General features: G+C 62.7%; 830 protein-coding genes, 12 tRNA genes, 1 other RNA gene and 12 pseudogenes (1 of these 855 running past the window's edge). 336 read left to right on the forward strand and 519 right to left on the reverse strand.

All coding sequences use genetic code 11. The features are described from left to right. Positions 1 to 7: 7 nt before the first annotated feature. The 4 genes from OXH74_RS00805 to OXH74_RS00820 all read left to right on the forward strand — a co-directional run bounded on the left by OXH74_RS00805 (position 8) and on the right by OXH74_RS00820 (position 5,549). On the forward strand, positions 8 to 1,906 hold the full coding sequence (locus OXH74_RS00805) for an ATP-binding protein (RefSeq protein WP_375741694.1): 1,899 nt from the start codon (positions 8 to 10) through the stop codon (positions 1,904 to 1,906). Then, entirely contained in the window at positions 1,903 to 3,225 is a 1,323-nt protein-coding gene (locus OXH74_RS00810) for a sigma-54-dependent transcriptional regulator (protein ID WP_375739675.1), read from the forward strand. The genes OXH74_RS00805 and OXH74_RS00810 overlap by 4 nt, the downstream gene beginning before the upstream one ends. A gap of 96 nt (positions 3,226 to 3,321) precedes the next feature. Next, entirely contained in the window at positions 3,322 to 4,626 is a 1,305-nt protein-coding gene (locus OXH74_RS00815; protein WP_375739676.1) for an NTP/NDP exchange transporter, read from the forward strand. Then, positions 4,623 to 5,549 (forward strand): aldo/keto reductase, encoded by a 927-nt coding sequence (locus tag OXH74_RS00820; protein ID WP_375739677.1) that lies wholly within the window; start codon positions 4,623 to 4,625, stop codon positions 5,547 to 5,549. The genes OXH74_RS00815 and OXH74_RS00820 overlap by 4 nt, the downstream gene beginning before the upstream one ends. 100 nt (positions 5,550 to 5,649) lie before the next feature. Here the strand turns inward: OXH74_RS00820 and OXH74_RS00825 are convergent, their stop codons facing one another. Next, complete coding sequence (locus OXH74_RS00825) at positions 5,650 to 6,399, reverse strand: 3-oxoacyl-ACP reductase family protein (RefSeq protein WP_375739678.1); 750 nt, start codon at positions 6,397 to 6,399, stop codon at positions 5,650 to 5,652. A gap of 121 nt (positions 6,400 to 6,520) precedes the next feature. Here OXH74_RS00825 and OXH74_RS00830 point away from each other — a divergent pair, with 121 nt between their 5' ends. Then, the gene (locus tag OXH74_RS00830) at positions 6,521 to 7,459 is read left to right on the forward strand and encodes a LysR family transcriptional regulator (RefSeq protein ID WP_215378750.1); all 939 of its coding nucleotides are present in this window, start codon (positions 6,521 to 6,523) and stop codon (positions 7,457 to 7,459) included. 105 nt (positions 7,460 to 7,564) lie between these two features. Next, on the forward strand, positions 7,565 to 7,807 hold the full coding sequence (locus OXH74_RS00835; RefSeq protein WP_375739679.1) for a hypothetical protein: 243 nt from the start codon (positions 7,565 to 7,567) through the stop codon (positions 7,805 to 7,807). An 81-nt stretch (positions 7,808 to 7,888) separates the two neighbouring features. On the opposite strand, the gene OXH74_RS00840 is transcribed toward OXH74_RS00835, so the two are convergent. Beyond that, a complete protein-coding gene (locus tag OXH74_RS00840) occupies positions 7,889 to 8,518 on the reverse strand; it encodes a class I SAM-dependent methyltransferase (protein ID WP_375739680.1) in 630 nt (209 codons plus the stop codon). 220 nt (positions 8,519 to 8,738) lie between these two features. On the opposite strand from OXH74_RS00840, the gene ada reads away from it, so the two are divergent. Further along, the gene (ada, locus tag OXH74_RS00845; RefSeq protein ID WP_375739681.1) at positions 8,739 to 9,803 is read left to right on the forward strand and encodes a bifunctional DNA-binding transcriptional regulator/O6-methylguanine-DNA methyltransferase Ada; all 1,065 of its coding nucleotides are present in this window, start codon (positions 8,739 to 8,741) and stop codon (positions 9,801 to 9,803) included. Continuing rightward, entirely contained in the window at positions 9,800 to 10,156 is a 357-nt protein-coding gene (locus OXH74_RS00850) for an Ada metal-binding domain-containing protein (protein ID WP_375739682.1), read from the forward strand. The genes ada and OXH74_RS00850 overlap by 4 nt, the downstream gene beginning before the upstream one ends. On the opposite strand, the gene OXH74_RS00855 is transcribed toward OXH74_RS00850, so the two are convergent. Then, complete coding sequence (locus OXH74_RS00855) at positions 10,144 to 10,854, reverse strand: lipopolysaccharide kinase InaA family protein (RefSeq protein ID WP_375739684.1); 711 nt, start codon at positions 10,852 to 10,854, stop codon at positions 10,144 to 10,146. The genes OXH74_RS00850 and OXH74_RS00855 overlap by 13 nt on opposite strands. Before the next feature lie 221 nt (positions 10,855 to 11,075). Between OXH74_RS00855 and OXH74_RS00860 the strand changes: the two genes are divergently transcribed. After that, on the forward strand, positions 11,076 to 11,420 hold the full coding sequence (locus OXH74_RS00860) for a cupin domain-containing protein (RefSeq protein WP_215378768.1): 345 nt from the start codon (positions 11,076 to 11,078) through the stop codon (positions 11,418 to 11,420). Positions 11,421 to 11,595: 175 nt separating this feature from the next. Here OXH74_RS00860 and OXH74_RS00865 read toward each other — a convergent pair whose 3' ends face one another. The 4 genes from OXH74_RS00865 to OXH74_RS00880 all read right to left on the reverse strand — a co-directional run bounded on the left by OXH74_RS00865 (position 11,596) and on the right by OXH74_RS00880 (position 17,294). Continuing rightward, positions 11,596 to 12,978: an aspartate aminotransferase family protein gene (locus OXH74_RS00865; RefSeq protein ID WP_375739685.1), complete on the reverse strand. Its 1,383-nt coding sequence runs from the start codon at positions 12,976 to 12,978 to the stop codon at positions 11,596 to 11,598. Between the two features lie 61 nt (positions 12,979 to 13,039). Continuing rightward, on the reverse strand, positions 13,040 to 14,443 hold the full coding sequence (locus OXH74_RS00870; protein WP_375739686.1) for an APC family permease: 1,404 nt from the start codon (positions 14,441 to 14,443) through the stop codon (positions 13,040 to 13,042). A 146-nt stretch (positions 14,444 to 14,589) separates the two neighbouring features. Then, positions 14,590 to 15,645 carry an ABC transporter substrate-binding protein gene (locus tag OXH74_RS00875; RefSeq protein WP_375739687.1) on the reverse strand — a complete coding sequence of 352 codons (1,056 nt, stop codon included), beginning with the start codon at positions 15,643 to 15,645 and terminating at the stop codon, positions 14,590 to 14,592. A gap of 158 nt (positions 15,646 to 15,803) precedes the next feature. Next, positions 15,804 to 17,294 carry an aldehyde dehydrogenase gene (locus OXH74_RS00880; RefSeq protein WP_375739688.1) on the reverse strand — a complete coding sequence of 497 codons (1,491 nt, stop codon included), beginning with the start codon at positions 17,292 to 17,294 and terminating at the stop codon, positions 15,804 to 15,806. Between the two features lie 242 nt (positions 17,295 to 17,536). On the opposite strand from OXH74_RS00880, the gene OXH74_RS00885 reads away from it, so the two are divergent. After that, positions 17,537 to 18,457 carry a LysR family transcriptional regulator gene (locus OXH74_RS00885; RefSeq protein WP_215381278.1) on the forward strand — a complete coding sequence of 307 codons (921 nt, stop codon included), beginning with the start codon at positions 17,537 to 17,539 and terminating at the stop codon, positions 18,455 to 18,457. Between the two features lie 93 nt (positions 18,458 to 18,550). Here the strand turns inward: OXH74_RS00885 and OXH74_RS00890 are convergent, their stop codons facing one another. Further along, positions 18,551 to 18,718, reverse strand: a complete 168-nt coding sequence (locus OXH74_RS00890) for a hypothetical protein (RefSeq protein WP_375739689.1) — start codon at positions 18,716 to 18,718, stop codon at positions 18,551 to 18,553. A gap of 185 nt (positions 18,719 to 18,903) precedes the next feature. After that, positions 18,904 to 19,647 carry a class I SAM-dependent DNA methyltransferase gene (locus tag OXH74_RS00895; protein ID WP_375741695.1) on the reverse strand — a complete coding sequence of 248 codons (744 nt, stop codon included), beginning with the start codon at positions 19,645 to 19,647 and terminating at the stop codon, positions 18,904 to 18,906. Positions 19,648 to 19,872: 225 nt separating this feature from the next. Between OXH74_RS00895 and OXH74_RS00900 the strand changes: the two are divergent. After that, positions 19,873 to 20,173 (forward strand): annotated as a pseudogene (locus OXH74_RS00900) (transposase); the annotation flags it as partial. Between the two features lie 80 nt (positions 20,174 to 20,253). Here OXH74_RS00900 and OXH74_RS00905 read toward each other — a convergent pair. The 15 genes from OXH74_RS00905 to OXH74_RS00975 form a co-directional block, all read right to left on the reverse strand. Then, positions 20,254 to 20,952, reverse strand: a complete 699-nt coding sequence (locus tag OXH74_RS00905) for a potassium channel family protein (RefSeq protein WP_375739690.1) — start codon at positions 20,950 to 20,952, stop codon at positions 20,254 to 20,256. A 308-nt stretch (positions 20,953 to 21,260) separates the two neighbouring features. Then, positions 21,261 to 22,724 (reverse strand): SulP family inorganic anion transporter, encoded by a 1,464-nt coding sequence (locus OXH74_RS00910; RefSeq protein WP_375739691.1) that lies wholly within the window; start codon positions 22,722 to 22,724, stop codon positions 21,261 to 21,263. Between the two features lie 402 nt (positions 22,725 to 23,126). Next, positions 23,127 to 23,474, reverse strand: a complete 348-nt coding sequence (locus OXH74_RS00915) for a Rid family hydrolase (RefSeq protein WP_375739692.1) — start codon at positions 23,472 to 23,474, stop codon at positions 23,127 to 23,129. A gap of 128 nt (positions 23,475 to 23,602) precedes the next feature. Further along, positions 23,603 to 25,018 carry an aldehyde dehydrogenase family protein gene (locus OXH74_RS00920; RefSeq protein WP_375739693.1) on the reverse strand — a complete coding sequence of 472 codons (1,416 nt, stop codon included), beginning with the start codon at positions 25,016 to 25,018 and terminating at the stop codon, positions 23,603 to 23,605. Between the two features lie 13 nt (positions 25,019 to 25,031). Continuing rightward, positions 25,032 to 26,075 carry a homoserine dehydrogenase gene (locus tag OXH74_RS00925; RefSeq protein WP_375739694.1) on the reverse strand — a complete coding sequence of 348 codons (1,044 nt, stop codon included), beginning with the start codon at positions 26,073 to 26,075 and terminating at the stop codon, positions 25,032 to 25,034. Between the two features lie 481 nt (positions 26,076 to 26,556). Next, positions 26,557 to 26,994, reverse strand: coding sequence for an Lrp/AsnC family transcriptional regulator (locus OXH74_RS00930; protein ID WP_375739695.1), 438 nt, complete (start codon positions 26,992 to 26,994; stop codon positions 26,557 to 26,559). 16 nt (positions 26,995 to 27,010) lie between these two features. Continuing rightward, positions 27,011 to 28,384: a threonine synthase gene (thrC, locus tag OXH74_RS00935; RefSeq protein WP_375739696.1), complete on the reverse strand. Its 1,374-nt coding sequence runs from the start codon at positions 28,382 to 28,384 to the stop codon at positions 27,011 to 27,013. Between the two features lie 16 nt (positions 28,385 to 28,400). Beyond that, positions 28,401 to 29,291 (reverse strand): LysR substrate-binding domain-containing protein, encoded by an 891-nt coding sequence (locus tag OXH74_RS00940; RefSeq protein WP_375739697.1) that lies wholly within the window; start codon positions 29,289 to 29,291, stop codon positions 28,401 to 28,403. A gap of 66 nt (positions 29,292 to 29,357) precedes the next feature. After that, entirely contained in the window at positions 29,358 to 30,797 is a 1,440-nt protein-coding gene (locus OXH74_RS00945) for an amino acid permease (protein WP_375739698.1), read from the reverse strand. A 148-nt stretch (positions 30,798 to 30,945) separates the two neighbouring features. Continuing rightward, entirely contained in the window at positions 30,946 to 32,223 is a 1,278-nt protein-coding gene (locus tag OXH74_RS00950; protein WP_375739699.1) for a cystathionine gamma-synthase family protein, read from the reverse strand. A gap of 268 nt (positions 32,224 to 32,491) precedes the next feature. Further along, complete coding sequence (locus OXH74_RS00955) at positions 32,492 to 33,805, reverse strand: OprO/OprP family phosphate-selective porin (RefSeq protein WP_375739700.1); 1,314 nt, start codon at positions 33,803 to 33,805, stop codon at positions 32,492 to 32,494. A 380-nt stretch (positions 33,806 to 34,185) separates the two neighbouring features. Beyond that, positions 34,186 to 34,419: an anti-sigma factor family protein gene (locus OXH74_RS00960; protein WP_375739701.1), complete on the reverse strand. Its 234-nt coding sequence runs from the start codon at positions 34,417 to 34,419 to the stop codon at positions 34,186 to 34,188. Then, positions 34,413 to 35,024, reverse strand: coding sequence for an RNA polymerase sigma factor (locus OXH74_RS00965; RefSeq protein WP_215381306.1), 612 nt, complete (start codon positions 35,022 to 35,024; stop codon positions 34,413 to 34,415). The genes OXH74_RS00960 and OXH74_RS00965 overlap by 7 nt, the downstream gene beginning before the upstream one ends. Then, positions 35,024 to 36,145: a beta-ketoacyl-ACP synthase III gene (locus OXH74_RS00970; protein WP_375739702.1), complete on the reverse strand. Its 1,122-nt coding sequence runs from the start codon at positions 36,143 to 36,145 to the stop codon at positions 35,024 to 35,026. Before OXH74_RS00970 ends, OXH74_RS00965 begins: the two co-directional genes overlap by 1 nt. A 393-nt stretch (positions 36,146 to 36,538) precedes the next feature. Next, positions 36,539 to 37,225: an endonuclease gene (locus OXH74_RS00975; protein WP_375739703.1), complete on the reverse strand. Its 687-nt coding sequence runs from the start codon at positions 37,223 to 37,225 to the stop codon at positions 36,539 to 36,541. 291 nt (positions 37,226 to 37,516) lie between these two features. Between OXH74_RS00975 and OXH74_RS00980 the strand changes: the two genes are divergently transcribed. Continuing rightward, positions 37,517 to 37,825, forward strand: coding sequence for a transcriptional regulator (locus OXH74_RS00980; protein WP_215381311.1), 309 nt, complete (start codon positions 37,517 to 37,519; stop codon positions 37,823 to 37,825). A gap of 1 nt (position 37,826) precedes the next feature. Here the strand turns inward: OXH74_RS00980 and OXH74_RS00985 are convergent, their stop codons facing one another. Next, entirely contained in the window at positions 37,827 to 38,708 is an 882-nt protein-coding gene (locus OXH74_RS00985; protein ID WP_375739704.1) for a DMT family transporter, read from the reverse strand. Between the two features lie 468 nt (positions 38,709 to 39,176). On the opposite strand from OXH74_RS00985, the gene OXH74_RS00990 reads away from it, so the two are divergent. From OXH74_RS00990 to OXH74_RS01020, 7 genes are all read left to right on the forward strand, one after another. After that, complete coding sequence (locus OXH74_RS00990) at positions 39,177 to 40,310, forward strand: PAS domain S-box protein (protein ID WP_375739705.1); 1,134 nt, start codon at positions 39,177 to 39,179, stop codon at positions 40,308 to 40,310. Continuing rightward, on the forward strand, positions 40,307 to 41,758 hold the full coding sequence (locus OXH74_RS00995; protein WP_375739706.1) for a sigma-54 interaction domain-containing protein: 1,452 nt from the start codon (positions 40,307 to 40,309) through the stop codon (positions 41,756 to 41,758). Before OXH74_RS00990 ends, OXH74_RS00995 begins: the two co-directional genes overlap by 4 nt. A gap of 249 nt (positions 41,759 to 42,007) precedes the next feature. Continuing rightward, on the forward strand, positions 42,008 to 42,610 hold the full coding sequence (locus OXH74_RS01000) for a dimethylamine monooxygenase subunit DmmA family protein (RefSeq protein ID WP_375739707.1): 603 nt from the start codon (positions 42,008 to 42,010) through the stop codon (positions 42,608 to 42,610). Further along, positions 42,607 to 43,575: a PDR/VanB family oxidoreductase gene (locus OXH74_RS01005; protein WP_375739708.1), complete on the forward strand. Its 969-nt coding sequence runs from the start codon at positions 42,607 to 42,609 to the stop codon at positions 43,573 to 43,575. The genes OXH74_RS01000 and OXH74_RS01005 overlap by 4 nt, the downstream gene beginning before the upstream one ends. Positions 43,576 to 43,592: 17 nt before the next feature. After that, positions 43,593 to 44,636: a DUF3445 domain-containing protein gene (locus tag OXH74_RS01010; RefSeq protein ID WP_375739709.1), complete on the forward strand. Its 1,044-nt coding sequence runs from the start codon at positions 43,593 to 43,595 to the stop codon at positions 44,634 to 44,636. Between the two features lie 121 nt (positions 44,637 to 44,757). After that, a complete protein-coding gene (locus OXH74_RS01015) occupies positions 44,758 to 46,284 on the forward strand; it encodes an APC family permease (protein WP_375739710.1) in 1,527 nt (508 codons plus the stop codon). A gap of 147 nt (positions 46,285 to 46,431) precedes the next feature. Next, a complete protein-coding gene (locus OXH74_RS01020; RefSeq protein WP_375739711.1) occupies positions 46,432 to 47,856 on the forward strand; it encodes a gamma-aminobutyraldehyde dehydrogenase in 1,425 nt (474 codons plus the stop codon). A 388-nt stretch (positions 47,857 to 48,244) separates the two neighbouring features. On the opposite strand, the gene OXH74_RS01025 is transcribed toward OXH74_RS01020, so the two are convergent. Together OXH74_RS01025 and OXH74_RS01030 are read right to left on the reverse strand one after the other, a co-directional pair. Then, positions 48,245 to 49,003, reverse strand: a complete 759-nt coding sequence (locus tag OXH74_RS01025) for an SDR family NAD(P)-dependent oxidoreductase (RefSeq protein WP_375739712.1) — start codon at positions 49,001 to 49,003, stop codon at positions 48,245 to 48,247. 293 nt (positions 49,004 to 49,296) lie between these two features. Beyond that, positions 49,297 to 49,848, reverse strand: a complete 552-nt coding sequence (locus tag OXH74_RS01030; protein WP_375739713.1) for a VOC family protein — start codon at positions 49,846 to 49,848, stop codon at positions 49,297 to 49,299. 242 nt (positions 49,849 to 50,090) lie between these two features. On the opposite strand from OXH74_RS01030, the gene lipA (OXH74_RS01035) reads away from it, so the two are divergent. Beyond that, a complete protein-coding gene (gene lipA, locus OXH74_RS01035) occupies positions 50,091 to 51,104 on the forward strand; it encodes a lipoyl synthase (protein WP_375739714.1) in 1,014 nt (337 codons plus the stop codon). A gap of 11 nt (positions 51,105 to 51,115) precedes the next feature. Next, positions 51,116 to 51,292, forward strand: coding sequence for a twin-arginine translocase TatA/TatE family subunit (gene tatA, locus OXH74_RS01040; RefSeq protein ID WP_215381690.1), 177 nt, complete (start codon positions 51,116 to 51,118; stop codon positions 51,290 to 51,292). Between the two features lie 158 nt (positions 51,293 to 51,450). Here tatA (OXH74_RS01040) and OXH74_RS01045 read toward each other — a convergent pair whose 3' ends face one another. From OXH74_RS01045 to OXH74_RS01080, 8 genes are read right to left on the reverse strand one after another with little or no spacing between them, the layout of a single operon-like run. Continuing rightward, a complete protein-coding gene (locus OXH74_RS01045) occupies positions 51,451 to 52,191 on the reverse strand; it encodes a biotin/lipoate A/B protein ligase family protein (protein WP_375739715.1) in 741 nt (246 codons plus the stop codon). Beyond that, entirely contained in the window at positions 52,188 to 52,892 is a 705-nt protein-coding gene (locus OXH74_RS01050) for a 2-oxo acid dehydrogenase subunit E2 (RefSeq protein WP_215381687.1), read from the reverse strand. Before OXH74_RS01050 ends, OXH74_RS01045 begins: the two co-directional genes overlap by 4 nt. A gap of 3 nt (positions 52,893 to 52,895) precedes the next feature. Continuing rightward, complete coding sequence (locus OXH74_RS01055; RefSeq protein ID WP_215381685.1) at positions 52,896 to 53,129, reverse strand: lipoyl domain-containing protein; 234 nt, start codon at positions 53,127 to 53,129, stop codon at positions 52,896 to 52,898. 3 nt (positions 53,130 to 53,132) lie between these two features. Continuing rightward, entirely contained in the window at positions 53,133 to 54,158 is a 1,026-nt protein-coding gene (locus OXH74_RS01060) for an alpha-ketoacid dehydrogenase subunit beta (protein ID WP_375739716.1), read from the reverse strand. Positions 54,159 to 54,185: 27 nt separating this feature from the next. Beyond that, complete coding sequence (locus OXH74_RS01065; protein ID WP_375741696.1) at positions 54,186 to 55,277, reverse strand: 2,3-butanediol dehydrogenase; 1,092 nt, start codon at positions 55,275 to 55,277, stop codon at positions 54,186 to 54,188. 53 nt (positions 55,278 to 55,330) lie between these two features. Then, positions 55,331 to 56,320 (reverse strand): thiamine pyrophosphate-dependent dehydrogenase E1 component subunit alpha, encoded by a 990-nt coding sequence (locus tag OXH74_RS01070; RefSeq protein WP_375739717.1) that lies wholly within the window; start codon positions 56,318 to 56,320, stop codon positions 55,331 to 55,333. 21 nt (positions 56,321 to 56,341) lie between these two features. Continuing rightward, entirely contained in the window at positions 56,342 to 57,922 is a 1,581-nt protein-coding gene (locus OXH74_RS01075; RefSeq protein WP_375739718.1) for a GMC family oxidoreductase, read from the reverse strand. A 49-nt stretch (positions 57,923 to 57,971) separates the two neighbouring features. After that, on the reverse strand, positions 57,972 to 58,490 hold the full coding sequence (locus OXH74_RS01080; RefSeq protein ID WP_375739719.1) for a transcriptional initiation protein Tat: 519 nt from the start codon (positions 58,488 to 58,490) through the stop codon (positions 57,972 to 57,974). Between the two features lie 551 nt (positions 58,491 to 59,041). Between OXH74_RS01080 and maiA the strand changes: the two genes are divergently transcribed. Both maiA and hppD read left to right on the forward strand, forming a co-directional pair. Then, on the forward strand, positions 59,042 to 59,674 hold the full coding sequence (gene maiA / locus OXH74_RS01085; RefSeq protein ID WP_375739720.1) for a maleylacetoacetate isomerase: 633 nt from the start codon (positions 59,042 to 59,044) through the stop codon (positions 59,672 to 59,674). Positions 59,675 to 59,811: 137 nt separating this feature from the next. Further along, a complete protein-coding gene (hppD, locus tag OXH74_RS01090) occupies positions 59,812 to 60,888 on the forward strand; it encodes a 4-hydroxyphenylpyruvate dioxygenase (protein WP_375739721.1) in 1,077 nt (358 codons plus the stop codon). A 63-nt stretch (positions 60,889 to 60,951) separates the two neighbouring features. Here hppD and OXH74_RS01095 read toward each other — a convergent pair whose 3' ends face one another. Next, positions 60,952 to 61,740 carry an IclR family transcriptional regulator gene (locus OXH74_RS01095; protein WP_375739722.1) on the reverse strand — a complete coding sequence of 263 codons (789 nt, stop codon included), beginning with the start codon at positions 61,738 to 61,740 and terminating at the stop codon, positions 60,952 to 60,954. Between the two features lie 103 nt (positions 61,741 to 61,843). Between OXH74_RS01095 and hmgA the strand changes: the two genes are divergently transcribed. Then, the gene (gene hmgA, locus OXH74_RS01100) at positions 61,844 to 63,148 is read left to right on the forward strand and encodes a homogentisate 1,2-dioxygenase (RefSeq protein ID WP_375739723.1); all 1,305 of its coding nucleotides are present in this window, start codon (positions 61,844 to 61,846) and stop codon (positions 63,146 to 63,148) included. A gap of 4 nt (positions 63,149 to 63,152) precedes the next feature. Next, positions 63,153 to 64,457: a fumarylacetoacetase gene (gene fahA / locus OXH74_RS01105; RefSeq protein WP_375739724.1), complete on the forward strand. Its 1,305-nt coding sequence runs from the start codon at positions 63,153 to 63,155 to the stop codon at positions 64,455 to 64,457. Between the two features lie 167 nt (positions 64,458 to 64,624). On the opposite strand, the gene OXH74_RS01110 is transcribed toward fahA, so the two are convergent. The 5 genes from OXH74_RS01110 to OXH74_RS01130 form a co-directional block, all read right to left on the reverse strand. Then, positions 64,625 to 65,572: a transporter gene (locus OXH74_RS01110; RefSeq protein WP_375739725.1), complete on the reverse strand. Its 948-nt coding sequence runs from the start codon at positions 65,570 to 65,572 to the stop codon at positions 64,625 to 64,627. A 33-nt stretch (positions 65,573 to 65,605) separates the two neighbouring features. Beyond that, positions 65,606 to 66,148, reverse strand: a complete 543-nt coding sequence (locus OXH74_RS01115) for a flavin reductase family protein (RefSeq protein WP_375739726.1) — start codon at positions 66,146 to 66,148, stop codon at positions 65,606 to 65,608. A gap of 17 nt (positions 66,149 to 66,165) precedes the next feature. Continuing rightward, positions 66,166 to 67,404 carry a styrene monooxygenase/indole monooxygenase family protein gene (locus tag OXH74_RS01120; protein ID WP_215373882.1) on the reverse strand — a complete coding sequence of 413 codons (1,239 nt, stop codon included), beginning with the start codon at positions 67,402 to 67,404 and terminating at the stop codon, positions 66,166 to 66,168. Between the two features lie 88 nt (positions 67,405 to 67,492). Then, positions 67,493 to 68,278 (reverse strand): SDR family oxidoreductase, encoded by a 786-nt coding sequence (locus OXH74_RS01125; protein ID WP_375739727.1) that lies wholly within the window; start codon positions 68,276 to 68,278, stop codon positions 67,493 to 67,495. 10 nt (positions 68,279 to 68,288) lie between these two features. Continuing rightward, positions 68,289 to 69,536 (reverse strand): dienelactone hydrolase family protein, encoded by a 1,248-nt coding sequence (locus tag OXH74_RS01130; RefSeq protein WP_375739728.1) that lies wholly within the window; start codon positions 69,534 to 69,536, stop codon positions 68,289 to 68,291. Positions 69,537 to 69,951: 415 nt separating this feature from the next. Between OXH74_RS01130 and OXH74_RS01135 the strand changes: the two genes are divergently transcribed. Both OXH74_RS01135 and OXH74_RS01140 read left to right on the forward strand, forming a co-directional pair. Next, positions 69,952 to 70,980, forward strand: coding sequence for an AraC family transcriptional regulator (locus tag OXH74_RS01135; RefSeq protein WP_375739729.1), 1,029 nt, complete (start codon positions 69,952 to 69,954; stop codon positions 70,978 to 70,980). A 291-nt stretch (positions 70,981 to 71,271) separates the two neighbouring features. Further along, positions 71,272 to 72,414 carry an HPP family protein gene (locus OXH74_RS01140; protein ID WP_375739730.1) on the forward strand — a complete coding sequence of 381 codons (1,143 nt, stop codon included), beginning with the start codon at positions 71,272 to 71,274 and terminating at the stop codon, positions 72,412 to 72,414. Here OXH74_RS01140 and OXH74_RS01145 read toward each other — a convergent pair. The 6 genes from OXH74_RS01145 to OXH74_RS01170 all read right to left on the reverse strand — a co-directional run bounded on the left by OXH74_RS01145 (position 72,411) and on the right by OXH74_RS01170 (position 77,585). Then, entirely contained in the window at positions 72,411 to 73,271 is an 861-nt protein-coding gene (locus tag OXH74_RS01145) for a LysR family transcriptional regulator (protein WP_375739731.1), read from the reverse strand. The two genes, OXH74_RS01140 and OXH74_RS01145, sit on opposite strands and share 4 nt — an antisense overlap. 338 nt (positions 73,272 to 73,609) lie before the next feature. Next, positions 73,610 to 74,053, reverse strand: coding sequence for a YybH family protein (locus OXH74_RS01150; protein WP_375739732.1), 444 nt, complete (start codon positions 74,051 to 74,053; stop codon positions 73,610 to 73,612). A gap of 118 nt (positions 74,054 to 74,171) precedes the next feature. After that, positions 74,172 to 75,419 carry an RNA polymerase sigma factor gene (locus OXH74_RS01155; RefSeq protein ID WP_375739733.1) on the reverse strand — a complete coding sequence of 416 codons (1,248 nt, stop codon included), beginning with the start codon at positions 75,417 to 75,419 and terminating at the stop codon, positions 74,172 to 74,174. Between the two features lie 31 nt (positions 75,420 to 75,450). Further along, entirely contained in the window at positions 75,451 to 75,837 is a 387-nt protein-coding gene (locus OXH74_RS01160) for a YciI family protein (protein ID WP_375739734.1), read from the reverse strand. A 266-nt stretch (positions 75,838 to 76,103) separates the two neighbouring features. After that, on the reverse strand, positions 76,104 to 76,631 hold the full coding sequence (locus OXH74_RS01165) for an SRPBCC family protein (protein ID WP_375739735.1): 528 nt from the start codon (positions 76,629 to 76,631) through the stop codon (positions 76,104 to 76,106). Between the two features lie 63 nt (positions 76,632 to 76,694). Beyond that, positions 76,695 to 77,585: a LysR family transcriptional regulator gene (locus tag OXH74_RS01170; protein ID WP_375739736.1), complete on the reverse strand. Its 891-nt coding sequence runs from the start codon at positions 77,583 to 77,585 to the stop codon at positions 76,695 to 76,697. Between the two features lie 104 nt (positions 77,586 to 77,689). Between OXH74_RS01170 and OXH74_RS01175 the strand changes: the two genes are divergently transcribed. Continuing rightward, positions 77,690 to 78,412 carry a CTP synthase gene (locus OXH74_RS01175; protein WP_375739737.1) on the forward strand — a complete coding sequence of 241 codons (723 nt, stop codon included), beginning with the start codon at positions 77,690 to 77,692 and terminating at the stop codon, positions 78,410 to 78,412. Beyond that, positions 78,409 to 78,753, forward strand: coding sequence for an antibiotic biosynthesis monooxygenase family protein (locus OXH74_RS01180; protein ID WP_375739738.1), 345 nt, complete (start codon positions 78,409 to 78,411; stop codon positions 78,751 to 78,753). The genes OXH74_RS01175 and OXH74_RS01180 overlap by 4 nt, the downstream gene beginning before the upstream one ends. 35 nt (positions 78,754 to 78,788) lie before the next feature. On the opposite strand, the gene OXH74_RS01185 is transcribed toward OXH74_RS01180, so the two are convergent. The 9 genes and pseudogenes from OXH74_RS01185 to OXH74_RS01225 form a co-directional block, all read right to left on the reverse strand. Continuing rightward, positions 78,789 to 79,919, reverse strand: a complete 1,131-nt coding sequence (locus OXH74_RS01185) for a TIGR03364 family FAD-dependent oxidoreductase (RefSeq protein ID WP_375739739.1) — start codon at positions 79,917 to 79,919, stop codon at positions 78,789 to 78,791. 97 nt (positions 79,920 to 80,016) lie between these two features. After that, positions 80,017 to 81,036 carry a putative 2-aminoethylphosphonate ABC transporter substrate-binding protein gene (locus OXH74_RS01190; RefSeq protein ID WP_375739740.1) on the reverse strand — a complete coding sequence of 340 codons (1,020 nt, stop codon included), beginning with the start codon at positions 81,034 to 81,036 and terminating at the stop codon, positions 80,017 to 80,019. A 42-nt stretch (positions 81,037 to 81,078) separates the two neighbouring features. Then, a complete protein-coding gene (locus OXH74_RS01195; protein WP_375739741.1) occupies positions 81,079 to 82,800 on the reverse strand; it encodes a putative 2-aminoethylphosphonate ABC transporter permease subunit in 1,722 nt (573 codons plus the stop codon). Position 82,801: 1 nt separating this feature from the next. Continuing rightward, complete coding sequence (locus OXH74_RS01200) at positions 82,802 to 83,863, reverse strand: putative 2-aminoethylphosphonate ABC transporter ATP-binding protein (protein WP_375739742.1); 1,062 nt, start codon at positions 83,861 to 83,863, stop codon at positions 82,802 to 82,804. A 336-nt stretch (positions 83,864 to 84,199) separates the two neighbouring features. After that, positions 84,200 to 85,063 carry a LysR family transcriptional regulator gene (locus OXH74_RS01205; RefSeq protein ID WP_375739743.1) on the reverse strand — a complete coding sequence of 288 codons (864 nt, stop codon included), beginning with the start codon at positions 85,061 to 85,063 and terminating at the stop codon, positions 84,200 to 84,202. 188 nt (positions 85,064 to 85,251) lie between these two features. Then, complete coding sequence (locus tag OXH74_RS01210) at positions 85,252 to 86,067, reverse strand: gamma-glutamyl-gamma-aminobutyrate hydrolase family protein (RefSeq protein ID WP_215373925.1); 816 nt, start codon at positions 86,065 to 86,067, stop codon at positions 85,252 to 85,254. A gap of 873 nt (positions 86,068 to 86,940) precedes the next feature. Next, positions 86,941 to 87,380, reverse strand: a pseudogene (locus OXH74_RS01215) (SOS response-associated peptidase family protein); the annotation flags it as partial. 95 nt (positions 87,381 to 87,475) lie between these two features. After that, positions 87,476 to 88,207 (reverse strand): TrmH family RNA methyltransferase, encoded by a 732-nt coding sequence (locus tag OXH74_RS01220; protein ID WP_375739744.1) that lies wholly within the window; start codon positions 88,205 to 88,207, stop codon positions 87,476 to 87,478. A gap of 11 nt (positions 88,208 to 88,218) precedes the next feature. Continuing rightward, positions 88,219 to 89,856 carry an NAD(P)/FAD-dependent oxidoreductase gene (locus OXH74_RS01225; protein WP_375739745.1) on the reverse strand — a complete coding sequence of 546 codons (1,638 nt, stop codon included), beginning with the start codon at positions 89,854 to 89,856 and terminating at the stop codon, positions 88,219 to 88,221. 274 nt (positions 89,857 to 90,130) lie between these two features. On the opposite strand from OXH74_RS01225, the gene rlmE reads away from it, so the two are divergent. Beyond that, on the forward strand, positions 90,131 to 90,751 hold the full coding sequence (rlmE, locus tag OXH74_RS01230) for a 23S rRNA (uridine(2552)-2'-O)-methyltransferase RlmE (protein WP_215373934.1): 621 nt from the start codon (positions 90,131 to 90,133) through the stop codon (positions 90,749 to 90,751). Positions 90,752 to 91,400: 649 nt separating this feature from the next. On the opposite strand, the gene OXH74_RS01235 is transcribed toward rlmE, so the two are convergent. From OXH74_RS01235 to OXH74_RS01255, 5 genes are all read right to left on the reverse strand, one after another. Continuing rightward, complete coding sequence (locus OXH74_RS01235; RefSeq protein ID WP_375739746.1) at positions 91,401 to 92,789, reverse strand: cytochrome-c peroxidase; 1,389 nt, start codon at positions 92,787 to 92,789, stop codon at positions 91,401 to 91,403. A gap of 300 nt (positions 92,790 to 93,089) precedes the next feature. After that, positions 93,090 to 93,166, reverse strand: a tRNA-Arg gene (locus tag OXH74_RS01240). A 184-nt stretch (positions 93,167 to 93,350) separates the two neighbouring features. Beyond that, positions 93,351 to 94,751: a sodium-dependent transporter gene (locus OXH74_RS01245; protein WP_375739747.1), complete on the reverse strand. Its 1,401-nt coding sequence runs from the start codon at positions 94,749 to 94,751 to the stop codon at positions 93,351 to 93,353. A gap of 89 nt (positions 94,752 to 94,840) precedes the next feature. After that, on the reverse strand, positions 94,841 to 95,899 hold the full coding sequence (locus tag OXH74_RS01250; protein WP_215374170.1) for a Glu/Leu/Phe/Val dehydrogenase dimerization domain-containing protein: 1,059 nt from the start codon (positions 95,897 to 95,899) through the stop codon (positions 94,841 to 94,843). Between the two features lie 152 nt (positions 95,900 to 96,051). Next, positions 96,052 to 99,519: an indolepyruvate ferredoxin oxidoreductase family protein gene (locus OXH74_RS01255; RefSeq protein WP_375739748.1), complete on the reverse strand. Its 3,468-nt coding sequence runs from the start codon at positions 99,517 to 99,519 to the stop codon at positions 96,052 to 96,054. Between the two features lie 202 nt (positions 99,520 to 99,721). Here OXH74_RS01255 and OXH74_RS01260 point away from each other — a divergent pair, with 202 nt between their 5' ends. After that, a complete protein-coding gene (locus tag OXH74_RS01260) occupies positions 99,722 to 100,189 on the forward strand; it encodes an Lrp/AsnC family transcriptional regulator (RefSeq protein ID WP_215374175.1) in 468 nt (155 codons plus the stop codon). Between the two features lie 3 nt (positions 100,190 to 100,192). On the opposite strand, the gene phnN is transcribed toward OXH74_RS01260, so the two are convergent. Then, on the reverse strand, positions 100,193 to 100,762 hold the full coding sequence (gene phnN / locus OXH74_RS01265) for a phosphonate metabolism protein/1,5-bisphosphokinase (PRPP-forming) PhnN (RefSeq protein WP_375741697.1): 570 nt from the start codon (positions 100,760 to 100,762) through the stop codon (positions 100,193 to 100,195). A 523-nt stretch (positions 100,763 to 101,285) separates the two neighbouring features. Between phnN and OXH74_RS01270 the strand changes: the two genes are divergently transcribed. Next, entirely contained in the window at positions 101,286 to 101,612 is a 327-nt protein-coding gene (locus OXH74_RS01270; RefSeq protein ID WP_375739749.1) for an Arc family DNA-binding protein, read from the forward strand. 121 nt (positions 101,613 to 101,733) lie between these two features. Here the strand turns inward: OXH74_RS01270 and mgtE are convergent, their stop codons facing one another. Next, positions 101,734 to 103,176, reverse strand: coding sequence for a magnesium transporter (gene mgtE / locus OXH74_RS01275; protein WP_215374183.1), 1,443 nt, complete (start codon positions 103,174 to 103,176; stop codon positions 101,734 to 101,736). Positions 103,177 to 103,737: 561 nt separating this feature from the next. Between mgtE and OXH74_RS01280 the strand changes: the two genes are divergently transcribed. Further along, complete coding sequence (locus tag OXH74_RS01280; RefSeq protein WP_375739750.1) at positions 103,738 to 103,995, forward strand: hypothetical protein; 258 nt, start codon at positions 103,738 to 103,740, stop codon at positions 103,993 to 103,995. A gap of 45 nt (positions 103,996 to 104,040) precedes the next feature. Here OXH74_RS01280 and OXH74_RS01285 read toward each other — a convergent pair. The 21 genes from OXH74_RS01285 to OXH74_RS01385 form a co-directional block, all read right to left on the reverse strand. Beyond that, positions 104,041 to 104,117 (reverse strand) — tRNA-Arg (locus OXH74_RS01285). A gap of 74 nt (positions 104,118 to 104,191) precedes the next feature. Continuing rightward, positions 104,192 to 104,268 (reverse strand) — tRNA-Arg (locus OXH74_RS01290). 106 nt (positions 104,269 to 104,374) lie between these two features. Beyond that, a tRNA-Ser gene (locus OXH74_RS01295) sits at positions 104,375 to 104,465 on the reverse strand. 62 nt (positions 104,466 to 104,527) lie between these two features. Continuing rightward, entirely contained in the window at positions 104,528 to 104,713 is a 186-nt protein-coding gene (gene csrA, locus OXH74_RS01300; protein ID WP_003283978.1) for a carbon storage regulator CsrA, read from the reverse strand. A 185-nt stretch (positions 104,714 to 104,898) separates the two neighbouring features. Next, positions 104,899 to 106,134, reverse strand: a complete 1,236-nt coding sequence (locus OXH74_RS01305; protein WP_215374189.1) for an aspartate kinase — start codon at positions 106,132 to 106,134, stop codon at positions 104,899 to 104,901. Between the two features lie 112 nt (positions 106,135 to 106,246). Next, positions 106,247 to 108,871 (reverse strand): alanine--tRNA ligase, encoded by a 2,625-nt coding sequence (gene alaS, locus OXH74_RS01310; protein ID WP_375739751.1) that lies wholly within the window; start codon positions 108,869 to 108,871, stop codon positions 106,247 to 106,249. 264 nt (positions 108,872 to 109,135) lie between these two features. Beyond that, a complete protein-coding gene (ltaE, locus tag OXH74_RS01315; protein ID WP_375739752.1) occupies positions 109,136 to 110,140 on the reverse strand; it encodes a low-specificity L-threonine aldolase in 1,005 nt (334 codons plus the stop codon). Positions 110,141 to 110,228: 88 nt separating this feature from the next. Then, positions 110,229 to 111,227 carry a succinylglutamate desuccinylase gene (gene astE, locus OXH74_RS01320; protein ID WP_215374197.1) on the reverse strand — a complete coding sequence of 333 codons (999 nt, stop codon included), beginning with the start codon at positions 111,225 to 111,227 and terminating at the stop codon, positions 110,229 to 110,231. Positions 111,228 to 111,236: 9 nt separating this feature from the next. After that, positions 111,237 to 111,527 (reverse strand): topoisomerase II, encoded by a 291-nt coding sequence (locus OXH74_RS01325; RefSeq protein ID WP_215374200.1) that lies wholly within the window; start codon positions 111,525 to 111,527, stop codon positions 111,237 to 111,239. Between the two features lie 66 nt (positions 111,528 to 111,593). Further along, positions 111,594 to 112,940 (reverse strand): N-succinylarginine dihydrolase, encoded by a 1,347-nt coding sequence (astB, locus tag OXH74_RS01330; RefSeq protein ID WP_375739753.1) that lies wholly within the window; start codon positions 112,938 to 112,940, stop codon positions 111,594 to 111,596. Next, positions 112,937 to 114,400 carry a succinylglutamate-semialdehyde dehydrogenase gene (gene astD, locus OXH74_RS01335; RefSeq protein ID WP_375739754.1) on the reverse strand — a complete coding sequence of 488 codons (1,464 nt, stop codon included), beginning with the start codon at positions 114,398 to 114,400 and terminating at the stop codon, positions 112,937 to 112,939. Before astD ends, astB begins: the two co-directional genes overlap by 4 nt. Then, a complete protein-coding gene (astA, locus tag OXH74_RS01340; protein ID WP_375739755.1) occupies positions 114,397 to 115,422 on the reverse strand; it encodes an arginine N-succinyltransferase in 1,026 nt (341 codons plus the stop codon). Before astA ends, astD begins: the two co-directional genes overlap by 4 nt. 114 nt (positions 115,423 to 115,536) lie before the next feature. After that, positions 115,537 to 116,553 carry an arginine/ornithine succinyltransferase subunit alpha gene (gene aruF / locus OXH74_RS01345; RefSeq protein ID WP_375739756.1) on the reverse strand — a complete coding sequence of 339 codons (1,017 nt, stop codon included), beginning with the start codon at positions 116,551 to 116,553 and terminating at the stop codon, positions 115,537 to 115,539. Between the two features lie 147 nt (positions 116,554 to 116,700). Beyond that, positions 116,701 to 117,921, reverse strand: coding sequence for an aspartate aminotransferase family protein (locus OXH74_RS01350; protein WP_375739757.1), 1,221 nt, complete (start codon positions 117,919 to 117,921; stop codon positions 116,701 to 116,703). Between the two features lie 355 nt (positions 117,922 to 118,276). Beyond that, positions 118,277 to 119,257 carry a transcriptional regulator ArgR gene (gene argR / locus OXH74_RS01355; RefSeq protein ID WP_375739758.1) on the reverse strand — a complete coding sequence of 327 codons (981 nt, stop codon included), beginning with the start codon at positions 119,255 to 119,257 and terminating at the stop codon, positions 118,277 to 118,279. 108 nt (positions 119,258 to 119,365) lie between these two features. Further along, entirely contained in the window at positions 119,366 to 120,130 is a 765-nt protein-coding gene (locus OXH74_RS01360) for an ABC transporter ATP-binding protein (RefSeq protein ID WP_215374230.1), read from the reverse strand. A 19-nt stretch (positions 120,131 to 120,149) separates the two neighbouring features. After that, positions 120,150 to 121,262: a succinylglutamate desuccinylase/aspartoacylase family protein gene (locus tag OXH74_RS01365; RefSeq protein ID WP_375739759.1), complete on the reverse strand. Its 1,113-nt coding sequence runs from the start codon at positions 121,260 to 121,262 to the stop codon at positions 120,150 to 120,152. Positions 121,263 to 121,266: 4 nt separating this feature from the next. Further along, positions 121,267 to 121,965: an ABC transporter permease gene (locus tag OXH74_RS01370; RefSeq protein WP_375739760.1), complete on the reverse strand. Its 699-nt coding sequence runs from the start codon at positions 121,963 to 121,965 to the stop codon at positions 121,267 to 121,269. Beyond that, positions 121,962 to 122,651, reverse strand: coding sequence for an ABC transporter permease (locus OXH74_RS01375; protein WP_215374239.1), 690 nt, complete (start codon positions 122,649 to 122,651; stop codon positions 121,962 to 121,964). Before OXH74_RS01375 ends, OXH74_RS01370 begins: the two co-directional genes overlap by 4 nt. Before the next feature lie 107 nt (positions 122,652 to 122,758). Continuing rightward, positions 122,759 to 123,541 carry an ABC transporter substrate-binding protein gene (locus tag OXH74_RS01380; RefSeq protein WP_375739761.1) on the reverse strand — a complete coding sequence of 261 codons (783 nt, stop codon included), beginning with the start codon at positions 123,539 to 123,541 and terminating at the stop codon, positions 122,759 to 122,761. 542 nt (positions 123,542 to 124,083) lie between these two features. Continuing rightward, a complete protein-coding gene (locus OXH74_RS01385; protein ID WP_375739762.1) occupies positions 124,084 to 124,905 on the reverse strand; it encodes an aldo/keto reductase in 822 nt (273 codons plus the stop codon). Between the two features lie 228 nt (positions 124,906 to 125,133). Here OXH74_RS01385 and OXH74_RS01390 point away from each other — a divergent pair, with 228 nt between their 5' ends. Then, the gene (locus tag OXH74_RS01390) at positions 125,134 to 128,232 is read left to right on the forward strand and encodes a transglycosylase domain-containing protein (protein ID WP_375739763.1); all 3,099 of its coding nucleotides are present in this window, start codon (positions 125,134 to 125,136) and stop codon (positions 128,230 to 128,232) included. A gap of 5 nt (positions 128,233 to 128,237) precedes the next feature. Next, positions 128,238 to 128,736 (forward strand): annotated as a pseudogene (locus OXH74_RS01395) (LysR substrate-binding domain-containing protein); the annotation flags it as partial. Positions 128,737 to 128,975: 239 nt separating this feature from the next. Here OXH74_RS01395 and putP read toward each other — a convergent pair. From putP to OXH74_RS01410, 3 genes are all read right to left on the reverse strand, one after another. Further along, positions 128,976 to 130,469: a sodium/proline symporter PutP gene (putP, locus tag OXH74_RS01400; RefSeq protein ID WP_375739764.1), complete on the reverse strand. Its 1,494-nt coding sequence runs from the start codon at positions 130,467 to 130,469 to the stop codon at positions 128,976 to 128,978. Between the two features lie 218 nt (positions 130,470 to 130,687). Beyond that, positions 130,688 to 130,867 (reverse strand): hypothetical protein, encoded by a 180-nt coding sequence (locus OXH74_RS01405; protein ID WP_375739765.1) that lies wholly within the window; start codon positions 130,865 to 130,867, stop codon positions 130,688 to 130,690. A 461-nt stretch (positions 130,868 to 131,328) separates the two neighbouring features. Next, positions 131,329 to 132,081 (reverse strand): helix-turn-helix domain-containing protein, encoded by a 753-nt coding sequence (locus OXH74_RS01410; RefSeq protein WP_375739766.1) that lies wholly within the window; start codon positions 132,079 to 132,081, stop codon positions 131,329 to 131,331. Positions 132,082 to 132,227: 146 nt separating this feature from the next. Here OXH74_RS01410 and lon point away from each other — a divergent pair, with 146 nt between their 5' ends. From lon to cmoB, 6 genes are all read left to right on the forward strand, one after another. Continuing rightward, the gene (gene lon, locus OXH74_RS01415) at positions 132,228 to 134,627 is read left to right on the forward strand and encodes an endopeptidase La (RefSeq protein WP_375739767.1); all 2,400 of its coding nucleotides are present in this window, start codon (positions 132,228 to 132,230) and stop codon (positions 134,625 to 134,627) included. Between the two features lie 70 nt (positions 134,628 to 134,697). Next, a complete protein-coding gene (locus tag OXH74_RS01420) occupies positions 134,698 to 135,099 on the forward strand; it encodes a protease inhibitor I42 family protein (RefSeq protein WP_375739768.1) in 402 nt (133 codons plus the stop codon). Between the two features lie 109 nt (positions 135,100 to 135,208). Continuing rightward, positions 135,209 to 135,847: a lysoplasmalogenase gene (locus OXH74_RS01425; protein WP_375739769.1), complete on the forward strand. Its 639-nt coding sequence runs from the start codon at positions 135,209 to 135,211 to the stop codon at positions 135,845 to 135,847. Positions 135,848 to 135,924: 77 nt separating this feature from the next. Then, positions 135,925 to 136,497: a hypothetical protein gene (locus tag OXH74_RS01430; protein ID WP_375739770.1), complete on the forward strand. Its 573-nt coding sequence runs from the start codon at positions 135,925 to 135,927 to the stop codon at positions 136,495 to 136,497. A 65-nt stretch (positions 136,498 to 136,562) separates the two neighbouring features. Beyond that, positions 136,563 to 137,306, forward strand: coding sequence for a carboxy-S-adenosyl-L-methionine synthase CmoA (gene cmoA / locus OXH74_RS01435; protein ID WP_375739771.1), 744 nt, complete (start codon positions 136,563 to 136,565; stop codon positions 137,304 to 137,306). Further along, the gene (gene cmoB / locus OXH74_RS01440; protein ID WP_375739772.1) at positions 137,303 to 138,271 is read left to right on the forward strand and encodes a tRNA 5-methoxyuridine(34)/uridine 5-oxyacetic acid(34) synthase CmoB; all 969 of its coding nucleotides are present in this window, start codon (positions 137,303 to 137,305) and stop codon (positions 138,269 to 138,271) included. Before cmoA ends, cmoB begins: the two co-directional genes overlap by 4 nt. Before the next feature lie 300 nt (positions 138,272 to 138,571). On the opposite strand, the gene pdxJ is transcribed toward cmoB, so the two are convergent. The 11 genes from pdxJ to rpoE form a co-directional block, all read right to left on the reverse strand. Continuing rightward, positions 138,572 to 139,318, reverse strand: a complete 747-nt coding sequence (gene pdxJ / locus OXH74_RS01445; protein WP_375739773.1) for a pyridoxine 5'-phosphate synthase — start codon at positions 139,316 to 139,318, stop codon at positions 138,572 to 138,574. Continuing rightward, on the reverse strand, positions 139,311 to 140,009 hold the full coding sequence (gene recO / locus OXH74_RS01450) for a DNA repair protein RecO (protein WP_215374278.1): 699 nt from the start codon (positions 140,007 to 140,009) through the stop codon (positions 139,311 to 139,313). Before recO ends, pdxJ begins: the two co-directional genes overlap by 8 nt. A gap of 7 nt (positions 140,010 to 140,016) precedes the next feature. Continuing rightward, positions 140,017 to 140,919: a GTPase Era gene (gene era, locus OXH74_RS01455; RefSeq protein WP_215374281.1), complete on the reverse strand. Its 903-nt coding sequence runs from the start codon at positions 140,917 to 140,919 to the stop codon at positions 140,017 to 140,019. Next, positions 140,912 to 141,601, reverse strand: a complete 690-nt coding sequence (gene rnc / locus OXH74_RS01460) for a ribonuclease III (RefSeq protein ID WP_215374284.1) — start codon at positions 141,599 to 141,601, stop codon at positions 140,912 to 140,914. The genes era and rnc overlap by 8 nt, the downstream gene beginning before the upstream one ends. Continuing rightward, positions 141,598 to 141,975 carry a DUF4845 domain-containing protein gene (locus tag OXH74_RS01465; protein WP_215374287.1) on the reverse strand — a complete coding sequence of 126 codons (378 nt, stop codon included), beginning with the start codon at positions 141,973 to 141,975 and terminating at the stop codon, positions 141,598 to 141,600. The genes rnc and OXH74_RS01465 overlap by 4 nt, the downstream gene beginning before the upstream one ends. Before the next feature lie 114 nt (positions 141,976 to 142,089). After that, positions 142,090 to 142,944, reverse strand: coding sequence for a signal peptidase I (lepB, locus tag OXH74_RS01470; RefSeq protein WP_375739774.1), 855 nt, complete (start codon positions 142,942 to 142,944; stop codon positions 142,090 to 142,092). 5 nt (positions 142,945 to 142,949) lie between these two features. Next, complete coding sequence (gene lepA / locus OXH74_RS01475; protein ID WP_375739775.1) at positions 142,950 to 144,749, reverse strand: translation elongation factor 4; 1,800 nt, start codon at positions 144,747 to 144,749, stop codon at positions 142,950 to 142,952. 150 nt (positions 144,750 to 144,899) lie between these two features. Beyond that, positions 144,900 to 146,324, reverse strand: coding sequence for a DegQ family serine endoprotease (locus OXH74_RS01480; protein WP_375739776.1), 1,425 nt, complete (start codon positions 146,322 to 146,324; stop codon positions 144,900 to 144,902). A gap of 202 nt (positions 146,325 to 146,526) precedes the next feature. After that, positions 146,527 to 147,477, reverse strand: coding sequence for a MucB/RseB C-terminal domain-containing protein (locus OXH74_RS01485; RefSeq protein WP_375739777.1), 951 nt, complete (start codon positions 147,475 to 147,477; stop codon positions 146,527 to 146,529). Positions 147,478 to 147,485: 8 nt separating this feature from the next. Further along, a complete protein-coding gene (locus OXH74_RS01490) occupies positions 147,486 to 148,076 on the reverse strand; it encodes an RseA family anti-sigma factor (RefSeq protein ID WP_375739778.1) in 591 nt (196 codons plus the stop codon). A gap of 31 nt (positions 148,077 to 148,107) precedes the next feature. After that, positions 148,108 to 148,689 (reverse strand): RNA polymerase sigma factor RpoE, encoded by a 582-nt coding sequence (gene rpoE / locus OXH74_RS01495; RefSeq protein WP_215374313.1) that lies wholly within the window; start codon positions 148,687 to 148,689, stop codon positions 148,108 to 148,110. A gap of 380 nt (positions 148,690 to 149,069) precedes the next feature. Between rpoE and nadB the strand changes: the two genes are divergently transcribed. Further along, positions 149,070 to 150,686 (forward strand): L-aspartate oxidase, encoded by a 1,617-nt coding sequence (gene nadB / locus OXH74_RS01500; protein ID WP_375739779.1) that lies wholly within the window; start codon positions 149,070 to 149,072, stop codon positions 150,684 to 150,686. Here nadB and OXH74_RS01505 read toward each other — a convergent pair. Together OXH74_RS01505 and OXH74_RS01510 are read right to left on the reverse strand one after the other, a co-directional pair. Further along, positions 150,655 to 151,107: a protein YgfX gene (locus OXH74_RS01505; protein WP_375739780.1), complete on the reverse strand. Its 453-nt coding sequence runs from the start codon at positions 151,105 to 151,107 to the stop codon at positions 150,655 to 150,657. The two genes, nadB and OXH74_RS01505, sit on opposite strands and share 32 nt — an antisense overlap. Further along, positions 151,091 to 151,345, reverse strand: a complete 255-nt coding sequence (locus tag OXH74_RS01510) for a succinate dehydrogenase assembly factor 2 (protein WP_375739781.1) — start codon at positions 151,343 to 151,345, stop codon at positions 151,091 to 151,093. The genes OXH74_RS01505 and OXH74_RS01510 overlap by 17 nt, the downstream gene beginning before the upstream one ends. A 119-nt stretch (positions 151,346 to 151,464) precedes the next feature. Here OXH74_RS01510 and OXH74_RS01515 point away from each other — a divergent pair, with 119 nt between their 5' ends. The 3 genes from OXH74_RS01515 to OXH74_RS01525 all read left to right on the forward strand — a co-directional run bounded on the left by OXH74_RS01515 (position 151,465) and on the right by OXH74_RS01525 (position 154,097). After that, positions 151,465 to 152,406, forward strand: coding sequence for a YgfZ/GcvT domain-containing protein (locus OXH74_RS01515; protein ID WP_375739782.1), 942 nt, complete (start codon positions 151,465 to 151,467; stop codon positions 152,404 to 152,406). A gap of 30 nt (positions 152,407 to 152,436) precedes the next feature. After that, the gene (locus tag OXH74_RS01520; RefSeq protein ID WP_375739783.1) at positions 152,437 to 153,273 is read left to right on the forward strand and encodes an HDOD domain-containing protein; all 837 of its coding nucleotides are present in this window, start codon (positions 152,437 to 152,439) and stop codon (positions 153,271 to 153,273) included. Positions 153,274 to 153,341: 68 nt separating this feature from the next. Then, positions 153,342 to 154,097, forward strand: coding sequence for a substrate-binding periplasmic protein (locus OXH74_RS01525; RefSeq protein WP_375739784.1), 756 nt, complete (start codon positions 153,342 to 153,344; stop codon positions 154,095 to 154,097). A 7-nt stretch (positions 154,098 to 154,104) separates the two neighbouring features. Here the strand turns inward: OXH74_RS01525 and OXH74_RS01530 are convergent, their stop codons facing one another. Both OXH74_RS01530 and OXH74_RS01535 read right to left on the reverse strand, forming a co-directional pair. Continuing rightward, positions 154,105 to 155,490 (reverse strand): sensor histidine kinase, encoded by a 1,386-nt coding sequence (locus tag OXH74_RS01530; protein WP_375739785.1) that lies wholly within the window; start codon positions 155,488 to 155,490, stop codon positions 154,105 to 154,107. Continuing rightward, positions 155,483 to 156,154 carry a response regulator gene (locus OXH74_RS01535; protein WP_375739786.1) on the reverse strand — a complete coding sequence of 224 codons (672 nt, stop codon included), beginning with the start codon at positions 156,152 to 156,154 and terminating at the stop codon, positions 155,483 to 155,485. Before OXH74_RS01535 ends, OXH74_RS01530 begins: the two co-directional genes overlap by 8 nt. 202 nt (positions 156,155 to 156,356) lie before the next feature. Here OXH74_RS01535 and OXH74_RS01540 point away from each other — a divergent pair, with 202 nt between their 5' ends. From OXH74_RS01540 to OXH74_RS01565, 6 genes are all read left to right on the forward strand, one after another. Beyond that, on the forward strand, positions 156,357 to 157,622 hold the full coding sequence (locus OXH74_RS01540) for an OprD family porin (RefSeq protein ID WP_375739787.1): 1,266 nt from the start codon (positions 156,357 to 156,359) through the stop codon (positions 157,620 to 157,622). Between the two features lie 37 nt (positions 157,623 to 157,659). Continuing rightward, positions 157,660 to 158,634: a Bug family tripartite tricarboxylate transporter substrate binding protein gene (locus OXH74_RS01545; protein ID WP_375739788.1), complete on the forward strand. Its 975-nt coding sequence runs from the start codon at positions 157,660 to 157,662 to the stop codon at positions 158,632 to 158,634. Positions 158,635 to 158,768: 134 nt separating this feature from the next. Further along, a complete protein-coding gene (locus OXH74_RS01550; RefSeq protein WP_375739789.1) occupies positions 158,769 to 159,212 on the forward strand; it encodes a tripartite tricarboxylate transporter TctB family protein in 444 nt (147 codons plus the stop codon). Between the two features lies 1 nt (position 159,213). Then, entirely contained in the window at positions 159,214 to 160,725 is a 1,512-nt protein-coding gene (locus OXH74_RS01555) for a tripartite tricarboxylate transporter permease (RefSeq protein WP_375739790.1), read from the forward strand. Then, positions 160,718 to 161,740: an AbrB family transcriptional regulator gene (locus OXH74_RS01560; RefSeq protein WP_375739791.1), complete on the forward strand. Its 1,023-nt coding sequence runs from the start codon at positions 160,718 to 160,720 to the stop codon at positions 161,738 to 161,740. Before OXH74_RS01555 ends, OXH74_RS01560 begins: the two co-directional genes overlap by 8 nt. 117 nt (positions 161,741 to 161,857) lie before the next feature. After that, on the forward strand, positions 161,858 to 162,718 hold the full coding sequence (locus OXH74_RS01565) for a DUF6279 family lipoprotein (RefSeq protein WP_375739792.1): 861 nt from the start codon (positions 161,858 to 161,860) through the stop codon (positions 162,716 to 162,718). A gap of 13 nt (positions 162,719 to 162,731) precedes the next feature. Here OXH74_RS01565 and ung read toward each other — a convergent pair whose 3' ends face one another. Further along, on the reverse strand, positions 162,732 to 163,427 hold the full coding sequence (ung, locus tag OXH74_RS01570; protein WP_375741698.1) for a uracil-DNA glycosylase: 696 nt from the start codon (positions 163,425 to 163,427) through the stop codon (positions 162,732 to 162,734). Between the two features lie 109 nt (positions 163,428 to 163,536). Here ung and OXH74_RS01575 point away from each other — a divergent pair, with 109 nt between their 5' ends. After that, positions 163,537 to 164,379 (forward strand): HDOD domain-containing protein, encoded by an 843-nt coding sequence (locus OXH74_RS01575; RefSeq protein ID WP_375739793.1) that lies wholly within the window; start codon positions 163,537 to 163,539, stop codon positions 164,377 to 164,379. Between the two features lie 161 nt (positions 164,380 to 164,540). On the opposite strand, the gene OXH74_RS01580 is transcribed toward OXH74_RS01575, so the two are convergent. Beyond that, entirely contained in the window at positions 164,541 to 165,422 is an 882-nt protein-coding gene (locus tag OXH74_RS01580) for an AraC family transcriptional regulator (RefSeq protein ID WP_215374363.1), read from the reverse strand. Positions 165,423 to 165,552: 130 nt separating this feature from the next. On the opposite strand from OXH74_RS01580, the gene OXH74_RS01585 reads away from it, so the two are divergent. The 6 genes from OXH74_RS01585 to OXH74_RS01610 all read left to right on the forward strand — a co-directional run bounded on the left by OXH74_RS01585 (position 165,553) and on the right by OXH74_RS01610 (position 171,671). Beyond that, a complete protein-coding gene (locus OXH74_RS01585; RefSeq protein ID WP_375739794.1) occupies positions 165,553 to 167,046 on the forward strand; it encodes a CoA-acylating methylmalonate-semialdehyde dehydrogenase in 1,494 nt (497 codons plus the stop codon). Positions 167,047 to 167,133: 87 nt separating this feature from the next. Further along, positions 167,134 to 168,297: an isobutyryl-CoA dehydrogenase gene (locus OXH74_RS01590; RefSeq protein ID WP_375739795.1), complete on the forward strand. Its 1,164-nt coding sequence runs from the start codon at positions 167,134 to 167,136 to the stop codon at positions 168,295 to 168,297. Positions 168,298 to 168,307: 10 nt separating this feature from the next. Further along, positions 168,308 to 169,126, forward strand: a complete 819-nt coding sequence (locus OXH74_RS01595; RefSeq protein ID WP_375739796.1) for an enoyl-CoA hydratase — start codon at positions 168,308 to 168,310, stop codon at positions 169,124 to 169,126. A gap of 23 nt (positions 169,127 to 169,149) precedes the next feature. Continuing rightward, positions 169,150 to 170,253 (forward strand): enoyl-CoA hydratase/isomerase family protein, encoded by a 1,104-nt coding sequence (locus tag OXH74_RS01600; RefSeq protein ID WP_375739797.1) that lies wholly within the window; start codon positions 169,150 to 169,152, stop codon positions 170,251 to 170,253. A 52-nt stretch (positions 170,254 to 170,305) separates the two neighbouring features. After that, positions 170,306 to 171,190 (forward strand): 3-hydroxyisobutyrate dehydrogenase, encoded by an 885-nt coding sequence (gene mmsB / locus OXH74_RS01605; RefSeq protein ID WP_375739798.1) that lies wholly within the window; start codon positions 170,306 to 170,308, stop codon positions 171,188 to 171,190. Positions 171,191 to 171,332: 142 nt separating this feature from the next. Beyond that, on the forward strand, positions 171,333 to 171,671 hold the full coding sequence (locus tag OXH74_RS01610) for a tryptophan synthase subunit beta (protein WP_375739799.1): 339 nt from the start codon (positions 171,333 to 171,335) through the stop codon (positions 171,669 to 171,671). Between the two features lie 10 nt (positions 171,672 to 171,681). On the opposite strand, the gene OXH74_RS01615 is transcribed toward OXH74_RS01610, so the two are convergent. Next, a complete protein-coding gene (locus OXH74_RS01615) occupies positions 171,682 to 171,861 on the reverse strand; it encodes a hypothetical protein (RefSeq protein WP_375739800.1) in 180 nt (59 codons plus the stop codon). A 141-nt stretch (positions 171,862 to 172,002) separates the two neighbouring features. Continuing rightward, complete coding sequence (locus tag OXH74_RS01620) at positions 172,003 to 172,497, reverse strand: hypothetical protein (protein WP_375739801.1); 495 nt, start codon at positions 172,495 to 172,497, stop codon at positions 172,003 to 172,005. A gap of 231 nt (positions 172,498 to 172,728) precedes the next feature. Between OXH74_RS01620 and OXH74_RS01625 the strand changes: the two genes are divergently transcribed. The 3 genes from OXH74_RS01625 (at position 172,729) to OXH74_RS01635 (ending at position 176,212) form a co-directional block, all read left to right on the forward strand. Beyond that, complete coding sequence (locus OXH74_RS01625) at positions 172,729 to 173,805, forward strand: DUF2157 domain-containing protein (protein ID WP_375739802.1); 1,077 nt, start codon at positions 172,729 to 172,731, stop codon at positions 173,803 to 173,805. Further along, positions 173,802 to 174,599, forward strand: coding sequence for a DUF4824 family protein (locus OXH74_RS01630; protein WP_375739803.1), 798 nt, complete (start codon positions 173,802 to 173,804; stop codon positions 174,597 to 174,599). The genes OXH74_RS01625 and OXH74_RS01630 overlap by 4 nt, the downstream gene beginning before the upstream one ends. A gap of 119 nt (positions 174,600 to 174,718) precedes the next feature. Then, entirely contained in the window at positions 174,719 to 176,212 is a 1,494-nt protein-coding gene (locus tag OXH74_RS01635; RefSeq protein ID WP_375739804.1) for a diguanylate cyclase domain-containing protein, read from the forward strand. A gap of 51 nt (positions 176,213 to 176,263) precedes the next feature. On the opposite strand, the gene modC is transcribed toward OXH74_RS01635, so the two are convergent. The 6 genes from modC to OXH74_RS01665 form a co-directional block, all read right to left on the reverse strand. Continuing rightward, positions 176,264 to 177,349, reverse strand: a complete 1,086-nt coding sequence (gene modC, locus OXH74_RS01640; protein WP_375739805.1) for a molybdenum ABC transporter ATP-binding protein — start codon at positions 177,347 to 177,349, stop codon at positions 176,264 to 176,266. Positions 177,350 to 177,352: 3 nt separating this feature from the next. Further along, positions 177,353 to 178,039, reverse strand: a complete 687-nt coding sequence (modB, locus tag OXH74_RS01645; RefSeq protein WP_375739806.1) for a molybdate ABC transporter permease subunit — start codon at positions 178,037 to 178,039, stop codon at positions 177,353 to 177,355. 235 nt (positions 178,040 to 178,274) lie between these two features. Then, complete coding sequence (locus tag OXH74_RS01650; protein ID WP_375739807.1) at positions 178,275 to 179,588, reverse strand: NAD(P)/FAD-dependent oxidoreductase; 1,314 nt, start codon at positions 179,586 to 179,588, stop codon at positions 178,275 to 178,277. Positions 179,589 to 179,691: 103 nt separating this feature from the next. Further along, a complete protein-coding gene (locus OXH74_RS01655; protein ID WP_375739808.1) occupies positions 179,692 to 181,056 on the reverse strand; it encodes a glutamine synthetase family protein in 1,365 nt (454 codons plus the stop codon). Positions 181,057 to 181,617: 561 nt separating this feature from the next. Then, a complete protein-coding gene (locus OXH74_RS01660; protein WP_375739809.1) occupies positions 181,618 to 182,253 on the reverse strand; it encodes a response regulator transcription factor in 636 nt (211 codons plus the stop codon). A 26-nt stretch (positions 182,254 to 182,279) separates the two neighbouring features. Further along, on the reverse strand, positions 182,280 to 184,535 hold the full coding sequence (locus OXH74_RS01665; protein ID WP_375739810.1) for a PAS domain S-box protein: 2,256 nt from the start codon (positions 184,533 to 184,535) through the stop codon (positions 182,280 to 182,282). Between the two features lie 319 nt (positions 184,536 to 184,854). Here OXH74_RS01665 and OXH74_RS01670 point away from each other — a divergent pair, with 319 nt between their 5' ends. The 5 genes from OXH74_RS01670 to OXH74_RS01690 all read left to right on the forward strand — a co-directional run bounded on the left by OXH74_RS01670 (position 184,855) and on the right by OXH74_RS01690 (position 191,801). Beyond that, complete coding sequence (locus tag OXH74_RS01670) at positions 184,855 to 186,477, forward strand: acyl-CoA synthetase (protein WP_215374433.1); 1,623 nt, start codon at positions 184,855 to 184,857, stop codon at positions 186,475 to 186,477. A 118-nt stretch (positions 186,478 to 186,595) separates the two neighbouring features. Continuing rightward, the gene (locus tag OXH74_RS01675; RefSeq protein WP_375739811.1) at positions 186,596 to 186,925 is read left to right on the forward strand and encodes a DUF485 domain-containing protein; all 330 of its coding nucleotides are present in this window, start codon (positions 186,596 to 186,598) and stop codon (positions 186,923 to 186,925) included. Further along, positions 186,922 to 188,571: a cation acetate symporter gene (locus OXH74_RS01680; protein ID WP_375739812.1), complete on the forward strand. Its 1,650-nt coding sequence runs from the start codon at positions 186,922 to 186,924 to the stop codon at positions 188,569 to 188,571. The genes OXH74_RS01675 and OXH74_RS01680 overlap by 4 nt, the downstream gene beginning before the upstream one ends. 68 nt (positions 188,572 to 188,639) lie before the next feature. After that, positions 188,640 to 190,412, forward strand: a complete 1,773-nt coding sequence (locus tag OXH74_RS01685; RefSeq protein ID WP_375739813.1) for an acyl-CoA dehydrogenase C-terminal domain-containing protein — start codon at positions 188,640 to 188,642, stop codon at positions 190,410 to 190,412. A gap of 126 nt (positions 190,413 to 190,538) precedes the next feature. Then, positions 190,539 to 191,801, forward strand: a complete 1,263-nt coding sequence (locus tag OXH74_RS01690) for an OprD family porin (protein ID WP_375739814.1) — start codon at positions 190,539 to 190,541, stop codon at positions 191,799 to 191,801. A 100-nt stretch (positions 191,802 to 191,901) separates the two neighbouring features. Here OXH74_RS01690 and pcsA read toward each other — a convergent pair whose 3' ends face one another. Continuing rightward, the gene (gene pcsA, locus OXH74_RS01695) at positions 191,902 to 192,624 is read right to left on the reverse strand and encodes a phosphatidylcholine synthase (RefSeq protein ID WP_215374448.1); all 723 of its coding nucleotides are present in this window, start codon (positions 192,622 to 192,624) and stop codon (positions 191,902 to 191,904) included. Positions 192,625 to 192,951: 327 nt separating this feature from the next. On the opposite strand from pcsA, the gene OXH74_RS01700 reads away from it, so the two are divergent. The 4 genes from OXH74_RS01700 (at position 192,952) to OXH74_RS01715 (ending at position 195,306) form a co-directional block, all read left to right on the forward strand. Beyond that, positions 192,952 to 193,164, forward strand: coding sequence for a cysteine-rich CWC family protein (locus OXH74_RS01700; protein ID WP_375739815.1), 213 nt, complete (start codon positions 192,952 to 192,954; stop codon positions 193,162 to 193,164). Next, positions 193,164 to 193,856: a pseudouridine synthase gene (locus tag OXH74_RS01705; protein WP_375739816.1), complete on the forward strand. Its 693-nt coding sequence runs from the start codon at positions 193,164 to 193,166 to the stop codon at positions 193,854 to 193,856. Before OXH74_RS01700 ends, OXH74_RS01705 begins: the two co-directional genes overlap by 1 nt. 395 nt (positions 193,857 to 194,251) lie before the next feature. After that, positions 194,252 to 195,136 (forward strand): alpha/beta fold hydrolase, encoded by an 885-nt coding sequence (locus OXH74_RS01710; RefSeq protein ID WP_375741699.1) that lies wholly within the window; start codon positions 194,252 to 194,254, stop codon positions 195,134 to 195,136. Between the two features lie 96 nt (positions 195,137 to 195,232). Next, positions 195,233 to 195,306: transfer RNA gene (locus tag OXH74_RS01715), tRNA-Gly, on the forward strand. A gap of 11 nt (positions 195,307 to 195,317) precedes the next feature. Here the strand turns inward: OXH74_RS01715 and OXH74_RS01720 are convergent. Then, a pseudogene (locus OXH74_RS01720) lies at positions 195,318 to 195,470 on the reverse strand (integrase); the annotation flags it as partial. A 363-nt stretch (positions 195,471 to 195,833) separates the two neighbouring features. On the opposite strand from OXH74_RS01720, the gene OXH74_RS01725 reads away from it, so the two are divergent. The 9 genes from OXH74_RS01725 (at position 195,834) to OXH74_RS01765 (ending at position 205,909) form a co-directional block, all read left to right on the forward strand. After that, complete coding sequence (locus OXH74_RS01725; protein WP_375739817.1) at positions 195,834 to 197,048, forward strand: CmpA/NrtA family ABC transporter substrate-binding protein; 1,215 nt, start codon at positions 195,834 to 195,836, stop codon at positions 197,046 to 197,048. An 18-nt stretch (positions 197,049 to 197,066) separates the two neighbouring features. Beyond that, the gene (locus tag OXH74_RS01730; protein WP_375739818.1) at positions 197,067 to 197,645 is read left to right on the forward strand and encodes an ANTAR domain-containing response regulator; all 579 of its coding nucleotides are present in this window, start codon (positions 197,067 to 197,069) and stop codon (positions 197,643 to 197,645) included. Positions 197,646 to 198,084: 439 nt separating this feature from the next. Next, a complete protein-coding gene (locus tag OXH74_RS01735) occupies positions 198,085 to 199,368 on the forward strand; it encodes a CmpA/NrtA family ABC transporter substrate-binding protein (RefSeq protein WP_375739819.1) in 1,284 nt (427 codons plus the stop codon). A gap of 15 nt (positions 199,369 to 199,383) precedes the next feature. Next, on the forward strand, positions 199,384 to 200,241 hold the full coding sequence (gene ntrB / locus OXH74_RS01740) for a nitrate ABC transporter permease (RefSeq protein WP_375739820.1): 858 nt from the start codon (positions 199,384 to 199,386) through the stop codon (positions 200,239 to 200,241). Positions 200,242 to 200,308: 67 nt separating this feature from the next. Beyond that, positions 200,309 to 201,100, forward strand: coding sequence for an ABC transporter ATP-binding protein (locus OXH74_RS01745; RefSeq protein ID WP_375739821.1), 792 nt, complete (start codon positions 200,309 to 200,311; stop codon positions 201,098 to 201,100). Between the two features lie 360 nt (positions 201,101 to 201,460). Next, on the forward strand, positions 201,461 to 202,711 hold the full coding sequence (locus OXH74_RS01750; protein WP_375739822.1) for an alginate export family protein: 1,251 nt from the start codon (positions 201,461 to 201,463) through the stop codon (positions 202,709 to 202,711). 685 nt (positions 202,712 to 203,396) lie between these two features. After that, positions 203,397 to 203,963 (forward strand): methyl-accepting chemotaxis protein, encoded by a 567-nt coding sequence (locus OXH74_RS01755; protein ID WP_375741700.1) that lies wholly within the window; start codon positions 203,397 to 203,399, stop codon positions 203,961 to 203,963. Beyond that, complete coding sequence (locus OXH74_RS01760) at positions 203,960 to 204,643, forward strand: hypothetical protein (RefSeq protein WP_375739823.1); 684 nt, start codon at positions 203,960 to 203,962, stop codon at positions 204,641 to 204,643. The genes OXH74_RS01755 and OXH74_RS01760 overlap by 4 nt, the downstream gene beginning before the upstream one ends. Before the next feature lie 114 nt (positions 204,644 to 204,757). Further along, entirely contained in the window at positions 204,758 to 205,909 is a 1,152-nt protein-coding gene (locus OXH74_RS01765) for a murein transglycosylase A (protein ID WP_375739824.1), read from the forward strand. Positions 205,910 to 206,069: 160 nt separating this feature from the next. Here the strand turns inward: OXH74_RS01765 and OXH74_RS01770 are convergent, their stop codons facing one another. After that, positions 206,070 to 207,020: a phospholipase D family protein gene (locus tag OXH74_RS01770; RefSeq protein WP_215374522.1), complete on the reverse strand. Its 951-nt coding sequence runs from the start codon at positions 207,018 to 207,020 to the stop codon at positions 206,070 to 206,072. A gap of 267 nt (positions 207,021 to 207,287) precedes the next feature. Here OXH74_RS01770 and OXH74_RS01775 point away from each other — a divergent pair, with 267 nt between their 5' ends. Continuing rightward, the gene (locus OXH74_RS01775; RefSeq protein ID WP_375739825.1) at positions 207,288 to 207,650 is read left to right on the forward strand and encodes a hypothetical protein; all 363 of its coding nucleotides are present in this window, start codon (positions 207,288 to 207,290) and stop codon (positions 207,648 to 207,650) included. A gap of 460 nt (positions 207,651 to 208,110) precedes the next feature. On the opposite strand, the gene OXH74_RS01780 is transcribed toward OXH74_RS01775, so the two are convergent. The 8 genes from OXH74_RS01780 to glaH form a co-directional block, all read right to left on the reverse strand. Beyond that, entirely contained in the window at positions 208,111 to 208,503 is a 393-nt protein-coding gene (locus OXH74_RS01780) for a GFA family protein (protein ID WP_375739826.1), read from the reverse strand. Positions 208,504 to 208,984: 481 nt separating this feature from the next. Then, positions 208,985 to 209,644, reverse strand: coding sequence for a glutathione S-transferase family protein (locus OXH74_RS01785; protein WP_375739827.1), 660 nt, complete (start codon positions 209,642 to 209,644; stop codon positions 208,985 to 208,987). A gap of 401 nt (positions 209,645 to 210,045) precedes the next feature. Continuing rightward, complete coding sequence (locus OXH74_RS01790; protein WP_375739828.1) at positions 210,046 to 211,812, reverse strand: diguanylate cyclase; 1,767 nt, start codon at positions 211,810 to 211,812, stop codon at positions 210,046 to 210,048. A 189-nt stretch (positions 211,813 to 212,001) separates the two neighbouring features. Continuing rightward, the gene (gene gabP, locus OXH74_RS01795) at positions 212,002 to 213,399 is read right to left on the reverse strand and encodes a GABA permease (protein WP_375739829.1); all 1,398 of its coding nucleotides are present in this window, start codon (positions 213,397 to 213,399) and stop codon (positions 212,002 to 212,004) included. 149 nt (positions 213,400 to 213,548) lie between these two features. Next, positions 213,549 to 214,826 carry a 4-aminobutyrate--2-oxoglutarate transaminase gene (gabT, locus tag OXH74_RS01800; protein ID WP_375739830.1) on the reverse strand — a complete coding sequence of 426 codons (1,278 nt, stop codon included), beginning with the start codon at positions 214,824 to 214,826 and terminating at the stop codon, positions 213,549 to 213,551. A gap of 38 nt (positions 214,827 to 214,864) precedes the next feature. Continuing rightward, positions 214,865 to 216,313 (reverse strand): NADP-dependent succinate-semialdehyde dehydrogenase, encoded by a 1,449-nt coding sequence (gene gabD / locus OXH74_RS01805; RefSeq protein WP_375739831.1) that lies wholly within the window; start codon positions 216,311 to 216,313, stop codon positions 214,865 to 214,867. A 37-nt stretch (positions 216,314 to 216,350) separates the two neighbouring features. Continuing rightward, entirely contained in the window at positions 216,351 to 217,601 is a 1,251-nt protein-coding gene (gene lhgO / locus OXH74_RS01810) for an L-2-hydroxyglutarate oxidase (protein WP_375741701.1), read from the reverse strand. A 148-nt stretch (positions 217,602 to 217,749) separates the two neighbouring features. Continuing rightward, positions 217,750 to 218,727: a glutarate dioxygenase GlaH gene (gene glaH / locus OXH74_RS01815; protein WP_375739832.1), complete on the reverse strand. Its 978-nt coding sequence runs from the start codon at positions 218,725 to 218,727 to the stop codon at positions 217,750 to 217,752. A 194-nt stretch (positions 218,728 to 218,921) separates the two neighbouring features. Between glaH and csiR the strand changes: the two genes are divergently transcribed. The 7 genes from csiR to OXH74_RS01850 all read left to right on the forward strand — a co-directional run bounded on the left by csiR (position 218,922) and on the right by OXH74_RS01850 (position 229,956). Continuing rightward, entirely contained in the window at positions 218,922 to 219,623 is a 702-nt protein-coding gene (gene csiR, locus OXH74_RS01820) for a DNA-binding transcriptional regulator CsiR (protein ID WP_215374552.1), read from the forward strand. 237 nt (positions 219,624 to 219,860) lie between these two features. Beyond that, positions 219,861 to 221,198, forward strand: coding sequence for a purine-cytosine permease family protein (locus OXH74_RS01825; RefSeq protein ID WP_375739833.1), 1,338 nt, complete (start codon positions 219,861 to 219,863; stop codon positions 221,196 to 221,198). Between the two features lie 65 nt (positions 221,199 to 221,263). Next, positions 221,264 to 222,439 carry a hypothetical protein gene (locus tag OXH74_RS01830; RefSeq protein WP_375739834.1) on the forward strand — a complete coding sequence of 392 codons (1,176 nt, stop codon included), beginning with the start codon at positions 221,264 to 221,266 and terminating at the stop codon, positions 222,437 to 222,439. Positions 222,440 to 222,914: 475 nt separating this feature from the next. Then, a complete protein-coding gene (locus OXH74_RS01835) occupies positions 222,915 to 224,660 on the forward strand; it encodes a hydantoinase B/oxoprolinase family protein (RefSeq protein WP_215374557.1) in 1,746 nt (581 codons plus the stop codon). Between the two features lie 13 nt (positions 224,661 to 224,673). Further along, a complete protein-coding gene (locus OXH74_RS01840; protein ID WP_375739835.1) occupies positions 224,674 to 226,758 on the forward strand; it encodes a hydantoinase/oxoprolinase family protein in 2,085 nt (694 codons plus the stop codon). A 98-nt stretch (positions 226,759 to 226,856) separates the two neighbouring features. Further along, positions 226,857 to 227,813 carry a helix-turn-helix domain-containing protein gene (locus OXH74_RS01845; RefSeq protein ID WP_375739836.1) on the forward strand — a complete coding sequence of 319 codons (957 nt, stop codon included), beginning with the start codon at positions 226,857 to 226,859 and terminating at the stop codon, positions 227,811 to 227,813. Between the two features lie 439 nt (positions 227,814 to 228,252). Beyond that, complete coding sequence (locus tag OXH74_RS01850) at positions 228,253 to 229,956, forward strand: BCCT family transporter (RefSeq protein ID WP_375739837.1); 1,704 nt, start codon at positions 228,253 to 228,255, stop codon at positions 229,954 to 229,956. A 29-nt stretch (positions 229,957 to 229,985) separates the two neighbouring features. Here OXH74_RS01850 and OXH74_RS01855 read toward each other — a convergent pair whose 3' ends face one another. The 4 genes from OXH74_RS01855 to OXH74_RS01870 form a co-directional block, all read right to left on the reverse strand. Beyond that, the gene (locus tag OXH74_RS01855) at positions 229,986 to 230,927 is read right to left on the reverse strand and encodes a LysR substrate-binding domain-containing protein (protein ID WP_375739838.1); all 942 of its coding nucleotides are present in this window, start codon (positions 230,925 to 230,927) and stop codon (positions 229,986 to 229,988) included. Between the two features lie 236 nt (positions 230,928 to 231,163). Next, a complete protein-coding gene (locus tag OXH74_RS01860) occupies positions 231,164 to 232,369 on the reverse strand; it encodes an MFS transporter (RefSeq protein WP_375739839.1) in 1,206 nt (401 codons plus the stop codon). A gap of 590 nt (positions 232,370 to 232,959) precedes the next feature. Next, entirely contained in the window at positions 232,960 to 233,697 is a 738-nt protein-coding gene (locus tag OXH74_RS01865) for a DUF899 domain-containing protein (RefSeq protein WP_375739840.1), read from the reverse strand. A 126-nt stretch (positions 233,698 to 233,823) separates the two neighbouring features. After that, positions 233,824 to 234,831 (reverse strand): AraC family transcriptional regulator, encoded by a 1,008-nt coding sequence (locus OXH74_RS01870; protein WP_215374582.1) that lies wholly within the window; start codon positions 234,829 to 234,831, stop codon positions 233,824 to 233,826. Between the two features lie 754 nt (positions 234,832 to 235,585). Between OXH74_RS01870 and antA the strand changes: the two genes are divergently transcribed. The 10 genes from antA to OXH74_RS01920 all read left to right on the forward strand — a co-directional run bounded on the left by antA (position 235,586) and on the right by OXH74_RS01920 (position 245,724). Continuing rightward, positions 235,586 to 236,980, forward strand: a complete 1,395-nt coding sequence (gene antA, locus OXH74_RS01875; protein WP_375739841.1) for an anthranilate 1,2-dioxygenase large subunit — start codon at positions 235,586 to 235,588, stop codon at positions 236,978 to 236,980. After that, the gene (gene antB / locus OXH74_RS01880; protein WP_375739842.1) at positions 236,977 to 237,468 is read left to right on the forward strand and encodes an anthranilate 1,2-dioxygenase small subunit; all 492 of its coding nucleotides are present in this window, start codon (positions 236,977 to 236,979) and stop codon (positions 237,466 to 237,468) included. Before antA ends, antB begins: the two co-directional genes overlap by 4 nt. Positions 237,469 to 237,487: 19 nt before the next feature. Then, the gene (gene antC, locus OXH74_RS01885; protein ID WP_375739843.1) at positions 237,488 to 238,513 is read left to right on the forward strand and encodes an anthranilate 1,2-dioxygenase electron transfer component AntC; all 1,026 of its coding nucleotides are present in this window, start codon (positions 237,488 to 237,490) and stop codon (positions 238,511 to 238,513) included. 232 nt (positions 238,514 to 238,745) lie between these two features. After that, entirely contained in the window at positions 238,746 to 239,909 is a 1,164-nt protein-coding gene (locus tag OXH74_RS01890) for an ABC transporter substrate-binding protein (RefSeq protein WP_375739844.1), read from the forward strand. Between the two features lie 64 nt (positions 239,910 to 239,973). After that, entirely contained in the window at positions 239,974 to 240,885 is a 912-nt protein-coding gene (locus OXH74_RS01895; protein WP_375739845.1) for a branched-chain amino acid ABC transporter permease, read from the forward strand. A gap of 10 nt (positions 240,886 to 240,895) precedes the next feature. Further along, positions 240,896 to 241,915 carry a branched-chain amino acid ABC transporter permease gene (locus tag OXH74_RS01900; protein ID WP_375739846.1) on the forward strand — a complete coding sequence of 340 codons (1,020 nt, stop codon included), beginning with the start codon at positions 240,896 to 240,898 and terminating at the stop codon, positions 241,913 to 241,915. Continuing rightward, entirely contained in the window at positions 241,912 to 242,661 is a 750-nt protein-coding gene (locus tag OXH74_RS01905) for an ABC transporter ATP-binding protein (RefSeq protein WP_375739847.1), read from the forward strand. The genes OXH74_RS01900 and OXH74_RS01905 overlap by 4 nt, the downstream gene beginning before the upstream one ends. Then, a complete protein-coding gene (locus OXH74_RS01910) occupies positions 242,654 to 243,349 on the forward strand; it encodes an ABC transporter ATP-binding protein (RefSeq protein WP_215374607.1) in 696 nt (231 codons plus the stop codon). Before OXH74_RS01905 ends, OXH74_RS01910 begins: the two co-directional genes overlap by 8 nt. A gap of 144 nt (positions 243,350 to 243,493) precedes the next feature. Next, positions 243,494 to 244,750, forward strand: a complete 1,257-nt coding sequence (locus OXH74_RS01915) for an OprD family porin (protein WP_375739848.1) — start codon at positions 243,494 to 243,496, stop codon at positions 244,748 to 244,750. A 524-nt stretch (positions 244,751 to 245,274) separates the two neighbouring features. Continuing rightward, positions 245,275 to 245,724 (forward strand): methyl-accepting chemotaxis protein, encoded by a 450-nt coding sequence (locus tag OXH74_RS01920; RefSeq protein WP_375741702.1) that lies wholly within the window; start codon positions 245,275 to 245,277, stop codon positions 245,722 to 245,724. A gap of 160 nt (positions 245,725 to 245,884) precedes the next feature. Here OXH74_RS01920 and OXH74_RS01925 read toward each other — a convergent pair whose 3' ends face one another. The 4 genes from OXH74_RS01925 to OXH74_RS01940 all read right to left on the reverse strand — a co-directional run bounded on the left by OXH74_RS01925 (position 245,885) and on the right by OXH74_RS01940 (position 249,549). Next, entirely contained in the window at positions 245,885 to 246,748 is an 864-nt protein-coding gene (locus OXH74_RS01925) for an alpha/beta hydrolase (RefSeq protein ID WP_375739849.1), read from the reverse strand. A 393-nt stretch (positions 246,749 to 247,141) separates the two neighbouring features. Next, a complete protein-coding gene (gene catA / locus OXH74_RS01930; RefSeq protein ID WP_375739850.1) occupies positions 247,142 to 248,071 on the reverse strand; it encodes a catechol 1,2-dioxygenase in 930 nt (309 codons plus the stop codon). Between the two features lie 39 nt (positions 248,072 to 248,110). Continuing rightward, positions 248,111 to 248,401 carry a muconolactone Delta-isomerase gene (gene catC / locus OXH74_RS01935; RefSeq protein ID WP_215374615.1) on the reverse strand — a complete coding sequence of 97 codons (291 nt, stop codon included), beginning with the start codon at positions 248,399 to 248,401 and terminating at the stop codon, positions 248,111 to 248,113. Between the two features lie 26 nt (positions 248,402 to 248,427). Next, positions 248,428 to 249,549 (reverse strand): muconate cycloisomerase family protein, encoded by a 1,122-nt coding sequence (locus OXH74_RS01940; RefSeq protein ID WP_375741703.1) that lies wholly within the window; start codon positions 249,547 to 249,549, stop codon positions 248,428 to 248,430. Positions 249,550 to 249,685: 136 nt separating this feature from the next. Between OXH74_RS01940 and OXH74_RS01945 the strand changes: the two genes are divergently transcribed. Then, a complete protein-coding gene (locus OXH74_RS01945) occupies positions 249,686 to 250,570 on the forward strand; it encodes a LysR family transcriptional regulator (RefSeq protein ID WP_375739851.1) in 885 nt (294 codons plus the stop codon). A 133-nt stretch (positions 250,571 to 250,703) separates the two neighbouring features. Here OXH74_RS01945 and OXH74_RS01950 read toward each other — a convergent pair whose 3' ends face one another. From OXH74_RS01950 to OXH74_RS01995, 10 genes are all read right to left on the reverse strand, one after another. Continuing rightward, positions 250,704 to 251,981 (reverse strand): OprD family porin, encoded by a 1,278-nt coding sequence (locus OXH74_RS01950; protein WP_375739852.1) that lies wholly within the window; start codon positions 251,979 to 251,981, stop codon positions 250,704 to 250,706. Between the two features lie 329 nt (positions 251,982 to 252,310). Beyond that, the gene (locus tag OXH74_RS01955) at positions 252,311 to 252,811 is read right to left on the reverse strand and encodes a flavin reductase (RefSeq protein ID WP_375739853.1); all 501 of its coding nucleotides are present in this window, start codon (positions 252,809 to 252,811) and stop codon (positions 252,311 to 252,313) included. Positions 252,812 to 252,836: 25 nt separating this feature from the next. Beyond that, entirely contained in the window at positions 252,837 to 253,796 is a 960-nt protein-coding gene (locus tag OXH74_RS01960) for a PDR/VanB family oxidoreductase (RefSeq protein ID WP_375739854.1), read from the reverse strand. A gap of 85 nt (positions 253,797 to 253,881) precedes the next feature. Then, the gene (locus OXH74_RS01965) at positions 253,882 to 254,622 is read right to left on the reverse strand and encodes an SDR family NAD(P)-dependent oxidoreductase (RefSeq protein ID WP_375739855.1); all 741 of its coding nucleotides are present in this window, start codon (positions 254,620 to 254,622) and stop codon (positions 253,882 to 253,884) included. A gap of 10 nt (positions 254,623 to 254,632) precedes the next feature. Next, positions 254,633 to 255,109: an aromatic-ring-hydroxylating dioxygenase subunit beta gene (locus OXH74_RS01970; RefSeq protein ID WP_375739856.1), complete on the reverse strand. Its 477-nt coding sequence runs from the start codon at positions 255,107 to 255,109 to the stop codon at positions 254,633 to 254,635. A gap of 13 nt (positions 255,110 to 255,122) precedes the next feature. Beyond that, a complete protein-coding gene (locus OXH74_RS01975; protein WP_375739857.1) occupies positions 255,123 to 256,397 on the reverse strand; it encodes a Rieske 2Fe-2S domain-containing protein in 1,275 nt (424 codons plus the stop codon). Between the two features lie 132 nt (positions 256,398 to 256,529). Next, complete coding sequence (locus OXH74_RS01980; protein ID WP_375739858.1) at positions 256,530 to 257,045, reverse strand: nuclear transport factor 2 family protein; 516 nt, start codon at positions 257,043 to 257,045, stop codon at positions 256,530 to 256,532. Positions 257,046 to 257,050: 5 nt separating this feature from the next. Further along, entirely contained in the window at positions 257,051 to 257,413 is a 363-nt protein-coding gene (locus OXH74_RS01985) for a hypothetical protein (protein WP_044875154.1), read from the reverse strand. 27 nt (positions 257,414 to 257,440) lie between these two features. Next, complete coding sequence (locus OXH74_RS01990; RefSeq protein WP_375739859.1) at positions 257,441 to 258,613, reverse strand: acyl-CoA dehydrogenase family protein; 1,173 nt, start codon at positions 258,611 to 258,613, stop codon at positions 257,441 to 257,443. Between the two features lie 26 nt (positions 258,614 to 258,639). After that, the gene (locus OXH74_RS01995) at positions 258,640 to 259,752 is read right to left on the reverse strand and encodes an amidase (RefSeq protein WP_375739860.1); all 1,113 of its coding nucleotides are present in this window, start codon (positions 259,750 to 259,752) and stop codon (positions 258,640 to 258,642) included. Positions 259,753 to 260,504: 752 nt separating this feature from the next. Between OXH74_RS01995 and OXH74_RS02000 the strand changes: the two genes are divergently transcribed. From OXH74_RS02000 to OXH74_RS02020, 5 genes are all read left to right on the forward strand, one after another. Continuing rightward, a complete protein-coding gene (locus OXH74_RS02000) occupies positions 260,505 to 261,656 on the forward strand; it encodes an ABC transporter substrate-binding protein (protein WP_375739861.1) in 1,152 nt (383 codons plus the stop codon). 68 nt (positions 261,657 to 261,724) lie between these two features. Then, positions 261,725 to 262,762: a branched-chain amino acid ABC transporter permease gene (locus OXH74_RS02005; RefSeq protein ID WP_375739862.1), complete on the forward strand. Its 1,038-nt coding sequence runs from the start codon at positions 261,725 to 261,727 to the stop codon at positions 262,760 to 262,762. Then, the gene (locus OXH74_RS02010; RefSeq protein WP_375739863.1) at positions 262,759 to 264,558 is read left to right on the forward strand and encodes an ATP-binding cassette domain-containing protein; all 1,800 of its coding nucleotides are present in this window, start codon (positions 262,759 to 262,761) and stop codon (positions 264,556 to 264,558) included. Before OXH74_RS02005 ends, OXH74_RS02010 begins: the two co-directional genes overlap by 4 nt. Positions 264,559 to 264,563: 5 nt before the next feature. Next, positions 264,564 to 265,349 (forward strand): ABC transporter ATP-binding protein, encoded by a 786-nt coding sequence (locus tag OXH74_RS02015; RefSeq protein ID WP_375739864.1) that lies wholly within the window; start codon positions 264,564 to 264,566, stop codon positions 265,347 to 265,349. Between the two features lie 139 nt (positions 265,350 to 265,488). Beyond that, positions 265,489 to 265,965, forward strand: a complete 477-nt coding sequence (locus OXH74_RS02020) for a MarR family winged helix-turn-helix transcriptional regulator (protein WP_215374675.1) — start codon at positions 265,489 to 265,491, stop codon at positions 265,963 to 265,965. Positions 265,966 to 266,100: 135 nt separating this feature from the next. Here OXH74_RS02020 and OXH74_RS02025 read toward each other — a convergent pair whose 3' ends face one another. From OXH74_RS02025 to zwf, 5 genes are all read right to left on the reverse strand, one after another. Further along, positions 266,101 to 266,919, reverse strand: coding sequence for a shikimate 5-dehydrogenase (locus OXH74_RS02025; RefSeq protein WP_375739865.1), 819 nt, complete (start codon positions 266,917 to 266,919; stop codon positions 266,101 to 266,103). A 159-nt stretch (positions 266,920 to 267,078) separates the two neighbouring features. Beyond that, entirely contained in the window at positions 267,079 to 268,704 is a 1,626-nt protein-coding gene (locus OXH74_RS02030) for an NADP-dependent glyceraldehyde-3-phosphate dehydrogenase (protein ID WP_375739866.1), read from the reverse strand. A gap of 336 nt (positions 268,705 to 269,040) precedes the next feature. Further along, positions 269,041 to 269,730, reverse strand: a complete 690-nt coding sequence (locus OXH74_RS02035) for a bifunctional 4-hydroxy-2-oxoglutarate aldolase/2-dehydro-3-deoxy-phosphogluconate aldolase (RefSeq protein ID WP_375739867.1) — start codon at positions 269,728 to 269,730, stop codon at positions 269,041 to 269,043. A gap of 17 nt (positions 269,731 to 269,747) precedes the next feature. After that, entirely contained in the window at positions 269,748 to 270,464 is a 717-nt protein-coding gene (gene pgl / locus OXH74_RS02040; protein ID WP_375739868.1) for a 6-phosphogluconolactonase, read from the reverse strand. Continuing rightward, on the reverse strand, positions 270,451 to 271,920 hold the full coding sequence (gene zwf, locus OXH74_RS02045; RefSeq protein ID WP_375739869.1) for a glucose-6-phosphate dehydrogenase: 1,470 nt from the start codon (positions 271,918 to 271,920) through the stop codon (positions 270,451 to 270,453). The genes pgl and zwf overlap by 14 nt, the downstream gene beginning before the upstream one ends. A 182-nt stretch (positions 271,921 to 272,102) precedes the next feature. Between zwf and OXH74_RS02050 the strand changes: the two genes are divergently transcribed. Beyond that, positions 272,103 to 272,963, forward strand: a complete 861-nt coding sequence (locus OXH74_RS02050; protein ID WP_215374800.1) for a MurR/RpiR family transcriptional regulator — start codon at positions 272,103 to 272,105, stop codon at positions 272,961 to 272,963. A gap of 78 nt (positions 272,964 to 273,041) precedes the next feature. Here OXH74_RS02050 and OXH74_RS02055 read toward each other — a convergent pair whose 3' ends face one another. The 10 genes from OXH74_RS02055 to edd form a co-directional block, all read right to left on the reverse strand. Then, complete coding sequence (locus tag OXH74_RS02055; RefSeq protein ID WP_375739870.1) at positions 273,042 to 273,944, reverse strand: D-hexose-6-phosphate mutarotase; 903 nt, start codon at positions 273,942 to 273,944, stop codon at positions 273,042 to 273,044. A gap of 12 nt (positions 273,945 to 273,956) precedes the next feature. Then, positions 273,957 to 275,180 carry a maltoporin gene (locus OXH74_RS02060; protein WP_375739871.1) on the reverse strand — a complete coding sequence of 408 codons (1,224 nt, stop codon included), beginning with the start codon at positions 275,178 to 275,180 and terminating at the stop codon, positions 273,957 to 273,959. Positions 275,181 to 275,311: 131 nt separating this feature from the next. After that, a complete protein-coding gene (locus OXH74_RS02065; RefSeq protein WP_375739872.1) occupies positions 275,312 to 276,466 on the reverse strand; it encodes an ABC transporter ATP-binding protein in 1,155 nt (384 codons plus the stop codon). Between the two features lie 146 nt (positions 276,467 to 276,612). Continuing rightward, positions 276,613 to 277,458: a carbohydrate ABC transporter permease gene (locus OXH74_RS02070; protein ID WP_375739873.1), complete on the reverse strand. Its 846-nt coding sequence runs from the start codon at positions 277,456 to 277,458 to the stop codon at positions 276,613 to 276,615. After that, positions 277,451 to 278,359, reverse strand: a complete 909-nt coding sequence (locus OXH74_RS02075; RefSeq protein WP_215374744.1) for a carbohydrate ABC transporter permease — start codon at positions 278,357 to 278,359, stop codon at positions 277,451 to 277,453. The genes OXH74_RS02070 and OXH74_RS02075 overlap by 8 nt, the downstream gene beginning before the upstream one ends. A 226-nt stretch (positions 278,360 to 278,585) precedes the next feature. Further along, positions 278,586 to 279,839: an ABC transporter substrate-binding protein gene (locus OXH74_RS02080; protein WP_375739874.1), complete on the reverse strand. Its 1,254-nt coding sequence runs from the start codon at positions 279,837 to 279,839 to the stop codon at positions 278,586 to 278,588. Positions 279,840 to 280,005: 166 nt separating this feature from the next. After that, positions 280,006 to 281,424, reverse strand: coding sequence for an ATP-binding protein (locus OXH74_RS02085; protein WP_375741704.1), 1,419 nt, complete (start codon positions 281,422 to 281,424; stop codon positions 280,006 to 280,008). A gap of 4 nt (positions 281,425 to 281,428) precedes the next feature. Beyond that, positions 281,429 to 282,160, reverse strand: a complete 732-nt coding sequence (locus OXH74_RS02090) for a response regulator (RefSeq protein ID WP_215374750.1) — start codon at positions 282,158 to 282,160, stop codon at positions 281,429 to 281,431. Between the two features lie 180 nt (positions 282,161 to 282,340). Next, positions 282,341 to 283,315, reverse strand: coding sequence for a glucokinase (locus OXH74_RS02095; protein ID WP_375739875.1), 975 nt, complete (start codon positions 283,313 to 283,315; stop codon positions 282,341 to 282,343). Beyond that, positions 283,312 to 285,138, reverse strand: a complete 1,827-nt coding sequence (gene edd, locus OXH74_RS02100) for a phosphogluconate dehydratase (RefSeq protein WP_375739876.1) — start codon at positions 285,136 to 285,138, stop codon at positions 283,312 to 283,314. Before edd ends, OXH74_RS02095 begins: the two co-directional genes overlap by 4 nt. Before the next feature lie 267 nt (positions 285,139 to 285,405). Here edd and OXH74_RS02105 point away from each other — a divergent pair, with 267 nt between their 5' ends. Then, entirely contained in the window at positions 285,406 to 285,723 is a 318-nt protein-coding gene (locus tag OXH74_RS02105; protein WP_215381588.1) for a heavy metal-binding domain-containing protein, read from the forward strand. Positions 285,724 to 285,817: 94 nt separating this feature from the next. Here the strand turns inward: OXH74_RS02105 and OXH74_RS02110 are convergent, their stop codons facing one another. The 5 genes from OXH74_RS02110 to OXH74_RS02130 all read right to left on the reverse strand — a co-directional run bounded on the left by OXH74_RS02110 (position 285,818) and on the right by OXH74_RS02130 (position 293,459). Beyond that, a complete protein-coding gene (locus OXH74_RS02110) occupies positions 285,818 to 288,271 on the reverse strand; it encodes an RND family transporter (protein ID WP_375739877.1) in 2,454 nt (817 codons plus the stop codon). Positions 288,272 to 288,288: 17 nt separating this feature from the next. Further along, complete coding sequence (locus tag OXH74_RS02115; protein WP_375739878.1) at positions 288,289 to 289,350, reverse strand: WD40/YVTN/BNR-like repeat-containing protein; 1,062 nt, start codon at positions 289,348 to 289,350, stop codon at positions 288,289 to 288,291. A 58-nt stretch (positions 289,351 to 289,408) separates the two neighbouring features. Continuing rightward, positions 289,409 to 290,767 (reverse strand): DUF1329 domain-containing protein, encoded by a 1,359-nt coding sequence (locus OXH74_RS02120; protein ID WP_375739879.1) that lies wholly within the window; start codon positions 290,765 to 290,767, stop codon positions 289,409 to 289,411. Between the two features lie 38 nt (positions 290,768 to 290,805). After that, a complete protein-coding gene (locus tag OXH74_RS02125; protein WP_375739880.1) occupies positions 290,806 to 292,758 on the reverse strand; it encodes a DUF1302 domain-containing protein in 1,953 nt (650 codons plus the stop codon). Positions 292,759 to 292,892: 134 nt separating this feature from the next. Next, the gene (locus tag OXH74_RS02130) at positions 292,893 to 293,459 is read right to left on the reverse strand and encodes an RBBP9/YdeN family alpha/beta hydrolase (RefSeq protein ID WP_375739881.1); all 567 of its coding nucleotides are present in this window, start codon (positions 293,457 to 293,459) and stop codon (positions 292,893 to 292,895) included. 426 nt (positions 293,460 to 293,885) lie between these two features. On the opposite strand from OXH74_RS02130, the gene OXH74_RS02135 reads away from it, so the two are divergent. Then, positions 293,886 to 294,890, forward strand: a complete 1,005-nt coding sequence (locus OXH74_RS02135; protein WP_375741705.1) for an AraC family transcriptional regulator — start codon at positions 293,886 to 293,888, stop codon at positions 294,888 to 294,890. A 322-nt stretch (positions 294,891 to 295,212) separates the two neighbouring features. Here OXH74_RS02135 and OXH74_RS02140 read toward each other — a convergent pair whose 3' ends face one another. The 14 genes from OXH74_RS02140 to OXH74_RS02205 form a co-directional block, all read right to left on the reverse strand. Then, positions 295,213 to 296,223: a YeiH family protein gene (locus tag OXH74_RS02140; protein ID WP_215381575.1), complete on the reverse strand. Its 1,011-nt coding sequence runs from the start codon at positions 296,221 to 296,223 to the stop codon at positions 295,213 to 295,215. After that, positions 296,220 to 296,555 carry a Rieske (2Fe-2S) protein gene (locus OXH74_RS02145; RefSeq protein WP_375739882.1) on the reverse strand — a complete coding sequence of 112 codons (336 nt, stop codon included), beginning with the start codon at positions 296,553 to 296,555 and terminating at the stop codon, positions 296,220 to 296,222. The genes OXH74_RS02140 and OXH74_RS02145 overlap by 4 nt, the downstream gene beginning before the upstream one ends. Next, positions 296,552 to 297,208 carry a DsbA family oxidoreductase gene (locus OXH74_RS02150; RefSeq protein ID WP_375739883.1) on the reverse strand — a complete coding sequence of 219 codons (657 nt, stop codon included), beginning with the start codon at positions 297,206 to 297,208 and terminating at the stop codon, positions 296,552 to 296,554. The genes OXH74_RS02145 and OXH74_RS02150 overlap by 4 nt, the downstream gene beginning before the upstream one ends. Then, positions 297,205 to 298,527 (reverse strand): MFS transporter, encoded by a 1,323-nt coding sequence (locus OXH74_RS02155; protein ID WP_375739884.1) that lies wholly within the window; start codon positions 298,525 to 298,527, stop codon positions 297,205 to 297,207. Before OXH74_RS02155 ends, OXH74_RS02150 begins: the two co-directional genes overlap by 4 nt. 112 nt (positions 298,528 to 298,639) lie before the next feature. After that, positions 298,640 to 299,692, reverse strand: a complete 1,053-nt coding sequence (locus tag OXH74_RS02160; RefSeq protein ID WP_215381565.1) for a 3-keto-5-aminohexanoate cleavage protein — start codon at positions 299,690 to 299,692, stop codon at positions 298,640 to 298,642. 70 nt (positions 299,693 to 299,762) lie between these two features. Continuing rightward, on the reverse strand, positions 299,763 to 300,611 hold the full coding sequence (locus OXH74_RS02165) for a TauD/TfdA family dioxygenase (RefSeq protein ID WP_215381561.1): 849 nt from the start codon (positions 300,609 to 300,611) through the stop codon (positions 299,763 to 299,765). A 10-nt stretch (positions 300,612 to 300,621) separates the two neighbouring features. Beyond that, positions 300,622 to 301,602 (reverse strand): quinone oxidoreductase, encoded by a 981-nt coding sequence (locus tag OXH74_RS02170; protein ID WP_215381558.1) that lies wholly within the window; start codon positions 301,600 to 301,602, stop codon positions 300,622 to 300,624. Positions 301,603 to 301,827: 225 nt separating this feature from the next. Next, a complete protein-coding gene (locus tag OXH74_RS02175; RefSeq protein ID WP_375739885.1) occupies positions 301,828 to 303,597 on the reverse strand; it encodes a SulP family inorganic anion transporter in 1,770 nt (589 codons plus the stop codon). 140 nt (positions 303,598 to 303,737) lie between these two features. Beyond that, positions 303,738 to 304,697 carry an HlyD family secretion protein gene (locus OXH74_RS02180; protein ID WP_375739886.1) on the reverse strand — a complete coding sequence of 320 codons (960 nt, stop codon included), beginning with the start codon at positions 304,695 to 304,697 and terminating at the stop codon, positions 303,738 to 303,740. A gap of 3 nt (positions 304,698 to 304,700) precedes the next feature. Further along, complete coding sequence (locus OXH74_RS02185; RefSeq protein ID WP_375739887.1) at positions 304,701 to 305,066, reverse strand: DUF3302 domain-containing protein; 366 nt, start codon at positions 305,064 to 305,066, stop codon at positions 304,701 to 304,703. 142 nt (positions 305,067 to 305,208) lie between these two features. After that, positions 305,209 to 306,684 carry a transglycosylase SLT domain-containing protein gene (locus tag OXH74_RS02190; RefSeq protein ID WP_375739888.1) on the reverse strand — a complete coding sequence of 492 codons (1,476 nt, stop codon included), beginning with the start codon at positions 306,682 to 306,684 and terminating at the stop codon, positions 305,209 to 305,211. Between the two features lie 119 nt (positions 306,685 to 306,803). Beyond that, complete coding sequence (gene ppk2 / locus OXH74_RS02195) at positions 306,804 to 307,631, reverse strand: polyphosphate kinase 2 (RefSeq protein ID WP_375739889.1); 828 nt, start codon at positions 307,629 to 307,631, stop codon at positions 306,804 to 306,806. A 178-nt stretch (positions 307,632 to 307,809) separates the two neighbouring features. Further along, a complete protein-coding gene (locus tag OXH74_RS02200; RefSeq protein WP_375739890.1) occupies positions 307,810 to 308,685 on the reverse strand; it encodes a neutral zinc metallopeptidase in 876 nt (291 codons plus the stop codon). Between the two features lie 97 nt (positions 308,686 to 308,782). After that, positions 308,783 to 309,688: a LysR substrate-binding domain-containing protein gene (locus tag OXH74_RS02205; RefSeq protein ID WP_375739891.1), complete on the reverse strand. Its 906-nt coding sequence runs from the start codon at positions 309,686 to 309,688 to the stop codon at positions 308,783 to 308,785. A gap of 158 nt (positions 309,689 to 309,846) precedes the next feature. Here OXH74_RS02205 and OXH74_RS02210 point away from each other — a divergent pair, with 158 nt between their 5' ends. From OXH74_RS02210 to OXH74_RS02220, 3 genes are all read left to right on the forward strand, one after another. Beyond that, the gene (locus tag OXH74_RS02210) at positions 309,847 to 310,491 is read left to right on the forward strand and encodes a hydrolase (RefSeq protein ID WP_375739892.1); all 645 of its coding nucleotides are present in this window, start codon (positions 309,847 to 309,849) and stop codon (positions 310,489 to 310,491) included. Positions 310,492 to 310,557: 66 nt separating this feature from the next. Further along, the gene (locus OXH74_RS02215) at positions 310,558 to 311,115 is read left to right on the forward strand and encodes an antibiotic biosynthesis monooxygenase (protein ID WP_375739893.1); all 558 of its coding nucleotides are present in this window, start codon (positions 310,558 to 310,560) and stop codon (positions 311,113 to 311,115) included. A gap of 155 nt (positions 311,116 to 311,270) precedes the next feature. Further along, entirely contained in the window at positions 311,271 to 313,109 is a 1,839-nt protein-coding gene (locus tag OXH74_RS02220; RefSeq protein ID WP_375741706.1) for an amidohydrolase, read from the forward strand. A gap of 257 nt (positions 313,110 to 313,366) precedes the next feature. On the opposite strand, the gene OXH74_RS02225 is transcribed toward OXH74_RS02220, so the two are convergent. After that, positions 313,367 to 313,807 carry a hypothetical protein gene (locus OXH74_RS02225; RefSeq protein ID WP_375739894.1) on the reverse strand — a complete coding sequence of 147 codons (441 nt, stop codon included), beginning with the start codon at positions 313,805 to 313,807 and terminating at the stop codon, positions 313,367 to 313,369. Positions 313,808 to 313,952: 145 nt separating this feature from the next. Here OXH74_RS02225 and OXH74_RS02230 point away from each other — a divergent pair, with 145 nt between their 5' ends. Beyond that, on the forward strand, positions 313,953 to 314,438 hold the full coding sequence (locus tag OXH74_RS02230) for a GNAT family N-acetyltransferase (RefSeq protein WP_375739895.1): 486 nt from the start codon (positions 313,953 to 313,955) through the stop codon (positions 314,436 to 314,438). Positions 314,439 to 314,694: 256 nt separating this feature from the next. After that, positions 314,695 to 315,507 carry a class I SAM-dependent methyltransferase gene (locus OXH74_RS02235; RefSeq protein WP_375739896.1) on the forward strand — a complete coding sequence of 271 codons (813 nt, stop codon included), beginning with the start codon at positions 314,695 to 314,697 and terminating at the stop codon, positions 315,505 to 315,507. A gap of 188 nt (positions 315,508 to 315,695) precedes the next feature. Here the strand turns inward: OXH74_RS02235 and OXH74_RS02240 are convergent, their stop codons facing one another. Both OXH74_RS02240 and OXH74_RS02245 read right to left on the reverse strand, forming a co-directional pair. Then, on the reverse strand, positions 315,696 to 320,366 hold the full coding sequence (locus OXH74_RS02240) for a CHASE domain-containing protein (RefSeq protein WP_375739897.1): 4,671 nt from the start codon (positions 320,364 to 320,366) through the stop codon (positions 315,696 to 315,698). A gap of 30 nt (positions 320,367 to 320,396) precedes the next feature. Then, positions 320,397 to 321,350 carry a diguanylate cyclase domain-containing protein gene (locus tag OXH74_RS02245; protein WP_375739898.1) on the reverse strand — a complete coding sequence of 318 codons (954 nt, stop codon included), beginning with the start codon at positions 321,348 to 321,350 and terminating at the stop codon, positions 320,397 to 320,399. Between the two features lie 1,560 nt (positions 321,351 to 322,910). Between OXH74_RS02245 and OXH74_RS02250 the strand changes: the two genes are divergently transcribed. The 12 genes from OXH74_RS02250 (at position 322,911) to OXH74_RS02305 (ending at position 333,666) form a co-directional block, all read left to right on the forward strand. Beyond that, on the forward strand, positions 322,911 to 323,132 hold the full coding sequence (locus tag OXH74_RS02250) for a hypothetical protein (protein ID WP_375739899.1): 222 nt from the start codon (positions 322,911 to 322,913) through the stop codon (positions 323,130 to 323,132). 209 nt (positions 323,133 to 323,341) lie between these two features. Further along, positions 323,342 to 323,500 carry a PSPA7_2676 family Cys-rich small protein gene (locus OXH74_RS02255; protein ID WP_375739900.1) on the forward strand — a complete coding sequence of 53 codons (159 nt, stop codon included), beginning with the start codon at positions 323,342 to 323,344 and terminating at the stop codon, positions 323,498 to 323,500. 672 nt (positions 323,501 to 324,172) lie between these two features. Continuing rightward, positions 324,173 to 324,829, forward strand: a complete 657-nt coding sequence (locus tag OXH74_RS02260; RefSeq protein ID WP_375741707.1) for a methyl-accepting chemotaxis protein — start codon at positions 324,173 to 324,175, stop codon at positions 324,827 to 324,829. A gap of 193 nt (positions 324,830 to 325,022) precedes the next feature. Then, positions 325,023 to 325,388, forward strand: coding sequence for a response regulator (locus tag OXH74_RS02265; RefSeq protein WP_375739901.1), 366 nt, complete (start codon positions 325,023 to 325,025; stop codon positions 325,386 to 325,388). Between the two features lie 21 nt (positions 325,389 to 325,409). Beyond that, positions 325,410 to 327,275 carry a chemotaxis protein CheA gene (locus OXH74_RS02270; RefSeq protein WP_375739902.1) on the forward strand — a complete coding sequence of 622 codons (1,866 nt, stop codon included), beginning with the start codon at positions 325,410 to 325,412 and terminating at the stop codon, positions 327,273 to 327,275. Continuing rightward, the gene (locus tag OXH74_RS02275) at positions 327,256 to 327,741 is read left to right on the forward strand and encodes a chemotaxis protein CheW (RefSeq protein ID WP_375739903.1); all 486 of its coding nucleotides are present in this window, start codon (positions 327,256 to 327,258) and stop codon (positions 327,739 to 327,741) included. The genes OXH74_RS02270 and OXH74_RS02275 overlap by 20 nt, the downstream gene beginning before the upstream one ends. 23 nt (positions 327,742 to 327,764) lie before the next feature. Next, entirely contained in the window at positions 327,765 to 329,771 is a 2,007-nt protein-coding gene (locus OXH74_RS02280) for a methyl-accepting chemotaxis protein (protein ID WP_375739904.1), read from the forward strand. Positions 329,772 to 329,829: 58 nt separating this feature from the next. After that, positions 329,830 to 330,678: a CheR family methyltransferase gene (locus OXH74_RS02285; RefSeq protein WP_375739905.1), complete on the forward strand. Its 849-nt coding sequence runs from the start codon at positions 329,830 to 329,832 to the stop codon at positions 330,676 to 330,678. Further along, positions 330,675 to 331,286, forward strand: coding sequence for a chemotaxis protein CheD (locus tag OXH74_RS02290; protein ID WP_375739906.1), 612 nt, complete (start codon positions 330,675 to 330,677; stop codon positions 331,284 to 331,286). The genes OXH74_RS02285 and OXH74_RS02290 overlap by 4 nt, the downstream gene beginning before the upstream one ends. 3 nt (positions 331,287 to 331,289) lie before the next feature. Then, complete coding sequence (locus OXH74_RS02295) at positions 331,290 to 332,345, forward strand: chemotaxis response regulator protein-glutamate methylesterase (RefSeq protein WP_375739907.1); 1,056 nt, start codon at positions 331,290 to 331,292, stop codon at positions 332,343 to 332,345. Between the two features lie 220 nt (positions 332,346 to 332,565). Then, positions 332,566 to 333,420 carry a hypothetical protein gene (locus OXH74_RS02300; RefSeq protein WP_375739908.1) on the forward strand — a complete coding sequence of 285 codons (855 nt, stop codon included), beginning with the start codon at positions 332,566 to 332,568 and terminating at the stop codon, positions 333,418 to 333,420. A gap of 111 nt (positions 333,421 to 333,531) precedes the next feature. Beyond that, positions 333,532 to 333,666: a hypothetical protein gene (locus OXH74_RS02305; protein ID WP_375739909.1), complete on the forward strand. Its 135-nt coding sequence runs from the start codon at positions 333,532 to 333,534 to the stop codon at positions 333,664 to 333,666. A gap of 204 nt (positions 333,667 to 333,870) precedes the next feature. On the opposite strand, the gene dmpG is transcribed toward OXH74_RS02305, so the two are convergent. Genes dmpG through OXH74_RS02325 form a run of 4 tightly spaced genes read right to left on the reverse strand, consistent with a single transcriptional unit; the run spans position 333,871 to position 337,460 of the window. After that, a complete protein-coding gene (gene dmpG, locus OXH74_RS02310) occupies positions 333,871 to 334,905 on the reverse strand; it encodes a 4-hydroxy-2-oxovalerate aldolase (protein WP_375739910.1) in 1,035 nt (344 codons plus the stop codon). Positions 334,906 to 334,919: 14 nt separating this feature from the next. Next, on the reverse strand, positions 334,920 to 335,828 hold the full coding sequence (locus tag OXH74_RS02315; RefSeq protein ID WP_215372570.1) for an acetaldehyde dehydrogenase (acetylating): 909 nt from the start codon (positions 335,826 to 335,828) through the stop codon (positions 334,920 to 334,922). Between the two features lie 16 nt (positions 335,829 to 335,844). Beyond that, complete coding sequence (locus OXH74_RS02320; RefSeq protein WP_375739911.1) at positions 335,845 to 336,636, reverse strand: fumarylacetoacetate hydrolase family protein; 792 nt, start codon at positions 336,634 to 336,636, stop codon at positions 335,845 to 335,847. Further along, positions 336,633 to 337,460: an alpha/beta fold hydrolase gene (locus tag OXH74_RS02325; protein ID WP_375739912.1), complete on the reverse strand. Its 828-nt coding sequence runs from the start codon at positions 337,458 to 337,460 to the stop codon at positions 336,633 to 336,635. The genes OXH74_RS02320 and OXH74_RS02325 overlap by 4 nt, the downstream gene beginning before the upstream one ends. A gap of 313 nt (positions 337,461 to 337,773) precedes the next feature. Here OXH74_RS02325 and OXH74_RS02330 point away from each other — a divergent pair, with 313 nt between their 5' ends. Next, complete coding sequence (locus tag OXH74_RS02330) at positions 337,774 to 338,547, forward strand: SDR family oxidoreductase (protein WP_375739913.1); 774 nt, start codon at positions 337,774 to 337,776, stop codon at positions 338,545 to 338,547. A 90-nt stretch (positions 338,548 to 338,637) separates the two neighbouring features. Here the strand turns inward: OXH74_RS02330 and OXH74_RS02335 are convergent, their stop codons facing one another. The 13 genes from OXH74_RS02335 to OXH74_RS02395 form a co-directional block, all read right to left on the reverse strand. After that, positions 338,638 to 339,081, reverse strand: coding sequence for a nuclear transport factor 2 family protein (locus OXH74_RS02335; protein ID WP_375739914.1), 444 nt, complete (start codon positions 339,079 to 339,081; stop codon positions 338,638 to 338,640). Then, the gene (locus tag OXH74_RS02340; RefSeq protein WP_215372589.1) at positions 339,078 to 339,464 is read right to left on the reverse strand and encodes a nuclear transport factor 2 family protein; all 387 of its coding nucleotides are present in this window, start codon (positions 339,462 to 339,464) and stop codon (positions 339,078 to 339,080) included. Before OXH74_RS02340 ends, OXH74_RS02335 begins: the two co-directional genes overlap by 4 nt. A gap of 10 nt (positions 339,465 to 339,474) precedes the next feature. Further along, on the reverse strand, positions 339,475 to 340,677 hold the full coding sequence (locus OXH74_RS02345) for an acetyl-CoA C-acyltransferase (RefSeq protein WP_375739915.1): 1,203 nt from the start codon (positions 340,675 to 340,677) through the stop codon (positions 339,475 to 339,477). Between the two features lie 212 nt (positions 340,678 to 340,889). Further along, a complete protein-coding gene (locus OXH74_RS02350) occupies positions 340,890 to 341,348 on the reverse strand; it encodes a MaoC family dehydratase (protein ID WP_215372593.1) in 459 nt (152 codons plus the stop codon). A 2-nt stretch (positions 341,349 to 341,350) separates the two neighbouring features. After that, positions 341,351 to 342,136, reverse strand: coding sequence for an SDR family oxidoreductase (locus OXH74_RS02355; RefSeq protein ID WP_375739916.1), 786 nt, complete (start codon positions 342,134 to 342,136; stop codon positions 341,351 to 341,353). A gap of 14 nt (positions 342,137 to 342,150) precedes the next feature. After that, positions 342,151 to 343,344, reverse strand: a complete 1,194-nt coding sequence (locus OXH74_RS02360) for an acyl-CoA dehydrogenase family protein (RefSeq protein ID WP_375739917.1) — start codon at positions 343,342 to 343,344, stop codon at positions 342,151 to 342,153. Continuing rightward, positions 343,341 to 344,498 carry an acyl-CoA dehydrogenase family protein gene (locus tag OXH74_RS02365; protein ID WP_375739918.1) on the reverse strand — a complete coding sequence of 386 codons (1,158 nt, stop codon included), beginning with the start codon at positions 344,496 to 344,498 and terminating at the stop codon, positions 343,341 to 343,343. The genes OXH74_RS02360 and OXH74_RS02365 overlap by 4 nt, the downstream gene beginning before the upstream one ends. A 301-nt stretch (positions 344,499 to 344,799) precedes the next feature. Then, a complete protein-coding gene (locus OXH74_RS02370) occupies positions 344,800 to 347,187 on the reverse strand; it encodes an RND family transporter (protein WP_375739919.1) in 2,388 nt (795 codons plus the stop codon). After that, a complete protein-coding gene (locus OXH74_RS02375) occupies positions 347,187 to 348,203 on the reverse strand; it encodes a WD40/YVTN/BNR-like repeat-containing protein (protein WP_375739920.1) in 1,017 nt (338 codons plus the stop codon). The genes OXH74_RS02370 and OXH74_RS02375 overlap by 1 nt, the downstream gene beginning before the upstream one ends. An 89-nt stretch (positions 348,204 to 348,292) precedes the next feature. Continuing rightward, positions 348,293 to 349,915, reverse strand: coding sequence for a DUF1302 domain-containing protein (locus OXH74_RS02380; protein WP_375739921.1), 1,623 nt, complete (start codon positions 349,913 to 349,915; stop codon positions 348,293 to 348,295). Between the two features lie 161 nt (positions 349,916 to 350,076). After that, positions 350,077 to 351,447, reverse strand: a complete 1,371-nt coding sequence (locus OXH74_RS02385; RefSeq protein ID WP_375739922.1) for a DUF1329 domain-containing protein — start codon at positions 351,445 to 351,447, stop codon at positions 350,077 to 350,079. A gap of 109 nt (positions 351,448 to 351,556) precedes the next feature. Continuing rightward, on the reverse strand, positions 351,557 to 352,747 hold the full coding sequence (locus OXH74_RS02390; RefSeq protein WP_375739923.1) for a saccharopine dehydrogenase family protein: 1,191 nt from the start codon (positions 352,745 to 352,747) through the stop codon (positions 351,557 to 351,559). Positions 352,748 to 352,875: 128 nt separating this feature from the next. Next, complete coding sequence (locus OXH74_RS02395; protein ID WP_375739924.1) at positions 352,876 to 354,243, reverse strand: NAD(P)/FAD-dependent oxidoreductase; 1,368 nt, start codon at positions 354,241 to 354,243, stop codon at positions 352,876 to 352,878. Between the two features lie 254 nt (positions 354,244 to 354,497). Here OXH74_RS02395 and OXH74_RS02400 point away from each other — a divergent pair, with 254 nt between their 5' ends. Then, entirely contained in the window at positions 354,498 to 355,787 is a 1,290-nt protein-coding gene (locus OXH74_RS02400) for an MFS transporter (RefSeq protein WP_375739925.1), read from the forward strand. An 18-nt stretch (positions 355,788 to 355,805) separates the two neighbouring features. Here OXH74_RS02400 and OXH74_RS02405 read toward each other — a convergent pair whose 3' ends face one another. From OXH74_RS02405 to OXH74_RS02455, 11 genes are all read right to left on the reverse strand, one after another. Beyond that, the gene (locus OXH74_RS02405; RefSeq protein WP_375739926.1) at positions 355,806 to 357,077 is read right to left on the reverse strand and encodes a helix-turn-helix transcriptional regulator; all 1,272 of its coding nucleotides are present in this window, start codon (positions 357,075 to 357,077) and stop codon (positions 355,806 to 355,808) included. After that, positions 357,067 to 357,942, reverse strand: a complete 876-nt coding sequence (locus OXH74_RS02410; RefSeq protein ID WP_375739927.1) for an SDR family oxidoreductase — start codon at positions 357,940 to 357,942, stop codon at positions 357,067 to 357,069. The genes OXH74_RS02405 and OXH74_RS02410 overlap by 11 nt, the downstream gene beginning before the upstream one ends. 166 nt (positions 357,943 to 358,108) lie before the next feature. Next, positions 358,109 to 359,257, reverse strand: a complete 1,149-nt coding sequence (locus tag OXH74_RS02415) for an acetyl-CoA C-acetyltransferase (RefSeq protein WP_375739928.1) — start codon at positions 359,255 to 359,257, stop codon at positions 358,109 to 358,111. A 96-nt stretch (positions 359,258 to 359,353) separates the two neighbouring features. Further along, the gene (locus OXH74_RS02420; RefSeq protein ID WP_375739929.1) at positions 359,354 to 360,409 is read right to left on the reverse strand and encodes an acyl-CoA dehydrogenase family protein; all 1,056 of its coding nucleotides are present in this window, start codon (positions 360,407 to 360,409) and stop codon (positions 359,354 to 359,356) included. Between the two features lie 10 nt (positions 360,410 to 360,419). Beyond that, positions 360,420 to 361,586 (reverse strand): acyl-CoA dehydrogenase, encoded by a 1,167-nt coding sequence (locus OXH74_RS02425; RefSeq protein ID WP_375739930.1) that lies wholly within the window; start codon positions 361,584 to 361,586, stop codon positions 360,420 to 360,422. Between the two features lie 6 nt (positions 361,587 to 361,592). Next, positions 361,593 to 362,351: an enoyl-CoA hydratase family protein gene (locus OXH74_RS02430; RefSeq protein ID WP_375739931.1), complete on the reverse strand. Its 759-nt coding sequence runs from the start codon at positions 362,349 to 362,351 to the stop codon at positions 361,593 to 361,595. 13 nt (positions 362,352 to 362,364) lie between these two features. Beyond that, positions 362,365 to 363,432, reverse strand: coding sequence for an NAD(P)H-dependent flavin oxidoreductase (locus OXH74_RS02435; protein ID WP_375739932.1), 1,068 nt, complete (start codon positions 363,430 to 363,432; stop codon positions 362,365 to 362,367). Continuing rightward, complete coding sequence (locus tag OXH74_RS02440) at positions 363,432 to 364,301, reverse strand: enoyl-CoA hydratase (RefSeq protein ID WP_375739933.1); 870 nt, start codon at positions 364,299 to 364,301, stop codon at positions 363,432 to 363,434. Before OXH74_RS02440 ends, OXH74_RS02435 begins: the two co-directional genes overlap by 1 nt. Positions 364,302 to 364,346: 45 nt before the next feature. Beyond that, the gene (locus tag OXH74_RS02445) at positions 364,347 to 365,150 is read right to left on the reverse strand and encodes a CoA-transferase subunit beta (protein WP_375739934.1); all 804 of its coding nucleotides are present in this window, start codon (positions 365,148 to 365,150) and stop codon (positions 364,347 to 364,349) included. Between the two features lie 23 nt (positions 365,151 to 365,173). After that, positions 365,174 to 366,055: a CoA transferase subunit A gene (locus OXH74_RS02450; RefSeq protein ID WP_215372635.1), complete on the reverse strand. Its 882-nt coding sequence runs from the start codon at positions 366,053 to 366,055 to the stop codon at positions 365,174 to 365,176. 13 nt (positions 366,056 to 366,068) lie between these two features. Then, positions 366,069 to 366,962 carry a VOC family protein gene (locus OXH74_RS02455; RefSeq protein WP_375739935.1) on the reverse strand — a complete coding sequence of 298 codons (894 nt, stop codon included), beginning with the start codon at positions 366,960 to 366,962 and terminating at the stop codon, positions 366,069 to 366,071. Between the two features lie 755 nt (positions 366,963 to 367,717). On the opposite strand from OXH74_RS02455, the gene OXH74_RS02460 reads away from it, so the two are divergent. Together OXH74_RS02460 and OXH74_RS02465 are read left to right on the forward strand one after the other, a co-directional pair. After that, complete coding sequence (locus OXH74_RS02460) at positions 367,718 to 368,035, forward strand: hypothetical protein (protein WP_375739936.1); 318 nt, start codon at positions 367,718 to 367,720, stop codon at positions 368,033 to 368,035. 327 nt (positions 368,036 to 368,362) lie between these two features. After that, entirely contained in the window at positions 368,363 to 369,091 is a 729-nt protein-coding gene (locus OXH74_RS02465) for a transglutaminase-like cysteine peptidase (RefSeq protein ID WP_375739937.1), read from the forward strand. A gap of 3 nt (positions 369,092 to 369,094) precedes the next feature. On the opposite strand, the gene OXH74_RS02470 is transcribed toward OXH74_RS02465, so the two are convergent. The 12 genes from OXH74_RS02470 to OXH74_RS02525 all read right to left on the reverse strand — a co-directional run bounded on the left by OXH74_RS02470 (position 369,095) and on the right by OXH74_RS02525 (position 381,065). Further along, the gene (locus OXH74_RS02470; protein ID WP_375739938.1) at positions 369,095 to 370,657 is read right to left on the reverse strand and encodes a FadD3 family acyl-CoA ligase; all 1,563 of its coding nucleotides are present in this window, start codon (positions 370,655 to 370,657) and stop codon (positions 369,095 to 369,097) included. Continuing rightward, on the reverse strand, positions 370,654 to 371,772 hold the full coding sequence (locus OXH74_RS02475) for an alkene reductase (protein WP_375739939.1): 1,119 nt from the start codon (positions 371,770 to 371,772) through the stop codon (positions 370,654 to 370,656). The genes OXH74_RS02470 and OXH74_RS02475 overlap by 4 nt, the downstream gene beginning before the upstream one ends. Beyond that, entirely contained in the window at positions 371,772 to 372,398 is a 627-nt protein-coding gene (locus OXH74_RS02480; protein WP_375739940.1) for a nuclear transport factor 2 family protein, read from the reverse strand. Before OXH74_RS02480 ends, OXH74_RS02475 begins: the two co-directional genes overlap by 1 nt. Positions 372,399 to 372,412: 14 nt before the next feature. Beyond that, complete coding sequence (locus OXH74_RS02485; protein WP_375739941.1) at positions 372,413 to 373,177, reverse strand: SDR family NAD(P)-dependent oxidoreductase; 765 nt, start codon at positions 373,175 to 373,177, stop codon at positions 372,413 to 372,415. Between the two features lie 4 nt (positions 373,178 to 373,181). Then, a complete protein-coding gene (locus OXH74_RS02490; protein ID WP_375739942.1) occupies positions 373,182 to 374,003 on the reverse strand; it encodes an SDR family NAD(P)-dependent oxidoreductase in 822 nt (273 codons plus the stop codon). A 12-nt stretch (positions 374,004 to 374,015) separates the two neighbouring features. Then, complete coding sequence (locus OXH74_RS02495) at positions 374,016 to 374,843, reverse strand: SDR family NAD(P)-dependent oxidoreductase (protein ID WP_375739943.1); 828 nt, start codon at positions 374,841 to 374,843, stop codon at positions 374,016 to 374,018. Between the two features lie 52 nt (positions 374,844 to 374,895). Then, a complete protein-coding gene (locus tag OXH74_RS02500; protein ID WP_375739944.1) occupies positions 374,896 to 375,978 on the reverse strand; it encodes a Rieske 2Fe-2S domain-containing protein in 1,083 nt (360 codons plus the stop codon). Between the two features lie 148 nt (positions 375,979 to 376,126). Beyond that, the gene (locus OXH74_RS02505) at positions 376,127 to 376,741 is read right to left on the reverse strand and encodes a hypothetical protein (RefSeq protein WP_375739945.1); all 615 of its coding nucleotides are present in this window, start codon (positions 376,739 to 376,741) and stop codon (positions 376,127 to 376,129) included. An 8-nt stretch (positions 376,742 to 376,749) separates the two neighbouring features. Then, positions 376,750 to 377,724, reverse strand: coding sequence for an acetyltransferase (locus tag OXH74_RS02510; protein ID WP_375739946.1), 975 nt, complete (start codon positions 377,722 to 377,724; stop codon positions 376,750 to 376,752). A 92-nt stretch (positions 377,725 to 377,816) separates the two neighbouring features. Further along, positions 377,817 to 378,605, reverse strand: coding sequence for an SDR family oxidoreductase (locus tag OXH74_RS02515; RefSeq protein WP_375739947.1), 789 nt, complete (start codon positions 378,603 to 378,605; stop codon positions 377,817 to 377,819). Between the two features lie 169 nt (positions 378,606 to 378,774). Continuing rightward, positions 378,775 to 379,956: a sulfotransferase gene (locus OXH74_RS02520; protein ID WP_375739948.1), complete on the reverse strand. Its 1,182-nt coding sequence runs from the start codon at positions 379,954 to 379,956 to the stop codon at positions 378,775 to 378,777. Beyond that, the gene (locus OXH74_RS02525; RefSeq protein WP_375739949.1) at positions 379,953 to 381,065 is read right to left on the reverse strand and encodes a DUF1214 domain-containing protein; all 1,113 of its coding nucleotides are present in this window, start codon (positions 381,063 to 381,065) and stop codon (positions 379,953 to 379,955) included. Before OXH74_RS02525 ends, OXH74_RS02520 begins: the two co-directional genes overlap by 4 nt. A 332-nt stretch (positions 381,066 to 381,397) precedes the next feature. Here OXH74_RS02525 and OXH74_RS02530 point away from each other — a divergent pair, with 332 nt between their 5' ends. The 5 genes from OXH74_RS02530 (at position 381,398) to OXH74_RS02550 (ending at position 387,481) form a co-directional block, all read left to right on the forward strand. Continuing rightward, complete coding sequence (locus OXH74_RS02530) at positions 381,398 to 381,868, forward strand: SRPBCC domain-containing protein (RefSeq protein ID WP_375739950.1); 471 nt, start codon at positions 381,398 to 381,400, stop codon at positions 381,866 to 381,868. A 108-nt stretch (positions 381,869 to 381,976) separates the two neighbouring features. Next, complete coding sequence (cysD, locus tag OXH74_RS02535) at positions 381,977 to 382,873, forward strand: sulfate adenylyltransferase subunit CysD (protein WP_215372670.1); 897 nt, start codon at positions 381,977 to 381,979, stop codon at positions 382,871 to 382,873. Then, positions 382,873 to 384,750 (forward strand): sulfate adenylyltransferase subunit CysN, encoded by a 1,878-nt coding sequence (gene cysN, locus OXH74_RS02540; RefSeq protein WP_375739951.1) that lies wholly within the window; start codon positions 382,873 to 382,875, stop codon positions 384,748 to 384,750. The genes cysD (OXH74_RS02535) and cysN (OXH74_RS02540) overlap by 1 nt, the downstream gene beginning before the upstream one ends. Before the next feature lie 188 nt (positions 384,751 to 384,938). Further along, positions 384,939 to 386,102: a helix-turn-helix transcriptional regulator gene (locus OXH74_RS02545; RefSeq protein ID WP_375739952.1), complete on the forward strand. Its 1,164-nt coding sequence runs from the start codon at positions 384,939 to 384,941 to the stop codon at positions 386,100 to 386,102. Positions 386,103 to 386,302: 200 nt separating this feature from the next. Next, on the forward strand, positions 386,303 to 387,481 hold the full coding sequence (locus OXH74_RS02550; protein ID WP_375739953.1) for a helix-turn-helix transcriptional regulator: 1,179 nt from the start codon (positions 386,303 to 386,305) through the stop codon (positions 387,479 to 387,481). A 109-nt stretch (positions 387,482 to 387,590) separates the two neighbouring features. Here OXH74_RS02550 and OXH74_RS02555 read toward each other — a convergent pair whose 3' ends face one another. From OXH74_RS02555 to OXH74_RS02580, 6 genes are all read right to left on the reverse strand, one after another. Beyond that, positions 387,591 to 389,168 (reverse strand): FadD3 family acyl-CoA ligase, encoded by a 1,578-nt coding sequence (locus OXH74_RS02555; protein ID WP_375739954.1) that lies wholly within the window; start codon positions 389,166 to 389,168, stop codon positions 387,591 to 387,593. Positions 389,169 to 389,232: 64 nt separating this feature from the next. Continuing rightward, positions 389,233 to 390,006 (reverse strand): SDR family NAD(P)-dependent oxidoreductase, encoded by a 774-nt coding sequence (locus OXH74_RS02560; protein ID WP_375739955.1) that lies wholly within the window; start codon positions 390,004 to 390,006, stop codon positions 389,233 to 389,235. Positions 390,007 to 390,196: 190 nt separating this feature from the next. Further along, the gene (locus OXH74_RS02565) at positions 390,197 to 391,270 is read right to left on the reverse strand and encodes a 2Fe-2S iron-sulfur cluster-binding protein (protein ID WP_375739956.1); all 1,074 of its coding nucleotides are present in this window, start codon (positions 391,268 to 391,270) and stop codon (positions 390,197 to 390,199) included. A gap of 13 nt (positions 391,271 to 391,283) precedes the next feature. Continuing rightward, a complete protein-coding gene (locus tag OXH74_RS02570; protein ID WP_375739957.1) occupies positions 391,284 to 392,039 on the reverse strand; it encodes a glucose 1-dehydrogenase in 756 nt (251 codons plus the stop codon). Then, the gene (locus OXH74_RS02575; protein WP_375739958.1) at positions 392,036 to 393,712 is read right to left on the reverse strand and encodes an FAD-binding protein; all 1,677 of its coding nucleotides are present in this window, start codon (positions 393,710 to 393,712) and stop codon (positions 392,036 to 392,038) included. Before OXH74_RS02575 ends, OXH74_RS02570 begins: the two co-directional genes overlap by 4 nt. A gap of 9 nt (positions 393,713 to 393,721) precedes the next feature. Continuing rightward, complete coding sequence (locus OXH74_RS02580) at positions 393,722 to 394,234, reverse strand: flavin reductase family protein (protein ID WP_215372691.1); 513 nt, start codon at positions 394,232 to 394,234, stop codon at positions 393,722 to 393,724. 332 nt (positions 394,235 to 394,566) lie between these two features. Between OXH74_RS02580 and OXH74_RS02585 the strand changes: the two genes are divergently transcribed. Together OXH74_RS02585 and OXH74_RS02590 are read left to right on the forward strand one after the other, a co-directional pair. Then, positions 394,567 to 395,751 (forward strand): flavin-dependent monooxygenase, encoded by a 1,185-nt coding sequence (locus tag OXH74_RS02585; protein WP_215372693.1) that lies wholly within the window; start codon positions 394,567 to 394,569, stop codon positions 395,749 to 395,751. A 273-nt stretch (positions 395,752 to 396,024) separates the two neighbouring features. Further along, positions 396,025 to 397,158: an LLM class flavin-dependent oxidoreductase gene (locus OXH74_RS02590; RefSeq protein ID WP_375739959.1), complete on the forward strand. Its 1,134-nt coding sequence runs from the start codon at positions 396,025 to 396,027 to the stop codon at positions 397,156 to 397,158. A 302-nt stretch (positions 397,159 to 397,460) separates the two neighbouring features. Here the strand turns inward: OXH74_RS02590 and fusA are convergent, their stop codons facing one another. Continuing rightward, on the reverse strand, positions 397,461 to 399,563 hold the full coding sequence (gene fusA, locus OXH74_RS02595) for an elongation factor G (RefSeq protein ID WP_375739960.1): 2,103 nt from the start codon (positions 399,561 to 399,563) through the stop codon (positions 397,461 to 397,463). A 389-nt stretch (positions 399,564 to 399,952) separates the two neighbouring features. Here fusA and OXH74_RS02600 point away from each other — a divergent pair, with 389 nt between their 5' ends. Further along, on the forward strand, positions 399,953 to 400,669 hold the full coding sequence (locus tag OXH74_RS02600) for an EthD domain-containing protein (protein WP_375739961.1): 717 nt from the start codon (positions 399,953 to 399,955) through the stop codon (positions 400,667 to 400,669). A gap of 71 nt (positions 400,670 to 400,740) precedes the next feature. Here OXH74_RS02600 and OXH74_RS02605 read toward each other — a convergent pair whose 3' ends face one another. Beyond that, entirely contained in the window at positions 400,741 to 401,031 is a 291-nt protein-coding gene (locus OXH74_RS02605; RefSeq protein WP_375739962.1) for a GYD domain-containing protein, read from the reverse strand. A 280-nt stretch (positions 401,032 to 401,311) separates the two neighbouring features. Between OXH74_RS02605 and OXH74_RS02610 the strand changes: the two genes are divergently transcribed. The 5 genes from OXH74_RS02610 to OXH74_RS02630 all read left to right on the forward strand — a co-directional run bounded on the left by OXH74_RS02610 (position 401,312) and on the right by OXH74_RS02630 (position 406,129). Further along, entirely contained in the window at positions 401,312 to 401,965 is a 654-nt protein-coding gene (locus OXH74_RS02610) for a peroxiredoxin (RefSeq protein ID WP_375739963.1), read from the forward strand. Between the two features lie 61 nt (positions 401,966 to 402,026). Then, positions 402,027 to 402,779 carry a Mut7-C RNAse domain-containing protein gene (locus OXH74_RS02615; RefSeq protein WP_375741708.1) on the forward strand — a complete coding sequence of 251 codons (753 nt, stop codon included), beginning with the start codon at positions 402,027 to 402,029 and terminating at the stop codon, positions 402,777 to 402,779. Between the two features lie 254 nt (positions 402,780 to 403,033). Then, positions 403,034 to 403,258 (forward strand): VF530 family DNA-binding protein, encoded by a 225-nt coding sequence (locus tag OXH74_RS02620; RefSeq protein ID WP_375739964.1) that lies wholly within the window; start codon positions 403,034 to 403,036, stop codon positions 403,256 to 403,258. 579 nt (positions 403,259 to 403,837) lie between these two features. Continuing rightward, positions 403,838 to 405,481 carry a multicopper oxidase family protein gene (locus OXH74_RS02625; protein ID WP_375739965.1) on the forward strand — a complete coding sequence of 548 codons (1,644 nt, stop codon included), beginning with the start codon at positions 403,838 to 403,840 and terminating at the stop codon, positions 405,479 to 405,481. Positions 405,482 to 405,502: 21 nt separating this feature from the next. Next, positions 405,503 to 406,129: an SCO family protein gene (locus OXH74_RS02630; RefSeq protein ID WP_375739966.1), complete on the forward strand. Its 627-nt coding sequence runs from the start codon at positions 405,503 to 405,505 to the stop codon at positions 406,127 to 406,129. Between the two features lie 106 nt (positions 406,130 to 406,235). Here the strand turns inward: OXH74_RS02630 and OXH74_RS02635 are convergent, their stop codons facing one another. From OXH74_RS02635 to pchA, 6 genes are all read right to left on the reverse strand, one after another. Continuing rightward, positions 406,236 to 410,681 (reverse strand): DEAD/DEAH box helicase, encoded by a 4,446-nt coding sequence (locus OXH74_RS02635; RefSeq protein ID WP_375739967.1) that lies wholly within the window; start codon positions 410,679 to 410,681, stop codon positions 406,236 to 406,238. A 129-nt stretch (positions 410,682 to 410,810) separates the two neighbouring features. Further along, a complete protein-coding gene (locus tag OXH74_RS02640; RefSeq protein WP_375739968.1) occupies positions 410,811 to 410,966 on the reverse strand; it encodes a hypothetical protein in 156 nt (51 codons plus the stop codon). Between the two features lie 59 nt (positions 410,967 to 411,025). Then, positions 411,026 to 412,594 carry an FAD-binding oxidoreductase gene (locus tag OXH74_RS02645; RefSeq protein ID WP_215372718.1) on the reverse strand — a complete coding sequence of 523 codons (1,569 nt, stop codon included), beginning with the start codon at positions 412,592 to 412,594 and terminating at the stop codon, positions 411,026 to 411,028. A 14-nt stretch (positions 412,595 to 412,608) separates the two neighbouring features. Then, positions 412,609 to 413,298, reverse strand: coding sequence for a hypothetical protein (locus tag OXH74_RS02650; RefSeq protein ID WP_375739969.1), 690 nt, complete (start codon positions 413,296 to 413,298; stop codon positions 412,609 to 412,611). 10 nt (positions 413,299 to 413,308) lie between these two features. Continuing rightward, positions 413,309 to 413,644 (reverse strand): c-type cytochrome, encoded by a 336-nt coding sequence (locus OXH74_RS02655; protein WP_375739970.1) that lies wholly within the window; start codon positions 413,642 to 413,644, stop codon positions 413,309 to 413,311. A 52-nt stretch (positions 413,645 to 413,696) separates the two neighbouring features. Continuing rightward, positions 413,697 to 415,172: a 4-hydroxybenzaldehyde dehydrogenase gene (gene pchA, locus OXH74_RS02660; protein WP_375739971.1), complete on the reverse strand. Its 1,476-nt coding sequence runs from the start codon at positions 415,170 to 415,172 to the stop codon at positions 413,697 to 413,699. 546 nt (positions 415,173 to 415,718) lie between these two features. Between pchA and OXH74_RS02665 the strand changes: the two genes are divergently transcribed. Next, the gene (locus OXH74_RS02665; protein ID WP_375739972.1) at positions 415,719 to 417,572 is read left to right on the forward strand and encodes a sigma 54-interacting transcriptional regulator; all 1,854 of its coding nucleotides are present in this window, start codon (positions 415,719 to 415,721) and stop codon (positions 417,570 to 417,572) included. 77 nt (positions 417,573 to 417,649) lie between these two features. Here the strand turns inward: OXH74_RS02665 and OXH74_RS02670 are convergent, their stop codons facing one another. Both OXH74_RS02670 and OXH74_RS02675 read right to left on the reverse strand, forming a co-directional pair. Beyond that, positions 417,650 to 418,585, reverse strand: coding sequence for a transporter (locus tag OXH74_RS02670; protein ID WP_375739973.1), 936 nt, complete (start codon positions 418,583 to 418,585; stop codon positions 417,650 to 417,652). Between the two features lie 208 nt (positions 418,586 to 418,793). Further along, on the reverse strand, positions 418,794 to 419,684 hold the full coding sequence (locus OXH74_RS02675; RefSeq protein WP_375739974.1) for a helix-turn-helix domain-containing protein: 891 nt from the start codon (positions 419,682 to 419,684) through the stop codon (positions 418,794 to 418,796). 202 nt (positions 419,685 to 419,886) lie between these two features. Between OXH74_RS02675 and pobA the strand changes: the two genes are divergently transcribed. Then, the gene (gene pobA / locus OXH74_RS02680) at positions 419,887 to 421,074 is read left to right on the forward strand and encodes a 4-hydroxybenzoate 3-monooxygenase (RefSeq protein WP_375739975.1); all 1,188 of its coding nucleotides are present in this window, start codon (positions 419,887 to 419,889) and stop codon (positions 421,072 to 421,074) included. A 62-nt stretch (positions 421,075 to 421,136) separates the two neighbouring features. Further along, complete coding sequence (gene tatA, locus OXH74_RS02685) at positions 421,137 to 421,343, forward strand: twin-arginine translocase TatA/TatE family subunit (RefSeq protein ID WP_375739976.1); 207 nt, start codon at positions 421,137 to 421,139, stop codon at positions 421,341 to 421,343. A 581-nt stretch (positions 421,344 to 421,924) separates the two neighbouring features. Here tatA (OXH74_RS02685) and OXH74_RS02690 read toward each other — a convergent pair. From OXH74_RS02690 to OXH74_RS02700, 3 genes are all read right to left on the reverse strand, one after another. Continuing rightward, entirely contained in the window at positions 421,925 to 422,410 is a 486-nt protein-coding gene (locus OXH74_RS02690; protein ID WP_375739977.1) for an SgcJ/EcaC family oxidoreductase, read from the reverse strand. 635 nt (positions 422,411 to 423,045) lie between these two features. Continuing rightward, the gene (locus OXH74_RS02695; RefSeq protein WP_375739978.1) at positions 423,046 to 423,639 is read right to left on the reverse strand and encodes a Dabb family protein; all 594 of its coding nucleotides are present in this window, start codon (positions 423,637 to 423,639) and stop codon (positions 423,046 to 423,048) included. Beyond that, positions 423,629 to 423,970: a hypothetical protein gene (locus OXH74_RS02700; protein WP_375739979.1), complete on the reverse strand. Its 342-nt coding sequence runs from the start codon at positions 423,968 to 423,970 to the stop codon at positions 423,629 to 423,631. The genes OXH74_RS02695 and OXH74_RS02700 overlap by 11 nt, the downstream gene beginning before the upstream one ends. Before the next feature lie 177 nt (positions 423,971 to 424,147). Between OXH74_RS02700 and OXH74_RS02705 the strand changes: the two genes are divergently transcribed. Together OXH74_RS02705 and OXH74_RS02710 are read left to right on the forward strand one after the other, a co-directional pair. Then, entirely contained in the window at positions 424,148 to 425,146 is a 999-nt protein-coding gene (locus OXH74_RS02705; RefSeq protein WP_375739980.1) for an AraC family transcriptional regulator ligand-binding domain-containing protein, read from the forward strand. A 92-nt stretch (positions 425,147 to 425,238) separates the two neighbouring features. Further along, entirely contained in the window at positions 425,239 to 426,114 is an 876-nt protein-coding gene (locus tag OXH74_RS02710) for an SDR family NAD(P)-dependent oxidoreductase (protein ID WP_375739981.1), read from the forward strand. A 338-nt stretch (positions 426,115 to 426,452) separates the two neighbouring features. On the opposite strand, the gene OXH74_RS02715 is transcribed toward OXH74_RS02710, so the two are convergent. The 3 genes from OXH74_RS02715 to OXH74_RS02725 form a co-directional block, all read right to left on the reverse strand. Further along, a complete protein-coding gene (locus tag OXH74_RS02715; RefSeq protein WP_375739982.1) occupies positions 426,453 to 426,659 on the reverse strand; it encodes a hypothetical protein in 207 nt (68 codons plus the stop codon). A gap of 146 nt (positions 426,660 to 426,805) precedes the next feature. Beyond that, on the reverse strand, positions 426,806 to 427,543 hold the full coding sequence (locus OXH74_RS02720; protein ID WP_375739983.1) for a trypsin-like serine peptidase: 738 nt from the start codon (positions 427,541 to 427,543) through the stop codon (positions 426,806 to 426,808). Between the two features lie 100 nt (positions 427,544 to 427,643). Then, positions 427,644 to 427,853 carry a cold-shock protein gene (locus OXH74_RS02725; protein WP_375739984.1) on the reverse strand — a complete coding sequence of 70 codons (210 nt, stop codon included), beginning with the start codon at positions 427,851 to 427,853 and terminating at the stop codon, positions 427,644 to 427,646. 388 nt (positions 427,854 to 428,241) lie between these two features. On the opposite strand from OXH74_RS02725, the gene OXH74_RS02730 reads away from it, so the two are divergent. Together OXH74_RS02730 and OXH74_RS02735 are read left to right on the forward strand one after the other, a co-directional pair. Then, complete coding sequence (locus tag OXH74_RS02730) at positions 428,242 to 428,655, forward strand: hypothetical protein (protein WP_375739985.1); 414 nt, start codon at positions 428,242 to 428,244, stop codon at positions 428,653 to 428,655. A gap of 663 nt (positions 428,656 to 429,318) precedes the next feature. Further along, positions 429,319 to 429,897, forward strand: coding sequence for a LasR-specific antiactivator QslA (locus OXH74_RS02735; protein WP_375741709.1), 579 nt, complete (start codon positions 429,319 to 429,321; stop codon positions 429,895 to 429,897). A 51-nt stretch (positions 429,898 to 429,948) separates the two neighbouring features. Here the strand turns inward: OXH74_RS02735 and OXH74_RS02740 are convergent, their stop codons facing one another. The 6 genes from OXH74_RS02740 to lysA all read right to left on the reverse strand — a co-directional run bounded on the left by OXH74_RS02740 (position 429,949) and on the right by lysA (position 436,675). After that, positions 429,949 to 431,700 carry a SulP family inorganic anion transporter gene (locus OXH74_RS02740; RefSeq protein WP_375739986.1) on the reverse strand — a complete coding sequence of 584 codons (1,752 nt, stop codon included), beginning with the start codon at positions 431,698 to 431,700 and terminating at the stop codon, positions 429,949 to 429,951. 42 nt (positions 431,701 to 431,742) lie between these two features. Then, a complete protein-coding gene (locus OXH74_RS02745; protein ID WP_375739987.1) occupies positions 431,743 to 432,606 on the reverse strand; it encodes an MBL fold metallo-hydrolase in 864 nt (287 codons plus the stop codon). A 441-nt stretch (positions 432,607 to 433,047) separates the two neighbouring features. Then, a complete protein-coding gene (locus OXH74_RS02750; protein ID WP_375741710.1) occupies positions 433,048 to 433,470 on the reverse strand; it encodes a hypothetical protein in 423 nt (140 codons plus the stop codon). Between the two features lie 159 nt (positions 433,471 to 433,629). Beyond that, on the reverse strand, positions 433,630 to 434,034 hold the full coding sequence (locus tag OXH74_RS02755; protein WP_375739988.1) for a VOC family protein: 405 nt from the start codon (positions 434,032 to 434,034) through the stop codon (positions 433,630 to 433,632). Positions 434,035 to 434,116: 82 nt separating this feature from the next. Continuing rightward, positions 434,117 to 435,223 (reverse strand): cell division protein ZapE, encoded by a 1,107-nt coding sequence (zapE, locus tag OXH74_RS02760; RefSeq protein WP_375739989.1) that lies wholly within the window; start codon positions 435,221 to 435,223, stop codon positions 434,117 to 434,119. Between the two features lie 213 nt (positions 435,224 to 435,436). After that, a complete protein-coding gene (lysA, locus tag OXH74_RS02765) occupies positions 435,437 to 436,675 on the reverse strand; it encodes a diaminopimelate decarboxylase (RefSeq protein WP_375739990.1) in 1,239 nt (412 codons plus the stop codon). 117 nt (positions 436,676 to 436,792) lie between these two features. Here lysA and OXH74_RS02770 point away from each other — a divergent pair, with 117 nt between their 5' ends. The 4 genes from OXH74_RS02770 (at position 436,793) to OXH74_RS02785 (ending at position 441,814) form a co-directional block, all read left to right on the forward strand. Beyond that, entirely contained in the window at positions 436,793 to 437,719 is a 927-nt protein-coding gene (locus OXH74_RS02770) for a LysR family transcriptional regulator (RefSeq protein ID WP_375739991.1), read from the forward strand. Positions 437,720 to 437,808: 89 nt separating this feature from the next. Then, complete coding sequence (locus OXH74_RS02775) at positions 437,809 to 439,305, forward strand: PLP-dependent aminotransferase family protein (RefSeq protein WP_375739992.1); 1,497 nt, start codon at positions 437,809 to 437,811, stop codon at positions 439,303 to 439,305. Between the two features lie 117 nt (positions 439,306 to 439,422). After that, positions 439,423 to 440,496, forward strand: coding sequence for a sugar phosphate isomerase/epimerase family protein (locus OXH74_RS02780; protein ID WP_375739993.1), 1,074 nt, complete (start codon positions 439,423 to 439,425; stop codon positions 440,494 to 440,496). A gap of 52 nt (positions 440,497 to 440,548) precedes the next feature. After that, the gene (locus tag OXH74_RS02785) at positions 440,549 to 441,814 is read left to right on the forward strand and encodes an MFS transporter (protein WP_375739994.1); all 1,266 of its coding nucleotides are present in this window, start codon (positions 440,549 to 440,551) and stop codon (positions 441,812 to 441,814) included. A 187-nt stretch (positions 441,815 to 442,001) separates the two neighbouring features. Here the strand turns inward: OXH74_RS02785 and pbpG are convergent, their stop codons facing one another. The 4 genes from pbpG to OXH74_RS02805 all read right to left on the reverse strand — a co-directional run bounded on the left by pbpG (position 442,002) and on the right by OXH74_RS02805 (position 444,705). Beyond that, positions 442,002 to 442,943, reverse strand: a complete 942-nt coding sequence (pbpG, locus tag OXH74_RS02790) for a D-alanyl-D-alanine endopeptidase (protein ID WP_375739995.1) — start codon at positions 442,941 to 442,943, stop codon at positions 442,002 to 442,004. A gap of 262 nt (positions 442,944 to 443,205) precedes the next feature. Next, positions 443,206 to 443,595, reverse strand: coding sequence for a DUF488 domain-containing protein (locus OXH74_RS02795; RefSeq protein WP_375739996.1), 390 nt, complete (start codon positions 443,593 to 443,595; stop codon positions 443,206 to 443,208). A gap of 14 nt (positions 443,596 to 443,609) precedes the next feature. Further along, positions 443,610 to 444,050 (reverse strand): thioesterase family protein, encoded by a 441-nt coding sequence (locus OXH74_RS02800; protein WP_375739997.1) that lies wholly within the window; start codon positions 444,048 to 444,050, stop codon positions 443,610 to 443,612. 175 nt (positions 444,051 to 444,225) lie between these two features. Further along, positions 444,226 to 444,705: a nuclear transport factor 2 family protein gene (locus OXH74_RS02805; protein ID WP_375739998.1), complete on the reverse strand. Its 480-nt coding sequence runs from the start codon at positions 444,703 to 444,705 to the stop codon at positions 444,226 to 444,228. A 184-nt stretch (positions 444,706 to 444,889) separates the two neighbouring features. Here OXH74_RS02805 and OXH74_RS02810 point away from each other — a divergent pair, with 184 nt between their 5' ends. Genes OXH74_RS02810 through OXH74_RS02830 form a run of 5 tightly spaced genes read left to right on the forward strand, consistent with a single transcriptional unit; the run spans position 444,890 to position 448,506 of the window. After that, positions 444,890 to 445,315, forward strand: a complete 426-nt coding sequence (locus tag OXH74_RS02810; protein WP_215372752.1) for a nuclear transport factor 2 family protein — start codon at positions 444,890 to 444,892, stop codon at positions 445,313 to 445,315. Further along, on the forward strand, positions 445,312 to 446,169 hold the full coding sequence (locus OXH74_RS02815; protein ID WP_375739999.1) for an SDR family NAD(P)-dependent oxidoreductase: 858 nt from the start codon (positions 445,312 to 445,314) through the stop codon (positions 446,167 to 446,169). Before OXH74_RS02810 ends, OXH74_RS02815 begins: the two co-directional genes overlap by 4 nt. Beyond that, positions 446,166 to 446,963, forward strand: coding sequence for an SDR family oxidoreductase (locus OXH74_RS02820; RefSeq protein ID WP_375740000.1), 798 nt, complete (start codon positions 446,166 to 446,168; stop codon positions 446,961 to 446,963). The genes OXH74_RS02815 and OXH74_RS02820 overlap by 4 nt, the downstream gene beginning before the upstream one ends. Beyond that, the gene (locus OXH74_RS02825; protein ID WP_215372755.1) at positions 446,960 to 447,715 is read left to right on the forward strand and encodes an SDR family NAD(P)-dependent oxidoreductase; all 756 of its coding nucleotides are present in this window, start codon (positions 446,960 to 446,962) and stop codon (positions 447,713 to 447,715) included. The genes OXH74_RS02820 and OXH74_RS02825 overlap by 4 nt, the downstream gene beginning before the upstream one ends. A gap of 14 nt (positions 447,716 to 447,729) precedes the next feature. Continuing rightward, a complete protein-coding gene (locus tag OXH74_RS02830) occupies positions 447,730 to 448,506 on the forward strand; it encodes an SDR family NAD(P)-dependent oxidoreductase (protein ID WP_375740001.1) in 777 nt (258 codons plus the stop codon). A gap of 105 nt (positions 448,507 to 448,611) precedes the next feature. Here the strand turns inward: OXH74_RS02830 and OXH74_RS02835 are convergent, their stop codons facing one another. The 7 genes from OXH74_RS02835 to OXH74_RS02865 form a co-directional block, all read right to left on the reverse strand. Beyond that, on the reverse strand, positions 448,612 to 449,499 hold the full coding sequence (locus OXH74_RS02835; RefSeq protein ID WP_375740002.1) for a transporter: 888 nt from the start codon (positions 449,497 to 449,499) through the stop codon (positions 448,612 to 448,614). Positions 449,500 to 449,573: 74 nt separating this feature from the next. Beyond that, positions 449,574 to 450,635: an NADH:ubiquinone reductase (Na(+)-transporting) subunit F gene (locus tag OXH74_RS02840; protein WP_375740003.1), complete on the reverse strand. Its 1,062-nt coding sequence runs from the start codon at positions 450,633 to 450,635 to the stop codon at positions 449,574 to 449,576. A gap of 10 nt (positions 450,636 to 450,645) precedes the next feature. Beyond that, positions 450,646 to 451,005 carry a phenol hydroxylase subunit P4 gene (locus OXH74_RS02845; RefSeq protein WP_375740004.1) on the reverse strand — a complete coding sequence of 120 codons (360 nt, stop codon included), beginning with the start codon at positions 451,003 to 451,005 and terminating at the stop codon, positions 450,646 to 450,648. Between the two features lie 56 nt (positions 451,006 to 451,061). Next, a complete protein-coding gene (locus tag OXH74_RS02850; RefSeq protein ID WP_375740005.1) occupies positions 451,062 to 452,594 on the reverse strand; it encodes an aromatic/alkene/methane monooxygenase hydroxylase/oxygenase subunit alpha in 1,533 nt (510 codons plus the stop codon). A 35-nt stretch (positions 452,595 to 452,629) separates the two neighbouring features. Next, entirely contained in the window at positions 452,630 to 452,899 is a 270-nt protein-coding gene (locus tag OXH74_RS02855; protein WP_179061833.1) for an MmoB/DmpM family protein, read from the reverse strand. After that, a complete protein-coding gene (locus OXH74_RS02860) occupies positions 452,896 to 453,891 on the reverse strand; it encodes an aromatic/alkene monooxygenase hydroxylase subunit beta (RefSeq protein WP_375740006.1) in 996 nt (331 codons plus the stop codon). Before OXH74_RS02860 ends, OXH74_RS02855 begins: the two co-directional genes overlap by 4 nt. Before the next feature lie 61 nt (positions 453,892 to 453,952). Beyond that, positions 453,953 to 454,210 (reverse strand): phenol hydroxylase subunit, encoded by a 258-nt coding sequence (locus OXH74_RS02865; protein WP_375740007.1) that lies wholly within the window; start codon positions 454,208 to 454,210, stop codon positions 453,953 to 453,955. A gap of 368 nt (positions 454,211 to 454,578) precedes the next feature. On the opposite strand from OXH74_RS02865, the gene OXH74_RS02870 reads away from it, so the two are divergent. After that, the gene (locus OXH74_RS02870) at positions 454,579 to 456,264 is read left to right on the forward strand and encodes a sigma 54-interacting transcriptional regulator (RefSeq protein ID WP_375740008.1); all 1,686 of its coding nucleotides are present in this window, start codon (positions 454,579 to 454,581) and stop codon (positions 456,262 to 456,264) included. Positions 456,265 to 456,497: 233 nt separating this feature from the next. Here OXH74_RS02870 and OXH74_RS02875 read toward each other — a convergent pair whose 3' ends face one another. The 4 genes from OXH74_RS02875 to OXH74_RS02890 all read right to left on the reverse strand — a co-directional run bounded on the left by OXH74_RS02875 (position 456,498) and on the right by OXH74_RS02890 (position 461,059). Further along, on the reverse strand, positions 456,498 to 457,403 hold the full coding sequence (locus OXH74_RS02875) for an NAD-dependent epimerase/dehydratase family protein (RefSeq protein ID WP_375740009.1): 906 nt from the start codon (positions 457,401 to 457,403) through the stop codon (positions 456,498 to 456,500). Positions 457,404 to 457,480: 77 nt separating this feature from the next. Continuing rightward, positions 457,481 to 458,359 (reverse strand): SDR family NAD(P)-dependent oxidoreductase, encoded by an 879-nt coding sequence (locus tag OXH74_RS02880; RefSeq protein WP_375740010.1) that lies wholly within the window; start codon positions 458,357 to 458,359, stop codon positions 457,481 to 457,483. A 37-nt stretch (positions 458,360 to 458,396) separates the two neighbouring features. After that, a complete protein-coding gene (locus OXH74_RS02885; RefSeq protein ID WP_375740011.1) occupies positions 458,397 to 459,233 on the reverse strand; it encodes an SDR family NAD(P)-dependent oxidoreductase in 837 nt (278 codons plus the stop codon). 68 nt (positions 459,234 to 459,301) lie between these two features. Further along, positions 459,302 to 461,059 carry an FAD-binding protein gene (locus OXH74_RS02890; RefSeq protein WP_375740012.1) on the reverse strand — a complete coding sequence of 586 codons (1,758 nt, stop codon included), beginning with the start codon at positions 461,057 to 461,059 and terminating at the stop codon, positions 459,302 to 459,304. 256 nt (positions 461,060 to 461,315) lie between these two features. On the opposite strand from OXH74_RS02890, the gene OXH74_RS02895 reads away from it, so the two are divergent. The 4 genes from OXH74_RS02895 (at position 461,316) to OXH74_RS02910 (ending at position 465,845) form a co-directional block, all read left to right on the forward strand. After that, entirely contained in the window at positions 461,316 to 462,956 is a 1,641-nt protein-coding gene (locus OXH74_RS02895) for a DUF1302 domain-containing protein (protein WP_215372768.1), read from the forward strand. A 29-nt stretch (positions 462,957 to 462,985) separates the two neighbouring features. Further along, on the forward strand, positions 462,986 to 464,356 hold the full coding sequence (locus OXH74_RS02900) for a DUF1329 domain-containing protein (protein ID WP_375741711.1): 1,371 nt from the start codon (positions 462,986 to 462,988) through the stop codon (positions 464,354 to 464,356). 115 nt (positions 464,357 to 464,471) lie between these two features. Then, positions 464,472 to 465,461 (forward strand): 5'/3'-nucleotidase SurE, encoded by a 990-nt coding sequence (gene surE, locus OXH74_RS02905; RefSeq protein WP_375741712.1) that lies wholly within the window; start codon positions 464,472 to 464,474, stop codon positions 465,459 to 465,461. Between the two features lie 258 nt (positions 465,462 to 465,719). Next, the gene (locus OXH74_RS02910) at positions 465,720 to 465,845 is read left to right on the forward strand and encodes a hypothetical protein (protein WP_375740013.1); all 126 of its coding nucleotides are present in this window, start codon (positions 465,720 to 465,722) and stop codon (positions 465,843 to 465,845) included. Positions 465,846 to 465,998: 153 nt separating this feature from the next. Here OXH74_RS02910 and OXH74_RS02915 read toward each other — a convergent pair whose 3' ends face one another. From OXH74_RS02915 to OXH74_RS02935, 5 genes are all read right to left on the reverse strand, one after another. Continuing rightward, a complete protein-coding gene (locus OXH74_RS02915; RefSeq protein WP_375740014.1) occupies positions 465,999 to 467,210 on the reverse strand; it encodes an NADH:flavin oxidoreductase in 1,212 nt (403 codons plus the stop codon). Continuing rightward, positions 467,207 to 468,313 (reverse strand): 3,4-dihydroxy-2-butanone-4-phosphate synthase, encoded by a 1,107-nt coding sequence (gene ribB / locus OXH74_RS02920; RefSeq protein WP_375740015.1) that lies wholly within the window; start codon positions 468,311 to 468,313, stop codon positions 467,207 to 467,209. Before ribB ends, OXH74_RS02915 begins: the two co-directional genes overlap by 4 nt. A 10-nt stretch (positions 468,314 to 468,323) precedes the next feature. Beyond that, the gene (locus OXH74_RS02925; RefSeq protein WP_375740016.1) at positions 468,324 to 469,250 is read right to left on the reverse strand and encodes an alpha/beta hydrolase; all 927 of its coding nucleotides are present in this window, start codon (positions 469,248 to 469,250) and stop codon (positions 468,324 to 468,326) included. Then, positions 469,240 to 470,076 (reverse strand): SDR family NAD(P)-dependent oxidoreductase, encoded by an 837-nt coding sequence (locus tag OXH74_RS02930; RefSeq protein WP_215372772.1) that lies wholly within the window; start codon positions 470,074 to 470,076, stop codon positions 469,240 to 469,242. Before OXH74_RS02930 ends, OXH74_RS02925 begins: the two co-directional genes overlap by 11 nt. Positions 470,077 to 470,165: 89 nt before the next feature. Beyond that, positions 470,166 to 471,140, reverse strand: coding sequence for an NADP-dependent oxidoreductase (locus OXH74_RS02935; protein WP_375740017.1), 975 nt, complete (start codon positions 471,138 to 471,140; stop codon positions 470,166 to 470,168). Between the two features lie 271 nt (positions 471,141 to 471,411). Between OXH74_RS02935 and OXH74_RS02940 the strand changes: the two genes are divergently transcribed. The 8 genes from OXH74_RS02940 (at position 471,412) to OXH74_RS02975 (ending at position 480,073) form a co-directional block, all read left to right on the forward strand. After that, the gene (locus OXH74_RS02940; RefSeq protein WP_215372774.1) at positions 471,412 to 472,458 is read left to right on the forward strand and encodes a Rieske 2Fe-2S domain-containing protein; all 1,047 of its coding nucleotides are present in this window, start codon (positions 471,412 to 471,414) and stop codon (positions 472,456 to 472,458) included. A gap of 113 nt (positions 472,459 to 472,571) precedes the next feature. After that, positions 472,572 to 473,702 (forward strand): helix-turn-helix transcriptional regulator, encoded by a 1,131-nt coding sequence (locus OXH74_RS02945; protein ID WP_375740018.1) that lies wholly within the window; start codon positions 472,572 to 472,574, stop codon positions 473,700 to 473,702. Between the two features lie 248 nt (positions 473,703 to 473,950). After that, complete coding sequence (gene nudE, locus OXH74_RS02950; protein WP_375740019.1) at positions 473,951 to 474,496, forward strand: ADP compounds hydrolase NudE; 546 nt, start codon at positions 473,951 to 473,953, stop codon at positions 474,494 to 474,496. An 83-nt stretch (positions 474,497 to 474,579) separates the two neighbouring features. Beyond that, a complete protein-coding gene (locus tag OXH74_RS02955; RefSeq protein ID WP_375740020.1) occupies positions 474,580 to 474,753 on the forward strand; it encodes a hypothetical protein in 174 nt (57 codons plus the stop codon). A gap of 267 nt (positions 474,754 to 475,020) precedes the next feature. Further along, a complete protein-coding gene (gene ccoG, locus OXH74_RS02960; protein WP_375740021.1) occupies positions 475,021 to 476,436 on the forward strand; it encodes a cytochrome c oxidase accessory protein CcoG in 1,416 nt (471 codons plus the stop codon). An 80-nt stretch (positions 476,437 to 476,516) separates the two neighbouring features. Further along, the gene (gene mapR / locus OXH74_RS02965) at positions 476,517 to 477,938 is read left to right on the forward strand and encodes a GntR family transcriptional regulator MpaR (protein ID WP_375740022.1); all 1,422 of its coding nucleotides are present in this window, start codon (positions 476,517 to 476,519) and stop codon (positions 477,936 to 477,938) included. Between the two features lie 309 nt (positions 477,939 to 478,247). Next, entirely contained in the window at positions 478,248 to 478,445 is a 198-nt protein-coding gene (locus tag OXH74_RS02970; protein ID WP_375740023.1) for a hypothetical protein, read from the forward strand. A gap of 155 nt (positions 478,446 to 478,600) precedes the next feature. Further along, positions 478,601 to 480,073, forward strand: coding sequence for an inorganic phosphate transporter (locus OXH74_RS02975; RefSeq protein ID WP_375740024.1), 1,473 nt, complete (start codon positions 478,601 to 478,603; stop codon positions 480,071 to 480,073). A gap of 199 nt (positions 480,074 to 480,272) precedes the next feature. Here OXH74_RS02975 and OXH74_RS02980 read toward each other — a convergent pair whose 3' ends face one another. Next, the gene (locus OXH74_RS02980; RefSeq protein ID WP_375740025.1) at positions 480,273 to 481,766 is read right to left on the reverse strand and encodes a helicase HerA-like domain-containing protein; all 1,494 of its coding nucleotides are present in this window, start codon (positions 481,764 to 481,766) and stop codon (positions 480,273 to 480,275) included. A gap of 127 nt (positions 481,767 to 481,893) precedes the next feature. On the opposite strand from OXH74_RS02980, the pseudogene OXH74_RS02985 reads away from it, so the two are divergent. Together OXH74_RS02985 and OXH74_RS02990 are read left to right on the forward strand one after the other, a co-directional pair. Then, positions 481,894 to 482,913 (forward strand): annotated as a pseudogene (locus tag OXH74_RS02985) (cache domain-containing protein); the annotation flags it as partial. A 93-nt stretch (positions 482,914 to 483,006) separates the two neighbouring features. Next, on the forward strand, positions 483,007 to 483,771 hold the full coding sequence (locus tag OXH74_RS02990; protein ID WP_375741713.1) for a methyl-accepting chemotaxis protein: 765 nt from the start codon (positions 483,007 to 483,009) through the stop codon (positions 483,769 to 483,771). 227 nt (positions 483,772 to 483,998) lie between these two features. Here OXH74_RS02990 and OXH74_RS02995 read toward each other — a convergent pair whose 3' ends face one another. Genes OXH74_RS02995 through purU form a run of 3 tightly spaced genes read right to left on the reverse strand, consistent with a single transcriptional unit; the run spans position 483,999 to position 485,531 of the window. After that, positions 483,999 to 484,193: a hypothetical protein gene (locus OXH74_RS02995; protein WP_375740026.1), complete on the reverse strand. Its 195-nt coding sequence runs from the start codon at positions 484,191 to 484,193 to the stop codon at positions 483,999 to 484,001. Positions 484,194 to 484,205: 12 nt separating this feature from the next. Further along, complete coding sequence (locus tag OXH74_RS03000; protein ID WP_375740027.1) at positions 484,206 to 484,631, reverse strand: CBS domain-containing protein; 426 nt, start codon at positions 484,629 to 484,631, stop codon at positions 484,206 to 484,208. 48 nt (positions 484,632 to 484,679) lie between these two features. Then, positions 484,680 to 485,531 (reverse strand): formyltetrahydrofolate deformylase, encoded by an 852-nt coding sequence (purU, locus tag OXH74_RS03005; RefSeq protein ID WP_215372786.1) that lies wholly within the window; start codon positions 485,529 to 485,531, stop codon positions 484,680 to 484,682. A 326-nt stretch (positions 485,532 to 485,857) separates the two neighbouring features. On the opposite strand from purU, the gene mvaT reads away from it, so the two are divergent. Then, entirely contained in the window at positions 485,858 to 486,238 is a 381-nt protein-coding gene (gene mvaT / locus OXH74_RS03010; RefSeq protein WP_375740028.1) for a histone-like nucleoid-structuring protein MvaT, read from the forward strand. Between the two features lie 82 nt (positions 486,239 to 486,320). Here mvaT and sbcB read toward each other — a convergent pair whose 3' ends face one another. After that, positions 486,321 to 487,751, reverse strand: coding sequence for an exodeoxyribonuclease I (sbcB, locus tag OXH74_RS03015; protein WP_375740029.1), 1,431 nt, complete (start codon positions 487,749 to 487,751; stop codon positions 486,321 to 486,323). Positions 487,752 to 488,049: 298 nt separating this feature from the next. Between sbcB and OXH74_RS03020 the strand changes: the two genes are divergently transcribed. Genes OXH74_RS03020 through OXH74_RS03045 form a run of 6 tightly spaced genes read left to right on the forward strand, consistent with a single transcriptional unit; the run spans position 488,050 to position 494,934 of the window. Continuing rightward, a complete protein-coding gene (locus OXH74_RS03020) occupies positions 488,050 to 488,790 on the forward strand; it encodes an RDD family protein (RefSeq protein WP_375740030.1) in 741 nt (246 codons plus the stop codon). Then, entirely contained in the window at positions 488,787 to 489,767 is a 981-nt protein-coding gene (locus OXH74_RS03025) for a stage II sporulation protein M (protein WP_375740031.1), read from the forward strand. The genes OXH74_RS03020 and OXH74_RS03025 overlap by 4 nt, the downstream gene beginning before the upstream one ends. Further along, positions 489,754 to 491,337 carry a DUF4129 domain-containing protein gene (locus OXH74_RS03030; RefSeq protein ID WP_375740032.1) on the forward strand — a complete coding sequence of 528 codons (1,584 nt, stop codon included), beginning with the start codon at positions 489,754 to 489,756 and terminating at the stop codon, positions 491,335 to 491,337. Before OXH74_RS03025 ends, OXH74_RS03030 begins: the two co-directional genes overlap by 14 nt. Next, a complete protein-coding gene (locus OXH74_RS03035) occupies positions 491,334 to 492,581 on the forward strand; it encodes a DUF4350 domain-containing protein (RefSeq protein ID WP_375740033.1) in 1,248 nt (415 codons plus the stop codon). Before OXH74_RS03030 ends, OXH74_RS03035 begins: the two co-directional genes overlap by 4 nt. After that, complete coding sequence (locus tag OXH74_RS03040) at positions 492,578 to 493,606, forward strand: MoxR family ATPase (RefSeq protein ID WP_215372793.1); 1,029 nt, start codon at positions 492,578 to 492,580, stop codon at positions 493,604 to 493,606. The genes OXH74_RS03035 and OXH74_RS03040 overlap by 4 nt, the downstream gene beginning before the upstream one ends. Then, positions 493,603 to 494,934 (forward strand): DUF58 domain-containing protein, encoded by a 1,332-nt coding sequence (locus OXH74_RS03045; RefSeq protein WP_375740034.1) that lies wholly within the window; start codon positions 493,603 to 493,605, stop codon positions 494,932 to 494,934. Before OXH74_RS03040 ends, OXH74_RS03045 begins: the two co-directional genes overlap by 4 nt. A 130-nt stretch (positions 494,935 to 495,064) precedes the next feature. On the opposite strand, the gene OXH74_RS03050 is transcribed toward OXH74_RS03045, so the two are convergent. The 3 genes from OXH74_RS03050 to OXH74_RS03060 form a co-directional block, all read right to left on the reverse strand. Continuing rightward, complete coding sequence (locus tag OXH74_RS03050) at positions 495,065 to 495,424, reverse strand: PilZ domain-containing protein (protein ID WP_375740035.1); 360 nt, start codon at positions 495,422 to 495,424, stop codon at positions 495,065 to 495,067. Between the two features lie 61 nt (positions 495,425 to 495,485). Beyond that, a complete protein-coding gene (locus OXH74_RS03055; RefSeq protein WP_375740036.1) occupies positions 495,486 to 495,908 on the reverse strand; it encodes a DUF4124 domain-containing protein in 423 nt (140 codons plus the stop codon). An 83-nt stretch (positions 495,909 to 495,991) separates the two neighbouring features. After that, on the reverse strand, positions 495,992 to 496,366 hold the full coding sequence (locus OXH74_RS03060) for a tol-pal system YbgF family protein (protein ID WP_375740037.1): 375 nt from the start codon (positions 496,364 to 496,366) through the stop codon (positions 495,992 to 495,994). A gap of 217 nt (positions 496,367 to 496,583) precedes the next feature. Here OXH74_RS03060 and OXH74_RS03065 point away from each other — a divergent pair, with 217 nt between their 5' ends. Further along, complete coding sequence (locus OXH74_RS03065; RefSeq protein WP_375740038.1) at positions 496,584 to 496,883, forward strand: hypothetical protein; 300 nt, start codon at positions 496,584 to 496,586, stop codon at positions 496,881 to 496,883. 88 nt (positions 496,884 to 496,971) lie between these two features. Further along, on the forward strand, positions 496,972 to 498,423 hold the full coding sequence (pyk, locus tag OXH74_RS03070) for a pyruvate kinase (RefSeq protein ID WP_375740039.1): 1,452 nt from the start codon (positions 496,972 to 496,974) through the stop codon (positions 498,421 to 498,423). A gap of 330 nt (positions 498,424 to 498,753) precedes the next feature. Here the strand turns inward: pyk and OXH74_RS03075 are convergent. Next, positions 498,754 to 498,883 (reverse strand): annotated as a pseudogene (locus OXH74_RS03075) (IS110 family transposase); the annotation flags it as partial. Positions 498,884 to 499,060: 177 nt separating this feature from the next. Further along, a complete protein-coding gene (locus tag OXH74_RS03080) occupies positions 499,061 to 499,645 on the reverse strand; it encodes a YajG family lipoprotein (protein ID WP_215372799.1) in 585 nt (194 codons plus the stop codon). A gap of 175 nt (positions 499,646 to 499,820) precedes the next feature. On the opposite strand from OXH74_RS03080, the gene OXH74_RS03085 reads away from it, so the two are divergent. Together OXH74_RS03085 and mqo are read left to right on the forward strand one after the other, a co-directional pair. Further along, positions 499,821 to 500,054 carry a hypothetical protein gene (locus OXH74_RS03085; RefSeq protein WP_375740040.1) on the forward strand — a complete coding sequence of 78 codons (234 nt, stop codon included), beginning with the start codon at positions 499,821 to 499,823 and terminating at the stop codon, positions 500,052 to 500,054. A gap of 345 nt (positions 500,055 to 500,399) precedes the next feature. Continuing rightward, on the forward strand, positions 500,400 to 501,917 hold the full coding sequence (gene mqo / locus OXH74_RS03090; protein WP_375740041.1) for a malate dehydrogenase (quinone): 1,518 nt from the start codon (positions 500,400 to 500,402) through the stop codon (positions 501,915 to 501,917). Positions 501,918 to 502,061: 144 nt separating this feature from the next. Here mqo and OXH74_RS03095 read toward each other — a convergent pair whose 3' ends face one another. Next, the gene (locus OXH74_RS03095) at positions 502,062 to 502,349 is read right to left on the reverse strand and encodes a PA4642 family protein (RefSeq protein WP_375740042.1); all 288 of its coding nucleotides are present in this window, start codon (positions 502,347 to 502,349) and stop codon (positions 502,062 to 502,064) included. A gap of 65 nt (positions 502,350 to 502,414) precedes the next feature. Continuing rightward, positions 502,415 to 502,903, reverse strand: coding sequence for a hypothetical protein (locus OXH74_RS03100; RefSeq protein WP_375740043.1), 489 nt, complete (start codon positions 502,901 to 502,903; stop codon positions 502,415 to 502,417). 126 nt (positions 502,904 to 503,029) lie between these two features. Here OXH74_RS03100 and dauA point away from each other — a divergent pair, with 126 nt between their 5' ends. Beyond that, positions 503,030 to 504,784 (forward strand): C4-dicarboxylic acid transporter DauA, encoded by a 1,755-nt coding sequence (gene dauA, locus OXH74_RS03105; RefSeq protein ID WP_375740044.1) that lies wholly within the window; start codon positions 503,030 to 503,032, stop codon positions 504,782 to 504,784. Here the strand turns inward: dauA and OXH74_RS03110 are convergent. Next, positions 504,751 to 505,224: a WbuC family cupin fold metalloprotein gene (locus tag OXH74_RS03110; RefSeq protein ID WP_375740045.1), complete on the reverse strand. Its 474-nt coding sequence runs from the start codon at positions 505,222 to 505,224 to the stop codon at positions 504,751 to 504,753. The genes dauA and OXH74_RS03110 overlap by 34 nt on opposite strands. Before the next feature lie 3 nt (positions 505,225 to 505,227). Then, a complete protein-coding gene (locus tag OXH74_RS03115; RefSeq protein ID WP_215372805.1) occupies positions 505,228 to 505,785 on the reverse strand; it encodes a hypoxanthine-guanine phosphoribosyltransferase in 558 nt (185 codons plus the stop codon). Between the two features lie 274 nt (positions 505,786 to 506,059). Between OXH74_RS03115 and upp the strand changes: the two genes are divergently transcribed. Further along, positions 506,060 to 506,698: a uracil phosphoribosyltransferase gene (gene upp / locus OXH74_RS03120; RefSeq protein WP_215372806.1), complete on the forward strand. Its 639-nt coding sequence runs from the start codon at positions 506,060 to 506,062 to the stop codon at positions 506,696 to 506,698. A 3-nt stretch (positions 506,699 to 506,701) separates the two neighbouring features. After that, positions 506,702 to 507,979: a uracil-xanthine permease family protein gene (locus tag OXH74_RS03125; protein ID WP_375740046.1), complete on the forward strand. Its 1,278-nt coding sequence runs from the start codon at positions 506,702 to 506,704 to the stop codon at positions 507,977 to 507,979. A gap of 99 nt (positions 507,980 to 508,078) precedes the next feature. Here OXH74_RS03125 and OXH74_RS03130 read toward each other — a convergent pair whose 3' ends face one another. The 3 genes from OXH74_RS03130 to OXH74_RS03140 form a co-directional block, all read right to left on the reverse strand. Then, positions 508,079 to 509,443 (reverse strand): spinster family MFS transporter, encoded by a 1,365-nt coding sequence (locus tag OXH74_RS03130; RefSeq protein ID WP_375740047.1) that lies wholly within the window; start codon positions 509,441 to 509,443, stop codon positions 508,079 to 508,081. A 145-nt stretch (positions 509,444 to 509,588) separates the two neighbouring features. Then, complete coding sequence (gene hemH / locus OXH74_RS03135) at positions 509,589 to 510,614, reverse strand: ferrochelatase (RefSeq protein WP_375740048.1); 1,026 nt, start codon at positions 510,612 to 510,614, stop codon at positions 509,589 to 509,591. After that, the gene (locus OXH74_RS03140) at positions 510,614 to 511,522 is read right to left on the reverse strand and encodes a TIGR01777 family oxidoreductase (RefSeq protein WP_375740049.1); all 909 of its coding nucleotides are present in this window, start codon (positions 511,520 to 511,522) and stop codon (positions 510,614 to 510,616) included. The genes hemH and OXH74_RS03140 overlap by 1 nt, the downstream gene beginning before the upstream one ends. Positions 511,523 to 511,719: 197 nt before the next feature. Between OXH74_RS03140 and OXH74_RS03145 the strand changes: the two genes are divergently transcribed. The 5 genes and pseudogenes from OXH74_RS03145 (at position 511,720) to phrB (ending at position 516,394) form a co-directional block, all read left to right on the forward strand. Beyond that, on the forward strand, positions 511,720 to 512,703 hold the full coding sequence (locus OXH74_RS03145) for an NAD(P)/FAD-dependent oxidoreductase (RefSeq protein ID WP_375740050.1): 984 nt from the start codon (positions 511,720 to 511,722) through the stop codon (positions 512,701 to 512,703). Continuing rightward, positions 512,690 to 512,920 (forward strand): annotated as a pseudogene (locus OXH74_RS03150) (TIGR02450 family Trp-rich protein). Before OXH74_RS03145 ends, OXH74_RS03150 begins: the two are co-directional and overlap by 14 nt. A gap of 120 nt (positions 512,921 to 513,040) precedes the next feature. Then, positions 513,041 to 514,009 (forward strand): YbgA family protein, encoded by a 969-nt coding sequence (locus tag OXH74_RS03155; RefSeq protein WP_375740051.1) that lies wholly within the window; start codon positions 513,041 to 513,043, stop codon positions 514,007 to 514,009. 2 nt (positions 514,010 to 514,011) lie between these two features. Next, entirely contained in the window at positions 514,012 to 514,959 is a 948-nt protein-coding gene (locus tag OXH74_RS03160; RefSeq protein ID WP_375740052.1) for a MerR family transcriptional regulator, read from the forward strand. A gap of 10 nt (positions 514,960 to 514,969) precedes the next feature. Further along, complete coding sequence (gene phrB / locus OXH74_RS03165; RefSeq protein ID WP_375740053.1) at positions 514,970 to 516,394, forward strand: deoxyribodipyrimidine photo-lyase; 1,425 nt, start codon at positions 514,970 to 514,972, stop codon at positions 516,392 to 516,394. 194 nt (positions 516,395 to 516,588) lie between these two features. Here the strand turns inward: phrB and OXH74_RS03170 are convergent, their stop codons facing one another. The 6 genes from OXH74_RS03170 to hemA form a co-directional block, all read right to left on the reverse strand. Beyond that, positions 516,589 to 517,110, reverse strand: a complete 522-nt coding sequence (locus tag OXH74_RS03170) for an acyloxyacyl hydrolase (RefSeq protein WP_375740054.1) — start codon at positions 517,108 to 517,110, stop codon at positions 516,589 to 516,591. A gap of 102 nt (positions 517,111 to 517,212) precedes the next feature. Further along, the gene (gene murI, locus OXH74_RS03175) at positions 517,213 to 518,007 is read right to left on the reverse strand and encodes a glutamate racemase (protein ID WP_375740055.1); all 795 of its coding nucleotides are present in this window, start codon (positions 518,005 to 518,007) and stop codon (positions 517,213 to 517,215) included. Further along, a complete protein-coding gene (locus tag OXH74_RS03180) occupies positions 518,000 to 518,755 on the reverse strand; it encodes a molybdopterin-synthase adenylyltransferase MoeB (RefSeq protein WP_375740056.1) in 756 nt (251 codons plus the stop codon). Before OXH74_RS03180 ends, murI begins: the two co-directional genes overlap by 8 nt. Continuing rightward, positions 518,749 to 519,579, reverse strand: a complete 831-nt coding sequence (gene prmC, locus OXH74_RS03185; protein WP_375740057.1) for a peptide chain release factor N(5)-glutamine methyltransferase — start codon at positions 519,577 to 519,579, stop codon at positions 518,749 to 518,751. Before prmC ends, OXH74_RS03180 begins: the two co-directional genes overlap by 7 nt. A 2-nt stretch (positions 519,580 to 519,581) precedes the next feature. After that, the gene (prfA, locus tag OXH74_RS03190) at positions 519,582 to 520,664 is read right to left on the reverse strand and encodes a peptide chain release factor 1 (protein ID WP_375740058.1); all 1,083 of its coding nucleotides are present in this window, start codon (positions 520,662 to 520,664) and stop codon (positions 519,582 to 519,584) included. Continuing rightward, a complete protein-coding gene (gene hemA, locus OXH74_RS03195) occupies positions 520,661 to 521,935 on the reverse strand; it encodes a glutamyl-tRNA reductase (RefSeq protein WP_215372820.1) in 1,275 nt (424 codons plus the stop codon). The genes prfA and hemA overlap by 4 nt, the downstream gene beginning before the upstream one ends. 185 nt (positions 521,936 to 522,120) lie before the next feature. On the opposite strand from hemA, the gene OXH74_RS03200 reads away from it, so the two are divergent. The 9 genes from OXH74_RS03200 (at position 522,121) to ychF (ending at position 529,131) form a co-directional block, all read left to right on the forward strand. Beyond that, entirely contained in the window at positions 522,121 to 523,851 is a 1,731-nt protein-coding gene (locus OXH74_RS03200; protein ID WP_375740059.1) for a tetratricopeptide repeat protein, read from the forward strand. Positions 523,852 to 523,854: 3 nt separating this feature from the next. After that, positions 523,855 to 524,472, forward strand: a complete 618-nt coding sequence (gene lolB, locus OXH74_RS03205; RefSeq protein WP_215372822.1) for a lipoprotein insertase outer membrane protein LolB — start codon at positions 523,855 to 523,857, stop codon at positions 524,470 to 524,472. 1 nt (position 524,473) lies between these two features. Then, positions 524,474 to 525,331, forward strand: coding sequence for a 4-(cytidine 5'-diphospho)-2-C-methyl-D-erythritol kinase (gene ispE, locus OXH74_RS03210; RefSeq protein ID WP_375740060.1), 858 nt, complete (start codon positions 524,474 to 524,476; stop codon positions 525,329 to 525,331). 26 nt (positions 525,332 to 525,357) lie between these two features. Beyond that, positions 525,358 to 525,432 (forward strand) — tRNA-Gln (locus OXH74_RS03215). Between the two features lie 57 nt (positions 525,433 to 525,489). Then, positions 525,490 to 525,564, forward strand: a tRNA-Gln gene (locus OXH74_RS03220). Positions 525,565 to 525,651: 87 nt separating this feature from the next. Beyond that, positions 525,652 to 526,593: a ribose-phosphate pyrophosphokinase gene (locus OXH74_RS03225; protein ID WP_028629917.1), complete on the forward strand. Its 942-nt coding sequence runs from the start codon at positions 525,652 to 525,654 to the stop codon at positions 526,591 to 526,593. Positions 526,594 to 526,715: 122 nt separating this feature from the next. Beyond that, positions 526,716 to 527,318 (forward strand): 50S ribosomal protein L25/general stress protein Ctc, encoded by a 603-nt coding sequence (locus OXH74_RS03230; RefSeq protein WP_375740061.1) that lies wholly within the window; start codon positions 526,716 to 526,718, stop codon positions 527,316 to 527,318. A 101-nt stretch (positions 527,319 to 527,419) separates the two neighbouring features. Further along, positions 527,420 to 528,004, forward strand: coding sequence for an aminoacyl-tRNA hydrolase (gene pth, locus OXH74_RS03235; RefSeq protein WP_215372825.1), 585 nt, complete (start codon positions 527,420 to 527,422; stop codon positions 528,002 to 528,004). Positions 528,005 to 528,030: 26 nt separating this feature from the next. Then, on the forward strand, positions 528,031 to 529,131 hold the full coding sequence (gene ychF / locus OXH74_RS03240; RefSeq protein ID WP_375740062.1) for a redox-regulated ATPase YchF: 1,101 nt from the start codon (positions 528,031 to 528,033) through the stop codon (positions 529,129 to 529,131). A 56-nt stretch (positions 529,132 to 529,187) separates the two neighbouring features. Here ychF and OXH74_RS03245 read toward each other — a convergent pair whose 3' ends face one another. Both OXH74_RS03245 and OXH74_RS03250 read right to left on the reverse strand, forming a co-directional pair. Beyond that, positions 529,188 to 530,015 carry a mechanosensitive ion channel family protein gene (locus OXH74_RS03245; protein WP_375740063.1) on the reverse strand — a complete coding sequence of 276 codons (828 nt, stop codon included), beginning with the start codon at positions 530,013 to 530,015 and terminating at the stop codon, positions 529,188 to 529,190. Between the two features lie 122 nt (positions 530,016 to 530,137). After that, the gene (locus OXH74_RS03250; protein ID WP_215372828.1) at positions 530,138 to 530,617 is read right to left on the reverse strand and encodes a YajQ family cyclic di-GMP-binding protein; all 480 of its coding nucleotides are present in this window, start codon (positions 530,615 to 530,617) and stop codon (positions 530,138 to 530,140) included. A 218-nt stretch (positions 530,618 to 530,835) separates the two neighbouring features. Here OXH74_RS03250 and OXH74_RS03255 point away from each other — a divergent pair. The 4 genes and pseudogenes from OXH74_RS03255 to OXH74_RS03270 form a co-directional block, all read left to right on the forward strand. Continuing rightward, a pseudogene (locus OXH74_RS03255) lies at positions 530,836 to 531,804 on the forward strand (response regulator); the annotation flags it as partial. Beyond that, entirely contained in the window at positions 531,801 to 532,712 is a 912-nt protein-coding gene (locus tag OXH74_RS03260) for a putative 2-dehydropantoate 2-reductase (RefSeq protein ID WP_375740064.1), read from the forward strand. The pseudogene OXH74_RS03255 and the gene OXH74_RS03260, both read left to right, overlap by 4 nt. Positions 532,713 to 532,755: 43 nt before the next feature. Then, positions 532,756 to 534,774 carry an ATP-binding protein gene (locus OXH74_RS03265; RefSeq protein ID WP_375740065.1) on the forward strand — a complete coding sequence of 673 codons (2,019 nt, stop codon included), beginning with the start codon at positions 532,756 to 532,758 and terminating at the stop codon, positions 534,772 to 534,774. Between the two features lies 1 nt (position 534,775). Continuing rightward, entirely contained in the window at positions 534,776 to 535,351 is a 576-nt protein-coding gene (locus OXH74_RS03270; RefSeq protein ID WP_375740066.1) for a cob(I)yrinic acid a,c-diamide adenosyltransferase, read from the forward strand. A gap of 215 nt (positions 535,352 to 535,566) precedes the next feature. Here the strand turns inward: OXH74_RS03270 and OXH74_RS03275 are convergent, their stop codons facing one another. The 4 genes from OXH74_RS03275 to secA all read right to left on the reverse strand — a co-directional run bounded on the left by OXH74_RS03275 (position 535,567) and on the right by secA (position 541,337). Continuing rightward, a complete protein-coding gene (locus OXH74_RS03275) occupies positions 535,567 to 536,514 on the reverse strand; it encodes a Nudix family hydrolase (RefSeq protein ID WP_375740067.1) in 948 nt (315 codons plus the stop codon). Beyond that, entirely contained in the window at positions 536,511 to 537,149 is a 639-nt protein-coding gene (locus OXH74_RS03280) for a glutathione S-transferase family protein (RefSeq protein WP_375740068.1), read from the reverse strand. Before OXH74_RS03280 ends, OXH74_RS03275 begins: the two co-directional genes overlap by 4 nt. Before the next feature lie 114 nt (positions 537,150 to 537,263). Next, positions 537,264 to 538,481, reverse strand: coding sequence for a bifunctional glutamate N-acetyltransferase/amino-acid acetyltransferase ArgJ (gene argJ / locus OXH74_RS03285; protein WP_375740069.1), 1,218 nt, complete (start codon positions 538,479 to 538,481; stop codon positions 537,264 to 537,266). 120 nt (positions 538,482 to 538,601) lie between these two features. Continuing rightward, positions 538,602 to 541,337, reverse strand: a complete 2,736-nt coding sequence (secA, locus tag OXH74_RS03290; protein ID WP_375740070.1) for a preprotein translocase subunit SecA — start codon at positions 541,335 to 541,337, stop codon at positions 538,602 to 538,604. 292 nt (positions 541,338 to 541,629) lie between these two features. On the opposite strand from secA, the gene OXH74_RS03295 reads away from it, so the two are divergent. Further along, the gene (locus OXH74_RS03295) at positions 541,630 to 542,085 is read left to right on the forward strand and encodes a DUF721 domain-containing protein (RefSeq protein WP_375740071.1); all 456 of its coding nucleotides are present in this window, start codon (positions 541,630 to 541,632) and stop codon (positions 542,083 to 542,085) included. Positions 542,086 to 542,217: 132 nt separating this feature from the next. Here the strand turns inward: OXH74_RS03295 and ltrA are convergent, their stop codons facing one another. From ltrA to rsmI, 19 genes are all read right to left on the reverse strand, one after another. Continuing rightward, positions 542,218 to 543,573, reverse strand: a complete 1,356-nt coding sequence (gene ltrA / locus OXH74_RS03300) for a group II intron reverse transcriptase/maturase (RefSeq protein WP_375741599.1) — start codon at positions 543,571 to 543,573, stop codon at positions 542,218 to 542,220. Positions 543,574 to 544,077: 504 nt separating this feature from the next. After that, positions 544,078 to 544,989, reverse strand: coding sequence for a UDP-3-O-acyl-N-acetylglucosamine deacetylase (gene lpxC / locus OXH74_RS03305; protein WP_215372837.1), 912 nt, complete (start codon positions 544,987 to 544,989; stop codon positions 544,078 to 544,080). 112 nt (positions 544,990 to 545,101) lie between these two features. Beyond that, complete coding sequence (gene ftsZ / locus OXH74_RS03310) at positions 545,102 to 546,289, reverse strand: cell division protein FtsZ (RefSeq protein ID WP_375740072.1); 1,188 nt, start codon at positions 546,287 to 546,289, stop codon at positions 545,102 to 545,104. Between the two features lie 48 nt (positions 546,290 to 546,337). Continuing rightward, the gene (gene ftsA / locus OXH74_RS03315; protein WP_375740073.1) at positions 546,338 to 547,588 is read right to left on the reverse strand and encodes a cell division protein FtsA; all 1,251 of its coding nucleotides are present in this window, start codon (positions 547,586 to 547,588) and stop codon (positions 546,338 to 546,340) included. 21 nt (positions 547,589 to 547,609) lie between these two features. Then, positions 547,610 to 548,470 (reverse strand): cell division protein FtsQ/DivIB, encoded by an 861-nt coding sequence (locus OXH74_RS03320; protein WP_215372840.1) that lies wholly within the window; start codon positions 548,468 to 548,470, stop codon positions 547,610 to 547,612. Positions 548,471 to 548,475: 5 nt separating this feature from the next. Next, the gene (locus OXH74_RS03325; RefSeq protein ID WP_375740074.1) at positions 548,476 to 549,423 is read right to left on the reverse strand and encodes a D-alanine--D-alanine ligase; all 948 of its coding nucleotides are present in this window, start codon (positions 549,421 to 549,423) and stop codon (positions 548,476 to 548,478) included. Continuing rightward, positions 549,420 to 550,880, reverse strand: a complete 1,461-nt coding sequence (gene murC / locus OXH74_RS03330) for a UDP-N-acetylmuramate--L-alanine ligase (RefSeq protein WP_375740075.1) — start codon at positions 550,878 to 550,880, stop codon at positions 549,420 to 549,422. The genes OXH74_RS03325 and murC overlap by 4 nt, the downstream gene beginning before the upstream one ends. Then, positions 550,873 to 551,943: an undecaprenyldiphospho-muramoylpentapeptide beta-N-acetylglucosaminyltransferase gene (gene murG, locus OXH74_RS03335; RefSeq protein WP_375740076.1), complete on the reverse strand. Its 1,071-nt coding sequence runs from the start codon at positions 551,941 to 551,943 to the stop codon at positions 550,873 to 550,875. Before murG ends, murC begins: the two co-directional genes overlap by 8 nt. After that, positions 551,940 to 553,148 carry a putative lipid II flippase FtsW gene (gene ftsW, locus OXH74_RS03340; RefSeq protein WP_375740077.1) on the reverse strand — a complete coding sequence of 403 codons (1,209 nt, stop codon included), beginning with the start codon at positions 553,146 to 553,148 and terminating at the stop codon, positions 551,940 to 551,942. The genes murG and ftsW overlap by 4 nt, the downstream gene beginning before the upstream one ends. After that, complete coding sequence (murD, locus tag OXH74_RS03345) at positions 553,148 to 554,494, reverse strand: UDP-N-acetylmuramoyl-L-alanine--D-glutamate ligase (protein WP_375740078.1); 1,347 nt, start codon at positions 554,492 to 554,494, stop codon at positions 553,148 to 553,150. The genes ftsW and murD overlap by 1 nt, the downstream gene beginning before the upstream one ends. Positions 554,495 to 554,500: 6 nt before the next feature. After that, positions 554,501 to 555,583: a phospho-N-acetylmuramoyl-pentapeptide-transferase gene (gene mraY, locus OXH74_RS03350; RefSeq protein WP_215372846.1), complete on the reverse strand. Its 1,083-nt coding sequence runs from the start codon at positions 555,581 to 555,583 to the stop codon at positions 554,501 to 554,503. A 2-nt stretch (positions 555,584 to 555,585) separates the two neighbouring features. Further along, on the reverse strand, positions 555,586 to 556,950 hold the full coding sequence (gene murF / locus OXH74_RS03355) for a UDP-N-acetylmuramoyl-tripeptide--D-alanyl-D-alanine ligase (protein ID WP_375740079.1): 1,365 nt from the start codon (positions 556,948 to 556,950) through the stop codon (positions 555,586 to 555,588). Then, positions 556,943 to 558,406 carry a UDP-N-acetylmuramoyl-L-alanyl-D-glutamate--2,6-diaminopimelate ligase gene (locus OXH74_RS03360; RefSeq protein ID WP_375740080.1) on the reverse strand — a complete coding sequence of 488 codons (1,464 nt, stop codon included), beginning with the start codon at positions 558,404 to 558,406 and terminating at the stop codon, positions 556,943 to 556,945. The genes murF and OXH74_RS03360 overlap by 8 nt, the downstream gene beginning before the upstream one ends. Further along, positions 558,406 to 560,136 (reverse strand): peptidoglycan D,D-transpeptidase FtsI family protein, encoded by a 1,731-nt coding sequence (locus OXH74_RS03365; protein WP_375740081.1) that lies wholly within the window; start codon positions 560,134 to 560,136, stop codon positions 558,406 to 558,408. Before OXH74_RS03365 ends, OXH74_RS03360 begins: the two co-directional genes overlap by 1 nt. After that, positions 560,133 to 560,426: a cell division protein FtsL gene (gene ftsL, locus OXH74_RS03370; protein ID WP_215372849.1), complete on the reverse strand. Its 294-nt coding sequence runs from the start codon at positions 560,424 to 560,426 to the stop codon at positions 560,133 to 560,135. Before ftsL ends, OXH74_RS03365 begins: the two co-directional genes overlap by 4 nt. Continuing rightward, entirely contained in the window at positions 560,423 to 561,370 is a 948-nt protein-coding gene (gene rsmH, locus OXH74_RS03375) for a 16S rRNA (cytosine(1402)-N(4))-methyltransferase RsmH (protein WP_375740082.1), read from the reverse strand. The genes ftsL and rsmH overlap by 4 nt, the downstream gene beginning before the upstream one ends. Continuing rightward, the gene (mraZ, locus tag OXH74_RS03380; RefSeq protein ID WP_215372851.1) at positions 561,367 to 561,822 is read right to left on the reverse strand and encodes a division/cell wall cluster transcriptional repressor MraZ; all 456 of its coding nucleotides are present in this window, start codon (positions 561,820 to 561,822) and stop codon (positions 561,367 to 561,369) included. Before mraZ ends, rsmH begins: the two co-directional genes overlap by 4 nt. Before the next feature lie 314 nt (positions 561,823 to 562,136). Beyond that, an RNA gene (rnpB, locus tag OXH74_RS03385) (RNase P RNA component class A) lies at positions 562,137 to 562,495 on the reverse strand. Between the two features lie 40 nt (positions 562,496 to 562,535). Further along, entirely contained in the window at positions 562,536 to 563,408 is an 873-nt protein-coding gene (rsmI, locus tag OXH74_RS03390) for a 16S rRNA (cytidine(1402)-2'-O)-methyltransferase (protein WP_375741550.1), read from the reverse strand. Between the two features lie 121 nt (positions 563,409 to 563,529). Between rsmI and OXH74_RS03395 the strand changes: the two genes are divergently transcribed. Genes OXH74_RS03395 through OXH74_RS03410 form a run of 4 tightly spaced genes read left to right on the forward strand, consistent with a single transcriptional unit; the run spans position 563,530 to position 566,855 of the window. Next, positions 563,530 to 565,341, forward strand: a complete 1,812-nt coding sequence (locus tag OXH74_RS03395; protein ID WP_375740083.1) for a penicillin-binding protein activator — start codon at positions 563,530 to 563,532, stop codon at positions 565,339 to 565,341. Beyond that, entirely contained in the window at positions 565,338 to 565,706 is a 369-nt protein-coding gene (locus tag OXH74_RS03400) for a YraN family protein (protein WP_375740084.1), read from the forward strand. The genes OXH74_RS03395 and OXH74_RS03400 overlap by 4 nt, the downstream gene beginning before the upstream one ends. Before the next feature lie 28 nt (positions 565,707 to 565,734). Continuing rightward, a complete protein-coding gene (locus OXH74_RS03405) occupies positions 565,735 to 566,328 on the forward strand; it encodes a phosphoheptose isomerase (RefSeq protein ID WP_215372854.1) in 594 nt (197 codons plus the stop codon). Further along, positions 566,325 to 566,855 (forward strand): BON domain-containing protein, encoded by a 531-nt coding sequence (locus OXH74_RS03410; protein WP_375740085.1) that lies wholly within the window; start codon positions 566,325 to 566,327, stop codon positions 566,853 to 566,855. Before OXH74_RS03405 ends, OXH74_RS03410 begins: the two co-directional genes overlap by 4 nt. A 46-nt stretch (positions 566,856 to 566,901) precedes the next feature. Here OXH74_RS03410 and OXH74_RS03415 read toward each other — a convergent pair whose 3' ends face one another. From OXH74_RS03415 to rplM, 7 genes are all read right to left on the reverse strand, one after another. Beyond that, entirely contained in the window at positions 566,902 to 567,324 is a 423-nt protein-coding gene (locus OXH74_RS03415) for a ClpXP protease specificity-enhancing factor (protein WP_375740086.1), read from the reverse strand. 10 nt (positions 567,325 to 567,334) lie between these two features. After that, positions 567,335 to 567,952, reverse strand: a complete 618-nt coding sequence (locus tag OXH74_RS03420; protein ID WP_375740087.1) for a glutathione S-transferase N-terminal domain-containing protein — start codon at positions 567,950 to 567,952, stop codon at positions 567,335 to 567,337. 90 nt (positions 567,953 to 568,042) lie between these two features. Next, positions 568,043 to 568,825, reverse strand: a complete 783-nt coding sequence (locus tag OXH74_RS03425) for a cytochrome c1 (protein ID WP_375740088.1) — start codon at positions 568,823 to 568,825, stop codon at positions 568,043 to 568,045. Beyond that, a complete protein-coding gene (locus tag OXH74_RS03430) occupies positions 568,825 to 570,036 on the reverse strand; it encodes a cytochrome bc complex cytochrome b subunit (RefSeq protein WP_215372859.1) in 1,212 nt (403 codons plus the stop codon). Before OXH74_RS03430 ends, OXH74_RS03425 begins: the two co-directional genes overlap by 1 nt. Further along, positions 570,036 to 570,629, reverse strand: coding sequence for a ubiquinol-cytochrome c reductase iron-sulfur subunit (gene petA, locus OXH74_RS03435; RefSeq protein WP_215372860.1), 594 nt, complete (start codon positions 570,627 to 570,629; stop codon positions 570,036 to 570,038). The genes OXH74_RS03430 and petA overlap by 1 nt, the downstream gene beginning before the upstream one ends. A 253-nt stretch (positions 570,630 to 570,882) precedes the next feature. Beyond that, positions 570,883 to 571,275: a 30S ribosomal protein S9 gene (gene rpsI, locus OXH74_RS03440; protein WP_215372861.1), complete on the reverse strand. Its 393-nt coding sequence runs from the start codon at positions 571,273 to 571,275 to the stop codon at positions 570,883 to 570,885. Positions 571,276 to 571,290: 15 nt separating this feature from the next. After that, positions 571,291 to 571,719, reverse strand: a complete 429-nt coding sequence (rplM, locus tag OXH74_RS03445) for a 50S ribosomal protein L13 (RefSeq protein ID WP_016490991.1) — start codon at positions 571,717 to 571,719, stop codon at positions 571,291 to 571,293. A gap of 271 nt (positions 571,720 to 571,990) precedes the next feature. On the opposite strand from rplM, the gene OXH74_RS03450 reads away from it, so the two are divergent. Then, on the forward strand, positions 571,991 to 573,028 hold the full coding sequence (locus OXH74_RS03450) for an NADP(H)-dependent aldo-keto reductase (protein WP_375740089.1): 1,038 nt from the start codon (positions 571,991 to 571,993) through the stop codon (positions 573,026 to 573,028). 303 nt (positions 573,029 to 573,331) lie between these two features. On the opposite strand, the gene OXH74_RS03455 is transcribed toward OXH74_RS03450, so the two are convergent. Continuing rightward, complete coding sequence (locus tag OXH74_RS03455; RefSeq protein WP_215372863.1) at positions 573,332 to 574,468, reverse strand: acyl-CoA dehydrogenase family protein; 1,137 nt, start codon at positions 574,466 to 574,468, stop codon at positions 573,332 to 573,334. A 245-nt stretch (positions 574,469 to 574,713) separates the two neighbouring features. Between OXH74_RS03455 and OXH74_RS03460 the strand changes: the two genes are divergently transcribed. Then, the gene (locus OXH74_RS03460; RefSeq protein ID WP_375741551.1) at positions 574,714 to 575,613 is read left to right on the forward strand and encodes a GlxA family transcriptional regulator; all 900 of its coding nucleotides are present in this window, start codon (positions 574,714 to 574,716) and stop codon (positions 575,611 to 575,613) included. Positions 575,614 to 575,841: 228 nt separating this feature from the next. Here OXH74_RS03460 and zapE (OXH74_RS03465) read toward each other — a convergent pair whose 3' ends face one another. The 3 genes from zapE (OXH74_RS03465) to OXH74_RS03475 form a co-directional block, all read right to left on the reverse strand. Next, positions 575,842 to 576,936 carry a cell division protein ZapE gene (gene zapE, locus OXH74_RS03465; RefSeq protein ID WP_375741552.1) on the reverse strand — a complete coding sequence of 365 codons (1,095 nt, stop codon included), beginning with the start codon at positions 576,934 to 576,936 and terminating at the stop codon, positions 575,842 to 575,844. A 95-nt stretch (positions 576,937 to 577,031) separates the two neighbouring features. Then, the gene (locus OXH74_RS03470; RefSeq protein WP_375740090.1) at positions 577,032 to 578,378 is read right to left on the reverse strand and encodes a tryptophan--tRNA ligase; all 1,347 of its coding nucleotides are present in this window, start codon (positions 578,376 to 578,378) and stop codon (positions 577,032 to 577,034) included. A gap of 29 nt (positions 578,379 to 578,407) precedes the next feature. After that, the gene (locus tag OXH74_RS03475; RefSeq protein WP_375740091.1) at positions 578,408 to 579,037 is read right to left on the reverse strand and encodes an alpha/beta hydrolase; all 630 of its coding nucleotides are present in this window, start codon (positions 579,035 to 579,037) and stop codon (positions 578,408 to 578,410) included. A 126-nt stretch (positions 579,038 to 579,163) separates the two neighbouring features. Between OXH74_RS03475 and OXH74_RS03480 the strand changes: the two genes are divergently transcribed. Beyond that, positions 579,164 to 579,604 (forward strand): ZapG family protein, encoded by a 441-nt coding sequence (locus tag OXH74_RS03480; protein ID WP_215372866.1) that lies wholly within the window; start codon positions 579,164 to 579,166, stop codon positions 579,602 to 579,604. Between the two features lie 91 nt (positions 579,605 to 579,695). Here the strand turns inward: OXH74_RS03480 and cysN (OXH74_RS03485) are convergent, their stop codons facing one another. From cysN (OXH74_RS03485) to OXH74_RS03495, 3 genes are all read right to left on the reverse strand, one after another. After that, positions 579,696 to 581,597, reverse strand: coding sequence for a sulfate adenylyltransferase subunit CysN (gene cysN / locus OXH74_RS03485; protein WP_215372867.1), 1,902 nt, complete (start codon positions 581,595 to 581,597; stop codon positions 579,696 to 579,698). 12 nt (positions 581,598 to 581,609) lie between these two features. Then, positions 581,610 to 582,527 carry a sulfate adenylyltransferase subunit CysD gene (cysD, locus tag OXH74_RS03490; protein ID WP_375740092.1) on the reverse strand — a complete coding sequence of 306 codons (918 nt, stop codon included), beginning with the start codon at positions 582,525 to 582,527 and terminating at the stop codon, positions 581,610 to 581,612. Positions 582,528 to 582,674: 147 nt separating this feature from the next. Continuing rightward, positions 582,675 to 583,433, reverse strand: a complete 759-nt coding sequence (locus OXH74_RS03495) for a Nif3-like dinuclear metal center hexameric protein (RefSeq protein WP_375740093.1) — start codon at positions 583,431 to 583,433, stop codon at positions 582,675 to 582,677. 112 nt (positions 583,434 to 583,545) lie between these two features. Between OXH74_RS03495 and algW the strand changes: the two genes are divergently transcribed. Both algW and OXH74_RS03505 read left to right on the forward strand, forming a co-directional pair. Then, positions 583,546 to 584,697, forward strand: a complete 1,152-nt coding sequence (algW, locus tag OXH74_RS03500; RefSeq protein WP_375740094.1) for a Do family serine endopeptidase AlgW — start codon at positions 583,546 to 583,548, stop codon at positions 584,695 to 584,697. Positions 584,698 to 584,839: 142 nt separating this feature from the next. Next, entirely contained in the window at positions 584,840 to 585,151 is a 312-nt protein-coding gene (locus OXH74_RS03505; protein WP_375740095.1) for a hypothetical protein, read from the forward strand. 66 nt (positions 585,152 to 585,217) lie between these two features. On the opposite strand, the gene hisC is transcribed toward OXH74_RS03505, so the two are convergent. From hisC to OXH74_RS03555, 10 genes are all read right to left on the reverse strand, one after another. Next, complete coding sequence (gene hisC, locus OXH74_RS03510; RefSeq protein WP_375740096.1) at positions 585,218 to 586,270, reverse strand: histidinol-phosphate transaminase; 1,053 nt, start codon at positions 586,268 to 586,270, stop codon at positions 585,218 to 585,220. Between the two features lie 2 nt (positions 586,271 to 586,272). Then, positions 586,273 to 587,586, reverse strand: a complete 1,314-nt coding sequence (gene hisD / locus OXH74_RS03515) for a histidinol dehydrogenase (protein ID WP_375740097.1) — start codon at positions 587,584 to 587,586, stop codon at positions 586,273 to 586,275. Between the two features lie 124 nt (positions 587,587 to 587,710). Beyond that, positions 587,711 to 588,346 (reverse strand): ATP phosphoribosyltransferase, encoded by a 636-nt coding sequence (gene hisG, locus OXH74_RS03520; RefSeq protein ID WP_215372873.1) that lies wholly within the window; start codon positions 588,344 to 588,346, stop codon positions 587,711 to 587,713. A gap of 97 nt (positions 588,347 to 588,443) precedes the next feature. Further along, the gene (gene murA, locus OXH74_RS03525; RefSeq protein ID WP_215372874.1) at positions 588,444 to 589,709 is read right to left on the reverse strand and encodes a UDP-N-acetylglucosamine 1-carboxyvinyltransferase; all 1,266 of its coding nucleotides are present in this window, start codon (positions 589,707 to 589,709) and stop codon (positions 588,444 to 588,446) included. Positions 589,710 to 589,729: 20 nt separating this feature from the next. Then, on the reverse strand, positions 589,730 to 589,969 hold the full coding sequence (locus tag OXH74_RS03530) for a BolA family protein (RefSeq protein ID WP_215372875.1): 240 nt from the start codon (positions 589,967 to 589,969) through the stop codon (positions 589,730 to 589,732). Positions 589,970 to 590,078: 109 nt separating this feature from the next. After that, positions 590,079 to 590,387, reverse strand: a complete 309-nt coding sequence (locus OXH74_RS03535) for a lipid asymmetry maintenance protein MlaB (protein ID WP_375740098.1) — start codon at positions 590,385 to 590,387, stop codon at positions 590,079 to 590,081. Then, complete coding sequence (locus OXH74_RS03540; RefSeq protein WP_375740099.1) at positions 590,380 to 591,036, reverse strand: phospholipid-binding protein MlaC; 657 nt, start codon at positions 591,034 to 591,036, stop codon at positions 590,380 to 590,382. Before OXH74_RS03540 ends, OXH74_RS03535 begins: the two co-directional genes overlap by 8 nt. An 11-nt stretch (positions 591,037 to 591,047) precedes the next feature. Then, entirely contained in the window at positions 591,048 to 591,515 is a 468-nt protein-coding gene (mlaD, locus tag OXH74_RS03545; protein ID WP_375740100.1) for an outer membrane lipid asymmetry maintenance protein MlaD, read from the reverse strand. Next, positions 591,515 to 592,312, reverse strand: a complete 798-nt coding sequence (mlaE, locus tag OXH74_RS03550) for a lipid asymmetry maintenance ABC transporter permease subunit MlaE (protein ID WP_375740101.1) — start codon at positions 592,310 to 592,312, stop codon at positions 591,515 to 591,517. The genes mlaD and mlaE overlap by 1 nt, the downstream gene beginning before the upstream one ends. Next, positions 592,312 to 593,121 carry an ATP-binding cassette domain-containing protein gene (locus OXH74_RS03555; RefSeq protein ID WP_375740102.1) on the reverse strand — a complete coding sequence of 270 codons (810 nt, stop codon included), beginning with the start codon at positions 593,119 to 593,121 and terminating at the stop codon, positions 592,312 to 592,314. Before OXH74_RS03555 ends, mlaE begins: the two co-directional genes overlap by 1 nt. 231 nt (positions 593,122 to 593,352) lie before the next feature. On the opposite strand from OXH74_RS03555, the gene OXH74_RS03560 reads away from it, so the two are divergent. The 10 genes from OXH74_RS03560 to OXH74_RS03605 all read left to right on the forward strand — a co-directional run bounded on the left by OXH74_RS03560 (position 593,353) and on the right by OXH74_RS03605 (position 600,352). Beyond that, positions 593,353 to 594,327: a KpsF/GutQ family sugar-phosphate isomerase gene (locus tag OXH74_RS03560; RefSeq protein WP_215373021.1), complete on the forward strand. Its 975-nt coding sequence runs from the start codon at positions 593,353 to 593,355 to the stop codon at positions 594,325 to 594,327. Further along, positions 594,327 to 594,851, forward strand: a complete 525-nt coding sequence (locus tag OXH74_RS03565; protein WP_375740103.1) for a KdsC family phosphatase — start codon at positions 594,327 to 594,329, stop codon at positions 594,849 to 594,851. Before OXH74_RS03560 ends, OXH74_RS03565 begins: the two co-directional genes overlap by 1 nt. 10 nt (positions 594,852 to 594,861) lie before the next feature. Continuing rightward, positions 594,862 to 595,431 carry an LPS export ABC transporter periplasmic protein LptC gene (gene lptC / locus OXH74_RS03570; protein WP_375740104.1) on the forward strand — a complete coding sequence of 190 codons (570 nt, stop codon included), beginning with the start codon at positions 594,862 to 594,864 and terminating at the stop codon, positions 595,429 to 595,431. After that, positions 595,418 to 595,963 (forward strand): lipopolysaccharide transport periplasmic protein LptA, encoded by a 546-nt coding sequence (gene lptA / locus OXH74_RS03575; RefSeq protein WP_215372882.1) that lies wholly within the window; start codon positions 595,418 to 595,420, stop codon positions 595,961 to 595,963. Before lptC ends, lptA begins: the two co-directional genes overlap by 14 nt. Further along, on the forward strand, positions 595,963 to 596,688 hold the full coding sequence (gene lptB, locus OXH74_RS03580) for an LPS export ABC transporter ATP-binding protein (RefSeq protein ID WP_215372883.1): 726 nt from the start codon (positions 595,963 to 595,965) through the stop codon (positions 596,686 to 596,688). Before lptA ends, lptB begins: the two co-directional genes overlap by 1 nt. Positions 596,689 to 596,833: 145 nt before the next feature. Then, positions 596,834 to 598,330 carry an RNA polymerase factor sigma-54 gene (locus tag OXH74_RS03585; RefSeq protein ID WP_375740105.1) on the forward strand — a complete coding sequence of 499 codons (1,497 nt, stop codon included), beginning with the start codon at positions 596,834 to 596,836 and terminating at the stop codon, positions 598,328 to 598,330. Between the two features lie 83 nt (positions 598,331 to 598,413). Beyond that, positions 598,414 to 598,722 carry a ribosome hibernation-promoting factor, HPF/YfiA family gene (hpf, locus tag OXH74_RS03590; RefSeq protein WP_215372885.1) on the forward strand — a complete coding sequence of 103 codons (309 nt, stop codon included), beginning with the start codon at positions 598,414 to 598,416 and terminating at the stop codon, positions 598,720 to 598,722. A 9-nt stretch (positions 598,723 to 598,731) separates the two neighbouring features. Then, positions 598,732 to 599,196: a PTS IIA-like nitrogen regulatory protein PtsN gene (gene ptsN, locus OXH74_RS03595; protein ID WP_215372886.1), complete on the forward strand. Its 465-nt coding sequence runs from the start codon at positions 598,732 to 598,734 to the stop codon at positions 599,194 to 599,196. A gap of 9 nt (positions 599,197 to 599,205) precedes the next feature. After that, the gene (rapZ, locus tag OXH74_RS03600) at positions 599,206 to 600,063 is read left to right on the forward strand and encodes an RNase adapter RapZ (RefSeq protein WP_215372887.1); all 858 of its coding nucleotides are present in this window, start codon (positions 599,206 to 599,208) and stop codon (positions 600,061 to 600,063) included. Positions 600,064 to 600,079: 16 nt separating this feature from the next. Next, positions 600,080 to 600,352 carry an HPr family phosphocarrier protein gene (locus tag OXH74_RS03605; RefSeq protein WP_375740106.1) on the forward strand — a complete coding sequence of 91 codons (273 nt, stop codon included), beginning with the start codon at positions 600,080 to 600,082 and terminating at the stop codon, positions 600,350 to 600,352. A gap of 47 nt (positions 600,353 to 600,399) precedes the next feature. Here OXH74_RS03605 and pmbA read toward each other — a convergent pair whose 3' ends face one another. Next, positions 600,400 to 601,746: a metalloprotease PmbA gene (gene pmbA, locus OXH74_RS03610; RefSeq protein WP_375740107.1), complete on the reverse strand. Its 1,347-nt coding sequence runs from the start codon at positions 601,744 to 601,746 to the stop codon at positions 600,400 to 600,402. Between the two features lie 142 nt (positions 601,747 to 601,888). Here pmbA and yjgA point away from each other — a divergent pair, with 142 nt between their 5' ends. Further along, positions 601,889 to 602,410 (forward strand): ribosome biogenesis factor YjgA, encoded by a 522-nt coding sequence (yjgA, locus tag OXH74_RS03615; protein WP_215372890.1) that lies wholly within the window; start codon positions 601,889 to 601,891, stop codon positions 602,408 to 602,410. An 18-nt stretch (positions 602,411 to 602,428) separates the two neighbouring features. On the opposite strand, the gene tldD is transcribed toward yjgA, so the two are convergent. The 8 genes from tldD to mreB all read right to left on the reverse strand — a co-directional run bounded on the left by tldD (position 602,429) and on the right by mreB (position 613,296). Further along, positions 602,429 to 603,871 (reverse strand): metalloprotease TldD, encoded by a 1,443-nt coding sequence (gene tldD / locus OXH74_RS03620; RefSeq protein WP_375740108.1) that lies wholly within the window; start codon positions 603,869 to 603,871, stop codon positions 602,429 to 602,431. Then, positions 603,868 to 604,722: a carbon-nitrogen hydrolase family protein gene (locus OXH74_RS03625; protein ID WP_375740109.1), complete on the reverse strand. Its 855-nt coding sequence runs from the start codon at positions 604,720 to 604,722 to the stop codon at positions 603,868 to 603,870. The genes tldD and OXH74_RS03625 overlap by 4 nt, the downstream gene beginning before the upstream one ends. 56 nt (positions 604,723 to 604,778) lie before the next feature. Continuing rightward, positions 604,779 to 608,597, reverse strand: a complete 3,819-nt coding sequence (locus OXH74_RS03630) for a YhdP family protein (RefSeq protein WP_375740110.1) — start codon at positions 608,595 to 608,597, stop codon at positions 604,779 to 604,781. 14 nt (positions 608,598 to 608,611) lie between these two features. Further along, positions 608,612 to 610,069 carry a ribonuclease G gene (rng, locus tag OXH74_RS03635; RefSeq protein ID WP_375740111.1) on the reverse strand — a complete coding sequence of 486 codons (1,458 nt, stop codon included), beginning with the start codon at positions 610,067 to 610,069 and terminating at the stop codon, positions 608,612 to 608,614. 9 nt (positions 610,070 to 610,078) lie between these two features. After that, positions 610,079 to 610,669: a Maf family protein gene (locus OXH74_RS03640; RefSeq protein WP_375740112.1), complete on the reverse strand. Its 591-nt coding sequence runs from the start codon at positions 610,667 to 610,669 to the stop codon at positions 610,079 to 610,081. Positions 610,670 to 610,720: 51 nt separating this feature from the next. Continuing rightward, positions 610,721 to 611,209, reverse strand: a complete 489-nt coding sequence (gene mreD / locus OXH74_RS03645; RefSeq protein ID WP_215372896.1) for a rod shape-determining protein MreD — start codon at positions 611,207 to 611,209, stop codon at positions 610,721 to 610,723. Further along, a complete protein-coding gene (mreC, locus tag OXH74_RS03650) occupies positions 611,209 to 612,177 on the reverse strand; it encodes a rod shape-determining protein MreC (RefSeq protein WP_375741553.1) in 969 nt (322 codons plus the stop codon). The genes mreD and mreC overlap by 1 nt, the downstream gene beginning before the upstream one ends. A gap of 81 nt (positions 612,178 to 612,258) precedes the next feature. After that, the gene (mreB, locus tag OXH74_RS03655; RefSeq protein ID WP_215372897.1) at positions 612,259 to 613,296 is read right to left on the reverse strand and encodes a rod shape-determining protein MreB; all 1,038 of its coding nucleotides are present in this window, start codon (positions 613,294 to 613,296) and stop codon (positions 612,259 to 612,261) included. A gap of 219 nt (positions 613,297 to 613,515) precedes the next feature. Between mreB and gatC the strand changes: the two genes are divergently transcribed. The 5 genes from gatC to OXH74_RS03680 all read left to right on the forward strand — a co-directional run bounded on the left by gatC (position 613,516) and on the right by OXH74_RS03680 (position 617,731). Then, complete coding sequence (gene gatC, locus OXH74_RS03660; protein ID WP_215372898.1) at positions 613,516 to 613,803, forward strand: Asp-tRNA(Asn)/Glu-tRNA(Gln) amidotransferase subunit GatC; 288 nt, start codon at positions 613,516 to 613,518, stop codon at positions 613,801 to 613,803. 15 nt (positions 613,804 to 613,818) lie between these two features. Then, positions 613,819 to 615,270, forward strand: a complete 1,452-nt coding sequence (gene gatA / locus OXH74_RS03665) for an Asp-tRNA(Asn)/Glu-tRNA(Gln) amidotransferase subunit GatA (protein WP_375740113.1) — start codon at positions 613,819 to 613,821, stop codon at positions 615,268 to 615,270. A 108-nt stretch (positions 615,271 to 615,378) separates the two neighbouring features. After that, positions 615,379 to 616,824, forward strand: a complete 1,446-nt coding sequence (gene gatB, locus OXH74_RS03670; protein ID WP_375740114.1) for an Asp-tRNA(Asn)/Glu-tRNA(Gln) amidotransferase subunit GatB — start codon at positions 615,379 to 615,381, stop codon at positions 616,822 to 616,824. Between the two features lie 132 nt (positions 616,825 to 616,956). Next, on the forward strand, positions 616,957 to 617,340 hold the full coding sequence (locus OXH74_RS03675; protein WP_375740115.1) for a septal ring lytic transglycosylase RlpA family protein: 384 nt from the start codon (positions 616,957 to 616,959) through the stop codon (positions 617,338 to 617,340). 13 nt (positions 617,341 to 617,353) lie between these two features. Further along, positions 617,354 to 617,731 (forward strand): carboxymuconolactone decarboxylase family protein, encoded by a 378-nt coding sequence (locus OXH74_RS03680; RefSeq protein ID WP_375740116.1) that lies wholly within the window; start codon positions 617,354 to 617,356, stop codon positions 617,729 to 617,731. Between the two features lie 22 nt (positions 617,732 to 617,753). Here the strand turns inward: OXH74_RS03680 and OXH74_RS03685 are convergent, their stop codons facing one another. From OXH74_RS03685 to OXH74_RS03695, 3 genes are all read right to left on the reverse strand, one after another. Next, a complete protein-coding gene (locus OXH74_RS03685) occupies positions 617,754 to 618,695 on the reverse strand; it encodes an AEC family transporter (protein ID WP_215372903.1) in 942 nt (313 codons plus the stop codon). A gap of 225 nt (positions 618,696 to 618,920) precedes the next feature. Beyond that, complete coding sequence (locus tag OXH74_RS03690) at positions 618,921 to 619,481, reverse strand: response regulator transcription factor (protein WP_375740117.1); 561 nt, start codon at positions 619,479 to 619,481, stop codon at positions 618,921 to 618,923. 21 nt (positions 619,482 to 619,502) lie between these two features. After that, positions 619,503 to 620,759, reverse strand: a complete 1,257-nt coding sequence (locus OXH74_RS03695; RefSeq protein WP_375740118.1) for an ATP-binding protein — start codon at positions 620,757 to 620,759, stop codon at positions 619,503 to 619,505. Positions 620,760 to 621,091: 332 nt separating this feature from the next. On the opposite strand from OXH74_RS03695, the gene OXH74_RS03700 reads away from it, so the two are divergent. From OXH74_RS03700 to OXH74_RS03710, 3 genes are all read left to right on the forward strand, one after another. Continuing rightward, positions 621,092 to 621,811, forward strand: a complete 720-nt coding sequence (locus tag OXH74_RS03700) for an SIMPL domain-containing protein (RefSeq protein WP_375740119.1) — start codon at positions 621,092 to 621,094, stop codon at positions 621,809 to 621,811. A 202-nt stretch (positions 621,812 to 622,013) separates the two neighbouring features. Next, positions 622,014 to 623,615: an ABC transporter substrate-binding protein gene (locus OXH74_RS03705; RefSeq protein WP_375740120.1), complete on the forward strand. Its 1,602-nt coding sequence runs from the start codon at positions 622,014 to 622,016 to the stop codon at positions 623,613 to 623,615. A gap of 51 nt (positions 623,616 to 623,666) precedes the next feature. After that, positions 623,667 to 625,253 carry an ABC transporter substrate-binding protein gene (locus tag OXH74_RS03710; protein WP_375740121.1) on the forward strand — a complete coding sequence of 529 codons (1,587 nt, stop codon included), beginning with the start codon at positions 623,667 to 623,669 and terminating at the stop codon, positions 625,251 to 625,253. A 161-nt stretch (positions 625,254 to 625,414) separates the two neighbouring features. On the opposite strand, the gene OXH74_RS03715 is transcribed toward OXH74_RS03710, so the two are convergent. Then, positions 625,415 to 626,644 (reverse strand): M24 family metallopeptidase, encoded by a 1,230-nt coding sequence (locus OXH74_RS03715; RefSeq protein ID WP_375740122.1) that lies wholly within the window; start codon positions 626,642 to 626,644, stop codon positions 625,415 to 625,417. A 169-nt stretch (positions 626,645 to 626,813) separates the two neighbouring features. On the opposite strand from OXH74_RS03715, the gene OXH74_RS03720 reads away from it, so the two are divergent. From OXH74_RS03720 to OXH74_RS03740, 5 genes are all read left to right on the forward strand, one after another. Then, the gene (locus OXH74_RS03720) at positions 626,814 to 627,377 is read left to right on the forward strand and encodes a cupin domain-containing protein (RefSeq protein WP_375740123.1); all 564 of its coding nucleotides are present in this window, start codon (positions 626,814 to 626,816) and stop codon (positions 627,375 to 627,377) included. Between the two features lie 523 nt (positions 627,378 to 627,900). Then, complete coding sequence (locus tag OXH74_RS03725) at positions 627,901 to 628,911, forward strand: ABC transporter permease subunit (RefSeq protein ID WP_375740124.1); 1,011 nt, start codon at positions 627,901 to 627,903, stop codon at positions 628,909 to 628,911. Positions 628,912 to 628,922: 11 nt separating this feature from the next. Continuing rightward, on the forward strand, positions 628,923 to 629,831 hold the full coding sequence (locus tag OXH74_RS03730; protein ID WP_215372912.1) for an ABC transporter permease subunit: 909 nt from the start codon (positions 628,923 to 628,925) through the stop codon (positions 629,829 to 629,831). Positions 629,832 to 629,973: 142 nt separating this feature from the next. After that, the gene (locus tag OXH74_RS03735) at positions 629,974 to 630,948 is read left to right on the forward strand and encodes an ABC transporter ATP-binding protein (protein ID WP_375740125.1); all 975 of its coding nucleotides are present in this window, start codon (positions 629,974 to 629,976) and stop codon (positions 630,946 to 630,948) included. Then, complete coding sequence (locus OXH74_RS03740; RefSeq protein ID WP_375740126.1) at positions 630,945 to 631,916, forward strand: peptide ABC transporter ATP-binding protein; 972 nt, start codon at positions 630,945 to 630,947, stop codon at positions 631,914 to 631,916. The genes OXH74_RS03735 and OXH74_RS03740 overlap by 4 nt, the downstream gene beginning before the upstream one ends. Before the next feature lie 37 nt (positions 631,917 to 631,953). On the opposite strand, the gene OXH74_RS03745 is transcribed toward OXH74_RS03740, so the two are convergent. After that, positions 631,954 to 632,571 (reverse strand): LysE family translocator, encoded by a 618-nt coding sequence (locus OXH74_RS03745; protein WP_375740127.1) that lies wholly within the window; start codon positions 632,569 to 632,571, stop codon positions 631,954 to 631,956. A gap of 141 nt (positions 632,572 to 632,712) precedes the next feature. Here OXH74_RS03745 and OXH74_RS03750 point away from each other — a divergent pair, with 141 nt between their 5' ends. After that, positions 632,713 to 633,186 (forward strand): Lrp/AsnC family transcriptional regulator, encoded by a 474-nt coding sequence (locus OXH74_RS03750; protein WP_215373025.1) that lies wholly within the window; start codon positions 632,713 to 632,715, stop codon positions 633,184 to 633,186. 43 nt (positions 633,187 to 633,229) lie between these two features. Here the strand turns inward: OXH74_RS03750 and OXH74_RS03755 are convergent, their stop codons facing one another. The 8 genes from OXH74_RS03755 to OXH74_RS03790 form a co-directional block, all read right to left on the reverse strand. Beyond that, positions 633,230 to 634,150: a biotin-dependent carboxyltransferase family protein gene (locus OXH74_RS03755; protein WP_375740128.1), complete on the reverse strand. Its 921-nt coding sequence runs from the start codon at positions 634,148 to 634,150 to the stop codon at positions 633,230 to 633,232. Then, positions 634,147 to 634,824, reverse strand: coding sequence for a 5-oxoprolinase subunit PxpB (pxpB, locus tag OXH74_RS03760; RefSeq protein WP_375740129.1), 678 nt, complete (start codon positions 634,822 to 634,824; stop codon positions 634,147 to 634,149). Before pxpB ends, OXH74_RS03755 begins: the two co-directional genes overlap by 4 nt. Then, positions 634,821 to 635,567, reverse strand: coding sequence for a 5-oxoprolinase subunit PxpA (locus tag OXH74_RS03765; RefSeq protein WP_375740130.1), 747 nt, complete (start codon positions 635,565 to 635,567; stop codon positions 634,821 to 634,823). Before OXH74_RS03765 ends, pxpB begins: the two co-directional genes overlap by 4 nt. A gap of 348 nt (positions 635,568 to 635,915) precedes the next feature. Beyond that, positions 635,916 to 638,474 carry a PepSY domain-containing protein gene (locus tag OXH74_RS03770; RefSeq protein ID WP_375741554.1) on the reverse strand — a complete coding sequence of 853 codons (2,559 nt, stop codon included), beginning with the start codon at positions 638,472 to 638,474 and terminating at the stop codon, positions 635,916 to 635,918. A 204-nt stretch (positions 638,475 to 638,678) separates the two neighbouring features. Then, complete coding sequence (locus OXH74_RS03775) at positions 638,679 to 640,889, reverse strand: TonB-dependent receptor (RefSeq protein WP_375740131.1); 2,211 nt, start codon at positions 640,887 to 640,889, stop codon at positions 638,679 to 638,681. 269 nt (positions 640,890 to 641,158) lie between these two features. Next, positions 641,159 to 642,274, reverse strand: coding sequence for an alpha-hydroxy acid oxidase (locus tag OXH74_RS03780; protein WP_375740132.1), 1,116 nt, complete (start codon positions 642,272 to 642,274; stop codon positions 641,159 to 641,161). An 11-nt stretch (positions 642,275 to 642,285) separates the two neighbouring features. Beyond that, a complete protein-coding gene (locus OXH74_RS03785) occupies positions 642,286 to 642,966 on the reverse strand; it encodes a Fe2+-dependent dioxygenase (protein ID WP_375740133.1) in 681 nt (226 codons plus the stop codon). A 1,017-nt stretch (positions 642,967 to 643,983) separates the two neighbouring features. Then, a complete protein-coding gene (locus OXH74_RS03790) occupies positions 643,984 to 645,147 on the reverse strand; it encodes a type III PLP-dependent enzyme (RefSeq protein ID WP_215372923.1) in 1,164 nt (387 codons plus the stop codon). A gap of 432 nt (positions 645,148 to 645,579) precedes the next feature. On the opposite strand from OXH74_RS03790, the gene OXH74_RS03795 reads away from it, so the two are divergent. Both OXH74_RS03795 and OXH74_RS03800 read left to right on the forward strand, forming a co-directional pair. After that, positions 645,580 to 647,163 carry a peptide chain release factor 3 gene (locus OXH74_RS03795; protein WP_215372924.1) on the forward strand — a complete coding sequence of 528 codons (1,584 nt, stop codon included), beginning with the start codon at positions 645,580 to 645,582 and terminating at the stop codon, positions 647,161 to 647,163. A gap of 228 nt (positions 647,164 to 647,391) precedes the next feature. Then, positions 647,392 to 648,015: a TetR/AcrR family transcriptional regulator gene (locus OXH74_RS03800; protein WP_375740134.1), complete on the forward strand. Its 624-nt coding sequence runs from the start codon at positions 647,392 to 647,394 to the stop codon at positions 648,013 to 648,015. A gap of 205 nt (positions 648,016 to 648,220) precedes the next feature. Here OXH74_RS03800 and OXH74_RS03805 read toward each other — a convergent pair whose 3' ends face one another. From OXH74_RS03805 to OXH74_RS03820, 4 genes are all read right to left on the reverse strand, one after another. After that, a complete protein-coding gene (locus OXH74_RS03805) occupies positions 648,221 to 648,916 on the reverse strand; it encodes an ABC transporter permease (RefSeq protein ID WP_215372926.1) in 696 nt (231 codons plus the stop codon). Between the two features lie 13 nt (positions 648,917 to 648,929). Next, positions 648,930 to 649,640 (reverse strand): ABC transporter permease, encoded by a 711-nt coding sequence (locus tag OXH74_RS03810; protein WP_215372927.1) that lies wholly within the window; start codon positions 649,638 to 649,640, stop codon positions 648,930 to 648,932. 141 nt (positions 649,641 to 649,781) lie between these two features. Beyond that, on the reverse strand, positions 649,782 to 650,567 hold the full coding sequence (locus OXH74_RS03815) for a transporter substrate-binding domain-containing protein (RefSeq protein WP_215372928.1): 786 nt from the start codon (positions 650,565 to 650,567) through the stop codon (positions 649,782 to 649,784). Positions 650,568 to 650,639: 72 nt separating this feature from the next. Further along, entirely contained in the window at positions 650,640 to 652,637 is a 1,998-nt protein-coding gene (locus tag OXH74_RS03820; RefSeq protein ID WP_375740135.1) for an aminotransferase class I/II-fold pyridoxal phosphate-dependent enzyme, read from the reverse strand. A 301-nt stretch (positions 652,638 to 652,938) separates the two neighbouring features. On the opposite strand from OXH74_RS03820, the gene OXH74_RS03825 reads away from it, so the two are divergent. After that, the gene (locus OXH74_RS03825) at positions 652,939 to 653,712 is read left to right on the forward strand and encodes a TatD family hydrolase (RefSeq protein ID WP_375740136.1); all 774 of its coding nucleotides are present in this window, start codon (positions 652,939 to 652,941) and stop codon (positions 653,710 to 653,712) included. A gap of 156 nt (positions 653,713 to 653,868) precedes the next feature. On the opposite strand, the gene OXH74_RS03830 is transcribed toward OXH74_RS03825, so the two are convergent. From OXH74_RS03830 to OXH74_RS03855, 6 genes and pseudogenes are all read right to left on the reverse strand, one after another. After that, positions 653,869 to 654,582, reverse strand: coding sequence for a methyl-accepting chemotaxis protein (locus OXH74_RS03830; RefSeq protein ID WP_375741555.1), 714 nt, complete (start codon positions 654,580 to 654,582; stop codon positions 653,869 to 653,871). A 144-nt stretch (positions 654,583 to 654,726) separates the two neighbouring features. Further along, positions 654,727 to 655,968: pseudogene (locus OXH74_RS03835) on the reverse strand (HAMP domain-containing protein); the annotation flags it as partial. 193 nt (positions 655,969 to 656,161) lie between these two features. Next, entirely contained in the window at positions 656,162 to 656,998 is an 837-nt protein-coding gene (ampE, locus tag OXH74_RS03840) for a regulatory signaling modulator protein AmpE (RefSeq protein ID WP_215372932.1), read from the reverse strand. A gap of 12 nt (positions 656,999 to 657,010) precedes the next feature. Then, the gene (gene ampD, locus OXH74_RS03845; RefSeq protein ID WP_375740137.1) at positions 657,011 to 657,559 is read right to left on the reverse strand and encodes a 1,6-anhydro-N-acetylmuramyl-L-alanine amidase AmpD; all 549 of its coding nucleotides are present in this window, start codon (positions 657,557 to 657,559) and stop codon (positions 657,011 to 657,013) included. An 848-nt stretch (positions 657,560 to 658,407) separates the two neighbouring features. After that, complete coding sequence (locus OXH74_RS03850) at positions 658,408 to 658,869, reverse strand: transposase (protein WP_375740138.1); 462 nt, start codon at positions 658,867 to 658,869, stop codon at positions 658,408 to 658,410. Between the two features lie 316 nt (positions 658,870 to 659,185). Further along, on the reverse strand, positions 659,186 to 661,426 hold the full coding sequence (locus OXH74_RS03855; protein ID WP_375740139.1) for a DUF1631 domain-containing protein: 2,241 nt from the start codon (positions 661,424 to 661,426) through the stop codon (positions 659,186 to 659,188). A 514-nt stretch (positions 661,427 to 661,940) separates the two neighbouring features. On the opposite strand from OXH74_RS03855, the gene nadC reads away from it, so the two are divergent. Beyond that, positions 661,941 to 662,789, forward strand: coding sequence for a carboxylating nicotinate-nucleotide diphosphorylase (gene nadC / locus OXH74_RS03860; protein WP_375740140.1), 849 nt, complete (start codon positions 661,941 to 661,943; stop codon positions 662,787 to 662,789). A gap of 55 nt (positions 662,790 to 662,844) precedes the next feature. Here nadC and OXH74_RS03865 read toward each other — a convergent pair. Both OXH74_RS03865 and OXH74_RS03870 read right to left on the reverse strand, forming a co-directional pair. Then, positions 662,845 to 662,920, reverse strand: a tRNA-Thr gene (locus OXH74_RS03865). A gap of 287 nt (positions 662,921 to 663,207) precedes the next feature. Beyond that, positions 663,208 to 663,621, reverse strand: coding sequence for a prepilin-type N-terminal cleavage/methylation domain-containing protein (locus OXH74_RS03870; RefSeq protein ID WP_375740141.1), 414 nt, complete (start codon positions 663,619 to 663,621; stop codon positions 663,208 to 663,210). Between the two features lie 227 nt (positions 663,622 to 663,848). Between OXH74_RS03870 and pilB the strand changes: the two genes are divergently transcribed. The 5 genes from pilB to yacG are packed head-to-tail and all read left to right on the forward strand — an operon-like array spanning position 663,849 to position 668,455. Further along, positions 663,849 to 665,555 (forward strand): type IV-A pilus assembly ATPase PilB, encoded by a 1,707-nt coding sequence (pilB, locus tag OXH74_RS03875; RefSeq protein WP_375740142.1) that lies wholly within the window; start codon positions 663,849 to 663,851, stop codon positions 665,553 to 665,555. 2 nt (positions 665,556 to 665,557) lie between these two features. Further along, a complete protein-coding gene (locus OXH74_RS03880) occupies positions 665,558 to 666,775 on the forward strand; it encodes a type II secretion system F family protein (RefSeq protein WP_375740143.1) in 1,218 nt (405 codons plus the stop codon). Positions 666,776 to 666,777: 2 nt separating this feature from the next. Beyond that, positions 666,778 to 667,650: a prepilin peptidase gene (locus OXH74_RS03885; RefSeq protein WP_375740144.1), complete on the forward strand. Its 873-nt coding sequence runs from the start codon at positions 666,778 to 666,780 to the stop codon at positions 667,648 to 667,650. Continuing rightward, positions 667,647 to 668,258, forward strand: coding sequence for a dephospho-CoA kinase (gene coaE, locus OXH74_RS03890; RefSeq protein ID WP_375740145.1), 612 nt, complete (start codon positions 667,647 to 667,649; stop codon positions 668,256 to 668,258). The genes OXH74_RS03885 and coaE overlap by 4 nt, the downstream gene beginning before the upstream one ends. Further along, on the forward strand, positions 668,255 to 668,455 hold the full coding sequence (yacG, locus tag OXH74_RS03895; RefSeq protein WP_375740146.1) for a DNA gyrase inhibitor YacG: 201 nt from the start codon (positions 668,255 to 668,257) through the stop codon (positions 668,453 to 668,455). Before coaE ends, yacG begins: the two co-directional genes overlap by 4 nt. A 411-nt stretch (positions 668,456 to 668,866) precedes the next feature. On the opposite strand, the gene OXH74_RS03900 is transcribed toward yacG, so the two are convergent. The 5 genes from OXH74_RS03900 to OXH74_RS03920 all read right to left on the reverse strand — a co-directional run bounded on the left by OXH74_RS03900 (position 668,867) and on the right by OXH74_RS03920 (position 671,680). Continuing rightward, complete coding sequence (locus tag OXH74_RS03900; protein WP_375740147.1) at positions 668,867 to 669,400, reverse strand: transposase; 534 nt, start codon at positions 669,398 to 669,400, stop codon at positions 668,867 to 668,869. 237 nt (positions 669,401 to 669,637) lie between these two features. Then, positions 669,638 to 669,853: a hypothetical protein gene (locus OXH74_RS03905; protein WP_375740148.1), complete on the reverse strand. Its 216-nt coding sequence runs from the start codon at positions 669,851 to 669,853 to the stop codon at positions 669,638 to 669,640. A 246-nt stretch (positions 669,854 to 670,099) separates the two neighbouring features. After that, entirely contained in the window at positions 670,100 to 670,789 is a 690-nt protein-coding gene (locus OXH74_RS03910) for an energy-coupling factor ABC transporter permease (protein ID WP_375740149.1), read from the reverse strand. Beyond that, positions 670,786 to 671,253 (reverse strand): FAD/FMN-containing dehydrogenase, encoded by a 468-nt coding sequence (locus tag OXH74_RS03915; protein WP_375740150.1) that lies wholly within the window; start codon positions 671,251 to 671,253, stop codon positions 670,786 to 670,788. The genes OXH74_RS03910 and OXH74_RS03915 overlap by 4 nt, the downstream gene beginning before the upstream one ends. A 4-nt stretch (positions 671,254 to 671,257) precedes the next feature. After that, a complete protein-coding gene (locus tag OXH74_RS03920; RefSeq protein WP_375740151.1) occupies positions 671,258 to 671,680 on the reverse strand; it encodes a GNAT family N-acetyltransferase in 423 nt (140 codons plus the stop codon). A gap of 134 nt (positions 671,681 to 671,814) precedes the next feature. Between OXH74_RS03920 and OXH74_RS03925 the strand changes: the two genes are divergently transcribed. The 4 genes from OXH74_RS03925 (at position 671,815) to OXH74_RS03940 (ending at position 675,049) form a co-directional block, all read left to right on the forward strand. Then, a complete protein-coding gene (locus tag OXH74_RS03925) occupies positions 671,815 to 672,441 on the forward strand; it encodes a DUF1780 domain-containing protein (protein ID WP_215372964.1) in 627 nt (208 codons plus the stop codon). Positions 672,442 to 672,757: 316 nt separating this feature from the next. Beyond that, a complete protein-coding gene (locus tag OXH74_RS03930; protein ID WP_375740152.1) occupies positions 672,758 to 672,931 on the forward strand; it encodes a DUF3094 family protein in 174 nt (57 codons plus the stop codon). Between the two features lie 60 nt (positions 672,932 to 672,991). Next, entirely contained in the window at positions 672,992 to 674,290 is a 1,299-nt protein-coding gene (locus OXH74_RS03935) for an NAD(P)/FAD-dependent oxidoreductase (protein WP_375740153.1), read from the forward strand. A 45-nt stretch (positions 674,291 to 674,335) separates the two neighbouring features. After that, the gene (locus OXH74_RS03940) at positions 674,336 to 675,049 is read left to right on the forward strand and encodes a substrate-binding periplasmic protein (protein WP_375740154.1); all 714 of its coding nucleotides are present in this window, start codon (positions 674,336 to 674,338) and stop codon (positions 675,047 to 675,049) included. A gap of 170 nt (positions 675,050 to 675,219) precedes the next feature. Here OXH74_RS03940 and OXH74_RS03945 read toward each other — a convergent pair. From OXH74_RS03945 to OXH74_RS03955, 3 genes are all read right to left on the reverse strand, one after another. Next, positions 675,220 to 675,295: transfer RNA gene (locus tag OXH74_RS03945), tRNA-Lys, on the reverse strand. A 9-nt stretch (positions 675,296 to 675,304) separates the two neighbouring features. Continuing rightward, positions 675,305 to 675,381 (reverse strand) — tRNA-Pro (locus tag OXH74_RS03950). A gap of 9 nt (positions 675,382 to 675,390) precedes the next feature. Further along, positions 675,391 to 675,466, reverse strand: a tRNA-Asn gene (locus OXH74_RS03955). Between the two features lie 205 nt (positions 675,467 to 675,671). Here OXH74_RS03955 and OXH74_RS03960 point away from each other — a divergent pair. Further along, positions 675,672 to 677,963: a DUF1631 domain-containing protein gene (locus tag OXH74_RS03960; protein ID WP_375740155.1), complete on the forward strand. Its 2,292-nt coding sequence runs from the start codon at positions 675,672 to 675,674 to the stop codon at positions 677,961 to 677,963. Between the two features lie 19 nt (positions 677,964 to 677,982). Beyond that, complete coding sequence (locus tag OXH74_RS03965) at positions 677,983 to 678,315, forward strand: PilZ domain-containing protein (protein WP_375740156.1); 333 nt, start codon at positions 677,983 to 677,985, stop codon at positions 678,313 to 678,315. A gap of 226 nt (positions 678,316 to 678,541) precedes the next feature. On the opposite strand, the gene clpB is transcribed toward OXH74_RS03965, so the two are convergent. The 3 genes from clpB to rluD all read right to left on the reverse strand — a co-directional run bounded on the left by clpB (position 678,542) and on the right by rluD (position 682,948). Beyond that, complete coding sequence (clpB, locus tag OXH74_RS03970) at positions 678,542 to 681,106, reverse strand: ATP-dependent chaperone ClpB (protein ID WP_375740157.1); 2,565 nt, start codon at positions 681,104 to 681,106, stop codon at positions 678,542 to 678,544. A gap of 145 nt (positions 681,107 to 681,251) precedes the next feature. Then, positions 681,252 to 681,977, reverse strand: a complete 726-nt coding sequence (gene pgeF, locus OXH74_RS03975) for a peptidoglycan editing factor PgeF (protein ID WP_375740158.1) — start codon at positions 681,975 to 681,977, stop codon at positions 681,252 to 681,254. Next, on the reverse strand, positions 681,974 to 682,948 hold the full coding sequence (rluD, locus tag OXH74_RS03980; RefSeq protein WP_215372978.1) for a 23S rRNA pseudouridine(1911/1915/1917) synthase RluD: 975 nt from the start codon (positions 682,946 to 682,948) through the stop codon (positions 681,974 to 681,976). The genes pgeF and rluD overlap by 4 nt, the downstream gene beginning before the upstream one ends. Before the next feature lie 148 nt (positions 682,949 to 683,096). Between rluD and OXH74_RS03985 the strand changes: the two genes are divergently transcribed. Further along, a complete protein-coding gene (locus OXH74_RS03985; protein ID WP_375740159.1) occupies positions 683,097 to 684,116 on the forward strand; it encodes an outer membrane protein assembly factor BamD in 1,020 nt (339 codons plus the stop codon). A gap of 82 nt (positions 684,117 to 684,198) precedes the next feature. On the opposite strand, the gene OXH74_RS03990 is transcribed toward OXH74_RS03985, so the two are convergent. The 5 genes from OXH74_RS03990 to OXH74_RS04010 all read right to left on the reverse strand — a co-directional run bounded on the left by OXH74_RS03990 (position 684,199) and on the right by OXH74_RS04010 (position 689,633). Then, positions 684,199 to 685,080, reverse strand: a complete 882-nt coding sequence (locus OXH74_RS03990; RefSeq protein ID WP_375740160.1) for an ABC transporter permease — start codon at positions 685,078 to 685,080, stop codon at positions 684,199 to 684,201. A 10-nt stretch (positions 685,081 to 685,090) separates the two neighbouring features. Continuing rightward, positions 685,091 to 686,023 carry an ABC transporter permease gene (locus OXH74_RS03995; RefSeq protein WP_375740161.1) on the reverse strand — a complete coding sequence of 311 codons (933 nt, stop codon included), beginning with the start codon at positions 686,021 to 686,023 and terminating at the stop codon, positions 685,091 to 685,093. Continuing rightward, positions 686,023 to 687,030, reverse strand: coding sequence for an ABC transporter ATP-binding protein (locus OXH74_RS04000; protein ID WP_375740162.1), 1,008 nt, complete (start codon positions 687,028 to 687,030; stop codon positions 686,023 to 686,025). The genes OXH74_RS03995 and OXH74_RS04000 overlap by 1 nt, the downstream gene beginning before the upstream one ends. Continuing rightward, on the reverse strand, positions 687,027 to 688,022 hold the full coding sequence (locus tag OXH74_RS04005) for an ABC transporter ATP-binding protein (RefSeq protein ID WP_375740163.1): 996 nt from the start codon (positions 688,020 to 688,022) through the stop codon (positions 687,027 to 687,029). Before OXH74_RS04005 ends, OXH74_RS04000 begins: the two co-directional genes overlap by 4 nt. A 63-nt stretch (positions 688,023 to 688,085) precedes the next feature. Continuing rightward, positions 688,086 to 689,633 (reverse strand): ABC transporter substrate-binding protein, encoded by a 1,548-nt coding sequence (locus OXH74_RS04010; RefSeq protein ID WP_375740164.1) that lies wholly within the window; start codon positions 689,631 to 689,633, stop codon positions 688,086 to 688,088. Positions 689,634 to 689,780: 147 nt separating this feature from the next. Here OXH74_RS04010 and OXH74_RS04015 point away from each other — a divergent pair, with 147 nt between their 5' ends. Further along, positions 689,781 to 690,503: a GntR family transcriptional regulator gene (locus tag OXH74_RS04015; protein WP_375740165.1), complete on the forward strand. Its 723-nt coding sequence runs from the start codon at positions 689,781 to 689,783 to the stop codon at positions 690,501 to 690,503. Continuing rightward, positions 690,500 to 691,327, forward strand: a complete 828-nt coding sequence (locus tag OXH74_RS04020) for an inositol monophosphatase family protein (RefSeq protein WP_375740166.1) — start codon at positions 690,500 to 690,502, stop codon at positions 691,325 to 691,327. Before OXH74_RS04015 ends, OXH74_RS04020 begins: the two co-directional genes overlap by 4 nt. A 129-nt stretch (positions 691,328 to 691,456) precedes the next feature. Here OXH74_RS04020 and OXH74_RS04025 read toward each other — a convergent pair whose 3' ends face one another. Beyond that, a complete protein-coding gene (locus OXH74_RS04025) occupies positions 691,457 to 693,088 on the reverse strand; it encodes an NAD+ synthase (protein WP_375740167.1) in 1,632 nt (543 codons plus the stop codon). A gap of 185 nt (positions 693,089 to 693,273) precedes the next feature. Between OXH74_RS04025 and OXH74_RS04030 the strand changes: the two genes are divergently transcribed. Genes OXH74_RS04030 through OXH74_RS04040 form a run of 3 tightly spaced genes read left to right on the forward strand, consistent with a single transcriptional unit; the run spans position 693,274 to position 696,432 of the window. Beyond that, on the forward strand, positions 693,274 to 693,510 hold the full coding sequence (locus tag OXH74_RS04030) for a PP0621 family protein (protein WP_215373029.1): 237 nt from the start codon (positions 693,274 to 693,276) through the stop codon (positions 693,508 to 693,510). Continuing rightward, the gene (locus OXH74_RS04035) at positions 693,500 to 695,092 is read left to right on the forward strand and encodes a PAS domain-containing sensor histidine kinase (protein ID WP_375740168.1); all 1,593 of its coding nucleotides are present in this window, start codon (positions 693,500 to 693,502) and stop codon (positions 695,090 to 695,092) included. The genes OXH74_RS04030 and OXH74_RS04035 overlap by 11 nt, the downstream gene beginning before the upstream one ends. A 2-nt stretch (positions 695,093 to 695,094) precedes the next feature. Next, positions 695,095 to 696,432, forward strand: coding sequence for a sigma-54-dependent transcriptional regulator (locus OXH74_RS04040; RefSeq protein WP_375740169.1), 1,338 nt, complete (start codon positions 695,095 to 695,097; stop codon positions 696,430 to 696,432). 1,218 nt (positions 696,433 to 697,650) lie between these two features. On the opposite strand, the gene thiO is transcribed toward OXH74_RS04040, so the two are convergent. The 7 genes from thiO to OXH74_RS04075 form a co-directional block, all read right to left on the reverse strand. Next, positions 697,651 to 698,742 carry a glycine oxidase ThiO gene (gene thiO / locus OXH74_RS04045; RefSeq protein ID WP_375740170.1) on the reverse strand — a complete coding sequence of 364 codons (1,092 nt, stop codon included), beginning with the start codon at positions 698,740 to 698,742 and terminating at the stop codon, positions 697,651 to 697,653. Positions 698,743 to 698,941: 199 nt separating this feature from the next. Next, the gene (locus OXH74_RS04050) at positions 698,942 to 699,478 is read right to left on the reverse strand and encodes a GspH/FimT family pseudopilin (protein WP_375740171.1); all 537 of its coding nucleotides are present in this window, start codon (positions 699,476 to 699,478) and stop codon (positions 698,942 to 698,944) included. Then, on the reverse strand, positions 699,475 to 702,501 hold the full coding sequence (locus tag OXH74_RS04055) for a pilus assembly protein (protein WP_375740172.1): 3,027 nt from the start codon (positions 702,499 to 702,501) through the stop codon (positions 699,475 to 699,477). The genes OXH74_RS04050 and OXH74_RS04055 overlap by 4 nt, the downstream gene beginning before the upstream one ends. Positions 702,502 to 702,526: 25 nt before the next feature. Beyond that, on the reverse strand, positions 702,527 to 703,024 hold the full coding sequence (locus OXH74_RS04060) for a PilX N-terminal domain-containing pilus assembly protein (RefSeq protein ID WP_375740173.1): 498 nt from the start codon (positions 703,022 to 703,024) through the stop codon (positions 702,527 to 702,529). Further along, the gene (locus tag OXH74_RS04065; protein WP_375740174.1) at positions 703,021 to 704,166 is read right to left on the reverse strand and encodes a PilW family protein; all 1,146 of its coding nucleotides are present in this window, start codon (positions 704,164 to 704,166) and stop codon (positions 703,021 to 703,023) included. Before OXH74_RS04065 ends, OXH74_RS04060 begins: the two co-directional genes overlap by 4 nt. Continuing rightward, positions 704,163 to 704,729 carry a type IV pilus modification protein PilV gene (gene pilV / locus OXH74_RS04070; RefSeq protein ID WP_375740175.1) on the reverse strand — a complete coding sequence of 189 codons (567 nt, stop codon included), beginning with the start codon at positions 704,727 to 704,729 and terminating at the stop codon, positions 704,163 to 704,165. The genes OXH74_RS04065 and pilV overlap by 4 nt, the downstream gene beginning before the upstream one ends. A 4-nt stretch (positions 704,730 to 704,733) precedes the next feature. Continuing rightward, positions 704,734 to 705,126 (reverse strand): type IV pilin protein, encoded by a 393-nt coding sequence (locus tag OXH74_RS04075; RefSeq protein WP_375740176.1) that lies wholly within the window; start codon positions 705,124 to 705,126, stop codon positions 704,734 to 704,736. A gap of 444 nt (positions 705,127 to 705,570) precedes the next feature. On the opposite strand from OXH74_RS04075, the gene OXH74_RS04080 reads away from it, so the two are divergent. Beyond that, entirely contained in the window at positions 705,571 to 706,086 is a 516-nt protein-coding gene (locus OXH74_RS04080) for a GspH/FimT family pseudopilin (protein WP_375740177.1), read from the forward strand. A 92-nt stretch (positions 706,087 to 706,178) separates the two neighbouring features. On the opposite strand, the gene ispH is transcribed toward OXH74_RS04080, so the two are convergent. The 6 genes from ispH to murJ form a co-directional block, all read right to left on the reverse strand. After that, complete coding sequence (gene ispH, locus OXH74_RS04085) at positions 706,179 to 707,126, reverse strand: 4-hydroxy-3-methylbut-2-enyl diphosphate reductase (protein WP_375740178.1); 948 nt, start codon at positions 707,124 to 707,126, stop codon at positions 706,179 to 706,181. Positions 707,127 to 707,219: 93 nt separating this feature from the next. Then, entirely contained in the window at positions 707,220 to 707,657 is a 438-nt protein-coding gene (locus OXH74_RS04090) for a peptidylprolyl isomerase (protein WP_215380248.1), read from the reverse strand. Beyond that, complete coding sequence (gene lspA / locus OXH74_RS04095) at positions 707,650 to 708,153, reverse strand: signal peptidase II (protein ID WP_375740179.1); 504 nt, start codon at positions 708,151 to 708,153, stop codon at positions 707,650 to 707,652. Before lspA ends, OXH74_RS04090 begins: the two co-directional genes overlap by 8 nt. Then, on the reverse strand, positions 708,146 to 710,980 hold the full coding sequence (gene ileS, locus OXH74_RS04100; protein WP_375740180.1) for an isoleucine--tRNA ligase: 2,835 nt from the start codon (positions 710,978 to 710,980) through the stop codon (positions 708,146 to 708,148). Before ileS ends, lspA begins: the two co-directional genes overlap by 8 nt. Positions 710,981 to 710,995: 15 nt before the next feature. Further along, positions 710,996 to 711,934, reverse strand: a complete 939-nt coding sequence (gene ribF, locus OXH74_RS04105) for a bifunctional riboflavin kinase/FAD synthetase (RefSeq protein WP_215380257.1) — start codon at positions 711,932 to 711,934, stop codon at positions 710,996 to 710,998. A 119-nt stretch (positions 711,935 to 712,053) separates the two neighbouring features. Continuing rightward, positions 712,054 to 713,592 (reverse strand): murein biosynthesis integral membrane protein MurJ, encoded by a 1,539-nt coding sequence (gene murJ, locus OXH74_RS04110; protein WP_375740181.1) that lies wholly within the window; start codon positions 713,590 to 713,592, stop codon positions 712,054 to 712,056. A 279-nt stretch (positions 713,593 to 713,871) separates the two neighbouring features. Here murJ and rpsT point away from each other — a divergent pair, with 279 nt between their 5' ends. After that, entirely contained in the window at positions 713,872 to 714,147 is a 276-nt protein-coding gene (rpsT, locus tag OXH74_RS04115) for a 30S ribosomal protein S20 (protein ID WP_215380262.1), read from the forward strand. 207 nt (positions 714,148 to 714,354) lie between these two features. Here the strand turns inward: rpsT and OXH74_RS04120 are convergent, their stop codons facing one another. From OXH74_RS04120 to rplU, 5 genes are all read right to left on the reverse strand, one after another. Further along, positions 714,355 to 714,819, reverse strand: coding sequence for a CreA family protein (locus tag OXH74_RS04120; protein ID WP_375740182.1), 465 nt, complete (start codon positions 714,817 to 714,819; stop codon positions 714,355 to 714,357). A gap of 16 nt (positions 714,820 to 714,835) precedes the next feature. Then, positions 714,836 to 715,954 carry a glutamate 5-kinase gene (gene proB, locus OXH74_RS04125; protein WP_215380266.1) on the reverse strand — a complete coding sequence of 373 codons (1,119 nt, stop codon included), beginning with the start codon at positions 715,952 to 715,954 and terminating at the stop codon, positions 714,836 to 714,838. Between the two features lie 84 nt (positions 715,955 to 716,038). Continuing rightward, on the reverse strand, positions 716,039 to 717,256 hold the full coding sequence (gene cgtA / locus OXH74_RS04130; protein WP_215380268.1) for an Obg family GTPase CgtA: 1,218 nt from the start codon (positions 717,254 to 717,256) through the stop codon (positions 716,039 to 716,041). A 139-nt stretch (positions 717,257 to 717,395) separates the two neighbouring features. Continuing rightward, positions 717,396 to 717,653: a 50S ribosomal protein L27 gene (rpmA, locus tag OXH74_RS04135; protein ID WP_215380270.1), complete on the reverse strand. Its 258-nt coding sequence runs from the start codon at positions 717,651 to 717,653 to the stop codon at positions 717,396 to 717,398. Between the two features lie 24 nt (positions 717,654 to 717,677). Beyond that, a complete protein-coding gene (rplU, locus tag OXH74_RS04140) occupies positions 717,678 to 717,989 on the reverse strand; it encodes a 50S ribosomal protein L21 (protein WP_016490856.1) in 312 nt (103 codons plus the stop codon). A gap of 244 nt (positions 717,990 to 718,233) precedes the next feature. Here rplU and OXH74_RS04145 point away from each other — a divergent pair, with 244 nt between their 5' ends. Continuing rightward, positions 718,234 to 719,202 carry a polyprenyl synthetase family protein gene (locus OXH74_RS04145; RefSeq protein WP_215380273.1) on the forward strand — a complete coding sequence of 323 codons (969 nt, stop codon included), beginning with the start codon at positions 718,234 to 718,236 and terminating at the stop codon, positions 719,200 to 719,202. Between the two features lie 137 nt (positions 719,203 to 719,339). Then, entirely contained in the window at positions 719,340 to 719,576 is a 237-nt protein-coding gene (locus OXH74_RS04150) for a hypothetical protein (RefSeq protein ID WP_375740183.1), read from the forward strand. A gap of 131 nt (positions 719,577 to 719,707) precedes the next feature. On the opposite strand, the gene OXH74_RS04155 is transcribed toward OXH74_RS04150, so the two are convergent. The 6 genes from OXH74_RS04155 to OXH74_RS04180 form a co-directional block, all read right to left on the reverse strand. Next, positions 719,708 to 720,325: an FKBP-type peptidyl-prolyl cis-trans isomerase gene (locus OXH74_RS04155; RefSeq protein WP_375740184.1), complete on the reverse strand. Its 618-nt coding sequence runs from the start codon at positions 720,323 to 720,325 to the stop codon at positions 719,708 to 719,710. 97 nt (positions 720,326 to 720,422) lie between these two features. Continuing rightward, positions 720,423 to 720,728, reverse strand: coding sequence for a DUF6482 family protein (locus OXH74_RS04160; RefSeq protein WP_215380283.1), 306 nt, complete (start codon positions 720,726 to 720,728; stop codon positions 720,423 to 720,425). A gap of 136 nt (positions 720,729 to 720,864) precedes the next feature. Further along, complete coding sequence (locus OXH74_RS04165; protein WP_215380285.1) at positions 720,865 to 721,359, reverse strand: TIGR00645 family protein; 495 nt, start codon at positions 721,357 to 721,359, stop codon at positions 720,865 to 720,867. A gap of 191 nt (positions 721,360 to 721,550) precedes the next feature. Next, positions 721,551 to 721,892, reverse strand: a complete 342-nt coding sequence (locus tag OXH74_RS04170; protein ID WP_375740185.1) for a hypothetical protein — start codon at positions 721,890 to 721,892, stop codon at positions 721,551 to 721,553. A gap of 213 nt (positions 721,893 to 722,105) precedes the next feature. Continuing rightward, positions 722,106 to 724,604 (reverse strand): Lon protease family protein, encoded by a 2,499-nt coding sequence (locus OXH74_RS04175; protein ID WP_375740186.1) that lies wholly within the window; start codon positions 724,602 to 724,604, stop codon positions 722,106 to 722,108. Between the two features lie 88 nt (positions 724,605 to 724,692). Continuing rightward, complete coding sequence (locus tag OXH74_RS04180) at positions 724,693 to 725,016, reverse strand: TraR/DksA family transcriptional regulator (RefSeq protein WP_215380291.1); 324 nt, start codon at positions 725,014 to 725,016, stop codon at positions 724,693 to 724,695. 176 nt (positions 725,017 to 725,192) lie between these two features. Between OXH74_RS04180 and OXH74_RS04185 the strand changes: the two genes are divergently transcribed. From OXH74_RS04185 to OXH74_RS04195, 3 genes are all read left to right on the forward strand, one after another. Next, positions 725,193 to 727,037, forward strand: a complete 1,845-nt coding sequence (locus OXH74_RS04185) for a DUF4105 domain-containing protein (protein ID WP_375741556.1) — start codon at positions 725,193 to 725,195, stop codon at positions 727,035 to 727,037. A 196-nt stretch (positions 727,038 to 727,233) separates the two neighbouring features. Further along, entirely contained in the window at positions 727,234 to 728,454 is a 1,221-nt protein-coding gene (locus OXH74_RS04190) for an RtcB family protein (protein WP_375740187.1), read from the forward strand. Positions 728,455 to 728,547: 93 nt separating this feature from the next. Continuing rightward, positions 728,548 to 728,916, forward strand: coding sequence for a hypothetical protein (locus OXH74_RS04195; protein WP_375740188.1), 369 nt, complete (start codon positions 728,548 to 728,550; stop codon positions 728,914 to 728,916). A gap of 75 nt (positions 728,917 to 728,991) precedes the next feature. Here OXH74_RS04195 and gdhA read toward each other — a convergent pair whose 3' ends face one another. The 3 genes from gdhA to ettA form a co-directional block, all read right to left on the reverse strand. Beyond that, positions 728,992 to 730,326 (reverse strand): NADP-specific glutamate dehydrogenase, encoded by a 1,335-nt coding sequence (gene gdhA, locus OXH74_RS04200; RefSeq protein WP_375740189.1) that lies wholly within the window; start codon positions 730,324 to 730,326, stop codon positions 728,992 to 728,994. A 137-nt stretch (positions 730,327 to 730,463) separates the two neighbouring features. Continuing rightward, positions 730,464 to 730,994 (reverse strand): hypothetical protein, encoded by a 531-nt coding sequence (locus tag OXH74_RS04205; RefSeq protein WP_375740190.1) that lies wholly within the window; start codon positions 730,992 to 730,994, stop codon positions 730,464 to 730,466. A 53-nt stretch (positions 730,995 to 731,047) separates the two neighbouring features. Beyond that, positions 731,048 to 732,715 carry an energy-dependent translational throttle protein EttA gene (ettA, locus tag OXH74_RS04210; RefSeq protein ID WP_375740191.1) on the reverse strand — a complete coding sequence of 556 codons (1,668 nt, stop codon included), beginning with the start codon at positions 732,713 to 732,715 and terminating at the stop codon, positions 731,048 to 731,050. 469 nt (positions 732,716 to 733,184) lie between these two features. On the opposite strand from ettA, the gene OXH74_RS04215 reads away from it, so the two are divergent. Together OXH74_RS04215 and glyA are read left to right on the forward strand one after the other, a co-directional pair. Then, positions 733,185 to 737,318, forward strand: a complete 4,134-nt coding sequence (locus OXH74_RS04215; protein ID WP_375741557.1) for an EAL domain-containing protein — start codon at positions 733,185 to 733,187, stop codon at positions 737,316 to 737,318. A gap of 169 nt (positions 737,319 to 737,487) precedes the next feature. Next, a complete protein-coding gene (gene glyA / locus OXH74_RS04220; RefSeq protein WP_375740192.1) occupies positions 737,488 to 738,744 on the forward strand; it encodes a serine hydroxymethyltransferase in 1,257 nt (418 codons plus the stop codon). Positions 738,745 to 738,930: 186 nt separating this feature from the next. On the opposite strand, the gene yjiA is transcribed toward glyA, so the two are convergent. The 4 genes from yjiA to OXH74_RS04240 all read right to left on the reverse strand — a co-directional run bounded on the left by yjiA (position 738,931) and on the right by OXH74_RS04240 (position 743,130). Further along, a complete protein-coding gene (yjiA, locus tag OXH74_RS04225; protein WP_375740193.1) occupies positions 738,931 to 739,905 on the reverse strand; it encodes a GTPase in 975 nt (324 codons plus the stop codon). 159 nt (positions 739,906 to 740,064) lie between these two features. Beyond that, positions 740,065 to 740,268: a YbdD/YjiX family protein gene (locus OXH74_RS04230; protein WP_375740194.1), complete on the reverse strand. Its 204-nt coding sequence runs from the start codon at positions 740,266 to 740,268 to the stop codon at positions 740,065 to 740,067. A 13-nt stretch (positions 740,269 to 740,281) separates the two neighbouring features. Further along, positions 740,282 to 742,348, reverse strand: a complete 2,067-nt coding sequence (locus OXH74_RS04235; RefSeq protein ID WP_375740195.1) for a carbon starvation CstA family protein — start codon at positions 742,346 to 742,348, stop codon at positions 740,282 to 740,284. Positions 742,349 to 742,623: 275 nt separating this feature from the next. Then, on the reverse strand, positions 742,624 to 743,130 hold the full coding sequence (locus tag OXH74_RS04240; RefSeq protein ID WP_215380317.1) for a DUF3015 domain-containing protein: 507 nt from the start codon (positions 743,128 to 743,130) through the stop codon (positions 742,624 to 742,626). A gap of 159 nt (positions 743,131 to 743,289) precedes the next feature. On the opposite strand from OXH74_RS04240, the gene OXH74_RS04245 reads away from it, so the two are divergent. Further along, positions 743,290 to 743,658: a PilZ domain-containing protein gene (locus OXH74_RS04245; RefSeq protein ID WP_375740196.1), complete on the forward strand. Its 369-nt coding sequence runs from the start codon at positions 743,290 to 743,292 to the stop codon at positions 743,656 to 743,658. A 110-nt stretch (positions 743,659 to 743,768) separates the two neighbouring features. Here the strand turns inward: OXH74_RS04245 and radA are convergent, their stop codons facing one another. The 3 genes from radA to OXH74_RS04260 form a co-directional block, all read right to left on the reverse strand. After that, complete coding sequence (gene radA / locus OXH74_RS04250) at positions 743,769 to 745,130, reverse strand: DNA repair protein RadA (RefSeq protein ID WP_215380323.1); 1,362 nt, start codon at positions 745,128 to 745,130, stop codon at positions 743,769 to 743,771. A gap of 40 nt (positions 745,131 to 745,170) precedes the next feature. Continuing rightward, entirely contained in the window at positions 745,171 to 745,443 is a 273-nt protein-coding gene (locus tag OXH74_RS04255; RefSeq protein WP_375740197.1) for a hypothetical protein, read from the reverse strand. 130 nt (positions 745,444 to 745,573) lie between these two features. Beyond that, positions 745,574 to 745,819 (reverse strand): YdcH family protein, encoded by a 246-nt coding sequence (locus OXH74_RS04260; protein ID WP_375740198.1) that lies wholly within the window; start codon positions 745,817 to 745,819, stop codon positions 745,574 to 745,576. 179 nt (positions 745,820 to 745,998) lie between these two features. Between OXH74_RS04260 and mscL the strand changes: the two genes are divergently transcribed. After that, positions 745,999 to 746,409, forward strand: coding sequence for a large-conductance mechanosensitive channel protein MscL (gene mscL / locus OXH74_RS04265; protein WP_215380333.1), 411 nt, complete (start codon positions 745,999 to 746,001; stop codon positions 746,407 to 746,409). Between the two features lie 138 nt (positions 746,410 to 746,547). Here mscL and OXH74_RS04270 read toward each other — a convergent pair whose 3' ends face one another. The 3 genes from OXH74_RS04270 to OXH74_RS04280 all read right to left on the reverse strand — a co-directional run bounded on the left by OXH74_RS04270 (position 746,548) and on the right by OXH74_RS04280 (position 750,548). Continuing rightward, positions 746,548 to 748,101, reverse strand: a complete 1,554-nt coding sequence (locus OXH74_RS04270; protein ID WP_375740199.1) for a TerC family protein — start codon at positions 748,099 to 748,101, stop codon at positions 746,548 to 746,550. A 288-nt stretch (positions 748,102 to 748,389) separates the two neighbouring features. Beyond that, positions 748,390 to 748,881 (reverse strand): DUF934 domain-containing protein, encoded by a 492-nt coding sequence (locus tag OXH74_RS04275; protein WP_375740200.1) that lies wholly within the window; start codon positions 748,879 to 748,881, stop codon positions 748,390 to 748,392. Then, on the reverse strand, positions 748,878 to 750,548 hold the full coding sequence (locus OXH74_RS04280) for a nitrite/sulfite reductase (RefSeq protein ID WP_375740201.1): 1,671 nt from the start codon (positions 750,546 to 750,548) through the stop codon (positions 748,878 to 748,880). Before OXH74_RS04280 ends, OXH74_RS04275 begins: the two co-directional genes overlap by 4 nt. Positions 750,549 to 750,797: 249 nt before the next feature. On the opposite strand from OXH74_RS04280, the gene ccoN reads away from it, so the two are divergent. Together ccoN and OXH74_RS04290 are read left to right on the forward strand one after the other, a co-directional pair. Further along, positions 750,798 to 752,231, forward strand: coding sequence for a cytochrome-c oxidase, cbb3-type subunit I (gene ccoN, locus OXH74_RS04285; RefSeq protein WP_375740202.1), 1,434 nt, complete (start codon positions 750,798 to 750,800; stop codon positions 752,229 to 752,231). Continuing rightward, positions 752,224 to 752,469 (forward strand): cbb3-type cytochrome c oxidase subunit 3, encoded by a 246-nt coding sequence (locus OXH74_RS04290; protein ID WP_375740203.1) that lies wholly within the window; start codon positions 752,224 to 752,226, stop codon positions 752,467 to 752,469. The genes ccoN and OXH74_RS04290 overlap by 8 nt, the downstream gene beginning before the upstream one ends. Positions 752,470 to 752,569: 100 nt before the next feature. Here OXH74_RS04290 and OXH74_RS04295 read toward each other — a convergent pair whose 3' ends face one another. After that, on the reverse strand, positions 752,570 to 753,346 hold the full coding sequence (locus OXH74_RS04295) for a ferredoxin--NADP reductase (RefSeq protein ID WP_215380350.1): 777 nt from the start codon (positions 753,344 to 753,346) through the stop codon (positions 752,570 to 752,572). An 84-nt stretch (positions 753,347 to 753,430) separates the two neighbouring features. Between OXH74_RS04295 and OXH74_RS04300 the strand changes: the two genes are divergently transcribed. Then, positions 753,431 to 754,555 carry a methyltransferase gene (locus OXH74_RS04300; protein WP_375740204.1) on the forward strand — a complete coding sequence of 375 codons (1,125 nt, stop codon included), beginning with the start codon at positions 753,431 to 753,433 and terminating at the stop codon, positions 754,553 to 754,555. 93 nt (positions 754,556 to 754,648) lie between these two features. On the opposite strand, the gene OXH74_RS04305 is transcribed toward OXH74_RS04300, so the two are convergent. The 8 genes from OXH74_RS04305 to OXH74_RS04340 form a co-directional block, all read right to left on the reverse strand. Further along, positions 754,649 to 754,813: a DUF2474 domain-containing protein gene (locus OXH74_RS04305; RefSeq protein WP_375740205.1), complete on the reverse strand. Its 165-nt coding sequence runs from the start codon at positions 754,811 to 754,813 to the stop codon at positions 754,649 to 754,651. Next, on the reverse strand, positions 754,800 to 755,807 hold the full coding sequence (gene cydB / locus OXH74_RS04310; protein WP_375740206.1) for a cytochrome d ubiquinol oxidase subunit II: 1,008 nt from the start codon (positions 755,805 to 755,807) through the stop codon (positions 754,800 to 754,802). Before cydB ends, OXH74_RS04305 begins: the two co-directional genes overlap by 14 nt. A gap of 3 nt (positions 755,808 to 755,810) precedes the next feature. Continuing rightward, positions 755,811 to 757,250, reverse strand: a complete 1,440-nt coding sequence (locus tag OXH74_RS04315) for a cytochrome ubiquinol oxidase subunit I (protein ID WP_375740207.1) — start codon at positions 757,248 to 757,250, stop codon at positions 755,811 to 755,813. 272 nt (positions 757,251 to 757,522) lie between these two features. Beyond that, positions 757,523 to 758,125, reverse strand: a complete 603-nt coding sequence (locus tag OXH74_RS04320; protein WP_375740208.1) for an NTP transferase domain-containing protein — start codon at positions 758,123 to 758,125, stop codon at positions 757,523 to 757,525. Between the two features lie 163 nt (positions 758,126 to 758,288). Continuing rightward, positions 758,289 to 759,260 (reverse strand): XdhC family protein, encoded by a 972-nt coding sequence (locus tag OXH74_RS04325; RefSeq protein WP_375740209.1) that lies wholly within the window; start codon positions 759,258 to 759,260, stop codon positions 758,289 to 758,291. A gap of 16 nt (positions 759,261 to 759,276) precedes the next feature. Further along, positions 759,277 to 760,482: a cytochrome c gene (locus OXH74_RS04330; RefSeq protein ID WP_375740210.1), complete on the reverse strand. Its 1,206-nt coding sequence runs from the start codon at positions 760,480 to 760,482 to the stop codon at positions 759,277 to 759,279. 2 nt (positions 760,483 to 760,484) lie between these two features. Beyond that, a complete protein-coding gene (locus OXH74_RS04335) occupies positions 760,485 to 761,024 on the reverse strand; it encodes a (2Fe-2S)-binding protein (RefSeq protein ID WP_375740211.1) in 540 nt (179 codons plus the stop codon). Beyond that, on the reverse strand, positions 761,017 to 763,845 hold the full coding sequence (locus OXH74_RS04340; RefSeq protein ID WP_375740212.1) for a xanthine dehydrogenase family protein molybdopterin-binding subunit: 2,829 nt from the start codon (positions 763,843 to 763,845) through the stop codon (positions 761,017 to 761,019). Before OXH74_RS04340 ends, OXH74_RS04335 begins: the two co-directional genes overlap by 8 nt. A gap of 308 nt (positions 763,846 to 764,153) precedes the next feature. Between OXH74_RS04340 and OXH74_RS04345 the strand changes: the two genes are divergently transcribed. Next, positions 764,154 to 765,362: an MFS transporter gene (locus OXH74_RS04345; RefSeq protein WP_375740213.1), complete on the forward strand. Its 1,209-nt coding sequence runs from the start codon at positions 764,154 to 764,156 to the stop codon at positions 765,360 to 765,362. Positions 765,363 to 765,969: 607 nt separating this feature from the next. Next, positions 765,970 to 766,269, forward strand: coding sequence for a hypothetical protein (locus OXH74_RS04350; RefSeq protein WP_375741714.1), 300 nt, complete (start codon positions 765,970 to 765,972; stop codon positions 766,267 to 766,269). 78 nt (positions 766,270 to 766,347) lie between these two features. On the opposite strand, the gene OXH74_RS04355 is transcribed toward OXH74_RS04350, so the two are convergent. After that, positions 766,348 to 766,914, reverse strand: coding sequence for a DJ-1 family glyoxalase III (locus tag OXH74_RS04355; protein ID WP_375740214.1), 567 nt, complete (start codon positions 766,912 to 766,914; stop codon positions 766,348 to 766,350). Between the two features lie 195 nt (positions 766,915 to 767,109). On the opposite strand from OXH74_RS04355, the gene OXH74_RS04360 reads away from it, so the two are divergent. Next, entirely contained in the window at positions 767,110 to 768,402 is a 1,293-nt protein-coding gene (locus OXH74_RS04360; protein ID WP_375740215.1) for an NCS2 family permease, read from the forward strand. Beyond that, positions 768,402 to 769,496 carry a tRNA (uridine(54)-C5)-methyltransferase TrmA gene (gene trmA / locus OXH74_RS04365; protein ID WP_375740216.1) on the forward strand — a complete coding sequence of 365 codons (1,095 nt, stop codon included), beginning with the start codon at positions 768,402 to 768,404 and terminating at the stop codon, positions 769,494 to 769,496. The genes OXH74_RS04360 and trmA overlap by 1 nt, the downstream gene beginning before the upstream one ends. A 63-nt stretch (positions 769,497 to 769,559) precedes the next feature. On the opposite strand, the gene OXH74_RS04370 is transcribed toward trmA, so the two are convergent. Further along, positions 769,560 to 769,946 (reverse strand): DUF4345 domain-containing protein, encoded by a 387-nt coding sequence (locus OXH74_RS04370; RefSeq protein WP_375740217.1) that lies wholly within the window; start codon positions 769,944 to 769,946, stop codon positions 769,560 to 769,562. A 151-nt stretch (positions 769,947 to 770,097) separates the two neighbouring features. On the opposite strand from OXH74_RS04370, the gene OXH74_RS04375 reads away from it, so the two are divergent. The 3 genes from OXH74_RS04375 to OXH74_RS04385 all read left to right on the forward strand — a co-directional run bounded on the left by OXH74_RS04375 (position 770,098) and on the right by OXH74_RS04385 (position 772,382). Further along, complete coding sequence (locus OXH74_RS04375; protein WP_375740218.1) at positions 770,098 to 770,532, forward strand: DUF411 domain-containing protein; 435 nt, start codon at positions 770,098 to 770,100, stop codon at positions 770,530 to 770,532. Positions 770,533 to 770,591: 59 nt separating this feature from the next. Continuing rightward, on the forward strand, positions 770,592 to 771,446 hold the full coding sequence (locus tag OXH74_RS04380) for a PhzF family phenazine biosynthesis protein (RefSeq protein ID WP_375740219.1): 855 nt from the start codon (positions 770,592 to 770,594) through the stop codon (positions 771,444 to 771,446). A 69-nt stretch (positions 771,447 to 771,515) separates the two neighbouring features. Next, positions 771,516 to 772,382, forward strand: a complete 867-nt coding sequence (locus OXH74_RS04385; protein ID WP_375740220.1) for a neutral zinc metallopeptidase — start codon at positions 771,516 to 771,518, stop codon at positions 772,380 to 772,382. An 88-nt stretch (positions 772,383 to 772,470) separates the two neighbouring features. On the opposite strand, the gene OXH74_RS04390 is transcribed toward OXH74_RS04385, so the two are convergent. From OXH74_RS04390 to OXH74_RS04405, 4 genes are read right to left on the reverse strand one after another with little or no spacing between them, the layout of a single operon-like run. Continuing rightward, a complete protein-coding gene (locus tag OXH74_RS04390) occupies positions 772,471 to 773,064 on the reverse strand; it encodes an HAD family hydrolase (RefSeq protein ID WP_375740221.1) in 594 nt (197 codons plus the stop codon). A 51-nt stretch (positions 773,065 to 773,115) separates the two neighbouring features. Next, positions 773,116 to 773,985, reverse strand: coding sequence for an acyl-CoA thioesterase II (tesB, locus tag OXH74_RS04395; protein ID WP_375740222.1), 870 nt, complete (start codon positions 773,983 to 773,985; stop codon positions 773,116 to 773,118). A gap of 31 nt (positions 773,986 to 774,016) precedes the next feature. Further along, the gene (locus OXH74_RS04400) at positions 774,017 to 775,621 is read right to left on the reverse strand and encodes a SagB/ThcOx family dehydrogenase (RefSeq protein ID WP_375740223.1); all 1,605 of its coding nucleotides are present in this window, start codon (positions 775,619 to 775,621) and stop codon (positions 774,017 to 774,019) included. Then, the gene (locus OXH74_RS04405; RefSeq protein WP_375740224.1) at positions 775,618 to 776,178 is read right to left on the reverse strand and encodes a GNAT family N-acetyltransferase; all 561 of its coding nucleotides are present in this window, start codon (positions 776,176 to 776,178) and stop codon (positions 775,618 to 775,620) included. Before OXH74_RS04405 ends, OXH74_RS04400 begins: the two co-directional genes overlap by 4 nt. A 69-nt stretch (positions 776,179 to 776,247) precedes the next feature. Between OXH74_RS04405 and OXH74_RS04410 the strand changes: the two genes are divergently transcribed. From OXH74_RS04410 to OXH74_RS04425, 4 genes are all read left to right on the forward strand, one after another. Beyond that, entirely contained in the window at positions 776,248 to 777,168 is a 921-nt protein-coding gene (locus tag OXH74_RS04410) for a histone deacetylase (RefSeq protein WP_375740225.1), read from the forward strand. Positions 777,169 to 777,320: 152 nt separating this feature from the next. Continuing rightward, the gene (locus tag OXH74_RS04415; RefSeq protein ID WP_375740226.1) at positions 777,321 to 778,547 is read left to right on the forward strand and encodes a TIGR03862 family flavoprotein; all 1,227 of its coding nucleotides are present in this window, start codon (positions 777,321 to 777,323) and stop codon (positions 778,545 to 778,547) included. 96 nt (positions 778,548 to 778,643) lie between these two features. Further along, positions 778,644 to 779,651 (forward strand): response regulator, encoded by a 1,008-nt coding sequence (locus OXH74_RS04420; protein WP_375740227.1) that lies wholly within the window; start codon positions 778,644 to 778,646, stop codon positions 779,649 to 779,651. 3 nt (positions 779,652 to 779,654) lie between these two features. Beyond that, entirely contained in the window at positions 779,655 to 780,119 is a 465-nt protein-coding gene (locus tag OXH74_RS04425; protein WP_375740228.1) for a PAS domain-containing protein, read from the forward strand. 94 nt (positions 780,120 to 780,213) lie between these two features. Here the strand turns inward: OXH74_RS04425 and OXH74_RS04430 are convergent, their stop codons facing one another. From OXH74_RS04430 to yedA, 8 genes are all read right to left on the reverse strand, one after another. Then, positions 780,214 to 781,683 (reverse strand): aldehyde dehydrogenase family protein, encoded by a 1,470-nt coding sequence (locus OXH74_RS04430; RefSeq protein ID WP_375740229.1) that lies wholly within the window; start codon positions 781,681 to 781,683, stop codon positions 780,214 to 780,216. Between the two features lie 18 nt (positions 781,684 to 781,701). Then, a complete protein-coding gene (locus OXH74_RS04435) occupies positions 781,702 to 782,514 on the reverse strand; it encodes an ABC transporter permease (RefSeq protein ID WP_215370896.1) in 813 nt (270 codons plus the stop codon). Then, on the reverse strand, positions 782,514 to 783,425 hold the full coding sequence (locus tag OXH74_RS04440; protein WP_375740230.1) for an ABC transporter permease: 912 nt from the start codon (positions 783,423 to 783,425) through the stop codon (positions 782,514 to 782,516). The genes OXH74_RS04435 and OXH74_RS04440 overlap by 1 nt, the downstream gene beginning before the upstream one ends. Before the next feature lie 102 nt (positions 783,426 to 783,527). Continuing rightward, entirely contained in the window at positions 783,528 to 784,673 is a 1,146-nt protein-coding gene (locus OXH74_RS04445) for a PotD/PotF family extracellular solute-binding protein (protein ID WP_215370901.1), read from the reverse strand. A 38-nt stretch (positions 784,674 to 784,711) separates the two neighbouring features. Continuing rightward, positions 784,712 to 785,830, reverse strand: coding sequence for an ABC transporter ATP-binding protein (locus OXH74_RS04450; protein WP_375740231.1), 1,119 nt, complete (start codon positions 785,828 to 785,830; stop codon positions 784,712 to 784,714). Between the two features lie 486 nt (positions 785,831 to 786,316). Further along, positions 786,317 to 787,147 carry a response regulator transcription factor gene (locus OXH74_RS04455; protein WP_375740232.1) on the reverse strand — a complete coding sequence of 277 codons (831 nt, stop codon included), beginning with the start codon at positions 787,145 to 787,147 and terminating at the stop codon, positions 786,317 to 786,319. A 216-nt stretch (positions 787,148 to 787,363) separates the two neighbouring features. Continuing rightward, entirely contained in the window at positions 787,364 to 788,689 is a 1,326-nt protein-coding gene (locus tag OXH74_RS04460) for a DEAD/DEAH box helicase (protein ID WP_375740233.1), read from the reverse strand. Positions 788,690 to 788,762: 73 nt separating this feature from the next. Further along, a complete protein-coding gene (gene yedA / locus OXH74_RS04465; RefSeq protein WP_215370913.1) occupies positions 788,763 to 789,710 on the reverse strand; it encodes a drug/metabolite exporter YedA in 948 nt (315 codons plus the stop codon). 163 nt (positions 789,711 to 789,873) lie between these two features. Here yedA and OXH74_RS04470 point away from each other — a divergent pair, with 163 nt between their 5' ends. Beyond that, positions 789,874 to 790,353, forward strand: a complete 480-nt coding sequence (locus OXH74_RS04470; RefSeq protein ID WP_375740234.1) for an Lrp/AsnC family transcriptional regulator — start codon at positions 789,874 to 789,876, stop codon at positions 790,351 to 790,353. 114 nt (positions 790,354 to 790,467) lie between these two features. On the opposite strand, the gene OXH74_RS04475 is transcribed toward OXH74_RS04470, so the two are convergent. Both OXH74_RS04475 and OXH74_RS04480 read right to left on the reverse strand, forming a co-directional pair. Next, entirely contained in the window at positions 790,468 to 791,079 is a 612-nt protein-coding gene (locus OXH74_RS04475; protein WP_375740235.1) for a PolC-type DNA polymerase III, read from the reverse strand. 36 nt (positions 791,080 to 791,115) lie between these two features. Further along, complete coding sequence (locus tag OXH74_RS04480) at positions 791,116 to 791,595, reverse strand: NYN domain-containing protein (protein WP_215370922.1); 480 nt, start codon at positions 791,593 to 791,595, stop codon at positions 791,116 to 791,118. Positions 791,596 to 791,681: 86 nt separating this feature from the next. Here OXH74_RS04480 and OXH74_RS04485 point away from each other — a divergent pair, with 86 nt between their 5' ends. The 4 genes from OXH74_RS04485 to OXH74_RS04500 all read left to right on the forward strand — a co-directional run bounded on the left by OXH74_RS04485 (position 791,682) and on the right by OXH74_RS04500 (position 794,044). Then, a complete protein-coding gene (locus OXH74_RS04485) occupies positions 791,682 to 792,293 on the forward strand; it encodes a cysteine hydrolase family protein (protein ID WP_375740236.1) in 612 nt (203 codons plus the stop codon). A 56-nt stretch (positions 792,294 to 792,349) separates the two neighbouring features. After that, a complete protein-coding gene (locus tag OXH74_RS04490) occupies positions 792,350 to 792,829 on the forward strand; it encodes a YbaK/EbsC family protein (RefSeq protein ID WP_375740237.1) in 480 nt (159 codons plus the stop codon). A gap of 74 nt (positions 792,830 to 792,903) precedes the next feature. Further along, complete coding sequence (locus tag OXH74_RS04495) at positions 792,904 to 793,566, forward strand: YciC family protein (RefSeq protein ID WP_215370931.1); 663 nt, start codon at positions 792,904 to 792,906, stop codon at positions 793,564 to 793,566. A 46-nt stretch (positions 793,567 to 793,612) separates the two neighbouring features. Further along, on the forward strand, positions 793,613 to 794,044 hold the full coding sequence (locus OXH74_RS04500; RefSeq protein WP_375740238.1) for a VOC family protein: 432 nt from the start codon (positions 793,613 to 793,615) through the stop codon (positions 794,042 to 794,044). Here OXH74_RS04500 and OXH74_RS04505 read toward each other — a convergent pair. Both OXH74_RS04505 and OXH74_RS04510 read right to left on the reverse strand, forming a co-directional pair. Next, positions 794,038 to 794,709 (reverse strand): substrate-binding periplasmic protein, encoded by a 672-nt coding sequence (locus OXH74_RS04505; protein ID WP_375740239.1) that lies wholly within the window; start codon positions 794,707 to 794,709, stop codon positions 794,038 to 794,040. The genes OXH74_RS04500 and OXH74_RS04505 overlap by 7 nt on opposite strands. A 145-nt stretch (positions 794,710 to 794,854) precedes the next feature. Next, positions 794,855 to 795,100: a CDGSH iron-sulfur domain-containing protein gene (locus tag OXH74_RS04510; protein ID WP_215370940.1), complete on the reverse strand. Its 246-nt coding sequence runs from the start codon at positions 795,098 to 795,100 to the stop codon at positions 794,855 to 794,857. A 92-nt stretch (positions 795,101 to 795,192) separates the two neighbouring features. Between OXH74_RS04510 and OXH74_RS04515 the strand changes: the two genes are divergently transcribed. Then, complete coding sequence (locus tag OXH74_RS04515) at positions 795,193 to 796,278, forward strand: endonuclease/exonuclease/phosphatase family protein (protein WP_375740240.1); 1,086 nt, start codon at positions 795,193 to 795,195, stop codon at positions 796,276 to 796,278. 119 nt (positions 796,279 to 796,397) lie between these two features. Here the strand turns inward: OXH74_RS04515 and hrpB are convergent, their stop codons facing one another. Beyond that, entirely contained in the window at positions 796,398 to 798,920 is a 2,523-nt protein-coding gene (gene hrpB / locus OXH74_RS04520; protein WP_375740241.1) for an ATP-dependent helicase HrpB, read from the reverse strand. A gap of 128 nt (positions 798,921 to 799,048) precedes the next feature. Between hrpB and OXH74_RS04525 the strand changes: the two genes are divergently transcribed. From OXH74_RS04525 to OXH74_RS04545, 5 genes are all read left to right on the forward strand, one after another. Next, the gene (locus tag OXH74_RS04525) at positions 799,049 to 799,468 is read left to right on the forward strand and encodes a polyribonucleotide nucleotidyltransferase (RefSeq protein ID WP_375740242.1); all 420 of its coding nucleotides are present in this window, start codon (positions 799,049 to 799,051) and stop codon (positions 799,466 to 799,468) included. A gap of 2 nt (positions 799,469 to 799,470) precedes the next feature. Further along, entirely contained in the window at positions 799,471 to 799,974 is a 504-nt protein-coding gene (locus OXH74_RS04530) for a DinB family protein (protein WP_375740243.1), read from the forward strand. Next, positions 799,971 to 800,855 (forward strand): cation diffusion facilitator family transporter, encoded by an 885-nt coding sequence (locus tag OXH74_RS04535; RefSeq protein WP_375740244.1) that lies wholly within the window; start codon positions 799,971 to 799,973, stop codon positions 800,853 to 800,855. Before OXH74_RS04530 ends, OXH74_RS04535 begins: the two co-directional genes overlap by 4 nt. A 521-nt stretch (positions 800,856 to 801,376) precedes the next feature. After that, entirely contained in the window at positions 801,377 to 801,856 is a 480-nt protein-coding gene (locus tag OXH74_RS04540; RefSeq protein ID WP_375740245.1) for an Lrp/AsnC family transcriptional regulator, read from the forward strand. Between the two features lie 173 nt (positions 801,857 to 802,029). After that, positions 802,030 to 802,233 carry a DUF2788 domain-containing protein gene (locus OXH74_RS04545; protein WP_215370967.1) on the forward strand — a complete coding sequence of 68 codons (204 nt, stop codon included), beginning with the start codon at positions 802,030 to 802,032 and terminating at the stop codon, positions 802,231 to 802,233. Between the two features lie 9 nt (positions 802,234 to 802,242). On the opposite strand, the gene OXH74_RS04550 is transcribed toward OXH74_RS04545, so the two are convergent. Beyond that, positions 802,243 to 802,812, reverse strand: a complete 570-nt coding sequence (locus OXH74_RS04550) for a pseudouridine synthase (protein ID WP_375741558.1) — start codon at positions 802,810 to 802,812, stop codon at positions 802,243 to 802,245. Between the two features lie 146 nt (positions 802,813 to 802,958). Between OXH74_RS04550 and OXH74_RS04555 the strand changes: the two genes are divergently transcribed. Next, positions 802,959 to 804,035 carry an MBL fold metallo-hydrolase gene (locus OXH74_RS04555; RefSeq protein WP_375740246.1) on the forward strand — a complete coding sequence of 359 codons (1,077 nt, stop codon included), beginning with the start codon at positions 802,959 to 802,961 and terminating at the stop codon, positions 804,033 to 804,035. A gap of 52 nt (positions 804,036 to 804,087) precedes the next feature. Here OXH74_RS04555 and amn read toward each other — a convergent pair whose 3' ends face one another. The 4 genes from amn to OXH74_RS04575 all read right to left on the reverse strand — a co-directional run bounded on the left by amn (position 804,088) and on the right by OXH74_RS04575 (position 810,488). After that, positions 804,088 to 805,569: an AMP nucleosidase gene (amn, locus tag OXH74_RS04560; RefSeq protein ID WP_375740247.1), complete on the reverse strand. Its 1,482-nt coding sequence runs from the start codon at positions 805,567 to 805,569 to the stop codon at positions 804,088 to 804,090. Between the two features lie 127 nt (positions 805,570 to 805,696). After that, on the reverse strand, positions 805,697 to 807,346 hold the full coding sequence (locus OXH74_RS04565; RefSeq protein ID WP_375740248.1) for an acyl-CoA dehydrogenase family protein: 1,650 nt from the start codon (positions 807,344 to 807,346) through the stop codon (positions 805,697 to 805,699). Beyond that, complete coding sequence (locus tag OXH74_RS04570) at positions 807,343 to 807,996, reverse strand: TetR/AcrR family transcriptional regulator (protein ID WP_375740249.1); 654 nt, start codon at positions 807,994 to 807,996, stop codon at positions 807,343 to 807,345. The genes OXH74_RS04565 and OXH74_RS04570 overlap by 4 nt, the downstream gene beginning before the upstream one ends. Positions 807,997 to 808,091: 95 nt before the next feature. Continuing rightward, on the reverse strand, positions 808,092 to 810,488 hold the full coding sequence (locus OXH74_RS04575; protein ID WP_375740250.1) for a 7TM diverse intracellular signaling domain-containing protein: 2,397 nt from the start codon (positions 810,486 to 810,488) through the stop codon (positions 808,092 to 808,094). 272 nt (positions 810,489 to 810,760) lie between these two features. Here OXH74_RS04575 and OXH74_RS04580 point away from each other — a divergent pair, with 272 nt between their 5' ends. The 4 genes from OXH74_RS04580 (at position 810,761) to OXH74_RS04595 (ending at position 814,283) form a co-directional block, all read left to right on the forward strand. After that, complete coding sequence (locus OXH74_RS04580; protein ID WP_375740251.1) at positions 810,761 to 811,558, forward strand: hydroxymethylpyrimidine/phosphomethylpyrimidine kinase; 798 nt, start codon at positions 810,761 to 810,763, stop codon at positions 811,556 to 811,558. Beyond that, positions 811,555 to 812,184, forward strand: a complete 630-nt coding sequence (thiE, locus tag OXH74_RS04585) for a thiamine phosphate synthase (RefSeq protein WP_375740252.1) — start codon at positions 811,555 to 811,557, stop codon at positions 812,182 to 812,184. Before OXH74_RS04580 ends, thiE begins: the two co-directional genes overlap by 4 nt. Before the next feature lie 36 nt (positions 812,185 to 812,220). Then, positions 812,221 to 813,510 (forward strand): glutamate-1-semialdehyde 2,1-aminomutase, encoded by a 1,290-nt coding sequence (gene hemL / locus OXH74_RS04590; RefSeq protein ID WP_375740253.1) that lies wholly within the window; start codon positions 812,221 to 812,223, stop codon positions 813,508 to 813,510. Positions 813,511 to 813,734: 224 nt separating this feature from the next. Beyond that, a complete protein-coding gene (locus OXH74_RS04595) occupies positions 813,735 to 814,283 on the forward strand; it encodes a tetratricopeptide repeat protein (protein ID WP_375740254.1) in 549 nt (182 codons plus the stop codon). A gap of 36 nt (positions 814,284 to 814,319) precedes the next feature. Here OXH74_RS04595 and OXH74_RS04600 read toward each other — a convergent pair whose 3' ends face one another. After that, on the reverse strand, positions 814,320 to 814,643 hold the full coding sequence (locus OXH74_RS04600; protein ID WP_215371048.1) for a DUF1820 family protein: 324 nt from the start codon (positions 814,641 to 814,643) through the stop codon (positions 814,320 to 814,322). A gap of 129 nt (positions 814,644 to 814,772) precedes the next feature. Here OXH74_RS04600 and miaB point away from each other — a divergent pair, with 129 nt between their 5' ends. The 5 genes from miaB to lnt all read left to right on the forward strand — a co-directional run bounded on the left by miaB (position 814,773) and on the right by lnt (position 820,239). Beyond that, complete coding sequence (gene miaB, locus OXH74_RS04605) at positions 814,773 to 816,113, forward strand: tRNA (N6-isopentenyl adenosine(37)-C2)-methylthiotransferase MiaB (RefSeq protein WP_375740255.1); 1,341 nt, start codon at positions 814,773 to 814,775, stop codon at positions 816,111 to 816,113. Positions 816,114 to 816,199: 86 nt separating this feature from the next. After that, positions 816,200 to 817,219, forward strand: coding sequence for a PhoH family protein (locus OXH74_RS04610; protein ID WP_375741559.1), 1,020 nt, complete (start codon positions 816,200 to 816,202; stop codon positions 817,217 to 817,219). Next, positions 817,212 to 817,691 (forward strand): rRNA maturation RNase YbeY, encoded by a 480-nt coding sequence (gene ybeY, locus OXH74_RS04615; RefSeq protein WP_215371054.1) that lies wholly within the window; start codon positions 817,212 to 817,214, stop codon positions 817,689 to 817,691. The genes OXH74_RS04610 and ybeY overlap by 8 nt, the downstream gene beginning before the upstream one ends. A 21-nt stretch (positions 817,692 to 817,712) precedes the next feature. Beyond that, the gene (locus tag OXH74_RS04620) at positions 817,713 to 818,552 is read left to right on the forward strand and encodes an HlyC/CorC family transporter (protein ID WP_215371057.1); all 840 of its coding nucleotides are present in this window, start codon (positions 817,713 to 817,715) and stop codon (positions 818,550 to 818,552) included. A 166-nt stretch (positions 818,553 to 818,718) separates the two neighbouring features. Continuing rightward, positions 818,719 to 820,239: an apolipoprotein N-acyltransferase gene (lnt, locus tag OXH74_RS04625; RefSeq protein WP_375740256.1), complete on the forward strand. Its 1,521-nt coding sequence runs from the start codon at positions 818,719 to 818,721 to the stop codon at positions 820,237 to 820,239. Positions 820,240 to 820,288: 49 nt separating this feature from the next. Here lnt and OXH74_RS04630 read toward each other — a convergent pair whose 3' ends face one another. Next, positions 820,289 to 821,050: a YdcF family protein gene (locus OXH74_RS04630; protein ID WP_375740257.1), complete on the reverse strand. Its 762-nt coding sequence runs from the start codon at positions 821,048 to 821,050 to the stop codon at positions 820,289 to 820,291. A 24-nt stretch (positions 821,051 to 821,074) separates the two neighbouring features. Then, on the reverse strand, positions 821,075 to 821,512 hold the full coding sequence (locus OXH74_RS04635; protein ID WP_375740258.1) for a hypothetical protein: 438 nt from the start codon (positions 821,510 to 821,512) through the stop codon (positions 821,075 to 821,077). Positions 821,513 to 821,769: 257 nt separating this feature from the next. Between OXH74_RS04635 and leuS the strand changes: the two genes are divergently transcribed. From leuS to OXH74_RS04660, 5 genes are all read left to right on the forward strand, one after another. Continuing rightward, on the forward strand, positions 821,770 to 824,391 hold the full coding sequence (gene leuS, locus OXH74_RS04640) for a leucine--tRNA ligase (RefSeq protein WP_375740259.1): 2,622 nt from the start codon (positions 821,770 to 821,772) through the stop codon (positions 824,389 to 824,391). A 62-nt stretch (positions 824,392 to 824,453) separates the two neighbouring features. After that, positions 824,454 to 825,062 (forward strand): LPS assembly lipoprotein LptE, encoded by a 609-nt coding sequence (gene lptE / locus OXH74_RS04645; RefSeq protein ID WP_375740260.1) that lies wholly within the window; start codon positions 824,454 to 824,456, stop codon positions 825,060 to 825,062. Positions 825,063 to 825,104: 42 nt separating this feature from the next. Beyond that, complete coding sequence (gene holA / locus OXH74_RS04650; protein WP_375740261.1) at positions 825,105 to 826,142, forward strand: DNA polymerase III subunit delta; 1,038 nt, start codon at positions 825,105 to 825,107, stop codon at positions 826,140 to 826,142. 73 nt (positions 826,143 to 826,215) lie between these two features. Beyond that, positions 826,216 to 826,371 (forward strand): alternative ribosome rescue factor ArfA, encoded by a 156-nt coding sequence (arfA, locus tag OXH74_RS04655; protein WP_375740262.1) that lies wholly within the window; start codon positions 826,216 to 826,218, stop codon positions 826,369 to 826,371. Positions 826,372 to 826,426: 55 nt separating this feature from the next. Further along, positions 826,427 to 827,731, forward strand: a complete 1,305-nt coding sequence (locus tag OXH74_RS04660; RefSeq protein ID WP_375740263.1) for a lytic murein transglycosylase — start codon at positions 826,427 to 826,429, stop codon at positions 827,729 to 827,731. Positions 827,732 to 827,746: 15 nt separating this feature from the next. Here OXH74_RS04660 and OXH74_RS04665 read toward each other — a convergent pair whose 3' ends face one another. Both OXH74_RS04665 and OXH74_RS04670 read right to left on the reverse strand, forming a co-directional pair. Further along, complete coding sequence (locus OXH74_RS04665; protein WP_375740264.1) at positions 827,747 to 828,253, reverse strand: fimbrial protein; 507 nt, start codon at positions 828,251 to 828,253, stop codon at positions 827,747 to 827,749. Positions 828,254 to 828,259: 6 nt separating this feature from the next. Continuing rightward, positions 828,260 to 828,409, reverse strand: a complete 150-nt coding sequence (locus OXH74_RS04670; RefSeq protein ID WP_375740265.1) for a hypothetical protein — start codon at positions 828,407 to 828,409, stop codon at positions 828,260 to 828,262. 1,124 nt (positions 828,410 to 829,533) lie between these two features. Here OXH74_RS04670 and lipA (OXH74_RS04675) point away from each other — a divergent pair. After that, positions 829,534 to 830,586, forward strand: a complete 1,053-nt coding sequence (lipA, locus tag OXH74_RS04675; RefSeq protein ID WP_375740266.1) for a lipoyl synthase — start codon at positions 829,534 to 829,536, stop codon at positions 830,584 to 830,586. 70 nt (positions 830,587 to 830,656) lie between these two features. Here lipA (OXH74_RS04675) and lipB read toward each other — a convergent pair whose 3' ends face one another. The 12 genes and pseudogenes from lipB to OXH74_RS04735 form a co-directional block, all read right to left on the reverse strand. Next, a complete protein-coding gene (lipB, locus tag OXH74_RS04680; RefSeq protein WP_375740267.1) occupies positions 830,657 to 831,283 on the reverse strand; it encodes a lipoyl(octanoyl) transferase LipB in 627 nt (208 codons plus the stop codon). Continuing rightward, complete coding sequence (locus tag OXH74_RS04685; protein ID WP_215371096.1) at positions 831,283 to 831,564, reverse strand: DUF493 domain-containing protein; 282 nt, start codon at positions 831,562 to 831,564, stop codon at positions 831,283 to 831,285. The genes lipB and OXH74_RS04685 overlap by 1 nt, the downstream gene beginning before the upstream one ends. Positions 831,565 to 831,637: 73 nt before the next feature. After that, entirely contained in the window at positions 831,638 to 832,801 is a 1,164-nt protein-coding gene (locus tag OXH74_RS04690; RefSeq protein ID WP_215371099.1) for a D-alanyl-D-alanine carboxypeptidase family protein, read from the reverse strand. A gap of 60 nt (positions 832,802 to 832,861) precedes the next feature. Beyond that, on the reverse strand, positions 832,862 to 833,863 hold the full coding sequence (locus OXH74_RS04695) for a septal ring lytic transglycosylase RlpA family protein (protein WP_215371102.1): 1,002 nt from the start codon (positions 833,861 to 833,863) through the stop codon (positions 832,862 to 832,864). Between the two features lie 3 nt (positions 833,864 to 833,866). Continuing rightward, the gene (mltB, locus tag OXH74_RS04700; RefSeq protein WP_375741560.1) at positions 833,867 to 834,856 is read right to left on the reverse strand and encodes a lytic murein transglycosylase B; all 990 of its coding nucleotides are present in this window, start codon (positions 834,854 to 834,856) and stop codon (positions 833,867 to 833,869) included. A 35-nt stretch (positions 834,857 to 834,891) separates the two neighbouring features. After that, entirely contained in the window at positions 834,892 to 836,037 is a 1,146-nt protein-coding gene (gene rodA / locus OXH74_RS04705) for a rod shape-determining protein RodA (RefSeq protein WP_215371105.1), read from the reverse strand. Next, positions 836,034 to 837,932: a penicillin-binding protein 2 gene (gene mrdA / locus OXH74_RS04710; protein ID WP_215371108.1), complete on the reverse strand. Its 1,899-nt coding sequence runs from the start codon at positions 837,930 to 837,932 to the stop codon at positions 836,034 to 836,036. The genes rodA and mrdA overlap by 4 nt, the downstream gene beginning before the upstream one ends. A gap of 9 nt (positions 837,933 to 837,941) precedes the next feature. Next, positions 837,942 to 838,409 carry a 23S rRNA (pseudouridine(1915)-N(3))-methyltransferase RlmH gene (gene rlmH / locus OXH74_RS04715; RefSeq protein WP_375740268.1) on the reverse strand — a complete coding sequence of 156 codons (468 nt, stop codon included), beginning with the start codon at positions 838,407 to 838,409 and terminating at the stop codon, positions 837,942 to 837,944. A 12-nt stretch (positions 838,410 to 838,421) separates the two neighbouring features. Next, positions 838,422 to 838,775 carry a ribosome silencing factor gene (rsfS, locus tag OXH74_RS04720; RefSeq protein ID WP_375740269.1) on the reverse strand — a complete coding sequence of 118 codons (354 nt, stop codon included), beginning with the start codon at positions 838,773 to 838,775 and terminating at the stop codon, positions 838,422 to 838,424. A 19-nt stretch (positions 838,776 to 838,794) separates the two neighbouring features. Then, on the reverse strand, positions 838,795 to 839,439 hold the full coding sequence (gene nadD / locus OXH74_RS04725; RefSeq protein ID WP_375740270.1) for a nicotinate-nucleotide adenylyltransferase: 645 nt from the start codon (positions 839,437 to 839,439) through the stop codon (positions 838,795 to 838,797). Then, positions 839,439 to 840,704: a glutamate-5-semialdehyde dehydrogenase gene (locus OXH74_RS04730; RefSeq protein ID WP_215371120.1), complete on the reverse strand. Its 1,266-nt coding sequence runs from the start codon at positions 840,702 to 840,704 to the stop codon at positions 839,439 to 839,441. The genes nadD and OXH74_RS04730 overlap by 1 nt, the downstream gene beginning before the upstream one ends. Before the next feature lie 127 nt (positions 840,705 to 840,831). After that, positions 840,832 to 840,978, reverse strand: a pseudogene (locus OXH74_RS04735) (class I SAM-dependent methyltransferase); the annotation flags it as partial. A 111-nt stretch (positions 840,979 to 841,089) separates the two neighbouring features. On the opposite strand from OXH74_RS04735, the gene OXH74_RS04740 reads away from it, so the two are divergent. Together OXH74_RS04740 and OXH74_RS04745 are read left to right on the forward strand one after the other, a co-directional pair. Further along, positions 841,090 to 841,800: a DNA-3-methyladenine glycosylase gene (locus OXH74_RS04740; protein WP_375740271.1), complete on the forward strand. Its 711-nt coding sequence runs from the start codon at positions 841,090 to 841,092 to the stop codon at positions 841,798 to 841,800. After that, positions 841,797 to 843,113, forward strand: coding sequence for a bifunctional DedA family/phosphatase PAP2 family protein (locus OXH74_RS04745; protein ID WP_375740272.1), 1,317 nt, complete (start codon positions 841,797 to 841,799; stop codon positions 843,111 to 843,113). Before OXH74_RS04740 ends, OXH74_RS04745 begins: the two co-directional genes overlap by 4 nt. 90 nt (positions 843,114 to 843,203) lie before the next feature. Here the strand turns inward: OXH74_RS04745 and OXH74_RS04750 are convergent, their stop codons facing one another. The 3 genes from OXH74_RS04750 to OXH74_RS04760 are packed head-to-tail and all read right to left on the reverse strand — an operon-like array spanning position 843,204 to position 844,879. Then, entirely contained in the window at positions 843,204 to 843,794 is a 591-nt protein-coding gene (locus OXH74_RS04750) for an LON peptidase substrate-binding domain-containing protein (protein WP_375740273.1), read from the reverse strand. Positions 843,795 to 843,803: 9 nt separating this feature from the next. After that, a complete protein-coding gene (locus OXH74_RS04755) occupies positions 843,804 to 844,520 on the reverse strand; it encodes an LrgB family protein (RefSeq protein WP_375740274.1) in 717 nt (238 codons plus the stop codon). Next, positions 844,517 to 844,879 carry a CidA/LrgA family protein gene (locus tag OXH74_RS04760; protein ID WP_215371139.1) on the reverse strand — a complete coding sequence of 121 codons (363 nt, stop codon included), beginning with the start codon at positions 844,877 to 844,879 and terminating at the stop codon, positions 844,517 to 844,519. Before OXH74_RS04760 ends, OXH74_RS04755 begins: the two co-directional genes overlap by 4 nt. A gap of 199 nt (positions 844,880 to 845,078) precedes the next feature. On the opposite strand from OXH74_RS04760, the gene OXH74_RS04765 reads away from it, so the two are divergent. From OXH74_RS04765 to OXH74_RS04785, 5 genes are all read left to right on the forward strand, one after another. Beyond that, on the forward strand, positions 845,079 to 845,534 hold the full coding sequence (locus OXH74_RS04765; RefSeq protein WP_215371145.1) for a MaoC family dehydratase: 456 nt from the start codon (positions 845,079 to 845,081) through the stop codon (positions 845,532 to 845,534). Positions 845,535 to 845,824: 290 nt separating this feature from the next. Beyond that, the gene (locus tag OXH74_RS04770) at positions 845,825 to 847,552 is read left to right on the forward strand and encodes a C13 family peptidase (protein ID WP_375740275.1); all 1,728 of its coding nucleotides are present in this window, start codon (positions 845,825 to 845,827) and stop codon (positions 847,550 to 847,552) included. Between the two features lie 28 nt (positions 847,553 to 847,580). Beyond that, positions 847,581 to 848,222, forward strand: coding sequence for an oxidoreductase (locus tag OXH74_RS04775; RefSeq protein ID WP_375740276.1), 642 nt, complete (start codon positions 847,581 to 847,583; stop codon positions 848,220 to 848,222). 91 nt (positions 848,223 to 848,313) lie between these two features. Beyond that, the gene (locus tag OXH74_RS04780; RefSeq protein ID WP_375740277.1) at positions 848,314 to 849,180 is read left to right on the forward strand and encodes an MBL fold metallo-hydrolase; all 867 of its coding nucleotides are present in this window, start codon (positions 848,314 to 848,316) and stop codon (positions 849,178 to 849,180) included. Positions 849,181 to 849,240: 60 nt separating this feature from the next. Next, positions 849,241 to 849,708 carry a YbaK/EbsC family protein gene (locus tag OXH74_RS04785; RefSeq protein WP_375740278.1) on the forward strand — a complete coding sequence of 156 codons (468 nt, stop codon included), beginning with the start codon at positions 849,241 to 849,243 and terminating at the stop codon, positions 849,706 to 849,708. Between the two features lie 175 nt (positions 849,709 to 849,883). On the opposite strand, the gene OXH74_RS04790 is transcribed toward OXH74_RS04785, so the two are convergent. Next, on the reverse strand, positions 849,884 to 850,486 hold the full coding sequence (locus OXH74_RS04790; protein ID WP_375740279.1) for a lytic transglycosylase domain-containing protein: 603 nt from the start codon (positions 850,484 to 850,486) through the stop codon (positions 849,884 to 849,886). Between the two features lie 214 nt (positions 850,487 to 850,700). On the opposite strand from OXH74_RS04790, the gene OXH74_RS04795 reads away from it, so the two are divergent. Beyond that, positions 850,701 to 850,776, forward strand: a tRNA-Ala gene (locus OXH74_RS04795). A gap of 22 nt (positions 850,777 to 850,798) precedes the next feature. Here OXH74_RS04795 and OXH74_RS04800 read toward each other — a convergent pair. The 3 genes from OXH74_RS04800 to mpl are packed head-to-tail and all read right to left on the reverse strand — an operon-like array spanning position 850,799 to position 853,072. Further along, positions 850,799 to 851,089 carry a YceK/YidQ family lipoprotein gene (locus OXH74_RS04800; RefSeq protein ID WP_375740280.1) on the reverse strand — a complete coding sequence of 97 codons (291 nt, stop codon included), beginning with the start codon at positions 851,087 to 851,089 and terminating at the stop codon, positions 850,799 to 850,801. Continuing rightward, positions 851,079 to 851,708 (reverse strand): flavin prenyltransferase UbiX, encoded by a 630-nt coding sequence (ubiX, locus tag OXH74_RS04805; protein ID WP_375740281.1) that lies wholly within the window; start codon positions 851,706 to 851,708, stop codon positions 851,079 to 851,081. The genes OXH74_RS04800 and ubiX overlap by 11 nt, the downstream gene beginning before the upstream one ends. A gap of 11 nt (positions 851,709 to 851,719) precedes the next feature. Further along, the gene (gene mpl / locus OXH74_RS04810; protein WP_375740282.1) at positions 851,720 to 853,072 is read right to left on the reverse strand and encodes a UDP-N-acetylmuramate:L-alanyl-gamma-D-glutamyl-meso-diaminopimelate ligase; all 1,353 of its coding nucleotides are present in this window, start codon (positions 853,070 to 853,072) and stop codon (positions 851,720 to 851,722) included. 490 nt (positions 853,073 to 853,562) lie between these two features. On the opposite strand from mpl, the gene OXH74_RS04815 reads away from it, so the two are divergent. Further along, positions 853,563 to 854,156: an amino acid synthesis family protein gene (locus OXH74_RS04815; RefSeq protein ID WP_375741561.1), complete on the forward strand. Its 594-nt coding sequence runs from the start codon at positions 853,563 to 853,565 to the stop codon at positions 854,154 to 854,156. Positions 854,157 to 854,367: 211 nt separating this feature from the next. Here the strand turns inward: OXH74_RS04815 and OXH74_RS04820 are convergent. Beyond that, a pseudogene (locus tag OXH74_RS04820) lies at positions 854,368 to 854,708 on the reverse strand (ATP-binding cassette domain-containing protein); the annotation flags it as partial. A 235-nt stretch (positions 854,709 to 854,943) separates the two neighbouring features. Here OXH74_RS04820 and hutC point away from each other — a divergent pair. The 6 genes from hutC (at position 854,944) to OXH74_RS04850 (ending at position 862,558) form a co-directional block, all read left to right on the forward strand. After that, positions 854,944 to 855,696, forward strand: a complete 753-nt coding sequence (gene hutC / locus OXH74_RS04825; RefSeq protein WP_215371182.1) for a histidine utilization repressor — start codon at positions 854,944 to 854,946, stop codon at positions 855,694 to 855,696. 454 nt (positions 855,697 to 856,150) lie between these two features. Further along, a complete protein-coding gene (hutU, locus tag OXH74_RS04830; protein WP_375740283.1) occupies positions 856,151 to 857,845 on the forward strand; it encodes a urocanate hydratase in 1,695 nt (564 codons plus the stop codon). 11 nt (positions 857,846 to 857,856) lie between these two features. Beyond that, complete coding sequence (locus OXH74_RS04835; RefSeq protein ID WP_375740284.1) at positions 857,857 to 859,035, forward strand: CaiB/BaiF CoA transferase family protein; 1,179 nt, start codon at positions 857,857 to 857,859, stop codon at positions 859,033 to 859,035. Beyond that, positions 859,025 to 860,170 (forward strand): acyl-CoA dehydrogenase family protein, encoded by a 1,146-nt coding sequence (locus OXH74_RS04840; RefSeq protein ID WP_375740285.1) that lies wholly within the window; start codon positions 859,025 to 859,027, stop codon positions 860,168 to 860,170. Before OXH74_RS04835 ends, OXH74_RS04840 begins: the two co-directional genes overlap by 11 nt. 105 nt (positions 860,171 to 860,275) lie before the next feature. Then, positions 860,276 to 861,691: a purine-cytosine permease family protein gene (locus OXH74_RS04845; protein WP_375740286.1), complete on the forward strand. Its 1,416-nt coding sequence runs from the start codon at positions 860,276 to 860,278 to the stop codon at positions 861,689 to 861,691. Between the two features lie 267 nt (positions 861,692 to 861,958). After that, complete coding sequence (locus OXH74_RS04850; RefSeq protein ID WP_375740287.1) at positions 861,959 to 862,558, forward strand: TetR/AcrR family transcriptional regulator; 600 nt, start codon at positions 861,959 to 861,961, stop codon at positions 862,556 to 862,558. A gap of 673 nt (positions 862,559 to 863,231) precedes the next feature. Here OXH74_RS04850 and OXH74_RS04855 read toward each other — a convergent pair. From OXH74_RS04855 to OXH74_RS04865, 3 genes and pseudogenes are all read right to left on the reverse strand, one after another. Then, positions 863,232 to 863,401 (reverse strand): annotated as a pseudogene (locus OXH74_RS04855) (transposase); the annotation flags it as partial. Positions 863,402 to 863,746: 345 nt separating this feature from the next. Next, the gene (locus tag OXH74_RS04860; RefSeq protein WP_375740288.1) at positions 863,747 to 864,130 is read right to left on the reverse strand and encodes a VOC family protein; all 384 of its coding nucleotides are present in this window, start codon (positions 864,128 to 864,130) and stop codon (positions 863,747 to 863,749) included. A gap of 70 nt (positions 864,131 to 864,200) precedes the next feature. Further along, a complete protein-coding gene (locus OXH74_RS04865) occupies positions 864,201 to 865,313 on the reverse strand; it encodes an S-(hydroxymethyl)glutathione dehydrogenase/class III alcohol dehydrogenase (RefSeq protein WP_375740289.1) in 1,113 nt (370 codons plus the stop codon). 137 nt (positions 865,314 to 865,450) lie between these two features. Here OXH74_RS04865 and OXH74_RS04870 point away from each other — a divergent pair, with 137 nt between their 5' ends. Then, the gene (locus OXH74_RS04870) at positions 865,451 to 866,443 is read left to right on the forward strand and encodes a GlxA family transcriptional regulator (RefSeq protein WP_375740290.1); all 993 of its coding nucleotides are present in this window, start codon (positions 865,451 to 865,453) and stop codon (positions 866,441 to 866,443) included. Positions 866,444 to 866,830: 387 nt separating this feature from the next. Here the strand turns inward: OXH74_RS04870 and hutU (OXH74_RS04875) are convergent, their stop codons facing one another. From hutU (OXH74_RS04875) to OXH74_RS04920, 10 genes are all read right to left on the reverse strand, one after another. Continuing rightward, a complete protein-coding gene (gene hutU, locus OXH74_RS04875) occupies positions 866,831 to 868,501 on the reverse strand; it encodes a urocanate hydratase (protein ID WP_375740291.1) in 1,671 nt (556 codons plus the stop codon). 467 nt (positions 868,502 to 868,968) lie between these two features. Then, positions 868,969 to 870,912 carry a methyl-accepting chemotaxis protein gene (locus tag OXH74_RS04880; RefSeq protein WP_375741562.1) on the reverse strand — a complete coding sequence of 648 codons (1,944 nt, stop codon included), beginning with the start codon at positions 870,910 to 870,912 and terminating at the stop codon, positions 868,969 to 868,971. A 95-nt stretch (positions 870,913 to 871,007) separates the two neighbouring features. Further along, positions 871,008 to 872,201 (reverse strand): aromatic amino acid transaminase, encoded by a 1,194-nt coding sequence (locus OXH74_RS04885; RefSeq protein ID WP_375740292.1) that lies wholly within the window; start codon positions 872,199 to 872,201, stop codon positions 871,008 to 871,010. A gap of 328 nt (positions 872,202 to 872,529) precedes the next feature. Further along, the gene (locus tag OXH74_RS04890; protein ID WP_375740293.1) at positions 872,530 to 873,978 is read right to left on the reverse strand and encodes an OprD family porin; all 1,449 of its coding nucleotides are present in this window, start codon (positions 873,976 to 873,978) and stop codon (positions 872,530 to 872,532) included. Positions 873,979 to 874,120: 142 nt separating this feature from the next. Beyond that, complete coding sequence (hutH, locus tag OXH74_RS04895; protein ID WP_375740294.1) at positions 874,121 to 875,743, reverse strand: histidine ammonia-lyase; 1,623 nt, start codon at positions 875,741 to 875,743, stop codon at positions 874,121 to 874,123. After that, positions 875,740 to 876,531, reverse strand: coding sequence for an ABC transporter ATP-binding protein (locus tag OXH74_RS04900; protein ID WP_375740295.1), 792 nt, complete (start codon positions 876,529 to 876,531; stop codon positions 875,740 to 875,742). Before OXH74_RS04900 ends, hutH (OXH74_RS04895) begins: the two co-directional genes overlap by 4 nt. Next, positions 876,528 to 877,286, reverse strand: coding sequence for an ABC transporter permease (locus tag OXH74_RS04905; RefSeq protein ID WP_375740296.1), 759 nt, complete (start codon positions 877,284 to 877,286; stop codon positions 876,528 to 876,530). The genes OXH74_RS04900 and OXH74_RS04905 overlap by 4 nt, the downstream gene beginning before the upstream one ends. Before the next feature lie 16 nt (positions 877,287 to 877,302). Beyond that, a complete protein-coding gene (locus OXH74_RS04910; protein WP_375740297.1) occupies positions 877,303 to 878,025 on the reverse strand; it encodes an ABC transporter permease in 723 nt (240 codons plus the stop codon). A gap of 155 nt (positions 878,026 to 878,180) precedes the next feature. Further along, positions 878,181 to 879,095, reverse strand: a complete 915-nt coding sequence (locus OXH74_RS04915) for a transporter substrate-binding domain-containing protein (RefSeq protein WP_375740298.1) — start codon at positions 879,093 to 879,095, stop codon at positions 878,181 to 878,183. A 51-nt stretch (positions 879,096 to 879,146) separates the two neighbouring features. Next, a complete protein-coding gene (locus OXH74_RS04920) occupies positions 879,147 to 879,935 on the reverse strand; it encodes a 2OG-Fe(II) oxygenase (protein ID WP_375740299.1) in 789 nt (262 codons plus the stop codon). A 105-nt stretch (positions 879,936 to 880,040) separates the two neighbouring features. Here OXH74_RS04920 and OXH74_RS04925 point away from each other — a divergent pair, with 105 nt between their 5' ends. Beyond that, entirely contained in the window at positions 880,041 to 880,937 is an 897-nt protein-coding gene (locus OXH74_RS04925; protein ID WP_375740300.1) for a LysR substrate-binding domain-containing protein, read from the forward strand. 219 nt (positions 880,938 to 881,156) lie between these two features. On the opposite strand, the gene hutH (OXH74_RS04930) is transcribed toward OXH74_RS04925, so the two are convergent. From hutH (OXH74_RS04930) to OXH74_RS04960, 7 genes are all read right to left on the reverse strand, one after another. Further along, positions 881,157 to 882,704, reverse strand: a complete 1,548-nt coding sequence (gene hutH, locus OXH74_RS04930; protein WP_375740301.1) for a histidine ammonia-lyase — start codon at positions 882,702 to 882,704, stop codon at positions 881,157 to 881,159. Between the two features lie 92 nt (positions 882,705 to 882,796). Beyond that, positions 882,797 to 883,573: an ABC transporter ATP-binding protein gene (locus OXH74_RS04935; protein WP_375740302.1), complete on the reverse strand. Its 777-nt coding sequence runs from the start codon at positions 883,571 to 883,573 to the stop codon at positions 882,797 to 882,799. A 5-nt stretch (positions 883,574 to 883,578) separates the two neighbouring features. Beyond that, complete coding sequence (locus OXH74_RS04940; RefSeq protein WP_375740303.1) at positions 883,579 to 884,316, reverse strand: ABC transporter permease; 738 nt, start codon at positions 884,314 to 884,316, stop codon at positions 883,579 to 883,581. Positions 884,317 to 884,329: 13 nt separating this feature from the next. Beyond that, positions 884,330 to 885,034: an ABC transporter permease gene (locus OXH74_RS04945; protein ID WP_375740304.1), complete on the reverse strand. Its 705-nt coding sequence runs from the start codon at positions 885,032 to 885,034 to the stop codon at positions 884,330 to 884,332. 113 nt (positions 885,035 to 885,147) lie between these two features. Further along, positions 885,148 to 885,999, reverse strand: a complete 852-nt coding sequence (locus OXH74_RS04950) for a transporter substrate-binding domain-containing protein (protein WP_375740305.1) — start codon at positions 885,997 to 885,999, stop codon at positions 885,148 to 885,150. A 131-nt stretch (positions 886,000 to 886,130) separates the two neighbouring features. Continuing rightward, positions 886,131 to 887,270, reverse strand: coding sequence for an FAD-binding oxidoreductase (locus OXH74_RS04955; RefSeq protein ID WP_375740306.1), 1,140 nt, complete (start codon positions 887,268 to 887,270; stop codon positions 886,131 to 886,133). Next, on the reverse strand, positions 887,263 to 888,324 hold the full coding sequence (locus OXH74_RS04960; RefSeq protein WP_375740307.1) for a Rieske 2Fe-2S domain-containing protein: 1,062 nt from the start codon (positions 888,322 to 888,324) through the stop codon (positions 887,263 to 887,265). The genes OXH74_RS04955 and OXH74_RS04960 overlap by 8 nt, the downstream gene beginning before the upstream one ends. A 154-nt stretch (positions 888,325 to 888,478) precedes the next feature. On the opposite strand from OXH74_RS04960, the gene OXH74_RS04965 reads away from it, so the two are divergent. Further along, positions 888,479 to 889,411 carry a LysR substrate-binding domain-containing protein gene (locus OXH74_RS04965; RefSeq protein ID WP_375740308.1) on the forward strand — a complete coding sequence of 311 codons (933 nt, stop codon included), beginning with the start codon at positions 888,479 to 888,481 and terminating at the stop codon, positions 889,409 to 889,411. Positions 889,412 to 889,561: 150 nt separating this feature from the next. Here the strand turns inward: OXH74_RS04965 and OXH74_RS04970 are convergent, their stop codons facing one another. From OXH74_RS04970 to OXH74_RS04995, 6 genes are all read right to left on the reverse strand, one after another. Continuing rightward, positions 889,562 to 890,386: an amino acid ABC transporter ATP-binding protein gene (locus tag OXH74_RS04970; protein ID WP_375740309.1), complete on the reverse strand. Its 825-nt coding sequence runs from the start codon at positions 890,384 to 890,386 to the stop codon at positions 889,562 to 889,564. Between the two features lie 94 nt (positions 890,387 to 890,480). Next, positions 890,481 to 891,143: an amino acid ABC transporter permease gene (locus OXH74_RS04975; protein ID WP_375740310.1), complete on the reverse strand. Its 663-nt coding sequence runs from the start codon at positions 891,141 to 891,143 to the stop codon at positions 890,481 to 890,483. Further along, positions 891,140 to 891,802 carry an amino acid ABC transporter permease gene (locus tag OXH74_RS04980; RefSeq protein WP_375740311.1) on the reverse strand — a complete coding sequence of 221 codons (663 nt, stop codon included), beginning with the start codon at positions 891,800 to 891,802 and terminating at the stop codon, positions 891,140 to 891,142. Before OXH74_RS04980 ends, OXH74_RS04975 begins: the two co-directional genes overlap by 4 nt. A gap of 275 nt (positions 891,803 to 892,077) precedes the next feature. Further along, positions 892,078 to 892,914 carry a transporter substrate-binding domain-containing protein gene (locus OXH74_RS04985; RefSeq protein ID WP_375740312.1) on the reverse strand — a complete coding sequence of 279 codons (837 nt, stop codon included), beginning with the start codon at positions 892,912 to 892,914 and terminating at the stop codon, positions 892,078 to 892,080. A 254-nt stretch (positions 892,915 to 893,168) separates the two neighbouring features. Further along, a complete protein-coding gene (locus OXH74_RS04990; RefSeq protein WP_375740313.1) occupies positions 893,169 to 894,302 on the reverse strand; it encodes an FAD-binding oxidoreductase in 1,134 nt (377 codons plus the stop codon). A gap of 1 nt (position 894,303) precedes the next feature. Then, positions 894,304 to 895,377, reverse strand: a complete 1,074-nt coding sequence (locus OXH74_RS04995) for a Rieske 2Fe-2S domain-containing protein (RefSeq protein ID WP_375740314.1) — start codon at positions 895,375 to 895,377, stop codon at positions 894,304 to 894,306. 160 nt (positions 895,378 to 895,537) lie between these two features. Between OXH74_RS04995 and OXH74_RS05000 the strand changes: the two genes are divergently transcribed. Further along, positions 895,538 to 896,476 (forward strand): LysR substrate-binding domain-containing protein, encoded by a 939-nt coding sequence (locus OXH74_RS05000; protein ID WP_375740315.1) that lies wholly within the window; start codon positions 895,538 to 895,540, stop codon positions 896,474 to 896,476. Between the two features lie 29 nt (positions 896,477 to 896,505). Here the strand turns inward: OXH74_RS05000 and OXH74_RS05005 are convergent, their stop codons facing one another. Beyond that, complete coding sequence (locus tag OXH74_RS05005) at positions 896,506 to 897,378, reverse strand: LysR substrate-binding domain-containing protein (RefSeq protein ID WP_215371204.1); 873 nt, start codon at positions 897,376 to 897,378, stop codon at positions 896,506 to 896,508. 127 nt (positions 897,379 to 897,505) lie between these two features. Between OXH74_RS05005 and OXH74_RS05010 the strand changes: the two genes are divergently transcribed. From OXH74_RS05010 to phnX, 3 genes are all read left to right on the forward strand, one after another. Beyond that, positions 897,506 to 898,675, forward strand: coding sequence for a 2-aminoethylphosphonate--pyruvate transaminase (locus OXH74_RS05010; RefSeq protein ID WP_375740316.1), 1,170 nt, complete (start codon positions 897,506 to 897,508; stop codon positions 898,673 to 898,675). 282 nt (positions 898,676 to 898,957) lie between these two features. After that, positions 898,958 to 900,292, forward strand: coding sequence for an MFS transporter (locus tag OXH74_RS05015; RefSeq protein ID WP_375740317.1), 1,335 nt, complete (start codon positions 898,958 to 898,960; stop codon positions 900,290 to 900,292). A gap of 40 nt (positions 900,293 to 900,332) precedes the next feature. Continuing rightward, positions 900,333 to 901,160, forward strand: coding sequence for a phosphonoacetaldehyde hydrolase (gene phnX, locus OXH74_RS05020; protein WP_375740318.1), 828 nt, complete (start codon positions 900,333 to 900,335; stop codon positions 901,158 to 901,160). A 274-nt stretch (positions 901,161 to 901,434) separates the two neighbouring features. On the opposite strand, the gene OXH74_RS05025 is transcribed toward phnX, so the two are convergent. The 4 genes from OXH74_RS05025 to tyrS form a co-directional block, all read right to left on the reverse strand. Next, positions 901,435 to 902,373 carry a p-hydroxyphenylacetate 3-hydroxylase reductase component gene (locus OXH74_RS05025; RefSeq protein WP_375740319.1) on the reverse strand — a complete coding sequence of 313 codons (939 nt, stop codon included), beginning with the start codon at positions 902,371 to 902,373 and terminating at the stop codon, positions 901,435 to 901,437. Between the two features lie 101 nt (positions 902,374 to 902,474). Continuing rightward, positions 902,475 to 903,644, reverse strand: coding sequence for a p-hydroxyphenylacetate 3-hydroxylase oxygenase component (locus OXH74_RS05030; protein WP_375740320.1), 1,170 nt, complete (start codon positions 903,642 to 903,644; stop codon positions 902,475 to 902,477). Positions 903,645 to 903,945: 301 nt separating this feature from the next. Next, the gene (gene hpaR, locus OXH74_RS05035; RefSeq protein ID WP_215371222.1) at positions 903,946 to 904,368 is read right to left on the reverse strand and encodes a homoprotocatechuate degradation operon regulator HpaR; all 423 of its coding nucleotides are present in this window, start codon (positions 904,366 to 904,368) and stop codon (positions 903,946 to 903,948) included. Positions 904,369 to 904,487: 119 nt separating this feature from the next. Further along, complete coding sequence (gene tyrS / locus OXH74_RS05040) at positions 904,488 to 905,726, reverse strand: tyrosine--tRNA ligase (protein WP_375740321.1); 1,239 nt, start codon at positions 905,724 to 905,726, stop codon at positions 904,488 to 904,490. 193 nt (positions 905,727 to 905,919) lie between these two features. Between tyrS and OXH74_RS05045 the strand changes: the two genes are divergently transcribed. Continuing rightward, on the forward strand, positions 905,920 to 906,360 hold the full coding sequence (locus OXH74_RS05045) for a heme-binding protein (protein ID WP_375740322.1): 441 nt from the start codon (positions 905,920 to 905,922) through the stop codon (positions 906,358 to 906,360). 5 nt (positions 906,361 to 906,365) lie between these two features. Here OXH74_RS05045 and OXH74_RS05050 read toward each other — a convergent pair whose 3' ends face one another. The 4 genes from OXH74_RS05050 to OXH74_RS05065 all read right to left on the reverse strand — a co-directional run bounded on the left by OXH74_RS05050 (position 906,366) and on the right by OXH74_RS05065 (position 911,760). Then, complete coding sequence (locus tag OXH74_RS05050) at positions 906,366 to 907,709, reverse strand: TolC family outer membrane protein (protein WP_375740323.1); 1,344 nt, start codon at positions 907,707 to 907,709, stop codon at positions 906,366 to 906,368. A gap of 1 nt (position 907,710) precedes the next feature. Next, entirely contained in the window at positions 907,711 to 909,054 is a 1,344-nt protein-coding gene (locus tag OXH74_RS05055; protein WP_215371236.1) for an HlyD family type I secretion periplasmic adaptor subunit, read from the reverse strand. Between the two features lie 6 nt (positions 909,055 to 909,060). Further along, positions 909,061 to 910,797 (reverse strand): type I secretion system permease/ATPase, encoded by a 1,737-nt coding sequence (locus tag OXH74_RS05060; RefSeq protein WP_375740324.1) that lies wholly within the window; start codon positions 910,795 to 910,797, stop codon positions 909,061 to 909,063. A 324-nt stretch (positions 910,798 to 911,121) separates the two neighbouring features. Next, positions 911,122 to 911,760, reverse strand: a complete 639-nt coding sequence (locus OXH74_RS05065; RefSeq protein ID WP_375740325.1) for a TetR family transcriptional regulator — start codon at positions 911,758 to 911,760, stop codon at positions 911,122 to 911,124. A 202-nt stretch (positions 911,761 to 911,962) separates the two neighbouring features. Here OXH74_RS05065 and OXH74_RS05070 point away from each other — a divergent pair, with 202 nt between their 5' ends. Further along, positions 911,963 to 913,105 (forward strand): efflux RND transporter periplasmic adaptor subunit, encoded by a 1,143-nt coding sequence (locus OXH74_RS05070; protein ID WP_375740326.1) that lies wholly within the window; start codon positions 911,963 to 911,965, stop codon positions 913,103 to 913,105. A 12-nt stretch (positions 913,106 to 913,117) separates the two neighbouring features. Next, positions 913,118 to 914,846, forward strand: the 5' portion of a protein-coding gene (locus OXH74_RS05075) for an efflux RND transporter permease subunit (RefSeq protein ID WP_375740327.1). It continues 1,409 nt past the right edge of the window; the window shows 1,729 of its 3,138 coding nt (coding positions 1–1,729); the start codon lies at positions 913,118 to 913,120; the stop codon falls past the right edge of the window.

The raw sequence follows: 914,846 nt of genomic DNA on the forward strand, positions 1-914,846 counted from the left end.
GTCTATGATGCAATGCCCTTCCGCCAGCTTCCGCGCCACGCCCGCCGCCCTGACCGTGAAACCGCGCCTGCTACGCCACACCCTGCTGTCCCTGTTGCTGGTCCTGCTGATGCTGGGCATCGGTTACATCGGCTACAACCTCAGCGAACAATCCGGCATCCGCGCCCTGCGGGTGAACGGCGAACGCCAGCTCGAACTCCATGCCCGCGCCGTCGAGAGCGAGATCAACCGCTACACCTACCTGCCCAGCCTGTTGGAGCTGGAAAACAGCGTCAGCCATCTGTTGCTGAACCCCACGCCCTACCGCCGCACACTGGTCAACGATTACCTTGAAGGCCTCAACCGTCGCAGCGGCAACCGCGCCATCTTCCTGCTCGACACCACCGGCCGCGTACTGGCCACCAGCAACTGGCGGGACGCCGACAGCTTCCTCGGTGAGGACCTGTCCTTCCGCGCCTACTACCAGGAAGCCGTCCACGGGCGCCCGGGGCGCTTCTACGGCGTCGGCAGCACCACCGGCGAAGCGGGCTACTACCTGGCCCACGGATTGCGCTACCAAGGCCGGATCATTGGCGTCGCCGTGGTCAAGGTGAAGCTTGAGGCACTGCAGGAGCGCTGGGAAAAGGCCCGCTTGCAGGCCTTCGTCAGCGACGAGAACGGCATCATCATCCTCTCCAGCGACCCGGCCCTGCGCATGAAGGCCGTGCGTCCGCTCAGCGCCGAGGACAAGGAACGCCTGGCCCGTAGCCTGCAGTACCACTGGTGGGCCCTCAACGAATGGGAGCCGCGTTCGCGGGAGGTCCTTGGCGACGGGTTGGAAGCCATCAGCTTCGCCGCCAGCGACCAGTCCAGTGAAGTGGCCTACCTCGCCCAGACCCGCACCCTGAACGACACGCCCTGGCACTTCACCCTGCTTTCGCCCCTCACCGACCTACGCCGCGAGGCCTTGATTCAGGGGATGCTGGCGGCCGTTGGCTTCGCCTTCCTGGCCTTCCTGCTGATTGCCTGGAATGAGCGACGCAAGGTCATCGCCACCCGCTTGGCCGCCCGCGAAGCGTTGCTTGCCGCCAACAATGAGCTGGAACGCAAGATTGCCGAGCGTACAGCGGACCTGCGCGCCAGCAACGCCCGCCTGCTCGACGAGATCCGTGAGCGCAAGCAGACCGAAGACAATCTGCGCAAGGCCCAGGACGGCCTGGTCCAGGCCGGGAAGTTGGCCGTGATCGGACAGATGTCCACCAGCATCGCCCACGAACTCAACCAGCCGTTGGCCGCCCTACGGACCCTGTCCGGCAACACCGTGCGCTTCCTCCAGCGAGGGTCCCTCGATACGGCCTCGACCAACCTCGCGGCGATCAACGAACTGGTCGACCGCATGGGCCGCATCACCGCCAGCCTGCGCGCCTTCGCCCGACGCTCCGACGACCATGGGCAGGCCCGCCTGGGCAAAGCGGTGGATGCCGCGCTGTTCCTGCTGCACGCGCGCCTTGAGCGCACCCCGCTAACCCTGCACCGGGACTTCGGCGACGTATTGCTAGCCATCGATCAGACTCGGCTGGAGCAGATCCTGGTCAACCTCATCACCAACGCCTTGGACGCCATGAGCGGCCAGCCCGACTGCCAGCTCTGGCTGGATGGTCGGGTCGACGGCCAGACCTATCGCCTGCAGGTCCGCGACAACGGCCCAGGGATCGACCCGGCCAACCGCGTCCACCTGTTCGAGCCCTTCTTCACCACCAAGCCTGGCGAAACCGGCCTGGGTCTTGGCCTGACGCTCTCCGCCAGCCTGGCCACCGCCGCCGGCGGCAGCCTGGCCGCGCACCATCCGGAAACCGGCGGCACAGCCTTCGAGCTGAGCCTGCCCTTGCTGGAAAGCACCGATTCCACAGCGAGCCCCACCCCATGACCGAGCCGCTCAGCGTCCTCATCGTCGAAGACGACCCCCACGTATTGCTAGGTTGCCAGCAGGCCCTGGACCTGGAGGATATTCCCAGCATCGGCGTCGGCAGCGCCGAAGAGGCACTCAAGCAGGTCGGCGAAGACTTCGCCGGGATCGTCATCAGCGACATCCGCCTGCCGGGCATGGACGGCCTGACCCTGCTGGAACGTCTCAAAGCTCGCGACCGCAGCCTGCCGGTGGTGCTGATCACCGGCCACGGCGACATCTCCATGGCCGTGCAGGCCATGCGCGACGGCGCCTACGACTTCATGGAGAAGCCCTTCTCCCCCGAACGCCTGGTGGACGTGGCCCGCCGCGCCCTGGAGCAACGTCGCCTGGCTCGCGAAGTGTCGTCACTGCGTCGCCAACTGGCCGGCCGCCAGTCGCTGGAGCAACGTATCATCGGTCGCTCGCCGGCGATCCAGGCCCTGCGCGAGCTGATCGCCAACGTCGCCGATACCGCTGCCAACGTGCTGATCGAAGGCGAAACCGGCACCGGCAAGGAACTGGTCGCGCGCTGCCTGCACGACTACAGCCGCCGCCACACCAAGGAGTTCGTCGCCCTCAACTGCGGCGGCCTGCCGGAGAACCTGTTCGACAGCGAGATTTTCGGCCACGAGGCCCACGCCTTCACCGGCGCTGGCAAGCGCCGCATCGGTAAGATCGAGCACGCCCACCAGGGCACGTTGTTCCTCGACGAAATCGAGAGCATGCCGCTGAACCTGCAGATCAAGTTCCTCCGTGTGCTGCAGGAGCAGACGCTGGAGCGCCTGGGCTCGAACCAGCCGATCCCAGTGGACTGCCGGGTGATCGCCGCCACCAAGTTCGACCTCGACGAACAGGGCAAGGCCGGCAATTTCCGCAGCGACCTCTATTACCGCCTCAATGTCGTCACCCTGGAGCTGCCGCCGCTGCGCGAGCGCCGCGAAGACATCCTGATGCTGTTCGAGCACTTCCTGCAGCAATCCTCGCTGCGCTTCGACCGCGTCGCACCGGAACTGGACAACGCCACCGTGTCGGCGCTGATGGCCCACGACTGGCCCGGCAACGTGCGCGAACTGCGCAACGTCGCCGAACGCTTCGCCCTTGGCCTGCCGGTGTTCAAGAAAACCGGCCTCACGCCGGACGGCAATGAGCCGCGTTTTGCCGAAGCGGTGGAAGCCTTCGAAAGGAGCTTGCTCAGCGCGGCTCTGGAACGGCACGGTGGCAACCTCAGCCAGGCCAGCATTGCGCTGGGGATGGCCAAGACCACGCTGTTCGACAAGGTGAAGAAGTACGGGCTCTGACTACCCGGCCCGGAGGTAGGCCTAACCCACAGGAAAAGCGGCTCCCGTCCCCATGGTCTAAAACCTTCAGACATCCTACCCGCATGGACCACCGCCATGCCCCTCCTTCAGCGAGCCAGCCAGGCGATCAAGGCCGAGCCAACCGAACTGGCCCCGGCCATGGCCGCCTTCGTCCTGCTGCTATGCCTGTTCGGTGGCTACTTCATGCTGCGCCCGGTGCGCGAAAGCATGGGCATTGCGGGCGGTGTGGAGAACCTGCAGTGGCTGTTCAGCGCGACCTTCATCACCATGCTGCTGGCCGTGCCCGCCTATGGCTGGCTGAACGCGCGGGTGCCACGAAAGCAATTCCTCGACTGGGTCTACCTGTTCTTCGCGCTCAACCTGCTGGGCTTCGCCTGGCTGCTGTGGAAAAACCCGGAACCACTCTGGGCGGCGCGGGCCTTTTATGTCTGGTTGTCGGTCTACAATCTGTTCGTGGTGTCCCTGGCCTGGAGCCTGCTGGCCGATGTGTTCGACCGCCGACAGGCCAAGCGGCTGTTCCCCTTCATCGCCGCCGGGGCCAGCCTCGGCGGCCTGCTCGGCCCGCTGCTGGGTGGCTGGCTGGTCGGACATCTGGGCGCCGCTGGCCTGCTGGTGCTGGCTGCCCTGCTCCTGCTGCCGACCCTTCCCGTCCGGCGCTACCTGATGGGCTGGCGAACGCATGGCGGCGCCGGCCGGCCCGGTGCATCTGGCGATGATGAATCCCCCGAGCGGCCGGTGCCCGGCAATCTCTTCGCTGGCATCACACTGGTATTGGGTTCGCCCTATCTGCTGGGCATCTGCGCCTTCGTCCTGTTGCTGACCTGCACCAGTACCTTCCTCTACTTCGAGCAGGCACGGCTGGTAGCGGCGCTGTTCCCGGAAGGCCGGCAGCAGATCCGCATCTTCAGCCTGATCGACTTCTCCGTCCAGGCGCTGTCGCTGCTTTGCCAGTTGTTCATTGCCGGCCGGGTAGCCCAGCGTTTTGGCGTTGCCGCGCTGCTCGGCGTAGTGCCGTTGCTGGTTGCCCTGGGTTTCCTGTTGCTGGCGCTGGTGCCACAGTCCACGTTGTTCGTCGGGGTGATGGTGCTGCGCCGGGTCGGCGAATACGCCTTTATCCGGCCGGGGCGGGAGATGCTTTTCGTACCGCTCGGCGCCCAACTCAAGTACCGGGCGAAAAACTTCATCGATACCGTGGTCTACCGCGGTGGCGATGCCGTCAGCGCCTGGCTCAATGCCCTGCTCACGGCCATCGGTCTCGGTGCCGCGCAGGTGGCCCTGGTGGGCGCCGGTGTCGCCCTGGCCTGGGGCCTGCTGGGCTGGCGCCTGGGATGGCGCCACGAGCGCAGCGCTGCAAATCCGTCACACGAGGTGGAACCATGAAAACAGGCATTACCCGCGCCGAATTCCTGCGCCTCGGCGCAGGCGCCGCGCTCTGCGCCATGAGCCCCTTCGGCCTCGGCGCCGAGGCCGTCGAAGCGCAACCGCTCAAGCGCCGCGCCACTCCCACCAGCGGTGAGCTGCTGCCGGTGATTGGCGTCGGCACCTCCCGCGTCTTCGACATTTCCCCGGCTGACAGTGAGGCCTGGACCGACTGCCGCCGGGTTCTGGAACATCTCTTCGCCGCCGGCGGTTCGGTGATCGACAGTTCGCCCATGTACGGCGAAGCCGAGACGGTGGTCGGCAGCCTGCTCGGTGAGCTCCAGGCCCATGCCAAAGCCTTCGTCGCCACCAAGGTCTGGACCCAGGGCCGCGAGCGCGGCATTGAACAGATGCAGCACTCGATGCGCTTGCTGCAACGCCAGCACATCGACCTGATGCAGGTGCACAATCTGGTGGACTGGGAGGAGCAGCTGAAGACGCTGCGGCAGTGGAAAGACGAAGGGCGGATCCGCTACCTGGGCATCACCCACTACACCGCCAGCGCCTTTGATGAAGTCGAGCGGGTGTTACGCGCGCAGAAGCTGGATTTCCTGCAGATCAACTATGCCCTGGCCGACCGCAAAGCAGAGGAGCGCATCTTGCCACTGGCCCAGGAGCGCGGCGTAGCCGTGTTGATCAACCGCCCCTTCGGCGGCGGCAACCTCCTGCGCAGGTTGATACAGCAACCCGTGCCAGGCTGGGCCGGCGACTACGACTGCACAAGCTGGCCGCAACTGCTGCTGAAGTTCTGCCTGAGCCATCCGGCGGTCACCTGTGTGATCCCCGGAACGGGAAAACCGCGCCACATGTTGGACAACCTCCAGGCCGGGCGGGGGACGGAACCGGACCAGGCGCTGCGCCAGCGCCTGATCGAGATTTCTTAGTTCGTAGGATGGGTCGAGCGCAGCGACACCCATCAACTCCTGTCATGGCTATCGCATTGCTCAGCGGAGTGCCGCCCGCCGCATCCTACGGAGCTCCATTTCAGGCGGAGAAACCACCGTCGATCATCAGGCTGGCGCCGGTGATAAAGGCGGATTCTGGCCCAGCCAGGTAAGCGACAAAGCTGGCGATTTCCTCGGCCCGACCGTAACGGGGCAGCGCCATGAGCAGCTTCAGGGACTCGGCGAACTCGCCATCGTCGGGGTTCATGTCGGTGTCCACCGGCCCCGGCTGCACGTTGTTCACCGTGATGCCACGCGGCCCCAGGTCGCGGGCCAGGCCTTTGGTAAAGCCAGCCACCGCCGCCTTGCTCATGGCATAGACGGAACCACCGGCAAAGGGCATGCGCTCGGCATTGGTGCTGCCGATGGTGATGATGCGACCACCCTCGCCCATGACACGGGCCGCCTCCTGGCTGGCGATCACCACGCTGCGGACATTCACCGCCAGGGTGCGGTCGAGGTCTTCGATGCTGAAGTCTTCGATCGGTGCCACCGCCAGTACGCCGGCATTGTTCACCAGGATGTCGAGACGGCCAAAGGCTTCCACGGCTTGGCGGATGGCACCGCGGATGGCCTGCTCGTCGGCACTGTCAGCCCTGATCGCCATGGCGCGGCCACCTGTGGCCCGAATGGTCTCGATGACCGCTTCAGCGGCTTGGGCGGAGCTGGCGTAGGTCAGGGCGACAGCCGCGCCTTCCTTCGCCAGGCGCAAGGCTGTCGCTGCACCGATACCGCGCGAACCGCCCTGGATGAACGCGACTTTGCCTGCAAGTTGATTGGAAGTGGTCATGTGGAGTCTCCTGGAATCCGAGAGTGAGGTTGAATACGGCCCCAGTATTCACCTCTCACTCGAAACCGATAAGCTGGCAATCGCTATATTCAGTCGATACCAAAGGTTTACGGAGTTCCTCGTGGAGTCACTCATCAGCATCGAGTGTTTCGTCCGAAGCGCAGAAGCCGGCAGCTTCGCCGAGGCCGCGCGGCGCCTTGGCCTCACCCCAGCGGCCGTCGGCAAGAACGTCGCCCGGCTGGAGTCCAACCTCGGCGTGCGCCTGTTCCTGCGCAGCACTCGGCGGTTGACCCTGACCGAAGCCGGCGAGCGCTTCCTCGCCGAAGTCAGCGGCGGCCTTGCCAGCATCCAGAGCGCCGTAGCCAACCTCGCCAGCAGCCAGGGCCAGCCGGCCGGGACCTTGAAGGTAAGCATGGGCATGGCGTTCGGCCGGGACTACATCTTGCCCTTGCTGGGCGAATTCCTGACGCGCTATCCGGCCATCCTCCCGGACTGGCACTTCGAAAACCGTCCAGTGGACCTGATCGGCGAGGGTTTCGACGCAGCCATCGGCGGCGGTTTCGAACTTCCGCAGGGAGTCATCGCCCGTGAGCTGGGGCCGGCGCATCGCGTATTGCTGGCGTCACCCGGTTACCTGGCCAGCCGGCCTGCCGTCCAATCCCCTGCCGACCTGCAGCAGCACGACGGCATCCTGATCCGCTCACCGCAGACCGGCCGCGTGCGCTCCTGGGCACTACGCACCCGAGATGATCGCCTAGCTACCCTCGACCTCAGGCTGCGCATGACGATGACCGATCCCGAGGCCGCCTGTCATGCGGCGATGCAGGGGTTGGGCATCACTCTGGTCAGCACCGTGCACGCCCTACCCCACCTGCAACGCGGAACGCTGGTGCGGGTGCTACCGGACTGGTACGTCGACACGGGCAGCCTGGTGCTTTACTTCAGCGCTCAGAAGCTGCTGCCGGCGAAGACACGCGCCTTCATCGACTTCATCGTCGAACAGTTCCGCGCCCAGAAACTGGCCGAGCGCTTCTCCGCCAATTGGCGGCCAGCCTCCTGATCGTTACGCGAGAGGCAATAGTCATTATCAGGCGGGATGATTTTTTCCCACTCTGAGTGGTTGTTAGTCTGCTGGGTATCTGGAAACCTGCTCTCGGTGCCCACCATGAAACCCCTTCACATCCTGACGCTGGCCGTAACGGCTGTGATTCTGGCCGGCTGCGCCAGCCAGCCCAAACCCGAGGAGCGCCCCTACACGGACGCCGAAGTGAAGCAGTTCGCCCTCGAGATGCTCAGCCGCAGTGGGCTGCCCTATGAGGACTACGAAAAGGTCCGCAACGCCATCCTGCATCCCAAGGTTCCCAGCGTCGGCAAGGACCTTCCCCTCCAGCGATCCGGCCGAGGCTGATAAATCAGGGACGTCGACACTGAAGCTCCGCATCCTGGGGGATGCGAAATCATTCGCGAAATGCGCGCTCGACAGAAACGACTAACTCGGCTTGCGCCACACGCTGGCCAGCCATGGCTGCTGCTCGCGCGGCAGGCCGGCGGGACGATAGTAGTGCTCCAGCGCCACGAACCCCGCCTCCTCCAGCAAGTGTCGCCAGGCATCAAAGTCGTGCCATGCGCCGTAGCGGTTGCCATTCCAGCCTTCCTCATTGCTCCCGCGCGGATTCGAGCTGAACAGCACACCACCAGACTTCAAGGCGGCATGTAGCTGCCTGAGCACCCTTGGCAATTCCTGCACCGGCACGTGGAACAGGCTGGCATTGGCATAGATCCCATCGAAAAACCCGGCGGGTAGGTCCAGCGCCAGGAAGTCCTGGTGCCATACCTCGCAACCGGAGTCCGCTCGTGCCATCTCGACGAACGCCAGGGCACCGTCGAGCCCGATGGCCTGATGCCCCATGCGGCTGAACACTTTGAGATCGCGGCCTGGCCCGCAGCCGAAATCGAGCAACGTGAACGGTGTCGAACCCCGGATATTGCGCAGCAAGGCCTCGATGTTCTGGCTGACATCGTGGTCGCGGGTACCCTCACGAAAACCCTCGGCATTGCGGTTGTAATCGTCCAGGGTCGTGGCGGTGATGCTGGCTAGGTCGGCAGGAAGCAGAGGCATTGCAGACTCGTGAAAGGGATGAACGAAGCGTCAGTTTACCTCTGATGCACTCATTCCACCCTACCGCCCTTCCGCGGGATTGCCATGTGCTCCTTGGTCAATGAATGGCCCCCACAGTGCCTGCACCAGCCTGCCCGAATTTGGCCGCAAGACTCGGGATGCGCAGACCTCATGCTGGGCATAAGCTTGGCCCTGAATCGAACGGAGACCGGGAGCCGAGATGAACGCCTCAGCCAAGAGCAACACGGAGCAGGACCCACGCTGGGCGGCGGTGCAGGCTCGTGACCCCGCCGCAGATCGGCACTTCGTGTATGCGGTGAAAACCACCGGGATCTACTGCCGCCCCAGCAGTCCAACGCGCCTGCCACGTCCAGAGAACGTCGAGTTCTTCGACACGGCCGAGCAGGCCGAAGCCGCCGGCTACCGCCCTAGCCGTCGCGCCGCCGCCGACATGACCAGCGTCGCGGCGCAGCATGCGGCCCTGGTCGAGACAGCCTGTCGGCGTATCGAGACTGCCGAGGAAGCGCCTGGCCTGGAGACGCTGGCGGGCGAAGCCGGCATGAGCCCTTCGCACTTCCACCGGGTATTCAAGGGCATCACCGGGCTGACGCCCAAGGCCTATGCGCTGGCCCAGCGCGCCCAGCGGGTTCGCCAACGCCTCGGCGCTGGAGCCTCGGTGACCGAAGTGTTGTACGACGCCGGTTTCAATTCCAATAGCCGCTTCTACGCAGCCTCCAGCCAGGTCCTGGGCATGAAGCCCAGCGATTACCGTGCGGGCGGCGCAAACACCGACATCCGCTTTGCCGTGGGCGAATGCTCGCTCGGCTCGATCCTCGTCGCGCAGAGTGGCATCGGCGTCTGCGCCATCCTGCTGGGCGATGATCCGAACGTGCTGCTCAAGGACCTGCAGGACAAGTTTCCCCGTGCCCGTTTGATCGGCGGTGATCGAAAGTACGAGCAACTGGTGTCCAAGGTAGTGGGCTTCGTCGAGGCTCCGGCACTCGGCCTGGACCTGCCGCTGGATGTGCGCGGCACGGCCTTCCAGGAACGGGTCTGGCAAGCCTTGCGCGAGATTCCCCCGGGCAGCACGGCCAGCTACGCCGAGATCGCCACCCGCATCGGCGCTCCCAAGGCGGTCCGCGCCGTCGCCCAGGCCTGCGCGGCCAACAGTCTGGCAGTGGCCATCCCGTGCCACCGCGTCGTGCGCAGCGACGGTAACCTCTCCGGCTATCGCTGGGGTGTCGAGCGCAAGCGCCAACTGCTGGACCGCGAGGCCGAGGTGTGAAGCGCTGGACACTGCTCGGCGCCGACAGCAAGCCCTACAGGAGCCCCTCGCCGGGAACCCTCGGCGGCCACCGACGCAGCCGCGTGTATGGAAAACTCGACTGCCCCGCCGCTCTGCGCGCCCTCGCGCGGGGTGGCTATGTGGCGCAGCGCGTGTTCTTCCTCGACCAAACCATTGCCCAGGCCGCCGGCTATCGCCCTTGCGCCCGTTGCCTGCCTGAAGCTTATGCGCACTGGAAGGCAGGGCAAAATCATCGGCGGGCTGTCCCTGCGCTTGATGCATGCCTTACGCGCCTTGGAGGCACTGGGAGCGGATCAGTCACAGCGTCAGCAGCAAAGCCTCAGCGGATGTAGTCACTTTCCAACACGCCCCGGTAGGCATGCGCGAACTGCACCCAGTCCGACTCCGGCATGGGCTGGTGATGCGCCTTGAAGTAGTCGAAGTCATGACTGGATGCCTGATGAGTCGACATGTGATGCCGAGCTTTCGCCAGGCCGAGCAGTGCAATCTCCGGAACGGCCTCGTCGCCCTGCATCCGCACTTTGACGAATATCGTTTTCGGCGAAAGCCGGCCATGCTCCCACCCCCCCACATGCATCAGGCCCACGGTATTGGCCAGCTGCCTCAGCATCTGCTGGTTAAGCGCCTCGTCCCCTGACTGCGGGGTCCCTTTGAGGTACCAGTCTTCCAGGCTGTTGAAGCCTTCCAGCGCCTCGGTGACGAGCAACGCCTGCCACTCCCCATTGACCTTCCGCGCATCACTGAAAACCACATCCGGCACGCGGACACCCAAATGTTTCAGAGCCTCGAGGGCCTGCAATTCGTCAAGGATGGTCGGGCGCCCGAAGGGATGCAGGGCGGATCGACTGAGGTGGTTAACCTGGCGCTTGCTGTATAGCAGCCGGCCATCCGCGGCATGCAGGCGTTGGATGCCGCTCTCGCCGCTTACCAGCTGGTCTCCGGACTCGAACCACTCGCCGTAGGTATCCCACCATTTGTCGAAATTCGCATCCCGGTTGGTGGACGCCTCCTTCGATTCGAGAATGTTCATCGCTTCACCTCCTCGCGGGAGCATTCAGTGCACGCTCCGCCGAATCAAGCCGCCTAACCTGCAGAATTGACGTGAGTGAACCGGGTTAACACCTGCGCCCTTTGCAATGAAATAAGCATTCGCATGCGTTTCCAGGCAGATCGGGGTCGAAACCAGGCAACTCCCTCTTTCACATTAGACCTATGGTGACGGGCCATTCATCCGATCGACCTGGAGCTGTCATGTCCGACTTCATCACCGTCCTGCGCGAAACCTGTCCGACCCCGGTGCTGGACGCCACCAAGTGGAAGCGCATCGGCGGCGACCCGCACACCGTCAACCTCAACGCCTACGTCTCGAAGGACGGCAGCAAGATCATGGGCACCTGGATCTGCACCCCCGGCAAGTTCGAGGTGAACTACGAGAAGTGGGAGTACTGCCACTTCCTCGACGGTTACTGCATCATCACCCCGGAAGGCGAGCAGCCGGTGCACCTCAAAGCCGGCGACGTGTTCGTCATCGAGCCGGGCATGAAGGGCACCTGGGAAGTGGTGGAAACGGTACGCAAGTACTTCGTCTTCGCGTAATAGCGCATCGTCCAGCCCCTCTCCCTCAGGGAGAGGGAGCGGTCCGCGCATAGCCAGGCACGTCCGTTTGACCAAAAAAACGGCGCGCGGGCAGCAATCCCGGGCGCCGTAAAACTGCCTTGCAGCTGTGGGTACCAGGATGCCGGACGTGGTCACCGGCACCCCGTAGCGGGGCTTAAAGCAGCCCCAGCTCCTGCGCGGTGCGATCCACCGCAATCGCGGTCTTGGCGACCAGCTCGTCGATTTCGGCACGAGTCGCCACCAGGGCCGGCGCCATGATCATCCGGCCCAGTGTAGAGCGGATAATGACGCCCTCCTCGAAGCCGATGGTGCGGCAGCGCCAGGCGATGTCATTCTCGTTGTCGAAGCGCTTGCGGGTCGCCTTGTCCTCGGCGAACTGCAGCGCGGCGACCAGGCCTGTGCCTTGGATATCGCCCACCAGCGGGTGATTGCCGAACACATCCCGCAGGCATTGCTGCAGATATGGGCCGGTGTCGCTCTTCACCTGGGTCACGACGCCCTCGTCACGCAGTGCCTTGAGGTTGGCGATAGCCACGGCAGCCGCTACCGGGTGCCCGGAGTAGGTCAGGCCGTGGGCGAACACCCCGCCTTTTTCTACCAACACTTCTGCCATACGTTTGCTGAGCACCAGGCCGCCCATGGGGATGTAGCCGGAGGTTAGCCCCTTGGCAATCGACAGGGTGTCCGGCTCGAAGCCGAAGTGCTGGTGGGCGAACCACTCGCCGGTCCGGCCGAAGCCACCGATCACCTCATCGGCGCACAGCAGCACGTCGTACTTGCGACAGATGCGCTGGATTTCCGGCCAGTAGGTTTCCGGCGGGAAGATCATGCCGCCCGCGCCCTGGAAGGGTTCAGCCACAAAGGCCGCTACCTTGTCGGCACCCAGTTCGAGGATCTTCTCCTCAAGCTGGCGAGCAGCGCGCAGGCCGAACTCTTCCGGTGTCAGGTCGCCGCCATGGGCGAACCAGTAAGGCTCGTCGATGTGCTCGATGTCCGGCAGCATGCCGCCCATTTCGTGCATGAACTTCATGCCGCCCAGCGCAGTGCTGCCCAAGGTGGAGCCGTGGTAGCCGTTCCAGCGGCCGATCATGACCTTCTTCTCAGGCTTGCCGAGGATCTGCCAATAACGGCGCACGGTACGGATCAGCACCTCGTTGGCCTCGGAGCCCGAGTTGGTGTAGATCGCGTGGCTGTAATGGCCGGGCAAAAGGCTGAAGAGCAGCTCGGAGAGCTCCACGACCGCCGGGTGGGTGGTGTGGAAGAACAAGTTGTAGTAAGGCAACTGCTCCAGTTGCCGGGTCGCGGCGGCGGTCAGGTCCTTACGGCCGTAGCCGAGGTTGGTGCACCACAGGCCGGACATGCCGTCCAGGTAGCGATTGCCGTCGTTGTCCCAGAGGTAGAGGCCCTCGCCGCCGACCATCACCCGCGGCCCTTCAGCGTTCAGCGCCTTCTGGTCGAGGAATGCATGGATGTGGTGGGCCGCATCCGATGCCTGGTAGTCGCGGGTTTCACGTTGAGCCTTGAATTGGGCATTCATCTCAGGTTCTCCTTGCCCCACTTCGGGGTGTTGCAGGTTCTTTCTTGTCGTTGGCGGCGGATCACTGGATCCGCTCGATGGGTTCGGGCGTGAACAGCGGCTTCTTCATCACCAGCTTGATCCAGACCGCAGCGATCAGCGACACCACGGCCAGCACCACGCCAGCGCAGCCGAATATCTTGGCGGTCATGTCTGGGCTCGGCGAGGCATACCAGATGGCGTAGAGCATGCCGGCGATACCGAACACCTGAGGCCAGGGATAGAACGGCGTGCTGAAGGGCCGGGCGATGTTCGGGTAGCGGCGGCGCAGGGCGATCACATCGATGTGGACGATGATGTAGGCCAGCAGCCAGGCCAGGGCCGCGGCGAGCAGCAGCAGGTTGATCGACGCGGCGTCCTGCCCCATCACCAGGATCGGCAGGCCGGTGATGGCCGCGACGAACAGCACCGCCACCCAGGGCGTGCGGGCACGCGGGCTGAGGCGTTTGAACTGCGGGAAGGCCTGGCCGTTCTGCGCCATGCCGTAAAGCATCCGCGGAATGGCCGCCAGCGAGGTGTTCAGGGTGCTGCAGGTAGCAGTCACGGCAGCGATTACCAGGAACGCTTCGCCTGCCTTGCCGAACACGGCAGTGGCGAACAGGTAGTGCGGCAGTGCATCGGTGGTCAGCGCTTCCTGCGGCAGCATGAACAGAGCACCGAGGCAGTAGAGGCCGATGGTCACGAAAATCACGGTCAGGCCGATGATCATCGAGCGCGGGATATTACGCTCCGGCTTGCGGGTTTCCTCCACCAGCGGGCAGACGAACTCTGCCCCGACAAAGCCCCACACGGCCAGTGCGGTGAGGGTCAGCACACCAGCGCCCATCGGGTTCCAGTCACCCTGCAGGACAGTGCTGGCGGTTTCGCTCGGCGCGCCTTCGACGATGGCGGCCACGCCAATTACCAGCAGCACAATCACCATCACAACCGCCAGGGCAGTCTGCAACTTGGCGAAGATGTCGATGCCCATCAGGTTGAGCACAGTGAACAGCCCTAACACGCCAAAGGCGATGCTGAAGGGGGGGAACACGCCGGGGTAGACCTTGCCGACAATCAGGTCGAGCAGCAGTAGCTCGGCCGAGAGGGCGAACATGGCCACCACCACATAGCCGGAGAAGGTCGCCAGGATCGCCGGAAAGTGGCCGATGGCGACTTCGGTGTAACTGCTGAGGCCGCCGGCACGCGGAATCATCAACGACAGTTCGGAGAAGGAAAACGCATAGCTCAGGGCCAATAGGTAAGCCAGCCCGAGCGGAACGATGAAGCCCAGGCCGGAGAAGCCTGCACCCTGCAGCATCAGCACCATCACGCCCTGCGATACCACCAGGCCGATGGCGACTGCCAGCAGCGACCCCAGGCCCAGGACCCGGCGAAAGCCGCCCTCCTCCACCTGCCCCTGGGCAGGAACGGAAACACTTGCACTCATGACACTCTCCCGATCTTGTACTTGTTATTCGTCCGTCCGGCCGCGCTGGGCCGGCAGGCTTTAGTGGACGAAGGACGGAAGCGCCCGCCTTCGCCATCCACGCCCCTCATCGGCATCGCAAATCCCGATGCCGAGGGGCGCAATCCTTATCGGGCTGCCCAGGCGTTGAAGCGCTCCTCCAGCTCCTCGCCGTGGTTGACCCAGAACTCGGCATTCACCAGCTGTGCATCGGCCAGGTTGGCCGGAGCGGTTGGTAGTTGCTGCAGGGTCTCGGCCGGCAATGTGGCCAGGGCGTCCTTGTGAACCGGGCCGTAGGGAATCTGGGTAGAGAAGGTCTTCTGCGTTTCGGCCTGGCTGGCAAAAGCGATGAAGCGCTCGGCCAGCGCCTTGTTCGGAGTGCCGCGCACGATGGCCCAGTGGTCCGGGTCATAGAGGTTGCCGTTCCAGACGATGGCAAGCGCGGAGCCTTCCTTCTGCGCGGCAGCGATACGCCCGTTGTAGGCGGCGGACATCACCACGTCACCGGCCATCAGCCATTGCGGCGGCTGGGCACCGGCTTCCCACCACTGGATGTAGGGCTTGATCTGATCCAGCTTGCGGAAAGCACGTGTCACACCCTCAGGGGTTTCCAGGACCTTGTAGAGATCTTCGCGCTTGACTCCATCGGCCAGCAGAGCGGCCTCCAGGGTGTACTTGGCGCCCTTGCGCAGACCACGCTTGCCCGGGAAGCGCTGGACATCCCAGAAGTCCGCCCAGGAGGCCGGTGCGCTGGCCAGCTTGCCGGCGTTGTACGCCAGCACCATGGACCAGACGTAACTGGCCACGCCGCATTCGCTCACGGTTCCCGGCATGTACTGCGCGGACTCACCGAGCACCGCCGGGTCGATGCGCTCGAACAGACCTTCCTCGCAACCACGCAGCAGCTCAGGGCTTTCCACTTCCACCACGTCCCAACTGACCTGCCCGATGTCGACCATCGCCTTCACCTTGGACAGTTCACCGTTGTACTCGCCGACCACGACCTTGGCGGCGCCGCTTTGCTCGAAAGGTTTGAAGTAGGCCGCTTCCTGCGCGGCCTTGGTGGCCCCGCCGAAGGAGATCACGGTGAGACTCTGGGACTGTGCCATGGCCTGGTTACTGGCAGCGGCCAGGAATGCAAGACCAACGGCAACGCGAATGCACGGGGGCAAGGACTCTTTCATGGGAACTCCCTCACTTCTCTTTGTGGTTGTGATCAGTTGCTGAGGCAGGCATGGCCAGAAGCCGTGAATCCGCGCGTGACACCACGCGACAGGAATGGATCTTTTTATGGGCGGCCGCATTGCTGCAGGGGCATCGCGGCCGGGTCGTCATCGCAACCTCAACGCAGCTGGAACCAGGTGGTTTTCAGCTGGCTGTATTTGTCGAAGGAATGCAGCGAGAGATCGCGGCCGAAGCCCGATTGCTTGCCACCTCCAAAAGGAACGCTGACGTCCAGGGCGTCCACAGTGTTGACCGAAACGGTACCCACCTTGAGCGCGCGGGCCACACGGTGTGCGCGGTTCAGATCGTCGCTCCACACCGAAGCCGCCAGGCCATAGATGCTGTCATTGGCCAGGCGCAGGGCCTCTTCCTCGGAGTCAAAGGCGCTGATCGCCAGGACCGGGCCGAACACCTCCTCACGGGCCAGTTGCATATCACTGGAGACGTTGTTGAACAGGGTCGGCTCGACAAAATTGCTGGAGCCGTTAAAGCTCAAGCGACGACCGCCACCGAGCAGTTGCGCGCCCTCGCCCTGGGCCTGCTCGATGAAGGCCATGATGCGGGCGGTCTGCCCGGCGTCGACGATGGCACCGGCGCGGCTGGCCGGGTCCAGCGGATCGCCCGGCATCCATTGGCGGGCCTTGTCGATCAGGCGCTCGACGAACTCGTTCTGGATCGAGCGCTGTACATAGAGCCGCGAGTTGGCCGAACAGACCTCGCCCTGGTTGAAGAAAATGCCGAACGCTGCCTTCTCCGCCGCCAGATCGAGGTCGCGGCAATCCTCGAACACCAGGTTCGGGCTCTTGCCACCGCACTCAAGCCAGACCTGCTTGAGGTTGGACTGGGCCGAATACTGCATGAAGTACTTGCCCACCTGGGTCGAGCCGGTGAACACCAGGCAGTCGACATCCGGGTGCAGGCCGAGGGCCTTGCCAGCATGCTCGCCAAGGCCGGGTACCACGTTCAGCACGCCTTCCGGCAGGCCGGCTTCAAGCGCCAGCTCGGCCAGACGCAGAGCGGAGAACGGTGACTGCTCGGCAGGCTTGAGCACCACGCTGTTGCCAGCGGCCAGAGCCGGAGCCAGCTTCCAGGCGGCCATATCAAGGGGGAAATTCCAGGGCACCACGGCGGCGATCACGCCCAGCGCCTCGCGGGTGATCGTGGCCAGGGCGTTCGTCGCGGTTGGCGCCACTTGGTCGTAAAGTTTGTCCAGGCATTCGCCGTACCAGGCGAACACATGGGCGGCGCCGGGTACGTCGATGTTCCAGGCATCCATCACCGGTTTGCCCATGTTCAGCGAGTCCAGCAGGGCCAGCTCCTCGCGGTGTTGCAGCATCAGCTCGGCCAGGCGCAGCAGCACCTTCTTGCGCTCCACCGGTGCCATGCGCGCCCAGGGGCCCTCATTGAAGGCACGGCGCGCTGTCCGCACGGCCAGGTCGACCTCGGCTACGCCACAGGCAGCCACGCGGGCCAGCAACTGGTTGGTCGCCGGGTTGATCGAGTCGAAGGTTTCGCCGGATTCGGCGGCCACCTGGCGGCCACCGATCAGCGCCTTGTCATTGAATGCTTGCCGGGCAGCCTTCTGCTGCCAATAGCCGAGATCGAACACGCTGCACTCCCAGATCGACCGTCTGTGCGGTCATGTTGTTATTCGGGTCGGGGAGATGTTGCTCCAGAGTCCGGCAGAGGAAAATTATTAAAAATATGCTCGAGTCATATGAAAAAACTCGGCAGCGTATTCAGCTCCCGGCGCCCCCTCTGGGGTAAGGTGCAGCTCATGGAGCGCTTGAGCTCCACCAATAAGAATCACCCGCCCGGGGCCCTGCCCGAGGCTGTGAAGCAGAGGTTTCCGTGGCTTCCTATACCTTGCGACAACTGAAGTATTTCGTGACGACGGTGGAGTCCGGCAGCGTGGCCGAGGCCTCGCGCAAGCTGTATATCGCCCAGCCGTCGATCTCCACCGCGATCAAAGGCCTGGAAGAAAGCTTCGGCGTGCAGCTGTTCATCCGCCACCACGCCCAGGGGGTCTCGCTGACACCCAGCGGCGCGCGCTTCTACCAAAAGGCCCAGGAGCTGCTGCGCATGGCTCGCGAGTTCGAGCAGAACGCCCTGGCGGACAACGACATCGTGGCCGGGCAGATCGATATCGGCTGCTTCGAGACCGTGGCCCCGCTATATCTGCCGCAGCTGATCGCTGGCTTCCGCGAGCTTTACCCTGGCGTCGACATCCGCATCCGCGATGGCGAGCAGCAGGAACTGGTGCAAGGCCTCACTGCCGGCACCTTCGACCTGGCCTTCCTCTACGACCACGACCTGGACAGCACGATCGAAACCGAACCGCTGATGCCGCCGCAGAAGCCCTACGCCCTGCTCCCGGAAAACCACCGTTTCGCCGGCCAGGCCCAGGTATCGCTGCGCGACCTTGCCCTGGAGCCGATGATCCTGCTGGACGTGCAACCCAGCCGGACCTACTTCGTCAGCCTGTTCATCGAACTCGGCCTTTCGCCGAACATCGTCTTCAGCTCCCCGTCTATCGAGATGGTGCGCGGCATGGTGGGCCAGGGCTTCGGCTTCTCCCTGCTGGTCACCCGCCCGCACTCGGAATGCACCTACGACGGCAAGAAAGTGGTAATGGTCGACATCGCCGAACCCGTCGCCACCTCTGGTCTGGTTGCCGCCCGCCTGAAACGCGCGCAGTTGACCAAACCTGCACAGCTGTTTGTGGATTTCTGCCGGGAGCGGCTGGCGCAGAAGGTCGAGAAACGTTCGTAGTTGACGCAGATTGGGCAGGTCCGAGCGCAAGGAGGCCGGCCAAACGGGGTGAGCGGGCCGTGATTCAAAGGTCAGGGGTGGCGGGTTGGAGTATCACCCGATGCCGTGGTGAATCTTCCAGGCGATGAGGGCAACGAACGGTGCCAACAGCAACAGGTTGCCCAGCGCTACGGCCCAGCCCCAGGCATGACCGCAATCACCCTTGAAACGGCCGCCGCTCAGCGCCTTGAGGATGAGCACACCGATGCGATGAGCGAGCACCGTGAAAAAAGTCAGTGATGAAGGTCATTTCGTGAACGGGAGCTTCTACTTGGAAGGATGGATTTCGACCGATTCTGGGACAAAACTCCCTTGGTGATTGCTGCTAGAGGATAATTCGCCAGCTTGCAGTTGCTCCTGCGTTGCAGTGCAGCATGGCCGAGAATTAGAAGATCGTACGCAGGTTCTTAGCGCTTCACGCAGACAAACAATGCATTCCCGGACGTGCCGCCCCAGCGAGTGATCCGTTCGTAGTCATGCTCAAGGACGTGCACCTCGAAGTGCGGCTGCAACAGTTGCTGAAGCTCGGTGAAACTCAGGGCGACCATGGCGTGTTCATCCTGCCAGGCCTGGGTCACCCCTGCCGCGGTCTTCTCGATGCTGAGGCGCAGCGCCTGCCGCTCGCCCTCGCCGCTGTAGTACCAGCCGGAACCAAAGGTAAAGTGGCTGCCCTCGTGCTCCACGGTATGGCGCACAAATGAGCGGTTGTCGATCAGCCGCTTGTCCACCGCGTTGAAGCAGAACACGCCGTTATCCTCAAGCGCGCCGTGCACGCTGGCCAAGCACGCCCGCAGTTGCTCCAGCCCGGCGTTGTAGTGGATCGAGTAGAGGAAACAGGTGACCAGATCCAGCGGCTCGCCCACTCGAAAGCCCGCCATGTCCTGCCGACTGAACTGTGCCTCGGGGCAGCGCAACTGGGCGATATCCAGCATCGGCTGATTGATGTCCAGGCCGGCACTGCGGTAGCCGAAATCGAGGAAATGGCGCACGTGCGGCCCGGTGCCACAGGCAAGATCCAGGTGCCTGCGCCCCTGATTGCCGAACAACTGGTGCAGCCGGCGCACACCGTGGCTCTGCGCCCGGTAGTCGATGTCGGCGCACATCAGGTCGTAGTAAGTGGACAGGTCGGTGTACAGCGCGTTGGAGGACATAAGCAGCCAGAGGGTTCGACGGGGATTTCCGATCAGCATGGTACCTCAGCCTCGAGCGCTTCCCACCGAAAACAGACGTCCCGCACCAGCCGCTGGGAGCTGCTTCTTGCTAGACCAACGCCTTCCTCTCCGACCGACGGCTTCTGGCCGATTCTGTTGAAAAAGTAGCTGCCACCCGAAGCCACCGGCAGAATCACGCGCTCAGCGAGCATGGGTGCAGGCAGCATGATGGGGCGGATACCGGGGGGACAAGCAGCGCCTGTTCTACTCGTTCAATCTGGACGAGCACATCCCGCCGCAACACCTCCTGCGCAGCATCGACCAGTGCCTGGACCTCAGTGATCTGCGCGCCCACTTGGCCGACTTCTATAGCCCCATCAGGCGCCCGTCGATTGATCCGAAGTTGATGGTGCGCATGCGGGTCGTCGGTTACTGCTATGGCATTCGTTCTGAGCGACGGCTATGCGAAGAGGTGCATCTGAATCTGGCCTACCACTGGTTCTGCCGGCCGGGTCTGGAAGACGAATAAATCTATCCCCTTTTCGCGAGTCGTCGGCGACGACAGCATCATGACCGCCAATCAAAAATCCTCAGGCAGATCGAGAGTCACCTCGTCTGATTCGACGGATAAAGACCGGCAAGCCGCGCTATCAGAACACCAACATAAAAGACGCCTGAGAACTCTTCGACCATGACAAGTGAGCGGGCGTGGTTGGTCAATGGGAGAACATCACCGTAACCGGTGGTCGTGAGCGTCGTGAAGCTAAAATAGATCAGCTCGAAGAACGTGCCAGGCTGTGTGAAATCGAGGCGGCCGGGGCCAAATGAGCCCGCACTGGATATCTCGACCAGGCCGTAGATGAAGGACCAAACGAGGGCCAGCATGATGTAACCCGCAAGCGCGCCATGCAGTTTGTCGGCAGTAATTGGCCCGCGCCTGAAAATATAGCGAAGCACTCCGCCAAACGAGACGGCAAGAGACGCCGCAAAAGTTATCCCGGCCAGGACAAGAATCGCGATACTTTCAGCCCACAACGCCGTCCATTGAAGGCCAACTCCAACCAGCGCCATCCCTAGTTTGAGGATGAACCCCCACCGAGTCTGCCTGGTGGCGAGGGCGCCCACGAGTAGCACGATCGAAAACAGAATGCCGAGCAACGTGCGAGCGAATATGCCTTCCTCAAGAAAGGGAAACAGGAGGATCAATCCTAATAAGAGCAGCAATAGATAGGTGCAGGGCCCTAGGCCAATTACCATCTGAGCTAAATCCTCGTCGGATTCGGCATTCTCTTTCGGATTTGTCATACCAGATTCCTGGAGACCTAACTAAGGCTCGTGACTTGACATTGCAAGATTGAGATCTGACCTGGTTTTAGAAGAGTCGGCGTTGGAAATTCTAGTCGCCAAACTCAGAAATATGGATTGCCCGACGCGACGAGCCGAGCCGAGCTTGAAGCAGCCGCCAGGTGGCAAGCGCCAAGGTACAGCCAGGTATTCGACATCCCAAGTGATGGATAGAGGTATCCCACTCCCGGGCCCCTTCCCGCGCCAGTCGCCCCTGGAAAGGAAAGGGATGACTCGCCCGGATGGATCGAATCAGACCGGCAGCCGGTTCACTGTCCTGCGCTGACCTCGACATGCTGGATTCCGGCACGTCGGAGCAGGTGCTTGCAGCGCTCGGAAAGGTGCACGACGCGAAGATGTTTTCCGGCTTTGGCATAGCGCTCGCGCAGAGTCTTCAGCGCGGCGATGGCCGAGTAGTCGACGAAGCTCAAGTGACGGCAGTCGAGGGTCACTTGCGGCGGATCGTTGGCCGGGTCGAACAGATTGAGAAAAGGCGTGGTGGAAGCGAAGAACAGCGTACCGTGCAAAAGATAGAGCTTGCTGCCATCGGCCTCCACATGAGTGTCGGCGTACAGTTCGCGGGCATGTTGCCAGGCGAAGTTGAGCGCGGCGATGACGATTCCGCACAGCACAGCCGTGGCCAGGTCGGTGAACACCGTGATGACGGTCACCGCGAGGATCACCAGCACGTCGTGAAACGGCACCCTGTTGAGCACACGCAGTGAGGCCCAGGCGAAAGTCTGCTGTGCTACCACGAACATCACCCCGACCAGGGCAGCCAGCGGGATGCGCTCGATCAGCGGCGAAAGAAACAGTACGAACAGCAGGATCATCACCCCGGCGACCACGCCGGAGAGGCGACCGCGGCCGCCGGAGCTGAGATTGATCATGGTCTGTCCGATCATCGCGCAGCCGCCCATGCCACCAAACAGACCAGACACCATGTTGGCTGCGCCCAGGGTCACGCACTCGCGGTCCGGGTAGCCCCGACTTTCGCTGATCTCATCGGTGAGGTTCAGCGTCAGCAGGGTTTCCAGCAGGCCGACCAGGGCCATCAGCACGGCGTAGGGAGCAATGATGCGCAGGGTTTCCAGGGTCCAGGGCACCACCGGCAGAGCCGCGCCGGGCAGACCGCCGGCGATATGCGCCATGTCGCCGAGGGTGCGGGTCGGCAGGTCGAGCAGATAGACCAGCACGCCGACGCCGAGGATCGCCACCAGCGCCGGCGGCACGGCGCGGGTCAGACGCGGCAACAGGTAGACGATGGCCATGGTCAGCGCCACCAGCCCCAGCATCAGGTAAAGCGACGTGCCGCTCAGCCAGGCTTCACCAGCTTTGAAGTGCTCCAGCTGGGCCAGGGCGATGACGATTGCCAGGCCGTTGACGAAGCCGAGCATCACCGGATACGGCACCATCCGCACCAGCTTGCCCAGGCGCAGCAGACCGAAGGCGATCATCACCAGCCCGCCCAGCAACACGGTGGCGAGCAGGTACTGCACGCCATGCTGTACCACCAGGGCGACGATCACCACGGCCATCGATCCGGCAGCGCCGGACACCATGCCGGGGCGGCCGCCGAACAGGGCAGTCAGGGTGCAGATGATGAAGGCGCCGTACAGTCCAACCAGCGGATTTAGATGAGCGACCAGGGCGAAGGCGATGCACTCGGGCGCCAGGGCGAATGAAGTAGTGAGTCCGGCCAGGACATCGGCGCGCAAGCGGGCTGGCTTCATGGCTTTCCTGAGAAGTGGGAGGGGATTACGGAAGGCGGCGGATGTTACGGAATCGAAAGCGGTCCGGCCAGCCATTCTCCGGGCGACAGCCGTCGGATATGCGGGGGGAAAGGTCTGCCCTGCCAACTCCCCGGGGGCAGCTGCGCCGCCCTTGGCGAATGAATTGGCTTTGTCTGCGTTAGCTGTTGCCAGGAATCAACGGCCGGGCAGAGAACCTTGCAGCAGCAGGGAGACGCCGAACTCTTGCTCGCGGACCGGACCTTTTCGCGAGCAAGCTCGCTCCTACAGGAGAGGCATCACGTTGCATCACTCGACAGGGACAGATCCTATTCATTCGCCCCAACAAGGAAACGCGTCGCCTCAAGGGATACGGGTGACTCCGCGCGGTTGGTTGCTCCGCGGTCATGCGGCTACGAGGTAGCCGAAGACCTGGATCTCGATCAGGCACCCGCCCAGCCGGCTTTCGACACAGGCGCGCACGGGCTTGCGGTGGCCCTCCAACCAGTGGTCGTACACCTCATTGACCAGGTCGAAGTGCGCATAGTCGGCAATCCAGATCTGCACACGAGTCAGGTCGTCCTTGGTCACTCCGGCCCGCGCCATGAGTGTGTCGATGGCCGCCAGAGCCTGCCGCGCTTGCTGCTGGACGCCCAAAGTGAGGTCTTCGGCCACCACACCTGCGGTTTCGAAATGGTGGCCGTACCTGACCGCCATGGACATCCTGTTGCCTTCGTCGAATCGTTCGATCATGTCGTGTCTGCCTTGCAGTCCATATTGTGGCCCAAGCCGGCCAGCGTAAAAAAACGCACCGGGCAGCGCTGCGAGCGAACCTGCCCGATGCAAAGGACGACCGTAACCGGACGTCACCCGACGGTTCTTTACAGCTGGTTGATGCACACCACCTTTGGCTGGGTCATTTCCTCGTAGGCGAAGCGCACGCCTTCGCGTCCCAGGCTGCCGTACTTGAAGCCGCCGAAAGGCATGGCATCGAAGCGGTAATCGGAGGAGTCGTTGATCATCACCCCGCCCGCTTCGATGCGCCGCGCAGCCCCCAAGGCCTGCTGCAGGTCGTTGGTGAAGATGCCGGCATGCAGGCTGTATTCGGGCTCGTTGGCCAGCGCGATGGCGTCCTCAAGGGTGTCGAAGGGTTCGAGCACCACTACCGGGGCGAAGACTTCGTTGCGCCACAGGCGACTGCCGTGGTCGACCTTTTCCAGCACGGTGGCGGCATAGCAGGCGCCCTTGCGCTGGTGGCCACAGAGCAGGCGTGCACCCTCCCCCAGGGCTTCGGCAACGACCCGCTCGGTGTTCTGTGCAGCTTGCTCGGTGATCATCGGGCCGATATCGGTGTCCGGGCTGGCCGGGTTGCCGACGACCAGGCTCCCGGCCAGGGCGACGAAGCGGTCGCGGAACGCTTCATAGATCGAAGCCTGGATCAGCAGTCGTTGCGTGCCGATACAGTTCTGCCCTGCGGCCCAGAAGGCGCCCGAGGCGCAGGACTCGACGGCGGCCTCGAGGTTGCAATCCGCCATCACGATGACCGGTGCATTGCCACCCAGGTCCATGGCCAGCTTTTTCAGGCCGGCGGTACGGGCAATATTTTCTCCAGTAACGAATCCGCCGGTGAAGGAAATCATCCGCACCTCGCGAGCGGCGACCAGGGCCTTCCCCAAGTCCGCGCCGCCGGTGGCCAGGGTGACCACGAACTCCGGCAGCCCCGCTTCCACCAGGCAGCCGACCAGTTTGATTGCAGACAGCGGCGCCAGCTCCGACGGCTTGAGGATGACCGCATTGCCGCCCGCAATGGCCGGGCCGAGCTTGTGTGCCACCAGGTTCAGTGGATCGTTGTAGGGCGTGATCGCCACGATCAGGCCCAGCGGATCACGCGTGAACCAACCCTGGCGGGACTCGGAGCCCTCGTAGGCATCGAAAGGCACCACCTCGCCGGCATTGCGTCGGGCCTCCTCCGCCGAAAGCTTCAGCGTATTGACGCAGCGTTTGACCTCCTTCTGCGCCTGTCGAATGGTCTTGCCGGCCTCCTGGACGATGAGCCGAGCGAAGGCTTGCGCGTCCCGTTCGACCAGCTGCGCTGCCTGTTCGAGAATCCGTGCCCGCTGATGACGCGCCAGCGCGGCGCAGGCGCGAGTGCCACGGCGCGCCTGCTCCAGCAGGCCGGGAACATCCGTCACACCCAGGCATGGCACGGAGCCGATAAGGCTGCCATCGAATGGATTGAGTACATCGATCTGATCTTGTGCCACGGCCATCGCTACGGCGAGACGGGATACGTTCACGAGTCTTCTCCCCTTATTTGTTCGATACGGACTTGTGGATGGCGACGATGTCCGACAACAGCGCAAACGCGGTTTCGATCCGTCCGGCACCCGGGCCGGAGACGGTCACCGCACCCAGCAACTCAGTGTTGAAGGACACGGCGTTGGTCGCGCCGGAGATGCCTGCCAGCGGGTGGCTGTTGTCCAGCAGTCTGGCCTCGACGCTGGCGCTGACTGCGCCAGCAGCATTGCGGGTGGCGGAACCAATCAGCTTCCAACGTTCGCCGCTCTGATGCGCACGCTCGATATCGGCGGGGCTCAGCGAGGTGATGCCGCTGCAGTTCACATCGTTGACGGTCAGCTTGGCGTCGAGCAGTTCGTTGGCCAGGATGACCACCTTCAGGCGCACGTCATGTCCCTCTACATCCGCCGTCGGATCGGCCTCTGCATAGCCGAGTTCCTGGGCCTTGCGCACGGCATCGGCAAAGCTCAGCCCCTCCTCCATGCGGGTCAGCACGTAGTTCGAGGTGCCATTGAGGATGCCTTCGAAGCCGCTGATCACGGCTCCGGGCAAGGTTTCCCGGGCCATGCGGATGACCGGGGTGCCGCTCATCACCGAACCCTCGTACTCGAAGCACACGCCGTTGCGCTTGGCCAGCGCCTTGAGCTCATCGGCATGCAAGGCGATTGGCCCCTTGTTGGTGGTGACTACGTGCTTGCCGCCTTCCAGGGCCCAGCGGCAGAAGGTGGTAGCGGGCTCGCCATCCACCGGATTGGTGAAGGTGGCCTCGGCAATGATGTCGGCACCGGCCTGCTTGATGATGGTTTCATTGAAAGCCTCGGCAGAACCACCCGGCATCTGCGCGAAGGCGCCCCTGGCGCTTGGCAGCTTGACCAGCTCGGCAGCATCCAGGCCGTCACGGGCCATGATCGAGCCGAGGAACAGGTCGGTCACGCCGACGATCTTCAGGCTCAAGCCCAGCTCTTTCTGCCAGGCCTGGTTACGCTCGGCGATCAGTTGCGCCAGACCCCGGTTAACACCCCCGAACCCCACCAGTGCGATCTTGTATTCAGTCATCAGGTTGCCTCCCAATCAGGCAGTTGCTCGATGGGCACCAGACTAAGAGGGAGGGACTGTCAGTTGAATATGGCTATCTGCTGTATTTATTGGTCGTTTTGACCATTGATGAAAACTTTCCACATGCTTGAAAGTTGTGCAGCCGAAAGTCCCAGGCTTGCTGGAAAGTTGAACGGTCTTTACTGGCTGAAATGGGTAATAGCGCCGGAACAGGGAGCGGCCGCGGTATGGCGCCAAGTTAGATACTGCGGGGCTGCACGGGAGGGTCGATTAAACCAGGCGAGGACTTCTATTCATGTTGGCCACATCTGCGCGATCAAGCCCTGGAAGTTGGCCAATCGACGAAGGCGGTAGCCAAGTAGGTTGGCGTCGGGACTGCAAAAGTCGACATCTGGCAAGACGAGGCACGTGTCTTGACCAAGGCAGGTTGGGTTTCGCTCGACTCAGCGCCAACCCACGCGCTATGACTTTCACGTCAAACTCAAATGACGGACGAGAGCACGAAAGAGGTGACGGTATTCTCGACTCCGGGCATGGCGGATATTTCCTTCCATACATTGTGGACACGCTCGGGGCTCGAGGCGCCGACGCGGACCATGAGGTCGAACTCTCCACTCATCACTTCGCATTGGACGATTTCCGGGATGGCGCCCAGGGCTCGCAAAACTTCGTCCCCGCGCATGCGGTCGTAGCGGTAGACGAAGATCACGGCGCTGATCTGGGACGATTGCCTGCGTCCGTCGCCCTCGATAATCGTGTAGCCCTGGATGGCTCCGTCACGCTCCAGCCGCTCGATCCGCTGACGCACGGCATTGCGCGACAGATTCACCTTGGCAGCCAGCTCGGCGTGGGCGATCCGCGCATTAACGGTGAGTTCCGCCAGGAGGCGCTCATCGAGTGGATCCAGTATTCGCTTCATCGCGCGCCCACCTGCATCACAGCTCAGCCAACGCCCTGGCAATGGTATCCAGATCGCCCACCCGAATTGACTGCGGGTGGCCAGCGCGCCGCCCCGGGGCCGAGACAGGCGCGGCCATGACACCCAACCCGGCGAGCAGTGCCGCCGACTTGACCGGTGAAAACTCGCCCAGGGTCACCATGGGCGTCACCATGCTGCGCCGATAGAGACGCGCCGCGAGGACTCCCGTGGCCGTGTGCGGGTCGATGACATAGCCGGTATCGCGGAACAGCGCGGTGATCTCATCGATGGTCTGCTCATCGGTGACGGCATAGGAGTCGATGAGCATGCGCGCCTGCAGCCAGTGTTTGTTGGCGATGCTCAGCTCACCGGTAGTTTCAAAAGAGTCCATGAGTGCCCTGACGGCCTGGTCATCATGGCCGTAGAGCTCCCAGACAAAGCGCTCCAGGTTGGAAAAGATGGAAAAGTCCATCGCCGGAGAGACGGTCCTGTTCGCTTGCCGTTTCGAGTACTGGTTCTTGTGGACGAACTGGTGCAGGGCATCGTTGCGGTTGGTGGAGATGATGATCTGGTTGATCGGCAGGCCCATCTTCTGGGCTATGTACCCGGCATACACCTCAGCGAAGCTGGCGGCCGGAATGCTGAAGCCGATGGGCCGCACGCCCCCACCCAACTGCAGCGCGGCATGGAAGTAGAGGACAATCTGGGCCATCACACCGACCCAGTTGGTGGAGTTGAAGCCGATGGCCCGAACATTGGCCAAGGGCCATTGGCGGAACAGCTGAGCAACCATGGCCTGGCAATCGTCGAAGCTGCCATCTACGGCAAAGGCCAGTACCCTGGCCGGGTCGGCGTCCTGCAACTCGTCAAGACGATCCTCCGGCACGCCGTTGCGCGGATACAGCACCATGACCCGGCTCTGCTCGCAGCTTCCGAACGCTTCGATCGCGGCAAGCCCGGTATCGCCGTTGGTGGCACCCACCACGACCGCCTGTTGCTGGCGCCGATCGAGGAAGTAGCTCACCAGGCGAGCGTGCAATTGGGCGGCGAAGTCCTTGGAGGCCCGGGTTGGGCCATGGAACAGTTCCAGCACCCATTCGTTCCGATCCACCTGGTGCAGCGGCGCAATGGAGCGATGGCCGAAGGCGCGATAGGTGTCCTTGAGCAGGCCTTTGAGATCGTCCTCCGGAATCGCCTGGCCAACGAAGGGGCTCATGACGCGCCAGGCCAGCTCATCGAAAGGCAACCACGACCAGTAGGTGACCTCCTGGGCGCTGAACACCGGCAGGCTCGCCGGGACGTACAACCCACCGTCTTCGGCAAGCCCGGACAGGACCACGGTCTCGAAGTCCGCACGCACGGCAGCGCTTCGTGTACTCACATAGTGCATGTTTAACTCCGATCACTCATTTGTATCGATGGGTCTGCGCCACCAGCCAGGTCGAGAACGTCATCGCATCAGGATGCAGTTCCGCCCCGGAACTGCGCACCAGGTAAAAGGACTCACTGGCCTCGATCCTCTGGGTGAAGGGCTCCACGAGGCGCCCCTCCCTGAGCAACTCCTCCACCATTGACGACCGAGCCAGTGCGATACCCTGCCCCAGTTCGGCCATGCGCAAGGTGGAAATGAGGGTGTCGAACTGCATACCGGTGGAATAGTCGACATCGTTCGCGCCGACCCTCTTCAGCCAGTAGCCCCAGCCCTCCTCGTAGCCCAATACGTGCAGCAGCAGGTGGTTGGCAACGTCCGCGGGCTCGCGGAGCGGCGACTGCGCCATCAACTGCGGGGAGCAGACCGGGAACAGCGTGTCCCAGGTCAGGCGCTGGGAGACCAGCCCCGACCACTGGCCGTGGCCCCAGCGGATTTCCATGTCGTCCTCGCCGTCCAGTTCCTTGACCCACAGGTTGCTGATGTAGCGAATGTCCACGTTCGGGTGCGCCTGGCGAAACTCGGCAAGCTTGGGTGCCAGCCAGTGGACGAGGAACGCCAGGCTGCCGCGAATCTTGATCGGCCGCCGCTTGTGCTGGCCGAAGATCTCGTTGGTGCCGACCGCCAGCCGGGTGATTGCGTCCTGTACCACCGGCAGGTACGACTGCCCCTCTTCCGTGAGACTCAAGCCCCGTGGCAGGCGCTTGAACAGCGCCACGCCCAGATGACTCTCCAGCTGGCGAATCTGTTGGCTCACGGCGCCCTGGGTCAGGTGAAGCTCCTCGGCCGCATGGGTGAAGTTCAAACTCCGCGCGGACACTTCGAACGCACGTAGCCAGTTCAGTGGAGGCAAGGCCTTCTGATTCATGCTCGGCACCCCATTGGCATTACCCCTCACTGAAAAGACTGGACGCGCAGGCTAACTCAACGTCGCTCAGGCCGCCTCTACCGCGCTGGCCGGCGCGGTGCCCGATGACAACCGCCGCTCACGGCTCTTGCGGGTGATGTAGAAGACGAAATAGCACCAGGCAATGAACGGCAGGCCGAAGTAGAGCGCAACCCGCTGTGCCGGATCGAAAGCGATGCCCACGCAGGCCAACGTGCAGCAGAGCAAGGCGCCCAGCGGGACCCAGGGGTAGCCACGGACACGAAAACTGAGGTCCTTGATGTCTCCACCGTTGGCGACGAACTGGCGACGGAACGCCATCTGGCTCGCGGCGATGCTCATCCAGACCACGACCACCGCAAGGCCCGAGATGGAAACCAGGGCAAGGTAGATGGTGTCCGGTGCGAACACACTGCTCAGCAGCGAAGCCCCTGCGCCGGCCATGCTCACGACAATCGCGGTGAAAGGCGTGCCCTGGCGGGTCAGCGCGCCGAAGCGTCGGGGCATGTGCCCTTGGTCACTCAAGGTCCAGAGCATGCGCGAGGCCGCATAGAGCCCGGAGTTGGCTGCCGAGAGCAGCGCGGTGATGATCACGAAGTTCATGATGTCGGCGGAGTACGGGATGCCGATGAACTCGAATACCGTCACGAATGGACTTTCCACCAGACCCGCCTGCTCTCGCGGCAGGAGGGTCGACAGGACGAAGATGGTGCCGACGAAGAAGATCGCCAGGCGCACCACGGTCGTGCGGATAGCCTTGGGCACATTGCGTTGCGGGTCCTTCGTTTCGCCCGCGGCGATGCCGATCAACTCGGTCCCGGAAAACGCGAAGGAAACTGCCAGCAAGGTCATGGCGATAGACATGAAGCCCGTCGGGAACAGTCCCTCGCGGGTGAAGTTGCCAAGGCCGATACTGTGCGCCTGCTCCACTTCGAACAGGCCAACGATCGCCCCGGTACCCACCACCAGGAAGGCGATTACGGTCAGTACCTTGATCAGCGACAGCCAGAACTCCGTCTCGGCGAACAGCTTGACCGAAACGACGTTGGTAAGGAACACCACTGCGGCGAACATCGCGCTCCACACCCAGACCGGCGTGTCAGGGAACCAGCGCACCATCAGGATACCGGCGGCGGTGAACTCCGACCCGATCGCCACCGTCCAGGTCAGCCAATAGAGCCAGGCAACCGTATAGCCAGTGCCAGCCCCCAGATACCGGGTGGCGTAAGTGCTGAACGAGCCGGTTTCCGGCATCTGCACAGCCAGCTCGCCCAGGCACATCATCACCATGTAGACCATGACTGCGCCGATGATGTAGGCGATCACGGCTCCCAGCGGCCCTGCCTGATTGACGGTATAACCCGAAGTCAGGAACAGCCCGGTCCCAATGACACCGCCCAGCGCCAACATCACGATATGGCGCGTCTGCATTTCCTGCTTGAATCCCGGACCCGGTGCACTTTTATCCGTTGTTATAGGTGTGGACATAATGAATTCTCATGAAAGTTTTAAGGGCAAGGTAAGTTTCTGCATTGAACTTGATGGCAGAACAAAACTGATTGCCGCCGGGTATTGTTATTATTCCTTTTCATGAATTCCCACTGGCCTTCCCGCCAGGGGCCTCAAGCGTCGAACGTCAGATCTCCACCTCAGTGCGACGTTCGGTCTGGGTATTTTTCGAGTTGGATTGACTGTCGTTACGAAGTTGCGCTCTTGTAAAATCAAAAGCCTGTTTGAGATCTGCCAGAAGGTCTTCCGTTTCTTCGATTCCCACCGAGACTCTCACCAGGCCTTCGGATATACCCAGCGCCAGGCGTTCTTCCAGGGTGTTCTCCACATGGCTGGTGGTCCGCGCCGGACCGTAGATGGTTTCGACGGCGCCCAGGTTGCCGGCGCAATGGGCGTACTGCAGGCGCGGCAGCAGAACCTTCACCGTCTCCATCCCACCGACCACCACGAAGCTGACGATGGCACCGAAACCCTGCATCTGCGCACAGGCCACCGCGTGCCCCGGATGACTGGGCAGGCCCGGATAATTCACTGACTCCACCAGCGGCTCCGTGCACAGGTATTCCGCCAGGGCACGAGCGCTCTGCTGTTGCTGACGCAGACGCAGCGCGAGAGTCTTCATACCGCGAATGATGAGGTAGGCGGAGAAAGGATCGAGGGATGCCCCGTTGATCTCCCGGTAGTGACGCACCTTTTCCATCTGCGTCTCGGCGCCGCAGACCAGCCCGCCGAGCACATCGCCGTGGCCGCTGAGGAACTTCGTCGCGCTGTGCACCACCACATCCACGCCCAGGGCGAGCGGGTTCTGGTTCAGCGGCGTGGCGAAGGTATTGTCCGCCACCACCAGGGCTCCGGCACGCTTGGCGGCCGCCACCAGACGCTTGATGTCGAGGACTTTCAGGGTCGGGTTGGTCGGCGTTTCCAGATAGAGGACATCACAGCCGCGTGCGATCTCCCGCTCGATGGCCTCGTGGTCGAGGGTGTCACAGAGAGTGACCTGCACGCCCATGCGCGGCAGGAACTCCTCGAAAATCTTGTTGGTGCCGCCGTAGCTGTCGCGGGTGGACACCACCCGCCCCCCGCTGGCCAGGAAGGTATGCAATACACCACTGATCGCCGCCATGCCACTGCTGAAAGCAACTGCGGACTCTGCATTTTCCAGCTCGCAGATCTTGGCTTCGAGTGTTGCGACCGTCGGATTGCTCATCCGGCTATAAATAAAACCGGGAGACTTGCCCAGTGCAACGTCATACCACACATCAATATCGTCATAGCCATAGGCGGCACTGACTACGATTGGAGTTTGAGTAGCATTGTAGGGGTGCGTGATCTGCTCACCGCCCCAAACTGCTTTAGTGCCCTTGCCCGCACCGCCAATTTCAGAAACTTCAGTCTTGTTCTTCATTGATGTTTCCCACAATCGATAATGACAAGCTCATAAGTTCAAGAGTTGTCCTGGCGCCAATATAGGTAAACGCCAGCGATCTGAGAAACGATGTTATCGGGGCCAAAGGGTCGCTTTTTTTAATGGCTGCGATGGATTGTTGAAGGTCGCACTCGGGCATTTCCATGAGCAGCGCACCCGGCGATGCAAAGCTACCCAGGCGCTCCTGCAAACGAAAAAAGCCCCGCCGAAGCGGGGCTGAATAAAGGAGCAGGAAGCTGCGTCTGGCTTAGAAGACGTACTGGGCGCGGACTACGAAGCCATCGCCGTCGTCGTCGCCATTGGCGTTGGTGGCGTTGTCGACCTTGGTCATGACGTAGTAGCCGCCGATCTTCACCGCTTCGTTGGCGTACCAGTTCACCCCCAGGTTGTGCACCTTGGCTTCGACGTCATCGATGTTGGCGAAGGCGCCGTTGTCGTCTTCCGCGCTGATGTTGTCGTAGCGGTAGAACACTTCCCAGGCGCCCATCTGCTTGTTGGCAGGCTTGATCTTGTCGAACTTGCCCAGCTTGTAGTCACGGGCTTCGCCGGTAAGGGTGTAGGCGAGCTGGACGTAGTAGCCATCGGCGTCGATGTCTTCGCGGTTGGCCGCGTCGGCTTCCACCTCACGGGTGATGTACTCACCCTGGATGGAGAACGGACCGGTGGCGAAGGCGCCCTCCAGACCCAGGGCGCTGTCGGTGTCATAGGCGCCGGACGGGGTGTTGTTCGCACCAGCCAGGACCAGGCGGTTGCCGTTGGTGCCGGCATCCTGGCCACCGTCGGTGCTCACGCCACGCATGCCCAGGCGGCTGCGGATACGGCCATCGTAAGAGGTTTCGGACAGATCGCGCTGGGCGTAGTTGACGCCGAGGTGCAGCACGTTGCCAGCTTCATGCATCGGGGCAAAGACACCACGCAGGTTGAATTGCTTGACGCTGTCACCGTCGTCAGCCGCGTTGTTCGGATCCTTCGCGGTGACGCCGGCCGAACCGTACAGGGATGCGCCGTAGGTGCCGGCAACCTGGATGCCCATGCCGCCGTCGTGGGCGTTGGCCCAGTCGACCAGGTCATAGGCCGCGTTACGCTCCTGGGCAGTGACCCACTTGGAGCTGGTGGCTTTTTCCAGGCCGAAGTCGGGGTCGAAGCGGCCCATCTTGATCACAACCGGGTTGAAACCGGTGTAGGCGATGGAAGCTTCGTCGAAATAACCGTCTTCTTTACGGTTGTCACCGCCGGCGTTATGCGAGAAGTCGTAGTTGATCTGGTAAGCCCAGTCGGTGAAAGCGACACCGCCCAGTTCCAGGAAGGCTCGACGGAAATAGCCGGCATCGGCGGTGTCGCCGTTCACGGTGTAGAAGCCATCGAAGCGGCTGTAGTCAGCCTGCAGACGACCGCCCAGCTTGAAGCTGAAAGCCTTGTCGGTAGTGCCAACTTCAAGGCCGCCTTTGGTCTTGACGACGATGTCGGCACCGTCAGTGGTAACGGTACCGGCGAAAGCCTGGGCGGAAATGGCCAGGGCCATGGCGCTGGCGGCAAAACCGGCGAAGTGCTTACGGATCATCGAAGAATTCCCCTATTGGTCTTTAGCATTAGAAAACACACGAGCGCTGGGCTCATCGGTGCTGGTGGGGAATCTTGGCGGCGCCTTATTTCAGAGCGGTTGCTCTAATATAAATATTTTGTGACATCGGAACTTTTTTACTCCGAATTCATATAAGCCTCGAACCGCTCTGCCACAGGCATTTGCGCTGCTTTCAGGGTTCAGGCGGGCAGATCGGAAGGGAAACAGGCAGGTTGCGATATCCGCAAATCGCGACTACCAGGCGGGGGCGCGCCTGGGCACCCTGGATGGGTCAAGCGGCGCTCCGCTGAACTTGCAATACCCATCACCCATCTCATCCGCCATCGATGGGAGTCACTGCACTCAGGGGCCGTATCGCCTCAGGAGGAACGTCGGCGCTGCTCGGCCAACTTGGCAGCGAGCGTGTCCAACTCGGCGTCTTCAACTTCCGGGAGGTGACGCAACACGCCCTGGGTCAGCCTCATCTGTTTGATGAAGCGCCGGCAATTGCGGCAGAGCATGAGATGGCGGCGCACGGCCATGCGCTCGCGAAAGCTCAATTGTCCATCGAGGAGATCGCTGGACTGGGCAACCAGTTCCTTGCAGCTCAGCATTGGCCTGTTTCCTCGAAATGCTCCAGCGTGGCGAATACCTTCAAGCGCCCACGATGCAGAAGGACCCGGACATTGGAGAGCGATATCTCCAATAAATTACAGATCTCCTCCAACTCCAGGCCTTGTCGCTCGCGCAGCAACAGCACGCTTCGCTGCATCTCGGAAAGGCTGAGCAGGGTCTTTTCCAGGCACTCACGCAACTCCTCCTTCGTCAGCAGGGCTTCGGGCGAATCCTCGTGCCAGGCAAACGGAGCGGTGAGCCAGTGGCCATCCTCTGCGAAGCGTGAATCACCCACGCTGCCGTGAGGGGCTGGCAGGTCGTCGAGGAGCACTTCGCGGCGGTTTTGCTTGAGGCGGCTGCGCGCAGTGTTGGCGACGATGGTCAGCAGCCAGGTCTTGAGGCTGGAGCGCTGCTGAAACCCTTCCAGGTTGCGCACCACCGCCAACCAGGCGTCCTGCACCACCTCTTCGGTGTGGCGCTGGCCCACGATGGCATAGGCGACGGCGCGCATAGCGCCTTGATAGCGGCCGATCAGCTCACGATAGGCCTGCTGCTCCCCGGCCAGGAGCCGGGGCAGCAGGTCGGTGTCGGCCGGGCCTTCCATCAGCGCTTGCGCAGGATCACGCTGCCGATGGAGTAACCGGCGCCAAACGAGCTGAGCACGCCAAGGGCGCCGCTGGGCAGGTCATCCTGGTGTTTGTGGAAGGCGATAACCGAGCCGGCGGAGCTGGTATTGGCGTAGGTGTCGAGGATCACCGGCGCCTCCTCGGGCTCGGCATCGCGACCGAGCAGCTTGCGGGCGATCAGCAGGTTCATGTTGAGGTTAGCCTGGTGAAGCCAGAAACGCTTCACATCACCAACGTTCAGCTGGTTCTCCCCCAGATGCGCGGCGATCAGCTCGGCGACCATCGGGCACACGTCCTTGAACACCTTGCGGCCTTCCTGCACGAACAGCTTGTCGCGGGCGCCGATGCCCTCCTCCGCCGCACGGTTGAGGAAGCCGAAGTTGTTGCGAATGTTGTTGGAGAACTGCGTCAGCAGCTTGGTGCCGACCACGTCGAACTGGTGTTTGGAGGTGGCCAGGTCGGCACGCTCGATGACCACCGCGGTAGCCGCATCACCAAAGATGAAGTGGCTGTCGCGGTCGCGGAAATTCAGGTGGCCGGTGCAGATTTCCGGGTTGACCATCAGGATGGCGCGAGCCTGGCCGGTCTTCACCGCATTGGTGGCGGCCTGGATACCGAAGGTCGCCGAGGAACAGGCCACATTCATGTCATAACCGAAACCCTGGATGCCAAGGGCAGCCTGGACTTCGATGGCCACCGCCGGATAGGCGCGCTGCAAGTTGGAGCAGGCGACGATCACCCCGTCGATATCGGTCGGCGACTTCCCAGCGCGCTGCAGGGCCTCCTTGGCAGCCACAACGGACATTTCGCAGAGAATGCCCCACTCGTCGTTGGAGCGCTCAGGAATGCGCGGCACCATGCGCGTGGGATCCAGGATGCCTTCCTTGTCGACCACGAAACGACTCTTGATGCCGGACGCCTTTTCGATGAAGCCAACACTGGACTCTGCCAGCGCTTCGATTTCGCCACGTTCGATGGCCGCCGCGTTCTCGGCGTTGAAGGCCTGCACATAGGCATTGAACGAGGCCACCAGTTCTTCGTTGGAGATGCTGTTGGGCGGGGTATACAGGCCAGTGCCACTGATCACGACGTTGTGCACGGTCGATCCTCTCGATACAGGGCCACTTCTTCGAGCAGCCGGATTAGGCAATCAATTGCGGGCCGAAGCATTCGACCCGCAACAGCAAACGGTCAGCCCGCACTGCGGGATGAAAAGCGACGAATGTCGTGGCCACAGCGCTTCGCTATGCCGCGCAAAGGGCAAGGATAAACACGCGGAGCGTCCACTCCTGGATGCGAAGGGTAACTCCAGAAACGGCACATGGCGACGGGGACTTTCGCCAGAATTGCGCCTAAATGGACTGGATAAACGGTCGAAGTTCGACTAGTGGTCCACATTTGATTCGCCAAATCCCACGCTGGGCGACATACAGCCCGGATGTCAGTCCAGGCAACATCTCGGCCGCAGGGCTATCTGTGCACAAGGCCAGAATCAGCGGCAACGTTTCAGATCGACGTCGCCTACGAACGGATTGCCATGGCCCATGACGCAGGCCACCCGCTGATTGCGGTTGCGCTCCCAGGCCTCCACCGGGTACTGACGGTTCCAGGCGTTGTAGAGCTTTCGATCCTGACTGGATAGGCGCAGGCCGTAACGGTCGCTCATATAGAAGTACGTGCGCGCGATCATCCCGCGGATCTGCTGGCGAGGCATCGCCCTGCGCGCCTTGAAGTCCACCACCATGGGGCAGGCGCCGTATTGGCTGGGCTTCTGCGGCAGCCAGGCGAAGCGGTAGTTGCTGCGGTCACCATTCACCTCACCGATGCTCGGCACCAGGTTGTGCAGGTCCGCTTCGGCGCGTTGGTAGGTCGCGTCGTTCTCGGCGCAATGCTTGCGCCCTCCCTGCTGCCAGCACTGGCGCTGGTGGCCGATCACCCAGGCCGGGACGATGTGCTCCCACTCGATCCGCTTGGCCCGCTCAGGTGCCTTTCTCGGCACATAGCCGCAGCTCTTGAGGTCAACGCGGTTGCCCTTGTAGCGACAGCCGCAATAGAACTCGACCGGATGCGGCGCATAGAGCTTCCAGGCGACTTTCTTCGCTTCCTTGAACGTGCGTGGGGCGGAGGCTTCGGATACTGAGGAAAACAGCAGGCAAAACAACAAGATAATTCGAATCATCAGGCGCGGACTTCCCGGTACAGCGTCAGAGGGGAAAAGACTGACAACAGATTTTTCCTTTGGTTTGGTTGCCATCAGACCGCGGCAACTGTTATCTGTATAAATATACAGTAATTCAGGAAAAGTCCTATGCCTGTATCAGCCCCAATCCGATTGCCAATACCGGAGCAACCCGTGCCCTCGTCGTTCCCCGTGCCCTACCAACTGCCGCTTCCTTTCCCGCCGCGTGGCCAGGTCCAGCCGCTGCTGGCCAGCCGGCACCTGCACTGACCGCCTCCAAGGACTACACCAATGCTGGACATACGCCAGTTGAAATACACCGTGAGCCGCATGGCACCGGAAGACATCCGTGAAGCAGTGGAAGAACTGCGCCTCGAGGGCCTGGTGACCGATGGCAAGACGCCCTTCGGTCGGCTGCATTTCAACACCTGCCTCGCCGAGATCGAGGCGCTGTTCCAGCGCGCCGGCTACCACCGACAACTGGACGTGGTGGGTTATCAGGGACAGGTCTATGCCCTGTTCGATCCGGCCCGCTGGGAGCCTGTGCAGGTGTTGAGATGGCTGAAGGAGTACGTTGACTCGCGCCAGGCGCTGGCCTGAATCAGCGGCGCTGGGCGTATGCCATGAACAAGCCGCTGCCGACGATGATGGCAATGCCCAGCAGGCCCACCTGGTCCGGCGCGTGGTTGAACATGAACAGCCCGAGCAGCCCGGCAAATACGATCTGCCCATAGCCGAACGGCGCCAACAGCGGCGGCGACGCGTGGCGGAACGCCTGGGTCAGCAGCATGTGCCCACCCATGCCGCAGATACCCAGCGCCAGCATCAGCAAGCTGTGTTCGAGGGTGTCCGGCAGATGCCAGAAGAACGGCACCAGAGCGCTCATGATCAGCGTATTGGTCAGGCCGGTGATGAAGTTGCTGGTTGCAGCGCTATCACTGCGGCTGAGAATGCGTGTGGCCAATTGATAGAATGCGAAGCACACCGCCGCCGCCAACGGCAGCAGGATGGCCGGAGTGAACAACGCTCCGCCCGGTCGCACGATCAACAGCACCCCACCAAACCCCACCAGTACCGCCGCCCACTGCCCGCGCGACACCCGTTCACGCAACAAGGGCACCGACAGCGCCGTGACCAGCAGGGGCGCCAGGAAGATCACCGATGTCGCCTCGGCCAGCGGGATGTAGCGCAGCCCAGTGGTGAACAACAGGCTCACACCGATCAGGCACAGCGCCCGCACCACCTGCAACAACGGTCGTTTGGTGCGCAACACCCGTCCGCCTTCGCGTGGCAGCAGGAACCCTGCCATCAACAACGTATGCACCAGATAGCGCACCCACACCACCATGACGATGGGATAGAAGGCAGACAGGTACTTGGAAATAGCGTCGTGACTGGAGAACAGGAAGGTCGCCAGGCAGACCAGCACGATGCCTTTCAGAGGCTGATCGATGCGCTGCGGCAAGGGGCTCGGGGAACTCATGGGGGGGTCCGAAAGGTCTGCCAGGAAGGGCTTGGTAGCAGACTAATGATTAGGCGACTCAAGATATCGGCTTAGCTGGCGTTGCTCAAGGGGAAGCCTGGATGGCTTGTTCTCATACACCACAGTTGCCCTCTCCCCCCTTCCCCACACCGGTCGCCCTTGAAGCAGAGAGGGGTGAGTCACGCCTGAAGCTTTTTGTTTACCGGTCAGCCCGGAGTTGATCTGGGCATGTAAACAATCTCGGCACGGATGAACTCTCCCCTCCCTCGGGGGGCTACGGGGAGAGGGCAACATCCAGAGCACTTCGTCACCCGACCAAAGGGCGCTGCGAAAATGCCAATTCCGCTGTAACAATGCATCACTCGCACCCGTGGCCGGTGCTGCAGGCCTCATGCCTGCTGTCACCGCTGGCTGGCATGCATTGTGCGGGTCGAAGTCCGAATCCCGCACAATCTCTCTGGATGCATCATGGACTCTTTACAACTTCTGGCCGACAAGGGCCTGCTCCTCTCCGACACCATCACCGCGAGCGGCCATTTCCTCCACGTCTCGCCCAGCCAGAGCGACCAGCTCGGCTATGCCCCTGACGAACTGCAGGGCCAGAGCATCGAGCAGATCTACACGGCCGAGTCCGTGCACGCCTTGCATCAGCTCTTTGCCAACCCGCCGGCTGACGAGCGTGTCCAGGATCTGGAGCTGACGCTGATCCGCCACAGCGGCGGCCTGCTGCCGGTCCTGGCCAGCGGCATCCTTGAATGGCGCGCCGTGCATGCGCCCCGCCTGCACCTGATAAAGATGCCGCTGGGCTCGCTGAGCCGCCGCATGAGCGAGCTGCAGAATGCCAACGAGGTCATGAGCCAGATGCTCTATAGCGCCAAGGTGGCCTATTGGTGCATCGAATTCGCCGAGTCGGTGGACATCAACCAGACACCCGATGAAATCGTCCGCCAGGTATTCGAGAACCGCTCCTACTGGCGCATGTGCAACCGCGCTATGGCCGATGTCTACGAGATGCCCGCAGACGTCGACTTCAACCAGCAGCCCGTGCGCCTCTACTGGCCACGCAGCCCCGCGAACGAAGAGTTCGTGCGACGCTTGATCGAAACCGATTTCTGCGTCGACGGCGCACTGTCGGTCGACCGCCGTCACGATGGCTCACCGGCCTACGTGGAGAACGACGTACGCGCGGCGATCCACAACGGCCGCCTGCTGCGCATGTGGGGCAGCATCCGCGACGTCAGCCAGGAACTGCGCATGCAGCACGACGCCGAGCAGCGCATCGACGCCCTGCGCCGCGTGTTCGACGCAGTACCGGATGCGGTGCTGGTCATCGACGAAAACCTGCAGCCGCAGTGGCGCAACGCAGCCTTCGAATACACCTTCGGCATCACCCAGGGCGCCAGCATCGCCCATGCCCTGCTTGGCCACTCGCTGCCCGAGCGGACCTGGCACAATTTGAGCCTGCCTGATCTCAGCGGGCACTCACGACGGTTCAGCGTCCATTGCTCGCGCATCCTCATGCAGGAAGGCGTGGCCTGGAAGGTGGCGGTATTGCGGGCCACCGAGCGCGCCGCCCGGCACTCCGGCGAGTTGCATCCATGATCGACAAGAGCCTGCTGCCCCCCCTGAAAATGGGGATGCGTTCGTCGGTCAACGTCAGCAGCGAGGTCCTCTCCGGGCTGCTGGAAACACCGGCGCTGCATGCCCTACTGGATAGCTTCAGCGAAGCCATCATTCTGCTCGACGGTGAATCTCGCGTGCGCTTTCTCAACCTTGCCGCCGAACGGGTCAACCGCCTATCCCGGCAGGACGTTGTGGGCCTGCCGAATGCCGAGTTCTTCCAGCGTTCGGCACTGGGCTTCGAGGACTTCCAGCAAGCCGTCGGCCGCGGTGGCAACAGCGCGCTGACCCGCTCCCGCGACGGCCGCATGTTCCTCACCAGCACCCAGGCGGTGCCCACCGGCGCCTATGAGAAGCCCTACACCCTGCTGGTACAGCGCGACTTCGAAGGACGCGAAAGTCAGCGCCGCTCGCCCGCAGCGTTCGCACCGGTGGAGAACAGTGGCCTGGGCGATCCGCAGGACAATGCCCTGCACCTGTCGCCCCTGCTCTCCAGCATCGCTGATACCGGCGTGCGCGCCTTCCGCCGTCGCGCCCGCCTGCTCCTGCTGGGAGAACCTGGCGTGGGAAAGACTGCCATCGCCCGGCATATCCACCGGGCGGCCGGCTGGGGTGACCGGCCGTTCATCCACGTCAACTGCGGGAGCATCCCGGAGACCCTCTTCGAGTCGGAGATGTTCGGCTACGAGCGCGGCGCCTTCACCGGTGCCTTGCAGGGTGGCAAGCGCGGCTATATCGAAAGCGCCTCGGGCGGCACGCTGTTCCTCGATGAGATCGGTGAGATCCCGCTGCACGTGCAGGCCAAGCTGCTCAAGTTCCTCGAGGACGGCAGCATCCAGTCGGTCGGCTCGCCCCTGAGCAAGACCGTGCAGGTCCAGGTGATCGCCGCGACCAACAAGGACCTGCGCCGTCTGGTGGAAACCGGCGAGTTCCGCGCTGACCTCTATTACCGGCTGGCAGTCCTGCCAGTGGAGGTCCCCCCCCTGCGCCAGCACCTGGAAGACCTGCCGGTGCTGATGGATATCCTGCTGATGCGCATCAACCGCGACCGCCAGCCCACCCTGCGGATCTCCAATGGCTGCCGGCAGCGCCTGATGAACTATTCCTACCCCGGCAACATCCGCGAGTTGGTCAACATCTTCGAGCGCCTGGCCGTGCTGGCCGACGACGAAGCGCAGGAGCAGCACCTGCCCCCTGAACTGCTTGGCCTGGCAACGCCGCTGCATGCCGGCCCCAACATCGTCCGCCACGAACCGGAACCCGTGCCGGCGACCGACGACGATGGCGGCGGCAACCTCAAGGCCCAGGTCCAGCGTTACGAGCGCCAGATCATCCTGCAAGCCGTGCAGAACTGCGGCAGCAAGCGCAAGGCTGCCCAGCAACTGGGTATCGACATCGGCACCCTGATCCGCAAGCTGCAACGCGACTGACCAGTCGGCACATGGACGTGCCACCCGCCTCCCGTCTTACCGCCTCTCTCACCGCTGCAAGAATGCCTACAGCACTGGCTATTTCTGCCTACTGCAGTGCCTCAAAAAAAGATTAAATCCTTATATTTCAATATCTTGCAAAGTTGGCACGGCATATGCTCCAGACACTCCAGCCCATCCACCTGAATGGGGCTTCGCACAAATGCCGATTGCGTGAATCGCAGCGGCAGCTCTGGAGGAAAAACAACAATGCTAATCACAGGTATCAAGAGCCGGCCGGTCTATGACCAGCTGACCCCCCTCCCCGGTGGTACCCGGCACATCGTCGCCGGCCAGGGAAGCGGCGGTCGCGCCATGCTGCGCCTGCTGGGTGAAATGGCCGAACAAGGCCTGCATATCACCCTGCTCTACTCCCAGGAATCCTTCTCCGGCCAGGACTTCCTCGCCGAGCTGCAACAGCAGGACGTTGCCGAGCTTCGCGTCTATGCCAGCAACCACGCCCTGGTCGAAGCGCTTGACCAACTGCTGGGCGAAGCCCGCATGGGCACCCGCCTCTACCTCTCCGGCTCGGAAAGCTTCATCGGCACGGCCATGCAAGTCGCCACCGCCTACGACCTGAACCACGACGAAGTGCTACGCGAACACGCCGGAACCTTCGTGCGCCGCGTCTGGTGCGTGCATTGCGATACCTACACCGAGAACGTCACCAAGCGTGTTTACCAGTGCCCCGGCTGCCACCAGATGCTGGTGGTGCGGGACCACTACTCCCGCCGCCTCGCCGCCTTCCAGGCGGTCAAGGCTGATGCCGAAGTCCCCGGCGAGCTGCCGGAAGCAGAGGAGCTCGACACATGAGCCAGAACAGCGGAACCCTGAGTGTCCGGGTCGCACGCATCGACACCGTTACCCCGGAAATCAAGCGCTTCACCCTGGTCCCGAAGGACGGCGGCCATCTGCCAGCATTTTCCGGCGGCAGCCACGTGGTGGTGCTGATCCCCAACGGCCAGACCACCTACCGCAATGCTTACTCGCTGATGGGCTCGCCCTACGACTCCAGCGCCTACCAGATCGCAGTGCGCCGTGTCGAAGACGGCCGTGGCGGCTCCCGGCTGATGCATGACAAAGTGCAGGAAGGTGACCTGGTCGAGATCACCTCGCCAGCCAACCTCTTCCCACTGATCAAGCAGGCGCGGATGCACCTGTTCATCGCCGGTGGCGTGGGCATCACCCCGGTGATCTCGCAACTGGAGGAGCTGCGCCTGTCCAAGGTGCCATTCGAATTGCACTTCGCCGTGCGCGGTCCTGAGCACGCACAGTTGGGCGAAGAGTTGCAGCGCACCTACGGCGACCGCGTGCATCTGTACCGCAAGGGCATCGAGCAGCGCCTGAACATCGCCGCCGTGCTGGCCGACCGGCCGCTGGGCAGCCACGTCTATGTCTGCGGCCCTGACAGCATGATCGACGCCACCGTCGCCACCGCCCGCGAACTCGGCTGGACCGACAGCCACATCCACTTCGAGCGGTTCCTCGAACAAGGCAGCGCTGGCGAAGCTTTCAGCGTCACCCTCGCCCGCAGCGGCGCCACCGTCGAAGTCTCGCCGGACCAGAGCATGCTCGAAGCCGTGGAAGCCGCAGGGTTCGAAATGCCCTACCTGTGCCGTGGCGGCGCCTGCGGCCACTGCGAGACCCGCGTACTGGAGCTCGACGGCGAACTGATCCACAGCGACGACTGGCTCAGCGACGAAGAGAAGCAAGCCAACACCAAGATCATGCCCTGCGTATCCCGGGCCAAGTGCAGCCGCCTGGTCATTGACCTCTGAGCGCTGGAGAAAGAACCATGACGATCCACTTCAAGCAGCACGAAACCTTCCGCGACGACTACAGCTTCGCCAACAGCCCGGAATGCGTCGCGCGCCTGCCCTTCCCCTTCCCGGACGACGAGTACATGTACTCGATGAACCTGGAGCCCCATGTGCCGGTGGGCGACGGCGCTCTGCGCGCGGCGTTCGATATCGACGAACACTACATCACCGAGTGCCGCGACCGCGCCATCACCCTGGAAAGGGACCCGGGCATGCACTACGTGGCAGCCCCGCACATGATGGAAGCGCAGTGGGACCTGCTCGAACTGATCATGGAATCCTACGCTCGCGACTACCCGGAGCACTTCAGCCTGACCCGCGACGGCGCGCGCTGGCACTGGGTGAACCGCCTGCTGGGCATCGACGACACCTTCACCTTCGGCGATACCTCCACCCTGCCCTATGAGCCGATGGAGTACATCACCCGCCAGGCCCAGGGCGACTGGATCCTCCAGGAAGAACGCGACGCCATGCTCTACTGGGGCGCCGGCATCGCCACCCAGCGCGCCGACTACTCGCTGCGCTTCAACCTTGGCATGAGCTGGAACGAATTCCACGGTCCGGTGCCGCTGGTCAAGGAAATCGGCATGCTCGACCGCGCGCTGAAGTTCCTCCTGCGCCTGCGCGTCGGCCACCCGGTACGTCGCCTGAACTGGTCGCTGACCGTCAACCCGCGCCTGGAAGTCTCTGCGGAAAGCCTGCCGGAATGGGCGCCGGACCGCACCATCGTCACGCCGGAAAACGCCGGCCGCCTGGTCTACCTGCGCATCGAGCTGCAGCCCCTGCACCGCTTGCCGCGCAGCAACGCCATCGTGTTCCCGGTACGCACCTACCTCGTCAGCCTCGAGGAAATCGCCAACAACAACCCGGCCTGGGCCAAACGCATGCACCGCGTCCTCAAGACGCTCAAGCAGGACCTGGTCGACTACAAGGGCTTCACCCGTTACCGCGACGCAGCCGTGGCCTGGCTCTCGCAATTCGACGACGGCCGCGATGAGGAGGTGGCCAAGGCGGAATGACACCGCCGACCAGCCAGTGTGAAAACGTTCCAGCCATAACAACAAAGGCCCCATGAGGGGCACCGGCAGGCCCGCCTGCCGGCAGTGCAATCGACTGCCATTCAAACGAGGAAAAAACAATATGAGTGGGTCATCTGCAGCGCGTGCAACCGCTACGCTCGATCATGATGCCGAGCAGCTGAAGGCGCTTGGCTACAGCTCCAACTTCGAACGCAGCATGAGCCTGTGGGAAAACTTCTCCCTCGGTTTCACCTACCTGTCGCCCGTGGTTGGCGTCTATACCCTGTTCGGCCTCTGCCTGGCAGCAGGCGGCCCGCCGATGTTCTGGTCCTACCTGCTGATCGGCCTCGGCCAATTACTGGTATGCCTGATCTTCGGTGAAGTGGTTTCGCAGTTCCCCATTTCCGGTGGCGTCTACCCCTGGGCTCGTCGCCTGGTCGGCAAACGCTGGGCGTGGATGGTGGGCTGGGTCTATGCCTGGGCGCTATGCGCGACCATCGCCGGCGTTGCCGTCGGTGCCGGCCCTTACCTCGCGGCCATGCTCGGCTTCGAGTCCAACTCCAACGCCAACATCTACATCGCCCTGGGACTGATCCTGCTCTCCACCGCGCTGAACCTGGTGGGCACCAAATTGCTGGCGCGGGTGGCCATGTTCGGCTTCCTCTGCGAGCTGGTCGGCGCCATCCTGGTCGGCGGTTACCTGCTGATCTTCGAGCGTCACCAGCCATTCAGCGTGCTGTTCGACACCTTCGACCTGAACGTCAACGGTTCCTACCTGCCAGCCTTCCTCGCCGCCTCCCTGGCTGGTCTGTTCCAGTACTACGGCTTCGAGGCTTGCGGTGACGTAGCCGAAGAAACGCCGAATCCGGGCAAGCGCATCCCCAAGGCCATGCGCATGACCATCTACATCGGTGGCGCTGCTGCCATGTTCGCCTGCCTGGCGCTGATCCTCGCGGTACCGGACATGCAGAAGGTCCTAGCCGGTGAAGACACCGACCCGGTTGCCACCATCCTCTCCAACGCTTTCGGCCCGCTGGGGTCGAAACTGGTGATGGGCGTGGTGATGGTCTCCTTCATCTCCTGCGTTCTCAGCCTGCAAGCCGCTGCCAGTCGTCTGCTGTTCGCCTACGCCCGTGACGAGATGATCGTCGGCAGCGCCATCCTCAAGCGTCTCTCGGCCAACCACGTGCCGTCCGCAGCCCTGGTGGTGAGTGGTGTCGTTCCGGCCGCCATCGTCTGCCTCGGCCTGTTCATGGCCGATGCCGTGGCCACCATCGTCGGCTTCGCCGCCATTGGCATCTACGTCGCCTTCCAGCTCATCGTCATCGCGGCGCTCATCGCCCGTGCCAAGGGCTGGCGTCCGAGCGGACAGTTCAGCCTCGGTGGCTGGGGCCCGCTGGTGAACATCGCTGCATTGGTCTACGGCGTGGGTGCCATCGTCAACATGGTCTGGCCCCGCAGTCCGGACGCTGCCTGGTACATCAACTACTCGATGATCCTGACCACAGTCGTCGTAATGGGTGCCGGCTTCATCTACATGCTGCTGGCCAAACCGTACGACAAGGGCACCGCTCCAGCGGGTGACGCCTGGAAGTTTTCCAAGCCGACTGCCGAGGCCACTGCTGTAGCAGGCGTGCCTGCACAGTAAGCCCCTCCCCCTCTCTCCCTTGCTCTTCTCCCCTCTCCCTCCAGGAGAGGGGCCGGGGGAGAGGGAAGCTCGGAACAGCACGAACCATCCCTTACCCCACCCCCTCCCCCAAGGGGAGAGGGGCTAGACCGAACGAGGACTTGACCCATGCAAACCAAACTGCTGATCAACGGCCAGCTCATCGCCGGCGAAGGCCCGGGCCTCGCCGTGCTCAACCCTGCCCTCGGCACCGCCCTGGTGGAAATCCCCGAGGCCAGCGCGGCCCAGGTCGATGCCGCCGTGCAGGCCGCCGACGCTGCCTTCCCGGCCTGGTCGCAGACCCCGCCAAAGGACCGCGCCGCCCTGCTGCTCAAGCTTGCCGAGCGCATCGAGGCCCACGCCGAAGAGCTGGCCCGCCTGGAATCCAACAACTGCGGCAAGCCCTACAACGCAGTGCTGAACGACGAACTGCCGGCCATCGCCGACGTGTTCCGCTTCTTCGCCGGCGCCAGCCGCTGCATGAGCGGTTCTGCCGCCGGGGAGTACCTGCCCGGCCACACCTCGATGATCCGCCGCGACCCGATCGGCGTGGTCGCCTCCATCGCGCCGTGGAACTACCCGCTGATGATGGCCGCCTGGAAGCTCGGCCCGGCGCTCGCCGCCGGCAACACCGTGGTGCTCAAGCCCTCCGAGCAGACCCCGCTGACCGCGCTGAAACTCGCCGAGTTCATCAATGAGCTGTTCCCCGCCGGCGTGGTCAACCTGGTGTTCGGCCGCGGCCCCAGCGTCGGCGAGCCGCTGGTGACCCACCCGAAAGTGCGCATGGTGTCGCTGACCGGCTCGGTCGCCACCGGCTCGCGGATCATTGCCGGCACCGCCGACACGGTGAAGCGCATGCACATGGAGCTGGGTGGCAAGGCCCCGGTGATCATCTTCGACGACGCCGACATCGACGCCGCCGTCGAGGGCATCCGCACCTTCGGCTTCTACAACGCCGGCCAGGACTGCACCGCCGCCTGCCGCCTCTACGTGCAGAGAGGCGTCTACGAGCGCTTCGTGGCGAAACTGGGCGAAGCCGTGGCCAGCATCCAGCCTGGCCTGCAGGACGACCCGAGCACCGAACTCGGCCCGCTGATCACCGAGCAGCACCTCGCCCGCGTCGAGGGCTTCGTCCAGCGCGCCGCTGCCCTGCCGCACATCCGGGTGGTCACTGGCGGTCAGCGTGTCGACGGTCCGGGCTTCTTCTTCCAGCCCACCGTGCTCGCCGGCGCCCGTCAGGACGACGAAATCGTCCGCCGCGAGGTGTTCGGCCCGGTGGTCTCGGTCACCGAATTCGACGACGAAGAACAAGTACTGGCCTGGGCCAACGACTCCGACTACGGCCTCGCCTCCTCGCTATGGACCGCCGACGTCGGTCGCGCCCACCGCCTGTCCGCGCGCCTGCAGTACGGCTGCACCTGGGTCAACACTCATTTCATGCTGACCAGCGAAATGCCCCACGGCGGCGTGAAGCATTCCGGCTACGGCAAGGACATGTCCATGTACGGGCTGGAGGACTACACCGCCGTCCGCCATGTGATGTTCAAGCATTAACGATCCGGCCCAGTGGTTCTTGTGGGGGCGACTTCAGTCGCCAAGCAGGCCGCCGGCCTGCCCTGGAACCCCCAAGGGGCAGCTGCGCTGCCCTCAGCGAATGAATTCGCCCCCACAATGAATACGGCCCTGGCCCCGGTGGCGAAACTGGCGCAGCACATCCACCAAGGGTCGACTAGGCTCCAGATGCGCACACATTCATCGGTGCCAACCGAAGCGATCCAAACCACCAGGAGAATAACAATGCGAAAAACCCTGCTTGGTTTCCGTCTCATCCTGATCGGCGTCCTGGCCGATCTGGCCCACGCCTCAGCCTGAGCCTCACCTCAAGCAAGCCCCTCCGGTACAGCAGCCCTCCGCCAATTCGGCTGAGGGCTTTACCCATTGCTCAGAGGAACATCCCGCCCGATGCCTCGATCCGCTGGCCATTGATCCAGCGGCCGGCATCCGAGAGCAGCATGGCCACCGCCGCCCCGATGTCTTCCGGCTGGCCGACACGCCCCAGCGCCGTGTTGCCCGCGATGAAGGCATTCACCTCCGCGTTGTCGCGCACCACGCCACCGCCAAAGTCGGTCTCGATGGCCCCCGGAGCCAGCACGTTCACCGCAATGCCGCGTGCGCCCAGCTCCTTGGCCTGGTAGCGGGTGAGCACTTCTATTCCGCCCTTCATCGCCGCGTAGGCCGCGTAGCCCGGCAAGGCAAAGCGTGTCAGGCCCGTGGAGACATTGAGGATGCGCCCACCGTCGGCGATCAGCGGCAGCAACTTCTGGGTCAGGAAGAACGGGCCCTTCAGCTGGACGTTCACCAGTTGGTCGAACTGCTCCTCGGTGGTTTCGGTAAAGCTGGCATGGATACCAATGCCGGCGTTGTTCACCAGGAAATCGAAGTTGTCGCGGCCGAATTCGTTCTTCAGCAACCGACCAAGGGTCGCAACAAAGGTGTCGAAGGTAGCGCTCTTGCTGACGTCCAGCTGGAGCATGGCCGCGTGGCCACCGAGGTCGATGATCTCCCGACTCAGGGACTCCGCGTCCTCCAGCTTGCTGTGGTAGGTGCCGATGATGTCGATGCCCTGGGCGGCCAGGTGCTGCGCCATGCTTTTGCCGAGGCCACGGCTGGCGCCAGTGATAAGTGCGAGCTTGCGGATCATGGTCGTGCTCCTGGTTGCCGGGTGGAAGGAGACGCCGCCGGGTGAAGTCGGCGCTAAAGGAAACCTTCGTACGGGTACGCGAGGTGTCAAGTTTGCCGCCGATCATCAGCAGAAGCTGGCTGGCTCGCGAACACGCACGGCACAGCCAACCCTGTATCGGTGAATGAGGTACTGCGACATCGTCACGCCGAATGCCCAGGAACGCTGAGCGACCGCCCTTGCATGCGCAGGACCTGGGAAGCCGTTGAGCCCGACCCGAGCCGCTATCGCTCGGACCGGACAACAGCGACCGACTATCGATCGGGTGTGCGCGGATCCCACAGCAGCCGCTGCGAATCCTCCGCGTAGCGCATCCCTTCGGGGAAGCTGACCAGTTCTAGCTGCAAGCCCCAGGGCGCGAGGAAATAAACCCAGGTAAGCCCCGCCGCCGGCCCGTCGGTGAAGGTCGAGGGGGTATCCAGCACCTGCACACCTCGAGACTTCAGGTACGCCACCGCCGCCTCCATGTCATCGACGTAGAACGCAAGATGGTGTCCGCCAATATCGCTGTTGCGCGGCAAGCGCTGGTTCTGGTCTGGCGCTGTGTACTCGAATATCTCCAGGTTGGTGCCATTGCCGCAGCGAACCATCTGAAAGTCCCGGATGGTTGCCCGTGGATGCACATTGAGGTGGCGCTCCATCCAATCGTCCTCGAAACGGAACTCGCCGAACCGGAAATACGGCTCGCAGCCCAATACATCGACGAAGAAGGCAACGGCTTCAGCCAGGTTCGGCACGGTGATCCCGATATGCTGCATACCGCGCATGCCAGGCAGCTTGTCGTTCGAACGGCAATGTTGAGTCATGAAGCTCTCCAGACGAATTGTTGTTGTAAGAGATTGAGCAGCGCACGGCGCCGCCCTTGCTCTCCAGCACAACCAATGCCACTCGCCAAGCTATTGATTTTGTTTAGATTACCTCTCCAATCACGTCCACCAACCTGTAAAGGCGCTTACAGGTGTAAAGCGCTTTGGACATGCCCGGATCGCGGCTGAAGTCCCGATATCACGTACTTCTGGGAACTGGCCCGGTTGTTGCTGAGATCCCCATGAATCCCTTTAACCCATCGGAGAAACATGTGGAGTCTCAACACACGACCGCGAAGCCGGGCAAGGTCGAAACCGGCGTGAAGCTACGCGGCGCCGAGAAGGTCGCACGCATCCCGGTGAAAATCATTCCGACTGAAGCGCAGCCGAAGAAGCCGGATTGGATCCGCGTACGTATCCCGGTGTCCCCCGAGGTGGACCGCATCAAGCAACTGCTGCGCAAGCACAAGCTGCACAGCGTCTGCGAAGAAGCCTCCTGCCCGAACCTGGGCGAGTGCTTCTCCGGCGGCACCGCGACCTTCATGATCATGGGCGACATCTGCACCCGTCGCTGCCCCTTCTGCGACGTCGGCCACGGCCGGCCGAAGCCGCTGGATGCGGACGAGCCAAAGAACCTCGCGGTGGCCATCGCCGACCTGCGCCTGAAGTACGTGGTGATCACCTCGGTGGACCGCGACGACCTGCGCGACGGCGGTGCCCAGCACTTCGTCGACTGCCTGCGGGAAATCCGCAAGCTGTCTCCGGGCATCCAACTGGAAACCCTGGTGCCGGACTATCGCGGGCGCATGGATGTAGCCCTGGCGATCACCGAGCAGGAGCCGCCGGATGTGTTCAACCACAACCTGGAAACCGTGCCGCGCCTGTACAAGGCGGCGCGTCCGGGCTCGGACTTCGAGTGGTCGCTGGACCTCTTGCAGAACTTCAAGCAGCGCGTGCCGCACGTGCCGACCAAGTCCGGGCTGATGCTCGGCCTGGGCGAGACCGACGAGGAAGTGATCGAGGTCATGCAGCGCATGCGCGAGCACGAGATCGACATGCTCACCCTCGGCCAGTACCTGCAGCCGTCGCGCAACCACCTGCCGGTGCAGCGCTTCGTGCATCCCGACACCTTTGCCTGGTTCGCCGAGCAGGGCGCTGAGATGGGCTTCAAGAACGTCGCCGCAGGCCCCTTGGTACGTTCCTCGTACCATGCCGACCAGCAGGCTCATGGGCAGACAGGCGCCTTATCCCTATAGGAGAGACATGCATGGGCATCTTTGACTGGAAACACTGGGCGGTGATCCTGCTGGTGGTGTTGGTTCTGTTTGGCGGCAAGCGCCTGCGGCACTTGGGCTCCGACCTGGGAGAGGCAATCAAAGGCTTCCGCAGGTCCGTGGAGGACGCCACGGAACGTCACCTTCCATCCGAAGAGGACCGACCTTGAGCAATGGCCAGGTCGTGCCGCCCTGAAATCACGCCAGAAACACTTCAGCCCACCGGCGAGTTCGATCGTGGGCTGAAGCAGCGCGCCGCCCGGCCTACTCCTGGGGGCTCACAGGCAGACAGTCAGAGCAACTGAGCCTGTGAGCCAGCCAACAGCAATCAGATCGCGAGACGCGCCTGGCTTTTCCCCGCACCCGCCGGCGGTAGCCAGGACTCCCGAGGCGTCCCGAAGCAGCTCCCAAGGCTGGCTGTCTCCGACCAGACCGACGTTACCCACTCATCCAGAGCCACATGGCTCGTCGCGCGGCAGCGTTGGTCCAGGCCGCAGCCCTGGTAGAAGCGGTTGACCACATCGACCATGGTCTCCCGCTCGTCTTCCAGCAGGATCGCCCCGTGGACCAGCACCACCAGGCGACCACCGGCCGCCCGCCGGCGCCAGCGCTGGGCGGTGCCCACCAGCTTGCGCCGACCGAGCGTGACGTTGAAGCGACCATCGCAGAAAGCACCCGGCACCTCGCCCAGACCAGGGACCAGGCCCAGCTCGCGCAACCATTGGCAGATCGGCTCGCAGAGGCCCAGATAGGCATGTTCTATCCGCGCCTGCTCGTCGTCTTCCACCGGCAGCGCATAGGCCAGGGCTACGTTGAGGACCGCCGGTGACTGCGGCACGGGCTCGCCGCCGGTATCGCGCAGGGCGATAGGCCATCCGAGGGCCGCGCAGCCGATGTCCGCCACCAGAAAACCCGGCAATCGGCTAAACCGACGCGGCATCACCAGCGCGCGATCGGAGGGGCGCCAGAACAGCAGCCCCCGCTCCTCCTCCCCGGTGTGCACGGCATCCAGCAACTGTCGCTCGGCCTCCAGACCGGCTTCGACGCTGAGCCGCCAGATCGGGCTCATGGCAGCTCGTCTCCTTCGAGCCGCCGGCACAGGTCGTCGAGGAACTCCGCCGCCGGCGCGCCATTCACCGCGCGATGGTCGAAGGTCAGCGACAGGCCGATGAACTCGCGCTCCACCAGCGAACCATCCGCCTCACGCTGCAACCGCCGCTGAGTGCCGCCGATGCCGATGATGGCCACCTGCGGCACGTTGAGGATCGGCGTGAAGAAGCGCACCCGCGACAGCCCCAGGTTGGACACGGTGACGGTGGCCCCGGTCAGTTCCTTGACCGAGAGCTTTCCCGCCTGGGCCTTCTCGACCAGGGCCCGGCGCGCTCTGGCCAGTCCCTCCAGATCGAGTTGGTCGGCATCGAACAGCGCCGGGGCCACCAGCAGGTCATCCGGCAGCGGGATGGCCAGGCCCAGATGAACCGCCGCGTGGCGGGTGATCAGGTTGTCCTGCAAGGTGGCGTTGAGGTCCGGGTGGGCCTTCAGCGTGGCGACGATCTCGTGCAGCAGCAGGTCCTGCAACGAAGCCTGGCTGCCCGCCGCCTTCAGGCGCGCACGGCGGGCCTGGAGGGCGGTGAGTTCGCACTCGGCGTGGTGGGTGAGCTGCGCGGCGGTCTGCAGGCTCTCGCTCATCTTCGCCGCGATCATCTTGCGCATGCCCTTGAGCGGCAGCGTGCTGTTTTCGGCTGCCTGCGGCGTTTGCATCTGTCCCATGGGTCACTCCACTTGGGCGATGGTCGCGCCCTTGGCGACCACCGCGTCTTCTTCCTCGAGGATTTTCAGCACGCCGGCTGCCGGGGCTTCGATCTCGAACTGGGCCTTCTCGGACATGATCTCGGCGACCAGGTCGCCCTGGGCGACTTCGGCACCATCACTGACCAGCCAGGAGGTGATCACCGCTTCGGCGTCACCTTCCCAGAGGTCATCGGCAATCACGATTGGGGTCGACATGGTTTACTCCTCGTTCTTCAGGTTCAGGTAGGCCGCGACGATCTTCGCGGCGGATGGCAGCGCCCACTGCTCCATGGGCGGCGTGAAGGGAATCGGGATATCGGGGAAGGCCACCCGCTGCGGGCGTGCCTTGAGCATGCCGATGTCGTGCTCGACGACGCTGGCGATGATTTCGCCGCTGACGCCGAAGCTGTGGTAGTCCTCGTCGACGACGATCAGGCGGCCGGTCTTGCGCACCGAAGCGATGACGTGTTCGCGATCCAGCGGTACCAGGCTGCGCAGGTCCACCACCTCGGCACTGACGCCCTGCTGTTCCAGCTGCTGGGCGGCACGCAGCGCGTGGTGCACACCTGCGCCGAGGCTGACGATGCTGACGTCGCGGCCTTCGCGCACCGTCTTCGCCTTGCCGATCTCCACGGTGTACGGATCCTCGGGCACGGCCACGGTGGCGCCCTTCTCGGTGCCCAGCCAGCCCATGCCTTGCAGGGCCTTGTGGAACAGGTAGATCACCGGGTTGTCGTCGCGGATGGCGGCGGTCATCAGCCCCTTGGCGTCGTAAGCGTTGCTCGGCACCACTACCTTCATGCCCGGAAGATGGGCGAAGGTACCGTAGAGGCACTGCGAGTGCTGCCCGGCATCGGAATAACCGGCGCCGGTGGAGGCCATCAGCACCATCGGCACGCTGACCTTGCCGCCGGAGAAGTAGGTGTTCTTCGCCATCAGGTTGTAGATGGCGTCCATGCACACGCCGAAGAAGTCGACGAACATCAGCTCGACGATCGGCCGCATGCCGTCCGAGGCCGCACCCACGGCGGCGCCGATGAAGGCGGTTTCGGAGATCGGCGTGTCGCGGATGCGCGCGCTGCCGAACTCTTCATGCAGGCCACGGGTGTTGCCGAACACCCCGCCAAGCTGGCCGATGTCTTCGCCCATCACGAACACGCGCGGATCGAGGCGCATTTCCTGGGCCACCGCTTCGGCCATGGCGCGAGCCACGGTCAGTTTTCTTTCTTTGATCGCTGCGGACATTGTCGTAATTCCTCTGTCGATTAGGGGTCAGTGACAGGCAGCGACAGGCTCAGTGCCGGATACGGCGGGCCTGACGATGATCTTCACGTTCTGATCCTTGTTGTTCACCAGCTCCTCGAAACCCTGTTCGAGGATGTGCTCCAGCTCGATCCGCCCGGTGATCAGCGGGGTCACGTCCAGTCGGCCGTCGGCAATCAGCGCGATGACATCGGCGAATTCGCCGTTGTAGGCCAGCGCGCCGATGACCTGCTTCTCGGTGGCGACGATTTCGAAGAAGTTGAACTCGCTGGGCTCCTCGAAGATGCCGACCATCACGCAGCGGCCGGCCTTGCGGACCACATCGATGGCCAGCTTGGCGGTGGCCTTGTGGCCGATGCACTCGAAGGACACTGCCGCACCGTAGCCATCGGTCCGCTCGCGCACGGCGGCGATGGCATCGCACTGGCTGGGGTCGATGACCTCGGTGGCGCCCACCTCCAGGGCCTTGCGCTTGCGTGCCGAGGACATCTCCAGGGCGATGATGCGCGAGGCACCAGCGGCCCGGGCACACATGATGGTGCACAGGCCGATGGTGCCGGCACCGACCACCACCACGGTCTGGCCGAGCAGACTGCCGGCCTTCTTCACGGCGTGCATGCCCACCGCCAGCGGCTCGATCAGCGCGCCGGCCTCGCTGGGAAAGTTGGCCGGAAGGCGGTACAGCAGGTTGGCCGGGACATTGACCAGTTCGGCGAAGGCGCCGTTGTTCATCAGCCCGGTGAAGGCGAGGTTCTCGCAGAGGTTGTACTGGCCCTGCTGGCAGTACCAGCACTTGCCGCAGTGCTGGCAGGCGTCGGCGGCCACCAGGTCGCCGGGCTGGAACCCGCTTACGCCCTCGCCGAGAGCGACGATCTCACCGCAGAACTCATGGCCGAGGATGCACTGTCCCTGGATGCCGGTCAGCGGATGGGCGCTGTCGGTGGGAATGAACACCGGCCCGGCCAGGTACTCGTGCAGGTCGGAACCGCAGATACCGCACCAGTGGACGCGGATCTGCGCCCAGCCGGGCTGGGGGTTGCCCGGCAAGGGCACCTCCTCCAGGCGGATGTCCTTGCGCCCGTGCCATACGGCGGCCTTCATCGTCAGCTTCTGGCTCATCTCGATAACCCTCTTGTTGTTATGTCTGGCGTCGATCAGACGAACACCTTGTCCATGGCCTCTTCCGGCGCCGGGTACTCGCTGTCACGGGCAAAGCGCACCGCAGCGTCGACCCGGCCACGGGCGCGCTCGTCGATGCCGGCGGCGGTGATTTCGTCCAACACGCCCAGCTCCAGCAGACGCTGGCGGTACGCGGGGATCGGATCTTTCTGCAGCAAGGCTTCCTTCTCGCCGGCCGGGCGATAGGTCTCGCCGTCGCCCATGAAGTGGCCGGCCAGGCGGTGGGTTTCGATTTCGATCAGGCTCGGCCCTTCGCCGGCACGGGCACGGGCGATGGCCTCATCCGCTGCGGCGAAGATGGCGTCGGCGTCATTGCCGGGGACGAACACTCCGGGCATCCCGTAGGCCGCTGCGCGCAGGTAGTTGCGCTCGATGGCGGTGGAAGACTGCTTGGCCACGGAGATGCCCCAGGCGTTGTCCTCGATGACGAAGACCACCGGCAGCTTCCACAGTGCGGCCAGGTTCAGCGTCTCGTGGAAGGCGCCCTGATTTGCCGCGCCTTCGCCGATGTAGGCCACCGCGACGCCGGGCTTGCCTTGCATTTGCCGCGACAGTGCCGCGCCGACTGCTGGGCCCATGCCCTGGGCAATGATCCCGGAGCAGCAGAAATTCACCCGTGGGTCGAACAGATGCATGTGGCCGCCCCGACCGCCGGAGAGGCCAGTCTTCTTGCCGAATATTTCGGCGACCATTGCGTCCAGGTCGACGCCCTTGGCGACGGCGACGTGGTGTGGTCGGTGGGTGGCGGTGACGATGTCATCAGCCGTCAGGTGGGAGCAGACGCCCACGGCGCAAGGCTCCTGGCCGTTGGACAGGTGCATCTCGCCGGGGATCGGCCCGTTGGCCATGTTGAAGACCGGGGTCTTGCCTTCCATGTAGATGCGCTCGATGGACTCTTCCAGATAGCGGCTGACGAGCATCTGCTCGAACATCCAGAGTCGCTGCGCGTTGCTCGGTACGGTCATGGGATCGGCTCCTTGTGGGGATCAGATAGCGCGCTGGTTGAGCAGCGAGCCGATGTGTTCGGCCTGGCGCAGGGCCAGGGCGACGATGGTCAGGGTCGGGTTCTGCCCGCCGCTGGTGGTGAACTGGCTGCCGTCGGAGACGAACAGGTTGGGGATGTCATGGCTCTGGCCCCACTTGTTCACCACGCCGTCGGCGGCCTTGGCGCTCATGCGGTTGGTGCCCATGTTGTGGCTGGCCGGGTAGGACGGAAGGCGGATGACCTCGGTGGCGCCGACTGCCTCGTAGCACTTGCGGGTCTGCTCCACGCCGTGGTCGCGCATGGCGTTGTCGAAGGCGTGGTCGTCCTTGTGCACCACCGGGATGGGCAGGCCGTACTGGTCCTTCTCGGTGCCATGGAGGGTGATGCGGTTGCTCTCCATGGGCAGGTCCTCGCCGCACAACCACACGCCGGACATGTGGTCGTAGCGCTCCATCTTCGCGGTGAAGCCACGGCCCCAGCCCTGCGGGGTCGGGTCGAGGAAGGCGGACATGAACGGCAGACCGAGGGAGAGGATTTCCAGCCGGTAGCCGCCGACGAAGCCGCGCGAGGTATTGTTGTAGGACTCGTCGGAGATGATCCCGGCGCAGGTAGTGCCGCGGTACATGTGCACCGGCTTGGGCATCACCGCGTAGATGCCGGCGGTGGTGTGGCACATGTAATTGCGCCCGACCTGGCCGGAGGAGTTGGCCAGGCCGTCCTTGAACATCGACGACTCGGAATTGAGCAGCAGGCGCGGAGACTCGATGGAATTGCCGGCCACGCACACCACCCGCGCCTTCTGCCGCTGCTGGCGACCCTGGGCGTCGGCGTAGACCACCGCGCTGACCCTGCCACGGGCGTCGTGCTCAATGCGCAGCGCCATGCTCTGCGGGCGCACCTCACAATTGCCGGTGGCCTCGGCACGGGGGATGTCGGTGTAGAGCGTCGACCACTTGGCGCCGATGCGGCAGCCCTGCATGCAGAAGCCGATCTGCATGCATCCGGGCCTGCCGTCGTAGGGCTGGGTGTTGATCGCCATCGGTCCGGACTGGATTTCCTTGTAGCCGACGCGCTGGGCGCCGGTGGCCAAGACCTTGAAGGAGTTGTGCCACTGGTGGTACGGCATGCCGGTGCTCGGGCCGGTCACGCCCATGTGCTGCTCGGCCTTGACGTACCAGGGCTCCAGTTCCTCATAGCTGAGCGGCCAGTCGAGCATGTTGGCGCCCTTGATATCGCCGTTCTCGGTGCGCATGCGGAATTCGAAATCGCGAAAGCGCAGGGCTACGCCCGCCCAGTGCACGGAACTGCCGCCGACCGCCTTGACGATCCAGGCCGGCAGGTTCGGGTGGTTGCGGGCCACGTCCCAGCCACCGGTGGCGATGCGTTTGTCGAGCCAGGAGATCTTGTTGAACATGGCCCATTCATCGTTCTCGATGTCGGACATCTCATAGCGCTTGCCGGCCTCCAGCACCACGGTGCGGATGCCTTGCCGGGCCAGGGCATGGGCCAGGGTGCCGCCACCGGCGCCCGAGCCGATGATGACGACGACGTCGCCGTCGTCCTGAGAGAATTTCGCTGCCATGGGGTTAACCCTCATTGTTGGAATAGGTGGAGCTGCGAAGAAGGACGGGTCAGAGCCAGTCGATGTCGTTGAAGCCGCGCGCGAGGTAGCCGCCCTTCTCCACCGAGGAGCCCTCGTAGCCGAACAGCGAGAACAGCGCAGTGTTGTCGTAGAGGCCGAACATCAGCGCGCTACGCACTTCGCGGAAGAAGGGGTCGGTCTCGATCTCACGCAGCAAAGCGACGCGGTCGTCCTCGCTGGCAATCGCCTCGAAAGCCTTGCCATGGCGTTCGCGAGCACGGGCTTGGAGGGCCTTCAGGCCGTCCTTGATCAACTTCGGCTGTTTGCCGACCAGTTCGGCCAGCGGCGTGGCGTAATGCATGTCGCCCAGGCGGTCGTGGGGGTAGATATCGCGGCCCATGCACAGCAGGCCGGCAGGCAGGTCGGGCAACGCCTCGTTGGCAAGCAGGGTGACGGGGATCAACTGGCTGGTGACGGCGGTGGCACCCAGCACCAGCAGGGACTGGCCCGACAGGCTGATGAAGCGCCTGCGGCTGAGGGAGGCGCCCAGGGGAGGTGAGTCATGCATGGCAGAGCTCCAGGCTATTGCCGGCACAGCTGCAAGGTGGGGACAGGTGTGACCAGCGTTCGTTGTTATCGTTTGCGGGGCCTTTTTTCGGCCCCTCGATAGCCAGGGAGCAGCTTGCGTGCCAATTGCACGAAATTTATTCAAGCCTTTGTTTTAACTACATTTTTTATTCTTATAAAGCGAAATCCAGGTTAGTTGGAGGCTTTTCTGTAAAGGGTCCGCCGTTACAGTTGTAATGCGGGGAGCAAAGGCTTTACACCTGTCCGCCCCTTCGCGAGCAAACTCGCTCCTACAACGGAACCTATGTCCCTCGACGGCCCCTGTAGGAGCCAGCTTGCTGGCGAATCTCGAGCTCAGCGCATTGGCGAGCTCGCTCGAGGCTTCAGCCGACGCGAGGATGGCCAGCACAGGGGGGCGTGTGTCGATGATCCTGCTTGACAGTCCAGGCCGCACACCGCAGATTACGCAAAGTGTAAATTAATTACGAAAATAATAATGCAAGCGACTGGCCCTCACCGCCAGACCACCTGCAGCCTCCGCGAGTGATTGCCATGGATCTCTACACCTATTACCGCTCCACCTCGTCGTACCGGGTGCGTATCGTCCTGGCGCTGAAGGGGTTGGAGGCCCGGCACATTCCGGTGAACCTCATCCAGGACGGCGGCCAGCAGCTAAAGCCCGAATACAAGGCGATCAACCCGCAGGGCCGCGTGCCCAGCCTGCGCACCGACGAAGATCAGGTGCTGACCCAATCGCCTGCCATCATCGAATACCTCGAAGAACGTTATCCCCAGCCCGCCCTGCTGCCCGCAGGCTTCGAAGACCGGGCCCGCCAGCGTGCGGTGGCAGCTATCATCGGCTGCGACATCCATCCGCTGCACAACGTCGCCGTGCTCAACCGCCTGCGCGGCCTGAAGGTCGACGAGACCGACGTCATGGCGTGGATTCGCCACTGGATCGGCGAAGGTTTCAACGCCGTCGAAGCGCTGATCGGGAATGACGGTTTCTGCTTCGGCGAACCGGGCCTCGCCGACGTCTACCTGCTGCCGCAAATCTATGCCGCTCGTCGCTTCGGGCTGGATCTCGCGCACTACCCCAAGATTACCCGTGTCGAACGACTGGCATTGGAGCACCCGGCATTCAGCCAGGCGCACCCCGATCAGCAAGCCGACAAGCCGGCCTGAGCCCAATATGCAAACGCTCGCCTTCAAGGTCACCATCGGCGATCACCTCGCACGCAGCGTGCGCGGTATTTCCTGCGCGCCGCCACAGCCCACCTCGCATTGACCTATAACTTTCAATACATGCTGAGGTGCCGAAAATGGCTGATATCTTTGAAAACCCAATGGGCCTGATGGGCTTCGAATTCATCGAGTTCGCATCACCCACCCCGAATACCCTGGAGCCTATCTTCGCCATGATGGGCTTCACCAAGGTCGCCACCCACCGCTCGAAAGACGTGCACCTGTATCGCCAGGGTGAGATCAACCTGATTCTCAACAACGAGCCCAAGAGCTTGGCGTCCTATTTTGCCGCCGAGCACGGCCCGTCGGTCTGCGGCATGGCCTTCCGCGTGAAGAACGCCCACCAGGCCTACGCTCGCGCGCTGGAGCTGGGCGCCCAACCGATCGAAATCCCCACCGGCCCAATGGAACTGCGCCTGCCAGCGATCAAGGGCATCGGCGGTGCGCCGCTGTACCTGATCGACCGCTTCGGTGAAGGCTCCTCGATCTACGACATCGACTTCGAGTTCATCGAAGGCGTCGACCGTCACCCCAAAGGGGCTGGCCTGAAACTCATCGACCACCTGACCCACAACGTGTACCGCGGCCGCATGGCCTACTGGGCGGACTTCTACGAGAAGCTGTTCAACTTCCGCGAGATCCGCTACTTCGACATCAAGGGCGAGTACACCGGCCTGACCTCCAAGGCCATGACCGCGCCAGATGGCATGATCCGCATCCCGCTGAACGAGGAATCGTCCAAGGGCGCCGGACAGATCGAAGAATTCCTGATGCAGTTCAACGGCGAAGGCATCCAGCACGTGGCCTTCTTCACCGACGACCTAATCAAGACCTGGGATGACCTGAAGGCTCGCGGCATGCGCTTCATGACTCCGCCGCCGGACACCTACTACGAAATGCTCGAAGGCCGCCTGCCGGACCATGGCGAGCCGGAAAGGGAGCTGCAGGCACGCGGCATCCTGCTGGACGGTACCTCCGAAGGTGGCAACAAGCGCCTGCTGCTGCAGATCTTCTCGGAAACCCTGATGGGCCCGGTGTTCTTTGAGTTCATCCAGCGCAAGGGCGATGACGGCTTCGGCGAAGGCAACTTCAAGGCGCTCTTCGAGTCGATCGAGCGCGACCAGATCCGCCGTGGTGTGCTGAGCACCGATTGAGGTTTCGAGTTCTAAAAAGAACCCGGCTGATGCCGGGTTTCTTTTTTTGGGGTGGGGACCTCGTCAATCCGGCATCTTGCCGCCCATGCGCTCGCTGATAGCCAGGGCGGTCTGGTGCAGTCGCTCGGCCGCAGAACCCTGGGTGTCCGCGCGAAAGGCGCTGGCCGCGCCCACTACGGTAATCACCCCTGCCAGCTTGTGGCCGGTCGCGAACAGCGGCGCCGACACGGCATTCACCCCCGGCATCAACAAGCCCTGTACGGGGTGCAGCCCGGTCGCACGAATCTTAGCCATCTGCTCCTGCAACTCGGCAGCGCTCGGTGCCAGGCCTGCAGCCAGCTCTTCATCACGCAGGGGCGCGGTTTCCGCTTCAGGCAGGAAAGTGTTGAATACCAGGCCGGTGGATGAGCCCAGCAGCGGCAATACCGAACCCACCTGGGTCACCAGCGTGACTGCGCGCAGCGCCTGTTCCACATGCACCACGGTCGGCCCCTTGTTACCCCAGACGGCGAGGAAGCAGGTCTCGTTCAGTGCATCGCGCAATTCCACCAGGTGCGGCATGGACACCTTCACCACATCCAGCCGACCGATGGCGGCCAGGCCCACCAGCAGTGCCTCGCGGCCGAGGCCATAGTGATTGGTAGTGGCGTCCTGTTCTGCGAAGCCACTGGCGATCAGCGCCTGCAAGTAGCGGTGTACCTTGCTCGCCGGCATGCCGACGTGCTCGGCCAGCTTCGACAGGGAAGTGGCCGGCGCCAGTTCGGCGAGCCCCTTGAGGATGTCGGTGCCGACTTCCGCAGCCTGCACCTTCTGCCGCCGTGGGGCGCTCGCGCTGTCGTTTTCGCTCGTCATGACCTGGCCTTGGTTGGAGATGAAGGGCGCTGTTATAGCTTGACCCTTTGGGGCTTTCAAATTACGTTATGCGTAATTAAATTACAAAAACAGAGAGGTCACCATGGTCTCCCCCCAAACGCCCGCACCGCTCATCTATCTTTCCGGCTTCAATAACGGGTTCAGCAGCGAAGCGCTGCCCGGCGCCCTGCCCGTCGGTCAGAACTCGCCGCAACAGGTCCCCTATGGCCTGTACACAGAGCTGCTCTCCGGTACCGCCTTCACCGTGCCCCGCAGCGAGGCACGCCGCACCTGGCTGTATCGCATCAAGCCCTCGGCCAACCACCCGAAATATGAGCGCCTGGAGCGCCAGATCGCTGGCAACCGCCTGGGCCCGATCACGCCCAACCGCCTGCGCTGGAACCCGCAGGATATTCCCGCCGAGCGCACTGACTTCATTGACGGCCTACTCACCATCGCCGCCACCAGCGATGCCGAGCAGGCCTCGGGCGTCAGCGTGCACCTGTATCGCGCCAACGTCTCGATGCAGCGGGTGTTCTTCAACGCCGATGGCGAATGGCTGATCGTCCCCGAGCAGGGGCGCCTGCGCCTGGTCACCGAGCTCGGCATCCTCGATGTCGAACCGCTGGAAATAGCAGTGATCCCGCGCGGCATGAAGTTCCGCGTCGAGCTGCTGGACTCCAGCGCCCGCGGCTACATCTGCGAGAACCACGGCTGCGCGTTGCGCCTGCCCGATCTCGGCCCGATCGGCAGCAACGGACTGGCCAACCCGCGCGACTTCCTCGCTCCGGTGGCCCACTACGAAGACGTCAATGCGCCGGTTGAACTCGTGCAGAAGTTCCTCGGCGAGCTCTGGGCCACCACGCTTGACCACTCGCCGCTGGACGTGGTCGCCTGGCACGGCAATAACGTGCCGTACAAATACGACCTGCGCCGCTTCAACACCATCGGCACTGTCAGCTACGACCATCCGGACCCGTCGATCTTCACGGTGCTGACCTCGCCCAGCGGTACGCCGGGCCAGGCCAACGTGGACTTCGTGATCTTCCCGCCGCGCTGGATGGTGGCCGAGAACACCTTCCGTCCACCGTGGTTCCACCGCAACCTGATGAACGAGTTCATGGGCCTGATCCAGGGCGCCTATGATGCCAAGGCCGAGGGCTTCGCCCCGGGCGGCGCTTCGCTGCACAACTGCATGAGCGCCCACGGGCCGGACAACGCCACCACCACGCAGGCCATCGCGGTGGAACTCAAGCCGCACAAGATCGACAACACCATGGCCTTCATGTTCGAGACCTGCAGCGTCCTGCGGCCGAGCCAATACGCGCTCGAATGCCCGCAACTGCAAGCCGACTACGATGCCTGCTGGGCAGGCATGGCCAAAACCTTCGACAAAGGTAGGAACTGAACCCATGACTCAAGCAGATAATCGCCGTAGCTGGATCACCTCCGCCAACGGCCACCCCGACTTTCCCCTGCAGAACCTGCCGCTGGGCATCTTCAGCCCGCATGGCGCCTCGCCCCGTGGCGGCGTGGCCATAGGTGATGCGATCTTCGACCTGAAGGTCGCCTGCGATGCCGGCCTGTTCAGCGGTGAAGCCGCCGACGCGGCACAATCGGCCTGTGGCGACAGCCTCAACGCCTTCTTCGCCCTCGGCACCTCCGCCCGCCGCGCCCTGCGCGCGCAACTGCAGGAGCTGCTGGCCGAAGGTAGCCCCGCCCAGGAGCGCCTCGAGGCCATGGGCCAGGCCCTGCTGCCGTCCATGGCGACCTGCCAGCTGCACCTCCCGGCGCATGTCGGCGACTACACCGACTTCTACGTGGGCATCCACCACGCCAACAACGTCGGTCGGCTGTTCCGCCCGGATAACCCGCTGCTGCCGAACTACAAGTACGTACCGATCGGTTACCACGGTCGCGCCTCCACCGTCTGTGTTTCCGGCACGCCGGTACGCCGCCCCATCGGCCAGACAATGCCACCGGGCCAGACCGAGCCGAACTTTGGCCCGAGCAAACGCCTGGACTACGAACTGGAACTGGGCATCTGGATCGGCCAGGGCAACGCGATGGGCGACTCCATCGCCATCGGCGAGGCCCAGGATCACATTGCCGGATACTGCCTGCTCAACGACTGGTCCGCGCGCGACGTGCAGGCTTGGGAATACCAGCCGCTGGGCCCGTTCCTGGCGAAGAACTTCGGCACCAGCGTATCGCCCTGGGTAGTGACCGCCGAAGCCCTGGAGCCCTTCCGCAAGGCCCAGCCGGCCCGTCCGGAAGGCGACCCGCAGCCGCTGCCCTACCTGCTGGACGATGCCGACCAGGCTACCGGCGCCTTCGACATCGAACTGGAAGTGCTGCTGCTCACCGCCGACATGCGCGAACAGGGCTTGGCGCCCCACCGTCTGGCCTTGAGCAACACGCTGAACATGTATTGGACCGTGGCCCAGATGGTCGCCCACCACAGCGTTGGCGGTTGCAAGCTGCAAGCGGGTGACCTGTTCGGTTCCGGCACCCTCTCCGGCCCGCAGCCGGATGCCTTCGGCAGCCTGCTGGAGAGCACCTTCGGCGGAAAAGAGGCGCTGACCCTGCCGAACGGCGAGAAACGCACCTTCCTGGAGGACGGCGACGAAGTGATCCTGCGCGCCCGCTGCCAGCGCGATGGCTATGCGTCGATCGGCTTCGGCGAGTGCCGTGGGGTGGTATTGGCGGCGCGTTGATAGTGGTCACCTTGTAGGAGCCCGCTTGCTGGCGAATGGCGTCCGCCTCTTCGCGAGCAAGCTCGCTCCTACATTCAGACACCCGTGGCCAGGGATCGGCCATCCACAAAAAAGGCCCACCGCAAGCGGCAGGCCAAGGGACAACCCTGAGAGGTGGTCCTTGCGAATCAGAAGTGGTGCACGTACCGCACCTGCACCCGCGAGCCTTCCGGTCGGTTCTCCACGTCCTGCTCGAAATACGCATTCACGAACAGATGGTCTTCCTGGGAGAAGCTGTACATCGCTCCTGGTCCGATGGCCCAGACTTTTTCCCGCCGCCCGGACACTTCGTGGCCGTCGATCTTCGTGTCGGTGAACTGATTCAACCAGTAGCCGTTCAGGCCCAGGCGCAGCTGCGGCGTCACCGCGTACTCGGTGGCCAGGTTGGCATGCACCGCCTGCCCGGCCTGGATGTCATCGGCACTGCCGTAGCTGTAGTTCGGGTCGTCGTTCTTGCCGTTGTACAGGTAGTGCGCGCGGATCGATGCGGTCCACTTCGGCGTGAACCAGTAGGTCGCCGCCCAATACGGGTTGAACGACCAGGCATTGGCGCCGGGGTTGATGGCGTGGTCATCATCGTACTTGCCGGTCGGCAGGTTCACCTGCAGTTCGATGCGGTGAACGAAGCGTGGCCCGTCCTCACCCATGATCGGGTCGAACTGGATGAAAGGGCCGATCAGCAGGTCCCCTACCCCGCTCTGAGCCTTGAGCACTGCGTTGTCCAGGCCGTCATCGACATCCATGCTGGTGACCACCGGCAACACAGCATTCAGGCCGAGGCTGGCGTTGCCCAGACGCAGGTTGGAGAGGTAGCTGAGCTGGGTCACGGCCACCTGGTAATCCAGCTCCTGGTTGGGTAACGGCAGGTCCTTGCCGTGCTGGTCGCGCAGGTGGTCGGCGCGATAGTCCTGGAAGTACTGCTGGATGTACCAGCCAGGTCCCGCCGGCAAGCCGCCGTCGAGGAAGGTGGTAAGCCCCAGGTTGACCACTGGCAGGTCATAGGCCTGGGCGGCCTGCCCTCCAAGCAGGCCGGTTCCGATCAAACACAGCTGCAACGTTCTTATCGTTCTTGTCATGGTGAGTTCCCTTACGCAAGGCGGGAGGCAGCGTTACTGGCCAAGGGCCGGGTGCGCCGCGGCAACCCGGTACTGGCCGGCATGGAAGACCAGCGGTTCTCCGCCGCTGTGTCGGTATTGCTCGATCTGGCCGAGGAAGATCAGGTGGTCGCCACCTTCGTACTGCGTGAGGTTGCGGCACACCAGGGTGGCGATCACGCCATCCAGGATTGGCACGCCGCCGGCCCCCGTCTGGTAGGCGATGCCGGCGAACTTGTCTGCCGAGCCCCGGGCGAAATGCCCGGAGAGGCCGTGCTGGTCGGCGCCCAGCACGTTGATCGCGAAATGGCTGGCCGAGAGGAAGTCCACAAGGCTCGGCGCACTGCGCGAGATGCTCCAGAGCACCAGCGGCGGGTCCAGGGAGACCGAGGAAAAAGAGTTGGCGGTCATGCCCACATTGCGGCCGTCGGCCCCCTGGGTGGTGATGACGGTGACGCCGGTGGCGAACTGGCCGAGCAGGTTGCGCAGCGCGCGCGGATCGCTGTCCTGGGCACTGACCAGTTCATCGAAGCGCGGGGCGGGAGTACTGGCATTCATAGGGATTCTCCGGTGCGTCAGGCGGCCTGGCGGCTCAGCTTCTGGATCAGGGCCTGGCATTGGTCGGCGTCGAACCACCAGGGGGCGAAGTTGCGCGGGTCATCGAAGCCATTGGTGATGAGCGAGGCCAGGGCACGCGACTGGCTGGCTGCGGCCAGCAGCTCAAGCAGGTGCGGTGGTGGCGGCAGGAGCATGGTGTTGGTCCAGCCCACCACGTGCTGGGCATAGTCCCAATAGCGCTCGAAGGTCTGGCGCATCCAGCCGTCGCTGAAGGCCTGGTCGCCGTGGGCGAGGATCGCGTCGAGGTAGACCTTGCTGCACTTGGCGGCATTGTTGGAGCCTTGCCCGGTGATCGGGTCGTTCACCACCAGGGCGTCGGCCATGCCGAAGACGTGGCGGCCAGACGGCAGCTCCAACACCGGTTTGCGCACCATCGGGGTGAAGCGGCCGGCAAGGAAGCCCTTGTCGTCGGTCAGTTCCAGCGACTGGCAACGCTCGGCTTCCCAAGGCAGGTAGCGGCGGACAATCTCCAGGCTCTTGTCCAGATGCTGCTCGGCGGTTTGCACGCCTTGCCAGCAGTCCATCGGGCCGCCGGGGACGCCTTCGAAAACCATGATCTCGCAGGGGCCGGTCGTGGTCAGGGCGGGGAACACGAAGTACTCGCCGACGCCCGGAATCAGGTTGAAGGCGACCCGCGAGAACGGCGACACGGGCTTCATGCCCTTCACGTAGGTCAGCGCCAGGGCGCGCTGCGGCTGCTGGAAGCGGGTGCGCTCGGTATCGCGGGGGAACAGGTTGACGATCTCGCCCTTGCCGGCGGCCAGTAGCACCAGGTCATGGCTGGCGGCGAGCTGCTCCAGCTCCGGTAGGCCGACATCCTGGATCACCAGTTCGCCGCCGCGGCGGCTGAATTCCTCCATCCACACCGGCATCTTCACCCGCTGGTCGACGGACTGGGCGTAGCGCTCCAGCCGCGCCGACCAGCTGAACAGCTGCTCGCCAGGCTTCTCCGGGTGCGGCACGGTCAGGCCGATACCTTCCACCGCCGGGCATTCGTCTTCCCAGAAGTTCAGGCCCAGGTCGCGCTCGGTCTGCAGGGCGGTATTGAACATGCACTGGCTGGACATGACCTTGCCGTTGCGGATTTCCTCACCCGTGCGGTTAGTGGTGAGGGTCACGTGGTAGCCCTTGGCGAGCAGACCAAGGGCCAGTTGCAGGCCGGCTTGGCCGGCTCCGACGATGGCGATTCGACGCATTCTTGTTCTCCTGACAGGCGACGGTTGGGACTGTGGCGCAAGGCGGGCGCCGAACAGGCTTTGCAAAAGTCTTTTCATGGGTGGCCGCTCACTCGGCCAGACGCGGGATGGCAGGCAGGTTCTGTTCCGGGCCCATCACCGAGTAGCCGCCATCGACGGCGTAATCCGCGCCGGTGACGAAGCTGGCGGCCGGCGAGCAGAGGAAGGCCACCACGTTGGCCACCTCGGCCGGGTCGCCGAGGCGCCCCAACAAGTGGTAGGACGCTGCCACGGCATCAGCCTTGGCACGGTCGCCGCTGGCGACTTCGCTGATCACCCGCGACCAGGTCCAGCCCGGCGACACCGAGTTGACCCGGATACCATCGGCGGCCAGGTCCATGGCCATGCTGCGGGTCAGCTGCAGCATCGCCGCCTTGGACACCGGGTAGAGCCAGCGGCCGGTCTGCGCGCACTTGGCCGAGATGGAGGTGAAGTTGACGATGCAGCCACCGCGCGCCTTGAGGTCGGCATGCACGGCCTGGGTCAGCACCACAGCCGACACCAGGTTCACATCCAGCGCCTGCAGCCAGTCCTGGCGGCCGGAAGCAAAGCCTTCGTCGCCATAAGTGCAGGCCAGGTTGATCAGCGTGTCGATGCCACCGAAGCAGGCCCGAACCTCCTCCACGGCATCGGCTACGCGGGCGTCATCAGTGATGTCGACGGGGAAGAACACCGCTCTTTCGCCCAGTTCGGCGACAGCTTGCTGGCCGCCCTCGCGGTCGATGTCGAACAGGGCAACGCGATAGCCGGCATCGATCAGGGCACGGGCGACGGCGCAGCCGATCAGCGTGGCGCCACCGCTGACGATGGCCGCCTTATCAGGATTGCGGGACATGGGCGGCTCCTCAGCAGGACTTGTCGGCGCTGGAGGCCCAGCTCGGCATCAGGGTGTTGGACGGCAGGCTCTCGTCGAGCAGCTTCTGTGCGGTCTCGCGCCCGGCGACGGGTAAGCCGGTGGGGTCGAGCAGGCCGATCTGCACCAGCACGCTGGCCTGATCCCAGTAGATGTGTTCGTGGTAGAGCTTGGGTCCGCGGAACTTCACTACCCCGAGCATGGGGATCTCGACGCGCTTGCCGGTGGGGGCGACGCCCGGCAGCATCCAGTCGATCTCGCTGTCGTGGGTGAAGGTCATGATGAATTCGTCGACGATCTGCGAGGCGCCAACCGTGCGCGAGATGGGCGTCAACGCCATGTCCTTCGGGTTGTTGTGGACGAAATGATGCTGGTAGAAACGGCTCAGCTCGCGGTAGCCCACCCCGCCGGTCATCGTCGGGATGTGATTGACGTAGGGATCGGCGACCATAGTGGCCATCGTGGCGGGCACGTCGCGGGTGTCGAACTCGTGGCGGACATGCTCTTCCCAGAGGTCGGAGAGGTTGTAGTCCGGGCCGAGGGTACGGCGCAATGCGGCGATGCTGCGTTCGTGGGCCAGCAAAGCGGCGGGCTTGTTGTAGTGGTCGCCTTGCGGACGGGCGAAGGCATGGTCGACGCCCGGATAGACGTACAGCTCGACGCCCGGCAGACGCCCCAGTCCTTCGACGATCGCAGCACGGGCCTCGACCGGGCAGTAGGCGTCCAGTTCGGCCAGGTGCAGCACCAGTCGACGGCCCTGCAGCCCTTCGGCTTCCTGCAGCGCGTGTTCGATGCCGACGCCGTAGTAACCCACCGCGCAGGCCAATTCCGGCAGGCGGCAGCCTGCCAGGTAGGCTAGCTTGCCGCCCAGGCAGTAACCGACCACGCCCAGTTCGCCGGCGCTGCATTCGTCCAAGGCCTTCAGGGCCTGGAGACTGCTGCGGATATCGTCGACGCCTAGCGCTTCATTGAAGCCTTGATAGAGGGCGAAAGCGCGGCCGAAGTCGGCCTCGGTGTAGCCCAGATCGACGCCTCGCTCCTGTCGCCAGTAGAGGTCCGGCACCAGCACGGTGTAGCCCTCTTCGGCCAGCAGGTCGGCGACATCGCGCATCGCCTGGTTGACGCCGAAGATTTCCTGGCACAGGACGATGCCCGGCCCACGGCCGTCCACCGAGGTCGCCAGGTAGGCCTGGAATTGTTCACCGGACGCTGCCGGAACGCTGACATAACGGCCTTTCATGAGATGCCTCCAACGGTTGGGGGAACGTTGGAGGCGATCTTCCGCGCACGGTGCCGGGCTCACTATCCGCTTGCTGCAAACAGCGTCCGCTACATGCAGGAAATTTCGGCAGGTGTTTTTTTAAGGCCGGTGCCGTCCTGTAGGAGCCAGCTTGCTGGCGAATCGTGCGCACGGCCCTTCGCGAGCAAGCTCGCTCCTACAGCCCCCCTCCGATGGAGCGCGGGCATGCAGAGTTGAGGTAGCCTGGCGCGGCTCTTGCTGCTTCATTCACCAGACCCCGGCGAGGGTACAAAAAGAAACAGGCAGGCGTGCGGTGTTATCCGGTAACTGCAAGGACTATCCAGATCCTGCAGTTACCCCGCTCCACAACCGCGCGCCCTGCCTTGATAACGTGCATTGCGAGTGAGGTGAACCGATGAGCCAGGAACCGACCCCGGGGGACGGCGGCAACCGTTTTCTCAGAACACCCTTGTTCACGCCGCAGAACCAACTGTTCCTGCTCAACGACCTGAACGCGATCCGCGAGGGCGTCGGCGGCGTCTTCAAGCCGCACGATCTGTCCCCGCTGCGCCCTGGCGAGCGGGTCAGCGCCCGCATGCACCATGTTTCCCGCGGACGCCTGTCGCTGAACCGTCTGGAGTACGGCACCACTGTGGATATCGATCCCGGCCGGCTCGAATCCTTCTACCTGGTGCAGGTGCCCATTCAGGGGCGCGCCCGCATCAAGTGCGGCGGCCACAGCTTCATCTCGACCCCGGAATTGGCCTCGCTGATTTCCCCTGACCTGCCGCTGTGGATGCGCTGGGAGGCCGACGCGCCGCAGCTGGCGCTGCGCATCGACCAGAGCGAGATGCGCCACCACTGCGCACAGCATCTGGGGTATGTCCCGGACAAGGCCCTGGAGTTCAGCCCTGAGCTGGACCTGCGCAGCCCCGGCGGGCGCTACTTCCTGCAGTTGCTGGAAATGCTGGTGGACGCCATCGCTCAATCGCAGCACCCTATCCACCAGCCGCTGGTGCTCAAGCAGTTCGAGTCGGTGCTGCTCAACGCGCTCATCTACGGCCAGCCGCACAACTTCCGTGAACGCATGGAAGGTGATGGCCGCCCACGGAGCATCTCGCCGCACTTCGTCCGGCGCACCGAGGAATACATGCGCGCCCATGCCCACGAGCCGTTGACGATCGAGCAACTGGCCGAATACGCCGGCGTCAGCGTGCGCACCCTGTTCGCCGGGTTTCGCGAGTTCTGCGACACCAGCCCGATGGCCTATCTGCGCAACCTGCGCCTGGAGCAGGTGCATCTGGAGCTCTCGAGCCAGCCCCAGGCGTCGGTCACCGACGTGGCGTTCAAATGGGGTTTTGCCCACCTCGGCCGCTTCGCCCAGGAATACAAACGCCGCTACGGCTGCCTGCCGTCGGAAACGCTGCGCTTTCGCGCCGAGTGACGAGGTATCGGGCGGAAATCAGGTCCGCCCACTTTAAATGCATTTTTTTTGCACTTAACCAGCAATTCTATTCATTAGCCTTCAGCAAGCAGTCTCCGTAGCATCTCCCCATCAACGCCTGATGAGCAGCGCGCAGACGCTGCCAGGGCGAGTAACCCTGCTGCAGACATTTCCATAGTCCAGGGACGGACACCCCACCCTGAGTGGGATTTAGACAGGGCCGCAAGGCCCTTTATTTTTGTTCACTGCCAACGCTTCTTCTCCATGCCAGAAACTCCATTGCGTCTTTGGTTGAAACGACTTCGCCCTGCCGCCAGCAGCGCGTCCCCACGGGAATGGCTGCGTACGGCACTCGGCGCCTGCGTGGCCGTCACCCTCGCCATCTATGCCAACAGCCTAGGCTTCGGCGGTGACCTGGCTTCACGCCTGGCCGCTCCCTTCGCCGCGTCGTCGGTGCTGCTGTTCGCGCTTCCCTCCAGCCCCTTGGCCCAGCCCTGGCCGGTAATGGTCGGCAACCTGCTGGCTGCCTGTATCGGCTTGCTGGTGGCACAGTGGGTGCAGCCGCCCTTGCTGGCCGCCAGTGTGGCGATCGTCCTCGCCATCGTCAGCCTGCACGCCTTGCGCTGCCTGCATCCACCGAGTTGCGCGGTGGCGCTGGCCGTCACCCTGGGTGGGTCACTACCAATAGAGCAAAGTCTGCTCGTACTCGGTACGGTGCTGCTGGGCTCCTTGGTACTGGTGGGCGTCGCCATGCTCTACAACAACCTCAGCGGCATGCCCTACCCGCGTGCCTTGGCCCCGCCGACTGAAAATCCGCATCACACGGCGGATCCGCTACCGGGCGAGCGCAACGGCATCGAACCGGTCGACCTCGACCAGGCACTAGAGGAGTTCGGCGGTTTCGTCGATGTCACCCGCGATGACCTGCAGCACCTGCTGCAACTGATCGAGAAGCACGCCTTGCGCCGCCGCATGGGCGACCTGAAGGCGGAGCGCTTCATGTCCCGCGACCTGCGCACTGTCCAGCCAGAAACGCCCGTGAGCGAGGCCTGGCGCGTACTCGACCAGCACCACATCAAGGCACTTCCGGTGCTGGATGCCCAGCAGAAACTGGTGGGCATCCTCACGCTCGCCGACCTGCTCGGCCACGCCCTGGGCGCTGCGCCGCGGACCTGGATGGAGCGCCTGCGCAGCCGCCGGGATATCCCCGTCTCGCGCCTGATGACGCGATCGGTGCGTTGCGCCAGGACGGATACGCCACTGGAAGACCTGGTTTCGCTGCTGTCCGATCAGGGCATGCATTGCCTGCCCGTGCTGGACGAAGGCAGCCAACTGGTCGGCATCGTCACCCAGAGCGACCTGATCGCCACGCTGTACCGGCTGTGGCTGAACGACTCCGAAAACGAGGCAGCGCCGATGAGGCTCGCCAGTTAGATCAGCTCGCCACCCAGCGACCAGTCGATGTCATCGGCCACCACCTCGCGGAGGATGCCGATGGCCTCGCGCAACGCGGGCGAATCCTTGTCGCGCGAATAGACCAGGTAGGTCGGATAGGTGAACTCGGGGGCCATCTCCACCCGCTCCAGCGCACCACTGTCCAGATGCCGTTGGGCCACGCGGGTGCGGAAGTAGCCGCTGCCGCCGCATTGCAGGATGTATTGCAGTGCCATCGGCGGCAGGTTGGTGCTCAGTGCGGCGCGCGCCTTGTCAGGCAACGCGGCATCGTGGCGCTGACGAAACTCCGGGCCCCAATCGTTGTACAGGTAAGGCTCCGGATTGATCGTCGAGCGCACATGTATGAGCTTTTCTTCCAGTAGCAATTCGACCTGCATGCCAGGCCAGTAGTCAGGCCGGTAGACCAGCGCGGCATCCAGCAAGCCAAGTCGCAGTTGCTGTTGCACGTGCCCCGCCTCCCCTACCTCGGCGCGCACCGCGTGGGACGGCATCCGTTGGCGCAGGCGGATCACCCAATTGAGGATCAGCGGGTTGCACAGGCTCACCTCTCCGCCGACGTTGAGCATGTCGCGATAGCCTTGGGGCAAGGGCAGATCGCGCCGCGCCGCCTCCCAGGTCTGCAGCAACTGATTAGCGTAGGCGACGAACACCTCGCCATCGGCGGTCAACTTCGCACCTGCGCGGTTACGGACGAAGAGCCGGCAGTCCAACTGCTGCTCCAGGTTATGCACCCGTGCGGTGATGGTGGTCTGAGTGACATGCAGGCGCTCGGCGGCGGCAATGAAACTGCCGCTGCGGACGATTTCCAGAAAGGTGCGCGCCAGGTCGATATCCATGGGCTTGCTCGCGGGATGGGCGGGAAACGCAGAATTCTAGCGGCTGGAGGGCTGGGTCGTCAGGGACGTCTTGGGCCCACCATCCCTCACCCCAGCCCTCTCCCAGAAGGAGAGGGGGCTTGCTCGTGCCAGCCCGGCAACATGCCGTGTAGGGGCGAATTCATTGGCTCTGTCTGCGTTAGCTGTTGCTAGCAATCAATGCCGGGCTGAGAGCCTCGTAGAAGCGGGGGGATGCAGCCAGTTGCAACACTTGACCAGGACATAGCCAATTCATTCGCCAAGCAGGCCACAGCCCTGCCAGAAGTACCCTCTCCCGCTAACGAGAGAGGGGTCTTCGCTTAAGGCTTTGCATCGAACAATGCCTTGCCACTTTCCATATCGAAGGGCGCGGAGAAATGCTCGTGGACGATCATCCACTGCCCGCCACGCTTGGTCAGGCATTGGGTGCCACGCATCCAACTGGATTTTTCCACGCCGTTCTCTGTTCCACCGCAACGGCAGAGGAAGTGCAGGAAGGCCACGCGGGCATCTGCCTGGATGGTCGGTTCGCTGGGCTCGAAGACACCGTCGCCGCTACACATTTCCATGCAGTTGCGCCAATGCTGGGCATAGGCCTGGATGCCTTTGAACTGTAATTGCAGGATGGCGTCATAGGCGACCACGTCCGGCGCGTAGCAGGCCACCACGCCTTCCACGTCCTTGGCGCGGGCCGCTTTCAGCCACTTATTGAACAGTTCATGCACTTCGAGTTCGGCAGTCGCCTTCTGGGTTTCGCTGTTCATTGTCGTTCTCCGTTTCCATGTGTCGGGCCTAACCGGCATCAGCCAGCAGGTTCAACCCTTGTCGTTCACGGGACATGTGGTTCGACAACGGCCAGAGCCAACCCGACGGGTGGTGAAGTCAGTCGTCCAGCTCGCGCAGGCGCCGCTCGATGAAGCGCCGCTCCGGCGCCTGGCGGATCAACGCCAGGGCACTCTGATAAGCCGCACGAGCTTCGGCCTTGCGTCCCAGGCGTCGGCACAAGTCGGCACGGGCCGCGTGGGCCAGGTGGTAGTCCTGCAGCACGCCAGCATCGAGCAAGGCATCCACTTCAGCCAGACCAACTTCGGCACCATCGCGCATGGCAACAGCCACAGCGCGGTTGAGCGCGACCACTGGCGAGGGCGTCAGCCTTAACAACACGTCATAAAGCCCGACGATCTGCTCCCAGTCGGTCCGCGCCCCATCAGGGGCCTGCGCGTGTACGGCGGCGATGGCCGCCTGCAACTGGTAGACACCGACACGCCGCGCAGCGAAGGCCTGGGCCACCAGGACCAGGCCTTCGGCGATCTGAGCACGATCCCATGCGGTCCGGTCCTGTTCGTCCAGCAGCACCAGCTCGCCATCAGCAGTGGTCCGGGCCGTGCGACGTGAATCATGCAGTAGCATCAACGCCAGCAGCCCCATCACTTCCGGATCCGGCAGCAGTTCCAGGAGCAAACGTGCCAGGCGAATCGCCTCGGCTGATAGATCAGTGCGCACCAGTGTCTCGCCGGACGAGGCCGAGTAGCCTTCGTTGAACACCAGGTAGATGACTCGCAGCACGTTATCCAGTCGTTCCGGAAGGTCGGCCAGCGAGGGCACCTGGTAAGGAATGCGCGCGTCGCGGATCTTCGCCTTGGCGCGCACGATGCGCTGGGCGATGGTGGCCGGGCTGCTGAGGAACGCGTGGGCGATTTCCTCGGTCTTCAGGTCACACACTTCACGCAAGGTCAGGGGCACCTGGGCGTCGGCGGGCAACGCCGGGTGGCAACAGGTGAAGATCAGCCGCAGGCGGTCGTCCTCCACATCCTCGCCCTCCTCGAAGGCGGTGGCCGCTTCCTCCAACTGCTCCGCCAGCAGGCGCTGGGAGGCATCGAAGCGAGCACGTCGGCGCAGGTTATCGATGGCCTTGAAGCGTCCGGCCGATACCAGCCAGGCCCGGGGGTTGGCCGGCACGCCATCGCGCGGCCACTGCTGCACCGCAGCGATGAAGGCGTCGTGCAAGGCCTCTTCGGCCAGGTCGAAGTCGCCCAGCAGGCGGATCAGGGTGGCGAGCACGCGGCGCGAGTCGCTGCGATAGACCGCCTCGACCCGCTCGCGCCAATGGCTTTGGTTTTCGTCCTGCATCAGCTGCCTTCCTGGCCTGCGGTGCCTGTGGTCAGGACGCGGCCTCGAACGTGGCGATGGTCGGCCGGGCTTCAGGCTCGCGGAGAGGCCGCACCTCAATGCAACCCAGGCGCCCTGGCGGGATCTTCGCGGCGATCTGCAGGGCTTCATTGAGGTCGCGAGCCTCGATCATGTAGAAGCCGCCGAGCTGCTCCTTGGTTTCCGCAAAGGGACCGTCGGTCACCGACATTCGCCCGCCCTGCATGCGCAAGGTGGTAGCACTCTGTACCGACTCCAGGGCGTTGGCTCCCAGGTAATGACCACTGGCCTTGAGCTGTTCGCTGTAGTCCAGGCACTCGTTGACGATGGCGTCGAACTCGGCGCCGGACAGCGCGGCCAGTTTGCGTTCGTCGATGTAGATCATGCACAGGTATTTCATGGTTCGATCCTCGGGGTGGCGTTCGGGGTACTGACACCCATTGGTCGATTGGCGGAGGCGGGAATCGACAGCGTCGATTGATTTGATTGTGAGTGCGAGTCTATTCGCAAAGGGTCGCGTAGCAGCCCCGTATTGTTAGCCATCGCAGGCCTTTGGCCTGCCTTGCGAACCCATTCGCACCCACAAGGACACGGATGCGCCGTCTGGACGGACCAAGAATAGCCCTCAATCCGGCGCAGGGCCGGCGAACAGCCGAGCGGTACAATTCATTGCTCGGCGGCGGCCTTCAGGTTGGCCAGGCCCTGATCAAACTTGCCGCCGACCATATCGTCCATGTCGAAGAACACCTGCATCAGGCGATGCATGTAGGGTGAGGGACCGTGCATGGCCCAGGTGACATGGGTGCCGCCATTCTCCGGCTTGAAGGAAAACTCGGCGATGTTATGGGCTTCGAACGGCTTCTCGAAGTCCAGTTTGATCTCGATGCGCGAATTCGGGGTGCTCTGGACGATCTGCATGCGTCCGGTCCCCACCTCGTTGACGCCTTGCCAGGAGTAGGCAGCCCCAACCCCTTCATTCGGCCCGGTGTAGCTGCGTTTGAGGGCCGGGTCGATCTTTTCCCAGGGGGACCAGGCCTTCCAGCGCTTGAAGTCGTTGATCAGTGGGAAGACCTTTTCCGGCGGGGCCTCGATGGTTGCGCTGCGCTCGATGCGAAAGCTGTCCGGACGGATAGCGGCGTAGCCCAGCACGCCGACGATGGCGACGACAATGATGGCGATGATGGCTTTGGTCATGGCGCCCTCCAGGGGCTGCTGGCTGGTTGAACGGGCACTTCGACACCACGTGCAGATTTCAGGTTAGCCGTTTCCACCCAAGGCGCTTGGCAACCGAATATGCCGTCCCAACTCCTCGAACAGGGTGATCACCGAGCGCAGGGCCCGGCAGTCCGGACGGGTCAACAGCCAAAGTGCGCTGGCGCATCCGGGCAGGTCGGCCTCCAGCACGCGCAAGCCATCGCCCTGCCTCACGAGGAACTCTGGCAGCGCCGCTACGCCGAGCCCCGCCCGCGCCAGTTGCGCGACAGAGAACATGCTGTTGCAGCGAAAGGCGGGTTGCACCTCGGGGTAGCGCTGACGACGCCAGACCACGCTGGGCTGGTTGGGCAGGAAATCGTCCGGCGCAACCCAGGTCATCTGCGCCGGGTCATCGCTGGCCTGCTGCGCCAGGTAACGCTCCGCCGCGCAGAGCACATAGGGCACCGCACCCAAGCAACGGCCCACCAGATGGCCCGGCGGCGTGGTGGTCAGCCGCAGGGCGATGTCGGCATCGCGACGGCTCAGGTTGGCGAAATCGTTGGAGGTGGTCAGTTCCAGTTCCAGCGCCGGGTAGTCGGGCATGAAGCGCGCCAGGGCCGGCAGGAGCAGACCGTGCAGCACAGAGTCGGTGCAAGTCAGGCGCAGGGTGCCGCTGACGGCCTCACGGCCGTGCTCCAGTCCCAGGCGCGCCGCGTCCAGGGCCTTTTCGGCCTGTTCCGCCTGCTGGGCCAGTAACTGCGCTGCGGTATTGGGCATGTAGCCCGCACGGCTCTTGTCGAACAGGACGGTGCCCAGTGCCTGCTCCAGCCGGCGCAACGAACGGAACACTGTCGACACGTCCACCTTCAGTATTTCAGCGGCTCGCGCCAGGGTGCCGCCGCGAACCAGGGCGAGTACCAGGGACAAGTCCGCGTAGTCGATCCGATATTGCATTTGCGCAAATATTCCTTGCTGATTCGCCAATTTTTATTGCCATTGCGCAACTATATAGTCCGTTCTCAATGGCGCAACCCGCGCCATCCAACCGAGGACTTTCGATGAAGGATTCGTACCAGTCGCGCCGCTCCTTGCGAATTGGCCTGGTTGGCGACCATGACGCCAGCATTACCGCTCACCGCGCCATTCCCCGCGCCCTTGAGCAAGCCGCCCTGGCCTCCGACGTGACGTTGGATGTGATCTGGCTGCCCACCGAGACGCTGGCTGAAGAGTCACTCGATGGATTCAACGGCCTCTGGTGCGTCCCCGGCAGTCCATACCGCGACACTGAAAACGCCTTGCGCGCCATCACCCACGCCCGCGAACAGCGCCTGCCCTTCCTCGGTACCTGCGGCGGCTTCCAGCATGCCGTGCTGGAACATGCGCGCAACGTACTCGGCTGGCAGGATGCCGATCACGCCGAAAGCTTCCCCGAGGCGACTCGTCCGGTGATTTCGCCTCTGGCCTGCGCCTTGCGGGAAACCCTGGAACTGGTGGTGCTGAAGGCCGGCACACGAGTGGCTAACGCCTACAACGCGCCCTATGCGTTCGAGGGGTATTTCTGCGGCTATGGCCTCAATCCTGAATACCGCGCCCAGCTCACCGACGGACCATTGCGCGTCGCCGCTACCGATTCCAGCGGCACGGTGCGCGCCGTGGAACTGGACGATCACCCTTTTTTCGTCGCCACCTTGTTCCAACCGGAACGCGCTGCGCTGATCGGCCGCACGCCGCCTCTGGTGTCGGCCTTCATCGATGCCTGCGCATCCCGGGTGGCAGCATGATCGCCTGCACGCCGGAGCCGCCCTACTACGCCGTGATATTCACCTCGCTGCGCAGCGACGTTGAGCAGGATTACGCCACCACCGCGGAACGCATGCTGGAACTGGCGCGCGAGCACCCGGGGTTTCTCGGTGTGGAATCGGCGCGCGGGGCCGATGGGCTGGGTATCACGGTGTCCTACTGGGCGAGCGAAGAAGCCATCGGTGCCTGGCGCGAGCAGGCGGAACACCGGGTGGCGCAACTGCGCGGGCGGAAGGAATGGTATCGGGCGTTCAGGACACGTGTGGCGCTGGTCGAGCGAGAGTATGGGATGGAGGGCCGGTCCCTCTCCCCCTCTCCCTGACGTGGAGAGGGGCTGGGGAGAGAGCGAAAGGAGCCTCACCCCAGCAACATCGCCACCGCCCGCTCCGCCAGTGCCGGCCCCACGCTCATCCCCACGCCGGTATGCATCAGCACCGCAGTCACACCCGGCGCAACCCTGAGCACAGAAAACGGCCCCGGTCCGCGCGAGCCGTAGACGCCCTGCCAACGCTCCAACACCTGCAGGCGGGTGCCCAGGGTGTGCTCGGCCAGGTCGAGCATGATGTCATCCACTGCCTCGGCGTTGAATGGCGAGGCGTCGCTACCGTAGTCGTGGGAATCGCCGATGATCAGCTCGCCATGGGGTGTAGGACTGACCAGCAGGTGGATGCCGTGCTCCTCCAACTCGGGCTGCTGGTTCTGGATCTGCTCGCGGATCGCCTCCGCTTCCGGAAGGTCGGCGAAAGCACCGTAATGCACACAGCTGAGGCCAGTGAGCACGGCATGGGCCAGGCCGAAATCCTGTTCGGGGCGCACACGCAGCATTTGCAGGCGACAAACCTGCGGCTGCAATGGCGCGATCTGCTCGGCCAGCAGGGTCTGGTAGTCATGGCCGGAGCACACCAGGATCTGTTCGGCACGGCAGCTGCCGACGGTGGTATGGAGACGTCCCGGCTCGACGTCGCGCACCAGGGTCGAGAAGTGAAACTCGACGCCGTGTTCGTTTTGCAAGTACTCCACCAGTGCCGGGATGGCCTCACGGGAATAGAGCTGCTGGTCGTCCAGCCCATGCAGCACAGCGCGGTGATGACTGAACTGGCCGCGGTAGAGATCAAGCAGACGTGAACCGCGCAGCAACTCCACGCGATAGCCGTACTCTGGGGCGCGAACCTCGTAGAAGGCTTCCAGCAATTCTTCTTCCGCCCGGGTTCGGGCGAACAGCAGCGAGCCGTTACGGCGCAGGTGGAAACCGGCTCCTTGCGCCCAGCGCGCCCAGATTTCGCGGCTGTCGCGCGCCATGGCGAGCATCGGCCCCGGCGGCTGGCCGGTGACCAGGGCCTGGCCGAAGTTGCGTACCGAGGCGCCCAAAGGTGTGGCGCTGCGCTCGAACACGCTGACGCGCAGACCTCGGCGGGCGACGGCGTAGGCATGGGACAGGCCGAGGATGCCGGCGCCGACGATGGCGAAGTCGGTGTCTTGCAGGGACATGGCTACTCCTTGGAATCGGGTGAGGCCCAGCCCCTCTCACCCCAACCCCTCTCCCGAAAGGAGAGGGGCCAGCCGAGCAAGGGGCCAGGTCTGTTCATTACTGCGGCAGCTTCTCGGACTTGCCGTCGTAGCGCTTGCGCCATTCGGCGAGGATCTGGTCGCGGTTCTGCGAGGCCCAGGCGAAGTCGTTCTTGATCAGGCGCTGTTCGTAGTCGGCCGGCAGTTCGGTCTGCGGCTTGGCGATGCCAGGGGCAGCGAGGACAGCGAAGTTTTCCTTGTACAACTCCATGGCGGCAGGGCTGGAGGAGAAGTCAGCGAGCTTCTTCGCCGCTTTCAACTGATCAGTACCCTTGACGATGCCGGTGGCTTCGATTTCCCAGCCCAGGCCTTCCTTCGGCAGCACGATATCCAACGGGGCACCCTGGCGCTTCAGCTGTACAGCCGGGTATTCGAAGGAGATGCCGATGGGGAACTCCCCCGCTGCGGCCAGCTTGCAGGTCTTGGATCCGGAATGAACGTACTGGCCGATGTTCTGGTGCAGACCATCCATATAGGTCCAGCCCTGCTTCTCGCCGAAGGTCTGCAGCCAGGCGCTGACGTCGAGGAAGCCGGTGCCAGAGGAGGCGGGGTTGGGCATGACGATCTTGCCCTTGTATTCAGGCTTGGTCAGGTCCTGCCAGCTGATGGGCTTTTCCAGGCCCAGCTTCTCGGCTTCGACGGTGTTGAAACAGATGGTGGCGGCCCACACGTCCATACCGACCCAGGCTGGTGGGTTGGCGGCGTCGCGGTAATTGGCGCCGATGCCGCCCAGGTGTTTGGGTGCGTATTTCTCCAGCATGCCCTGCGCATCGAGGATGGCCAGGCTGGAAGCGGCCAGGCCCCACACCGCGTCAGCCTGCGGACGACCCTTCTCGGCCAGCAGCTTGGCGGTGATGATGCCGGTGGAATCACGCACCCATTTGATCTCGATATCCGGGTTCTGCGCTTCGAAGGCCTTCTTGTAGGCGGACAGCTGCTCGGCTTCCAGGGCGGTGTAGACGGTCAGCTCGGTAGCGGCCTGGACCTGGAAGCTGAAGCCGGCTGCAACGGCAGCGGCGAGGGCGAGGCGTTTGAACATGGTGAAGCTCCTTGTCGGGATAGGCAGTGCTTGAGTGATTATTCAGGTGGTCGCCGAGGCGCCTCGCCGCCAGGCCTGGGAACGACGCACGAGGCCGCGCGAGGTCCAGGCCAGCAGCAGCGAAACCACGGCGGATGTGAGCAGGATCAGGGTGGACATGGCAGCCGCGCCGCCGACGTTGCCGGCGTCGTCCATGTTCAGCACGGCGACCGCGGCGAGCATGCTGTCCGGGCTGTAGAGGAAGATCGCGGCGGATACCGTGGTCATGGCCGAGACGAACAGGTAGCGGACGATATCCAGCAGCGCTGGCAGGCAAATCGGCACCGTCACCCGCAGATAGTGGCGCCACAGCGGCGCCTTGAGCGACAGCGCAGCGGCCTCGAACTCACCATCCAGCTGGCGCAACGCAGTGGTGGCAGTCATCTGCGCAGTGGTGAGGAAGTGCGCGATGGAGCACACCACCAGCAGGGTCATGCTGCCGTAGAGCGCATGCAGCGGATTGCCCGGAAAGTTGAAGAAAAAGACATAGCCAAGGCCGAGCACCAGGCCAGGCACCGCCATGGGTACGAAGCTGAACAGGCGCAGCGCCTGGTTCAGCCAGGCCTGGCCGCGAGTCTTCTCCATCAGGTAGGCGCCGGTGAAGATCAGCGCGCTGCCGAACAGCGCTGTGCAAGTGGCCAGGGTCAGGCTATTGCTGTAGGCCAGCCAGCCGCCGCCGGTAGTTTCCTCGAAGGCGTAGTGACGCAACGACAGCGACAGGTTGTAAGGCCAGAACTTCACCAGCGAGGAGTACACGGCCATGCCCAGCACCAGCAGCAGTACCGCGCACACCAGGACCACCAGGGCCAGAAAGCACGCATCACGTAGCTTGCACGGGGCCGGGTGGAACACCTGGGCGCGACCGCTCATGGCCTCGCCCTGGCGGCGGCGCAGCCAGGCATCCACGCCAAAGCTGAGCAGCGCCGGCAGCAGCAGGACCATGCCGATCAGCGCGCCACGGCCGAACTGCTGCTGCCCCACCACGGCCTTGTAGGCCTCCAGCGCCAGCACCTGGTAGTCGCCACCCACAACCACGGGTACGCCGAAGTCGGTGATGGTCAGGGTGAACACCAGGCAGAAGGCGGCGAACACGGCCTGGCGGGTCGCCGGCCAGGTGATGCTGCAAAAGGCCTTCCAGGGCCCCGCGCCCATGCTGGCAGCCGCGTCGAACAAGCGCGCGTCGGCCATCGACAGTGCCGAGAGCAGCACCATCAGCGCATGCGGAAAGGTGTAAATGGCCTCGCCCAGGACGATGCCCCAGTAACCGTAGATGTTGTCCGGCAGCCAGTCGCGCAGCAGGCCCTGGTTGCCGAAGAGATAAATCAGCGCAATGCCTGGCAGCATCGACGGCGCCAGCAGTGGAAGCAGGGAGATCCCCCGCCACAGGCCCTTGGCCGGGATCAGCGTGCGTTGCAGCGCATAGGCAAAGAGATAGGCCAGCGGCACCACGATGGCGGCGACGCTCAGCGACACCTTGAGGCTGTTGCCCAGCAGCCAGTGGAAGTTGGCGCTGGCCAGCAGCTCCCTCGCCGCCACCAGACCACCGCCCTGCCCGACCTCGCCGCTGAAGCCACGCCAGAAGATCGCCAGCAGCGGCATCAGCACGGCCAGGGTCAGAACAGCCAGAAGCAGCAACTTGCCGCCCTGGACGAACAGGCGGTCACCCAGGTCGATTCGCGCGGCGCGTCTGGCCTGGTTTTTTTCGAGCTTGATGATGCTGTCCATCTCAGGCGAACACCTGCAGGCTGCGCGGCGGCAATGCCACCCAGATATCCGGCGAGCCCAGGCGCGGCATGCTCTCGGGGTCCAGCTCAGCGAGCAGTGCATGGCCCGGCAGTTGCTCCAGCTCGAAGCTCATGCGGCAACGGTTGCCGAGGAAAGTGATCTCACGCACCTGGGCGCGGAAGCGGTTGTCCTGCGCATCGGCCGGGTTGATGGCAACGGCCTCGGGGCGGCAGAACAAGTGACCGCGCTGGGCAGCGCCTGCCTGCTCCGGCAAGCGCAGGCTGAGGCCGCCGACCTGGGCCAGGCCACGCTCGCGGGACTCGAACGGCAACCAGTTGCCTTGGCCGACGAACTCGGCAACGAAGGGCGTGGCCGGCTGACGATAAATCTCCTGCGGGGTGCCGTACTGCTCCACGCGGCCCTGGTTCATCACCGCGATGCGGTCGGCCATCAGCATGGCCTCGTCCTGGTTGTGGGTCACCATCAGGGTCGTAATGCCCAGTCGTTTCTGTAGCTGGCGCAGTTCGGTGCAGAGGTGCTCGCGCACGCGGGCATCGAGCGCCGACATGGGTTCGTCGAGCAGCAACAGCGAAGGCGCCGGCGCCAAGGCGCGAGCCAGGGCCACGCGTTGTTGCTGACCACCGGAGAGCTGGCTGGGGAATTTCTTTTCGCTGCCAGCCAGGCCGACCAGTTCGAGCATCTCTGCCACTCGATTACGCACCTGCTCGCGAGCGCTGCCGGCCAGGCCGTAGGCAATGTTCTGCTCCGCGGTCAGGTTGGGAAACAGCGCATAGGACTGGAACAGGATGCCGTAATCACGGGCCTGCGGCGGCAACAGCGAAATGTCGCGCTGGCCAACGTGCAGGCTGCCGCTGTCCTGCTGCTCCAAGCCGGCGATGCAGCGCAGCAGCGTGGTCTTGCCACACCCGGAGGGCCCGAGCAGGCACACCAGCTCGCCTTTATCGATATTCAGCGAAACACCGCCCAGGGCAGTGAAATGGCCGAAGCGTTTATGGATGTCGCGCACCTGCAAATGCGGGGCGGCGTGCTGGGCGGGGTTCATGGCGGTACCTCGTAAGCGGTTGGCGTGCGGCAGGACACGACAGGACGAGGTAGATGCTAGGGACGGAATGCGAAGACTAGATGGCGGTTAACCCAAGTACGCAGATAGTGGCATTGGTGGATTTGGGATGTGGCGGCCCTCCCCCGCCGCCTCTCCCTGAACAGGAGAGGGGTGACTCGCGCCTGATGACTTTGCGTGCAGCCGACCAGCTCGGCGCTTGTCCGAGCGGCATAGCCATGAACGTAGGATGGGTGGAGCAACGCGGTACCCATCAGGACCGCAACGATGGATATCGCTGCGCTCTACCTGCGCGGCCCGCCCCATCCTACAGTCGTCTTAGCGCTCGGTGCCTTCCCGCGCCAACTCCAGGAACGCCGCGGGCAACCGCGCCTGGCGCCGCTCCTTCAGGCAATAGAGATATTCATCGATGCAGGGCGCACCCTTGAGCTCCAACACGCACAAGTCCGGGTTATCCGGCACCTCATGGCGAGCGATGATGCTGATGCCTAGGTTGCGGATCACCGCCTCGCGTATGGACTCGCGGCTGCCGATCTCCAGCAACGGTCCGATGCCGATGCTGGCCTCCTTGAGCATCGCCTCGGTGAGCTGGCGGGTCGTCGATCCCGGCTCGCGCATCAGCAGGCAATGGCCTTTCAGGGCGTCGAGCCCCACGGATTTGCACTTGGCCAGCGGATGCTCACGATGCACAGCCAGCACCAGTGGGTCGCTACCGAGGACCACACGGGTCAGGCGGGCGTCGTCCAGACGTTGGGAGGAAGCCGCGAGATCGACGCGATACTCTTCAAGGGCCTCGATCACCTGTTGGGAATTGCCAATTTCTACCGACACGTCCGTCTGCGGGAAGCGCTCACGGAAGCTGCGCACCAGGTCGAGGATGTAATACGGTGCCGTCGCGCCGATGCGCAGCGTGCCCTGGACCTGGCCGCAATTACGCAGGAAAAACTCAATGTCGGCTTCCTGTTGCAGCAGGTTCTTAACCATTGGTAGCAGGCGAGCGCCTTCCTCGCTCACCACCAGCCGCCGGCCACCACGGTGGAACAGCTCCACGCCGTACTGGCTTTCCAGATGGCGGATCTGAGTGGTCACCGTGGGCTGGCTGAGACCGAGCTTCTTCCCTGCCTGGGTAATGCTGCCCAGGCGGGCAACCATATAGAAGGCCTTGAGCTCAGCGCTGAGCATGGGATTGTCCTTTAGAGTGGCTCACCACTGTTCGTTCCATTCGCCGTCTGCTGCACGAAAATCACGGCATTGTGCATCCTCCCGGCGGCGATGCAATCGTCGAACGGTCGGTGATCGAAAGAGCGTTTCACCGCACATACAAAAAAGCCCGGCTCTCGAGCCGGGCTTTTCACCGATAAGTCGCTGCGTTAGGCGGCGGTATCGAATGCCTTTCCTTGCGACTTATCCCGCACCTGTTGGCGGCATGCTTCGCCAAAGGCCTGGAACAGTTTCACCGAGTCAGGGTTCTGTGCAGCCTGCCACTCCGGGTGCCATTGCACCGCGAACAGGAACGGCGAAATGCTTGGCGCGTGGATCGCCTCGACCAGACCATCCTCCGCGAACGCAATGGCTTCGATGCCCTTGCCGAGGTTTTTCAGGCCCTGGCCGTGCAGCGAGTTGACACGGATCTCATCGGCCTGCAGAAGCTTGTGCAGCCAACTGTTCGGCAGCGGGCGGACGCCATGGACAGCACTGTATTGCACGTCCACAGGGTCTTCGGTGTTTTCGCGGTGGTCATTGAAGCCAGGCTCGGCATACAGCTTCTGGTACATGTCACCGCCCAACGCCACGTTGATTTCCTGCATACCGCGGCAGATGCCAAAGATCGGCAGGCCACGAGCGATTGCAGCGCGGATGAGGGGAAGGTCGAACAGGTCGCGATCCCTGTCCTGGCCCTTTTCGGGAGTCTCGTTTTCCTGGCCGTAGAGCGCAGGGTCGATGTTGCTGCCGGCGCCAGTCAGGTAGACACCGTCAGCCATATCCAGATACTGCTCGAGGTCGTCGGTACCGCAGCAGGTCGGTACCAGGACTGGCACGCAATCTGCCAGTTCAACCAATGGGACGATGTATTTGTGGGTCATCACCTGATAGTCATGGCCCTTGCGTTCCTGGGCGCCCATGGACATCAGGACGACTGGTTTACGGAGTTTCTGATTCTTATTGCCAATGTTGCTGTTGGACATATATCACCTTGAGACAAGCGCAGCCTGTCGTTGTTGTGCAGGCGCGCCGCTCCAGGCTGGCGCTACCTGAGGTTCCGAGCACTGCCGCGAACGCAGCCTGAATGCCGATTCACGGTCGAAACCTGCCCCATAGACTGCCAGAGCCGTTAAATATGTCAAACAATATGACCGCCACCCGTCCAAAATAATGGCCACACACTCACAAAAAACACCTTTAACACACTGTTTTATAACGCTTTTCATCAATTGGCCGGCCAGGCAAGGTTCAATATCTTAAACGGCCGTTGTTGATTTATGCACAAACAGCCTACGGCCGTGTTTGGACGATGGCCCCGTCTCAGGCTGGCAGCTCCACCACTATGGATACGCTAAAAAGGGACAGCTGCGATTCCCTGGCAGGGAAGGACTGGGCGCCGTAGGTGAATAGAACAATAAGGGGGCTATTGGCTCGAACTGACAAACGGGCTTCCGTGGGAAGCACGAAAAGCAAGGGGTAGGCGAAGACCTCGTGAGTCTCTGCGACTGCCCCTTACCGACAGAATGTGGCCCGTCATGCCACGTTGTATCTAGCGACAGCGAGTGGGCTATCGACAACGTTCTGGCAGAAAGCTCGAATCGACTCGCACGCTTTTTTCAGCGAAGCGTCATATCGCTTTCTTGGCGGCCCCTGGTCACGCAAGCAGTGGCCAGTGGGAACGAAAATGGATGGCCACGCGGGACGCAATTTCGCAACCTATTCCCAGTCGTCCGGCCGCTTGTCCTTGCTGGGTGCGTTATTGCTCATGCGCTTAACGTCCGGAGCCGGAACTGTCTCTGGCGGCTTGCTGGGGCCTTGGGGCTTCGGTTCGGGCGTGCGGACATTCGGGTCTGTGCTCACGGCGTGATCCTCCACCTGATCAGTTTTCCATTTAAGCCCAGCACATGATGCTGGATGGCGCTGGCCACCTGGACGAGAGGATGACCGATCGGCTCGATCAAGCCGGGTAGGTCATCCCGCACGTTTCCCACATCCCTGCTGACCGGGAACCATTCGAAGATTTCGGACGGCTCGCCCCGGTGCAAGACCATCGCCTCGGCGCGCTCTTTGGGCGTGGTTGGGTCCAGCCATTCCTGGGCAAGGTCGGGAGGAAACACCATCGCTTGCGGTCGTGGATGTCGACCATGCCGCTTTGGCTATCGGCGGTGATGATCACGAAACCGTCGTGCTCGCTGAGTTCGTGATTCATCAGCGGGAACTGACCGATGCTGCCGCAGAGCGTGGGCTTCCGGTCGCTTCGGCGAATGAAGTAGGAGTTTTTACACAGCCTGGGCCCATAGCGGCCATTGACGAGCGGCTGAACTATCCCGGGTCTTTGAAAGACCTGGGATTGAGCGGGATTTCCAAATCAGAGAACGGCTCCCTGATCCGCTATCTGTTCAATTCGTACGCGCACATATTGACTGTCGCGGCCAGGTTCAGCGATTCGATGGTGCCACAACCCGGTATCGTAAAAGGTTGGGCGTTGAGTGCGATCAGTTGCTCGCGGGGCACGCCGCGTGCTTCGTTGCCGAACAGATAACAATCGAAAGTTTTAAAACTGGCGGATTGGACGCGGTCACCATTCATATCCAGACAGGCAATGCGCTCAAAGCGCGTGCGTAAGGAATCCAATTCCACATCCAGTTCCATGGGCGCATGAAAAATGGCGCCCATGCTGGAGCGCACGACCTTGGGGTTATACGGATCAACGCTGCCGGGACTGAGCAGGCAGCGAAAATTACCGAACCACGCCAACGTGCGCAGGATGGTGCCAAGATTGCCCGGATCCTGAATTTCATGCAGGTAAATGGCGCGCTCGTTATTAATTGGAGCAGAAAGTGGTGCAGCTGTCGCTGGCATTGGCACCAGCGCAATAATTCCCTGCGGTGTTTTGGTGTCGGCGATCTGCGCCATTTGGCGGTCGTTGATCACATGGGTTTTAAACGGGCTTTGCCAGTGCTCGTAGGCGCCGGTTACATACAGTTGACTGCCCTGTAGCAGCGGATTCTGTAAGGCCGCTTTTTGTAGTTCCAGCAGCAGATGCTCGCCCTCCACCAGAAAATGACCGAATTCGGCCCGGTATTTTTTCTGGTGGAGTTTTTTAATGTCATCGAGTTTCATCAATGCGGCACTCAGTTGGTCTGCACTTCGGCCTTTTTTATTTCAGACAGAAGCGACTTAGCCAACGCTTCGGCGACTTTGATGCCATCCACGCCCGCCGACAAAATGCCACCCGCATAACCGGCGCCTTCACCGGCCGGATACAGGCCTCGCAGGTTGAGGCTTTGCAATGTCTCATGGTCGCGGGTGATGCGGACTGGGGAAGAGGTGCGGGTTTCGATACCGGTGAGCACAGCGTCATCGCGATCAAAACCGCGTATCTGCTTGCCAAATGCCGGCAGCGCCTCGCGGATGGCCTCGATCGCATAATCCGGCAGCGAGGGCGCAAGATCGCCCAGGCGCACGCCGGGTTTGTAGGAGGGTTCCACCTCGCCAAATTCGGTCGACGGCACTCCGCGAATGAAGTCGCCCACCAATTGCGCGGGCGCGCAGTAATCGCTACCGCCCAATTCATAGGCGCGGGACTCCAGACGCTCCTGGAACTCCACTCCGGCCAGCGGGCCGCCTGGGAAATCCTGCTCCGGATTGATGCCCACGACTATGCCAGCATTCGCATTGCGTTCGTTGCGCGAGTACTGGCTCATGCCGTTGGTAACGACGCGCTCCGGCTCGGACGTGGCCGCCACTACAGTGCCGCCGGGGCACATGCAGAAGCTGTAGACGGCGCGGCCATTCTTGGCGTGATGCACCAGTTTGTAGTCGGCAGCGCCGAGCTCCGGATGGCCGGCGTATTTGCCCAGTCTGGCCTGGTCGATCATGCCTTGCGGGTGTTCGATGCGAAAACCCACAGCAAAGGGTTTAGCCTCGATAAACACGCCCTGCCGGTGCAGCATACGAAAGGTATCGCGGGAACTGTGGCCCAGCGCCAGCACCACATGGCGACTGCGGATTGTTTCGCCACTGGCCAGCACCACGCCCTCAAGCTGGCCATCGTTGATCAGCAGATCGGTAACTTTGCTTTCAAATCGCACCTCGCCGCCGAGGGCGATAATCTCCTCGCGCATGGCGGATACCACTCCGGTGAGACGGAAGGTGCCGATATGCGGCTTGCTCACGTACATGATCTCCGCCGGAGCGCCAGCGCGGACAAACTCGTGCACAACCTTGCGGGCGTAGAACTTGGGGTCTTTGATCTGGCTGTAAAGTTTGCCGTCCGAGAACAGGCCGGCACCACCCTCGCCGAATTGTACGTTGGATTCCGGGGTCAGGATCTTTTTGCGCCACAGTGCCCAGGTATCCTTGGTGCGGCTGCGCACATCCTTGCCGCGCTCCAGCACAATGGGTTTAAACCCCATCTGCGCGAGCAACAGCGCCGCGAATAATCCACAGGGCCCAAAGCCCACGACCAGCGGCCGCTCGCTCAGATTGGCCGGTGCTTGCCCTACCGGATAGTAGTGGGTGTCCGGGGCCGGGCGGATATTGTGGTCATCGGCAAAGCGCGCCAGAATCGCCGCCTCGTCACGAGCCTCCAGATCGATGATGTAGATGAATAGGATGACGCTGTTTTTCTTGCGGGCATCATAGCTGCGCTTGAACACGGTGAAGTTCAGCAGATCAGCGTCGCTGATACTCAGGCGTTTGACGATGGCCTTGCGCAACTCATCGGCGGAATGATCCAGGGGCAGAGACAGTTCGTTGATGCGAATCATGGCGGTAATCCTGGCCGGTGACTCCGGCAAAGGAAAGAACAGAAGAAGGGAGTAAGGCGCGAATTGTACCCGCCACCGCCCGCCCCTGTCAGGCCTGGCATGATGGTTCTCCGTAAAGCGCCGTGTGGGTCAGCGCTGTGCGATCCCTGCCCCGCGAATTTAACCTGAGCATTATTATCGGCTTATAATCGCCACCACTTTGCGTCCAACAGCTTTCCCTCTGTCCCGTGCGTTGGTCCGCTCCTCACATTGATTTTCCGTGGTTGGCTCAATCATGAAACGATCCAAAAGCAGCCGTCGCTGGCTGGATGAACACGTCAACGATCCCTACGTCAAACAGGCTCAGAAGGATGGCTTACGTTCCCGTGCCAGCTACAAGCTGATCGAGCTGAACGAGAAGGACAAGCTGATACGCCCCGGCATGCTGGTCATGGATCTTGGCTCCGCTCCCGGCGGCTGGTCGCAGGTGGCCGGACGTCTCGTGGGCGAAAAGGGACGGGTTCTGGCCAGCGACATTCTGCCGATGGACCCGCTGGATAACGTCGACTTCATTCAGGGCGACTTTACCGACGACGCCGTGTTCCAACAGCTTCTCGACAAGCTCAACGGCAGCCAGCCCGACCTGATCATCTCCGACATCGCCCCCAATATCAGCGGCGTCGCTGCCGCTGACCAGGCCTCCTCGATGTATCTGGTCGAACTCGTCCTCGATATGGTCCGGCAGGTGCTCAAGCCCAATGGCAACTTTGTGGCCAAGGTCTTTCAGGGCGAAGGCTCCGACGAGTTTCTGAAGGACGTTCGCACCTCATTCGAGAAGGTGGTGATACGCAAACCAGAGTCGTCGCGGCCACGGTCGAGGGAGGTTTATCTGGTGGCGAAGGGGTTCAAAGGGTAAGGCGCCCGCGCGCTGAAATGCGATCAAGCTCACTTCGATGGTGACGCAGGCTCGACTCGGGCGATTTCAGTGAAGTGAATCGCACCTAGATCCCTAGACACATTCGAGCGGCCGCTTCTGGCCGAGAGTGTGTAAACCGTTTTTGAGTGCGACAGGTACTCAAAACTGGACTGGAAATCGCGCTTCTACGCGAAATCCACATCTGCTGACGTGCCGATAAACTTCCGATTTAACGTAGACGCGCACACTTCAATTTTGGCGAAGCGTTTTTACACACTCTGGGCCGATTTCTGCCGGTGCTGACCGGCAGCAGTCGACCCATTAATCAGTAGGGAACAGACCACGGTTTTGGCTTGAATGATCAAGCAGAAGCGAAATTAATCGTCGTCCCCTATTGCTATGCAGATCTGTGACCGCACCCGGACACTTCGGCGGCCCCAACATTTCTCTGGGGTGGATTACCGCCAGGGCGGTAAGTTGTAGGGCCAGCCTTGCCGCTTGATCCATATGGGTGACAGGCGCGACTCGGTCGTAGCCAGGAATGAGGAAACGGACTCGACCGGATCAACCAATCAGGTTTGGAAACGAACAAGCCCTGCCGACAAGCAACGGCAGGGCATGCATGGTTTCGGTCTTGACGAAGGGCCCGCTATTGGGTGTCCCCCTTGACGAAGCCGTCCGACAGGGTCTTGAGGAAAGCAACGATGGCGTCCTCATCCTCTTTGTCGAGCTGAAGGTTGCCCAAGGGGACGCCGCCGAAATTTCCTCGCGTGACATTCTGGGGCACCTCGGGTGGCGGCCAGTTTTCGGACGGAATGTCCCGAGTGTTGTAGAAGTGGACTACGTCTTCGAGCGTCCGGAGAGCACCGTTGTGCATGTAGGCCTTCGGAAACCCGACGCCGGGGCGTTGATCAACGTTTCTCACAGTCGGAAACTTGAACTTCCCGTCGTTTGCCTCAGCCAGGTGAGCCCACTCCGGCCGGGTGCGCAGGAAGTCGCCCAAGCCCAAGTCGACAAAGTCATCGCCAAGTGGATTGATGGGCGTCCCATCGTCCAGAAACACCGTGTCCATGTCGTAGAACGGGTTTTCCGGGTTCCTCGGCGTGCCGATGTTCGCGAAGCCGAAGCTGGTGAAAAGCGGTGGCTCTCCGTTGGGCCCCGGGATATGGCTCACGTGACAGGCCGAGCAGTGTTGTCCGAACTTGGTGAGCCCGTGGAACTCCTTGTCGGTGAGGATTCCCCTCGGGTCCAGAACGCTCCTGTCGCCCTCCGCTGGACGCCCACAAGCGGCGAAAGCGTTGCCAGCTTCGAGGCACGCCGTGAAGTATGCATCGAACTTCGAGCTGAAGGGGCTGACCTCCCGTGAGCCTTCGTATGCGGCGATGGATAGGCCGATCCGGGCGTAGGTCCCTTCGATCCCGCCAGTACTGCAGTCGAGCGAACCCGCCCCCCAGACCTGCTCGAACAGCGCGACGTATTGCGACCTGGCGACTTGCTCGCAGACGGCCTCGCGGGTCGGGTTATTCTGCTCAACAGGGTTGAGGAAAGGGGCTAGCGCCTGGTCAGCGGCCGGGTTTCCGAGCAACTCGCCCGTCGCGCGGCCGTCCCAGAAGTTACCACCGACGAACCTCCCGGTGGCCGGATTCGCCAGCTGGAACAGCGGGCTGAACGTCGCGTAAGCCGAACTCGGTGGTTTGCGGTTCCCGAAGGTATGCCGATCGGCGCCGCGAAAGACGGACCCATGCAAGTTGACGCCGGCAACGCCTCCGGTCCACCCGGCATCGGGCAGGTGGCAGGTGGAGCAAGACTGCGATTTCGCCGGCTGCGAGATGTTGTCGAAGAACAGTTTCTTGCCAAGTTGCTCCAACGGGGTCAGGACGACCTCCGAGTTGGATCGAACCATCTGAGCGGCCAGCAGAATTCCCGCGGAGGTCAAAGCGAATCCGGTCCAGACCTTGAAGTCGAGCCGCGCCGGCCCTTTCTTGATTACCTCGATCCCCTTTTGAATGAGGCGGGTCAACCTCGCAGAGCTTTGCATGTGCTACCTCCAGAGACAGGCGCTTCCATGCGGTTCCACGTAGACGGTAGATCGACTCGCCGCGGTTTCAAGCGAGGAGTAGAGCGGGGGGGGACTAACGGTGGGAGAGGGGGGCTGGAAGGTCCGCCATCGTTATGCGGCCCCGCGAAAAAGGGAGCGCACACGGATTTATTTAGGCGGAGCTCCGGGAACCAGCGGAGAAGTGGTGATCTCAGGCAGACATCAAAACCTTTTGCACCCACCATGCACCCACGGAGAAGGGCTTGATCTGCAGTGAATGGCTGTAAGCCGTGGGATATATGGCGTCCCAGAGTGGGTTCGAACCACCAACCTTCCCCTTAGGAGGGGGATGCTCTATCCAATTGAGCTACTGGGACGCGGCGGGCTCGCCAGGGCTAAGCGAGATCCGAGGGACGGGCGGCATGTTAGCGACGTTCGACAGATTTGTCAGCCGCTACAGCGTAGCCAGTCACTGGTTTTGGAGCCCCAGCAAAGCGCCAGCCACCAAGGTCACCGGGACCACCAGGGCCAGGCTCGATCCTGCGCCTGGCCGAGCGGTTATTACAGCAGTTCCAGGCTGCGCAGGAAGACGATCGCTATTCCCAGAGGAGTGACGAAACGTACGATCAGCCACCACAGCCTGAACAGGCCTGCGCTGCCAACTCCAAGCCCCTCTCTGACGGTTGCCTGTCGCAGCGACCAACCGCAGAAGAGCACAGTAAGCAGTCCACCGATGGGCATCATCAGGTTGGCAGTCAAGTAGTCCAGGGCATCGAAGAAGTTCTTGCCAAAAACGGTGAACTCAGCCCAGTGGTTGAACGAAAACACCGAGCCCAGGCCTAGTATCCAAAGGGCGACACCGCTGAGTAGGACTGCCTTGAGTCGGCTGAGGCCAAACCGCTCGGTAAGCCAGGCGATGGTAGGTTCACTCAGGGAGATCGCCGAAGTCAGTGCGGCGATTGCCAGCATGACGAAGAACAAGGCCCCCACCAGCGCCCCCAGCGGCATCTGCCCGAATGCGATGGGCAAGGTCACGAAGATCAGCCCCGGGCCGGAACCTGGCTCCAGTCCGTTGGCAAAAACCAGCGGAAATATTGCCAGTCCCGCCAGCAATGCCACCGCAGTGTCGGCCACCGCAACCATGATGGAGGTCTTGGCGATGGAGGTTCCTGCTGGCAAATAGGAGCCATAGACCATCATGGCGCCGCTGGCCAGGCTGAGCGTGAAGAACGAATGGCCTAGGGCCACCAGCACGCTCTGCCCGGTCAGCTTGCTGAAGTCGACATCGAACAGGAAGTGCACGGCAGCAGCGAAATGTCCGGTAGTAGCCGCATAGCCGACCAGCACCAGCAGCAGTATGAACAGGCCGGGCATGAGGAAGCGCAGCGACCGTTCCAGCCCCTTGTGCACACCGAACGCGACGATGAGCAAGGTTGCCAGCAGCACCAAGGTGCCATAGGCAATCAACTTGAGCGGATCGGCCAGCAATGCCCCGAACAGCGCAGAACTGCTTTCGCCGGTCAGCCCGGCGAATCTGCCGAGCAGCGCATCCGGCACATAGGCCACGGCCCATCCGGCGATCAGGGTATAGAAGCTCAGGATCAGGAAGCCGGTCAGCACCGCCATAGTCCCAAGCGCCCGCCAGTGGCGGCTGGCACCGGCCTGCGCCGCGACCACGCCGATGGCGCCCTCGGGATTGGCGCGACCACGGCGACCGATCATCACTTCCAGCATGAGCAGGGGAATGCCGATGACCAGGATGCAGGCCAGGTAAACCATGACGAAGGCGCCGCCTCCGTTTTCGCCGGTGATATAGGGGAACTTCCAGATGTTTCCCAAGCCCACGGCCGAGCCGGTGGCGGCCAGGAAGAATACCCAGCGCGACGACCATTGACCGCGCGCACCGGTGCTGATTTGGGCATCACCGGCAAGGCTGCCGGCGGCAATGCTTTCTTGAGTCATGAGGCATACCGTCTTGTTGTTGTATTGATTGGTACGAGCTATCCATCCCCTGCCCCGCCCTCAGGGCGGGAGCAGTAATTCCTCCGAATTCAGTTCGCGAGGCCGAAACGCTCCTCGGCCAGGCGGTCGGCGACAGCCGTGGTGGTTCGTCCTTCCTGGTCAGCGCGAACGAAGATCTGGCGCAACGTCTCGCCAATGCCTTCAACATGAGCCTTCAAGGCTTCGGCGCTGCCATTGCTGCGCTCGTACCAGACGTCGATGATGCCGCCGGCGTTGATGGCGTAGTCCGGTGCATAGAGGCAGTCGCGACGGCGTAGGTCTTCAGCCAGGCCTGCATCGGCCAGTTGGTTATTGGCGGCGCCGGCGATGATGGGGGCGCGCAGTGCCTCGAGGGTTTGCAGGTTGATGATGCCGCCCATCGCACACGGGGCGAATACATCGACCCCCAGGCCGTAGATGTCATTCTGCCCGACCACCTGGGCCCCCAGTTGCTCGGCGGCACGGCGGGCGTTGGCCTCATGGATGTCGCAGACCCAGAGTTGCGCGCCGGCTTCCTTCAGGTGCCGGGCAAGGCTGAAACCGACTTGGCCGACGCCCTGGATCGCAACCTTGAGACCTTTGAGGTCATCACGTCCCAGACGGTGTTTGGCCGCCACCTGGATGCCGACGAATACGCCATAGGCAGTGGACGGCGAAGGGTCGCCGTCGCGGGTGCCGCCCCCCAGGGCTTCACGAGTGCCAGCGCCCGCCACATGGCGGCTGCGCTCGGCCATGATCCGCATTTCGGTAACGCCGGTACCGGAGTCGGCGGCGGTGATGTAGCGGCCCCCCAGGCTATCGACGAAATCCCCCATGGCCTGGAACAACGCCTCGCTCTTGCCGGTATGCGGATCGCCGATGATCACGGCCTTGCCACCGCCCAGTGGCAGATTGGCCAGGGCTGATTTGTAGGTCATGCCGCGGGACAGACGCAGCACATCGCGCAGGGCTTGTTCGTCGTTGGCATAGGGCCACATGCGGCAGCCACCGAGGGCCGGACCGAGGTTGCTGTTGTGGATCGCGATGATCGCCTTGAGGCCGGAAGCCTTGTCGTGGCCGAAAACTACTTGTTCGTGATGATCGAATTCGACGTGGGTAAAAACGGACATGGGAGTTCCTCGGATTTGTTGTTACTTACGGAGGGGAAATAAGTTTCCTTCTCCCGCTGGGAGAAGGTGACCCGAAGCGATGGATGAGGGATGCGCCAGGAGGCCAGAACATCCCTCACCCCACCCCTCTCCCGGAGGGAGAGGGGTTACCTTCAGGCGGCCGGGTCGAACAGGTGCAGCACCTGGATCTCGCTGGCAGTGAGGCGTGCGCGCAGTTGCCTCTCCTGCTCGCGTACCTTGACCAGGGCGCGCTCCTTGACCGGCCCATAGCCGCGGATCTGCTCCGGCAGCTCGGCCAGGGCCTTGGCCGCGGCATAGTTGCCGGGCTTCAACTCTTTGATCAGCAGGTCGATATTGGCTTCGTACTGGGCAATCAGCTCGCGCTCCAGCCTGCGCTCGGCGCTGTAGCCGAAGACGTCGAAGGCAGTGCCGCGCAGAAACTTGAAGCCGGCCAGTACGCCGAAGGCTTTGAGCATCCAGGGGCCGAAGCGGCGCTTGCGCGGCTCGCCAGTGACCGGATCGGGCTTGGCCAACCAGGATGGCGCCAGGTGGAATTCCAGGTGGTAGTCGCCCTGGAACTGGGCCTCCAGTTGTTTGCGGAAGTTGCCGTCGCTGTAGAGACGGGCCACTTCGTACTCGTCCTTGTAGGCCAGCAGCTTGGCGTAATAGCGAGCCACGGCGCGGGTCAGTGCCTTGTCGTCAGCCATGTCGGCCTGGCGCACCCGCTCCACCAGGGCGCGGTAACGCTCTGCGTATTCGGCGTTCTGGTAGGCACGCAGGTGATCGGCACGGTACTGGACGATTTCCTCCAGGGTTTCGCACTTGGGCGCGTCCACTTCCTGCGGCTTGGCCAGTTTTTCCACGGCCGCCGGGTCATGGGCGGCGCGGCGGCCCCAGAGGAAGGCCTGCTGGTTGAGTTGCACGGCCACGCCGTTCAGCTCGATGGCCTTATCGATGGCTTCGGCCGAGACCGGCACCAGGCCCTTCTGGTAGGCATAACCCAGCATGAACAGGTTGGTGGCAATGCTGTCGCCAAGCAGGCGGGTTGCCAGGCGGGTGGCATCGACGAAGTGGGTCTTGGCCTCGCCGACCGCTTCCACCAGCGCTTCGCGCATGGCCGCACCCGGCACCTGGGCGTCGGGGTTGCGGGTGAACTCGGCAGTCGCCGCCTCGTGGCTGTTGATCACCGCATGGGCGATGCGCTCGTTGAGCTTGGCCAGGGCCTCTTCGCTGGCCGAGACCACCAGGTCGCAACCCAGCAGCAGGTCGGTCTCGCCGGCGGCGATGCGCACGGCATAGATGTCGTCCTGCTTGGCGGCGATGCGGATGTGGGTGATCACCGGGCCAAACTTCTGCGCCAGGCCTGCCTGGTCGAGGACGGTGCAGCCCTTGCCTTCGATGTGCGCGGCCATGCCAAGCAATGCGCCGACTGTGGTCACGCCACTACCGCCAACACCTGGGAGGAGGATGTTCCAGGGGCGAGCCAGGCTCGGCTGCCGCGGTTCCGGCAGCGCCACGAAGAGCGCTTTGGCGCCCACCGCTTCCGGCTTGCGCAGGCTGCCGCCGTGCACGGTGACGAAGCTCGGGCAGAAGCCTTCGACGCAGGAGAAATCCTTGTTGCAGGCGTTCTGGTCGATCTGGCGCTTGCGCCCCAGCTCGGTTTCCAGCGGCAGCACCGACAGGCAGTTGGATTTAACGCTGCAATCGCCACAGCCCTCGCACACTGCGGGGTTGATGAAGGCGCGTTTCTGCGGGTCGACCAGCTTGCCACGCTTGCGCCGACGACGCTTCTCGGTGGCGCAGGTCTGGTCGTAGATGATGACCGACACACCCTTGAACTCGCGCAGCTCGCGCTGTACCGCATCCAGTTCGCGGCGGTGGTGGAAGGTGACGATGGGCGCGAAGGTGGCGCGATTCGGGTACTTCTCCGGCTCGTCGGACACCAGCGCGATGCGCTTCACGCCTTCGGCGAACACCTGCTGGCTGAGCTGGTCGACGCGCAGTTCGCCGTCGATGGGCTGGCCGCCAGTCATGGCCACTGCGTCGTTGTAGAGAATCTTGTAGGTGATGTTGACCCCGGCCGCCACGGCGGCACGCAGGGCAAGCTGGCCAGAGTGGAAGTAGGTGCCGTCACCAAGGTTCTGGAAGATGTGCGGTGTTTCGGTGAAGGGCGCCTGGCCGATCCAGGTAGCGCCCTCCCCGCCCATCTGGGTGAAGGTGTCGGTGTTGCGGTCCATCCACTGGGTCATGTAGTGGCAACCGATGCCACCCTGGGCGCGGCTGCCTTCGGGCAGTTTGGTGGACGTGTTGTGCGGGCAGCCGGAGCAGAAGTGCGGGGTGCGCACGGTCGTGTGCTTGGGCTCGGCCAGGGCCTTTTCCTTGGCAGCGAGGAAGGCCAGGCGCGATTCGATCTGCTCACTGGAGTAGATCGGCGCAAGGCGCTTGGCGATGGCGCGGGCGATCATCGCCGGGGTCAGCTCGCTGAGGTTGGGCAGCAGGGAAACGCCCTGCTCATCGAACTCGCCAACCACACGCGGACGCTTGTCCACCGGCCAGTTGTAGAGTTGGCCGGTCAGTTGGTCTTCGATGATGCTGCGCTTCTCTTCGACGACCAGTATTTCGTCCAGGCCTTGGGCGAACTCGTGCACGGAAACAGGTTCCAGCGGCCAGCTCATGCCGACCTTGAGCACGCGCAGTCCGACCTTGGCGCACAGCTCCTCGTCCAGACCCAGGTCGTTGAGGGCCTGGCGTACATCGAGGTAGGACTTGCCGGTGGTGATGATGCCCAAGCGCGGGTTGGGCGAATCCAGCGTCACCTGGTTGAGGTTGTTGGCGCGGGCAAAGGCACGAGCCGCATAGATCTTGAACATGTTCAGGCGCTTTTCCTGCGCCAGGGGCGGATCCGGCCAGCGGATGTGCACGCCGTCTTCCGGCAGGACAAAGTCTTCCGGGATTTTCACGTCGACCCGCAGTGGGTCGACCTCCACCACGGCCGACGAGTCGACGTTCTCGGCGATGGTCTTGAGCGCCACCCAGCAACCGCTGTAACGCGACAGCTCCCAGCCGATGATGCCGTAGTCGAGGATTTCCTGGACGTTGGCCGGATTCAGCACCGGAATGGAAGCCGCGATAAAGGCGTGCTCGCTCTGGTTCGCGATACTCGAGGACTTGCAGCCGTGGTCGTCACCGGCCAGCAGCAGGACACCACCATGCGGGGACACACCCGCGGAGTTGCCATGCTTGAACACGTCACCACAGCGATCGACCCCTGGCCCCTTCCCGTACCACATGGAAAACACACCGTCATAACGCGCACCGGGGAACAGGCTGGTCTGCTGGCTGCCCCACACGGCAGTCGCGGCCAACTCTTCATTCACGCCGGGCTGGAAATGGATGTGGTTTTCCTTGAGGAAGGTCTTAGCCTCCCAAAGGCTCTTGTCGAGGTTGCCAAGCGGCGAGCCCCGGTAGCCGGAGATGAAGCAGGCGGTATTCAGCCCGTGGGCCTTGTCGCGTTGCTTCTGCAGCATCGGCAGGCGGGTCAGAGCCTGGGTGCCGGTGAGATAGAGGTGACCGGTTGCGAGTCGGTATTTGTCATCCAGGCGGATCTCGGCCAGAGACATGCGGGCGCTCCTGTTGTTTTTATGGCGACCTAGATGGCAAGAGTCATTGCCATCTTTTCATTCAGCCTAGGGCAGGATCGCTGCCGTCGGCGCATGGGCAAGAATATGACTGGACGGTACCGATTTTTTCTTTCTATTTTCGAGCCTGAACGCCACTATTGCGCATGACTCTTCCAACAAGAACAAGATTTCGGACTGATTCATGCAAAACCCACTGAGCCCCATCGATCGCAAGATTCTCCGGCTACTGCAACACAATGCCGACCTCTCGGCTGCCGAAGTGGCGGAGAAGGTCGAGCTGTCCCAATCACCCTGCTGGCGCCGCATTCATCGCATGCAGGAAGAGGGGCTGATCGAACGCAAGGTCGCCCTGCTGAATCCCAAGCGCCTGGGTTTTTCGATCACGGTATTCGTCAACATCAAGCTCTCCGCCCACGGCCGCAACAACCTGACCGAGTTCGAGGAGGCCATCGTCGGTTATCCGGAGGTGCTGGAGTGCTACACCATGGCGGGAGGTTCGGATTACCTGCTCAAGGTGGTGGCGCGGGATATCGGCAGCTATGAGCGCTTCCTGCGCGACCAGTTGCTGCAACGGCCGCATGTGCAGGAGGCGCACTCGAACATCGCCATGAGCGAGGTCAAGCGCACCACGGAATTGCCCCTGGACTGAGCCTCAGTCGGGGAGCCGGTGCTCGGCAATAAGCTTGAGCAGGCGCTCACGGGTCTGCGCAAGGGTCCCCGCGTTGTCCAGCAGGCATAGCCCTTCACTTTCGCCGGCCATGAGGGTTTCGGCGAACCCGGCATTGCGCGCCAGGCGCGCCTCGATTTCCTCCGCCGACTCGCGACCGCGGGCATGCAGACGCTGACGCAGAACGTGGTCGTCCACCGTCAATAGCACCGCCAACATGTCCGGGTAGCGCCGACGCGCTTCCGGAAGGTAGCCACGAGAGCCGTTCACCAGCACATCGTCGCCTGCTGACAGCCATTCATCGACCACCTTGGGGATGCCGTACGACAGGCCATTGGCGTACCAATTCATGGCAAAAGCACCTTCCGCTTCGAGCCGGGCAAAGGTGTCCGCGTCCACCACCTCGGCGGCCTCGCTCTGCGCTTCGGCCGAACGGGTAATCACCCGTCTTGCAATCCGGCAGCCTTGCGCCGCAAGGGCATCACGCGCGGAGTCCAGCAGACTGTCCTTGCCGGAACCGGAGGGGCCTATCAGGTAGATCATCCTGCCGTTCATCATCATTCCCGGGAGTGGTTCATTCGCCTTGCCTCGTTCCATCACCAGCTACCACGCGGGCTAGGGACAGGAAATTAAAAAAGTATGGCTCCAGGCGAAGCAAGACTGAACACCCATCGCAAAAATTTGTCAGACCTTGCGTGCGAAGGCGTCGGCTCATTTCTGCGGCTATCATTCACAATAATGGCTATTAAATGTCAATTTGCCGCTACCGATGGACAAGCAAGGCCCACGTCTCACCAAACAGACTGCAGCCCAGACCATTAGGTGGCTGCAGCGCAAGGAAGCATTCGAACGCCTTCGTTCATCCACTCGCAATTTTGAGAATTGGTGCTGGCGAAACGCCGCTATTCCAAGCACAATTCGACGCCAAATTGACGTCAAGGAACCGTTTACGACCCCATCGGTCATACCGATTCGAATCGCGGAACTGGTTGAACAATTGCCGCCCAAGACAGTCAAACCGGTGACAATCTTGCGGCTCATTGCCAGCACCGCTTTCCTGAACTAACCGGTTGAATGTATGCGCCCTATGAAACAGGCTATTTATTCCAGTCGTACGGCAGACAAATTCGTCGTCCGCCTGCCCGAAGGCATGCGCGAACGCATCGCCCTCGTCGCACGCAACCATCATCGAAGCATGAACTCCGAGATCATCGCTCGCCTGGAGCAGAGCATGCTTCAGGAAGGCGCTCTTGATGAGGGCGTATCCATGCGATTGGACAGCCCTGAACTGACCCTGCATGAGCGCGAACTGCTACAACGCTTCCGGCAATTGTCACGGCGCCAGCAAAATGCACTGGTTGCGCTGATCGCGCACGACGCAGAGCTGGCGGCCGAAGAGTCCTGAAGCCCGGCATCGTGTGAAGAAGCCGGCTCGTGCCGGTTTTTTCATGCCCGCGAAAAGTATCGGCAGGACCGCACAAACAAGAAAGCCGCCTTCAGGCGGCTTTTCTCATGGCGATGTCCAATCAGAGCAGGAATAGCGTGGCGAGGCCGAGGAAGATAAAGAATCCACCACTGTCGGTCATGGCCGTGATCATCACGCTGGAGCCCATGGCTGGATCTCGCCCCATGCGCACCAGCGTCATCGGAATCAGCACCCCCATCAACGCAGCCAGAAGCAGGTTCAAGGTCATGGCACCGGTCATCACCACCCCCAGTGACCAACTGCCATAAAGGTAGTAGGCCACCAGACCAATCACCCCTCCCCAGAGGAGGCCGTTGATCAAGGCGACGCCCAGCTCCTTGCGAACCAGTCGTGACGTATTGCCGGTCCCAACCTGATCCAGGGCCATCGCGCGAACGATCATGGTGATCGTCTGGTTTCCGGAGTTGCCACCAATGCCGGCAACAATAGGCATTAGCGCCGCAAGGGCGACCAGCTTCTCGATCGACCCTTCGAACAGGCCGATCACCCGCGAGGCAATGAAGGCCGTTACCAGATTGACCGCCAGCCAAGCCCAGCGGTTGCCCACCGATTTCCAGACAGACGCGAAGATATCTTCCTCTTCACGCAAACCGGCCATGTTGAGGACTTCGCTCTCGCTTTCCTCGCGGATCAGATCGACCATCTCGTCGATGGTCAGACGGCCGATCAGCTTGCCGTTCTTGTCGACCACCGGCGCCGAAATCAGATCGTAACGCTCGAACGCCTGGGCCGCATCGTAGGCATCCTCATCCGGGTGGAAACTCACCGGATCGGTCGCCATGACCTCGGCCACTTGCTTGTCTGGATCATTGACCAGCAGACGCTTGATCGGCAGCACACCTTTAAGGATGCCGTCGTAGTCGACCACGAACAGCTTGTCGGTGTGCCCCGGCAGCTCCTTGAGCCTGCGCAGGTAGCGCAATACCACTTCGAGAGTCACATCATCGCGGATGGTAACCATCTCGAAGTCCATCAGAGCGCCGACCTGATCCTCTTCGTAGGACAGGACGGAACGCACACGCTCGCGCTGCTGCGCGTCGAGCGATTCCATCAGTTCGTGGACCACATCCCGCGGCAGCTCAGGCGCCAGGTCCGCGAGTTCGTCGGCGTCCATCTCCTTGGCTGCGGCGAGCAGTTCGTGATCGTCCATGTTGGCGATCAGCGATTCACGGACGGCGTCCGAAACCTCAAGGAGAATGTCGCCGTCACGCTCCGCCTTTACCAGCTGCCAGACCATCAGGCGGTCATCCAGCGGCAGGGCCTCAAGGATGTGGGCGATGTCGGCCGGGTGCAGCTCGTCCAGCTTGCGCTGCAGCTCGGCAAGGTTCTGCCGGTGGACGAGGTTTTCGACGAGGTCGTGGTGCTGGCCTTCCTGACGATGGGTCAGGTCCTCGACCAGCTTGTGGCGATGCAAGAGCTCGATCACCTGAGCAAGGCGATCCTGCAGGCTTTCTTGCGGCTTCTTGGCTTCTACTTCAGTCATATAGCGCGCTCCACCCCCAGTGGCAGAGCACGCCAAGAGGGGTCAAACAGTCAAAACGCGATTGTGCAATCGAGATTCTGAGTAACTACTGGGTAAGTCCATGATGGTTGTCCGAAAGCCCCGGCGGGGCTGACCGCGCAATGATAGCACCGCCGAAATGCTTTCGCGTTACAAAAACCGGACAGAACAATCGCTTGCATCGTAAAGCTGAGATTGTCATCAACACAGCTACGACGCCGAAGAGACCTTGTAGGACACCCCCGCGAAGCACTCCCGGAGCATTACCCTGATGGGCCATTGCCAAGGAGAAGGCTAATGAAGCAACGATCGCTAGCGCTGCTCTGCGCTCTGTCCCTACACCTCAGCAGCCCCGTCCAAGCGGGCCCGCTGTATCGCTGCATCGATACTGAAGGCACGACAACGTTCACCCATCTCGGCTGCCCGGCAGATAGCGAGGCCCACGAACATCGTCTCGGCGCCTCCAACTTCATCCAAGGACACCGCGTCTCAGGAGAACCGAGCTCAGCCCTCCTTCCGAGGGCACCGTCAGCCCCAGAGGAAATGAGCCGCGAAATCGTCGTAGTCGGCGAACAGGATGTCGTGTGCGGGAACCTGATAACTCCGACTGAACGTCGCCAGGCGATTATCAAACGCCAAGCGCGAGCCGGCATGACTCGCTCGGACGTCGAGAGCGCGCTGGGCAAGCCAGACAAGATCAGCAGTCGCAACGGGCAGCTGCGCTACCACTACCAGCCACGCAAAGGCGCGAGCCACCAAGTGAGCTTCGACGAAGCGGGCTGCGTGAAAGGAGGGCGCTGAACAGACAAATAAAAAGGGCCTGCATTTCTGCAGGCCCTTTCTGTATGGCGCACTCAGGAGGATTCGAACCTCCGACCGCCCGGTTCGTAGCCGGGTACTCTATCCAGCTGAGCTATGAGTGCGTTGTGGTGTTTTTATACCAGATCACCGCTGGTTACTTCAGGACCACCAACCTTCGGCTGGTACATCTTGAATATGGCGCACTCAGGAGGATTCGAACCTCCGACCGCCCGGTTCGTAGCCGGGTACTCTATCCAGCTGAGCTATGAGTGCGTTGTGGGCGCGCATTATAGGGATATTCTTGCATCAGTCAACTACTTTCTCGAGAAGTTTCAATAACTTATCGATTTAGCGCCAACCATCCCTAGAACACTAAATATGGCGGAGAAGGGGGGATTCGAACCCCCGACACCCTTTTGAGGTGTACTCCCTTAGCAGGGGAGCGCCTTCGGCCACTCGGCCACCTCTCCGCAACACGGGGCGCATGATAACCATGTTTTCCCCGTTTGCAAAGCCAAAAATTGCAGAAAAATTAGTGGCTTGGTTCTTGGTCCTTTTCTTTTTGTATGCGTTGGTAGATTTCCTCACGGTGCACGGCCACCTCCTTCGGGGCATTCACGCCAATGCGCACCTGGTTACCTTTGACACCTAGTACGGTCACAGTGACATCGTCACCCACCATCAGGGTCTCTCCGACCCGGCGAGTCAGAATCAGCATTCCTTTCTCCTTACGGATTCAGTTCGGGACAACAGTCTGCAAAAAAGAAATGGTTGCAGCCTCAGGCAAAATCAAGTGTCGAGGCCTTCACCCAAGTATTGACCAGCCCCGGCAAAAGGAAAGTTCCACCGTAGCAGCCAAAAACGACAAAGGCGCGGGGTGAGCCGCGCCTTTTGTTGAACGTCTTACTCGCCCTGTCGGGCCGGAGCGTCCAACTCGAAAGCGGTGTGCAGAGCGCGTACCGCCAGCTCCAGGTATTTCTCCTCAATGACCACGGACACTTTGATTTCCGAGGTGGAGATCATCTGGATGTTGATGCTTTCCTTGGCCAGTGCTTCGAACATGCGGCTGGCGACACCTGCGTGGGAACGCATGCCAACGCCGACGATGGAAACCTTGGCGATATTGGTGTCGCCAACCACTTCGCGAGCACCGATTTCGCTAGCAGTCTGCTCCAGCACGCGCAGAGCGTTCTGGTAGTCATTGCGGTGTACGGTGAAGGTGAAATCGGTGGTGTTATCGTGCGACACGTTCTGCACGATCATGTCCACTTCGATGTTGGCAGCGCTGATCGGACCAAGGATCTTGAAAGCCACGCCGGGGGTATCCGGTACACCACGGATGGTCAGCTTGGCTTCGTCGCGATTGAAGGCGATGCCGGAGATGATCGGCTGTTCCATGGATTCCTCTTCATCAAGGGTAATGAGGGTGCCAGGACCCTCCTGGAAGCTGTGCAGCACGCGCAGCGGAACGTTGTACTTGCCGGCGAACTCAACCGAGCGGATTTGCAGCACCTTGGAGCCGAGGCTGGCCATTTCCAGCATTTCCTCGAAGGTGATCTTGTCCAGACGCTGAGCCTGCGGCACGACGCGCGGGTCGGTGGTGTAGACGCCATCTACATCGGTGTAGATCTGGCACTCATCAGCCTTCAATGCTGCCGCCAGGGCCACGCCGGTGGTGTCGGAACCGCCACGCCCCAGGGTGGTGATGTTGCCGTGCTCGTCCACGCCCTGGAAACCCGCGACCACGACGACACGACCGGCCTTGAGGTCAGCGCGAATCTTCTGGTCATCGATCTGCAGGATGCGGGCCTTGTTGTGCGCGCTGTCGGTGAGGATGCGCACCTGGTTGCCGGTGTAGGAAACGGCCGGCACACCGCGCTTGATCAGCGCCATGGACAACAGCGCGATGGTTACTTGCTCGCCGGTGGAGACCATCACGTCCAGTTCGCGCGGAACCGGCGTGTCGCTGATCTGTTTGGCCAGATCGATCAGACGGTTGGTTTCGCCACTCATGGCAGAAACCACGACCACGATGTCATCACCGCCTTCGCGGAACTTTTTCACCTTCTCGGCCACCTGCTCGATGCGCTCGACAGTGCCGACCGAGGTCCCCCCAAACTTCTGTACGATCAAAGCCATTTCAAAAGCCGCCTAATCCCGTGAAGGGCGCCCATTAAACAATCAACGCAAAGCACTGCCAAGGCCCGCCGGGCGTGGGATGGGCCTTGACCAGGGTTCCCTGAGCGGTTGCTCAGATCCCTTTTTCGACGAACGGTACGGTAAGTGCCAGGGCCTGCTCCAGGGCTGCGGCGTCGGTGCCGCCGCCACGGGCCATATCCGGGCGACCACCGCCCTTACCGCCGACCGCTGCCGCAGCCTGCTTCATCAGATCGCCGGCTTTGAGTTGGCCGGTCAGGTCCTGGGTGACGCCAGCGACCAGTGTCACCTTGCCCTCCAGCGCACCGCCGAGCAGGATCACTGCGCGGCCGAGCTTGTTCTTCAGTTGGTCGACGAGTGCCAGCAGCGCATCACCATCCAGGCCGTCGAGACGGGCGGCCAGGACCTTCACGCCTTTCACTTCGATGGCGGAAGACGCCAGATCGTCGCCGGCAGCGCTGGCCGCCTTGGCCTTCAGCTGCTCCAGCTCTTTCTCCAGCTGACGGTTGCGTTCCAGCAGGCCGGACAACTTGTCCAGCAGGTTGTCGCGACTGCCTTTGACCAGCGCCGCCGCTTCCTTGAGTTGCTCCTCGGCGCCATTCAGGTAGACCAGGGCCGCCGAGCCGGTTACCGCCTCGATGCGGCGCACGCCAGCGGCAACGCCGCCTTCGCTGACAATCTTGAACAGGCCGATATCGCCGGTGCGGGAGACGTGGGTACCGCCGCAGAGTTCGACGGAGAAGTCGCCGCCCATGCTCAGCACACGAACCTGCTCGCCGTACTTCTCACCGAACAGCGCCATGGCGCCCTTGGCCTTGGCGGTGTCGATATCGGTTTCCTCTGTCTCGACTTCGCTGTTCTTGCGGATCTCGGCATTGACGATGTCTTCCAGGGCTTTCAGCTGCTCGGGCTTGATCGCCTCGAAGTGGCTGAAGTCGAAGCGCAGGCGCTGGCTATCCACCAGCGAACCTTTCTGTTGTACGTGATCACCCAGCACGCGACGCAGGGCGGCGTGCAGCAGGTGGGTGGCCGAGTGGTTCAGGGCGGTGGCCTGGCGCACGGTTGCATCGACCTGGGCCGTAACACTGGCACCGACACGCAGCGTGCCGCTGTCGACCACCCCATGATGAAGGAAGGCTCCGCCGGCCTTGGTGGTGTCACGCACGTCGAAACGCAGGTCTGCCGAAGCAATGAAGCCGCAGTCACCGACCTGCCCGCCGGACTCGGCGTAGAACGGAGTGCGGTCGAGCACCAGAACGCCCTCCTCGCCTTCGCCCAGTTGCTCGACGGCCTGGCCGTCCTTGAACAGGGCGATGACCTTACCTTCGCCGGAAGTGCAGACATAGCCGGTGAAATTGGTGTCGGCGTCCACCTTGACCAGGGCGTTGTAGTCCATACCAAAGGCGCTGGAGGCGCGGGCGCGCTCACGCTGGCCTTCCATCTCGCGCTCAAAGCCAGCCTCGTCGATGGTCAGGCCGCGTTCACGAGCGATGTCGCCAGTCAGGTCGACGGGAAAACCATAGGTGTCATACAGCTTGAACAGGGTTTCGCCGGGGATCATCTTGCCCTTGAGGCCAACCAGATCCTGTTCGAGGATCTTCAGACCTTGCTCCAGGGTCTTGGCAAACTGTTCTTCTTCGGTCTTCAGCACACGCTCAATGTGCGCCTGCTGCTGTTTGAGCTCGGGGAACGCCTCGCCCATCTCGGCCACCAGGGCAGCAACGATCTTGTGGAAGAAGCTGCCCTTGGCACCCAGCTTGTTACCGTGGCGACAGGCGCGACGGATGATTCGGCGCAGTACATAGCCACGGCCCTCATTGGACGGCAGCACGCCGTCGGCAACCAGGAAGCTGCAGGAGCGGATGTGGTCGGCCACCACTTTCAGCGATGGCGCATCGTCGTTGGTGCAGCCGATGGCTTCGGCAGAGGCCTTCAGCAGGCTCTGGAACAGGTCGATCTCGTAGTTCGAGTGGACATGCTGCAGCACGGCGCTGATACGCTCCAGGCCCATGCCGGTGTCCACGCTTGGTGCCGGCAGCGGGTGCATCACACCGTCGGCCGTGCGATTGAACTGCATGAAGACGTTGTTCCAGATCTCGATGTAACGGTCACCGTCTTCTTCCGGGGACCCGGGCGGGCCGCCCCAGATGTCCGGACCGTGGTCATAGAAGATCTCGGTGCAAGGGCCGCACGGGCCGGTATCGCCCATGGCCCAGAAATTGTCCGACGCATAGGGCGCGCCCTTATTGTCTCCGATACGCACCATGCGCTCGTGGGGAATTCCGACTTCCTGGGTCCAGATATCGTAGGCCTCGTCATCGCTGGCGTAGACGGTGACCCAAAGTTTGTCCTTCGGCAGCTTCAGCCACTTGTCGCCAGTTAGGAATTCCCAAGCGTAGTGAATCGCATCGCGCTTGAAGTAGTCGCCGAAGCTGAAGTTGCCCAGCATTTCGAAGAACGTGTGGTGACGGGCGGTATAGCCGACGTTTTCGAGGTCGTTGTGCTTGCCGCCGGCGCGCACGCATTTCTGACTGGTGGTGGCGCGAGTGTAGGCGCGCTTTTCCAAGCCCAGGAAGCAGTCCTTGAACTGGTTCATCCCCGCGTTGGTGAACAGCAGGGTCGGGTCGTTGCCCGGGATCAGGGAGCTGGAGGCGACTCGGGTATGCCCCTTCTCTTCGAAGAAGCTGAGGAAGGCTTCACGGATTTCTGCGCTTTTCATAGGTTCTTCCACGGAAACTGCGGCCACGAAGGCGGGTGCAAATCGTTATCAGCGAAAGCGAGAACGCAGGAAGAGCACAGATGAGGTCGAGTTACCGGTGATAACCCTGAACTTCGCGCCCGTTCCCTACATTGCTCGCAAGGCTCGCAGCAGTCTTTCGACTGACGTACGAATCGCCGGCAAAGGGCCGCATTATATCGGCCCCGCGCCGTTGGGATAGTGCCTTTGTGCGATAGATTCCGCCTATTTGACCGCCCTGGCGAATCAGGCGCGGGGGAAGGCGGCGAAAGCCTCGATTATCCGTGGGATATCGGTAGCCCCCACATCGAGGTGGGTGACCAGACGCAACCGAGGCGCTGGGCTGACGCGGATGCCACGCTCTGCCAGGACAACCGCCAGTTCCTGCGCCCGATCGCCGGCCTGCACGTAAACCATGTTGGTCTGCACAGGCTCGACGACAAAGCCGATCGCCTGTAAGCCGGCGCCCAGTCGCTCGGCGTTGGCATGGTCTTCGGCCAGACGCTCGACCTGGTGGTCCAGCGCATAAAGCCCCGCGGCAGCAAGCACCCCGGCCTGGCGCATGCCACCGCCGACCATCTTGCGTAGACGACGCGCCTTGGCGATCAACGCCCGGTTTCCGCAGAGCACCGAACCAACTGGGGCCCCCAGACCTTTGGACAGGCACACCGAGACCGAATCGAAGTGACGCGCGATCTCGCCGGCGTCCACGCCCAGCTTCACTGCTGCGTTATAGAGGCGGGCGCCATCCAGATGAAGCGCCAGACCGCGGCGGTGGGTCAGCTCGCGAGCAGCTGCCAAGTAAGCCATCGGCAGCACCTTGCCCTGCATGGTGTTTTCCAGCGCCAGCAGACGGGTGCGGGCGAAGTGGAAGTCATCCTGCTTGATGGCAGCCTCCACTTTGCCCAGATCCAGGCTGCCATCCACCTCACCATCGATGGGTTGCGGCTGGACCGAGCCGAGTACCGCCGCGCCACCACCTTCGTATTTATAGGTGTGCGCCTGCTGGCCGACGATGTACTCGTCCCCGCGCTCACAGTGCGCCATCAAGCCCAGCAGGTTGCTCATGGTGCCGGTCGGCACGAACAAAGCGGCTTCGAAGCCTAGACGTTCGGCGAGGCTCGCCTCCAGGCGATTGACGGTGGGGTCCTCGCCGTACACGTCGTCGCCCAGGTCGGCACGCAGCATGGCTTCACGCATGCCGGCGGTGGGTTGGGTGACGGTGTCGCTGCGCAGGTCGATCAGGCTCATGCCGGGCTCCTTGGATGGGCTAAGAGCCTGATCCTAAGGCCCCGGGCCCCATGGGTACAGGTACAGATAAGAACAGGTTTGGAGGGCGTCAGACCTCAGCGGGGACCACGAGGATGCCGGCCCTCAGGCCGTTCTTGACTTTGGGATTGGGGAAGATGATACGTGCACCCTCCTCCTCTACTACCCAGCGGGTGCCGGCAATATCTTCGGCGAGCAGGTAGCCGACCGGCAGCTCGCTGAAGTTTTCGATATCCGGCGCCAGATGCAGCAGGAAGGATTCGCTGTGTTTGATGATCTCGCGTGCGACCGAGAACAGCTGCAGGCCATCCAGTCGATCGCCGTCGAACTCGGGCTCACGTCCCTCGATCAGGCTGTGCAACCGCTCCTCGAGGCGATCGAGGTTGACTTCGGCATTGCTGCCGAACGGCCGCGCTTTGCCCAGCTCCAGGGTGAACGCCTCGGCGCCAAGTTGCGCATAGGTATACGAGCTGAAAGTGATGCCGGTCTTGTTCTGCAGCAGCACCGCGTCGATCCCGGCAGCGCGCAGTCGAGCCAGTTCCTGGCGGGAGTGTTTTCGTCCTTCGACGTAAGGATAGAGCGCGAATTGTTCGATCTTCGAAGCGCGGATCGCAGTATGCAGATCGTAATGCAGGCGCGAGCGCTCGGGCTTGGTAAAGAAGGCGGCGGCGTAACGTTCCAGCTCGGCTGCACGCATGGCCTCGAAACCGCTGGACTCGCCGTGGCGTCCGTTGAACAGGCGATTGATGTCCTGCTCCACAAAGCGTTCGCCCCGGCGGATCGCCTCGGGATTACCGAGCAGGAAGAGAATCCGCGCGCGGGGCTTGAGATGCCCACGGGCGATGCCCTGGATCAGACGATCGAGCAACTCGATCGGCGCCGTCTCGTTACCGTGCACCCCGGCCGACAGCAACAGGTCGAAGCCGCTGTCGTCGGCGGCGGGCGGGGTCACGTCGAGCGCGCCCTCGCCCAGCCAGTGCAGACGCACGCCCCCGGAAGTCAGCTGGATCTTCTCGGTCGGCTCACGGCCGGCCAGGGTCAATTCGAGCAATTTACCGAGGGATAGCATCCTGTTACCTCAATGATCGTGATCGCAGTCCGGACCATGGACATGGTCGTCGTCATCGTCAGCATCGGCCGCTTCCATTTCCAGCTGCAGGCTGACCAGATTGGTGGCCAACGGGCGCAGCAACAGGTTGGCGTACTCGGTGTCGCCCTCCTCCACATCTACGCCGATCAGCAGCTGACCATTTCCGGCCTGCTGAATCCAGACCTCCCTGCCCTGCCAGACGACGGCGAACCGGGTGCAGGAGGTTTCGAGCTGGGTACCGTCGGTATCTTCGAGGATGAGTTGCAGGGCATCGGACATGGGGGAAAAACTCCAGGTTGTTCGCTGCAAGCGACAAGCTCGTACTCGAGGCTTGCAGCTTGCCGCTTATGTCAGTTGAAACGGATAAACCGCGCCCAGTTTAAGGATCTGCGTCAGTTCATCCAATGCCGTCCGGCACTCAATGAGCAATTGCGGGTCGGCCAGGTCGCTCTCGCTCAGGCGATCGCGATAGTGCTTTTCGACCCAGGCCGTCAACGTAGTGTAGAGCGCTGGCGTCATGATCACCCCCTGATTGACTGCCGCCAGCTCATCTTCCTTCAGCGCCACGCGCAGCCGCAGGCAGGCTGGGCCGCCGCCGTTCTGCATGCTCTGCTTCAGATCGAAGACCTTGACTTCACGGATCGGTCCGTTGCTGGCGGTGAGCTGGCTCAGGTAGTTCCACACGTTGCTATTGCTGCGGCACTCTTCCGGCACGATCAGCAGCATGCTGCCGTCATCACGGCTGAGCAACTGGCTGTTGAAGAGGTAGGAGCGCACGGCATCCTCGACGCTCACGGCATCGCGCGGCACGCGGACAGCATTGAAACGGCCGCCACGACGACCCAGCTTGGTGTCCAACTCGGCCAGCACCTTGTCGGTCTCGAGGAAGGCGTCTTCGTGGTAGAACAGCACCTCGCCGTTACCCACGGAAATCACATCGTTGTGGAACACACCCTGGTCGATCACCGACGGATTCTGCTGGGCGTAGACCACGCCCTGCTCACCCAGGCCGTGCAGGCGGGCAACCGCCTGACAAGCTTCCAGGGTTTGCCGTGCAGGGTAGCGTTGTGGTGCCGGGAAACGGCTGTCAAATGCGCTGCGGCCGAACACGAAGAACTCTACGCCGGCCTCGCCATAGCCCTTGCAGAAGCGCGTGTGGTTGGCCGCGCCTTCGTCACCGAACTGGCTCACTGCCGGCAAGGCGGCATGATGGGCGAAGTGTTTGTCATTGGCGAACATGGCCCCCAGCACGCGACTGGTGGTCGGATGTTCGATCGAACGGTGAAACTTGCAGTTCAGGTTGGCGGCGGTGAAGTGCACGCGACCGTCGGCGGTGTCGGCACTGGGGCTGACGGTGCAGGAGTTGGCAGTCCACATGCTGGAGGCCGAGCTGCAGGCAGCCAGCAGTGGCATCGCTTCCTTGGCGGCCTGGGCGATCACCTCGGCGTCGGTGCCGGCGAAGCCCAGGCTGCGCAACGCGGCGACGTCCTGGCGCTCCTGCGGCGCAAATACACCCTGCTTGAAGCCCATTTCCATCAGCGCCTTCATCTTGCCCAGGCCCTGCAACGCGGCTTCCTTCGGATTGGAAACCGTCTGGCTGTTGCTCTGCGAGGCGACGTTACCGTAGGACAAGCCACCGTAGTTGTGGGTCGGGCCGACCAGTCCGTCGAAGTTTACTTCATAGGCGTTCACAGGCTGACTCCTGGAGTAAGGGTTGCAGGCAGTGCAAGGGTTTCACTTTCCAGCGAGGCCACTGGGTAAGCGCAGTAGTCCGCGGCGTAATAGGCGCTGGCGCGGTGGTTGCCAGAGGCGCCCACGCCGCCGAACGGCGCGCTGCTGGCGGCGCCGGTGAGCTGCTTGTTCCAGTTGACGATGCCAGCGCGGCTCTCGATCAGGAACTGCTGGTAGCGCTCGCTGGAATCGGAGAGCAGGCCGGCCGCAAGGCCGTACTGAGTGGCATTGGCCTCGGCGATGGCGGCGTCGAAACCGTCATAGCGGATAACCTGCAGTAGCGGGCCGAAGAATTCTTCGTCCGGACGATCGGCGACGCTGGTCACGTCGATGATGCCCGGGGTGAGCAATGCGGCATTGGCCTGGGGCTGGGTCATGGCCAGCAGCACCTTGGCGCCCTTGGTGACCAGTTGCTCCTGGGCCTGCATCAGGTGTTGTGCCGCCGCCAGGGAAATCACCGAACCCATGAAGGGAGCCGGCTGGGCGTCGAAGGCACCGACCTTGATGGTGCCGGCCACCGCCACCAGGCGCGCCAGCAGGGCATCACCCCAGGCGCCTTGCGGCACCAGCAGGCGGCGTGCACAGGTGCAGCGCTGGCCTGCGGAAATGAAGGCGGACTGGATGATGGTGTAGACGGCGGCGTCGACGTCCTGCACCTGGTCGACCACCAGCGGGTTGTTGCCACCCATCTCCAGCGCCAGGATCTTGTCCGGGCGGCCGGCGAATTGTTGATGCAGCAGGTTGCCGGTGCGACTGGAACCGGTGAAGAACAGGCCGTCGATGCCCGGGTTGCCAGCCAGGGCCACGCCGGTCTCACGAGCCCCCTGCAGCAGGTTGAGCACGCCAGCCGGCAGACCGGCTTCGATCCAGCACTTGACCGTCAGCTCGGCGACCTTGGGTGTCAGCTCACTGGGTTTGAACACGACTGCGTTGCCCGCCAACAGCGCCGGAACGATATGGCCATTAGGCAAGTGGCCAGGGAAGTTATAGGGACCAAATACCGCAACGACACCGTGCGGCTTGTGGCGCAGTACGGCGATGGCGTCGGCCAGCGGTCCGCTTTTCTCACCAGTACGCTCGCGGTAGCTCTGGATGGAGATGGCGACCTTGTTGACCATGCTGGTCACTTCGGTGGCGGACTCCCACAGCGGCTTGCCGGTCTCTTCGCCGATGCAACGAGCCAGTTCGTCGGCATGGCTGCGCAGGGTCACGGCGAATTGTTCGAGGATGGCGATGCGCTCTTCCAGCGGGCGACGGGCCCAGGCCGGGAAAGCAGCGCGGGCGGCCTTGACCGCTTCATCGACCTGCTCTGCGCTGGCGCCAGCGCCGGACCAGACGACCGCCTGGGTCACCGGATTCAGCGAAGTGAAGGTCTCGCCCTGGCCGTCCAGCCAACGGCCTGCGATGTAATGGGTACTCATTTCACGGACTCCTTGGCCGACAGCGGCACGGCGCGCACTTGGGCGCCGGCGGAGAGTTTCAGGCGTTTGGCGGTCTGCGCATCGACCACCAGGGTCCCCGCGGCCAGACGAGCAGGCGCGGCGGTGATGCGGCAGTCTTCGCGCTTGCGGTTGTGGATCAGGTAGGGCGTCGCGTCATCGCCCGGCGTGCCGACCGCCAGCACCAGGCTCTGACTGTCACGTACGGCCCGAATCTTCGCGGTTTCGCACTCGATGGCCGGACCCGCGTCGAAGATGTCGACATAGCCCTGGTAGCTGAAGCCTTCGCCCTTGAGCATGGCCAGCGCCGGTTCGGTATTCGGGTGCACGCGGCCGATGGTGTTGCGTGCGTCCTCGGAGAGGAAGCAGGTATAGAGCGGGAACTTGGGCATCAGTTCGGCGATGAAGGCCTTGTTGCCGACGCCAGTCAGGTAGTCGGCGCGGGAAAACTCCATCTTGAAGAAGTGTCGGCCGAGGCTCTCCCAGAACGGCGACACGCCTTTCTCATCGGACATGCCGCGCATTTCGGCGATTACCTTGTCGCCGAACAACTCGGGGAACTCGGCGATGAACAGGAACCGTGCCTTGGACAGCAGGCGACCATTGAGACCACTGCGGTAGCCGGAATGCAGGAACAGCGAGCAGAGCTCGGAGTTACCGGTCAGGTCGTTAGCCAGGAACAGGGTCGGAATCTGCCGATGGATGTGCAGCTCCTGGGAAGCACTGACGGTCAGGCCAACCCGGTAGTTGTACCAGGGCTCACGCAGGCCTACGGCGCCGGCGATGGCGGAAATGCCAACCACCTTGCCGTCATCGTCTTCGAGGACGAACAGGTAATCCGCATCGGCGCGCTCCGCCTCGCCACGGAATGCCTTTTCCGCCCAACCGACGCGGTGCGACAGGCGCTCCTCATTGGCCGGCAGCGTGGTCAGGCCTGCGCCGGTGCTGCGCGCCAGGTCGATCAGGGCCGGTAAGTCGGCGCTGCGTACGGGACGAACGATCATAGTGCCTCCAGAAAATGCATCCCCCCGCCCTCCGGGAGAGGAGCCAGGGGTGAGGGCCGAGCCCTCATCCGGCCCAGTGGGCCGCCCTCTCCCGACGGGGAGAGGGCTAACGACTTAAAGTGCGACCAGGCGAACGCTGGCGCCTTCACCGACACCCAGTGCCTCAGCGGCTTCCTCGCCCAGCACTACCGGCTTGCCGGGGACCCAGTCGAGTTCGGCGACGATGGCGCGGAAATCCTGCAACTGGCCGTTGCACACCAGATACTGGCGACCACCTTTGCCCTGGTCGCCGAACTTGACCGGCACCATGCGGCTCTGGGCGATGGAGCGAATGCTCGACGTCCGCGCATGCAGGGTCGGACCGCCATCGAAGATGTCGATGTAGTTGTCGGTCTCGAAGCCTTCACGCATCAGGATGTCGAAGGTGATCTGCGCACGCGGGTGCACCTGGCCCATGGATTCCTGGGCGGCGTCCGGCAGCAGCGGCACGTAGATGGGGTAATGCGGCATCAGTTCGGCGAGGAAGGTACGGCTCTTCAGGCCGGAAAGGCGCTCGGCCTCGGTGTAGTTGAGGTCGAAGAAGTTACGCCCCACCGCATTCCAGAAAGGTGACTCGCCCTGGTCGTCGCTGTAGCCAACGATCTCCACCACCACGGCATCGGCGAAACGCTCCGGGTGACTGGCCATGAACAGCAGGCGGCTACGGGAGTTGAGTTCGGCAATCGGGGTGTTAACCAGATCGCGCTCGACATAGAAGCTGGTCAGCAGGCTGTTGCCCGTCAGGTCGTGGCACAGCGAAAGCACGTGGATCTTGTTGTGGATCTTCAGCTCCCGCGAGGCATGCACGAAGGTCTCGTTACGGAAGCTGTAGAACGGCTCGGAGAAACCGGCGGAGGCAACGATCGCCGAACAGCCGGCAAGGCGGCCGGTCTGGGTATCTTCAAGGACGAAGAAATAGCTTTCTTCACCGTTGTAGCTCACCTCGGCGGCGAAGGACGCTTCGGACGCGGCAATTTTCTCGCCCAGGCGTTCGGCGTCGTCCGGCAACGAAGTGACACCCACGGGGCTATCCGCGGCCAGACGCTGGACTTCAGCGAGATCGGCCATTTGCGCGGGGCGCATCACCAGCATGGTGTCACTCCTTTTCTTGTTAAAAGCTCCGGGCAATTCGCGCTGAGTCGCCCGGAGAAAGCCTGAAGCCCAATGGCCCTGGCATGCATGAATCTGGATCGTCCGTGGTTGAAGCACGGCGCATCCATGCGCCGCGTCTTGCAGCAATTACGCTTGGGTCAGTTTGGCCACTGCGCGCTCGAAACGGTCGAGACCTTCGTCGATGTCCGCATCCGGGATTACCAGGCTGGGGGCGAAGCGCACCACGTCCGGGCCGGCCTGCAGAACCATCACGGCTTCCTTCTCGGCAGCGTTGAGCACGTCCTTGGCCTTGCCCTTCCAGGCATCGGACAGGGCGGCACCGATCAGCAGGCCGAGGCCGCGCACTTCGGTGAAGATGCCGTATTTGGCACCAATCGCCTCGAGGCGGGTCTTGAAGCGGTCGTGCTTGGCATTGATGCCCTTCAGCACGTCCGGCGTATTGATCACGTCCAGCACCGCTTCTGCCACGGCGCTGGCCAGCGGGTTGCCACCGTAGGTGGTGCCGTGGGTGCCGACGGCCAAGTGCTTGGCGATCTCGGTGGTGGTCAACATGGCGCCGATGGGAAAGCCACCGCCCAGGCTCTTGGCGCTGGAGAGGATGTCCGGGGTCACACCGTAATGCTGGTAAGCGAAGAGGTGACCGCTGCGGCCCATGCCGCTCTGCACTTCGTCGAACACCAGCAACGCGTTGTGCTCGTCGCACAGCTTGCGTGCGCCTTCCAGGTAGGCCTGATCAGCCGGCAGTACTCCGCCCTCGCCCTGCACGGGCTCCAGGACCACGGCGCAGGTCTTGTCGGAAATGGCAGCCTTCAGGGCTTCCAGATCGTTGAAGGGCACATGGGTGATGCCCTCCATCTTCGGCCCAAAGCCATCGGAGTACTTTGGCTGGCCGCCAACAGTCACGGTGAACAGGGTGCGACCGTGGAAGCTGTTGGTGGCGGAGATGATCTCGTGCTTCTGCGGGCCGTAAACATCGTGGGCATATCGGCGAGCCAGCTTGAACGCAGCCTCGTTGGCCTCGGCGCCGGAGTTGGCGAGGAACACACGCTCGGCGAAGGTGGCATCCACCAGCTTCTTGGCCAGGCGCAGGGCCGGCTCGTTGGTGAAGACGTTCGACACGTGCCAGATCTTGTGGGCCTGCTCAGTGAGGGCCTTGACCAGGGCCGGGTGTGCATGACCCAGGGAGTTCACGGCAATACCGCCCGCAAAATCGATCAATTCGCGACCAGATTGATCCCAGACTCGGGAACCTTCGCCACGCACCGGAATGAAAGCGGCGGGGGCATAGTTGGGAACCATCACCTTGTCGAAATCGGCGCGCTCGACCTGCGCATGCTCAACGGACATCAGTTTCTCCTGCCATGAACGGCTAGTGATGAAAGGATTGTAGGGACAGATTCAGGGCTGGCATTGCCGCCATGCGACAACTTCTTATAGCGCCAACCCGGGAAATTCCGGCGCTTATGGAAATGCGACAGAAAGCGTCGGGAAGGCGCAGTTTAAACGCTGATAGCCGCAGCCACGCACAGGGCGGCAAATTTTCTCCACGGGGTGACCGGCGGGTTTTAGTGCACTGGAAGACCGGATTGCCTGTGAGGGCGAATTCATTCGCCAACCGGCCCGCAGGGCCGGCTTGCAGGGATATGCAGATCGTCGGACGGATCGGGCGCAGCGATTCCCATCCGACCAAGAAAGCGCGGGGTCAGCCGCGCTCGGTAACGGCGGGCTGGGTGTCGAAGGGGCTGCCGCTGCGCCGCTGGTTGCGGTCTTCGCGCGGAGTGACACCAAAGAAGTTGCGGTAGGCGCTGGAGAAGTGCGGACCGGAGGAGAAGCCGCAGGACAGACCGATCTGGATGATCGACTTGCTGGTCTGCATCAGCATCTGCCGAGCCTTGTTCAGACGCAGCTCCAGGTAGTACTGGCTGGGCACGCGGTTGAGATATTGCTTGAAGATGCGCTCCAGTTGGCGACGGGAGACGCAGACGTGCTGGGCAATCTCATCCGTGGTGAGCGGTTCTTCGATATTGGCCTCCATCAGCAGCACGGCCTGGGTCAGCTTCGGATGGCTGGAGCCAAGGCGGTTCTGCAGCGGAATGCGCTGACGCTCACCACCTTCGCGGATGCGCTCCACCACCAACTCTTCGGACACCGCACCAGCAAGCTCAGCACCATGGTCACGCGCCAGCACGGCGAGTAACAGGTCGAGCACCGCCAGACCGCCACAGGCGCTCAGGCGGTCGCGGTCCCAGTCGAACAGGTGATTGGTGGCGATCACCTTGGGGAAGCGCTCGGCGAAGTCGTCCTGCCAGCGCCAGTGCACCGCGGCACGGTAACCATCCAGCAGGCCGAGCTGCGCCAGCGGGTAGACACCGGCGGACAGCCCCCCAACTACGCAACCGGTACGCACCAGCTGCTTGATGGCGGACGACAGCGCTGGCGACATCTGCAACGGCGGCTCATCAGCCAACAGGAACAGGCGCTGGAACCCTTCCAGCTTGCCCGCCCAGGCTTCGCCCGGCAAACGCCAAGCTCCCTCAGCCAAGGGCTCGGCATGTAGGAATGAAATTTCGTAGACCACTTCAGGGTGCAGTCGCTGGGCAACGCGAAGGGCATCCTCGGCCAGGGCCAGGGTCAGCGCCTTGGTGCCGGGCCAGAGGAGAAAAGCAATTCGATGGGCAGTCATGGCAGGCAGCTTAGCAGACCCTGAGGATAGGAAGATGAGGTGGCGAGAGCAGGATTTATCCCGCGTTGCAGGGCATGGCGGCGGCTTTCGAGCCGCCGCCATGCGGTATCACTTCAAGCTGCCGGAAAGGAACTGCTTGAGGCGCTCGGATTGCGGATTGGCCAGCACTTCTCTCGGACAACCAGTCTCTTCCACCAGGCCTTTGTGCAGGAAGATCAGCTGGTTGGACACCTCACGAGCAAAGCCCATTTCGTGGGTCACCACAACCATGGTGCGACCTTCAACGGCCAGGTCCTTCATGACCTTGAGCACTTCACCGACCAGCTCCGGATCCAGCGCCGAAGTGGGTTCGTCGAACAGCATCACCTCGGGCTCCATGGCCAGGGCGCGGGCAATGGCCACGCGCTGCTGCTCCCCGCCGGACATGTGTGCCGGGTAGGCGTCCTTGCGGTGCGACACACCAACCTTGGCCAGGTAATGCTCGGCTTTCTCGATGGCCTCCTTCTTCGGCACACCGAGCACATGGACAGGCGCTTCGATGACATTCTCCAGGGCACTCATGTGCGACCACAGATTGAAGTGCTGGAACACCATCGCCAGACGCGAACGCATGCGCTGCAGTTGCTTGGGATCAGCGGCCTTCAGGCCACCATCCTTGTTCGCCACCAGCTTCAGCTCTTCGCCATTAAGTAGAATCTTGCCGCCATGGGGCTGCTCCAGCATGTTGATGCAGCGCAGGAAGGTGCTCTTGCCGGAGCCACTCGAGCCGATGATGCTGATGACGTCACCAGCCTTGGCCGCCAGGGACACACCCTTGAGCACTTCGTGGCTGCCATAGCGCTTGTGCAGGTCTTGGACTTCCAGTTTGTACATGGTCTCGGTCTCGTTTGGCTCAGTCGCTCAGCAGGCGTCCCTGACGGATAGGTTCACGGCCTGCCACCTTGGCCAGCCATAGTCCAGGTTGCGCGAAGCGCAGGCGCTCTCGCACATAAAGCACACCGTCAGTGGAAGCACGGACGATGCTGTGACGATCCTCCAGAGGGTCGATCACCTCGAACAACGGGTCGCCCGCACTAACCCGGGCACCAACTGGCTGCAGGAAACTCACCACGCCTGCATGCGGCGGGTAGACATACTCGGCACCGTCGAACGGTGTGGCCTCGCAACAGGCTTCCGGCACCGCCGGCCAGTCACCGGCAATCAGGCCCTGCTCGGCGAGGAACGCCAGGATCGACTCGGCACTGGCCTCGGCCTTCTGCTTGTCGGTATCAGCCATGCCCCCCAGTTCGACGGTGGTGGCCAAGCAGGCCAGCGGTATCTCGGCCTGCGGGAAGTGGCGGGCAAGCCGCAGCCAAGGCAACGAGCAGGACTCATCGAACGAACTGCCACCGGATTCCTCGGCGGTCAGCACGGCTCCAGCCCCCATCCTTGCAGCGAGCGAACGCCATTGCGGCCATTGCTGCGGCAAGGTGTAGAAATGGACGACCGCCTCGAAATCGCAATGCAGATCGAGCACCACATCAGCATCGCAAGCATGCTGCAACAGCAGGCGCTGGAGCCCGACAAGCTCGGAACCCGCTGGTGGCAACACGTTGAATAGCGCCTGCATGGCCTCGCGAATGACGCGCACATTGGTCGGTCCATCCCGCCCCAAACGCCCGTCCACCGCCGGCGCGACCGCCTCTGCGAGGTCGATGAAGTCGCGATTGAAGTTCTTGCCGCTGCCGAACTCGAAACGCCCTTGCGGGGCAGCCTGAAGCATCTGACCAAGGCCGATGGGATTTGCCACCGGCACCAGCTCGATGACACCGGTCAGGCACCCTTGGGCTTCCAACTCGCGCAGCCGGCGCTTGAGCTCCGCCGCGACTCGCATACCCGGCAGCTCGTCAGCATGCAACGAGGCCTGGACATAGGCCTTGCAAGGACCGCTGCCGAAGCGAAACACCGTCAACTGGCGGCGGGTACCCGGGCAGCCCCAGGGCAGGTCGTGATCGATCCTTTGCATGGCATCAGGCCTTGCGCGGAGCCAGGTAGGCCAGCCAACGCAGCTCAGCCTTCTTGAACAGGCGCACCAGAATGAAGGTCAGGCACAAGTAGAACAGGCCGGCAGTGATAAAGGCCTCGAACGGCAGGTAATACTGCGAGTTCACCGTACGCGCAGCCCCGGTGATATCGATCAGGGTGACGATCGACGCCAGGCTGGTGGTGTGCAGCATCATGATGACTTCGTTGCTGTACTGCGGCAGCGCGCGACGCAGCGCCGAAGGCAGGAGGATGCGGCGATACAGCTTGGCGCGCGACATGCCCATCGCCTTTGCCGCCTCGATCTCGCCATAGGGCGTGGCCTTCAGGCTGCCGGCGAGGATTTCCGCAGTGTAGGCGCTGGTGTTGATCGCGAAGGCCAGACAAGCGCAGAAGGTGGCATTGGACAGGTAAGGCCACAGCACGCTTTCGCGTACTCCCTCGAACTGGGCCAGACCGTAGTAGATGAGGAACAGCTGCACCAGCATCGGTGTGCCGCGAATGACGTAGGTGAAGAGCCAGGCCGGAAAGTTCACCACCGGCTGCTTGGAGACCCGCATCAGCGCCAACGGCACCGCAGTCGCCAGGCCAAGGGCCAGGGAGATCGCCAAGAGCTTGAGGGTTACCAGCACGCCCCCGAAATAGAGCGGCAGGTTCTCCAGGATGACGTTGTAGTCGAAGATCATAGTTCAGCCGCCTTGATGCCCGCCGAGTAGCGTTTTTCCAGGAAGCGCAGCGCCAGCAGGGAAACGCTGGTCAGCACCAGGTAAAGCGCCGCGACCGCCAGGTAGAAGGTGAAGGGTTCACGGGTAGCATCCGCTGCGCTCTTGGCCTTGAACATCATGTCCTGCAGGCCGACCACCGAAATCAGCGCAGTAGCCTTGGTCAGCACCAGCCAGTTGTTGGTGAAGCCGGGAATGGCCAGGCGAATCATCTGCGGCACCAGCACACGGAAGAACACCTGGAGATGACTCATGCCATAGGCCAGGCCCGCTTCGCCCTGCCCCTTCGGGATAGCCATGAAGGCACCGCGGAAGGTCTCGGAGAGGTAGGCCCCGAAGATGAAGCCCAGGGTGAACACGCCGGACCAGAAGGGATCGAGGTCGATGTAGTCCTCGTAGCCGACCATCGGCGCCACCAGGTTCACGATCTGCTGGCCACCGTAGAAGATCAGCAGGATCAGCACCAGGTCGGGAATGCCACGCACCACGGTGGCATAGGCTTCACCCATGATCGCGAGCCACTTGACCGGCGAGAGCCGAAACGCCGCGCCTACCAGGCCAAGCAGGATCGACAGGGACATGGAAGACAAGGCCAGCAACAGGGTGAGCCAGGCACCATCGAGAATGGTCGAGCCGTAGCCGTTGAGCATGATTCAGATCCTCATGCAGCGCGCCAGGAAACACCAGGCGGCACCGCCACAACGAAAAAATGGCACAAACCGCAAATTGAAGTTTGTGCCACTTTCAGGGAAAGCGATTACTCGCCGTAGACGTCGAACTTGAAGTACTTGTCCTGCACTTCCTTGTACTTGCCATTGGCGCGAATGGCCGCGATGGCAGCGCTGATCTTGTCAGCCAGAGCCTTGTCGCCCTTGCGTACAGCGATGCCGGCACCCTCGCCAAAGTACTTCTTCTCGTTGAAGGCCGGGCCGACCAGGGCGAAGCCCTTGCCTGCATCAGTCTTCAGGAAGCCGTCGTCGATGTTCACTACGTCCGCCAGGGTGGCGTCCAGGCGACCTGCCGCCAGATCCAGGAAGATTTCATTCTGTGAGCTGTAGCGAACAACCTCGACCCCCGCCGGTGCAAACACATCGGTGGCATAGCGGTCATAGATGGAAGCACGCTGCACACCGACCTTCTTGCCCTTCAGATCCACCAGCGGGTCGCTGATGACGGAGCCTTCCTTCATCGCGAGGCGAGCCGGCGTGTGGTAATACTTCTTGGTGAAATCCACAGACTTAAGACGCTCTTCCGTGATGCTCAGGGACGACAGCACGGCATCGAACTTACGCACCTTGAGCGCGGGGATCAGGCCATCGAACTCCTGCTCGACCCACTTGCACTCGACCTTCATCTCGGCGCACAGGGCGTTGCCGATGTCGTAGTCGAAACCAGTGATCTTGCCGTCGGGAGTCTTGTAGGCGAAGGGTGGGTAAGCGGCTTCGATACCGATGCGCAGTGGCTTGGCGTCTTCGGCAATGGCTGCCAGCGGCGACAACAGGGACAGCGCCATGGCGCCGAGAAGTGCAATCTTCTTCATCTTATGACTCCTTCAAAGGGGAATGGCTTCTGTTGGCAACGTAAGAATTCGCCCAGACCGTCCACGAATTGTAGAAAGAGTCGTCGTCTTTGCCGGACATGGGATTGCAGGCAAAAGGCTCCGACTGAGTGAGCGGCATTCTAGCCACAGCCCCGAAGTCGATATTTCTTCAATGCGACAACAAATTACAGAAGGACAAAAGAGCCGCAAGAGGCAGATTGACAGGCACTCGAAAAAGTGCAGTAGAGATTACATTTGCAAACCAATTAAAAAGGCAATTATCAGGCCAAAAAATTGAACACCCTTATGGATAACGATTTCCCAGACTTCGACTTACCCATCCAGCGGGAACTGCCCCCCTCATTTGCACCAGTTCGTTTCCATTCGCCCCGAACGAGTGCGCAGCGTAACGAGGACTGTTACCTCAAGGCGAAACCCAAGCCTTTCGCAATGAAAAACCCGATATGAAATCGGTATTTAGCCTAAAAAGACGAGTGCGCCGGGAAGCTCGCCCCGCTATGGGAACCCTGGGCGCCCCCACCTCAGATCATCTCCAGCGGACGTTCGCGAGCGGGAGGCGGAAAGTGGCGGTCGATCAGGGCAAGATCCTCGGCAGTAAGAGCAATACGGTGCGCTTCGGCATTCTGCTTCAGGTGCAACGGTTCAACAGCCTTGGGAATGACCAACACATTCTCCTGACGCAAGGCCCAGGCAAGCGCCACCTGGGCAGGCGTGGCGGCATGACGCTCGGCAACCTGCCTGAGGGCACAATTGTCCAGCAGCTTGCCACCCCGCCCCACCGGGCAATACGCCATGAGCGGCATGCCCCGCCGCTGCTGCCAGGGCAGGAGATCGAACTCGATGCCCCGCGCCGCCGGGTTGTACAGCACCTGATTGGCGGCACATCCTGACGGCAGCTCAAGCAGGTCATCGAGATCAAGGTTGGAGACGCCCCAGCGAGCGATCTTGCCCTGCTCGCGCAGGCGCTCGAAAGCCTCCACCGTTTCATCCAGCGGATGCTCGCCCCGCCAATGCAACAGGTACAGATCCAGGCGATCAGTCCCAAGCCGCTTGAGACTGCGTTCACAGGCCAGTGGAATGCCCTTGCGACTGGCATTCCAAGGGTAAACCTTGCTCACGAGGAATACATCGTCACGCAAGCCGGCGATAGCTTCGCCAACGACCTCTTCAGCGCCTCCTTCCGCGTACATTTCCGCCGTATCGATCAGCCTGAGACCCAGCGCCACTCCCTCGCGTAAGGCAGCCACCTCGCGCTTACGTTCGCTCCGGCTTTCGCCCATATGCCAAGTCCCCTGGCCAATGACAGGAACCTCCGCGCCATCGGGGAATTCAATCTGTCGCATATTGCTCTCCTGAAAGATCAACGTCACGGCCGCAATCGGACCAGTCGGCCGCCCTGGGACGCCACACTCCCGCTTCCGCCCCGGCGCTGCCCCACCAGCCGCGACTCGGTTGCTTCCGATCATCGGCTGCCATCACTTCTTCCCCTTTTTGCCAACTTTGTGGAATACAGCTTGCGCGCAAGCTACTAAGCTGGAAGCAAGAGCGATGGTAGGCCAGTCCGGTGGAATATGGGCGCTATTGAGCAATCAGGTGAAATCAAGAAAGAGCAACCCAAAGGTGATCTCACCGAGCCCGCTGTTTCCCCTGAAAAACCCCGACGAAAACACCGCCTGCTGTTCTGGGGCGGGTGCGTGCTCGTTGCCAGCGGCCTGGCGGTAGCGATCTCCTATGAAATGCGCACTTCGAAACTCCAATCCCACGAAATCAGCCGATATGCCGCCTCTCTGGACTACTCGCTGGAAAACGGCCCCAGTGACGCCATCCAGTTTCCGGACGACGGCCCATTCGATCGGCGACTGGGCTATGCCCATCTTCCTCAGATGTTGGAGCGACTGCAGAAACGTGGTTTTGAAATCCAGCAACAGACTCGTTTCTCCCCCGCTCTGCTGAACTATGCCGAGCACGGACTGTTCCCGCCTTATCACGAGAAGGTTCAGGCCGGCATCAATATCTGCGACTGTCGTGGACTGCCCTTTTATCAATTCAGTTATCCACAGCAGCATTACACCAGCTTCGACAGCATCCCACCGCTGCTGGTCAGCAGCCTGCTGTTCATCGAGAACCGCAAGCTGCTGGACGAGAGCGAACCCTTGGCGAACCCGGCCGTGGACTGGCCACGCTTCAGCAAGGCCGCCCTGACCCAGGTCGGCAAGGCGTTCGACCTGGACGGACAGTCCGCCGGCGGCAGTACGCTGGCCACCCAGCTGGAGAAGTACCGGCATTCACCCCATGGCCGCACGGTTTCCGCAGGCGAGAAGATTCGCCAGATGGTTTCGGCCAGCGTGCGCGCCTATCGGGATGGCCCCGAAACCCGTGAGGCACGGGAACGCATCGTCATGGACTACGTCAATAGCGTGCCGCTCTCGGCCGCACCGGGACATGGCGAGGTACACGGTATCGCTGATGGATTGCGGGTCTGGTACGGGGCCGACTTCAACACGGTCAACCGCCTGCTGGCCGATCAGGATGCGGATATCAGGGCGCGCGGGCTTGCTGTGCGCCAGGTGCTCTCGCTGTTCATCGCCCAGCGCCGCCCTTCCTACTACTTGACGCGTGAGCACGAGGAGCTGAACGAACTTACCGACAGTCATATCCGCGTGCTGGCCAATGCCGGGGTGATCGACCCAGACCTGCGCGAAGCAGCGCTCTCGGCGCGTCTGCGCTTCCGCAACTGGGAGCAGGAGTCCGCGATTCAGGAGGTCGAGGCGAACAAAGGCATCAGCATCGCCCGCAGCCGACTGTCCGGCTTGTTGAAGATGCCACTTTACGATCTCGACCGGCTTGACCTCACAGCCACAAGCACACTGCAGGCCGAACTGCAGAATGCCGTGACCGACTATCTGGTCAAGCTGGCTGACCCGGCCTTCGCCGAACAGGTCGGCCTCTATGGTGAGCGGCTGCTCTCCCCCGAGAAGACTCGCGAGGTGCGATATAGCTTCACCCTGTTCGAACGCACCCCCTCCGGCAACCGCGTGCGGGTGCAGACCGACAACACCAACCAGCCCTTCGACATCAACGAAGGCAGCAAGCTGGAACTGGGGTCCACTGCCAAGCTGCGGGTCCTGGCGACCTACCTGGAGAACGTGGCGACCCTGCACGAGCGTTACGCTGGCCTGACCGTCGAGGAGCTGCGCAAGGTCCCTGTCGACCCGCTTGATTTCATCACCCGCTGGTCCATCGACTACCTGATCGAAAACAAGGACCGCAACCTTCCGGCGATGCTGGAGGCTGCCCTGGAGAGGAAGTATTCCGCCAGCCCCTATGAAAGCTTCTTCACCGGAGGCGGCCTGCACACCTTCAACAACTTCCGCAAGGAAGACAACGGCCGCCGGCCGACCCTGCGCGACGCCTTGCGTGAATCCATCAACCTGCCCTTCGTACGCCTGATGCGGGATCTGGTGCGCCACGACATGTACCGCCCCGAAGGCGGCAAGATGCAACTGCTCAGTGACGATAAGGACCCGCGGCGCCAGGGATACCTGGACCTGTTCGTCTCCCGCGAAAGCCAGACCTACCTGCTGCGCTTCTGGAAGAAATATCGCGGCAAGGACGCCGAACAGCGCCTCAGCACCTTTCTCGACGGCCTTCACCCCTGGCCGGCGCGCCTCGCGGCGATCCACCGATACCTACAACCCCAGGCCGACCTGCCGACCTTCAAGGCCTTCCTGCGCGAACGCATGCCCAAGGAGCCGCTGACCGAAAAACGCATCGAGGAGCTTTACACGCGCTACGGCCCCGGCGCCTACAACCTCAACGATCAGGGCTATGTCGCCCGTGTCCACCCATTGGAGCTCTGGCTGCTCGGCTACCTGCAGAAGTTTCCGCAGGCCAGCTACCGCGACGCAGTGGAAGCCAGCAGCGATGAGCGGCGCGAGGTCTATGGCTGGCTGTTCAAGTCCAAGCGCAAGTACGCCCGCGACAAGCGCATCCGCATCATGCTCGAAGTTGAGGCCTTCCTCGATATTCACCAGCAATGGCGCCAGTTGGGCTACCCCTTCGATCACCTGGTACCCTCTCTGGCCACCGCACTGGGCAGCTCCGGTGACCGTCCGGCTGCGCTGGCGGAATTGATGGGGATCATCCTCAACGACGGCATCCGTCAGCCCACCGTTCGCATCGACCAGTTGCACTTCGCCGCTGACACGCCCTACGAAACCCTGGTGGGTCGGCAGAATGACGCGGGCAAACGCGTGATGACCTCCGAAGTCGCCGCAGCCCTGCGCGACGCCCTGTCCAAGGTGGTGGAAGGCGGCACCGCGCGGCGTCTGCAAGGCAGCTTCACGCTGTCGGACGGAAAACCGCTTGTGCTGGGTGGCAAGACCGGGACCGGCGACAACCGCATCCAGACCGTAACGCGCTATGGCGCCGTGAAGAGTTCGAAGGCGATGAACCGCACCGCCACCTTCGTCTTCTACCTCGGACCACGTCACTTCGGCACCCTGACAGCCTTTGTCGAAGGCAGCCAGGCGGACAAGTTCAGCTTCACTTCGGCGCTACCCGTCCAGGTGCTCAAAGGCATGGCGCCGATTCTCCAGCCGTACCTGGAGCCCGGCTTAAGCACCCAATGCCAGACCCCGGCGCCGGCCGTGCAAGTGAGCCGGCGCTAGCGCCACGCAGCGCCGGCAGCCTGATCCTGTCCACGACGCCTGCGTTCGCCACGCGTTGGCTGATTCCCCGGCGGGGCCGTTTCTATGCGCAATACCCGGACATCAGCCTGCGCCTGGACACCAGTACCGCGCTGATAGAGCTGCACGAGGATGCCAGCGTCGATCTGGTAATCCGCTATGGCACGGGCGAATCCCCCCAACCTGCACAGCCAGTGCCTGCTCGACGAATGCTTTGGCGTTTACGGCACCCCCCGCAGTGGTGGCGGGGTGGGGGCCGCAATGCCCGAACTGATTGCCGTTCGCTGGCGAAACTCGCAACTCTACGAACTGGGCTGGAAGGCCTGGCGCCGGCCAATCAGAAAGCCTCGCAAGGGGCCTGCTGGTGCCTTACCGGCCGGACGTCAGTGTGGCGGGGGCGGATATTTAACGCTTTGCGTTCCAGGGCGGGAACGGCATCCGCCGGTCAGAGCGCTCTTCGATTGGCTGGGGCGCGAGATTGGCTAGGGAATGGGCGCTGGTCCGGCAGGCAAAGGCTGCTCATGCATGTCATTGGGACCACGTACACTCCGGATAGGCAATCCAGTGTGATCCAGCGCCCCGCTACGCCCCCTTGCCAAGTGCAAAAAAAAACCGGCCCACATCCGAAGATATGGGCCGGTGAAGCACTATCGGGTCGTCGGTGAGAGCCCGGACATCAGCCCGGCAAACGGGACGCGGACGACCAGCCGCGTACCGCGGAGAGATCAGATGTGGGCGTCTTGGTATTCCTTCTCCGCCTCGTCGAAGTTCTTCAGCATGGCGGCGGACGGACCGTTGCCAATGCGGCTGAAGACCAGGATGCCAAGGGTGCAAAGGATGAAGCCCGGGATGATTTCGTACAGGCCGGTCCAGCCAAAGAAGTTCTTCCACAGGACCACGGTTACCGCGCCGAGCACCATGCCAGCCAGGGCGCCATTGCGGGTCATGCCTTTCCACAGCAGGGAAAGGATCACCACCGGCCCGAAGGCGGCACCGAAGCCGGCCCAGGCGTAAGACACCAGGCCCAGCACCTTGCTGTCCGGGTCAGCGGCGATGGCGATAGCGATTACGGCCACCAGCAGCACCATGGCGCGGCCGACCCACACCAGCTCGAGCTGACTGGCATTTTTGCGGAAGAAGGCCTTGTAGAAGTCCTCGGTCAAGGCGCTGGAGCACACCAGCAGCTGGCAGCTCAGAGTGCTCATTACGGCCGCCAGAATGGCCGACAACAGGACACCGGCGATCCACGGGTTGAAGAGGATCTTGGCCAGTTCGATGAACACACGCTCGTGGTTCTCGCCAACAGCACCAGCCTGATCCGGATGAGCGGAGAAGTAAGCGATACCGAAGAAGCCCACCGCCACGGCGCCAGCCAGGCAGAAAATCATCCAGCCCATGGAGATGCGGCGAGCGTTGGGGATCGACTTGACCGAATCAGCCGCCATGAAGCGCGCCAGGATGTGAGGCTGACCGAAGTAGCCCAGCCCCCAAGCCAGCAGCGAAATCACACCGACGAAAGTAGCGCCCTTGAGCATGTCGAAGTTGGTCGCGTCCTTCAACTCGATGGCAGCAAAGGTCGGATCCATGCCACCGGTGGCGACCATCACAATGATCGGGGTAAGGATCAGCGCGAAGATCATCAGGCTGGCCTGAACGGTATCGGTCCAGCTCACCGCCAGGAAGCCACCAACGAAGGTGTAGCAGATGGTGGCGGCGGCACCGGCCCACAGGGCGGTTTCGTAGGAAATGCCGAAGGTGCTCTCGAACAGGCGAGCACCGGCAACGATCCCGGAGGCGCAGTAGATGGTGAAGAACACCAGAATCACCACGGCGGAGAAGATGCGCAGAATGCGGCTGTTATCTTCGAAGCGGTTGGTGAAGTAGTCGGGCAGGGTAAGGGCGTTGCCGCAGTGCTCGGTCTGCACGCGCAGGCGGCCGGCAACGAACAGCCAGTTGAGGTAGGCACCAACGATCAGGCCAATAGCGATCCAGCTTTCCGACAGCCCGGAGAGGTAAACGGCGCCAGGCAGGCCCATCAACAGCCAGCCGCTCATGTCAGAGGCACCGGCGGACAGCGCCGTTACGAAGCTGCCGAGGCTGCGACCACCAAGGATGTAGTCGGAAAGGTTGTTGGTGGAGCGATAGGCGGCGAAGCCGATCAGCACCATGGCCGCGATGTAGATCACGAACGTGATCAGTGTCGGGTTACTCACACTCATGGGGGTCTCCCCTGTCGATTGTTCTTATTCGGGCACAGCGGGTTGTCCGCGCCCGTAGTTGGCTTTTGACAGCCGCTTATGGCGGCCGCCGGTTCTGGCCTCGACCGCACCAGCCACATCAGGCCAACGCAATCCCGGTCGAGAAACGGTCGCAGGGCGTCCAGCCCTGCCAATGCGACGGCGCACGCAAGCCTTGGGGCTTACGCGCACCATGCGTATTACTGGAAGTCTTTGTGTGCCTCGCTGATTGCCATGTCGCAAATATCGCGAAGCAGCAGGAAACCATGACAATCGGCAGTGGAAGCGCCCCGGTCGACCTCCATGGTCGTCCGCACAGGGAAGTGACGCAGCAGCGGCTCATTCGCACTGCGCAACAAGACGTGACCTGCAGCCAACATCACGCCCCTCCTCATCTCTGAACGATTAACTTGGGTCTAGTACAACCCGGCCGGCACGCAAGGAAAAGTTTCTGGCCTTGGCTCGGCGCCGGGAGAGCGGAATGTAGTGATATGCCACCACCCCTTTCTTGCTGAATCCTCCGATTTCCTTTCCATATCCTCTGATCAGGGGAACTTTCCGCCAAAAGGTGCAACCAATTGCACCCTTTGCAATCCGTGAAAGTCATTGAGATCTCTCAATGCATGGCGTCATCCGGTTGCTCCAAGCAGGTACAACCTCGAACATCGGTTGCACCCTAATAGCGACAACGGGTTGTTTGCCCCCTTCTCAGGAATGACAGCCGCTTGGCCACCAGGCCAATCGTGACGAACTGAAACCGCCCCGGTCACAGCAGCAGGGGATGCACGCAAGTCATGACACTGGCGGGATCAACCCTCGCAGAAAGGTTGATATTTCAGGATTAATGGGCGTCGCGCAGACGCTTGGGCGTCAGGCCCAGATAACGGCGCATGGCCGTGGTGAGGGCACTCTGGCTGGAGAAGCCGCACTCTTCAGCGATTCGAACGAGAGGGTGCTCGCTTTCGCGCAACATGCGGGCAGCACGGTCCAGGCGAGTCTTGAGCAGGTACTGGTGAGGTGTGAGGCCAACGCTGTCCTTGAACTGGGCGTGGAAGTGACTGGGGCTCAGGCAGGTGACCTGCGCCAACTCTGCCACGCTTATACGCCGGGACAGGTTCTCAAGGATGTAGCCATCCAGGCGCCCCAGGTCCAGGCTACCGGCTGGCCGCTTGCCCGGTTCGCCAAACAGGCGCAGATAGAGGGCCCGGAGCAGGATGCCGCCGAGCGAACGTGCCAGCATGGGATCACTGCCATAACGGGCGAGTTCGGCACCTGCGTAGCTGAGCAGATTCTGGAAATCAGCATCCAGAGCGGGATAGCGTGGTGCCTCGAACAAGCGGCCGAGCAGCTCGAGGTCCTCAGCCGACGTGCCTTGCTCATTCAGATCGAGGATCAGCATGCGGTTCTCGCCGACACCGGCGAACTGATGCCCGGCATCCCCTGGAACGAGACACGCGCGCATGCGGCACACCTCTCCCCCGCGGCCGTTCACTTCGAACTCGGCGCGGCCGGAAAGGGACATCACCAACTGGTGATGATCGTGAGCATGTTCGTGAGCCTGGTCGTCCAGGCTCATCAGACGGGTCTTGAGCATGGGGATTTCGATCAAATTTTGCGCAGTTTAGCGAAGCACCCCTGACTTGCCCAGCACCGGGCGGCAGCGACAAGTCCGACAATAAGGTTGAAATGCCCGACGCCTTGCCCCATCTAGCTTGGATGAGCCAACAGCCAGGTGCCCCCATGAGCGATCAGGACATCACAGCGGAAATCGTCGAAGAAGCCACCCCGGCCCACGGCACGGGCCTGGTGCTGCCCGGCCAGGCGCTGCCCGACAAACTGTACATCATTCCCATCCATAACCGCCCTTTCCTGCCCTCGCAGGTGCTGCCCGTCATCGTCAATGAAGAACCCTGGGCAGAAACCCTCGAACTGGTGACCAAGACGGCCCACCGTTGCCTGGCCGTGTTCTTCGTCGACAACCCGTCGGAGGACCCCAGCCAGTTCGATCTCGGCAATCTGCCGGAACACGGCACCCTGGTGCGCGTGCACCATGTCACGCGGGCCGATGGCAAGCTCCAGTTCGTGGCCCAGGGCCTGTCGCGGGTGCGCATCCGCGGCTGGCTGCGGCGCCAGCATCCGCCCTACCTGGCGGAGGTCGACTACCCGCAACCGGCGGCCGACCCGCGCGACGAGGTAAAGGCCTACGGCATGGCGCTGATCAACGCGATCAAGGAACTGCTGCCGCTCAACCCACTGTACAGCGAGGAGCTGAAGAACTACCTGAATCGCTTCAGTCCCAACGATCCCTCGCCGCTCACCGACTTTGCCGCAGCCTTGACGACAGCCTCCGCTGCCGAGCTGCAAGAAGTGCTGGACACGGTGCCGGTGCTCAAGCGGATGGAGAAGGTGCTGCCGCTGCTGCGCAAGGAAGTTGAGGTCGCTCGCCTGCAAAGCGAGCTGTCTGCTGAGGTGAACCGCAAGATCGGCAAGCATCAGCGCGAATTCTTCCTCAAGGAACAACTGAAGATCATCCAGCAGGAACTCGGCATCACCAAGGATGACCGCAGCGCCGACAGCGAACAGTTCCACCAGCGACTGGAAGGCAAGGTGTTGCCGGAGCAGGCGCGCAAACGCATCGACGAAGAACTTAACAAGCTGCAGATACTGGAAACCGGCTCGCCCGAGTATGCGGTCACCCGCAACTACCTCGACTGGGCGACCTCGGTACCCTGGGGCGTCTATGGCAAGGACAAGCTCGACCTCAAACACGCGCGCAAGGTGTTGGACCAACACCATGCCGGCCTGGAGGACGTGAAGAGCCGCATCCTCGAATTTCTCGCCGTGGGCGCCTTCAAGGGTGAGATTTCCGGTTCCATCGTCCTGCTGGTGGGTCCACCGGGTGTGGGCAAGACCAGCATCGGCAAGTCCATCGCCGAATCCCTCGGGCGGCCTTTCTATCGCTTCAGTGTTGGCGGCATGCGCGACGAGGCGGAGATCAAGGGCCACCGTCGCACCTACATTGGCGCCTTGCCCGGCAAGCTGGTACAGGCACTCAAGGAAGTGGAGGTGATGAACCCGGTCATCATGCTCGACGAGATCGACAAGCTCGGCGCCAGCTATCAGGGCGACCCGGCCTCCGCGCTGCTGGAGACCCTCGATCCCGAGCAGAACGTCGAGTTCCTCGACCACTACCTGGACCTGCGTCTGGACTTGTCCAAGGTACTCTTCGTCTGCACGGCCAATACCCTGGACTCGATCCCCGGACCGCTCCTGGACCGGATGGAAATGATCCGTCTCTCCGGCTACATCACCGAAGAGAAACACGCCATCGCCAAGCGTCACCTTTGGCCCCGTCTGCTTGAGCGCACGGGTGTACCGAAGGAACGCCTGAGCATTACCGATGGCGCACTGACTGCGGTCATTGAAGGCTACGCCCGGGAGGCCGGCGTTCGTCAGCTGGAAAAACAGCTGGGCAAGATCATCCGCAAATCCGTGGTCCAGCTCCTGGAAGACCCCAAGGCGAAGATCAAGGTGGGCCAGAAGGACCTGGAGCGTTACCTGGGCTTGCCGCATTTCCGCAAGGAACAGCTGCTGGCCGGAATCGGCGTCATCACCGGGCTGGCCTGGACCAGTTTGGGCGGCGCGACCCTGCCGATAGAAGCGACCCGCATCCATACGCTCAATCGCGGGTTCAAGCTGACGGGCCAGTTGGGCGACGTGATGAAGGAGTCAGCAGAGATCGCCTACAGCTACATCAGTTCGCACCTGAAGAAGTTCGGCGGCGACCAGGGCTTCTTCGACCAGGCTTTCGTGCACCTGCACGTTCCTGAAGGTGCAACGCCGAAGGACGGCCCCAGCGCCGGCATCACCATGGCCAGCGCCCTGCTCTCCCTGGCACGCAACCAGGCGCCGAAGAAAGGCGTCGCCATGACTGGCGAGCTGACTCTGACCGGCCAGGTGCTGCCAATTGGTGGCGTTCGAGAGAAAGTCATTGCCGCACGCCGACAGAAGATCCATGAACTGATCCTGCCAGAGGCCAACCGGGGCGCATTCGAGGAACTGCCGGCATACCTGAAGGAAGGCATGACCGTGCATTTTGCCAAGCGCTTCACCGATGTCGCCAAGGTGCTCTTCGACTGAGCGACTCCCCTTACGCGAGGGCGGGTGAGCAGCTATGCTGGCCCGGCCCTTGGATGATGGAGCCCCTCCGATGACGCTGACCCGCCTCCCCCGTCTGCTGCTACCCCTGGGACTGGTCCTGCTCACAGCCTGTTCACAACAGCAAACTGGCCCGATCGTGATGGGCCAGGAACGCGAATGTCCGCTGGAGCTCAATCAGGGCCAGACACTGGTGCTCACCCTGCCAAGCAATCCCACCACGGGTTTCCGCTGGGTGGTCAGGGACTCGGCCGCCACTGTCCTGCAGAGCCTGGGGCCTGAGGTGTATTCGACGCCGGAGGACGCCGGCCTGGTCGGCAGCGCCGGGCAATCCACCTGGCGCTTTCGCGCTAGCTATGCCGGGCAGGGTCGCTTGCTGCTGGACTACCAACGCCCCTGGGAAACCGACGTCGAGCCTGCCGATACCTTCGATTGCCAGATCAGCGTCAACTGATCTCCGGCCAGTGCTGCGCCATAGGCTACCGCCAATGGCGCCTTGAGCCTGGAAGCACACCCCATGACTGCGCATAGTGCGGCCTTCCGATAAGACAGGGAGCGCCTGGATGTACGCATTATTGGTTGGGCTGGCTGGTGCGCTGGCATTCATTTTCGGACTCGCCAGCGACTGGGATGCCTTGTGCTTCTGGAGCAAACCTGTTCCAGTGTTGGCGATGCTCTATTGGCTGCGCGGCGCTCCTGCCGGAGCCTATCGTCGCTGGATCACGCTGGGCCTGGCATTTTCATTGGTTGGCGACGTGCTGCTGGCCTGGCCCACTGATCAGTTCGTCTTCGGCCTTGGCGCTTTCTTGCTCGCTCACCTCGCCTATCTTTACGCTTACCTGGGCACCTGCCGACGGCTTTCACCATTGCCACTGATCGTATCGATCGCGGTTGGCGGAGGCATGTTCGGCCTGCTCGCCTCCCGCGACCTGGGACCTCTGCTGGTTCCTGTAGCCTGCTACTCATTAGCCATCAGCACCATGCTCTGGCGCGCCCTCGCCCGCCTAGGCACGGGTCTTGACCGCCAGTCGGTCGTGCTCGCGGCGGCCGGGGCAATACTGTTCGTGCTGTCTGACAGCCTGATTGGCATCAACCGCTTCGTGTCCCCTTTCGGTGGAGCCAGTTACGCGATCATCCTCACTTACTGGCTCGGACAATGGGCCATCGCCGCATCCGTGATGGCCCAATCAGAAACGCCCTGAACTGCTCAGGCAGATCCGGCAAGCCGCCCGGAAATCAGCTATAGCAATTAGGCGGACCCTCATTCAGAGGATGAGAAATGGGCAGCCTATCGAGACTGTTGGGCTTGTTGTCCTGGGCATTGCTGCTGGCTGGATGCGGCAGCCTGTTGCCCAGCGAGCGTGCAGAAGTACTCTCACCCTTCCGGGACTACACGGATGCAGAGATCCGTTATTCCCAGGCCATGCCGGGTACGACCACCAGACCTGAGCTCTTCTCGCTGGGGTTCGATCCGCTGATCCAGGGTAATGGCCGGATGCTCTCGTTCATCGACGTGCGATTGATGTTCGTCCAACCCAACGTACCGATCGACTACCTGCCGGACGGCCTGATCAAATGCCTGGAGGCCAAGGACCGCTGCATCGGTTATGCCTTCGAGTTCACCAAGACCGACACCCAACGGGTCGGCAATTTCTGGGCAGACGTCTTCAACTTCCGCAAGAACCGCGAGTATCAGGGCTGGGTATTCCGCGCGGTGTTCGTATTGGTTGACGACGTCCTGGTGCACAAGGTCAGTAATGGCGAACCGAACATTCGTCGCTACGAGGTCAAACGCAACCCGCTGGGGCCCCTGCAGGGGGCAGGCGAGTTCTTTTCCGACCAGTTGAAGTAGGGGTGGTTTGGCGGCGCCGCGCAGTCCGCTAGAATGCCGGCCTTTTCCAACGCTGGTAACGGCCCGTGACAGACAGCCCAGACCGCATCTACGCCACCCCCCAGGGGCAGGTCGCCGACTTCGCCTTCAATGAAGACGTGGTCCGCGTATTCCCGGACATGATCAAACGCTCGGTCCCGGGCTATCCCACCATCGTCGAGAACATTGGCGTGCTGGCATCCCAGTTCGCCCAGCCCGGCACACCTCTGTATGACCTGGGCAGCTCTCTCGGCGCCGTGACCCAGGCCCTGCGCCGTCATGTGAAAGCGGATGGCTGCCGGGTGATCGCTGTGGACAACTCCAGCGCCATGGTCGAGCGCTGCCGCGAGTACCTGCACGCCCAGGACTCGATGTTCCAGGAGCTGCTGCCGGTGGACGTGATCGAGGCGGACATTCTCGACATGGAGTTCCAGCCCTGCTCCCTGGTGGCGATGAACTTCACCCTCCAGTTCGTGCCGCGCGACCAGCGCCTGGAACTCCTCGGCCGTATCCGCCGGGCCCTGTTACCCGGGGGCGCGCTGATCCTCTCGGAAAAACTGCGTTTCGAAGATGCCGAGGAGCACCAGTTGCTCACCAACCTGCACATTGCCTTCAAGCGCGCTAACGGCTACAGCGAGCTGGAAATTGCCCAGAAGCGCAGCGCTCTGGAGAACGTCATGCGCCCCGACAGCCTCGAAGAGCATCGGGCACGCCTGAAAGCGGCTGGATTCTCCAAAGTGGTGCCCTGGTTCCAGTGCCTCAACTTTGCCTCACTGATCGCCCTGCCATGATTCCCACGCTTGACCTCGACGCTTTGCAGCAACGCCTGGCGGGTAGCCCGCTGCAGGACTGGGCGGCCGACCTCCCGGCACAACTCGACACCAAGCTGGCAGTCGGGCATGGCGATCTGGAGCGCTGGAGCGCCGCCGTACGCGCATTGCCCCCCCTGCAACCCCAGGTCGTCGACCTTGCGCAGCGTTTCCACCTCGACACCCCCTGCGATGAGCCCACCCGCGCTGCACTGAAAACAGCACTGCAGGGGCTCATTCCCTGGCGTAAAGGCCCATTCGACCTCTTCGGCGTACACATCGACACCGAATGGCGCTCGGATTGGAAGTGGGCCCGCGTGGCCCCCCACCTGGACCTGCGCGGCAAGCGTGTGCTGGATGTGGGTTGCGGCAATGGCTACTACCAGTGGCGCATGCTCGGGGCGGGCGCCGACTGCGTGGTGGGCATCGACCCGAACTGGCTGTTCCTCTGCCAATTCCTCGCGATGAAGCACTTCCTGCCCGAGTTGCCGGCCTGGCATCTGCCGTTGGCACTTGAGGAACTGCCGCCGAAGCTGGAAGGCTTCGACACCGTGTTCTCCATGGGCGTGCTCTATCACCGTCGCTCGCCCATCGACCATCTCTTCGAACTGAAGGATTGCCTGCGCCGTGGCGGCGAACTGGTCCTGGAAACCCTGGTTGTGGAAGGTGACGCCCAGCAGGTACTGGTGCCCGAGGATCGCTACGCGCAAATGCGCAACGTCTGGTTCCTGCCTTCGGTACCGGCACTGGAGCTCTGGTTGCGTCGTGCGGGCTTCCTTGATGTGCGCTGTGTGGATGTCAGCTATACCAGCGTCGAAGAGCAGCGCAGCACTGATTGGATGCGCTTCCAGTCGCTGCCGGAATTCCTCGACCCTGCCGATCACACGCGGACCGTCGAAGGCCTGCCGGCCCCTGCACGGGCCGTGCTGATCGCACGCAAGCCCTGACCTGGCCAAGGACCGTTTCGCGGTCCTTGGCGAATCCATTGGATATGTCTGCGTTTGCTGTTATCAGCAATCAATGACCGGGCTGAGAGCCTTGTAGGAGCGGGAGGACGCCAAGTTCTTGCTCGCGAAAGGGTCCGGTTCGCGAGCAAGCTCGCTCCTACAAGGAATGCCGCCGCTTGCAGCGCTCAACGCAGACAGAGCCAATCCATCCGCCAAGCAGGCCCGCAGATTGAGCCTGGGATACCCATCGCCATCGAGCAGGAATCGAAGGGAATCGCTGCGCTCGGTCCATCCTACGAATCAGCCCCGCGCCGCAGCCGCCACGATCAACTGTTTCATTTCCACGACGGCCTGCTTGAAGCCGACGAACAGGGCGTGGGCGACCAGCGCATGGCCGATGTTCAGCTCATTGATCCCACGGATCGCCGCCACCGGCTCCACATTGTGGTAGTGCAGGCCATGGCCAGCATTGACGACCAGACCTTGACCGAGGCCAAAGGCCACGCCATCGCGGATACGCGCCAGTTCACGGACCGCCTCTTCCGGGGTGTGGGCATCGGCATAGCGGCCGGTATGCAGCTCGATGGCCGGCGCGCCTACGCGGCGGGAGGCCTCGATCTGGCGCTCGTCAGCATCGATGAACAGCGACACCTCGCAGCCCAGCTTGGACAGGCGCTCTACCGCCGCCCTGATCCGCGCTTCCTGGCCAGCGACATCCAGACCGCCTTCGGTGGTCAGCTCCTGGCGGGTTTCCGGCACCAGGCAGATGTGTTCGGGGCGGATGATCTCGGCAAAGGCGAGCATTTCCTCGGTCACGCCCATCTCGAAGTTCATGCGCGTCTGCAGCACATCCTTCAGCACGCGCACATCGCGCTCCTGAATGTGCCGGCGATCCTCGCGCAGATGCACAGTGATGCCGTCGGCACCGGCCTCTTCAGCATCCAGCGCCGCCTTGACCGGGTCAGGGTAACGGGTGCCGCGAGCTTGTCGAAGGGTGGCAACGTGGTCGATGTTTACGCCGAGTAGTACGCGATTCGCTTCAGTCACGGGGAGGTTCCTTGATCGTCATGAAAAGCTCGCGGCTGACCAGAGGCCGGCCGCCCAAGTGAGGTGCCAGGGCCTGGCGCATCAGGCGCTTGGCGGCTGCCAGGGCACCAGGGGCGTCCCAGTTCGCGTCGGCCAGGGCCAACAGCTCCCGACCATGAAACAGTCCAGGTTGCAACTGCGCTACCGGCTCCAGGCCGGCGTCCGGCAACAGACGGTAGATTCGGTCGGGGATGATGGGTTGTCCGGCGACGTCAATATCCAGCGGGAAACCATAGCCCAGCTGATCCAGCAGGCGCCATTCGAACGCGCGCAACAGGGGTTCCAGCGGGCGGTTGGCCGCCAGTGCCTGGAGGGTCAGGGCGTAATGATCGAACAGCGCCGGTTGCGGATCTTCTGTCGGCAGCAGGCGGACCAGCAGCTCGTTGAGGTAGAGGCCACTGAACAAGGCCTCGCCGGCCAATAGGTTGGGAATGCCGGCGCTTTCCAGGCGAGCGACATTCCTCAGCTCGCCCCGGCCACGAAACTCGGCTTCCAGTGGGATAAAAGGACGTGCCAGGGTGCCGGCCTTGCCCCGCGCTCCACGCAGAACGGCACGGAACCGCCCTTCGGGGCTGAAGAAATCAACCAGCGCGCTGCTTTCACGGTAGGGCCGGCTGTGCAGGACGAAAGCCAGCTGCGCACTGGTCTGCATGGGTAATTCAGAGGTCGTTGTAGCCCAGCGAGCGCAAGGCACGCTCGTCGTCGGACCAGCCACCCTTTACCTTCACCCAGAGGTTGAGCATGACCTTGGAGTCGAACAGCACCTCCATGTCCTTGCGGGCCTCCTGGCCGATGCGTTTGATACGCTCACCAGCGTCGCCGATGATGATCTTCTTCTGCCCTTCCCGCTCGACCAGGATCAGCGCATGAATGTGCAGAATGCGACCTTCCTGCTTGAACTCCTCTATCTCTACGGTGATCTGGTAGGGCAGTTCGGCGCCCAGTTGGCGCATGATTTTCTCGCGCACAAGCTCAGCGGCCAGGAAGCGGCTGCTGCGGTCGGTGATCTGGTCTTCCGGGAAGAAGTGCTCACCTTCTGGTAGGCGCTCCGCCACCAGGCGCTCCAGCGTATCGAGGTTGTGGCCTTGCTGGGCGGAGATCGGCACCACCTCGGCATTCGGCAACTGTTCCTGGAGCCAGGACAGATGCGGGATCAGGTCACCCTTTTCATCAAGCCGGTCGGTCTTGTTGACTGCGATGATCACCGGGCCCTGCACGTACTGCACGCGCTCGAGCACCAGCTGGTCTTCCTCGGTCCAGCGGTTGCGGTCGACGACGAAGATCACCACGTCGACGTCCTTCAGGGCAGCGGACGCGCTGCGGTTCATGTAGCGATTCAGCGCTTTGTCACTTTTCTTGTGAAGGCCGGGCGTATCGACATAGACCGCCTGGACATTACCCTCGGTCTTGATCCCGAGCATGTTGTGGCGGGTGGTCTGCGGCTTGCGCGAGGTGATCGCCAGCTTCTGTCCAAGGATATGGTTCAGCAGCGTGGATTTGCCCACGTTGGGGCGACCGACGATGGCGACATAGCCACAGCGGAAGGGGGTATTGTCAGTCATTGCCATTCTCCACGCCGAGTGCGATCAGGGCGGCGGCGGCGGCCACCTGTTCTGCGATGCGCCGGCTGGCGCCCTGCCCTTGGGTCTTGTCATTCAGCAGGGTGACCTGACACTCGACGAAAAACGTCCGGCAGTGCGGTTCACCCTGGATATCCACTACCTCGTAGCGGGGGAGTTCACAGGCGCGCGATTGCAGAAACTCCTGCAGGCGCGTCTTGGGATCCTTGTTGGTGTCCACCAGCGTCAGGCTTTCGAGCTCATTAGCCAACCAGGCGAGCACCCGCTCACGGGCGGCATCCATGCCAGCATCCAGGTAAATCGCCCCGATCAGGGCTTCCAGCGCATCAGCAAGTATGGACTCGCGGCGGAATCCGCCGCTTTTCAGCTCACCCGAGCCCAGGCGCAGGTATTCGCCAAGCTCGAAGCCACGCGCCAGCAGCGCCAGGGTCTCACCTTTGACAAGGCGCGCGCGCAACCGCGACAACTGGCCTTCACGAGCCTGCGGAAAGCGCTCGAAGAGCGCCTCGCCCGCGACGAAATTGAGGATGGCATCACCGAGGAACTCGAGGCGCTCGTTGTTACGACCGGCGAAACTGCGGTGGGTCAAGGCCAGGGTCATCAGACTCTGGTCCTTGAAGGTGTAGCCGAGCTTACGCTCGAGACGGCTGAGGGATACGCTCACTGGACTCGCACACGGAATTCTTTATCGAAGCGCACCACCAGATCGAGGTTCTCGACCAGAGGTTCGCGTTTTTCATACTTCAGGTGGGCATGGAACTCGTTGTTTTCCAACGTCACCTTCAGGGCCTTGTCCAAGTCCAGGTCGCGAATGCCGTTGACCTGAAGTCCCTTGCTGACATGGCTGTAAAAGTCGGGGATGGTCCTGACTTCCAGGGCCTTCTCGGTTTCCACCGAGCTTATGATCTTCTCCAGGGAGAAGAAGTCGAGATAATGCGGGATGACTTTGAAGGCTGTGCTGGCGAGGAAGGCTACAACCGCCAGGACCAACAGCCAGCCCAGCATCGACAAACCCTTCTGGGAACGCGCGAACGTCATGATCGACCTCTATGTCTGTATTGTTGTGGAGGCCAAAGGCCCGCAAGCAAGACTATATGGCGCGTGCGACGCTGCCATGAACAACGCCGCATTTTCGCAAAGCGAGCCTGCCTGTCAGTGGATCAGGCCCACTCGGGAGAAGTTCGGCACGTTACGCAGCTTGGGATCGGGCCAGCTCATCCACACTGCAAAGGCTTTGCCCACGATATTCCGGTCCGGGACCATGCCAAGCAGGTTCCGAGGAATGTTCGGGTCGTTCCAGTAGCGGCTGTCGTTGGAGTTGTCACGGTTGTCACCCATCATGAAGTAGTGTCCCTGCGGTACTACCCATTCGCGACCCGGTTCCATGCGATAGCGCTTCATTTCCTTACGGATCAGGTGCTCGGCTTCACCCAGCTTCTCTTGGAACAACATCGCACTACCCAGGGTGCCAGGCTCTTCGCCAAGCAGCTTTTCCGCAACCGGCTGGCCGTTGACGGTCAGTCGTTTGTCGCTGCTGTAGGCAATCCGGTCGCCAGGCAGGCCAATGACGCGCTTGATGTAGTTGACGTTCGGGTCGCTCGGATAGCGGAACACCATGACGTCGCCACGCAGCGGGTCACCCACCTCGATCACTTTGGTATCAACCACCGGCAGGCGAATGCCGTAGGCGAACTTGTTGACCAGGATGAAATCGCCCACTTCCAGTGTCGGCTTCATCGAGCCGGACGGAATCTGGAAGGGCTCAACCAGGAAAGAACGCAGCACCAGCACGATGGCCAGCACCGGGAAGAAGGACTTCCCGTACTCGATCAGCAGCGGTTCCTTGCTCAGTTTGTCGACCACATTCGGATCAGGCTCTCCGACCTGCCCCTCGTAGGCGGCAATCGCCGAGCGCCGGCGAGGCGCCAGCAGAACCAGGTCAACAAGTGCGAGCACACCAGAGACTGCAACGGCGATAACCAACAACAGCGGGAAATTGATCGACATAGACCCTAGCTATCCACTTTGAGCACAGCAAGGAAGGCTTCCTGCGGGATTTCCACGCTGCCAACCTGCTTCATCCTTTTCTTACCGGCCTTCTGCTTCTCCAGCAGTTTTTTCTTACGGCTAACGTCGCCGCCGTAGCACTTGGCCAGAACGTTCTTCCTGAGCGCCTTTACGGTAGTACGCGCAACGATCTGTCCACCGATCGCCGCCTGAATCGCCACGTCGAACATCTGCCGTGGGATCAGTTCCTTCATCTTCTCAGTCAACGCCCGCCCCTTGTAGTGGGCCTGGTCGCGATGGACGATCAGCGCCAGCGCATCGACCTTCTCGCCGTTGATCAGGACATCCAGCTTGACCAGATTAGCCGGTTCGAAACGGTCGAAGCTGTAGTCCAGCGACGCATATCCACGACTTACCGACTTCAGGCGGTCGAAGAAGTCGAGCACCACCTCGTTCATCGGCAGGTCGTAGCAAACCTGAACCTGGGAGCTGAGGAATTGCATGTCACGCTGGACACCACGCTTCTCGATACACAGGGTGATGACGTTGCCCAGATGCTCCTGGGGAACCAGGATGTTCGCGCGGACGATCGGCTCGCGCATCTCTTCGATGGACGAAAGATCGGGCAGCTTGGACGGGTTATCGACGTAGATGATCTCTCCGTTCTTCTGCACCACTTCGAAGACTACAGTCGGCGCCGTGGTGATCAGGTCCAGGTCGTATTCGCGCTCAAGTCGCTCCTGGATGATCTCCATGTGCAGCATGCCGAGGAAGCCGATGCGGAAGCCGAAGCCCAGGGCCTCGGAGCTTTCCGGTTCGTACTGCAGGGCGGCATCGTTCAGCGTCAGTTTCTGCAGCGCTTCGCGGAAGTCCTCGAAATCATCGGAACTGACCGGGAACAGGCCCGCATAGACCTGCGGTTTGATGCGTTGGAAGCCCGGCAGAACATCGACATCCGGGGTATTGGAGAGGGTCAGGGTATCGCCCACCGGCGCGCCATGAATGTCCTTGATACCGGCGATGATGAAGCCTACTTCGCCGGCCTTGAGGTCAGGCATCTCGGTATGCTTCGGGGTGAAGACGCCGACGCTGTCCACCTGGTGGAGCTTGCCGGTGGACTTCACCAGAATCTTGTCGCCCTTTTTTACCCGGCCGTGCTTGACGCGCACCAGCGACACCACGCCCAAGTAATTGTCGAACCAGGAGTCGATGATCAGGGCCTGCAACGGAGCGTCGATCTCCCCTTCCGGCGGCGGGATGACCTTGACCAGTTGCTCCAGCACATCCACTACGCCCATGCCGGACTTGGCGCTGCAGGGCACGGCATCAGTGGCGTCGATGCCGATGATGTGCTCGATCTCTTCCTTGACCCGTTCCGGCTCGGCCTGGGGCAGGTCCATCTTGTTCAGCACCGGCATGACCTCGAGGCCTTGCTCGATGGCGGTATAGCAGTTGGCAACCGACTGTGCCTCGACGCCCTGGCCGGCATCGACCACGAGCAGCGCGCCTTCACAGGCGGCCAGCGAGCGGCTGACCTCATAGGTGAAGTCCACGTGGCCGGGAGTATCGATGAAGTTCAGTTGGTAGGTCTGCCCGTCCTGCGCTTTGTAATGCAGGGTGACGCTGTGGGCTTTGATGGTGATACCACGCTCCCGCTCCAGGTCCATGGAGTCCAGTACCTGCGCCTCCATCTCGCGGTCGGACAGGCCGCCGCACATCTGGATGAAGCGGTCAGCCAGGGTCGACTTGCCATGGTCGATATGGGCGATGATGGAGAAATTGCGGATATGACTCAGGTCACTCACGGATTAACACTCAAAAAAGCCGCGAGCAGGTTGCTCGCCGAAAAATAGCGAGGGAGTTTACCTGATCGCCAGTCAACACGTCACGCCCGCGCAGCGGAAGGCAGGCATGAAAAAGGCGGCCCGCGGGCCGCCTTTTTCCGTGCCGCGTCGTTATTCGGCCAGTTTGAAGGTAATGAAGCTGGCCCGCCCCTGACGCAGAACACGCATGGACACCGAGCGATTCTTCGGCAAGTCCTTGGCGATCTGGGTAAATGTCTTGGCAGAGTCGATCGCCTGGTTATTGAGGTGAGTGATCACGTCGCCCGGGCGCAGGCCCATCATCGCGGCCGGACCGTCCTGAACCTCCTTGATGACTACTCCACCTTGCAGGTCCAGGGCTTTCTTCTGATCATCGGTAAGCTCGACAATGCTGACGCCCAGGCGATTGCTGCTGCGCTCGACACCCTGAGCGCCGGCGGCAGTCACTTCCGCCCCCTCTTCAGGCAAGGCGCCAATGGCCATGCTGAGGGTCTTGCGCGAGCCGTCGCGAACCACGTCCAGTTCGATCTTGCTGCCTGGTTTGAGAGTACCCACCAGGTGCGGGAGGTCCGCGGATACTACGATAGGCTGGCCATTCATACTGAGGATCACGTCACCGACCTGCAGGCCGCCTTTGGCCGCCGGACCATCCTCCAGCACCTGGGCCACCAGGGCACCAGCCGGCTTATCCAGGCCAAAAGACTCGGCCAGATCCTTGTTCACTTCCTGGATGACCACACCCAGCCAGCCGCGTCTGACCTTGCCCTCGGCCTTCAGCTGGTCCGCCACCGTCATGGCAACATCGATCGGAATGGCGAAGGACAGGCCCATGAAGCCGCCCGAACGGGTGAAGATCTGCGAATTAATGCCGACCACCTCACCATCGAGGTTGAACAGGGGGCCGCCGGAGTTGCCCGGGTTGATCGCCACATCAGTCTGGATGAACGGAACGTAGTTCTCGTTCGGCAGGCTCCGCCCCTTGGCACTGACGATGCCAGCAGTCGCCGAATGGTCGAAGCCGAACGGCGAGCCAATGGCCAGCACCCAGCTACCAACCTTCAGATCTTCGGACTTGCCGATCTTGACGGTCGGCAGCCCCTTGCCCTCAACTTTGAGCAGCGCGACGTCCGTGCGCGGGTCCGCCCCAACCAGCTTGGCTTCCAGCTCACTGCGATCGGACAGGCGAACGATGATCTCGTCCGCATCGGCCACCACATGGTTGTTGGTCAGGACGTAGCCGTCCTTGGAGATGATGAAGCCGGAACCCAGGGACTGCGCTTCGCGTTGGCGACCACCTTGAGGATTTCGCGGCGCCGGTGGCATGTTGCGCTCGAAGAACTCCCGCAGCATCGGCGGCAAGCCCTCCAGATCAGGCATCACGGGGGCACCGGCCGTACTGCGCTGCGGCAGCTTCTGCCGAGTACTGATGTTGACGACGGCCGGAGACGCCTCCTCGACCAGAGGCGTGAAATCAGGCAACTCAGCGCGCGCGATCAGAGTTTGCCCCAGCAGCAACACGGCTGCCATGGCGGTCATGCAGGATTTGAGACTTAACATCGACATACTGCTCCCGTTGCAGAACGAGTGGTATGAGCTCCTCGGGCCTTTCGGCACGACGAACAAAAAAAAGGAGCCAATAGGGATATCCCCAGGCTCCGTCAAATATCAAGGAAAAATGTGGAACTTTCGTTCAAGCCATCCCTGGCCGGCGATACCACAGGCATCACCAAGGTTCCGCGACATGCAGCTGTACCAGGTGTCATTGAGCAGCTGGCGCCTCCGCAGCACGCATGGATAAGGCGACGCGCTCAGCGGTCCCCAGCGGGATCTCGCCTACGACCGTCACCATTACGTCACCATCCGCCGTACTCACACGCTTGGCCACCATGACAGTAGGCCCAAGCTGGCTCCGGGCATCCTCCACCACCGCGCCATGCAGAGGTTCGAGGAACACCGAAAAACGGGAAAGCCCATCGTCGTACACCAGCCAGGAAACCGAATCAGACGAAGCCGGACTTCGGCGCTCCTGCTCGCTGGCTAGACTGAATCCCGGCGGAAGCCACTCCGAGCGCCAGCGGCTTGACTGGCCCTTGGGCGCCTCGGTGACTCGAACAGCTTCGCAGGCCTGGCTCGGCTGGACGCTGCCGTCAGCAGGCGCATCCTTGGTATCGATCCAGGTGAACTGCAACCGCTCCAGTAACTGCCCCTTGTCGCCCAGCAGAAGCGATTTCAGCGGCAGACCGGTGTCACGGTCCAGGTGTAGCTCGAAGCCATAACGATGCTGGTCCCGCGGGGAAAGCGACAAAACCACTGCAGGCCGGCCAGCGACGCGAGACTCGCCGACCAGACGCAGGTCATACCATTGAGCGAGTACCGCCGTATCCAGACTTCGAGACGGCCACGCCTGGGCTTCAGGCAACTGGTCAGAAAGCGTGCTACTAACACACCAGGTCTGGCCATTCACCCGCACCACCTCCTGGGCCGGACCATCAAGTTGCAGCAGACGCTCGCGCACTTCACCGCTCGACTCGACCTTGCGCCACACCTCATGCGTGGTGAAGCTGCCGTTTCGCTCGTAGATGAAAGCCCCATGGAAACTTTGGCGCAGTTCGGCCTCAGTGAGGCGCTTCAGCCAGTCCTGGGCGTCAGCGGCCTGGGCGGACTGGGCTAGCCATCCGCCCAGCAGAATGAAAACCGGAAGTGCGCGCATGTTCTCCCTCAGCGACTCTCCAGACTGGCTGCCCGAGCATACGGAAGAGCCCCCTCAGAGCCACTCATGGCGGCCTGTTGAGCATGCTGGCGCAGGTATGCCGGCAGACGCTTTTCGTGCCAACCAGACGATCCCTGTGTCGCACCTGCAGGTGCCGCCACCTGTTGTGCCCCCTCACTATAACCCGCCAGGACTGCCCCCTGCTGAGCCTGAGGCAATACCATCATCGGCTGCCCCGCCTGCTGCTGGGCAAGTTGCTGGGTACCTACTGCGTCGCCCTGATTGTAGAAGCGCACGCCAACCAATACCGCGACCGTTACCGACGCTGCTACTGCCAAGCGCCCCAGATTCCGCCACGGACCAGGCACGACCTTCGCAGGTACAGCCTCCTCGGCCAACGCAGCGGATACGGCTGCAGCAATATCCAGGCGTGGTTCCAGCAATTCCTTGTGCATCACAGCACGAGCAATCTGGTAACGCGACCAGGTAGCTCTCACGTCTGCGTCCCCGCTCGCGGCGAGAACTCGACGCAACTCCAGTTCGTCCGCTTCGTTATCCATCACCGCGGACAGCGATTCCTGCAAAGCTTCACGACTCATGGCGGTTCCCCTCTTGGCTGTCGCCGCTGTCTCAGGTGCCCTGCAACAAGGGTTGCAAGGCTTTATCGATGGCCTCACGCGCCCGGAATATGCGTGAGCGCACTGTGCCGACCGGACACTGCATGACGCTCGCAATGTCCTCATAACTCAGACCATCGAATTCGCGCAAAGTCAGTGCAGTACGCAAATCCTCAGGCAATTGCTGGATGCTCCGGTGCACAGTTGCCTCGATCTCATCCCTCAGCAAAGCTCGCTCAGGGGACTCGATATCCTTGAGGGCGTGGTCACCGTCGTAAAACTCGGCGTCCTCGGCACTTACATCGCTATCTGGTGGACGCCTACCACGCGCCACCAGATGGTTCTTCGCCGTATTGATGGCGATCCGGTACAGCCATGTATAGAACGCACTGTCACCGCGAAAATTCCCGAGCGCACGATAGGCCTTGATAAAGGCTTCCTGAGCGACATCCTGAGCTTCCTGGGCATCGTGTACGAATCGCACGATCAACCCAAGAATCTTGTGCTGGTACTTGAGCACCAACAGATCAAAAGCCCGCTTGTCGCCCCGCTGCACCCGCTCGACCAGTTGCTGATCCTCTTCCTGGGTTAGCATGAACACTCCTCGTCGATCTCGAAGGGGTGTTGCGCCAGCCAATGGATCGGCTTGCCAAAATAGACTCGTGCACTGCGCAAAAGTTCTCCCCTCCAAGCAAGCTTCCTGCAGATAGTTTTTTCATCTGCACGGAATAACGCAGCAGGGCCCACCGCTCTGCTGCGCTGAAAATAAGTCGCTTGATCTACAGGCATCCGGATAGCACATTCACGTGCGTTCGTTGCGTGATTGAAAGCAAGCACCGTCCCTATGAATCGGTGACTCTGAATGGAGCCTGAACAGCTGGAAAAGTTCCCTGCCGCCCTACCGAGTCATAAGCTCGCTATTGTGCAGGCCACCCCCTCTATATACTAGTGGCCGCTTTTCTCGCGGAAACCGACATGAGCCAACATTTCCAGCATGACGTTCTGGTCATCGGCAGCGGCGCCGCCGGCCTGACCCTCGCCCTCACCCTGCCCTCGCACCTGAAGATCGTCGTGCTGAGCAAAGGCAACCTGAGCAATGGTTCAACCTATTGGGCCCAGGGCGGCGTCGCCGCCGTGCTGGACGACACCGACACCGTCGACTCCCACGTCCAGGACACTCTGGTCGCCGGAGCCGGGCTGTGCCAGGAGGATGCTGTCCGCTTCACGGTCGAGCACAGCCGCGCGGCCATCCAGTGGCTGATTGACCAGGGCGTCCCCTTTACCCGTGACGACAAGAGCGACCATGAAGACGGCGGCTTCGAGTACCACCTCACTCGTGAGGGCGGGCATAGCCACCGACGCATCATCCATGCCGCAGACGCCACCGGCGCAGCCATTTTCAATACGCTGCTGGAACAGGCGCGCCAGCGGCCGAACATCGAACTGCTGGAACAACGGGTCGCCGTTGACCTGATCACCGAGCGCAAGCTGGGGCTCGAAGGCCAACGCTGCCTCGGCGCCTATGTGCTGAACCGCGGCACCAGTGAGGTGGACACCTTCCATGCCCGCTTCACCATCCTGGCCTCGGGCGGTGCCTCCAAGGTCTACCTTTACACCAGCAACCCCGACGGAGCCTGTGGCGACGGTATCGCCATGGCCTGGCGTGCTGGCTGCCGGGTCGGCAACCTGGAGTTCAACCAGTTCCACCCGACCTGCCTCTATCATCCGCAGGCCAAAAGCTTCCTGATCACCGAAGCAGTGCGTGGCGAGGGCGGCCTGCTCAAGCTGCCGAACGGCGAACGCTTCATGCAACGCTTCGACGAGCGTGCCGAACTGGCCCCGCGCGATGTCGTGGCGCGCGCCATCGACCATGAAATGAAGCGCCTGGGCATCGACTGTGTCTACCTGGACATCAGCCACAAGCCGGCCGAGTTCGTGAAAAGCCATTTCCCGACGGTTTACGAACGCTGCCTGGACTTCGGCATCGATATCACCCGGCAGCCGATCCCGGTGGTGCCCGCCGCACACTACACCTGCGGCGGCGTGCTCGTCGACCAGCATGGCCGAACCGATATCCCGGGCCTCTACGCCATCGGCGAAACCAGCTTCACCGGCCTGCACGGCGCCAACCGCATGGCCAGCAACTCACTGCTGGAATGCTTTGTCTACGGGCATTCGGCCGCCGAGGACATCGTCCAGCAGCTGCCCGATGTGACGATGCCGGAAAACCTGCCGACCTGGGACGCCAGCCAGGTAACGGACTCGGACGAAGACGTGATCATCGCCCACAACTGGGACGAATTGCGGCGCTTCATGTGGGACTACGTTGGCATCGTGCGCACCAACAAACGCCTGCAACGCGCCCAGCACCGCGTGCGCCTGCTGCTCAGCGAAATCGATGAGTTCTACAGCAACTACAAGGTCAGCCGGGACCTGATCGAACTGCGCAACCTGGCGCAGGTAGCAGAACTGATCATCCGCTCGGCCATGCTGCGCCACGAAAGCCGAGGCCTGCATTACACGCTGGACTACCCGGATCAGCTCCCCGACGCCCGGGATACTATTCTGGCGCCACCCACCTTCGGCGACTGAATTTCAGGAGCATCCGCAACCGGCGATGCTGTTCGGGATCGAGCGCATCCGCCGGTACGCAGATACCTCTAACCCGACGCTCACCGGCCAGGCGAAACCTGAGAATCACTACAGACGGCAAGGCCAGGCTGTCCGGGCAAAGTTGTACCGGCTGCCAACCATCGGCTGATCGCCAGAGCTGCCAACCGTTTGCATCCAGGCACAAGCCATTGAACGCCGAAGCTGAGCTCAGCAACACGTATCTGGGCAGGCACCACACCGCATGACCGGCACAGGCCAACAAGGTTCCCAACCGCGCCCAGCCGGGCAGTTCGGCCGCAAAGGGAGCCACCGCCGCCAAGCCCAGCAGGATCAGGTAGAGGGCCAGCAGGCGCCGCGACGGGCACCAGTGGCATTCGAAGCGGTCACTTCGGCTGGACACGGTCCAGGATCATTCGCACCATGCGCAGCAGATCTGCGTCCTCGGGCTCGCCGCGCTGCATGAACCAGCCGAACAAGTCCTGGTCCTCGCACGCCAGCAGCTTGCGGTAGCGGGCCTGATCCGCCTCGTCGAGGGTCGGGTAGACCTCCTTGACGAAAGGCACCAGCAGCACATCGAGTTCGAGCATGCCACGGCGGCTGTGCCAGAAGAGTCGGTTCAGTTCAGTTGTGTCGGCCATCACAGCGCCTCCGGGAAAGAGGTCGGCATTATAACCACAGCCACATCCCCAAGCACCCGCTGACAAGCCACCAGCAGCGCTCTATGATGGCGCCCCAGTCTCCTACCCAGCGATTCGCAATGGCCAATCCCGCATTTTTCTGCCCGCTCACCCACGAGGGCCTGCTCGCCGTCCGCGGCGTAGACGCCGCGAAGTTCCTTCAGGGCCAGCTGACCTGCAACCTGAATTATCTGGACCAGGACACCTGCAGCCTGGGGGCACGCTGCACGCCCAAGGGGCGCATGACCTCCAGCTTTCGCATCCTGGCGCAAGGGGACGGCTTTCTCCTCGCCATGGCCGCCGACCTGGTCGAGTCGCAGCTTTCCGAGCTGAAGAAGTACGCGGTGTTCTCCAAGTCCACCCTGGGCGACGAAAGCGCCTCCTGGGTTCGTTACGGCCTCAGCCAGGGCGATGGTGTCTTGCTCGCGCTCGGCCTCGATCTGCCGCAAACCGCCGACAGCGTATGCCGAAATGGCCAGCTGATTGCGCTGCGCCTACCTGACGGCCGCGCCGAACTCTGGGCCGTCCAGGCCGAGGCAGCCACCTTGCAGGCACGCCTCGCTGCTCAATTGCCGGAAGCGCCACTCGACGCCTGGTTGCTGGCGCAGGTTCGCGCCGGCATCGGCCAGGTGGTCCACGCGACCCGCGAGCTGTTCATTCCGCAAATGATCAACCTGCAGGCACTTGGCGGCGTCAGCTTCAAGAAAGGCTGCTACACCGGCCAGGAAATCGTTGCGCGCATGCAGTACCTGGGCAAGCTCAAGCGGCGCCTCTATCGTCTGGCCCTCACACAGGGTGACCTGCCGACGCCCGGTATGGAGCTGTTCTCGCCCGTACATCAAAGTTCAGTTGGCGAAGTGGTCCTGGCTGCACCGGCAGAGGGTGGCTGTGAGTTGTTGGCAGTCCTGCAGGAAGACGCCGTTACCGATGGACGCATCCACCTCGGTGCGGCCGACGGACCAACGCTGTCGCTGCTGGACCTTCCCTATACCCTGGACGCTGATCGCGAGATTCAACGCTAGGTCCGTCGCCGACCTTACAAGAGAATGTCAATGAGCACGCTTGCCGATAAAGTCCAACAGGAGCTGATCCAGGCCATCGATGACGATGCGCTGGTGCTCCCGACCTTGCCCGAAGTGGCGCTCAAGGTCCGCGAAGCCGCCGAGGATCCTGACGCCAGTATCCAAGGGCTGACCAAGGTGATCGGCAACGACGCCGCACTGACCGCTCGCATCATCAAGGTGGTGAACAGCCCGCTACTGCGCACCAACAAGGAAATCACCGACCTGCAGATGGCTATCAGCCGCCTGGGGATCAACTACACCTGCAACCTGGCCACGGGTCTTGCCATGGAGCAGATGTTCCAGGCGACCTCCGATGTGGTCGATCGCAAGATGCGCGAGGTGTGGAACAAAAGTACGGAAATCGCCGGCATCTGCCACGCACTCTGCCGCCACTACACCCGCCTGATGCCGGACCAGGCCACGCTTGCCGGCCTTGTGCACCAGATCGGCGTGCTGCCCATCCTCACCTACGCGGAAGAACACGGTGAGTTGCTGGCGGACTCGATCAGCCTCAACCACGTGATCGAACGTATCCATCCGATCATTGGTGATCGCATCCTGCGTGCCTGGGAGTTCCCCGACCCCATTGCCGCCGTGCCGTCGCAGTATGTCGACTTCACACGCAATTCGGTGCGTGCCGACTACACCGACATCGTCCAGGTCGCCACCCTGCAGAGCTACCTGGGAAGCGGGCATCCCTGCACCGAGCTCGACTGGGGTGCGATTCCTGCCTTCGCAAAACTCGGCATCGACCCGAATGTCGACATCCAGGCCGACGAAGATCTCTCCGCCGCCATGGAAGCGGCCATGAGCATGCTCCAGTAAAGGCCCGAGCGCACTCGCCCATCCAGCGCTAGACTGCGGCATCGCCTGGTGTCGCAGGATGGAGTCGAATGCGCGCGCTGCTGCTGATCCTGTGCCTCTTCTGCCATGGCTTCGCCGCCGCTGAGGAGGTGCGTCTGACCAACGGCGAGTGGGCTCCCTACCTCGGCGCGCAGCTGCCTCACCACGGCGTTGCCTCCCGCATTGTCGAAGAAGCCTTCGGACTTGAAGGCGTTCGGGTCCGTTGGGAATTCTTTCCCTGGGCTCGCTCACTGCACCTGGCCGAACGCGGCGAACGTGCTGGCACGGCGGTGTGGATGCGAAGTCCTGAGCGCGAACGTCGTTTCCATATCAGCGACCCGGTCATCGAATGTAGCTACTACCTATTTCACCTCAAGGAACGTCCACTGCAATGGCGGCGGGTGGCCGACCTTCGCGGCCTTCGCCTGGGCGGCGCCATCGATTACGACTATGGCGAGGCCTTCCAGCAGGCTGAACACGACCAGCAGCTCGAAGTGAAGCGCCTGAGCAATGAAGAGCAAGGTTTGCGCATGCTGCTTGCGGGACGTCTGGATGCATTCCCCATGGATCAGGTCGTGGCCTCCACCCTGCTCCGTGAGCGCTTCAGCGCAGCCGAACGCGCCCAGCTCAGTTTTCACCCCAAACCTTTGCGTACCGACAGCCTTCACCTTCTGCTCTCTCGAGAGGTGGCTGGCAGTCGTGAGTTGATGGAGCGTTTCAACCGAGGGCTCGCCCGCCTGCGCAAAAGCGGAAAAGTCAGCCAGTACCTGATGGAGATCCAGCAACCCCTTGGCCTCGCCCCCTGAGGCCTTGCTAAGCCGGCGGAAAGCTGACCCGGACCAGAAGTCCTCCTGCCGCGCCATCGTGAAGACTTATTTCCGCCAGATGCGCGCGACAGATCTCGCCAACGATGGCCAATCCAAGCCCCGCTCCAGTGCCCTGAACGTTGCGCCGGTAGAAGCGCTGGAACACCTTGTCTCGCTCGTCGGCCGGAATCCCGCTACCGTCATCCTCCACCTCCAGCACGGCTGGCGCCCGAACCCGGAGCACCACATTGCCGCCTCTCGGGGTGTGAGCCAGGGCGTTATCCACCAGGTTGCAGAGCAGCTCGTTGAGCAAGGTCGGCTCCCCCATCACCCAGACCTGGTCTTCGGCCTCCAGTGCCAGGGCGATGCCCCGCGCATGGGCCAAGGGTGCCAGGGCCATGCCCAACTCACGCGCCAACTGGCCGAGTTCGATCCGCTCGGCACCGCCCTCTGCAATAGCCCGCGCCCCGCTCTCGATCCGCGCCAGCGATAACAGCTGGTTGGCCAGATGGGTCAATCGATCAGTATTCTGCGCAGCCTCTTCGAGCGTTGCGCGCCACACCACCGGGTCCTGCTCGCGCAAGCCCAGCTCGACCCGCGCCTTCAATGCGGCGAGGGGTGTGCGCAACTCGTGGGATGCGTCCGCGATGAAGTCAGCCTGGCGCTGAAAGAGACCGCGCAAGCGCTCAGTGAACTGGTTGAGGGCCTCGACCAGAGGGCGCAGCTCCCGTTGGACCGCCACCTCAGGCAGAGGGCGGAGATCGTCGGCCTGGCGCTCCTCCACGGCCACGCGCAGCTTCTGCAGCGGTCGCAAAGCGGCGCTGACCGCTAGCCACACCAGCAGCAGGGCGGCGATCACCAGCAGTGCCAACCGCCACAAACTGTCCATCAGCAGACCCCGGGCCAGACGCTCGCGAGCGCTTTCCGTCTCAGCCACGCGTATCTCCGCAATGCCGTTGAGCCCCGGCTCGCTCACCGGCTGCAACAGGCTCACCACGCGTACGCCTACCCCCTGGTACTCGCCATCGTAGAAACGCGCCAGCGCGGGATAGTCATCGGTCCGCCGGGTCCCTGGAGGCGGCGGCGGCAGATTCTCGTAACCGGACACCAGCTTCCCGTCGGGATCCATCACCTGGTAGAAGATTCGACCGGCGCTGTCGTAGGCAAAGATATCCAGCGCCACATAAGGAACATCCGCGTTCAACCGTCCGTCATTCTCGTAGAGGCCGTCGGCAATGGCCCGGGCCGATGCCAGCAAGGTGCGGTCGTAGGCAGTATCCGCGGCCTCGCGTGCATTCCAGTAGGAGCTCAGGCTGGCAATCACCAGAAGCGCGCCCAGCAGCAGCGCCAGACGACGCAGAAGCCGCCCACGCAGGCTGCCGGCTTCACGCATCCTGGCTCTCAAGCAGGTAGCCCAGACCGCGGAACGTCACGATGCGCACCGGGCTGCCTTCCAGCTTCTTGCGCAGGCGGTGAATATAGATCTCGATCGCATCCGGGCTGGCCTCCTCGTCCAGGCCGAACACCTGGGAGGCCAGTTGCTCCTTGCTCATCACCCGTCCTGGCCGGGCGATCAGCGCCTCCAACACGGACTGCTCGCGGGAGGTCAGGCTGAGCACTTCATCATCGAGGCTGAAGCGACGGGTGCCGAGGTCATAGACCAGGGCGCCGCAGCGTTGCTGCTGCTCGCCGCCAAGCACGCTGCGGCGCAGCAGTGCCTTGACCCGAGCTTCCAGCTCCGTCAGCTCGAAGGGTTTGGCCAGGTAGTCATCGGCGCCCAGGTTGAGGCCATGGACCCGGTCCTTGACCTCGCCCCGCGCCGTCAACATCAGCACTGGCAGGGTCTTGCCGCGCCCACGCAAGCGCGCCAGGACCTCGAATCCATCCATGCGCGGTAACCCCACATCCAGTACCGCCAATGCATAGTCCTCGCTGGCGAGGGCCAGGTCGGCGGCAATGCCGTCGTGCAGCACGTCTACCGTCCAGCCGGCGCCCTTGAGTACCTGGGCCACGCTCTCAGCCAGTTGGGGGTGGTCTTCGACCAGCAGGATTCGCACGACGAAGTCTCCGAATGGGCAGCGATCGGACTGAAGTTTAACGGCCTGACACCACCTGTGGACGCGATGTCGAAATTCTTTCTCGCTGAAAGCCTGGCGAAAGTTTCACTGCATAGCATCGCGACAAGGTGGCAAGAACCACCAAAAGAACGCTGGTCCGTGGTTGCACTGGCGTGACAAAAACAACAATGGAGACCACTCGATGCTCACTGCCGCACGACAGGCACGCCTGCCTGTTCGAACCCTCGGCCTCGTCATTGCAGGCTGTATCCTGACCCCGCTGGCCCAGGCTGACTTCATCAAGGACAGCTCGGCCAACCTGGAGGCCCGCAACATCTACCTGAATCGCGATTTCCGCGAAGGTGACGGCCAATCCAAGCGCGAAGAATGGGCACAAGGTTTCATTCTCAATCTGCAATCCGGCTACACCGAAGGCACAGTCGGCTTCGGCCTCGATGCCCTTGGCATGCTCGGGGTCAAGCTGGACTCCGGTCCCGGCCGCAGCGGTACCGACCTGCTACCCGTCCAGGACGACGGTGGCACCCCGGACGAGTACAGCAAGCTCGGCCTGACTGCCAAGATCAAGGTTTCCGAGAGCGAACTGCGCCTCGGCACGCATATCCCCGAGCTGCCGGTGGTCAAGGCCAGCGATAGCCGCATCCTGCCCCAGGTCTTCGAGGGCGGTCTGCTCACCTCCAGCGAGATCAAGGACCTGACCTTCACCGGCGGTCGCCTCAGGGAGGTCAAGGACCGTGCCTCCACCAACTCCGAAGACCTGGCCCTGAACAACAAGAACAAGCGATTCTCCAGCGCTGCCACGGGCGACCATTTCGACCTCGCCGGCCTGGACTACGCCTTCAGCGAGCACTACACCGGCCGCTACTACGCCGCCGAACTGGACGATGTCTACCGCCAGCATTTCTTCGGCCTGCTCGCTAGCCAGCCACTGGGCGCCGGCACCCTCAGCGCCGACCTGCGCTATGCGCTGAGCGACGACACCGGGACGGCCGAGGCAGGCAAGGTCGACAACCGCGCCCTCAACGGCATGCTCAGCTACGGCCAGGGCAGCCATAAGGTCGGCCTGGGCTACCAGCGCATGAGCGGCGACACCGGCTACGCCTACATCGATGGCAGCGACCCCTTCCTGGTCAACTTCGTGCAGATCAACGACTTCGCCAACGCCGACGAGCGCTCCTGGCAGACCCGCTACGACTTCGACTTTGCCAGCCTCGGCGTACCCGGCCTGAGCTTCATGACCCGCTACATCAGCGGCGACAACGCGCAGATCACCGCCAGCACCGAGGAAGGTCGCGAGTGGGAACGTGATGCCGAGTTCAAGTACGTAGTGCCCAGCGGCAGCCTGAAGAACCTGACCCTGCGCGCGCGCCATGCCAGTTTTCGTTCCAACATCGCCCGCGATGCGGATGAACTGCGCCTGATCGTCAGTTACGCCCTGCCGATCTGGTGAAGCCTGAACCACAATAAAACTCCACAGGAGAACATCGATGAAAACTGCTCTCTCCCGCATCGCCCTGATCGCCTCCGGCCTACTGCTCTCGACCCAGTTGCTGGCCGAACCCAAGCGCCCCGAATGCATCGCCCCGGCCAAGCCCGGCGGCGGCTTCGACCTGACCTGCAAGCTGGCCCAGAGCGGCCTGAAGGATGGCGGGCTGCTCAAGGCGCCGATGCGCGTCACCTACATGCCGGGCGGCGTCGGTGCGGTGGCTTACAACGCCGTGGTGGCGCAGCGACCAAAGGACGCCGGGACCATCACCGCGTTCTCCTCCGGTTCCTTGCTGAACCTGGCCCAGGGCAAGTTCGGTCGCTATGACGAGAGTGCCGTGCGCTGGCTGGCCGGCATCGGCACCGACTATGGCGCCATCTCGGTTCGCGCGGACTCGCCGTACAAGACCCTGGGCGACCTGGTCGAGGCTGTGAAGAAAGATCCGGCCAGCATCGTCTTCGGCGCAGGCGCGACCATCGGTGGCCAGGACTGGATGCAAACCGCGCTGATTGCCCGCGCTGCCGGTATCGACCCGCAGAAGCTGCGCTATGTGGCCTTCGAGGGCGGTGGCGAAACACTGACCGCGATGCTCGGCGGCCACGTGCAAGTCACCAGCAGCGGCCTCGGCGAAGTCACCCCGCAACTCGCGGCCGGCAAGATCCGTGTCCTGGCCGTGCTCGCCGATGAACGCCTGCCCGGCAAACTGGCGAACCTGCCGACCGCCAAGGAACAGGGTTTCGATATCAGCTGGCCGGTGATCCGCGGCTTTTACATGGGCCCGGAAGTCAGCGACGAGGACTTCAACTGGTGGAAGCAGCAGTTCGACACCCTGCTGGCCAGCGAAGACTTCGCCAAGCTGCGTGAGCAACGCGACCTGTTCCCGCTGACGCTGACTGGTGACGAGCTGAAGACTTATGTCTTCGAGCAGGTGAAGCAGTACAAGCAGCTCGCAGGTGAATTTGGTCTCGCCCAGTAACTGATGCCCTCTCCCGTCGGGAGAGAGTAGTCCGTCGGGCCGGGTGCGGGAGGCGCGCAAACGCAAGGCTCCCTCACCCCCGGCTCCTCTCCCCAGAGGAGAGGGGAGATCCATGCATTCCTAGGTAACTCGTCATGTACGTACGAATTTTCGCTGCGGTCTGGTTGATCGTCTGCGCGTTCCTCGCCGTGGTGGCGTGGGGCTTCCAGGCACCCTTCAGCTACGACCCGGTAGGCCCGCGCGCCTATCCGCTACTGCTGTTATGCCTGATGGCCACAGCCGCTCTCTGGCTGATCTACAAACCCGGTGACGGCCCGGACCTGCCGATTTCCTGGCAGCTGGCGCGCAAGGTCGTGCTCTGCGTCCTGGCATTGGTCGCCTATGCCGTGCTGTTCGAGCCACTGGGGTTCGTCGTCAGCACTGCGCTGGTGGGCTTCAGCATGGGCCTGCTTTTCCTGGGCCGACCGCTTCCGAGCTTGGTCAGCGGTGTGTTGATGGGTGTGCTGCTCTACGGCCTGTTCGATTACCTGCTGGACGTCCCGCTGCCGCTCGGCGTACTCGGCATTCTGGAGAACTGATATGGAAACCCTGAACTTCCTGGCCCAGGGCTTCGATGTCGCCCTACGCCCGATCAACCTGCTGGTGGCCCTGTTCGGCGCCTTCGTTGGCACCGTCGTCGGCCTGCTGCCGGGCCTCGGCCCGATCAACGGTGTGGCCATCCTGCTGCCGCTGGCCTTCGCCCTTGGCCTGCCGCCGGAGACCGCGCTGATCCTGCTGGCCGCGGTTTACCTGGGCTGCGAATACGGCGGTCGCATCTCCGCCATCCTGCTCAACGTGCCCGGTGACGCCGCCGCGATCATGACCACCCTGGACGGTTACCCAATGGCGCGCCAAGGGAAGGCAGGCATCGCCCTGTCGCTGTCAGCCATGAGCTCCTTCATCGGCAGCACCATTGCCACCATTGGCGTGGTGCTCTTCGCACCGATGCTGGCGAACTGGGCAGTGGCATTCGGCCCGGCCGAGTACTTCATGCTGATGGTCTTCGCCATTGCCTGCCTGGGCGGTATGGTCGGCGACAAACCGGTGAAAACCCTGCTCTCGGCGTTGATTGGTCTCGGCCTGGCCACCGTCGGCGTAGACGCCACCACCGGCGTCTACCGCTTCACTTTCGACAGCATCGGCCTTTCTGACGGGATCCAGTTCGTCATCGTCGTCATCGGCCTGTTCAGCGTCAGCGAGGTGCTGCTGATGCTGGAGCACACGACGACCGGCCAGCAGGCGGTCAAGACCAGCGGTCGCATGCTGTTCAACTTCAAGGAGTTCACCTTCACCTGGTGGAGCAGCATACGCAGCTCCCTGGCCGGCTTCGTGATCGGCGTGCTGCCGGGAGCCGGCGCCACCATCGCCAGTGCCATTACCTACATGAGCGAGAAGCGCATGGCGGGGAGTTCCGGCCGCTTTGGCGAGGGCGACCTGCGCGGCGTAGCGGCTCCAGAGGCCGCCAACAATGCCTCGGCTTGCGGCTCGCTGATTCCCATGCTGACCCTGGGCGTGCCAGGCTCAGGCACCACCGCCGTGATGATCGGCGCCCTGAGCCTCTACAACATCACCCCCGGCCCGCTGCTGTTCGAGCAGCAGCCCGATGTGGTCTGGGGCCTGATCGCCTCGTTGTTCATCGGCAACGTCATCCTGCTGGTAATGAACATCCCGCTTGTGGGCATGTTCGCCCGCATGCTCAGCGTACCGACCTGGATCCTCGTGCCGGCGATCACCATCGTCAGCGTGGTCGGCGTCTACGCCGTGCACAGCACCACCTTTGACCTAGTGTTGATGGCGGCCCTCGGCGTATTCGGCTACCTGCTGCGCAAGATGGACTTCCCGCTGTCATCGCTGATCCTCGGCTTCGTACTGGGCGAGTTGATGGAGTCCAACCTGCGCCGTGCCCTGTCGATCACCAACGGTGATCTGGGCATTCTCTGGAGCAGTCCGATCACCATCGCCCTCTGGGCGCTGACCATTCTTATGCTGGCCCTGCCGGGTATCCGCTGGTTGCGTGCGCGCCGGGCCAAAGCGAAGCTGGCCCATGCCTAAATGGCTCCTGACGCCCCTGGTGGGCGTCGGCGGCGGCTGGCTGGCCAGCCTGGTCGGCTGGCCCCTGCCCTGGATGGTGGGCTCGCTGCTGGCGGTTATTGCCGTACGCTGCATCGGTAACAGGCCGCTCGCTGAAGTACCGGGCGGGCGCAAGTGCGGGCAATGGATAGTCGGTATCGGCATCGGTCTGCACTTCACTCCGGCGGTGATCGAACAAGTGCTGGCCCACAGCGGAATCATCCTGCTCGGCGCGATCGCCACCACCCTTTCCAGCGTGATAGGTATCAGCCTAATGCTGCGTAGCGGCGAGGATCGCGCCACCGCGTTCTTCGCCAGCATGCCGGGCGGCGCCAGCGAGATGGTCAACCTCGGCCAGCGTAACGGCGCGGTACTCAGCCGGGTTGCCGCAGGCCAGAGCCTGCGCCTGTTGCTGGTAGTGCTCAGCGTCCCGGCGTTGTTCCAATGGTTCCTCGGCGCTCCGCCCGCTTTGGGCCACGCGTCATCCACCGATTGGGGCTGGCTTGCCATGCTGCTGGCCGCTGGCGCCGCGCTGGCTTGGCTCATGCAGCGCTTTCACCAGCCCAATCCCTGGCTGATCGGGCCGTTGTTGGTCAGCGCAGCCTTCAGCATTGCCTTCGACCTGCAACTCGGTCTGCCAGAAGGCGGCAGTCAGTTGGGCCAATGGTTGATCGGCAGTGCGCTGGGCTGTCATTTCGACCGAGCCTTCTTCCGCCGCGCACCCTCTTTCATCACCCGCACGCTGCTCGCCACCTCGCTAGGGATGGCCTTCGCCGCGTTGGCCGCCGAGGCGCTTGGCTGGCTGGACGGGCTCGACCATCGCTCGCTGATGCTGGGGATGATGCCTGGAGGCATCGCGGAACTCTGCTTGACCGCCGAGGCGCTGCAGCTTTCAGTGCCCTTGGTGACGGCGTTGCAGGTGTTGCGATTGTTGTTGGTGCTGTTTCTGGCCGAGCCGGTGTTCAGACGCTGGCAGCGACTCAATAGCCATGCTTAGCCCGCCCTGTGCGGGCTTTTTTTGTTCCGCTGAGTGTTCTTACCAGATCGGCCTCCCTCACCAAATCCCCAATCGCGCAGGCTATCCTCTCCCCTATTCCCCGCCCGGAGCCCCAAAATGTCCGGCCCCCTCACCATCAGGCAACTCCTGTTCTGCATAGCCGCACTCCTGCTGGCCGCCTGCAGCCGCCTGGACCTGGCCTATCGCAACCTCGATCTGGCAATCCCCTGGTGGATCGACAGCTACGTCAGCCTCGATGACGCGCAGGAAGAATGGCTCGAACCCCGTCTGCAGCAGCACCTGGCCTGGCACTGCAAGACCCAGCTTCCGAACTACGTCGACTGGCTTACTCACCTGCGCGAACTGGCCAGCCGTTCTCGACTCGAAGCCAAGGACCTGCGCGAAGAGACCACCAAGGTCCGCAGTGCCATCCAGTCCATAGTTGTGGAAATCACACCGAGCGCGATCAGCCTGGCGGAAAGCCTGACGCCCAGGCAGTTGGGTGAGCTTTATGTCTCACTGGATGAGAAGAACGCGGAGATTCGCAAAAAGTACTTGGTTGGGGAGCCGGAGGAGCTGATCCAGGCGAGGTCCCGGCGAATGGAGCACCGCATCCGGGATTGGTTGGGCTCGACCAGTGAACGGCAAAGCAAACGTATCCGCGACTGGGCATCATCCCAGTCGCCCTATGACCGCGCCTGGGTCGAGAATCGCGAGCTCTGGCAACGGGAGCTTCGTGCGGCACTGTACGTCCATCGTACGCCGGACTTCGCGCGGCGACTGACGCTACTGCTGCAGCAACCAGAAGCCTTCTGGACCCGGGAGTTCCGGGAAGCCTTCGAACCTTCGGAACATGAACTGGCCAGCCTGCTGGCCGATCTGTTCAATGCCGCTGACAGCAAGCAGCGCTACCACCTGCGGGAACGCCTGAGCGGGATGATCAGCGACCTTCGCAACCAGTCCTGCTACCCCAAGTAGGACGGGCACCGCCTCAGAGCGTAGGCAAGCTCCAGTCGACAGGCTCCAGACCGTGCTGGACCAGGAACTTGTTGCAGCGACTGAAGTGGCCATTGCCCAAGAAGCCCCGATAAGCCGAAAGCGGCGACGGGTGAGCTGACTTCAGGATCAGGTGTTTGGTGGGGTCGATCAGCCGCTCCTTGCTCTGGGCGTGGGAGCCCCAGAGCAGGAACACGAGGTGCGGGCGTTGCTGGCTCACCACCTCGATCACCTTGTCGGTGAAGTGCTGCCAGCCAGCCGCGGCGTGGGAACCGGCCTTGGCCTGTTCAACGGTGAGGGAGGTGTTGAGCAACAGCACGCCCTGCTCCGCCCATGACTGCAGGTAGCCATGACTGGGGATGTCGATGTTCAGGTCGCGCTTGAGTTCCTTGTAGATGTTCTGCAAGGACGGCGGCGCCGGAACCCCCGGCTGCACCGAGAAGCACAGGCCATGTGCCTGACCCGGTCCGTGGTACGGGTCCTGGCCGATGATGACGACTTTCACCTTTTCCAGCGGCGTGGAGTTGAGTGCGTTGAAGATCAGCGGCCCCGGCGGGAAAATCACCTTGCCTACTGCTTTCTCCTGGCGCAGGAACTCGCCCAGGGCCTTCATATACGGCTTTTCGAACTCCTCACGCAGGGCTTCTTTCCAGCTCGGCTCGAGCTTGATGCGGTCGTCGCTTTCAGTCATCACTTTCAGGTTTCCGTGGCGCATGCCGGGGCGGTTCCCGCCCGATGGTCGGGCACCCTAAAAAATGCCCACTACCCTTGTCAATCAAGGACGGTTGGAGTTCATCGGAATGGATAATCGACATGATGCGGTGAAGCAAGAATTGGGCAACCATTTTTCCACGGGAGCCGCTGCGCTCCCGCCGCTACCGCCAAACTCCCAACGACTGCGCCACTGGTCGGCCAGCAAAGCACCCCAGCCCGCGCAGACCGGCCAACTCCTGCACCACGATCCGCTGCTGGAAAGCCGACTGCAACACTTCGCGGCGCTGCACCTGCGTCACCACCCTGATGACGAGGCAGACCTCAGCGAACTTGTCGCGCAGTTGGGGCCGCAACACCTTGGCCATCTGGTGCTTGCATTAGAACTGTGTTGCCCCTCCGAAATCCGGGAGCCTCGTTTGCAGAAAGTGCTCAACAAACGCTGGGCTCTCTCGCTGCGGCGCGCCGCCTTGAGCGCAGGGCTGGCCCAACACGTGCCCCATCTGGATAGCGTCGATGCCTTGCTGGCTGGCCTTGTGCAAGACATCGGCTGCCACCCGCTCCTCGAGGAGTTGCAACACTGGCCCCAGGTATCGCGGTTGGAATGCGACCTGCAACGCCTCTGCGACCAGCTCTCGGCCGAGCTGGGTGAAATGCTGCTCAGCGCCTGGCAACTGGAACCTGCCCTAGTCGATTGCGCGCGGTTGCGCCGTGACTGGTGCCGTCAGCACAAAGGACCGGCTGACCTCGCAGATGTCGTCCAGGTCGCCGATCAGTTGCTCGAGGAACCCCGCGATGACGACCGTCTCGCGCGACTTCCCGCCTTCCAGCGCCTGCAGCTGCCGCCCCCCCGAGAGCTGCGGCCCGAGCTGGCAGAATCGGTGGCTCTCTGGCTCAAGCTGCTGGGTGGTCGTCCAAACGAAGTCGACTGACCACCTGCAACGCCGCCCCTCCCTCCCCCAAACCCTCTCCCGATAAGGAGTTGGGGCCATTGGTGTGATGCTGAAGATTCTCACGAACCGCTTGTCTCCCCTCTCCCTCTGGGAGAGGGTGGCCGAACCGCAACAACAATACCTCCGCGCCCCCCCCTCCATCACCCCTGGTGCAGCGCCCGATAATGACTCGGCGCCATGCCCACCACCTTGCGGAAAAGGCGCGAGAAGTAATAGACGTCCTCGTAGCCCAGTTGCTCGGCAATCTGACGCACCCCTTGGTTGCCCTCATCGAGCAACCGGCAGGCATGGGCCATCTTCAGCTGGATGAAGTCCTGGATCGGCGCGTGGCCAGTCAGTGCACGGTAGGTTTTGGCGAAATGGAAGCGAGAAAGCTTGAACTGCGCCGCCAACTGATCAAGGTTGAGGCTGTCATGCAGATGGGCGCGCATGACGGCCTGCACGGCATCCACGTCCAGGACCCGGCCCGATTTCAGGAACCCGCGCACCGGCAGTACCGCAAGCGAAGTCAGCAGTGTCTGCAGCTGATGGGCCGCGTGAACGAAGTGCGGCAAGTTGAGTCCCTGCCGACGCAGGCCAAGCAGTGCATCGAAATCCGCCAGCAGGCGCGGCAACACGCCGATACGGCGTAACGCGGCCGGCCCCAAGGGGCGGAGGTATTCCTCCACCAGCTCGCCCTCGAAGTGGACCCAATAGATACTCCATGGCCGCTGCGAATCAGCGCCATAGGCGTGGGCCTGTCCCCTGGGCAGCAGCAGCAGGTCGCCGCCGCCCACCTCGAATCGTCCATCCCCGGTCTCCAGCCAGCCTTGCCCAGCGCGGCAGTAGATCAGCAGGTGATCCTCAGGTTCGAACCGTTCCATGCGATGCCCCACGGCTTCTGGGTAAAACCCCAGAGCCAAGGGGTAACAGCCCGCCGTCAGCGGGTGGCGGGCCAGCGAGCGGCGCAGGCGCGGCGGCGTGGTGAAGCGCACGCCGTTTGCCGGCAGCGGCCAGTTGGAGGTCTCGACGGAGCGGCTCATAGGGGCTCTTGAAGTCGTCAGCAATAGCAAGATCGTCCATCCCCCACCCAAGATCGTCAATCCACATCTACGCTAGTGGCAGCTATAAGAACAAAAAACAACAAGTCCCGCCTTCCGGCTGGAGGACAAGATGGCCAAGGTAATCCCGCTACTGATCGGCGGCGAATGGCGTGAAAGCCGCTCTCGCGAGCTGATCGAAATCACCGACCCGGCAACCCAGGAGGTCCTCGCCCTGGCACCCAAGGCCACGGCGGAGGAAATCGAGGAGGCGGTCGCCAGTGCCAAACAGGCCTTCCAGGACTGGCGCGAAGTCCCGGTCCCCGAACGTGCCCGCTTGATGCTGCGCTACCAGCAGCTGCTCAAGGACCATCACGACGAACTGGCCGAGCTGCTCGCCAGCGATACCGGCAAGACCTTTGCCGATGCCAAGGGCGACGTGTGGCGTGGCATCGAGGTGGTCGAACACGCGGCCAACGTCGCCAGCCTGATGATGGGCGAGACGGTGGAGAACGTCGCCCGCGAGATCGATACCGCCAGTTGGGTCCAGCCGCTCGGCGTTTGCGTCGGCATCACGCCCTTCAACTTCCCGGCGATGATTCCGTTGTGGATGTTTCCGCTGGCCATCGCCTGCGGCAACACCTTCGTCCTCAAGCCTTCCGAACAGGACCCACTGACCCCCAACCGCCTGGCTGAACTGTTCCTCGAGGCCGGTGCACCCAAAGGCGTACTGCAAGTCATCCATGGCGGCCGCGAACAGGTGGACGCCCTGCTTACCCACCCGGATGTCCGCGCCATTTCCTTCGTCGGCTCGGTGCCGGTGGGCCAGCACATCTACCGCACCGGTACCTCGCACCTCAAGCGCGTTCAGGCCTTCGCCGGCGCCAAGAACCACATGGTGGTCCTGCCTGACGCCCACAAGGACCAGGTGCTCAGCAACCTTGTCGGCGCCAGCTGCGGTGCTGCGGGGCAGCGCTGTATGGCCATCAGCGTGGCGGTATTCGTCGGTGAGGCGCGACAATGGATTCCCGAGCTGGCCACGCAGATGGTTGAACTGCGCCCCGGTCCTTGGCAGGACGGCCATGCCGCCTATGGCCCGCTGATCAGCCAGCAGGCCCGACAGCGTGTATTGCGGTTGATTGCCGAAGGCAAGGCGGAAGGCGCTGAGTGCCTGCTGGACGGCTCGCACTGCCAGGTCCCCGGTTATCCGAACGGCAACTGGCTTGGCCCAACGCTGTTCCGCGGTGTGACGGCGAAGATGGGCCTCTACCGTGAGGAGATCTTCGGTCCGGTGCTGATCTGCATGGAAGTGGACAGCCTGGAAGAGGCCATCGCCCTGGTCAACGCCAACCCATACGGCAACGGAACCAGCCTGTTCACCCGCTCAGGCGGCGCTGCGCGACACTTCCAGCACGCCGTGGAGGTCGGTCAGGTGGGCATCAACGTACCGATCCCGGTGCCCCTTCCCTTCTTCTCCTTCACCGGCTGGAAGGGCTCGTTCTATGGCGATTTGCACGCGTACGGCAAACAGGCGGTGCGCTTTTATACAGAGACCAAGACAGTCACCAGCCGCTGGTTCGACGACACGCCGGTTACCGGCCCCAACATGACCATCCACTTGAAATAGGCCCGTAGGAGTGAGTTCCGCTCGCGAAAACTCCGGAACAAGGTTCGCGAGCAAAGCTCGCTCCTACAAGTGATCAAGGCAGAGAACATGGATTTCGACCTGAACGAGGAACAGCGCCTGCTGGTGGAGAGCGCCCGCGCCTTCGCCAGCCACGAACTGGCTCCCGGAGCGGCGGACTGGGACCGCGACCATCATTTCCCGGTAGACGTGATCCGCCGCGCCGCCGAGCAGGGTTATCTGGCGCTCTACATCAATGAAGAGGACGGTGGCCTGGGGCTTTCACGCCTCAGCGCGTCGCTGATCTTCGAGCAATTGGCGGCCGGATGCGTGGCCACCACCGCTTATCTGACCATTCACAACATGGCCGCCTCGATGCTCGCCTCGTTCGGCGATGCCGAACTCAAGGCGCGCTGGCTGCCCGGCCTAGTCGGTGGCGAGCTGCTGGCGTCCTATTGCCTGACCGAGCCGGATGCCGGCTCCGACGCTGCCCACCTGCGCACGCGTGCGCGCCTCGATGGCAAAGACTATGTGCTCGATGGCAGCAAATGTTTCATTTCCGGCGCCGGTAGCACCCAGGTGCTGATCGTCATGGCGCGTACGGGTGAAGACGGCGCCAAGGGCATCTCCTGTTTCCTGGTGCCGGCCGATGCCGAAGGCGTCCGCTATGGGCGCAACGAAGACAAGATGGGCTGGCGCGCCCAACCGACCCGCACCATCACCTTCGAAGGCGTGCGCATCCCGGTGGGCAACCGCATCGGCCCCGAGGGCCAGGGGTTCGTCTACGCCATGAAAGGTCTGGACGGCGGCCGGCTGAATATCGCCAGCTGTTCCCTCGGCGCGGCCCAGGCAGCCTTGGAGCAGAGCCTGCGCTATGTGGAGGAACGCAAGCAGTTCGGCAAGCCACTGGCCGAGTTCCAGGCGCTGCAATTCAAGCTCGCTGACATGCTCACCGCGCTTACCGCCAGCCGGCAGATGGTGCGCCTGGCCGCCCACCGGCTGGACCAGCGGCATGCCGAGGCCAGTCTCTACTGCGCCATGGCCAAGCGTTTTGCAACCGATCAGTGCTTTGAGCTATGCAACGATGCGTTGCAGCTGCACGGCGGCTACGGCTACCTGAACGACTATCCTCTGGAGCGCTGGGTGCGTGATACCCGGGTGCACCAGATCCTTGAAGGCACCAATGAAATCATGCGCGTCATCGTGGCGCGCCGTTTACTGGAACAGGGCGGCATGCTTGACCGCCTGCTGTGAGGAGAACCTGATGACCACTGCCGTTGAACAGTACCAACCCGGCGTATTCGACCTGACCCACAAGCTGACCGTGGAGAAGCATGGGCACACCGCGCTGATCACCATCAACCATCCGCCGGCCAACACCTGGGATCGCGAATCGCTGATCGGCCTCAAGCAGCTGATCGAGCATCTCAACCACGACGACAACATCTACGCCCTGGTCATCACCGGCCAGGGGCAGAAGTTCTTCAGCGCCGGGGCCGACCTCAACCTGTTCGCCGACGGCGACAAGGCCCGAGCGCGGGAAATGGCCCGGCGTTTTGGCGAAGCCTTCGAAGCACTGCGCGATTTCCGTGGTGTTTCCATCGCCGCGATCAATGGCTACGCCATGGGTGGCGGCCTGGAATGCGCCCTGGCCTGCGACATCCGCATTGCCGAACGCCAGGCCCAGATGGCCTTGCCGGAAGCGACCGTGGGCCTGCTGCCCTGCGCTGGCGGCACCCAGGCCCTGCCGTGGCTGATCGGCGAAGGCTGGGCAAAGCGCATGATCCTTTGTGGCGAACGGGTCGATGCTGAAACCGCGCTGCGCATCGGCTTGGTGGAACAAGTGGTGGACAACGGCGAAGCACGTGGCACGGCCCTGTTGCTTGCGGCCAAGGTCGCGCGCCAGAGCCCGGTGGCCGTGCGCACCATCAAGCCGCTGATCCAGGGTGCGCGCGAACGCGGACCGAACGGCTGGTTGCCCGAGGAGCGGGAGCGCTTCGTCGACCTGTTCGACGCCGATGACACCCGCGAAGGCGTCAATGCCTTCCTGGAAAAACGCGATCCGCACTGGCGCAACAAGTAATCAAGAGCGCGACGAGAACGACCATGAATGTGAGTTTTGAAGAACGAATTGGCCTGCATGGCGCCCGTATCGGCATCGCCAGCCTGGATGCCGAAAGCAGCCTCAACGCCCTGTCCATGCCGATGATCGAGGCGCTGGATGCCAAGCTGCGCGCCTGGGCGGACGACCCTGAAATCGTCTGCGTTCTGCTGCGCGGCAACGGGCCGAAGGCCTTCTGTGCCGGTGGGGACGTGCGCCAACTGGTGGACGCCTGTCGCGAACACCCGGGCGAAGTGCCGCCGCTGGCGGGTCGCTTCTTCGCCGACGAGTATCGCCTCGACCATCGCATCCACACCTACCCCAAGCCACTGATCTGCTGGGCCCACGGCCATGTGCTGGGCGGTGGCATGGGGCTGATGCAGGGCGCCTCGATCCGCATCGTCACGCCGTCCAGCCGCCTGGGTATGCCGGAGATCAACATTGGCCTCTACCCTGACGTCGGCGGCAGCTGGTTCCTGGCTCGCCTGCCCGGCAAGCTGGGCCTGTTCCTCGGCCTCGGTGCGAGCACCATCAACGCACATGACGCGCTGGACCTCGACCTCGCCGACCGCTTCCTGCTCGATGACCAGCAGCACGCCTTGCTCGCCGGCCTGGTACAGCTCAACTGGCGCGACAAACCGCAGGCCCAGCTCAACAGCCTGCTCAAGGCGCTGGAGCATGAGGCCCGTGGCCAGCTACCCGAGGCCCAATGGCTGCCCCGGCGCAAGCGTATCGACGAGTTGCTGGACGTCGCCGATCTGCCTTCAGCCTGGAAGGCCATGACAGCGCTGCAACACGACAGCGACGTCCCACTGGCCCGCGCCGCCAAGACCCTCGCCGCCGGCTGCCCACTCACTGCGCATCTGGTCTGGGAGCAGATCCGCCGAGCCAAACACCTGTCCCTGGCCGATGTGTTCCGCATGGAATACGCGATGAGCCTGAACTGCTGCCGCCACCCGGAGTTTCCCGAAGGCGTGCGCGCCCGGCTGATCGACAAGGACAATGCCCCGCGCTGGCACTGGCCGGACGTCGCAGCCATTCCACAAGCTGTGATCGAGGCGCACTTCGAGCCAGTCTGGGAAGGGCCTCACCCGCTGCAGGACCTTTGATCCGAGAGACGGAGCAGGCCACCGGCCTGCTTCAACGCAAAGGAGACGCACGATGAGCAAGATCGCCTTTATCGGCCTGGGCCACATGGGCTTGCCCATGGCCCGCAACCTGCTCAAGGCCGGCCATGAACTCAAAGTCTACGACCTGGTACAGGAAGCCATCAACGAGTTGGCCGCGGAAGGTGCCAAGCCCGCCCGGGATGCTCGCGATGCGGTTGCGGGCATGCAGGTGGTGATCACCATGCTGCCGGCCAGCAAGCATGTCGAAGGGTTGCTGCTGGGTGAAGGCGGCCTGCTGGAAAGCATCCCAGCCGGCAGCCTCGTGCTGGAATGCTCGACCATTGCGCCGGACTCCGCCCGCAAGGTTCACGCGGCCGCCAAGGCTCGGGGCATCGAAATGCTGGACGCGCCGGTTTCCGGTGGCACCGCCGGCGCCGCCGCTGGAACCCTGACTTTCATGGTCGGTGGCGACGCGGCGGCACTGGAGAAGGCCCGCCCGCTCTTTGCCGCCATGGGCAAGAACATCTTCCACGCCGGCCCCGATGGTGCTGGCCAGGTCGCCAAGGTGTGCAACAACCAGTTGCTCGCCGTGCAGATGATCGGCACCGCCGAGTCGATGGCCCTGGGGGTCGCCAACGGCCTGGACCCGACGACGCTGGCAGAAATCATGCGCCAGAGCTCGGGTGGCAACTGGGTGCTGGAACGCTACAACCCCTGGCCCGGCGTGATGCTCAATGCACCGGCGAGCAAGGATTACGACGGCGGATTCATGGCCGAACTGATGGCCAAGGACCTCGGCCTGGCTCAGGAAACCGCGCAGCACAGCCTGAGCAGTACGCCCATGGGCGCCCTGGCGTTGCACCTCTATCGTCTGCTGCTCAAGCAGGGCAAGGGCAAGAAAGACTTCTCGGTGGTGCAGAAGCTGTTCACGGAGTGAGCCGGCAAGCTGGCCGCCGCCGCACCTCGACGTCAGCTGCGCCCAAGGGGCGTCTACGACAGAAGTCATTTTCTGGGCTTCAATGAGAAAGCAGCGGCAAGCGGGCCCATCACACCGCGCGTCAACAGGGAGAAGCCAGACAATGCTCCATATCCAACGCGACGATCAGGGACGTTTGATCCGTGTGGAGGCAGACCCATTTGACGGTTCCAACGGAACGCTTCAGCCCGATGCCCCGGAAGTCCAGACTTGGTACAAGCGCCTCGAAGTCCAGAACAGGCTGCTGCAACTCAAGCAGAGCGACCTGGATATGATCCGGGTGCTCGACGACCTGATCGAGGTACTGATGAGGCAGGGCGTCATCCGCATCACAGATCTCCCCGCTGCCGCCCAGTCCAAGTTGCTCAGCCGCACCCAGGCACGGGAAAACCTCGGAGGCCTCGACCGTCTGATCGAGGACGAAGATTCCGGGGTTATCTGAAGCCCAGTACTCAGTGCGTGCCGCGCAACTGAAGAATGCCGAACAACAGCATCTGAATGCGCTCCAGCCAGGGGAATGATCGGCTCCTGATACGCCGATCGAACAGGATGGCCTCGGCGATGTACGCCAACAGCACGGCCACCAGCCCCAACATTGCAAGTGCGCCTTCGGCGAACGACAGGACGTGCATAGGATTTCTCCAAGGATGGATCGGCCTCGCCGTCTACCTCGCCGCACCCCGGCTGCCCTCTGCACTTAAGGTGGGCCAATGCACTTTGCACCTGCTATCCCGCAAGCGGGCAGGCAGGTGCAAAGCATCATGGATGAGGGATTAGTAACGATTGCGCTGCGACCAGTCGCTCCGATCATGGCGCATTGGATTGTTATGCGGACGAGCCTTGTAACCCGGCTGAACCTGGTAGTGGCCCGGGTTGTTCTGTCCCCAACTCTTCAGCCGCGGCGTGTAGTCATGGCGGCGTTCCTGATAATTGTCGTACCGCGGCTGATAGCGGCGGTCGTAGCGATAATTGTGATCACGGTCGTCATAGCGCCGGTCATGACGGTATTGGTAAGGCGGCTTGTGGCGGGGTGGGTTGTAGTAAGGCTGGTTGTGGTACTTGCTGCGCTTGTCGTAATAGCGATGGGTGCCATAGCGGCGTTCATCCGCGATGTAATAGTCCGAGCGTGGGGCGTCATAATGGCCATATACCCGGTAATCGCTACCACCGTAATAACGGCCACGGTAATCGTCATAGTCATAGTCGTAAACCGCACAACCGCTCAGGGTCAGGCTCAGCAAGGCGAGTAAGAATGCTCGATAAGACATGGCGGCCTCCTTCGACCGCAAGGATGGTGCAGACCGATGTCAGCACCCAGGATTTCTCCCATTCGGTTTGACAGCATTTCCAGCCGATCATTGCGCCGTTGCCTATGGGAAAAATCCATTACCAGTTGTTGCAAAGTTCCCACCGCAGAACAGCCGATAACCCACCGCGGTTTGGCGCAAGTCACCGCAGCCGCTAGAGTTCAGTACGGCCCCATCGCACAAGGATCCGCAATGCCGCCGCTCACCCGCGACCAGGCGCAACAACGCGCTGACGATATCCAGGCGTTCTACCGCGAAGTGGAGCGTTTGCAAGAGGAGCAGGCACTGCTGCTGCCCCCCGAGCAACTCGATCGGCTGGGCGGTCACCACCAGCGGCTGCTAGCCGACTTTCGCGCCGCCTACGACATCGACCAGGACGCCCAGGCCCGTCGGCTGTCCCTGAGCATGCGCATCGCTTCCTTGCTCGGCGCCCTGGCCCTGGCCGCGAGCCTGCTGTTCTTCTTCTACCAGTTCTGGGGACTGTTCACCGAAACGGCCCAGGTCTGCATTCTCGCCGGCTCGTCTATCGGCACCCTCCTGCTGACCTTTCTGGTTCGCCGCCGCGACCCATCGGGCTACTTCTGCCGACTGGCCGCCACCCTCGCCTTTGCTTGCTTCGTACTGAACATCAGCATGCTCGGGCAGATTTTCAACATCACTCCGAGCGACCGCGCCCTGCTGCCCTGGGCTGCCTATGCGCTTCTCCTGGCCTATGCCTGCGAATCCCGGCTGCTGCTGGGCGCCGGCCTAGTCTGCATCCTGGCGCTGATCGCCACCCGCCTGGCGAGCTGGACCGGCTTTTACTGGCTCGACGTCGTCGAGCGGCCGGAACACCTGTTGCCTGCCGCACTGCTGATCTTCCTCGTGCCACTGTTCATCTCCCAGGCACGCTACCAGGGCTTTGCCAGCACCTACCGGGTCATCGGGCTGCTCGGGCTGTTCATTCCCGTGCTGGCCCTGGCCAACTGGAGCAATGGCAGCTACCTGCCGTTCGATGACGATCTGGTGGAAGGCTTCTACCAGCTCCTCGGGTTCGCCGGCGCAGCCCTGACCATCTGGTTTGGCAATCGTCGCGATTGGCCAGAGGTGGTACACACCGGCCTGCTGTTCTTTGTGATCTTCCTCTACATCAAGCTGTTCGACTGGTGGTGGGAGGTCATGCCCAAATACCTGTTCTTCCTCGTGCTTGGACTGGTCGCGGTCCTGATCCTGCTGATACTCGGCCGCCTGCGCCGCGTCCAGGGACGCAAGGGAGGGACCGCAGCATGAGCATTCTCAAACCCCGTCACGGCCTGCTCGCGGGCCTTGCCATCATCCTCCTGGCCAATGCCGTCGCCCTGGCCGGCGTCTGGCAGAACCGAACCGGGGAGCCGGAAAGTCGCCTGCTGCTCTCCGGGCGCGAATTGCAGCGTGACCACGAATGGTCGCGGAAGGAGAACAGCGGCCTGACGCTTCGGCTGGATTGGCGCCGCCCAAGCAAGGCAGACGGCGACGATCGTTACCTGCGCCAGCCGCTCGACGAAGCGCAGTTGCTTGCTCTGGGCTTTCGCGCTCCCGATAAGGGCAAACCCCGCCCTCAGCGCAACAATCGTCGTCGTGAAGCGTTGGTGGTACTGGAACTCGATGGCCCCGCCTACCAGGCAGAAATGGAACGTGAATCGCAACGCCGCGAACGCGCCCGCCGGGCCCTCGCGGCAGAGCCCGGCGACAAGCACCTGCAGGATGCTGACCGCGCCGCGCAACAAGCCCTGGAACGTGAAAAAACGCAGCAGAGCAGACTCTTCGCCGTGGACGTCGGGCTGGACCGCCAGGCATTGCGCCAGCGCTATCCCGATCGCGAGCGTTACGCCATCGTACCCGGCACGGTTCAGGCCTGGCTCCATGAAGGGCAGCTGCAAGGCCAGCTCAGCCAACTGCGCATCAGCACGATCAATGTGCCGTACGCCTGGCGCCACCCTCTGGGCGAGCGCCTGGCCTCGGAAAAAGCCCAATTCTTAGTACAGGTCAGCTTTGGCCAGCGCCTGGAGCCCTGGGTCAGCGCCGCCCCTGACCTTGAGCGGTAAGGCCTGGGACGCGCCTGGCAATTGATTGAATAGCTGTATGAATTTACTGCAAGCCAGCAGTGACGCCATTTCCACCGCACGCTAGCATTGCGCCATTAAAATTGAGGTCGCCGTCCCTGATGCTGCTGAAAGAACATTCCAAGAACGGCCAGCAGTTGCTGGTCCTCATGCTGGTGCTTCTGCTTGGCAGCGGCTTCCTGGCAACCTCGCTGGTCAGCTACCAGGCCTCGTTGAAATCCATCCGCAACAGCATCGTCAATACCGAGCTACCGCTGACCTCCGACAACGTCTACTCGGAAATTCAGAAGGATCTGGTACGCCCGATCCTGATCTCCTCGATGATGAGCCGCGACACCTTCGTCCGCGACTGGGTCATGAAGGGCGAAAAGGACGTCGAGCAGATGACCCGCTACCTGCATGAAGTGCAGGACCACTACGGCGCCTTCACCAGCTTCTTCGTCTCCGACCGTACGCTCACCTACTACCAGAGCAAAGGCGTGCTCAAGCAGGTGAGCCGGCAGGAGCCACGCGACGTCTGGTACTTCCGCGTGCGCGACATGAAGGAACCCTACGAGATCAATGTCGATGTCGACCTGGCCAACCAGGACCGCCTGACCATCTTCATCAACTACAAGGTGTTCGACTACGAGAACCGCTTCCTGGGGGCCACGGGTGTCGGGCTGGCGGTGGACGCGGTGATCAAGCTGATCGACGACTACCAGCGTCGCTACGACCGCAGCATCTACTTCGTCGACACCACGGGGCGCATAGTCCTGACCGGCGCACAGAGCGGCCCGATAGGCGCCAAGGTCGGTCAGTCGCTCAGCGAGATCCCCGGCCTGAAGGACCTGCAAGCGAAACTGAAGCGCCCGCAGAGTGGCAAGTTCGAATACCACGAGCAGGGCCGCAATCACTTCCTCAACGTGCGCTACATCCCCGAACTGGACTGGTACCTCTTCGTCGACAAACACGAAGGCGGGCTGCTGGACAGCATACGCAAGACGCTCTACCTGAACCTGCTGATCTGCCTGGTCGTCACCGTGGTGGTGCTGATCCTGGTGAACCGACAGATCCGCCGCTACCAGACGCGAATCACCGATCTAGCCAATGCCGACAGCCTAACCGGCCTCCCCAACCGCCGTGGTTTCCAGCTCCTTGCCGGACAGGCCCTGCAGGAAGCGCGGCGCGACCGCAAGCCGCTGGTGGCCCTGCTGCTGGATCTCGATCACTTCAAAATGCTCAATGACACCTACGGTCACCAGGCCGGCGATCTGGTGCTTCAGGGCTTCTCCCAGAACCTGCGCGACAGCCTGCGGCAATCCGACATCATCTGTCGTTGGGGCGGGGAGGAATTCATCATCCTGCTCAAGGACACCGGCAACGCGAACGCGCGCCAACTCGCGGAAAAGATCCGCAAGGAGATCGCCAGCAAGCGCTACCCGTACAAAGGCGTGAACCTGTCGGTCACCACCAGCATCGGCCTGGCGGAAATGCATCCGGACGATTCCCTGGACAGCCTCCTCAGCCGCGCCGACAAGGGCCTGTATCGGGCAAAGCAATCGGGGCGCGACTGTGTCTGCGTGGAGCCCTCAGGCAATCTCGACACCCTGTAGGTTGCTGCGGGCCGCGCAGGTCAGAGCGCAGCGAAGCCCAAAGTGCGGTGATCAGGCCAGCAACGCCACCGATTTGATCTGCGCCCAGAGCGCCTGCCCGGGGTACAGCCCCAACTGGTCGCGTGAGTAGCGGGTGATCCGCGCCAGCAGAGGCGTGCCATCGGCTTCCAGGCGCACCAGCACATGGGCCGGATTGGCCGCCGGGGCCTCGGCGACGACTCGTGCCGGCAACAGGTTGAGGATGCTGCTATCGCGCTGCTTCTCCAGGCTCAGGCTGACGTCCCGCGCCAATATGCGAAAGCGCAGCGGGTGACCTTCCGCCACCGGCGAATGGGCTACGCGCACGCTCAGGGCACCGCCAGGCAGCGCCAGGCTGAGCAGTTGGTAGTGCGCGTCGAAGGATTGCACGCGGCCCTCGATCACCACGCCGGCATCGTCGTCCTGGGCAGTTGGCAGATCCAACCGTGGCAATGTCTGCTCCAGGGGACCGCTGGCCAGTACCTGGCCGCCCTCCAGCAACACCAGGTGATCGGCCAGCCGCGCTACCTCGTCCGGCGAGTGACTGACGTAGAGCAGCGGGATATCCAGCTCATCGTGCAGGCGCTCGAGGTACGGCAGGATCTCCGCCTTGCGCTTGAAGTCCAGGGCCGCCAGGGGCTCGTCCATCAACAGCAGGCGCGGGCTGGTCAGCAGCGCGCGGGCGATCCCCACGCGCTGGCGCTCACCACCGGACAGGCGCTCCGGCATGCGCTCCAGCAGATGCTCGATACCGAGCAACTCTACCGCCTGCTCCAGGCGCACCCGTCGCTCCCGCGCCGGGATGCGCTTTTCCCCGAACGCCAGGTTACGTTGTACCGAAAGATGCTCGAACAGACTGGCCTCTTGGAATACGTAGCCCAGAGGTCGCTTGTGAGTCGGCAGGAAGACGCCACTGGCGCTGTCCTGCCAGCGTTCGCCGTTGACCTCGAGGTACCCGTCAGCCGCCCGCTCCAGCCCGGCAATGCAACGCAGCAGGCTGGTCTTGCCTGAGCCGGAGTGGCCGAACAGCGCCGTGATGCCGCGCCCCGGCAGGCTGAGGTCCGCCGCCAGTTCGAAGCCGGGGTGCTTGAGGCGAAAACGCGCGTGAATCTGATGCATGGCTCAGGTCCAGCCAGGTTTCAGGCGCCGGCTGGTATTGAGCGCCAGCAGGATGAGGAAGGAGAACAGCAGCATGCCACCCGCCAGCCAATGGGCCTGGGCGTACTCCATGGCCTCGACATGGTCGAAGATCTGTACCGAGACCACACGAGTCTTCTCGGGGATATTGCCGCCGATCATCAGCACCACGCCGAACTCGCCCACCGTATGCGCAAAGCCAAGGATCGAGGCCGTGACGAAGCCCGGTCGGGCCAGCGGCAGCACCACGCTGAAGAAGGTATCCCAAGGCCCCGCTCGCAGTGTCGCGGCCACCTCCAGCGGGCGCGCGCCAATGGCGCTGAATGCGTTCTGCAACGGCTGCACCACGAAGGGCATCGAGTAGATCACCGAGCCCACCACCAGGCCGGCGAAGGTAAAGGGCAAAGTGCCCAGGCCCAGGCTCTGGGTGAACTGCCCGATGAAGCCATGGGGACCCATGCTCACCAGCAGGTAAAAGCCGATCACCGTAGGCGGCAGCACCAGCGGCAGCGCCACAACCGCCGCCACCACGCCCTTGAGCCGCGACGAGGTTCGCGCCAGCCACCAGGCGATGGGTGTACCTATCACCAACAGTAGCAGGGTGGTCAGGGTCGCCAGTTCCAGGGTCAGCCAGATGGCCGCCAGGTCGGAGCGGTCGAGAGGGGAAGTCATGGGATGGCCCAGTAACCGAGTTTCGCTATGTTGCGGACTATATAGCGAAGTCGGGCCGGTGGGGAGCGCCAATTCGGGCGGATTCCTCCCTCACCTCCGGCCCCTCTCCCGGAGGGAGAGGGGAGAAAAGGCCAATGCGAGAAAATCTTCACCGTCGTAGGAGCCAGCTTGCTGGCGAACACCGCCGGACAGCTTCGCGAGCAAGCTCGCTCCTACGGAACGGCAAAGACTGCAATCAGCGGAGCTTTTCCAGCATCTGGTAGTACCACATGCCAACGGCCAGCATGCTGTTGCCCAGACGCTCGCTCAGCGGCACGCGGATGTGTGAACAACCGGCGAAGGTATCGAAACGCTCCAGGCTGCCGCTCATGGCGTTGGCCATGATCTCGCCCATGATGTGGGTGGTCGCCACGCCGTGGCCGGAGTAGCCCTGGCAGTACCAGACGTTCTTCGACACCTTGCCCAGCTGCGGGATGCGGTTGATAACGATGCCCATGGCACAGCTCCACTTGAAGTCGATCTCCACGCCCTTGAGCTTTGGGAACGTGCGTTCGATACAGGGGCGCAGCTCGGCCTCGATGTCCCGAGAATCGCGTCCGGAGTAGTTGGCGCCACCGCCGAACAGCAAGCGTCCGTCGGCGGTCATGCGGTAGTAATCGAGCACGAAGCGGCAGTCGTACACGGCCATGTCCTGCGGGTTCAGCTCGCGCGCCAGGTCGCCCAGCGGCTTGGTGGTGACGATGCCGCCCATGGCCGGGAAGATCATGCCCTTGAGCTTGCGTCGCTCCAGTTTGTGGTAGACATCGCCGGCCAGCAGGATCTGCTGCGCGTTGATCCGGCCTTTGGCGGTAACCACAGCGGGGCGGTCGCCGTGGATGATGTCCAGCACCTCGGAGTGTTCGAAGATCTGCGCCCCCAGGCTGGCCGCTGCCTTGGCTTCACCAATGCATAGGTTGAGCGGGTGCAGGTGCATGTTGCGGGTGTTCTTGATGGCCCCGCAGTAGAGATCGGAATCCAGATGCTGGCGCATGCCGGCGGCATCGAGCAGCGTCACATCGTCGCCCATGCCACGGCGCACGGCTTCCTCATAGGATGCCTTCAGCTCGTCCATGTGCGCCGGCTTCATCGCCGCGTGCAGGTGGCCGTGCTTCAAATCGCACTGGATGCCGTACTTGGCCACACGGTTCTGGATGATGTCGTGACCGCGCCAACGCAGGTGCCAGATGAAATCATCCACCTCGGCGCCGATGCGGCGACTCATCTGCTTGCGCATGGCCTCATCGCCCGACAGGCTGCCGGTCACCTGGCCGCCGTTGCGGCCGGTGGCACCCCAGCCGACCTTGTGGGTTTCAACCAACGCCACCTTGTAGCCGCGCTCGGCCATTTCCACTGCCGTTGCAACGCCAGTGAAGCCCCCGCCGATGATGGCGACGTCGACATTCACCTCGCCTTGCAGGGTCGGGTAGGCGGTTTCCTCGTTGAGTGTCGCTGCGTAATAGGAAGGGCTGCGCTCGGCTGCCGGGAGTGTGTGTTTGATTGCTGCAGTCATGGATGAATCCTTTGGTGGTGCCTGGAGCCCGTACGGCAGGCCCTTGGCCTGCTTGGCGAATGAATTCGCCCCTACAGCTCCATTCAATGCTTGGAATCAGGGCTCAGGCCTGGGTCAGGTACCAGCTCCAGTCCTGCTCGCCGACCTCGGCCATGAACTGGCGGTACTCGGCACGCTTGACGGCGAGGTAGACGCCAAGGAAAGCGTTGCCGAAGGCATCGCGCGCCCAGCTGGACTGCTCCAGCGCGCGGATGGAGGTCAGCCAGTCGGTGGGCAGCAACTCCTTGGCCTGGGCGTAACCATTGCCTTCTACCGGTGCGCCCGGATCGATGTTCTCGCGAATGCCGCGGTGGATACCGGCGAGGATGGCGGCAGCGGCCAGGTAAGGGTTGGCGTCAGCGCCACAGATGCGGTGCTCGATGTGCCGGCTATTGGCCGGGCCGCCCGGCACACGGAGGCTGACGGTGCGGTTATCCACACCCCAGGTCGGTGCCAGTGGTGCGTAGCTGTTGGCCTGGAAGCGGCGGTAGGAGTTGGCGTTGGGGCAAAACAGCAGCAGCGAGTCGAGCAGGCTGGTGAGCATGCCGCCCACGGCCTGACGCAGCAGCGGCGTACCGGCCGGGTCTTCGCTGGCGAACTGGTTGTGACCTTCGGCGTCAGCCAGACTCACGTGCATGTGCATGCCGGTGCCGGCAATTTCGGCGAACGGCTTGGCCATGAAGCAGGCCTGCATGCCGTGGGCGTTGGCCACGCCCTTGACCACGCGCTTGTAACGCACGGCCTGGTCCATGGCTTCCAGCGCATCACCATGTTCCAGGGTAATTTCCACCTGGCCCGGCGCATATTCGGAAATCGCCGTACGCGCCGGGATGCCCTGGGCCTTGCAGGCCGCATAGAGGTCGGCAAGGAAGGGTTCGATCTGCTCCAGTTCGCGCAGGCCATATACCTGGGTGCCGCGAGGACGGTTGCCGTCGGTGTCCAGCGCCGGTTGCGGTCGGCCCTGGGCGTCGCGCTTCTGGTCCAGCAGGTAGAACTCCAGCTCGCAGGCCATGACCGGGTAATAGCCGTCGGCCTTGAGACGATCGATCACCTCGATCAGCACATGGCGCGGATCGGCGATGGCGGCCGGCATGCCTTCCTGCGGGTGCATGCTGACCTGCACCGCTGCGGTGGCCATCTTGCGCCAAGGTAGGCGCACCAGGCTGCCCGCCAGCGGGTAGGCGCGGCAATCGATGTCGCCCACCTCCCAGACCAGCCCGGAGTTCTCCACGTCTTCGCCGTGCATGGTCAAGCCAAGGATGGTGCTGGGCAGTGGACGACCGGTTTCATAGACGGCCAGGAGTTCGTCGCGGTGCAGCAGCTTGCCGCGCGGCACGCCGTTAGCGTCGAGGATGAAGAGTTCGAAGGCGTCGATGTCCGGGTTCTGCTCGAGGAAATCCCGGGCTTCCTGCACGCTGGCAAAATTCATATGGCTCTCTTTTAGTGCCCATGGGCACGCAAGCAGCCCCCGCCCAACTGGCAGGGACGAAACGTCATGATCTGAAGTGTGGAGCGACCACCGCGATATCGGCGGCAGAGCTGGGTCAGACGGGAGAGCTATCCGGCGGGCGGGCGTGGCGGCAATGCCATAGCGCCCAGAAGGCAAGTTCGAGCGGCAGGGATATCAACAGGTCAACGGCCCACTTGCGGGAGAAGAGGACCTTGGGCGCGACTCCAGGCGCACGCCGAGCGGCGCGGACCTGCCCAAGGGACAAGGCGGCGAGCGGCGAGGTATTTGGAGTGGGACAACCCATGAGCAAGCGTCGTGTTATTGGAATGCGAGGAGACTCGCACGCCGTCATGGGTCAATAAAATGCAGGATTGATTATCTTTGATTCAGTGCTGGCTAAACATTCTGTAGCAGCCAGCTTGCTGGAGAATGGCATGGCGATTTCCGAGCAAGCTCACTCCTACGGGCAATCCGTCGACCGCCCCTGTGGCAATGAATTCATTCACGACTGAAATCGCCCCTACACCAGCCAACACGATCTCACCGCAACCTCAACGGATCCACCAACCCCGCCACGATCGCCATGGCCACGAGGTCGGGCAGCCGCTCTGCCTGCATGCGTTTCATCACACGGGCGCGGTAGAGATCGACGGTCTTCACGCTGATGTCCAGCTGCTCGGCAATTTCGCGGTTGGTGTAGCCCTGCACCAGCGGCACCAGCACGTCGCGCTCGCGCGGGGTGAGGCTGGCCAGGCGCTCTTGCAACTGGTTGTGGCCGTTCGTGCCGGAGCGACGCTCGTCCATGCTGCTCAGGGCCTGCTGCACACTGTCGAGCAGCAGTTGCTCGTTGTAGGGCTTCTCGATGAAGTCGTGCGCGCCGGCCTTGAAGGCGCGCACCACGATGGGCACATCGGCGTGACCGCTGACGAAGATCACCGGCAGATCGAGACCGCGGTTACGCATCTCCTCCTGCACGTTGAGGCCGCCCATGCCCGGCATGCGTACATCCAGCAGCACGCAGGCGTTGAGGCTGTCGTCGCAGGCGTCAAGGAAGGCACGGCCGCTGGTGAAGGGCAATGCCTTGAGGCCCACGGACTCCAGCAACCACACAGTGGAGTCGAGCATGCCCTGGTCGTCATCCACCACGTAGACCACCTGCTCCGCCCCGATCGACATCGTTCTCCTCTCCTATCCCGTTCTTGTTATTGCAGCGGCAGGCGACAACGCATCAGCAAGCCGCCCTCCTCGCCCGGCTCACCATCAAGGGAACCGCCAAAGCCTTCAATGATGCTTCGACTCATCGACAACCCCAAGCCCAAACCATCCGGCTTGCTGGTGTAGAACGGGGTGAAGATGCGTGCCAGCTCCGCCTCGTCCAGCCCTGGCCCCTGGTCACGAACCTCGATGGCCAGCCGGCCTTCGACCTCCGGCCGAGCCGCCAGGACGATGACCGAATCCTGCCCCGGATGCGCCTCGCGATTGGCATCGATGGCGTTACGCAGCAGGTTGAGCAGCACCTGCTCCAGCAGCACCCGGTCGGCGTAGACCGGCGGCAGATTCTCCGGTAATTGCTCGACGATCGCCACCTGACTGGCACTGGCCTCCCAGACGCACAGGCGCACCGCCTCGCGCGCCACTTCGGCCACGTCCAGCGCCTGCATCTTGCGCTGGCCCTTGCGCAGGAAGGCGCGCAGCCGCTTGATCACCTCCGAGGCATGATTGGCGTGCTCGGTGATGCGCTCCAGGCCTTGCGCCACGCGGTCGGCAGCCTTGGGATTACTGGCCAGCGATTGCAGGTAGCGCTGGCTGGCACTGGCGTAGTTGACCACCGCTGCCAGCGGCTGGTTGATCTCATGAGCGATACCGGAGGCCAACTCGCCCAGGGTCACCAGGCGAGCGGTGTGTGCAAGTTCGTCCTGATGTCGGCGTTGCTGTGCCTCGCGCAGTTCGCGCTCGGTCATGTCACGGGCCACCAGCGAGTAGTAACGTTCGCCGCCCGCCGCGGTGTGGGCCAGCAGCACCATGGAGACCGGCACCGAGGCACCACCACCGGGCGGATGCAGGCGCGCGTCGAGGTTCCACACCCCCTTGCGCTCGGCCGTGCTCCAGCCCTCACGACTGATCCGCGCGAGGTCGTCCGGGGCGAAGACCTGCGCCAGCGCTGGCATGGCGTCCCGAACACCGAGCTTGAGGGCACGACGTGCCGCCGGGTTGAGGTAAGTGATCAGGCCGGCGGGGTCGACAAACAGCACCGGGTCAGTATTGGCTTCCACCACTTCGGCCAGGCGCCGCCTGTTTTCCTCGGCTTGCACCCGCGCGGTGATATCGCGGGACACGCTGACCACCTCCACCACCGCGCCCGTATAGGTCTCGCGAATGGCGCGGCTGGCCGTCTCGAACCAGAGGTAATGCCCGGCGCGATGGCGGATGCGGTAAGTCATCGTGTGGTAGCCGTCCTGCTCCAACGCATCACGTGCACGCTGCACCAGCTGCGCCAGCTCCTGCGGGTGAAACAGGCATTGCGCGAGTTGGCCACGCAACTCTTCCGGCCAGTAGCCGAGCAGTGTCCAGGAGGCCGGCGAGGCGTCGAGGAAGCGCCCGTCCGGCGTATGGCGGGAAATCAGGTCGGTAGTGTTCTCGGTGATCAGTCGGTACAACCGCCGCGCGCGGGCAGCCTCGCGTTCGGCGCGAATCTGCGCGGTGGCCTCGCGGCAACGCGCCAGGACACGTCGCTCCTGCGGGTCAGGAATGTACGTCCAGATCAGCATGCGCTCGCCGCATTCGGCCTCCACCCCTTCGATGGCCCGCGACTGCTCGAGGGAGGCCCGCACCAGCGAAGCATGGTTGACCGGCAGAAAGCGCAATACCTCGGCCAGCGGCAGTTCGCCGAGCATGGCCAGCAGCGCGGCGTTGAGTTCCAGGGGATGCGCCTCGGCATCCAGCAGCAGGCTGGGTTGCGGGTCGAGGCCCAACAACGGGGAGGCCCGCAGAAGGCCGCTGACGCTGGCCAGCAGGGTGCTCAACAACTCATGCAGCCAGCCAAGCCAGTCCAGGCTCACATCCTCACGCACATCCACCAGCAGCAGGCCCGGCTGGCCGGGCACCAGCGCCAGGTCGAAGGCCTGGCCATGGCTGATGGCTGCACGGCGCAGGCGCCCCGCCAACCAGCAGTCGAGCTGGCGCACCTGGTCCAGCCCCAGGCGGCCCTCCACTTCCAGACGGGCGAACAACTCCTCGTCGCTGGCCTGCATCGGGTCGCCCTGGCCGGGCGGCAGGTGCTGGCCGCTGCCCTCGTGGCCATAGATGCGCGCACCGGGCAGCCAGCTCAGGTAGTAGGCCTGCCGCACTTCCGGGCAGCCGCGCAAGGCCCGGCACAGGGCATCGGCGCGGGCCGCCAGGGGCACGTCTTCACGCTGCAGGCGCAGCCAGGTGTGCAGTCGAACCGGGGTCTGGGTCATCGAAGGTCCAGTGTCAGGGGGTGGACAAGGATAGCGTGGTGGAAGGATGCCGGAACGTTCGCGAGGGCGCGTCGCCCCCCTGCAGGAGCCAGCTTGATGGCGAATTGACCGCTCCATGAGGATCAAACCCTGCTCACGCGCCCAAGTCATTCGCGAGTAAGCTCGCTCCTACAGCGTTATCGTATAGTAGTTTTACTATACAACTATAGATGCACTTCCATATTAAGTGGATATTGGTATATAAATTCACCACGAAATCTACCGACCATTCTGATGGGCCGGTACAGAAGAGCTAATAATCAGCCGTCGGGTGTCCAGCATGTCGATCTACGAACAGGGCCTAGCCCCTGCTGCCGTCAACCATATCGCCCTCTCCCCTCTCAGCTTCATCGAGCGCACCGCCAGCGTCTATCCGCACTACCCCGCCGTCATCCACGGTTCGGTTCGCCGCAACTGGGCCGAGACCTACACGCGCTGCCGGCGCCTGGCCTCCGCCCTGGCCGGCCGCGGGATCGGCAAGGGCGACACGGTAGCGGTGATGCTGCCGAACATCCCGGCCATGCTGGAGGCGCACTTCGGCGTACCCATGATCGGTGCCGTGCTCAACACCCTCAACGTGCGCCTGGATGCCGAGGCCATCGCCTTCATGCTGCAGCACGGCGAGGCCAAGGTGCTGATCACCGACCGCGAGTTCCATGCCGTTATCCACGCTGCCATCGGCATGCTCGACCACCCGCCGCTGGTGATCGACGTCGACGACCCGGAATACGGCGAAGGCCAGGCGGTCAGCGACCTGGACTATGAAGCACTGTTGGCCGAGGGCGACCCGGAATTCGCCTGGAGCTGGCCGGACGATGAGTGGCAGGCCATCTCGCTGAACTACACCTCCGGCACCACCGGCAATCCCAAGGGTGTGGTCTATCACCATCGCGGCGCCTACCTGAACGCCCTGGGCAACCAGATGACCTGGGCCATGGGCAACCATCCCGTCTACCTCTGGACCCTGCCGATGTTCCACTGCAACGGCTGGTGCTACCCCTGGACGGTCACTGCCCTGGCTGGTGTGCACGTGTTCCTGCGCCGGGTCGACCCGCAGAAGATCCTCACCCTGATCCGCGAACACCAGGTGACCCACATGTGCGGTGCGCCCATCGTGCTCAACGCCCTCGTGAACATGCCTGACTCGGCCAAGGCCGCCATCGATCACCCGGTGAACGCCATGGTCGCCGGCGCTGCGCCGCCGGCCAAGGTGATCGGCGCCGTCGAAGCCATGGGCATCCGCGTGACCCACGTCTATGGCCTGACCGAGGTCTACGGCCCGGTGACGGTCTGCGCCTGGCACGCCGAATGGGACGAGCTGCCGCTGGAAGAACGTGCCAGCATCAAATCCCGCCAGGGCGTGCGTTACCCGACCCTGGAAGGGGTAATGGTCGCGGACCCGAAAACCCTTGAGCCAGCGCCCAAAGACGGCCAGACCATTGGCGAGATCTTCATGCGTGGCAACACCGTGATGAAGGGCTACCTGAAGAACCCCACCGCCACGGCCGAAGCCTTCGAGGGTGGCTGGTTCCACACCGGCGATTTGGCCGTGTGGCACCCGGACGGCTATGTGGAAATCCGCGACCGGCTGAAGGACATCATCATCTCCGGCGGCGAGAACATCTCCACCATCGAACTGGAAGGCGTGCTCTATCGTCACCCTGCGGTGCTGGAAGCAGCCGTGGTGGCACGCCCCGACGAGAAGTGGGGTGAGACGCCCTGCGCCTTCATCACCCTCAAGGCCGACCAGCAGGACACCCGCGAGGCAGAAATCATCGCCTTCTGCCGCGAGCACCTGGCCAGCTTCAAGGTGCCGAAGACGGTGATCTTCACCCAACTGCCGAAAACCTCCACCGGCAAGATCCAGAAGTACGTCCTGCGCGATATGGCCAAGAACCTCTAACAGCAGCGCGTCATGAACAAGGCGACCGTCCCCGGCGGTCGCCCAAGGCTGCCTCATGCCCGAAAAAGCAGCGGCAACCCGAACCAGGCATCGACAACAACAACAAGCGGAGCCAGCAATGACCACTCACAACACACCTCACGCCCAACACTGCGACCGCATCCGGTCAAACCCCAAGTTCCAGCGCCTGGCCCGCCAGCGCGCACGCCTCGCCTGGTCACTGAGCGCCCTGGTGCTCGGCGTCTACTACGGTTACATGCTAGTCGTGGCCTTCGCCCCGGGCTGGCTCCGCCTGCCCCTGGCCGACGGCAGCCAACTCACCCTCGGCCTGCCACTGGGCGCGGGCATCATCGTCCTGTCCTGGCTGCTCACCGGTTGGTACGTGCGCAGCGCCAACACCCGCTTCGACGCGCTGAGTGCCGAGATTGTCGAGGAGGCCCAAGCATGAAGCGCCTGCTCGCCCTCCTCGCCTGCGCCCCCCTGGTCGCCCTCGCGGCACCCATCACCGCCGAAAAGCAGCCGCTGAACCTGCACGCCATCGGCATGTTCTTCGTCTTCGTCCTTGGCACGCTGCTGATCACCTGGTGGGCCGCGCGGCGCACCCGCTCCACCTCGGACTTCTACACCGCAGGTGGGGGTATCAGCGGCTTCCAGAACGGCCTGGCGATCGCCGGCGACTACATGTCCGCTGCAACCTTGCTGGGCCTCTCCAGTCTGGTGTTCGCCAAGGGCTACGACGGTTTCATCTACACCATCGGCTTCTTCGTCGGCTGGCCCATCGTCACCTTCCTGATGGCCGAGCGCCTGCGCAACCTCGGGCGCTACACCTTCGCCGACATCGTTTCCTACCGCCTCGACCAGAGCCGCGTGCGCACCCTGGCGGCCATCGGCTCGTTGACCGTGGTGTGCTGCTACCTGATCGTGCAAATGGTCGGCGCCGGCCAGTTGATCAAGCTGCTGTTCGGCCTCGACTATCCCATCGCGGTGATGGTGGTCGGCGCGCTGATGCTGGTCTACGTGATCTTCGGCGGCATGATCGCCACCACCTGGGTGCAGATCATCAAGGCCGTCCTGCTGCTGGCCGGCGGCACCACCCTGGTGTTCCTGGCCATGAGCGAGTTCGGCTTCAGCTATGAGCAACTGGCCAGCCGCGCCATCGACGTGCACGCCGCCGGCAGCGCCATCATGGGGCCGGGCTCGATGCTGGCGGACCCGATCAACACCGTGTCGCTGTCCCTCGGCCTGGTGTTCGGGATCGCCGGCCTGCCGCACATCCTGATGCGTTTCTTCACCGTGCCGAATGCGCGGGAAGCCCGTAAATCAGTGTTCTACGCCACCGGCTTCATCGGCTTCTTCTTCCTCGTGGTCTGCACCCTGGGTTTCACTGCCATCGTCATCATCGGCACCGACCCGCAGTACTTCATCGACGGCAAGGTCGGCGGAGCACTGATCGGCGGCGGCAACATGGTGGCCATGCACCTGGCCCAGGCGGTGGGCGGCAACCTGTTCCTCGGTTTCCTCTCCGCCGTGGCCTTCGCCACCATCCTGGCGGTGGTTTCCGGCCTGGCTCTGGCCGGTGCCTCAGCCATCTCCCATGACCTCTACGCCACCGTCTTGAAGAAGGGCCGCGCCAGCGAGAAGGATGAAATGCGCGTCACCCGCTTTGCCACCGTCGGTCTGGGTGTGATCGCTATCGGCCTGGGCCTGCTGTTCGAGCAGATGAACATCGCCTTCCTGGTCGGCCTGACCTTCGGTGTCGCCGCCTCGGCCAACTTCCCGGTGCTGATCATGGCTATGTACTGGAAGGGCCTGACTACCCGCGGCGCGCTCTGGGGTGGTTTTGCCGGATTGGCCTGCGCCCTGCTGCTGGTGATCCTCTCGCCGGCCGTCTGGGTCACGGTGCTGGGCCACGCACAGGCTATCTTCCCTTATGACCACCCGGCGCTGTTCTCCATGCCGCTGGCCTTTCTGGTGATCGTGGTCGTGTCCAACCTCGACCGCAGCGCCCGAGCCGACCGCGAGCGGGCCGCCTTCGAGGACCAGTTCGTCCGCGCCCAGACCGGCCTGGGGGCCGCTGCCGCCAGCAGCCATTGACCGACCGGGCACGGCTCCCCCCGCGTGGGTCGTGCCCGATGTACAACCGAAAAAAGAGGTTCCACACCATGCCCGAATTCAACGCCCCGCTGCGCGACCTGCGCTTCGTCCTGCATGAGGTCTTCGACGCCCCCGCTATCTGGGCGCGCCTGCCCGCGCTGGCCGAACGGGTCGACGCCGGCACCGCCGATGCCATCCTGGAAGAAGCGGCCAAGGTCACCGGGCAGCTCATCGCCCCGCTCAACCGCAGCGGCGACGAAGAGGGCGCGCAATGGTGCGATGGCGTGGTGACCACTCCGGCCGGATTCAAGGAGGCCTACGCCACCTATATCGAAGGCGGTTGGGTGGGCCTCTCCGGCAACCCGGATTTTGCCGGCATGGGCATGCCCAAAATGCTCGCCGTGCAGTTCGAGGAAATGCTCTACGCCGCCAATTCGAGCTTCGCCCTCTACTCTGCGCTGTCTTCCGGCGCCTGCCTGGCGATCGACGCCCACGCCAGCGCTGAGCTGCGCTCCACCTACCTACCGCCGATGTACGAAGGCCGTTGGGCTGGCTCCATGTGCCTCACCGAGCCCCACGCCGGCACCGACCTCGGCATCATCCGCACCAAAGCCGAGCCGCAGGTTGACGGCAGCTACAAGATCAGCGGCACCAAGATCTTCATCACCGGCGGCGAGCAGGATCTGACCGAGAACATCATCCACCTGGTGCTGGCCAAGCTGCCGGACGCACCAGCGGGGCCGAAAGGCATCTCCCTGTTCCTGGTACCCAAGCTGCTGGTCAACGCCGATGGCAGCCTGGGCGCACGCAATGCGGTGAGCTGCGGCTCCATCGAACACAAGATGGGCATCAAGGCTTCAAGCACCTGCGTGATGAACTTCGATGGCGCCACCGGCTACCTGATCGGTGAGGCCAACAAGGGCCTGGCGGCGATGTTCACCATGATGAACTACGAGCGCCTGTCCATCGGCATCCAGGGCATCGGTTGCGCCGAAGCCTCCTACCAGGCCGCTGTCGGCTACGCCCGCGAGCGCATCCAGAGCCGCGCGCCCACCGGCCCGGTAGCGACGGACAAGGTGGCCGACCCGATCATCAATCACCCCGACGTGCGCCGCATGCTGCTGAGCATGAAAGCCCTGACTGAGGGCGGCCGCGCCTTCGCCTGCTACGTCGGCCAGCAACTCGACCTGGCCAAGTTCACCGAGGACGCCGACGAGCGCCAGCGCGCCGAGGCCCTGGTGGCGCTACTCACCCCGGTGGCCAAGGCCTTCTTCACCGACACTGGGCTGGAAAGCTGCGTCAATGGCCAGCAGGTGTTCGGCGGTCATGGCTACATCCGCGAATGGGGCCAGGAGCAGCATGTGCGTGATGTGCGCATCGCGCAGATCTACGAAGGCACCAACGGCATTCAGGCCCTCGACCTGCTGGGCCGCAAGGTGGTTGCAAATGGCGGTGCCGCACTGCGCCAGTTCTGCGCCGAAGTGCGCAACTTCGCCCACCACCACGAAGTGCCTTACGGCAGCGAGCTGGTCGTAGCGCTGGAGCGCCTGGAGACCGTCAGCGGCTGGCTGCTGGAGCACGCCAAGACCAACCCCAACGAGGTGGGTGCCGCCTCGGTGGAATACCTGCATCTGTTCGGTTACGTCGCCTACGCCTACATGTGGGCACGCATGGCCGCTGTCGCCGAGGCAAAACGCAGCGAGGACGAGGACTTCTACGGCGCCAAACTGGCCACCGCGGCGTTCTACTTCCAGCGCCTGCTGCCGCGCACCCTGAGCCTGGAGGCCAGTATCCGCGCCGGCAGCACCTCGCTCTACGAGTTGAAGGCTGAGCACTTCTGACGCTTAGCGTGTAGCAGCGCGGTCTGGGCTCCTTCGGACCGCGCCTTTTTCTTCCCCCACCAACCATTGGGCCGAACGGCCCGATGCGGGACCGGCTTTTCCACAACAACAAGAAGAGGTAAGACCATGGACCGCAACACCCTCACCTCCGGCCTGCTCATGGCCTGCGGCGCCGCCGCGCTGTCGGCCCCTGCCCAAGCGGATTTCATCGCCGATGGCAAGGCCGGACTTGAGCTGCGCAACTTCTACTTCAACCGTGACTTTCGCCAGCAAGGGGCTACCCAGGCCAAGGCCGAGGAGTGGGCCCAGGGCTTCCTGCTTCGCTATGAGTCCGGATTCACCGAAGGCAGCATCGGCGTCGGCCTGGACGCCATCGGCTTGCTCGGTGTGAAGCTCGACTCCAGCCCGGACCGCGCGGGTTCCGGCCTACTCAAGCGCGACCGCGAAGCGCCCAAGCGTGCGCAGGACGAATACGGCGAACTGGGCCTGACCGCCAAGCTGCGCGCTTCCAAGAGTGTGCTGAAGCTCGGCACCCTGATGCCCAAGCTACCGGTGCTGCTGGCCAACGACTCACGCCTGCTGCCGCAGACCTTCGAAGGCGGCCAGCTCAATTCGCTGGAGATCGACGGCCTGACCTTCGACGCCGGGCGCCTGACCGAGGTGAACCAGCGCGACTCTTCGGACTACGAGGACATGGGCATCACCACCGTTGGCGTGAAGAATATCCGCGCCCGCCAAGCCACCAGCGACGCCTTCGACTTCGCCAACCTCAGCTACAAGTGGAACGACAGCCTGAGCACCGGTTACGGCTTTGGTCGGCTGGACGACTTCTATCGCCAGCACATGCTCACCCTCAATCACCTGCAGCCGCTGGGTTCCGGCCAGGCACTGAAGAGCGATATCCGCTACGCGCGCTCAACCGATGAAGGTGGTAGCAACGTCGACAACAGCGCGTTTGGCGCGATGTTCACCTACAACCTCGGCAGCCACGCCTTCGGACTTGGCTACCAGCGCATGAGCGGGGACACCGGTTTCGCCTACGTCAACGGCAGCGATGCCTACCTGGTGAACTTCGTGCAGATCAGCGACTTCGCCAACGTCGAAGAACGCTCCTGGCAAGCTCGTTATGACTACAACTTCGCCGCCCTGGGCGTGCCGGGCCTGACCTTCATGACCCGCTATCTCTCAGGCGACGACATCGACTTGGGCGTGGGTAAAGCCAGCGGCAAGGAGTGGGAGCGAGATACCGACATCGCCTACGTGGTGCAGAGCGGCCCGCTGAAGAACCTGGGCCTGAAATGGCGAAACGCGACGGTGCGCACAACGAACTTCGGCAACGATCTCGACGAGAACCGGCTGATCCTCAGCTACACACTGCCATTGTGGTGAGCAACCCAGCGAGGGTGGCCGCCGGTCGCCCTTACCCTTGCAAGCCGTAGCCCGGACTGAAGTCCGGGCTACGCAGCGGCACGGCATTGCGCGAGGCGATTCAGGCCTTCAGCTTGTGCGTCCAGTCCAGCAGGCTGCGCCACAGGCAGATGCCCACGAAATAGGCCGAAGCCAGCCACCAGATGCCCAGCACCAGCGACTTGTAGAAGGGGTGCTGGATGATCAGCAGCATACTGCTGATCATCCACACGAAGGTGACCACGATGTTCAGCGGCATCAGCTTGCGCACGCGGAAGGGGTGCAGGAACTTCAGCTTGGTCAGCGTCAACGCGGCCAGGAAACAGATCAGCAACAGGCTGACAACCGGCGGCGGGTCGATGATCCAGATATACAGCGCCACCACGTTCCAGGCCGCCGGGAAGCCGACAAAGTAGTTGTCGCTGCTCTTCATGTTCAGGTTGCAGAAGCAGAACAGCGATGACACCAGGATCAGGCTCACCGTGACCAGTGCAGTGTGATCGGGCAGGTCAATGTAGCGGTAGATGAAGATTGCCGGGATGAACACATAGGTCAGGTAATCGATCACCAGGTCCAGCGTGGAGCCGTCAAAGTTCGGCAGCATGGTACTGGTCTGCACACGACGGGCGAAGGTGCCATCCAGGCCATCCACCAGGAGCGCCGCGCCAAGCCAGAGCAGGCAATCGCGGGGCTGGTTGTCGAACAGGGCAAGTATCGCCATCAGGGCAAGCACGACACCGGTGGCAGTGACACCGTGTGCGGACCATGCCTTGGCTTTATTCACTACGTTGATATTGGCGGACACGGCAGTTCTGCTCAAAGTGATGGGGGAGTAGATTCGATAGACTCCAATTATGCGTCAGCTTCTTCAGGCCTTCAGACATTTCTGAAAACGACTTTGTCGCTCTCAGACTCCTTGCACTTGCATATTCGATGCTAGGTCGTCTATCGCGAACGGCAACGCTCCCTGACCACTGACCATGCGCGACCTGGTAGGAGCGAGCTTGCTCGCGAATTGCCCACCTCAGCATTCGCCAGCAAGCTGGCTCCTATACTTGAACTCCCCGCCCCTCTTGCATCCCAGGCGTCACCCCTGCACCCTGAGCGTCCTTTCCACCTGTGATACACCGGCATGAGCGCCCCGACCGATCCCGCCCGCTGTCCACTCTGCGGCCAGAGCAACCAGTGCACCCAGGCAAACCCGGCAACTGCCGACCAGCCCTGCTGGTGCTTCGAGGTGCGGATCGACCCGGAACAGCTCAAGCAGGTCCCGGAACAGGACCTCAATCGCGCCTGCCTCTGTCCCCGCTGTGCACACGCATTGCCCACTGACGCACCAAGCTGATGCGCCTCGATCGCTTTTTGAGCAACCTCGCTGAATTCAGCCGCCTCGATGCGCGCCTGTTGCTCGCCGCTGGTCGGGTCCGCGTGGATGGACAGACGGTCACAGATGGCCGCTCTGAGGTTCGCGAGTTCAACCGAATCGAACTCGACGACCGCCTGCTGCAAGTCGGCAAGCCGGCACGCTACTTCATGTTGTACAAACCTGCTGGCTGGGTGAGCGCCACCGAGCATCCTGAGCACCCCACCGTGCTCGACCTGCTCGACGAGCCCGACAAACACGAACTGCACCTGGGCGGCCGTCTCGACCTGACCACCACCGGCCTGCTGCTGATCACCAACGACGGGCTCTGGTCGCGCCGCCTCACCCAGCCTGAGCGCAAGCAGCCCAAGGTCTACTACGTGGAAACCGAGCAGCCCATCGGCGCCGAGTACGCCGAGACCTTCGCCCAGGGCCTCTACTTCGCCTTTGAAGACCTGACCACCCTCCCCGCTCAGCTGGAAATCCTCGACACCCGCGCCGCCCGCCTGACCCTGCATGAAGGTCGCTACCACCAGGTCAAGCGCATGTTCGGGCACTTTCGCAACAAGGTCGTGCGCCTGCATCGCGAAAGCGTCGGCCCGCTCAAATTGGACCCCGACATGCAACCAGGCGACTACCGGTCACTCACCGCCGAAGAAGTGGCCCACTTTTAGCTAGGTCACACCCGAGTCACATCGGTTTTGAATAAACCGACGAACTGCAAGAATTTTTCCTTTCAATGAGCTTGCAGGTGTAAAGAGGCCCTGCTTAAATCGGACACAAGGTCAGAGTGTGACCAAAGAGTCACACCGATCATCTAAGCGATTCTGCGGTCCCCTGTGCTCTGCACATGAAGGTTTCCTGCCTGGTTAGAAGACACTGTCTGGTGCCGAAAAGCGCCGGAACTCGCCGTCTTTTTTCGACCTAACCGCCTGAAAATTAAGAAATTTTTAAATTTTTCGCCTGACATCGGATTGTCATCCAAAGGCGCTTTCCTACTGCCAAGACTTACAGCGAGCCATGCCTGTCCATGACCCGCATGACCCATCTGCGCCAGGAGGAAAACGACATGAGGCCGGAAACCGCCATCGTCGAGATTCACAGCCAGTACAAGGTTCACACGGAGTTCTACGGCAATCCCGAAGCCAAGCAGACCATCATCCTGGTCAATGGCTCGTTGTCGACGACAGCCTCGTTCGCGCAGACCGTGAAATACCTGCAACCGCACTTCAACGTCGTGCTCTTCGACGAGCCCTATGCCGGGCAGTCCAAGCCACACAACGACAACACCCGTTTCATCAGCAAGGAAACCGAGGCGGACATCCTCCTGCACCTGATCGAGCACTTCCGCGTCGATTACCTGATGTCCTTCTCCTGGGGCAGCGTCTCCGCCCTGCTGGCCCTGGCCCAATGCCCGGCACGGATAAAGAAGGCCGTCATCACCTCCTTCTCGCCGATCCTCAACGACGCGATGATGGATTACCTCACCCGTGGGCTGGACTACCTTGCCGCCGTCGACCGCGACAACGTCGGCCATCTGGTGAATGACACCATCGGCAAATACCTGCCGTCGCTGTACAAGCGCTTCAACCATAAGCACTGCAGCAGCCTCGACGATCACGAATACCTGCAGATGCATTACCACGTCCGCCAGGTCCTGAACATGGATTCGCGTTGCTACGTGGACTGCCTGCAGAACGTCGACATCCCGATGCTGTTCGTCAACGGAGAGCATGACGAATACACCTCGGCCGCCGACGCGCGCCATTTCGCCAAGCACGTGCGTGACTGCGAGTTCGTCACCATCGACAACGCCGGCCACTTCGTCGATGTGGAACACAAGGCAGGCTGGTTGCAAACCCAGCAAGCCCTGCTGGGGTTCCTGAAGGCCCCGGTGAGCTCTAGCCTCGCACGGCCGCAACCGGTTGCCGATTACCAGGCAATTGCGGTTTGAACGCGCGAGCGCCCGGGCAGGTGCAAGTATTTTCAGTAACTTGTGACTGCTCCGGGCTTCACCTATGGGCCAGCTTCTGGTAAAAAGGCACCCGCTGCGGGCGTCGTATAATGGCATTACCTGAGCTTCCCAAGCTCATGACGAGGGTTCGATTCCCTTCGCCCGCTCCAAAATTCTCTGACTAAGCCCCTGATTCATGGGGTTTTTTCGTTTCTGGGCTCTGCCGGTGTCGAAAAGTGTCGAAATCGGCCAGCGGACCCAGCCTGATTGCATCGTGCAAATGCTCCGGAGCCAGGTGCGCATAGCGCATCATCATGCTCCGTGACGCATGTCCCGGGTGACCCTCTTCGCCCAAACCCCATGCCCCGCTTCAACAGGACAGTGTCCTGGTGTCCGAGTGCAGAGCTCAGGATGTTGTTCAGTGCTCCCGTCACGGGAGAAGGCCGTGACGACAGAAGCATGCACAGGTCGCCGCTGCAGCAACCCGTTACTGACTCCACCTCCTGCTGAAGTTCGACCTGCGCTTCCCGTGACTGTGATTCCAGCGCCGTGACAGTGGCACCCCACTTGCTAGTGGATCAGCCGCAGAACTCTCTCCAACGGCGGAGTCAGTTCAAAGACGATGGCGTCGCTTCCGGCCACCAATCATCTGGTGTTCGGAGCGGCGCCTTTTTCGTTCAACGGCGGAACCAATCAAATGACTGATAACAGCAGTATCCGTGACGACTACCTGGCCTGGGTCGGCGGAAGCGACGCCCCTGAAAAAAGTGCGCTGAACCTGGGCTTCATGGCCCTGACCGACTCCGCCCCGTTGATAGTCGCCGCCACCCAGGGCTTCACCCAGCCTTACGGGCTGACCCTCAACCTGAAACGGCAGGCCTCCTGGGCCACACTGCGCGACAAGCTACTGTCCGGAGAACTGGATGCGGCGCAGATGCTCTACGGCCAGGTCTACGGCATCCACCTGGGCCTGGGGAGCACGGCAACCGACATGGCGATCCTCATGGGTCTGAGCCAAAACGGCCAGGCGATCAATCTCTCCGAACCCCTCAAGCAGGCCGGAGTGACCAGTGCCGAAGCACTGGCCGCTCACGTGCGCCAGGCTGGTGCAAAACTCACCTTCGCCCAGACCTTTCCCACCGGCACCCACGCCATGTGGCTGTATTACTGGCTGGCAGCCCAAGGCATCCACCCGCTGCATGACGTCAACACAGTGGTCGTGCCGCCCTCGCAGATGGTCCCCCACCTCAAGGCCGGGCGGATCGACGGATTCTGCGCCGGTGGACCCTGGGGCGGGCTGGCCGTGGAAGAGCGGCAAGGCTTCACCCTGGCCACCAGCCAGATGATCTGGGCCGACCACCCGGAAAAGGTGCTCGGCTGCACCCGCGAGTTCGTCCTGCAATATCCCAACACCGCACGCGCGCTGACCATGGCCGTACTGGAAGCCAGCCGCTTCATCGACGCCAACGTGGAGAACAAGCGCAGCACCGCACAACTGATCTCCGGCAGCGATTACGTCGACGCCCCGCTCTCGGCAATCCTGCCGCGCTTTCTCGGCCATTATGAGGACGGCCTCGGCTATGCCTGGCGGGACGCCCATCCGCTGCGCTTCTTTGCGGATGGCGAGGTGACCATGCCCTGGCTGTCGGACGGCATCTGGTTCATGACCCAGTTCCGTCGCTGGGGCCTGCTCCGGGACGACCCGGACTACCTCGGCATCGCCCGCCGGATTCATCAACTGGTGCTCTATCGGCAAGCCGCTGAAGCACTGGGCATCAGTGTGCCGAACCAGCCGATGCGCAGCAGCACCCTGCTCGACGGCAGCACCTGGGACGGCAGCGACCCGGTCGGCTACGCCCGCAGTTTTGCCCTTCATGCCCGCAGCCACCGCGCTGCAGCCACTGCCCTGTGACGGTTGGAGAAGCCTCCGATGCTACGTATTCTCCTGATCAACGACACGCCAAAGAAGGTCGGGCGCCTGAAGAACGCCCTGCTCGAGGCAGGCTTCGATGTCATCGACGAGTCCGGACTGACCATCGACCTGCCCGAGCGGCTCGAAGCGGTTCGCCCCGATGTAGTGCTGATCGACACCGAGTCCCCGGGCCGCGACATGATGGAACAAGTGGTCCTGGTCACCCGCGACCAACCTCGCCCCATCGTCATGTTCACCGATGACCACGACCCAGGCGTGATGCGCCAGGCCATCCAGGCTGGCGTCAGCGCTTATATAGTCGAGGGCATTCACGCCGAACGCCTGCAACCGATTCTCGATGTCGCCATGGCCCGCTTCGAGAGCGACCAGGCGCTGCGTGCCCAATTGCAGGTTCGCGATGCGCAGCTGGCCGAGCGCAAGCGCATCGAACTGGCCAAGGGGCTGCTGATGAAGATGAAGAACTGCAGCGAAGACGAGGCCTACACCCTCATGCGCCGCCAGGCCATGAGCCGCCAGCAGAAGCTGATCCAGGTGGCCGAGCAGGTCATCGCCACGCACGAGATGCTGGGCGCCTGAAGCCTGCCCCGTCCTGCCAGGGGCCAGGGAATGGCTCCTCTTCGCACGCCCATCACATCACTCCGCCACGCCGAACCAAAAGCGCACAGCACCTTCCAGGCGCGCACGCAAATAGCCCATTACCCCACGTCCCCCAACGGCGTTCAGTGCCCTGCGGATGCCAGCAGGATGGCTCTCGCCGCGTTTACAAGCATTTGATTTTCAAGGCATCGAGGGGCCCGAACGCCCTCGGCAGAGCCCACTGCCCCTGCCCGCTGGCAGGGCGATATGAGCCTCAGGCAAAACTGGCAAGGCCTTTGCAATTCCTCCTGCAGACTCCTGCGTAGCACGCCAACGGCGGCGGGCCGCGGATCACGGACAACGGCGTCCGCTCGAACACCTGCTTGGCAGGTGTTCTGGCGACGCCGTTTTTGTTTTGCCTCTTATCAAGGACAACTCCATGAGTGAGCGTGATTCCAAAGACCCGGTTAACAACAGCCGTCGCAACTTCCTCAAGCAGTCCATCGCCGTCGCCGGCACCGTCGGTGGTATCACCGCGCTGGGGCTCTCCGCCCCCGGCTTCCTGCGCAGCGCCGCCTGGGCCGCCGGCTCGGATGCGCCGGAAAAGGCTGCCCTGAAGGTAGGTTTCATTCCGCTGACCGACTGCGCCTCGGTGGTGGTCGCTGCCACCCAGGGCTTCGCTGCCAAGTACGGCCTCTCCATCACCCCGAGCAAGGAGGCCTCCTGGGCCGGCGTGCGCGACAAGCTGAACACCGGTGAACTGGATGCCTCGCACGTTCTCTACGGGATGATGTACAGCTCCCAGCTCGGTGTGGCCGGCCCGCAGAAGGACATGGCCGTGCTCATGGGCCTGAACCAGAACGGCCAGGCCATCACCTTGTCCAAGCAGCTCAAGGAAGCGGGCGTGACCAACGGCGAACAGCTCGCCGCGCACATCAAGAAAGGCGGCAATCCGCTGACCTTCGCCCAGACCTTCCCCACCGGCACCCACGCCATGTGGCTGTACTACTGGCTGGCCAGCCATGGCATCAACCCCATGAGCGACGTCAAGACCATCACCGTGCCGCCACCGCAGATGGTCGCCAACATGCGCGTCGGCAATATGGACGGCTTTTGCGTCGGCGAGCCGTGGGGCGCGCGGGCGATCTTCGACAAGATCGGCTTCACCGCCGTGACCACCCAACAGATCTGGGCCGACCATCCGGAGAAGGTGCTGGGCTGCTCGCGCGATTTCGTCGAGCAGAACCCCAACACCGCTCGGGCCCTGGTCATGGCCCTTCTCGACGCCAGCCGCTTCATCGAGGCCAGCGAGGAGAACAAGAAGGCCACTGCCAAGCTCATCTCCGGCAAGGCCTATGTCAACGCGCCGACGGAAGTCATCGAGCAGCGCTTCCTCGGCAACTATGAGGATGGGCTGGGCAACAGCTGGCAGGACAAGCACGCCATGGCCTTCTGCAAAGAGTGCAGCGTGAACTTCCCCTACCACTCCGACGGCATGTGGTTCATGACCCAGTTCAAGCGTTGGGGCCTGATCAAGGAAGACCCCGACTACGCCGCGGTGGCCGCCAAGGTCAACCAGACCAAGCTCTTCGCTGAAGCCGCCAGCGCCCTCGGCCTGCCCGTGCCGCTGACCCAGATGCGCAGCAGCACCCTGATCGACGGCAAGGTCTGGGACGGCTCCAACCCTGCCGCCTATGCCCAATCCTTTGCGATAAAAGCCTGATAGCGGAGGCCCAGAATGAACGCTCCCCTGATAACGCCACTGACCGTGGCCAACAAAGTCGCGCCCAGCGCGGCTCCGCGCCAGGCCCTGCCTGGCGCGGAGGCCTTGGCCACACTGGCGAAAGCCGTGATCGCGCCCCTACTCGGCATTCTGCTGTTCATCGGCGTCTGGGCCCTGGTCGCCGTGCGCAGCGAAGGCCTGCCGGGGCCGCTGTCCACCTGGTACTCGGCGCTGGAACTGTTTGCCGATCCGTTTTACGACAACGGCCCGAACGACATGGGCATCGGCTGGAACATCCTCCACTCGCTCGGCCGCGTCGGATTGGGCTTCGGCCTGGCGGCGCTGATTGGCATTCCGCTGGGCTTCGCCATCGGCCGCTTCACCTTCCTGGCCAAGATGCTCTCGCCGATCATCAGCCTGCTGCGTCCTGTCTCTCCGCTGGCCTGGCTGCCGATCGGCCTGCTGGTTTTCGAGGCCGCCGGCCCCGCCTCGATTTGGGTGATCTTCATCAGCTCGATCTGGCCGATCATCCTCAACACAGCGGCAGGCGTGGCCAGCGTGCCGCAGGACTACCTGAACGTGGCCAGGGTGCTGAAGCTCTCGGAGTTCAAGGTGCTGACGCGCATCCTCTTCCCCGCTGTGCTGCCACACCTGATGACCGGCATCCGCCTGGCCATCGGCGTCGCCTGGCTGGTGATCGTCGCTGCGGAAATGCTCACCGGCGGCACTGGCCTGGGCTTCTGGGTGTGGGACGAGTGGAACAACCTCAACGTCGAGCACATCCTCATCGCCATCATCATCGTCGGCCTCGTCGGCCTGGCGCTGGAGCAGAGCCTGGTGTGGCTGGCCAAGCGTTTCGACTACAGCAATTGAACATTCCTCCGGGAGCGAGCGGCATTCGCCAGCAAGCTGGCTCCTACCAAGAGCGGGAGAACCGTAAATGGACAAATTCGTGGAGCTGACCCGCGTCAGCAAGCATTTCGATACCCGCAAAGGCCGCTTCCAGGCCCTCTCGGACGTCAACCTGAACATCTCCCGTGGAGAGTTCGTCTCGCTGATCGGCCACTCCGGCTGCGGCAAATCCACCGTGCTGAACCTGATTGCCGGTCTGCTGGAGGCCAGCGAAGGCGGGCTGATCTGCAACGGCCGTGAGATCGACGGCCCCGGGCCGGAGCGTGCGGTGGTGTTCCAGAACCACAGCCTGCTGCCCTGGATGACCTGTTTCGGCAATGTTTTCCTGGCCGTGGAGAAGGTCTTCAGCGGCAAGGAAAGCAAGGCGCAGCTCAAGGAGCGCACCAGCGCCGCGCTGCACATGGTGGGCCTGGACCATGCCATGCACAAACACCCCAACGAGATCTCCGGCGGCATGAAACAACGGGTCGGCATCGCCCGCGCCCTGGCCATGGAACCCAAGGTGCTGCTGATGGACGAACCCTTCGGCGCGCTGGACGCCCTCACCCGCGCGCACCTGCAGGACGAGCTGTTACGCATCGTGGGCGAAACGCAAAGCACCGTGGTGATGGTCACCCATGATGTCGACGAGGCCGTGCTGCTATCCGACCGCATCGTGATGATGACCAACGGCCCCGCTGCCACCATCGGCGATATCGTGCAGGTCGATCTGCCCCGCCCGCGCGACCGCCTGAGCCTGGCCAACGATGCGCGCTACCACCAGTACCGCACCGCCGTGCTGGAGTTCCTCTATCAGCGCCAGCAACGCCCCGCGGCCTGAGCCCCAGCACCCTCCTCCAAGCCCGGCCTTGAGCCGGGCTTTTCTTCGTCCGCCGTTCCATGTCCGCGTCGCATCAACTCCAGGCCATGCCGATCGAACCTCCCGGCACCTGCACTTATTCAATGCGGAATGAACTAGGGCGGTGCATCGCTTAATCGCCAAGTGTTCTTAAAAACAAAACAAATACTTAACAATCAACAACTTGACCAAAGTGGCACGTTGCCTGCTATGACCCTCCCCGGTCAGCACAACGGCGTGTCTGCCACTCAACCGACAACGACGTCACCGTTCCCCCTCCACTCCAGGAGCGCGGGCACAGTGGCGTTTTTTTTGCGCAATTTGGCAAACAGGAAATCCGTTATGCGCATGAACAAGCTGTCCCTGCTGTCGCTGGCCGTTACCGCTACCACCTTCAGCCACGCCGCACATGCAGAGGATCTCGGCAATCTATTCACCCAGGGCAAGCCGATCCTCGACGCCCGCTACCGCTTCGAGAACGTCGACCAGGACAACGCCTTGCGTGACGCCAACGCCCAGACCCTGCGTACCCGCGTCGGCTTCCAGAGCGGCAAATGGTACGGCCTGTCCGGCCTTGTCGAAGTCGACAACGTCAGCCGCCTGGGTGACGCCGCCTACAACGACACCCGCAACGGCCAGAAGGAATACGCCATGGTCGTGGACCCGGACGGCACCGAGTTCAATCAGGCCCTGGTGCGCTACGACCACCAATACGGCAATGGCGTGTTCGGTCGCCAGCGCGTCAACCTGGACAACCAGCGCTTCATCGGTGGTGTGGCCTGGCGGCAGAACGAGCAGACTTACGACGGCGCGCTCGCCCAGCTGAAACCGCTCGACGGCCTGACCCTGACCTACGCCTACGTCGACAACATCAACACCATCTTCGGCCCGGACAACGGCCGTTACGACAATCGCACCAACCCGGCCAACATCGAAGGCCACAGTCACCTGATCAATGCCCAGTACGTGGTCATGCCGGAACTGACGGTGACGGCCTACAGCTACCTGCTCGGCCTGGACAACATCGCCGTGACCACCACCGCACCGCTGGGCAGCCTCTCCAGCAAAACCAGCGGCCTGCGCCTCAACGGTCTCGTCGCGGGCTTCAGCTACGCGTTGGAGTACGCGCAGCAGAAGGACTACGCCGACAACCCGGTCGACCTGGACAGCGAGTACTACCTGGCTGAGCTGGGCTACACGCTCAAAGGCGTGCAACTGAAGGGCGGCTACGAGGTGCTCGGTGGCGACAACGGCCCCGGCAACCACGCCTTCCAGACGCCCCTGGCAACCAAGCACATCTTCCAGGGCTGGGCCGACCAGTTCCTCACTACGCCCGCCGACGGCATCGAGGACGCCTATGTCGGCTTCACCGCGCCGCTGGCCGGCGGGACCCTGCAGGCCTGGTACCACGACTTCAAAACCGAGCGGAACAGTGACAGCTACGGCGATGAAATCGACCTGTCCTACGCCCATCCGATTCCGGGCGTGAAGGGCCTGGTCGGCCTGGCCAAGTACGCCAGCTACAGATCGGACGACGAGGCCCGCACCGTCGATACCGACAAGGTCTGGCTGCAATTGCAATACACCTTCTGACCTTTGCGAGCCCGCCAAGGGCATTGCAGCGGAGTGCGGTTGACGCCGCGCTCCGCCCCTTCAGAGCGAGACAATGAGCATGAGCGAGAGCCCTCCCCTGACGTACTCCCAGCGCGACCTCGACGCATCCGCTCTCGCGGCCGGGCCCCTCGGTCTGCTGTTTGAACCGGGCATCGCACTGCTGGCCAGTACCCCCGCGCCGGTGTGGTTGCCCATGGGCGCAGCCTTCGCGGCCTCCGCCCTCGCTTATGCCGGCCTGAATGGCGGAGCCTTCGGCTTGATCGTCGCCTCGCTCTACCTGGGCGCAGCCCTACACCTGCATCTGCGCCGCTGTCGCGCCAGCGAGAACTTCTGGTTCGAGGAACTGGCCCGGCTGTTGCGCGCGCGCGCCGATGCGGATTCCGCCGGCCTGCTGGTGCTTTGCAACGAGCAGCTGCGCGGCAGCGAGCGCCTTCACAGCGAGGCCCGCTTCGCGGGCCAGGCGCTGGAGCAACTGGCGCAAAAAGCACATGCCCAGGGCAGCGAACAGAGCCAGCGGGTCAGCATGATCGCCGCCGCCAGCGAACAGATCGAACGCAGCCTGGAGAGTGTCGAGGTCCTGGCCGAAGAAGCCCGACACGCCTTCTCCAGCGCCCTCGCCCAAGGCGAAGAAGGCCGCCAGGCAGCGCAGGATCTGGGCGTCGGGATGAGCGAGATACGCGATAGCCTCGGCAACACCGCCCAGGCCGTGAAACACCTCCTGCACAGCACCGCCCTGGTCGAGCAATCGGTGCAGGGAATCCAGGACCTTGCCAAGCAGACGCAACTGCTCGCCCTCAACGCCTCGATCGAGGCAGCCCGAGCCGGTGAGCAAGGCCGTGGCTTCGCGGTGGTGGCGGAGGAAGTCCGGCGGATGGCGTCCGCAACCGATGCAACAACGCGTGACATCACCGGCGCGGCAACCTCCATTGCGACGGCCGTTCATCAGGTGGATCGCGAGGTTGGCCACCACCGGGAGCTGCTCGAGCGCGGCAGCGAGCACAGCTATCGGTTGGCCGTCAGCCTCGACCGCCTCGCCCAGCGCAGCCAGGAGAATCTGCAAAGCTTCAGCAGCATGCAGCACGCGCTGGGCGACCATCACCAGGCCAACCAGGACCTGTGTGAACAGTTACAGCAGATCAGCGACAGCCTGCAGGCGCAGAGCGTGCAGACCCGCAGCCTGCACGACCTGACCCGCCACTTGGCGCGCTTGACCGGCGAGGCCGCGCGATGACCGAACAATCCATTCAAACCTTGTTGCCCCTGGGTCTCCTGATCCTCGGCTGCACGATTGCGATGCTCGCTGGCCGAGCGAAATGGCATCGCAACGAACAGGAACTGAACCAAATGCTGCTGCGCGGCCTTGAGCTATTGCAGGGCGTCCAGCGTCATCGCGCCCTCGGCGGGCAGACTGGCCGTGAAGCCGTGCAGCGCTGCCAGGAACTGGCTGCACAACTCGGCCCCGCGTGGCGTGATTGGGCGGACAAAGCACATCTCCTGACCTGGAACGATTTGCAGCGCGCGCCGAGTGATTTCGAAGGACACTGCCGCCTCCTCGAACGCTTGCTCGGGCGTATCCAACATCTGGAATATCGGCGCTGCCACCTGCTCAAGACCGCGCCGGCGATCGCCGAACGTTGCTGGCAAGTCGAAGACCTGGGGCGCCTGCGCGGTCTCTCGATACGCGCAGCAGCACAGCAGCAATGCCCTTTGGAACTGCGCATCCAGTTGCAGTACTTGCACGACCGCCTCCAAACCGACGCGGATCGCCCCTTGCACGAAGCCCTGACGCGCCTGCGCCATGAACTGCTCCGAGAGGGCGAACCGGGCATCCAGCCCGCGCAGCTCTATGCCCTGCTCACACCACTGATCGATAGCCGCATCGAGGGGATTCGCCGGACGCTGGGCCACTAGTTGGCGCGAGATCGAGAGCCGCTCAACCTGGGCGTGGCGGACCACGGCGTTTGACGCCACGCGTGGGTTTCACCAAGCTACCCGCCTTGATTCGTCCACCAGGAACACCACCACGTGACTGCCCCCTTCTTCCGCTGGGGCCGGCTATTGCTGTGCTCGGCCCCCCTCATTGCCCTGCTGGCGGGATGCGACGGCGACAAGCCCAGCCCCCCGCCGCCGAAAGTATCTCCCTACGCCAAAGCCGCCTGGAGCGACTTGCCCGCCACCGGCGATCAAGACCTCATCAGCGGCTTCAACGCCTGGCGCTCGGCCTGCGCACGACTGGCCAAGGACCCGATCTGGGCCGCGCCGTGCAGCACCGCTGCCACCGTGCCGGCAAGCGCCGAGCCGATTCGGACCTTCCTCAGCGCGCAACTCGACGTCTATAGCCTGCGCTCGGCCAAGAACAGCGCGCAGGGCTTGATCACCGGCTATTACGAGCCCGTCTACCCGGGCAGCCTGGAGCGCAGCGAGCACACCCAGGTGCCGGTCTATGGCATCCCCGACGACATGATCGTCGTGGCGCTCGACAGCCTCTACCCCGAGCTAAAGGGCAAGCGCTTGCGTGGTCGCCTCGAAGGGCGCGTACTCAAGCCTTATGACGATGCAGCCACCATCCGCAGCCAGGGCGTGAACGCCCCGGTGCTGGCCTGGCTGAGCGACCCGATGGACCTGCAGTTCCTGCAGATCCAGGGCTCCGGTCGCATCCAGCTGGACGATGGCCGGCAGCTGCGCGTCGGCTACTCGGACCAGAACGGCCACCCATACCGGCCCGTGGGCCGCTGGCTGGTCGAGCAAGGTCAGCTCAAGCGGGAAGAAGTGAGCATGGGCAAGATTCGAGAATGGGCCCAGGCCAACCCTGAGCGCGTGCCGGAGCTATTGGCGAGCAACCCCAGCTATGTGTTCTTCACCCAGAACCCCGACAGCAACGAAGGCCCACGTGGGTCGCTCAACGTGCCGCTGACGGCCGGCTACAGCGTGGCCATCGACCGCAAGGTGATTCCGCTTGGCAGCCTGCTCTGGCTGTCGACCACACGACCGGATGGCAGCCCTGTGACCCGGCCCGTAGCCGCCCAGGACACTGGCGGCGCCATTGCCGGCGAAGTCCGCGCCGACCTGTTCTGGGGCACTGGCGCCGAGGCCGGTGAACTGGCGGGCAACATGAAGCAGCAAGGACAGATCTGGATGTTGTGGCCAAAAGGCGCCGCGTTGCCCAACGCCCAGTGAGGGCGTTGGATCAAGCGGCGAGCCTGGCCCCCTAGGTGGAGAACCGCTGAGCGGATACTCCACCGTACAAGGCCCTCTATCCAGCTCGCTGACGCGGATGGACTGTAGCAGCGAGCGCTGCTGGCACCCGGCAACCAACGCCGGCAGAGCAGATCGTCCGTCAGTTGATGAAGCGGGCGATATCGGCGCGATTGAGCTCGGTCCGGCTCTCTTCGTACCAGGACGGAATGGCTTCCTTGAGCCGGTCCTTGGCACCTTCAAGCTTGAACGGCATGGTGTAGCGCTTCTTGCGATAGGCGTAGATGTAGTAAACGCCGTCGCGATAGAGGATGCGGTCGAAGGTGTAGAAGCCGATGTGCGAGCCATTGCAGCGGGCCGTCAGCACGACGTCGCCCTCTTCGTACGGCAATGCTCCTTCGGCGCATTCGTAGGTGAAGAACTCCCGAACGTCGTCCCAGGCAACGCCATCACTGCTGGACTTGAGGTACTTGCGCGCTTCGTCCTCGGACGCTTCGGAATGGTCGCTGTACCAGATGAACAGCGGAATGCTCTGGTTGGAGTCATCCCCCAGCCAGCTTTCGCTGTCCAGGTATTCCGATGTCCGCGCCAGACCCGCCTGCATACGGCGGTGGTTGACCCGATATTCCTCCAGCGCATCCTCGAATGCCTGGGAATGACTGCAAGCCATGACGCCGTCAGTTGCCTTCAGGGCTTGGACCTTGTCCATATAGGCCTGGTAGAGATCGGCATCCTGTATGACCACGCAGGTATCACGAACCAGGCTGAGACCAACCTGGGTGAGATTGGCGCTGCCCACGATCACGACGTCAGGCTCGATCAGGTAGAGCTTCCAGTTGACGCTGCCCTGGTAGCGAAAATCCACCGACAACGAAAGCCCCTCATCGGCCTCGTTCACGCAAAAGTCGATGAAGTCCGGCGAAGTGAACGAGTTGATGCTGCCGACAACGATATCCAGTTGGTTGCCATTCTCGCGCAGTGCGCCGAGCAGGGGCTCGGTGCCGCTCGCGAAGGCGGAAACGATCGTGATCCTCTTGTCGACCAGTTCACTGAGGTAACCCTCGAGGTTGTCTTGGTGATCCAGGATTTCCATACAGTCTCCAGCAAATTAAGTCCTGCAGATGGCGCATTTTCGCACGGGCGCGGTCCTGAATTCTTGTTTTTCCTGACGGAGAGTGTGTGGTTCTTGTTTCCCCAATGGGAAATCCTGCGTTGACAACAGCGACTGAAGCCCGAAAAGCACCAGAGGATGCACGGCAACGCACCGACGAAGGGACAGTGCCAGGGCTTTGGGGGTCGTCAGGTCAAACCTATAATGAAAATGCGGGGCAACAGTGGGGGACGGCGTGGAGGACTGGCCATGCGTATCCTCAAATTCCTGTTCCTGATCTTCGCCTGCTTAGTGGCAGGCCAGGCCCTCGGTCAGCAACCCTGGACCAGCAGCAACGGCAGCGGCGAGATGATGTTGGCCTGGAATGGCGGCGGTCACGGCGCCCGCTTCCACCGTCCCTACTACGGCCACAAGTATTACGCCCCGCGCCACAGGGGCTTCAAGCATCATCACCATCCGCGAGTCATCATCTCGCCACATGTGGGATTCGTCATCGGGCCACAGCCTTACTACTACGATCGCTACTACTACCCCCATCGCCCACGGGTGGTGATCCAGTATTACGACCCGCGCTTTGGCGTGTTCTTCGGCACCGAGTTCAGGAACTACTGATAGCGTGCAGCGCCCTTTGCGAAGAATCACAAGGGCGCTGGCCGGCGCTCACCACTGAAGCGGCCCAACCTGGGAAAAAAGACAAGTCGGGCCGCGTTGCTTGCTGATCACTTGCCCTCCCCTCCAAGCCTGCCTGTCCTGCGCCCCAATTGGCAGGAGGCGCGATTGCGCCTGATGGTATATGAGAAGCAGCGGATGCTCCTGCAGCCTGCTGCCGAGGTGGTGGCGAGGCTGAAAACCAAAGCACCGCCGAGGGGCGGCGCTTTCTTTGTGGAATGCGATGAGAGGAGCGAAGCCCGACGGGCTCGGGTGCTGATGGTTGCTTACCCGTCGACTTCAAGCGGCGAATTACAGCCTGGGCCAGCAGCGGACGTAGCCTTATCGCAGCAGCGGTGACGATAAGGGAGCTCATTGCTCCGGCCCAACTGCTGCAGAGGCTACTTCGCACCGTTCGTGCCACCTACTCCTCAAAGCGACTCGTGGCGTCACGATCGCGCTCGTATCGTCTCGCCAGCGGAAACGGCGGCAACCAGGACTCGCGACGGATGATCCAGCTTTCGTAGGTTGGCATCAGTTGGTCAGGGGCATCCAGGGATCCCAGGTTCACTTCGATTTCGTCGGCAGTGCGTGCGAACACGGACGAGCCGCAGTGGGGACAGAAAAACCGCCCGGCATAGTCGCGTGTTTCACCTTCAATCGTCACCGCATCCTGAGGGAATACCGCGGATGCGTGAAAAAGCGCCCCATGATGCTTGCGGCAGTCGAGGCAGTGACAAAGGCCGACCCGGTATGGGAGTCCCGACGCCACAATTCGGACGTTGCCGCAAAGGCAACCGCCCCTGAATCGCTCCATGCTGCGTCTCCTCTAAATTCAAGCGATCGGAATGTTTACGACGAACCCCATCGGGCATCCATGAAAGATGCGCCAGCCTTTTCGGCTGTAGGCTTTACAGCGTCGAGAAAATGAACCTTCGACTGCGCATGCCGAACTCTTGTGAGCAGCATGTCGAGATCTATAAAGCCAGCGTCCACGATGCTCTACCCACCGGGTCACGACGGGGCCATTCCGCGACGCTGCGACGCTAGAGCATCTGGTTGATGGCTACCGCAAGGCCGGTCTTCCCGAGTGACGCGCCGACGTGACCTCGCCGACGGCCATTATCGGTGGCTGTAAAATTAGCAGCTAAACGACTGCAAAGGCCGACTTCTGCCGGTCATGCCTGACAGAGATCGGTCAGGAGCGACGCTTCAGATTCACGGGCCGCTTGGCCGCTCCGGCTGTGAGCGGAAGCGTCAGCCGCGCAAAACGCAGGCCCCACCGTGCGCGGAGGAGCTCAATCCCGGTCGGGCGCACCGAGCGGGAAGAGCGGGCGGTATGGGCGAGCTTCATCGACGGCCCGGGCGAACGAGGGGCGTGCCAGCAGGCGCGTACGATACGCTCGAAGCACGGGGTAGACATCGGAGATGCGGTGCGTCCAGTCGGCGTAGAAAAGCGACGGCGCCGCCGCACAGTCAGCCAGCGTGAAATCTTCACCCGCCGCCCACAGCCTGTCGGCCAGATGCCCTTCGAGCCAGGCGTACGCGCGCTCAAGCTTCTCCACTGCAGTCTCGAGACCGTCCCGGCGCTTCGCCGCGTCGCCCGTCAGAGCCCCACTGACCGCATGTTGCACCGGGCTCATCACATGGAGGTCGAAGAAGCGATCAAGGAAGCGCACGTCCAGGGCCGCCATCGGTTCGGTTGGCAACAAACGCAAAGCCCCCCCATGCGCCAATTGCAGATACTCGATGATGATGCTCGTCTCGGCGATGCTGCGCTCGCCATCGAGCAGCACCGGGAACTTGCCCAGGGGCCACAGCCGCAGCCAGTCCGCCGAGTGCTGTGGCGTGTCCGGCCCAAGGCAGCGAAACTCGAACGGCGTATTGTTCTCGTACAGCGCGATAAGGGCTTTCTGCGTGTACGACGAGAAAGGATGACCGTAGAGCACGAGCGACATAGCTAGACCACCTGTTTCTGAGCACTTGCCAATCGCAACCGCATTCCGCTTGCAGGCGATGCACCGATGAAGGAATGCCCAGCCTTGCTCCGGACCTTCATGTCAGCCTTAGCCTAGACGCGGATGGCTTGGAGGCAACCGAACCGTTCACGAATGACAGGCTACAGCCCCTTCGGAATGCAGTCCCCAGTCACTCTCAGGTCGTGCCGTTTCCGCTGCCTATCTGACATTGAGATCGATGGAGTGAATGGCGGCAACGGGTCGACTCAAACCGCTCTCGAATAGCGAGGCAGCCTGGATCTGCCTTGGTGGACAACACTCTTCCTGTCTACCGGCTCTCCAAGAGGCCCACTTCGGGGCGAGGTCATTTGCCAATGAACTCGCACCCGCAGGATCGGTGCTCAATAGCACTCGATGCGGTTGCGACCGCCGCGTTTGGCGCGGTACAGCGCCATGTCGCTCCGCGACAGTGCGGACTCGGCGGTGGCGTCATTGGCGTCGATGGCCGTAATGCCGACACTGATGGCCAGGGGGATTCGCTCTTGGTCGTGCAGCACGGGTGACTCGGCGAGTTCGTGCTGGATGCGCTGGGCGAAGGTCTTGGCCTCGTCAATATTCGCGTTGCTCAGCACCACTGCGAACTCTTCGCCCCCCATCCGGCCAGCGGCATCGGTCTTGCGCAGCTGCGCACACAGAATCCCTGCGAAATGGCGCAAAGCCTGATCGCCGACGGAGTGGCCCCAGCGGTCGTTGATTGACTTGAAATGATCCAGGTCGAACATGAGGATGGCTGCGCAATGGCCTGCGGAGCGCTGCACCCGGGCCAGTTCGACTTCGAGCTGATGCATGAAATGCCGGCGGTTGGACAGCTGGGTAAGGAAGTCCGTAGTGGCGAACACCTGCAGCTCGGCCTCGATCTGCTTGCGTTCGGTGATATCGGTGATGAAGCCGTGCCAGAGCACACCACCGTCCTCCAACCCCCTGGGGCGCGCGTCGCCCTGGCGCCAGAGGATCCCCTGCCCCGGCAGCTGCACACGGTACTCGAGGTGCCAGGGTGTCAGGTCGTTCGCGGAGACTTCGAAGGAAGCCAGGTATCGCGGCAAGTCGTCCGGGTGGATGATTGCATGCAGCGCCTCCGCGCTTCCGGCCAGTTGCTCCGGCGTGAGTCCGTAGATGTCCTGAACCCCGGCACTGACATAGGAGAAGCGCGAGGTGCCGTCCGGCTGCCGACGGTACTGGAAGACCATGCCCGGAATCTCATTGGTCAGGTCGGTCATCAGCTCGGCGGTCTGCTGCACCCGCTCCGACAGGGTGCGCATGGCGGTGATGTCCGTGGTGGTGCCGATCATGCGCAATGGTTTGCCGGCCCCATCGCGCTCGACGACCTTGCCACGGCTGCAGACCCATTTGTAGCTACCGTCCCGGCAACGGATGCGGTGCTCCACTTCGTACGCGTCGGTTCGCTGCTCGAAGTGAGCCAGGATGGTCGCTCTCACATAATCGAGGTCCGCCGGGTGGACACGGGTGTAGCTCTCCTCGATGCGATTGCCGACTTCGTGCTCGGCATACCCCAGCATCGCTTTCCAGCCGGTGGAGTAATGAATCTCGCCGGTCGCCACGTTGCGGTCCCAGATACCGGTACCGCTTCCGGCCATGGCGAGCGCCATGCGCCTTTCGCTTTCGCGCAATGCATCGAGTTCCCGCTGGAGGTGGGTGTGCGCCTCTTCCCGCGCAAGCATGTCAGCTGCCAATTGGGCGAGTTCGCGAAACAGGTGCTGCTGAGTTGCGTCCAGTTCACGAGGTTGGTCGTGCAGCAGGCACAACATGCCGAGCAGGCCGCCATCCGGGCCCCGTAGCGGGCAACCGGCAAAAAAACGCACATGGGGAGCAGCCACTACCAGGTCGTGATCACGGAAGCGCTCGTCGCAATGGGCGTCAGGGACGACAAGGAGCGCGTCGGCGCCCCCCCAGGGCTTGCCAAAGCAACCAATCCGGGATGCATTGCTGAAGGCCATGCCGTCGCAAGTCCTGACCTGTTGCTGGTTTTCGACGCCAGTCGTGACCAACACAGCCATGACACCGAAATGGCATCTGGTCAGGCGTGCCAGACCATCGAATCGCTCATCGTTGGCGCTCTCCGGCACCTTGAGAGAGTACAAGGGCTGCATCTGGACTCTGCTTCGCCAGGACTGTAATGAGCCGCCTGGCGCGTATCGGCCATAGGAGCCTGCAGTCTACCCATAATGGCGATCTAACGTCATGACCCCAGAGAAACTGCTGATAGCTTTGTAGGGGGATTCTCTTCAAGACCTATCAGACACGTAGCCCGGACTTCAGTCCGGGCTACGTTTGCAGGATCAGCGCTCAGATACCTGCAAATTACCCACAACGCTTTCCTCTTTCGCGCGGCGGCGGGTCACCAGCAGGCCGGAGCACACCACGAGGATGCTGAGCACGGCGGTGGCAAGGACTTCGATGCGGTGGTCCGGACGGAACAGCATCACCACCAGCACACTGACGATGAAGGCAATCACGCCCCAGGTCAGCCAGGGGTACAGCCACATGCGGTATTGAATCGGCTTGCCCTCGGCGATCATCCGCTTGCGCATGCGCAGTTGCGAGATGGCGATGACCAGGTACACCAGCAGGGCGATGGCGCCGGAGCTGGCCATAAGGAAGCCGAACACCTTGGCGGGCACCAGGTAGTTGGCGATCACGGTCAGGAAGGCGGCGGCGGTGGACAGCAGCACGGCGTAGATCGGGGTGCCGGTGGTGGTGGTGACGCGCGCGCAGGCCGGTGCATCGCCGCGACGGCTCAGGGAATAGAGCATGCGCGAGGCGGTGTAGAGCGAAGAGTTGAGGCAGCTGGTCACCGAGGTCAGCACGACGACGTCGATGATGGCCTTGGCGTGCGGCACTCCGAGGGTGTCCAGTACGGTGACGTAGGAGCCTTCGGTGGCCAGGCGCGGATCGGTCCAGGGCACCAGGGCGACGACAATGAAGATCGACAGGATGTAGAACAGGGTAATCCGCCAGATCACCGAGTTGGTGGCCTTGGAGATCTGCTTCTCAGCCGCATCGGACTCGGCCGCGGCAATGGTCACCACTTCCGCGCCGAGGAAAGAGAACATGGTGATCAGCATGGCGCTCAGCACTGCACCGAAGCCGTTGGGCATGAAACCGCCGGTGTCCCACAGTCGTGAAACGCCGCTGACACCCGTGTTCGGCAGCAGGCCGAGGATGGCGCAGGCACCGAGGATGATGAAGCCGACGATCGCCGCCACCTTGACCAGCGCCAGCCAGAACTCGAACTCACCGTAGTTCTTCACGCTGAACAGGTTAGTGGCTGTGAGCAATAGGGTGATCACAAGCGACAACACCCAGATATCCAGTTGCGGTACCCAGGTGTTGATGATGGTGGCCGCGATGTTGGCTTCGATGGGGATGATCAGGACCCAGAACCACCAATAAAGCCAGCCGATGGTGTAGCCGGCCCACTTGCCGATGGCTTGATCGGCATAGGTGGAGAAGGAGCCGCTATCCGGCGAGGCGACGGCCATTTCGGCCAGCATGCGCATCACCAGGACGACCAGCGCACCGGCGAAGATGTAGGCCAGGATGGTGGCCGGACCGGCTTCGGCGATGGCGCGGCCGGAACCGACGAAGAGGCCGGCACCGATGACACCGGCGATGGACAGCATGGTGACATGCCGCGATTTCAACCCATGACTCAGGTTGTTCTTGTGAGTCTGCATGGCATTACCTTTGTTGTTGTCATGCCCGTGAGAGCAGCGTCGGCACCCGCAGGAGCCTGACGCGAAATCAAAAAAAGCCCGTCCTGCCCGGGACGGTTTCCGGGGCAGGGACGGGTTGAGCAATAGACCAGGGGTGACGCTCGGAAGCCTTAAGCCAGTTCGTCGAAGCACTCGCCAATAATGGCCAGGCCACGCTCGAGGTCGACGTCGCTGACAGTCAGCGGCACGAGGATCCGCAGGACGTTGTAGTAGGTGCCGCAGGACAGCAGGATCAGGCCCTTCTCGCGCGCCTTGGCGACAATCTTGCCGGTCAGCTCGGCCGCTGGCTTGGCCAGATCGCCGCCTTCGAACAGCTCGACTGCGACCATCGCGCCCAGGTTGCGAACCTCGACGATGCTGGCATGGCGCTCGCCGATCTTGCGCAGGCCAGTGGTGAGGATTTCACCCACGGACTTGGCACGGTCCAGCAGCTTTTCGTTCTCGAAGGCTTCGATAACCGCCAGGGCCGCGGCGCAGGAAACCGGGCTACCCGCGTAGGTGCCGCCCAAGCCGCCTGGGGCAACGGCGTCCATGGCCTCGGCACGGCCAGCGACACCGGCCAGCGGGAAGCCACCGGCGATGGACTTGGCGAAGGTGGTCAGGTCCGGGGCTACCCCCATCTGCTCCATGGCGAAGAAGGTTCCGGTACGGCCAGCGCCGGTCTGCACTTCGTCGGCGATCAGCAGGATGCCGTGCTGGTCGCACAGGGCGCGCAGGCGGGCCATGAAGTCCTTGGGCGCGACGTTGAAGCCGCCCTCCCCTTGCACCGGCTCGAGGATGATCGCAGCGATGTCGCTGGGAGCGGCGTCGTTCTTGAAAATGCGCTCGATGCTGGCCATGGCCTCGTCGACCGAGATGCCATGCAGGGCGTTCGGATACTGCGCGCGGTACACGCCGCCCGGCATCAGGCCCATGCCCGCGGAGTACGGCACCACTTTGCCGGTCAGCGACAGGGTGTATTGGGTACGGCCGTGGTAGGCGCCGGTAAAGGCGATCACGCCGTTGCGGCCAGTGGCGGCGCGGGCGATCTTGATCGCATTTTCCACCGCTTCGGCGCCGGTGGTGACCAGTAGGGTCTTCTTCTCGAAGTTGCCCGGCACCAGCTGGTTGATCTTCTCGGCCAAGGTCACGTAGGGCTCGTAGCCGAATACGTGGAAGCAGGTGTGGGTCAGTTTCGCCAGTTGCTCCTGCACGGCAGCCATGACGCCCGGGTGCAGGTGGCCAGTGTTGAGCACGGCGATGCCGCCGGCGAAGTCGAGGTACTCACGACCCTCGACGTCCCACACGGTGGCGTTCTCGGCGCGCTCGGCGAATACCTGGTGGATCTGGCCGACGCCACGGGGAATGGCAGCCATGCGGCGTTGTTGCAGGCTCTGGTTGGTGTTCATTTTCGCTCCAATTGACGCTTGATGAATGTCCGCCGTGATTACACGCCGATGCACAGGTATTTGATTTCCAGGTAATCCTCGATGCCGTACTTGGAGCCTTCACGGCCCAGGCCTGAAGCCTTGATGCCGCCGAATGGCGCGACTTCGTTGGAAATGATCCCGGTGTTGATGCCGACGATGCCGTACTCCAGCGCTTCGCCCACGCGGAACACGCGGCCCAGGTCGCGGGCATAGAAGTAGGCGGCCAGGCCGTACTCGGTGTCGTTGGACATGGCGATCACGTCGGCCTCGTCCTTGAAGCGGAACAGCGGCGCCAGCGGGCCGAAGGTTTCTTCCTTGGCCACGGCAGCGTTGTTCGGCACATCGATCAGGATGGTCGGCTCGAAGAAGGTGCCGCCCAGGCTGTGCGGGTTGCCACCGGCGACAACCTTGGCGCCTTTGCTGACCGCGTCCTGGATGTGCTCCTGGACCTTGGCCACGGCCTTCTCATCGATCAGCGGACCGGTGGTGACGCCAGCCTCCAGGCCGTTGCCGATATTCAGGCGGGCGACAGCGGCCTTCAGCTTGTCGACGAAGGCGTCGTACACGCCATCCTGCACATACAGGCGGTTGGCGCAGACGCAGGTCTGGCCGTTGTTGCGGTACTTGGAGACCAGCGCGCCTTCGACAGCGGCGTCCAGGTCGGCGTCATCGAAGACGATGAAGGGCGCGTTGCCGCCCAGTTCCAGGGACACCTTCTTGATGTCCTTGGCGCATTCGGCCATCAGCTGGCGGCCGATTTCGGTGGAGCCGGTGAAGGTCAGCTTGCGTACGATCGGGTTGCTGGTCAGCTCGCCGCCGACTTCGCCAGCGCTGCCAGTGACCACGCTCAGCACGCCTTTCGGGATGCCGGCGCGCTCGGCCAACTCGGCCAGAGCCAGGGCGGAATAAGGGGTCTGCGAGGCCGGCTTGAGCACCATGGTGCAGCCGGCAGCCAGCGCCGGGCCGGCCTTGCGGGTGATCATCGCCGAGGGGAAGTTCCACGGGGTGATGGCAGCGGTGACACCGATCGGTTGCTTGATCACCATCAGGCGCTTGTCGGCCTGGTGGCCGGGGATCATGTCGCCATAGACACGTTTGGCCTCTTCACCGAACCACTCGAGGAAAGACGCCGCATAGGCGATCTCGCCGCGGGACTCCACTAGTGGCTTGCCCTGCTCCAGGGTCATCAGGCGAGCCAGGTCTTCCTGGTGCAGCATCATCAGTTCGAACCAGCGGCGCAGCTTGTTGGCGCGCTCTTTGGCAGTCAGCGCACGCCAGGCCGGCAGGGCGCGCTCGGCGGCCTCAATGGCGCGGCGGGTTTCGGCCGCGCCCATCTTCGGCACGCTGCCGATGATTTCGCCGGTAGCCGGGTTGTTCACCTTGAGGGTCTGGCCGTTGTCGGCATCGACCCAGGCGCCATCAATGTAGGCCTGCTGGCGGAACAGGTTGGAATCGTTGAGTTGCACGCTTGTCATCCTCATGTGTCGGGGCGGTGACGTCGGCTCAGCCGGCGGCCCGCTGGTTGTTATGAGTGGCTGGCTTTACGAAGGCAGCGCCCTGGCTGGCGATCTGCTCGCGGACCTTCTCGACGATGTACGCGCCGATCGGGATGGCCGAGGTGGCGGCAGGTGACGGCGCGTTGCACACGTTCACGCTGCGCGCGGTGTTGACGAACAGGAAGTCGTCGATGAGCTTGCCCTCGCGGGAGACCGCCTGGGCACGCACGCCGGCCGGGTATTCGGTGAGATCGCTCTTGGTGATGCTGGGGCAGTACTTCTGTACTTCCTTGAGGTAGCCGCCCTTGAACAGGGAGTTTTTCATCTCGATCAGGCCGGGACGCAGGTTCTTCGCCAGCACCTTGAGGATGCCGGGCGAGGTCAGGGTCTCGAACATGTCGGAGAGGGAGATATCGGACTTGCGATAGCCCTCGCGCTTCATCGCCAGCACCGCATTGGGGCCGACGGTGACGGTGCCGTCGATCATCCGGGTCAGATGCACGCCGAGGAACGGCATGGACGGGTCGGGGATCGGGTAGATCAAGTGGTTGACGATCTGGTTGTGCTGCTTTGGCAGCAGGTAGTACTCGCCACGGAAGGGGCAGATGATGAACTGCGGTTCGACGCCGAGCATGCGCACGATGCGGTCGGCCATCAGCCCGGAGCAGGTCACCAGGTAACGGCCACGGAATTCGTCGGTGGTGGTGCGCACGACCACTTCGTCGGCGCGCTCGTCGAGGGCGACCACTTCGGCGTTGTAGCGGATCTCGCCACCGGCGGCCTGGAACTCGCGGCCCATGGCGGCGGTGACTTCGGCATAGCTGACGATGCCGCTGGAGGGCACGAAGATGCCACCCATGCCGACGATGTTCGGCTCGCGCTCACGCAGTTCGGCCGCCGACAGCCATTCACGCTTAAGGCCGTTGGCTGCGGTGCGTTCCCAGAGCGCGTGCATCCGCTCCATTTCCAGCTCGTTGGTGGCCACCAGCAGCTTGCCGCACTCGTCGTAACGGATGCCGTGCTTGTCGCAGAAAGTCTTGGTGGCCTTGTTGCCTTCCAGGCAGAAGCGCGCCTTGAGGCTGCCCGGGGTGTAGTAGACGCCAGCGTGGATCACACCGCTGTTGTGGCCGGTCTGGTGACGGGCCGGGCCGGATTCCTTCTCCAGCAGGAGAATCTTCGCGTCCGGGTAGACCTGGGTCAGTTGCATGGCCGTGGACATACCCACGATGCCGCCGCCGATGATGATGAAGTCGTACACAGCCATTACCTCGCGCACTGGCGTAGCTGAAAACTGCCTGCAGGAGCGGGCTTGCTCGCGAATGTCCGTGCGCGGGACCTTCGCGAGCAAGCGCGCTCCTACAACTGTTGCGCGCGGCGAAGGGCAACCCTCCGCCGCGCTCCATTGATTATTGACCGCGCTGGTACATCGGCTTCTGGAAGCTGATGTAGCCACGCTGGCGCATCAGCTCACGACGCAGGCCTTCGTGCGGGATGAAGCGGTCGCGACCGTGCAGCCAGAACAGGTTGTTGATCAGCAGGAAGCTGCCCACCGGCACCGGGATCGACAGTTTCTGATCGCTGCCCTCGATGGATTCCGACAGGGCGTGCAGCCAGACGCCTTCCTCGAAGTTGGCCGGCTGCACGAACTGGTCGATGTAGCGCATGGTCGGGCGGCCTTCGGCGTCGATGTCGAACACCGAGTGGAACACGTCCTTGGTGGTGTTCTTGCTCGGCGGCGCAGTCCAGCGCATTTCACGGCGAGCCAGCGGGTGGGTGAAGAACGCGTCCAGATCTTCCCAGTCGTCCAGGTGCAGCAGCAGGGAGTTGCCGCCTTCCATGTTTTTCTCGTCGATCTTCAGCATCAGCACGTAGTCGGTGATCTGGTCGACGAAGGTACCGTCGTTGTGCAGCTCCATCACGCGGTGCGGCTGGCGCAGGTAGCTGTCGGAGTTATCGGTGTTCACCACCACGAAGCGGGCGTAGTACTGGCCACTCATGGCATCGAAGTTGGAACGACCGATCAGGTGTGCACAGGCGGTGGTGAACTTCACCATGTCCTCGGCCTGGGAAACGTCATCCAGGCCTTCAGGCTTGATCAGCATCCCGCCGGTGGAACGGCCGAGGATGGTGTTCAGCAGGACCGGGCGCAGGGTGCCTTCGCACAAGTCATCGAGAATCTGGCCAACGCGGAAGCGCAGGAAGGATTTGTACTCCAGCGCCTGGACCGGCCACTCGGCCACGGCCTTGACGAAAGCTTCGACCGTTTCGCGGGCGAAGGTCAGCTCGAGGAGGCGGGGCGACTGCTTCGAGGGTGTGACGGTGTAACCCCGGGTCTCGAGCGGCAGTGGCATCACAAGGTCCTCGATCTTCGTAAAGGCATTCATGGCGGTGTCCTGACATTGGTGTTGGATTTCGCCGTCCAGCAATGATCTGGATCAGGCGGGCGATTCAAAAATATCGCCACCAAGGAAAAATGTCTACATTTTTATTAAACGAATTCAAAACGCACGTTTGTCTATTGTTTTTCGTCTATACGACGTTTGGGTATGATCCGCAAAACGCTTTGAGGAACAGGACCTTGGAAGCTCTCGCTCCCCGTCAAAACTCAGCATTCAGCGGATATGAGTGGCTCAAGCAGGACATCATCCGTGGCGTGTTCAAGCCCGGAGAGAAGCTGCTGATGAGTGCCCTGAAGGAACGCTACGACCTGGGCGTCGGCCCTCTGCGTGAGGCGCTGTCGCAACTGGTAGCCGAGCACCTGGTGGTCGCCATCAGCCAGAAGGGCTATCGCGTCGCCCCGATGTCACTGGAAGAAATGAAGGACATCTACGATGCCCGCGCCAATCTGGAGGCGATGATCGTCAGCCTGGCCATCGAGCGTGGCGACGACGCCTGGGAGGCTTCGGTGCTGGCCAGTTCGCACACGCTGGCCAAGGTGATGGAAGTGAAGACCCGTGAGCAGCGCCTGGATATCTGGGACGAACGCCACAAGGCGTTCCACTCTGCCATCGCCTCCGGTTGCGGCTCCAAGCATCTGCTGCAGGCGCGCACCTACCTGTTCGACCAGGCCGAGCGCTACCGCCACCTGTGGCTGACGCAGACGGTGTTCTCGGAACAGGCCCTGGAGCTCAAGCGCCAGGAGCATGCCTCACTGGTCGAGGCCATCCTTGCCCGTGACGCAAAGCGCGCCAGCGAGATGATGCGCAGCCACCTGATGACGCCGGTACCGATCATTGCTGAGATCATGCAGGCGGGTGGCCTGGGTAACGCAGCGCGCTGATTGGAATGTTCTTGGGGCCGCTGCGCGGCCCTTTGCGAATGAATTCGCCCCCACAGCAAAAACTCGCCCCGAGCACAGCACCATCGGGGGAGTGAATTCATTCACGGAGATGGCCAACGGCGTGCCCTGACCTGTACACCCAAGCGCAAAAACCCATGCGCCAAACGCAAATTCAGCTCGACCGGATTTCCTTACTGTTTCGGAGCCTCTCACTCCAACAACAAGAAAGGTACGGTCATGGCTGGTGCACTCTCGAACAACGATTCATCCCCTGAACAATCCCAAGGCGCAGTGCCGGACTCTCAGCGGCTCAGCCGTGGCTCATTGACGATGGCCTGGTGGGGCATTTGCAGTGCGATGTTCTACCTGGTGGTCGCCGCCGCCCTGGCCATGGGCTACGGTACGGTGAACGCCATCATCGGCCTGGTGCTGTCGGTGATCAGCTACGGCGTGATCAATGCGGTCATCACCCGTCACGCCATCGCCACCGGGCTGTCGGTGGCACAGTTCTCCCAGGTGCTGTTCGGCAAGACAGGCGCGGCGCTGGCCACGCTGATCTTCAGCGCCACGGCGATCTATTACAGCGTCTTCGAAGGCTCGGTCATGGCAGTGGCGCTGCAGCACTACTTCCCCGCCATCGGCCTGCATGCGGCCTTCCTGTTGGTGGTGTGCTACAGCGTGCTGCTGATCTTCGGCAACGCCATGCGCTGGCTCGACAAGCTCAACGGCGTGCTGCTGCCCTTCTACCTGCTCGGCCTGGTGGCAGCGGTGGCAATGGCCATCGCCGAATATGGCTACTCGCCCGCCTGGCTGGCCATGGCACCGGCAGGTGGGCCGGTCGAGCACGGCTGGTGGAACTGCTTCACCTACTTCATGGGTGTGTGGGTGCTGATGATGTACACCTGGGACTACGCCCGCTTCGGGCGCCAGGAAGACAGCAACTATCACGCCCGCTTCAACTTCGGCATGCCGTTCTATGCCGTGGCCTTCCTGCTCAACGGTCTGGTGGGCATTTTCCTCGCCGCCACCATTCCGACCGAGGGCGGCTTGAGTGAAGTCTCGGTGGTGCTGGCGATCATCAAGCTGATGGGCCTGGGCGGCCTCCTATTCGTCTGGATCAGCCAGACGCGTATCAACACCGGCAACTTCTTCCTCGCTGCCACCAACATGCAAGCCTTCTTCGCCCACCTGGGCCTGGCGCGAGTGCCCTATGTCGTCTGGGCGCTGTTGAGCGGCGTGGTGGTCTACCTGTTGATGTTGCTCGACGTGTTCAGCTACATCCTCCAGGCGCTGGCCTACCAGAGCATCTTCATTGTCGGCTGGGTGGCGATCACTCTGGCGCACATCCTCTTCTCGCGCACCGCGCAGTACCGCCTCGACGGCTTGCCAGCCTTCCGCGCCCGCGGCCTGCTCGCCTGGTTCATCTCGGCGTCGGTCGGTATCGCCCTGCACATCAGTGGCAATGCCGACCTGGCGACCAGCTCTGCGCCGGCAGCCTTCCTGGTGGCCTTCGTCGGCTACCTGGCAGTGCCCGTGCTGTTCCGCCGAGCCCTGCCCCAGGGCGATCTCGGCTGATACCCCCGGCCGCCTCCGGGCGGCCCTTTACTCCGCAACCCACAACAAGAACACCGGAGCGGTCAATGAACCTGCAACACACTCGGCTTAACTCGATTCTTGCAACCCTGCTCGCCGTCGGCCTCGTCCTGCCAGCCAGCGCCGTGGAAATTACCGACAACCTAGACCTCGGCGGTGCCATCCGCGGGCGCCTGGACTATGACCCGGATCGGGACCTTTCCAAGTTCAGCTTCGATACCTTCTTCCTCACGGCGGACTACCATTCCGACACCTGGATCGCCGCCGCCAAGTACCGTTTCTACGGCGATGCCTACCCGTTTGACTACACCGACAAAGTGGGCGATATCTCCTTCGCCGAGTACGCCTGGGTTGGCTACAAGTTCTCCCCTGAGCAGCAGCTGCAGGTGGGCCAGACGGCGATTCCCTTTGGCCTGCTGCCCTACTTCGGCAGCACCTTCTTCGAAAGCCTAGGCAACGTGATCGGCCTGGAAGACACCCAGAACATTGGCTTCAAGTACCTGCAACAGAGCGGCGACTGGGATTTGCAGGCGGCCTACTACCCGATCCCCGCCGAGCAGGGCGAAGGCACCAGCCGAGGCGGCCGCACCTATGGCACCAGCGTGGCCACGGCCGATGATTATGTGGTCGACGGCAGCGACAACCACGAGAAGGACATCTTCGTCGGGCGCCTGGCGCGGGAATTCGAGGGCGGCGGCTGGAAATCGGAAATCGGCCTCTCGGGCCTCGCCTCGACGCTGGAGAACCAGGACACCGACCGCGACGGCCATCGTTACACCGCCGCTCTGCATTTCTCCGGCAAGCACGGCCCTTGGGGCGTACAGGCCCAGGCGGCAAGGCAGCAGATGACCCCGAAGAATCCGGGCGACGACCGCCTGGTAACCTTCGGTAGCTTCGACGGCACCTTCAACGTCGCCGCCAAGGGCAACCTCTATCTGGCCGACCTCAGCTACGACATCGCCGGGCAATACGGTTGGCTGTCGGGTATCAAGGTCTACGCCAACTACAGCCTGTTCGACAAGGATGAAAGTGCCTTCCAGGACTCCCAGCGCTTCATCGCCGGCAGCTCCTTCAGCTTCGGCCCACTGTGGATTGCCCTGGAATGGCTGCACGGCAAGAACGACCCGTACATTGGGGGCAGCAGCTACACCCAGAGCCTCGGGGCCGGCGGCAGCGACCGCTGGGAAAACCAGCTCTACAGCAACATTGGGTACTACTTCTAGCCACCCGACCTGAGCCCGATTGCTGGCGAAGACGCAGGCCCCATCCGCGAGCAAGCTCGCTCCTACGTGGAATGCGCCCCGGTAATTCCCCTCCCCGAGACGCAGGCCCATTCGCGAGCAAGCTCGCTCCTACCGACGGAGGATCGGCGCCGGCCTGCGGCTCTTGTAGGAGCCAGCTTGCTGGCGAAGACGCAGGCCCATTCGCGAGCAACCTCGCTCCTACCGACGGAGGATCGGCGCCGGCCTGCGGCTCTTGTAGGAGCCAGCTTGCTGGCGAAGGTGCAGGCCCTTTTCGCGAGCAAGCTCGCTCCTACGTGGAATGCGCCCCGGTAATTCCCCTCCCCGAGTGCGCCAAAACGCAACAAGGGGTACACCCAGCGACAAGCCAGCCACCCCGCCCCAGCCGTAGCGTATACCCCACGGGCCGCGCGCAGACGGCCCTCACCCGAAACATAAAAACAAGCGTTGGTGCCCCATGAAAACAGTAGATCCCATTACCCTGGCGGTCGTGCGAGGCGCGCTGGAAACAGCGCAGCGCGAAATGACCCTGACCCTGGAGAAGACGGGCCGTTCCAGTGTCTTCAACCTCGCCCACGATTACTCCAACTCCCTGTTCGACCACCTCCCGGAGATGATCCTGCAAGGCCAGGACATCCCGATCCACCTGGGTTCGCTGATTCCCGCCATGAAGTGCGTGGCCGAGTTCTTCGGCGACGACATTGCCGAAGGCGACGTGATCTACCACAACGACCCCGCCTACAAGGGCAGCCACATCCTCGACTGCTGCATGTACAAGCCGGTGTTCTACAAGGGCGAACTGGTGTTCTGGACTGTCTGCAAGGGCCACCTCACCGACATCGGCGGCCCGGTGCCGGCCGGCTACAACCCGGACGCCAAGGAGATCTACGCCGAAGGCCTGCGCATCCCGCCGGTCAAGCTGTGGGCCAATGGCAAGCGCCGTGAAGACGTGATCAACCTGTTGCTCACCAACATGCGCGCCCGTGCCTACCAGGAAGGCGACCTCAATGCCCAGTTCGGCGCCTGCAGCGTCGGCGAACGGCACCTGCTGGATCTGCTCGACAAGTACGGCGTCGAGCAGGTCCGCGCCTGCATCGCCGAGCTGAAGAACATGGCCGACCGCCATATGCGCGCCCTGCTGCGCGACGTACCGGACGGCCACTACAGCGGCACCGCCGTGCTCGAAGACTCCGGCCACGGTCTGGGTGAGCTGGCCATCACGGCGCATGTGGAAATCCGCGGCGACCAGGCCCACGTACGCATCGAAAGCCCACCGCAGGTGCCCTATTTCATCAACTCCTACGAGGGTAACTCGGTATCCGGCGTCTACCTCGGGCTGATGATGTTCGCCCAGGTCGCCCCGCCCTATAACGAAGGGCTGTACCGCTGCGTCAGCGTCGACGTCGGCCCGCGCGGCACCCTGTGCAACGCCCAGGAGCCGGCGCCCCACGTCAACTGCACCACCACACCGATGGAAACCCTGGCCGATGCCGTGCGCCTGGCCCTGGAGCAGGCCTCGCCACAACGCGTCACCGCCTCCTGGGGCCACACCAGCGGCATCAACATCGCTGGCCGCGACCCGCGCAACGAGAACAGCGAGTACGTGACCATGGTCCTGGCCTCGATCATCTCCGGCGCCGGCGCCAACAAGGAAATGGATGGCTGGCACTCCCGTGGCCCGCTGTGCTGCTTCGGCGCGCTGATGAGCGGCGACATCGAGCTGCTCGAACACGCATACCCGGTGGTCATCCACCGCTACAGCCTGATGACCGATAGCGGCGGCGCCGGCGAATTCCGCGGAGGCTCCGGCACACGCCTGGAGATCGAGCCCTTGGCCCACGACATGACCATGGTCGGTTTCGGCGAAGGCCGGCAGCTGCCGACGGCCGGAGCGGCCGGTGCGCGCAACGCACTGATCGAGCCCAAGCTCGGCCGGCTGATCCACTGCAAAGCCAACGGCGAGGAAACCCACTACACCCAGAACCCCATGCTCACCGTCCGTCCGGGCGAGCGGATCATCAACATCAACCCGGGTGGTGGCGGCTACGGCGACCCGCTGCGTCGCCCCGTGGCCGCCGTACTGGAAGACGTGCGTAACGGCCTGGTCTCGCCCAAGGGCGCAGCCCTGGAATACGGCGTAATCCTCGACGCCGACGGTCACCTCGACGAAACCGCCACCCGCGCTGCCCGCGCCCAGTACTGATCGGAGATTCGACATGCGTAACCAATTTCGCCTGGGCATCGACGCCGGCGGCACCTTCACCGACTTCATCCTCGCCAACCGCGACGGCTCCGTGCAGCTGTTCAAGGCGCCCTCCACTCCGCAGGACGGCACCCTGGCCATCCGCGCCGGCCTCGCGCAGATCGCCGACGCCACCGGCCGCACGCCGGCGGACATCATTGCCAACTGCGATCTGTGCATCAACGGCACCACGGTAGCCCTCAATGCGCTAATCGAGCGCACCGGCGTGAAGGTCGGGCTGCTCTGCACCGAAGGCCACGAAGACAGCCTGGAAATCCGTCTGGGCCACAAGGAAGAAGGCCACCGCTACGACGCCCACTACCCGCCGGCGCACATGCTGGTGCCGCGCCACCTGCGTCGCCCCATCGCCGGGCGCATCCTCAGCGACGGCTGCGAGCACAGTCCACTGGATGAGCGTGCCATTCATGACGCCATCGACTACTTCCGCGCCGAGGGCGTGGAAGCAGTCGCCATCTCCTTCGTCTGGTCGGTGCGCAACCCGAGCCATGAGAAACGCGCCGCCGAACTGGTGCGCGCCGCCCTGCCCGGCGTCTTCGTCTGCACCGGCAACGAAGTGTTCCCGCAAATCCGCGAATACACCCGCACCTCCACCACCGTGGTCAACGCCTATCTGAGCCCGGTGATGGGCCGCTACGTGGAACGCATCGACGCCCTGTTCGAAGAACTTGGCGCCCAGCAGCCGGTGCGCTACTTCCAGTCCAACGGCGGTCTGGCTCCGGGCAATGTGATGCGCGACCGCGCGGTGAATGCGATCAACTCCGGTCCAGCCTCGGCACCGCAGGCAGGCCTCTCGGTGGCTCGTCCTTTCGGCATCGACAACGTGATCACCGTCGATATGGGAGGCACCTCCTTCGATATCACCCTGACCAACGCTGGCCGCACCAACTTCAGCAAGGACGTGGACTTCCTCCGCCAGCGCATCGGCGTGCCGATGATTCAGGTGGAAACCCTGGGAGCCGGCGGCGGCTCCATCGCCCACCTCGACGAGTTCGGCATGCTCCAGGTCGGTCCGCGCAGTGCCGGCTCCAAGCCCGGTCCGGTGTGCTACGGCAAGGGTGGCACCGAGCCGACCGTGACCGACGCCAACCTGGCCCTTGGTTACCTGCCGGACGGTGCCCTGCTCGGCGGCACCATCCGCCTCAATCGCCAGGCGGCGCTGGACGCCATCCGGCAGAAAATCGCCGATCCGCTGGGCATCAGCATCGAACGCGCGGCCTTCGGCATCACCACGCTGGTCAACCTGAACATGGTCAACGGCATCCGCCGCGTGTCCATCGAGCGCGGCCATGACCCGCGTGACTTCGCCCTGATCGGAGCCGGCGGCGCGGCGGGCATGCACGTGGTTCGCCTGGCCGAGGAGATCGGCATCCATACCGTACTGATTCCCAAGGTCGCCTCGGGCCTGTGCGCCTTCGGCCAGATCCTCTCCGATGTCCGCTATGACCAGCTGACCACCCTGCCCATGCGCCTGGACGCCGAACACGTGGACCTGGGCCAGCTCAACCGCGCCATGGCCGACCTGCGCCAGCAAGGGCTGGCCAACTTGCGCGACGATGGTTTCGGCGAAGAGACCACCAGCTGCCACTACACCTTGGAAATGCGCTACCTCGGGCAGATCCATGAATGCAGCGTGGAACTGAAGGAGCATCAACTCGACGAAGCGGGCCTTGCCGCCCTTTGCGAGTCCTTCCACTCGCTTCACAAAACCCTCTATTCCTACAGCGAAAAGGGCAGCCCGGTGGAGTTGGTGAACCTGGAGTGCTCGGTGATCGGCCATCTGCCGCGCCCGCCGCAGCCCGAGCTGCAAGGCCCGGCCAACCCGCCGGCACCGGTTCCGAACAGCCTGCGCCCCATGCTGTTCAGCGCCGATGGCGACTGGCAGTCCACCGCCGTGTTCAATGGCAACCGCTTGCTGCCCGGACAGACAGTGCAAGGCCCCTGCGTGATCGAGGAAGACACCACCAACATCGTGGTGCCACCGGGTTGGCAGGCGACTCTCGAGCCGTCCGCCACCTACCGGGTGACGTGCTGCGCTTGATGCGGCCCTGAATCACGCGGATCATTGGCCGACACACAGCGCGGCAGGTTCGACCTGCCGCGCTGTCCTCACAAAAGCAATAAGCACGAGGACACGCCATGCCCCATGAATTGTCGACCGGCAGCTGGTCGCAGCATGAACGACAGGTGCGCTGGGCCGAGGCGATCAGCGATACCTACTTCCCGCTGTCGCTGGAGTTCGACACAAACAAGCCCTTCGACGGCCACCTGCAGGTCTGGGATACCCCAAGCAGTCCCGTCAGCCTCTCGCGCCTGCGCTCCAGCACGCTGGGTTATTCACGCAGCAAGGCTCAGGTTGGCCAGGACAACGAGGCGTTCTATCTGGTCACTGTGCCCCGCTGTACCGATGTGCATTTCGAGCAGGACGGCCGCCAGCTGAGCTGCGCGCCGGGCGGCTTCATCGTCGAACGCGGCGACGCGCCCTACCGCTTCCATTACGGTGCCGAGAACGATCTCTGGGTGCTCAAGCTGCCCGAGCGGGCACTGCGAGGCCACTTGCGCGGCCCCGAGCGCTACACCCGTTTCTGCTTCGGCGCCGAACGCGGCCTGGGGCGGGTTTTCATCGAGCAATTGGGGTTGTGCGCTGCCAACTTCGACGACTGCCCGTCCTCCGCCCGCCACCTGCTGCTGGAACAGACCCTGTCAACCCTGCTGCTGGTGTTGCAGCAGGACGAACGCGTGCTCAGCAGTGAAAGCTCCAACCTCAGCGCCCTGCACCTGCAACGAGTCGAGCAGTTCGTTGCGCAGAACCTCGCCGACCCGGAGCTCTCCCCGCAATCCATCGCCAGCGCCTGCGGCCTGTCATTGCGCTACCTGCACAAGCTCTTCGCCGCTACGCCCTACACCCTAGGCGAGTGGGTGCGCCAGCAACGCCTGGAAGCCGTGCATCGCCAACTGCGTGATCCGCACTGCCACCTGTCCATCGGCGAACTCGCCTACCGCTGGGGCTTCAGCGATCAGGCCCAGTTCACTCGCGCCTTCCGCCAGCAGTACGGCTGCACCGCCCGTGAAGTCCGCAACGCCAGCTCGCACTGAACAGCCCTTCAGGATGAATCCGCTCGCAGGGATGCGCACGCTGATCCGCTGGCTCCGCGCTACAGCGTCAGCGAATCGGTGGACCGCCATCTGCTGCCCCCGCTACTGATCACTGCCGGGATCAGGCAGGCCAGGTGGCCTGGGCGATATGGGGCGCTGATCGGGAATCCCCGGTGCCTCTGCATGGCACTTTCACGATGCAGGCCAACGGCCCGCCCCATCAGTCCCCCGAAGGCACAGCCTTGCGGTTCTTGGCGAATGAGTTCTCCCCTGCAAAGGACGGCCCTGTTCTCGTCACCCCCACTACCCATGCCGAAATATCATCAAGGCATGACTAAAAATGAGTTGCCCGACAATCCGCTCTGACCCATTTTTGTCGCCCTAAATTGGGCCTTGGCGCCCTGTAAAAACCCTTGAACAAAAACAAAAGGGGATGTAGATGCGTGCAGAGTCGGGCCTGTTCAAGGGCCTCAATCCCGTGGTGACGCTCAGTTCCGTGCTGTTGGTGATCGCCTTCGTCGTAAGCTGTGTCCTGCAAGCCGAGCAGGCGGGGGAAGTCTTCAAGGCCACCTCGGACCTGATCCTTAAGGACTTCAAATGGTTCTACCTCGGCTTGGTCACGGGCGTCCTGGGTCTGCTGATCTACCTGGCGATGAGCCGCTTCGGGCACATCAAGCTCGGGCGTGACGAAGACGCGCCTGAGTTCAGTTTCGGCTCCTGGATCGCCATGCTGTTCAGCGGTGGCATGGGCATCGGCCTGATCTTCTGGTCGGTGGCCGAGCCAATGTCGCACTACGCCGACAACCCCTTCGCCCAAGGGCTGACCGACGAAGCCGCCACCACCGCCATGCGCATCACCCTGTTCCACTGGGGCCTGCATCCCTGGGCAATCTTCACCATGGTCGGCCTGGCGCTGGCGTACTTCGCCTACCGCAAGGGCCTGCCGCTGACGATGCGCTCCATTCTCTACCCGCTGATAGGCGAGCGCATCCACGGCCCCCTGGGCCATGCGGTGGACATCATCGCCGCGGTGATCACCGCATTCGGCGTGTCCCTCTCCCTGGGGATGGGGGTGGTGCAGATGAACACCGGCCTCGCCCAGGTCTTCAACCTGCCGGTGAACCTGAACGTGCAAGTCGCGCTGGTGGTCATCATCAGCCTGGTCACCACCCTGTCGGTGATGGCCGGCGTATCCCGCGGCATGAAGATCCTCTCGGAATGGAACATGATCCTCTCCGTGGTGCTGGTAGTGGCGGTGCTCTGCCTGGGGCCCACCCGCTATATCCTCAACCTGATGCTGGAGAGCACCGGCGACTACGCGCAGAACATCATGCACCTGAGCTTCTGGAGCGACACGCAGAAGGACAATGGCTGGCAGAACCTGTGGACGGCCTTCTACTGGTCCTGGTGGCTGACCTGGGGCCCCTTCGTCGGCCTGTTCATCGCCCGCATCTCCAAGGGCCGGACCGTTCGCGAGCTGATTGTCGGCGCGCTGCTGGTGCCCACCGTGGTCACCATCATCTGGATGTCGGTGTTCGGTGGTTCGGCGCTGAAGGCCGAGCAGGAAGACCGCATCCAGCATGAACAGCGGGTGACCGCCGGCGAGCTGGTGGGCGAGCAGGCCAGGTTCGACGGCGGCCCGCTGCTGCTGGCCACCCAGCAGGACGCCACCTCGGCCATGTTCGTCCTGATGGACCGGATCGACGGCGGCCTGCTGGGCAAGGCCATGAGCATCCTGGTCTGCATCCTGCTTGCAACCTACTTCATCACCTCGGCGGACTCCGGTACCCAGGTGCTCTGCACCCTCAACTCCAACGGCAGCACCAACCCACCCAAGAGCATTCGCCTGCTCTGGTGCGTCCTCCAGGCTGGCATCGCCATCGCGCTGCTGCTGGCCGGCGGGCTGACGGCCATCCAGATGGCCAGCATCGCCGCCGGCCTGCCCATCGCCGCCTTCGTCCTGTTGCTGAGCTACACACTGATGTGCTGCCTGCGCCAGGAACCCATGGGCGCGCTGCCCGGCCACCCGGGCGGGCGTCGTATGCCGCTGCAGGACCCGCAGCGGGACGGCGCCAGTCCGGCCGGTCGCACCATGCCGGGCAGCAGTCTGGATGGCGCACTGAGCGCACGCAAGACCGGTTGACTCCGCCCGCCCCTTACGAAGCCGGCAGCTTAGGCTGCCGGCTTCGTGCTTTCCGAACCCCGGGCAGTGTCGGCCAGATGCTGCTCGATCAGCCACTGGCGGAACTGCCGCACGCTCTGCCGCGGGCTACCGGGCCCGGGCCGCTCCAGCAGGTAGAAGTGGCCCTCGGTGTTCAGCACCAGGTCGTTCGGCCGCACCAGGGCGCCGGTGAGCAGGTGATCGTCCACCAACTGGTGCCAGGCCAGCGCCACGCCCTGTCCATTGAGCGCGGACTGGATCAGCAGGCTGTAGCTGTTGATGTTGATCCGCTGCCGCGGCGCCATGGGCCCGAGCCCGAGACGGACGAGCCATTCCGGCCAGCCGATCCAGTCCCGCTGGGCCGCTTCCAGCCAGAGCCAGGTGCAGTCCGCCAGGCCATCTGCCGAAGCAAGGTGCGGGTGCCGCGCCAGATAGGCAGGACTGCACACCGGGAACACCTCTTCGGCGAACAGCGGCGTGGCCAGCATGTCCTTGGGTGGCTTGCTGCAGTAGTAGAGCGCTAGGTCGCAATCCAGGCGGGCGAAATCCCGCACCTGGTCATTGGCGACGATGCGCAGATCGATCTCTTCGAAGCGGCCTTTGAACTCGGGGACTCTCGGCAGCAACCAATGCGCGGCCAGCGCGGTGCTCGTGACCACGGTCACCTGCTGGTCGCCGCGCCAGTGGCGGATCTCGTCCGTCGAGCGGGCCAGGTGCAGCAGGCTGTCGCGTACCGTTTCGTAGTACTGGCTGCCAGTGGGGGTGAGATGGATAGTGCGGGTATTGCGCTCGAACAACGGCTTGCCCAGGTACTCTTCCAGATGGCGCACCTGACGGCTGATAGCACCCTGGGTGACGTTCAGCTCGCTCGCGGCTTGGGTGAAGCTCAGGTGCCTGGCGGCAGCCTCGAAGCCGACCAGGCTGTTCAGGGGAGGCAAGGGATGGATCTTCATGATTCAGGCCTGGGGCGATGCGTCCTCTCATAGATGGCGCGATCTTAAGGCCCTATTCCGCCCGCCGTCGCCGCGCCTGGCGGGGATAGCTATTCCCGTGTCGCTCATGGCTCTGTCAAGCGCTGGCCATTGGCCTGCAAAGGTGCACGCAACGGATGGGTTTCTCGGCGCAGTCTCTCATTGACCGGCTGCCGCTCCTCCGGCCGCCGGTGCAGTGTCATGCGTTTGTCCAGTACTCACCCAGCTGTTGCGGCTGCCGCCGATCGCCCGGCCCGGCTCAGTACGTTGAAGCTGGTGATGGCGGCAAACGCGAAAGCCCCTTGCAACCCGATCATGGGCCAGGCGGTCCCATCTTGCAGTACGCCGAGCAGCAAGCCACTGCAGGTGGCACCGGACATCTGGGCGAAGCCCATCAGTCCCGCCGCCAGGCCAGCTCGGTGGGCGTTAGGGATCACCACGCCGGCCACCGAGGCGGGGATCAACATGCCACCGCCCAAGGTCACCAGCACTTGCGGCAGGGAAACCCCCAGCACCGACAAACCAAGTACGGCATGTACCAGCATCGTGCCAAGCGCTCCCAAGGCGACCAGCGTCACGCCGATGCCGACGATACGCCGCGGCCCGAGACGCATGATCTGCCGCTGGGTGAACAGGGCCCCGGCGATCAGCCCGGAAATGGTAGCGCCGAACACCAGGCCGTACTCCGCCGACGTCAGTCCGAGCAGGCCGATGTAGACTGCCGATGATCCGGCCACCACAGCGAACATCGCGCCGTAGGTGCAGGCCAGGGCCAGGGCCAGGGCGCGGCTGGACGGGTTGTTCAGCAAGTCCAGGTAGCTGCTCAGCAGTGTCGGCAAGTGACCGGCTTTCGGGTCAAGGTTCAGGTTGCTCTCCCGGTAGACCACCAGCACCGCCAATAGCGCGCAACCGCCCACCGCCAGGGAGGCGAAGATGGGGGCGTGCCAGCCACCCCAGTGGGTCAGCAGACCACCCAGCATCGGTGAGAGGGCAATGGCGCAGAGCATACCGATCACCGTCAGCGCCAGGGCTGGCGCCGCTTGCGCCTGCCACACATCGCGTACGATCGCCCGGGCCAGGACCATCGCCGTACAAGCCCCCAGGCCCTGCAGCATGCGCCCGACAATGAAGTCAGCCATGCTGTCGGCCAGCAGCATCCAGGACGTGGCAACCAGATAAAGTATCAGTCCGCCAACCAGCACCGGTCGACGGCCGACCCGGTCGGACAGCGGTCCGAGTACCAGCTGCCCCAGTCCGAAAGCGGCAACGAAGATAGACAGAGCGGTCAGGCTGGCACCGCGCTCAGCCCCGAGTCCCTGCTCGATGCCGGCGAGCGCAGGAATGATCAGTTGGGTCGAAAGTTCACCCAGTGCCGTGAGCACCATCAGGATCGCCAGCAGCAGGCGCGAAGCTCCGGCGCTCATGACAGATCTCCCTGACTGGATGGATGGGTATCCGCTGTCGCGGACCATCCCGCTTCGAACGCCAGTGCAATCAACTGGTGCTCGAACATTTGCCAGCTTTCGTGGCTGATCCAATCGCTCGCCTGGCACCCGACCAGGCTTTCGTCACCTCGTTGCTCGCCCGCCATCTTCGATTCCTCGCAGACCGTGCCGCCAGACCGGCAGCAATTAAATTACGGTCAACATATATACTCTCCTTGAAATGATAGCCATAATTTTTTGAGCCTTTCCCGACGGAATGCCTGCCCCTGATTGGATTGGCTATGTCTGCGTTAGTTGGTGCCAGTCGTCTACGGCCGGGCTGAGAACCTTGCAAGAGCAAGAGGGACGCCTGGTTCTTGATCGCGAATCCAGCCCCGCATTCGCCAGCAAGCTGGCTCCTACAATCGCGGCAGGTCGACGCCGATCTCCGTGCCATAGGAGCGAGATGCATCCAGTTGCAACACGAGACAGGGACAGAGCCGATTCATCCGCCAAGGGCAGCAAAGATGCCCCTTGCGGATCCGAGAAAATGAAGTCGCCCCGCAAGGAAAAGCAGCGAGACCTGAAGGCTATGCGCTGCAACAACTCTCTGGCTTCTCCGGCCCTTCCTCATACCGATCGTGGTGGCGCATCCAGTCCATGATTTCCTGCTCATCACGCCCCTTGGGCAGCAGGTCCAGGTAGTTGTAGGCGCCCACCAGCATGTCCAGGCCGCGCGCGTAGGTGGAATAGGTGTGGAAAATCTCACCCGCGCGGTTGCGGTAGAGCACGCTGAGTCCAGGCATGTCCTCGCCCGGATCTTTGCTGGTGCCGTAGTTGTAGCGGGCGGTACCGGCGGCGATGTCCTCCGCCCTCACCGCTACGCCGAAGTCGTAATTGAAATCACTGCCATGGGACGACACCCATTTGAACTGCCAGCCCATCCGCCGTTTGAAGGACTGGAATTCCGGCCAGGGCGCCCGTGATACCGCCAGCAGGGTCACGTCGTGATGCTTCAGGTGCTGATTGGCACTGTCGATGTGATCCGCCAGGAAGGAGCAGCCAGGGCAGCCCTCCTCCCAACCGGGGCCGAACATGAAGTGGTAGATGACCAGGGTACTGCGCCCGTCGAACAGGTCCGAAAGCGTCTCGCGCCCTTGCGGCCCTTCAAAGACGTAGGCTTTGTCGATCCGAACCCAGGGCAGTGCGCGGCGCTCGGCACTGAGTTGGTCGCGCAGTCGAGTGAACTCCTTCTCCCTGCGCAGGTGCGCTTCACGCGCCAGCACCCATTGCTCCCGGGAAACCACGGGGTGGTTGTCGATGTTCATGGTGACTCTCCTGATCCGCAGCCCAGTCTGGGGGGCTTTCACCTCCTAGTCGTCCGGGCTTGCGGCCAATCGACAACACCGTGACAGGCACTCGACCAAAGGTGGACGAGCACCTGCGACAGCCACCTAGCGCACGCGCCGCGCCTCAGCGCGCTGCACGGTCATGCTCGGGGTTTCATCGAACAGCTTGCGGTACTCGCTGGAGAAGCGGCCGAGGTGGTTGAAGCCCCAGGCCATGGCGATCACCGAGATATTGCGCTGGGAGCGATCTTCGAGGATCTCCTGGCGCACGGCCGTCAGTCGGTACTTCTTCAGGTAGGCCATGGGCGACAGGCCGAAGAACTTCTTGAACCCCTCGAACAGCTTGAAGCGCGAGATACCCGAGGCCTGCTCGATGTCCTCCAGGAAGAGTTCTTCACGGGCATGCGCATGGATGTAGTCGCGGGCGCGGACCAGGTAATACGGCAGTTTGATCTCCAGCCGTGCGCGCAACTCCTCGGAGTAGTTGTTCGGCTGGGCGAGGATCAGCCCCTTGATCAGCGCACTTTCCAGATCACGGGTGAAAAACAGCTGGCCGTAGAGGTCTCGGCTGCGCTCCAGTTCGTCGATCAGATGGCGAGCCATACGCCACCAGGAGGCGGCGGCACCGTTGACCGCATCCATCTCCGGCTCGAAGCAGAGCGGTACATCCACGGCGCGCTGCAACAGGTCTTCCAAGGTTTGCTGCATGGCCGCCCGGGGAATGGCCACCTGCAGCTTGTGGCAGTCGCCGCCGATGGTCAGCTCCTGATGCTCATAGGGCGAGACGATCACGCCGTGATCACGATCGGAACGCAGTAGCCGGCCCGACTTGGCCAACTCCTGCTCACCGGACAACGGCAGGCTGACGCTATAGCAATTGAGGTTGGTTTCTTCGCCAATGCCGATGACCACGTCGGTACCGTACTCGACGTAGCCGAGCGTGGTAGACATCGACCGGAGGACATTGCCGCTGTGATGAAACTGGATCCGGTTTGGCTGGCTGGCTTTCAGCAGGTGCGGTCCACAGATGTCCGACATCCAGGATCGCGCTCCTGCCAGATCGTAGCGATCGGCGGAGATATCACGGAAATGCAGGTCATTTTTTGTCGTCATCACGCGGCACCCATCACGGCTGTTCTGAACGTGCGCGCTCTTGCGGCGCGTCACTCTCCACGTACAGCAAGGTCCATGCCAGCCCCCGGGGCGTCCGGACATTGCGAAATTCGAGGATAGCACTGGCCAACTTTCCGGACAGGAATGGCCGCCCAACGGCCGGGCGACGCCCCTAACGGGCGATCCAGAGCGGCCTCGTGACTCATTGGGCACAGCTTTGGGGCAACGCTGCCCTGCCTTGGTCAGGTAGCGGAACTCCACGATTTCGAGTCCTGCCAACCTCCCACGCCCACCGCGCGACCTCAGCGGCAGGTAGGTGTTACTTCCTTTGGAAACACCCACGGCGGCGCGCGCCCGGCTTTCGCAGCCAGCGGATAGGAAAACCTCATTTATCGGATAGCCCTGCCGCCCCCTTCCTGCTAGCGGCAGGCAAATCGATCCACAAGCGTTACCGCCTGCCTGGAATCCCGACAAAGGCTGTTACCTCGCGGGGTTGCACGGCGTTAGTCGCTGTCGATGAGGCCAGTTGGACGGCTCGCTCGCTATCCCCTTTTTCGACCAAGACTATCCACTTGTTTTGGCCCGTCCGGCTCAAGGAACACTTCACCCCAGAGCGCCCCTGGCTTGCGGCCGAACTCCACCTGCCAGGCCGAATTTTACGGATCGGCTTTGCCAACTAAGCGGATAGACCGGATTACCCGCGGCTCCTTCTAATGAACCCCACTGATTCGCCCGATGTGGAAGGTGCCAACCCATGAATACTTCGAATAAAAGCGTTGCGCAGTGGAGAGAATACGTCAGCGGCTGCCTGGACTTCCGTCCTGACGAAGGCGTGTACCGCATTGCCCGGGACATGTTCACCGAGCCGGAACTGTTCGACCTGGAGATGGAACTGATCTTCGAGAAGAACTGGATCTACGCCTGCCATGAAAGCGAGATCGCCAACGCGAATGACTTCATGACCATGCGCGCCGGCCGCCAGCCGATGATCATCACCCGCGACGGCAACGGCCAGCTGCATGCCCTGATCAACGCCTGCCAACATCGCGGCGCCACCCTGACCCGCGTCGGCAAGGGCAACCAGTCCACCTTTACGTGCCCCTTCCACGCCTGGTGCTACAAGAGCGACGGCCGCCTGGTGAAGGTCAAGGCGCCGGGTGAATACCCCGAGGGCTTCGACAAGGCCACTCGCGGTCTGAAGAAAGCGCGCATCGAGAGCTACAAGGGCTTCGTCTTCATCAGCCTCGACGCCAACGGCACCGACAGCCTGGAAGACTTCCTCGGCGACGCCAAGGTGTTCTTCGACATGATGGTCGCCCAGTCGCCTACCGGCGAACTGGAAGTGCTGCCCGGCAAGTCTACCTACACCTACGACGGCAACTGGAAGCTGCAGAACGAGAACGGTCTGGACGGCTATCACGTCAGTACCGTGCACTACAACTACGTGGCCACCGTGCAGCACCGTCAGCAGGTCAACTCGGCCAAAGGCGGCGCCAGCAGCACCCTGGACTACAGCAAGCTGGGCGCCGGCGATGCCGAGACCGACGACGGCTGGTTCTCCTTCAATAACGGCCACAGTGTGCTGTTCAGCGACATGCCCAACCCCGCCGTGCGCCCCGGCTACGCCACCGTGATGCCGCGCCTGGTGGAGGAGCACGGCCAGGCCAAGGCCGAGTGGATGATGCATCGTCTGCGCAACCTGAACATCTACCCCAGCCTGTTCTTCATGGACCAGATCAGCTCGCAGCTGCGCATCGTGCGGCCGGTGGCCTGGAACAAGACCGAAATCATCAGCCAGTGCATTGGTGTGAAGGGCGAGTCGGACCAGGATCGCGAAAGCCGCATCCGCCAGTTCGAGGATTTCTTCAACGTATCCGGCATGGGCACCCCGGACGACCTGGTGGAATTCCGCGAGGCCCAGCGCGGCTTCCAGGCCCGCCTGGAGCGCTGGAGCGACATCTCCCGCGGTTATGACAAGTGGGTCACCGGCGTCACCTCGAACAGCCAGACCCTGGGCATCGCGCCGGTTCTGACCGGTACCGAATTCACCCATGAAGGCCTGTACGTGAACCAGCACGCCAACTGGCAGCGGTTCCTGCTCGAAGGCCTGGACCAGAAAGCCCTGAAACTGCAGGAGGTGCAGGCATGAACCAGCAACTGCAATACCAGATCGAACAGTACCTCTACCGCAAGTCAGCGCTGTGCGACGCCCAGGACTGGGACGCCTACCTCGACCTGTTCGACGAGCAGTGCGAATACCACCTGCCACAGTGGGAGTCCGAGCACGAGTACACCAAGGATCCGAAGCGCGGTATGTCGCTGATCTATTACAGCAACCGCTCGGGCCTTGAGGATCGCGTGTTCCGCATCCGCACCGGCAAGGCCGCCTCGACCGTGCCGATGCCGCGCACCCTGCACCAGATCAGCAACGTGCGTATCGCGGAAATGGCCGACGGGCAGCTGGAGGTGAAGGCCAACTGGCACACGCTGTACTACCGCCTGGGACAGAGCGAGCAGTTCTTCGGCCACGCGACCTACCACCTGAGACCCACGGGCGAGAGCTGGAAGATCACCCGAAAGCACATGGTGCTGCTCAACGACACCATCAACTCGGTGCTCGATTTCTACCACCTCTGATCGACTGGATGTACGCGCCATGAACCACAAGGTCGCCTTCAGTTTTGCCGACGGCAAAACCCTGTTCTTCCCCGTGCAAGGCAACGAGATCCTGCTCGACGCCGCCCTGCGCAACGGTATCAACATCCCGCTGGACTGCCGCGAGGGCGTCTGCGGTACCTGCATGGGCCGCTGCGAATCCGGTCGCTTCGCAATGGACTACGTGGACGAAGAGGCCTTGTCGGCCAAGGACCTGGAGCAACGCAAGATCCTCACCTGCCAGACCCGCGTGCAGTCCGATGCGTCGTTCTACTTCGACTTCGACTCCACGCTCTGCGGCGCGTCGAAGACGGTGGAGGAACGTGGCGTGGTGACCCATGTCGAGCAGGTCTCGCCCACCACCGCCATCCTCCACCTGGATGCCGGCGTCGACGGCCAGCAACTGGACTTCCTGCCGGGTCAGTACGCTCGCCTGCAGATCCCGGGCACCGAGGCGAAGCGCTCCTACTCCTTCGCCAACCGCCCCAATGCCGCGAACAAGCTGCAGTTCCTCATTCGCCTGCTGCCGGACGGCGTGATGAGCAACTACATCCGCGAGCGCTGCAAGGTGGGTGACGAGATCCGCTTCGAGGCCCCGCTGGGCGCCTTCTACCTGCGCCATGTGGAAAAGCCCCTGCTCCTGGTGGCCGGCGGTACCGGTCTCTCGGCCTTCCTCGGCATGCTCGACGAGATCGCCGAGCGCGGCGGCTGCGGCCAGCCGGTGCACCTGTTCTACGGTGTGCGCCAGGTCGCGGACCTCTGCGAACTGGAACGCATCCAGGGCTATGCCGCGCGTATTCCGGGTTTCCGCTTCATCCCGGTGATCAGCGACGAAGACCAGCAATGGGATGGCAAACGTGGCTACGTACCCCAGCACTTCGATGCCGCCGCGCTGCGTGAAGCACCGTTCGACATGTACCTGTGCGGCCCGCCCCCCATGGTCGAGTCAGTCAAGACCTGGCTCACGGAGAACGGTATCGACAACGGTCACCTGTATTTCGAGAAGTTCACCGAAAGCAATACCTGAAGGTCAAGGCTCATCGCCACTGTAGGAGCCAGCTTGCTGGCGAACGTCCCAACTCTTCGCGAGCAAGCTCGCTCCTACACGCTAACGCACCACGGATTCGCCAGCGAACTGGCTCCTACGACCAACCGCTGTAGCCACAACAACAAGCCTTGCGACACCCGCTTCACCCACTGCCCACCAACAACAATCAGCAGGCCGAGTCACGCGGCACTGCGCAACCAAGGCGGTAACCATGAAAAACACTCTGAACCTTGCGATGCTCGGGGCCGCACTGGCCTCTTCCCTCCCCGCCCTGGCACAGGACCCTGTGCGCATTGGTTTCATAACCACGTTGTCGACGCCCGCCGGCTACCTCGGCGAGGACGCCCGCGACGCTTTCCGCCTGGCCATGGAGCAGGAAGACGGAAAGCTCGGCGGCGTGCCGGTGGAGCTGGTGGTAGAAGACGATGGGCTGCAGCCCGCCCGCGGCAAGCAGATCATCGACCGCATGAGCCTGGACGGCATCTCGCTCTACACCGGCGTGATGTTCTCCAACGTGCTGGCCGCCGTGGTGAACGGCGCCACCCAAGGCGACAGCTTCTACATCAGCACCAATGCCGCCCCGTCCAACCTCGCCGGCGCGCAGTGCAAGCCCAACTACTTCGCTGCCTCCTACCAGAACGACGTACCCCACGAGATGGCCGGCGTCGCCGCCAACGACCTGGGCTACAAGAAAATGGTCATCCTCGCCCCCAATTACCAGGCCGGCCGCGATGCACTGGCGGGCTTCAAACGCACCTACAAGGGTGAAGTGACCGAGATCTACACCAAGCTCAACCAGCTGGACTTCTCCGTCGAACTGGCCCGTGTACGCGCCCTGGCGCCAGACGCCGTATTCCAGTTCCACCCGGGCGGCGCTGGCATCAACTTCGCCAAACAATACGGCAGCGCGGGCCTCGGCAAGAGCATCCCGATGGTGGTGCCGATCTTCTCCATGGACGAACGCATGCTCAGCGCCACCGGCAACGTGGCCGAAGGCGTGAACGTGGTCAGCGGCTGGAACCCCAAGGCCGACGCTCCGGCCAACCAGGCTTTCGTCAAGGCCTTCACCGAGAAGTACAACCGCGCGCCCACCGTCTACGCCGCCCAGGGCTACGACACCGCACGACTGATCGGCTCGGCGCTCAAGGCCACCAACGGCAACCTCAAGGATGCGGACGCCTTCCGCGCAGCCCTGCGCGAGGCGCGCTTCGACTCGGTGCGCGGCGACTTCCGCTTCGGCAGCAACCAGCACGCGGTGATCGACTGGCACCTGCTGCAGGTGAAGGCCGGCGCCGACGGCAAGCTCACCGAAGTCCCGGTGAAAACCATTGCCAAGGCCCAAGTGGACAGCTACGCCGCCCAGTGCGCGCTGTAACCCTCCGCTGATGTCCCCTCGCCTGCCGCCCTCTCGGCGGCGGGCCCCGCGTAGGACCTTTGCCATGCTGTTGCTCGAACAACTTCTCAATGGCCTGCAATACAGCGCCTTGCTGTTTCTGCTCGCCTCCGGCCTGACGCTGATCTTCGGCATCATGGGCGTAATCAACCTGGCCCACGGCGCCTTCTACATGGTCGGTGCCTTCTGTGCGGCCTACACTGCGATTGCTACGGGCTCCTTCTGGCTCGGCGGCTTGGCCGCGCTGGCCGGCGCAGCGCTCTATGGGCTGGTGATCGAAACCGGCATCATCCGCCGTCTCTACAACCGCGACCACCTGGACCAGGTGCTGGCCACACTCGCCGTGGTGTTTTTCACCAACGAACTGGTCACCCTGGTGTTCGGCCGCAGCCCGCCGGCCATGCCGACGCCCGACTGGTACAACGCCTTCGTCGAGGTACTGCCAGGGCTGATGTACCCGGTCAGCCGCCTGCTGTTCATCGCCGCCGGCCTGCTGGTCGCCCTCGGCATGTGGCTGCTGATCAACCACACCCGCCTGGGGATGCTGATCCGCGCGGGGGCCGACGATCACGAGATGGTGGGTGCCCTTGGCGTGAACATCTCGCGCCTCTACACCCTGGTGTTCGTCTTCGGCTGCGTGCTCTGCGGCCTCGCCGGCTTCATGGCCGCCCCACTGCTATCGGTGGAGATCGGCATGGGCGAGAAAGTACTGATCACCACCTTCGTGGTGATCGTCGTCGGCGGCGTCGGCTCGGTCCGCGGCGCGCTGTTCGGCGCCCTGTTGATCGGCATGGTCGACAGCCTGGGCCGCGCCTATATCCCGCCGCTGCTCGACCAACTGCTGCCCGCCGAGGTCAGTGGCGCCCTGAGCGCCGGACTGATTTCCGCGAGCGCCTACATCGTCATGGCCCTGGTGCTGCTGGTGTGTCCGCGCGGCCTGCTGCCGGCGCGTGCCTGAGGAGAATCCCATGTCCCGTCGACTGCTTATCGACCTGGCCTGCCTGGCCACCTTCGCGCTGCTGCCACTGCTGGCGGCACTGCTGGATGAACCCTTCCTGGTCAGCCTGTTCACCCGTCTGGCCATCTATGGCATGGCCGCCGCCAGCCTGGACCTGCTGATCGGCTACGGCGCCATGGTCAGTTTCGGCCACGCGGCCTTCTTCGGCCTCGGCGGCTACGTGGTCGGCATCATCGCCTTCCACACCTCGCAGATGATGCCGCTATGGGGCTGGGAGGGCAGCAACAGCGCCTTGCTGGTCTGGCCGCTGGCGTTGCTGCTGTGCGCCCTGCTTGGCCTGGTCATGGGCTACCTGTCGCTGCGCACCAGCGGCGTGCAGTTCATCATGATCACCCTGGCGTTCAGCCAGATGCTCTATTTCATCCTCGGATCCCTGTCCCTCTACGGCGGCGACGACGGCATCCTGATGAACGAGCGCAACAGCCTGCCAGGCCTGGATATGAACGACCCGACGCAGTTCTACTACCTGTGCGTGGGCCTGTTGGTGGCCTGGTTGCTGTTCTGCCGCCGACTGGTGGCCTCGCGCTTCGGCTTCGTCCTGCGCGGACTCAAGCAGAGCGAGCGACGCACCGTCAGCCTGGGCCTCAAGCCTTTGCGCTACCGCCTCACCGCCTTCGTCATCGCCGGCCTCGGCGCTGGCCTGGCCGGTGTGCTCTGGGCCAACTACGCGCTGTTCGTCAGCCCTGACATGGGTGCCTGGCAGAAATCCGGCGAGCTGATGGCCATGGTCATCCTCGGCGGCGTCGGCACTCTGCTCGGCCCGGTGCTGGGCGCGGCCGTGTACCTCGGCCTGGAGCAACTGCTGAGCCTGTGGACCGAGCACTGGATGCTGATCTTCGGCCCGCTGCTGCTGGCCGTGGTGCTGTTCGGCCGCAAGGGCGTCTACGGCTTCCTGCTGGCTGGAGCCAGGCCGCGCAAACCGGCCACCAAGGCCGCCCCGGTCGCCACCACCCGCGAGGTGCACCCATGAGCGCACAACTGTCGATCCGCGGCCTGGAGAAGGCCTTCGGCGCAGTGAAAGCCACCAACGGCGCCAACCTGGAACTGGCTGCCGGGGAACTGCACGCCATCATCGGGCCCAACGGTGCCGGCAAGTCCACGCTGATCTCGCAGATCGCCGGGGAAATCCGCCCGGACAAGGGTCAGATCCTCTTCGCCGGGCAGGACATCACCGACGTCCCCGCCCACGAGCGGCCGCGCCTGGGCCTGGCCCGCTCCTTCCAGGTCAGCCAGCTGTACCCGGATTTCAGCCTGCTGGAGAACGTCGCCCTGGCCATCGCCGCCCGCGAGGGCCGGACCTTCGGTATGTGGCACCCGCTCAGTCGCGACCAACGCCTGATGCAGCCGGCACGCGGCTATCTGCAGCGGGTTGGCCTCGGCCACCGTGCCGAGGACCTGGTGAGTGAACTGTCCCACGGCGAACGCCGTCAGCTGGAGCTGGCCCTGGCGCTCGCCCAGGAGGCCTCGGTGCTGCTGCTCGACGAACCCATGGCAGGCATGGGCGCGGAGGAGTCCGCGCGCATGACCGAACTGCTGCAGGAGCTCAAGGGCCGCTACGCGATCCTGCTGGTGGAGCACGACATGGATGCAGTGTTCGCCCTGGCCGACCGCATCACCGTGCTCGTCTACGGCCAGACCATCCTCACCGGCACGGTCGAAGAGGTCCGCAACAATGCGCAGGTCCGCGCTGCCTATCTGGGGGAAGAACATGCTTGAAGTCAGTGGATTGCAGGCCGGTTACGGCCTGAGCCAGGTGCTGTTCGACATGCACCTGAGGATCGAACAGGGCCAGGTGGTATCGCTGATCGGCCGCAACGGCATGGGCAAGACGACCACGGTCAAATCCATCATGGGCCTGCTCAAACCCAACGCCGGCAGCATCCGCATCCATGGCCAGGAAATGCGCGGTGCCACTCCCTACCGCATCGCCCAGGCCGGCCTTGGCCTGGTGCCTGAAGGCCGCCGCGCCTTCGGCACCCTCAGCGTGCGCGAGAACCTGCTGGCCACGGCCAGCCGAGGCAACGCCGGCAAGTGGGACCTGGCGCGCATCTACCAGCTGTTCCCACGCCTGGAGGAGCGCCAGGACCAGCTGTCCAGGACCCTCTCCGGTGGCGAGCAGCAGATGCTGGTGGTCGGCCGCGCGCTGATGACCAACCCGCAGTTGCTGATCCTCGACGAGGCCACCGAAGGCCTGGCGCCGATCATCCGCGAGACCATTTGGAACTGTCTGGCCACCCTCAAGGCCGAGGGCGAAACCATTCTGGTGATCGACAAGAACCTCAAGGAAATGGCGCGCGTGGTGGACCGCCACCACATCATCGAGAAAGGCCGCCAGGTCTGGCAGGGCACGCCGGACGAACTGGCCGCGGAACCTGCGCTGTCGCACCGCTACCTGGGCGTCTGACCGCCGCCCATTCCGCCCGACCCGGGGAGGAAGCGGGCCGGGCGGCCCACCGTCCCGTCACTGACCATTGCCACCGGCCACGCGTCCGGCGGCAGGCCTGCGGCTGGGCGTTCATCTCAAAACCAGAAAAAGAAGAGCCTTGCGATGACGTACAACACCCGACTGTTCCCGCTCATGCTGTGCACCACCCTTCCCCTGTCCGCCGTCGCGGCCGAGGGTGGGTTCTTCGAAGACTCCAGCGCGACTCTGCAGGCGCGCAATTACTACTTCAGCCGCGACTATTCGGACATCGTCGGCCCCAGCAAGCAGTCCAAGGCCGAGGAATGGGGCCAAGGCTTCATCCTCAATTTCAAGTCCGGCTACACGCCGGGCACCATCGGCCTTGGCGTCGATGCCATCGGCATGCTCGGCCTGAAACTCGACAGCAGCCCCGACCGGGTCAACACCGGCCTGCTGCCCGTGCAGGACGACGGCCGTGCCGCCGATGATTACAGTCGTGTGGGCGCCGCCGTGAAGGCGCGGTTGTCGAAGACAGAGCTGAAGGTCGGCGAACTGCAACCCAACCTGCCGGTGCTGAGTTTCAGCGACATCCGCCTGCTGCCCCCCACCTACCAGGGCGCCAGCGTCATCTCCAATGAAATCGCAGGGCTGACCCTGCAAGCGGGCCATCTGGTCTCCACCAGCCTGCGCAACGAGGCCGGCGACGACAAGATGCAGGCCATCGTCGGCTACCAGCCCCAGCGCCAGGGCACCAGCGATGCCTTCAACTACGCAGGCGCGGATTACGCCTTCAACGCCAACCGCACCACGGTCGGTGCCTGGTACGCACAACTGGAGGACATCTACAACCAGCGCCTGATCAGCCTCAAGCACAGCGAACCGGTCGGCGACTGGGTGCTGGGTGCCAACCTCGGCTTCTACGACTCGGCCGAGGACGGCAAGCAGCTGATCGGCGAACTGGACAACCAGGCCTTCTACTCGCTGTTCTCGGCCAAGCGCGGCGGACACACCTTCTTCGTCGGTTACCAGGGCATGTTCGGCGGCCAGGGCTTCCCGCGGGTATTCGCCAACGTCACCCCTCTGGGTAACGAAGTGCCCACCTACGAGTTCGCCTCGGCCGACGAGCGCTCCTGGCAGGTCCGCCACGACTATGACTTCGCCGCCCTCGGTATCCCCGGCCTGACCACCACCTTGCGCTATATCACGGGCGACAACGTCGACACCGGCAAAGGCTTCGAGGGCCAGGACTGGGAGCGCGACCTGGACATCGGCTACGTGTTCCAGAGCGGTGCCCTCAAAGGGCTGGGCGTGCGCGTGCGGAACGTCACTGCGCGCTCCAACTACCGCACCGACATCAACGAAAACCGCCTGATCCTCAATTACACATTGGCACTGTTCTAGGACCGCGCGTCGCCGCCCGGCTACGGCACGGCCTGCTCCACCCGTGGGGGCGAACGAATTCGCCCCCATGGGTGGCCCGCCCATAGTCCCTGCCCGACAAGGAAATCCCCATGCCCCGAAAAACCCTGGCTGCCTTTATGCTCTGCCTCGGCGGCCTGTTCATGCTCGCCGCCTGGCTGCTGGCCAGCCCCTGGCCGCTGGCGCTGGCCATCGTCTGCACCTTCTGCGGAGGGCTGCTCTACCACCGCCTACCCGCCCAGGTAATCGAGATACCGGTTATCCATCCCGCCCCGGAGGCGCTACCCGCACCACCACCCCCTGTGGATCTCCCCGTGGCGCAGACAACCGCCCTGCCCCTCGAACAACTCCTCTCCCGTCTGGCCGAACTCAGCGGCGCTATCGCCGACAGCGAAGCGGACATGCAGCAGGCCAACACACTGGCCCGCCAGGCCGGTGAGAGCCTCAAGCTCTCCACCCAGAGCATCGAAGACTCGAAGACCTCGATCAGCGAGCTCGCTGACTACATGGGCCACATCACCGAGGTGTTCAATGACCTGAGCGACCAGTCGCAGCGCATCGGCTCCATCGTCGGCAGCATCCAGGAGATTGCCAAGCAGACCAACCTGCTGGCCCTCAATGCGGCCATCGAGGCGGCACGAGCCGGCGAACAAGGTCGTGGTTTCGCCGTGGTGGCCGATGAGGTGCGCCTGCTGGCACGCCGCGCGAACGAGGCTAGCGAGCAGATCCGGCAGATCGTCGGCGGCCTGCAGACAGCATCAAAAGATGCGCGCACCGGCCTGCGGCAGGTAGACGGCTCGACGCGGGCCGGCCTGGATAAGTCGGACCTGGCGCTGCAGGCGTTGGCTGAAATGAAGACCGTCGCAACCGCGCGTTACGAGATCGTCCAGCGCATTATGCTGCGCCTCGATGAGAAGCAGCGGATCACCGGGCAGTTGAGGGAGCTGCTGGACTGAATCGACGATGCCCGCGGCACCTGACTTTGCCAAGGGGCTGCTTTTACTGTGGGGGCGAATTCATTCGCCAAGGGCAGCGTAGCTGCCCCCTACGAGATTCCGCAGGGCAGACCTGCGGCCTGCTCAGCGATTGAATTCACCCCCCAGCAAATCCCGCCACTTACAACCCCATCAGCTCGATTGCCGCCTGGTACAGCGGCGTACCCGCCTGCCCCAGCTCCAGCACCACGTCGAAATGATTCCTGCCGGGCGCTGCGACGAGGCGGCCGGGCAGTCCCTGGCTGGTCCAGGCAGCCAGGTACTCCTCCGACTGCCGGGCAAACTCCTCGGTCTCCAGCGCACCGTAGCTCACCACCAGCTCACCGCCTTCGGCAGGCAGCTGGAAGGCCGGGCTGTTACGGATCGCCGCGGCCTCGTCGAGATTCATCCAGCCATTGATATGGGTCAGCAGCAGCGGCCGCAGATCGAACAGGCCGCTGATGGGCAGCGCCCCCCGCAGCACCGTCGCCGGTACGCCGTATTCAGGCTGCCAGCCGCCGGCCAGCAACATACCCACCAGATGTCCGCCCGCCGAGCTGCCGCTGGCATAGAGGCGCTGCGGATCGCCGCCGAACTCACCGATGTGCAGGTAGAGCCAGGCGAGTGCCCGACGGGCCTGGTCGACGATATGGTCCAGCGTCACTGTCGGCGCCAGGTCGTAGTCCAGCACCACCACGCAGGCTCCCGCCGCCGTCAGCGCCGACGCCATGAAAGCGGAGTCGGCCTTGGACAGGGCACGCCAGTAACCACCATGGATGAACAGCAGCACCGGCGCGTCGGGCCGGCTGGCGGGGAAGATATCCAGCCGCTCACCGGCTCCCGGCCCATAGGCCACATCCTTGAAGCAGGGCAGGCTGGCGTGGGCCGCATCACTGAGCGCCCGGTACTGGCGCGGATACTGGTCGAAGTCATCGACACTGGCGCGGGCGTTGTATTGGACGTCGAAGTAGGCGGCCAGATCGGCTGGGGTGGTCGCGGTGGTCATGGAATGCTCCTGGTCAGGTCCAACCGATTAGGCGACAGCCAGCGAATGTCCGAAATCCTGATAGTTGGGGATGGCTATCCAGCTAGTTCGTGTGGAAGGGCCTGCGGGGGACGGCCACTGTAGGGGCAAATTCATTCGCAAAGGCGTGTCACTTCAAGTCCCTGCATGGCCCACTTTCCCTCATCCGAACGCGGCCCGACCCTGCCCCTTTCCCGGTGGGAGGGGGTGACTCTCGCTGGAAAAGTTGAAGCGCCCATCCTGCACGGACAGCCCCCTCTCCCCAGGGGAGAGGGAAGCCCGCCCGAACACTAATCCCGCCCACAAAAAAGCCGACCCGAAGGCCGGCTCAAGGAGCAGACGGGGGAACCAGCCTCCCCCGTCGGTCAACTCAACTCAATTGCTCAGGGCGCGAACGCGGTCGCGGATCGCTTCCTGCTCTGGCGTCAGGGCCGGCGCAAGCTGGAAGTTGAAGTCGAGTTCCGCGAAGCGGCCCTCCACGCCACGGGCCTTGGCTGCGGCAGCGTCGTCGACGAAGCGAATGTCACCGACCAGGCCATCGCGGGTGGCGTAGGCGAAGTCGTCCCACAGGTACTCGTCACCCGACAGGTTGATCTGGGTGGTCAGGTGACGGTAGCCCGGTGCGGAGATGAAGAAGTGGATGTGCGCAGGGCGGTTGCCGTGGCGGCCGAGCAGGTTCAGCAGCTCCTGGGTCGGGCCATCCGGCGGGCAGCCGTAGCCGGACGGCACGATGCTGCGAGCGCGGTAGCGGCCTTCGGCGTCGGTGACGATGCGGCGGCGCAGGTTGAACTCGGACTGGGTGGTGTCGAAGTAGGAATAGGTGCCATTGGTGTTGGCGTGCCACAGGTCGACCACGGCGCCGGCTACCGGCTTGCCGTCAACGTCGAACACCTGGCCCTGGAGGAACATCACGGTGCCCGGATCGGTACCGTCGTCCATGCGGGTTTCGCCTTCCGACATCGGGGCGCCGGCCACGTAGAGCGGGCCTTCGATGGTGCGTGGAGTGCCGCCGGTCAGGCCGGCCTGCTCGTCCTGGGCGTCCAGCAGCAGGTCGAGGTAGTGCTCCAGGCCCAGGCCAGCGACCAGCAGGCCAGCTTCCTGGCGAGCGCCGAGGCGGTTGAGGTAGTCAACGGCCTTCCAGAACTCTTCGGTGGTGACTTCGAGGTCTTCGATGATCTTCACGGTGTCGATCAGGATTCGGTTCACCAGCTTCTTCATGCGCTGGCTGCCCAGATCGTTGTTGAAGCCACTGGCTTCCTGGAAGAACTTCTGAACGTTTTCGGTGTTGGACAGTTTGATAGTCATCTTTGGGTCCTCATCTTGTTGTTATCGGTGGCGAGACGATCAACGATCGTCTTCGTGAATCGACGACGGATGGCGGCAGAGACCGTCGACCTCGATATCCATGTACGGAAACAGCGGCAGTTGCATGAGGGTATCGTGCAGCTCCTCGACACTGGCCAGGTCGAACACGCTGTAGTTGGCGTAATGCCCGGCAATGCGCCACAGGTGGCGCCACTTGCCCTCGCGCTGCAGGCGCTGAGCCAGTTCCTTCTCGTCGGCCTTGAGTCTGGCCGCCTTCGCGGGGTCCATGTCGACCGGAAGCTTCACGGTCATCTTCACGTGGAACAGCATGGGTTGCTCTCCTCCTCAGGCAGTCGTCACTTGCGACGGAAATGCGCCAGGCGCTCTTCATCCAGTTCCAGGCCAAGGCCAGGAAGCGCGGGAACGTGCAGCTGGAAATCGTGGTATTGCAGCGGATTGCTGACGATCTCTTCAGTCAGCAACAGCGGGCCGAACAGTTCGGTATCCCAGGCCAGCTTGTTCAGCGTGATGAACGCATGGGCCGATGCCAGGGTGCCGACGCTGCCTTCCAGCATGGTGCCACCGTAGAGGCCGATGCCGGCCGCTTCAGCAATCGAGGCGGTGCGCAGCACGGCGCGCGGGCCACCATTCTTGGCGATCTTCAGGGCGAACACCGGGGCCGCGCCATCGCGAGCCAGGTTGAAGGCGTCTTCGACGCATTCAATGGACTCGTCAGCCATGATAGGTGCCGGACTGCGCAGGTTGAGGCGCACCTGGCCAGCGCGGTTGTTGCGCGAGATGGGCTGCTCGATCAGGTCGATGCCGTTATCGCCGAGGATCTGGCAGGCACGTATGGCCACGCCTTCGTCCCAGGCCTGGTTGACGTCGACGCGTACGCTGGCACGGTCACCCAAGGCCTTCTTGATGGCAATGACGTGGGCCAGGTCCTTGCTCACCTCGCCGGCGCCGATCTTCAGCTTGAAGATGCGATGGCGACGGACTTCGAGCATATGTTCGGCTTCGGCGATGTCCTTGGTGGTATCGCCGCTGGCCAAGGTCCAGGCCACCTCCAGGCTGTCACGCACGCGGCCGCCGAGCAGTTCGCTGACCGGCAGGCCCAGGCGCTTGCCTTGGGCGTCCAGCAGCGCGGTTTCCACTGCGGAGCGGGCGAAGGTGTTGCCCTTGATCACGCGATCCAGGCGCTGCATCGCCGCGTTGATGTTGCAGGCATCCTGGCCAACCAGTAGCGGTGCGAAGTGGCGATCCAGGTTGGTTTTGATGCTGTCCGGGCTTTCGTTGCCATAGGACAGGCCGCCGATGGTGGTCGCCTCACCGATCCCCTCGATGCCATCGGCACAGCGGATGCGCAGGATCACCAGGGTCTGGTTCTGCATGGTGTGCATCGCCAGCTTGTGCGGGCGGATGGTCGGCAAGTCGACGATGATCGCCTCGAGCGACTCGATCGCGGTGTGGATCATTTCAATACCCATCAGGTTGATTTCCTCTGGTGCTTGATATTGATCACCTGGACCGACGGAATCCAATATAGAGTTTGTCTAGTTCGATACCTTCCAGGTATTGAAAGAAACGAACCGAAACCGCCCCGGAGGCCCTATGGAGCTTCGCCACCTGCGCTATTTCCAGGTGCTCGCCGAGACCCTCAATTTCACCCGCGCCGCCGAGCGCCTGCATATTGCCCAGCCACCGCTGAGCCGACAGATCCAGCAGCTCGAGGACGAATTGGGCGTCGCGCTGCTGGATCGTGGCCGGCCACTGCGCCTGACCGAAGCCGGGCGTTTTTTCCACGAGCATTCAAGCACCCTGCTCGAGCAGTTGGCGAAAGTTTGTGACAATACCCGCCGCATTGGTTCGGGCGAAAAAGCTTGGCTGGGCATCGGTTTTGCCCCCTCGACGCTCTACGGCGTACTGCCGGACCTGATCCGCCGTCTGCGCAGGGATGCGGGCCTGGAACTGGGCTTGTCGGAGATGACCACCCTGCAACAGGTAGAAGCGCTGAAGGCGGGCCGCATCGACATCGGCTTCGGCCGCATCCGCATCGACGACGCGGCGATCCAGCAGGCTGTGCTTACCCTCGACCCGCTGGTGGCCGCCCTGCCCGCCGGGCATCCATTGCTACCGGGTCCGGTGAGCCTGACCGACCTGGCCAACGAACCCTTCGTGCTCTACCCCGGCAACCCACGGCCGAGCTATGCCGACCACGTGATCGCGCTGTTCGCCGCCTATGGCCTGCAGATCGAGGTGGCGCAGTGGACCAACGAACTGCAGACCGCCATCGGCCTGGTCGCCGCCGGCATCGGCATCACCCTGGTGCCGGCCTCGGTGCAAGTGCTGCATCGCTCCGATATCGACTACGCGCCGCTGCAAGAAAGCCAGGCCACCTCGCCCATCGTCATCAGCCGCCGTGTCGGCGAACCCACGCCGGCGCTCAAGCATTGCCTGGCGCTGGTCGAGGAGCTGTCGAAGGGGCGGAGCAACTAGCCTCGGTACAGCGGCTCTTGTGGCGGCAAACTCATTCGCGAGCAGGCCAACGGCCTGCCCTGCCCATCTCCTATTGGGGCCGCTGCGCGTCCCTTGCCGAATGAATTCGCATCACCGAGATCAAAGGCGGCCGTCAGAACTTGAAGGTGTACGACGTGATCAGGCGGTTCTCCTGGTAGTCCGGCCCTGATGCACCGCCATTGCCGTAGCGGGTCTTCACGTCGATGTTGCGCCACTCGAAACCAACGCCCTTGAACGCTCCGCTCTGCACCACGTAGTTGACGACGATGTTGCGCTCACTCTCGACGTTCTGGTCCAGGGCGTTGTTGCCGCGATCGATGCCTGTGCCGCGCAGGTAGCGGGTCATGAAGCGCAGACCGGGCACGCCGAGGGCGGCAAAGTCGTAGTCGTAGCGCAGCTGCCATGAGCTTTCGTTGGGCTTGACGAAGGCCACGGTGGACCAGTTCACCAGGTAGGGTTGCGGCGCATAGCCGTTCAGCGTCGGGAAGGCGCTTTCGCCCAGCATGCGCTGGTAGGCGACGCCCACGGCATGGGGCCCCTTGCGCAGGGTGGTCATGATGCCGTAGGAGCGGTTGTCGATGTCCCCGTACAGTGCCTTGCCGTCCTCGCTGTTATCGAAATAGCGCAAGTCGGTCTTCAGGCCGAAACCGTTACCCAGGTTTGCGTTGTGGGTCAGGCCGGCATAGTGCTGCTGGTAGATGTCTTCCAGCTGGCCGTAGAAGTAGCTGGCCGAAAGCGCCGGATTGAACGCATAGGTGGCGCCGCCGAAGTTCAGGCCATCGCTGCGGCGCTGGATATCCGGGCCGTTGAACAGGTACATCTTCTCGCGGTTGGAGGATTCGCGGCTGCTGATCTCGGTGAAGCGGCCGGCGGTGAGGGTCAGGTTGTCCACCTCACGTGACTCCAGCAGGAAGCCGTGGTAGGTGGTGATCAGCTGGCGGGAGTCGTCGTAGAAGGCTACCGGCAGCATCGGACGGTGCTCGCCGACCTTAAGCTCGGTCCTGGAATAACGCACTTTGCCGGTCAGCGCGGCGCGGCCGTAATCGCGGACCTGCTCATCCTTGCTGTCGTCGTAGGGAATGATGGTGTCCGGGCCACGACCACCGCCGCCATCGAGGCGATAGGCATATTGCCCGGAAACATCCAGGCCGAACTGGACAATGCCTTCGGTATATCCGGAGATGGCGCGAAAGTCGAAACCCTGGGTCCAACTTCCAATCCGCGACTTGGGTGCATCGTCCTGCTTGAAGTCGCGATCGATATAGAAGTTGCGCAGTCCAAGACTGACTTGTCGATCTTTGACAAAGTCCGCCAGAGCGGAAACCGGCACGAATATTCCAATCAGGCTCGCAGCAGCAACACCGCGAGCCAGCCAGCTTTTCTGAAACATGACATGTTCCTTTCTTACACGTGCAAGGCACATAAGGTGGGAGCAGATTAATTCGCAAAGGCAAAACTTCGGCAGTTAATCCGCAGTGTTGTTTTTATGACCACTTACAGCAAAAAGGCGAAAATCAACCCGCTACCCGAACAAGTAACGGGCACCCTCGTTTTATTGTTTTGGTAGAACTTATTGCTGAAACTCAGCGTTATCTCCTGTAGGAGCGAGCTTGCTCGCGAAAGACCGCGCAAAGGCCATTCGCCAGCAAGCTGGCTTCTACAAGGCATCCGCCGCCCCTCACCCCGATCGCAGGAGCGAGCAACCGTGCGGCCCTGGCATCAGCAGGACGCGCGCGAGGCGTCGCCCAGGCGGTGGTAGGCGCGGTTGAAATACACCAGGCCCTCCTGGCTCTTGCCGTGGCGGATGCCCAGTACTTCGCAATAGAAGATGGTGTGGGAACCCACTTCGTGGGCCTGGGCTATGCGGCAGTCGAAGCTGACCAGCGCCTCGTCAAGCAGCGGTGCACCGCTCTCCAGGGTGTTCCAGCTGGCCTGGGCGAAGCGCTGGTCGGAGTCCAGCTCGCGGTTGGCGAATACGGCGGAGATATCCTTGAGTTCGGCGGTCAGCACGTTCACGCCGAGCACGCCATTGCTCTTGAAGTGGCCGTTGGAAAAGGACGAACGATTCATGCACACCAGCAAGGTCGGTGGCTGGTCGGTGACGCTGCACACCGCCGAGGCGGTGAAGCCGAAGCGCCCGGCGGCACCGTCGGTGGTGATGACCGAAACCGCCCCCCCGAGCAGGGCCATCGCATTACGGAATCCAGTGGTATCGACCATAGTCTTGCCTCCTTTGAAAAGGCGCTTAGATATCCAGCACGAGTTTTTTCGACTTGGCCCGCGAGCAACACACCAGGATCTGGTCGTTGGCGGCTTTTTCGTCATCGGTCAGGTACACGTCGCGGTGGTCCGGCTCGCCTTCGAGCACGTCGCACAGGCAGGTGCCGCAAACCCCCTGCTCGCAGGAAATCTCGACCTTGATGCCGACCCCGGCCAGGGCATCGACGATGGTCTGGCCCTCGCCCACCTGCACCGTCTTGCCGCTGCGCGAGGCCACTACTTCAAAGCCGCTGCCGCTGGCATCCAGCTCCACCTGAAAGTACTCGCGGTGGATGTTGTCCTCGGCGTAGCCAGCCTTGCGCGCTTCACCGATCACCCAGTCCATGAAGCCAGCCGGGCCGCAGACGTAGACATGCGCGCCCGCCTCAGGGCGACCCAGCACGTTGGGAAGGTCGAGCTTCTGGGCATCAGCCTCGTCGTCGAAGTGGGTGTGCACGCAGGCGGCGAAGTCGGCGTCGCCCAACTCGTCGAGGAAGGCCGTGCGGCTGCGGGAACGTCCGCAGTAATGCAGCGCGAACTGGCTGTCCTGCGCGGCCAGGGCATGGGCCATGGCGATCATCGGGGTGATCCCGATACCGCCGCCGATGAGGATCGAGCGGCTGGCGTCAGCGGCCAGCGGGAAGTGGTTGCGTGGCGCGCCGATGGCGACTTCGCTGCCTTCCTGCAGACGCTCATGCACGGCGACCGAACCGCCGCGCGAGGCTGGGTCCTTGAGCACGCCGAGGCGATAGGCCGTTGTGTTGGCAGGGTCGCCACACAGGGAATACTGGCGCACAAGACCAGGCGCCAGGTGCACATCCACATGCGCTCCGGCTTCGAACGCCGGCAACGGCTGCCCCGCTGGGTCGGCGAGGTCGAGGATTACCACGCCCTCGCCCTGCTCCACCCGTTTGCGCACCACCAGCTTCAACACTTGCTCACTCATACCGGCCTTCCCGCACCTTGTGGTGCTGTTTGTTTCTTATGGATCTTTCAGAACCGCGCGACTGGCGCCATGCGGTTCACTTGCTTCAACGCATGTAGATGCCACCATTCACATCCCAGGTGGCACCGGTGGTGAAGTAGGCGTCTTCGGACGCCAACTGCACGACCAGGCTGCCAAGGAAGGCGGCGTTGCCGAGGCGCTTCACCGGAATCGCCTCGATGAGCGTCTCCAGCCGCTCCGGCGGTACCGCCGCGCGCACCGCCGGGGACTCGATGGGTCCCGGGGCAATGGCGTTGACGGTGACGCCGCTGGCGGCGAGCTCACGGGCGAAGATCTTGGTCAGGGTGACGATGGCGCCTTTTGACGCTGCGTAGTGCGCGCCCGTGGCGGTGCCGCCGTTCTGCCCGGCCAGCGAGGCCATGTTGATGATCCGCCCGTAACCGGCAGCGGCCATGTGGGCGCCGAACACCTGGCAGCCGACGAAGGTGCCGCGCTGGTTGATGCTGGTGACCCGGTCGAATTCCTCCGGGCTGATCTGCATCAGCGGCGTGGTCAGCGTCATGGCGGCGTTGTTCACCGCCACGTGCAACGCACCCCAGCGCTCAAGCACCGCCGCCAGCGCGTCCTCGAAGTCCGGCTTGCTGGCGACATCCAGCTTCAGTGCCTGCGCGCGGTCGCCGCTCGGGTCGAGCCGATCCGCCGCAGCCTGGGCCTGCTCCAGTGACAGATCGGTGATCACCACCGCATAGCCGGCGGCGTGCAGGGCTCGGGCAATCTCGCTACCGAGTCCCTGCGCGGCGCCGGTGACAAGGGCTACTTGGCTCATGGTCGGCGCCTTAGAGGATGTAACCGATGCCGGCGAGGGTATCGGTGGAGTTGATGAGTTGGATCAGCTTGCGCTGGATGCGGAAGCCCTCGCCTTCGCGCTTGAGCTGGAAGGTCACATCGGCGGTGTAGTGCTTGAGCATGTCCTTGCGGAACTCGCGCAGGTTCTGCGCGCAGCGCACGGTGACCACGCCATCCGCCTCGCCCAGCACACGAAAGCGCGACAGGGCGCGCACGGTACGGGCACGCGGAGTGGTGGAGATGGACTCGCCACTGATCAGCCGCTTCACCCGCAATTGACGCATGTGGTGGTCGTCGTAGGCGTAGTTCAGCGTGTTCTCGAAGTCGGTTTCGTTAGGATCGATGGGGATGATGTAGGTCCCCTGTTCGGTCCACAGGTCGAGCCAGGCGTCGAATTCGCCGTGGTCGAGCATGTCCGCTTCCTGCCAGATGTAGGCACTGACGTGGTTGAGCAATTCAAGGTTCATGGCGGGTTACTCCTCAGGCCGACATCATCTTTTTCCACTGCTGATAGGCGGCGCGCATGCCCGTCTCGGCACTCACGTCGCTGATCAGCCCGTCCTCGCTCTGTCTCTCACCGGGCAGGCCGCGGTTGAGCATGATCCACAGGTCGGTGCCGGCCCGGGCGCCCTTCTGCACGCGTTCCCAGGCCTCGGAATCGTCCGGGGTGCCGAAGCCCATGGGGCCCTGGAAGTGTTCGTGCAGGCGCAGGCGGTAGCGGTTGGCCACGGCCGGGCCGCCGTCCATGGTGATGACCGCGTGGTGGATCTCGGTCTCGTTCACCGAGATCGGCTGCAGCACGCGGAAGAAGGCCATGGAGCAGGCCACGTTGGGGAACAGGTTGAGGTTGAAGCCGGAGCCTCCGACTGCGCGGACGATACGGCGCACCTGCTGCTCCTCGATGCCCTCGGCGCGCAGTTCCTGGGCGAGGGCCTCGAAGCGCTCGGGGATCGGCTTGTCCAGGTCGGCCTCCAGGTCCACCAGGTCGGGAATCATCACCATCACGCTGTGGCCGTTGCCGAGGTCTTCGACATAGCCCGGCCCCTGGACGAAATCGAACAGCTCCAGGGTCTGCTCATCCACCGAGGACAGGAACGACTTGTGCACCAGCGGGAAGTGGTAGGCGTCGGTGGTGTTTTCCAACTGGATCTTCCAGTTGCCGGGGAAGCGGAAGCGGTGCTCGCCCGCCAGCTTCACCGGGTAGCCGGCGCCTTGTTTCATGAACAGGTCGATCCATTTCTTCGCCGGGCCGAGGAAGTCCACCAGCGGCTCGATATCGTCCTTGAAGGTGGCGAAGAGCATGCCGTTGTATTCCTCGACACGCAGGCTCACCAGCGGTAGCTCGCCCTTGTCCAGGCAATCGGCGTAGCTCTCCGGGTGCGGCACGCCGCGCAGGCTGCCGTCCAGGGCGTAGCTCCAGCCGTGGTAGGGGCAGACGAAGCTCGCAGCCTTGCCCTTCTTGTGTTCGCAAACGGTGGCGCCACGGTGGCGGCAACGGTTGAGCAGCACGTGCACGTCCTTCTTGCGGTCGCGCACCACGATCACCGGCTGCTTGCCGATGTAGGTGCTCTTGTAGTTGCCGGCTTCCGGAATCTCGCTGGCGTGGGCTACCCAGACCCAAGTGCTGTAGAAGATCTTCTCCAGCTCCTCGTCGAAGAGGCGGGCGTCGGTGTAGAGCGAGGTGTGCACACGGTCGTGCTGCACGAGGTCGGCCGGGGAGCTGGCCAGGGTTACGGTTTCGATCAGATTGGTCACGATCACTCCTCGTCGGCGCAGGGCACCGACTCACAGAAAGTTCTTGTTGGCGGCTTCCGTAGGAGCGAGCTTGCTCGCGAACCTCGGTTACCACCTTTTCGCGAGCAAGCTCGCTCCTACATTCCGCGTCGTCTACTGCCCGTCGCGCTCGGGCACCGGCAGGTGTGCGGTGCTGTTCCAGGCATCCACCGGACGGCTGAACAGGTTCTCGGTCTGGAAATGCGCCATGCGCCACAGCCCTTCCTCTTCGCGGAACGCCGCGGTGAGGCGCGCGGCATTGAGGTGCGAGGCGCCGCTGGCGAAGGTGGAGGTCTGCAACATCACCCAGCTGCCGGTGGCTTCCACACCCTCGACGCGGATCAGCTCCGAGCAGAGGAAGTGCACGTTCAGGGCGAAGTGCGCCGGCTCCACCACGTAGGTGGCGAACATGGCGCGGATCGCCTCGCGGCCCTGGTAACCACCAAAGCTCTTGGCGTACTTCGCGCCCTTGCCTTCCCAGACGGCGTCGGCGGTGAACAGGCCGGCCAGTTCGTCGAGGGGCGTGCGGGCGTCGAGGGCATCGCACAGCTCCATGTAGCGGTTCATGCAGGCGCGCACGGCGTGTTCGCTTTCCAGCTGGCGCAGGCGCAGTTCGAGGGCTTGGCTCATGTCGGTCACGCGCGCTGGATGATCAGTTCGCGGCCGGTGCGGGCCTCGACCTTGGCGTAGCGCCACAGCTTGTAGGTGCCGTCACCTACCGGCGTGGTACGGAACAGGTTGCAGGCGGCGTGGACGGTTTCGATGTCCGGTACGTCGGCCAGCAGGTAGGTGGTCCAGGGGTAGCCAGTAGACGGGCCGACCATGCTCTGGTCGTCGTCCATGTTGCCGAACACCTTCACGCCGGGCAGGTCGTGGATGCCGTTCCACATCTCGCTGAAGGCCGCCCAGACCTGCAGTTGCTCCTCGCGCGGGGCGTCGAAGAAGTTCTGGTTGATCCCCATGCAGAAGAGGACGCGCAGGGCTTTTTTCTCGCTCATCACAATCACCGATCAGTCAGTTGGAATTCACAGGTAGCCGGGCAGCGGCTTGTTGCCGAAGAAGATCGCGCCGGCGTTCTGGTAGGTCATGTCGCCCATGAAGGCGTGCTGGGTGATCACCAGGGTGTCATTGACGAAGCGCGACAGCGGGTTGTCCCGGTACACGCCGGTCATGCCGGAGAGCATCTGCGCGGTGCGCGCCACTTCGGCAGACACGCGGGTGGCGTGGGTCGAGGACAGGCGCAGCAGGTTGGTCTGCTCCACCGACACCGGGTCGCCGGCGAGCACGCTGCGCCAGGCGGCATCCATGGCCTCATAGAACCAGGCGCGGGCGGCACGCAGCTCGGCCTCGGCCTTGGCCATCTGCATCTGCGCCAGCGGACGGTCGGACAAGGCCGGGGCGCCGGTCACCGAGAAACGTCCGCTGGCCATGCCGCTGAGGAAGTCCAGCGCCGCGCGGGCCACGCCGAGGCCGACCACGGACAGCACCTGGGTGGCGAAGGACAGCGATGGGTAGCGGAACATTGGCTCATCGAGGTTGGCCGCGCCGCCACGGACGAAGGTCCACTCCTCCGGTACCACCACGCGGTCGATCACCACGTCATGGCTGCCGGTACCGATCAGTCCGACCACATCCCAGGTTTCTTCGATGCTGACTTTCTCCCGCGGCATCACGGCCAGGCGCGGCAGGCCGAGGGTTTCGCCATTGCGCGGACTGATGCCGACGCCGATCAGGGTGGCGCCCTTGCAACCGCTGGAGAACTTCCAGCGCCCATTGACCTCCAGGCCACCGTCGACGAAGGACGCCGGCTGCGGCGGGAAGATACCGCCGGCGAACACCTCGTCCGGGCCCTTGGCGTACACCTGCTTCAGCGTGTCCAGCGGTAACGCCGCCAGGTAGACCGGACTCATGCCAAAGCTCGCCACCCAGCCGGCGGAACCGTCGGCGGCGGAGATCTCCTCGATCATCTGGCAGAACTCGATCGGCGAGCGCTGGTCGCCGCCGAAGCGCGTGGGCACCAGGGCGCGATAGACACCGAGTTTTCTGAAGCGCTCGATGACGTCCTGGGAGATGTATTTCTGCCGATCGAATTCCTCGTTCCTGGCACGCTCGCGGATATCGGCGAGCAGCGCCTGAAATCCTTCACTCGCGGTAATCGGGGCGGGTTGCTGGTAATCCAGCTCGCTTAGCGAAGACATGGGGCTCTCCAGGGTGGGCATGAGTTTTATTGTTCGAGGCGCCGCACCAGTTCACGGGCGACTGCACAGAGCAGTTCGTCCGCGCCCTTGGCGGCAATAAGTTGCAGACCGACCGGCAGCTTCGAGGGCCCTTCGAATGGGACGCTGATTGCCGGGTGGCCAGAAAGGTTGAAAGGCCGCACGAAGGCAGTCATGCCGATGGCCGCGCGGGTGTCCGCTGCCTCGACAACCCGCGCCGGGTAGCTCGGCATGGTCGGCAAGGCGAGGATTGGGCAGCGCGCCAGAGCGGCATCCACCTCGGCGCTGAAGACTGCGCGGCAGGCTTCGGCATCACGCAGTTCGGCGTCAGTGGTATCGCGCGCCGCCAGCAAGCGGGCCGCGACGTCCGCGCCCACCAGACCGGTTTCCACCAGATGGCCGCAGCCTTCCCAGGTTTCACGGTTGATGATCTTCAGCCCGGCGTCATAGGCCGCCTGCATACCGGGCAACGGGGCAAAATCCAGGGGGAAGCCGCTGGCTTCCAGAACCGAGTCCAGGGCGGCCTGGACTTCCGCTTCGGCCTGGACCGGCACCACGCCGATACGGACGCCATCCATGGTCGGCAGCGCCTTGAAGGTCGGATCGATGATCTCCATCGCCTCGATCAGCAAGTCGATGCTGGCGGCAAACGGGCCAACGCAATCCAGCGATGTCTGTGCCGGCATCACTCCGGCGCGGCTGACACGGCCGAAAGTCGGCTTGAGGCCGAACACGCCACAGCAAGCGGCGGGTACCCGTACCGAACCGCCGGTATCTGTACCCAGGGAGAAGTCGGCCAGGCCGGCGGCAACCGCAGCGGCCGAACCACTGGATGAACCACCCGGGACGCGGCCCGGATAGCGCGGGTTTTCGGCGGTACCGACCCAGGCATTCAACCCGGTGGTACCGAAGGCCAGTTCATGCAGACTGGTCTTGCCGGTAATGCGGCAACCGCTGTCGAGCAGGGCCTGTACCACATCGGCATGGCGCGAAGCAGCCGGGGCATTGTCCAGTGCACGGCTGGAAGCGCGGGTGGGGTAGCCAGCGACGTCGATAGTGTCCTTCACCATCACCGTCCGGCCTTCGCCTCCTAACGCCAACTGCTCGACGACGATCGTCATGTTCATCCCCTCTACACACGGTGAATCAGATCAGCCTTGCCCACCTCGAAGCGGTGGCGGCTTGCGTAAATCTAAAATCGGAATAATTACGTGAATTGTCAATTGAATTATCACAGGAAAATGAATGTGTAGATTCGGTGCATTTTCACCCTCGAACGCACTGATTGCGTGCAGTTTGGTAACACTCAAAAACATGAATATTCACGCAAAATTTACTATTAATGACTTATTATTCAATGCTTTAAGAGTATTATGAAAATGATTATCGAATACCTATTCAGGAAACACCGGGAAAAACACCACCCTTGAAGCGGTCGATAATCGAACGATTTAATTGAGATCAAGCTGTATTTTTTAGAGATAAAAACAACGCTTTTTAACCTCATAAAATCTGGCTTATTGGACAGGAAAAACAACTTTTCCCACCTTGTCCCTGCATCCCTCGGAGCGAGGCATGAACAGGGTTCGAGGTCGTTTTTTGCACGCGTTAGGCAGGCCACTCCGAACTGGGTCACGGAGGAGGAAATGGAGCAGAAAACGTCCAGGCAACAGGACCTGACTTGCCGGATGCCCAGCCCGTTCGAGCAGGTTCCTGGCATGCAACCTGCACTTTCGCTCCTCGCCGACCGGCCAGCGGACCGGCACCAGAACAACAACAAAGCGGCAATCCACTGCGCCGGCTCCGAGCATCAGGGCCAGGCGCCCTGCGGGACCCTGCCACTTGAATGCCCTGCTACTCCTCGGAGACCGTCATGCCCCTCAAGAAAGCCTTGTCCACCCTGCTCCTCAGCGCCGCCTGCGCCACCTTCGCCCAGGCAGACGTGAAAGTCGGCGTCATCACCTCCTCCTCCGGGCCGCTCGCCCTGGTCGGGTTGCCACAGAAGAACTCGACGCCGCTGCTGCCTACCCAGGCGGGCAACCAGAAGGTGACCTACATCGCCCTCGATGACGGCAGCGACCCCACTGCTACCGTCAAGGCGCTGAAGAAGCTGATCAGCGAGGAAAACGTCGACGCCATCATCGGCCCGAGCGGCTCACCCAATGCCATGGGCGTGATCCAGTTCGCCGCCGAGGCAGGCGTGCCGCTGCTGGCGCCGGTGGGCACCGCATCCGTGGTGCTGCCGATGAACGAGCAGAAGAAGTGGGTGTTCAAGACCACCCAGAACGACGACCTGATCGCCAAGGCACTGGTCGTCAATATGGTCGCCAAGGGCGTGAAGACCCTCGGTTTCATCGGAACCGCCGACCCGTACGGCGAGAACTGGGCCAAGGTGATGGGGGCGATGGCCGCCGAGCACGGCATCGAGATCGTCGCCAGCGAACGCTTCCAGCGCCAGGACACCTCCGTGACCGGGCAGAGCCTGAAAGTGCTCGCTGCAAGGCCCGACGCGGTGCTGGTGGCCGCCCCCGGCAGCGCCGCGGTGATGCCACAGACCACCCTGTTCGACCAGGGCTACCGCGGCCAGATGTACCAGACCCACGGCGCCGCGCTGCCGGACTTTCTCAAGCTCGGAGGCAAGAAGGTCGAAGGCACCATCCTCGCTGCCAGCCTGATGCTGGTGATCGATCAGGTCCCTGACAGCCACCCGTCCAAGCAGGTCGCCACGGACTACATCGCCGCCTACGAAAAGCTCAACGGCAGCAAGCCCGCCACCTTCGGCGCCAACACCTTCGATGCCGGCCTGTTGCTGCAACGCGCCATCCCCGTCGCTGCCGAGCAGGCCGCACCGGGAACCCCGGAATTCCGTGCAGCTCTGCGCGATGCCCTGGAACAAAGCCATGAAGTCGCCGCCACCCAGGGCGTCTACAACATGACCGCCGAAGACCACAGCGGCTTCGACGAGCGCGGTCGCGAGCTGATCCAGGTGAAGAACGGCACCTGGACCCTGCTCGGCAGCAACTGATGGTCGCGCCGCGCCTGGCCACGGTCCGGCGCCGCGTGCTTTTCACCTCGCAATAAAGAGTTCCCACCATGAATTTCCAGATAGCCATGCTGCTCGGCCAGGACGGCATCACCAACGGGGCGATCTATGCCCTGCTGGCCCTGTCGCTCCTGCTGGTCTTCACCGTCACGCGGATCCTGCTGATCCCCCAGGGCGAATTCGTCACCTTCGGCGCACTGACCATGGCCAGCCTGCAGGCCGGCCAACCCACGGCGCTGATCTGGCTCCTGTTCGGCCTGACCCTGCTGGACTGCTCCCTGGATCTAATCGACGCGACGCGCGCCAACCACGCCTTCCGTTTCCCCAGGCGCATTGCGCTGAAGCTCGGCTACGCCCTTGCGCTGGTCGCACTGGTTCGTACCCTGCCCCTGGCCGAGTTGCCCATGGCCGTCCAGGCCCTGCTGACCCTGGCACTGGTGGTGCCGCTCGGACCGCAGTTGTATCGCCTGGTGTTCCAGCCGATCGCCTCGGCCAGTTCGCTGGTGCTGCTGATCGTTTCCATCGCCGTACATGTCGCCATGGTCGGCATCGCCCTGCTGCTGTTCGGTCCGGAAGGCGCGCGCACCGCCCCCTTCTCGGAGGCAGGCCTGACCCTGGGCCCGGTGACCTTCAACAGCCAGACGCTGTGGGTGATCGCCGTATCGCTGGCGCTGATCATCGGCCTGTTCCAGTTCTTCGAGCGCAGCCTCTACGGCAAGGCGCTACGCGCCACCGCCGTGAACCGCATGGGCGCGCGCCTTATGGGCATCTCACCGACCCTGGCGGGCAAGGCCACCTTCGGCCTCGCTACCTTCATCGGTGCGCTGTCGGGCATCCTCATCGCACCGATCACCACGCTGTATTTCGACTCCGGCTTCGTCATCAGCCTCAAGGGCTTCGTCGGTGCCATCATCGGCGGCCTGGTCAGCTACCCGGCAGCGGCAGTCGGCGCCCTCGGCGTTGGGCTGATCGAAGCCTTCTCGATGTTCTGGGCCAGCACCTACAAGGAGATCATCGTCTTCACCCTGATCATCCCCGTCCTGCTCTGGCGCTCCCTCACCAGCCGTCACGTGGAGGACGATGAATGAAACCGCGCTACCTGACCCTCGCCCTGGTGGCCGCGCTGGGCGTCGCCCCGCTGCTACTGCCGCCCTTCTACGTCACCCTGCTCAACTACATCGGCCTCTATACCCTGGTGGTGCTGGGTCTGGTTCTGCTGACTGGCGTCGGCGGCATGACCAGCTTCGGCCAGGCCGCCTTCGTCGGCCTCGGCGCCTACACCAGCGCCTACCTCACCACAGTACAGGAGCTGCCCACCTGGCTCGCCTGGGCCGGCGGCTCGCCCTGGCTGACCTTGCTGGTGGGCCTGGCACTGACCGGCGCCGTCGCCCTGCTGCTTGGCGCGCTGACGCTGAAACTCTCGGGCCACTACTTGCCGCTCGGCACCATCGCCTGGGGTTTGTCGCTCTACTACCTGTTCGGCACCGTCGAATCCCTCGGCGGGCATACCGGGGTCAGCGGTCTGCCGTCGATTTCGCTGCTGGGTTGGCAGCTGGATAAGGGCGAGAAGATCTACTGCCTGATCTGGGCCGTACTGCTGCTTGCCATGCTACTCACCCAGAACCTGCTGGATTCGCGCGAGGGTCGGGCGATCCGCGCGCTCAAGGGCGGCCAGCTGATGGCCGAGTCCAAGGGCGTGAACACCTTCCGCGCCAAGCTGGTGATCTTCGTCATCTCCGCGCTATTCGCCGCCCTCTCCGGCTGGCTCTATGCCCATACCCAGCGCTTCGTGAACCCGACACCGTTCGGCCTGCACATGGGCATCGAGTACCTGTTCATGGCCCTGATCGGTGGGGTCGGCAGCGTCTGGGGCGCCCTGCTCGGCACCGGCATCCTCACCCTGCTCAAGCAATGGCTACAGGACCTGTTGCCACAACTGCTGGGCAGCGTCGGCAACTACGAGACGATCGTCTTCGGCCTGATCATCATCCTGCTCATGCAGCGCAGCCCCGGCGGCCTCTGGCCGGTCCTGACGCGCCTGGCGCCGGCCAGCTGGAAGCCGCGCAAGGCGATAGCCCAGTTCGCCGATGCCGCGCAGTTGCCCTGCCGCAAGCAGCCCGCGCATGGCGAGACCTTGCTCGAAGCCCGCGACGTGACCAAGCGCTTCGGCGGTTTGGTGGCCAACAACGCAATGAACCTGGAAGTACGCGCCGGCGAAATCCTCGCCCTGATCGGCCCCAACGGCGCCGGAAAGAGCACTCTATTCAACCAGCTCTCCGGCGTGGACAAGCCCACCAGCGGCGACGTGCTGTTCCGCGGCCAGCGCATCAACGGCCTGCCCCCGCGCAGTATTGCCCGCATGGGCATGAGCCGCACCTTCCAGCATGTGAAGCTGTTGCCGGAGATGAGCGTGCTGGAGAACGTCGCCATCGGCGCCCACCTGCGCGGCCACAAGGGCGTACTCTCCGCCGCCCTGCGCCTGGACCGCCAGGAAGAGGCTGAACTGCTCAATGAGGCCCGGCGCCAGCTGGAGCGCGTCGGGCTCGGCGACCACCTGCACACGGAGGCCGGCAGCCTGGCCCTCGGCCAGCAGCGCATCCTCGAGATCGCCCGCGCGCTCTGCGCCAACCCTTGCCTGCTGTTGCTCGACGAGCCGGCCGCCGGCCTGCGCCACAAGGAGAAAGAAGCGCTCGGGCTGCTCCTCAGTCGCCTGCGCAGCGAGGGCATGGCCATCCTCCTGGTGGAGCACGACGTGGACTTCGTCATGGGGCTGGTGGATCGTGTAGTGGTGATGGAGTTCGGCCAGCGCATCGCCCACGGCCTGCCAAAAGAAGTGCAGAAAGACCCGGCGGTGCTGGAAGCCTATCTCGGAGTGACTGAGTGATGAACATGCAGGTGCAATCCCCGGCACAGGCCGGCAACACAGTGAGCAACGCCGTGCTCGAGGTCAGCGACCTCTGTGTCACCTACGGCAAGGTCGAGGCCTTGTCCAACGCCAACCTGCGGGTGGGCCAAGGGCAGATCGTCACCGTGATAGGCCCCAATGGTGCCGGCAAGACGACCCTGCTCTCGGCCATCATGGGCGTGCTCGGCTCGCGCGGCCGGGTGGCCTTCGACGGCAGCCTGGAGGCCGTTCCGGAAGTCGAGGTGATGGTCTCTCGCGGGCTCGGCCTGGTACCGGAAAAGCGCGAGCTGTTCGGCAGCATGAGCGTCGCCGACAACCTGCTGCTCGGCGCCTTCCAGCGCCACCGCAGCGGCAAGCGCGACTACGCCGCCACCCAGGCCGAGGTGTACGAACTGTTCCCGCGCTTATGGGAGCGTCGCGACCAGCTTGCCGCCACCCTCTCCGGTGGCGAGCGGCAGATGCTCGCCGTGGGCCGCGCACTGATGGCCAAGCCCAAGCTGCTGATGCTGGATGAACCGAGCCTCGGCCTGGCGCCGCTGATCACCCGCGAAATCTTCCGCATCATCACCACCCTGCGCCAGCAAGGTGTGTCGATCCTGCTGGTGGAGCAGAACGCCCGCGCGGCCCTGCGCGTAGCGGACTACGCCTATGTGCTGGAAACCGGGCAAATCGCCATGCAGGGCCCCGCCGCCCAACTGGCGGACGACCCTCGGGTGATCGAGGCCTACCTGGGCCTGGCCAGCAAACACCAGGAAATGCTTGCCGGCTGATCGCTCCCGGCCCGGCCGCGAGGTCGGGCCACCCGCAGGGACTGACCAACGTCAAGTCGAGGCCACTTGGCTGTCGACAGGCTCGACGCAACCCCCTATAACTCTCCCCCTGTCAGCAGGAACCTATGCCCCCTTTCGCATGAGCACCCCGAAGAAGCGCCTCAACCGTTACAACCCCGCCAGTGACGACTTCAAGAAAGAAGAATTCCCCTTCTACTGGATCGCCCGCGTCTACGGCCGCTACAACATGGCCATGGAAAAGTCGCTGAAGAAGATCGACCTGGACATCCCGCGCTGGCGCATCCTGTTCATTCTCAAGGAGAACGGTGAATCGAGCATCTCGGAAATCTCCGAACACGCCATCGCCAAGCTCTCCACCGTGACCAAGATCGTCTACCGCATGAAAGAAGATGGTTTGGTGGACACCAAGCCGTGTGCGAATGATGGTCGGGTGACCCAGGTATCGATCACCGAGAAAGGCCTGCACATGGTGGAAGAAATCCAGGTCAACACTGCGCATATCTTCACCAATAGCTTCAGGGACCTCACCGGAGCCCAGATCGCCAAGCTCAACGCCACGCTGGAAAAGATCTTCGAGAACCTGCCGGAGGATTGAGCCGGCAGCGCTTCTCTTCCCGTGGGAGCGAGTTCATTCGCGAAAGCAGGCCGCAGGCCTGCCTTGAAACTTCGCCAGCGGCACTACGTGCCCAAGCTCGAATGACTTCGCGCCCACAAGGCATTCTTCTCCGCCTTATCCCCGCGCGAACAGCGCCGCCCTTTCGATCAGCGTCCCCTCCGGCCTGACGCCGCTATACAGCACGAACTGCTCCACGGCCTGTAGCACGATGACCTCCGCCCCCGTGATCACCGGTTTGCCAAGTTCGCGGGCGAGGCGAATCAGCGGGGTTTCCACCGGCAGCGCCACCACGTCGAATACCCAGTCCGCCGCCTCCACCTGTTCCAGTGTGAAGGCCAAGGTGTCGGCGTCTGGGCCGCCTTCCATGCCCAGGGGCGTGACGTTGACCAGCATGCGCGGTCGCTCGTTCCCCAGCTCGGGTTTCCAGTGGTAACCGCAGCTCTGGGCCAGGGCCGGACCGGTTTCGGTGTTGCGGGCGATGATCTGGCCACGCTTGAAACCGCTGTCGCGAAAAGCACTGGCCACGGCCTTGGCCATACCGCCGCTCCCCCGCAGGGCGAAGTCGATCTCCCGGGGTACGCCATGGCTCTGCAACAGGCTGGCGACCGCGCTGTAGTCGGTGTTGTAGCCCTTCAGCCAACCGTTGTCGGCGACGATCGTATTCACCGACTGGATGGCAGCCGCGGAGGCATCCAGCTCATCGAGCAGCGGGATGCAGGCTTCCTTGAATGGCATCGACACCGCTGAGCCACGGATGCCCAGCGCGCGGATACCGCCGATAGCGGCCGGCAGATCCGTGGTGGTGAAGGCCTTGTAGATGAAGTCCAAATCCAGGGCCTCAAAGAGGTAATTCTGAAAGCGAGTACCGAAGTTGCCTGGGCGGCCGGACAGCGACATGCACAGGCGAGTGTCGCGGCTGATGGAGCGGGGCATTGCAGGTCTCCGTGGCAGGTGGGCCTCACCCCTTCTGTGGGGGCGAATTCATTCGCTAAGCAGGACGCCGTCCTGCCCTTCAAACTCCCTGGGGGCACTTCATGCCCCTCAGCGAATGAACTCGCCCCCCACAGGGAAAGGGAAAGCCCGTGCGGGTCCTTAGAAAATGTAATCCGTGGTCAGGAAGTTCGATTCGCGGTTGCGGATGATCTCGCTGACCAGCGCCTTGTTGTCCTCCTGAAACTTGGTCGCCACCAGGGTACGGATGGAGAACACACGCAGCGCGTCATGTACCGACAGCGTGCCTTCGGCGGAGTTCTTGCGACCATTGAACGGGAAGGTGTCCGGCCCGCGCTGGCACTGGGCGTTGATGTTGATGCGGCCCACCTGGTTGGCGAAAGCATCGACCAACCGGCCGACCTGCCCCGGGTCGTTGCCGAACAGGCTGAGCTGCTGGCCGTAGTCGGAATGCAGGACGTAGTCGATCACCTCATCCAGCTCGCGGTAAGGCACGACCGGGATCAGCGGGCCGAATTGCTCCTCGTGGTAGAGGCGCATCTCCGGACTCACCGGGCTCAGTAGCGCCGGGTAGAAAAAGCTCTGCCGGTGGCTGCCGCCGCCCGGGTTGACCACCTTGGCGCCCTTGGCGACGGCGTCGTCCAGCAGAGTGTTGAGGAAATCTACCTTGCCCGGTTCGGGCAGCGGGGTGAGCGCCACGCCATCGTCCCAAGGCATGCCGGGCTTGAGCGCGGCCAGCTTGGCCGTGAACTTGTCGAGGAAGGGGTCGAGCACGTCCTCGTGGACGAACAGGATCTTCAGCGCGGTGCAACGCTGGCCGTTGAAGGACAGGGCGCCGGTGACGGCCTCGCTCACGGCATTGTCCAGGTCCACCTTGGGCAGGACGATGCCGGGGTTCTTCGCATCCAGCCCAAGGGCCGCACGCAGGCGGTGGGGGCGCGGGTGCAGCTTCTTCAGGTCGCTGGCGCCCGAGTGGGTCCCGATGAAGGCGAACACGTCGATCTTGCCGGAGGCCATCAGCGCGCTGACGGTCTCACGGCCACGACCGTAGATGATGTTGATCACACCTGCCGGGAAGCTGTCGCGGAAGGCCTCCAGCAGCGGACGGATCAGCAGCACGCCGAACTTGGCCGGCTTGAACACCACAGTGTTGCCCATGATCAGCGCCGGGATGAGCGTGGTAAAGGTTTCGTTCAGCGGGTAGTTGTACGGGCCCATGCACAGTGCCACGCCCAGCGGCACCCGGCGGATCTGGCCGAGGGTGCCCTGCTCCAGCTCGAAGCGGCTGGAGCGTCGGTCCAGTTCCTTGAGTGCTTCGATGGTGTCAACGATGTAGTCGCAGGTGCGGTCGAACTCTTTCTCCGAGTCCTTGAGGTTCTTGCCGATTTCCCACATCAGCAGCTTGACCACCGCTTCACGCTGCTCGCGCATACGCGCCAGGAACTTCTCCACATGCTGGATGCGCTCGGCCACACGCATAGTCGGCCAGGGCCCCTGGCCGTGGTCATAGGCCTTGACGGCAGCATCCAGCGCTGCCAGCGCGGCATCGGCATCGAGCAGCGGCGTGCTGCCCAGTACCACTTGCTCATCACCCTGATCGCTGGCCAGGAAGATTGGGCTGCGCACGGTGGCCAGCGGGCCATCCCAGCGCACCAGCTCGCCATTCACCAGGTATTCGCGCTGCTCGATCGGCGCTTCAGGGCGGTAGCGCTCGGGAATTTGGGCAGCAGTGGGAAACAGGGCATCGAGATTGTTGTTGTGAGTCATTGCTCATCCCTCGGACACGGACGGGTGATGGAGAATTCAGTTTGTAGCGCGCTTTCTTCGTTTGGTAAATCGTTTCAGCAAACCGCTTGGCGGAATCCCTTGCATGAGATCGAAAGAGATTGGATCGGTAGCCCGGATGAAATCCGGGGGCCTCTGGTAGTCGATTCCCGGATTGCATCCGGGCTACTGGACGGCGGCGAGTAGCGAACCCTGTGGGGCCGAATTCATTCACGAAGCAGGCCACAGGCCTGCCATGAAAGCCCCCTGGGGGGGCACTGCATGCCCCTCAGCGAATGAATTCGCCCCCACAACAAGCAAGCAGAGCCTCCGCCGGTATCACCCCAGCAGCTTCAGCGCCTCGGCCGAGGACGTTTCGACGCGCTGCCAATCGCCTTCGCGAATCCAGGTCTTGTCCATCATCCAGGTACCGCCAACGCACATCACATTGGGCAGCGCCATGTAGTCACGCAGGTTGCCCGGGTTGACGCCGCCCGTGGGGCAGAAGCGGATGCCCGGGAAGGGGCCGCCGAAGGCCTTGAGGGCCTTGATGCCACCGCAAATCTCGGCAGGGAACAGCTTGAAGCGGCGGTAACCGAGGGCATAGCCGAGCATGATTTCCGAGGCGCTGCTGATGCCGGGGATCAGCGGCAATGGGCTGTAGACGCCCGCGCGCAACAGTTCGGCGGTGCAGCCCGGGGTCACGACGAACTGCGCCCCAGCGGCCTCGGCTTCGGCAAGCATCAGTTCGTCGAGCACGGTGCCGGCACCGATGCACAGCTCGGGGCGCTGCTCGCGCAGCAGGCGGATGGCGGCGAGGCCGTGCTCCGAGCGCAGGGTGATTTCCAGGGTGCGCAGGCCGCCGGCGGCCAGGGCATCGGCCAGCGGCAGGATGTCCTGTTCACGCTCGATGGTGATCACCGGCAGGATGCGCGCGGCGCCACAGATGATGTCGATCAGGGCAGCCTTGTCGGCCATGCTCGGAACGGTTTCGCGGTGGCTCGCCTGGCTGTGGGGAATGCTGGTCATGGGACGGTCCTTCGGGCTCAGGGGCACCAGTAGATTTCCAGGGATCGACGGAGGAAGGCGCGGATCGGCATCTGCGCAGCGCCCTCGCCAGCCAGTGCGTCGGCCAGGGTCGCGAGCTTGCCCTGCCCTTGCAGCGCCAGCAGCGTCAAGCGCGCGCCTTCGAGCATCGGCAAGGTCAGGCTGAGGCGCTGATGCGGAACGGTCGGTGCCAGCATCGCCAGGCAGCGCTGCGGGCACTCCGGGCTGAGTGCTGCCTCGAGGTTCGGGCTGGTCGGGAAAAGCGAGGCCGTGTGGCCGTCCTCGCCCATGCCCAGCACCAGCACGTCAAAGGGGTGCGGCAGCTCGGCCAGGGCCTGGTCGGCCAGCCTCGCGGCCTCGTCCAGGCTGGCTGCCGCGCTATAGAGACCGATGAAGCGGGCCCTGGCCGCCTCGCCCTGCAATAGATGGCGACGCACCAGCCCCTCATTGCTGTCGGGGTGGCTCACCGGTACCCAGCGTTCATCTGCCAGGCTGACGACCACCTTCGACCAGTCCAGCGCCTGGCTGGCGAGTCGCTCGAAGAAAGCCACCGGGCTGCGCCCGCCGGACACCACCAGGGTAGCCACACCGCGTGCGTCGATGGCTGAGCGCAGCGCGTTGGCGACGGTGACCGCCAGCTCGCCGGCGAGCTGCACGGGATTGTTCAGGCTGAAGCCGATAACCTGTTCCGGCAGGTTGATGTTAGAGATCGCCATACCAACTCCGACCATCACGAGTGATCAATGCAATGGAGGCCACCGGCCCCCAGGTTCCCGCCGCGTAGGGCTTGGGCGCATCGCCCTGTTGTTGCCAACCGGCGATGAGCTGGTCGCACCACTTCCAGGCGTATTCGATTTCATCCTTGCGCACGAAGAGGTTCTGGTTGCCCTTCATCACTTCCAGCAGCAACCGCTCGTAGGCATCGGGAATTCGTGCGCTACGGTAAGTATCGGAGAAACTCAGCTGCAGGGGGCCACTGCGCAGCTGCATGCCCTTGTCCAGGCCCTGGTCCTTGGTCATCACCTGCAGGGAAATACCCTCGTCCGGCTGCAGGCGGATGATCAGGCGGTTGCTGATCAGAGGGCGCTGCTCGGGCGCGAAGATGTAGTGCGGCGGTTCCTTGAAGTGGATGACGATCTGCGAAAGCTTCTGCGGCATGCGCTTGCCGGTGCGCAGGTAGAACGGCACGCCGGCCCAGCGCCAGTTGCGGATCTCCGCTCGCAGCGCGACGAAGGTCTCGGTGTCGCTCTGGGCGTTGGCATTGTCCTCTTCCAGATAGCCGGGCACCGACTTGCCGAGGATGTTGCCGGCCACGTACTGGCCGCGCACCACTTGCTGGCTCAGCTGTTCGACGCCGATGGGTGCCAGTGCCTTGAGCACCTTCACCTTCTCGTCGCGGATGCTGTCGGCGGACAGGTCGCTGGGCGGGTCCATGGCGATCAGGCAAAGCAACTGCAGCAGGTGGTTCTGGATCATGTCGCGCAGTTGGCCGGCCTGGTCGAAATAGCCCCAGCGTCCTTCGATGCCTACCTGCTCGGCCACGGTGATTTCCACGTGGGAGATATGGTTCTGGTTCCACTGGGTCTCGAACAGACTGTTGGCGAAGCGCAGGGCAATCAGGTTCTGCACCGTCTCCTTGCCCAGGTAATGGTCGATCCGATAGGTGCGGTTCTCTGGGAAGTGCGCCGCCACGGCGTCATTGACCGCGCGGGAAGACGCCAGGTCATGGCCGATCGGTTTCTCCAGCACCACGCGGGTTCGCTCGGCGAGGCCTGTGGCCGCCAGCCCCGCGCAGATCGCGCCGTAGACCGAAGCCGGCGTGGCGAAGTAGGCGATCAGCCGGCTCGCCGGGCCGATCTTGTCCGCCAATACCGCATAGCCGTCAGCTTCGAGGAAGTCCATCGACAGGTAGTCCAACCGCGCCAGGAAGCGCTGCATGACAGCCTCCTCCTGCTCCCGCACCGGAACATGCCGACGCAGGTGCTCGCCGATGGCCGCCAGGTGCGCAACGGGCTCGTCGTTCTCACGAGCCAGGGCCAGGACGCGGGTCTCGGCGGGTAGCAAGCCCGCACGATCCAGTTGGTAGAGCGCCGGGAACAGCTTGCGTAGCGCCAGGTCACCAAGGCCGCCGAACAGCGCCAGGGTGCAGGATTCAACAGGTTGTGAGGCCATGGTATTTGTTCTTCTTTCAAACATGAGCTTATGAATACACCCAGATAAGCGTTTCATCAAGACAAAATGTAGTAATAAAACTACATTTCCCAATATCCGAGATTCCTATGGCCCCGCCCTATTACGCTCAGTACGATAGGCCACCGAATGCCAGAACCTTCCCAGGACTCCAAATGGACCGCGTGCACAACCTCCTGGAGCAGATCCAGAACCGCCTCGAAGCGCTCAACAAGGCCGAACGCAAAGTCGCCGAAGTGATCCTGCGCGATCCGCAGCAGGCCACTCGCTACAGCATTGCCGCGCTGGCCCAGGCCGCGAAGGTCAGCGAACCGACGGTGAACCGCTTCTGCCGTTCCTTCGGCGTCAACGGCTACCCGGAACTGAAGATGCAGCTGGCGCAGAGCCTGGCCAGCGGCGCCGCCTACGTTAGCCGAGCCGTGGAGGCCGAAGACGGCCCCGAGGCCTACACGCGGAAAATCTTCGGCAGCGCCATAGCCTCCCTGGATAGTGCCTGCCAGAGCCTCGATCCGCAGCAGATCAGCCGTGCGGTGGACCTGATGATCCAGGCCCGACAGATCCACTTCTTCGGCCTCGGCGCCTCCGCCTCCGTGGCCTTGGATGCGCAGCACAAGTTCTTCCGATTCAACCTCGCCGTGACGGCCCATTCCGATGTACTGATGCAGCGCATGCTGGCTTCGGTGGCTCATACCGGTGACCTCTTTGTGATCATTTCCTACACCGGCCGCACCCGCGAGCTGGTGGAAGTGGCTCGCATCGCCCGGCAGAACGGCGCTTCCGTGCTTGGCCTGACCGCAGCCGGCTCGCCACTGGCCAAGGCCAGCACCATCAGCCTGGACATCCCGCTGCCCGAGGACACCGACATCTACATGCCGATGACCTCGCGCATCATCCAGCTCACCGTGCTCGACGTGCTCGCCACCGGCATGACGCTGCGCCGCGGCGTGGACTTCCAGCCGCACCTGCGCAAGATCAAGGAAAGCCTCAACGCAAGCAGGTATCCGAGCGATGAGGAGCCATCCTGAGGGTTCTATGCGGGAGCTATACCCTCTCCCCCAACCCCTAGGGCTGGGGGAGAGGGCAACGACATCCAGTCCCACACCTCACTCTACCCAAACCCTCAAGCTCAACTTCGCTTCTTCCCCCGCGACCAGCGTCACACCATCCTGTCCACAAGCGGCGCCCTGCACAGAGAGAAACCCCAGGCTTTCCGACCAGCTCACTTCTCCAAGCGGCCGACTGCCGGGATGCCAGACCACGGTGTTGGCATTGCCACCCCCATCGATGCAGATACGCCGCTGCCAGCCGGCATCCTGGATAGTTACCTTGCCGCCCCGGCGGAACACGCGGTGGCAGCCATCGATGATGCGCAGCTCGCCTTCCTGTCTGCAGGGCTCGCGGGCCAGCAGGTCGCGGCCTTCGGCGCCGTCCAGGCCGAGCAGCCCGACCCGCGCCACATCCGATACCCGCCAATAGGCATGCAGCGCATGACTGAGTACGCAGGCTTCACTGTCGCGGTGGCGGGTGGTGAGTCGCAGGTTCATCTCATCGCCCAGCTCCGCCTCCAGCTCCACCACCCAGTCGTGCAGTTCCAGCCGCCAGTTCAGGCGCACGCCGGTGGCGTCCGCCTCCTTGCCGGTCAAACGCCAGTCGCTCAACCGCGCCCAGCCGTGGTGCGGCCAGCCGCTCTCCATTGGGTGACGGCCGAACCAGGGCCAACACACCGGCACGCCACCACGGATGGCGCCGATCCTCGGCCAGCGCGCGGCGCACCAGAGCAACGGGCGTTCGCCACGCGGCTGGAAGTGCAGCAACTGCCCGCCCTGGCGGCTGAACACCGCCGTGCAACGCGGGTGCTCCACCAGCAGGAGCTCGCGGCCCTGCTGCTCGGTCCAGCGGAATGGCTGCCCGGCTTCCGGCCGCAACAGATCGGCCAGGGGATGGTCGACGCCCTCCCCCGTTTTTACCCGATGCGGCCTGACATGCCGTGGCTCACTGACGCCCATCGCGGCTCCGCATCACTTCCACCAGTACTCGAGCTGTACACCGAAGTTGGAGCCGTGCAGGGCATCACCAAAGGCACCGGTGTCGGACAGCGCCGAGCCCGCCGCCATCTGGCTGGCCGCGCGTTGCGCTGCTTCGTTCCAACTGGCGTAGGTGTAGTAGAGGCGGATTTCCGGGCGTTCCCAGAAGCCGGGCCCCGCCGGCGACCAGGTGGGCGCGATGGTGAACTTGGTCAGCTTGCGAGTGCCGCCGGGAGCTTCTACCTGATCGCGGCCAAGCTCGGTCACCAGCTTGAATTGCTCGGTAATCGCATAGCTCGGGCGTACGCCGACCGACAGCCAGTTCTGGTCGTCGCCGTCCGGGCGGGTGTCTTTCTGGTAGACGACCTGGAACTGCCCGCCGAAGCGCGGCGTTACCTGCCAGTCGAAGAACTCCACCACACGCCAACTCTTGTTGGCGTTGTCCAGGGTCGGATCACCGGTATAGCCCAGGGCAGTACCCGGCCCGCGGCCGTACTGCAGGGCGAAGGTATTCAGCCCGCCGAGGAATTCCTTCTGCTTGTGCTGAACGGCCACCGACCAGCCGCTGTGGGCGTCCAGGCTGTCGGGCTTGTCGATATAGCTGACGCCAAAGCCCACCTCACCGCCAGGATTGGTCTGGAAGCCGTCGACGTTGAAGTCGTGCCGATTGATGTACGGGTCCTGGTCGTAGTTGTCCTTGCGCGAGAACACGTAGCTGTACTTCAGGTCCCCGATGGCTACCTGGTCGAAGCCGAAGCCGGTGGCGCTCTGGTTCCAGTAGTAGTAGTCGGAGATGTGGATGTCGTTCCGCTTGTAGAAGCGACGCCCCGCCCAGAAGGAGCCGCCGTTCAACGCCGGCATGTTGCTCCACTCGGCATACATCTGGTTCATCCGAGCAAAGCCGTGGTCGCCGGTGAACTCAGGTGTGTGGCCGTATTCGTTGTAGAGCTGCGCCATGCCTTCGACGCTGATCACCGAGCCGTCGTCGAGCTTGAGCAGGTCCTGGCGCAGGTCCAGCTCGATGTACTGTTCGCACTCGTTGCCCAGGCGGTACTTCGACTGCGCCCCCGGCAGTTGGAAGCAGGATTGCGTGCCACCCTCACTCGAGCCGCCGGCGCCGCTGCGCACGTAACCGGTGAACTCCACCGCCTGCGCAACTCCGGAAACTGCAAACAGCGCGCAAGGCAGTACCCACAAACCTTTGATCGTCGTGCTCATGTCCACTCCAGATTTTTATTGTTGTGTTTCGATGGATCGTCGTGCCGGACCTGCTCCGGCGTTGCCTGTAGGAGCGATCTTGCTCGCGAACAGCCCGGCTCCGTGCCAGCCCTTCGCGAGCAAGCTCGCTCCTACATCCCCTTCAGGCGTGCCACTTTGGCGCGCTCAGGGGGGCTCGCCTTTCCCAGACGACCCAGGCGCTCTCCGCTCTGCGCGTCGAACAGCAGCACCTTGTCCGGAGCGAATTGCAGCTCCAGGGTCTCGCCCACACGCGGAGCGGCATCTGGCGCCAGGCGGCAGCAGACCTTGGTCTGGTTGATCTCGACGAAGGCCAGGGTGTCGGGCCCGGTAGGTTCGAGCACCTGCACCTCGGCGCGGATGCCCGGCAGCCCGGCCGTGCCTTGGGCGACGAGGATCTGCTCCGGACGCACACCGAGGATCACCTCACGCCCGTCCAGCTCGTCCTCCACCTCGCCCAGCGGCAGCTCGCAGTGACCGTCGGCACTGTCGAGTAGACCGAACAGGCGGCCGTCGCGGCGCTGCAGGCGCAGGGGGATGAAGTTCATCGGCGGCGAGCCCATGAACCCGGCGACGAAGAGGTTGGCCGGATCGTTGTAGATCTGCTGCGGGGTGCCGAACTGCTGGATGATGCCGTCCTTCATCACCGCCACCTTGTCGCCCAGGGTCATGGCCTCTATCTGGTCGTGGGTGACGTAGACGGTGGTGGTTTTCAGCCGCTGGTGCATCAGCTTGATCTCAGTGCGCATCTCCACCCGCAGCTTGGCGTCGAGGTTCGACAGTGGCTCGTCGAACAGGTAGATCTTCGGCCGCCGCGCCAGCGCCCGGCCCATGGCCACGCGCTGCTGTTGGCCGCCGGAGAGCTGGCCGGGCTTGCGCTCCAGCAGGTGTTCGATCTGCAGCAGCTTGGCGACGCGCGAAACCTCGGCATCGATTTCGGCGGCCGGCATCTTGCGGATCTTCAGGCCGAAGGCAATGTTCTCGCGCACGCTCATGGTCGGGTACAGGGCGTAGGACTGGAACACCATGGCGATGTCCCGGTCCTTCGGGCTCATGCCGCTGATGTCGGCGTCGTCGACCATGATCGCGCCGCCGGTGATGCTCTCCAATCCGGCGATGCAGTTCATCAGGGTAGATTTGCCGCAGCCCGACGGCCCGACGAGGATCAGGAACTCACCGGAATCGATGGACAGCTCGATGTTCTTAAGGGTGTCCGCCAGGCCGCTGCCGTAGGACTTGTTCACATTGCGCAGTTCGAGGGTTGCCATGTCTTTTCTCCAATCCCGAAAGCTACTTTGAAAGCGTCACGAGCGAAGGTCAGGCAAGGCGGAATCAGGCGAGGAAGCGGAGTTTAGGCCGCTAAATGAGCATTCCGAGCCTGATTCCAACACAGCATGACCGAGCGCAGTAGCTTTCAGCCTTTGACGGCGCCGGCCGTCAGGCCGCGCAGGAAGTATTTACCGGCCAGCACGTAGACCAGCAGGGTGGGCAGGCCGGCGATCATCGCGGCGGCCATGTCGACGTTGTATTCCTTGACCCCGGTGCTGGTGTTCACCAGGTTGTTCAGGGCCACGGTGATGGGCTGGGTGTCGCCGCTGGCGAACACCACGCCGAAGAGGAAGTCATTCCAGATCTGGGTGAACTGCCAGATCAGGCAGACCATGATGGTCGGCACCGACATTGGCAGCAGGATGCGCCCGAAGATGGTGAAGAACCCCGCCCCATCCAGCCGAGCCGCCCGCACCAGGGCGTCCGGAATGCTCACGTAGAAATTGCGGAAGAACAGCGTGGTGAAGGCCAGGCCGTAGACCACGTGCACCAGCACCAGGCCGCTGGTGGTGTTGGCCAGGCCGAACTGGCCGAGGGTGAAGGACGCCGGCAGCAGCACCACCTGGAACGGCAGGAAGCAGCCGAACAGCAGCAACCCGAAGAACAACTGCGAACCACGGAAGCGCCACATCGACAACACATAACCGTTCAGCGCACCGAGCAGGGTCGAGATAAGCACGGCCGGCACGGTGATCTTCACCGAGTTCCAGAAGTAGCCACCGACGCTGGCCCAGGCCTTGGCCCAGCCTACCAGGGTGAACACGTCCGGCATCGACAGCAGGTTGCCGGTGCGAATGTCATCCGGGGTCTTGAAGCTGGTCAGCAGCATCACCACCAGCGGCACCAGGTACACGGCGCAAGCCAGGATCAAGGTGGCGTAGATGGCCAGGCGGCTGAAGCTGAAGGCAGGTTTTCCGGCCAGGCTAGTCATGGCGCTTGTTCCTCAGTTCGGAGTACAGGTACGGCACCAGGATCGCCAGCACCGCGCCGAGCATGAGCATCGCGCTGGCGGCGCCGAGGCCCATCTGGCCGCGGGTGAAGGTGTGGGCATACATGAACATCGCCGGCAGGTCGGAGGCGTAGCCAGGGCCGCCGGCCGTCATCGCTGCCACCAGGTCGAAGCTCTTGATGGCAATGTGGGCAAGGATCATCAGTGCACTGAAGAACACCGGGCGCAGGCTCGGCAGGACGATGCGCAGGTAGATGGTCGGCAGGCTCGCACCATCCACCTGGGCGGCGCGGATGATCGACTGATCGACGCCACGCAGGCCGGCGAGGAACAGCGCCATGACGAACCCCGACGACTGCCACACGGCGGCAATCACCAGGCAGTAGACGACGCGGTCCGGGTCCACCAGCCAGTCGAGGCGAAAGCCTTCCCAACCCCAGTCGCGCAGCAGCTTGTCCAGGCCGAGGCCGGGGTTGAGCAACCACTTCCAGGCGGTGCCGGTGACGATCATCGACAGCGCCATCGGGTAGAGGTAGACGGTGCGGATGAAGCCCTCACGGCGGATACGCTGATCCAGCAACACCGCCAGCAGCACGCCGAGCACCAGGCTGATGCCGATGAACAGTCCGCCGTAGACCAGCAGGTTCTGGCTGGCCACCCACCAGCGATCGTTGTCCAGCAAGCGCTCGTACTGCTGCAGCCCGACCCACTTGTAGCTGGGCATGAAGCGCGAGTTGGTGAAGGACAGCAGGAAGGTCCAGATGATGTAGCCATAAAATCCGACCAGCACGATCAGCACGCTGGGCGCCAGCACCACTTGGGGTAGCCAGCGTTGCAGCGCGTCCAGCGGTGAGGCCTTGGCGAAGACTGCAATTGAAGACATCGGTAACTCCTCGCGAGGAAAGAGCGGTGGCACGGACCTCGTAGGAGCCAGCTTGCTGGCGAACAGGGGTTGCCGGCCGACATCGGGGTTGCCGACCGACTCCGCATCGCCAGCAAGCTGGCTCCTAGAGGTAATTCATGCGCGACAGATCCCGAGGCACATGCCTGGGCACGTACCGGAAATCAGACCTGGAGTCCGGCGGGCCAGGGCCCGCCCGGGAGCGCGCTTACTGCACCGCTTCTATCGCGGCGGCCAGTTGCTGCACGGCCTTTTTCGGGTCGGCTGCGGGGTCGTTGAAGAAGTTGGTCACCACGTCGAACACCGCGCCCTGCACGTAGCTGGAGGCGGCCATGCCGTGAGCCAGGCTGGGCTGCAGGCCGTCGCCCGCTGCGGCTTCCTTGAAGTCCTTCATGGATTGCTGGGCGCAGGCGTCGAAGCTGCTCATGTCCTGATCCAGACGGACCGGGATGGAGCCCTTGTTCTGGTTGAAGAACTGCTGGAACTGCGGATCCAGGATGGTACGCGCCAGATCGTTCTGCGCCTTGCGATTCTCATCGCTGCTGAGCTTGAACATGGCCAGGGAGTCAATGTTGTAGGCAAAGCTGCCCTGGGTTCCAGGGAACGGCAGGCACTGGTAGTCCTTGCCCGCCACCAAACCTGCGGCGCTCCACTCGCTCTTTGCCCAGTCACCCATGATCTGCATGCCGGCCTTGCCGTTGATCACCAGGCCCGTGGCACTGTTCCAGTCGCGGCCGGCCGCATCGGGATCAACGTAGCCGCGCACCTTCTTCAGAGCCACGAAGACCTCGATCATCTTGTCGCTGGTGAGGGTCGCCTTATCCTGCTCGACGAAGGCCTTGTGGTAGCCCTGTGGGCCAAGGATGCTGAACACCAGGTCCTCGAACACGGTGCCGTCCTGCCAGGGCTGGCCACCGTGGGCGAGCGGGATGAAGCCGGCGGCCTTGAGCTTGTCAGCTGCAACGAAGAATTCGTCGAGGGTGGTCGGTGGCGTGGCACCGGCCTTCTGGAACACCTCGGGGTTGATCCACAGCCAGTTGACCCGGTGCACGTTGACCGGCACGGCCACGTAGTGACCGTCGTACTTCATGATGCCAGCCACCTGCTTGGGCAGCAGGGTGTCCCACTGGCCCTCTTCGGACACTTCGTCCAGCTCGGTGAGCAGGCCGAGTTCGCCCCACTCCTGGATGTCCGGCCCCTTGATCTGCGCAGCGGACGGCGGATTGCCGGACACGGCACGAGTCTTCAGCACAGTCATCGCAGCCTCACCACCACCACCGGCGACGGCGAAGTCCTTCCAGGTATGACCTTTTTCTTCGACGAGTTTCTGCAGGGTATCGGCAGCGCGCTTCTCACCACCGGAAGTCCACCAATGCAGGACTTCCACTTCACCGGCGAGAGCGGAAAGCGGGAACAGCGAAGCGAGGGAAACGACAGCGGCCAGGCGAGACAGGGCATTCATGAATGGGACACCTTTTTGTTTTTATGGCTGTGCAAGTCGGTGCTTGCGCTTGCCTGCAGTCTAACCACGGTGTTCAAGGCGGCGGGTAACAAAGGGATAGTGGTTGGTCACGGAGTGGTTACAAAACTCGGATCAGCTCCCTCTCCCTCAGGGAGAGGGGAGACAATCACCCCGCCACTCTCGGCAACCACAGCGTCACGCGAAGGCCGCCCTCTCGTAGATTGCGCAAGCTCAGCTCGCCACCATGGCTGTGCGCCAGGTTGCGTGCGATGCCCAGGCCCAGGCCGTAGCCCTGCTGCTGTCCGGCGAGACGGAAGTGGGGCTCGAACACCTGCTCCAGGCGCTGCTCCGGCACGCCGGGGCCTTCATCATCCACGTGCAGCACGAAGGCCTCGGTGTTGTCCTCGACATGCAGGTGTGCGCGCTCGCCGTACTTCAGGGCGTTGTCCACCAGGTTGCCGATGCAGCGGCGCAAGGCCAGCGGCTTGCCGGGGTAACTGGCAATAGCCTTGCCTTCCAGCGTCACCTGACCGGTGGCGAGATAGGGCTCGATCAACCCGTACAGCAGGTGGTTGAGGTCCACCTGCTCGATATTTTCATGGATGTCGGTGTCCTTCACGCATTGCAGTGCGCCCTTCACCAGCAATTCCAGTTCGTCCAGGTCGCGGCTGAACTTGGCCTGCAAGGCTTCATCGTCCAGCAACTCGACCCGCAGGCGCAGCCGGGTGATGGGCGTACGCAGGTCGTGGGATATGGCGCTGAACAGCTGGCTGCGCTCACTGAGGTAACGGCTGATGCGCTCGCGCATGCTGTTGAAGGCGCGGCTCACCTCCACCACTTCACTGCCGCCGGCCTCAGGCAGGGGCTCCACCTCGGCGCCCAGCGACATCTCCCGCGCGGCGGTGGCCAGGCGTTTCAACGGCCGGCTCTGCCAGTGCACCAGCAGACCGATGAACAGCAGGAGGAAGCTGCTGGTGAGCAAGATGAACCACAGCTGCTGGGTCGGCTGGCCTTGGTCCTCCAGACTGGCGTAGGGCTCAGGCAGCAGCGAGGCGAGATACAACCATTCGCTGGGGCCGATCTGGATCTGCGTCACCAGTACCGGCGGGTTCACTGGCTCAAGGGTCAGGGCGTAGTGGGCCCAGGAGCGTGGCAGCTCGTCGAGCTTCAGGCCGCTGTTGAAGATGCGTAGATCATCCGGGCTGACGAAGTGCAGGGACAGGTCCGCCTGCTTGCCCAGACGCTCGCGCAACACCGCCTCCACCTCGTCCATTACCGCTCGCTTTCGAGGGGTTTCCGGCATTACACGCATTTCCAGCGGCTTGTCGTTGAGGGAAACGAAGAAACGCGTGCCGCCCATCGAGCGCAGCTGGTCCAGCACCATGGGGCGATAGCCCAGAGGCAGCGAGCGAATGTAACTGACACTGGCAGCCATGGACTGGGCAAGGCTGCGGGAGCTGGTGAGCAGGCCCTCCATCTGGCTGGCACGTAGTTGCGAGAGCCAGATGACACTGGACAACGCTTGTGCGACCAGAACCACCAGCAAAGTGAGGAACAGCATGCGCCCGAGCAGCGAGCGCGGCACAAGCCTAAGCATGGACGTGCGGCGTGACCTGCGCCGCCAGCAGATAGCCGGCACCCCGCACGGTGCGGATCAGCCGCGGCGCCTTGCCGGTGTCGCGCAGACGCTGGCGCAGGCGGCTCACCGCCATGTCGACGATGCGCTCCAGCGGCATTACCTCACGGCCACGGGTGGCGTTGGCAATGGTGTCGCGATCGAGGATCTGCTGTGGATGGTCAAGGAACAGCTTGAGCAAGGCGAAGTCGGCACCGGAGAGGATCACCTCCTCGCCATCGAGGTGGAACAGGCGGTGACTGACCATGTCCAGCCGCCACTCGTCGAAGGCCAGCACCTCCACGGGGGCGCGCTCCAGGCCGAAGCCGACCCTGCGCAATAATGCCTTGATCCGCGCCAGCAACTCGCGTGGACTGAAGGGCTTGCCAAGGTAGTCGTCGGCGCCCAGCTCCAAGCCGATCACCCGGTCGGCCTCATCGGAGCTGGCGGTAAGCATGATGATCGGCACTTGCGCCAGGCGCTGGTGCGCGCGCACCCAGCGGCACAGGCTGAAGCCATCTTCGTCGGGCAGCATCACATCGAGGATCACCAGGTCGGCGGCCTCCTCGCCCATGGCACGGCGAAAACCTTCGCCATCGCCGACGGTGCGCACCTGGAAGCCGGCGCGGCTCAGGTAGGTCTCAAGCAGTTCACGGATTTCCTGGTCGTCGTCGACCAGGAGGATGGATTTTCCGGATTGGCTCACAGTGGCCGTCCTTTGTTGTTATCAATTCACTCGATGCCGGACCTGACCCTAGGGTGGATAGCGCTTTTTCTATCCACCAGCGTCGTCGGGCTGAGCTTCTGCCGAAACGTCGGCGTTGCAGGGCACTTATTAGGATGGGTTGAGCCCGCAATACCCATCAATCCGCAGCGATGGGTATCGCTACGCTCCACCCATCCTACGAAAGTTCGCCTGCTGCAAGGCCACGCCCGCGCCTTCCAGGCCGGGATATTCGGCCGTCACCAGCCAAACGGGTATGCCCTCAAAATAGCCGCTCATGCAGCCCTTGCTGGAGAAGCTGCGGACAAACCCGCTGGCCTGGAAGAAGGCGGCGAAGCGTGGCACAACGCCGCCGACTATATACACTCCGCCGCGCGCGCCAAGGGTCAGCACATTATTGCCGGCCACACGCCCCAGCCAGCAACAGAACAGCTCCAGCACTTCCACCGCCACTGGATCGCCAGCCAGCGCGGCAGCGCTGACCTCGGCTGGCGTCGCCAGACGCTCCGAATGGCCGTCGAGTGCGCAGAGCGTACGGTAAAGCAGCAGCAGACCATTGCCACTGAGCACACTCTCGGCGCTGACATGGCCGAGCTGCCCATGCAGGTGCTGCCAAATCGCCGCCTCGCGCAGGCTGCCGATGGGCAGGTCGACATGCCCGCCCTCGCCCGGCAGAGCCTTCCAGCACCCATCACCCAGGGGCAGCAGAGTGCCGACGCCCAGGCCGGTGCCCGGCCCGATCACCACGACGGGGCTGTCCGACTCGGCAACACCTGGGCGCACCAGGACGCGTTCATGCTCGCGCAGACGGGTCATGCCCAGTGCCATAGCGGTGAAGTCATTGACCAGCAGCAGCCGCTCGACCTGCAGCGTCCGGCAAAATGCCGCGCGACTGAGGCGCCAATGGTTGTTGGTAAAACGGAAATGCTCGCCGCCCACCGGTCCGGCAACGGCCAGGCACACTGAACCCAGGCTACCCGGCGCCAGGCCGAGCCCAGCCAGGTAATGGCTGACGGCCTGTTCGGGGCTGGCAAAGTCGGCGGTGGCCAACACCCGAATCGATTCCAGTGTCTCGTTCCGCCACAGCGCGAAGCGCGCATTGGTCCCACCGATATCACCGACCAATGCCAACTTCACTTCAGGCCCTCCAGGTTGCGGGTGAAGGCGCTGGCACCTTGCTCGGCCGAGCTGAAGGCCTCGCGCATGAAGGCGAACAGTTCGCGCCCGGTGCCGACGTTGGCCTCCAGGTCCCAGGGCGCCGCTTCACGCGCGGCGAACGCCTCGGCGTCCACCAGCACCTCGAGGGTACCGGCATGCCCATCGACGCGGACGATGTCGCCATCGCGCAGGCGCGCCAGCGGACCACCGTCGAACGCTTCCGGGCAGACATGGATGGCCGCCGGGATCTTGCCGGAGGCGCCGGACATGCGCCCATCGGTGACCAGCGCCACCTGGAAGCCCCGGTCCTGCAGCACGCCGAGGTACGGCGTCATCTTGTGCAGCTCCGGCATGCCGTTGCTGCGCGGACCCTGGAAGCGCATCACCGCCACCAGGTCGCGCTCCAGCTCGCCAGCCTGGAAGGCATCGGCCAGCGCCTGCTGGTCATGGAAGACCCGCGCCGGGGCGACCACCACCTGATGCTCGAGGGCCACGGCGGACACCTTCATCACCCCGCGACCGAGGTTGCCCACCATCACCCGCAGGCCGCCCTCCGGCGAGAAGGGCCGCGCCACCGGGCGCAGGATGCTCTCGTCGAGGCTCTGGGTGGCGCCTTCGCGCCAGACCAGCTGGCCATCTTCGAGGAACGGCTCCTGGGTGTAACGGCGCAGGCCACGCCCCATCACGGTGTTGACGTCTTCGTGCAGCAGCCCGGCGTCGAGCAGTTCGCGCACCAGGAAGGCCACGCCGCCGGCGGCATGGAAATGGTTGATGTCGGCCTTGCCGTTCGGATAGACGTGGGCCAGGGTCGGCACCACCTCGGAGAGGTCGGCCATGTCCTGCCAGGTGAGCTGGATGCCCGCCGCCTGGGCGATCGCCGGCATGTGCAGGGTGTGGTTGGTGGAGCCGCCGGTGGCGTGCAGGGCGACGATGGAGTTGATCAGCACGCGCTCGTCGATCAGCTCACCGATCGGCAGGAACTGCCCGCCCTGCCGGGTCAGACGGGTGACCTGGCGCGCGGTCTCGACGGTCAGCGCCTCGCGCAGCGGGGTGTTCGGGTTGACGAAGGACGCGCCCGGCAGGTGCAGGCCCATGATCTCCATGAGCATCTGGTTGGTGTTAGCGGTGCCGTAGAAGGTGCAGGTGCCGGGGCTGTGGTAGGCCGCCATTTCCGCCGCCAGCAGCTCGTCGCGACTGGCCTTGCCCTCGGCGTAGCGCTGGCGCACTTCGGCCTTTTCCTTGTTCGACAGGCCGGACGGCATGGGCCCGGCCGGCACGAAGATCGACGGCAGGTGGCCAAAGCGCAACGCGCCCATCATCAAGCCGGGGACGATCTTGTCGCAGATGCCGAGGAACAGCGCGGCATCGAACATGTTGTGCGACAGCGCCACGGCGGTGGACATGGCGATCACCTCGCGGCTGGCGATGCCCAGCTCCATGCCCGGCTCGCCCTGGGTGACGCCGTCGCACATGGCCGGCACGCCGCCCGCCACCTGGCCCACCGAGCCGATGTCGCGCAGCGCCTGCCTGATCCGTTCCGGGTAGTGCTCGTAGGGCTGGTGCGCCGAGAGCATGTCGTTGTAGGCGGTGACAATGGCCACGTTGGCCGCGTCCATCAGGCGCAGGCGCTGCTTGTCGCCACTGCCGCAACCGGCCACGCCGTGGGCAAAGTTGGCGCATTGCAGCTTGCCGCGTTGCGGCCCCTCGCTGGCCGCCTGATGGATCATCGCCAGATAGCGCTCGCGGGTCGCGCGGCTGCGCTCGATCAAGCGCTCGGTTACCTCAAGGACGCGGGGATGCATGGAATCGACTCCAGATAGCGGATGATTTTGTTTTAATGCCGAACAAAATACGACCATGAAGGGTAAAAAACCACAGACCACAGCAAAATATTTTGTTATTACAACAACAAAACCATCAACAGTGGTTACCGACCTGACCACCTCGCCCGGTGGCGAGTGCTAAAAGAATACGCTTTGGAGCGTCTTGGCTCATCCTGCTTCGGGATTCCGCCCCTCGCCCTGTGTGGGGCTATGCTTCAACCCTCTTTGAACAGCCAGGAGCGCGCCATGATTCTCTCCACCACTCCCACCCTCGAAGGCAAGGCCATCCGTGAGTACCGCGGTATCGTCTGCGGCGAAGCCATTCTCGGCGCCAATGTGTTCCGTGATCTGTTCGCTGGTATCCGCGACATCATCGGCGGGCGTTCCGGTGCGTATGAGAAGGAACTGGCCCGCGCGCGGGAGATCGCTTTCGAGGAATTGAAGGAGAACGCGGAAAAGCAGGGAGCCAATGCCGTGGTCGGTATCGATATCGACTATGAGGTGGTGGGCCAGAACGGCAGCATGCTGATGGTGAGCGTCAGCGGCACGGCGGTGGTGGTCTGAGCTGCCGCGCGGCGGGGTAATCATCCCTCCTCCGAACGCGGCCCGCCCTGGCCCCTCTCCCAAGGGGAGAGGGGCGGTTGGACTTGTCCCTTTCCTACAGCACTTCGGGCTCTACCCGGCGCTCGCGCAGGAAGAAGTAGGACAGCGCCGGGATCAGGATCAGCGCGCCGAGCATGTTCCAGATGAACATGAAGGTCAGCAGGATGCCCATGTCGGCCTGGAACTTGATCGGCGACCAGGCCCAGGTAATCACGCCCGCTGCCAGGGTGATGCCCACCAATGCCACCACCCGGCCGGTGAAGGCCACGGCCTTCTTGTAGGCGGCCGACAGCGACAGACCCTCGCGCTGGTACTGCAGCTGCACGCTGAGCAGGTAGAGTGCGTAGTCCACACCAATACCCACGCCCAGGGCGATCACCGGCAGGGTCGCCACCTTCACGCCAATGCCCATGGCCACCATCAGCGCCTCGCACAGCACCGAGGTCAGCACCAGCGGCAGGACGGCCACCAGCGTCGCACGCCAACTGCGGAAGGTGATCAGGCAGAACACCGTCACCGCCAGGTAAACGTAGAACAGCATGGTTCGGTTGGCCGAGTGCACCACGCTGTTGGTGGCGGCCTCGATGCCGGCGGTGCCCGCAGCGAGGAGGAACTGGCGGTCCGGCTCGCTGTTATCGGCGACGAAGCGCTCGGCGATGGCGGACACTTCCGACAGCGTCTGGGCCTTGTGGTCCTTGAGGTAGGCGATCACCGGCATCACCGAGCAGTCGGTATTGAACAGCTCCGGCGTGTTCACCGAGGCCTGCTGGGCGGCGTAGTTGAGTACGTCCTGGTTGCGCTGCAGGCTGAGGAACTTGGGGTTGCCCTCATAGGTTCCGGCCGTGATCTGCCGCACGGCATTGGTCAGCGACACCGTGGTCTGCACGTTCGGATGCTGCTGCAGGGCCCACGCCAGACGATCGGCCTGCACCAGGGTCTGGTAGTTGAGGCAGCCTTCGGCCGGGGTCTTGACCATCACCGCGAACAGGTCGCTGGACAGCGCGTAGTGTCCGGTGATGTAGGCGTTGTCACGGTTGTAGCGCGAGTCCGCACGCAGCTCCGGCGCACCGGCATCGAGGTCACCGATCTGTAGTTGCAGACTGACCACGAAGCCGGCCACGCCCATGAGGCCAGCCACGACCACCGCAGTCAGGGCCCAGCGCCGCTCGGTGAAGTGGTCGAGGAAGTCCCAGATGCGCCCGAAGCCCCGGTGCGCGGCGGCGTTGGAGTCGATCCGCAGCGCGCGCTCAGCAGCCTTGGCGCCGACGCCGACGTAGGACAGCGCCACCGGCATCAACAGCAACGAGGTGAAGATCAGCATGGCAACGCCAATGCTGGCAGTGATGGCCAGGTCCTGGATCACCGGGATGTCGATCAGCAACAGCACGGCGAAGCCTACGGCGTCGGCCAGCAGTGCCGTGACACCGGCGAGGAACAGCCGGCGGAAGGTGTTGCGCGCAGCCACCTGGCGGTGGGTGCCGCGGCCGATGTCCTGCATGATGCCGTTCATCTTCTGCGTGGCATGGGACACGCCGATGGCGAAGATCAGGAACGGCACCAGGATCGAATACGGGTCGATGGCGTAGCCGAGCCAGGCGACGATTCCCAGTTGCCAGACCACCGCCAGCAGCGAGCAGAAGATCACCAGCAGGCTGCTGCGCAGACAGCGGGTGTAGGCCAGGATGATGAAGAAAGCGGTCACCACGGCCAGGCCGAAGAACATCATCACGCGGATGAGGCCGTCGATGAGATCGCCCACCAGCTTGGCGAAGCCGATCACGCGGACCTTGATCTTGCCCTGCCCTTCCTCGCCAGAGGCTTGCGCCGCTGTGTCACCGGCGTATTCGAAGCGCAGGCGGAACTTGTCTTCCAGGGTGCGCGAGAACTGGTGGTAGTCCACGCCCTTCGCCCCGGCCGCGGCCTGGTCAAGCAGCGGGATCACCAGCATGGTGGATTTGAAGTCGTTGGCCACCAGGCTGCCGACGATGCCGGCGCGGGCGATGTTCTGCCGCAGCTGTTCGATACTCGCCGGTGAGCCGTCGTAGCTATCGGGCATCACCGGGCCGCCCTGGAAACCTTCCTCGGTGACTTCGGTCCAGCGCACGCCTGGCGCCCAGAGCGATTTCATCCAGGCACGATCGACGCCCTGGGTGAGGAACAGCTCGTCATGCACCTGTTTGAGCGCATCGAGGTAGTCCGGGTCGAAGATGTCGCCCTGGGTGCTCTCCACCACGACACGAACGCTGTTGCCCAGGCCGCGCAGGGATTTGCGGTTCTCCAGGAAATTCTGGATGTAAGGGTGCCCCTGGGGAATCATCTTTTCGAAGCTGGGGCGCAGCTCCAGGCGGGTGATCGCCATGTAGCCCAGCACCAGCGTCATCAGCAGGATGCCGATCACGAACGGCAGGCGGTTGTTGAAAACGATGCGCTCCAGCAGATTACCGCTGTGCACGTCGAAGTCGTTCAGATCTTGGATCACCGGTATCACGCCTTCTTTCATGCCACCCATGATGGGTTCGCCTCTCTTTATTCTTGTTGGGCAGGAGCCAGCGCCCGCAGGCTCAAGCCACGGTTGCCGGCCAGCACCAGGCCGGTCTCAGCCTGTGCCACGGCGCCGGAGACCGGCACTAGCGGGCCCGTCTCAACGGCCTGGAAGCTCGCGCCGCCATCGAGGCTGCGCAGGGTGTGGCCAGCCTGGCTGAGCAGGTAGAGATGGCCGGACGCGTCGCGGGCGGACGCGGTGATGCTCACTGGCAAACCGGTATCCACTTGCACCCAGTTGGCGCCGCCGTCAGTACTGCGGAACACATGGCCGCGCAGGCCATAGACCAGCACGGAACCCGGCTGGCCGATAACGCCGAAGAACGAGCCCTGGTACGGCGAGGTCAGCGCCTCGAACCGTTCGCTCGCCGGATTCAGGCGCAACACCAGGCCCTGCTCGCCGACCACGAACAGGTCACGGCCGTCGTAGCCGATGGCGTTGAGGTGAAAAGCACTGGGGTTATCAGTGCGATCGGTCCAGGGCTCCCAGCTCTGTCCGCCGTCGCGGGTGCGGAAGATCAGGTTGAAGGCGCCGACGATGAAGCCATTACGCTCATCTTCGAACCAGACGTCGAGGAAGGGCTTGTCCGCACCCTCGCTTTCGATGCGGTGCGCCTCTTCCAGCCAGCGCTCGGCGTCGGGATGGTTGGCATAGGCGTCCAGCATCAGGCGACCCAGCTGGCGGCCGTCGAGCTGCTTCGTCCAGGTCCTGCCACCGTCGCTGCTGTGCAGCACCACGCCATCATGTCCCACGGCCCAACCCAGGGTTGGCGTGGCAAAGTGGACGGCGGTCAGATCCGAACTGACCGGCACGCTGGCCTGGCTCCAGGTCCTGCCGCCGTCATCGGAATAAAGGATATGTCCACGCTGCCCCACCGCGACCAGGCGCTTACCGGCCTCGGCCAGGTCGAGCAGCGGGTTGCTGGCGGCCAGTTCGCTGTGCTGGGCCGGCAGGTCCAGCACGTCGACGAAGGGCGCAGCCTGGCTGATGCCTGCAGGCAATGCCAAGGCCAGTGCGGCCAGGGCGATCCGTTTGCTAAACAACATAAGGCTACCTCGAAAGCGGAGCCGCCGCCCCGTGGTTCAGGGCGGCGGCCAGGCTGGATCAGCGAATGCCGGCGCCGGCCAGGGACTCGGCGGACCACTGGGCCTTGCCCAGCGGGTCGATGTAGCGGATGCCGCCGTACGGGCCAACCACGCCGTTGATGTTGTAGGAGTTGCCAACCAGGTCGTAGATCATGAACGGCGTGGAGTCCGGGACCTGCTTGTCATAGCTCTGGCTGAGGAAGGCGAAGGAGCCGCGATAGAGCTGGCCACGCGCGTCGTACTGGTCGGAGGCAAGGGCCACCCAGCTGTCCTCGTCCAGGTAGAAGCGACGGGTCTGGTAGATATGCCGCGCACCGGACTTGAGCGTGCCCTCGACCACCCACACGCGGTGTTTCTCCCAGCGCACAAGGTCAGGTGCCAGGTGGTTGGCCGTGGTCAGCGCCTTCGGATCCTGGGCGTAGGTCAGCCTGTAGGTGTTGTAGGGCACGATCATGTCCTGCTTGCCCACCAGCTTCCAGTCGTAGCGGTCCAGCGCACCGTTGAAGACGAATACGTCGTCGTAGGTGCCGGCGCCGGCAGTACCCGGGTTAGGCGTGTCGTAGGCCAGGTTCGGCGCCAGCTTGACGCGGCGCTGGCCGGGCAGGTACTGCCAGGCGCGGCGCGGTTGCTCCACCGCATTGGCAGCATCCTTGAGCATGATCGCCTCGCCAGCGCGGCGAGCCGGGCCGGTGTACTGCAGCTTCATCTGGTAGTAGACGCCCGAGCTGTCGATGGTCTTCGACAGGTCCTCATAGATCGGGTAATTGATGAACGCCTGACCGGTGGTGGCCAGGGTCGCCACGCCAGCGGCATCCACGTTCCAAGAGTCGTACTTGGAGTTGATGGTCACGCCCTGGTAACGCAGCAGGTGGTTCCACATGGCCTCGGCGCCCGACTGCGGAATCGGGAAGGGCACGCCCGGCAACACGTTCTCGATGGCCAGACCGCCATTGGTGGACTTGGCGCCGGTGGCGTTCTTCTGGCTGTTGTCCAGCACGCCCTGGGGCATGGCCACGGTGCGGTGGGTCGGATAGACATCGACGCGGAAGCTGGGATAACGCTTGGCCAGCTCCACGGTCGTGGCGCTGAGCATTTGCTTGTACTGGTCGACGTTCTTGCCGTCGATCACCAGCACCGGCTTCTCGCTGGCAAAGGGGTCAGGGCGCATGCTGTCGCCGGCCTTGAAGTTGGCCGGAGCGATGGTCAGGCCACCCTCGTAGGCCGGGATCGAGCCATCGGCATTGCCGCTCTTCTCGGCGCCGACCAGGGTCAGGCTGCTACCAAGCTTGGCGGCTTCGTTAGAGGAGACAGCTGCTTGGGCCACGCCGGCAAATGCCAGCGCCAGGGATGCGGCTATCAGGGTACGGTGGAATTTCATCTGGGGTTCTCCTGCTTAGGCTCTAAGCAATTCGGAAATCAGAAAGTGGTCTTGAAGGTCAGGTACATCGCGCCACGGTCTTCGACTGTGGCGCCGCCACCGGAGAAGGAGGAATAACCACCGCCGTAGCAGGTGTAGTCCTCCTGGCCATCGAAGGCATTGGGCGTTGCACCGTCGGTCTGCCCGTCCCTGCATTTATTGGCTTCGCCGAAAGCATCGACGTACTTGAGGTCGACGAAGTATTGGTTGTAGATCGCTGCGCCAACACCGACCGCATAGTTGCCGGTGTCTTCGGCGCCGCCGCCCTGGACTGGCGAAACACCGTCCAGGCCAACGTTGATGGACATCGGCGCGGAGAGGTCCACGCCTGGGAATACCTGGTACCAGGTCGGCGTGAAGTTGACGGCGATGCCCCAGTTGTCACGGGTGGCCTTGTCGATGCCGCGATAGGTGCTCTTGCCCTTGTAGAGCGCCGCGTTCGTGTCATCCAGCTCCAGCAGGTTGCTGTAGTAGAGCTCGCCCAGCAGCGTGGCCGCATCGAACAACGGTGTATCGCCGATGGCCATCAGGCCGTTCAGGGTCCAGTGCAAGGTATCGCCGGTGGCGCTGTAGCTTTCGCCCGGAACCGCAGCAACGACGCCAGTCCCGGGGGTCCGGCCAGGCAGCAACGGCGCGATGGGGCCAGTAGCACCAGCAGCCAGGTAGGGGCTGAGGATCAGCGGAATGCTCGACAGCGGCATGTTGTGGCGCACGTTCAGGTCGCTGCCGACGCTAATACCGCCGATATCCTTGGACAGGCTCAGGCCGAAGATATCGACCTCTTCGCCATAGGCGAACTGATAGGTCGTGCCGGCGATGGAGTTGACCACGTTGCCGGCCAGCTTCGCGCCCACGGCAGGCGGCGTCGCGGTGCCCTGGCTGAGGCTGCTGCCATTGAGCCAGGCCTGTGGGAGGATGTCCGAGGTACGGCGGTAGTAGACGCCCAGGGTGCCATCCAGCCACTCCGGCGACCACTTGGCCATCACACCCCAGTCGCCACGCTTGTCCGGGGTCACATCATGCCCACGGCGCACGTTGGTCAGGGTGCCCGAAGGCAGCAGCCCGCCCTGTCCGGTATGCCCCAGCAGGAAGGACTCGGCGCCCTCACCCACCAGGTCGGAACCACCGTAGTAGGTGCCGGCCTCAGACAGGCGCGCCGCATCCCACTCCAGGAAATACTGGGCGGCGACGGTCAGTTCCGAATTCACCGTGAACGATGCGGAAATCTGGTTGCGCGGGACGAACAACTCCTTGGCCTCGGTACCCGGCGAGTTCGCCAACTTGGCCAGGTCCAGACCCGACTGGCCATAGCTGACCGCATGCACGGGGTTGAGCAGCGTCTCGCCCCAGTACACGTTGTGCTGGCCAAGCTTGGTGCTGAACAACGACTCGTCGCCCACTTCGGTGCTGTAGAACACGAAGGCATCGAGGATCTCACCGGACGGGCCGCTGTAGTAGCGCTGGGCATAGTTGCTCAGGTGCGAGCTGCCGAATCCCTTGTTTTTGTTGGTAATGAAGGGATTGAGCCCTGCCGGGCTGCCGATGACGCCGGACTCGTCGCCGTTGCCGTTGACGAACGGGTTGGAATTGGAGCCGGCATTGTCATAGGCCTTGTCGTACCAGCTGGCAGCGCTGACACGGAAACCCATGTTGTTCTGGTAGACCACGTCCAGCTCGGTCAGCAGGTCGACGCGGTTGGTGATGTTGGTGCCGGACTTGCGGAAGTTGTAGTCGCCGTCGTTGTTGTTCGGCGTGCCCAGCATGGTCTTGTCGGCACTCTCGGTACGGACACCGTAGTTGTACTTGACGGTGTTATCGAAACGCACGGCCCAGTCCGGATTACCGGTATCGAGTTCGAAGGCCTGGGTCGATGAGGCGCCCATCCCGGCAAGGATCGCCGAGGCGAGCAGGCACCTGCGCAGGTTCGGACTGTGATTCTTGTTGTTCTTCATGCGTTGGCTCCGCTTCTTGTTGTAATGACTACTGCAACCTTCTGGCTTGCTCCTGCTGCCTGACCGGGACGCATCCGGTTGGCTTGATGCGTCCTGGCCCGCCGAACTGCCCGGCGATCTCTGAACGTGCGGGATCAGTGATCCAGAATCTGGATGAGTGCTTCCGCGCGCGGCCAGTCGCCGTAGCCGGAGGCAGGATTGAGATGACCGACTTCACCGAGTTCGACCAGGGCACCGCCCCAATCGGCCGCCATGCCACGGACGGCGTCCAGGCTGGCGAGGTGATCGTTATCGCTGGCGGCCACCAGGCTGGGAAATGGCAGCCGCTGGCGCGGCAAGGGCGACCAGCCATTGGCGCGCAGGGTATCGGGGGCCGGGTAGCCTTCCGGCCAGGTAGCGTCGAGGTCTGGCGGCGTGGCTAGCAGCGCGCCCTTGATGGGGCGGTCGTAGCGGGCAGCCCAGTGCACGACCATCAGCACACCGGCGCTGTGAGCCACCAGGATCACCGGACCCTCGATGCTTTCGAGCTCGCGCTGGATGGCCTCGACCCGAGCATCGAGGCTCAGTTTGTCTTCGGTCAGCGGCGCGACAGTACGCACCTTGGGCAGGCGTGCGGCGAGCAGGGTCTGCCAGTGCTCGGCCACGTGGTCGCGCAGGCCCGGGACGATGAGGATGGTTGCGCTGTCTTTATTGTTGTTCACGTCATTACCCTTGAGCTGTCGATGGGATCGCCATCGGGTGCTTGTGGAACTTTGTAGGACAGACAGTAGAGACGCTGGGGGTCAGCTGCTTTTCTTTGGGCGTCAGCGACTTCGCAATTGATGACAATGAGCGGCGTGCTCGTCCACCCACCCGGCACACTGGACTCCCCGCAAACCGCCGGAACCACTAGGCCTGGGCAGCTCAAAGGCCCGCTGAGGCGCAGGCAGAACCCGACAATCTGGCATACCCTGCAGGGGTGGTATCGAAGGGAAAATGGCGCGATGCTGTCGCCTAAGGCGGGAAAGGCACCGATACAAGTGCCAACCTAACTTACCTTTTCATGACAAGAACGACCGTAGCCAGGACCAATAGCCTGCGCTCGGCAGGATGGATGCTTCAGGAGCGTGGCGATCATCATGACCCCAATGGTTCGCGCAGCAGCCTTGACCAACTACTTCGAAGTGGCCCAGCACCTGGGCCTGAACCCCCACCAGCAGCTGCGCCAGGTTGGCCTCAGTGCTTCACTGCTGGACACCCCCGAACAGCGCCTGCCCACCTCCGCCGTGGCGACGCTGCTGGAAGAGTCCGCCCTGGCCGCCAACTGCCCGAACTTCGGCCTGCGCATGGCCGAATCGCGCCAACTGTCCGACTTCGGCGCCATCAGCCTGTTGCTTTCACACCAGCCGACCCTGCGCAGTGCGATGGACACGCTCGTGCAATACCGCCACCTGCTCAATGAGTCGCTCGCGCTCTACGTAGACGAGGTTGGCAAGACGGTGATCCTGCGCGAAGAAATCATCACCGACCCGCCGGTGCCGATCCGCCAGGGCATCGAGCTGGCCATCGGCGTACTGTTTCGGATGTGCAGCGCCCTCCTGGGTGCGCACTGGCGGCCGTTGAGCGTGAACTTCACCCACGACGCCCCGCCCGAGTTGCAGGTGCACCGACGCCTGTTCGGCTGCAAGCTGGAGTTCGGCAGCGAGTTCAACGGCATCGTCTGCCAGGCCGCCGACCTCGACAAACCGAACCCGCTGGCCGACCCGACCATGGCGAAATACGCGCAGCGCTTCGTCGAGTCACTGCCCGGCGCCACTGAGCAATCCGCGCTGGCCGAAGTACGCAAGGCGATCTACCTGCTGCTGCCCATGGGGCGCGCGACCATCGAGCAGATCGCCCAGTCCCTCGGCATGAACGTGCGCACCCTGCAACGCCGCCTGGAGGAAAGCGGCGTGACCTTCTCCGACCTGATCAACGACGTGCGCAAGGATCTGGTCCTGCGTTACATGGAAAACCCGCGCTACTCGCTCAGCCGCATCGCCGACCTGCTGGGCTACTCCGTGCCCAGCTCCTTCACCCGCTGGTTCACCAGCCAGTTCGGCATGGCCCCGGCAGCCTGGCGACGCGAGCGACAGATCAAGTTGGAGGAGTGAACCGTTTCGCAACCGGCAAGGAGGCTGCTGTGACGGCGGGGGAATTCATTGGCTTTGTCTGCGTTAGCTGTTGCCAGCAACGAACGGCCTGGCTGAGAACCTTGTGGGAGGACCTTTTCGCGAGCAAGCTCGCTCCTACAAGCGATGCATCCCATTGCAACACTTGACAGGGACAGAGCCAATTCATTCGCCAAGGGCAGACCTGCCCTCTCCGCCTTCACACAACAAAAAAACGCCGCAAACTGGAACCCGACGGTAGAACGGTTCCAGCGCGGCGAAGGCCCTGCTTTCACAAGGCATCGATGACCCCAACCACAGGGTTCTAGAAGCCCCAGTGCAGCATCCCGAGCACCAGGGCGGCGAGGAAGGCGGTCTCCCCCACCATCAACAGGATCGGCTTGATCCCGACCGACGCCAGCTCCTTGAGCTGGGTCTTCATGCCTAGCGCACTGATGGCAATCACCAGGCACCAGCGCGACAGGCTATTACCCGCATCCTGTACCACTTGCGGGATCAGGCCTGTGCTGTTGGTCGCGGCAAGGACCACGAATCCCACCGCGAACCACGGCAAAAGTGGCGGCCTCTTGGTGCCAGGCTCGGCCCCGCGGGCGCGAGTGATCATGGCGGCGCAAAGGATCACCGGCAGCAGCATCGCCACCCGCATCAGCTTCACCACCGTGGCGCTGTCGCCGGTCTCATGGGACATGCTGTAGCCAGCGCCGACCACCTGGGCGACGTCGTGGATGGTGCCGCCGAGGAACAGGCCGGCTTGCAAGGGCGTCAGGCCGAACGCTTGGGCGATCATCGGGTAGAGGATCATCGCCACGGTGGACAGCGCCGACACGCCAATGACCGTGAACAGCGTCGCCCGCTCCTTCTTCTCATGGCTGGGCAAGGCTGCGGCGAGGGCCAGGGCCGCCGAAGCACCGCATATCGCGGTGGCGCCGCCAGTAAGCAGACCGAACAAGGTGTTGAAGCCCATGGCGCGAGCCGCGACGATGGACACCAGGATGGTCACCACCACCAGCGCCACCACCATCGCTACGGGCTGCCAACCCAGGGCAGCGATCTGTTCGAGGGTGATGCGAATACCGAGCAAAGCGACGCCCACCCGGAGGACCTCGCGGGCGGTGAATTCAATCCCCGGCTTACACACCCCATCACCCGACAGGAAGTTCATCGCCATGCCCAGCAGCAGGGCGAAGAGCATCACCGGGGCGCCGTAATGCTCGGACAGGAAAGTCGCGGCGGCAGCAACGGTGGCGCTGGCGATAAAGCCTGGCATCAGCGTCCGGCTGCGCGAACCCAGGGCGGCTATTGCAGTGGCAGTCATGCGGAAGGCTCCTGCGGTCTGGAGTCGGAAAGATCGATGAAGCAGGCTTCGCCTCGCTGCTCGATCGGATAGGTGGCAACCCCGAACCCATACAGATTGGGGATGCAACCCGTGGCCAGGTCGAAGCGAAGGCCGTGTGCCGGGCACTGCAGCAGGCGACCATCCAGCTTGCCGCTGAACAGTGAAGCACCTTTGTGGGGGCAGCTATCGTCGATGGCATAGAGCGTGCCGTCGAGGTTGAACAGCACTACACACTTTTCATCGTGGCGGAACAGGCTACGACCGCCGACACCTGGCACCTTCTCCGATGGGATCTCGACCAGCCGCGTCATGCTTGCAGCTCCGGACTTGGCATGGCGCGGAGCAAGGTCGCCAGGATCATCTCGGGCGGCTGGGCACCGACCAGCGGATAGCGTTGGTCGACGACGAAGGCCGGTACGCCCGAGACACCCAGGCTCGCGAAGTCACCCGAGTACGGAGTGGCGTCATCGTGCAGCACATCGGCCAGGTCACGGGGATCGAAATCGCAGGACTGCGCCAGGCGCAGCAGCAGTTCCTGCTGCCCCAGGTCGTCACCCGACTGGAAGTACGCGGCGAACAGTCGCTCCAGCAGGGCATTCACCTGCTCTTCGGTGCCGATTTCGGCGGCACGGGCGAACAGGCGATGGGCATTGGCCGTGTTCGGCATGACACGGATGCGGTGCAAGTCAACATCAGCACCAGCCAGCGCAGCGGCGGCCTTCACCTGGGCCTGGCGCGCCAGCACCGCGGCCTCGCTGCCAAGACGGCGAGCGTAGAACTCACCAAATGGCACGCCTTCGGCAGGCAGATCGGGCAACAGTTGCACACCCCGCCACAGGACCCGGACAGGCACACCAGGCCGACTTGCGGCGAGCAACTTCAGTGCCCTCTCCAGGTTACGCTTGCCGATCAGGCACCAGGGGCAGATGAAGTCGAAGGCGACTTCGATAAGCAATGGCTTCACGAATGGGCTCCAACAGGAACAGCCAGCACCGGGCTCAGCCGCTCGATATCACTGTGGTAATGGCGCTTGGCATAGAAGAACACGACGGCAGCCGCGAGGCTGGCCAGCGGCATCAGCTGGAAAGCCGTATCCAGGCCAAAGCGGTCAGCCAGGGCGCCCGTCACGAAAGGACCGGGGGCGAGGCCGAGCAGGTTGTTGGCCAGCGTCAGGGTCGCGAATGCCGTGCCGTGGATGGCGTAGTGAGTCAGGTTCGCCACCATCGCGCCGGCCGGCCCGGTCGTTCCGGTGGCCACCAGCATGCCGAGGGCGATCATCACCAGTTGCAGCGGACCTGGCGGCAGCATGAAGGCCAGCGACAGCAGCAGGCAGCTGCTCAAGCAGAAGCTGATGGCCAGGGCGATCTTGCGATCGGGCGAATTACGGCACAGGCGATCGCTGAGCATCCCGCAAAGGATCATTCCGGTGCCGCCGATCAGCACCAGCACGGCCGCGGTAACGCCGGCGCGGTCGGTGCCCATCTGGTAATAGCGGTTCAGGTAGCTGGGAATCCAGGCCATTATGGCGCCGCCAACGAACAACTGCAGGCCACTGCCGACGTAGGCGCAGATCACCGAACGACTGGCGAACAGCGTGGCCAGGGGGCTCTTGCCCTCCGCCGCCATCGCCCTGGCCTCTGCTTTGGACTGGCGAGGCACCGCGATGCGCCGTTCACGAACGATCACTGGATAGAGTACGGCCAACACCAGGCCGAACAGGGCCATGCCGGCGAACGCCATGCGCCAGCCCAGGTGCGCAGCGATGATGCCGCCGAGCGCCATGCCCAGCACTGAGCCGAACATCCCACCGGCCATGAAGGCGCCAGTCAGCGTGGCGCGCATGCGCTTGGGAAATACCGACAGCACCACGGCAATGCCGACGCTGCCATAAGCCGCCTCGCCAACGCCGACCAGCAGGCGCGCCACGAACATCTGCTCGTAGTGCTCGGCCAGGCCACAACCGAGCGTTGCCAGGCTCCAGAGGAAGGCCATCAGGGCCAGACTCTTGGCCCGCCCCCAGCGGTCAGCCGCCAAGGACAGCGGAAAGGTGAGCAAGCCGACCATCAGGGCCACCACGCCGCTGAGCGAGCCAAGCTGGGCGTCGGACAAAGCCCATTCGCTCTTGAGCAGCGGGAAGACCGCGTTGAGCACCTGTCGCGACATGTAATCGGAAATCAGCAGGCCAAAGGTCAGGGCGAACACGACCCAGGCATAGGTGCGGGGGACGCTGACAGTTGCGTCCTCAATGTCGTCGGCAGTAGCGGTGGCATGATGGAAAGCCATGTTGGCTCCTTGAATCGGTGCGTCTAATTGTTCTTGTCACGCTAGACGGCAGGGGCGGCTCATCGCCACCCCGCCCCGGCCAGCCTTGTGGGCCGGCCGATTGTTGCGTCGGTCAGCCACGCATGGGGACGTGCTTCTGACCCGGCTGGCGGTTTGGCGCCATGCCGTTCATGCGCAAGGTTTCCTCAACATCCTTGTACTGCACGCCGATCTTGTAGATCTCGCGCGCTTCCTTGCCGCTGGCGATTTCGCGGCCCAGCTCGTGAGCGATGCGCACGGTCTGCTGGATCTGTTGCACCGAGGTGAAACGCTTGCCGTGCTGGTCGATGATGGTGTCTTCGATGCCGACGCGCGGGTGCAGGCCCATGGCCAGGGCCATGGCGTTGAATGGCAGGACGTTCTTCAACAGCGACTCGGCGGTGACGGTAGCGCCGTCCGGTGCGCGGTGAATGAAGTTGAAGAAGTTGAACGGGTTGGGGCCGTCGAAGCCGCCGCCAATGCCGATCCAGGTCAGGTTCAGCGGGCCCTTGTAGACGCCCTTGCGCACCAGGCGCTCGAGGGTTTCCAGGGCATGCATGCCGGTGAGTTGGAAGTGCGGCTGGATGTTGGCAGCCTGCAGGCGCTTGAGGTGCTCCTCGACCCAGGCCGGGCCGGCCGGAACGGTCATCTCGCTGTAGGCGGCCTGGTAGGCCGGGTGCTCCAGGGAAGTACCTTTCAGGTATTCCGGGTAGAGCAGCTCCATGATGTTCATCTGGGTGGTATTGATGGCCACGGTGACCTGGTCCGGCTTCGGAGTCAGCTCTGCCAGCATGTGACGGGTGTCGTCGGACAGCCACTTGGCCGCCTCGCCATCGCTTTCCGGCGCAAAGGAGATCGAACCGCCGACCTGGATGATCATGTCCGGCACTGCCTCACGCACACCGGCGATCAGCTCGTTGAACTTCGACAGGCGCTTGGAACCCTTGCCATCCAGCTCACGCACGTGCAGGTGCAGCACGGTGGCGCCGGCTTCATAGCAGTCCACGGCCTTCTGCACCTGCTCTTCCATGGTTACCGGGATGTCTTCCGGAAAGTCTTCCGGCATCCACTCGGGGCCGTATGGCGCCACGGTGATGACCACTTTTTCCTGATTTTCGGGGTGCAGCGAATCGTCGAAGAATTGCATGTTGATGTCCTCGGTTCGTTCTTGTTTGGATGTCCCGGCCGGTGGCTGACCAGCCGGGTGGATCAGGGAGTCAGAAGGGCTTGTCGCCGATGATGCCGGCGCGCTCCATCTGGCGCAGGCAAGGCGGGTAGTCCATCACTGCATAGTGCTGGGTAGAGCGGTTATCCCAGATGGCTACGCTGTTCTTCTTCCAACGCCAGCGCACCTGGAACTCCGGGATATACGCCTGGCTGATGAGGTAACGCAGCAGGTCGCTGGCGCCGGGGTTGGCGTCCTGGCCGAAACGCACATTGGCCGGGGTGTGGTAGTTGGTGAAGTGGGTGGTGAAAGCGTTGACGAACAGCACCTTCTCACCGGTTTCCGGATGGGTACGCACCACTGGATGCTCGGCATCCGGGTAGGTAGCCTTCAGGGCCAGGCGCTTCTCGATCGGCATCGCCGCACCGAAGCTCGCTTCGATGCTGTGGCGTGCACGCAAGTCAGCGATGCGCGCCTTGATGTCGGCCGGCAGCATTTCGTACGCCAGGGCCATGTTCGTCCACATGGTGTCGCCACCTACGGGCGGGCACTCGACGCAACGCAGCACGCACCCCATGGGCGGTGCCTCACGCCAGGTGGCGTCAGTGTGCCAGGCGTTCTCGTAACGGTCGTTGGGCTGGTCCGGGGACTTGTAGATGCGCACCAGGCCCGGATGCTCCGGATCGCTGCCGGCTACCGGGTGGTCTTCCAGCTCGCCGAAACGGCGGGCGAAGGCCACATGCTCGGCACGGGTGATGTCCTGGTCGCGCAGGAACAGCACCTTGTGCTTGAGCAGCAACTGCCGGATCTCGGCGAACAGCCCTTCGTCGCGAGCCGCATCACCAAGATCCACACCGCTGATTTCGGCGCCAATGCTGCAGGTCAGTTGTTCTACGTGCATGGCCAACCCCTTAGATGACGAAGATCGAAGAGCCAGTGGTCTTGCGCGACTCCAGGTCGCGATGAGCCTGGACGGCATCTGCCAGCGCGTAGTGCTGGTTGATGTCGATGCGGATGCGGCCGCTGCCGACGTGGTCGAACAGCTCGCCCACCAGATCTGCCTTCTCCGCCGGGTCGGCGATGTAGTCGGCCAGCGCCGGGCGAGTCATGAACAGCGAGCCTTTCATGGCCAGCAGTACCGGGTCGAACGCCGGGATCGGACCGGAGGCCGTACCGACGCAAACCATCAGACCGCGGCGCTTGAGCGAGTCCAGCGAGGCCATGAAGGTGTTCTTGCCAACGCTGTCGAACACCACGTTGACGCCGACGCCATCGGTCAGCTCACGCACACGCTTGGCGATGTCTTCTTCGCTGTAGTTGATGACATGGTCGCAACCGTGGGCACGGGCGACTTCCGCCTTGGCCTCGGTGGACACGGTGCCGATCACGTTGAGGCCGAGGATCTTCGCCCACTGCGAGACGATCAGACCGACGCCACCGGCAGCGGCGTGCAGGAGGATGCTATCGCCCGGCTTGAAGTCATAGATGCGGCGCATCAGGTAGGCCGACGTCAGGCCACGCATGGTCATGGCGGCGGCGGTTTCGAACGCGATGGTTTCCGGCAGCTTGATCAGCGGCGCAGCCGGGATCAGGCGCTCAGTGCTGTAGGCGCCCAGGGTGTTGAGAAAACCGGTGTAGGTGACGCGATCGCCCAGGGCGACATTGGTCACGCCTTCGCCCAGCGCCACCACCACGCCAGACGCCTCGACGCCGATGCCATTGGGCAGCGGAATCGGGTAGGTGCCATTGCGGAAATAGGTGTCGGCGTAGTTCAGGCCAACAGCAACGTGACGGATGCGGACTTCACCCGGCCCCGGCTCCCCGACTTCGACGTCTTCATAACGAAGTACCTCGGGTCCCCCGGTCTCATAGAAGCGAACGGCTTTGGCCATGCCTTTTCTCCAATCTGGATTCTTGTTGGCGGGTCACGGACCCATGGATTGGACTGTAGGGAGGCACCGCCTGGCATGCTTCTCATCGCACGACAGCGGCTTTTCATTTCATGACAGGCGAAGAACAAGCCCGTTCTGCAGGAGCCAGCTTGCTGGCGAACGGGTGGATCGGTTGTCGAGCAAGCGGGCTCCTACGAGCAGCCATAACGCGTGTCTTGATTGCTGCTATGGCGTCCAGTCCACTCGATGCTCGTCAAGATAGGCTTCGACCGCAGCGCCCACGGTCGGATGGAAGATGGCGAATCCCGGGGACTCGAGCAGGCCGAAGCGTGTCAGCTTGTCCTTGACCGGGTCCTTCATCTCGGCGAAACACAACTCGATCTGTGCCTCCCGCAGAGTTCTTTTGAGTTCGGCGAGCATGTCCGCCGAGGTTACGTCGACGCTGGTCACCGGCTCGGCCGCAATGATGAGTCGTCGCACCGGCGTAGGTGACTGCTCCACCGCGTCCAGCACTGACTCCTGAAATAGTTCGGCGTTGGCGAAGAACAGCGGAGCATCCCAACGAAACAGCACCAGGCCCGGCACTCGCCGCGCGTCAGGGTAGCGTTTGATGTCGTGATAGCCGCGAATGCCGTCCACCCTTCCCAACACTGCGAAATGCGGGCGCCAGCCATCCCAGAGGAACTCGATGACGGCCATCACCACCGCCAGCCCAATGCCAGGCACCGCACCGAGGACGGTCACGCCCACCAGGCAGGCGATGGACAGCCAGAACTCCCATTGCTGAATGCGGTAGATGCGCCACAGGTCCTTGAATTCGAACAGGCCAATGGCCGATGCGATCACCACGGCGGCCAGCGCGCTGCTGGGCAGATGGCTGAGCAGGTCAGGCGCGAACAGTAACAGCAGGGCCACCGCTAGCGCCCCGACGACGCCGCTGAGCTGGGTCCGGGCCCCGGCCGCCTCGGCGACGGGCGTACGGGACGAGCTGCTGCTGATTGGAAACCCCTGGAAGAACCCCGCCGCCAGGTTGGCCGCGCCCAGGCCGATCATTTCCTGGTTTGGATCGACGTAGCTCTTGGTCTTGGCGGCATAGGCACGCGAAAGCACACTGGTATCGGCAAAGGACACCAGGGCGACAGCGAAGCCGCCAACGATCACGCCCCCCAGGTCGACCGGAGTCATCCAGGGCCACGCGAATGACGGCAGGCCCTGCGGCAACGAGCCGAGCACCTTGACCCCGGCACGGCCATCGAGATCCAGCAGGCCGACGGCCAGTGTGGCCGCGACCACCGCGATGAGGATGCCTGGCGCACGCGGGAACTGCTTCAGCAGCAGGATCGCCGCCAACGTTCCGCCGCCGACCAGGAACGTCATCCAGTTGGATTCGCCCGCGAGCAGCGCCTGCCCAAGGCTCCAGACGTCGAGCAACGGCCCCCTGTCGTCAATGGAGATGCCGAACAGCTTGGGCAGCTGGCTGATCAACACAGTCAGCGCAATACCGTTCAGGTAGCCGTAGCGGATCGGCTTGGACAACAACTCGGTAATGAATCCCAGCTTCAGCACTCCGGCCAGGATGCACACCACACCCGACACGACCGCCATCATGCTAGCCAGGACCACGGCACGCTGCGGGTCGCCGTTCGACTGCGCCAGCACGACGGTCAGAATGACCGCGACCAGGGAGGAGTCCGGCCCCAGCACCAGGATGCGGCTGGGGCCGAGCAATGCGTAGACCAGCAACGGGACGATGGTGGCGTAGAGGCCATAGATGCCAGGCACACCAGATGCCTCCGCATAAGCAATGCCGACCGGAACCAGCATGCTGGTCAACACCAGACCGGCGACCAGATCGCGCGGCAGCCACTGGATCTGGTAACGGCGTAGCAACTGCAGGCCCGGCAACCAGCGCTGCCAGCCGGAAACGTCGGAGGATCGCAGGCGCGCCAGACGTCCGGGTTCAGGCGGGGGGCTGGTCGGGCTGTGGTCGCTCATGGAGGCCTCGTCGTGCATGGGAACGTCACGTCCACTCCGCGCGCAGCAGCGCCACTAGGCACGCTCTTCCTCGCTCAGCCCCGCAGTCCGGGCCTGACCGAGGCCCGGACTGCGGGGCTCCGGTGCAGGCGTTGGGCGGATCAGTGGAAGGGGAAGATATAGTTCATCCACGCGGCCATGCGAAGGAGGATCTTGCGCATCACAGCGACGTGGTGGAAATGCTTGCTGTAGAGCGCCGCCTGGCCGTAGGAACCACCCGGCATCAACGCTGCGTACTGCTCGTACTCTGGGTCGATGATCTCGATGGTCACGGGCACACGTCCCGGCGGCGGGGAGCCAGTGAAGCTGATCAACGTGCCTGATGGCTGTACCTGACCCTCGCCGATCACCGCGAGGACTTCCTTGACCCGGCCCTTGAACACCCGGCCCGGTATGCCATCGAAAGCCACTTCGGCTTCATCGCCAGAGCTGAGGCGCAATTGACTGTTCTGCCTCATCCAGGCCGTGAAGTAATGGCCCTCTTCGGGGATGAAGACCATCGAGGGCCGCAGCGGCAGCCTGGTGGCCATCATCCCCGGCCGCAGCGAGACCTGGGTCACGAAGCCCTTGCCCGGCGCCCGTACCACGGTATTGTCCAGCTCGTACTGGGCGATGTTCAGTTGGGCCTGCAGGTCATCCACCCGAGCAGTGGTGAGGTCCACATCGCGGCGGTTGCCGACATTGCGCTTGAACAACTCACTGGCGCGAAACTGATCAGCCCTGGCCGACACCAGTTGCGCCTTGAAGGACTTGACCCGGTTCTCGAAGGGCGTTGGGTCGATGCGGAACAGCACATCGCCTTTTTCCAGGGGCCGGTTGGTTTCGACCGGAACCTCGATGACCTGGCCGGTGACCACCGGGATCACGGGCGTCGAGACGAAATAGGAGCGCGCCACCTCACTGTAGGGGTGGTTGTAGTTCATGGTGAAGATCAACGCGCCGATAAGGACCACGCCACCCAGCACCGCAGTCGGTACCGACCACTTGTTGAGCGGGATCTTGAAAATCTTGAAGATCGCGATGCAGATGGCGGCGTACGTGAGTATCAGTAACAGGTCCATGGATCAGGCCTCCTCGTCCTTGGGTTGGGGGCTCGGCGCCTGGCTGGTCAATCGCTGGCCTTCGAGCACTTCCAGGCGCCGCTGCAGATCGGCCAGTTGTTGCTGCAACTCCGCACCACTGACTTGTGCCGTGCCGTTAGTGAAACCCCAGCCACGGTCCTCGCGGTACAACATCGCCCAGATCCACAGGAACGGCCACAGGGCGTGCAGAGTGAACAGGCTCACCCAGCCAGCGGCGTGGATGGCGTCCTGGTGAGGATGATTGCGGTGCACGGCAATCTCGTAAGGGATGTCATGCAGCACGATGATCCCGTAGAACAACACGATGCCGACGAATATCAGCACCCCCAAGGCAAAGTAATCGAGCATCTGACGCCCCCTCTCCGCAGCCAATCCGGCCGTCGCAATGACAATCCTGCTCAGTATGGATGAAGCCCAGCATTTCGCCGGTCTCACCCGCGCTTCAGGATGTATCACCAGGGACGGGACCTCTTGCCCCGCGGCACCAACCTTAGCGCTTGGCTTTCAGCCGTACCTTCTCCAGGGACAGCTTGTAAGCCACGTAGTACTTATAGATGTTACCGACGTAATCCACCGTCTCACGCCCGACGATGCGCGCAGCCGCATGTTCGACGTTGCCGAACCAGACGTTCTTGTCCAGGCCGGACTTCTCCGCCAGCCGGCGGAACTTGCGCAGGTTGCCGGGGCCGGCGTTATAGGCAGCAAAAGACATCAACGTGCGATTCATCGGTGTCAGAGCCGGATCATCGAGGTAGGTGTCGGCGATCAGGCGCAAGTACTTGCTGCCGGCCTCGATGTTGCGGTCAGCGCTCTTGTCGATTTCCTGAACCCCCACTTTAGGGTCGGCGGCCGTGCTGGGCAGCAGTTGCATCACCCCCACCGCGCCACGGTGACTACGCGCTTTCTGGTCCAACTGGGACTCCTGATAGCCCTGCGCCATGAGCATCAGGTAATCGAAGTCGTAGGTCCCGGCATGTTTTTCGAACAAGGTCACCAGCTCGGCGAAACGCCTGAGCTCCTCCTCCGTGGTGGCGTTATGCAGCTCCTTGCTGTTCGTCACGTACTTGTTGCGGATGCTGTTGCCGAAGGCAGTCCCGATCTTGTGTGTCTTGGCGAAACCCGCGAGCACTTCCTTGAACTTCGGGCTGCCCTTGCGGATCGCCCAGGCCAGTTGCGAGTCATCGCGCAGGTAGAAGGCGTCGTGGATCAGCAGATCCCTGAGCACCACCTTCCAGCTGTCGGCGATGTAGCGGTCCACGACGATGGCATTCACCAGGCCGACGTTGACCATCTCCAACAGGTCCTCGGACTCCAGATTCTCGTCCGCCAGCTTGATCTTTACCGGCGCCAGCCCCTGGGCCTTGAACTTCTCGTTGAGTTCAGTGAGGTGTTCGAAATAGCTGCTGGACTGGCGTACCGTCACCTCCATGCCAGCCAGGTCCTCCAACCTGGCCAGGGGGGAACTCCCGGGGCCGGTCACCAGGGCCTCGCGAACGCCGGAAGCGAAGGGAGCGCTGAAATCAACGGTCTCCAGGCGCTTGCCGGTGATCGTCAGACCACCCGCCGCGATGTCACCGACGCCCTCGACGAGCTTGGGTAACAATTCGTCCCTCGCCACCGGAATGAACAGCACGTTCCAGCGCAGGGATTTGCGCTGGTAGGGATACTTCGTGTTCAGCCAGGCCTCCAGCCCCTTGCCGATTTCATAGGCAATGCCCAGTTGGCGTCCGCGGTCCACGGCATAGAACGTCTTGCTGTAGGGAACCAGGATGCGCACCAGCCGGCGCTCGCGCATGCCCTCGAAATCACCGACCCAGGCCTTCGGCACTGGTAGGACCATCGCCTGAACCTCAGCCTCTTCGGCAGCGCTCAGCTCCACGCTCGGCAAATCCTGCGCTCGGGCAACCTGCATCAGGCACACCAGCACCATCCCGATCAGCCGGCGCGCGGGGAAGGACAGTCTCATCGGAGTTCACCTTCGTACAGCCTGGCGGGAGGGGCGCAATTACCCCGCCCTTGTTTCAAGACTGGCCCACAAACCTTCCGCCCGCCATCACCCGTCCAGGGTTCTTTACAACCCAGGATTCAGAAGCGCTCCTCAACGATCTTGAAAGGATACGGAGCCGCCTTGTAGCGCCCAAGCGTGCCGCGCTTGGGCAATTTGATCGCGGCGTCCCTGGTCAGGTCCCCGTAGGGAATCTGCTGTAGAAGGTGGCTGATGAGGTTGAGGCGGACCCGCCGCTTGTCCTCAGAACGCGCCATGTACCAAGGAGCCCAGGACGAATCGGAAGCCGCGAACATTTCATCGCGGGCGCGGGTGTATTCATCCCAACGGCTGAAGGACTTCAGGTCCATGGGCGACAGCTTCCAGATCTTGCGCCCGTCGTTGATACGGTCCTCCAGGCGCCGACGCTGCTCCTCCGGACTGACCTCGAGCCAGTACTTGACCAGAATGATGCCGGACTCAACCATCATCTTCTCGAACAGCGGCACCACTTTCAGGAACTTCTGGGCCTGCTCCTCGGTGCAGAAACCCATCACCCGCTCCACGCCCGCACGGTTGTACCAACTACGGTCAAAGATCACGACTTCGCCCGCCGCCGGCATATGAACCAGGTAGCGCTGCGCATACATTTGAGACTTCTCCCGCTCGGTGGGCGCCGGCAGCGCCACCACGCGGAAGATGCGCGGGCTGACACGCTCGGTGATCGCCTTGATCGTCCCACCTTTGCCAGCGCCATCGCGCCCCTCGAAGACGATGCACACCTTGAGCCCCTTGGCCACCACCCACTGCTGCAGTTTGACCAGCTCGACGTGCAGCTCTTTGAGTTCTTTTTCGTAGACCTTTCTCGACAGTCGCTCCTGGCTACCCTCGACGACGCTCTTTGCGGCTTTCTTCTTGCGTTTTGCCATTGCAGGCTCCCTCATTCCCGGGCCCATCGCCCACCTGTCCATTAAACCTAGCGGACGAACCGACTTTTGCAGGCCAGACCGATCGGCCATGGCAGGCCCGCGCTGAATCAAGGAAACATCGGGTGAGGCCAAAACAGACCTCGCGCCCCCTGAACAGGGCCAGTCTCCAGCCTGCCGATCAATCTGCTTCCTGATAGAAAATGTTCAGGCAGGATTGCGGATCGCCGTCCTGATAGCCTACCTTGAACCAGCTAGTGCGCAGCTCAAGGGTGGCATGGGTAAGCGGGTCCGGGGCCATAGTGCCACTCGCCAGCTCCTGCTGATGTTCCTGGGCAATGGTTTCGACGGATTTCAACGCTTCGTCCATGCTTCCCTGCGCCAACCAGGGCTGGTGGCGCTGCGCATAACGCACCCAGACTCCAGCCAGACAGTCAGTCTGCAACTCCTTGCGCGCGAGCAGGCCATCGACCCCCTCCAGCGCGTCGCCACGCTGTCGTGCCTGGTTGACCCAACTATCGACGCCTGCCAGGTTCTGCACGTGGTGGCCGATCTGGTGGGCTATCAGATAGGCCTGCGCGAGATGGCGGACTGAGGCAAATCGCTCGTCCAGGTCGCGAAACCAGCTGCTGTCGAGATAAATGAGCTTGCGCTTCGAGCAATAGAACGCTCCGCTGGCTGGGTGATCGAGGCCGCATGCCGAACTGATGCTGCGATCGAAAAACTCGGTCTTCGGATTCTTGAAGCTGTAGTCACCACGCGCCAGCAACTCACCCCAGACATCTTCTGAACTAGCAAGAACCGTGCTCAGCATTTCAGCGTGGGTCTTGGGAGGCTGAACAGTGGGTGGGGCAACCGGAGCGGCCTGCTCCGCAACGGGTGGATAACCCTGATCATCCGGAACAAAGGCATCTGGTTTTTGCAGCGGGCCCTTTACCAGGAAAATGCCGATCGCGGCTACAACCGCAAGTCCGCCGATGACATAGGGCCAACGCCTGCGCCGAGGCGATTCGGAAGCAGGGGCAAGCGCGTTGGTAGGGCCGGTCTTTCCTTGCATGGGCTGACTCCATAAAACCTCTAGCAGAAGTGTTGCTCCAACTTCGAGCGGCTGCCAGTGAGCCAGGTCAATTAGCCCCGATCAGGTTCCGCTGCCTTCAGCAGGGCATCTGCTCGTTCGCCCGGCTCATGGCCTCGGCCAGGAAATCGATGAAGGCGCGGGTTTTCTGTGGCAGGCGCCGGGCGGTGGGGTAGACGGCATTGATGCTGATCGGCGGTGCCTGCCACTCGCAGAGCACGGCCATCAGCCGGCCCGCAGACAGGGCTTCATCGACGATGAAGCTGGGCAGCAAGGCGATGCCCATGCCAGCTTCGGCGGCCTGGGCGAGGAAGTCGCCATTGTTGGCGTGCAGCGGGCCGGTGACCTGCACACGGCGAGTATCCTGGCCCCGGCGGAGGGACAGGCTGACCCCACTCTGCAAGTAGCCGTAGCCGAGGAAGGCATGGTTGGCGAGGTCTTCCGGCGATTCCGGCATGCCGGCACGTTCCAGATACGCCGGTGATGCCACCAGGAAGCGCGGCGCCGGCGCGATGGTGCGGGCGACCATGGACGAATCCGTCAGGCTGGCGATGCGAATGGTGACGTCGAAGCCACCGCGCACCGGGTCCACTTGCTGGTCACTGAGCACCAGCTGCAACTCGATCTGCGGGTGCAGCTCATGGAAACGCGGGATCAGCGGCCCCAGCTTGCGCAGCCCGAAAGACATGGGCGCGTTCACCCGCAACACCCCGCGCAGCTCCCCTACCCCGTCCCGCGCCCTCTGCTCCGCCTCGTCCAGGGCTGCCAGCAGGTCCCGCGCCGATTCGAAGTATTCGGCCCCCGCCTCGGTGAGGTGCAGGCTGCGGGTGGTACGCACCAGCAGCTGCACGCCAATGACCTCTTCCAGTGCCTGCACCTGCTTGCTCACGGTGGAGCGCGGCAGGTCCAGCGTCCGCGCCGCAGCGGCGAAGCCATTGCTGCGCACGGTTTCGATAAAGGCGCGCATACACTCGACCCGGTCCATCAGTGTCTCCATTCAAGAATCAATTAAGTTCAATTTTAGCTAATTGTTTCTCTCAATGGGCGAGAACAAACTTTATCCCACGTCGGAACCAAACAGCCTCCCGGACGGAGGCACCGGCCAGGAAGAAACGACTACCCCACCGCTCCAGGAGAAATGCCATGTCTATCCGCGAACTGCTGAACCCGACCAACTCCGCCCTGATCCTGATCGACCACCAGCCGCAAATGGCCTTCGGCGTGCAGTCCATCGACCGCCAGCAACTGAAGAACAACACCGTGGGTCTGGCCAAGACCGCCAAGCTGTTCAATGTACCTACCATCCTGACCACCGTGGAAACCGAGAGCTTCAGCGGCTACCTCTGGCCGGAACTGCTGGGTGTGTTCCCCGGCCAGCAGCCCATCGAGCGCACCTCGATGAACTCCTGGGAAGACAAGCAGTTCGTCGCCGCAGTGGAAGCCACTGGGCGCAAGAAGCTGGTGATGGCAGCCCTCTGGACCGAGGTCTGCCTGACCTTCCCGGCGCTCGAAGCCCTTGAAGCCGGCTACGAGGTCTACATTGTTACTGACGCTTCCGGCGGCACCACGAAGGAAGCGCATGACATGTCGGTTCAGCGCATGATCCAGGCCGGCGCCATCCCGGTGACCTGGCAGCAAGTTCTACTCGAGTACCAGCGCGACTGGGCGAAGAAGGAAACCTACGACGCGGTGATCGCCTTGGTACAGGAACACAGCGGCGCCTACGGTATGGGCGTGGACTACGCCTACACCATGGTCCACAAGGCTCCGCAGCGCCAAGTGAAGTAAGCCCCCGGGGCCGGACGCGGACACCGCCTCCGGCCTTTTCACAGCACCTGCTCGGAGCACGCCGCAATGACCACCGACGATGTCGTGACCCTGCTGATCCGCCACCGGGTCAGGGAAGGACAGGAACAGGAATACGAAAGCTGGCTGCGCCGCATCATCGGCATCGCCAAAGGCTACCCCGGTCACCTCGGCATCGATGTCGTGCGTGACCGCAAGGATGGCCTGCATCTCTTCACCAGCGTCCTGCGCTTCGCCTCCACCTCCCAGCTCCAGACCTGGCTGGATTCGGACGAACGCCGCCGCCTGATCGAAGAAGTCAGCCATCTGCTTGCCGACGGCGACCAGGTGGAGATCAACCCCGAGCGGGAATTCTGGTTCACCCCGGCCCCGGCCGATGTGCGCCAGCCACCGCGTTGGAAGCAGGCCTGCGTCACCTTCCTGGTGATTCTGCCGCTCTCCCTGCTGGTACCGCTGCTCTGGCAGCCGCTGTTCCGGTGGCTGCCCTGGCTCGGCGGCTACCTGCTGAGCAACGTGTTGATCACGCTCAGCATCGTGCTGCTGGTTGTCTATCTTTTCATGCCTCCGGTGACACGTTTCTTCGCCGGTTGGCTGAACGACCGCTAATCCAGGAGGGAACCATGAGCGAAGACCCATCCAGCAATAGCCGCCGCCAGTTCCTTGCTGCCAGCAGCGTGCTCGGCGCCGCTGGCGCCCTCTGGTCCGCACTGCCCTTCGCCGGCGCTGCCGGCTCCGCCCATGCCACCACGTCAGGGGGTTCCATGACCGCCGATATGATCCTCTTCAACGGCCGTCTGCACACGGTCGACCGAGAAAAACCCACCGCCAGCGCCGTGGCGATCAAGGACGGCAAGTTCATCGCCGTCGGCAGCGACGCCGAAGCCATGGCCCATCGCGGCAGCGCCACTCAGGTGATCGACCTGAAGAAGCGCACCGTCATCCCCGGCCTCAATGACTCGCACCTGCACCTGATCCGCGGCGGCCTCAACTACAACCTGGAGCTGCGCTGGGAAGGCGTACCCTCGCTGGCCGACGCCCTGCGCATGCTCAAGGAGCAGGCCGACCGCACGCCCTCGCCGCAATGGGTGCGGGTGGTGGGCGGCTGGAACGAATTCCAGTTCGCCGAGAAGCGCATGCCCACTCTGGACGAGCTGAACAAGGCGGCGCCGGACACCCCCGTGTTCGTGCTTCACCTTTACGACCGCGCCCTGCTTAACCGCGCCGCGCTCAAGGTGGTGGGCTACAACCGCAACACCCCCAATCCGCCTGGCGGCGAGATCCAGCGTGACGCCAACGGCGAGCCCACTGGCATGCTGATCGCCCGTCCCAACGCGATGATTCTCTACTCGACCCTGAGCAAGGGGCCGAAGCTGCCGCTGGAGTACCAGGTCAACTCCACCCGCCAGTTCATGCGCGAGCTCAACCGCCTGGGCCTGACCAGCGCCATCGATGCCGGCGGCGGCTACCAGAACTATCCGGACGACTACCAGGTGATCCAGGAACTGGCCAAGCAGGGCCAGCTCAGTGTGCGCATCGCCTACAACCTGTTCACCCAGAAGCCCAAGGAAGAGCTGGCCGACTTCCAGGCCTGGAACAAACTGGTCAAACCCGGCCAGGGTGACGACTTCCTCCGCCACAACGGCGCGGGCGAGATGCTGGTGTTCTCCGCCGCCGACTTCGAGGACTTCCTCGAACCCCGTCCAGACCTGCCACAAACCATGGAACAGGAGCTGGAGCCGGTCGTGCGCCATCTGGTGGAGCAACGCTGGCCGTTCCGCCTGCACGCCACCTATGACGAATCCATCTCACGCATGCTCGACGTGTTCGAGAAGGTCAACCGCGACATCCCCTTCAACGGCCTGCCCTGGTTCTTCGACCACGCCGAGACCATCTCGCCGAAGAACATCGAGCGGGTCCGCGCGCTGGGCGGAGGCATCGCCATCCAGGACCGCATGGCCTTCCAGGGCGAGTACTTCGTCGATCGCTACGGCGCCAAGGCAGCCGAGCAGACCCCACCTATCCAGCGCATGCTCGCCGAGGGCGTGCCGGTGGGCGCCGGCACCGACGCCACCCGCGTCTCCAGCTACAACCCCTGGACCTCGCTCTACTGGCTGGTGAGCGGGCGCACGGTCGGCGGGATGGAGCTTTATCCACAGGGCCTGTCGCGCGAAACCGCGCTGCAGCTGTTCACCCACGGCAGCGCCTGGTTCTCCAGCGAACAGGGCAAGAAGGGGCAGATCAAGGTGGGCCAGCTGGCCGACCTGGCGGCGCTCTCGGCGGACTTCTTCAGCGTCGAGGAGGAAGCCATCAAGTGGATCGAGTCGGTACTCACCGTGGTGGACGGCAAGGTGGTCTACGCCGCTGGCGAGTTCGACAAGCTCGGCCCGCCGCAACTGCCGGTGCTGCCCGAGTGGTCGCCGGTGGCCAAGGTTCCCGGCCACTGGAAACCCGCCGCCCCGCTCACCGCCCAGGTCCACCAGTGCGTCGGCGCCTGCGCGGTGCACGCCCACAGCCATGAACGGGCACGCCAGTCGAATGTACCGGTGAGTGACTTCCAGGGCTTCTGGGGGGCGTTTGGATGTTCCTGCTTCGCCTTCTGAGCGCAGAGAGGGGCCTTTCTTGTAGCAACGAACTCATTGGCTCTGTCTGCGTTAGCTGTTGCTAGTAATCAACGGCCGGGCTGAGAGCCTTGCAGGAGCGAGGGAGGACGCCGGGTTCTTGCTCGCGAACCGGACCTTTTCGCGAGCAAGCTCGCTCCTGCAAGAGGTGCACCCACTTGCAACACTTAACAGGGACCGAGCCAATTCATTCACCAAGGGCTGCACAGCAGCCCCAGGCAGATGCCCACAGGCAGACCTCAGGTGATGTTGCCGCAGAAAATGTCGCGGTTGCCGTCCGCCGGAGTGGTTCGCACCACTATGGCGTAGCCGCCGGAGCGGAGCTGGTCGAGGGACGCGGGAGCGCTCTTCGACAACCACCAACCGGTCGTCCCGCTCCATCGCTGGGTGACCACCGTATTGTTCATATCAAAGGCCGGCTTGGCGGCGAGGCGCCCGCAGGAGCCGGGGTAGATATAGGTGTAGAGGCGCAGCGGCCTGGTAGTGCCGAGTGGTACGCCGCCAATGAAGACGGAAATGGAGGTGCGCTCGCCGACAGCAGCCAAGGTGGCCTGGGCGATATGCCCCGCGTTCTGCGGGGTGGCTTCCAGAGGGATACTGACCACCTGGCGATCCGTCGTCGCGCACCCCGTCGCCACACCGACCGCCAGTGTCAGCGCCAGCCAAGTCAGGTTGCTCATTGTCGATCTCCCGTCTTGCAGAGAGGCATTGGTAGGCCTGCGGAAGATTCTAACGCTGGCCAGCACGGCTGGAACGGCCCGCTGCAGCTGCAGGGAGGGGATAAATTGCCTAGGATGATCTTCTTTTCACCCTGGGAGCCCTACCGTGACCATCCAGATCCGAGACGCCGTTCGGGAAGATGCGGCGCTGATCCACACCTTCATCACCGAACTGGCCACTTACGAGAATGCCGCGCACGAAGTCGTCGCCAGCGTGACCGACGTCGAGCAGAGCCTGTTCGGCAGCGATACCCCGGCCCGGGCGCTAATCTGCAGCATCGACGGCGAGCCGGTGGGTTTTGCCGTGTACTTCTACAGCTACTCCACCTGGCTCGGTCGCAAGGGCCTGTACCTGGAAGACCTCTACGTCTCCCCCAACCACCGCGGCGCCGGCGCAGGCAAGCAGATCCTCCGCCGCCTGGCGCAACTGGCCGTCGAGCACGGTTGCGGCCGCCTGGAATGGAGCGTGCTGGACTGGAACGAACCAGCCATCCAATTCTACAAATCCCTCGGCGCCAAGCCACAGGATGAATGGATTCGCTATCGCCTGGCCGGCGATACCCTGGAGCGGTTCGCACGCGGCGACTCCTGACAACTCAGCGTTATCTTCTGTAGGAGTGCCCGCTTGCTCGCGAAAAACCGCGCGAAGACCATTCGCCTGCAAGCTGGCTCCTACAAGAACTCGGTGTCGCCGTTGTATGGCTTCACTCAACCTGCTTCAGAGCGTGTTCCCCTCTGGTTACGAGATCGTGAGCTCCGGTGAGGGGCAGAAGCGTCCCCGCCGGGCTATCGTCAATCATCACCGGCGATTGGCTGGGCTTCAGATCACGATCGCACAAGGAGGCCCCATGAATCCAAATCAAGAACTCTGGGAAAAAGGCGACTTCACACGTATTGCTGAAACCATGCGCGAGAGTGGAGAAGCGCTTGTCAACGGTTTCGGAATCCGCAAAGGCCTGAAGGTCCTGGATCTCGGATGTGGCGACGGAACGACTGCTCTGCCTGCGGCAAGGCTGGGAGCGGACGTGCTAGGCGTGGATATCGCGAGAAATCTAGTCGAGGCCGGAAACAAGCGTGTCGAAAAAGAAGGTCTCGCGAATTGCAGGTTCCAGGAAGGCGATGCGACCCATTTGCACGAACTCGCGGATCATTCGTTTGATCTGGTTGTTTCTATTTTTGGCGCTATGTTTGCACCAAAGCCGTTTGACGTCGCGAAAGAGATGGTGCGGGTAACTCGGCACGGCGGTCGAATCATCATGGGCAACTGGATTCCAAACGATCCGACATTGGTAGCGCAAATTCTGAAGATCAGTTCCGCCTACACGCCGCCTCCGCCTGAAGGCTTCATCAGCCCGATGTTGTGGGGAAATGAGAGCAGCGTTATCGAACGTTTTGTCGGCGCTGGAGTTCCTGCTGAAAACATCTCCTTCGCTCGGGACACGTTCACGTTCAACTTCCCTGGCCCCCCCGCGGCGTTCCTGGATGAATTCCGAAAATATTACGGGCCGACCATGAATGCCTTCGAAGCGGCGGAAAAGAATGCTCAAGCCGCCGACCTGCAGAAGGAATTGGAAGATCTGTTCAACCGACAAAACAAAAGTGCGCAGAAGGATGCCACATCCATTCCCGCAACTTTCTTGCGCGTTACAGTTGCGCTTTAAGAAGTCGCGGCCCATAGCGAAAGAAACCATGGTGAGCCTGATAACATGCGGCAGCGAACGTTGGAGCAGATCACTGGAGCAGTGATGTCAGCGGTTCAATGATCGCTGTCGCTGGTTGTGGCGATTGTCGGTTTTATCGGCAATCCTGAAACATAGGCGCACACACATCCGTTCTTGCTCGTGGCTGATCAAGCTACCGGCCTCGCCATCTTTTTCAGCACCGGCTGAATGACTGCCAATGCCCCTTGAAAGTCCAATTGATCCATTGCCACGTCCAGCACGGTCAAATCATTGCTGCCCAGTTCAGCAAGCAATGAAAGTCGCATGCGGTTGTAGAGTTGGCAGGCATCCAGGTTCTGTTGCTGCAGCAGGGCGTAAAGCTGAGTTATCTGGTCGAGATCGCAATTCGAGTGAGCATGCTCGCTGGCTTCAGAGGCTGCTTGCCTCGCAAGCCAGAGTTTTGCAGCCCTCAGCGTGACTTCCAGATTCTGCGTGACCAGCGGGAACAGCGCATCGACACGTGCGCGGTCGTTGTCGTTGATGGCCTGTTCGATTTGCAGGGCGGTTGCGGCAAAAGACTGCGCCCCTAACGTGCCCAAGGATCCTCGCAACGTATGGAACAGCCTCGCCGCATCGCGATGCCGCCCTTCCTGCCATGCGAGATGCGCGTCGGAAATGGGGGTGAGACCATTGGCTACGGCCCTCCCGATCAACGCAATGAGGGTATCGAGATAGGCCTGGTCGGCCTTGCCGACGCTGAGGAAGGGGTCAACATCAAAGACTGCCAGGTTCTCGACCAGGCGCGTCGGGGGCGTTGCGGGCCTGGATGGTGTCAGCGCATTTGCTGCCTGGATGGCAGGACGCAAGTGTTGACGGATGGTGGCTAGCATCTGCTCGTCATCAACGGGCTTTGCAATGAAACCATCCATGCCAGCCGATGCGCACTGCTCGCGTTCGTAATTCAACACCCCAGCGGAAATGGCCAGTATGGGCAATTCCAGTCGCAATTCATTGCGGATTATACGGGTGGCAATAAAACCATCCATGACCGGCATGTGCACGTCCATGAGCACCAACTGATAACGCTGCGGATCGGCGCGCAACCTGTCGACAGCCTGCTGGCCGTTGTCGGCGACCTCCACGATCGCGCCGGCGTGTTCCAGCATGCGCTTGGCTACGAACTGGTTCAGTGAGTTGTCTTCGACCAGCAGCAGGCGCACGCCTTGCAATGGATTACTTGATGCTGAATTCACCGTATCAGGGTGGTCGGAAATCTTCGGATCCATTCGTGCCGCCTGCACTTCATGCAGGGTATCGAACAGGTTGGAACTGGTGACGGGCTTGATCAATACAGCATCTATGTCCGCCGACTCGGGGGTTTGCATGAGTGTGCTGTGATCAAAGGCACTGACCATGACAATAGCGGGAAGGGCCCGCATCGGGAGCAACGCGCGGATCTCCTGAACGGTGCCCAGACCATCCATTTCCGGCATCTGCCAATCTGTGATGACCACATCATAGAACTCGCCGCGTTGGGCCAGCGTACGCACCCGCTCCACTGCCTGTTTGCCGGACGCCACTCCGTCGCCTTGCCAATGCCAGCCGGCAATCGCTTTGCATAGATAGTCAAGGCTGGTCGGGTTGTCATCAACGACCAGAATGCGCAGATCGCCCACGCTGCTTCGAGATCGAGTCGTGTCTTCAGTGGCTGGGCGTTGCTGCCGCACAAGCGGAAGCACAACGCGGAACTCGCTACCGGTGCCAACCGTGCTGTCAACGGTGATGGTTCCGCCCATGAGAGACACCAACTGTTTCGAAATTGCCAGCCCCAGCCCCGTGCCACCAAAACGACGGGCGATGGAACTGTCGGCCTGGGTAAATGGAGCGAACAAGCGCGCCTGCTGCTCGGCCGTTATGCCGATGCCGGTATCGCGTACCCGGAAGCACAGGCTGACGGTCTCCGCATCGGCGCCCACCGACTGCACGAGTAAAGCGACCTCCCCGTGCTCGGTGAACTTGATGGCGTTGCCAACCAGGTTGACCAGCACCTGCTGCAACCGCTGCGCGTCACCGATGAAAGCGACCGGCACATCGGGTTCGACCCCGATCACCAACTCCAGATCCTTGTGGGCAGCATTGACGGACATCACGGTGGCCAGCGCACTGAGCACATCGTCCAAGCGGAACGGAACGGGCGCGATTGCCAAATGCCCAGCCTCCAGCTTGGAGAAGTCCAGCACATCATTGAGGATGGTGAGCAAGGATTCGCCCGCCCCCCTGAGCATCTGTAGATATTTACGCTGGTCTGCGGACAGGGGGGTGCTCGACAGCAGTTGGGTGATGCCCAGCACCGCATTCATCGGGGTGCGGATCTCGTGGCTCATGCTGGCGACGAAATCGCTTTTCGCACGACTGGCATCTTCAGCTCGCTCCATGGCGTTGCGTAACTGCTGCGCCGCTTCCTTCTCATGGCTGATATTTTTGGCAATGCAGAGGAAACCCATGATCTCGTCCGCCGAATCACGCACGGCGGTAACCGTAAGCTGCACGGGGAGCCATGAGCCATCCTGGCGCACATAAGTCCATTCGTGCGTTTCGGCCCGACCTTGGCGTGCCATGGCGACAAGCACATCGAAACCTGTAACGGAGCTGCCCAGAACCTGACTCAATTCAGCGCCGCGTGCTTCCACTTCCTCGCGGTCATGAAATACGAATGGCGTCTGCTGATTGACGAGGTCCACGTCGCGGTAACCCAGCATCTGCTCGGCCCCGGTGCTGAATATCTTGATGGTGCCACGGACATCGGTAGCAATGATCGCGAACTCACTGGCCGCATTGACCAGCGTGCCAAATCGGATCTCTGACTCGGTAAACGCGACGGTCAATTGCTCGGCAAGCGCCTTGGCGTCCTCACGCAAGGTGGTCAGATTTCGCACTACAAAGAACAGCAGGAGGCTGATAAGCGAGCCTCCAACCAGCACAACAATCGATTTCTGACGGTCTATCGACGTTTCAAATGCCGGCAGGGTCGTGACCTTGAGCGTCCATTGATGCTCAGCAAGCGATATCGGGGTTTGCCGGGTGAGCGGGTTGGGATATTCGGCCTGTTGCTCAGGTGAGAGCGAGCCACTGGAGTACATCAGGGCAGATTCGGTGGTCTCATTGCCATCAAAAATCTGCACGGCAATTTCTGCGGTATTCATGCCGAGCGTGCCAGCCATGAAATCGTTCATCCGGAAGGCGCTATACACAAAGCCTTCCAGCGCCTGGCTGCGCTCGACTGGCGTCGCGAGCGGTGCACCTTTGCGGTAAATCGGCAAGTACAGCAGGGCACCGGTCTGTACGTCGTTATCTGTCTCCTGCACCAACCTGACCTTGCCCGAGAGGGCGGCCCGGCCCGAGTCTCTCGCCTGGGCCAGAGCGGCGCGGCGCACCGGTTCGGTCAGCATGTCGAAGCCAAACGCGCGCAGGTTGCGCCCGGTAAACGGTTCAAGAAACAGGACCGAGGTGTATTCCTCGCGCTCGCCCACGGGCCAAACCCGAAAGTCCGGGAAACCCTCACCCCGCACGCTGTCCTCCAACGCGGCCTTCTGCCCAGGCGTAAAGCGTTTGGCGTAACCGATGCCCTGGATACCCGGATAGCTCTGCGCGAGGTGTTGGGCCAACACGAACTCCCGCCATTCCTCTCGTTCGACCGAGGTGGATGCGCGGAACAGGCCTTGGCCGCTGCGCAGCACTTGTTCATAGGCTTTCAGGCGCTCGTCGATACGCTGCTGAACGTCACTTACCAGGAATTCAAAACGATCATGAGCTTGGGCCTGCGTTCCCGACGCCACGAAATGCCAAGCCAGCACGGTCAGGCCGAGGCTGATAAGCAGCGCCAACCACTGTGGGCGAACCTGACGAAACGGTACCGTGCCCAACGTCCCCCGGAGGGCCTTCGCCCGTTCTGCGAGATCAGCTGCCAATACCAGACCGGTGACACTGGCGAGTGCAATAAAGACCTCCAGAGTCAGCAAGGACTCATTCAGCGTGCCGGTCGCAAAGGGGCCGTAACCCTGTGTCGTGCTCCAGACGGCGCTACCGGTGACCAGCAACAAGACCACCGTGACGCCACGCAATCCGTACCGATAGGCGGTCCATGCAATGGCCGGCAACAGCAGATACACCAACGCCCGATTTCCGGCATCGCTGGGTAGTCGTTGGCCGAACAGGACCAGTAGTACCATCGCCAGCGCCAAAGCTGACAGTGCGATTTCGACGGCTGGCCGCGCGGGGCCGGGTGTCCCGAATCGGGCGGCCCAACTGACCAATAAGGGCGTCAGCATGACAATGCCGGCAGTATCGCCCAACCACCAGGTCGTGAAGATGACCGTGTGCGCGGCTTCTGGCGCGATGCCGCTGAGGATCAGGCTGCTGGTGCCAACGCCTGCACTGACCGTGCACATCAGCAGCGTGATCAGCACAAACTGGGCGACCGATAGCGGTGTCGCCAGGAAGTGTTCGGATTTCACCCAGGCATGCAACAAATAGCAGCCGATCACGGCTTCGAGGGTGTTACCAATGGCAATGGCCAATGACACGACGATCGAAGTGCTGCCAGCGGCGACATGATTTGCAGCAAACACGGCGAAGTTGGCAGCAAAGGCACCGATGGTAATTCCAGGCCAGACGCGATAACCGAACAGCAGCAAGGCAGCGAAGGCAATGCCCGACGGTGGCCAGACCGGGGACGCGTTGGTGTTGGCAAAGGCCAACACAAGCCCGAGTCGGGCTGCTGCATAGTAAATGCCGGCCAGCGCAAGGAGCGTGACCAGCCATTGCACGTGAGTCGTTGGGCGCAGCGCGTTATGCCGCATGGGGAAAGCCCCTTCCGGTCTATCTGGCAATCATGGCCAGTTGTTTACGATGGCTCGGTTGCGACCAGCCGTTTTCGCCAGGTAAAGCGCCTGGTCAGCTGCAGCAATCAGCTGTTGCGTGGAGCCCCCGACTGGCGGCACCACCGCGGCCAAACCGACGCTGATGGTGACCGTAGGCGCGGTTGCTGAACTTTGATGGGGGATTTGTAGATCCCGTACGAGCTGGCAGAGCCACCGGCCGTACCTCTCGGCGCCAGCGGCGTCGGTGTGCGGCAGGATGACCGCGAATTCTTCGCCGCCATAACGCGCCACCCGTTCACCCGGCCGGCGGGCGACGGTGCTGATGGCAGTAGCCACGCTCTGCAAGCAGACATCTCCCTGAGGGTGGCCGTAGTGATCGTTGTAGGCTTTGAAATGGTCGACGTCGATGATCGCCAGTGCCAATGGCAATTGCTGTCGTCGGTGCCGCTCGAACTCCAGCGACAACACCTCATCGAGGTAGCGACGGTTGTACAACCCAGTCAAACCGTCGCGGTTGGCGAGCTGGCGCATCATGGCCGTGTGTTGTTGCAAACGCAGGTGAGTCTGAACGCGGGCCCGCACCACAGGCGGGTTGAACGGTTTGGTAATGAAGTCCACCGCACCGGCTTCCAACGCCGCGATTTCGTGCTCCATACCGGTGTTAGCAGTGACAATGATGACGGCGCAATCTTGAGTAGTTGGATCGGTCTTGAGCGCGGCACAGACCTCGTAGCCGTTCATGCCGGCCATTTCCACATCCAGCAAGATCAGTGTCGGCTGCTGCATCTGGGCCAGCCGTATGCCCGTTTCACCATTGGTAGCAAACAGGATCTTGCCTTGATCCTTGAGCATGCTGCTCAGCAAGCGAATGGTATCGACGCTATCGTCGATGATCAGGATCAGATTCGATCCGGCGTCTAGCTCCGGCATTGAGACATCCCTATCGTCAGGATCGTTGGCCATTACGGCGACACCTCAGCCGAACTGTAAAGTATCGCCAGGCGCACTCTTCCCATCGTTCTGCAGTCGTGCGGGCCGGCGTGATGCCGCCACCAGGTCAAATCAACCCGCCTCAAACGTGTTGAACCAACCGGAAAGTGCAGGCAGGAGTCATGGGTCCCTATCGGTTCGGTAACTTCCGGGTCAAACAGACATCCGGGTCGCGATGTCCGTCACAGTGAATACCCCGAAATCATGATTCCGGTCACTTGTTCCAGTGTAGATACATTTCTGCTCTGCTTGCGATTGGCGTTGTGCGGGTTTGCTGGTGCCAGTTGCTGCAACAACGGAGGAGACGATTCTACTTGGTACACCGCCACATTGTGGTGAACCGGGCACTCATTTCCATTTCCCCCAATCTGTCCCTGGAGCAACCAGCAATCAATGGCCGGCCCGAAAGCCACTTGCAACACTCAACGCAGACAGAGCCTTCCCATTCGCTGCCCGCTGCAAGAGAAAGGAAATTCAGCTGTACTGAAGACTCCCGGCACTTTGGCAAGAGGAGGTTATGTCATGCCAAATATTCGGTTTCCTACTTTGGTAGCTGCAATGCTCCTGGGGGCTTCGATAGGAGCCTCCTGGGCCACAGAACAGGCCCAACAACGTCGTGCTGCGCGAGAGGTCCGCCAGGAAACACGTCAGGATGCGCGCCAGATAAAGCAGGAGTGCCGCGCTGCCGACCAGCAGAGCAACCCCCAATGCCGGCAGGATAAGCGGCAGACTAAACAGCAAGGGCGGGAGAAAGCTCGGGATATCAAGTACTGAGTAGCAAGTTCGAATCAGCGAACACGGGAACCCCTGACGACGTACCCAAGAGGAGAGCGGCATTGCGCGCCCGATGCGCCTGACAGTGCGCAGCAACCCGTACAGCCGCTGTAATCCGGATTTCGCTCCAGGCTACATCAACGCCCTGCAGATGAACGGCGCCCTGATCGCCCTCCCCTCCCTATCCCGCGCCGGTCACGGTCAGTCCCATGGCCGGGTGTGGCAGCCCGAACGCAAGAGGTGCAATTGCGCCTTCCAGGTGTATGCGGAAGCAGCGGATTGCTTCTACAGGCCCGAGTTCGCCTGCAGCTTTTGGCTGCACCGCTCTAAAGCAGATCGCGTGGGGAGACCCGCGTGGTCTGCCGGGTCCTCTTGCCTCAGTCTGTCAACCCTGCGCGATCTGCCACCCTTCGTTTGACAGTGTTGGGTTGCGGAGCCAGTCAACTGCAAGAGGAATTCCACCACGCATGATGGATACCCCCCATCGTCTTCGCCCGCCACGGACCACCAACTGCGTGCGGTGATGATCGATCACCAGCCCTGGTTCGTCGCCCGCCACTTCGCCTGCCTGACTGGCGCCCGTCGTCCCTATCGTCTGCCCCAACGCGTGGACCCGCACCAGCGCCGGGCCATCTGGTTGCAGTACGCCTGCGGTGCGGTCGAGGCGCTGGAGGCGATCAATGACGCCGGGTATACCGCGCCCTTTACCGCTTCAACCATCCGGAGCACCGCTGCATCAGCCTGTGGATCAGCGACGAGGTGCTGCCGGGGCTGCACGATTACTATCGCGAGCCGGATGCCAGCCCGCAGCGGGCACTGATGACCTGGGCCAACCGACGAATCGACGTGCTCAAGTGGCAAGGCGAGGTGTGGATTCCACGGCGGGATCTGCCGCGCTTTCTGGCCACGCAGGATGAAGGGCTGGACGACGGGCCGAGCTCCATGAGCGCTGAGCAGTGCAATTCGGCGCGGCAGGCATGAAGCGCACCGACTCCTGACTGGGTATGCGGCTGGCGCGACGGGTCACTCGTCCCCGACCATCGGTTGTACCGCCCGTGCTTTTAGGTTGTTGGTTCTAGCCCGGCAGGCGGACCCTTGCCCCCGAAACATGCCTCCAAGAAGAACAAGGCACGTGCAGTCACACACACCACTGCCGGATCGAACCAGGGGTCACCCCCCGGGGAGGAGCGATGCGTATACGTTGCTTTCTGCTGGGTTGTATCTGGAATGACGGTTTTCACACGGAGGTCGGCTCGGAACCCATGATCTGCCAGCGATGTCGACGCTGCGGCGCCCATCGCTATGTCAGCCTGCCGACACCAGAGGTCCACACCAAGTCCGCAGCCTGAGCCACGCCGGGCGTTCCTGGCTGGAGCACCCGGCGCCTTTTCGTTATTTGAACTCTCTCACTAATAGCAATTTGACAGCACAGCACAACCCTCTAGTTTTATCTGGCATTGCCGATGGCCTGGACAAGGCCCGTTCGTACGGCCGCCATCTTGGCTAGGGAGTGCATGATGTCCACCCCGTTTTCCACTAACGCGTCCCTGCAGGATCCCGCCCTGCACTCCCTGGTCTGGCTCATGTGCGCCGGCATGCTGGCTGCGGGGCTTCCCGAATGGTTGTCCTTGGGCGCTGGCTGGGTCGCCAGCCTGTTGCTGGTCTGGCTGCGCAGTCAGGCGCGCAGCAACGCTGAAACGCATGCCGACAACAAACTGCCCCTGGCGACTCCGGATTGGCCGCAGGCCAGGGATGCGATCAATGACCAGCTTGGTCACGTGCAGGCCCATGCCGGGCAGATCGACAGCCTCCTGCAGCACGCCATTGTCCAGCTCGGTGACAGCTTCCGTGGCCTGGCCGAGCGCATCGACCGGCAACGCACCCACTCACACTCGTTGATCGAGCGCTACGGCAACCAGCAATCCCAGGACGATGAGGTGAACTTCCAGGAGTTCATCAACACCACTCGGCACACCCTTGGGCTGTTCGTCGAAGCCACCCTGGAGACCAGCAAAACCTCCATGGAACTGGTGCAGCGCATGGACCGCGTGACGCAGAAGATCGCCGACATCCTGAAATCCACCCACGATATGGACGCCATCGCCAAGCAAACCAACCTGCTGGCGCTGAATGCAGCCATCGAGGCTGCGCGTGCGGGCGAGAGCGGCCGGGGCTTTGCCGTGGTGGCGGATGAGGTGCGTGCGCTGTCCACCCGCTCCACGGGCTTTTCCGAACAGATTCGTCAGCATGTGGATGTAGTCCACCGCGAGCTCCAGGACGCCGATGCCGCCATCGCCCAGTTGGCCGACAAGGACATGAGCTTCGCCATGGATGCCAAGCAAAAGGTGAACGACATGCTGGGCGACCTGGAGGCGATGAACCGCCACACCCTGAAGGTGATCCAGGAGCTGGATCGTCTCTCGCTGGAGGTCGGCTCAGGCGTCGACCAGGCCATCACCGCCCTGCAGTTCCAGGACATGAGCAGCCAGCTGCTCGGCCAGATGCGCAAGCACTTCGCCAAGCTCGGAAGCTTTGCCGCCGGTCTCGGTGGCTTGAGCAGCCTGGCGCCCGAAGACTGGCCCAGACAGCTTGGGGCCGAAGCCCATGAGTTGCGCAGACCGCTGCCCAACCCGGTGAGCCAGAGCAGCGTCAACGCCGGTGAAGTGGAGTTGTTTTGAGCCACCGGTCGAGTGCGCACAACCGCTCATCGACATGACAAATGGCCGACGCCAAAAGCTGGACGCCAGGTAGCGCGGCATATACATAGATTTATGGCCACTAGCCATCAATCGTTGACCATTGGAAGCACGGAGCAAAACAGGAAGTCGTCTACGCAGCCCCAAAAAAGAACGGCATGGAGAGCGGAACCTGATGAGCAAGCAGATCCTGATAGTCGACGACTCGGCATCGATCCGGCAGATGCTGAGTTTTACCCTGAAGGCCGCCGGTTACCTCGTCGATGAGGCGGTGGATGGCAAAGATGGCCTCGGCAAGGCCCAGAGCAAGACCTACAACCTGGTTTTCACCGACCAGAACATGCCGAACATGGACGGCCTCAGCCTGATTCGCAGCCTACGTGGCCTGCCCGGCTATCGCGCCACTCCGATCCTGATGCTCACCACCGAATCCAGCGATGCCATGAAGCAGCAAGGCAAGACCGCTGGCGCCACGGGTTGGCTGGTGAAGCCCTTCGATCCGCCAAAACTGCTGGAAGTCACTCGCAAGGTCCTCCCCTGAGTCCAGCACAAGGCGCTTCCCATGAACGACGGGATGAACCAGTTTCTCCAGGTGTTCTTCGAGGAAACCGAGGAACACCTGGCCAGCCTCGAACTGCTGTTGCTTGGCCTCGACCTGGAGCAGCCTGACGCGGAAGAACTCAATGGCATTTTCCGCGCCGCGCACTCCATCAAGGGCTCGGCCGGCATGTTCGGTTTCGACGACCTGACCGCCGTCACACATGAGTTGGAAACCTTGCTCGACCGTATCCGCGGTGGCCAGTTGGCGCTGCACGCAGAGATGGTCGACCTGTTCCTGCAGGCACGCGACGTCCTGATGCGCCTGCTCCACGCTCACCAGCACCAGCAGCCAGACCCGGATATTCCAACCGCCGCCACCGTTCAGCAGCTGCGTACCCTGTTGGAGAAAGCGCCCGAGCCAACCCGCGTCGACGACAGCTTCGGCTTCTTCGGCCAGGCCCCGGGGCAGCCGGGGCAGCCGGGGCAGCCGGGGCAAGCGGTGGCGGAGGATGATGATTTCGGCTTCTTCGACGATGCGCCCGGCGCGCCTGTCGCAGAGGACGACACTTTCGGCTTGTTTGCCGAGGTTCCGGGGGCACCCCAGACCGAAGCCACAGCCCCGGCTCTGGCAATCAAGTCCGTACCCACGGTCCAAAGCGCGCCCGCGAAACCTGCCAGCCACGAAGCCGAGTCCAGTTCGATTCGCGTCAGCGTCGAGAAGATCGACAGCCTGATCAACCTGGTGGGCGAACTGGTCATCACCCAGGCCATGCTCGGGCAGCTCGGCGGAGCGCTGGACCCCAGCGTCCACGAGCGTATTCACCAGGCCCTGGCACAACTGGAACACAACACACGCGACCTGCAGGAATCGGTGATGTCGATCCGCATGTTGCCCATCAGCTTCATCTTCAGTCGTTTCCCGCGACTGGTCCGCGACACCTCCTCGCGCCTGGGCAAGCAGGTGGAACTGCAACTGCAGGGCGAGCATACGGAACTGGACAAGGGTGTGATCGAGCGTCTGAGCGATCCGCTGACGCACATCGTTCGCAACAGCATCGACCATGGCATCGAACTGCCGGAGGAGCGCATCCAGGCTGGCAAGCCGGCCTGCGGCACTGTACGCCTGGGGGCCTTCCATCAGGGCGGCAGCATCGTGGTCGAGGTCAGCGACGACGGGCGGGGCCTCTCCCGCGAGCGCATCCTGGCCAAGGCCCGCGAGAAGAACCTGGCAGTGCACGACGGCATGAGCAACGCCGAGGTCTGGCCACTGATCTTCATGCCCGGCTTCTCCACCGCCGAAATGGTGACCGACCTCTCCGGGCGCGGCGTCGGCATGGATGTGGTCAAGCGCAACATCCAGGGCATGGGCGGGCGCATCGATATCGACTCGGCCGCCGGCCTCGGCACCCGCATCAGTATCCGCCTGCCGCTGACCCTGGCGATCCTCGATGGCCTGATCGTCGCTGTGGCACAAACCCACTATGTGATCCCGCTGACCTACATCGTCGAGTCACTGCAGCCCAAGGCCTCCGATATCCGCGGTCTGGGCGGCGAGGAAGGCTCGGTGATCCGCGTACGCGGCGAGTACCTGCCGCTGCTCTCGCTGCACGACCTGCTGGGGGAATCCAGCCCTGCCCTGCCGCCCGAGCAATCCATCGTCGTCATCCTGGAGGCCGACGGTCGCCTGTTCGCCCTGCTGGTGGATGACCTGGTCGGCCAGCAGCAGGTGGTGATCAAGAGCCTGGAACAGAACTTCCGCCGGATCGATGGCATCGCCGGCGCCACCATCATGGGCGACGGCAGCGTCGCCCTGATCCTCGACGTAGACGCCCTGCCCCGCCTTGCGGAGCGACAAGGAGAAGCGCTGCATGCACTCGACCAGTTCTGAACAGGCCGGACAACCAGCCCAGGAGTACCTGACCTTCACCCTCGGCCGGGAGGAGTACGCCATCGACATCCTGCGCGTGCAGGAGATTCGCGGCTACGACCACGTCACCGCCATCGCCAACAGCCCGCCATTCATCAAAGGCGTGATCAACCTGCGCGGTGCCATCGTCCCGATCGTCGACTTGCGTACCAAGTTCAACCTCCCTGACGTGAGTTACGACCAGTTCACCGTGGTGATCATCCTCAACGTCGGCCGGCGCATCGTCGGTGTCGTGGTCGACTCGGTCTCGGATGTCATCGCCCTGAGCAGTGAGGAGATCAAGCCGCCGCCGGAGTTCGGCGCCAATTTCGACACCCAATACCTGCTCGGTCTGGCCACCGTGGACGAGCGGATGCTGATCCTGGTGGATATCGAGAAGCTGATGACCAGCCGCGAAATGGCCCTGGTCGAAGCAGCCGCAGCCTGAACCGCATACGCAGGGGACAATCCATGGGTCTTTTTAACAACAAAGCACAAGCACAGCTCCGCGCCGAACACCTGGCCAGCCTGATCCAGGCTCTCGCGGACGGCAATCTCGACCAGCCGATCGGCCAGGGGGACGATCCGGTCTGGGCACGCGTCTACGACGCCCTCGGCAGGCTGCAACGCAACCTGCGCCAGCAGCACGCCGAAAGCGCGCAAACCGAGGCGCTGGACAAGGCCCTGGGGGAAATGATCCACCAGCACGGTGATGGCTGGATCGACCAAGTGATCCCGGCGGAGCGCTTCTCCGGCACCCATGCGCATATCGCCACCGGCATCAATGACCTGGTCGCCGCGCACATCGCCGTGAAGATGCAGGTGGTGCGGGTGGTGACTGCCTATGGCGCCGGGGACTTCAGCCAGGATATGGAACGCCTGCCGGGCAAGAAGGCGCAGATCACCGACGCCATCGATGGGGTGCGCGACCGCCTGCAGGCCGGCGCCCGTGCCGCTGGGGAAAACGTTCGCATCAAGAGCGCCTTGGACAATTGCAGCACCAACGTGATGATCGCCGACGCTGATCGCAACATCGTGTATATGAACAAGACGGTCACCAGCATGCTGCAGAACGCCGAGGCGGATTTGCGCAAGGCACTGCCGAGCTTCTCGGTGAGCAAACTGGTGGGGGGCTCGATCGACCAGTTCCACAAGAATCCAGAGCACCAGAAGCGTCTGCTGGCCACCTTCACCAGCACCTTCCGCACGCAGATCGAAGTCGGCGGGCGCACCTTCGGCCTGGTCGCCAACCCGGTAATCAGCGACAACGGCGAGCGACTTGGCTCGGTGGTCGAATGGGCCGACCGCACGCTGGAAGTGAGCGTCGAACGCGAGGTGGCAGGGCTGGTCAATGCCGCCGCCGACGGCGATTTCTCCAAGCGCATTTCCGAGGAGGGAAAAACCGGGTTCATCCTCAACTTGGCCAGCGGCCTCAATCAGTTGGTGGAAACTGCTGACAAAGGCCTGAAGGACGTCTCGCGGATGCTCGGGGCGCTGGCCCAGGGCGACCTGACCCAGCGCATCGAAGCCGAATACCAGGGCACCTTCGGCGAGCTCAAGGACTATTCCAACGAAACCGCGGAAAGCCTCTCGCGCATGCTCGGGCAGATTCGCGAGGCCGCCGACACCATCAACACCGCTGCCAGCGAGATCGCCAGCGGCAACACCGAATTGTCCGCACGCACCGAGCAGCAAGCCTCCAGCCTGGAGGAAACCGCCTCCAGCATGGAGGAGCTGACCAGCACGGTGAAACTCAACGCCGAGAACGCGCGGCAGGCCAACTCCCTGGCAGTGAACGCCTCGGAAGTGGCCACCGAAGGCGGCAATGTGGTGCAGAAGGTGGTCACCACCATGTCGTCGATCAACGAGTCGGCACGCAAGATCAACGACATCATCGGTGTCATTGACGGCATTGCCTTCCAGACCAACATCCTCGCCCTCAATGCTGCTGTGGAGGCCGCCCGTGCCGGCGAGCAAGGTCGCGGCTTCGCGGTTGTGGCCGCCGAAGTACGCACCCTCGCGCAGCGCTCGGCGGCGGCGGCCAAGGAGATCAAGACGCTGATTTCCGACTCGGTGAGCAAGGTGGAGAACGGCAATACCCTGGTGGCCCAGGCTGGGCAGACCATGAGCGACATCGTCATCGCCATCAAACGAGTGACCGACATCATGGCTGAGATCGCCGCAGCCTCGGCTGAGCAGAGCCGTGGCATCGAGGAGGTCAATGGTGCAGTCAGCCAGATGGACGAAATGACCCAACAGAACGCCGCCCTTGTAGAAGAAGCGGCCTCCGCCGCCGAAGCCCTGCAGGACCAGGCCGGACTCATGGCGCAGTCGGTGGCAGTGTTCAAGCTTGACCAGGCGCCCGCCGGCCAACCGGCTTCCCGGGCACCGACCCGGGCCGCGAAGCCTGTGGCACGCACGGGCAAGCCGGCGACACGGGCGGGCCGCAGCAAAGAGGAGGAATGGGAAGAGTTCTAAGCGCCGCTCCTCGCCCCCTCTCCCCCATGGGAGAGGGGTGCTCCTGTGAGGTGACCCGATGACCAGCCAGCTGCACGAAGACCATGAGTTCGGCTACAGCCCCGATGATTTCGAGCAGGTGCGCCGCCGGCTCTACCAGCAGGCGGGCATCAGCCTGGCCACCAGCAAGCGACAGATGGTCTACAGCCGCCTGGCCCGTCGGTTGCGCCATCTGCACCTGAGCGACTTCTCCGGCTACCTGGATTACCTCGACCGACACCCTGAGGAGTGGCAGCCCTTCATCAATGCACTGACCACCAACATCACCGCGTTCTTCCGTGAGCGCCATCACTTCGACCAACTAGCCCAGTTGGCCCGCGAGACCCAACGCCAGGGCCGCCCGCTGCGCCTCTGGTCCTCGGCGGCCAGTACCGGCGAAGAGCCCTACTCCATGGCCATCGCCCTGCATCAGGCCCTGGGCGACCGCGCGCTGGGTTTACGCATCATCGCCTCCGATATCGACACCGGCGTGCTGGACACCGCGCGACAGGGCATCTATGCGCTGGAACGCTTGGAGCAACTGGAGCCAGCGCTGAAAAAGCGCTACTTCCAGCGCGGCACTGGGGCCAATACCGGCCTCGCGCGGATCATCCCGGAATTGCGGCTGATGGTGGAATTTCGCCGCATCAATCTGCTGGATGCCGAATGGGGCATTCCCAGCAGCCTGGACGGCATCTTCTGCCGCAATGTGATGATCTACTTCGACAAGCCGACCCAGGCGCGCCTGCTCGAACGCATGGTGAGGCTGCTTCGGCCTGACGGTCTATTCTTTGCTGGGCACTCGGAAAGCTTCGTCCAGGCCAACCACCTGGTGAAGCTGGTCAACCGGACTGTTTACCGACCCGCACAGCAAGGAGCACCCGCATGAAAGGAGACACCCCCGGCGCCATCGCGGCGAACCGTTACTACGACCCCGACTTAGGCCTCCCGGCCGTCAAAATCCTCCCCGGCGAGCACTACGCGACAGGCGAAGACCGGGTATTGGTCAGCGTGCTGGGCGCCTGCATTGGCGTGTGCCTGCTGGACCCCGAGTGCGCTGTCGGTGGCATGAACCACTTCCTCCTACCCGACACCGGCACCAGGGTGCGTGAGGCCCACGATGCCGCCGGGCACGGCAAGCTGGCCATGGATCAGCTCCTCGACGCCCTGTACAAGCTCGGCGCCCGGCATGAACGGCTGGAAGCCAAGGTCTTCGGTGCGGCCAATCTGCCCAACGCACTGCTGAGCCCTGACGCCGCCCTGCGGGTCGTGGAGTTCGTTCACTCCTACCTCGACAGCGAAGGGATACCGCTCATCACCGAGGACGTGCTCGGCGAATACCCGCGCAAGATCTACTTTTTTCCGGCCAGCGGCAAAGTGCTGCTGAAAAAGCTCAAGAGCCTGCACAACGAAACACTCCTGCAACGCGAACTGGAATACATCCTCTACCTCAAGCGCGCCGAAGTGCTGGGGCCCTACGACCTGTTTCAGGAGTGAGCCGTGCCGATCAAGGTACTCGTTGTGGACGACTCCGCCCTCATTCGCAGCCTGCTGAGCGAGATCGTCCGCAGCGATCCGGAACTGCGCCTGGTGGGCGTGGCACCGGATGCCTTTGTCGCCCGCGACCTGATCAAGCAACACAACCCCGACGTGATCACCCTCGATGTGGAAATGCCGCGCATGGACGGCCTGACCTTCCTCGACAAGCTGATGAAGGGCCGGCCAACGCCCGTGGTGATGATTTCCTCGCTCACCGAGCGTGGCTCCGAGGCGACCCTGCGCGCCCTGGAACTGGGCGCCATCGATTTCGTCGCCAAACCCAGGCTGGGCATCGCCGAAGGCATGCACGCCTATGCCGAAGCCATCCGCGCCAAGCTCAAGGGAGCTGCTCGAGCTCGACTGTTGCAGCGTAACCCGGCACAAGTCATCGATGCCTCGGCAGAGCGCCGCCAACCGATCGTCGGCACCGAAAAGCTGATCGCCATCGGTGCCTCCACAGGCGGCACCGAGGCCATCAAGGAAGTGCTTATGGGCCTGCCCGCGGACAGCCCCGGCGCGGTCATCACCCAGCACATGCCACCGGGCTTCACCCGCTCTTTCGCAGCGCGGCTGGACCGCCTCTGCCGGATCAGCGTCAGCGAGGCACGCGACGGCGACCGCATCCTCCCCGGCACCGCCCTGCTCGCCCCCGGAGGCCTGCACATGGAGGTGGTGCGCTCCGGGGCCAACTACGTGGCACGCCTGTCGGATGCCCCGCAGGTCAACGGCCATCGCCCGGCCGTGGACGTGATGTTCAGCTCCGCCGCCCGCTGCGCCGGCCGTAACCTCATCGCCGCCCTGCTCACTGGCATGGGCAAGGATGGCGCCCAAGGCCTGCTGGAAATCCGCGATACCGGCGGTTATACCGTCGCTCAGGACGAGGCCACTTGCGTGGTCTATGGGATGCCTCGTGAAGCCGCCGAGATTGGTGCGGCAGAGGAGATACTGCCGCTGGAGGCCATCAGCACAGCGCTGCTCGCCCAGGCCAGGCGAAGAGGCAGCGGCAATCGGGTGTAGCGCAATGACCTGCGCCACCTGCGGGTATTCATTCGCAATGCAGGCCACCAGCCTGCTCCGCATTTCCTCCACGCAACTGACGCTGTTTTATGCTCCTACCCTGCATTCATAGTGACAAGCTCGCCTCGGGGCCCGTCGTCATGCTCCAGGGCATGCTGTGCCTGCTCGTCTTCCTGTTGCTCGCCCGGCGAACAACACACAAGAAACTGAGGACCTCACCATGGTTGCCTTGCACCTGCTCGACCGCCCCCTACCCGCCAAGGAGCTGGGCGCCCGGCTGCTCAAAGGCGAGATTCTGGTCTGGCGTGAGGTGGAGGCGCTCGCCGAGCTGCGCATCGAACTGGACCGGATAATCCGCCAGACATTGGCCGACGATGCCCCCACCACTGCGGAAAAGCGTCTTCCGGGTGAGGCCTTCATCGAGCGCATTCGCCAGTTACGCAGCCAGGTCATGAAAGACCTGAAACTGCACCGCCTGATGAAGACCGCAATGGAATACGTCGGCCTGGATCTAGACGACAGCTACTGGGATGCGCTGCAACTGCGGGTAGTGCCCTCCGCCGCCAGCCATCAGGCACGGCGCATCATGCCGCTGCCGATGCATCGGGATAACTGGGGCTCGAACATCGCCCAGCAACTTAACTGGTGGACGCCGATCTACCCCACTGACGCGGACAACACCCTGGCTTTCTACCCGGCGTACTGGAGCCAGGCAGTCGAGAACGACAGCGCGAACTGGGACTACCTGGCGTTCAAGCAGCGCATGCGCGAAGGCAAGGCCGCCTCCCACCCGGTGCTGCCAACGCTGACCGAATCCCTGCCAGCGGCGCAGTTACTGCCGCTGGTGATCCAGCCCGGCGACCTGCTGGCCTTTTCCGGCCAGCACCTGCACGGCAGCATCGCCAACACCCACGGTCGCTCGCGCTTCAGCCTGGAAACCCGCACGGTATCGCGCGACCACATCACCACCGGCCTCGCCGCGCCCGCCCCGGACGGCGCAGCGCCGTACCGGGTCTGGGAATGGTTCAAGCACATGCGAGATGGAACACCATTGGGTGAAACCGAGCGGCTGTGACAGGTGAGCCTCCACCAGCAACTGTTCCGCTTGCCCGGTCCCCAAACGGCGCCTGTTCAAGCCATTACCCCAGCGCTAGGCTGCAAGCCCACACTAGCCAGGGAGTGGTTCATGGACGCGGAAACGCTACGTATCGCACTGACATTTATGGCTGCCATCGGGGTTTCCCTCGGCGTGCGCTGGTATTTGATCCATGGCTTGGCGGGGGAAGACAGGCCTGCCAATGGCGATGACTGGATGGCGTGAGGTCTAAGGGTGCTGTTCCTGTGGGCCATTCTGTGGGAATTCATTCGCGAAGCAGATAGCAGCCCGCCAACTCGAACATCCCTCACCCCGCCCCTCTCCCCGAGGGAGAGGGGCGGCCCGCGTAGGGGAGCCCGCGTGGGGGCTGGGTCTTGCACCCACGCGGGCCGCGATCGGATGAGAGAAGCCGGCGACCCTCGGTTTCCCTCAGGTCGGCAACACCTCACGCTGGCGCGACATGGTCAGCGCCAGGTCTTCGATCATGTCTTCCTGGCCACCCACGGTGCCGCGACGGCCCAGTTCCACCAACAGCTCGCGGGCCTGGATGCCGTACTTCTGCTCGGCACGCTTGGCGAACAACAAGAACGAGCTGTACACGCCGGCATAGCCCAGGGTCAGGGCATCGCGATCGACGCGGATTGGCTGATCCATCATCGGCACCACCAGATCCTCGGCCACGTCCATGATCTTGTAGAGGTCGATACCGCTCTTCACCCCCATGCGCTCCAGCACCGCGACGAACACCTCCAGCGGAGTGTTGCCGGCGCCGGCGCCCAGGCCTGCCACCGATCCGTCGATACGCGCAGCGCCGGCCTCGATGGCCGCCAGCGAGTTGGCAATTGCCATGCCCATGTTGTGGTGGCCATGGAAACCGACCTCAGTCTTGGCATTCAGGCCGGCACGCAGCACGCTGATCTTCTCAGTCACTTCATCCGGCAGCATGTAACCTGCCGAGTCGGTGCAGTAGATGCAGTTGGCGCCGTAGCTTTCCATCAGCCGGGCCTGCTCCAGCAGTTTTTCGGCACTGACCATGTGCGCCATCATCAGGAAGCCCACGGTGTCCAGACCCATCTTCGCGGACATGCCGATGTGCTGGCCGGAGACGTCGGCCTCGGTGCAATGGGTCGCGACGCGGATGGTGGATACACCGCAATCGTGGGCCATCTTCAAGTGATCGACCGTGCCGATGCCCGGCAGCAGCAGGGCCGAGACCTTGGCCTGTTTCAGCTTGGGAATCACCGCGTCGAAATATTCTTCATCGGTATGGGCCGGAAAGCCGTAGTTCAGCGAAGAGCCACCCAGGCCGTCGCCGTGGGTGATCTCGATCAGCGGAACGCCAGCGGCGTCAAGGCCGGTGGCCACGGCCACCATCTCTTCCAGGCTGATCTGGTGGCGCTTGGCGTGCATGCCGTCGCGCAGGCTCATGTCGTGCAGGCGCACGCGCTTACCTTGCAGGTTCATGTCGGGATCTCCAATCAGCGGGAAGGCAGTTGCAGGGCGCCCTTATGGGCTTCTTCGGCGAACATCTCGGCGGTACGCAGACCGGCGGCCGTCATGATGTCAAGGTTGCCGGCCGACTTGGGCAGGAAGTCGCCCAGGCCCTCGACCTCGATGAAGATCGACACCTTGCGGCCATCGAATACGGGGCCGTTGATCAATTTGTAGCCAGGCACATAGCGCTGCACTTCCTTGACCATGTGCAGTACGGACGCGCGGATTTCGGCCTGGTCCGGTTCGCCTTCGGTGAGGCAGTGGATGGTGTCGCGCATCATCAACGGCGGTTCGGCCGGGTTGATGACGATGATCGCCTTGCCGCGCTTGGCGCCGCCGATCTTCTCTACCGCGCCTGCAGTGGTACGGGTGAATTCATCGATATTCTGACGGGTGCCCGGCCCCACGGAGCGGGAGGACACGGTGGCCACGATCTCACCGTACTCCACTGGCTGCACACGGGACACCGCCGCCACCATCGGGATGGTGGCCTGGCCGCCGCAGGTGACCATATTGACGTTGAGCGCAAGCTTGGCCGCGTGCTCCTTGAGGTTCACCGGCGGCACGCAATACGGGCCGATGGCAGCCGGGGTCAGGTCGATCATGATTACGCCGAGCTCGTTGAGCTTGCGGCTGTTCTCGGCATGCACATAGGCCGAGGTGGCATCGAAGGCGATGCGAATGTCATCGTCCAGCACATGCGGCAGCAGGCCGTCGACGCCTTCGGCGGTGGTCTTCAGGCCGAATTCGGCGGCACGCTTGAGGCCTTCCGAAGTGGGGTCGACGCCAACCATCCACACCGGTTCGATCCATTCGGAACGGCGCATCTTGATCAACAGATCTGTGCCGATATTGCCCGGCCCGATGATGGCCGCCTTGAGTTTCTTGCTCATCTTCACTCCCCCGGAGTCAGGCGCGGAACGACACCCGGGCGGAGCCCAGGCCGTCGATGGTCAGTTCGAAATGGTCGCCGGCACGGGCCGGCTCCAGCGGTACCAGCGAGCCGGAGAGGATGATTTCCCCGACTTTGAACGGGATGCCGAAGGCGCCCAGGGTGTTGGCCAGCCAGGCCACCGCGGTGAGCGGATTGCCCTGCACGGCCGAACCCAGGCCTTCGCTGATCTGCGCGCCGTTCTTGAACACCTTCATGCGCAGGTTGGGCAGGTCCAGCTCGCGCGGGTCGACCGCCTCACGGCCAATCACGAAAACCCCGCATGAGGCGTTGTCGGCCACGGTGTCCTGGATGCGGATCTTCCAGTCGTGGATGCGCGAGTCGACGATCTCGAAGCACGGCATCACGCATTCGGTGGCGTCCAGCACGTCCTGCTCGGTGACGCCCGGCCCCACCAGATCCTTCTTCAGTTTGAAAGCGATCTCGCCCTCAGCACGCGGCTGGATCAGGCGATTGCCGGAGAGGGAAATCTCGTCGCCATCGTCGAACCACATGTCGCGGGTGATGAAGCCGAAATCCGGCTGGTGCACATTGAGCATCCGCTGCACGGCTTCGGAGGTGACACCGATCTTCTTGCCGACGACGGCGTCACCGGCGCCAACGCGACGCTCGATGCTGTAGAGGGAAATGCGGTAGGCATCCTCGATGCCGATTTCCGGCCAACGGGCGGTCAGCGGTTGCAGGGTCTGGCCGTTCAGCAGCGCCTGGTAAAGCTCCTCGCCATATTGGCGATGCAGGACCTCGCTCATCGCCGGCCCTCCGCCAGGAAGTCCAGGCAGGTGCGGTTGAACAGCTCGCGATGCTCCACCATCACCCAATGGCCGCACTCGCTGAGCATCACGAAGCGGATGTTGCGACAGGCTTCGAGCATCGTCTGGGCGCCGGAAGACGGGCAGAACTTGTCGTTCATGCCCCAGAAGCCGAGGATCGGGCAGTTCAGCTCGCCGAGGCGCGAGGCCATGTTCGGCACCTGCATGGTGCTGAGCACGCAGCGCGGCTGCTGCTGCACCACTTCAACCCGTTCGTTGACGGTTTCATCGCTGATCAGCGAGGCATCGTAGAGCTGCAGGGAGAGCAGGCGGCGCATGCCGGCGGCGTCGTTCAGCTCGCCATTGGCGAAGGCCGCACCCATCTTCTGGATGCCTTCCATCTGCAGGTAGTACTGCTCCTTCTCCATCAGGCCGCCCGGCGCCATCAGGACCAGACGGCTGACCCGCTTGGGCAGGTCCAGGGCCATCTTGATCGCGATGGCGCCCCCCAGGGAGTTACCCACCAGCACGCAGCGCTGGATATCCAGGGCGTCCAGCAGGCCGGTCAGGGCGTTGACGAAGAAGTCCAGGGTGTATTGGGTTTCCGGCTTGTCGGAACGGCCGTAGCCCGGCAGGTCCGGCACGATGGCGCGGTAGCCGAAATTGGCGAATACCGGGTAGTTCTCTTTGAAGTTGCTATGGCCGCTGGCTCCGGGGCCGCTGCCGTGAATGAACACCACCGGCTCGCCCTCGCCAGCCTCCAGGTAGTGCAGTCGCAGGCCATCCGGCAGCGTGACGAATCGCCCTTGTGGTAGCGCGCCCATGGGACTCTCCTCGGCTTGTTGTTTGCCGGGATTATTCGGGTGCCCCATCGGGCCAACATCGTCCGAGAGGACTAGCACGCAGCAGCGTGAATTTCCGTGGGGTCGCTTTTTCCTGTGAGGACGAATTCATTCGCCAAGGGCAGCAAAGCTGCCCCATCGGGCCTTGCAGGGCAGACCTGCGGTCCGCTTTGCGAATGAATTCGCACCCACAAAGACGCGTTCAGCGACACCGCAAATAGTCCTCTTGGACGTGGGCGAGCATCCGCGCAGCCCTTAGCCTCACCTGCATCAAAGACTCACACGCGAGGCAGCCATGGGCGACCCTTTGGATTTCACCGGCAAGGTGGTGTTGGTAACAGGCGGCGGCAAGGGCGTGGGGCGCGGCATCAGCCAGCGCTTCCTCGAACACGGCGCCCAAGTGGTGATCTGCGGGCGCAACGCCCCGGAAAGCCTGCCGGCCCACGGTGGGCGCGAAGCGCTATTCCTGCCCTGCGATGTGCGTGACGTGGACCAGCTGCAAGGTATGGTGGACGCGATCGTCGAGCGCCTCGGGCGGCTGGACGTGCTGATCAACAATGCCGGCGGCGCTCCGCATGCCGATGCGGCCACCGCTTCGCCGCGCTTCTCCGAATCCATCATCCGCCTCAACCTGCTGGCCCCGCTCAACCTCAGCCAGCTGGCCAACCGGGTGATGCAGGAGCAACCCGAGGGAGGCGCCATCATCAACATCTGCAGCGTCAGCGCAGTACGCCCCTCCCCCGGCACCGCCGCCTATGGCGCCGCCAAGGCCGGGCTGCTCAACCTGACCCGCTCGCTGGCAGTGGAGTGGGCACCGAAGGTGCGGGTGAATGCGGTAACCGCCGGGCTGATCCTCACCGAGCAGGCCGAATTGCACTATGGCGATGCCGAAGGTGTTGCCAGGGTGGCCGCAAGCATTCCGCTGGAGCGGATGGCCAACCCAGGCGACATTGGAGACGCCTGCCTGTACCTGGCCTCCCCCATGGCGAGTTATGTCAGCGGAGTGGATATCTGCGTGCACGGTGGCGGGGAGAAGCCAGCGTTTCTGGAAGCGGCGGGGGTGAATTGAAGAGCTGATGGGTTTCGCTTCGCTCGCGGAACGCCGCCCGACCCATCCTACTTGGCACTCCGTAGGATGGGCGGAGCGGAGCGATACCCATCAGGTCCGAGCAGCGGACTCCACCATCGAATGCGCCCTGAACGCCGTCTCGACGATCTTCCACTGCCCGTCGATACAGCGATAGCGATCCTGATAGACCCCACCCAGCTGCCGTGTGGCGCCGGTCTCGGCGTCGAGGTTGAAGTAATACAGTGCCCAGCGTGCCTTGGCCTCGTCTTCGGTGACCAGTTCGATCTCCGGATTGGCACCGTGGTGCAGGTCGATCACTCGCTCATTACACGCCAGCGATTCGTAGAGCGCGACGAAGCTGTCGCGGTCCTTGAAACTGCCGACGGGGCCGTAGTCGATGTTGATTTCGCCCGTGGCGAAGCAGTCGCGGATCTCCGCCACCTGCTTCAGGTCGCAGGCGTTGAGGTAGCGATGCTTGAGCTGGCGGATGGCCTCCAGCGCTTCCAGGCGAGCAATGCGGTATTCCAGGGTCATGGCTGTTCCCTCGCGATCATGTTGGATTCGCCCCAGTAGGCCTTCATGGAGCGGATGCGGCCTTCGGCGTCGAACTCCATCACGTCGATCACCTCGATGGTACGGAGGCTGCCGCCCCAGTCGAGGTCGACGCAAAAGGGCACGGCGCCGCAGTTGCGGGTGGCGCGAATCGAGCCGTCGAGGCGGGCCGTGGCGTCCAGGCGCCCCAGCCCCTCGCGATAGAAGCGCGAGATGGCCTCGATACCCACGTAGGGCGGCTTGCCCACCGGGTCTTCGACCGTGGCGTCCTCGGCATAGAGCGCGAGGATGCCGTCGATGTCCCCGGCGCCCACCAACTCGACATAACGGGCAAGACTTGCCCGCACTTGCTCTTCACTGATCATGCAAGCCTCCTCAAGCCACTTCGAACAGCGCAGCGGCGCCCATGCCACCACCGATGCACATGGTCACCACCACGTAGCGCAGACCGCGGCGCTTGCCCTCGATCAGGGCGTGGCCAACCATCCGCGCGCCGGACATGCCGAACGGGTGACCGATGGAAATGGCGCCACCGTTGACGTTCAGGCGCTCGTCGGGAATCCCCAAGGTGTCGCGGCAGTGGATCACCTGGCAGGCGAAGGCCTCGTTCAGCTCCCACAGGCCGATGTGGTCCATCTTCAGGCCGTGGCGCTTGAGCAGTTTGGGAATGGCGTAGACCGGGCCGATGCCCATTTCGTCGGCATTGCAACCGGCCACTGCCAGGCCGCGATAGATGCCCAGCGGCTCCAGGCCACGACGTTCGGCCATCTGCGCGCTCATCAGCACCGAGGCGGAGGCGCCGTCGGAGAGCTGCGAGGCGTTGCCGGCGGTAACGAAGCGCCCTGCGCTGGTCCACTGACCGCCCTGCCATACCGGCCCCAGGGCCTGCAGGCTTTCACGGGTGGTGTCAGCGCGGTTGCATTCGTCGCGGGTCAGGGTCACCGACTCGTGGCGGCTCTCGCCGGTGGTCTTGTCCAGCACCAGCTTGCGCACGGTGAGCGGCGCCAGTTCAGCATCGAACAGCCCGGCGCTCTGTGCCAGCGCGGTGCGCATCTGGCTGTGGTAGCTGTACTCATCCTGTTGCTCGCGGGAGATGCCATACCGTTCGGAGACGATCTCTGCCGTCTCGATCATCGGAATATAGGCACGCGGGTCGCGCATCAGCACCGCTTCGGACTGGTTGCGGTAACTGTTCTTGTGCTTGTTCTGCACCAGCGAGATGGACTCCAGGCCACCGGCCACGGCGATGTCGATCTCGTCGCACATGATGCTCTTGGCCGCCATGGCGATGCTCATCAGGCCCGAGGAGCACTGGCGCTCCACCGCCATGCCGGAGACGCTGTTCGGCAGACCTGCCGCAACCGCGCAAAGGCGGCCGAGGTTGTAGGCCTGGGTTCCCTGCTGGGCAGCGGCACCGATGATCACATCATCCACTTCACCCGGTTCGATCCCCGCCCGGCGCACCGCCTCACGCACCACATGGCCGCCCATCAGCGGCGCTTCGGTGTCGTTGAAGGCGCCACGGAAGGCCTTGCCGATGGGAGTACGGGCGGTGGAAACGATTACGGCTTCTTTCATCCTGGGTTCCTCTGAATAAGTGGTGGGAGGGGCATCCCTCATCCGAACGCAGCCCGCCCCGACCCCGCTCCCGAGGGAGAGGGGAAAAATCTTGTAGGGGCGAAATCATTCGCCAAGCAGGCCGAAGGCCTGCCCTGCCTGATCTCAGGGGGCAGCGGCGCTGCCCTTGGCGAATGACTTCGCCCCCACAGGAAAAGCGAAGGCCTCTCGTGCTAGGCCGGGTAGTAGCGGCTGATGGTGTCCACGACGCAGCCGGGGCGCTCTTCGCCCTCGATCTCCACGCTGACTCGGATGGTCGCCTGCACACCGCCCTTCACTTCTTCCGCTGCCACCAGTTGCGCGCTACCGCGCACTCGGCTACCGGCGCGGACCACATTGGGGAAGCGGACCTTTTCGCAGCCGTAGTTCACGCCCATCGATATGCCACGCACTTCGACGATCTGCGGCAGGAACAGATTGACCAGCGCCAAGGTCAGGTAACCATGGGCGATACAGGCACCGAATGGGCCGTTGGCGGCGCGTACCGGATCGACGTGGATCCACTGGTGATCGCCCGTGGCCTCGGCAAACTGGTCGATGCGCGATTGCTCCACGCTGATCCACTCGCTGTGACCCAGTGCCTCGCCCACGCGCTCGAGCAGCTCGGCGGGCGTCTCGAAGATCATCGTCATGCTCAGGCCCTCTGGCTGGAAACCGACAGCACTTCGCCGGTCATGTAGGAGCTGTAATCGCTGGCCAGGAACATCATCACATTGGCCACTTCCCACACCTCGGCGGCGCGGCCGAAGGCCTCGCGGGAGGCGAGCTGGTCCAGCAGTTCCTTGGGCGCGGACTTCTTGAGGAAATCGTGCAGGGCAATGCTCGGACTCACCGCGTTGATGCGGATACCATGCTCGGCAGCCTCGACCGCCGCACAACGGGTCAACGCCATCACCCCGGCCTTTGCGGCGGCGTAGTGGCTCTGTTCTTTCTGCGCGCGCCAGCCGAGTACCGAGGCATTGTTGACGATCACACCGCGCTGGCGCTCGATCATCTTCGGCAGCATGGCGCGGGTCATGCGCATGGTGCCGGTGAGGGTCACGTCAAGGACGCGGTTCCACTCCTCATCGCTCATTTCCACCAGCAGGCGGGAGCCGCCGAGGCCGGCGTTGTTGATCAGCACGTCGACGCCGACCAGGTCACGCTCAGCGGCAGCCACCAGGGCCTGCACCTGCTCTTCCTGGGTGACGTTGCACTCGCGGGTAAACACCTGGTCCAACCCGGTGGCTTCGCGAATTCTCAGCGCGGCTTCCTGCAGGCGACCTTCATGGATATCGCTGATCATCAGCGCGCGACAGCCTTCTTCGGCTGCTCGCAGGGCGGCGGAGTAGCCGATGCCGGCACCAGCGGCGGCGGTGATCAGCACCGATTTGCCGCGCAGCAGACCGTGGCCGGGAACATAGTTGGGAATACTGCTCATGGTTCTTCCTCGACTCAGGCGCGCACGCGCGGTTCGCGGGGCATGCCCAGCGCGCGTTCGGCGATGATGTTGCGTTGGATTTCGTTGGTGCCGCCGTAGATGGTGTCGGAGCGGCTGAAGAGGAACATCGACTGCAGGCGGTCGAGCTGGTACGGCGCGCCCTCCAGCAGCTCGGCCTCGGCGCCGAGCACGTCCATGGCCAGCTTGCCCAGATCGACGTGCCAATTGGCCCAGCACAGTTTGTAGATCATGGCCTCGCGACGCAGCGAGCCGTCCTGCGCGCCAGAGAGCATGCGCAGCGAGTTGTAGCGGAGGATGCGCAGACCGCTCCAGGCCTCGGCGATGCGCTGGCGCAGCAGCGGGTCCTGCGCAGCGCCGTTGGCCTTGGCTATGCGGATGATTTCCTCCAGCTCGTTCTGGAACAGCATCTGCTGGCCAAGCGTGGACACGCCGCGCTCGAAGCCCAGCAGAGCCATGGCGATCTTCCAGCCGTCACCGGGTGCGCCAAGGATATTCATCGCGTCGGTTTCAGCGTCGTCGAAGAACACCTCGTTGAACTCCGAGGTGCCGGTCAGCTGCTCAATCGGGCGTACCGTGATGCCTGACTGGGCCATGGGCACCAGCAGGAAGGACAGACCCTTGTGGCCGACACTGCCCGGCTCGGTGCGGGCGATCACGAAGCACCACTCGGATTCGTGGGCGAGCGAGGTCCAGACCTTTTGCCCGCTGATTCGCCATTTTCCACTGGCCTCATCGAGCGTGGCGCGGGTTTTCACGTTGGCGAGGTCGGAACCCGCACCCGGTTCGGAATAGCCCTGGCACCAGAACTCGGTGCCGGCGACGATGCCAGGCAGCAGCCGACGCTTTTGCTCTTCGGTACCGAAGGCGGCGATGGTCGGCCCGGCCAGGCCCTCGCCAATATGGCCCATGCGGCCAGGCCCACCGACGCGAGCGTATTCCTCGTGGAAGATCACCTGCTGGCTGATGGACAGGCCGCGTCCGCCATGCTCCGGCGCCCAACCGACGCAGGTCCAGCGGCCTTCGGCGAGCTTGCGCTCCCAGGCTTTGCGTTCCTCGGGGAAGCTGTGTTCATCGCCCGGCCCACCGCGAAAGCGCAGCGGCTCGAACTCACCACAGAGGTTCTCTGCCAGCCAGGCGGCCACTTCGGCGCGGAAGGCTTCATCCGCGTCGCTGAAACTGATCTTCATGCGGATTCTCCCAATAACGCAGCGGCAATTCGTTCGCGGTGCCAGGACGGCGAGCCGAGGAAAGCCTCGCTGGCGCGAGCGCGCTTGAAATAGAGGTGTGGGTCGTACTCCCAGGTGAAGCCGACACCGCCATGCAACTGGATGGATTCCGCCGCGCAGTGGAAGAACGCCTCCGAGCACCGCGCCTTGGCCAGGGCTGCGGCCAGCGGCAGCTCGGCGGCCACCACGGCATCGCCATTGGCGGCCAGGGCTTCCTCGGCTACGCAGGCCGCGTAGTAGGCGGCGGAGCGGGCGCATTCCACTTCCAGCATCATGTCCGCGGCGCGGTGCTTGATGGCCTGAAAGCTGGCGATGGATCGGCCGAACTGCTGACGCTCGGCGGTGTAGGCCAGGGTCAGGTCCAGGGCCTGCTGGGCGCCGCCAGTCTGTTCGGCAGCCTGGGCTGCGCAGGCCAGTTGCAGCACGCTCTGCAGCAGTGTCGCGCCCTGCCCCACTTCGCCCAGCAAGGCGTCTGGCCCGACGTAGACTTGCGCCAGCGTCACCTCGGCGAGCTTGCGGGTCTGGTCCAGGGTTGGCTTGAGGCTACGGGTAACGCCCGACGTGGCAGCGTCCACGGCAAACAGGCTGATGCCCTGCTCGCCTCGCGCGGCAACGACCAGCAGGCCGGCGCTGTGGCCATCGACCACATGGCGCAGCACGCCATCGAGGACGAAGCCCTCACCTTCTTCCCGCGCCGTCGCCTGCACCGCGTCCACGCCCCAGCGGTTGTCGGAGGCATAGGCCAGGGTGGCGGTCAGGCTGCCGTCAGCGATCTGCGGCAACCAGCGGGACTTCTGCGTTTCGCTGCCGGCCAGCAACAGTGCGGGGGTGGCCAGGCAAGCGGTGGCAAAAAATGGGGAGCAGAGCAGGCGCCTGCCCATCTGCTCCAAGAGGATCGCCAGTTCGACGAACCCCAGGCCCAGGCCACCGTACTGCTCGGGAATATGAATGGCCGGCCAGACCATCTCGCCACACAGGCGTTGCCAGAGCTTCGGATCGTAGCCCAGCTCGGTGACCATCGCCGCACGCACGGCGGCGGAATCGGAAACGTCCGCGAGAAAACCCTCGGCGGACTCGCGGATCATGTCCTGCTCGTCGCTGAACGCGAATTCCATAAAGCTGCCTTCTTTTAGGTCGTGGGAGCGCCTGCCATCCGCGCCCCGGTGCGGTGAGTCTGGCGGCTTGCGGAAGGCAGGGAATCGTCCAGATGGACGACGAGGAGAGCGAAGAGGTGAAGGAGAAATCCTGTGGGGGCGAATTCATTCGCTAAGCAGACCGAAGGTCTGCCCTTCAGGGCTGGATAGGGCAGCTGCGCTGCCCTCAGCGAATGAATTCGCCCCCACGAAAAGCTTCGCCGCAGGAGGGGGCGGGCGGCGCTCCGCGGGGCGCAACGCACACCCCGTCCCCCGAGCTCGCTCAGGACTGGATCGGGCGCAAGCGCCCCTGGGCGCCGGTGCTCGCCGGATGCGCCTGCTCCACTCCCAGCCAGACGGCCAACGCAGGCAGCAGGAAGATGGCGCCCAGCACGTTGACCAGGAACATGAAGGCCAGCAGGACGCCCATGTCGGCCTGGAACTTGAGCGCCGAGAAAGCCCAGGTGCCCACGCCGATCGACATGGTCAACGCGGTGAACACAGCTGCGGTGCCGCGCTGGCGCATCGCCTCATAGAAGGCGTCACGCAGCGGCAGACCGTGCGCCATCTCATGCTGCAGGCGTTCATAGATGTACACGCCGTAGTCCACACCAACCCCCACACCAAGGGCAATCACCGGCAAGGTGGCCACCTTGAGGCCGATGCCAAGCAAGGCCATGAGCGCATTGCAGAGGATGGTCACCAGGACCAGCGGCACGATTACGCAAAGCACCGCACGCCACGAGCGGAAGGTCAGCCAGCACAGCAGCGTGATGGCGGCGAAGATCGAGGCGAGCATTTGCACTTCCGCCTGCTCGACGGCTTCATTGGTGGCAGCCGCGACGCCGGCGTTGCCCCCACCGAGGCGAAAGCGGATGTTGGGGGTGCTCTCTTCGGCGATGAACTTCTCCACTTCGCCGGTGACATGCTTCAAGGTCGCGCCCTGGTGGTCATTCAGGTACACCAGCAAGTTGAGCGTCCGGCACCCTTCGGTGTTCAGCCCCAACTCCGGATTCGCCGCACCGCCGCCGATGCGCAATGCCGACTCCGAGCGCTGCAGCGCCGCCCAGCGCGGATTGGCCTCGTTGTTCGCCGCCGCGAACAGCTTCACACCCCCGGCGACCGTGCTGACCGATTGCACGCCATCAACCCCACGCAAACGCAGGTCGAAACGCTCGATGGCGTTCATCACCTCCCAGTTCAGGCAGGCTTCTTCCAGGTTGGAGGTCTCGGCATACACAGACAGCACGTCCATGCTGATCGAGTAGCTCTTGATGATCGCGGCGTTGTCCTGGTTGTAGCGGGATTCCGCGCGCAGTTCAGGGGCGCCAACGCCCACATCGCCCGTCAGCAGGAAGCGCGAGTGGTAAGTGCCGGCAGCCAGGAGTGCCGCCATGACAGCAAAACTGGCCAGCGCCGGGCCGGGCTCCGCGAGCGCCGCCACCGCCCACCAGACCCGATGCTTGCCGCCAAGCGTGGACGATGCTCGGGCCATCGGTTCGAGATAAAGGTGGGACAGGATGATCGGCAGGAACATCTTGTTGGTGACGATCATCAAGGCGACGCCCAGGCAAGCGGTCAGCCCCAGCTCATGGACGATCGGAATATCGATGACCATGATCACCAGAAAGCCCAGAGCATTGGCCAGCAGGGCAACGGTCCCTGGAATGGCGAGCTTGCGGAAGGCAGCCTCCGCAGCCTCCTGCGCAGAAACCCCGGCGAGCACATCCTGCTTCCAGGCGTTGGTCATCTGCACCGCATGGGATACGCCGATGGAGAAGATCAGGAACGGCACCAGCACGGACATCGGGTCGATGCCATAACCCATCAAGGGCAGCAAGCCGAGCAGCCAGATCACCGGCAGCAGGGCGACGCTGAGCGCCAGGATCGTCAGCTTCAGCGAGCGGGAATATAGCCACAGCAGCAGCGCGGTAACGCCGAAGGCGATGGCAAAGAACAGGACGACGCCCAGCAGTCCGTCCATCACCTCACCCATGACTTTGGCGAAGCCGACGATCTGGATGTCGATCAGATCGCTTGCGAAGGTCGCACGGATCGACTCGAGCTTCTGCGCCACTGCCGCGTAGTCGAGTTTCCGGCCGGTTTGCGGGTCGATCTCCAGCAGATCGGCCTGGACCATGGCGGAACGCAGATCGTTGGCGACCAGTTGCCCGATCTCTCCCGACTTGGAAACGTTGGAACGAATCTGCGCAAGGCCGGCTGCGTCCGCTTCGAAGCGCGAGGGTACGACCACGTCGCCGGTGAAGCCGGACTCGGTCACCTCGATGTAGCGCACGTTCGGCGTGAACAGGGAGCGGACACGGCTGCGGTTTACACCCGGGGTGAAGAACACTTCATCGGTGACCTTGCGCAGCACACCGAGGAACTGCGGGTTGTACAGATCACCAGCCCCCTTCCAGTGCACGCTGACCATGATGCGGTTGGCGCCGGAAAAGGTCGTGCCGTGTTCCTGGAAAGCCGCCATGTAGGGATGCGAGAGCGGGATCAGCTTATTGAAACCCGGGTCAAGCCGGGTGTTGAGGGCTGATGTGCCGAGGCCGATGGTCAGCAGCAGGAACAGGAGGCCCAAGGGCAAACGCCACGCAATCAGGCTTCGGGCCAGGGCAGCGACCAGGCGTTCGGTTCGGGTCGTAGGGATCGAAGTCGTCATTACGGTGTTCCCTGATGGGACGAGGTGATCGGGGATTGGGCCGCAGTCAGCCCGTCTGCGGCCGACAGGGCGAGGGTGCGCAAACCGGCGTCACTGGCAAGCAGCCAGGGGCCCGAGGCCGGGACGAAGATGTCGGTCAGGTTCTCCTGGCCAGTCTCGCGCAAGACTTTGAACGTCAGGCCCCGGTCATCGCTGGCCAGGACAACGCCGCCCTGGCCGGCAAGCAGCAACCTGCCGTCAGGGAGCACGGTGTCGGCGTAGAGGGAGACTGGCCTGGGCATCTGGACAGCGGACCAATTGAGACCGTCATCCGTACTGCGGAACACCTGGCCGCGCATGCCATACGTGACCCAGGTGGAAGCGCCCAGGCTGACGGCGCCATACAACGAACCGTTGTAGAACGGCTCAACCACCTGCCAGTGCTGGCCACCGTCGAGCGAGCGCAGGAGCGTCCCCGCCTCGCCGACGATCAGCCATTGCCGGCGATCCGCCGAGAACGCGATAGCATTCAGGTGCCAGTCCGTCAGTCCCGGTATCGACTCGCTCTTCCACCGCTTGCCACCATCGCTGGACCGCAACACACGGCCGAAGGCGCCGACGGCCAGCCAGTCGCCGGAAGGCAGGCGGGCGGCGTCCAGCAATGGCTCACCGCCGTCCTCCTGAAATGCCGCCTCCCTCCAGTTCCGTCCGCCATCGGCCGTACGCAGGATCCATCCTTCATGCCCCAGGGCAAGGCCATGGGTATCGTCGGCAAATACCAGGCGGGTGATCAGGGCCTGGCGTGCCGAGGCGGTTGTCGCGCTCGACCAGGACCGTCCCTGGTCGCGCGATATCAGGATGTGCCCCAACTCCCCGGCGGCGACCCAACCAATGCGCGTTTCCTCGATACCATTGAGCTGCATATGCTCGAGGGGGACTTCCGTTGGCCGCAGCGTGGGCATGGAACGGGGGGAAAAAGCCAATGCGCCTGCCAGCCCCACCAGCACCGAGACCGCGAGCCCTACTAACACTTTCATGGAGAACTCCTTGATGCATGGCGGGTCATGCAGGCCGCACCATGGCAAAAAGGCCACAACGCTTCCGGCATGCCCCACCACAAACTCGGTCAGAAGCTGTACTTGGCGCTGATCGCCAGGTAATCGCGGTCAGCCAGAGGTCGCTTCTCCAGGTCGGCATCACCGAGGAAGGCGTTGTAGCTCATGCCCAGCTCCAGGTTGTTCAGGTACTTGGCGTTGACTCCGACGCTCGCGCGCTTGTCGCCCTCGCCGACCAGGCTGCCGAAAGCCCCGCCCACGGCGGCGGCTCCACGGACCTGATGAGCGAAGGTGATCGGCATGTTGAGATCCCAGCCGTCGACGACGTTGTTCCAGGAAGGGGTCATCAACAGCTGGTAGGCCCAGGAGTTGCGATCGAGGGTAAGCTCATCGGATTGTTCGCCAGCGAACTCGAACGGGTCGACGTCGTTCACGTGCAGGTAGCTGACTTCACCGATGAAGGTGGTCTGGTCCGACAGCACCATCGGCCCCATCAGGTAGATGGCTGACAGGTTCCCCTGAGTGGCATCGGCGCGCGTTGCCGACGGGCCGATCAGCGAATCGACCAGGACCGGCACACCATCCTTGTAACTGACCTCGCCGGCGACGTTGAAGTCGCCCATTCGCGTCGAGAAGCTGGCTCCGGTCAGCGCGATGTCGTCGAAGTACACCACGTTGTAATCGGTCGGGAACATGCCATCGAAATTCATCACCACGTTGGGGTTCTTGTCGTGGTAACGCAGGTAGTAGAGGCTCAGCTCGCTCTCATTACCCAATGAGAAGCGGGTGCTCACCCCCCATTGGCCGCTGTCGCGGGGCTGGTCGTCCGGGGACCGTGGGATGTTGAAGCCCGGAGCTGCGCGAATGAACTCCGCACCTGGCCCGACCACGTCGGTGTAGGAGAAGTAGGTGCCGACCGGGTCCAGCTCGGTGCGCTTGTACTCATATTGGTAATACGCCGCCACGCCGAAATCCGGAGTCAGCTGCCACTGGCCCGAGAACTGTCCGACCGGCAGCAGAATGTCCTTCACCTCGGTGCCCGGCACGTTGGCCTTGGTGGCATCGGCGGGTGATTGGGCGCCCGCGATGTTGGGGAAGAACAGGCTCTCCCCCCACTGCACCACCTGCCTTCCTGCGCGCAGGTTGAGCATGGATTGCTCGGCGGTCTGGAAGCTGCCGTAGACATAGGCATCGAGGAAGCGGCTGCGACTGCCCGCCAGGTTCTGCGCATGGGTGGTGAAATGGTCGTGGGCACCGCTCTTGTTGACGGTGTCAGGCGAGTCGTTGTCGTTGGGATGCTGGTACACATCGTCGTAGAAACTGCTGGCGCGGACGAAGGCGCCGTAGTTTCGGTACTTGATGTCCATCTCGCCCAGCAGCGAAAGACGGTTGTTGATCAGGCTGCCCTGCTTGAAGTTACGGTTGCCATCATCGGAGTTGACCGTGGTCGGCAGGCCGCTCGCCGGATCGATCGGGCCGTCCACCAGGGCTCGCGACGGGTCATTCAGCCGGTAGGCCGCACCGTAGGTCACGTTGAGCAGGTAGTCGACATTGACCTCCTCTCCCACGCTCAGCGAGCCCGCCCACACCGAAGCCCCCAGCGGCGCCACACAGAGTCCGAACATCCAGGGGCGCAACAGCGAGCCCCGCATCAACTGGTTTCCCCGTACTACCTTGCCTGCAAAATGGTTCATGTACCGCCTCCTGTTCGTCGGTCTGCGCGTTTGCCCCGCCGTGGCAGAGCCCCCATCGCGCAGCCGAGCACCCTGGCGACGGGCGTGCCGTCGCCAGGGATGCTGTCTCGTAAAAAAGGTCCGTTAGGAAAATTCGTGTCCGAGCGCTAAGTCCGCTCCACTTACCTGCCCGATTGGCGCAGCAGGTCGGTGGTGAACATGAAGGGCTTCAGGCGGTCGCCATTGACCAGCGGCGGATCGATCTCGTTGGTCAGGCGGTCGGCCAGGTAGGCCCCGGACACCAGGTCGTGATAGACGGTGACGCCGGAATGGAACAGCTTCGCGCCGTAGGCGTAGTAAGTGTTCATGAAGTTGGTGCGCCACAGCTCGCCGTGCGCGTCATAGTTGTCCGCCATGACGGCAAGCCAGGTGTCTTCGTCGACGTACAGAACGCGCTTGGCGTATTGATGGCGAAACCCTTCCTTCAGCGTCGCTTCCAGAACCCATACGCGGTGCGGCTCATAGCGCATCAGCTGCGGGTCGATACTGCCGGGACGCAGCAGGCTCTCGTACTTGACCCCGGCGTTCTCCAGCCGATAGCCGTTGTAGGGGATGAACAGCTCGCGCTTGCCGACGAGTTTCCAGTTGTAGCGCTCGGGCGAACCGTTGAAGAGGCGGTCGTCATCGATGGTGCGGAATCCGCCGACACCCAGCGGCATGTCGAAACCGAAGCCGGGAGACTGGCGAACACGACGTGTGCCGGGGTTGTAGGTCCAGCTCGTCTGCGGGTTCTTCGCTTCATTGAAGTAGGTGTAGGTGAGCATCACCTCGCCCTTCTGGCGCTCGGGCTTGAGGATGGTCACCCGCGAGTAGGCGAAGATGCCCTCAGTCGGCTTACCAAGGTCGTCATGACCACTGGTCTGGTCGAGGATCTCCATACGCATCTGCCCCCAGGCGATGTTGCCGTTCGGGTAGACCACGGCCTGGTCGTACACGGCATCTTCCTGGTGGGCGAAGACCGGCAACAGGATGTTGCGCAGCAGCTCGTCGCCCGTCTTCGGCATCGGGAACGGAATGCCGCCCTTCAGCGCACGCACACCCATGTTGCCGTCCTCCAGCACCGAGCTGACGGCATTCTTGCGGTTCAGGTCGCAACGGTAGTCGTCGTAACGGAAATCTCGATGACTGGGGTAGACAGGAATCGAATAGCTGTCGGGATACTTCTTCAGCAGCGCCTTCTGCCCGTCGGACAGCCTGTCCGCGTACTGCGCCATGTTCTGCGCGGTCACCACGAACTGCGGTTTTTCCGCGGCATAGGGATCAGGGTGGCGTGTGCCAAGCCCACCAAACTCGACGCCGGGCGGCGTGCCCAGCCACTGCCCACCAAATGCCGGGATGGAGCCATCGGCATTGGCGCCCTTCTCCGCGCCAAAGCAGGTGAGCTCAGTACCGAGCTTCGCCGCCTCGACTTCGGTTGTCACAGCCCCGGCCCCTTGGGCAACCAGCATCAGCGTTGCCAGCAGGGGCAACGTCCTACGGAATTTCATGTTCATGGTGTCCTCTATCCTCTTGCAGAGACCGGACTTCCCCCGGAAGGCGATCTCATCGTGATCATCAGGCAGTTCCAGCGCGCTCCCGGGCTTCAGGCAGCGCGGACTTTCCTCAGGCGTAGAGATCGCGCTTGAGCACCGTTTCGGTCTCGATCAACCGGCCACCGGTCTCCTGTGCAAAGGCGCGCACATAGGCCTCCGCGTCCAGGCAGACTTCGGGCGCCAGCAGACCCTTGCCGGTCACGCCACCGGCCAGCCAGGCCTCGATGACCAAGCGGGCGCAGGTCGGCGTCGGGTCGGCAGTACTGTCCTCGGCCTGCTCGGTGGGCAGGTCCAGGTGGTGCTCCAGCACGCAGCGCACTTCGGCGCCACTGCGCTCGCCCACCACCTCCACACGGGAAGCGACGGCCCAAGGCTCGTCCGAAAGGTCGACGGTCACGCTCTTGCGACCGACATCGCTGGACAGGTGATGAGTGAGGAACTTGAGCGGCGAGATGCCGAGCCCCTCGATCACCTCGGAACTGCCCAGCCCCAGGTCGATCAGAGAACGCCAGACTTCAGCGCCGGCTTCGGGGAAGAAGGCGATGCGGTTGGTCACCTGATCCAACCCCTTGATGAAGTGCGGCAGGGTGACGGTTTCGCCGTGGCCTATGAAGAAGGACGGATAGGCCTTGAAGGGTGCTGCATAAGGCACCTCGAGCCGGCCGCCCCAACCCGGCATCTTGCGGTACTCCCCGTCGACGAACTGCACCACCTCTCCGGCAGTGATGTGCATCATGTGGTCGATGACCGCCGGCGACAGCAGGTCCGGCACGAAGGGCACGGCGGTGGCCAGATGGATCTCGCGCACCTTGTCGAGGCGGTCGGCGAGCATCCTGGCCATTACATTGGTCAGTCCCGGGGTCGAGCCGCAGCCGATGACCAGTTTGATCCCCGCCTCCAGGGCACGCTGGTGGTATGACGGGTCGAGGAACAGCGCCTCGGCGACATCGTGATCGTCATTGATATCGATGTAGTCGACACGCGCACGCAGCGCAGCCTCGATGACCGGCACGGCACTGCGGTAGAACGGCCCGACAGCGTTGAACACCAGGTCGACACCATCGAGCAGCGCATCCAGGCGTGCCGGGTCGCGAATGTCGGCGCTGACTGGGGTCGCCCTGGGGCCGAGTTCGGCGGCCAGCTTTTCGGCGTTCGCGAGGTTGAGGTCGCCGATGATGCACTCGATCTCGGGGTGACGGGGCACCAACTGGCGCGCAACGTTCGCACCGACGTTGCCGCAGCCCAGTAGCAAGATTTTCATTGTTCAATCTCCAGCTTTTGTTTTTGTGTATTGGCGATTCGATGCCGCCGGACCACTCCATCCCAGGCGGGACGTCCTTGCCCATTGGTCCGCACAGGCGTTCTTGCAGCTACCTACCAACGCGTCCGTCAAACCAGATTCAGCTTGTCGGCCCACCTCGCTGCGGGAATCAGCACGCGTCGGATCTTGGTCTCGAACAGGCCCGGGAAATGCACGGCCTGCGGGGTTTCCAGCGGGAGCAGGAAGTCCTGGGGGCGATCGCTGGCCAGCGCCTGGCCCAGGTTGGCGCCCATCATCGGGCCCATGACGTTGCCCCATGAGCCGAAATTCATCAGGGCCAGCACCCCATCGGCCACCTGGTACAACTTCGGGTAGGCCGCCTCGTAGAGGGAGGACGAATTGGCCGTCATGCCCGTCCAGTAGGACTCCAGTTCGATGTGGGTGCCGCGAAGCTGCGGATAGGTGCGATGCAGATATCGCAGGAAATAAGCGAAATAGGTTTCCGCCCTCTGGGCACGGCCAGGCCCCGGAATGGTCGCAGTGATCAGTCTATTGCGGCCGTCGATGATCAACGGGTACAGGCCGGCGGGATGCTGCATGAGGGTGACCCGGGCCGGATTGACGATGTCCAGCACCGACTGCGGCAGTGGCCGCGTGGCCATCCCGCAGGCCACCAGCGGGAACTGGGTGCGGGCAAGCTCCGGAAAGAAGGCATTGCCGGCGTGGCCGTTGGTGCAGATCACCACCTGCTGTGCGCGCACACTGCCAGTGGCTGAACGGACCCGCCAGTGCGACCCGATCCGTTCGCAGCCGACCACACAGGTGTTGCCGTGAACCCTCGCGCCCAGGCGGACGGCGGCGCCAATCATGCCGTTGGTGAAGAGGTAGGGATTGACCCGGCCGCCCTCGCGCCAGTGGATGCCGTAGCCGTATGCATCAGTGCCCAGCAGTTCCTTGAGCCGGGCCGCCCCGACGATGTCGACGTCATAGCCGAACGCCTTCCACTGGCTCACCTTGTTCTCGAGCGCGGCATGCTTGCGGTAGGCCGCATCGACCATGCCGGACTTCACCGCATCCGCCTGCAGTCCGTGTTTTTGGCACAGGTCGAAGACGATGTCGCGGTGCTGGATGAAGTACTCGGTGAAACGCTTCCCCTGGTCGGCGTGCGCCCGAAGTGGCTCAACGGAACCCAGGTAGGGCTGCACATGCCCGGCATTGCGACCGGATGCACCGCTACCGGGTTGATCCGCCTCCAGAACCACCACACGTACACCACCCTCGGCCAGATGCAAGGCCAAGGAAGCCCCAACCAACCCGGCACCGACGACGACCACATCAGCTTCGATGTCCTGGTCCAGTGCTGGGTAGGCAGGGCCTTGCTGTGACAAAGGCCAGCCGCTGAAGCGAATGGGCACCACACCCGACTCATACGCGCCTGCAATCGGAAAGACCGGAACCTGTCCCGCTGCCGCACGCCGGTATTCTCTCCAGCTCACTACTGCCTCCTCGAATTCATTCCAGAAACCTCATTTCGGACTGATCGAGGCTGAACGGGATCGACCCAATGCCTGCCACAGCGTGATCGATCCTATTGAGATAGCGAATGAACGAACCAGTACCAACTGGTACTGGAGCAAGAGATCGACGGACAACTAAAGATGCCTAACCCCAATGGGCGATATCCGGTGGTCAGGCGATGGTTAGACTCCGGACGCAAAGTCCCGACCGATAACAACAAGAGAGTTTCGATATGGCGCGTTTGCAAAACACGGTGGTTGGGCTGGATATCGACGCGGTAGCGGCAGACCGCACTGGCCCGTCCACAAAGGCTGAAAGCCACCCGAACCAGCGCCAGGGTTGGGCCCTCGTCCTTGGATTGGCGGTGGTACTGTGCATCATCTTCGGCACTACCCTGAACTCCATCAGCGTGTTCACCCTGCCGATCACCACGTCCCTGGGATGCTCCAACGAAGAGGCCGCGCGCCTGGCTACCGCGTTCATTTTCAGCATGACCCTGGCAATGCCCGTGGCGGGCTGGCTGCTCGATCGCATCTCGCCGCGACCGGTCATGACAGCGGGCGCCATCATGGCTGCGCTGGGCTATCTGCTCGCCTCGCGGAGTCCTGACATCACCCAGCTCACGCTTGCAATGGCGTTGAGTGGCCTTGGCGTTGGCGCCTCGACCTATGTCCCGGCCATCACCCTGGCCACACGCTGGATAGTGCCAAACCGGCAAGGCCTGGCCTTCGGCATCCTGCTCTCAGGCGCCTCCATTGGCGCCGTGATCTTCCCCATACTGCTCACCCACACCATCGCTGAGGTGGACTGGCGCAGTACGATGCTGGCCATCGCCGGCATGATTCTGCTGATCTGCGCTCCATTGCTGCTATGGCTGGCACGCATGCCTGACGACACATCGGTCGTGGGCCTGCAGCCAGCGGACGAGTCCCTTGGTCATGGAATCGGCCACGCGTTACGCATGCCGCGGTACTGGATGTGGATCGCCATGCAGCTGCTGCTGACCCTGAGCAGCCTCGGCATCTTCATCGCGCTCGTTCCCTATCTCATCTCTGCCGGATATTCGGCCCAGGACGCTGCCTTCTATTACGCCGGCATCGGCGCTGCTGCGTTGATCGGCAATTTCACCTTTGGCCTGTTGAGTAACCGCTGGAGGGCAAAGAACATCCTGCTGATCGGCACCGTCATCGGTACCGCAGGCATCCTGTGCCTCCTGGGAGCGAACGATCCGGTATTGGGCCTGGGAGCAATCGCGCTTTTTTCCCTGACCTGGGGCACCACCTTCAACCTGGTCAACCAACTCTCACCCTTGCTGCTGGTGGAGGCGATGGGGCAACGCAACTTCGGCAGCCTGCTCGGCATCGGCAACCTGATCGCCGGCCTTGGCTCCGCGTTCAGCCCGGAAGCCGTCGGTTACCTCGTCGACACCACGCACACCTATACCCTCCCCCTGCTGCTCTGCGGCGCCCTGGCGGCCACGGCCCTGCTGCCCATTGCCTTGCAACACCGACCCCGCACCTGATCGAGAACGGTTCGAGGGTCAGCGCAGGAGGGCAAAACTCTTGCACACGATCCGCACGAGGTCGGTCTGGCCCTTGATGCCCAGCTTCGCGTAGATGTTCTTCGAGTAGTTGCGCACTGCGGTCACCGCAATGCCCATCTGCTCAGCCGCTTCACTGATGGTTCGGCCTGCAGCCAACAAGGCGGCGAGCTTGGCTTCCTGGCGGGTCAGGTCGAACAGCTGGGCGATCAGGTCCGGGGAGGCGCTCTTGGAAACCTGCAGCGCCGCAAAGCTTTCGGTCAGTTCCGAGAGATAGATGATGACGCTGGGCACATGCTTGCCCTGGTAGTACGGAGCCACCGGCACCGGCGTGACCAGCATCCCCAGCAACACGCCATCCTGAGCGTGCAACCGCACCAGCTCGCCGTGGCAGTCCGCACCGTGCTGCATTCTGGATGCGATGGCATTGGCCATGGCTTTCTCGAGTACCCGTTGCATCATGCGGTCCTGCAACTGCACCCGTTCATGGTTCAGTTCAATACCCGGATACTTGTCGAAGATGGTCCTGGCGGCGCGATTCACGCATATCACCTTCGCATCGCCATCGAGCACCAGGCAGCCCAGCACCAAGTGGTCCAGGCTGCCTTCATAGATCGACTTTTCTGCCTCCTGGCGCTTGATCCGTGCATAGAGTCCAAGGGCACGGGTGAGATGGGGCAACAAGCCTCTGATCAATTCCAGGTCTGCGGAGGAGAAAGGATGCTCCGGTGTCTTGCGGGCACGTATCACATCAACCCAGCAGCGCATGCCCCCCGGCTCGGCAAAGCAGGTCCTGAGGCAACTGGCGATATTGAGAGAATCCAGGAAAGCGGCGCAATCGGGCTCCACATCCGTGGGGCCGAACACGATGACATCGCCCGGCAGCACCGATTCGGGTCGAACCAGTTCGATGTGGGTAAAACGCTCGCGGTGAATCTGTTCCGCAAGTAGCCAGTCGGTATCGTCATCCTCATCGACGGACATCACCTGCACATCGCAAGGCAGGTCGTCGGAGTGGTGCAAGGTGACCGTGACATTGAGCGCCGCCCACAGATGGCGGAGCCGCTCGGCAAAACTGTACCAGGGGGTGGCCTCGTTCAGGCCTTCATAGACGAGGCCGATCAGCTCGGACAGGACGTCGCCCGGTCCAACTTGCGCCAGCAGCGCATGCGCCGTGGGAAGACTTGTCTCCCACCCAGTTGCAGGCGCGGGTTGCGCAGAACCTGCGCAACCCGGCACGGGCCTCAAGGCAACGGCAGGCTTAGCTGCCATACACCTTCTGCGCCGGCACCGCCTCGGCCAGCAATTGCTCGACGACCCCGCCCAGTTCCTCGGGAACGAAACGCGCGCCCTTGTCAAACTCGGGGCCACGGCGCCAGCCGTCGCCGATGGAGAGCTTGCCACCTTCCACCTCGAACATCCGCCCGGTGACGGCCTGGGAGGCCTCCGAGCCGAGCCAGACCACCAGCGGCGCGACGTTTTCGGGTGCGAAGTAGTCGAAGCCTTCCTCCGGCTTCTTCATCACGTCGGCGAACACCTGCTCGGTCATGCCGGTGCGGGCGGCCGGGGCCAGGGCATTGGCAGTGATGCCGTAGCGCGCCAGCTCAGCAGCCTGGACCAGCGTCAGCGAGGCGATACCGCCCTTTGCCGCGGCGTAGTTGGACTGGCCGATGGAACCCTGCAGGCCGGCGCCCGAGCTGGTGTTGATGATCCGCGCCTTGACCGTGACACCGCCCTTGGCCTGCTCGCGCCAGTGCTTCACTGCATGGCTGGCCAGGCAAAAATGCCCCTTGAGGTGCACGGCCATCACCGCGTCCCAGTCGGCTTCGGTGAGGCTGGCGAACATACGGTCGCGGCAGATGCCGGCGTTGTTCACCAGCACGTGCAGGTCGCCGTAGGCCTCTACGGCCTGGCGCACGATGTCGCCGGCGGCGGCGTAGTGGGTGATGTCGCCGTTGTTGGCCAGGGCCTCACCGCCTTGTTCGCGGATATCGGCCACCACGGCCTCGGCGGCTTGCAGGTTGATGTCGTTGACCACGACCTTGGCACCCTCGGCGGCGAAAGCCAGGGCATAGGCCCGGCCCAGCCCGCCGCCGGCGCCGGTGATGATGACTACGCGGTCTTTGCAGATTGGCATTTTGGTTCTCCGGTACAGCTGAATAGGGGCTTGACCTTGGTTGCCCTCACCCCAGCCCGCTCCCTTAAGGACGAGGGGGCTGTCCGTGCAGCGGGTTGTTCATGCACGGACCGCTTTTCTCCGCTCTCCTCTCCAGGGAGAGGGGCCGGGGGTGAGGGCCACGGGCTCACAGCCTTTCGATGATCGTCACGTTCGCCTGCCCGCCGCCTTCGCACATGGTCTGCAGGCCGTAACGCCCGCCACTGCGCTCCAGTTCATGGAGCAGCGTGCACATCAGGCGGGTGCCGGTCGCACCCAGGGGGTGGCCGAGGGCGATGGCGCCACCGTTGACGTTGGTGCGTTCGTGCGGGTAGCCGGTTTCCTTGAGCCAGGCCATGGCCACTGAAGCGAAGGCTTCGTTGATCTCCACCCGGTCGATGTCATCCAGGCTCATACCGGCGCGCTTGAGCGCGTAGGCAGTGGCCGGTATCGGTGCGGTGAGCATCCACACCGGGTCTTCGGCACGTACGCTGATGTGGTGGATGCGAGCACGCGGGGTGAGGTTGTAGCGCTTCAGCGCGGCCTCGGAGACCACCAGCATGGCGCTGGCGGCGTCGCAGGTCTGGCTGGAGACGGCAGCGGTGACGCGGTCGCAGCCGAACAGGAATTCCAGCTCGGCCATCTTGTCCAGGCTGGTCTGACGCGGGGTTTCGTCATGCTGCACACCAGCCAGCGGGACGATCTCGCGAGCAAAACGGCCCTCCTCGATTGCACACAGGGCGCGACGGTGGGACTCCAGCGCATAGGCTTCCAGCGCCTCGCGGGACAGGCCCCACTTCTCCGCGATCATCTGCGCCGAGCGGAACTGGGTCGGCGGCTGTTTGCCGTAGCGACGCACCCAGCCTTCGGAACCGGAGAAGGGATCGGTGAAGCCCAACGGCTCGGCAGCGGTCATCGCCGAGGAGATGGGGATCTGCGTCATGGTCTGCACGCCGCCAGCGACCACCACATCCTGGGTGCCGCTCATCACCGCTTGGGCAGCGAAATGCACGGCCTGCTGGGAGGAGCCGCACTGACGGTCGATGGTGGTGCCGGGCACAGCGTCGGAAAGCCCAGCGGCGAGCCAGCTGGTGCGGGCGATGTCGCCGGCCAGCGGGCCGATGGTGTCGACGCAACCGAAGATCACGTCGTCGTATTCGTCATCGGGAATACCATTGCGCGCCACCAGCTCACGCAGTACGTGGGCGCCGAGGTCGGCAGCATGGATCTGGCTCAGGCCGCCCTTGCGCCGGCCGGTTGGGGTGCGCAGGGCGTCGACTATGTAGGCTTCGGGCATGGGGTACCTCGGGTCTTGAAATTTGGAGTGAAGCGGAGCTTCCCTCTCCCCCAGCCCCTCTCCCGGAGGGAGAGGGTTGGGGTGAGGGATGCCGTATCAGAAGGTGTTGCCAGCCCCCGGCAGGATCGCCCCGCCAAACAGTGCCTCGCGAATCCGTGCCTTGTGCCAGCCGCGGTCGCCCCAGACCTTGTCCAGGGCCCAGGCGCGTTTCATGAACAGCTGCAGGTCGACTTCCCAGGTGTATCCCATGGCGCCATGGGTCTGGATCGCGTTCTTGGCGGCCAGCAGGGCTGCTTCGGTGCACGCCAGGCGGGCATGGGAAACCTGCGCGTCCTGCTCCGAAAGTCCGTTGGCAATGCCATAGGCGGCGCGGTATAGCGGCCCCTTGGCGAACTCGATCTGCACGGCAACGTTGGCCATCAAGTGCTTGATTGCCTGGAAGGAGCCCACTGGCTTGCCGAACTGCTTGCGCTCGAAGCTGTAGTCCACGGCCAGGTCGACCATGCGTTTGGCGAGGCCGAGCAGTTGCGCGGCAGTGGCCAGAGCGCCGCGATTGACGGTATCGGCCCACAACGTGCGGCCCTTCTCACCCGCAGCCACACAGGTGGCGGCGGTGGGCGTCCAGTCAACGCGAAACAGTTGCCGGCTCGGGTCTACCGAAGCGTTGCGCACCAGTGCCACGGCTGCGCGCGGCACGGCATGCACTTCATCGCCGTGGGGCAGCAGCAGCAGGTCGGCCACATGGGCGTCAGCCACCAGTGGATTGCCGGGTTGGCCCACGGCCAAGCGGGCCTTTCCTTCGGCTATACGGGTCAGCCATTCGCTCTGCAGGTCGAGCTGCTCGTTGCCTAAGGCAGCAAGCAGCGGCACGCCGACCAGCACGGTGTCGACCAGCGGCTCGGTCAGCGCCGCGTAGCCGCACTCTTGGGCCAGCAGGATGAAATCGAGTTCGTTCATGCCCAGCCCACCGAAGCCATCGGGCACGGTCATGGCCGGCAGCCCCAGCTCGGTGAGCTGGGTCCAGAGGTAGTCGCAACGGCCGCTCTCGGTTTGCCAGAGGTCGCGGATACGCTCGGGCGTCACTTCATTGGTGAGGAAAGCCCGCACATTGTCCTGGAACAGCAGTTGGTCGTCGCTGAAGGTAAAGTCCATGGCGCCCCCGTTATGCGCGCGGCATGCCGAGCATGCGCTCGGCGATGATGTTGCGTTGGATCTCGTTGGTGCCGGCGTAGATCGGACCGGCCTGGGCGAACAGGAAACCATCCAGCCAGTGGCCGACGTCGCCGGCGTCTGGCGCTTCAGGCAGCAGTTCGCCTCGCAGGCCGAGGATCGACAGCGCGGTCTCATGCATGCGCTGGTCCAGTTCGGACCAGAAGATCTTGTTGGTGGAGGATTCCGGACCGATCTTGCCGCCCTTCACCAGGCGCGAGGCGGTCATGTAGGTGTTCAGGGTGTAGGCCTCGGCATCCAGCCAGGCGCGCATCACCGCTTCACCGATGGCCGGGTCCTGGTCAGCCGCTTCGCGGTTGGCCTGGTAGAGCTGCACCAGACGGCGTGCGGTTTCCTGGAAACGCGCCGGCGAGCGCAGCATCAGGCCGCGTTCGAAACCGGCCGTGGACATCGCCACGTGCCAGCCCATGCCCTCCCCGCCCAGCACGTTTTCCACCGGTACCTTGACGTCGTCGAAGAAGATTTCAGCGAAGCCCGGCAGACCATTGAGCTGTGGGATCGGTCGCACGGTGACGCCCGGACTGTTTAGCGGCAGCAGGATGAAGGTGAGACCGTGGTGACGGCTCGAACTCGGGTCGCTGCGGAACAGGCCGAACAGCCAGTCGGCCCACACGGCGCGGGTCGACCAGGTTTTCTGGCCGTTGATAACGAAGTGGTCACCCTTGCGTTCGGCACGGCAGCGAATGGCCGCCATGTCGGAGCCGGCGTTCGGCTCGGACCAGCCCTGGGCCCAGACTTCCTCGCCCGTGGCCATCTTCGGCAGGAAACGCGCCTGCTGCTCGGGGGTACCGAATTCCATCAGGGTCGGGCCGAGGAGAAAGATACCGTTCTGGTTGACCCGAGCCGGGGCACCTGCGCGGTAATACTCTTCCTCGAAGATCAGCCACTCGATCAGGTCGCAGCCGCGCCCGCCCAGCTCCTTCGGCCAGGTCACCATGCCCCAGCGGCCCTCATTGAGCTTGGTTTCCCAGGCGCGATGCTGGGCAAAGCCCACTTCGCTGTCGAAGGACTGCAGCGGCTCGGCCGGCACGTTGGCCGCCAGCCAGGCGCGTACCTCCTCACGGAAGGCCTGTTGTTCCTGCGTATAGGTCAGTTCCATAGGTTTTCAGCCCTTGAAGTTGGCATCGCGCTTGTCGACGAAGGCATCGCGGGCTTCCTGGGAATCCAGCGAGCGGTAGGCCTGCAGGGTGAAGCCTTGCTCCCAGCGGTATTTGTCTTCGAGGTTGCCGTCCTCTATACCGGTCAGTGCCTCCTTGGCGAGGGCGATCATGGCCGGGCTCTTGGCGGCGATCTGGCGGGCGATCGAGAGGGCCGCATCGCGCAGCTCCTCGCGCTTGACCACGCGTTCAACAGCGCCCAAGCGGTAGGCCTCGGCGGCATCGATCATCTCGCCGGTGAAGTACATGTGGCGCACCTTCTGCACCGGGAACAGGCGCTGCAGGTGAGCGCCGCCACCCATCGCGCCGCGGTCCACCTCGGGCACGCCGAAGCGAGCGCATTCGGAGGCGACCAGGATGTCCGCTGCGCCGCACAGGCCAATGCCGCCGCCGAGAACGAAGCCATGCACGGCGATGATCACTGGCTTGGGATTACGGTGGACGGCCTTGAAGCTGTCGTAGTTGCCCTTGTTCACAGCGACGATCAGGTCGCCGTTGGCCGCCAGTTCCTTGATGTCGACCCCGGCGCAGAAGCCTCGTCCCTCGGCGCGGATGACGATGACCCGTACCTCGGGCGCCTCGCCCAGGCGTTCCAGCTCGGCGGCGATGGACGCCCAGCCCTGGCTGTCGAAGGCATTCACCGGCGGACGGTCGAAGACCATCTCGGCGATGCCGTTGTCGATGCTGACATGAAATGGTGTTGCCATGGCCTTCTCCCCCTCAGGATGCACGGCGGCACAGCTCGGCGAGACGTTGCTCGGCCTGCTGCACGATGGATTCGATGAGTTCGGCGCAGCCTGGCAGGCTGTCGATGCTGGCGGCGACCTGCCCGGCGGGCAGCACGCCCTCTTCGGGCTGGCCGTCGACCATGGCCTTCTGGATCACCATTGGCGCGTTAGCGGCCATCAGCGTCTGCGCGGCGGTCAGGCCGTCGCTGCCCCTCATCTTCAGGGCGCTGCCGAGCAGCTGGGCGATGCTGGCGCCGCTGTGCCGGCGATAGGCCAGGGCACTGCGCAGGGCCAGGAGCAAGCGGCGCAGGCCACCCGAGCGCTCCAGACGGTCGAGCAATTCGTTGCGGATCATCCGCTGCGGCATGCCGTCGATGGCGCGACTGACGATGATCGCCGCGGGGTCGCGGACGGCCAGGTAGCGCGCCAGGGTCGCCTGGGGCACCGGGCTGTCGGCGCTCATCAGGAAGCGCGTGCCCATGGCGATGCCTTCGGCGCCGAGCGCCAGGGCCGATACCAGACCACGCCCATCCTTGAAGCCACCCGCGGCGATCACAGGCACATCGACCGCGTCCACCACCTGGCCGAGCAGGATCGAAGTGGGCACCGAGCCAGTATGGCCACCGCCCTCCCCGCCTTGCACGGTCACGGCGTCGGCCCCCATTTCCACGGCTTTCACCGCGTGTTTGAGGGCGCCCACCGTAGGGATGCAGACCACGCCGGCATCCTTGAGTCGGCCGATCATCGCCTTGCCCGGCGAACGGCTGTAGCTGACGGCGCACACCTTGTGGCGCAGCACCAGCTCGACGATCTCGGCGGCGTTGGCCTGATACATGTGGAAATTGACGCCGAAGGGGCGGTCCGTCCGTGACTGGGTCTGGAGGATCGCCGCCTCCATCTTGTCCGGTTCGATGGTGGCGCCGGCAAGGAAGCCGAAGCCGCCGGCATTGCCGGTGGCGGCAACCAGTTTCGGGTCGGCGACCCAGCCCATGGCGGTCTGGATGATCGGGTAGCGGCAACCCAGTAGCTGGGTCAGGCGGGTATCGAGGGAAATCGCCATCACGCCTCCGCCGAATTGCGCTGGGACTGGGCCATGGCGCGGGCGTCGTAGCCGCCCAGCTTGTCGCCGCTGACCAGTTCGTTGTGCACATGAGCGAAGTGATGCAGCCCGAACACCATGTCCATGGTGGCGCGCTTGCCCATCAGGTCCTCGGCATTGTTCACCGCCTGCTTGGTCAGTTGCAGGCCCAGGCGCGGCATCTGCGCGATGCGCCGGGCCACGTCCATCGTCACGTCTTCCAGCACGTCGCGCGGCACTACCTTGTTGACCATGCCCATCTGCCAGGCGCGCTCGGCCGGCATGCGCTCGCCGAGGAAGAGGAACTCCTTGGCGATGCGCGGGTTCAGTTCATGGACGTGGGCGAAGTACTCGACGCCGGGAATACCCATGCGCACCACCGGATCGGAGAAGTAGGCGTCATCCGAGGCGATGATCAGATCGCAGACCCAGGCCAGCATCAGGCCACCGGCGATGCAGGCACCCTGCACCATGGCGATGGTCGGCTTGGGCATGTCGCGCCAGCGCCGGCACATGCCGAGGTAGACCTCCTGCTCGCGGGCATAGAGGAACTCGCCGCCCGGCTTGTTCACGTGGTCGTACCAGAGGCTGGCGCGGTCGAAGCTCTGATTGACGTCACGGCCCGGCGTACCGATGTCGTGCCCGGCTGAAAAGTGCTTGCCAGCGCCCCGCAGGACAATGACCTTCACGGCATCATCGTCACAGGCGCGCTTGAAGGCGGCATCCAGGGCATAGGTCATCCGCGAGTTCTGCGCGTTGTGGTACTCGGGGCGGTGCATGGTCACCAGGGCCACCGGGCCCTGCACCTCGTAGAGCACCACTTGATCGTTGTTATCTATGTTCTCGTTCATCTGCGCTGCTCCGTCTCGCGGGACTTCAGGCCTTCTTGTCGTTATTCATTGCGGGGCGCGGACGCCCGGCGGATTGTCCTTGAGCTGGCTGGCACGCAGGTTGTGCGGGTCCAGTTGCTGGATGAGGATGAGTTGCTCCAGGGTCGGCGCCGCCGTGGTCGGGATGGACTCCGGCAGGTGCAGCGGGAAGCTGGTGGCGGCCTGGACTTCGGCAGCGGTCACGCCCGGATGCAGCGAGCGAACGCGCATCTGCCGGTCAGGGCCCTGGAAGTCCATGACGCAGAGGTCGGTGATGATCAGGCGAATGTCGATCTCGTCCATCGACCAACCACGCGCCAGGCGCGCCGGGTTGTAGCCAACGGACGACACCACATCCACCTCGCCTTCGACGAAGACCCGCTTGTTGTGGCTGGGCACCAGGAAGGAGTTGGCATGGTTGATCGAGTTGCCGGGGAAACCACGCACGCCGAGCATCTGCGACTTGGGCTTGGCGTGGTCACCGATGCAGGAAATGTTTGCCTGGCCGAAGCGATCGACCTGAACCGGACCTACCAGGGCATGGCGGCGGCCGCTCCAGACGTTGTCGAAGATGCGCGAGAAGCCCATCCAGCTGTCGCATTTCGGCTGGTAGCCGCCACGCGGGCCCAGCGGCACCGGCTCGGCGACCATGAAGGCCTCGGAGTCGGTCATCATCAGCTCCGAGTTGCTGTTGAGCATGGCCAGGGACGCGGACAGGCGCTGCAGCACGCCGATACCGGTGGCAAGCACTTCGCCATCGTCGCGGAACGTCTCGGAGGCGGCGCAGATCATCAGCTCTGCCAGGCTGTAGGCTTGATTGGTCGGGGTCATCTGGGCGTCCTCAACTCTCGTATTCAAAAAACCGGGAGCGGCAGTTTGCGAATGGCTTCCAGGCCACCCACGCGGGCGAGGTATTCCTCTTCACCGCAGTTCACGTACTGCTCGACATAGGCCTGCCAGCCATCCGGCTCGCCAGCCGACGCGTTGTAGGCCTTGAAGTGGGCCACGTCGAAGCCGTACAGCGGTGCACAGGACGAGGGGTGTGCCCCACCCGGCAGGTGCACGACGCCGGTGGTGCGGTTGCGCTCCCAAAACACCTTGCGGGCGTTCTCGGGGTCGGCGTGGAAGAAATCGCTCGGTACCAGCTCGTCGCAACTCACGTAGGCCTTGTCGGCGGCGCGCACGAATAGGTCATCCATGTAATGGTCGGGCCCGGCGATCTGGCACACGCCCCGGGCGTCGGCACGGTCGACGTGGATAAGCGCGGCATCCAGCTTCAGCGCCGGCATGGCGACCCAGTCGCGGCTGTCGTCGTAAGGTGAAGCCACCAGCTTGAGCTGCGGGTTGATTTGCAGCACATCTGTACCCAGGCCAAGAGCGGTGGGGATGAAGGGCGCGCGCATGGCGGCAGCGCGCAGGCCGAGCAGGAGCATGCCTTCGTCGATTTCCATCACCTCCACCGCCGCTTCCTGGCGGGCCTTGCGGAAGTAGGGTTCTAGCGGGATGAAGTCGAGCGAGACGAAGGCGTAGACCAGCTTCCTGACCTTGCCGGCAGCGCAGAGCATACCGATGTCGGCACCGCCGTAGGCGACCACCGTGAGGTCCTTGAGGTCGGAGCGGAGGATCTCGCGGACCAGCGCCATGGGCTTGCGCCGCGGGCCCCAACCGCCGATACCGATGGTCATGCCGTCGCGTAGCTGGCCGACCACGTCGGCCGCTGTCATTCGTTTATCCATTCTCTGATCTCCCTTAACGACGACCGACGCTGAAATCGTGGCCCCAGTAGCTCACCACTGTGCTTTCGAACGGCAGGTGGCGATCCCAGTCCATGACCTTGCCGCCGCAGCCGTACTCCAGGTCGAAGCCGCCCGGGGTCTGCATGTAGAACGAGGTCATTTCGTCATTGGTGTGGCGGCCGAGGGTGGCCGAAAGCTTCACGCCGCTGGCGTGCATACGGTCGAGCGCACGGCCGACGTCATCCAGCTCCCGCACTTCCACCATCAGGTGTACGCAGCCGGACGGAATTGGGCACTCGAACAGCGCCAGCGAGTGGTGGCGGCCGTTGTTGCAATGGAGGAAGTGGATGCGCTTTTCCGGCTCGGCGGGGTCGGGCGTGAAACGCACCTTCATCAGGTCGGAGAGGCCGAAGCCCAGGACCCGCTCGTAGAAGTCCAGGCAGCGGTCGAAACTTGGCGCTGGCAGCACCGCATGCCCCATCCCCAGATCGCTGGTGATGAAGCCGCTGACGCCGGCCGGGGAGACGAACGGAGCGAAGTCCTGACGCGGCCCCCAGAACAGCTCGTGGCGGTTACCATCCGGGTCGCAGAAGCGCGCCAGCTCCTGCACCTTGCGCAGGCTCGCATCCGCCGCCGAGCCGCGCTGCACCACGACATCAGCCTGTTGCAGCTCGGCGATGGCCTGCTCGAAGGCTGCCTTGCCGGCCACTTCCCAACCGCAGGCACCGTAACCGTCACGATCGGCCTTCTCAACCAGGATGCGGTAATGGCGCTCGTCCATCTTCAGGTAGAGCGCGTCTTCCGAACCGGCCTCGACCATCATGCCGAGCACCCCTGCGGCGTACTCGCGCCAACGGTTCAGGTCAGTCGAGGCTACGGTGACGTAGCCCAGGCCACGGATATCCATGCGGTTCTCCTCATTAGCGTTATCGCCTCACGCACCAGGCGTGGGGCTCTATGAGGAGGGATTAAATCGGCTCGCCAAGGGGGTGGCATCGTCCGATGAGACTAGCGCGCAAGGCCCGTGGAATGGGGGTTTGCGAAGTGTGAGGAAGGTTGCCGCCGGGTGGCCGATGACCGCGTGTCGCCGGGTGACCAAACAGGCTGGGATTACCTCCTTGGCTTCGCCAACCGGCCCCCGGTGAGACGCTTGGCAAATGCGTTGGCTCTGTCCCAGTTAAGTGTTGTCACTGGCTGGCTCCCTTGTAGGAGCCAGCTTGCTGGCGAACGGGCACATTTCGCGAGCAAGAACTCGGCGTCCCCCTCGCTCCTACAGGGCTCCCAGCCCGACCGTTGATGGCTAGCAACAGCTAACGCCGACAGGGCCAATGCATTCGCCCCCACAAGTATGGGCTCTGAGATCACCGTCAAAGCCTCCACCCCATGAGGCAAACGCACCGGTCGGAAGGCAATCCGTAAACCCTGCGCAACACCTGGAAAACGGCCTGTCCTTTATTGGATCACTCAGCCCCAAAAGAGGATCTGAAGAGCCCTGAAAACGAGCATAAACCATGGAATATTCCATGCCATTCAATGGTTTATTGCCGCCCATTCGTCTTGAACCGCTCCATACGTCAGAGATCTGTCGGTTCCACTGGCAATGCGCTCAGACGCCCTTAGAATCTGCGTTCTGGGGGAAGTGGGGATCAAGAGGAAGCCGTCATGAAATCGACATTCACCACACAAGCCCTTTCCGGCCTGTTACTCACCTTCGCAGCTGTAACCGCCATGCAGGCAACCGCCGCACCACCCGTGATACTCGCGGAAAACGGTAGTGATCGCCTGAGCGACTATCGCGTCATGCAGGAACAGCGGCTCCAGGCAAGAGAAAGTGCAGGCCAGAACTTCATCCAAATGGTCGAGGAGGAACCGTCAGCAGCAGGCCCGCAATTCAGTTCCGAAGAAGCAGAACCGGCGACGCAACCGGCACCCCAGTACAGATCCTTGATTCATCAGCAACGGATCGAATACGGACATTGATCGAGTTGCCCCGTCCCTCCGTATGCGCCCGATCTTTCCGCGCATCGGGGGGACTCCAAAGGTTATCCACAAGCTCTTCCGACGACCGGTTGCCAAGGTCCCACCGGCAGAAGCCGCACGCTAGAGCCCACCCGTCACTTCTCGGCTCGAGCACTCACATTGGCTTCCGACCACAGGTCGGCGGGCTGCTTGCGAAGGTGTTTTGAATGACGCTAACGTGCAGCCATCTTTGATCTGGCGGAGGTCTTCTCACGCCAATCACCTGCTCAACGGATTGATCCACCCGTTTGAACCCGGCCCAGGCCGCTTTCTTGGAGGTTGAATCCGTTGCTCCAGTCTGTCTCTCGATACAGTTTTTCCAATGTCCTCTGGCGGGTGATCGCGATCACCACGCTCAGCACCGGCATGCTGTTCGGCGCCGCCGAAGCCAAGGCAGCCTGGAGTTTCGACCAGGTGCTGCGCAAGGCGGAGAAACGCTATGGGCGCACGGCCCCGGCCAAGGATCGCCTCCAGGCCTGGCACGACCTGATCGAGAACAGCTCGCCATTGTCCGAACTGGACAAGCTCCATGCGGTGAACCGCCACATCAACCAGCAGGTGAGCTTCAGCGACGACCTCGCGCTGTGGAAGCGCAAGGATTACTGGGCCACCCCAGTCGAAACCCTGGCCAAGGGTGCGGGGGACTGCGAGGACTTTGTCCTGGCCAAGTACTTCAGCCTGCTCCAGCTCGGCATTCCCCAGCACAAGTTGCGTATTACCTATTCCCGGGTACTGAAGCAGAATCAGGCGCATATGGTGCTGACCTACTACGCAAGCCCCGAGTCAGAGCCCCTGGTGCTGGACAACCTGGTGGACAGCATCCGCCCTGTCTCGGAGCGGGACGACCTCGCCCTGCTCTACGCCTTCGATGCAGAACAACTCTTTTCCATCGACGCAGGCCGCTTCCAGCACGTGGGCGACACCTCGCGCCTGCCATTCTGGCAGGCGCTGCTGGAGCGGATGCGCCACGAAGGTTTCAACCTGGCGCAACTGCAAGGCGCGCCGGGAGGTGCCTGATCGTCAACCGCGCAGCTCGCCCTTGAGCACCTTGCCCGCCGCGTTGAGCGGCAGGGTTGTGACGACCCGCACGCTGCGCGGAACCTTGTAGTTGGCCATCCGGTCGCGGCTCCAGGCGATCAACTCATCGGCCGTCAGGCTGGCGCCAGGGCGCACTATCACATAGGCCTTGCCGACTTCCCCTAGGCGCTCATCGGCAATACCGACCACAGCCGCCTGGGCGACCGCCGGATGCTCCATGAGCAGGCGTTCGACCTCTGCCGGATAGCAGTTGAAACCACCGACGATGAACATGTCCTTGAGCCGATCGGTGATCCGCAGGTAACCGCGCTCGTCGAGCACACCCACATCGCCGGTATGCAGCCAGCCCTGCGCATCGATAGCCTCCAGGGTCGCCTGCGGGTCATTGAAGTACCCCTTCATCAGGTTGTAGCCACGGATCAGCACCTCGCCCGGCTGGCCGGTCGGCACCGGATTGCCCTCGGCATCCACGCAATGCACCTCGATATCATCGAGTGGCCGGCCACAGGTACTGGCAACGGTCTGCGCATCGTCGCCGGGCCGGCAAACAGTCGTCAGGCCACAGCTCTCGGTCAGGCCATAGGCCGTGACCACGCTCTTGAAGCCCAGCTCCTCGCTCATCCGCTGCACCAGGATAGGCGGCACCGAAGCAGCCCCCGTAACGGCCACGCGTAACGAGGACAAGTCGAAATCGCCGCGACGAGGATGGTCCAGCATGGCGGAATAGAGCGCCGGCGGGCCGGGCAGGAAACTCACCCGATCCTGCTCGATACGCTGCAGCACGGCTTCAGCGTCGAAGGTCCGCTGCGGCAGGATGGTCGCCCCACGGATGAGCGCGGCAAGCCAGCCGGCCTTGAAGCCGAAGGCATGGAAGAACGGGTTGACGATCAGGTAACGGTCGCCAGCCTGGAGGCCAACGATCTCGCTCCAGTTGTCGAACAGTCGCAGGTTCTGGCCATGGGCACAGAGCACGCCTTTGGGATAGCCCGTGGTGCCGGAGGTGAACATCAGGTCGGAGAGGCTGTCGCCATCAAGGGCGGCGATACGTTGCTCCAGCGCTTGATCGGGCACCTCCTCGGCCAGGGCGAGGAAGCCCTGCCAGGTAGAGTCGCCCTCCCGCGCATGCTCGAAGACAATTGTCTGCATGAGGCCGTCCAGAGACTGCTCCGCCAGCAGGTCGGGGTAGTAACTGCCGAGAAACTCGCCGACGCTGAACAGCACGCGCGCACCGCTACGCCTGAGAATATCCGCGGCCTCGCCGCCCTTCATGCGGGTACTCAGCGGTACAAGCACGGCCCCGGCCATCAGGCTTCCCAAGGCGGCCACCAGCCAGTGATGGCTGTTCGGCGCCCAGATTGCGACGCGCTCGCCCGGCTCTAGCCCGAGGGCCAGCAACGCCCGGCCGGCAGCGCGGCTGAGGCGCTCCAATTCCGCATAGTTGATCTTGAGCTCGCCATCATCGATGGCGATCTGTTGCGCATGACGACGGGCAGACAGCGCCAGGGCGGCAGGAATGGTTTGGGGTTTAGCAGCGGGCAGACTCATGTACGGAGATCCTGCGTGTTGGCGACTTCGCCCAGGGCCGGATAGTCGGTGAAACCGCGAGCTCCTGGGGTGTAGAGCGTGGAACGGTCGAACTCGGCGAGCGCACTATGCTTGCGCAGGCGCTCCACCAGGTCGGGGTTTGCAATGAAATGACGGGCGAAGGAAACAGCCTCGCCCATGCCGGCGTCTATGGCCTGCGCGGCACTGCAGCCATCGAAACCGTCGTTGAGCACCAACGCCCCCCGGAAATGGCGGCGCGCCAAGGCAAAGGCATCGAGGCCAGGCTGCGGTGAACGGCTGACCTGGACATAAGCCAGGCCCAGCGGGTCAATGGCGTCGAGCAGGGCACCGTAGGTGGCAGCCGGGTCATCGTCCTGCATGTCGTTGTAGGGGTTACCGGGGATGATCCGCAGGCCGACCCGGCCGGCACCAATGGTCTCGCTCAATGCCTCGAGGGTTTCAACCACGAAACGAATGCGCTTTTGCAGCGAGCCGCCATAGCCATCCTGCCGCTGGTTACTGCAGGCCATGAGGAACTGCATCGGCAGATACCCGCTGCTGCAGTGCAACTCGACACCATCGAATCCTGCTGCACGGGCATTCAGCGCGGCCTGTCGATACTCCTCGATCACCTTGACGATTTCCGAGGTTTCCAGGGCGCGCGGCACGTCCATCGGCACCATGCCGTGGCTGTCGCTGAACAGGCTTCCGCGCGCGGCGATAGCCGATGGCGCGACGGTTTCGGCGTCAGCCGCCTTGTTGTAGCGGGTGGCGACACGCCCCACGTGCATCAGTTGCAGGACCGTGCTGGCCCCGCCCCGCTGCTGCACCTGCGAGGTCACCCGGCGCCAGCCATCGATCTGCTGTGGCGTAACGATTCCCGGTGTGCGGCAGTAACCCTTGCCGTCCGGGCTTGGATAGGTGCCTTCGGCCACGATCAGGCCAGCATCCGCACGCTGGCCGTAGTAGGCCGCATGCAGCTCGCTCGGCGCATCGAAGGCGTCTGCGCGACTGCGGGTCATCGGCGCCATGACGATGCGGTTGGCCAGGCGCAACTCGCCCAGATGAACCGGTTCGAACAGCCTGTCGAGGCTGGCTGGGGCAAGGCTCGACATCAGCGGACCCTCACCTTCGGTGCAGACGAACCGCGCCGCATCCGCTCGAGGAAGGCATCCAGCGGCGCCGGCTCGGCGACTTCCGGCAGCGCATCGCCGGGCTTGTTGTTCCAGAACGTTTTCCAGCTAGGCCAGAGCTCATGCCAGGAACCGTCATAGGGCTCACGGCCCGGCCAGCGCATCTTCTTCTCGCCAATCGGCGGGCGATTCAGGTCGCTGGCATACAGGTAGCACGGCAGGCGGCGACGGAAGTACCAGCGGCCGTCGATGCGCTGGTAGTCGTCCCAATAGAGCATCTGCATGATCACCCACTCGGGCCCGGCCTCGTGCTCATTCTTCGAATAGACCACGCCACTGGCGTTGTCCGGGTCCTTGAACTCGATGATATGGCCACCGATATGGTGCGAGGTGGTGCTGAACTGCAGGCGCAGGGTGTCGTCGATCCAGGCCTTCAGGTGGGCGCGGCCGATCTTGTCCTGGCCCACCTTGATGTCTTCGGGGAACAGCCCGACCCAGGCGTCGAGGTCGCGCATATCCAGGGCCAAGGCGTACTTGGCCGGCAGCATGCGGATTTCCTCCAGCGACTCCAGGCGGTCCAGGCGGGACTGCAATGTTGGCTCGTTCATGGCGATCTCCCGGATCAACGCTGCGAGGAAATGTTGCCGCCGTCGACAACGATTTCCGCAGCGTTGATGTAACTGGCCTCGTCGGACAGCAGGAAGCGCACCACGCGGCCGATTTCCTGTGACTGGCCGAGGCGGCCGAGGAGAATGCGTCGCTCGAAGAAGCCAGGTCGCGCGGCCGCGATCGGCTCGACCATCGGCGTGAGGATCTGCCCCGGCGACACCGAGTTGACGCGAATACCGTCGGCACCAAGGGCATCGGCCATCGAGCGAACCATCGACAGCATCCCGCCCTTGGAGGCGCTGTAGGAAGGAATCAACCCATTACCCAGCGTGGCGTTGATCGAGGCGATGCCGACCACGGCGGAACCCGGATTGGCGCGCAGATCAGGCAGCATCGCCTGCACCAGCAGCGCCATGGCGCGCAGGTTGACGTTCAACACCAGGTCCCAGCTGTCCGCCGTCAGATTTTCCAGGCCAGTCTGGTCGACCACCCCAGCGGCGTGCACCAGGCCGCCCGGCGCCCCGAGTTCCGCACGGGTCTGCTCGAGGGCCGGGGCGATGGCCGCCGGATCACGCAGGTCGATGCCCAACCCAAGGCACGGCACGCCGTACTGCTCGGAAAGCCGCGCAGCCACGGCTTGCGCCTTGTCGGCCTGCAGGTCCCAGATGGCGACAGGGCGCTTCACTGCTGCCAGAGCCTCGGCGGTGGCCTCACCGATACCGGAGGCGCCGCCGGTCACCAGTACGGGGCTGGCAGGAGAATTCAGTTTGATATCCATGGATTTACGCCTCGCTTGGGGTCGATCTGATTTCAGTGGAAGTTGCCGAGGTGTAGTCGCTGGCGCCAACGTTGAGCTCGCAGGTCTTGCCGCCATCGACCACCAGGGTCTGGCCGGTGATGTAGGAGGATTCGTCCGAGGCCAGGAAGAGGATCGCGTTGGCAACTTCCTCGGGCTCGCCGATGCGGCGCAGCGGCACAGCCCGCGCCGTCCCCTCGATCATCTGTTCACTGCGCATCGCCTCGCGGGTGCCTTCACTCCAGACGATGCCGGGAATGACCACATTGACGCGGACTTTCTCGGCCGCGCCCTCCAGGGCCGCCGCGCGGCTGAAGTTGACTACCCCGGCCTTGGCCGCGCCGTAGGCGCTGAGACCCGGACTGCCGAGCAGGCCGGCGACCGAGCCCATATTGATGATCGAGCCGCCCTTGCCCTGCATCACCCGCATCGCCGCGCGGGTGCCGAAGAAGGCCACATCGAGGCTGCCGCGCAGGCTCTTGTGCCACTCCTCGGTGGAAAGGCCCACCAGCGGACCCCAGGTGTAGTTCACCGCGTTGTTGACCATGATGTCGAAACGGCCAAAACGCTCCAGGGTGGTGCTGACGGCGCGATCCACCGCCTGCTCATCGGTGACGTCGGTCTGCACCCAGTCGGCGTCCCCACCCTGCTCGCATATCTCCGCCACTACCGCTTCCAGCGGTGCCTGGCGGCGTCCGCAGAGCATCACCTTGGCGCCCTGGGCGGCGAACATCTTGGCCGCCGCGGCACCGATCCCAGTCCCCGCGCCACTGATCAGCGCCACCTTGCCTTGCAGTCGTCCAGTCATTCGAAAGTCCTCTTAGAGCATCATCATGCCGCCGGCGGCGGCGAGGGTTTGTCCGGTAAAGGCGCTGGCATCATCGCTGGCCAGGAACAGGCAGGTGCGGGCGATCTCCTCCGGCTCCAGCAGCCGACCCAGTGGGATGGCGCGTTCCAGGGCCTGCTGCCACTCCTTGGAGATCGACTGCATCATCGGCGTGCGGGTCGGCCCCGGGCAGATGGTGTTGACGCGGATCCCGCGCGGGCCGAGGTCGCGCGCCAGGCATTTGCCCAGGCCGATCATGGCGGCCTTGGACGCGCAGTAGGCCAGCGGCCCTTCGCCACTGAACGCCGACAGGCTGGCGATGTTGATGATTGAGCCGCGGCTGCCGCCGGCGATCATCAATCGCACCGCCGCGCGACTGCAGTAGAAGGTGCCGTTGAGGTTGATATCGACGATCCGCTGCCAGCCGGCATCGGTCAGGTCGACGATCATGTCGGTGAACACGTCGGGCTCAGCGCCCGCCGCCAATTGCTCGCTGCGCTTGGCCAGGCGCTGCTGGTACTTGTCGAATCCATCGCCCGGCACCTGGCCGAGGCCGGCGTTGTTGACCAGTACGTCGAGTCGGCCGTAGCGCTTTTCCGCTTCGGCAAAGAGCCGCGCCACTGACTCGCCGTCAGCAATGTCACAGGCGGCGGCCAGGCAATCCTCGCGATTGGCCAGTCCTGCCATGGTGCGCTGCGCCGCGGCCTCGTCGATATCCACCACCACCACGCTCGCCCCTTCGGTGGCGAACAGCTCCGCCGTGGCGCGCCCCATTCCCGATCCTGCGCCGGTGACCAGCGCCACCTTGCCTTTGAGCTTCATGTCGCTCCCCTTATGTTTTTTGTTCTGAAATGCCGTGCGCCTGAAGCTGTACTCAGATCAGGTGCAGCTGGCTGCGGGCCTGTTCGGGCACTTCATCGAGCTGGCGCCAGACGCCACCCTTGCTCTCGAAAACTTTCTTGCTCGGGGCAGGCAGATCGGCGACATCGGTATAGAACTGCTCGTACCACTCGCGCAGTTGGTAAACGGGGCCATCGCCGTCGCAGAGAATCGGCTTGTCGATGCGGGTCTTGCTGTGCCAGATCGCCACGTCCTGGAAGAACGACTTGTGCGCCTGCCCCGCGTAGCCCTCGGCGATGGCCTGGTTCTCGGCTTCGGAAAGGTGCGACTGTTTCAGCACCTTGATCGCATAGCGCAGCTCGAAGCTGTTCTGGTCGATCGGTACGTGGCAGTTGAGCAGCAGCGTATCGACCGTCTGCCCGCCCGTCTTCGCAGTCATACGGGTGATGTGATAGGCCGGCCCGAAATAGGCGCTGTCCGCGCGCAGGCCGCTGCCGAGCAGTTCGCTGTCCTCACCTTGGAACATCTGGTAGCCCAAGTGACCGTCGAAGGTGTTGCAGAAGTAGCTGGCCGGCGAGCCATGGACCGGTCCGAAGTGCGCAACATCGGCGAGGTTATCCACCAGTTCGCGGCAGTTGGTCTGGATCACCATCTTGCGCATCATCCATTCGGTCCAGTCGGCCGAATAACAGGCCTCGATACGGGGAATCTCGACCGCCGGGTCCGGCGCGTTGCCTTCTGCGTCATGCCAGACGAACAGCAACTGGTTCTTCTCCAGGGTCGGCCACGCCTTGACCTTTGCCCGCGCCGGCACGCGCTTGCAGTACGGAATGGACACGCACTTGCCATCGCTGCCCCACTTCCAGTGGTGGAATGGGCAGACGACGCTGTCGCCCTCCACATGCCCACCGGCGAGGTCCGCGCCCATGTGCGGGCAGTAGCCATCGAGGATGTGCATCGCGCCATCCTCGCCCCGGAAAGCCACGAGCCGGGTGCCGAAGATGTTCAGCGGATGGGGTTTGCCGTCGGCGTAATCGGCCACCAGGCCGAGGCAGTGCCAGCCGCGGGCGAAGCGTCGTGCAGATACGGTGCCATGATCGGGAGTCGACCGTTCCATGCTGCTCTCCTGAAGGTGATGGATGTCGACTCGAACTATTGTGCAATGCCAAGCCCCAAACATCCCTGCCAGGGACTAGCCCACACGGGTTAGACCTCGCACAGAAGCCGCGCGCCAGAGCCCTACGGACCACCCTGCGCACTCCGCCTCAGGCGCGAACTTGCTCGCGAACCTGCTCCCCCGGATTCGCCAGCAAGCTGGCTCCTACAACGCAGGCCACCATCCCCTCGTAGGAGCGAGCTTGCTCGCGAACCTGCTCCTCCGGATTCGCCAGCAAGCTGGCTCCTACAACGCCGGCCACCATCCCCTCGTAGGAGCGAGCTTGCTCGCGAACCTGCTCCTCCGGATTCGCCAGCAAGCTGGCTCCTACAACGCCGGCCACCATCCCCCCGTAGGAGCGAGCTTGCTCGCGAACCTGCTCCGCCGGATTCGCCAGCAAGCTGGCTCCTACAACGCCGGCCACCATCCCCCCGTAGGAGCGAGCTTGCTCGCGAACCTGCTCCTCCGGATTCGCCAGCAAGCTGGCTCCTACAACGCCTGCCACCATCCCCTCGTAGGAGCGAGCTTGCTCGCGAACCTGCTCCGCCGGGTTCGCCAGCAAGCTGGCTCCTGCAACGCCTGCCACCATCCCCCCGTAGGAGCGAGCTTGCTCGCGAACCTGCTCCTCCGGATTCGCCAGCAAGCTGGCTCCTGCAACGCCGGCCACCATCCCCCCGTAGGAGCGAGCTTGCTCGCGAACCTGCTCCCCGGGATTCGCCAGCATGCTGGCGCCTACAGGGCTGCGTGGGGATAGGCCTGAAGGTACTGCCCGACGAAGTCTTGCAGGTCCTCGGCCGCTAAGCGGTTGATGCCGGCGGCCCGCTTGCGCCCGCCGCCGGTGGCGAAGCTTCGGCAGAAGGCATCCGCCTCCAGGCTGGCAGTGGCCGGTACGCGCAGACTGAAAGTCCAGTCGCCATCAGCCCTGGCACTGAGCAGGCCGAGCGCGCGCTGCGGATCCCGCGCGGCCAGCTGGTTGGCCAGCACACCACTGACCCGCCGCGCCCAGGGCTCAGCCGGCAGGCGATAGAGCAACGCCCCTGCGCCCGCCTGCCAGGGTTCCAGGCTGGCCGCAGCCGCCATGTCAGCCGCATATCCTTCGCGCAAACGGACAAAGCTGAGGCTATCCCGCACGAAGCCCAGGGGATCGTCATAGGGCAACAACTTCGCCGCCAACAGCACCGGATCGAAGTGCAGGTCGGCCAGGCTTTCGCCATAGGCGTTGTAGTTCAGCAGCAGGCCCAATTCTTCCAGGCCGCCGATGTCCTCCTCCCCAAGCCCATGACGCGCGGCCAGCGCCCGGGCCGGGCCCGACATGCCATCGCCGAAGGCCGCCGCCACTGCCCAGCGGTGGAATCGCCCCTCCAGGAAGCGATCCACCAGCAGGCTGGTGCAGACATCTGCAGCCGTGTCGATGAAGGACTCGAACCCTGGGTGCTGCGGCAGCTCGCCGGCAAAGTGGTGGTCGAAGTAGCGAATGCGGGCACCGGCCTCGAGAAGCCGCGCGACATCCGAGCGGTTCTGCTCATGGGCGATATCCAGCACCGTCACACGCTCGCCAGGGCCCGCCTGCACGCGCTGCAGCAGGCCAATGTCGCGCTTCACTCCGCTGACCAGGCGCACCGCAGCGTCCAGCTCCCCGGCCAGGCGCAGTTGCTGCAGGGCGCAGAGTCCGTCCGCGTCACCATTGAAGGCACAGTGATCGAGCATTTTCATATTCCTCGGATTCGAATCTGTAGGAGCCAGCTTGCTGGCGAATTCGGCGCCAGGCCTTTCGCCAGCAAGCGGGTTCCTACATGCAATCAGCGCATCAGTTCGCCGCCGTTGGCGTCCAGTTGCACACCATTGATGGCGCTGGCGTAGTCGGAGGCCAGGAACAACGCCGCACGGGCACATTCCTCGTCGCCCGGCATGCGCCCGCCGGGAATCCCCGCGCTGCACTCGGTCCGCACCAGCTCTTCGCTGATGCACCGCGCAGCCGCAGCCTCGCGCACATGGGCCTGTACCGGCTCGCCCCACATCCAGCCACAGGCCAGGCCGTTGACCCGCAGGCCATGTTCAGCCAGCTCGTTCGCCAGGTAGCGCACCGCCACCGCCAGAGTGCCTTTGGAAATCGCGTAGGCGCCGCCGCCCGCATAGGGCTGGTGCACGCCCAGGGTGTTGATCATGACGATGGCGCCGGAGCGCTGGGCCTTCATCTGTGGCAGCACGGCACGGGTCAGGTGCAACGAGCCGAACAGATTTACGTCGAGGGCCTCCTGCATCAACTGATCGGAGCAGTTTTCCAGCAGATCGAAGCCGCCATGGGCATAGGCGCTGTTGACCAGAGCATCGATACGCCCGAAGCGCGCCACCGTGGCCTCGGCAAACGCCTGGCAAGCCTTGGCGTCGCTCACGTCGGTGGGCATCCAGAGCACCTGGCAGTCGGTGCCGATCGCACGAACGCGCTCTTCGGCCTCGCGCAGGCGCGCTTCATTGCGGGCGCAGATGGCCACCGCACGGGCGCCCTCGCGGGCGGCTTCCAGTGCGAGCTTGATGCCCATTCCCGGGCCGATACCGGAAATCATCACAACCTTGTCTTTCAGCAACATGTTCATTTCCTCTTGTTGTTATCGATCTTCTGTTCGTAGGTACAAGGGGGGACGCCTGGTTCTTGCTCGCGAACTCCGGGGGTCCCCTTCGCGAGCAAGCTCGCTCCTACACACAAAAACCGACGCCGGCCCCAGCAGCGCATTCGCCAGCAGGCCGGCGCCGGCCTGTTCAGGCCAGATGGCGGGCGCGGTAATCGCCGTAGTCGCGTTGCAAGCGTGCCTCGTCGAGGCCGAAGGAGGCCGGGTCGTAGTGGTGCGCCGCACGCTTTTCGCGGCCATTGCGCGACAGCCAGTCGGCCATCGCCTCACGCACGGGGGGGGTCAACTCCAGCCCGGCGAAGCGGTAGATGCGCTCGACCACGCCCAGCGGCTGGCTCACGGTGTCTTCGAAGTGCACGTCGAGGAAGGCGCCGGCCGGCATGTCCTCGCGTACCGCCATGCAGTGGCGCAGGGCGCGGGCCATGCGCTGGCTCCACTGCTCGCCGACCTGGGCCGGGTCCGCCTGGTCGCTGTAGATCTGCCAGAGGGTGTGGATGAAGCTGGCCAGCGAGGGAATGGTCTTGGCCGGGTCGCGATGGGTAAGGATCACCTGGGCCTTTGGGAAGACCTTCAGCAGCAGTTCCAGGGTATGCAGGTGCTGCGGGCTCTTCAGCAGCCAGCGGCGCCCCCGCGCGATGCCACGACGTGCCTGCTGCCATTGCAGGAACTGCAGCATCTTCTTCAGGTAGGTGTAGACCTGGGTCTGATCCTGCCGGTCGAGCCAGGCGGTGTAGGCCGGCACGTTGACGTAGGAATCCATGGCGCAGAGGAACGAATGCTCCATGAGCATGAACTCTTCATCCGGCTGCTCGGCGTCGAGCGGGTGGATGGCGAGGATCTGCGGCACGAACTCGATCATCCCGGCCACCTCGGCGCGCGCCCGCTCGATTCGCACCTGAGGCTGCTCCAGGGTTTCGCCGGGCAGCGGCGCCGGGTAGCGGGTTTCCCACCACTGCGCCTTGCTGAACTGCGGGTCAACCGACAGCACGCGCTGCAGCAACGTGGTGCCGGTGCGCGGTAGGCCGACGATCACCAACGGGTCATCGATGGGCTGCTGGAGAATCTCCGGGTAGCGCTTGCAGTGGTCCTCGATTACCAGGCGGTTGACCAGTTGCGCGACCAGTTTTTCCCTGAGCAGGGCACGGCCTTGGGCGCAGAGGCGGGCTTGGTCATGCAGGGCACTCTCCAGAACCTGGAGGGCCTCGCGGAAATCACCGGGGCCGAAGTCATCGAGCCCGCCGGCACGTGCGCGGGCCTCGGCCAGCAGACTGTTTGGGGCAAACTCCTCGCCCGTTTCAATGGGGTTGGTCATTGCAGCTCCTTGAGGTGGTCGAGCTTGACCACGCGCGTGGTGGGATGGACCGGCTGCTTGGCACCGACCCAGCGCAGGCAGAGGGTGCCGTCGGCATGGCCGGCGGTTTCCAGCCAGTTCGGCAGACCGGGGTCACGGTGACTCAGTACCATGCGCACCCCGCCACGCGCGTCCGACTGCGCCGAATGCTTGTTCAGGCAGATGCGGTGATGGCGGTAGTCGAGGGACTCCATCCAGTAGTTGTTGATCTGCAGGTTCCAGAAGTCGCAGGCAGGCACCTGGTCGACTTCGATCAGCAGCGCCTCGTCGTCCGCCAGGGACCAGTAGCTGTGGTAGTAGAAGATGTTCGGATCACCGCCCACAGACTGGCACAGGGCCTGGTCCGCGGGAGGTAGTTGGTTGGTGTGGGCCTGGTAACCCTGGGCCCAGTCGGCAAATAGCCGCGAAGTGTTCTCTACGAAACTGGCGACCCTTCCCAGGCTCTGATACAGGCGCTCGGCACTCAAAGGCTCCGGCTGCTGGCGGCTGTCCAGGCGCTCGATGCGCAACTGAGCGGGCTGCTCGCTGGTGCGGTCGAGAAAAGTCTGGCGGACGATCAGCGCATTGCTCTCGGGCTCCAGGCGCAACCAGTTGCCCTGCGCTACTGGCTCCTGACTGAGGATGATCTCGAAGCTGCCATCGGCCTTCAGTTGAAGCTGGCTGGCATCGATGAATCCGGTCTGGATCATCTTCCCGTCGCTCTCATACCCGCCCTTCTGGGTGCCGAAGCTGAGGTAGGACACGCTGCCGCGACGGCCGCTGACGCGGTACTGCCGCTCGCCGTTGAGACGCGCGTATTGGTAGAGATTGTCTGGGTTATCCGCGCCGATCTTGGCCGTCTCGTGAGACGGGGAGAAGAATCCGGGGAAGTCCGGGTCGGCAAACTCCAGGTGCATTTCCAGGGCAATGCGCAGCAGGCGGCTGAGGTAGCGGAATCCCTCGGCGCGGGTTTGCGCATCGTTCGGCGCCTCAGCCCGCAATATCTGCTCGCCACTGCGTTTGAGCTGGTCGCAGAAATCGCTCCAGACCTGCCCGCTGAGCACCCGTTGTTCGATTCCATCTGTCGCCATGTCGGTCTCCTCTGGTCCGGCGGACACCCCGCCACTGCAGGCACCTTAGGGAGGCCGACGGTCTGGGTTCTTCGTCTGAGCGGACTAAAATGCGCGGGGCGTTGGGCTTCGCTTCACACTGCGGCAACCTGCTCAGTGCTACCCCGCAGCCTCGTAGGAGCGAGCTTGCTCGCGAAAGCCGCCGCCCATTCGCCGGCAAGTTGGTCCTTACAACGAGGGAGTACGAGCGCCCTAGTCCGCCTGGACGAGGAGCCGCGCGTGACGCACTGGGAGGATCGCTCGGGAACGGCGCTGCACCCTGCAGCGCCGCGCACTCAGCCAAGGAATTCCCAATGCCTGACGAAAAGAACCTGGTCCGCTCGCTGACCGTGGATATCGCCGCCCCCGCCGAGCTGGTCTGGTCGGTGCTCATCGACCTGGAGCGCTACCCGCAGTGGAACCCCTTCACGGTCAAGGTGGAATCCAGCCTGCGCCTGGGCGAGCCGGTGAATCTGTACCTGCCCGACCCCGCCCGACCCGGCGAGTTGGTGCATGTGATCGAAGAGCTGGTCGCCTTCGATCCGCAACGCTTGCTGTCGTGGGAAATGTTCTCCAGCGCCAGTAATCCGGATGCCGCTCGTCGCGACCAGGTCATCGAAGCCACGGGCGCCGCGAGCTGCCGCTACTACACCACCGACCTGTTTCTCGGCCCGACCGCCGATCAAGTGATGGCGCTGCACGGTCCCTGGGTCAAGCAGGGCTTCGATGCGGTGGCCCTGGCCGTCAAGGCGCGCGCCGAATCCCTCTTTGCCGCGGGTCGCTGAAACTTCGTCCGCTCAGACGAAGAACCCGCAGCGGCGCTTTCCCTACCGTGGAAAAAAGCCGGGCCGGCCATACCAGGCCGACCCCGGCTCCATCCAAGGAGGCAAGCAATGCTGACTCATCTACAACGGCTGGAAGCGGAAAGCGTCCAGATCATCCGCGAAGTGGTAGCCGAGTGTGAAAACCCGGTGATGCTCTACTCCATCGGCAAGGACAGCGCGGTGATGCTGCACCTGGCGATGAAGGCCTTCGCCCCGGGCAAGCCGCCCTTCCCCCTGCTGCACGTGGACACCACCTGGAAGTTCCGCGAAATGATCGCCTTCCGCGACCAGACCGCCCAACGCCTGGGACTGGAACTGCTGGTGCACATCAACCCGGAAGGTCTGGAACGCCAGATCGATCCGTTCACCCATGGCTCGGCGCTGCACACCGACGTGTGGAAAACCCAAGGGTTGAAGCAAGCCCTGGATCTCTATGGCTTCGACGCGGCCTTCGGCGGTGCCCGCCGCGACGAGGAGAAGTCCCGCGCCAAGGAACGGGTCTTCTCGATCCGCTCCGAGCAGCACCGCTGGGACCCCAAGCAACAGCGCCCGGAACTCTGGCGCTTGTACAACACGCGCAAACGCAAGGGCGAAAGCCTGCGCGTATTCCCGCTGTCGAACTGGACCGAGCTGGATATCTGGCAATACATCTACCTCGAACAGATCCCCATCGTGCCCCTCTACTTCGCCAAGGAGCGCCCCGTGGTGCGCCGTGACGGCACGCTGATCATGGTCGATGACGAGCGCCTGCCGCTGCGTCCCGGCGAAACACCCGAACTGCGCAAGGTGCGCTTCCGCACCCTCGGCTGCTACCCGCTGACCGGCGCCATCGACAGCGAGGCCGACAACCTGTCGGCAATCATCCAGGAAATGCTGGTGAGCCGTACTTCCGAGCGCCAGGGCCGACTGATCGACAGCGACTCGGCCGGCTCCATGGAGAAGAAGAAACAAGAGGGGTATTTCTAATGAGCGCCATTACCAACCTGGACCAGTACCTCGAACAGCAACAGCACAAGGACCTGCTGCGCTTCATCACCTGTGGCAGCGTCGACGACGGCAAGAGCACCTTGATCGGGCGCCTTCTGTACGAGTCGAAAGTGCTCTTCGAAGACCAGCTCGGCCAGCTCGAAGCGGACTCCAGGAAGATCGGCACCCAGGGCGGTGAGCTGGACTTCGCCCTGCTGGTGGACGGCCTGGCCGCCGAGCGTGAGCAAGGCATCACCATCGATGTGGCGTACCGCTTCTTCGCCACCGACAAGCGCAAGTTCATCGTCGCCGACACCCCCGGCCACGAGCAGTACACGCGCAACATGGTCACCGGTGCCTCCACCGCCGACCTTGCGGTGATCCTCATCGACGCACGCCAGGGCTTGTTGCCGCAGACGCGCCGACACAGTTACCTGGTGTCCTTGCTGGGCATCCGCCAAGTGCTGGTGGCGGTGAACAAGATGGACCTGATGGGCTATTCCGAGGATGTCTTCAACCGCATCGAGGCTGATTACCGCGCCTTCGCCGGGCAACTCGGGCTGACGGACATCCAGTGCATCCCGCTCTCGGCACTCAAGGGCGACAATCTGCTGGAGCCCAGCGCCAACATGCCCTGGTACCAGGGCCCGTGCCTGCTCCAGCACCTGGAAAGCGTGCCGCTGGAAACAGCCCAACCCGGCAACGCAGCCTTCCGCTTGCCCGTGCAATGGGTGAATCGGCCGAACCTCGACTTCCGCGGCTACTCCGGCAACGTGGCAGCGGGCAGTATTCGCGTGGGCGAACGCATCCGCGCGCTGCCGTCGGGCCAACAGAGTCGCATCAGCGGCATTCTCGGTATGGCCGGCGCGCAAGAAGAGGCCATCTGCGGCCAAGCCGTGACCCTGACCCTGGAAGACGAGATCGACATCAGCCGTGGCGACCTGATCGCCCTGGCCGATGCGCCACCTGCCGTGGCCGACCAGTTCGAGGCCACCCTGGTGTGGATGGGCGGGGAACCGCTGCTACCCGGTCGCCCCTACCTGATGAAGGTCGGTTGCCGCACCCTCGGCATGAGTTGCGCCTCCCTCAAGCACAAGATCAACGTCAACACCCTGGAGCAACTGGCAGCCAAGACCCTGGAGCTGAACGAGATCGGCGTGTGCAACCTGAGCCTGGACCAGCCGATCGCCTTCGATGCCTATGCCGAGAACCGCGATACCGGCGGCTTCATCGTCATCGACCGGCTGAGCAACCAGACCGTGGCCGCCGGCATGCTGCACTTCGCCCTGCGCCGCGCACAGAACGTGCATTGGCAGGCCATCGACGTGAATCGCCAGGCCCATGCCGCACTCAAGGGACAGACCCCGCGCATCCTCTGGCTCACCGGTCTCTCCGGTGCCGGCAAGTCGACCATCGCCAACCTGGTGGAACGCAAGCTGCACGCGCTGGGCCGGCACACCTACCTGCTCGACGGCGACAACGTGCGACACGGTCTGAACCGTGACCTGGGCTTCAGCGAAGCCGATCGGGTAGAGAACATCCGCCGGGTGGCCGAAGTGGCGAGGCTGATGCTGGACGCGGGGCTGATCACGCTGGTGTCGTTCATCTCGCCCTTCCGCGCCGAGCGGGAACTGGCGCGCAGCCTGGCCGGTGAAGGGGCCTTCCTGGAGGTCTTCATCGATGCGCCTCTGGCCCTGGCCGAGCAGCGCGACCCCAAAGGCCTCTACCAGAAGGCACGGCGCGGCGAGCTGAAGAACTTTACCGGCATCGATTCGCCCTACGAGCCGCCACTGGCGCCGGATATCCACGTCGACACAGGAAGCGAAACGGCGGAAGCGGCCGCCGAGCGCATCGTCGAGCGACTGTTGATGCCTTAGCCGGGATTGCCGCCCGGCCGTTCGCCGGCAAGCTGGCTCCTACAGGGCCTGCCACCCTCCCGCCCCGTAGGAGCCAGCTTGCTCGCGAAGGCCTCGCCATTGGCTAGGCCGAACGGACGATTTGCTCAACGCCCGAGCCACCAATACTCGCCCCATCCAGCCCGACAACCACAACTAGAGAGGCGAGGATGCACGACCTTCGACACGCCCATGAACTCGCGGGCATTAGTGGCCCGGATCTTAGCGAACTGCTGGCACTGACCTACCGGGGTCCGCTGGAACCTACCCCCTGGGCCAGCCTGCTGGAGGCGCTGCGCCAACGCATCGGCGCGAGCTTCCTCACCCTGGTGCTGCGCAACCCTGCCCATGAGCGGCCGGGGCTGATCGTCAACGCCTCGATCCATGGCCCGCACCTACCGGGCGAACCCTCCTATAGCGAGCACTACTACTCGATCTGCCCCTTTCTGAACTGGCCCGCCGACCAGGTGGTCAGCGCCGACGAAGTGATGGGCGCCGAGCATTGGCTGGCCCATGACTTTTACCTGGCTTACCTACGCCCGCTCGACCTGCGCTATGTGCTGGTAGCCAATATGCGCACGGTGGCCGGCATGCACTGCGCCCTGTTCGCCTGCCGAGGGCACGCCGACCAGGACTTCACCGCTGCGGAAATGGCCCTGGTGCGCCTGTTGCTGCCGCACCTGCAGCAAGCTGTGGACTTGCACTCGACCGTCGATCAGCTGGATTCCGAGCGCCTGCTCTACGCCGCCACCATCGATCGCCTGCTGGTGGGCACGGCGATCCTCGACGAGGCCGGCAAGGTGATGCGCAGCAACCAGGCGGCGCAGCGCCTGTTCGCCGCCCGCGATGGCCTCGAATGCCGGCAGGACAAGCTCTACGCCTTTGCCGGCCAGGACAACCGCAACCTGCAACGGGCGATCATGATCGTGCTGCAACACCACCAGCACGGCAAAGACGACTGCATCGAGGTGCTGACCCTGGCACGCCCCACGGGGGAAGTGCCGCTCAATGTGCTCTTGCGCCCCATCGCCTTGAACTACGAGGGTCAGGGCATCGATCGGCGACCCGCGGTCGCTGTGTTCATCCGCGACCCAAGCGACTCGCCGCAAGCTTCGCGTCGCCTGCTTCGCAGCCTGTTCCAACTGACCCGCACAGAAACCGAGGTAGCGATGCTGATGATGGATGGCCTGACCCTCGACGAAAGCGCCGAGCGCCTGGGTGTGTCGCGTAATACCGTGCGCGCGCATCTGCGCGGCGTGTTCGCCAAGACCGGCGCCACCCGCCAGGCGCAACTGGTGAAGACCTTGCTGAACAGCGTGGCTTCATTGGCTTGAACGATCTATGTGCGGTAATCGATTCCAACTGTGCAGTTGGTCTGCAGGTGGCTGCCGCCCAGGCGACCCCGTGCTAAAAAAGCCTCGTCCATCCGAGGGATGCACTGGCGAGCCATCCAGGCGACCCTCCGCCCCAAACCAGCCGGTGCTGCGTAGGGTGGACGATGACTTTCGCTACGCCCCAGGGGTGAATAACAACTATGAATGCATCCGAACTCTCGCTGGATGAACTCAGTGAACTCATTGAGCAGATCTACGAAGGCGCCAGCGAAGAGGTGCCCTGGCAACGCAGCCTCGAGCAGTTGCGTACTGCGCTCCAGGCCAACTACGTCACCTTGATCCTGCGCCCTAGCGCGCCGGGCGACCCCGGCTTCATGGTCAACGCGGGGCCCGTCGAGACCTGGGCGATATCCGCCTACAGCGAAACCTACTATGCCCTTGACCCCTTCATCGGACTGCCGTCCGGAGAGGTCCATACGATCGCTGAGCTGCTGGGCGAAGAGCGCTGGCTCGAATCGGCCTTCTACCAGCAGTTCAATGCACCGCTGGACGTGTTCCACGTCATGGGCGCCGACCTGCATACCACAGACGGCATCGAGTGCCGGCTGCGTGTCTGTCGTCCACACGGGGCACCCGGGTTCAACGCAGCGGACAAGGCCTTCTGTGCACGCTTGCTGCCCCATCTGCGACGGGCCGTGAACCTCCACGGCCAGCTCAAGCGCAGCGAAGTCGAGCGCCAGCTCTACGCCTCCGCTGTCGAGCGCATGCAGATCGGCACGGTGATCCTCGATAACAACCTGAAGGTGTTGGAAACCAACCAGGCGGCCAAAGAGCTGCTGGCCGAGAACGACGGCCTGAGCCTGTTCAACGAAGGCCTCAGCGCGGCCTACCGGCGCGACAACCAGGCCTTGCAGCGTTTGATCAAGCAGGCGCAGGAGGAGCGCCTGAAACAGGGCCCGCAAATTGCCGAGGCCATCACCTTGCAGCGCCCATCCGGCCGCAGCAGCCTGGGCGTGGTGGTGCAGAGCCTGCCTAGTCAGGAAAGCCTGGAAGGCAAGCAACCCGCCGTGGCGGTCTTCCTGCGCGCCCCGGAGCGCAGGGCTTCCGTACAGCAGCAGCCGCTGCGCCAACTGTTCGGCTTCACCCCCGCAGAAGCCGCACTGGCGATCCAGCTGGCCCATGGCAACTCGCTGGATGAAGCCGGCGCACAGCTGAACATCCGGCGAAACACGGTGAAGGCGCACCTGCGCTCGATCTTTTCCAAGGCTGGCGTCACCCGCCAGAGCGAGCTGGCTTATGTCCTTCACAGCAGTGTGGCGGTTCTGGGTGGCCGCGCCGATGGTGAACGAGACACAGCCAGTAGGATGGGTGGAGCGTAGCGATACCCATCGCCATTGTTGGGTTTCGTACCTCAAGCCATCCTACGACCCTGGCAGACGACCGACCCCAGCCGATAGAACCTTGGTGCGCGAGGCGCACCCTACAGGGTTACGAAGCGGCTTCCGTCAGCTTGCGCAATGCATCCTTGGTCACCTTGCCGGCAGCATTGAGCGGCATGGCCTCCAGCAGCAGCGCGCGGCGCGGCACCTTGTAGTTGGCCATCTGCTCGCGGCACCAGGTGAGGAACGCCTGAGTGTCTACGTGCTGACCCGCGGCGGGTAGGAGGAAGGCCATGGCCACTTCACCCAGGCGCTCGTCGGGGATGCCGATCACGGCGGCTTGCGCCACGCCCGGATAACGCAGGATGACTTGTTCGATCTCCGCCGGGTATACGTTGAAACCGCCGGTGATGAACATGTCCTTGAGGCGATCGGTGATGCGCAGGTAGCCCTGTTCATCCAGCACGCCGACGTCGCCCGTGTGCAGCCAGCCCTCGGCGTCGATGGCTTCAGCGGTCGCTTCGGGATTATTGAAGTAACCACGCATCAGGTTGTAGCCGCGCACCTGGATTTCACCCGCCACACCCGGAGGCACTGGCTGGCCGTTACCGTCCACACAGCGCACTTCCACATCAGGGAAGGCGCGACCCGAGGTGTTGGCCACCAATTCCGGGGAATCGCCCGGACGACAGATGGTGACGAAGCCGCAGGCCTCGGTCAGGCCGTAGGCGGTGACGATAGTCTCGAAACCCAGTTCGCTGCGCATGCGCCGGACCATTTCGACCGGCACCGAAGCGGCGCCGGTCACCGCCACACGCAGGCTCCCGAGGTCGTAATCCTGGCGGTTCGGATGGCTGAGGATCGACTGGTACAGCGTCGGCGGGCCAGGTAGCACGGTGATGCGCTCGCGGGCGATACGCTCGAGCATCACAGGTACATCGAACACCTGCTGCGGCAGGATGCAGCAACCGCGCATCAGCGCCGCCAGCCAACCGGCCTTGTAGCCGAAGCTGTGGAAAAACGGGTTGACGATCAGGTAGCGATCGCCCTGGCGCAGGCCGACCATCGCGCTCCAGTCACGGACGATCTGCAGGTTCTGACCGTGGGCGGTCATCACGCCCTTGGGTTTGCCGGTGGTGCCGGAGGTGAACAGCAGATCGGACAGGCTGTGCTCGTCCACCTCCACTTCACGCACATCCAGTTCCGCCGGCGACACTCCGTCACCCAGCGTGAGGAAGGTCTCCCAACCCAGGCAACCCTCGACTTCGCTGCGCAGGCTGATGCGATGTTGCAGCTCGGGCAATAGCTCGTCCGCCAGCAGCGCGGGGTAGCTGGTGCCGAGGAACTCGCCGATCAGGAACAGCGCGCGAGCGCCGCTCTCACGCAGGATGAACCCGGCTTCGGCCCCCTTCATCCGCGTATTCAGCGGCACCAGCACCGCCCCCACGCTCTGCAGGGCGATGGCCGCGACTATCCACTCGTGGATGTTCGGCGCCCAGATCGCCACGCGATCACCCGCCTTGACCTCCAGGGCCAACAAGGCGCGCGCGGCCTGGCGACGCAACTGGTCGAGTCGGTGGTAACTGAGGCGGCTGTTTTCCTCCTCGATGGCCATCGACTCACCGTAGTGCGTCGCAGCGGCGGCCAGCAATTGCGGGATGGTCAGGGCTGATTCCAGGCTGGACATGAAGAATTTCTCGCGGAAACGGAAAACCGGGGCCGGGCAGGCCCCGGCCCGTTGCAATCAACGATCAGAGTTTCGGCGGCGCGAAACGGCGGCCAGCGGAGAAGCCGCCGTCAACGCAGATCATCTGGCCGCTGACGAAGGAGGCTTCGTCGGAAGCGAGGAACAAGGCCACGTTGGCGACCTCCTCCGGCTGCCCCGCGCGGCTGAGCATGTGCTGCGAGGCGAAGAAGGCGTAGAACTCCTGCTGGTCCTTGATCATCTTCGTCATGGGCGTGTCGATCATGCCGGGGCAGAGGCCGTTGACGCGGACGTTGGCATAGCCGTAATCGATAGCCATGGAGCGGGTCAGCTGGCTGATGCCGCCTTTGGAGACGTTGTACGCCGAGTTGTCGCCGCAACCCTGCTCACCGAAGATCGAACCGATGTTGATGATCGAGCCGCTGCGCTGGGCCAGCATCGGTGGCAGGGCGTGCTTGCTGGTGAGCATGCTGCCGGTGAGGTTGATGTCCAGTACACGGCGCCATTCCTCGGTGCTGCTGTCAGTGATGCTGCCGATGCTGCTCACGCCTGCGGCGTTGACCAGGACATCGATGCGGCCGAAGCGGCTGATCACCTCCTGCATCACACGTTCGACATTGGCCTCGTCACGCACATCCAGCGACATGAACAACGGCGCCGGCTGCAGGCCCTCGAGACTGGCAATGACGTCAGCACGCGGCTCACCAACATCCAGCCCGATCACCTGTGCGCCTTCGGTGGCGAAGCGACGCACACAAGCCAGACCAATACCCGAAGCACCACCGGTGACGACCGCAATTTTGTTGGGCAGACGAGCCATGGAGAGAACCTCTCTAGTTGTTCTTGGAGTGGGGGTTTCAGCGGAGTGTACCTAACCCGAATGGGTGAGATGATCGTCCGTTGGGACTACGCGCAGGCTGCCGACCGCACAAAAAAATACCCGGCCGAAGCCGGGTATAAAGGCACAGACATACACGCTCAGTGCAGCCCAAAGGGGCAGCAGCTCCCAGTCAATCCGGGAACTTCAGTTTCAGCCGGGCCGAGGCCGGACGGCCTTGGCAGGCCAGGGTCCAACCCTCGGCGATTTCCGCCGGGCTGAGAATATCGTTGCGAGAAAGGCGCACCTCGCCCTCCTCCACCTTGCACATGCAGGCGCCGCAGAAGCCTTCCTCGCAGGAATATGGCGCGTCCAGGCCAGCGCTACGCATGCTCTGCAGCAGTGTTTCGCCAGGCTGCCAGCTGACTTCATGCTGCTGCCCATCCAGTTCGACGAAGACGCTCTCGACCGCAGCGGCATCCGTATCGACGGGTTCCACCTCGGCCACGACCTGGTCCGGATCGGGCGGCGAGACGAAGCGCTCCACATGGATGCGAGCAGTGTCTTCGCCAGCAGCCAGGAGGGCCTTTTCCACGGTGTCCATGAAAGGCCCCGGACCGCAGATGTAGAACTCCGCGCCGGCATGCCCGCGCACAAGCTGGCGCACTTCACCTTCGCTCAAGAAGCCCTGTACCGAGTCCAGCACGTGCACCACTTCCAAGCGCTCGGTGTTGGCCTTGGCGATGGCGCGCAGCTCGTCGCGGAAGATCACCGACGCCTCGTCGCGGTTGGCATACACCAACTTGATGCGCCGCTGGCTGGTCTTGAGTGCCGACTTGAGGATGGAGAACACCGGGGTGATTCCCGAGCCGCCACCGAACAGCACCAGGTCATGTTCGCCGGGCCGCAGATGGAAGTGCCCTGCCGGTGGCAGCACATCCAGCAGGTCGCCCGCACTCACCTGATCGTTGAACCAGTTGGACACCCGCCCACCGTCCACCCGCTTGATGGTGACCTTGGGCAAGGCGTCGCAGTCCGGCGAGCTGGACATCGAATAGCAGCGGGTCAGTCGCTTACCCCCGATATCCACGCGAAAGCTGAGAAACTGCCCCGCCTTGTAGCGGAATCGCTCTTCCTGCCCCGACGGGATACGCAGCACCAGCGAGCGGCTGTCATGGGTCTCGTTGATCACCTCGGCCACTTCCAGCCGGAAACCACCGGACTGCTGGGGCTCCATCGTCATTGCCAGTTGCTCGGCGCTACCCATGCTTCGATCCCCATCAAATCCCGCTGATCAACTGCGCATTGTCGATGCGCATTTCCGCACCGCTGACGAAGCGCGACTCGTCCGATGCCAGGAACAGCACCAGGTTGGCGATGTCACGCGGGTCGCACATGCGATTCATCGGGTCCTTGTCCAACTCCTCCTGCGGAATCGGTTTCACACCGCCAATGGCCTGGGTCATCGGGGTATTGATGCCGTCCGGATGAACGCTGTTGCAGCGGATGCGATAGCCCTGATGCTTGCAGTGCAGCGCCACGGCGCGTGTCAACGCTGCCACCGCGCCCTTGGAGGCGGAGTAGGCGCAGAACATCGGCATGCCGGCCAATGCCGCCACCGAGGACATGTTGATGATGGAGCCACCGCCGCTGTCTTTCATCGCCGGAATGGCGTATTTGCAGCCGAGGAAGTAGCCATCGCTGTTGACCCGCTGGATCTTCTGCCACAGCTCCAGGCTGGTGTCCTCGATGCTGCCAACGGCGAGAATGCCGGCGTTGTTCACCAGCACGTCGAGACGGCCGAAGGTTTCCAGGGTGGTCTTGATGACGTTCTGCCAGTCCGCCTCGCTGGAAATGTCGTGGCGGATGAACAGCGCATTGGCGCCAATCTCGGCGGCAACCTGGCGACCGGCTTCATCGTTGAGGTCGGTGAGCACCACCTTGGCGCCCTCGCGGGCCAGCAGCAGCGCGTCCTCACGGCCCACCCCGCTGGCAGCGCCGGTGACGATGCAGACTTTGCCTTCGACTCGATTCATCGTTGTGCTCCTTGGGCCGCCTGGGCGGCACGGACGAGGCTTGCCACATGGGCACCGACACGGCGCCCGGAGTGGACGCAGTCGGCCAGCGACAAGCCGGATACATAGAAATTGGAAGCGACGCCCACCGCATTGCGGCCGGCGCTGTAGAGACCGGGGATCGGTTGACTGGCGTCATCCAGCACCTGGCCACTCTGTTCGCACACGCGCAGGCCGCCGAGGGTGATCACCGGGCACGGATACAGCTTGCTGTCGAACGACAGGTCCAGTGCATACCAGGGCCCGCGTTCCAGAGAGGCGAGAAAGCCACGTGACTTGCCCCAGGCGTCTTCACGCTCGCCACGGGCGGCGGCGTTATAGGCCACCAGCGTCTGCTCCAGCGCGGCACGCGGCAGGCCGGTGCGTTCTGCAAGTTGGCTCAGGGTGTTGCCACGGCGGGCGTTGAACAGCAGGTTGAGCAATGCTGGCAGGCGCTGAAACGACCAGACCTTGCCCGGCCCGATCTGCACCAAGGCTTCCTTGAACAATGCACGGTTGATGATGAGGATCGCTCGACCACCCTGCTCTTCCACCATCGCGTGGCCCAGCTTGGCGCCGTAGACTTCTTCGTTGCAGTAGCGCTGTCCGGCGGCGTTGACGACCACCCCGCGGGCCCAGGCCAGCGGCGGATTGATGAAGCGCCAGGCGCTGACCTTTTCCATGCGGTCCATCGCGCCACCGGAGCTGTGGCCCAGGCGGATGCCGCTACCATCGCAACCGCTGGTGCCCAGCGGCAGGCCGTCGAGATAGCGCGGTGCATGCACCGTGACCATCGCCCGGTTGAACACGAAACCGCCAGCTGAGAGCAGCACGCCATGGCCCGCACGAATCAGGCGTCGCTCGGCATGTTCCAGCTCCAACACACGCACCTTGCGGCGCAGGCGTTCGGCCAGTGCCGGAGCGTAGGGATGCACCGCATCGGTCCAACGCGCCAAGCGTGCATGGCGCTTGGCTGCACGGCTACCGGCCGGGAGCTGCCAGGCTTCTACGCCAACCACGCGACCACTGCCGTCCACCACCAGACGGCGCACTTCGCAGCGAGTGCGCAAGCGCACACCCTGGCGCAGCGCGCTGGCCTTGAGCGGAGCGTAGAGGTTGCGGCCAGACATGCCGCTACCCAGCGCACGGTGCCCGCGAGGTGCCGGCTTGGCTTGGCTGGCAAAGCTGGGCACAGTCTCGTTGCCGGAGTAATAGAGGTAATACTGGTCGCTGGGATAGGAGGTTTTCACCGGCGGCACGCTGCCCTCGAAGGCTGCGCCCTGGCGCTCCAACCAAGCAAGGTGATCACGACTACGCTCGCAGAACTCGCGCAAGGCTTCGGCGGAGACGGCATCACCGACTTCCTGCTGAAGGTAGTCGAACATCGCCTGGGGCGAATCCTCGACGCCGGCATCGGCCTGCTGCGGCGTACCACCGCCGGCATAGACCACACCGCCGCTGCGCGCGGTGGCGCCGCCACCCGCAAAGCGCTCGAGCGCCAGCACTGACAGCCCCTGGCCACGGGCCTCAAGGGCCGCACAGACACCCGAGCCTCCGAAACCGACGACCAGCAAGTCGGCGCTGTCGTCCCACTTCACCTGCCTGGCATCGGCGACTCGCAAAGGCGCGTTCGGATGCTGCTCCATCGCCGTCATGACCCGTTCTCAGCCGACAGCCGCCAGCGAAGGCGCCGGTGCGGTGGTGGTGTAGGTGCCGTCGAGGTACACCAGCGGACTGATACGCGTGCTGTTGTGAATCTGCTGGATGCGACCGATGAAGATGGTATGGGTGCCGTAGCTGAACTTGCCGTCCTGGCGGCAGAGGATCGCTGACTGGGCGTCACCGAGGTACGGGATACCGTCGACGCTGTTGCGCCAGTCGCCGCGCTGAAAACGCGCCTCGCCCTTAACCGGGCCGCTGCACAGGTGCGACAGCTCCTCCTGCTCATGACCGAGGATGTTCACGCAGAAATCCGCACCGGCATCCAGCACGGCATGCAGGGAGGCGGTCTTGTTCACACAGATGAGCAACGATGGCGGCTCGGTGGACAGCGAGTCCACGGCCGTGGCGGACATGGCGAAACGCTCCTGCCCGTTGCTGGTGGTGATAATGGTCACGGACTTGGCCAGACGACGCATCGCCTGGAGCATTTCGCTTTTCAGATCGGCCTGGCTCATCGCACTGCCCTCTTGTTGTTCTGGACGAGGTTCGTGGAGCCGATTCTTGCGAAGGTACCTGGGCGCAACATCGTCCGAGGGGACTAGTCCCGCGCGGGTTGCAGCGTTGACACATGTGGGGGCGAATTCATTCGCAAAGCAGGCCAGCGGCCTGCCTTGGAACTTCCGCGGGGCCGCTGCGCGACCCTTTGCGAATGAATTCGCCCCCACAGAAGAGCAGTCCTCATATAGAGCGCACTCGCATATGGTCCGTTTGAGGGATGTCCGTCTTGTTGCCTGTTGTTTGAATGCCTCGCGATGGGTGGAAAAGCCTTCAACAGGAGAACAACAACATGCTCGACCACGACTTGATTCGTCAGCGCCTCAAGCAACGTGCCCGTGAACTGGTCCCGGTGCTGCGCGAACGCGCGCCCCTGGCCGCACAGAATGGCCAACTGCCCGAAGAAACGATCCGCGACTTCCAGGAAGCCGGCTTCTTCCGCATCCTCCAGCCTGCCCGCTGGGAAGGCTACGAGCTGGAGCCGAAGGACTTCTTCGAGGTGCAGATGACCCTCGCCGAAGGCTGCATGTCCTCCGCCTGGGTGCTGGGCGTGGTGGCGATCCACAACTGGCAGCTGGCGCTGTTCGACGACCGTGCTGCCCAGGATGTCTGGGGCCAGGACTCGAGCGTGCTGATTTCCTCTTCCTATATGCCGGTGGGCAAGGTCACCCGCGTCGACGGCGGGTTCCGCCTGAGCGGACGCTGGGGGTTCTCCTCCGGCAGCAAGCACTGCCAGTGGGCTTTCCTCGGTGCCGTGGTGCCACCAGAGAAGGAAGGCGATGCGCCGGACTACCGCACCTTCCTGGTGCCGCGTCACGACTACAGCATCATCGACAACTGGAATGTGATGGGGCTGGAAGCCACTGGATCCCACGACGTGCTGGTGGAAGATGTATTCGTTCCCGAGTACCGCACCCACCGGTCCCTCGACGGTTTCATGCAGAACAGCCCTGGCAATGCGGTGAACACTTCGCCGTTGTTCCGCTTGCCGTTCGGGCAGATCTTCGTGCGTGCCGTATCCTCCTCCACCATCGGCGCGCTGCAAGGCGCCATTGACCTGTTCATCGAGGCCAACAAAGGCCGCGTGGGCGTCAACGATGGCCGCCGCATCATCCAGGACCCGGGCGCCCAGACCGCGCTGGCCAATGCCATGGTTACGGTGGACGAATGCCGTACGGTCCTGCTACGCAACTTCGAGATGATGATGCACCGCGCCAATGCCGGCGAGTCGCTGACCATGGCCGAGCGAGTGAAGATGCGCTACGACTCGGCCATCGTCCCGGACAAGTGCGCGCAGGCCGTCGAAGCGCTGATGTACAACAGCGGCGCCTCGACCATCTTCCGCACGCACGGCATCAATCGCGCGTTCCGAGATATCCACACAGGCCGTGCCCACGTGGCCAACTGCCCGGGCAAGTATGCCCTCAACCTCGGCGGCGTGAGCATGGGCCTGGACAGCACCGACTTCTTCCTTTGAGACGCTGACCGCCCCCCTGCCGCAAGGGCACCATTGGCCAGCAAGCTGGCTCGTACACAATGGTTTTCCCTTTGTGGGATCACGCCGCACCATCGACGACGCCCGCCTCTGCGCGGGCGTTTTCGTTGTTGCGAAAAGGCCATACGACGGGGCTTGCAGCCCATTCCAAGTAGTCTGTTTGGAGGATTCAGACACGTCGCCGATCACCCAACATGCGCGCAAGACCTGGGCAGTCCAGGTTCGACTGAATCCAGAACAAGAAGGACAACGCGCATGAAATTCTCCTTGATCTACGAGGCCCAGACGATCGACTCCAGCCGCGAAGGCGACCGTCGTATCTTCGACGAAACCGTCGAACAGGCCGTACTTGCCGACAAACTCGGCTTCGACACCTTCTGGTGCGTAGAACACACCGCCCTGACCAACTACTCCCACATGTCCGCACCGGAGACCATGCTGGCCTTCGTCGCCGGCAAGACCGACCGCATCGGCATCGGCCACGGTGTGGTCTGCCTGCCACCGGCGATGAACCACCCGGTGAAGGTGGCTGAGCGCATCGCCACCCTCGACCTGCTGTCCAAGGGCCGCGTGCACTTCGGCGTCGGCAAGGGCGGTACCCAGCAAGAGGCTGGCACCTTCGGTTATGACCTGGCCACCCTGCAGCCGCAGATCGACGAAGCCATGTACCTGATCCCGAAAATGTTCGTGCAGGACGAGATCGAGCATAACGGCGACTTCGTGAAGATCCCCAAGCGTCCGATCCATCCCAAGCCTTACCAGGATCCGCACCCGCCGATGTACCTGGCCTGCACCAACACCGAGTCGCTGAAGAACGCCGGTGGTCGCGGCATGGGCGCCCTGGTACTGGGCTTCGGTGGTCCGGAAGACATCGCCAAGAAGGTCGCCGTGTACCACGAGGCCTGGGACAACCGTGACGAGAACAAGCAGGTTGGCTTCCGCCCCAACCGCCACATCGCCGCCCTGTGCCCGGCCATCGTCCTCGACGACAACGAGCAGGCCCGCCAGATCGGCATCCGCGGCCAGCGCTACTTCATGGAATCCCTGGCCTACTGGTACGCCGGCGGTGAACGTCCTGACCCGGAGAAGTGGAAGGACGACACCTACGTCGACGGCAACGGCCAGGCGGTGATCAAGTCGCGCTTCGCTTCCGAGGAAGTCGCCGTGGACTTCTCCGACCCGACCATGGCGATGATGAACCCCAACCATGCCTACGGCACCGTGAAGGACTGCATCGGCTATGTGCAGCGCCTGATCGACGCCGGCGCCGACGAAATCCTCTTCATCTGCCAGATGGGCACCATCCCGCAGTGGGCCCAGCTGGAAACCCTGAAGAATATCGGCGAGCACGTGATTCCCTACTTCCGCAAACAGAACGGACTGGCCTGAGCAGCGGCGGTAAGGAATTGAAAACGGGCCTTCGGGCCCGTTTTCTTTTGGCTTCAGGCCCAGGGGCGAATTCAATCGGCAAGTTGGCCGCAGCCCTGCCGTAGGTTGGCGCCGAGCGAAGCGAGGCCCAACGGAGCCACGGTGGGCCTGGGATCATTGGGCTGCGCGTAGCTCAGCCCCAACCTACGGAGCCGGTCCGTGCGGAGTTTGACGTCCCTCACCCCCGGCACCGGCGAGTCAAAGCGGCGCCTACCCTGTGGGGATTTATTCGCAAAAGCAGGCTGCAGGCCGGCCCTCCGCTCTCAACTCGACCGCTTCACGATCGCCTCGGCAATGCTGGCCGGCGCTTCAGCGTAGCGGGCAAACTCCATGGAGAAGCTGGCCCGGCCCTGGGACATGGAGCGCACGTCGGTGGCGTAGCCGAACATCTCGCCCAGCGGCACTTCGGCGCGGATGATCTTGCCGGAGATGCCGTCGTCCATGCCGTGAATCAGCCCGCGCCGGCGATTGAGGTCACCCATGATGTCGCCCATGTATTCCTCAGGCGTCACCACTTCCAGCTTCATCACCGGCTCCAGCAGCACCGCACCGCCTTTCTGCGACAGCTGCTTGGTGGCCATGGAAGCGGCGATCTTGAAGGCCATCTCGCTGGAGTCCACATCATGGAACGAGCCATCGAAGACGGCGGCCTTGAGACCGAGCAGCGGGTAGCCGGCAACCACGCCATTTTTCATCTGCTCCTCGATACCCTTCTGGATAGCCGGGATGAACTCACGGGGAATCGCCCCGCCGACCACGTCGTTGGTAAACGCCAGGCCTTCCTGGCCCTCGTCCGCCGGGGCGAAGCGGATCCAGCAATGGCCGTATTGGCCGCGACCGCCGGACTGGCGGACGAACTTGCCTTCCAGTTCGCAGGTCTTGCGGATCGCCTCGCGGTAGGCCACTTGCGGCTTGCCGGTGTTGGCCTCGACGTTGAACTCACGGCGCATGCGGTCGACGATGATGTCCAGGTGCAACTCGCCCATGCCGGAGATGATCGTCTGCCCGGTTTCCTCGTCCGTCTTCACCCGGAATGAAGGGTCTTCCTGGGCCAGCTTGGCGAGGGCAATGCCCATTTTCTCCTGGTCGGCTTTGGTCTTGGGCTCGACGGCGATGGAGATCACCGGCTCGGGGAAGTCCATGCGTTCGAGGATGATCGGCTTGTTCAGGTCGCACATGGTGTCACCGGTGGTGACGTCTTTCATGCCGATCAGCGCGGCAATGTCTCCGGCGCGCACTTCCTTGATCTCGGCGCGGTGGTTGGCGTGCATCTGCACCATGCGGCCGACCCGCTCCTTCTTGCCCTTCACTGAATTGAGCACTGCATCCCCGGAGTTCAGAACCCCGGAGTAGACTCGGATGAACGTCAGGGTACCGACGAAGGGGTCGGTGGCGATCTTGAAGGCCAGTGCCGAAAAAGGCTCGTTGTCGTCCGCGTGGCGCTCGTCCTCGCGCTCGGGATCATCCGGGTGAGTGCCACGGATCGACGGAATTTCGGTGGGCGCCGGCAGCAGCTCGACCACAGCATCCAGCACCAGCGGCACGCCCTTGTTCTTGAAGGACGAACCGCACACGGCCGGCACGACCTCGCAGGACAGAGTACGAATGCGCAGCCCGGTCTTGATCTCCTCCTCGGACAACTCGCCTTCGTCGACGTATTTGTCCATCAGGTCTTCGCTGGCCTCGGCGGCAGCTTCGATCATGTTGTTGCGCCAACGACGGGCTTCCTCCAGCAACTCGCCGGGGATCTCCTCTTCACGGACGGTGGCGCCCTGGTCCGCATCGTTCCAGTAGATGGCCTTCATGCGGATCAGGTCGATCTGGCCCTGGAAGTCTTCCTCCTGGCCGATCGGCAACTGGATCGGCACGGGAGTGTGCCCGAGGCGCCGCTTGATCTGGTCGACCACGCGCAGGAAGTCCGCACCAGCCCGGTCCATCTTGTTCACGTAGGCGATGCGTGGCACGTGGTACTTGTCGGCCTGGCGCCACACCGTCTCGGACTGCGGCTCCACGCCATCTGCCCCACTGAACACCACCACCGCACCATCCAGCACGCGCAGGGAGCGCTCCACCTCGATGGTGAAGTCGACGTGACCAGGAGTGTCGATGATGTTGATGCGGTATTTGTCCAACTGCTTGCGCGAGCCAGTCCAGAAGGCCGTAGTGGCCGCCGAGGTGATGGTGATGCCGCGCTCCTGTTCCTGCACCATCCAGTCCATGGTCGCGGCGCCATCGTGCACCTCGCCCATCTTGTGGTTCACGCCGGTGTAATAGAGCACCCGCTCGGTGGTGGTCGTCTTGCCGGCGTCCACATGGGCCACGATGCCGATGTTTCGGTAATGGCTGATAGGCGTTGTGCGGGACATGGCGTTCACCTCCGTGCGGGTTCATGGAATGGGGCAAACCTGTAGCGGCAGGTCACAGCTCTCCCAACGGGGCCGGACAGGCTTCGCGGGGAAACGGCGGATTCGTCGGAAGCGGCAGCGGCTGCTGGAACACCGGTCAGCCTCGGCCGGTGGGTCTTGCCCACGGGGCGCACGCAGCCCCCTGGCCGGCGCACCTTTTCATTAACGCTAGCACCGCCTGCACAAATCGACCGCACGAGAGCCAGCCGCTCATCCGGTGCCCGGTTGGCAGGTCGTTAGTCTGATCAGACGATGTATCGCAGCGCCGCCCGGAGCAAGGTCTGCGGGCCTGAGCGCGCCTGTGCGCCGGCAGCCCGATCACAACAACAGCCGAACGAGGGCCCCTGACAGTGGAAAAAATCATCTACACCCTTTGGCGCTACCAGCAGACCAGCCGCGAGGCATTCTCCGAGAGCCTGCGTGGTGAGATAGCGGAACAACTTTTCAGCCTGGGCGGACGCGGCCTGCAGGTGAACCTGGCGGATGCCGATGTGGACCCTGCCGCTGGCCTGCGCCAGGAAAACAACCGCCCGCTGCCGGACGCCACCCTGTCGCTCTGGGTCGACAGCGCCAATGACGAGGTACGCAAACCCTTCGACCAGATCCTGGCTGGCGTCACCAGCCGCCTGGCGGCCTACCTGGTGACCGAGTCGGTGGCGATTCGCAACACCCGCTTCCCGACTACGCCCGGCCAGCGCACCCACGGTTTCGCCCAGATCGCCTTCCTCACCTGCCCACCGCGCCTCACTCGCGACGCCTGGCTGGATATCTGGCGCGGCCATCACACTCGCGTGGCCATCGATACCCAAGACAACTTTGCCTACGTGCAGAACCTGGTGGTACGCCGCCTGACCCATGGCGCGGCCCAGCTGGATGCAATCGTCGAAGAATGCTTCCCGCCAGCCGCCATGACCGATCCGATGGCGTTCTTCGACGCGGTCGGTGACGAGGAGAAGTTCCAGAAAAACCTGGCCGCCATGATGGACAGCTGCAACCGCTTCATCGACTTCGACAAGATCGATGTGCTGCAAACCAGCCAGTACGTGCTGAAGACCGCTTCGGCCTGATACAAGCCCCGCGCAAGTTGGCCGGGGGTGTTGCGTGACTCGCGACACCCCCGGCCCGCAAATGCCCGGGGTCAGGTGATACTGCTCAGAAAACCGCGGAACTCCTGCTCCGAATATCCGCGCAACGTCTGAGTCCTGACGTTACCCAGCGAAGCTGTTTTCAGGAGCAAGGTAACGGCAGCCTCCTCTGGCCCCTCGACGATCAACACGAGATCATAATTGCCGACGGTCCAGTAAACCGCCTTCACGGAAATGCCCATCTGTTCAGCCATTGCCTTGAACGCTGCGGCACGGTCCGGGGAACCCTTGACGTTGCGGATGCCCTGGTCGGTAAAACTCGCCAGCGTGATGAAAGTAGCCATGATTTCGCTCCTGTTCGGATTGCAGAGCGACGGTCCACGGTTCGGAGGCCACTTCAGGGAAGAAGGCCGCCACTCTTCCAGCTCTGCGAACCTCCATCGTGTAGGCATAGCAGCCCCGGAGCGAGACACATGACCACTGATCCCCTGGCAGCCGGGCAGGTTCGGGCCACGGACCTATACTTCTATCCCCGGCCGACCTACGGCGCATGCGCAGGCCTGGCCGCAACCGTGGCCGCCACAATGGCAGGCCCCCAGCCAGCCACCAGAATGGAGGTTGATCATGGCAATCCGCATTGGCGACGAAGCCCCCGACTTCACCGCCGAAAGCACTGAGGGAACCCTGCACTTCCACGAGTGGATCGGTGACAAGTGGGCCATTCTCTTTTCCCACCCGAAGGACTTCACCCCGGTCTGCACCACCGAACTGGGCTATATGGCCCGGCTCAAACCCGAATTCGACAAGCGCAATACCAAGGTAGTGGGACTCTCCATCGACCCGGTCAGCGACCACCGCAAGTGGATGGGGGACATAGAGGAAACCCAGGGTTGCGCGGTGAACTATCCGCTGATCGGCGATGAAAACCTGGTGGTGGCCAAGCTCTACGACATGATTCATCCCAACGCCAGCGCCGGCCCACGTACCGCCGTGGACAACGCCACGGTGCGCTCGGTGTTCATCATCGGCCCGGACAAGAAGGTCAAGGCCATGCTGGTCTACCCGATGAGCGCCGGGCGCAACTTCGACGAAGTGCTGCGTCTGCTTGATTCACTGCAACTGAATGCCAAGCACACCGTAGCCACCCCGGTGAACTGGCGACCGGGCGATGAGGTAATCATCCCCACCTCGGTGTCCGACGAAGACGCACACAAGAAATATCCACAGGGCTTCAAGACCCTCAAGCCCTACCTGCGCTACGTCGACCAGCCGGAGTAACGCCCATGCCCTCCTCCGCCTTCGGGCGGAGGAGCGAGTGCAACTGCCTATACTCTCCTGCATGGTCAGCGCGACATTCCGCTTCTATGAGGAGCTCAACGACTTCCTGCCCGCCGAACGGCGGCGGCAGGCCTTCACCTGCCCCTGTGCGCGGGCAGCCACGGTCAAGCACATGATCGAAGCCCTTGGCGTGCCCCACACCGAAGTGGAGCTGGTGCTGCTCAATGGCGAATCCGTAGGCTTCGAGCGGCTGATCCTCGATGGCGACCGAGTGGCCGTCTATCCCAAGTTCGAGACTCTGGACATCAGCCCGCTGCTCAAAGTCCGCTCCCAGCCGCTGCGGCTGCTGCGCTTCATCGCCGATGCCCACCTGGGCGGCCTGGCCAGCCTGTTGCGGATGAGCGGTTTCGATACCCTCTACGACAACACCTTCGAAGACAGTCAGATCGCCGAGATCGCTGCCCAGCAAGGGCGTATCGTGCTGACCCGGGACCGCGAGCTGCTCAAGCGCCGAATCATCAGCCACGGCTGCTACGTGCATGCCCTGAAACCCGCGCTGCAGCTACGCGAACTGTTCGAGCGACTGGACCTGGCCCGCAGCGCCAAGCCGTTCAGCCTCTGCCTGCACTGCAACCGGCCGCTCTCCGACATTGCCCCGGAACTGGCCCGACCAAGGGTGCCGCCCCGCGTAGGCGCGCTTTATTCGCGCTTCCTCATCTGCGTCAACTGCGACCGCCTGTACTGGGAAGGCTCTCATTGGCGCAGCATGTGCGACTTGCTCAAACCGCTCCTGGGCGGGGGCAACTCGGGCTGAGCAGCGCGTTCCCTTACCCACAAAGGCCGTGGATGAAGCTGTGGATAACCTGTAAGGCGATGGCCAAGAGCCACAGTCCGCGCGGGCTGACCTTGGATGGGTCAATTTATGAGCGATATCATGCAGTTACCCGGATAGCTTGGGCAGTGCATCCTATGTTCGAGAGCATGCCCGGCGGTAATTCGGGAATGGCCTTGCCGCGGTCGCTGCTCTAAGCTGCCGGCTTCCTTCCGAACCACTGATCAAGGCACGCCATGACCCAGACACCGAAAGACCCGCTGCATGGCGTCACGCTGGAAAAACTGCTCAACGAACTGGTAGCGCACTACGGCTGGGACGGGCTGGCCAAGCGCATCGATATCCGTTGTTTCAAAAGCGACCCCAGCATCAAGTCCAGCCTGGCCTTCCTGCGCAAGACGCCTTGGGCACGTGAAAAGGTCGAGGCCTTGTTCATCCAGTTGCGTCAGCGCCAGGGCTGATCCGCCGGCACTCAATGGCCGGACACAGGCACGGACAGATCTGTAGCAAGGACCTGGCTTGGCGTATTACCTGGTGGGTGCGAGCTCATTCGCCCCCACACACAACACCAACACATGCCAATTCGTCCCGCGAGTCCTGCAGCGCTTGACCGCGTTCACCTGATCAATAATCCGACGAAGATGGCTAATCGCCTTACCGCTGACATTTACCCTTCGCGTGTGCTGATCTTTAGTCATGTAATGACGATGTGCGCATTCTCGAAAAACGAGCTGCAGGACCGTAACCGTCAAGCTTGCGCTTGAGCAAGAAGCATCCATGATGCCGACCATTCATCGCATGCGGAAAGCGCAAAACTGCGAGGGGGGAGGTGGTTATGAAAGATGAAAGGCAAGAAGTGGAGACCTCGGGCATACCCTTCTGAACCGGCAGCCATCGGTAAAGAAAGACGTTCGTTTCTGAAACTCTCAGCGGCGGCAATCGCCGCTCCGTTGCTCCCCTGGTCCCGCGATAGCGAACCCGAAGAATGGGTCACCACCCCCCAACCGATCTTTCCTCCCAGCCCACCCACCCGGCCATGGATGGAAGAACTGCCCCCCGCAATCACTCCGATCGCCCCCGTCACAGCGCTGAGCCCTGCCCCCACCGTGCAGGCCAATGTCGCAGCGGGTGAAGCCGGCCGGTCGCCGCACCAGCGCTATGATGAGCTGATCGCCGCGCGGGGCGCACCGGCACTCCATGAACTGAAGGTGGTAGAGAACAATCAGTGGATTACCCATCCTGACCTGCCTCCACAAAAGGTCTGGGCGTACCGAGGAGGCAACCCGGACGCCACCGTGCCGGCCACCATCTTCGCCCGCTATGGCAAGCCGATCCTTTGCCGCATCCACAACGAACTGCCATCGGATCACGTCGGCTTCGGCACCCCGGAAATCTCCACCCACCTGCACAACCTGCACGTCGGCTCGGAAAGCGACGGTTTCCCAGGGGACTACTACAGCAGGAACAAGGCAGGCCCAACCCTCGACAAAACAGGGCCGTTCGCGGGCAAGGGCCATTTCAAGGACCACTTCTACCCCAACATCTACGCGGGCTACGACCAGTTGCAGAACGGCATCGGCGATTATCGCGAAGCCCTGGGAACGCTGTTCATCCATGACCACACCCTGGACTTCACTGCGCCAAACGTCTATCGCGGCCTGATCGGGTTCTACTTCCTTTTCGACCACATCGACTCAGGCCAGGAAGATGATCCCAACCCGAGCGCGCTGAGGTTGCCGGGCCATCCGTACGATTATCCGTTGGCCTTTGGTGACCGGCGCTTTACGCCTCTCCCGGATGGCCAGTTGTTCTACGACCAGTTCCACGTGGAGGGAGTGCTGGGCGACAAGGTAGTCATCAACGGCAAGATCGAGCCAGTGCTGCGCGTTGCCGCCCGCAAGTACCGCCTGCGCTTGCTCAACAGCGGCCCCAGCCGCTTCTACGAGTTCTATCTGGTGAACTCGAGCGGTACCGTGCAGCGATTCACCTACATCGCCAACGACGGCAACCTGCTGCCCGAGGCACTCTTCAACCAGAGCAAGGTCCGCCTCGGCGTGGCCGAGCGCGCCGACATCGTGGTGGATTTCTCCAGGTACCCGATCGGCACCGAGCTCTTTCTGGTCAACCGGCTTCGCCAGGAAAGCACTCGCAAGCCAAAGGATGTGAGATCTCCCGGGACGCGGGTGCTGAAGTTCATCGTCGACCGCTACCCGCCAACACAGGACGTCAGTCAGGTTCCTAGGTACCTCCGGCCGATGCCGGACCTGCCGACCGCAGAAGAAATCGCCAAACTACCGGTGCGACGCTGGGAGTTCGATCGCAAGAACGGCCTCTGGATGATCAACCAGCAACTGGTCAACGTATTTGCTCCCCGCCTGACACTGAAAAAGGGGGATTACGAAGTCTGGGAATTCATCGGAGCCGGCGGTGGCTGGTCCCACCCCATCCATGTCCACCTCGAGGAGGGCATCATCCTTGCCAAGTTCGTCGACGACGTCCAGGTGCCTATCCCGCCGCACGAGCGTGGCCGCAAGGATGCCTTCGTGCTCGACCAGACCACGACCATCAGAGTGTTGATGCGCTTCCGCGACTTCCAGGGGAAGTACGTAATGCACTGCCACAACGTGATCCATGAAGACCACGCGATGATGCTGCGCTTCGACATCAAGGCCGATGACCAGTGAGGCCCGGCTCGGAGAAACGCCATGAACACACGTAGAGATCTATTGGCCGGTGCAGGTCTGATCGGCGCCGCCACGCTCGGCTGGGCCGCCTGGCGCAGTATCGGCGAGGCGACGAAGCACAATCGCGACACGGCTACCAGCCGCAGCCGGCTGCCGAACCCGTCACTGCTGACCCATGAGGGCAAGACGGTACGCTTCTACGACGATCTGATACGCGGCAAGGTGGTTGCCATCAACATGATGTATACGTCATGCACGGGCACCTGCCCAACTGCTACAGCGAACCTCCTGCAGGTGCAGAAAATGCTGGGCAAGCGCATCGGGCGTGAGGTTTTCATGTACTCGATAACCCTGCAGCCCGAGCTGGACACACCGCAAGCTCTGAAGGACTACGCCGAGCGCAACAAAGTAGCACCCGGCTGGTTGTTTTTGACGGGTTCGCCAGCCGATATCGAACATCTACGCCGTAGCCTCGGTTTCTACGACCCCGACCCGCAGGTCGACAGCGACAAGGCCACCCATTCCGGTATGTTGCGTATTGGCAACGACGCTTTCGATCGCTGGACCATGGCACCTGCCCTGGGCGCTCCAGAACAGATCCTCGCCACCATCGACCACGTCGATGAAGATGTCCCGCAGGGAGCATAGGAAAAGATGCACTGATTGTGGGGGAGCGCATTCATTCGCAAGGGAGGCGATCGATCTGTCTCGCCCCATCGCGAGTGGACTCGCTCCCACCGGTAAGGCCAAGCGCTCACGACGGCATGCGTGTTCGGCGCGATTGCTGGCCAAGCGGTGCCGCAGCAGGCTGACGGATCAGCGCGGCGCGCCATTGGGCGCAGGAGAGCGCATCGGCTTCCTGCAGCAGCGCCACCTTGCCGGCCACCAGCGTGGCGACCGGCACGCCGTCGCGGAACAACAGGCGATTGCCCGCCAGCGCCGGCACCTTGGTGCCATTGAGCAGGGTGCCCAGGAGGTTCAGCGGATCACTCGCACAGAGCCCGATCAACGCCCCCTCCCCCGGCCGCTTGCGGATCTCGCGCAGCAGCCCAACAGCTTCCGGCAGAGCGAACTGCTCGCCCGATATCCCCGCTACGAAACGCCCTCCGCGAATTTCGCCCCGCGCCTCCAGGCGGTGATAGACCCGCAGCAGGTCGCGCCAGGGTGGCAGCCAGTCGGCCTCCCGTTCCAGCAGCCGCCAGCAGACCACGCCGTACCGGTGGAGCAAGGTGCGCGCCACATGCTCCAGCGCCTCAGCCGGAACCTTGCCTGGCGGCGTCTCAGCGCGCCCGCGCAGCAGGGCCCAGCGCCCGGCGTCCTGCATATTGGCCAGGGCCAGCCGCGCACGTCGGTCGTGGCGACTGCGCCGGGCCGCCGGCAACAACAATGAGCGCAATCCGGCGAAGCTGTCGGCGTTGGCCAGGCCGAGGGCGACCAGTTCGCCCAGGCAATCCTCCAGTTCGCTGCGCAGCAGGTGCGCCTCGTCCATCAGTTCGTCGAAGAACAACGCTCCCTGCGCCGCCAACACCTCGCGCACCCGTCCAGCGCGAGCGGAAAGCTGCGGCTCAGATGCAGCCAGCAGGCATGCACGCCACAGGCCCAGGCTCTTGCGTGGCAACAGTACGATGGGAGTTCCGCGTACCGGTCCCACCGCCGCCTTGCCCCGCCCGCCCAGGCGGCACCAGACCACTCGGCCGGCCCGGCACAGGTCGTCGAGCCAGTTGATGCCGTAGTCAGCCACCCGGCTGGGCAATATCTCGCTCTCCCAGGCGCCAGCCGCCGCCTGGAAACCTTCCAGCTGCCGCAACACACCGGCCAGCGCCTCGGCGCCACGCACCTGCGCTGCAGGCGCGACGCGCTGCCAGTCGAACAAGAAACGCATGAAATCCGCCCGCTCCACCGGCTCGATCTCGCGGCGCAGGCGCTTGACCGTGTAGCGGTGGATGCGCGCCAGCAGATGCCGCTCGCACCACTCCTCTTCCACCGCGCCGGGGGTAAAGCGACCGCGCAGCACATAGCCCTCGCGCTCCAGGCTGGCCAGGGCGAAAGCGACGGCCGAGGATGGTTGAAGCAAATCATCCGCCAAGCGCTCCAGAGTCAACGGGCCAAAGCCGCCAAGCCGGGCACGCACCAGTTCCAGCAGCGCAGGCTCCGCTTCCCAAGGGTTGGTGAAGCCCTCGGGCGCGGTGATGGCCGGCTTGAGCACCGCTTGTGGATAAAGCACCTGTAACTGGCACAGCCGCTCCGCCGCCAACCAAAGCGCCGGCTTGTGCTCTATGTGCAGGCAGGTGGCGCGCCGGGTCTTGGCCAGCTTCGCCAGCCAGTCGACCCAACCGGCATTGGCGCTCGACTCATCCACACGGACGCAGCCCAGCGCCAGCAGCGCCTCGTGCATCTCGTCGGCGTCACGCACTAATGGCCAGGCCTCCTCGCGCACCGCCGCCACCGCATCGGCGTCCAGTGCGCCGAGATCGTCCGCGGATTCCGGGTCGGTCCAGCGACGGTTCTGCACCGCCTGCGTCCGCCGTTCCTCCAGCGGCGCATCGTCGAGGAAGGCGTAGGGCCGAGCACTGAGGATTTCTCCCGCCAGGGCCGAGGGCGCCGGCAGGTCGCGGGCGACCAGTTGCACCTCGCCGTTCTCCATGCGCCGCAACAGGGCCAGCCAGCCCTCGGCGTCCATGGCCTCGTGCAGGCAGTCGTCGAGCGTTTGCGCCACCAGCGGGTGATCGGGAATCTCACGCTCGCCCACCAGGTTCTCCTGACAGGCCACCTGGTCGGGAAAGACGCTGGCCAACAGGTCTTCGCTACGCATGCGCTGGATCTGCGGCGCCACCTTGCGGCCACCGCTGAAGCGCGGCAAAGCCAGGGCGGTGGATGCGTTCCAGCGCCAGCGCACGCCAAACAGCGGCGCATCCAGCAGCGCCTGGACCAGCACATGCTCAGCGCTGTTGGAATGCAGGTAGCGCCAGACCTCATCCAGCGCAAAGCTGTGGCTGGTGGACAGCGAAAGGATCAGTGCATCTTCCGTTGCCGCCGCCTGCAGCTCGAAGTTGAAACTGCGGCAGAAGCGCTTGCGCAGCGCCAGCCCCCAGGCGCGATTGATGCGGCTGCCGAACGGCGAATGGATGATCAGCTGCATGCCGCCGGATTCGTCGAAGAAGCGCTCCATCACCAGTCGCTGCTGCGTCGGCAAGGCCCCCAGCGATGCCCTGGCCCGCGCCAGGTATTCCACTATCTGCCGCGCCGCCGCCTCGCTGAGGCCGATCTGCTCACGTAACCAACTCACCGCGCGCTCGGATAGCTCCTCTCCCCCCTCGGGGGAGGGGCTGAGGGTGGGGAATTCCCGAGCCTGCCCGGACTCTCCGAGCAATCGCTCCACCTCCCCCCTCAAACGCGCCACGCCCGCCGACAGCTCATCACTACGCCCCGGCGCCTCACCCAACCAGAACGGAATAGTCGGCGGCTGGCCCTGGGCGTCCTCCACCCGCACCCGCCCGGGCTCCACCTTGAGGATGCGATAGGACTGGTTGCCCAACTGGAAGATGTCCCCGGCGATGCTCTCTACCGCGAAATCCTCATGCACGCTGCCCACGGTCAACCCCTGGGGCTCCAGCAATACGCTGTAATCGGCGGTTTCGGGGATGGCGCCGCCGGAGGTGATGGCGGTCAGCCGAGCCGCACGGCGCCCGCGCAGGCGATGGTTCACCGCATCTCGGTGCAGGTAGGCGCCACGTACGCCACGACGGCCCGTGTAGCCCTCGGCGAGCATCTTCACCAGGGCATCGAAACTGGCACGCGGCAGGTCGGCATAGGGCGCGGCGTGGGTCATCAGTTGATAGAGTTCGTCCTCGCCCCACTCCTGCAACGCCACCTCGGCCACCATCTGCTGGGCGAGCACGTCCAACGGTGCATGGGGAATCACCAGGGCGTCCAGCTCATCACGGCGTACGCAGTCGAGCAGCGCTGCGCATTCGATCAGGTCATCCCGCGATTGTGGGAACAACCGTCCCTTGGGCGTGCCACCCACACTGTGGCCGGAACGCCCAACGCGTTGCAGGAAGGCGGCGATGCTGCGCGGCGAACCCAGTTGGCAAACCAGCTCTACCTCGCCAATGTCGATGCCCAGCTCCAGCGATGCGGTGGCCACCAGCACCTTTAGCTCACCGCGCTTGAGGCGCTGCTCGGCATCCAGGCGCAGCTCACGCGCCATGCTGCCATGGTGGGCGGCGACCACTGCATTGCCCAACCGCTCGGACAGATGCCTCGCCACGCGCTCCGCCAACCGCCGGGTGTTCACGAACACCAACGTCGTTCGGTGCTGCACTACGAGTTCGGCGAGGCGGTCGTAGACCTTCTCCCACACCTCATTGCTGATCACGGCTTCCAGCGGCAACGGCGGCACCTCGATCGCCAGATCGCGCTTGCGGCTGTAACCAACGTCGACGATGGCGCAGCCAAACGCCTCCCGCCCGCCAGTTCCGGATGGGGGAAGCGCCGCTCCATCTCGCTGCCCCATGAGGAACCGCGCAACCGCCTCGACCGGCTTCTGCGTAGCGGACAGGCCAATGCGCTGCAACCGCCGCCCGCACAATGCCTCCAGCCGCTCGACGCTGAGCATCAGGTGGCTGCCGCGCTTGCTGCCGGCAATTGCGTGGATTTCATCGACAATCAGACTGCGGCAGCCGGCCAGCATCGCCCTGCCCGAGTCGGAACCAAGCAGGATGTAGAGCGACTCCGGTGTGGTGACCAGGATGTGCGGCGGCCGTTTGCGCATGGCATCGCGCTCGGCCTGGGTGCTGTCTCCGGTGCGCACGGCCGTGCGGATTTGCACATCTGCCAGCCCCTGGCGCGCCAGTTCGGCGCGGATGCCGGCCAACGGCTCCTCCAGGTTGATGCGGATGTCATTGGAGAGCGCCTTGAGCGGCGAGACATAAACCACCGTGCAGCGGTCCTGCAGGCCGCCCTGTTCCAACCCCTCATGCACCAGTTCGTCGATGGCGGCGAGGAAGGCTGTGATCGTCTTCCCCGACCCCGTCGGCGCCGCCACCAGCGTGCTGCGCCCGCCGCGCAGCAACGGCCACGCCTGCGCCTGGGCCTCCGTAGGCGCCGTGAAAGTCGCACTGAACCAGGCCGCGACGGCGGGGTGAAATCCCGCCAGCGCCGTTGCGCTGGAGGTTGGCGGGGAAGGTGTCTGAGTCATGCGCTCAAATATGGGCGCGAGAGGTGGCGGCCTCAAGGTCCGCTGATCGTTGAGGCAACCAGGTGGAAAGTCGGCTGCGTCCGCTCAACGGTATCCACGGTTGTCAGATAGCGGACGATGCATTTTCGATCAGCGCCATGCGGGCCCATTCATACCGGCTTCGGTGCTGTGGCATACGCCACACTGGGCAGCAAACAGGGACTGGCCCTGGGTAACCTCGCCTTGGTCCAGGACCAACGGCAAGGCCAGCAGCAGGCTGGCAGCGAGCAGTTGCTTGCGAAGCATGATATTTCCCACACATGAAAAGGCCTCGCCGGGTTCACCCCAGCGAGGCCTTGGTGCCTTTAGAACTTGTTGGCGAGGTCGATGCCCGACTTGCCCGGTGCCAGGATGTTGTTCGGGTCCAGGGCCCGCTTGATGGCATGCTCCACCTTGCGCTTGACGGTACCGTAGCTCTGCGCCACGCGCTCTTGGAACGCTGTGTTGACACGGTATACGGCATAACCGTGCTTCTCGAACTCATCCAGTAGTTCGGCAAAGCAGGCGTTGGCGCGCTTGGTTTCCTCGGGGTTGGTGCGGTCGTACAGCACATCGATCACGTGGTGCATGTCGCGCCAGCCGACAATGAACTCGCCGACGTAGTCCAGGCCGTACTTGTTGAGGACCTTCTTGGCCAGCGCCTGCTGCTTCTCGCACTCGCTGCCGCGGGCCTGACTCACCGGCGCGAACCACATGGAACCGCCGCCCCCACGCCAGTTGTACAGGCCGAATTCCTGCAGGTTCGGCACGCCGGACATCAGCTCGGCGCGGTACTTGAACGGCTGGGTATCGCCGGCTTCTTCCTGGGTGACGATCTTGCCCTTGCCCAATTGCTTCAGGGCACCGGTGACGATATTCCAGTTCACGTCGACCTGTTCCTGGGTGCCGTACAGGGCGGCGTAGACGTTCCAGGCACCGAGGTTCTTGTCCTTCTGGATTTGCTTGAGGATGGCATCGGGGGTCGCGCCCGGCTCGGTGGTGTAGTCCGAGCGGCGGGTGTTGCAGGTCGAGGCCTCCCAGAGGACGCCGGCGATCACCACGGAGTTCGGGATGACCTGGGCGATACGCAACGGACGAATGAATTCGACGATCTCAGCGATGTCGGTCTCGTTCTCGAACTTGATCTCGAACGGCTTGAACACCGGCGGTTTCGGCATCAGCCAGAAGCCCATCTTGGTGCAGATGCCGTAGTTGGCCTGGGTGAACATGCCATCCAGGGTTGGACCGTAACCCCACTTGAACACCTGCCAGGCGTTGTCGCCTTTCACGCCGCCCATGCCGGTGCGATACACATCACCGTTGGCCAGCACCAACTCCATGCCGCACTGCATGAGGAAGTGTTCACCGTAGGGGGTGTAGCCCACGCCACGGTCCATGGTGTTGCCCAGCGGGCCGGCGATGGCCGACGGCGCGGAGAATGACAGCATCAGCGGTAGGTTGTTTTCCTGCAGGTAGTCGTACAGCTGCTGGTAGGTCACGCCTGGCTCGACCAGGGCGGTGCACAGGTCCGGGTCGACGTGGAGGATCTTGTTCATCTTCTTCAGGTCGAGGATCACCTGGCCGCGCTGGCCCGGTGCCGCCGAGCCGTAACCGAAGTTGCGGCCGGTGGAGATGGTCCACACCGGGATCTTGTGCTCGTTGCAGATTTTCACCACGCCCTGCACCTGCTCGACGCTGGTGGCGGTGACGGCGGCGGACGGCGCGTGTTCGGCGTTATCCACTGCCATCATGATCTTGCCGTAGGGGATCAGTTGCTCGTCCTTGACCAGGACGTTCTCCTCGCCCAGCAGCTTGCGGAATTTGCTGAGCGCTTGCTGGAAGTTGGCGTCATCCACGCCGCGTGGGAGCAAGGAACTCTTGTTTTGCTCGGTCATTTGAATTAGCTCCTTCAAGCCTCGATCGAGAACGAAACGAAATTGCCGGTCAGCGGCGACTGGCGGCTGACAATCAACGGTGCCTGCCCGGTATGGGTCGTCCCCAGCATGGCCAGGCTGTATCCCAGGGTGGCGGCCCACTGATCCGAACCGGCCTTGCTGCGCGCGGCCGCGGTCAGATGGAGGGGCGGCTGGTGGCCGTGGGGGCGCTGCTCGGTGAGATTGAATCCGGTGCCACAGGCGTTGAGCTGGAGGCCCAGCTGCATAGCGCAGCCATGGGCGGCGTCGGCGCTGAGCAGGCGGTGCTGCGAGGCACTGACGTTAGCGCTGTGCTGGCCGAGCCACTGCACGCGAGCACCGCTGCTGCGGGCCAGGTCCACGATCAGTGCGGCGCTAGCGTCATCCACCAGGCCGATGATGCGTTGCGGTTTGCCGCTCAGCAGGCGTTTTTCCAGCGCCAGGATGAAGTCCAGACTAAGGTCCGTGCGCTCTACGGTGACCGTCCTGGCAGCCGGGCTGGAGGCAATGCCCTCGAGGAAGGCGGACCCGGCCGCCGCTTCGTTGACCAGCACCAGGGTCGGGGCAATCCGGGATGCGGGAGCTGCCATAGCGTTGGCCATGTACAGGTTTGAGCTGCCCATGGCAACACCGGCCAGGCCGCCCAGAGCCATGCCTTTGAGCACGGCACGACGTTCGACGTTCATGCTGCGCTCCTCAGGGTTTGGCCGCGGGTGCAGGCGCTTTGGAGATGTACTCGGCGACCTGCTGAAGAGCCTTGTCATCGATGAACGAGGCCGGGAAGGCCGGCATGGCGCGGAAACCGCTGCGCACGACGGCGGTAATGTACTGCGGCGGCAGTTGGCGTCCCTTGATCACGGGGCCCACGGTGCTTTCGTGGCAATGGCCGCAGACCTTTGCGTAGACGTTTTCGCCATTTTTCCAGACGCCGTCGCCATCGGCGGCGGCATGGCCTGCCAGCAGGGTGAATGGCAGGGCAAGACAGGCCACGAGGGACCGTTTCACAGCTGAGCTGTTGAGGAGTGAGGACATTTCGTACTCCGTTTTTTATTGGGGGGCGGGTTAATCGGAAGCCGGTCTCGGATCAGAACGGATAGGGCCGGGGAGCGTGCTGCAGGGTGATCCAGTGATCCGTGGTGAATTCCTCGATCGCCCAGTCGCCGTTGAAGCGGCCGAGGCCCGAGTTCTTCTCGCCACCAAACGGGGCGTTGGGTTCGTCGTTGACCGGGATGTCGTTCACGTGGGTCATGCCGGCATGGATGCGCTGGGCGAACTGCACACCACGCTCCAGGCTGGAGGTGAACACCGCGCTGGAGAGGCCGTACTCGCTGTTGTTGGCCAGTTCCAGGGCATGCTCGGCGTCGCGGGCGGACTGGATGCCGACCAGCGGACCGAAGATTTCCTCGCGGGCGATCTCCATGTCCGGGGTGACATCGCCGAACACGTGTGGCGGCATCACGTTGCCCGTAGGCTCACCGCCGACCAGCAACGTGGCGCCTTCGGTTTTGGCGGTGGCGACTTTCTCCTGCAGACCGGCCAATTGCTTGGCGTTGATCACGGGGCCGACCACGGTCTCGGGCTTGCGCGGGTCGCCGCAGGGCAGCGCCTTTACGCGCTCGACGAAGCGGCGGGTGAACGCCTCCAGCAGCGGCTGCTCGACGATGATTCGGTTGATCGCCATGCAGATCTGGCCCTGGTGCAGGAACTTGCCGACCACAGCCGCGTTCACGGCCTGTTCCACGTCGGCGTCGGCCAGGACCACGAACGGGCTGTTGCCACCCAGTTCCAGGGCCACATGCTTGAGGTGCTCACCGCCACTGGCGATACGGCCGATGTTGCGCCCCACCTGGGTCGAGCCGGTGAAGGAAATGAATGCCGGGACCGGGTGCTCGACGAAGGCATCGCCGATTTCCGCACCGGAGCCGACTACGACGCTCAGCACCCCCGCTGGCAGACCGGCTTCTTCGAAGATACGGGCCAGCAGCAGGCCGCCGGTCACCGGGGTGTCGCTGGCCGGCTTGACCACCACTGCGTTGCCCAGCGCCAGGGCCGGAGCCAGGGAGCGAGCGGTCAGGTGCAGAGGAAAGTTCCACGGGCTGATGACACCAATCACGCCCAGTGGCGCGCGATACACCCGGCTTTCCTTGCCTGGAATGTTCGAGGCGACGATGCGGCCGTGCACGCGGTTCGGCAGGCTGGCCGACTCCAGGGTGATGGCGCGTGCGGCGCCCCATTCGATCTGCGCCTTGATCTGAGTGCTACCCGACTCGCGGATGATCCAGTCGATGATCTCCTCACGACGCTCGTCGAAGATGCGGACGGCGTTGAGCATGACCTGGGCCCGCTCGGCGGGCGCCTTCGCGGCCCATTCGGCCTGGGTCTCACGCGCCGTGCGGTAGGCGGCGTCGAGATCCTCGCGGTTAGCCAGAATGATCTGCAGCAGGCTTTCCTGGGTGAAGGGGTCGAACACTTCCAGCTGACGACCGGCGCTACCGGCGCGCCATTGTCCGGCGAGCGGCTGCAGTTCAAGGTTCTGATAGGCAGGGCGACTGGTGTTCATGGAGCTCTCTCTTGTTTGGTCGAATGGCCGCAGGCAAGCAGCAGGGGGAACCGGCCAACGGGCTTCCGGTGGATGTGAAGGTACGCAGAGGCAATGCGTCAGACTTGGAGCGAGTGCATCCAGGCCGAGCCATGGCCTGCACAATCGGATACCAACAACATAGTTGCTGAGTCGGTCAGGTGACCTGAGTCAGAGAGGGATTCGGCAGTGTTCATGCAGTCGTCACCTGGTTGTCGTTATCTGTAGTGCTTGCCGAAATGTCTTTAACAACTATCGTGCCAGACCGGTGTTAATATTTTTTCTTTTAAAAACAATAGCTTATAATTAAACAAAGACATGACGAGGCGCCGCCACCTGAATTACGTGGCAGCTGTGCGGAAAATTCTGCAGAGAAGTATTTGCGCTGAAGAAAGTTCAACGCCGGACGAGTGGAAAACTCGGTGCGATTATCGGGCGGCGAACTTGGCTGGCTGGTTGCCCGGCGATTGACCCGCATTGAGGCGTGGGCATACTGAAATATTATTTTCCTGCCGCGTACTTATGACCATGACTCGTGCAACTTCCAGCAAGCCTGGCCGGGCGTTAGCGGAGGAGTTCCTCAAGCAGATGCTCGGCCAGCAGAAGCGCCTGATCGTCGACCGTGCCAGTCAGTTCGGTGCAACGGGCCTGCCTTCGGCCGAGCAGTTGGCTGAAACCGTCGCTTTCGCCCCACAGGACGGGAATATCTGGCTGTGCGGCCAGCGGATGATGTTGTTGCAGGGGGCGGCTTTTGGCGCCATCCGCCGCGAGCTGATCGAGACGCTGGGTTTCGACAAGGCTCGCGGCTTGCTCACGCGTATCGGTTGGCAGGCCGGCGCCCGCGATGCCGCCCAGGTCAGCGCACGCTGGCCGGAGGGCGATCACGCCAGCCTGTACAGCGCCGGGCCGCGCTTGCACATGCTCGAGGGCATGGTCAACGTCGAGGTGGTGCGCTTCGAGATCGACTCCAGCATCGGCCACTTCTATTCGGAGTTCTTCTGGCACAATTCTCTGGAGGCTGATGAACACATCGCCGTCTATGGGCTGGGCAGTGAGCCCGCTTGCTGGATGGAAGTAGGCTACGCCAGCGGCTATGCATCTTCACTGCTCGGGCGTCTGGTGGTGTTTCGCGAGGAGCAGTGCCGCTGCATGGGGTATTCGGCCTGCCGAATTGTCGGCAAGCCCGCCGAGCAGTGGGAGGACCTCGATGTCGACTTGGCCTACCTGGATGCCGATGATTTCCTGAGCCGCAGCACCTACGGCTCAGGTGGTGAAACCGAAATCGCCCAACTCGAGGAGGCATCCGAAGATCAGGTCATCGTGGGGATTTCCGCAGCCTTCATCGCAGCCACCCAGCAGCTCTATCGTGTGGCGCCAACCCAGGCGACCGTTCTACTTACCGGGGAATCGGGGGTAGGCAAGGAACTGTTCGCCCGCACGCTGCACCAGGCCAGCCCCCGCCGTAACACACCGTTGGTGGCGCTCAATTGCGCAGCCCTGCCGGAAAACCTGGTGGAAGCCGAGCTGTTCGGCGTCGAGCGCGGCGCTTTCACCGGGGCTGAACGCTCGCGCCCGGGGCGTTTCGAGCGGGCCCATGGCGGTACGCTGTTTCTCGATGAAATCGGCACCCTCAGTCTCAGTGCGCAGAGCAAGATCCTGCGGGTGTTGCAGGAGGGCGAGATCGAGCGGGTCGGTGGCACCACATCGATCAAGGTTGATGTGCGGGTGATCGCCGCCACCAACCTGGACCTGCGGCGCGAGGTCGAGGCCGGGCGCTTCCGCGAGGACCTGCTCTATCGCCTCAACGTGTTTCCCATTCATCTGCCGCCGCTGCGCGAGCGTCGGGAGGATATCCCGCTGCTGATGAGTTACTTCCTGCGCAAGTTCAGTGCCCGTCATGGCCTCAAGCCGTCGGGCTTCAGTAGCCGGCTGGTCAATACGCTGTTGACCTACAGCTTCCCCGGCAACATCCGTGAGCTGCAGAACCTGATCGAGCGTGGGGTGATTGCGGCAGGTAACGGCGAAGTGATCGATGTCGTGCACCTGGCCGAGGCCGGGGAACCCCTGAGGTCGACGGCGATTGGCCTGACGTCTGAAGGGCGCCTGTCCACTCCGACGCCGAGTACTACCACGCCCGAGGAGGAGCCGGTATTGGCCGGTGGTAGCAGCGGCAAAGACGAGACCAAGGTGGGAGAGCCGGAACTGGCCAGCCTGCAGGCTTTCGTTTCGGGACGGGATCAGGCGCTGAGCACATCATTGAAGGATATCGAGCTGCGCCTAGTGCAGCTTGCCCTGGAGCGCTCCGGCGGCAATATCACGGCGGCCGCGCAGATGCTGGGCATGAGCCGAGCTCAGGTGAGCTATCGCCTCAAGGGTGATTGAGCCCAGACCCTGCACTTGGGATAAAAAGCCCCGCGGCCTGACAGTCGCGGGGCTTTTTGCTGGGATACCGGTTCGCCCTAGAGTGGCATGGTGAACTTCAGCCAGTAGGTCTGTCCTTCGGCTCGGTTGCGCACGCCGCTTTCATCCTGCCACTTGGCGCTGAGGAACCAACCGTTCTTGCTGGTGTACTGGACGGCCGGGCCGATGGAGAAGGTGCGGCCACGGTTGCCATCGGTTGCATCGACCAGGGCGGCGGCGGCGCAGTTCGAGGCACTGCACTTGTCGTCACTGATCTGCTTGTAGGCATGCCCACCGACGCCGACCACCCATCCGTTGCCCAGGCCCCAACCCAGGGTGTAGTCGGCGTGCAGTTCGCGGCCGGACTGGTAGTTGGTGTCCTTGTTCTCGAAGTTGTAGTCGTGCATCAGGCGTACGTCGGCATTGAAGCCGTTGGGGTCCATGTAGGTCATGGCGTACACGGCCTGCACGGTGTAGTAGTTGTTGCCGAGGTTGATCAGGTCGTCCTTGTCGTACTCGTTGCCGGTCGGCAGCACGAAATCGACGCCGACAGCAGTATGGAACTTGTCGCTGTGGTGGAAGCCGACCACCGGACCCAGGTGGGCGTCGCCGATGCCACGTTTATGGTCGTGCGGACCGTTCTTGATGTTCAGGCGTATGTCATTGAGCGGCAGCAGAGCGTGGAAACCGAGGTTGCCACCGAGGACCTGCTGCTCCGTGACCCAGATGAAGCGCGGAACAACAGTGGTGACGCGGAGGTCGATGTCGGCCGCCTTGTCGCCGGAGTTGTCGCGCACGTTGTCGGCGAGGTAGTTGCCGACGAACACCTGACCGTAGGTCCCAGGGGGAGGCAGGATACCCATGCCGTATATTTCGATCCCCATTGGCCAGGACGACACGCCACCTTCGGTGGCCTGAGCCAGGGAGACGCCTCCAGCCAACAGCAAACCAGTGGTGACAGCAAGGGCAGTGGAGTGGGGGGATTTCTTGTGCATGAAAAGGCCAACCTTGTTGTTATTGGGGAGCAACTTCTGGGCGTTGCGCAAAAGTTGTCCTAAACAAATGTTGTGCCAGTTGTGAGTTCTTTGATAACCACAGATTTTTCAATGAGTTACGCGATAACCCATGCCGCCTCCCGCTGATCCGAAGTCGGGATGACAGGAACCTGTTAAGAAAAATCCGCAGGCTGGAAAAAACTCGACACTACTCGACGTCGACATCGTGTCCGACGGAGTGCCGGAAAGCATTGGGTGACTGACCGCTGAGCCGACGGAAGAAGCGCGAAAAATAGGTTGGATCGCTAAAGCCCAGACTGTCGGACAGCTGGCTGATCGTCATTCTCGTGTAGATCAGGTTGCGCTTGGCTTCCAGCAAAAGGCGCTGATGAACGATCTGCAGGGCCGTCTGTCCGGCCAGTTGGCGGCAAAGAGTATTGAGGTACACGCTTGACATGCCGAGGCGGTGGGCGAAGGTTTCCACCGTCAGGTGCTCGCGATAGTGCTGCTCCACCAGTTTGATGAAGCGCCCCAGCAGTTGGCGGTTGCGTTCGTCACGATTGTCTGGCGGTACGTTCTGCTGGTTACGCCGACTGATCCACACGATCAGTAAGTTGACCAGGGAGTGCAGCAGCAGGTCGCGAGCAGGCGCGCTGCCTTCGTATTCCTGGTGCAGTAGGGTGAAGAGCATGTTTATGTAGCGGCGGTCGCGTCCCACCGGGTAGCTGCCAGATGAGGCCAGAACCGTCAAAGGAGCGCCCAGTTGCTCCTCCAACTGTGCCACCAGCGGCGCAGCGATGGTTAGCACATAGCCCTCGATGTCTTCCGAGAACTGGAACCCATGCACGCACAGCGGCGGCGTGACCTGGATCGCTGCTTCCAGAACCTCGGTGCGCCTGCCTTCAACCTCTACGACCGCCTGCCCGCGCTGGACATAGAGCAACTGGAACAGATCGGCGTGCCGATGGGGCTTGATTTCCCAGTGGTGAAGACTACTGCGCTTGGGAATCGACTCGCAGTGCAGCAGGTCTGGTGTTGGCCAGTCCAGGTTCTCGCCATAAAGCTTGAACACGGGAATGCCGGTAAGGATGGCTTTCATACTGGGTACGAGAGTGCAGTGGGTGGGTGAAGGCGTCTGGTACCGGTCGATAATCGGACGCAGTTTTCAAAAGTGCAATTCATGACGGAAATATCACCTTCTATTGGAGGCTCTGTCAGAAAAAAATGCAGGGAAACCCTAACCCTACCTAATCCAGTCACTGCCTGATCACCGACTGGATTGCACATGTGAGAGAACAAGAATGAACACTCAGGTTGCCATTATCGGTGCTGGTCCTTCCGGTCTTCTGCTCGGCCAACTGCTGCACAAGGCCGGTATCGACACCATCATCCTCGAGCGTCAGACCCCTGACTACGTGCTCGGCCGTATCCGCGCCGGCGTGCTGGAGCAGGGCACTGTCGACATGCTGCGCGAAGCCGGCGTTGCCGAACGCATGGATGCTGAAGGGCTGGTACACGAGGGAGTTGAGCTGGTGTTCGAGGGCAAGCGTGTTCCAATCAATCTGAAGGAACTGACTGGCGGCAAGACCGTCATGGTCTACGGCCAGACCGAAGTCACCCGTGACCTGATGGACGCTCGCACCGCCAGCGGCGCCCCGATCGTCTATTCCGCCGAGAACGTTCAGTTGCATCAGCTGAAGGGTGAAAAGCCTTATGTCACCTACGAGAAGGATGGCCAGATTCATCGTATTGACTGCGATTACATCGCCGGTTGCGACGGTTTCCATGGCGTTGCGCGCAAGAGTATTCCGGCAGGTGTGCTGACCGAGTACGAGCGCGTCTACCCGTTCGGCTGGCTGGGGCTGCTGTCCGACACCCCGCCGGTCAACGAAGAACTGATTTACGCTCACCATGACCGCGGATTCGTGCTGTGCAGCCAGCGCTCGCTGAGCCGCAGCCGCTACTACCTGCAAGTGCCGCTGACAGACAAGGTCGAAGAGTGGTCCGACGAGCGCTTCTGGACCGAGTTGAAAGCGCGCCTGCCGCAAGACGTGGCGGACAAGCTGGTCACCGGCCCGTCGCTGGAGAAGAGCATCGCACCGCTGCGCAGCTTCGTAGTGGAGCCGATGCAGTACGGTAACCTGTTCCTGGTGGGTGACGCTGCCCACATCGTGCCGCCCACCGGCGCCAAGGGACTGAACCTGGCCGCTTCGGACGTGTGCTACCTGTATCGCATCCTGGTCAAGGTCTACAAGGAAGGCCGCACCGACCTGCTGGAAAAATACTCCGAACTGGCTCTGCGACGCATTTGGAAGGGCGAGCGTTTCAGCTGGTTCATGACCAACCTCCTGCATAACTTCGACGGTCACAAAGACGCCTGGGACCAGAAGATGCAGCAAGCCGACCGTGAGTACTACCTGAACTCCCACGCCGGACTGGTCAACATCGCCGAGAACTACGTTGGCCTGCCCTACGAAAACGTCGAGTGAATCACGCGATGCCTCGCGGCGATACCGCGGGGCACCTGCTACCTGATAGAGGAGGACAGTCCATGGGGTTGTTCGATTGGAAACACTGGCTGGTTTTGCTCGTGGTCGTGCTGGTGCTGTTTGGCGGCAAACGGCTGAAAAGCCTAGGCGCTGACCTGGCGGAGTCGATCAAGGGCTTTCGTCGCTCGATGGCGTCCGAACTCGATGCCTCGGCAAACACCGAGTCGCCGTCGCGCCTGGGTATCGACAGCGACCCGGCCAGGCGGTAGAGCCCTTTGGTGAAGGGGCCCGCAGCCGTTTACTGGCTGATAACGTGTCGCCCCTTGGGCTGCGTGTTCGCTTTCAGCTTTACGCTGCGACCGAACGCTTAATACGGTCGCGGCAACACTGGATGCGGAACTCGCCAAGCCCGGTGGCAATGCCACTGGCGGAGTATCAAGTTGACTACCCAGATCGTAGTGAGCCAGGAAAAACTACGGATTAACGCTGCGCAAGATCATTACCTTTGAACGAGCCCCCTAATACCCCCTGATCTGAGCCTCCCCACACGCAGGAGAGAAAATGTTCCGTAGGAGCGGGCCAATCGGACGGCACTTTGGTTGGTCATCCTCGATTGCCGACGCCGCTCCTAGTTTTTATTCGCGCCTGACACATTGAGTCGCCAAGGATTTACAGACACTTTGCAGCTTCTACCTCTGGCCGGTTTCGACCTGACTCCACTGGCTGCTGAGGGTTGGCTCCAGCCACCAAGGGCGCTCCCAGAAGATGCCTGGCGGTTGAGGTGAGTGGCAGAAAAAGGCGCAGTCACTTGGATATCGACTCGATCGAAGTGTCATGCGCCCTTGGCGCCTCAGTTTTTCTCTGGCATTGCAGAGGAGTGGTGGCTGGTAATCAGCCACTGCTGTCCGTCCCACTTGTAGGTGTACGTATAGCGAGCTTTTACCTGGGTACCAATAGTGCCAAAGGTGAATGTATAGAGCCCGGCGTCAACCGCCGTATTACAGCCAATCTCTATGGTCCTCGAGTCGATCGTGCCTACCGGCCTGTTTTTCAGGAAGTGATGAAAGTAGTCCTCCTTTTCGGATGCGGTCAGTCGCGGTTTGTTCGATACGGTGGGAAGAAGGATGGAGCGCTCGGCATAGTTGGCGACAACCTTGTGTGGGTCGCCGGTTTGCAGTGAACGATTCCATCTGTCAAACAAGGCCGAGATTTCTTGCTCGCTGGTCAACTTGCAGACTTCCGTGTGTGCTGTACCGGACTCGTACTTCGATGAGTCTGAAGTACAGCCCGCAAGAACGGCGGCAAGGGCCGCTGACAGAACAGTTAGGTTTTTCATAGGTGATCTTCCGGTGGAGGTCGAAAAGGGAGGGGAATGACTGCGGGTTATGCAACAGGGTTCGAGGCGAAATACGACACGGATTCCAATCCAGAGTTTCTCCAACAGTACAGGTGGCAAATCAAACCAAACTGCTGACATGCCGGCAGCCTGTCCACTTTCAGCCATTGGCCGTTAAAACCGTCCACGACTGTCCGCTTATTGGGTCGAAAGTTGTCGCTCGAAATACATCCGTAAGCACGCGTTTGCACCTAACCCCGTAGGGCTCTGCTCCGCTCTGCGCCCATCTGGGAATGCGCTGCCCTTGGGCGGCGCTTTGGTTTTCAGCCTCGCCACCTCCTTGTCAGCAGACCTTGCTTCTGCTGGGGCTGGCCTGAGTCGAAGTAAGGAGCGTCCTCGAAGGGCCGCAGATCGCACGAGGTTGACAGACCGGCTCCAGGACCCGGCAGACCACAAGGGTCTCCCCGCGCGATCTGCCATGAAACACCGCAGCAAAAAACCTGCATGCGTGCGTGTGCCTGCAAAGAAGATTCGCTGTTTTTCGCATGCACCATTCGGCCAATCGCGCCCGGAGTACGGGCTAAATCCGGCCACGGGATTGGCCGTGACGGGGCGCAGGATAGGCAGACTGGCGATCAAGCAGGCGCCAGCACGCTGGCTGGTAGTGGGCAGAACGCATGGCAGATGGCCTCGACCGTCCACTCGGGGAAGCCCGGGTCGAACCAGCGGTCCACCCAGCCCCAGTGGAACGGATGCAGCAGGTACTCACCGTGCAGGTCGCCCTCCTCAGCGAACTCCTGCTGCCAGACGTGGCTCCAGTGGCTCGTCGAGGTGACCCGGCCGAGTTGCCAGTTTCGGATGCCACGCATGTAGCCGGGCATGGCCAGCAAGTCGCGCTCCAGGGCCTCCACCTGGTGCGCCGGAGCTTCAGGACGCACGCGCAACAGCAGTGTCCGCAGCACGCCTGCGACCAGGCCGGGCGCACGTTCGCCGCCGCCTATACGTATATGGCTGAGCCGATCTACTCGCGCCACGCCGGGCAGTTCTTCAAGGCTGGCCGCGCCGGGTGCACGCAGGTCAACGCTGAAGTCCCCCGCCCCCCAGCAACCGGGCAGGTTGCGGCCAGCAAAGGCAAGAGGTGCCGCCTGACACCAGCGGTCCAGGGCACGCTCGAAGGTGGGAACGTCGGCATCGGCAGCAAGGTAAATCTGGGCGACTTCAGACGACATGATTCAGCTCCCCGGATACCGGCAGCCGGCAGTCTGCGCTGGCGAGGATGTGGCGCCGGCGATGGCGGCAGAGGCGGTCCAGCTTCGGCCAGACGACCGACGACGCTCCGGGATTTGCCCGCATACGGTAGTACGACGGCACGTCTGGCAACTGCCACAGCAGCCAAAGCGTGGTGGGTACATCTGCCACCACCACGGGCGGCGAGACCCAGCGGTTGAGTAGCACCGGCAACGGTTCCGGAAGGCCCGGCAGGTATTCGTCATCGATCAACGCCAGCACGCGCGGCACCTCGCTCGCGTCCAGGGTGATTTCATCCAGCAGGTGAATCATCGGTCGGCCCCTTGCCAAGATTGCGTGCAGTTCGCAGGTCGGCGTCTTACCATCCGGCAGCGGACGGGACGCCTGCGACCCGACTGGACGCCAGTGCCATCCTGCACGGTGGAGTTCGGTCGAACCACTACCCGGCCGATCAGCCAGCGCCATCACAACGCTCAGAGCCCGACTCGTATGCCGCGACCCCGCACACCGCTGTCCCCTACCCCGAGCCTGGGAACACGGCTGCTGGATGAGCTGCGCCGCAGCGGCGCCGATAGCGCGACGATGGCCGATGCAGCAGGGCACCTGTCGTCCGGCGCCTTCGCCACGTTGTACCGCTCGGCCATCGAGCGGCTGGAAGCCCAGGTCGCGCAGGGCGACAGCCATGCGCCGATGCGCAAACGGGAGGTCGACCTGCTCTGCCGTTGCCTGCTGAGTTGCCGGACCCTGGACGATGCCATCCTTTGCGCGGCCGACTTCTGCGCGATGCTGCACCCGCGCGCCGGGGCGCTGAGCCTGTCGACGGAAGATGGCGTAGCGCTGTTTCGCATGGATTCGATGCGCCGCCGTCATAGCCCGGCGGCCTGCCTGGTGGATGTCACCGGGCTGCTGTTCTACCTGCGTCTGTTCGCCTGGCTGATCGGCGAACCATTCCGGCCAACGCGAACCTTCCTCGGCCACCCGAACCGTGAAGATGCCATTCCCTTTCTCAGCCTGTTCGAAGGCCCCGTGGACGTGGGGCAACCGACCTATGGCTTCGCCTTCGATGCCGCACTGCTGGCGCGACCGGTACGGCGGCGCCCTGCTGAACTGGAGGCCTTCCTGGTCGACTTTCCGTTCCGCCTGGCTTCCAGCGAGCCGGCCTCGGCCGTATCGCTGACGCAGCAGGTTCGCAGCTTCATCGACGCCGCCCTCGCCCGCCAGGTGCCCCTGCCGACCCAACGGGAGCTCAGCATCGCGCTCTCCATCAGCGAAGCCACGTTGCGGCGGCGCTTGCACGCTGAAGGCAGCGGCTACCGGGCCCTGCGCGAACACTGCTTGCTGGAGGCTGCGCAGCATTACCTGCGCAGCACCGACTGGTCCATCGAGCGCGTGGCCGGTCACTTGGGCTTCAGCAATGCCGCCGCAATGCGCAGGGCCATGGTGCGGTTGACGGGTTATCCACCGAGCCATTACCGGCACGCTCATTGAGCGATACGGTAGCGCTCGCTGAGTGACCGGGCGGCGGTTGCGAGCAGCACGTGCACGCACAATCGGCTCATCCAAACCCGAGGAGATGAGCCATGCCCCATACCCGTACGCCCAAGCTGAGTGGCAAAGTCGCGCTGGTCACCGGCGCCAGCCGCGGCATCGGCCGCGCCATTGCCCAGCGCCTGGCGGCTGAAGGCGCCACTGTCGTCGCTGTGGCGCGAAGCCTGGAACATTCAGCCAGCATGAGCGGGACGCTGGCCGAGACGGTGGCCCTGATCGAGCAGGCCGGTGGCCGGGCAATCCCCCTGGCGCTGGACCTGACCAATGCGGCCGACCGAGATGCTCTGCCAGCCCTTGCCGCGCAGCTGGCTGGTGGGCTGGACATTCTGGTGAACAATGCCGGAGTAGCGGATTACAGCCGTGTCGAAGAAATGCCGCTGGAGGTTTACGAGCGCACGCTGGACCATTACCTGCGCATTCCCTTCGCGCTGAGCAAGGCAGCGATTCCGCTGATGCGCCAGCGTGGCGCTGGCTGGATCGTCAACCTCGGCTCCGTCACTGCACTGCCGCCCCTGAAACCGTATGACGACTTCGCGCGCGTTGGCGGGACCAGTGTCTATGCCGCTGCAAAAGCGGCACTGGCGCGCTTTACCCAAGGGCTGGCGGCGGAGCTGGAGGCTGACAACATCGCCGTGAATCTGGTGGCCCCAAGCACTGCAATCCTCACCCCGGGCGCCGCGCGTTACATCCCGGAGAGCTACCCGACCGAGCGGGTGGAGTACTTGGCCGAAACAGCATTGGCGCTTTGTCACCTGCCGGCCCGGGAACGCACCGGATTGCTGACCCACAGCCTGCACTTTCCACTCTCCGCCGGGTTGACCGTCCATTCGCTGGACGGCCGCGAAACACTGCCGCCCCCTACCCTGCCCGACTATGCACATCCCGGCATCGAGGCGGTTCTGGCCTGAAGTGTTGGAGCGGTGCCCGCGAAGCGGAGAGCCGCCTGGCCCAACAAGCAGGCTGGAAGGCCGCCGAGGGTGCCCGGGCCTTGGCAGATGGACGTCGTTGACCTGCCTGCGGCATGGAAGTGCTTGAGCACCGCGCTTGCTTCGGGCCCGCCTGCTCTCATTAGCAGAAGAAGCGGTTGCAAGGCATGCTGGCCTGCGCATTCACGCGCTACCGCTGGAGCTACCCAATCTGGCATGAACGCACCGGCGCCGCCCCCTTGCGGCGCTGGCTGCGTCGGCAGTTCCAGCTGGCGGCCGGGGACCCTCAGAGGGCTTGGCCCAGTCGCTGAAGGTTGGGGTTAGCCGGGCGTTTCCTGCGGGGTCGCTTGAGGATCGGTGGACGCCTCCGGAAGTGCACTGCGCTGATGCCCCCTCGCCCAGGGGGTCTTGGACTTTTCGCCCGTTGCGCCATGCGGGACGCTTTGGATTTCCCCTCCGTTGGAAAGGAAAGACGCTACTTGTTCTTCGAGGGCCGCCCTGGCCCGGTCAATCACGGGATTCGTCATGATGGTTTCCTTTAGCGAGCGGGCAGAATTTCGGTACAGCGTCCGCTAATGAATCAACCGGACAAATGGTCCCACACATTCTGCCTCTTGGCCGAGTATGCGCTTTTCCTGGCGATAGGATGCTTCTTTAAGGGTGGGGCGCCGTTTTATCCCTGGCTCAGCAACATCAGGATGTCGGCGTACCACACAGCGTTGAGCCCCAGGGCCTCGTCCTGCAGCGCATCACGTGAGCCTTCGTCCAGGCGGGCTGAATGCACCCCGAGCAATATCCAGGGAAAGTCCGCCTCGAACGGCGCTGTCGCGCGCATCACGACAGGGGCACCGCTACTTCCCCGGTGTGTGCGGGCATCGACCAGAAAGTAGCCTTTGCCATGGAAGCGCAGCCCAAAGGCTGACGCAACAATGCCGTGCCGTACCACCGGTGTACGGTGCAGCGCATCGTGAAAACCGAGTGGATAACCGATCACCAGCAACGAGGTGCCCACCTCGACCTGATCGCCCGGCTTGAGCAGTTGGTGTTCACTGAAGGGCCGGTAAAGCGCGGAGGCCGGCAAAAGGCTTCGATCCAGCTCGAGCGTTGCCACATCGACCTGGCCGGAACTGTCAGTAGCCTGATGCCAGAGGCCCTTCCCCTCGCAGTAAAGCGGGATCCAGACTTGGGTCACCTCCGCCAGGTTTTCCGCACTGGTGTGCAGCTCCACGGTCAGGTGGCTGGGGAAATGGCCACTCGGTTCATCGAACAGGACGTGTCCGCTGGTCACCAGGAACAGTCGCTCGCCTCGGGTGAACAGAAACCCAGTGGCATTGGTCAGGCCTTGTTCACCATTGAATGTGCGGATCAGCACGGTGCTCAGCAGCAGCGGGTCTATTGCGGGTTTAGCCACGCTCTCGCTCCTTGCGCCCTGCTCATTGCCCCGTCGGGTGCAGGACGCAGGGCCAAGCACGGGGTCAGGAAACCCCGCGCAAATGAAACTCGGTTGATGCTCAGGCGGGTTGGACCTGATCAGCCTGCAGGCCTTTTTCACCCTTGGTGACCACGAAGGTCACGGCCTGGCCTTCAGCCAGCGTCTTGTAGCCTGAGCCTTCGATGGCGCGGAAATGCACGAACAGATCGGGCCCCTCCGTCGGCGTAATGAAGCCGTAGCCCTTCTCTTCGTTGAACCATTTGACGGTGCCGCTTTGACGATTGGACATTTTGAATCTCCAGGGTGATGGGACAACCGACGATGACCGGGCGCGGCCTGCCGGGCTGAATGCAAAGAATTAGAGGGAAACCGAGGAGATGAGAAAAGCGGACATCAGATCAGCATCGCGGTGACAATTTGCAGAGCAGCCAATTGACTATAGAGCTTTCATCAAGCGCTGCCCGGCTAATTCTCGGCAAACTGCCGAAAGGTGCCGTGGCCCCCAGCGTTTCTGGCCTCGTGACCCACGAGACGACAAACCAGCGGCGTGGAACTCCCCCAACCCCGGCGCCTGACAATTACACGCCCGCTTGATGTAGCGCAAAGCTGACTGTTCCGGTCGGTCTAGGCTGGCAAATGAGTACCACTGATCTGCAGCTGCCCTAAGGAGAGACACGATGAACACTCAGTTGAAACTGCTGGTCGCCGCGACCCTGGCCAGCGCCACGCTGGTTGGCTTTGCGGCAGAGGAGCCCAAGACGACCGCACCGGCCGAAACGACCGCATCGACTCCAGCAGTGACGGAGCAGGCAATATCCGAGCAGATGAAGAAGATGCAGGCCGCCCACGATAAGGTCGCAGCGGCCAAGACGCCGGAGGAACGCCGCGCCGCCATGCTGGAAAGCATGAACGTCATGCGCGAAAGCATGGGCATGATGTCTGCGCAGAGTGACGTTAACTGCCCTGGGATGGGGATGGGCATGAGCAAAGGGATGGGGATGGGAATGGGTGGCGGCCACATGGGCATGGGTCAGATGATGATGAAAATGATGGAACAGCAGTCGCACATGATGGGCATGCCCGCGAAGTAGTAAGGATTCACCTCCGCACAACGTGACTCTCCGCCTCACCCCCGTACATGGGGGTGAGGTTAGCAGTACATGGCGCACACAGCGCCGCATCGTCGGCAGATCGTACGTGGACTGAAATCAGGTTTGCTGGGCAAGTCCTACATTCCTGGCCGGTCACTTCCTACGCAACACTTCTAACCCACAATTTCCTCGATATGTAGAGAAATTTCATACAACCATTTAGCCTTGAGTGCTTACAGACGCCCTCGCTAGAGTCCCCGTCCGTCGTGGCTCAGACCACGACACGGGTGTCGCAACCCGGGACTCATGCAGGGCGCGGTAACGCCATGATCTCCAGGCCGAAGTAGCCATCGACCTGATGTTCTCGTTCGTCCATGGCGGGCCGTGCAGGGAAGGCTCAGGCCTTGCCGGGTTGTTCCTCGCGTGACCGGTTTGCGACCCCTGCATTGGCCCGCCACCCTATCGTGTCGCAACGGTATCTGGCGGCTCCTCAATCACGCGAGGAAGCATGGATATGCACGTCTCATTTTTTACATACGCGCCCCACCGCCGTTCGCCCCGCCCCACCTGCCGGCGATATGCCCCGCCTGCAGTCACCGGCTGCACATCACCTGGCCAACTCCTGCACATATCGTGCGAAGCCCAAGTCAGGAGGCAGCCGTGATGACAACACCCCCGGTCTTTCCCAAGCCTGACGATTTTCCCGATGACATTTTGGTGGTGAACGCTGACTCCCCTGCGGAGGAAATCCGCGCGCTCGGTACCTATAGGTTGGTCCAGGTCACTCAGCTCATCCAACGTATGCGGACGCTCTGTGCCAAAGGGCGGCGGGAGGCTCAGGAATTCGGCATGGCGTTCGATGGCGTAGAAGCCCTGCTGATGGATGCCCATCTGAAATTTGAACAAGCCGCGTTGAAACCCATACCGTTCCCCTTTCAGGATGACAGCGCGGGCCTGAAGGTAGAGAAGCTGACCGTTATCCCGGCCACCGCCCATTGCCGCGAACTGCCGCTGAACCTCTGGCAGGCTCGTCACGCCGACGACCTCCAGCGAGGCATGAGCGCTGCCGAGACATGCCTGAAGCAGGCAAAATCCTCGCCCTGGGCAAGCTTCATGTATCTGCGCGACCGAGTTCCGGCGGGCCGACCGCGCAATGCATTCGAAGCAGGCTTCCTGATTCGAATGTACCAACGCATGCAGCGGTTGGAAGGGCTTCTTCGGAGCACCGGAAAAGATCGCTGAGGGCGATGCCCGGCTGGTCTGATGAGCTCAGACCTGCCGGGCTTGATGGCGTCACTGGCGGGCCTGCAACGAGCCCTGCAAGGTCCTTGTAGCAACCGCCGGGTCCAGGGTGCGCAAGGCGTCGAACTGGCTGACGAACACTTGCCCACCAAAGCGCTCCAGGAAATCGGAACGCCTTAGCTGATCCATCACCGGGCCCTTCACCTCAGACAGGTGCAGCTGCACCCCGGCGGCATCCAGCCGTTCGACGATGGCGTACAGCGAGTCCAGCGCGCTGGCGTCGATCAGGTTGACGCCAGAACACATCAGCACCAGATGACGCACCTGCGGCCGCGTGGCGACCAGCTCCCCGACACGCTCCTCGAGATAGCGGGCATTGGGGAAATAAAGGCTTTCATCGACCCGCAGCGAGAGCACGCTCGGGCTCTCCACCACTTCGAAGCGGGCAACGTTGCGGAAATGCTCGCTCCCCGGCAACTGACCGACAACGGCCATGTGCGGGCGGCTCGTACGCCAGAGGAAAAGCAGCAACGAAATCCCGACGCCGAGCAGGATGCCTGCCTCCACGCCGATCAGCAGCACGCCCGCCATCGTCGCCGCCTGGGCCGCGCCATCCTGGTGGGAATAGCGCCAGGTATGTCGCAGCGACTTGAAATCGACCAGGCTCAACACCGCGACGATGATGGTCGCCGCCAGCACAGCCTGTGGCAGGTTGTGCAGCAGCGGGGTGAACAGCAGCACGCTGAACGCGATACCAGCGGCAGTAAATACGCCTGCCATGGGAGTTTGCGCACCGGCATCGAAGTTGACCACCGAGCGGGCGAAGCCGCCAGTGACCGGGAACCCACCACTGAAGGCTGCAGCGAGATTCCCCGCACCCAGGCCCATCAATTCGTTGTCCGGATCGATGCGCTGGCGACGCTTGGCCGCCAGTGTCTGCGCAACGGATACGGACTCGACAAACCCCACCAGGCTGATCAATAACGCCGCCGGCAGCAGCTGCAGGGCCAGATCGAGGTCGAGCGAAGGCAATGCGAGCCCCGGTAGCCCCCGAGGAACAGTGCCTACCACCTTGACCCCGCCTTCCTCCAGACCGAATACCGTGACCGTGGCAATCGACGCGATGATCGCCAACACCGGCCCAGCCTTGGCCAGGTTGCCGGCAAGGCGTGCGCTGACGCCACGGTGCTCGAGCAATGGTCTTAGCCGACTCCGGGCCCACCACAACCAGAGCAGGCTGCAGGTCCCAATCGCCAGCGTGGTCAGATGGACTCCCGGCAGGTTGTGCACCAGCGCCGGCAGCAATTCCAGCAGGGTATCGCCGGAGGCGGAGATGCCAAGGATGTGCTTGAGCTGCCCCACGGCGATCAGGATGCCGGAGGCACTGATGAAGCCGGAGATCACCGGATGGCTGAGAAAGTTGGCGATAAAGCCCAGCCGCAGCAGAGCCATCCCCGCCAGGATCAACCCGGAGAGCGCCGCCAGCAGCATGGCCGCCCCCATATACCCGGAACTGCCCGCCGGGAACAGTGGATCGAGTGCGGCAGCGGTCATCAACGACACCACTGCCACCGGCCCCACCGCCAAAGTCCGGCTGGAGCCGAACAGCGCGTAGGCGAGCAACGGCAGGATGCTGGCATACAGGCCGGTCGCCGGCGGGAGCCCTGCCAGCATGGCGTAGGCCAGGCTCTGTGGTACCAGCATCAGGGTAACGATCAACGCCGCCAGTCCGTCCTGCGCAGCGGTTGCACGGTCGTAACGACGGCCCCAGTCCAGGCTGGGGAACCAGCGGCGCAGCCTCATTGGGTCGATCTCGCAACAATGGCGATCTGCAAGGCCATCACTTCAGAGCACATCGAGCGGGATCTTCAGGTAACGGACGCCATTATCCTCGGCAGGCGGTAACTGGCCCGCCCGCATGTTCACCTGGACCGAAGGCAGGATCAGCGCCGGCATGTCGAGGGTGGCATCACGAGCGTTTCTCATCGCCACGAAGGCGTCCTCGCTGACGCCCTGGTGCGCATGGACATTGTGCTCACGCTGCTCGGCCACCGTGGTTTCGAAGCGATAGTCATCGCGCCCTGGGGCCTTGTAGTCATGGCACATGAACAGGCGGGTATCGTCCGGCAACTCGAACAACCGATGGATAGAGTGGAACATCGCCCGCGCATCGCCGCCGGGGAAATCGCAGCGGGCCGTGCCATAGTCGGGCATGAATAGCGTGTCACCGACGAAGGCTGCATCACCGATGACGTAGGTCATACACGCCGGGGTGTGGCCGGGCGTATGGATGGCACGTGATTCGACGGTACCAACCTGGAAGCGGTCGCCATCCTTGAACAGCCGATCGAACTGCCGACCGTCGGTGGCGAACTCAGTGCCGGCGTTGAACAGCTTGCCGAAGGTGTCCTGGACCACCGTGATCAGCTCGCCGATGGCCAACTGGCCTCCCAGTTCGCGCTGGAGATAGGGCGCAGCGGAAAGGTGGTCGGCGTGGACGTGGGTTTCCAGCAGCCAGTCGACGGTCAGGCCCTGCTCACGCACGTAGGCGACCAGGCGCTTCGCACTCTCGAACGAGGTCCGCCCCGCAGCCGGGTCGTAATCGAGCACCGAATCGATGATGGCACAGCGTTGGGTCGCTGGGTCGCTGACGACATAGCTGTAGGTGCTGGTGGCAGGATCGAAGAAAGCTTCGACGCGCGGTTGCATGGTAGAACTCCTCTTGAGCGATACCCCCAGGGGTATATGCGGAGAAGATCGTACTAAATTTTTGGATCTATGCTTAGCACGTTTTTGCATATCACTGAGCCCGCTGTAACTCCTCTTGGATCGAGGATACTAAGCTCTTGATAATTAAAGCATCGGCGAGGAATACCGCCCGACAGAGCGCCAGGAGCGGGCACCAGAGGCCAGGGAGAGGCGGCACAGCCGTCCAGGACCTTCCGCCATCCGGGGCGAAGGACTGGACGACGCCGTACCACGTATGCCAAGCGGCAAAGTAGCTGCCCCCAGAAGTCGCTGGCGAACAGCGTGCTCAGCTCAACCGTCCGTAAGTCAGCGTCTGGGACTCTAGCCCGGTAGGAAGGGTTGAGCGCAGCGATACCTATCAATCGCGACGATGAGCATCGCTGCGCTCAACCTGCGAACGCGTCAATCGAAAGCTTCGTCATCACGAATGAGGACACAGGCGCGACCGTTGTCGTCCTCATGGCAGTCGTACAGGTAGTACATCTCGACGGTCCCGCTCGCGGTCATCACCGCCACGTAGTCGCCGGGCTCGGGCAGGAAGAACGCCTTGGACGCGGGCTGGGCCTCGCACTCGATCAGCGCGCTGAAGAACAGCGCCGGGTCGCTGTCGTCGAAGTAGTCGTCGCGTTGCTGCTCGCTCCAGTCCGCCGGGGCCTGGAAAGGGCCGGTGAACAGCACGCGGGCATCGCCCAGGTCTTCTTCTTCGGCGTCCGGGTCATTGTCGTCCGGACGGTAGACAGTGCAGTCCAGGGCATCGGCATGGCCGAGAATGGCTTGCCGGGCAGCAAGGCGCTTATCCGGGTCGAGCTCTGCGGCCTGGCAGATCTGGACCCAGTTTTCGTCTTGGCGTGGGGGCACGGGGTGTTCCTTGTGGGGAGGCGGGGCGCCTAGTGTCCGGCAGGCGCGCCCAGGGCGCAATCGGTCGCTGGTTCCGGCGAGTCGCCTGCGGATGGCAAAAGAAGAATGCCAGGCGGATCGTCCCGGTCAGTCATGCTCGCCGCCGCACCACATACCTTCGAGTTTGAGGCCATCGGGGTCGAGGAAGTACACGGCGTAGTAGTCCTCGTAATACTCGCCGGCGGGGTCCACGATGGTCACGCCGTTCTGCTCGAGGAATATCTGCAGGGCATCCACGTCCTTGCGGCTGCGCAGAAAGAATGCGTAGTGATGGAAGCCAACGTCACCGATGCGGTGCTTGTGCTTTCTGCCCTTGGCATCGGCGGCGAAGATCCAGAAGCGGGTCTTTGCAGTCTTCCAGCCGATGGCGTTCTCGTACTCGTTGGAAATCTCCAGGCCGAGGAACTCGAACAGCCGGCCGTAGAACTCTTTGGAGCGCGGGAAATCGCTGACGGAGATCACCAGGTGGTCGGTGTCCAGAACCCTGCTCATGGGGGGACTCCTGCTGCGTGGGTGTTCAGCAGGTATAGACCCTGGCTGGGGTGATTGTGCTACTACCGTGCCCCGCTCGGCATCAGAACCGCTGCATCTGCATCTCCTGCAGGCGGCTCAAGGTGCGGCGAAAGGGAAAGCCCAGGTAGCCCTCAGTATAAAGCTCATCCAGTGGCACAGCTGCTTCCAGGTAGAGCGGCACGCGGCGGTCGTAGCACTCATCCACCAAGGCGATGAAACGGCGCACGCTGTCGTCATGGACCGACAGCCCAGGCATTTGCCGGTCACCGGCTACCACGCGCTCCACGCCATCCTCGGTGCCGCGGGCGATGCGCGCTTCGCGCTGCTGGCCGCTAAGGTTGGGCACCTCGCTCAGCAGCAGTGCCGGGAAGCAGTCGCACAGGGCGATGAAATCGAGAGCGGCAAGCGGCTGCTCGCAGAGATCAGCAAAGCGGAGCCAGGCCGCCGCCTTGCAGCGACGCACGACTGGAACAGAGCGATGACCGAGCTCGATGGGCTCGGTGGAAACGCCCTGCCCGGCTGCCAGGCGTTCGAACGCCTCATGCAACGCGCTGGGCTGGTCCGGCTGCTCTACCCAGTAACGCGGATGGGCAACCCCCGGGTGCAGACGATGGTCCTGCCCGCCGTCCACGCCCACCACCTGCATGTGCCGCTCGATGGCGGCAATGGCCGGGAGGAAGCGCTCGCGGTTGAAGCCATCGGCATAGAGCTGCTGCGGCGGCTGGTTGGAGGTAGCAACCAGCACCACGCCTTCCTCGAACATCAGTTGCAGCAGGCGACCAAGGAGCATGGCGTCGCCGATATCGCTGACAAAGAGCTCGTCGAAGCACAGCACCCGCACCTGCTCGCCCAACTCGCGGGCCAGGGCGTGTAGCGGGTCGGGCGTACCGGTGAGCTGGAACAGCCGCTGGTGCACCCAGCGCATGAAGTGATGGAAATGTTGACGCCGAGACGGCACCCGCAGGCTCTGATGGAAGCGGTCCATCAACCAGGTCTTGCCGCGCCCTACCGGGCCCCAGAGATAAACGCCGGTCGCCGGCCCGGAACCGTGAAGGGCCTCATGGCAGGCATGCAGCCATTGAGCGGCATTGTGCTGGGCGGTATCCGGCTGGAAGCCGCCTTGCTCGAGGGCTTGCTGATAGGCAGCGAGGGGAGAGTCGTAATTCATGGCGCCGCATTGTGCGGGTTGGGTCAGAGGAAGCAAGGGGGCCGGTTACTGTGGGAGCGAGGGAGCGCCTAACTCTTGCTCGCGAATGGGACCTTTTCGCGAGCAAGCTCGCTCCTACAAGACCGTCGATTGCTCGCAACCGCTAACGCAGACATAGCCCATTCATTCGCTCCGACAAGGTGGAAATCCAGCGGCTGGATTTCCACCCGGGGCTTAGAACTGCTCCAGCGCCAGCAGGTCGGCCAGGGACTGGCGGCGGCGGATCAGGCGGGCTTCATCGCCATCGACCAACACTTCCGGCAGCAGCGGACGGCTGTTGTAGTTGGACGACATGGATGCGCCATAGGCCCCGGTGTCGTGGATCAGCAGCAGGTGACCGACCTGGGCCACCGGCAGTGCACGCGGGGCCACCAGGCCGCCGTCGTGCTGGGTGAAGACGTCGCCGGACTCGCACAGCGGACCGGCCACGACGGTCGGGCGCTGCGGGGCAGTGACCGGGTTACCGGCTTCGTCCAGCAGGGTCATGTCGTGGAAGCTGCCATACATGGACGGACGCATCAGGTCGTTGAAGCCGGCATCCACCATGACGAAGTGGTTGTTGCCGACATCCTTGGTCGCGCGCACCTCACTCAGCAGGCAGCCGGACTCGGCCACCAGGAAACGTCCGGGCTCGATCTCCAGGCGCACCGGGTGGCGCAGCAGCCCTTCGATTTCGCGGCGGGCCTGGTTCCATAGGTCGGCGTAGCGCTTGATATCGACTGAGGCATCACCCTCGCGATAAGGGATCGACAGGCCACCGCCCGCGGAGATCGCCTCCAGGTCACAGCCAAGATCGCGCACCGCGCCGACCATGGCGCCGCACACCTGCTCCAAGTGGCTGTAGTCCACCCCGGAGCCGATGTGCATATGCAGGCCCACCAGGACCAGGCCGTAGTCGCGGATCACCGCAAGGGCAGCGTCCAGTTGGCTGTGCCAGATGCCGTGCTTGCTGTTCTCGCCGCCGGTGTTGGTCTTCTGGCTGTGGCCATGGCCGAAGCCGGGGTTGATGCGCAGCCATACGCGATGGCCGGGGCTTTGCTGGCCGAGCTGGGTGAGCATGTCGATGGAGCCGACGTTGACTTCTATGCCCAGCTCGACAACGCGCTTGAGGGTCGCGCGGTCGAGCAGATCGCAAGTCAGCACCACACCGGCCGGCTCGCCCTTGGGCGAATAGCCCGCCAGCAGTGCACGCTCGATCTCGCCGAGGGACACCGCATCCACCTGCACGCCCTCTTCACGCATCAGACGCAAGATGCTCAGGTTGGAGCAGGCCTTCTGGGCAAAGCGGATCACGTCGAAACCTTGCAGCTGGGCGATGCGCTCGCGAATCACCTGGGCGTCGTAGCACCACAGCGGGGTGCCGTGTTCACGGGCGAGGCTGGCAAGGGTCGAAGCGGGGATGTTCGGGCGCATGGCGGACTCCGGATTCAGATGCCGCCATGATGGCAAGCCGACTTGATTCAGAAAAATACCAATTTATTCATACTCGATTCATTATTGATATGGCACAGACCCACTCTGGAGATAGCCGTGGAGCTTTCCATTCGCCACATCGAGGTGTTTCGCGCAGTGATGACCGCTGGCAGCGTCACCGGTGCCGCGCGCCTGCTGCTCACCTCGCAACCCACGGTCAGCCGTGAACTGGGGCGTTTCGAGCACCTGCTGGGGTTTCGCCTGTTCGACCGCGAGGGTGGCCGGCTCACGCCTACCGCCCAGGGCCTGCAACTGTTCGATGAGGTGCAACGCTCCTACGCCGGGCTGGAACGCATCGTCGGCGCGGCCCAGGCGATTCGCCAGTACGAGCAGGGGCAGCTGTCCATCACAGGTTTGCCGGTGTTCGCCCAGACCTTGCTACCGGGCTTCTGCCAGGCGCTACTGGCCCGTCACCCCGGCGTCCGGCTGAGCATCAGCGCCCAGGAGTCGCCCCTGCTGGAAGAATCCCTGAGTGGCCAGCGCCATGACCTTGGCTTGTCGGAGACCGACCTGCTGCCACGTGGCACCCGTGGCAGGACACTGCTGGCCGCCGACATGGTCTGCGTGCTGCCCGAGGGGCACAGGCTGCTGGGCAAGACGGAACTGGCATTGGAGGACTTCCATGGCGAGCCGTTCATCAGCCTCTCCGGGCTGGACATCTACCGGCAGAGCCTGGATGCACACTTCCTCGCCGCCGGCATCGAGCGCCGCCTGGTAGTGGAAACCAGCACCGCCGCTTCCGTATGTGCCATGGTGCGCCAGGGCCTGGGCCTGGCCATCGTCAACCCGTTGAGCGCGCTGGATGAGGCCGGTCGGGGCTTGCAGATGCGGCGGCTGCGTACCTCGATTCCGTTCCGCGTGCAGTTGATCCGTCCGGAATACCGCCCCTCCTCCGCACTGGTGGATACCGCCGAGCAGGTGATTCATGAGCAGGCGCAGGGCATCCTTCAAACGCTGGAGACACGGCTCGGCCGGAACGGCTGAAGCACCCCACCTTCCGTGGCTCGGTTGGCGCACAATAGGCGGCCGGGCCAACGCCCGGACCGAGTTTGACATGACGAGGCAGGTACACAATGAAGTCCCCCGGCGGCATGCTGCTGACAGGTATCGAACTGGACCGCGCCAGCGCTGTTCCCCTCTACCGTCAACTCTACCTGCAAGTGCGCAAGCAGATCCTCGCAGGGCGCTTACCGGGCGGCACGCGCCTACCCTCCACCCGCACCCTGTGCAAGGACCTGGAGCTGTCGCGCATCACCATCCTCAACGCCTTCGACCAGTTGACCGCCGAAGGCTTCCTGGCGCCACGCACCGGCGCCGGCACCTACGTCGGCGATGAATGGGAGCGCCGTGACGCCGCCGCTGACGCCCCGCGCAAGCCGCCGCGCCTCTCGAGCCTGAGCCAGTCCGTGCACTCGCTGCGCAGCGAGCACTTCAGCGGCGTGTCCTACGCCACTTGGGCGCCCGAGTGCCCGACTTCCTTCCTGCCCAGCCACCCGGCCTACGATGCCTTTCCGCTGCCCGTCTGGAAGCGCCTGATGAACCGTCACCTGCGCCAGCCGACCAAGGCGCTGCTTGGCTACGGCGAGCTGAAGGGATTGCAGCGCCTACGCGAGGCCATCGTCGAATACGTGTTCGACGCCCGCGGCATCGAGTGCAGCGTGGATCAGGTAGTGATCGTCTCCGGCGCCCAGCAGGCCTTCAACCTGCTCGGCATGCTACTGCTCGACCCGCAGGACGGCGTGTGGATGGAAGACCCCGGCCACATCGCCGCGCGCATCGCCTTCCAGGCCCAGGGCTGCCGCCTGGTACCGCTGCGCATCGACGACCAGGGCCTGGACGTGCAGCAGGGCCTGCGTGAATGCCCTGACGCTCGCCTGGCCTTCACCACACCCTCGCGCCAGCATCCGCTGGGCATCACCATGAGCTACGCCCGCCGGCAGGAGCTGATCGAATGGGCCGGCCGTGGTCACGGCTGGATAGTCGAAGACGACTGCGACAGCGAATTCCGCTACGTCGGCCGGCCGCTGCCGGCACTGTTCGCCATGGATCAGTGGCAGAAGGTCATCTACGTAGGTACCTTCAGCAAGGTGCTCTACCCGTCCCTGCGGCTGGGCTATGTGATCCTCCCTGAGGCGCTGGTCGAACCCTTCTGCGCCATCCGCGCGGTGATGGATCGCAGCCCCTCCACCCTGCACCAGGCGACCACCGCCGACTTCATGATCGAAGGCCACTTCCTCGGCCACATCCGCCGCATGCGCGCGCTCTACCAAGCTCGCCAGGCCAGCCTGCTGGAACAACTGCAGCGCCGCCTGGACGGCTTCATGAAGGTCAACCCGGTGGAGGCCGGCCTGCACCTGATCGGCTGGCTGGATGACAACCTGGACGACGACGCGCTCGCCCGGGGCCTGGCCCGACAGGAGATCTATACCTACGGCCTCGGCGACTACTGCCTCAAACGCTACCTGCCGCCGGGGCTGTTGATCGGTTTTGCCGGCACCCCCGAGCACCAGGCCGGCGAGAAGGTCGAGGCTCTGGCACGGGCACTGGAAAAGCTCGGGCACCGCCTTTAGCCGGCGGCGCCCAAAGTGGTCATAACAATTAAAAAATAATGGCTATATCGATAGCGCCATTCCGGAGAGATAAAGGCAGCGCCGGCCAACCCGGCACCTTTTTCAGGAATGACAAGAATGAACGCTATCCAAGCCCGCTTTGCGACCCTGCTGAGCCATAACGCCAGCAGCGAAGCCCCACCACCGCTGCTGACGCCCCCCCTTGCCAGCCGACTCCTCGAACGCCTCGACGGCCTGCGCCTGTTCGCCCATGGCTACCCGCTGCTGACCAACCTCACCCTGGGTCGGCTCAAGCCTGAAGACATGCTGGACTTCGCCTTCCGCCACGAATTGCAGGGCCTGAGCCTGCACCTCCTGGACGGTGAAGAGAACAGCCTGTCGCAGATGAAGCCGACCCAGCTCCAGGCCTTCGCCGACAAGGCCAGCACCCTGGGCCTGGACGTCCACCTGGAGATCAGCAGCACCCGCCGTGAGGACGTCGACCAGGTAGTCGCCATCGCCCGGGCCATCGGCACTCGCAACATCCGCGTCTACTCCCGCTACGAAGGCCACCTGTCGCGGGTCATGGCGCTGATCGAGGCCGACCTCCAGTACCTCAGCCAGTTGGCTGACCAGCACGACCTGTACTTCGACTTCGAGCAGCACGAGGAACTCAAGAGTTTCGAGATCGCCCATTTGCTGCGCCAGATCGGCAACCCGCGGCTTAACGCCCTGTTCGACTTCGGCAACATGATCAATGCCTGCGAGCAGCCGCTGCCCGCCCTGCAAGCCCTGGCCCCATACATCCGTCAGGTGCACCTCAAGGGCGTGCGCATCGTTCCCGAGCAGAACGGCTTCGGTCACTACGGCGTGTTGCACGGCAGCCTTGAAGACGACCTGCCCGGCGCGCGGATGCTGTTCGAGCTGCTGATGCTCGGCGAGCAGACGCCACAGGTGATCGCCTTCATCCTGGAGCAGGAAAACCACTACATCGCCCCGTCGTTTCGCCAGTCGGACGAAGCCGAAGACCCCTTCATCCCCTACCGGGAGATGAGCGAAACCGGGCTGCCGCCAGGCTACACCGCCGACCGCATGATGGCCGACGAACACCGCTGGGCGAACAACCAGATCCGTCATGTGCGTGGGCTGCTCACCGAGCTGCGCGTGCTGGCCGAACTCACCCTGGCCGAAGCCGGCCAAACCCACGCCTGACCCGCTCTTGGCGGCAGGCGGCATCTCAACCTGGAAACTGTGGAGAACAACAATGACAGCACAGGCTAAGGCCAAGTGGCTCCGCTTCCTGGTCCTCGTCCTCGGCGGCGGGACCATCTACAAGCTGGCGAACCTCAAAGACGCCTTCTACGTGCCCATGCAGGAATACATGGGCCTGACGCATACCGAGATCGGTACCCTGCTCAGCGCCAACGCCATCATCGCCACCGCGCTCTTCGTGGTCGGCGGCTTCCTGGCGGACCGCTTCGACACCCGCAAGTTGATTCCACTGGGCCTGATCGGCACCGGCGCCCTTGGCCTGTATCTGGCTACCTTTCCCGGCTACAGCCAACTGCTGATCGTCTTCAGCCTGTTCGCCATCTGCGCCGATTGCATCTACTGGCCTGCGCTGCTCAAGGCCATTCGCAACCTGGGCGACGATAACGAGCAAGGGCGGATGTTTGGCTTCCTCGAAGGTGGCCGTGGCGTAGTCGATACCCTGGTGGCGTTCTCCGCCTTGGGCGTGTTCGTCGCCATGGGCTCCGGCGAGGCCGGCCTGAAGTCGGCCATCCTGTTCTACTCGGCGATCGATATCGGCGCCGGCCTGCTCACCCTGTTCCTGCTCAAGGAAAGCAAGAAAGGCGCAGCCAGCACTGAAACGATCGGCCTCGCCGGCCTGCTGGAAGCCGTGCGCGTGCCGGGTATCTGGCTGGTGAGCCTCAACGTTTTCATGGTCTACATCGTCTACTGCGGCCTGACCTACTTCATCCCGTACCTGAAGGACATGTACCACCTGCCGGTAGCCCTGGTGGGTGCCTACGGGATCATCAACCAGTACTTCCTCAAGGTTCTGGGCGGCCCGGCCGGCGGCTTCATGGCGGACAAGGCCCTCAAGAGCCCGAGCCGCTACCTGAAGTGGGCGTTCCTGGCGCTGCTGCCGCTGATGGCGGTGATCCTGACGATTCCCAAAGGCGAGAGCTTCATCTTCGCCGGTATGGCCGCCACCCTGTCGTTCGCGCTGATCATCTTCACCATGCGCGGCGTGTTTTGGGCACCCATGAGCGAAGTGGGGATTCCCTCGCGCATCACCGGCTCGGCCTTCGGCATCGGCTGCCTGATCGGCTATGCCCCGGGCATGTTCGCCTACGTGATCTACGGCGCCATCCTCGACCACTTCCCGGGCGAGCAGGGCTACACCTATGTGTTCAGCCTGATGAGCGTGCTGGCGGTGATCGGCTTCATGGTTTCCAGCTTGCTGCACCGGGCGGTGCAGAAGCGCGCAGACAGCCTGCCGGGCGAGGCCGTACCGCAAGCATGATGCGGATCATCGGTCCAAGTGCCTGAAATGAAGAAGCCAGCCGTAACGGCTGGCTTCTTTCCTTTGTGGTTTCCCTGTGGGGGCGAATTCATTCGCCACGCAGACCACAGGTCTGCCCTCCAGAGTCCGAACAGCGCCAAACATCTCTCATCCCCGCCCAGGGGGAGAGGGCATCAAAAGCTCGCCACTACTGCTTGACGTTGGCCTGGACGGTCCGCAGATCCTTGTCTTTCTGCTTGCGATAGGACACGGCCGCTGCCGGCGCCGCGCCACTCTTGCCGGTTTCCATCCAACGGCGCATGCGGGTCGCATCAGCCATATGGGTATACCTGCCGTAGGCATCCAGCAACACCAGCGCCATCTGGCGCTGGTCCATACGGGTGAGCATCACCAGGCAATGGCCAGCCGCATTCGTGAAGCCGGTCTTGGTCATCTGGATGCTCCAGTCCGGCTTGCGCACTAGGCCATTGGTGTTGCGAAAACCGAGGGTGTAGCGCGGTTTGACGAAGGTGACCATCTTGCTCTCGGTGGTACTGAGCTGGGTCATCAGCGGGTAATTACGGGTTTCCTTCAGCAGAACCACCAGGTCGTTAGCCGTCGATACGTTCAGCGGCGACAGGCCAGTGGGCTCGACATAACGGGTGCTCTTCATGCCCAGCGCCCGGGCCTTTGCGTTCATGGCGGCGATGAAAGCCGAGTAGCCACCTGGGTAGTTGTGGGCAAGGGTGGAGGTAGCGCGATTCTCGGACGACATCAGGGCGATATGCAGAAGTTCGCGACGGCTGAGCTGGCTGCCCAGGCGTACTCGCGAGTAGATGCCGCGCATTTCCCTGTTGTCGCGGATGGTCACGGTCAGCACCTCGTCCAGAGGCTGTTTCGCCGACAGGACCACCACGGCGACCATCAATTTGGTCACCGAAGCAATGGGCATCACCCGGTTCGCATTGCGCGCATAGACCACCTGGCCGCTGGTGAGGTCCACCAGCGCGGCACTGCGTGAGGACAGCTGCAGTTTCGCCGGGTCACGGACCGGCTGGGTTGGCTCTGCGGCCTGGGCCGGGACACCTGCCAACAGGAACAGGCACGAACCCAGCGTGAACAATCTGGCGATCGAACTTCGAATTTTCACGATTCACCCAAAGAAAAAGGGAAAAAAAGGACACCGCCGAATGAGACAAGTATAGGAACGAAGGTACAGAAAACCCTGCGCCTTCGGTCGGCGGGGCGCGATTTTGCGCTAATGGCTGTAGGACTTCCAGACGCGAACGGCATGAAAGTTCAAGCGAAGGCCAGACGGAGCGGCCTTCGCGCATCAACCAGGACTTTTTCCGTGCGGGAGGGGCCGAGCAGGGTCGCCGACCAAACCCCGCAGAGGCCAGACGAGCGGTGGCTCAATCGCGCATCACGGCACCGCGTTCAGTCAGCAATTCGCGCAGGAGGGAACGGTGGCAGCGCTTCTCGTCTTCACAGTAACAACCCACGGCGAAGTGAGTGCCATGGGACAGTGCCGCCAGCAAATCGAGTACTCGAGATGTATCAGCAACGGACATTTCAGCGCGGTAGTGCCTGGCAAAGCGTGCCCAGTCCTCTTCACTGGTGGCGGACTTGCCCTCGGCCATCAGTTCGGCGCTGGGCGCCAGTTGGGGCAGCCAGGTGTCGTAGTAATCGCGCCTGGCGAACTCGGCCTTGGGGACGCCACGCGGGGGTCTGCGTACCGTGCCGATGCGCAAGCCCTCATCAGCGCCTCGTGGCGATCCGAGCTGGACGATACTGATACTCATGTCGGCCCTCTCCCTTATCGGCTGCTACTGGGCAGCTCGCGAAAATCGTCGGTCCGGTCCAGAGCCTGGAGCGCCTCCAGCAGCTTGGCGGTGGGCTTGACCAGCTTGCGCTGCTCCAGGTCGAACCAGCCAACCGTGGATGTCACCCGCGCAGCCAGGATGTCTTGGCGGAAAAACTCGTTGCGCAGAAGCATCCGACTGCCATCCGGCGAGAGGCCAGCGGCACTCATGGTGATGACCAGGTCGTCGAGCAGGTGACACTCGCGGAAGTACTCGAGTTCGTCCTTCATCACCACCGGGCCGAGGCGCAGACGGCGGAATTCGGACATGGGGAAACCGTAATCGGCGAAATACATCATGCGGACGTCGGCTGATTTGTCCAGGTAGGCGGTATTGCGCATATGGGAGTTGAAGTCCATGTCACCCCAGCCGGCGGTAAGGGTCTTCTGGTACATGAGCGGTCTCCGGAACAGTGCAGGAACGTGTGGCATTCACTGTAGGACCGCTACGCCCACTGAGACACTGACGCAACTGCCAACCTTGCTAGCGATCGCGCCATGTCCCCTGCCCATTGGCCGCCGGCAAGCCTGCGCAGGCCGCGACGTGCCGGGTGAATCAGCAGGCCTGAGCTCAGCCTGGCACGCCGAACCAGCTGGAGATCACCTTGAACTGCTGTGGAATCGGCGCGGTCACCGTCTCGAATACGCGCCGATAGCCGGTCGCAAGAATCTGCCAGGCGCCGTCACGCTTGACGTATTCGTCCTGGTAGAGGGCCGTGCCATGCACCATCCAGCTGTTTTCGACATCGATCACGTGATCCTCCAGGTACCAGGTGCCGCGGGCCCGGTCGGGCGCGACCAGTTCGATCTCCGGATGGTGGCCGTGGTGCTTGGACAAAAGCGTGGGCCGGTCCATCAGCTCGCGCAGGCCGGCGACGAAGCCCTCGCGGCCGGAAAAGCTGTATTTGCCGCTGTCCAGCGCGGTGGTCACGTCCTCGGCCAGGCAGGTGGCGAACAGCGCCCAGTCGTGGCAATCCAGTGCGCGGAAGTAACGGTACTTCAGTTGCCGGATCTGCTCGATCTCGAGGTAGGTATCAACTGCGTCGGCCATCAGTGGTGCTCCGGTTGGGGGATGCCGCAGATTAGGAGGCTGCCACCGTCGACTCATCGTCCAAGGGGACTAATGATCCAGCGTCCAGCCCGGCATTAGTCCAATCGGCCGATGCCGCGCGGCGCCACCGATGCGAGTTTCTCCGCACCTGCAACCGCGCAGGATGGATAAGGAGGCTCACAGCATGTCCGAGGCATCGCACAAGCAAGCGCTCTACGAACTCGTCTGTCGTTATGCACAGGCGGTGGATCAACGTGACTGGGCTGCATTGGCCCGCCTGTTCACCCCCGATGCGGTCCTCAAGGGGCCGGGTTTCAGCTTCAATGGCGTGGCAGCCATCGTTGACGGCATGAATGGCCTGGGCCATTACAGCGTCACCCAGCACCATGTGCATAACCACCTGGCCGAGGTGGAGGAACTGGAGGCCAGCGCCGAGACCTACTGCGTCGCCAATCACCTGTATGACGCCGATGGCGTGACCCGCAAGCTCGACTGGGGGATTCGCTACCGCGACCGATTCGTCTGTATCGACGGACTCTGGCACATCACCCAGCGCGAACTGCTGCTGGACTGGAGCCAGGACCTGCCCTTGCAGGGAGCGGCGCAATGACGCCGCCGCTCAAGGGCAAGACAGCCCTTATCACCGGTGGCACCGGCGCATTGGCCAAGGCCTGTGCGCTGGCCCTGGTCAAGGACGGCGCCAGCGTGGTACTGGCGGCACGTCGCGCCGACGCACTGGCCAAGGCCCGCACCGAGCTGCTCCAGCAAGTTCCCGATGCCCAGGTCGAGTGCCATGCTGGCGACGCCTGCCAGGAAGCCGGCCTGCAAGGCGCGCTGGACTTGGCTTACGGCCTGCAGCAGCGCCTCGACATCCTTATTCCCACCGTCGGTGGCGCCGGCTTCCGACCGCTGTTGCAGCATGACGCGACCAGTTTCACCGCCGACCTGCACCTGAACCTGGTCAGCGCCTTCCTCGCCATCCGCCAGGGCGCCCCGCTGATGGCCAGGAACGGCGGCGGCTCCATCGTCTGCATATCGTCCACCGCTGCGCAGATGACCTTCCGCTGGCTGTCGTCCTACTGCACCGCCAAGGCCGCCCTGGAAAGCCTGGTACGCAGCGCGGCGGAAGAACTGGCCAGCGCCGGCATCCGCGTCAACTCGGTGCGTCCCGGCCTCTTCCAAAGCGAGGCCACCACGGATCTGTTCGGCAATGCCGAGCTCAGCCAGGCGTTCCTCGAGCAGGTGCCACTGGGACGCCTCGGCAAGCCCGGGGACATCGCTGGTGCGGTGCGCTACCTGGCCGGCCCGGAGTCGGGCTGGACCACTGGCCAGAGTCTGGCCATCGACGGCGGCAATGAACTGCGCCGCAACCCCCAACTGGATCACGTGATCTCGGCCATCTTCGGCGAAGACGCCCTGCGCGCTGCCCTGGCCGGAGAGGAAACCTCGAGGAGCCCTGCATGAAACGCGTTCAAGACAAGGTCGTACTGATCACTGGCGCCGCCAGCGGCGTCGGCAAGGCCGATGCGCTGCTGCTGGCCGCCGAAGGCGCCCGCGTGGTGCTCGGCGACATCGACCGCAAGGCCGGCCAGGCCCTGGCTACCGAGATTGGTGCCAACGCCCTGTTCGTCGAACTCGACGTCGCTGAAGAAGAGCACTGGCAGCGGGCTATCGAACAGACCCTGGCGCAGTTCGGCCGGCTCGACGTACTGGTCAACAACGCCGCCATCTGCCCGCTCGGGACCATCGAGCAGACCAGCCTGCAACAATGGCGCAGCGTGCTGCGGGTGAATGCTGACGGCTACTTCCTCGGCTGCAAGTACGCCATCGAGGCGATGAAGCAGAACGAGCACGGTGGTTCGATCATCATGATGTCCTCGGTCGCTGCCCTCGGTGGCTTGGCGCCCATGTGCTCCTACAGCAGTTCCAAGGGCGCAGTCACCGCCCTCACCCGCAACGTGGCGATCCATTGCAAGAACAGCGGCTATCGCATCCGCTGCAATTCGATCCACCCGGACGGTATCTGGACGCCGATGACCCAAGCCCTGGTGCCGGACCTCGACCCGGCGGCCCTCGGCATCGGTGACAACCCGATGGCGCGCATGTGCATGCCCGAGGACGTCGCCAACATGGTGCTGTTCCTGGCCTCGGATGAGTCGCGCTTCATCAATGGTGCCGAACTGCGCATCGACAACGCGCAAATGATCTCCGGCATCGCGGCCGGCACTCCCACTCAATTCAAGAGCGAACAACAATGAGCATGCTGCAAGGAAAAGTGGCCCTGGTGACCGGCGGTGGCCAGGGCGTTGGTCAAGGCATCGCCTATTCGCTGGCGGCCGAAGGCGCCAAGGTCGCCGTCGCAGGCCGCACCCTCGCCACCCTCGAAGAAACTTGTGCGGAAATCCGTCGTCGCGGTGGCACCGCCCTGGCGGTCGAGTGCGACGTAATGAGCCAGACGGATATCGACCGCTGTGTCGCCCAGGTGGTGGAGGCCTTCGGCGGCCTGAACATCCTGGTCAACAACGCCCATATCGTGCCGCTGGGCAGCATCCTCGATGTCACCGACGAAACCTTCATGAAGGGCATCGACTCAGGTCCGATGGCCACGCTGCGCCTGATGCGTACCTGCTACCCGCACCTCAAGGGCGACGGCGCGGTAATCAATCTGGCCTCTTCTGCCGCCGTGCGCTGGGACGCCTCGGGCTACGGCCATTACGCCGCCACCAAGGAGGCGATCCGCTCCCTCAGCCGGGCTGCTGCCTGCGAATGGGGCGTGGACGGCATCCGCGTCAACGTCATCGCCCCCCACGCCCTCTCTCCCGGCCTGCGCGGCTGGATCGAGGGCAACCCGGAGGAGGCACAAGCCTTCTTCAGCAGTATTCCGCTACGCCGCGTTGGCGACTGTGAACACGACATCGGCCGCACCGTGGCCTTCCTGGTCAGCGACAACGCCCGCTATCTGACTGGCGCCACCATCCCGCTGGATGGCGGCCAGGCCTATTGGGGTTAATCAAGGAGAGAGTCATGCAACGTTTGGCAAACAAGGTCGCCATCATCACCGGCGGCGCACGCGGCATGGGCGCGCAAACCTCGCGACTGTTCGTCGAGGAAGGTGCAACCGTGGTCATCGCCGACCTGCTGGAAAGCGAAGGCCAGGCCCTGGCCGCGGAGCTGGGCGACAAGGCCAGCTTCCGTCGCCTGGATGTGCGCAACGAAGAAGACTGGCAGCACCTGGTCAGCGAGACCGTAGAGCGCCATGGCCGTATCGACGTGCTGGTGAACAACGCCGCCGTCCTGGTGTTCGGCGCTATCGAACAGCTGTCCAAGGCTGACTTCGAGCGCGCGCTGTCGATCAACCTCACCGGCACCTTCCTCGGCATTCATACCGTGGCGCCCTTCATGCGCGAGCAAGGCGCCGGCTCCATCGTCAATATCTCGTCCGTAGATGGCCTGCGCGGGGTGAATGCCCTGGCGGCCTACGTGTCGAGCAAGTGGGGCGTGCGCGGGCTGACCAAGGTCGCGGCGCTGGAACTCGGCCCGCATGGGGTGCGGGTCAACTCGGTACATCCGGGTGGCGTGGATACCGTGATGTCCAACCCCACCGGTGCCTCGCGCGATGAGCTGGCCCCGCAGTACCGCACCGTGCCGCAACAACGCATCGGCGCACCGGAAGAAATCGCCCGCGCCACGCTGTTCCTCGCCAGCGATGAGGCCAGTTACTGCAACGGCAGCGAGCTGTCGGTGGACGGCGGCGTGGCGGCTGGCTCCTACTACCCCGGCCTGCCGGGCTCGCCAATCTGAGGCGCGCAAATCGGACTCTGGAGGGTGGACATGAAAAGCCATGGCCACCCTGCAAAGTCCGGTGCCTCGTGGGGCGGATGATGCTTTTCTCATCCGTCCCACGCGTCAGAATGGCACCGTCAGCTTCAACCAATAGGCATCACCTTCCGCCCGGTTGCGCACCTGGGTTTCCTGTTCCCATTTGGCGGTGAGGAACCAGCCGTCCTTGTTGCTGTACATGATCGAGGGGCCGATGGAGAAGGCGCGCCCCTTGTTGTCGTCGATGCGCTCGCCATGCTGACGGTCGTCAGTGGTCTGGCGGTAGAAGTAGCCCCCCACGCCCAGCACCCAGCCATTACCCAAGCCCCATCCGACGGCATAGTCGAAGTGGAATTCCTGGCCGGAGCGATAGTCGGTGGCGCTGTTTTCCAGGTTGAAGTCGTACATCAACTTCACGCTGGCGTTGAGCCCGGCGGGGTCGACGTGGGAGATGGCCAGCACAGGTTCTACCGTCCAGTAGTTGCGCCCGATATTGGCCAGGTCGCCGCGATCGTACTCGCCCGACGGGGCGATGAAATCCAGCGCGACGATGCTGTGCAGCTTGTCGCTGTGATGAAAGCCCAGGGCCGGGCCGAAGATGATGTCGCCCAGGCCTTTCTTGCTCTGGGACTGGCCATTCACCTCCACCTTCAGATCGACAAACGGAAACAGCGCGGCGAAGGCCAGGTTGCCACCGAATAGCTGCTGCTCGGAGACCCAGATCAGGCGTGGCGCGATGACGTTGGCACGCACGCGGAAGTCCACCGGCAGGCTGTCGCCGTCATTGCCGCGCAGGGTGTCGGCCTCGTAGTGGGTGGAGAACACCTGGCCGTAGAGGCCGGGCGGCGGCATGGCGCCGGACATGTAGTTGTCGGCGCCCATGGGATAGGTCGAGCCACCGCCTTCTGTCGCGTGGGCGACTTGGCCGAGGGTGGCGAGGATGCAGCAGGACAGGGCACGCAGTTTGGCACTCATCAGCATTACCTTCTTATTCTTATGGGTGTGAGCCGCCGTCCGCGCACGTAGCGCGGAACGGCGGATGGAGCGGATCAGATTCGCTTGAACAGGGCCGAGCGGGTGCTCTCGCCGGCGCCGTCGGCGGCAGTGAGGAAGCGCTCCATGAAGATGTCGCGCTCGAACAGCCGGCCCTGCATCAGGGTGGTGATGGCGGCGTCGATCATCGGCGGCGGGCCGCAGAGGTAGGCCTTGCTACCGGCGAAGCGGCCGTCGAAGTGGTGCTTCGCGGCGTCATGCACGTAGCCACGGAAACCCGTCCATTCGGTGTCGTCAGCGGCCTGGCTGAGGGACGGTACGTAGGTGAAGTTCTCGTGTTCCTCGGCCAGACGCTCGAAAAGTTCGCGGTTGTACAGTTCTGCACGGGTGCGGGCGCCCTGGAACAGCGTCATGCGTCGTGTGTCACCCTGTTCCAGCAGGTCGAGAATCATCGACTGCGGACTGGAGAGCCCCGAGCCACCGGCGATGAAGATCAGGTCCCCCGGCTGCGAACTCCGCACGAAGAACTGGCCATAGGGGCCGGACAGCTCCAGCTCATCGCCCACCCTCAGATCGCCGTGGATATGTCCGGTGGCCTGGCCACCGTCCACCAGGCGCACGTGCAGCTCCACCTCGTCAGCGCGGCTCGGTGGGTTGGCCAGCGAGAAGGCGCGGGTGCCTTCGATGCCGGGAATCTGCAGATTGATGTACTGCCCCGCCTGGAACGACATGGGCCGGTCCAACTTCAGGCGCAGCCCCTTGATGGTCGGAGAAAGATCGTCGAGGGCGACCACTTCGGCGCGATAGTCCTGCACCGAATGGCCGGCGAAGTCGGGGTCGATGTCGATATCGGCCTCGATCACCAGGTCGCTCTGCGGGATGGCGCAACAGGCCAGCACCTTGCCTTCGTCACGTTCCATGTCCATCAGGGCGAAGGGCGAGGCGGCACCGATATCCACCTCCCCTTCCAGTACCTGCAGCTTGCAAGTGGCACAGGTGCCGTGGCCGCAGGCGAAGGGCAACCAGACGCCCTGGCGCAAGGCGGCCTGGAGGATGGTCTGACCCTCCTCCACTTCGATCTGCTCGCCGGTCGGTTCGATGGTGACTTGGTAGCTCATGGCGACCTCCTCAGTTGAAGCTGCCGTTGAGGCCATCCAGGCCAGGGGTGGAAAGGTGCAGCAGGCTCTTGTGGCCGATGCCATTGGCGGCGAGGCCGGCCTGCCAGTCAGGGGTGAAGTCCGCGTCATCGAGGCGCCAGAGAACCTTGGAGAAATCCACCTTCAGCGCATCCGGATGTGGAGCGATGGCCGGCTTGACCACGTTCTCGATGAAGTCGCCGAAGGGCATGTCCGGCGGTAGCGGCAGGGTGAAGGGCGCGCAGAACATCAGGTGGCGTTCCCAGCAGAGGTACACCAGCTGCAGGCCGTTGAAGTTTTCCTGGCGGTCCAGGGATTGCGCCGCATAGGCGCCGATGGCAGTCACGGGCATGATGCTGTCCTTCTTGTAATGGGGGTGAAGGCGAGCGCAAGGCGCCCGCCCTAGTGTCAGCCGGCCTTGGCCTGGTCGCTGTCGGAGGGTTTATCGCCCTGCCACTCGCGCCAGCGCTGGTGCTCGGGCGAGCCCTGGTAGTCGAAGTTGTCCTGGCCGAAAGCGATGTTGTAGTAGTCGCGCACCACGCTCTCGACGTCGCCGCCACCGCAGTTGCCCTGGAGAATCTGGTGCACCGGCAGCCAGGCCTGGACGTACTTCTCCGGTTCAAACTGGAAGATGTCGCAGCAGCCATCGGAGCAGAAATGGAAGCGCTCGCCGCCGTACATCACACTGCGGTGGCTCAAGGTGGTGTCGGCATCCGGTTCGGTGAACGACAGCGGGATCTGGCACACCTGGCAGAGCATCGGCAGCGCGTTGTTGTAGAAGCGCTCGCCACGGGCCTGCATCTCGCGCCAGTGCTCGTAGCGTGGGCGGTAAATGCGGTCGAAGGTGTTCGGGTACTTGGCCGAGAGCCAGTCCAGTTCTTCGTCAGTCGGCATCCAGGTGTGGAAGTTGGTGGCCTGGCTGTACTGGTAGAAGATCGACCAGGCCTGGTGGCTGATGTGTTCCTTGCCGATGGTGGTCTGCTCGACGTACTTCGGTGGACGGATGCCATAGCGCTCCAGATCCTTGAACAGGGCTCCGCCGGCTTGCTCGTAGTACACCTCCCAGGCCTCGGCCCAGGACATGACCTTATTCGGCAGCATGTAATCCATCATCATCCCCACCAGCGTCAGCAGGCGGTAACCGCGCCAGAACCACTTGTCGATCCAGCGCTGGATGATCGGCACGTTGTCCTCGTGCTGCTCCAGCAGGAACTTGATCACCTCCAGGCCCAGGGTCATGTGCCGCGCCTCGTCGGACTGCGCCGAGAAGCCGAAGGTGACGGTGGCCATGTCGCCGTTGTAGGCGGCGCCGGACATGAAGGGCACGAACAGCAGGTTGGTCAGCACGTATTCGAAGCTGAAGGAAATCGCCGTGAGGAATTCGAACGGGCCGGCGGTGCGGGCGTCCTCGAAGAACGACTTGGGCACCGAGAGGAACCACACCCGGTCGTGCATGTGGGCGAAGTCATGCAGGCCGTTGAAGTGCTTGTTGTAGTGGCTCATGGCGTGGATCTGCGTCTGCACGTGGCGCAGCTCGTCGATGGCCTGCATCTGGCAGGCGACCCGCGCCCCGGCGCCGCCGAAGTGCCGGCCGACACGGGCGAAGCCCTGGTAGGCCTGGTACTCCAGCGGGGTCACGCCGCAGAGGAACAGCTTCAGCGCGTTGACGTAGCGCGCGTCGGACAGGTTGGTATGGCCGTTGTTCTGGGCAAAGGCGTCGAAGATGGCGTAGAGCTTCTTCTCCTTCTCGGCCTGGTACTTCCAGTAGGCATCCATGGTCAGGCGGAAGGGATCCTCCCACTTGTCCCAGTCGGTGATCTTGATGCCCTCGAAGCGCTCGTAAGGGTAGATGTCATCCTTGCTCTGATAGCTCGGCTCCCAGGCCAGGTCACGGGTCAGGCAGCGGTACTTGTCTTTCTGGTTCAGGCGTTTGGCGGCCATGGTGGCTCTCCCGATTCTTGTCGTTATGCGCGGGTTCAGTTCCAGTGCAGGGCGAAGCGGTCTTCGTCTTCCTCGACGTTGCCGCCGAGGGTGATGACGTCGATCAGCATTTCCTGCACGTCCCATTCGCGGCCGAGCTTTTCCTCCACCGTGGCGCGGTTGATCTCCAGGCGGCCTTCCGCTTGGACGCGGATCATGGCCGGCTGGTGCTGGATCTCGGCGTGGGGGTTGTCCTGAACAATGGCCTCGACGATGTAACGGGCGTTGTCGTTGTCCTGGAAGGCGATGTAGACGAGGGAAGTCATTGCGCGGCTCCTGCAAGGCCGAGTTTCTTCAGGCGGGCGGCGAACTCGCCGGCCACGGTGTCGAGTGCGTCGCGGCCGGGGCCGATCTCGGCGAGCGGAGCCAGGGCCTCCAGGGCGCGGGCCTGCCACTTGGCGATCCAGCCTTCGATCAGTTGGCGGTTATCAAAGCTTTCGCTGACCACCGTCTTCACCAGGGCATCCACCCAACGCTGGGTCTCGGCGAACCACAGGCGCATGAACTCGGTGAGCATCCCCACCTGACCAGCGCCATTGGCACAGAGCTGTTCGTCGAACTTGTGGAACACCAGCGGGTAGAGCAGGCCGTCGCTGACCAGGTTCTGCACCAAGGTCAGCTCGAACCAGTCGCGCACCACCAGGCTGTCTTCCACGTAGCGGCGCAGGCCTTGCCAGGCCGGGTCGTCCAGCCACTGGCGCTTGGCTTCGACGAGCAGGTCGGTGCCGCCGTCGTCGAGCATCAGGCCGATGCGCGACAGGTACTGGGCGATGCCGAGACGGTCCATGGCCTGGAACATGTGCAGCTGGGTCAGGCTGGTGCCGAAGCCGTCGGCGGCGATACCGCTGTTGTTCATGTTGGCGCCCAGCTCGGCATGGCGCAGGGGCAGCAGCAGACGGGCAATCTGCTCACGACGGGGGGCGTCCAGGCCGGCCAGCAGTTCGCGCTTCTCGCAGAAGGCGTAATCGTGCTCGGCGTTCTCCTGCATCTTGGCGCGAGTCTGCACATAGGCGCCGTAGTAGAACTGGCGCGGGTCGCTGACGCTGTACCAGTCAGCCATGCGCACGGCGGTGCGGGTGGAATCGTTGAGCAGCTTGTCCGGCTGCCACAGCGGGCGGTAGTGGAAGTTGGTGGCGGCCTCGATGTCGAAGCTGGCCTCCTGGTATCGGCTTGCAGGCTTGTCGCCGAAACGCCGACGGGTGTGACTGAAAGTCTGGCGGATCGGCTCGGCCGTCGCCGTCTTGATCTCGATGCTCATGCAGGGCGTCCTGTACTTGTTGTTGTCGGGGGGGGGGAGCGACGCGCTCAGGGCTTGGCCGCTAGGCCGACTGGCCACGCACCTCGCCATAGCGCCATTTCTCCATGTCGGCATCGACGGCTTCGGCCATCGCCGTGTCCATGTGCTGGACCCGGTTCTGCTTGCAGAAGCTGGCGAAGGCCGCGCGAGGCAAGACCAGCTCGACGAAGAGGTCCGGGTAGCCGATGGCGAAGTCGAACTCGACGAAAGTGGCGCCGGGCTCGCTGCGCACCCGGACATAGCGAGGCAATTGTTCGAAACTGGGCAGTAGTGAGTTCATGCAAGGCGACTCCGTGAACGGGTACAGCACCCAGAGCAACGCCTGTGCCAGCGCTGCCAGGCCGCCACAAAATGAATTGCAAACTACTGTTTTAATTGATTTTCTATAGAAACAACCGACGCTCTAGGGCCTTCTGGCGCAGCATTCAGAGCCGGTCCTTTTTAACCATTTGCTCAATCCATCGAGGCGCTTTGAGCAAATCGACAATTGGCGCCGACGGTTGACTTTTGCATGGCTTTCAGGCCGCTTAGAAAAAGAACGCGACCCGCCTTTGCGTGTATGGGTCGCCTCGGTAAGCCTCCAGAACCGCATGACCTGAGCGGCGGTTTACCGTCTCCCCGCACAATAAAAATCAGGGGTGCAATGCCATGAATGTGGAATACAAGGCGTCGGAACACAGCCCGACGCTGAAGGACCTGACCGACCGGGTCCGCTTTCTCGGAACCGAAGGGAAGATCTGGCTGGATGAACAACGCATGCTTCTGCTGCAGGCGTCGGCCATGGGATCCTTTCGGCGGGAACTGGTGGAAATGCTCGGTGTGGAACGCGCCAAGGGGCTCTTCCTGCGCCTTGGCTATCAGTCCGGCCTGAAGGACGCCGAGTTGGCCCGCAAACTGAGACCGGGTGCCGATGCAGTGGAAATGTTCCTGACCGGACCTCAATTGCACTCGCTCAAAGGGATGGTCAAAGTGCAGCCATTGGAGATGAATATCGACATCGAAAATGGTCGCTTCTACGCCGACCTGGAGTGGCAGAACTCCTACGAGGTGGAGAACTGCCAATCCGAGCAACTGACCTTCGATCAGCCCGTGTGCTGGACACTCCTGGGCTACGCCATCAGCTACTCGTCGTTCTTCCTGGGGCGCCAAGTGTTGTACAAGGAAGTCAGCTGCCGAGGCTGTGGCGACGACCGTTGTCGCATCATCGGCAAACCCGTGGAGGAATGGGAGGACGCCGATGAGTTCCTGCGCTACTTCCAGAACGATCCCATCATCGAAGAACTCCAGGCCCTGCAGGTGCAGGTGGCGAACCTGCGCCTGCGGCTTCAGCAGGATGTCGGCCAGTACTACGGCATTGGCCGGGCACCGCGCTACCGCAAGGCCTGCACCCTGATCGACAAGGCAGCGCCAGGCAAGGCCTCAGTGCTGCTGTTGGGCGAAACCGGCGTCGGCAAGGAAGTCATGGCGCGCAGCCTGCACCTGCGCAGCGAGCGAGCCGGTGGTCCCTTCGTCGCATTGAACTGCGCCGCCATCCCGCCGGACCTGATCGAGGCCGAGCTGTTCGGCGTGGAGCGCGGCGCCTACACCGGCGCCCAGCAGTCACGCATGGGCCGCTTCGAGCGTGCGAACGGCGGCACCCTGTTCCTTGATGAAGTCGTCGAGCTGACCCCGAGGGCCCAGGCCAGTCTGCTGCGTGTCCTGCAGGAAGAAGAGCTCGAACGCGTAGGCGACTCGCAAACCCGAAAGGTTGATGTCCGCGTGGTCGCGGCCACCCACGAGGACCTGGCCAAAGCGGTCAAGGAAGGGCGTTTCCGAGCTGACCTCTACTATCGACTGAACGTTTACCCGGTATTCATTCCCTCACTTCGCGAACGCAAGGAGGACATCCCACTGCTGGTGGAGCACTTTTTGACGCGGCTACACGCCAGCTACGGCAAAACCACTCTGGGCCTCTCCGATCGTGCACTCGAGGCCTGCATGCGCTACGACTGGCCAGGCAATATCCGTGAGCTCGAAAACCTGATCGAGCGCGGCGTGATCATCACCGACAACAACCAGAGCATCAGTGCCGATGCTCTGTTTCCGCACCTGTCGCAAGAGGCGCACAGCATTGGTCTGTCCAGTGAAGGTGGCCTGGTCGATTACGCACCTACCGATGAGCCGGACTGGGTGGAACGACTCATCGACAGCGGGATCAGCCTGGATGCGGTCGAGGAAGCCCTGATGCAGGGCGCCATGAAGCGCGCTCAGCAGAACGTATCGGAAGCAGCAAGGCTGCTGGGAATGACCCGCCCTGCCCTCTCCTATCGGCTGAAGAAGCTGCCACAAACCTAGACTTCTCCCGGAGGGAGAAAGGGCAGTCCGCAAGAACCCGGGGGCCGGAGCAACTCCTGTGGGCGCGAGTTCACTCGCCAAGCAGGCCTCCCCTCCAAACTCCGAGCAGTCTCGGGCCACCCTCTCCCCTGCCCTCTCCGGCAAGCGGGTGAGGGGGCCGATCCATGCAATGGAGTGCTATTGCTGAGGGGCGAATTCTTTCGCCAAGCAGACCGCAGGCCTGCCTCGGTACCTCACCCCCGATACTGCGCCACCACTTCATTCACCGCACGCTGGATGTCATTGCGCACATATCCCAGTAGCGCAGTCTCGGCAGCATCCGGCTCGTAGCTGACGGTATTGCCGCGCCCGGTGTAGAGCGCCATATCCGGCAGCAGCGGGTGCTCCTGATCCAGCGACGGGACCTCGGCGTCGTTGCCGGCGGCACGCAGGAACGCCTGGAAGTACTCCGCATAGCTGAGGTTCTCGTCGCCCACCAGGTACGCCTTGCCCGACTCGCCATGCAGCAGTGCGCCGAGGATCGCCTGAGACAGCGAACGGGTAGAGATGAAGTTGCTGCCACCTGCCGGACCATAGAACGGCAGCGGCGCGAACTTGCCCTCGGCGTAACGGGTATAGGCCTCGAACATCTCGACCTTCAAGCCCGGTACCGCGCCAACCACGAAGGGCGCATTGACGCTGCACACCTTGAAGTCCGAACCAGAAAGCGAGCGCACGCCCTGATCTGACAGGTGCCGCGAGCGGACGTACGGAATGCTGTCGATCAGCTCCGGCGCCACCTGGGGGTAGAAGCTGCCCACCAGCACCGCTTGCTTGATGCCTGCGCTGCGGGCCAGTTCGAACAAACGCGGGATGGCTTCGACGTTGGCGCGCTGCCAGTGGGCATCGAGATCTCCCCCTTGCGGTGCATGGCGGATATCGCTGCCAGCAGCGAATACCAGGGCGTCGTAACCCGCCAGGTCGTCGCGGCTGAAGGTGCCGGCGACATAATCGCCCTGCAGTTGCTTGAGCTCGGCCAAGGCGCTGCCGGCAGCAGCCGGTTTGCGTCCGGCAATGGTGACGTCGTGCCCATGGTCTTTGAGGTAAAGCGCGGCATGGCCGCCGATCAGGCCGGTTCCGCCAATCACAAGAATCTTCATCGCGTAGTCACTCCTGCTGGGGCCTGGTTTCAGGCCCCTGGGTTGAGGCACCGGGGCATGGCCCGGTAACGGATCGATCAAATAACGCGCGCGGGATGCTGCGGATGCGGTGCTCCGAGCATCTCGCGGTAGGACGGCGGCTGGCGGCCCTCGGCTTCGGTGATGCCGTAGCCCTGTGCCACTTCGGCGGTGATCAGGGTCTGGCCGGACAGTGCCTGTAGGTTCGGGTCGTTGAGCAGCGCATGGATGACCCGGCCATTGAACTCGGGAGTTTCCGCCATGGCCATGAAGGCTTCGTACTGGTCGGCCCGCTCCGCGCCGGCAATCGCCGTACGCTCGGTGCGCTGCGGGCCTAGCCAGAGAGAGAGAGCAGCCACGCCGGTGCCTTCCAGGTCGACGGCCATGTCCGCTGCGAACTTGTCACAACCGGACTTCTGCGCGCCGTACGCCGGACCGTGCATGTAGCACCCGGCACCGAAGGAAGACACAAAACTGATCAGCCCGTGGCCATTTCGCACCAGCAAAGGCGCTGCGTAGTAGCTGGCGACATAGGCCGAACGCAAGCCGACGTCGAGGATGTCCACCAGCTCCAACGGCTTCTCCCAGAAGGGGCCCGGGTCGATCAGGTTCTCGTGGAGAAAGGCAGCATTGTTCACCAGGAGATCAAGGCGACCCTGCTCGCGCTCGACGCGCTCGAAGAGCTCACGAACCTGCTCGTCATCGCGGTGGTCACAGGGCACGGCAATGCCCTTGCCGCCAGCACGGGTTACGGCTTCGGCGGTTTCTGCCAGGCTGCCGGGCAAAGGTTGGCCGCGCAGTTGGCTAAAGCTCTGGGTGGCAGAACGGCCACTCAGGTAGACGGTCATGCCCGCCGCGCCAAGGGCGATGGCAATACCCTTGCCGACGCCACGGCTTGCGCCGGTGACCACAGCGACTTTGGTGTTATTCGCGTTCATCTGGGATTCCTTGTTGCGTTCAGCGATTGCTGGAGGCCTAGAAGTTGAAGCCGTTGCCCGTGATCACCGGGACGTTGGTCCAGGTGCCTTTGGGGTCGCGGTACCAGCCGGCCGCGGCCAAAGCGCCGCCATCCACATGCAGGGTTGTGCCGGTGACCCAGCCCGACAGCGGGCTGGCGAGGAACAGCGCGGCACCGGCCATGTCTTCCGGCTGGCCGAAGCGGCCCAGCGGAATCCAGTTCGGCATCTGCGTCTGGTGTTCTGGGGCGATCATCAGCGACATGGGCAGTTGCGGGGTTTCGGTGGACTCGGGGGCGATCTGGTTAACGCGAATGCCTACCGGCCCCAGCTCCAGTGCCAGGCTCTTGGTGAAACCGCCGATGGCAGCCTTGAAAGCCGCGTAGACGCTGCAGTTCGGAATGCCGCGAAAGGCCTCGATGGACGACAGGCTGATGATGCTGCCTCCCGGCCCCTGGCGACGCAGCAACGGCAGCATGGCGCGGGTCACACGGAAAACATGCTGCAGGTTGACCGCGTAGAGCCGATCCATGTCGTCGTCGCTGTAGGCATCGAAAGGCTTGGCGATCATCAGCGAATCGCCGACGTTGTTGATCAGCACGTCGAGCCCACCGAAGCGTTCCGCCACCTGTTCGGCGAGAGCCACCACCTGGCCCTTCTGGGTGACGTCCACTTCCACCACCAGGGATTCGTTGCCGCAGGTGGCCAGCCAGTCGCGGACTGCCGCGGCCCTTTCGGCATCGACCTCGGCCACGGCCAACCGAGCCCCAGCACGGGCGAAGGCCTCGACCATGGCCCGCCCAATGCCCACGCCACCGCCGGTGACCAGGACTGTCTTGCCCGCAAAATCGATCATTTCGTCATCCTTTTGTTCTTCTGGGAGCGAATTCATTCGCGAAGGGCCGCAACGCGACCCCCCGAGTTTCAGAGCGACAGGCCGTTGGCCTGCTTGGCGATTGAATTCGCCCCTACGCCCTCGGTACCGGCAGCGTGGATGTGCTCAGCCGCACGGAAGCCGAAGACCATGGCCGGACCGATGGTGGAGCCGGCGCCCGGATAGGTACGCCCCATCATCGAAGCTGCGGTGTTGCCGATGGCGTAGAGTCCGGCGATGGGGGTGTTGTCGTCACGCAGGACGCGGGCATGCACGTCAGTGAGCAGGCCGCCCTTGGTGCCGATGTCCCCGGCGTCGATCTTCACGGCGTAGAAAGGCGCTTTCACCAGCGGTGCCAGGCAGGGGTTGGGCTGCACGGTCGGGTCGCCGTAGTAGCGGTCGAACAGCGAATCGCCCTTCTTGAAATCCTGGTCCTTGCCCGCCTCGGCCATGGAATTGAAGCGGTCGAGGGTACGCAGCAGTCCGGAAGCATCGATGCCAATCTTCGAAGCCAGTTCACCGAGGCTGTCAGCCTTGTGGAAATAGCTGTGCAGATGTTTGGGCAAGCGGCTGTCGGGCATGGCGTAGCCGGGCAGCAAAGCACCGCAGGGGTACTTGCGGCGGAAGTCGGCATCGAATATCAGCCAGCACGGCACGCTGGTGGCGCCCTCGCGGTTGTTCTCGTACATGGCGTAGACGATGTCGGTGTAAGGTGCCGCTTCGTTGACGAAACGCTGACCCGCCGAGTTCACCATGATGCAGCCGGGCAGCGCGCGCTCGACGAACAACGGGCGTTGCTTCTCCTCACCCTCGACATGGGTGGTTGGCGCCCACCAGCTATGGTCCATCAGTGCCGTGGTGGCACCTAGGGCCTGGCCGGCGCGGATGGCATCACCGGTGTTGTAGGGCGGCGTCGCACTCCAGTCGCTGCGCGAGGGTTGCGGATGGTACTGCGCACGCATGACCTGATTACGCTCGAAGCCTCCAGCGCCCAGTACCACGCCACGCCGGGTCTGGACACGCAAGATACAGCCATCGTGCACCAGTTCGGCGCCGACGACGCGGCCGTTTTCCTCGATCAGTCGCTCCAGTCGACAATTCAGCGTGAGCGGCACCTGGCGGTCGGTCAACGAGCAGCGTAGTGCAGCGATGAGGGCATTACCCAAGGTGAGAAAACGATCGCGCCGGGAGTGCAGACGCCAGCCAAGGTCGCGCCAGTAGCGCCAGAGCACCTTGAGGGTCAGGCCAACCCAGCCGGGGCCACGGCAGAGCAGGACCCGCGCCTCCTTCATGGTCATTGTCATGCGGCCCATCATCAGCGTGGCGGGTGACGGCTCGCGCAGGCGCTGGAAGTCCTCGCCCAACTCTCGGGCATCGAACGGCAAAGGGTCCATGGAGCGGTAGCCGGGTTTACCGCCGTCCACTTCCGGGTAGTAGTCGGAATAGGCCTCCTGTGCCTCGAAGCGTACGCGGGAGTGCTGTTCGAGATACTCGATCGCCCGGTGGCCATGCTCGACATAGGCTTCGATACGGCCGTCATCGATCTCGCCATGGGTAACGGCACGGATATAGCGGATGGCCTCCTCGGCCGAATCCTGGCCGCCCACTGCGGCAATGCGGTGGTTGCAGGGAATCCATATTCCGCCACCGGAAATCGCGGAGGTACCACCGAAACGGTCGCTCTTCTCCACCACCAGCGTCTGCAACCCGAGGTCGTGGGCTCGCAGCGCTGCGGTCATCGCACCGGCTCCTGAACCCACCACCAGTACGTCACAGCTTTGATCCCATTTCGGGCTATTCGCGCTCATCGGGCTGCTCCCTTGTTGTTGTTCGTGGTGCGCAATCAGCCCGGATTCTCAGTGCGCCCCCGACACGCAACATCGTCCGATGGGACTACGCGAGACGGGACAAACCGACCGTTCAGCCCGATCGGAGAGCAAGTGCTGGCGGGTAGTCTTTTTGGACGATGTTGTGCCTCGGCAGCGACCACATAGTCACTCCGCCACACTCAACTCCAATTTGGGCCTGGCGAACCGAGCTGTGCCCAGCCGTGCCGAGAGCAACATGATGACAACAACAACAAGAAGCCAAACCCGTAATCCCTTGCAGTTTGCGATTCGCGTTGCCCTGCTTGGCCTGGCCACTGGCTGCGCCGGCCACAGCCAGGCAATGTCGTTCCAGCCCAACGAAGACCTCAAGGTCGACTGGAACACTACCCTGACCTACGGCCTCGCCTGGCGTACCGAATCTCGCGATCACGCGCTGTCCAACGGTTTCCCGAACCCGGTCATCGCCAACATCGACGACGGTAACAACGCCTTCGACAAGGGCAGCCTGATCACCAACCGGGCCAGCTTCCTGACCGAAATGAACCTGAACTGGCAACAGGACTTCGGCCTGTTCATGCGTGCCAGTGGTTTCTACGACGACGTCTACAACCGCAGCAACGACAACGGCACCGGCACGTCCAACTGCTTCGCCGGCGGCCGTTGCTCACAGCCAAACCACTTCCCCCACGGCACCATCGACCAGCACGGCAAGGATCTGCGACTGCTCGACTCCTATGTCTATGGCGCCTGGGATCTGGGAGGTCACAACCTGAACCTGCGCGTGGGCGATCAGGTGGTGAGCTGGGGCGAGAGCCTGTTCATCGGCAACGGTATTTCCGGCGGCCAGAGCCCGGTAGATGCCACCAAGGCAAACACGCCAGGCGTGGAGCTGAAGGAGCTGTTCCTGCCGGTAGGCCAGGTGTATGGCCAGATCGACCTGACCGACAGCCTGAGTTTCCAGGCTTACTACCAGTATGAATGGGAGAAGACCGAGATCGACGGAGTCGGCAGCTTCTTCTCCGTCACCGACCAGATGGATGAAGGCGGCTTCACCGATGCCTTCGGTATCACTCGCCGGCTGTCGGACGACGAGCCAAGCGATAGCGGCCAATACGGTGTGGCCCTGAACTACGTGGCCGAGTCGCTGAACAACACCGAGTTCGGCCTCTACTACCTGCGTTTCCACGACAAGGCGCCGCAGATGGACTTCCTCAGCGGCTGGAACACTGCCAACTACCAGGTCCGCTACTTCGACGACATCGACCTCTACGGCGCCAGTTTCTCCACCGTACTCGGCGACACCAACGTCAGCGGTGAAATCAGTTACCGCGACGGCCAGCCAGTGCTCGCTGATACCGGTCTGGTACCACATCCGGTGCGTGCCGAAACCATGCAGGCGCAAGTGTCCTTCGTCCACGCCTTCGGCACCCTGCCGATCGCCGACAACACCACACTGATTGGTGAGGTGGGTTACAACGAGGTCCTCGACAACGACCGCGCGCCGAGCTTCACCGCCTTCGTTCCGGATGGTGCCGGCGGCTTCTTTCCGATGACCACGGCGAACACCGACGAGCTCTACTTCGACAAGAGCTCCTGGGGCTACACCCTCAACCTCCAGCTCGAATACCTGAACATCTTCAACGGCTGGGACCTCACTGTTCCGCTGATTTTCAGCCAGAACCTGGGTGGCGACTCTTCCCTGCCGGGCACCTTCGGCATGGGTGAAGGCGACCATCGCTTAGGGCTCGGCACCACCTGGCGCTACCTCAACAACCTGACTCTGGAGGCCCGCTACAACGCATTCCTCGGCGATGCCGGAGATACCCCATTCGCTGACCGCGACAACGTCGGCATCAACGTCAAGTACAGCTTCTGATCCACTGCCGCAGGAGAATCAAGATGCACATGAACAACAAGACCCCACTCCTCGCCGGCGTTCTCGCCGCAGCCATCGTCAGTGCCCCGGTCATGGCGAAGGTCAGCCCGGAAGAGGCCAAACGCCTGGGTAACGACCTCACCCCCATGGGGGCAGAAAAGGCCGGCAACGCCGACGGCAGCATCCCTGCGTGGAGCGGCAAATGGCTCGGCGCGCCGCCCCACCTGAACTACGGCGGCAGCGGCAGCCAATACCCCGATCCTTATGCCGATGAAAAGCCGCTGTTCGTCATCACTGCGCAGAACATGGCGCAGTATGCCGATAAGCTTTCGGACGGCCAGAAGGCCCTGTTCCAGCGCTACAAAGACAGCTTCAAGATCCCGGTATATCCGAGCCATCGTGACTTCCGTTACTCCGACCGGGTCCAGCAGCGCACCCTCGCCAACGCCCTGAGCGCCGAGCTGGTCAGCGGCGGCAACGGTGTGGTCAACGCTATCGGCGCCTCGCCCTTCCCGATTCCGAAGGACGGCTATGAGCTGATGTGGAACCTCAACCTGCCGTCCCGCGCCTGGAAGGAAGACGCCATCTACACCATGGCGCTGACCCTGGCCAACGGCAGCCGCTCGCTGGAGTCCATGGACTACAAGATCCTCTCCGTGTGGGACTCCCCCAAGGAGACGGTGGAAAGCTTCGGCGGCCAGCAGGCCTTCGCACTGGTCCAGACCCTGGAGCCGACCCGCAAGAAAGGCGAGATCATCCTGGCCCACACCTTTACCGACCCGATCAGCTCGCCATCCCAGGCTTGGCAGTACCTCCCGGGCAACCGCCGGGTGCGTCGTGCGCCGACCGTGGCCTATGACACGCCCTTCGGTGCCGGTGGCTTCCGCGTGATGGACGAGGACCGCCTGTTCAACGGCGCTCCGGACCGCTACGAGTGGAAACTGGTGGGCAAGAAGGAGATGTACATCCCGTACAACAACTACAAGCTCGACGACCCCAACCTGAAACTCGACGACCTGCTGGCCACCAACGGCCACATCAACCCCGAGTTCATGCGTTATGAGCCCCACCGCGTCTGGGTGCTGGAAGCCACGCTCAAGCCCGGCAAGCGCCATATCTACGGCAAACGCGTGCTCTTCATCGACGAGGACTCCTGGATCGCCGTACTGGCCGACAACTACGACGGCAAGGGCCAACTCTGGCGCAGCAACATGCAGACCACGGCCTACGCCTATGACATGGAAGGCTTCCAGGCACGCGTCGCGGTCTTCCACGACCTGATCGCCGGCTCCTACCTGACCGACCGCCTGCTCAATGGCAAGCCGCCGGCCAAGCTCAACAGCAGCGATTACGACGCCGACTACTTCACGGTTGCCAACCTCCGCAAGTTGGGTCGCTAAGCGCCCAACCTCAGCGAGGCCTTCGGGCCTCGCTTTTTTGTGTCCCCAGAAAACCACCTTCGTTCAGCCAGCAGTCGACTTAGGTTCCCTTTTCTCCACAGAGGAAACGACGATGATGCATACGCTGTTGAAATCCGCTATCGGTCTTGCCGCCCTGTCACTCTCGCTCCAGGCCAGCGCCTTGAACATCCTGCTCACCAATGACGACGGTTGCCGTGCGCCGGGAATCGATGCCGTCTACCAGGCTTTGGTCGCTGCCGGCCACCAGGTAACCCTGGTCGGCCCGCAGAACGACAGCAGCGGTATCGGCGCTGCCAGTGTGGTCAATCCCGGTCAGGCCCTGGCCGTGACCCAATTGGCCCAGGGCAAATACTGCGTTGGCGCCCCAGCCGGCTATACCCCGCCAGCAGGCAAGAACTCGGCCATCGGCACGCCGGTGGATGCCGTCAACGTCGGCCTCGACCTACTGCTGAAAGACAATCGTCCGGACCTGGTGGTGTCAGGCACCAACTTCGGCGACAACGTAGGCCCACTGACGCAGATGTCCGGCACCGTCAACGCGGCAGTCCGCGCAATGTTCAAGGGGGTGCCGGCGGTAGCCGTGTCCACCGGCATCGACCTGCATCTGATCAGCCAGGACCCGCAAGCTGGCTATCTGAAAACCCTCAACGCCATGGACGACACTGCGCGCTTCGCTGCCAAGGTCATCGAACGCGCCGCCGCCATCGGCGCCGAGGCACGCCGCGTCTGCGATACAAGTGGTGGCAAGGCCAAGGCCCAATGCGCGACCAATGTGCTCGGACTGCCCGGCACCACCGGTCTGAACATCAACTACCCAGCATTGGAAGCGGGCCAGGTGACGGGCGTCGCCTTCGCGCCCATCGGTGACTGGGGCAATGTTGCCTTCGCCCCACAGCAGGGCGCTGACGGCGTGATTCGAGTCAATCTCGTACCCCCGCCCACTCCCACCGATGAGCAGATGCAGGCCGACGCCTACCAGTTATCCCTGGGCAACGCGGTGATCACCGTGATCGACGGGAACATGACCGCCTCGCCGCTGCTGCAAGCCCAGGCCAAGCTGATCCTGGGCGACCTGACGCCCTGATTCGCGCTCAATGAAAAGCCCCCGCTGCCGTGAGGTAGCGGGGGCTTTTTCATGGTTCATCGCGGAATCTGGGGGAGATGCGAGTTGACAGCCGGATAGCCGGTACTCTCTCTGTAGGAGCCAGCGTGCTGGCGAACATGCGCCATTCGCCAGCAAGCTGGCTCCTACAAGGTTACGCGCGCCTTCGATGTGTCACTCGGCCCGACAAATCCGCCAAGGAGGTGCTGTAGGCTGACACCCGCCCCTACCACCGAGCAGATGCAGGCCGACGCCTATCAGCTGTCATTGGGCAAAGCAGTGATTACCGTGATCGACGGCAACATGACGGCATCGCCATTATTGCAGGCCCAGGCCAAGCTGATCTTGGGCAACCTGACGCCCTGATTCGCGCTCAATGAAAAGCCCCCGCTGCCGTGAGGTAGCGGGGGCTTTTTCATTTACGTGGAAGACGCGCGCAGAGCCTGTGGGTGCGAATGAATTCGCACCCACAAAGTACAGCCGAATCGCGGATGCAATCCGCCCATCAGATGGCCTTGGTCAGGCGAACGCATTCGGCTGGTTCAAGGTGCAGCGGATGCCACCTGGCAGGGCCATGCTGGCCACGCACTGGTTGCAGTGGGTACACGGGCTTTTCCAGCCCTCTCCTTGTTCGCGGACTCGCTTCAACAAATGCGAATCATTGAGCAGGGCACGGCCCATGGCGATGAAGTCGAAACCCTCGGCCATGGCCTGCCCCATGCTCTGGCCCGTGGCCACGCCGCCGAGGTAGACCAGCGGCATGTTCACCGCGCGGCGCATCTGGCGGGCCAGTTCGAGAAAGTACATTTCCTCGTACGGCATGGACGGGAAGCTCGCACCACCAAACCATTTCATCGCCGTGCGCTGCCACGGATTCTTTTCCAGCGGCACCATGTACTTCAGCGGACTTTCGCCGCGGAACAGGAACATCGAGGTACGACTGACCAGGCCGCCACTCATCACGATGGCATCCAGTCCGCCCTGCTCCAGCAACTGCGCAGCCTTGCAGGACTCCTCTATTCCCAGGCCGCCCTCCAGACCATCGCTGAGGTTGAGCTTGGCCAGCAGCGGGAAATCCTTGCCGACTGCCGCGCGCACCGCCGCCAGCACCTGCAGCGGGAAGCGCATGCGATTCTCCAGGCAACCGCCGTAGGCATCGCGGCGTTTGTTCAAGAGCGAGGAAATGAACTGGCTGAGCAGGTAGCCGTGCCCCATGTGGATCTCGATGGCATCGAACCCCGCATCACGCACGAAGGCTGCGGCGGCAGCGTACTCAGCCACCGTTCGGGCGATATCCGAGCTGTCCATGGCGCCGCCGATGGGTACGCCGGAGAACACGCCGTACTGGTTGATGCAGGCACTGGGGCCTCGCGGTCGCGGGATATTGAGTGGTTTATTGCGGCTGAAATAGCCACAGTGGGCCAGTTGCGCGGAAACCGCACCACCTTCGGCATGCACGGCGGAGGCCAGCCGCTGCAATTGCGGAAATACACCGCTGTGCATCCACATCTGGTCGGGGAAAGTCAGGCCGTCGGGCGACACGCCGCAATAGGCCACGGTGGTCAGGCCAACACCGCCGCGCGCCATGCCGGCATGATGGTTGACCAGATCGTCACCCGGAACGCCACCGGGGCACATGCCCTCGAAGGTCGCAGTCTTGATGACGCGGTTGCGCAGGGTCAGGCCAGCCAATTTCGCCGGGCTCAACAGCCTGTCCAGTTCATTGCTCATGCTTGCTCCTGCGATTCGAAGGGGACGAACTCGGCGACTTCCAGCTCGAAGCCGGAAACAGCCTTGTGACTTACAGGGAAACTCATCAGGCGCATCTTGCGCACGCCAACGTCACGAAGGATCTGCGCGCCAATGCCCAATGTACGCTGTGGAAATATCGGCGGGTGCGGCTTCTGCCCGGCCTGTTGCTGCAACTGATCGATGACCGCTGCGGGCGTTTCCTGCTGCGCCAGCAGCACTATCACGCCAGCCCCCTCCTTGGCCACCCGAGCCAGGGAGCGCTCGAGGTTCCACTGCTGGCCACCTTCCGGATGACTGTGCAGGACATCGCGCAACGTCTCCACGGCTTGCACACGGACCAGGGTCGGGCGATCGCGGCGTACCTCTCCTCGCACCAGCGCCAGGTGCAGCTGGCCCTGGTAATCGTCCAGGTAAGTAAAGACTCTGAACTCGCCATGGCGGGTCTGGAGCGGGTATTCGCCGGTGCGACGAATGGTGCCTTCATGGAGAATGCGGTAGTGGATCAGATCAGCCACGCTGCCGATGCGTAGGCCGTGTCGTTCGGCAAAGCCACGCAAGGCGGCGCCCCGCGCCGGCTCGCCGTCCTCATCAAGGATGCTGACGAGCACCGCCGCTGGCATCAGGCCAGCGAGGCGCGCCAGGTCGCAGCCGGCCTCGACATGCCCGGCACGCTGCATGACGCCGCCGGGCTGGGCGCGCAGCGGAAACACGTGACCGGGTTGGACCAGGTCCGCCGCCGTGCTGGCCGGGTCCACGGCCACCGCAATGGTGCGCGCCCGGTCCGCCGCCGAGATGCCGGTAGACACCCCAGTGCGCGCCTCGATGGAGAGAGTGAAACCCATGCCATGCCGGGCCCGCGAGTTGGGCACCATCAACTCCAGGCCCAGGGCCTTGCAGCGCTCGTCGGTAAGCGTCAGGCAGATCAGCCCGCGCGCCTCGCGAGCCATGAAGTTGATCGCGGCGGCATCGGCATGGCCTGCGGCGATCACCAGTGAACCTTCACCATCGCCGTCGTCGTCAGTGATCACGACCATTTCGCCACGGGCCATGGACTCGATCAGGTACTGCGGATTGTCGAGCATGGTCGGTTCCTCAGTTCAACGCCGCGCGCAGATCAGCGGCGGCGGATTCGAGCGCTTGCTGCGCCTGCTGGACGAACGCGGCCATGCTGATGAAACCGTGGATCATGCCATCGCAGCGCTGCAGCCGGGTCGCTACTCCCGCCTCGCGCAAACGCTGGGCGAAGGCCTCACCCTCGTCGCGTAGCGGGTCATACTCGGCGCTGAGCAGAGTGGTGGGTGGCTGCCCTTCCAGGTCCTCGGCGCGCAGGGGCGAAGCCAGCGCCTCGTCAGCTTGTTCGGCGCGGCTCAGGTACTGGCGCCAGAACCACTGCATCATCTCGCGGGTAAGGAAGTAGCCCTCGGCGAACTCGCGCTGGGAGGCGCTATCGCAACGCGCGTCTGCAGCTGGATAGAACAGGCATTGGTAGGCCACACGTGGCCCCTTGCGGGTTGCCGCCAGGCGACTCACGGCAATAGCCAGGTTGGCTCCGGCGCTGTCACCGGCCAAGGCCAGGCGGCTGGCATCGAAGCCGAGCTCGCCGGCGCGCTCGACCAGGTTGCAGGTGGCGCGGTAGCAGTCGTGCGGGGCTGCCGGGAACTTACTTTCCGGCGCCAGTCGGTAAGCCACCGACACCACCACGGCGCCGGACAGCCGAGCCAGGCTGCGGCAGAGATTGTCGTGGGTATCGAGGTTGCCGATGACAAAGCCGCCGCCATGGAAGAACACCAGCAACGGCAGGTTGTTGCTGTCCTCAGGTCGATAAAGGCGCGCATCCAGCTCGCCCTCGGCCCCTGCCACTTTGAGGTTGCGCACCTCGAACAGGCGCTCACCTGGCATCGGCGGCATGAGGTTGTCGGAGAACTGGCGGTACTGCACCGGATCAAGCTGGTTGAAGTCCGGCTGCGGCAAGCCGCTGAACTGTTGCAGGACAGCGGCGATCTGCGGATCAAGCGCCATGGGGCTCTCCTTCTACATCGACCATCTGGAAGACTGGATTGGTTTCTTCGAGGATGCTGGCCAGGCGCTGTTCCAGGGCCGGCTTGAAACTCTTGTGCGGCAGCAGCCAGAAGCGGCCTTCGGCTACTCCGGCGAATACCAGTTGTGCCAGCTCGCGCGGCGCCATGCCTTGGCGGATCGTGCTGTCGAGCAGCGAGTCAAGTTGGCGGGCGGCTTCACCAGCCGCGCGATTGGAGGCCATGATGTCGCTGGCTACGGGGCCTGGGCAGAGCACGGACACCGAGACCGGCGCTTGCAGCATGGCCAGCTCGTAATGCAGGGTTTCCGAGAGCGCGACCACCGCCTGCTTGGTCACCGTATAAGGCGCCATCATCGGGCTGCTGATCAGCCCGGCGAGCGAGGCGGTATTGACGATATGAGCCGGACGCCCCTGCCTGAGCAGCAACGGCACGAAACTGCGAACGCCATTGATGACGCCGCGCAGGTTGATGTCGAGCATGCGCTGCCATTGCGCCGCGGTGATCTCCCAGCTGAATCCGGTCTGCATCACGCCAGCATTGTTGAACAGCAGGTCGACGCCGTCGAAACGCTGCTGCGCCAGCGCAAGCAGGCTTTCTACCTGCTCCGGATCGCCGACGTCGGCCACCAGCGTGGCGACCTCCGCGCCCTGGGCAGCCAACTCTTCCGCCAGCGCGGTCAGTCGTTGCCCGTCGATATCGCTGAGCACCAGGCGCAGGCCCAGTGCCGCTGCTTCTTCCGCCAAGCCTTTGCCGATGCCACCCGCCGCGCCGGTGATCACCGCCACCTGGCCTTGTTCAATAACCATCATGGACTCCCGTTCTTGTTCTATTTGGGCCAGTAGAGCCCTTCCGCCGGAGCCAGCCATCGTCCGCTTGGACGAGGGTGCGAGCCCGCTCAATCGGCGACCAGCAGCACCTGCTTGGTCCGTGCACGCCCCTGTTGCAGTCGCTCATGAGCAGTTGCCACGTCAGCAAGGGGCAGCACTTCAAGCCTCGGCGCACGCACGCGCCCAGCCGCGAGCAGGGCTGCGATTCGCTCCAGGGATTCACCGCTGGGCATGCGGCTGTAGGCCACTGCGGTACGCAGGCCGCGCTGGGCGGCTTTGGCGTGGTCAGGCCCGGAATCGCCGGGCGTCAGGGTGAGAATCGCCACGAGCATGCCGCCATCGCGCAGCAGGTCGAGGGCGTCAGGCAGGCTGCCGCCACCAATGCAGTCGAGCACCAGGTCGACGCCTTCCGGTGCCCACTGGCACAGAGTCTGTGCTATTGAGCCTGCACGGTAGTCGATTGCGCACTCGGCGCCGAGGGTCTGCACATGCAGCAGGTTGTCCTGACTGCAGGTGGTGGCGATACGCGCGCCGGCACAGCGAGCGAACTGGATGGCAAAGCCGCCCACGGCACTGCCGCCACCATGGACCAGAACCTTCATATCCGGGCGCAGGCCTCCTTCGTCGAACAACCCCGTCCAGGCCGCCAGGGCCGGCGTGGGCACAGCGGCTGCGGCGGCGAAGTCGAGGTTTTCCGGCATCCTCACCATTGAGGCACGGGAGACGCAGGCGTATTCGGCATAGGAACCCCACTTACCGGCACCGACATCGCTCTGGGCGAAGACCCGAGTCCCCAGGGGCAGGTCTTCCACGCCCTCCCCCACCGCAGCCACGGTGCCGGCCAGATCGAAACCGAGGACAAACGGGAATCGGTATTCGAGGAATCCCCCCAGCAATCCCTCCCGGCATTTCCAGTCCGCCGGATTGACCCCGGCGCAGACCACCCGCACCAGCACTTCACCCGGTCCGGGTTGTGGACGCTCCACCTCGGCCAATTGCAGCACCTCGGCCCCGCCGATACGTTCGATGACCACTGCGCGCATTGCTTTCTCCGATGGATCTACTGGGTCGCACGCCTCAGGACGCGGCAAAGATGAACAGGCGGAATGGCGGGGCCGCAATTGAGCCCAGCGCCTGTGATCACATCTGTTCTTGTTCTGCCGGGCAGTAAAGCGAGCTGTCGTCTGGCAGCCATCGTCCGATCAGACGATGCCGACAAACGCTGGGGCCGCAGAATCCTTCAAGTGCAAAAAGCTGCCTCGGTCCGCCAAAGCCGGCCGCAGCTCTCACGGACCCCGAGCGGAGAACAAGAACATGAGTACCCTGCACCGAATCGAAGCCAAACAGTTGGAAGCGCGCTACGCGCGTGGCTGGCACTGCCTCGGACTGACCGCACAGTACCGTGACGGCAAGGCCCACCGCCTGGACGTCTTCGGTACCCGCCTGGTGGCATTCGCCGGGGAGGACGGGCAAATCCGTATCCTCGATGGCTACTGCCCGCACATGGGTGCCGACCTCAGCGAAGGCTGCGTCGAGGGAGACGCCGTGCGTTGCCCGTTCCACGACTGGCGCTGGCGCGGCGATGGAGTGTGTGACGACATCCCCTATGCCAAGCGCATTCCGCCGCGGGCGAAGATCAAATCCTGGCCAGTGTTGGAACAGAACAATCTACTCTTCGTCTGGAACGATCCGGAAGGCAATCCGCCGATTGCCGAGCAGGCTATCCCGCGCATCGACGCTTGCTTCAACGACGAATGGGCCGAGTGGGAAGTGGCCGAGCTGAAGATCGACACCAATTGCCGCGAGCTGATCGACAACGTGGCCGACATGGCGCACTTCGACTCAGTCCACGGCACCGAGCTGACGCACTTCAGCAACAAGTTCGATAAGCACCTGGCAATCCAGTACATGCGCGGCAGCAGCGCTCGCCTATCCGGCGAGAGCCAACTGACGACCGTCGCCACGTATTACGGCCCGGCCTACCAGATCACCGAGATGACCGGTGCGATGGATGGCGTGCCGATCCACTCCATCCTGCTCAACTGCCATGTGCCCATCGACCTGAACAGCTTCACCCTGCGCTATGGCGTGCTGGTGAAGAAAGTCCCGGGACTCACCGACGAGCAGAACCGCGCCATGGCCCAGGCCTATGTGAAACAGGCCCAGGATGCGTTCTACGAGGACGTGGCGATCTGGCACACCAAGACCCGCGTCGACAACCCGCTGCTCTGCGACGGCGACGGCCCGGTCTATCAGCTGCGCAAGTGGTACGACCAGTTCTATACCGACATCGCCGATCTGAGCACCGCAACGGCCGAACCTCGTTCTTTCGTAGTTCTGGACGTCACAGAGACCGCTTAAGCCCGTCCTAGAGCCAGTCGTCTGTCGATCATCGGCAGACGATTGTGCTTGTAGAGAAGGCCTATTTCTCTGTATGAAGCGTCCTATACATAAAAATAAAAAATGGTTCAGACATGGCACAGATACTCACACTCGACGAGTTCAGCGGAATGCTCCGCAACCTCTATCAGGGGCCGCTGGAAGACATTCCCTGGACAACTTTCCTGGATCAACTGAAAAACTGCCTTTCATCCAAGTACGCCACTTTTATCCTGCGCCCACCCAGCCAACACGTGGATGGTCTAAGCATCTCCACCGCCGGCTCGTCCGCAGAGGTAACGGCCTCCTATAACCAGCATTTCTATAGCCTGGACCCGTTCGTCGGCCTGCCCAACCGGCAGGTGATCACCCTGGCCGAGTTCGTCTCGGACAAAGACTGGTTGAATTCAGAGTTCTACAAGAGCTTCATGGAGCCGGTGGATGTGTTCCACATCCTCGGGGCCGACATCAACACCAGCGATGGCGCGCAGTGCCGCATCCGCATTTCCCGCGGCCAGGACGCCCCCCCCTTCGATCAACATGACAAGGACCTGCTGACCCTGTTGCTGCCTCATCTTGAACAGGCAGTGGTGCTGCACATGCACCTCAACCGGGTCGAAAGCGAGCGGAACCTCTACGCCGGCGCGGTCGATCAGTTGGCGGTGGGCACCATCATCCTCGACCAGGACGGCAAGGTCCTGCAGAAGAATCGCCTGGCCGAGCATCTGCTGGACGAAAAGGACGGCATCAAGCTGGTCAACGAAAATCTGCAGGTCGGCACTGCACGCGACAGCCAGGTGTTCCGCCAACTGGTCAAGCAGGCACTGCTCTCGCAGAAAAGCACCAACCCCTCGGTGGTCGAGGCCATGCGTGTGCAACGCCCGTCAGGGCGCGCGGACCTCGGCATCATCGTCCGCTCGGTACCGCCCAGCGCCTGGAGCGAGGGCAAGCAATGCCCATCGGTGGTCATTTTCATCAGCGACCCCGAGCTGGAGTCCAGCGCCCCACAGGAGATCGTCAAGGCGCTGTTCGACCTCACGCCTGCCGAAGCCCAACTGGCGATGCTGCTGGCCAACGGTCTGACCCTGGATGAAGCGTCGGATGCCCTGGGCATCAGCCGCAACACCGCTCGCGCGCACCTGCGCTCGACCTTCTCCAAGACCGGCGTGACCCGACAAACCATGTTGGTACGGTTGATCCTGCGCAGCGTGGCGACACTGGGGTGATCCAGCCCACTCCCCCGCCCCTCTCCCTGAAGAGGGGCGGAATAACGCGCGCGTTCTGGAGATGATTCTGGCGCCGAATTGAGCGGGAGATCGACTCGGCACGGGCCAACTCCCGTCGCCCCTCAGAAGCGACCGGCGTGCAAAGGGCCGGGAGCGGGAACGCCCCTAGTCCATCCAGACGATGCTTGCCACGCCGGCGCAAGCGACTCTCTGACAGGTCAAGCGCCACCTCCGCCGGGAGCCCCGCCATGCGCAGCCTGCCCACCATCCTCAAGACCGAACTGCTGGCCGAAAGCGACTGGTTCCAGATCGAAGCCCTGCACCTGGAGTTCAGCAACGGCCAGCAGCGCGTTTACGAGCGCCTGCGTGGATCGGGCTATCAGTCAGTGATGGTGGTTGCTCTGCCCGACCCGCATCACGTGCTGCTGGTGCGCGAATACGCCGTAGGTGTCGAACAACGAGTCCTGGGCCTGCCCAAAGGTGGCGTAGAGGGCGACGAAAGCCCGGAACAGGCTGCCAATCGTGAACTGATGGAAGAGGTCGGCCTGCGCGCGGGCCGCCTGCGCGAATTGGGCCTGCTGACCCTGGCGCCTGGTCACCTGTGCCATAGCTGCCGCGTGGTGCTGGCCGAGGACCTGCAGCCCTGCACAGCCCTTGGCGACGAGCCTGAACCGCTGGAGGTCATGCGTGTGCCGTTGGCGCGGGTTCCGGCCCTGGTTGCCTCGGGGGAGTTGCACGAGGCACGCGCCATAGCTGCGCTGTTCATGGCGCTCAGCAATAAAAGCGGCATCTAGTCCGTTTGGACGAGGCGGCTTGCCGAAGGCCTTCCTAGTCTTACCCACATAACAACGTGTCCCTCCTGTGTAGAGGAAAGACCATGAAAACAAAAAAGAAGCTGTGCCTCACTCTCCTCTCCTGCGCTTTTGTGGCAGCCTATGCCGCCATGATGATGCGCCCATTGCCGCCGCCGCTGGCCGCCACCAATTATTGCCAGCCGGCTTACCCCGCCTGCTACATCCCTGTCCCGACCATCGCGACGCTGCTGCCCTAGCCCTGGCTTCGCTCGGGGACGAGCAAGCCCTGCTCGGTCCTGGCTCACTGCATTGCCGCTGCGCTGGTCAATCAGCCCAGCGGCCCGCGACCTAATGCCGCGCTACCTGCGTGTTTTCCTGCAACAGGGGCCCTATCCACGTGCCCTGCGCCCCGGCAAACGCCTACTGCTCATCTGATATGGTTTTTACCGGCTGATCTGAATCTGTTTTACCTATCAGGCCCTTCCTATAGTCCGCCTCGCCTCAACAGCCTGATAGGCAACATCATGAGCGAGAGAATCCCGGCGAAGGTCTTGGAGATCACTCCAAACCTGTCCCCCGCCGCCAGCAAGCCCCTTTCCGCCTCCAACGGCCCCATCCACACCCGCCAGTTCAATGGCTTCTTCCGAGATCTGCGCCGTATCGGCGCGGGCCTGCTGTGCCTGCTGTTCTTCGGTACGCTCTGGCTCGACTGGGATGGCCGCCAAGCGGTCCTCTGGAGTCTTGAGGACAGCAAGTTCTATATATTCGGCGCCACCTTCTGGCCGCAGGACTTCATCCTGCTGTCAGGGCTGCTGATCATCTGCGCCTTCGGCCTGTTCTTCATCACGGTGTTCGCCGGCCGCGTGTGGTGCGGTTACACCTGTCCCCAGAGTGTCTGGACCTGGATGTTCATGTGGTGCGAACAGGTGACGGAGGGAGACCGCAACCAGCGCATCAAACTGGCTGACGCTCCATGGAACGGACGCAAGCTGCTGCGTCGCACCGCCAAGCATGGCCTCTGGCTGCTGATCAGCCTGGCCACCGCGATCACCTTCGTCGGCTACTTCACCCCGGTGCGTGAACTGGTGATCGACTTGGCCGGCCTGCAGATCGGCGGTACCTCGCTGTTCTGGGTGGTGTTCTTCACCGGCGCCACCTACCTGAATGCCGGTTGGCTGCGCGAACAGGTCTGCATTCATATGTGCCCCTACGCGCGCTTCCAGAGCGTGATGTTCGACAAGGACACGCTGATCGTCTCCTACGACGCCGCTCGCGGTGAGTCGCGGGGGCCACGCCGCAAGGATGCTGACCACAAGGCTCAAGGCCTGGGTGACTGTATCGACTGCCAGATGTGTGTGCAGGTCTGCCCTACTGGCATCGACATCCGTGACGGCCTGCAAATCGCGTGCATCGGCTGTGCGGCCTGCGTGGATGCCTGCGATTCGATCATGGACCGCATGGGCTACGACCGGGGCCTGGTGGGCTACACCTCGGAGCGGGCACTCGAGGGTGGGCACACGCGCCTGCTACGCCCACGCTTGCTGGGCTATGCCGGCGCCCTGTTGCTGATGATCGTCGCCCTGGTCTGGCTGGGGGCCAACCGCTCCGAGCTGTCGCTGGACGTGATCAAGGACCGTGGCATGTTCCGCGAGAACGCAGCCGGTGAAATCGAGAACATCTATAACCTGAAGCTGATCAACAAGACTCAGCAGTCCCGGCGTTATCGCCTGGAGCTGGCCGAGCCCGCCGACTTCCGCCTGCAAGGCCCGCAGGAGCTGGAGCTGAGTGCAGGCGAAATCCTCTCGTTACCGGTATCCGTAGCGCTGACCGCTGATGAAGGACCCGTTGGCCCCCGCTCCATCCGCTTCATCGTGCGTAGCCTTGACCTGCCGGCTGCCGAAGCCAGCGCCACCAGCACCTTCGTCAGCCCGAGGCGTTGATGGGCCGGAACGATGGCGGGCTCAGGCCGCAGCGCTTAGAGTGGGCAACCTCAGCCGAAGCTCAGCTGGCCCAGGAAAAGATGAAGCGCTACGAAAAATTCGCCGATGAAATCGCCGGGCTCATCAGCAGCGGCGTGCTTGCACCAGGGCAGAAAGTGCCCTCGGTGCGGCATGCCAGTCGCACCTACGGAGTCAGTGCCTCGACGGTATTCCAGGCCTATTACCTGCTAGAGAGTCGCGGGTTGATCCTGGCCCGCGCACGCTCTGGCTACTTCGTCTGCGAGCATGTGCACCGGCCGCTGCCGGAACCCCAGGCTGGCCCCCGTGAAGCTGCCACTACCGAAGTGGATGTCAGCGAACTGGTGTTCTCGGTACTGAGCTCCATCAAGGACCCGGACACCGTGCCTTTCGGCTCGGCCTTCCCCAGCCCGGAACTGTTCCCGTTGCCGCGCTTGGCACGGTCCATGGCTCACGCAGTTCGTGACATGGACCCGCGCTCGACGGTAGCTGACATGACGCCGGGCAACCATGCTCTGCGCCGACAGATCGCCTTGCGTTACATGGTCGGTGGCCTGCCGCTGGCCATTGAGGAGCTGGTGATCTGCAATGGCGCGCTGGAAGCCCTGAACCTCTGCCTGCAGGTCGTCACCCAACCCGGCGACCTGGTGGCGATCGAGGCCCCTGCTTTCTATGCCAGCCTACAGGTTCTCGAACGCCTGAAACTGAAAGCCGTGGAAATTCCCGTGCACCCACGCGACGGGATCGACCTGCAAGTCCTGGCGGACAGTCTCGAGCGCCTGCCGATCAAGGCCTGCTGGTTCATGAGCAATTTCCAGAACCCCCTGGGCGCCAGCCTGAGCGAAGACCACAAGCGCCAGCTTGCTGCCCTGCTGGCCCGCCATCAGGTGCCGATGATCGAAGACGATGTCTACGCCGAGCTCTATTTCGGCTCCCAGGCGCCCAAACCAGTAAAAGCCTTCGACCAGGAGGGGCTGGTGATGCACTGCAGCTCCTTCTCCAAGAGCCTGGCGCCGGGCTACCGCGTAGGTTGGGTAGCCGGAGGACGATTTGCCGGGCAGATCGAGCGGCTCAAGCTGATGACCAGCATCTCCGCCTCGGTACCCGCTCAGGCGGCCATCGCTGACTACCTACAGCACGGCGGCTATGATCGCCATCTGCGCAAGCTGCGCTTCGCCCTGGAAAGCCAGCGCAACGCCATGCTCGCGGCAGTGGCGCGATATTTCCCCGAGGAGACCGGGGCGAGCCGCCCAGAGGGTGGCTATTTCCTTTGGCTGGAGTTTCCCCGGCATGTGGATGCCCTGCGCCTGTTCCAGCTTGCGCTTGCCCAAGGCATCAGCATCGCGCCAGGCCCGATCTTCTCCGCTACCCGCAGCTTCAGCCACTGCGCCCGCCTCAACTACGGCCACCCCTGGAGTAGCCGAAGCGAACAAGCAATGGAAACCCTCGGGCGGATCATCAGGTCTTTACCTGGAAACTTCTAAGCACCGTCCGGATCTTTTCTATTGCAGTTGCAGGACTTCCAGTAATGGAGGTTTTAACTTTGCTTGTTATACTTGCCGACGTTGTAGCTGGGCTGTTTCGTGAAATTGATTTCGAAGCCCATGGTCGATGCAGCGTCGCTCATCCGGCGCTTTGAGTGACATACGCAAGTTGCATGGCCTGATTAACGGATAATCAGAGGATCGCACTGACGGTCCCGCCCCCCTCCCCCGGCACGAGAGGGCTTCAAGCCCCCGCGATAACCGGAAACGCCTTCAAGACCATTGCTAGATATAGAGACGGATGACCACGTGACGAAAGACGAACTGCGCGCGGAACTCGAGCGTCAGGCGCAACGTTACAAGGACGTATACGGCGGTGAAATCACCACCTATGCCGCACAACGGGATCCTGAGCGTAAAGCCTGGCGCAAGAAACCCAGCCTCCTCGATCAAGTTTTTGAAAAAGAACTGGAGAAGATCGAGAAGGAGCTCAAGCAAGACCCCTGACAATTTGCCGCATTTGGCGGGACAAGGCTCTGTTTCGTATAGATTTGCGACAACTCCAGTTCAGGGTGAGGGAATCCGGTCGACGCCTGGGAGTAGGCGGCGACCGGTTTTCTGGCATAATCGCCGCCCCTTCATGAACCAGTCACAGAAACTTCATGTTCGATCTCTTCAGTGGGCTTGATGCCTGGGTAGCTCTCAGTCTGGTGCTGGCCTTGGCATTCGTCCTGACCTTCGAATTCATCAATGGTTTCCACGACACCGCCAACGCGGTAGCCACGGTTATCTATACCAAAGCCATGTCGCCCTACCGGGCGGTGATCCTCTCGGGGATCTTCAACTTCCTCGGTGTATTGCTGGGCGGCGTCGGCGTGGCCTACGCCATCGTCCATCTGCTGCCGGTGGAACTGCTAATCAACGTCAACACGGGACACGGCTTGGCCATGGTGTTCTCCATGCTCACGGCGGCCATCGCCTGGAACCTGGGGACCTGGTATTTCGGCATTCCTGCCTCCAGCTCGCACACGCTGATCGGCTCGATCCTGGGCGTTGGCCTTGCCAACACCGTCATCACTGGCCTGCCGCTTGGCGAAGGCGTGAACTGGGGGAAGGCGATCGATATCGGCCTCTCGCTGATCTTCTCCCCTGCTGCCGGCTTCCTGGTCGCGGCGCTGGTATTGCTCAGCCTGAAGTGGATGTATCCGCTGTCGAAGATGCACAAGACACCGGAAACCCGCAAAGAGCTGGATGAGAAGAAGCACCCGCCGTTCTGGAACCGCCTGGTCCTGGTGCTCTCCGCCATGGCCGTGAGCTTCGTGCATGGCTCCAACGACGGCCAGAAAGGCATCGGTCTGATCATGCTGGTACTGATCGGCATCGTGCCGGCGAAGTTCGTTCTGGACCTCAATAGCACCACCTACCAGATCGAGCGCACCCGTGACGCGGCAACCCACTTGAGCCAGTTCTACGAGCGCCACACCGACACCCTTGGCGAGATGTTGGCCCTGGGCAAGAGCAACGGCAGTGAAATGCCCAAGCTCTACCGCTGTGATCCGAAGCAGACCGAACAGACCATCGCCGCACTGCTGCGTGAACTGAATGGCGTCGCCAGCTACAAGGACCTCAGCGAGGAGAGCCGTGTAGAAGTTCGCCGCTACCTGCTCTGCCTGGACGATACCGCCAAGAAGGTGGGCAAACTCTCCGACCTGCCAGCTCGCGAGAAAGCCGACCTTGAAAAACTTCGCAAGGACCTGACCGCCACCACCGAGTACGCTCCCTTCTGGGTCATCCTCGCCGTGGCCCTGGCCCTGGGCATCGGCACCATGGTCGGTTGGAAGCGCGTTGTACGCACCGTCGGCGAGAAGATCGGCAAGCACGGCATGACCTATGCCCAAGGCATGAGTGCCCAGATCACCGCTGCCTGCGCCATCGGCATGGCCAACATCTACAGCTTGCCGGTCTCCACGACGCATGTCCTGTCTTCGGGCGTTGCCGGCACCATGGTTGCCAACAAGAGCGGTCTGCAGGGGGGCACGGTACGCACCATCCTGATGGCCTGGGTGCTGACCCTGCCGACGACGATCCTGCTGTCTGCTGCGCTGTTCTGGCTAGCAACGACAGTGATTGTCTGATCCGGACGGTATGGAATAAGGGCGCCTGCAGGCGCCCTTATTCATTGGAAGCCGTCTGCAGAGTGCATTCATGAGTACCAGAGCAGGATTCCCGTGGGTGCGAACTCATTCGCAAAGCAGCCCGCTGGACTGCCTCTCGATTCCAAACTGGCCGCAAGCTTACCTCCCCCCTCACACAGAGGGGGAAGGCGCACAACGCTCAGCGTCGCTTAGTGCCCCCCAGCAACGAGCCCATCAAGCCACGAACCAATTGCCGGCCGATCTGATTGGCCGCTTGGCGTACCGCCGTCTTCATCACCTGACTGGCAAGATTACCCAGCAACTCACCCGCCGCATCGCCTAACCCGCTCGGTTGCGTTGCCGGCTTGCCCGTGTCCTGGCCCGACGCATCCGGAACCTCCCGCGTCGCCCGCTGGGTGAGCATCTCGTAGGCCGATTCTCGATCAATCGCCCTGTCATAGCGTCCTGCCTGTGGTGAGCTGCGTACCAGAGCAGCGCGCTCGGCCTCGTTCAGCGGCCCGATGCGTGATTGTGGCGGCGCGATGGCCACGCGCTGGACCATGCCCGGCGTCCCCCTCTCTTCCAGCGTGCCAACCAGAGCCTCACCGATGCCGAGTTCAGTCAGGACCGCCAAGGTGTCGAAAGTCGGGTTGGGGCGGAAGCCGTCCGCCACTGCGCGCAGGGACTTCTGCTCCTTGGCGGTGAACGCGCGCAGGCCGTGCTGGATGCGCAGACCCAACTGCGCCAGGACGTCATCCGGCAGGTCGCTGGGAGACTGGGTGACAAAATACACGCCAACACCCTTGGAGCGGATCAAGCGGACGACCTGTTCGAGTCGATCCTGCAAAGCCTTGGGCGTGTTGGCGAACAGCAAGTGTGCCTCATCGAAGAACAACGCCAGCACGGGCTTGTCCGCATCCCCCCGCTCTGGCAGTTGCTCGAAGAGCTCGGCCAGCAGCCAGAGCAGGAAGGTGGCGTAGACCTTCGGCGCCTCGTGAACCAGTCGGCTCGCATCAAGCAGGTGGATCCGCCCACGGCCATCGGCATTTGGCTGGAGGATATCCTCCAGCTGCAGGGCCGGTTCGCCGAACAACGCCTCGGCCCCCTGCTGCTCCAGCGTCGCCAGGCGCCGCAGCAAGGCCTGTGCGGAAGCGCCAGCGAACAGCGCGCGGTCCTCACCCAGCACTTCGAGATTGTCCTTGAGGTGATTGAGCAGCGCCTTCAGGTCTTTCAGGTCGAGCAGCAGCAGGCCCTCACGGTCAGCCACCTGGAAAGCCGCGTAGAGCGCCGCCTGCTGACTGTCGGTCAACTCCAGCAGGTTACCCAGCAACAGCGGCCCCATTTCACTGAGAGTGGTGCGCAAAGGATGGCCGGATACTCCGGCAACGTCCCACAGGGTCACCGGATAAGCCTGCGGTTGATGGCCAAGCCAAGGCATCGTGGCGATACGCTCGGCCACTTTGCCCTGGGGATGGCCGACAGCGCCGAGGCCACACAAGTCGCCCTTGATGTCCGCGGCAAAGACCGCCACGCCGGCATCGCTGAACAATTCGGCCAGGCGCTGCAAAGTGACTGTCTTGCCAGTGCCCGTGGCTCCCGCGATCAGTCCATGGCGATTGGCCAGGCGCAAGGCCTGGTAAACGGCGTGACCCTGGGGATCAGCGCCAAGAATCAGGGAATTTTTCTCAGGCATTGTGCCTCACCTCGGATTAAAGCTTTCGAATGACGGTGCCGACATATAAACCGACGTTTCTTCTCAGTTTTTTATGCACTGAAGTGCCATGAAGACTGGTGCCTGACCTTAACGGACGCAAGCAAACATGATCAAAAACCTCAGGTTCAGCCACAAGATTCTGCTCGCTGCCTCGTTGGTGGTGATTGCAGCATTCTCGCTGTTCACGCTGTACAACGATTATTTGCAAAGGAATGCGCTCCGAGACGATTTGGAAAACGACTTGCGTGACATAGGTGATGTCACTGCAAGCAACATTCAGGGCTGGCTCTCCGGCCGAATCGTGCTGGTAGAAAGCCTGGCGGAATCAATCGCCGCAGACTCTGAACCAGACGCCATCACCCGCCTACTGGAACGCAAGGCCCTGAAATCCGCGCTTGTCTCCACGTTCATCGGAACCGAGGATGGCCAGTTCATCATCAGCCCGGACGCCAAGATGCCCGAGGGCTACGATCCTCGCGTCCGTCCCTGGTACAAGGATGCGAAAAATGCTGGCGGTGCCACTCTGACCGAACCTTACGTGGATGCATCCACTAACCAGCTGATCATGTCCATCGCCACACCCGTGCCCTCCATCGGCGTCGTCGGTGGCGACCTGAGCCTGGAGAACATGGTTCAGATCATCAACTCGCTGGATTTCGACGGCATGGGTTATGCCTTCCTGGTCAGCGCCGACGGCACGATCCTGGTCCATCCGAACAAGGACCTGGTGATGAAGAAGCTGCGCGACATCTATCCGAAGCACACACCAGCCATCAGTGCCGACTTCAGCGAGGTCGAGGCTGAAGACGGCACGCGTATCCTGACCTTCGCCCCGATCAAGGGACTGCCCTCGGTGAACTGGTACGTTGGCCTCTCGGTAGACAAAGCCAAGGCCTACTCCATGCTCGACGAATTCCGCGCCTCGGCGGTGTTCGCCACCATAATCGCTGTGATCATCATCATGCTCCTGCTAGGCATGCTGATGCGCGTGCTGATGCAACCACTGCACGCCATGGGTCGCGCCATGCACGACATCGCCGAAGGCGAAGGTGACCTGACCATGCGCCTGGCGGTGCATTCCAAGGACGAGTTCGGCACGTTGGCCAACGCCTTCAACCGTTTCGTCGAGCGTATCCACGGCTCGATCCGTGAAGTGTCCTCGGCCACAAGCCAGGTCAACGAGGTTGCCAAGCTGGTACTCAACGCCTCCAATTCCTCGATGAGCAACTCCGACGAACAATCCAACCGCACCAACAGCGTCGCGGCGGCGATCAATGAACTGGGCGCCGCCGCCCAGGAGATCGCCCGTAACGCCGCCGACGCCTCGCACCAGGCGTCCTCCGCACGCACCTTGGCCGAAGATGGCCGGCAGGTGGTGGAGCGCACCATCCAGGCGATGAACGAACTGTCCGGCAAGATCCGCGCCTCCTGCGGCAACATCGAAACGCTGAACAGCAAGACGGTGAACATCGGACAGATCCTAGAAGTGATCAAGGGCATTTCCGAGCAGACCAACCTGCTGGCGCTCAACGCTGCCATCGAGGCGGCGCGGGCCGGCGAGGCCGGGCGCGGCTTTGCCGTGGTGGCAGACGAAGTGCGCAACCTGGCGCACCGCACCCAGGAGTCGGCGCAGGAAATCCAGCAGATGATCGAAGAGCTGCAGGTGGGCGCACGCGAAGCGGTGACCACCATGACCGAGAGCCAGCGCTACAGCGAGCAGAGCGTGGAAATTGCCAACCAGGCTGGTGAGCGCCTGGGCAGCGTGACTCAGCGCATCGGTGAGATCGACGGCATGAACCAGTCGGTGGCCACCGCCACCGAGGAGCAGACCGCCGTGGTCGACTCGCTGAACATGGATATCACCGAGATCAACACCCTCAACCAGGACGGCGTGGAGAACCTGCAAGCGACCCTGCGCGCCTGCGGCGACCTGGAGCGTCAGGCCACGCGCCTACAACAGCTGGTGGGCAGCTTCCGGATCTGAGGCCCCGTCGCGAACCCAAGGGGCGCAGGAGCCCAACCACCGCACGACCTGCTCCCTCTTCCCCGCCTGGGAGAGGGAGCTGATCGTGGGCGGATACTAAGCCCTGCTCGATGCTCCTGGACAGACCTGTGGCCTGCCTGGCCAATGAATTCGCCCCGACAGGGTTTTCTACGGAGCGAGACAAAGTCCGACCAAACTTCCCACGTAAATAAAGAAAGGGCGCCTGATCAGCGCCCTTTTTCCTTCTCTGCCCTCTCGGACTCATCCGGCACCTTCTCCTGCAACTGCCGCCAAAGCTCCTCGGCTCCGGGGAAGTCGGTACCGTCTTCGCTGCTCAATGCCTCCGGGTCGTAACGTCGCGCGCAACCCTCACCAACGACAGGTGGCGGCCTGGACGTGGCTCGCTCGCGTGGGTCTGACATTCAGCCATCTCCTCAGACTTCGGGCGGTTGGCCCTTCTCGTGCTGGGCGAACTCTTTCACCGCCCGCAATACATCACGGCGACTGATCTGCCCAATCAAGACCCCGCTTTCGACCACGGGGAACTGCCTGACGTTTGCACGCAGAAAACGCTGACAAGCCTCTATGATGTCGGCATCAGGCGAAATGGTCTCCAGCTGGGTAGACATGTAGCTGCTGACGTTTCCGCCAATCTCCTCGTAGTAGGCACCCGAGAGGATTCCGCGCAGGCAGTCGTTGTCGCTGAACATTCCGATCAGGTGCCCCTGAGAATCAACGACCGGAGCCCCGGATATCCGATGCTCGATCAGTCGTTCGATCGCCAGGAACAGGTCAGTGTCGGACCTGAAGGTCACCAGGTGACGGGTCATGTAGTCGCGCACCCTGATGGACTTGAGCATGGATGAACTCCTCTGCCGCAGTACCGTTCCAGGTGCGCGCCTAAGGCCTCAGTCGAACACGACAGTCTTGTTGTCGTGAACCAGCACCCGGTCCTCCAAGTGATAGCGTAGCCCACGGGACAGCACCATCTTCTCCACATCCTTGCCGAAGCGGACCATATCTTCGACGCTGTCGCGGTGGGTGACCCGCACGACATCCTGCTCGATGATCGGGCCGGCATCCAGTTCCTCGGTCACATAGTGGCAGGTCGCGCCGATCAGCTTCACACCCCGAAGCGAGGCCTGGTGGTAAGGCTTGGCGCCCACGAAGGACGGCAGGAAGCTGTGATGGATATTGATGACCTGATGCGCATATCGCTGGCAGAGTTCCGGCGGCAGGATCTGCATGTAGCGGGCGAGCACCACGGTATCTGCGCGATGGGACTCCACAAGGCGGGAGACTTCGTCGAATGCCGGCTGCTTGTCCTTCGCGTCGACCGGTACATGGAAATAAGGGATGCCGTGCCACTCCACCATGCTGCGCAGGTCGTCGTGGTTGGCAATCACACAGGGGATTTCGCAATCCAGTTCACCGCTGTGCCAGCGGTGCAGCAGGTCTGCGAGACAATGAGACTCGCGACTGGCCATCAGGATCACCCGTTTCTTCACCTCCGAGTCCGTGACCCGCCAATCCATCGAGAACTCGCGTGCAATCGGTGCGAACGCCTGACGGAAACCGTCCAGGTCGAAAGGCAGGGAGTCGGCACGAATTTCATGCCGCATGAAGAACCAACCGCTCTGATTGTCCGAGTGGTGGCTGGCCTCGGTGATCCAACCGTTATAGGTAGCCAGGAAGTTGCTGACCTTGGCTACGATGCCAACGCCGTCCGGACAGGCAATCACCAGACGAAATGTGCGCATGGGGGAACACTCCAGAGACTTCGCAAAGGTCGCCATTCTAGCCACAGTAGGAGAAAACTTCAGTAACCCCTTGTCTCAGGCGAAGTCTGATGGGCTGATTGAAGAGTTCCCCGCGATGAAATAAGGCATAGCCGAGCGCAGGAACTAGGCAGGCTGCTGGACAGGAATTATCTGCAGAGCCTTGCGGCTGCTTATATGAACTACTTCCAAACAAATAACGTTCACAAAACTTTTCACGCTTGTTTACTTGCAGTTAATCGCTGTCTATTATTGGAGTCACTCGCTCATCTTAAGTCATCACACGATTCAAAATAAGGGACGCCAACATGTCGCTGATCAACGAATACCGCGCAACTGAAGAAGCCATCAAGGAACTCCAGGAGCGCCTGAAAAGCCTGTCGCAAGACGACAAGCTGAAAAAGGAACTGGAGTTTGAAGGCAAACTGCGCACCCTGATGGGTGAATATCAGAAGTCCCTGCGCGACGTGATCGCCCTCCTGGATCCGGACGCCCGCGTCAGCAAGGCTCCCCGCACCGGCAAGGCCGCGGCTACCACCAGCAAGCGTGCGCGCAAGGTCAAGCAGTACAAGAATCCGAACACAGGCGAAGTGATCGAGACCAAAGGCGGCAACCACAAGACGCTGAAAGAGTGGAAAGCCAAGTGGGGCGCCGATACCGTTGAAGGCTGGGCCACCATCCTGGGCTAAGCCTCACGCGACAAAAAACGCCAGCTTGATGCTGGCGTTTTTTTACCTACGATTAATCCCACCAAAGTTGTGGGCTTTCCCTTTACAAGTGATAGCGCAGACGCAGCTCAGCGGCGTACCGCTGCCACTCCAGCAATACTGCCTGATGCTTATCGTCGGACTTGGCCAGCAACTCGTCCAACGCCCGGGTGAATCCTGCCAGAGTATTTGGCGCCCCGAACTCCGGGCTGTTCAGGCGCATCCGACAAAATTCGAACCAGCGCCCACGCTCATCGTCCGACAAAGTTTCAGGAAAGTTTCTGGCCCGGTAACGGAACAGCAATTCCGGCAGGCGCGCATCGTCGAACGGCCAATTGTCGCACCCCAGGCTCAGCGGCTCGGCACGACGCACTTGTTCACACAAACGGCGGTCACGGTCTCCCAGAAATCCGTCGTACAACTGCTGTTCAGGGTCATCAACTCCCGCGAAACCTTCTTCGGCATACAACTCGGGCAGTTTCGCCTGCCAGACTGCTGTAGCCTCGGCAAGTTGCCGTGCTCGTCCGAGGCAAAGTTCCAGATCAACCCCCAGGCGCTCACGATCGGCATCACGCAGCACCGCCATCGGCGCCACCACCGGACACTTGTTGATGTGCAGGAGCTTGAGCGGTACCGGCAACTCACCTTCGGCGAGCTCTTCACGCCGTGTGTACAAACGAGCGCGCAACGACTGTGCATCCAGCTCCAGCAGAGGCGAAGGATCGGCCTGCAGATCGCAGACGATCAGGGCATTGCGATTGCGCGGATGCCAGGCCAAGGGCAAGGCCACCGACAGGTAATGGCGCGCTGCGGAGAACCGTCCGGAAATATGCACCAGCGGCTGCAACAGGCTAATTTGCTCTTGAACCTTGTGCTTGCTGCGCAGTTGGTAGAGATAGTCGAACAGCTTGGGTTGACGCGCTTTGAAGAGCCTCGCCAGTGCGATAGTCGCACGAACATCCGACAAGGCATCATGGGCCTGGCCATGGTCGATTCCATTAGCCACTGTCAATCGCTCCAGCTTGAGACTGACGCGCCCCTCCTCCTGCGGCCACTGGATACCCTCGGGTCGTAGCGCGTAGGCTGTGCGAACCAGATCGATCAGGTCCCATCGGCTGTTGCCACCTTGCCACTCGCGCGCATAGGGGTCGTAGAAGTTGCGATAGAGGCTGTAGCGCGTGACCTCATCGTCGAAGCGCAAGCTGTTATACCCGGCGCCACAGGTACCCGGCTGTGACAGTTCGGCATGGACGCGACGCATGAACTCAGCTTCATCCAGTCCCTTGGCGGCGAGCGTTGCGGGCAGGATGCCGGTCACCAGGCAGGCTGCCGGATGCGGCAGGATGTCATCGCTGGGACGGCAATAGATATTCAGCGGTTCGCCGATCTCTTTGAGAGACTCGTCCGTGCGGATACCCGCGACCTGCAGTGGCCGGTCGCTGCGTGGGTTGATCCCGGTGGTTTCGTAGTCGTACCAGAAGATGCTGGATGTCACGGCGCCCCCCCTTGTTCATGAAGGCGGCAGTCTAGCACTAGCCTCCCCCACTAGAGCGGCGCCGATGGCTGGAGCTGGCCAGGACGCATCCGGCGGCCCTGCAGCAATCACCTCGGCTTGCTGCAGAAATTGGTCGACGCCTAGAATCGCCGGCACGGACGATTTTGAAACAAGGGATACCTGATGCCCGGCCAATGCCGCCAAGCGCCGCACACGCAGCGCGCGAACAGCTCCTTCAGCCGGTTGCCTGGACCCTGGGCCCCGGCTAGCATCGCTCTTTAATCCAAGCAGCCAAGCGATGCCAACCGCCTTGTCCAGCCCCCGCCCTGCCGTGCGCTCGCCCCAGGCCCCGCCGCTGGACACCTGCTACCAGGTGGAAACGCCCGAAGGCATCGATCTCGTGTTACGCCCTGCCGGCTTGCTGCCACGTGCCCTGGCCTACAGCATCGATCTGCTGATCCGTGGCGCAATCCTGCTGTTGATGTTCATCGTGTTAGCCGTGCTCGGCCAGTTTGGCTTCGGACTGGGCCTGATCCTGATGTTCCTGCTCAACTGGTGGTATATGGTCCTGTTCGAGGTACTCAACCAGGGACGCTCGCCGGGCAAGCAGGTCATGGGCTTGCGTGTCGTGCATGATGACGGCACGCCGATTGGCTGGGCGGCCTCGCTGATCCGCAACCTGCTGCGCTTTGTCGATATCCTCCCGCTTGGCTATATGCTGGGAATCCTCAGTTGCCTGCTGCATCCGGCCTTCAAACGCCTGGGCGACATCGCTGCTGGCAGCCTGGTGATTTATCGGGACGAAAAGCCGGTGCGCCCTGCCCTTCCGGACGTCCCTCCCGAGCAAGCGCCCTTTCCCCTGACTCTGGCCGAGCAACGCGCCATGCTGAGCTTTGCCGAGCGCCAGGGCACGCTTTCCGCTGCGCGTCGCACGGAGCTTGCTTCCATTCTCGCGATACCACTGGACGCCCCGCCAGAGCAGGCGGAAGCTCACATCAATGGCATCGCCCGTGGCCTGCTGGGGCCTGCATCGACATGAAACAAAGCCTGTTCGAGAAACGTCACCAGGCTGACTGGGAAGCCTTCTCCAAATTGCTGGGAAACCTGGAGCGCAGCAAGGCGGACACACGAGCGTGCGAAACCTTCGCGGGCGACTACAGGCGCCTCTGCCAGCACCTGGCCCTGGCTCAGGAGCGTGGCTACAGCAGCCATCTGATTGCGCAGTTGCAGCAACTGGCGATGCGTGGTCACCAACAGTTCTATCGCCACCGCAGCCACCTTGGCGGACGCCTGTTGGGCTTCATCCTCGGAGGCTTCCCGCGGCTGGTTCGGAGCCAGTGGCGCAGCATCGCCGCGGCAAGCCTGCTCTTCTATGGCAGTCTGCTGTTAATGGGTGTCCTGGTGCATGCCTTTCCCGACCTGGTCTACAGCATGATGGACCCGGAGCAGGTTTCGTCCATGGAATCCATGTACGACCCGGATGCCCGCCGCATCGGTCCCATGAGTGAGCGCAACTCTGGCGATGACTGGATGATGTTCGGCCACTACATCATGAACAACATCGGTATCGCCTTTCAGACCTATGCCAGCGGCCTGCTTTTCGGCCTTGGTAGCCTGTTCTTCCTGCTCTTCAATGGGCTGACCATCGGCGCAGTCGCAGGCCACCTGACCCAGGTCGGCTATGGCGAGACCTTCTGGTCTTTCGTCATCGGCCACGGTGCTTTCGAACTCACCGCCATCAGCTTCGCCGGTGCCGCCGGCCTGCAATTGGGCTGGGCCCTGCTCGCCCCCGGAAGACTGCCTCGCAGCGAGTCCTTGCGGCTGGCCGCCGCGCGCAGCGTGCAGTTGATCGCGGGAGTCATCCTGCTGCTATTGATTGCCGCCTTCGTCGAGGCCTACTGGTCGTCCATCAACCACGTATCCCCCCAGTTCAAGTACGGGGTCGGTGCGGGACTGTGGACTCTGGTCGCCCTTTATTTCGGCCTGGCAGGCAGGAGGGCGCATGCGCCTGACTGACGCCAGCGTGGCCATCCGCCCTCGCACTGCGTGGGAGGCCATGGACCTTGGCGTACTGCTCGCAAGACGTCATGCCGGACTCCTGATGGCCAGCTGGGCGCTGGTCACCCTGCCGGTATTCCTGCTGCTGAGCGTACTGCTCTGGGATTATCCGGGCTTGGCAATCCTGCTGTTCTGGCTCGGCAAGCCAGCCTATGAGCGGCTGCCGCTGTTCATCCTTTCGCGCGCCCTGTTCGGCGACACGCCCAGCCTCGGCGAAGCGCTACGCGCCTATCCCCGCCTGCTGCGCCCGCAACTGATTGCCAGCCTCACCTGGCGCCGGTTCAGTCCGACCCGCAGCTTCGACCTGCCCGTTATCCAGCTGGAGAGGCTTGCCGGCCAGACGCGCAGCCAGCGGCTGGTCGTCCTCGGTCAACGGGACGCCGGCGGCGCAACCTGGCTGACCGTGATCGGGATGCATCTGGAACTGGCGCTCTGGCTGGGCCTGATCACGCTCTTCTACCTCATGCTGCCGCAGCAAATGACCATCGAGTGGAACTGGGACAAGGTGCTGGAGGCAGCTTCAGGCGAGTGGCTGTGGCTGGAGCACCTATCCAACAGCCTGTATGCCCTGGTGCTGATCATCTGGGAACCGGTCTACGTAGCCTGCGGCTTCACCCTCTACCTGAACCGCCGCACTGCCCTGGAAGCCTGGGACATCGAGCTGGAATTCCGCCGCCTTCGTCAGCGCCTCACCGGCGCCGCCTATGCCCTGCTGCTAGCTCTGGGACTGGGCATCGCACATGCGCCGCAACCGGCGCAGGCCCAGGAAAACATCGGCGTATGCCCGGCGCCCCCGGCCTACCTCAATGGCCCCGAGACCGAGCGTCTCAGCCAGCAGGCTCTGGATAGCGCGAGCGCCCGCGAGGACATCCAGACACTGCTCGATTCACCGCCGTTTCAGAATCGGGAAACCGTCACTCGTTGGCGTCTCGGGAATGCCGCGCCAGAAACACCAGCCGACGGCAGCGAACTGGAAGGCTGGGCATCGCTGCTTCGCAACCTGTTCAAACTGGCCGAGTACTGGCGAAGCCAGGAGATGCTGACACTGGCGCTCAAAGCTCTGCTCTGGGGCCTGGTATTCAGCCTGATCGCCCTGGTCCTGTGGCGCTATCGTGATTGGTTGAACACCTTCGCCGGCCGCTTAGGCTTGCCGCAGCGACGCCAACAGGCGCAGCCCCCAGTCCTGTTCGGGCTGGAACTGGCGCCGGAAAGCCTGCCCGAAGATGTCGCCAGCGAAGCCGAGCGACTCTGGTCAGAACAGCCGCGAGCAGCACTTGGCCTGCTCTATCGAGCGCTGCTCAGTCGATTGCTGCATGACTTTCGCCTGCCGTTGAAGGCATCACACACCGAGGGCGAGGTTCTGCAGATGGTGATAGCGCTGGACAACCTCGAACTGGAGCAGTTCAGCCAGGCCGTGACGCGCCATTGGCAGAACCTCGCCTATGGCCACCAGCTACCTCCGGGCGAACTTCGCCAAGGCTTGTGCGACGGCTGGCGGCATCTCTTCGCCAAGGGCTCCACGGCATGAACCGCACGGTGCGTTTTCTATTGGGCGCAGGTCTGTTCCTCTTGCTCGGTATCCTGGCCATTCAGCTAGCCGGCCACCTGCATCCCTTCCAGGAAACCGTGGAGCACGGCCCCTCGCCGGAAGTAATGGGTAACCCCTATCTGGCCGCCGAACACTTTCTGCGCAAACAAGGCCTGACCGTCAATCGGGCCGATGGCCTGGAGGTGCTGGACCAACTGCCGAGCACCGGCCAGACCATGCTGTTGCTCGGCAGCCGTAACCACATGACACCGCGCCAGTCTCAGCGCCTGCTGGCCTGGGTCAGCAAAGGCGGCCACCTGGTGTTCATTGCCGAGCGGCTATACGACGAAGACGAACAGAAAAGCGGCGACCTGCTGCTGGACAGCCTGGGCATCCAGCAATTCGAGGTAGATGCACTGGAAGAACAGGAGAGCGAGTCGCAAGGTCAGGCATCGGGTGGCGAGGCGACCAACGAAGAGCCTGCTGCGCGAAGCAGCGACGACCAACAAGCCCCTGCCGACGCCAACGAGGACCCGTTCCCCGAACTGACCAAACTCTACCTGGAGAACGAGCAAGCACCGGCCTTCGTCAGCTTCGATACCGACTTCCACCTCTTCGATAGTCAGAATCGAGCCCATGCCTGGGCAAACAGCGCCAAGGCGACGCACATGCTCCAACTCAATCAGGGAGACGGCCTGATTACGGTACTGACCGATGGCTGGATCTGGCAGAACCAGGACATCGCCCAGTACGACAACGCCTGGCTGCTCTGGTACCTCGGCCAGGACAGCCAAGTCACACTGCTCTATCGCGCTGAGCGCGACAGCCTTGCCAAACTGCTCGGTGAACACTTCCCCGAAGCCCTGATCGCGTTGCTGCTGCTTATCCTCCTTGGCCTGTGGCACGTTGCTCCGCGCCAAGGCCCCCTGCAGACGCCCGCCAGCCGTGCTCGCCGGCAGTTGGAGGAACACCTGCGTGGCGCTGCTGATTTCATGCTCCGCCGAGCGGGGCAGGCCAGTCTGCTGCAATCCCTACAACGCGATATCCAGCGTCGGGCCCGACGTCGCCACCCCGGCTTCGAACGCCTGGCCGTAGCCGAGCAATGGCAGGTCTTGGGCCGCCTGACACGCCTGCCACCCGGCGCCATCAGCCAGGCCATGCGCCCACTGCCGCAACAACGCCTCAATGCCACCGAATTCACCCGCCAGGTCGCCCACCTGCAAACCCTCAGGAATGCCCTATGAGCGAACAGATTTCCGACCCGTCGCAGCTCGAAACAACCGCCCCCGCTGCAGCACCTTCCGCCTCGACCCAGCGCCAACGCGCGAGTCAGCTGGCCCAGGCGTTGCGCCATGAGTTGCAGAAGGCCCTGGTCGGGCAGGCCACTGTCATCGACGATGTCCTTACCGCGCTGCTGGCGGGCGGGCATGTGCTGGTGGAGGGCGTTCCTGGACTCGGCAAGACGCTGCTTGTCCGGGCATTGGCTCGGTGCTTTGCAGGCGAGTTTTCACGCATCCAGTTCACTCCCGACCTGATGCCCAGCGACGTGACCGGCCATGCCGTGTACGACATGCAGAGTGAGCAGTTCAAACTGCGCAAGGGCCCGGTATTCACCAACCTGCTGCTGGCCGACGAGATCAACCGTGCCCCGGCCAAGACCCAGGCCGCACTGCTGGAAGTGATGCAGGAACGCCAGGTCACCCTAGAAGGCCGTGCCCTGCCGGTGCCGCAACCGTTCCTGGTCATGGCCACCCAGAACCCCATCGAGCAGGAAGGCACCTACCCCCTGCCGGAAGCTGAGCTCGACCGTTTCATGCTCAAGCTACGCATGGACTACCCGGCGGCCGACGAGGAACTCAACCTGGTCCGCCAGGTCACCCGCTCCGCACGAGCCGACATGCTCGACGTGGCGCCGCTGCGGACGCTGCTGCAAGCCAAGGATGTGCTCGCCCTGCAGAAGATCGCCAGCGAGCTGCCGATCGACGACCAGGTACTCGACTTCGCCGTGCGTCTGGCCCGAGCGACTCGCAGCTGGCCAGGGCTTGCCATCGGTGCCGGCCCACGGGCCTCCATCGCTCTGGTGCGCGGCGGTCGTGCCCGGGCTCTGCTACGCGGCGGCGATTTCGTCTTGCCGGATGACATCAAGGGATGCGCCCTGGCCGTCCTGCGCCATCGTGTACGTTTGTCTCCGGAGCTGGACATTGAGGGACTTTCGGTGGACCAGGTCCTGCAGCAGCTCATCGACCAGGTGCCGGCCCCCCGTCTATGAGACCGTCCCGCGCAATGCTCACGCTGATGGCCACCCTGCTCGGTCTGGCCTTGCTACTCGGCGCCCTGCCGCCGCTGGGCATTGCCTTGCCCGCGGAACTTCCGGTCATCTGGTGGGGACTGCTCTGCGCACTGCTGTTGCTGGCCTGCATCGACGCACTGTGGCTCCGTCATCAGCCCTCTCCACGCTTGGAACGTCTGTTACCTGGCAATCTGCCGCTGGCACGTTGGAGTGAAGTGCGCCTGACAGTCCATCACGGCTATCCACGCCCCTTGCATTTGCAACTGTTCGACCAGGTTCCAGAGGACATGGCGTTCGACGCCCTGCCCCAGCGCATCGAGCTCCACCCCGGCACGCAAACAGAGCTGAGCTACCGTGTGCGCCCGCTCAAGCGTGGCCACTTCCACCTCCCAGCCTGCGACGTCGAACTTCCCAGCCCCTTGGGGCTCTGGCGCCAGCGTCGGGTCCTGCCTCTGTCCGGAGAAACTCGCGTCTACCCGGATTTCGCTCGGCTGTATGGGGCCCAGCTTAAAGCCGTGGACGATTGGCTCAGCCAGCTAGGGGTACGTCAACGCCCACGCCGTGGCCTGGGCATGGAGTTTCACCAGCTCCGCGAATTCCGCGACGGCGATACCCTGCGCCAGATCGACTGGAAAGCCACTGCACGCAAGCGCACACCCATCGCCCGCGAATACCAGGACGAACGCGACCAGCAGATTGTCTTTCTGCTGGACTGCGGCCGCCGCATGCGCAGCCAGGATGGCGACCTGTCTCACTTTGACCACGCGCTAAACGCCAGCCTGCTGCTCAGCTATGTAGCACTGCGCCAGGGTGACGCCGTTGGACTCGCCACCTTCGCCGCCGAGCGAGATCGCTTCCTCGCGCCAGTAAAGGGCCCCGCCCAACTGAGCGTGCTACTCAACGGTGTCTATGACCTCGACAGCACCCTGCGACCAGCGGACTACCGGGCAGCCACCGACACCCTGCTGACCCGCCAACGCCGCCGCGCGCTGGTGGTGTTGATCAGCAATCTGCGGGACGAGGACGATGAGGAGCTGGTCAATGCCGTCAAACGCCTGGGGCGCCAGCATCGCCTGCTCGTCGTGAGCCTGCGCGAGGAAATCCTCGACAGCTTGCGACAGGCTCCAGTGCGAGGCTTTGAGGATGCACTCGCCTATTGCGGGACGGTGGACTATCTGAACGCCCGTGCCGGCCTGCATGAGCGGCTGGCGGCGCATGGTGTGCCAGTACTGGACGCTCGTCCGAGCGAGCTGGGGCCAGAGCTGGTGAGTCGCTATCTGGCCTGGAAGAAGGCGGGAGCGCTTTAAGGGATAGCGCCCTGACTTCAGCTGATCGCCAAGCCAGGAACAAGGCTCGAAAGGCACCACCGCCCCACACCACTTTCCGATCCGGCGTGAGACCCCAATGCAGGCGAAGTTGATCTTTTTTCAGACAGATTTATGCCGAGGCGGCCAAGGGACGAAAGCTGAAATAGAAACGCAAGGCATCGATCAGATCGGCATATTCTCCCGGCGGCGCCACTAGCGAGAACCCTGAATCGAAGTGCCCGGGGTTCACGTCTTCGCGACACCATTGGCAGGTGGCGCAAAAATCGATGAAGTGCAATTGCCCATCCTGCCCCGGGATTTTCAGACGCATCTCGAACCGCCCGCCCACCAGCATCGGCAACTGGCTGATCAGCATCAGTCCGTCCATCGAGACGTTGCCAATGTAGCCCATGGGCTTGTCGGTGATGCGATTGAACACCTTCAGGTAATAGGGCAACTGATGGCGTTCGATACGGCGCTTAGTAGGCATGATATCAAATCGCTATTAATGGTCATTCAGTATGAACCCGTCACCGCCATAAAACCAAGCGCTAGCGGCAATCGCGGTTCAGGGCCTCCGCCAGACTTCGGCGAAACATCTCGATCTGTTCATCACTGTAGTACTGACGCTCACCACGCTCATCCACCCGAAAAAAGGAGCCACCACGATCCAGTTGCTCCTTCTGCGAGCGCAGGTTCTCACATGCCTTCTGGCGCTTCTCACGGGCATCTGCCACACGACTGGCGGCCTGAGCCTGCTCATCCCTGCGGGCATCGAAGTAACGCGCTGCGCGCTCTTCCCGCTCGCGCGTGGCGGCATCGCGCTCAACGACTTGCGGCCTGACTTGCACAGGGGCGGCGCCGGCCTGCGGACGCTCGCTGAAATGCACCCGGCCCTCAGCGTCGGTCCAGCGATAGATTTCCGCCGCAGCCAGAGAGGGAATCAGCAGAACGTACAGCAGGGTATAGCGCATTCCTGTCCTCCTTGAACAAGGCTTGAGCTTAGTCCGGGAGAAAATCGACTCAAGCCAACCACGACCGACGGTCCACAAGGAAGTCAATAAGCCGCGGGGTGCACCCTGGCCGCACTGCTACCGCTCAGGAGACCACGTTGCTGGAGCGTCTCCAGGCGTGCCCTCGCCCTATAGGCGTACTCGCTCGCCGGGTAACGCGCGATGATGAAATGGTAGGTCTGCGCTGCGTCGACGAACAGACTCTGACGCTCCAGGCATTGCCCACGTAACAGGGAAATCTCCGGCTGCAGATACTGCCGAGAGCGGCTCTTTCGCTCGGCCTTGGAAAGCTCCAGCATCACATCCTCGCAGTCCCCGTCTTCATAGGCGCGGTATGCATTGTTCAGGTGGTGGTCGAGCGACCAGCGGGTGCAGCCGGCCACACTGGCAAGCATCGCCAGCAGGATCAGGGTTCGCATGGTTGATTCCTCCGTCGGCCGGTGTATCGGCCATCGAAGCGGTTTCTACAGGGCCGATGTCCAGTACCGAGACAAAAAGCATAACCTCCGTTCGGTCGTGCCGTCCGCTTGCTCGGCCCGAGCATCGACGCAGCTAGGCTGCCCCCGTCGCCAAGCCGCTGAGGAGATGCCTTGCGGTCCACCCCACCCTGCTCGTCATCAGCCTTCTGCTGGGCGCTTGCTCACCTACAGCGCCATCGCCATTCGCGATGCCAAGAGCACCGAGGCCGAGGAGCTATACCTGCTGGCCCTGTCGGAAACCCACGTTCAGCCGGATATACCGGAGAAGGCCTTATGCCAGCTCGGCCTCATGTGCCTGGCACCCGACAACCCCCATCCCGATCGAGACAAGGCGATTGCCTACCTGCGTCGCCTGCTGGTGCAGTTCCCCTCTGACGACCAGGCCAGCAAGTCCTCCCGCATCAGGATCAGGCGCTCAACCAGAACCGAACTTGAGGGGCCCGTGTGCGGCGCCTGAAACAATTCAGCAGGTAGTGAAAAGACTCCATGACTACAGTTTTTCCAGGGTGTAGCCTCGGGCTCAGCTTGGAAAATGGAGTCGTCGCATGCCCTTCCGCCGTACCAAAATCGTCGCCACCCTCGGCCCGGCCAGCAACTCCCCGGAGGTTCTGGAACAACTGATCCTCGCGGGTTTGAACGTGGCCCGCCTCAACTTCTCCCACGGCAGTCCGGAAGAACACAAGGCGCGCGCGCGCCTGGTTCGCGAGCTGGCGGCCAAGCACGGTCGTTTCGTTGCCCTGCTCGGCGACCTTCAAGGACCGAAGATCCGCATCGCCAAGTTCGCCAACAAACGAATCGAACTCAAGGAAGGCGACAGCTTCCGTTTCTCCGTCACCCACCCGCGTGACGCCGGCAATCAGGAAGTGGTGGGTATCGACTACCCCGACCTGGTGAGGGACTGCGGCGTAGGTGATGAACTGCTGCTGGACGACGGCCGTGTGGTAATGCGCGTTGAAAGCAGCAGCGCCGATGAACTGCAATGCCGCGTGATGATCGGCGGCCCGCTGTCAGACCACAAGGGCATCAACCGCCGTGGCGGCGGCCTGACTGCGCCGGCCCTGACCGCCAAGGACAAAGCCGACATCAAGCTGGCTGCCGAGATGGAACTGGACTACCTGGCCGTTTCCTTCCCCCGCGACGCCGCCGACATGGAACTGGCTCGCCGCCTGCGCGACGAGGCTGGTGGCAAGGCATGGCTGGTAGCGAAGATCGAGCGCGCGGAAGCTGTAGCCGACGACGAGGCACTGGACGGCCTGATCCGCGCCAGTGATGCGGTAATGGTCGCGCGCGGCGACCTCGGCGTGGAGATCGGTGACGCCGAACTGGTGGGCATCCAGAAGAAGATCATTCTGCACGCGCGCCGCTACAACAAAGCTGTGATCACCGCGACCCAGATGATGGAGTCGATGATCCACAGCCCAATGCCGACCCGCGCGGAAGTCTCCGACGTGGCCAACGCCGTGCTCGACTACACCGACGCCGTCATGCTGTCCGCAGAAAGCGCCGCAGGCGAATACCCGGTGGAAGCGGTGCAAGCCATGGCGCGCATCTGCCAGGGTGCCGAAAAGCACCCCGACACCCGCCGCTCCAGCCACCGCATCGGCAACACCTTCAACCGCTGCGACGAGAGCATCGCCCTGGCGTCCATGTACACCGCCAACCACTTCCCGGGCATCAAGGCGATCATCTGCCTGACCGAAAGCGGCTACACCCCGCTGATCATGTCGCGAATCCGTTCCTCGGTACCGATCTACGCCTACTCGCCGCACCGCGAGACCCAGGCCCGCGTGGCGCTGTTCCGCGGCGTCGAGACCGTCCCCTTCGATGCGGCCGCACTGCCACCGGAGAAAGTCAGCCAGATGGCCGTCGACGAACTCCTGCAGCGTGGCATTGTGACGAAGGGCGACTGGGTGATCCTGACCAAGGGTGATAGCTACACCACCCAGGGCGGCACCAACACCATGAAGATCCTCCATGTCGGGGACCTGCTGGTCTGATACGGTCTGGAACGAAAGCTATGGTCACCCCCGTTTTTGCAGTACAGACCAGCGATGGGTGTTTGGCTTGCCTAAATCTATCCGGCGTCCGTAGGGGGCTTGCCCCGCGCCACGATGAGAGTCGCGCCTGACGACCCTGAAAAAGCCGGCGACTTCGAAAGCCGATTTTTGTGTCAGGTTCTTCGTCAGGCCGATGGGCCGTTCACGTCATCGGTTGTTCAGCTATCGCAAAACCTGGATGGGTGGTTCGTGGTACTGCAACAACAGCGAGGTCAGGCAGCGCAGCCGTCTGACCTCGCCTCATAACGGGTGTGCCTCGCGGCGATGGCACAGGCGCTGCAGATACTCCCGCGCGCATTGCATCCGCAATCGGCGCAAGTTCTTCTCCCCGCGCTTACTGATGCCCGGCGGGTTGGCTCGGCACCAGGCCGACTGACGCAGCGAAGTCGCGACTGCAGCCTTACTGGGCCTGCAGGTGAAGCTGCGCTTGCCCAGGTCGATACCAATCAACGCTGCGTCATTCATGACGATGGTCTCCAGAAAGAAAACACCCTGCGAAAGGCTAGCCTTCGCAGGGTGTCGGGAATGACCATCTGATCAAGCCTGGCACGGCCGGGCTCTTGAGGCTCGGGATAACTCACTGGACCAGAAGCTGGCCAATGGTCGGGTCCTTGAAGGCGCGGGTCAGGGCATCGCTCAGGACATCACTCACCAGCTTGGTGTTGGTCTCCTGGTTCGGAGCGGTGCCGAATCGCTGGTTCAGCGAGGCGCCATAGCGGCCGCTGTAGCGACGGGTGCTGTTCTGCACGTCGACGCGGAAGGTGGCACTGATAGTCGCCTCAGTTACGTAGACCCCCTCCTTCGGCGACTGATACTTGAGGTCAGCCAGGGTCAGGGTCAGTTGCGGCGCGTTATAGGCGTTCGGCGATGGGGTGAAGCCGAGCAGGCGAACCGCAGCCTCCGCTTCAGCTTGCAGACGCGGCAGGATGTCCTTGCCCTGAACGGAGATGGCGCTGGTTTCCGCGTAGATGCCGCCACGCGTCCCGAGTACCGGAGATGGACGGCCATCAGCCACCCGCACAACCACCGGCTGCCCCTGACCTACCGGAGTGAGCGGGCCAGTGAGCTTGGGTTGTGGGCTGAGTTGTTGCGGACTGAGGGCACAGCCGACCAGGGTCAGGCTAAAAGCGGCCAGCAGGCCGAGCAACGCACGTTTCAGCATGCTTGATCTCTCCAGGAGTGAAGACAAAACGGCCGGCAGTATAACCACCCCGGCACCGTACTGACAGAGCGCCAGCACTCATGAACGTTCAGACAAGCTCACTGTTGGAGGGTTCCTGTAATGGGCCTGTAATGGCCATATGAGATAAAAGCCGGAGCCACCCAGGAAGAGCCCCATGATCGCCCTCTGGTCCTTGTTCGCCCCTCGCCGCCAACTCCACTGCTTTGCCCTCCTGGACGACGCCGGCATCTGCCGCGAGCTGCGCCAGGCCAACGAGGCTCCGGCAGGCGGCCACTGGGTGCAGGTCGACGGCATTTGCCTCTCCTGGCTGGACCGACCACTCCCCCCTGGCGCCCTGGTCGCACCAGTCGTCGGACAGTCTGAGCGCCGCCGGGCGTTGGCAGCCTGACCGATGGACGAATAAAAGTCACACCAGTCGCCCTATTCCCCTGATTTCATCGTTATAATCGCCCCCCGATTATAAGGTCGTCTCCTGATCGGGCCTCGCAATACCGCTCCCCGCGCCAGCTGGGGCATCCGCACAGTCCCACAGAGAGCCGTCCACTTTTCGCGCTGCCATTTGCTGGCGAGCCGCGCCCTTCCGCCCGAAATGCAAACGCTTTTGCATGGACGCTTGCGTAACGAACGCAGAAGGAAGTGGCCTGCCCGAGGTAGCCGATCCTTTTGAGGTTCACGTCTCCAAAAGAGCGTGAGATGACGGTATTTCACTACTTCACAAGAGAGTGGCGAGCAAATGGCGCAAAACGATTACGAAGCGGTGGACGTGTTGCTGGTCGGGGCCGGCATCATGAGCGCGACACTGGCGGTCCTGCTGAAAGAGCTCGATCCCGGTATCAAGCTGGAAATCGCCGAACTCCGGGAGTCAGGGGCCATCGAGAGCTCCAACCCCTGGAACAACGCAGGCACCGGCCACGCTGGCCTCTGCGAGCTGAACTATACGCCTCAGGCGGCTGATGGCTCCATCGACATCAAAAAAGCCGTCAACATCAATGCGCAATTCGAGGTTTCCAAGCAGTTCTGGGCCTACATGAGTGGCAAGAGCGCGTTCGGTTCGCCCAAGAACTTCATCAATGCTGTTCCGCACCTGAGCTTTGTGCGTGGCGACAAGGACACTGCATTCCTGAAGAAGCGCTTCGAGCTGCTCCGCCAGCACCATGCCTTCAGCGACATGGAGTACACCGAAGATCGCATCACGATGGCCAAATGGGCGCCGCTGATGATGAAAGGCCGTGATTCGGCCGAGAAGATCGCGGCGACTCGCGCCATGAACGGCACTGACGTCAACTTTGGCGCGGTCACCACTCAGTTGCTGCAGTATCTCTCCAGCCTGTCGGATACCCGCGTCAGCTATTTCCAGAAGGTCACCAACCTCTCCCGAAGCGACAAGGGTTGGACCGTCAGCATCAAGAACACCCAGACCGGCGCCAACCGAGAAGTCTCCGCACGCTTCGTCTTCCTCGGTGCCGGCGGCGGCGCACTGCCCCTGCTGCAGCTCTCCGGTATTCCGGAAGGCAAAGGCTTCGGCGGCTTCCCGGTCAGCGGCCAGTGGCTGCGTTGCGACAACCCGGAAGTGGTCAAGCAGCACCAGGCCAAGGTCTACAGCCAAGCCGAGGTCGGCGCTCCGCCGATGTCCGTGCCACACCTGGATACCCGCGTGGTGGATGGCAAGAAGTCCCTGCTGTTCGGACCTTACGCTGGCTTCACCACCAAGTTCCTCAAGCACGGCTCCTTCCTCGACCTGCCGCTCTCGGTTCGCCCAAGCAACCTCGGCCCGATGCTGGCCGTGGCCCGCGACAACCTGGACCTGACCCGCTACCTGATCAAGGAAGTGATGCAGTCCCAGGAACAGCGCCTGGACGCCCTGCGTAAGTTCTATCCGGAACTGAACCCAGCAGACTGGCGCCTGGAAGTGGCTGGCCAGCGTGTTCAGATCATCAAGAAGGATGGCAAGAAAGGTGGTGTCCTGCAGTTCGGTACCGAGCTGGTATCCGCCGAGGATGGCAGCATAGCGGCCCTGCTCGGCGCCTCGCCAGGTGCTTCGGTCACGGTTTCCATCATGCTCAACCTCATCGAGCGCTGCTTCGCCGAACAGGCTCGCACTGAGCAGTGGACGGCCAAGCTGAAGGAAATCTTCCCTGCCCGCGAGAAGGCACTGGAAAGCGATGCTGCCCTGTATCGCGAGATCAGCGCCCACTCTGACGAGCGTCTGGGCCTGACCAGCGTCGACAAGGCTGCCCAGAGCATCGCCTGAAGCGTTGCTTGCCGCTGAATGAAAAACCGCTCTTCGGGGCGGTTTTTTTATGGGCGTAGCGCACAGCTCGCTCCGACATCCGCCCCATGGGCACAGGAAATGAATAAGCCCGCTGAAGAGCGGGCTTATTCATACAGAGATCAATCAGCCGCGAGCAGCCTTGATCACGTCGATATAAGGCTCAGCCATACGCTGGTCCTGGATCAGGGCGATGAAATCGTTGCCCTTTTCATCCTTGGCATTCAGGTCATAGCCCGCTTCGACGAAGAAGCTGACGAAACGTTCGAAGTCATCGACGCGCAGACCGCGGTAGGCCTTGATCAGCTTGTGCAGGGACGGCGGCGTGGAATCGGCCGGCTCGACTGCGAGGAACAGTTTGATCGAGTCATCGGTGATTTCTTCACCAATCACCTGCTTCTTGTCTTTACGCATCGCTCACATCTCTCTACAGGGCCAGGATCGCGGGGCGGGCAGTTTACCCCCGCCCGGCCCCAGCCTCAACGCACGCGCACCGCGCCGCTGTGCAAGTCGGCCCAAACGTGGCCATTGGCATAGCTGAGGAACTGACAATAGACCGGGCCGTGGCGCAGTAGGTCAACCACAGCGCTGAACTGCGCCAGCGGATAGTTGAGGTTGAGTATCCGGCTAGCGGGATCGTAACTGGGCTTTTTCAGGCTCTTGCCCTCACCGTCGAACTGGATCAGCACCAACGCCACATCGGCGCCCTTGCTCAGGGGCTTGCCCTTCAGGCGAATGACCGTGGGCGAAGTGATCGGGATTGGCTGCTGGTTGGATTGGCGCTGGCTGCCGAGCAGCACGGAGTATTCGGTGATCTGGATGAGTTGCTGCTGCTCGGGAGCCTCCTGGCGCAGTGAGAGGTCATCCGGCGGGAGGAACTGAATATGCATGGGCGCGTTTTCGGCGGCGCTGAGCGGCAGGCCCAGCAGCATGGCGAAGGCGGCGCCAACACGTAAAGGCGAGTACATCGAAAGCTCCGACGGCGTGGGTGCGCAGCACTCTAGCACGGGCCTGCGCGGCGCAGGCATTCGACTCAGGCCAACGCATGCTGTTCACCCCACGCCCTATACTCACCCAGTTGCCAAGGAGTGACCATGTCCCTGTACCAGCCCCCCTTGTTCACAGCGCTGCGCCATACGCTGCGCGAAGGCTACTCCCTTGGCGCCCTGCGTGGCGACCTGGCGGCAGGCCTTACGGTCGGCATCATCGCCATTCCGCTGGCGATGGCGCTGGCAATTGCTGTCGGCGTGCCGCCCCAGCATGGCCTCTACACCGTGCTGGTAGCCGCCCCGCTGATCGCCCTCACAGGTGGTTCGCGCTTCAACATCTCCGGCCCCACGGCGGCCTTCGTGGTCATCCTTCTGCCCATCACCCAGCAGTTCGGTGTCGGCGGATTGCTGCTCTGTACCCTGATGGCCGGAGTGATCCTCATCGCCATGGGACTGGCGAAAATGGGCAAGCTGATCCAATTCATTCCCTACCCCGTGACGCTGGGCTTTACCGCCGGCATCGGCATCGTCATCGCCACCCTGCAGGTCAAGGACCTGCTCGGCCTAAACCTGGCCCATCCGCCGCAAAACTATGTGGAGCAATTGCAGCTGCTGGCCAATGCCCTGCCCACCGCCCACCTGGGCGATACCCTGGTCGCACTGGTGTGCCTGGCTATCCTGATCGTCTGGCCGCGCTTTGTACCCAGGGTGCCAGGCCACTTGGTAGCGCTGGCGGCAGGCGCTCTGCTCGGCTTGTTGCTGGAGGGCATGAACATCCCCGTTGCCACCCTCGGCGAGCGCTTCAGCTATGAGCTGAACGGCGTCAGCCACCCCGGTATCCCCCCCTTCCTCCCTGATTTCGCCTGGCCCTGGCAACTCCCAGGGCCGGACGATCAACCGCTGCAACTATCGTTCGAGCTGTTCCGCCAGCTACTGGCTCCAGCCTTTGCCGTTGCGATGCTTGGCGCAATCGAGTCGCTGCTTTGCGCCGTAGTGGCCGACGGCATGGCCGGTACCCGCCACGACCCCAACGCCGAACTGCTCGGTCAGGGCATCGGCAACCTCGTGGCGCCGCTGTTCGGCGGCATTACCGCCACCGCCGCCATCGCCCGCAGCGCGGCCAACGTGCGCGCTGGTGCATTCTCGCCGATCGCGGCGATCATTCACGCTGGTGTGGTACTTCTGGCCATGCTGCTGCTCGCGCCGCTGTTCAGCTACCTGCCGATGGCGGCGCTGGCGGCCTTGTTGCTGATGGTGGCCTGGAACATGAGTGAAGCCCGTCACGTCGCGCATACACTGCACATTGCACCGCGCAACGATGTGTTTGTACTGCTGGCCTGTCTGGTGCTGACAGTGTTGTTCGACATGGTGCTGGCGGTGGGCATCGGCCTCTTGCTGGCTGCCGGGCTGTTCATCAAGCGGATGAGTGACCTGACCGACACCGCGCCAATTCCCAAGCACTTCCACGAAGCGCTGCGCGAACTGCCCGAGCAGGTGCTGGCCTATGCCATTCGCGGTCCGTTGTTCTTCGGGGCAGCGGAGAAAGCACTCAGCGTGCTGCGTCGATTCAATCCGGAGGTAAAGGTGGTCATCGTCGAGATGAGCGCCGTGCCGCTGCTCGACATGACGGCGCTGGCCGCCCTGGAAAATCTGCTGCACGACTACCACCGCCAGGGCGTCGGTCTGGTCCTGGTCGGGACCTCACCGCGGGTGCGGCTGAAACTGCGCCGTGCCGGCGTGCATCGGGAGGCTGGCCGGCTGGCTTATGTGCAAACCCTGGAGCAAGCGCAGGTCAAAGCCCTGCGCTGGCTTGAACCAAACGAGGCTCAGGCGAACAACGAGCACATCCAGGCCAGATAATCGACTGCACCGGGGTCGCCTTCGCGCGGCGCCCAGTTGGCCTGTTCGCCGTCCCCCAGGGGACGATAGGGGCCGGCCTTGCACTCGAACAGCAAGCTGTCCGGCTCCAGCACCACCAGCGCATGGAACAATCCCGGCGGCAGGTCTACGCCCACGCAATCGCCTCCAGCCACCAATTCGCGCTGCTCCAGCACGGTGCCCTGCTCGTCGAAGATCAGTAGACCCAGCCGCCCCTTGAGCACCAGCAGGCATTCCGCCTTGTCAGCGGACAGGTGGCGATGCGGCGGGATATAGGTACCCGGTTGCAGCCCCACCGCCAGGCGATGGCAAGGCTCGTCCATCTCGTGGAAGTTGTGATGCTGACGCTTGCGCGGGCTTGTCGCGGCCTTTTCAGCCAGTTCACTGAACAGGCCCTGGTCGAGGTAGCGCGGCGCGGCCATGCCTCAGAGCCCCTTGACCGCAAAAATGCCGGCCGCGTTGCGCCAATAGCCCTTGTAGTCCATGCCGTAGCCGAAGATGTAGCGATCCACGCAATCCAGACCGACGTAATCAGCCTTGAGGTCCGGACGAGCCTTGCGGTTGTGGGTCTTGTCGATCAGTACAGCCGTGTGCACATGGGCGGCACCGGCGTGCTTGCAGAAGTCGATGATGGCAGCCAGGGTGTGCCCTTCGTCGAGGATGTCGTCGATGATCAGCACGTCGCGATCGATGAAGGAGATTTCCGGCTTGGCCTTCCAGAACAGCTCGCCACCGCTGGTTTCATTGCGGTAGCGGGTAGCGTGCAGGTAGGACAGCTCCAGCGGGAAATTCAGCTTGGGCAGCAACTTGCCAGCGAAGATCAGGCCGCCGTTCATCACGCAGAACACCACCGGGTTACGCTCGGCCAGCTCACCGTTGATGGTCTCAGCCACCTGGGTAATGGCCGCTTCGACCTGGGCTTCGGTATACAGGCAGTCGGCTTCGGCCATCACCTGGCGGATGTGTGCGAGATCGGCGGACATGGCAATTCCTCTGGGTCTGGCGAGGAAAAATGCTGCACTTTCCTCGGAAACTTGAACGGGGCGTCAAGATAAAAGCTGGCAAAGGTACTCATCGACCTCTCCTCCCGCAAGCCTTGACGGACGAGCGTAGACCATACTGCTTTTGCACTGCCGGCAGATCGGTACCTGGAAGCCACAGGCCAGAGGGTGCGACCCGCCAGTCACTTCTGCACGGTGTGTAGTCAATCGTTTAAGCTAACGCAATTTTTTGCCAGCCTGCCGGAGAATACGCCCCATGCCCATCCGAGAGATCCGCCATCCGCTGATCCGCCACAAACTCGGCCTGATGCGCCGCGCCGATATCAGCACCAAGAACTTCCGCGAACTGGCACAGGAAGTCGGCGCCCTGCTGACCTATGAAGCGACCAACGACCTGCCCCTGGAAAACTACGAAATCCAGGGCTGGGCGGGGCCGGTCCAGGTCGAGAAGATCGCTGGCAAGAAGATCACCGTCGTGCCGATCCTGCGCGCCGGCATCGGCATGCTCGACGGCGTGCTCAGCCTGATCCCCGGTGCGAAAGTCAGCGCGGTGGGCGTCGCCCGCAACGAAGAAACCCTCGAAGCGCACACGTACCTGGAAAAGCTGGCCCCGGAAATCGATGAGCGCCTGGCGCTGATCATCGATCCGATGCTGGCCACCGGCGGATCGATGGTCGCCACCATCGATCTGCTCAAGCGCGCCGGCTGCAAGGAAATCCGCGCCATGGTGCTGGTGGCAGCGCCCGAAGGCATCAAGGTGGTCAACGACGCCCATCCGGACGTGATGATCTTCACCGCCTCCATCGACCAGAAACTCAATGACCACGGCTACATCATTCCGGGTTTGGGCGATGCTGGAGACAAGATATTCGGCACCAAACAGAAGGAAAACTGATCGATGAGCGACGAATTCAACGACCCGCTCTGGCGCCAAGTGCTATCTGGCGCCCAGATGCTCTTCGTCGCCTTCGGCGCTTTGGTGCTGATGCCGCTGATTACCGGACTCGATCCCAACGTAGCGCTGTTCACCGCCGGCATTGGCACCTTGCTGTTCCAGTTGGTTACCGGGCGCCAGGTGCCGGTGTTCCTGGCCTCCAGCTTCGCCTTCATCACTCCGATCATCCTCGCCAAGGGCCAGTTCGGTCTGGCCGCGACCATGGGCGGTGTGGTCGCAGCCGGCTTCGTATACACCTTCCTCGGCCTGGCCGTGAAGATCAAAGGCACCGGTTTCATCGACCGCCTGCTACCGCCAGTGGTGATCGGCCCGGTGATCATCTCCATCGGCCTGGCCATGGCCCCCATCGCCGCCAACATGGCCATGGGCAAGGCCGGTGACGGCACCGAGCTGATCCCTTACGGCACCGCCATGTGGATCTCCATGCCGGCGTTGCTCACGACCCTGATTGTCGCCGTATTCGGCAAGGGCATCTTCCGCCTGGTGCCGATCATCTCCGGCGTACTGGTGGGTTTTGCCCTGTCGTTCTGGTTCGGCGTGGTGGATACCGCCAAGATCGCCGCCGCCCCGTGGCTCGCTCTGCCCAACTTCGTCGCGCCGGAGTTCAACTGGCAGGCCATTCTGTTCATCGTGCCAGTGGCGCTGGCTCCGGCCATCGAGCACATTGGTGGGGTGATCGCTGTCGGCAGCGTGACCGGTCGTGACTATCTGAAGAAACCCGGTCTGCATCGCACCCTGCTTGGCGACGGCCTGGCCACTTCGGCTGCCGGCCTGTTCGGCGGCCCACCGAACACCACCTACGCCGAAGTGACCGGCGCGGTCATGCTGACTAAGAACTACAACCCGAAGATCATGACGTGGGCGGCAGCATTCGCCATCGGCCTGGCCTTCATCGGCAAGTTCGGCGCCATCCTGCAGAGTATTCCGGTACCGGTGATGGGCGGCATCCTATGCTTGCTGTTCGGCTCCATCGCCGCCGTGGGCATGAACAGCATGATCCGCCACAAGATCGACCTGGCCGAAGCCCGCAACCTGGTAATCGTCTCTGTGACGCTGGTATTCGGCATCGGCGGCATGCTGGTGGGCAGCGGCACTGGCCAGGACGATTTCGGCCTGAAGGGCATCGCGCTGTGTGCCATCGTGGCCATCGCTCTCAACCTGTTGCTACCGGGCCATGACACCTGGAAGCAGACCCACAAGGACGATGTGCCACACTTCTGATCCGGCTCCAAAAGAACGCCCCGCGATTGCGGGGCGTTCTTTTGGTTTTGCAGGATGGATTGAGCGCAGCGATACCCATCCTGCGATCTCGACGCCAACCTACGAGGGTTGGGCCTGGCCCATCAATGGCTCTTCCGAAGTAGTAACGCCCCACTGCTGCAGACGCTGCAGACTCTCGCGATAAGGCTTTAGCCCCGCCCACAGCAACGCCACTGAACTGGTCACCGCCACGGACGTGACGATAAGCAGGGAATAGCGCAGTGCTGCATCGTCATCGAATACATAGTCAGTGAACAGCGCGACCGCCGTCGGACCAAGACCGAGGCCGATCAGGGTGATGATGAAAAGATAGATGGCCGAGGCCTGACCTCTCATCGAGTTGGGCATGATTTCCTGGATCGCCGCAGGCGCCACGCCGAAGGGCATGCTCAGGCAGAACACCGTAGGTGCCATCAGCACCATCGTCCAAGTGGCATCGTTGAGCAGCGGGAACAGCACCACCAGAGGCAGGGCGCCAGTCGCGGCGATGAGGCCGACGCGCATGTTGGCATCGCGGCGCCCGCGCTTGGCCATCCAGTCCGCCAAGCGCCCACCGAAGACGATGCCCAGGCAGCCGAACACCGCCACCAGGCTGCCGTAGACTACGCCCACCTGGCCGGCTTCCCAGCCATGGGTGCGGATGAAGAAGGTCGGGATCCAGGCCGCACTGCCGTAGCCGGCGAACGACAGGCCGGCAAAACCGAAGTTGTGGCACAGCACGGTGCGCCGGTTGCTGCGCAAGTAACGGCCAACCTCCGCCAGCGGCACGGCCACACCTGCGCCGATACCTCGCCGCTTGGGTTCGTTGACCGCCAGCATCAGCAGAGTGAAGAGCAGGCCGGCGGCCCCCAGGGCCAGGAATATCAGCTGCCAGGGGCGTACGTGACCAAGCAGCGGCAATACCACATCGCCCTGGGCCGAGGCGAACTTGATCACTAGCCCGCCCAGCAGGAAAGCGATGCCGGACCCCAGGTACACGCCCATGGAGTAGACGCTGATCGCTGTGGCACGCCGCTCCTGAGGAAAGCTGTCGGCAATCAGCGAATACGCCGCAGGTGACAATGCTGCCTCGCCCACGCCAACACCGATCCGGCAGAGGAGGAACTGCCAGTACAGACGCGCCATGCCACAGGCGGCGGTGGCGGCGCTCCAGAACAGCACACCGATGGCGATCAGGCCACGCCGGCTGCGGGTATCGGCCAAGCGCCCGAGCGGGATGCCGCAAACGGTGTAGAACAACGCGAAGGACAGGCCCATCAGTAGGCTCATCTGCGTATCGCTGATGACCAGATCACGGCGGATGGGCTCCACCAGCAGGTTGAGGATCTGCCTGTCGATGAAGGACAGCACGTACGCCACCATCAGGATGGCGACTGTGGTCCAGGCACTCAGGCTGGAGGGGTAGCCGTTATTCTTGTTCTGCACTGGCATCTCCTCGGCGCCACTTGCGGGACGCACGACGGTGGAAGGTGAGGCCAGCTTAGGTGCAGAACTGAAGTCAGGGGTACCGTCACCCCGCCTTATTGGCGAAGCGAATGCAAAGGCTGCCCCCTGACTGATATGGGCCCGATCAGAGCAGTCGGGAAGCGCGCGCGGAAATTGCCGCCAACGCGGAGGCCCACTGCGGCTGGGCATTCAGGCAGGGCACCAGTACCAACTCCTGGCCACCGGCGGCGATGAACTGCTCGCGCCCGCGGTCACCGATCTCCTCAAGGGTCTCGATACAGTCGGCGACGAAGGCCGGGCACATCACCAGCAGCTTCTTCACCCCTCTCTTGGCCAGCTCGTCAAGGCGGGTCTCGGTGTAGGGCTCGATCCACTTGGCGCGACCAAGGCGAGACTGGAACGATACTGACCACTGATCCGGCCGCAGCCCGGCGCGCTTGGCGAAGCCCTCGCTGGTCTTGTAGCACTGCGCGCGGTAGCAGTTGGCGAGAATCTGACCTTGCGCCCGCTGGCAGCAATCTGCCCCCTTCAGGCAGTGGGAGCCAGTCGGGTCGGTCTTGTGCAGGTGACGCTCAGGCAGGCCGTGATAGCTCATCAGCAGATGGTCAAAGCCTTGGTCCAGATACGGTTTGGCACTGGCCGCCAGGGCATCGAGGTAGTCCGGCTGGTCGTAGAACGGCTCGACCAGGTTGACCTGCAATTTCAGGTCATGGGCGCGCAATACCCTCCGTGCCTCCTCGATTGCCGTAGTGGTGGTGCTGTCGGCGAACTGGGGGTAGAGCGGCGCCAGGGTCACACGCTTGACACCCTGCTTGGCCAGGCTGAGTAATTCGGACTCTATGGATGGCTGGCCGTAGCGCATCGCCAGTGCCACTGGCCCATGCGGCCAGTATTCGCGCACCGCGTCCTGCAGTTGGCGACTGATCACGATCAGCGGCGAGCCTTCCGGCCACCAGATGGAGGCATAGGCATGGGCCGACTGGGCCGGGCGCTTGATCAGGATCAGCGACACCAGCAGTCGGCGCAGTGGCCAGGGCAGATCCACCACGTAGGGGTCCATCAGGAACTGGTCGAGGTAAGCGCGAACATCCTCCGCCGAAGTGGAAGCAGGTGAACCGAGGTTGACCAGCAGCAGTGCATGATCAGTCATCAAACATCCTTAGGCTTCAGCACATCGCCGAGCGCCGTGTCCAGGTCGGTAAACGCAAAAGTGAAACCCGCCGCTTGCAGGCGAGCCGGCATGGCCCGCTGCCCACCCAATAGCAGGCCGGACAGCTCGCCCAGCAACAGGCGCAAAATGAAAGCCGGGGCCGGCATGAATGCCGGGCGCGCCAGCGCCCGGCCCAGGCTGCTGGCGAAGTCGCGACTGCGCACCGGCCGCGGCGCGCAGGCATTATAGGGACCGCGAGCGTCTTCTCGCCGCAAGAGAAAATCGATCAGGGCGATTTCATCCTGCAAATGAATCCATGGGATCCACTGGCGCCCGCTGCCAACCGGACCACCCAGCCCCAACTTGAACAGCGGCAACATACGTTTCAGGAAACCTCCATCAGGCGCCAGCACCAGTCCGGTGCGCACGAGTACCACACGGATGCCCAGTGCCTCGGCACGTTGCGCAGTCTCCTCCCAGGCGATGCAAAGCTGGCTGGCAAAATCGTCCGTCACGGACGGCGACTCTTCCGTCAACTCGCGCTCGCCACCATCGCCGTACCAGCCCACTGCCGAGCCGGAAAGCAGCACACTCGGCTTCTGCGTGCGCCCCTCCAGCCATTCCAGCAATTGCTCGGTCAGAGTGATGCGACTGGCCCAGAGCTGCGCCTTGCGCTTGTGAGTCCAGGGTCGGTCGGCGATGGGTTCGCCGGCCAGGTTCACCACCGCGTCCAACGGGTCGTCGCCGTAGTCCCTGAACTGGCCAATGCCGCGCACGCTCCTGCCGCACAGGCTGGCAACACTCTGCGGACGCCTGCTGAGTACCGTCAGCTCATACCCCTCGGCGAGCCAACGACGACAGAGCGCGCGGCCAATCAGACCAGTACCGCCGGTCAGCAATATGTGCATGGCATCTTCCTCGCATGGCGCTAACTGCAGTTATCGCCCTAGTCTGGTTTATGACGTTGTGACGTGCCTTTTTCATGTGCACCCGCCGTCAGAATTTCAGACGACCGCGATTGGAACCGATCAACCTATACAATTCAACACTCTTGTACAGGTATTGTCTAAAGCGTAGCCTGTAATCATAGGTAACGAGGTAGACCATGAGTGCACCCATCGCCATCATCGGTACCGGTATTGCCGGACTCTCCGCTGCCCAGACGCTCCACGCTGCCGGGCAGCATGTAGAACTCTTCGACAAGAGTCGAGGCAGCGGTGGTCGCATGTCCAGCAAACGCAGCGACGCCGGCTCCCTGGATCTTGGCGCGCAATACTTCACGGCCCGCGACCGCCGCTTTGCCGAAATGGTCAAGCAGTGGCGGGATCGCGGCTGGGTCGCCGAATGGTCGCCCAGTCTCTACAACTTTGCCGCCGGCCAACTGCTGCCCTCCCCTGACGAACAGATCCGCTGGGTCGGCTCGCCACGGATGAGTGCCATCACCCGAGCCATGCTCGGGGCGCTTCCGGTCAACTTCGCCTGCCGCATCACCGAGGTCTTCCATGGCGAACGCCACTGGGGGCTGCAGGACGCGGAAGGTCTCAGCCATGGCCCCTTCAGCCATGTGATCGTTGCCACTCCGGCACCGCAGGCCACGGCATTGCTCGCTGCGGCACCCAAGCTTGCCGGTGCAGCTGCCAGCGTCGCCATGGAGCCGGTCTGGGCCGTCGCCCTGGGGTTCGACACGCCGCTGGACACGCGCGTCGAGGGCTGCTTCGTGCAGGACAACCCGCTGGATTGGGTCGCACGCAACCGCTCCAAGCCCGGCCGCGAAGCGGGCCTCGACACTTGGGTCCTGCATGCCAGCAATGCCTGGAGCAAACAGCACCTGGACCTGCCGAAAGAAGTGGTCATCGAACACCTCCACGGCGCCTTCGCTGAAATGATCGGCTGCGCCGTGCCCGCCCCCAGCTTCAGCCTGGCGCACCGATGGCTCTATGCGCGGCCAAGCCAGGCCCACCAATGGGGCGCGCTGGCCGATGCCGACCTCGGGCTCTACGCTTGTGGCGACTGGTGCCTGTCAGGCCGCGTAGAAGGCGCCTGGCTCAGCGGCCAGGAAGCAGCTCGCCGACTGCTTGAACACCTGTGAGCACGCGGCACAGCAATCCAACAAGCTTCTCCTCTCCAAATGGACGGCCGTGAGGCCGTCCAACCGTGAAACACACTTTCTGGTCACTGAACTGGTCCGCGATTAGCTCGACAAGGTGCTATTCGTGGAAATCGAAGCGGTGCTCACCAAGCGCGTCCAGCGCCTGGATTGGCAAGACCTGAGCGACGCCGAACGCTGGCAACCCGGCTGGCGCTGAACACCCCAAAACCAATACAACACCTGTACAAAACTTTTATTTGTACAGACAACGGCCTATGATTTAAAAAAAGCTGTACATGAAATTAGTTCTGTACAAGTTACGTTCAAGGAAAGTGCCATGACGACCGCGTTCAGCCTTCCACAGCGTCCCAAGCTCGGCATCAGCGCCTGCCTCCTCGGCGACCCGGTGCGTTACAACGGTGGTCACAAGGAATCACGCCTGTGCAGCCGCGACCTCGCCCAGCACTTCGATTTCGTCCCGGTATGCCCGGAGGTTGCCATCGGCCTCGGCACCCCGCGCGAGCCCATTCGCCTGATCGGTGACCCCAGCGCACCACGCGCGGTGGGCACTCTGAAGCGCGAACGGGATGTCACCAAGGCGCTCGCCGAGTTCGGCGAACATATGGCCGGTGAGCTACACGGCATCAGCGGCTACGTCTTCATGCACCGCTCGCCTTCCTGTGGCCTGGAACGGGTCAAGGTCTACCGCGAGAACGGCCACACCGCCGAGGGCGGCGCCCGCGGCATCTACGCCGGAGCCTTCTGTGCGCGGCACCCCGATCTGCCGGTGGAAGAAGACGGACGACTGATGGACCCGGTACTGCGAGAAAACTTCCTCACTCGCGTCTACGCCTACGCGCAATGGCAAGTATTTTGCGCCAACGGGTTGACGCGCCGCGCGATCATCGAATTCCACTCGCGCTACAAGTACCAGGTCCTTGCCAATGATCCGGAGCAATACAAGGCACTTGGCCGCCTGCTTGCCAGCATCGGCCAGCACGATCCGGAGGAAGTTGGCCCTCGTTATTTCTCAGGCCTGATGGCGGCGCTGAAAAAATGCGCCACCCGGCGCACCCACAGCAATGTCCTCCAACACCTGACTGGCTACCTGAAGCGGCACCTCAGCCCCCAGGAAAAAGCCGAAATCCAGCGCCTGATCGACCAGTACCGAACCGGCATCGTCCCGCTGGTGGTGCCCATGACCCTGCTCAAGCATCACTTCAGTAGCCACCCGGACGAGTACATCACGCAGCAGGCCTACCTGCAGCCGCACCCGGAAGAACTCAGCCTGCGCAATGCCATCTAGCCATGGACGAGACTCCCGATATCCCGACCGAACATGAGTACCAGGCCGCCCTCGCCAGGGGCTTGCTGCCGATTCGTGAAGTGGCGCGCCGCACCGGGGTCAACCCGGTCACCCTGCGTGCCTGGGAAAGGCGTTACGGACTGATCGTACCGTTGCGCACCAGCAAGGGTCACCGGCTGTATGCCGAAGACGAAGTCGCGCGTATCCAGCTGATCCTCACCTGGCTCAATCGCGGCGTCGCGGTCGGCCAGGTCAAGGGCCTGCTGAAGGCCAAACGGCCGGCGATCGAAGCTGAATCCGAGCCGGACTCGCTCTGGGACAATCAGCGTCGCCAGTTGCTGAATGCCATCGGCGCACTCTCCGAGCGTCAGCTGGATGAGTGCTTCAACAGCGCCATGGCGCTCTACCCACCCCGCACGCTTTATCGTCAGCTGCTCCAACCGCTGCTCGCAGAGCTGGAACTGCGCTGGCGATGCCAGTTTGGCGCGCAGGTGGAGCGCGTCTTCCTCTACTCCTGGCTGCGTAGCAAACTGGGCACCCGGCTCTACCACAACAACCGCCTATGCACCGGCGCGCCGCTCTTGTTGATCAACTTCTCCGAGCTGCCCATGGAGCCGGGCCTCTGGCTCACCGCCTGGCTCGCCAGCAGCGATGACTGTCTGGTGGAAGTATTCGACTGGCCGGTGCCACCGGCTGAGCTGGCCCTGGCGATTGCGCGCATCGAGCCACGCGCCTTGCTGCTCTATTCGAGCCAGACGCTGAGCGCTGACGGGTTGCCGCGTCTACTCAACAACTCCACCTGCCCGATACTGCTGGCTGGGCCTGCGGCCGCCATCCATCGCGAGATCGTTCAGGCCCAGAACAACGACAAGCTCCCCCCCACCTGCCCCGACGATCCTCTGGCCGCAGTGGACGCACTGGCCGAGCTCGGCCTGCTGCACAATCGATAAGGACCGCCCCATGCGCCAACTCATTTGGTTCCGCAGCGACCTGCGCACCCAGGACAACACCGCGCTGAATGCAGCACTGGACGCCGGCCCGACCCTTGCGCTCTACCTGATCACACCTGGTCAGTGGCAGGCCCATGACGATGCCCCGAGCAAGGTGGACTTCTGGCTGCGCAACCTCGCCGAACTGTCCACAGCCTTGCGTGCGCTCAACGTGCCGCTGTTGATCCGCCGGGCCGATCACTGGGCCGAGGCACCGCGCGCGCTGGCCGAGCTAAGCCATGAGCAGCGCATCGCAGCCGTGCACGTCAACGAAGAGTACGGCATCCACGAAGTCCGTCGCGACCGATTGGTGGCCGCAAGCCTGGCCGACGAAGGCATCGCCCTGCACAGGCATCTCGACCAGTTGTTCTTCAAGCCCGGCAGCGTGCTGACTCGTAGCGGTGGCTACTTCCAGGTCTACAGCCAGTTCCGCAAGGTCTGCTACGAGCGCCTGCATGCGGCCATACCCCGTTGCCTGCCTACGCCCAAGGCGCAGGCCGATATGGATATCCCGAGCGACCCTGTACCTGACCGGGTTGAAAGGTTCGCCACACCGTTAGAATCTCTGCGCAACCTCTGGCCGGCCGGAGAACGGGTCGCCCGAGACCGCCTGGAAGCCTTCGCCGAAGAGCAGCTTTGGCAGTACCAGGGTCAACGCGACTTTCCGGCGCAGCCCGGCACCAGCCAACTGTCGCCCTACCTCGCGGCCGGCGTGCTTTCGCCACGCCAATGTCTGCACGCGGCGTTGCAGGCCAATTGCGGCGAGTTCGACAGCGGCCACCCCGGCGCTGTCACTTGGATCAACGAGCTGCTCTGGCGGGAGTTCTACAAACACATCCTGATGGGCTATCCGCGCGTATCGCGTCACCGGGCCTTCCGCCAGGAAACCGAAGCCCTGCCCTGGCGCCACGCGCCAGAGGATCTGAACGCCTGGCAGCAAGGACGCACCGGCATCCCGCTGGTGGACGCGGCCATGCGCCAACTCCTCGCCACCGGCTGGATGCACAACCGCTTGCGCATGGTCGTGGCGATGTTCCTGACCAAGAACCTGCTGATCGACTGGCGAGAGGGAGAGCGCTGGTTCATGCGCCACCTGATCGACGGCGACCTCGCCGCGAACAACGGCGGCTGGCAATGGAGCGCCTCGACCGGCACAGACGCCGCGCCCTATTTCCGCATTTTCAACCCCATCAGCCAGTCGGAGAAGTTCGACCCGGAAGGCCGATTCATCCGTCACTGGGTCCCCGAACTGGCGCATCTCGACAAGCGCGATATCCACAACCCGGCCCGCCTGGGCGGCTTGTTCGGCGTGCAGGGCTATCCATTGCCGATCGTGGATCTCCGAAAGAGCCGCGAACGAGCGCTGTCGGCCTTCAAGCAGTTGGCGGCGGTCTGACACGAGCGACTTCCTGTGCTGCGTTCTACTGCGAGCAACAGCGTCAGCGGAGTTTTGTAAATCCTTTCGGAGCGGGGTGGGGTCGAGGGATTGCAGGCAGGCCTGCGACCGGCTTGGCGAGTGAATTCGCCCCCGCGGGCTTTTCTCATAAAAAACCGGGCAGATCGCCCGGTCTTCCTTTGCGCAGTTTCGCCTCAGAACGACAGGCGATAGTGCAGCGAATACGTCTCTATCCCATCGTTCGGCTGCTTGATGCCGGCGTTGGAGTAGTGCATGGCGCGCAGGCCCAGTTCTTGGTTGTAAAAACGCAGGCCGGCGCCAATGCGATCTTCGAACTGGAAGGAAGTGCCGATGTCATGATCATCCAACTCGGTGCTGGAAAACAGGGCTACGCCAATACCCGCCTCGACATAGGGACGTATGGTTTCCCCGGCAAACTCATAAACGAACATCGGTGTGAAAGAAATACTGTGGCTGCTGGCTGACTCGCCACCTTCCCAGTAGGTGTAGGCAGCATCCCAATATCCACCCACGTGGCCCACGTCGCTCTGGAACCATTTGCTGGAGAAGTCGAACTGCGTGCCCAAACGGTAAACCGTGTTGGAACTGGAATCACCCGTCCGGCCAATATCGAGGGAAACCCCAGCGGCTTGAACGTTAGCAAGGTACCCCATGGAAAGTGCCGCAGCCGCGGCTAAGCAGAACATCTTCTTCATGAAAACAGTCCTTATTCTGGAAGTGCTGACAGAAAGCAGTAATACCTATCAGCGATTATAGGTAGCTTTTTAATCGTGGAAATAAGCTGCCGGAGATTTCCTTCAGCAAGGAAAGCGCTTTACGTCAGCCTGCTCACCCCACAACACTGGCAGGATTTCCTGCATCGCGAGCGGGTCCCCACTCGACCAGAATCGACAGGGCCTGGCATTGCCGTCGGCTAGCAGGTTCCGTGCCTCCAGCAGCCTTTGTAGCTGGCGAGCTACCGCTGCCCCGGTGTCGACCAGGCTAACCGAGGAGGGCACCATTTCACGCAACAGCGGCCGCAGGAAGGGGTAGTGGGTGCAGCCGAGGATCAACGTATCGCAGCCCTCGACCAGCAGCGGCTCGACGTATTGGGCAAGCAGTGTTCGCGTCTGCCCCCCAACCAGGTCGCCTGCCTCGATCCGTTCGACCAATCCCGGACACGGCTGGGTAATCACCCGTACATCGCTGGCGAACCGGTCGAGCAAGGCAGCGAACTTGGCGCTCCTCAATGTGCCTGTCGTGGCTAGGACGCCGACGACACCGCTGCGGGTAGCGGCCGCAGCGGGCTTGACGGCCGGCTCCATACCCACGATCGGCAGTTGTGGATAACACTCACGCAGGTCCGCCACCGCCGCGGCGGTAGCGGTATTGCAGGCCAGCACCAGGGCCTTGGCGCCTTGGTCGATGAGGAATTCGGCAATGCGGTGGCTGCGCTCGCGAATGAACTCGGCGCTCTTCTCACCGTAAGGCACGTGACCGCTATCGGCCACATAAAACAAGGACTCGTTCGGCAACAGTTCGCGTATCTCGCGCAGAACCGAGAGCCCACCGACACCCGAGTCGAATACCCCGATTGCTGGCGCGTCAGGCATGCCCCGCTCCGCAGACCTCACAGCCCGGATCACGCTTGACCCGTAACTCACGGAAGCGGGTACCCAACGCATCGATCAGCAACAGGCGACCCACCAGCGGTTCACCGAAACCGGCCAACAGCTTGAGTGCTTCCAGCGCCTGCAGGCTACCCACCAACCCCACCAAAGGCCCCACTACACCAGCTTCGCTGCAGGTCAGCTCAGCCTCGCTGCCGTGTCCGTAGAGGCAGTGGTAGCAAGGGCTGTCCTCGCGGCGGGGATCGAAGACCGAAAGCTGGCCTTCCAGGCGGATGGCAGCACCCGACACCAGCGGCTTTCCAGCTGCGACGCAGGCGACGTTGACCGCTTCACGTGTGGCGAAGTTGTCGGTGCAATCCACCACCAGGTCGACAGCGCCCACGGCGGCGGCCAGGGCGTCCTCGTCCAGCGCGCGGGTATGCGGCACCAGGCGGACTTCCGGGTTCATCGCCGTCAGACGCGCCATAGCCGATTCGACCTTGCTGCGCCCCAGGCTCTGGTTGTCGTGGATGATCTGCCGTTGCAGGTTGGTCAGGTCAACGCTATCGAAATCGGCCAAGTGCAGTTCACCCACACCGGCAGCGGCCAGGTAGAGGGCGACGGGGGAACCCAACCCGCCGAGTCCGACGATCAGGACTCGCGCCGCTTTGAGGCGTAATTGCCCGTCGACGTCAATTTGCGGCAGCAGGATCTGCCGGCTGTACCTCAGGAGTTCCTGGTCGCTCAGCATGGCCATTGTCCAAGGGAAATACGTTCATGGCCGCCAAGATCGCACCGACTTTCCACCTGATGGAAACCTTGCCGGACCAGCAGATCACGCACGGCAGCAGCCTGGTCGAAGCCGTGTTCGAGCATCAGCCAGCTGCCAGGCTGCAGGTGCTGCGGCGCTTCGCGGATGATCTGGCGGATATCGTCCAGACCGTCGCTGCCTGCAACCAGCGCACTGGAGGGTTCGAAACGCACGTCGCCTTTGACCAGGTGCGGATCTTTCGCGGCGATATAGGGTGGATTGCTGACGATCAGATTAAAGCGCTGCTCACCCAACGCAGAGAACCAATGGCTCTCCGCGAAATGGGCGTTGTCCAGCTGCAGGCGCGAGCGGTTGCGTTCAGCCAGTTCGACGGCCGCCGCCACCCGGTCAACGCCGGTAACGCTCCAGCCCGGACGCTCACAGGCCAAGGCCAGCGCGATGGCGCCGGTGCCGGTCCCCAGGTCCAGCACCTGCGCCGGGGTGGCTGGGATCAGTGCCAGAGCGGTCTCCACCAGCAGTTCGGTATCAGGACGGGGAATCAGGGTATGCGGCGCCACTTCCAGGTCCAGGCTCCAGAAACCCTGGTGGCCGAGGATATAGGCAACCGGTTCGCCGGCACGACGCCGCTGAAGGTACCCCGCATAACGCTCTGCGGCCTCGCTGGCCACCACCCGTTCGGGCCAGGTGTGCAGAAAGCTGCGCGGCTTGCCGAGGGCGGCTGCGAGCAGCAGTTCGGCGTCCAGGCGCGGGGTGGGGGAATCCGGCAGTTGGGCGGCATTGAGCAGGCTGGCGATGATGGTCACGCTCAGTCTCCCAAAGCCGCCAACTGGTCAGCCTGGTACTCGGCGAGCAGTGGCTCGATGACCGCTTCCACACCGCCGGCCAGGACGTCATCCAAAGCGTAGATCGTCAGGTTGATGCGGTGATCGGTGACTCGCCCCTGCGGGTAGTTGTAAGTGCGGATGCGCTCGGAACGGTCACCGGAGCCCACCAGCAGCTTGCGGGTCTCGGAGATTTCCTTGTGTGCAGCGGCCTCCTGCTGGTCGTTCAGCTTGGCGGCCAGCCAGGCCATGGCCTTGGCACGGTTCTTGTGCTGGGAACGCTCTTCCTGGCACTCCACCACTATCCCGGAGGGGAGGTGAGTGATCCGCACAGCGGAGTCGGTCTTGTTCACGTGCTGGCCGCCGGCGCCCGAAGATCGGTAAGTGTCCACGCGCAAGTCGGACGGATTGATCTCAATGGCGGCCTGCTCGTCCGGCTCGGGCAATACGGCCACCGTGCAGGCCGAGGTGTGGATGCGGCCCTGGGATTCGGTTTCCGGCACCCGCTGCACGCGGTGCGCGCCAGACTCGAACTTGAGCTTGGCGTAGACGTTATCGCCTTCGACCCGAGCAATCACCTCTTTATAGCCGCCGTGCTCGCCCTCGTTTTCCGAGAGTATCTCGACCCGCCACCCCTGGCGTTCGGCATAGCGCGAATACATACGGAACAGGTCGCCGGAGAAGATCGCCGCCTCATCACCACCTGTGCCGGCACGGATTTCGAGGAACACGTTGCGACCGTCGTTGGGGTCCTTCGGAAGCAGCATGCGCTGCAGGCGATTTTCCAGTTCGATCAGTTGCTCGCGGGCCTGGGCAACTTCTTCTTCGGCCATTTCACGCAGGTCGGGGTCGCTGTCCTTGAGCAGCGCCTGGGCCCCTTCGAGGTCGCTCTGGACTTTGCGGAACTCGCGGAACGCCAGGAGCACCGGCTCGACCTCGGCAAACTCCTTGGAATACGCGCGAAACTTGCCCTGGTCACTGATGACTTCGGCATCGCCCAGCAAGGCGGTGAGTTCCTCGTAGCGGTCCTGGAGGAGATCGAGCTTGTTCAGCAGGGAAGCTTTCATTGCGAACGTTTATCCGAGCCCTCGTCGAGGGCAAAGAGTTCCTGGGCCACGCTCAGCGCATCGAAGCGCCCGTCGGCGGAAAGTTTCTTCAGCTGCACGCTGGGGGCGTGCAGCAGTTTATTGGTCAGGCCACGGGCCAACTGAGCCAGGACCTCTTCGGCCGAGCTGCCGTTCTGCAGCAGGCGCAAGGCCTTGGCCAGTTCATCATCACGATGACGCTCGGCCTGCTGGCGATAGGCACGCAGCACATCCACTGCGGCCAACTCGCGCAGTCGCTGCATGAAGTCATCGACCCCGGCGCCGACCAGTTCTTCAGCGGCCTGGGCCGCGCCCTGGCGGCTCTTCAGGTTTTCCGCGACCACCTCGTGCAGGTCATCCACGGTATAGAGGTAGACGTCGTCCAGCTCACCGACTTCCGGCTCGATATCGCGTGGGACGGCGATGTCCACCATGAAGATCGGCTTGTGCCGGCGCTGCTTCAGTGCGCGCTCGACGGCGCCCTTGCCGAGAATCGGCAACTGGCTCGCGGTGGAGCTGATGACGATGTCGCTGTTGACCAGTTCCTGCGGCATATCGGCCAGCAGCACCGCGTGGGCGCCGAACTCTTCGGCCAGCATGCTGGCGCGTTCCAGTGTCCGGTTGGCGACCACGATGCGCTTGACGCCCTGCTCGTGCAGATGGCGAGCTACGAGGGTGATGGTTTCGCCGGCCCCAATCAGCAACGCCTGGCTACGGTGCAGGTCGGCAAAGATCTGCTTGGCCAGGCTCACGGCAGCGAACGCCACCGAAACCGGGTTCTCGCCGATGGCGGTGTCGGTCCGCACCGTCTTGGCGGTGCTGAAGGTGGCCTGGAACAACCGGCCGAGCAGCGGCCCGACCGTACCCGCCTCGCGGGCCACGGCATAGGCGGACTTCATCTGACCGAGGATTTGCGGCTCGCCCAGCACCATCGAATCGAGCCCGGCAGCTACGCGCATCATGTGACGTACCGCGTCATCGTCCTGATGAACATAGGCGCAGGCACGCAACTCTTCGAGGCTTAGATTGTGATAGCCGGCCAGCCAGGCGAGGACTTCGTCGATGCAGGGCTGGTCCTGCTCCAGGTACAACTCGCTGCGGTTGCAGGTGGAGAGAATCGCCGCCTCGCGGCTGGGCGTGACGCGGCACAACTGCTGCAGGGCTTCAACCAGCTGCTCGGGAGTGAAAGCCACGCGTTCGCGGACATCCACCGAGGCGGTCTTATGGTTGATACCTAAAGCAAGAAAGGCCATGCAGGGTCGCTAACTGAATCGGAAGGGCGCGCAATTGTCCTACTTCACTAGAACGAGAACAACTACCGTGGAGAATTGTCGCATCGAACAGGTTTTCAACCACAGCGCACAGGGCCGCGCCCCATGTGCTTGACTCAAGGCTTGTGTCATGATGGCCCCACCGCTGGTAAGTCGCCTCTTCCCTTATGAATAGATCCCTTGCGTTGCTGGCCGCCTTCCTCTTCCTCGGCGGCTGCCAGAACTTGACTCACAAATCTCCAGACGGCACCCCGCCCGTAGAAGATGAGAGCCAAACCAGTACACCCGCCAAGCCCGAGGTCTACGGCTCCTTCAGCCGTGAAGCCCTGTTCGCCTTGCTTTCAGCGGAATTGGCCGGCCAACGCAACCGTTTCGACATCGCCCTCGGCAACTATGTGCAACAGGCCAACGCGACCCAAGACCCCGGCGTGGCCGAGCGAGCCTTCCGCATTGCCGAGTACCTGGGCGCCGAACAGGCCGCCCTGGATACCGCCCTTATCTGGGCCAGGAACGCTCCAGAAAACCTTGATGCCCAGCGCGCGGCTGCCGTGCAGCTGGCACGCGCCGGCCGCTATGACGAGTCCATGGCCTACATGGAGAAGGTGCTGCAAGGCCAGGGCGATACCCATTTCGACTTTCTCGCGCTCTCCGCCGTCGAGACCGATGCTGAAACCCGCAATGGCCTGATGCAGAGCTTCGATCGCCTGCTGGCCAAGTACCCCGACAACAGCCAACTGGTGTTCGGCAAGGCGGTGCTGCTGCAGCAGAACGGCCAGACCGAAGAAGCCCTGACGCTGCTCGAAGGCATTCCTGCCAACGACGAAGAGATCGCCCCCATCCTGCTGCGCGCCCGTCTGCTGCAGAGTCAGGAACGCGGCAAAGAAGCCCTGCCCCTACTGCAGAAAGGCATCAAGCAACACCCGGACGACAAGCGCCTGCGCCTGACCTATGCCCGCATGCTGGTGGAACAGGACCGGCTCGAGGAGGCCAAGTCCGAGTTCTCCGCCCTGGTACAGCAATTTCCCGATGACGACGACTTGCGCTACTCGCTGGCCCTCGTCTGCATGGAAGCGGAAGCCTGGGAAGAAGCACAGATCTACCTGGAAGAACTGGTCGAGCGAGGCAGCCACGTCGACGCCGCCCACTTCAACCTCGGCCAGGCCTACGAGAAACAAGGCAACAACGAAAGTGCGCTGATCGAGTACGCCCTGGTCGGCCCTGGCAACGAATACCTGCCGGCACAGGTGCGTCAGGTCGAGATTCTCCTGCAGAGCGGTCGCGCCAACGAAGTCGAGAACCGCCTGACCAAGGCACGTGAAGCCCAGCCCGACTACGCCATTCAGCTTTACCTGATCGAGGCCGAGAGCCTATCCAAGCGCCAGCAGCCCGAGCGTGCCTGGAAGGTCATCCAGCAAGCACTGGAGCAGTTCCCGGACGACCTCAACCTGCTTTACACCCGCGCCATGCTGGCCGAGAAGCGCAACGACCTCGCTCAACTGGAAAAGGACCTGCGTTTCATCATCGAGCGCGAGCCGGAAAACGCCATGGCCCTGAACGCCCTCGGCTACACCCTGGCTGACCGCACGACGCGCTATGACGAGGCCAAGAAATTGGTCGAGCAAGCTCACCAGCTCAATCCCAACGACCCTGCGATCCTCGACAGCCTGGGCTGGGTGAACTACCGCATGGGCAACCTGAGCGAGGCCGAGCGCCTGCTGCGCCAAGCCCTCCAGAACTTCCCCGACCACGAAGTGGCTGCCCATCTGGGCGAGGTGCTCTGGGCTCAGGGTAAGCAGATCGAGGCACGAAAGGTCTGGGCCGACGCCCTGGAAAAACAGCCCGACAGCGCCATCCTGCGCGACACCCTTCAACGCCTGACTGGTTCCGGAACCCTCTGACCCATGCGTTTACGTACTTTCCTGGCCGCCGGCGCCCTGCTCCTGCTCACCGGCTGCGCCGGCTTCACCTCCCGCGAAACACTCGAAGGCCAGGGCGACCCAGCCAAATGGACTGCCCACAAGACCCAGGTCAGCGCCCTCGACGGTTGGCAGATCAGCGGCAAGGTGGGCATCCGCGCACCGCGAGATTCCGGCAGCGGCACATTGTTCTGGCTGCAACGCCAGGATTACTACGACATTCGCTTGTCCGGCCCCTTGGGGCGAGGCGCCGCCCGCCTGACCGGGCGTCCCGGGGAAATCGTCTTGGAGGTCGCCAACCAGGGCCGCTACCAGGCCGAGTCTCCAGAAGCCCTGTTACAAGAACAACTTGGCTGGCGCCTGCCGGTGTCCCACCTGCTCTGGTGGGTCCGCGGACTTCCTGCCCCGGATAGCCGCAGCCGCCTGACGCTGGACGGCAGAAGCCGCCTGGCACGCCTTGAGCAGGACGGCTGGCATGTGCAGTACATCAGCTATGTCGAACAGAAAGGCTATTCCCTACCCGATCGCATCAAACTGCAAGGCGAAGACCTGGACATCACCCTCGTGATCAAGGACTGGCAGCCGCGCCAGCTCGGTATCTGACATGCAGGGTGCAACACTCGTCCTGCCGGCGCCGGCAAAGCTCAATCTGATGCTCCACATCCTCGGCCGCAGACCCGATGGTTATCACGAACTACAGACGCTCTTCCAGTTCCTCGATCATGGCGACGAATTGGGCTTCGCCCTGCGCCCGGACGGCGAAATCCACCTGCGCACCGAAGTACCCGGCGTCCCACATGACAGCAACCTGATCGTCCGCGCAGCGCGCAAGCTGCAGGCCGAGTCTGGCTGCCAGCTGGGCGCTGACATCTGGCTCGACAAGCGGCTACCCATGGGCGGGGGCATCGGTGGCGGCAGCTCGGACGCGGCAACCACCCTGCTCGGTCTCGACCAGTTGTGGGATCTCGGATGGAGTGAAGACCGCCTGGCCGCTCTGGGGCTTGGCCTCGGCGCGGATGTGCCAGTTTTCGTGCGAGGACGCGCCGCCTTTGCTGAAGGCATCGGCGAACTCCTCACCCCCGTGGAGCTTCCGGAACCCTGGTTTCTCGTCGCCGTACCGCAAGTCTTTGTCAGCACAGCAGAAGTTTTCTCCGATCCTGAGTTGACACGCAATACGCAGCCCATTAAAGTTCGCAGCCTTCTTGAGGGGGGCGGTCGAAATGACTGCCAGCCGGTTGTCGAGAAACGTTACCCAGATGTACGTAACGCGCTGATCTTGTTGAATAATTTCACATCAGCTAGATTAACCGGCACTGGAGCTTGTGTGTTTGGGAGCTTCCCAAACAAGGGCGATGCTGATAAAGTTCGCCGCCAACTTCCGGCCACTCTGCCGAGCTTCGTTGCTCAAGGTCGTAACATTTCGATGTTGCACCGCAAGCTTAACGAGTTGGCCAAGAAGTGAATGCAAGTCATTCGGTTGTACGATACAGGGGCGTCGCCAAGCGGTAAGGCAGCAGGTTTTGATCCTGCCATGCGTTGGTTCGAATCCAGCCGCCCCTGCCATTAACCCTTCGAGGGTTCTGTACGACAGTTGTTCTGCAAAGCGTGATCTAAATTTAAAGGGGCGTCGCCAAGCGGTAAGGCAGCAGGTTTTGATCCTGCCATGCGTTGGTTCGAATCCAGCCGCCCCTGCCATACACGAAAAAGCTGTTCAAAAAGCCTTGTGCATTTTGAACAGCTTTTTAATTCATCAGGTCCACCCTCAGCCGGCAGGTACTGCGCGTGTCCAAGATGATGGTCTTCACGGGGAACGCCAACCCCGATCTGGCGCGTCGCGTCGTACGTCAACTGCATATTCCCCTCGGCGATGCCTCCGTTGGCAAATTCTCCGACGGCGAAATCAGTGCTGAAATCAACGAGAATGTTCGCGGCAAGGACGTTTTCCTGATTCAGCCGACTTGCGCCCCGACCAACGACAACCTGATGGAACTGGTAGTGATGGCTGACGCCTTCCGCCGTTCATCGGCCTCCCGTATCACAGCAGTCATCCCCTACTTCGGCTATGCCCGCCAGGATCGCCGTCCGCGCTCCGCTCGTGTGGCCATCAGCGCCAAGGTAGTGGCCGACATGCTGACCGTCGTCGGCATCGACCGTGTTCTCACCGTCGATCTGCACGCCGACCAGATTCAGGGCTTCTTCGATATTCCCGTGGATAACATCTACGGCTCCCCGGTATTAGTGGACGACATCGAAGATCAACGCTTCGAGAATCTGATGATCGTCTCCCCGGACATTGGCGGCGTCGTTCGCGCCCGTGCCGTGGCGAAATCCCTGGGCGTCGACCTGGCGATCATCGACAAGCGTCGCCCCAAGGCGAACCAGTCCGAAGTCATGCACATCATCGGCGACGTCGAAGGCCGCACCTGCGTGCTGGTCGATGACATGGTCGATACCGCTGGCACCCTCGGCCACGCTGCCAAGGCCCTGAAGGACCATGGCGCTGCCAAGGTCTACGCCTACTGCACCCACCCGGTGCTGTCCGGCCGTGCCATCGAGAACATTGAAAACTCCGTGCTGGACGAACTGGTGGTGACCAACACCATCCCGCTGTCCGCCGCGGCACAAGCCTGTTCGCGTATCCGCCAGCTGGATATCGCACCGGTTGTGGCTGAAGCGGTTCGCCGCATCAGTAATGAGGAATCGATCAGCGCGATGTTCCGCTAAGCGGAAATCCCTGAACGAAAGCGCTCCGCACCGTCGAAATCGATAGAGCGGAGCTTTTTCACCAACCGCCCGGATGCTGGTCGCAAGCATTACGGGCGTTTTGGTTATTTTGGAGAACTGTAATGACTGAATTTGCCCTGAATGCCAACGTGCGTTCCGACCTGGGGAAAGGTGCGAGCCGCCGCCTGCGTCGTAACGAAAATCTGGTTCCTGCTGTTGTATACGGCGGCGAGCAAGCTCCGCAATCCGTAAGCCTGCTGGCCAAAGAACTGGCCAAGCTGCTGGAAAACGAAGCTGCCTTCAGCCACGTAATCGCCCTGAACGTTGCCGGTGCTACCGAAACTGTTCTGATCAAGGCCCTGCAGCGTCACCCGTCGAAAGGCTTCGTCGTACACGCTGACTTCCAGCGCGTCGTTGCTGGCCAGAAACTGACCGCTCACGTACCCCTGCACTTCATCAACGAAGCTACCTCCGTTGGCGTGAAGCAAGGCGGCGGCGAAGTTTCCCATACCATCTCTGAAGTCGAAGTCTCCTGCCTGCCGAAAGACCTGCCGGAGTTCATCGAAGTTGACCTGGCCCAGGTCGAAGTTGGTCAGATCGTTCACCTGTCCGACCTCAAACTGCCGAAAGGTATCGAGCTGGTAGCCCTGGCCCACGGCAACGACCTGGCTGTGGCCAACATCCACGCCTCCCGCGTTGTGAAAGAAGAAGGCGAAGCCGAGTAACCTGGGAATCTGTTTCGGATCTCGCGCGCCAATGCCTTAGCCTTTCGCGCAAAGGATCCGGACCAACTCCTTACTCGACTGCCTGAAGAAGAGCCCCTGTAGTGACTGCCATCCAACTGATCGTTGGCCTGGGTAACCCAGGCCCCGAATACGACCAGACCCGGCATAACGCAGGGGCTCTTTTCGTTGAGCGCCTGGCCGACCGCGAACGCGTCAATCTCAGCCTCGACAAGAAATACTTCGGCCTGGTCGGAAAGTTCTCCCACCAAGGTCGTGACGTTCGTCTGCTGATTCCCACCACCTACATGAACCGCAGCGGCCAATCCGTGGCGGCACTGGCAGGATTCTTCCGCATCCCCCCCGAAGCCATCCTGGTGGCCCACGACGAACTCGACATGCCCCCCGGCGTCGCCAAGCTCAAGAAGGGCGGCGGCCATGGCGGCCACAACGGGTTGCGCGACATCATCGCCCAGCTTGGCAATCAGAATTCGTTCTACCGCCTGCGGCTTGGCATTGGCCATCCGGGGCACAGCAGCCTGGTCTCCGGCTACGTTCTTGGCCGCGCCCCGCGCGCCGAACAGGAACTACTCGGCACCAGTATCGACTTCGCCCTAGACGTGCTGCCCGAAATGCTCGCCGGTGACTTCACCCGCGCCATGCAGAAGCTGCACAGTCAGAAGGCCTGAACCCACTCCGCGCAGAGGCATATACCATGGGATTCAATTGCGGCATCGTCGGCCTGCCCAACGTCGGCAAGTCCACCCTGTTCAACGCCCTGACCAAATCTGGCATTGCGGCGGAGAACTTCCCCTTCTGCACCATCGAGCCGAACAGCGGTATCGTGCCAATGCCCGATTCGCGCCTGAACGCACTGGCCGAGATCGTAAAGCCCGAGCGCGTAATCCCCACCACCATGGAGTTCGTCGACATCGCCGGCCTGGTGGAAGGCGCCTCCAAGGGTGAAGGTCTGGGCAACCAATTCCTCGCCAACATCCGTGAAACTGACGCCATCGCCCACGTGGTGCGCTGCTTCGAAGACGAAAACGTCATCCACGTTTCCAACAGCGTCGACCCCAAGCGTGACATCGAGATCATCGACCTCGAGCTGATCTTTGCCGACCTCGATAGCTGCGAGAAGCAACTGCAGCGCGTCACTCGCAACGCAAAAGGTGGCGACAAGGAAGCCCTCGCGCAAAAAGCCCTGCTGGAAAAGCTCATCCCCCACTTCACCGAAGGCAAGCCGGCGCGCTCGCTGCTGAAAACCCTCGGCGACGACGAAAAGCGCCTGGTCCGTGGCTTCCACCTGCTCACCAGCAAGCCGGTGATGTACATCGCCAACGTGGCCGAAGATGGTTTCGAGAACAATCCACACCTGGACGTAGTGAAAGCCATTGCCGCCAATGAAGGCGCGGTCGTGGTGCCTGTGTGCAACAAGATCGAAGCCGAAATCGCCGAACTCGATGACGGCGAAGAGAAGGACATGTTCCTTGAGTCCCTGGGCCTCGAAGAACCGGGCCTGAACCGCGTGATCCGCGCCGGCTACGAACTGCTCAACCTGCAGACCTACTTCACCGCTGGCGTGAAGGAGGTCCGCGCCTGGACCGTCCGGGTCGGTGCCACAGCCCCGCAGGCTGCCGCTGTGATCCACACCGACTTCGAAAAAGGCTTCATCCGCGCCGAAGTGGTCGCCTACACCGACTTCATCCAGTACAAGGGCGAAGCCGGGGCAAAAGAAGCCGGAAAATGGCGCCTGGAAGGCAAGGAATACATTGTCAAAGACGGGGACGTGATGCACTTCCGCTTCAACGTCTGATCCAAGAAAAAGCCCCGGTTTCCGGGGCTTTTCTGTCTTCGATGTCCCGTAAAACCTCAGGCGCTCTGGACCAGGCGCACGACCCGATGGGGAAAGGGAATGCTGATCCCCGCTTCGTCCATCCGCTCCTTGGCACGCTCGATGAAGTCGAATGTCACCGGCCAGTAATCAGCCGCAGCAACCCAGACCCTCAGAGAAATATTGATAGCACTCTCGCCGAGCCCGGTCACGAAGACCACCGGCTCCGGATGGTTCAGCACCCGCGGGTCCTTGGCGATCTCGAGCAACACTTGACGGGCGAGTTTTATGTCGCAGTCGTAGTCGATACCCAGGTTGATGTCGACTCGCCGCGTCTGTTCGCGCGAGTAGTTGGTGATGTTGCCATTGGAGAGGCTGCCATTGGGCACGATCACCACCTTGTTGTCGGCGGTCTTCAGGGTGGTGTGAAAAATCTGGATGCTATCGACCGTGCCGGCCACACCTTGGCCTTCGATCCAATCTCCAGCCTTGAACGGGCGGAACAACAGGATCAGCACCCCACCAGCGAAGTTCGCCAGGCTGCCCTGCAATGCCAGGCCGATCGCCAGGCCCGCTGCACCAATAGCTGCCACGAACGAGGTAGTTTCCACGCCGATCATCGAGGCCACGCTGACCAGCAGCAATACCTTGAGGATGATATTGGCCAGGCTACCGATAAACCCTTGCAGGGTCCTGTCGACCCGTCGGGTTTGCATCAGCCTGCCGACGTTGCCGGTGAGCTTGTTTATCAGCCACCAGCCCACCAGGAGGGTAAGCAAGGCCAGCAACAGCTTGCCGCTGTACTCGACCACGATAGGCAGCCAGGCCTCGGAGAGCTTTACCAGCTCGTCAACATTCATATCCATGGTCATGCTCCAAATTCTTTACACGGGGCTAAAAACAAAGCCGCCATGGATCAACCATGGCGGCCAGCGAAACAACCCTCAAATTGCAACTCCAGCTGCTCGCGAAAGTCCAAAAATCCCGATCAATCGCGGAAGTTGTTGAACTGCAGCGGCATCCCGAATTCCTTGGCGCGCAGGGCCGCAATGGCTTCCTGCAAGTCATCGCGTTTCTTGCCGGTGATGCGCACCTGTTCGCCCTGGATGGCAGCCTGGACCTTGAGCTTGCTGTCCTTGATCGAAGCAACGATCTTCTTCGCCAGCTCCTTGTCGATGCCTTCCCGAAGAATGACCTCCTGCTTCACAACCTTGCCGGAGGGGTAAGAGTCCTTGATCTCCAGGCACTGAATATCGATCTTGCGCTTGACCAGGCAGAGCTTGAGGATCTCCAGCATCTGCTCGAGCTGGAAATCCGCCTCGGCAGTGAGCGTGACGGTCAGCTCCTTGAACTCGAAACTGCCCTTGCCGCGCAGGTCGTAGCGGCGATCCAGTTCCTTGAGAGCGTTGTCGACCGCATTGGTGACTTCGTGCTTGTCCAGTTCGGACACCACGTCGAACGAGGGCATGGGATTCCTCCAGATAGAAGGCGCGACCTGCATCACGGATAACAGTGCGCCTGGCTTGACGATAAAAAATGCGCACCCATTATAACCGAGCGGCACGCCGTCTTTTCTCCAGCGCCCCAAGCGGCGGGCAACCGCCTGAACGACAGGGAGAAAAGGCGATGGATGTCGACTTTGATATCATTTAGCCATAATCGCCCCCGCCACCCTGCCCTTGCGAGCCTGCCATGCCCAACCCTCATCTCAGTATTCTGGTGGTGGACGATGCAAAATTTTCCAGCGCCATTATCGGCCGAACCCTGAGCCAGGCCGGCTATCAGGATGTCCGTTTTGCCAGCAGCGCTGACGAGGCGCTTCGGCTACTGGAGCAGAAACCAGCCAACGTCATCCTCGCCGACTGGCTGATGCCGGAGATCGACGGCCTGGAGTTGACCGCTCGGGTCCGCCAACTGGATGAGATGACGGACCACTACAGCTACATCATTCTGCTCACCGGCAAGGAAGGTGACAACGTGCTTTCGGAGGCCTTCGATCGCGGCGTCGACGACTTCATCAGCAAGGCGGCCATGAGCGAACAACTGGTTCCGCGTGTCTATGCCGCCGACCGGCTCTGCAACACACTGCAACGGCTACTGCAGGAGAATCACCGACTCACGCAGAACATTGCCAGCCTGGAACAGCGCAATCTCGTGGACGCCCTGACCGGCCTGGGTAACCCGCGCTATCTGCGCCAGAAACTCATCGATAGCCTGCGCCAGGTCGAATCCCGAGGCGGGGCCCTGTGTTACCTGCAGATCGGCCTGCTGGAAACCCCACAGTTGCGTCGGCAATACGGGGACGCGTTCTACAACGAACTGCTTCACGGCGTTGCCCGTCGCTTGCAGCAACTGATCCGCCCGCTCGATGTGCTGACCCGTCTGGACGACAACCACTTCGGCCTGATTACCCTGCTCGATGACCTGCACGAGTGCTCTCCCAGCAGCTTCAAGCGACTGCATGAAGGACTCAATCTCAAGGCATTCAAGACCAGTGAAGGTTTCATCACGCTCAAGGCAGGCATCAGCCTGGTCGGGATGGATACCAAGGCGCTGCCCCTGGACATAGACGAACTGCTGGACAAGGCCGCAGCCCTGCTCCCCGAGTCCTACGCCAGCGGCCGCGTGACAGCCCTGCGTCTTCCGCAACCATGACTTGGCATATCCTGGGTGCCGGCAGCTTGGGCAGCCTCTGGGCTGCTCGCTTGTTCCGCGCGGGAATACCGACCCGGCTGATTCTACGTAACCAGACCAGGCTTCAGGCCTATTCAGCGGCAGACGGCCTGACGCTGGTCGAGCAAGGCGAGGCGCGGCGTTACCCGATCGCGGCAGAAACTCCCGAAACTCCTGGGCCCATCGGCCGCTTGCTAGTGGCCTGCAAGGCCTATGATGCCGAGCCTGCGGTGCAGCAACTGGCTCATCGCCTGGCGCACGGAGCTGAGCTGATCCTGCTGCAGAACGGGTTGGGCAGCCAAGACGCCGTGGCTGCATGCGTTCCCCAGGCCCGGTGCATTCTTGCATCCAGCACGGAAGGCGCCTTCCGTGACGGGGACTTCCGCGTGGTATTCGCCGGTCAGGGTTTCACCTGGCTCGGCGACCCGAAACTACCGCAGGCGCCGGCGTGGCTGGCCGACCTGGTGCGCGCCGATATCCCCCACGCCTGGACACCGGATATCCTCTCGCGTCTATGGCGAAAACTAGCGTTGAACTGCGCCATCAACCCACTCACTGTACTGCACGATTGCCGAAACGGGGGTTTGTCCGACCACGCTGCCGTGGTTGCCGCGCTGTGCAGCGAGCTGGTAGAACTGCTGCGTGGCTGTGGCCAACCCGAAGCGGCCGCCGGACTTCATGCAGAGGTCCTGAAGGTTATCCAGGCAACAGCGGCAAACTTCTCCTCCATGCATCAGGATGTTGCCCGCGGGCAGCGCACAGAGATCAGCTTCCTGCTGGGCCATGCCTGTAGCGTCGCCACACAACTGCACCTGGAGCTTCCCCGGCTGCGAGCCCTTCACGCCCGGCTGACGGACTACCTCGGACAGCACGGATTGCCCGTCAACTGACCCCGCGCTACCCTGCCCACAGCCCAGCAGCGGAAAACGCCCCTTGACCATCCTGCGCCAGCGCCTCGAGAACCTGTCGGTCGGACGCAAATTGCTCGCCGCCCTGCTGGTCCTGCTCGCCACTGTGCTCCTCATCGCCAACCTCGCCTTTATCAGCGCCGCTTACTGGATCTCCCAGGAAAGCGTCGCCCCGCAAGGTCTGGTCACGCTCGGCCGCCTGTTTGCCACCTCGGCACTAGGCAGCGAAGCGCTGGCATCGGAGGAAGGCGCCAAGCAACTGCTGGAGCGCCTGGATAGCTACACGCCGCTGCGCGCGGCTGCCCTTTACGACAGCAACGGCCGTTTGCTCGCGCAAATGCAGCGCGGTGAACAACTTGACCTACCCCTGCGCTCGACGGACCTCGAAGCCTGGCGTCGACACGAGTTTCGCACCACCCACCTGGCAGAACTGCCGGTCCCGGGCAAAGCCCCAGGCCATCTCCTGCTCGTGGCCTCCAGCGAATTACCCGGGGTTTTCTACACCGGCACCCTGACCGCCAGCCTGGCGATCCTGGCCTGCAGCGTGCTGCTCTGGCTGCTGATCGCCCGGCAGATCCGCCGCATGGTCACCCGGCCGATTCGTCGGCTGGAGGAGCTCTCAAGGCAGGTCACCCGCGAGGAGAACTACTCCCTGCGCGCACCGCGCGGCAACCGGGACGAAATCGGTAGCCTGGCTGATGCCTTCAATACCATGCTCAGCCGGATCGAAGCGCGAGAGCAGCAGCTCAAGCGCGCGCGCGACGACGCCCAAGCCGCATTCGACCAGGCCCGCGAGTTGGCCGAAGAGACCCGCCACTCCAACCGCCGCCTGGAGCTCGAAGTCCAGGTGCGGAGCAAGATCGAGAAGAAGCTCACCGGCTTCCAGAACTACCTCAACAGCATCATCGACTCCATGCCCTCGGCCCTGATCGCCCTGGACGAACAGCTTTACGTCACCCAGTGGAACCAGGAGGCCAGCACTCTGTCCGGCACGCCCATGGACGATGCGCTGAACCAGCCGGTATTCCTTGCCTTCCCATCACTCAAGCCCTTCCTGCCGCAGATCCGGCTGACTGCGGAAAAGCACAAGGTAGAGAAAGTTGAACGGGTCAGTTGGCTGGTCGGGGACGCTGTCCATCATTACGCGCTGACCTTCTACCCGCTGATGGGCGGAACAGGTCGGGGCGTGGTCATCCGTATCGACGACATCACCCAACGCCTATCCATGGAAGAACTGATGGTGCAGTCGGAAAAGATGCTTTCGGTAGGCGGCCTGGCGGCCGGCATGGCCCATGAAATCAACAACCCGCTTGGCGCGATCCTGCACAACGTGCAGAACATCCGCCGCCGCCTGTCACCCGAGCTGGACCGAAACCAGCAGCAGGCCGAGGCGGCGGGCATCCAGCTCGAGGCGGTAAACCGTTACCTGGAAGCCCGTGAAGTGCCCAAGCTACTTGATGATATCCACCAGGCGGGCGCGCGCGCAGCAAAGATCGTCAGCAACATGCTCGCCTTCAGCCGACGTAGCAACCGGCAATTGGCGCCTTGCCAACTACCGCTGCTGCTCGACCAGGCCCTGGAAATCGCCAGCAACGACTTCGACCTCACCGAAGGCTTCGATTTCAAGGGAATGCGCATCACCCGCGAATTCGACCCACACCTTGGCCCAGTCCCCGGCACCGCCAACGAACTGGAGCAGGTACTACTGAATTTGCTGAAGAACGCTGCCCAGGCCATCCACCAGCGCGAGGATGACGAGGAAGGCCACATCACCCTGCGCACCCGGCTAAACCCACCCTGGGCAGAAATCCAGGTAGAGGATAATGGAGTCGGAATTCCAGAACCCGTGCGCAAGCGCATTTTCGAGCCCTTCTTCACCACCAAGGAAGTGGGTCAAGGCACAGGGCTTGGTCTTTCGGTCTCGTATTTCATCATCACCAATAACCACAAGGGGCAAATGGAAGTGCAGTCCAAGCCAGGCCAGGGCACTTGCTTCACCTTGCGCCTGCCGCTCACGTCCACCCCGGAACAGCCAGGAGCCTGAAATGGGCTATCGCCTCTCGAAGATCTACACCCGCACAGGTGACAAAGGCGAAACAGGCCTGTCCAGCGGCCGTCGCGTTCCCAAGGACCATCCTCGCATCGAAGCCATCGGTGAAATCGACACGCTGAACAGTCAACTCGGCCTGCTCATTGCCGAACTGGTCGAGCAACAGGCAGCCTGCCCAGGCCTGAGCGAGCTGATCGACGTCCTCACACCCTGCCAGCACCGCCTCTTCGATCTGGGTGGCGAACTGGCCATGCCGGAATACCAGGCTTTGGAAGCTGCTGAAGTCGCACGCCTGGAAGCCGCCATCGACCAATGGAACGACGAACTCGGCCCGCTGGAGAACTTCATCCTGCCGGGAGGCTCACGGCTGATCGCCCAGGCCCACATATGCCGCAGCTTCGCCCGCAGCGCCGAGCGCCGCGCGCAGCACTTGAATGCCGAGGAGCCGCTGCGCGAAATCGCCCTGGCCTATCTCAACCGCCTTTCCGACCTCTTATTCGTGGCCGCACGGCTGATCGGCCGGCGGCAGAGCGTCAATGAGGTGCTTTGGCAGGCAGCGCCCAAGGCTTAAGCTAGCCCCCCGATGGTTGGGCTCGCGATCTCGATGAAGGACACAACACCTGTGGAGGCGAATTTGTCCGCTAAGCAGACCGGAGATCCTCCCTTCAGGCCCAAGCAAACTGCCAACATCCCGTCCCCTTTTCCCTCTCCAAGAGGGAGAGCGAACGGTCAGGCACGGGCTGCCGCAACTGCTCCCTTTGCGAGTTGGTTCTCTAAATGGACTGGTCAACGATTCTCTGGCCAGAATGCACGAATACCAGCGACGCCTTGGGCGCCGGCCAGCCAGGCGCGCTCAAGGTCTTGAGGACCTACGCCACCGAGCAGGAAAGCCGGCTGGTTGAAACTCCTCAGCAACTCAGTTGCAGCCTGCCACCCTAGCGGCTCCGCCTCGGGGTGAGTGTGAGTGGCCTGCAATGGCGAAAGAGTGACGAAGTCCACGCCCATGGCAGCAGCCAGTTGCAGCTCTTCTGCGCTGTGGCAGGACGCTGCGAGCCAGCGCTCGCTGGGAAACGGACGACCATTGGGCGAGTACTTGTGCAGCTGCTCGGCAGTCAGGTGCCAGCCGGCGGCAGGGAAATCCCCCAGCCATTCCAGCGGGCCCTTCAACATCAGCTGTGCGCGGCCGGCACAAAGGCCCTGTACATCCACGGCCAAGTCCCGATACTGCGCATCGAACATGCGTGGAGCCCGCAACTGGACCAGGCGGATACCCGAAGCCAGGGCCGTTTTCAAACCCGACAACAGAGCCTGGGGCTCTAGATCGTCCGGCGTAATCAGGTAACGCTCCGGCAAGCGAGCTGCCGCCAAGATTGGCCTGTTGGCCGCCGGAAATTCGTAGTCGCCCAGCTGGCGCGCGGAAACCCAAGCCAGCGGCTGCCCTTCCGCGCCATGAGGATCGCCAGTGAAGTCCGAGACCTCCCAGACATCCAGCAAAACCTGCTTGTCCGGGTAATCGTGGTGGACCCGGATCAGCGGGCGTGCGGCAGTCACACAGATCCCCAACTCTTCCTTCAGCTCACGGGCAAGAGCAACCTGAACGGCCTCCCCTTCCTCCACCTTGCCCCCCGGGAACTCCCAAAGTCCCCCCTGGTGCTTTTCGTCCGGACGCTTGGCAATCAGCACCCGGCCGTCGACACCACGGATGACCGCAGCTGCCACATGCACGCGTTTCATTCGATGATCTCCGTTTCTTGCAGTGCGGCCTGGTACCATCGCTGGAAGGCAGGCCACTGATAGATGGTTTCGACATAGGCCTCCGCGTCAGCCGGCAATGCCACTGCATAACTACGCAACCGGCCCGCTACTGGTGCGTAGAAAGCATCGGCGATACTCGCGTGGCCAAACAGGAACGGGCCGTCCTGCCCGAAGCGGGTACGGCACTCCGCCCAGATCGCACAAATGCGGCGAATATCCTCGACCACCTCAGAGGGTACTTCGGACAGTGGCTGGTTACGCCGCAAGTCCATCGGCAAATGACTGCGCAAGGCGCTGAAGCCACTATGCATTTCCGCGCAGGCAGAACGCGCAAAAGCCCTGGCGGCTTCCCCACGCGGCCAGAGATGCGCCTCAGGGAAGGTTTCGGCGAGGTACTCGGCAATCGCCAGAGAGTCCCAGATGGTACCGTCGTCGCACTTGAGGACGGGCACCTTGCCAGTGGGCGAATGGCTCAGCAGGCACTGGCGGCTGTCCGGACGATACAGCGGCACCAGGACCTCTTCGTACTCCGCTTCGGTCAACTGGAGGGCCAACCAGGCACGCAGGGACCAGGATGAGTAGTTCTTGTTGCCGATTACCAGTGTCAGGGACATTGGGCCCTCCCGGGATCCATCGAGTTAGTCGGTGTGTCGCAGGATCATGGAAGGTGACGGGCCCCGTGGCAAATTCCCGTTTTTCATCCAGGGATGAAAAACGGGAATGCCGGTTTACGAGCGGTATTCGGCGTTGATCTTCACGTACTCATGGGAGAGGTCGGTCGTCCAGATGGTCTCACTGCAGTCGCCACGCCCCAACTCGATTTGGATGGTGATTTCCTCTCGGGCCATCACCGCCGCCCCCTGCTCCTCGGTATAGGTAGCGGCCCGGCCACCCTGGCTGGCGATGCACACTTCGCCAAGGAACACGTCGATCTTGCTCACGTCCAGGTTCGGCACGCCAGCGTAGCCCACAGCGGCGAGAATGCGGCCCCAGTTCGGGTCAGACGCGAACAGGGCGGTCTTGATCAGCGGTGAGTGCGCCACGGCATAGGCAACGTCCAGGCACTCCTGGTGGTTGGCACCGCCGTTGACCTGCACAGTCACGAACTTGGTGGCACCTTCGCCATCACGCACGATGGCCTGGGCGACCTCCATGAACACCTCGAACACCGCCTGCTTGAGCTTTGCGAACAACTCACCGCTGGCGGCAGTGATTTCCGGTAGGGCAGCCTGGCCGGTGGCGATCAGCATGCAGCAGTCGTTGGTGGAGGTATCGCCGTCGATGGTGATGCGATTGAAGGACTTGTTGGCCGCGTCACGCACCAGGACCTGCAGCACATCGCGCGCCACCTTGGCGTCGGTGGCAATGTAGCCGAGCATGGTGGCCATATTCGGGCGGATCATCCCGGCACCCTTGCTGATGCCGGTAACGGTGATGGTCACCCCGTCGTGCTGGAACTGGCGGCTGGCGCCCTTAGGCTGAGTGTCGGTGGTCATGATGCCCTCGGCGGCCTGCGCCCAGTTGTCCACCTTGAGGTCGGCCAGCGCCGCCGACAGCGCCGCCTCGATCTTCTCGACAGGCAGCGGCTCACCAATCACCCCGGTGGAGAACGGCAGCACCGCGCTGTCGGCAATCCCAGCCAGCTCCGCCAGCTTGGCGCAGGCGCGGCGGGCGCGAACTAGGCCGTCCGGGCCAGTTCCGGCATTGGCATTGCCGGTGTTGGTCAGAAGGTAACGCACCTCGCCAGCCAGGCGTTCTCGGGTGACCAGCACCGGAGCAGCACAGAAGGCGTTGGTGGTGGTCACGCCGGCGATGGTGGAGCCCTCAGCGCAACGCATCACGACCACATCCTTGCGCCCCGGGCGCTTGATGCCAGCGGAAGCAATGCCAAGTTCGAAACCGGGTACCGGGTGCAGGGTAGGCAGAGGGCCAAGACCAACAGCCATGAGAAGCGCTCCTATTGAGGTCATCGGAGGAGCCGGTGCGCTGGCGCAGCGGCTACCAGAGTCAGGAAAAACGCCGCGAGCGGCTGGGCCGGTCGCGGCGTGGAGTATTACAGCAGTGCCTTAGCTGATCTGGCCGTGGCAGTGCTTGTATTTCTTGCCCGAGCCACAGGGGCAGGGTTCATTGCGTCCCACCTTGGGCTCACTGCGCACCGGCGCAGCAGCGACCGCCACATCACCGTCCTCTTCTGCAAGCGCAGGCTCCTCCAGCCCAGGGGCTGCGGCGTGCTGGAACTGCATGCGACGGGCAAGTTCTTCGGCCTCGCGACGCAGACGCGCCTCCTCCTCGACCGGATCCTCGCGGCGCACCTGGACGTGGGACAGGACACGGATGGTGTCGCGCTTGATGGAATCGAGCAGATCCTGGAACAGGGTGAAGGACTCGCGCTTGTACTCCTGCTTCGGGTTCTTCTGCGCATAGCCACGCAGGTGAATGCCATGACGCAGGTGATCCATGGTGGACAGGTGGTCCTTCCATAGGTCGTCGAGTACACGCAGCAGCATCTGCTTCTCGAAGGCACGCAAGGCTTCGGCCCCCGCCAGCTCTTCCTTCTCGTTGTAGGCGGCCAGCAGTTGCTCGAGGATCTTGGCGCGCAAGGTTTCCTCGTACAGCTTGTCGTCTTCGTCCAGCCACTGCTGAATCGGCAGACGCAGGCCGAAATCGCTGGCAAGTGCAGCTTCCAGGCCGGCCACGTCCCACTGTTCAGGCATGGATTGCGGCGGAATGTGCGAGTCAATGGTGCTGTTCAGCACTTCCTCGCGGAACTCGGCAATGGTGTCGCCGATGTCGTCGGAGGCCAGTAGGCTGTTACGCATGTGATAGATCACTTTGCGCTGTTCGTTGGCGACGTCGTCGTATTCGAGAAGCTGCTTACGAATATCGAAGTTGCGCCCTTCGACCTTGCGCTGGGCCTTCTCGATGGCGTTGGTCACCATGCGATGCTCGATAGCTTCACCAGGCTGCATGCCCAGTGCCTTCATGAAGTTCTTCACCCGGTCGGAGGCGAAAATACGCATCAGGTTGTCTTCCAGCGACAGGTAGAAACGGCTGGAGCCCGGGTCACCCTGGCGACCTGCACGACCACGCAACTGGTTGTCGATACGACGGGACTCGTGACGCTCGGAAGCAACCACATGCAGGCCGCCGGCCTCGATCACCTGCTGGTGGCGCTTCTGCCACTCCGCCTTGATCTGGGCAACCTGTTCATCCGTCGGAGCTTCCAGGGCCGCGACTTCTGCTTCCCAGTTACCACCCAGGAGAATGTCGGTACCACGACCCGCCATGTTGGTAGCGATGGTCACGTGCCCCGGGCGCCCCGCCTGAGCAATGATCTCGGCTTCTTTCTCGTGGTACTTCGCGTTGAGCACCTTGTGCTCGATACCTGCCTTGATCAGCAGTTGCGAGACGTACTCGGAGCTCTCGATCGAGGCGGTGCCCACCAGCACGGGACGACCACTGGCTTGGCATTCCTTGATATCAGCAATGATCGCGGCGAACTTCTCTTCCTGGGTCAGGTAAACCAAATCGTTGAAGTCTTTACGTGCGACCGGACGGTGCGTCGGGATGACTACCACGTCCAGACCATAGATCTGGCGGAACTCGAAGGCTTCGGTATCGGCGGTGCCGGTCATGCCCGAAAGCTTCTTGTAGAGACGGAAGTAGTTCTGGAAAGTCGTCGAAGCCAGCGTCTGGCTCTCGGCCTGGATCGGCAGATGTTCCTTGGCTTCGATCGCCTGGTGCAGGCCTTCGGACAAGCGGCGACCTGGCATGGTACGGCCGGTGTGCTCGTCGATCAGCAGGACCTGCTCGTTCTGCACGATGTATTCCACGTTACGGTGGAACAGGGTGTGAGCTCGCAGCGCAGCGTAGACGTGGGTCAGCAGGCTCAGGTTGTGCGCGGAATAAAGGCTCTCGCCCTCGGCCAGCAGGCCGGCCTGGGTGAGCATGTCCTCAATGAACTGGTGGCCCAGTTCGTTCAACTCGACCTGGCGGGTCTTCTCGTCGACCGAGTAATGACCTTCCTGGGTGACCTTGCCCTCCTCTTCCTCGATGTGCTGCTTGAGGCGCGGGATGAGCAGGTTGATCTGGGTGTAGAGCTTGGAGCTGTCTTCCGCCTGGCCGGAGATGATCAGCGGGGTGCGGGCTTCGTCGATGAGAATCGAGTCGACTTCGTCGATGACCGCAAAGTTCAGCTCGCGCTGGAACTTGTCCTCCAGGCTGAAGGCCATGTTGTCACGCAAGTAGTCGAAGCCGAACTCGTTGTTGGTGCCGTAGGTGATGTCAGCAGCATATGCCGCGCGTTTTTCTTCCGGAGGCTGGAAGGGCGTGACCACGCCTACGCTGAGACCAAGGAATTCGTACAGAGGACGCATCCAGTTGGCATCGCGACGCGCCAGGTAGTCGTTGACGGTCACCACGTGCACCCCTTTGCCGGACAGTGCATTGAGGTAGACGGCCAGGGTTGCCACCAGGGTCTTGCCCTCACCGGTACGCATCTCGGCGATCTTGCCCTCGTGCAGGGTCATGCCGCCGATCAGCTGCACGTCGAAGTGGCGCATGCCCATGACTCGCTTGCCCGCCTCACGGGCGACCGCAAAGGCCTCGGGGAGCAATTGGTCGAGCGTCTCGCCTTTTGCCAAACGCGCCTTGAACTCTTCGGTCTTGGCACGTAGCTGCTCATCGCTCAGGGCCACCATCCGTTCTTCGAACGCGTTGACGGCCTGGACAGCCTTGGCCATGCGCTTCACTTCGCGCTCGTTCTTGCTTCCAAAGAGTTTCTTCAACAATGGCGCAAACATATAGACAGGATCTTCCACACATTAGGATGGAGGGCGGCCTGGAGTCGCCCGTGCAGCCGTCATGGCTGCTTGCGAAGGGGGCATTCTACCCGGAATCGTTGGCGAGGAAAGCGGGGGGGTCCCCATAGTGTCCGAGGAGTGGCTTGACGTCGCCGTAGGACAGGTTCGTTTCGGACTGCGGCAACCCACCCAGACGTCGAGTAACTCCACCAGGCCCTACGGGCTCTGGGCGCAATGCCCAAGTCCCGCTTCTGCTAACATGACGACTCTTACTTTGATCAGGCCTCCTGCCATGTCCTTTCGCCCTTTGCCGGCCCGGTCACCCGCGGCCCTGCTACGCGAGGAAAAGCCGCTGCGGGCCCTGTTCACCGAGGCCCAGCGAATCGACCACCTGCAACAGTTGGTCGCCAGCCAACTGCAACCCGCCGCCCGTGAGCATTGTCACGTCGCGTCCTGGCGCGAAGGCCGTCTGCTGCTCATCGTGACCGATGGTCACTGGGCCACCCGCCTGCGCTACCAGCAGGCTCGCCTGCTACGACAACTGAAGGCATTCGAAGACTTTGCCGGCCTGTCAAAAATCATCTTCAAGGTGCAGCCGACTACTGGCGGTAGCGCCAAACCCGCCGCCGAGAGCAGGCTTTCCCCGACTGCGGCAGAGAGCCTCCAGGCGACCGCCGAGACAGTCAGCGACCCCCGTCTCAGGGCAGCCCTCGAGCGACTGGCTCGCCACGGCAAATCCCATGGTTAGCCCCTCATAGCCGAGCAGTTGCTGAGACCCGCCCGGTTTCCAGCAGAGTCGAAGCAGACTTATAGAGTAGGGAGCGGGATTACTCCCGCCGCCCTCTCACACCACCGTACGTGCGGTTCCGCATACGGCGGTTCATGGGTGACACTGAAGGCGCTGCTGGCTATCCAGCAGCGAGATCAAGCCCAGGGCACCGAAGAAGCGTTTCGGGAAGGCCACATTCATGTGTGATGCGCCCGAGTTCCACCACGGACCTTGCCCGTTGTGGGCCGAGCGCCATGCTCGATCTTCCGGCAGCCCCTGCCGGCGCAGCATCGTGGTTCGTCCTTGACGGTGCTTCGCTTGCCGCCAGAGCAGGCAGCGCAGCCTCCGTCTCAGCCAACCGTCCAGATTCTCCAGCGCGCTCTTGGTCTGCGTGTACTGGAAGTAGCCGATCCAACCGCGAAGCACCGGATTCAGTGTCTCGATGGTATGGCGCAGGCTTCTTCCTCGTCCTTGGCGTAACAGCTCCTTTACTCGCGCCATCAACCTTTGCAGGCTTTGCGGGGCGATGCGCAGTCGCGCCTGACGCTGACCTGTCAGGCTGTAGCCCAGGAATTTGCGCGTCGATGGCTTGGCACAGGCACTCTTGGCGTCGTTGATCCGCAGCTTCAGCCGCTCCGCGAGGAACCTCTTCATCTGTTTCAGCAACTGCTCACCTGCCGTTTCGCTTCGGACGTAGATGTTGCAGTCATCGGCATAACGGCAGAAGGCGTGGCCTCGTCGCTCAAGTTCGCGATCCCAATCCGTGAGCAGGATGTTCGACAGCAACGGCGAAAGCGGCCCGCCTTGCGGCGTGCCTTCGCGTCGCTGCGCGACCAGCCCATCACGCATCAGACCCGCTTCCAGGTACCGCCGGATCAGCTTCAGCACCCGCACATCCTTGACCTGCCGCGCAATCCTCGCCATCAGAAGGTCGTGATTGACCCGGTCGAAGAATTTCTCCAGATCAATGTCCACCACCCAGCGGCGGCCCTCTTGCACGTACCGCTGTGCCGCCAGAACCGCCTGCTGGGCGCTGCGCCCCGGCCTGAAGCCGTAGCTCGACTCAGAGAACGTCGGTTCGAAGATCGGTTGAAGAACCTGAAGCAGCGCCTGCTGGATCAGGCGGTCCACTACCGTCGGGATACCCAGTGTCCGCACCCCACCCGCAGGCTTGGGGATGTCCACTGCGCGTATCGCCTGCGGCAGGTACTGCCCGTTCAGCAGCGCTGCCTTGATGCTCGGCCAGTACATCCTCAGCCAGTCGGCAAACTGCTCCACCGAGAGTCCATCGACTCCCGGCGCACCGCGGTTACCGACCACCTTCTGATACGCCAGCCACAGATTGGCTCGATCCACCACCGCCTCCATCAGCGATGGCGCCCCCGCTTTCGTTTGCCCGGCAGCCGCCGTGCAGACCTCGACACCATGAGCAGCGCCGCCGGAGTTCCGCCCCAGCAACGTGGTCATGGCTGCGCTTGTTCCACGCACGTGTGTCTCATCGGTCCGCATCGAGTCTCTGCCGTCCTAATTGCGGTCACTCATGTTCGGCCCTTCGGTCAGACCGCACCTACTATGGCCTCTGCTGACTTCTGCACGACCCTCCTCACGCCTCGCGACGTCAGTAGCCCTGGGGCAGCCGTGCAGATCTCCCCGGGTATCACGCACCCACCTTCACGCTTATGCCTGTCGGATATACGCCGCGTCGTTCCGTGCAAGTATCGGGCTTCGACCTTTTTTGCTGCCTTACCCCAACGCGTCGCCTCTTATCCGCTTCCTGTTCGTCAGGCCAGCGCTTTGCCTCGGGCTTCCTCCGGATGCGCAGTCACCCGCGCCACCCTTGCCTCTGGCTAACACTTCCCCTTGCCGGGTGTGTAGAGGACTTTCACCTCCGAGTGAGTGCGCCCTGCCGGGCGCACAAAAAAAAAGGCCACCGCAAGGGTGGCCTTCTGAAGTAAGGAAAGAGGGTATTGCTTAAACGGCTGCTACCGGCCGCATGTAGGAGATCGGTGCAGTCCTGGCATCCTCGAAGGTCACCACTTCCCACGCATCCTTTTGCTCGATGAGCTTGCGCAGCAGACGATTGTTCAGCGCGTGCCCCGACTTGAAGCCGCGGAATTCGCCGATCAGGCTGTTGCCGAGCAGATAGAGGTCGCCGATGGCATCGAGGATCTTGTGTTTGACGAACTCGTCCTCGTAACGGAGGCCGTCTTCGTTGAGCACTTGATTCTCATCGACCACGATCGCGTTTTCCACGCTGCCGCCGAGTGCCAGGTTCTGCGAACGCAGGAACTCGATGTCACGCATGAACCCGAAAGTCCGTGCACGGCTGACTTCCTTGACGAAGGAAGTGCTGGAAAAGTCCACGCAGGCACTTTGGGTGCGATTGCGGAACACCGGATGATCGAAATCGATCTCGAAACTCACCTTGAAACCATCGAAGGGAACGAAGGTGGCGCGCTTGTCGCCCTCCTCTACCGTTACCTCTCGCAGGATACGGATGAACTTCTTGGCTGCCTCCTGCTCCTGCAGGCCAGCAGATTGAATCAGGAAGACAAAGGGACCTGCGCTGCCGTCCATGATCGGCACTTCCGACGCGGAGAGTTCGACGTAGGCGTTGTCGATGCCCAGGCCTGCCATGGCCGAAAGCAGATGCTCCACGGTGTCCACCTTGACCTCACCGTTGATCAGTGTGGTCGACATGGTGGTCTCACCGACATTTTCGGCACGCGCAGGGATGTCCACCACGGGTTCGAGGTCGGTACGGCGGAACACGATCCCAGTGTCCACAGGCGCAGGCTTGAGGGTCAGGTAGACCTTCTCCCCGGAATGCAGCCCTACGCCAGTGGCACGGATGATGTTCTTGAGAGTGCGTTGTCTGATCATGGCATTGGCCGCTTGTACGCAAGTTGCGAACTGTTTTCAACAATGGCCGGCGATAATAGCAGAACCGGCCTTTGCTGAACACCAATCACCTTCATACTCCTGATACAGTACATCAATCAGCCTGGCGTCGCAGGAATGCCGGAATGTCCAGATAGTCCAGGTCATCCTGCGTATTCAGCTTGGCTGCAGTGGCTGCACCGCCATGAGCTTGGTTACGCATCACGGTGGGGCGATCCAGGTCACGGTAGTTGACCGACGGTTGCTCCGGACGGGAGGTAATGGTGGCGCTCGCCGTGGCAGCTGGCTGCACCGTGTTGTCCACGACCTTGACCGGTTTTTCGATACGGGCGCCGAGACCAGTGGCGACAACGGTCACGTGCAGCTCATCGCGCATGTCCGGATCGATCACGGTGCCGACCTTCACGGTAGCGTGCTCGGAAGCGAACTGCTCGATGATGTTACCCACATCGGAGTACTCACCCAGGGACAGGTCAGGACCTGCAGTAATGTTGACCAGGATGCCGCGAGCGCCCTGCAGGTTGACGTCATCCAGCAGCGGATTGCGGATAGCGGCTTCGGTCGCTTCACGGGCCCGATTCGGACCGCTGGCGCAGCCGGTACCCATCATGGCCATGCCCATTTCGCCCATCACCGTTTTAACGTCGGCAAAGTCGACGTTGATCATGCCCGGACGCTTGATGATGTCGGAAATGCCGCGTACAGCGCCTGCGAGGACATCGTCCGCCTTGGCGAAAGCGGACAGGAGGCTGGCGTCCTTACCCAGGATGGTCAGCAGTTTTTCGTTTGGGATCGTAATCAGCGAGTCGACGCTCTCGGCCAGCGAACGGATGCCCTCATCGGCAATCTGCATGCGCTTGCGACCTTCGAACGGGAACGGGCGAGTCACCACGGCAACGGTGAGAATGCCCATGTCCTTCGCCACCTCGGCAATCACCGGCGCAGCGCCGGTTCCGGTGCCACCGCCCATGCCAGTGGTGATGAAGACCATGTCGGCGCCTTGCAGCACTTCAGCGATGCGCTCACGGTCCTCGATCGCTGCCTGGCGACCGACTTCCGGGTTGGCGCCAGCGCCCAGGCCCTTTGTCACACCTGGGCCAAGTTGCAGGACGGTACGTGCTCCAATGTTCTTCAGCGCCTGAGCATCAGTGTTGGCGCAGATGAACTCGACGCCTTCGATGTTGCTCTTGGCCATATGGTTTACGGCGTTGCCGCCACCGCCACCGACGCCGATAACTTTGATGACCGCTGTTTGCGGAACGTTATCTACGAGTTCGAACATATCCCCTCTCCTTTCCTTTTTAGTTTTATCGCCTACTGCGTACCGCGGTTAAAAATTGCCCTGGACCCAGCGTTTGAGCCGTTCCAGTACAGGAGCCTTGGCTTCCTCGCCGTAGCCGAAGCTACCGCTGGAGACGGGCATGCCATCGGACTGCTTCTGCAGGCCATACAGCAGCAGGCCCACGCCCGTCGAATAGATTGGGTTTCGCACCACGTCAGCCAGCCCCTTGACGTTGTGCGGCAGACCGAGGCGCACCGGCATGTGGAAAATCTCTTCGGCCAGCTCCACCGCGCCTTCCATCTTGGCGGTGCCGCCAGTGAGGACGATGCCCGCAGGGATCAGGTCCTCGTAGCCACTGCGACGCAACTCGGCCTGGATCAAGGTGAACAGCTCGTCGTAGCGGGGCTCGACCACTTCGGCCAAGGCCTGGCGGGATAGCTCACGTGGCGGCCGGTCCCCGACACTGGGTACCTTGATGGTCTCGCCAGCGCCGGCCAACTTGGCCAGTGCGCAGGCGTAACGGATCTTGATTTCCTCGGCGTACTGGGTAGGTGTACGCAGGGCCATGGCGATGTCGTTGGTGACCTGGTCGCCGGCAATCGGAATCACTGCGGTGTGACGGATCGCGCCCTCAGTGAAGATGGCGATATCCGTGGTGCCACCACCGATGTCCACCAGGCAGACGCCCAGCTCCTTCTCATCGTCGGTGAGCACCGAGTACGCCGATGCCAGCTGCTCGAGGATGATGTCATCCATCTCCAGACCACAGCGACGCACGCACTTCTCGATGTTCTGTGCGGCATTCACCGCACAGGTCACCACATGCACCTTGGCCTCCAGGCGCACGCCGGACATGCCCAGCGGCTCACGTACGCCCTCCTGGTTATCGATGACGTAGTCCTGTGCCAGGGTGTGCAGTACGCGCTGGTCCGCGGGAATAGCCACCGCCTGGGCAGCGTCCAGCACCCGATCGATATCGGCGCCACTGACCTCGCGGTCGCGGATTGCCACAATCCCGTGGGAGTTCAGGCTGCGGATGTGATTGCCGGCAATGCCGACAAAGGCCGAGTGAATTCGGCAGCCCGCCATCAGCTGAGCCTCTTCCACCGCACGCTGGATCGACTGCACGGTGGACTCGATATTGACCACCACGCCCTTCTTCAGGCCGCGTGATGGATGGGTACCAATACCGACGATCTCCAGTTTGCCGTCGGCCGCGATCTCGCCCACCAACGCGACCACCTTGGAGGTGCCGATATCCAGGCCGACGATCATCTTGCCGCTCTGCACGCTTGCCATGGTTTTAACCTTCTCCTCAATTCACTGCACGGCGACCGTAGTCGCCGCAGGAGCCTCGACCGGCGCCCGCCATGCCACGGCCAGGCCGTTGGGGTAACGCAGGTCGACGCGCTCGATGTTCGCAATCTGGTCTTTCAACGTTTTCTCGTAGATCGAGATGAAACGACGCATCTTTTCCACCAGGTGATCCCGTCCCAGCAGGAGTTCAACCCCCTGGCCGGTCGAGAGGAACCAGCTGCCACGCTCACGCAGCTCCAGCCGGGCAATGGAGAAGCCAAGCGGGCGCAGCATCTGGCTGAGCATCTGGTACTGCTGCATCACCTGCTCCTGGGCCCTTTGGGGTCCCCAGAGCTGCGGCAGTTGTTCGTAATGGGCTAACTCACGAGGTGTGAAGGCCTGGCCCTGGTTGTTCAACAAAGCCTCATCCCCCCAGCGGGCGACGGGCAACTGCTCTTCAAGACGGATACTGACCTGGTCTGGCCATACACGCCGAACTTCGGCATGGGCGATCCAGGGCATCTGTTCCAGCTCATGGCGCATTCCAGCCAGGTCGACGCTGAAAAAACTCGCAGAGATGTACGGCGCGATTCGCTGATGCACCGCCTGCTGGCTGATGTAGCTCAGGTCTCCCAGCACACTGACCTTGGCAATGGGCCTGTCCGCATAGGGCAGTAGACGCTGTGCCGCCTCATAGGCACCAACGCCCAGCACCAGCAACAGCACCGGCCAGAGCAGGCGACGGAGCGAAGCGAAGCCAGGTTTTGGCAAGCGCGCCTTCAACGGCTCCTTGGCCACCATCCGACTGGCACCACGCGGCACCGGCTTGCGCGCAGGCGCGCGGCCGATAACGGGTTCCTGACGACGGAGAGTGGCAGTTCTCATGGGTTTCAGCCTCTTGCCTCAACGCTGTCGGCGAGGATCGCCAGGACCAACTCCTGGTAATCCAGGCCCGCGGCGCGAGCTGCCATGGGGACCAGGCTGTGATCAGTCATGCCTGGCGCGGTGTTCACTTCCAGGAGCCAGAATCGACCGTCTGCATCCTGCATCACGTCGGCGCGCGCCCAGCCTTGGATGCCCAGGGTTTCGCAAGCGCGCGCAGTCAGGTTCCTGAGTTCCTCTTCCTTTTCGACATCAAGGCCGCAGGGAATCTGGTAACGGGTATCACTGGCCAGATACTTGGCGTCGTAGTCATAGAAGGTGTGCGGAGTACCCAGGCGGATCGGCGGCAACACTTGGCCACGAAGCACCGCCACGGTGAACTCGGGCCCCTGGATCCACTGTTCCACCAAAACCTGTGGGTCATAGACCGCGGCGCTACGCCAGGCCTCGATCAACGCATCGACGTTGTCCACCTTGGCCATGCCAATGCTCGAGCCTTCGTGGGCCGGCTTGACGATCAGCGGAAAGCCAAGTTCCGCGGCCGCGCCACGGCAGTCAGCCTCACTGGCCAGCACCGCATGACGCGGTGTCGGCAACCCCAGGCTCAGCCACAGCTGCTTGGTACGCAGTTTGTCCATCGCCAGCGCAGAGGCCAGGATTCCGCTGCCGGTATAGGGAATGCCCAGGCACTCGAGCAGCCCTTGCATACTGCCATCTTCCCCGCCACGGCCATGCAGGATGATGAAAGCGCGATCGATCTTCTCGGCCTGTAGCCGCTGCAACAGGTCGTCGCCCACGTCGATACCGAATGCATCGACGCCCGCATCCAGCAGTGCCTGCAGAACCATGGTGCCGGACTTCAGCGACACCTCACGTTCAGCGCTCTTGCCGCCATAAAGCACAGCGACACGGCCGAATGCCTGTGGCTCAAGGTTGGATTTCAGCTGCGCACTCATTTCGCTTTCCTCTTGGCAGCATCGTCAGACTGGCCGCCAAACAACGGGTTCTGAATCAGTTGCGGTGCCAGCGCGCCGATATCGCCGGCGCCTTGGCATAGCAGGATGTCGCCAGGGCGGAGCAGCGGCTTGACCAGAGGTGCCAAGTCGACGCCACGCTCGATATAGATCGGATCAAGCTGACCGCGCTGACGAATGCTGTGGCACAACTGGCGGCTGTCCGCGCCAGGAATGGGCTCTTCGCCAGCTGGATACACTTCCATCAGCAGCAGCACGTTGGACTCGCCGAGCACCTGCACGAAATCGTCGTAGAGATCGCGGGTACGGCTGTAACGGTGTGGCTGGTAAACCATGACCAGGCGACGCTCCGGCCAGCCACCGCGGACAGCCTTGATCACGGCCGCTACCTCGCGGGGGTGGTGGCCATAGTCGTCGACCAGCATCACGCTGCCGCCTTCGACCGGGAGTTCGCCGTAGACCTGGAAGCGGCGGCCGACGCCCTGAAAGCCGGAAAGGCCCTGCAGGATCGCGTCATCGCTGATGCCTTCATCCGTGGCGATCGCAATGGTCGCCAACGAATTCAAGACGTTATGGTTGCCCGGCATGTTGACCGAAACGTCCAACGGTTCACGATCCTTGCGCAGGACCGTGAAGAATGTGCGCATGCCCTCCTGGCGGACATTGATGGCGCGGACGTCGGCATCCTCGGCAAAGCCGTAGGTCACGGTCGGACGGGCCACCTGGGGCAGAATCTCGCGGACGACCGGGTCGTCGACACAGAGCACGGCAAGCCCATAAAACGGCAGGTTGTGCAGGAACTCAACGAAGGTCTTCTTCAGCCGATTGAAGTCACCTTCGTAGGTGCTCATGTGGTCGGCGTCGATGTTGGTGACCACGGCAACCATTGGCTGCAGGTGCAGGAAGCTGGCATCGCTCTCGTCAGCCTCAGCCACCAGGTAACGACTGGTGCCGAGTTGGGCATTAGTGCCGGCCGCGTTCAGGCGACCGCCGATGACGAACGTCGGGTCCAGGCCGCCAGCTGCGAAGACCGAAGCGATCAGGCTGGTGGTAGTGGTCTTGCCATGGGTGCCGGCAACAGCGATACCGTGGCGGTAGCGCATCAGCTCCGCGAGCATCTCTGCACGCGGCACGACCGGGATACGTCGCTCCAGCGCAACCGCCACTTCCGGGTTGGCCTTGTTCACCGCACTGGAGACGACCAGTACATCGGCATGCTCGGCATTTTCGGCACGATGGCCGATGAAGATCTGTGCACCGAAACTTTCCAGGCGCTCGGTCACAGCCGAAGCCTTGAGATCGGAGCCAGAGACCTGGTATCCCAAGTTGAGCAGCACCTCGGCGATCCCGCACATGCCCACGCCGCCGATCCCGACGAAATGGATACGGCGAATCCGGCGCATCTCCGGCTGCGGCATGGCTTTCTGGCTCTCAACCATGGGCCACCTCCAGGCAGATATCGACCACGGTACGGGTAGCGGCCGGCTTGGCCAGTCGGCGAGCAGTAGCGCCCATTGCCTTGAGTTTTTCGGGGTGCATCAAAACCTCGGTCAGCTGAGCAGCCAGCGTGGCCGCGTCAGTGGAATGTTGCGGGAGTAGGACGGCCGCGCCCTCCTTCGCCAGATAATCGGCATTGCGCGACTGGTGGTCGTCGATCGCGTGGGGCAAAGGCACCAGGAACGACGGTAGGCCAGCTGCAGCCAATTCGCTGACGGTCAAAGCGCCAGCTCGGCAAATGACCAGATCGGCCCATGCATATGCACGCGCCATATCCTTGATGAAGGGTGCGACCTCCGCTTCGACAGCGGCATTGCGATAACGCTCCGCAGTAATATCGTTGTGCTTGCGACCAGCCTGGTGGAACACCTGCGGACGCAGCTCCGCCGACACCTTGGCCAGCGCCTCGGGCAGCAGTTTGTTAAGGGGCTCGGCTCCCAGGCTTCCGCCCAGCACCAGCAAGCGCGGCTTACGCCCCACCAGACTGTCGCGTGGTGTTTCCAGGAAGAGCTCTTCACGCACAGGGTTGCCGGTGGTGCGCCGTTTGCTGCTGGCCCCGAAGGTCTCCGGGAAAGCTTCGCAAACGCGGCTGGCAATTGGAGCCAGGCTTCGATTGGCCGTGCCAGCCACAGCATTCTGCTCGTGGATGATCAATGGGACGCCCGCCAAGCGAGCAGCCAACCCACCGGGCCCGGTAACGTAGCCGCCCATGCCCAGCACGCAAACAGGGTTCAGGTCACGTACGACACGGCGCGCCTGGAACAGCGATTTGATCAGCTCGAACGGTGCCTTGAGCAGGGACTTGATGCCCTTGCCACGCAGGCCACTGACGTTGATAAGATGCAGGGGCAACCCTGCCTGTGGCACCAATTCGTTCTCAATCCCCCGCGGTGTCCCCAGCCAATGGACCTGGTATCCGCGCGCCTGGAACTCACGGGCACAAGCCAATGCCGGGAACACGTGACCACCGGTGCCACCTGCCATGATCAGTACATTACCCCTCATGGACGCACCTCCTCGTCAGCGAAGTCGCTCTCGACGAACTCGACTTCTTCGCTGCCCAGTTGGGTACGCCGCTCCCACTCGATACGCAGGAGCAGGCCAAGGCTGACGCAGCAGATCACCAGCGAACTGCCGCCGTAGCTGAGGAAGGGCAATGTCAGGCCTTTGGTCGGCAACAGGCCGACGTTCACCCCGATGTTGATCAGCACCTGGCCGATCCACAGGAAAGCCAGGCCGTAGGCCACGTAAGCGGAGAAGAACTGCTTGGCTTTCTCCGCCCAGAGACCGATGTAGAGCGCGCGCACGCTGACGAAGACGAACAGGCCGACGGTAACCAGCGCGCCGATCATGCCCAGTTCCTCGGCCAATACGGCGAATACGAAGTCGGTATGAGCCTCAGGCAGGTAGAACTGCTTCTGGATGCTATTGCCCAGACCAACACCAAACCATTCGCCGCGACCAAAGGCGATCAGCGCCTGACTCAGTTGGTAGCCGGCACCGTACTGGTCAGCCCAGGGATCTACGAAGTTGGTCAAGCGCTGCATGCGATAGCTCTGGCTGGTCATTACCAGCACACCGGCCGCCAGAACTGCAGCTGCCAAGGGAATGAAGCGCAGTAGGTTGATCCCGCCCAGGAACAACATGGCGATACAGGAGCCGACCAGCACCACGGTGGCCCCGAAGTCCGGCTCGGCTAGCAGAAGCACGGCGATCGGACCAAGCACCAGCATCGGCTTGATGAAGCCCGTGAGTTTTTCGCGGACCTCATCCTGACGGCGCACCAGATATCCGGCGATGAACATCACGGTGAACAGCTTGGCGAGCTCGGAAGGTTGCACGTTGAACATCCCGAAACCGATCCAGCGCTTGGCACCGTTTACCTCACGACCGATCCCCGGCAGGAGCACCAGGATCAGCAGGACGAAGGCCAACAGCATCAGCCGTGCGCCGTGACGCTGCCAGAAGGCCATGGGGACTTGTAGAGTCAACAGGCAAGCACCCAGGCCGAGCGCCAGGTAAATCAAGTGGCGAATCATGTGATACAGCGGGTTGCCCGACAACGCCGCCGCGACTTCCGACGAGGCCGACGTGATCATCACCAGCCCCAGCCCAAGCAGGGCCAGACAACCGGCCAGCAGCGGGAAGTCGATATCGATGCCGCGTCGGTTGCGCAGCGGCGACGGGGCGGCGAGCAGTCGGGCCAGCATCAGGCGAGCCCTTCCACGGCCTGGGCGAACAGACGCCCGCGCTCTTCGAAGTTCTTGAACATGTCGAGGCTGGCACAAGCCGGCGACAGCAGCACGGCATCACCGGCTTCGCCAAGCTCAGCGCTACGCTGGACGGCCTCCTCCAGGGTCTTCACTCGTACCAGCGGCACAGAGTCGTCCAGTGTCGCGGCAATCAGTTCGGCATCTCGCCCGAGCAGCACCACAGCTCGGCAGTAGCGCTCGATCGGTGCACGCAGACCAGAGAAATCGGCACCTTTACCGTCACCGCCCGCGATCAGAACCAGTTTGCCGTCAATATCCGCTCCAAGACCTTCGATGGCCGCCAGCGCGGCTCCGACGTTGGTGGCCTTGGAGTCGTCGTAGTAGGAAACACCCTCCCGGTCGCGCAGCCACTGGCAGCGATGAGCGAGGCCCGCGAATGTGCGCAGCGTTTCTAGCATCGGTTCGAAGGGCAGGCCCACGGCATGCCCCAAGGCCAATGCTGCCAAGGCATTCGACTGGTTGTGGGCACCACGGACCTTCAGTTCACGCACCGGCATCAACGGATTGAACTGGAAAGCCAGGTACTTTTCGCCGCCCTCCTCGATCAGTCCAAAACCCTTGAAGTCCGGCTTGTTCAGGCCAAAGGTCCAGCACGGCAGCTGGTCGGCAACCAAGGGACGCGACAACGCGTCCGCGCGGTTCACCACCACCTGGCGAGCGCCGCGGAAGATACGGTGTTTGGCGAGGTGATAGGCCTGCATGTCAGCATAGCGATCCATGTGGTCTTCACTGACGTTGAGGACCGTAGCCACCTCGGCGCCCAGACAATCCGTGGTCTCCAACTGGAAGCTGGAGAGCTCCAGCACGTAGAGCTCGACCGCATCATCCAGCAGATCCAGCGCTGGGGTACCAAGATTGCCCCCTACCGCCACGTTGCGCCCTGCCGCACGGGCCATGTCGCCCACCAGCGTGGTAACCGTACTCTTGGCGTTGGAACCCGTGATCGCGACGATGGGCGCCTTGGCGTGTCGAGCGAACAGTTCGATGTCGCCAGAAAGCCTCACCCCGCGCCGAGCAGCCTCTTGCAGGGCCGGCGTGACAACCGCCAACCCTGGACTGACATAGAGCTCGTTGGCGCGGCAGAGAAAATCGACGTCCAGCGCACCGCAGCGAACCTCCACCTGCGGGAACTGGCTTTGCAACGTGGCCAGTTCCGGCGGGTTCGCCCGAGTATCAGCTACGGCAAACGACACGCCCTGACGCGCCAGGAAGCGCACCAGGGACATGCCGCTCTTGCCGAGGCCGACAACGATGCGGAACTGGTCGGAAGCGATCAAAGTCACGCGCAATTACCTCAGTTTCAGGGTGGCGAGGCCGATCAGCACCAGGATCACCGTAATGATCCAGAAGCGCACGATGACGCGGGGCTCGGGCCAGCCTTTCAGTTCAAAGTGGTGGTGAATAGGGGCCATGCGGAATACGCGACGACCGGTCAGCTTGAAGGAAGCCACCTGGATCATCACCGACAGGGTTTCCATCACGAAGACGCCGCCCATGATGAACAGCACCACTTCCTGGCGCACGATCACGGCGATGGTTCCCAGCGCGGCGCCAAGGGCCAGCGCACCGACGTCCCCCATGAAGACCTGAGCCGGATAAGTGTTGAACCAGAGGAAACCGAGACCCGCCCCCACCAGCGCGGCACAGAACACGATCAGCTCGCCCGCGCCCGGAACGTAGGGAATTAACAGGTAGTCGGCGAATTTGATGTTGCCCGACAGATAGCAGAAGATCCCGAGCGCACCGCCGACCATGACGGTGGGCATGATTGCCAGGCCATCAAGGCCATCCGTCAGGTTCACCGCATTGCTGGAGCCGACGATGACGAAGTAGGTCAGCACCACGAAACCGATGCCCAAGGGAATTTCGATGTTCTTGATCAACGGCAGGATAAGAGTGGTCTCGGCCGGCGTACTGGCAGTCATATAAAGGAAAGCTGCTGCCGCGATTCCAAAAACCGACTGCCAGAAATACTTCCAGCGGCTCGGGAGGCCGCGGGAGTTCTTCTCGATGACTTTGCGATAGTCATCGACCCAGCCGATGGCTCCGAACAGCAGCGTGACCGCCAACACCACCCACACATAGCGGTTGGACAAGTCGGCCCAGAGCAGGGTGCTGATGGCGATGGCGGTAAGAATCAACGCGCCGCCCATGGTCGGAGTACCGGACTTGGAGAGGTGTGACTGCGGGCCGTCATTACGCACTGCCTGTCCGATTTGGCGGATCTGCAGGGTGCGAATCATCCAGGGACCGAGCCAGAGCGACAGCGACAGCGCCGTCAGGACGCCGAGAATCCCGCGCAGGGTCAGGTACTGGAATACTCCAAACCCTTTATAGAACTGTTGCAGGTACTCAGCGAGCAGCAGCAGCATGATTAGTGAGCCTCCCCCGTCCCACAGAGTGCCGCGACGATTTTGTCCATCGCCGCGCTGCGGGAGCCTTTGATCAGAATTGTGGTGTTGGTGTCCTGCTCGCTTGCCAGCGCCTGAATCAGGCTGGCCTGGTCTGCGAAATGGCGGCCGTTTGCGCCGAAGGCTGCCACTGCGTGCGCCATCAACGGCCCAACGGCATAAAGCGCGCTGACCTTGCCACGGGCGTATTCGCCCACCTCGCGGTGGCCCTGCTCCGCCCACTCGCCCAGCTCGCCCATATCCCCGAGCACCAGGACGGTGTGCCCAGAAAAGCCGGCGAGTATATCAACGGCGGCGAGCATCGACGCGGGGTTGGCGTTGTAACTGTCGTCGATTACCCGCATGCCGCTGGGTACCAATTGCGCTACGGCGCGGCCTTTGACCGGTTGAAGCGCTTCCAGCCCCGTCTTTATACCGACAAGCGGTACGCCTAGGGCATGTGCAGCAGCAGCAGCTGCCAAGGCATTGGCGACATTGTGTGCGCCCAGCAGGTTGAGCTGGATGCGTGCTTCACCGGCCAGACCAACAAGGGTGAACGCCATGCAGCCACGTGCGTCGCGATCGAGGTTCTCGGCTCGCACATCCGCTACCGGGTCATTCAGGCCGAAGCTGATGACCTTCCGGCCTGCGGCACGCTGGTGCCAAACCGGGTACGCAGAGTCGTCGCGGTTCAGAATCGCAACCCCATCGCTAGCAAGGCCCTCAAGGATCTCACCCTTGGCTTCGACAATCTTGTCCGGCCCACCGAACTCCCCCACATGGGCGGTGCCTGCATTATTGATGATCGCAACTTGAGGGCGCGTCATTGCGACTGTGTAGGCGATCTCCCCTACCCGCGAAGCGCCCAGCTCGATCACGGCACTATCGTGCTCGAACGACAGTTCCAGCAGGGTCAGCGGAACCCCCAGGTCATTGTTCAGGTTGCCACGGGTCGCGAGGACTGAACCCTGCGTACGCAGGATGCTGGCCAGCATTTCCTTGACCGTGGTCTTGCCGCTGGAGCCGGTCACTGCCGCTATACGGCCAGTGAATCCTTGGCGATTGAACGCCCCTAGTTGGCCAAGCCCTTCTCGGGTATCGGCCACAACCAGTTGCGGGATCGGTGCATGATCGACCTCGCGCTGCACCAGCGCAGCGACCGCCCCCTTGGCAGCCACCTCGGCCAGGTAGTCATGACCATCGAAACGAGGGCCGACCAAGGCAACGAACAATTGCCCTGGCTCAATCTTTCGGCTGTCGCTGGAGACGCCGGTGAAGGCGACATCTGCCCCGACCAGCTCAGCATTCAGTGGCACCAGCAGCTCGGAAAGGCGAAGCGGCTTAAGCATGAGGCACCTTCCAGGCGTCGAGCGCCTTGGCAGCTTCGTCCAGGTCGGAGAATGGCAGGCGCACACCAGCGATTTCCTGATAGTCCTCATGCCCCTTGCCGGCCAACAGCACGACATCATCGGGGCCGGCCTGGCCAATCAACTGCGCAATGGCCTGACCACGGCCGTGCACGAACTCGACCTGCTGGACATTGGCAAATCCCGGACGGATGTCGGCGAAGATATCCGCAGGGTTTTCACTGCGCGGATTGTCATCGGTCACCAGCACCCGGTCGGCAAAACGCTCAGCAGATTCGGCCATCAACGGGCGCTTGCCACGATCCCGATCCCCGCCACATCCAAACAGGCAGAGCAGTTGCCCACGGACATGCGGACGCAGTGCCTGCAATACCTTTTCCAAGGCATCGGGAGTGTGGGCATAGTCGACCACGACCAGCGGCTTGGCGTCGCCACCCAGCCGCTGCATGCGCCCGACAGGGCCGTGGAGGGAAGGCAGGAGGTGCAGCACTTCGTCCAGTGGATAATCCAGCGCCAGCAGCACACCGACCACAGCCATCAGGTTGCTCAGGTTGAAACGTCCAAGCAGCGGGCTGCGCAGCAGACCCTCGCCTTGCGGCGTGACCAGCTGTGCCCGCACGCCGTTGTCATCGAAATGCGCTTCGCGGCAATAAAGGAAGGCTGCGGAATCTTCCAGGCTGTAGCTGACCAGTCGCGACTCATGTTGCTCGCAGGCCAGCTGGCGACCGAAATCGTCATCCAGATTGACCACGCGCACACGCAGATCGGGCCAGGCGAACAGGCGGGCCTTAGCCGCCGCGTAGGCCTCCATCGAACCGTGGTAGTCCAGGTGATCGCGCGACAGGTTGGTAAAGACCGCCACGTCGAAATCCAGGGCTGCAACGCGTCCCTGTTCGAGGCCATGGGAAGAAACTTCCATCGCCACGGCACGCGCGCCGGCCTGTTTCAGCCCGGCCAAAGTCGCCTGCACGGCCAGCGGGTCTGGAGTGGTATGCCGACCGCTTTCCAGCTCGCCATAGAAACCGGTGCCCAGGGTGCCGACGATTCCACAGCGCTCGCCCAACTGGTCAAGGGCCTGCGCCAGCAGTTGGCTGACACTGGTCTTGCCGTTGGTACCGGTGACGCCGACCAGTCGAAGGGCGCGACTGGGCTCGCCATAGAACCGCCCGGCGATCGAGGAAAGCTGGCCGGCGAGGCCCTTGACTGGAATCAGCTCAGCGCCAGCAGCTTCGATCGCGACTGCACCCTCACTTTCATAGGCCACGGCAATGGCCCCGCGGGCAACGGCGTCCGCAATATGCGTGCGACCGTCCTGCTGGGCTCCAGGCACAGCAAGAAACAGGTCGCCCGGGCGCACGCGACGGCTGTCCAGAGTTAGTTCACGAATAAGCGCAGCGCTCTGCGCCTGGGGCAGTAATTGATTCAATGGCATGGGCATCAGATGCGCCCTCCTTTGCCGGTAACCGCGGTGGCGGTTTGTTGTTCCTCGGTGGGCAGGTTATCTGGCGCCACATTCATTAGTCGCAGAGCCCCAGCCATGACCTTGCCGAACACTGGGGCCGAAACGAGGCCGCCAAAGTAGCCCGCCTTGCTCGGCTCATCGATCACGACCACCATGGCGATACGTGGATTGCTGGAAGGCGCAAAGCCCGCAAACAGCGAGCGATAAGCATTCTGTGTGTACCCCTTGCTACCTACGCTTGCCTTGCGCGCGGTACCACTCTTGCCGGACACGTGGTATCCGGGGACCTGAGCACGGAATACGCCGCCTGGGGCTTCAACCACCTGCTGGAGCATGCCTTGCAGGGTCTTGGCCACTGACTCATCGATGACCTGCACACCGTCCGGCAGGCTGTCGGCCCGGGTAAGGGAAAGAGGTACGCTGCGACCGTTGTTGGCGAGTACCGAGTAGGCATGGGCGAGCTGGATTGCAGTGACCGAAAGTCCGTAGCCATAAGCCAGGGTCGCAGTCTCCGCCTTAGGCCACTTGCGGTGGTTTGGCAGATTGCCGACTCGCTCGCCAGGAAAGCCCAGCCCGGTGTCTTGCCCCAGGCCGACTTGCTGCATGACCCGATAGATGGACTCAGCACCGATATCGAAGGCGACTTTGCTGACACCGACGTTGCTCGACTTGATCAGAATTCCCGTCAGGTCCAACACACCCTCACTGCGCGAGACGTCACGAATGGTGTAGCGGCCGATCTGCAGGGTACCCGGGTAGACATCGACCTTGTCCTCCGGCTTCCAACGTCCGCTTTCCAGGGCAGCACTGATTGAAAACGGCTTGACCGTGGAGCCAGGCTCGAACACATCGATCATGGCCCGGTTACGCATCGCTGCAGGCTGCAGATTGCGCCGATTGTTCGGGTTGTACGTGGGCTGGTTGGCCATCGCCAGGATTTCGCCCGTTTTTACGTCTGCGATCACCAGGCTACCGGCTTTGGCACCATTCTCCACCAGCGCATTGCGCAGCTCGCGGTGGGCCAAGTACTGCAGGCGTAGGTCGATGGACAGCGCCAGCGTCTTGCCAGGTTTGGCATTTCGAGCGACCTGGACATCCTTGATCAGGCGCCCGCGGCGATCCTTGAGGACCTGGCGCTTGCCCGGCACACCGGCAAGCCACTCGTCAAAAGACAGCTCGACACCTTCGCGCCCCCGGTCATCGACATCGGTGAAGCCGACGACATGAGCAGTGACCTCCCCGGCCGGGTAAAAGCGGCGGAACTCCTCAATGCTGTAGACGCCAGGCAACTTCTGCGAAAGGATGGCCTGCCCCTGCTCGGGCGTCAGGCCCCGGACCAGGTACATGAACTCACGGTTGGCGTTCTGCTCGATGCGCTGGGCAAATATCTTGGGGTCCTGCCCCAGCGCCTTGGCAATCACTGGCCAATGATCACGCAGGCCCATCAGGTCCTTGGGGTTCGTCCAGAGCGTCGTGACGGGCGTACTTACCGCCAGCGGTTCACCATTGCGATCGGTAATCAGGCCGCGGTGCGCCGGGATCGGAATATGCCGCACACTGCGAGCATCACCCTGCCCCTGCAGGAAGGCACGATCGATCACATGCAGATCGACGATGCGCCAGGAGATGGCACCGACCATCAAGGCGAGCAGGCCCAACACTACCCGGAAACGCCAAGGATAAAGTGCGCCCTCGAGCTTCATCATGGCGCCACCATCCGAATTTCCGCTGGTTCGGGAATGCGCATGTTCAGCTGCTCGCTCGCCAGCGACTCGATCCGGTTGTGCGCTGTCCAGGTACTCTGCTCGAGCACCAGACGCCCCCACTCAGCCTGCGCCTTATCGCGCACGCTCAACTCGGCATACAGCTGATTGAGCAGCTGACGATTCCAATGAGCGCTGTAGGAAACTGCTACAGAGGAAACCAGAACACCCAGGAACAGCAGAAGCATCAGGAGGCTTCCACCAGGTAGAGGCTTGGCGTAGAGACGGCTCACTTAAGCTTCTCCGCCACACGCATGACGGCGCTTCGCGAGCGTGGGTTGGCCTTGAGTTCTTCTTCCGAGGCGTACTGAGGCTTGCCAAGCAGCTTCAGGCGCGGTTCGAAGGCGGCCAGACGAATCGGCAGGTCGCGCGGCAATTTGTCCGCCTCCCCCTTGGCGTGCTTGCGCATGAACTGTTTGACGATCCGGTCCTCCAGCGAGTGGAAGCTGATCACCACCAGACGGCCACCCACGGCTAGCGCCTCGAGCGCCGACTCAAGCCCGCTCTCCAGATCCCCCAATTCGTTATTGACGTAGATGCGGATCCCCTGAAAAGCACGAGTGGCCGGATTCTTGCCTTTCTCCCAGGCCGGGTTGGCGGCACTGAGCACTGCAGCCAGATCGGCGGTACGTTCGAAGGGTTTCTCCTGGCGCCGCTGCACAACCGCACGCGCCATACGCCTGGCAAACCGCTCCTCGCCGTAATCCTTGAGTACCCGGGCGATTTCGTCTTCAGTGGCGCTGGCAATCCACTGCGCAGCACTGACGCCGCGATCAGGGTTCATCCGCATGTCGAGCGGACCATCGTTCAGGAAGCTGAAGCCGCGCTCCGGATCATCCAACTGAGGGGAAGAGACGCCGAGATCTAGGAGCACGCCGTCCACTTTCCCTTGCAAGCCGCGTGCACCGACCTCATCCCCCAGCTCAGCAAAGCTGCGCTGCACAATGACAAAGCGGCCGTCATCGGCCGCCAGCGCTTGACCCGCTGCGATGGCTTGCGGGTCTTTATCGAAGCCCAGCAAGCGCCCGTCGGGACCGAGCCTTTCAAGAATCAGCCGACTATGGCCGCCACGCCCAAACGTGCCGTCCAGGTACCAGCCATCCGCACGCAGGGCGAGAGCCTCTACTGCCTCATCGAGCAGTACGGTGATATGGCGGAAGCTGCTGATCGTACTCACAGGATTAAGTCACGTAGTTCGCCCGGCAGACCGCCAGGCTGTTTAATTGCCATGAGATCCGCCTCGGAAATCGCATTCCAGGCATCCTCATCCCACAGTTGAAATTTGTTCAGTTGACCGACCAGCATCGCCCGCTTATCCAGCCGAGCGTACTCTCGCAACCGCGGCGGAACCAGAAAGCGACCGGCACTATCAAGCTCCAGGTCCACGGCATTGCCGATCAGCAGGCGTTGCAGGCGGCGAGTTTCCTCGCGCAGAGAGGGCAGCTCCCGAAGCTTCGCTTCGATGAGTTCCCATTCAGGCAGGGGGTAAACAGTCAAGCAGGGGTCTACAGCGTCGATGGTCACGATGAGCTGCCCAGCACAACGCGACACGAGCTCATCACGATACCGACTTGGCATCGCAAGGCGCCCCTTTGCGTCGAGACTGATGGCGTTGGCTCCGCGAAACACGGCTGCGCTCCCCCTTTGAGTGGCTTTCCCTGCCTATAACTCCCACTTTTACCCACTTCACACCACTTCTGCACACTATAGGAATGCGCCCACCCCACCGTCAAGGCGGGCAAAAGGGGAAAACTCCTTACAGGACGGCAATTTAGCGAGCAAAGAAGGGGATTGGGGAGGGATTATCGGAAGCGAATCAAAGGTAAAGTTCAGCCAGCTCAAGAAGCTGAACTTCAAACTTAAAGTAGTTTGTTAAGAGTAAGATCTTTTCGGTATTTCAACGACATGAAAAGGAGCGAGGCAGATTTAAAGCGGGAGGAAGAGAGGAGAGTCGATCTGTAAGCCGGGTTCTGTCGTGGACAGTCATTCATCTACGGCTGCCATCACTGACAGCCTTTAGCAACCTACCCGAATCCGACGCGGGCCGCGCCAAGGATTCCTATTTGGTCTTGCTCCGAGTGGGGTTTACCTAGCCACGAACTGTTACCAGACGTGCGGTGCGCTCTTACCGCACCTTTTCACCCTTACCGGCGCTTACGCGCTTAGGCGGTTATTTTCTGTGGCACTTTCCGTAGGCTTGCGCCTCCCAGGCGTTACCTGGCACTCCGCCCTATGGAGCCCGGACTTTCCTCCCTCTCAAAATCGTTAAACGAAATGAGACAGCGACTGTCCGATCGACTCTCCGCTGCCAAGGTTAACGGCAGGCAGCACGAAGAACAAGCTCACGAATCGGATTGTCGCTCCAACGCGGCCTGGTAGAGCAGGTTCTTGCGAACCCCGGTGATTTCAGCTGCAAGCGCGGCAGCCCGCTTCACTGGCATTTCACCCAACAGCAGATCGAGCACACGAAGCGCTTCAGCACTCAGGGCACCTTCGCCTTCGGGGACCTGCCACCCCCCTACCAGAACGACGCACTCACCGCGCTGTTGATTAGAATCCGCAGCCACCCATTCGCACAACTGATCCAGCGACGCACCCTTGATGGTCTCGAATGTCTTGGTCAACTCCCTGGCCAGTACCGCAGGCCGCGCACCACCAAACACTGCACGCATTTCCTCAAGCGACTCAAGCAGGCGGTGCGGTGCCTCATAGAAGATCAGGGTACGAGGCTCTTCCTTGATCTGCTCAAGCCGCCCTCGACGGGCAACAGCCTTGGCGGGGAGGAAGCCCTCGAAAATGAAGCGATCCGACGGCAACCCGGCCACTGACAGTGCGGCGACAACCGCGCAAGCGCCGGGAACCGGGACAACCGGAATCCCCGCCGCCCGAGCCTGGCGCACCAGATGAAACCCCGGATCGGAAATCAACGGTGTTCCGGCGTCGGAGATCAATGCAACATCCTCCCCTGCCTGCAGCCGGGCAAGAAAACGCCCACCTTGATCGCGCTCATTGTGCTCGTGGCAGGCCGCCAGCGGTGTCTCGATCCCGAAATGCTGAAGCAAGCGAGTCGAGTGCCGAGTGTCTTCAGCCGCTATCAACGCAACCTCGCGCAGGACTCGCAGTGCCCGGGCACTGATATCGTCCAGATTGCCAATCGGCGTTGCGACCACGTAGAGGGTGCCTGGCGCACTACCAAGAGCAGAGGAAAGAGTCACAAGACACCTCAGAAAATACTGAAAGCGCGCATTGTAGCCCGATTCACAGCAGCAACATCGCGCCCCATCAAGGGCTTGGGTACAATCCGCAACTTCTTTCAACGAGTATCGGGACCGATAAATGATCGCCTGCCTGCGTCCGCTCTCCGCCCTCTGTCTCGCCGGCTTGCTGGCTGCATGCGCCAGCTCGCCTTCGTCCAGCCTCGGCGAAATGCCTCGCACACCGCAGGCCAGCATTGAACAGCTACTGCAGCAAGCAAGCGAGAGCGAACCTGAACAGGCCGCTCTGCTGCGCCTTTCCGCTGCCGACCTCGCCCTTCAACAACAAGACATCGGTCGCTCAGCACGCATCCTGGAGCAGGTGCCGATGGAAGGCCTCAAGCCCGCCCAGCAGATTTTTGCCAGTACCCTGGCCGCAGAACTGGCAATGGCCCGGAACCAGCCCAAGAGTGCACTCAAAGCCCTGTCACATCCAAGCCTCGAACGCCTCGCCGAACTTCCCCCCGAGCAGCAGACACGCACTCAACTGGTGCGCGCTCGAGCACTTGAAGCTGACGGCCAGACCCTGCCTGCGGCCCGCGAGCGAGTATTCATCGCCCCACTGCTGAGCGGCGAGGCCGCCACTTCCAACCACGAAGCAATCTGGGCCCTGGTTTCGAGCCTGCCCATCGACCAACTGCAGGCCAGGGACCAGACCGACCTGGCAGGATGGCTGGAACTTGCGCGTCTGACCAAAACCTCAGCAACACTCGCAGAACAACAGGCAGCCATTGATAAATGGCGCGAGCAGAATCCTGATCACCCTGCCGCCAAGCAACTGCCCCAGCCCTTGGGCAAGCTGAAGGAAATCGCGGGACAACCATTGACCAAGATCGCCCTCCTGCTACCACAGGAAGGTCAGCTGGCATCCGTGGGACGCGCGCTGCGCGATGGCTTCATCGCCGCACACTACCAAGCGCAGCAAGGTAACCAACCACAGCCGAGCATCAAGCTGTATGACAGCTCCAAGATGACATCGCTAGATGAGTTCTATCGCCAGGCCCAGGCCGACGGTATCCAATTGGTGGTAGGCCCGCTCGAGAAGCCCTTGGTCAAACAACTCAATGCCCGCGAACAACTCCCCATCACAACCTTGGCTCTGAATTACAGCGATGCAGGCCAGGAAGGCCCCGCGCAGCTATTCCAATTTGGCCTCGCCGCTGAAGACGAGGCCCGTGAAGCAGCCCGACGCGCCTGGGCTGACGGCATGCGCAGCGCCGTAGCCCTGGTGCCCCGCGGCGAATGGGGCGACCGCGTCCTCAAGGCCTTCCAGCAGAGCTGGCAAGCTGAAGGCGGTCGCCTAATTGCAGCCGAACATGTCGACCAGCCTGTTGCGCTGGCGCAGCAGATCGCTGACCTGTTCCAACTCCGCCAAAGCGAAGCACGCGCGAAGCGCCTGCAGAGCACCCTTGGCACGCCGGTCGCAGCACATCCGACCCGTCGCCAGGATGTCGATTTCATTTTCCTCGCAGCAACGCCCCAGCAAGCCCAACAGATCAAGCCGACACTGGCCTTCCAATACGCGGGCGACGTTCCTGTCTATGCGACCTCGCATCTTTATGCTGCCGGCAGTGACCAGTCCCAGTACCTTGACCTGAATGGCATTCGCTTCTGCGAAACGCCGTGGCTGCTGAACGACAACGACCCGCTACGCCAGCAAGTGGGAACCCAGTGGCCGCAAGCCGCCGGCAGCCTAGGCCGCCTCTACGCCATGGGTGCCGACGCGTACCGGCTTGCGCCACGCTTGACGCAACTCAAGGCCCTTCCGGAGAGCACGATCGATGGCCTCTCTGGCACCTTGAGCCTGAACCCGGCGCAACGGATTGAACGGCAACTCCCCTGGGCCGAATTCCGCGACGGCCAGGTACAACGCCTGGAAGACAGCGACTCTTGACTGAGAAACGCGCACGCGGGCAAGCGGCTGAATTGCTTGCCCGCCGCCACCTTGAAGCAAACGGACTGCGTCTGCTGTCCCAAAACTGGCTGTGCCGTCGCGGAGAGCTCGATCTGGTCATGCTCGACGGCGATACAGTAGTATTCGCTGAAGTCCGCTACCGGCGACATGCTGGCTGGGGCGGCGCCCTCGAGAGCGTCGACGCCCGCAAGCGCGAAAAACTGGCATACGCCGCTCAGCAGTTCCTGCAGCAGGAACCCCGCTGGGCAAGATACCCTTGTCGATTTGATGTGGTCGCCATCGACTCAATGGACGGCGACACACCCCCGCGACTGACCTGGCTGAAAAACGCCTTCGACACCTGATCGGTCGCCCCACTGAAGGTCTTACCCGATGGACATGCAACCCCGTATCCGCCAACTCTTCCAGGCCAGCATCGACACAAAGCTACAAGCCATGGAACTGCTGGCCCCGCATATCGAGCATGGCAGCATGGTAATGGTCAATGCGCTGCTCAACGAAGGCAAGATCCTGTCTTGCGGCAACGGTGGCTCAGCAGGCGACGCTCAGCACTTCTCTTCGGAGCTGCTCAACCGCTTCGAGCGCGAGCGGCCGAGCCTACCGGCACTGGCTCTGACCACCGATAGCTCGACCATCACCTCGATTGCCAACGACTACAGCTACAACGAAATCTTCTCGAAGCAGATTCGCGCCCTGGGTCAGCCCGGAGACGTCCTGCTGGCAATTTCCACCAGCGGCAACTCCGCCAACATCATCCAGGCCATCCAGGCTGCCCATGACCGGGAGATGGTAGTGGTCGCCCTGACCGGCCGCGACGGTGGAGGCATGGCTTCCCTGTTGCTGCCAGAAGATGTCGAGATCCGCGTGCCGTCAAAGGTCACGGCACGAATCCAGGAGGTTCACCTGCTGAGCATCCATTGCCTCTGCGACCTGATCGATCGTCAACTGTTTGGGAGTGAAGAATGATCCGTCCCCCCCTGATCCTCGCCGGCCTAGCCCTCTGCCTCGCGCTTTCTGGTTGCGGAGGACGCACCATTGGCAAGACCATAGATGACCAGTCCACCCCCTCCAAGGTAAGGGCCAAGATCGACGCAGCCAGCCCGGACCTCAAGACCAATTCGCATGTCGTGATCGCCAGCTACAACGGCGTTGTCCTGCTGGCCGGCCAAACACCGCGCACTGATCTCAAGAACCTGGCAGAGCAGGCTGCCCGTAGCGCTCAAGGCGTACGCCGAGTACACAACGAACTCCAGGTGCTGCCACCCTCCTCATCACTTGCGCGCCTGAACGACAGCACCATCACCACCAAGATCACCACCCAATTGCTGGCGAACAGCAACGTTCCCAGCTCGCAGATCAAAGTGATCACCGAGAATGGCATCGTTTATTTGCTGGGCCTGGTAACCCGTCAGGAAGCCGCTTTGGCGACCAGCATCGTCCAGAACGTTTCGGGCGTGCAGAAGATCGTTCGGCTCTTCGAATACACCAACTGATTGCTGGACTAACAAAAAAGGCGATCGCAAGGATCGCCTTTTTTGTTTACTTGACCACCTTCAGGCTGGGTCGACCAGTGGGACGGGATGGCTCACCACCACTCGGCTCACCGCCGGACGGGCCGCCATCCTCCGGGTCCGGATCATCATCAGGAATTGGCGGCTCGAGATCGAAGACCATGCCCTGACCGTTCTCCCTAGCGTAAATTGCCATCACAGCCGCCGAAGGAATATACAGATTGTGGGCAATGCCCCCGAAACGACCTTCGAAGCTCACCGCTTCGTTATCCATATGCAAATGACGAACTGCAGTTGGGGAAACGTTGAGCACAATCTGGCCATCGCTAGCATAGCCTGACGGAACCCGCACATCGGCATGCTCGGCGTTGACCAAGAGGTGCGGGGTGCAGTTGTTGTCCACGATCCACTCGTAAAGGGCACGAACCAGGTAGGGACGACTGGAGTTCATTGGACTCTCCTCAGCGCATTTCGCGCTCTACAACAGACAGGCTGGCCTGAAAACTGTCTCGGGCGAACTGGCGCTCCATGTAGTCCAGCAACGGCTTGGCTGGGCGCGGCAGCTCGATACCCAGCACAGGCAAACGCCAAAGTATCGGCAGAAGACAGCAATCCACCAGACTGAAATCTTCACTCAAGAAGAAAGGTTTGTCCGCAAACAAGGGCGATACGCCCGTCAGACTCTCGCGCAATTCCTTGCGGGCAAGCGCCTTTTCCGCATCCTTGGTGCGCGGATCGAGGATCCGGTCCACCAGCGAGCACCAGTCACGCTGTACGCGATGAATCAGCAGACGACTGTTCGCTCGAGCCACCGGATAGACGGGCAACAGCGGCGGATGAGGATAACGCTCATCCAGGTACTCCATGATGACCGTGGACTCATAGAGCGCCAGGTCACGATCAACCAAGGTCGGCACACTACCGTAAGGGTTGACCTCGGCTAGCCTCGGCGGGCAACGACCCTGTTCAACGTTGATGATCTCGGCGCTCACACCCTTCTCTGCGAGCACGATTCGTACACGATGGGAATAGTGGTCGGCAGGGTCGGAGTAACAGGCCAGCCTGTTGATTGCGGCCATGGCACCCTCCTCACTTGGGGATATTCAGGGGGCAGAAAGACGCGCGCGCCCACTAAGGGGCGCGCGCTTAAACAACGCTACAGCAGCTAATCAGTGAACGTCCTTCCAGTACTCACGCTTGAGCAGGTAGGCAAACACGAAGAAGAAGGCCAGGAAGAGCAGTACATAGGTACCAACGCGCTGGCTTTCCAACTTGACCGGGTTGGCCGAGTAAGCGAGGAAGGTCACCAGGTTCTGGATCTTCTCGTCGAACTCAGCCTCGGTCAGCTTGCCGGTTTTCGGCAGGACAGTCAGCTGATCGCATGCTTCGTGGGTGATCGGAGCACCGGTCAGCGGATCGAACTGTTTCTTGCCGCCATCAACCACCTGAACCTGCTTGCAACCTACAACCTGACGACCCTGCAGGCCGACCAGCACGTTGGGCATGCCCACGTTCGGGAAGACCTTGTTGTTCACACCCCAGGGACGGGTCGGATCCTCATAGAAAGCACGCAGGTAGCTGTAGAGCCAGTCGGTGCCACGCACACGAGCCACCAAGGTCAGATCGGGCGGAGCAGCTCCGAACCAGGCCTTAGCGTCATTGGGTTGCATGCCGATCTTCATGTGATCGCCAATCTTGGCACCGGTCAAAACCAGGTTCTCCAACATCAGCTCTTCGGAGATACCCAGATCCTTGCCCACCCGCTCATAACGCTGGAACTTGGCGCTATGGCAGCCCATGCAATAGTTCGCGAAGGTACGCGCTCCGTCCTGCATGGCAGCCTTGTCGGTCAAGTCGATGTCGACCTTGTCCAGATGCACTTCTCCACCGCCGGCGGCAAAGGAAAGAACCGGCAGAGCGGCAATCACAAATGCAGCAAATAGCTTTTTCATCAGCCCGTCACCCTTTCCGGAACCGGTTTGGTTTTTTCCATCCTGGTGTAGAACGGCATCAGGATGAAGTACGCGAAGTACAGGATGGTGCACACCTGCGACAGCAACGTACGGCCCGGGGTCGGCGCCAGAACACCCAGCACGCCAAGGATGACGAAGGAGATGCAGAATACCACCAGCCAGATACGGCTCAGCCAGCCCTTGTAGCGCATGGACTTGACCGGACTGCGGTCCAACCACGGCAGTACGAAAAGAATGGCGATGGCGGCGCCCATGGCGATAACGCCCATCAGCTTGTCCGGAACAGCACGAAGGATTGCGTAGAAGGGCGTGAAGTACCACACCGGCGCAATGTGTTCAGGCGTCTTGAAGGGGTTGGCCTGTTCAAAGTTCGGCTTCTCGAGGAAGTAACCGCCCATTTCCGGGAAGAAGAACACCACGAAGCAGAACACGAAGAGGAATACTACGACGCCGACGATATCCTTGACGGTGTAGTACGGATGGAACGCGATGCCATCCAGCGGGATGCCGTTCTCGTCCTTCTTCTTCTTGATGTCCACGCCGTCGGGGTTGTTGGAACCGACTTCGTGCAGGGCAAGAATGTGCAGAACAACCAGGCCGAGCAAGACGATCGGCAGCGCAATTACGTGCAGAGCGAAGAAGCGGTTCAGGGTGATACCAGAGATCAGGTAGTCACCACGGATCCACTGGGTCAGGTCTTCACCTACTACCGGAATCGCACCAAACAGCGAGATGATCACCTGCGCACCCCAGTAGGACATCTGGCCCCACGGCAGCAGGTAACCCATGAAGGCTTCAGCCATCAGTGCAAGGTAGATCAGCATGCCGAAGATCCATACCAGCTCACGGGGCTTCTGGTAGGAGCCGTAGAGCAGGCCGCGGAACATGTGCAGGTAGACCACGATGAAGAATGCCGATGCACCGGTGGAGTGCAGGTAGCGAATGATCCAGCCGTACTCCACATCACGCATGATGTATTCGACGGAGGCAAAAGCCTCCTCAGCGGACGGAGTGAAGCTCATGGTCAACCAGATACCGGTCAGGATCTGGTTGACCAGCACCAGCAGTGCGAGAGAGCCGAAAAAGTAGAAGAAGTTGAAGTTCTTCGGAGCGTAATACTTGCTCAGATGGTCTTCCCACATCTTGGTCGCGGGGAAGCGCGCATCGACCCATTCCATGAATTTGCTCATTACGCCTTCTCCTGGTCCACACCGACGACGATGACGTCATCCGACTCGTACGAGTAAGGCGGCACCGGCAGGTTCATGGGGGCTGGCTGCGCCTTGTAGACGCGACCGGCGAGATCGTAGCGAGAGCCGTGGCAAGGACAGAAATACCCCCCCACCCACTCAGCACCCAGATCAGCCGGCGCAACTTCCGGACGGAACGACGGCGAGCAACCCAGGTGAGTGCAAATACCAACCAACACCAGGACCTCTGGCTTGATCGAGCGAGTTACTGGATCCACGTACGCCGGTTGCACCGAAGCCTTGGACTCCGGGTCCGCCATGCTGTCATGGATCTTGCCGAGATTCGCCAGGATTTCCTCGGTACGGCGCATGATAAATACTGGTTGACCACGCCATTCAGCAACGATCTGCTGGCCAGCTTCGATCTTGCCAATACTCACCTTGACCGGTGCACCGGCGGCCTTGGCCTTGGCACTGGGCAGCCATGACCCCACGAACGGGACCGCAGCCCCCACCGCTCCCGCCGCACCAACCACGGATGTGGCCGCTACGAGGAAGCGACGCCGGCCTGCATTCACGCCGTCATTGCTCATTCAGTCGTCTCCCATCAGCTTTATTGGCCTGTTTTCCAGGCCTCTACTAAGTAAAAATCGAGCCGCGCAAAAAATTCGCCAAATGGTAAAGAAAACCCCCCCTGCTGACAAGGTAATAGCCGGATACAAATATGGCGAAACCCTTGATTGGCGGGGCATTTGGGCATGCGACATGCTGTCGCAGCTAATAATTATCCGCGCATAAAAAAACGCCCAGCTGATAACAGGCTGGGCGTTTTCTTGTAAGCGTAAATTAACGCTTGGAGTACTGCGGACGCTTACGCGCTTTACGCAGACCGACTTTCTTACGTTCAACTTCACGAGCATCGCGAGTAACGTAGCCGGCCTTACGCAGCGGGCTGCGCAGGGTCTCGTCGTACTCGATCAGAGCGCGGGTGATACCGTGACGGATAGCACCGGCTTGACCACTGACACCACCACCGACAACGGTGACGTAGATGTCAAACTTCTCGACGGTCTCAGTCAGCTCAAGAGGCTGACGCACGACCATGCGAGCGGTCTCGCGGCCGAAGAACTGATCCAGGCTGCGGTTGTTGATGGAAATCTTGCCAGTACCCGGACGCAGGAAGACGCGAGCGGTAGCAGTCTTACGACGGCCAGTGCCGTAGTTTTGAGTCGCCGACATAATCAACTTATCCCGTTAAATCTTCAGTTCTTGGGGCTGCTGAGCGGTGTGCGGGTGAACAGCACCCTTGTACACCTTCAGCTTGCGATACATGTCGCGGCCCAGCGGATTCTTCGGCAGCATGCCTTTGACCGCGGTCTCGATCACGCGCTCAGGGGCCTTGGCAATCAGCTTCTCGAAGTTGATTTCCTTGATGCCACCCGGGAAGCCGGAGTGCGAGTAGTACATCTTGTCGGTAGTCTTGGCACCGGTCACACGCACTTGCTCAGCGTTGATAACGACGATGTAGTCGCCAGTATCAACATGCGGAGTGTATTCCGGCTTGTGCTTGCCACGCAGACGGCTGGCAATTTCAGTGGCCAGACGACCCAGGGTCTGACCTGCAGCGTCGACGACATACCAGTCGCGCTTAACAGTTTCCGGTTTTGCAGTAAAAGTCTTCATTCGCTATAGCCTCAGGGGCCGCCCTGAAAATAAGACGGCGGATCTTACTGAATAGTGCTCGCCTTGACAAGGTCAAGACAGCCGGAAACAGACGCTATCGGGGGCTCGGGTCAGCGCGTCCGCTACGGCAGGGGTTTCGGTGGGCTAGGCATCCCCACCTTCTTCCTTCGCGAGCTAGGCATCCCCGCAAAGAAAGCCGCCGAATTATGCCGATTGCAGGAAAAATATCAACCTGATTTGATGCGTCCTTCACCGATGCAAGGAGGTACTTATGGAATTTCGCCAACTCGGGCGCACCGAACTGAAGGTCAGCAGCCTTTGCCTGGGCACCATGACCTGGGGGGAGCAGAACAGCGAAGCAGAAGCCTTTGCGCAGATTGCACGCGCCAAGTCTTACGGCATCAACTTCATGGATACTGCCGAAATGTACCCCGTGCCGCCACGCAGCGAAACCTACGGCGCCACCGAGACGATCATTGGCAACTGGTTCGCCAGGCACCGGGACCGAGCCGACTGGGTTCTCGCCAGCAAGGTTGCCGGCCCCGGCAACGGTATCAGCCATATTCGCGACGGTGCCTTGAAGCACAACCGGCAGCACATCGTCGCAGCGCTGGATGCTAGCCTGAAGCGCCTCCGAACCGACTGGATCGATCTGTATCAGCTGCACTGGCCAGAACGCAGCACCAACTTCTTCGGCCAGCTCGGTTACCAGCATCAGGAGCAGGAATTCACCCCGCTGCAGGAAACGCTCGAAGTTCTGGCCGAACAGATCAAGGCAGGAAAGATCCGTCACATCGGTCTATCCAACGAGACGCCCTGGGGCGCGATGAAGTTCCTCCAACTGGCCGAACAGCTAGACCTACCCAAAGCGGTATCGATCCAGAATCCATACAACTTGCTCAACCGCACCTTCGAAGTTGGCCTGGCCGAGGTCGCGATCCGCGAGCGATGCGGCCTGCTCGCTTACTCGCCGATGGCATTCGGCATGCTCTCCGGAAAGTACGAAAACGGCGCCCGCCCGGCTAATGCACGGATTACCCTATTCAGCCGTTTCACTCGTTATACCAATCCGCAAGCGCAGTCGGCCTGTTCTCGCTACGTCCAATTGGCCCACGAACACGGGCTCGACCCGGCGCAGATGGCCCTGGCGTTCGTCTCCACCCAGCCTTTCGTGACCAGCAACATCATCGGCGCCACCTCCCTCGAACAACTGGAAGACAACCTCCGAAGCAGCGAGCTGAAGCTTTCGGACACCGTGCTAGAAGGTATCTCAGCCATTCACAAGGCGCAGCCGAACCCCGCCCCCTGAATGAAAAGACCCGGCGGTTACGGTAATGCTGTTCATTTAGGCTATGTCTGCGTCAGCTGTTTAGGTTTCAGCCATTGCGCTGAAGGCCCCGCTTGCTTGCGAATATACCCCCGCTTTCGCCGGCAAGCTGAGTCCTACAACGAACCGCCACCCTTCGCTCCTAAGAGGAAGAAACGTCTGGGAAAACCAGTTTTTGATCGCGCCAAACCCGAAAACGCCGCTTTCCCGCTGAGGGCCAAGCGGCGTTTCGTCTTATATGAACAGCGTTACGGCGATTGCCGGGACTTTTTTGGCTCCCCCCACTTAAAGCGAACGGGCGATGATTTCCTTCATGATTTCGTTGGTACCGGCGTAAATACGCTGCACTCGCGCATCAGCCCAGGCACGGGCCACTGGGTATTCCCACATGTAGCCATAACCACCGTGAAGCTGTACGCACTCGTCGAGCACTTTGCACTGCAGGTCAGTCCCCCAGTACTTGAGCATCGCCGCAGTCGGTACATCCAGCTTGCCCTGCAGGTGCAACTCTAGGCAGCGATCAACGAAGACCCGACCGACCTGGATTTCGGTAGCCATTTCCGCCAGCTTGAAGCGGGTGTTCTGGAACTCGGCGACAGCTTTGCCAAATGCCTTGCGCTCCCGCGTGTAATCCAGCGTCCACTGAAGCGCCGCCTCAGCCGAGGCCAAAGCCCCGACACCCACAGTCAGGCGCTCTTGAGGCAACTCCTGCATCAGATAAGCGAAGCCCATACCAGCCTGGCCCAACAGGTTCTCCTTAGGCACACGTACATCCTGGAAGAACAGTTCAGAGGTGTCCTGGGCTTTCATGCCCACCTTTTCCAGGCGCTTGCCTTTGGCAAAACCTGGCATCCCAGCGTCCACCAGGAACAGGCTAGTGCCCTTGGCCCCCGCCTTGGGGTCGGTCTTGGCGACCACGATCACCAGGTCAGCCAGGAATCCGTTAGTGATGAAGGTCTTGGAACCGTTGATGACGTATTCGTCGCCATCCAGCACCGCCGTGGTTTTCACACCTTGGAGATCCGATCCGGCCCCTGGTTCGGTCATCGCAATGGCGGTGACCAGCTCGCCACTCACAAGCTTGGGCAAGTACTTCTGCTTCTGCGCCTCAGAACCGTAATGAAGGATGTAAGGTGCGACGATATCGGAGTGCAACGAGAAGCCAATGCCGGTCAGGCCGAGCCGGCCGATCTCCTCGATCACCACGGTGCTGTAGAGAAAGTCTGCGCCCATTCCGCCATAGGCTTCGGGGATGTGCGAGCAGAGCATGCCTGCTTCACCAGCCTTGTTCCAAAGTTGGCGATCGATATGGCCGTCCTTCTCCCACTGATGGTGGTAGGGAACTGCTTCCTGCTCGAGAAATTTGCGCACGCTATCGCGGAAGAGTTCATGGTCGGAGCTGAACAGGGTTCTCGGAATCATGGCGCCACCTTCGATGGACAGGAGTTGAGTGAGTGGGAAGGCCAAGACTCTAGGCCAGTCATCTCTCTCTCACACTGGACACTTAGGACAAAAAATAAGACGATCCAGCCGCAAGTTGACCGCTTTCCCCTAATAAGAATAAGCCCATGACCAATCAGCAGCCCCCCACCCTCAGGCGGGTGAGCATCCTCGCCCTCGACGGCGTATTTGCCTCTACCCTGATGCAAGCCAAGGATTTCTTCCATATGGCTAGCCTGCGCTTCGGCAAGCTGCAAGGCCAAGGCCTGACGCCCGCGTTCGAGACCCGCCTGGTCAGTCCCGATGGCCAACCCGTACAAAGTTTCAGCGACGTACGACTGCCGGTCGATGGCGACCTGGACCAAGCCGACATCATCATTCTTCCCGCCTTCTGGGGCGACTTCGACGCTCTAAATACCCGCTACCCGCAGGTCAGCGAGTGGCTGCGCCAGCGCCATACCGCAGGCACCGCCATTTGCGGCGAAGCCACCGGGGTTTTCTGGATGGCCCAGGCTGGCCTGCTCGACGGCAAGGAAGCGACTACCTACTGGCGCTTCTTTCGCGAGTTCGCGGAACGCTTCCCCAATGTGCTCCTTAACCAGGAAAAGCACCTTTCCGATGCTGATAACCTGTACTGCGCGGGCGGGGTTACCTCGGCCTGCGACCTCTACATCTACCTGATCGAACGCTTCTGCGGCGCCAACGTCGCCCAAGCCGTAGCGCGGGACATTCTCTATGAGGTTCAGCGCAACTACATTCCCGGACGCATCGGTTTCGGAGGCCAGAAGCTGCACCACGACATGACCATCCTGCAGATCCAGCAGTGGCTGGAAGAGCATTTCGCCGACAAGTTCCGCTTCGAGGATGTGGCAAGGGAGCATGGCATGAGCATCCGCAACTTCATGCGGCGCTTCCAGGCAGCGACAGGCGACAAGCCGCTGCATTACCTGCAACGGTTACGCATCGAAACAGCGAAGGGGCTGCTCTCCGCAACGCGAAAGAGCATCAAGACCATCAGTTACGAAGTGGGCTACGACGACGCCAGCTTCTTCGCACGACTGTTTCGCCAGCACACTCAGCTATCGCCAAACCAGTATCGTCGCCAGTTCCAACACAAAGGGGATTGATACCGCTATCCCAACGGAATACGCCCGGACGGGCCACCCTGGCCCCACGCCAGCCCGGCGCGAGGGACCAACAAGGAAAGGTCCATCGCCATGCGCGCAATCTCATTGCCCTGCTGACTGTCTGCAGCCTGAGCGCTGCGGCGGACGACAACTGGAAACCCTTTCCCGTCGATTAGAGCACCCAAATGAAAAAGACTGCCCAAGGGCAGTCTTTTTCGCATGCACATCTCAGGGCCTGTGCGGTCTGGAGAGGAACTCGTGGGACTGCATTTCCAGCAGGCGACTCAACGTCCGCTGGAACTCGAAGTTCAACCGACCACCGCTGTAGAGATCCTTCAACTCCACTTCGGCGGAAATGATCAGCTTCACGTTGCGGTCGTAGAACTCATCCACCAGGTTGATGAAACGACGCGCCATGTCATCCTTGGCAACGCCCATCTGCTCGACGTTGGCGAGGATCACCGCATGGAATATCTTGCCCAGTTCGATGTAGTCGTTCTGGCTGCGCGGGCCGTCGCAGAGTTCGCGGAATTCGAACCAGGCCACGTCCTCACAAACGCGCACAGCCCGAATCTCGCGATTCTCGATCATCAGGGCTTCGTTTTCCTGAGCCATGGTGCAATCCGGCAGCAGACTCTTGAAGCTCCTGCTCAGGCTGGCTTCGGCCTCAGTGTCCAGCGGCCAATGGAACAACTCTGCCTGTTCCAGGGCGCGCAGGCGATAGTCCACGCCGCTGTCGACGTTGACGATCTCGGTGTGCTCCTTGAGCAAGGCAATGGCCGGCAGGAAGCGCGCACGCTGCAGGCCATCCTTGTAGAGACCGTCCGGGACGATGTTTGAGGTCGCCACCAGGCTGACGCCGTTCTTGAACAGCTCCTCCAGCAGCGTCGCCAGAATCATGGCGTCGGTGATATCGGAGACGAAGAATTCGTCGAAGCAGATGACCCGGGCCTCATCGGCAAAGCGCTTGCCAATGATGGTCAGCGGGTTCTTCTCGCCCTTGAGGGTTTTCATCTCCTCGTGGACGCGCTTCATGAACCGGTGGAAGTGCGTGCGCATCTTCTGCTTGAAGGGCAGCGCATCGAAGAAGGTGTCCACCAGGTAAGTCTTGCCACGGCCAACGCCGCCCCAGAAGTACAGGCCCTTGACCGGCCCCTGGCGCTTCTTGCCGAACAGGCTGCCGAGCAGGCCGGGCTTGTTGCGGTCATCGGAAATCAGGTCGTCGTACAGGCGCTGCAAATGGCGGACGGCAGTTTCCTGCGCGGCATCGTGAAAAAAGTCCGGCCGCTTGAGATCGGCCTGGTAGCGCTCGAGGGGAGTCATGATCGGTAGCAAGGCAACGAAAAACGGGGCCGTCACTTTAGCGACGCCCCCTCGGATTGGCAATCGGCCAGCGTCGCCGGCCGTACGAAAGACAGTTATTCCTGGGGTGCAAGGACCGTGTGCAGGCGCTGGATGGCTGCATCGCGCTCCGCCGGGTCGGCGAAGGATGGGCTCAGCGCCACCTGCTCGCCGTCCAGCCACAGGCCGAAAGCATCGCCCTCGACACGCAGATCCAGCTCGGAATCCGCCTGCAGGCGCTTGCTGACCTGGCCGGCCGCCTTGCCATCGGCAAATCCCTTGGACAGCAGCAACTGCTCGCCATCGGCATCCAGCAGACGGAAGCGGAAGCTGCCATCGTCCTCTCGGAAGCTGACGAAACGCGCGCTCTTGACCGCCTTTTTCTTACCAGTCTCAGCGCTCTGCACGCTGGAGCGGAACGAGCGCAACCCAACGGCCTCACGCAGTTCGCCAAGGAACGGCGTGGCGATCTTGCGGGCCTTGGCTGCGCCGGCAAGCAGGATGTCTTCCAGGTCTGCAGGACGCTCGATCAGCGCGCGATAGCGCTCGCGCGCTTCGCCCAACTCATTGTCGAGCAGTTGGAACAAGCGCTGCTTGGCTTCGCCCCAAGCCAGGCCGCCCAGCAACTCGGCTCGGAACTCCGCGAGTTGCGCAGGAGTTGCGAAGGCCTGGTACAGGGTGAACAAGTGCGAGTTGTCCGGATCCTTGGGCTCGCCGGGCGCGCGCGAGTCGGTGACGATCCGGGCGATGGAATCCTTCAACTGCTTGGCACTGCCAAACAGCGGGATGGTGTTATCGTAGCTCTTGGACATCTTGCGACCGTCCAGACCCGGCAAGGTCGCCACTTCTTCTTCGATCACCGCCTCGGGCAGGGTGAAGAACTCACGCCCAGCGCCGAACAGGTGGTTGAAGCGCTGGCCGATATCGCGGGCCATTTCGACGTGCTGGATCTGGTCACGCCCTACCGGCACCTTGTGCGCATTGAACATCAGTATGTCTGCCGCCATCAGCACCGGGTAGCTGTAGAGGCCCATGGTGACGCCTGCATCCGGGTCTTCGCCATTCTCCAGGTTCTTGTCCACCGACGCCTTGTAGGCGTGCGCCCGGTTCAGCAGCCCCTTGGCGCTGACACAGGTGAGCAGCCAGGTCAGTTCGGGGATCTCCGGGATGTCGGACTGACGGTAGAAGGTCGCCTTGTCGGTATCCAGCCCGCAAGCCAACCACGTGGCGGCGATCTCCAGGCGCGAACGCTGGATGCGCAACGGGTCGTCGCACTTGATCAGCGCATGGTAATCCGCGAGGAAATAGAAGGAATCGACGTCGCTGGAACGACTGGCAACGATGGCCGGACGGATCGCGCCCGCATAGTTGCCGAGGTGTGGCGTACCGGTGGTGGTGATGCCAGTGAGGATACGAGTAGTCATGGTGTTCGCTTGTCGGACTGCAATCGGAATCAGAGGCGCGGCAGGACCAGATCCTTGAGATCGGTCAGCTTGCCATGAAAGAAGTGCCCGCATTCTGCCACTTTCAGAAGCTCATGGGGACGAGCCAGGCTCGCAGACCAGTCGTAGACAGCCTGCGGACTGACAACCTCGTCGGCATCTGGCTGAATCACCGCCAGTTTGCCTCGTTCAGGCAAGGGATGGTCGCCATTCAGGCGCATGACCGCCGGTGCCACCATGAACAGCTGCGGCACCTCGACGCCTTGCCGCTCCAGGCGTCCGGCCAGGCTGGCAGCGACAAATCCCCCGAAGGAAAAGCCGAACAGGATTAATGGCAGGTCTGGACGCCGGGCGCGGAACCAATGGGCGGCTGCCTCCGCGTCGTCTACCTCGCCAGTGCCCATGTCATGACTCCCGGCGCTGGTCCCGACTCCCCGGTAATTGAAGCGCAGGGTGCTATAACCAGCGTCACGGGCGGTACGCTGCAAGGTGGAAACAACCTTGTTGAGCATAGTTCCGCCCTGCACCGGGTTAGGATGGCAGATCAGAGCCAGGCCCTTGGCCTCGGACAGATCGAGATGCAATGCTTCGAGTTGGCCACAGGGACCATCGAGCAAAATAGGATTTTCGCGGATCAACAACGGTTACTCCGTGACCCCGGTCCGGGTCGACTCGTCTTGGATTAGCACAACAGGGCTTGCGTCGCGGTATACAGCGCGGACTCGAGCCGTTAACGTAAAGCAAAGCCGCTTATAGAGGAAGGACTCGTGGAACAGTCGCTCACCGTCTGGTTGTTACCAGCCTTCGCCCTGCTCGCCGGTATCGGCATCGGATTCCTGATCGCCCGCCTGGCGCCCAACGCTGCCCCGACAAGGACGCAACGCCAGCTGGATGAACTGCAGGAACGCTTCGACACCTACCAGAGTGAGGTGGTCACCCACTTCAACACCACCGCCAGCCTGGTCAAGAAACTTACCCAGAGCTACCAGGACGTACAGGAGCACCTCTCCGAGGGCGCTACTCGCCTGGCCCTGGACGAACTGACCCGTCAACGCCTGCTGGCCGCCCTGCACGCTGACGAAGCCGCCAGCCCGCGCGAGCGACTGACCCCACCCAAGAGCAACGAGGCGCCGAAGGACTATGCGCCCAAAGCTCCGGACACCCCCGGCACCCTGGACGAAACCTTCGGCCTCAAAGGCAAGTACTGAATCCCAGATGGCGAAGACGGCTTGCCGGAACCGCCAACCTGAAGCCCAACAAAAAGCCCCGCAAACGCGGGGCTTTTTACTGCCTTGCCGTTTAGATCGCGCCACGCGTGCGGAGCAGGTCCAGCACCTGTTTGACGCCCTCTTCCACCGAAGTGGATTGGGTGTCGATCACCAGGTCGGCATCCAGCGGGACATCGTAGGGGAAGGACTCGCCAGGGATGTTGTCCTGGCCAGCCGCATAGAGTCCCTGCGGGTCACGTTCACGGCAAGCCTGCGGCGACGCCTGGACATAGACGGTAATCAAGCGCTCGGCACCGAGCAGCGCCTTGGCCTGCTCCCGCCCCTCAGCATCCGGAGCGACAAAGGCTGCCAGCGTCAGAAGGCCAGCTTCATTGAACTGACGGGCGACATGAGCGGCGCGGCGCCAGTTCTCAGTACGTCCAGTACGATCCTGTGGCAAGCCCTTGTTCAGGTCATGGCGCAGGTTCTGGCCGTCAAGAACGTAGACCGCGCGGCCCATGTCGAACAGCTTGCGCTCGACCGCGTAGGCCAGCGTGCTCTTGCCGGCACCAGAGAGACCGCTGAACAGCACGGTGGCAGGCTGCTGGCCGAAGCGGGCAGCGCGCTCGTCGCGGGACACGTGGGCTAGCTTGCCATGGTGGCCACTGACATTACGCCCGGCCAGCGGATCGGCAATGATCATGCCGGCACCGACGGTGCCATTGGTCAGGCGATCGATGACGATGAAGGCACCGGTTGTGCGGTTCTGCTCGTAGCCATCGAGGGCGATGGGCGCATCCAGGCTGACCTTGACCTTGGCGATCTCGTTCAGCTGCAGGTTGCTAGCCGAAGTCTCCTCCAGGGTGTTCACATCCACCTTGTGAGCAATGCTCGGGATGGAACCCGGCACGTAGCTGGTGGCGCGCTTGATGTCGTATTTCTTGCCCGGCAGCATCGGCTCCTCGGACATCCACACCAGCATGGCCTCGAAACCATCGGTAACCACCGGGAGGTTGTCGGCGTGCACCAGCATGTCGCCACGGGAAACGTCGATCTCGTCTTCCAGGGTCAGAGTGATGGCTTGGCCCGGGCCGGCCTGCTCAAGCTCTCCATCGAAGGTGACGATGGACTTGACCCGACTGCTCTTGCCCGAAGGCAGCGCCACGACTTCGTCGCCCTTGTGCACGATGCCGCTGGCGAGAGTGCCGGCGAACCCGCGGAAGTTGAGGTTCGGCCGGTTCACGTACTGCACAGGGAAGCGCATGTCGTTGAAATTGCGATCGCCGGCGATCTCGACGGTCTCGAGGATCTCCATTAACGGCTTACCGTCGTACCAGGGCGCGCGCTCGCTGCGATTGACCACGTTGTCGCCCTTGAGGGCAGACATCGGCACGAAATGAATCGAGGTCGGAGCCAGCTTGATGCGGTCGGCGAACTTCAGGTAGTCGGCCTTGATCTGCTCGAAGACGCCCTGATCGAAATCCATCAGGTCCATCTTGTTCACCGCCACGACGATGTGACGGATACCCAGCAGGGAAGCGATGAAGCTGTGGCGGCGGGTTTGCGTCTGCACACCGTAGCGGGCATCGATCAGGATGATCGCCAGGTCGCAGGTGGAGGCGCCAGTCGCCATGTTGCGGGTGTACTGCTCATGGCCGGGGGTGTCGGCGATGATGAATTTGCGTTTGGCGGTGCTGAAATAGCGATAGGCCACGTCGATGGTGATGCCCTGCTCACGCTCGGCTTGCAGACCATCTACCAGCAGCGCCAGGTCGACGTCGTCACCGGTGGTGCCGACCTTCTTCGAGTCGCGGGTAATGGCTTCCAGGTGATCTTCATAGATCATCTTGGAGTCATGCAGCAGGCGCCCGATCAGGGTGCTCTTGCCGTCGTCGACGTTGCCGCAGGTAAGGAAGCGCAAGAGTTCCTTGCGCTCATGCTGGGCCAGGTAAGCGAGGATGTCCTGGCTGATCAGATCGGATTGATGGCTCATGGTGCGGAATCCTTAGAAATAGCCCTGACGTTTCTTCTCTTCCATCGAACCGGCCTGGTCGTGGTCGATGACACGGCCCTGGCGTTCGGATGTGCGGGTCAGGAGCATTTCCTGGATGATTTCCGGGAGCGTGGTAGCGCTGGACTCCACCGCGCCGGTCAGCGGGTAGCAGCCCAGGGTACGGAAACGCACCATCTTCTTCTGAATGCCGGCCTTCTGCTCGTCGCTGAGGTGCTCGAGAATGCGCTCGTCATCGATCATGATCAACGCGCCATTCATCTCGATCACTTCCCGCTCGGCTGCGAAGTAGAGCGGCACGATCGGGATGCTTTCCAAGTAGATGTATTGCCAGATGTCCAGCTCGGTCCAGTTGGACAGGGGGAAGACGCGGATCGACTCACCCTTCTTCACCTTGCCGTTGTAGACGTTCCACAGCTCCGGACGCTGGTTCTTCGGGTCCCAGCGGTGCTTGCTGTCACGGAAAGAGTAGACACGCTCCTTGGCACGGGATTTCTCTTCGTCACGACGAGCACCACCAAAGGCTGCATCGAAGCCGTACTTGTCGAGCGCCTGCTTCAGGCCCTCGGTCTTCATGACGTCAGTATGCTTCGCACTGCCATGGGTGAAAGGGTTGATGCCCTGGGCGACGCCTTCCGGATTAACGTGGGTAATCAGGTCAAGACCCATTTCGCTGACCATCTTGTCGCGAAAACGGTACATCTCCTGGAACTTCCACCGGGTGTCGACATGCATGACCGGGAACGGCAGCTTGCCTGGAAAGAACGCCTTGCGTGCCAGGTGCAGCATGACGGCGGAGTCTTTACCGATGGAATAGAGCATCACCGGGTTGTCGAATTCGGCGGCCACTTCACGGATGATGTGGATGCTCTCCGCCTCCAGCTGTTTCAGGTGCGTCAGTTTATCGAGCATGGCTACTCACGAAGTCTTTCTGATACGACGGCCGGCGGGCCGTGGACGAAGCGGCACTCTAGCACAGCCCCTCCTTCTATTGAGGGGCCGATTTAGAACGAAACGATCTAGTGATATGCCGGCCGGATAGAAGCCGGCCGGCAGCCGCTACACAGGATTCGGACAGTCGATGAAGAGGTGCTCAAGGGCGAAACGTCGGGCCAGGTAATCGCCCAACGCCTGAATGCCGTAGCGCTCGGTAGCATGATGGCCCGCGGCGATGAAGCTGATGCCATTCTCCCGTGCGCTGTGGAACGTCTGCTCCGACGCCTCGCCAGTCAGGTACAGGTCGACGCCCGCGGCAATCGCCTGATCGATGTAGCTCTGGCCACCGCCCGTGCACCAACCGACCCGACGGACCATCTGCGGCCCTTCCACCAGGAGCGGCTCCCTGCCCAAGACAATCCGCACCTTGCGGGCAAAGTCGTTTGCCGTCATCGGCTCGACAAGCGAGCCGACAAGACCGACCGTGCGTGGGTTTTCTGGCTCCAGCGGCCCTTCGACGACGATGTCCAATTGGCGCGCCAACTGCACGTTGTTACCCACCTCGGGATGCACGTCCAGCGGCAGATGGTAGGCCAGCAGGCTGATGTCATGGCTGAGCAGCGTCTTCAAGCGACGCTGTTTCATCCCCACCACCCGCGGGTCCTCACCCTTCCAGAAATAGCCATGGTGCACCAGCACCACATCAGCCTCCGCCTCGACTGCGGCATCCAGCAGGGCCTGACTGGCCGTGACGCCGGAAACGATGCGAGTGACCTGCGGTCGCCCCTCGACCTGGAGTCCATTGGGGCAGTAATCCTGGATACGCGAAGCGTTGAGATAGCGCTCGGCTTCCTCCACCAGGGTGTTCAGGGCGATGGCCATGCACATTCCTCACAAGCTATTACTGGCGTCTGCTTTTTGGCAGGCGCCTCCGTATAATGGCGCCACCTTAAGGGGCACCTCTGCCCCTCGCAACCCTCAGGACTCTTCCCCGATGCTCAAGGCCCTGCGTTTTCTTGGCTGGCCCCTGCTTGTCGGCGTGCTGGCGGCACTGCTGATTATCCAGAAGTACCCGCAATGGGTCGGCCTGCCCGCCCAGGAAGTGCACGTACAGGAAGCCCCCAGCTTCAGATTCAGCCGACAGGGCCCTGCCTCCTATGCGGACGCGGTGAAAAGCGCCTCTCCCGCCGTGGCAAACCTCTACACGACCAAGATGGTGAGCAAGCCGGCTCACCCCTTGTTCGAGGACCCACAGTTCCGCCGTTTCTTCGGCGATAACCTGCCACGCCAACGACGCATGGAGAGCAGCCTCGGCTCAGCTGTGATCATGAGCCCGGAAGGCTACCTGCTGACCAACAACCATGTCACCGCGGGAGCCGACCAGATCGTGGTTGCACTCAAGGACGGGCGCGAAACTTTGGCTCACCTCGTCGGCAGCGACCCAGAAACCGATCTGGCCGTACTCAAGATTGACCTCAAGGACCTGCCCTCGATCACCCTTGGCCGCTCCGATGACATCCGCATCGGCGATGTCGCCCTGGCCATTGGCAACCCCTTTGGCGTTGGCCAGACGGTGACCATGGGCATCATCAGCGCCACCGGACGCAACCAGCTTGGCCTGAACACCTACGAAGACTTCATCCAGACCGATGCCGCTATCAACCCAGGCAACTCCGGCGGTGCTCTGGTCGATGCCAACGGTGACCTGATTGGGATCAATACCGCCATCTTCTCCAAGTCCGGCGGCTCCCAGGGCATCGGCTTCGCAATTCCGACCAAGCTGGCACTGGAGGTGATGAAAGCCATCGTCGAGCACGGCCAGGTCATTCGTGGCTGGCTGGGCATCGAAGTACAACCGCTGACGCCCGAACTCGCGGAGTCGTTCGGACTGGAAGGCCGTCCCGGCATCGTGGTGGCTGGCATCTACCGCGACAGCCCTGCACAGCGGGCCAACCTGCAGCCAGGCGATATCATCCTGAGCATCGACGGTGAACCTGCCGGAGATGGACGCCGCTCGATGAACCAGGTCGCACGGACCAGGCCCGGCGAGCAAGTCAACATCCTGGTCATGAGAAATGGCAAGGAGCTTGAACTCGCAGCCGAAGTCGGCGTGAGACCCCCGCCGAGCAGTAACGGCGGCAACTGACATTCTGAAACGAGCCCTGGCCACAGTTCGCCGACAAGCAGTGCATCAACAAGGGCCAGTCCCAGGTGCCGGATGCCGTAACCTCGATTCACACCTGGAAGTACAGCCTGGCCACCTACCAGCCAGGCTGCCGGAGTTCAGCATGCTGCGGCTAGTGCTCCTGCCGGAAGTCGACCCGCTCGATGTGGGTCCGGGCGAACCACTACCGGTCAGGGCGTTACTGAACGGCAAGCCTGCGGCCGACATCGAGTTGATCGGAGGCTATCGCTGCGAAGCTGACACGGACAGTGCCAAGGCTGACGAGCAATCACGCACCAGGATCATGGCGCGCAATGCGAGACTCAATATCATCGCCACTCAAGTCGTCATCCTGGACACGCCAAAAGGCGAGAACGTGCGCGAGCAAAACCTGTTCAGCGCTCTGACCGTCCTTGGGGCTCCGCACCACGAGTAATGGGACACAGGCAAAGAAAAAGCCGAGGCAGTAACCCGCACTCGGCTTCTCTTACCCCTATCACGCTTATCGCGTGGCCAAAGCATCCAGCAGCGCCTGGTTCTGCTCGGGCGTTCCGATGGTGATGCGCAAGAACTGGGCAATACGCTCCTGCTTGAAGTGGCGGACGATCACGCCCTGCTCCCGCAATCCGGCAGCGATACCGGCGGCATCTTTCTGCGGGTGTCGGGCGAAGATGAAGTTGGCAGCCGATGGCAGCACCTCGAAGCCCAATTTGCCCAGCTCTGCAATCAGGTGCTCACGGCTGTCGATGACCTTGCGGCAGGTGGCGTCGAAGTAGGCCTTGTCCTCGAACGCAGTTGCGGCGCCGACGATGGCCATCCGATCCAGCGGATAGGAGTTGAAGCTGTTCTTGATGCGCTCCAAGGCCTCGATCAGGTCCGCGTGCCCCACTGCCAGACCTACTCGCAGGCCCGCAAGGGAGCGCGACTTGGACAACGTCTGAGTCACCAGCAGGTTCGGATAACGGTCCACCAGGCAGATTGCGCTCACGCCGCCGAAGTCGATGTAGGCCTCATCCACCACCACCACCGAGTCGGGGTTGGCTTGCAGCAGCTTCTCGATGGCCTCGAGCGGCAGCAGGCAACCGGTTGGGGCGTTCGGGTTGGGGAAGATAATCCCGCCGTTGGGACGCTCATAATCCTCGACGCGGATCTGGAACTGCTCGTCCAGCGGCATCGCCTCGAAGGGGATGCCGTACAGACCGCAGTAGACCGGATAGAAGCTGTAGGTCACGTCGGGGAACAACAGCGGCCGACCGTGCTGGAACAGGCCGTGAAAAGCATGGGCCAACACCTCGTCGGAACCGTTACCGACGAACACCTGGCTCGGCTGCACGCCGTAATAGTCGGCCACGGCGTGCTTGAGGCGGTCGCTGTTCGGGTCTGGATAGAGGCGGAGGCTCTCGCCCACTTCCGCCTGCATGGCGGCAATCGCCCTGGGCGAAGGTCCGTAGGGGTTCTCGTTGGTGTTCAGCTTGACCAGGTTGGCGATCTTGGGTTGTTCGCCAGGTACGTAGGGCACCAGGTCCTTGACGAAAGGACTCCAGAACTTGCTCATGTTCACTCCCCCTTGATCCGGTATTCGGCACTGCGCGCGTGAGCGGTCAGCGACTCGCCACGCGCCAGTACCGAAGCAGTCTTGCCCAGCTCGGACGCACCATCGGCCGAGCAGAAAATGATCGACGAGCGCTTCTGGAAGTCATACACGCCCAACGGCGAGGAGAAGCGCGCAGTGCCGGACGTCGGCAGCACGTGGTTGGGCCCAGCACAGTAATCGCCCAGCGCCTCGGCAGTGTAGCGGCCCATGAAGATGGCACCGGCATGGCGAATCTGCGGCAGCCAGGCTTGCGGATCGGCTACCGACAATTCCAGGTGCTCGGGGGCGATGCGGTTGGCCACATGGCACGCCTGGGCCTGGTCAGCCACCTGGATCAACGCGCCTCGATTCCGCAGCGAAGTGCGAATGATCGCCTCACGCTCCATGGTCGGCAGGAGCTTGTCGATGCTGGCGGCAACCCGATCAAGGAAAGCTGCGTCCGAGCTGACCAGGATCGCTTGAGCATCTTCGTCGTGCTCGGCCTGGGAAAATAGGTCCATGGCGATCCAGTCCGGATCGGTCTGGCCGTCGCAGACCACGAGGATCTCCGACGGGCCGGCAATCATGTCGATGCCCACCTGGCCGAACACATGGCGCTTGGCGGTGGCGACATAGATGTTGCCTGGCCCGACGACCTTGTCCACCTGCGGTACGCTCTCGGTGCCATAGGCCAGCGCAGCCACGGCCTGAGCGCCACCGATGGTGAAGACGCGATCGACGCCCGCTACACAGGCAGCGGCCAGGACGATCTCGTTGATCTCCCCACGCGGCGTCGGCACCACCATTACCACTTCAGCAACACCAGCAACCTTGGCCGGGATCGCGTTCATCAGCACGGAGGACGGATAGGAAGCTTTCCCGCCCGGCACATAAAGGCCAGCGCGGTCCAGCGGCGTGACCTGCTGGCCCAGCACGGTGCCGTCGGCTTCCGTGTAAGTCCAGGAGTCCTGCTTCTGCTTCTCGTGGTAGCTGCGCACCCGTGCAGCAGCAGTTTCCAGCGCCTTGCGCCGCTCAGCGGTGATGCGCGTCAGGGCAAGCTCCAGGCGCTCGCGGGGGAGGATCAGGTCGGCCATCGAAGTCGCTTCGACACCATCGAAACGCTGGGTGAACTCGACCACGGCGGCGTCGCCATGCTCGCGGACGGCCTGGATGATCTCGAGCACACGCTGGTTGACGGCTTCATCGGATACGCTTTCCCAGCTCAGCAGATGATCCAGGTGTCGAGCGAAGTCCGGATCAGCGGCATTGAGTCGGCGAATAGCGATAGGAGCGGTCATAGCGGGCCTCATGAATGGCAAATACTCGGGCGCCGCTAGAGTAGCAAGCCCACCGTGCGGGCACCCGAGAATATTGGCTATGACACGGATAGGCGCGTGCGGCGCAGGGCCGCACTTTATTGTGTCAGCTGGGGTGTCGAGACTCGACTGCGCCGCGCAGGACATCGATCAGGGCCTGGATGCGCGCGTGCTGCATCTTCATCGAAGCCTTGTTGACGATCAGTCGCGAACTGATGGTGGCGATCAGCTCCTGCGGCTCCAGACCGTTAGCACGCAGGGTGTTGCCGGTATCGACGACGTCGATGATCTTGTCGGCCAGACCGACCAATGGCGCCAACTCCATGGAGCCATAAAGCTTGATCACATCAACCTGGCGCCCTTGCTCGGCGTAGTAGCGCTTGGCGATGTTGACGAACTTGGTGGCCACGCGCAGACGCCCCTTCGGCTCGGAAGCTCCGATAGCACCTGCTGTCATCAGCTTGCATTGGGCGATTTGCAGGTCCAGCGGCTCATAAAGCCCCTGACCGCCGTATTCCATCAGCACGTCCTTGCCGGCAACGCCAAGGTCGGCCGCACCATGTTCGACGTAGGTGGGAACATCGGTGGCACGAACGATCAACAGCCGGACATCCTCCTGGGTGGTGGGGATGATCAGCTTGCGGCTCTTGTCCGGATTCTCGGTCGGCACGATGCCGGCTTCGGCCAGCAACGGCAGGGTGTCGTCGAGAATACGGCCCTTGGACAACGCGATGGTGAGCATGGAACTGGATATCCTTGGCTACGACCCGATTCGGGCCTGATGCACAGGCGACATGGCTGGCCTGACCCGGTAAGCCTAGGCCAGGCCTGCGGCCACCTTAACCCGGCACGCGACGGATCTTGGCGCCGAGCAACTGCAGTTTTTCCTCGATGCATTCATAACCACGATCGATGTGGTAGATGCGGTCGATGAGGGTATCGCCCTCGGCAACCAGACCAGCGATCACCAGGCTGGCGGAAGCCCGCAGGTCGGTGGCCATGACCGGGGCGCCCTTGAGGCGCGGCACACCGGTAACGATTGCGGTGTTGCCCTCGACGAGGATCTGCGCACCCATGCGGTTCATTTCATAAACGTGCATGAAGCGGTTCTCGAAGACAGTCTCGATCACAGCGCCGGTGCCCTCGGCGACAGCGTTGAGGGAAATGAACTGGGCCTGCATGTCGGTCGGGAACGCCGGATACGGGGCAGTTCGGATGTTGACCGCCTTCGGACGGTTACCCTTCATGTCCAGCTCGATCCAGTTGTTGCCGGTGTTGATGTGCGCGCCGGCCTCTTCCAGCTTGAGCAGGACCGCTTCAAGAATGGTCGGATCGGTATCCTTGAGCTTTACGCGACCACCGGTAGCAGCAGCTGCCACCAGGTAAGTGCCGGTTTCGATACGGTCAGGCATGACGTTATAGCGAGCGCCGCCGAGGCGTTTCACACCATCGATGGTGATGGTGTCGGTACCCGCCCCCTGGATCTGGGCTCCCATGGCATTCAGGCAGTTGGCCAGATCGACCACTTCCGGCTCACGGGCTGCGTTCTGCAGAACGGAACGGCCGTTGGCCAGTGCCGCGGCCATCATGATGTTCTCGGTACCGGTCACACTGACGGTGTCGAAGACGAAGTTGGCGCCGCGCAGGCCGCCGGCCGGAGCCTTGGCCTTGATGTAGCCGCCTTCTACGTCGATCTTGGCGCCCATGGCTTCCAGGCCACGGATGTGCAGATCCACCGGACGCGAACCGATGGCACAGCCGCCGGGCAGCGCAACTTCAGCCTCGCCGAAGCGGGCCACCATCGGGCCAAGTACCAGAATGGAGGCACGCATGGTCTTCACCAGCTCGTATGGTGCCACCAGGGTCTTGATGCTGCTTGCGTCGACTTCGACACTGAGCTTCTCATCGATCACCGGCTGCACGCCCATACGACCGAACAGCTCGATCATGGTCGTGATGTCGTGCAGGTGCGGCAGGTTGGCTACGGTCACCGGGGTATCGGCGAGCAAAGTAGCGGCCAGGATCGGCAGCGCGGAGTTCTTGGCGCCGGAAATGCGGATTTCGCCGTCGAGGCGTTGACCGCCAGTAATAATCAGTTTGTCCATAGTTCTCTCGGCAGCGGAGCTCAGGAGCGCTCGGCCCAGGCGGCCCGGCTGAAGAATTTCATGGTCACGGCATGGATGCTGCCATCGGCGATCCAGGCGTTCAGGTGTGCGTAAACCTGCTGTTGGCGCTTGACTGGACTCAGGCCAGCCAATTCGTCACTGATCAGGTTCAATTGGAAGTTGCAGCCTTCACCTTCAACTTCCACCTGGGTACCTGGCAGTTTTGCCTCCAGGAGGCTTTTCACTTCTACGGCCTGCATGCTCAACCTCAATCGGCGCCCAACGCGCGCGGGTCGGCCATGATACAAAAAAGCCCCCCACCTGCGAACCCCGTACAAACGGGGTCAGACGGAGGGCTGCAAGCCTTGTTCAGGCCTCCAACGGCAGAAGCTCGGTCAAATTCGAAACTTCAGCGATCTGCCGCATGTCGTCGGGCAGACCGCGAAAGGCAAGCGTCTTGCCGGCAGCCTTCGCATCGCGCATGAATGCCAGCAGCAAAGCCAACCCAACGCTGCTGCTCTTCTCCACACCCGAGAGGTCCACCAGTACGCGATCACCGGTGGTTGCGCCGATCAACTTTCCGCCCGCCTCACGCAACTGCGGACCGGTATTGAAGTCGAGGACGCCCACCAGGCGAAGCTCGCCTGGCGCGGCCTGATCGATCCGGGCCTCACTCATTACTTTTGCCCACTGCTCGCTGGGCTTCTTCGGTTTCCTTGGCTTTGGCGACAACGTTGGCCCAGCCATCGATGGTCTTGTCCAGATTGTTGCCATTCTTCTGCATGCTATCGGCGAACTGGTCGCGGAACAGCTTGCCAATGTTGATGCCATTGATGATGACGTTGCGCACCATCCACTGCCCCTGGACGCTCACCATGGTGTAGGAAACTGGGTAGATGGCACCGCTACGCCCGGTAACTTCCATACCAACGCTTGCGCGCCCGGCATCATCCTCCCGGACATTGAGGACGCGGATATTCTGGTTGTCGTACTCCAGCAAGGCATTGCCATAGAACTGGATCAAGCTGCGCTTGAAGTTTTCCTGGAAACGCGCCATCTGCTCAGGAGTGGCATTTCGCGAGTATTTCACCGTCATGATGCTGCGCGAGATGCCGTCGGCATCCACCACTGGCCCAAGGATTCGATTGAGCGAATCGTAGAAGGCGTCTGGATTGCCGCGGTACTGCTCCTTGTTGGCCTTGAGGTCAGCCAGCAATTGCTCGGTGGTTTCCTGAACCACATCGCGCGGACCAGCAGAAGCGGTCGCGATCAAGGGGAGCGCTGCCAGCAGGACCAGCAGGCCATTTCGCAGGGCTTTGAACAACATAGGTGTAATCCTCATTTGCTTTCTTTGTTGACCGTGTTCAGCAGGAACTTACCGATCAGATCCTCTAGCACCAGAGCCGACTGGGTGTCACGGATGGTTCCACCATCCTTGAGCAACTCCTCATCGCCGCCGACGCTGAGACCGATGTACTTCTCACCAAGCAGCCCGGCCGTCAGGATGGACGCCGTGGAGTCCGTCGGCAGATTGTCGACGCGCTTTTCGACTTCCATGGTGACCCGACCGGTATAGCTGTCGCGATCCAGGTCGATGGCCGTGACCTTGCCAATCGTTACACCGGCCATGGTGACCTTGGCTCTGACAGTCAAGCCGGCAATATTGTCAAAATGCGCATAAAGCTTGTAGGTATCGTCACTGGTGCCATAAGACAGGCCACTGACTCGCAGAGCCAGCAACATCAGAGCCAACATCCCAGCCAGAATGAAAAGGCCGACACCAATTTCCAAGGTGCGGATTTGCATCAGAAATCTCCAAACATCAAAGCAGTCAGGATGAAGTCGAGCCCCAGCACGGCCAGCGAGGCATAGACCACGGTTTTAGTCGTCGCGCGGCTGATCCCTTCCGAGGTCGGCTCGCAGTCATAGCCCTGGAACACGGCGATCCAGGTCACCACGAAGGCGAATACGACGCTCTTGATCACGCCATTCAGCACATCCTCGGTGAATTCGACACTGTTCTGCATGTTGGACCAGAAAGAGCCTTCATAGACTCCCAACCAGTCCACCGCCACCATCGCCCCACCCCAGATTCCCACCACGCTGAAAATCATCGCCAGCAGCGGCATCGAAATGAACCCAGCCCACAAACGTGGCGCGATGATGTACTTGAGCGGGTCCACGCCAATCATTTCGAGACTGGAAAGCTGCTCCGTGGACTTCATGTTGCCGATCTCGGCGGTTAATGCAGAACCGGCGCGCCCCGCGAAAAGCAGCGCAGTCACCACCGGCCCCAGCTCACGCAGCAACGTAAGCGCCACCATCTGGCCAACGGCTTGCTCCGAGCCGTAGTCCACCAGGATGTTGTAGCCCTGCAGCGCCAGCACCATGCCGATGAAGACACCCGAAACGATGATGATTGCCAGCGACATCACGCCAACGGAAAAGAGCTGCTTGACCAGCAACTGGAACCCATTGCCAACACCAGTACGACCAAACAAGGCGTGCAGCAGGAACAAGGTCGAGCGACCCAGTGCTTCCACCACATCCAGGCCAGAGCGCCCAAGCAGGCCTATGCGCTCGAGTTGAGACTTCTTGCGCATCAGCGCCCCCCCAACAGATCGGAACGATAATCCGGCGCCGGGAAGTGGAAAGGCACTGGACCGTCCGGGATTCCCTTCATGAACTGCCGGACACGCGGGTTTTCGGAATTCATAAGTTCGTCTGGCGTACCCTGACCCAGCACCTCGGCATCCCCCACCAGGTAAATGTAGTCAGCGATGCTGGCCGTCTCGGCCAGGTCATGGGAGACCACGATACTGGTAATGCCCAAGGCGTCGTTGAGCAATCGAATGAGGCGAACCAGCACACCCATGGCGATCGGGTCTTGGCCTACGAAAGGCTCGTCGTACATGAGGATCTGCGGGTCGAGCGCGATAGCACGCGCCAAGGCCACCCGGCGCTTCATGCCTCCAGACAATTCATCGGGCATCAGCTCGAAAGCGCCCCGCAGGCCAACGGCCTGGAGCTTCATCAGCACGATGTCGCGAATCATCTCCGCGGGCAGGTGCGTGTGGACCCGCAAAGGGAACGCTACGTTCTCGAACACATCGAGATCAGTGAACAGGGCGCCGCTCTGGAACAGCACGCCGAACTGCTTGCGCATGTCGAACAGCTCTGCCCGCGATAGCGTGGGCAGGTTCCGACCATTGACCCAGACTTCGCCGCTGGACGGTTTCAACTGGGCGGCGATCAAGCGCAACAGCGTGGTCTTGCCACAGCCGGACGGCCCCATGATGCCAGTCACTTTGCCGCGCGGAATGCGGATATCGACATCTTGAAATATGCTGCGCGTGCCGCGCTTGAAGGTTACGCCCTTCAGCTCAACGGCATAGGCATTCTCGGCGCTCATCTGGACTCCTTGCGATACAGCCTCCCGGTCAGACGCCGCATCCCACCGCAAGGACACTGCGCCCACGACGGGCCGAATAAGGCGTGAACTATACCATCGCAGCAGCGGCCCTCCCAAGGCCGCGTGCGGTCTCGCTCGGCTTTGCGACGAGCTCGACGGCATTGGTGCGTGAGCAAAGCCGCCTTTGCCGCTATAATCCCGACCTTTTCCTTCGGCAACCGCACGCCCTACATGACCCAGTCCAGCGATCTGATCAAGTCCGCACAACGCACCATTCGACTCGAACGAGAGGCTATCGACGCCCTCCTCCCGCGAATCGACGCCGATTTCATCCGCGCATGTGAACTGATCCTCTCCTGCAAAGGCCGCGTCGTCGTCGTCGGCATGGGCAAGTCAGGTCACGTCGGAAACAAGATCGCCGCCACGCTTGCCAGCACCGGCACACCGGCTTTCTTCGTCCATCCTGCAGAGGCCAGCCATGGCGACATGGGCATGATCACCACTGACGATGTGGTGCTCGCCCTCTCCAACTCGGGCTCCACCGCCGAGATCGTTACGCTATTACCGCTGATCAAGCGTCTCGGGATCACGCTCATCAGCATGACCGGCAACCCTGACTCCCCACTGGCCAAGGCCGCTGCTGCCAAACTAGATGCGCGGGTAGCGCAGGAAGCTTGCCCACTCAACCTGGCGCCGACTTCATCCACCACCGCATCACTGGTGCTGGGCGATGCACTGGCGATCGCCCTACTGGAAGCCCGCGGCTTCACCGCCGAGGACTTCGCGTTTTCGCATCCCGGCGGCGCACTTGGCCGTCGCCTCCTGCTCAAGGTAGAGAACATAATGCATGCAGGTGAAAGCCTGCCCCGCGTCGCCCGCGGCACTCCCTTGCGCGAGGCTCTGCTGGAAATGACCCGCAAGGGACTGGGTATGACTGCAGTTCTGGAAAGCGATGGCACGCTCGCCGGCATTTTCACTGACGGCGACCTACGCCGAACCCTGGACAAAGGCATCGACGTGCGCCAGGCCAGTATCGATGAGGTCATGACTGTTCACGGCAAAACCGTACGCCCGGAGATGCTGGCCGCCGAAGCCCTGAAGATCATGGATGACCACAAAATCAACGTTCTGGTGGTGGTCGATGACTCCGACCGACCGACCGGAGCCCTGCACATCCACGACCTGACCCGCGCCGGAGTGATCTGATGAACAACCAGCTCCTGCAACGCGCCAAGGCTATCCGCCTGGCCGTTTTCGACGTCGATGGCGTGCTCACCGACGGACGTCTTTACTTCCTGCCAGATGGCGGCGAGTTCAAGACCTTCAATACCCTGGATGGTCACGGCATCAAGATGCTGATCAATTCGGGCGTGCGCACCGCCATCATCAGCGGCCGCAAGTCCCCGGTCGTCGAGCGACGCGCCCATAACCTGGGTATCCAGCACCTCTATCAGGGCCGCGAAGACAAACTGGTCGTCCTGGACGAACTGCTTGCTGAACTGGGCCTGAACTATGAACAAGTGGCCTATCTGGGCGATGACCTGCCCGACCTGCCAGTGATCCGCCGCGTCGGCCTCGGCATGGCCGTGGCCAGCGCCGACAGCTTCGTGCGCCAGCATGCCCACGGCGTGACCCAAGCCCGCGGTGGTGACGGTGCCGCCCGCGAGTTCTGCGAGCTGATCATGCGCGCCCAAGACAGCCTGGAAGCAGCCCAAGCCGCTTACCTCTGAGGCCACACCCATGTCCAAGAACCTTCGCCTCACCCTGATCCTGGCGCCCATTGCCGCGCTGCTGATCGCCTTGGGCTACTGGAACATCCGCCCCGAGAGCTTCATGGACAGAACGCCCAGCCCAACCGATGCAAACGCTATCGACTTCTATGTCGAAAACGGCAAGAGCACCCAGTTCCAGGCTGACGGCAAGCTCCACTACGAACTGACCAGCAAACGCCTCGAACATATCAAGGCGACTGATGTCACATTGCTGACCCAGCCTGATCTGCAGCTGTATCGCGGCACCGTCTATCCCTGGCATGTGCAGAGCGAGCGCGGCGAAGTCTTCCCTGGCGGTAGCCAGGTCGAACTGATCGATAGCGTCAGGGTCGCACGCACTGACGCCAAGGGCCGCCCCACTATTCTCACCACCAGCCGACTGACCGTGTTCCCGGATGAGGAATTTGCGCAGACCCAGCAAGCCGTTAAAATCGAAGCGGCTAACGGGGTCACCACGGCGCAAGGAATGAAAGCGTACTTGAATGACGGCAGGATGCTCCTGCAGTCCAACGTAAGAGGCCAGCATGAGGTTCGTTAATACCCTCCCCCTACTGCTCAGCCTGGGTGCCGCACTCGGAAGTGCCGCTGCCTGGGCCCTGCCGACGGACCGCGACCAGCCCATCCGGGTCCAGGCCGACAGCGCCGAACTGGACGACAAGCAGGGCGTCGCGGTTTACCGCGGCGACGTCATCATCACCCAGGGTACCCTGAAGATCACCGGCGACACGGTGACCATCACCCAGGACTCCAACGGCGACATCCAGGTCTTCACGTCGGTCGGCAAGCCTGCCTATTACGAACAGAAGCCGGCCGTCGACAAGGAGATCGTCAAGGCTTACGGCATGACCATCCAGTACTTTGCCAGCAATGAGCGCATCGTACTGATCGACCAGGCCAAGGTGATCCAGGAAGGCAATACCTTCGAAGGCGAGAAGATCGTCTATGACACCCAGCGTCAGATCGTGAATGCAGGGCGGGCCACCGGCACCAACGTCAGCACGCCGCGCCCGCGGATCGACATGGTCATCCAGCCCAAGAAGAAAGAGCAGAACGCGGGACAAGCACAGTAATGGCGACCCTCAAAGCCCAGCATCTGGCCAAAAGCTACAAGAACCGGCAGGTGGTACGAGACGTCAGCGTCTCGATCGATAGCGGCCAGATCGTTGGCCTGCTTGGCCCCAACGGTGCGGGCAAGACCACGTGCTTCTACATGATCGTGGGTTTGGTCAAAGCCGACCAGGGCCGAGTGCTGATTGACCATCAGGACGTTACCCACCAGCCCATGCACGGCCGCGCCCGCGCCGGTATCGGCTACCTGCCGCAGGAAGCCTCGATCTTCCGCAAGCTGAGCGTTGCCGACAACATCATGGCAATCCTGGAAACCCGCAAGGACCTGGATCGCGCCTCCCGTCGCAAGGAACTGGAGAGCCTGCTCCAGGAATTCCACATCAGCCATATCCGCGACAACCTCGGGATGAGCCTGTCCGGCGGTGAGCGACGCCGGGTGGAAATCGCCCGAGCGCTGGCCACGGCCCCGAAGTTCATCTTGCTGGACGAGCCCTTCGCGGGAGTCGACCCAATCTCAGTGGGTGACATCAAGCAGATCATCCACCATCTCAAGGCCAAGGGAATTGGCGTGCTCATCACGGATCACAATGTCCGCGAGACTCTGGATATCTGCGAGACTGCGTATATCGTCAGCGATGGCCAGCTGATTGCCGAGGGTGATGCCGAAGCAATCCTGGCCAACCAGTTGGTGAAGGAAGTCTACCTGGGCCATGAATTCCGTCTGTAGCCCGACAACCGATCTGTAAGGACGGGTTGCGAGAGCTAGGAAAATCCTTCAAGGTCAGGCATATAATTTGCTTCCTGGTGGCGCTTCGGCGCCCTGTAGTGGATGGCGCGTGAGCGCCGGCGAATAAGGTGCTAAGCCCCCTGCCATGAAACCATCGCTAGTCCTAAAGATGGGCCAGCAGCTGACGATGACTCCGCAGCTGCAACAGGCCATCCGCCTACTCCAACTGTCCACCCTCGATCTGCAGCAGGAGATCCAGGAGGCGCTGGAATCCAATCCCATGCTGGAACGACAGGAGGATGGCGAAGATTTCGACACCTCCGACCCCATGGCTGAAGGCGAGCAACTGACCAACACCTCCACCCAGGAATCCAGCTTCCAGGAATCCAGCGTCGAGGCTAATGCCGAAGCTCTGGAAGACGGCGAATGGCATGAACGCATCCCGAGCGAACTGCCAGTCGACACTGCCTGGGAAGACGTCTACCAAACCAGCGCCAGCAGCCTGCCTAGCAACGACGACGATGAGTGGGACTTCACCTCCCGCACGTCTGTCGGCGAAAGCCTGCAAAGCCATCTGCTGTGGCAGCTGAACCTCGCTCCGATGTCGGATACCGACCGGCTGATTGCCGTCACGCTCATCGACTGCATCAACAACGATGGCTACCTGGAAGAGTCCCTTGCGGAGATTGCCGAAGCCTTTGACCCGGAACTCGAGATCGAACTCGACGAGATCGAAGTGGTGCTACACCGCATCCAGCAGTTCGAGCCCGCCGGCATCGGTGCCCGCGACCTGCGCGAATGCCTGCTGCTGCAACTGCGCCAACTGCCGCTGAACACCCCCTGGCTGAGCGAAGCGCAACGCCTTGCGGGCGACTACCTGGACCTGCTGGGCAATCGCGACTACAGCCAGCTGATGCGCCGCATGAAGGTCAAAGAGGATGAGCTGCGCCAGATCATCGAATTGATCCAGGGGCTCAACCCGCGCCCTGGCTCGCAGATCGAGGCCAGCGAACCGGAATACGTCGTTCCCGACGTCATCGTGCGCAAGCACAACGAGCGCTGGTTGGTGGAGTTGAACCAGGAAGCCGTGCCACGCCTGCGGGTCAACCCCCATTACGCAGGTTTCGTCCGCCGTGCAGACTCCAGCGCCGACAATACCTTCATGCGCAACCAGCTTCAGGAAGCCAGGTGGTTCATCAAGAGTCTGCAGAGCCGGAACGAAACCCTGATGAAGGTCGCCACGCAGATTGTCGAGCATCAGCGTGGGTTCCTCGAATACGGCGACGAGGCAATGAAGCCACTCGTGCTGCACGACATCGCCGAGGCGGTAGGGATGCACGAGTCGACGATCTCCCGGGTAACCACCCAGAAATACATGCACACACCGCGCGGAATCTACGAGCTGAAGTACTTCTTCTCCAGCCACGTAAGCACTTCCGAAGGCGGCGAGTGCTCATCCACAGCGATCCGCGCAATCCTCAAAAAGCTGGTCGCAGCGGAAAATCCGAAAAAGCCGTTGAGTGACAGCAAGATCGCTGGTTTACTGGAAGCACAGGGTATCCAAGTGGCGCGTCGCACAGTTGCCAAGTACCGCGAATCCCTTGGGATCGCGCCTTCCAGTGAACGGAAGCGACTGATGTGATGCAGAATTGAGCCACGCCAAAGTGTTCCGGTGGCAGGCCCGTTAGCCTGTCTCATATACACGGGCAATAAGGAGAAAGCGGTATGCAAGTCAACATCAGTGGACATCAACTGGATGTGACCGACGCCCTGCGCAACTATGTTGTCGAGAAGTTCGAACGACTGGAGCGCCACTTTGACCGCATCACCAATGTTCAGGTGATCATGCAGGTGGAGAAACTCAAGCAACAAATTGAAGCTACCCTTCACGTTGCCGGCGGCGAAGTCGTTGCCAACGCGGAGCACGAAGACATGTACGCCGCCATAGACCTGCTCACTGACAAACTTGATCGCCAACTGATCAAACACAAGGAAAAGCAGCTTCACCGCCAGCAGGGCGCCACGGCCCGCTGACCTTACCCTATGATCCGACTTGAGCAAATCCTGACCCCCGGCCGTTCCCTCGTGAACGTGCCGGGCGGCAGCAAGAAACGCGTCCTCGAACAGATTGCCAACCTGGTCGCTCGCGACCTTCCCGAACTCGATGGTCAGGACATCTTCGAAAGCCTGGTATCGCGGGAAAAGCTCGGCTCCACGGGCTTTGGTAACGGTATCGCCATCCCCCATTGTCGGCTGACCGGCTGCAACTCGCCGATCAGCGCAGTGTTGCGCCTGGACGCCCCCGTAGACTTCGATGCCATCGACGGCGCACCGGTGGATCTGCTGTTCGTATTGCTGGTTCCAGAAGCCGCTACCGATGAACACCTTGAATTGCTACGCCAGATCGCCAGCATGCTGGACCGCAGCGATGTTCGCGATCGCCTGCGCCATGCAACGGACAGCGCCGACCTGTACAAGGTAGTCGTGGACGTCCAGAGCGGACGCTAGGACTGTGCAATGCGCCTGATCATCGTCAGCGGCCGCTCCGGCTCGGGGAAGAGCACGGCTCTCCACGTGCTCGAAGACAACGGTTTTTATTGCATCGACAACCTGCCGGCAGGCCTCCTGCCCGAGCTTGCTGAGCGGGCGTTTCTGCACACTGAGCTGCTCGAGCCGAAAGTCGCCGTCTCGATCGATGCCCGCAACCTGCCGAGCCAGCTGAAACGCTTCCCCGAGTTGCTCGCTGAAGTCCGGTCGCGCTATATCCAGTGCGATGTTCTCTACCTAGACGCCGAAGACGAGGTACTGCTCAACCGTTTCTCCGAGACGCGCAGGCGCCACCCATTGACCGACGACAATCGCTCCCTGGCCGAAGCGATAGGTGACGAGACAACGTTGCTCGCCCCAATTGCTGACCTCGCAGACCTGCGTATCGACACTACCCGGCTCAACCTCTATCAGCTACGGGACAGCCTGAAGCTACGCCTGCTGAACCAGCCAGAACCGGGCACCGCCTTCCTGGTCGAGTCGTTCGGTTTCAAGCGCGGCATGCCGGTAGATGCAGACCTGGTGTTCGACGTGCGCTGTTTGCCGAACCCTTATTGGAAGCCGGAACTACGCGACCACTCTGGCCTGGAACAGCCTGTGGCCGATTACCTCGCAGCGCAGCCGGATGTCGAGGAAATGTACCAGGACATCCTTGCGTACCTGAACAAATGGCTGCCACGTTTTGCCGCCAGCAACCGGGCTTATGTCACCATCGCCATTGGTTGCACGGGCGGCCATCATCGCTCGGTCTATGTTGCCGAACGTTTGGGCGCAGCCTTGAAGCCTACCTTGAAGAACGTCCAGGTTCGCCACCGCGACCTCAGCTAGAAGGATGAACGCCGCGATGCCCGCCTGTGAAATCACCATCATCAACAAACTGGGTCTGCACGCCCGAGCGGCCGCCAAGTTCGTTGGAGTTGCCGGGCGGTTTCCCTGCAAAATCCGCGTTGGCCGTTCACCGGAGAGCCTGGTTGATGGCAAGAGCATCATGGCCGTCATGATGCTGGCTGCGGGCAAGGGCACCCCGATCCACCTCCACACCGAAGGCGAGCAGGATCATGACGCCCTGGACGCGCTGGTGGAGTTGATCAACAACAGGTTCGACGAAGGGGAATAGGAAGCGAAAGCCGGCAAACCTTCGCTCCCTGCAATCAGCGGTACACGCTAGCTACCCGCTACCGTCATTCGCTCGATCAGTACCGAGCCAGTGCGAATGTTCCCGCGCAACTCCAGATCATTCCCCACAGCCACAATCTGGCGGAACATGTCCTTCAGGTTGCCAGCGATGGTGACTTCCTGCACTGGGAACTGAATCTCTCCGTTCTCCACCCAATAGCCGGCAGCACCGCGCGAGTAGTCGCCGGTGACCATGTTCAAGCCTTGCCCCATCAGCTCGGTCACCAACAGGCCCCGCCCCATGCGACGCAGCAGCGATGCCTGGTCTTCCTGCCCGTGGCTGACAAAGAGGTTATGCACGCCACCTGAGTTAGCGGTGCTTGGCAGGCCCAGCTTCCGGCCGGAATAGGTCCCCAGGATGTAGGACACCAGTTCGCCCTTTTCGACGAAGGGTTTGGCATAGGTGGCCAGTCCGTCATTATCGAAAGCTGCACTGGCCATGGCGCGCGGGATGTGCGGACGCTCATCCAGGCTCAACCACTCGGGGAACAGGCGCTGTCCGAGTGCGCCCTCGAGGAAAGACGACTTGCGATAGAGGTTTCCGCCAGAAATCGCCGAGAGAAAGCTCCCGAACAATCCAGTGGCCAACTCGGCCGCGAACAACACGGGCACTTCGCAAGTCGGTACCGGGCGGGCGCCCAAACGGCTTACAGTGCGTTCCGCAGCGCGGCGACCAATACTGGCAGGGTCCGCGAGCAGGGTGCCCAGGCGATTGACGTCGTACCAGTAGTCGCGCTGCATCTGACCTTGGTTCTCTGCGATCATGACGCAGCTCAGACTATGTCGCGTGCTGGCATAGCCACCGACAAAACCATGACTATTACCGTAGACGCGACAACCTTGATGGGTATTCAGAGTCGTGCCGTCTGCATTGCTGATCCGCGAGTCAGCCTCGAAAGCTGCCGTTTCACAGATTAGTGCCTGCTCGACTGCCTGCTCCGGACTAATGGACCAGGGGTGGTAAAGATCAAGGTCCGGGAGGTCACGCGCCATCAGCGCGGCGTCCGCCAAACCGGCGCACTCGTCCTCGGACGCATGCTTGGCAATGGCCAGGGCTGCGGCGACTGTCTCGCGAATCGCGTCTTCGCCGCTGGCCGAGGTGCTGGCCGAACCCTTGCGCTGCCCGACATAGAGGGTGATGCCGAATCCCTGGTCACGATTGAACTCGACTGTTTCCACCTCACCCTGGCGAACCGTCGTGGAAAGTCCCTGCTCCACCGAAACAGCCACCTCGCACGCGCTGGCACCTTGGCGCCGAGCCTCGGCAAGAATACGCTCGACCCGTGCCTGCAGTTCCGGCAAGGCCTCTGGGCCGACCACTTCTACTTCACTCATAGCCACTCCAGTTCACAAAATCTTTTAAGCGAGGGGCGCACAAGCGCGTCCCCGCGATTTCCGCCCACAGGCGGCGCCAGTCGGGCCGGACAACGGGCGTCCGACTGGTTATCATGGCGGCGTTTCCCATTGGACCACCCCCATGTCTGAATTCTTTGACGACGACTTCTCCGGAGAGAAGAGTAAATCCCAGATCAAGCGCGAGCTGCATGCCCTGCAGGATCTCGGCGAGCGCCTGACCACCCTCAAGCCGGACGTACTGGCCAAGCTACCGCTGACCGACGCCTTGCAGAAGGCTCTGGCGGAAGCGCCAAAGCACAAGGCCCACATTGCCCGCAAACGGCACATCCAGTACATCGGCAAGCTGATGCGCGAACAGGACATCGATGCCATCGTCGGCCTGATCGACCAGCTCGACAGCTCCACTCGCCAGTACAACGAGCGTTTCCATGGCCTGGAGCGCTGGCGCGATCGACTGATCGAGGGTGGTGACGCGGCGCTTGAAAGCTTCGTCGCCGAATACCCCGAGACCGATAGACAGCACCTGCGCGGCCTGATCCGTCACGCACAGCACGAAGCGGCCCACAACAAACCACCGGCAGCTGCGCGCAAAGTGTTCAAGTACATTCGCGACCTGGACGAAGCCAAGCGCGGACTGCGTTAAACCCGTCAGGGGCCTTCATCAGGCCCCCGTCCCTCCTACCGTGATCGCATCGATCTTCAGCGTAGGCTGCCCTACGCCCACAGGTACCGACTGCCCATCCTTGCCGCAGGTACCAACGCCGCTATCCAGCGCCAGGTCATTGCCGACCATGGAGACTCGGCTCATCGCCTCAGGACCATTGCCGATCAAGGTCGCGCCTTTCACGGGTGTTGTGATGCGACCGTTCTCGATCAGATAGGCCTCGCTGGTGGAAAACACGAATTTTCCGCTGGTGATATCCACCTGGCCTCCACCGAGGTTGGCGCAGTAGATGCCCCGCTCCACCGATGCAATGATTTCTTGTGGATCGCTCTCACCGGCCAACATGTAGGTATTGGTCATACGCGGCATCGGCAAGTGCGCGTAGGACTCCCGACGGCCGTTACCCGTGCGAGCCACACCCATCAGCCGGGCATTGAGTTTGTCCTGCATGTAGCCTTTGAGCACACCGTTTTCGATCAGCGTAGTGCACTGGGTAGGGGTGCCTTCATCATCCATGCTCAGCGAGCCGCGGCGGAATGCCAGGGTGCCGTCGTCGACGATGGTGCATAGGCTCGAAGCCACCTTCTCGCCAATTCGTCCGCTATAGGCCGAGCTTCCCTTGCGGTTGAAATCACCTTCCAAGCCATGGCCGACCGCTTCGTGAAGCAGCACGCCAGACCAGCCGGCGCCCATGACCACAGGCAAGGTACCCGCCGGTGCGGGAACGGCCTCCAGGTTCACCAGGGCCTGGCGAAGGGCTTCGCGTGCGTAACCCATGGCCCGGTCCTCCTGAAGGAAGTAGCGATAATCGGTGCGACCGCCGCCGCCATGACCGCCGCGCTCGCGTCGACCATTCTGCTCGACGATGACGCTGACGTTGAATCGAACCAGTGGTCGTATATCGGCCCCCAGACTGCCGTCACTGGCGGCGATCAGGATTCGTTCCCAGACCCCGGCCATGCTGACGGTGACCTGCTTGATGCGAGGATCCAGCGCACGGGTCGCTGCGTCTACGTTCTTCAGCAGCTCTACTTTTTCCGCGCGACTGATGACCTCCAGCGGGCTGCTGGAATCGTACAACCGAGTCACTTGGGGTGTAGCGAACGCCTGAACCCGACCCTCCTGGCCAGCCCGAGAGATCGAGCGGGCCGCCCGCGCAGCTTGGCGCAGCGCCTCGGCTGTGATCGCATTGCTGTAAGCAAAACCGGTCTTCTCTCCAGACTGGGCACGCACGCCCACACCTTGATCAAGGTGGAAACTGCCCTCTTTGACGATGCCGTCCTCCAGCACCCAGGATTCGGACACCTGCCCCTGGAAGTACAGGTCGGCGGCATCGATGCCCGGCCCGGCCAACTCACCGAGGATCGCCGGCAACTGCTCGATGCTGAGGTCACCGGGCGCCAGCAAGTGATCGCTGACGGCTAACAGAAGGTCGCTCATAACTTCTCCGTTCGCGCCGGCCCAGGAGTGGCCGGCGTCATGAATCGTCGATGGGTACTCACCGGCATGCGCTGACGTATCTCCGCCTGCTCCGCTGCATTCCGGCTGGCCAGCAGCACCGCCTCCCCCTGGGCCTGTTCGGCCAGTACCCGGCCCCAAGGGTCAACGATGGCCGAATGGCCGAAGGTTTCACGTGGCCCGGGATGGATACCACCCTGCCCTGCTGCCAGCAGGTAGCACTGGGTTTCGATGGCTCGAGCTCGCACCAGCACCTGCCAATGGGCCGCGCCAGTCACCGCGGTGAACGCTGAGGGCGCGCTGATCAGCTCAGCACCAGCCTCGCGCAGTGCGCTGTAGAGTTCGGGGAAACGCAGGTCATAGCAAACTGTCAGTCCCAGCCGCCCAACGGGCGTATCTGCCACGACCACATCCGCGCCATGGGCATAGTCGTCGGACTCTCGGTAACGGCCCCGGCTATCGCTGACATCCACATCGAACAAGTGAATCTTGTCATAACGCGCAACCCGCTCCCCCTGCTCATCCACCAACAGGGAACAGGCGTTGGGTTTATCCTGCGGCCGCCGGTCAGGCGGCAAGGGCAGGGTTCCCGCCACTATCCACAGGCGCAGGTCCCGCGCCGCCTGCCTCAGCCAAGGCAGAATCGGCCCATGCCCTTCCGCTTCGGCCCGGCCCAGTTCGGTCAGGTCTCGTCGCCCCATGGCGCTGAAGTTCTCGGGCAATACCGCCAGGCGTGCACCACCTTCGGCGGCCTGCTCCAACAATCGGCGGGCACTGGCAAGGTTGGCCAGCACATCGTCCTGGCTGACCATTTGAATCACGGCAAGGGACATCGTGCGCTCCGACAGGGACATAAAGGGCATGCTAACCCAAGCGGCGGCAGCTCGCTTCAACGAGCTTTTTCAAAAGGCTTGATGAAGGTGATTTTGGGGTCCTTCCACGAACCTTCAACCCTGTACTGAACGCTGGCAACGCGCGCCACCCTGTCGCCCAGCAATTTGTCCACAACGAACAACGCTCCCCCAATGGCTGGCGCACCGACGATCAGCGCGGCCAATGGCAGGTTGTTGGTCACGGGCAGGGTGACCAGCAGATTGGCGTCGATGCGGTCACTGGCCAGGTCCAGGGTGCCGTCCAGCTCCAGGCCGCTCGAGGGGCCTTCCAGCGTGATCGGATTGCGGGTCACGAAGCGCCCCTCGCTCCCCATCAGAAGCCCTTTGACCCGGTCGTAGGCGAGTCCCTTGCCGAGCAGGTCGGAAAAGTCCAGGCGCAATCTACGGCCGATCGAGTTGAAATTGAGCAAACCAAAAACCCGCAAGGCTTGGGCGCCACCTTCGACTTCGGCGAACTGCCCCTTGTGCAAGCTGGCATCCAGTGAACCTGAGTAGCGCTTCAGACTGACCCAGGCGGGGGAGCCGGGCCAGCGCCCATCGGCATCAAGACGGAAGCGCTCGCTGGTAGCCGTGGGTGCGAAGTTCCAGGCCTTGAGCACATCCGCCAGGTTCTTGCCCTCCAGGCGCCCCCGATACCAGGAGCTGCTGGCCCCAACGGCACCTTCCCAGCCTGCCGCGCCGGTAATCCGCAGCCCTTTCAGTGAAAGATCCAACTCGTTGAAGGCAATCCCCTTCGAGTTCGGTCGGGCCTTGAACGACCAGGCACCGAGTACAGCATCACCCAGGATGACCTGATCGATGTGTACATCCAGCGACGGTACTCGGCGTGGGTCAACCGAGGCGAAGGGATCCGGTTTGGCTTCTGCTTCAGCTTCGCTTGCCGGCGGCTTGGGGAAGCTCAGGCGCCGCAGCCTGACGTCAATTGGGGCATCCTTGGCATCTGGGAGTTTGATCTGCCCATCAAGCCTCGCACTGGCCAAGCCCAGCCGCCAGCCCTCGGGGTCCCGCGCCAAGTCAATATTGAGGTCTTCCAGACTCAGGCCAAAGCCGCTGAACCGCCCAATTTCCAGCTCGGCGCCACTCAACAAGCGGGCGGTGGAGGCCCCATCAGCCGGCGCGTACTGCTTGGCCACCGCCATCCAGGCATCGGCATCCAACTCATCCAGGCGCCCACGCACGCGCAGCCCCTTGCCCGTGGGCAGGCGCGCCGCTCCGCCGCCAAGACGCAAGGCACCTCGAGAATCGTTGAACTTGCCGGGGGAGGCGGCCAGGACCAGGCTGGCGACGCCCGCGTAATCCAACCAGTAACGACGCTCATCGCCATCAAGCGTCATGCGCCACTGGGTGTCACGAACCTCGTTAGCAGCCTTGCCCAAAGGAGCAGGCAGATCAATCGCCAAACCTTTGAGGGACGAGTCGATGCGTAGCTGGCTGTCCTTTCCATCAAGGCTCAGGTTGAGGCTGTAAGGCACGTCCCCCGACGCAGGTAACGCTTGCATGACCCCAAGCCAGGTGGTGAGGTCCTTCAGTGCGATCTGGCCATTGGCCAGGATGCGCGTCCGCGCACGGCCGTTGGAGCCCTCGGCCTGCGCCTTGGCGCGGACTTCACGACCAAAAACCTGGGCACGAATATCTGACGCACTCAGCCCGCTGGCGGTGTCGTAGCGGAAAGCCCCTCTCAGTTGGCTGAATGCCAACTCAGGGCGCGCAATTTTCAGTTGGGCATCACGCGTATTCAGATCGACGACCACCCTGGGCGCTTGCCCTTTAGCCAAGGGGATGTCCAGCTTGAGCGTTCCGGACAGCGGCCCCTGGCCTTGCCAGCCGGAGAAAATCGGCGCAGTGCCGATGGGCGCCTCCTGGAGAATCTTCAACCCGTCGGTGAAACTGCTCTCCAGATCGGCATCCAGGTCGAGCCGCGGCACCTGTCCCGGCTCGACGTGGGGCACATTGGCTTCGGCATTGCTCACCCGGGTGTCGAGGATTCGTCCGGCCGGGAGCACGATCCGGACGCCGGTGTCTTCGATGAACACATTGCCCTTCGCCTCGCGCAAGACTGGCCAGCCAGGCTGGTAGGCCAACTCGGCGTCATGCACTTTGAAGAACAGGCTGAGAGAGCGGGCCTCCGGCTTCGCATCGCGCGACAGCGAGCCCTGGAATTGGAAGAACCCTTCGTCTACAGCACCGGAACGAATCGCCTCTTTCAGCCATTTGGCCAATGCCGGGCTGAGCCCGGGCGACAAGGTCGGCAAATACTTCTCGGTATAAGTGGCGTCACCATCACGGAGTCCCACCCGCAAGTCCATGTAGTCCTCAGCGAGGGGATCGCGCATCAGGCGGATCAGCATGTCGCCGGCGATACGCCCCTCATCGCCGACCACTTGCATGTAAGGGCTAGCCAGGGTGAAAGCCTCATCATCCAGATGCCACGTCAGGCGCGCCCGAGCTTTCTGGTAATGCCAGGGCTTGGGGAACAGGTGATCAAGGTGCAAGGCGAAATCATTGGCATCCAGGCGCAGTTCGCCTTGTTCCAGGTTTCCGCTGACGCTGCCACTGACGTTCTCGGCAGCCGGCGCACCACGGTAGGCGTCGACCCCCACTCCAGAAAGATTGCTGCTGAAGAGCAGACGCTCGGGCCCGGCGCCCCCGGGGCGATAGGTCAGGCTCAGGTTACGCAGCGCTCCGCGGGGCTTGAGCCCATCCAATGCAGCGGCGACCTGCTCAGGCAGAGGTGCAAGGGCGCTGATGACAGGTTGCAAGGGGATGAGATCCAGACGGTCGGCAGTCACGCGCCACTCGGCCTGGGGCACCACCCTGTGTTGGAAGCTGACGTTGACCTCGCCCCAGCGCTGCTTGCCAACACTTACCGCCAGGGAGTCGAGCAGGATCTGGAATCCCTCATCTGTGCGGGTGTAATAGGCATTCACGGCAAAGTTCTGCAAGGTCACCGCCTTGCGCTTGCCATAGGCGCCACGCAGTTCAGGGGCGTGGAGACGCGCAACCGCACGCTTTGGCCCGCCCTTCGACCAGTCGACCCACAACTCACCTCCGGCCTGCAATTGCTCGACACGCCAATCACGCGTCAGGCTCGCGGGCAGCCAGCGGGCCCAGTCACTCTGAGGCAGGCTCAGGTAGAGCTCAGCCTCACTGTCGAGCCAGGTGTCGGCATTCAATCGGGTGCGTAAGCGCATGGCCAAGGGCTGGCCGTCCGGCAGCATCAAACGCCCATCAAGTCGCTGGCGGCTGCCAAGACTGCGCAGTGTGAAGCCGACATAGGTCAGTGTGATCGGCTCATGGGCCTGCGGCTCCAGGGTGAGCTGGCTGTTGATCAGCGACACTTGGCTGACCAGGCCCATCATCGCCTCGAGCTGGCGCGGCCCGAAAGGCGGCTGCCCTTCTTTGACGGCAAATCCTTCGACGGACCACTTGCCGCTTTTGTCCTGCAGCAGGCCAAGCTGCAAGCCATCCAGTTCCAGACGCTCGATACGCAGCTGGCGCGCCAACAGGCTGCCAAGCATATTTGGTACGACCCGCAGTTGGTCCAGGCGGATGGCGCTGTCGCCCTCTCCGACCAGCACATCGTGGGCGATCAGCAGAGGAGCCATCGCCTCCCAGCGCCCCTCGATGCTGCCGATCTTGACCGGCTGGCCGAGTGCCGCACTGGCCTGTGCCTCGGCCTCCGCCTGGTATTCGGCAACGAAGGGTACCAGTTCGCGGCCCAGGCTGACGTAAAGGGCAGCTAACACCAGCCCGAGTGCGCAGAACGCCAGTAACATGCGCAGGGCGGACACCAGGGCTCGTGCCAGGCGCTCCATGTCAGTTCATGGCCTCAGAGCAGTACCACATCGTACTGTTCCTGGGAGTACATGGTTTCCACCTGGAACTTGATGGGCCGACCGATGAAAGCTTCGAGATCGGCGACGTTACCCGACTCTTCGTCCAGCAGGCGGTCGACCACCTTCTGGTTGGCCAGCACCAGGTAACCTTCCGCCTGGTAGGCGCGGGCTTCGCGGAGGATCTCGCGGAATATCTCGTAGCAGATAGTCTCGGCGGTCTTCAGCAGTCCGCGTCCCTGGCAGCAGGAGCAGGGCTCGCACAACACCTGGATCAGGCTTTCACGGGTACGTTTGCGGGTCATCTGCACCAGGCCCAGTTCGGTGATGCCGATGATGTTGGTCTTGGCGTGGTCGCGCTCGAGCTGCTTCTCCAGGGTTCGCAGCACCTGCCGCTGATGCTCCTCATCTTCCATGTCGATGAAGTCGATGATGATGATCCCGCCCAGATTGCGCAGGCGCAACTGGCGAGCAATGGCGGTCGAGGCTTCGAGATTGGTTTTGAAGATGGTCTCTTCGAGGGTGCGGTGGCCGACGAAGGCGCCCGTGTTGACGTCGATGGTGGTCATCGCTTCCGTCGGGTCGATGATCAGATATCCACCTGACTTCAGCAGCACCTTGCGTTCCAGGGCTTTCTGGATCTCATCTTCGACGCCATACAGATCGAAGATCGGCCGCTCGCCCGGATAGTGCTCCAGGCGGTCGGCGATTTCCGGCATCAATTCGTCAACGAACAGGGTGACCTTCTGGAAGGTTTCCCGCGAGTCGATACGGATCTTCTCGATACGGGGATTGACCAGGTCGCGCAGGGTGCGCAGCGCCAGGCTCAGGTCCTCATAGATGACCGAAGGTGCAGGGGCGGTCTGCATCTGCGCGGAAATCTGCTCCCAAAGGCGCCGCAGGTAACGGATGTCGACCAGGATCTCATCCGCCCTGGCGCCATCGGCTGCGGTACGCAGTATGAAACCGCCCGCCTCCTCGATGCCTTCTGCGGCAATGCAGTCGGCCACCACCTGCTTGAGGCGCTCACGTTCCGCTTCGTCCTCGATCTTCAGGGAAATGCCCACATGGCAGGTGCGGGGCATATAAACGAGGTAGCGCGACGGGATCGACAGCTGAGTGGTGAGCCGTGCGCCTTTGCTACCAATCGGGTCCTTGGTGACCTGCACCACCAGGCTCTGCCCCTCATGGACCAGCGCGCTGATGCTTTCCACCGCACTGCCCTCGCGATTACTGATCTCCGAGGCATGGATGAAGGCGGCACGGTCAAGACCGATATCGACGAAGGCCGCCTGCATACCAGGCAACACGCGCACGACCTTGCCCTTGTAGATGTTCCCGACGATACCGCGGCGCTGGGTGCGCTCGACATGCACCTCTTGCAGGACGCCGTTCTCGACGACTGCCACGCGCGACTCCATCGGCGTGATGTTGATCAGAATTTCTTCGCTCATGCTGAGAACCTATCGCAGGTGCTGCCAACAGGGAATACCGAAATCGGCGAGCAACTGCGCCGTCTCCAGCAGCGGTAGCCCCACTACCGCCGAGTAACTGCCTTGTAGATCACTGACGAAAACCGCGCCCAAACCCTGGATAGCGTAGCTGCCTGCCTTGTCGGCTGGTTCGCCACTGGCCCAATAGGCTTCGCGTTCAGCAGGGGGGATTGGACGAAAGCGCACTCGACTGCTTACGACCCGAGTCAGGCAACGCTGAGAGTCGGCCACTGCCACGGCGGTGAGCACTTCGTGTTCGCGGCCGGACAGGCGCTTCAGCATTGCGAGGCAGTCTTCGCGGTCAAACGGCTTGCCGAGGATCAGGCCGTCCAGCACCACTGCTGTGTCTGCACCGAGAACGCAGGCAGCACCGGGCTCTGCAAGACTGGCCAGGCCGGTAAGAGCCTTTTCCCGGGCCAGGCGCTCCACATAAGCGAGCGCGGGCTCACCGGGCAGGGCAGTTTCATCGATCGAGGCGATCAGGGGAGTGTGGGGAATGCCAATTTGCGCCAGCAACTCACGCCGGCGGGGCGACCCCGAAGCCAGGTACAACGTGGCCATGCAGACTTCTCCCTGTCGAGGACAGAGGCTTGCGACATGGCCGCAAGCCGATCAATTGACGTTGAGGCGGCGACTTGTGCCGCGCAATGCGGCATATACCCAGGGCCAGAGCAGTGCGCTTACGAGCGCAGGGAGCAGGAACACCAGGGTAGGTGGACGGTTGCCCGTGAGGGCATTGAGCCACAGCTGAACCAGTTGGGCCAAACCGAAAACCACGAGCAGCACAAGACACTGCTGCCATACGGGGAACATACGCAGACGCTGATGCAATGTCAGCACCAGAAAGGTGATCAGGGCCAGGATCAGCGCGTTTTGCCCCAGCAACGAGCCATACAGCACATCCTCGGCCAACCCCAGCATCCAGGCAGTAGTCATACCCACCCGATGCGGCAGCGCCAGGGTCCAGTAGGTGAGAAACAGCGCTAGCCAGAGCGGACGGCCGATTTCCATGAAGCTGGGCATCGGCCCGATGCTGAGCAGCAAGGCCAGGAGCAGGCTGAGCCAGATCACCCAACCATTGTTCGAGCGTACCCCAACCATCAACGACTCTCCTGATTGCTCTGGGCTGCCTGGGGCTTGGCGGGCGTTGCCGCTGCCGCTGGCGGGCTCACTGGAGCCGCTGTTGCTGGCTGTGTTGCCGCTTCGGGGTCTGCGCCTGGCAGTGCCGGCTTGGCGGCTTCGCGATCAGCCGCTTCCTGGGCAACGGCCGCATCATTGGCACGCTGCTCCGGACTGCGGGTATCGGAGAACACCAGGAGCATGTAACGGCTGCGGTTCAAGGCAGCCGTCGGGACGGCCCGCACAATGGCGAAGGGCTGGCCGGAGTCGTGGATGACCTCTTTCACCGTCGCAACCGGGTACCCGGCCGGGAAGCGCTGCCCAAGACCGGAACTCACCAACAGGTCACCTTCCTTGATGTCGGCGGTATCCGCTACATGGCGCAACTCCAGACGTTCCGGGTTGCCGGTACCGCTGGCGATGGCACGCAGACCGTTGCGGTTGACCTGCACAGGAATGCTATGGGTCGTGTCGGTCAGCAACAGCACGCGGGCGGTGTAGGGCATCACTTCGACCACCTGCCCCATCAGACCTCGCGCATCGAGCACCGGCTGGCCGAGGAACACACCATCCTTCTCGCCCTTGTCGATCAGGATACGGTGGGTGAACGGGTTGGGATCGACGCCGATCAACTCACCCACCAGGACCTTTTCATCCACCAATGCGGAGGAGTTGAGCAATTCGCGCAGGCGCACGTTCTGCTCGGTCAGGGTGGCCAGCTTCTGCAGGCGACGCTGCATCAAAAGCGCTTCGGCCTTGAGCTTCTCGTTTTCGGCAACCAGGGCGGTGCGACTGCTGAACTGGTCACTAACCCCGTCCCAAGCCCTGATCGGCAGGTCCGCCAGCCAGTAGAAGGGGGTCAGCACCAAGCCCATCTGGCTGCGCAGAGGCTTGAGGGTTTCGAAGCGGGCATCGACCACCATCAGCGCAGCCGATAGCACGGCGAACACCAACAGGCGCACGCCGAGCGAAGGTCCCTTGGTAAATAGCGGCTTGATGGCCCGCTCCTATGGCTGAGTAGCTCCCCGACCTCACTCGGTGGAGAGCAGATCCATCGCGTGACGGTCCATCATATCCAGAGCGCGGCCGCCACCGCGAGCGACACAGGTGAGCGGATCTTCGGCCACGATCACCGGCAGACCGGTTTCCTGGGCCAACAACTTGTCGAGGTCACGCAGCAGCGCGCCACCACCGGTCAGCACCAGGCCACGCTCGGCGATGTCGGAGGCCAGTTCCGGCGGAGACTGCTCCAAGGCACTCTTGACCGCCTGGACGATGGTCGCCAGGGACTCTTGCAGCGCTTCGAGCACCTCATTGGAGTTCAGGGTGAAGCTGCGCGGTACGCCTTCGGCCAGGTTACGACCACGAACGTCGATCTCGCGGACTTCGCCACCCGGATAGGCAGTACCGATTTCCTGCTTGATGCGCTCTGCGGTGGATTCACCAATCAGGCTGCCATAGTTACGGCGCACATAGGTCACGATGGACTCGTCGAAGCGGTCGCCACCAACGCGGACCGACTCTGCATAGACGACACCATTGAGGGAGATCAGCGCGATCTCGGTAGTGCCGCCACCGATATCGACGACCATGGAACCACGGGCTTCCTCGACCGGCAGGCCGGCACCGATGGCCGCTGCCATAGGCTCTTCGATCAGAAACACCTCACGGGCACCTGCGCCCAGGGCGGATTCACGGATGGCACGACGTTCAACCTGGGTGGACTTGCAGGGTACGCAGATCAGCACACGGGGGCTGGGCTGCAGGAAGCTGTTTTCATGAACCTTGTTGATGAAGTACTGCAGCATCTTCTCGCAGACGCTGAAATCCGCGATCACACCGTCCTTCATCGGACGAATGGCGGAGATATTGCCCGGAGTACGACCGAGCATACGCTTGGCTTCAGTGCCAACAGCTACAACGCTCTTCTGGTTGCCGTGGTTACGAATGGCGACCACGGAGGGCTCGTTGAGGACGATACCGCGCTCGCGCACGTAGATCAGGGTATTGGCAGTGCCCAGGTCGATCGACAGATCACTGGAAAACATGCCACGCAGTTTCTTGAACATGGGAAAGGGACCCTAGGCAACGCGTGGGTAAAAAAGTGCGGCAAACTCTAACAACCACGGGGATTTTGGGCAAGGCGCCGATATGTTAGATTGCCTGTTTTTCCGGGCCGACAAGGCCCATCAACGCGGCCTTTGACCGCCTGTTCGCGGCACCGTTCCCCGCTCGCTTCCCGTTCGGCCGGCAGCCCGCGCTGGCCGCATCTAAGTTGGAGACCCCCGATGGCGCTTGAACGCTCCGACGTGGAAAAAATCGCCCATCTCGCCCGACTGGGCCTGAACGAGGCCGATATCCCGCGTACCACCGAGACCCTGAACAATATCCTCGGCCTGATCGATGCGATGCAGGCCGTGGACACCGACGGAATCGAACCCCTGGCCCACCCGCTGGAAGCCACCCAGCGCCTGCGTGCCGACCGGGTCACCGAGGAGAACCACCGCGACGCCTACCAGGCCATCGCGCCGGCCGTCGAAAACGGTCTTTACCTCGTGCCCAAAGTCATCGAATAAAGGAAAGGGTTCCCCATGCATCAATTGACCCTGGCCGAGATCGCCCGCAGCCTCAACGCCAAAGACTTCTCCGCCGAAGAGCTGACCCGAACACTGCTGGCGCGCATCCAGCAGCTCGATCCGCAACTGAACAGCTTCATCAGCGTCACGGAGGAACAGGCCATCGCCCAGGCCAAGGCCGCCGACGCCCGTCGTGCTGCTGGTGAGGCTGGCGCGCTGCTCGGCGCTCCCATCGCCCACAAGGACCTGTTCTGCACCCTGGACGTCCGCACCAGCTGCGGCTCGAAGATCCTCGACAACTTCAAGGCGCCCTACGACGCCACCGTCGTTGCCAAGCTCCAGGCCGCTGGCGCAGTCAGCCTCGGCAAGCTGAACATGGACGAGTTCGCCATGGGTTCGTCCAACGAATCCAGCTATTACGGCGCCGTGAAGAACCCCTGGAATCTCGAGCGCGTGCCTGGCGGATCCAGCGGCGGCTCCGCCGCTGCCGTCGCCGCCCGCCTGATACCGGCCGCCACCGGCACCGACACCGGCGGTTCGATCCGCCAGCCGGCAGCCTTCACCAACCTTACCGGCATCAAGCCCACCTACGGCCGCGTGTCGCGCTGGGGCATGATCGCCTACGCTTCCAGCCTCGACCAGGGCGGCCCGCTGGCCCGCACTGCCGAGGACTGCGCCCTGTTGCTGGGCGGCATGGCCGGCTTCGACCCGAAAGACTCCACCTGCGTCGACCAGCCCGTGGACGACTACCTGGCTGGCCTGAACCAGCCGTTGGCCGGGCTGCGCATCGGTCTGCCAAAGGAATATTTCGGCGCTGGCCTCGATTCGCGCATTGCCGACGCCGTGCTGGCAGTGGTCGAAGAGCTGAAAAAGCTTGGCGCCACCGTCAAGGACATCAGCCTGCCGAACATGCAGCATGCGATCCCGGCCTATTACGTGATCGCCCCGGCGGAAGCCTCCTCCAACCTGTCGCGCTTCGATGGCGTACGCTTCGGCTACCGCTGCGAAAACCCGCAGAACCTGGAAGACCTGTACAAGCGCTCGCGTGCCGAAGGCTTCGGCGCCGAAGTGAAGCGCCGCATCATGGTTGGTGCCTATGCCCTTTCCGCCGGCTACTACGACGCGTACTACCTGAAGGCGCAGAAAATCCGTCGCCTGATCAAGAACGACTTCATGGCCGCCTTCGGCGAAGTCGACGTGATCCTCGGGCCGACCACGCCCAACCCGGCCTGGAAGCTCGGCGAGAAGAACAACGACCCGGTCGCGCAGTACCTGGAAGACATCTACACAATCACCGCCAACCTTGCTGGTATCCCGGGCCTGTCCATGCCGGCCGGTTTTGTCGACGGTCTGCCGGTGGGTGTTCAGCTGCTCGCTCCCTACTTCCAGGAAGGCCGCCTGCTCAACGTCGCGCATCAGTATCAGCAGGCCACCGACTGGCATAAACAAGCTCCGGCCGGCTTCTAAGCCTTGGCCCAGCCAGACATCCCCATCCCCCTCTCCCTTCATGGAGAGGATGACCCAAAGGGCTGGGAGAGGGGTTGCACTGGCACCGCAGGATTGAGGAACACCACAATGCAATGGGAAACCGTGATCGGGCTGGAAATCCACGCACAGCTCACCACCCAATCGAAGATTTTCTCCGGCAGTGCCACCACCTTCGGTGCAGAGCCGAACACCCAGGCCAGCCTGGTTGACCTCGGCATGCCCGGCACCCTGCCAGTACTGAACGAGGAAGCGGTGCGCATGGCCTGCAAGTTCGGCCTGGCCATCGACGCCGAGATCGCCGAACAGAACATCTTCGCTCGCAAGAACTACTTCTATCCGGACCTGCCCAAAGGCTACCAGACCAGCCAGTACGAGCATCCGATCGTTGGCAAGGGCCATCTGGACATCACCCTTGAAGACGGCACGGTCAAGCGCATCGGCATCACCCGCGCGCATCTGGAGGAAGACGCCGGCAAGAGCCTGCACGAAGACTTCCACGGCATGACCGGTATCGACCTCAACCGCGCCGGCACCCCGCTGCTGGAGATCGTCTCCGAGCCGGACATCCGCAGTGCCAAGGAGGCCGTGGCCTACGTCAAGGCCATCCACGCCCTCGTGCGCTACCTCGGCATCTGCGACGGCAACATGGCCGAAGGCTCGCTGCGCTGCGACTGCAACGTTTCCGTGCGCCCGAAAGGCCAGGAAGCCTTCGGCACCCGCGCCGAGATCAAGAACGTCAACTCCTTCCGCTTCATCGAGAAGGCGATCAACCACGAGATCCAGCGCCAGATCGAACTGATCGAGGACGGCGGCAAGGTCGTCCAGGAAACCCGCCTGTACGACCCGAACAAGGACGAAACTCGCTCCATGCGCGGCAAGGAAGAAGCCAACGACTACCGTTACTTCCCCTGCCCCGATCTGCTGCCGGTGGTCATCGAACGTAGCTTCCTCGACGACGTGCGCGCCAGCCTGCCTGAACTCCCGCCGCAAAAGCGCGAGCGCTTCCAGAACGAGTTCGGCCTATCTACCTACGACGCCAGCGTGCTCTCCGCCAGCCGCGAAGTGGCCGATTACTTCGAAGCGGTGTTCAAGGCCTGCGGCGATGCCAAGCTGGCAGCCAACTGGGTCATGGTCGAGCTGTCCAGCCTACTCAACAAGGAAGGCCTGGAGATCGACCAGTCGCCGGTCTCCGCCGAACAACTGGGCGGCATGATCCTGCGCATCAAGGACAACACCATCTCCGGCAAGATCGCCAAGATGGTCTTCGAAGCCATGGCCGCCGGTGAGGGCGGCGCCGACGAGATCATCGAGAAAAAGGGCCTCAAGCAGGTTACCGACTCCGGCGCCATCGAGGCCATGCTCGACGAAGTACTGGCCGCCAACGCCGCCCAGGTCGAGCAGTACCGTGCCAGCGATGAAGCCAAGCGCGGCAAGATGTTCAGCTTCTTCGTCGGCCAAGCCATGAAAGCCTCCAAAGGCAAGGCCAACCCGGGCCAAGTGAACGATTTGCTGAAGAAAAAGCTCGAAGACTGAACCGGGCCAATGGTCAGCGGACAACCGATGAGTCTGTAGGAGCGAGCTTGCTCGCGAACGGAGCATATTCATTCGCGAGCAAGCTCGCTCCTAACAGGGGCGGCCCTATCCCGGCACCAAGGAGCCTTCGTCATGCAGCGCCTGCTTTGCATCCTCGCCTTCACCGGCCTGCTCGCCGGCTGCGCCTACAACCCTTTTGGCCAAGGAAGCGGCACCCCTGGTGACTACCGTGCCGAAGGCAAGGCCTCCTACTACGGCGCCCGGCACCACGGCAAACGCACCGCTAGCGGTGAGCGTTTCAACCAGAACTCACTGACCGCCGCACATCGCACCCTGCCGTTCGGCACCCGGGTAAGGGTGACCAACCTCAGGAACGACCGCTCGGTGGTGGTTCGCATCAACGACCGTGGGCCGTATTCACGCAGCCGCATCATCGACGTCTCGCGCAAGGCCGCAGAGAGCCTCGGCATGCTGCGCGCCGGCGTCGTGCCGGTGCGGTTGGAGAGTCTCGACTGACAGGAGAACGACAATGAACGATGAACAACAGCGGGGCCTGCAGGTGCGCCGCGAAGTCATGGGCGATGCCTTCGTCGAGCGAGCCATGGGCAACGCCACCGACTTCACCCAACCGTTGCAAGACTTCGTCAACGAACACGCCTGGGGCGCGGTCTGGGCCCGTGAAGGGCTGCCGCGCAAGACTCGCAGCCTGATCACTCTCGCCGCGCTGACTGCGCTGAAATGCCCGCAAGAACTCAAAGGTCATGTACGCGGCGCACTGAACAACGGCTGCACGGTGGAGGAAATTCGCGAAGCGCTGCTGCACTGTGCGGTCTATGCCGGCGTCCCCGCCGCCATCGATGCCTTCCGCGCCGCCCAGGAAGTGATCGACGACTATCAGAAGGGCTGAGTCGACCCAGCCCTGGAGGACTTCAGATCCATCCGGCCCACTGCAGGACGAATAGCCCAAGATTGGTCGTCACCACCGCCGCCAGGGTGGTGATCACGATAATCGCCGCCGCCAGTTCATGGTTGCCGTTCACCGCCCGCGCCATCACGAAGCTCGCTGCGGCGGTTGGGCTGGCGAAATAGAGGAAGAGAATGGCCAGCTCTGCATTGCGGAAGCCGCAGAGCCAGGCTCCGAAGGTCGCCAGCAATGGCAGCCAGAACACTTTCATCAGGCTGGCGCTGATGGCCATACGACTGCTTTCCCGCAGCGAAGTCAGCGACAGCGTTCCGCCGATGCAGATCAACGCCAGGGGTAGCGTCATCTGGGCGAAATATTCGCCGGAGGTGATCAGCCAGGCCGGCAGCTGCAGCTGGAAGTAGGCCACCGGGATCGCCGCCAGCACCCCGATGATCAGCGGATTGGTGATGATGCTCTTGGCGATGCTCCAGGGGTCGGTCTTGGCGTTTGGGCTATAGATCGCCAGGACGATGGCGGACAAGGTGTTGTAGCTGAGGATGACGACGCCACCGAGGATGCCGCCCACCGAGAGACCATAGGCCCCGTACATGCTGGTCGCCAGTGCCAGGCCGATGATGCCGTTGTTGCCGCGAAACGCCCCCTGGGTATAAATGCCCCGATCCGTCACAGGGCAGCGCAGGATCGCCCAGCCCCACCCCACCAGAAAGCACACCACGGTCGCAGCCAGGAAATAGCCGATCAGTCCCGGCTGCAGCGCCGTGCGCAGGTCTGCCTGGACGATCCCGAGAAACAGCAAGGTCGGCATGGTGCCCTTGAACACCAGTTCCGATGCGGTATTGATGAAGGCCGTGTCGATCCACCCCAGGCGTTTGAGGGCCACGCCGACGAACAGCATGGAGAACACCGGCGCGGTGATACCGAGGGTTTGCTGGACGACGGCAAGCATGGACAGACCTCGGCACCTGGGCGAATTGATAGGGCGCTAAGGATACCAAGGGGCAGAGGGAAAAGGCTTTCGCCGGGTCTTCAGAAGGAAGGCAAATCACCTTGTGAGGGCGAATTCATTCGCTAAGCAGGACGCAGACCTGCGCGATGGACCGTTGGGGGACACTGCGTATCCCTTAGCGAATGAATTCGCCCCCACGAAGAGCAGGCAGTACGCGCAGAGGAATCAGCGCCGCACAGGCCGCTTCTGCAACTTGCGTTGCAAGGTGCGGCGATGCATGCCCAGTGCGCGCGCCGTGGCCGAGATATTGCCATCGTGCTCGGCGAGCACGCGCTGGATGTGCTCCCACTGCAGGCGGTCCACCGACATGGGGTTGTCCGGCACCAGGCTGTCCAGGTCGGCATGCTCGGAGAGCAGCGCAGTCAGCACATCGTCGGCATCCGCCGGCTTGCACAGATAGTTGGTGGCGCCGCGCTTGATCGCCTCGACAGCCGTGGCGATGCTGGAGTAGCCAGTGAGGATCACCACACGCATCTCGGCGTCGAGCTCCAGCAGCTTGGGCAACAGCACAAGTCCAGAGTCGCCGTCCATCTTCAGGTCCAGCACGGCGTAGTCCGGCAGGTCCTCCTTGGCCATCTGCAGGCCTTCCTCGGCCGAACCGGCGACCGACACACGCAGGCCGCGGCGGCTCATCGCACGCGCCATGACACGGGTGAAGGTGGCGTCATCGTCCACGAGCAGCAAGTGCGGGTGCTCTTCGCCTTCGATCAGGGGTTCGTCAGTCATCTCGCTTCCTCGTCAAGGCACTCAGGCGACCCCGTAAGCACGCGGCAAGCGCAGCTCGGTCAGGGTACCGCCCTCCTCATGGTTATAGAGTTTAACCGTGCCGCCGGCACGGGTGACGCTGGCCTGGCTGAGAAACAGCCCCAGTCCGAAGCCCTTGCCCTTTGTGGTGAAGAAGGGCCGACCCAGCTGTTCGGCGATGGCCAGGGGCACACCCGCGCCATGGTCGCGGATGCTCAGCACCATCCATTGGTGATCCCAGCTGAGGCGAATGTCCAGCTTCTCCGGGCACGCGTCGGCCGCGTTGTTCAACAAGTTCAGCAAGGCCTGGGTCAGATCCGCCGGAGGTTTCAGCCTGGGCGCTACGCCTGTGCCCAGACTCTGGAAGCGATACGTTGCCTCGGGGCGCATCAGGTGCCAGCGGTTGAGGGCCGTCTGCAGCCACTCCACCACCGATTGCTCCACCACTGCCTGGCGACGATCCGCCTCGGCGGCACGCACCAAGTGCTGCAAGGTGTCCTTGCAGAGCATGACCTGCTCTTGCAGCAGCGCCAAGTCGTCCTGCAAGCCCGGATTGTCACGGTACTCCTGACGCAACTCTTTGAGCAGCACGCTCATAGTGGCCAGCGGCGTGCCCAGTTCGTGGGCAGCGCCCGCTGCCTGGGTCGCCACTGCCAGCAGTTGCTGGTCACGCATGCTTTCTTCACGACGCACCGCTTGCAACTGGTCCTGCCGACGCAGTTCCTCGGCCATCCGCGCGACGAAGAAGGTGATCAACGCCGCTGCCAGCGCAAAACTCAGCCACATGCCATAGATCAACAGCGACTCGCGCTGCCCCGTGGGCATTTCCAACGGGTGGAACAGCATCAGCAGCAGCGTGTAGGCGGCCAATGCCAGGCCGGCCAGCGTAATGGTGTAGAGCCAGGGCAAGGTGGCCGCGGCGATGGTCAGCGGCACCAGGTAATAGGACACGAAGGGGTTGGTAGACCCTCCTGAGTAATAAAGCAGCACGCTGTGGATGATCAGGTCGCACCCCAACTGCACTGAATATTCCAACTCGGTCACCGGCCAGGGGCCGCGCAGGCGCAACGCTGTGCCCAGGCAGAGCACCAGCGACACACCCAGCGTCAGGCTCAGGGCGAGCCAGGGCAGTTGCAGCAGTTGAGCCTTGTAGGCGAGGCCGACCGAGCCGGCCTGGGCGGCAAGGACGAGGATGCGGATCAGCGTCAGACGCAGGAGGTTCTGACGGCTGGCAGACAAGAGTTGTACGGGTTCTAGCATGGGTACTCCCAAAGTTGGCCGGAGTATAACCAAGGCTCGCCCCGCCCCGCCTGACTGCGGCAACTCGCCGCAGCGAACACACTGGGGCTTGCACGAACCCTGTGGGGACGAATTCATTGGCCAACCGGGCCGAAGGTCTGCCGTTGGAGCCCGCGAGAGAAGCTGCGTATCCCTTCGCGAATGAGTTCGCCCCTACAAAGCCCCGGCCTTTTTGGAACATTCGTCCAGATTACGGGTCAATTGCGCCAGTTAACCCGAATGGGCGGCTACCCTCGTCCAATACGGAGAACCACCGCGCAACCCGCGCAACAACAGGCCCACAAGGAGTCTTCATGACCGCATATCCCCGCCTCGCCGCCGCCCTCGCCCTCTGCGCCGCCAGCCTTGGCAGCGTCAATGCACAGGCCAGCGATGAACTCCACTACAACCAGGTGGCGGTGCGCGCTGAAGTCAGTCAGGAAGTCGCCCACGACCTGATGCACGTCACACTCTACAGCGAGTCGCAGAACACCGACCCGGCCAAGCTCGCCGAAGCAACCACCCGCACCCTCAATGCGGCTGTCGAAAAAGCCCGCAAAGCCAAGGGCGTGACTGTGAGCCTCGGTAGCCGCAGCAGTTACCCGGTCTACGACGACAAGGGACAGAAGATCACCGCCTGGCGCGAACGCGCCGAACTGCGGCTGGAAAGCGCCGACTTCGCCGCCCTGTCGCAACTCAGCGCCGACCTGCTGGGCAGCCTGAAAATGGCCGGAATGAACTTCAGCATCGCCGAGAAGACCCGCAAGCAACATGAAGACGCACTGATCAAGCAGGCAGTCGATGCCTTCAAGGCACGCGCCCAACTGGCCACCGATGCCTTGGGCGGCAAGGGTTACAAGCTGGTCAACCTCAACCTCAACAGCGCCGGCTTCCAACCGCAGCCAATCATGATGCGTGGCATGGCGGCCAAGGCGGCGATGTATGCAGATAGCGGCGCGAGCCCGGAGATCGAGGCCGGTACCAGCCGCGTCGTCGTGAGTGCTGATGGCACCATCGAGGTGCAACAACCTTGATTGCAATCGGGGCGTCTGCCGACGCCCCGACTCCTGTGCCGGCTCGAACTTGCAGAAATGCGACAAGCCCTTACAGCTTTATTCCGCCAACTACACTCTTTCCCGGCTGGCTATTGCGCCAGGCATATGCCGTGCATAGCTTCTCGCAAGGTCCCCACAAGGGGCCCCTCTAGATGACAAACACAACAAACATGAGGTCAACATGCGTAAAAACGCCGTCATCCAGGCACTCCTGGCCGCTGGGCTGATCGCCAGCGCCCCCTTCGCCAGTGCTGCCAGCAACCTGGTGTTCTGCTCCGAAGGCAGCCCTGCAGGCTTCGACCCGGGCCAATACACCACCGGCACCGATTTCGATGCCTCGGCGGAAACCATCTTCAACCGCCTGACCCAGTTCGAGCGTGGCGGTACCGCGGTTATCCCCGGTCTGGCGGAAAAATGGGACGTCTCTCCTGACGGCCTGACCTACACCTTCCACCTGCGCAAGGGCGTGAAGTTCCACACCACCGAGTACTTCAAGCCGAGTCGCGAGTTCAACGCCGACGACGTGCTGTTCACCTTCCAGCGCATGCTCGACAAGGAGCATCCGTTCCGTAAGGCCTACCCCACCGAATTCCCCTACTTCACCGACATGGGCATGGACGCCAACATCGCCAAGGTGGAGAAGGTCGACGACCAGACCGTCAAGTTCACCCTGAACGGCGTCGATGCCGCCTTCATCCAGAACCTGGCGATGAGTTTCGCCTCCATCCAGTCGGCCGAGTACGCCGACCAGTTGCTGAAGGCCGGCAAGGCCGCCGACATCAACCAGAAACCTGTCGGCACCGGTCCGTTCGTATTCAAGCGCTACCAGAAGGACGCGCAGATCCGTTTCACCGGCAACAAGGACTACTGGCAGCCGCAGGACGTGAAGATCGACAACCTGATCTTCGCCATCAACACCGACGCCTCGGTGCGTATGCAGAAGCTCAAGGCCGGTGAATGCCAGGTCACCCTTTTTCCGCGCCCCGCCGACCTGGAGTCGCTGAAGAAAGACCCGAACCTGAATATGCCGTCGCAGCCCGGCTTCAACCTCGGCTACATCGCTTATAACGTTACCCACAAGCCGTTCGACAAGCTTGAAGTACGTGAAGCGCTGGACATGGCGGTGAACAAGAAAGCCATTATCGATGCCGTCTACCAGGGCGCGGGCCAGTTGGCCGTGAATGGTATGCCGCCGACCCAATGGTCCTACGACGAGACCATCAAGGGCACCGAGTACAACCCGGAGAAAGCCAAGGAGCTACTGAAGGCTGCCGGTGTTGCCGAAGGCACCGAAATCACCCTCTGGGCCATGCCCGTGCAGCGTCCCTACAACCCCAACGCCAAGTTGATGGCCGAGATGCTCCAGTCCGACTGGGCCAAGGTCGGCATCAAGGCCAAGATCGTGACCTACGAGTGGGGCGAGTACATCAAGCGCTCCAAGGCGGGTGAACATGACGCCATGCTGATCGGCTGGAGTGGCGATAACGGCGACCCGGACAACTGGCTGGGTACCCTGTACGGCTGCGACGCGATCAACGGCAACAACTTCTCCAAGTGGTGCGATGCCAACTACGACAAGCTGGTCAAGCAGGCCAAGGCCACACCTGACCAGGCCAAACGCATCGACCTGTACAAGCAGGCCCAGCAGATCCTCAAGCAACAAGTGCCGATCACCCCGATCGCTCACTCCACGGTCTACCAACCGATGCGCAAGAACGTGCAGGACTTCAAGATCAGCCCGTTCGCGCTCAACTCCTTCTACGGCGTGAGTGTCGGCAAGTAAGCCGGCCTGGCGGGGCCTCCGGGCCCCGCTCTCCTCAGCGAAGGAAATTCCATGCGTCGAAGTCTGCTGTCCCTCGCCCTGTGCCTTCCCCTGTACGCCACCGCCAGCCAATCCTTGGTGGTCTGCACCGAGGCCAGCCCGGAAGGCTTTGATATCGTCCAATACACCGCCGCCACCACCGCCGATGCCTCGGCCGAAACAGTCTTCGACCGTCTGGTGAGATTCGCCCCCGGCACCACCCGGCTACAACCGGGTCTGGCAGAGAGTTGGAGCATCAGCCAGGACGGACTGGTCTACGAGTTCCAGCTGCGGCGTGGCGTGAAATTCCATGAAACGGCCGGATTCAAGCCGAGCCGAGCCTTCAATGCAGACGACGTGATCTGGAGTTTTCAGCGCCAACTCGACGCCACCCACCCCTGGCACAAGTTATCCCCACGAGGCTTCCCCTATGCCGAATCCATGGCTCTTGGGCAGCTGATCGAGCGCATCGACAAGCTTGACGATTACCGCGTGCGCTTCACCCTGACCCACCCCGAGGCGCCCTTTCTGGCCAACCTGGCCATGGGCTTCGCCTCCATCTACTCCGCCGAGTACGCCGCGCAGTTGCTGGCGGCCGGCACGCCGGACCTGCTCAATCGTCAACCGGTGGGCACCGGCGCGTTCATCTTCGAGCGCTACCGCAAGGATGCGCAGATACGCTTCCGCGCCAACCCCGACTACTGGGCCGGCGCGCCCAAAGTCGACCGTCTGCTATTTGCCATCACGCCTGACCCGAATGTGCGCCTGCAGCAACTCAAGGCCGGGGCCTGCCAGGTGGCGGTCTACCCGCGTCCGACCGACATCGCTTCACTGCGCGACGACCCAAGGCTGAGCATTCTTGAACTCGACTCGCTGCTCACCGCTTACGTCGGCATCAATACCCGCCATGCCCCCTTGGACGATGTCCGCGTGCGCCAGGCAATCAACCTTGCCTTCGACAAGAAAGCCTACTTGCGAGCGCAGTACGGCGAAGGCAATGCCAGCGCCGCAGTGACGCCCTACCCGGCCACACTACTGGGCTACAACGACAAACTGGAACCCTGGCCCCATGACCCCGAGCGGGCGCGCAAGCTGCTGGCCGAGGCGGGCCATCCCAACGGCTTCAAGCTTTCCATCTGGACGCGTCCAGGCGGCGGCCCGACCAACCCGAATCCGGGCATCGGCGCGCAAATGTTGCAGGCCGACCTCGCCGCCATTGGTATCAAGGCCGACATTCGTGTCTACGAATGGGGAGAGCTGATCAAGCGAGCGAAGAACGGCGAACACGATCTGATATTCATGGGCTGGGCGGGTGACAACGGCGACCCGGACAACTTCCTCACCCCCAACCTCTCCTGCGCGGCGGCCAAATCGGGCGAGAACCAGGCGGGCTGGTGCAATGCGGCCTTTGATGGCCTGATCCAGCAGGCGGGGGCTATGAACGACCCCACAAAGCGTGCCGAACTCTACCGCCAGGCACTGGCGATCTTCCACGAGCAGGCACCATGGATCCCCCTCGCCCACCCGAAGCAATTCAGTGTGGTGCGCAAGGGTGTCGAGGGTTTCGTGCTCAATCCGCTGGGGTCGAACAACTTCTCCCGGGTGTGGATCAAGCCGTAGCGGCGTGCCTGGCGCCTGGAGGAGCGGGGGGGACGCCGAGTTCTTGCTCGCGAACCGGCCCCTTTCGCGAGCAAGCTCGCTCCTACAGGAGATGCAGCCACTTGCAACGCTTAACGCGGACACAGCCAATTCATTCGCAAAGCAGGCCGGAGGCCTGCTGGTCAGACATTGAGCCCAAACGGATCGTCGATGGAGTGGCTGGGCTGGGTAAACCAGCGCGGACCTTCAGCGGTCATGTAGAAGTGATCCTCCAGGCGAATGCCGAACTCGCCTGGCACACAGATCATCGGCTCGTTGCTGAAGCACATACCCTCGGCCAGTGGCGTCCCGTCGCCACGCACCAGATAGGGCCCCTCATGGATATCCAGGCCGATGCCATGACCGGTGCGGTGCGGCAGGCCCGGCAGTTGGTAATCCGGCCCCAGGCCTGCAGCCTCCAGGCAGCGACGTGCTGCGGCATCCACCACCTGGCAAGGCGCACCGGGGCGCGCCGCCTCGAACGCTGCCTGCTGCGCCGCCTTCTCGGTATTCCAGAAGGCCCGCTGGCGCTCGCTCGGCGTACCGAATACATAGCTACGAGTGATATCCGACTGGTAGCCATGGAGCTGGCAGCCCGTGTCGATCAGCACCATGTCGCCATCCTTGAGCACCTGGGCATGCTTCACACCGTGGGGGAAGGCGCTCGCCTCGCCGAACAGCACGATGCAGAAGGTCGAACCCGGCGCTCCCACCTTGCGATGGGCCTGATGGATGAACTCGGCCACCTCCAGGGTGCTGATGCCTTCACGCAGGATGCTGGCAGCGGCCTTGTGCACTTCCAGCGTCATGTCCTTGGCCTGCTGCATCAGGGCGAGTTCAGTGGCTGACTTGTGGAAGCGGCAAGGATCGATGACCGCGGCGGCATCGATGAAGTCATAGCCCTGGGCCAGGCGACGAATGCCGTCGAACATGAAGAACGCCATCGACGGGCACAGGCCTACGACCGGCGGCGCAACAGGGTCGGCCTCCACACCGAGGCCCTGGAGGATGTCCAACAGTAAGCGGTAGGGGCTTTCATGCTCCTGCCAGCTGTGGATAACCCCCTCGACCTCGCGAAAATCACGGATGGTGTCTTCCTCGAAGGCCGGTGCGATATACGCCAGCGCGCCCTTGGCAGGCAGTATCGCCCCGACCATCCGCTCGCTCGGGCTCCACTTCACCCCGGTGAAGTAGCGCAGGTTGCTGCCGGCGTTAAGGTAGATCGCCGCAATGCCACGCTCGCACATCAGCGCCTGGGCCTTGGCGATGCGCGCCTGGTATTCGCCAAGACCGATAGGTTCGGCACGCGCGGTCATGTTCGCCAGGCGTGCCAGTGCCTGCTCAGGGGTACTGCCGCCCACTCCCAGTGCCATGTTGTTCTCCTCTTCTTGGTTCGGTGACGTTATCCTCCGTGAAATTTAAGTGCAGCTTAAATACACGTCAAAATAAATTTTCAGCCCCTCTTAATTTCAGGAACGCGACAAACCTTTCCCAAAAAGCGCCGGCCGGTATACTGGCCACCTCACAAGAAGAGCCATGCCCATGACCGTAGATCGCATCGGCGAGCGCCTGCGCCGCTATCGCCGAGCCGCCAACAAGACCCTCAACGAAGTGGCCGCCGAATCCGGCCTCACAGCCAGCTTCCTGTCACAGGCGGAGCGCAATCTGACGGGCGTCTCGATCACCTCCCTGGCGAATATCGCCAAGTCCCTCGGTATTCCTCTCAACGCACTGTTCGACCAGCCCAGCCAGCACCAGCCCGACTCGCACCACGGCCAGCGCGTGCGCTACACCATCGGTGGCCAGCCGCTGGCCTATGAGCGCCTGTCGAGCAACTTCCCCGGCAACCTGATCAACGCGGTGAAGATGAGCATGCCGGTGGGCTACCAATCGGAACTCATTTCCCACGAGGGGGCGGAATTCGCCTTTGTCCTGTCCGGGCAGATCATCTACACCATCGAAGGCCGCAGCTATCCGCTGGGGGCCGGCGATTCGGTGCACTTCGACGCCGGCAAACCACATTGCCTGGCCAATGTCGGTGACGAAGTGGCCGAGGTCCTCACCGTCACCACAATGGGCTTGTTCGACGACCGTCCCACCGCCTGACCGTCTAGCGACTGGAAGTAAGCGCCACTGAATTTAAGTTGACCTTAATTTCAGCATGACTTAAGTTCGGCCACGGCCGGCGAATGCGCAACCACCCCGCGCATGCCGCCGCCACCGACCGCCCGGGACCGCCAGAATGTGACCCCGGCATGCGATTGTCAGGCAGCGTGCGCAGCCCACAAGGCCGCCGAAGTGCCGCCCTCAAAACAACAACAACGAGGTTTGCATGCGTCAGAACCACCAGACCCAGAGTGTGCTCTCCAGCAGCCGGATCCCCGGCACCGGCTCCGACGCGCCCTCGCCCCTCGTTCAATACCCGGCGCGACCTGAACGCTAGGCATTCGAACCCGGCAGGCCGCCGCCTGCATCCTTCAACCGGCGCCAGACCGGACGAGGCCTATCTCACCTGCCCAGAACAACCACCCGAAGCCGGGAAATCGCCTTCACCCATGCGACCTAAACTGCAGGGAACGGCCGGCCGCGCTGGCCGGCACGAACAAGAAATGAGGAGTGACTCGCCAAGATGCTCAGTTTCATTGCACGCCGACTGGGGTTATTGATCCCCACCTTCTTCGGCGTCACCTTGCTGACCTTCGCCCTGATTCGCCTGATCCCCGGCGACCCGGTCGAAGTGATGATGGGTGAACGTCGGGTCGACCCGGAAATGCACGCCCAGGCCATGGAGCGCCTCGGTCTCAACAAGCCGCTGCCGGAACAGTACCTGGACTATGTCGGCAAGCTGGCCCAAGGCGACCTGGGCGAATCCCTGCGCACCCGCGAAAGCGTCTGGCACGAGTTCCTCACCCTGTTCCCCGCCACTCTGGAGCTCTCCATCGCTGCCCTGATATTCGCCGGCACGCTGGGCCTGCTGGCCGGAGTGATCGCCGCACTCAAGCGCGGCTCGTTGTTCGACCACGGAGTGATGGGCATCTCGCTGGCGGGCTACTCCATGCCGATCTTCTGGTGGGGCCTCCTGCTGATCATGTTCTTCTCGGTGTGGCTGGGCTGGACGCCGGTCTCCGGGCGCATCGACCTGCTTTATGACATCGAGCCGGTCACGGGCTTCATGCTCATCGACACCCTACTCAGCGAAGAAGAAGGCGCCTTCGTCGACGCCCTGCGCCACCTGATCCTGCCCGCCATCGTGCTCGGCACCATCCCGCTGGCGGTGATCGCGCGCATGACCCGCTCGGCCATGCTCGAAGTGCTGCGCGAGGACTACGTGCGCACCGCCCGCGCCAAGGGTCTGTCGCCGGCTCGCGTGGTCTTCGTCCACGGCCTGCGCAACGCGCTGATTCCGGTGCTGACCGTGTTCGGCCTGCAGGTGGGCACCCTGCTCGCCGGCGCGGTGCTGACCGAAACCATCTTCTCCTGGCCCGGCATCGGCAAATGGCTGATCGAGGCCATTGGCGCGCGGGACTACCCGGTGGTGCAGAACGGCATCCTGCTGATCGCCTGCCTGGTGATCCTGGTCAACTTCGTCGTGGACGTCCTCTACGGCTTCGTCAACCCGCGCATCCGCCATCAACGCTGAGGAGACCTGACGTGACCAATCTGCAGCAGACCCAGGTCGACCCGAGCATCCTTTACCCCTCGCCACTGAAGGAGTTCTGGAAGGCCTTTTCCCATAACAAGGGCGCCGTCGGCGGCCTCGTGTTCATGATCCTCGTGGTTTTCTGCGCACTGTTCGCACCCTGGGTGGCGCCCCATGATCCGAGCGAGCAGTTCCGCGACTTCCTGCTGGCGCCTCCCGCCTGGCTGGAAGGCGGCCAGATCCAGTTCATCCTCGGCACCGACGAACTGGGGCGCGACCTGCTCTCGCGCCTGATCCACGGCGCGCGCCTGTCGCTGCTGATCGGCCTGAGCTCGGTGGTGATGTCGCTGATCCCCGGCATCCTCTTGGGCCTGGTCGCGGGTTTCTTCCCACGCCTGCTGGGGCCCTCGATCATGCGCCTGATGGACATCATGCTGGCCCTGCCCTCGCTGCTGCTGGCGGTCGCCATCGTCGCGATCCTCGGCCCAGGCCTGATCAACACCGTGATCGCCATCGCAGTCGTCTCCCTGCCCAGCTACGTGCGCCTGACCCGTGCCGCCGTGATGGGCGAGCAGAACCGCGACTACGTCACCGCCTCGCGCCTGGCCGGCGCCGGCCTGCCGCGCCTGATGTTCGTCACCGTGCTGCCCAACTGCATGGCGCCGCTGATCGTCCAGGCCACCCTGAGCTTCTCCTCCGCCATCCTCGACGCCGCCGCCCTGGGCTTCCTCGGCCTCGGCGTACAGCCACCGACTCCCGAGTGGGGCACGATGCTCGCCTCCGCGCGCGACTACATCGAACGCGCCTGGTGGGTGGTGTCGCTGCCCGGCCTGACCATTCTGCTCAGCGTGCTGGCGATCAACTTGATGGGCGACGGCCTGCGCGACGCGCTGGACCCGAAACTCAAGAACGCGGCGTGAGGAAGACCGACATGAAAACATCCGCCCCGCGCCGCGCCCCCGTAGGAGCGAGCTTGCTCGCGAATGACCGCAAGCGCTTCGCCAGCAAGCTGGCTCCTACGGCGCTCCGTTCTGACCTTGCGCATTGCCAGGAGACCGTCGTATGAGCCTCCTCGACATCAAGAACCTCAGCGTGCGCTTCGGCGACGCCAATGCCGTACCCGTGGTCGACGGCCTCGACCTGTCTGTGGATAAAGGCGAAGTCCTGGCCATCGTCGGCGAGTCCGGGTCCGGTAAGTCAGTGACCATGATGGCGCTGATGGGCCTGATCGACGCCCCCGGCATCGTCACTGCCGACAGCCTGCACTTCGACGGCCACGACATGCTCAAGCTCAAGGGCCGGCAGCGTCGGCACATTGTCGGCAAGGACCTGGCCATGGTCTTCCAGGACCCCATGACCGCCCTCAATCCCAGCTACACCGTGGGTTTCCAGATCGAAGAAGTCCTGCACCAGCACCTCGGTCTGAAAGGCAAGGCTGCGCGCCAACGCGCCCTGGAACTGCTCGAGCGGGTGGAAATCCCAGGGGCCGCCAGCCGCCTCGACGCCTATCCGCACCAGCTCTCCGGAGGCATGAGCCAGCGCGTGGCCATTGCCATGGCCATCGCCGCCGAACCCAAGCTGCTGATCGCCGACGAACCGACCACCGCGCTCGATGTGACCATCCAGGCGCAGATCATGGACCTGCTGCTGGACCTGCAGCGTGATCAGGGCATGGCTCTGGTGCTGATCACCCACGACCTGGCCGTGGTCGCCGAGACTGCCGACCGCGTCTGCGTGATGTACGCAGGGCAGGCCGTCGAGATCGGCGAGGTGCCGCGCCTGTTCGACACCCCGACGCACCCCTATACCGAAGCCCTGCTCAAGGCAATTCCCGAGCACAGCCTCGGTGCCCGCCGGCTGTCCACCCTGCCCGGCATCGTCCCCGGTCGCTACGACCGGCCCCACGGTTGCCTGCTCTCGCCGCGATGCCCCTACGGCCAGGCCAACTGCGTCGCCCAGCGGCCGACCCTGGACGCCCACGCCCATGGTGCTGTGCGCTGCTTCTACCCCCTGAACCTGATCGAGGTGGCGCGATGAGTGCCGTATTGACCGCCCGCGAACTGACCCGCCACTACGAAATCTCCCGTGGCCTGTTCAAACCTACCGCGTTGGTGCGCGCCCTGAATGGCGTGTCCTTCGAACTGGAAGCCGGCAAGACCCTCGCCGTGGTCGGCGAGTCGGGCTGTGGCAAGTCCACACTGGCCCGCGCCCTGACGCTGATTGAGGAGCCCTCCTCCGGTTCGCTGCAGATTGCCGGGCGCGAAGTGGCCGGCGCCAGCAAGGAAGACCGCAAGCAACTGCGCCGCGACGTGCAGATGGTGTTCCAGAACCCTTATGCCTCGCTCAACCCGCGGCAGAAGATCGGCGACCAACTCGCTGAACCGCTGCTGATCAACACCCCGCTGTCGCGCACCGAGCGCCGCGAGCAGGTGCAAGCGATGATGCAGCAGGTGGGCCTGCGCCCCGAGCATTACCAGCGCTACCCACACATGTTCTCCGGTGGCCAGCGCCAGCGCATCGCCCTGGCCCGCGCCATGATGCTCAACCCCAAGGTGCTGGTGGCGGACGAGCCGACCTCGGCCCTCGACGTGTCCATCCAGGCCCAGGTGCTGAACTTGTTCATGGACCTGCAGGAGCGCTTCAACACCGGCTATGTGTTCATCTCCCATAACCTCGCGGTGGTACGCCACGTCGCCAACGATGTACTGGTGATGTACCTCGGCCGCCCGGTGGAAATGGGCCCCAACGAGCTGATCTACAGCCGCCCGCTGCACCCCTACACCAAGGCACTGCTGTCGGCGACGCCGACCATCCACCCCGACCCGCTGAAGCCGAAGATCAAGATCGTCGGCGAACTGCCAAACCCGCTCGACCCGCCATCCGGCTGCGCCTTCCACAAGCGCTGCCCCTACGCGACCGAGCGCTGCAAGGTGGAAGTGCCTGAACTGCGCCTGCTCGATGCCCGCCAGGTGGCCTGCCACCATGCGGAGACTATTAACGGCTAGCACGAACTGGCCCCTCTCCCCCTGGGAGAGGGGAAAGTCAAAGCTCCCGCAGCACCGCCAATCTCACCCCGAATCCCACCAGCACTCCGCCGAACAGCCACTGCTGCACCCGCTGCACCAGCGGCCGCCGCTCCAGCCAGCGGCCCAGCCCGGCGCCCGCCAGGGCATAGCCCGCGTCGAACACGATCCCCACCGCCACCAGCACCATACCCAGCAAGGCAAACTGCAGCCCCAGCGGCCCGGCCTCGGGGCTGACGAACTGCGGCAGCAGCACCGAACAGAACACCAGCGCCTTGGGATTCAGCAGATTGGTCAACAGGCCCCGACGCAGCGCCGTCCAGTAAGCTCGCGACGGCCGTTGCTCGCCCGCCACCACCTGGGCCGATGTCTCCGCCTGGAGCAACCGCAGCCCGAGCCAGAGCAGATAGCCCGCACCGACCAGCCGCACCAGGTCGAAGGTCCAGGGGGCGGTCTTGAACAGCACCGCCAGACCAAGCCCTGCCAGCGCCACATGACAGCTGCGCGCCAGGGCCAGCCCCAGCGCCGTGGCCAGCGCCATCGCGCGGCCCTGGCGGGCACCGGTTTGCAACAGAAGGATCATGTCCGGCCCTGGTAGCAGGTAGACCACCGCCAGGGCGATAAGGAAGCCGGCCATTCTTGCGCTCCAGACCAGTATGTGGAGGAAAAATTCTAGGCCCGAAGGCCGAGGCAGGTGCTTGCGTATTTGCTCGATAGCGCCATGATTTCTGGCATTTCCTGCCAACCGAAAAAACCAGACAGGCCATCTATGCCAAAAATAAAACTCGACGCCCTGGATCACAGGATTCTCTCCGCGCTGCAGCGCGACGGTCGCCTGAGCAACGTGCAGCTGGCCGACGAGATCGGCCTCTCCGCCTCACCTTGCCTGCGCCGGGTGCGTCTGCTGGAAGAAGCAGGAGTCATACGCGGCTACCACGCCAGCCTCGACCGCGACGAAGTCGGCCTGGGTCTCACCGTGTTCGTCGGCATCAAGGTGGAGCGGCATCACCAGGAAGAGGCCGATGCCTTCCGCGAAGCGGTGACCCGCCTGGAAGAAGTCATCTCCGTGCATCTGGTTTCAGGCGAGTCGGACTTCCTGCTGCAAGTGGTGGTGCCAGACCTGCGGGCTTATGAGCGCTTCCTTACCGGCACGCTGCTCAAACTCCCTGGTGTCAGCGACATCCGCAGCAACTTCGCGATCCAGACCGTCAAGGCGCCGGGCCCGTTGCCGTTGAATCATTTGCCGAAGTAACCCACTGCATCGACAGCCCCCTCTCCCTCTGGGAGAGGGGAGATCAGCGGCCGAAGAACTGATAGAACTCGCGCAACTCTGCCTGGGCATCCTCCAGGCTCATCGGGATGAAGCGCATGACCTGATGCGCCGCGCATTGCGCGAGGCGCCCCAGGTCCAGGGGATGAACCCAGCCGAGTACCGGGTAGCCGCCCATAGTCTGACGGTCAGCCATCAGCACGATAGGCTGGCCATCCGGCGGCACCTGGATGGCGCCGCTGACCACCCCCTGCGACCACTGCTGCTGCGGAGCCTCGATCGGCTCGCCCTGCAATCGGGCGCCCATCCGGTCGGACTGTGGGCTGAGCTGCCAAGGCCGTTCGAAAAAAGCTCGCGCCTGCTCGTCGGCAAAACTCGCTGCGTCGCCACCGATCACCGCCCTGATGAGCTGTGGGGCCTGATAATCGGGCAGCCAGGGCCAAGGCACGCTGGCCCCGTGGATCATTCCCCCCCGCCGGCCCAGCAGGCAATCACCTTCGGCCAGCTTGCGTCCTTCCCCGTCCAGCCCGCCCAGCCCCTCGCGCAACTGGCAGGCGACGCTTCCCAGCACCGCCTCGGCCTGAATACCACCATCGATGGCCAGATAGGCACGTTGGCCGCTGCGGGCAAAGCCGATCCGCAGGTACTGCCCACTCTGCACATGGAAGCGCGACCAGTTGCGGCGTGGCTCGTCGTCGACGGTGATTGGCATATCCGCACCCGCCAGCGCCACCCAGGCGTCCTCTTCCACTACCAGTTCGACACCGCCCAGGGCGATCTCCAGCACTGCGCTACCCCAAGGGTTGCCCAACAACCTGTTCGCCCAGGCCGCCGCCTGGATATCCATCGGGCCGGCAGGCGACACGCCGAGGTGCTGCCAGCCGAACCGGCCACCGTCCTGCAGCAGGCTGAGCGGGCCCGGCTTGTTTACCCGCAGGGCGCTCATGGCTCCCCTCCTTCCGCCAGATAAATCGCCTCGTCAATCGAGACAAAGCGAACCCGGTCCCCCAGCGCCAGTGGGCAAGGCGGCTCGCGACGGGCGTCGAACAGTGTCCAGGGGCAGCGACCGAGTAGATGCCAGCCACCGGGAGAAGCCTGTGGATAAATGGCCGTCTGTCGTTCGGCGATGGCCAGGCTGCCAGCCGGTACGCGGATACGCGGGCTGGAGCGGCGCGGCAGGGCCAGACGTGCATCCAGCCCGCCGAGGTAAGCGAAGCCTGGTGCAAAACCTATCGCACCGACCTGGTACTCGACGTCCGAATGCATCGCGATCACCTGCTCCTCCGAAAGCCGACAGGCCTCAGCGACCCAGGGCAGGTCCTCACCACCGTACCAAATGGGAATCTCATGCAGACGAGCGGCTGACTCCGGCACAGGGGTCGCCAGCCACTCCTCGAGCAAGGGCCCCAGTTGTGCTGCGAGGGCCTGATGGTTGGTGAGCGTCAGGTCGTAGTGCAACAGCAGAGTGGTCCAACCCGGCACCAGGTCGACCAGCAGATAGTCGAAACGCTGGCGCAGCGTCTCCGCCAGGGCGGCGATACGCAGCGGCAGGCCGGCATCCGGCTCATCGGCCAGCACCAGCAACAGCGCCTCGGCGCCGGCAGGTTCGAGACGGATCATAGAGCGTCCAGTTTGCCCCGCAGCCGGCGCAGCACGGCGAGGGATTCGGGATTGTCGCCATGCACGCAAAGGCTATCGGCAGTGAGGCACAGGGGCTTGCCGTCGATATCCGGGAACGGCTCGCCCGTGGCGATGGCCAGTGCCTGGTCGATAATTCGTTCGGGATCATGGTGCACCGCTCCGGCCAGGCGCCTCGGGACAAGCTGGCCATCGGAGAGGTAGGCGCGGTCGGCGAAGGCCTCGAACATCAGCGGGACATCCGCGGCATCGGCCAATTGCAGCTCGCGACTGTTGTCGGCCAGCGCCAGGACCATCAGCGGCAGGCCCTTGCGATAGCTCGCGCAGGCATCGAGCACGGCAGCCAGCAGGGCGTCATCGCGCACCAGGTCGTTGTAGAGCGCGCCGTGGGGTTTGACGTAGGCCACCTGGGTGCCAACCGCGCGGCAGAAGGCTTCCAGCGCGCCAATCTGATAGAGCACCTGGGCGCGAACCTCCTCAGGCGAGCAGGCCATATGGCGGCGGCCGAACCCAGCCAGATCCGGGTAGGCCGGATGCGCCCCGACGCGCACGTCGTGACGGATGGCAAGCTCCACCGTGCGCTGCATGGTCAGGGGGTCGGAGGCGTGGAAACCACAGGCCAGGTTGGCCTGGTCCACCAGCGGCATGGCGTGCTCGTCGTCGCCCATCTTCCAGGCGCCGAAGCTTTCACCCATGTCGCAGTTCAGCAGGATTCGTCTGTTCATGGAGGGGATTATGGCTAAAAAACCGGGCACCAACGGAGAAAAGCGTGCAGGAGGCGCCCTCATCATGTGGGGGCGAATTCATTCGCGAAAGCGGACCGCAGGTCTGCCCACGCAAGTCCGCACGGTGCTCAATATCCCTCACCCCCGGCCCCTTTCCCGGAGGTGGAGGGGAGACCGCTTCGTAGGAGCCAGCTTGCTGGCGAAGGCGGGAATATTCGCGAGCAAGCTCGCTCCTGCAAGGGATGAGCGGGGATGAGGGCAACCTGATTCAGGAACAAAAAAGCGCCCCGCACTCGGCGGGGCGAACGTTCCCCAGGAGCGGGATCACTCGTTTCGGCGCAACGCCCGTCAATACACGTCGCGGCGATAGCGTCCTTCATCGGCGAGCTGCTGAATTCCCTCGTCGCCGAGGATGTCACGCAAGGCCCGGTCAACGCCTTCAGCCATGCCTTGCAAGCTGCCGCAGACGTAGATCACCGCGCCGTCTGCCAACCACCCACGCAATTCGCCAGCTGCCTCGCGCAGACGGTCCTGCACGTAGACCTTGTGCACCTGGTCGCGGGAGAAGGCCAGGTCGAGACGCTGCAGGTCGCCGCTGGTGAGCCAGCCTTGCAGTTCATCGCGGCAGTAGAAGTCATGGGCCTGGTTGCGCTCGCCAAATAGCAGCCAGTTGCGCTGGCACCCGGCCGCGATGCTCGCTTTCAGCAAGCTGCGCAGACCGGCCAGGCCGGTGCCGTTGCCGATGAAGATCAGCGGGCGCTCTTCGTCGATCAGATGGAAGCGGCTGTTACGGCGCAGGCGCAACGGCACGGCAGCGCCCTCCGGCAGGTAGTGGGTCAGCCAGCCGGAAGCGATGCCCAGGCTGCCATCGGCGTGCTGTTCCTGACGTACGATCAGCTCCAGCACGCCATCGCTGGCCAGCGACGCAATGGAATACTGCCGGACGGAGAGGCCAATCAGCGCCTGCACCAAGGCTTGCGGATGCAGGCCCACCAGATGCTCGAACGAGTTCGGCAGCAGGCGCCCAGCCAAGGCCTGACGCAGCGGTTGGCGCACGCCATCCAGCTCGACCTGGGCGTCCCCGTCCAGGTGATGCTGTTGCAGCCATGCCGCGATACGGGGCTCGGCCTGGCGCGGGAGGATCTCCACCAGGTCGCCTGCCTGCCAGCTCATATGGCTGCCAGCCGGGGCGCGCAGACGCAGCAGCCAGGTGGACTCGCCCTGGCTACCCGGATTGAGGTGTTCGCGCTGTTCCAGGGTCCAACTTTCGAACACCGGTCCGCCCCAGGGCGTCAGCACGCTGCTGCCCGAAACGTCAGCAAGCTGCTCCTGCCACTTCTGCAAAGCGGCACCGTCGCCCCCATCGACCTCGACGGGCTCGAACAACTGGCTGGCGCCCTGCCCTTTCAGCCACGCCTGGAGACGTCGGCCAAAGCCGCAGAACTGCTCGTACTGCCGATCGCCCAGGGCGAGCACGGCAAAACGCAGCCCCGCCAGTTGGGATGCCTGGCCCAGCACCTTGCGCTCGAAGCCTCGTGCATTGTCCGGAGCCTCACCGTCACCGAAGGTGCTGACCACGAACAGCGCATTACGCGCCTGCGCCAAGGCGCTACCGTCCAGCGTGGCGAGCGGCTCTACGCGCACCGACAAGCCCGCAGCCTGTAACTGACCGGCACTTTGCCAGGCCAGTTGCTCGGCAAAGCCGCTCTGGCTGGCGAATCCGATCAACCAGGCGCCCTGGTCCGCACTGCTGGCCAATTCGCCACGGGCGTCGCGGACTGCGCGCTTCTTGCGACGGCGATCGAGGTAGAGCAACCAGCCGGTGATGAAGAACAGCGGCATGGCGAGGCTCGCCAGCAACATCAGGATGCGCCCGCTCAGGCCGAAGTATTCACCCACATGCAGGGCATAGACGCTGGTCAGCAACTGTGCCTTGAAGCTCTTGTCGGCGTAGCGCTCGTGACGCTTGATCTCGCCGTTGGCCGGATCGAGGGTGATCTCGTTGAAGGCGCGCGGGTGCGCTGCGCCCCTTTCGAGGTAGAAGACCGTGGCCGGCTGACCGCCGACGGGCGGCAGGCGCAGGTTGTAGGCTGACATGTCGGCACCCACGCTGCGGCGGATGCTGTTCCACACGGCGTCATAGTCCACCACCAGCAGCGGGCCGGAGGGCGCCTGCATAGCGGGGCGGCCACGGCCTTCACCTCGGCGCTCGCCCGGTTTGCCTTGCTGCCCGGCAGGCGCATCCGAAAGCAGCCGATTGAGCCCTTCGCGGTACCAGTCGTAGGACCAGAACAGGCCGGTCAGTGCTGCCATAAGATAAAACAGCAAGCACCAGGTGCCGGCCACGGCATGCAGGTCCCAGTTGAAGCTGCGGCCCTTGCGCGACCAGTCGAGGGTCAGCCAGGCACGCCAGCTGCCGACCTTGCGCGGCCAGCGCAGATACAGGCCGGAGAGGCAGAAGAAAATCAGGATCAGGGTGCACGCAGCGGTGATCTGCTTGCCGAACTCGCCCATGGCGAGGAAACGGTGCAGTTGCAGCATCAGGCCAAAGAATTGCTGGCCGGTGGGTTGGCCCAGCAGTTCGCCGGTATACGGATCGAAGTAACGCATCGGCCCACGACGCTCGCCGGGCGGCGGCGCGAAGAATACCCGCGCGGCGTTGTCGCTGTGGGTCTCGACCCAGAGTCCAGCGACCTTCTTGCCTTCGGCTGCCTCGATCTTCTGCACCAGTTCTGCAGGCGGCAGAACGCCGCTGTCACGAACTTCGACCTGCAAGGTCGCTGGGTTGAGCAGGCGGAGAATCTCGTCCTGGAAGCTGTAGGCCGCTCCCGTCACGCCCATCAAAGCCAGCACCAGCCCGGCACTGATGCCGAACAACCAGTGCAGCTGGAACAGGGTTTTCTTCAACACGTGGATTACCTCGGGTGCGCGCTTGGCGGCGCGCGAAATCGCATTCAGGGTCGGCCCCATGCCTGACCGCGACGAGATTCTATTTGAGAACGGGATGCATTAAATGATGTTTCGGAAGGTTTACCCATTATTTACAGCCTGCTCCCATCATCGGACCGAATCGGCGGGCCCTGCATTCAAGCAGGGCCCGCCGGTCGCTCATTAGAACGAATAGGTAGCGGAGAGGATCGCAGAACGGGCATCACCGTATTCGATGGCCGAGGAGCGGGCGTTTGTGCCGATGTTCTGGCGCACGCGCTCGACATAGTCCTCGTCGAACAGGTTGTTGACGTTCAGCTGCAGGTCCAGGTTCTCGTTGACCTTGTAGCCGACCATGGCGTTGTGGACCCAGTAGTCATCCAGCTTGGCCCTGGTGCTGGAACTGACGTTGCGCTCGCTGACGTAGCGCGCACCGTAGCCCAGAGTCCAGCCTTCGGGCAGTTCGTACGTGCTCCACAGGTTGAAGGAGTGCGGCGGCGTGTTGCCCAGGGCCTGGCCTTCTCGTGCGGGATCCACCTCGGACTTGATCGTCTCGCTGTCGAGGAAGGTGTAGTTGGCGAAGACATTCCAGCGGTCGGTGATCTTGCCGGTGGCGCCCAGTTCGACACCCTGCACGCGCTGCTCGCCGGCCAGGATGTAACTGCCGTCAGCCAGTTGCTCGCGGGCATCTGTCTTCTCCACGCGGAACAAGGCGCCATCCAGCATCAGGCTGCCATCCAGGAACTCCCACTTGGTGCCCAGCTCCCAGGTCTCGTTCTTCTCCGGGTCCAGGCTCTGGGTGCCGGCGTTCAGGCCACCACCGCTGCTCGCCGCGCTTTCAGCCGACGGATTGAAGGAGGTGCCCCAGGCCAGATAGATGCGGCCATTGTCCGTCGGCTTGTAGACCAGGCCCGCGCGGCTGCTCAGCTCTTCATCCTTGGAGGAAAAATCACCAGTCTTCACGTGGGTTGCCGAGTAGGTGTCGCTTTCTGCGTCGAACCAGTCGTAGCGCAGGCCCAGGTTCAGGTCCCACTTCTCGTTCAGGGCGATGGTGTCGAAGACGTATATCGCCTTGTTATCCAGCTGGTTCTCGGTGTAGCCGGTGGTGGTCTTGATAGCCGGGCCGGTCCAGTAACCCGGCGGGTTGTAGAGGTCATAGCCGTTAGCTGGATAGCCTGCGGCGCCCGTGCCCAGGCCGTGGTTATAAGTCTGGAGGTCAAAGTCCTCGCGGGAAATCTCAACGCCGGTCACCAGCTCGTGGCCCATTCCAGCCGTGTCGAAACTGGCCCGCAGATTGGTCTGGTTGATCCACATCTCGGTGGTGATGTCCCGACCATAGGCCTGGGGACCGGCCGGACGATAGCGGCCCGCCGGCACGCCGGTGAGGTTCACATGGGAGGCGGAAACCACAGTGTCACGGTCGATGCGGCTGTAGCGAGTCAGGTTCTGCAGCCGCAGGTTGTCGTTGAAGTCGTGCTCGAGGTTGGCCGTCAGGGCGTTCTGCTCGATCTCTTCCTTGTCAAGGTTCTTCCAGCCGTAGTAGTCCTCTCGGTCCACACCCGCCAGCTTCTTGCCGTCCAGGGCGGGCACGCCGTAGTCCGGCAGATTGTCGTCGGTCTGGTGGAAAGCGCTGAGGGTCAGGCGGGTGGAGTCGCTGAAGCCCAGGCGCAGGGAAGGCGCGATGCCCCAGCGCTCGCGGTCGATCTCATCGCGACCGGGGACGTCATTCTCATGGGCCATCAGGTTCAGGCGGAAAGAGCTGTCGGTGCCAACCCCCTCCAGCGGCTGATTGGTGTCCAGGGTCAAGCGATGGTAGTTGTCCGTCCCCAGGCCACCCCCGAGCTGGGTGAAAGCGTTGTCCTGCGGCTGCTTGCTGATGATGTTGATGCTGCCGCCGGTAGTGCCGGCACCGCCGAATACGGAGTTCGGCCCCTTGATCACTTCCACCTGCTCGATGTTGAAGGTGTCGGTGCGGCTGGTCTGGGCGCTGTCGCGCAGGCCATCGATCTGGATGTTGCTGTTGGCGGAGAAGCCGCGGATGTTGATGCTGTCGCCAGAGCCGCCACCGCCCTCGCCGGCGTTGAAGGTGATGCCGGAGACGTTGGACAACACTTGGCGCAGACTCAGCGCCTGTTGCTCCTGGATGACTTCCTTGGGCACGACCGTGATGGTCTGCGGGGTATCCAGCAGCGGCGCAGTGTATTTGGCGGAGGAGGATTGCTCGACCTTGTAAGTCTTCTCCGCCTTGCCATCCACCTTGACGCTATCGAGCTGAAGGGCCTGGTTCTGTCCGGCAGCCAGTGCAAAGCCGGTGGAAGAGGCGATGGCCAGGCCAATGGCGCTGGCCAGCAGGGCACGCTGTGGCTGTTTGGCAGATTTGGTCTTAATGGTCATGAGAATCACTCCCCAGTGAATTTGAGGCGCGATTCTATTTGCGAATGTTTATCAGTAAAGATTTTTATTTCATCTTTACACTTTCTTTACATTCGATGCGGAACTTCTTGTTTTCGTAAAGAAGCGAAAACTCGCAAGTAAAGCGATAGAAAGCGCATGCTTGAGCCGCCTCTCTCATGGCGAGCTTGCCGATGCGGAGGAAGAAAAGATCGGCTTGAAACAAGTGACCGGTCAGTCACAAATAGAACGACGAAAACCAAGCCCGGCAATCACTGGCCTGCAGGCCGCCAGAGACGCGAAGCGTTGATGGCGTCCAAGGTGGGGCAGCCGGTCAGCGCCATAGCCACTTCAAGCTCAGCACGCAGCAGATGCAGGACGTGGGCAACACCCACGGCGCCCGCTGTCGCCAGCCCATGGACGTACGGCCTCCCGACCAGCACGGCACTGGCGCCCAGTGCCAACGCCTTGAAGATGTCGGTGCCCCGCTGGATACCGCCATCAAGCAGCACGGGAACCTTGCCCCCTATCGCCCGAACTACAGAAGGCAGCACGTCGAGTGTGGCGGGAAGGCCGTCCAGGGTTCGTCCGCCATGGTTGGAGACGATCACCCCGGCAATGCCCTGCTCCACCGCGCGCATCGCATCCGCTGGAGCCATCACGCCTTTGACCAGCACCGGCAGGCGGGTCAGGGACTGCAGCCACTCCAGGTCCGTCCAGGTTGGCGCATGTGCCAGCAATGGGCTGCCGAAAAGCGGGCTCGCGCCGGGCTGCGCCACGCTGGGCGGCAGGCTGCGCATACCGCGAAGGTTGACCGCCTCCACACCCTCGGGGAGGACGAAGCCGGCGCGTTGTTCGCGGTTGCGCATGCCGTTGACCGGCGCATCCACAGTGACCACCAGCGCCTTGTAACCGGCAGCCTCGACGCGACGCACCAAATCCTGCGTGAAGTCTCGATCTGGCTGGATGTAGAGCTGGAACCAGAGCGGCGTCTGCGCGGCCTGGGCGATAGCCTCCAGAGACACGCTGGCCTGGGTGCTGACGACCATTCCGGCTTTCATGGCCGAGGCACCCAGCACGCTGGCCAACTCGCCTTCAGGATGCGCGAGCTTCTGGAATGCCACGGGCGCCAGGAGGATGGGATAGTCGAGGTCCAGTCCGCAGAGCTGCAACCGCGTATGGCCGTCCGTGAGGTCCTCCAGGACACGACTCTGCAGGCGCAGGCACTCGAAAGCGGCCCGGTTGTCGCGCAGGGTCAGTTCGTCCGCGGCACCACCTGCCAGGTAGGCCCAGGCCTGAGCGGTCATTCGCTCGCGGGCGAAAGGCTCATAGTCGGCGACAGCCGCAATCTCGGATGGAATCAGCGCAAGCTTTGGCAAGGGAGTCATCGTGGGCACCCTCAAGTATTCGACCATTGCCGCAGCAGGTTGTGGTAGACGCCACTGAGGCGTACCAAGACTTCGCTTGCCGGTGTTTCGCGGGTCAGTTGCTGGATGGCGGTGTCCAGGTCCAGCAGCATGGCGCGCTGGCTGTCCTCACGGACCAGACTCTGGATCCACATGAACGAAGCGAGGCGCGCGCCACGGGTCACCGGGTTGACCCGATGCAGGCTACTGCCGGGATAGAGCACCAAGTGGCCGGCCGGCAGCTTGACGCTGTGGCTGCCGTAGGTGTCTTCGACCACCAGTTCGCCGCCCTCGTACTCGTCCGGGTCACTGAAGAACAACGTGGCAGACAGATCGCTGCGCACCCTGTGCGTAGTGCCCGGCACACTGAAAATGGCGTTGTCGATGTGATTGCCATAAGTGCCGCCGCCGGTATAGCGGTTGAAGCGCGGCGGCAGCACCTTCAGCGGCAAGGCTGCGGCCATGAACTGTGGGTTGCTGCCAAGGCGCTCGACGATGAAGTCACCGATCTCGATGGCCAGCGGATCGTCCTGGGCCAGTTGCTGGTTGTCCTTCGCGCGCACGGCCATATGCCCAGCGGTAACCCGGCCGTCCTGCCAGTTGGCCTCATCCAGGGCCTCGCGGCATTTGCGGACCTGATCGGCGGTGAGCACATCGGGAATCTGCAACATCACGGGAATCGCCCTCCATCGAGCCGGGGCCAGGATCACCTTGCGGGCTCCATGGCTGATAAGCGTTTGCAAATAGAATTGCTGCGCATCTTACTTTGGGGGAGCCGCTTCGAGAAACCTGAGGCGAAGTGCCGCACCCGCCAGCGCGACCAAGACTGCAGGGGCGAGCTTGCTCGCAAACATCAGCCAAGCTTTCGCCAGCAAGCTGGCTCCTACAAAAGCGCAACACCACCGCCACCCGAAACACCGCTGCCCCGGTAGGAGCGAGGGGGACGCCGAGTCCTTGCTCGCGAACACCCGCCGCTTTCGCCAGCAAGCTGGCTCCTACAAAACAGCAACACTACCGCCACCCGAGATACCGCCCCCGTAGGAGCGAGCTTGCTCGCGAACACCCGCCGCTTTCGCCAGCAAGCTGGCTCCTACAAAACAGCAACACTACCGCCACCCGAGACACCGCCCCCGTAGGAGCGAGCTTGCTCGCGAACACCCCCCGCTTTCGCCAGCAAGCTGGCTCCTACAAAACAGCAACACTACCGCCACCCGAGACACCGCCCCCGTAGGAGCGAGCTTGCTCGCGAACACCCCAGCCTTCGCCAGCAAGCTGGCTCCTACAAAAGCGCAACACCACCGCCACCCGAGACACCGCCCCCCCGTAGGAGCGAGCTTGCTCGCGAACACCCCCAGCCTTCGCCAGCAAGCTGGCTCCTACAAAAGCGCAACACCACCGCCACCCGAGACGCCGCTGCCCCGGTAGGAGCGAGGGGGACGCCGAGTCCTTGCTCGCGAACACCCCCCGCCTTCGCCAGCAAGCTGGCTCCTACAAAAGCGCAACACCACCGCCACCCGAGACACCACTGCCTCGGTAGGAGCGAGCTTGCTCGCGAACAGGTCTTTTCCACGAGCAAAGACCAGGCGCCCCTCACTCCTGCCCCTAAAAGGAGAGGAAGTAAAAGCCGCCAGTCCTCAACCCGCCAAAAACAAAGCCCGCCATATAGGCGGGCTCGTTTGCACCGGGGCAACTTACAGGTAGTAGGCCTTCAGCGGCGGGAAGCCGTTGAATTCCACCGCGCTGTAGCTGGTGGTGTAGGCGCCGGTCGACAGCCAGTAGAGGCGGTCTTCGGCGGCCAGGTTCAGGGGCAGGCCGTACTTGTAGTTCTCATACATGATGTCGGCGCTGTCGCAGGTCGGGCCGGCGATCACCACTTCTTCTACTTCGCCCTTCTTCTCGACCCAGATCGGGAACTTGATGGACTCGTCCATGGTTTCGATCAGGCCGGAGAACTTGCCCACATCGGTATAGATCCAGCGCTCAACAGCAGTACGCGACTTGCGCGCCACCAGCACCACTTCGCTGACCAGGATACCGGCGTTGGCGATCAGCGAGCGGCCCGGCTCGAGGATGATTTCCGGCAGCTCGTCACCGAAGTCTTCCTTGAGGAAGCGGATGATCTCTTCGGCATAGGTTTCCAGGCTGTTGGTGCGCTGGATGTAGTTGGCCGGGAAACCACCACCCATGTTGATCATCTGCAGGGTGATGCCGTCTTCTTCCTTCAGGCGCTCGAAGATCACCTTGACCTTGGCAATGGCGGCGTCCCAAACGTCGATATCGCGCTGCTGCGAGCCAACGTGGAAGGACACGCCGTAAGGCACCAGGCCCAGTTGCTTGGCGAGGATCAGCAGGTCGAGGGCCATGTCCGGGTTGCAGCCGAACTTGCGCGACAGTGGCCAGTCAGCCGAAGTGGAGCCTTCGGTGAGGATACGCACGTAGACCTTGGAGCCCGGCGCGGCCTTGGCGATGTTGCGCAGGTCAGCCTCGGAGTCGGTGGCGAACAGGCGCACGCCCTTCTCATAGAAGTAGCGAATGTCGCGGGCTTTCTTGATGGTGTTGCCGTAGCTGATGCGCTCCGGGCCAACGCCCGTCTTCATCACCTTGTCCAGCTCATAGATGGAGGCGATGTCGAAGTTGGAGCCCTTGTCGCGCAGCAGCTCGGTGATCTCGGTAGCCGGGTTGGCTTTCACCGCGTAATAGATCTTGGCGAAGGGGAAGCAACTGACCAGCTGGTCGTAGGAATCGACGATGGTCTGCTTGTCGATCACCACGAACGGGGTTTCGTGCTTATCGGCAAACGCCTTCATACGCTGGAAAGTTTGGGGCGAGAAATAGTCTTCGACCTTGATCGACATGCGAGGGACTCCATATGGCAAAACAAACAAAAGTTGTCAGGGGTGGCCGGTGGTTACCTGGCCGGAACGTCTGATCAGTTTCCCCACTTTGGTTCGCCTACTTCCCAAGGCATGTCGCCGAGGATTTACAGTCATTTCTGACTGCCAACCTCTCGTCGTCAGTACTTGAGCCGGATGGATCGTTGCCAGCATGGACGTTCGGGCGCGAACTTTAGGGCCATGGGGGCTCTAGATCAATCAAAAATTGCCGCTTTGGAGCATCCCTTTGTCGCATCGCCAGTTGACTGTTTTGGATATGCAACAGGCCGCCCCAAAATACCGCACGAAGCCTGCAAGCCCCACTCGCCCGGTAGCCGCCGCTTGACCTGCGATTGCCGCTATAATCGCCGCCTTTTTTGACAGACCGACTATTCGTCGACGGGTTCCTTCTCCATGAGCATTCAGGCTGCCGAAGTCGCGAAGCGCCGCACCTTCGCCATCATTTCCCACCCCGACGCGGGTAAGACCACCATCACCGAGAAGCTGCTGCTGATGGGCAAGGCGATTGCCGTCGCCGGCACGGTGAAGTCGCGCAAGTCCGACCGCCACGCCACCTCCGACTGGATGGAGATGGAAAAGCAGCGTGGTATCTCCATTACCACCTCGGTGATGCAGTTCCCTTATCGCGAGCACATGATCAATCTGCTCGACACCCCCGGCCACGAAGACTTCTCGGAAGACACCTACCGCACCCTGACCGCGGTGGACTCCGCGCTGATGGTGCTGGACGGCGGCAAGGGCGTCGAACCGCGCACCATCGCCCTGATGGACGTGTGCCGCCTGCGCGACACGCCCATCGTCAGCTTCATCAACAAGCTGGACCGTGACATCCGCGACCCTATCGAACTGCTCGATGAGATCGAAGCGGTACTGAAGATCAAGGCCGCCCCCATCACCTGGCCGATCGGCTGCTACAAGGACTTCAAGGGCGTATACCACCTCGCCGAAGACAAGGTGATCGTCTACACCCCCGGCCACGGCCACGAACGCACCGAGATCAAGGTGATCGAGAAGCTCGACTCGGATGAAGCCCGCGCCCACCTGGGCGACCTCTACGACGACTTCGTCGAGCAACTGGAACTGGTGCAGGGCGCCTGCCACGAGTTCAACAAGGACGAGTTCCTCAAGGGCCACATGACCCCGGTATTCTTTGGTACCGCGCTGGGCAACTTCGGCGTCGACCAGGTCCTGGACTGCATCGTCGACTGGGCGCCGCAGCCGCTGTCACGCGCCACCCACGAGCGCCAGGTGGAGCCCACCGAGGAGAAGTTCTCCGGCTTCGTGTTCAAGATCCAGGCGAACATGGACCCCAAGCATCGCGACCGCATCGCCTTCATGCGCATCTGCTCGGGCAAGTACGAAAAGGGCATGAAGATGCGCCACGTGCGCCTGGGCAAGGACGTGAAGATCGCCGACGCCCTGACCTTCTTCTCCTCCGAGCGTGAGCAGCTGGAAGAGGCCTTTGCCGGCGACATCATCGGCCTGCACAACCATGGCACCATCCAGATCGGTGACACCTTCACCGAAGGCGAGGTGCTGGGCTTTACCGGTATCCCGCACTTCGCTCCGGAACTGTTCCGCCGCGTGCGCCTGAAGGACCCGCTGAAATCCAAGCAGCTGCGCCAGGGTCTGCAGGAGCTGGCCGAGGAAGGCGCCACCCAGGTGTTCTTCCCGCAGCGCAACAACGACATCATCCTCGGTGCCGTGGGTGTGCTGCAGTTCGACGTGGTGGCCAGCCGCCTGAAGGAGGAATACAAGGTCGAATGCGCCTACGAGGCGATCAACGTCTGGTCTGCACGCTGGATCGAATGTGCTGACAAGAAGAAGCTCAACGAATTCTCCGACAAGGCGATGGAAAACCTCGCGGTGGATGGGGGCGGCCACCTCACCTACCTGGCGCCCACCCGCGTCAACCTCAGCCTGATGGAAGAGCGCTGGCCGGACATCAAGTTCCGCGCCACCCGCGAGCACCACTGATCAGCGCTCCGTAGGAGCGAGCTTGCTCGCGAACATTCACCGTTCACCAGCAAGCTGGCTCCTACAACCCCGCCTTCGCGCCGCCTTCATTCCGCGAAATATCCCCGATCCGTTCAGGTTTTCTCGTCCCACCGGCGCGGGGTCGGTGATTGGTTTGTGCGCGGGTCAGGCGGTACCATCCCGAACGGTGTAAGCCCCTTTTTGCCCGGCCTCGAAGGAAATCGCAGCTTGGACACCCCACGCGAGAGACAGCCCAGGACCAACCCCGAGGAGCGCCGCGAACACTTGGTGCGCGCCACCCTGAAGTGCCTGGTCGCCGAAGGCCACGCGGGGATTTCGGTGCGCCGAATCGCCAAGGAGGCGAACGTCGCAATCGGTCTGATCAACCACTACTTCGGCAGCATCGATGCCCTGGTGGCGCTGGCCTACGAGACCTTGGCCAACGAAGTGAGCCAGGCCCTCAAAGCGCAGATCGAGCAAGCAGGCGCCGACCCCGCAGCGCGCCTCGAAGCCTTCCTGGTCGGCTACTTCTCCCCGGTGACACTGGACCCTGACCTGCTCAGCCCCTGGGTGGTGTTCTGGAGCCTTATCCGTCACTCACCGCAGGTGAATGATGCCCACGAGCGCACCTACGGCAGCTCCCTGGGCCTGCTCGAGACGCTTTTGTCCGACCTCGCCAAAAAGGAAGGCTTCCACATCGCCAAGCCGCGCCTGGCCGCCATTGCGCTCTCGGCAATGCTCGACGGCCTATGGCTCGAGTGGTGCCTGAACCCCGACAACTTCAGCGCCGAAGAAGGCCTGGACATCTGCCGCCGCTGGGTCGACAGCCTGCGCCGCGGCGCCTATGCCTGAGCGCGCATAGCCGGACTTCAACTTGTAGGATGGGACGAGCGAAGCGATTCCCATCGATGGCGGATGCCACGACTGATGGGTATCGCAGGCTCAACCCATCCTACGGCTGTAGCCAGCGTGTTGGCGAACAGCGCACATTCTCGAGCAAGCTCGCTCCTACAGAATCGGAACGCCAGCGCCGTGAGGGCGCACCTCGGCCCCTTCGTCAGCTCGCCCGACGAAACATCGCTCGCCCCTCAGCCCGAGCGAAACCGGCCTCGATCATGAAGGTCAGGCAGATGTAGATCCCCGCCACCAGCAACAGCGGCTGGTAAATCTGGAACGTCTGCGCGCGCACCACGTTGGCAGCGCCCAGTAGATCGACCACGGCAACGGTCGACGCCAGCGCGGTGGACTTGAGCAGCATCACCGTTTCGCCTGCCAGGGTCGGCAGCAACAGACGGATCGCCCGGGGCAGCCAGACCCGCATCAGCACCAGCCGATGCCGCATGCCGAAGGCAGCCGCCGCCTCCAGTTCGCCCTTGGGCACGGATTTCATGCCGCCCCGGATCACCTCCCCGACGTAAGCGCCAACCGAAAGCACCAGGGCCAGGACGATGTACCAGAAACCATCGCGCAGGTAAGGCCAGAGGAAACTGCTGCGGATCAGCGGGAACTGCGCGAACAGGCTCCCTAAGCCGTAATAGAAGATGTAGATCTGGACCAGCAGCGGTGTGCCACGAATCACGCTGGTGTAAGCCAGGCTGACACCCGAGACCAGCGAATTGCGAGACATCCGAGCCAGCGCCACCAGCAAGGCCAGCGCGAAGCCCAGCACCGCTGAGATAAGCAGCATCAGCAACGTGGTGCCAAGGCCATCCAGAAGCAATTTGCCGTAGTCAAAAATCCAGGCTGCAGTCATGACAGTCACTCGCTCACACCGAAGGGGCCCAGCGACGGAAACGTCGCTCGAGCCAGCCGGAGAACAGGTTGGAGAGCAGGGTCAGCAGGTAGTAACAGGCTGCTGCGGTGAGGTAGAAGGTCAGGTACTCGCGGGTGGAGCCTGCCGCCTGCTTGGCGGTGAACAGCAGCTCGCTGGTGCCGACCACGCTGATCAGCGCGCTGTCCTTGATCAGGTTGATCCAGAGGTTGGCCATGCCTGCCAGGGCATTGGGCGCCATGATCGGCAGGGTGACGCGCTGGAACAGCCCGAGCCCGCTCATGCCGAAGGCGCGGGCCGCCTCGATCTGACCAAAGGGGATGGCCTGGATAGCGCCGCGGAAAATCTCCGAGGCATAGGCGCCCTGCACCAGGCCAAGAACCACGATGGCGACCAGGGTGCCGTTGAGCTTGAGCTCACCGAACCCCAGCCAGGCGAACAGTTTGTTGAGGCCCATGGAGCCGGCGTAGAACAGCACCAGGATCAGCAACAGCTCGGGCACCGCACGGCAGATCGTGGTGTAGCCACGCATGACCTGGACCAGCGGGCGTGGCCCATTCAGCTTGGCGACTGCAACACAAAGCCCAATCAGGATGCCGACCAGGAAGGCGCCAACGGAAATTTGCAGGGTTACCAACAACCCTTTGAGCAGCGCCGGCCCCCAGCCTTGGGAGCCGAAGCCGACGAGATCGAAATAAGACTGCATCGCAGAACCTCAGCGCGAAGCGGGAAGACGCCATTCCGACTCAGCCGGAATGGCGGGCGATGTTAGCGACCAAGGTCGCTCCTACGCGGCAACGCCGGTTGCGCTCGTAGGAGCCATCTTGCTGGCGAATGGCTCCGGCAATCACTGTTTCGGCGCAACGCTGACGTCGAAATACTTGGCGGAGATGGTCTTGTAGTCCTCGCTGGCCAGCAGCTTGCCGATGGCATCGTCGAGCTTGGCCTTCAGCGCCTGGTCTTCCTTGCGCAGCCCCGCTCCCATACCTCGGCCGAAGATCGGGTCGTGGGGAACCTCGCCAACGATCTCGATCCCGGCAGCCTGGGCGTCCGCCGACTTGACGAAGGTGGTCACGGCAAGGCCATCGGCCAGCATCACGTCGATGCGCCCAGCCACCAGGTCGGCATTCACCGAATCCTGGGTGTCGTAGTAGCGCACGTCGGCAATGCCCTCGTAGTGCTTCTTCAGGTAGTTGGCGTTGTTGGTGGCGATCTGCACACCCACGGCCTTGCCCTTGAGCGCCCCAGGGCTGAGGCTGAAATTCAATGCCTTGGGCGCGACGATCACGGCTGGCGAGTCGTAATAGGCACGACTGAAGGAAATCTGCTTCTCGCGCTCCTCGGTGATCGACATTGAGTTGAAGATCACGTCGACCTTCTTCGCCAGCAGCGCCGGAATGATGCCGTCCCAGGCCACCTCTTCGATTTCGCACTGCGCCTGCATGTCAGCGCAGAGCTTGCGAATCAGGTCCGGCTCGAAGCCGACCCACTGGCCGTCCGGCTGCTTGACCGAGAACGGCGGATAGGGCTCGGCCGCCATCGCGAACTTGAGTGTTTCCGCCTGCGCTCCCGCTGCGCCGGCCATGAGCATTACCGCACCTGCCATCCAACCTGCCAGTCCAGACTTCTTCATCGTGATCCCCTGCCCTGCTTGGTTTTTGTTGTGGTTCGAGCTTGTCGAGGCGGCCGCGTCTGGCGGCCACGGTCATCGATTCTGGTGAGCGTTGACGAACTGCCGGCAGCGCTCGCTGCGCGGCCGGAGGAATACCTCCTGCGGAGGGCCTTCTTCTTCGATCCTGCCCTGGTGCAGGAAGGCCACGTGAGTCGAAACATCCCGAGCGAAGGCCATTTCGTGGGTGACCAGGATCATGGTGCGACCTTCCTCGGCCAGCGACCGGATCACCCGCAGCACCTCGCCCACCAGTTCCGGGTCGAGTGCCGAAGTCGGCTCGTCGAACAGCATGACCTTCGGCTCCACCGCCAGGGCACGCGCAATGGCCACGCGCTGCTGCTGGCCTCCGGAAAGGAAGGACGGATACTCGTGACGCTTGGCCGCCAGGCCGACGCGATCCAGCAAAGCCTCGGCACGCTCCGTAGCCTCGGCACGGCTTTCGCGCAGAACCTGGACCGGCGCCTCGATGAGGTTTTCCAGCACGGTACGGTGAGGCCAGAGATTGAAGCCCTGGAACACCATGCCAAGCCGCGAGCGGATACGCGTCAGCTGCTTCTGGTCGGCCACCACCGGCTCGCCAAGACGGTTGCGGCTGAGTTCGATGCGCTCGCCATCGACCTTCACCGAGCCCTCGTTGGGGATTTCCAGCATGTTGATACAGCGCAGCAGTGTGCTCTTGCCGGAGCCGCTGGCGCCGATCAGCGAGACGATGCTGCCTTCGTGCGCCGTCAACGACACACCCTTGAGCACCTCGAACTGGCCGAAGCGTTTGTGGATCGAATCCACCTCGATCATCTTCGGGCGCTCTGCCGGCGTCGGGATCGAAGTCGTCCGCACAGAAGCGGCCAAGGCCGGGCGAGGTTCCAGGCCGGCGGCGAAGCGCCGGATGCGCGCACAGGCCTCGGCCAGCTGCTCTTCACCCAGGGTGAAGGACAGCCGTACGAAGCCCTCCGCTGCCGGGCCGAAGGCGGCGGCGTCGAGCACGGAAACACCGGTTTCACGGAACAGGCGCCAGGCGAAATCCAGCGAGCTGAAGCCAGTCTCGCGCACATCCAGCAGGACAAACATGCCGGCCTCTGGGGCCAGGACCTTGAGCGGCGTGCAGCCCGACAGGGCATCCACCACCAGGTCGCGCCGGCGCCGATAGATGTCGCGCATGCCCTGCGTGACATCGTCGTAGGCCAGTACGGCGGCCAGCGCCGCTTCCTGCACGAAACCAGGCAGCCCGTAGAGCATGTTCAGCGCCAGGTTCTCGATGTGCGCAACCAGTTGAGGCTGAGCAATCACCCAGCCGGCGCGCCAGCCGGTCATCGCGTGGGATTTGGACAGGCTGCCGATGCTGACGGTGCGTTCACGCATGCCCGGCAAGGTGGCAATCGAGCAGTGAGGCTTCTCGAAGCAGAGGCTTTCGTACACCTCATCCGCCACCACCCAGAGATCGTGTTCCTGCGCCAGCGCGGCGATGCCTTCGAGCTCGGCAGCGCTGAGCACGGCACCGGTCGGGTTGTTCGGATTGGCGAAGAAGATGGCGCGGGTGCGCTCATTGATCGCGGCCTTCAGGGCGGCAATATCCGGGCGGAAACCACCTTCGGCAGGACAAGGCACCCTGACCAGGGTCGCGCCGGTGGTCTTGAGCGTAGCCTCATAGGTCACGTAGACGGGATCGAAGACGATGACCTCGTCTCCGGCCTCCAGCAGGCACATGGCAGCGGCGAACAAGCCGTTCTGCGCCCCGGCGACCACGATCACATTCTCGGCGGCAACCACCTGCCCGAAGCGCCGGCCGTGCAGGTCGGCGATGGCCTGGCGCAGTTCCGGCCGACCAGCCACGTCGCAGTAATGGGTATCCCCGGAACGCAGCGCATCGACGGCAGCGTCGGTGATGAATTCGGGCGTGGCGAAATCGGGGTCGCCGATGCTGAGGACGATCACATCCTCACCGGCACGCTGGGCCTCGATGGCCGCGTAATGAATGTCCCAGGCGGCTGTGCCTGGCCCTGCCATCCGGTCTACAAGCGAAGCGAAACGCATGTGCTGGCCCCATTGAAAATGGTGGATTCCGGACCGCTTGGTGGATCGGCGAACCGGCAAGTGGCCCAACATTAGCCCAGCATGAACGAGTGTTCAATAGCGATTTGCGACGTTTCCACGGATGAGCTCCAGTGGCCTGTTTGCTGAGTCCGTCAATCCAAATCCGAGCGAGCAAGCGTGGGTCTCCCCTCCTCCCTTCGGGAGAAGGGTTGGGGTGAGGGAGGCCGAAATCAGCCCTGTATGCCCCATCGCCAGGCGCCGGGTATATGCTGCTAGGCCCGCCCTGACTGAACAGGCTGCCATGCTGATCGATACCCACAACCACCTGGATTTCCCGGAGTTCGACGCGGATCGCAACGACGTGCTGGCGCGCTGCCGAGCCCTCGGCGTGGAGCGTCAGGTGCTGCTGGGGGTGTTCGAAGGGAATTGGCAGCGTGTATGGAATATGGCGCTCGCCGAGGAGGGACTCCATGCCGCATTCGGCCTGCATCCGGTTTATCTGGCACAACACCAGCCGGCTCACCTCGATGCCTTGCGCCAGAGATTGGAGGCGCACATCGGCCATCCAAAGCTCTGCGCCGTGGGCGAAATCGGGCTCGACTACTTCATTCCTGAACTGGACCGCGCAGCGCAGCAGGACTTGTTCGAAAACCAACTGCAAATGGCCGCGGACTTCGAACTGCCAGCCCTGCTCCACGTTCGCCGGAGCCACGCAGCAGTGATTGCCACGCTGAAACGCTTCCGCCTGAAACGCGCCGGGATCGTCCACGCTTTTGCCGGCAGCGTCGAAGACGCCAAGGAATACCTCAAGCTCGGCTTCCACCTGGGCCTGGGTGGTGCCCCGACCTGGCCACAAGCCAACCGCCTGCGCAAAGTGGTGGCGCAACTGCCGCTGGACGCCATCGTGCTGGAGACCGACTCACCCGACATGGCTCCCGCCATGCATCCTTACGGGCGCAACAGCCCTGAGTTCCTGCCGGATATCTGCGCAGCATTGGCCGACATCCGAGGCGTCACGCCCGAGGAGCTGGCCACCGCCAGCAGCCGCAATGCCTGCGCGGTATTTGGCTGGTAATCCACAACATGGACCAATCCAGGAGCGAAGCGTAGTCCACGCTTCACCGAGCGCCCGGTCCGGGGACGGGCCTTGCTTGCAGGAGCCAGCCTGCTGGCGAATACGAGCTCACATTCGCGAGCAAGCTCGCTCCTACAGGCTCAATCTACGCACTGATCAGACCCTGAACGCTCCAATCAGCTGCTTGAGCTGCGCCACCTGCTCGGACAGCTGGCGGCTGGCCTGCTCGGTCTGGTTCGCACCCTGGGCAGTGCGTTCGCCAGCGTGGTTGATCTCGACGATGTTCTGATCGATGTCATGGGCCACGGCAGTCTGCTGTTCGGCAGCCGCGGCGATCTGCTGGTTCTGATCGACGATCATGCCCACCGAGCCGAGGATGTTCTCCAGGGCCTGCTGCACCTTGCCCGACTGGCTGACGGTGCCATCAGCCATCTGGTGGCTGACGCTCATGGCTTTCACCGCTGCGCCCACGCCGCCTTGCAGCTTGTCGATCATCTGCTCGATTTCCTCGGTGGACTGCTGGGTACGCTTAGCCAGGGTCCGCACCTCATCGGCAACCACCGCAAAACCGCGTCCCTGCTCGCCCGCACGCGCAGCCTCAATGGCAGCGTTGAGTGCCAGCAGGTTGGTCTGCTCGGCGATGCCCTTGATGACCTCAAGTACCCGGCTGATGGAGGCGCTGTCGGCGGCCAGCTGATTGATTACCGCCACCGACTGGTCGATCTCGCTGGCGAGACGCTCGATGCTGCCGACCTGGGACGCCACCAGGGCACGGCCGCTAACCGTCTCCTGATTCACGCTTTGTGCGCTGTCCACTGCGGCAGCCGCGCTGCGTGCCACCTCCTGGGCGGTAGCGGACATCTCGTTCATTGCCGTAGCGACCTGTTCGATCTGGCTGCGCTGACCGGCAACGGCCTGGTTGCTTTCGCCGGAAACGGTCTCGACTCGGCCCGCCTGGCGTTCGACCTCGACCACGGTATGGCCGACCAGCTCGATCAGGTCATGGATCTTCGCCACCGTGCCGTTGAATACCTGGCCCAGCTCACCCAACTCGTCCCGGCTATCGGCCTTGAAGCTGACCGTCATGTCACCGGACGCGACCTGGTCCATGACCTTGCCAAGGCTCTTCAAGGTGGCCCGGGTGGAAACATAGAAACCGCTGTAGAGATAACCAATGGCAAGGAACACCACCACCAGCGCCACCACCAGCAGGCCGGTCTGGGTACGCTTGCCGGCCAGGCGGTCCTCCAGCTCCATTTTCAGGAATACCAGGGAGGCATCGTTGAGCTGGTAGGTTTTCTCCAGAGCCGCGCTGACCTGGTCGTAGAACTGTGGCCAGGGCATGCTCAGGGTGTCGGCCATGATGACCTTCTCCTCGAACAGCGATGCACTCTGCTTGATGGTGTCGCGGCTGGCAGCGCTCAGCGCATCCAGCGCCTGGTGAGCACGCGGGCTCCCCGACAACGCATCGGCGATCTTCAGGCCGTACTCGGCATTGAGCTTGTCCAGATCCAGGAGCAGTTCATCCAGTTGGGTACTGGCCGCAGAGTTGAGGAAGCCCTGGCCCAGCGAGTAGGAGCCGGTGGCGCGCCCCTTGCCCAAGGCCCGGCTCACGACCGGGGTGACGGAGGTGACCAGTTCGGTGACCTGCCGCACATCGGCCTGGTCATCCTGGCTGAGCCCGGCCTGGGTCGCGACGATCTTGATGAAGACCTGGGCGCCGCCAAGCAGTTTCTCGATCATCGCGCTCTTGCTTTGCAAGGACGTTTCGCTCCTGGCGGCCTGCAACGCAGTCAGCATCTCATCACGCTTGGTGGTGAAGGCTTCGATCTGCGCAGGGTCAAGAGTCACCGGTTCCAGCGCTTTCAGGTCCGCCGCCAGTTGCTGCTCCAGGCCGGCGATACGCTTGTCCAGATCACCAGCCTGGCCGGACTGACCGATCATGGCGTTGATCTGCACCTGGTCGCTGAGGCTTTCGAGATCGCGCCGCACCTTGAGGCTGGCCCCCAGCAGATCGAGGCTCTCCAACTCGGCGCGGGTGCTGACGTACTGGCGGTAGGAATCGCGCACCAGATAGAAGTTGGTGATCAGCATCGGCAGGAAAAACAGAACACTGATCAGACTGAACTTCATGCCGAAGCTGAGGCGATTCATCAGCGCGATGGCAGGATACAACAGAGTCTTCACACGACGTCTCCCGTTCTCGTTTCTTGTTATGGGCGTCCACTGCATCGCAGAAACGCGGCCGGCCTGCATCTGTGGCAGGTCACGACTCCGCGCGACTCCTAAGCCAGCTCTCGTTCTTTTGTGAACCGCTTCAGAAAATTCGTGCAGATTTCGGACTCCTGTGTACCCGATATCGACCAGAGTTTCTGTAACTAAAGGTTAAGCAGGAAGGACCCGCCCAACGGTAGCGATCAACCGTCGGGCGAGCGAAGGAAGTGGGTATTCAGAACACCAGGGCCCAGAGGGCGAAGCCTGCATACCAGAGGACGGCCGCCCGAACCACCAACTGCCACAGGGCATCCAGGGTTGCCACACCGGCCTCGCCATCGTCGGTTGCAGGCACCTCGGCCGCAGCGCGACCGGCAAGATCGATGTAGCTGCGCGCCGAGATTTCCCAGCTGAGCAGCTCATGCAGCAGGACGCGGCTGACGGCAACGAAGTTGCCCACCAGGGAAAAGCTCGCGGTCAGGACCCGCACCGGCACCCAGTCGAAGGCATGGCGAACCTGTTCGGCGCGCTCACGCAGGGCCGGCAGGCTGGCATGTTCGACGGTCAGCGCGAGCAGTCGATACGCCAACGCAGCCACAGGGCCGAGCAAGGCATACCAGAAAATCACCGCGAAAAAGCCCTGGTACGCCTGCCAGAGCTGATAGCCCTGCACCTGCTGCAGCAGGTCATCCCCCGCATCGGCTTCCAGGCCCAGGTCACGCTCGGCTACGTGATAAGCGCCCTGGGTATCGCCACGCCGCCAGGCGTCGCGGAACGGCCCGAGGTCGGCCAGCACGTCACCGCGCCCGAGGCTGTAGATGATCACCAGGATATGCACCGGTAGCGCCAACCAGCCGTAGGCCAGCGGCTCCAGCGCCGCCAACAACAGCGCCAGCAAAACCAGCGGCAGCACCACCAACAACCCCATCAGCGCCCAGGGCCGTTGCGCCAGTTTCGGATTGGCTTCGGCCTTGGCCAGTTCGCGCCGCCAGGCGCCGTCCTGCTGGATATGTCGACGCCAGGCAGAGAACTTCTCGATCCACAGCACCAGCAAGAGCACCAGAAAACTCATGGGTAAAACTCCTTATTGCTCGAGGGCGGTCCGCAGTCGCCCCCAGTCGAATGCAGGCCCCGGATCGGTCTTGCGACCGGGCGCGATGTCACTGTGGCCACAGATACGCTCCGGGGTAATGGCCGGATAGCCGCGCCGCAGCTGGGCCACCAGAGCAATGAGCGAAGCATACTGGGTCTCTGTGAAAGGGAGTTCGTCCGTCCCTTCAAGTTCGATACCCAGGGAAAAATCGTTGCAGTTCTTGCGGCCGGCGAATCGCGACAGCCCGGCATGCCAGGCCCGATCGTTACAGGACACGAACTGCGTGACCGCGCCATTGCGCTCGATCAGAAAATGTGCGGAAACAGTAAGCCCGCTGATGCCGGCGAAGTACGGATGCTCATTGGCGTCCAGGGCGTTCTGGAAGAACGCCTGGACCTTGCCGGTGCCGAACTGGCCCGGCGGAAGGCTGATGTTGTGAATCACCAGCAAGGAAACCTCACCCAGCGGACGCTGGTTGAAGTTGGGTGAAGGACAGTGACTGATGCCCTGGCACCAGCCGCTTGCGAGATCCAACTGCATATTGGCTCCTTGAACTGCTACTCACTTTAGGCGCAGTGGAGCCATTTTAGCGAGGGCTCCGGCCGTAGCGAGCCCGAACTCAGGCCATTATCCAGGAATGAACCAAGCAGCAGGCTGCATTCGCGTGGGCGCAAATGCATTCGCCATGCCCTTGTAGGAGCCAGCTGGCGAACACGGGGGGATGTTCGCGAGCAAGCTCGCTCCTACAGGGTGGCTACGGGGCGGCTTTTTTTGTGTAGGAGCCAGCTTGCTGGCGAAAACGGCGCCCCATTCGCGAGCAAGAACTCGCCCCCCTCGCCCCTACAGCGTGGCGGTGTCTCCGGTGGCGGTAATGTTGTGCTTCTGTAGGAGCCAGCTTGCTGGCGAACGCGGGGGATCTTCGCGAGCAAGCTCGCTCCTACAGGGTGGCTGCGGGGCGGCGTTTTTTTGTGTAGGAGCCTGCTTGCTGGCGAAAACGGCGCCCCATTCGCGAGCAAGAACTCGGCCCCCTCACCCCTACGGCGTGGCAGTGTCTCCGGTGGCGGTAATGTTGTGCTTCTGTAGGAGCCAGCTTGCTGGCGAACGCGGGGGATCTTCGCGAGCAAGCTCGCTCCTGCAGGGTGGCTGCGGGGCGGCGTTTTTTGTGTAGGAGCCAGCTTGCTGGCGAAAACGGCGCCCCATTCGCGAGCAAGAACTCGCCCCCCTCGCCCCTACAGCGTGGCGGTGTCTCCGGTGGCGGTAATGTTGTGCTTCTGTAGGAGCCAGCTTGCTGGCGAACGCGGGGGATCTTAGCGAGCAAGCTCGCTCCTACAGGGTGGCTGCGGGGCGGCGTTTTTTGTGTAGGAGCCAGCTTGCTGGCGAAGGCGAGGTCATGCTCGCGATAGCCAGGTCACATCCCAGAGGGAATAGTCCCCGATGTTTTTCACCAGGCCCGCTCGCAGTGGATTGGCGACGATATATCGAGCCATGGACTTCACGTCCGCCTCGTTTCTGACGGCATGGTCGTGATAGCCCCTTTGCCAAACCGCGCCAGTGTGGTTGTTCAACCAGTTCAATGCGATGGCGGTGCGTGATTTCAACCGCTGAACGTATCGCCCCAACTCGCCGGACTCCAGCTTTACCAGCCAGTGCAGGTGATCGGGCATCAAGACCCACGCCAACGTACTAATGCCGGTTCTCCCTGCCATTGCATGTATTTCCCGGGCGACCAGGCAAGCCGCTGGCCATTGTGCAAATAGGGGCGCCCGGTCGCGGGTGACGGTCGTCAGCAGGTAGATCCTTCCCGGTTCGGAAACACGCCCTTTGCGGAGGTTTCGTCCTTGAAAGCGCATCGGTGGCATGCCTTTGTTTTGAAAAGGCAGAATGGTTGCCCTCCAGGTAGCGCGGGGCAAGGCAAGGGCATGTAGGTGTGGGCTGGTTATTGTTCGGTTTGGTCTGTTCGCGAGCAAGCTCGCTCCTACAGACCGGCTGCAGGGCGGCGGTTTTTGTGTAGGAGCCAGCTTGCTGGCGAAAGCGGGGGATGTTCGCGAGCAAGCTCGCTCCTACAGGGTGGCTGCGGGACGGTGGTTTTTGTGTAGGAGCCAGCTTGCTGGCGAAAGCGGTGCCCCATTCGCGAGCAAGCTCACTCCTACAAGAATTTCCGGCCCCTCAAGCCCCTTTCAAGCGCCGCAAGTTACCAATCACCGACTCCAGCGCACGATCGAACAGCAGGGCATCATCCAGCAGGTGAACCGTCTTGCTGCGGAACTCCACCGCCAGACTCGTGCGCGTCTTCTCCAGCACCTTCATCCCCGTGCGATTGACGAAGATGAACTTGCCGCTCGGTCGGATGATCGCCGCCAGCTTGCAGCGAAGCTTGTGCTCGTCGTCTTCCTGGAACTCGACCCAACTGCCGACCCTCAGGTTATCGACGAAGCCCAGCGCCTCGTCGTCAACCACCACCACAGGCTCTGGATCAAGCGCCGGGGCTTCCCTCGGCGTTAGCAGGACAATTTCCTCAACCACGGCGACCATTGGCGCAGCGCTGCCAGGATCGAGCAACGGCCGCCCCACCGGACCGTCCAACGAAGACGCGGGTTCCGAACGCTTGAAGCGCTGGAAGGTCTGGACATGCAGGGACTCCAGCTGACTGAAAAACTCGCTGGTGGAGAACGGGTCGAAGGCAGCGCTCGCCAACCCCTCGCGCAGAGACTTCAGCAGGCCAGGCACCAGGCCCAGCATCCGCGAGCGATCTTCCGGGGCCTCGTGAGGCTCCACGCTCCAGATCAGCTCATCCATGGTCTGCAGGGCGGCGTGCCACTCATCCGACTCCACACCGTGCTTCAGGCAGGCGAGCAGCATCACTTTGCTCCAGGCCTCGCGCAGCAGGCGCACCACCACCTCCGGCAGCGTACGGCCCAGCAGGCGCTGGTTCAGGGCGCCCTCCACCTGCTTGCGGGCCAGTTCAGCCTTGGCGCGCCCTTCTTCAGCATCGCGGGTGCGTTGCTCCAGCAATTCGCTGCGGCGACGCTCGTCACCGGTATAGGCGATGAACTCGGCCAACAGGTCGGAAAAAATCACCGGATCATCGTCGAAGTCGTTCAGCAAGCGCTGCACGACCTGTTCGATGCGCTGATAGAGACTGTCGCGCTGGGCATCGTCGCGATCCCCGCAGCCAAGCGCAGCGGAGGCGATTTCGTTCAGCAACCGACGCGCCGGATGGCTGCCCCGGCTGAAAAACGTCTTGTCCAGCAGCGCGACCTTTAGCATCGGGATCTGCATGCGGCCGATGAGCGCCTTGAAAGCGTCCGGCAGCGTGCGGTCATCGAGGATGAACTCGAACAGCATGGAAACCACGTTGATGACATCGTCATCCACCTGGCCAATCACCCGCGTCCGCCCGCTCCGCTCACTGGCACGGGCCAGCACCTGATCGAGGCTGATGCGCAGGTCGGAACTGCCCTCAACCTGCTGAGGCAGGCGCTGCTGCAGATTAGAAAGCAGGCGCAGTAGGTCAGGGTTGCTGATAGGCACCGCATCGGCCGGCAGCTCGCGCCGCGGCAGCGCAGTGCCCCGTGCCTGGGACAAAAGCTGCTGGAGGACACCGAACACCTCCTGAACGCTGTCCTCCACCGAACCGACAGCGCCAACCGGCGGCTCGGCGGGGGCTGCCTGCCGCGTGGGGTTGGCGTGCTCCTGCTGGCGCCGCGCCGGCGCGGACTTGAGTTCCGGCAGCACGCCCGCGGCCACCAGTAACTGGTTCGCTTCGGCGTACATCTGCTCCAACTCGCTGAGCACGTACTTCTCGAACAACTTGAGGACGATCAGCTTGACCTTGATCTCCACACCCAGGCTGCGGCAGGCATCGAGAAACGCCTCGCACAGCAGGCGCGGGCCCAGGGGGTTGGTCTTGTCCTCGATCTTCTTGCTGACCAGCACATTAAGACGGGCGGTCAGATGGCCTATGGCAACCGCATCACGGCTCATCACCCTGGCGACCATGGCATCCTGCGCCACGGTCTCTTCCAGTTCATCGTTCTGCACCAGCGCGAGACCGTCGAACGACAACGCATCCAGCTGCGGAGCCCTGCCGATATCGTATTGGCCGAGTGCGGAGAAAGACTCGGAAACCTTGTACAGAAAGGCACGCTCGATGCTCTTGCGCTTCAAGCGCATGTCCCGCATCGCCTCGAAGAACGCGTTCTGCTCAACGTTGCTGGTCGACCGGTCGGCCATCTCGAAGAGGGTATCGTCCGCGTTGTCGAACAGCTCTTGAAGCGCTTGCTTCAAGCGCAGAGCCATTTTGTCGCGCACCTGGATCAAGGCCACGGGCAGCCTGCCTACCGGTGAAATTGGCGATGGCTCGGCGGCATCCTTGGTTAAAGGCACCACCTTCGCGTCGGTGTGCATCACGTGCCTCCCACAGGCCGCCCGCCCACGCAGGGCAGGCAGGTCCGAACGTCGATCAACGGGGAGTCATCCATAACGTCAAGTGTCTGGCGTCAAAATATGAGAATTCAGACTCATTATAGGGACGAAGCCATGACAACCAAGCGACGTTTTCCTTCAGACATGACTCAGATCACAGATAATAAACCCCACCGCCATTCCAGACACCGCCCCCGCCCCAACCCCGTAGGAGCGAGGGGGACGCCGAGTTCTTGCTCGCGAACATCACCGCACTTTCGCCAGCAAGCTGGCTCCTACAAAGACACCCAATCACCGCCACCCCAGATACCGTCACCCCGTAGGAGCGAGGGGGACGCCAAGTTCTTGCTCGCGAACATCCCCCGCCTTCGCCAGCAAGCTGGCTCCTACGAAAACACCAGCCCACCACCCCGCTGACCGGAAAATCCACGTCGGATGGGCACCCAAGCGAGACATAGCCTTTATAATCGCCGCCAATCTGCCAGCGGAGCCCAACATGCCCAACCTCACCCTCGCCGACCTGACCGCCGAAATCGAGGCCAATGTTCGCTGCGCACTCAGCGAAGACATCGGCAGCGGCGACATCACCGCCCAACTCATTCCCGCCGACCGCCAGGCCCGCGCCACGGTCATCACACGCGAGGACGCCGTGATCAGCGGCACTGCCTGGGTCAATGAGGTGTTCCGCCAGATCGACCCAAGCGTGACAGTGGAATGGCTGGTCCAGGACGGCCAACACACGCCCGCCGACAAGGCGCTGTTCCACCTCCACGGCCCGGCCCGCGCCCTGCTCAGCGGCGAGCGCAGCGCACTGAACTTCCTCCAGTGCCTGTCGGGCGTGGCCACCCGCGTCAGCCAATACGTGGAATTGGTCAAGGGCACCCAGGTGAAACTGCTGGACACCCGCAAGACCCTGCCCGGCCTGCGCCTGGCGCAGAAATATGCCGTCACCTGCGGCGGCGGCCACAACCACCGCATTGGCCTCTACGATGCCTTCCTGATCAAGGAAAACCACATCGCCGCGTGCGGTGGCATCAAGGAAGCCATCGCTGCCGCCCACCAGATCGCCCCTGGCAAGCCGGTGGAAGTGGAAGTGGAAAGCCTCGATGAACTGAAACAGGCCCTGGACGCCGGCGCCGACATCATCATGCTCGATGAGCTCAGCCTCGAAGACATGCGCACCGCCGTGCAGCTCACCAACGGCCGCGCCAAACTCGAAGCCTCCGGTGGCATCAACGAAACCACCCTGCGCACCGTCGCCGAAACCGGCGTCGACTACATCTCCATCGGTACCCTGACGAAAGACGTCAAGGCCATCGACCTGTCGATGCGCCTCAGCCTCTGATCAAATCGCAGCCAACAAAAAGCCCCGTACCAGACGGGGCTTTTTGTTGGGATCGTGGTGCCGGTGAAAGGAATCGAACCCTCGACCTTCTCATTACGAATGAGCTGCTCTACCGACTGAGCTACACCGGCGCGGCGCTCAAGATAAACGCTGCGGACGCAGTTGAAAAGCGCCCAAGTGTGAAAAACGTCAGCTTGGGATTCGGCGCAAACGGATGGCGATCCACAGCGGCCAAAAGGCAAGCATAAAAAACGCGAAAGCCCCGCCGCGAGGGGCAGAGCTTTCGAGACAACCTGGTGATGGGTATCGCTTCGCTCAACCCATCCTACGCGCTATGTGAAACTCATCCCACACACTAATTGTGCCCTGCAGGATCTACACCCTGCTGACGGGAGAAGCGCAATATCCATTCCACGCATTAGTGCTTGCAGATGGTTGTCGGGCAGGTACCAGCAATGGCGAAGTTAACGGTCGAGTCGCCGGCCGCTGGCGCTGTCGGAGTCAAGGTGTAGGTATAGCCACCTGCAGCTGCAGTACCAGTTGCAACAATTACAGCAGTAGTAGCAGTGACGGTCAAAGAGGCAAGGTCATCGGTAGCCGCAGGCAAGGTAATACCCAACTCTCCCGCGGTATCGCAGGACGCAAGCGCCCCCGAGGTCTGCAAACATTCAGCCATCGCCGTTTTCACGGCCATGGTGGTAGTAACAACGTTACCCATTCGCGCCTTCACCGTGTAATCGCGGTATGCCGGAATAGCAACAGCAGCGAGAATGCCAATGATTGCGACAACGATCATCAATTCGATCAGCGTAAAACCTTTTTGAGCCTTCATATTTATCTCCTTGGATATGATAGGTCCATTGACCTGATCGGAGAAAAGCAGAAGGCGTGCCAACCTCAATAATGGCCAAATCTCAAGGCCTCGATTAGTCTTTGCTTAAGGTCCTATCCCACGAAAAAGCAACTAGTGCCCATTTTCGTCACTCCATATTCCGCGATTTGGCTGCCAAGACCAACTACGTTATAAGGCAGATCAAACCACACTGACAGACGCTCCCCATGACAGAGACAGCCCCCACCCTTTCTGGCCTGGCCAAACAATTGGTGCTGACCAACCTTCTGGATGAACGGAGCGCCCTACAAGCCCATACCCAAGCGCAGCGCAACAAGATTCCACTGATCAGCTACCTGGTGCAGAACAAATTGCTAAGGAGCCGTGACCTTGCGGAAATGGCAGCCGAACAGTTCGGCGTGGCATTTCTTGATCTGGGCAGCGTTGATAAAGATGCTCTGCCCAGAGATCTGGTCAGTGAAAAGCTGATTCGCCAGCACCGCGCCCTGCCTCTCTGGCGTCGCGGCAACAAACTGTTCGTGGGCATTTCCGATCCCACCAACCACCAAGCCGTCACTGATATCCAGTTCAGTACCGGGCTGAACACCGAAGCCATTTTGGTGGAAGACGATAAGCTCGGTGATGCCATCGAGAAATTCTTCGACAGTGCCACCAGCGGCATGGACGACCTCGGCGATGTCGATCTGGATGGTGTCGATGTCCAGGTGGTGGACGAGGACAAGAATGATGGGGCGGGTGGGGTCGATGCCGACGATGCTCCGGTAGTGCGTTTCGTCAACAAGATGCTGTTGGATGCCATTCGCAGCGGCTCGTCCGACCTGCACTTCGAACCCTATGAACGTATTTACCGCGTGCGCTTCCGCACTGACGGCATGCTACATGAAGTGGCCAAGCCGCCTGTGCAATTGGCGACACGTATCGCTGCACGCCTGAAAGTGATGGCCGCCCTAGATATCTCCGAGCGGCGCAAGCCCCAGGACGGGCGGATCAAGATGAAGATTTCCAAGACGAAATCCATCGACTTCCGTGTGAACACCCTACCGACCCTCTGGGGCGAGAAGATCGTGATGCGGATCCTCGACCCGACCAGCGCACAAATGGGTATCGATGCGCTGGGCTACGAGGCAGAGCAGAAAGAGCTTTACCTCGCGGCGCTGAAACAGCCCCAGGGGATGATCCTGGTCACCGGCCCCACGGGTTCGGGCAAAACGGTGTCGCTCTATACCGGCCTGAATATCCTCAATACCGTGGACATCAACATCTCCACCGCCGAAGACCCGGTGGAGATCAACCTGGAAGGCATCAACCAGGTCAACGTCAACCCCAAACAGGGCCTGGACTTCGCGCAGGCCCTGCGCTCGTTCCTGCGTCAGGACCCGGACGTGATCATGGTGGGCGAGATCCGCGATCTGGAAACCGCCGAGATCGCCATCAAGGCTGCGCAAACCGGCCACATGGTGCTCTCCACCCTGCACACCAACAGCGCTGCGGAAACCCTGACACGCCTGCGCAACATGGGCGTACCGGCCTTCAACATCGCCACCTCGGTGAACCTGATCATCGCCCAGCGTCTGGCACGCAAATTGTGTGTTCACTGCCGGAAGGAGTTGGACGTGCCCAAGGAGACCCTGCTCAAGGAGGGTTTCCCGGAAGACAGGATTGGCAGCTTCAAGCTCTATGGCCCGGTGGGGTGCGAGAATTGCAATCAGGGCTATAAGGGCCGAGTGGGGATTTATGAAGTGGTTAAAATCACGCCGGCCATGCAACATCTTATTATGGAAGAAGGAAACTCGATCCAGATTGCCCAGCAGGCACGCAAAGACGGCTTCAACGACCTGCGCACCTCCGGCCTGCTGAAGGCCATGAACGGCATTACCAGCCTCGAAGAAGTCAACCGCGTGACCAAGGATTAACCATGGCGGACAAAGCGCTCAAAACCAGTACCTTCGCCTGGGAGGGGACCGACAAGAAAGGCTCCAAGGTCAAAGGCGAGCTCAGCGGACAGAATCCGGCGCTGATCAAGGCACAACTGCGCAAGCAAGGCATCAACCCGACTCGGGTACGCAAGAAGTCTACTTCTCTGCTCAGCGCCGGGAAGAAGATCAAGCCCCTGGACATCGCCCTCTTCACCCGCCAGATGGCGACCATGATGAAGGCCGGTGTGCCGCTGATGCAGTCATTCGACATCATCGGTGAAGGCTTTGAGAAGCCTGCCATGCGTACCTTGGTGAACGAGGTCAAACAGGAAGTCTCTGCGGGTAACAGCCTCGCCAACTCCCTAAGAAAGAAGCCGGATTATTTCGACGAGCTTTACTGCAACTTGGTGGATTCCGGTGAGCAGGCTGGCGCCCTGGAAACACTGCTGGACCGCATCGCCACCTATAAGGAAAAGACCGAAGCACTAAAGGCCAAGATCAAAAAGGCGCTGAACTACCCTATCGCTGTAATCGTGGTAGCCATAGTCGTCTCGGCCATCCTGCTGATCAAGGTCGTGCCGCAGTTCCAGTCAGTTTTTGCCAGCTTTGGGGCCGAACTGCCCGCCTTTACCTTGATGGTGATCGGGATTTCTGAAGTCTTGCAGGAATGGTGGTTTATCGTCCTCCTCGGCTTTTTCGTACTGGGATTCGTCGTTCAGCAGGCCCATAAGAAATCCGAGAAATTCCGAGACGGGGTTGACCATGCAGTCCTTAAACTCCCCATCGTTGGTGACATCCTGTACAAATCTGCCGTTGCCCGCTTCGCCAGAACCTTGGCGACAACCTTCGCCGCTGGCGTCCCACTTGTTGACGCCTTGGACTCGGTGGCTGGGGCCAGCGGCAACGTCGTGTTCAAGAATGCTGTGATGAAGGTCAAACAGGACGTTTCCACCGGCATGCAGCTGAACTTCTCCATGCGCTCTACCGGCGTGTTCCCAGCCATGGCCGTGCAGATGACTGCAATCGGTGAGGAGTCCGGCGCGCTGGATGACATGCTGGACAAAGTGGCCAGCTTCTATGAGGCAGAAGTGGATAACGCCGTCGACGGCCTAACCGCACTCATGGAGCCCATGATCATGGCGGTGCTCGGCGTGTTGGTCGGCGGCCTGATCATCGCCATGTACCTACCTATCTTCCAACTCGGCAACGTTGTGTAACCATGCAGTTGATCGAATTCCTGGCCAGCCATGTGCTGGCCTTTGTTTTGTGCGTGTTCGTCCTCGGCCTGCTGATTGGCAGCTTCCTCAATGTGGTGATCTATCGCCTGCCGCAGATGATGTTCCGGGATTGGCAGGAGCAGGCCCGTGAGGCATTGAGCCTGCCGGCCGAGCCCAAAGGCCCGGTATTCAACCTGGTGCTGCCGAACTCCCGCTGCCCCCACTGCAACCACGAGATCAAGGTGTGGGAGAACGTGCCCATCGTCAGCTACCTGGCGCTGGGCGGCAAATGTTCGGCCTGCAAGGCACCGATCAGCAAACGCTACCCGTTGGTGGAGCTGGCCTGCGGGCTGCTCTCGGCCTATGTGGCTTGGCACCTGGGCTTTGGCTGGGCAACCGCCGCGCTGTTGGTACTGACCTGGGGCCTGCTGGCCATGAGCCTGATCGACGTCGACCATCAGCTGTTGCCGGATGCGCTGGTGCTGCCGCTGCTCTGGCTCGGGCTGATCCTCAACAGCCAGGGCCTGTTCGCCAGCCTGGAGGATGCGCTCTGGGGCACGGTGGCCGGTTACCTGAGCCTGTGGTCGGTCTATTGGCTGTTCAAACTGATTACCGGCAAGGAAGGCATGGGCTATGGCGACTTCAAGCTGCTGGCCATGATCGGGGCCTGGGGCGGCTGGCAGGTGTTGCCGCTGACCATCCTGCTCTCTTCCCTGGTGGGCGCCGTGCTGGGCGTGATCATGCTGCGCCTGCGCGATCAGGACACTGCCACGCCCATCCCCTTTGGTCCTTACCTGGCCATTGCCGGCTGGATTGCGCTGCTCTGGGGTGATCAAATAACCGGGACCTATCTGCAGTTCGCCGGTTTCAAATGAACAAACCCTGGATTCTTGGCCTTACAGGCGGCATTGGCAGCGGAAAAAGCGCCGTTGCCGCCCATTTCAGCGCACTTGGCGTGCACCTGGTGGACGCCGACCACGCCGCGCGCTGGGTGGTGGAGCCCGGCCGCCCGGCACTGGAGCGAATCGCCGAGCACTTCGGCCACGATGTGTTGCAGGCCGACGGCCAGCTCGACCGCGCCGCCCTGCGCCAGCGCATTTTCCAGAGCCCGGAAGAGCGCCGCTGGCTGGAAAGCCTGCTGCACCCGCTGATCGGCGAGGAGATCAACAACTACCTGTCGAGCGCGGAATCGCCTTACGCCATTCTGGTTTCACCGTTGCTGGTCGAGTCCGGCCAGCATCGCCTGACCCAGCGCGTGCTGGTGGTCGATGCGCCGGAAGCCTTGCAGATCCAGCGCACCATGCATCGCGATCAGGTGCCCGAAGAGCAGGTACAAGCCATATTGAAAGTGCAGGCCAGCCGCGAACATCGACTGCAGCATGCCCACGATGTGCTGGTGAACGACCGGGACCTCAACTGGCTACGGGCCGAAGTGGAGCGCCTGCACAATTTCTACCTGACCTTGCGTGGAGGCCAGCCATGAGCCAACCCGTTACCGTGGAATGCCCAACCTGTGGCGCCCCCGTCGAGTGGGGCCCGCAGAGCCCAAACCGCCCTTTCTGCTCCGAGCGCTGCAAGTTGATCGACCTGGGCGCCTGGGCCGCCGAGGCACATGCAATTCCTGGCGACGACCAGGAGGATGATGTGTTCTCCGGCAGCCTGCCGCCTCGGGAGCATTGAACCAAGGATTCGGAGCGATACCCATCGTTGCGGATTTGACGGGTATCCCCGTGGTCAGCACAAGGAGGGGGCGGGCGGCGTTCCGTTGAACCTGCGATGCCCATCACCATTCTGGCCGGTGATTTGATGGGTATCGCTTCGCTCAACCGCATCCTACGAAATTGCGTTGTTGCCCCGGCTGAGCTTTCGGGAGCGGTCGGGCCGCTGCTGGCATGCGTTTTAGGCGCCGAGGACAGAGCCCACGGATGCGACAGGCAAGGAGCAATGCCGTTGCCCTGAGCGAATGGACGGATTGCTTAGCACGTAGGATGGGTTGAGCGAAGCGATACCCATCATTGCGGATTTGACGGGTATCCCCGTGGTCAGCACGAGGAGGGGGCGGGCGGCGTTCCTTTGCGCCTGCGAAACCCATCACCATTCCCCCGCGCCATGTTCCACGTCGCCTCCATCCCCAGCCCAATCGAGCGGCAGGATTCTCGCCTTCACATACCGGTGAAACGACGACCACGGCCAATCGGCCACCCGTTCCACATAGCCGTGTTTACGTGGGTTGTGATGGATGTAGTCCACATGCCGCGCGAAGTCCGCATCATCGCGAATGCGGTGTTCCCAGAAACGGCGTTGCCAGATGCCCCGTTCGCCTTTGCTCAATCTGCTTTCCGAAGCCTGCTCTCGCCGGGGCAAGACGCGGGAGAACCCGGTCTTGATCAGTCGCCAACGCAGAGCGTAATCAGCATCGCCTGCGGGCAATGTGCAAAGGGCATGCAGGTGATCGGGAAGGATGACGATGGCGTCAATGTTCCAGGGATGGCGCTTCAGGCAGTAGCGGAAGCTGGCCCGGAGGAGGTCGATCTGCTCAGTGAGCAGACGGCTGTCGCGGTCGGCGAGGTTCAGGGTGAAGAACCAGGTTGCGCCTGGGGTGTGGTCGCGGCGGTAGTTGGTCATCGAAAGGCTTCCTTGCCAGTGATTTGATGGGTATCGCTTCGCTCAACCACATCCTACGAAATTGCGTTGTTCCCCGGCTGAGCTTTCGGGAGCGGTCTGGCCGCTAGGCGAGTAAGCGTTTCTTAGGCGCCGAGGACAGAGCCCATGGACGCGACAGGCAAGGGGCAATGCCGTTGCCCTGAGCGAATGGACGGATTGCTTGGGTGGAAATCCGGAAGCGTACGACGCCCTGATCCCTCACGGGCGCATGAAGGTGTAGTCACGGTCCGGATCGAGATTGTCCGCCAGGAATATCAACTCCTGAGCCAGGTCGTCGGCGGAGCGGAGAGCTGCACTGCGTTCTACCACCACGCTCAACATGGCCCGCAGTGCTTGCTCCTCAGTGAAGTTTTCCTGCACGGCGCCGGCTAACGCCTGCTGCAGCGAGCCCCGCGCCCAATCATGTATACCCATTCTGCGTTCCTCCAGTGCGTTGGGTGGATGTCGCCTTTCACATCCGCCATTGGAATTCGACCGACCGCCATCGCCCCCTGTAGGAGCGAGAGGAGCGCCGAGTTCTTGCTCGCGAGCATCCCCACCATTCGCCAGCAAGCTGGCTCCAACAGGGCTCTATGGGATTGCAGTTTGGAGTTGGGAACAGCGGGCCGGTTGATACAGGTCAATCGCCAGCAAGCCATGCAGCGCATGAATCGGGTGGTATCAGCGGGGACTTTCGTCGTCCTTCCAGGGCGCTTGCAGGTAGCGGGTTCGGTTGAAGGTTTCCAGCCACTCGGGGCAGAACACCACCAGGGCGGTGACCACCGTACCGTTGATGAAGGCTTCCGGGAACATCACCAGCCATAAATAACCGATGAAATCCTCCAGCCACGGCGGCATGGGAAAGATGCCATCGCTCCACAGCAGCCCCAGCCCAACCAGAACGCACAGCAAGGCCGCCAGCGCCGCCGGAAAGAACCCGCAACAGAAGATGTAGACGAACAGATTGCGCGGCTGGTAGCGCTCGACCCAGATCGCACACAGCTCGGTTACCAGGACCGGCAACAGCACCAGCAACATGCCGTTGATGCCCATCGCAGCCAGATCCTGGCGGCCGAGCACCAGCAGACCGAGCTGGGCGGCAAGGCCGCCGAGGATCGCGAGAGGCCAGTCCAGCAGCAAGGTTACCGCTGTCATGCCGATGAGGTGGTACGACAGCCCGGAGGCAAAGTCCCGCCTCAACAGCCACAGTAGAAACACCGCCAGCACGGTGCCGAACAGCAGATGCTGTCGGCGAATATCACTGAACAATTCCACCCAGGGCGCGCGCCAGGCGGCCCAGGCCACCACCGGCAGATAGACCGCCCAGCCCAGGCCCAGACTGGTCGTGGACAGGAGCTCGGCAGCGATCACGGCGTGAGCGACTCCAGAGCCTCCCGCAATGCCGCGGCGCTGTCGTACTCACGCTGCTCGACCAGCGCGCCATGGTCCAGTCGCAACCAGAGCACCTTGGCCTCATCGCCGGGGTAACGGCTGACCACCCTTGATTCCCGGTCCAACAACACGCGGTAGTTGTAATCACGCATTGCCGGCAGGGCGAAGAGTTTGGAAACCAGGGCCGGCATGCGGCTGATATCCGCCACGAACACCGTGCGCCGCCCCTCCAGGTAGCCCTTGGGTTGCCCCTCGAGGGCACCCTTGACCAGCTTGGCGCCGTCCATGCTACGAGCGACCAGCAGCACCTGCAGCTCGTCATGGAGGCTGTAGGGTTGCTCGAACTGATCGAGCAATGTCCACGGTGCCAGGCGCTCACCCTGCTCCAGCGCCTGGCACAGCGAGGCCAGAAGCCAGAGCGCCAATCCCAAGCCAATCCGCATCAATTCAGTCTCCAGTCGTGGAATAAACCCGAATGTCATCGCGCGCTACCCAGCCTCGCTGCATCTGCCAGAAGGCAAGGGCTTCGGGCGCGTCCTCAAGTACGAAAACATGGGACTTGCGGATGCCCAGCAAAGCCAGGCGCCGCAGCGCTTCCTGCAGCAGGGCCTTTGCCCAGCCCTGGCCGCGGAAGGGCGAATCGACAAGCAGGTGTTGCAGGTAACCGCGACGTCCATCATGCCCCACCAGCAAGCTGCCAACGGCATGCCCGGCGTCGTCCTCCAGCAGCAGGCTCAATTCGGGATTGCGCTGCAGGTACGCGCAAAACGGTTCCAATTCATCCTCGGCGCGCAGGCGAATGCCCGGCGTGCGACGCCAGAGTTGAAGCAGTTGGGCGTGATCGGCGGGGTGGATCGAGCGAATCCGCATGGCTGGCTCCCGAAAGGCTCTAGAAGTGTACACCGGCGCTCGGCCGGACGACCTGTGCGCATTTGTCGCGACCCTCATGCAGTTGCAGGCTCGGGGGTACCCAGGGATGGGGCCATGAGGCTAAGCTCCAGAGCATGAACGAGCACGACTACCTGCGCCTGCTGACGCGGCAGGCCGAGCAAGCCAACGACTTCCTGTCCAATGCCCGCAAGTGGGAACGGGAGCGCTGGGTCTGTCAGCGCCTGCTGCAAGCGCTCAACCTCCCCTATCGCCTGGACGACTTCAGCACCGGGCAAGAGCCGCCAGACGTGCAGTACCGCGACGCCAACTTCGAGGTCTTTTTCGTGCTCGATGAAGGCCGTCGCCTGAATGAAGAATGGCGCGCGGAACTGGAGCGCCGGCGCAGCGCGTTTTCCCTCAGTCAGTTGGTGCGCCGTGAAAGCCGCCCAAAGCGTATCCCAGCCGCCGAGCTCCAGGCACGCCTGGCGCCCACGCTGCGCAAGAAAGCCAGCAACTACAACGAGCGTGGCCTCGACGTGAGTGAGCTCGACCTGCTGGCCTTCGTCAACCTGAAACGCGAAACACCGGACTTCAACAGCCCTTTTCCGCCGCCCACCGAATTCCTGCGCCAAGGCTGGCGTTCGCTTTCGCTGGTGGGGTCGAACTTCGCCCGCGTATTGTTCGCCCACGCCGATGCGCCTGACTTCCTGCGCAGCAACCTGGGCCGGACGATCCTGTTCGATGTGGGTGTTGGGCTGTGAGCCCGCTGCCATCAAGCTGCGCCTCTCCTGTAGGAGCGAGCTTGCTCGCGAACATCTGCCACGCTTTCGCCAGCAAGGACTCGGCGCCCCCCTGGCTCCTACAAAAGCACGACCGTCCTGTCTCTCCTGTGTCGGAGCGATATCGTGGACATCTGCCCTGGGTTCGCTGCAAGGGCAACGGCCCGCCATCCGTGTACCGATAACCCGCAACAGCCAATGCAGACAGAACCGCATTATTCGCCTGAACGACGACTTCGCGTTGAGCCGCTGTGAGAACGCCGGCTAGAATGCCCCACACTCCCCAGTCGAGGCCTCCATGCCCAGCCGCCTGACTCCCGAAGACCAGCAGAAGGTCGACCAGTACCTCAACCTGCCGCAGCACCAGGTCGAACGCCAGCCGTTCCGCCCCTGGCGCTTGTTGTGGATATTGCTGGCCGTGGTCATTGTCCTGGGCATTCTCAGCCGCCTCCTGAGCCGATTGGTGCTATGAGCTGCCTCCTGCGCTCGCCCTCGGCGACACCGAATTCCTATAGCCTTGTGAGAATGTCCCATGTCCCATCGGATCGTGATCGTCGGCGGCGGCGCCGGCGGCCTGGAGCTTGCTACCCGCCTGGGTAGAACCCTCGGCAAGAAAGGCCTCGCCAAGGTCGTGCTGGCCGACGCCAACCTCACCCATATCTGGAAACCCCTGCTGCACGAAGTCGCTGCCGGTTCGTTGAATTCCACGGAGAACGAGCTGAACTACGTCGCCCAGGCCAAGTGGAACCATTTCGAATTCCAGCTCGGCCGCATGAGCGGGCTGGACCGCAAGCGCAAGGTCATCCAGCTGGCCGCCACCCATGACGAGGACGGCCGAGAGCTGGTTCCGGCGCGGGAGTTGGCCTACGACAGCCTCGTGCTGGCCGTTGGCAGCACCACCAATGACTTCGGTACGGAAGGGGCTGCGCAGCACTGCATCTTCCTCGACACGCGCGAGCAGGCCGAGCGCTTCCACCGCAAGCTGCTCAGCCATTACCTGCGTGCCCACGCGCAACAGAATGCGAACGACCAGATCAGCGTGGCCATCGTCGGTGCGGGCGCTACCGGTGTCGAGCTGGCGGCCGAACTGCACCACGCGGCCCATGAACTGGCGGCATACGGGCTTGACCGTATCCAGCCGGAGAACATGCGCATTACCCTGATCGAAGCCGGCCCACGCGTATTGCCCGCACTGCCGGAGCGCATCAGCACCCCGGTCCACCGCACCCTGGAGCAACTGGGCGTCACGGTGATGACCGGCGCCGCAGTCAAGGAGGTCACGGCTGACGGGCTCGTCACCGCCCAAGGCCAACAGATTCCCGCCAGCCTCAAGGTGTGGGCGGCTGGTATTCGCGCGCCAGGTTTCCTGAAGGATCTGGATGGCCTCGAGAGCAACCGCATCAACCAACTGGTGGTGCGCCCCACCCTGCAGACCACTCGCGACGACGATATTTTCGCCTTTGGCGATTGCGCGGCCTGTCCGCTTGGCGACGGCAGTGAGCGCAATGTGCCGCCGCGCGCCCAGGCCGCGCACCAGCAGGCCTCGTTGCTGGTCAAATCGATGAAGCTGCGCCTGGAAGGTCAGACCCTGCCGGACTACCAGTACAAGGATTACGGTTCGCTGATATCCCTTTCCAGCTTCAGCGCGGTCGGCAACCTCATGGGTAACCTGATGGGCAGCGTCAAACTGGAAGGCTGGCTGGCGCGGATGTTCTACATCTCGCTCTACCGCATGCACCAGATGGCGCTCTATGGCACCTTCAGAACCTTCCTGCTGATGCTGAGCGACCGGATCGGCCGCAGCACCGACCCGCGGCTGAAGCTGCACTAAGGCAGACCTATACTGCGCATGGGCTTTCTCGGATCGAATCACCCTATGCGCAGTTTCCTATTGCTGTGCCTGCTGCTCCCGACCTTCGTCAACGCCGAGTCGCTGACGGTCTACTACATCGAGAAACCACCCTACTACCATACCGAGCGTGGCGAGCCGACGGGCTTCCTGCTGGAACGCGCCCGAGCGATCTTCAGCAAAGCGGATGTGCCTGTGCATTTCGAGGCGCGCCCGGCGAAGCGCATCCTCCACGAACTGCAACAAGGACGTGATGCGGCTTGCTCGATCGGCTGGTTCAAGACACCTGAGCGGCAGCAGTTCGCCTGGTTTTCCAGACCCATCCACCGCGACGCCCCCATGCTCGTGCTGACTCGCAATAGCCTGGCCGAACAGATTCGCAGTTATTCAAGCCTGTCCGCCCTGGTGCAGAGCCCGTTGCGCCTGGGCCTGGTGGACGGTTTCTCCTACGGTGGGCTGGACCACATGCTGAAGACTGCCAGCAGCCATAAAGTGACGGCACCTCCGGCCCAGACGGTGCGCATGCTGGCTGCGGAGCGGATCGACTTCACGCTGATCGACGAACGGGAATTGCCCTACATCCTCGCCGAAGCCGATCTACGCGATGCGAAGCTGACAAAACTGAATATGCCGGATATCCCGGCGGGCCAATTGCGCTACTTGATGTGCAGCAAGGCCGTGGACGACGCCCTGAGAGAACGCCTGGACCAAGCCATAGAGGACCTGGGCGTCAGCCCCTGAGAGCCCGCAGGGCGGTGTTTTTTGTAGGAGCCAGGCGACCCGGGTTCTTGCTGGCGAAGGCGGAGTGAGATTCGCGAGCAAGTTCGCTCCTACGGCGGCAGCCAGAAAAACAAAAAAGCCCACAAGCTATTGGCTTGCGGGCTTTCTCGGACTTCATGCGAAGTCTTTTATGGTGGGTCGTGTAGGATTCGAACCTACGACCAATTGGTTAAAAGCCAACTGCTCTACCGACTGAGCTAACGACCCAATGTAAGGTGGTCGGGGTAGAGAGATTCGAACTCCCGACATCCTGCTCCCAAAGCAGGCGCGCTACCGGACTGCGCTATACCCCGGCTGGAAGTTGGCTCCGCGACCTGGACTCGAACCAGGGACCCAATGATTAACAGTCATTTGCTCTACCGACTGAGCTATCGCGGAACTTCGGTCTTCCAACTCTTCGGCGCTGACCTGTATTTGGTTTCGCGCTTCAGAGGCGCGCCATTTTACGGTTCCAGGAACACATGTCAACCCTTAAAAAGCGAAATATGACAATGATTTGCAGATAATCGTCCGAGTGCTATACCTCAGCCGTGGAGAGATCGTTTCAGGCCGGGCGCTCTGCCTGTCTCCACACAGGATCGTTATGAGTAACCACGACCAACCCCCACCCACCCAGCCCCCCGCGACCAACCTCGCCAGCCGCGGCATCCAGCCGCGCTTCGGGGAGCTTGTTCAGGGATGCCGCAAATTGGTGATGAATCGCCTGGCGGAAAACATGGGCAGTGTCTTCGGCCAAGTCGACGACACACTCTTCGAATGCGCGGACAAGGCCGAGAACAACCAGGTGCAGACACTGTTCTTCGACAGCATGCGCGACATCCGCAAGCAGCGCCCGCAGATCGAACGCGCCTACCACCAACGCATCGCCCGGCAGTTCGACGACTTCCTGGAAGGCAAACTCAAGCCTGAGCTCAACGCTGGTGAGCTTAATGCCGATCACCTGGAACTGGTGCAGGACGAGGATTTCGAAGAGACGCTACTGCTCACCAATATGGTCAGCCGGGTCAAGGCGCGCTGCACGCAATCGCTCTTCGCGCTGGATCAGCGCCTGGCCGTACTCAACAACGGGCGCAAGCTGGGCGACGACGACAACCCCTTCGGCCCGCAAGCAGTGGCCCTGGCGTTTCGCGAGGCCCTGGCGCCCTGCCCCTTCCAGATGCGCATAAAGACCATCCTCTACATGCTGTTCGAGCGGCATGTGATGCTAGGGCTCGACAGCATCTACGATGCCCTGAACCAGCGCCTGGTGCAGGCAGGCGTGTTACCCGACCTCAAATACACCGTTCAGCGTTCGACCACCGCCCCGAATGCTCAACTGCGCCCCCCAACCGGTAGCGTTCCACCGTTCCACCCCACTGTTTCCACAACGGGCGCACCCTTTACGCCGGGCGCGCCCCCACCCAGCGATCCTGGGCAGCTATTCAGTGGCCTGACCTCCTTGCTCGGGGAACGGCGCTTGCACCACGACCGCTCGCCGCTGCCTGGCGGCACGCCCAGCATTTCCAGCTTCGCCCCCAAGGGGGCGACTCGGGTCTACACCGCATCGGAGTTGCTGGAAGCGCTCAATCGGCTGCAAAAGCAATCCGCCCAGGAGCTGGCCAACCGGATAGGCCAACCTCAACGCGTCGACGGCCTCAAGGCCGAGCTGCAACAACAACTGGAAAGCCACAGCCGTCTGCCGGGGCAGCAGAAGGTCGCAGACCTCGAGGCGGACGTCATCGACCTGGTGGGCATGCTGTTCGACTTCATCCTCGACGACGATAGCCTGGCCGACGTTTACAAGACCGCCCTCTCCCACTTGCACACGCCCTATCTGAAAGTCGCCCTTCTGGATAAAGCGCTTTTCACCCAGCACCATCACCCCGCCAGACGCCTGCTCAACAGCATGGCCCAGGCCGGTGTGCTCTATTCGGGCGAGGGCGAGGAGCACGGCCTGCTCTCGAAGATGCACTGGGTCGTGGAGCGCGTTGCCCACGGTTTCAGTGGCGACCTGCTGCTGTTCGACAGCCTGCTGGATGAATTCAACGCGTATGTCGGGACACTGCGCCACAAGGTCGAGCTGCGCGAACAGCGCGCCGTCGAGGCCGCCAAGGGGCGCGACAAACTGCTGGGCGCTCGCCAGCAGGCCGTCGATGCCATCGGCAATGCCCTGGAGGGGCGAACGCTTCCTGGAGCCATGCAGCGGTTTCTCGAACAGACCTGGGCCGATGTGCTGGTCTTCGTGCTCCTGCGCCATGGTGAGCGCAGCAGCGAATGGCAGCGCTCGGTCGAGGTGGCGGAGCAACTGGCCTGGAGCGGCACCCCGCTGGACCAGACTGGGCGCGAGCGCCTCCAGCAGCTGCGCGTTCCACTGCTGGAGGATTTGCGCAAAGGCCTCGAACTGCTCGGCGGCTACCATGAGGACGGCATCCGCCGCCTGCTGCAGGACCTGGTCGCCTGCCAACATGCCATCCAGTCGCAACAACCGCAGGTTGCAGCGCGCATCGCCAGCGCCCTGCCGGACAGCAAGCTCGGCGAAATGCTGGGGCAGGACGCAGAGCTCGCCACTACGCCGAGTCCATCCAGCCTTTCACCCCGAGCCCTGGCACTGGCGCGGGATCTCGCACATGTCGAGTTCGGCACCTGGTTCGAATTCGTTGATGGCCCGGAGGTTCGTACGCTGAAGCTGTCCTGGTTCAGCCCAACGACACGGAACTACATGTTCGTCGACCATAGTGGCCAACGGGTGGCTATCATGCCGATTGCCCAGCTGGCCCAAGACATGGAGCAAGGGCTGATCCGCTTGCTTCCCAGCGAACGCAGCGCACCGCTGGTCGATCGTGCGATGAACACCATCTACCGAGTGCTGCAACGCTTTACCGGGCGCACAGCCTGAAGCTTTTCAAGGAGCAACCATGGAAGAACGTCGCCAGCAAGGTCGCCGCTCGACAGAGCTTCTGCTGGAGGTTGTCGATGCGCACACGGGGCAGCGCCTGGGCCGCATTGTCGATCTGTCGATGGACGGCTTCATGTTGTTCAGCGAAGCACTGCTGACCTGCGATTCGCTCTGGGAGTGCCGACTGATTCCGCTCTCCCCTATCGAGGGGGTCCAAGAGATTCGCCTGGGCGCCGACTGTCTATGGACCCGCCCCGCAGCCGATGGCCAGCATTGCTGGGCAGGGTTCCATATCATCGATCTGGCCGAGGACCAGGAGGCGCAGCTGGAGAACTTGCTCCGCCAGATGTAATGGAGTTCTGTAGGCGAATGCGGTGTCATGTTCGTGGGCAAGCTCGCTACTACGGATTAGGGGCGAAGCGCAGTGGCCACTCCGTAGGAGCCAGCTTGCTGGCGAAGGCGGGGTTGGTTTCGTGAGCAAGCTCGCTCCGCCAAGGCTCCCGATCCCAAAGAGCACGTCAACATTAGCCAACAACAATGAACAAGCCCCGCAGTGCGGGGCTTGTTCATTCCTGGGATTAGGCGAAGACAATCTCCTCGCCTTCCACCCTGGCCGCGATTGTCGCGCCAGGCACGAACTGGCCAGCGAGGATTTGCTGGGCCAGCGGGTTTTCGATCCAGCGCTGGATCGCACGCTTGAGCGGGCGTGCGCCATAGACCGGGTCGTAACCAATAGCGATAAGCTTGTCCAAGGCTTCCGGGCTCAGCTCGATATTGAGCTCGCGCTCGGCCAGGCGCTTGCGCAGACGCTGCAGCTGAATCTCGGCGATACCGGCGATCTGCTCACGGCCCAAGGGCTCGAAGACCACCACTTCGTCGATGCGGTTGACGAATTCCGGCCGGAAGTGGGTGCTGACCGCATCCATCACCGCAGCACGCTGGGCTTCGCGGTCGCCCACCAGCTCCTGGATCTGCATCGACCCTAGGTTGGAGGTCATCACCACCACCGTGTTGCGGAAGTCCACGGTACGACCGTGGCTGTCGGTCAGACGGCCATCCTCGAGCACCTGCAGGAGAATGTTGAAGACGTCTGGGTGCGCCTTCTCCACTTCGTCCATCAGCACCACGGAATAAGGCTTGCGACGCACCGCTTCAGTCAAGTAGCCGCCCTCCTCATAGCCCACATAGCCCGGCGGGGCGCCAATGAGGCGGGCAACCGAGTGTTTCTCCATGAATTCGGACATGTCGATGCGCACCAAGGCCTCTTCGGTGTCGAAGAGGAATTCGGCCAGCGCCTTGCACAGCTCGGTCTTGCCGACCCCGGTCGGGCCTAGGAAGAGGAAGGAGCCGCTTGGGCGATTCGGGTCGGAGAGCCCGGCACGCGAGCGACGCACGGCGTTGGCGACGGCGACCACGGCCTCATTCTGGCCAATCACGCGCTGGTGCAGCATGGACTCCATCTTCAGCAGCTTCTCACGCTCGCCTTCGAGCATCTTCGCCACCGGGATGCCGGTCCACTTTGAAACCACCTCGGCGATCTCTTCGTCAGTGACCTTGTTACGCAGCAACTGGTTCTCGGTCTTGCCGTGCTGGTCCACCATCTGCAGGCTGCGCTCCAGGTCCGGGATCACCCCGTACTGCAGTTCAGCCATGCGTTGCAGGTCGCCCTTGCGCCGGGCGGCCTCCATATCCTGGCGGGCCTGTTCGATCTTCTGCTGGATCTGGGCAGAGCCTTGCACCTCCGCCTTCTCGGATTTCCAGATTTCCTCGAGGTCGGCGTACTCGCGCTCGAGTTTTTGGATGTCCTCCTCCAGCTTGGCCAGGCGCTTGCGGGTGGCCTCGTCGTCTTCCTTCTTCAGCGCCTCGCGCTCGATCTTCAGCTGGATCAGGCGGCGATCCAGGCGATCCAGCGCCTCCGGCTTGGAGTCGATCTCCATGCGGATACGGCTGGCGGCTTCGTCGATCAGGTCGATAGCCTTGTCCGGCAGCTGGCGGTCAGTGATATAGCGGTGCGACAGCTTGGCCGCGGCAATGATCGCGCCATCGGTGATGGTGACGCCGTGGTGCACTTCATAGCGCTCTTTAAGGCCGCGCAGGATGGCGATGGTGTCTTCTTCGCTCGGCTCATCCACCAGCACTTTCTGGAAGCGCCGCTCAAGGGCGGCGTCCTTCTCGATGTACTGGCGGTACTCGTCCAGCGTGGTCGCGCCGACGCAGTGCAGCTCACCGCGCGCCAGCGCCGGCTTGAGCATGTTGCCCGCATCCATGGCGCCCTCGGCCTTGCCGGCGCCGACCATGGTGTGCAGCTCGTCGATGAACAGGATGATCCGGCCTTCCTGCTTGGAAAGCTCATTGAGCACAGCCTTCAGGCGCTCTTCGAACTCGCCGCGGAACTTGGCGCCCGCGATCAGCGACCCCATGTCCAGCGACAGCAGGCGCTTGTCCTTGAGGCCATCCGGCACTTCGCCGTTGACGATGCGCTGGGCCAGGCCTTCGGCGATGGCGGTCTTGCCGACACCCGGCTCGCCGATCAGCACCGGATTGTTCTTGGTGCGGCGCTGCAGGACCTGGATGGTGCGACGGATTTCGTCATCACGGCCGATGACTGGATCGAGCTTGCCTTCCTCGGCGCGCTTGGTCAGGTCCACGGTGTATTTGTCGAGAGCCTGGCGCGACTCCTCGGCATTCGGGTCATTCACCGCCTGGCCACCCCGCAGGTTGGCGATGGCATTCTCCAGCGCCTTTCGGGTCACGCCCTGGCCCAGCAGCAGCTTGCCCAGACGGGTGCCCTCGTCCATCGCAGCCAACACCACCAGCTCGCTGGAGATGAACTGGTCACCTTTCTGCTGGGACAGGCGATCCGCCTGGTTGAGCAGGCGCGCCAGGTCTTGCGAGAGGTTCACATCACCCGTCGGGCTCTGGATCTTCGGCAGCCGGTCGAGCTCGCTGGTCATCGTCTGGCGCAAGGCCATGACGTCGAATCCGACTTGCATCAACAGGGGCTTGATCGAGCCACCCTGCTGATCAAGCAGGGCAAGCATCAGGTGCAGGGGCTCGATGGCCGGGTGGTCATGGCCAACCGCCAGGGACTGGGCATCGGAAAGCGCCAGTTGCAGCTTGCTGGTCAAACGATCGATTCGCATGGGTTCGTCCTTTCTCGTCAATGGCGGGCCCGGGTAATGCCTGTCCCGAAACACGAAAGCCCGCTGGGATGAAGACTAGATAAGGACGATTCTGGGCGATTCAAGCCGCCGGGCTTTGATGTGCATCATCCGCCCGGCGAGAAAGTCACTCGGCGAGCCAGACCAGGCTGGCAAAACGCCCGGTGCGCGGCGAGCGGCGGTAGGAGTAGAAACGTGGGTCGCTGACCGTACAGAAACCGCCCCCGAAGACGGCCTCGACGCCCCGCGCGGCGAGGTGGATACGCGCGAGCTGGTAGATATCGGCCATGTAACGCCCGTCATTCAGACTGGGACGAAAAGCCGCCGCACTTTCCGCGTGGCAGGCGAGAAAGGCTTCACGCACTTCCGGTCCGACCTCGAACGCCTCCGGGCCGATCGCCGGCCCCAGCCAGACCAGTACCTCGGCAGGCGGAACGGCCAGCGCGTCCAGCGTCGCTTCCAGCACACCGCCGGCCAGTCCGCGCCAACCGGCATGAGCAGCCGCGACACGGGTGCCCGAACGGTCACAGAACAGCGCCGGCAGGCAATCTGCGGTCAGCACGGCGCTGGCAATGCCGGGGGTATCGGTCCAGCTGGCATCGGCCTGTTCTACCGAAGCGGGATCGGCCTTGACCACGCGCACACCATGGACCTGGCTCAACCAGGCAGGCTGGCAGCCCAGCGATGAGCTCAGGACCTGCCGGTTGTGCTGCACAGCCTGGGGGTCATCGACGACATGGTCGCCAAGGTTGAGGCCCTCAAAGGGCGGCAGGCTGACGCCACCGTCACGGGTGGTGACGCAAGCTCGCACATTGGCAGGTGCGGGCCAGTCAGGCGTCAGCCAGCTGTTCATTGCTCGAAGGACTCGCGATCCTGGCGCAGCAGGCTCAGCAGCCAGACGAAATCATCCGGCAGCGGCGACTCCCACTTCATGCGCTCGCCCGTTATCGGATGGTCCAGTTCCAGGAAGCGGGCATGCAGGGCCTGGCGCGGGAATTCCTTGAGCGTTTGCACCATGGTTGGGTTCGCGGCCGGCGGAATACGGAAGCGGCCGCCGTAGACCGGGTCACCCACCAGCGGGAAGTTCACGTAGGCCATGTGCACGCGAATCTGGTGCGTACGGCCCGTTTCCAGCTTGACACGGGTATGGGTGTGCGAGCGAAAGCGCTCCAGCACGCGATAGTGGCTGACCGCAGGCTTGCCGCCGGCGACCACCGCCATGCGCTGGCGCTGCTGGCCGTGGCGACCGATGGGCGCATCGACCTTGCCGCCCGAGGTGATCACACCAACCACCACGGCCTCATATATACGGCTCACGCTGCGCGCCTGCAGTTGCGCGACCAGGCTGGTATGAGCCTCGAGGGTCTTGGCCACCACCATCAAGCCGGTGGTGTCCTTGTCCAGGCGATGGACGATGCCCGCGCGCGGCACGTTGGCCAGGCCTGGCACATGGTGCAGCAGGGCATTGAGCAAGGTGCCATCGGCATGCCCCGCTGCCGGATGGACCACCAGCCCGGCGGGCTTGTCCAGCACCAGCAGCTGGTCGTCTTCATAGACGATGTTCAGCTCGATGTCCTGAGCCACCCACTCGCCTTGGGATTCCTGCTCGGCCTCGAGTTCCAGATGCGCGCCGCCATGCACGATATCGCGCGGGCGCAGGACCTTGCCGTCGACCTTCAAGAGGCCGTCCTTGATCCAGCCGGACAGGCGGGACCGGGAGTGCTCGGCAAAGAGTTGTGCAGCGACCTGATCGAGACGTTGCCCACCCATTTCGGACGGGACCTCGGCGCTGAGTTGAATGACCTGCTTGGTAATGGAAGACATGCTCGGGAACGGAGGGGGGCGCAGCCTTTGGTTTCGGTTACGCGCTTGTGGTTAAATACCGCGTCTTTGTCCCGGGGGTTCCGGGGCGCCCATCATAACAGGACGGCTCAAGCCACGACAGCTAGCCGTCACAGGGACGCAAGCCGCCATGCAAGTGAAACACCTGCTGCTGATCGCCATTCTCGCCCTTACCGCCGCCTGTTCTTCCAATAAGGAAGTGGTGGACGAGAACCTCAGCGAGGCTGAGCTGTACCAGCAGGCCCAGGCCGATCTGGACAACAGCAGCTACACCCCCGCCATCGCCAAGCTGAAAGCCCTGGAATCGCGCTACCCCTTCGGCCGCTATGCCGAACAGGCGCAGCTTGAGCTGATCTACGCCTACTACAAGAATGCCGAGCCCGAGGCCGCACGCTCCGCCGCCGACCGTTTCATTCGCCTGCACCCGCAGCACCCGAACGTCGACTATGCCTATTATCTCAAGGGCCTGTCCTCCTTCGAACAGGACCGCGGCCTGGTGGCGCGCTTCCTGCCGCTGGACATGACCAAACGCGACCCAGGCGCCGCACGCGACTCGTACAACGAGTTCGCCCAACTGACCAGCCGCTTCCCGAACAGCCGCTACGCGCCTGACGCCAAGCAGCGCATGATCTACCTGCGCAACCTGCTGGCTGCTTATGAAATCCATGTTGCCCACTATTACCTGACCCGCCAGGCCTATGTCGCCGCCGGCAACCGCGGCCGCTACGTGGTGGAAAACTTCCAGGAAACCCCGGCTGTCGGCGACGGCCTGGCGGTGATGGTCGAGTCCTACCAGCGTCTGGGCCTCAACGACCTGGCCGCAACCAGCCTGGAAACCCTGAAGCTCAACTACCCGGATCACCCGAGCCTGGTGGACGGCCAGTTCGTGCCGCGCGAAGAGGAAGCGGACAACCGCTCCTGGCTGGCCAAGGCCACCCTCGGCCTGATCGAAAGCGAACCCCCTCCTCCTCCAGGTGGGACCCGGGCGGCTCAAGATGTGATCCGGCAGTACCAGGACGCCAAGGACGCGATTCCCGAAGAGCTGCTCCCGGAAAACCAGGAAGCGGTCGAGGAAGAAGAACACGAAGCGGAAGCCACCAGCAGCGACCGCTCCTGGTTCAGCCGCATGACCTTCGGCATCTTCGACTGACGAATTGCTGGAACAAGAAAGGGAGGCTCTTTAGCCTCCCTTTTTCATGCTTTCGAGAAAGCAGCGTGATCCGGCCGCCGAATTACCGGCTGGTGGGGTCCAGTCTGTCGCGCACCCAGTCGCCCAGCAGGGCGAAGGCCAGGGTGGTGAAGAAGATCACCAGCGCCGGCAGGGTCGCCAGCCACCAGGCGGTCAGCAGATAGTCGCGGCCGAAGCCGACCATGTTGCCGAGGCTGCTCATGGGAGGCTGGATGCCGAGGCCGAGGAAGCTCAAGGACGTTTCCAGCATGATGGTCTGCGGGAAGTTCAGCGTCATGTTGACGATCAGCGCGTTGGCGATGTTCGGCAGGATGTGCCGGCCGTAGACCCGCCACGGGGAGGCGCCGAGGGTGCGGACCGCCACGGCGTAGCCGTGCTCCACCGATGACAGCGCGAGACCTCGGGCGATGCGGGCGTATCGCTCCCAGCCGAACAGCCCCATCAGCAGGATGAACAGCATCAGGCTATTGCTGAAGAACGCCACCACGGCCAAGGCCAGGATCATGAACGGAATCGAGGCCTGGTAATCGATAGCGATCATCACCAGGTCGTCTACCCAGCCCCGGAAGTGGGTCGCCAGCAGACCGACCAGGGTGCCGAACAGCGCGCTGATCAAGGTGCCGACCAGCGCCACCAACAGGCTCACCTGCACCGAGGTGACCAGGCGGCTAAGGACGTCCCGGCCGAGGTGGTCGGTGCCGAGCAGGTGGCTCCAGCTCCCCGCCTCCAGCCAGATCGGAGGCTGCAGGCGTGCCCGCAGGTCGATGTGCTGATAGTCATAAGGCAGCCACAGGTCGCCCGTCAGGGCGACCAGCACCATCAGCGCCAGCCAGCCGATGGACAGCCAGATCAGCAAGGGCAGGCGTAGAGACCACCTCGCTCGCACCTTGGCAGCGCCGCGCCCGTTCACATTCGTTTCACTCATCGTCGTCATTTCAACCCCTGTTTCTCGAATCGCCCACACGTGGGTCGAGCCAGCCGTATAGAAGGTCAACCAGCAGGTTGGTCAACACCATCGAGCAGGCGATCAGCATCACGATGATCTGCACCACCGCCAGGTCGCGATTGGCCACCGAACTGACCAGCAGCCTGCCCAGACCCGGCCAGGCGAATACGCTTTCAGTCACCACGCCCCCCGCAACCAGGGTTCCGACGAAGAAACCAACGACCGTAATCAGCGGGATCGCAGCATTGGGCAGTGCGTGCCGGATTACCGCCCGATTCCAGCGCAGCCCCTTGGCCCGCGCAGTACGCATGTAGGGCTGGCTCAGCGCCTCCAGCATCGCCGAACGGGTGAAGCGCGCGAGCACTGCAGCTTCGGCCAAGGTCATGGTCAGCACCGGCATTACCAGATGCTGCCAACTGCCGCTGCCGCCAGTCGGCAGGATCTGCCAGGTGATCGAGAACAGCAGGATCAGCAGGATGCCGAAGACGAAGTTGGGCAGACTGAAACCGGCCACCGACAGCAGCATCGTCAGCCGATCTATCCAGCTGTTGCGATGCAACGCAGCCCAGATGCCGGCCGGAATGCCGATCAGCAGGGTGCAAATGCCGGTCACCCCCATCAGCAGCACGGTCGCGGGCAGGCGCTCCAGCACCGCGACCATCGCATCGCGCTCCTCGAAGTAGGAGTAACCGAAGTCGCCTTGCAGGCAGTTGCCGAGAAACTGCACATATTGCTGCCACAACGGCTGGTCCAGTCCCCATTGCTGGCGAAAGGCATCCAGCGCTCGGGGATCGGCATCCAGGCCGAGCACATAGATCGCCGGATCGCCGGACAGGCGCAGAACGATGAACACCGTGCTGACGATCAGCAGCACCGTCAGCAAGGCGCGCAGGAGTTTCTGCAGGCAATAGAGGGCATTCATCAGGCCACCTCCCTGGCAGTCGCCTCGGCATGGAAGCACGCGACCGCTCGATGCCGGCTGTCACCTTCGAGTTCGGGTTGCTGCTGTCGGCATCGGTCCGTGGCCTGGCTGCAGCGGGGATGGAATGCGCAGCCGGTCGGCGGGTTGGCCGGGCTCGGCGGTTCCCCAGGAAGCAGGAGCCGCTGATTGGGAGAGCCGGGGTCCAGGGTGGGAATGGCCGAGACCAGCGCCCGGGTGTAGGGGTGACGCGGCGCGCGAAACAGTTCATTGGCACGGCCCATCTCGACGATGCGGCCCAGGTACATCACCGCCACCCGATCGCACAAGTGGCGTACGACCGACAGATCATGACTGATAAATAGAAGCGTCAGCCCCCGCTCACGGCGCAATTGCTGAAGCAGGTTGACGATCTGGGCCTGGATCGACACGTCCAGCGCCGAGATCGGCTCGTCACAGACCAACAGCTCCGGTTCCAGCACCAGCGCTCGGGCCAACACCACCCGCTGACGCTGGCCACCACTCAGCTCATGCGGATACTTGGTCATCTGGCCCGGCAACAGCCCGACGCTTTGCATCAGCGCCTGCGCCAACTCACGCCGCCGTGCCCGGTCGTGCAAGCGATGGATGGTCAAGGGTTCGATCACCTGATCGAGCACCGTCATGCGTGGGTCCAGCGCGCCGAGCGGGTCCTGGAACACGTACTGGAGGCGTTGGCGCAAGGCGATCCAGTCGGCTTCCGAGCGGCCGATCAACTCCTCGCCGCGGTAACGCACTGAACCGGCACTGGCGCGGGCCATGCTCAGGATGAGCTTGGCGGTCGTCGATTTGCCACAGCCGCTTTCGCCTACCAGGCCAAAGGCTTCGCCCGGTTGAATATCGAAACTGACGCTGTTGACGGCATGGACCCACTGACGTGGGGCGAACAGGCGATTGCACGTGTTGCCTGGATAAGCGCAGCGCAGATCAGCGACCTCCAGCAGGGGCCGGTCCGGAGATATGGGGGTCATCGTGACGGCACTCGATTCGATGGCACGGTAGCAGGGAAGAAACAGGCGAATGTCTGGCCAGCTTCGGTGGACTGGCTGGTCGGTGTGCTGCTCCAGCAGACAGCCGATGCATTCGGGCAACGTGGCGCGAAGGCACAGCCCGCGCCCAGTTCCTGGGGTGGCGGCACCATGCCGGGGATCGCCATGAGTGCGTCATCGTCGCTGTCGATCCGTGGCAGCGAGGCCAGGAGCCCCCGCGTGTAGGGATGGCACGGCGAGCGGAAGACGGCCTCGACCGGCCCACTCTCGACGATCTGGCCGCAATACATCACCACGACCCGGTCGCAGGCCTGGACGACCACGCCAAGATCGTGGGTCACCAGGATGATCGACATGCCGCGCTGGTCGCGCAGTTGCCGCAGGAGGTCGATGATCTGCGCCTGCACGGTGACGTCCAGCGCGGTAGTGGGCTCGTCAGCGATCAGCAGGCGCGGATTGCCGGCCAGCATCATGGCGATCACCACCCGTTGGTTCAGGCCGCCCGACAGTTGATGTGGGTATGCCTGCAAACGCTGCTCCGGGTCCGGGACGCCGACATAACCGAGCAGCTGGAGCGCCCGCGCCTTCAAGGCTTGGCGACCGCGCCGGTCGGGATCATTGAGACGGATGGCCTCGAACAGTTGCCGCCCGATGGACTGCACGGGGTTCAGCGCACTCATAGGATCCTGGAAGATCATTGCCAGCTCGTTGCCACGCAACCGGCTCATGGCACGGTCATCCTGGCTCGGGATCGGCTCGCCATCCCAGCGCATCTCGCCGCTGAGCCGGGCATTGCCGTCCAGCAGTCCCATGGCGGCCATGCAGGTCACACTCTTACCGCTGCCGCTTTCACCGACCAGGCCGACTATCTCGCCCCGGCCCACCTGCAGATCGACGCCTTGCACCACCGGGACACTGGAGCCACCGGCGGCAAAGGCCACCTGCAAGTGGCGGATATCTAACAAAGGTTGCATTGAAACTCCTGACCAGACAGGCAGGGCGGCGTGACCCGCCCTGCACAGAGGGAAAGACCGCGATCAGTCCTTGACCCGCAAAGCTCGGCTGCCGAGGTCCATGAAGGGATTGTCCGAGGGGGTCCAGGCCAGCTCACTGCGCACGCCGTAATACATCGGCAAGGTGTGCAGGTAGGTCCCTGGCGGGTCTTGACGCTCGTAGACTTCAAGCAGTTGGCGCATGGCCTCGATCCGTTTGGCCTTATCAGTTCCCTTGAGCTGCTCGCCCCACTGGTTGAAGGCATCGCTTTGGTAGGTGTGATTGCGCTGGAACCACCCCTCAGGCCCATAGAGGCGGTAGATCTGGCCCAACGGATCGGGATATTCGGCACTGTTGGACCAGTTGAAGATGCCCCGGCCTTTCGGATCGTCCTCGATCTGGGCCCAGTTCTCCTTCGGCTCCAGCTTCACGTTGATCCCCACCTGGCGCCACATCTCAACCAGGATCTGCGCTGTATTGACCTCGCCGGCGTAGTAGTCCTGGAGATAGCGGTAAGCGATCGGCTCGCCCTTGTAGCCGGCCTCCTTCACCAACCGGCGCGCTTTTTCGGGGTCGTACGAAGTGCCCTTGAAATCGCCGATATAGAGGTCACCGAAGACTTCCATCTGCAGTCCGTTGGGCACGGACGTGTGCCCGCTATACAGGGTGTCGACGATCAGCTGGCGATCGATGGCAAGGCTCAGCGCCTGACGCATCTTCGGGTCTTTCAACTGGGGGTGGTTCTCGTCGAAAACGATGACGCGGATATTGCGAATCGGGCCGCCTTCGACGCGGGCAGTTCCGTCGGACTTGAGCAACTCGAACTGGTCCGGCGTCAATTCGGCAGCGATCTGGTAATCGCCGGCTTTCAGGCCCGCGATACGAGCAGCGGTTTCCGGCACCTCCTTGAAGGTGACGCTGTTGACCGGCGCCTTTTCGCCCCAATAACGGTCGAACGCTTGCAGCTTGATGTAATCGCCATGCCGGACTTCAGCCAGGCGGTAGGGGCCGGTGCCGATCGGCTGCTTGAGCCAGTTTTCCCAACTTCCGGCCGCCTGGAAGGCGTCCTTGCAGACCATTTCGCTCATCCAGTTGGCAAAGCGCAGCTCCAGCAAGGGGTCCGGCTGGACGAAGCGGATACGCACGGTATGGCTGTCGCGCACCTCGACCTGTTCCAGGCCACCCAGGTATTCGCGAGCGATGCCCCAGCCCGGCGCCTGCTCGCCCAGAAAGCGCTGCGGCCCCAGGCTGAAGGCCACATCCTCGGCATCGAAGACCTCGCCGTTATGGCACTGCACGCCCTGGCGCAGGCTGAACTCGAGGGTCCGGTCATCGAGCCGACGCCAGCTCTGCGCCAGCCCCGGCTTCAACTCGCCGCCAGCCTGGTTGTCGGTGTAGATCAGGGTTTCCAGCACATTCTTCATGACCCGGGCATTGACGTTACTGTTTTCGGCCATCGGGTCGAGGCGGGACGGATTCTTGGTGACCGCCACGGTCAGGTCGGTCTGGCTGACGGCCATGGCCTGTCCGGCGCTTGCACTGAGCACAGCGGCGCCCAGCAGGGTGCAGAACCTACGGGAGAAGCGATTCATCTTCTTGTTCCTCTAGCTGTTGTCGATGTCATCAAACGGTCACTGTCATTTACCAACCATTCCGCTAGATTGGTTTAAACCAAAGCTTAGACACTGGTTTAAACCACGCTTGTTACGATTTCGTTAAGCCTTGAGGAATTCAGGAAGATGGAACACGAGTCCACCATGACGTCTGCCGGTATTGCCCGGCTGGCGTTGAAGGACGCATTACGCGAGCAGCGCTGGCGCGCGGGTGAAAAGCTGCCGCCAGAGCGCGAGCTATGCGACTCCCTGGGCGTGAAGCGGATGTCGCTGCGTCAGGCGCTGCTGGCACTGGAAAACGAAGGCGCGATTTTCCGTCTGGATCGAAAGGGCTGGTTCGTCGCGCAGCCCCGCTTCATCTATGACCCGCTGAGCTACGTCAGCTTCCAGCGCGCGGCCTCCCTGCAGGGCGAAGCGACCTGGCAGGACCTTTCACAGGAAACAATCCAGGCCGATGCCGATCTGGCCGCTGATTTCGGTATCCAGCCGGGTGCTCCGCTGCTACGTGTGCAGGGCTGGGGCGCCTTCAATGGTCATCGGATCTTCGTCCACGACGTGCTGATCAACTGCCAGCGAGCACCGAACTATCCCGCAAAACTGGCGGGACGCTCGTTCACTGAAGTCTGGGAGCAGGAGTTCGCTATCAAGCCGAAGCTGGCCGACCTCAAGATCCGGCCCGTGCGGCTGGAGGGGCAGCCCCAGCAGTTGCTCGGCTGCAGCAACGGTGCGCCCGGCCTCTACATCCGGCGCATCAAGACCGATGAACAAGGCCAGGTGATCCAGCTCGACCGCGAGTTCTGGCGCTTCGAGGCCCTGGAGCTGCACTTCGCACCGGAGGTTTCACAATGAGTTCGACTCAGTCGACTTCCCCACAGGCCCTTCCCGAGGCGGCCTTGACGCTCGCCCAGGAAATGGCCGACGAGGCGCGAACCATCATCAAGCGATACTTCCGCACTCGGCCGGCCGTCGATGCGAAAGGGGACGCCAGTCCGGTGACCATTGCCGACCGTGAAGTGGAACGCATGATGCGCGAGCGTATCGAAGCGAGCTTCCCGGACCACGGCATCAAGGGCGAGGAGTTCGCCCACCGCAACCCGCAAGCGGAGTGGTGCTGGCATCTCGACCCGATCGATGGCACCAAGTCATTCCTCTCGGGTTCGCTGTGCTTTGGTACGCAAATCGCCCTCAGCCATCACGGTGAGCCCGTGCTGGGCCTGATCGACCAGCCGATCACCGGCGAGCGTTGGCTGGCCTCAACGTGTCGTTCAAGTGTGCTGAACGATCAGCCGATCCGCACGTCCGCTTGTACCGAGCTGGCCACCGCGGTGCTCTACACCTCGGACCCAGCCTGCCTGCAACCGGGTCAGGTCGCGGCCTTCGAGCGCTTGCGCCAGGCGATCAGCGTCACGCGTTATTCACACGACTGCTACGCCGCCGGCCTCCTGGCACTGGGCCAGATCGACCTGCTGGTGGAGGCCAATGTCTATCCCTACGATATTGCCGCGCAGATTCCGGTGATTGAAGGTGCGGGGGGCATCGTGACCGATTGGCAGGGCAATCCGCTGCAGTTGGATGGGCGAGTCAATGTCCTGGCGGCAGCCAATGCCGCGCTGCATGCCAAGGCGCTGGCGATGCTCAACGCAGGAACCGGGGCGTTATCGAGTACCCGGTAACGGGAGTCCGGGCCGAGCCACCCCGCACCTGCGGGACATAGGGGATGGGTTCTGCACGAAAAAACCTCGGACGGCGCTGAGACCGGCCTCAGGCTGCGTCATCCAATGCAGGCGACTTTCTTGGAGAACCTAATCCCCCAGCCGCCACCCCGAGGTGATCGGATAGCGCCGGTCGCGACCGAATCCGCGCTGGGTAACCCTTATGCCAATCGCCGCCTGGCGTCGCTTGTACTCATTGCGATCCACCAGCCGAAGCACCCGGTTGACCGTATCCTCATCGAAGCCCTCGGCGATGATGGCGTTGGCCGAGAGGTCATGCTCGATGTAGAGCTTGAGGATTTCATCCAGCAACGGATACGGCGGCAGCGAGTCCTCATCCAACTGGCCCGGCGCCAGCTCAGCCGAAGGCGGGCGCTCGATGACCCGCTGCGGAATCACCCGCCCATGGCTGTTTCGATACTCGGCCAGGCGAAATACCAGGGTCTTGGGTACGTCCTTGAGGACGTCGAAACCGCCCGCCATGTCGCCGTAGAGCGTGGCATACCCGACGGCGAGTTCGCTCTTGTTGCCGGTCGTCAGGACCAGGTAGCCCTTCTTGTTGGAAATGGCCATCAGTATGGTGCCTCGGCAGCGGGCCTGGAGGTTCTCCTCACTGGTGTCGCGGGGCGAGCCATCGAAGACCGGCGCCAGCGTCTGCATGAAGGCATCGACAGCAGCGGCAATCGGCAGAACCTGGTAACTGACGCCCAGGGCGCGCGCTTCGGCCTCGGCATCCTCCTGGCTGATCTGGGCGGTGTAGTGATAAGGCATCATCACCGCCTCGACCCGCTCCGGCCCCAGGGCATCAACGGCCACGGCAAGGGTCAGGGCCGAATCGATGCCGCCGGACAGCCCCAGCACCACACCGTTGAAACCGTTCTTGCGCACGTAGTCACGCACGCCTACCACCAGTGCCTGGTAGACACTGGCTTCAAGGCCGGGTAGCTCCTCGCAATGGGTCTGGCGCGGCCTCAGGCAGTCGCCTTGCCACTGCAGGTCGACTGGATACAACCCTTCGATGAACGCTGGTGTCCGCTGGCAAACCGCACGATAGACATCGATGACGCAACTGCCACCATCGAAGACCAGCTCATCCTGCCCACCTACCTGGTTGACATAGATGATCGGCATCTCGCCCTCGGCGGCGCGCTCGGCCAGCACCTCCTCCCGCTCGCGCTGTTTATCCAGGTGAAATGGGGAAGCATTCAAGCTCAGCATTAGCTGGGCCCCCGCTGCGCGGGCCTGCGCCATAGGTTCGGGGAACCAGATGTCCTCGCAAATCGACAAGGCCACGGCAATGCCCTTGATATCCACCACGCAGGCCTGCTGGCCAGGCTCGAAGTAGCGTTTCTCGTCGAAGACCCGGTAGTTGGGCAACTTCTGCTTGAAGTAGGTGGCCAGCAGTTCGCCGTCGGCGATCACTGCGCAGGCGTTGTAGCGCGCGTCGGCGTCCAGCCAGGGGTAGCCAACCACCAGGTAGATGCCGCGAACCTCCTCGCGCAGCCGCTGCAGCCCTTGCTCGATACGCCGCTGCATGCTGGAGCGCAGCAGGAGGTCCTCCGGTGGATAGCCGCTCAGCGTGAGTTCCGGAAAGACGATGACGTCCGCCTCCCAGAGTTCCCGCGCCGAATTCGCGGCCTCGATGATTCGTTCCACGTTGCCGTGTACATCACCGACTCGCAGATTGAGCTGCGCCATCACGACCCGCAGGCTTTGGCTCATGGCCGCCTCCTCAGCGTTGTCCACAATGCGCCGAGCACCGTGGAATGCGTCTCAGCGCCACCATACTCCGCATCACGCGCAGCGGATACTGCCCAAGGCTCCACAGCCGTGCGGCTGGTCTCTGTGCGTGGACAACCGGCTTGGATAAACTGCCAGACTCCAAACTAGATGAGAGCACCAACAGGATGTTTCGCCTGCTGTTCTGGATTGCCGTGATCTTCGCCGCCATTTGGCTCTGGCGCCGGTTCAAGACCCCAACCCCGCCGCGCCCTGCCCCACGCCAGGACGATGAAACCCAGCCCATGGTGCGCTGCGCCCAGTGCGGTGTTCACCTGCCGCGCGCCCATGCTTTGTCCCGCGACGACCGCTGGTACTGCAGTCAGGCCCACCTCGAACAGGACAAGAGCTCTGGTGAGCGCTGAGAGCCTGAACGGAGTCGGTCCGCAGGCACGACGCATTTTCCGCCTCTACAACCTTTATCGGTTGTCGATCGGCCTGCTACTCGTGCTACTGATTTCCAGCGAGCTCGACGACCAGTTGCTGAACCCCGTCAATGCGGACCTGTTCCGCAAGGGCAGCTGGTTCTACCTGATCCTCAACGTACTGGTCGCGACGCTGGTCGCCCAACCCCGGCGCATGGTGCAGATATTCAGCCTTGCCCTGGTGGATGTGCTGCTGCTGTCCGGCCTGTTCTTCGCTGCAGGCGGCACTCCCAGCGGCATCGGCAACCTGCTGATCGTCTCGGTGGCGATCTCCAACTCACTGTTGCGCGGTCGCATCGGTCTGCTGGTGGCGGCGGTGGCGGCCATCGGCCTGATCTACCTGACCTTCTACCTCAGCCTCATCTACCCGCAGGTGTCCAGCCAGTTCGTCCAGGCCGGCGCATTGGGCGCCCTTTGCTTCGCCGCTGCGCTGTTCGTCCAGGCAGCCAGCAAGCGACTGCAACGCAGCGAAAGCCTGGCCGAGCAACGGGCGGAGGACGTAGCCAACCTCGAAGCGCTCAATGCGCAGATCCTCGAGCGCATGCGCACCGGCATCCTGGTCCTGGACCCCTTGCACCGTATCCTCCTGGCCAACCAGGGCGCCCAGACCCTGCTCGGCAAGGAAGGTCTTGCCGGCAAACCACTTGCCCCGCAATGCCCGGAGCTGCTGCATTGCTACGAACAGTGGGTCAGCAACCCCACATTGCGACCACCAAGTTTCCAGGCCTTCACCGACGGCCCGACACTGCAGCCCAGCTTCGTTCCACTGCCCCAGGGCAGGCAGGAAAACATCCTCGTGTTTCTCGACGATATTTCCCAGGTGGCGCAGCAGGCCCAACAACTGAAACTGGCCTCTCTGGGGCGCCTCACCGCGGGCATCGCCCACGAAATCCGCAACCCGCTTGGGGCCATCAGCCATGCTGCGCAGCTGTTGCATGAGTCGGAGGACCTGCCAGGGCCCGACCGGCGTCTGGCGCAGATCATCCAGGACCATTCGCGACGCATGAACCTGGTGATCGAGAACGTATTGCAACTGTCCCGTCGCCGCCAGTCAGACCCCCAGTTGCTGGACCTCAAGTACTGGCTGACCCGCTTCGCCAGTGAGTTTCGCAGCTCCGCCAGTACTAACCAGACCCTTCATCTGGCCAGCATTGGCAGCACCCTGCAGACACGCATGGACCCGCACCAGCTGACTCAGGTCCTGACCAACCTGGTCGAGAACGGCCTGCGCTACAGCGCCCAGAAGCACACGCAAGGCCAGGTGTGGCTCAAGCTGTTCCGCGACCCGGAAAGCGATCTGCCGGTGCTCGAGGTCGAGGACGACGGCGAGGGCGTGCCGGAAGAGCACCGACCGCACATCTTCGAGCCCTTCTACACCACCGAAAACAAAGGCACGGGGCTCGGGTTGTATATTTCCCGCGAACTCTGCGAGAGCAACCAGGCTCGCCTCGACTACAAACCCCGCGAGCAAGGCGGCAGCTGCTTCCGTATCACCTTTGCCCATCCGCGCAAACTGAGCTGACCATGACCCGACAGAGAGCCCTGATCGTCGATGACGAGCCCGATATCCGCGAATTGCTGGAGATCACCCTCGGGCGGATGAAGCTCGACACCCGCAGCGCACGCAATCTCAAGGAAGCCCGCGAATGGCTGGCCCGCGAGCCCTTCGACCTGTGCCTGACCGACATGCGCCTGCCCGATGGCACTGGCCTTGAGCTAGTACAGTACATCCAGCAGCGCCACCCGCTGGTCCCGGTAGCGATGATCACTGCCTACGGTAGCCTCGACACTGCCGTGAACGCCCTGAAGGCCGGCGCCTTCGACTTCGTCACCAAGCCCGTCGACCTCGGCCGCTTGCGCGAACTGGTCAATACGGCCCTGCGTCTCAGCAATCCGGAAGCCAGCGAAGCGCCGGTGGATAGTCGCTTGCTGGGCGACTCGCCGCCGATGAAGTCCCTGCGCAATCAGATCCAGAAACTTGCCCGCAGCCAGGCGCCGGTCTACATCAGCGGCGAATCCGGCAGCGGCAAGGAGCTGGTGGCTCGCCTGATCCACGAGCAAGGGCCGCGCGCAGAACGCCCCTTCGTTCCGGTGAACTGCGGCGCCATTCCCTCGGAGCTGATGGAAAGCGAATTCTTCGGCCACAAGAAAGGCAGCTTCACCGGCGCGCTCGAAGACAAGCAGGGCCTGTTCCAGGCGGCCAATGGCGGCACCTTGTTCCTCGACGAAGTGGCGGACCTGCCGTTGCCAATGCAGGTGAAACTGCTACGCGCCATTCAGGAAAAGGCCGTAAGGACCGTTGGTGGTCAGCAGGAAGTGGTGGTCGACGTGCGCATCCTCAGCGCCACGCACAAGGACCTCGCCGCTGAAGTGGCCGCCGGGCGCTTCCGTCAGGACCTCTACTACCGCCTGAACGTCATCGAACTTGGCGTGCCGCCCCTGCGCGAACGCCGCGAAGACATTCCGCTGCTTACCGAGACCATGCTCAAGCGCCTGGCGCAGCAAAGCGGCCTGCCCGCTGCGCGGCTCACGACCGAAGCACTGGACAAACTCAAGTGCTACCGCTTCCCGGGCAACGTGCGCGAACTGGAAAACATGCTCGAGCGTGCCTACACGCTCTGCGAAGATAATGAGATCCAGGCCCGCGACCTGCGGCTCAGCGAGGCGAGCAGCAGCGCCGAGTCAGGCGAAGCGAACCTGGCGCAGATCGATAACCTTGAGGACTACCTGGAGGAGATCGAGCGCAAACTGATCATGCAGGCGCTGGAAGAGACGCGCTGGAACCGCACCGCTGCTGCCCAGCGCTTGGGCCTGACCTTCCGCTCGATGCGCTATCGGTTGAAGAAGCTGGGCATAGATTGATCCGCCTGCAGGAGCGAGGGGGACGCCGAGTCCTTGTACGCGAACATCCTCCGCTTTCGCCTCCTACGAAAAGGTCGCCACCCTCCTGTAGGAGCGAGCTTGCTCGCGAACTTCACCCCCGCATTCGCCAGCAAGCTGGCTCCTACGAAAAGCCCCTCGCTCGCCCCTGTAGGAGCGAGCTTGCTCGCGAACATCACCCCCGCATTCGCCAGCAAGCTGGCTCCTACGAAAAGCCCGTCGCCGCCCCTGTAGGAGCGCGCTTGCTCGCGAACATCACCCCCGCATTCGCCAGCAAGCTGGCTCCTACGAAAAGCCCCTCGCTCGCCCCTGTAGGAGCGAGCTTGCTCGCGAACACCACGTCCCGCATTCGCCAGCAAGCTGGCTCCTACGAAAAGCCCCTCGCCCGCCCCTGTAGGAGCGCGCTTGCTCGCGAACATCACCCCCGCATTCGCCAGCAAGCTGGCTCCTACGAAAAGCCCGTCGCCGCCCCTGTAGGAGCGCGCTTGCTCGCGAACATCACCCCCGCATTCGCCAGCAAGCTGGCTCCTACGAAAAGCCCGTCGCTCGCCCCTGTAGGAGCGAGCTTGCTCGCGAACACCACGTCCCGCATTCGCCAGCAAGCTGGCTCCTACGAAAAGCCCCTCGCCCGCCCCTGCAGGAGTGCGCTTGCTCGCGAACATCACCCCCGCATTCGCCAGCAAGCTGGCTCCTACGAAAAGCCCGCCGCCCGCCCCCCTGTAGGAGCGAGCTTGCTCGCGAACATCACCCCCGCATTCGCCAGCAAGCTGGCTCCTACGAAAAGCCCGCCGCCCGCCCCTGTAGGAGCGAGCTTGCTCGCGAACTTCACCCCCGCATTCGCCAGCAAGCTGGCTCCTACGAAAAGCCCGTCGCGGCCCCTGTAGGAGCGAGCTTGCTCGCGAACATCGCCCCCGCATTCGCCAGCAAGCTGGCTCCTACGAAAAGCCCGTCGCTCGCCCCTGTAGGAGCGAGCTTGCTCGCGAACACCACGCCCCGCATTCGCCAGCAAGCTGGCTCCTACGAAAAGCCCGTCGCCCGCCCCTGTAGGAGCGAGCTTGCTCGCGAACATCACCCACGCTTTCGCCAGCAAGCTGGCTCCTACGAGACGCCCGCCGCCGCCCCTGTAGGAGCGAGCTTGCTCGCGAACATCGCCCACACTTTCGCCAGCAAGGGGCCGCTGGCGGAGGTGCTTGTTTGCGCTCAGCCCAATCGAGTGGCCGGTGTATACGGGGCTGGATCGATGATCGGCTTGCGTTCCAGCATGAGGTCCGCCAGCAACCGGCAGGACGCCGGTGCCAGGACGAGCCCGTTACGGTAGTGCCCGCAGTTCAACCAGAGGCCGTCGAACCCCGCCACAGGACCAATGAAGGGAATCCCCTCCGGCGAGCCAGGACGCAGCCCGGCCCAGTGCCCCACCAGCTCGGCATCCGCCAGGCCCGGTAGTAGTTCGAAGGCAGATGCCTTGAGGCTTTCCAGGGCTTCCTCGGTAGGGGTCTTGTCGAATCCGGCGTGCTCCAGGGTGCTGCCAACGAGGACGTGACCGTCACGCCGCGGAATCGCATAGCGCCCCTTGGCCAGCACCATGGACGGCAGGAAGTCCTCCGCGCATTTGAACAGGATCATCTGCCCCTTCACGGGCTCCACCGGCAGCTCGACGCCCAAGGTTCCCAACAGCTCGCCACTCCAGGCACCGGCAGCCAGCACCACCCGATCGGCCAGGAGTTCGCCTTCGACCGTGCTCACACCGGTGACCCGCTGGCCATCACGGACAAAACCGCGCACTTCGCACGACTCGTGCAAGGTCACATTCGGCATCCGTAGCAAAGCCTCTCGCAGGGCACGAGTCAGACGCGGGTTGCGCACATTGGCCACGCCCGCCATATAGATCGCCCGCTGGAAACCCGGTCCGAGCGGGGGAACGGCGGCATGGACCTGCGCCATATCGACCGGGGCCAACGGCCTCCCCTGAGCGGCGGCCCAGGCCAGCGCCTCAGCCTCATCCTCCAGGTCCAGCCAGTAGAGCCCCGTGACGAAGACCTCAGGGTCCACACCGGTTTCAGCGAGCAGTTGCTGACCGAGCTGCGGATAGAAGTCCTGCGACCAATGCGCCAACGCCGTAACGGCGGAGGAATAGCGCCAGGGATAAAGCGGGGACACGATGCCGCCGCCGGCCCAGGAGGACTCGCGTCCGCAAGGGCCCTTGTCGAGCACGGCCACGTCAACCCCTTCCTTCGCCAATAGGTACGCTGACAGCAACCCGATAGCTCCCCCACCGACCAGCAAAACGCGCATGAAACCTCCAGCACAACAGGAAAATCTGGCGCGTCGCTCGCCTCGGCAGTCTCCAGAGACTGCCTCGCACAAACGGCGCATGGACAATACGATCGCAGCACCAGGGTGCGGGCAAAGCCCGGCACCGGGAGAGGAATTCTAAGACAGGGAGACGCGCAGATGCGCGATCGAGGAGCCCGGACGACTGTTCAATCGTCTGTCAGGAGCAATCACCACTGGTGGTTTTGGACACAGAGGCCCGACCCGTGAGGCTGATCGAAACCAGCCGTTCCTGCTCACCTACGCTTGGTGACGCGCGGCAGACTTTCAACACCGTGCTCACGGACGCTGTGCCCGTGGGCTGGAAGGCAATGCTGTGCACACTGGCACTGATCACGAATCCGCTCGGTGCAGCCGGATGGACCTGCACCACCGTGCCACCCGAACTGCGAACTATCCAGCCCTGCTGCCAGCCGCCCGATGTCGCACAGGTTGACCCATTGGAGGACGCGCAGAGGGTGACCGCCTGGTTGCGCTTGACCGCCTCGCTACGCGCAAGCGCCGCCCCCGCAACCAGGTCGTTCGCCTGACTCCGCAACTTGCTGCCCAGGGTCACATCAGTGAAGGATGGGATGGCGATCCCGAGGAGGACCGCCAGCACCACCAGGGTGACCATCAGCTCGATCAGGGTGAAGCCTCCGCAGCGACACCACCGGGCGTCGTCCACCACTCCCGCATTCATGGGCAGGCTGCTCATTCTCGATCGATGCTCCAGTAAACCCGTCCTTTCGGCCGCTCTGACGTGGAAAATTCGGGATCAGGCTCAAAGCACTCCAGCGTGCAAACGAACGGCAGCTCCGTACCATCATCCAGCCTCACCTCGCCTGCCACCGGTGACGGCGACAGGCCACCACCATCCAGGACAATGAACCTGTCGCCATCCAGACCCGAGGCATCCTTGTAGGAGATGTTATAGGCACGGTTTGTCCCCAGACCAGAACAGGCATTCGGATCAGGAGAGGTCGGCTGGTGCGTATTGAAGACAATTCGCCCAAACACGGTCACAGCTGAGGTCACGACTTGCTCAGAGGCAGCCAGGGCCAGATACCAACCCTTGGGCTTGGAGTTCAACTGCGACTGAGTGGGATTGCCGCTGCCAGATATCGGCAACAGCGTATTGAGACAGATGAAACTATCACCGCTATCCGAACAGATGTCATCGCCAGTCAACCAGTCCGCGGTCGTCGGCCGATCTTTGATATTGAAGAAGTAGTTGGTCAGGCCGGCAGTTGCGGCATAGCTGCTCAACGGTTTTTCCCGATCGCCGGAACCTAGCTGCAGCAGATAGCTATCACCTGAAACTACAACTTCCGGGGCAAACATGAACTTCCTGTTGATAGAACATGTTCCTCCGTTCGCACAACCCAGAGAAGCAATCCGGTCGATATCCCAATCGCCCGGCGCATCGTTGCCGATCGTGATTCGGTAAACATTACCGCCCAGGTCAGCCGCATAGGCGTACTTCGCCCGTCCGTTGCTATCCGGTACTACCGTAACGTCCCCGACCACACCTCTCTCGGTATTCAGCGTGTTAAGCAGCGCGCCGGTATTGGCGTCCAGCACATAGATCTTGTTTCCTTTGCTGGAAGACGTGCAGGAATGGTTGGAAGTACCGTTATCGGTATCTTCACAGTTGTCATAGCCACCGCCCATGATCAGTAGCGGCGAGTTACCGGAGTCGTAACCAGCAGCCTTCAACACCATGGCCGACGACCATGTTTGGCCGATCCCGTCAAACCCCGCCGTACAGCCGGTATCGTTCCCAAGATTCGGGCAGCCGACCTTCCACTTCAGTGCAGGACTGGTTGGGCTGGTTACGTCGAAAGCATAAAGGGCACGCCCACCCCGGCGCATGCCAGCATAGATGAATGTCTTCTGGACGCTGCTGATGGTGCCGCGGAATGCGGTGATTGGACCGTCAACGCCATAGCTCTTTGGCTGCCCCCCCGTGCTGCCCTGGAAGCTGATGGTCGGAGCATTTGTCCGCAGGCGGTTGAGATTGCCGTAGAACTCGGGCGGCACGAAGGACCAAAGCTCTCGCCCCGCTTCAGTATCCGTTTCACTAGCAGGACGATTACCGTTGATGGCCCGGAACGCCCCGTCGTTACCACCGTAGTAGACGACCACATTCGGAGCCCCCGTGGATCCGTAGTCAATTGCCACCGGCCTGGAGTGCACGACATCGCCGTGGGCCGAGCGACGCATTTCAGTGGTGGTCACTCCATCGGTGTCCTCATCGTCCACGTCGAGGCCCCGCGCCCAGTTGATCAGCCCATCCCTGTTTGCATCGGTGACACCAAGGAGGGACGAAGTGATTGCGCTGTTGGTAGAGGCAAAGTCCGTCAATTGGGTGCATGAAGAAAAAGTCGGGTTGCAGGTATACATCGTCCGACTGGTCCCGCTCCTCAACAGATAGCCTTGCCCCCCCTTTTCAACCACATTGCCGTCAGGCGTGTTCGAAATATCCGAGTTGGCGACGGTCAGGCATGAACCTTGAGGGCGGTTCTGCCAATAGGTGTCGAGAGTTGAGCGGGTCCAGAAGCTACGCGCACATTCGGCAATGAAGTTAGTCGAGGTGTTGATCGCCGCATTGCCGTTGGCATCCTGCAGCCTCAAGGAACCATTGGTGATCCCCAACTTGTACTGCTTGAGATTACCCGCCCACCGGGGAGCCAGGTTCTCGTCGGGGCGGAACATCCCGATGAACACCTGGTTCAGGTAGGTTCCCTGCGTATTCACACTCACCGGAAGGCTAACCGACGCGAAGGCACTGTTGACCGACTGAATTTCGGAGAGCGCTGTTTTCAGAGCATCGGCAATCTGAGTACCCGTGGCGGTGACGTCGAAGTACTTGCCGCCACTCACACCCGCAATGCTTTTGAGCAATGCCGTCCAGCCTGGACCCTGGCCGGTAGTCACCTTGTTCACATCGATGGTGTAGGTGACGATTCCAAGGTCGCTGGTCTTCATGAAGCGCGCCCACTCATCCGCCATGTTGTCTTGCGATCCACTGGGAGAGATGGGAATAGTCGTCGTCCGGCCGCCAGCAGCGCTAAGCGCAGCGGTGCTCGCAGTTGTGTCGTTATTGTTGTCCTGAGCCGCACCATTGCTGATGTAGATGATGAAGTTCTTGGCGCAGCCGGAGGCTATTGGGGTGTTGTAAGCAGTTGCATTCTTGGAGGCCAGAGCATTCCCCGAAAGTGCATAGATAGCGTTCGAGGCCGTTGTTCCCGAGGTATTGCCTGCATAGTCTGTTTTGTTCTTGCCATTACCAGCATGCGGGGCGCCCGCTGAAAAGTACTGGTAGGCCTCCCACATCGCCAAACTGGCTTTGCCGCCGTTCGACTTATCGTCGGTAATGTGAAGGCTTTGAACCAATTGCTGGTACGTGGTCTTGTTGGTGCTGTTCAACAGGCGAATGGCTGCTCGTACATAAGCGCCATCCACATTGGAGTTACCTTGGCCGGATTCCGTGAACATCATCAGGCCAAGGCGAAACTTGTCCGCATCCAGTCCACCCAGCACCGTGCTCAGGGCCGTCATTTCATTAGTGAAAGCGTTGTTCCAGTTGGCGGTGTTATCCAGCACGATCAGCACATTCGGCACATCGTTGGCGCTGGGCGTGGTCCCCACGAAAAGATCGATGTCCTCTGCCTGGCCAGGGAGCCAGAACGCCAGGGCCGCTGCCGCCACTATTCCTTTCAAGAACCCCGTTCTCATACCGCTCTCCTGAAGCAGACCTTGGTTACGGACACACGCTTTCTTTTTCGCTCTCCGAGAGCAATACCCGCACACCTGATCGAACGCGCGTGGATGCGCCACTCGCAGGATCAGTCACTGTTGCCGCCAGTTCCCAAACAGTGCTCCATTGCGAATCTGGCGGTACCACCCCGGCACGTATGCCGCTGAGCTGGTCTTCGGACACAACAGGCAACTCCGTTTCGCTTATGCAGATCGGAACGGCCATGTTGACGGTGTAGTCGGTTACGCCGTCGTTATTGATGTCCACGTTGATCGACTCGGCAGTAGGGGCATCCGTGAATGGCGAACTCACCACCTGCTCGGTCGCAATATTGGCGGCGGCCAGAGCTTCCTCGCGCGCCTGCATGTTGCCAACGGACTTAAGGCTGCTTCCGCTCATGGTGAATGCGCTACCCACCAGCAGGGTGAGCATGAGCAGCATGATCAGGCCCACCACCAGGGTCGCACCCTGCTGATCGGGTCGAGAGGCGCCTTTCATCATGGGGTTTCCCTCCTGCCCGATACGTTGACCAGACGAGCGGTGGTGGAATAGACGTGGCGCTTGTAATTGCTTCCGACGATTTCGGCAGCGGGTGAGGCTATTCCCAAGGCGTAGGTCTTACTGTCGCTGTAGCCCGGGGAGGACTGAAGGCCCCTGACCAACAGGAAGACCTTGACTGCGACCACATCGATGAGTTGCTCCACCGAGCATCCACCAGCCGGACAGCGGACAAACGCACCATCAGGTGCTCCATCCCCACGATTCGTCGGACGGGACCGGTCAGCATCTCCACTGACATCCAGAGCAAAGGTGACTGCCTCATCATAATCGTTGGCCACAGCACCATCGCCTATGCTGTCGATGCCGAGTTCAACGCGGAATCCTTCGATACCCTCGATAAGGGCCTCCGCTGCTTTTGGTGCGGGCCCCGGGCCGAACTCCGAACGCATCAGAGTTGGTATTCCATCCCCCGCCGTCACCGAGTAATCACGGATGTAATAGAGGTTGGAGACGACCTTGCGTTTATTCGAAGGCGTTGCGCAATCCCGTTTCATAAGCGTGAAGCCGGAGGTCCCCATTACATAGCGCGCCGCGTCGCTGGAACAGAAAGAAGGCTGGAAATAGAGCTTGTTGGCAGCCTCCGCTTCACAGTTACCTACGCCAGGAAGGCAGGTTTCGGCATGGCGGACCACCAGTACATCCGTATCGGCCTTCTTGTTGGTGACGATCGCCTCGCAGCCAGGCGGAATCCCATCGTAAACCTGCACGGGAATGCCAAGCAGATTGGTATTGTCAGTGGCACTCCATGAACACGGACTGGGTACATCATCAGGAACGTCGGTGGGATCCTCGCTGCTGCTCAGGTCGTCGAACTCCGGAACATAGCCATCCCAGAAGCCCGCATGGGCCAGATCCTCCTGGAGCAACTGCAGCGCAAACCTACCATTTTCGATTTGCGCATTCGTCCTGGCCATTTCGTCGTTTGTTCTTGAAACATCCAGAAAGAGCGTCAGTACTGCGGCCATGATCAGCAGACTGATGGTGGCCGCAATCATCAACTCGACCAGGCTGAACCCCGATTGTTGCCTGCCAGAGCGACTGCCGGACGCTAACCCGCGGCTAGCTGCATTCATGTCATTCATAGGTCAGCGACACGCACTATGGTGGTAACGACTCGGCGACAACGATCATCCGTGCAGCTCGACCCTGTAGCCCCGTTGTAATTGTTTGCCCCGCACGCGACCCCTGAAGGCGGAGCTGAAATAGGCGTCAACCCCTGCCAAGCAATTGTGATCATGTACTGGTTGCTGCCTAAAGACTGCACACAGCCTCTCGCACCGACCATCGAACCCACCTTTGCCGTACCCGACGTTTCGGCCACACCCTGCAAGGTGTTGCACCACTCGCTGACATCACGCTCACGCTGGGTGGCGGTGGAAGTAGGGCAAGTCATTCCAGCGCCCAAAGGGCTGGACGTACCCGTGACATAGGCTGGGGCTGCATTGCGGTTGGCGGCAATCCGATTGGCCATATCGTCCAGCAGTAACAGCGCCTGGGCACGTTGATAAGCCTCCATCTCGGACTGCTGAAGACGGGCCTGGAGTCCAGCCATCCCGAGCAGGCCAATGGAAAGAATGAGGATGGTGACCAGCACCTCGATGAGGGTGAGGCCGCGCTGAGATCCCAAGGGAAATGAAGGGCTCATGGCACTACCACTTCGCCGGCGGGGACTTGACCCCTTCGCTAGTGAGGGACAGGTTGCCATCACTCGCTTGCGACCCAGTCGCCGTGAAAGTAATGGTGAAGCTGGGTACTGAACCACTTCCCACGGTGATGTCATACGTGTACTTACCGACCACCTCGCTGGGTAGACCATAGCCGCTTGCCTCAAGCTGCGTCTTGGTCGCATAGGTACGATTGGCCAATAGGTACTGTTGCTGGCGATTGGCAATATCCATCATCTGCGCCTGCGCTGCAGCGCGGTCCCCGCGAATCATATATTGCCGGTAGCTGGGATAGGCGACGGCAGCAAGGATGCCAATTATCGCCACTACAACCATGAGTTCTATGAGTGTAAAACCGCGCTGTTTCGCTCTGCCCACTGGGTCACCTTATTGGTTGTACGACGGGAGGAATGCCTGATTCGAACTCAAGGCTCCTGACATCAGTTGAAGTCCCTTCAACTCGACCATTGTCCACCCTCCAACTACTGCCGCAACTCCCGCACCAACAATCGCCTGGGTTCTGTTTGCCTCGCTGCCGACAATCAATGAACCGTTCGGCTCATCACGTAGCAGTCATCACGCATACAGGCTTAGCACAATCGTGCATATAGGATGCGCCTTTCTCACAATCTGCAAAGTGATCTGCCGCCAAATTCCAGATATTTCCTCATAGCCAAAAAGCCCGGGCGATATTGAGAAAACCTTTCAATTCCAGAAGCTTAAAGGTCTGGCCGGATGAACGTCCTTTTGTCGGCGACGAGCGGGCCAAGACCAAGGACGACAGGTTGCACACCTCACTTACGCCAGGAGGGCAAGGATGCCATGGCTGGAATCGCTCGCGGCTTCACTCTTATCGAGGCGCTGGTTGCGCTGACGCTCATCGCGCTACTTGTAAGCCTCGGGGTTCCCGGAATGACGCAGTTCATCAGGGCGCATCAACTCAACTCGGCGAGCCTTGCTCTGCTCACAAGCTTCAGTCAAGCGCGGCAAGCTTCGATCACCCGGAGGGTCCCGGTCCTGGTCGACAACCAAGGCGGAAATTGGTCAGCAGGATGGCGGGTCTTCGCTGATCAGAACAACAACGCCAGGTGGGACGAGGGCGAAGAGGTGCTCGCCGAGGTTGGCCCGCAACCGGATCGGCTGATAATCATGGGGAACGCTCCAGTGCGGCGCTATGTGCGCTATACGCCGACAGGGCGCACATCCATGCCCAATGGAGCTTTTCAGGCGGGAACCCTTGTTCTCTGCCATGCCGACGGCAAACTCCCGGCTCGGAAATTGGTGATCAGTGCAACAGGCCGGGTGCGCAGAACCAAGGGGCCGCCAGAAGATTGTTGAGGACTCTGAACTCCCTGTAGGAGCGAGCTTGCTCGCGAATGTCTCATTTGCGTGAGCAAGGACTCGGCGCCCCCTCCTACAGGGCGAAGGCCTCAGCCGACGCTGACGACCCGCAACTCCTTCGGCATCGAGAAGGTTACATTCTCTGGCCTGCCATCCAGCTCGACCGCTACATCCGCGCCCCACTCGCGCAACTGGTCGATCACACCGCGAACCAGAACCTCAGGCGCGGAGGCGCCGGCGGTAATGCCGATCTTCTTGGCATGCTCGAACCATTCGCGCTTCATGTCTTCGGCGCCGTCGATCAGGTAGGCCGGGGTCCCCATACGCTCGGCAAGCTCGCGCAGGCGGTTGGAGTTGGAGCTGTTCGGGCTGCCTACGACCAGGACCAGGTCGCTTTCTTTCGCCAGCTGTTTGACTGCATCCTGGCGATTCTGGGTGGCGTAGCAGATGTCGTCCTTGCGCGGCCCGCCAATGCTGGGGAACTTGGCGCGTAGCGCGTCGATGACGCGGCTGGTGTCGTCCATCGAAAGGGTCGTCTGGGTGACGAAGGATAGGGCTTCAGGATTGCGTACTACCAAGCGCTCGACGTCTGCTTCGTCTTCAACCAGGTAGATCGCTCCACCCGTGCTGGCGTCGTACTGGCCCATGGTGCCTTCGACCTCCGGGTGCCCGGCGTGGCCGATCAGGATGCACTCGCGGCCATCGCGACTGTAGCGCGCGACTTCCATATGCACCTTGGTCACCAGCGGGCAGGTCGCGTCGAACACCTTGAGGCCACGGCGTTCGGCTTCCTGGCGCACGGCCTGGGAGACGCCATGGGCGCTGAAGATGACGATGACGTTGTCCGGCACCTGGTCCAGCTCTTCGACGAACACTGCGCCACGGGCTCGCAGGTCTTCGACCACGAACTTGTTGTGCACCACTTCGTGGCGCACGTAGATCGGCGGGCCGAAGACTTCCAGCGCTCGGTTGACGATTTCGATGGCGCGATCGACACCGGCACAGAAGCCGCGGGGATTGGCGAGTTTGATTTGCATGGCGGTTACCTCGTCCTGCCTCAGCGGTCTGAAATTAGCCATTCGCGAGCAAGGACTCGGCGTCCCCCTCGCTCCTACAAGGGCCGTGGCCTGTCAGGCTGGTTTGACCGCCAGGATTTCCACCTCGAAGCTCAGCGGCTTGCCGGCCAGGGGGTGATTGAAATCGATGGTCACGTGCGAGTCGTCGATGAATTTGACCACACCCGGCAGTTCGGCATTCGCCGCATCATTGAAGATGATCAGCAGGCCTTCGGAAAGCTCCATGTCCTGGAACTGGCCACGCGGCATCACTTGCACGTTCTGCGGGTTGTGCTGGCCGAATCCCTGCTCGGGCTCGATGGCCAGCACGCGCTTGTCGCCAGCCTTCAGGCCAAACAGCACGCCCTCGAAACCGGGGAGCAAGTTGCCGTCGCCAACTTTGAAGGTGGCCGGATTCTTGTCGAAAGTACTATCCACCACGTCGCCGTTATCCAGCTTGATAGCGAAGTGCAGGGTGACCTCCATGTCCGGCCCTATGCGATGTTCAGTCATGGGCGGTTTCTCCGGGCTTATTCGCTTTGAACATATCCAGCGCCAGCATCACGGCGCCGACGGTGATGGCGCTATCGGCCAGGTTGAACGCAGGGAAGTACCAGCGGTTCTGCCAATGCACCAGGATGAAGTCGACCACATGGCCAAGCACCACGCGATCGTAGAGGTTGCCCAGGGCGCCACCGAGGACCAGGGCCAGCGCGACAGCCAGCCAGGTTTCCTCCGGTTTCAGGCGTTTGAGCCACACCACCAGCACGCCGCTGACCACCAGGGCGATCAAGGCAAAGAGCCAACGCTGCCAGCCGGAGCTGTCGGCCAGGAAGCTGAAGGCGGCGCCGGTGTTATAGGCCAGCGTCCAGCTGAAGTAGTCAGGGATGACTACGATCTGCTGGTAGAGGTTGAGCTCAGTCTCGAAGAACCACTTGCTGGCCTGGTCGAGCACGAACACCAGCGCGCTCAACCAGAGCCAGCCGAGGCGGCCGTAGGCCTTAGGCATAGTGACGAACCTCTCCGGCGCCATCGATGTTCTCTACACAGCGGTCGCACAGCTCAGGATGCCGGGCGTGCTGACCGACGTCCTCACGGTGGTGCCAGCAGCGGCCGCACTTGGCGTGGGCAGATTTCTGGATCTTCAGCTTGAGGCCGGATACCTCGGTCTCCACGGCATCGGCCGGTGCATTGGCAAGCGGCTGGATCTGCGCAGCCGAGGTGATCAGCACGAAGCGCAGTTCGTCGCCGAGCTTGGTCAAGCGCTCAGCCAGGCTGTCTTCGGCATACAGGGTCACTTCCGCCTGCAGGTTGCCACCAATGGTCTTGGCACTGCGCAGGTTCTCCAGCTCCTTGTTCACCGAGGCTTTGACGGCCATGACCTGCTCCCAGAACTCGCGGCCCAGTTCGGCGCCTTCGGGCATCTCGGAAAGCCCTTGATACCAGGTGTTGAGCATGACGGACTCGTTGCGCTCGCCCGGCAGGTACTGCCAGATTTCCTCGGCAGTGAACGCGAGGATCGGCGCAACCCAGCGCACCAGGGCCTCGGCGATGTGGAACAGCGCAGTCTGGCAGGAGCGGCGCGCCACGCTGTCGGCCGCAGTGGTGTACTGGCGGTCCTTGATGATGTCCAGGTAGAAACCGCCCAACTCCTGCACACAGAAGTTGTGCACCCTGGAGTAGACGTTCCAGAAGCGGTATTCGCCGTAGGCTTCTTCCAGCTCACGTTGCAGCAGCAGGGCACGGTCGACTGCCCAACGATCGAGGGCCAGCATGTCCGCGGCCGGCAGCAGGTCCTTCGCCGGGTCGAAGCCGTTGAGGTTGGCCAGCAGGAAGCGCGCGGTGTTGCGGATACGGCGGTAGGCATCGGCGCTGCGCTGGAGAATCTGCTGGGAAACCGCCATCTCGCCGGAATAGTCGGTCGCGGAAACCCACAGGCGCAGGATGTCGGCGCCGAGGCTGTCGGTGACCTGCTGCGGTGCGATGACGTTACCAAGAGACTTGGACATCTTGCGACCGGACTCGTCTACGGTGAAGCCGTGGGTCAGCAGCTGGCGGTAGGGTGCGTGGCCGTCTATGGCGCAACCGGTCAGCAAGGACGAGTGGAACCAGCCACGGTGCTGGTCGGAGCCTTCCAGGTAGAGGTCGGCAGCCGGACCGCTGGTGTGGCCCAGTTCGGCATGGGAGCCGCGCAGTACGTGCCAGTGGGTGGTACCGGAGTCGAACCAGACGTCCAGAGTGTCGCTGATCTTGTCGTACTGGCCGGCCTCGTCACCGAGCAGCTCGGCGGCATCCAGCTTGAACCAGGCTTCGATGCCTTCCTGCTCGACGCGCTGGGCCACCTGCTCCATCAGCTCGACGGTACGCGGGTGCAGTTCACCGCTCGCCTTGTGCAAGAAGAGCGGAATCGGTACGCCCCAGTTGCGCTGGCGCGAGATGCACCAGTCGGGACGGCCGGCGATCATGCCATGCAGGCGCGCCTGGCCCCAGGCCGGGACGAACTCGGTCTGGCCGATGGCATCAAGCGCACGCTCACGCAGGGTGACGCCCTGGTTGGGCTGCTTGTCCATGCCGACGAACCACTGCGCAGTGGCGCGGTAGATCAGCGGGGTCTTGTGGCGCCAGCAGTGCATGTAGCTGTGGGTGATGCCCTCATGCTTGAGCAGCGCGCCCACTTCTTCGAGCTTGGCAACGATGGCCGGATTGGCCTTCCAGATGAACTGGCCACCGAAGAACGGCAGCGACTCGACGTACACGCCATTGCTCTGCACGGGGCTGAGGATGTCGTCGTTGCTCATGCCGTAGTGCTTGCACGTACGGAAGTCGTCTTCACCGTAGGCTGGTGCGGAGTGAACGATGCCGGTGCCGGCGCCCAGTTCGACGTACTCGGCGAGATATACCGGGGACAGGCGCTCGTAGAACGGATGGCGGAAGCGCACCTGATCCAGCGCCTCGCCCTTGGCGGTTGCAATGACTTGGCCTTCCAGGCCGTAGCGCGAAAGGCACGACTCCACCAACTCTTCGGCCAGCAGCAGCAGACGTGTACCGGTATCGACCAGGGCGTAGGTGAATTCGGGGTGAACGTTCAGCGCCTGGTTGGCCGGGATGGTCCAGGGCGTGGTGGTCCAGATCACGATGGCCGCAGGCTTGGCCAGGCTCGACAGACCAAAGGCCGCTGCCAGCTTGTCGGCATCTTCAACGGCGAAGGCTACGTCGATGGCATCGGACTTCTTGTCCTGGTACTCGACTTCCGCTTCAGCCAGGGCCGAGCCGCAGTCGAAGCACCAGTTCACAGGCTTCAGGCCTTTGAACACGAAACCTTGCTTGACCATTTCCGCCAGCGCGCGGATTTCGCCGGCCTCGTTGGCGAAGTCCATGGTCTTGTAGGGGTTGTCCCAATCACCGAGCACGCCCAGGCGGATGAAGTCGGCTTTCTGGCCTTCGATCTGCTCGGCGGCGTAGGCGCGGCACAGCTCGCGGGTCTTGTCGGCGGAGAGGTTCTTGCCGTGGGTGGTCTCGACCTTGTGTTCGATCGGCAGGCCGTGGCAGTCCCAGCCCGGCACATAGGGGGCGTCGAAGCCGGACAGCGTCTTGGAGCGGACGATGATGTCCTTGAGGATCTTGTTGACCGCGTGACCGATGTGAATGTTGCCGTTGGCATATGGCGGGCCATCGTGCAGGACGAACTTCGGGCGCCCTTCACCGATCTGCCGCAGTTTCTGGTACAGGCCAATGCCGTTCCAACGCTGCAGCAGTTCCGGTTCGCGCTGGGGCAGACCGGCCTTCATCGGGAATGCCGTTTCCGGCAGGTTGAGGGTCGCTTTGTAATCGGTCATTTCAGTCCAGGCTCGTCAATTTGAGTGGGTGCCCAGCCAATAGGCACGGGCTGCAGCGACATCCGCATCGATCGCCGACTTCAACGCCTCCAGAGAGGCAAAACGCTGCTCTTCGCGCAGCTTGTGGTGGAAGGTCACGCTGATCCGCTGGTCGTACAGATCGCCGGCGTAATCCAGCAGGTGAACCTCCAGGTGGGCGCGCCCGTCTCCCTTCACACTGGGTCGCACGCCGATGTTGGCCACACCAGGCACCTGGTGGCCATTCAGCTCGACACTCACCAGGTAGACCCCGTTCAGGGGGACCCGGCGACGCTTGAGCTGGACGTTGGCTGTTGGAGTGCCCAGCTGGCGGCCCAGTTTCTGGCCATGCAGGACACGTCCGGTAATGCTGAACGGACGCCCCAGCAAACGCTCAGCCAGCGTGAATTTCCCCTCGGCCAATGCCTGACGCACCCGGGTGCTGCTCACGCGATGACCATCGAGTTCTACGGTCGCTGCCGCCTCGACGCTGAAGCCTTCAGCTGCACCGGCCTGCAGCAGGAAGCCGAAATCACCGGCACGGTCGCAGCCAAAGCGGAAGTCGTCACCGATTTCCAGGTGGGCCGCCCCCAGGCCTTCGACCAGCACCGCATGAACGAACTCGGCCGCGCTCAACTCGCGCAGGCGGCGGTTGAAAGCCAGGCACAACACACGATCGACCCCTTCCCTGGCCAGTAGCTCGAGCTTGTCGCGCAGGCGCGTTAGCCTGACTGGCGCCGTGTCAGGGCCGAAATATTCCCGGGGTTGCGGCTCGAAAATGACCACGCAACTGGGCACGCCAAGCTCGGCGGCACGCTCGCGCAAACGCTTGAGAATGGCCTGATGGCCACGGTGCACGCCGTCGAAATTGCCGATAGTGGCAACACAGCCCCGGTGCTGGGGTTGCAGGTTGTGGAGGCCTCGAACCAGCTGCATAGCACAAGTCTTGTTCACAAAGTGGTCGATTATACGCACAGGTGCCGCCTGACAACAGGCGGCGAAGGCGCGTTAGTGCGACAAGCGGATGCCGGGGCTGCACCCTGCCTCTGGCAGGGTCATTTCACAGCTCGCCTGGCAAAGTCCCGCGGACGGAACCCGAGGAGCGCCAGCATGCCGAAATAGGCAATGACACCGGCCGTTACCAGGACGCCCAGCCGCAAAAGGCGCTCAAGCATACCTCCTTGCTCCCATGGCGGCATGAAATGCATGACACCCAGCAGTACGCCGGACATCACCACCACGGCCACTGCCAGCTTACCGAGGAACTTGCCCCAACCAGGTTGCGGCTGGAACAGTTGCTGACGACGCAGCTGCCAGTAGAGCAGACCGGCGTTCATGCAGGCCGCCAGGCTAATAGCCAGCGCCAGGCCGGCGTGCCGCAGCGGGAAGATGAACGCCACGTTCATCACCTGGGTCGCGACCAACGTGAAGATCGCGATACGCACCGGCGTACGGATGTTCTGCCGCGCATAGAAACCGGGCGCCAGCACCTTGACCAGGATGATCCCGAGCAGCCCTACCGCATATGCGATCAAAGCACGCTGTGTCATCAGCGCATCATTCGCGGTGAACTTGCCGTACTGGAAGAGCGACACCGTCAGCGGCTCAGCCAGTAGCGCCAGCGCCAGGGTACAGGGCAGCACCAGCAGGAAACACAGGCGCAGCCCCCAGTCCAGCAACTGCGAGTAGGCATGGCGGTCGTCACTGGCGTAAGTCTTGGCCAGAGATGGCAGCAGGATGGTCCCCAGGGCGACGCCCAACACCCCTGACGGCAGCTCCATCAGGCGGTCGGCGTAATACATCCATGACACCGACCCGGCCGCCAGGAAGGAGGCGAAGATGGTGTTGATGATCAACGAAATCTGTCCGACCGAAACCCCGAAGATCGCCGGCCCCATCTGTTTCAGCACTCGCCAGACGCCAGCGTCCCGGACGTTGAGGCGCGGCAGCACCAACATGCCGATCCGCTTGAGTGCCGGCAGCTGATAAAGCAACTGGGCCAGGCCACCGACCAGCACCGCCCACCCGAGTGCCATGACCGGCGGATCGAAATAGGGCGTCAGGAACAGCGCGAAGATGATCATGCTGACGTTCAGCAGGGTCGGCACGAACGCGGGAACCGAGAAACGATTCCAGGTATTGAGAATGGCGCCAGCCAGTGACGACAGTGAGATCAGCAGGATATAGGGGAAGGTCACCCGCAGCAGGTCAGAGGTCAGCTCGAACTTCTCGGGGGTATCGGTAAATCCAGGCGCGGTGACCCAGATCACCCAGGGCGCAGCCAGCATGCCGAGCAGGGTGACCAGAGCCACCACCAGCGTCAGCAATCCGGCGATGTAGGCAATGAACGTCCGGGTCGCCTCCTCGCCCTGTTGGGTCTTGTATTCGGCCAGGATTGGAACGAAGGCCTGGGAGAATGCCCCCTCGGCAAATATCCGGCGCAGCAGGTTGGGAAGTTTGAAGGCGACGAAAAAGGCGTCGGTCGCCATGCCCGCCCCGAAGAAGCGGGCAATGATCGTGTCCCGTACAAAACCCAGGACACGGGAGATCATGGTGATCGAGCTGACGGCCGCCAGCGACTTGAGGAGGTTCATTCAGGGTCCGAACTAGATGAGACGATGCGCAGGACACCCTGCTGCAGGAACGAGCTTGCTCGCGAACAAGCTCCGCGCCAGGGCATTCGCGAGCAAGCTCGTTCCTGCAAAGGGGATCGAGTTTAGAGGCCGGAAGGGAATAAATCACCCAGATCAAACGTTAACGCTCGTCGCCAAGACACAGACACACGCCTCAACCGCCCTTGACAATGGCAAAGCCTGTCGGCATGATTCGCGGCCTTATTTGAATGTATCCCCCCAGTTTCGAGGAGCTTGACGGTGGCCAACACACCTTCTGCCAAAAAACGCGCCAAACAGGCTGAGAAGCGTCGTAGCCATAACGCCAGCCTGCGCTCCATGGTTCGTACCTACATCAAGAACGTGGTCAAGGCTATCGACGCCAAAGACCTGCCGAAGGCTCAAGCCGCTTTCACCGTTGCTGTTCCGGTGATTGACCGCATGGCCGACAAAGGCATCATCCACAAGAACAAAGCTGCTCGTCACAAGAGCCGCCTGAACGCCCATATCAAGGCGCTCGGTCAAGCTGCTGCTTAAGCTTGAGTTCTTGCGAAAAACCGGCCTTCTGGCCGGTTTTTTATTGCCCACAGAAAAGCACATCCAGCACCCGCTCACTGCAGGGCCGTGCTCATTCACCAAGGGCCACACAGCGCTCCCAACGATTACCGGACAGGCCTCCAGCCCACCCCGGGAATGCCCTGCATAAGCCAACAAAAAGCCCGGTTTTCCGGGCTTTTTGTTGGCTCAAGACTTACTGGGCCAGGGCAGGATCGGAATGGCCGTCACCGCATTCTGCGGACTGCCCTCGATCACCCTGTCGCTATAGACGAGATAGACCAGCGCATTACGCTTGCGATCGAAGAAGCGCACTACCTGCATGGTCTTGAAGACCAGCGATGTGCGCTCCTTGAACACCTCCTCGCCATCCTTCAGTTCGCCATTGAAGCGAATCGGCCCCACCTGACGACAAGCAATGGATGCCTCCGCGCGATCCTCGGCCAGACCCAGACCACCCTTCACACCCCCCGTCTTGGCGCGCGACAGGTAACAAGTGACACCCTCGACCTTGGGATCATCGAACGCCTCTACGACGATCTTGTCGTTCGGCCCCACCCACTTGAAGACCGTGGAAACCGAGCCGATCTCCTCAGCCGACACCATCAATGGCAGTGTCAGCAGGGCCGCTACAAATCCCTTGAATACCCGCATCACTCCCTCCTCAAGCTCAGACCAGAATCAGGTTATCTCGGTGTACCAATTCAGGCTCATCCACGTAACCCAACAATTTCTCGATCAACTCGGAAGACTGACCAATGATCTTTTGTGCTTCGAGGGCACTGTAGTTGGCAAGGCCGCGTGCGACCTCAGCGCCATCGGGTCCGACACACACCACCATCTCACCACGACGGAAACTGCCCTGGACCGCCTTGACGCCGACCGGCAGCAAGCTCTTGCGATCCTGGCGCAACGCCTTGACCGCCCCCGCATCCAGCACCAGCGTGCCGCGAGTCTGCAGATGCCCCGCCAACCATTGCTTGCGCGCCGCCAGGAGGCCGCGCTCAGGCGCCAGCAAGGTACCCAGGCGCTCGCCCGACTTGAGACGGTCCAGCACACGCTCGATACGACCACCCACGATCACCGTATAAGCACCGGAACGCGCCGCCAACCGCGCGGCACGCAGCTTGGTCTGCATGCCACCGCGACCGAGCGCACCGCCAGTACCGCCCGCGACGGCATCCAGCGCCGGATCATCGGCACGCGCCTCAAAAATCAACTGGGCATCAGGGTTATGGCGCGGGTCAGCATCGAACATACCGTCCCGGTCGGTCAGGATGACCAGGAGATCCGCCTCAACCAGGTTGGCCACCAGGGCAGCCAGAGTGTCGTTGTCACCAAAGCGGATTTCATCGGTAACGACAGTGTCGTTCTCGTTGATGACCGGGATGGCGCCAAGCTCCACCAGGGTACGCAGGGTGCTGCGGGCATTCAGGTAGCGTTTGCGATCGGACAGATCGTCATGGGTCAGAAGGATCTGCGCGGTATGTCGACCGTGCTCGGCGAAGCTGGACTCCCAGGCCTGTACCAGCCCCATCTGCCCAACCGCAGCCGCCGCCTGCAGCTCATGCACCGCCTTCGGCCGGCTTTGCCAACCCAGGCGACTCATGCCAGCGGCAACCGCCCCAGAGGAAACCAGCACCAGCTCGACGCCAGCATTCCTCAGGGCCACCATCTGCTCAACCCATACCGCCATGGCCGAACGATCCAGACCCCGACCATCCGCCGTCAGCAGTGCACTCCCGATCTTCACCACCCAGCGCTGCGCGCCAGTCACCTTGTCCCGCATATCATCCAACCTTAGCTAGAAGGCCGCGCACCAAGGCACGCAGCCCATGCGTTCACCCCGCAGCGCCGCCAGTCGGCGCCCAGGTCAGGGTACGTAGAAGATTTCCGGCCCGTCGCCGTCATCCTCGTCATCATCAAAATCGTCATCATCTTCAGCACCAGCGCTCTTCAAGCCCGCACGACGCAGCGCGCGCTGGTCATCCATGGCCTGCAGACGCGCACGCGCCTCATCCTCGATACGCTGATCCAACTCGACGAGCGCCTCGGCGTATTCGGGCTCCTCTTCCATGCGCAGCGCACGCTCATCCAGGTAACGCATGATTTCCTGGGACAGCGCCTCGGTGCCCTCACGCTCCAGAGCCGAAATAACGAACACCGGCCCCGTCCAACCCAGCCGTTCAATCACGGCTTTCATGCGAGCATCACGGTCTTCATCGAGCAACTGGTCGGCCTTATTCAGCACCAACCAGCGATCCCTTTCGGTCAGCGCCGGACTGAAACGCCCCAGCTCTTCGATGATGGTTTCAGCCGCATCAGCCGGATCGCTTTCATCCAGCGGCGCCATGTCAACGATGTGCAGCAGCAGGCGGGTACGCGCCAGGTGCTTGAGGAAGCGAATCCCCAGGCCGGCGCCCTCGGCAGCACCTTCGATCAGCCCCGGAATATCCGCAACGACAAAGCTCTTGAAGCGGCCAACGCTGACCACGCCAAGATTCGGCACCAGGGTGGTGAAGGGATAGTCCGCCACTTTCGGCTTGGCTGCCGAAACCGCACGAATGAAGGTGCTCTTGCCGGCATTCGGCAGACCCAGCAGACCAACATCCGCCAGCACCTTCAGCTCCAGCTTGAGGTCACGGGACTCGCCCGGCTTACCCTTGGTAGTCTGACGCGGTGCGCGGTTGGTACTGGACTTGAAACGGGTGTTTCCCAGGCCGTGCCAGCCGCCCTGAGCCACCAGCAGGCGTTGACCGGGCTTGGTCAGGTCACCAATGATTTCCTGGGTTGCAGCATCGATCACCGTAGTGCCGACCGGAACTGGCAACACCAGATCCTCACCCTTGTGCCCGGTGCAGTCCTTGCTGCCGCCATTCTCGCCGCGCTGGGCGTCGAATCGACGGGTATACCGGTAGTCCACCAGGGTATTGAGGTTCGGATCGGCCTCCATGAACACGGAGCCGCCATCGCCCCCGTCGCCACCGTTGGGACCGCCCTTTTCAATGAATTTTTCGCGACGGAAACTCATCAGGCCATTGCCGCCGTCGCCCGCTTTTACAAAGATCGATACTTCATCGACGAATTTCATCAGGACGCCTCCCGCCACGGGGACGGGTTGAGTAAACAAAGCACATAGGATACAGGGAACCCCGCACGATGCAGAGTTTCCATGAAGCAGAAACAAAAAAGCCCCGTCGCAAGACAGGGCTTTTCCAGCGAGGTCGCGATCAGGCCGCGACGATGCTCACGTACTTGCGATTGAAAGCACCTTTGACCTCGAACTTGATCACGCCGTCCACTTTCGCGAACAGGGTGTGATCCTTGCCCAGGCCAACGCCGAAACCGGCGTGGAACTTGGTACCGCGCTGACGCACGATGATGTTGCCAGCTTTGACAACCTGGCCGCCGAACAGCTTCACGCCAAGGCGTTTACTTTCTGAGTCGCGGCCGTTGCGGGTAGAACCGCCAGCTTTTTTGTGTGCCATGAGTCAAATCCTCCAAAAAGGAAATTAGGCCTGGATGCCGGTGATCTTGATTTCAGTGAACCACTGGCGGTGGCCCTGGCGCTTCATGTGGTGCTTACGACGGCGGAACTTGATGATGCGCACTTTGTCGTGACGGCCCTGGGAGACCACTTCAGCGACTACTTTGGCGCCATCAACAACCGGAGCACCTATTTTCACGTCTTCGCCATTGCCGATCAGCAGGACGCGATCGAAAGTCACGGATTCGCCGGTGGCGACTTCGAGCTTCTCGATCTTCAGGAATTCACCTTCAGCGACTTTGTATTGCTTGCCGCCGGTAACGATAACTGCGTACATGGATTTTCTCCGTTAAACCTGCTCACCCGACGCTTTATAAAAAGAGGTATTGGTCGGCATGGCTGCATGGGGCCGGAACTGACGCCCGTGCAATTGCGTAAGGCAGGAAAATGCCCAAGGAAGTTCAGGGGCCGCGATTGTACGCAAGCCGCGATTGCGGCGCAAGCTCCGCCGGGGCTCGCCTTGACAGTCCCCGGCCCTGTCCCTAGCATGCCGCGCAACCCAACAGGAGCACCTCTGGCTGATGCAACCCCAGGCTTTCTACCGCGTGGTGGCGGACGATTTTACCGCAGTCGACGATATCATTCGCCGGCAACTGACCTCCCGCGTCCCCCTGGTAGAGAAAATCGGTGATTACATCGTCTCTGCCGGCGGTAAGCGCCTGCGCCCCCTGCTGGTACTGCTCAGCGGCAACGCCCTGGGTTACGGCGGCGACCAGCTGCGCCTACTGGCCGCGACCATCGAGTTCCTGCATACCTCCACCCTGCTGCACGACGATGTGGTCGACGCCTCCGGCCTGCGCCGCGGCCGCTCGACCGCCAATGCCTTGTGGGGTAACGCACCCAGCGTGCTGGTCGGCGACTTCCTCTACGCCCGCTCCTTCGAAATGATGGTGGAGCTCGGCTCCATGCCGGTGATGCGCATCATCTCCCAGGCTACCCGCGTGATCGCCGAGGGCGAAGTGCTGCAGCTGTCGAAGATCCGCGACGCCAGCACCACCGAAGAAACCTACATGGAAGTCATCCGCGGCAAGACCGCGATGCTCTTCGAGGCCTCGACCCACAGCGCAGCCGCCCTGGCCAAGGCCCCCGAGGAGCAATCCGAGGCCCTGCGTCGTTTTGGCGACTATCTGGGCATTGCCTTCCAGTTGGTGGACGACCTGCTCGACTACCGAGGTGACGCAGCCAGCCTGGGCAAGAACGTCGGTGATGACCTGGCCGAGGGCAAGCCGACCCTGCCGCTGATCGCCGCCATGCGTGACGGCACCCCGGAGCAGGCCGCGCTGGTTCGCAAGGCCATCCAGCAAGGTGGCAGCCAGGACCTGGAAGGCATTTGCGCCGCTGTAGAAGCTGCTGGCGCCCTTGACTACACCGCTCAGCTCGCCCGCGACTACGCCGCTCGCGCCATCGCCTGCCTGGATACCCTGCCCCGCAGCCAGTATCGCGACGCACTGGTCGAACTCAGCGAGTTCGCCGTAGCCCGTACCCACTGACGCACCCGCAATTCACATCCTGAAGAGCCCGTCCATGTGACGGGCTTTTTTCATGGCTGGACAAAAGGCGTCGATTGGTTCTTGCTATTTTGCTAATAAGAATTATTCTCACTAGCAATTTTCAAAGGAGATGAGCCATGACCTACCTGATCGACGCCTGGCTGGATCGCCCGCACCCCTATCTGCGAATCCTGCACCGCGAGACGGGCGAAGTTTGTGCCGTATTAAGAGAGGGAGCGCTCGAAGAGCTGCGCGACCAAGGCGACCTCGACTTGGCCGAACTGAGCTCCAGCGAACCGCTGGTACTCAAGGAACTGGTGCGAAATCTGTTCCTGTTCTGCTTTGCCCGGGCCTTGCGCCCGCCTGAGGGGTAGTTCGATGACGCTGGGACGCGTCATCAGCAAGGCCTGCGCCCGGGCGCGAGCCTTGCAGCGAGGGCAAAGGCGCCCTCGCGGTTCCTGGGCAGGCCAGGGAAGGCCCGCCCAGCGGCCATCCTGTCGACGAATCAGAGGATGTCGAGCAGTTCCACGTCGAACACCAGGACGCTGTGCGGCGGGATGCTGCCGACAGCCTGGCCACCGTAGGCGAGTTCACTCGGAACATGCAGACGCCACTTGCTGCCAGTGTTCATCAGCTGCAGGGCTTCGACCCAGCCAGCGATCACGCCACCAACCGGGAATTCGGCAGGCTGGCCACGATCATAGGAACTGTCGAAGACAGTGCCGTCGATCAGCGTGCCGTGGTAGTGGGTGCGCACCGTGTCTTCGCGGGACGGCTTGGCGCCCTCGCCTGCCACCAACACTTCGTATTGCAGGCCAGAGGCCAGCACGGTGACGCCTTCACGCTTGGCGTTTTCCACCAGGTACTCGCGACCGGCACCGGCAGCGGCTTCGGCCTTGACCTGTGCTTCGGCTTGCATACGCTCGCGGATCACCTTGAAGCTGGCGGACAGTGCAGCGCCATCAACGCGGCTTTCCTGGCCCAGGAAGGCATCGCGCAGGCCGGCGACTACGGCATCCAGGCTCACGCCCGGCGGGGGGTTGTCACGGATCTGATCGCCGAGCTGGCGGCCGATGCCATAGCTGACGCGGGTTTCGTCGGTGGAAAGATCGAGTTCGGACATGGCGGGGCTCCGCTTGGAAAAAAAGGCCGGCCAGACTAGCACAGCCTCAGGCTCGCAGCGCACCCTCTCGGCCAGCTACCGGCCCCGCCGCGCCCCTTCAGTGCGATAGCCGAGTCGACAGGGGTACGCTCACCTGGTCCTGACCACCCGCTTCGAGCCCACACATTTCGTCGTGGACGACGTCATGGACCAGGTGAAAAGGTAGCTTCGGGAACTGATGGAGCACCTCACGGGCATGCTCGACGGAGCGCAGTTGCACGACATGGCCATGGCCATCGTCCAGCGCGTGGTTTCGCCCATCGATACGCGCCTCCAGCAAATAGATGCCGCCTTCCAGGGAGATCAGGTTGAGTTTTTCGATGTGCCCGGCCCGGGCATGGCTGGAGAGGTCTTGCAGGTTCATGGCACCACCTCACGCATGGGTTCACCCCAGAATCTAACGGGTGTTTGCCAGCATGGCCAAGAATCGGCAGGTTGAAATGCAACCGCCCGTCTGCTTTTGACAGACGGGCGGCCGGGCTGACGCTGACAGCAGGCGATCAGTGGTCGTGCTTGGTCATCTTGTCCAGGTAGCCCATGGCAAAGGCCGAGATGACGAACGTCATGTGCAGGACGACGTACCACATGATCTTGGTGTTCTCGATGTTCTGGGCATCCATGAAGATGCGCAGCAGATGGATCGAGGAAATCGCGACGATGGACGCGGCCACTTTCATCTTCAGCGAACCGGAGTCCATCTTGCCTAGCCAGCTGAGCTTCTCCTTGCCGTCATCGATGTCCAGCTGGGAGACGAAGTTTTCGTAACCCGAGATCATCACCATGACAAGCAATCCACCGACCAGCGACATGTCGATCAGTGACAGCAGAACCAGGATCAGGTCAGCCTCGGTCTTCTCGAAGACGTGGGGCAGGATGTGGAAGATCTCCTGGAAGAACTTAAGGCTCAACGCCAGCAATGCGAGCGACAGGCCAAGGTAGATGGGAGCCAGCAGCCAACGGGCGGCATACATCGAATTTTCTAGAAGGCGTTCCATGGAACCTCGCTGCAAGGGAAAAAACGGCGGCGAGTATACCGAGGCGGCACTTTCAGAAAAATATCGGGGACCCTCGCAGACATATCCCCATACACTGTGGATAAGTCTGTGAATGAGCCTTGGAATGTCGGGCGTACCCCTGAGTACTTACGGCTCTCATGCGTCCGCTCAAATGTTGCTCAACCTTCCGGTCAGGTATCTGGACGGAACTGGTAATCGCCCAGGTTCCGGCAACGCTCACCGTTGAGACGTCGCAGCTCCCCCTGAAGGTGTATGCGCCAGATGGGCGGATCGTCAGCCTCCTTGTAGCCTTGTTCGGCCAGGCAATCGGCGATTGCACTGAGCACCGATTCAGCTACCAGAGGCCCATGGAATGGGCCCTGCGCCTTGATCGCCGAGGGCTGCTCCCCAGACATGCCCGCCGCACAGAGCAGCGTCCAGAGTCCTTTTTCTCCCGCCAGCGGGCGAATGACGCATTCGATCCGGGTGACCAATCCCAAGCATTGGCGGGTAAGGCAGAGGTTGCGCGTCATAGCGGCTTTCCTCGCAGGGGCCTGCAATTGAGCCTACACCCGGTTTGCCATATCGGAAAGGGAGCGGCTTATCCACGAAACCTGTGGATAAGCCTGTGCACAGCAACAGGGAAAAGTGCAGTTCGAGCATGCCAACCAAGGGATGACCGGCGTTGCTCAGCGACTGACCAGCCGCACCAGAAACGCTCCAGGGCAGCTGGTCGCGTCACGGACTCAGGCGGGGTCCTGGGTCTTGTCAGCCACAGGCTTCCTGGCCGGAGCCTTGCGCACCGGCTTGGCCGGGGCGGCGGCCTTGGCGGCAACCTCGGCAACTTCAGGCGTCGAAGCAGGCTTTTCCTCTTCTTCCATTCCCATTTCGGCAATTTCACGTAGCCGCGCCACCACCCGGGCGTTGACGCTACCCTCCGGGAACTGCCCCTTTTCATCCGGCACGCCAGCCGGCTCGCCGACCAGCAGACCGAGCGCTTCATCGGCCTGACGCACGGCATAGACATGGAACAGACCATTGCGTACGGCCTGTAGAACGCGCTCGTCGAGCATCAGCGTCGCCACGTTGGCCTGGGGAATGATGACACCCTGCTCCCCGGTCAAGCCGCGCGCCTCGCAAAGGCGGAAGAAACCTTCGATCTTCTCGTTGACCCCGCCCACCGCCTGCACCTCACCGAACTGATTGATCGAGCCGGTGATGGCGAAACACTGCTTGAGGGGCGTGCGCGAAAGCGCCGAGATCAGAGTACAGGCCTCGCCCAGGGACGCGCTGTCGCCATCCACATAACCGTAGGATTGCTCCAGAGCGATACTCGCGGAAATCTCCAGTGGGAACTCCTGAGCATAGCGGCTGCCAAGGTAGCCGGTGAGGATCATCACGCCCTTGGAGTGGATCGGCTGGCCGAGGTTGACCTCACGCTCGATATCGACGATCCCGGAGCTGCCTGGGTAGACGGTGGCGGAAATGCGCGCCGGTACACCAAAGGCCGAGTCGCCGACTTCCAGCACGGTGAGGCCGTTGCACTTGCCGACAGCCGCGCCTGCGGTGTCGATCAGGATGATGCCGGCCAGCATGTCGTCGAGGATCCGTGCCGAGACACGTCCGGTGCGAGTGGCCTTGGCCTTCAGGGCACGCTCGATATGCCCAGCATCAGTCACCGCGTCACCGGCGAGATGGCGGATGAAATCCGCCTCGCTGACCAACTGGAACAGGTCGCCGATACGCGCTGACAAGCGCCCCTGGTGTTCGGCCAGACGCGCGCTGTAGGTCGCCAGGCGAGCTACGGCCTCCGCCGTCAAGGGCGCCATGCCCTCTTCGGAGGTTCGGGTTTTCAACAGCTGGGCGAACTGTTCGAGGCTGTCTTCGGACAGGGTGATTTCCTCGTCGAAATCCACCAGCACCCGGAACATCTCCTGGAAGTCCGGATCCAGGTCCTGCAGCGTGTAATAGAGCTGGCGCGAGCCGATGATCACCACCTTGACCTGGAGCGGAATCACTTGCGGCGTCAGGGAAACGGTGGCCAGGCGCCCCAGCTCGGCCAGGGGGGACTCCATCTTCAGCTGGCGGGAATGCAGGGCGCGCTTCAGCGCATCCCAGACGAACGGCTCGCCGAGCAGCTTCTCCGCTTCGAGGACCAGGAAACCGCCATTGGCACGGTGCAGCGCTCCGGGACGCAGCTGCCGATAACTGGTGTAGAGCGCGCCCTGGTCGGTGCCGTACTCGATACGGCCAAACAGGTTGTCGTAGGTCGGGTGGGATTCGAATACCACCGGCGCGCCACCGCTGGAGTGGTGACCCACTACCAGGCTGGGGCAGTACTGCTCTTCCAGCATCTCGCGGCGCTGGCCATCCGGCTTGTCGTCCAGCAACTGGTCGACCACGGTTTTCAGCAGGTTGATCTGCATGGCCTGGAGATAGGCCACGACTCCGGCGTTTTCCGCGTATTTCTCGGAAAGCGGCGCCAGCAGCGGCTGCAGGGCCTGGGTGATGGTTTCCTCGTTCAGTTGGCGCAACTGGTTGCTGGTCTCGCGCTTCCATTGCGGCAAGCTGGAAAGCTCCTCGTTGAGGCGCTCCTCCAGGGCGGCAATATCATCGTGGAAGCGCTCGCGCTCGGATTCCGGCAACTGCGCGAAGTCAGCCTCGTCCAGCGCCTTGCCATCCTTCATCGGGGTGAAGGCGATATTGGCGCTATCACGGTACAGGGCCACGTCCCTTTCCAGCGCGAGCCGCTCGATCACGTCAAGGGCACGGTCATAGCGCTGGTTGAAGACGCGATCGATGGCGCTCTTCTTCTGTTGATAAGTCGGGGTTTCGAAGACCGCCGGGAAGGTCGACAGCAGGTTATCGACCAGATGACTGACGTCGCAGATGAAGGCGTTTGCCTCACCGGCAGGCAACTGGATCGCGCGCGGCTCCCGTGGCTCCTCGAAATTGTTGACGTAAACCCAGTCAGCGGGGGTTCCGAGGCGCTTGCCCTCTGCCTTGAGGTAGCGCTGTACATAGGAAAACCGCCCGGTACCCGGCTCGCCCATCACATAAACGTTGTAGCCCGGCCGTGGCATCGCCACGCCGAACTGCAGGGCTTCTACCGCGCGCTCCTGGCCGAGCACGCCACGGAAAGGCTCCAGGTCTTCGGTGGACTTGAAACAGAACTGCTCGGGTTGGAAGGGACGGGTCAGCGCATCGGGCGCCAGTCGCAGACTGGCAGCGAAGGAATTCAGCATCGAGAATCCTTGAAGGACGGTGAAGAAGCATTGACCGCATTCTGGCGCTGCCTGAACATCACTGGCAAGGCATTGCGCCATGCCGTTTTCAGCCCGACATGTCCGCACACCCCAGACAGAACTCCGCGGCAGGCAGAACCGCCAGGCGCGCCGGCTCTATGGGCTCACCGCAACGCTGGCAATAACCGTAGCTCCCATCGACCAGCCGCAGCTTGGCCATGCCGACACGGCGCAGCGCCGCCTCAGTTTCCGCCAGGATAGCCTCCAGCACCTCGTCGTTTTCCCGCTGCAACGCCTGCTCGGCGAAGTCCGGCGAGTGACTTCGGGCCAGATCCTCGCGGATGGCATTGGCACGAGCGGTGTACTCCGCGATCAGGGCATCGAGAACGGTGCGGGGATCGGTGGCAGTCATATCGTAAACTCCCAGGGTCGTTCATTAAGTGTGGACGCTTTGGCAAAGGCTGCATGCCGCTGTACCAAACTTGCAAATCTGGAAGCTCTGGCCTTGCTTGACACCCGCACCGGCCATCCCCAAAGCTCTGACCGCCGACGAACCTCTCGCGAAGAAGAGTTGCGCCCTTGAAACGGATGTTCCCGTACCTGACGCTTTGCACCTGCATCAATAGCCTCGCTAACCCCTCCCTCCCCGCCGAACACCTGGAGGTCCTGGCCGTAGATCCCTACTGGATTGCCCTCGGCCATTATGAGACCGGCAAACTGGGCGGCTGGCGCAGCTACGTGGACGACGAGAAGTTCTTCCTGGCCGACAACGGCGCCAGCGACCCGGCCGCCGAGCTGCGCGCCACGCTGAATGCGCTGTACGCCCCGGCCGACTTGGGCGACCAGCACCCTCAATGCACCTACCCGGCGCGTACCCGCTGGCTGCGCAACCAACTGCGCTTGACGGACTTGCCGCACCCCGCCTGCGCCGAGTACCGCGCGTGGTTCGCCGATATCAACCCGCACAGCACCGTACTGGTGTTCCCGGCCGCCTACCTGAACAGCCCCTCGTCGATGTTCGGCCACACGCTGTTGCGCATCGACCAGGCGGATGTGCATGAAAACAACACGGCCATGCTCAGTTATGCGCTGAACTTCGGCGCCTTCATCGAGGGGGCCGACAACAGCATCCTTTACGCCTGGAAGGGATTGATGGGTGGCTATCCCGGCCTGTTCGCCCTGGTGCCCTACCGCGACAAGCTCAGCGAGTACAGCCGCCTGGAGAACCGCGACCTCTGGGAGTACCGGCTCAACCTCACCGCTGAGGAAACCGGGCGGATGGTCGAGCACGTCTGGGAGCTGAAGCAGGTCCGCTTCGATTACTACTTCTTTGACGAAAACTGCTCCTACCGCCTGCTGGAGCTGCTGGAAATCGCCCGCCCCGGCATCGAACTCACCGAAGAATTCCCGATCACCGCCATCCCCACCGATACGGTCCGGGCCGTCAAGCAGGCGGGGCTGGTGCAGTCCATCGACTACCGGCCGTCGCGGGAGAAGGAACTGCTCGCTCGTGCCGAGCCGCTCGACCATGACGAACAGCAATGGGTGCTGCGCCTGGCCGATGACACCCGCCTGCTGGATGACCCGGCTCTGCTCTCCCTGCCGGCAGAACGCCGTGCCCTGATCCAGGACGCAGCATTTCGCCTGGTGCGCTACCGCTCCACGGGCGAGCAACGCACCCGCGAGAACTCCGCCCGCAGCTTCGAGCTGTTGCAGGCAATCAGCCGCAATCCCCCCCAACCGCTGCACGTCGACCGCCCCGCACTTCCGGAAGAAGGCCACGAGTCCCGCACCTGGCAGCTTGGCGCCGGCAGCCGCGATGACCGCGCCTTCGCCGAGTACGGGCTGCGAATGGCCTACCACGACCTGAACGACAACCTTGAAGGCTTTCCAATTGGCGCACAGATCGAGATCCTCCAGCTCAAGCTGCGCCAGTACGAGAACAACCACTGGCAATTGCAGCGCCTTGATCTGGCAACCATCCGCTCACTGACACCCCGTAGCGAGCTGCTCAAGCCCTGGTCCTGGCAGGTGGCCGGCGGCCTTGAACGGGTGCCGGGCGAGGACGACGACGAGCGTCTGGTCAGCCACCTGAATGGCGGCGTCGGCGGCAGCTGGCGACTGGGCGAAAAGACCCTGGGATTTGCCATGGTCACCGCCCGCATCGAACACAATGAAGACTTCGCCCCCTTCATCGCCAGCGCCGCCGGCTTCGACACCGGACTGCTGTGGCACAACGCCCTGGGCAGCCTCACCCTCGAAGCGGCTGGCGACTACTTCCACAACGGTGAAGTACGGCGCCGCCTGTCCCTCAACCAGCAATGGGAAATTTTCCGCAATCTCGGCCTCCGCTTCAGTGCGCAACGGGAGTTCAGCCAACTGGCGTCCCCGGTGAACGAGGTGATGCTGGAACTGAAGTGGTATCACTACTAAGCGCAAACCCGCTCCCCGGGGATCCGGGCTACCTGCCTCCCGCGCCCCTTGCAGGAGCCAGCTCGCTGGCGAATTGCCCTGCAACATTCGCGAGCAAGCTCGCCCCTACGTAGTCCGCGCTCCACCGGTAAGAACGATGCTCAGCCGGCCCGGAATGGCTCAGAATGGTTATCTACATCCCCATCAGGAACGGTCCATGAAGCACAACGCCCCACAGGTGCTGGAAGTCGCGGGCGGTAAGCCGATCAAGCTCTGGACACAGGATGTGCCGGTGGAGGAGGAGGCCCGCCAGCAATTGATCAATACCGCAAAGATGCCCTTCATCTTCAAGCACCTGGCCGTAATGCCCGACGTGCACTTGGGCAAGGGCTCGACCATCGGCAGCGTGATCCCTACCGTTGGCGCTATCATTCCCGCCGCGGTCGGTGTCGACATTGGCTGCGGCATGATCGCCGCACTCACGTCGTTGCGCGCGGCAGACCTACCGGACAACCTGCATCGCCTACGCAGCGCCATCGAAAAGGCCGTGCCCCACGGCAAGACCTTTGGCAAGCGTGACCAGGGCGCCTGGGACGAGGTACCGGATGCCGCCAGCCAGGCCTGGCGGGCGCTTGACCGGCGCTTCAGGGCCATCACCGCCAAGTACCCGCGTCTGGAGAAGACCAACAACCGCCATCACCTCGGCACCCTGGGCACCGGCAACCACTTCATCGAGGTTTGTCTGGACGAGGCCGACCGCGTCTGGTTCATGCTGCATAGCGGCTCACGCGGCGTGGGCAATGCCATCGGTACGCTGTTCATCGAGTTGGCCCAGGCAGACATGCGCCAGCACATCGCCAACCTCCCGGACCGGGACCTGGCCTACTTCGAGGAAGGTAGCCGGCATTTCGACGACTACGTCGAAGCCGTCGGCTGGGCCCAGGACTTCGCCCGCCAAAACCGCGCCCTGATGATGCAGGCGGTGATCGCCGCTGCACGCAAGGTCATTGGCAAGCCGTTCGAGGCGAGCCTCGAGGCAGTGAACTGCCATCACAACTATGTGCAGCGGGAGCAGCACTTCGGCCGCGAGGTGCTGGTGACGCGCAAGGGCGCGGTATCGGCGCAGAAAGGCGAGCTGGGCATCATCCCCGGCTCGATGGGCGCGAAAAGCTTCATCGTTCGCGGGCTCGGCAACGAAGACGCCTTCTGTTCCTGCAGCCACGGAGCCGGGCGGACCATGAGCCGCTCCCGCGCGAAGAAATTGTTCACGGTCGAGGATCAGGTACGCGCCACCGCCCATGTGGAATGTCGCAAGGACAAGGACGTGATCGACGAGATCCCCATGGCCTACAAGGATATAGATGCCGTCATGGCAGCCCAGCGTGACTTGGTCGAAGTGGTGCATACGCTACGGCAGGTGGTATGCGTGAAGGGCTGAGCGCCTTGACGCTTTCATCACATCGCGCCCCTTAGACTCCACTCATGTTCCTTGCTGTGCGCGTCACTCCTGCGTGGCGCACTGGAGTCCGAAATGGCGTTACGTCGCGCCACCCTTATGTTGATCATGCTCGCCTACGGCCTGCTGGCGGGCTGTGAGACCACTCGGGAGCACTTGCTCGCCCAGGGTTATCCACCGGCGTTCGTCGACGGCTTCGACGATGGCTGCAGCAGCGGTCGCCAGGCGGCGGGCATTATCAGCGGCACGTTTCGCAAGGATGTGCCCCGCTACCTTAAGGACGCGGCTTACGCAGAAGGCTGGAGCGACGGTTTTCGGCAATGTCAGGCGCAGGTGGAGAGCGAAGAGCGCCGCGCCTATTTCGAACGCTTCCATGACGACGAGGATGACGACTGGGAGCGGAACCGGGATAACGCCATGGGGAGGGCGTTGCATCCCGATTGATGGGAAGTTGTCTCTCTCTTGTGAGGGGCGAATGAACTCCCCTCACAAGGCGACGCCCCAAGGAAAGGCCGATGCTTAAACCACCCCTTGCGCCAGCATGGCGTCGGCCACTTTGACGAAGCCGGCGATATTGGCGCCCTTCACATAGTTCACTCGGCCGTTCTCCTCGCCGTAGTGCACACAGGCATGGTGGATGTTCTGCATGATGCCGTGCAGACGCTGGTCAACCTCGCCAGCAGTCCAGTGCAAACGCATGGCGTTCTGGCTCATCTCCAGGCCGCTAGTGGCCACGCCGCCGGCGTTGGAGGCCTTGCCCGGGGCGAAGAGGATGCCTGCGTCGATGAAGATATCCACAGCTTCCAGGGTAGAAGGCATGTTGGCGCCTTCGGCCACGCACACGCAGCCGTTAGCCAGCAGGGCACGCGCATCTTCGGCGTCCAGTTCGTTCTGGGTCGCGCAGGGCAGCGCGATGTCGCAGGGCAGCGCCCACGGCCGCTGGTCCGCCAGGAAGCTCAGCCCCGGGCCAGTCAGCTCGCTGATACGCCCGCGGCGGACGTTTTTCAGTTCCATCAAGCTTTCCCACTGCTCCAGGGTCAGGCCGGCCTCTGCGAACAGAGTGCCTTCCGAGTCGGACAGCGAGATCACCTTGCCACCCAGCTCCATGACCTTCTGTGCCGCGTACTGGGCGACATTGCCGGAGCCAGAGATAGCGACACGTTGGCCTTCAAAATCACGGCCAATGCCCTTGAGCATCTCCTGGGCGAAGTAGACGCAACCATAACCGGTGGCCTCCGGACGGATCAGGCTGCCACCGTAGGCCAGCCCCTTGCCGGTGAAGACCGAGGTGAATTCATTGGCCAGGCGCTTGTACTGACCGAAGAGGAAGCCGATTTCACGAGCGCCCACGCCGATATCACCGGCCGGCACGTCGAGGTCGGCGCCGATATGGCGATAGAGCTCGCTCATGAATGACTGGCAGAAGCGCATCACTTCCGCGTCACTCTTGCCCTTGGGATCGAAATCCGAACCGCCTTTGCCGCCGCCCATGGGCAGCGAGGTCAGCGAGTTCTTGAACACCTGTTCGAACGCCAGGAACTTGAGAACGCCGAGATTCACCGAGGGGTGGAAGCGCAGGCCGCCCTTATAAGGGCCGATGGCGCTGCTCATCTGTACGCGGAAGCCACGGTTGACCTGCACCCGCCCCTGGTCATCGACCCACGGCACCCGGAACATCACCGCGCGCTCTGGCTCCACCAGGCGCTCGAGAATGCCGGCTTGCTGGTATTGCGGGTTGGCCTCAAGGAAAGGCCAGAGGCTGCGCAGCACCTCTTCCACCGCCTGGTGGAACTCGGGCTGATCGGGGTCGCGCCGCTTCAGGCGCGCGAGAAACACGTCGAGGGATTGGCTCATGTCTCTTCCTGGCGTTTTTGTTGATCGGTCGGACAAAATGGCCGCCGACTCTATCAAGGAAGCGCAGCGCCAGAACAGTGCAAGGTGACGCTTTTATGAAACTTTTTGGTGCATGGATGTAAATTATCCGCCCTCTCCTAGCGGCCTTCCGGCAGTTTCACCACTTGCCGTGGGCTGAACCCCAGCCCACTGCGCTTGCCCTGTAGCAACACATCCCCACTCTCCGGCAAGGTACGCCAGAGGCTCTCCGGCACGCAGACACCAAGTGCCACCGCCTGATCATCCAGCACCAGCGCGATGCGATGTCCGCAGCCCAGGCCACCCTCTTCCTTGGCCACCACACGGGCCGTGAACTCGGCGTCCCCCCCAAACCACCGTGTGTAGAGCGCCGCGACAGGCACGTTGAGCGCCCCCCAGGCCACAAGTGCCATCAGCGAGCCCAATGTCAGGTGCAAGTACAGCCGGGCACTACCCGAATCCAGCTTGAACAGGACAGCCAGGCGCTCGCGCCACGCCAGCAAGGCATAGAGTCCACCGCCCAGCAGCAGGGCCCCGCCGACCGAACCCAGTTGCCAGGCCGAGGATGGGTAGAAGGAAAAATAGAGGCCGCAGGCCCCGAACAAGGCCAGCGCACACAGCCACATCAGGTAAGCGTTGAATCCTTTCATTTATCACTCCCTGGAAACGACAACGGAGCTTTTCAGCTCCGTTGTCGTGACGCTTACTGCGCCAGCTTCTTGTAACGCACTCGGTGCGGCTGGGCTGCCGCCTCGCCGAGGCGTTTCTTGCGGTCCGCTTCGAACTCGGTGTAGTTGCCCTCGAAGAAGACCACCTTGCCGTCATCCTCATAGGACAGGATGTGGGTCGCGATGCGGTCCAGGAACCAGCGGTCGTGGGAGATCACGATGGCCGCGCCCGGGAAGTCCAGCAGGGCCTCTTCCAGTGCACGCAGGGTTTCCACGTCCAGGTCGTTGGACGGTTCGTCGAGCAGCAGCACATTGGCGCCCTGTTTCAAGGTCAGCGCCAGGTGCAGGCGGCCACGCTCACCGCCGGAGAGGTCCTTGACGAACTTCTGCTGGTCCGCGCCCTTGAAGTTGAAGCGGCCGACATAACCACGGGAAGGCACTTCATAGCCACCCACCTTGATCATGTCGAAACCGTCGGAAACCTGCTCCCATACGGTCTTGCCGCCGTCCAGGCTGTCGCGGCTCTGGTCGACGCTGGCGATCTGAACGGTCTCGCCGATATCGATGGTGCCCGAGTCAGGCTCTTCCTTGCCGGTGATCATGCGGAACAGGGTGGACTTGCCCGCGCCGTTGCCACCGATCACGCCGACGATGGCGCCTTTCGGCACGCTGAAGGTCAGCCCGTCGATCAGCACGCGATCGCCGTAGCCCTTGCAGACGTTGTTGAACTCGATGACCTTATCGCCCAGGCGTGGACCGGCCGGGATGTAGATCTCGTTGGTCTCGCTGCGTTTCTGGAATTCCTGCGATTGCATCTCCTCGAAACGCTGCAGGCGGGCTTTGGACTTCGCCTGACGCGCCTTGGCACCTTGGCGCACCCACTCCAGTTCGGCCTTCATGGCCTTGGCATGAGAGGCTTCCTGCTTGGCCTCCTGGGCCAGGCGGTTGGCCTTGGATTCCAGCCAGCCGGAGTAATTGCCTTCGAACGGAATGCCGTGGCCACGGTCCAGTTCGAGGATCCAGCCGGCAACGTTGTCGAGGAAGTAACGGTCGTGGGTAATAGCCACCACGGTACCGGGGAAGTCGTGGAGGAAATGCTCCAGCCAGGCGACCGAGTCGGCGTCCAGGTGGTTGGTCGGCTCGTCCAGCAGCAGCATGTCGGGGGCCGACAGCAGCAGGCGGCACAATGCGACGCGGCGCTTCTCACCACCGGACAGGTGCTCGATCTTGGCATCCCACTGCGGCAGGCGCAGGGCGTCGGCGGCCACTTCCAGTTGACGTTCGAGGTTATGGCCATCGGAGGCCTGAAGGATGGCCTCCAGCTTGGCCTGCTCCGCAGCGAGCGCGTCGAAGTCGGCATCCGGCTCGGCGTAGGCGGCATAGACCTCATCGAGACGGGCCTGGGCCTGCTTGATCTCGCCTACGGCCTCCTCAACGATGTCGCGCACGGTCCTGGTTGGATCGAGTTTCGGCTCCTGCGGCAGGTAGCCAACCTTGATCCCTGGCATCGGACGGGCCTCGCCATCGATCTCGGTATCGACGCCGGCCATGATTCGCAGCAGGGTCGACTTGCCCGCGCCGTTCAGACCGAGCACGCCGATCTTGGCACCGGGGAAGAAGGACAGGGAAATGTCTTTGAGAATCTCACGCTTCGGGGGCACGACCTTGCCGACCCGGTGCATGGTGTAGACGTATTGAGCCATGGCTACCTTGGTGCTGTGACGAATTGAGAAATGGGCGGGGCGCAGGCTGCGTGAATTGCCGCGAACAACAATCCTGCGAGACGAAAACAGTCGAAAAGCGCGATTACCTTCAGTAAAAGAGCGCTTCACCCGGGCTTGGACCAAGGTTTGCTGTCGACGCCGCAGAACCACGCGCAGTCGTATTCACACAAACTGAAACGCGGGCGCTCCCGCGCGCGTGACGCAAAGCTACCGGAATGCACCAGCAAGGGCAAACGACACTCGTCGCCGATGCTGGCACTTTGTCCGCCAGACAGGCATGCTACCGCCCCCTTGAGCCCAAGGGCCGCCCCCTGCCCACCGAGCCGTACCCGCAGGAAACGCACTCGTGCCCCACACCCCGCTGCCTCCAACCTCGAGCGAGCCAGGTCAATCACCCGACGCCCATGCGCGCGGCTCGGTGAAAGGCTTGTTGGCGGGCCTGGTGCTGATGATGTTGGCCCTGCTGCTCTGGCAGTTGCACCTGGAATACCGCCAGCTGCAAGAAAGCGTACGCGATCGCAGCTACAGCCTGACCAGCGCACTGGCCAGCAGCCTGGAACAGAACATGGCCGTGAAGGCGCGCGCCGGCCAGGCCCTTCTCCGACAGGGCACAGCTGCCGGCACCGATCAACAAACGCTACTGGAAAACCTGCGTTCGATCTTTCCGTCACTGCAGAGTCTCGTCTGGTTGAACCTCCGCGGCGGGGCGATACACGACACCCAGGCCGTCAGCGACGATGCCCTTTACCTGGCCAGCCTGGCGCAGCGCAGCGATGGGGAGCCGTACCGCTATGCATTCAGCGCCCAGGATCACGGCCAGGTCTACCTGATCCTGCGCCAGTCCCCCGCCCCCGGCAGCAGTGGCTCCTGGGTCCTTCGCCTCGACCTGGAGACTTCGGCCGCCTGGGCGCTGAGCAGCGAGGATCACGATTATCGCTGGCTGCTGGAGGACCGCTTCAACCAGCGCGTCCTGTTTCACAGCTCCCGTTCCCATGGCAGCAGCCCCATCGTGCTGCCGGTCACCGCCGAAGAGCAGGCGCAAACCATCCTTATTGCCCCGCTGGCCAACAGTGACTGGCAGGTTCGCGCCCTGCACGATGAACTGCGGGTACGCACCGAGCTGCTGCCGGAACTGCTGGTCAAGCTCCTGCTATTCCTGATCAGCGCCTGCCTGGCCTTGATCGCGCTCTATTACCTGCAGCGGGAGCAGCGCGGTCTGCGCGAGCTCAACGATGCATCGCGGCGCTCGTTGCGCCAGGCGGCCAGTGCGCTTGGAGTTATCGAAGAGCGAGTGTTGGTGACCCAGGTCGATGGCCGGCTGAGCTATCTCAACCCGCAGGCCGAAGCCATGTTCGGTATCAGCGGGGAGGCCGCGCAGGATCACCACTTGCTAGCCCTGCTGCCGGGGCTTGATCCGCTGATGCTCAACGCCCCGGACCTGCACAACGAACATGGACCAGATCTCGTGCACTTCGAGCGCGACGATGAGCAGCTCATGCTCGCCGTGACTCGGAGCGAGCTGAACGACGGCATCCAGTTGCTCGGCTATGTCTGGGTGCTGCGCGATGTGACCGAGGAACAGCGCGCCCTTCGCGTGCTGCAGGAAACCCGCCGACGCTACCAGGATATCTTCGAGGGTTCCGGCGTTGCCCTGTGCGTACTGGACCTCGCTGAACTGCGCACGCACCTGCTCCAACTGGGTCTGCGCGACGCCCCAAGCCTGGCCACCTGGCTCACCGCCAACCCACTGCAGCACCTTCAGCTGCAACGCCAGCTGCGCATCACCGAGGTCAACCAGGTGGCGCTTCGCCTGCTGGGCGTGGACTGCAGCGAAGAGGCCTGGCAGTTGCTGATCAGCTTCGGCCCCATTCGTGAAAACGGCGTACGCTTCCAGTTGATGGCAGCGTTGCTCAGCGGCCAGTCCCAGGTCGAAGTCGAGTGCCAGATCACCACGCCGCAAGGGCATGAGCGTCACTTGTGGCTGGTCCTGCAACTGCCCTCGATGATCCAGGACCTGCATGCCGTCACCCTCAGCATCAGCGACATCACCAGTCGCAAGCGCATCGAACTCTCGCTGATCGAGCGCGAACGCTTCTGGTCCGATGTCGTGCTGGCCGTCCCCGACTCACTTTACGTACACGACATCGGCGGCAAACGGGTGATGCTCAGCAACAATCGCCTTGGCCCCCAACTCGGCTACAGCCGGGACGAGCTTCGAAAGATGGGCGAGCGCTTCTGGGAGCACGTCCTGCATCCAGACGACGCAGAGCAGTATTGGCGCATGCGCAGCTTGCAGCAGGTGGTCGGCGACGGTCTGTTGCTGCAATGCCAGCTGCGCTGGCGGCACAAGGACGGCAGCTGGCGCTGGTTCGATATCCGCGAACAGGCGCTGGCACGGGATGATCGCGGTCGTGTCAGCCGCCTGATCGGCGTCGCGAAGGACATCACCGAACAAATCGAAGCCGCCGAGTCCATGCGCGACAGTGGTCGGCGCTACCGCATGCTCGCCGAAAGCATCAGTGACGTGATCTTCACCACCGACAGCGAGCTGCAGCTGAACTATGTCAGCCCGTCGGTACAACCCGTACTCGGTTACAGCGCCGACTGGGTCATCGACAACAGCTTCCAGGGCATGGCCGCCGATCCGCGCCAGCTGGCCACCCTGTTCGCCCAACTGGAACAGGTCCGCGCTGCCCTGGGCAACCCCAAGCGCCTTGCTGGACTGCGCGATCGGATGCCAGCGCAGGTGTTCCTGTTCGACTGCATGCGCGCCGACGGCCAGAAGATCCCAGTGGAGCTGCGCACCATGCTCATGTGGGACGAGCACGGGCGTTTCGAAGGCATGCTTGGCGTCGGCCGCGACATCAGCCAACAGCGCCGTGCCGAAAAAGACCTCCGCATGGCCGCGACCGTCTTCGAGCACTCGACTTCGGCGATCCTGGTGACCGACCCGGCGGGCTATATCGTCCAGGTCAACGAGGCCTTCACGCGCATCAGCGGCTATGCCTCCGGCGATGTGCTCGACCAACTGCCAGCGATCCTCACCGCCGACCGCCAGCAGGCCAACCAGCTCACCTACATCATCAGCCAACTCAACCAGCGCGGCAGCTGGGAGGGTGAGATCTGGCTCAAGCGCCGCCAGGGCGACAACTACCCGGCGTGGGTCGGCATCACCGCCGTGCATGACGAGGAAGGCGACCTGGTCAGCTACGTCTGCTTCTTCAGTGACATCAGCGAACGCAAAGCCAGCGAACAGCGCATCCACCGCCTGGCGTACTACGATGGGCTGACCCACCTGCCCAACCGCACCCTGTTCCAGGACCGCCTGCACACCGCGCTGCAGCATGCCGAAAGGCACCAGGAGTGGGTGGTGCTGATGTTCCTTGACCTCGATCGTTTCAAACCGATCAACGACTCCCTTGGCCACGCTGCCGGCGACCGCATGCTCAAGGATGTGGCCGTGCGCCTTGCCGCCTGCGTCGACGAAGACGACACCGTGGCGCGCATGGGCGGTGACGAGTTCACCCTGCTCCTGCAACCGCGTGCAACCCGCGAAGGCGCCCTGAATCGTGCCATCCACGTTGCCGAGCAGATCCTCGCCAGCCTGGATCGTCCTTTCGTGCTCGAAGGCCGCGAATTCTTCGTCACCGCCAGCATCGGCATCGCCCTGAGCCCTCAGGACGGTCGAGAGCTGAGCCAGCTGATGAAGAACGCCGACACGGCGATGTACCACGCCAAGGAGCGCGGCAAGAACAACTTCCAGTTCTACCAGGCCGACATGAACGCCCGCGCCCTGGAGCGCCTGGAGCTGGAAAGCGACCTGCGCCACGCGCTGGAGCAAGGCGAATTCCTGCTCTATTACCAGCCGCAGTTCTCCGGCGACGGCCGGCGCCTGACGGGCGTCGAAGCCCTGCTGCGCTGGCGCCATCCCACGCGTGGCCTGGTACCGCCAGCCGACTTCATCCCTGTGCTGGAAGAGCTCGGGCTGGTGGTCCAGGTTGGCGACTGGGTACTCAGCGAGGCCTGCCGTCAGCTCAAATGCTGGCACCAGGCGAAAATGCGCCTGCCGAAGATTTCGGTAAACCTTTCCGCACGCCAGTTCGCCGATGGCCAACTGGCCGAGCGCATCGCCGCCATCATCGAAGACAGAGGCCTGCCACCGGCCTGCCTTGAACTGGAACTGACCGAGAGCATCCTGATGCGCGACGTCGGCGCAGCCATGCACATTCTCGAAAGCCTCAAACGACTTGGCCTGTGCATTGCGGTCGACGACTTCGGCACCGGCTACTCGTCGCTTAACTACCTTAAGCAGTTCCCCATCGACGTACTCAAGATCGACCGCAGCTTCGTCGATGGCCTGCCCGATGGCGAACGTGATGCGCAGATCGCCCGCGCCATCATCGCCATGGCCCATAGCCTGAACCTGGCGGTCATCGCCGAGGGCGTGGAAACCCAGGCGCAGCTGAACTTCCTCCGCGAACATGGCTGCGACGAGGTGCAAGGCTATCTGTTCGGCCACCCCATGCCGGCGCAACAGTTCGAGCGCATGTTCGGCGGCTCCGCACTGTTCGTGCTCAATTGACGCCGGGTGCGCCATGCACATCGGGCAGCCTCACTTCGGTGCGCACGGTCCGCGCCACGAGCTGGATGAAGCCCACTTGTCTGTCACATGACCGACCTTCATATGCCAGCCAGCGACCGATGCGTTAGAATGCGCGCCTTTCCCCGTCCCGTTCCCCAAGAGGACCGCCATGTTCAGCCGTGATTTGACCCTCGCCCGCTACGATGCCGACCTGTTTGCCGCCATGGAGCAAGAAGCCCAGCGCCAGGAAGAGCACATCGAGCTGATCGCCTCCGAGAACTACACCAGCCCGGCGGTGATGGAAGCCCAGGGCTCCGTGCTGACCAACAAGTACGCCGAAGGCTACCCGCACAAGCGCTACTACGGTGGCTGCGAATTCGTCGACATCGTCGAGCAGCTGGCCATCGACCGCGCCAAAGAGCTGTTCGGCGCCGACTACGCCAACGTCCAGCCGCACTCCGGTTCCCAGGCCAACAGCGCTGTTTTCCAGGCCCTGGTTCAGCCGGGCGACACCGTACTGGGCATGAGCCTGGCACATGGCGGCCACCTGACCCACGGCGCTTCCGTCAACTTCTCCGGCAAGATCTACAAGGCCGTGCAGTACGGTCTGAACCCGGAAACCGGTCTGATCGACTACGACGAAGTCGAGCGTCTGGCCGTCGAGAACAAGCCGAAGATGATCATCGCCGGCTTCTCCGCCTACTCTCAGGTCCTGGACTTCCCGCGTTTCCGCGCCATTGCCGACAAGGTCGGTGCCTACCTGTTCGTCGACATGGCCCACGTGGCCGGCTTGGTCGCCGCTGGCGTATACCCGAACCCGATGCCCTATGCCGACGTGGTAACCACCACTACCCACAAGACCCTGCGCGGCCCGCGCGGCGGCCTGATCCTGGCCAAGGCGAACGAAGAGATCGAGAAGAAGCTGAACTCCGCCGTCTTCCCGGGCGGCCAGGGCGGCCCGCTGATGCACGTGATCGCCGCCAAGGCCGTGTGCTTCAAGGAAGCTCTGCAGCCTGAGTTCAAGGCTTACCAGGAGCAGGTGGTGAAGAACGCCCAAGCCATGGCCCAGGTGTTCATCGAGCGCGGCTTCGACGTGGTGTCTGGTGGCACCCAGAACCACCTGTTCCTGCTCTCCCTGATCAAGCAGGACATCACCGGTAAGGATGCCGACGCCGCCCTTGGCCGCGCCTTCATCACCGTGAACAAGAACGCCGTCCCGAACGACCCGCGCTCGCCGTTCGTCACTTCCGGTCTGCGTATCGGCACGCCGGCCGTGACCACCCGTGGCTTCAAGGAAGCCGAGTGCCGCGAGTTGGCCGGTTGGATCTGCGACATCCTGGTGAACATGGGCGACGAGTCCGTCGTCGACCGCGTTCGCGATCAAGTCAAGGCCATCTGCGCCAAGCTGCCGGTTTACGGCAAGTAAGCGACAACGGCACGCAAAAAGCCCGGCACATGCCGGGCTTTTTCGTTTTCGGAGAGGCGCCGCCAGAACTCGTTTGGTAGGTTGGTACTGAATGAAACGAAGCCCAACAAGGCATGCGCAGCACGCCCCTCAAATTGGGCTTCGCTGTGCTCAGTCCTGCGCGGCCCGCATCAACCTACGTCCGGGTCACGCCTGGGCTTCGGCAAAGCCTGCACGGATCTTCTCTTCCGGTAGCTGGTCGCCGATGAACACGATCACGCTCTCTCGCACCTCGTCGTCACGCCACTCGCTGTCCCAGTCGAAGCCGTAGAGCCGCAGCACGCCCTGGAACACCATCCGGCGCTCCTCACCAGCGATGGCCAGCACGCCCTTGTAGCGCAGCAGCGAGTTGCCGTGCTCTTCCAGCAGCTGCTCCATGAAAGCGCTGAGCTTGTCGATATCCAGCGGCCGCGCGCTCTTCAGCACCAGGGTAGCGATGCGGTCAGGCGTGCCCGCCGGCGCCAGTGGACGCAAGCTCAGGGTCGGGCCGAAATCGGCATTGAGATTGAAGCCGCGCACGTCCAGCAGTTCACCCAGGTCAATGCGGCCGTGCTCCACCACGCGAATCGGCGCCCGCCGGTTGATGCGTTGCAGGCGCTGGCTGAGCGCCTCGAAAGTCGCCTCGTCCACCAGGTCAAGCTTGCTCACCAGGATGCGGTCGGCGAAGCCCACCTGGGCCTGGGCGATGGTTTCCTGCAGGTGCCGCTCGGCGTTCGCCGCATCCACGAGGGTAATGATGCCGTCCAGCACATAGCGCTCGCAGAGCTCTTCGTCGGCGAAGAAGGTCTGCGCCACTGGCGCCGGGTCGGCCAGGCCGGTGCACTCGATCACCAGGCGGTCGAACGCCAGCTCGCCGCTGTCCAGGCGCTCCAGCAGCACAAACAGCGCCTTTTCCAACTCGACATGGATGGAGCAGCAGACGCAGCCATTGGCCAGCGTCATCACCTGCACCGGCTCGCTGCCGAGCAACTGGCCGTCGATCGGCGTCTCGCTGAATTCGTTCTCGATCACGGCGATCTTCAGGCCGTGTTCGGCCTTGAGGATATGCCGCAGCAGCGTGGTCTTGCCGGCACCGAGAAAGCCGCTGAGCACGGTCACCGGGATAGGAAGATGGGCAGACATTAGAGCAATCCTTGAAATCGGGGTTCAACTGTAGGAGCGAGCTTGCTCGCGAATCGCTTTGCTCGGGGCGTTCGCGAGCAAGGCCCAGGGGTTCCCCTAGATCCTACAAATGAAAAGCGCCACGACGAAGCGTGGCGCTCAGGTTACCGCAACGGGAACTCAACAGCAGCGGATAGGCCTCCCTTTCCCACCACCGTAGCGGGCTTCCTGCCGCTCGCGGAAGAACTCCTCATAGGTCATCACCGATTTGTCCGGGTGTTTGCCGCGCATATGCTCGACGTAGGTATCGTAGTCGGGCATGCCCACCAGCATGCGGGCTGCCTGGCCCAGGTACTTACCCATGCGACTCAGGTCATTGAACATGCGTGAGCCCTCCTCAAGCGTCCGGGATCGGCTGGAACGGTGATTCCTTGTCGCTGCGCTCGGGCTTCATCCAGGCGCTGCGTCCTACCTTGATCGCGTAGAACAGGATGCTCAGGACCACGAAGAGGAACAGCACGGTCAGGGTCGCGTTGGTGTAGGCGTTGAAGATCACATGCTGCATCTGGCCGATGTCCTTGGCCGGGGCCAGGACCTGGCCAGCCTCCAGCGCATCGCTGTACTTCTTGGCCAGGGCCAGGAAGCCGACGGCCGGATTCGGGTCGAGCAGCTTGATCAGGCCTGCCGTGGTGGTGCAGATCAGCAGCCAGGTGGCCGGAATCAGCGTCACCCACACATAGCGCTGGCGCTTCATCTTGATCAGCACCACGCAGCCCAGCATCAGGGCGATGCCCGCCAGCATCTGGTTGGAGATGCCGAACAGCGGCCAGAGGGTGTTGATGCCACCCAGCGGATCAACCACGCCCTGGTACAGCAGCCAGCCCCACATGGCGACGCAACCGGCGGTCGCGATCACGTTGGCAGTCCAGGATTCGGTGCGCTGCAGCGGGGAGATGAAGTTGCCCAGCAGGTCCTGCAGCATGAAGCGGCCAGCACGGGTGCCCGCATCTACTGCGGTAAGGATGAACAGCGCCTCGAAGAGGATCGCGAAGTGGTACCAGAACGCCATGGTGTTCTCGCCCGGCAGCAGCTGGTGAAGGATCTGCGCGATACCGACCGCCAAGGTCGGTGCACCACCGGCGCGCGCCAGCACAGTGTGCTCACCGATATCCCTCGCCGTCGCTTCCAGGGCCTCTGGCGTGATGGCGAAGCCCCAGCTGCTGACAGTGGCGGCAACTGCCTGGACGTCAGCCCCAACCACGGCCGGCGGGCTGTTCATGGCGAAGTACACGCCCGGCTCGATCACCGAGGCCGCCACCATGGCCATGATGGCGACAAAGGACTCCATCAACATGCCGCCGTAACCGATGTAACGGGCATGGGACTCGCTGGCCAGCAGCTTGGGCGTGGTGCCGGAGGAGATCAGCGCATGGAAACCGGACACTGCACCGCAGGCGATGGTGATGAACAGGAAGGGGAACAGCGCGCCCTTCCACACCGGCCCAGTGCCATCGACGAACTGCGTCAGCGCTGGCATCTTCAGGTCCGGCATTGTGATCAGAATGCCAATGGCCAGCGCGACGATGGTACCGATCTTGAGGAAGGTCGACAGGTAATCCCGCGGTGCCAGCACCAGCCACACTGGCAGGACGGCGGCGACGAAGCCGTAGCCGATCAGCATCCAGGTAATCTGGATACCAGTGAAGGTGAAGGCCGGCCCCCAGACCGGGTCAGCGGCGACCTGCCCGCCCAGCCAGATAGAGGTCAGCAGCAGGGCGACACCTACCACCGAAATCTCGCCGATGCGGCCTGGGCGGATGTAGCGCATGTAGATGCCCATGAACATCGCGATCGGGATGGTCGCCATCACCGTGAACATGCCCCAGGGGCTCTCGGCCAGGGCCTTGACCACGATGAGCGAGAGCACTGCGAGGATGATGACCATGATCAGGAAGGCACCGAACAGCGCGATGGTCCCGGCCACCTGCCCCATCTCCTCGCGCACCAGCTCGCCCAGGGAGCGGCCGTCACGTCGGCTGGAGATGAACAGCACCATGAAGTCCTGCACCGCACCGGCCAGGACCACGCCGGCAATCAGCCAGAGGGTACCTGGCAGGTAGCCCATCTGTGCGGCGAGTACCGGGCCCACCAGCGGACCGGCACCGGCGATGGCGGCGAAGTGGTGGCCGAACAGAACGTGCTTGTTGGTAGGCACGTAGTCCAGGCCGTCGTTGTGAATGATTGCGGGCGTGGCGCGGGTCGGATCGAGTTGCATCACCTTGGTGGCGATGAACAGGCTGTAGTAACGGTAAGCAACCAGATACAGGGCAACCGCGGCAACCACGATCCACAAGGCGTTGATGGCTTCGCCGCGACGCAGCGCGACGACACCCAAGGCGCATGCGCCGACCACTGCCAACGCTACCCAGGGTAGCTGGCGCAGGACGCTGTTGTTATTGTTCATAAGGCTCTCCAAATGGATGGACAGACAAGCTGCCGCACAAGCTTAGTCGCTCCACCGGAAATCGGTATGAGACCTTGATCTAGAGCGCTCCGCGACCGAATCGGAGCGTTATTAAGGACCGCCTTCGAACCGAGGGTCCGATGCGTCCTGAAGCAGCGACCACTGCAGGAAATTGGATGCGCCAGGCCTGACCGCCTTGCTCTGCAGCTTCACCCATTGGCAGGACGAGCAAAACAAAAGCCGGGCAGCGCCCGGCTTTGCTCGGCCGTCTGTGCTTAGCTCGGCAGTTTGGCGTAACGCGCGAGTTGCTGGTCCTTGCTCATGACGTCCAGGGTGGCCGCCAGAACCTGCTCGCCGGTCACGTCCGGAGCGGAGAAGATGGTCGAAAAGTTCTCATGAGTGACCTGGGCGAAGCGGGCGCGGTCGGATTGCTCGATGCCCAGGAGAGTGGCATAGGCGTCCAGCGCCTCCCCCTGCCCCTTGGCCATGTCCTCAGCGATGTTGTCGAGCATGCCATTCATGGCGAATAGCGAACGGCCTCCATACCCCAGGCGAACGCTGGAGTCGCAACCGTTGGTCCCCGAAGTCAGACCGAAAGTGGCATTCCCCGAAGTACCGTTGGTAGTGGTAGCCAGCAGATGGGGTACCAAGCCTCGCTGCCCTTCGAACAGCATGTTGCCCCAGCCGCAGCCGCCGCCCCCGGCCTGGTCGGCTTGTACCGCCAAACTCGCTGCGCCTAGCAGCCCCACGATCAACCCCTTGCTAAGCAGTCGCTTATCCATAGTTGCGCTCCGCATATATTTATAGAAAAACCGCTTAAGCAGCTTTGGCGACAGTTGCAGAACTGTCAAACGCCGACGCGGCCACGGATGAGCTTACCGGGAGGCGACGGCAGGATTCGGCCTTCGCTATAGTGCACGGCCCCTTGAAGGAGAAATGCAATGAGTGACACCACCAACGATCGTCGGCGCTTTCAGCGCATCACTTTCGATGCCGCTACCGAAATCAAACAGGCCCAACGCAGCTGGACGGTGGAATTGCAGGACATCTCGCTCAAGGGCTTGCTGGTCCAGCGTCCAAGCGATTGGGACGGCAATTCGAATACGCCGTTCAACGCCTGCATTCGCCTGACAGCGGATATCCAGCTGGAGATGGAAGTGGCGCTCACCCGCGAGCAGGACAACCAACTGGGTTTCGTCTGCCGGCACATCGACCTTGACTCCATCAGCCATCTGCGACGCCTGGTAGAACTCAACCTCGGTGACGAGACCCTGCTGGAGCGCGAACTGGCTGCACTGGGCGAAGACTGACCGACGCAGGCGCCCATCCCGCCGGTCTGGGCTTAGCGAGGCTCAGCGAAGTACCGTCGGACGGATCGCCACCCGACGGAACACCGCCCGCCCCGGCCTGCTGGCGATTGCTACTCGAACAGAGCATCCAGCGCCTGTTCCAGGCGCGTCACCGCCACCACCTGAAGCCCCGGAGGCGACTCCTTCGGTGCATTGCCCTTGGGCACGATGGCGCGCTTGAAGCCGTGTTTGGCGGCTTCCTTCAAGCGTTCCTGACCACTCGGTACCGGACGCACCTCACCGGAAAGCCCTACCTCGCCAAACACCAAAACATCGTGGGGCAGCGGACGGTTGCGCAGGCTGGACATGATGGCTGCGATCAACGCCAAGTCCGACGCGGTCTCCAGCACCTTCACACCGCCCACGACATTGAGGAATACATCCTGATCGTAGGTCGGAATGCCACCATGACGGTGCAGCACAGCCAACAGCATGGCCAGGCGGTTCTGATCCAGACCCAGGGTGACCCGTCGTGGATTGGCCAGATGACTGGTGTCCACCAGCGCCTGGACCTCCACCAGCATGGGCCGGGAACCCTCCCAGGTGGCCATCACCACGCTGCCCGGCACCGATTCCTGGGCGCGGGTCAGGAAAATCGCCGATGGGTTGGACACCTCCTTGAGCCCCTTGTCGGTCATGCCGAACACGCCCAACTCATTGACTGCGCCAAAGCGGTTCTTCACGGCCCTCAGCAAGCGCAGGCGCCCGTCGGACTCACCTTCGAAATACAGCACCGTATCGACCATGTGCTCCAGCACACGGGGCCCGGCGAGCGCGCCTTCCTTGGTCACATGCCCCACCAGGAATACAGCCGTGCCGCTTTGTTTGGCGAAGCGCACCAGCAGGGCCGCGCTCTCGCGCACCTGGGCTACGCCGCCCGGGGCCGATTGCAGCTGCTCGGTGAAGATGGTCTGGATCGAGTCGATCACCATCACCTTGGGCTGCTCCATGCGCGCGGTGGCAACGATGGTCTCGATGGAGGTCTCTGTCATCACCTTGAGCTTGTCTTCCGGCAGGCCGAGCCGGCGGGCACGCATGGCGACCTGCTGCTGGGACTCTTCACCCGTGACATAAAGGGCGGGAAAGCGCGAGGCGATGTTGCAGAGTGTCTGCAGCAGGATGGTCGACTTGCCAATACCCGGATCACCGCCGATCAGCACCACCGAACCATCCACCAGGCCACCACCGAGCACCCGATCGAGCTCGTTGGAGCCAGTAGAAAAACGCGGCATTTCCTCGACGCTGACCTCAGCCAGGGTCTTGAGTTGCGCCTGCTGCCCAGCCCAGCCGGTGCGCCCGCCGGAACTCGCGGCGCCTTCCAGCACGGTTTCCACCAAGGTATTCCAGGCACCGCAATCGGCGCACTGGCCGGCCCATTTGGGAAAGGTCGCACCGCACTCGGTGCAGCCGTACATGCGCTTGGCCTTGGCCATCTGCGGACTCCGTCAAACGAAAGCCCGCATGATAGCCGGATCAGCCGCGGCAGGCGCCTCCACAACCGCAACACTTTCCTGCTGCGCGCTTGCGTAAGCGTTCCAGCTCCAACTCCAACCCTTCCCGACGCATTTCCAGGGCCCTCAAGCTCGAGCCATCCAGAGGTTCGCTCCCCGCCTCGACTCGCCGGATGCGCTGCTGCAGAAGCTCGAACTGCTGTTGCAGGCGATCCAGGTACTCGTCGGCGAGGACTTGTTCAGGAGATGCTTCGGAAGCAGGGTAAGCGCCATGCTGAGTTTGGTTGGTAGACATGAAGGACTCTCCGGACAGGTGATGACTCAGCCTATCCGGAGGCCTGACGGCGCTGATTGATATCGATCAACGCAACAGGACCATCGCCTGCGCGCAAGACCAGAGTTAACGAGTCACCCCGGGGCTGCAGTCAGCTCTGGGCGCCTTTCAGAATCTTGGCAATTTCGTCTTTCAACGCAACCCGCTGCATTTTCAAGCCATTCAGCGCAGTGTCATCCAGAGCCTGGTTACCGTCTTCGACCTCATAGATGCGTGAATCAAGCTGCTGATACTCCCCCGCCAGCCGGGCAAAGTGCGCGTCCTTCTGCAGCAGCGTGCGCATGGAGTCCTGGAAATCTGGAAACTCGCGGTTCAACGGGTGATGTTCTAGCGGCATGGCAGTGGCCCTCCTTCTGCACCATCAATCTCAGGCTAGTCCACCCAGAGAGGGCTGGAACGCAGACTGACGAAAATACCTCTTGCGGCGCGTACCCGTCCTCCAGCATTCAGAGATGGCAGCATCAGGATGCTGATTTACACTTCAGCCCAGAATCAATAAACCTCAGGGAGTGAAGCATGAAAGTACTCAGTGAATTCAAAGATTTCGCCGTCAAGGGCAATGTCGTCGATATGGCCGTCGGGATCATTATTGGTGCGGCCTTCGGCAAGATCGTCACGTCTTTCGTTGGCGACGTGATCATGCCGCCCATCGGCCTGCTGATAGGTGGGGTCGACTTCTCGGACCTGGCGATCACGCTCAAGGCCGCGGAAGGTGAAATCCCCGCAGTGGTGCTGAGTTACGGCAAGTTCATCCAGACGGTGCTGGACTTCGTCATTGTCGCTTTCGCCATCTTCATGGGCGTGAAAGCCATCAATAAGCTCAAGCGTGAAGAAGCTGCCGCGCCCGAAGCGCCGCCCGCACCGACCAAGGATCAGGAGCTGCTGAGCGAGATCCGCGACCTGCTCAAGTCACAGCAGAACAAGTAGGCCCGGGCTGCACCTTCTGCTCTGTGGGCGGGTTCATTCGCGAAGCAGGCAACACGCCTACCCTGTCAAAGCAAAAGGGCCGCTTAGCGGCCCTTTCTTCTTTCGCGAATGAATTCGGTCTCACAATGCTCAGGCAGCCTAGGACAAGGGCCTAAGCAACAACCGGTTCACCCGCCGCTCCTTAACCTCGACCACTTGTAGCTGCCAGCCGTCGAACTCCAGCGAGTCGCCGATGACGGGCAGGCGGTCCAGCAGGCTCATGGCCAGACCGGCAATGGTCTGGTAGTCATCGCTTGGCTTCCTTGAAAATCCCAACCGCTCGCCCAGTAGCGTCAGGTTCACCGCGCCGCTGACCTTCCAGCCCTCTTCGCACGGCTCGATCTCCAGACCATCCACCTCGCTGGCATCCGGCAGCTCACCGGCAATGGATTCGAGAATGTCGGTCATGGTCAGCAGGCCCTCGAAGCCGCCGAACTCATTGACGACAAACGCCACGTGGGTCGAGGCCTTGCGCATCTCTTCCAGCGCACCGAGCACCGAAGCGCTCTCGGGAAGGTTCGGCGGAACACGCAGCAGATGCTGGATATCTGGCACCTGGCCTTGCAGCAGTTCGCGCAGTAGCTCTTTCTTGTGCACATAGCCCAGCGGCTCGTCGACATCGCCGCCACGGATCACCAGCAGACGTGAGTGCGGCGCGCGCAACAGAGCGTCGTAGATGACCTCGCGCGACTCGTCCAGATCGATGCGCTCGACCTCCACACGATTGGTCATCACCGTGCGGATGGCACGATCGGCCAAGCCCAGTACGCCGCTGATCATCACCCGTTCACGGCGATCGAAGGGCACCGCTGCGCCATCGCCGCCGTCCAGCAGGTCGGCAATGTCGTCGCCAACTTCATCGGCTTCGACGCTGCGCCCGCCGAGCAGTCGTAACACGGCATGGGCCGTTCGCTCACGCAGGTCGCGGTCGCCTTGCAAGTGGCGTTTGCGACGCCAGCGCACCAGCTGGTTTGCCGCTTCGATCAGCAGCGAGAAGCCGATGGCCGCATACAGGTATCCCTTGGGAATGTGGAAGCCCAGGCCTTCGGCGGTGAGGCTGAGGCCGATCATCATCAAAAAGCCCAGGCAGAGCATGATCACGGTCGGGTGGGCATTGACGAAGGCGGTCAGTGGCTTGCTGGCCAGGATCATCAGGCCGATGGAAATCACCACGGCGATCATCATCACTTCCAGGTGCTCAACCATGCCGACCGCGGTGATCACCGCATCCAGCGAGAACACCGCGTCCAGCACCACGATCTGCGCCACCACCGGCCAGAACAACGCATAGGTGCGGCTGCCGCCCTGGACGTGAGTGCGGCCCTCCAGGCGCTCGTGCAATTCCATGGTGGCTTTGAACAGCAGGAACACACCACCGAACAGCATGATCAGGTCACGCCCCGAGAAGCTCTTGCCGAGCACCTCGAACAGCGGTTCGGTCAGCGTCACCAGCCAGGAAATGCTCGCCAGCAGGCCCAGGCGCATGAACAGCGCCAGCGACAGGCCGATCAGCCGCGCTCGGTCGCGCTGCGACGGCGGCAGCTTGTCCGCCAGGATGGCGATGAACACCAGGTTGTCGATGCCCAGCACGATCTCCAGGACAATCAGAGTCAGCAGGCCCAGCCAGGCCGTAGGGTCAGCAATCCATTCCATTTGTTCAGGCTCTCGCAGCTGTCAGGCGAGCAACAGCAAACGACACCGGCCGGCCACATTGGCCCGGGTAATTCGTCGACGTGCTTGAAGGGGATACAGCAGAGCGCTGCAGATCAGGCCGGCACTCCGAGGTGCCGGGGAGGTAGGTGGCCACACCCTTTCGGGCAGGGGGCGGCTTGCAACAATCGCTGTCCATTGGATTCCAGGTTGGGAAACGGACTGCAAAGCCTAGGTCAGAACGACTCCCGGCTTAAGCCGGGAATCTTTACCAATCATGTACGAATGGTCTCAACGCCTACGGAATAGCGGTCTTGGCTCGATGACCGAGCGGCCGTAGAGCACGCTCACACCGGCCAGTCCCTTGAGCGCATCTTCGGCGGACTTGTCCTCGCGCACGGCAAAGGCATCGAAACCACATTGGCGCATGTGGCTGAGTTGGTCACGCAGCACATCGCCTACTGCTCGCAACTCGCCACGCCAGCCCAGTCGCGTGCGCAGCAGATAGGCCTGGCTGTAGCCACGACCATCGCGAAAGCTGGGAAATTCGACGGCGATCAACGGCAACTCCTTTAGCCAGGGTCCCAAGGCTTCGACTTCGTCATCCGGCTGCACCAGCAGGCCATCGCGGCGCGTACCGTTCGTCTCCAGACGCTCGCGCCAGAGCGTCATCGGCAGGATCAACGGCCCATCAGGCCATGATCCTTGCGCCTCACGCAACAACGTCCAGTCATCCGCCACCAGGCGCGCCTGACCGTCCACCAGCTTGATCAGATTGTTCATGCCACCTCCCCGGCCTTGGCGTAAACCCGTTCCTTGAACGGCTCCAGGCCAATGCGTTGGATGGTATCGACGAAGCGTTCCTCTCCCTCGCGGTAGTCGACGAACGTCTCGACGATGCGCTCGATCACGTCCGGCACCTCGTCGGCACTGAACGAGGGACCGACCACCTTGCCCAACGCGCTGTTCATGCCCTGGGCGCCGCCCAAGGTGATCTGGTACCACTCGCTGCCGCCCTTATCCACACCCAGGATGCCGATGTTGCCGATGTGATGGTGGCCGCAGGCATTCATGCAGCCTGAAATGTTCAGGCTGAGTTCGCCGAGGTCGTGCAGGCGTTCGATATCCTCGAAACGCGCCTGGATGGCCTGGGCAATAGGGATCGACTTGGCATTGGCCAGCGAGCAGTAGTCACCGCCCGGGCAGGCGATGATGTCGGTCAGCAGGCCGATGTTCGACGTCGCCAGGCCAACGGCCCGGGCCTTCTGCCACAGCGCATGCAGATCGGCCTTGCGCACATCCGGCAGCACCAGGTTCTGCTCGTGGGCGATGCGGATTTCACCGAAACCGAAGGCATCCGCCCAGTCGGCCACCGCCTCCATCTGCTCGGCGGTCACGTCCCCCGGCGGCGACTCTGGCCCCGGCTTGGTGGACAGCACCACGGCGGCATAGCCCGGCACCTTGTGCGGCTGCAGGTTGCGCGCGGCCCAGCGAGCGAATTCGGGGGCCTCTGCCAGGCGCGTGCCATATTCCAGATCGGTGTCATGCAGCCTGGCGTAGGGTGGCGTATCGAAGCTGGCTGCCACGCGCTGGTATTCGGCCTCGGTCAGCTCGGCGGGCCCATCCTTGAGATGCTGCCACTCGGCTTCCACTTCGCGGGCGAAGGCTTCGATCCCCAGCGCCTTCACCAGAATCTTGATCCGCGCCTTGTACTTGTTGTCGCGCCGGCCATGGCGGTTGTAGACCCGCAGGATGGCTTCGACGTAGGACAGCAGATGCCGCCAGTGCAGCCCTTCACGGATCTGCAATCCGAGGATCGGCGTGCGCCCCAGGCCCCCGCCCACCATCACTCGCAGGCGCATCTCGCCAACTTCGTCGAGGTAGAGGTAAAGGCCGATATCGTGCATCTGTATTGCTGCACGGTCCTGCTCAGCAGCGCACAGGGCGATCTTGAACTTGCGCGGCAGGAACAGGAATTCCGGGTTGATGGTGGACCATTGGCGGAGGATTTCCGCCAGCGGACGCGGGTCCAGCAACTCGTCGGCAGCCACTCCGGCGAAGGCCTCGGTGGTGATGTTGCGAACGCAGTTGCCGGAAGTCTGGATGGCGTGCATTTCCACTTCGGCCAGCTGCTCGAGGATATCCGGCACCTCGGCAAGCTCGATCCAATTGAACTGGATGTTCTGCCGGGTGGTGAAGTGGCCATAGCCGCGGTCATGCTCGCGGGCGATGCGCGCCAGCGTGCGAAGCTGCGTCGACGACAGGGTTCCATAGGGAATGGCCACCCGCAGCATGTAGGCATGCTTTTGCAGGTAGAGACCGTTCTGCAGGCGCAGCGGCAGGAACTCCTCCTCGCTCAGTTCGCCACTGATGCGCCGCGCCACCTGGTCGCGGAACTGGGCGACGCGCTCGAAAACCAGGGCGCGGTCGTAGTCGTCGTAGTGATACATGCCGGGGCTCCCCGCAGGCGGGTGATGAAGAGCCGTCACTATGGCCAGCCGGGCCGTGGATAAACAGCGGCAGATCGTGCGCAAAAAAGCAGATCAGCATGCGTTTCAATTGGTCCTCATCAAACCTGGGCAGGCTCTGGGATAGCCCAGTATCTGAGATCCAAAAAGCACCACGATCTGAGTCTGTTTCGTGCGAGCCGACCTTTCTAGAGTGGCACCCCGCCTCGTTCCCTACTGAAAGGCCTGCACATGAACACCGCACTTCAGGAGCCCACCTACAACTACAAGGTGGTTCGTCAGTTCGCTCTCATGACCATCGTCTGGGGCATCGTCGGCATGGGCCTGGGCGTGTTCATCGCCGCCCAGCTAGTGTGGCCGGCGCTGAACCTCGACCTGCCCTGGACCAGCTTCGGCCGCCTGCGCCCGCTGCACACCAACCTGGTGATCTTCGCCTTTGGCGGCAGCGCGCTATTTGCCACCAGCTACTACACGGTGCAGCGCACCTGCCAGGTGCGGCTCTACTCCGATAGCCTGGCGGCCTTCACCTTCTGGGGCTGGCAGGCCCTGGTCATGATCCTGCTGATCACCCTGCCCCAGGGCCTGACCACCACCAAGGAATACGCCGAGGTGGAATTCACCGGCGCGGTGTGGATGGCCCTCGTCTGGGTTGCTTACGCAGTGGTTTTCTTCGGTACGGTGATCAAGCGCAAGACCCGGCACATCTATGTGGGCAACTGGTTCTTCGGTGCCTTTATCCTGGTCACCGCGATGCTGCACATCGTCAACCACCTGGCCATCCCGGTGAGCTGGTTCAAGTCCTACTCGGTGTACTCCGGCGCTACCGACGCCATGGTGCAGTGGTGGTATGGCCACAACGCCGTGGGCTTTTTCCTGACCACCGGCTTCCTCGGGATGATGTATTACTTCATCCCCAAGCAGGCCGGGCGCCCGGTGTATTCGTACCGGTTGTCCATCGTGCACTTCTGGGCGCTGATCACCCTGTACATCTGGGCCGGCCCGCACCACCTGCACTACACGGCCCTGCCGGACTGGGCCCAGTCCCTCGGCATGGTGATGTCGATCATCCTCCTGGCACCTAGCTGGGGCGGCATGATCAACGGCATGATGACCCTCTCAGGCGCCTGGCATAAGCTGCGCGACGACCCGATCCTGCGCTTCCTGGTGGTGTCCCTGGCCTTCTACGGCATGTCCACCTTCGAAGGCCCGATGATGGCCATCAAGACCGTCAACGCCCTCTCCCATTACACCGACTGGACCATCGGCCACGTCCATGCCGGGGCGTTGGGCTGGGTGGCGATGATCACCATCGGTTCGCTGTACCACCTGATCCCCAAGCTCTACGGCTGCGAGCGCATGCACAGCATAGGCCTGATCAACGCCCACTTCTGGCTGGCCACCATCGGTACCGTGCTGTACATCGCCTCCATGTGGGTCAACGGCATTACCCAGGGCCTGATGTGGCGCGCCGTCAACGAAGACGGCACCCTCACCTACTCCTTCGTCGAAGCACTGGAGGCCAGCCACCCGGGCTTTATGGTGCGCATGGTCGGTGGTCTGTTCTTCCTCAGCGGCATGCTGCTGATGGCCTACAACACCTGGCGCACGGTGCGGGTGGGCGTCACCGAGACCACCGAGCGGGTTCCGGGAGCAGTTCATGGATAACGGCACTACCTTTGGATTGCTGAGCCTGAGCGCGCCGCTGTTCTTCTACCTGGCGACCCAGCTCAGCCTGGGCGGCAGGAGCCAGCGCGAGCTGGACGAAGCGACCATGCTGCCCTTCGTGGACGATGACGAGGTGGCCCGACGCATGGAGCTCGCCACCGGCCGCAGCCGCACGGGGTGCAGTTGTCCGGGAAGCTGTGATGGGAGTTGTGCGAGCAGAGTTGAGATGGAGGTTTGAAACTGAACGTATTACGTAGGATGGGTAGAGCCTGCGACACCCATCAATTCGGCACCATGGGTTTCGCTCCGCTCTACCCATCCTACAAATCGTCCGCGCGCTACCAGTAGTTCTCCACCGCAACCTGCCCGGGGCGGCGGCTGAGGCTCAGGTGCATGTCCCGCTTTTTCAGTACGGCGCGGGTATCGTCGATCATCTGCGGGTTACCGCAGAGCATCACCCGCGAGTGCTCGGGCGTCAGTTCGAGGCCGGCGGCGCGCTCCAATTCGCCGTTCTCGATCAGCGTGGTGATGCGCCCGTGCAGCGCGCCGGGCACTTCCTCGCGGGTCACCACGGGGATGTAGGTAAGCTTGTCGGCAGCACCCTCCAGGTAGTCCAGTTCCTTCAATGAATGGATCAGCGACTGGTAGGCCAGTTCGGCAGCATGGCGCGCGCTGTAAACCAGCACGATGCGCTCGAAACGCTGCCACACCTCCAGGTCCTGGAGGATGGCGAGGAAGGGTGCCAGCCCGGTGCCGGTCGCCAGCAACCAGAGGTCGCGGCCATCGACGAAGCGGTCAAGGGTGAGGAAGCCGAACGCCTGCTTGTCGACCATCAGCGTGTCTCCCACCTTCAAGCGGGAAAGCTCGCTGGTGAACTCGCCGTCCGGCACCACGATCGAGAAGAACTCCAGGTGCTCGTCATAGGGGGCCGAGACCATCGAATAGGCTCGCCACACCGTGCTGCCATCGGCCTTGGTCACCCCAAGGCGCGCAAACTGCCCGGCGCGGAAGCGGAATCCGGCATCGCGGGTGGTGCGCAGGGTGAACAGGCTGGGCGTCAAGGTCTGCACATCCAGCAAGGTCTGGCGGGTGAACTTCTCTTCGCTGGCGGTCATACTCCGCTCCCATCCCTTTTCGATTCGATCCGAAGTCCGCCTCAGTGTCTCGCAAAGCGGCCTTCAGAAACACCGCCGGTTCTTATGCCTATATTCGCTACGCCTTTTGCCCAACTCGAACTACTGCGCCAGCCCGAGCAGCAGGATGATCCGCTGCAGGCCTTCGATGCCGCCGACGAATACCTGCTCAACCACCTGCATGAGCAAGGTCTGGCCGCCGATACCCGCGTCCTGGTACTGAACGACAGCTTCGGTGCCTTGGCCGCCAGCCTGGCCTCCTGTGCACAGGTCACCAGCAGCGGCGATTCGCATCTGGGCTGCATCGCCCTGCAACGCAACTTGGCGCGCAACGGCCTGGCCGATTCGGCAGTCCGCTTCGTGCCGGCCAGCGACAGGGTCCACGGCCCCTTCGACCGGGTGCTGATCCGCGTCCCCAAGACCCTGGCCCTGCTGGAGGAACAACTGATCCGCCTGCACGGCCAACTGGCTCCGGACGCCACGGTAGTGGCTGCCGGCATGGTCAAGCACCTGCCCCATGCGGCGGGTGACCTGCTGGAGAAATACATCGGCCCGATGCAGCCGTCACTGGCGGTGAAGAAGGCCCGCCTGCTGATTGCCACGCCTGTGGATAAACCCGCTGTAGCCTCGCCCTACCCGACCCGCTACGAGCTGGACCAGCCGCGTCTGATGCTGATCAACCACGCCAACGTGTTCTGCCGCGAAGGCCTGGACATCGGCACCCGCGCCTTTCTCCCGCACTTGCCGCGCAGTCTGGGCGCACTGAAGGTGGCTGACCTTGGCTGCGGCAACGGCGTGCTGGGTATCGCCTACGCCCTGGCCAACCCGCAAGCCGAACTGACCCTGGTGGACGAGTCCTATATGGCCGTGCAATCGGCGCGGGAAAACTGGCAAGCGGCCTTGGGCGAGCGCCCCGCAGATATCCGTGCCGGCGACGGTTTGGCCGAGCAGCCGGCGGATTCGCTGGACCTGGTGCTGTGCAACCCGCCCTTCCACCAGCAGCAGGTGGTGGGCGACTTCCTCGCCTGGCGGATGTTCGTGCAGGCGCGCAATGCGCTGGTAAAAGGCGGCGAGTTGTGGATAGTCGGTAACCGCCACCTGGGCTACCACGCCAAGCTCAAGCGCCTGTTCCGAGGTGTGGAACAGGTGGCGGCGACGCCGAAGTTCGTGGTGCTGAAAGCGAGCAGATAACTCTGCTCCAGGTCTGGCTTCCCTCACCTCAGCCTTCTCCCAGAGGGAGAGGGCTGTTGAATGTGGTGGTTCAGGATGCCGCTCGGACGCCTCTCAGTGCGTACTCAACCCCGCCGCTGTCATGAACATCCGCAGCAGGTAAGACACCGCCCCCAGTGCCAGCACGCTGGCGGTCCAGATGCCCAGCAGCCAGGCCAGGCGCTGCCACAGGGGCTTTTTCTCCGGTTTATCCACAAGCTGCACCTCAGTGGTAGCCATCTTCCTGCCTCACTTTCCCGCGGAATACGTAGTAGCTCCAAGCCGTGTACATCAGGATGAACGGGATGATGAACAGCGCCCCAACCAGGATGAAGCCCTGGCTTTGCGGCGGTGCGGCGGCATCCCAGATGGAAACGGCCGGGGGGATCACGTTCGGCCAGAGGCTGATGCCCAGGCCGCTATAGCCAAGGAAGATCAGCACCAGCGTCAGGATGAAGGGCGCGTGATGGGCATTGTTCGCCACCGCGCGCAGCAGCGCCCAGGTGCACACCAGCACCAGGATCGGCACCGGCATGAACCAGAACAGGTTCGGCAGGCTGAACCAGCGCTCGGCAATTTCCGCGTGGGCCAGCGGCGTCCAGATGCTGACGATGCCAGTAATCCCCAGCATCACCAGCACCAGCGGCCGCGCCAGGTCGTGCATCTGCTGCTGCAGGCGACCTTCGGTCTTCATGATCAGCCAGGTGCAGCCGAGCAGCGCATAGGCGGCAATCAGGCCCAGGCCGCAGAACAGCGGGAAGGGCGCCAGCCAGTCCAGCGAACCGCCGGCAAAGGCGCGGTTCGCCACTGGGATACCCTCGATGTAGGCGCCCAGCGCAACACCCTGGAAGAAAGTGGCAGCAATGGAGCCGCCGATGAACGCCTTGTCCCACAAGTGACGCTTGGCAGGCTTGGCCTTGAAGCGGAACTCGAAGGCCACACCACGGAAGATCAGCCCGAGCAGCATCAGAATCAGCGGCAGGTAGAGCGCACTCAGCACCACCGAGTAGGCCAGCGGGAAAGCGCCGAACAGCGCCGCCCCGCCCAGCACCAGCCAGGTCTCGTTGCCGTCCCATACCGGCGCCACGGTGTTCATCATCACATCGCGTTCGCCATCGTCCTTGACGAAAGGAAAGAGGATGCCGATCCCCAGGTCAAAGCCATCCATTACCACGTACATCATCACGCCGAAGACGATGATGATCGCCCAGATCAGCGAAAGGTCGACGCCCATGGTTCAGCTCCTCGGCTCGGTTACAGCGTTGTCATCGTCGTCCATACCCTCTTCGGTAGCCGAGAGCGGACGGGCAGGCGTGCGTTGTTGGCCAGGGCCGCCAATGCCCTGCTCCTTGCCTTCATGGGTGACCGGCCCCTTGCGCACCAGGCGCATCATGTAGCCCAGCCCTGCGCCGAAGAGGACGAAATACACCACCACGAAGGTGACCAGGGTCAGGCTCATCTGCGCCACACTGTGATTGGATACCGCGTCGGTGGTGCGCATCAGGCCGTACACGACCCAGGGCTGACGGCCCACCTCGGTGGTGAACCAGCCGGCGAGAATGGCGACCAGCCCAGACGGCCCCATCCACAGGCACAGGTAGAGGAACGGTCGCGACTGGAACATTCCGCCGCGCCAGCGCAGCCAGAGACTCCAGACGCCGGCCAGGATCATCAGCATGCCGAGGGCGACCATGATGCGGAACGACCAGAACACTACGGTGGAGTTGGGTCGGTCTTCCTTCGGGAACTCCTTGAGCGCCGGCACCTGCTTATCCAGGCTGTGGGTCAGGATCAGGCTGCCGAGATAGGGGATTTCCACCTTGAAGCGGGTTTCCTCTCGCTCCATGTCGGGCCAGCCGAAGAGGATCAGCGGAGTCGCCTCGCCGTGACTATTGTCCCAGTGCCCTTCCATCGCGGCGATCTTCGCCGGCTGGTGCTTTAGGGTGTTGAGCCCGTGCAGGTCGCCGATGAAGGCCTGCACCGGCGCTACCAGCAGGGCCATCCACATGGCCATCGAGAGCATCTTGCGGATTGCCGGATTGTCGCGGCCGCGCAGCAGGTGCCAGGCCGCCGAGGCACCGACGAAGAAGGCGGTGGCGAGGAAGGCGGCAGTGGCCATATGCAGCAGACGATAGGGGAAGGACGGGTTGAAGATCACCGCCAGCCAGTCCACCGGCACCACGCGGCCATCGATGATTTCAAAACCTTGTGGCGTCTGCATCCAGCTGTTGGAGGCGAGGATCCAGAAGGTCGAGATAATGGTGCCGATTGCCACCATCACTGTGGAGAAGAAGTGCAGGCCCGGCCCCACACGGTTCCAGCCGAACAGCATGACGCCCAGGAAGCCCGCCTCGAGGAAGAAGGCGGTGAGCACCTCGTAGGTCAGCAAAGGCCCGGTCACGGCACCGGCGAAATCGGAGAAGGCGCTCCAGTTAGTGCCGAACTGGTAAGCCATCACCAGGCCGGAAACCACGCCCATGCCGAAGTTGACCGCGAATATCTTCGACCAGAAGTGGTAGAGGTCGCGATAGACCTCCTGCCGGGTCTTCAGCCAGAGACCTTCCAGCACGGCCAGGTAGCTCGCCAGGCCAATGGTGATGGCCGGAAAGATGATGTGGAAGGACACGGTGAACGCGAACTGCATTCGGGCGAGATCGAGCGCCTCCGATCCGAACATGGCGAATCCTCTATCAGGTGGTACAGGGCACGCGGGCATGCCAGTCATCCCGTGATGGGTGCTGCGCATGCTGGAATTGTTGTTGTGCAGGGCAACTGTGAATCAGCGTGAGGCCAAATGGGCCCTTCACAAAACCAGGAGAAAGGTTTTGACGCGGATCAAGCAGCTAAGAGATTAGCGGGTCACAGAGAAAAGGAATCTGTGGTCCGTTGCCGCGCGACAGGTTGCCGCAACCTCAGGCCACACCAACGCGGGGGCCACCCCCGTATCCGTCACCCCCGCCTCTCTCCCTGAAGCGAAGAGGAGCCGCGGGCAAGGGCAGCGGGCATATCCACATCCCGCAGCACACCCGGATCATCCACTTCGACCGACACCCAGGCCGCACGATGAGCCTGCAGCACCGCACGCGCGCCCTCATCACCGACAAGCGCCTGAAGTTCCGGCCAGAACACCCGCCCGAACAGCACCGGGTGCCCGCGCTGGCCCTGGTACAGCGGAAACACGATATGCCCCGCCCCGGCCTTTTCCACCAACGCCCGCAGGCTGGCCTCGGCAAGCCAGGGCATGTCCCCGAGCAGGACGGCGATGGCGTCGGCCGGACCTGTGGATAACGCTCCGACTCCCGCCGCCAGGCTATGGCCCATGCCTTGCCTAGCTTCGACACAGCGAATAACCGGGCAACTGGCCGGCAGCCCAAGGGCTGCGGGATCATCCTCCGGCCGCAGAACCACGTGGACATCGCCGAACACCGCCCGTGCACGATCCAGACTGGCTCGCAGCAAGGTGCGGTCATCAGGCAGGCGGGCAATGCGCTTGTCGCTACCGAAGCGGGAGCCGAAGCCGGCGGCGAGGATCAGGGCGGTGACGGTAGGCATGGGTCAACTCCGGATTGCCATTGCGGACTCGAACACTGTGGGGGTGGGTTCATTCGCTGAGAGGCCAGCGCAGCCGGCCCCTCGGAAATTGCAGGACAGACCTGCCGTCTGCCTGGCGAATGAATTCGCCCCCACAAGAAAAAGCAAAGCCAGGCAACAGGCCTCAAAGCCTTTCCCGGGCAATCCCATTACGCACCCGCAGGATATCCGCGAGCACGGCGAGGGCGATCTCCGCTGGAGTCTTGCTCCCCAGATTGAGACCGATGGGGGCGATGATGCGGTCAATCTCCGCTTCGCTCAGGCCGCCAACCCGGCGCAGGCGCTCCAGGCGCTTGGCGCTGGTGGCCATGGAGCCCATCACCCCGATGTAGAACGCCTCGGTACGAACGGCTTCGATCATCGCCAGGTCGTCGATGCGCGGATCGTGGGTCAGGGCGACCACGGCAGTGTCGGCATGGCAGCCGCCCTGGCGGATGAATTCCGACGGCAGCTCGCGGCGAATCTCCACGCCGGGCAGCTCCACACCCTGCAACGCCTCCTCGCGCGGGTCGCACAGCACCACCTCGAAGCCCAGGCTGCGGCCGAACTCGGCGCATACCTGGGCCACGGTGGAATAGCCCGCCAGCAGCAGGCGCTGGGCAGCGCCAACGCGAAGGCGCAGGTAATCTCCCGTGCGCTCCACCCTGGGGCCTTGCTCGACGTCCGGCAGCAGGCGACGAGTCCCGCTGGGCAGCGCCACCTCACGGATCAGCCGGCGTTGTCCGGCGAGAGCACCCTCCAGCTCGCGCAGGTGCGCCTGGACGTCGCAGTCGGCCGGCAGATTCTCCACCAGTACTTCGAGGATGCCGCCACAGGGCAGGCGGATCTGCGAGTTCTCGTCGCTGCCATCGCCATAGCGCACCACCTGGGTCGGCTCGGGAAAAGCGCCGGAGCTCAGGCGTTCCAGAAAATCATCTTCCACGCAGCCGCCGGACAACGAGCCGATCCAGTGTCCATCCGCAGTGGCCGCCAGCAGCGAGCCCGGCGCGCGAGGCGCCGAGCCGTAGGTGCCGAGGACCGTACATAGCCACACACGCCGGCCGGCAGCGGACCACTCCAAAGCCTTGCGCAGCACCAGCAGGTCAAGGTGTTGCATCAGCCGTCATTCCCCATTAATGAGCCTGTTCGCTGCGCAGTTGCGCGACGTGCGCCGGGCTCACGTCGGCGTCCAGGCCACCCCAGGTCTGGCGCAGGTAATTGAGCAGGTCGCGCATCTGGTCGTCGTCGAGTTTATCCATGAAACCGGGCATCGGCTGCATCCGCTCAAAGCCGGTGAACTGCTGCTCGCGGATGCCATCGTCGATCACCCGCAGCAGGTTACGCGAATCCGCCAGGCGCAGGGTGGTGTTACCGTCCATCGCCACCGCCACATGGGGCACGCCCTCCCCCGCCGCGCCGTGGCAGCCGGCACAGAGGTTGAGGTAATGCTGACGCCCGTTGCGCGCACTGTCGGCCAGCCGCGCCTCGGCCACTGCCTCGATCTTGCGCGGTGCCGGTGGATTCTCACCGAGCAGGTAGGTGGCCATGGCGCGGTGGTCGTCCTGCGGCAGGTACTGGGTGCTGTGGTGCAGCACCGGGTACATCTCGTTGAACACCGAGCCCTGGGCGCTGATGCCGTGCTTGAGGAAGGTCGCCAGATCATCGGTGCTCCAGCCACGCGCGGCGAGGTCGTCCGCCAGCAGGCTGGGGGCCTCGTAGCCCAGCACCACGCCGCCGGTCAGGCGCAGGTCCTGTTGTAACGCGCCAACGGCGTTGCGTGGGGTGTGGCACTCGCCGCAGTGGCCAAGCACTTCCACCAGGTACTGGCCGCGCTGCCACTCCTCGCCCTTACCGTCGGCCGGCTGCAGCTGCACCCGATTCTTGTAGAGCATGTTCCAGAAGGCCATGCCGAAGCGGATGTTGAAGGGGAAGGCCAGGTCGGTCTGCGGGCTCGGTTTGGCGACGGGCTCGAGGCTCATCAGGTAGGCGTAGATGGCGTCCGAGTCCTCCCGTTTCAGCAGGTGGTAGGAGGTGTAGGGCATGGCCGGATAGAGCTTGCTACCGTCCGGTTTCTCACCCTGGGTCACCGCCTTATAGAAGTCATCGGCGCTGTAGTGGCCGATGCCGTGCGTCTTGTCCGGGGTGATATTGGTGCCATAGATGGTGCCGAACGGCGATACCAGCGGCAATCCGCCGGCGTACTCGGCGCCGCCCTCGATGCTGTGGCAAGCCACGCAGTCGGCGGCACGGGCCAGGTACTGGCCGCGCTCGATCAGGGCCTTGTCGGCAGCCTGTGCAGCCAGTGGCAGGAACAGGGCTGCGAGGAGAAACGCGCGCATCCTCAACCCTCCTTGACCAGGCCGAGGCCTTCGACCACATCGCGCGCAGCGCTGTAGTAGCGAACGTATCCGGTGCAGCGACAGATGTGATTGCCGAGGGCGTTTTCGATCTCCCCTTGCAGTTCGCTGCGCTTGACCGGCTGGCGCTGAAGCTTCTCCACCAGCACCGTGGCGGCGTTGACATAGCCGGGCGTGCAGTAGCTGCACTGGAAGGCGAACTGGTCGATGAACTTCTGCTGGATCGGGTTCAGTTCACTGACCTCGCCCTTGGCATCACGCTTGGCGTGGCCTTCGATGGTGCGAACCTTCTTGCCGTCGAAGAAATGCGCGCCGGTGATGCAGGTACGGATTTCCTCGCTGGTGCCATCGGCCTTGTCGAGGATCGCCACGCAGGCATGGCACACGCCCTGGCCGCAGCCCAGTCGCGAGCCGGTGAGGTTCAGGTACTCGTGGAGGAACTCGATCATCATCAGGTCGTCATCGACCTCGAGGGGACCAACGGCCTGGCCGTTGATAGTCATGCTCAGGGCGCGCTTAGCCATGGAGGGCCTCCTTGATGCGGGCCGGGGTAAGGGGGAGGTCACGCAAGCGCTTGCCGGTGGCGTGGGCCACCGCGTTCACGATGGCGCCGACCACGGGAATCATCACCACCTCGGCGATGCCCTTGGCAGGGTCACTGGGCGACAGCGGCGGGAGGATCTCGGCGGTCTGGGTCCAGACTGCGCAGTCCTTGGCGCGGGGCAGCTGGTAACGGTTGAAGTTCCAGGTGCCTTCACCCGGCCCGCCCTCGTAGAGCGGCATTTCTTCCAACAGCGCGTGGCCTATGCCCATGGCGATGCCGCCTTCAAGCTGGCCACGCACCAGTTCGGGCACGATGACCCGCCCGCACTCCAGCCAGGAGTGGTGGTTGATCACCCGCGCCTCGCCACTGCCCTTGTTGACCTTGACCTCCACCAGAGTGGCGACCGGGCTGTAGTAGGTGACCATGGCATTGTTGAGCTGGGTCGGCGGATAGGTCACCGACAGGCGGTCCAGCAGGTGGAAGCCGTGGTGGTTCATGTTCGCCTTCTTCGCCGCAGGGGCACCGTCGCCGTACTTCACGGCCAAGGCATCCAGCGGCACGCGCTCGCGGCGACCGTCGATCTCGAACTCGCCCTCGGCCCAGGCCCAGCGGTTGAAGCCGTGCACGCTGACGCCGGTAACCAGGCCCAGTTCATGGGCCTTGTGCGCCAGCAGCTCGAAGGGAATCGGCGGCAGGCCGTTGGCGGTCAGCTTGCCCTCGACCCAGTGAGCGTCCTCGCGGCGCACCACATAAGGGTTGGCCAGGCCACCGAACTCGCCACGACCCCAGATGCTCAACGCCGCCGGCCACAGGCCGTGGTTGAACAGGATGCGCGCCGCCTCGCGGGTGCCGTGGCCGGAGTAGTAGGCCGAGTTGGTCGCCGACGAGGGCGAAGCCAGCTTGCCGACCCAGCGCGGGTTCTTCAGCGCGGCGTCCTGCTCGGCCTGGCTGATCAGGTAGGGGTTGCCGCTGCTGGTCAGCGCCAGCTCGGCCCATTCGGTTTCGCCGGTGCGGATCTCGTCGGCCGGGTGGCCCAGGTAATCAGCCACCAGCAGCGCCTGAGCGGTGGCCATGCCGGTGCCCATGTCGATGGCGATCTGCCGCAGCTTCACACGGCCCTCGGCGGTGAACTCCAGGCTGGCCATGGGCGCTTCCGAGCCGGTGCCGAAGTCCTTCTGGCAGATGGCAAAGCCCACCCCATAGAGGTGATCCGGGTCCTGCGCTTCGACCTGCTGCTTGCGGGCGTCGCGGTTCTTCCAGACTTCGTGCTGGGCCGCCTTGTCGAGGATTTCGTCCAGGCGCAGGGCGCCAGCCGGGATTGCGCCCTGGGTGTTCTTCATGCCGGACTTGAACACGTTCTTCTTGCGCAGCTCGATGGCGTCGACGCCCAGACGCGCGGCCACTTCATCCACCATCATCTCGGTGGCAGCCATGGTCTGTAGCGTGCCGTAACCGCGCATGGAACCGGCCTCGACAGCGCGTGAATGGTAAGCCGTTGCAGCCAGGTCGCTCTGCGGCAGGTAGTAGATCGACTGCGCGGCGGTCGCGCCCACGGCGGCGACCGAGGGGCTGTAGTTGATGCGGCCGCCACCGTCGACATCCATGTGAGCGCGGAAAATCTGGAAGCTCTGGTCGTCCTTTTTCACCGCCAGTTGGTAGTGCATGTCGAAGGGGTGACGCTTGATACCGCTCTGGAACTGCTCGTAACGGTCATTGGCCAGGCGCACCGGCACACCATCGCCGTACATGGCCGCCAACGCCGCGTAGAAGACGAAGATATTGTTGTCCTTGGAGCCGTAGCCCACGGTGTAACCGGGATGCATATTCAACCTGCTGACCTGGAAGCGCGACGGCGCCAGCATGTGTGCGGTCTGCTCGGCGACTTCGAACGGGCATTGGGTGGCGACGACGAAATGCAGGGTGCCGCTGGCCTTGTCATACCAGCCGTTGCCGTTGTCCGCTTCCAGCGCGGCGGGCTCGATGGACTGAGTGGTGAAACGCTCGTCGAAGACCATCCAGCCTTCGGGCGGGTTTTCCAGCTGCAGCTTCATCTGCTCGGCGTGGAACAGGCCCTGGGCGGTGAGGTCGCCTGTCGGATTGCCTTGGCCCCATATCGGCTTGCGCTCGCGGATCAACGGAAACAGCATGCTGTCCTTCAGGCTGGAGAAGGTATCCGGCTCGAAGGGCGTGGTGCCGCCAACTCGCACGAAACGGAAGCTGCCGTATGGGTCGCGCTGGAACAGCGGCGCCTTTTCGCCATACCGGATCACCTTGTCATTGAACTTGAGGACGTTCTTCGCCCGGCGGTAGCGGTCGAAATCCTTCCAGATCAGCAGCGCCACCGGATGGCCGATGAACATCGGCACCTGGCCTTCCGGCAGCAGCGGGTCGGGGCTATGGCCTTCGGGGAAGGCGATGCCGTCACGCGCCAGGTCCTGCGCGGTCACCACGCGATCGGGTGCAAGCTCATCGCCAAGCATGGACAGGTCGAAACCCTGGTAAAGCTGGTCCGCACGGGTCGCCTTCAACAGCAGGGCATGGCCCTGGCGCTGTGGCCAGCCGGGCATGTCCTTGGCGCGGATGTCGCGGGCGAACACCTTGCCGCCGCAGACCTTGCTGACTCCGTCGATACGTCCACGCGCCTGGCCACCGGCGGTGTACCAGGGTTGCGGCGTGCGCGTAACCTGCGCCTCGAACAGCGCGGCGAAGGCCTTGCTGCCGAGAGGTGCCAGGGTGATGCCGATACCGGCGACGACGCTGCCTTGCAGGAAGGCGCGGCGAGAGAGCTCAGGAGTGGACATGCCCGTTCCTCATGGGCCGGACGTCGCCGGCCCCATTCTCAATGCAATAAACGGTGGTCGGCCCTTCACCTGGGAAGGGCCGTCATAAGAGTAGCCGGGGAGAAACCTGACTTTAAGGTCAAATATTAGCGAAGTCGTCGACTCAGACAAAGCAAAAACTGCCTGAATGGTCAGAAAAATACTCGACAACTGCGAGCCTGCCCGACGCCGCTTCCCGGTGATCGAACGCTTTATCCGCCAAATGCAACCGCATGTTTCCGAGGTCGTGCTAGGCTCCGCAACCGATAGCAGCCTACGCATTTTCCGACATGTCTAACGCCCAACTCCTGCACCAGCACCGCCCATTTCTCGCCTTCTGGTTCGCGCGAGTCTGCACGGCGAGCGGCTTCCAGATGATCACAGTGGCCATCGGCTGGCACATCTATGAACTGACCGGCAGCGTGCTGGATCTCGGCCTGGTCGGCCTGGTGGAGTTCCTGCCCCGTGTGCTCTTCATGCTCCACACCGGCCACGTCGCCGACCGCTTCGACCGCCGCCGCGTCGCGGCCCTCTGCCAGGTCCTGCAGGCTGTGGTAGCCGGCGTGCTGGTGTTTGCCAGCGCCACCGACAGCGCCAGCCGCGAGTTGATCTTCCTCCTCGCCTTCGCCCTGGGCGCCGCCCGCGCCTTCGAGATGCCGGCCACCCAGGCGCTGCTGCCGAACATCGTGCCGGCCGAGCTATTCCCCCGCGCGGTAGCAGCGTCGGCTTCAGCCATGCAGGCGGCCACCATCGTCGCCCCCGCAATGGGCGGCCTGCTCTTCGCCTTCGGTAGCCTGTGGGTCTATGCGCCCACCGCCGTGCTTTACCTCGGGGCCTGCGTGCTGATGCTAAGCCTCACCAGCAACCAGCGGCAGTCACCCAAGGAACCCGCCTCGCTGGACTCGCTGCTGGCCGGGATTCGTTTCATCCGCAGCCGGCCGGATATTCTCGGCGCCATTTCCCTGGACCTGTTCGCCGTACTGCTCGGTGGCGCCACCGCCCTGCTCCCGGTGTTCGCCAAGGACATCCTGCTCACCGGCCCCTGGGGCCTTGGCCTTTTGCGTTCAGCACCGGCAGTCGGGGCACTGCTGATGTCCTTCTGGCTGGCGCGCTTCCCCATCGAGCGCAACGTCGGGCGGATCATGTTTACGTCGGTGGGGGTGTTCGGCGTGGCCACCATCGCCTTCGGCCTGTCGACCTCCTTCTGGTTCTCCCTGGCGGTACTGGCCGTGCTCGGCGCGGCCGACATGATCAGCATGGTGATCCGCGGCGCCTTCGTGCAGCTGCACACGCCAGACGAAATGCGCGGCCGGGTGAGCGCGGTCAACGGTCTGTTCATTGGCGCTTCCAACCAGTTGGGTGAGTTCGAGTCCGGCGTCACCGCTGCCTGGTTCGGCACGGTGCCGGCGGTGGTGATGGGCGGCGTGGGAACGCTGCTGGTGACCGGGTTGTGGATGAAGCTGTTCCCCAGTCTGGCCAAGCGGGACAGGTTGCATTGATGTCCAACAGCTGGCGTCCGGTCAGCCTTCGGAATCCCTGCGCCTGATGCATCAGCGCAACGACAGCCCATTCACAAGAACTCCCGCCCCCACTAGAAGGATGGGGCGTTTCATCTCAAGGTGCGTAACCACGTCCTCATGACGTGATCATGTCGCTACTCAGAACACTCCCGACAACTTTTCACATTCCTCCTATTTCCCTCGCTCACGGTTATCGGCCTAGATAACCGACGGCCCGCCTGCTTCGCCACCTGCCCTCTGAAGCCTGCGACTTCTGCCGCTGTTCTCCGTGAATGGCACGCAGAGATTGCGAAACGGAATTCAAGCACGCTGGTCAGTCGGAGGGCGCGAGTATCGGCTCGGCTGTGGTTATGAATTCCTGCTCGACAGATCCCATCTGAACTCCCGTTAGGGAGCTATCTGGAGTGGTCATGACATCAAGCAGTTCCCAATACGAAGTACCTGAGCCGCGGATCAACATCAGAGATGACCGGCACCTCGGTCGCGTTCGGAAAGGAATCGGACGTGCCCCGAAATCGGGTATGCCGGGAGACTTCAGCAATCGCACGTTCACCAGGTCTTCACCCGTACTGATGCAAGTGGGAGCGTGAACCTGCTCGCTGAAATCCGCACCTTCCTCGACCACAGCCGCCACAAGCTCCAGGTCCGCGACCTCGACGCCGCACTCGACGTGCTGGCCTTCCAGGGCGAAGAGGCGCTCAGCCAACCCTTCAGTTACCGCATCGCAACCGCACACCAGCACTACAAGGCCAATATCAACCTGATAAATGGGGTCTTCCGTGGCCATTTCCAGGTGCGTGGCACGCTACCGCCCTCGGACGGCACCCTCCAGCGGCTGGAAGAGCGCAAAGCCAATATCCCGCCCTCACGCTCAGTGAATTGCTGATCCGGCAGCTGGCCGACGCCCGGCAGCTCGACGTCGCCACCGGCCGGTCGCTGCCGGGCTCGCCGAATTTCATTGCGGTCAAGGTACCAGCATCGCCTTGGCCACCTCATTACGCTTGGCCTTGCCGCACAGCTGCTCCACCAGGGTCAGGGCGAAGGCCAGGGCGGTACCAGGGCCTTGGCTGGTGATGCAGTTGCCATCCACGACCACCGGCTGGTCGACGAAGGTGCATCCGGACAGGCGATCGCTGAAGCTCGGGTAGCAGGTCATGCGCCGCTGGCGCAGCACGCCGTAAGACTGCAGCGCCAGCGCCGGTGCCGCGCAGATGGCGGCGAACAGCTTGCCGGCGGCAGCCTGTTCGCGTACCCGTTCGGCCAACGGCTCGTGGTCAGCCAGGCGCTGGGCGCCGGGCATGCCGCCGGGCAGGACGACCAGGTCGAAATCCTGCGCCAGCACATCGAGCAACATGGCATCGGCAGTCATGCGGGTGCCACGGGCAAGCGTGACCATGCGCCGGTTTTCGACACTGCCCACCACGACCTCCACCTCAGCGCGCCGCAGCACGTCGATCAGGGTCACGGTTTCCAGGTCTTCCACACCGTCAGCGACGGTGATCAGTGCGTGGGGATGGGAATGGTCTGACATGTTGATTCTCCTAGTCTCCCGGGAACTGAAGCTGTCCTTTCGGTCATAAATTCACCGCCCCGGGGTGAGCTGGTATGATGCGCGCCTTTTTTCAGACTGGCAGAAAAAAGGCAGACCCGCCTGGGCCCGTGCTTTTGTGCTTTGCTTTTGCCAGCTGCATAACATAAGACGCGTTGCGTCACGGGGAGCCCCAACATGCTGGAGAAGCTGTTCCAACTCAAGGCGCACGACACCAACGTACGCACCGAGGTCCTGGCAGGTCTGACCACCTTCCTGACGATGGCCTACATCCTTTTCGTCAACCCAGCCATCCTTGGCGAGACCGGCATGGACAAGGGCGCTGTGTTCGTCGCCACCTGCCTGGCCGCCGCGATCGGCTCGGCCACCATGGCGCTGATCGCCAACTACCCGATCGCCCTGGCCCCCGGCATGGGCCTCAACGCCTTCTTCACCTATACCGTGGTGCTGCAGATGGGCCACACCTGGCAGGTGGCCCTGGGCGCAGTGTTTCTCTCCGCCTGCATGTTCTTCCTGCTGTCGATCTTCAAGATCCGCGAATGGATCATCAACAGCATCCCGCTTGAGCTGCGTTCGGCCATTGCCGCGGGTATCGGCCTGTTCCTCGGACTGATCGCGCTGCAGAAGGCCGGTATCGTGGCCGCCCATCCGGTGACCATGCTGACCGTCGGCGACCTGACCAAACCCGAACCGATCCTCGCCGTGCTAGGTTTTTTCCTTATCGTCGCCCTGGAAGCGCGCAAGGTCACCGGCGCCGTACTGATCGGCATTCTCGCCGTGACCATCGCCGGCATCGTCCTCGGCGTCTCGCAGTTCGGCGGCATCTTCTCCATGCCGCCATCGTTGGCCCCCACCTTCCTGCAGCTGGACATCAAGGGCGCGCTGGAAATCGGCCTGGTCAGCGTGATCTTCGCCTTCCTCTTCGTCGACCTGTTCGACAACTCCGGCACCCTGATCGCCGTAGCCAAGAAAGCCAGCCTGATGCGCGCCGACGGCTACATGCCGAAGATGGGCCGCGCTCTGATCGCAGATAGCACCGCGGCCATGGGCGGTTCACTGCTGGGCACCTCTACCACTACCAGCTACATCGAATCCGCTGCGGGCGTCAGTGCCGGCGGCCGCACCGGCCTTACCGCCATGGTGGTCGCCGTGCTGTTCCTGCTGGCACTGTTCCTCTCGCCGCTTGCGGGCAGTGTGCCGGCCTTCGCCACTGCGCCGGCGCTGTTCTTCGTCGCCGTGCTGATGGCTTCCGGCCTCGCCGAAATCGACTGGAACGACTTGACCACTGCCGCGCCAGTGCTGATCACCACGCTGGCCATGCCGTTCACCTATTCCATTGCCGACGGCATCGCCTTCGGTTTCATTGCCTGGGCCGCGATCAAGACCCTGGCCGGCCGCTACAAGGAACTGAGCCCGGCGCTGGTGATCCTCGCCGTGCTCTTCGTTATCAAGATGGGTTTCTTCCACTGATGAGTCGTCCCCAGTTCGACCCGGCGGCCTACGCCGTCCAAATCAAAGAGAAGGCACAGCGTCTGAAGGCGCTGCTGGCACCGTTCAACGCACCGGAGCCGGAAGTCTTCGAGTCCCCGCGCGAGCATTACCGCCTGCGCGCCGAATTCCGCCTGTGGCGCGAGACGGGTGGCGAAAACCGTCACTACGCCATGTTCGAGGCTGGGGACAAGTTCACCCCGATACTGATCGACGACTTCCCCATCGCCAGCCGCCGCATCAATGAGCTGATGCCGCGCCTGAAAGCCGGCTGGCAGGCGAGCCAGGGGCTGAGCTTCAAGCTGTTCCAAGTGGAATTCCTCACCACGTTGGCCGGCGATGCGCTGATCACCCTCTGCTACCACCGCCCTCTGGACGATGCCTGGCAGGCCGAAGCCGAAAAGCTCGCTGCCACCCTGGGCGTGAGCCTCGTCGGCCGTTCCAAGGGCAAGCGCATAGTCATCGGTCGCGATTTCGTCGAGGAGAAACTGACTGTCGCAGGTCGCCTGTTCCGCTACCGTCAGCCGGAAGGCGCCTTCACCCAGCCCAACGGCGAAGTGAACCAGAAGATGCTCGGCTGGGCCTATGACGTGCTCGGCGAGCGCAGTGACGACCTCTTGGAGCTCTACTGCGGCAACGGCAACTTCACCCTGCCGCTGGCCACCCGCGTGCGCAAGGTGCTGGCGACCGAGATCAGCAAGACCTCGGTCAACGCCGCCCTGGCCAACCTCGCCGACAACGCGGTGGATAACGTCACTCTGGTGCGCCTCTCCGCAGAAGAGCTGACCGAGGCGCTGAACGAGGTCCGCCCCTTCCGCCGGCTGGCCGGCATCGACCTGAAGAGCTACGAGTTCGGCAGCGTCTTCGTCGACCCGCCACGCGCCGGCATGGACCCGGACACTTGCGAGCTGACCCGCCGCTTCGACCGTATCCTCTACATTTCCTGCAACCCGGAGACCCTTGCCGCCAACATCGCCCAGCTCAACGACACCCACCAGGTGACCCGCTGCGCGTTGTTCGACCAGTTTCCCTATACGCACCATATGGAGTCCGGAGTGTTGTTGGAGCGTCGTTAAGCTCCCTTGGCCCTCACCCCCTCCCCTCTCCGCTTCAGGGAGAGGGCGGGGGTGAGGGCTGGCCTACCGCCCCTCCAGCCTCCGCAACGCCACAAACGCCAACCCCGCCGACACCACCTCGAACAACAGCGCATAAAGGTTGAAGGTTTGCTGCAGGCTGCCATCCAGCCAGAGCCCGCTGACGCGCCCCAGGGCCAGGGCGGTGTAGATCAGCACCAGCAGGTCCAACGCCGCACGCATCAGTTGCAGCCGCAGCTGGACCAGCAGTAGAAAGGCCGCCAGCCCCAGCGGCAGGCAGCCGTAGTAGGCTCGCACATCCGTCACCGCTGCCGGCCCCATCAGCAGCATCCCGCTGTAGCTGGCCATTTCCTCCGGGCGAATGAAGTAGGCCAGGCCGATGATGGTCAAAATCAGCGCTTGCAAGGCTAACAGTACGCGGGTGAAGTACATGCCGCCGACCTCCCGGATTGGTTGCTGGCATCAGCTTAGTCGGGCTGGAAAAACCTGACACAAGGCGAAACTTGGGCTACTGGCAGGGTGGCGCTATGCTGGGGCTCCTTCCCACCAGACGATCCGGCCTCCGGGTCGCTAGGAGTCACCGATGCGTTCCTTCCTTTTGCTCGGCACCCTGCTGGCGGGCATCGCCCAGGCAGCGGACCCTGTCACCATGGACGTCTACCGCGATCCCAACTGTGGCTGCTGCAAGGCCTGGATCAGCCACCTGCAGGCCAACGGCATCCAGGTGCGCGACCACGTCGAAACCGATATAGCTGCGGTGAAGACCCGATTCGGCGTGCCGCATCGGCTGGGCTCCTGTCATACGGGCGTGGTGGACGGCAAATTCGTCGAGGGCCACGTACCGGCCAGCGATGTTCTGAAGCTGCGGGATCGCCCGGACCTGCTGGGCGCAGCCGTTCCCGGCATGCCAATGGGTTCGCCGGGGATGGAGATGGGCGACCGCCACGATGCCTACCAAGTGATAGGCGTTTCGCAGAAGGGTGAGGAAAGCGTGCTGAGCGACTATCCCACCCACTGATACCAATCCCCCTCACTCTGACGGCTGCTTCGGCGGCCGTCCGCATTTCCGGAGCCGATATGGACTACTGGCAAGTCGATGTATTCGCCGAACGCGTGCTGGCCGGCAATGGTCTGGCGGTGTTCCCCGCCGCCTGCGGGTTATCCACAACCGCCATGCAGGGCCTGACCCGCGAGCTGCGCCAGTTCGAGTCGATCTTCCTGGAGCAAGGCGCATCGCCACGCAGCTTTTCCGCCCGGGTATTCACGGTGGAAGAGGAGTTACCGTTTGCCGGGCACCCCATTCTCGGTGCTGCTGCCCTGTTGCATCACTTGCATGCGATTGAAGACAGCGCCGCATGGGAGCTGCAATTGCCCAACAAACGCGTGAGCATCGCCACCCGCCGCGAGGGCAAAGGCTTCTATGCGGAAATGGATCAGGGCCAGGCCGAATTCGGCCAGACCCTCGATGAGCAAATGGCCGCCGCCTTCGCCGCCGCCTTCGGCAGCGAGCGCGACCACCGCTACCTGCCGCAAGTGGTCAGCACCGGCCTGCCTTACCTGCTACTGCCGGTGACTCCGGCCGGGCTGGCAGCCGCCAAACAACGACAGTTGCTGGACGACGACCTGGCCCGGCTCGGAGCGGCATTCGTCTTCCTGCTGGATGTCGACGCCCGCGAAGGTCGCACCTGGGATCCGCTCGGCGTGGTCGAAGACGTCGCCACCGGCAGTGCGGCCGGCCCGGTGGCCGCCTGGCTGGTGGCTCAAGGACTGGAGCAGCGCGACCAACCCTTTGCCCTTGCGCAGGGGCGCTTCCTCGACCGGCCAAGCCGGCTCGATGTCCGCGTTACCAGAGACGGCAGGGTGCAGGTCGGTGGAAGTGTGCAGTTGCTCGCGCACGCACACCTGCTTCCATCGCCTGAGGAACTGGCCTGACGACCGGGCTGGCGACCCACGCTGCCAGCGACGACACTCAAGAGCTCGAAGGGTTGAGGGAGAGCGGCCATGCGCTGGCAACGGGCACGACGCAGCGACAACGTGGAAGATGGTCGTAGCAGCGGGGGAATGCGCCTGGGTGGCGGCAAGGGATTGGGCCTGGGCGGGATAGCCATCGTCGTGGTGGTGGCCCTGCTGATGGGTGAAGACCCACTGCAGATCCTCGAACAGGTCACCCAGCAAGGCGCCGCCATCAACCCACAGCAACAGTCCGCGAATCCCAGCGGCACGCCGGACGAGCGCGAGTTCGTCCGCGCGATCCTCGGCGACACCGAGGACACCTGGCGGGCCATCTTCCAGGCCTCGGGTCGCCAATACCAGGACCCGACCCTGGTGCTGTTCAATGGCGGCGTGCAGTCCGCCTGTGGCTTTGCCTCGTCGGCCGTAGGTCCGTTCTATTGTCCGGGCGACCGCAAGGTCTACCTCGACCTGGATTTCTTCGAGGAGATGGCCCAGCGCTTCGCCGCCGCCGGCGACTTCGCCCAGGCCTACGTGATCGCCCATGAAGTGGGTCACCACGTGCAGACCCTGCTGGGCGTCTCCGCCAAGGTCAACGCCGCACGCCAACGCGGCGAACGCATCGAAGGCGACAACGGGCTGCTGGTGCGCCAGGAATTGCAGGCCGACTGCCTGGCCGGCGTCTGGGCTCACCACGCGCAGAAACGCCTTGACTGGCTGGAGCCCGGGGACCTGGAAGAAGCCCTGAACGCTGCCAACGCCATCGGCGACGATCGCCTGCAGAGCCAGACGCGCGGGCAGGTTGTGCCCGACTCCTTCACCCACGGCACCTCGGCGCAGCGGGTGCGCTGGTTCAAGATCGGATTCGAGCAGGGCCAGGTGGGGAGGTGCGATACGTTTTCGACGGCGAGGCTTTGAGCGAAAGATTCGCACGGCCTGAAGCCTCCCTCACCCCCGCCCCTCTCCCTCCGGGAGAGGGGCGGGGGTGAGGGAGGCCGATCCCAACTCAAAGTCGAGCCAGCGCCAACAACTCCCCACAATCCCGCGCATGCCAGTCCGCCAGCTCCGGCCAGGGGTTCTCCGGCAGGTTCACCAGCACCGTCCTGGTCCCAGCAGCCCGGCCGCAGTCAAGGTCGAAGCGGTAGTCGCCAACCATCACCATGCTTTCAGGAAGCACCCGCCATTGCTGAGCCAGGTGCAGCAGGCCACCGGGGTGGGGTTTGGGTGGTGCCTCGCCGCGGCCGAGGACATCCTCGGTGGCGAAGCAGTCGCCCAGGCCGATGGCCTCGAGTGTCACCAGGGCCAGTTCATGGGCGTTACGCGTGAGGATGCCCAGCCGGCAGCCGCGTCCACGCAGCTCCCGCACCAGTTCCAGGGCGCCCGGTGCGGGGCGGGCGTTGAGGGCCAACTCCCGCTCGTGTTCCAGCAGCCAGGCGTGCTTGGCGCTGGCTTCGTCCTCGGGCAGGACCGCCAGGTGGTGGAGGATGTCGTCCTCCGGGGGGATGTCGAGGGCTCGGCGAATCGCCGCGAAATCATGCACGGCAATCGTCAGGGTGCCGTCCATGTCGAATACCCAATGGCGAAACTGCGCCAGGCTCATCACAACTCTCCGCAATCCAGGTCGAGCGCCGGAGCCTAACGCATTCCGGCGTTACTTCCAGTCTTCGCGCAGGCGGGTGAGGCCTTCCTGGGCCACCGAGGCCACCAACTGGCCGGCGCGGTTGAAGATGCTGCCCCGGGAAAAACCACGGCCATTGCCGGACCAGGGGCTGTCCATGGAATACAGCAGCCAGTCGTCCGCACGCAGGTCGCGGTGGAACCACAGGGCATGGTCGAGGCTGGCCACTTGCATGAACTTCTGCCACACCGACACGCCGTGGGGCAGCATCGAGGTGGTCAGCAGGCCGAAGTCGGAGGCGTAGGCGAGGATGTACTTATGGATGGCGCGAATGTCCGGCAGGCTGCCGTCGGCGCGGAACCAGATATGCTTGATCGGCTCGCCTGGTTTGGGGTCGTAGGGGTTCTCGGCAGTGACCGGGCGGATCTCGATGGGCTTCGCGCAGAGGAACTTGTCGCGGATCCGCTCGGATAACAGATGGGCGTTCTGTCGGGCGATTTCCAGCTCGCTGGGCAGGTTCTCCGGGCCCGGCACCTGCGGCATGCTCAGTTGGTGCTCGAAGCCCTCTTCGTCCTGCTGGAACGAGGCGCTGCAGGTGAATATCTGCTGGCCCTTCTGGATGGCAGTGACACGGCGGGTGCTGAAGCTGCCGCCGTCGCGCACCCGCTCCACCGAATAGACCACCGGCAGACTGGCATCGCCCGGGCGCAGGAAGTAGCCGTGCAGCGAATGCACATGTCGTTCGGCTTCCACCGTCTGGCTGGCGGCGGATAGCGACTGCCCGAGCACTTGGCCACCGAACAATTGACGGAAGCCGAGGTCCTGGCTGACGCCACGGAACAAGTTTTCCTCGATGGATTCAAGGCTCAGCAGGGCGACCAGTTCGTCGAGCACCTGGGTCATGAAATTCTCCTCTGCAAGGCTGGTACCGCGCTCATGGGCGGGGTGACCGTCGTAATTCAGGATAGGCCGGCAGCGTTGTCAGGCGCTCGTCCCACAGCGCGCGGCCCAGGGTGAAATGGTAAAGGCTTTGCCAACGGCTGTCGGCCAAACCAAGCAATTCATGTACCGAGTCATCGAAATAGCATCCGATGCCGGTGCCCGATAGGCCAGCGGCTTCGGCCTCCAGGTACAGCAATTGACCAATCTGCCCACATTCCCAATACAGGCGCGGATAGCACCAGGGACCTGGCTCCAGCGCCTCGTCGAAGCGTGCCAGCATGGCCAGAGCCACGCAGCCGTCACTGGCAATGTCCTGGCCGCAGGAGAGGAAGCCCGACAGGCCTCTGGCGTCGCCTTCCAGCAGGCGGTAGAGCGGCAAATCAGTGCTGGTCCGCTGCCAGAGGAAATCCTCGCGCAGCCCGGCGCTCAATTCCGTTTCAGACGCAGCGCCACGGGCCAGCCAGTAGAGGCCGGGTGCCAGGCCCTGGACACGATGGACGAACAGCAGCAGATCCACCTGCGGCGGTCCCAGGGTGGCGAAGGGCACCGGTGACTGGTTCGGCATCAGCCGACGCAGCCAGGCCATTAACAGCTCGGCCTGGATACCGCTGCGGCCGTCCATGGATTGCGCGCTGCGCCGCCGGTGCAACAGCGGGCGCAAGGGCAAACCTGGGTTATCCACAACGTTGGGACCGAGTTCAGCCTTCCAGCAGGCTGCGGGCAATGCGGGCGCCCGGCACAGGTCATGAACCCGCTCCATTTCAGGCCAGTGCCGCTGCTCGCGAGAAAGGCGGTTCGGTGTGCCGGACAGCTCCAGGGCAGACAAAGCGTCGAGAAGCATGCGGTCCAGGACGAACTCCGCCTCCTGCGCAGGCCCGATCCAGAGCAGCGCGTCGGCAAACTCCTGCTCATGGAAGCCGTCCCGATCCAGTCCGAGCAGCGCATCCAGCCGCGACTCGGCAACGCTACCGAGCAAACGGACCTGCCAACCCTGAGCACTGGCGGCGATGGTCACGGCCGCCAAGGCATGACCGAGGTCGTGTTGGCAATAACGGTATGCCCGCTCACCGTACTTCCAGGCCTCGCGCCAGGGAATGCTGGCCAGGCCGAGGAGGAAGCCGCCCGCCGGCAGCGCCGCGCCTAATTGCGCACCGAGGGCCGGTGGCATTTCGCTGCGAATCTCCAGGGCGTGGGCGTCGGGGGCGTAGTGGGCTAGCAGGCCACCCGCCTCCAGGGCGCCGGGTGGCAACAGCAGATAGGCCTCCGTGGGATGCAGGTTGCCCGACGACGGATTCACCCGCAGCGCCCACCGGTTGCCCCCCGCCTCCTTCCAGGCGGAAATCGCCAGGCTGTCGTACAGCAGCTGCGACAGGCTCTCGTGGTTCAGTTCCACAGGCTTGCCCTGGGGTGCGGCGAACACGACGTCGTAAGCCGGCGACTCCTCCAGCGGGCGATGCCAGAGCTCGACCAACCGGGTGCCGGCATAGCGGCGGAATGGCGCCGGCTGGGTGGCCCAGTGCAACTGGCCCGGGCCCGGCGCGAAACGGTCCGGCCGGTGCTTACTGAGTTCGTGATAGGCGCGCACGGCATCGCTCATTGCGCTGCCTCCCATTCGGCATGGCCCAGCCGGTAAAGTACATGCGCGCGCAGCGGGTGGCCCTCCGGCAGGCGCGGGTGCTCGAAGTCACCGTCCAGGTCGCGCTGAAGTCCGATACGCTCCATTAGTGCCCGCGAGCGCAGATTGCCCGGCACGGTGAAGGACACCACTTCAGGCAGCAGCAGGCCCTCGAAAGCAAAGGTCAACGCAGCACGCGCCGCCTCGCTGGCCAGCCCCTGATGCCAGTGCTCACGAGCCAGGCGCCAGCCAATCTCCGCTGCCGGGGCGAATGGTGCCTCGAACCCCACCTGCAGCAGCCCGGTAAAGCCGATGAAGGCGCCACTATCACGCCGCTCCAGGGCCCAGAGGCCGAAGCCATGCTCTAAGAAGTGCGCTTGGATGCGCGTGACCAGTGCATCGCTCTGCTCTCGGCTCAGGCAGCCGGGAAAGAAGCGCATCACCTCGGGGTCGGCATTCAGCGCGGCGAAGGCCGGCAGGTCATCGTCGCGCCATCTACGCAGGCACAGGCGCGGGGTTTGCAATTCGATCAGGGACACGGGCTTTCTCTTGAGCGCGGCGCGAAGGCCACATCATACTGCCGCACGTGCCACCCCGAGTGCCGATCGATGTTCCTGCCGTTGGTCTACCACGATGACTACAGTCCGCCGTTTCCGGCGGAGCACCGCTTCCCCATGGAGAAGTTCCGACTGCTCTACGAGCACCTTCTGGATAGCGGCGTGACTACCGAAGCGCAGCTGCTGCGGCCGGAGATCTGCCCGCGCGAAGTGCTCGCCCTCGCCCACTGCCCGACCTATATCCAGCGCTTCCTCGATGGTGAACTCGGCCGTGAGGAGCAACGCCGCCTCGGTTTGCCCTGGAGCGAGCTGCTGGCCCAGCGCACCATACGCGCGGTGGGTGGCTCGCTGCTGGCCGCCGAACAGGCTCTGCAGCATGGCCTGGCCTGCCACCTGGCCGGCGGCACCCACCATGCCCACTACGACCACGCAGCCGGCTTCTGCATATTCAATGACCTCGCGGTGGTCAGCCGTTACCTGCTGGAAGCCGGCAAGGTGCAGCGGGTGCTGATCTTCGATTGCGACGTGCACCAGGGCGATGGCACCGCGCGCCTGCTCGCTGATACGCCTGACGCGATCACCGTCTCACTGCATTGCGAGAAAAACTTCCCCGCGCGCAAGGCCGAAAGCGACTGGGACATCCCGCTGCCCATGGGCATGGGCGATGCCGACTATCTGCAAGTGGTGGACGATGCGCTGAATTATCTGCTGCCGCTCTACCAGCCGGACCTGGTGCTCTACGACGCCGGCGTGGATGTGCACAAGGACGATGCCCTGGGTTACCTGCATCTCACCGATGACGGCGTGGCCACGCGCGACGAGAGCGTGATCCGCCATTGCCTGGGCCGCGACATTCCGGTGGTAGGCCTGATTGGTGGCGGCTACGACAAGGACCGTGCCGCCCTCGCCCGCCGCCACGGCATCCTGCATCACAGCGCCCGGCGCGTCTGGGACGACCTGGACATGAAGTAAGTTGGCGCTTCGCCACAGCCGAAGCCCAGCAAGTCCGGGTGCCCGAGGTTGAGTTGGGCTTCGCTTAGCGGAGCGCCGCCCGGCCCAACCTACCTGAGTGAAGCTGCCGTGCAGTAAAATGCGCGCCTCCCGCTACCAACGAACAGCCAGCCATGACGCACACCGCCCCCCACGTCGCCATCATCGGCGGCGGCCCTGCCGGATTGATGGCCGCAGAAGTGCTGGCCCTGGGAGGTGCGCGGGTGGAGCTGTTCGATGCCATGCCCTCGGTCGGGCGCAAGTTCCTGCTGGCCGGCGTCGGCGGCATGAACATCACCCACTCCGAGCCCAAGACCGCCTTTCTTGCTCGCTACGGCGAACGTCGCGATGAGATCACCGCATTGCTGGAAGGCTTCGGCGCCGAGGAGCTGCGCGAGTGGATCCACGACCTCGGTATCCAGACCTTCGTCGGCACTTCCGGCCGGGTATTCCCCACCGACATGAAAGCCGCGCCGCTACTGCGCGCCTGGCTCAAGCGCCTGCGCGAGCAGGGGGTGGTTATCCACACTCGGCAGCGTTGGCTGGGCTGGGATGACCAGGGCGCGTTGCGTATCGCCACCGCCGCGGGTGAAACCCGCGTCGCCGCCGATGCCTGCCTGCTGGCCCTGGGTGGCGGAAGCTGGACACGGCTGGGCTCCGATGGCGCCTGGGTGAGCGTGCTCGAAGCGCGCGGGGTGCCTGTCGTCCCGTTGCAACCAAGCAACTGTGGCTTCGAAGTGGAGGCCTGGAGCCCGCTGCTGAAGGAGAAGTTCGCCGGCGCACCGATCAAGTCGACGGCCATCCGCCTGGGTGACCAGCCACCACGCCTGGGCGAGTTTGTACTCACCGCCACGGGGGTGGAAGGCAGCCTGATCTATGCGCTGTCCGCCGCCATCCGTGATCGCATCAACGCCCAGGGCAGCGCCACCATTCACCTGGACCTGCTGCCCAGCCAGCCGCAGGAGAAGGTCGCCAAGGCCCTGGCCAAGCCACGCGGCTCGCGCTCGATGGCCAAGCATCTGCACAGCCAGCTCGGCATCGACGGTGCCCGCGCCGGATTGCTGCGCGAACTGGCGTCCAAGGACGATTTCGCTGATCCGGCCCGCCTCGCGGCTGTCATAAAGGCGTTGCCGTTGACGCTGGTAAAAGCGCGCCCGCTGGACGAAGCCATCAGCTCAGCCGGTGGCGTTCCGTTCGACATGCTGGACGCCAACCTCATGCTCAAGCAGCTGCCCGGCGTGTTCTGCGCGGGCGAAATGCTGGACTGGGAAGCGCCCACCGGTGGCTATCTGCTCACCGCCTGCTTCGCCAGTGGCCGCGCCGCCGGCCTGGGCGTCCTCGAGTGGTTGGCACGCCGCTGACGACCGGCCTTTCTGATGGCACCGCGTGGTAACCGCCGCGCTTCGGCCAGCGTCTATGCTTGCCCAAAAGCCTGACCTGCATGCGGTGCCCTCAATGTGATTCCCCTTCTCGTCTGTGACGACTCGATGATGGCGCGCAAGCAGTTGATCCGCGCGCTACCGCTGGATTGGCCGGTCCATATCACCCAGGCCAGCAATGGCCAGGAAGCACTGGCTGCCATCCGCAAGGGTCACGGCCGCGTGGTGCTGCTGGACCTCACCATGCCGTTGATGGATGGCTATCAGGTGCTCGCGCAGCTACGCGCCGAAGGCCTGGCCAGCCAGGTGATCGTGGTCTCCGGCGATGTCCAGGAAGGAGCCCAGCGCCGTGTACACGAGTTGGGCGCCCTGGCCTTCATCAGCAAGCCCGCCGATCCCGATGAACTGCGCGAAGCACTGATCGCAGTAGGCCTACTGCGCCCTGCCCCTGCTGGCTCACCGATCACCGGTGTGCCCGGACGCGCCACTCCGGATCTACAGGTGAACTTCCGCGATGCCTTGCGTGAAGTGTGCAACGTCGCCATGGGCCGCGCGGCCGCGCTGCTGGCCCAGGTACTCGGCGTCTTCGTGCGATTGCCGGTACCTAACGTGAATCTCTTCGAAGTCAGCGAGCTGCACATGGCCCTGGCCGATGCCCAGCGCGGCGAACGTCTCAGTGCGGTGTGCCAGGGCTTCATCGGCGAATCCATCGCCGGTGAGGCGCTGCTGCTGTGCCATGACGCCGAGAGCGAAGAGATCGCGCGCCTGCTGGACCTGCGACCCAATGGCGAAGCGGAGCAAGCGGAAATGCTGCTGGATCTGGCGAGCATCCTGATCGGTGCCTGCTTGTCCGGCATTGCGGAACAGATCGATGTGCGCTTCTCCCAGGGCCACCCTCAACTGCTCGGGCAGCACGCGTCCGTCGAGCGGTTGTTCCAGCTCAACAGCCGACGCTGGCGCAAGACGTTGGCGGTGGAGATCAGCTACGTGATCGAAGGCCACGACCTGCACTTCGACCTGCTGCTGCTGTTCACCGAAACCTCCATCGCGCGCCTGACCCGGAAAATCCACTATCTGATGGACTGACCCATGCCGGCAAAGATCGATCTGAAAGACTTCCACTGGCTGCTCGACATCGTTCAGTGCATGGACGTCGGCGTCGTAGTGCTGGACCGCCAGTTCCGCGTGGAGGTGTGGAACGGGTTCATGGAAAACCATTCCTGCCTGGGCCCGGACCGAGTGAATGGCCGTAACCTCTTCGAGCTCTTCCCCGAAATCGATCAGACCTGGCTGCGGCGGAAGGTCGAAACCGTGCTGGAACTAGGCACCCGCGCCTTCAGCCTGTGGGAGCAACGCCCGTACCTGCTGCGCTTCGAGAACTACCGGCCGATCACCGGAGAAGAAGACTTCATGTATCAGAACGTCACCTTCCTGCCGCTGGCGACTGCCGGAGGGAAGTCGGAGCGGGTGTGCCTGGTGATCTATGACGTGACCGAAGTGGCGCGCTTGAAGAAGCGGCTGGATGCCTCCTGTGCGGGCAATTTCAATCGCTGAGCGGGCCGCACGGCTGCCCGGCAGATGCCGAAGGGGCAGCTTCGCAGCCCTTGGCGAATGAATTCGCCCCCACAGGAAAAGCGGTAGCTCCTGCCTACTTGATGTACCACCCCCACGGCTCGCGGCTGCGGTACTCGGTGACTTGCTTCACCTCCAGGTAGTTGTCCAGGCCCCAGCGCCCCAGCTCACGGCCAATGCCGCTCTGCTTCATGCCTCCCCAGGGAGCCTGGGTGAAGGTGGGTTGCGAACAGTTGACCCAGACGATGCCCGCACGCAGGCCGTTGGCAACCCGCGCAGCACGCTCCAGATCGTTCGACATCACCGCTGCTGCGAGGCCATATCGGCTGTCGTTCGCCTGTTTCAGGGCCTCGGCCTCGGTCTTGAAGCGCTTCACACAAAGCACTGGCCCAAAGATTTCCTCACGCCAGATGCGGCTGTTCTCGCCAGGTTCGTCGAAGATCGCCGGTTCGACAAAGAAACCGTGCGACAAGTGCGGCGGCCGCTTGCCGCCGGTGAGCAGGTTCGCCTCCTGCTTGCCCTGTTCGATCATGCCCATGACCTTCTGGAATTGTCCCGCACTGACCAGCGGGCCCAGCAGCACGCCACGTTCCAGGCCGGGGCCGATCGTGATGCGCCGGGTTTCGTCCACCAGGCGTTCGAGCAGTTTCGCGGCGATGCCTTCCTGCACCAGCAGACGCGACGTCGCGCTGCACACCTGGCCCTGGTTCCAGAAGATGCCGAACATGATCCACTCCACCGCCGCTTCGAGATCGGCGTCGTCGAAGACGATGAAGGCCGACTTGCCACCGAGCTCCAGACTGATGTTCTTGATGTCAACCGCCGCCGCCGACATGATTTTCGAGCCAGTCGGCACGCTGCCAGTGAAGGCCAGCTTGTCCACCCCCGGATGCTGGCTGAGCGGGGCCCCAGCTTCGCTGCCCAGCCCCGTAACCACGTTCAAGACGCCGGACGGCAGGCCGATGCGCTCGGCGGCACCCGCCAGTTCCAGCGCTGTCAGCGGCGTCAGCTCCGACGGTTTGAGCACGCAGGTGGCGCCCGCGGCCAGCGCTGGGGCGACCTTCCAGGCCGCCATCAGCAAAGGGTAGTTCCAGGGGATGATCTGCCCGGCCACGCCTACCGGCTCGTAGCGGATGCGACAGCTGAAACGTTCGTCCGGCAGTGCCAACGGCTGGTCCTGGCGGTCATCCAGCTCCCGTGCCAGCTCGGCGTAATAGCGGAAGCAGCCGATGGCATCGGCTATGTCCCACTGCGCCTCGGGAAGCGGTTTGCCGTTGTCGCGCACCTCCAGCACGGCCAGGGCATCGCGACGACGATCGAGTTCATCGGCCAGGGCCTCCAGCCAGGCAGCGCGCTCGGCGCCAGTGCTTTGCCCCCAGCCGCGGGTGAACGCCTGGCGAGCGGCATGCACGGCATGGTCAATGTCTTCCTCGGTGGCGGCTGGCACGCGCTGGATCAGGTCGCCGTTGCCAGGGTCGATCACATCGAAGTAACCGCCCAGGTCAGGGCGGACCCATTGCCCGTTGATGTACAGCTGGTCACGCATGGCTTGCTCCATGGGCGCTCAGGCGCCGCTGCGGCGGTTCTGCAGGTAGCGGGAGGTGAACAGCAGCGCCAGCGAGACGCAGATGATCACCGTGGAGATGGCGTTGATCTCCGGGGTAATGCCCCGGCGAATCGACGAGAAGATGTAGATCGGCAGGGTGGTTTCCGAACCGGCGACGAAGAAGGCGATGATGAAATCGTCGAAGCTGAAGGTGAAGGCCAGCAGGAAGCTGGCGAGGATGGCCGGGGCGATCTGTGGCAGGGTCACCCGGCGGAAGGTTTCCAGCGGTGGCGCGTAGAGGTCGGCGGAGGCTTCGAGCAGGGCTTTGTCCAGGGCTTCGACCCGGGTACGGACGATGACCATCACCAGCGCCATGGTGAACAGCGAGTGCGCCGCGATCACCGTGAACAACCCCATGCGCAGACGCGGCAGGCCAGCTCCCAGCAACAAGTCGAGCAGTGGATTGACCAGCTCGAAAAGGCTGATGAAGGCGATCAGAGTGGCGATGCCGATGACGATGCCGGGAATAATGATGGCGCAGTAAGTCAGGGCGTCGAAGAACAACCGCACACGCTTGCCCACCCGCTCCAGGCCGAACACGGCGAGGGTGCCGAAGAGCGTCGCAATCAGCGCCGAGCAGAAGGCGATCAGTGCACTGGTGCCAAGCGCCTCCATGATGAACGCGTTGCCGAAGGCGCGGCCGAACCATTGTGTCGAACAGCACTCGAATGACAGCCCGCTGCGCCCGGCGTTGAAGCTGAACAGCATGATCAGCGCGATGGGCGCATAGAGGAACAGGTAGAGCGAAGTGGAGTAACTGCGCAGCCACATCAGAGCATCCCCTCTGTCGAACGCTTGCCGAAGCGCGCCACCAGCTTCAGGTAGAGGGCGATAATGGCCAGCATCATCGCCACCAGTGTCATGGCAACGGCACTGCCAAAGGGCCAGTTGCGCGATTGCAGGAAAAGGTCCACCAGCGCATTTCCGACGAAGAACACCTTACCGCCGCCGAGAATCGCGGGAATCAGGAACTCGCCCATGAGCAGGATGAACACCAGCATGGCGCCAGTGATAACCCCTGGCGCGGAGAGCGGAAGGGTCACCCGGCGAAAAGTTTCGAAGGCGCTGGCGCCAAGGTCGGACGAGGCCTCCAGCAGCCGTTTGTCGAGCTTCTCCAGGCTGACGTAGATGGGAAACACCATCAGCGGTAGATAGCCGTAGACGATGCCGATCAAGACTGCGCTGGGGGTATTGATCAGACGCACGTCTTCCAGACCGACCAAAGCCAACAGCGCCGGGATACCCTTGCCGCCGAGGATGAAGATCCAGGCGTAGGTGCGGATCAGGAAGCTGGTCCAGAACGGCACGATGACCAGCGTCAGCAGCAAAGATCGGCTGCGCTGCACCTTCACCGCCAGGAAATATGCGAGCGGATAAGCTGCCACGAGGCACACCAGGGTACCGAGTGGCGCGAGGACCAGGGTGTTGTAGAAAGCCTTGGCCCGCGAGCCGAGATTGAGGTAGTTGTCCAGCGTCAGGGCGGCGGCGTAGCCGCCCACCGGGCTGCGCTCGCCGAGGCTGAACACCAGAATGATCACCAGCGGCATCAGCAGCAGCAGCAGGAACCACAAGGTGGATGGCAACAGCAGGAGCAGCGTGACGCGCCGGCCGAGGCTCTGGCCAGCAACTGGCACAGTCTGGCCCGCGTCGGCCAGCGCAGAAGTGCTGATGGCGACGTTCATGGAGGGTTCCCTACGGTTCATGGGAGCGGCCACTGTAGGAGCGAGCTCTGCTCGCGAAGCGGTTCGCGAGCAGAGCTCGCTCCTACAAGAACCGGCGCTCGATCAGGCCGCCTTGAAGCGCGCCATCAGTTCGGCGCGAGCCGGGCTGGTGAGGGTCGCCGCAGCACCGAACTCCAGGGCGCTGAGCAGGTCGGCTGCCGGGTACATGATCGGGTCTTCAAGCATCGCCTTGGGCAATAGCGCATCCACGCGCTTGTCACCGCTGGGATAGCCATGCGCCTCCACTTCGCGCTTGTTCACCTGCGGATCGAGCAGGTAGTTGATCAGCGCATAGGCCGCATCGGGGCGTTCGGCGCTCTTCGGAATGGCGAAGAAGTCGCTCCAGATCTCGCCGCCTTCGCGGCCCAGCACGTACTGCATCTGCGGCAGGTCGCGGTGCAACTGCGAGGCGTCGCCGGTCCAGCACATGGCCATCCAGGCATCGCCGTTGCGCATGGACGGCTGATAGTCGGAGTTGATCGCGAAGAGGTGCGGCTTGACCTCCAAGAGCAGCTTCTCGGCATCGGCCAATTCTTTCGGGTCGATCGAATTGAAGCTGTAGCCGAAGGCCTTGAGGGCATTGCCGATCACGGTGAGCTGGTAGTCGTGGACCATCACCCGGCCGGTGGCCTCGCCCTTGGCCAGTTCCCAGAACTCCTTCCAGGTCGTGGGCCGGGCCTTGATCTTCTTGCTGTCATAGACGTAGCCGGTGGTGCCCCAGTCCTTGGGCACAGCAAAAGTCTTGCCGTTGATGACCCCCTGCTCCATGAAACGCTTCTCGTAGGAAGCCGGATCGAAGTTGGGGATGCGCGACAGGTCCAGCGGCACGATCAGGCCCAGCTCGGCATAGGTACTGATGGTGTAGTTGGTCGGCACGAAGACGTCCCAGCCACTACCTCCAGCCTGCAGCTTGGCGAGCATTTCCTCGTTGGAGCCAAACACGTTCATCTGTACCTGAGCGCCCGTTTGCTCGGCGAAGGCGGCGAAGTTTTCGGCGTTGTGATAGTTGGGCCAGGTTGCGAGCACCACCCGGTCGCCGATGGTGCCCTTCTCAGCTGCGAAGGCCCGATTGCTGCTCAACAGCCCGGGCATGTTCGCGGCCATGACAGCCATGGCCAGGCCGAGTCCGGTACGGCCCAGGAACTCGCGACGGCTGATGGAGCCGTTCTGCCAACTGCGCAGTTGCTTGATGAAGTCTTTCCGATCCATTGCTGCTACCCGCCTGTGAGTGGTTGGTGTTGTCCCTGTCAAAGCGCCATTGCCAGGCCGCTCGCCTGATCCCAGCCGATGCGCACCGGCGATCCATGTTCGAATGCCGAACGCTCGTGCTGGCCATGGCGCGGCACGCGCACGCAGACGATGCCGAAAGGCTCGGTGCGCACACGGTATTCAGTGAGATTGCCGAGGTAGATGCGGTCCACCACCTGGCCCGGCAGGCTGATATCGCGGGCCATGGCATCGCGCTCGACACCGATGGCGATCAGTTCCGGGCGCACGGCAATGCAGCCTGGTTCGGATACCTTCAGGGCTGGCCCAGTGGGCGTCTGCGGGCTGGCCAGTTGCAGACCTTGTGCGGTGTCCAGGAGCACGCGGTCGCCGTCGATACGCCGCACGGTGCCGTCGAACAAGTTGGATTCGCCGATGAAGTCAGCGACGTAGCGGCTTGCCGGCGATTCGTAGAGCTGTTCGGGGCTGGCGCTCTGAAGGATCTGGCCGTCCAGCATGACGCTGATGCTGTCGCTCATCGACAGCGCCTCTTCCTGGTCGTGGGTGACCAGCACGAAGGTGATGCCCACCTCGCGCTGCAGGCGCAGCAGTTCGGACTGCATCTCCTTGCGCAGCTTGCGGTCCAGCGCCGCCAAGGGCTCGTCGAGCAGTAGCACCGTTGGCTTGTTGACCAGTGCCCGGGCCAGGGCCACCCGCTGCTGTTGGCCGCCGGAGAGCTCATGGGGCTTGCGCAGGCCGAAGCCGGACAGGCGCACCATTTCCAGAGCCTGGTCGGCCAAGCGCCGTTGCTCGGCGCGGTCCGGGCGTGGGCTGTGGTAGCGCAGGCCATAGGCGATGTTCTCTGCCACCGTCAGGTGCGGGAACAGTGCATAACTCTGGAACACCATGTTCACTGGGCGTTGGTAGGCCGGCACCCCGGCAACGAAATGCCCGTCCAGCAGAACCTCACCTGAACTGGGCTGGTCGAAGCCGGCGATCATCCGCAGCGTGGTGGTCTTGCCACAGCCGGAACTGCCGAGGAAGGAATGGAAGGCTCCGCGCCGCACCTTGAAGTTGAGCCCGTTGACCGCCGTTACCGAACCGTACCGCTTCACCACGTTGCGGAACTCGACATCGAAGACTTCGCTTGCATCGCTCACGGCCGGCCCCTTGGTTGCAGGTGTTCTTGGCATATGGCCACACGCTAGCAATGGGGGTTTTCAGCTGTATATATCCCTTGGGGGATAGGCGGCCCCGCCGGCCACGGGGCTGTACCGAGCTCCACGGGAAACAAGCCACAGATTCTGTGGACTGGATTGTGGATAAGTTATGGACTCCAGGCTGGGGAGGCCAAGGATCAAGGTCTGGAAGCTGTTGCTCGGTTTTTGAGCAGGAGAGGGTCGGTCTGCCGTTGTGGGGGCGAATTCATTCGCAAAGCAGGCCAGCAGCCTGTCCTCTTGCGTGAGCGGGGGCTGCTACGCAGCCCTTGGCGAATGAATTCGCCCCCACAGGAATAAGCCACAAATTCTGTGCAAATCGTTGTGGATAAGTCGTGGGCATCAACCTACAAGCCTTATGGCACATGGCTTACATAAGACTGGCTGGTTATTGAACAGCACAGTATTAATCACATTCTGCGATAAAAATCAGACCGCCGTGCGCAAGGGTTCTTCCGCACGTTCGTCACGCGGACCGCCCAAATCGCGCACAAACAGGCCAAGCAGTTCCGACTGGCTACCGATCCCGAGCTTGGCGTAAATGTTCTTGCGATGAATCTTCACCGTGCCAGGGCTGATGGCCAGGTGTTCGGCCACCGAAGCGCTGGAGTGGCCGCGCAGGAGCATCTGCACCACCTCCTGCTCGCGAGCGGTCAACACGTGGGCGCCGAACTGGTCGAAGGCTTCGCGAATCTTGTAGTCCAAGTCCTGCACCGGGCGCGGGGCATGGGCGCGACAGAGCTCCCAGGCTTCGTTCACCACCTGTTCGACCACGGGCTGGGCGCAGTCGAGCATTTGCATCTCATCGCGGCTGTAGGCTGGGCTGCAGGTACTGCGCATCAGGGAAAGCACGCCCTTGGCGCCTTGGGCCAGGTCGACGAAGAACGCAATTTCCTCGGTCAAGCCAGTCTGCTGGTAATAAGTGACGTAATACTCACCCAGATAGAAATGGTCGGGCGCGAACTGGCGCAGGCGCCAAAGACCAGGGGCCTGGTTGCGGGTGCAGGCCAGGTAGAAGGGGTCGAGCAGGTAGGGGCCGACCTGATAGTCCTCGACATAGACGTGGCGCTTGTCCGCCGGGAAAGTGTCGAACAGCGCCAGGGGCCGGTGATTGCCCTCGTAGACGAAGAGCACGAAGTGATCGACGTGGCAGATTTGCTGCAACCACTGGCTGAGGCCAAGCAGACGGGCCCGGCCGGCGGGCTGGGTGAGCAGATGAGCGACACCGGTGGTCCAGTGTTTGAGTTCCTTGTGGCGCATGGGGGAATAGCCTGAAGTTGGGCTGCGCTTCAATCACTATAGGCGTTCAGCATTTCGCACATAAATGCACGAAATGCGCCAAGATCCTGAAGACCACGCACAAGCCTCTAGCTCGCGGCTGCGCCCTGCCTAGGGCCTGGCGGCCCTGCCCCATCCCCGCCCGTATCGCCCCACCCGGCGTCACCCATTGCCACAGGCCCGGGTGACGAGTAGCAATCAGCCCTTGTTCGCCTTGCCAAAACCCGGCGCCTTGCGCACCGCTTTGACCTTGGGCTTATCACTATCGATCCAGCTGCCGAGCCTCGCCTTACCGGGCTTGCCGGCACCGGGCTGGAGTTCCTTGGGCTTCTTCGGCTTTTTCGGCTTCTTCAATACCTGGCCGGAAGCATCCGTCTGCGGCACCCGGTGATCCGGTATGAAGCCCGGTTCGTCACGGCGTGACAGTGTCTGGCGGGTCAGCACTTCGATCGCAGCCAGCAGTTGCACCTCGTCGGCACAGACCAGCGAGACCGCCTCGCCGGTGGCGCCGGCACGGCCAGTGCGGCCGATGCGGTGTACATAGTCCTCGGCGACGATAGGCAGGTCGAAGTTCACCACCAGCGGCAGGTCGTCGATGTCCAGTCCGCGAGCCGCCACATCGGTGGCTACCAGCACCTGTACTTCTCCATCCTTGAAGCGCTGCAACGCCCGTAGGCGCGAGGGCTGCGGCTTGTCGCCGTGGATCGAGTCGGCAGCGATGCCTTCTGCCTGCAAGCTCTCCACCAGTTGGTCGACGCCCTTGCGGGTCTTGGCGAATACCAGCACCTGACCCCAACGGCGCTCCTCGAGCAGGTGCAGGAAAAGTTCGGTCTTGCGCTTCTTGTCCACGGGGATCAACCACTGGCTGACACTCTTGGCCGCTGCGTTGCGCGGGCTGACCTCGATGGACAGGGGGTCGCGCAGGAGCTCCTTGGCCATCTGACGGATAGCGTCGGAGAAAGTGGCGGAGAACAGCAGTGTCTGCCGGCGCCGCGGCAGCGCGGCGAAGAGTTCGTCCAGCTCGCGGGCGAAGCCCAGGTCAAGCATGCGGTCGGCCTCATCCAGCACCAACGTCTGCAGCTGGTTGAACTTCACCGCGTTCTGTCGATAGAGGTCAAGCAGCCGGCCCGGAGTGGCGACCAGAACGTCGATGCCCTTGCGCAGTTTCATCATCTGCGGGTTGATGCTTACCCCGCCGTAAACTGCGTAGTTGCGCAACGGAAGGTGCTGGCCGTAGACACGGAAGCTCTCGTTGACCTGTTCGGCCAACTCGCGGGTCGGCACCAGCACCAGGGCACGCACCGAATTGCTCGCTACTTGCGGGCCTTCCTGGATCAGGCGCTGCAACAGCGGCAGGGCAAAGCCCGCGGTCTTGCCGGTGCCAGTCTGGGCGGCGGCCATCAGGTCGCGGCCCTTGAGCACGGCGGGGATCGCCTCGACCTGCACCGGCGATGGGGTTTGGTATCCGAGTGCCTCGATGGCACGCAGCAGGGGTTCGATAAGGCCGAGGGAAGCGAAAGTCATGGAGGAGCAGCCAGTAATTGCACAAAGGCGCAAGTTTAACAGGCCGCGGTGAATCTACCGCGGGCTTTAGGTCCTACGCGGCATCGCGCCTGGTCTGCCCTTCGTCTGGCTGCCCCTCAAGGGACGGCTGCACCACCTGCTCTTTCTGCTCGCGCCACTGCGGCAGGCCTATGAGGATCACGGCGCTGATGATCACCAGCATCGCCATGCCCTCCTCCATGCCGATCTGCTCGCCGGCAAAGCCGATGCCGAGCAGCACGGCCACCACCGGGTTGACGTAGGCGTAGCTGGTGGCGGCCGCGGGGCGAACGTTCTTCAGCAGATAAAGGTAGGAGCTGAAGGCGATGATCGAGCCGAAGACCACCAGGTAAGCCAGCGCGCTCCAACCGGCGACCGTCGGCATCGCAACCAGGCGTTCGCCGCTGAGCAGGCTACCGGCCAACAGAGCAAAGCCGCCAGCGAGCATTTCCACTGCGCTGGCCATGGGGCCGGCGGGCAGCTTAAGGTTCTTGCTCCACATGGAGCCGAACGACCAGGCGGCGGCGGCGAAGATGATCAGCGCAGCGCCGAGCGGGCTGGCCTGCAGGTTGGAGCCGAGGTTGAGCAGGGCGATGCCGACCAGGCCAAGGGCGATGCCCGCCCACTCCAGGCGCGTGGTGCGCTGCCCCCAGATCAGCCCGAAGAGCAAGGCGAACAGGGGCACCGTGGCCACCGCCAGGGCCGCCACACCGGAGGCCACGCCCAGATGTTCGGCCAGGGTCACCCCGCCGTTGCCACAACTGAGCAGGAGAAAGCCGATGGCGCCGGCAGCCTTCCATTCCTGCCAACTCGGGTTCGGCAAACCACGCCAGCGCAGCCAGGCAAACATCAGTCCACCGGCGACGACGAAGCGAATACCGGCCATCAGCAGCGGTGGCCAGGACTCGACACCGATGCGGATCGCCAGGTAGGTCGATCCCCAGATCAGGTAAAGGGCGATGAAAGCCCCAATCAGCAGAAGCGGAAAACGGCGCGAAGACATGATCGGGACTCGACGCAGGAGGGAAACGGGTGTTTATTTTAGATAAGGCATCACCGGCAAAATAAGCCTATAAACCTGCTTGATTTGCCTCTGTACTTAATAATCAACTGAAATTCAGGTTAACAACCTTCGATTCATCAGATCACTATTTAAGGAGGCACTTGTGGATAAATATGATCGTTTGCTGCTTGCAGCGCTGATAGAGAATGGCCGCGCTTCCTTTGCCGACCTGGCGCGCCGGGTCAACCTGTCGCCGCCTGCGGTGGCGGACCGTGTTGCCAAGCTGGAGGCCAGCGGGGTGATCACCGGCTATCACGCCAGCGTCGACCTGGCGAAGATTGGTCTACCGATCGAATGCGTGATCGAGTTGCGCATTGTCGATCACGATTACAAGCGCACCCAGGAAGCTCTGGAAAAGATTCCCCAGCTGACCCTCTGCCACCGCGTCACCGGCGACGCCTGCCTGCTGATCAAGGGCGCCGTGGCCTCGATGCCGGAACTGCAGGACCTGATCGACCAGATCGGCAAGTACGGGCCAACCAAGACCTCGCTGGTCCTCTCGACACCATTCGAGCAGCGCATTCCCGCGGTGCTGCAGGTGCAGCAAGGAAAGGTCGAGGTGTTGCGGCCGGCGAAGGGCTAAGGGACGGTGGGCTTGGCCGCCAAGGGCGAGCCTGGGGCCTGCTATGCGAATTATTTCGCACGCGCACGGTCAAGGCTTTCTTCTCCAGGCCTCGCCCAGGGGTAAAGAGGCGACTCACGCCCCTCGATGCCGCTTGAGCGCCTCGGGAATCTTCGACGCCGGCACTTTCTGCAGGCTGCAGAACAATCCATGAGACACCTCGGCAATGCCGTGCTGGTCATGCAGGCGCTCAGCCAGGAGCAGGGTCAGGTTGGCCGCCATCTCGGCATCGGCCAGCGCCCGGTGGGCCTTGCCGGTATTCGGCAGGCGGGCCCAGCTGTTGAGGGTACCCAGCTTGTGATTGGGCGCTTCAGGCAACAGGCGCCGGGCCAGCAGCAGGGAGCAGGCGAAAGCCTGTCGGCGGCTGCGGCCGAGGCGCGTCAGTTCGGAATCCCAGAACTTCTGGTCGAAGGAGGCGTTGTGCGCCAACAGTGGCAGGTCGCCGACGAAATCTGCAGCCTCGCCCATCACCTGTGCGATCGGCGGCGCCTCGCGCAGCATGGCATTGGTGATGCCGGTCAGACCCTCGATGAAGGACGGTACTCGGACGCCTGCATTCATCAGGCTCTGGTAACGGTCGACAATACGCCCACCCTCCAGGATGACCACGCCAATCTCGGTGGCGCGGCAATGGTCGCCCGGTGTGATACCGGTGGTTTCGAAGTCGATGACGGCAATGGGTTCCACAAATCGTTCCAGGTTCAGTTAGCGGCGGGGACTGCTTCAGCCCCTGAGCAACAGGGCGCCCTCGATGGGCGCATAGCGGTCAGCAGAGCGAATCAAAGATTGCGCGGTCAAGCCGGGCACGCCGTAGACCAGGCTTTCCACGCCATGGGCCGTGCGGACCCGCTCCAGCAACAGGTCGAAATCGCCATCGCCCGAAGCCAGCACCACCAGGTCGACGCGGGGCGCGGCGTCCAGCACATCGATGGTGATGCCCACATCCCAATCACCTTTGGCCGATCCATCGCTGCGCTGGATGAAAGGTTTGAGCTTCACGGTAAAGCCCAGGTTGCGCAGGATCTGCTGGAACTGCTGTTGTTTGGGATCGCCGCGGTCGATGGCGTAGGCATAGGCTTCGACGATGTCCCCTTCAGCGCAGACGCCCCGCCAGAAGGTCCCGTAGTCGAAGTGACAGCCATAGGTCTGGCGCACCGTGTAATAGAGGTTCTGCACATCGGCGAATACGGCAATCTTTTTCACCGGAAGTCCTCGGCGGCTGGCTGGCGATGGCTGATGGGAGCTAAAGTCCCGCCCAGTATGCCAGCCTTGGTAAAGGGAGTGCGGATATGACCTCGCAACGCAGCCACAGTGCACTGCTGATCATCGACATGCAGCAAGGTATCCAGCATCTGGACTGGCCACGCAACAATCCGCAAGCCGAAGTGCGAATTGCCCAGCTACTGGGACGCTGGCGCACGGCGGGCTGGCCAGTGGTGCATATCCGCCATATTTCCCGCGAGCCCGACTCGGTATTCGCGCCCGGACAGTCCGGCGCTCTGTTCCAACCTGCGCTGGCTCCGCACGACAACGAGCAGGTGTTCGAGAAGAATGTCACCGATGCCTTCACCCATACCGGCCTGGAGCGCTGGTTACGGATACGCGGCATCGGCAGCCTGGTGATCGTCGGCGTCGCCAGTGAGAACTCGGTAGAAGCAACGGCGCGCAGTGCCAGCAACCTGGGCTTTGTCACCCGCGTGGTGGCAGATGCCTGCTACACCTTCGCCAAGGCTGATTTCTCTGGTCGGCCGCGCACGGCTGATGAGGTGCACGATATGGCGATGGCCAATCTGCAAGGCGAGTACGCCGATGTGGTGTTCAGCCCTGACCTGCTGCAGAGCGAGCCGAGGTCGGCAGGCCAGGGACGTGCCCGGGGAACTGGAAACAGCCGAGCAGGCTGACCCGGGCCCGACCCGAGCGATTATCATGGCGCCCTCTCCATGCCACCATTCCCATCATGTCGCTCTACGACCGCAACCTGGCCCTGCTCAACGACCTCGCCATTCCCTATCGGGAAGTCCACCACGAAGCGGTGCTCGACTACCCGACGGCCCATGTGATCCGCCAGCGATTCGGGTTGCGCGGGGTCGAAAGCAAGAGTCTGTTCCTGCGCTTGAAAGGCGGCCGCTACGCCATGCTCGCAACGCTTGAGACTGCGCGGGTGGACTGGGCGTGCCTCAAATCGCTGCTGGGCGCACGCCCGAGCATCGCCAGCGACACGGAACTGGTCGCGCTGACCGGTTGTGTGCCGCGGTGCGCCTGTCCGCTCGGCCATGGCGCGGCGATCGACCTGGTATTCGACGACGCCATCCTGGAACACGACTACCTGATCTACTCGCCCGGACCACCGGAGCGAACCCTGGAGGTCGCGACCTCGGACATCGCCCGTCTGCTACCTACCCTGCGCAACCGGGTGCTGCACTTCCATTCAGGGTGAGCCTGTCTTGGGCGGCTACGCCCGCATGGGCTAAAGTTCGCAAGACGTACTGCTGACGATGTGACTGCCAGCCCATGAATCCACTCGAGCTCCTGCGCGACACTTGGTACTTCTTTTCCCGCAATGTCGGTCAGATCGCCCTGCTCTGCCTGCCCGTCATCCTGACGGAGGCCGTGTCGCAGCAGGTCCTGCTCGCCTGGCTCGGGCAAAGTAAGGTGCAAGCCTGGTCGATCATCGTCAGCATGCTGTTCTACCCGCTGTACGTGGGTGCCTTGATCATATTCACCGACAGCCGTAGCCACCGCATCCGTCTCAAACCCAGGCAGGTGATCGAGCTGACGCTGTTCCGCTGGCCCTCTTTCGCCGTGCTGGCTGCCATCAGCACCTTGCTGATCATGGTAGGCGCCTGGATGCTGATCCTTCCCGGCCTCTATGTAATGATCAAGCTGGCCTTCGCCGAATACCTGCTGGTGCTGGAGGGTAAGTCGCCGCTGGATGCCATCCGCCTGAGCTTCGAGCTGACCAAAGGGCACTTTCTCACCATCCTGGCTTGCATCCTGATGGTGATGGGGCCCATCTGGCTCATCGATTGGTGGGCCTACCAGGAGCTCGGCGACCAGCCGGATCCGGTGGGGATCGTGATGCTGGAAAGCTTCAACAGCTTCTTCCAGCTGTTTGTCAGCGTGGCGCTGTATCGCCTGTTCAGCCTGGTCAACGAGCCAGTGCCGGAACAGTGAAAGCGGTCTAGTCTTCTGGGTTCCGGCACTCAAGGAGGAGCCCACGATGGCCGAAAATCCTAGCATCCTGTCCCACGTTTCCCTCGGCACTAACGACTTCGAGCGTGCAGTGACCTTCTACGACAAAGTTTTGCCCACCCTGGGCTGCAAGCGCATCATGCAGCATCCAGGCGCAGTGGCTTACGGCCGGGAATACCCCGAGTTTTGGGTCCAGACCCCCATCGACGGTCGCCCTGCCAGCGTCGGCAATGGAACCCACATCGGCTTCTTCGCACCGGACAAGGCTGCCGTGCTGGCCTTCTACGAGGCGGCCCTGGATGCCGGGGCCAAGGGTGAAGGAGAGCCCGGCCCCCGCCCCGACTATGGCGACCCTTATTTTGGCTGTTTTGTCCGGGACCCGGACGGCCACAAGATCGAAGCGTCCTACTGGGATCTGGACCTGGTCTACGAGCTTTATATCGAGCCCCACGCTCACTGAGCGCCGGGTCGGTAGCGCCGGGCTGCTTCGGCCACCCAGCCCTCGTCCAGCATCTGCCCCAGCGCCTGGGCGATGGCTTCGCGCTCGGCTCCGAGCGCGCGCTGCCGGGAGAAACCGAGGAACAACTCCGTGCGCGCTGGCGGTCGATAGGCCAGCTTGACGATACGTCCAGCCAGCTGCGGGTCCTGCAGCAACTCGTAGTCGACCTGGCAGTCGGTACCGACCACCAGCTTCAAGCGCTTGTGGCGCAGCATCTGCAATAGCTGGCTCTCGCTGCTGACCCCGACCTTGCGCAAGCTCTTATCGGAGTCGAACGGCTCAAAATAGGCGGAACCCAGAACGTAGCCAATGTCATGGGCGCGCAGCTTGCGGTAATCGGTGACCTCCCCGGCCAACTCCTGCCCCCCATAGAAACGCGGCGCACAGGCAAAGTACGGACGCTCCAGGTAGTCAATGTAGTGCTCACGCTCCGTCGTCTTCGCCAGCCCGGTCATCAGGTCCGCCATGCCCCTGTTCAACTGGGCCAAGCCTCGACTCCAGGGTGCGCGCTGCACGTCGAAACGCAGCCCGGTACAGCGTTCCAGCTCCTTTAGCACGTCGATATCCAGCCCGCGCAGCTGGCCGCCATCACCGGCGATACGGAATGGTGGCCAATAGTCGGTCATCACCCGCAGTGGCGCGCGCTCCGCCGTGGCCAAGCCTGGCAATAGAATGAGCAGGCCTGCAAGGATACACGCTCGCGGCCAGTGACGATGGCGGGAAGAAACGCGTGAGCAGAGAACTGCAACCGGCCCCATGGCGGCTCCCGGATCAATCTGCTAATTGCTTGTGGGTCCCATCGCAGCAAGGCGGCGAATGGCTGTGTTTACAGCCACAGAAATACAGGGTTTCAGTACGTTCTGCATGATATTTGAGTGGCGCAAGGCCACTACCCTTGTGCGATCCGTCACAAAATGGCTGCTGTTGGCTGCGCCCGCAGCGACACCAGAAATAATCCTGGCCAGCTACCACATCGACCGCGTAAGGGCCCTTCTGGGCGATCACAGGCTCGGTCATCTCCCAGCTCCTCCTCAGCTCACGTTGCTTGGGCGATGCCGGCCTCTCGGGTATGCTCGCCTTTTCCAAGAATAGTCCTGCTTTCTTTTCCAATGCCCCGAGTCCTGCGCTATGCCCTGCTCAGCGTTGCCGCCATCGCCATCGGCCTGGTCGCACTGGTATATGCGCTGACGTGGCATCCGGCAGAGCGCGAACCGGCAACGCTCGCCTGTACCGGCGATGTGGCACAAGTGCAGCCCGGGCAGGCACTCAAGGTGATGACCTGGAACCTCCAGTACCTCGCCGGCAAACGCTATGTCTTCTATTACGACCTTGCCAATGGCTCCGGACCGGACGAACGCCCCACTCGCGAAGACCTGGCCTACAACCTGGATGAAGTGGTGCGCGTGGTGCGTGAGGAGCAGCCGGACATCCTCAACCTGCAGGAACTCCACGAAGGCGCCAAAGCGACCGATTACCAGGACCAGCTAGCGCTGCTCCAGGAACGCCTGGCCGACCTCTACCCCTGTACCAGCCAAGCCTTCTACTGGAAAGCGGCCTTCGTTCCCGATCCGCACATCTTTGGCAGCGTTGGCACCAAGCTGACCACGCTGAGCCGGTTCCGGATTGCCAACGCCGAGCGCCTGCAGTTACCAGAGCTACAGCAATTCCCACTGAGGCAACTGTTTGCCCCCAAGCGTGCGCTGCTGGTGAGCCAACTGCCCATTCGCGGTGGTGGCAACCTGACGGTGATCAATACCCACCTGGATGCCCATACTGAAGGACAGGACGTCCAGCAGCGTCAACTGGCGATGGTCCGCGCCCAGCTCGACAGCCTGCAGACCGAAGGGAAAATCTGGCTCCTGGGAGGTGACCTCAACCTCCTGCCGCCCGGGCAGCTCGATCATCTAGCGGCATCCCAGCAGGCGCGTTACCCCCGCGACACCCCGCTACAAGCGTTATGGGAACACTACCCGATGGTTCCCAGCATCGACGAAGCCAGCGGTCCGGAACAGGCCAGTTGGTATACCCATTTCCCCAACGACCCGCGCGTGGACAGGCCCGATCGCACGCTCGACTATGTTTTCCACAGCCCGCACCTGACTCGCATCGATGCACGGGTCCGCCAGCAGGACACCCTGGGCATCTCGGACCACCTGCCTTTGATCGCACGCTTCCTGCTACCGCCCGCGCAGTGAACACCAAGCCAGGCACCGCGTAGGGTGCGCCATGTGCACCGTCGGTTGCGGCCCACTCCGCCCCGATGGTGATTGCCGGCCCCTCGGTTTGCAGGGCGAATGAATTCGCCCCTACCACATCACTTCCTCGGTCTGGCCCGTGCGGTGGGTTCGGCTACCAGCGGGTCATCCGGCCAGTAGTGTTTCGGGTAGCGCCCCTTGAGGTCCTTTTTCACCTCCGCGTAGGTGTTGCGCCAAAAGCTGGCCAGGTCTTGTGTGACCTGCACCGGACGCTGGGCCGGCGAAAGCAGATGCAGTTTGACGCCTTGCCGCCCGTTGGCGATGCGCGGCGTGTCGGCCAGGCCGAACAGCTCCTGCAAGCGCACAGCCAGGATCGGCATGTCCTCGCTGTAATCCAGGCGAATCCGCGAGCCAGAAGGAACCTCCAGTGTGCGCGGCGCCAGTTCGTCGAGTCGTTGCGGCAGCGGCCAAGACAGTAGTCCCTGGAGAATCCCCGGCAGGTCCAGGTTACCGAAGTGGCTGAGGCGGCTGACCTTGCCCAGCCAGGGCTGCAACCAGTCCTCCAGGCTGGCCAGCAACGCGGCGTCAGACACATCTGGCCATTCGCTGTCGCCCTTTTCGGCCAGATCGAGACGTCGCAGCAGGGCCACCCGCGCCTGCCACTGGCGCAGTTCCGCCGTCCAGGGCAGCAGCTCCACCCCCTTGCGCCGGACCAGGCCAAGCAAGGCCCGGGAACGCGCCTCCTCATCCAGCCCCGCCAGCGCTTCGCGGGCCAGCACCAGCTCGCCAACCTTGCGTTGCCGCTCGGCGCGCAACACGCCTTCGCGCTCATCCCAGTCCAACACCTCCAGAGCATGGACCTGCTCGGCCAACGGCCCCTCGAACAGGCTCGGGTCAAGGTCGGCTGCCAGGTAAATCCGCTCCTCGCGTTGCCCTTGGCGGCTGCCCAGATCGACGATGACCAGCCAGGGCTCCTTCATCAGGGCGTCCGGCTCACCGAAGGTGGCCGCCCGGCCATTGGCCAGGCGGTACTCAGCACCGCCGGGGCGACGTTGCTGGGCGACGCGGTCGGGATAGGCGAGCGCCAGCAGGCAACCCAGCCATCGCGGATCTCCAGGTTCCACCACAGCCTCCGTGGCCGGTCCCCGCAGGTAGGAGCGGAACTGCCGAGCAAGCTGGCGGGCCCGCTGAACCCCGCCACGAGCCCCACGCGCAGATCTGTCTTCACCTGCCAGCAGGGCCAGGCGGCTGTGCAGATCGGCGCCACCGCCACGCAGGATGTCACGCTCGCCGAGCAAGGCTGCGAGGTCACACGCCAAGGCCCCCAGGCCCAACGCCTGACCACGCAGGAGCAAATGGGCAATACGCGGGTGTGCAGGCAGTTCGGCCATGGCCTGTCCGTGGCGTGTCAGCGCACCGCCATCGTCCAAGGCACCTAGCCGCTGCAGCAGATCGCGACCCTGGGCATATGCCGCTGGCGGCGGAAGGTCCAGCCAGGCCAGCTCGCGCGGATCACCGACGCCCCAGCGGGCAAGTTGCAGGGCCAGGCCAGCGAGGTCGGCCTGGAGGATTTCCGCAGTGCCATGAGCAGGCAGTTGCTCATGCTGGGCCTCCGACCAGAGCCGATAACAGGCACCCGGCTGCAGTCGCCCTGCCCGTCCTGCGCGCTGGGTGGCCGAGGCACGGGAGATGCGCTGGGTATCCAGCCGGGTCATCCCACTGGCGGGATCGAAACGTGGAACCCGCTCAAGGCCGGCGTCGACCACAACCCGTACACCATCGATGGTCAGGCTGGTTTCGGCGATGTTGGTGGCCAGCACCACCTTGCGCTTGCCAACCGGCGCCGGTTCGATGGCCGCGCGCTGGGCCGCGAGGTCCAGTTCGCCGTGAAGCGGACACAACAACACATCGGAACAGCCTTCGAGGCGCTCTGCCAATTGATCGGCGACGCGGCGAATCTCCGCCTGGCCGGGCAGGAACACCAGCAGGCTGCCAGGTTCATCCGCCAAGGCTTGGAGGACCGTCTGCACAACCTTGGGCTCAAGCACCTCGCCGAGTTGGGCTGGTCTACCCCAGCGCAGTTCGACCGGGTACATCCGGCCCTCGCTGCTCACGACTGGAGCATCGTCCAGCAGGCGTGACAGGCGCTCCCCTTCCAGGGTGGCGGACATCAACAGCACCTTCAGCGGCGGCTCGTCGCGCAGCAATGCGCGGCCGCTCAGGCACAGCGCCAGAGCAAGGTCGGCGTCCAGGCTCCTTTCGTGGAACTCGTCGAAGATCACCAGACCAACCCCTTCCAGGGCCGGGTCTTCCTGCAGGCGGCGGGCAAGGATGCCCTCGGTGACCACTTCGATGCGAGTACGCGGGCCTACCTTGGATTCCAGGCGGATGCGGTAGCCTACGGTCTCTCCCACCGCCTCGCCCAGCTCGCTAGCCAGGCGCTCGGCCGCCGCGCGAGCGGCCAGCCGACGCGGTTCCAGCATCAGGATGCGCTGGCCGGCCAACCACGGTTCGTCCAGCAACGCCAAGGGCACGCGGGTGGTTTTACCGGCACCGGGCGGAGCTTCCAGTACGGCTTCATGGCGAGCGTGCAGGGCACCGCGCAGTTCAGGCAGGACGGCATCGATGGGTAGGGCAATCATGGCAACTCCAGGCAGGACAGCGATTATACCGGCGAACTGCCAGTTCCTTGTCGAGGTCTTAGATACACCAAGCACTTTTGCAACGGACTGCTTGGTATAGTTATTTCTTTTTGGATCAGGAGTTGCTTATGCGTATGCCGTCCCGCTTCGTTGGTGGCCTGGTCGCCACTGCCCTGCTCACCCAGCTGACCGCTTGCGGCACGATCTTTTTCCCAGACCGTCGCGGTCAGATCGAAGGCAAGATCGACCCCGTCGTCGCCGCCCTGGACGCCATCGGTATCCTCTTTTTCGTGATTCCCGGCCTGATTGCCTTCGCCGTCGACTTCGCCACCGGCGCCATCTACCTGCCCGCTGGCCAGACCGTTCAGGTTTCGCCTGAACTGCTACAGGATGCCATTGGTACCGATGGCAAGGTGGACACGGCTCGCCTGAAGGCGATCATCGAGCATGAAACCGGCCGCAGCCTGCCGCTGGACGACCCACGCCTGCTGCAACACGCCGGCAACCTCGACCAACTGGCCGCCCTCGGCCTGCGTCCCTCAGCCTGACCATGCGGCTGCTTGCCCGTCACCTCGAGCAGCTGCTGGCGTACCACAGCTGGGCTTACCAGCGCCTTCTGGACAGCCTGCAGCAGGTTGACGACACGGCTTACCATGCCCCGTGCGGGCTGTTCTTCAGCAGCCTGCACGGCACGCTCAATCACTTGGCCGTCGCCGACCGCATTTGGCTAGCGCGGGTTCGACAAGAACCCGCGCCGTTCGACCGGCTGGATGCGCAAGCCGTTGCCGACCGCCGGCTTTTGCCGATGTACCTGGCGGAAGGCATTCGTGCTTGGCAGGTGGTGCTGGCGCGGTACGACGACGACAGCCTGATCCAACCACTGGCATACCGGAACCTGCGGGGCGAGCCGCAGCAACGCTCGCTGGCGGAAATCATCACGCATGTGGTCAACCACGGCACCCATCACCGAGGTCAAGCCTCGGCTGCACTCTCGATGATGAGCCTGGCGACTCCGGCCATGGACTTCATCTACTTCCAACCGGAATCCCCATGAAATCCAAGCAGGAGCATGCGAGCCTTCTCCGCCTGGCCACCCGCGCGTCCCTCAGCGTGGCGATCACCCTGGTCATCGCCAAAGCCATAGCCTGGTGGCTGAGCGGTTCAGTCAGCCTGCTCGCTGGGCTCACCGACTCGCTGCTGGACAGCGCCGCGTCCTTCCTCAACCTGCTTGCCGTGCATTATGCGCTGAAGCCCGCAGACGACGATCACCGCTATGGCCACGGCAAGGCGGAGTCGCTCGCAGGCCTCGGCCAGGCCCTGTTCATCGCGGTAAGCGCCCTGCTGGTAGGCACTCAGGCAGTGGAGCGCATCCAGCATCCGGAACCCCTGCATGCCGAAGGCCTCGGCATCGCGGTGATGCTGCTGGCCCTGGCGCTGACCGCTGGCCTGCTGGTCCTCCAGCGAAGGGTGATCCGCATCACAGGGTCGACGGCCATTCGTGCGGACTCGCTGCACTACCGCTCGGACCTGCTGCTGAATGGCGGCATTCTGGTCGCACTGGTTCTAGCCAGCCTCGGCTGGGATCGCGCTGATGGCCTGTTCGGTATGGGTATTGCCTTCTACATCCTCTGGAGCGCCTTCAGCATCGCCCGCGAGTCGGTCTCGGTGCTCATGGATGAAGAGCTGTCCACCACGATCACCGATGACATGCAGCGGCTGGCCTGCACCATCCCAGGCGTCCTGGGTGCCCACGACCTGCGCTCCCGGGTCTCTGGCACTCATTGGTATGTGCAACTGCACCTCGAACTGCCCGGCGACCTTTCGCTGTCGGCCGCCCACATCCTCTGCGAGCAGGCCGCAGCGGCCATCACCGCTCAGTACCCGCGCGCGGAGGTGTTGGTTCACGCTGATCCTTGCGAGGTGGTCAGCGCCTGAGGCGTTCTACCAGGATCAGGTATTGCATCCGGCCACCCCGCGCCCCTTGTAGGAGCCAGCTTGCCGGAGAAGGCGCGGTGGTTATCTTGTAGGAGCTAGCTTGCTGGCGAACCCGCTTCGGCACCCTTCGCGAGCAAGCTCGCTCCTACAGTGTGGATCCCCAGCCGGCACCCGAGAAGCAGGGGCAGTCTCTGCCGGCAGGCAATAAAAAAGAGGGCCCCATACTGCGGGCCCCCTTCGGGAAATTCGTCCTGTGCTGGCGATTTTGTCGCCGCTTTCATCGCCTGCCTGATTGGGCAGCGCGGACCCGGGGGCCAACTCGAACCGGTGGGCTCGGTGGCGCCGACGCGCCTGATTGAGCGGGTCGGGTGGACTTGCTGTCCGGGCCGTGAAACTGAGAGAAATCTTAAAGCTTCAAGCGCGACGAATGATTGCGAACATTGCTCATTACAGAGTAACTTGCGCAATAACAAGCTAAAAACTCAGTATATCCAGCAAGCAGATAAAAGAAGGCACTTGAAATGGAAAAGCTCGACCGCTACGACCTCAAGATCCTCGCCGAGCTACAGCACGATTCGCGCATCTCCAACCAGGAGCTGGCCGAGCGCATCGGCCTTTCCCCTTCGCCCTGCTCACGCCGGGTCAAACAGCTCGAAGACGACGGCTACATCCTGCGCCAGGTCGCCCTGCTGGACCGCAAGAAGCTCGGTCTCAGCCTTACCGCCTATGTGCTGATTGGCATGGACCGGCACACGCCGGAGCGCTTCGAGCACTTCCAGGAGGTCATCAGCCAATGCCCCGAAGTCCTGGAGTGCAGTCTGGTCACCGGCATGGAGGCGGACTACCAGCTCAAGGTCGTGGTGCCGGACATGGAGCATTACCAGCAGTTCCTGCTGGGCCAGCTGACTCGCATTGAAGGCGTGACCAGCGTGCGCTCCAGCTTCGTACTCAATCAGGTGCTGAGCAGCACCGAGCTACCGCTGAACCATTTGCGCAGCTGAGCGGCAATAGCGCATGGGCCCGCTTGGCGTATAATCGCCGCGCTTTGCTGTACCCCGCGCGGCCCCGCCCTACAAGAGCCCTCCGGCTCGCACAACCACAAGTGCATCGCCCGCCTTCCGCCTGGCCCATCGGCCCGGCTGGTGCAGCCTGTTTTCAGCCCGCGAGGTAAGTGATGAGCCCGGAAAAGTTTGAAGAACTGATGATGACCGCGATGATTGCCGGCCTGATCGCGTTCATGGCGTTCATCGTCTGGGATTTGGCGAAGAAGTCCAAAGCCGGCCGCTTTGGCACGATGATCCTGTTCCTCGCCCTCGGCCTCGGGGTACTCGGCTTCGTGATCAAGACCCTGGTGATCGGCGGCCTGGAAGGCGTCTGACGGTGCCCTTCAGGGCAGTCGCGCCGGCTCGTCCCGCCACTGCCCCGGCTCCAGGCCGTCCAGGCTCCAGGGACCGATACGCACGCGTACCAGGCGCAAGGTAGGCAAGTCGACTGCCGCCGTCATCCGCCGCACCTGGCGGTTGCGCCCCTCGCGAATCACCAATTCCAACCATGTGGTGGGCACGCTCTTGCGAAAGCGCACGGGCGGGTGGCGTTCCCACAGCTGAGGCTCCCCCAGCACGCGGACCTCTGCGGGCAGGGTCGGTCCATCATTGAGCTCCACCCCCTCACGCAAACGTTGCAGCTGATCAGCCTCCGGCTCGCCCTCCACTTGCACCCAATATGTCTTGGGCAGCTTGTGCTTCGGGTCGGCGATGCGCGCCTGCAGACGACCGTCGTTGGTCAGCAGCAGCAGGCCTTCGCTGTCACGGTCCAGGCGTCCGGCAGGATAAATGCCGGGAATGGCAATGAAATCCTTCAGGGTCGCCCGCCCCTCGCCATCGCTGAACTGGGTCAGCACATCGAAGGGTTTGTTGAACACCACCAATCGTGGCTCGGCGGGGGGCGCCTTGGCCACACGGCGGGGTGCGCCTGCCTGGGGGCGGCGTGCAGCGGGACGAGTGGAGCGAGGTGGACGCGACATGCCTGGAGACGAGTTGACTGGACAGTGAAGGGGACCGGCATGCTAGGTTGAGCGTGACTTCACCGCAAGAGTGATCCCCCATGCCACGTGCCCTGCGCCCCAGCTGGTTGATTGGCGTGCTCTCGTTCTTCGGCCGTGCTGGCGCGCCCCATCAGGGGCCTGCGTCCGACCACTTCGACGGCCAGCGCTTTCACAATATCGAACCCAAGCCCCACAAGAACCTGCGCGCCCTGCTTCGCTGGCAGTTGACCCGGGCCAAGCAGGCGACCTGGGTCGACCTGCCCGGTCCGGCTGTGCCACCCGATGTGGTGGAGCGCGTAGACGGCGACGAACTCAGGGTCACCTACATCAACCACGCTACGCTGCTGATCCAGCATCGCGGCTTGAATATCCTCACCGATCCGGTTTGGTCCAAACGCGTCAGCCCGGTCAATTTTCTCGGGCCACGGCGCCACCATCCTCCGGGTCTGCCCCTTGACCGGTTGCCACCCATCGACCTGGTGCTGGTCAGCCACAACCATTACGACCATCTGGACCTGGCCACGCTGCGCACCCTGGTGGAGCGCTTCCCCTTGGCGACGGTAGTGACTGGACTGGGCAATGCCGCGCTGATCCGCGAGACCGGCTTCAAACGCATCGTCGAACTGGACTGGTGGCAGTCGCTACCCCTGGAAAATGGCGTGCTGCTGCATGCCGTGCCGGTGCAGCACTGGTCGGCACGCGGCACAAGCGATACCAACCAGACACTCTGGGTGGGTTTTGTCATCGAATCACCGGATGGCCCGGTACTCTTCCCGGGTGACTCGGGCCTAGGCCCGGAATTCCACCTGATTCGTGAGCGCTTTGGCCCGATGCGCTTTGCCGCCCTGCCGATTGGTGCCTACGCGCCGCGTTGGTTCATGCGCGACAACCACATGAGCCCGGACGACGCCGTACAGGCTCATAAGCATCTGGGGTCGCGGCACAGCCTGGCGATCCATTTCGGCACGTTCCGGCTCTCGGACGAAGGCCAGTTCACCCCGCCCCAGGACCTCGCCAAGGCGCTGGTCGACCATCAGGTAGATCGCGAGACCTTCCGCGTGCCGACGCCGGGCTACCAGTGGCTGATCCCGGTTGTGGACAAAAATCTCCACGAGCGAGCGTGCTCGCGAAAATGACCGCGCAGGGTTCGCGAGCAAGCTCGGGCCTACAAAAGCCCATCGTCCCGCCCTAACGGAATGGAGGCTCGTCGAAACTGCGCAGCTTGCGCGAGTGCAACGAGTTGAGCTGGGTACGCAGCAGGTCGAGCGCGGCAATGCCGATGCGCAGGTGCTGGCTGACGGCACGCTGATAGAAGGCGCTGGCCGATCCGGGGAGCTTGATTTCGCTGTGCAGCGGCTTGTCCGACACGCAGAGCAAGGTGCCGTACGGGACCCGCAGGCGATATCCCTGGGCGGCCACCGTGCCGCTTTCCATGTCCACTGCCACTGCACGCGACAGGTTGATCAAGGGTCGCTCCTGAGCCCAGCGTAACTCCCAGTTACGGTCGTCGTAGGTCAGCACGGTGCCGGTCCGCAGGCGCCGCTTGAGGTCATCCCCGCGCTCTCCGGTGACCTGTGCAGCGGCCTCCTGCAGGGCCTGCTGGACTTCTGCCAGGGCCGGCAGAGGAATGTGTGGCGGCAGGACGCGGTCGAGAATCCCGTCACGACGCATGTAAGCGTGGGCGAGCACGTAGTCACCGATGGTCTGCGACTGCCGCAGGCCGCCGCAGTGGCCGATCATCAGCCAGCAGTGCGGGCGCAGCACGGCGAGGTGGTCAGTGATGTTCTTGGCGTTGGAAGGACCCACCCCGATGTTCACCAGCGTGACGCCATGACCATCGTCGGCGATGAGGTGATAGGCCGGCATCTGGTAGCGGTGCCAGACGACTCCGTCGATGATCGCCTGCATTTCGCCCTCATCCATGCCGCGTTCGACCACCACGTTGCCCGGCAGCACCATACGCACGAAGCGCGGATCGTCGCGCAACTGGTCGACGCCGTGGCGGATGAACTGGTCGACGTAGCGGTGGTAGTTGGTCAGCAGGATCCACGGTTGCACATGACGCCAGTCGCTGCCGGTGTAATGCACCAGGCGGCGCAGGGAGAAGTCGACGCGCGCCGCGTCGAACAACGCCAGCGGCAGCGGGTCGACATTCTCCCAGTCGTAGAGACCATCGGCCACACCGTCGGTGGCAGCGGAAAGGTCGGTACTGGGAAACACCCGCGCCAACTCGGCTGCGGTCACGCCGGAGCCCGCCAATTCGTCACCGTGCTCCACGACATAGGGGTAAGGAATGTTCTGCTGGCTAGGACCGACTTCGACCAGCACCGTGAAGTCATTCATCAGCGGCCGCAGTTGCTCCAGCAAGTACTTACGAAAGGCATCCGGATGGGTCACGGTGACGCTGTAGACCCCCGGCTCCTGTAACTTGGCGAAAGCGCGAGTGGTCGACGGCACCTCGCCCTGGCAGCGGTAGGTGATGCGCAGCAGTGGGTAGCGGAACAGGGCTCGCTGCTGCGCGTCGGGCTCAACGCGCTCTTTTATGTAGCCCTTGAGCGCCAGGCTCAGGGCTCCAGTGGCCCGTTGGTGCAGCTCGGCGAGGCGGTCGACGGCTGCCTCGGCGGTTTCGGCAACAAAGAACTCAGTCGAGTCGAGGCTCACGGGCGGCATCCTTTCTGATCGCAGTGTCCTTATCTTGCCTGTGCAAATGGCAAAAGGCATAGCGCGAATCGACAGAGCCCGCACAATCCAGTCTCAGCGCCGCCCGAAAGCAGCGCTGACCTCACTGGGTACCCACTCAAACCAGATGCGGCGTGGCACGCGCCACCAGGGCTTCGACGTCGACCCCCCGCGGCAAAGTGCCATAGACGCGCCCACTCTCTGCAAGGCGGCTGGCGATGAAGGCGTCAGAAACAACCGCATTACCGGCCTCCAGCAGCAACTTGGCTTGCAAGGCAACTGCCACATCTTCCGTGAGCTGGCGAGCGCGATACTGAATGTCGGCAGTATCCCTGAAGCCCGACTTGAGCCGTCCAATATGGACAGCCAACCGGGCATCGCCCGCACCATCCCCCAGTTCGGCGAAAAGGGCATCCAGTACACCAGGCTCCTTGGACAGAGCGCGCAGCACGTCGAGGCATTGCACGTTCCCCGAGCCTTCCCAGATGGAGTTGACGGGTGCTTCGCGGAACAGGCGCGGCAGGATGGTTTCCTCCACGTAGCCAGCGCCGCCCATGCATTCCTGAGCTTCGTTGATCATTGCCGGAGCCCGTTTGCAGATCCAGTACTTGCCCACCGCTGTGACTAGTCGGGCGAACTTCTCTTCCTGTTCGTCATGGGCCTGGTCCAGTGCGCGCCCCATGCGCAGGGTCAGGGCCAGCGCGGCCTCGCTCTCCAGGGCCAGGTCGGCCAGCACGTTCTGCATCAGCGGTTGCTCAGCCAGCACACGGCCACCAACCTTGCGGTGGGCGCAGTGATGGGTAGCCTGGGTCAGCGCCTGACGCATCAGCGCGCTGGAGCCGATCATGCAATCGAACCGGGTCAAAGCGACCATTTCGATGATGGTCGGCACGCCGCGTCCCTCCTCGCCGATCATCCAGGCCAACGCGCCGCGATACTCCACTTCGCTGGACGCGTTGGACCAGTTGCCCAGCTTGTTTTTCAAGCGCTGGATGTAGAACTGGTTGCGCGTGCCGTCCGGCCGGTGACGCGGCAGCAGGAAGCAGGACAAACCCTTGTCGGTATAGGCCAGGGTGAGGAAGGCATCGCACATGGGTGCCGAGCAGAACCATTTGTGCCCGACCAACTCGTATGCCTGCCCGGGACCGGGAATCCCGACCGGATGGGCACGGGTAGTGTTGGCGCGGACATCGGTACCGCCCTGTTTCTCGGTCATGGCCATGCCGATGGTGACCCCGGCCTTCTGCTCCATCGGTACGTTGCGCGGGTCGTACTCGGTGGCGAGGATCTTCGGCAGCCACTTCTCGGCAATCTCCGGCTGCAGGCGCAACGCCGGCACGCTGGCGTAGGTCATGGTCAAGGGGCAGCCCGTGCCCGCCTCGGCCTGGCTGTGCAGATAGCTCATGCCAGCGCGGGCTACCTGGGCACCGGCGCGCGGGTCAGTCCACGGCATGGAGGGAATGCCGTGCTCGATGGCTGCTTTCATCAACTCGTGATAAGCGGGGTGGAACTCCACGAGATCAATCCGGTTGCCGTAGCGGTCGTGGCTCTTGAACACCGGTTTGTTTTCGTTGGCTGGGAAGCCCGCAGCCATCAGCGGCCCGCCCGCCAGGGCACCGTAAGTATCCAGGCGCTGCTCGGCCCAGCCACCGGCGAAACGGCGAATCCACTCCTGCAGCGGCAGGTCGACACGATACAGGTTGGCGCCATCCAGCGACGGTACCTGGTTGAACACGTCATGGGTTTCGGCGAACTGATGCAGGCTCATGGCTGGTCCTCCTGGACGGATCGGCTGGCGCCAAGGGCGCGCAGGCAAAATGTGACAAGACTGTCGCTGACGGCTTGCAGGCCATCAGACGCAAGGCCGGACACGCGCTCGGCGCGGGCAGCGGGGGACAATGGGCCGACCAACGACTCCGCAATCGCCCCCACCAGGCAGGCGGCTGCCAGGGGCACAGAGGGCACCTCGAACTCCCCCCGGGCCTGCCCTTCCTCAAGCAAACGGCAGAACAGTTCGGCGTACGCCTCGCGGTAGCGCAGACGCTGTTCGTCCACCTGCGGATCGACCGGCTCGGCAATCAGGGCAAAGGCCAGTTGCCGGCTATGCCAGGCACGGGCCGCGAACTGACGCAAGCCTGCTGCCAGGCGCGAGGCGGCTGGTCCAGGGCCGTATAGCACGCCGGCCAGGCTATTGACCTCGACCTGGCTGGCTTGGGCGAAGACTTCGGCCGCCAGCTCGCCCTTGCCCGAGAAATGTCTGTACAGGCTGCCCGTGGCGATCCCCACATCCTCAGCCAGCGCTTGCATGGTCAGGGCAGCGAAACCGCCCTCGACCACCCGCGCATGGGCACGGGCGAGGATGCGTCCGCGCAGTTCAAGGTCGCGGTCGATGCGAGTGGCGGAAGCGCGATAAGCCATGGTCTGAACCCTGATTCATTCTTGACTCAGTGAATCAGGATTCAGACTTTGCAGAAAGAGGGAAAAACGCCGCCATCAACGGCGATCGCGCCGGGTCAGATCAGCGTCTTCAGGCTGGACTCCGGCTTGCAGAGTAGCCAATCGTGAAGCAGTGAGCGCAGTTCCTCGAACTTCACCGGCTTGGCCAGGTAGTCGCTCATCCCGGCCGCCAGGCAGCGCTCGCGGTCGCCGCTATGACTATGGGCGGTAATCGCCAGCACAGGCATATCGGCGCCGCCGGGCAAGGCACGTAATGCTCGGCATGTAGCGAACCCATCCATCACCGGCATCTGGCAATCCAGCAGCATGGCATCGATCTGTTCGTGGCGCAGCAGCTCGAGGGCTTCGGCGCCGTTGTCGGCTGTGCGCACCTTGTAGCCGAGCTTGAGCAGCATGCCGCGGGTCACCAGCTGGTTGATGGCATTGTCTTCCACCACCAGAACGGTGCAGTCCTCAGGCCTGAGCAACGCCTGCCCGCCACTACGACGCGCCAAAGGACCGCGCAACTGAGCCGGCATCGCCAAGGTCAGCCCGACGAAGAAACGACTCCCCCAACCGGGCTGCGACTCGTGATCGAGTGTGCCGCCGAGCAGCTCCACCAGCTGCCGACTGAGCGCCAAGCCGATGCCCAGACCGCCGTATGCGCGGGTCATGGAACTGTCCAACTGGAAGAAGTGGTGGTAAAGCAGACCATTGGGTGGGGTGGTGAAGCCGACGCCGGTATCCTGCACTTCGATTCGCAGGGTCTGGCTACCGCCTTCCGCGGCAGGGCCGCCGATACGGAGCGTTACACTCCCGGAACGGGTGAACTTGATCGCGTTATCCAGCAGGTAGCCCAGTGCCTGGCTGAGTTTGCCGGTATCCCCCTCCAGCGTGTCGGGCAAGCTCTCGTCCAGGTCGAGGACGAAGGCCAGTCCCTTCTCTTCGGCGCGGGGCGCGTACTGGACATACAACCCTTCGGCCAGGCCGCGCAGGCTGAACGGTTCGCGCTTGGGATAGAGCTTGCCGGCCTGCAGCTCAGTCATCGCGAGGATGTCGTTGACCAGGCGCATCATGTCGCGCGCCGAACCTGCGGCAGTGCGCTGGTACTGCTCCAGCTCCGGGTCGAGATCGACGGTCTGCATCAGTTCCAGGGAACCAATCACCCCGTTCATCGGCGTTCGCAGTTCATGGGTGACCGTTGCGAGGAACTCGTCCTTCAGGCGGTTGCTGTTTGCCAGTTCCTGGTTGAGCGCCTCGAGTTTGCGCCCTGCCTCCTGGAGGATGCGCGTGCGCTCCTCCTTCATGGCGTTGATGCGGTCGGCCAGCGCCAGGGAGAGCAGACCCACTTCGAGTGCAGAACCGATTTGACTCGCGTACATAGTGATGAAGACATTGGGCAGGTAGCCCAGGACCATCAACGTGTTGATCGCCCCACCCAGCAGGAAGGCGCTCCAGGCGATGATGAAATAGCGCGCCACGCGCATGCCTCGCAGCCAGGCAAGGACACCGGCACTGAAGATCACCACGGTGAAGATCAGCGCGAGCGAGGTGGCCAGGCGCAGGGCCAAGGCGTAACTGGCGGTCAGGGACAGCAGCATGGCCAGCGCGCCGAGCAGCATGAGGCCGAGCAGGCTGCGATCCATCCAGGGACTGTGGTCGGAGGTATGCAGGAAGCTACGGGCGAACTGGCAGCCGAAAAGCACTGCGGAACCGATCAGGAAAGGCGTCGCTGCGTTTGCCCACCAGGGATTGTCGGGCCAGAAGTACTCGATCCCGGCGCCATTCACCGAGACCTGGTAGAAGCCGAAGGAGGCAATGTAGAGGATGTAGTAGAGGTAGCTGGTATCGCGGACGCTGAGGTAGATGAACAGGTTGTAGATCATCATCACCAGCAGCACGCCGTAGATGATTCCCAGTACGTAGATGCGTCCGGGTTGCTCCTCCAGGTAGGCCTTGGGCGACCAGATCGCCAGCGGTGCCTGGATCGAGCCCTGGCTCTGCAGACGCAGGTACACCCGCTGGACGTCATTGGGCTGGAGGCTCAGGCTGAACAGGTAGTTGTTCTGCCGGATCTGCCGACTCGAGAAGGGCAAGGCATCACCGGTCCGCTGGGCAAGCTTGAAACCGCCCTGGCCGTCAGGCAGGTAGAGATCCAGGTTGTCCAGCGGGGGATAGGCCAGTTCCAGCAACCAGGTCTGCTGGCCACCTTGGGTAAGTGGGCGGTAGGCCAGGTCGATGCGCAGCCAGAAGACGGAGCGCGAATAGCCGGCATTGAGTACGGGTTTGTCGTGTCGGCGGAAGCTGCTTTCCAGGGCCGGCGACGAAATGTCGTCGATGCCGGCGTCACCGCGTACGTCCTCGAACACATCCATGTGCTGCCCCAGAGGCAGGTAACGCGTCTGCTCATCGAACTCGACCGCGCGGGCCAGGCTCGTGATCAGGCAAATAAAAGCGAAGAGGACGATCCGCATGGAGCCCCACAGTGACCCAATGGCCCGCGTCGCGGAGTAGCCCCTCCCGAAATGACGCACCTGCCCGAGTCAGATTGATCGAAATGCAGCCACTCTAGCACAGCCAGGCACAGCCGTGATGCGCATATTGCCATCATCAGAAACCGCTCTATTCAGGGATTTTCAGCCAAAACATGAGTCTGCCCAAGGGTCCGACAGGTGGCATGGCGCTGCCATCAGCAAGGGTCGCTGAGCAGTTCTCCGGCCACGGATTAATGGTAAGCTCGCCGACCATGAAAACGTCCAATTCCCGCCCCGTTGTCCTCTGCCTTTCCGGTCACGATCCCAGTGGGGGTGCCGGCCTCCAGGCAGATATCGAAGCCCTGATCGCGCAAGGCTGTCACGCCGCCCCGACGGTGACCGCCCTGACCGTGCAGGACACCGTCAATGTCTCGGACTTTCGCGTGCTGGACCGTGACTGGGTGCTTGCCCAGGCCCGGGCCGTGATCGCCGATCTGCCGATCGCTGCCGTCAAGCTGGGCATGCTTGGCTCGGTGGAGATGGTCGAGACCGTCCTCGAGATCATGCAATCGCTGCCTGGCGTACCGCTGGTCTGCGACCCGGTGCTGCGTGCAGGCGGCGGCGGTGCACTGGGCAAGGACGAAGTGGGCTACGCGATCCGCGAGCGCCTGCTGCCGGTGGCAACCATCGCCACCCCCAACCTACCGGAAGCGCAGATTCTCGCCGAACTTCCCAACGGCACCGCCGACCAGTGCGCGGAAAAGCTCTTACCCTTTTGCCGCAACCTGCTGATCACCGGCGGGCATGGTGATGAGGACGAAGTGCATAACCGCCTCTACTCGAGGGACGGCAGCCGCCACAGCTTCACCTGCCAGCGCCTCCCCGGCAGCTATCACGGCTCCGGCTGCACCCTGGCCAGCACCCTCGCCGGTCGCCTAGCCTTGGGCGAAGACCTGCCCAGCGCCGTTCGCTCCGCCCTGGATTACACTTGGCGCACCCTGCGCGATGCCGAACAACCCGGCCACGGCCAGTACGTGCCGCGCCGCCTCCCGCTGGACTTCTGCTCATGAAACTACGCGGCCTCTATGCCATCACCGATAGCCAACTGCTTGCTGGCGGCAGGTTGCTGCCGTACGTCGAAGCAGCCCTGAACGGAGGCGCACGCCTGCTGCAGTATCGCGACAAATCCAACGATGAGGCCCGTCGCCTGCGTGAGGCAGAAGCCTTGAATGAACTCTGCACGCGCTATGGCGCTGCGCTGATCATCAATGACGATGCCGAACTCGCCGCGCGCCTGGGGGTGGGTCTGCACCTGGGCCAGAGCGACGGCTCTCTCGCCGCAGCCCGGGCCCTGCTTGGACGCGAAGCGATCATCGGCGGAACCTGCCATGCCAGCCTCGAGCTTGCCACCGATGCCGTTCGCGAAGGCGCCAGCTATATCGCCTTCGGCCGCTTCTTCAATTCACTCACAAAACCGGGGGCGCCAGCCGCTACGCTCGACCTGCTAGAAGCCGCCAGGCTGCGTTTCCACCAGCCGATCGTCGCCATCGGCGGAGTGACCCTCGACAACGCCCCCGAACTGATCGCCCACGGCGCCAGCATGGTTGCTGTAATCCACGCCCTGTTCGGCGCCACCGCCCCTGCGGAGGTCGAACAACGCGCCCGCGCCTTCAGCGCCCTGTTCGACGCCGCCTGACTTTTCGTTTCTCAGTTTCAGATAGAGAGCCCTGCCATGTCCCGTTCCGAAACCCTGTTCGCCAACGCCCAGAAACATATCCCCGGCGGCGTAAACTCGCCGGTCCGCGCCTTCAAGAGCGTCGGCGGCACGCCGCTGTTCTTCAAGCACGCAGTTGGCGCCTACGTGACGGACGAGGATGACAAGCGCTATGTCGACTACGTCGGTTCCTGGGGTCCGATGATCCTCGGCCACAGCCACCCGGACGTCCTCGATGCAGTACGCAAGCAACTGGAACACGGCCTCTCCTACGGCGCGCCGACTGCTCTGGAAGTGGAAATGGCCGACCTGGTCTGCTCCCTGGTGCCCTCCATGGAAATGGTGCGCATGGTCAGCTCCGGCACCGAAGCCACCATGAGCGCCATCCGCCTGGCCCGTGGTTTCACCGGCCGAGACAGCATCATCAAGTTCGAGGGCTGCTACCACGGCCACTCCGACAGCCTACTGGTGAAAGCCGGTTCCGGCGCGCTCACCCAGGGCGTTCCGAGCTCCGCTGGCGTACCGGCCGCCTTTGCCAAGCACACCCTGACCCTGCCGTTCAACGACATCGACGCAGTCGAGAAAATGCTCGGTGAAGTCGGGCACGACGTGGCCTGCATCATCGTCGAACCGGTTGCCGGCAACATGAATTGCGTCCCACCGGCACCGGGCTTCCTGGAAGGCCTGCGTCGTCTTTGCGATCAGCATGGCGTGGTGCTGATTTTCGACGAAGTGATGACCGGTTTCCGCGTCGCCCTCGGCGGTGCTCAAGCCCATTACAGCATCACCCCGGACCTCTCCACCTTCGGCAAGATCATCGGTGGCGGCATGCCGGTTGGCTGCTTCGGCGGCAAGCGCGAAATCATGTCGTGCATCGCCCCGCTGGGCCCGGTCTACCAGGCCGGCACCCTGTCGGGCAACCCGCTGGCCATGGCCGCCGGCCTGACCACCCTGAAGCTGATCAGCCGCCCCGGCTTCCATGCCGAGCTGACCGACTACACCACCCGTATGCTCGACGGCCTGCAGCAGCGCGCCGATGCCGCCGGCATCCCCTTCGTCACCACCCAGGCGGGCGGCATGTTCGGCCTCTACTTCAGCGGCGCCGATGATATCGTCACCTTCCAGGATGTGATGGCCAGCGATGCCGAACGCTTCAAGCGCTTCTTCCACCTGATGCTGGAAGGTGGCGTCTACCTGGCGCCGAGCGCCTATGAAGCCGGCTTCACCTCCATCGCCCACGGCGATACCGAGCTGGCAATCACCCTGGACGCCGCCGAACGTGCCTTCGCGAAGTTGAAGCAAGGTTGATGCGATACAGCACCACCCTGACCGGTGGTGCCTCTCCCGGGCCCGCGCGGCGCGACACCTGGGACTGCTGGCCTGGTCGTTTGTGCATTTCAAGCGACAAGTTCCAGACGTGATGCATGTAAAGGCTTTGTAAGATCACCGTGCCTTATTTCATAATGTGACGGCCGGCGCGTTTCGCCGGTCGGGCCATTAGCCCGCACTGCTTCCGAGGCATTGTGACTTCCATGAACCGCACCGGCCGCGCCCTGATCTTGGGCTGCCTGTTGCCACTCCTGCCCCTGTCGGCGTTCGCCGGCGGCAACTCCCTGCTGATCCCCGCCACCGGACGCTGCAATCTGAACAGCCTGCCGGAAAACCTCTCGGAAGCCCTTACAGCCTGCCAACAGGCAGCCCGCGGGGGCGATGCAGAGGCACAGTTCGAACTCGGTGAGTTCTACTATGATGGCAAGCGCGCACCGCGCGACCTGGCCAAGTCCCTCCAGTGGTTCGAGCAAGCTTCTCTGCAAGGTCATGCCCAAGCCCAATTGCGCCTGGGCAGCATGTTCTTCCGGGGCGAAGGCGTGCCCGCCAACAATGTTCAGGCCTATATCGTGCTGAAAATGGCTTCAGTGAACGGGTCGGACGAAGCGATGGACGCCGCCGACCTGGTGGCCGCGCAGATGGGGACAGAGGAACTGGAAATCGCGACTCAGGTGCTTGGACAGATTTTCCGCAACTATCTGCTGGAACTGCAGGCCTCTGACGGTGGTTCGCCGTTCGCACCACTCCCCTGAATCAGCAAAGCACCTCCGCCTGACCGTCGGAGGGCGTTACTTCTCCGGCATCGGCATAGGGAAGGGCATGACATTGCTGCCGCCTTTCGCCTCGCTGATCTTCGGCGTACCGAGACGCTCGACTTCGTCGATCCGAATGATGGAATGCATCGGCAGGAAGCTGCGAATTACTCCCTCGAACTGCGCTTTGAGCTTTTCTTCGCTAGGGTCGACTACCACCTGGGTGCGCTCGCCAAAGACAAACTCCTCCACCTCCAGGAACCCCCACAGATCGCTCTGGTAGATCTGCTTGGCGTACATCTCGTACACCTGGCCCTGGTTCAGGAAGATCACCTTGTAGATCGGATCGGACTTGCTCATGGGTAGGCGTTGACAGCAACAGACAATCGGGGGCGCGAATCATAGCACAGCCACTGGACAAGCAGCGCTAGGAACAGCCCGGCGGGCCGACTATAATGCGCGGTTCTTCGAACCACCCGACGAAAGTGCATGGCCAAGAAGCTCTATATCGAAACCCACGGCTGCCAGATGAACGAGTACGACTCGTCCCGCATGGTCGACCTGCTCGGCGAGCACCAGGCGCTGGAAGTAACCGAACGCCCTGAAGAAGCCGACGTGATTCTGCTCAATACCTGCTCGATCCGCGAAAAAGCGCAGGAAAAGGTATTCTCGCAGCTGGGCCGCTGGCGTGAGCTGAAACAGCAGAACCCACAGCTGGTCATCGGCGTGGGTGGATGCGTGGCCAGCCAGGAAGGCGCTGCCATTCGCGATCGGGCGCCTTACGTCGACGTGGTATTCGGCCCGCAAACCCTGCACCGTCTTCCGGAAATGATCGACGCCGCACGCAACACCCGCACGCCGCAGGTGGACATTTCCTTCCCCGAGATCGAGAAATTCGACCGCCTGCCCGAACCTCGCGTTGACGGCCCCAGCGCCTTCGTCTCGGTGATGGAAGGCTGCAGCAAGTACTGTACCTTCTGCGTGGTGCCCTACACCCGCGGCGAAGAAGTCAGCCGCCCCTTCGACGACGTGATCGCCGAAGTCATCCACCTGGCCGAGAACGGCGTGCGCGAGGTAACCCTGCTGGGGCAGAACGTCAACGGTTATCGCGGCCAGACCCATGACGGCCGAATCGCCGACTTCGCTGAACTGATCCGCGTGGTGGCTGCAGTCGACGGCATCGAACGCATCCGCTACACGACGTCGCACCCGCTGGAGTTCTCCGACGCACTGATCCAGGCCCACGCCGAAGTGCCGGAGCTGGTCAAGTTCGTCCACCTGCCGGTGCAGGCGGGCTCTGACCGCATTCTGGCCGCAATGAAGCGCAACCACACCGCGCTGGAGTACAAGTCGCGTATCCGTAAGCTGAAAGCGGCGGTGCCTGATATCTGCGTCAGCTCCGACTTCATCGTTGGCTTCCCCGGCGAGACTGACAAAGACTTCGAGCAGACGATGAAACTGGTGGAAGACGTCGGCTTCGACTTCTCCTTCTCCTTCGTCTACAGCTCGCGTCCCGGCACCCCGGCCGCCGACCTGCCCGACGACACGCCGGAAGAAGTGAAGAAGCAGCGCCTGCAGATCCTCCAGACCCGCATCCACCAGCAAGGCTTCGAAATCAGCCGACGAATGGTCGGCAGCATCCAGCGTATCCTCGTCAGCGACTTCTCCAAGAAGGACCCGGGCATGCTCCAGGGCCGCACCGAGAACAACCGCATCGTCAACTTCCGCAGCGCCAACCCGCGCCTGATCGGCCAGTTCGTCGACGTGCGTATCGACGACGCACTGCCGCACTCCCTGCGCGGCAGCCTGCTCGACGAAAATCCGCACTGATCTCCAGGGCCCAAGCTTTTACAGTTGGGCCCCTAGGGGTATTCTTGTCTTCATCCTTCCTGACGCCCAAGGGCGAACACACGACATTGAACGCCACCCTGGATCTGCATCGCTTTACCTTGGAACCCTTTGAAGCCCGCCGCTTCGCCAACCTTTGCGGGCAGTTCGATGAGCACCTGCGCCTGATCGAGCAGCGCATGAACATCGAAATCCGCAACCGTGGAAACCAGTTCGAACTGGTCGGCGATGCACAACATGCGCGCGCCACGGAAAACCTGCTGCGCCGCCTCTACCGTGAAACCGAAGCCATCGAACTGTCGCCCGATCTGGTACACCTATTCCTGCGCGAGACGGGCATGGACGAGGTCGCCAATCCGAAGACTGAGAGCATCACCCTGCGCACCCGCAAGGGCAACATCCGCCCACGCGGCGCCAACCAGCTGGGCTATGTGAAGTCGATCCTCGACCACGACATCAACTTCGGCATCGGCCCGGCGGGTACCGGCAAGACCTACCTGGCCGTCGCCTGCGCCGTCGACGCCCTGGAGCGCGAGCAAGTCCGCCGCATCCTTCTGGTACGCCCAGCGGTCGAGGCTGGCGAGAAGCTGGGCTTCCTCCCCGGCGACCTGTCGCAGAAGATCGATCCCTACCTGCGTCCGCTCTACGATGCACTATACGAGATGCTCGGCTTCGAGCAGGTGGCGAAGCTGATCGAAAAGCAGGTCATCGAAGTCGCCCCGCTGGCCTACATGCGCGGTCGCACCCTTAACAACAGCTTCATCATTCTCGACGAAAGTCAGAACACCACCCTCGAGCAGATGAAGATGTTCCTGACCCGCATAGGTTTCGGCTCCACTGCTGTCATCACTGGCGACATCACCCAGATCGACCTGCCGCGCGGCACTCGCTCAGGCCTCACTCATGTGATCGATGTGCTGCGCGATGTGCCGGGCATCAGTTTCACCCACTTCAAGTCGCATGACGTCGTGCGCCACCCACTGGTGCAGCGCATCGTGGAAGCCTACGACCGCTTCGACAACCGCCAGCTGGCCGCCAAGGCCAAGCCGGCTGATAACGACCCAGGCGCGATCGACAACGATGCTTGAACTTGACCTGCAACTTGCCAGCGAGGCCCAGGGCCTGCCGAGCGAGGCGGACTTTCGTCGCTGGTGCGAATTGGCATTGCGCCAGCGCAGCGCCGACTCCGAACTTACCATTCGCCTGGTCGACGAACCCGAGGGGCGCGAGCTGAATCGCACCTGGCGGCACAAAGATTACGCAACCAACGTCCTATCCTTCCCCGCCGAGGTCCCCGAAGGGCCGGGCGGCGAACCGCTGCTGGATATCCCGCTGCTGGGAGACCTTGTGATCTGCGCGCCTGTCGTGGCTCGCGAAGCCTCTGAACAAGGCAAGGCGCCGGAAGCTCACTGGGCGCACCTGGTGATCCACGGCTGTCTGCACCTGCTTGGCTACGACCACATCGAGGACGCGGAAGCCGAAGAAATGGAAGCACTGGAACGGGAATTGCTGGCAGAACTTGGCCACCCCGACCCTTACCGCGATGACGAAGACCAATAAGAAGTACCGAGCAAAGGACATATGAGCGAAGATCGATCAAGCAACGGGCACAGGTCCTGGCTGGAAAAGCTGACCCAGGCCTTTGCCCATGAGCCGAAGAATCGCCAGGAGCTGCTTGAGCTGCTGCGCGAAGCCCACCAGAACAAACTGCTCGACAGCGAGGCGCTGTCGATCGTCGAAGGGGCCATTCAGGTTGCTGACCTGCAAGTTCGCGACATCATGGTGCCGCGTTCACAGATGATCAGCATCAAGGCCAACCAGACGCCGCGCGACTTCCTCCCCGCCATCATCGACGCCGCGCACTCCCGCTACCCGGTGGTCGGCGAAAGCCTCGACGACGTCATGGGCATCCTGCTGGCCAAGGACCTGCTGCCGCTGATCCTCCATGACGCCAACCACGCCTTCAACATCAAGGAACTACTGCGCCCGGCCACTTTCGTACCCGAGTCCAAGCGCCTCAATGTGCTGCTGCGCGAATTTCGCGCGAACCACAACCATATGGCCATCGTCATCGACGAGTACGGCGGCGTTGCCGGCCTGGTGACCATTGAAGACGTGCTCGAGCAGATCGTTGGCGATATTGAAGACGAACACGACGTCGAGGAAGACAGCTACATCAAGCCATTGCCCAGCGGCGACTTCATCGTCAAGGCACTGACCCCAGTGGATGCCTTCAACGAATTCTTCGAGACCGCATTCTCTGAAGACGAGTTCGACACTGTGGGCGGCCTGGTCATGGGGGCCTTCGGCCACCTGCCCAAGCGCAACGAAACCACACAGATCGGTGACTTCCGCTTTCGCGTACTGAACGCCGACAGCCGTCGCATCCACCTGCTGCGCATGTCCCCCCTGGCCCGGTGATCACTTGTTGCCCTGACCTTTCGCGTACCTGGCGACGCGAAAGGTAACAAGCAACCCCACGCCCCTCCCCTGCAAAGGGTCAGCTGTGGATAATCGCAGCCCGGGCCGCGCACCAATCGCCCAACTGCCACGCTATACCAGCTCCCTATCCGCCCAAGGAACGAGCATGAACTGGATCACTCGCCCCGGCTGGCCCGGTAACCTCCTGGCCCTGGCCGCCGGCGCGCTGACGCCCCTGGCGTTCGCCCCCTTCGATATCTGGCCGCTGGCAATACTCTCTCTGGCCCTGTTCTACCTCGGCCTGCGCGACCTGGCGCCCAAGGCTGCCTTCTGGCGTGGCTGGTGCTACGGCTTCGGCCTGTTCCTTGCCGGCACCAGCTGGATTTACGTCAGCATCCACGACTACGGTGCCGCATCGGTACCACTGGCCACATTCCTGACCATCGGCTTCTGCGCGGGCGTCGCCCTGTTCTTTGCCCTGCCCGCCCTGCTCTGGGCACGCTGGCTGCGTCGTAGCGAAGCAGCACTGGCCGACACACTGGCTTTTGCCGCACTGTGGCTGGCCCAGGAGGCGTTCCGCGGCTGGTTCCTCACCGGCTTCCCCTGGCTATATTCCGGCTATAGCCAACTGAATGGCCCACTCGCCGGCCTGGCCCCAATCGGCGGTGTCTGGTTGGTCTCATTCAGCCTGGCGCTGAGCGCCGCCCTGCTGGTGAACCTGGCACGGCTGCGTAGCCGTCCAGCCTTCCTGGCTGCGGGTGTCGCCCTGCTGATCGGCCCCTGGGCTATTGGCCTGACACTGAAAGGACACGCCTGGACGCAGCCTATCGGTGCACCGCTCAAGGTCGCAGCCATGCAAGGCAACGTCGAACAGAACCTCAAATGGGACCCAGAACAGCTCAATGCCCAGCTGGCCCTTTACCGCGACATGACCTTCAGCGCCGCCAAGGCCGACCTGATCGTCTGGCCGGAAACGGCAGTCCCGGTGCTCAAGGAGTTCGTCGACGGCTACCTCGGCGTCATGAGCCGCTTCGCCAATGATCGCCAAGCCGCCCTGATCACCGGCGTACCGATCCGGCAAAACAATGCGCAGGGTGAAAAGCGCTACTACAACGGCATTACCGTGATAGGCCAGGGTGAAGGGACGTACCTGAAGCAGAAGCTCGTACCGTTCGGCGAGTACGTACCACTCCAGGAAGTGCTGCGTGGTCTGATCGCCTTCTTCGACCTGCCAATGTCCGATTTCGCGCGGGGCGACTCCAACCAGCCGCCCTTGATGGCCAAGGGCTACCGGATCGCCCCATACATCTGCTACGAAGTGGTGTACCCGGAATTCGCCGCAAACCTCGCCGCCAACAGCGACATCCTCCTGACCGTAAGCAACGACACCTGGTTCGGCACCTCCATCGGCCCCCTGCAGCACCTGCAGATGGCCCAGATGCGTGCACTGGAAGCCGGCCGTTGGATGATCCGAGCCACCAACAATGGCGTCACCGTGCTCATCGACCCGTTTGGCAAGATCACCGAAGGTATCCCGCAGTTCCAGCAAGGCGTGCTCTATGGCGAAGTGCTACCCATGCAGGGCCTTACACCTTACCTGCAATGGCGGGCATGGCCGTTGGTCATCCTCTGCAGCCTGCTGTTCGCATGGGCCCTGCTGGCCAGTCGCATCGCCAAGACGGTCTGAATCAGCACATGTGTTTCCTTGTCACCCCCACAAGGAAACATCGCCCAGCTCATTCATAGGCCAGCGGATAGGCGATCAAGCCAATCGCCTCGTTAAGCAATTGACCACTCTGCCAGACTGCCTTGCTCTCTGGCAGCCAGCCACCCAAAGGCCTGCCGTTAGGTACCCCCAGATAGCCCACGGGCGCTGCCACCACCTCAAATCCGGCACGCTCGAAACTCCACCGCGCCCTGGGCATATGCGCTGCCTGGGTCACCAACACCACTCTCCGAACCCCCTGCGGAAACAGGATTCGTGCTGACATCCCAGCATTCTCCCAAGTCGTGCGGCTTTCGCTTTCCTGCCAACGCACCTCGAGGCCATAGTCCCGCTTCAGAACCTCGGCCATAATCTGCGCCTCACTTGGCGGCTCACCAAAATGCAGCCCACCACTGGTCAATAAGGGCAAGCCGCTTACCCGCGCCAGGCGCGCCGCATAACGCAGCCGCTCCATTGCTGTCATGGACGGTTGATCGCCGCCCCATGCAGGATCGCCCCGCTCGCGACCGGCCCCGAGCACCACAATGGCATCCACACGCTTACGGAGCTCCGGCCACTGCCTTTCATCCAGAGGCACCTCATGCTCGAGCGCTTGGGCAGCCCATTCCACAACCACTGGAAGGCTCATCAACCAAAGCCCGCCAATACCCAGCACGAAACACAGCAACGAGGCACGCGGCATTCGCCGGCGCAACCACCAGGCCAACAATAACAGCAGCAGAAAACCGCCGGGCGGCAGGCACAGTTGTTTGAGGATGTAACGAATAGGCATGGGCACCTCCCAAGTGCCCGGAGCCTAGCGGGGATTGGATGTCCGGAAAAGCTGGGAGCCACAGGACAGGCAGGCCGGAATGCCTTGGCCACGTTGCCAGGTAGCCGGAGCACCGCACATGGCACAGCACAATTGCTGGCGATGTTTGAGCGCAACCCTGACCTTCGCCATCAGCGGCTTGGAGCCTTCCCGCTCAAGCTTGGCATTACGCCTTGGCAACGCCTCGATCTGCGCAATCTCCGCCGCTGCCGCGTGCCAGCCACGCAGCCAGTGCAGGTCCCGCTCCAGATAGGCCTGAATCAACTCCAGTTCGGCAGGAGTCAGCCCCCGGAGCTCCAACTCGTGCGGCTGCTCGTCGCGCAGGCGAATTGCCGTATCCGCCTCGTCCAACGCCAACGCCAAGCGATGCAACAGTCGTTCATACAACCCCTTCCCTGATTCACTACGCGGCAACTCAGCCATCCAACACCTCGAATAACGCAAATACTTCCCTTGCTTAGAAAAAGCTTAGCGTTCACTTCCTGGCCGGCGACCGCCTGCGACAAACGGCTCAGCCAGTCGCCCGACCAGCGCGGCGTGCAATCAGGGTTTCCCTCGGCAGACGGGGGTCATGTATGCTACGACGCTTAAATTTTTCATTTCCGAGCAAGCCTGGAGGCGGCGTCAACCGCCCCGTCGGCCCAACTCCCGGGAACACTCCATCTCTTAGCGCCAGAGCCATGCACGAACAGTATCAGCCCCGCGAAATCGAAGCCGCCGCGCAAGCCCACTGGGATGCGCATAAATCCTTTGAAGTAAGCGAACAGCCCGGCAAGGACACCTTCTACTGCCTGTCGATGTTCCCCTACCCGAGCGGCAAGCTACACATGGGGCACGTGCGCAATTACACCATCGGTGACGTAATCGCCCGTTACCAGCGCATGCAGGGCAAGAATGTCCTGCAACCAATGGGCTGGGACGCTTTCGGCATGCCGGCTGAGAACGCAGCGATGAAGAACAACGTCGCGCCAGCCAAGTGGACCTACGAGAACATCGATTACATGAAGTCCCAGCTGAAAAGCCTGGGCCTGGCGATCGACTGGTCCCGCGAAGTCACCACGTGCAAGCCCGACTACTACCGCTGGGAACAATGGCTGTTCACCAAGCTGTTCGAGAAAGGCGTGATCTACCGTAAGAACGGCACCGTCAACTGGGACCCGGCAGACCAGACCGTACTGGCCAATGAGCAGGTCATCGACGGTCGCGGCTGGCGCTCCGGCGCGCTGGTAGAGAAGCGCGAGATCCCGATGTACTACTTCAAGATCACCGCTTACGCGGATGAGCTCTTGAGCAGCCTGGACGACCTGGACGGCTGGCCCGAGCAGGTCAAGACCATGCAGCGCAACTGGATCGGCAAATCCCGCGGCATGGAAGTCAGCTTCCCCTATGACCTGGGCAGCATCGGCCAGGCAGGCGCACTGAAGGTTTTCACCACCCGTCCGGATACCCTGCTGGGCGCCACCTATGTCGCGGTCGCAGCTGAGCATCCGCTGGCGGCCCTGGCCGTGCAGCAACTGCCGGCTGACAAGGCCGCCGAGCTGCAGGCATTCATCGACGAATGCAAACGCGGCGGCGTAGCCGAAGCCGATATCGCCACCCAGGAGAAGAAGGGCCTGCCCACCCCCTTGTTCGTCGAACACCCGCTGACTGGTGAAAAGCTGCCGGTATGGGTCGCCAACTACGTGCTGATGAACTACGGCGAAGGTGCGGTGATGGCCGTACCGGCCCATGACGAGCGCGACTTCGCCTTCGCCCACAAATACGACCTGCCGATCAAACCCGTGATCCGCACCGCCGCAGGCGACGAAACCCCGGCCCCCTGGCAGGACGCCTATGGCGAGTACGGCCAGCTAATCAACTCCGGCGAATTCGACGGCCTGGACTTCCAGGGCGCCTTTGATGCCATCGAAGTGGCCCTGCAGAAGAAAGGCCTCGGCCAGGCCCGTACCCAGTTCCGACTGCGTGACTGGGGCATCAGCCGCCAGCGCTATTGGGGTTGCCCGATCCCGATCATCCACTGCCCGAGCTGCGGCGACGTACCGGTACCGGAAGACCAACTGCCGGTCATCCTGCCGGAAGACGTAGTCCCGGACGGTGCCGGCAGCCCGCTGGCGAAGATGCCCGAGTTCTACGAATGCCAATGCCCGAAATGCGGTACCGCGGCCAAGCGTGAAACCGACACCATGGACACCTTCGTCGAGTCGTCCTGGTACTTCGCCCGCTATGCCTCGCCGAACTACGACCAGGGCATGGTCGACCCGGCGGCGGCCAATCACTGGCTGCCGGTCGACCAGTACATCGGCGGCATCGAACACGCCATCCTGCACCTGCTATACGCGCGCTTCTTCCATAAGCTGATGCGTGACGAGGGACTGGTGAGCTCGGACGAACCCTTCAAGAACCTGCTAACCCAGGGGATGGTAGTCGCCGAGACTTACTACCGCACCGCCTCCAACGGCGGCAAGGATTGGTTCAACCCAGCCGATGTCGAGGTTGAGCGCGATGCCAAGGCCAAAGTGATTGGCGCACGCTTGAAGACCGACGGCCTGCCGGTGGAAATCGGCGGCACCGAGAAGATGTCCAAGTCGAAGAACAACGGCGTCGACCCGCAAGCCATGATCGATGCCTACGGTGCCGACACCTGCCGCCTGTTCATGATGTTCGCCTCGCCGCCGGACATGAGCCTGGAATGGTCCGACTCCGGTGTCGAAGGCGCGAGCCGCTTCCTGCGCCGGGTCTGGCGACTGGCCCAGGCCCACGTCAGTGCCGGTCTGCCAGGTGAGCTGGACCGCAGCGCCCTGGACGACGGCCAGAAGGCCGTCCACCGCGCGATCCACCTGGCCATCAAGCAGGCCAGCCAGGATATTGGCCAGCACCACAAGTTCAACACCGCCATCGCCGCAGTGATGACCCTGATGAACGTGTTGGAAAAAGCACCGCAGGCCAGCGCCGAAGACCGCGCCCTGCTGCAGGAAGGACTGGAAACCGTCGCCCTGCTGCTCGCCCCGATCACCCCGCACATCAGCCATGAACTGTGGCGTGAACTGGGCCATGCCGACGCCGTCATCGATGCCACCTGGCCTGCCGTCGACGAAGCCGCCCTGGTACAGGACAGCCTGCAACTGGTGGTTCAGGTCAACGGCAAGCTGCGTGGTCATATCGAAGTCCCGGCCGATGCCAACCGCGAAGCCGTCGAGGCCACAGCACGCGAGAACGAGAACGTACTGCGCTTCACCGAGGGACTGACCATTCGCAAGGTGATCGTGGTGCCCGGCAAACTGGTCAACATAGTCGCCAACTGATCGAAGCCGGCGTCCTCCTGGATGGGGTGGCGCCGGAATGCTCGCCAAGGGGAAAGCAAACGATGATGAAACGGAATCTGTTGGTCCTGGGCCTTGCCACGCTGCTGAGCGCCTGCGGCTTTCATTTGCGCGGTACCGGCGATGCCACGTTCGCTCTGCAAGAGCTGGATGTGACTGCGCGCAACCAGTATGGCGAAACCGTCAAGCAGGTCCGCGAGCAGCTGGAAAACAGCAACGTCAAGGTCCATGCCGGCGCGCCATACACCTTGGTATTGGCTCGCGAGGACGAAGGCCAACGCACCGCCTCCTACACCCAAAGCGTGCGCAGCGCAGAGTATGAGCTGACCCAGACGCTCGACTACGAAATCCGTGGCGCCAACAACCTGCTGCTGATGAACGACCGACTGACCGTGCAGAAGTACTACGTGCACGATGGTAACAACTTGGTCGGTTCCGACCAGGAAGCCGCCCAGCTTCGTCAGGAAATGCGCCGCGAAGTGGTCCAGCAGCTGGTCATGCGCCTGCAGTTGGTCTCCCCTGCGCAGTTGGACCAGTTGCAACAGACAGCGGAAGCCAAGGCCAAGGCGGAAGCCGAAGCGATGGAAGCTGCGCGCCAGTCCCGACAGGTACAGCAACCGCAGCAATCGCCGCTGCAACTGCCCATTCAATGAGTCCCAAGGGGCCGCACCAGCGGCCCCTATTGTTTCCAGCCTATGAAACTCAACGCCGCACAACTGGCTAAACACCTGCAAGGCCCGCTAGCACCGGTCTACGTGGTCAGCGGCGATGAACCGCTGCTCTGCCAAGAGGCCTGCGACGCGATCCGGGCCTGCGTCCGCGCGCGGGACTTCAGCGAACGGCAGGTGTTCAACGCCGAATCCAATTTCGACTGGGGCCTGCTCCTGGAAGCGGGAGCCAGCCTCTCGCTGTTCGCCGAGAAGCGCCTGCTGGAAGTCCGCCTACCCTCCGGCAAGCCTGGTGACAAAGGCGCAGCGGCCTTGCTGGAATACCTGTCGCGACCGCCCGAGGACACGGTGTTGCTGCTCAGTCTGCCCAAGCTCGATGGCAGCACACAGAAGACCAAATGGGCCAAGGCGTTGATCGACGGCGCGGACGCTCAGTTCATCCAGGTCTGGCCGATTGAAGCGCAGCAACTGCCCCAGTGGATCCGCCAGCGCCTGTCCCAGGCGGGCCTGGCCGCCAACCAGGAAGCGGTGGACCTGATCGCCGCGCGCGTCGAGGGCAACCTGCTAGCCGCAGCCCAGGAGATCGAAAAGCTCAAGCTGCTAGCCGAGGGCGGCCAGGTGGATGCCGCCACTGTGCAGGCGGCAGTTGCCGACAGCGCGCGCTTCGACGTATTCGGGCTGATCGACGCTGCCATGAATGGCGAAGCGGCCCATACCTTGCGCACCCTTGAAGGGCTGCGTGGCGAAGGCGTCGAGCCGCCTGTCATCCTCTGGGCCCTGGCCCGCGAGCTTCGGCTGCTGGCCGGCCTTGCCCAGCAGTTCAGCCAAGGCGTACCGCTGGAAAAGGCCTTCGCCTCCGCGCGTCCACCGGTATGGGACAAGCGACGGCCCTTGGTGACCCGCGCGCTGCAACGACACCCAGCGTCCCGCTGGAACCAGTTGCTGCAGGATGCCCAGCGGATCGACGCCCAGATCAAGGGCCAGGCACAGGGTGACCCATGGAACGGCTTGGCGCGCCTTGCCCTGCTGCTGGCCGGGCAAAGATTGCCGCTGGCAACCGAATAACTGGACATTTTTTGATCAATCGAAGAAGATGCGCACGCCTGCGTTGGTGCAGGCGTCGTTCGAGGAATCAACCATGGCCAAGAAATGCAAAGCCGCCCCCAACCGGGCGAAATCCCTGGTAGCCCAACCACTCTTCCGCTGTCGCCAGGAAAAGCCACTCAAAGGCAAAGGCAGCTACCGTCGCGAAGCCTCCCACAGTTGGGAGGCTTCGTCGCTTCTAGCCGCCTAAAACTGGCCGGACGTGCTAAGGTCGCAACTCACCGTGCACGCTTTGAGACCTACGCATGTTCGACGCCCCAGCCCCCGGCCCGATTCTCCGCAGCCTGGCCGCGGCCTCCGCCCTTACGCTGCTATCCTCTTGCGCTGACGCCCCGACCCCCGCGCCGTCCGCCACGACCCAGTCCAGCCAGCCATTGAGCCAACCGGCACCCACGCAACAAACGACCAATGCTCCAGCAGCCACAGCCGTCAGTTTCGAAGAGTGGCGCTCCCATTTCAGAAGTGAAGCGCTTGCCGCCGGAGTCACCCCGACGATCTTCGATCGCGCGTTCGCTGGCGTAATCCCTGATCCTGCGGTAATCGCCGCCGACCGGAGCCAGCCAGAATTCACCCGTCCCGTCTGGGAGTACCTGGAAGGCGCCATGTCGCCGTACCGGGTGCGCAAGGGTCAGTCACTGCTCGCAGAACACAGCACCACCCTCGATGGCATCGAGCAACGCTTCGGCGTCGATCGCGAAGTGCTGGTCGCCATCTGGGGCATGGAGAGCAGCTTTGGCCAGTTCATGGGCGACAAATCCGTGATCCGCTCGCTGGCGACCCTGGCCTACGAAGGTCGCCGACCAGCATTCGCCCACAGCCAGCTGCTGGCGGCGCTGCAAATCCTCCAGCATGGCGACATCCAGCCCATGGGCATGCTTGGCTCCTGGGCCGGCGCCATGGGCCAGACCCAGTTCATCCCCACCACCTACAACAGTCACGCCGTCGACTTCGACGGCGACGGCCGACGCGATATCTGGAACTCATCGGCCGATGCTCTCGCCTCCGCGGCCCACTACCTGCAAGCTTCAGGCTGGCAGAAAGGCCAGCCTTGGGGGATGCAGGTGCAATTGCCGCAGGGCTTCGACTATGCCCTGGCCGATGCGGACACCCGCAAATCGCTAGCACAATGGCAGGCCTTGGGCGTGCAGACTGGCCCACTCGCACCCGGCCTCGCCGAGGAGCCCGCCACCCTGCTGCTGCCCGCCGGCCACCGCGGCCCGGCGTTCCTGACGCTGAACAACTTCCGTGCGATCCTCAAGTACAACAACTCCTCGTCCTATGCTCTCGCCGTCAGCCTGCTAGGCGAGCGCTTCGATGGCGGCAACCAGGTCATTGCTAGCTGGCCTCGGGACGAACGCCCCCTGAGCCGCAGCGAACGAGTTGAGCTGCAGGAGTCCCTTACCGCCGCTGGCTACGACCCGGGCCTCCCGGACGGGATCATCGGCGCCAATACCCGCAAGGCGATTCGCGGTTACCAGCAGCGCCTGGGCTGGCCTGCGGACGGGTTTCCGACCCAGAAGCTGCTGGATCAGTTGCGCGGCGGCCACTGAGTCAGCGGACGCGCATCACGGCAGGCGTGGATGGATAGGTTTGCGGCCGGTCACCCGGCCGCGCGTCACGCATAGCTGAGGACAAGGTTCGCTGCAGTGGAAAGGTTGCCGGAGGAAACGTGCTCGCCCCGCTTGTAGTAGCGAGCGATCAGGGGATGTGCAAAGCCCGTCCTCTGTTGAGACAGTGTGCAGGACTCGTTTGGACAGTGGCACGCCCTCCATGCCCTCCGGGCCATCGCGATATAACCTGACACCGACATCAGTTGCCATGCCGGGCCCCGAGTCGTTAGCCATTACATCAGCAACCGCGCTTGGATGAAGCTCATCGATCTGGCAGGTGAGGCGGATACCGGGGTCGCACTTCAAGGCAGCCTCGAACTGCTTGCCTGGCAGTTCCCTGCCGGAATGCAACTCCCCCACCGTAACGCTTGGTAGTTGCACCACCAGGTTCGGCGTTTCCAACTGGCAGGCCAGAGTGCCGGGTTCGATGGTCCCGTGTACATGGAGCTCGGCAACACCCAAGTCGATCTAGCGTATGGTCACCAGCCCATTGAAGGTGTGGATGCCCGGTTCCATAGGGCCGGTCTTTACCAGACGTACCCACCCGTCGCTCTTCTTGAAGTGATAGCCGAAGTCATTGACCATCCAGTTGATGCTGGTTGGCGGAATAACGTCCATATGATTGGTGGCGCAATCGCTCGAGTTGCACTAGAAAACCTGGATGCCGCCCCCGCAACATTGGTGTCGAACACCGAGCCCACCCGATTACCAGGCACGCCCTTGACCGCCGCGCCGAAACTTCCTGAGTGACGACCAGAAACCTTGCCACTGCCGCTGCATTTGAGATGCGGGCCAGGCGCGCTCTTCCAACCACTGTCAAATAACTCGCTTCCCAAGGGGGCGTCACGAGGCACCATCAGGCTATTGTCGATGGACATGCTGTACTGCAACTTCGCATAGCCGTCCTCGAAACTGCAGACTGCCCATACGCTGGCGCTCCCAGCAGCAACAGCGATGGCCAGAGAATCCTGTGCAATATGTACGCTCTCTCCCGGGCGCCCTGCCTGGTCAGAAGGTGGCGTTTGTGGCTCGAGTGGTCGGCCGAACGCACAACCCGAACAAGGTAAAAAGAGCCATCAGGCGCGTAGGAATTTTCCCGGAGACAGCAGCCCTCCCAACAATCTGCATGAAGTTACCCTCGCCGGCGCAACAAGGCACTGACACACAAGCAGGGGTTGCGCAGACACCAATAGGCAAATATGTGGGTTCAGGAGCGGGGGTCATGGCAGCGGCGTTGCACTGCGCGAGCCCCTGTCAGAAATGCAATGGCCGCCAGTGAGGCCGGCCATTGTGTGGGGGTGTGGCGCGATCAGTTGATCTTCTGGCCGAGAGACTGCTGGTCGGCCCAGCGGGACGGGCGCACCAACTGGCTGGAGGCAAGGTCATGGGTGACCGGTCTCGGGACGGCCGTCCCTGGGCCGCAGCGAACGGGTTGAGCTGCAAGAATCCTCGACCGCGACTCGCTACAACCCGGATGCTCCGGATGGCGTCCATCGGTGCCCCTCACCAGGCGATCCGCAGTTACCAGCAGCGCCAACGCCTGCGGGCCACGAATGGTCCGCAGCTCGGGGAAGACCAAAGACGTGCCGGAGCCGAGAACGTCGCCCGACCTCTTTGCAACCGCCTGCCGCTCCCGCTCGCAGACGGCTGCCAGCTCGAGCAGACACCTTTTGTGATACACTGCGCCGCCCTCCCTTGCCCCTACGGCAGCCAACGAAGCCTCTAGCGGAGCCAGATTTCCGATGTCCGATACAGACTCGTCCAAACCCGTCGCCAGCGGCGAAAAGTTCCGTACTGCTCAGGGCATCACCGCGATCAAGGATGGCCAGAAGCGCCGCGCCTCTGCCGAACCCCAGGTATTTGAGCCAAAGCCCAAGTGGCTGCGGGTGAAGGCACCGGGGGGCAGCCGTTTCGACGCGGTCAAGCGCAATGTCGGCGAACATCGCCTGAGCACCGTGTGCCAGGAATCGCACTGCCCGAACATGGGGGAGTGTTGGTCCAACGGCACCGCCACCATCATGTTGATGGGCTCGGTATGCACCCGAGCCTGCCGCTTCTGCGCCGTGGACACTGGCAACCCCAACGGCTGGCTGGACCAAGAAGAACCGCAGAACACTGCCAAGTCGGTCGAGCTGATGGCGTTGCGCTATATCGTGCTGACATCGGTGGATCGCGACGACCTGGACGATGGCGGCGCTGGCCACTACGCCGCCTGTGTGCGCGCCATCAAGGAGCGTACGCCCCAGGTGGTTGTGGAAGCCCTGACCCCGGACTTCAACGGCGACCACGAGGCCATTGAACGGGTAGTGGACTCCGGACTGCAGGTGTTCGCGCAGAACGTGGAGACGGTCAAGCGCCTGACCCATGTGGTGCGCGACCCGCGCGCCGGCTACGAGAAGACCCTGCGGGTACTGGAGCATGCCAAGCGCCACCGCCCGGACGTGCTGACCAAGACCAGCCTGATGCTGGGGCTAGGCGAAACCGACGAGGAAGTCATCGAAACCATGGACGATCTGCGCGCCATCGGCGTGGACATCCTCACGCTCGGCCAGTACCTGCAGCCCACCCGCAACCACCTGCCAGTCAAGCGCTGGGTCAGCCCGGAGGAATTCAACCGCTTCCGCGATATCGGCCTGCAGAAAGGTTTCATGGAAGTCGCCGCCGGCCCGCTGGTACGCTCCAGCTACAGGGCCGACAGGGTGTTCGAGAAAAACAACCTGGGCCTAGCGGCACCCGTGCCGGTACCGGGCCAGCCCCTCGATCCAAGCATCATTCCGGCACTCAACCTGGGTTGAGCAGGTACCCCCTCTCCCGAAGGGAGAGGGGCAATCCCGCCGCCGCTTCCTCGGGAGTTCTACGCCTCACCTACTGCTTGTAGCCCAGCCGCTGGCGCAGGGCCTGCTCCAGGAGCTGCGCCACCTCATCGAGCCGCGGCGGTGTCTCGAGGAAGTCTTTGAGCTGCACCATCTTCAGCCCAGCGTAGCCGCAAGGGTTGATCCGCCAGAAGGGTGACATGTCCATATCCACGTTGAGCGCCAGCCCGTGGAAGGAGCAGCCCCGGCTGACCCGCAGCCCTAGCGAGGCGATCTTGTCGCCTTCGACATAGACGCCGGGAGCATCCGCCTTGGGTGCAGCCTTGACGCCATAGGCAGCCAGCACATCAACCAGGCTCTGCTCCATGGCCGTGACCAGCTCGCGTACACCCAACCCCAGGCGGCGCAGGTCCAGCATCAGATAGGCCACCAGCTGGCCGGGGCCATGGTAGGTAACCTGGCCGCCACGCTCGACCTGGATCACCGGGATGTCTCCCGGCGCCAGCAGATGCTCGGCCTTGCCGGCTTGGCCCTGGGTGAACACACGAGGGTGCTGCAGCAGCCAGATTTCGTCAGGCGTCTGTTGATTGCGCTCGACGGTCAGGCGGCGCATCGCCTCTAGGGTCGGCAGGTAGTCCACCATCCCTAGATGACGCACGATGAGTTCGGCTGACGCCACTAGAGCACCATGTGCACACGGCCGGTGGCGCGCAGGTCACTATGAATGGACTGCAATTGCTCGACACCGGTGGCGGTGATCAACACCTGGACGGAGAGGAACCGGCCATTGCGGCTGTCGCGCACCACCAGGGTGGTGGAGTCGAAATCCGGGGCATGGCGCTGGATCACCTCGATTACCAGGTCGGCAAAGCCGTCGCCGGCATCGCCGATCACCTTGATCGGGTAACGTTCGCAGGGAAATTCGATTTTCGGGGCTTGTACGTCGGAGCTATCGGTCATGGCGGCGGCGGACTCGTGATCCGCGATGCGGACGCCCCGCGCAGGATAAGGCGCAGGGCGTCGGCTCAGTAGGTCAATTGAACAGGCCGAAGAAGAACAGGCGAATGCTATCCCACAGACGCCGGAAGAAGCCACCCTCCTCAACGGTTTCCAATGCGATCAGGTCCGCGCTGTGCACAACCTGGTCATCCATCTTGACCTCGACCTTGCCGATCACGTCGCCTTGCTTGATGGGCGCGATGAGCTGCGGGGTGAGGGCCATGCTGGCTTGCAGCTTCTTGGCTTGACCTTTGGGCAGTGTCAGGGTCAGGTCCTGGGCCAAGCCGGCCTTCACTTCGCGGTTCGCTCCCTTCCATACCTGGGCTTTGGCCAGTTCAGCGCCTTTCTGGTAGAAGGTCTGGGTTTCGAAGAAGCGGAAACCATAGGTCAGCAGCTTCTGGGTTTCCGCGGCGCGGGCTTGCTCGCTGTTGGTGCCGAACACCACGGCGATCAGACGCATGTTGTCGCGCACAGCAGAGGCCACCAGGCAATAGCCAGCCTCATCGGTATGGCCGGTTTTCAGGCCATCGACAGTCTTGTCACGCCACAGCAGCAGGTTGCGGTTCGGCTGCTTGATGTTGTTCCAGAAGAATTCCTTCTGCGAGTAGATGGCGTAGTGGGCCGGATCCTCATAGATGATCGCCCGACCGAGGCGAGCCATGTCGTGGGCACTGGAGTAGTGCTCCGGGTCTGGCAGGCCCGTGGCGTTCATGAAGTGGCTGTTGGTCATGCCGAGCTTTTCAGCCGTGGTGTTCATCATGTCGGCGAAGGCATCTTCGCTGCCGGCGATGTGTTCAGCCACCGCGACGCTGGCATCGTTGCCCGACTGGATGATGATGCCGTGCAGCAGGTCGCTCATGGAGACCTGAGTGTTGACCTGAACGAACATGCGCGAGCCACCGGTGCGCCAAGCGTGTTCGCTGATGGTGACCGGGTCGTTCTCACCGACCTGGCCCTTGCGGATCTCGACGGTGGCGATGTACGCAGTCATCAGCTTGGTCAGGCTGGCCGGCGGCAGACGCTGGTCACCGTTGTTCTCCACCAGCACCTGGCCACTCTGCGCATCCATCAGCACATAGGACTTGGCGGCCAGTTGTGGCGGCGAAGGGATAATCTGCTGGGCTGCCTGGGACACCGGCACGGCAATGAGCAGGGCGGCTGGCAGTAGAAGGCGTTTAGCGAAGCTGATGATGTTCATCCGTCTCTCTGAAGTTGCTAATGGTCTAACAGGCCCTTGCGGGCAAGGTTTGGGAAGCCGTCAGTCCGGCTTCACCAGGGTTGGCTGGCCAAGATTGGCCAGACGCACGCTGTCCTGAAGTTGCTTGGCCTCACCCTGAGTGCCGATCGGCCCCAGGCGAACCCGATGCAGGATCTGCTGGTTCCGCACGACCGAGCTGATGAACACCGGGGCACTCACCGTCTCGCTCAGCTTGGCCTTGAGGAGTTCCGCAGCGTCCGGATTGGCGAAGGCGCCCACTTGGAGAAACAGGCCAGACGCTGCGAGTGAATCGTTTTTTTTTGCATCGATCTGCACCGGCAGCACGGCGGCGGCATGCTGCTGCGGGGGCGGCGTGTACTGCTCGATTGCCGCGGTGGCCAGCGGTTGCACCGCCGGCTGCGGCTGTGCCTTGGCAACGGTCTTGGGCTGTGCCAGCACCATGGGGACCGGACGGCCCTGCTGAGCCCACCACTGGTGGGGATCGATGCCTTCGACCTTGACCCGTGCCGTGCCGGTTTCGGCATAGCCGAGCTTCTTCGCCGCAGCGAAGGAAAGGTCGATGATGCGATCGGAGTAGAACGGACCACGATCGTTGACCCGCAGGATCACGTTGCGGCCATTGTCCAGGTTGGTGACGCGGACATAACTGGGCAGCGGCAGGGTCTTGTGTGCCGCCGTCATCCCATAGAGGTCGTACGACTCGCCGTTGGCGGTTGCCTGGCCATGGAACTTGGTGCCGTACCAAGACGCAGTACCGACTGCCTGGTAGCGGCGCGCGTCGTTCATCGGGTAGTAGGTCTTACCGAGCACGGTATAGGGGTTGGCCTTGACCGCGCCATAGTGCGGCATGGGCACAGCATCGGGAATGCGCGAGACGTCGACATCCCACCAGGGCGCTCCGTCCCTGTGCGGTCGTGAATAGTCGCCGGGACCGGAAATCGGTCCGCCGGGTTGCACAGGTTGCGGCGCACGGCTGCTGGAACAACTGGCCAGCAGCATCACCAGCGCGCCGTAGACGGCAACTTTTATTGGTTGTGGCATCGGTTAACGCCCGCCCCTTGCGTTGACCAGCAATTCAGAAAGTTGATGCACGGCCATGGCGTACATCACGCTGCGATTGTAGCGGGTGATGACGTAGAAGTTCGGCAATCCCATCCAATACTCCGCCCCCTCGTCGCCTTCCAGCTTGAAGGCCGTAACCGGCACATCATCGCGCACGGCATCGCCACTTGCCCAGCCCAGCGCCCTAAGATCGCCGACGTCCTTCACCGGGTCCAGCCCTTGGGTCAACCCCTCGTCGACTCGTTCGCCCCGAACCTGGGCGCGGCTGACGACCGGTCCACCGGCCACCCAGCCGTGCTGCTTGAAATAGCTGGCGACGCTGCCGATGGCATCCACCGGGTTCTTCCAGATGTCGATGTGGCCATCGCCATCGAAATCCACTGCGTAGGCGCGAAAACTGCTCGGCATGAACTGCGGCAGGCCCATGGCTCCGGCATAGGACCCCTTGAGCAGCAATGGATCGACCTGCTCTTCGCGGGCCAGCAGGAGGAACTCCTTGAGCTGCTTGCGGAAGAAATCTGCGCGCGGCGGGTAATCGAAACCCAGCGTGGATAGAGCATCGATCACCCGGAAGCTGCCGGTATTGCCGCCATAAAAGGTTTCGACACCAATGATGGCGACGATCACCTGGGCCGGCACGCCGTACTCCCTCTCGGCTCGAGCCAGCGCCTCGGCATGCTGGCTCCAGAAGGCCACGCCTTTCTGGATGCGTGCCTCGGTGATGAAGATCGGCCGGTATTCCTTCCAGGGCTTGACCCGTTCAGCGGGGCGCGAGATGGCGTCGAGGATCGACTGCTTGCGCTCTACTTCACGGAACAGGTCCATCAGTTGCTCACCAGCGAAGCCGTAGTCGCGCGTCATCTCAGCGACGAACTCGGCCACTTGCGGGGCTCCCTCGTAATCCCCCGACAGCGCTGGCGCAGCAGCGCCTAGCAGACTGGCCAAAGCGGCCCCGGAAACAACTCGCTGCATCCACTTTTGCAGTGCGTTCAAATCATTCACTCGTATCAAACCTGGGCGATCCACTTGCGATGGGTATGGATCGCCATCAAAACCCCAAACCCTGACAGCAGCGTCACAAGGTGAGTTCCGCCGTAACTGATAAAGGGAAGGGGCACCCCCACCACCGGCAGCAGGCCGCTGACCATGCCGATGTTGACGAACACGTACACGAAAAAGGTCATGGTCAGGCTTCCTGCCATCAGCTTGCCGAACAGGGTCTGGGCCTGGGCAGTAATCACCAGGCCACGGCCGATAAGCAGCAGGTAAACCAGGAGCAGCAGGCAAACGCCCACCAGGCCGAACTCTTCGCTGAGGACGGCAATGATAAAGTCCGTGTGGCTTTCGGGCAAAAAATCCAGATGCGACTGGGTGCCCAGCAGCCAACCCTTGCCAAATACGCCGCCGGAACCGATCGCTGCCTTGGACTGGATGATGTTCCAGCCGGTGCCCAGCGGGTCACTCTCCGGATCGAGGAACGTCAACACCCGCTGCTTCTGGTAGTCATGCAGGACGAAGTACCACATCCCCACGGCCACGGGCACCAGGGCAGCCACCGCGCCGGCGATCCAGCGCCACTGCAACCCGGCCATGAACAGCACGAAGGCCCCCGAGGCGAGGATCAGCAGGGCGGTACCCAGGTCAGGCTGCTTGAGGATCAGGACGAAGGGCACGAGGATCAGCACCAGGCTGACCGCGATATGCTTTAGCTTGGGCGGCAGATTGTGCCTGGACAGGTACCAAGCGATGGTCGCCGGCATGATGATCTTCATGAACTCGGACGGCTGGAAGCGGATCACGCCGGGGATATTGATCCAGCGCGTGGCTCCCATCGCCGTATGGCCCATGATCTCGACCACCAGCAGCAGACTGACGCCCACAGCGTAGGCAAGCGGCACCCAGCGCGCCATGAAGCGTGGTTCGAACTGGGCGATGACGATCATCGCGGCCAAGCCAAGGCCGAATGAACTGGCCTGCTTGGCCAGTAGGTCCCAATGCTTGCCACTGGCAGAGTACAGGACGAACAGGCTGCCAGAGGCAAGCACCAGCAGGATCAACAACAGCCAGCCATCGATATGCAGGCGCTGCAGGAGGGTGGCGCGCCGTTTGAGCACGTCCTCCTGGGAAATGGTGCGATCGAAATTGCTGTTCATCGATTGACGCTCTGCTGGTCCGCCAACGGCTGCGGCGGGCGGAACTCGGGTTTCAACTGGCCATCCTCACCCAGCAACCAGGCGTCCATCACTTGCTTGACCACCGGCGCGGCAACGCCCGAACCGGACTCGCCATTCTCGACCATCACGGCTACGGCGATCTTCGGGTCCTCGGCTGGCGCGAACGCCACGAACAAGGCATGGTCGCGATGTCGCTCCTGGAGTTTGTTGCGGTCGTACTTCTCGCCCTGCTTGATCGCCACCACCTGGGCTGTGCCGCTCTTGCCGGCGATGCGGTACACCGACGTTGCGCCGACCTTGTGCGCCGTGCCGCGCGCGCCATGCACCACCTGCTCCATGCCGACGCGCCCGTAATCCCAGTATTTCGGATCACGCAGGGTGATGTCGGGCATTGGACTCGGGTCCACGGGCGGCTGGCCCTCGATGGTCTTGGCTAGGTGCGGACGGATCCACTTGCCACGATTGGCCATCAGCGCAGCGGCCTGTGCCAGTTGCAGCGGTGTGGACTGCATGTAGCCCTGGCCGATGCCGAGGATCAGCGTCTCGCCGGGGTACCAGGCCTGACGATAGCGCGCACGCTTCCACTCGCGGGAGGGCATCAAGCCACTGGACTCCTCGAACATGTCCAGGGCGACCCTCTGACCAAAGCCAAAGCGACTCATGTAATCATGCAGGCGATCAATACCCATCTTGTGGGCAAGATCGTAGAAATAGGTGTCATTGGAACGCATGATCGCCGTTTCCATGTTCACCCAGCCGTCCCCGGAACGGTTCCAGTTCCGATATTTGTGCTTGTAGTTGGGCAATTGGTAGAAGCCTGGGTCGAACACCCTCGTGGACGGAGTGACGACACCTGCATCCAGACCCGCAACCGCCACCATAGGCTTGATGGTGGAGCCAGGCGGATAGAGCCCCCGCAGAACGCGGTTATAGAGCGGACGATCGATGGAATCACGTAGCTCGGCATAGGCCTTGAAGCTGATGCCGGTGACAAAGGGGTTCGGATCGAAGCTAGGCTGGCTGACCATGGCCAGTACATCGCCGGTAGCCGGTTCGATGGCAACGATGGCGCCACGACGCCCGCCCAAGGCCTGTTCGGCGGCCTCCTGCAGGCGCACGTCCATGGTCAGCACCAGGTCCTTGCCGGGCTTCGGGTCAGTGCGCTTGAGTACCCGCAGCACGCGACCACGCGCATTGGTCTCGACCTCTTCGTAGCCCACCTCGCCGTGCAGCACGTCTTCGTAGAAGCGCTCGATCCCGGTCTTGCCGATGTGGTGAGTGCCGCTGTAGTTGACCGGATCGAGCTGCTTCAACTCTTTTTCGTTGATCCGTCCGACATAGCCCACTGAATGGGCGAAGTGCTCGCCTTGCGGGTAATGGCGCACCAGTTGCGCCACCACCTCGACGCCCGGCAGTCGGAACTGGTTCACCGCAACCCGGGCGATCTGCTCCTCCGACAACTCGAAGAGGATCGGCACCGGCTCGAACGGCCGGCGCCCTTGGCGCATGCGCTTCTCGAAGAGCGCGCGATCATCCGGCGTCAGCTCCAGCACTTCGACGATCACGTCCAGCGTCTTCTGCCAGTCGCCAGAACGTTCCCGGGTGACACTAAGACTGAAGCTTGGTCGGTTATCGGCGACGATCACTCCATTTCTGTCGAAGATCAGTCCGCGCGTCGGCGGAATCGGCTGTACATGGACGCGATTATTCTCTGATAGCGTCGAGTGGTACTCGTACTGAATCACCTGCAGGTAATACATGCGAGCAATCAGGACGCACGTCAACAGCAACACCGCCACCGCGCCCACGATCACACGCTGACGCACCAGGCGGGCGTCCTTTTCGTGGTCTTTCAGACGGATCGGTTGCGGCATGGGGACTGCTTACTTGTGGTAAGGGTGGCCAGACAACACGGTCCAGGCACGGTAGATCTGCTCGCCAATGAGGATTCGCACCAACGGATGCGGCAAGGTCAGCGGCGATAGCGACCAGCGCTGCTCGCTGCGCGCACAAACCTCCGGCGCCAGCCCCTCGGGGCCGCCGACCATCAGGTTGACGGTGCGCGCATCCAGGCGCCAGCGATCCAGCTCCGCCGCCAACTGCTCAGTGCTCCAAGGTCGACCTTCGACCTCCAGGGTCACCACGCGTTCCCCCGGCTGCACCTTGGACAGCATCGCCTCGCCCTCCTGGCGAATCAGGCGGGCCACGTCGGCGTTCTTGCCACGGGTACCCAATGGAATTTCGACCAGCTCAAGGAACAGTTCGGACGGCAGGCGCTTGACGTACTCTTGCCAGCCTTCTTCGACCCAACGCGGCATGCGCGTGCCGACGGCAATCAGTCGTAGACGCAAGGGAAGCCCCGCTTATTCGTGGCTGTGATGGGCCCGGCTCTGCTCGGCGCCCTGCCAGAGGCGCTCCAGATCGTAGAACTGGCGAGTGGCCACCTGCATCACGTGAACCACGACATCACCCAGGTCCAGCAGTGCCCACTCACCGCCGTCCAGACCTTCGCTGCCCAGCGGACGCACGCCCTGCTCCTTGACCTTTTCCAGCACGCTTTCGGCCAGGGATTTCACATGACGACTGGAAGTACCGCTGGCGATCACCATGAAATCGGTGATGCTGGTCTTGCCACGCACGTCGATGGTGGTGATTTCTTGCCCTTTCATGTCTTCCAGGGCCGCGATGGCGACCTTGACGAGCTCTTCGTTTTGCATCGGTTATCTACCTCATGAATCAGTTCGGCGCACGGTAAAGGCCGTGCGCATGGATATAGGCCAACACGGAATCGGGCACGAGGAAACGCACCGAGCGCCCCTCCGCCAGAGATTGGCGAATCTGGGTGGCGGACACCGCCAGCGGTGTCTGCCAGACAAAGGCGATCTGTCCGGATGCGCCCTGGATGGATTGCGGATCGGCCGAACTGCGAGCAGCCAAGAGGTCGCGCAGCGCTTCAGGGGCCTCACTGTCGGCATCCGGACGCTGCAAGACCAGGATGTGGCAGTACTCCAGCAGCTCCTTCCAGCGGTGCCAGGTCGGCAGGCCACAGAACGCGTCCCAGCCCACCAGCAGGAAGAGCTGATCATCGGCCGCCAGTTCCGAGCGCACGGACTCCAGCGTGTCGATGGTCCAGGAAGGGCGATCACGCTTGAGCTCGCGGTCATCGACCAGCAACGGTGGGACACCCGCAACGGCCAGTCGCACCATTTCCAGGCGATCCTTTGCCGAGACCTGCGGTGTATCTCGGTGCGGCGGCCGCGCGCTGGGCACCAGGCGCAACTCGTCGAAGGCAAATTGCTCGGCCACTTCCAGGGCACCTCGCAGGTGACCTATGTGCACGGGATCGAATGTGCCGCCGAAGAGGCCAATGCGCTTGCCCATCAGGTGCGTACGTGACCGTCGCCGAAGACCACGTACTTCTCGCTGGTCAGCCCGTCCAGGCCAACCGGTCCACGGGCGTGCAGCTTATCGGTGGAGATGCCGATCTCCGCACCCAGACCGTACTCGAAACCATCGGCGAAGCGGGTCGAGGCGTTCACCATCACGGAACTGGAGTCCACTTCGGTAAGGAATCGCCGCGCATCGCTGAAGTTCTCAGTGATGATCGCGTCGGTATGCTGCGAGCCGTAGGTATTGATGTGCAAGATGGCCTCGTCGAGACTGTCGACGATCTTGATCGACAGGATCGGCGCATTGTACTCGGTGCGCCAATCTTCTTCGGTGGCTTCCAGCACCGCATTGCCCAGCAGCGCACGGGTGCGTGGGCAGCCACGCAATTCCACGTTCTTGTCGCGGTAGATAGCGGCCAGCGGCGGCAGTACGCGCTCGGCAATACCTGCGTGCACCAGCAGGGTTTCCATAGTGTTGCACGGGGCGTAGCGCTGGGTCTTGGCGTTATCCGCAACACGGATGGCCTTGTCGAGGTCGGCGGCGACGTCGATGTAGACATGGCAGATGCCATCCAGGTGCTTGATCACCGGCACCTTGGCCTCGCGGCTGATACGCTCGATCAGGCCCTTGCCGCCACGCGGTACGATCACGTCGACGAACTCCGGCATGCTGATCAGCGCGCCAACCGCAGCACGGTCGGTAGTTTCCACCACCTGGACCAGCTCCGCCGGCAGACCGGCATCCGCCAGGCCCTTCTGGATGCAGCGGGCGATAGCCTGATTGGAGTGAATGGCCTCGGAGCCACCGCGCAGGATGGTGGCGTTGCCAGACTTCAGGCAGAGGCTCGCCGCGTCGATGGTCACATTGGGACGCGACTCGTAGATGATCCCGATCACGCCCAGCGGCACGCGCATCTTGCCGACCTGGATCCCGGACGGCAGGTACCGCATGTCGCGGATTTCACCGATGGGGTCCGGCAAGCTGGCGACCTGGCGCAGGCCCTCGATCATGTCGTCGATGCGCGCCGGGGTCAGGGCCAGGCGGTCAAGCATGGCTGGCTCAAGGCCATTGGTGCGGCCATTGGCCAGATCCTGCTCGTTGGCGGAGGTCAGCTCGGCGCGAGCGCTGTCCAGGGCATCGGCGGCCGCCAGCAGGGCGCGATTCTTCTGGGCAGTGCTGGCGCGTGCGGCCACGCGCGAGGCGGCGCGCGCAGCGCGGCCCAGGCGGGTCATGTAATCGAGAACGGACTCGGTCATGGTCTCGGGATTCTGAAAGACAGGAAAGCGGCCGATTATAGCTGTCGCGCCGCCCCACGCCCAGCGGCGTCGGGCAGATGGTCGATGAGCCGTCGTCGGCCCCCTGGCCGGCGAGCGCCGGGCGGAACGGTGACAGGATGCCATGGACCCAACGGCCGAACGTCGTGGCAAAGGGCCACTCGGCCAGTTGGTGGCGATACCAGACGTAGCCGGTGTAATGCGCACTGGCCGTGATGTAAGCGCTGTCGGCGCGGACCCGTTCGGGACTTGGCAGCGGGCTCTTGTTGTTTTGCCTGATGTTTCCGAAACGTGGCGTCAGCTTCGGATCAGCATGGCTTCCGTATAATCACCGGCCTATGCCTACCAGGAACCCTGCGACAGCCCCATGCCCCGCGATCCCATCCTAAGTTTGCCTTGGCCCGGCGCCCGCCCGCTGCCGGATGCCTTCTTCGACCGTGACGCACAACAGGTCGCTCGCGAGCTTTTGGGCAAGGTCATCCGCCACCGTGTCGATGGCTGGTGGCTAGGCGCACGCATCATCGAAACCGAAGCCTACTACCTGGTAGACAAGGGCAGCCACGCCTCCCTTGGCTACACCAATAAGCGGCGCGCCTTGTTCCTCGACGGCGGCCACATCTACATGTACTACGCACGCGGTGGCGACTCCTTGAACTTCAGCGCCCACGGCGCCGGCAACGCCGTACTGATCAAATCCGCCCATCCATGGGTAGATGACGTATCCCCTGCCGAAGCCCTGGCCGCCATGCAGCGCAATAATCCAGATGCCCGCGGCCTGCCGCGCTCGCCCCAACGCCTGTGCGCTGGACAGACGCTGCTTTGCAAGGCCATGGCCCTGAAGGTGCCAGACTGGGATGGCCAGCGGTTCGATTGGCAACGGTTGTTCGTCGAAGATGTCGGCGAACGCCCTGCCCGTATCATCCAGACCGCTCGCCTGGGTATCCCCCACGGGCGCGACGAGCACCTGCCTTACCGATTCGTCGATGCCGACTATGCTCGCCACTGCACGCGAAACCCGCTGCGCCGTGGCCAGGTCGAAGGACGCGACTTTCATCTGATCGAGGACATGTCCCCATGACCCAATGGTACGACCAGGTCACCGCCTGGCTAGGCGCCAATCCGGAGTGGCTCGGCCTGGCCATCTTCCTGATCGCCTGCATTGAATGTCTGGCCGTCGCCGGCATCGTGGTGCCTGGCGTCGCCCTGCTCTTCGCCGTCGGGGTGATGGCCGGCAGCGGTGCACTGGAACTTTGGGAGACGCTGCTGCTGGCCTACACCGGCGGCCTGGTGGGTGACCTGATTTCCTATGGCATCGGCCGGCGCTTCCACCAGAACATCCGGGGCCTGCCACTGTTGCGCGACCACCCGGAATGGATCGGCAGCGCCGAAACCTACTTCCAGCGCTATGGCGTTGCCAGCCTTCTGCTGGGCCGCTACATCGGTCCACTGCGCCCGATGCTGCCCATGGTGGCGGGGATGCTGGACATGCCCCTGCCACGTTTCATCGCTGTGAGTATGCTCGCTGCCGCCGGATGGGCCGTGGCGTACCTGCTGCCGGGCTGGGCTACTGGCGCGGCATTGCGGCTGCCGTTGCCCGAGGGTTTCTGGGGCGAAGCCGCCGTGGTGCTGGCGGCAATGGCCGTCGTGCTTGGCCTGATCATCCAGGCCACCCTGCTGGAGAGACGCTGGGCCAACCCGATGGCGGCTGGCCTCTGCCTCGCGGCACTGGCCGCCCTGCTGCTCGGCTGGCCGCACCTGCAAGGTTTCGACCAAGGCCTCATGGCCCTTGTCCAGGAACAACGAACCGCCAAGCTCGACCATTTCATGGTGCTGATTACCCGACTCGGCGACTTCCAGACCCAGTTGCTGGTCGGCGCCGCATTAGGCGCGCTCCTGCTGATTGCCCGCCAGTGGCGTGCGGCCGGTTTCACGATCGCCACGCTGGCCGCAACCGGCTTGGCCAACACAGCGCTGAAGCACTTTTTCGCCCGCGCCCGCCCGGACATCCTCATGGAGCCACTGACCAGCTACAGCTTTCCGAGCGGCCACAGTTCGGCGGCCTTCGCCTTCTTCCTGGTGCTGGGCATCCTGGCTGGCCGTGGCCAGCCAGGGCGCTTGCGGCTGACCTGGCTGCTGCTGGCCTGCCTGCCGGCGCTGGCGATTGCGCTCTCGCGGGTGTACCTCGGGGTCCATTGGCCGAGCGACGTTCTCGCTGGCAGCTTACTGGCTGCCTGCATCTGTGCCGCCAGTCTGGTGGTGATGCAGCGTGCAGCCCCACTTTCGGCGATGGCGCCGCAAGTCTGGCTATTGGTGTTGTCAGCATGCCTGGCATTGTTTGGGGGCATTGCCACCTGGGCGTTGCCGGCGGCCATTGCGCGGTATAGCTACTGAAAGGTTTTTTTGCGGAACTTGGGGCCCGCACGGGACAGGCAAGCCTGTCCGCTGCCCCTGAGTCACCTGGGGGACTGGAGCTACGGAGCCCTAGGCAATCGACTCCCCTTGCAGCTCATCGAGCATCCCCTGCAAAAACGCCAGGCGCTGCAACGGATCGCCCATCCCCAACAACTGCAGCTTCTCCTTGAGGCTGAACGGCAGCAGGTAGGCCAACTGGTTGGCCAACGCCTGCTGCCCCTGCACCACCCCGCCCATGCCCAGGCTCTGCACCATCGGATGCTCGGCCAGAACATCGAGCAACGCCGCAAGGTCGGCATGCTCCGGCAAGAGCGACTGCTCACCGCTGTCCTCCAGCCACTCAACCTCGGCCAGCGTCAGTTGATCACGCAGCACCTCGGCCGAATTGACATGAAAGCGCCGGCCGCCCTCCACGCGAATACCCAACAGGCCATTGGGCTGCTGCTGCCAGTCACGGATCAGCGCCTCACAGCCGATGGCGGCGAAACGGCTGGCCGCATCGCCCACCTCCTGGCCTTCGAGGATGGCCACCACGCCAAACCCCTCCCCCTGCTTCATGCAGCGCCCAATCATGTCGAGGTAACGCGCCTCGAATATCTGCAGGTCCAGAGTGCAACCCGGAAAGAGCACGGTATTGAGCGGAAACAACGGCAGCTTCATTCACGGACCTCAAGCAATCAGCGCCACGGCGAGTGGCAACAACACCGCAGTGGCCACGCCCATCAAGCTCATGGCCAATGCTGCGAACGCCCCACACTCCTCACCGACCTGCAAGGCCCGGGCGGTGCCCACCGCGTGGGCGGTTAGCCCTAGGGCCATGCCCTGCGCGGCCGGATGGTGCACGCCGAAGCGGCGCAACAGCTCCGGCCCGAGGATGGCGCCTAAAACGCCCGTAATCAGCACGAATACCGCCGCCAGCGCGGCCACACCACCCAGTTGTTCGGCCACCAGCATGGCAATGGGCGAGGTCACCGATTTCGGCAGCAGTGTCATCAGTACCATGTGTTCGGCGCCGAACCACCAGCCCAACAGTGCTACCGACAGCGTAGCGAACAGCCCGCCGAACACCAATGTCAGGAGAGTCGGCCAGAACAGCTGGCGAATTCGCCGCAGGTTGAGATAGAGCGGTACAGCCAGGGCGACCGTGGCCGGCCCCAGGAACAGGCTCAGCAATTCGGTGCTCTTGCGGTATTCCTGGTAGCTGATGCCGCAGGCCAGCAGTACACCAATCAGCAGCAACATCGACAGCAGCACCGGCTGCAGAAACACCCAGCGAGTCTTCTCATAGGCTGCCAGCGCCAGTTGGTAGGCGCCAAGGGTGATGCCGAAGCCAAACAGCGGGTGCTGCACCATCGCCTGGATGGCTGCTTGCCAATCGAATGTCATGCCTCCTCCTTGCGCCGAGCCTGCCGGTCGATGAGCTTCTGCATCAGCCAACCACAAAAGATGAAGGCCAGCAGCAACGACAGCACCAAGGTACCGACAATCGCCCAGAAATCGGCCCAGATGGCCCCGGCATATGCCATCACACCTACCGCGGGCGGCACCAGCAGCAAGGGCAGGTAGCGCAGCAGGCTGCTGGCGGCGACACTGAGCGGTTCGCCGACTTCTCCGCGCGCAAGCAGGTAGAGGAACAGCAGCACCAGGCCGATGATCGGCCCCGGCAGCATGTGCAGGAACAGGGCATTGAGCCCGCTACCGATCAGCTGGAACAGCACCAGCCAGGTCAGTCCGCGCAACAGCATGACAATCTCCAGGAGTCAGGCCCGGCCGAGACAGGCGTGACCGGGGCAGCGCCATTATAGGCGCGCAACCCCGCGCTATAACCCGTCATTCGCAAGGGACATGGCCGCTTGACCAGCCTGGTGAGCCGTGATGATGTAGGCTCCCTACACGCGTTACACCCAAAAAGAACTAAAACAACGCATCCATGGAGGATGATGTATGCCGCTTGTACCTGTCGCAGAACTGAAGACCTACATTGGCAAGGACCTGGGCCACTCCGAATGGGTGACCATCGACCAGCAGCGCATCAACCAGTTCGCCGAATGCACCGGCGACCACCAGTTCATCCACGTCGACCCCGAACGCGCCAAGCAAACGCCTTTCGGCTCTACCATCGCCCATGGATTTCTCAGCCTCTCGCTTATCCCCATGCTGATCGAGAACTTGCTGGTCATGCCGGAAGGCCTGAAGATGGCTGTGAACTATGGCCTGGACAGTGTGCGATTCATCCAGCCGGTGAAGGTCGACTCCCGGGTCCGCCTCTCGCTGAAAGTGATCGACGTGAATGAAAAGAATCCGGGGCAATGGCTGATCAAGGCCCTCGCTACCCTGGAGATCGAAGGGCAGCAGAAGCCTGCCTATATTGCAGAGTCCCTCAGCCTCTGCTTTGTCTGATGCCGTGCGGCCGAGAGCATGGCAATTGCCCTCGGCCCAGACGCCCCCTGACGATGGGACGCCCTTGTCTCATCGCCCCCTGTTCCAGCTTCAGGCTGCCCCCCTTTGGGAGGAGCAAGGGTGAATGAAGGCGGGCAAACGTTCCGCCCGCCAGGCGAATGAAATTGCTCCCTCCGGTTTCGTGCGCCCCATAGCACTTCTCGCAGCCTCGTGGCCCTCCTCCAAAAATCCCCGCAATCGCCCGCTTTTTTGCGCCACACTGATACCAGACTCTCCAACAAGGCTCCTAAATGAAGCACCTGCTCCCCCTATCCCTCGCCCTGCTGCTAGCGGCTTGCGGCGAAGGGGAACCCCTGACTCCTCCAGATGCCCGCCTGCCGGATGGCTCGCGCTACCGCGGGGAGCTGGTCGACGGCCTGCTGCAAGGCCCTGGCCGCCTGGACTACAGCAATGGCACCTGGTTCCAGGGCCAGTTCAAGGATGGCCAACCCGAGGGCCAGGGTGAGTGGCACGGCCCCAATGGCATGGTCTACGTCGGTGAGTTCAAGGCCGGACTGTTCCATGGTCGCGGGCTGCTGACCTATGGCGATGGCACCAGCTACAAAGGCCGCTTCAAGGGCAACCAGTTCAATGGCGAGGGCACGCTGCGCCAAGGCGGCATGACCTACCGCGGCGAGTTCCGCAACGACAAGTACCACGGGCTGGGCATGCTCGAATGGCCAGACGGCAGCCTCTATCAGGGCGGCTTCGCAGCCGGCCAGCCGGACGGCGAAGGCGTACGTACCGACAGCGCCGGCAACCGCTTCAGCGGCCAGTTCCGCAAAGGTCAACTGCAGGGCCCTGGCAGCTATCAGGGCGAAGACGGCTCCCACTACGTGGGTGGGTTCAAGGACAGCGTGTTCGACGGCAAGGGACGCTTCTCCAGCGCCGAAGGCGATGTCTGGAGCGGTACGTTCAGGCAGGGCGCGCTGGCCGGCGAAGGGGAGTTCCAGGGGGCCGACGGCAGCCACTACCAAGGCCAGTTCAAGGACTGGCGCTACCAGGGCAAAGGCCAGCTTCGAGAGGCTGACGGTAGCCACTATCAAGGCCATTTCAGCGGCGGGCTGTACGCCGGCCGCGGCAACCTGACCCTGCCCGACGGCCGCAGCGAAGCCGGCATCTGGCACGAGGGCGTGCGAATCCGTGATGATCAGGGCAAGGCGCTGCCGACTCCGCTGGAAGTGGGTCTCCTCGCCCAGGGCATGCTGCTCGACCAGGCCATCGCCAGCCTGCCCGCCTCCACTCCGGAGGTCGAACTCTATTCCCTGAGCCTGGCCGGCGACGGTCGCCAGAGCGTGTTCCTACGCGAGGCGGACTACGTTTCCCGGCTGCTTGCCGAGCGTTTCGGCGCCCATGGCCAAATCACCCTCGTCAACCACCGCGAGCACATGGCCGACCGCCCCCTGGCCACCCGTGAGAGCCTGACCCGCGCCGTGCAGGCGATAGCCGAACGCAGCGGGCCGGAGGACCTGGTGTTCATCTACCTCACCAGCCATGGCTCGCCACAACATGAACTGGCCCTGGAACAGCCTGGCCTCGAGCTCGCCCCACTGCCGGCCCACGAGCTGGCCAACCTGCTGGCGCCACTGCGCGAGCGGACCAAGGTGCTGGTGATTTCCGCCTGCTACTCCGGTGGCTTCATCCCCGCAGTGAAGGATGACAACACCCTGGTAATGACTGCCGCCCGTGCCGACCGTGTCTCCTTCGGCTGCTCCGAGGAGAGCGACTTCACCTACTTCGGCCGCGCCCTGTTCGCCGAGGCCTTCAAGGAAACCGATGACCTTGAACGGGCCTTCGACATCGCCAAAGCGAAAGTGGCCGAGCGCGAGCAGGCCGATGACTTCGAGGCCTCGGAGCCGCAGATCTGGGCGCCCAAGTCCGTGATCACCCGTTGGCGCACGCTTCGCGAGCATCAGGCCAAGGCCGCACTGACTGCGCAACGCAACGTGAATTCCGACAAAACCGAGCACAGCCACTAAGCTGGAATTGTATCAGCGGAGAAACAGCATGCATTTGACGCCCCAGCACATCCTGCTCGCCGGCGCCACTGGTCTCACTGGCGAACACCTGCTCGACCGCCTGCTCAGCGAACCCACGGTAATGCGGGTGGTGGCGCCCACGCGTCGGCCGCTGGCCGAACACCCGCACCTGACCAATCCCGTGGGTCCGTTCCCCGAGCTGCTCACGCAACTCCACGGCCCACTGGACACTGCCTTCTGCTGCCTCGGCAGCACGATTCGCCAGGCTGGGTCACAGGAAGCCTTCCGTGCTGTCGACCATGACCTGGTCCTGGCCGTCGCCCAACGCGCCCGCGAACTGGGTGCGCGGCACTTCATCGTGGTCAGCGCCCTGGGTGCCAACCCAAAGTCCCAAGTGTTCTACAACCGGGTCAAGGGCGAGATGGAAGAAGGGCTGAAGGCCCAGGACTGGCCACAACTGACCATCGCCCGCCCCTCGCTGCTGCTCGGCCCTCGCAGTGAGTTCCGCGTCAGCGAACGCCTGGCAGCGCCGCTGATGCGCTGGGTACCAGGCAAATACCGCGGCATCCATGCCTGCACCCTTGCCCGCGCGCTCTGGCGGCTGGCACTGGAAGAGGACAACGGGGTACGCATCGTCGAATCCGACGACTTGCGCCGGCTCGGTCGCTGACCGCCCAGCTCCGCGGCGACACCCGGGGCTGGGCAGGCAGAAGCTCAGCGGTTAGCCTTATCGACCTTCCAGTCGATGCGAAGCTTCTGCCATGCGTACCCTCACCACCCTCTTGGGCAACAGCCAGAAACTCGACGGCGGCGCCATGTTCGGCAATGCTCCCCGCGCCCTCTGGGAGCGCTGGATGGCGCCGGATGCCGAACACCGCATCGACCTCGGCTGCCGTGCCCTGCTGGTACAGGACGGCGAGCGCAACATACTTGTGGAAACGGGTATCGGCGCCTTCTTCTCCCCGGAGCTGAAGCAACGCTTCGGTGTCCAGGAGGAGCACCATGTGCTCCTCGACAGCCTCGCACAATTGAGCCTCAGTGATGCCGACATCGATGTCGTCCTGCTCACCCACCTGCATTTCGACCACGCTGGCGGCCTGCTCGCCCCCTGGGCACCCGGCCAACCGCCGCGCCTGCTGTTCCCCAACGCCTGTTTCGTGACTGGCCGTCGCCAATGGCAACGCGCCTGCCAGCCTCACGCGCGCGATCGCGCCTCCTACATCCCGGAATTACTGGAACTGCTCGAAGCCAGCGGCCGCCTCGAACTGGTCGACGAAGGCTCCAGCAGCCCAAGCCTCGGTGATGCCTGGCGCCTGCACTGGAGCGACGGCCACACCCCCGGCCAGTTACTTCCGGAGATCGACATGCCCGACGGCCCGGTGCTGTTCAGCGGTGACCTCATCCCCGGCTCACCCTGGGTGCACTTGCCCATCACCATGGGCTACGACCGCTTCCCCGAAGGCCTGATCGAAGAGAAGGAAGCCCTGCTCGCCGATCTGCTGGCACGCAACGGCCGACTCGTCTTCACCCACGACCCGGCCATCGCCATGGGCCGTGTGGTGCGCGATGCCAAGGGCCGCTATGGCCTGGTCGACAGCCTTGCCGACGTGCGCGGGCTGACCGGCTGAACGGCTTGACGCACAGCGTCGGGTAAACAAGGATTCCGCTTTGCCAAGGAGACCGACAGCATGAGCCTCGATTCGGTGCGCACCTTCTTCGCCCGGAAGGCCCCGGAAATCGACATCATCGAACTGAAGACCAGCACCGCTACCGTGGCCCTCGCCGCCGAGGCGCATGGTGTCGAGCCCGGTCGCATTGCCAAAACGCTGGCCTTCCGCGTCGGCGAACAGGCGGTCCTGGTGGTGGCCCGGGGTGACGCGCGAATCGACAACCGCAAGTTCAAGGAAACCTTTGGCGGCAAGGCCAAGATGCTCGATGCCGAGACGGTGGAGGCGCTGACCAGCCATCCGGTTGGCGGGGTATGCCCCTTCGGACTGGCAACGCCGCTGCCGGTGTATTGCGATCGATCCTTGCAGGCTTTTGACGAGGTGGTGCCCGCTGCCGGTGCCATCCACAGTGCTGTGCGCATCACACCGCAGTACATGGCCGAGCTGGTCGAAGCGCAGTGGGTGGATGTGTGTCAGGAGCCTGGTTGACATAGGCGATACAAGCCACAGCACTCAGCGCTCAAGGCCAACGAGCAGTCCGCAGGATGGCCGGGCGGCGCCAGGCTCGGCCAACGATTTCGCCCCGCCGGACAAACGCACCGCGGCAAGGTCCAGCCCCCAGTTTCCCCCAGCGCCAGCACCCCGAACCTGGGGAGGTTCCCCACTAACGGGCCCGTTTGGCACTGGCCTGCAAGCGCTCGTAATGCTTCAGCACGCTGGGCACATAGCGCTGGGTTTCCGGATAGGGCGGAATCGCACGGCCAGCGCTGTGAACCGCCGCAGGCCCCGCGTTGTAAGCCGCCAGGGCAAGAGACAGATCGTTGTTGAACTGTCTCATCAGGCGTTTGAGGTAGCGTGCACCGCCCCGTATGTTCTGCGCGGGGTCGAAAACATTTTTCACGCCCATGTTGCGCGCGGTATCCGGCATCAGCTGCATCAACCCGGCAGCACCGCGCGGCGAGACGGCTGAGGGATTGTAGTTGGATTCGGTCTTGATCACCGCATGCAGCAGGTCCGCAGGCAGACCGTACTCCTGGGCGGCCTGGGCCACCATCAACCTGTAGCGCCGCCCCGATGCCGCCGCGCGAGGCTGCGAGACCTTCCTGGCGGGCTCGCGAGCGACTCGCGCAGGGTTCAGGCCAGATCGGTGGATGGTGGTCAGCGTGACCCTGCCGCCCACCGTATCCACGCGATAGATGTCTGCCTGAGTGGCCAGTGGCGCCAGCATGGCAAACAGGCACAACGCCCTCATAGCGAAGGTTTGCATGGTCGACCCTCCCCTTTCGGGTCCGCAGTCCCATGGATGCTTCGGTGCAACTCAATCAGCAAAGCACATGCCGGATCGCCGGCCAGCCCTCGACCGGGCAGCATGCCCGGGTCTTGCCTGGACGGCACCAGACACCCGCTGAATGGATGCTTGACCATGCTCGAGCATTCAGTAGCAGCGAAGTGCACAGGCCAAAGCTAGGCTTTGGATTCAAGGGGACGTAGCTCAGCTGGGAGAGCGCGGCGTTCGCATCGCCGAGGTCGGGAGTTCGATCCTCCTCGTCTCCACCAGATTCACGCTGTCGAGCAGCGTTCAATAACCGCCGGAAACACCCAGATTGACACCCAGCTCGGCCGCCACGGCGAACGGTAACAGCAGGGTATCCAGCAGCGCACTGGCGGGCAGGTCCAGACCCGGATAGCGGGGGGGCTCGACGCCGAAGCGGTCCATCGGGCAACAACCGCCCTTCAGCGAATACCAATCCAGCCGAGTGCCGGAATAAATAATCGGTGCACCCGGCTTAGCCGCATTCAAAGTGGTGACGCTGGCGCAGCCCTGAACGACGAGCGCCAGCAACAAGGCCAGCAGCGGCCTATTCATCAATACCCAGATGGTGCTCGCCCCAACGCGGCAGCATGTCCTGCGGGATGTCCAGCAGGTTGAGGATTCGCGCCACCACGAAGTCCACCAGGTCATCGATGGTCTGCGGCTGGTGATAAAAACCGGGCGACGCCGGCACGATCAGTGCCCCCAGGTTCGACAGCTTCAGCATGTTCTCCAGATGGATGCTGGAGTACGGCGCCTCGCGCGGCACCAGGATCAGCTGGCGGCGCTCCTTCAGCGCCACGTCGGCGGCACGCTCGATCAGGTTGTTGCAAGCGCCGGTCGCGATGGCCGAGAGAGTCCCGGTAGAACAGGGCACGACGACCATCGCACCCGGCGCACCGGAGCCGGAGGCAACCGGGGCCATCCAGTCCTCCTTGCCGTAGACGCGGATCTGCCCCGGTGCGGCGCCCGTGTATTCGCTCAGAAATACCTGCATCGCCTGGGGCTTGGCCGGCAAGGTGACATCTGTCTCGGTGGCCATCACCAACTGGGCGGCCTTGGAGATCATGAAGTGCACCTCGCGGTCCTCCTGCACCAGACAGTCCAGCAGGCGCAGGCCATATTGCGCGCCCGAGGCGCCGGTCATCGCCAGGGTGACGCGTGCGGGTCCGCTCATCGGCCGTCTCCTCAGTCTTCCAGGGCCTTGGCCAGTTTGCCATGCAGGCCGCCGAAGCCGCCGTTGCTCATGATCACCACCTGGGTTCCTGGGCGGGCCAGCACCTTGACCTCGTTAATGATGCTTTCCAGCGAGGTGCAGACCTGCGACGGTACCGGGCAGGCCATTGCCGTGGCGGCCAAGTCCCAGCCGAGGTTCGGAGGCGCATACCAGAACACCTGATCGGCCAGTTTCACCGACTCCGGCAGGCCATCCCGGTGGGCGCCAAGTTTCATGGAGTTGGAACGTGGCTCGATCACTGCGATAACCGGCGCATCGCCTACGCGCTTGCGCAGCCCGTCAAGGGTCGTGGCAATGGCAGTCGGGTGATGAGCGAAGTCGTCATAGATGGTTATGCCCTTCACTTCGGCAACCTTCTCCATGCGCCGCTTCACGCTCTTGAAAGCGCTCAGGGCGGCGACACCCAGTTCCGGCACCACACCTACATGGCGAGCGGCGGCCAGGGTCGCCAGGGCATTGGCGACGTTGTGCTGGCCGGTCAGCTCCCACTCGACGGTCCCGGCCGAGGTGCCCTCGAACGACACTTCGAAACGCGAGCCGTCTCCAGCAAGCAGGCGCGCCTGCCACTGGCCGCCTTCGCCGGTGGTTTGCACAGGGGTCCAGCAGCCCATTTCCAGCACCCGCGCAATAGCGCTCTCGGAGGTGGGATGGATGATCAGGCCTTGGCCCGGAATGGTGCGCACCAGATGGTGGAACTGCCGCTCGATGGCCGCGAGATCGGGGAAGATATCTGCATGGTCGAACTCGAGATTATTGAGGATCGCAGTGCGTGGGCGGTAATGGACGAACTTCGAACGCTTGTCGAAGAAGGCGCTGTCGTATTCATCAGCCTCGACTACGAAGAACGGCGTGCCGCCCAGGCGTGCCGACACTCCGAAGTTCTGCGGCACACCGCCGATGAGGAAGCCCGGGCTCATGCCCGCATGCTCCAGCACCCAGGCCAGCATGCTCGTGGTGGTGGTCTTGCCGTGGGTACCGGCAACGGCCAGCACCCAGCGGCCTTGCAAAACGTGGTCGGCCAGCCATTGCGGGCCGGAAACGTAAGGCAGGCCTTTATTCAGCACATATTCCACCGCCGGGTTGCCGCGAGACAAAGCGTTGCCGATTACCACCAGGTCGGGTGCCGGCGTGAGCTGTGCCGGATCATAGCCCTGCATCAACTCGATGCCCTGAGCCTCCAGCTGGGTGCTCATGGGCGGGTAGACGTTGGCGTCGGAACCGGTGACGCGATGGCCAAGCTCTTTGGCCAGCACCGCCAGCGACCCCATGAAGGTGCCGCAGATGCCAAGGATATGGATATGCATGAATGACCTCTGAATCGGGCCACCAGGCCCGTAAAAAACTTGTCGCAGGTTAGCACAGCGGCCTGCCTGGCCCTATTGCCCCGTACGCAACCGGGTTTGCTTGCCGAGGGTGCGAATTCATTCGAAAACCGGGCCGAAGGGCCATCCTTTTGGGGGGGCGCGGCGAGTCCCTTTGCAAATGATTTCGTCCCAACAGTCGAATGCCACGGCATCGGAGCCGTGGAGCGAGAACCTGGTTTGACAATCAGGACGCAGGGAGTTCGCCCAAGGTCAATCTCGCCAGGATCAAGACGACTCAGGGCCACGAAACCATGACTGCCTCATGCCACTTTCCGTTCGCTCTGGAGGGTGGTTCGAAGCGATGCATCCGAGGACCGCTGATACGCATAAAACGATGCTATCTGATCATTTTTTGCGCACCCGCTATGCGGCAATATGGAATGGCATACCGTATTACGGAATCCCTAAACACCTTCATCTAGAGAATCCCATGAGCTTCGAAATTCGCAAAATCGTCACCTGTATCGAAGAGACCTTCATTGAAGGTGGCAAGGCTGCTGCAAAGCCGGTAACCATGACTGGCGTGGCTGTGGTGCTCCGCAATCCATGGCATGGAAGAGGATTCGTCGAGGACCTCAAACCTGAAGTCAGGGCACACTGCTCCGAACTCGGCGCCCTGATGGTCGAGCGTCTCTGCGCTGCCATCGGTGGTGCTGGCCGGATTGAGGCTTATGGAAAAGCCGCAGTAGTCGGCGAAGAGGGCGAAATCGAACATGCCTCGGCGGTGATCCATACCCTACGCTTCGGCAATCACTATCGTGAAGCTGTCGATGCCAAAAGCTATCTGGTTTTCACCAACAAGCGCGGCGGCGCTGGGACGTCGATCCAGATCCCAATGATGCACAAGGATGACGAAGGCCTTCGCTCGCACTACCTGACCCTGGAAATGCAGATAGAAGATGCGCCCCGGGCAAACGAGATTGTCGTTGTCCTCGGCGCGGCCAATGGAGGACGCGTGCATTCGCGCATCGGCAACCGCTACCTGGACCTGCAAGAAATTCAGGCGGAGCAGGCACAAGAGTAGTTCTGCCTGACGACACCGAGGTCTTGACTTTCTCCCCCTCGAGCGTTGAGTCACTACCATTCACGGGCGTTCTGCTGCGCCGGCAGCAGCAGCTGTTGCCTCCCGTGCAGTCCGCAACTGATTGGGATGCCAGGGCGACTCACTCGATTCAAACAGGTTGCCTGCGCGGAGTCATGGTTGAAGGAAATGCCAGATGAAGGGGAGATTCCGCTCATTTCGCGCTGCTCATCTGATGTCTAGACGCGAATTGACGAAAACGCTCGGTGGGCAAGCCTTCGAACAACTCCGCGGGAGTACTTTGGGCATCGAGGCGTCCGTCCTGCATAAAGATCACTCGATTGGAAACCTGCCGGGCATATCCCATCTCAGGGGTGACAACCAACATGGTGCGGCCCTCCTCCGCCAGAGAGCGCATCACCTTGAGCACCTCCCCACCAACTCAGGGGCCAGTGCCGAAGTTGGCTCATCGAAAAACATGACCTGAGGTTTCATCGCCAAAGCCCGGGCAACTGCAACGCGTTGTTGCTGACCTCCGGATAGATCAGCGGGATAGTACTAAACAAAGCGCGCCCCAACCGCTGAATGGGGGGCCTGCGGAATCTCTAAACAAGTCAGCCGCCCTCGGACAATCGCACGTGGCTTCCACAAGGCAGACGCTGATCGCTACTACCTCACCCAGACCTTCCTGTTCGCTGGTGATGATCCCTACGCGGATGGGTAGGCGCGTGTTGATCGGGGGGGTTAAACTGGCGGCTGTCTCACCCTGCTAGCTTCGTTAGGAATCCTTGTGTCCCACTCTGCCGACGACCACTCATCCCTGGCCGCCTTTGCCCTTGAAAGTCCGTCCCCTCTGTATGCAAGAGTCAAGGAGATCATCCTGCAGCAGATCCGGACCGGCGTCTGGGGCCCCAACTCCAAGCTGCCTTCCGAGAGCGAGTTGCTCAATCTGCTCGGGGTGAGTCGGATGACCATCAACCGGGCCCTGCGCGAGCTGACCATCGAAGGCGTGCTAGTACGCCTGCAAGGAGTGGGTACCTTCGTCGCAGAACCGAAAGGCCACGCAGCACTTTTCGAAATCCACAACATCGCTGAAGAGATTGCCGCCCGAGGCCACACGCATCGTTGCCAGGTGATACTGCTCGAAGCCTTGCCGGAAAACTCGCAGCCGGCGATGCCGTTCACTCTGGAAGGCGTTAAGCAGATCTTCCATTCGCTGGTTGTGCACTACGAGAATGAAATCCCCGTGCAGATCGAGGAGCGGTTCGTCAACGCCGCAATCGCGCCCCAGTATCTGCAGCAGGACTTCACCCGTATTACCCCTTATGCCTACCTGGTCCAGCTTGCTCCGCTGACCGAAGGCGAGCATGTGGTGGAGGCGATCCATGCCACGCCCGCCGAATGCAAACTGCTGCGGATCAAGCGCAATGAGCCGTGCCTGCTGATTCGCCGACGCAGCTGGTCAGCTAAAGGTCAAGTCGGCAGCGCACGGCTGGTATACCCAGGTTCGCGCTATCGCCTTGAAGGCCGCTTCGGCCAGTAACAGTCCGTGGGCGCCCTTGGATCAGGGCACCTGAACCATGAGCCGGTAGCCCCGCCGTCGACAGCGTGCTTGTCCTCACCAACCTGTTACCGGCGCGTTACTCAACGCACAAGACTGTTACTTTTTTTCGATCCCATTTCCCTCGTCGCCCTAGCCTGCCTTGAAAGGCGCGCTCTCCAGCGCCTGTTTTTTCTATTCGCAACCACTTGAAATTACGTGGATTTACCCCTCATAGCGGAACTCTTGGCAGCGCATTGCTGAGGGGTTGGCTCTTTTTTTGCCTCTACTTGTCTATACAGGTTGATATATGGTTATCTGTATAAGACATGACATACCGAGGCGAGCTGACTGGAAGCCCGACCGGACGTTGTCGACATGAGTTCCCGGAACAACAACCCCAGCTTCCGGTAAGTCAGTGAGCAGCTTGAGCCCACGCCCTTGCCGCAGTGATCGCATGAAGGAGTCCACCTTGAACAAGCCAACCCGTTTCCGTGATGTCGAAATCCGCGCCCCGCGTGGCAACCAGCTGAACGCCAAAAGCTGGCTGACCGAAGCGCCGCTGCGCATGCTGATGAACAACCTCGACCCCGAGGTCGCGGAAAACCCGAAGGAACTGGTGGTCTACGGCGGCATCGGCCGCGCCGCACGCAACTGGGAGTGCTACGACAAGATCGTCGAGACCCTCAAGGAGCTGAACGAGGACGAGACCCTGCTGGTGCAATCCGGCAAACCGGTCGGCGTGTTCAAGACCCACGCCAACGCCCCGCGCGTACTGATCGCCAACTCCAACCTGGTGCCGCACTGGGCCAACTGGGAACACTTCAACGAGCTGGATGCCAAGGGCCTGGCCATGTACGGCCAGATGACCGCCGGCAGCTGGATCTACATCGGCAGCCAGGGCATCGTCCAGGGCACCTTCGAGACCTTCGTCGAAGCCGGCCGCCAGCACTACAACGGCAACCTGACCGGTCGCTGGGTCCTCACCGCCGGCCTCGGCGGCATGGGCGGTGCCCAGCCGCTGGCCGCGACCCTGGCCGGCGCCTGCTCGCTGAACATCGAATGCCAGCAAAGCCGCATCGACTTCCGCCTGAAGACCCGTTACGTCGACGAGCAGGCCAAGGACCTCGACGACGCCCTGGCGCGCATCGCCAAATACACCGCCGAAGGCAAGGCGATCTCCATCGCCCTGCATGGCAACGCCGCTGAAATCCTGCCGGCACTGGTCCGCCGTGGCGTACGCCCGGACATGGTCACCGACCAGACCAGCGCCCACGACCCGCTCAACGGCTACTTGCCGATTGGCTGGACCTGGGAACAGTACCGCGACCGCGCGCAGACCGAGCCGGCTGCCGTGGTGAAAGCCGCCAAGCAGTCCATGGCCGTGCACGTGCAGGCCATGCTGGACTTCCAGAAGCAAGGCATCCCGACCTTCGACTACGGCAACAACATCCGTCAGATGGCCAAGGAAGAAGGCGTGGCCAATGCCTTCGACTTCCCCGGTTTCGTGCCAGCCTATATCCGCCCGCTGTTCTGCCGTGGCATCGGCCCATTCCGCTGGGCCGTGCTGTCCGGCGACCCGCAGGACATCTACAAGACCGACGCCAAGGTCAAGGAACTGATCCCGGACGACGCCCACCTGCACCGCTGGCTGGACATGGCGCGCGAGCGCATCAGCTTCCAGGGCCTGCCGGCGCGCATCTGCTGGGTCGGCCTGGGCCAACGCGCCAAGCTCGGCCTGGCCTTCAACGAGATGGTCCGCTCCGGCGAGCTGTCGGCACCCATCGTGATCGGCCGCGACCACCTGGATTCCGGCTCGGTCTCCAGCCCCAACCGCGAAACCGAAGCCATGCAGGACGGTTCCGATGCTGTCTCCGACTGGCCGCTGCTCAATGCCCTGTTGAACACCGCCAGCGGCGCCACCTGGGTCTCGCTGCACCACGGCGGCGGCGTGGGGATGGGTTTCTCCCAGCACTCCGGCATGGTGATCGTTTGTGACGGTACCGACGAAGCGGCTGCGCGCATCGCCAACGTGCTGACCAACGACCCTGGCACCGGCGTGATGCGCCATGCCGACGCCGGATACCAGATCGCCATCGATTGCGCCAAGGAACAAGGCCTGAACCTGCCGATGATCACCGGCAAGCGCTGAGACCTGACACCATGACAAACCCAAACAACAAATCCGCCGCGCAGCCATTGCGCGGGGTTCGAGTGCTCGACCTCAGCCGTGTACTGGCTGGCCCGCATTGCACTGCGATGCTGGCCGACCTGGGCGCGGAGGTCGTCAAGTTCGAGGTTCCCGGGCATGGCGACGACAGTCGCCACCTGGGCCCCTTCGGCGACGATGGCGAGAGCGTTTACTTCGGCCTGATCAATCGCGGTAAGCGCAGTGTGGAGCTGGACTTCAAGGCACCAGCCGATCTGGAGCGCTTCTATCAACTGGTGGCAGACGCCGACGTGGTCGTCGAGAACTTCCGCCCTGGAGTGACCCAGCGCCTGGGTATCGATTTCGAGTCCCTGAAAGCACACAACCCGAAGCTAATCTACGCCAGCATTTCCGGTTTCGGCCAGAATGGGCCGCTGTCCAAACGGCCCGCCTATGACATCGTCGCCCAGGCCATGTCCGGGCTGATGAGCGTGACCGGCTTCCCGGAAACCGGCCCGACCCGCAGTGGCGAAGCTCTGGGCGATCTGTGCGCCGGTGTCTATGCCGCCTGGGCGATCAGCTCGGCGCTCTTTGCCCGCGAACGCCAGGGCGAAGGAGCCCAGTACATCGACGTTGCCATGTTCGATGTACTGGTCAGCCTGCAGATGACCGGTCTCTCCAACCTGTTCGCCAAGGGCACCGCCCCCGGCCTGGTGGGTAATCGTCACCCGGTCTCGACCCCGTTCGACACCTACAAGGCCGCCGATGGCCTGGTCGTGATCGCCGTTGCAAGCGACAAGCTGTTCCGCCGTTTCTGCGAAAGCATGGAGCGCGCCGAACTGGCGGATGACCCTCGTTTCGCCGACGACACCTCACGCACTGTCAACGAATGCTCGTTGCGTGCGGAAATCGAGGATTGGACCAGTTCCCGCTCCGTCGAGCACATCTGCGATCTGCTGCTGGACGCCGGGGTGCCCTCTTCCCCCGTCTGGAACCTCGCGCAAGCAACGGGTTGCGAACAGGCCAAATCCCGCCAGTTACTCGTCCAACCCAGCGACGACCGTCCACCGCTCGTGCCCCAACCGGTCTTCTTCAACGGCACCAAGCCCAATGCCGCGTTGCGTGCCCCTCGTCTTGGCGAGGCGAATTCCCTTTTTGGCCTGAACCATCACGGAGACACCCATGAACTTTGAGCTTGATTCTACTGAACTGGCCGTCGTCGAGTCCGCCGAGCGCGTCTCGCGCGACGTGCTCCAGGCTAACGCCCAACGCTATGACGAAGCCGAAGCGTTCTGCGGGGACAGCCTGAAAGCCTTGGGTGATCTGGGCTTCATGGGCATCAACCTGCCCGAGACCTACGGTGGTTTTGGCGTTGGCAGCCTGGCGATGAGCCGGGTAGTCGAAGCAGTCGCGGCGGCTTGCGCCTCTACAGCATCGGCCCTCACCGCGCATTTCCTCGCCACCGACTCCATCCTCATCGGCGGCACCGAAGCGCAACGCCAGGAATGGCTGCCACGCGCCGCCGCCGGCGAGCTGCTGGGCGCCTTCGGCCTCACCGAACCGGCCGCAGGTTCCAACCCCGCCGACATGCGTACCCGCGCAGTGCGCGAGAACAACGGCTGGCGCATTCGCGGTAGTAAGCACTACATCACCAACGCTCGCGAAGCCGACTTCATCGTCCTGTACGCCAAGACCGACGCCGATGCCGGGCACCGTGGCATCAGCGCCTTCATGATCCCGAGAGGGACCGAGGGCGTGACCTTCTCCAACCCAGAGAAGACCATGGGTCTGCGCGCCAGCACCATCTATGAACTGGCGCTGGATTGCTGGCTGCCAGAGTCGGCCCTGCTGGGCGATGAGGGGCAAGGCTTCCGCACTGCCATGGAGGTTCTGGACCGCGGCCGGGTCGAGGTTGCAGCCATGTCCCTGGGCATCGCCCGCGCGGCCATGGAGTACAGCCTCAAGTGGGTCGACGAGCGTCAGATCGGTCCCAAACCGTTGTCGGCCTACCAGGGCACCCAATGGCGCCTGGCCGACATGTACACCCAGCTCGAAGCTGCGCGCCTGCTCACGATGCAGGCGGCAGCACGCCGCGACAGCGGGGAGCGCTTCAGCCTCGAATCGGCCACCGCCAAACTCTTCGCGGCCGAAGCAGCCGGTTTCATCACCGACGCCGCACTCCAACTGCACGGCGGCTACGGCTACATCCGTGACCTGCCGCTGGAGCGCTTCGTTCGCGATGCCCGCATCCTGCGAATTTTCGAAGGCACCTCCGAGGTCCAGAAAATCATTATCTCTCGCGCCGTACTGGACGCCGCCCGCAAGTAAGCGGAGGCAACCTGGGCGGCTCGTGTCGTCCAGGTCTGTAGGGAATAGCTGTGCATAACAACAATACTGGCGCCATGAACAATGGCGCCGCACGAGGAGAACCTCATGGCTGGTAAGTCCCTTATAGAAACTCGCTCCATTGACTACATCCCCGAACGTGAGCGTCACGGTCGGTTATTCAGTCAGTTCACCCTGTGGTTCGGCGCCAACCTGCAAATCACCGCGATCGTGACAGGGGCCTTGGCGGTGGTGCTGGGCGGCGATGTGTTCTGGTCCCTGATTGGCCTGCTGATCGGCCAGGTATTCGGCGGTATCGTCATGGCCCTGCACGGCGCACAAGGGCCGAAACTCGGCCTGCCGCAGATGATCTCGAGTCGAGTGCAGTTCGGTGTGCTCGGCGCGGTGATACCCCTAGTGCTGGTTTGCCTCATGTACATCGGCTTCAACGCCACCGGCACTGTGCTCGCCGGCCAGGCGATCGGACAGATGGCCAACGTCAGTGATACGGCAGGCATCCTCATCTTCGCCGGCGTGATCGTCGTGCTAACGGTGTGCGGATATCGAGTGATCCACCTGCTAGGCCGCGCTGCCAGCATCCTCGGCATCGTAGCCTTCGCCTACCTGTTCGTGCGCCTGCTCTCGGTCAACGACATCGGTACCCTGCTGGATAACCGGCACTTCAGCTGGAGCACCTTCCTCCTGGCCGTGTCCCTATCGGCATCCTGGCAAATCGCCTTCGGGCCCTATGTTGCGGACTACTCGCGCTATCTGCCGAGCAACACTTCGCCGTTCAAGACCTTCCTCGCCGTAGGCCTGGGCTCAATCATCGGCTCCCAGACTTCGATGGTGCTCGGCGTCTTCGCCGCCGCGCTGGCCGGCAAGGAATTCTCCGGCCATGAAGTGGCCTACATCGTCGGTCTGGGCGCCAGTGGCGTGATGGCTGGCCTGCTGTTCTTCAGCGTGGTTTTCGGCAAGGTGACCATCTCCACCTTGAACGCCTATGGCAGCTTCATGTGCCTCGCCACCATCATCAGTGGCTTCCGCGGCAACCTGACCATCTCCCATGTCCAGCGCTTGCTCTTCGTGCTGTGCATCGTCGGGATATCCACAGCCCTGGCGCTAATCGGCCAGCACTCGTTTCTCAGCGCGTTCAAGTCGTTTCTACTCTTCCTGCTGGCCTTCTTCACGCCTTGGAGTGCCATCAACCTGGTCGACTATTACTTCATCACCAAGGAACGCTATGACATTCCAGCGCTGTCGGACCCTGATGGTCGTTATGGTCGCTGGAACTGGATCGGCGTTGGCGTCTACGTGTTCGGCGTGATCGTCCAGATGCCGTTCATCGCGACCGGTTTCTATACCGGCCCGCTGGTGGCGCACCTGGGTGAAACCGACATCTCGTGGCTAGTGGGGCTGATCATTCCCGCGCTCGTCTACTACCCCCTGGCCCGTCACGGCTTTCGCGGCGCGCCAACACACCTGGTTTCCCCCGGCGATGCCCTCTCCCAGGGACATCGCTAGGGGGCTGCGATCGAAATCAGGCAACCGGTGAATCACCTCAACGCCGCCCCGTTCCGGGGCGGCAAACCCTGCCCAGGTTCACGGCCCCATCACCCGGCACGCCCCAATGAGTCCTGAGCGGGAGGCTATTGCGCACTCAAGAAGAGAAGCTGGACAAACTTCATCGATCCCGCTCAAAAGCCCTCTGGGCATCCGGCACTTCAATTGAGCGCATGCACTTTCACCTTTAGTACTTCACCGGCTCAACTGCAAATAGCGTAAAAAGCCATGAACCATATCCAGAACTCACACGATCGATCCAATACGCCAGATCGCCTGCGTAAAGCAGCGCTGGATCTATTCATCGACAATGGCTACCAATCGACAAGTTTGCGCGATCTGGCTGCGCACCTTGGCATTCATGCTGGCTCTCTATACCACCACATTGAAAGCAAGCAGAGCCTGTTGTTTGAAATCATAGAAGAATGCATGAGCGACTTGGTCAGCGCCATCAACTCCAATCTGAGACGAGCCAGGGACAACAAGACAAAGCTGCGAGCATTCATCAGAACTTTCATTGAATTTCAAATTAACGAAAAAAAGAAAGTACTCCTCATACTTCGCGAAAGAAGCAACCTTTCTTTTGAACAACGACAGGTGGTCTCAGCACTAAGAAATGACTATGCCAACTGTCTCAAGCACATAATTAAATTCGAGACCAAAGAGACGTTGCACAACGATATAGAATTGAAGTTTCTAGCAAACGGAATAATCGGAATGTTGGAAAGCATTCCGATGTGGGATGAAAGTGACCAGCCCCTACCAACCCAACAAATTGTGGAGCAACTGACCGAAATCATTGTGAGATCCGTTTTGAATCGCTCCTAGCTCAGCATCCACGTCCAGATTTAAACCAACCCCATATACTGCTGCCAAAATTATCGGCAGGAGGCTCTCCGATTCGGCGCTCCTTGCTGACGCAAAGCTCGAAAACCAGACCCTCGAAATACCCTTGAGGCAGCTCTTCACTGGCAACACCTTTTTCAGTCCGGGAGCCCGTCACTTCAATAATGCGTGATGGCTACCGAGTCTTTTCCCTGGCGTACGTTGCCATCCAGGCGGCGATAGATGGCCAGGGCATTGTGTTGGGGCAATGCTCGATGATTGCTGATGACCTTGCTGCCGGGCGCCTGATAATGCCGTTTCCGCGGGCACTGCCGCTGCCAACATCGTACTTTCTCATTGGTTCGAAAAGCGCCTTCGGCAAGGAGCACTGCCGCGACTTCCATCGCTGGCTGGTAACTCGAGGACGCGAGCAAACAGCCATCAATGCACGCCTATTGGGGGTGCCCGAGTGAATCGATAGCGACAAGCTGTCTGCGAGGAATAGATATTGAGAATTACCCCCCTCGTTTTACTGGGCCTTTTGCGCTAACCGCAGAAAAGATTAAGAAATACATTCTGAGATTGCGCTCGAGAAACTTTTTTCGCGCACGAAAAAGTCAGGAATAAATGGTGAGAAAGCATTCCATCACATCCCATTCCCCTGGACCGACCGCGAGTAGTTGTTGGTCACCATCAGAATCCCAGCCGCCAACTCGTACTTTTCCAGCAGGCGACGGAAGTTGAGGATGATATTTCGTCGGGAATGCGCTCGAGGTTCAGCCCGGAAAACTGGCGCAGGATCGTGGTTTCGTACAGCGTCTCCACCATCGCCGGATCGCTGTATCCCAAACCCATTCATCACCACCTAGCCATAGGGTTGGCGGAATATCGTCGGTAAAGCCAAGCCTGCCTCCCCTCAGAGGAGTACACAAATTGTCCCCCAACCTAGCGCGCTCCCCAGCAATCTCGTCGATGAACTGGACGAGCAACTCAGCCGTCATCCGCATGCCGCCGTGGAGCGTTTAGGCCAGCCCGAGCAAGGCAACTCCCTGGTAGAAAGGGATCAGGACCTCGTAGGGCGACATCATCAAGACGTGAGGGGAAGACAGCCTGGGCAGGAAGAAATGGCTTACATCCACAGCCATGACAGAGCGTCGGAGGCGGCGCCCAGTGGGCGCCGCTTGAACCGGCTTACTCGGCCTTGAAGCAGTAGACAGCAAGCTTGTTGCCATCGAGATCACGAGCATATGCAGCGTATGCGTTCGGCGCCCAGTTACGGGGGCCCGCTACGCCTTCGTCTTGGCCACCAGCGCTGAGTGCTGCGTCGTGGAAAGCGTTGATTTGGGCCCGACTCTGCGCTTCAAAGCTGACGGTCACGCCGTTGCCCACACTAGCCGGCTGGCCGTTGGCCGGTTTGAGTACGAAGAAGGAAGGCTTGTCTACGCCCCAGATCGAGCCGTTGTCGCCTAGGTCAGCAAGGCGCTTGAAGCCGAGCTTGCCGAGTACGTCGTCGTAGAACTTACGGGCTTTAGCGAGATCATTGGTACCAACAGTTACATGAGTGAAGATCGACATGAAAGTCTCCATCGCAGGTGGGTTGTTATAGGGAGAAACCGGCACATCTTGTGAAGTACCGGGGGTGCACTTAGAAGTGGACTACTGAGCGGATGCTCTTGCCTTCGTGCATCAGCTCGAAGGCTTCGTTGATCTGCTCCAGCCCCATGGTGTGGGTGATGAACTTGTCCAGCGGGATCTCGCCCTTCTCGGACTTGGCCACGTAGCTGGGCAGTTCAGTACGGCCCTTCACGCCACCGAAGGCACTGCCGCGCCAAACGCGGCCGGTGACCAACTGGAACGGACGAGTAGTGATCTCGGCGCCGGCCGGGGCGACACCGATGATGGTGGATTCACCCCATCCCTTGTGGCAGCACTCGAGGGCAGCGCGCATGAGTTGGACGTTGCCAATGCACTCGAAGGAGTAGTCGACGCCGCCATCAGTCAGCTCGACGATGACTTCCTGGATCGGACGGTCGTATTCCTTCGGGTTGATGAACTCGGTGGCACCGAGCTCTTCGGCAATCGCGAACTTGGTCGGGTTGATGTCGATGGCAATGATTCGCGAAGCCTTGGCCATCTTGGCGCCGATGATCGCCGCCAGGCCAATACCACCCAGGCCGAAGATCGCCACGGTGGCGCCTTCCTCCACTTTGGCGGTGTTGAGCACGGCGCCGATGCCGGTGGTCACGCCGCAACCCAGCAGGCAGACCTTCTCCAGGGGCGCTTCCGTCGGAATCTTCGCTAGGGAGATTTCCGGCAGAACGGTGTATTCGGAGAAGGTCGAACAGCCCATGTAGTGGTAAACAGGCTCACCGTTGTAGGAGAAACGAGTCGTGCCATCGGGCATAAGGCCCTTGCCTTGGGTGGCACGTACAGCCTGGCAGAGGTTGGTCTTGCCGGATTTGCAGAACTTGCATTCGCGGCATTCAGCCGTATAGAGCGGGATCACGTGATCGCCGACCTGCAGGGAGGTCACACCCTCGCCTACTGCTTCGACGATTCCACCGCCCTCATGGCCCAAGATGCAAGGGAAGACACCTTCCGAGTCCTGTCCGGACAAGGTGTAGGCATCGGTATGGCAAACGCCGGTTGCAACGATCCGAACCAGAACCTCACCAGCCTTCGGAGGCTGCACATCGACTTCAACGATTTCAAGCGGCTGATTAGGCCCAAAAGCGACAGCTGCGCGCGACTTTATCATGGTAACGAGTACCTACCGTGTATTATTCAGGTTGCCCTACAATAGAAAAGTTGGACTCGTTGCGCTGACGAAAATAGCGTTAAATTCGGCCAAGCTGACATGAAATTGGGCCAATCACTAGATTAAGAGATGTAACGATGCTCAGCTCTGAGGCTGCAACACGCCGCACTATCGATATCGTGATCTATCCAGAATTCAAGTCGTTCGAGGCCATTGGCCCCATGACAGTCTTCACTTATGCAAATAAACACTTAGAAGCACAAGGGAAGGCACCTGGATACGAAGTTAGAATCGTCTCGACACGATTAGGGGCGATACCCTCAGATACGCTGATGTGCCTGGATGCAAGTCGTACCCTGAGCGAAGAATCCCTCCCCCATTCGATTATGGTGGTCGGTGCGCACGAGATAGAACGAATAGTCGAAGAGCAATCGGAAATTGTGGAGTGGTCCAAGCGTGTCGCATTGAAAGTCGATCGCTTTGCGGCCCTCTGCTCAGGGGCATTCTTCCTCGCAGCAGCGGGCCTGCTCGAGGGCAAGCGGGCGACCACTCACTGGAGAATGGCCGAAGTCATGCAGCAGAAATACCCCTGCATCCAGGTCGACATTGACTCCATCTTCATTCGCGAAGGAAACCTCTGGACGTCAGCGGGAGTCAGCGCTTCGGTGGATTTAGCGCTTGCCTTTGTCGAGTCTGATTTCGGTCATGATCTTGCTCTTCAGGTGGCTCAGGACCTTGTGATTTTCCTGAAACGCCCCGGCGGCCAGTCCCAGTTCAGCGCCAACCTTACGAGCCAGATGACCCAGACATCGGGCATGCGCGCAGTCCAAGAGTGGGTATTGGACAATATCGATCAAAAGATCAGCGTATCGCTTATGGCCAATCAAGCCTCGATGAGTCTTAGAAACTTTACGAGGACCTTCCATAAAGAAGTGGGAATCTGCCCCTCAGAGTTTCTCGAAAAAGCCAGGATCGACAAGGTGCGGCGGTTACTGTGCGAAAGTGACCTTCCGATGAAAAGCATCGCGTTCAAGTGCGGCTTTGCAACCGCCGACCAAATGCGCAATGTGTTTAAAAAGCACTTATCCGTAACCCCCAAGCAATATCAAGAGCGTTTCCTTGGCGTCTGACTCCACATTACACAATCAGACTCAAATGGAGGACGCTATAAACACCTGGCTAAAATGGCCCATTGCACTTCACAAGAAAAGAAGAACGTTATTTTCAGAAGGCCATAGGTCATACACCTGGGCGCCTTGATGCAATTGTTCCTCCTTTTTCGAGTTACTGACGGTACAACTTAAAGCTCACCCGGACCTGGATGTCAGGTCTATAGCACTTGAAGCTACTGACGCACAGCGACAGCAGAGCCGGACAATCACTCTGGACCTGACGTCACCAAGCTCGCCAGCCCCACCATCCATCCCAACGGTTACCTGCGCGGCGCCTCCATAGTGGGCGCAAGGCCCATGCGCGGGGTGACGACCTGAAGCCGCCCCCGCACATGGACCCCGGCCTTATTGCTTGCCGGTGATCATCGGCAGGTTCAAGCCTTGTTCCTTGGCGCAATCGATGGCGATCTGGTATCCGGCGTCGGCATGGCGCATCACGCCGGTGCCAGGGTCGTTGGTCAGCACTCGGGCGATGCGCGCAGCCGCTTCGTCGGTACCGTCACAAACGATCACCATGCCGGAGTGCTGGGAGAAGCCCATCCCCACGCCGCCGCCGTGGTGCAGCGAAACCCAGGTGGCGCCGCTGGCGGTGTTCAACAGGGCATTGAGCAGCGGCCAGTCGGAGACGGCATCGGAACCGTCCTGCATGGCTTCGGTTTCGCGGTTCGGGCTGGAGACCGAGCCGGAATCCAGGTGGTCGCGGCCGATCACGATGGGTGCCGACAGCTCGCCGGAGCGGACCATCTCGTTGAAGGCCAGGCCGAGCTTGGCGCGTTGGCCCAGGCCGACCCAGCAGATGCGCGCCGGCAGGCCCTGGAAGCTGATGCGCTCGCGCGCCATGTCCAGCCAGCGGTGCAGGTGGGCGTCGTCCGGGATCAGTTCCTTGACCTTGGCGTCGGTCTTGTAGATGTCCTGCGGGTCGCCGGACAGCACGGCCCAGCGGAATGGGCCGATGCCACGGCAGAACAGCGGGCGGATATAGGCTGGCACGAAACCGGGGAAGTCGAAGGCATTGGCCACGCCTTCTTCCTTGGCCATCTGACGGATGTTGTTGCCGTAGTCGAAGGTCGGGATGCCTTGCTTCTGGAAGTCCAGCATGGCCTGCACGTGCACGGCCATGGACTGCTTGGCGGCTTTCACCACGGCAGCCGGCTCGGTCTGCGCGCGGTCGCGGTACTGTTCCCAGGTCCAGCCAATCGGCAAGTAGCCGTTGAGCGGGTCGTGGGCGCTGGTCTGGTCGGTGACCATGTCCGGGCGTACGCCACGGCGGACCAGTGCCGGCAGGATTTCAGCGGCGTTGCCATGCAGGGCGATGGAGATCGCCTTGCCTTCGGCGGTGTATTTGGCGATGCGCGCCAGGGCGTCGTCGAGGTCCTTGGCCTGCTCGTCGACGTAACGGGTCTTCAGGCGGAAGTCGATGCGGCTTTGCTGGCATTCGATGTTCAGCGAGCAGGCGCCGGCCAGGGTCGCGGCCAGCGGCTGGGCACCGCCCATGCCGCCGAGGCCGGCGGTGAGGACCCAGCGACCGGTCAGGTTGCCGTTGTAGTGCTGGCGGCCGGCTTCGACGAAGGTCTCGAAGGTGCCCTGGACGATGCCCTGGCTGCCGATGTAGATCCAGCTGCCGGCGGTCATCTGGCCGTACATGGCCAGGCCCTTGGCATCCAGCTCGTTGAAGTGTTCCCAGTTGGCCCAGTGCGGCACCAGGTTGGAGTTGGCGATCAGTACGCGCGGGGCGTTGGCGTGGGTCTTGAACACGCCGACCGGTTTGCCGGATTGCACCAGCAGGGTCTCGTCCTCGTTCAGCTCCTTGAGGGTCTCGACGATCTTGTCGTAGCACTCCCAGTTGCGTGCGGCGCGGCCGATGCCGCCGTAGACCACCAGTTCCTTCGGGTTTTCCGCGACCTCGGGGTCGAGGTTGTTCATCAGCATGCGCAGCGGCGCTTCGGTCAGCCAGCTTTTGGCGTTCAGCTGGTTGCCACGCGGGGCGCGGATTTCGGTGTCACGGAATTTGGTCATGCCTGGGTCCTCAATAGGGGGGTTAGCAGCGAACGGCGCCCGTGCATTTCTCCACAGCAACAACCGAGAAAAGCATCGTTTACCTACAACACATATACATGTATATACAATAACATACAACAAAAAGGACACATCGTTTCCGTTGTTCGGAAAAACCGGACGGGATCCTGATTTTTCAGGTGGCAGGCTGGTACGAAAGGAGCGCCGACAGCGCCACGGATTCAGGTGAGGCTGTTACCTGTAGGCAATGAGGCAACGCGGCCACTTCCCATGACTTGAGCGCCCCACATCCGCTGATCGAAGCAGCATCGTCTTCGCCTGGTTCTATGCTCGGCCAGGCGCAGGGAATGTCTCCACCCTCAGGCCAATTGCGGAGGCGCACCGTCGAGCAGCAGGGCTGTCCGGGGAGGTACGAAATTTCTCGGAATTGGCTGCTTGTGCAAAGGCTCATGGCGTTTGGCTCGCACCTATGTCCGATACCGACCAATCAACGCCTGGAGTTCCACCGACACATCGCTGAGCTGTCGAGACTCTGAATGCGACCTCTGAGCAACATCGACCACCTGTAAAGCGTCATCGAAGATGCGCGCAATGTGCCGATTGATCTCCTCTGCCACTTGATGCTGCTCCTCAGCAGCGGCAGCGATCTGTACATTCTTGTCCCGAATATCGTCCATTGAGGCTTGGATGCTCTGAAAACTGGCCTTGGCAGACTCGATACTCTCGACACTTCCCCGCGATAACAGGAGGCTCTCCTGCATCTGGCCAGTCACTCGGCTTGTCCGCTCGACCAGCCCTCCCAGGACATCGCCAATCTGTCCCGTCGAGTCAGCCGTACGTCTGGCCAAAGCTCGCACCTCATCAGCAACGACGGAAAAGCCACGTCCTTGTTCACCTGCACGAGCAGCCTCGATTGCGGCATTGAGCGCTAGAAGGTTGGTTTGATCCGCGATTGATCGAATGGTATCGAGGATGGTGTTGATACTCTGACTGTCCCGCTTCAGCGCCTCCAGCGCTTCGGCAGCCTGGCTCAAGCTGACACTCAATTGCTCGACGCTTACAGCGGCATCGGCGATCTGGCATTGACCACCCACGACATGCTCATGCCCGACATCTGCAGAGTTGGCCGCCAAAGCGCAGGATTTCGCGACTTCATTTGCCGTTGCCACCATCTCGTTGAATGCCGTCGATACCAACTCCAGCGACTCCCTTTGTCGTTGTGCGGCATCGTTCATGTCCGTCGCGAACTGCATCATTTGCGAGGACGTTTCGTTCAGCACTGCGGACGCTCCTGTGACGCGCACGACAAACTGGCGGATCTTCTCCAGGAACGTATTGAACCAGCAAGCAAGTACGGCTGTTTCATCATTCCCGTCGCACTGAAGCGAGCGGGTCAGATCGCCTTCGCCACTCGCAATACCTTCCAGTCCCAAGGCCACCCCCTGGATAGGCTCCACTATGCGGCGCGCGAGGGTCGCCCCCACTATCGCAAAGCCGATGATCAACAGAGTAGCGACCAATCCAAGCTGCCAGGCTATACGTCGAGCCCCTGCCATCACTTCCTCTTTCTCAATCAGCCCAACGAAACGCCATCCCAATCTGGAAGAGCTGACTACGTTGGCCATGTAGGCTTTTCCACCGAGCTCAAGTTCGAAAAGTCCGTCCGAGGCTTTGTCCAGCGGAGCGTATTCGCTCCCAAGGTCTGCCAAGGCCCTGAACGAATGCTCAGCAGCGCTCGCATCAGCCAATACTGTTCCATTGCGCTCAAGGAGCATTAGATACCCGGTACTGCCGATTTTTATCTTATGTACCAGGTCGGTCAGTTGCTTAAGCGACACATCGATGTCCAGGACACCGCTGACCTTTCCTTCTGGATTGAGGACAGCCTGAACTGTACCCACTAACGCAATATTTCCCTCTTTCCATTCGTAGGAATCCGTGCGTACAGGCTTTCCAGGACTGGCCAGGGCGGCCTCGTACCATGGCCGCACCCTTGGGTCATAGTTCTTAAGCGGATAGTCGGGCCAAAAAGCAACGCCGCCATCGGAAGAACCCAAGGTAATGAATGCGTACGCCGGATGAGCGTGAGCGAACTCCGTGAATAATCCAGCTAGAAGCTGTCCGCGATCACTGGTCGGCAAGAGTTCCGGCGCCGCACCCAGATATGACTTGAGCCTCCCATCCGCAGTCCGAACTGGCTCCAGACTTGCCAGATAAGAAACATTCTGAGAGACCCCTTCAAAAAACAGTTGCATGGCACTGTCAATCTGGCGGATCTCACGACTGCTGCTGTCAATAAACACTTCCTTCGCCTGCTGGCGCTGATCGAATATCGCCCAGGCGGCGATAACGAGCACTGGCACGCTAGCCATAGCGACGAATGCGACCACCAAACGTTGTTTAATGCTCAACCGGCTTTCACTCCAGCAAGTAGAAATCAAATAATTTTCAACATGCATTGGAACTTAATTAAGTTCTCTATCGCCTGCCAAAGCACTCGGCACCATCAATATAATGGCGCTACTTCAGCGACGGCATCACAGACGAGGGGCAGATTCTCCGAATTCAGCCCCGCCACACAGATACGGCCATTTTCCACCGCATAAATTGCGTGTTTTTTCTTCAACCTGACAATCTGCTGGGGGCTCAGGCCGGTATAGGCGAACATACCCTGCTGATTGGCCAGAAAACTGAAGTCGCATGATGGCACGCGCTCTACCAGCCCCTTCACCAATGCCGCCCGCATAGCGATGATTCTCTCTCTCATCGCATTCAACTCTCCTCGCCATTGAGCCACCAGTACGGCATCGCTCAGCACATGCGCTACCAGTGCAGCACCATAGAAAGGTGGGCTTGAATAATTGCGTCGTATATTCAATTTAAGCTGACCAAGCACCTGCTCATAACTTTCTTCCATCGTGAACACGCTCAATGCCCCGACTCTCTCACCATACAGTGAGAACGACTTCGAGAACGAACTGGCAACCAAGAACTCCAACTTCCTGCGCGCACACTCTCGAATAAGCCAGGCGTCGTCGTCGAGGCTTTCACCGAATCCCTGGTAGGCGATATCCAGAAACGGAATCAGTTCACGCTCCTGGATTATGTCGAGCATCCCCATCCACTGCGCCCTATCTGGTTGGACACCCGTAGGGTTGTGACAGCAAGGATGCAGCACGACGATGCTTCTTTCAGGAAGTTCATCCAGAGTCGCTTTCGCCCCCTCGAAATCAAATCTGTGGGTTTCGCTGATGTAATAGGGGTAACGTTGAACCTCGAACCCGGCCCCCTGGAAGATGCCAATATGGTTATCCCAAGTCGGATTCGGGACCCAAACGCTCGATGATTCGTATGCCCGTTTCAGGAAGTCTGCGCCAACCTTCAGAGCCCCAGAACCGCCTACAGTCTGAACCACTGCAATTCGACGACCACCTGTTTCTGCGTCGTCACCGAACAACAGGTCGCGTACCGCATTCCGATACGCCGAGTTCCCTTCAATAGGCAGGTACGTACGCGGTTGACGCATGACAGCCAGACGGCTCGAGGCATTTTGAATGGACGACAGGAGCGGAACTCGCCCCTGTTCGTCATAGTAGATACCTATGCTCAGATTGACTTTATTAGCTCTGGGATCGCGCGCAAACTCGTCCATCATCCCCAGGATTGGATCGCTCGCGTAGACCGGCAAATGCTCGAACATGCATACCTCTTTATTGCTTAAGTTTAAAAGGAGGCACCCCAAATAATTTGTGACACCGGCCTTCTATAAGTCATCATTACCTAATGAAGGGGAATATCAAGATCAAACACCAAACCGCCCACGAAAAACCAGCCATGCCATGCATAACTTCATCAGAGCCTAACGAAGACAACCGAAACATATTGAACTTCTGAAGTTCACCCTCAGAGCACCGACCAAGGGCGAATCCCCGTACAGTCAGATACGGAAACTCGCTCGACCTCCGCACGAACTACAAAAATCAAACCAGGACTTGAACAGACCATTTAAAGGCATCAAATTGCCTTTATTAAAAGATATCCAGCGGGTATGACGTGATGATACGGATTTGATCTTCATCAGCACCAGAGTTATGGCTTATGTCCTCATTTCCACGATAAGTCGCCTGGCGAATCTTGAAGGACAGATCCTTGGCTGGACCGTCCTGCACTACGTAGCGGACTTCAATGTCACGCTCCCACTCCTTGCCATTACGTATAGTGTTTTCAAAACTATAGGCGCCATGGGCATCAGCACCGATACCGTCTGCATCTTTACCGGTAACGTAACGAACCATGAAGCTCAATCCGGGAACGCCTAAGGCGCTTGCATCAAGGTCATATTGCAACTTGTAAGATTTTTCGCCCGGAGCGTTGAAATCAGCCCATTGCGAGGAGTTGGCCAGCCAGATTGAACCGGCACCTACAAAGCTGCTTGGGTTTTCACCCCCCTGACCACTGATACCCAAGTAGTCGAAAGGTGTGTTGCCATTGATGCGCTGGTGAGCAACGGTAAAGCTGTGTGCGCCAGCGGTCAGTTTCAGCGCGATACTGTAGGCGTCATTGTCTATCTTGCCGGCTATCGAATCACCCGCATCGTCGGTCTTGTAGTAGTTGGCGCTGGTCAACAGTGACAGGTCGTCGCTAATGTCCCAATGATGGTAGAGGTCGGCGTAGTACTGGTTCCACACGTCTTCATAGTTAGCCGCGTGCAGACCGCCCGATAAAGTATCGCTGAAGGTGTAGTCGCCCCCCACATAGGTGGCGCTATCGACCCGAGTGAAGCCGTAGGCAGTACCCAGATTGCCGTCACGATTAGTACTGTTGTCGGCGTTCCCGGACGTAAAATGCCCCCCCTGCAGCGCGAGGTCTTTGATCTCGTGACTGATGAACAAACCGCCGCTGGCATGTTGCGGCATCAGATAACCGTCCCAAGTACCGAATACCGGGCTTTGCGGCATCAGATCGCCCACTTTCAATTCGGTTTCTGAAATGCGTACTTTAAAGGCACCGCCAGCCAAGCCATAGGCATCCTGACCTTGGCAGGCACCAGTGACAGCATCGCAGTGATCGCTGCTGGTCGGCAGAACCTGGCTGCCGCCGGTGCCACCGCCGCTATTGAGGCGGACTGCGCCATTGGCGAATGCGTCCAAGCCAAAACCAACGGTTCCCTGGGTATAGCCGGAGGTGAAGCTAAGCATTTCAGCCTGCCCCCACTCATTGATGTAGTTTTGCGTATCCGGCTCGGTGTTTCTGAAGTTCTTGTAGAAGGCGACGTTGCGACTCTCCAAAACGAGATGGCTATCTTCAATAAAGCCATTGGATTGGGCCTGACTGGAGTCTTTCATACCTTGAGCAATAAGCTCGGTGCCGCTGTCTTTGGAATCGTCGGTAGTTGTGGCTACTTCTGAAGCGCAAGCGAGTTGAGTCGCTACCGCAGCGATGGCCAGAGCCATCACGCGCCACTTGTTCAGTTGCATGGGAGGTATTCCTTGAGTTTTTGTTTTAGTGATTATTTATTTTTAACAAGCTCAGCAATAATGACTTACTGAGAGATACGCCCTTACTTAATCATTGCATGACTTACAAATCAGCAATGAAAGGACAACTTGGAAGTGCAGTTCATGACTGAGACAACGAGCTCCCCGGCAAGTTATCCAACGCTGGATGTTTTCGAACCAAGCGAGCAGCGCTTTCAATATCGGGGGCTAGCCAGCGGTCCTGATCATAAGGCGGGATCTCTTCTCGCAGGCGGCGCCAGGCCGAAGCGGTGCCAACGCCAAAACGCTGCTCCTTGAGAAATTCGAATGCCTGTGCTGCCAGCAGGTATTCGATAGCAAGCACTCGAGTTGTGTTGTCGATCACTTTGAGCAGTTTGAGAGTTGCTCCGGTACCGAGGCTAAGGTGATCTTCCTGCAGGGCAGAAGTCACAAAGTTATCGACCACTGCAGGCTGGGCAAGATGGCGATTTTCTCCGACCAGCGCAGCCGCCACATATTGCGCAATCATCATCCCCGAGTTCACCCCAGGCTGGCTCACCAGGAAAGCCGGCAGCCCACTGACAAGGGGGTTGATCAAACGATCCAGACGACGCTCGGCAACTCCCGCAAGCTCTGCAAGCGCGATGCACAGCAGATCGGCGGCTATCGCCACGGACTCGCCGTGCGGGTTAGCCTGCGACAGGATCCGATAGGCCTCAGGCGTACCGACCACGAGTGGATTGTCGGTAGCCGAAGCCAGTTCCGTATTGACCTGCCGCTCGGCATGAATCAACTGATCGCGGCAGGCGCCATGAATCTGAGGGATCGAACGAATACTCAAAGCATCTTGAGTACGAATCCCGCGACTACTGGCAATCACTTCACTTCCCGCCAACAGAGCGCGAAGATTGGCCCCCACCTCCTGTGCACCAGGGTGGGGTTTCAGCGCTAGGACGTCCTCATCGAACGCGTCGATCTGCCCCCTTAGCGCCTCGAAGCTCATCGCGCCGATGACGTCTGCCCAGTCGGCCAGGTTGAATGCATCAGCCAGCCCCAAACAGGCCAGACCGGTCATGCAGGGCGTGCCGTTTACCAAACTGATGCCGTCTTTGGCACTCAACTCAAGCGGAACCATGCCCGCCTCCCGCAGCGCCCGCTCTGCCGGCATTGACCGTCCTTGCCAGTTCACCTCGCCGATCCCCAGCAACGCGACACCAACGTGGGCCATGTGTGTCAGATAGCCTACCGAGCCCTGTGAGGGCACGATTGGCGTGATATGCAGATTGAGCAGCGCAACAAGGGCCTGCACTACGCCGCGGCTAATGCCCGAGTGACCATGGGCATAGTTGCAGACTGCCGCGCACATGATGGCCCGCGTCTGCTCGACCTGCAGGGGCACCCCGACACCACAAGCGTGGCTCAGCAAGGTGTTGCGAGACAGCTGTGCCAGTTGCGGACCTTCCAACCTCACACTGCTGAGTGCCCCCAGGCCGGTGCTGATGCCATAAGCCCGCTCACCCCGCGCCACGATGCGATTGACGATGGCGCGAGCATTGTCAATGCGAGCCCAGGCCGCGTCGGAGAGGAGCAGCTCCGAGCCATGCCGCGCAACCTTGACGATCTCTCGCCAGGTCAACGGGTTGTCACCCAGGATGACGCTCTGCCCGTCCTCGGTTGCCAGGCTGGCCGCCAGCTGCGGAGACGGAGCGCCGTCCGCGGCGACAGCGCTTCTATCCATCTCGGCTGCAGGAACGTTTCCGCTCATTCTGCGCTCCTCATTTGATGGCTGGAGACGAACTGCCGGAAGCGTTCAGTGGGCAGGCCCTCGAACAACTCCTCTGGAGAGCCTTGTGCATCGATGCGGCCGTCTTGCATGAAGACCACTCGATTGGAAACGTGCCGCGCGAAACCCATTTCATGAGTGACGACCAACATGGTGCGCCCTTCTTCCGCCAGAGCGCGCATGACTTTGAGCACTTCGCCCACCAACTCCGGATCCAGTGCCGAAGTCGGCTCATCGAAAAGCATGACCTGGGGATTCATCGCCAGGGCTCGCGCAATCGCAACGCGCTGTTGTTGACCACCGGATAGATGAGCGGGGTAATAATTGCGCCGGTCGTACAGCCCAACCTTTTGCAAGAGCTGCTCGGCCTCTTCGAGACATTCGGCATGCGAGCGTTTGAGCACCCGCATCGGCCCTTCCATGACGTTTTCCAACACCGTCCGGTGCGACCACAGGTTGAAGCTTTGGAACACCATGCCCAAACGACTGCGTATCTGTTCCACCTGGCGCGTATTGCTCGGAACCAGTCGCCCGTCACGCAGGCGCTTCATTTCAATGGTCTCGCCATTGAGGCAGATACTGCCTTCATCGGGCGTTTCGAGAAGATTGATGCAACGCAGAAAAGTACTTTTTCCTGAACCGCTCGCACCGAGAATCGAAACGACATCCCCCCGGTTCGCCTTGAGGGAAATGCCTTTGAGTACTCGTACTGCTCCGTAGGATTTCTGGATATCGGTTACCGTCAAGGCGGTCGCTGGCTGGGTGTTCATACAGAGCCCCTCTGAATATTTGAATTATTGATTGCGTCGAGATGGGAATTCCCCGGACCGTCCACGGGCCGCTCACGCAAATGCGGCGTCAAGCGATGTTCGAACCAGCCAATGACACGCACGATGATGAAGTTGATAACCAGGTAAATGAGGGCTGCACAGGTGAACACTTCCATGACCCGATAGGTCCGCTGGATGATCTGCTGAGCGACCCCGGTGACGTCCCAGACGGTTATCAGGCTGGCCAGTGCCGTGGCCTTGAGCATCAGGATCGCCTCGGTGGAGTAGGCCGGCAGCACCTGGCGCAAGGTGATCGGGGCAATGATCCGCTGCAGCAGCGCCCAACGTGACATGCCGCAGGCTTGCCCAGCCTCGATCTGGCCATGAGGCACGCTGAGCAGGCCGCCGCGGATGATCTCCGCGGTGTAGCCCGCCGTGCACAACGCCAGGGAGACCACTGCACAGCCATAGGGCGAGCGCAGGACCACCCAGGCGAAACTGTCGCGGACCACGGGGAACTGCCCCAGTCCGTAATAGATCAAGTACATCTGAATGAGCAGCGGCGTACCGCGGAAGATCCAGATGTAAAAGCGCGCCGGATAACTCAGCAGCCACCAACGGCTCACGCGCATGCTGACAATACCCAACGACAGCAGCAGCCCCAGTGACAGGGAGCAGAAAAACAATGTCAGCGTGGTGGGCAATGCCCCCAGCAACTTGAGCATCGTGTCGAACAAAAACGGGAAATCGATCATTTGAGGCTCACCTGACTCAATATTGGATAGGGCTGCGGCGCTGAGTACGCTGCACGCGAGCCTCGGCAATATTGAAGATCCGCCCCGACAACCCCGTCAGGAGCAAATAACCAATGCCGCCAATGATGTAAAAGGTGAAGTACTGGCGAGTAGATCCGGCAGCCATCAGGCTGGCGCGCATCAACTCCACCAGGCCGATGACCGAGATCAGCGCAGAATCTTTCAACGTCATCTGCCACACGTTTCCCAGGCCTAGGAGCGAGTAACTCATTACCTGCGGGAACAACACGCGCCTGAAACGCATGAAGGGACTCATGCCGATAGCCAGTGCAGCTTCCAACTGGCCTCGGGGGACCGCCAGAAACGCGCCTCGATAGACTTCAGCCTGGTAAGACCCTGACAGCAGGCCGACCGCGACCGCGCCCACCCAGAATGGCGGCATATCGATATAACCCGTGGCGCCGAACCAGTGCCCGACAGCAGACACTACCGAGGCACCACCGAAGTAGAACAAATAGATGACCAGTAGCTCGGGAATGCCCCGGAAGAGCACCAGGTAGGAATCGCCTACCCATCGCAGGCTATGCCGGCGTGACAGCTTGGCCGCCGCCACCAGGCTGCCAACTACCGCCCCCACCATCAGCGATACAAGCGTCAAAACCAGTGTCATGCCAATGGCGCTCAACAAGGTCGAGCCCCAGCCGGTCTCACCGAAGCTGAGCATCCGCAAGGTTTCCATAAACTTATCCTCTTCTCGATTCGCTTATCGTTGCCTGATCGTCCGGGCCAGGACCTGCAACGACGCGTCGATGAGTTGCTGAGCCGTCCAGAAGAAGAAACACGACTACAGGCACTGGCCTGCAGTCCTCCCTGGACGTCCCGATGTCAGCCTGGTTAAGGCGTGATGTCAGCCTTGAACCACTTTTCGGAGAGTTTCTTCACGGTTCCATCGGCCAGCGCGGCACTCAACGCCTCGTCGAATTTGGCTTTCAACTCCGGCGTGTCCTTACGAAAGCCAAGCGCCTCGCCCGGCCCCCAGATGGGGCCGCCGATCTTGAAGCCCACCATGGCCACTGAACGGTTCTCGGGTTTTTCGAGGGCAGAAATGAAGAACGTCACGTCATCGAAGGCGAAATCAATGCGGCCGGCCTGCAGATCCAGGACGTGCTCGCCGGATTTCTTGTACTCGCGAATGGTCGCGATGTCCTTGAAGTTGTTTTCGACGAACTCCGTATAGGCGGTGCCCGACTGAATACCGATGGTTTTACCGCTGAGGATACTCCGCAGCTTGTCGATATGAGGCTTGTCTGCTGCGGCATCGCCAGTGAGTTTGACTACCTCGCTGGCTACGCCAGCGCTGGCGATCAGTTCCGGATCGGCTGCGACGAGCACGCCTTGGGTGGCTGCGTATGGCAGAGAGAAGGCAATGACCTCTTCACGTTCGGGGGTGATGACGATGGCATCCATGAGGACGTCGAACTTGCCGGCTTGCAGGCCAGGGATCATGCCATCCCAGTCCTGGGCCTTCAGGACGCATTGAAGTTTCATGCGAGCACAAAGGTCCGCCATCAGTTCAGGTTCGAAGCCGCCAATCTCTCCGTTTGGCAGCGTCAAGTTCCAGGGTTCGTAAGCGGCTTCGGTGGCGATGGTCACAGTAGTCCAGTCTTTTGCCTGGGCTGTCGCGGCGAGGAACCAGGCTGCACCGATCAGGGCAAACTTAGCCACTTTTGCTGACGCTTTGATTTTTGTAGTTGTCATATGCGCTCCCCGTTCAATGAACGCTGGATGGGATAAATCATGGCTTCTCACATGGACTGCGAGAAGCCGATCGTGAAGCTATTCATTTTCCGGCAATGATGCCTAGTAGGCACGCCCGTAAAATCCGATGCTTTCCTCCTCGCTGAACACGACATCCTGCCTCTCGTAATAAGAGAAAATAGCAATCAGTCGCTCTTGAGGCCCTTTCACGGGCGTCACTCGGTGCAGAGAGTTCACGCCGCGAAATACGTTCAAGGTTCCAGCTTCGAGTGTAAGGAGCTTGATTTCTGGATCACGCCCATCCAATACATCGGCAATGCCGTCGTAGTTTGGGTTTTCTGCGCTACGCAGATTGCTCCGATACTCGAACTTGCCACCCTCAAGGGGCTCCTGCAGCAGCAGCGTCGTGGTGAACTCACTCCGGTCAAAGTGCCAGTTCAGCGCCTCACCGTCGCGATAACCCATGACGTTAACGCGTGCCAGCGGGTCCTTCATCATATGAAGAGATGGCTTATTCATGACTGCCGCGATAAAGCGCAACAGAGGCGGATATTCGTAAATCGCCAGCACAGTGCTCTTTTCGATCTGATCGGCGCACAGTGTGTGGTTGGTTGATTCGACCTCACGTAAGGCCGGGTGCTGCGAATCCAGTTCCTTGAAATCCGGCAGGAAGTAAATATTGTGCCGACGCGAATGCGTATGCGACTGGCTGTCCATCTTTGGTTTGATTTCCGCCACGGCCTTTTTGATGGCTTCCGGCTTCATCAACTTTTTCAGATTGAACATTCCCGTCTCTTGCAACTCGACAGCTGCCCGATCGACCATCGCCTGCCATTGCGGGCTACCTTCCTGATCAAGCGGATAGCGCTCCAAATCCAGTACGTCTCGCATAAGTACCTCCTAGTCAGTGAGACGTGAACGTACCCCGAGAAAAACTTTCCCACAACGGCACTAATTGTTAACTTAGCATTAGAAAAACTTTCGAAGGGGGCCGGTATGAGCCGTCTACCACCGCTCAACGCGGTTAAGGCTTTTGAGGTTGCAGCACGGGTGGGCAGCTTCGCATTGGCAGCTGTAGAGCTGGGCGTATCTGCGGCAGCGGTTAGCCAGCAAGTCAGGCATCTGGAAGACTTCCTGGAGCGCAAACTTTTTGTGCGGACAGGAAACCGCATCACCCTGACAGATGCCGGGCATGCAATCTATCCGCAGACCTCTCGCGCGCTGAACGATATCGCCGCAATGACAACTCGCATCCTTGAGGGGGATTTGCATTCGCGACGGCTGGTCATCAGTGTCCCCTTCTCTCTGGCCGAAACCTGGCTTGCACCGAAGTTTTCGGCACTGCTGGAGGTTTATCCGCAGCTGGCGATCGATATACGGGTGGAAGACGACCCGGTGGACCTCGTCCGCCATGACATTGACATCAGGGTCAGTTATGGCGATTACCATTATCCTGGTCTGGAAGCCATACACCTGGTACGTGACGAAGTGATTCCGGTCAGTACCCCTGAGTTTTGGTCGACCCATGGCAACAGCGAGTTTGACCTTGCACAGATTCCCCAGGACCTGTTCATCCATACCCACTGGGGCGTCAGCTATGCGTCAGGCCCTACCTGGCACGATTGGTTTTCACTGATATCCAGCAATCGCTATCCCGACCCGAAACAGGGCGTACGATGCGGGCTTTCCAGCTTGTCGGTTTCACTGGCACGCCTGGGACTTGGCATTGCACTAGGGCACAAACTCATTGCCCAGGCAGACCTGGAGGCTGGGCGCCTGATCGCCCTGTCGTCGGTGTCGCTCCCCCTGGGTCATCCCTACTGTGCCTTTGTGCCGGCCGCCAAGACGGGCCGCAAGGACATCAGTCGAATGATCGAGTTGCTGGGGCAATAGCCACGGGACAATGTCTTTTGGCCGTTTCGTGAAACCACACACCAGGGATGGCCTGAATCAGCCCCGACTTCCCGAGTCCGATAGGTCAGTCGCGGCAAAAATGACCTGCCGGGCGGTCGGCAGGGCAAAGGGCTACGGAGGGACGGGACTCGATCATTCCGATAGCTCCTGGCCTGGCGTGGGCCGGTCCGGCGCAGTGTCCGGACCGGCCGCTGGCCTTCACTGGTTGCTGAGGACGCGATCGACGGTGGCGAGGACTTCACCCGAGCGCAATTGCTCGGTCACCGCCACGATGTCTGGATAGAAGGCGCGGTCCTCGTCAGCTGGCGCCACGCGACTGCGTACCAGTTCATAGAGTGCGCGGGTGGCGCTGGAGGTCTTGCCCACATCATGGAAGTCCAGGGCCTGACAGCCAACGAGGATTTCGATGGCCAGGACGGACTCCAGCTTGCGCGACACCTGGTAGGCCTTGAACGCCGCGTTGAAGGCGAAGCTCACCGGGTCTTCCTGGTTGCCGCAGGTGGACACGCTGTCGACGGTGGACGGATGGGAAAGCACCTTCATCTCGCCGAGCAGCCCGGCCGCCGTGTACTGGATGATCATGTAGCCACTGTTCAGGCCGGGATTGCGCACGAGGAAGGCCGGCATCTCGCTGAAGTGCGAGTTGACCATACGGTCGGTGCGCCGCTCGGAAATCTTCGCCAGGTTGGTCAATGCGTTGCACAGGGTGTCGGCGGCGATCCCGATGTAGGAACCGTCGAAGTTCGCCCCGGAAATGGCGATGCCGTCGTCTTCAGTGGTCGGATAGATCACCGGATTGTCGCCGGACGAGGCGATCTCGTTGTCGATGCAGGCCTGGGCATAGGCGATGAATTTTTTCGAGGCGCCGTGCACCTGCGGGATGGCACGCAGGCTGTAGGCGTCCTGCAGGCGGTAGTCGATGTTCTCCTCGACCAGCCGGCTGTCAGCCAGCAGGCGCTTGATGTAGCTGGCGGTCTGCGCCTGTTCGGCGTGTGCCTTGATCGAGTGGTAGCGCGGGTCGAAGGCGCGGATGGTGCCCTTCAGCGCCTGCAGCGAGATCGCTGCGGCGATGTCTGCCGCCTGCACGGCCTGGTTGGCGTTGTACTGCGCCAGGGTGGCGATGGCGGTGACCGAGGTGGTGCCGTTGAGCATTGCCAGGCCTTCCTTGCACTGCAGGTCGATCGGCTGCATGCCGATCTGGCGCAGCGCGGTTGCGCCATCCACCCATGCGCCACCGGCGACGCTGGCCTTGCCTTCGCCAATCAGCACCAGGGCGAGGTGGCCTTCCGGGCCGAGGTAGCCCACCGAGCCCTCGCCGGGCGCGAAGGGCATCACATCGTTGTTGAGCAGGCCAGCGATCTGCTCCAGCAGCGCCATGCGCACCCCCGAATAGCCCTTGCCGAGGCTCACCAGGATCATCAACTGGATGGCACGGACCTGTTCGCGGTTCAGCGGCTCGCCAATCGACACCGCGTGGGAGCGGACGATATTCACCTGCAGGGTCTGGGCGTCTTGCGGCGAGATGACGTGGCGCACGTTGTCGCCGAAGCCGGTGGTCACGCCGTAGACCAGGCGGTTCTCGTCGAGGAAGCGTTCGATCAGCCGACGCGAACGCGTCACCCGAGCGCGATAGGCCTCGGAAAAGCTCACCTTGGCCGAGTAGCGGGCGACGGCGATGAACTCGTCGAGTGAGGGCTTGGCGTCGTCGAGTACGACGTTGGAAATGTCTTTCGGATGAATGCGCATGGCGTGGCTCTCTCTGTCATTGACCTTTTTCAGGGCGTAGAACGCCTGTCCTGTTGAAGAACAGGCGAAAAAAGGATGGGGTTATGGGCGCGTCAGGCCTGGCTCAGGATGAACTTCCTGAAGCGTTCCGAGCGCTGTTCCTGGAACATCTCTTCCGGTGTGCCGTGGGCCTCGATCAGGCCCTGGTTCATGAACACCACGCGGTTCGAGACATTGCGCGCGAAGCCCATTTCATGGGTCACCACCAGCATGGTCCGCCCCTCCTCGGCGAGGGCGCGCATGACCTTCAGCACTTCGCCGACCAGTTCCGGGTCGAGCGCCGAGGTGGGCTCGTCGAACAGGATCACCCGTGGCCGCATCGCCAGGGTGCGGGCGATGGCCACGCGTTGCTGCTGGCCGCCGGAGAGGAACGCCGGGTAGTGGTTGCGTTTGTCCGCCATGCCGACCTTTTCCAGCAGGGCTTCGGCTTCGGCAAGGCACTCGGTGCGTGGGCGTTTCTTCACATGCACCGGCCCTTCGATGACGTTCTCCAGCACGGTCATGTGTGACCACAGGCCGAAGCTCTGGAACACCATGCCCAGCTCCGGGCGAATGCGGTCGACCTGGCGGCGGTCGGCGGGCGCCCGCATCCCATTGCGCGCAAGCTTGAACGCCACCTGTTCCCCGGCGACGCGAATCTCGCCGGCGTCGGGTATTTCCAGCAGGTTGATGCAGCGCAGGAAGGTGCTCTTGCCGGAGCCGCTGGAGCCGAGGATCGACACCACATCACCTTCGTAGGCTTCCAGCGAGATGCCCTTGAGCACCTCCAGGTCGCCGAACGACTTGCGGATATGCTTCACCTGAAGGATCGGATCATTGCCTATAGCCATGCCACTTACCCTCTTCGCATGCTGAGTGCGTTATTTCTTGTAGTTGGACGCGTGGCGACAGGTGGCCGGGGAGACAGCCAGCGTTCGACCAGAGCCAGTGTGCGGACGATCAGGAAGTTCAAAACCAGGTAGATCAGGGCGGCGCAGAGGAACACTTCCATCGTCCGGTAGGTTTCGGAAATGATCCGCTGCGCCACGCCGGAGATTTCGTAGACGGTCATCAGGCTGGCGAGCGATGTCGCCTTCATCATCAGGATGATTTCCGTCGAGTAGGCCGGCAGGCAGTTGCGCAGGGCGACCGGGATAATGATCCGCCGCGCCAGCAGCCAGCCGGACATGCCCGCCGCGCGCCCGGCCTCGATCTGCTGCTGCGGCACCGTCAGCAGGCCGCCACGGAAGATTTCCGCCATGTAGCCTGCGGTGCACAACGCCAGGGCGATCACCGCGCAGGTGACCGGCTCGCGCAGCACCGGCCAGAGCAGGCTCTGGCGCACTGCCGGGAACTGGCTCAGGCCGTAGTAGAGCAGGAACATCTGGATCAGCAGCGGCGAGCCACGGAACAGGAAGATGTAGCCACGCGCCAGGTGCCGCAGTGCGGCGACCTCGCATACGCGCAGCCACACCACCAGCATCGCCAGCAGGGTGCCGAGGGCGACCGAGGCGACGAACAGCACCAGGGTCATCGGCAGGGCCTGCAGCAGTTGCAGCAGGGTGTCACGGAGGAACGTGAAGTCGATCGGCATGGTTCGATCCTTTTCAGCTGCGGCGGAAGGTTCTGCCGACCCGCAGTTCGGCCCGCGAGAAGACCAGATTGGAAAGGCCAGTCATTACCAGGTAGAGCGCGCAGCCGGTCATGAAGAACAGCACGAACTCGCCCGTGGAGGCTGCGGCCACCCGGCTTGCACGCATCAGCTCCACCAGGCCGGTGACGGAGATCAGCGCGGAGTCCTTCAGGCTGATCTGCCAGACGCCACCTAGCCCCGGCAGGGCGAAGCGCAGGACCTGCGGCGCGATGATCCGCCGGAAGCGCAGCAGGACCGGCATGCCGATGGCCTTGGCCGCTTCCAGCTCACTGCGCGACACGGCCTGGAAGGCGCCACGATAGACCTCGGCCTGGTAGGCCCCGGAAACCACGCCGACGGCCAGCGCTCCCACCAGGAAGGCGGGCATGCTGATGAAGCCGCTGGCCCCGAACAGCCCGCCGACGCTACTGACCAGCGCCGAGCCGCCGTAATAGAACAGATAGATCACCAGCAATTCCGGCACCCCGCGGAACACCGTGGTGTAGGTGTCGCCAAGCAGGCGCAGCAGCCAGCTGTGGTGCAGCTTCGCAGAGGCGACGAGGGCACCGAGTACGGCGCCGACCAGCAACGCGGCCAGCGTCACCAGGACCGTCATGAGCGCGGCCATGAGCAGCGCGCTGCCCCAGCCTTTCGCGCCAAAACCGATTAAGTCGATCACGTGTACACCTACCGAGAACCGAGTCAGGAGAGCGGCCGGCATGCGCGGCCGCACAATCGCCTCTCCGTCGGCGCGGCGCCGCGCAATGCGACGCCCGCCGATGGATCAGCCGGTCACTGGCTGGGCGGCGTGAAGTCGTGCTTGAACCATTTGCGGCTCAGCTCGGCGATCGTCCCGTCGGCGATCAGTGAAGCGATCGCCGCGTCCAGCTTGGCCTTGAGCTCGGGCTCGTCCTTGCGGATGCCGAAGGCCTCGCCCTCGCCCCAGATCGGTCCGTTGATCGCCGGCCCGACCAGCACCAGGCCGCTGTCCGCGGCGCGCTGCATTTCTCCGGCGAGGAAGCCGAGGTCCTCGAACACCACGTCCACCCTGCCGTTCTTCAGATCCATCAGCGGTTCCGGCGGGGTCTTGTATTCGCGGATGGTCGCCACCTCGCCGAACTGGTCATGGATGAACTTGCTGTACACGGTTCCGGAGACGATGCCGATCAGCTTGCCCTTCAGGCGATTGCGCAAGTCATCGACGGCCGGCGTGTCCAGTTCGGATTTGCCACGCAGGTGCAGAGTGCCGCGGCCGAGGTCGATGTCGCTGGACTGCAGGGCGATGAAGGTGGCCGGTGCCTTGGTGTAAGGACGGGAGAAATCGATGACTTTCTTGCGTTCCTCGCTGATCGCCAGGGCATCCATCACCACGTCGAATTTGCCGGCCCGAAGACCTGGGATCAGTCCGTCCCAATCCTGCGCGACGATCGTGCAGCGGACCTGCATGCGCTCGCAGAGGACCTTGGCCATCTCCGGCTCAAAGCCGTCGAAGCTGCCGTCCGGCAATGTGCGGTTCCAGGGTTCGTACACGCCCTCCGTGGCGATCTGGATGCGCTCCCAGTCCTTGGCCTGGGTACTGAGCGAGTAGCTGGCGAACATCATCAACAACGAGCAGGCGGCGAATCCGATTTTCTTGTTTTTCATCTTTGTATTCTCCGATGCGAAACCACTGAGGGTCGTAAAGGGCACGTGAGGCAAAGCACATCAAAGCTCTGGTGTTCGTTCGATAAGCACTCCATCCGTATCCGGTCGATGTTCGACGGCCGTTGCCGCCATCAGGTGTCCAGCTTCAGCACCACGGGGGAGGTCGGCCGCGCGCAGCACAGCAGCACCTGGCCCGGTAAGGGCTCAACCAGCGGCGCTTCGGTGTACTCGACGCTGCCGCTGAGCAGGGGGGTCAGGCAGGAGTTGCACAGCCCGGCACGGCAGCTGAAGGGAGGCGCGAAGCCGGCCTGTTCGGCGCAGTCCAGCAGCGACGGGCAGGACTCGCCCCACGCGACTGACTGGCCGGAGGGCTCGAAGCGCACCTTCAGTTCCGTGTCGGTCCGTGGTGCCGGTTTTCCCGGCGCCGGTACCGGCGCGGCCGCTGCTTCGTCTTCGTCTTCGTCTTCGTCTTCGTCTTCGTCGAGGATGGTCGCCGGGCCGAAGAACTCGAAGCGGATCCGCGCCTTGTCGATGCCCAGGCCGCGCAGCAGACGCCAGTTCGCCTGCATGAACAGGCGCGGCCCGCACAGGTAAGCGTCGTAGTCGTCCAGCGGCAGCAGCGCCTGCAGGGTGTCCTTGCCGACCAGCCCGCTGCTGTGGTGCTGGCCACGCTCCAAGTCTTCGGCCGTCGGCGCGCGATAGCAAAAGTGCACGACGATTCCCGGGCGCCCGGCCGCCAGCGCCAGCACCTCCTCGCGCAGGGCGTGGACGGCGCCGTTCTCGCAGGCGTGGATGAAGTACACCGGGCGCGTCGAACGGGTCGCCAGGCGATGCAGCATGCTCACCATCGGCGTCAGCCCGACGCCGCCGCTGAACAGCAGCACGGGGCGCTCGCTGCTTTCGTCGAGGACGAAATCGCCGGACGGGCCGGCAATGTCCAGTTCCTTGCCGATCTCCACCGCCTCGTGCAGGAAGCTGGAGCCGAGGCCCGCCGGCACATCCGGCAGATGGGGCGGTGGCGGCTCGTGCTTCACCGAGATACGCACCTGCGAGTGGTCGTCCGGGTCGCCGGACAGGCTGTAGGCGCGCAGCACCTGCGGGCCCTCGGCCTGCGGGATACTGACGACGATGAACTGCCCCGGGCGGAACTTCACGCGCGCGTCGTTCATCGCGGGCTTCAGCACGAACGAGGTGATCGACGCACTCTCCCGAACCTTCCCGGTCACCTGGAAGCGCGCAAAACCCTTCGCGGTAGGCGTGGCGTCAAGCATGTGCGTTAACCTCGCTGGCCTTGCACAGGCTGGCAGCCTCCTGCTCCTCGCGGATCAGCCGCTCCATGCCGCGACGGAAACGCAGCGGACCGGAGTCGATGGCCAGGTCGATGTTCGGCGTCAGGCGGTTCTTCATCCCTGCGTGCACGGCGGCGAGCACCACGCGGTCCTCTTCGAAAGCGCGGCGCACGTCGGTGGCGAACTGGCGTGACACGCTCTCGTCATCGGCATCGAAGTTACGCAGCTGGAACCAGTAGTAGCGCGTGCAGTTCTCGTCGACCGGCGTCATGAAGTTGTACGAGTCCATCAGGAACGCCTGCTCATGCACCGGCGCCCCATCGCCGCCAGTGCCGGCCGGGGTGTGCACGCCCTTGATGATGGCGTGGGCCGGGTAGCGCACCTCGTAGTACTGCAGACGATCACAGCGCCCCTGGAATTTCAGGTACTGCCGGTAGAACGGCGCGACGTCTATGTCGTATAGCCAGCGCGAAACCACCACGCCGTCGTCCTTCACCCTGGTCTGCAACGGCTCCGATTCGCAAGCCGAGGTGCCGAAACTGCTCTGATGCACCCAGGCGACGTGGGACGGGTCGAGCAGGTTATCGGTCATGTACAGGTAGTTGCACTCGATGGTCATCGAGTCACCCCGGTTGATGCCCCAGTTGGGGTCGTCCCACTCCGGGATATCGAGCAGCTTCGCCGGGTCGGCCTGCTCCGGATCGCCCATCCACAGCCAGACCAGTCCGTAGCGCTCCTCCACTGGGTAACTGCGCACCCGGGCGGCCTGGGGCACGCGGGATACACAGGCAGCCTTCACGCAGCTCCCCGAGCCGTCGAAGGTCAGTCCGTGGTAGCCGCACTCGACCTGGTCGCCCTGCAGGCGTCCCATGGACAGTGGCAGCTTGCGGTGTGGGCAGGCATCTTCCAGCGCGACCACGCCGCCGTCGGCCTTGCGGTAGAGAACGATGGGGTCGCCAAGGAGGGTGGTCGCATGCAGCGCCTGTTTCACTTCGGTATCCCAGGCTGCGGCGTACCAGACATTTCTCAAGAACATGGCTCGTGGCTCCTCTTATTGTTTTGCGAAGCGGCGCTTCTTGAGGGAGAGCGTAGGAGCGAGCGAATCAAAAGAATAGATAGACTTTTCTGTTGAGCGTTATAGTTTTTCTAAACTATAAAGACGCGTCGTCTTTCCTTCCCCTGGAATCTCCATGAGCCACCTTCCCCCATTACGCGCACTTGAGGTTTTCGAAGCTGTCGGACTTTGCGGCGGCATTTCCCAGGCAGCGAAACGCCTGGGTATCTCCGCAGGAGCGGTCAGCCAGCAGATGAAGGTGCTGGAAGATGCAGTCGGCCTAAGCCTCACGGTAAAGGAAGGCCAGCGCCTGCGCCTAAATGCGGCGGGCCAGCGCTTCCATGAAGGCTGCACCCAAGCCTTCGAGCGACTGCGGGCGGCAGCCGCGGAGCTGGAACGATCGAAGAGCGCCAACATCCTGTACGTCAGCGCATTGCCCTCGTTGTTGTCGAAGTGGCTTGCTCCGCTGGTCGCGGATTGGCAACAGGAGTACCCGGACCTCAGCGTCTACCTGGATGGCACCCACACAGAGCCGTCGCAGGCCGACGCCAATGGCGTGGATTTCCGCATCAGCTATGGGGAAGGCATCCAGGACGACCAACACACCATAGAGCTATTCCGCGACTGCGTCGTGCCGGCCTGCAGCCCCGAACTGCTTGCCTCCTCCGAAGCTCCGGGCGACATCGGCAAGCTGCTCGACTATCCGCTGATCACTATCGACTGGCGCCCCAAGTTCGACTCGCCGCCATCATGGCAGGAGTGGTTCGCCGACAACGGCGTAGCCGACGCGCAAGTCAGCAACAGCCGTATATTTTCACTCTCCGGGATGGCCATCCAGGCAGCAATCGAAGGCCAAGGTGTGGTGTTGGCGCAGTACTCGATGATCAGAAAGGATCTCGAAGAAGGCCGACTGATCATCCCCATTCAGCGGGCCATGCCGATGCCCGCATCGTATCACCTGAGTTGGAACCCGAATCACTTCCACAGGGCGCAATGTCGGGTATTCCACCGCTGGTTGATCGCTCGCGGGCGAGACCAGCAGCACGTCACGGATGCCGTGCTCGCGTAACATCGGCCACGTTGGCCGCCGTACCCTCGACGCTGTAGACCAGGCCAGATATAAGACTGCGCCTGCCGACACGCCAGCAAGATTTCCGTTTTGGGCTCCGGGAGGCGTCCATACAAGCCCTTCCCTAGCAGGTTCAAAGATGCGGCACGGTCATGCGATATGCTCCTCTTTCTTGTCCTGCCAGAATGCATTGCGATCCAGGTAGTTCTGGAGGAACTGCTGCAGACGGGGGTGTTCGTTGTCGTGAAAGATTTTTTGCGGTGAGCTGCAAACTGCAATCTTGCCTTGGTCGAGGAAAGCCACGCGATCGGCCACTTGAGCGGCAAAACCCATCTCATGGGTGACCACCACCATGGTCATGCCGTCGGCGGCCAGGGATTTCATGACCTGCAGCACCTCGCCGACCAGCTCCGGGTCAAGCGCGGACGTCGGCTCGTCGAACAGCATGATGTGCGGCTCCATGGCCAGTGCACGGGCAATCGCCACGCGCTGCTGCTGACCGCCGGAAAGCAGTGCCGGATAGGCATCGGCCTTGTGGGCCAGACCGACCTTGTCGAGCATGGCCAGGCCTTTCGCGCGCGCCTCGGCTTGAGACAGCTTACGCACCTGCAGTAGAGCCTCGATGACGTTGCCCAAGACGCTCATGTGTGGCCACAGGTTGAACTGCTGGAACACCATGCCGACATTACGCCGCGCGTCATTCAGCTGACTACGACTGGCGAGCCTGCGCGGCGAGCCGGGTTTCCAGCCGAGCAATACGCCCTCGATGTAGACCTCGCCTTCGTCGTACTGCTCGAGGAAAGCCATGCTGCGCAACAAGGTACTCTTGCCCGAGCCGGATGGTCCGATCAGGCAGACTACTTCTGAAGGGTAGATGTCCAGGTCGACGCCCTTGATCACTTTCAGATTGCCATAGTGTTTACCGACCCCACGCAGTTTCAGGATGGGCTCGCCGTTCTTGATGGAACTATTCATGCGATAACCTCATTGGGCGGCGGGTGGATCTTCGCCGCAGTCATGGCAGTTTGGTGCCACCGCCCCTTGGCAGCGACGCCTGTCTCAAAGCTCGTCACAAGGCCAAGAAGCGACCCACGCGTTTTTCCATCCACATCCCCGCACGCGAGCACAACTCGATCAGCAACAAGTAGCTGATACAAAGCACCAGCAATGTCTCGACGAAAGCGAAGGAGGAAGAACCGATCCCGGTCATGACCATGGTCAGTTCGGGAATGGTGATGATCGACAGTACGGCGGTTTCCTTGCACAGGATGGTGGTCAGGTTGACCAGCGCCGGCAGGATCACAACCAGCATTTGCGGTACCTGGATGCGCAAGATGCATTTCCAGCGACTGATACCCAAGCAGTCGGCAGCCTCCAACTGACCGCGGGGAATGGAGAGGAAGCCGCCACGGAAGATCTCGGCGAAGTACACGCTGCCGTAGATTCCCAGGCCAACCACTCCAGCCGACACCGGATCGAGCTCCAGGCCCAGGCTCGGACCGCCGTAGTAGAGCAGGAATAACTGCACAAGGAACGGCGTGCTGCGGATCAGCTCAATGTAGATCCGCAATGGGCCGCGTAAAAATGGGCCGCCAAACAACTGAAGGATAGCGACCAGCAGACCCAACGCCAGTGCGATGACGACACCGCAGGCCCAAGTGGCGAGGGTAATACCGAAGCCACTGGCAATTTCCGGTAGATGATCGGTAATGATCGAAGGGACGAAACTCATGCGGTCTTACCTCCCATGCGCCGTTCCAGACAGATGCCGCAAAGGGCCAAGGGCAGGTTGATGAGGCAGTAGAAGGCCGCCAGCAGAAGGTAATTCTGCAGGAACAGATAGTCATTGGCGGCCAGGTTCTGGGCGGTGCGGGTCAGCTCAGCGATGCCCACCACGGAAATCAGCGAGGAAGCCTTGATCAACAGGATCATCTCGTTGACCAACGCCGGCAGGGTCAGGCGTACCGCCTGGGGCAACTTGATCCGCAGAAGCATTTGCAGGGGAGTCAGGCCGAGCATCCCGGCAGCCTCCAGTTGGCCACCCGGAATGGCGAGAAATCCACCGCGGAGAATTTCCGCGATGTAGGCCCCGGCAGCCAGCGACAGACCAATGATTGCCGCCGCCAGCGGCGGAATATTTGGTAGGCCAATACGCGGCAGGAAGTAGTAGATGAAGAGCAGTTGGACCAGCAGCGGTACGCCGCGAAACACAAAGATATAGGCACCGCCGAGGCGGGCGAGCAGCGGCTGGCGCGATAGGCGCAAGCTGCAGATGCCTACGCCAATGGCAAAGCCAAAAACCAGGCCGGCCAATGCTGCTTCCACCGTGACGATCAAGCTCGCTGCGAGCAGCGGGACGTTCTGGATCAAAACCTGCCAATCGAAAATCATGGCTGTAACTCCAAGCGTTCAGGGCATTTGCGAAGGCGATGCCCCAGTCAAGTGCTGCAACTGGCTGCAGTCCCAGTAGGAGCGCGGGGACGCCAGGTGCTTGCTCGCAAACGGGTCATATGCGAGTAAGCACGCTCCTACCGGGCTTTCGGCTCGATGGTTGAGACCTGGCATCAGCCGACGCAGTCAGAGCCTTTGCGAAAGCCGCCCTGCCTTCGTCCACCCAGCACTGGGCTAGGCGGACGTCGTAACAATGCTCTCAGCGCGCCGCGGCCTTACCAGTTCGGTTCGACCTCGACCGTCGGCACCTGCATCTCGGTGCCCAACCACTGTTTCTGCAGGCCGACCAGACGACCATCGGTATGCAGCTTGAGAATCGCCTCGTTGACTGCGGCGATCAGGCTGTCGGCATCCTGACCTTTGCGGCCGACGAAAGCGAAGTAGGACGGCTTGCCGAACGGTGGCTGCACCACCTTGAACACCTGCGAGCGCTGAGAGGCGACGAAGGCAATGTTCGGCAGAGCGTTGGCCACCGCGGCGATACGGCCTGCACCAAGGTCAGCGTAGGCTTGGTTGTTATCGACGTACTCGCGAATGGTCACCGGCTCAGGCAGGGTGGCGGCGAAGGCCTTCAGCTCCTCCAGCTGGGCCGAGCCCTTGCTGGCGCCAACGACCTTGCCAGCAATGTCTTGGGGTTTGCTGATGCTGTCATCCTGGGCACGCACCATTAGCGCCACCGTGCCTTCTGAAATCGGCAGGGTGAAGCTGTAACGCTCCTTGCGCGCCTTGGTGATGATGAGCGGTCCGCCCACCAGGTCGAACTTGCTTGCCTCGAGACCTGGCAGCACGCCAGCCCAAGGCAGATCGATAAAGCGCACCTTGACCCCCAACTCTTCGCCAACCAACGCAAACAGGGCCGGGTTGAAACCTTTCTGTTGACCTTTTTCCAGATAGTCGAAGGGGGCGAACTGCATTTCCGTACCAATCACCAACTCACCGGCCTTTTTCACCTCGGCCAGTTGGTCAGCTTGGACGGCGAAGGATGCCAAGCTCATCAGAGCCGCGACGCAGAAGCCGCGCAGTGTTTTGTTGTGTTGGGTCTTACTTTGCATCGAATAGCTCCTCAAAGGATTGTCATGATTTGACTGTTGTTATTACTTCGATGGATCAGCAGTAAGGTGCCGGGGCAATAGCTGCGGGTTGGCAGAAATCCGGCCTGGACTCAGAGGAGCACTCTGCCGGGGTTGATAAGGTCGCTGGGATCGACCCAAATGGCTTCGGCGGACCCGTTCACGCTGCAGGCGGCGCAGGAAGCCGTCACCTGAACGGATGGGCGCCTGCCCAAAAGCACGCAGGGCAGAACTCATCACTGCGGCAGCTCAAGCGTCACGGCCGTTGTCGGGCGGGCGCAACAGAGCAGAATTTCGCCGTTTTCCGGGGCATCCAGGGGCAGCTCGAAATACTCGATCGAGCCACTGCGTAGACGGACCTGGCAGGTATTGCACAGGCCGGCACGGCAGTTGAATGAAGGTTCCAAGCCGGCCTGCTCGGCAAGATCGAGCAGCGAATGGCAGTGGGGGTCCCAGGCGACAGTGGTGCCCGAAGGCAGGAATTGCACGCTGACTGCACCTTCCAGCGGACTGGCCTTGACTAGATCAGCGGAAGAAACTGAGCTTGCCAACGGACTGAGTTCGTCTTCTTCAAGAATGGTTGCCGGGCCAAAGAACTCGTAATGGATACGCGCCTTGACGACCCCCAGGTCGCGCAGCAAACGCCAGTTCGCCTGCATGAAAGGGCGTGGTCCGCACAGGTAAACGTCGTAATCGTCAAGCGGCAGCAGTGCCTGCAAGGTTTCGCGGCTGATCAGCCCCTGGCTGTGGCACACGCCCCTGCGGATATCGTCGGCGCTCGGCTGGCGGTAACAGAAGTACGTGTAGATACCTGGACGGCTGGCGGCCAGCGTCAGCACTTCATCTCGGAAGGCATGAACGGCGCCGTTTTCGCAGGCATGGACAAAGTACACCTGGCGTGTCGAGTGCTTGCTCAAGCTGTGCAGCATGCTGACCATGGGAGTCACGCCGACACCGCCACTGAACAGCAGCACCGGCCGCTGGCTCTCCTCATCCAGAACGAATTCCCCTGCCGGTCCGGCGATATCGAGCACGTCGCCGACCTGCACGCACTCATGCAGATAGCCAGACCCCTTCCCTGGCGGTAGCTCGGGACGATAGAGCGGCGCCAGCTCGCGTTTCACTGAGATGCGAAGGCGCGTCATATCAGAGGCCTTTCCCGACAAACTGTAGTTACGCAGCAGAGTGCTACCGTCCTCTGCAGGCAGTCGAACCACGACGAACTGCCCAGGGCGGAACTGCATGCTCAAGGTCGGATCGACTGCCATCAGCAGAAAGGAGGTGACCACCTCGCTTTCCTGCCGCTTCTCGATCACCCGGTAAGGTACGAACCCCTTCGCGGCGAGCGGTGCTTTCGGGTTGGCGTTCATCTCAAGCCCCCAGCTTGGCCGACTCGGCGCCCTGCTCCGCCAGCGAAATCAACCGGCTGGACGTTTCCTGGGCGATCTGTTTGTCCAGTGCTCGGCGAAAGCGCAGCGGGCCAGAGTCGGATGCCAAGTCAATGTTGGGCGTACGCTTGTTCGCCATTCCCCGGTGTACGGCGGCGAGGATCACCTGATCTTCGCTGAACGCGAAGCGCACATCTTCATCGAACCGACGCGATACTTCTTGGCTGTCTTGGTCGAAGTTGCGCATCTGGAACCAGAAGTAGCGTGTGTTCGACTCATCAACCGGGGTGAGGAAATTGTAGGAATTCATCAGGAATACCTGATCGTGCAGTACTCCCTCATCAGAACCGGTTCCTGCCGGGGTGAACAGCGACTTGATGATTGCGTGCGAGGGATAACGCACCTCGTAGTGTTGCTTCCGATCGCAGCGGCCGGAAAATTTCACGAACTGGGCATAGAAAGGTGCCACTTCGACATTACGCATCCAGCGGAAAACGATCACACCGCCGTCGGAAACGATGGTCTTCAGTGGCTCATCTTCACAGGCAGCATTGCCGAACGACGTCTGATGCACCCAGGCCACATGAGCGGGATCGAGCAGGTTATCGGTCATGTACAAGTAATTGCACTCGACAGTCATGTTGCCGCCACGATTGATGCCCCAGGCCGGGTCACCCCATTCTTCCACCTGGAATATCGTGGCCGGGTCCGCCAGCTCGGCATCGCCCATCCAGATCCAGATCAAGCCGTAACGTTCAGCAAGCGGATAGCTGCGCACCTTGGCACCTTGCGGGGTGCGGCTGTTGCCAGGTGCACGGACACAGCCGCCGGAGCAGTCGAAGGTCAGGCCGTGATAGCCGCACTCGATGTCGTCACCGCGTTTGCGCCCCATCGACAAGGGCAGCTTACGGTGCGGACATGCATCCTCCAGGGCCACCGGAGTGCCATCAGCCTTGCGGTAAAGCACGATCTGCTCGCCGAGGATCGTACTCGGGTACAAGCCTTCGCCCAGCTCGGACTCTTCGGCGGCCACATACCAAGCGTTGCGCAAAAACATAGGGTTCTCCTCGTATCCTGTTTTTCGCCCTGAACAACAGGGCGGCTGCTGACAGGACCAGAATACGAGAATCTAATTTTGCGAAAAGATGTGGAAAACTGATTCTTTATTTAGTTTATCTAAAGTAACTTCCATCCAGCTCAGCTATGGAAACTTCGTTATGAACAATCTCCCCTCGCTAAGGGCGCTACAGATATTCGAAGCCGTTGGCCGATTTGGTGGCATTGCGGAAGCAGCCAGACGCTTGGGCATTTCGGCCGGCGCAGTCAGCCAGCAGATGAAATTGCTTGAAGAGAGCCTGGGTCTGAGCTTGACCCTCAAGGTGGGGAAACGCATCCAATTGACCGCCGCCGGACAGCGCTACTACGAAAGCTGTGCAACCGCTTTCGAGAGCCTGCGGATTGCCCACACCGAGGTCGAACGCTCAAAAAATGCCAGCAATCTGCGGGTCAGCGCCTTGCCATCCCTGCTCTCGCAATGGCTGACGCCGCTGGTCTTCGCCTGGCAAGACAAGCACCCCGGGCTAAATGTGTTTCTTGACGGCAGCTATGAAGAGCCATCGCCCAACGGATTCGAGATCGACTTCCGCATCACCTACAGCGATCAAGACTATGCGGAGAACGCCATAGAGTTGTTTCGTGATTGCGTGGTGCCGGTCTGCAGCCCAGCCCTCCTGCGTGCCGATGCGCCGCTGCTGACGCCCGCCGACTTGCTGGGCTATCCACTGTTGTCGATCGACTGGCTGCCGAAGTTCGTCTCGCCCCCCTCCTGGCGTGACTGGTTTACGGCACAACAGGTGGACTGCTCCCAAATGCATGATGGCTACCGAGTCTTTTCCCTGGCGTACGTTGCCATCCAGGCGGCGATAGATGGCCAGGGCATTGTGTTGGGGCAATGCTCGATGATTGCTGATGACCTTGCTGCCGGGCGCCTGATAATGCCGTTTCCGCGGGCACTGCCGCTGCCAACATCGTACTTTCTCATTGGTTCGAAAAGCGCCTTCGGCAAGGAGCACTGCCGCGACTTCCATCGCTGGCTGGTAACTCGAGGACGCGAGCAAACAGCCATCAATGCACGCCTATTGGGGGTGTCCGAGTGAATCGATAGCGACAAGCTTTACCTGGGCGTTCAGCTCCGATTCGACCGTACCATCTCGAAAAAGGTCTCGATAATCCGCCGCGAACCTTGCTCGCGCAGGCACACCAGCGTCTCGGTCATGCGCTGCAGGCAGTCGCGGATCGGAAGCACGTGGACGTTCGCACTGACACCTACTTCCGCGCCGGAGACGAACCCGACGCCCAGGCCAGCTGCCACCATCTCGAAGGTGGCCTCGCGCCCCTCCACTTCGATCGCCGGGCGAATCTGCAGGCCAGACCGCTGCATCTCCTCTTCGAGTATCTGTCGGGTCATGGAGCCCCGTTCGCGCAGCACCATGGGCATCTCGGCAAGGTCGGCCAGGACGATCGACTCGCGCTCGGCCCAAGGGTGCGAACGGGCGACGAAGGCCACCATCGGGCTGCTGCTGAGCACATGGGTAATCAGGCTGTCGTCCTCCACTACCCGGCCCAGCAGGGCGAAGTCGGCCTTGTACTCCTGCAGCCGGCGCAGCGACTCGTCGCTGTTGCCCGTCACCAGGCTGACGCGGATGCCCGGGTAGCGATCGCAGAAGCGCGCGATATGCGCCAACAGGTGCACGGGCGAGTCCACCGCCAGGGTCAGGGTGCCGGTTTCCAGCGCCCGGGAGGTCGTCAGCAGTTCCTGCGCCTCGGCCTCGGCGGCGAACAGGCGCAGGGTGATGGTCAGGAGGCGCTCTCCCAGGTCGGTCAGCTGCACCGAACGCTTGTTGCGGTGGAACAGCAGGATGCCGAAGCGCTCTTCCAGTTTGCGCACCTGGTCCGACACAGCCGGCTGGCTAAGGAACAGGCTTTCCGCCGCGCGGGTGAAGTTGCCGTGTAGCGCCACAGCGTGAAATGCCTTGAGCTGGGCCTGGGAAACCGCCATGACGCCTCCAATAAATAAGCTCAGCTTATTTTTGAAATACTATAAATCGATTTTTTTTATTTCTTCAAAATTGTTTTGATCGGCTTCACCGCAAAGCGCCCTCACCAGAACAACGCTGGAGACGATCATGACCAAAGCCGAATACCCCACCTCCCATCAGCCCTTGGCCGCTCCTGCCCTGGGTGAACCCTACCTGCTCACCCCCGGCCCGCTGACCACCTCCAAGGCCACCAAGGAAGCCATGCTGCGGGACTGGGGCTCCTGGGACGGTGCCTTCAATCTGGTGACAGCCGAAGTGCGCCAGGAACTTCTGGCCATGGCCGGCGTGCACGACGACAGTTTCGCCTGCGTCCCGCTGCAAGGCAGCGGCAGCTTCTCGGTGGAAGCGGCACTCGCCACCGCTATCCCACGTGACGGCAAGGCCCTGGTGCTGATGAACGGCGCCTACGGCCAGCGTGCCACCAAGACCCTCGACTACCTCGGACGCGCCTACATCACCCTGGACAAGGGCGACTACCTGCCGCCGCAACCTGAAGAAGTGGACGCCCTGCTAAAGGCCAACCCGGACGTCACCAACGTCTTTGTCGTCCACTGCGAAACCAGCTCCGGCATCCTCAATCCGCTGCGCGAAATCGCCGACGTGGTGAAGGCCCACGGCAAGAGCCTGATCGTCGACGCCATGAGCTCCTTCGGAGCGGTGCCACTGACCGTCAACGAGGTCACCTTCGACGTGCTGGTGTCCTCTGCCAACAAATGTATCGAGGGCATCCCAGGCTTCGGCTTCGTGATCATCCGCCGCTCCGTGCTGGAGGCCGCCAAAGGCCGCGCCCATTCCCTCTCCCTCGACCTCTACGAGCAGTGGGTCTACATGGAGCGCACCGGCCAATGGCGTTTCACTCCACCGACCCACAGCGTGGTGGCCTTCCGTAAGGCCCTTGAGCAACACAGCGCCGAAGGTGGCGTACAAGGCCGCCTGGCGCGCTACACGCGCAACCGCGACGTCCTGGTCGCCGGCATGCGCGAGCTGGGCTTCAAGACCCTGCTGGAAGACCGCTGGCTGTCGCCGATCATCACTACCTTCTTCAGCCCGGAACACCCGAACTTCGAGTTCAAGCGCTTCTACGAAGAACTCAAGGCCCGTCAATTCATCATCTACCCGGGCAAGCTGACTGTGGCCGAAAGCTTCCGCATCGGCTGCATCGGGCAGATCGACGAACCGATCGTCTGCCAGTTGCTGCGCGCCATTGCCGACTCGTTGGAAGCGATGGATGTGCAGATGGATAAGCCGGCAGCCTGACCGAACCCTCACTTTAAGGTCGTCCGCCGTCCTGAGAGCGACTGCGCTGCGGGTAGCGCGAGCGTGGTGCGACGACCTCTTTCTCCAACATCGACCTGGATAATCAGCCGCTCGGCGAGGCCGGGCAGGAGCCAAGACTAGCGCCAAACCTCAACCATCCGCCTGACGCCACGCCCACTGCCATCTGACCAAGGTCGTGCGTTTAGACAGCACAGCAGTACTGAAAACAAAAACAACCTCCCTATTTGCACTGTCCGGCAACCCATACGGGGTCAGAACACCATGAACAACACCGCAGGAGCCCTCGCAAGCGGCTGGAAGTCCCTCCAGCGCTGGCGCGTCCAGATATTCCTTATCACCTGGCTGGCCTATGCCGCCTTCTACTTCACCCGCAAAGCGTTTTCCGTTGCCAAGCTCGGCATCGGCGAAGACCCGAGCTTCGAGCTCGACAAGGCCATGATGGCCAACCTGGATGCTCTCTACCTGGTGGCTTACGCCATTGGCCAGTTCACCTGGGGCATCTTTGCCGACCGTTTCGGCCCACGCGTGGTGGTGCTGGGCGGCCTCTTCGTCTCCTCTCTCGCCGCCCTGGCCATGGGCACCTTCGCTACCCTGCCGATCTTCGCCACCTGCATGCTGGTACAGGGCTTTGCCCAGTCCACGGGCTGGTCGGGGCTGTGCAAGAACATCGGTAGCTTCTTTGCAACCCGCGAACGCGGCCGCGTGCTCGGCTACTGGAGCACCTGCTACGCCTTCGGCGGGCTGGTTGCAACACCCTTCGCCGGCTGGTGGGCCTACGAGGTGTTCCACGACTGGCGCATGGCGTTCATGTCCAGTGCTGCAGTGGTAATGGCGGTGGCGGTGCTGTTCTACTTCCTGCAGCGCAACCGGCCGCAGGATGTCGGCCTACCCCCTGTCGAGATCGAACCCAACATTACCGTTACGGGGCCGCGCGAAAGCCATTGGGCCAGCCTGCGCAAGATCATGAAGAACCGCACCGTGCTGGTCCTCGGCCTTGCCTACTTCCTGCTCAAGCCCGCGCGCTACGCCATCCTCCTCTGGGGGCCGGTGATCGTCTACGAACGCATGCCGGCAATTGGCAAGGTGGCATCCGCCATCGTCCCCACCGCCTTCGAGGTCGCCGGCCTGGTAGGCCCGATTCTCATCGGCTTCATGTCTGACAAGCTCTTCGGTGCTCGCCGCATACCGGCGTGCGTACTCAACCTGGTAGCCCTCACCGTGTGCCTGGCGCTGTTCGTCCCCGCCATGCAGAGCGGCAGTCTGTACCTGGTGGTCGGCCTGCTGTTCATGATGGGCATGACCCTCTATGGCCCGGACTCGATGATCAGCGGCTCGGCAGCCATCGACTTCGGCACCAACGAGGCCGCTGGCACCGCCGCAGGTTTCGTCAACGGTTGCGGCTCGGTCGGCGCCATCCTCGGCGGCCTGCTTCCAGGCTACTTCGACACCACCACCGTATTCCTCGTGTTCACCGCCGCCGCGCTGCTGGCCAGCCTGATGCTGGTGCCCTTCTGGAACAGCCGCCCGCAAACCCTGGAAGCCAGCAGCCCCCTCACGGCCAACGGACAACCGGAACTGGCCGGTGCCAGGTCCTGATCCCTCCTCCCTTACGCGCAACCTCGCTGGAGCAATCACCATGCAATACAAGCAACCTACCCACCTTCAAGCCGCCATCCTCGACTGGGCCGGTACCGTCGTAGACTTCGGCTCCTTCGCACCGACACAGATCTTCGTCGAAGCCTTTGCCGAGTTCGGTGTCGCCGTCTCCCTGGAAGAAGCTCGCGGCCCGATGGGCATGGGCAAATGGGATCATATCCGTACCCTCTGCGACCTGCCGCAGATCGCCGAGCGCTACCGCGCCGCCTTCGGCCGCCTGCCGACCGATGACGACGTCACCGCCATCTACGAACGTTTCATGCCGCTGCAGATCGAGAAGATCGCCCTGCACTCGGCCCTGATCCCCGGTGCCCTCGACGCCATCGCTACCCTGCGCAGCAAGGGCCTGAAGATAGGCTCCTGCTCCGGCTATCCGGCGGTGGTGATGGAGAAGGTCGTGGAGCTGGCCCGCCAGAACGGCTACGTCGCTGATCACGTGGTCGCCACCGACGAAGTCCCCAACGGTCGCCCACACCCGGCCCAGGCTCTGGCCAACGTGATTGCCCTCGGCATCGATGACGTGGCCGCATGCGTCAAGGTCGACGACACCTGGCCAGGCATCCTCGAAGGCCGCAGCGCCGGCATGTGGACTGTCGCCCTGACCTGCTCGGGCAACGCCCTTGGCCTGACGTATGACCAGTTCAAGGCCCTGCCGGCTGAGAAGCTGGCCCAGGAGCGCGCGCGCATCGGCCAGATGTTCGAAGGCTCCCGCCCGCACTACATGATCGACACCATCGCCGAACTGCCAGCAGTGATCGATGACATCAACGCCCGCCTCAAGCGCGGCGAGACCCCGCAAGGGGCCTGATCAGGAAAAAGGGGGGCACGCGTCAGCCTCTCCCCCGGCGGGCAAGGATGCCCGCCACCTGATCCCTGGGTTTATCCCTCCCCAGCCAAAGTAATGGCTATGTCTGGCTGCATTCTCCGTAGGAGCGAGCTCTGCTCGCGAAGGCTCTGCGCTCGGGCGTTCGCGAGCAGAGCTCGCTCCTACAAGACTCTCTGCACGGTCGATACCTGGAGACAGCGCGGCCCTGAAACAAAAATGGCGCCGATCAGCGGCGCCATTGGCGGGAGAGCGTCCGTCAGCCGAGGGCTATCACGGCCTTGAGCATCACCTTGAACGCCTCCACCTGTTCATCGCTGAACTGGGCGAAGACTTTCTCCTGCTGCTCCCGAGCGATGCGCCAGAGCGCTTCGGCCTGGTCCAGACCGACGGGAGTCAGGGAGTAGCCATCTGCGACATCGGCGACCATGCCCTTGCGCTTGAGGATCGCCACCGCCTCCTCGATCTCGCGCCTGGGCATCGCCACTTCGCGCTGCAAGCCGCAGAGGCTCAGCCCCGCGTCGTTCTCCAGAACCATCAGCATGCGCGCCTCGCTGGTGCGCAGCCCGGTAGACAGTTGCTTCGGTTGGTAGCCGGCCTGATAGCTGCGTACTGCCTGGGTCATCAGGTAGTAGAGGTTGTGGCTAAGGCGTCCCTGGAAGGCACTGAAGGGTGCCTGACCTTCGGTTTTGTGGGTCATGCGGGTATGCGGCAGGACCATCGAGTAAGCGCCCTGGTGGTAGAGCAGCGGCGAGCGACCCAAGTCGTCGAAGGCGACGACCTTGCCGATCAGGATCCAGTGGTCCCCACCATCGACCTGCTGGTGCATCTCGCACTGGAAACGCGCGGCGCAGTCAGCGAACAGCGGCGCGCCGCCGACACCCTTTTCATAAATGATGCCGTCGAACTTGTCCTCCCGCGGGCGGGCGAACTGGTTGGACAGGTCGATCTGGTCGGCGGCCAGGATGTTCACGGCAAAATGCGAGGCCTGTTCGAACACCTCCAGGCTGCTGGAACGTTTGTCGATGCTCCAGAGCACCAGCGGCGGTTCGAGGGAGACCGAGTTGAAACTGTTGGCGGTAACGCCCGCCTTGGCACCGGCGGGCGTGGCAGCGGTGACGACGGTCACGCCGGTGGCGAAATTGCCCAGGGCACGGCGGAAGGCCCGGGAGTCGAAGGAGGATTCAACGGCAGTCATGGCGCAACTCCTGGCTGCCGCCTCATTGGCGACAACGCGATGGTTCTGGGGTCGGGGCCGGGGGATTGGCCGGCCCGCACGCAAGCAGGCTGGTGCAAGTGTCAAACCATGCTGGGATCGGGTTCCAGGCCCATCAGCTCGCGCCCGAGGATCTGTGCACAAACGTCATAGTCGGTGTAGGCGTGGGCGCCGGTCATATGCGAGTCACGGAACAAGCGCTGCATCTCGTTGCTCTCAAACCAGCTGGTGCCGCCCGCCGCCTCGAAGAGGCGATCCACGGACTGGATGCACATCTTCACCGCGTAGGCCTGGTTGGTACGCCAGAACGCCAGGGTTTCGCGGCTCGGATATTGGTGACGCTCACCGTGTTCGGCGTGCTCCTGCCAGGTCTTTTCCAGAAAGGCACGGGCGGCCGCGACCTGGTGGGAGGACTCGGCCAAGCGCATCAGCGCCGGGGTGGCAGTGCCAACGTTGACCCCGGTGTAGGCGCGGACACGATTCCTGGTCTTCTCCTTGTACGCTTCGAGCATGCGCTCGGCGATGCCCAGGCTGATCGCCGCGAAGCCGCTGGCGAAGTACGGGCGGTACGGGGAGTAGAAGATCTTGCTGTCCGGGTACAGGCCAAAGCCGTCCGACCGGCCTTCCATCATGTCCTTGGCCGCCTGGATGCGGTAATTGGGGACGAAGGCATCCTTGATGATCAGGGTCTTGGTGCCGCTGCCCTTCATACCGGCGGCAAACCAGTCGTCACGGATTTCGTAGTCGCTGCGCGGCAGCACGGCGAAGCAGTAAGCCTGTTCACCCTCAGCATTCTTGCGACGGCAACCGACGATGGCCCACTCGGCGTGGTCGCTGCCACTGCTCCAGCCCATCTCGCCGTTGAATAGCACGCCGCCCTCGACCTCTTCCACCTTGCCGAACGGCGCGATGCTGCTGCTCGCCGTAGCATCGGGGTTTTCGCCCCAGACTTCGTCCTGCAAGCGGGAAGAGAACATCGCCAGTTGGTGGCTATGGGTGCATAGCAGGCTGAAGGCCCAGGCAGTGCTGGCGCAGGCTCCGGCCAGAGCCACGACGCAATCGGCGAACTCGGGCAGGGAAACCTCCATGCCGCCGTACTTTTTCGGCTGCAGCGCGCGGTGCATGCCGATGCCTTTGAGCAGGGCGATGTTTTCCCCAGGGACCATCCTGGCCTGTTCCGCCCTGGACGCATTGGCGGCGATGGACGGGAGGATGGCTTTGAGATCTTCGAGGAGAGGGTTTGGCTTTTTCATGTCGTGGCCCTGCTTATTGTTAGTACTTGGATGAGGCCAGGCAGGTAGATGAACGCAACCGTGACCGTTGCGAAACACCAGAGCCTGTCAAGTAAACCCAAGTGGGTGCAGGGGGATTATGGAGCGGCGGCAGGAGGCTCAAAATGCACGTTACGCACTCCAGATTGTACTTTTCATGGAGAGCTGCGCATCCCTTTAGCATCCGGCGCACTGGCGAACGGTGCTGACACTGAAGCCTGCCTCGTTCGCGAGCAAGCTCGCTCCTACAGAGGGAGCTGACGACAGAACACGGCCCAGGCGATCAGGGCTTGATCTGCTTCAGCTCATTGAGGAGGTCGAGGAGTTGCTTGAGCTTCTCCTCGCCGAACTGTTCCTGAATCTTCTGGTAATTACTTTCCATGCCTTCGCTCATGGAGACGAAACACTGCTGCCCTTTCTCGGTGAGGTTCACCAGCACACGACGCTGGTCCTGCGGCGCCTTGCGTCGCACCACCATGCCATCGCGCTCCAGACGCGCCAATACACCGGTCATGCTCGGTTTGAGGATGCAGGCCAGATCGGCAAGCTGATAGCTCTCCAGTTCGCCATGCTGGCGAAGCAGGCGGATGACCCGCCATTGCTGTTCGGTCAGGTCGTGCTGGTTGAGCAGGGGACGGAAAAAGCTCATGGCCGCTTCACGGGCTTGCAACAGGGTCAGGGTAAGCGAGGGTCTGGGGCTGGGCATGGTTGGCAGGGACCGGGACAGTATTCGTGAAGATTTTAACGAAAAAAAGTCTCGACGCTAGCGATCTCCACGCTGGGCGATCACGCCGGCCCCAGCCAGGGGCCGACGCAAGGATCGCCTCAATCGACGCGGCGTATCTCGAAATGGCGCTTCTTGCCCAGACTGAGCCGCCACGTCGAACCCTCCGTTGGCAGATGCGCGTCGGCATCCTTCACGCCCGCGTCATCAAGGCGGATTCCACCTCCCGCAGCCAGTCGTCGTACTGCACTGCGTGACGGCTGCAGCCCCGCCGCCAGCAAGACGTCGGCCAGTGAAATACCCCGCGCAAGCTCGGCCCCGGTGACCATCAGCCGGGTCAAGCCATCAATCGCAGAATTCTGCTCGAACACGCCACGCGCAGCAGCTTCGGCCACCCGCGCCGCAGCCTCGCCATGAGCCAGGGTGGTGGCGGCATTGGCCAAGATGACCTTGGCCTGGTTCAGCTCGGCGCCTTGCAAGGCACCCAGGCGCCGTACCTCGTCCAACGGCAGCTCGCTGAAAAGGGCGAGGAAGCGCCCGACATCGCGATCGTCGCAGTTGCGCCAGAACTGCCAGAAGTCGAAGGCCGACAGTCGATCGCCATTGAGCCACACCGCGCCGTTGGCGGACTTACCCATCTTGCGCCCGTCGCTGGTGGTCAGCAGCGGCATGGTCAGGCCGAAGAGCCGGGCACCGCCCTGACGACGCGACAGGTCCACGCCGTTGATGATGTTCGCCCACTGGTCGGCACCACCCAGTTGCAGGGTGCAGCCATGCCGGCGGGCCAATTCGGTGAAGTCATGGGCCTGCAGCAGCGTGTAGCCGAATTCCTGGAAGGACAGCGAGTGCTCGCGATCCAGGCGCTGGCGCACGGCATCGAAGGTCAACAGGCGATTGACCGAGAAGTGCCTGCCCACCTGATTGAGAAACTGCAGGTAACCGATGCCATCCAGCCAGCCGGCGTTGTCCACCACCAGGCCGGCGCCCTCCCTCAGGTCCAGGTAGCGCGCGAAGCAACCGGTGATGCCGGCGATGTTCCGCTGGATCTGAGCCTCATCGAGCATGGGGCGGCTTTCGTCGCGGAAGCTGGGGTCGCCAATACGCGTGGTTGCGCCACCGATCAGCAGGATTGGGCGGTGCCCGGCCTTTTGCAGCCAGCGCATCAGCATCAGGCCCTGCAGGTGGCCGACGTGCAAGCTGTCGGCAGTGGCGTCGAAGCCCAGGTAGGCGGTGACCGGGCTGTGGGCCAGATGCTCGCGCAGGCCGTCGAGGTCGGTGCACTGGTGCACGAAGCCACGCGCCTGGAGCAGCTCGAGAAGGTCGGAATCGAGATTATTCATAGCAGTCTCCTGAAGGGTTGGAGGCCCGAGGAGACAGGGAGAAGGTAGGTTCCGAGCCGCCTCAGGCGGATCGGCATGCGCGCAGCATCTACCGCCTCGTATGAGTAGGCAGATACCGGTAATACGCGTTGAGGCAATTCATTAACTTGTTCATGATTGCGCACTCTACCGGTTTACGAGATCAGGTCAAGCCATGAATGCAATGATTCGCCAACAGCCCAACATGACCTTGGCACTGGCTATGCCAGCGCTACAAGCCACGCTGGAACAGGCCATTGAGTCGCAGGTGCGCATCAGCATTGCGCTGGTAGACGCGGCCGGCCAGCTGATCCACATGGCGCATATGGATGGGGCGCCGCTCCAATGCCGCGATATCGCACTGAACAAGGCTCTCACGGCCGTCGGCTTCGGTATCGCCACTTCGGAGTGGGGTGCACGTCTGGAGAAATGCTCGCCTGCCGTGCAGCAGGGATTACCGCTACAGCCCAGGCTGGCGCTGTTCGGCGGCGGTGAGCCGGTGCGCTGGCGCGGTGATGTGATTGGGGCAATCGGTGTCTCGGGAGCCTCCGAGCAGGTGGACACCCGCTGCGCCCAGGCGGGCGTGCAGCGGGCGCTGGCACTGCTGGAAGGTTGAACGCCTCAAGGCCTCAGTGGAATCACCGGGCCGAGGTAGTTGTTCGCTTGCTCGATATCGTCCTGACCAAGGGCACCGACGGAGGCGCTCAAGCGCAAGCGGGCCAACAGGTAGCGCAGCTTGGCTTCGAGCAGGTCGCGACGGGTGATGAAGGCCTGTTCCTCGGCATTGAGGATGTCGAGGTTGGTGCTGGTACCGGCCTGGAAGCCCTTGCGCGCCGAATCCTGGGCGCGCTCGCTGGAGACCACCGCCAACTCCAGAGCTCGCACCCGCGCCTCGCCACTTTGAACACCACGAAACTCGCGGGTGGTACCGGACAGCACGTCCTCACGGGTGGCATTCAGCTCTTCCCGAACGCGTTCGCGGTTGGCCGCTGCCTGGCGAACCTGGGCACTGGTTGATCCGCCTAGGTAGAGCGGCATGCGGAACTCGACGCCCACCGAGCTGTATTCGTTTTTCTGGTTTTGGGTGGAAACCGAGTCGCTCTCGGAATCGTTGTAGGCAGCAACGAAGTCCAGGGTTGGCCAGTGCCCGGCGCTGGCGCGCTTGACTTCTTCCTCGGCGATCTGCACGCCCAGCGTGCGTGCCTGGATCGTCGGGTTATTGGCCCGGGCGTCGTTGATCCAGTCCTGTAGATTGGGCGGGTCGAGCGGTGGTGTGGGGAACTCGGTGCGCAAAGTAGTGACTTCTTCCGGTACCACGCCCAGCAGCTCCTGCAACAGCCGGCGGGCGACCAGCAGATTATCCTCAGCCTCGATCAGCTCGGCCTGGGCCAAGTCGCGGCGAGCGGTGGCCTGGTCGACGTCCGTGACGGTGCCGTCACCCAGTTCGAAGCGGCGTTTGGCTGCAGCCACCTGCTGCTCGAATGCCTTCAGCCGCACCTTGGCCAATTCGATCGTTTCCAGCGCCAGCAACACAGCGAAATAGCGGCTGCTCAGGCTGAGGGCCGATTCCTGGGTCTTGGTATCGAACACATAGTCGCTAAACAGGGTGCGCTGCTTGCCCTGGCGATACTCGGCCATCTTCTGCTTGTTGAAGATCGGTTGCCGCAGCTCCACCACTGCTCCTTTGGAGTCGTACTCGAGGTCGGTCTCGACGGTTCGGCCGAGGACAGTGTCCTGCTCGCTGGTCCCATCGATGCGTCTCCAGAAGGCGGTGGAGTTGATCTGCGGCAGCACACCCGCCTTGCCCAGTTCCTTGTACTCCTGCCCGGCCTCACGCTCATGGACCGAGGCGAGATAGGTGGGCCCCTGATTCTGGAAGGTATTCCAGGCTTCCGTGAGATCCATGGCCGCCACTGACGTGGTGTAGACGCCCAGCAAAGCGGCAATGGCCATCCGGCTGGTCATATCACTGCTCCTTGAATGCGGTGTCGACACGTCCCATGAGGGGCTTCATCAAATAGCTCATCAGGCTGCGTTCACCGGTCTTGATGGTGACCGTAGCCGGCATGCCAGCGCGGATGTTGTTCACCCCAAGGAGTTTCATGCCCTCATCGGTGACCTCCACCTGGGCGAGGTAATACGGTTGCTTGCTCGCCTCATCCACCAGACGATCGGCTGCAACAGTAAGGACGCGTCCCGGGATGTTCGGCGTCTGCGCATGGTTGAAGGCCGGGAAGGTGATGTCCACCGGCAGCCCCGGGGCCATTTTGTCGATGGCCTGGACCGGGACCTGGGCATCGACTTGCAGGGGCTCCTTGTCCGGAATCACATCCATGATCCTTGCGCCAGGCTGGATGACGCCGCCGATGGTGGCGATGTTGAGCCCCAGGACAATGCCGTCGATGGGCGAACGGATCACCGTGTTGTCCACTTGGTAGTCGATGGAGCGGAGCTTCTCGGACAGCGAGGTCGCCTCCTTCTGCACATCGGTAAGTTGCGACTCGACCTCCTTCTGGAAGTCCTGCTCGCGCTGCAGGATGCGCAGCTTGAGTTCGGCAATCTGGTTTCTGGTGCGGCCGATGTCAGCGATGTTCTGGGCCATTGAGCCATTCAGCTCGGAGGCATTGCGCTCCAGCTCGAGCATTCGGTTGCGCGGTATGTAGCCTTCGGCCGCCAGGCTGCGAACGCCATCCAGCTCCTGCTTCAGGAAATTCGACTGATTGACCCGGGTGTTCTGAACCTGGCGCAGCCCGTTGAGCTGTTCCTCCGCGCCGTTCAGGTTCTCGTGGAGGATGCTGATTTCACCGACCAACGCCTTGCGTCGCGTATGGAACAGGCGCTGTTGCAGGGCGATGGCCTCCATCAGGCGCGGATCGCCACTGAATCGCTCCAGCAGCTCCGGCGAGAAGATCACCTGCTCGGCGCCATCGCGTTCAGCAGACAGCCGGTCCTCCACTGTCTTGGCGACGATGTACTGGGAGCTCAGGGCGCCCTGTTCGGCGATCGCCTGGGTCGGGTCCAGCAGGACCAGCTCCTGGCCGGCCTTCACGATGTCACCCTCACGCACCAGGATTGCATCGACGGTGCCGCCAGTGAGGTGCTGGATGGTCTTGCGTGCATTGGTCACGTTGACCGTCGCATTGGCGACCACACCCGCATCCAGCGGAGCCAGTACCGCCCAGGCGAGGAAACCGCCAAACCCGGCCAGGACCAGCCACACACCCCAGCGCGCCGGGCGCGCATCGTCGGTATCGACCTCTGGAGGATTGTCGACCAGCACCAGAGCCTTGCTTTCACTTAACGCTTGCATGATCTGTCACTCCTTCGCCCGGACCGACGACAGGTTCGGTGTCCCCACCGAAGGCATGACGCTGGCTTGGCGCAAGGCCGCAAAGACCTCCTCACGCGGACCGAACAACTGCATGCCGCCGTCGCGCAGCAGCAGGACCTTGTCCACCGTGCCCAGCACGCTCGGTCGGTGGGAAATGAGCACGAGTGTCTTGCCTCGCTTCTTCAGATCGAGGATCGCCTCGACCAGTGCAGCCTCTCCCACGTCGTCGAGGTTGGCATTGGGCTCATCCAGGACGATCAACGAGGGGTCTCCATAAATGGCGCGGGCCAGCGCAATGCGCTGTTTCTGCCCACCCGAGAGCGGGCTGCCATCGACCCCGAGAACCGTGTCGTAGCCCCGCTCGAAGCGCAGGACCATTTCATGGACCCCGGCACGCTTGGCGGCCAGGATCACCTCTTCGCTGTTCACCTCGCCGAACCGGGCGATGTTGTCGGCAATCGTCCCCTCGAACAGTTCCACGTCCTGCGGCAGGTAGCCAATCCAGGGCCCCAACTCTTCCTTGTTCCACTGAAAGATGTCGGCGCCGTCCAGCCTCACCTTGCCCGACTGAGCCGGCCACACTCCCACCAGCAGGCGGGCTAGCGTCGACTTGCCAGCCGCGGACGGACCGATGATCCCCAGGGCCTCGCCCGGGGCCAGGCTGAAGTTGATACCGCGCAATATAGTGGTGACGCCGCCGGGAGCCGCCGTCATGGCCTGCTCTACCGAGAGCAGACCGGCTGGTTTGGGCAACGACATGGGGTTGGGCCGCGCGGGGAAGTCCTGGAGCAACTTCGACAGCCGATCCCAGGACGATCGCGTCGTGAGCAGTTGCTTCCAGACTGAAATGGCCTGCTCGACCGGCGCCATCGCCCGGCCACTGAGGATGGAGCTGGCGATCATCATGCCGGCAGTGATGTCGCCCTTGATCGCCAGCCAAGCGCCAGCACCAAGGATCGTCGATTGCAGGGTAATGCGCACGAACCGGCTGGTGCCATTGATGTAGGCAGCGCGGTCGGAGGCTAGCGTCTGCATCTCCAGGATGCGTTTGTGGTTGCCGTACCAGCGTTTGCGGATCGAAGGCAGCATCCCCATCGCCTCGATCACTTCGGTATTGCGCAAGTTGTTGTTGGCAAAGCTCCCTGAAGCCATCGACGCCTGGTTGGCCTCTGCCAGCGGGCCACGGGTCACCACCTCGGTGAGGTAGGCGAGGCAGAAAAGCAGCATCGACCCCAGCAGCGTGATGAAGCCCAGCAGTGGGTGAACAAGGAAAATCACCAACAGGTAGATGGGCGTCCAAGGGGCATCGAAGAACGCGAACAGCCCGTTACCCGTCAGGAACTGGCGCACCTGGGAAAGGTCTGCGAGCGCCTGTGCAGGGTTGCCACCGGCACGCCGCAGGTTGCGCTCGAACGAGGCCGTGAAGATCCGTTGGTTCAAGCCCATGTCGAGGCGGTTGCCAAGGCGGATCAGCACGGTCGAGCGCACCACCTCGATAAGCCCCATGAGCACGTAGAGCCCGACCATCAGGACGGTGAGCATGACCAGGGTGGTCACGTTGGCGCTTGCCAGCACCCGATCGTAGACCTGCAGCATGTAGAGCGCCGGGGCCAGCATCAGCATGTTGATCACGCCACTGAATGCGCCAACCACGTAGAAGGTATGGCGCAGCCTGTGGAACACTTCGGACAGTTCGGAACGGGGCTTGGAGGAAGCCTTCATATCGGCGCTCCACGAGCAAAGTGGTGGGCTCGGTCACGACCGACCGCCCTCTTGTAATTGGCGCCTCGGAGGCAATAACCCCACCGCCCACACAGAAGCCTATCCACATGCTTAGCCAAGACTTGTCCACTGCGCCAGTCAGGAAGGCGACGGACTGACAGCTGTCGGCTTAACTCCGACCAGCGTCATGCAGAATCAAACAAGAACCTCTCTCGAATGTTGCGCAAGTCCCGATCCAGAGCACCTCCGACCAGTAGTCACATGGTTTGAGAGGGTATTCGAAGGGGAAAAACGATCAGCTTGACGCCAAACTTACGGCGCGCCCTATGCGCGCAGGCGCAATGCCAGGCTGTGGCGCAGCATGTCCAGCAGAGCCTCCACCAACACCACCGCCTCGCAGGCCAGGGAATAACTGCCCGGAACCATCAGCCAATTGGTCTGCAGGCCTTCCACATAAGCATGCACGCTAACCGCCGCGCGATGGCAGTCCAGGTCAGCGGGCAGCTGGCCACGCCTCACAGCATTGCCCAACGCCCTGGCGATACGCACATCGCATTCGGCACTGGTCGCTTCCAGACGCTGGCGAAGATCTCCCAGCTCATCGATGTACTCACATTTATGCCGGAGGATCTCGTTGATCCTACGGCTCTGGGGCTCCAACTCCACACGTTGGAGCAAATGCACCAGCAGTTCGCGCATACGCCCGAGCGGGTCCGGTTCATCCTCGCTCTCGCTGGCACGCGCCAGGTCTTCCAATGGGAGGCGCATGCGCTCGAGCATGGCGTGGAACAGATCGGCCTTGTTCTCGAAATGCCAATAGATCGCCCCACGGCTGACCCCGGCTGCCGCTGCAACCTCGGCCAGAGAGGCTCGGGAGACCCCGCGCTCGTGGAAAACCCGCTCGGCCGCGTCAACGATTTGCGCGCGGGTTTCCTCTGCTTCCTCTTTCGTGCGTCTGGCCATCAGCCTGCCGACCTTCCTAATTGACTGAGCGAAAACTCCTCAGCTCACTGACACAAAATCTGACAGTGGTTGAGAAAGATTCCGTTTACAAACATTCATGCACGTAAGTATATTCACCAGCCTCCAAATGAATCCAGAACTCCCCGTCTAGAGCGCGTCCCGACCAAGGGACCGCCGTCAGTACCAACGAGGTCCCAGCAAAATGCAAATGAAGCCAGCCTTGGCCGCATTGGTCTCCGCCGTCGCACTGGCCGTGCTCAGCCTGAGTGGCTGCCAGGAAGCCTCTGCCCCACCGCCCAGCCAGACGCCCAAGGTCGGCGTCGTGACCCTGCAGGCCCAGCCCTTCACGCTGACTACCGAACTCCCCGGCCGCACTAGCGCCTACCGCATTGCAGAAGTACGCCCGCAGGTCGACGGCATCATCCAGAAGCGCCTGTTCACCGAGGGCAGCGAGGTCAAGGCCGGGCAGCAGCTCTACCAGATCGACCCGGCGGTCTACTCGGCCAGCTACAAGAGCGCCCAGGCTAGCCTGGCCTCGGCCAAATCGCTTGCCGAGCGCTACAGGGATCTGGTCAGCGACCAGGCGGTGAGCAAGCAGGCCTTCGATGAAGCCCAAGCTGCACGCCTGCAAGCCGAAGCTGCGCTGGAAAAGGCCCGCATCGATCTGCGCTACACCAAGGTGCTGGCGCCTATTTCCGGTCGCGTCGGGCGCTCCGCCGTCACCGAGGGGGCGCTGGTGAGCAACGGCCAGACACTGCCTATGGCAACCATCCAGCAGCTCGATCCGATCTATGTGGACGTCACCCAGTCGACCAGCGACCTGCTCCGCCTGCGCCGCGAGATGGCCGAAGGGCAGCTGCAGAAGGCCGGCCAGAATGGCGCCCGCGTCACCCTGACCTTGGAAGACGGCAGTCTGTACCCCCATGAGGGCACCCTGGAGTTCTCCGAGGTTTCGGTGGACGAGGGCACCGGTTCGGTGACCTTGCGCGCCGTGTTCCCCAACCCCGAGCACGACCTGCTGCCCGGCATGTTCGTCCATGCGAGCCTGAGCTCTGCGGTCAAGCAACAGGCCATCCTCGCGCCACAGCAGGGCATCACGCGCGACCTCAAGGGCCAGGCCACCGCCCTGGTGGTGAACGAGGAGAACAAGGTGGAGCTGCGCCACCTCAAGGCCGACCGCACCGCCGGCGACCGCTGGCTGGTTAGCGAAGGGCTCAACCCCGGCGACCGACTGATCACCGAAGGTCTGCAGTTCGTTCGCCCCGGGGCTGAAGTGCAAGCTGCCCCCGCGACCAACGTCGCCAGCCAGCAAGCGGCAGGCGACGGCCTGGCCAAGCGTCCCTGAGGAGCCTGTCAGATGTCTAAGTTCTTCATCGATCGCCCGATCTTCGCCTGGGTGATCGCGCTGGTGATCATGCTCGCCGGCGCCTTGTCCATTCTCAAATTGCCGGTAAACCAATATCCCAGCATCGCCGCTCCGGCAGTGGGTATCTCGGTCAGCTATCCGGGCGCTTCCGCGCAGACGGTGCAGGACACCGTGGTGCAGGTTATCGAGCAGCAGCTCAACGGCATCGATGGCCTGCGTTACATCTCCTCGGAGAGCAACTCCGACGGCAGCATGACCATCACCGCCACCTTCGAGCAGGGCACCAACCCTGACATCGCCCAGGTACAGGTGCAGAACAAGCTGCAACTGGCCACTCCGTTGCTGCCGCAAGAAGTGCAGCAACAGGGCATCCGCGTGACCAAGGCGGTGAAGAACTTCCTGCTGGTCATCGGCGTCGTCTCCGAAGACGGCAGCATGGACAAGAACGACCTGGCCAACTACATCGTTTCCAACATCCAGGACCCGATCTCGCGGACCAAGGGCGTCGGCGACTTCCAAGTGTTCGGTGCGCAGTATGCGATGCGCATCTGGCTCGACCCGGCGCGACTGAACAACTACCAACTGACGCCGGTCGACGTGAAGAGCGCCATCCAGGCGCAGAACGTACAGATCTCCTCCGGCCAACTCGGCGGTCTGCCCGCCTCCCCGGGTACCCAGCTGAACGCCACCATCATCGGCAAGACCCGCCTGCAGACTCCGGAACAGTTCGGCGCCATCCTGCTCAAGGTCAATCGCGATGGTTCCCAGGTGCGCCTGAGCGACGTCGCCAAGATCGAGTTGGGCGGCGAGAACTACAGCATCAGCGCCCAGTTCAACGGCAAGCCAGCCTCCGGCATGGCAATCAAACTGGCGACTGGTGCCAACGCTCTGGACACGGCCAAGGCCATCCGCGCCACCATTTCCGATCTGGAACCTTTCTTCCCTGCAGGGATGAAAGTGGTGTTCCCCTATGACACCACCCCGGTAGTCTCCGCCTCCATCGAAGGTGTGATTCACACCCTGGGCGAGGCCATCGTGCTGGTGTTCCTGGTGATGTTCCTGTTCCTGCAGAACTTCCGCGCCACCATCATCCCGACCCTGGCCGTGCCGGTGGTGCTGCTGGGCACCTTCGGTGTACTGGCGATGTTCGGTTTCACCATCAATACCCTGACCATGTTCGCCATGGTCCTGGCCATCGGCTTGCTCGTGGACGACGCCATCGTCGTGGTCGAGAACGTCGAGCGGGTGATGGCCGAAGAAGGTCTGTCGCCGCTGGAAGCCACACGCAAATCCATGGGCCAGATCCAGGGTGCCCTGGTGGGTATCGCCCTGGTGCTCTCGGCGGTGTTTCTGCCGATGGCCTTCTTCGGTGGCTCCACCGGGGTGATCTACCGGCAGTTCTCCATCACCATCGTCGCGGCCATGTCGCTCTCGGTGCTGGTGGCACTGATCTTTACCCCTGCCCTCTGCGCCACCCTGCTCAAGCCGGTCGCCCATGGCGGCCACGGCCCGAAGCATGGCTTCTTCGGCTGGTTCAACCGCACCTTCGAGCGCGGCGTGCAAAGCTACGAGCGCGGCGTGCGCAACATCCTCAAGCGCAAGGCTCCTTACCTGGTGATGTACCTGGTGATCCTCGCGATCATGGCTTGGCTGTTCACCCGCATCCCTACCGCTTTCCTCCCCGATGAAGACCAGGGCGTGCTCTTCGCCCAAGTCCAGA

It is taken from the genome of Metapseudomonas boanensis (assembly GCF_042232855.1).
GTDB classification, from domain to species: Bacteria; Pseudomonadota; Gammaproteobacteria; order Pseudomonadales; family Pseudomonadaceae; genus Metapseudomonas; species Metapseudomonas boanensis.

Coding starts and splice junctions, on each gene's coding strand:
- OXH74_RS00805 (WP_375741694.1), top strand. CDS start 8: ATGCAATGCCCTTCCGCCAGCTTCCGCGCCACGCCCGCCGCCCTGACC.
- OXH74_RS00810 (WP_375739675.1), top strand. CDS start 1,903: ATGACCGAGCCGCTCAGCGTCCTCATCGTCGAAGACGACCCCCACGTA.
- OXH74_RS00815 (WP_375739676.1), top strand. CDS start 3,322: ATGCCCCTCCTTCAGCGAGCCAGCCAGGCGATCAAGGCCGAGCCAACC.
- OXH74_RS00820 (WP_375739677.1), top strand. CDS start 4,623: ATGAAAACAGGCATTACCCGCGCCGAATTCCTGCGCCTCGGCGCAGGC.
- OXH74_RS00825 (WP_375739678.1), bottom strand. CDS start 6,399: ATGACCACTTCCAATCAACTTGCAGGCAAAGTCGCGTTCATCCAGGGC.
- OXH74_RS00835 (WP_375739679.1), top strand. CDS start 7,565: ATGAAACCCCTTCACATCCTGACGCTGGCCGTAACGGCTGTGATTCTG.
- OXH74_RS00840 (WP_375739680.1), bottom strand. CDS start 8,518: ATGCCTCTGCTTCCTGCCGACCTAGCCAGCATCACCGCCACGACCCTG.
- ada (WP_375739681.1), top strand. CDS start 8,739: ATGAACGCCTCAGCCAAGAGCAACACGGAGCAGGACCCACGCTGGGCG.
- OXH74_RS00855 (WP_375739684.1), bottom strand. CDS start 10,854: ATGAACATTCTCGAATCGAAGGAGGCGTCCACCAACCGGGATGCGAAT.
- OXH74_RS00860 (WP_215378768.1), top strand. CDS start 11,076: ATGTCCGACTTCATCACCGTCCTGCGCGAAACCTGTCCGACCCCGGTG.
- OXH74_RS00865 (WP_375739685.1), bottom strand. CDS start 12,978: ATGAATGCCCAATTCAAGGCTCAACGTGAAACCCGCGACTACCAGGCA.
- OXH74_RS00870 (WP_375739686.1), bottom strand. CDS start 14,443: ATGAGTGCAAGTGTTTCCGTTCCTGCCCAGGGGCAGGTGGAGGAGGGC.
- OXH74_RS00875 (WP_375739687.1), bottom strand. CDS start 15,645: ATGAAAGAGTCCTTGCCCCCGTGCATTCGCGTTGCCGTTGGTCTTGCA.
- OXH74_RS00895 (WP_375741695.1), bottom strand. CDS start 19,647: ATGTCCTCCAACGCGCTGTACACCGACCTGTCCACTTACTACGACCTG.
- OXH74_RS00905 (WP_375739690.1), bottom strand. CDS start 20,952: ATGACAAATCCGAAAGAGAATGCCGAATCCGACGAGGATTTAGCTCAG.
- OXH74_RS00910 (WP_375739691.1), bottom strand. CDS start 22,724: ATGAAGCCAGCCCGCTTGCGCGCCGATGTCCTGGCCGGACTCACTACT.
- OXH74_RS00915 (WP_375739692.1), bottom strand. CDS start 23,474: ATGATCGAACGATTCGACGAAGGCAACAGGATGTCCATGGCGGTCAGG.
- OXH74_RS00925 (WP_375739694.1), bottom strand. CDS start 26,075: ATGACTGAATACAAGATCGCACTGGTGGGGTTCGGGGGTGTTAACCGG.
- OXH74_RS00930 (WP_375739695.1), bottom strand. CDS start 26,994: ATGAAGCGAATACTGGATCCACTCGATGAGCGCCTCCTGGCGGAACTC.
- thrC (WP_375739696.1), bottom strand. CDS start 28,384: ATGCACTATGTGAGTACACGAAGCGCTGCCGTGCGTGCGGACTTCGAG.
- OXH74_RS00940 (WP_375739697.1), bottom strand. CDS start 29,291: ATGAATCAGAAGGCCTTGCCTCCACTGAACTGGCTACGTGCGTTCGAA.
- OXH74_RS00945 (WP_375739698.1), bottom strand. CDS start 30,797: ATGTCCACACCTATAACAACGGATAAAAGTGCACCGGGTCCGGGATTC.
- OXH74_RS00950 (WP_375739699.1), bottom strand. CDS start 32,223: ATGAAGAACAAGACTGAAGTTTCTGAAATTGGCGGTGCGGGCAAGGGC.
- OXH74_RS00955 (WP_375739700.1), bottom strand. CDS start 33,805: ATGATCCGTAAGCACTTCGCCGGTTTTGCCGCCAGCGCCATGGCCCTG.
- OXH74_RS00960 (WP_375739701.1), bottom strand. CDS start 34,419: ATGCTGAGCTGCAAGGAACTGGTTGCCCAGTCCAGCGATCTCCTCGAT.
- OXH74_RS00965 (WP_215381306.1), bottom strand. CDS start 35,024: ATGGAAGGCCCGGCCGACACCGACCTGCTGCCCCGGCTCCTGGCCGGG.
- OXH74_RS00975 (WP_375739703.1), bottom strand. CDS start 37,225: ATGATTCGAATTATCTTGTTGTTTTGCCTGCTGTTTTCCTCAGTATCC.
- OXH74_RS00980 (WP_215381311.1), top strand. CDS start 37,517: ATGCTGGACATACGCCAGTTGAAATACACCGTGAGCCGCATGGCACCG.
- OXH74_RS00985 (WP_375739704.1), bottom strand. CDS start 38,708: ATGAGTTCCCCGAGCCCCTTGCCGCAGCGCATCGATCAGCCTCTGAAA.
- OXH74_RS00990 (WP_375739705.1), top strand. CDS start 39,177: ATGGACTCTTTACAACTTCTGGCCGACAAGGGCCTGCTCCTCTCCGAC.
- OXH74_RS00995 (WP_375739706.1), top strand. CDS start 40,307: ATGATCGACAAGAGCCTGCTGCCCCCCCTGAAAATGGGGATGCGTTCG.
- OXH74_RS01000 (WP_375739707.1), top strand. CDS start 42,008: ATGCTAATCACAGGTATCAAGAGCCGGCCGGTCTATGACCAGCTGACC.
- OXH74_RS01005 (WP_375739708.1), top strand. CDS start 42,607: ATGAGCCAGAACAGCGGAACCCTGAGTGTCCGGGTCGCACGCATCGAC.
- OXH74_RS01010 (WP_375739709.1), top strand. CDS start 43,593: ATGACGATCCACTTCAAGCAGCACGAAACCTTCCGCGACGACTACAGC.
- OXH74_RS01015 (WP_375739710.1), top strand. CDS start 44,758: ATGAGTGGGTCATCTGCAGCGCGTGCAACCGCTACGCTCGATCATGAT.
- OXH74_RS01020 (WP_375739711.1), top strand. CDS start 46,432: ATGCAAACCAAACTGCTGATCAACGGCCAGCTCATCGCCGGCGAAGGC.
- OXH74_RS01025 (WP_375739712.1), bottom strand. CDS start 49,003: ATGATCCGCAAGCTCGCACTTATCACTGGCGCCAGCCGTGGCCTCGGC.
- OXH74_RS01030 (WP_375739713.1), bottom strand. CDS start 49,848: ATGACTCAACATTGCCGTTCGAACGACAAGCTGCCTGGCATGCGCGGT.
- lipA (WP_375739714.1), top strand. CDS start 50,091: ATGAATCCCTTTAACCCATCGGAGAAACATGTGGAGTCTCAACACACG.
- tatA (WP_215381690.1), top strand. CDS start 51,116: ATGGGCATCTTTGACTGGAAACACTGGGCGGTGATCCTGCTGGTGGTG.
- OXH74_RS01045 (WP_375739715.1), bottom strand. CDS start 52,191: ATGAGCCCGATCTGGCGGCTCAGCGTCGAAGCCGGTCTGGAGGCCGAG.
- OXH74_RS01050 (WP_215381687.1), bottom strand. CDS start 52,892: ATGGGACAGATGCAAACGCCGCAGGCAGCCGAAAACAGCACGCTGCCG.
- OXH74_RS01055 (WP_215381685.1), bottom strand. CDS start 53,129: ATGTCGACCCCAATCGTGATTGCCGATGACCTCTGGGAAGGTGACGCC.
- OXH74_RS01060 (WP_375739716.1), bottom strand. CDS start 54,158: ATGTCCGCAGCGATCAAAGAAAGAAAACTGACCGTGGCTCGCGCCATG.
- OXH74_RS01065 (WP_375741696.1), bottom strand. CDS start 55,277: ATGAAGGCCGCCGTATGGCACGGGCGCAAGGACATCCGCCTGGAGGAG.
- OXH74_RS01070 (WP_375739717.1), bottom strand. CDS start 56,320: ATGACCGTACCGAGCAACGCGCAGCGACTCTGGATGTTCGAGCAGATG.
- OXH74_RS01075 (WP_375739718.1), bottom strand. CDS start 57,922: ATGGCAGCGAAATTCTCTCAGGACGACGGCGACGTCGTCGTCATCATC.
- OXH74_RS01080 (WP_375739719.1), bottom strand. CDS start 58,490: ATGCATGACTCACCTCCCCTGGGCGCCTCCCTCAGCCGCAGGCGCTTC.
- maiA (WP_375739720.1), top strand. CDS start 59,042: ATGGATCTCTACACCTATTACCGCTCCACCTCGTCGTACCGGGTGCGT.
- hppD (WP_375739721.1), top strand. CDS start 59,812: ATGGCTGATATCTTTGAAAACCCAATGGGCCTGATGGGCTTCGAATTC.
- OXH74_RS01095 (WP_375739722.1), bottom strand. CDS start 61,740: ATGACGAGCGAAAACGACAGCGCGAGCGCCCCACGGCGGCAGAAGGTG.
- hmgA (WP_375739723.1), top strand. CDS start 61,844: ATGGTCTCCCCCCAAACGCCCGCACCGCTCATCTATCTTTCCGGCTTC.
- fahA (WP_375739724.1), top strand. CDS start 63,153: ATGACTCAAGCAGATAATCGCCGTAGCTGGATCACCTCCGCCAACGGC.
- OXH74_RS01110 (WP_375739725.1), bottom strand. CDS start 65,572: ATGACAAGAACGATAAGAACGTTGCAGCTGTGTTTGATCGGAACCGGC.
- OXH74_RS01115 (WP_375739726.1), bottom strand. CDS start 66,148: ATGAATGCCAGTACTCCCGCCCCGCGCTTCGATGAACTGGTCAGTGCC.
- OXH74_RS01120 (WP_215373882.1), bottom strand. CDS start 67,404: ATGCGTCGAATCGCCATCGTCGGAGCCGGCCAAGCCGGCCTGCAACTG.
- OXH74_RS01125 (WP_375739727.1), bottom strand. CDS start 68,278: ATGTCCCGCAATCCTGATAAGGCGGCCATCGTCAGCGGTGGCGCCACG.
- OXH74_RS01130 (WP_375739728.1), bottom strand. CDS start 69,536: ATGAAAGGCCGTTATGTCAGCGTTCCGGCAGCGTCCGGTGAACAATTC.
- OXH74_RS01135 (WP_375739729.1), top strand. CDS start 69,952: ATGAGCCAGGAACCGACCCCGGGGGACGGCGGCAACCGTTTTCTCAGA.
- OXH74_RS01145 (WP_375739731.1), bottom strand. CDS start 73,271: ATGGATATCGACCTGGCGCGCACCTTTCTGGAAATCGTCCGCAGCGGC.
- OXH74_RS01150 (WP_375739732.1), bottom strand. CDS start 74,053: ATGAACAGCGAAACCCAGAAGGCGACTGCCGAACTCGAAGTGCATGAA.
- OXH74_RS01155 (WP_375739733.1), bottom strand. CDS start 75,419: ATGCAGGACGAAAACCAAAGCCATTGGCGCGAGCGGGTCGAGGCGGTC.
- OXH74_RS01160 (WP_375739734.1), bottom strand. CDS start 75,837: ATGAAATACCTGTGCATGATCTACATCGACGAACGCAAACTGGCCGCG.
- OXH74_RS01165 (WP_375739735.1), bottom strand. CDS start 76,631: ATGACCAAAGCCATCATCGCCATCATTGTCGTCGCCATCGTCGGCGTG.
- OXH74_RS01170 (WP_375739736.1), bottom strand. CDS start 77,585: ATGCAATATCGGATCGACTACGCGGACTTGTCCCTGGTACTCGCCCTG.
- OXH74_RS01175 (WP_375739737.1), top strand. CDS start 77,690: ATGAAGGATTCGTACCAGTCGCGCCGCTCCTTGCGAATTGGCCTGGTT.
- OXH74_RS01180 (WP_375739738.1), top strand. CDS start 78,409: ATGATCGCCTGCACGCCGGAGCCGCCCTACTACGCCGTGATATTCACC.
- OXH74_RS01185 (WP_375739739.1), bottom strand. CDS start 79,919: ATGTCCCTGCAAGACACCGACTTCGCCATCGTCGGCGCCGGCATCCTC.
- OXH74_RS01190 (WP_375739740.1), bottom strand. CDS start 81,036: ATGTTCAAACGCCTCGCCCTCGCCGCTGCCGTTGCAGCCGGCTTCAGC.
- OXH74_RS01195 (WP_375739741.1), bottom strand. CDS start 82,800: ATGGACAGCATCATCAAGCTCGAAAAAAACCAGGCCAGACGCGCCGCG.
- OXH74_RS01200 (WP_375739742.1), bottom strand. CDS start 83,863: ATGAACCCCGCCCAGCACGCCGCCCCGCATTTGCAGGTGCGCGACATC.
- OXH74_RS01205 (WP_375739743.1), bottom strand. CDS start 85,063: ATGCTCAGCGCTGAGCTCAAGGCCTTCTATATGGTTGCCCGCCTGGGC.
- OXH74_RS01210 (WP_215373925.1), bottom strand. CDS start 86,067: ATGTCCAACAGCAACATTGGCAATAAGAATCAGAAACTCCGTAAACCA.
- OXH74_RS01220 (WP_375739744.1), bottom strand. CDS start 88,207: ATGAAACTCGATGACATTAAAAAACTCCACCAGAAAAAATACCGGGCC.
- OXH74_RS01225 (WP_375739745.1), bottom strand. CDS start 89,856: ATGATTCGCATCAACGAACTGTCTCTGCCCCTGGATCATTCCGCCGAT.
- rlmE (WP_215373934.1), top strand. CDS start 90,131: ATGAAACGATCCAAAAGCAGCCGTCGCTGGCTGGATGAACACGTCAAC.
- OXH74_RS01235 (WP_375739746.1), bottom strand. CDS start 92,789: ATGCAAAGCTCTGCGAGGTTGACCCGCCTCATTCAAAAGGGGATCGAG.
- OXH74_RS01245 (WP_375739747.1), bottom strand. CDS start 94,751: ATGACTCAAGAAAGCATTGCCGCCGGCAGCCTTGCCGGTGATGCCCAA.
- OXH74_RS01250 (WP_215374170.1), bottom strand. CDS start 95,899: ATGTCCGTTTTTACCCACGTCGAATTCGATCATCACGAACAAGTAGTT.
- OXH74_RS01255 (WP_375739748.1), bottom strand. CDS start 99,519: ATGTCTCTGGCCGAGATCCGCCTGGATGACAAATACCGACTCGCAACC.
- OXH74_RS01260 (WP_215374175.1), top strand. CDS start 99,722: ATGCAAAACCCACTGAGCCCCATCGATCGCAAGATTCTCCGGCTACTG.
- phnN (WP_375741697.1), bottom strand. CDS start 100,762: ATGAACGGCAGGATGATCTACCTGATAGGCCCCTCCGGTTCCGGCAAG.
- OXH74_RS01270 (WP_375739749.1), top strand. CDS start 101,286: ATGCGCCCTATGAAACAGGCTATTTATTCCAGTCGTACGGCAGACAAA.
- mgtE (WP_215374183.1), bottom strand. CDS start 103,176: ATGACTGAAGTAGAAGCCAAGAAGCCGCAAGAAAGCCTGCAGGATCGC.
- OXH74_RS01280 (WP_375739750.1), top strand. CDS start 103,738: ATGAGCCGCGAAATCGTCGTAGTCGGCGAACAGGATGTCGTGTGCGGG.
- csrA (WP_003283978.1), bottom strand. CDS start 104,713: ATGCTGATTCTGACTCGCCGGGTCGGAGAGACCCTGATGGTGGGTGAC.
- OXH74_RS01305 (WP_215374189.1), bottom strand. CDS start 106,134: ATGGCTTTGATCGTACAGAAGTTTGGGGGGACCTCGGTCGGCACTGTC.
- alaS (WP_375739751.1), bottom strand. CDS start 108,871: ATGAAAAGCGCAGAAATCCGTGAAGCCTTCCTCAGCTTCTTCGAAGAG.
- ltaE (WP_375739752.1), bottom strand. CDS start 110,140: ATGAGCCTGATCGACCTGCGCAGCGACACCGTCACCCAACCCACCGCC.
- astE (WP_215374197.1), bottom strand. CDS start 111,227: ATGCTATCCCTCGGTAAATTGCTCGAATTGACCCTGGCCGGCCGTGAG.
- OXH74_RS01325 (WP_215374200.1), bottom strand. CDS start 111,527: ATGTCCGATGCCCTGCAACTCATCCTCGAAGATACCGACGGTACCCAG.
- astD (WP_375739754.1), bottom strand. CDS start 114,400: ATGAGTACCCATTACATCGCAGGCCGTTGGCTGGACGGCCAGGGCGAG.
- astA (WP_375739755.1), bottom strand. CDS start 115,422: ATGATCGTTCGTCCCGTACGCAGCGCCGACTTACCGGCCCTGATCGAC.
- aruF (WP_375739756.1), bottom strand. CDS start 116,553: ATGCTGGTGATGCGCCCCGCGCAAATGGCCGATCTCGCTGAAGTCCAG.
- OXH74_RS01350 (WP_375739757.1), bottom strand. CDS start 117,921: ATGTCCGTTGAGCATGCGCAGGTCGAGCGCGCCGATTTCGACAAGGTG.
- argR (WP_375739758.1), bottom strand. CDS start 119,257: ATGACTGCCCATCGAATTGCTTTTCTCCTCTGGCCCGGCACCAAGGCG.
- OXH74_RS01360 (WP_215374230.1), bottom strand. CDS start 120,130: ATGTACAAACTGGAAGTCCAAGACCTGCACAAGCGCTATGGCAGCCAC.
- OXH74_RS01365 (WP_375739759.1), bottom strand. CDS start 121,262: ATGCAAAGGATCGATCACGACCTGCCCTGGGGCTGCCCGGGTACCCGC.
- OXH74_RS01370 (WP_375739760.1), bottom strand. CDS start 121,965: ATGATCTTCGACTACAACGTCATCCTGGAGAACCTGCCGCTCTATTTC.
- OXH74_RS01375 (WP_215374239.1), bottom strand. CDS start 122,651: ATGCTCAACGGCTACGGCTCGACCATTCTCGATGGTGCCTGGCTCACC.
- OXH74_RS01380 (WP_375739761.1), bottom strand. CDS start 123,541: ATGAAGAAGATTGCACTTCTCGGCGCCATGGCGCTGTCCCTGTTGTCG.
- OXH74_RS01385 (WP_375739762.1), bottom strand. CDS start 124,905: ATGCGACAGATTGAATTCCCCGATGGCGCGGAGGTTCCTGTCATTGGC.
- OXH74_RS01390 (WP_375739763.1), top strand. CDS start 125,134: ATGGGCGCTATTGAGCAATCAGGTGAAATCAAGAAAGAGCAACCCAAA.
- putP (WP_375739764.1), bottom strand. CDS start 130,469: ATGAGTGTGAGTAACCCGACACTGATCACGTTCGTGATCTACATCGCG.
- OXH74_RS01405 (WP_375739765.1), bottom strand. CDS start 130,867: ATGTTGGCTGCAGGTCACGTCTTGTTGCGCAGTGCGAATGAGCCGCTG.
- OXH74_RS01410 (WP_375739766.1), bottom strand. CDS start 132,081: ATGCTCAAGACCCGTCTGATGAGCCTGGACGACCAGGCTCACGAACAT.
- lon (WP_375739767.1), top strand. CDS start 132,228: ATGAGCGATCAGGACATCACAGCGGAAATCGTCGAAGAAGCCACCCCG.
- OXH74_RS01420 (WP_375739768.1), top strand. CDS start 134,698: ATGACGCTGACCCGCCTCCCCCGTCTGCTGCTACCCCTGGGACTGGTC.
- OXH74_RS01425 (WP_375739769.1), top strand. CDS start 135,209: ATGTACGCATTATTGGTTGGGCTGGCTGGTGCGCTGGCATTCATTTTC.
- OXH74_RS01430 (WP_375739770.1), top strand. CDS start 135,925: ATGGGCAGCCTATCGAGACTGTTGGGCTTGTTGTCCTGGGCATTGCTG.
- cmoB (WP_375739772.1), top strand. CDS start 137,303: ATGATTCCCACGCTTGACCTCGACGCTTTGCAGCAACGCCTGGCGGGT.
- recO (WP_215374278.1), bottom strand. CDS start 140,009: ATGCAGACCAGTGCGCAGCTGGCTTTCGTCCTGCACAGCCGGCCCTAC.
- era (WP_215374281.1), bottom strand. CDS start 140,919: ATGACTGACAATACCCCCTTCCGCTGTGGCTATGTCGCCATCGTCGGT.
- OXH74_RS01465 (WP_215374287.1), bottom strand. CDS start 141,975: ATGACGTTCGCGCGTTCCCAGAAGGGTTTGTCGATGCTGGGCTGGCTG.
- lepB (WP_375739774.1), bottom strand. CDS start 142,944: ATGTCGATCAATTTCCCGCTGTTGTTGGTTATCGCCGTTGCAGTCTCT.
- OXH74_RS01480 (WP_375739776.1), bottom strand. CDS start 146,324: ATGTTAAGTCTCAAATCCTGCATGACCGCCATGGCAGCCGTGTTGCTG.
- OXH74_RS01485 (WP_375739777.1), bottom strand. CDS start 147,477: ATGCGCGCACTTCCGGTTTTCATTCTGCTGGGCGGATGGCTAGCCCAG.
- OXH74_RS01490 (WP_375739778.1), bottom strand. CDS start 148,076: ATGAGTCGTGAAGCTTTGCAGGAATCGCTGTCCGCGGTGATGGATAAC.
- rpoE (WP_215374313.1), bottom strand. CDS start 148,689: ATGCTAACCCAGGAAGAGGATCAGCAACTGGTCGAGCGGGTGCAGCGG.
- nadB (WP_375739779.1), top strand. CDS start 149,070: ATGAGCCAACATTTCCAGCATGACGTTCTGGTCATCGGCAGCGGCGCC.
- OXH74_RS01510 (WP_375739781.1), bottom strand. CDS start 151,345: ATGGCCGACACAACTGAACTGAACCGACTCTTCTGGCACAGCCGCCGT.
- OXH74_RS01515 (WP_375739782.1), top strand. CDS start 151,465: ATGGCCAATCCCGCATTTTTCTGCCCGCTCACCCACGAGGGCCTGCTC.
- OXH74_RS01520 (WP_375739783.1), top strand. CDS start 152,437: ATGAGCACGCTTGCCGATAAAGTCCAACAGGAGCTGATCCAGGCCATC.
- OXH74_RS01525 (WP_375739784.1), top strand. CDS start 153,342: ATGCGCGCGCTGCTGCTGATCCTGTGCCTCTTCTGCCATGGCTTCGCC.
- OXH74_RS01530 (WP_375739785.1), bottom strand. CDS start 155,490: ATGCGTGAAGCCGGCAGCCTGCGTGGGCGGCTTCTGCGTCGTCTGGCG.
- OXH74_RS01540 (WP_375739787.1), top strand. CDS start 156,357: ATGCTCACTGCCGCACGACAGGCACGCCTGCCTGTTCGAACCCTCGGC.
- OXH74_RS01545 (WP_375739788.1), top strand. CDS start 157,660: ATGAAAACTGCTCTCTCCCGCATCGCCCTGATCGCCTCCGGCCTACTG.
- OXH74_RS01550 (WP_375739789.1), top strand. CDS start 158,769: ATGTACGTACGAATTTTCGCTGCGGTCTGGTTGATCGTCTGCGCGTTC.
- OXH74_RS01555 (WP_375739790.1), top strand. CDS start 159,214: ATGGAAACCCTGAACTTCCTGGCCCAGGGCTTCGATGTCGCCCTACGC.
- OXH74_RS01560 (WP_375739791.1), top strand. CDS start 160,718: ATGCCTAAATGGCTCCTGACGCCCCTGGTGGGCGTCGGCGGCGGCTGG.
- OXH74_RS01565 (WP_375739792.1), top strand. CDS start 161,858: ATGTCCGGCCCCCTCACCATCAGGCAACTCCTGTTCTGCATAGCCGCA.
- ung (WP_375741698.1), bottom strand. CDS start 163,427: ATGACTGAAAGCGACGACCGCATCAAGCTCGAGCCGAGCTGGAAAGAA.
- OXH74_RS01575 (WP_375739793.1), top strand. CDS start 163,537: ATGGATAATCGACATGATGCGGTGAAGCAAGAATTGGGCAACCATTTT.
- OXH74_RS01580 (WP_215374363.1), bottom strand. CDS start 165,422: ATGAGCCGCTCCGTCGAGACCTCCAACTGGCCGCTGCCGGCAAACGGC.
- OXH74_RS01585 (WP_375739794.1), top strand. CDS start 165,553: ATGGCCAAGGTAATCCCGCTACTGATCGGCGGCGAATGGCGTGAAAGC.
- OXH74_RS01590 (WP_375739795.1), top strand. CDS start 167,134: ATGGATTTCGACCTGAACGAGGAACAGCGCCTGCTGGTGGAGAGCGCC.
- OXH74_RS01595 (WP_375739796.1), top strand. CDS start 168,308: ATGACCACTGCCGTTGAACAGTACCAACCCGGCGTATTCGACCTGACC.
- OXH74_RS01600 (WP_375739797.1), top strand. CDS start 169,150: ATGAATGTGAGTTTTGAAGAACGAATTGGCCTGCATGGCGCCCGTATC.
- mmsB (WP_375739798.1), top strand. CDS start 170,306: ATGAGCAAGATCGCCTTTATCGGCCTGGGCCACATGGGCTTGCCCATG.
- OXH74_RS01610 (WP_375739799.1), top strand. CDS start 171,333: ATGCTCCATATCCAACGCGACGATCAGGGACGTTTGATCCGTGTGGAG.
- OXH74_RS01615 (WP_375739800.1), bottom strand. CDS start 171,861: ATGCACGTCCTGTCGTTCGCCGAAGGCGCACTTGCAATGTTGGGGCTG.
- OXH74_RS01620 (WP_375739801.1), bottom strand. CDS start 172,497: ATGTCTTATCGAGCATTCTTACTCGCCTTGCTGAGCCTGACCCTGAGC.
- OXH74_RS01625 (WP_375739802.1), top strand. CDS start 172,729: ATGCCGCCGCTCACCCGCGACCAGGCGCAACAACGCGCTGACGATATC.
- OXH74_RS01630 (WP_375739803.1), top strand. CDS start 173,802: ATGAGCATTCTCAAACCCCGTCACGGCCTGCTCGCGGGCCTTGCCATC.
- OXH74_RS01635 (WP_375739804.1), top strand. CDS start 174,719: ATGCTGCTGAAAGAACATTCCAAGAACGGCCAGCAGTTGCTGGTCCTC.
- modC (WP_375739805.1), bottom strand. CDS start 177,349: ATGCATCAGATTCACGCGCGTTTTCGCCTCAAGCACCCCGGCTTCGAA.
- modB (WP_375739806.1), bottom strand. CDS start 178,039: ATGACTTCCCCTCTCGACCGCTCCGACCTGGCGGCCATCTGGCTGACC.
- OXH74_RS01650 (WP_375739807.1), bottom strand. CDS start 179,588: ATGACTGCAGCAATCAAACACACACTCCCGGCAGCCGAGCGCAGCCCT.
- OXH74_RS01655 (WP_375739808.1), bottom strand. CDS start 181,056: ATGAATTTTGCCAGCGTGCAGGAAGCCCGGGATTTCCTCGAGCAGAAC.
- OXH74_RS01660 (WP_375739809.1), bottom strand. CDS start 182,253: ATGTCGATCGGGGCGGAGCAGGTGGTCTACGTGGTGGATGACGACCAG.
- OXH74_RS01665 (WP_375739810.1), bottom strand. CDS start 184,535: ATGACCCAGACCCCGGTTCGACTGCACACCTGGCTGCGCCTGCAGCGT.
- OXH74_RS01670 (WP_215374433.1), top strand. CDS start 184,855: ATGTCGATCTACGAACAGGGCCTAGCCCCTGCTGCCGTCAACCATATC.
- OXH74_RS01675 (WP_375739811.1), top strand. CDS start 186,596: ATGACCACTCACAACACACCTCACGCCCAACACTGCGACCGCATCCGG.
- OXH74_RS01680 (WP_375739812.1), top strand. CDS start 186,922: ATGAAGCGCCTGCTCGCCCTCCTCGCCTGCGCCCCCCTGGTCGCCCTC.
- OXH74_RS01685 (WP_375739813.1), top strand. CDS start 188,640: ATGCCCGAATTCAACGCCCCGCTGCGCGACCTGCGCTTCGTCCTGCAT.
- OXH74_RS01690 (WP_375739814.1), top strand. CDS start 190,539: ATGGACCGCAACACCCTCACCTCCGGCCTGCTCATGGCCTGCGGCGCC.
- OXH74_RS01700 (WP_375739815.1), top strand. CDS start 192,952: ATGAGCGCCCCGACCGATCCCGCCCGCTGTCCACTCTGCGGCCAGAGC.
- OXH74_RS01705 (WP_375739816.1), top strand. CDS start 193,164: ATGCGCCTCGATCGCTTTTTGAGCAACCTCGCTGAATTCAGCCGCCTC.
- OXH74_RS01710 (WP_375741699.1), top strand. CDS start 194,252: ATGAGGCCGGAAACCGCCATCGTCGAGATTCACAGCCAGTACAAGGTT.
- OXH74_RS01725 (WP_375739817.1), top strand. CDS start 195,834: ATGACTGATAACAGCAGTATCCGTGACGACTACCTGGCCTGGGTCGGC.
- OXH74_RS01730 (WP_375739818.1), top strand. CDS start 197,067: ATGCTACGTATTCTCCTGATCAACGACACGCCAAAGAAGGTCGGGCGC.
- OXH74_RS01735 (WP_375739819.1), top strand. CDS start 198,085: ATGAGTGAGCGTGATTCCAAAGACCCGGTTAACAACAGCCGTCGCAAC.
- ntrB (WP_375739820.1), top strand. CDS start 199,384: ATGAACGCTCCCCTGATAACGCCACTGACCGTGGCCAACAAAGTCGCG.
- OXH74_RS01745 (WP_375739821.1), top strand. CDS start 200,309: ATGGACAAATTCGTGGAGCTGACCCGCGTCAGCAAGCATTTCGATACC.
- OXH74_RS01750 (WP_375739822.1), top strand. CDS start 201,461: ATGCGCATGAACAAGCTGTCCCTGCTGTCGCTGGCCGTTACCGCTACC.
- OXH74_RS01755 (WP_375741700.1), top strand. CDS start 203,397: ATGAGCGAGATACGCGATAGCCTCGGCAACACCGCCCAGGCCGTGAAA.
- OXH74_RS01760 (WP_375739823.1), top strand. CDS start 203,960: ATGACCGAACAATCCATTCAAACCTTGTTGCCCCTGGGTCTCCTGATC.
- OXH74_RS01770 (WP_215374522.1), bottom strand. CDS start 207,020: ATGGAAATCCTGGATCACCAAGACAACCTCGAGGGTTACCTCAGTGAA.
- OXH74_RS01775 (WP_375739825.1), top strand. CDS start 207,288: ATGCGTATCCTCAAATTCCTGTTCCTGATCTTCGCCTGCTTAGTGGCA.
- OXH74_RS01780 (WP_375739826.1), bottom strand. CDS start 208,503: ATGGAGCGATTCAGGGGCGGTTGCCTTTGCGGCAACGTCCGAATTGTG.
- OXH74_RS01785 (WP_375739827.1), bottom strand. CDS start 209,644: ATGTCGCTCGTGCTCTACGGTCATCCTTTCTCGTCGTACACGCAGAAA.
- OXH74_RS01790 (WP_375739828.1), bottom strand. CDS start 211,812: ATGCAGCCCTTGTACTCTCTCAAGGTGCCGGAGAGCGCCAACGATGAG.
- gabP (WP_375739829.1), bottom strand. CDS start 213,399: ATGCAGACTCACAAGAACAACCTGAGTCATGGGTTGAAATCGCGGCAT.
- gabT (WP_375739830.1), bottom strand. CDS start 214,826: ATGAACACCAACCAGAGCCTGCAACAACGCCGCATGGCTGCCATTCCC.
- glaH (WP_375739832.1), bottom strand. CDS start 218,727: ATGAATGCCTTTACGAAGATCGAGGACCTTGTGATGCCACTGCCGCTC.
- OXH74_RS01825 (WP_375739833.1), top strand. CDS start 219,861: ATGGCTGGTGCACTCTCGAACAACGATTCATCCCCTGAACAATCCCAA.
- OXH74_RS01830 (WP_375739834.1), top strand. CDS start 221,264: ATGAACCTGCAACACACTCGGCTTAACTCGATTCTTGCAACCCTGCTC.
- OXH74_RS01835 (WP_215374557.1), top strand. CDS start 222,915: ATGAAAACAGTAGATCCCATTACCCTGGCGGTCGTGCGAGGCGCGCTG.
- OXH74_RS01840 (WP_375739835.1), top strand. CDS start 224,674: ATGCGTAACCAATTTCGCCTGGGCATCGACGCCGGCGGCACCTTCACC.
- OXH74_RS01845 (WP_375739836.1), top strand. CDS start 226,857: ATGCCCCATGAATTGTCGACCGGCAGCTGGTCGCAGCATGAACGACAG.
- OXH74_RS01850 (WP_375739837.1), top strand. CDS start 228,253: ATGCGTGCAGAGTCGGGCCTGTTCAAGGGCCTCAATCCCGTGGTGACG.
- OXH74_RS01855 (WP_375739838.1), bottom strand. CDS start 230,927: ATGAAGATCCATCCCTTGCCTCCCCTGAACAGCCTGGTCGGCTTCGAG.
- OXH74_RS01860 (WP_375739839.1), bottom strand. CDS start 232,369: ATGAGCGCCGGAGCTTCGCGCCTGCTGCTGGCGATCCTGATGGTGCTC.
- OXH74_RS01865 (WP_375739840.1), bottom strand. CDS start 233,697: ATGAACATCGACAACCACCCCGTGGTTTCCCGGGAGCAATGGGTGCTG.
- OXH74_RS01870 (WP_215374582.1), bottom strand. CDS start 234,831: ATGACGACAAAAAATGACCTGCATTTCCGTGATATCTCCGCCGATCGC.
- antA (WP_375739841.1), top strand. CDS start 235,586: ATGAATACTTCGAATAAAAGCGTTGCGCAGTGGAGAGAATACGTCAGC.
- antB (WP_375739842.1), top strand. CDS start 236,977: ATGAACCAGCAACTGCAATACCAGATCGAACAGTACCTCTACCGCAAG.
- antC (WP_375739843.1), top strand. CDS start 237,488: ATGAACCACAAGGTCGCCTTCAGTTTTGCCGACGGCAAAACCCTGTTC.
- OXH74_RS01890 (WP_375739844.1), top strand. CDS start 238,746: ATGAAAAACACTCTGAACCTTGCGATGCTCGGGGCCGCACTGGCCTCT.
- OXH74_RS01895 (WP_375739845.1), top strand. CDS start 239,974: ATGCTGTTGCTCGAACAACTTCTCAATGGCCTGCAATACAGCGCCTTG.
- OXH74_RS01900 (WP_375739846.1), top strand. CDS start 240,896: ATGTCCCGTCGACTGCTTATCGACCTGGCCTGCCTGGCCACCTTCGCG.
- OXH74_RS01905 (WP_375739847.1), top strand. CDS start 241,912: ATGAGCGCACAACTGTCGATCCGCGGCCTGGAGAAGGCCTTCGGCGCA.
- OXH74_RS01910 (WP_215374607.1), top strand. CDS start 242,654: ATGCTTGAAGTCAGTGGATTGCAGGCCGGTTACGGCCTGAGCCAGGTG.
- OXH74_RS01915 (WP_375739848.1), top strand. CDS start 243,494: ATGACGTACAACACCCGACTGTTCCCGCTCATGCTGTGCACCACCCTT.
- OXH74_RS01920 (WP_375741702.1), top strand. CDS start 245,275: ATGGGCCACATCACCGAGGTGTTCAATGACCTGAGCGACCAGTCGCAG.
- OXH74_RS01925 (WP_375739849.1), bottom strand. CDS start 246,748: ATGACCACCGCGACCACCCCAGCCGATCTGGCCGCCTACTTCGACGTC.
- catA (WP_375739850.1), bottom strand. CDS start 248,071: ATGACTATCAAACTGTCCAACACCGAAAACGTTCAGAAGTTCTTCCAG.
- catC (WP_215374615.1), bottom strand. CDS start 248,401: ATGCTGTTCCACGTGAAGATGACCGTGAAGCTTCCGGTCGACATGGAC.
- OXH74_RS01940 (WP_375741703.1), bottom strand. CDS start 249,549: ATGATCCACACCGCGATCGAGTCGCTCGAGGCGATCATCGTCGACTTG.
- OXH74_RS01945 (WP_375739851.1), top strand. CDS start 249,686: ATGGAGCTTCGCCACCTGCGCTATTTCCAGGTGCTCGCCGAGACCCTC.
- OXH74_RS01950 (WP_375739852.1), bottom strand. CDS start 251,981: ATGTTTCAGAAAAGCTGGCTGGCTCGCGGTGTTGCTGCTGCGAGCCTG.
- OXH74_RS01955 (WP_375739853.1), bottom strand. CDS start 252,811: ATGGTCGATACCACTGGATTCCGTAATGCGATGGCCCTGCTCGGGGGG.
- OXH74_RS01960 (WP_375739854.1), bottom strand. CDS start 253,796: ATGAGTGAGCAAGTGTTGAAGCTGGTGGTGCGCAAACGGGTGGAGCAG.
- OXH74_RS01965 (WP_375739855.1), bottom strand. CDS start 254,622: ATGAGCCAAGTAGCCCTTGTCACCGGCGCCGCGCAGGGACTCGGTAGC.
- OXH74_RS01970 (WP_375739856.1), bottom strand. CDS start 255,109: ATGAACCTTGAATTGCTCAACCACGTCAGTGCCTACATCTGGCAGGAA.
- OXH74_RS01980 (WP_375739858.1), bottom strand. CDS start 257,045: ATGAGCCAAGCCCTCGAACTGCGCCTGCGCCAGCTGGAAAGCGAACAC.
- OXH74_RS01985 (WP_044875154.1), bottom strand. CDS start 257,413: ATGAGCGAGAAAAAAGCCCTGCGCGTCCTCTTCTGCATGGGGATCAAC.
- OXH74_RS01990 (WP_375739859.1), bottom strand. CDS start 258,613: ATGTCTTCGCTAAGCGAGCTGGATTACCAGCAACCCGCCCCGATTACC.
- OXH74_RS01995 (WP_375739860.1), bottom strand. CDS start 259,752: ATGACGATCGTCGTCGAGCAGTTGGCGTTAGGAGGCGAAGGCCGGACG.
- OXH74_RS02000 (WP_375739861.1), top strand. CDS start 260,505: ATGCCCCTCAAGAAAGCCTTGTCCACCCTGCTCCTCAGCGCCGCCTGC.
- OXH74_RS02005 (WP_375739862.1), top strand. CDS start 261,725: ATGAATTTCCAGATAGCCATGCTGCTCGGCCAGGACGGCATCACCAAC.
- OXH74_RS02010 (WP_375739863.1), top strand. CDS start 262,759: ATGAAACCGCGCTACCTGACCCTCGCCCTGGTGGCCGCGCTGGGCGTC.
- OXH74_RS02015 (WP_375739864.1), top strand. CDS start 264,564: ATGCAGGTGCAATCCCCGGCACAGGCCGGCAACACAGTGAGCAACGCC.
- OXH74_RS02020 (WP_215374675.1), top strand. CDS start 265,489: ATGAGCACCCCGAAGAAGCGCCTCAACCGTTACAACCCCGCCAGTGAC.
- OXH74_RS02025 (WP_375739865.1), bottom strand. CDS start 266,919: ATGCCCCGCTCCATCAGCCGCGACACTCGCCTGTGCATGTCGCTGTCC.
- OXH74_RS02030 (WP_375739866.1), bottom strand. CDS start 268,704: ATGACTCACAACAACAATCTCGATGCCCTGTTTCCCACTGCTGCCCAA.
- OXH74_RS02035 (WP_375739867.1), bottom strand. CDS start 269,730: ATGACCAGCATTCCCCACAGCCAGGCGAGCCACCGCGAAACCGTTCCG.
- pgl (WP_375739868.1), bottom strand. CDS start 270,464: ATGGCGATCTCTAACATCAACCTGCCGGAACAGGTTATCGGCTTCAGC.
- zwf (WP_375739869.1), bottom strand. CDS start 271,920: ATGGCCTCACAACCTGTTGAATCCTGCACCCTGGCGCTGTTCGGCGGC.
- OXH74_RS02055 (WP_375739870.1), bottom strand. CDS start 273,944: ATGGGCGTCAGTGAGCCACGGCATGTCAGGCCGCATCGGGTAAAAACG.
- OXH74_RS02060 (WP_375739871.1), bottom strand. CDS start 275,180: ATGAGCACGACGATCAAAGGTTTGTGGGTACTGCCTTGCGCGCTGTTT.
- OXH74_RS02065 (WP_375739872.1), bottom strand. CDS start 276,466: ATGGCAACCCTCGAACTGCGCAATGTGAACAAGTCCTACGGCAGCGGC.
- OXH74_RS02070 (WP_375739873.1), bottom strand. CDS start 277,458: ATGACTAGCCTGGCCGGAAAACCTGCCTTCAGCTTCAGCCGCCTGGCC.
- OXH74_RS02075 (WP_215374744.1), bottom strand. CDS start 278,359: ATGTCTTCAATTGCAGTCTTCGCCAAGGCCTCACCGCTGGACGCGCTG.
- OXH74_RS02080 (WP_375739874.1), bottom strand. CDS start 279,839: ATGAATGCCCTGTCTCGCCTGGCCGCTGTCGTTTCCCTCGCTTCGCTG.
- edd (WP_375739876.1), bottom strand. CDS start 285,138: ATGCATCCCCGCGTCCTTGAGGTAACCGAGCGCTTGATCGAGCGCAGC.
- OXH74_RS02105 (WP_215381588.1), top strand. CDS start 285,406: ATGATTCTCTCCACCACTCCCACCCTCGAAGGCAAGGCCATCCGTGAG.
- OXH74_RS02110 (WP_375739877.1), bottom strand. CDS start 288,271: ATGGGTGGCATGAAAGAAGGCGTGATACCGGTGATCCAAGATCTGAAC.
- OXH74_RS02115 (WP_375739878.1), bottom strand. CDS start 289,350: ATGTTGTTTAGCAAACGGATCGCCCTGGCCGCACTGGCCTTGGCATTG.
- OXH74_RS02120 (WP_375739879.1), bottom strand. CDS start 290,767: ATGAAATTCCACCGTACCCTGATAGCCGCATCCCTGGCGCTGGCATTT.
- OXH74_RS02125 (WP_375739880.1), bottom strand. CDS start 292,758: ATGAAGAACAACAAGAATCACAGTCCGAACCTGCGCAGGTGCCTGCTC.
- OXH74_RS02135 (WP_375741705.1), top strand. CDS start 293,886: ATGGTTCGCGCAGCAGCCTTGACCAACTACTTCGAAGTGGCCCAGCAC.
- OXH74_RS02140 (WP_215381575.1), bottom strand. CDS start 296,223: ATGACTGCCACTGCAATAGCCGCCCTGGGTTCGCGCAGCCGGACGCTG.
- OXH74_RS02145 (WP_375739882.1), bottom strand. CDS start 296,555: ATGACGCGGCTGGTCGAGATCCCATCGGAGAAGGTGCCAGGTGTCGGC.
- OXH74_RS02155 (WP_375739884.1), bottom strand. CDS start 298,527: ATGGCTTTCCATCATGCCACCGCTACTGCCGACGACATTGAGGACGCA.
- OXH74_RS02160 (WP_215381565.1), bottom strand. CDS start 299,692: ATGCAATTCTTCGACGATTCGCTGCACCCCGAAAATCAGGAAAAAGTG.
- OXH74_RS02165 (WP_215381561.1), bottom strand. CDS start 300,611: ATGCACGTAGAACAACTGACCTGCAGCATTGGCGCCGAAATCAGCGGT.
- OXH74_RS02170 (WP_215381558.1), bottom strand. CDS start 301,602: ATGGCCAAAGCCGTTCGCTTCTATGAGACCGGGGGACCCGAGGTACTT.
- OXH74_RS02175 (WP_375739885.1), bottom strand. CDS start 303,597: ATGAGCGACCACAGCCCGACCAGCCCCCCGCCTGAACCCGGACGTCTG.
- OXH74_RS02180 (WP_375739886.1), bottom strand. CDS start 304,697: ATGGACCTGTTACTGATACTCACGTACGCCGCCATCTGCATCGCGATC.
- OXH74_RS02185 (WP_375739887.1), bottom strand. CDS start 305,066: ATGCTCGATTACTTTGCCTTGGGGGTGCTGATATTCGTCGGCATCGTG.
- OXH74_RS02190 (WP_375739888.1), bottom strand. CDS start 306,684: ATGAGACTGTCCTTCCCCGCGCGCCGGCTGATCGGGATGGTGCTGGTG.
- ppk2 (WP_375739889.1), bottom strand. CDS start 307,631: ATGGCAAAACGCAAGAAGAAAGCCGCAAAGAGCGTCGTCGAGGGTAGC.
- OXH74_RS02200 (WP_375739890.1), bottom strand. CDS start 308,685: ATGCAAGGAAAGACCGGCCCTACCAACGCGCTTGCCCCTGCTTCCGAA.
- OXH74_RS02205 (WP_375739891.1), bottom strand. CDS start 309,688: ATGGACCGGGTCGAGTGTATGCGCGCCTTTATCGAAACCGTGCGCAGC.
- OXH74_RS02210 (WP_375739892.1), top strand. CDS start 309,847: ATGTCTATCCGCGAACTGCTGAACCCGACCAACTCCGCCCTGATCCTG.
- OXH74_RS02215 (WP_375739893.1), top strand. CDS start 310,558: ATGACCACCGACGATGTCGTGACCCTGCTGATCCGCCACCGGGTCAGG.
- OXH74_RS02220 (WP_375741706.1), top strand. CDS start 311,271: ATGACCGCCGATATGATCCTCTTCAACGGCCGTCTGCACACGGTCGAC.
- OXH74_RS02225 (WP_375739894.1), bottom strand. CDS start 313,807: ATGAGCAACCTGACTTGGCTGGCGCTGACACTGGCGGTCGGTGTGGCG.
- OXH74_RS02235 (WP_375739896.1), top strand. CDS start 314,695: ATGAATCCAAATCAAGAACTCTGGGAAAAAGGCGACTTCACACGTATT.
- OXH74_RS02240 (WP_375739897.1), bottom strand. CDS start 320,366: ATGCGGCATAACGCGCTGCGCCCAACGACTCACGTGCAATGGCTGGTC.
- OXH74_RS02245 (WP_375739898.1), bottom strand. CDS start 321,350: ATGGCCAACGATCCTGACGATAGGGATGTCTCAATGCCGGAGCTAGAC.
- OXH74_RS02255 (WP_375739900.1), top strand. CDS start 323,342: ATGCGTATACGTTGCTTTCTGCTGGGTTGTATCTGGAATGACGGTTTT.
- OXH74_RS02260 (WP_375741707.1), top strand. CDS start 324,173: ATGGAACTGGTGCAGCGCATGGACCGCGTGACGCAGAAGATCGCCGAC.
- OXH74_RS02265 (WP_375739901.1), top strand. CDS start 325,023: ATGAGCAAGCAGATCCTGATAGTCGACGACTCGGCATCGATCCGGCAG.
- OXH74_RS02270 (WP_375739902.1), top strand. CDS start 325,410: ATGAACGACGGGATGAACCAGTTTCTCCAGGTGTTCTTCGAGGAAACC.
- OXH74_RS02275 (WP_375739903.1), top strand. CDS start 327,256: ATGCACTCGACCAGTTCTGAACAGGCCGGACAACCAGCCCAGGAGTAC.
- OXH74_RS02280 (WP_375739904.1), top strand. CDS start 327,765: ATGGGTCTTTTTAACAACAAAGCACAAGCACAGCTCCGCGCCGAACAC.
- OXH74_RS02285 (WP_375739905.1), top strand. CDS start 329,830: ATGACCAGCCAGCTGCACGAAGACCATGAGTTCGGCTACAGCCCCGAT.
- OXH74_RS02290 (WP_375739906.1), top strand. CDS start 330,675: ATGAAAGGAGACACCCCCGGCGCCATCGCGGCGAACCGTTACTACGAC.
- OXH74_RS02300 (WP_375739908.1), top strand. CDS start 332,566: ATGGTTGCCTTGCACCTGCTCGACCGCCCCCTACCCGCCAAGGAGCTG.
- OXH74_RS02305 (WP_375739909.1), top strand. CDS start 333,532: ATGGACGCGGAAACGCTACGTATCGCACTGACATTTATGGCTGCCATC.
- dmpG (WP_375739910.1), bottom strand. CDS start 334,905: ATGAACCTGCAAGGTAAGCGCGTGCGCCTGCACGACATGAGCCTGCGC.
- OXH74_RS02315 (WP_215372570.1), bottom strand. CDS start 335,828: ATGAGCAAGAAACTCAAGGCGGCCATCATCGGGCCGGGCAATATCGGC.
- OXH74_RS02320 (WP_375739911.1), bottom strand. CDS start 336,636: ATGAGCGAGGTCCTGCATCGCCAATATGGCGAGGAGCTTTACCAGGCG.
- OXH74_RS02325 (WP_375739912.1), bottom strand. CDS start 337,460: ATGGGCGCGCTACCACAAGGGCGATTCGTCACGCTGCCGGATGGCCTG.
- OXH74_RS02330 (WP_375739913.1), top strand. CDS start 337,774: ATGGGCGACCCTTTGGATTTCACCGGCAAGGTGGTGTTGGTAACAGGC.
- OXH74_RS02335 (WP_375739914.1), bottom strand. CDS start 339,081: ATGACCCTGGAATACCGCATTGCTCGCCTGGAAGCGCTGGAGGCCATC.
- OXH74_RS02340 (WP_215372589.1), bottom strand. CDS start 339,464: ATGATCAGTGAAGAGCAAGTGCGGGCAAGTCTTGCCCGTTATGTCGAG.
- OXH74_RS02345 (WP_375739915.1), bottom strand. CDS start 340,677: ATGAAAGAAGCCGTAATCGTTTCCACCGCCCGTACTCCCATCGGCAAG.
- OXH74_RS02350 (WP_215372593.1), bottom strand. CDS start 341,348: ATGACGATGATCTTCGAGACGCCCGCCGAGCTGCTCGAGCGCGTGGGC.
- OXH74_RS02355 (WP_375739916.1), bottom strand. CDS start 342,136: ATGAGCAGTATTCCCAACTATGTTCCCGGCCACGGTCTGCTGCGCGGC.
- OXH74_RS02360 (WP_375739917.1), bottom strand. CDS start 343,344: ATGAAGATCAGTTTCAGCGACGCGGATGAAGCCTTCCGCGCCGAAGTG.
- OXH74_RS02365 (WP_375739918.1), bottom strand. CDS start 344,498: ATGGAATTCGCGTTCAGCGACGAGCAGGACATGATCCGCGAGTCCGCC.
- OXH74_RS02370 (WP_375739919.1), bottom strand. CDS start 347,187: ATGACGACTTCGATCCCTACGACCCGAACCGAACGCCTGGTCGCTGCC.
- OXH74_RS02375 (WP_375739920.1), bottom strand. CDS start 348,203: ATGAAAGTGTTAGTAGGGCTCGCGGTCTCGGTGCTGGTGGGGCTGGCA.
- OXH74_RS02380 (WP_375739921.1), bottom strand. CDS start 349,915: ATGAACCATTTTGCAGGCAAGGTAGTACGGGGAAACCAGTTGATGCGG.
- OXH74_RS02385 (WP_375739922.1), bottom strand. CDS start 351,447: ATGAACATGAAATTCCGTAGGACGTTGCCCCTGCTGGCAACGCTGATG.
- OXH74_RS02390 (WP_375739923.1), bottom strand. CDS start 352,747: ATGAAAATCTTGCTACTGGGCTGCGGCAACGTCGGTGCGAACGTTGCG.
- OXH74_RS02400 (WP_375739925.1), top strand. CDS start 354,498: ATGGCGCGTTTGCAAAACACGGTGGTTGGGCTGGATATCGACGCGGTA.
- OXH74_RS02405 (WP_375739926.1), bottom strand. CDS start 357,077: ATGGCAGCTAAGCCTGCCGTTGCCTTGAGGCCCGTGCCGGGTTGCGCA.
- OXH74_RS02410 (WP_375739927.1), bottom strand. CDS start 357,942: ATGCCAATCTGCAAAGACCGCGTAGTCATCATCACCGGCGCCGGCGGC.
- OXH74_RS02415 (WP_375739928.1), bottom strand. CDS start 359,257: ATGCCCGAAGCCTACATAGTCGACGCCCTGCGCACCCCAACCGGCCGG.
- OXH74_RS02420 (WP_375739929.1), bottom strand. CDS start 360,409: ATGGACTTTACCTTCAGCGACGACCAACTGCTGTTCCAGGACAATGTG.
- OXH74_RS02425 (WP_375739930.1), bottom strand. CDS start 361,586: ATGGAACTGACCTATACGCAGGAACAACAGGCCTTCCGTGAGGAGGTA.
- OXH74_RS02430 (WP_375739931.1), bottom strand. CDS start 362,351: ATGGCAACACCATTTCATGTCAGCATCGACAACGGCATCGCCGAGATG.
- OXH74_RS02435 (WP_375739932.1), bottom strand. CDS start 363,432: ATGGCGATTTCCCTCGATACCCGCCTGACCCAGCTACTGGGTTGCCGC.
- OXH74_RS02440 (WP_375739933.1), bottom strand. CDS start 364,301: ATGAACGAGAACATAGATAACAACGATCAAGTGGTGCTCTACGAGGTG.
- OXH74_RS02445 (WP_375739934.1), bottom strand. CDS start 365,150: ATGACCCCGACCAATCAAGCCTACAGCCTGGCAGAGCTGATGATCTGC.
- OXH74_RS02450 (WP_215372635.1), bottom strand. CDS start 366,055: ATGGATAAACGAATGACAGCGGCCGACGTGGTCGGCCAGCTACGCGAC.
- OXH74_RS02455 (WP_375739935.1), bottom strand. CDS start 366,962: ATGGATATCCGTGGCCTGGGCTACGTCACCGTAGCCTCGACTGACCTG.
- OXH74_RS02460 (WP_375739936.1), top strand. CDS start 367,718: ATGAAATCGACATTCACCACACAAGCCCTTTCCGGCCTGTTACTCACC.
- OXH74_RS02470 (WP_375739938.1), bottom strand. CDS start 370,657: ATGAGTCTGCCCGCTGCTAAACCCCAAACCATTCCTGCCGCCCTGGCG.
- OXH74_RS02475 (WP_375739939.1), bottom strand. CDS start 371,772: ATGTCGAGCCTTGCCCCAGCCAGCCTCGACAGGCTGTTCGAACCGGTT.
- OXH74_RS02480 (WP_375739940.1), bottom strand. CDS start 372,398: ATGAACGAGCCAACATTGCAGTCCCGCCTGGACCGCCTGGAGTCGCTG.
- OXH74_RS02485 (WP_375739941.1), bottom strand. CDS start 373,177: ATGGATATCAAACTGAATTCTCCTGCCAGCCCCGTACTGGTGACCGGC.
- OXH74_RS02490 (WP_375739942.1), bottom strand. CDS start 374,003: ATGACTGGACGACTGCAAGGCAAGGTGGCGCTGATCAGTGGCGCGGGG.
- OXH74_RS02495 (WP_375739943.1), bottom strand. CDS start 374,843: ATGAAGCTCAAAGGCAAGGTGGCGCTGGTCACCGGCGCAGGATCGGGA.
- OXH74_RS02500 (WP_375739944.1), bottom strand. CDS start 375,978: ATGGAACGGTCGACTCCCGATCATGGCACCGTATCTGCACGACGCTTC.
- OXH74_RS02505 (WP_375739945.1), bottom strand. CDS start 376,741: ATGCTGGCGAATCCCGGGGAGCAGGTTCGCGAGCAAGCTCGCTCCTAC.
- OXH74_RS02510 (WP_375739946.1), bottom strand. CDS start 377,724: ATGCTCGATCACTGTGCCTTCAATGGTGACGCGGACGGACTCTGCGCC.
- OXH74_RS02515 (WP_375739947.1), bottom strand. CDS start 378,605: ATGTTGCTGAAAGACAAGGTTGTGATGATTTCCGGTATCGGCCCGGGA.
- OXH74_RS02520 (WP_375739948.1), bottom strand. CDS start 379,956: ATGACCAACCCCATTGAAACGGGCGAGGAGTTTGCCCCAAACAGTCTG.
- OXH74_RS02525 (WP_375739949.1), bottom strand. CDS start 381,065: ATGGCGACAGATGGAATCGAACAACGGGTGCTCAGCGGGCAGGTCTGG.
- OXH74_RS02530 (WP_375739950.1), top strand. CDS start 381,398: ATGCCTGACGAAAAGAACCTGGTCCGCTCGCTGACCGTGGATATCGCC.
- cysD (WP_215372670.1), top strand. CDS start 381,977: ATGCTGACTCATCTACAACGGCTGGAAGCGGAAAGCGTCCAGATCATC.
- cysN (WP_375739951.1), top strand. CDS start 382,873: ATGAGCGCCATTACCAACCTGGACCAGTACCTCGAACAGCAACAGCAC.
- OXH74_RS02545 (WP_375739952.1), top strand. CDS start 384,939: ATGCACGACCTTCGACACGCCCATGAACTCGCGGGCATTAGTGGCCCG.
- OXH74_RS02550 (WP_375739953.1), top strand. CDS start 386,303: ATGAATGCATCCGAACTCTCGCTGGATGAACTCAGTGAACTCATTGAG.
- OXH74_RS02555 (WP_375739954.1), bottom strand. CDS start 389,168: ATGTCCAGCCTGGAATCAGCCCTGACCATCCCGCAATTGCTGGCCGCC.
- OXH74_RS02560 (WP_375739955.1), bottom strand. CDS start 390,006: ATGGCTCGTCTGCCCAACAAAATTGCGGTCGTCACCGGTGGTGCTTCG.
- OXH74_RS02565 (WP_375739956.1), bottom strand. CDS start 391,270: ATGGGTAGCGCCGAGCAACTGGCAATGACGATGGAGCCCCAGCAGTCC.
- OXH74_RS02570 (WP_375739957.1), bottom strand. CDS start 392,039: ATGAATCGAGTCGAAGGCAAAGTCTGCATCGTCACCGGCGCTGCCAGC.
- OXH74_RS02575 (WP_375739958.1), bottom strand. CDS start 393,712: ATGACGGCGATGGAGCAGCATCCGAACGCGCCTTTGCGAGTCGCCGAT.
- OXH74_RS02580 (WP_215372691.1), bottom strand. CDS start 394,234: ATGAGCCAGGCCGATCTGAAAAGCGAAATGCTCCAGGCGATGCGTCGT.
- OXH74_RS02585 (WP_215372693.1), top strand. CDS start 394,567: ATGCTCGACCACGACTTGATTCGTCAGCGCCTCAAGCAACGTGCCCGT.
- OXH74_RS02590 (WP_375739959.1), top strand. CDS start 396,025: ATGAAATTCTCCTTGATCTACGAGGCCCAGACGATCGACTCCAGCCGC.
- fusA (WP_375739960.1), bottom strand. CDS start 399,563: ATGTCCCGCACAACGCCTATCAGCCATTACCGAAACATCGGCATCGTG.
- OXH74_RS02605 (WP_375739962.1), bottom strand. CDS start 401,031: ATGGCTACTTTCATCACGCTGGCGAGTTTTACCGACCAGGGCATCCGC.
- OXH74_RS02610 (WP_375739963.1), top strand. CDS start 401,312: ATGGCAATCCGCATTGGCGACGAAGCCCCCGACTTCACCGCCGAAAGC.
- OXH74_RS02615 (WP_375741708.1), top strand. CDS start 402,027: ATGGTCAGCGCGACATTCCGCTTCTATGAGGAGCTCAACGACTTCCTG.
- OXH74_RS02620 (WP_375739964.1), top strand. CDS start 403,034: ATGACCCAGACACCGAAAGACCCGCTGCATGGCGTCACGCTGGAAAAA.
- OXH74_RS02625 (WP_375739965.1), top strand. CDS start 403,838: ATGGAAGAACTGCCCCCCGCAATCACTCCGATCGCCCCCGTCACAGCG.
- OXH74_RS02630 (WP_375739966.1), top strand. CDS start 405,503: ATGAACACACGTAGAGATCTATTGGCCGGTGCAGGTCTGATCGGCGCC.
- OXH74_RS02635 (WP_375739967.1), bottom strand. CDS start 410,681: ATGACTCAGACACCTTCCCCGCCAACCTCCAGCGCAACGGCGCTGGCG.
- OXH74_RS02640 (WP_375739968.1), bottom strand. CDS start 410,966: ATGCTTCGCAAGCAACTGCTCGCTGCCAGCCTGCTGCTGGCCTTGCCG.
- OXH74_RS02645 (WP_215372718.1), bottom strand. CDS start 412,594: ATGACCGAGCAAAACAAGAGTTCCTTGCTCCCACGCGGCGTGGATGAC.
- OXH74_RS02650 (WP_375739969.1), bottom strand. CDS start 413,298: ATGAACGTCGAACGTCGTGCCGTGCTCAAAGGCATGGCTCTGGGCGGC.
- OXH74_RS02655 (WP_375739970.1), bottom strand. CDS start 413,644: ATGTCCTCACTCCTCAACAGCTCAGCTGTGAAACGGTCCCTCGTGGCC.
- pchA (WP_375739971.1), bottom strand. CDS start 415,172: ATGAACACCAGTCGCCCTGCCTATCAGAACCTTGAACTGCAGCCGCTC.
- OXH74_RS02665 (WP_375739972.1), top strand. CDS start 415,719: ATGACTCGTGCAACTTCCAGCAAGCCTGGCCGGGCGTTAGCGGAGGAG.
- OXH74_RS02670 (WP_375739973.1), bottom strand. CDS start 418,585: ATGCACAAGAAATCCCCCCACTCCACTGCCCTTGCTGTCACCACTGGT.
- OXH74_RS02675 (WP_375739974.1), bottom strand. CDS start 419,684: ATGAAAGCCATCCTTACCGGCATTCCCGTGTTCAAGCTTTATGGCGAG.
- pobA (WP_375739975.1), top strand. CDS start 419,887: ATGAACACTCAGGTTGCCATTATCGGTGCTGGTCCTTCCGGTCTTCTG.
- tatA (WP_375739976.1), top strand. CDS start 421,137: ATGGGGTTGTTCGATTGGAAACACTGGCTGGTTTTGCTCGTGGTCGTG.
- OXH74_RS02690 (WP_375739977.1), bottom strand. CDS start 422,410: ATGAAAAACCTAACTGTTCTGTCAGCGGCCCTTGCCGCCGTTCTTGCG.
- OXH74_RS02695 (WP_375739978.1), bottom strand. CDS start 423,639: ATGTCGTCTGAAGTCGCCCAGATTTACCTTGCTGCCGATGCCGACGTT.
- OXH74_RS02700 (WP_375739979.1), bottom strand. CDS start 423,970: ATGATTCACCTGCTGGATGAAATCACCCTGGACGCGAGCGAGGTGCCG.
- OXH74_RS02705 (WP_375739980.1), top strand. CDS start 424,148: ATGCCGCGACCCCGCACACCGCTGTCCCCTACCCCGAGCCTGGGAACA.
- OXH74_RS02710 (WP_375739981.1), top strand. CDS start 425,239: ATGCCCCATACCCGTACGCCCAAGCTGAGTGGCAAAGTCGCGCTGGTC.
- OXH74_RS02715 (WP_375739982.1), bottom strand. CDS start 426,659: ATGACGAATCCCGTGATTGACCGGGCCAGGGCGGCCCTCGAAGAACAA.
- OXH74_RS02725 (WP_375739984.1), bottom strand. CDS start 427,853: ATGTCCAATCGTCAAAGCGGCACCGTCAAATGGTTCAACGAAGAGAAG.
- OXH74_RS02730 (WP_375739985.1), top strand. CDS start 428,242: ATGAACACTCAGTTGAAACTGCTGGTCGCCGCGACCCTGGCCAGCGCC.
- OXH74_RS02735 (WP_375741709.1), top strand. CDS start 429,319: ATGACAACACCCCCGGTCTTTCCCAAGCCTGACGATTTTCCCGATGAC.
- OXH74_RS02740 (WP_375739986.1), bottom strand. CDS start 431,700: ATGAGGCTGCGCCGCTGGTTCCCCAGCCTGGACTGGGGCCGTCGTTAC.
- OXH74_RS02745 (WP_375739987.1), bottom strand. CDS start 432,606: ATGCAACCGCGCGTCGAAGCTTTCTTCGATCCTGCCACCAGCACCTAC.
- OXH74_RS02755 (WP_375739988.1), bottom strand. CDS start 434,034: ATGAGCAGGGTTCTGGACACCGACCACCTGGTGATCTCCGTCAGCGAT.
- zapE (WP_375739989.1), bottom strand. CDS start 435,223: ATGAATTACGACTCTCCCCTCGCTGCCTATCAGCAAGCCCTCGAGCAA.
- lysA (WP_375739990.1), bottom strand. CDS start 436,675: ATGCGCCCGAACATCCCCGCTTCGACCCTTGCCAGCCTCGCCCGTGAA.
- OXH74_RS02775 (WP_375739992.1), top strand. CDS start 437,809: ATGAAGTCCCCCGGCGGCATGCTGCTGACAGGTATCGAACTGGACCGC.
- OXH74_RS02780 (WP_375739993.1), top strand. CDS start 439,423: ATGAACGCTATCCAAGCCCGCTTTGCGACCCTGCTGAGCCATAACGCC.
- OXH74_RS02785 (WP_375739994.1), top strand. CDS start 440,549: ATGACAGCACAGGCTAAGGCCAAGTGGCTCCGCTTCCTGGTCCTCGTC.
- OXH74_RS02795 (WP_375739996.1), bottom strand. CDS start 443,595: ATGAGTATCAGTATCGTCCAGCTCGGATCGCCACGAGGCGCTGATGAG.
- OXH74_RS02800 (WP_375739997.1), bottom strand. CDS start 444,050: ATGTACCAGAAGACCCTTACCGCCGGCTGGGGTGACATGGACTTCAAC.
- OXH74_RS02805 (WP_375739998.1), bottom strand. CDS start 444,705: ATGGCCGACGCAGTTGATACCTACCTCGAGATCGAGCAGATCCGGCAA.
- OXH74_RS02810 (WP_215372752.1), top strand. CDS start 444,890: ATGTCCGAGGCATCGCACAAGCAAGCGCTCTACGAACTCGTCTGTCGT.
- OXH74_RS02815 (WP_375739999.1), top strand. CDS start 445,312: ATGACGCCGCCGCTCAAGGGCAAGACAGCCCTTATCACCGGTGGCACC.
- OXH74_RS02820 (WP_375740000.1), top strand. CDS start 446,166: ATGAAACGCGTTCAAGACAAGGTCGTACTGATCACTGGCGCCGCCAGC.
- OXH74_RS02825 (WP_215372755.1), top strand. CDS start 446,960: ATGAGCATGCTGCAAGGAAAAGTGGCCCTGGTGACCGGCGGTGGCCAG.
- OXH74_RS02830 (WP_375740001.1), top strand. CDS start 447,730: ATGCAACGTTTGGCAAACAAGGTCGCCATCATCACCGGCGGCGCACGC.
- OXH74_RS02835 (WP_375740002.1), bottom strand. CDS start 449,499: ATGAGTGCCAAACTGCGTGCCCTGTCCTGCTGCATCCTCGCCACCCTC.
- OXH74_RS02840 (WP_375740003.1), bottom strand. CDS start 450,635: ATGAGCTACCAAGTCACCATCGAACCGACCGGCGAGCAGATCGAAGTG.
- OXH74_RS02845 (WP_375740004.1), bottom strand. CDS start 451,005: ATGCCCGTGACTGCCATCGGCGCCTATGCGGCGCAATCCCTGGACCGC.
- OXH74_RS02850 (WP_375740005.1), bottom strand. CDS start 452,594: ATGGCCGCCAAACGCCTGAACCAGAAAGACAAGTACCGCTGCCTGACC.
- OXH74_RS02855 (WP_179061833.1), bottom strand. CDS start 452,899: ATGACTTCCCTCGTCTACATCGCCTTCCAGGACAACGACAACGCCCGT.
- OXH74_RS02860 (WP_375740006.1), bottom strand. CDS start 453,891: ATGAGCATCGAGATCAAGACGGCGACGGCCGAGCCGATCCGCCAGACT.
- OXH74_RS02865 (WP_375740007.1), bottom strand. CDS start 454,210: ATGAACTCACTACTGCCCAGTTTCGAACAATTGCCTCGCTATGTCCGG.
- OXH74_RS02870 (WP_375740008.1), top strand. CDS start 454,579: ATGAATGTGGAATACAAGGCGTCGGAACACAGCCCGACGCTGAAGGAC.
- OXH74_RS02875 (WP_375740009.1), bottom strand. CDS start 457,403: ATGAAGATTCTTGTGATTGGCGGAACCGGCCTGATCGGCGGCCATGCC.
- OXH74_RS02880 (WP_375740010.1), bottom strand. CDS start 458,359: ATGAACGCGAATAACACCAAAGTCGCTGTGGTCACCGGCGCAAGCCGT.
- OXH74_RS02885 (WP_375740011.1), bottom strand. CDS start 459,233: ATGATCGATTTTGCGGGCAAGACAGTCCTGGTCACCGGCGGTGGCGTG.
- OXH74_RS02890 (WP_375740012.1), bottom strand. CDS start 461,059: ATGAGCGCGAATAGCCCGAAATGGGATCAAAGCTGTGACGTACTGGTG.
- OXH74_RS02895 (WP_215372768.1), top strand. CDS start 461,316: ATGATGACAACAACAACAAGAAGCCAAACCCGTAATCCCTTGCAGTTT.
- OXH74_RS02900 (WP_375741711.1), top strand. CDS start 462,986: ATGAACAACAAGACCCCACTCCTCGCCGGCGTTCTCGCCGCAGCCATC.
- surE (WP_375741712.1), top strand. CDS start 464,472: ATGCATACGCTGTTGAAATCCGCTATCGGTCTTGCCGCCCTGTCACTC.
- OXH74_RS02910 (WP_375740013.1), top strand. CDS start 465,720: ATGCAGGCCGACGCCTATCAGCTGTCATTGGGCAAAGCAGTGATTACC.
- OXH74_RS02915 (WP_375740014.1), bottom strand. CDS start 467,210: ATGAGCAATGAACTGGACAGGCTGTTGAGCCCGGCGAAATTGGCTGGC.
- ribB (WP_375740015.1), bottom strand. CDS start 468,313: ATGCTCGACAATCCGCAGTACCTGATCGAGTCCATGGCCCGTGGCGAA.
- OXH74_RS02925 (WP_375740016.1), bottom strand. CDS start 469,250: ATGGCGCTTGATCCGCAGATCGCCGCTGTCCTGCAACAGTTCAGCGGC.
- OXH74_RS02930 (WP_215372772.1), bottom strand. CDS start 470,076: ATGGTTATTGAACAAGGCCAGGTGGCGGTGATCACCGGCGCGGCGGGT.
- OXH74_RS02935 (WP_375740017.1), bottom strand. CDS start 471,140: ATGCGCGCAGTGGTCATCGAACGTATCGGCGGGGCCGAGGTGCTGCAA.
- OXH74_RS02940 (WP_215372774.1), top strand. CDS start 471,412: ATGAGTACCCTGCACCGAATCGAAGCCAAACAGTTGGAAGCGCGCTAC.
- OXH74_RS02945 (WP_375740018.1), top strand. CDS start 472,572: ATGGCACAGATACTCACACTCGACGAGTTCAGCGGAATGCTCCGCAAC.
- nudE (WP_375740019.1), top strand. CDS start 473,951: ATGCGCAGCCTGCCCACCATCCTCAAGACCGAACTGCTGGCCGAAAGC.
- OXH74_RS02955 (WP_375740020.1), top strand. CDS start 474,580: ATGAAAACAAAAAAGAAGCTGTGCCTCACTCTCCTCTCCTGCGCTTTT.
- ccoG (WP_375740021.1), top strand. CDS start 475,021: ATGAGCGAGAGAATCCCGGCGAAGGTCTTGGAGATCACTCCAAACCTG.
- mapR (WP_375740022.1), top strand. CDS start 476,517: ATGAAGCGCTACGAAAAATTCGCCGATGAAATCGCCGGGCTCATCAGC.
- OXH74_RS02975 (WP_375740024.1), top strand. CDS start 478,601: ATGTTCGATCTCTTCAGTGGGCTTGATGCCTGGGTAGCTCTCAGTCTG.
- OXH74_RS02980 (WP_375740025.1), bottom strand. CDS start 481,766: ATGCCTGAGAAAAATTCCCTGATTCTTGGCGCTGATCCCCAGGGTCAC.
- OXH74_RS02990 (WP_375741713.1), top strand. CDS start 483,007: ATGAGCAACTCCGACGAACAATCCAACCGCACCAACAGCGTCGCGGCG.
- OXH74_RS02995 (WP_375740026.1), bottom strand. CDS start 484,193: ATGTCAGACCCACGCGAGCGAGCCACGTCCAGGCCGCCACCTGTCGTT.
- OXH74_RS03000 (WP_375740027.1), bottom strand. CDS start 484,631: ATGCTCAAGTCCATCAGGGTGCGCGACTACATGACCCGTCACCTGGTG.
- purU (WP_215372786.1), bottom strand. CDS start 485,531: ATGCGCACATTTCGTCTGGTGATTGCCTGTCCGGACGGCGTTGGCATC.
- mvaT (WP_375740028.1), top strand. CDS start 485,858: ATGTCGCTGATCAACGAATACCGCGCAACTGAAGAAGCCATCAAGGAA.
- OXH74_RS03020 (WP_375740030.1), top strand. CDS start 488,050: ATGCCAACCGCCTTGTCCAGCCCCCGCCCTGCCGTGCGCTCGCCCCAG.
- OXH74_RS03025 (WP_375740031.1), top strand. CDS start 488,787: ATGAAACAAAGCCTGTTCGAGAAACGTCACCAGGCTGACTGGGAAGCC.
- OXH74_RS03030 (WP_375740032.1), top strand. CDS start 489,754: ATGCGCCTGACTGACGCCAGCGTGGCCATCCGCCCTCGCACTGCGTGG.
- OXH74_RS03035 (WP_375740033.1), top strand. CDS start 491,334: ATGAACCGCACGGTGCGTTTTCTATTGGGCGCAGGTCTGTTCCTCTTG.
- OXH74_RS03040 (WP_215372793.1), top strand. CDS start 492,578: ATGAGCGAACAGATTTCCGACCCGTCGCAGCTCGAAACAACCGCCCCC.
- OXH74_RS03045 (WP_375740034.1), top strand. CDS start 493,603: ATGAGACCGTCCCGCGCAATGCTCACGCTGATGGCCACCCTGCTCGGT.
- OXH74_RS03050 (WP_375740035.1), bottom strand. CDS start 495,424: ATGCCTACTAAGCGCCGTATCGAACGCCATCAGTTGCCCTATTACCTG.
- OXH74_RS03055 (WP_375740036.1), bottom strand. CDS start 495,908: ATGCGCTATACCCTGCTGTACGTTCTGCTGATTCCCTCTCTGGCTGCG.
- OXH74_RS03060 (WP_375740037.1), bottom strand. CDS start 496,366: ATGCGAACCCTGATCCTGCTGGCGATGCTTGCCAGTGTGGCCGGCTGC.
- pyk (WP_375740039.1), top strand. CDS start 496,972: ATGCCCTTCCGCCGTACCAAAATCGTCGCCACCCTCGGCCCGGCCAGC.
- OXH74_RS03080 (WP_215372799.1), bottom strand. CDS start 499,645: ATGCTGAAACGTGCGTTGCTCGGCCTGCTGGCCGCTTTTAGCCTGACC.
- OXH74_RS03085 (WP_375740040.1), top strand. CDS start 499,821: ATGATCGCCCTCTGGTCCTTGTTCGCCCCTCGCCGCCAACTCCACTGC.
- mqo (WP_375740041.1), top strand. CDS start 500,400: ATGGCGCAAAACGATTACGAAGCGGTGGACGTGTTGCTGGTCGGGGCC.
- OXH74_RS03095 (WP_375740042.1), bottom strand. CDS start 502,349: ATGCGTAAAGACAAGAAGCAGGTGATTGGTGAAGAAATCACCGATGAC.
- OXH74_RS03100 (WP_375740043.1), bottom strand. CDS start 502,903: ATGTACTCGCCTTTACGTGTTGGCGCCGCCTTCGCCATGCTGCTGGGC.
- dauA (WP_375740044.1), top strand. CDS start 503,030: ATGTCCCTGTACCAGCCCCCCTTGTTCACAGCGCTGCGCCATACGCTG.
- OXH74_RS03110 (WP_375740045.1), bottom strand. CDS start 505,224: ATGGCCGCGCCGCGCTACCTCGACCAGGGCCTGTTCAGTGAACTGGCT.
- OXH74_RS03115 (WP_215372805.1), bottom strand. CDS start 505,785: ATGTCCGCCGATCTCGCACACATCCGCCAGGTGATGGCCGAAGCCGAC.
- upp (WP_215372806.1), top strand. CDS start 506,060: ATGCCCATCCGAGAGATCCGCCATCCGCTGATCCGCCACAAACTCGGC.
- OXH74_RS03125 (WP_375740046.1), top strand. CDS start 506,702: ATGAGCGACGAATTCAACGACCCGCTCTGGCGCCAAGTGCTATCTGGC.
- hemH (WP_375740048.1), bottom strand. CDS start 510,614: ATGACTGATCATGCACTGCTGCTGGTCAACCTCGGTTCACCTGCTTCC.
- OXH74_RS03140 (WP_375740049.1), bottom strand. CDS start 511,522: ATGCACATATTGCTGACCGGCGGTACTGGTCTGATTGGCCGCGCGCTC.
- OXH74_RS03145 (WP_375740050.1), top strand. CDS start 511,720: ATGAGTGCACCCATCGCCATCATCGGTACCGGTATTGCCGGACTCTCC.
- OXH74_RS03155 (WP_375740051.1), top strand. CDS start 513,041: ATGACGACCGCGTTCAGCCTTCCACAGCGTCCCAAGCTCGGCATCAGC.
- OXH74_RS03160 (WP_375740052.1), top strand. CDS start 514,012: ATGGACGAGACTCCCGATATCCCGACCGAACATGAGTACCAGGCCGCC.
- phrB (WP_375740053.1), top strand. CDS start 514,970: ATGCGCCAACTCATTTGGTTCCGCAGCGACCTGCGCACCCAGGACAAC.
- OXH74_RS03170 (WP_375740054.1), bottom strand. CDS start 517,110: ATGAAGAAGATGTTCTGCTTAGCCGCGGCTGCGGCACTTTCCATGGGG.
- murI (WP_375740055.1), bottom strand. CDS start 518,007: ATGCCTGACGCGCCAGCAATCGGGGTATTCGACTCGGGTGTCGGTGGG.
- OXH74_RS03180 (WP_375740056.1), bottom strand. CDS start 518,755: ATGCTGAGCGACCAGGAACTCCTGAGGTACAGCCGGCAGATCCTGCTG.
- prfA (WP_375740058.1), bottom strand. CDS start 520,664: ATGAAAGCTTCCCTGCTGAACAAGCTCGATCTCCTCCAGGACCGCTAC.
- hemA (WP_215372820.1), bottom strand. CDS start 521,935: ATGGCCTTTCTTGCTTTAGGTATCAACCATAAGACCGCCTCGGTGGAT.
- OXH74_RS03200 (WP_375740059.1), top strand. CDS start 522,121: ATGAATAGATCCCTTGCGTTGCTGGCCGCCTTCCTCTTCCTCGGCGGC.
- lolB (WP_215372822.1), top strand. CDS start 523,855: ATGCGTTTACGTACTTTCCTGGCCGCCGGCGCCCTGCTCCTGCTCACC.
- ispE (WP_375740060.1), top strand. CDS start 524,474: ATGCAGGGTGCAACACTCGTCCTGCCGGCGCCGGCAAAGCTCAATCTG.
- OXH74_RS03230 (WP_375740061.1), top strand. CDS start 526,716: ATGACTGAATTTGCCCTGAATGCCAACGTGCGTTCCGACCTGGGGAAA.
- ychF (WP_375740062.1), top strand. CDS start 528,031: ATGGGATTCAATTGCGGCATCGTCGGCCTGCCCAACGTCGGCAAGTCC.
- OXH74_RS03245 (WP_375740063.1), bottom strand. CDS start 530,015: ATGGATATGAATGTTGACGAGCTGGTAAAGCTCTCCGAGGCCTGGCTG.
- OXH74_RS03250 (WP_215372828.1), bottom strand. CDS start 530,617: ATGCCCTCGTTCGACGTGGTGTCCGAACTGGACAAGCACGAAGTCACC.
- OXH74_RS03260 (WP_375740064.1), top strand. CDS start 531,801: ATGACTTGGCATATCCTGGGTGCCGGCAGCTTGGGCAGCCTCTGGGCT.
- OXH74_RS03270 (WP_375740066.1), top strand. CDS start 534,776: ATGGGCTATCGCCTCTCGAAGATCTACACCCGCACAGGTGACAAAGGC.
- OXH74_RS03275 (WP_375740067.1), bottom strand. CDS start 536,514: ATGAAACGCGTGCATGTGGCAGCTGCGGTCATCCGTGGTGTCGACGGC.
- OXH74_RS03280 (WP_375740068.1), bottom strand. CDS start 537,149: ATGTCCCTGACACTGGTAATCGGCAACAAGAACTACTCATCCTGGTCC.
- argJ (WP_375740069.1), bottom strand. CDS start 538,481: ATGGCTGTTGGTCTTGGCCCTCTGCCTACCCTGCACCCGGTACCCGGT.
- secA (WP_375740070.1), bottom strand. CDS start 541,337: ATGTTTGCGCCATTGTTGAAGAAACTCTTTGGAAGCAAGAACGAGCGC.
- OXH74_RS03295 (WP_375740071.1), top strand. CDS start 541,630: ATGTCCTTTCGCCCTTTGCCGGCCCGGTCACCCGCGGCCCTGCTACGC.
- ltrA (WP_375741599.1), bottom strand. CDS start 543,573: ATGACCACGTTGCTGGGGCGGAACTCCGGCGGCGCTGCTCATGGTGTC.
- lpxC (WP_215372837.1), bottom strand. CDS start 544,989: ATGATCAGACAACGCACTCTCAAGAACATCATCCGTGCCACTGGCGTA.
- ftsZ (WP_375740072.1), bottom strand. CDS start 546,289: ATGTTCGAACTCGTAGATAACGTTCCGCAAACAGCGGTCATCAAAGTT.
- ftsA (WP_375740073.1), bottom strand. CDS start 547,588: ATGGCAAGCGTGCAGAGCGGCAAGATGATCGTCGGCCTGGATATCGGC.
- OXH74_RS03320 (WP_215372840.1), bottom strand. CDS start 548,470: ATGAGAACTGCCACTCTCCGTCGTCAGGAACCCGTTATCGGCCGCGCG.
- OXH74_RS03325 (WP_375740074.1), bottom strand. CDS start 549,423: ATGAGTGCGCAGCTGAAATCCAACCTTGAGCCACAGGCATTCGGCCGT.
- murC (WP_375740075.1), bottom strand. CDS start 550,880: ATGGTTGAGAGCCAGAAAGCCATGCCGCAGCCGGAGATGCGCCGGATT.
- murG (WP_375740076.1), bottom strand. CDS start 551,943: ATGAGGGGTAATGTACTGATCATGGCAGGTGGCACCGGTGGTCACGTG.
- ftsW (WP_375740077.1), bottom strand. CDS start 553,148: ATGCTGGCCCGACTGCTCGCCGCCCCGTCGCCGCTGCGCAACCGACGC.
- mraY (WP_215372846.1), bottom strand. CDS start 555,583: ATGCTGCTGCTGCTCGCTGAGTACCTGCAACAGTTCTATAAAGGGTTT.
- murF (WP_375740079.1), bottom strand. CDS start 556,950: ATGCTTAAGCCGCTTCGCCTTTCCGAGCTGCTGGTGCCACTGAATGCT.
- OXH74_RS03360 (WP_375740080.1), bottom strand. CDS start 558,406: ATGCCCATGCCATTGAATCAATTACTGCCCCAGGCGCAGAGCGCTGCG.
- OXH74_RS03365 (WP_375740081.1), bottom strand. CDS start 560,136: ATGATGAAGCTCGAGGGCGCACTTTATCCTTGGCGTTTCCGGGTAGTG.
- OXH74_RS03395 (WP_375740083.1), top strand. CDS start 563,530: ATGATCGCCTGCCTGCGTCCGCTCTCCGCCCTCTGTCTCGCCGGCTTG.
- OXH74_RS03405 (WP_215372854.1), top strand. CDS start 565,735: ATGGACATGCAACCCCGTATCCGCCAACTCTTCCAGGCCAGCATCGAC.
- OXH74_RS03410 (WP_375740085.1), top strand. CDS start 566,325: ATGATCCGTCCCCCCCTGATCCTCGCCGGCCTAGCCCTCTGCCTCGCG.
- OXH74_RS03415 (WP_375740086.1), bottom strand. CDS start 567,324: ATGAACTCCAGTCGTCCCTACCTGGTTCGTGCCCTTTACGAGTGGATC.
- OXH74_RS03420 (WP_375740087.1), bottom strand. CDS start 567,952: ATGGCCGCAATCAACAGGCTGGCCTGTTACTCCGACCCTGCCGACCAC.
- OXH74_RS03425 (WP_375740088.1), bottom strand. CDS start 568,825: ATGAAAAAGCTATTTGCTGCATTTGTGATTGCCGCTCTGCCGGTTCTT.
- OXH74_RS03430 (WP_215372859.1), bottom strand. CDS start 570,036: ATGAGCAAATTCATGGAATGGGTCGATGCGCGCTTCCCCGCGACCAAG.
- petA (WP_215372860.1), bottom strand. CDS start 570,629: ATGAGCAATGACGGCGTGAATGCAGGCCGGCGTCGCTTCCTCGTAGCG.
- rpsI (WP_215372861.1), bottom strand. CDS start 571,275: ATGTCGGCGACTCAAAACTACGGCACTGGCCGTCGTAAGACTGCTACC.
- rplM (WP_016490991.1), bottom strand. CDS start 571,719: ATGAAGACTTTTACTGCAAAACCGGAAACTGTTAAGCGCGACTGGTAT.
- OXH74_RS03450 (WP_375740089.1), top strand. CDS start 571,991: ATGGAATTTCGCCAACTCGGGCGCACCGAACTGAAGGTCAGCAGCCTT.
- OXH74_RS03455 (WP_215372863.1), bottom strand. CDS start 574,468: ATGATTCCGAGAACCCTGTTCAGCTCCGACCATGAACTCTTCCGCGAT.
- OXH74_RS03460 (WP_375741551.1), top strand. CDS start 574,714: ATGGCTAGCCTGCGCTTCGGCAAGCTGCAAGGCCAAGGCCTGACGCCC.
- zapE (WP_375741552.1), bottom strand. CDS start 576,936: ATGACTCCCCTCGAGCGCTACCAGGCCGATCTCAAGCGGCCGGACTTT.
- OXH74_RS03470 (WP_375740090.1), bottom strand. CDS start 578,378: ATGACTACTCGTATCCTCACTGGCATCACCACCACCGGTACGCCACAC.
- cysN (WP_215372867.1), bottom strand. CDS start 581,597: ATGAGCCATCAATCCGATCTGATCAGCCAGGACATCCTCGCTTACCTG.
- cysD (WP_375740092.1), bottom strand. CDS start 582,527: ATGCTCGATAAACTGACGCACCTGAAACAGCTGGAGGCGGAGAGCATC.
- OXH74_RS03495 (WP_375740093.1), bottom strand. CDS start 583,433: ATGGCCATCGCCCTGAACACCCTGGTGGAGGAAGCCGAGCGCTATCTC.
- algW (WP_375740094.1), top strand. CDS start 583,546: ATGCTCAAGGCCCTGCGTTTTCTTGGCTGGCCCCTGCTTGTCGGCGTG.
- OXH74_RS03505 (WP_375740095.1), top strand. CDS start 584,840: ATGCTGCGGCTAGTGCTCCTGCCGGAAGTCGACCCGCTCGATGTGGGT.
- hisC (WP_375740096.1), bottom strand. CDS start 586,270: ATGAGCAAGTTCTGGAGTCCTTTCGTCAAGGACCTGGTGCCCTACGTA.
- hisD (WP_375740097.1), bottom strand. CDS start 587,586: ATGACCGCTCCTATCGCTATTCGCCGACTCAATGCCGCTGATCCGGAC.
- hisG (WP_215372873.1), bottom strand. CDS start 588,346: ATGCTCACCATCGCGTTGTCCAAGGGCCGTATTCTCGACGACACCCTG.
- murA (WP_215372874.1), bottom strand. CDS start 589,709: ATGGACAAACTGATTATTACTGGCGGTCAACGCCTCGACGGCGAAATC.
- OXH74_RS03530 (WP_215372875.1), bottom strand. CDS start 589,969: ATGCAGGCCGTAGAAGTGAAAAGCCTCCTGGAGGCAAAACTGCCAGGT.
- OXH74_RS03535 (WP_375740098.1), bottom strand. CDS start 590,387: ATGAGTGAGGCCCGGATCGATCAGGCCGCGCCAGGCGAGCTTCGCCTG.
- OXH74_RS03540 (WP_375740099.1), bottom strand. CDS start 591,036: ATGTTGTTCAAAGCCCTGCGAAATGGCCTGCTGGTCCTGCTGGCAGCG.
- mlaD (WP_375740100.1), bottom strand. CDS start 591,515: ATGCAAATCCGCACCTTGGAAATTGGTGTCGGCCTTTTCATTCTGGCT.
- mlaE (WP_375740101.1), bottom strand. CDS start 592,312: ATGCGCAAGAAGTCTCAACTCGAGCGCATAGGCCTGCTTGGGCGCTCT.
- OXH74_RS03555 (WP_375740102.1), bottom strand. CDS start 593,121: ATGAGCGCCGAGAATGCCTATGCCGTTGAGCTGAAGGGCGTAACCTTC.
- OXH74_RS03560 (WP_215373021.1), top strand. CDS start 593,353: ATGACCCAGTCCAGCGATCTGATCAAGTCCGCACAACGCACCATTCGA.
- OXH74_RS03565 (WP_375740103.1), top strand. CDS start 594,327: ATGAACAACCAGCTCCTGCAACGCGCCAAGGCTATCCGCCTGGCCGTT.
- lptC (WP_375740104.1), top strand. CDS start 594,862: ATGTCCAAGAACCTTCGCCTCACCCTGATCCTGGCGCCCATTGCCGCG.
- lptA (WP_215372882.1), top strand. CDS start 595,418: ATGAGGTTCGTTAATACCCTCCCCCTACTGCTCAGCCTGGGTGCCGCA.
- lptB (WP_215372883.1), top strand. CDS start 595,963: ATGGCGACCCTCAAAGCCCAGCATCTGGCCAAAAGCTACAAGAACCGG.
- OXH74_RS03585 (WP_375740105.1), top strand. CDS start 596,834: ATGAAACCATCGCTAGTCCTAAAGATGGGCCAGCAGCTGACGATGACT.
- hpf (WP_215372885.1), top strand. CDS start 598,414: ATGCAAGTCAACATCAGTGGACATCAACTGGATGTGACCGACGCCCTG.
- ptsN (WP_215372886.1), top strand. CDS start 598,732: ATGATCCGACTTGAGCAAATCCTGACCCCCGGCCGTTCCCTCGTGAAC.
- rapZ (WP_215372887.1), top strand. CDS start 599,206: ATGCGCCTGATCATCGTCAGCGGCCGCTCCGGCTCGGGGAAGAGCACG.
- OXH74_RS03605 (WP_375740106.1), top strand. CDS start 600,080: ATGCCCGCCTGTGAAATCACCATCATCAACAAACTGGGTCTGCACGCC.
- pmbA (WP_375740107.1), bottom strand. CDS start 601,746: ATGAGTGAAGTAGAAGTGGTCGGCCCAGAGGCCTTGCCGGAACTGCAG.
- yjgA (WP_215372890.1), top strand. CDS start 601,889: ATGTCTGAATTCTTTGACGACGACTTCTCCGGAGAGAAGAGTAAATCC.
- tldD (WP_375740108.1), bottom strand. CDS start 603,871: ATGAGCGACCTTCTGTTAGCCGTCAGCGATCACTTGCTGGCGCCCGGT.
- OXH74_RS03625 (WP_375740109.1), bottom strand. CDS start 604,722: ATGTCCCTTGCCGTGATTCAAATGGTCAGCCAGGACGATGTGCTGGCC.
- OXH74_RS03630 (WP_375740110.1), bottom strand. CDS start 608,597: ATGGAGCGCCTGGCACGAGCCCTGGTGTCCGCCCTGCGCATGTTACTG.
- rng (WP_375740111.1), bottom strand. CDS start 610,069: ATGAGCGAAGAAATTCTGATCAACATCACGCCGATGGAGTCGCGCGTG.
- OXH74_RS03640 (WP_375740112.1), bottom strand. CDS start 610,669: ATGGCCACGTTGTACCTGGCTTCGGGGTCGCCCCGCCGGCGTGAGTTG.
- mreD (WP_215372896.1), bottom strand. CDS start 611,209: ATGGTTGGGGTACGCTCGAACAATGGTTGGGTGATCTGGCTCAGCCTG.
- mreB (WP_215372897.1), bottom strand. CDS start 613,296: ATGTTCAAGAAACTGCGTGGCATGTTTTCCAGTGATCTGTCGATCGAC.
- gatC (WP_215372898.1), top strand. CDS start 613,516: ATGGCGCTTGAACGCTCCGACGTGGAAAAAATCGCCCATCTCGCCCGA.
- gatA (WP_375740113.1), top strand. CDS start 613,819: ATGCATCAATTGACCCTGGCCGAGATCGCCCGCAGCCTCAACGCCAAA.
- gatB (WP_375740114.1), top strand. CDS start 615,379: ATGCAATGGGAAACCGTGATCGGGCTGGAAATCCACGCACAGCTCACC.
- OXH74_RS03675 (WP_375740115.1), top strand. CDS start 616,957: ATGCAGCGCCTGCTTTGCATCCTCGCCTTCACCGGCCTGCTCGCCGGC.
- OXH74_RS03680 (WP_375740116.1), top strand. CDS start 617,354: ATGAACGATGAACAACAGCGGGGCCTGCAGGTGCGCCGCGAAGTCATG.
- OXH74_RS03685 (WP_215372903.1), bottom strand. CDS start 618,695: ATGCTTGCCGTCGTCCAGCAAACCCTCGGTATCACCGCGCCGGTGTTC.
- OXH74_RS03690 (WP_375740117.1), bottom strand. CDS start 619,481: ATGACTGACGAACCCCTGATCGAAGGCGAAGAGCACCCGCACTTGCTG.
- OXH74_RS03695 (WP_375740118.1), bottom strand. CDS start 620,759: ATGCTAGAACCCGTACAACTCTTGTCTGCCAGCCGTCAGAACCTCCTG.
- OXH74_RS03700 (WP_375740119.1), top strand. CDS start 621,092: ATGACCGCATATCCCCGCCTCGCCGCCGCCCTCGCCCTCTGCGCCGCC.
- OXH74_RS03705 (WP_375740120.1), top strand. CDS start 622,014: ATGCGTAAAAACGCCGTCATCCAGGCACTCCTGGCCGCTGGGCTGATC.
- OXH74_RS03710 (WP_375740121.1), top strand. CDS start 623,667: ATGCGTCGAAGTCTGCTGTCCCTCGCCCTGTGCCTTCCCCTGTACGCC.
- OXH74_RS03715 (WP_375740122.1), bottom strand. CDS start 626,644: ATGGCACTGGGAGTGGGCGGCAGTACCCCTGAGCAGGCACTGGCACGC.
- OXH74_RS03720 (WP_375740123.1), top strand. CDS start 626,814: ATGACCGTAGATCGCATCGGCGAGCGCCTGCGCCGCTATCGCCGAGCC.
- OXH74_RS03725 (WP_375740124.1), top strand. CDS start 627,901: ATGCTCAGTTTCATTGCACGCCGACTGGGGTTATTGATCCCCACCTTC.
- OXH74_RS03735 (WP_375740125.1), top strand. CDS start 629,974: ATGAGCCTCCTCGACATCAAGAACCTCAGCGTGCGCTTCGGCGACGCC.
- OXH74_RS03740 (WP_375740126.1), top strand. CDS start 630,945: ATGAGTGCCGTATTGACCGCCCGCGAACTGACCCGCCACTACGAAATC.
- OXH74_RS03745 (WP_375740127.1), bottom strand. CDS start 632,571: ATGGCCGGCTTCCTTATCGCCCTGGCGGTGGTCTACCTGCTACCAGGG.
- OXH74_RS03755 (WP_375740128.1), bottom strand. CDS start 634,150: ATGAGCGCCCTGCGGGTAAACAAGCCGGGCCCGCTCAGCCTGCTGCAG.
- pxpB (WP_375740129.1), bottom strand. CDS start 634,824: ATGATCCGTCTCGAACCTGCCGGCGCCGAGGCGCTGTTGCTGGTGCTG.
- OXH74_RS03765 (WP_375740130.1), bottom strand. CDS start 635,567: ATGAACAGACGAATCCTGCTGAACTGCGACATGGGTGAAAGCTTCGGC.
- OXH74_RS03775 (WP_375740131.1), bottom strand. CDS start 640,889: ATGACCATTAAGACCAAATCTGCCAAACAGCCACAGCGTGCCCTGCTG.
- OXH74_RS03780 (WP_375740132.1), bottom strand. CDS start 642,274: ATGACTCCCTTGCCAAAGCTTGCGCTGATTCCATCCGAGATTGCGGCT.
- OXH74_RS03790 (WP_215372923.1), bottom strand. CDS start 645,147: ATGTCGATCAAGGTCGAAGACTATTTCTCGCCCCAAACTTTCCAGCGT.
- OXH74_RS03795 (WP_215372924.1), top strand. CDS start 645,580: ATGAGCATTCAGGCTGCCGAAGTCGCGAAGCGCCGCACCTTCGCCATC.
- OXH74_RS03805 (WP_215372926.1), bottom strand. CDS start 648,916: ATGACTGCAGCCTGGATTTTTGACTACGGCAAATTGCTTCTGGATGGC.
- OXH74_RS03810 (WP_215372927.1), bottom strand. CDS start 649,640: ATGCAGTCTTATTTCGATCTCGTCGGCTTCGGCTCCCAAGGCTGGGGG.
- OXH74_RS03815 (WP_215372928.1), bottom strand. CDS start 650,567: ATGAAGAAGTCTGGACTGGCAGGTTGGATGGCAGGTGCGGTAATGCTC.
- OXH74_RS03820 (WP_375740135.1), bottom strand. CDS start 652,637: ATGCGTTTCGCTTCGCTTGTAGACCGGATGGCAGGGCCAGGCACAGCC.
- OXH74_RS03825 (WP_375740136.1), top strand. CDS start 652,939: ATGCTGATCGATACCCACAACCACCTGGATTTCCCGGAGTTCGACGCG.
- OXH74_RS03830 (WP_375741555.1), bottom strand. CDS start 654,582: ATGAACGAGATGTCCGCTACCGCCCAGGAGGTGGCACGCAGCGCGGCT.
- ampE (WP_215372932.1), bottom strand. CDS start 656,998: ATGAGTTTTCTGGTGCTCTTGCTGGTGCTGTGGATCGAGAAGTTCTCT.
- ampD (WP_375740137.1), bottom strand. CDS start 657,559: ATGCAGTTGGATCTCGCAAGCGGCTGGTGCCAGGGCATCAGTCACTGT.
- OXH74_RS03850 (WP_375740138.1), bottom strand. CDS start 658,869: ATGCGCTTTCAAGGACGAAACCTCCGCAAAGGGCGTGTTTCCGAACCG.
- OXH74_RS03855 (WP_375740139.1), bottom strand. CDS start 661,426: ATGCACACCGACGCGAAGGTGGTGCCTTTAACCAAGGATGCCGCCGAG.
- nadC (WP_375740140.1), top strand. CDS start 661,941: ATGCCCAACCTCACCCTCGCCGACCTGACCGCCGAAATCGAGGCCAAT.
- OXH74_RS03870 (WP_375740141.1), bottom strand. CDS start 663,621: ATGAAGGCTCAAAAAGGTTTTACGCTGATCGAATTGATGATCGTTGTC.
- pilB (WP_375740142.1), top strand. CDS start 663,849: ATGACAGAGACAGCCCCCACCCTTTCTGGCCTGGCCAAACAATTGGTG.
- OXH74_RS03880 (WP_375740143.1), top strand. CDS start 665,558: ATGGCGGACAAAGCGCTCAAAACCAGTACCTTCGCCTGGGAGGGGACC.
- OXH74_RS03885 (WP_375740144.1), top strand. CDS start 666,778: ATGCAGTTGATCGAATTCCTGGCCAGCCATGTGCTGGCCTTTGTTTTG.
- coaE (WP_375740145.1), top strand. CDS start 667,647: ATGAACAAACCCTGGATTCTTGGCCTTACAGGCGGCATTGGCAGCGGA.
- yacG (WP_375740146.1), top strand. CDS start 668,255: ATGAGCCAACCCGTTACCGTGGAATGCCCAACCTGTGGCGCCCCCGTC.
- OXH74_RS03900 (WP_375740147.1), bottom strand. CDS start 669,400: ATGACCAACTACCGCCGCGACCACACCCCAGGCGCAACCTGGTTCTTC.
- OXH74_RS03905 (WP_375740148.1), bottom strand. CDS start 669,853: ATGGGTATACATGATTGGGCGCGGGGCTCGCTGCAGCAGGCGTTAGCC.
- OXH74_RS03915 (WP_375740150.1), bottom strand. CDS start 671,253: ATGCGGATTGGCTTGGGATTGGCGCTCTGGCTTCTGGCCTCGCTGTGC.
- OXH74_RS03920 (WP_375740151.1), bottom strand. CDS start 671,680: ATGCGGATTCGCTCGATCCACCCCGCCGATCACGCCCAACTGCTTCAA.
- OXH74_RS03925 (WP_215372964.1), top strand. CDS start 671,815: ATGAACGAGCACGACTACCTGCGCCTGCTGACGCGGCAGGCCGAGCAA.
- OXH74_RS03930 (WP_375740152.1), top strand. CDS start 672,758: ATGCCCAGCCGCCTGACTCCCGAAGACCAGCAGAAGGTCGACCAGTAC.
- OXH74_RS03935 (WP_375740153.1), top strand. CDS start 672,992: ATGTCCCATCGGATCGTGATCGTCGGCGGCGGCGCCGGCGGCCTGGAG.
- OXH74_RS03940 (WP_375740154.1), top strand. CDS start 674,336: ATGCGCAGTTTCCTATTGCTGTGCCTGCTGCTCCCGACCTTCGTCAAC.
- OXH74_RS03960 (WP_375740155.1), top strand. CDS start 675,672: ATGAGTAACCACGACCAACCCCCACCCACCCAGCCCCCCGCGACCAAC.
- OXH74_RS03965 (WP_375740156.1), top strand. CDS start 677,983: ATGGAAGAACGTCGCCAGCAAGGTCGCCGCTCGACAGAGCTTCTGCTG.
- clpB (WP_375740157.1), bottom strand. CDS start 681,106: ATGCGAATCGATCGTTTGACCAGCAAGCTGCAACTGGCGCTTTCCGAT.
- pgeF (WP_375740158.1), bottom strand. CDS start 681,977: ATGAACAGCTGGCTGACGCCTGACTGGCCCGCACCTGCCAATGTGCGA.
- rluD (WP_215372978.1), bottom strand. CDS start 682,948: ATGTCTTCCATTACCAAGCAGGTCATTCAACTCAGCGCCGAGGTCCCG.
- OXH74_RS03985 (WP_375740159.1), top strand. CDS start 683,097: ATGCAAGTGAAACACCTGCTGCTGATCGCCATTCTCGCCCTTACCGCC.
- OXH74_RS03990 (WP_375740160.1), bottom strand. CDS start 685,080: ATGAGTGAAACGAATGTGAACGGGCGCGGCGCTGCCAAGGTGCGAGCG.
- OXH74_RS03995 (WP_375740161.1), bottom strand. CDS start 686,023: ATGAATGCCCTCTATTGCCTGCAGAAACTCCTGCGCGCCTTGCTGACG.
- OXH74_RS04000 (WP_375740162.1), bottom strand. CDS start 687,030: ATGACCCCCATATCTCCGGACCGGCCCCTGCTGGAGGTCGCTGATCTG.
- OXH74_RS04005 (WP_375740163.1), bottom strand. CDS start 688,022: ATGCAACCTTTGTTAGATATCCGCCACTTGCAGGTGGCCTTTGCCGCC.
- OXH74_RS04010 (WP_375740164.1), bottom strand. CDS start 689,633: ATGAATCGCTTCTCCCGTAGGTTCTGCACCCTGCTGGGCGCCGCTGTG.
- OXH74_RS04015 (WP_375740165.1), top strand. CDS start 689,781: ATGGAACACGAGTCCACCATGACGTCTGCCGGTATTGCCCGGCTGGCG.
- OXH74_RS04020 (WP_375740166.1), top strand. CDS start 690,500: ATGAGTTCGACTCAGTCGACTTCCCCACAGGCCCTTCCCGAGGCGGCC.
- OXH74_RS04025 (WP_375740167.1), bottom strand. CDS start 693,088: ATGAGCCAAAGCCTGCGGGTCGTGATGGCGCAGCTCAATCTGCGAGTC.
- OXH74_RS04030 (WP_215373029.1), top strand. CDS start 693,274: ATGTTTCGCCTGCTGTTCTGGATTGCCGTGATCTTCGCCGCCATTTGG.
- OXH74_RS04040 (WP_375740169.1), top strand. CDS start 695,095: ATGACCCGACAGAGAGCCCTGATCGTCGATGACGAGCCCGATATCCGC.
- thiO (WP_375740170.1), bottom strand. CDS start 698,742: ATGCGCGTTTTGCTGGTCGGTGGGGGAGCTATCGGGTTGCTGTCAGCG.
- OXH74_RS04050 (WP_375740171.1), bottom strand. CDS start 699,478: ATGAGCAGCCTGCCCATGAATGCGGGAGTGGTGGACGACGCCCGGTGG.
- OXH74_RS04055 (WP_375740172.1), bottom strand. CDS start 702,501: ATGAGAACGGGGTTCTTGAAAGGAATAGTGGCGGCAGCGGCCCTGGCG.
- OXH74_RS04060 (WP_375740173.1), bottom strand. CDS start 703,024: ATGATGAAAGGCGCCTCTCGACCCGATCAGCAGGGTGCGACCCTGGTG.
- OXH74_RS04065 (WP_375740174.1), bottom strand. CDS start 704,166: ATGAATGACATGAATGCAGCTAGCCGCGGGTTAGCGTCCGGCAGTCGC.
- pilV (WP_375740175.1), bottom strand. CDS start 704,729: ATGAGCCCTTCATTTCCCTTGGGATCTCAGCGCGGCCTCACCCTCATC.
- OXH74_RS04080 (WP_375740177.1), top strand. CDS start 705,571: ATGGCTGGAATCGCTCGCGGCTTCACTCTTATCGAGGCGCTGGTTGCG.
- ispH (WP_375740178.1), bottom strand. CDS start 707,126: ATGCAAATCAAACTCGCCAATCCCCGCGGCTTCTGTGCCGGTGTCGAT.
- OXH74_RS04090 (WP_215380248.1), bottom strand. CDS start 707,657: ATGACTGAACATCGCATAGGGCCGGACATGGAGGTCACCCTGCACTTC.
- lspA (WP_375740179.1), bottom strand. CDS start 708,153: ATGCCTAAGGCCTACGGCCGCCTCGGCTGGCTCTGGTTGAGCGCGCTG.
- ileS (WP_375740180.1), bottom strand. CDS start 710,980: ATGACCGATTACAAAGCGACCCTCAACCTGCCGGAAACGGCATTCCCG.
- ribF (WP_215380257.1), bottom strand. CDS start 711,934: ATGCAGCTGGTTCGAGGCCTCCACAACCTGCAACCCCAGCACCGGGGC.
- murJ (WP_375740181.1), bottom strand. CDS start 713,592: ATGAACCTCCTCAAGTCGCTGGCGGCCGTCAGCTCGATCACCATGATC.
- OXH74_RS04120 (WP_375740182.1), bottom strand. CDS start 714,819: ATGCGGGTATTCAAGGGATTTGTAGCGGCCCTGCTGACACTGCCATTG.
- proB (WP_215380266.1), bottom strand. CDS start 715,954: ATGCGGGACAAGGTGACTGGCGCGCAGCGCTGGGTGGTGAAGATCGGG.
- cgtA (WP_215380268.1), bottom strand. CDS start 717,256: ATGAAATTCGTCGATGAAGTATCGATCTTTGTAAAAGCGGGCGACGGC.
- rpmA (WP_215380270.1), bottom strand. CDS start 717,653: ATGGCACACAAAAAAGCTGGCGGTTCTACCCGCAACGGCCGCGACTCA.
- rplU (WP_016490856.1), bottom strand. CDS start 717,989: ATGTACGCAGTTATCGTTACCGGCGGCAAGCAATACAAAGTCGCTGAA.
- OXH74_RS04145 (WP_215380273.1), top strand. CDS start 718,234: ATGCAACCCCAGGCTTTCTACCGCGTGGTGGCGGACGATTTTACCGCA.
- OXH74_RS04150 (WP_375740183.1), top strand. CDS start 719,340: ATGACCTACCTGATCGACGCCTGGCTGGATCGCCCGCACCCCTATCTG.
- OXH74_RS04155 (WP_375740184.1), bottom strand. CDS start 720,325: ATGTCCGAACTCGATCTTTCCACCGACGAAACCCGCGTCAGCTATGGC.
- OXH74_RS04160 (WP_215380283.1), bottom strand. CDS start 720,728: ATGAACCTGCAAGACCTCTCCAGCCATGCCCGGGCCGGGCACATCGAA.
- OXH74_RS04165 (WP_215380285.1), bottom strand. CDS start 721,359: ATGGAACGCCTTCTAGAAAATTCGATGTATGCCGCCCGTTGGCTGCTG.
- OXH74_RS04170 (WP_375740185.1), bottom strand. CDS start 721,892: ATGACGCGCAACCTCTGCCTTACCCGCCAATGCTTGGGATTGGTCACC.
- OXH74_RS04175 (WP_375740186.1), bottom strand. CDS start 724,604: ATGCTGAATTCCTTCGCTGCCAGTCTGCGACTGGCGCCCGATGCGCTG.
- OXH74_RS04180 (WP_215380291.1), bottom strand. CDS start 725,016: ATGACTGCCACCGATCCCCGCACCGTTCTCGATGCCCTGATCGCGGAG.
- OXH74_RS04185 (WP_375741556.1), top strand. CDS start 725,193: ATGTTCCCGTACCTGACGCTTTGCACCTGCATCAATAGCCTCGCTAAC.
- OXH74_RS04190 (WP_375740187.1), top strand. CDS start 727,234: ATGAAGCACAACGCCCCACAGGTGCTGGAAGTCGCGGGCGGTAAGCCG.
- OXH74_RS04195 (WP_375740188.1), top strand. CDS start 728,548: ATGGCGTTACGTCGCGCCACCCTTATGTTGATCATGCTCGCCTACGGC.
- gdhA (WP_375740189.1), bottom strand. CDS start 730,326: ATGAGCCAATCCCTCGACGTGTTTCTCGCGCGCCTGAAGCGGCGCGAC.
- OXH74_RS04205 (WP_375740190.1), bottom strand. CDS start 730,994: ATGAAAGGATTCAACGCTTACCTGATGTGGCTGTGTGCGCTGGCCTTG.
- ettA (WP_375740191.1), bottom strand. CDS start 732,715: ATGGCTCAATACGTCTACACCATGCACCGGGTCGGCAAGGTCGTGCCC.
- OXH74_RS04215 (WP_375741557.1), top strand. CDS start 733,185: ATGATGTTGGCCCTGCTGCTCTGGCAGTTGCACCTGGAATACCGCCAG.
- glyA (WP_375740192.1), top strand. CDS start 737,488: ATGTTCAGCCGTGATTTGACCCTCGCCCGCTACGATGCCGACCTGTTT.
- yjiA (WP_375740193.1), bottom strand. CDS start 739,905: ATGTCTGCCCATCTTCCTATCCCGGTGACCGTGCTCAGCGGCTTTCTC.
- OXH74_RS04230 (WP_375740194.1), bottom strand. CDS start 740,268: ATGTTCAATGACCTGAGTCGCATGGGTAAGTACCTGGGCCAGGCAGCC.
- OXH74_RS04235 (WP_375740195.1), bottom strand. CDS start 742,348: ATGAACAATAACAACAGCGTCCTGCGCCAGCTACCCTGGGTAGCGTTG.
- OXH74_RS04240 (WP_215380317.1), bottom strand. CDS start 743,130: ATGGATAAGCGACTGCTTAGCAAGGGGTTGATCGTGGGGCTGCTAGGC.
- OXH74_RS04245 (WP_375740196.1), top strand. CDS start 743,290: ATGAGTGACACCACCAACGATCGTCGGCGCTTTCAGCGCATCACTTTC.
- radA (WP_215380323.1), bottom strand. CDS start 745,130: ATGGCCAAGGCCAAGCGCATGTACGGCTGCACCGAGTGCGGTGCGACC.
- OXH74_RS04255 (WP_375740197.1), bottom strand. CDS start 745,443: ATGTCTACCAACCAAACTCAGCATGGCGCTTACCCTGCTTCCGAAGCA.
- OXH74_RS04260 (WP_375740198.1), bottom strand. CDS start 745,819: ATGCCGCTAGAACATCACCCGTTGAACCGCGAGTTTCCAGATTTCCAG.
- mscL (WP_215380333.1), top strand. CDS start 745,999: ATGAAAGTACTCAGTGAATTCAAAGATTTCGCCGTCAAGGGCAATGTC.
- OXH74_RS04270 (WP_375740199.1), bottom strand. CDS start 748,101: ATGGAATGGATTGCTGACCCTACGGCCTGGCTGGGCCTGCTGACTCTG.
- OXH74_RS04275 (WP_375740200.1), bottom strand. CDS start 748,881: ATGAACAATCTGATCAAGCTGGTGGACGGTCAGGCGCGCCTGGTGGCG.
- OXH74_RS04280 (WP_375740201.1), bottom strand. CDS start 750,548: ATGTATCACTACGACGACTACGACCGCGCCCTGGTTTTCGAGCGCGTC.
- ccoN (WP_375740202.1), top strand. CDS start 750,798: ATGAACACCGCACTTCAGGAGCCCACCTACAACTACAAGGTGGTTCGT.
- OXH74_RS04290 (WP_375740203.1), top strand. CDS start 752,224: ATGGATAACGGCACTACCTTTGGATTGCTGAGCCTGAGCGCGCCGCTG.
- OXH74_RS04295 (WP_215380350.1), bottom strand. CDS start 753,346: ATGACCGCCAGCGAAGAGAAGTTCACCCGCCAGACCTTGCTGGATGTG.
- OXH74_RS04300 (WP_375740204.1), top strand. CDS start 753,431: ATGCCTATATTCGCTACGCCTTTTGCCCAACTCGAACTACTGCGCCAG.
- OXH74_RS04305 (WP_375740205.1), bottom strand. CDS start 754,813: ATGGCTACCACTGAGGTGCAGCTTGTGGATAAACCGGAGAAAAAGCCC.
- cydB (WP_375740206.1), bottom strand. CDS start 755,807: ATGGGCGTCGACCTTTCGCTGATCTGGGCGATCATCATCGTCTTCGGC.
- OXH74_RS04315 (WP_375740207.1), bottom strand. CDS start 757,250: ATGTTCGGATCGGAGGCGCTCGATCTCGCCCGAATGCAGTTCGCGTTC.
- OXH74_RS04320 (WP_375740208.1), bottom strand. CDS start 758,125: ATGCCTACCGTCACCGCCCTGATCCTCGCCGCCGGCTTCGGCTCCCGC.
- OXH74_RS04325 (WP_375740209.1), bottom strand. CDS start 759,260: ATGCAACACCTTGACCTGCTGGTGCTGCGCAAGGCTTTGGAGTGGTCC.
- OXH74_RS04330 (WP_375740210.1), bottom strand. CDS start 760,482: ATGCGCGCGTTTCTCCTCGCAGCCCTGTTCCTGCCACTGGCTGCACAG.
- OXH74_RS04335 (WP_375740211.1), bottom strand. CDS start 761,024: ATGGCTAAGCGCGCCCTGAGCATGACTATCAACGGCCAGGCCGTTGGT.
- OXH74_RS04340 (WP_375740212.1), bottom strand. CDS start 763,845: ATGTCCACTCCTGAGCTCTCTCGCCGCGCCTTCCTGCAAGGCAGCGTC.
- OXH74_RS04345 (WP_375740213.1), top strand. CDS start 764,154: ATGTCTAACGCCCAACTCCTGCACCAGCACCGCCCATTTCTCGCCTTC.
- OXH74_RS04355 (WP_375740214.1), bottom strand. CDS start 766,914: ATGTCAGACCATTCCCATCCCCACGCACTGATCACCGTCGCTGACGGT.
- OXH74_RS04360 (WP_375740215.1), top strand. CDS start 767,110: ATGCTGGAGAAGCTGTTCCAACTCAAGGCGCACGACACCAACGTACGC.
- trmA (WP_375740216.1), top strand. CDS start 768,402: ATGAGTCGTCCCCAGTTCGACCCGGCGGCCTACGCCGTCCAAATCAAA.
- OXH74_RS04370 (WP_375740217.1), bottom strand. CDS start 769,946: ATGTACTTCACCCGCGTACTGTTAGCCTTGCAAGCGCTGATTTTGACC.
- OXH74_RS04375 (WP_375740218.1), top strand. CDS start 770,098: ATGCGTTCCTTCCTTTTGCTCGGCACCCTGCTGGCGGGCATCGCCCAG.
- OXH74_RS04380 (WP_375740219.1), top strand. CDS start 770,592: ATGGACTACTGGCAAGTCGATGTATTCGCCGAACGCGTGCTGGCCGGC.
- OXH74_RS04385 (WP_375740220.1), top strand. CDS start 771,516: ATGCGCTGGCAACGGGCACGACGCAGCGACAACGTGGAAGATGGTCGT.
- OXH74_RS04390 (WP_375740221.1), bottom strand. CDS start 773,064: ATGAGCCTGGCGCAGTTTCGCCATTGGGTATTCGACATGGACGGCACC.
- tesB (WP_375740222.1), bottom strand. CDS start 773,985: ATGACCCAGGTGCTCGACGAACTGGTCGCCCTGCTGAGCCTTGAATCC.
- OXH74_RS04400 (WP_375740223.1), bottom strand. CDS start 775,621: ATGAGCGATGCCGTGCGCGCCTATCACGAACTCAGTAAGCACCGGCCG.
- OXH74_RS04410 (WP_375740225.1), top strand. CDS start 776,248: ATGTTCCTGCCGTTGGTCTACCACGATGACTACAGTCCGCCGTTTCCG.
- OXH74_RS04415 (WP_375740226.1), top strand. CDS start 777,321: ATGACGCACACCGCCCCCCACGTCGCCATCATCGGCGGCGGCCCTGCC.
- OXH74_RS04425 (WP_375740228.1), top strand. CDS start 779,655: ATGCCGGCAAAGATCGATCTGAAAGACTTCCACTGGCTGCTCGACATC.
- OXH74_RS04430 (WP_375740229.1), bottom strand. CDS start 781,683: ATGCGTGACCAGCTGTACATCAACGGGCAATGGGTCCGCCCTGACCTG.
- OXH74_RS04435 (WP_215370896.1), bottom strand. CDS start 782,514: ATGTGGCTGCGCAGTTACTCCACTTCGCTCTACCTGTTCCTCTATGCG.
- OXH74_RS04440 (WP_375740230.1), bottom strand. CDS start 783,425: ATGAACGTCGCCATCAGCACTTCTGCGCTGGCCGACGCGGGCCAGACT.
- OXH74_RS04445 (WP_215370901.1), bottom strand. CDS start 784,673: ATGGATCGGAAAGACTTCATCAAGCAACTGCGCAGTTGGCAGAACGGC.
- OXH74_RS04455 (WP_375740232.1), bottom strand. CDS start 787,147: ATGCGCCACAAGGAACTCAAACACTGGACCACCGGTGTCGCTCATCTG.
- OXH74_RS04460 (WP_375740233.1), bottom strand. CDS start 788,689: ATGACTTTCGCTTCCCTCGGCCTTATCGAACCCCTGCTGCGTGCCATC.
- yedA (WP_215370913.1), bottom strand. CDS start 789,710: ATGTCTTCGCGCCGTTTTCCGCTTCTGCTGATTGGGGCTTTCATCGCC.
- OXH74_RS04485 (WP_375740236.1), top strand. CDS start 791,682: ATGACCTCGCAACGCAGCCACAGTGCACTGCTGATCATCGACATGCAG.
- OXH74_RS04490 (WP_375740237.1), top strand. CDS start 792,350: ATGTCGCTCTACGACCGCAACCTGGCCCTGCTCAACGACCTCGCCATT.
- OXH74_RS04495 (WP_215370931.1), top strand. CDS start 792,904: ATGAATCCACTCGAGCTCCTGCGCGACACTTGGTACTTCTTTTCCCGC.
- OXH74_RS04500 (WP_375740238.1), top strand. CDS start 793,613: ATGGCCGAAAATCCTAGCATCCTGTCCCACGTTTCCCTCGGCACTAAC.
- OXH74_RS04505 (WP_375740239.1), bottom strand. CDS start 794,709: ATGACCGACTATTGGCCACCATTCCGTATCGCCGGTGATGGCGGCCAG.
- OXH74_RS04510 (WP_215370940.1), bottom strand. CDS start 795,100: ATGACCGAGCCTGTGATCGCCCAGAAGGGCCCTTACGCGGTCGATGTG.
- OXH74_RS04515 (WP_375740240.1), top strand. CDS start 795,193: ATGCCCCGAGTCCTGCGCTATGCCCTGCTCAGCGTTGCCGCCATCGCC.
- hrpB (WP_375740241.1), bottom strand. CDS start 798,920: ATGATTGCCCTACCCATCGATGCCGTCCTGCCTGAACTGCGCGGTGCC.
- OXH74_RS04525 (WP_375740242.1), top strand. CDS start 799,049: ATGCGTATGCCGTCCCGCTTCGTTGGTGGCCTGGTCGCCACTGCCCTG.
- OXH74_RS04530 (WP_375740243.1), top strand. CDS start 799,471: ATGCGGCTGCTTGCCCGTCACCTCGAGCAGCTGCTGGCGTACCACAGC.
- OXH74_RS04535 (WP_375740244.1), top strand. CDS start 799,971: ATGAAATCCAAGCAGGAGCATGCGAGCCTTCTCCGCCTGGCCACCCGC.
- OXH74_RS04540 (WP_375740245.1), top strand. CDS start 801,377: ATGGAAAAGCTCGACCGCTACGACCTCAAGATCCTCGCCGAGCTACAG.
- OXH74_RS04545 (WP_215370967.1), top strand. CDS start 802,030: ATGAGCCCGGAAAAGTTTGAAGAACTGATGATGACCGCGATGATTGCC.
- OXH74_RS04555 (WP_375740246.1), top strand. CDS start 802,959: ATGCCACGTGCCCTGCGCCCCAGCTGGTTGATTGGCGTGCTCTCGTTC.
- amn (WP_375740247.1), bottom strand. CDS start 805,569: ATGCCGCCCGTGAGCCTCGACTCGACTGAGTTCTTTGTTGCCGAAACC.
- OXH74_RS04565 (WP_375740248.1), bottom strand. CDS start 807,346: ATGAGCCTGCATCAGTTCGCCGAAACCCATGACGTGTTCAACCAGGTA.
- OXH74_RS04570 (WP_375740249.1), bottom strand. CDS start 807,996: ATGGCTTATCGCGCTTCCGCCACTCGCATCGACCGCGACCTTGAACTG.
- OXH74_RS04575 (WP_375740250.1), bottom strand. CDS start 810,488: ATGCGGATCGTCCTCTTCGCTTTTATTTGCCTGATCACGAGCCTGGCC.
- OXH74_RS04580 (WP_375740251.1), top strand. CDS start 810,761: ATGAAAACGTCCAATTCCCGCCCCGTTGTCCTCTGCCTTTCCGGTCAC.
- thiE (WP_375740252.1), top strand. CDS start 811,555: ATGAAACTACGCGGCCTCTATGCCATCACCGATAGCCAACTGCTTGCT.
- hemL (WP_375740253.1), top strand. CDS start 812,221: ATGTCCCGTTCCGAAACCCTGTTCGCCAACGCCCAGAAACATATCCCC.
- OXH74_RS04595 (WP_375740254.1), top strand. CDS start 813,735: ATGAACCGCACCGGCCGCGCCCTGATCTTGGGCTGCCTGTTGCCACTC.
- OXH74_RS04600 (WP_215371048.1), bottom strand. CDS start 814,643: ATGAGCAAGTCCGATCCGATCTACAAGGTGATCTTCCTGAACCAGGGC.
- miaB (WP_375740255.1), top strand. CDS start 814,773: ATGGCCAAGAAGCTCTATATCGAAACCCACGGCTGCCAGATGAACGAG.
- ybeY (WP_215371054.1), top strand. CDS start 817,212: ATGCTTGAACTTGACCTGCAACTTGCCAGCGAGGCCCAGGGCCTGCCG.
- OXH74_RS04620 (WP_215371057.1), top strand. CDS start 817,713: ATGAGCGAAGATCGATCAAGCAACGGGCACAGGTCCTGGCTGGAAAAG.
- lnt (WP_375740256.1), top strand. CDS start 818,719: ATGAACTGGATCACTCGCCCCGGCTGGCCCGGTAACCTCCTGGCCCTG.
- OXH74_RS04630 (WP_375740257.1), bottom strand. CDS start 821,050: ATGCCTATTCGTTACATCCTCAAACAACTGTGCCTGCCGCCCGGCGGT.
- OXH74_RS04635 (WP_375740258.1), bottom strand. CDS start 821,512: ATGGCTGAGTTGCCGCGTAGTGAATCAGGGAAGGGGTTGTATGAACGA.
- leuS (WP_375740259.1), top strand. CDS start 821,770: ATGCACGAACAGTATCAGCCCCGCGAAATCGAAGCCGCCGCGCAAGCC.
- lptE (WP_375740260.1), top strand. CDS start 824,454: ATGATGAAACGGAATCTGTTGGTCCTGGGCCTTGCCACGCTGCTGAGC.
- holA (WP_375740261.1), top strand. CDS start 825,105: ATGAAACTCAACGCCGCACAACTGGCTAAACACCTGCAAGGCCCGCTA.
- arfA (WP_375740262.1), top strand. CDS start 826,216: ATGGCCAAGAAATGCAAAGCCGCCCCCAACCGGGCGAAATCCCTGGTA.
- OXH74_RS04660 (WP_375740263.1), top strand. CDS start 826,427: ATGTTCGACGCCCCAGCCCCCGGCCCGATTCTCCGCAGCCTGGCCGCG.
- OXH74_RS04670 (WP_375740265.1), bottom strand. CDS start 828,409: ATGGACGTTATTCCGCCAACCAGCATCAACTGGATGGTCAATGACTTC.
- lipA (WP_375740266.1), top strand. CDS start 829,534: ATGTCCGATACAGACTCGTCCAAACCCGTCGCCAGCGGCGAAAAGTTC.
- OXH74_RS04685 (WP_215371096.1), bottom strand. CDS start 831,564: ATGACCGATAGCTCCGACGTACAAGCCCCGAAAATCGAATTTCCCTGC.
- OXH74_RS04690 (WP_215371099.1), bottom strand. CDS start 832,801: ATGAACATCATCAGCTTCGCTAAACGCCTTCTACTGCCAGCCGCCCTG.
- OXH74_RS04695 (WP_215371102.1), bottom strand. CDS start 833,863: ATGCCACAACCAATAAAAGTTGCCGTCTACGGCGCGCTGGTGATGCTG.
- mltB (WP_375741560.1), bottom strand. CDS start 834,856: ATGCAGCGAGTTGTTTCCGGGGCCGCTTTGGCCAGTCTGCTAGGCGCT.
- rodA (WP_215371105.1), bottom strand. CDS start 836,037: ATGAACAGCAATTTCGATCGCACCATTTCCCAGGAGGACGTGCTCAAA.
- mrdA (WP_215371108.1), bottom strand. CDS start 837,932: ATGCCGCAACCGATCCGTCTGAAAGACCACGAAAAGGACGCCCGCCTG.
- rsfS (WP_375740269.1), bottom strand. CDS start 838,775: ATGCAAAACGAAGAGCTCGTCAAGGTCGCCATCGCGGCCCTGGAAGAC.
- nadD (WP_375740270.1), bottom strand. CDS start 839,439: ATGGGCAAGCGCATTGGCCTCTTCGGCGGCACATTCGATCCCGTGCAC.
- OXH74_RS04730 (WP_215371120.1), bottom strand. CDS start 840,704: ATGACCGAGTCCGTTCTCGATTACATGACCCGCCTGGGCCGCGCTGCG.
- OXH74_RS04740 (WP_375740271.1), top strand. CDS start 841,090: ATGCCCCGCGATCCCATCCTAAGTTTGCCTTGGCCCGGCGCCCGCCCG.
- OXH74_RS04745 (WP_375740272.1), top strand. CDS start 841,797: ATGACCCAATGGTACGACCAGGTCACCGCCTGGCTAGGCGCCAATCCG.
- OXH74_RS04750 (WP_375740273.1), bottom strand. CDS start 843,794: ATGAAGCTGCCGTTGTTTCCGCTCAATACCGTGCTCTTTCCGGGTTGC.
- OXH74_RS04755 (WP_375740274.1), bottom strand. CDS start 844,520: ATGACATTCGATTGGCAAGCAGCCATCCAGGCGATGGTGCAGCACCCG.
- OXH74_RS04760 (WP_215371139.1), bottom strand. CDS start 844,879: ATGCTGTTGCGCGGACTGACCTGGCTGGTGCTGTTCCAGCTGATCGGT.
- OXH74_RS04765 (WP_215371145.1), top strand. CDS start 845,079: ATGCCGCTTGTACCTGTCGCAGAACTGAAGACCTACATTGGCAAGGAC.
- OXH74_RS04770 (WP_375740275.1), top strand. CDS start 845,825: ATGAAGCACCTGCTCCCCCTATCCCTCGCCCTGCTGCTAGCGGCTTGC.
- OXH74_RS04775 (WP_375740276.1), top strand. CDS start 847,581: ATGCATTTGACGCCCCAGCACATCCTGCTCGCCGGCGCCACTGGTCTC.
- OXH74_RS04780 (WP_375740277.1), top strand. CDS start 848,314: ATGCGTACCCTCACCACCCTCTTGGGCAACAGCCAGAAACTCGACGGC.
- OXH74_RS04785 (WP_375740278.1), top strand. CDS start 849,241: ATGAGCCTCGATTCGGTGCGCACCTTCTTCGCCCGGAAGGCCCCGGAA.
- OXH74_RS04790 (WP_375740279.1), bottom strand. CDS start 850,486: ATGCAAACCTTCGCTATGAGGGCGTTGTGCCTGTTTGCCATGCTGGCG.
- ubiX (WP_375740281.1), bottom strand. CDS start 851,708: ATGAGCGGACCCGCACGCGTCACCCTGGCGATGACCGGCGCCTCGGGC.
- mpl (WP_375740282.1), bottom strand. CDS start 853,072: ATGCATATCCATATCCTTGGCATCTGCGGCACCTTCATGGGGTCGCTG.
- OXH74_RS04815 (WP_375741561.1), top strand. CDS start 853,563: ATGAGCTTCGAAATTCGCAAAATCGTCACCTGTATCGAAGAGACCTTC.
- hutU (WP_375740283.1), top strand. CDS start 856,151: ATGAAGGAGTCCACCTTGAACAAGCCAACCCGTTTCCGTGATGTCGAA.
- OXH74_RS04835 (WP_375740284.1), top strand. CDS start 857,857: ATGACAAACCCAAACAACAAATCCGCCGCGCAGCCATTGCGCGGGGTT.
- OXH74_RS04840 (WP_375740285.1), top strand. CDS start 859,025: ATGAACTTTGAGCTTGATTCTACTGAACTGGCCGTCGTCGAGTCCGCC.
- OXH74_RS04845 (WP_375740286.1), top strand. CDS start 860,276: ATGGCTGGTAAGTCCCTTATAGAAACTCGCTCCATTGACTACATCCCC.
- OXH74_RS04850 (WP_375740287.1), top strand. CDS start 861,959: ATGAACCATATCCAGAACTCACACGATCGATCCAATACGCCAGATCGC.
- OXH74_RS04860 (WP_375740288.1), bottom strand. CDS start 864,130: ATGTCGATCTTCACTCATGTAACTGTTGGTACCAATGATCTCGCTAAA.
- OXH74_RS04865 (WP_375740289.1), bottom strand. CDS start 865,313: ATGATAAAGTCGCGCGCAGCTGTCGCTTTTGGGCCTAATCAGCCGCTT.
- OXH74_RS04870 (WP_375740290.1), top strand. CDS start 865,451: ATGCTCAGCTCTGAGGCTGCAACACGCCGCACTATCGATATCGTGATC.
- hutU (WP_375740291.1), bottom strand. CDS start 868,501: ATGACCAAATTCCGTGACACCGAAATCCGCGCCCCGCGTGGCAACCAG.
- OXH74_RS04885 (WP_375740292.1), bottom strand. CDS start 872,201: ATGTTCGAGCATTTGCCGGTCTACGCGAGCGATCCAATCCTGGGGATG.
- OXH74_RS04890 (WP_375740293.1), bottom strand. CDS start 873,978: ATGCAACTGAACAAGTGGCGCGTGATGGCTCTGGCCATCGCTGCGGTA.
- hutH (WP_375740294.1), bottom strand. CDS start 875,743: ATGAGCGGAAACGTTCCTGCAGCCGAGATGGATAGAAGCGCTGTCGCC.
- OXH74_RS04900 (WP_375740295.1), bottom strand. CDS start 876,531: ATGAACACCCAGCCAGCGACCGCCTTGACGGTAACCGATATCCAGAAA.
- OXH74_RS04905 (WP_375740296.1), bottom strand. CDS start 877,286: ATGATCGATTTCCCGTTTTTGTTCGACACGATGCTCAAGTTGCTGGGG.
- OXH74_RS04910 (WP_375740297.1), bottom strand. CDS start 878,025: ATGGAAACCTTGCGGATGCTCAGCTTCGGTGAGACCGGCTGGGGCTCG.
- OXH74_RS04920 (WP_375740299.1), bottom strand. CDS start 879,935: ATGCGAGACGTACTGGATTTGGAGCGCTATCCGCTTGATCAGGAAGGT.
- OXH74_RS04925 (WP_375740300.1), top strand. CDS start 880,041: ATGAGCCGTCTACCACCGCTCAACGCGGTTAAGGCTTTTGAGGTTGCA.
- hutH (WP_375740301.1), bottom strand. CDS start 882,704: ATGCGCATTCATCCGAAAGACATTTCCAACGTCGTACTCGACGACGCC.
- OXH74_RS04935 (WP_375740302.1), bottom strand. CDS start 883,573: ATGGCTATAGGCAATGATCCGATCCTTCAGGTGAAGCATATCCGCAAG.
- OXH74_RS04940 (WP_375740303.1), bottom strand. CDS start 884,316: ATGCCGATCGACTTCACGTTCCTCCGTGACACCCTGCTGCAACTGCTG.
- OXH74_RS04950 (WP_375740305.1), bottom strand. CDS start 885,999: ATGAAAAACAAGAAAATCGGATTCGCCGCCTGCTCGTTGTTGATGATG.
- OXH74_RS04955 (WP_375740306.1), bottom strand. CDS start 887,270: ATGCTTGACGCCACGCCTACCGCGAAGGGTTTTGCGCGCTTCCAGGTG.
- OXH74_RS04960 (WP_375740307.1), bottom strand. CDS start 888,324: ATGTTCTTGAGAAATGTCTGGTACGCCGCAGCCTGGGATACCGAAGTG.
- OXH74_RS04965 (WP_375740308.1), top strand. CDS start 888,479: ATGAGCCACCTTCCCCCATTACGCGCACTTGAGGTTTTCGAAGCTGTC.
- OXH74_RS04970 (WP_375740309.1), bottom strand. CDS start 890,386: ATGAATAGTTCCATCAAGAACGGCGAGCCCATCCTGAAACTGCGTGGG.
- OXH74_RS04975 (WP_375740310.1), bottom strand. CDS start 891,143: ATGAGTTTCGTCCCTTCGATCATTACCGATCATCTACCGGAAATTGCC.
- OXH74_RS04980 (WP_375740311.1), bottom strand. CDS start 891,802: ATGATTTTCGATTGGCAGGTTTTGATCCAGAACGTCCCGCTGCTCGCA.
- OXH74_RS04985 (WP_375740312.1), bottom strand. CDS start 892,914: ATGCAAAGTAAGACCCAACACAACAAAACACTGCGCGGCTTCTGCGTC.
- OXH74_RS04990 (WP_375740313.1), bottom strand. CDS start 894,302: ATGAACGCCAACCCGAAAGCACCGCTCGCCGCGAAGGGGTTCGTACCT.
- OXH74_RS04995 (WP_375740314.1), bottom strand. CDS start 895,377: ATGTTTTTGCGCAACGCTTGGTATGTGGCCGCCGAAGAGTCCGAGCTG.
- OXH74_RS05000 (WP_375740315.1), top strand. CDS start 895,538: ATGAACAATCTCCCCTCGCTAAGGGCGCTACAGATATTCGAAGCCGTT.
- OXH74_RS05005 (WP_215371204.1), bottom strand. CDS start 897,378: ATGGCGGTTTCCCAGGCCCAGCTCAAGGCATTTCACGCTGTGGCGCTA.
- OXH74_RS05010 (WP_375740316.1), top strand. CDS start 897,506: ATGACCAAAGCCGAATACCCCACCTCCCATCAGCCCTTGGCCGCTCCT.
- OXH74_RS05015 (WP_375740317.1), top strand. CDS start 898,958: ATGAACAACACCGCAGGAGCCCTCGCAAGCGGCTGGAAGTCCCTCCAG.
- phnX (WP_375740318.1), top strand. CDS start 900,333: ATGCAATACAAGCAACCTACCCACCTTCAAGCCGCCATCCTCGACTGG.
- OXH74_RS05025 (WP_375740319.1), bottom strand. CDS start 902,373: ATGACTGCCGTTGAATCCTCCTTCGACTCCCGGGCCTTCCGCCGTGCC.
- OXH74_RS05030 (WP_375740320.1), bottom strand. CDS start 903,644: ATGAAAAAGCCAAACCCTCTCCTCGAAGATCTCAAAGCCATCCTCCCG.
- hpaR (WP_215371222.1), bottom strand. CDS start 904,368: ATGCCCAGCCCCAGACCCTCGCTTACCCTGACCCTGTTGCAAGCCCGT.
- tyrS (WP_375740321.1), bottom strand. CDS start 905,726: ATGAATAATCTCGATTCCGACCTTCTCGAGCTGCTCCAGGCGCGTGGC.
- OXH74_RS05045 (WP_375740322.1), top strand. CDS start 905,920: ATGAATGCAATGATTCGCCAACAGCCCAACATGACCTTGGCACTGGCT.
- OXH74_RS05050 (WP_375740323.1), bottom strand. CDS start 907,709: ATGACCAGCCGGATGGCCATTGCCGCTTTGCTGGGCGTCTACACCACG.
- OXH74_RS05055 (WP_215371236.1), bottom strand. CDS start 909,054: ATGCAAGCGTTAAGTGAAAGCAAGGCTCTGGTGCTGGTCGACAATCCT.
- OXH74_RS05060 (WP_375740324.1), bottom strand. CDS start 910,797: ATGAAGGCTTCCTCCAAGCCCCGTTCCGAACTGTCCGAAGTGTTCCAC.
- OXH74_RS05065 (WP_375740325.1), bottom strand. CDS start 911,760: ATGGCCAGACGCACGAAAGAGGAAGCAGAGGAAACCCGCGCGCAAATC.
- OXH74_RS05070 (WP_375740326.1), top strand. CDS start 911,963: ATGCAAATGAAGCCAGCCTTGGCCGCATTGGTCTCCGCCGTCGCACTG.